The sequence below is a fragment of the Arthrobacter sp. KKT183 genome, assembly GCF_055657625.1.
Map to the genome: position 1 here is coordinate 1759971 of NZ_CM145770.1, position 922746 is coordinate 2682716.

The window sequence follows — 922746 nt, forward strand, 5'->3', positions numbered from 1 at the left end:
ATGGCGGAAGCGCATCCGCACCTCGTCACGTCCGGCTCGCCCATCGGGTCCGTGTACGCAGCGTTCTTCCCTCGTACCTTTTCACCGGAACTGCTCGCCGACGTTGCGGACGGCACACGGACCTGGACCAATTTCTGGCGGGATACCGACCCGGTCGGGTTTCCCATTCCGCACGCCGCCAACCGTGAACTGCCGGACCCGCGCGCCGATGGAATCGTACGCAGCCACAGTGACTACTGGACCGAGCCGGGGATTGTGGCGCACGTTGCGGTCCTGGCCGCGCACCATCCCTGAGCCGCTCCACGTTCCCCTTCCGTTCCGAACGCGGGTACGATGGAAGGAACGTAGGGGAGTATCCTTTCGCGCTACGAACGTCAACACGCAGGCCGACGACGGCCGGCCGGGCGTAGCGGTCGCACACTTGGTTGCGACGGAGAGACTTGCGAAATTCCGTTGTACCTTCGAAAGGGACCCTTGTGCTTGAACTGCCCCTTGCCTTTGAAATAGGCACCTTTGTCGTCCTGGGAATAATCCTCCTGCTGGACCTTCTTCTCGTCGTGAAGCGTCCGCACGAGCCCTCCATGAAGGAGGCCGGCCTCTGGGTTGCGTTCTATGTGGGGCTTGCACTGGTCTTTGCGGCCGTCATGTTTGCTGTCACAGGCCCTGAATACGGAGGTCAATTCGTCGCAGGCTGGGTAACCGAGTACAGCCTGAGCATCGATAACCTCTTCGTTTTCATCATCATCATGGCGAGGTTCTCCGTACCGAGGAAATACCAGCAGGAAGTGCTGATGGTGGGCATCATCATCGCGCTGATCCTGCGTGGAATTTTCATTCTGCTCGGCGCTGCGCTGATCAGCAACTTCTCCTGGATCTTCTACATCTTCGGTGCCTTCCTCCTATGGACCGCCTACCACCAGGCAAAGGATTCGGGCGAGGAGGAAGAGGACAAAGAGAACAAGCTCATCACCAAGCTGCGCGGTGTGCTTCCCATGTCCGAGCACTACGACGGCGGCAAGATCCGCACCGTGGTGGACGGCAAGAAGGTCTTTACCCCCATGCTGATCGTGTTCATCACAATCGGCCTGACCGACCTGCTGTTCGCGGTGGATTCCATCCCTGCCATCTTCGGACTGACCGAAAGCGCGTTCATCGTGTTCACGGCGAACCTCTTCGCGCTGATGGGGCTGCGCCAGCTCTACTTCCTGCTGGGCGGTCTGATGACCCGCCTGGTCTTCCTCAAGCACGCGCTCTCGATCATCCTTGCCTTCATTGGCGTGAAATTGATCCTGCACGCGATGCATGAAAATGAACTGCCGTTCATCAACGGCGGCCAGCAAATTGAATGGGCTCCCGTGATTCCGACGTTCGTTTCACTGGCATTCATTGTCGCGACAATCGTCATCGCCGTCATTGCGAGCCTGCTAAGCCCGGCCGGCAAGCGTGCAAAGCTCGACGCGGAACTCGCTGCCGACGCCGAGCGGGCGCGCACCGGCGGTCCGGAGTCCTGAACGCAGCTTAACAACAGCGCGGCTGAGTAGCAGCGCGAAAGGCGCCGGTCCTGCTGTGCAGGACCGGCGCCTTCGGCGTTGAAGGAGACTCTAGGCCGTGCGGGTCATCGCGAGCAGGCGCGAGAAGATGGCATCGCCGTCGTCGGAAATTCCGTCGTGGTGGAAGTCAGCGGTCTCCCACACCTGCAGGCCCCGGACCGAGACTGCTGTCTCAAGGGATAAGTCCCGGTCCACGTAGATGTCGTCGCTATAGACTGCTGCGGCAGCCGGAACGGTATTGGCGGCCAGCTGCTGCACGTCGTACAGCGGGCCCCAATCGTCCACAGCGGCGATCAGCTCAGCCGTTTCCTTCAGCGGAACCAATGAAGGGTCCTCATCGAAGTACCAGGGGTAGACCATCTCTCCGGTGAGCAGTGGGTCAGGGGCATCGGGTGCAAACTCGGGAAATTGCGCCAGCACGCGCAGGGCAGCCCAGTTGGAGGCCTCGCCCTGACAGTAGATGGATTCGTGGAGGAGCGCATAGAGCGGATTCGAGCGCCTGCTCACGACCGCCGGGAGCTGGTCGAGGAAGACGGGGGAGAGGCGATCCGCGCCGGAAGCATCAGCGAAGGCATCCTCCAGCAAATAGTGCAGCGCATCGACCCGCGTGTTACCACCCAGGAATGAGCCGACCATCTGGAAACGCTGCGGAGTCAGGCGCTCACCGGTGGGCAGGAACTCCTCCACCCGATCCAGGTGCCGCATAATGCGCGTGACGGCTGCCCTGTCCTCGGGGTAGCGGGTGAAGTATTCGGCATTGCGCGCCGCCACCCGCCTGAAAGTTGAGCGGTAGACGCCCTCCGGAGGCCCTGCAAGGGGCGCCAGCCCGCCGGTGATCAGGGCACGGTCCATTCCCTCGGGCGCCAGGGAAAGGTAGGAGAGTGTGCAGAATCCGCCGAAGCTTTGCCCGAACACTGTCCACGGCGCCGAGCCCAGCGCGGCACGCATCAGCTCAGCGTCGGCGACGATGGAATCAGCACGGAAATGCCGCAGGTACGCGGCCTGCTCAGCAGGGGTGCCACGTTGCGGCAGGGTCACCGAATCGGCCGGCGTGGAGAAGCCCGTGCCCCGCTGGTCCAGCATCAGGATCCGGAAGTCCCTGGCGGCTGCCTTCATCCATCCGGACAGCTGCGTGGTGCGGTTGCCGCGCACACCGGGCCCGCCCTGCAGGAACAGCAGCCAGGGAAGCCGGGCAGCGTCGGCGTCGGAGTGGTCCGTGGAACTGTATTCCCGGGCAAAGAGGGAGATGTGCTCTCCAGCTGGATCCTTGTGGTCGAGCGGAACCCGGAAACGGTGGGCGGTGCTTCGGACACCGCGCATTACGTGCGTCGGTCCGGTGTGGTGCGCCGCGGAGCTCACGCGCCGGTTCCAGCGAAGGCGGCCAGCGGTGCTCCTGTCAGCCTGAAGGTTGACCACTCGTCCTGCGCCTGGGCACCGAGGCTCCGGTAGAACTGGATGGACGGTTCATTCCAGTTGAGCACTGACCATTCCACCCGGGCATAGCCCCGTTCGGCAGCAATGCCCGCGAGCGTCTGGAGCAGTGCCTTCCCGTAACCCGAACCCCGGGCTTCCGGGCGAACATAAAGATCCTCGAGGTAGATGCCGTGGACACCTTCCCACGTGGAGTAATTCAGGAACCAGAGAGCGAATCCCTGAACACCGCTGTCGTCCTCAGCGATATGGGCGAAGATTCGCGGGTTGGGACCGAAGAGGGCTTCCTCGAGCCCTTCCACCGTGTTGCGCACGGCGTCCGGTTCCTTTTCATAGACCGCGAGGTCGTGGATCAGTTGCAGGATGGTGGGCACGTCGTCCCGGCGTGCTTCGCGGATGGGAGTCATGGTTTCCAAGCCTAGTAGGATCAGGGACCGCCAACCGACGTGATGGCGAGAACGGGGAAGCCGGCGTCGTCGGAGGCTGCCAGATCCACCACCGCGTTGATGCCCCAGTCCTGGTCGCCGGCCGGGTCCTTGAAAATCTGCCGTACTTCCCAGCGGTTTGGAAATTGCTTGATGATGAGCAGCGCCGGACCGCGTGCGTTCGGGCCGTCGTCGATGTCATCATGGGCGTCGAAGTATCCGTCCATGGCCTCGGCCCAGCGCGCCGCGTTCCAGCCCGATGACTCGTCCAGCCGGCCGAGTGCTTCCTCATCCTCGTCAGCGAACAGCTGAACGCGCTGGAACATCTCGTTGCGCACCATTACCCGGAATGCACGCTCATTCGACGTGACCGAATCCGGCTCCGGCGGCAGATCGACAGTTCCGGTATCGGACGAGGCAGCGCCGGCCGCCAACTGCTCCCATTCGTCAAGCAGGCTCGAGTCCACCTGACGGATCATTTCGCCGAGCCATTCGATGATGTCGGTCAGGTCTTCCCGGAGGGCGTCCCGCGGGACTGTCTGGCGCAGTGCCTTGAAGCAGTCGGCAAGGTATCGCAGGAGGATTCCCTCCGACCGCGCGAGGGAGTAGAACGCAACGTACTCGCCGAAGTTCATGGCCCGCTCGTACATATCCCGCACCACGGATTTGGGCGTGAGCTCGAAATCGCCGAGCCATGGAGCACCTGAACGGTAGGTGTCGAAGGCGTGCTGCAGGAGCTCAGCCAGCGGCTGTGGATACGAAATCTCCTCAAGCCGGGCCATCCGCTGGTCGTAGTCGAGGCCGTCCGCCTTCATGGCGGCGACAGCTTCGCCGCGTGCCTTCTTTTCCTGGGCGCTGAGTACCTGTCGCGGCTTTTCGAGGGTGGCTTCGATCACGGAGACGACGTCAAGCGCATAGGCAGGACTCTCCGGGTCGAGGAGCTCAAGACTTGCGAGCGCGAACGGGGACAGCGGCTGATTCAGTGCGAAGTTGGCCTGCAGATGGACCCGCAGCCGCACCGTCCTGCCTTCCTCATCCGGTTCGGCAAGCCGCTCAACGATGCCCGCGGTCACCAACTCCCGATAGATGCTGATTGCCCGCCGGAGGTGGGCGAACTGCCGCGCCTGCGGTTCGTGGTTGTTCCGCAGCAGGTTCTGGACGGCATGGAGGGGATCGCCGGGGCGTTCAAGCAGGTTGAGCAGCATCGAGTGGCTGACGGCAAAGCTGGAGGCCAGCGGCTCCGGAGTGCCCTCGACCAGGCGGTCGTAGGTGGGTTTGCCCCAGGACACGAACCCCTGCGGCGGCTTCTTGCGCACCACCTGACGCAGCTTTTTCTGGTCGTCACCGAACTTCGCGACCGCCTTCGCCATGGCTTTGGTGTTCTCCACGACGTGATCCGGCGCCTGAACCACCACCGTGCCGGACGTGTCATAGCCGGCACGCCCCGCACGGCCGGCGATCTGGTGGAATTCGCGTACGTTGAGTGGTCGGGTGCGGACGCCGTCGTATTTGCTGAGGGCGGTCAGCATGACGGTTCGGATCGGCACGTTGATGCCTACACCCAGGGTGTCGGTACCGCAGATCACCTTCAGCAGGCCGGCCTGGGCAAGCTGCTCCACCAGGCGCCGGTACTTCGGCAGCATGCCGGCGTGGTGCACGCCGATTCCGTGGCGTACCAGCCGGTTCAGCGTTTTGCCGAATCCGGAAGAGAACCGGAAGCTGGCAATGAGCGCCGCGATCCTGTCTTTCTCCTCGCGCGTGCACACGTTGATGCTCATCAGATTTTGCGCGCGCTCGATGGCTTCCGCCTGGCTGAAGTGCACTACGTACACGGGGGCCTGGTGGGTTGAGAGTAATTCCTCGAGCGCTTCCTGGAGGGGGTCTTCAGAGTAGTAGAAGTTGAGTGGGATCGGCCGGTCACCGGAGCTGACAAGAACCGTTGAACGGCCGGTACGTTCCGTCAGGTCTTTCTCAAAGCGCTCGACGTCGCCGAGAGTCGCGGACATCAGGAGGAATTGCGCCTGCGGCAGCTCAAGCAGCGAAACCTGCCAGGCCCAGCCGCGCTGAGGATCAGCGTAGAAGTGAAACTCGTCCATGACGACGGTGCCGACATCGGCCCTAGCGCCCTCACGCAGGGCAATGTTCGCGAGGATCTCCGCGGTGCAACAGATGATTGGAGCGTCCTGGTTCACTGCGGAATCACCGGTCACCATGCCGACATTCTCGGCCCCGAAGATGGCGCACAGCGCAAAGAACTTCTCCGAGACCAGCGCTTTGATAGGCGCTGTGTAGTAGCTCCTGCGCCCTTCAGCGACAGCGTGGAAATGCGCGGCGACGGCCACCAGCGACTTTCCGGATCCCGTGGGGGTCGCGAGGATTACGTTGTTGCCCGATATGAGCTCAAGAACGGCCTCGTCCTGTGCGGGATACAGGGTGAGCCCGGTGCTCGCGGACCACGAATGGAAGGCCGTGTACACGGCGTCAGCGTCGGGTGTGCCTGGGCGCTCGATCTGGGGGAGGTGCTCCTGGATGTTCATGTCCTCCCAGCCTATCCGTTGAGGGCCCGCGATATGCTTGGCCGATGCGCTGGGACCCCGCACAGTACGCCGCCTTTTCCGATCACCGGGCGCGCCCGTTCTTCGACCTGGTCGGCCGCATCGACCACCCGGCTCCAAGGAGGATCGTCGACCTGGGCTGCGGGCCAGGTGAACTCACCGTCGTTCTCGCACGCAGATGGCCGGAGGCAGAGGTGCTCGGCATCGATTCGTCTCCTGAGATGGTCGAGCGAGCCCGGAGTCTGGAAGACACCCCGGCCAACCTCGCGTTTGTGCCGGGAGATGTCCGGGACTGGACGCCGGAGGCGGGCACCGACGTCGTCGTTTCCAACGCCGTCCTGCAGTGGGTGCCCGATCATCAGACGTTGCTGGCGCGGTGGGCCGCCGCACTTGAGGAGCGAGCCTGCCTGGCGTTCCAGGTTCCGGGCAACTTCTCGGCGCCCTCCCACGTGCTGATGCGCAGGCTGGCGGAGTCCGAGCGCTGGTGTCAGCAACTGGGCTCTATCCTGAGGCACGACGACGTCGTCAGCCCACCGGAGGACTACCACCGGCTCCTGCGCGGGGCCGGTTTGGAGGCCGATATCTGGGAGACCACCTACCAGCATCTGCTCACCGGAGCGGATCCGGTGCTGGAATGGGTGCGCGGCACCGGGCTGCGGCCGATTCTTGCAGCCCTTCCGGCTGCTGACGCAGCAGAGTTTGAGCGCACCTACGCCGCAATGCTTTCCGCGGCGTACCCGCCGGAGCCGGACGGCGGCACGCTGCTTGCGTTCAGGCGGATCTTCGCTGTGGGCACCAGATCGAGCACTGGCATCTCACCAGCCGCGTGAACGCCACTGGGCGAGGGACGGCCGCTCCGCACCGAGGGTGGTCGGCTTCCCATGACCGGGATGCACGATCGTATCGTCGTCGAACGTGTTGAAGATGCGCTCAACCACGTCGGAGTAAAGGGACTCGAAACGCTGCGCGTCTCCGCCCGTGTTCCCAACGCCGCCCGGGAAGAGGGAATCGCCGGTGAACAGGTGCACGGGACCGCTCGGGTCCCGGTACGCCAGCGCGATGGACCCGGGAGTGTGTCCGCGTAGCGAGATTGCTTCCAGGGTGAAGCCGTCAAAGGTGCCCACATCACCATGGGCGAGTGGGACGTCGGTGGGGACTGCGATGTCATCAACATCGTCGGCGCCGGCAGCAGTTCGGGCTCCTGTGGCACGTACAACCTCTGCCAGCGCACGCACATGATCCCAGTGCGAGTGCGTGGTGATGACAAGGGCGAGCTTGGCGGGGACGCCGGTGTCCTGAGCGCCGTCGGCAAGCAGGCGTTCGATGGCCGGAGCGTCGTCGGCTGCGTCGATGAGAACCTGGGCGCCGGTGGTCTTCGCGGTAATGAGGTAGACGTTGTTGTCCATTTCGCTGACTGAGCAGGAACGGATGGTCACGTCGGTGAGGTCATACATGGTCCAACCCTAGTGCCGATGGTGATGCTGCACACCGCGTGGCAGAATGTGAGCACCCTTCCACTGTCGTCCAGGAGCGCGCACCGTGAATTCTGATATATCGGCGTGGCTGCGGATCGATCCGGCCAGCTCTGTGCCGCCGTACGAGCAGTTGCGAGTACAGATCCTGGACGCTGCAAATGACGGCTCGCTCCCGGTGGGTACACGACTTCCTCCTGTCCGTACCCTTGCCGGTCATCTGGGTGTAGCTGTCAACACCGTGGCCCGCGCGTACCGCGAACTGGAACAGGCACGCATTGTCGTCACCCGTTCGCGCGCCGGTACGGTGGTGGCGGCCGCGGGGGATGAAGCACGGCGCAAGGCCGCGGAGGGAGCCGCGGAATATGCCAGGCTCATCAAGGCGAATGGGCTTACGGAGGAAGAAGCAGTCTCCTACCTGCGTGCGGCTCTGCGCCGTCGGTGAACATTCAGCCCGACACGCCGCGAAAACCCGCGTTCGAATATGTCTTCGAACGGCGTTTCCCCTAAAGTGTAATGGTGTCTATAGCAACCTCCGTGGATTCCGGTCTCTCCAACCCTGACAAGCTGCCCCAGGATCTTTCGCGGCTCATTGTCAAGGGTGCAAGGGAACACAACCTGCGCAACGTCGATCTGGACCTGCCGCGGGACGCGATGATCGTCTTCACCGGACTCTCCGGCTCCGGCAAGTCTTCCCTGGCTTTCGACACCATCTTTGCCGAGGGACAGCGCCGCTACGTCGAGTCGCTCTCCGCCTACGCCCGGCAGTTCCTCGGGCAGGTGGACAAGCCTGACGTGGATTTCATCGAGGGCCTCTCACCCGCGGTATCGATCGACCAGAAGTCCACGAGCAAGAACCCGCGGTCCACCGTCGGTACCATTACAGAGATTTACGATTACATGCGGCTGCTATGGGCCCGCGTCGGCAGGCCGCACTGCCCGGTATGCGGCGAGGCCGTCATCAAGCAGACGCCGCAGCAGATTGTCGACCAGCTCATGGAGCTGGACGAGGGTACCCGTTTTCAGGTCCTCGCGCCCGTGGTGCGCGGCCGTAAAGGTGAGTTCGTCGATCTCTTCCAGGACCTGGCTGCAAGGGGTTATTCCCGTGCTCGCGTGGACGGAGATCTTGTTCAGCTGACTGATCCGCCCAAACTGGGCAAGCAGTTCAAACACACCATCGAGGTGGTTGTCGACCGCCTGGTCATCAAGGGTGGTGTCCGGCAACGGCTCACCGATTCAATTGAAACGGCGCTCAACCTCGCCGAGGGGCGCGTACTGGCTGACTTCGTTGACCTGGAGTCCGGGGACCCGCTCCGGCTGCGCGCCTTTTCGGAGAATCTGGCATGTCCCAACGAGCACCCACTTGCGATCGACGAGATCGAGCCACGGTCGTTCTCCTTCAACAATCCTTTCGGCGCGTGCCCCGCGTGCACCGGCATCGGCACCAAACTCGAGGTGGATGAAGAGCTCGTCGTTCCCAACCCGGACCTCGCCCTCGGCGAGGGAGCCATCGCCCCATGGGCACTGGGTACAGCAACGCTCGAGTACTGGACACGCCTGCTCGAGGGACTGTCCAAGGAACTCGACTTCTCCATGGACACCCCCTGGAAGAAGCTGCCGGCGCATGCCCGGGACGCCGCTCTGTATGGCAAGGACCACAAGGTAGTGGTGCAGTACCGCAACCGTTTCGGCCGCGAGCGGAAGTACAGCACGGGCTTCGAGGGCGCTGTCCAGTACATCCACCGCAAGCACCTCGAGACGGAGTCCGACTACGCGCGGGACCGCTACGAGGAATACATGCGGCAGATTCCCTGCCCGGAATGCGGTGGAGCACGCCTCAATCCGGCATCGCTGTCCGTACTGATCAACGGGCGGTCCATCGCCGAAGTAGCCGCTCTGCCTATGCGCGAGTGCAGTGACTTCCTGAATAACCTCGTCCTCACGGGGCGCGAGGCGCAGATTGCCTCCCAGGTCCTCAAGGAGATCCAGGCGCGGCTGCGGTTCCTGCTCGATGTCGGGCTCGAATACCTGAACCTTGAACGGGCAGCAGGAACCCTCTCGGGCGGCGAGGCGCAGCGGATCCGCCTTGCCACCCAGATCGGCTCCGGTCTGGTGGGCGTGCTGTACGTCCTTGATGAACCCTCCATCGGCCTCCACCAGCGGGACAACCGGCGTCTCATCGAAACCCTGACCCGGCTGCGTAACCTGGGCAACACGTTGATCGTGGTGGAACACGATGAAGACACCATCAACGAGGCAGACTGGATCGTCGACATCGGACCGGGCGCAGGGGAACACGGCGGGGAGGTTGTCCACTCCGGCTCTCTCGAGGATCTCCTCCTGAACGAGAGGTCCATCACCGGCGACTATCTTTCAGGGCGGCGGAAGATCGAGATGCCGGCCAAACGCCGCAAGATTGACCGCTCCCGCCAACTCAAAGTTGTGGGCGCCCGCGAACATAACCTGAAGGGCGTGGATGCGACCTTCCCCCTGGGAGTTCTGACCGCGGTGACCGGCGTCAGCGGGTCGGGCAAGTCCACGCTCGTGAACGAGATCCTGTACAAGGTGCTTGCCAACAAACTCAACGGCGCAAAGCAGGTGGCCGGACGCCACCGCAGAATCGATGGGCTGCAACACCTGGACAAGGTCATCCACGTTGATCAGGGCCCCATCGGCAGGACCCCGCGCTCGAATCCCGCTACCTACACCGGGGTCTTCGACAACATCCGAAAGCTGTTCGCCGAGACAACGGAGGCGAAGGTCCGCGGCTATCTGCCGGGCAGGTTCTCCTTCAACGTCAAGGGCGGCCGGTGTGAGGCGTGCTCGGGGGACGGCACGCTGAAGATCGAAATGAACTTCCTGCCCGATGTCTACGTGCCCTGCGAGGTGTGCCAGGGCGCGCGGTACAACAGGGAAACACTTGAGGTTCACTACAAGGGCAAGACGATCGCCGATGTGCTGGACATGCCGATCGAGGAAGCAGCGGAGTTCTTCGCAGCCTTCACCCCGATAGCGCGCCACCTCACCACCCTGGTGGATGTCGGTCTGGGATATGTCCGCCTCGGGCAGCCCGCCACAACCCTCTCCGGTGGTGAAGCCCAACGCGTGAAGCTGGCCAGCGAGCTGCAGAAGCGCTCGAATGGACGCAGCGTTTATGTCCTCGATGAACCCACGACAGGGCTGCACTTCGAGGACATCCGCAAGTTGCTGCAGGTCCTGCAGGGGCTTGTGGACAAGGGAAACACCGTCATCACCATTGAACACAACCTCGACGTGATCAAGAGTGCGGACTGGGTGATCGACCTCGGCCCGGACGGTGGGTCCGGCGGTGGTGAAATCATCGCCACGGGAACCCCGGAACAGGTCGCTGTCGCGGAGGTGAGCTACACCGGCAAGTTCCTGGCGGAGGTTCTGAACGCCTGACCATATGCCGAATGAGGAATGCAATTTCCGGGCAGAGGTGCCGTTATGGGAAACTTGCCCCGTGAAGAATACGCGCCTGCTCGTTCTGTTTGACCTGGACGGCACGCTGGTGGACCCGGAGGGCGCAATCACCGGTGGGATCGCCGGGGCGCTGGGTAAGCTCGGCCTGCCGGTGCCTGGCCCGGCGGATATGCGTCGGATGGTCGGGCCGGCGCTGGTGCGCTCGCTCGTTGACATAGCGAAGGTCCCCGAGAACCGCGTGGACGAGGTGATTTCTCTCTATCGCGCCGCCTATCGCGCCCACGGAATGGCGCAGAGCAGGCCGTATCCGGGCGTAGCGGATGCGGTCGCGGAACTCCTAAACCGCGGGCATCTGGTAGCCGTCGCCACGCAGAAACCCGAAACGCTTGCCCGCGAGCTCCTCGAAGTCCAGGAAATGGCAAACCTTTTCGCGTCCATCCACGGCTCACCGGACAACGAGCTGGCGGCCGCTGCGCTGGACGGCAAGCGAACCATCATTGCGGAGGCACTCGCCAGGCATCAGGGCAACTTCGACCGTGCGCTTATGGTCGGTGACCGCGTGCATGACATTGAAGGCGCAGCAGCTAACGGCTTGGACTGCATCGCCGTCGCGTGGGGATTCGGCAGCGAACGGGAGTTTGAGGCAGCCGGGCCCGCCGCGATCGTGTCCACGGCGGGCAGTCTGCTCGAACACATCCTTGCGTACGCGGAGCCGGCCCGGGCGGTGACCCGTGGGCGTCTATGACCTCACGCGCAGCAGCACCCGCGGCCTGATCGCCGGTTTGTGCCGGCCCACCGTCCAAGGACTTGAGAACGTACCGCCCGGGGGTGGGTTCATCGTCGCCCCCAACCACCTGTCATTTCTCGACAGCGTCCTGGTGCAGGCCCTCATGCCGCGTCCCGTGGCGTTCTTCGCCAAAGCGGAGTACTTCACAGGCACCGGCATGAAAGGCGCGCTGATGCGCTCGTTCTTTGAGGGAGTCGGATCGATTCCCGTCCAGCGGGGCCAACAGGCAGCAAGCGTCCAGGCGCTCAAGACCCTGCTCGGCATGCTGGAGGCGGGAGACGGCGTCGGCATTTACCCGGAAGGGACACGATCCCGCGATGGACTGCTGTACCGGGGGAGGACCGGCGTGGGGTGGCTCGCGCTCACCACCGGTGCGCCGGTGGTGCCGGTGGGGCTGCTCGGTACGGATCGGCTCCAGCCGGCGGGCAGCCGCTGGATCCGTCCACAACACTTCACCATGAAGATCGGCAAGCCGCTGTATTTCGAGCGGACAGGCCCGGACCACTCCCTGCCTGCACGCAGGCAGGCCACCGATACGATCATGGACGCCATAGCGGTGCTGACCGGCCAGGCCAGGGCCGCCGGTTACAACGTAGGTCCGGCCGAATGACGCCCGGCTGCCCGAACACGCTCCGGCACCGACGGCTCGGTAGCCGACAGCTCAGTAGCGGCACGCCGGTAGGATATTCGGGTGGCAGATCCAGCAACGTACCGCCCGAAAGCCGGCGAGATCCCGCAGGATCCAGGGGTGTATCGGTTTCGCGACCAGCATCGGCGGGTAGTCTACGTCGGCAAGGCGAAGAACCTTCGCTCCAGGCTTAACTCCTATTTCTCGAATCCCCAGGGGTTGATGCCGCGCACCCGGGCCATGGTGCACACTGCGTCAAGTGTTGAGTGGACGGTCGTCGGCAGTGAGCTTGAGGCGCTCCAGCTGGAGTACACCTGGATCAAGGAATTCAACCCGCGCTTCAACGTGATGTTCCGGGATGACAAGTCCTACCCCTACCTGGCGGTCACGTTGGGGGAAAAGTACCCTCGAGTGCAGGTCATGCGCGGTGACCGGCGCAAGGACACCCGCTACTTCGGTCCCTTCTACCCGGCGAAAGCGATCCGCGAGACGGTCGACACCCTGCTCCGCGTCTTTCCTGTGCGCACGTGCAGCAGCGGCGTCTTCAAGCGAGCAGAACGCTCGGGCCGGCCGTGTCTGCTGGGTTACATCGACAAGTGTTCCGCCCCCTGTGTGGGACGCATCTCACCGGAAGACCACCGCGAGCTCGCGGTACAGTTCTGCGACTTCATGTCCGGACAGGCTGGACGCTTCATCCGTGAGCTCGAACAGAAGATGTCCGCGGCGGTTGCCGAACTCGATTATGAGTCGGCCGCACGTGTCCGCGATGACATCGCCGCGTTGAAGAGGGTCTTCGAACGCAACACCGTCGTACTCAGTGAAGACACGGACGCCGACGTGTTCGCCCTCGCCGAGGATGAACTCGAAGCCGCAGCCCAGGTTTTCCACGTACGCGGCGGAAGGATCCGCGGTCAGCGCGGATGGATGGTGGAAAAGGTGGAGGACATGACCACCGCAGACCTCGTTGAGCACCTCCTGCAGCAGGTGTACGGCGAGGGTAACAGCAGCAACAACCGGATTCCCCGCGAAGTACTCGTTCCGGAAATGCCGAGTAACGAGGAACAGATACGTGAATGGCTGTACCAGCTCCGTGGAGCCCGCGTGGATATCCGGGTGCCGCAGCGGGGGGACAAGGCCACTCTGCTCGGTACGGTCAGGCAGAACGCCGCCGACTCCCTCAGGCTTCACAAGAGCCGCCGTGCCGGCGACATCACCACGCGGTCTGCTGCCCTGCAGGAGTTGCAGGAAGCGCTGGATCTGCCCATGCCGCTGATGCGGATCGAATGCTTCGATATCTCGCATGTCCAGGGCACCAATGTGGTGGCGTCGATGGTCGTGGTTGAGGACGGACTGCCCCGCAAGTCCGACTACCGCAGGTTCTCCATCACCGGGGACGCCGCACGCGATGACACCTCGTCCATGTATGACGTCATCTCGCGCAGATTCCGCAACTATCTTGCCGAGAGTAACCCGCTGGATTCCCTGCCCGGAGACGGAAATGAAGACGGATACAAGGACGACGACGGCGGCAGCCCGGTGCCCGCGGATCCGAAAGCGCCAACACGCCAGAAGTTCGCCTACCCGCCCAACCTCGTGGTGGTGGACGGCGGCCAGCCACAGGTGCGAGCGGCCGCACGTGCGCTGGCAGACCTTGGAATCGACGACGTCTTCGTCATCGGCCTCGCGAAGCGGCTTGAAGAGGTCTGGCTGCCTGAGGGGGACTTTCCTGTCATCCTGCCGCGCGCTTCGGAGGGATTGTTCCTCCTCCAGCGCATCCGCGATGAGGCCCACCGGTTTGCGCTGGCGTACCACCGCCAGAAGCGTGGAAAATCAATGACGGTGTCGGTATTGGACGAGGTGCCCGGGCTCGGGCCTGCGAAACGGCGCGCCCTGTTGAAGCACTTCGGCTCGGTCCGCAAACTCAGGTCGGCAAGTGTGGAGGAACTGCAGGCGGTGCAGGGCGTCGGGCCTGCGTTGGCCGCTGTGATCCGGCATCAGCTCGCGCCCGGAAGCGGCGAAGGGGTGGACAGGACGCCCGTCGCTGCCGTGAACATGGCGACCGGCGAAATACTCGATTCTTAGTTAGGGTAGATGTGGACGCCGGCCCTGAGGCTGGCGCACCTTTGCGTGTGATGGTGGGACGGAAAACGAACATATGAACCAGACTGACGGTCTAACGCCGGTCAAACCTGCCGAATCCGAACTGCTCGTGGTTACGGGCATGTCCGGTGCCGGCCGCAGTACGGCGGCAAACGCGCTGGAAGACCACGGCTGGTACGTCGTGGAGAACCTTCCGCCGCAGATGCTGAGCACCCTCACCGAGATCGTGTCCCGTACACCGGAGTCCATACCGAAGCTCGCGGTCGTCATCGACGTCCGGAGCAAGGAACTGTTCCAGAACGTGCAGGGGTCCCTGGCAGCGCTCCGGACGGCGGGGATCACCTACCGGGTCCTGTTTCTCGATGCAGCAGACAACACCCTGGTGCGGCGTTTCGAGCAGGGACGGCGGCCGCATCCCCTCCAGGGGGACGGCCGTATCCTGGACGGCATCTCGGCGGAACGGGAGGTGCTGCAGGAACTCAAGCACGCATCGGATCTCGTGGTGGACACCACCCAGCTGAACGTGCACGCACTCGCAACCACCATCACTGAACTGTTCTCGGACTCAGGTCCGATCGTCCTGCGGTTGAACGTCATGAGCTTTGGCTTCAAGTACGGTTTGCCTGTCGACGCCAACTTCGTCGCGGATGTCCGCTTCATCCCGAACCCGCACTGGGTGCCCGTACTCCGGCCGCAGACCGGCATGGATGAACCTGTCCGGGATTATGTCCTCGAGGCGAACGGCGCGGCCGAGTTCATAGACCGGTACGTGAACGCCCTCGAGCCCGTCCTCGAGGGCTATCGCCGCGAGAATAAGCACTATGCCACGATTGCTGTCGGCTGCACAGGCGGCAAGCACCGCTCTGTTGCGGTGACCGAGGAGATTGCGCAGCGGCTTGCGCAATTGCCCCGCGTACAGGTGACCGCACACCACCGAGACCTCGGGCGGGAATAGTGGCGGTCCTCACCGGATCGCTGCCGCTGATTCCCGCCACGTCGGCCGTGCGCTCCGGCATAGGATTCCAGGAGAGCGCTCCGTCCGTCGTCGCCCTGGGCGGCGGCCACGGATTGTCGGCGTCGCTGTCGGCGCTGCGGCTCCTCACATCTGAGCTCACTGCTGTAGTGACCGTAGCGGATGACGGCGGCTCCTCCGGACGGCTGCGCCGCGAACTTGGTGTCCTCCCGCCCGGGGACCTCCGGATGGCCTTGGCAGCGCTCTGTGATGACACCGACTGGGGGAGGACCTGGCGGGATGTGATGCAGCACCGATTTGCATCCCGGGATGGAGTAGAGGGTTCGCTCGACAACCACGCACTCGGCAATCTCCTCATCGTCACGCTGTGGGAGCTGCTCGGCGACCCCGTCGCGGGCCTTCAGTGGGCAGGAGCGCTCCTCGGCGCGCGTGGACGTGTGCTGCCGATGGCCAGCGTGCCGCTGACTATCGAGGGCGATGTGTTGACAGAGGTTGACGGCGGCCTGCGGCTCCGGAGAGTGTCCGGGCAGGCACAACTCGCCATGGCGGGAAGTTCCGGGAACGTCAGCAAGGTGCGCCTGCTTCCCGAGGACGCTCCGGCTTGCGTTGATGCACTCAACGCGATCGAGTTGGCCGATTGGGTCATCCTCGGACCGGGATCCTGGTACACCTCCGTGCTTCCACACCTCCTTCTGCCCGAGCTGCGGGATGCACTCTGCACCACTACTGCTCGGCGTTGCCTGACGATGAATCTAACCAACGACACCAAGGAAACTCTCGGAATGAGCGCTGTCGATCACCTCGCGGTGATCAGGCGTTACGCGCCCGACTTCCGCATCGACGCCGTCATCGCGGACCCTTCGGTGGTTGCCGACCGCGGCGAGTTCGAAGCCGCTGTAGCAGAGATGGGCGGCCGGGCGTTCTTGGGTAAAGTAGGGTCTTCAAGCGGCGGACCGGTCCATGACGCGTTGCGCCTGGCAACGGCCTACCACGACATGTTCGGCGAATTCTAGGAGGGTGTCTGTGGCGCTGACCGCGGATGTGAAAGAGGAACTCTCGCACCTCGACGTCAAGAAATCGTCGGTACGCAAGGCTGAGGTTTCCGCACTCCTGCGTTTTGCCGGCGGCCTGCACATCATTTCCGGGCGGATCGTAATCGAGGCGGAAGTGGACCTCGCATCGACTGCGCGCAGGCTGCGCACGGCCATCGCTGACGTTTACGGGCATACCAGCGAGATCATCGTCGTCTCGGGGAACGGTCTGAGGCGGGGAAACCGCTATGTTGTTCGCGTCGTTCGGGACGGTGAATCACTTGCCCGGCAAACCGGACTGCTCGACAGCCGGGGGAGGCCGGTGCGGGGACTGCCGTCCGCCGTCGTCAACGGTTCGGCTGCTGATGCCGAGGCAGTGTGGCGCGGTGCGTTCCTTGCCCATGGTTCGCTGACCGAGCCGGGCCGGTCGTCGGCCCTGGAGGTCACCTGTCCCGGACCGGAGTCAGCACTCGCACTCGTCGGTGCCGCGCGCCGGCTCGGAATAGCAGCAAAAGCGCGGGAGGTCCGCGGGGTGGACCGCGTGGTCATCCGGGATGGCGACACGATCGCCGTCCTCCTTACCCGCATGGGCGCCCATGATGCCCTGATGGTGTGGGAGGAACGGAGGATGCGAAAGGAGGTCCGGGCCACAGCCAACCGTCTGGCCAACTTCGACGACGCCAATCTGCGGCGGTCTGCGCAGGCAGCAGTGGCGGCCGGAGCGCGGGTCGAGCGCGCGCTGGAGATCCTGGGCGAGGAAGTGCCCGATCACCTGAAGTACGCAGGCGAGCTTCGTGTCGGCCACAAACAGGCGAGCCTTGACGAGTTGGGCCGGATCGCGGATCCCCCGATGACCAAGGACGCCATCGCCGGGCGTATCCGCCGTTTGCTCGCAATGGCTGACAAGCGCGCCATCGATCTCGGAATCCCCGGAACCGAGGCCAATGTGACCGCCGACATGTTGGATGACTGAATACGTGCATAGGATGGAAGTTCAAGGGCCTCCCGCGCGCCGGCAAAGGTGCGGGGCCTAGCCTGGAGAACCGCAACAACCGGGCTTCTGCCCGGACTACAGGACCTGGAGGATTTCGTGAGCGAATACGTACTGCCCGAACTCAACTACGATTACGCGGCGCTTGAACCGCATATCTCGGCGCGGATCATGGAGCTTCACCACAGCAAGCACCATGCAGCGTACGTGAAGGGTGCCAATGATGCCCTTGCACAGCTCGCCGAGGCTCGTCAGAAGGGGGACTTCGCTAATGTTCCCAAACTGTCCAAGGATCTTGCTTTCCACACCGGCGGACACATCAACCACTCCGTTTTCTGGAACAATCTCTCGCCGGACGGCGGCGACAAGCCCGAGGGCGAGCTCGCAGCCGCAATCGATGATGCGTTTGGTTCGTTCGACGCGTTCCGCGGACACTTCAACGCAGCCGCACTGAGCCTTCAGGGTTCAGGTTGGGCGTTGCTTGCCTGGGAACCCATCGGCGGAAACCTCGTCATCGAACAGCTCTACGATCAGCAGGGCAACGTTCCCGTCGGGACCACGCCGCTGCTCATGCTGGACATGTGGGAGCACGCGTTCTACCTCGATTACGTGAACGTCAAGGCGGACTACGTCAAGGCATTCTGGAATATCGTCAACTGGGCAGATGTTGCCCGCCGCTTCGAAGGTGCCCGCGCCAACGCATCGGGTCTGATTACCCTGTCCTGATTGATTCCCGCCGCGCGTAACCTTTCCCGCCAACCCGGCGGGAAAGGGCGCCGGTGCGTAACATGGAGTGCAGTGGCCGGTCCTCGAGCGGCTAGTACACGGGAACGAACGATTTCACAACGCGCACAGTGCGGTGCAAGACATTTCAGTCGCCGGGCAGGCTCTACCTCCTGGGCAACAGCCGCCGGCAGCAACCCCTAGCAAGGAGATAGATACAGTGACTACCCGTATTGGAATCAATGGCTTCGGGCGCATTGGGCGCAACTACTTCCGCGCGGCCCTCGAACAGGGCGCCGATCTCGAAATCGTTGCCGTCAATGACCTCACCAGTCCTGAGACGCTCGCTCACCTGCTGAAGTACGACTCCGTCACCGGCCGCCTCGGAGTCAGCGTCGAAGTTTCGGACGGCGCCCTCGTGGTGGACGGCAAGACCATCAAGGTGCTGGCCGAGAGGGATCCTGCTAACCTTCCGTGGGCGGATCTCGGTGTGGACATCGTCATCGAGTCCACCGGGTTCTTCACCAAGGCCTCCGACGCCCGCAAGCACATCGACGCCGGCGCCAAAAAGGTTCTCATCTCCGCTCCCGCCTCGGACGAGGACCTCACAGTTGTACTGGGGGTCAACGACGCCCAGTACGATCCCGAGAACCACCACATCATCTCCAACGCCTCCTGCACCACCAACTGCCTGGGCCCCCTGGCGAAGGTGCTCAATGACGCCTTCGGCATCGAGCACGGTCTGATGACAACCGTCCACGCCTACACGGCGGACCAGAACCTTCAGGACGGACCGCATAAGGATCTCCGCCGCGCCCGTGCAGCAGCCATCAACATGGTGCCTACTTCCACTGGTGCCGCCAAAGCGATCGGCCTCGTGCTGCCCGAACTGAAGGGCAAGCTTGACGGCTACGCGATCCGCGTACCGGTTCCCACCGGATCGGCGACCGACCTCACTGTCACTGTCGGCCGCGAAGTGTCTGCAGAGGAAGTGAACGCGGCCTACAAGGCGGCGGCAGCCGACGGCTCGCTCAAGGGCTACCTCTCCTACACGGAGGCGCCCATCGTCTCCTCGGACATCGTGACGGATCCGGCATCGTGCATTTTTGACTCCGGCCTGACCAAGGTCATCGGCAACCAGGTCAAGGTGGTCGGCTGGTATGACAACGAGTGGGGCTACTCGAACCGCCTCGTTGATCTCACCGAAATCGTCGCGGCGAAGCTCTCCTAGGGACACTGTGAGCTATTCATCGCTGGATGATCTGCTAAAAGTTGGCGTGCGCGGGCGGCGCGTACTGGTCCGATCGGACCTGAACGTGCCGCTCGATGGCAGCCTTCCCAACCTGCGTGTGACCGACGACGGCCGGATCAGGGCCTCGCTGCCGGTTCTGCGCAGGCTGACCGAGGCCGGCGCGGCGGTGATCGTCATGGCGCACCTTGGCCGTCCCAAAGGCGCACCCGAAGAGAAGTATTCGCTGAAGCCTGCGGTGGACCGGTTGGCTGAGCTGGCGGACTTCGACGTGGCCTTCGCCGATGATGTCACCGGTGAGAGCGCGCGCTCGCGTGCCTCCAGCCTGTCCGAGGGAGCCGTACTGGTTCTGGAGAACGTCCGTTTCGATTCACGTGAGACAAGCAAGGACGATTCCGAGCGGGCAGCGTTCGCAGACGAACTCGTGCAGTTGACGGGTACCAACGGCGCCTACGTGGACGACGCCTTCGGCGCGGTACACCGGAAGCACGCGAGCGTGTATGACATCGCATCGCGTCTGCCTGCCTACCAGGGCGACCTCGTGAAGGCCGAAGTGGATGTTCTGCAGCGCCTGACCGTGGAACCGGAGCGGCCCTTCGTCGTCGTGCTCGGTGGTTCGAAAGTTTCAGACAAACTTGCCGTCATCGAAAACCTCATCGGCACAGCGGACCGGTTGTTGATCGGCGGCGGCATGGTCTTCACTTTCCTCGCTGCGCAGGGACACTCTGTCGGTGCGAGCCTGCTTGAGAAGGACCAGCTCGACACCGTACGTGGCTACCTCGCCCGCGCCGAGGAGGCCGGCACCGAATTCGTGTTACCTACCGACATCGTGGTTGCGGAGAAGTTTGCGGCCGACGCCGGCCATGAGACACGGCCCGCCGAAGCCATGGAATCAGGGCAATACGGCGCGGCGGGACTGGGACTGGATATCGGTTCCGAGTCGGGCGTTGCCTTCGCCCGCCACATTGGCCAGGCGCGCACAGTTTTCTGGAACGGGCCAATGGGCGTGTTCGAGTTCGATGCCTTCGCGGCCGGTACCAAAGCTGTGGCCCAGGCACTCGCTGATGCAACGTCGGCGGGTGCGCTCACGGTGGTTGGCGGCGGTGATTCGGCCGCGGCCGTCCGCGGCCTCGGCTTTGACGAGTCGAGCTTCAGCCACATTTCGACCGGTGGCGGCGCGAGCCTGGAATACCTTGAAGGCAAGGAACTGCCGGGCCTGACCGCTCTGCAGCGCTGACACCACTTCCGCAGACCTCTCTCTAGAACTGGAGAACCATGACTTCCTCGACGAACGGAACTTTCGACCGGCGTCCACTGATCGCCGGCAACTGGAAGATGAACCTGGACCACGTCCAGGGCATTACCCTGCTGCAGAAACTGGCATGGACGCTCGATGACGCAAAGCACGACTACTCGCGCGTGGAGGTGGCGGTGTTCCCTCCGTTCACCGACCTCCGCGGAGTCCAGACGCTTGTCAAGGGTGATGACCTCGAAATCGTCTACGGAGGCCAGGACCTTTCACCCTTCGATTCCGGCGCCTACACCGGCGACATTTCCGGTCAGTTCCTGGAGAAGCTTGGATGCGCCTACGTGCTTGTCGGCCATTCGGAGCGGCGAACCATTCATGGTGAGTCGGATGAACTCCTGAACCGAAAGGTACAGGCCGCATACCGCCACAATGTGGTTCCGGTCCTCTGCGTCGGCGAGGGGCTTGAGATTCGCCAGGCGGGGAACCACGTTGAACATACTCTCGGGCAGCTTCGCGAGGACGTCGCCGGGCTGAGCACGGAGCAGGCAGGCAATCTGGTGGTCGCCTACGAACCTGTGTGGGCCATCGGAACGGGTGAGGTTGCTGGACCAGGTGACGCACAGGAGATGTGCGCAGCCATCCGCGCGGAACTTGCCGTGATCTTCGACGAGTCAGTTGCTGCGCGGGTCCGGCTTCTCTACGGGGGTTCCGTGAAAGCATCGAATGCCGCTGCGATCCTCAAGGAGCGCGACGTCGACGGTGTGCTGGTTGGCGGAGCGAGCCTGGACGTCGATGAGTTTGCTAACATTGTCAGGTTCGAGCACCATCTGGTGACCGACTAAGGTCACGCTGAAAGGTCACCGTGGAAATTCTCCGTATCATCCTGTTGGTACTGCTGGGTATCACCAGCTTGCTGCTGACACTGCTCATCCTTCTCCACAAAGGCAGGGGCGGCGGTATGTCCGACATGTTCGGCGGCGGCATGACAACCAGCATGGGGTCTTCCGGAGTTGCTGAGCGCAACCTTAACCGCTTCACGGTTGCCCTCGGGCTCGCGTGGGGCGTGGTCATCGTTGCCCTCGGGCTGATCCAACGCTTTGCCGGGGACTCCTAGAACACCCTCCTGCTATCCCGCGTCCACCACATCAGGGCGTACACTGAACCTCGAACGCAGGTCGTGTGCGGTACTGATGGGAGAAATCCATGGTGAACGCGGGACACGCTTTTAAAGGCTCACGCATCGGTTCCGGCTACAGTCTGCCGGCATCGGGTAGGCATCTGGATGCAGAACGCGCGCAGGGTCTGGTAGACCGCACTGTCGTGAGTTACTGGTGCCTGGAAGGCCACGAGACGAGGCCCACCTTCGCAAAGTTGAGCGAAGCCGAGATTCCTGAGGTGTGGGAGTGCGGCCGTTGCGGCCGGCCCGCCGGGCGGTCACCGGGAATGGATCTCAACATCGACGGCGATGAGCCGTTCAAGAGTCACCTCCAGTATGTGAAGGAACGCCGCACAGAAGCGGAAGCAAAAAAGGTGTTGGAGAACGCGCTGGCGCAGTTACGCCAGCGCCATTCCGTCTAGCCGGCGTCAGACTCGCCGGCGTCGATCAGACGCCCAGGAAGCTGGCTTGCAGCTTCCTGATCGATCAGCCACAGGGTTTTCCGCCGTCCGCGCGCGCCCGCAGCAGGAACCTGGACAGCGCCGGCACCGGCAAGTGCGAGCCCTACTGCACCAGCCTTGTCCTGACCGGCAACTCCCAGCCAGACTTCCTCAGCCGAGTTGATGGCTTCTAGCGTGAGGCTCACCCGTTCGGGTGGGGGCTTCGGTGCATCCCGAACGCCCACCACGGTTTGGCCCTTGGTACGTATTCCCGCCATCTCGGGGAACAGCGAGGCAATATGCGCGTCGGGTCCGACGCCGAGCAGCAGTATGTCGAATTTCGGCAGACGCGGGTCCGCGAGGTGCGTGCCTGCTGTTGCTTCCTTGTCCGCAGCTTGCTGTAGGCGGGAGGCGTAATCGGCAGCTGCCTCGTCCTCGGTGCTGAAGGAGTCGGATGCACCGAATTCATGCACACGCTCGGCGGAGACGCCGATCTGGTCCAGAAGAGCCGTCCTGGCCTGAACAACATTGCGGTCCTGGTGGCCGGCCGGAAGGAAGCGCTCATCCCCCCACCAGAAATCCACAGTGGACCAGTCCACTGCCGACAGGGCAGGAGACTCGGCCACAGCGCGGAGCGCGCCAATTCCGAGTGTCCCGCCGGTGAGGACCACAGTGGCGGTTCCACGCTCGTTTTGAATATCCACGAGCCGTGTAACGAGACGCGCCGCTACTGACGCCGCCAACAATCCCGCGTCAGGGTGGATGCTGACTTTAGGTTCAGTGTTCACTGGTCCGTACGCTCCTCAAATTGGTCCGTGCGAGCCCATCGGTGATGACTTCGCCGAACACGTCATCAGGGTCAAGCCGCCGCAACTCTTCCGCGAGACAGTCTTGCAGGCTGCGACGGGGGAGGGAAATTCGCTGTACGGGTTGGTCCGGCTGGTGCAACTCCGCGACGGATCGCCGCGGACGATTGAGCTCGACATCGCCTGCGGCGCGGGACAGCACTACCCGATGCAGGCCGGTTCCAGGCTCACCGGCCTCGATAGAGACCGGTGTGTCGAGTGCCAGGGTCAGCCACGCTGCAAGCAGTACCGTACTGGGGGAGTCGGAAGCCCCTTCCACGGTAACTGCGGTGATGGGCGATCCATCGAGTTGCTCAAGAACGGCGGCGAGCTGGATCCGCCAATTCGTCAGCCTCGTCCAGGCCAAGTCGGTATCTCCAGCCTGATACGTCCGGCGGATGTTGAACAACGCCGCCGTCGGATCGGGCTCGTTTGCTGAATCGGTAATGCGACGGTGCGCGATGCTGCCGATTGAGGTTTGAGCGGCTGCTTCGGGAACACCATGCGGCCACCAGGCGACGATCGGGGCGTCAGGGAGCAGAAGCGCCGAAACGAGAGACTCGCTTTCTCCTGCCAGCTCTCCGTAACCGCGCAGGACGATCACCTCGGACGCGCCGGCGTCGCCGCCGACCCGGATCTGCGCGTCGAGCCGAGTCTGTGCGGAGTCGGTTCCCTCGGCCAGAACGATGATGCGGCAAGGATGTTCCCTGCTGGCTTCATTTGCAGCGAGGATCGCTTCTTCCTCGTGGCCGGAACGGGTGATGACCACCAGCGTCAGCACCCTGCCAAGGGCGACAACGCCGCCCTTGTCCCGCATGGTCATGATTTCCTTTGAAACCTTGGAGGTTGTTGTATCAGGTAGATCGACGATCATGGCCGCCTCCAGGTCCTTCCATCACGGGCCAGCAATTCATCAGCGGAGTCCGGACCCCAGCTGCCGGGAACGTATTTCTCGGGTGCTGAGGGGAGGGTTGACCAGTACTCTTCGAACGGATCGAGTATCTTCCACGACAGTTCCACCTCCTGGTGGCGCGGGAACAGCGGCGGTTCTCCGAGCAGCACGTCGAGGATCAGGCGTTCGTAAGCTTCCGGGCTGGATTCGGTGAAGGAGTGGCCGTAACCGAAGTCCATGGTTACGTCGCGCACCTCCATCTGCGTTCCGGGAACCTTCGAACCGAAACGGATAGTGGCGCCCTCGTCCGGCTGGACGCGAATGACTACGGCATTTTGTCCGAAATCTCCCTCCCCGTGATCGCGGAACAGAAGATTCGGTGCACGCTTGAAGACGACGGCAATCTCCGTGACCCTGCGGCCCAAGCGTTTACCGGCGCGGAGGTAGAACGGTACACCGCTCCAGCGCCGGGTATTGATGTCCAACCGGATTGCCGCGTAGGTTTCCGTCGTGGAATCGGCTGGAATACCGTCCTCGTCCAGGAAGGCGTTCACCAGTTCGCCTCCCTGCCAGCCGCCGTCGTACTGTCCCCTGGCAGAGTGGGTGGACAGATCGTCAGGCAATTTGACGGCGGCAAGAACTTTTTCCTTCTCAGCGCGTAAATCCTCCGCGTTGAATGAGATCGGTTCCTCCATAGCTGTCAGGGCCAACAGCTGGAGCAGATGGTTCTGGATGACGTCGCGCGCAGCTCCGACACCGTCGTAGTAGCCGGCCCTGCCGCCGATGCCGATGTCCTCCGCCATGGTGATCTGGACGTGGTCAACGTAGTTGGCGTTCCAGAGCGGCTCGAAGAGCTGGTTGGCGAAACGGAGAGCGAGGATGTTCTGGACGGTTTCCTTGCCAAGGTAGTGGTCAATCCGGAAAACCGCATCGGGAGGAAAGACCTGCTCAACGATCGCGTTCAGCTCACGGGCGGATTCCAGGTTGTGGCCGAACGGCTTCTCGATAACCACCCGGCGCCATTTGCCTTCCTCCGGCTGAGCGAGGCCATGCTCGGACAGCTTCTGGCACACCAGCTCGAACGCCTTGGGCGGAATGGAGAGGTAAAACGCGTGATTACCCCGGGTTCCGCGCGTTGAGTCGAGGTCCTCGACGGTCTTCTTGAGCTCTATGAAGGCGTCGTCGTCGTCGAAGTTTCCCTGAACAAACCGGATGCCGGCTGAAAGCTGTTCCCACACCGACTCGTCAAAGGGGGTTCGGGCGTACTGCTTCACCGACGTCAGAACCTCCTGGGCGAAGTCCTCATCACTCCAGTCCCGGCGTCCGAACCCCACCAGCGCGAAACTCGGAGGCAGCAGTCCGCGGTTCGCGAGGTCATAGACAGCCGGCATCAGTTTTTTGCGCGCAAGGTCACCTGTCACGCCAAACAGGACCAGCGACGACGGTCCAGCGATCCGGTTGAGGCGTCGGTCCCGTGGGTCCCGCAGTGGATTTCTGAACTTGGTGCTGTTATCAGGCATCTACCCGTTTCCGTTTTCAGCTGATCGGACGGCCAGGTGATCAATGACGTCCTGAAGCTGCCGGATGCCCGCAGGGCGGTCTGACAGGTGGAGGCGCAGGACCGGACGGTGCGCATCTTCGAGAACCTTTGCGTCTCCTGCGGCCTGGGCAGCGATCAACTCACCGAAGCTGAAGGGCCGTTCGGGAATTACCAGGTCCTCTGTAGTAGCTCCGGTTATCTGGAGGTACGCGCCCACCGGTGTTCCGCCCTTGTGGAACTGCCCGGTGGAGTGCAGGAAGCGGGGCCCCCAACCGAACGTCACCGGACGGCCGGTTGCCCGCGCCAGGGCCGGTCGGATCCTGGCCAGCGGAGCCTCAGCGATGCGGTCGAGATACGCCTGTACCGCAAGGTAGCCGTTCGGCTCCAGCGATCCGATCAATGCCTCGAGCGCTTCACCGAGCGTAGCTGCCGAGCCGAGCAGGCTTCGGCTGCCGCGAACCTCGACAGCTCCGTCCACGAAGTTCGGGGCTGCGGCCCCGGGCCGCTCGTCCAGCAGTCCGCGGGCGGCCTGCTTGGCCGCCTCCACATCCGGCTGATCGAATGGGTTGATACCCAGAAGCCTGCCGGCGACGGCGGTTGCGAATTCCCATGCCAGGAGCTGGCTGCCGAGGCTGCCTCCGACGGCGATGGCGTTCCCGGCCGGCTCGGTGTTGGAGTCGGGAGAGACCAGATGGACTGCCAGTACGTCCGGTGCACCCGAGGACAATTCAGGAGCGCCCTGTTCTGCAACAACGGGAAGGACTCCTGTTCCCAGCTTGCCGGTTGATTCGGCAATGAGCTGTTCGACCCAGTCGCCGAGGCCGATGATTCCGGACCCTTCGTCAACGAACACGATCTTGTCGCGTAGCGGTAGGGTACCGCCGAGAACTGCGCCGAGGCGCAAACCGACGTTGCCGGCGTCGTCATCGAACAGGAATTCACCGATGGATTCCGCGTCATCAAGCAAGGTGGCCACATCCGCCCCCGCGAGGCCTGAGGGCACGAGGCCGAACGCGGTGAGGGCGGAATATCGGCCTCCCACCGTCGGATCAGCGTTGAAAACGGCGCGGTAGCCGGCAGCCCGGGCGGATTCATCCAGTGGTGAGCCGGGATCAGTGACGATGATGATCCGGCTCTTGGCGTCTACTCCGGCATCAGTGAAGGCCTGCTCAAAGACCCGGCGCTGGGAGTCGGTTTCTACCGTTGAACCCGACTTCGAGGACACCACAATGGCGGTGGTCCCGATGCGCTCGGCCAGTGCCCCGCGAACCTGTGCAGGATCGGTTGAGTCGAGAACAGTCAGCTCAACCCCGGCGGACCGGGTAATGACCTCAGGCGCAAGCGACGAGCCACCCATGCCGCAGAGCACAATGTGGTTCACGCCCTCGTTTGCGAGATCGCTGCGCAGCTGCTTGATCTCCGGCAGGAGGGCGCGAGAGGCATCGATCAGGTCAACCCAGCCCAAACGGACCGATGCCTCAGACTCAGACTCAGGTCCCCACAGGGTGGAGTCCTTGGCCATGATCCGCGAAGCGACCTTCTCCTGCACGAGTTCGGGCATGGCCCGCTCGATCGCTTCAGCGGCGGCCTCGGATGCGTTGACAAAGAGGGTAGCCATGAGTGATCAGCCCTTCGCAGATTCGAGCGCGGTGGTGACTGTTTCGAGGAGTTCGCCCCAGCTGGCCACGAACTTGTCCAGACCCTCTTCCTCAAGCAGGTGGACGATTTCCTTGTAGGAGATTCCGATGTTCTCGAGCCGGTCCAGGATGTCGTTGGACTCCGCATAGGTGCCGGTGACGGTGTCGCCCGCGATCTCACCGTGGTCTGCAGTGGCTTCGAGGGTCTTCTCCGGCATGGTGTTCACAACGCCGGCGGCCACGAGACCCGTGACGTACAGCGTGTCCGGGTACGCGGGATCCTTGACGCCGGTCGAGGCCCAGAGCGGGCGCTGCGGGTGGGCACCGGCTGTTGCGAGGACCTTCCAGCGCTCGGAACTGAAGGCTTCTTCATAGACCTGGTAGGCGAGACGGGCGTTGGCAAGCCCGGCCTGGCCGCGCAGCGCCGCTGCTTCATCGGTTCCCATGGCGTCGAGGCGCTTGTCGATCTCTGCATCCACGCGCGAAACGAAGAAGGAAGCCACCGAATGGATGGTGGAGAGATCATGCCCGTTGTCCTTCGCCTGCTCAAGGCCCAGCATGAAGGCGTTGATGACTTCGCGGTAGCGCTCAAGCGAGAAGATCAGGGTCACATTGACGCTGATTCCGGCTGCGAGGGTTGCCGTGATCGCTTCGAGGCCTTCAACGGTGGCGGGGATCTTGATGTGGACGTTGCTGCGGCCCACCGCATCGAACAGGTGCCGGGCCTCGGCGATGGTGCCCGCCGTATCGCGGGCAAGCCGGGGATCAACTTCGATGGACACGCGTCCGTCGACTCCGCCCGTCTTCTCAGCGACCGGGGCAAAGATGTCGCACGCCTGGGCTACATCGGTAGTGGTGATTTCGAAGACGGCAGTGTCGACGTCCGCGCCGGATGCAGCAAGCTGCTTGACCTGCGCTGAGTAGGACTCGCCGTTCTTAAGCGCTGCGGCGAAGATGCTCGGGTTGGTAGTGACCCCGACGACGTCGCGGTCTGCGATAAGCGCCTTCAGGGTTCCAGTGGTGATCCGCTCACGGGAGAGGTCATCCAGCCAGATGGACACGCCGGCTTCGGAAAGTGCGGCGGTAGGGGTGGGAGTCATTGCGTTTTCTCCTTGATCCAGGGTGGATTGTGCTGTCTGTGACGCAGTGCTAGAGGTGATCGCCGGTTGTCGAAGCAGGGGCGCCGGCTGCTGCCGCCGTCCCGTCCGGAGCACTGCGTGTCCCGGCGGCAGCGATCGAATCGCGGGCAGCCTCGACCACGGCTTCGGAGGTAATTCCGAACTCGCGGAACAGGGTCTTGTAATCGGCTGAGGCACCGAAGTGCTCAAGCGAGACGGAGCGGCCGGCATCGCCGACGAGCTCCCGCCAACCCTGGGCAATTCCGGCCTCTACTGATACGCGGGCCCGGATGCCCGAGGGCAGAACTGACTCGCGGTATGACTCATCCTGCTTGTTGAACCATTCGAGGCAGGGCAGGGAGACGACGCGCGCGGCGATGCCGTCCTTCTGCAGCTCCGAGCGGGCCTCGACGGCAAGTTGGACTTCGGACCCGGTAGCGATCAGGATGACGTCCGGGTCACCGTTGGGCGCTTCGGCAAGGACATAAGCACCTCTGGCGACGCCTTCAGCCGAGGCAAAGGTGTCTCCATCCGCTTCACCGGCGCCGCGCTCCCAGGTGGGGATGTTCTGTCGGGTGAGAACGATACCGGCAGGGTTCGAGGTGTTCTCGAGGATGGTGCGCCACGCAACCGCGACCTCATTCGCGTCGCCCGGGCGGACAACGTCCAGACCCGGAATCGCGCGGAGCGACGCAAGCTGCTCGACGGGCTGGTGGGTTGGCCCATCTTCACCGAGCCCGATGGAGTCGTGGGTCCACACATAAATCGCAGGCACTCCCATGAGCGCGCCGAGTCGGATGGCCGGCCGCTGATAGTCGCTGAAGATCAGGAAGGTGCCCGAGAATGCCCGCGTGCTGCTGTGCATGACAATGCCGTTTACTATGGCGGCGGCAGCATGTTCGCGGATACCGAAGTGCAGAACCCTGCCGTAGGGGTTTCCGGACCAGGCATCAGTCTGCTTGCTGACAGGCACGAAGGATGGAGATCCCTCGATTGTGGTGTTGTTGGATTCCGCCAGGTCTGCTGAACCGCCCCAGAGTTCCGGCAGCACTGGACCGATTGCACTGAGTACCTTGCCGGAAGCGGCACGGGTGGACATATCCTTGCCGGCCTCGAACTCAGGAAGGCTCGACTCCCAGCCGTCGGGAAGTTCGCGGGCGGAGATGCGGTCGAGCAGCGCGGCGCTGTCTGGATTGGCGGACTTCCAGGCACTGAACGTGTCTTCCCAGCTCCTGCGGGCTTCCTGGCCGCGGTCCACAACCTTCCGGGCGTGAGCCAGGACTTCGTCGTCGACCTGGAAATGCTGTTCCGGATCGAGTCCCAGGGTGGACTTCAGCGCCGCAACCTCGTCCTTGCCGAGCGCTGAACCGTGGATCTTGCCCGTGTTCTGCTTGTTGGGAGCAGGCCAGCCGATGATGGTGCGGAGGGAAATGATGGAGGGGCGGGAGGTCTCTGCCTTCGCGGCCTTCAGGGCACTGTAGAGCTCGGCGATGTCCTCCACGTATTCACCGGTTTTGGTCCAGTCCACCCGCTGGGTGTGCCAGCCGTAGGCAGCGTAGCGGCCGAGGACATCCTCGGTGAAGGCGATATCTGTGTCGTCCTCGATGGAGATGTGGTTCTCGTCGTAGATCATCACGAGGTTACCCAGTTCCTGGTGACCGGCGAGGGAAGACGCCTCGGAGGTAACGCCTTCCTGCAGGTCGCCGTCGGAAGCGATGACCCAGATGGTGTGGTCGAACGGGCTCTCACCCTGCGGCGCTTCCGGGTCAAGGAGGCCGCGCATGCGGCGCTGGGCGTAAGCGAAACCGACGGAGGAGGCGAGGCCCTGGCCGAGCGGGCCAGTGGTGATCTCGACGCCCGCGGTGTGGCGGTACTCGGGGTGGCCCGGGGTCTTGGAGCCCCAGGTCCGCAGCGCCTTCAGGTCCTCGAGTTCGAGGCCGTAGCCGGAGAGGAAAAGCTGAATGTAGAGGGTCAGCGAGGTGTGCCCGGGGGAGAGTACGAAGCGGTCACGGCCGGTCCACTCCGGGTCGGTAGGATCATGGCGCATGAATTTCTGGAAGAGGAGGTAGGCCGCCGGGGCGAGGCTCATCGCCGTTCCCGGGTGCCCGTTCCCCACCTTCTCTACCGCATCCGCCGCGAGTACACGGATTGCGTCTACCGCACGCTCATCCAGTTCGTTCCAGTCCAGGTCCTGCTTTTCCAGCTGTGGCACGTTCACCGGGCCCCTCTCTTTACGTCACGGCCAGCGCCGCGGCGCCGAGTGGGACTGCGCCACGGAAGCGAAAGTCCCCGCGGCCAGCCGGCCGTTCACCGTTGAAAACTTGAATACTGCTGCGTTTCGACCACACCGGAAATCCCCGCACGCTGGGTGCTGCTGACACATCTGCCGAATAAAAAAACTCCTCGGGCCATTCCTTGTGTGTCCCGGCGTGCGGGAGTGATCCAGGCGATACAGGCCAGCTTAGCGCTTTCGATTCCGAATGCGCGTGGCCCGGACTTTTGTGAAGGGACACACAAAGACACGAACGACGGCGCTGGGATCCCGCCCGCTCCGGCCTCCCTCTTTTCTACGAGCTGTAAAAAACTCGTATGGACCGGGTATGATGGCGGTGGACTATATCCTCAATTCAGAAGCAGAGCATCCTCCCGTGAATTTCGATCAGGTGGCAGTTGCGCCCAGCGTGAATCAGGCAGGCAGCGGCGTATCCCGCAAGCTTCGCGCGTATCTGGCACTGACCAAACCGCGGGTCATTGAACTGCTGCTGGTCACCACCCTTCCCACCATGATCTTCGCCCAGGGCGGATTTCCGTCGCTCGGCCTGGTCATAGCCACCATGGTCGGCGGTGCCTTTGCTGCCGGAAGCGCGGGTGCTTTCAACTGCTATCTCGACCGTGATATCGACAAGGTGATGAACCGAACGGTCAACAGACCATTGGTGACCGGAGAAGTGACACCGCGGGAAGCGCTGATTTTCGCGTGGGCCCTGGGCATCGCATCGGTCGCCATCCTGTGGGTAGGCACCAACCCTCTCGCTGCCTGGCTCGGAGTGGGCGCAATCTTCTTCTATGTCGTCATCTACACGCTCATCCTGAAACGTCGGACAGCGCAAAACATCGTGTGGGGCGGGGCAGCAGGCTGCATGCCGGTGCTGATTGCATGGGCTGCAGTGACAGGAACGGTGGAATGGCCGGCGGTTGTGCTCTTCCTGGTGATATTTCTATGGACGCCGCCGCACTATTGGCCGCTGTCCATGAAGTACAGCGATGACTACAATGCAGCGAACGTGCCCATGCTTGGTGCCATTGCGGGCGCTGGAGTTGTCTCCGTTCAGGTCGTTCTCTATGCCTGGGCCACGGTGATTTGCTCGCTCCTTCTTGTTCCCGTGGGCGGGGCAGGTTGGGTTTACGCCGTCGCGGCAGTTCTCAGCGGCGGCTGGTTCATTCTGGAGTCCCATAAACTGCACGCCTCGGCCCAAGCGGGGACAGCCACGGGCAAGACGGCGATGAAGGTCTTCCACGGATCAATCAGCTACCTCACCGTGCTGTTTCTGGCTCTCGCTATTGATCCCTTCGTCGGGACTGCAATCTTCGCGAGCTAGGCAGCAGCGCTCTCCACCTAGGATGGTGGAATGGTCTTCACCGGAGTCGTTGCCTACCCCCTGACGCCTTTCACTGCGGACAGCGCGGTGAACTCAGCCGAACTTTCGCTCCTTGTGGATCGTCTGGCCCGGTCGGGGGTCGATTCCGTCACGGTGCTCGGGTCCTCCGGCAGCTTTGCCTATCTTGACGGTGATGAACGGAAGCGGGTCATTTCCTGCGCGGTGGACGCCGCCGCAGGCCGCGTTCCGCTGGCGGTGGGTATCAGCGCAGTCGCTACCCGGGAGGTAGTTGCAGGAGCACGGGCCGCGGAACGGCTGGGGGCGGACGGGGTGGTTCTCTCACCTGTGTCCTACCTGCCGCTGACCGACGGCGAGCTCATTGCGCTGGTGGAGGAAGTAGCCTCTGCAACTACTCTGCCCATCTGCCTGTACAACAATCCGTCCACCACCCAGTTCTCCATCGACGTGGAATTGGTGGGTCGGCTTGAGCACGTGCCCTCCCTGGTCGCTTTCAAGGACACGGCTGCTACTCCCGCAGAATTCGCCGATCGCGCGGCACGGTTGCGGGGAGCGCTCAACCGGCGGATCAGTCATGGCGCCAGCGGCGACCCACTTATAGCGACCGGCGAGGTGACCGCGGACGCCTGGCACACGGGCCTCGCAGCGCTCTTGCCTGCCAGCTACCTGGCGTTCCGCGCCGCGGTGCTGAAAGGTGATCCGGCGAGGGTGTCCGCGGAACGGTCCCGACTGGTGCCGGTGGTCCAGGCCGTCCACCGCCTGCGGAAGCTCAGCGGTCTGCATGCCCTGGGCAGGGCGTGCGGGGTGGACGCCGGAGATCCGCGACGGCCGCTCCTTCCGATCGCCGGAAGCGAGCAGCGCGACCTGGCGCGGCTGGCTGAGGCGTTCGACGACGTCGAGGACGGCGTGCAGGGCTGACGCTAGTCGGCGCCGGTAGCAGCTTCTACCCGCCGGCGGGAATATCCGATGTAGATGGCGTGCGCCATCGCCGCCGTGAGCACGGAAGCTCCCAGCATGTGCAGCGCAACCAGGGCCACCGGCAGGTGGAGGAAATGCTGCAGGTAGCCAACAGCGCCCTGCGCAAAGACGACGACGGTCAGAAGAACCAGGGCGAAGCGCAGGCGCTGCGCAACCCGGAGCCGGTACGCAGCGAAGACCAGCACGAGTACCGTCAATACGAGCAGGTAGACCGGGGCGGCATGGATGCGGGTCATCAGATCCGGGTTGAGGTTGTTCCGCGCCGCACCCGCGTCTCCTGCGTGGGGCCCCGATCCGGTGACCACCACACCGAGCAGCACCGCGGCGGTCACCAGTACCCCCGCGGCGGCGAGGAGCTGTCGAAGCAGCGGTGTGGCACGCGGAGTGTTGTCAGCTTCCGCCTCAGCGGGGGAAAGCCGTGTGCGGTTCACCAGCACCGTGGCCACCGTAATCAGGACCATCGAGATGATGAAGTGCCAGCCAACCACCCACGGGTTGAGCTGAGTCAGGACCGTGATCCCACCCACCACAGCCTGCGCGGGGATCCCCGCGAAAAGAACAACGGCGGGCACAAAAAGGTCCCGCCGGGTCTTTCGCATGTTCCACAGGACCACGAGCATGGCGATCGCGATCGCGGTGAGGACGAAGGTGAGCAGGCGATTCCCGAATTCGATGATGCCGTGTACGCCCATTTCCGGGGTGGTGACCATGGAGTCAGCAGTGCACAGCGGCCATTCAGGACACCCCAGGCCGGATGCGGTGAGCCGCACTGCACCACCTGTGACGACGATCAGGATCTGGGAGACAAGCGAGGCAAGCGCCAGCGCGCGAACCGACGGTGTGACTGTCCGGGGTAGGCGCTCGACCAGACGGGCAGGGGAGATTTGAGTCATGTTCCTAACTCCATTTGAACCAGCGGACGGCGGCCAGGCCCACGACGGCGGCCCAGCCGCACAGCAGTGCGAAGGACAAGGCATCGAATGTGCCGGAGGTAAGGGCAGTGCGCAGCCCGTCGCCCAGTGCGGCTGAGGGCAGCAGCGCAACGACGGGCTGGATGACCTCGGGCATGCTGCTGCGGGGGATGACAGTACCGCCGACGGCTGCCAGCAGAACCCACGCCAGATTGGTCACAGCAAGGGTTGCCTCGGGCCGGAGGGTTCCGGCTATCAGGAGCCCCAGAGCAGTGAAGGCCGCGATTCCCGGCACCAGCATGGCAAGTGCCGGAAGAATCCCGCTGAGCGGGGGCTGCCAACCAAGCAGAAACGCCATCGTGCCGATGACTGTGATCTGGATAGCGAGAACCGCACCCACCGCGAGGACCTTCCCCAAAATCAGCCCACTGCGGCCGAGCGGGGTGGTCGAAAGGAAGCGAAGCACACCGTAACGGCGGTCGAACCCGGTTGCGATCCCTTGTCCGGTGAATGCCGTGGAAAGTACGCACAGCGCAATCACACCCGGGGTCCCTGCCTCGAGCCGCGGCACGCCGAGAACATCGAAGAAGGGGGTGAAGGCAATGGCGCTCAGTGCAAGCAGGGGGAGCACGATGGCCAGAACGAGCTGTTCCCCATTGCGAAGCATGGCGATCGTCTCATACCTGCCATGCTGCAGGACCCGCACGGGCAGCGGGGAAGCGCTCATCGGATACTCCGTCCGGAGACATCGAGGAAGACGTCCTCCAACGAGCGGGAGGTCAGGGAGATCGAGGCCGGCAGGATGCCGTTCTCTGCCCACCAGGCAGCGATGACTGCCAGGTCCTCTGGTGTTAGTGCGCCGTTCACGCAGTATTTGCCGGGCGAGGGCTCAGAGACATCGAGATGGACCAGGCGGTCGGCGGGCAGTGTGAGGCCGATCTGCGCTTCAAACCGAAGCTCACGGGCGGCATCCGCGGTATGGGCGGTCAGTTCGGCCACTGTTCCCTGTCTGACCGTCCTGCCCTGGTCAATGATGTAGACGTAATCCGCGAGCCGTTGGGCGTCGTCGAGCAGGTGAGTGGTCAGAATGATCGCAAGGCCTTCGTCCCGAAGCTCCGTAATCAACTCGAAGACGATATTGCGTGACTGCGGATCAAGTCCTGCACTTGGCTCATCGAGGAAGAGCACTTCAGGATTACCCACGAGGGCACACGCAAGGGCAAGGCGCTGCTTCTGGCCTCCCGAGAGCCGCCTCACCGAGGTCCGTGCGAATGAGTCGATTCCAAGCCGGGCTGCCAGCTGCTCGACATTGAGGGGTGAGGCATACATGCCGGCTACGTGGTGCAGCAGGGGCAGTGGCCGGACTGCCGGAGGCAGCCCGCCCTCCTGCAGCATGATGCCGACGCGGCTGCGAAGTGGGGCGCCCGCGCGCCACGGATCTTCGCCAAGGAGGCGCACGCTGCCGCCGCTGGGCTTCTGCAGGCCCTGCGCGCACTCGAGCGTGGTGGTCTTGCCCGCTCCGTTGGCGCCCAGCAATGCGGTGACGCTGCCCATGTCAGCGCGGAGACTGACGCCGTCGAGCACGCGGATCATCTTGCCGTCGAGGGATGAGACCGGGCCGAAGTCCTTGACGAGCCCGCTGACTTCGACGGCGGGAGGGGAGGAAGGCACCGCATAATTCTACGCCACGTAGTAGCTGTCTCACGATGGCTCTGTCGGCACACCGGATGGGTAGCCTCGCCTTACTGGAAGCGGGTGGGCTTCTGGAATAGATTAGGACATGGTTATGTTGTCTTAATTGGCTCGTTCCGCTCAATTTGAGCTCCAAGCCTACTTCCCAATGCATCCTAAGGAGGCCCCGATGTCACATTCCGTTGTCCCGGGCCGTACCAAGGGAGATAGCGTTTTCGGTGGAGTTGACGATGCCGATTCCCGCCGCGCCGTCGATGAGCGGACCAGGGATAAAGTGCTTTCCGCAGTTCTTGAGCACGGTCCGGTGAGCGCGGCTGAACTCGGTGACCGGCTGGGTTTCACGCCGGCGGCCGTCCGTCGCCACCTCGACGCGTTGTCGCGTGACGGCCTGATCGAGGTCAAAGTCATCGGCAGTCCTTCCCCGGGTGCAGGCCGTCCCGCGCGCCGCTATGTCCTCAGCCAGCGGGGCCAGACACGGCTGGGCAACGATTATCTGCACATCGCGCAGGCAGCGCTAGGTCAGCTACGGGAGATCGCGGGGCCTGACGCCGTCCGCCAATTTGCAGCGGGCAGGTTCGCCGACATGGAGGAGCGGTACCGGCCGGTCATTGAGTCCGCGGGAGACCGCCTCGAAGACAAGGCTGCAGCGCTTGCAGAAGCACTGAGCCTTGACGGATTCGTCGGCTCCACACGGGAAATCGGCAGAAACGCACCCCATGCGGCGATGCTGAGCGTGCAGCTCTGCCAGGGACATTGTCCCATTCAGGAACTCGCGGCTGACTTCCCCGATTTCTGTGAACAGGAAACCGATGTTTTTGCCCGGCTGCTCGGCGTGGACGTTCGCAGGCTGTCCACTCTCGCAGCCGGCGGCCACGTCTGCACAACACACATACCGATCGGCCGCATCGCGCGCTCCGGTGAAACTGCCCGCCAATCACCCGAAAGCGACGCCCCGGCGCCGCACCCATACGTAACAAACGTCTCCAACCATCAGCAAGGAAGGCCGTGATGACGGATCAGACAGATCAGAAGGCATTGGTTCCCGAGGCCGTGCCCGCAGGAGTTCTCAGCGACATCCTCGAGAGGAACCCGGAGCTCGAAGGCATCGGTACCTACGAGTATGGCTGGTCCGACAAGAACGATGTCGGCGCCAACGCCCGTCGCGGCCTGAGCGAAGAGGTTGTCCGCGACATCTCCGCCAAGAAGAACGAGCCCGAGTGGATGCTCGATCTCCGGCTGAAGGGTCTGAAGTACTTCGACCGCAAGCCGATGCCCAACTGGGGCGCGGACCTGTCGGGCATCGACTTCGACAACATCAAGTACTTTGTGCGGTCCACCGAAAAGCAGGCCGGTAGTTGGGAAGACCTTCCCGACGACATCAAGAACACCTACGAAAAGCTCGGCATCCCTGAGGCTGAGCGTAATCGCCTGGTTTCCGGCGTCGCCGCGCAGTACGAATCCGAAGTTGTCTACCACCAGATCAACGAGGAACTCGAGCGCCAGGGCGTCATCTTCATGGACACCGACACCGCGCTGCGGGAGCACCCTGAGTTCTTCGAGGAGTATTTCGGTTCGATCATTCCGGTCGGTGACAACAAGTTTGCTTCACTGAACACCGCTGTCTGGTCCGGAGGCTCTTTTGTCTACGTACCGCCCGGTGTCCACGTTGAGATTCCGCTGCAAGCCTACTTCCGCATCAACACGGAGAACATGGGTCAGTTCGAGCGGACACTGATTATCGCTGACGAAGGCTCCTACGTGCATTACATCGAAGGCTGCACGGCACCCATCTACACGTCAGACTCGCTGCACTCCGCCGTCGTCGAAATTGTGGTCAAGAAGAATGCACGCGTTCGCTACACCACAATCCAGAACTGGTCCAACAACGTCTACAACCTGGTAACCAAGCGGGCCATCGCGCATGAAGGCGCCACCATGGAGTGGATCGACGGAAACATCGGCTCCAAGGTCACCATGAAGTATCCGGCTGTCTACCTGGTCGGGGAGCATGCCAAGGGCGAGACGCTGTCGATCGCATTCGCCGGCGAGGGCCAGCACCAGGACACCGGATCCAAGATGGTCCACATTGCGCCGAATACGAAGTCTTCGATCATCTCGAAGTCGGTCGCCCGCAGCGGCGGGCGTGCCGCATACCGCGGTCTGGTGCAGGTCCGGGAGGGCGCAACTAACTCGGCCAACACCGTACGCTGTGATGCCCTGCTGGTTGACACCATCTCCCGCTCAGACACCTACCCGTACGTGGACATCCGTGAAGACGATGTCACCATGGGCCACGAAGCCACGGTCTCGCGAGTGAGCGAAGAGCAGTTGTTCTACCTTATGTCCCGAGGGATGCCCGAGGACGAGGCCATGGCGATGATCGTGCGCGGATTCATTGAACCCATTGCACGTGAACTCCCCATGGAGTACGCGCTCGAACTGAACCGCTTGATCGAACTCCAGATGGAAGGAGCCGTAGGTTAATGGCTGAAACCACCCAGTTGACCCCCGAACTGACTGACGAGAAGGCCCGTATCGGATCACCGTCGAGCCCGGAGAAAATTGCCATTGACGGCTTCACCGAGGAAGGCGAAAACCTTTCCCCGACGAACACCGGCGCCGAGCAGCACGGGTTGAAGAAGCACAGCCACGGGGATGACCCTGTTGTGCCGGAAGCATCTCGAGGCGAGCGGCTCAAATCTTACAAGCTTGCCGACTTCCCACCACTGACCGGCCGCGAAGAGGACTGGCGGTTCACGCCGATCAAGCGCCTCCGCGGTCTGCATACCGATGCCCTGACAGGCAGTGGGCCCGAGGTTACCGTGTCCGGTGCATCGAACATCCTGGTGGAAACCGTCGAGCGCACGGATTCCCGCTTCGGTTCCGCAGCGATTCCTGAGGACAGGGTTGCCGCGGCCGCGTGGGAGGCGGTTACGCAGGCAACCGTCGTGACCATCCCCGATGAGACGGAAGCCGACTGCGACGTCACCATCTCGATCAACGGCACCGATGAGGCTCCCGCTGCACAGCACCTCATCATTTCTGCAGGGAAGTTCTCCAAGGCTGTCGTGGTGCTCGACCACCATGGCAAGACCACTCTGGCGCAGAACATCGAGATTGTGGTCGGAGACGGCGCGCAGCTCACGGTGGTAAGTGTCCAGGAATGGGACGACGACGCCGTACACGCCTCCTCGCAGCAGGCGAAGATCGGCCGGGACGCCAGTTTCAAGCACGTGGTCGTCACTCTGGGTGGCGACCTCGTGCGGCTCACGCCGTCGTCATTCTTCACCGCTCCCGGCTCCGAGGTGGAAATGTACGGCCTCTACTTCGCCGATGCAGGGCAGCACCTTGAGCAGCGGCTCCTCGTTGACCACGCCGTACCGAACTGCAAGTCCCGCGTCACCTACAAGGGTGCCCTGCAGGGACAGGACGCGCACACTGTCTGGGTAGGCGACGTGCTGATTCGCAAGGAAGCCGAGGGAACGGATACGTACGAGACCAACCGGAACCTGTTGCTCACCGACGGCACCCGCTCGGATTCCGTACCGAACCTCGAGATCGAAACCGGCCTGATCGAAGGCGCCGGACACGCGAGCGCAACAGGCAGGTTCGACGATGAGCACTTGTTCTACCTGATGGCCCGCGGGATCGATGAGAAGACGGCCCGCCGTCTGGTAGTGCGCGGATTCCTCAACGAGGTCATCCAGCAGATCAAGGTTCCGGTACTGGAAGAGCGCCTCACGGAAGCCGTGGAGCGCGAGCTGGCTGCAGGGAACTACTGATGACCCGGACACCTGAGAACGGCACCGGGCCGCAGGGCGAGCTCGTCTGCAATGTGAATGATATTGAGGTCAAGCAGGCGCTGCGGATCCTCATTGACGATTACCCCGTAGCAATCGTCAAAGATTCCGACGGCGGCATCCACGCAATCGGCGACACTTGCTCCCATGCCGATATTTCCCTTTCCGAGGGTGATGTCGAGGGCTGCAGGATCGAGTGCTGGGGACACGGTTCCCAGTTCGATCTGCGCAGCGGCATGCCGCTCCAGCTTCCCGCCTACGAGCCTGTGCCGGTTTTTGCACTTGAGATCCACGGTGACGAGGTTTACGTCGACATCACTACGGTGACCAACTCGGCGCCTGTCCCCGATCGCGGCTAGAACTGTCACGAGCCAAAACACTTTCGAACATTTGAGCAACCCTGCACTGCAGGATGCAAAGGAGAACCCAAAGATGTCCACCCTTGAGATCAAGGATCTGCACGTCAGCATCGAGACGGAACAGGGCGCCAAGCCCATCCTCAAAGGCGTCAGCCTGACTATCAACACCGGCGAGAGCCACGCCATCATGGGCCCGAACGGCTCCGGAAAGTCGACTCTCGCATCCACCATCGCCGGTCATCCCCGTTACACCGTGGACAGCGGCTCGATCACCCTCGACGGTGAGGACGTCCTGGAGATGAGCGTCGATGAGCGGGCCCGCGCCGGACTCTTCCTCGCTATGCAGTACCCGGTCGAGGTTCCGGGTGTCACCATGACAAACTTCCTGCGCACGGCCAAGACCGCACTCGACGGCCAGGCCCCGAGCCTCCGGCACTGGACCAAGGACGTGAAGGAGGCAATGTCGCAGCTGCGCATTGATGCCGACTTCGCTCAGCGCAACGTGAACGAGGGCTTCTCCGGCGGCGAGAAGAAGCGCGTGGAGATCCTTCAGCTCGAACTGTTCAAGCCGAAGTTCGCCATCCTGGACGAGACCGACTCAGGTCTCGACGTCGACGCGCTCAAGGTGGTGTCAGAGGGCGTCAACCGTGAGCACAGCAAGGGCAACATGGGCACCCTGCTCATCACCCACTACACACGCATCCTGCGGTACATCAAGCCTGACTTTGTGCACGTCTTCGTCGACGGCCGAATCGCTGAAGAGGGCGGCCCTGAGCTCGCCGATCGCCTGGAGGAAGAGGGCTATGACCGCTTCCTCGTGGCCGGTACAGCTACTGCCGGCGCCTGATCCGGCTACCGACACAAAGAGAGGCTCCTGACATGAGCGATGTGAACGCAGCACAGACATCCCTTGAGGATGTCGAAGAGTCGCTGAAGGACGTCATTGATCCTGAGCTCGGCGTGAATATTGTCGATCTTGGTCTGTTGTACGGCTTGAAGTACGCCGACGACGGCGCTCTGCTGATCGACATGACCCTCACCACCGCAGCGTGCCCCCTGACCGACGTGATCGAGGAACAGGTGGGGCAGGCGCTCGATGGGGTAGTCGACGACTGGAGGCTCAACTGGGTGTGGATGCCGCCGTGGGGGCCCGAAAAGATCACCGACGACGGCCGCGATCAAATGCGGGCACTGGGCTTCAATATCTAGCCCATCCGGAACACCGGTCCGCACACAAGGGGAGGCAGCGCTGCGAGCGCTGCCTCCCCTTGTGTGCGTCAGTGTCAGCCTTTACTGTTCGTGTGAGCGTGCCGAAAGACCGAAACAAGCCGCTCCGAAAACAGCACGAAGCTGATCTGCCGGATACCGCCGTCGTAATCAGCAACCGTCGCGAACGCAATTCTGGCCACCGCTTCGGGGTCCCAACCAAAGATTCCGGCGCTGATCGCGGGAAAGGCAACCGAGCGTGCGCCCAGCTCGTCGGCGACCTTGAGACTCTGTCGGAAGCAGGATTCAAGCAGCGCGGGGTCACTCTGGCCCGCATGGCGGTTGGGACCGACGGTATGGATTATCCAGCGGGCAGGCAGCCTGAATCCCGGCGTCGCGACAGCCTGACCCACCGGCAGCCCGCCGGGCAATGAATTCGCGCGGATTTCACGGCACGCTTCGAGCAGTTCCGGCCCCGCCGCCGCATGGATGGCACCGTCCACCCCACCTCCGCCCAGCAGCGATGAGTTCGCTGCATTGACGACGGCGTCGACGTGCTGGGTGGTGATGTCACCGTGGAGGATCTGGACTTCCGGTGCCATGACGGTCACATCCGTTCTGCCCGGTGACAGGACCGCGCGGTTCGACAGCGATGAGCGTGTGCACCAATGTACTAACGTTTGCGGTATTGCCAGAAGAGGGAGACGCCCCAACCATGCCCTTCATCGACCGTCTGCTGTACTGGGCACGCCGCGAACCCGGGCGGAACGCCGTCGTCGCCGGGTCCCTGCGGCTGACCTACGGCGAGCTGGCTGCACGGGCGTCCTCACTGCAGTTGCCTGAGGGAGGAATGATCGCCCTACAGATCGGCGATCCGGTGCGTTTCGCCGTTGCTTTCACCGCCGTGGTTGGACAGGGTAAATGCGCCGCCGTCCTTGATCCCAGCTGGCCGAGTGATCTTCGGGTCAGGATCCTGGAGGCCCTCCATCCGGACGCCGTGATCACTTCAGCGGATCCGACGGAGGCCGCGCACCCGTCTTCGCTGGCCGACGCAGCTGCCGACGCGCGCTTTTACTGCGGATTCACCTCTGGCACCTCCGGAGTCCCGAAAGGGTTTGTACGAACTGTCGGTTCGTGGTCCCGCTCACTGGAGCGGAGCGTGAACTGGTTCGGTGTCACTCCGGGGTTGCGTGTCTGTGCACCGGGTCCGCTGGCTGCCAGCCTGAATCTGTACGCCCTCGCCGAGTGTCTCTACGCCGGTTCGACCTTCCACTCACTGGCACCCGGGGATAGGGCAGCGACAGGTCCGCTGACGGCGCAGGTCCTGAGGTCCGAGCGCATCGAGCATCTCGTCGGGGTCCCGTCCACACTGCGGCTGGCTCTGGACCGAATCGAGGGAGAACTACCGGAACTGCGCACCGTGGTGTCCGGCGGCGCCCGGCTTTCTGCGGCGGACACCCAGATCATCCTGCGCAGTGCGCCGGCCGCCCGCGTCTTCGAGTACTACGGCGCGTCGGAGCTGAGCCTGGTCACCGCCCGGCGGGTGGACGGCTTTGACGGGAACGATGTCGGCCGTCCCTTCCCAGGGGTGCGGATCAGGATCGACGCGGACAGCGGTTCCGGCCGGCACGGCAACGTGGGTACCATTTCCGTCCAGACCGACACAGCGATCGAAGGTTATCTCTTCGGAGACGACGGACGCGCCTTCCGGCGCGACGGGAGCTGGGTCACGGTGCAGGACCAGGGCTGGATTGACGACGACGGCGCGCTGCACCTGACCGGTCGGCACGGCGACATGCTCGTGGTCGCGGGAAGCAATGTCTATCCGAGCGAGGTCGAAGCCGCGCTCGCGACGGCAGGTCATCCGGCCGCCGTCGTGCTCGGGGTTCCGGACGCACGCCGTGGCTGCGCGCTGGCCGCTGTCATCCAGGCGCGCCCGGATGCCGTCATCGACACCCGGGCCCTTCGCACCCGGCTGAAGGAGCTGCTGCCCGTCGATAAGGTGCCGAAACTGATCCTCCGAACCGGGCGGCTACCGTTGACCACCGCGGGGAAACCGGATCGCGCCGCGCTGAAGGCGTCAGTAATAGGAAGGGACGGTGCCCTTGAGCGGCTTGCCTGAGGACCGTCGGGACGAGAGGCGGGCCGTCATTGCCCTCTGCCGCCGCACACCGTTCGGCCGCCTCCGCGGGGTGTTCTCGTCGACCGAGGCGCATGATCTGCTCGCAGCCGTCCTGCACGCCGCGTACCGGGACGCCGGCCTTCCGGAGAGTGGCCTGGCGGACGTCATCATCGGCAATGCCGCCGGTGGAGGAGGCAACGTCGCGCGGTTGGCAGCGCTGACCGCGGGCCTGCCGGTGGAGGTACCCGGCCTCACGATCGACCGTCAGTGCGCTTCCGGTCTCGACGCGATCTCGTTGGCCTGCCGGCTCGTGGAGTCGGAGGCAGGCGCTTGGTTCATTGCCGGGGGTGTGGAAAGCTGCAGCACCGCTCCCTTGCGCGCGCACCGGTTGACCTCGCTGCCCGGAGCGCCCGACTTCTTCTCCCGCGCGCGGTTTGCACCGGAGACTCACGGCGATCCGAGTGCCGGCCAGGCAGCTGAGAACGTTGCCGCCGCCTTCGGCGTCCAACGTGACGAGCAGGACCAGTACGCCCTCCGCAGCTACACCCGCACAGCCGCAGCGCTCGATGGAATGTCGGCGGAGATAGTTCCGATTGCCGGCTGCGACACGGACGAGACACCACGTCGTGGGATGACATCGAAGGTCCTGTCCCGGTTCCCACCGGCATTCACGGCGGCCGGGAGCGTTACCGCCGGCAATTCCTGTGCCGATGCAGACGGAGCGGTAGTCGCCGTCGTGACGAGCCGTGCACGTGCCAGGGCGGCGGGCTTCAACACAGTGCTTGAATTCCACGGTTCTGCATCTGCCGGAGGGGCGCCTGCCCTCTTTGGAACCGCCGGCGCGCACGCGGTGCTGAAGCTCCTCGAAGGGATCCAGTTGAACAGGAACGCTGTATCCACCTGGGAGTACAACGAGGCCTTCGCGGCGCAGGTGCTCGCCTCGGCGCAGCTGTTAGGAGTTGCCCCTGAACGTCTCAACCTCCACGGCGGGGCTCTTGCCTATGGCCACCCATATGGTGCTTCGGGCGCGATGCTTGTTGCCAACCTTCTGCGCCAGGCCGCCATGCCGGGCGGCCCCCGGGACGACGGCGGCTGGTCGGTGGCTGCGGTGAGCGCAGCCGGCGGCGTAGGGACAGCCGCCGCTTTCCGTACGGTGAGCCTCCAGTAGCAGCGGGAGGATCCGCTGCCCAGCAGCCCTACGAACCGGACCGGAATGCTCCACCGGGAGTGCCGCCGTCGTGATCTGCTTCCGCGAGACCGCGCGCTGCGAGCGCATCTCCGGTCTGCTGTGCATAGGCCACCGCACCGATGAAGACGGGAAGGATCAGCGCGCGTGGATTGCGTTCCAGGCCGCGGGCACGGGCCGCGTCGCGGGAATCCTCCGCAGAGCCGACCAGATAGGGGATGCTGCGCAGCATCAGTGCGACGGTCAGCCCAAAGCGTTCCGGATCGGCGCCAAGCGGCTGCAGCGGACGAGCCAGTGAAACCAGTCCGTCGAGAATGCGTTGGCTCTCGGTTGTCAGCGTGATCAGCAGGGCAGCCAGAACGCAGGTCACGATGTTCCCGACTACGAGGAACGCTGGAAGGAGTCCCGCGCTGAACCACTGGAACGCTCCAAGGACGACGATGAGCAGCCACATCTTCCGAAGGGGCTGGAGCAGCTCGCGGAACCCAAGCCGAGCACCCACGAGGTAGGCCAGGACAACCAGGCCCAGACCGGCCAGTGTGGCTTCCAGCGAACTTAGTGCCAGGACCACCACCGACAGCACAGCCACCGGCAGGAACTTGGCCCACAGGGGAGCGGCATGCAGGATCGATCTGCGCTCCACATACGCGCCAAGCAGGCTGGCGTGACCCCTCACAGCGGCCCTTCAGCGGACGCATCATGCAGGCTGAGCTCGCGGTAGGCGGCGACGGCGTCGGCGGGGACGCCGTCGAATATCACCCGGCCGGAATCAACCACCAGGGTGCGTTCAGCCTGCAGCGCGAAGTCCAGCGAATGGGTGGTGAAAATGACCTGCTGGTCAAGACCGCGGAACAGGCGCCGCACGCGTTCTGAGTTGCGGAGGTCAAGGAGGGTGGTCGGTTCGTCCGCAACGAGGACCTTGGGATCACACGCAAGGACGGTTGCGAGGGCGAGGAGCTGGCGTTCACCGCCCGAGAGGTCGTAGACGCTCTGATCCGCAAGATGCGCGAGTCCGAATCGGCCGAGAACTTCAACAGCTGCCGTGCGCCGCTCCCCGCGGTCTCGGTAGCGCCGGCGCAGGGACAGCTCCACGTCTTCACGACCGGTGGGCATCACCAGTTGGGACAGCGGGTCAGTGAACATGAAAGCCACGCTTTGCCGGACCGCCGCGCCTTTGCGCGCGGTGTCCAGCCCGTCGACCGTCACCTGACCGGACGTCGGCAGGACCAGTGAATTGATCAGTTTCAGCAGGGTGGACTTGCCGGATCCGTTTGCGCCGATGATGCTGATGCGGCTTTCTACCAGTGAGAGATTCAGCGGTGCCAGGATGGTTCGTGGTGCCGGATGATCTGCCTGTACGGCTGCTTCGCTGAACTGGATCATTGCCTACCTCAGCGCCGGCGGGCTGAACGGGACTGGAGACGGGGGAACGCCTTGAGAACACTGAGCCCGATTGCAGCGGCCGCCAGGTTCTTCAGGACATCTCCGGGGAGGAAGACGACGTCGGCTGCGATGGCAGCGGCGAGGTCAAGTTTTGCATTGATCATCATGCCGATGATTCCCAACGGATGTGTGATGAGCAGGCTCGTCACAGTGCAGGCAACGAACAGTGCAAGGAACCGGTAGCGGGAAAACCGGCGGAAGACGATGCGTGCGAGGAAGCCGACCACGAAGGCTGCAATGGGGAAGGCGATGATGTAACCGGCTGATGGGCCGAAGAGGACACCGATACCACCTCGGAACTGGCTGAAGATCGGCAGTCCCGCGAGCGCAACGGCCACGTACAGGCTGAGGGCTGCGCCCGCCCGCCACGGCCCGAGCACAATTCCGGTCACCATGATTGCCAGGGTCTGCAAAGTGATCGGCACCCCCACCTGCCCCACCGGTATAGCGGGTAGGATGGCACTGGCGGCCACGACGGCTGCGAAGACCGCGATCAGCGAGAGATCGGTCGCATTCCAGGAAGAACGAGCCCGTGCCGGAGTATCGGCGGGTGTGGAATGCGGAGCCGGATTCGTCTGTTGCATCGTGACGCTTTCTGTGAGATCTACACAACGGTGAGCTGTTACTTACCGAGATTAGTGCGGAAAGAAGCAAACGCTTTTGTAGGTTTCCTACAACATTGAGGTCCGGCCTACAGCGCCGGAACAGGAAAGGCCCAGCCACCGTGATTACCGTGTCGAATCTTGAATTGCGCGCGGGCGCAAGGCTGCTCATGGATCAGGTGTCCTTCCGGGTGGACCGGGGAGACAAGATCGGGCTCGTCGGGCGAAACGGCGCCGGCAAGACAACGCTGACCCGGGTATTGGCGGGGGAGGGTCTGCCGGCCGCCGGCACCATCACCCGCACCGGGGAGATCGGCTACCTGCCGCAGGACCCGCGCACTCCCAACATGGAGCAGTTGGCCCGTGACCGGATCCTCTCTGCCCGCAACCTGGACGTTGTTGTCCGGAAGCTGCGTGAGACGCAGGACCAGATGGCCAGTGAAGATACCACCGTCCGGGACAAGGCTATGGCTCGCTATGACCGCCTGGAGACGGAGTTCCTCGCTCACGGCGGCTACGCGGCAGAAGCCGAGGCGGCTGCTATCTCCTCGAATCTCGCGCTTCCGGAACGAATCCTCAACCAGCCGCTGAAAACACTGTCGGGCGGTCAGCGCCGACGGGTGGAGCTCGCGCGCATCCTTTACTCCGGCGCTGAAACCATGCTCCTCGATGAGCCGACCAACCACCTGGACGCTGACTCCATTACCTGGCTGCGGGAATTCCTGAAGAATCACCAGGGCGGGCTGATTGTCATCAGCCACGATGTGGAGCTGCTTGAAGCGACCGTCAACAAGGTGTTCCAGCTTGATGCGAACCGGGCCACCATCGACCTGTACAACATGGGGTGGAAGCGCTACGTCCAGCAGCGTGAGACCGATGAGCGGGCGCGCAAGCGGGAACGGGCCAACACCGAAAAGAAGGCCCAGGTGCTGATTGACCAGGCCAACAAGATGCGCGCCAAGGCAACCAAGGCGGTCGCTGCCCAGAATATGGCAAAGCGGGCTGAGCGGATGCTCTCCGGGCTCGATGACGTACGCGCACAGGACCGCGTCGCAGCTCTGCGCTTCCCCGAACCGGCGTCGTGCGGCCGCACGCCGATGACGGCAGAGGGTCTGAGCAAGTCCTATGGCTCGCTGGAAATTTTCACCGACGTCGATCTGGCCATCGACCGCGGCTCCAAGGTGGTGATTCTCGGGCTGAACGGTGCGGGCAAAACCACCCTGTTGCGCATGCTTGCGGGGGTTGACAAGCCGGATACCGGCGAGATCATCCCCGGTCACGGACTGAAGGTGGGCTACTACGCCCAGGAGCACGAGACGCTTGACACTGAGCGCACCGTCCTCGAGAACATGCGGTCTTCGGCACCGGACATGCGGGACGCAGAGGTCCGCGGCATTCTCGGTTCCTTCCTGTTTTCCGGAGACGACGTCGACAAGCCGGCAGGAGTCCTCTCGGGCGGCGAGAAGACCCGCCTCGCCCTTGCAACGATCGTGGCATCATCCGCCAATGTGCTGCTGCTCGATGAGCCCACCAACAACCTGGACCCGGCAAGCCGCGCGGAAATCCTGGGAGCCCTGCGGAACTACTCCGGCGCGGTGGTGCTCGTCAGTCACGACGAGGGCGCTGTGGACGCGTTGAACCCGGAACGGGTAGTGCTGCTGCCTGACGGCGTGGAAGACCTCTGGAACGACGACTACCTTGACCTGGTGACGCTCGCCTAGAGTCCCTGGGCGTCCAGAATCGCATCCTCTTCCTGCTCGGAGGAGGGGCGGCGGCGTGCCCGTGCTGGCGCTGACTGCGCATGCTCGTCCTCATGGTCGATGCGGTACTGCTGCCGGGCGGCATAACCCAGACCGACGAACAACAGCACTCCGAAGGCGAACCACTGCATGGAATAGGACAGGTGCGGCCCGAGATCGATAGCCGGCTTGGCCGGCGCGATCGGGGCTGTGGCCGGGGCCGGTGTTTCGCTGGCTACCAAACCGTATGCAGCGGTGGAAATCGGATACTCCAGCTGCGATTGATAGGTAGCCAGGTCAATGGAGGCCAGTTGTCCCTGCGGCGCCGACCGGTCCAGGTCCGGCTCTGCCGGACGAATGCGTGCAACGACGGTGACTTCTCCCTCCGGCGCCGGAGGAACTGTATCGGGGCGGCCCGCGCGGTCGTTGCCAATGGGCAACCACCCACGGTTGATGACGACGGCGGTGCCGTCCTGGAGCTTCAACGGAACCAGAACTTCGTAGCCCGGCCGGCCGCCCAGCGGCCGGTTGCGTACGATGCGCTGGTTGGCGGAGTCATAGTGTCCGACGAGCGTGACAGGCGCCCATTCCGTTGCCCCATCGAAAGACTCAAACAGCGACGGCGAGTAGGGGATCGGCGCGAGATCATAGTTTGCCTCGACCGTGTTCACGGTAGCCGCCGCCTGGTCCCGGCGGTCCAACTGCCACAGCCCCAGTGCGCTGCAGGCTGCGGCCAGCACCAGAACGAGCGCCAACCAGCCGAACCAGCGGGGTGTCGCCAGGTATTTCAGTATCTTCACGACGCCGCCGAACTGCCTTCCAGCGGCAGCGTCTGCTTCCAGAGTCCTCTGGTGGTGAGGTACTCCTCCAGCCACTCGCGGTGCTCGCTGCAGGCCAGCCACGTCTTTCTGCGCTCAGGAGTGTGAATGCGGGGGTTGTTCCAGAGGAGTTGCCAGGACGCACTCTGTCCGCAGGCTTTCCGGGAGCAGATGGGGTTGCCGTGCGCTGTAGATGCAGCCCTGGTTGAAGACTGCGCTGTTGAGGGAACTGCGCCCGGCAACTGGTCGAAGATGCTCACGATGTTCTTTCCTGCTTCCCGGCTTCCTGATCGAGCTCCGGCTCGTCTTCGATGATCTCGCCCTGCAGCGTGACGGGCTCCTCTTTCACTGCCACCGGTGCCGGTGCTTCCAGTTCCGCGGCAGGAGCACGGTCGAGCAGCGAATCGCTGTGGGCGAGGTTGCTGGTGTCGCTTCCACCATTCGCTATGATCACCGCGAAATAGGGAAGGAACACGGCTCCCGCGATCATGACCCACTGCAGCCAGCCCTCCACCACGAAAACGAGGATCAGGCAGACCATGCGAATCCCCATGGACACGGAATACTTGATCATCCGCTGGCGCATGTCATCGCTGTGCGCCTCGCGGGCATCACTGATGTTATGGATTTCCGGGCGGCGCTTTGACTGAAGGCTCAGCTTGATCATCACACTCCAAGGGGACTATTCCATTGTCTCACTCCCGAGCCCCCACTTAAAGTTCCCGGCAACACCGGTCAGTGCAGATAGGATCGAACGGATGCTCAGCACCGCTCCCTCCGAAAGGACCCTCCGTGCAGGAACAAGACACCGCTGGAACGCCCGAGAAGAAAACCGGACGCAGCGTCCTGGTAACGGGAGGCAACCGGGGGATCGGGCTGGCAATTGCTCAGTCCTTCCTCGCCAACGGTGACCGGGTGGCCATCACGTACCGAAGCGGCAATGTTCCGGCCGGGATGCTCGGGGTGAAAGCGGACGTCACGGACAACGCGCAGGTCGATGCCGCCTTCAGCGAAGTTGAGAACACCCACGGCGCTGTTGAGGTGCTGATCGCGAACGCGGGTATCACCAGGGACACCCTGCTTCTTCGGATGAGTGAAACGGATTTCACGGACGTCGTAGACACAAACCTCACCGGCTCCTTCCGGGTGATCAAGCGGGCCAGCAGGGGGATGCTTCGCCTGCGAAAGGGCCGGATTGTCCTCATCTCGTCAGTGTCCGGGCTGTATGGAGCGCCGGGACAGATCAATTATTCGGCGTCCAAGGCCGGTCTCGTGGGAATCGCACGCTCGCTGACGCGGGAACTCGGATCGAGGGGAATCACCTGCAACGTGGTTGCTCCCGGCTTCATCAACACGGACATGACCGCCGCGCTTCCGGCCGAAACCCAGCAGACCTACCTCTCCTCCATCCCGGCCGGCCGGTTCGCGGATGCAGACGAGGTTGCCAACGTGGTCCGGTGGGTTGCCAGCGACGAGGCGGCCTACATTTCAGGGGCCGTCATCCCCGTTGACGGCGGACTCGGAATGGGTCACTGACCACCACAGCAGTTCTTCGCACTACACAGCCAAAGGCACAACCGAATCAAGGAGGGCCCCGGACATGGGCGCACTGGACAGCACAACGGCAATCGTCACGGGATCGTCCCGCGGAATCGGCGCTGAGGTGGCAAAGCTCCTGGCCGCGCAGGGCGCCGCCGTCGTCGTCAATTACCGGCAGAAGGCGCCCCGGGCAAACAAGGTGGTCGCGGGCATCGAGGCCGCCGGCGGCCGTGCCGTGGCAGTGGGCTCGGACCTGACTGCCCAGGACGGCGCACAGGCACTCGTGGACGCTGCTGTGCAGAATTTCGGTGGACTCAACCTGCTGGTCCTCAATGCCTCCGGCGGTATGGAGTCCGGCCTCGGGGAGGACTACGCGCTCAAGCTCAACCGGGACGCACAGGTCGGCATGCTCACAGCAGCTCTTGACGCCATGCCCGCCGGCTCCCGCGTCGTCTTTGTCACGAGCCACCAGGCCCACTTCATCAACACGGTGGAAACTATGGACGCCTACGAGCCGGTAGCGCGCAGCAAGCGCGCTGGTGAGGATGCGCTTCGGGAGATGGTTCCGGCGCTGACCGAACGCGGCATCAGCTTCGTCGTCGTCTCCGGAGACATGATCGAGGGCACGGTCACCGCTGCCCTGCTCGACCGCGCGGCGCCGGGCGCCATCGAGGCCCGCCGGCAGGAGGCCGGACGCCTCTACACGGTGGAGGAGTTCGCGGCCGAGATTGTTGCCATGGCAACCGCTGATGTTCCCACCGGCCACACAGAGTACGTAGGCGGAGCTGAGCACTTCACGCGCTAGCCCTTAGCCGGCTGCCGCGAAGAGCATGGACCTACAACCGCACGAAGTGGCGGACCACGTCAAGATAGGGAAAATTCACCGCAACATCAGCGGCTGACCGCACCGCCGGCTTGGCGTTGAACGCGACGCCAAGCCCGGCAGCGGCCAGCATGTCCAGGTCATTGGCGCCGTCGCCCACTGCCACCGTACGTTCGAGCGGTATCCCGGCGGCCTCGGACCATGCCCGCAGGCACCGTGCCTTCTCCGCCCGGTCCACCACCGGACCGATCACTGAACCCGTGAGCGTGCCGGCGTCCACGCCCAGTTCATTGGCTTTGGCATGGGTGAGGTTCAGGCGCGCGGCCAACGGCTCGAGGATCTGGCTGAATCCGCCCGAAACCACCGCAACAACATGACCAGCATCCAGGAATGCCGCGACCAGATGTTCTGCACCTTCGCTCAGCTCGATCCGGGTGCCGACATCATCGATGACACCCTCAGTCAGCCCGGCGAGCACGGCTACCCTCGCATGCAGACTCTGTGCAAAATCCAGTTCGCCGCGCATTGCGGATTCCGTGACGGCAGCAACCTCCGCTTCCCGGCCGGCGTGTGCTGCAAGGAGCTCGATGACCTCCTGCTTGATGAGGGTCGAGTCCACATCCATGATGAGCAGTTTGGTTCCCTCGCCGAGGAGCGCCGTAGGCACCACCGCGATGCCCGTTTCATCTGACAATAGCGGCGCAACCGTCGTGCGAAGCGTATCGATGCCGTCATCGGAACTGACGGTCAGGCAGGCAACCTGGTAGCGGCCGTCGTCGTTCCGGCTTTCACCGACGACGACGGCGCCACTTTCCTGCAGGGCGCGGCGCACCCGCAAGCAGTGAGCATCCTCCAACCGGGCGCCGAAGCTGACCACCCTGAACATCTCCGCCACGTGCGCCAACGGCCTTTCCTCGATCCGAATCTCCTTTGTCATTATGATCCCCTGCCCGGCGGCGGTGAAACCGGTGACGGGCCATACGGATTTCCGGTCATGCCGCCGCTGTTCATTTAACGTTCAAGGCTGCTCTTGGCCTAGTGTCTACTGTCATGAGTGATGTTCTGGAACTCTCCGGGGTGAGTCTTGTCCGCGGAGGAAAAGCGCTCCTGGACGACGTCAACTGGCAGGTCCGTGAGGGCGAACGCTGGGTGGTTATGGGCCCCAACGGCGCGGGCAAAACCACGCTCCTGCAGATCGCAGGCGCGCGGATCCACCCAACGCGCGGCGTGGCGGGAATCCTCGACGAGGTGCTGGGAGCGGTCGACGTCTTCGAGCTGCGGCCCCGTATCGGCCTCGCCTCGGCGGCGTTAGCGTCCCAGATCCCGGAACATGAAACCGTGCTCAATGTGGTCGTTACTGCCTCCTATGGAGTGACCGGCCGCTGGCGCGAACAGTATGAGCGGCTGGATGAGCGTCGGGCCTTCCGGCTGCTCGACGCCTGGGGTGTGTCCACCCTGATGAACAGACCCTTCTCTTCGCTGAGCGAGGGCGAACGCAAACGTGTCCAGATAGCGCGTGCCCTGATGGCTGACCCGGAGCTGCTCCTGCTCGATGAGCCTGCCGCCGGCCTGGATCTGGCCGGGCGCGAGGACCTCGTCGCGCGCCTCAGCGAACTTGCTGCGGATGAGGATTCGCCGGCGATCGTCCTGGTGACGCATCACCTCGAAGAAGTACCTCCGGGCTTCACTCACGCGATGCTCCTGCGTGAGGGTTCAGTGGTGGCGGCTGGACCCGTCGGTGATGTGCTGGTGGCCGAACACCTGAGCCTGGCGTTCGACATGCCTCTCGAAGTTACCCAACGGGATGGCCGTTACAGCGCCGTCGCGCGGTCCTAGCAGCGGAAGATACTTCGTGGACCTGTGGCGCGATGCGCTGATCCTACTCGGCGGTTTGTGGGCCGGAACCATCAACACGATCGTCGGTTCCGGCACCCTGGTGACGTTCCCCATTCTGGTTGCCCTGGGGTATGCCCCGGTGACCGCCACCATCAGCAATGCCATGGGACTCGTGGCCGGCAACGTAACCGGCGCGTGGGGGTACCGAGAAGAGCTGAAGGGCAACGGCCGAACCCTGGCCCGGCTGTTGCCAGCTTCGCTGCTCGGAGGCATTGCCGGTGCGGCCCTCCTTCTCAACCTCCCCGAAACCGTCTTCGGGCTGGTGGCGCCGTTCCTGATCGTGGTCGCGCTCGGGTTTGTGATCTTCCAACCGAAACTGCAGCGTTGGGTGCGGCGGCGCGCTGAGACCAAAGCGCCCACAAGATCCCATCCGTTGGCACTGACGGTGCTCGTCTTCCTGGCCGGCGTCTACGGCGGATATTTTGTCGCCGCGCAGGGCATTCTGCTGGTGGGGATCCTGGGCATTTTTCTTTCCGGCACCATGCAGTCAGCCAACGCGATGAAGAACGTCCTTGTGCTTGGGGTGAACCTGATCGCAGCTGTCTCCTACATGCTCTTTGCCTTCGATCGCATCGAATGGTGGGTTGTCCTGCTCATCGCCGTTGGTTCCCTTGTGGGCGGGGTTATCGGGTCCAAGGTCGGCCGGCGCCTTTCCCCCCTCATTCTGCGGAGCGTCATTGTGGTTCTCGGCCTGGTTGCGCTCTACGTCATGATCGTGCGGCTGGTGAGCTAGCGTGGCCCTGGAGCGCCTCGCCGACGCGGCAGACCCCCGGGTTACTGATTACACCGGACTGACCGATACGCAGCTGCGTCGGCGCCGCGAGCCGGCTGAGGGCCTGTATATCGCCGAAAGCACGAAGGTGCTCCGGCGGGCCATCGACGCCGGGCATACGCCGCGATCGTTCTTCCTGACGGACAAATGGCTCCCGGACCTCGAAGACATCCTTGCCCGTTTCCCGGACACACCTGCCTATGTCGGGTCCGAGTCGGTACTGGAGGACATCACCGGCTTCCACCTTCACCGCGGCGCCCTGGCGGCCATGAATCGCCCTGCTCCGCTGGCACTGGAGGATGTGCTGCATAGCGCGCACCGCGTGGCGATCCTCGAAGACATGGTGGATCACACCAACCTGGGCGCGGTTTTCCGTTCCGCAGCGGCGCTCGGCGTGGATGCGGTCCTGATCACGCCACGCTGCGCTGATCCGCTGTATCGAAGGGCTATCAGGGTCAGCATGGGAACGGTCTTCCAGGTGCCGTGGGTGAGGCTGGACTCGTGGCCGGGCAGCATCGCAATGCTACGCGCGTCCGGGTTTCTGGTGGCGGCACTGGCCCTGGCACCGGATTCGCTCGAGCTGCAGGAGCTGTCGCAGCGCGATCCGGACCGACTGGCCCTCATTTTGGGCACTGAGGGTGAGGGGCTCTCGCAATCCACACTCGAACAAGCAGATATCTCCGTCAGGATTCCGATGAGTTCCGCCGTGGATTCCCTCAACGTCGCAGCGGCAGGCGCCGTCGCTTTCTGGGAGTGCAGGTCGAGTGCGGTCCAGCGCTCCGAGAGCTCTTTCGCGGATCCCCCGCGCGTGCGGTAGAGTTGGTTGCTGGCCTACGGGCCGTCAACTTTCAAACCACCGGTGCCTGGCAAAATCCAGGCAACTACAGAAGGTACTCCCATGAAGTCTGATATCCACCCCAAGTACGCATCGGTCGTCTTCCGCGACCTCGCTTCTGAGAAGTCTTTCCTCACCCGCTCAACCGTTACTTCCAACAAGACGGTTGAATGGGCAGACGGAAACACCTACCCGCTGGTAGAGGTGGAAATCTCTTCGGAGTCCCACCCGTTCTACACCGGCAAGCAGCGCATCATGGACTCCGCCGGCCGCGTCGAGCGCTTCAACCAGCGCTTCAAGGGTTTCGGCAAGAAGTAGTTCGCCTGAACAGTGTTACTGGGCCCGAACCGGAATTTCCGGTTCGGGCCCAGCGCTTTAAGCCGTATACCAAGGGGTAGCCGGAAGGTGCAGCAGGAGGATCATGGATCACGGGGCCACACGGGAATTTCACGGTGAATACAAGGTTGCCGGCGGCAAGCTGGTAGTGGTGGACACCGACGTCGCAGGCGGGAAGCTGAGTCAGGTGTCGGTGAACGGTGATTTCTTCCTGGAGCCGGACGAGGCGCTGGATGACATCAATGCCGCCCTGGAAGGGCTTGAGACCGATACTCCCCACGGCGAATTGGCATCGGCGATCCGACGGGAGCTGCGACCGGATGCGCAACTCTTCGGCTTCTCGCCGGAAGCAGTCGCCACCGCCGTCCGCAGGGCGCTCGGAAAGGCTTCCGGCTTCGCTGACCACCAGTGGGAGATCATCGGTCCCACGCCGCTTCCCACCGCCATGCACGTCGCGATGGACGAGGTGCTGACCCGTGAGGTGGGTGCCGGCCTGCGTAACCCAACCCTGCGCTTCTGGGAGTGGGAAAGCCCCTCGGTGGTCATCGGCAGCTTCCAGTCCATGCGCAACGAGGTAGACGCTGACGCGGTTCGTCGCCACGGGGTGAGCGTGGTCCGCCGCATGAGCGGCGGCGGAGCCATGTTCATGGAGCACGGCAACGCCATCACCTATTCGCTCTACATCCCGCAGTCACTGGTGGATGGAATGAGCTTCGCTGACTCCTACCCGTTCCTCGATGACTGGGTGATGGAAGGATTGAAAAAGCTGGGGATCTCCGCCTGGTACCAGCCGCTCAACGACATTGCAACGGATATCGGCAAGATCGGCGGCGCGGCGCAGAAACGGCTGAGCAACGGCGGCATGCTCCACCACGTGACGATGTCCTACGACATCGATGCCGACAAAATGCTCGAGATCCTCCGGATCGGACGCGAGAAGCTCTCCGACAAGGGAATCAAGAGCGCCAAGAAGCGGGTGGACCCCCTTCGTCGGCAGACCGGACTGACACGGGAGGAAATCATCCAGGTCCTGAGCGAAACCTTCAGGGAGCGCTACCAGGCCGTAGACGGGATCCTGACAGAGACCGAACTGGCAACGGCGCAGATGCTGGTCGAGGAGAAGTTCGGTACTGACGAATGGCTTTACCGCGTGCCGTGATTCGTCAGCCCGCGGCCTGTTGAGCCCGCAACGCGCGCAGCAGGTGGTCGCGTTCCTCCACCACGATCCTCCGGAGGGATTGAGGTGACCCCGCGTGTTCATCCAGCCAGGAATCTGTCAGCACCAGCACCGGATGGTCTTCAGGAACAGATCCCTCGGCGAGGTCCTGATCGCCGGGATACAGTCCACGCACAATCCTTGCCGACATTTCAATCGGCAGCTCCCGCCATACCCTCTCAATCTCCTGGAAATAGGCATCGACATACGGTTCACGCAGTTCCGACGGTCCTTGCTGGAAACCGACCATTGTGGCGCTGAGCAATTCGTTGGACAACCGATCACCGAAGACGGCCTCCTTCCACGCTCTGGCCTTGACGGCAGCGTCCGGGAACGACGTGCACGCCGTCGTGAAGCCGGTTCGGCCCGATGCAGTGCGGTCACGCTGGAGGGCGGCTTCGAGTTCATCAACCGTGGCAAGGTTCTGCGCCGCCAACGCCTGCCACAGCTGCCAGGTGAGTTCGTCGTCGATCACCAAACCGTCAACAGTCTCCGTGCCTTCCAGCAGGCCGCGCACCAGGGGCGCATGGGTTGCTGTCTTCCGGGCGGTTGCGGCCAGCGCCCGTGCCCAGACCAGCTGATGATCAGAACCGGGTGTGGCGGCTTCCAGCCCGCGGAGCAGGAAGCGCGTGAAGCGCTCGCGCAGAGCCATCCGTGCCGGGACCGGAGCATAGTGTTCGACGGCGTGCCGGGCGTTCTGAAGCAGCTGCTGGAGAATCCCTACGCCCTCCTCGGCCGGCGCTGTCCTCCCGACCGCCTCCACGTAGTCGTCTGCGCTGAGAATGCCGTCACGAGTCGAGGACCACAATGCAGCCAGGCATACAGCCCTCGCCAGGGGTTCCTCCAGCCGGTCCGCGGAGGACAGAAGCGTTGCGAGGGAGCGATCATCGAAGACGAGCTTTGCATAGGTCAGGTCATCGTCGTTGATGAGCAGCAGATCGGGCTGTGCGCTGCCGATGAGTTCGGGAATCTCCGTGCGGTCCCCGTCCAGCAGGACATCGTGGGAGGCGGTGCGGAGCAGCCTGCCGTTCGGATCAAGCGAGTAGAGCCCTAAACGGACGCTGTGCGGGCGGGGAGCAGGTGTTGAACTCACGGGGTCGAGCGCCTGCTGGAGGATCGCCAGGGAGGTATAGACGCCGTCGTCGTCGGTTTCCACCTGAGCGGCAAGCTGCGGAACTCCAGAGGTCTGCAGCCACCGCTGTGCCCAGTCCGACATGTCCCTGCCCGAGGCTTCACTGAGAGCTCCCAGCAGGTCATCGAGAGTAGTGTTCGAGAAGGCGTGCTTGCGGAAGTAGGATCGTGCCGCGGACGCAAAAGCTTCGAAACCGGCGTAGGCCACGAGCTGCTTCAGGACCGAGGCACCCTTGGCATAGGTGATGCCGTCGAAATTGAGCTTCGCGGCTTCCAGGTCCACGATGTCCGCGACGATCGGGTGGGTGGAAGGCAGCTGATCCTGCAGATAGGCCCAGGCCTTGCGCCGGGTGGCGAAGGTGACCCACGAGGTCGGCGAATCCAACGCCTCCGCTACCGCGAGCGCTCCCGAGAAGTCAGCGAAAGATTCCTTCAGCCACAGATCATCCCACCAGGTCATCGTCACGAGATCGCCGAACCACATATGCGCCATCTCGTGCATGATCGTATTGTCCCGCGCCTCGTACTGCGTGTGTGTGGCCCTCGACTGGAACACATAGGACTCGGTGAAGGTCACCAGACCGGGGTTTTCCATGGCACCGAGGTTGTATTCGGGCACAAAGGCCTGATCGTATTTCCCGAACGGATAAGGGTACCGGAACAGGTCGTGGAAGTAGGTGAGTCCCCGGCGCGTGGTGTCGAAGATCCGCGCCGCATCGAGGTGCGCGCTGAGCGACCGGCGGCAGAACAGGGACAAGGGGATGGTCAGCACCTCTCCGCCGTCCAGAATGCCGGTCCATTCGTCAGTCACGGATTCGTATGGACCAGCCAGGACCGTCGTGATGTAGGTCGAGATGCGCATGGTGGGCGCGAAGTGCCAGGTCGCGGAACCGTCGTCGTGCTGGTCGCGGCTGGTCTCAGCGCCGTTCGATGCGACGGTCCACCGCTCCGGGGCGCGAACGTGGAAGCTGAAGGATGCCTTGAGGTCGGGCTGTTCGAAGCAGGCGAAGACACGGCGGGCGTCGGCTGGCTCATACTGGGTGTACAGGTACGTCTCACCGTCGGCGGGATCCTCGAAGCGGTGCATACCCTCGCCGCTGCGGCTGTACAGCGCCGTACCGTCCACGATCACGGTGTTCTGCTCAGCAAGCTGGGGGAGCATGATGCGCGCGCCGTCAACAACCTGCTCTGGATCCAGAACCGCACCGTTGAGCGTGACGGATTGCACCCTGGCGGGAATGAAGTCGAGGAAAGTGTCGGCACCGGGCGAGGAACAGTCGAACGTCACAACTGTCCGCGATGAGAACCCGGTACTCCCGGCATCCTCCGCGGCGCTTACATCCAGCGTGATGTCATAGCTGGAGACGGTGATGATTGCTGACCGGTCCGCCGCCTCATCGCGGCGCAGATTCTCGTTGTGCACCGGCCTATTCAACCATGATCGGTGCGGCCAGCCGCGATGACTGTCGAGGGCACCACGGCGCGCAGCCGGTCCGTGGCGCCGGTAGGTAAACAGGTCCGATACATGGCAATGTGGAGCCATGTCCGAGCTCTTTGAAGACTACGCAACCGTCGCACGGCGCACCGCCGCTTACGACGAGATGTTCGACGACGCCAATCAACCGCGCTCTGAATACAGACCCGTGGCTGCCGCCCTTGAAGAGCTCAACCTGGCCGATGTGACCGCCCGGGCGGACTCGATGGCGCGGACGTTCCTCGATCGCGGAGTCACCTTCGATTTTGCGGGGGAGGAGCGACCCTTCCCGCTTGATATCGTGCCTCGCGTCATAGCCGGGTCCGACTGGGACTCACTTGAACGCGGCGTGACGCAGCGGGTACACGCACTCGAAGCCTTCCTCAACGACATCTACGACAAGATGAGCGTCGTGACCGACGGCGTCATTCCCCGCCGCCTGATCACTTCCTCGGCGCACTTCCACCGGGAGGTGGCCGGCTTCGATCCGGCCGGAGGGGTGCGCGTGCATATTTCCGGAATCGACGTGGTGCGGGACGCCGAAGGCACTTTCCGCGTCCTCGAGGACAATGTGAGGGTCCCCAGCGGCGTCAGCTACGTGCTGGAGAACCGCCGGGCCATGGCAAAGGGGCTGCCCGAGGCCTTCGGCCAGCAGCACATCCGTCCGGTCGAGGAATACCCGCGCCGTCTGCTTGCAGCGCTGCGAAAAACAGCGCCGCCCGGAGCGGAGGACCCCACCGTCGTCGTGCTCACGCCCGGCGTGTTCAACTCGGCGTACTTCGAACACACCCTGCTCGCCGGGCTTATGGGCGTGGAGCTCGTCGAGGGACGGGACCTCATCTGCCGGAGCAACCGGGTTTACATGCGGACGACGGCCGGGGAACAGCGCGTCGATGTGATCTACAAGCGCATCGACGATGAATTTCTCGACCCGTTGCAGTTCCGGGCAGATTCGGTGCTCGGTTGTCCCGGGATCGTCAACGCGGCGCGGGCAGGCACTGTGACCATCGCTAACGCGGTAGGAAACGGTGTGGCCGATGACAAGCTCGTTTACACCTACGTGCCGGACCTGATCCGCTACTACCTCAATGAGGAGCCGATCATCGCCAACGTTGACACCTTCCGGCTGGAGGAACCAGTTGCCCGGGAGGAAGTGTTGGACCGGCTCGACGAGCTGGTGGTGAAGCCCGTGGACGGATCGGGCGGCAAGGGTCTGGTGATTGGTCCTGATGCGACGGCGGACGAGCTTGCCGCACTCCGGAACCGGATTCTGGCCGATCCCCGGGGCTGGATTGCGCAGCCTGTCCTGCAGCTCTCCACCGTGCCCACAATGTCCGGCGGTCAGTTCGGTCCCCGCCATGTTGATCTTCGTCCGTTTGCGGTGAATGACGGTGAGAACGTGTGGGTCCTGCCCGGAGGGTTGACCCGGGTAGCCATGAAGGAGGGCTCACTGATCGTGAACTCCAGCCAGGGAGGCGGATCGAAGGATACCTGGGTGGTCGACGGCCAGTCAGACAGCGCGCCCGTCCGTCCCGAAGCCGCTCCGGTGAACGAGCGGGTCAGTGTGTGGCCCGTTGAGACGGGGTGGCGGGACCGGCAACCCGAACAACAGCAACAGCAGTTGCATGGGCTCCATCAGAACAGCGGTGAAGGAGAGGTGCACAACAATGCTTAGCCGGATTGCCGAGTCGCTGTTCTGGATCGGCAGGTACGTTGAGCGGGCTGACGGCACCGCCCGTATCCTCGATGTTCACCTTGAACGGCTGAACCAGATGCCTCGTCCCGTTCAGCGGGACGTCTCGCGGCAGCTGCTCGGAGTTATGGGCAGCAAACCTGAGTCTGATGACTTCGGCCTGCCTGATCTCATCGAGGCACTCGCCTTCGATCGCAGCAGCGCTACTTCCATCGCCGGAGCCCTCGGCGCTGCACGGGAGAACGCGCGTCGGGCCCGGGAAACGGTGTCCGGAAGCGTATGGGAGGGGCTCAACACCACCTGGTACGGACTAACGCAGCATCGGAAAGACGTAGTCGGGACCTACCGCTTCTGCCACTGGGTCATCGAACGCACCGCCATGGTGCGCGGTCTCTCGGACACCACCATGAGCCACGATGAGAGCTGGCAGTTCCTGGTGCTCGGGCGCAGTCTTGAACGGGCAGACATGACTGCCCGGATGCTCTCCACGCGTGACGTTCACGCATCCGGCCTGTCGTGGGTGAACATGCTCCGCTGCGCCGGCGCGTACGAGTCGTTCCTGAGAACCCGGCGCGCATCCTTCGGCGAACAGCACGCGGCTCAGTTCCTCCTGCTGGACCGGCTGTTTCCGCGTTCGATCGTCTACGCCCTGAGTGATGCCGAGAAGTGCCTCGCGAACCTGAACCCGGCCTACCAGCGCGTCGGCTTCATCAATGACGCCAGCAGGATCGTGGGCCAGGCCCGCACCTTCCTTGAGTTCCATCAGACGGACGACCTCATGCTGGAGCTGCCCGAGCATATGGAAAGAGTCCAGAAGGCGTGTGCGCGTGCCTCTGATGCCGTCTCACGCACGTATTTCTCGCAGGCAGCGGAACTGTCCTGGGTAGGGGAGGTCTCATGAGCCGCTTGCTGATTGAACACCGGACCGGCTACGACTATCTGCGCCGTGTGTCGCTGTCCTACAACGAAGCGCGCATGACCCCGCTGACAGATTCTCAGCAGGTGGTGCTCGAATCAACGGTCACCCTCAATCCGTCCGGTGCATCAATGGCCACCTACCGTGACTACTGGGGTACCCGTGTGACGTCGTTCGATGTCCACGTGCCCCACGACCGGCTGGAAGTATCGGCGCGGACCCTCGTGGAAGTCAGCCGCACTGAACGCATTCCAGCTCCGGAGGAAGTGGTGAGCTGGCAGCACCTGCGCTCCGACGAAGTTGTGAACGATTACGCTGACTGGCTTCCGGACACGCCTCTGACGGAACCCGATGCTGAAATCCGCTCGCTGGTCCGGGATGTCGTCGGCGGCGAGGACCCCCATGCCGCCGCGCACTCCGTTTTTGACTGGCTCAAGGGCGAGATGAAGTACGTGCAGGGCGTTACAGGTGTGCAGTCCAACGCCCGTGATGCCTGGTCCGAGCGCCAGGGGGTTTGTCAGGACCTTGCTCACGTCGCGATCGGCGCACTGCGCAGCCTCGGTATTCCCGCCCGGTACATTTCGGGATACCTGCACCCGCGCAGGACGGCGGCAGTCGGTGAGGCGGTGGCGGGACAGTCCCATGCCTGGGTCGAGTGGTGGGACGGCGAGTGGCGCGGCTGGGACCCGACCAACAGCGGCCCCGTCAGCGACTTCCATGTGTCTGTGGCGCGGGGCCGTGACTACCGCGATGTCTCGCCTCTGAAGGGCATCCTCTCGGGCGGCGGTGGGTCCTCACTCAACGTGACGGTGGAAATCACCCGCGTAGCCTGACGGTGGGCTGCGGACCAAACGGACCGCGGCCCACCGCCGCGCTGCGCAATCTCCCGTTACCCCTCGACTACCTGCCCCTTGCTGAGAATTGTCAGTCCGGACTCCGTCACCGTGAATCCGCGGCTGATATCCAGTTCGCGGTCCACGCCGATCTTGGCACCGGGGGGAATGTGGACGTTCTTGTCGATAATCGCCTTCCGGACAACCGCTCCTGAACCAATCGCCACGTGATCGAGCAGGACGGAGCCCGTCACATCGGCTCCCTCGTCGACGAAAACGTCCGTGGCCAGGACCGATCCCTGCACCGCACCACCGGAAATGACGACGCCGTTCGAAACGATCGAATCGTGCGCGACACCTGAAACGCCGCTCGCGCTCCGGACAAACTTGGCGGGCGGGGAAATGCTCTGCCGGGTGTAGATCGGCCACTCGAGGTTGTACAGATTGAACAACGGGAGCGGGGTGATGAGATCCATGGTGGCGTCATAGTAGGAATCCAGCGTGCCGACATCGCGCCAGTACTGGCTGTCCCGATCGGTCGATCCGGGAATCTCGTTGGTGGTGAAGTCATACACAGCGGCATCTCCACGCTCCACGAAGTGGGGGATGATGTCCCCGCCCATGTCGTGTTTGGTGTTGAGGCGTGCGGCGTCAACCTCGAGGGCTTCGATCAGGGCGTCCGTATTGAAGACGTAGTTGCCCATGGACGCCAGGAAGCTGTTGGGGTCATCGGGAAGTCCGGGCGTTGTCTCGGGCTTCTCGACGAAAGCCGAGATGCGGCCGGGATCATTGGAATCGACTTCGATGACGCCGAACTGGTTAGCGAGATGAAGCGGCTGCCGCACAGCTGCGACGCTCACCGACGCCCCGCTGCGCTGATGCGCTTGCACCATCTGCTCGAAGTCCATCCGGTAGACGTGGTCCGCTCCGATGACGACGACGATGTCCGGCCGCGCGTCATGGATCAGGTTGAGGGACTGGTAAATGGCGTTGGCACTGCCCAGGAACCAGCTCTTGCCGCGCCGCTGCTGCGCGGGCACGGAGGCGATGTACTGCTGCAACTGGGTGGACATGCGCCAGGTCTCGGAAATGTGCCGGTCCAGGCTGTGCGACTTGTACTGGGTGAGCACCACAATCTGGAGATAGCCGGAGTTGACCACATTGGACAGCGCGAAATCGATGAGCCGGTAACTGCCGGCAAAAGGAACCGCAGGTTTGGCCCGGTCCGCCGTGAGCGGCATGAGCCGCTTTCCTTCGCCGCCTGCCAGTACCACCGCAAGCACTTTCTTGACTGCCACGGGTAACCCCTTCCGCTCGTCCTTGAGTATGACCACGTTCGACTCACACTAGAGGACTCGCCCGCCCTGCACTACGTTGTAGTTGTGCGAATAGACATTGTGACAAAGGAGTTCCCGCCCGAGATCTACGGCGGCGCAGGCGTTCACGTAGCGGAATTGGCTCGCGTGCTCGCCGGGCGCGTCGATTTAGCCGTGCACTGTTTCGGCGCAGAACGTCCAGCGGACTATCACGGCGCCCGCGTGAGCACCTACGGCGTCCCTGACGGGCTGACGGATGCAAATGCGGCGGTGCAGACCCTGGGCACGGATCTGTCCATCCTGCAGGGCATCAGCGGTTCGGACCTGGTGCACTCCCACACCTGGTATGCCAATATGGCGGGCCACCTCGCCTCGCTCCTGCACGGCATCCCGCACGTGCTCAGTGCACACAGCCTGGAACCGTTGCGTCCGTGGAAGGCCGAGCAGCTCGGCGGCGGCTATGCGCTTTCGTCCTGGGTGGAGAAAACAGCATATGAGTCTGCTGCGGCGGTGATCGCGGTTTCCGACGGCATGCGTCAGGACATTCTGCGCTGCTACCCGGAGGTTGATCCTGCCCGAGTGCAGGTTGTGCACAACGGGATTGACACCAAAGCGTGGATTGCAGACCGCAATGACGACGCCGTCCGTGCGCTGGGAATCGACCCAGACCGTCCCAGCGTGGTTTTCGTGGGCAGGAACACCCGTCAGAAGGGTGTTCCGTACCTGCTGCGCGCTGCTGCGAAGCTGGCAGCAGACGTGCAGTTGGTGCTGTGCCTGGGAGCGGCAGATACGCCGGAACTTGCCGCCGAGACCGCCCGCCTGATCGACGATCTGCGTGCGCAGCGCGGTTCAGTGATCCTGATTGAGCGGATGCTCCCGCGGAATGAGCTGGTCCAGGTACTCAGCCACGCAACCGTCTTCGCCTGCCCCTCAATCTATGAGCCGCTCGGCATTGTGAATCTTGAGGCGATGGCTTGCGGTGCTGCGGTGGTAGCGAGCGCAACAGGCGGCATCCCCGAAGTGGTGGACGACGGCGTAACGGGCGTACTCGTGCCCCTCGAGCAGGTTCAGGACGGAACAGGAACCCCACTTGATCCAGAGGGGTTCGTGAATGACTTTGCGCAGGCACTCAACGCGCTGGTTGCCGATCCGGAACGCGCCCGCGCCATGGGAGGGCGCGGACGCATCCGGGCGGAGGAGCACTTTTCCTGGGACTCTATTGCAGAGTCCACGCTGAGTGTTTACCGATCGGTTCTCTAGCGGGTTTGAGCTTTGCGCGCGATCAGGATCTTCTCGTCCAGCGGCGCATCATGGCTGGCTCGCTGGATCCGTGCGTAGGCGCGGGATTCCTCCTGCCGCTCACGCTCGGCCCCCGTTGCGATGGCCGCCCGCAGATGTTCAGGGCCGTACCCGAACGCGTTGACCAGATCGACGGCGTGCGGCCGCAGCTTCAGGAGCAGCCGGTTGATGTACGGGCCGAGGGTGCGGGCGCGCTGGGCTGACAGCCGGCCGTTCATCAGGTACCAGCCGAGGTTGTCCTCGATGAGGCACAGCCCAAACAGGTCACGGAGCCAGGTGAGTACCTGCCGCGTTCCTGCATCCTCGGTCTTGGCGAGCGCCGCTGTGAACGCCTCCCACTGCAGAAGTTCGGCGTGCGCGCGTGCAGCCTGTATCAGTTCCTGCTGATGCTGGTTGAAGATTTTGGCGGCCTTCGCCGGCGGAAGCTTGCGCGCGCCCCGGAGCTCTCCGGCGAGTTCGCCGACCATGGTGTCAACGCGGCCGCACAGCAGCTCGTGCTGTGTTCCCTCGTCCCTCAGGGCAATGGCGGATTTTCGCTCCGAACCGGTGTCAACGACCGTCTGCAACACTCGCCGCAGGCCCGTTCGGTGAAGGGTCCGGTCTGCTGCCTGAGTTGCGACGAAGCGCGCGAGGACCCCAAAGTCAACTCCCTGGAATTCCTTGGCATAGTCAGCGAGGAGCCGCTTGGCCACGAGTTGCAGGAGCACGTTGTTGTCGCCCTCGAAGGTGGTGTAGACATCGAGATCTGCCCGCAGCGAGGTGTACCGGTTCTCGGTGAGGAAGCCTGCCCCTCCGCTGGCTTCCCGGCATTCCTGCAGCGTGTCCAAAGCGTGCCAGGTGGAGAGCGGCTTCAGCGCTGCAGCGAGGGTTTCAAGGTCCTGGCGGTCTTCGTCGGTGTCATGTTCACCGGAGAACACACCGTCGAACTTCGCCAGCAGCTCCTCGTGTGCAAAGGATGCGGCATAGGTGGTTGCCAGGCGGGGGAAGAGCCGACGCTGGTGCAGCTGATAGTCGAGGAGTACTTCCTCGGACAACTCGGAGGTAGTGCTGAACTGGCGCCGTTCCACCGAATACTGGATCGCAGTCTTCATGGCCAGCTTGCTGGCGGCTACGGCAGCGCCGTCGAGTGAAACGCGACCCTGAACGAGGGTTCCAAGCATGGTGAAGAAGCGGCGGCCTGGAGATTCGATCGGCGAGGTGTAGGTTCCGTCCGCTGCGACATTCCCATAGCGGTTCAGGAGGTTCTCCCGGGGAACCCGCACCTGCGTGAAGTGGAGCCGTCCGTTGTCTATGCCATTCAGACCGCCCTTCAGCCCGTCGTCCTCGCCGCCGATCCCGTCCAGAAAGTTTCCTTTCTCATCCCGCAGGGGAACGTACAGGGCGTGCACGCCGTGATTTACTCCGCGGGTGATCAGTTGCGCGAAGACAACTGCTGCTTTTCCATCGCTGGCCGCGTTGCCGATGTAGTCCTTCCACGCTGCACGGAACGGCGTATGGAGGATGAACTCTTCGCTCTCCGGGTGGAAGGTGGCAGTGGTAGCGATGCTGGAGACATCTGATCCGTGCCCGGTCTCCGTCATGGCGAAGCACCCGGGAATTTCCATGTTCATGATGCCTGGGAGCCACCGATGGTGGTGATCCTCGGTTCCGAGGTGCAGCACTGCGGCCCCGAACAGGCCCCACTGGACACCTGCCTTGATCTGGAGAGAGGGGTCGGCAACCACCAGTTCTTCAAAGCCGGCGACATTCCCTCCGTGGTCATCCGACCCGCCCAACTCCGTGGGGAACGCCCGGTGCACCGCTTTGTTCTGAACCAGAAGGTGAAGCTGGTCCAGACAGCGTGCGCGGTGCTCCGCACAGGATGCGCCCTCAGCCTTATGCAGCGACGGATCAGCTGCGAGCGCGCGTGCAGCGCGGCGGGAGTCGGCCCACCGGCCGAGCAACTGCTCGCCCAACGCTGCAACGTCAACGACGGCGGCGTCGTCGTCGTGGATTGGAAGGGTCGCGGGGACCGAGAATTCGGGACGCGTTGCGGTCTGGGTCATGATTCGTCCTTCGAACGTGGATTGCGGCGGGAGGTATGGGCAAGGGGTGCGCTCGGCACGGCGGCAGCGATGCCATCAAAGAGCCAGGCAGTAATGGAGTCTGCGAGGTCAGGCTCAGTGGGCCGGGCCGGGCCGGGAGGCGTCGACAACCATTGTTCGCCCGCGGCACGGACCATTCCGATGGCGGCGCGAGGCCAAAGAGCCAGCGGTTGTGGAATAGCTGCCGCCGGCGGTTCTTGGGCGAGGTATTCCTCCATGGGGCTGGCGAGCATGACCGAGATGGCGTCGAAGAAGGAGCTGAGCGTGGGCGACGCGTCCAACGTCGACGCCGAATCCGGTGTTGGCTGGGTCACGAAAACATAGACGCTCGGCGAGGATGAAGCCATCTGCAGGTACGCAGAAACCATTGCCCGCAGACCGTCCCTCGGCGTGCTGGCCTTCCGCGCGGCTTCGATGAGGTGTTCCTGCATGCGACCCACCACAACCTCGCCCATTGCACGCTGCAGACCTGCTTTGTCTCCGAAATAACGGTAGAAGACGGATTTTGAGGTATCTGCCGCCGAAGCGATGTCCTCCATGGAAGCGCCCGGACCGATCCTGTGGACTGCCTTGCGCGCAGTCCTGATCAGCTCCGCGCGGCGGGCTTCGCGATGTTTTGACCACCTGCTGGAACGTCCGTCCGCGGTGGGGCGTCTCATGGGCGCCATGATCTGATTCACGATACCCAGCGTATCAGGTACGCTGGGTATCGATAACTGAGGTGTTGCCCGCGAGAGATCAGAGGTTTGATCCTGCAGCCGCTTCCACCCTTCAAGTCCAAGGAGCAGCAGTGAGTACTCTTCCCGACCAGCAGAACGCCACACCCCAGAGCAGCAGTGGTCAACGCGGCGCGCGGAGCGCCGTCGTGATTGGAGGCAATCGCATCCCATTTGCCCGCTCGGGTGGACCATACGCGCAGGCGTCCAACCAGGAGATGCTGACGGCCGCTCTGGACGGCTTGGTGGCGCGTTTTGGGCTACAGGGGGAGCGAGTCGGAGAGGTTGCTGCAGGCGCCGTCCTCAAGCACTCCCGGGACTTCAACCTGACCCGCGAGGCGGTGCTGGGATCAGCCCTCGCCGCAGACACGCCGGCTTATGACGTGCAGCAAGCGTGCGCCACCGGCCTCGAGACGGTGATTGGGCTCTCCAACAAGATCAAGCTCGGACAAATCGAATCAGGCATTGCCGGTGGAGTAGATTCGGCTTCAGACGCGCCCGTAGCGGTGAGCGAGGGCCTGCGACGGGTATTGCTTGAACTTGCGCGCGCACGGTCTACCCCGCAAAAACTTGCTGCACTGCGTAAACTTCGTCCCGTCGATCTCAAGCCGAATGCCCCGACAACGGCGGAGCCCCGCACCGGCCTGTCCATGGGGGAGCACCAGGCAATCACTACCTCGCGCTGGAACATCAGCAGGCAGGCCCAGGACGAGTTGGCGCTGGCAAGCCACGCCAACATGGCCGCTGCCTATGACCGCGGGTTCTTCGACGACCTCGTCACGCCCTTCCGCGGGGTCTCGAGGGACGGAAACCTGCGCGCTGACACCTCCCTTGAAAAGCTGGGATCGCTCAAGCCGGTATTCGGCCGGAACCTGACCGGGGAGGCCACCATGACCGCCGGTAATTCCACCCCGCTGACAGATGGTGCGGCGGCGGTACTCCTGGGCTCCGAGGATTATGCGCGCAAACACAATCTGCCCATGCTGGCGAACGTTGTGGACGCTGAAGCGGCCGCCGTTGACTTTGTGCACGGCAAGGAGGGGCTCCTGATGGCGCCGGTCTACGCAATGCCGCGCCTGCTGCAACGCAACGACATGACGTTCGACGACTTCGACTTCTTCGAAATTCACGAAGCCTTCGCCAGCACCGTGCTGAGCAGCCTCGCCGCCTGGGAGGACGAGGATTTCTGCCGCACCCAGCTCGGTCTTTCCGGTGCGCTCGGAACAGTGGACCGCACCAAACTCAACGTCAACGGTTCTTCGCTGGCCGCGGGTCATCCGTTCGCAGCGACCGGAGCACGCATTGTCGCTTCGCTGGCTAAGTCCCTCGCCGAGAAGGGCTCGGGACGCGGTCTGATCTCGGTCTGTGCTGCCGGGGGCCAAGGCGTCGTGGCTATTCTGGAGGCGCGGTGACCATGACGGACACCTATCTCAACCTGGTCAACGCCCAGCCTCTCAGCAGGATCGCGAAGGCCGCCGGTCTGCCGCGGCCGGTCCCGCTCCGCCGTTACGCTCCAGATGCGCCGCTCGTGCCGGGGCCGGTTTTGGTGCTGGGCCGCTCCCGCAGCACGCAGGACATGGCTGCAACACTGCTCGAGTGGAACCTGGACGTCCGTCGGCACCTCCGGCCAAAGGAGAAGTTTGGCGCGGCCGTCGTTGTGCTTGATGATTTAGCACACCCCGGCGAGCTGTCGGAGGTCTTCCTCGAACTCGGCCACGGACTGCGGAACCTGCTTCCAGGCGGGCGCATCATCACAATCTCCCGGCCCGTCACCTCCGAAATCTCCCCCCAGACCGCTGCCGCCCGGCAGGCCGTCGACGGGACGCTGCGCAGTCTGGCGAAGGAACTGCGGGGAGGAGCGACCGCTAACGGGATCCTCCTTGGTGAGGGTGTGAATACAGACGCACCCAGCGTCCGAGGGACACTCGAGTTCCTGCTCTCCGGCAAAAGCGCCTATGTGGACGGGCAGTTCATCGCAGTAGGGTCGGATCACGGCGCGCCGCCCAAGTCTGCAGAACTGCCGCTCGCCGGCCGCACGGCTGTAGTGACCGGGGCCGCACGCGGGATTGGTGCGGAGATTGTCCGTGTCCTCCGACGCGACGGTGCGCACATCATCGCCGTGGACGTACCGGCGGCGGGGGAGCAGCTGGCGCAGGTAGCCAACCACGTCGGCGGCACGGCTCTGCAGGTTGATGTCACCGCTCCTGACGCCGCCGCGCGAATCCTTCGGCACGCTGCCACCCGGTACGGCGGACTCGACATCATGGTTCATAACGCAGGCATCACCAGAGACCGGCTGCTCGCCAACATGGACCAGGCTCGATGGAGCTCCGTGCTCGCTGTCAATGTTGAGTCCCAGCTCCGCATCAATGAAAAGTTGCTCAGTTCGGACCACTTCAACAGCAACGGCAGCATTGTGTGTCTGGCCTCCACCAGCGGGATCGCCGGCAATCGGGGCCAGACAAACTATGCAGCGTCCAAGGCAGGCGTGATCGGCATGGTTCGCGCCACTGCCGATGCCCTGGTGGGCTCCGGGCGCACCATCAACGCCGTTGCACCGGGATTCATCGAGACGGACATGACGGCGAGAATTCCCTTCGCCACCCGCGAGGTGGCACGGCGCCTGAGCAGCCTGCAGCAGGGTGGGCTCCCCCTGGACGTAGCCGAAGCGGTCTCATTCCTCGCCTCGACCAATGCCGCCGGCATCAACGGTCAGGTCCTGCGTGTCTGCGGACAGAACCTGGTAGGTGCCTGATGGATCGCCGCTTGGACGCTCCTCCGAAGCTGCCGACGCTCTACGCTGCGGCGCTGGCGCGTCAGGCAAGGAACGCGCTGCGCAGGCCCTCGCCGGCGGACCCGTTGCCGACAGCGCGACACAGGGTTGACAACGTCACGGCCACGCAGGAGAAGCTTGACGCTTTCCAGCGCCTGATGGGCCGCCCGCAAGCAGAGTTCCTCCCGTCAGGGTATCTCCACACCCTCGCGTTCCCGGTGGCGGTCAGCGTTCTTGCCAGGCCGGACTTTCCGCTCCCGCTGCTCGGTATGATCCACCTCAGTAACGAGATCCACCACCTGCGTCCGATTTCGCTCAGCGAGCGCCTGAGTGTCACCGCCTGGGTCGAAAATCTGTTGCCGCATCACAGCGGCGCCCAGGTGGACGTCTTGGTTGACATCAAGACTGACTCCGAATCCGTCTGGAGAGGCAGGTCCACCTATCTGGCGAAGGGCGTCAAGGCGAACGGGCCGGCGGGTACGGCCGTGCCGTCCGCGGGCGAGCGCCGGACCGAACAACTACCGGAATTTCACACCCGCCAGTGGGCACTGGCGAGCGACATCGGGCGGCGTTACGCGAGCGTCTCGGGTGACTACAACCCTATCCATCTGAGTGGGATCTCGGCGCGGGCAAGTGGTATGAAGCGGCCTATTGCCCATGGCATGTACCTGGCCTCGCGCATGGCGGCAGAGATGGGCCCCGGGGACGCAACACCCTTCCGCTGGACAGTTGAGTTCAGGGCTCCGGTCACCCTGCCCTCAAGGGTATTCCTGTCGGCGGGCATGGACAGGTCAGTAACGGCCCAGTGGCAAGGGGCCGAAGTGACCGCCTGGGATCCGCGTCGTCGTCGTAAGCATTTTTCCGGTCGAATGGAAAGGCTGGGAGACAGCGCAGGCGAGGAATAATTGCATGACCCTCCTTCAATGTCCAGAGGGACGGCCTGATTCGCCATCAGTTTCAACCCAGATGGTCTCCTGGTCTGTGATCGGCCTTTCGAACAGTGCAGACTCCAGAAGTCAGCTACCGCTGACGGTTCACCACTGATCGAAACGAGGAATTTCGTGAATTCACGAGGTTTGAAGGCAGCCGTTCTCGCAGCATCGACGCTGATGGCTACGGCACTGATGACCGGCGGGGCGGCCCAGGCCGCTCCGCAGACGCCGCTGAAGGCGCCGGCGGCCACCATCTCCCATGCACAGACCGACTCCCAGGATGCGCTTGAGGCGTACTGGACCCCGGAGCGGATGAAGAACGCAAAGCCAGGCAACACCATCAACTCACAGGGCTGGGGGGAGCAGGGCCGCTCCATCATGCCGAAGGCAGGCGCGGATGCCCTTGCTGCACCACAGCCCAAGGCAGCACCGGTCAAGCGTGCAGGTAGCCCTGCACCGGTGTCGCATATCGGGAAGGTCTTCTTCACGCTCGGCGGCCAGAACTACGTCTGCTCGGCCAATTCGGTTCAGAGCTTCAATCAAAGCACCGTTGCCACCGCCGGGCACTGCACCTATGACATCAACGCCGGCTGGGCAAGCAAGTTCGTGTTCGTGCCCGCCTACAGCAACGGGTCTGCTCCATACGGCATGTGGTCGGCAACGTCGCTGCATTCCACCAGCGAATGGATCTCCCGCAACGACATCAGCTACGACGGCGCCTTCGCCGTTGTAGCGCCGTTGAACGGGCGCACGCTGGCCGCCACCGTGGGTGCGTCGAGGATCGGCTTCAACCTCGCCCGCGGTCTCACCTACACCGCCTACGGTTATCCCGCAGCTGCTCCCTTCAACGGGGAATCCCTGAAGAACTGCTATGGCACCGCCTCACGCGACCGGATCGGCGGCACACAGTCCCAGGGCATCCCGTGTGACATGACCGGCGGGTCTTCCGGCGGGCCCTGGTTCATCGGATCGGGCTCGTCCGGCACACAGAACTCCGTGAACAGCTTCGGCTACAACACCCAGAAGAACGTCATGTACGGACCGTACTTCGGAAGCTCCATCCAGAGCGCGTACACCAACGCGTCCAACCGCTAGCGCACAACGCTTACCGGTCCGGAAAGGCCGGCTCCACCTCACGCGGTGGGGCCGGCTTTCGCGTCACCGGTGAGCCGGTGTTGCGCACCTACACTGATTGCATGACGAACGACTCCCTGCTTGCCCGTGCCCGCACTCTTGATGCGGAGGACCCCCTGGCCTCCTGCCGCGCGCTCTTTGAAGGCCACGACGACGATGCTATTGCGGCCTATCTGGACGGAAATTCGCTCGGGCGCCCGCTGAGGGCAACCACGGAGCACCTACCTGAGTTTGTGCGGAAACAGTGGGGCGGCAGGCTCATCCGTGGCTGGGACGAGGAGTGGCTGCAGCTTCCCCAGAGAATAGGGGACCGCATCGGGCGGGTTGTGCTAGGTGCGGCGGACGGCCAGTGTGTCGTCGCCGATTCCACGAGCGTCCTGCTGTACAAGGTCATTCGAGCAGCACTCGCCGCTCGCCCGGGCCGGACGGGCATAGTGATCGAACGGGACAACTTCCCCACTGACCGGTTCATCGTCGAAGGAATCGCGGCCGACCGCGGACTGGCGGTTCACTGGGTGGAGGCAGCATACGACGCTGGTCCCACCCCCGAGGAAGTGGCAGGCGCACTCGGCACAGACACCGCCGTCGTCGTCCTCAGCCATGTTGCCTACCGGTCGGCCCACATCGCCGACATGGAAGCGATCACCCGGCTTGTGCACGAGGCTGGAGCGCTGATTGTGTGGGACCTAAGCCATTCTGTGGGGTCGGTGCCTGTGCGGTTGGACGCCTGTGGGGCGGACTTCGCGGTCGGTTGCAGCTACAAATACCTCAACGGCGGGCCTGGTGCACCTGCCTGGGCTTACGTGGCCCGGCGGCACCTCGCTGATCTCGTCCAGCCCATTCAGGGCTGGCTGGGAAGTGCGGATCCGTTCGGGATGGGTTCGAGCTACCAGCCCGCAGATGGAATCCGCCGCATGATCTCGGGGACGCCACCCATTCTCGGGATGCTTGCGCTGCAGGACATGCTCGACCTCATCGAGGGTGTGGGCATCGAAGCCGTTCGAGCCAAATCGGTGAAGCTGACCTCCTTCGCCATCGAAGCAGTCGACGAACTGATGGGTCCAGCCGGAGTGAACGTTGCATCGCCCCGTGATGCTGCGCAGCGCGGCAGCCACATAACCATTGACCATGAGTCTTTCAGAACGGTGCTGCCCGGGCTGTGGAAGGACGGCGTCATTCCCGATTTCCGCAACCCCGATGGACTCCGTCTGGGCCTGTCCCCGCTGTCCACCTCATTCGAAGAGACGTTGATGGGTATCCGCGCGATCGCGGACCGGCTTCCCGCGAAGGTACTCGATTAAACTCTTGGGCCATGCTCGTGTTAGAGTTTTTCTCGCTGCTTTCGAGGGTTTTGAGCCTCGAAATCACCACCTGCGCGGGTGGCGGAATGGCAGACGCGCTAGCTTGAGGTGCTAGTCCTCTTATTGAGGGTGGGGGTTCAAGTCCCCCTCCGCGCACAATAAAAACCCCGGATTTCCGGGGTTTTTTTGTGCCCTCGACCACGTCGATGCTGTCGCCAAACCCATCGCATGGGTTCGGCTGGGCTGCGCACTTCGCCGGCCAGGCGCGGCCGCGGGCCTCCGGGAGGAATCAGGAGCGCCCGCTGTCTAAGGGCAAGGGTCACCGGACGAATACCCCTGCACTCCGTGTCGCGCACCTTGATACGTGCCAGCGTTGTGCTGAAACTTCTCGCCATCGGGCAACTCACTGTAGGTACGCGGTCTGCTCAGGTCCTTGTGGCGGGCCAACAGTCCCAGGAGGGTCACCACAGCCCCGGCTGCGATCAGGAGCGATCCCGCGACGACGGCCGCTATGCCCAGGGCGTCGCTCTTACCTTCGATGACATCGGCGAATGGAAGTAGCGAGGCGGTCAGACCTACCACGATCGATAGTCCGCCGGTGCTGAGCAGTTTGGTGTGAGACATCATTTTTCCCCCGGTTGGATACTCCATTGAAGCATCGGTATGGGATGCATCACAGGTGCAGTGCGCTCAAACTTCGCCAGTCGGGCGGTGTCTCAGGAACACTGGGAGGCAGGATAGACACCCTCGATGGGCGCACCGGAATCACTGATAGGGCATCTGCTGCGAGTACCTTGTGCTTACAGTGGGCGGGTGGTCCACCCGGATACGTGATGAGAGGTTATCGATGAGCCAGGAGTGGTACCGGAACTTTGACAAGCGGATGTCGCTCTCCATCTCAAACTCGTGGCGAAAGCATAATGAGGCCGCTGGAAAACGTCAGATCCTCGCGGGGTCCGTCTTCGCCCTGATTGGCATCTGCCTGCTCGTCGCAGGTGTGAGCCGGTATGTTGACGTGGCCTAAAGGGACGGAAGCAGTGGTCTCGCGGTGGCGTTCTTCCTCTTGATCACAGCTCTTGGATCTGGTTAAACGGCAGCACCCGCTCCTGTCGAAGGCAGGGAGCGGGTGCGTAACACGTGGACGGGTCCTACTCGGTGGCAGGAAGTTCCGCGTCCGGCGTCTCCTCGAGGTAGGTGGCCTTCCAGGCACCATCGGAGTACACCACGGTGGCGGAGTACATTGAACCGGCAGGATCGAAGGGGCGAGTCTCCTCCACGTCGCCGGCCTCATTGAACTCGGTGTAGGCATCCGGATTAACTGGAATCATCGCGTCAACCTCGACACCTTCCGCCACCTCCTCGGCGGCGGTCGTGATGAGGATTTGCTTCACCTTGGGCTGCCCGCCCAGAATCCAGCCGCCGTCGTCGTAAATGCCCTTGATTGTTTCTGCATTGGCAACCGCTGCCTCAGCACCGTCCAGCGAGGCGAGCAGTGCCTCCACATCGCCAGTCTGCTGGGCATAGGACTTGAGCTGGAAAACGTGGTGCAGAAAAGCCTTGGCGCCGTCAGCGGTGGGTTCGCCCATGAGGTCATTGACAGCAGGCTCGGCGATGTTCTGTGCAGGTGCGGTTGAGCTCGCCGGCGTGGGCGCCGCGTTGGATCCGGTGGCGGCAGAGTCGGTGGACTCCCCGCAACCGGTGAGCACAGCGAGGGCGACGGCGGCGGTGGCCGCAATCTTGATGGTCTTCATGATCTCCCCAGAAAGGTAAGTGATGCGCCCGAAGTGGCGTCGACGCCCATCAGGATAGCCGTAGCCTGAGGCAACGGAAGCCGAAGCCGGCTTGAACGTGCTGGAAATCACACGGCATGGGCAGACTCCGGACGCGGCATCGGTAGGCTGGTCCCAACACCCGCTATTCGATGGAGGTCTGCAATGGGCGTCGCCCCCGAAGAAGAAGTTGTCCGGATCTGCCGGGAACTCATCCAGATCGACACTTCGAACTTCGGAGATAACCAGGGACCAGGAGAGCGCAAGGCTGCAGAATATACGGCAGGTCTCATCGAAGAGGTAGGGCTCGAGGCGCAACTGTTCGAGTCAGCCCCCGGACGGGCTTCCGTTCTGACCCGGATGTCAGGAACCGACTCCAGCCTTCCAGCCCTGGTGGTGCACGGCCACCTCGACGTCGTACCTGCTCAGAAAGAGGACTGGAGTGTCGATCCGTTCAGTGCAGAGGAGCGCGACGGATTGATCTGGGGTAGGGGAGCGGTGGACATGAAAGATATGGACGCCATGATTCTTTCCGTCCTGCGCTCCATGCAGCGCGATGGCACACGGCCCAAACGAGACCTCATCTTCGCGTTCTTCGCAGACGAGGAAGCCGGCGGAAACTACGGCGCCTCCTGGCTGGTGGACAACAAACCTGAACTGTTCGACGGCGCAACTGAGGCGATCTCGGAGGTTGGCGGGTTCTCGGCAACCATCGGCGGCCAACGCACATATCTTCTGCAGACGGCAGAGAAGGGTATCTCCTGGCTTCGGTTGGTGGCGCACGGCCGCGCAGGCCACGGTTCACAGATCAATACCGATAACGCTGTAACGCAGCTCGCACGGGCAGTAGCGCGCATCGGTGAACATCAGTGGCCGATCGAGCTTACGCCGACCACGCGACAATTCCTCGACGGCGTCACGGAGCTGACGGGGGTTGAGTTCGACGCAGATAACCCGGAAATCCTGTTGAAGGAGCTGGGAACCGTTGCGCGCTTCGTCGGCGCAACCTTGCAGAACACGTCCAACCCCACAGTGTTGAAGGGCGGCTACAAGCACAACGTCATCCCCGGCAGCGCCGAAGCGCTCGTTGATGTCCGCACTCTGCCCGGACAGGAAGAGGAGGTTTTCGAGACGATCAAGTCGCTGGCGGGCGATTCCGTGGATGTCAGCTACGAGCATAAGGATGTCTCGCTCGAAGTACCGTTCGCGGGGAACCTGGTGGACCGCATGGTGGATTCGCTACTCGCCGAGGACCCCGGAGCCAAGGTGCTGCCCTACACTCTTTCCGGCGGAACCGACAACAAGTCGCTGAGCCGGCTCGGCATCACGGGTTATGGGTTTGCTCCTTTACGGCTGCCCGATGACCTCGACTTCACCGGCATGTTCCACGGCGTGGATGAGCGGGTGCCCACCGATTCACTCCGCTTCGGTGCGCGCGTGCTCAACCGTCTACTCACAGGCAGCTGATGAGTTCCGTCGCAGAGGAAATGCTTCCAGCGGATCTCCTCGAGCGGTTCCGTGCACGTGCGGCGGACTACGATGCACGGAATGTTTTTTGCACGGAAGATTTTGAGGAGCTCGCTTCCCGTGGCTACCTGCGCCTCTTCTGTCCGGAGCACGACGGCGGAGCAGCCGTGGGCATGGCCCAGGCAGTGGCCTGCCAACGCAGGCTGGCATCGGCCGCCCCTGCCACGGCCCTCGCTGTGAACATGCACCTGGTCTGGACGGCTGTGGCCAGGCTGCTCGCACAGGAGGGAGACAGTTCGCTGGGCTTCATCCTCAGCGAGGCATCCGCGGGAGAAATATTCGCCTTCGGGCTCTCGGAGCCTGGCAATGATTCGGTGTTGTTTGATTCGAGCACCGTCGTAGAGCGTCGCCCGGATGGCGGCTACGCATTCACGGGCACCAAAATCTTCACCAGCCTTTCGCCCGTGTGGACCCGGCTTGGTGTGTTCGGAAAGTGCATGGATGAAGACGGTGAACGGTTGGTTCACGGATTCGTCACCCGAGGCTCGGCCGGCACAGAGATCCTGCAGGACTGGAACATGCTTGGCATGCGGGCGACGCAATCCCACACAACCCTGCTGAACGGCGTCGTGATTCCACCGGCAAGGATCTTCCGGAAGCTACCGGTCGGGCCGAATCGGGATCCACTTGTCTTTGCAATCTTTGCGGCGTTCGAGACGCTGATCAGCGCCGTCTATGCCGGCATTGCCGACCGCGCCCTTGAGTTGGCTGTGCAGGCCGCGCTCCAGCGGGCTCCGGGGATGGATGGAATTCCTGTTGCATCGCGTCCTGGCGTGCGTTCAGCCGTGGCAGACGCCGCCATGAGCTGGGAGCGCGTTGATGCCCACATTAGGCTGCTGGCCTCGGACCTTGATTCCGGGGCAGCTCATGGGGATCATTGGTTCGCTAAACTGGTGGCGCTGAAGATTCACTCCACGAGCGCCGCCCGCGAACTGGTGGACGCGGCAGTGTTTCTATCCGGCGGAAAGGGTTACTCCAATGACAGCGAGATCAGTCGCATCTCGCGGGACGTAGCAGCGGGTTTCTTTCATCCGTCCAACCTGGAGTCGGCGCGCCGCACGGTTGCATCGGCGTGGCTTGGTCCTGAGCAGCAGTAAGAACCACTGCTCAGGCGGTGCGCTCTACCCGGAGCACTTTGCGCCGTAGCCAGAAGCGTCGGTGACCGTTTATGTAAATGCAGCTCCGCTCCAGTTCCCACTTGCCGTACTCTGCATGCTCAGTCAGTAGCTGGCGCGCCATGGAGAGTGGTTCGCCGGCGTTGACGGTGAGCACGAGGTACTCATACTGGCGGCCGTAATCCCGTTTCCGAATGGCGGTTGAGTTCAGAAATTGTTCGCGCATTTCCCTCCAATTTGCTTCACTTTACCGATAACGTCTAGACCATGAGCATCGATCCGCGTGTCGCATTGCAATCGCTGGTTTCCGCACTGGAAGAACACCTCGCCGCGGCAGCATCACGCAGGGGAGAGGATGATCCCGCGGTCGAAGCCGCCTATCTTTCCATCGCCGATTCTTTTGAGGCGTACGAGGAATCGCTGTATGACGCCTACGGCGAAGTGACTCCCCTCGTCATCTACGAAGACGACGAGGAAGATGACGAAGAGGGCAGCAGCGGAAATGGAGTGCGGGAACCGGCCAGCGGCTCCTGACCTGGCCGTCAGCTTTCGGCCGCGACGCCGCATCGAGACCGTTTCGGGATGTGAGCGCTCAGCGTGGCGCGGAGACCTCGTCCAACACCTCGGAGATCTGCGCAGGAAGAGGCGCCAGCGAGCATGCCAGCAGTTCCTTCAACTGCGCGCCAGTGCGTGCTCCGAGCACGGCCGAGGCGACGGTGGGGCGTTGGAGAAGCCAGCGAAGCGCTACTTCGGCGGGTGAAAGTTCCAAACCTCTCGCGGCGGTGGCGACCGCTTCAGTAATGCGCGCTGCCCGCCCTGACAGGTACGGTTCGAGGTAGCCGGCCCACTCATCGGACGCGGCACGTGAGTCAGACGGCAGCTGCGATCGATACTTGCCTGTCAGTGCACCGCGTCCAAGCGGTGCCCATGCGAGCGTTCCCACTCCGAGAGCGTCCGAAGCCGGTAGCACCTCGTCCTCCGGGCGACGGCTGAGCAGTGAATACTCCGTCTCGTGGACCGAAAGGGGAAACCCCGCCGTTGAACATAACCGGGTCAATTCCCAACCTGTGTAATTGGTCACCCCTACATAGCGTGCCTTGCCCGACCTGTAGGCGTATTCGAGCGCAGCCAGCGTCTCCTCTACGGGTATGTTCGCACCGGTAGCGGGTGCCATCCATATATCAACGCTGTCGGTACCCAGGCGCGAAAGCGAAGCATCCAGGGAATCCAGCAAGCCTTTTCGGGACGCGTCGAGGCGTCCCTCGGACCAGTGCCGCGGAATGCCGCCGGACACGGCAAGGACCACCTCTGAGCGCGCAACAAGATCGCCCAGCAGCGATCCAAGTACCGCCTCTGACTGTCCGTCAGAGAAACGTGCGGCCGTGCTGATCAGCGTTCCGCCGGCCTCGACGAACAGGCGCAACTGCTCCCGCGCCGCTTCTTCGTCAACGTCGCTGCCCCAGGTCATTGTCCCGAGGCCGAGCACTGATACCAGTTGTCCGCTACCGCCCGCGTTTCGCCACTGCATACGCCTAAGCCTACTGGCCGAGGGACCCGCGCCGAGTGCGGGCGAGCGGCGAAGGCGAGGACTCATTGAAGGGTAGGCCCGGCACGGTGACGTAGGGTCTTATCTGTGAATTGGATCGAAGCGGCCGTCCTGGGCCTCGTTCAGGGCCTTACCGAATTTTTGCCAATCTCATCAAGTGCACACCTGCGAATCGCCGGAGAGCTTCTGCCCAGGGCACAGGACCCGGGGGCAGCTTTCACGGCGATTACCCAGCTCGGGACAGAAACCGCGGTGATCGTGTACTTCTGGCGGGACATCGTCCGAATCATCAGGGCGTGGTTCGGCTCCCTCACCGGCAAAACCGCGCAGAACGACCCGGACGCTCGAATGGGGTGGCTGGTCATCCTCGGCAGCCTGCCGATCGTCATCCTCGGGCTGCTCTTCCAGGAGCAGATCGAAAGTACGTTCCGCAGTATGTGGCTGGTGGCTACCATGCTGGTCGTTTTCGGCGTGATCCTCGCGGTTGCAGACGCCGTTGGCCGCCAACGGCTGACTCTTGACCGACTGACCTACAAACACGGAATCCTGTACGGGCTTGCGCAGGCGCTCGCTCTTATTCCCGGTGTCTCCCGCTCGGGTGGAACGATCACTGCCGGACTGCTGATGGGCTACACGCGCGAAGCGGCCGCGAGATACTCCTTCCTGCTCGCCATCCCCGCAGTTTTTGGCAGCGGTCTCTACCAGCTCTACAAGAGTGCCGGGACGCCCGGTCCCTATGGCGGCCTGGAGACCCTCCTCGCAACCGTCATCGCCTTCGGGGTGGGCTACGTCATCATCGGGTGGTTCCTGAAGTTCGTCTCCACCCGCAGTTATGGCGTCTTCGTCTGGTACCGGATCGTCCTCGGCCTGGTAATCTTCCTGCTTCTCGGCTTCGGCGTCATTACCGCGTGACGCGTCTGTCGCGCCGATCGCCAACATCCAACCCCGTAAGGTAGAACAGTGATTTCCTGGAATTCCCGGACCGTTCCGGGCCTGCCCGGCAGCCCTCCTCCCATTCGCCTGTGGGACAGCGCCCTGAAGCGCTTCATAGAGCTTCCCGCTGGGCAGCGACAGGGATTGTATGTCTGCGGAATTACACCCTACGACGCCACGCATATGGGCCACGCGGCCACCTACGTGGCATTCGACCTGCTGAACCGGCTCTGGCGGGATGCCGGGTCCGCGGTGGACTACGTCCAGAACGTGACAGACGTAGATGATCCGCTGCTCGAGCGCGCCAGCGCCACCAACGTCGATTGGATGGATCTCGCCCGCTCGCAAACGGACCTTTTCCGAGCGGACATGGAAGCGCTCAACGTCCTCGCTCCCGCCCACTACGTGGGAGCAGTCGAATCCGTCGCTGCCATTGTCCCGGTCATCGAGGATTTGCTGAAGCGCGACCTCGCGTACCGCGTTCCGGGCTCCGAAACCGACCCCGACGGCGATGTGTACTTCTCCGTCGACCAGGCAACGGAACTATCGGACGCCGCCGGAGAAACGCAGTGGAAGCTGGGCTTCATCTCGCATCTGGGCGAAGACGAGATGATTCCCACCTTCGCCGATCGCGGTGGCGATCCTGCCCGACCGGGAAAGCGCAATGCGCTCGACCCCCTGCTCTGGCGGGTCGCCCGGCCGTCGGAGCCGGCGTGGGACGGTGCGTCCCTCGGCGACGGAAGGCCAGGCTGGCACATCGAGTGCTCGGTGATTGCGCTCCAGCATCTCCCGGCGCCTTTCGCGGTGCAGGGCGGGGGAGCGGACCTGATGTTTCCCCACCACGAAATGAGCTCTGGCCACGCGCAGGCCATTTCCGGGCGTCCGCTTGCTCGCCACTACGCGCATGCGGGCATGGTAGGGCTTGACGGCGAGAAAATGAGCAAGTCCAAAGGCAATCTGGTGCTGGTCTCTGCATTGCGCGAAGCCGGGACCGATCCAGCTGCCATTCGCCTCGCCATCCTCGCGAACCACTACCGTTCCGACTGGTCGTGGACATCGATCGGTCTGGATACCGCGCGCTACAGGCTGGATACGTGGCGGGCCGCACTCGCCGGAGCAACGGTGGAATCGGTAGAGGATCTTGTCGGAGCGATGCGGGCGGCGTTGACGGATGACCTTGATGCTCCGGCGGCCCTGCTGGCAGTGGATCGCTGGTGCGCTGAAACAGCGCACCTCGCAGGAACAGACTCAGGCGCGCAGCTGGCTGCTGACGCTTTCGACGCGCTGCTGGGGATCCGGCTGAAGGACTAGTCCTTACGGCGTTTCTTGAGGTAACGCTCAAACTCACGTGCAATTGATTCGCCGCTTGCCTCCGGAAGGTCAGCGGTGTCCTTTGCCTCCTCGAGCTGGCGCACGTATGCCGCAACCTCCGGGTCCTCAGTGGACAGCTCATCCACTCCCCGCTCCCATGCCTCGGCTTCCTCTGCGAGTGCCTGCGTGTCCAGGCCGACGCGGAGTAGTTCTTCAAGCCGGTTCAACAGGGCGAGCTGGGCTTTCGGGGACGGTGACTGTCCGACATAGTGGGGGACGGCCGCCCACATGGACAGGGTGGGTATGTCAGCGAGCTGGCCCACCTCCGCAAGCACTCCCACAATGCCGATCGGTCCCTCGTAGGTGGAGGCCTCGACGTTGAGCGACTCGCGAATGAGGTCGTCGTCGGAAGACACCGTGACCGGAATCGGACGGGTGTGCGGCACATCCGCGAGGAGCGCACCGACCAGGACAAGGCAGTCGACGTCGAGTTCCTTGGCCATACCCACCAGCTCGGCTGTGTATCCGCGCCACTTGTAGGACGGTTCGACACCGTGGACCAGGATGACGTCCAGGTTACTTTCAGGCACTGAGGCCTTGCTGATGCGGGTGGTGGGCCATTTGATGCGCCGCAGTCCGGAGCTATTGCGCCTGATGACGGGCCGGGTGAATTGGAAATCGTAGAACTCGTCGGCATCGATGGTCGAGATCTTTTCCCCGCCCCACTGCGTACCGAGAAACTTCAGAGCATCGCTGGCAGCTTCGCCGGCATCATTCCATCCCTCGAACGCGGCGAGCATGACCGTGACTCTTCCTCCGGTTTCCGTCTCCGGGAACAGGCCGGGAATGCCGTCAGGAACATCCTGAGTCTGGTTGTCTTCGAACGTACTCACCGTTTCACCCTAATCCTCCGCCGCTGTCGTGTCAGGCGCGCCAACGCAGCTTCGCGCAGAGCGGACCCGCCGGCCGGCCCTGCGTGGCCCCGTAGACTTGAGGAATGGTCACCCCTTTCAGCAATACGGCTGTGCCCTCAGATAACGGACAGCGTGCCGAGCACCGTGCTCCCGCGGAGCGCATTCTTCAGGCTGTGCTGTGGGACATGGACGGCACGATCGTGGATACCGAACCGTACTGGATTGAAGCTGAGCGTGCGCTGGTCGCCGCCCACGGCGGATCCTGGTCCGATGAGCAGGCAACGGGCCTGGTAGGCCAGGCACTCACCTTTTCGGCCGGCGTGTTGCAGGCCGCTGGTGTCAGGTTGAGCGTGCGCGAGATCATTGACACGCTCACGACACAGGTGACAGCAAGGGTCAGCGAGTCGGTTCCGTGGCGTCCGGGTGCCCGCGAACTCCTGACCGCCCTGCGGCAGGCCGGGATTCCCTGTGCACTGGTCACGATGTCCGAGCAGCAATTGGCGCTCGAGGTGTCACGCCACCTGCCGGAGGGTGCGTTCGAATTGTTGGTAACCGGTGACCAGGTAGCCCGGGGAAAGCCTGATCCCGAGGCATACCAGAGGGCCTTTGACTTCCTCTCGGAAGGTCGCATGCTACACAAGGAGCGCGTGGTGGCCATCGAGGATTCCCTTCCCGGGGTCACATCAGCCAGGGCCGCGGGAGTAGTCACCCTTGGCGTACCGCACTTCGTTGCCTTGCCCGCTGAATCCGCTGACCACCAGTGGACCAGCCTCGCCGGACGCACCGTGGAAGATGTTGAAGACCTCGTCCACTTCCACGTTGGACGCGCTACAGGCGAAAGGGCAACTGCGTGAATAGGTCACGACGCCCTGAGCCCGTACGCCAGGAAGGTATTCCGCTAGGGCGGATCTTCGGTATTCCGGTTGTACTGGCATGGTCATGGTTCATCATCACGGCTTTCGTGGTCATCGTCTTCGGCCCGCAGGTGGCAGACCTGTACCCTGCCATTGGCTTGGGCGCGTACGGCGTTGCCCTCACCTATGCCGTCCTGCTCGCAGCGTCCGTCCTCATACATGAACTTGCACACGCGCTCTCAGCCCGAAGGTTCGGGTGGCCGACCACGCGTATCGTCCTGAATCTCTGGGGCGGACATACCCAGTTTGAAAACTTCGCCGCCAGCCCCGGCAGGTCATTGGTCGTCGCCATGGCGGGACCCGCAGCCAACCTGGTCCTTGCTGTCGCCGGGTGGGGAGCGCTGGTCATCATCGAACCAACCGGCGTGTTAAATCTCCTGGCCAATATACTGATCTGGGCCAACTTCCTTGTCGCGGCCTTCAACGTACTGCCCGGCCTGCCCCTCGACGGCGGACGGATCGTCGAATCTGCTGTTTGGCGTGCTACCGGCAGCCAGGAAAAAGGAACGGTGGCCGCCGGCTGGACAGGGAGGGCTATCGCCGTCCTCCTCGTTGCTGCCGTTGTGCTGGTGCCACTTCTTGGCGGTTCCCAACCCAGCACCGTCACGGTGATTGTCGCCGTCGTTATGGGCGGTTTCCTATGGCTCGGGGCCAGCTCAGCGATAGCCAACGCTCAGATGCGGCTGAGACTACCCGAAGTCAGCGCAGGGAGATTGAAGCGTCCCGCGATGAGCGTCCCGGCGGGAACCTCCGTCCAGCAGGTCCGGCGGCTGCTCGCCGACCGGCCAGGGCACGAGGTCGTCCTGACCAGCCCGGATGGGCTGCCGGAAGCGGTGGTGGACCAAGGCGCGTTGACGGCCGTCCCCGATACGCAGGCCGAGGGTACGTCGGCGAATGCTGTCGCCCGCGCGCTCGCGCCGGGCGCCTACGTGCCTGAATTTGCCGAAGGGCAGGAACTGGTGCAGTATCTGGCCAGGCTCGCCGGAAGTGAGTACGCGGTGACAGACCGGCAAGGGTCGGTCACCGGTGTTCTGCATCAGTCCGTTGTCATCGCGGCTATCACAGGCCGTGCTCAACCAGGCAGTAACTGACACTACGCATACCCACGAACACGGGCGCCGTCAGGTTGCCTCAGCAGAACCACCGGAGGACTCCATGAACACCAGCCAGCATGAGACGGATGAGGCTCCGTCCAACCAGCGCTCTGCGCCGCAACCCCACGGCGCGGCAGCCCGCCGCGGGCCGCTGCGTCCCGGTGAGCGCGTACAGTTGACCGACGAGAAGGGGCGAATGAACACCGTTACCCTGACTCCGGGCGGTGCATTCCACACTCACAAGGGGTTTCTCAGCCACGACCAGCTGATCGGCATTCCTGAAGGAACGATCGTCACCAACACCACCGGCGGCCAGTATCAGGCACTCCGCCCGCTGCTGTCCGACTTCGTCCTGTCGATGCCTCGCGGCGCTGCGGTTGTCTACCCCAAGGATGCCGGTCAGATCATCACCATGGCAGACATCTTTCCGGGAGCCCGGGTAGTGGAAGCCGGTGTGGGTTCGGGTGCACTGTCCATCTCGCTGCTCCGTGCGGTCGGTGACAACGGATACCTGCACTCGTTCGAACGCCGCGAGGAATTCGCGGACATCGCCAAAGGCAATGTCGAAACGATCTTCGGCGGCGAACATCCCGCCTGGCAGATCACGCTCGGGGATTTCCAGGAGCAGGTTCTGGAAACGGAGCAGCCGGGAAGCGTTGACCGCGTCGTTCTGGACATGCTTGCGCCATGGGAGTGCCTTGACGCCGTCGCCACCGTGCTGGCACCGGGCGGAGTGTGGATCAGCTATGTGGCCACCGTTACCCAGCTTTCCCGGACAGCGGAGTCGATCCGCGCCGATGGCCGGTTCACTGAACCGGACGCGTGGGAGTCGATGGTGCGTGGGTGGCACCTTGAAGGACTGGCTGTGCGCCCCGACCACCGCATGGTGGCGCATACCGGATTCCTGCTCATTACCCGCCGTCTCGCGCACGGAGTGACCGGAATCAGCACGAAGCGCCGACCGTCGAAGACCGGATTCAGTGAAGATGACCTCAACGCCTGGACGCCGCAGGCGGTGGGCGAGCGCTCAGTGTCGGACAAACGGCTGCGGCGGGTCGCGCGTGATGCAAGTTCGACCATCCAGCGCGGCGCATTGTCGGCCGAGGAGGCGCAGTTCCGGCGTGAATCCGAGGCGTCGCGGCAGACCGACTGACCCGAGCGCTTCCGAGATGACGAAGTTGTCACTTTCGGCATAATCCGATGTGCACTGCGCTATGGTCAAAAGAGAACGCAACAGACAACGGTGAAGGTGGCGATCGCGTTGGATACATCGAGTAATGAGTCCGGAACGCCTCGGTCCGCGCCCAATGCCAACCCGGCTCCGACCGACGGACAGCTGGCAGTTGCGCAGCGCCAGATCAATGTTCTACGGGACAAGCTTCGGCACATTGATCGACAACTGGCGTCCGCTACGCAGAACAACTCCAAGCTTGTTTCGGCGCTGGAAGCCGCCCGGACCGAAATTGTTCGGCTCAAGGCGGCACTCGAAAAGGAGGGGGCCGCGCCCTTCAGCTTCGCGACTGTGATCGAAGTGAACGCCCGTATTTCGTCCGGCGAGGCTAACGGTGCTCAGGCCGCACAACAGGTCAGCGCTGACATCTTCCAGTCGGGCCGGAAGCTGCGGGTCGCTGTCAGTCCGCTTGTGAACATGGACCAGCTGATGCCCGGGCAGGAAGTTCTGCTGAACGAGTCCTTGACAATCGTCGCGGCGCTTTCATTCGAGCGCGCCGGCGAACTGGTGACCACCAAGGAACTGCTCGGCAAGGACAGGGTTCTGGTCATCGGGCGCGCCGACGAAGAGCGCGTAGTCCGGTTGAGCGGCCCATTGCAGCAGCAGAAGATCCGTGTCGGGGATGCATTGTCCGTGGACAACCGGACTGGTTATGCGCTGGAGAAGATTGCACGTTCTGAGGTGGAGAACCTCGTTCTCGAAGAAGTGCCTGACATTGCTTACGAGGATATTGGAGGTCTGGGACCGCAGATTGAGCAGATTCGCGACGCCGTCGAGCTGCCTTTCCTCCACCCGGACCTCTACCGCGAGCACGGGTTGAAGGCTCCCAAGGGGATTCTGCTCTATGGTCCGCCAGGGTGCGGCAAAACGCTCATCGCCAAAGCCGTAGCCAATTCGTTGGCGGCGAGGGCAATCGAGCGTACCGGATCAGAGGAAACCCGCAGTTACTTCCTTAACATCAAGGGTCCCGAGCTGCTGGACAAGTATGTCGGTGAAACGGAACGGCACATTCGGCTAATTTTTGCCCGTGCACGTGAGAAAGCATCGGACGGCTCGCCCGTTGTCGTCTTTTTCGACGAAATGGATTCGCTGTTCCGCACGCGCGGTACCGGAGTGTCATCCGATGTAGAGACAACCATCGTGCCGCAGCTGCTCAGCGAGATCGACGGTGTCGAGAAGCTCGAGAACGTCATCGTGATCGGTGCTTCGAACCGTGAGGACATGATCGATCCAGCCATCCTCCGCCCGGGACGCCTCGATGTGAAGATCAAGATCAACCGACCGGATGCCGAGGGTGCGGCGGAGATTTTTGCGAAGTACGTGACCGGCAACCTACCCCTTCACAGGGATGATCTCGCCGAATACGGCGGCAGCACCGCTGCCGCCATCCAGGCTATGGTCCGCCGCACTGTGGAGAAGATGTATTCGACGGAGAAATCGAACGAGTACCTGGAGGTGACCTACGCCAACGGTGACACGGAGATGCTCTACTTCAAGGACTTCAACTCCGGCGCAGTCATCCAGAACGTCGTGGACCGCGCGAAGAAGAGCGCAATTAAGGACTTCCTGCTGAACGGTCAGAAGGGGTTGCGAATCGAGCACCTGCTGCAAGCCGTGGTGGACGAGTTCCGCGAACACGAGGACATGCCGAACACCACAAATCCCGATGACTGGGCGCGCATCTCGGGCAAGAAGGGTGAGCGCATCACCTACATCCGGACCATCGTGCAGGGCAAGGCAGGGCAGGAACCGGGCAAGACCATCGAAACCACCGCCAACACCGGGCAGTATCTGTGACGGAACCTTCATCCACTGCTGCATCAACAGTCGATGTGCCGCCTCTGACCGTCCACCGTGTCATGGGCACTGAAACCGAATACGGAATCATCGCTCCCGGTATCTCCGATGCGAATGCGACCGTGCTTTCCACACAGGTTGTGAACGCGTACGCTGCAACACTGCGCGAAGGTTTGGGGAATCTCGCCGGTACCCGTTGGGACTACACGGACGAAGCCCCGCTGTCCGACGCCCGCGGCTGGCAGATGGGACGGTCCGTCGCTGACTCTTCCCAGCTCACCGATGAACCCCCAGTGCTCACGGCGGAGGAGGTCGCCCTCGTTGACCAGGGCGGCACCGATCCTTCGGAAGATGCTGCGGTGCTGATGAACCTCGTCCTGAGTAACGGCGCGCGGCTTTACGTGGACCACGCCCACCCGGAGTACTCAAGTCCGGAGGTAACGAACCCGCTGGATGTTGTGCGCTGGGATCGTGCCGGAGACGTTGTTGTGCAGCGCGCCATGGCCCGTATCGCGGCTACCCACGGCTTCGCGCCCGTCATCCTCTACAAGAACAACACCGACAGCAAGAGTGTTTCGTACGGGTCCCACGAAAACTATCTTGTACCCCGAAGCGTTCCCTTCGGCAGGATCGCCGCCGCATTGATCCCGTTCTTCGTGACCCGCCAGGTCATGTGCGGAGCGGGACGGGTGGGTCTAGGTTCCCTCAATCAGCAGCCCGGTTTCCAGCTGAGCCAGCGGGCAGACTTCTTCGAGAATGAAGTTGGTCTGGAAACCACCGTCCGCAGGCCGATCATCAATACACGGGACGAGCCGCACGCGGTCGCCGAGAAGTATCGCCGACTGCACGTCATCATCGGTGATGCGAATCTGAGCGAGGTATCCAACTATCTGAAGCTCGGAACTACCTCGCTTATTCTGTCGCTGATCGAACATGAGCTGGTTCCCATCCCGGAAATTGCCGAACCGGTCCGGGAACTGCAGGCGGTCAGTCACGACCCCTCCCTGCGTCACCTCATCAGACTCACCGATGGTCGAAGGGTGACAGCCCTCGACATTCAGCAGATGTATCTCGAAGCTGCACTGTCCGCAGTGACCGCCCAGGGCGGGGGAGATGCACAAACAGCGGATGTGCTTGCCCGGTGGGAGTCCCTGATTGAAACGCTGCGTCGAGATCCCATGGAAGCTGCCGGTCAGGTGGACTGGGTCGCCAAGCTGAAAGTATTACAGGCATACCGTGACCGGGATGGCCTCGGTTGGAAAGATCCACGGCTGGCGCTTATCGACCTACAGTACGCGGATCTCAGGCCGGACAAGGGTATCTATTACCGTCTCGCTGCCAGGAACGCAATGGAACGCCTGGTGAGCTACGACGACGTCGTTGCGGCAGTCACGGATCCGCCCACGGACACGCGGGCCTACTTTCGCGGACGCTGTATCTCCGCCTTCCCGAAGGAAGTGGTTGGTGCGAGCTGGGATTCCATTATCTTCGAACTGCCGTCGCAGCGAAGACTTCAGCGTATCCAGACGCGCGAACCACTTCGCGGGACAGCCGCGTTGACGGAGGAATTGTTCGCCGGTTCGCGGACGGCGGAGGAATTTGTGTCCCGGCTGCAGGGCGGTCCGGAACCCAGCATGGCACCATAGAAGTAGCCGACAACAGGCCGAAGAGAAGGGCTCTCATCATGGCAACACAGGACCAGCGGAACACCGGATCACGCCCCGAGGAGCAGGACGAGGCCACCGTCGACACTGCGCAGGCGCCTGCCGCCGCTCAGTCGCAGGACAGCAGCCAGACCGAAGGTGTAGATGACCTTCTGGATGAGATCGACGGCGTACTTGAATCCAACGCGGAAGAGTTCGTCCGGGGATTCGTGCAGAAGGGTGGACAGTAGCGCATGCTGCCGGAAGACGCGGCCGCAACCATAGGCCGGGCCGCCTCCACTTCTTTCTCCGACTACATCGCCGCACAGAATCCAGCCGCGCTTCCCTCCGCCCGCGATGCAGCGAACCATTCGGCCGGTGGCGCTGACCTCGCGCCGCACGCCACAACCATCGTGTCGCTCACCTATGCGGGCGGCGTGCTGATGGCCGGTGACCGGCGCGCAACGATGGGCAACATCATTGCCGGCCGCCACATTGAGAAGGTTTTTCCGGCGGACATGTTCTCGGTCCTCGGGATCGCCGGAAGCGCTGGAATCGCGCTCGATATCACGAGATTGTTCCAGGTCGAACTGGAGCACTATGAGAAAATCGAGGGCACACGGATGAGCCTCGACGGTAAAGCGAACCGCCTTGCCGCCATGATCAGGGCAAACCTGCCGCTGGCGCTCCAGGGCCTGGCCGTTGTGCCGCTCTTCGCTGGTTTCGATACCACCCGCAGGGTCGGACGACTTTTCTCCTTCGACGTCACCGGCGGCCGTTACGAGGAGCAGGAGCACCATTCCGTCGGCTCCGGTTCCGTTTTCGCCCGCGGTGCACTCAAGAAGCTGTGGAAGCCCAACCTCGGGGAAGACGACGCCGTGAAGGTGACGGTGGAAGCCCTGTATGACGCGGCAGATGACGATTCCGCAACGGGCGGCCCGGACGTCGTGCGCCAGCTCTGGCCCGTGGTCTACACGGTCAACGGTGCGGGAGCGCGGCGAATCCCCGAACGAACGCTGGCGGAAGCCGCCGAGGACATCATCGCGTCGCGCTCGGTCTCAGGGCGGGAGGCTTAGCAATGACTCAGCAGTTCTACGTTTCCCCCGAACAACTCATGAAGGACCGAGCCGATTTCGCGCGTAAGGGCATTGCACGCGGCCGGTCCGTCGTTGTTCTCAGCTGCAGGGAAGGCATCGCACTGGTCGCCGAAAATCCCTCACCCTCGCTGCACAAGCTTGGCGAAATCTACGACCGCATAGCGTTTGCTGCCGTGGGCAAGTACAACGAGTTCGAGAGTCTTCGCCAGGCCGGCGTGCGGTATGCGGACGTGCGCGGCTATTCGTATGACCGCGAGGACGTGACCGCTCGCGGCCTTGCGAGCGTCTACGCGCAAAGCCTCGGCGCGGTCTTCACCGCTGAAAGCAAGCCGTTCGAGGTGGAGCTTGCGGTGGCGGAGGTCGGCGCGTCCAGTGCGCAGGACCACATCTATCGGTTGACCTTCGACGGTTCCATTGCCGATGAAACCGGCTTCATTGTGATGGGAGGTCAGGCTGACGCCGTCGTCGAAGCCCTCAAGGACCGCTGGAACGCTGACCAGAATTTCGGTGAAGGCATTCGTGCAGCAGTTGACTCCCTTCGCTATGACGGCGGGCCAAACTCCCAGCCCAGGGAGCATCCCGGTTCGAAAACCCTCGAGGTGGCGGTTCTGGACCGCAATCCACTGACAACGCGCGGCAGCGTCCGTGCCTTCCGCCGTATTAGCTCCCACGAGCTCGATGTCATGCTGACCCCGGACGGGGCGTCACTGTAATGGACCGCCGGATCTACGGAATTGAGACAGAGTTCGGCATTGCCTACTCCGGTCCCAACTCCCGGCCGCTCTCGCCGGAGGAAGTGGCTCGCTACCTCTTCCGCAAGGTAGTGAGCTGGGGCCGGTCCTCGAACGTTTTCCTGACCAATGGGTCACGTCTTTACCTGGACGTGGGCTCGCACCCTGAATATGCAACCGCCGAGTGCGACGACGTCGCACAGCTCATCGCGCATGATCGCGCCGGCGAACTCATCCTCGAAGACCTGATTGCCGAGGCTCAGCGCAAGCTCAGCCAGGAGGGTTACGACGGCCGGGTCTACCTTTTCAAGAACAACACCGATTCCGCCGGCAACTCCTACGGATCCCATGAGAACTACCTCATACCGCGCAAGCTGGAATTTTCCCGTCTGTCCGACATCCTGATCCCGTTCCTCGTTACCCGCCAACTCCTCGTCGGAGCAGGCAAAGTTCTGAAGACGCAGTCAGGGTCGCTGTACGCTTTTTCACAGCGCGCCGATCACATCTGGGAAGGTGTGTCTTCAGCGACTACCCGCTCGAGGCCGATCATCAATACCCGGGACGAGCCGCATGCCGACGCCGAATATTACCGGCGCCTCCATGTCATCGCGGGTGATTCGAACATGTCGGAAACAACCACGCTGCTGAAAATCGCGTCCGTCGATCTGATCCTGCGCATGATTGAAGCCGGTGTCATCATGCGGGACTTCCGCCTGGAGAATCCCATTCGGAGCATCCGGGAGATCTCACACGACCTCACTGGCAAGCAGCCGTTGAAGCTGGCCAATGGGCGTCGTGTATCAGCACTGGACATCCAGCGGGAGTATCTGAATCGTGCACGCGCCTTCGTCGCTGCTGAGGGAGCGCATACTCCGCACCTTCCACGGGTTCTGGAACTGTGGGAGCGGACCTTGAACGCCGTTGAAACCGGCGACCACACGCTGGTCGATCGCGAGATCGACTGGGCGATCAAGAAGAAGCTCGTGGATCGCTACATGGAACGAAACAACCTCGACCTTGATTCAGCACGGATCGCCCAGCTCGACCTCACCTATCACGACATCTCGCGGTCGCGGGGCCTATTTTTCATGTTGCAGGCCCGCGGGGAGACTGAGCGCGTAGTGGACGACGTCGACATCAAGGCCGCGGTCGATATTCCGCCCCAAACCACCCGGGCTCGGCTGCGGGGCGAGTTCGTGCGCCGCGCGAAGGAAGCCAACCGCGATTTCACCGTCGACTGGGTGCACCTGAAGCTCAATGACCGGGCACAGCAGACCATCCTCTGCAAGGACCCGTTCGCCGCAGAAGACGAGCGCGTGAATGCTCTTCTGGAGCATCTCTAGGCCCTGTCCCGCTCACCGGAACGGGAGAAACTTTTCCACCCAACCCGTTAGGGTAGGTAAGTCCGGTGCCGAGAGGACGGCCGGCAGGATCGCGGAACCGCGTTCTCCATCCCACGTGAAAGAAATACTGTGCGCAAAGTATTAGCATTCCTGCTGCCCACGATGCTGTTCCTGACGGCATGCGGCGGAGCAAGCACACCCGCGGAGTTCGACCAGGACGGCAAGTCCGCCGGGGCAGTTGAGACCCTTGAATCGGTAGAGGTCACCGACGCCGGACCGGACACCGCTCCGGAAGTTGAGTTTGACGCTCCGCTTGACATCACGGAACAAGGTGCTCGCGTCATGACCGAGGGGGACGGCGCGGCCCTCGAGGCGGGCCAGAACGTGAGCGTCCATGTTCTGTCTCTCAACCCTGAGGACGGGAGCCCGCTTCAGAACTCGTATGAGGCCGGGGCGCCCCAGACCCTACCGCTGGATGAAGAGCTTCAGGAAGTCTATCCGCCGCTATATGAAGTCCTCCTTGGATCCAAGGTGGGCTCCCACGTAGCCTTTGCAATACCTGCGGAAGAAGAAGTGCCCCAGTCCCAGGATGTGCTCTTGATGCTGCAGGTAATCAGTGCCGAGAACCCTCCTCAGAAGCTCTCCTCTGAGGAAGTTGCCGAGCTTGAGGAAGCCGGACAGCTGCCTACTGTGACGCTTAACGACGAGGGTGTTCCCTCGATCGAATTCCCGGACAACGAAGCCCCAGCAGACCTCGTCGTCAAGGTCATCGAAGAGGGAACCGGCGAAGAGGTTACGGAAGCGGACACTATCGCAGCCAATTACACCGGATGGTCCTGGCAGGGCGAGCAGTTCGATTCCAGCTTCGATCGCGGTGAACCCTCCGAGTTCCCGCTCAGCGGTGTCATCCCCGGGTGGACCCAGGGACTGTCCGGCCTGAAGGTCGGCGCCAAGGTCCTGCTCGTGATTCCGTCCGACATGGCGTACGGTGATCAGCCGGCGCAGGGACCGGCCGGACCGCTCGCTTTCTATGTCGAAATAGTCGAAAAAGTATCCGCAGAGTAAGAGGAGTTTCTATGTCTTTCGGACAGCGTGAATATGACCGCACCAAGCCAGAGGTCGATTTCCCCGGCGAGGACCTTCCGGCGGACCTCATCATCAAGGACCTGATCGAAGGAACAGGCCGTGAAGCGGAAGTGGGGGATACCGTCTCCGCGCACTACGTCGGCGTCGCATTCTCCACCGGGGAGGAGTTCGACTCCTCCTGGAACCGCGGTACGCCGTTGGACTTCCGTATCGGAGTGGGTCAGGTCATCCAGGGTTGGGACCAGGGTATTGCGGGCATGAAGGTCGGCGGACGGCGCCGGCTGGAGATCCCGCCGCATCTCGCGTACGGCGATAGCGGCGCAGGCTCAGCCATTGCACCCGGAGAGTCACTGATCTTCATCGTGGACCTGATGGGCGTCCGGTAACGGACCGAAACGCGGGCGGGCAGCAACACCGAATGGTGTGGCTGCCCGCCCTTCGTCGTTGAACCTCTTCGGGAAGGTATTCTTGCCACCGTGTCAGCGAAACGAACGGAGCGCCTGCTCACCTTGGTGATGATGCTCCTATCCACCCGTCAGGGATGGACCAAGGAGGACCTGTTCCGTGAGATCGAACAGTATGAACAGGCGCCCACGCCCGCTGCCCGGGAGAAGCTCTTCGACCGGGACAAAGCCACGCTGAGGGAACAGGGCATCCCGCTTGAGGCATTCACTGAAAATCCTCTGTTCGACAATGACAATGCGTCCATCCGCTATCGGATCAACGCTGAAGATTACCGCCTCCCAGGGATGAGTTTCACTGCCGCTGAGTCCGCGGCCCTCACCATCGCGGCGGGTATGTGGGAGGAAGCCTCGCTGGGTGCGGCGGCATCACGCGCGCTACGAAAGTTGCAGGGCAGGGGAGTAGGCACGGAGACGGTCTCTCCGTCTCCGATCAATGCCCGTATCCAAACGAACGAACCGTTCTGGGACGCGCTTTGGCAAGCCACCACAGGACGCCGAGTGATTCTGTTCGGGTACAGGGCGGCAAGTACCGGGGAGGAGCGGGAGCGCAGGGTGCAGCCGTGGGGAATGGGGAGCCGGTTCGGACACTGGTATCTGGTTGGCTTTGATCTCGACCGGGAGGCAGAGCGCTGGTTCCGCCTTACCCGCATGACCACGCCCCCCGCAACACTGGGCGGTACTTACAGCGTTCCGGCCGGCTTTTCCATGTCCGCTTCGCTCGCAACACTCAAGGCCGAGAATCCTGGCCGACGGGCGACCGTCGCAATCCGGACGGGAACCTGCCATCTCCTCCGGGCGCGGCCCGGCGCACGCTCAACCCTGCACGGTGATGGGTGGGACATCCTGACATTTCCTTACTCAGATGAAGCAACAGCGGCAGGTGTGATCGCGTCCTTCGGAGCGAACGCTGAAGCGCTCTCCCCGGAACCGCTGGTTGCGGAAGTACGACGCCTGCTGACCGGTGCGGCGCGTGCGCTGCGGGACACGCCGCCGTCGTTCTCTCTGGAAGGAAACTTCACGGCACAACCTGCCTCCCGGCCAACCGCTTCCACCGAGGACCGGGTGTTACGGCTGCTCGACCTGGTGCCCTATCTGCTCAACAACCCAGGAGTGGAGGTGGCCGAAGCGGCCCGCGCCTTCAGCATCACCCCGGCTCAGCTGATCAGGGATGTGGAGTTGCTCTTCGTGAGCGGTCCGCGCTTCTACCCGGACGGCCTGATAGACATCCAGCTCGAGGACGGCCGAATTTATATCAGCGACCCCCAGTCGCTGGGCGATCCCATCCGCTTCGGCCTTGATGAAGTCTGCGCACTCCTGGTGGGACTGGATACCCTGATCAACCTCCCTGGCCTGCCCGATCACTCAGCGGTCCGCTCGGCACGGGAAAAGCTCCGCGCGGGTGCAGGGGAGGCAGGGCGCATGAATGACTCGATCGCCACGAGGATCACGGAAGACGAGGTTGCTCCTGTCCTTGCCGCGGTGCGTGCCGGAATCGAGCAGCGGAGACAGTTGCACCTGCGCTACGTCGTACCTGCCCGTGACGAGGTGACCGAGAGGTTCGTGGAGCCTCTCAGCGCGTTCCTCCACGAGGATGCCTGGTACCTGGATGCCTGGTGTCACAGCGCCGGCGGCCGTCGCAACTTTCGGCTTGACCGCATCCAGCGGGTGGAACTGACCGAACTGCCGAGCACACAGAAGGCGGAGACTCCATCCGTGATCTTCGACCGGTCAGTCGCAGATCATAAGGTTGTGCTTATCCTGGGCCCAAGCGCGCAGTGGATCGCGCAATCCTATGCGGCTGAGCGAACAGCGAAGACTGACGATGGCAGGCTTGTCGCGGAAATCAGTGTCGGCACCACCGCCTGGCTACCCGGTCTGGTGGCGAGCCTTGGAGGTGAGTGCAGCGTGGCATCCCCGCAAAAGGAGCGGGAACATGCCCTCAGCTTCATTGACGCAGCGCTGGCCGTTCGAGCACCGCGCACCGCCACCTAGACTTGACCCTATGGAATGGTGGACGTGGATTCTTCTGTGGCTCGCGCTAGCCGCGCTGTCGCTTCTCTTTCTGGGTTTCCTCGCTTGGCGCCTCTTCCGTGGCTTCACCGCGCTCATGGAGGAAGCAGGGCGAGCCTCGGAGCTCTTGGCACCTGATTTCGGCACTGCCGAGCGGACTGCTGAGGAGCGGCGGGTGCCCCTCGCCGTTTTTGCAGCTCCTGCTGTGGTCCGCACCCAGAATGCTGTTGCCTCCAGGACCCGCAAGTGGCAGCGGTTGGAGCGAAGAGTACGGCGGCGCTCACTTCACGGGCAGCCTCAGCTCCTGCGTGACTTACCGCACCTATGACCTAGACTTGAATTCAGACTCACCGAGAGGACATTCGTCATGCAGATCCAGGGTTGGCACATCCTTATCATCATCGTTATCGCGATCCTGCTGTTTGGCGCGCCCAAACTCCCCGGTCTGGCGCGCAGCGTCGGCCAGTCACTCCGTATCTTCAAGTCGGAAGTCCGGCAGATGAAGGAAGAAAACGGTTCCACCGACCCTGATGATTCCGCGCCGGTAGAAGGACGGGTAATGGATCAGCCCCGCCGCGATGAAGCGCCGCGGAGCACCGATCCCCAGCACGGCTCCACCCGCTCCTCGGGACCGGGCAGCTCGTCTTCAACCAGCTGAGCAGGATGCCGAGGGTAAAAGGGCGCAAATCGAACCCCGAGGGGAGGATGGCGCTCAAAGAACATCTGATCGAGGCGCGCAACCGGCTTTTCAAGTCCGCCATCGCGCTCGTCGTGGGGACCGTCGTCGGATTCTTCATTTACAACCCGGTGCTCGAAGCCCTCGCTGAGCCGGTACGGAACATCAATGAGATTGACGGAAGAAATGCGGCGCTGAATTTCGACGGCGTCGGGTCCCCTTTTGACCTGATGATTCAGATCTCGGTCTTCCTCGGTCTCGTGATCGCCAGCCCCGTCTGGCTCTACCAGCTGTGGGCATTCATCACGCCGGGTCTGCGCGTCAAGGAACGGCGCGTCGCGCTCGGTTTCATCGCCGTTGCCGTTCCACTGTTCATCGGAGGCCTTTCCCTGGCCTGGCTGATCCTGCCGGGTGCGGTGCGGGTACTGACAGACTTCACACCGGAAGGTTTCGCGAACCTCATTTCGGTTCCTGTGTACATAACCTTCCTCCTGCGGCTGATGCTCGCTTTCGGTATTGCCTTCCTCCTGCCCGTGGTGCTCTTCGGACTCAACCTCGTGGGTGTCATCAAAGGCAAGCAAGTGTTGAAATCCTGGCGCGTCACCGTGTTCCTTATCTGCCTGTTCGCGGCGATGGCGGCACCAGGCGGAGATGCCATGAGCATGTTCTACCTGGCGGTACCGTTGCTGCTGCTGTTTTTCGTGGCAGTCGCGCTCTGCCTGGTTAATGACAAACGCCGTGATAAACGAAACGCTGCGAGGGACGCTGACATTGAGGCCAATGCGGATAGCGCCTCAAGGATCGACGGGCTCTGAGCCCGGCTCAATTGCAGGAGCCGCGACCCTGCAGAGCTTAGGCTTGAACCATGACCTCCCCAGCCGAGCGGTACCAGGCAGCGCAGGCACGCAACCGGTACGAGAAAACCCGGCTTCACCAGTTTGAACAGACCCTCGGTTTTGAGCTCGACGAGTTCCAACGCGAATCGTGCACGTCACTTGAAGCGGGCAGGGGAGTCCTCGTAGCCGCGCCCACAGGCGCAGGAAAGACAGTAGTCGGGGAATTCGCCATCTACATGGCGCTCAAGGACCACCTCAAGGCGTTCTACACCACCCCCATCAAAGCGCTCAGCAATCAGAAGTACGCGGAGCTTGCCGCGGTCCATGGAGCAGACCGCGTAGGCCTGCTCACCGGTGACACGAGTATCAACTCTGAAGCCCCCGTCGTCGTGATGACTACCGAAGTTCTTCGCAACATGCTGTATGCGGACTCGGATACCCTTGCCGGCCTCGGATATGTCGTCATGGATGAGGTGCACTACCTGGCTGACCGGTTCCGTGGCGCTGTGTGGGAAGAGGTGATCATCCACCTGCCAACCGAGGTCAAGGTTGTTTCCCTGAGTGCAACGGTGTCCAACGCGGAGGAATTCGGGGCCTGGTTGGATACCGTGCGGGGAGACACCGATGTGGTGGTGTCCGAGCACCGGCCCGTACCGCTCTGGCAGCACGTGATGGTCGGTCATGATCTGCTCGACCTCTTCGCAGGGGAGGTCGCCTTCGACGAGGCAGCGGCCGAGGGATCCTCAACCGGCGCGGAGGAAAAATTCGCCGTGAATCCGGAGCTGCTAAATCTGGCCACCACCGAAACCCGATTGAATCAAAGGGCCCGCTGGGGGGCGGGAGGCTCCAAGCGAGGGCGGGGCAACACGAACCGTTACCAGCAGCCACAGGCTGCTGTGCGACGGGCAAGCCGCCCCCAGGTGATTTCTGCCCTCGACAGGGAAGGTCTTCTGCCGGCGATCACCTTCATTTTCTCGCGCAATGGCTGCGAGGGAGCAGTTACACAGTGCCTCGATGCCGGGCTATGGCTCACCACGGAATACGAGCGCGGCGTCATCAGTGAGCGGGTCGAGGAAGCAACCCTCGACATCCCGGAGGAGGATCTGGAGATACTTGGGTTCTGGTCCTGGCGTGAAGGGCTGATCCGCGGGTTTGCCGCGCATCACGCGGGGATGCTGCCTACCTTCAAGGAAGTAGTGGAGAAGCTTTTCGAAGAGGGACTGGTCAAAGCCGTTTTCGCTACCGAGACCCTGGCTCTCGGAGTGAATATGCCGGCCAGGTCGGTGGTGCTCGAGAAACTCGACAAGTTCAACGGGGAAGCCCACGTGAACATCACGGCGGGAGAGTACACGCAGCTTACCGGCCGGGCTGGCCGTCGGGGAATCGACGTGGAGGGTCACGCCGTCGTGCTCTGGCAGTCGGGGACAGATCCCGGGGCGGTCGCCGGTCTCGCCTCGCGCCGGACCTACCCGCTGAACTCCAGCTTCCGGCCAACCTACAATATGAGCATCAACCTTGTCTCGCAGTTCGGACAGTACCGGACGCGGGAGATTCTTGAGACCTCGTTCGCCCAGTTTCAGGCTGACCGCTCGGTGGTGGGCCTGGCTCGTCAGGTCCGCACACGCGAGGAATCCCTCAAGGGCTACGCGGAGGCGATGACGTGCCACCTCGGTGACTTCTCCGAGTACTCCTCGATCCGCCGGGAACTGTCCGATCTCGAGGCTGCCGCATCCAGGGCGGGCAGCCGGAACCGGCGAAGCGCCGCTGCCGCCTCTCTTGAAGGACTGCGCCCAGGCGACGTCGTCGATATTCCTGCCGGTCGGATCGCGGGCTATGCGGTCGTGCTGTCTGCTGACGCAACGCGGGATCCCCGCCCTACCGTTCTCACCATGGAAAAACACGTTCGCCGGCTGTCGGTACAGGACCTCGACGGGCCGGTGGCGGTTCTTTCGCGGATCAGGGTTCCGAAACAGTTCGACGCGCGAAAGCCGAAGGACCGCCGGGACCTCGCTGCCTCTCTCAGGAACTCCCTGAACGACCGGCGCCCGCCCGCCACCAGAGCGCCGGTTGAGTTCCCAGCGACCGGTACCGAGCGTCAGGAAAAGGCGATTGCTGAGCTCCGCCGCCGGCTCAGGGCGCATCCCTGCCATGGCTGCAGCGACCGCGAGAACCACGCCCGGTGGGCCGAACGATGGTGGAAGCTGCGCCGGGAGACAGACCGCCTGGTCCAACAGATCCAGGGCCGCACAAACACCATCGCGAAAACGTTCGACCGGGTTTCCGAAGTACTGCTTGAGTATGGCTACCTTCAGGAAGACGCCGATCAGGGCCTGTCCACCACACCTGCAGGTCAGAAGCTGCGCCGCATCTATGGCGAAAAGGATTTGCTGATCGCGCTGTCCCTGGAGCACGGCGGATTCGACGACCTCGATGCGGCGGAGCTCGCTGCGTTTGCGTCGGCGCTCGTCTACCAGGCTAAACGGGAGGAACGCGGACTTCGTCCACGGATGCCGTCAATCTCCCTTGAGACGTCGATCGACGTCGTTATCCGCCAGTGGTCACGCCTGACGGATATGGAGGAGCAGTACCGTCTGTCGGTCACGAGTGAACCTGACTTCGGCCTGGTGTGGCCGATCTACAAGTGGGCGCGAGGAAAGGGGCTCCAAAGCGCCCTGCAGGGTACCGATCTCGCGGCCGGGGACTTCGTCCGGTGGACCAAGCAGATCATCGACCTCATCGACCAATTGGCCAAAGTACCGGATCTGCCCCCCGGTTTCCGCCGCCTATGCATCAATTCGATCGACCTGATCCGCCGCGGCGTCGTCGCCTACTCCGCCGTTACCGAATAGCCTGCCGGCTCATCTCACTGAAAGTTGCACGCCCGTGTCTGTAAATGATCGAAAGCCCATTCTTTACCGCAACGGTTCCGTCTATAGCGCAGCCGATCCGTTCGCAACTGCGATGCTGGTTACCGGCGATACGGTGGCCTGGGTCGGGTCTGAACATGCGGCGGCGTCACTGGCGGACAGCAGCATGGTGATGATTGACTTGCAGGGAGCGCTCATAGCCCCCGGCTTCGTCGATTCACACTTCCACACCACCGAGACCGGTCTGGCGTTGACCTCCCTCGACCTCACGGAGGTCAACAGCCTGGGTGAGCTGCTGGAGCTCGTTGCCGGCGCTGCCGCAAGTATCCCGGGAACCATCATGGGAAACGGCTGGGATGAATCGAGGTGGTCCGAGCGACGTCCGCCTACAGCGGCAGAACTCGACAACGCCTCCGGGGGCAGAGACGTTTACCTTGTCCGGGCTGACGTTCATTCCGCCGTCGTATCCGCGTCCCTGGCACAGCGGCTTGCCCTCCACACACATTCGGGATGGGACAACGGGTTTGTTGTGCGGGAGGCGCACCTCGCCGCACGGACCGCCGTCCGCAGCCCCGGCGCAGCTGAGCGGACAACCCTACAGCGAACCGCGCTGGATAATGCGGCCGCCAACGGGATCGTTACGGTCGTCGAGATGGCTGCGCCCCACATAGCCCCGCGGGAGGACGTCCTTTCGCTGCTATCCCTTGACGGAGCGCATCCTGAGGTTCTTGCCTATTGGGGGCAGGCAGTGACTTCCGAAGAGGAGCTCCGCTCAGTGCTCGCTGGTTTCGATGGTCGGGTACTGGGCCTGGGCGGGGACCTCAACGTGGACGGCTCGATCGGTTCCCATACGGCGCGCATGCGCGTCCCCTACGCTGACGCGCCGCACTCCAGCGGAACCGCCTTCATGCACGCCGACGACGTCGCTTCCCACCTCGGTGCGGCCACCGCTGCCGGCAGGCAGGCCGGTTTCCATGTCATCGGCGACGAGGGACTCGATACGGTGATCGCCGGGCTTGAGAAGGCCGCTGCGGTCCACGGAATCGAGAAGGTGCGAGCCGCACGGCATCGACTTGAGCACGTCGAGATGGCCGATGACGAGTCCATCCGCAGCCTCGTCCATTTCGGCGCTATTGTCAGCGCCCAATCCGGTTTTGACGCTCTGTGGGGAGCTCCGGGAGGCCTGTACGAACAGCGTCTCGGCCGTGACCGCTATGTGCCGATGAATCGGGTCGGGAGTCTGTTGAGTCAGGGCGTGCCTGTGTGCCTCGGTTCAGATTCACCGGTCACCAGAATGTCACCGTGGCAATCTGTCCGGGCATGCATGACCCACGCCAGCCCAGAGGAGAGAATTTCGGCGCGTGCGGCTTTCATCGCTCACACGCGCGCAGGATGGCGCGCGGTGGGTGCCGAAAACCCCCTGCTGGGCCAACTGGTCCCCGGGGCTCCGGCTTCCTACGCGGTATGGGAGGTGGACGAACTCATGGTCCAGACACCGGACAGCAGAGTACAGTCCTGGAGCACTGACCCGAGGGCAGGGACGCCCTTGCTTCCCGCGCTGGATACCGGCAGTGAGCCTCGTTGCCTTGAGACCGTGCATCACGGTCGTCAGCTCTTCACTCGCGGCGGGCTGGACGCACGGTGAAGACCGACAAATGCCAAACCGGCGATCTCACCGGGCGTGACGCTGACCTGCAGAAACATATAAATTAGCAGGTCAGAGCGCTGTTGACACTCTCACTACAGGCCGTAAGCTTTTAGATCTACGGGTTGAGATCCGGCATTCCGGACAGACCTGACCGAGCCACCGCACACCGTGGACGCCGAAGGGGACGAAAGACGCGAACGTCGCGGATTTTCTTCGTGGTGGAAGGCTTGGTAATCACAACGGGTAGGTTTGCACGTCAGTAGAAAACAGCGCCGATCAATTGATCACTGCTGGCCCGAAGGCGTGTGAACCTACCCGTAACCACCATTTCCCCGTAGCCACATGTCGAGGATGCGCTCCGCGCATCGGCCTATACTGGGAAGCCGGTCCGGATTCTTCGGCTGTTGCGCCCTGCGCACAGGCCCATCGAAAGGTTCATGAGTGCGCGTTGTCACCATTATTCCTACCTACAACGAGCGCCAGTCCCTTCCGCTGACTCTTGACCGGCTACGAGCCGCAGTTCCGGATTCGGACGTCCTGGTAGTGGATGACAACAGCCCGGACGGCACAGGAGCAGTCGCGGACAGGATCGCCGCCAAGGACCCCGCAGTGCATGTCCTGCACCGGCACGGCAAAGATGGGTTGGGGGCTGCCTACATCGCCGGCTTCCGCTGGGCGCTCGAGCGCGGCTATGACGTCCTCGTCGAGATGGACGCTGACGGTTCCCACCAACCGGAACAACTACCTGCGTTGATTGATGCTGTTGCGCGCGCCCACCTGGTCATCGGGTCCCGTTGGGTTCCTGGCGGATCGGTTGTCAACTGGCCGCTCCACCGCAAGCTGCTATCCAGGGCAGGCAGCCTCTACTCACGTACCATGCTGGGGCTGACGGTCCGCGACATCACAGCCGGTTACCGGGCTTTCCGCAGAGAGACCCTCGAAAGCATCGATCTGGCTACGGTGGATTCTGTCGGCTATGGGTTCCAGGTGGACATGACGTTCAGGGTAGCCAAATGTGGGCTCCGCATTGTTGAGGTGCCCATCACGTTCGTGGAACGAGAGTACGGAGACTCCAAGATGAGCGGCAATATCGTCTTTGAGGCCATTGCCAACGTCACCCGCTGGGGCATTGCAGCGCGGTGGTCGGTTCTGGCCGGGCACCTATCCGACAGACCGTAGCCACCGGGAGGCAGTCCCGCGCCCAACATCCAGCGCAGCAGAAGCAGGCCTTTTGGAATACAAGAGAAGCCCGGGAACTTGGTGAAGTTCCCGGGCTTCTCAGGTACCGACGAATCAGGCGGAGCGGCGCTCCCCGCGGCGCTCCCGAAGGATGTTCAGGCGATCCTCGAGAATCTGCTCCAGCTCCTCCATGGAACGGCGCTCCAGAAGCATGTCCCAGTGGGTACGAACGGGCTTGTCTCCGGAGGTGTCGGGACGCTCACCATCCACCAGCAGCGCTTCCTTGCCGGTCTTGGAAACCCATACCGGAGGAATTTCCGCTTCAGCGGCGAAGGTCACGAAGACACGTTCGCCGTCCTCGCAACGGTACTCAACACGCTGGCGGGGTGCCGGCTCAACGCCGGACTCAGTCTCCATGCTCTGGGCGCCAAGGCGCATACCCCGCAGGCTACGGTCGCTCATCTTTTCTCCCTAAACTACGTATGGCATCCTGGACTCCCAGATGCTTCTGCCGCACTCCCTTCGGGAACACAGCACAACGACTTCGACGCCGTGTTACCACAGGTATAACGTCACTCAACCGCCGTCTGTTCCCGGCGGCACTCTCCTTCGGCAAACACTCCACTATACCGACGCTTCTGGAATAGCCCAATTCGATCGGCCAGCCAGCGAACGGCATGATCTCAGCGGAGGAACCTCAGGAGCGGGAGTTGTCCTCTGCAGGAAGGGAAGACCCGGAGTCCTCCATTTCACCGCGCTCCTGCGCGCCCAGTACATTTCCAATTCCCTTGAGTGCTTCCCCTACTTCGCTCGGGATGATCCACAACTTGTTTGAATTGCCCTGAGCGAGCTTCGGAAGTGTCTGCAGGTATTGGTAAGCGAGCAGTTTCTGGGTCGGGTTGCCCTTGTGGATGGCGTCGAAGACTTTCTGAATGGCTTGCGACTCACCGTCAGCCCTCAGAATGGCAGCCTTTGCATCACCTTCTGCAGCCAGGATTGCGGCCTGCCGTTGGCCCTCTGCTGTGAGGATCTGTGACTGCTTGGTGCCTTCGGCAGTAAGGATGGCAGCACGGCGATCGCGTTCTGCACGCATCTGCTTCTCCATCGAGTCCTGGATGGAGTGCGGGGGATCGATCGCCTTCAGTTCCACGCGAGAGACCCGGATACCCCACCGTCCGGTGGCTTCATCAAGAACTCCCCGGAGTTGACCGTTGATCTGGTCCCGTGAGGTCAGCGCTTCCTCAAGATTCAGCCCGCCGACGACATTCCTGAGCGTGGTGGTGGTCAGTTGTTCGACAGCCTGAATGTAATTGGCGATCTCATAGGTTGCAGCCCGCGCGTCCGTCACCTGGAAGTAGACCACTGTGTCGATGGATACGACGAGGTTGTCTTCGGTGATGACGGGTTGTGGAGGGAACGAGACGACTTGTTCGCGCAGGTCGAGGAGCGGAAGCAGTCGATCGACAAACGGAATCAGGATTGTCAGCCCGGGCAGAAGTGTCCGCTGGTATTTTCCGAGCCGTTCGACGACACCGGCGCGAGCCTGCGGAATGATCCGCACGGATTTCACCAGGATGATCAGGACAAAAACGATCAGAACAATCAGAACAATGGTGAGTCCGATTGCGCCTGAATCTGTGAACATGGTTCCCCTTGTTGTGTGAATGGTGCAGGTCCCGTCTCACGACGGGATGATCGGTCCGCTTTCCGCCTGTTGTGTGCCGACGACGACGGCAGTTGCCCCATCGATCCGGGAGACGGTGGCGCGACTCCCGGCGGGCAACGAAGAGCCGTCGGAGGTCCGCGCGGTCCAGGTGTCACCGCCGATCTTGACTGTGCCGGTCACCCCGGTCACCGGTTCCAAGGCGAGGGCTTGCTCACCGATCAGTCGGTCGATATTACTGAGCTGCTCGGCTGAGCCGCTCTTGAGGTGCCGGAGGGCCACCGGCCGAACGAGCAGCACCATCAGGAGGGAGACGACGCAAAAGAGCACGACCTGGATGAAGAAGCTTGCTCCTGCCAGCGCTCCCACCAGTCCGGCAAGGGCTCCCGTTGCCAGCATGAGGAAGAACAGGTCGAGAGTCAGCGTCTCAACCGCGGCCAGGCCGAGCACAAGCACGAGCCATAGTATCCAGGTGTTCTGAACCAGCCAGTCAAGCATCAGTCTTCCCCTCCCTGACGGCACTGCGGCTCTGCAATACGCCCTGAGTGCCTACCAACCATCATGCCAAACCCGCGGAGCGAAATATATAGCCCCGGCGGAATATCCCTGCGCGACATATCCTGACCGGCTAGCTTGTGTGCGCGCGCTTTTGGAAGACCTGAACGGTGAAGGCCGCGGTGACGTCCGAAGTGGGAGGAAGGGAGTCGACGTCGATGCGCAGGGTGTGGTGGCCTGCCGGGCCCATGGCCGCAACATTGCGCACATCGATGGGGGAGAGGCGCATCCCGAACTCCACCCTCCTGACTTCAATCACATCGAAGAATTCCGCCATCGAGGTGGCCACCTCTGTGGCCTTTCCAGGACGGATGCCGAGGAGCCCCGCAAGCTCTGCAATTTCCCGGAGATGGTGTGGCAGCGGAGTGACCACCAGCGCGACCGCCCGGTCGCTGCAAACCCGAGCGAACTCAGGTACATTCCGTGGAGCGAAGATGTTGAGGAGGAGGTCTACGCGCTGATCAGCGACCGGCAGGGGTCTCCAGACGTCACACACCAGGCAGAGTGCATCCGGTAGCTCTTTTGCTGACCGCCTCAACGCATACTTCGAGATGTCCAGCGCGACCGACGCGGAGACGGACACCCTTTCCTGAAGCGCCTTGAGGTAGTAACCGGTCCCCGCTCCGACATCGAGGACCAGGGGCAGGTTCCCGGCGAAACTCTCGGCGGCCGAGGAGACCGCGTTCGCCAGCGGCTGGAAATGCCCGCCCCCGAGGAAGTCGACACGGGCCTGCACCATCGCTGCGGTATCTGATTCGAACTCGGTTCCCCGTCCGGTCAGCAGATTGAAGTAGCCCTGCCGTGCCGCGTCGAAGCGGTGGCCCCGCGGACAACGCAGGAAGCGTGCCGCGCCGTCGTCCATCTTCTTCCCGTGCTGACCGGCGGAATTCACCGTCAACGGATCCCGACAGACCGGACAGAGGAGCAGAGATTCCGGGTAAGTCGGCACCCCACCATCGTAGGTGGACCCCTGCCCATTTTGAGTGTCGGCGCTTCGGAGGCATAGTCTCGGAATGTGAAACCAAACACACTCAATCTTCTTCATTCAGTGAGCGCACCCTCGCTCCACCCGGACACCCAACGCTGCGTAGTCTCCGTAACCCGGCCGGACTACGACGCCGACGCCTATGTCGGTCAGCTATGGGAGGTGCCGCTGGAGAATGGTTCTCCCCGCCGCCTCACCCGCGGCTTTCGGGACAGCTCACCCAAATACTCGCCCGACGGCGCCGCGCTCGCTTTCCTGCGGACATCCGCTGGCGGCAAGCCCCAGGTTTTCCTTACGGACAGCAGGGGAGGGGAGCCGCAGCAGTTGACCGACCGACCTCTCGGCGTGTCCGGGTTTGAATGGTCGCCCGACTCCCGACGGCTGGTGCTGTCCGCTCGCGTGCCCGAAGACGGCCGGTACGGCACGGTGGAGGGAGTGTCCGGCGGGCAGGAGAATCCACGGCTCATCGACGGCTTCAAATACCAGATGAACGGTGCCGGCTACATCGCGGATAAGCGGTCACAGCTTTTTCTCCTGGATGTTCCGCCGTTGGGTGAGGAGCCGTTTGTGAAGCCCGTCGGGCGGGCGGCACGCTCTGGTAAGGAGGACGCGCCGTCAGCTTACACCGAGCCGAAGCAGCTCACCGATGCGGATGCCGACCACTCGGCGCCGACTTTCTCCGCTGACGGCTCGCGCATCCTGTTCAGCGCAGCCCTGGAGCCGGACTCCGCAACCAACCTGCGTTCGGACATCTATTCCATTGCGCTGGATGGTTCCGACATGCAGCGGCTGAGCAACTTCACCGACGAACTCGTCAGCTGCGGTAACCCGGTTCACAGCGAGGATGGCCAGTGGCTCTTCTACCTCGGCAGCTCGCTGTCAACGAGCGGCGTCGACTTCGTGGCGCGTAATACCGCCCTGTACATTGCGCCGGTCGAGGATCCGGCTCAGGTGCGCGTATTGACGGATCCGGAAGTGCTCGACCTCGGGGAAGTCGGCGAAGTTGTCCAGGCTGGAGCGGACAGCGTCCTTGTCTTCAACCGCAGCCGCGGCGCCGGAGATCTGCGCCGTGTGAATTCGCAGGGTGCAATCCAAACGGTGGCGGACGGTGAATACATCGTGACGGGCGCCGCAAGCCGTGGCATCATCGTCGTCACCTACACGGACCCTGGCACCATGGGAGACGTTGCGAGGATCGACGGCAAGACGCTGACACGGCTGACCGACTTCTCGGCTGCCTTGCGCAGCGAGACAACAGTCGTCGAACCGCAGGAGGAGACGTTCACTGCGCCGGACGGCTATCCCGTGCACGGCTGGGTGCTGGTGCCGGAGGGCGAGGGCCCGCATCCCGTTCTCCTCAACATCCACGGCGGGCCCTATGCCCAGTACGGCTGGGGCTACTTCGACGAGGCGCAGGTGTTTCTCGAGGCAGGGTACGCGGTTCTCATGTGCAACCCCCGCGGCGCAGCCGGTTACGGTCAGGAACACGGCCGCGTGATCAAGGAAGCGATGGGCACGGTGGACATGCAGGACGTCCTCGCGTTCCTTGAGGGCGCTGTGGCGAAGTATGACGGGCTGGACGGAGACCGGCTGGGTGTGATGGGCGGCTCCTATGGCGGTTACCTGACAGCCTGGCTGATTGCGAACGACCACCGTTTCCAGGGCGCCATCGTTGAACGGGGCTTCCTCGACCCTGAGTCCTTCATCGGCTCGTCGGACATCGGCTGGTTCTTCTCCGAGGCTTACACCGGCGCGGACCCCGAGAAGGTCCGGGCGCAGAGTCCGTATGCGCACGTCGACAAGGTTCGGACCCCCACCTTCGTTATCCACTCGGAGGAGGATCTGCGCTGTCCGCTCGAGCAGGCGCAGCGTTACTATACCGCTCTGAAGCGCCACGGAGTGGAGACCGAAATGCTGATTTTCCCGGGGGAGACGCACGAACTGTCGCGCTCCGGCACACCGTGGCACCGGCGACAGCGGTTCGAGCACATCCTGCGGTGGTGGGCTGACAAGTTGCCGAGCAAGAAGAATCAGCCGGCTTGACCCTGCGCGCATCTGCGGTGAAGGTGCCTAGAAGTTGAGTGAGCGTTGGGCCAGTTCGATTCCGGGCTGCGCCCAGCGCTCACTGTAAGCTGCGCTGCTGACAAGCGATCGCGTGTTGGCCTTGTCGATATAAATGGCACCGTTCAGGTGATCGGTTTCGTGCTGGACGATGCGGGCGGGCCAGCCCGTGAACTGCCGGGATACATTCTTGCCTTCGGGCGTCAGGTATTCGAGCTGTACCGATCGACTCCGTGCAACCACGGCCTGCCAACCGCTGAAGGACAGGCAGCCTTCAAAAAACGACGACGTCTCCCGGCCGATGGGCGTGTACATCGGGTTGATCACTGCAAAGTAGGGCAGCAGCGGCCGTTCACGGAGTTCGGCAACCTCGACGGGCTGGGGAATGACATCTTCGATGACCGCGAGGCGCAACGGTATTCCCAATTGCGGTGCTGCCAGTCCGACGCCCGGTGCGTCCTGCATGGCCTTGCGCATAACGGCGAGAAGTCCGGCCAGCTCTGAATCATCGAGCTGACCGTCGAACGGGGCGGCGGGGTTCCGCAGCACCGGATCACCCAGTTGGACGATCGGCGGCTGGTCCTGCGCGATAACACGGTGCACCAGCGCCCGGATACTTTCGGGAGAGTGGAAGTTCATCAGTCCATCCTAGGTTCGCCGCCTGGCATGGATGATCCCCTCGGCACACTGTAGAAGGCCAACAGGATGGCGACGGCGTTGATTGCTGCAAGCACAAGAAAAGCGCGTGAGTAGCTTCCCAATAGAGCGGCGAGGCCGGCGCCTGCCCACGGACCGAGTGCCGTGGCGAGGGTGATGGGTGAGGCGACGAGAGCCGTCAACCGGCCGTAATGGGCCGGGCCCCAGCGATCCGGAACAGCAGTCGCGTGCAGGAGGGTGAAGATTCCGCGTGCAACACCGGCTGCGAGAGCGATCAACAGTGCGGCGGTGAGGGTCTCAGTTAGGCCCAGCAGCGCCGTCGTCAGCGTTGTTCCCAGTAGCACCAGTGCTGTCCGGAGACGAAGCGGAAGCCGTTCGAAGAGGCTGTAGCCCAGGCGGCCGAGAACCTGGCCGACGCCGCCTATTCCCAGCGCCGTGGCCGCCAGCGAGGTGCTGATCCCGCGCTCGGTCAGTAGCGGAACCAGATTGACGACGGCGGCGAAGGACGCGAGGGCGGCCAGACTGACAGCCGCTACGAGGGCCAGAAACGGCACGCTCCTGGCGATTTCGTCGGGCTGCCCGTGCGCAATCTCGGGTAGCCCGGGGTGGGACCGGTGCGGCTCCCACGGCCGGCGAAGCCCGAAAAAATGCGCCGGAACGGTGACGATGAAAAGCACGAGCGCGAGGATCAGGTAGGTGGAGCGCCAACCGACGCCGGCTGAAATGACGGCAGTCAACGGCGCAAAGACCGTGCTGGCCAGTCCGCCCACGATTGTCAGAATGGTCAGCGCGCGGGTGCGCCCAACGCTCCACCAACGCGTTACAGCGGCGAACGCCGGTGGGTACAGGACCATGCCCATGGCTGCGCCGGTCAGCACCCAGCCAGCGAAGAACATCGGGAGGTTGGCGGCCAGGGCGACCAGGCACAGCGCGGGCGCGGCGATGAAAGACCCTGCAGTCATCACGGCCCGAGGTCCACTGCGGTCCAGAATTCGACCGACAACCAGTCCCGTGAGCGCCGAACACACCAGTCCGGTCGAGAACGCACCGTTGACAACAGGGAGCGTCCAGCCGGTGGTCGAACTGATCTGTCCGGCAAGAACAGGGAAGGCGTAGAAGAGAATGCCCCAACTGGTGATTTCGGTCAGACATAAAACGATCAGCACATTCCGCCGTGAGACGCCTGGCCTGCCCCTTCCAGACCCCGCCCGCGAAGTGCCGATAATCGACATTATGTCAACTAAAGGATCGGATTCCCTGCCCCTACTGCTGCGGCTGGCCGGCGACGTTGATCAGCCAGGCAACACCGAACTTGTCGGTGCACATGCCGAAGTGGTCACCCCAAGGAGCAACTTCGAGGGGAACAGTCACAGTCCCTTCTCCAGCCAGGCGGTCCCAATAACCGCGCAGCTCATTTTCGTCCTCGCCGCTGAGGGAAATCGAAAACGTATTGCCGGGTGTGTAGTCCATGCTGTTGGGCGTGTCAGCTGCCATCAGCACCATTCCGTTGTCCGCGGTCAGCATTCCGTGCATGATCTTGTCCAGCTCGCTTTCGTCCTCGCTGGCTTGGAAATCACCAAACGTGCTGAGGGTAAGTTCACCGCCGAAGACTGATTGGTAGTACGTCATCGCTTCCCGGGCGGTATCGCGGAAGCCCAGGTAAGGATTCAGGCGGGTGCTCATATCGGTCTCCTCGTGTCGCATCACCGGGGCGACCGGTGCCTCTCGTCGAGGCGCGCTTGCGGTGCGCTCCGTCACCATAGTGCACCACGAAAGGTTCCGCTCCCAGTCCTTTTGCACCTGGTTCTTCGACCGTGCGAAAGCGCGGCGCGAGCGAACCGGTCAGGCGGTTGCGAAGCGACGCGCTGAGCGCTCCTTCGCCTTCGCGGCTTCCTCGTCCCGGTCTTTCGGCGGCGCGGACGTGACCAGTTCCGCCAGGAGTCGCTCGGTGATGAATCCGATTTCCGCCACAGCCCGATCGAAAGCCTCCTGGTTCGCCTTCGATGGTTTGGTGGTACCGCTGATTTTCCGGACGTACTGCAGCGCAGCCGCATGAACCTCGTCGCTGGTTGCTGACGGTTCAAAATTATGGAGTGTTCTGATGTTCCTGCACATGGTTCAAGGGTAGATCGAGTCTCTTCGCTATGGAACAGGCGGGCATGCAACTGCCCTGACACCCCGGCGTTGCGTGCAGGCGGTGTCTCGCTTCCGGAGCCAGTAGGCTGACATCATGACGAGCGTAAGTTCCGGCCGCGGGGCTGCCAACAGTCGGGGGTACGCATCCTGGCTGACCACCGACGTCGTGTTGATTTCCCTCTTCGCGCTTCTCGGACACCTCTCCCACTATGGTGCGCTTTCCGCCTCCGGCATTACTCGTACAGCACTCCCCTTCCTCATTGCCTATTTCGTCACGACGGCGATTTTGCGTCCATGGCACCGGCCCCTTGCGCTGTTGTGCACTGCAGTCCCGCTATGGCTGGGAACGGCAGCCGGCGGTCTGGCGCTACGGGTGCTTCTCGGTGATGGTGCGGCTTTGTCGTTCCAGATTGTCGCGCTCGGCGTATTGGGACTGTTCCTGATTGCCCCTCGCGCCGGTGTACGGCTGATGCAGCGCCGTCGTCCTCAACCACAACCCACAACGGACACCAGTCGAAACCAAGGAGCACCCAGATGATCAGTGCGTTCGTACTCATCCAGACCGACGCCAGCCGTATCCCCGAGTGCGCGCAGGAAATTTCTGAACTCGAGGGCATCAGCGAGGTGTACTCAGTCACCGGCGAATGGGACCTCATTGCCATTGCGCGGGTGAACCGCCACGAAGATCTCGCGGACGTAATTGCCGACCGGTTGTCAAAAGTGGAGGGCGTCGAATCGACCACCACCCAGATTGCGTTTCGGTCCTACTCGAAGCATGATCTCGACGCCGCCTTCTCCCTCGGTTTCGAGGGCTAAGCACTCGCTTATGAGCTGGTGACCGCTATCCAGCGGTCCAACGCTGCCTGGGCCGCGCCAGAATCGATCGACTGCTCTGCGCGGCGCATATTTGCTCGAATCCGCTCAACAAGCGGAGCCGAGTGCTCAGTGTCCAGCGCAGTCAGTCCCGCTGCCGCATTGAGGACGACGGCGTCGCGCACCGGCCCCTTCTCCCCCGCCAGTACGGCGCGAACCACCTTCGCGTTGCTTTGGGCGTCTGAACCCCGCAGAGCCTCGACAGCCGCTTCCGGCAGATCGAAATCACCCGGATGGACGGTGTGCTCGGCGACGGCCCCGCCGCGCACCTCCCAGACGGTGGATGATCCGCTCGTCGTCAGCTTGTCGCGGCCGTCGCTGCCCCGGAAAACCAGCGCCCGGACTCCCCGGGCTGCGAGAACACCCGCCATGAGCGGCGCCATCCGTTCACTGGCGCAACCCAGTGCCTGCGCTTCGACTCCGGCCGGATTGCTGAGCGGACCCAGGAAATTGAAGGCGGTAGGGACACCGAGTTCCCTGCGCGGTACTGCAACGTGGCGCATCGACGGGTGAAAGACCTGCGCAAAACAGAAGGTGATATTGGCTTGCTCCGCCGAGCGCGCTACGTCACTGATAGACAAGTCAAGCCGCACCCCCAGCGCCTCGATGACATCAGCTGCACCCGAGGAAGAGGAGGCACCGCGATTCCCGTGCTTGACTACCCTGGCACCGGCACCAACGGCCACCAGCGAGGACATGGTCGAGATATTGAGCGTGTTCAGGCCGTCTCCGCCGGTTCCCACGATGTCCAGGGCAGGACCTGGCACGTCTATAGTGTGAGCACGCGAGAGCATCGCCTCGACGAGGCCCACCAGTTCCTCAACAGATTCCCCCTTTGCTCGCAGGCCAATCAGGAATCCGGCGACCTGTGCATGCGAGGCGAGTCCTTCCATAATGGAATCCATTGCCCAACGGGTCTGCGGCGCAGTGAGATCCTCTCCCTCGATGAGCTTCGAGATCAGCTGCGGCCAGCTGGTTGCGGGGGCTTCTGGAGCAGGAATCGCAGTCACTCCCCTAGGTTATCTACGAATTGTAGAAACTCATCACGGTGTTACTCCCGCGCCGTTACAGGCAACTCTCGCATCCGCACATATGAGCTGGGCACGCCGAGGCCGTTTCGCATTGGTGAAGTGGGATCTTTTAGAGACATAATGTCAGAGTGACGACAGCGACCCATGCCCCCAGCTCCACTGCGCATCCAACACTCAACCGGCCAAACATGGTGTCGGTAGGCACCGTTGTATGGCTTTCCAGTGAACTTATGTTCTTTGCCGGACTCTTCGCCATGTACTTCACATTGCGCTCCACGTCCGGCGAACTCTGGGCTGCCGAGACGGAGAAGCTGAATGTACCTTTTGCGCTGATCAACACCATCATTCTGGTTTCGAGCTCGTTCACCTGCCAGATGGGTGTGTTCGCCGCCGAGCGGCTCCAGCCCCGCAGGGCGGGTGGAGTGTTCAACATCGCCAAGTGGGGCATGGTCGAGTGGTACCTGCTGACCTTCCTCATGGGCGCAGTGTTCGTGGCAGTGCAGGCATATGAGTACGCAGAATTGGTCGCCGAAGGGATCACCCTTTCCGCCAATGCCTATGGATCGTCGTTCTACATCACCACCGGTTTCCACGGCCTGCACGTCATCGGCGGTCTGATCGCCTTTCTCTTCATTATTGGACGCGCCTACGCGGCCAAACGGTTCGGACACTTTGAAGCGACGTCGGCGATTGTCACTTCGTACTACTGGCACTTCGTCGACGTGGTGTGGATCGGACTGTTCATCATCATCTACTTCTTGAAGTAGATTGCTCTTGAACCCTTTTCTACCCGGTGTAGAATTAGCGTGGCGGTCGCGAGGGTGGCTGACACCAATCGTGTACCGTACCGAAGCAATACAGAAGGCAGGAAACAGGACGTGAAGGCACTTTCGCAGAGGCGGCGTCACCCCCTGGCAGCAATAGCGCTGCTGCTCATGGGATTGTTGCTAACAGGTGGCATCTATGCCGTCGCTAGCAACGCGAACGAGGCCAAGGCACAAACCACTTTCTCAGCCAGTGATATTGAAGAAGGCGAAAAACTTTTCGTCGCAAATTGCGCAACGTGCCACGGCATGGGAGCGGCCGGCACTGAAGACGGGCCCTCGCTGGTCGGCGTGGGAGCCGCAGCAGTTGACTTCCAGGTTGGCACCGGGCGTATGCCGCTTCAAATGCAGGGCCCGCAGGCGCTTCAGAAGCCGGTTCAGTTCACCGATGAGCAGATCCGGCAGATGTCCGCCTACGTCGCCTCGCTGGGCGCAGGTCCTGCAATTCCCGGCGAGGAAGAGCTCGACCTGGAAGGTGCCGACCCCGCTGCCGGCGGTGAACTTTTCCGAGTGAACTGCGCAATGTGCCATAACGCTGCCGCTGCTGGTGGAGCGTTGACTCGGGGCAAGTTCGCTCCGGCGCTCGAAGGCGTGACGGACAAGCACATCTACGAAGCGATGATCACCGGGCCGCAGAACATGCCGGTTTTCAGCGACGCGAACATCACCCCTGAGGGCAAGCAGGACATCATCGCGTTCCTCAACATCATCGAAGAGCAGGGTTCCCCCGGCGGCGCGGACCTTGGTTCCCTAGGACCGGTGTCAGAAGGACTGTTCATCTGGGTTGCTGGGCTCGGAGTGATAATCGCGTTCACAGTCTGGCTGACCTCCCGCTCCTCGTAGCGAGCGGCCACAGCACTAAACCAAGGACACAGGATTGACGAGTGAAGTTTCTAAAGAAGGATGAGAGGGATCATGGCCGACCATAGTGACGGCAGCCCGGAGAACGCGGTTACCGTAGCTAAGCCGGGTCAGGGCGGCGTGCAGAAGTTCCAGGATCCTGGACTCCCACCGCACCGGCCGCGTTTGGCTGACGTAGACCCCCGGGCTGAGAAACGCGCAGAGCGTCAGGTCGGAGTGCTGTTCCTCGTCTCCATCTTTGGAACATTGCTTTTCTTCTTCGGATATTTCTTTATCCCCCTCGACCAGACAATCGCGAACCTCCGCCTACAGAACCTGCTCCTCGGATTGGGAACGGCGTTCGCCATGCTTGGCATCGGTGTCGGAATCGTGCACTGGGCCAAGACGCTGATGCCGGATCATGAGATCGCTGAGGACCGGCACGAGATTCGCCCCGAAGCAGACCGCGCTGACGCTGAGAAAATCGTTGGCGATATCCTGGAAGAATCCGGAATCAAGCGCAGGCCGCTGATCCGCAATACGCTCCTCGGCGCGGGGATCCTCGCAATCTTCCCGGCCATCGCAATCTTCCGTGACCTCGGTCCGCTGCCCGGTGACGTGCTTCGCCAGACCATGTGGGATGAAGGCGTACGGCTGACCCGTGATCCGAGCGGCACCCCGATCAGGGCTTCGGACGTCACTATCGGCTCAGCGTTCCACGTCATTCCCGAGGGCCTCAATGAGGCGGAACACAAACTCGAGGAAAAGGCTAAGGCTGTTGTTCTACTTATGCGCCTGAGTCCTGAATCACTGAACCCGTCTCCGGGGCGCGAGGATTGGGGCTATGAAGGCATTGTTGCCTATTCCAAGATTTGTACGCATGTGGGCTGCCCTGTAGCCCTTTACGAACAGCAGACCCATCACCTGCTTTGTCCGTGCCATCAGTCAACCTTCGACGTCACCCAAGAAGCGAAGGTTATTTTCGGCCCGGCCGCCCGGCCGCTCCCCCAACTTCCCATCTCCGTGGATGATGAAGGTTACCTGGTAGCGACGAGCGACTTCCAAGAACCCGTAGGACCAAGTTACTGGGAGCGTGGAGTGTGAGCAGCTCAGCAGCTGGACACCAGTACCAGCCAAAGACAAACGTCGGCAAGATTGCCAACTTCGTCGACACCCGCGTCGGTGGATCCGCGATAGTCAAAGAGTTTGGGCGGAAAATCTTCCCAGACCACTGGACGTTCATGTTTGGCGAAGTAGCGCTTTACTCCTTCGTCATCCTTCTTCTGTCGGGTACGTTCCTGACCTTCTTCTTCGACCCTTCGATGGCCGAAACACATTACGAAGGAAGCTACGTACCGCTGCGCGGTATCGAAATGTCGGTGGCCTACGCTTCCTCGCTCGATATCTCCTTCGATATCCGTGGCGGGCTGTTCATGCGGCAGGTACACCACTGGTCTGCACTGCTCTTCGTTGCTGCCGTGTCAGTGCATATGCTGCGGGTTTTCTTCACCGGTGCATTCCGGCGGCCGCGTGAGCTGAACTGGGTTATCGGCGGTGTTCTGCTCATTCTTGCGATGGCCGCAGGGTTCACAGGGTACTCACTTCCGGACGACCTCCTCTCCGGTAACGGTCTTCGAATCATCGACGGCGTGATCAAGTCAATTCCCGTGGTGGGAACCTACATCAGTTTCTTCCTGTTCGGCGGTGAATTCCCCGGTACCGTGATCATCCCGCGATTGTATGTGCTCCACATCCTCCTGATTCCGGCTCTGATTCTCCTGCTGATCGCGATGCACCTCTTCCTGGTGGTCGTTCACAAGCACACTCAATTCCCCGGCCCGGGCCGCACCAATGACAATGTAGTTGGCTATCCGGTCGGTCCCGTTTACGCGGCGAAGGCCGGCGGCTTCTTCTTCATCGTCTTCGGTATCATCGCCGCAATATCAGCGGCATTCACGATCAACCCCATCTGGAACTATGGACCTTATGATCCCTCCCCTGTCTCGGCCGGTACCCAGCCCGACTGGTACATCGGATGGGTGGACGGCGCCCTGCGTCTTATGCCCGGCATTCTGGCGGGCTTCCCGTTCGAGTGGGAAATCCCCTTCCCCTGGGGCACTAACACGCTCTCTCTGAACGTGCTGTTCCCTGCGCTCGTGCCTGCAGGGATTGTCTTTACACTGCTGTTTGCCTGGCCGTGGATTGAAGCCTGGGTCACCAAGGACCGCAGGGAGAAGCACTTGCTCGATCGGCCGCGTAATGCTCCTACCCGCACCGGCATCGGCGTGGCAGGCGTGGTGTTCTACTGCGTCATGTGGGCAGCAGCCAGTTCCGACCTCATCGCTACGCACTTCATGGTCTCGCTGAATGATGTGACTTACTGGCTCCGTGTCCTGGTGATCATCGGGCCCGTGATCGGTTTCATCGTGGCCCGTCGTATTGCGCTGGCCCTCCAGCGCAAGGATCGCGAGATTGTGCTCCACGGACGTGAGACGGGTCGTATCGTGAGGCTCCCTCACGGCGAGTTCATCGAGGTCCACGAGCCGGTTGACGAGTACAAGCGTTACAAGCTGGTCAGTTTCGATTCGCCCGTCACTCTGTCCGCTGAAGCGGACGTCAACGGTCATGTGTCAAAGGGTGAGAAGGGCCGCGCATGGGCTTCGAAGTTCTTCTTCGAGGATCGTGTCGCACCAGTCACACCAGCGGAGCTTGAAGAGGCTCACTCGCACGGCCACCATGGCGAAGTTGCAAGCGAGCATGACAAGGCTGCCATCTCCAGCAAGTAGTCCGGGCTGAGAGCTATAGAAAGAGGAGTGGGGCGCCCAGTGCGCCCCACTCCTCTTTCTATAGCTGTCTCCCAATCGGGCTGGGCTCGGTTCGGCAGATGACGTTCAGCTGAAGCGCTTGGCAGTGTAGGTGCGAGGTGTGCGGACACCGGGGCGCTGAAGCGGAACCCACAGCTTGTACCTGTCAGCCCGGTAGTACGAGACCGAATAGTCCACCATGGCCCGGGCCACGTAGGCATGGCGCTGAATCTTCAGGAGAGGGGCGCCCATCTCGACGTTCAGAAGACGGGCAATAGAGGGCGACGCCGCAGTCGCCTCCACTGTGTCTTCCCCCCATTCCATCACGAGCCCGTATCTCTCGCTGAGAACGTTATACAGCGACGTCGGCGGAGCATCATCAAGTATTCCGGGGACGCGGTGTGCCGGGATGAAGTTTTCGTCCACACTCATGGGTTCGCGGTCTGCCAACAACTGACGCCGGAACCTGACGACCGGGACGCCCTGCTCAATCTGCAGTTCGCGGGCAATGAGCGGTGTGGCTGCCATCTGCTCGAAGCTGAGTACCCGAGCATCCGGGACCATGCCTCTGCGGTGCATCTCTTCGCTGTAGGAGGTGAGCTTCATCTGCAGATCGAGCTTTGTGTGGGCTACGAAGGTTCCAAGGCCTACGATTCGTTCCAGAACCTCCTCGGCAACCAGTGCGTCGATGGCGTGTCGTACAGTCATCCGCGCAACACCGAAGTGTTCGGTCAGCTTCCGCTCAGACGGAATGGCTGTACCAGGCTCCGCGTGACACAGGATGTACTCGCGGAGCAGTTCGCGAAGCTGTACATGCTTGGCCGCCTTGCCGTCGAGTGTAGTACGCAGTGCGTCGAGTTGATCCGGCATGACGGCTCCTGTTATGCACGGGTGCGAACCCAGCTAGATAGACCGGTATGGTCACCATATTCTATAGCTTGGTATCAGGAGCGGCGACGGAGTAATCCAGAGCAACTACTCTCAAGAGGAGGTACACGAAGGGTCCCGCACAAAATATGTACGGGACCCTCCATTTCGGACACGTTTTGGACGACTAGTGCGCGTGGTCTCCCCTGCTGTATTCAAAGACCCATCCGACAAGTGCGATAGCGGCCAGGCCCGCCGACACGTAGAGAATCCACCATCCAGCAGCGAGGCCCAGGAAACCGCCGGCTGCAGCAAGGCCGAGGACAAGCGGCCACCAGCTCCAAGGGCTGAAATGCCCCTGCTCGCCCGAGCCTTCATGAATCTCCGCGTCGCGGCGATCCTCCGGGCGCAGTCCCACGCGGCGCCCCGTGAACCCGAGGTAGAAGCCGATCATGGCGGCGAGACCGCCCACAAGCAGGATGCCTAGAATGCCAACCCACTCAGACCAATTGGTCAGGAAACCGTAGACCACTGCCACAGGTACAAAAAAGGGAACCAGTAGAAGGAACAGTCGTGTTTCTACCTTCACTTAAGCGTCCTTCCGATCAGCGGATCCGAGCAGCTGGCCTGCCGGTGAACCTGGTGTGTGCCACTGCGCAAGCTCCGGGTGGTGTAGATCCAACGCAGGGCGTTCCGAGCGGATACGTGGCAGGGAGGTGAAGTTGTGCCTTGGCGGCGGGCAGGAGGTAGCCCACTCCAGTGATGCTCCAAAGCCCCACGGATCGTCGACCTCGACCTTTGTACCGCTCCGCCAGGTGATGTAAACGTTCCAGAAGAACGGAATCAACGACGCGCCCAGAACGAAGGAAGCAATAGTGGAGAACTGGTTCATTGCGGTGAACATGTCTTCAGGAAGATAGTCAGCGTAGCGCCGTGGCATACCGATGACCCCCAACCAGTGCTGGATCAGGAACGTTCCATGGAAGCCAAGGAACAGGAGCCAGAAGTGGATCTTGCCCAGCCGCTCGTTCAGCATCTTTCCCGTCCACTTCGGCCACCAGAAGTAGAAGCCGGCGAACATCGCGAAGACTACGGTACCGAAGACCACGTAGTGGAAGTGAGCCACTACGAAGTAGGTGTCGGACACGGCGAAGTCCAACGGCGGGGATGCAAGGATGATTCCGGTCAGACCACCGAACAGGAAGGTGACGAGGAAACCGAGGCTCCAGAGCATCGGGGTCTCGAATGTTATCGATCCCCGCCACATAGTGCCGATCCAGTTGAAGAACTTCACTCCCGTGGGCACCGCGATCAGCATCGTCATGAAGGCGAAGAACGGCAACAGAACGGCGCCGGTCACGTACATGTGGTGCGCCCACACCGTCACGGAAAGTGCTGCAATGGCGATCGTTGCGAAAACGATGCCCTTGTAGCCGAAGATCGGCTTACGGCTGAAGACCGGGAAGATCTCCGAGACAATACCGAAGAACGGCAGCGCGATGATGTACACCTCTGGATGTCCGAAGAACCAGAAGAGGTGTTGCCATAGGATCGCTCCTCCGTTGTCCGGATCGAAAATGTGTGCTCCGAACCGCCGGTCGGCACCGAGCGCAAACAGGGCGGCAGCGAGCGGCGGGAACGCCATCAACACGAGGATCGACGTGACGAGTGCATTCCAGGTGAAAATTGGCATGCGCCACATGGTCATGCCGGGAGCGCGCATGCAGATGATTGTGGTGATGAAGTTGACGGCGCCAAGGATGGTGCCGAATCCGGAAAGAGCAAGCCCGAACACCCATAAGTCACCACCAACACCAGGCGAGAACGTTGTATTGGACAACGGGGCGTACGCGAACCAGCCGAACGAGGCAGCGCCCTGCGGCGTGATGAATCCGGACACTGCGATGGTGCTGCCGAAAAGGAAGAACCAGAAAGCAAGGGCATTCAGCCGTGGGAAGGCGACGTCGGGTGCGCCGATCTGCAACGGCATGATGACGTTTGTGAACCCGGCAAACAGCGGGGTTGCGAACATGAGCAGCATAACCGTGCCGTGCATGGTGAAGAGCTGGTTGTACTGCTCTTTGGTCTGCAGAATCTGCATTCCCGGTTCGAAGAGCTCGGCGCGGATGACAAGCGCCATTACCCCACCCAGGCAGAAGAACACGAATGAGGCGATCAGGTACATATACCCGATGGTCTTGTGATCAGTGGAGGTGATCCAGTTGACGACTATGCGTCCCTTGGACCGCGGTACAACCCGTGGAGCAACCGTCGTGCCGGCGTCCTCGGCAGTGTATTCGTAAGTAGACATCTAATTAATCCTGCCCAATTTGCTCGTCAGCTCCGCTGGGGCTCTCGCCGGTCACAGTCTGCAGATTGCGGTCATACTCTTCGCCCAGCTGGCCGTCCTCAAGGGTTTCCAGATAGGCCTGGTACTCCTCCTCGGAGACAACCGCTACGTTGAACAACATCTCCGAATGGTACTCGCCGCACAGCTCGGCGCACTTCCCTTCGAAGACGCCCTCACGCGTGGGAGTCAGGGTGATGTAGTTTTCCCGTTCGGGAATCATGTCCCGCTTTTGAAGGAAGGCCGGAACCCAGAACGAATGGATTACGTCGCGGGAGTTGAGCCGGAATTCCACCGTCTGGTTGACCGGCAGATAAAGCGTCGGAAGAGTTTCCGGGACGCCCGGCTCACCATCGAGTTGAGCCTGGACACCTGAGGAATACTTGTCCTCGAGCACGTAGTTGAAGTCCCACGACCACTGCTTGCCGCGCACATCGATGATGACATCGGGGTCCTCGACACGGGCGTCGATGATCTGTTGATCACGGTCGGTGAAGTAGAAGAGCACCAGCACCATGAAGATCGGAATTGTCAGGTAAAACACTTCCAGCGGAAGGTTGTAGCTGATCTGGCGCGGGTACCCGGTCTCGTTGCGACGACGACGGTACGCGACGATGCACCAGATGATCAGGCCCCAGGTGATGACGCCTACTATCAGGGCAGCGATCCAGGAGTTGACCCACAGGTCAATGATCCGACCGGTGAGGTTGGTGGTATCACGCTCGGTGGGTAACCAACCCTTTTGGACTTCTGATGAACAACCAGACAAGAACAGCGCAGCCACGACCACGAGGCTTGAGACCTTGAAAATCTTTGCGCGTCGGCTGCCGGTTCGGTCCTGCGAACTCACAGACGGCCCTTCCTTTTCTCACGTGCGGTGCCACCGACGGTGACAGCATTTCCGTGCACGGTGCTGCCTGAGCTGCTACTCAAACGCGATGCACTTTCAGTTTTACTACTCACTGTAGAGCTTACCCGCAACGGCAGCCATCGTGTGACAACAAAGCCCCCGTCCGTACCTCTTTCGGATACGTGATGGGGGCTTTGGTACCCCACTTTCGGGATGGTCCTCTAGTGAAAGGAGTCACCGCAGGCGCAGGACCCGCCGGCGTTCGGGTTGTCGATGGTGAAGCCTTGCTTGGAGATGGTGTCCTCAAAGTCAATGGAGGCCCCGGCGAGGTAGGGAACGCTCATGCGGTCAACGATGACCTCCACGCCGTCGAAGTCACGAACCGCATCGCCATCGAGGACGCGTTCATCGAAGTAAAGCTGATAGATCAGCCCCGAACACCCGCCGGGCTGGACCGCCACGCGCAAACGCAGATCAGTCCGGCCCTCCTGCTCAAGGAGGCTGCGTACCTTGCCGGCAGCAACATCTGACAGGTTAACCTCATGTACCGGCAGTTCGGTATCTGCGGCCGTCTCAATGGTTGGTTCGCTTGTTGATGTGCTCATGGTGTGCGTTCTCCTTTACTATGTGCCCGCCGCACCGGTTCCCCCGCCTGCGATCATAACGCCGGGCGGCGTGTGGCTTTCAGCGCCTCGCAGCGCTGTCCGTCCCATGGTACGTCCGGTGAGCACAGCCTGCCCAGCTGTGTAACGATCCATGTTGGTCAAACATTCCGGGCCGGCCCGGCAGTGCGCGGCGGGGCACTGGTGTCAGCCGCCGGCGTTGAGCCGCGCGAGCATCAGAGCCTCTGCGAGCACCGCACGGTTGAACTCACCCAGGTGGAGCGATTCGTTGGCGCTGTGTGCCCGTGAATCCGGGTCCTCGACGCCGGTCACCAGAATTTGCGCCTCCGGATAGACCTCAGTCAGATCCGCGATGAAGGGTATGGACCCTCCGATCCCCGCTTCAACGGCCTGCGTTCCCCAGGCGGTCTGCAAGGCCCACAGTGCGATCTGGGCTGCCGGCCTCGTTGTGTCGGTGGAGAAGGGGTTGCCTGACTCCCCCGGCGTGAACGTCACCGTGGCGCCGAACGGAGCGTGGGAGCGCACGTGGCGCTCGACGGCGGCCATAGCCTTCTGGGGCTCCTGTCCGGGCGCTAGCCGAAGGCTGAACTTCGCCCGCGCTGTGGGCAGGAGCGTGTTCGATGAGACAGCTACTCCTGGCGCATCGATGCCGATGATGGACAGTGCGGGCTTCGTCCACAACCGTGACGCAAGGGAGCCTGTGCCAGCCAGCTGCACGCCGTCGAGAACCGAGGCATCAGCGCGATAGTCAGCTTCCGCATAGTTCACATCCGCGTCGTCATTCGAAACAAGGCCCTGGATGGCGACGCTGCCATCGTCGTCGTGAAGGGTGGCAATCAATCGGGCAAGCAGGGTCGGCGCATCCAATACAGGACCGCCGAACATACCGGAATGGACAGCGTGTTCCAGGACTCTGACCTCGATTACACCATCAACCAGTCCGCGCAGGCTGGTTGTGAGGGCAGGGATGCCGACCTTCCAGTTACTCGAGTCCGCAACCACGATGACGTCGGAGCGCAGGAGTTCACGGTGTTCTTCTAGGAAGCTGCGGAAGGTCGGGGATCCAGCCTCCTCTTCACCCTCGATGAATAAGGTGATGCCCAGGCCAAGGTCCTCCCCCAGGACCTCGGAGACAGCTCGGACCGCCGCGATATGGGCCATAATGCCGGCCTTGTCGTCCGCTGCTCCCCTCCCGTATAACCGGCCGTCTCGTTCCTCGGCGACGAACGGCTCGCTTTCCCACAGGTCCCGCTCACCGGGGGGCTGGACATCATGGTGTGCATAGAGCAGGATGGTCGGTTTTCCCGCAGCAGCCGGACGCCGCGCGACGACAGCAGGACCACCGGGTGTGCCGTTGTTGTCCATTCGGAGGATACGCACATCCGTGATGCCCGTGGATCGGACCAGCGAAGCAACTGCTTCAGCACTGCGATCGAGTTCCGCGGGATCAAAGGTTGCCCAGGCCACACCCGGAATGGCGACGAGCGACTTGAGCTCCTCGATTGTCCGCGGGAATGCGGAGTCGACGGCGGAACGCAGGGCAGCAACGGTGGTGTCCGGCAGTAGATCACTTGAAGGCATATTCATGCCTTCGAGCCTACACACGCATGCGGAGAATCCGGCGCTCAGGACGGGTATCCTAGAGGGGTGTTTGGACGAAAAAGAGACGCTGCCGTTGTTGAGAATCCCGCAGAGCAAGTCGCGGAGGAACAGCGATTGAGAACGGCCGGTAAGGGCGCGCCCACTCCCAGGCGCAGCGTTCAGGAAGCGGCCCGGAAGCGGCCCCTGGTTCCGAATGACCGGAAGGCAGCGCGGGAGGCCAGCCGCCTGGCGCGGCGCGAGGACCAACTGCGGATGCGGCGTGCACTCGAGAACGGCGATGAGCGGCACCTGCCGTTCCGTGACAAGGGCCCGGCCCGTCGCTACGTCCGTGACTATGTGGACGCACGCTGGAATGTCGCCGAGTTCCTGATGTTTGCGGCGCTGGTCTTTGTCTTCCTGAGTTTCATCCCCAATCTGACTCTCCAGGGCTACGTCATGCTGACCTTCTGGGTGATCATCATGGCGGTGATCGTTGACTGCCTTCTCCTGCGCCGCAAGCTCAAGGCGCAACTGACAGCGAAGTTCGGCGAACCCGGGCGTGGGGATCTTTGGTACGGTATCTCACGTGCCATGCAGATCCGTCGGCTCCGTCTTCCCAAGCCGCAGGTAAGCCGCGGGCAGTTTCCCGCCTAACAGCGGGACATCGCGCGCCGCTTCAGCGCTGCAGGCGGGGGTGGTTCCTCAGCGCGCGGTTGATCGACGAAGCCCAGAAAGGGCCTTCGTAAAGGAACGCGGTGTAGCCCTGCACCAGGTTAGCTCCAGCGTTGAGACGGTCAACGACGTCGTCTGCTGTTTCCACTCCGCCCACCGAGATCAGGGCCAGTTCGGGCCCGGCCGCCTGCCGCAAGCGCGTGAGTACCTCAAGCGAACGTGCCTTGAGCGGAGCACCACTCAACCCACCTACCCCACAAGCCATCACGGTTTCCGGATCGGTCGTAAGGCCTTCCCGGGTGACGGTGGTGTTGGTTGCGATGATGCCGTCCAGTTTCAGCTCCAGTGCCAGCGCCGCTACCTCCTCGATGTCCTCATTGCTCAGATCCGGGGCGATCTTCACCAACAGCGGTACGTGACGGTCGGCGCTTTCATCCGCAGCCTTTCGGACCGCTTTCAGAAGGGGGCGGAGAGAGCGGACGCTTTGCAGCAGACGGAGTCCCGGGGTGTTGGGCGAGCTGACGTTGACCACCAGGTAGTCCGCAAGCGGAGCTAACGCCGTCGCGGATATTCGGTAGTCGGCGACCGCATCGCGCAGATCCACAGTCTTGGTCTTGCCGATGTTCACGCCGATCACGGGCCGTACCGACGGGTAGCGTCGTTCAAGCGTGCGGCGTGCGGCCGCGATGCGCGGAGCAACTGCAGCGGCGCCGTCGTTATTGAAACCCATCCGGTTGATCACCGCCCGGTCCTCGACCAGCCGGAAGAGCCGTGGTTTTGGATTTCCCGGCTGCGCCTGCCCAGTGATTGTTCCGATCTCTACATGGCCGAACCCCAGGTCAGCCAGCGCGGCGGCGCCGTGTCCCTCCTTGTCGAAACCGGCCGCAAGCCCGAACGGTGACGGGAAGGTCACGCCGAACGCCGTAGTCTGCAGTTCGGCAGGCGGCGCGGTAATGCGGCGCAGGACGCCGCCCACCGGGGTCCTGCCCGTCCACCGGATCAGGCGGAAGCCGATCCGGTGCGCGCGCTCAGGGTCCATACCGCTGAAGACGACGCGGAAGAAGGCAGGATAAATACGCATGGGTCAAAGTTGCCATGCCCGCAGCCGCTTCACCAAGTTGATGTTGGCATCGATATCCTCGACCAATGGGCATCAACTGGCAGCCGGACCACCTGGGCGACGGATTTGCGCTGACCGAGCTTCACGTTGGCTCAGACGAGGAGGGCCCGTGCCTGGCCACGCTCGTCTCCTACACCCCACCCGCCGTCGTTGCGCCGACCGGCCTGCGTGACGCAGCGCGCGTGGTGCTGAAGCGCCTGCGCCCACGCGGACGCGATGAACAGGAGTCCGCAGCGCAGGCGGTGCTCTACGTCCATGGCTGGAGCGATTACTTCTTCCAGCACGAACTGGCTCACTTCTTCAGTGACCGCGGTATTGCCTTCTACGCCCTGGACCTGCGGAAGTACGGACGAAGCCTGCGGCCGTGGCAGACGCCCGGTTACGTCACGGACCTGTCGGAGTACGACGACGACATCGCTGCTGCCCTGGATACCCTCTCCGAAGACATCACGGCCAAAACGGGCGCGCCGCCGTCCGGCGTCACCCTGATGGCGCATTCGACCGGCGCCCTCGTCGCTTCGTTGTGGGCGAACCGCTTTCCAGGGCGGGTATCGAGCCTCATCCTCAACAGTCCGTGGCTGGACATCCAGGGAAGTGCAATACTGCGCACCACCACGCAGGGGCTCCTCGAGCCGATCACGCGGTTCAGGCCCAAGGCACGCTTGAAACTGCCGGAATTCGGCTTCTATTGGCGAAGTATAAGCAACCTTGCCGAGGGCGAGTGGGAACTTAACGGGCAGTGGCGGCCGCAATTCGGTTTTCCCATCCGGGCCGGCTGGCTCACCGCTGTCCTGAACGGACACGCGCAGGTGCGCCGCGGACTTTCCATCGACCTTCCAGTGCTGGTTCTGTCCTCTGCGCGATCCACCATCAGTCCCGTGTGGAGTGAAGCAATGCTCTCCTCGGACAGCGTCCTCGATGTGACCGTCATGACGCAACGTGCCCTGCAGCTGGGGCCTCACGTCACCGTCTGCAGGTATGACGGCGCGCTGCATGACACCCTCCTGTCGCGAAAGGCGGTGCGTCGAAAGGTGTATGCCGATCTCGATCGGTGGGTAAGGTGCTACAGCAGCGCCTCACCCATACCGGAGGTCTAGGACTTGGCTTTGTCGACAGCTCCGCCGTAGCGCCGATCCCGCGCAGCGTACTCATCCACGGCCCTCCAGAGCGTACGGCGGTCAACATCCGGCCACAGGACATCCATGAAGACCATTTCTGCGTAAGCGGACTGCCACAGCATGAAATTTGAGGTCCGCTGCTCGCCGGAGGTGCGCAGGAACAGATCGACATCGGGCAGGTCCGGCTCGTCCAGGTAACGCTGGATGGTGCTCTCTGAGACGGATGACGCCTTCAACCGGCCAGCCGCCACGTCTTCCGCTATGCCCCTGGCCGCATCGGCAATCTCAGCCCGGCCCCCGTAGTTGACACACATGGTGAGGGTACACACCGAGTTGGAGCGCGTGCGCTCCTCTGCGATCTCAAGCTCATTGATGACCGAGCGCCAGAGCCGCGGGCGCCGTCCAGCCCACCGTATGCGCACTCCCCACTCATTGAGCTGATCCCGCTGCCGGCGCAGGACGTCCCGGCTGAAACCCATCAGGAACCGTACTTCGTCCGGGGAGCGCTTCCAGTTCTCGGTAGAAAAGGCATAGACGCTGACATACTTGACCCCGATGTCGATGGCGCCTGCGATCACATCGAGGAGCGCGGCCTCACCCGCCCGGTGGCCCTCCGTACGCGGCAGCCCCCGCTCATTGGCCCACCGTCCGTTGCCATCCATCACGATTGCCACGTGGGCCGGCACAAGGTCCACGGGGATGGCAGGCGGACGCTCGCCGCTCGGATGAGGCCACGGCTGAGACGGTTCGCCGGCGGATTTTGTCACACGCGCTCCACATGTTTGAGGGACTTCACTGCTCGTTCCAAATGCCACTGTACGTAGGCAGCGACAAGTCCTGCACTTTCACGCCGGGCAAAAGCCTCGGCGGTATCCGCAACCTCCCAGTTCCCGGACAGCAGCGCACCCAACAACGCCATGGCATCGGGTGACGGTGACGCTGAACCGGGCGGCCGGCAGGAGGCGCACACCGCGCCGCCCAAAGCGGCCGAGAACGCAGTATGGGGACCAGCCGCGCCGCACCGGGCGCAGTCGGTGAAGCTCGGCGCCCAGCCGGCCGTGGCCAATGCCCGTAGCAGATAGGAGTCAAGAATCAGTTCGGACGGATGGAGACCCCTGCTGAGAGCGGACAGGGCACCGATGACCAGGCCGTACTGTGCTCCTGCAGACTCACCGTCCGCGTCCGTGAGCTTCTCGGCCGTTTCAGCGATAGCTGCCGCCGCGGTGTAGCGGGAATAGTCGGACGCAATTCCATGCCCGTAGGCGCCGCGTGTCTGGGCCTGCGTCACAACATCGAGGGTGCGTCCGGAAACCAGTTGAAGGTCCACGGTCATGAACGGCTCCAGCCGCGCTCCGAATTTGCTGCTCGTCCGCCGGATACCCTTCGCAACAGCGCGCACCTGACCGTGTTCCCTGGTCAGAAGCACGATGATGCGGTCGGCTTCACCGAGTTTGTACGTGCGAAGGACGACGCCTTCCGCCCTGTAGGTTCGCGACGCGAATGATCTGGACACGTTCTATTTTCCCATTCGGAGGGCCGGACGCGACCAACGCCGCGCCAAGCCCTCCCGTATGCCCTGCGCTGACGTCAGCTGTTATCCCGGATGGCGCGGTTCACCGCAGAAATGACCGCTTTCAGGGACGCCATGGTCGAGTTTGCATCAATTCCAACACCCCAGAGGACGCGCTCCCCGACTGCGCACTCCACATAGGCAGCCGCCCGCGCATTACCTCCGGAAGACAATGCATGCTCGGTGTAGTCAAGGACGCGCACGTCCACGCCGTCCTGACCGAGGATAGACACGAGGGCATCAATAGGACCGTTCCCCTGCGCGGATCGGCGCTGCTGCACGCCGCCAACCAGAAGGGTTGCCGTCAGGTTGAATCGGCCGTCTTCGGACGTATCGGTGTTCGTGGAGGTCAGGACATAGGTGCCCCACGTTCCGTTACGGGACGGCAGGTATTCGTCCTGGAAGGTTTCCCACAGTTCGGCTCCGCTCACTTCCCCGCCCACTGTGTCTGTCCGTCGCTGCACGACTCCCGAGAATTCGATCTGCGCCCGGCGCGGCAAGTCCAGGCTGTGCTCATGCTTGAGAAGGTAAGCCACGCCGCCCTTGCCTGACTGGGAGTTTACGCGGATCACCGCCTCGTATGAGCGTCCAATGTCCTTCGGATCTATGGGCAGGTACGGGACGGCCCACGGGATTTCTTCGACCGTCTTGCCAGCGGCGGCGGCGTCTGCCTCCATCCGCTCGAAACCCTTCTTGATCGCATCCTGATGCGATCCTGAGAAGGCGGTGAATACCAGATCTCCACCGTAGGGTGAACGCTCCGGGACATTGAGTTGGTTGCAGTATTCTGCGGTTCGGCGGATGTGATCCATGTCGGAGAAGTTGATCTGCGGATCGATGCCCTGTCCATACAGGTTCATGCCCAAAGTCACGAGATCAACGTTTCCGGTGCGCTCACCGTTGCCGAACAGGCATCCCTCGATGCGGTCAGCCCCGGCGAGGTAGCCGAGCTCTGCCGCAGCGACACCGGTGCCGCGATCATTGTGGGGGTGAAGCGAGAGAATAACGGCGTCCCGGTTCGCCAAATTACGGCACATCCATTCAATGGAGTCGGCGTACACGTTGGGCGTCGCCATTTCCACGGTTGCCGGCAGGTTCAGAATCATCTGGCGATCGGCGGACGCCTCGAACACGGCGGCAACCTCGTTGGAGATGCGCGCCGCGAACTCCAGCTCAGTACCGGTGAAGGACTCCGGCGAATACTCATAGGTGATGTGGGTATCACCCACATTCTCCTCGAACTTGCGGCACAGCCGTGCGCCAGTGAGCGCGATATCAACTATGCCGTCCATGTCCTGGTTGAACACGACCCGGCGTTGGAGCACCGACGTCGAGTTGTACAGATGGACGATCGCGCGGTCAGCGCCCTCGATCGATTCATAGGTGCGCTCGATCAGGTGTTCGCGTGCCTGGGTCAGTACCTGGATGGTCACGTCATCCGGGATGCGATCGCCCTCAATGAGCTGGCGGACGAAGTCGAAGTCGGTCTGGGAGGCGGACGGGAAACCTACTTCGATCTCCTTGTAGCCCATCTGTACCAGCAGGTCGAACATCTTGTGCTTGCGCTCGGGGCTCATGGGGTCGATCAGCGCCTGATTGCCGTCCCGAAGGTCGACGGCGCACCAGCGCGGAGCCTTGGTGATGACCTTGTCCGGCCAGGTGCGGTCCGGAAGTTCCACAGTGATCTGATCCTGGAACGGAACATACTTGTGGAACGGCATTCCGGAGGGTTTCTGTGCGTTGCGCATGGCGGTGAGGGGCCTTTCCTTTGGTGAACCTATAAGGCTCTTGCTTCACAGGATGGCGGCCGGCAACACAGACTCCGCAGCGGGGATTCGGCCTGCGACCCGGTAGTCAAAGACTGACTATCCCGTCGGTGTGGCCCCGCCACGGCAGCTAAGAAGGAGCAGCTCTGCGCGCACAATTCAACACTAGCACGGCCCCTAGGATGAGAAGACGCACCAACGAAGGAGCTTTCATGACCGCATCCGGCATCAATGTCGCGAACATCGATTCCGATGTCCGCCCCCAGGACGACCTCTTCCGCCATGTCAATGGCGGTTGGCTACGAAACACTCCCATTCCCGAGGACCGAGCCCGCGAGGGCTCATTCTCGCAGCTGGCGGATGCAGCTGAACTGGCCGTGCGCAGAATCGTCGAGGATGCGGCAGCAGAGACGGACGACGACGGCGACCGCTTTCGTCTCGGCGCGTTGTTTGCGGACTTCATGGACACAGAACATCTCAGCAGGCAGGCCGGCGCTCCCGTCCAACCGCTGCTGGAAGAGATAGACGGCGCTGCGGCGGTCATGGACATCGTCCGCCTCGACGCCGAACTCACGAGGGCCGGCGCAGCCGGTCTTGTCCTCCCCTACGTCAGCAACGACGCAGGAAATCCCGAACGCTACCTGCTGCACCTCTACCAGTCCGGACTAGGGCTGCCTGACGAGTCCTACTACCGGGAGGCGAAGTTCGAAGAGGCACGACTCGGATATGTCGAACTGCTGCACCAGCTGTTCGAGCTTGCCGGGCGCCCTGAGAGCCGTGCTGCGGCGGCGAGCGTCTTCGATCTCGAAGCACGCCTAGCTTCTTCCCACATGGACACGGTGACCAAACGTAATCCACAGGCCACCTACAATCTGCGCACAACTGCCACGTTGATCAAGGATGCACCGCAGCTGGAAACCTGGCTCACGGAGTTGACTGCCGGCGTCGGGATTCCCGGTGAACTGATCGTGAACCAGCCGGGGTACATCACGGCTCTGGTACGAGCACTGGATGAAGTCCCGTTGGAGGTGTGGAAAAACTGGCTGGCTGCCAGGGTGCTGTTGCACGCAGCTCCGTTTCTCAGCGACGACTTCGTCGACGCTCACTTCGCGTTCTACGGGACCACCCTCAGCGGTACGCCACGGCTGAAGGAACGTTGGAAACGGGGTGTCGCGATTGTCGAGGGAACCATGGGTGAGGCCGTTGGGCGTATGTACGTGGCGCGGCATTTCCCTGAGTCCCACAAGGCCACCATGCGGGAACTGGTCGAAAACATCCTTGCTGCCTACGAACAGCGCATCAACCGTCTCGAATGGATGAGCGCCGAGACACGTGCACGTGCCCTGGAGAAGCTGAGTCTCTTCACCACGAAGATCGGGTACCCCGATCGCTGGATCGATTATTCAACACTGAAGATTGTCCCCGGTGACCTGTACGGCAATGTGCGCAGAGCGACCGAGTTCGAAACCGACCGGCAACTTGCCAAGCTCGGCGGCCCCATTGATCGTGGCGAGTGGCACCTCACGCCGCAGACCGTGAACGCCTACTACATGCCGACAATGAACGAGATTGTCTTCCCGGCCGCGATCCTGCAGCCGCCATTTTTCGACGCCGATGCCGATCCAGCCGCAAATTACGGGGCGATCGGGGCCGTCATCGGACACGAGATCGGGCATGGCTTCGATGACCAGGGATCACAGTTCGACGGTACGGGCGCGCTGCACAATTGGTGGACTGAAGCTGACCGGATGGCATTCGAGGCGCTCACTGGACGGCTTGTCAGTCAATACTCTGAGTTGGCTCCCACCGAGGCTCCGGACCATCCGGTCAACGGGAAATTCACCCTCGGTGAGAACATCGGCGACCTTGGCGGACTGGGAATCAGCCTGGCTGCTTACGTCATCAGTCTGGACGGAGCGGAAGCGCCTGTTCTTGACGGGCTGACCGGAGTGCAGCGTTTCTTCTACTCCTGGGCTGAATGCTGGCGCCAGAACATTCGCCCTGAAGAGGCCGCACGGCGCATCGCCATCGATCCTCACTCACCGAACGAGTTCCGGTGCAATCAGGTAGTGCGCAACCTCGACGAATTCCATAGTGCTTTTTCGGTGGATCAAGAAGACAAGCTGTGGCTTGCGCCCGAGGAACGGGTCAGGATCTGGTAGGAGCTGCTCAGGACTGGCAGGTTACCTGGGCGGCCGTCTGGCCGCTCAGGTCGCCGGCAACGCCCTGGGCCTCGATAGTCTCCCCCTCGGTGAAGTCGCTGCCAACGGATAGTTCCAGTCCCACAGTTGTTGCACTCGGGATTACCTGAACATCAGCCAGACCGAACAGTTCTGCGATGACGGGCGCTATTCCCTCGTAGCCGGGGCCCACAAACAGTTGGGTAGCCGGACGATCGTCCGCGTCAGCGACAGTGGCCTGTACGTAGCCCTCTGCGAGCAGCACTTCCTGCAGTTCCTGCCCGCGATCGGATTCGCCGGAAGCGTTGAGCACAGTAAGCGGGACCAACGCCGGATCGAAACCGAGCTCTTCGACGGTCGGGGTGGGTTCAGGTTCCGGGGTCGGCTCAGGCGTGCCCGACGGGTCCGTCTCCGGACTCGCGCTTGCTGACGGCGAGGGCTCCTGTACCGGCTTGGTGATGTCCCGGTCGGCGCGAAGAGCCGCGAACAGGTCATCAGCCTTGTCCTCATCCAGGACGAGGCGATTCGGGTCAAGTTCATAGGGCACAACGGGGACCGTCACGAACGCCACGTTTCCCAGGTCAACCTCCTGCAGGCGCCCTGCCAGTTTGAGCAGCTCCGGAATCTCGGCGAGACCGTCGTCGACCGTCAGGTTCTGAGTGACTGCCTCCGCAATGGAGTAGAGGCGCGGGATGTTGCTCAGCGTGCCTTCCTCCTTGATTTTCCGTGCCAGTGACGCCAGGAAAGCCTGCTGCGCGCGGATTCGGCCCTCATCTCCTCCGGTGCCGAAGCTATGCCGTGTGCGCAGGAATGCCAGGGCCTGCTCACCCTCCACCTCGCTGGTACCGGCCGGCAGTTTCAATCCGGAAAATTCGTCGTCGACGGCCTGATTGACGCAGACTTCAACACCGCCCACTGCTTTCGAAAGCTCAGTCACCGCGTTGAAATCAGCCATCATGAAGTGGTCGATCTGCAGACCCGTGATTTCGTTGATGGCTGCGACGGTGCAGCCGGGACCGCCGTTAGCGAGGGAGCTGTTGAGCTGTCCCAGCGCCATCGGCTGACTGGTTGCACCGGTTTCCGGGTTCTCGCAAGCCGGCAGCGGAACCAACAGATCCCGGGGGAAGCTCACCATGGTGACGTTGCTCCGGTCCGCGGACATCGTCATGAGCATCATGACATCCGCCTGACCCTCGACATCCTCTGGCTCGCTGTCCGCACCCTGCCCGGCGCGGGTGTCACTGCCGATGATTAGAATCTGCACGGGATCCCTGCTGAGGTCGACGGGCAGCTGGGATTCACCGTCGGTGGAAAGGTTGAGGGGTTCGGTGGCTACATTCCCCTGGAGGCGAACCACTGAAAGCGCCACGAATGCGATGGCACCCACGAGTACCGCAACGAGCGAGATCGCGACTATCTGCAGGACGCGCGGACGTCCCTTGCCGAGATGCCGGCCACCGGTCCCCAGACGGATGCCATCCGGGGAGCCGTTCCGCTCACCGCCGGATTCACTCATGACGCTCGGCCCTTTCGATGTGATTCAAGACTTGGTGCCCCTGTGCTCCGGGCATCTGTAGCTCAACGAGCAAGCGCCGCTTGAAGTGCCCCGAGGCGATCAGCACCGGCTAGAAACCGAGCTTCACGAGCTGTTTGGGATCGCGCTGCCAGTCCTTGGCAATCTTCACATGGAGGTCGAGATAGACCTTGGTGCCGAGTAGAGCTTCAATACTCTTCCTTGCGGCAGTCCCTACCTCGCGCAGTCGTGCGCCGCCCTTTCCGATGACGATGGCCTTCTGCGAAGAACGCTCGACGTAAAGATTCACCCGGACATCGAGCAGCGGATTGTTTTCGGGGCGCCCCTCGCGCGGGACGATCTCCTCAACGACGACCGCGAGCGAGTGGGGAAGCTCATCACGAACACCCTCAAGCGCCGCTTCCCGCACTAGCTCAGCGACCATCACGGCCTCCGGCTCGTCGGTGAGAGCACCATCGGGGTACAGCGGCGGCGACTGGGGCATGTGCGACGCGAAGACATCGGCAACCGTGCTTACCTGGTACCCGTCAACTGCGGACACAGGCACGACGTCGGCCCACCCCGCTTCGCCCAACACCTCGCGTCCCAGCTCAGACACCGCTAACAACTGGCGCACAAGCGCCTCCTTGCTCACGAGATCTGCTTTAGTGACGACAGCGATGACGGGTTTCCGCAACAGCTGCGCCAGTTGCGCCGCAATGTAGCGGTCACCCGGTCCCACCTGTTCGTTGGCGGGCAGGCAGAACCCAATGGCGTCGACCTCCGCCAGAGTATCCGCAACCAAGTCATTGAGACGCTGGCCGAGAAGAGTTCGTGGTCGATGCAGACCCGGGGTGTCGACCAGGATGAGTTGCGCGTCCTCCCGGTGCACAATCCCGCGGATGGTGTGCCGAGTGGTCTGGGGTTTGGCCGAAGTGATGGCAATCTTCTGCCCCACCAGTGCATTCGTCAGGGTTGACTTCCCTGCGTTGGGCCGGCCGACCAGCGAGATGAACCCCGCGCGATACTGCTGCGTGCTCATTTGTTTTCCACCGTTTCCCTCGAAAATCCGTTGTCCTGATCTGTTCGTGCGTCCTCATCCGTGGGCCGTTCGACCCTCCATGCAAGGATGTGGGATACGCGGTTGCGGCGCCCCTCGACCCGTTCCGCACGTAGAGCGATGTCACCGACCTGGACCTCGCTCCCGACGATGGGCACCCGTCCGAGGGTCTTCGCCAAAAGTCCACCGACGGTGTCAACCTCATCATCCTCAAGCTCCAGGTCGAACAGCTCACCCAGATCGTCGATGCTCATGCGTGCACTGACGCGAAATCCGCCCTCGGACAACTGTTCCATTTCGGGTACCTCGGAGTCGTACTCGTCGACGATCTCGCCGACGATCTCCTCGATCAGGTCCTCCAGCGTCACGAGTCCCGCCGTACCGCCGTACTCGTCGATGACGATGGCCACATGTGTTGATTCGCGCTGCAGTTCCTGAAGGAAATCTCCCACGGGCTTGGACTCAGGAACATAGCGGACATCCCGGCAGACACCATCCACCGGGTCCCTATCGCTGGGATTGTTTCCGTTCAGGACAGCAACGACGTCCTTCAGGTACAGAATGCCCCGGACGTCATCCGCATTGTCGCCGATTACGGGCACTCGGGAGTATCCGGACCTGAGGAAGAGGGACATCGCCTGCCGGAGTGTGGATCCGGCCTCGACCGACACCATGTCCGTGCGCGGCACCATGACAGACCGCACCTTGGTATCTCCCAGCTCAAACACCGAATGAATCAACTCGGCCTCGCTGTCCTCGATCATCTCCGCTTCATTGGCACGTGAGAGCAGTTCCCGAAACTCCTCTTCCGTGAAAAACGCCGCCTCAGCCCGGGCAGACCCCGGCGACAGTGCGCTGCCGATGCCGACCAACCAGCGAGGAACGGGACCCAGAATAGACCGCAGGACACCAACCAGGCGGGCGGTCAACGGCACCAGGGTTGCTGCGTTGGTCCGGCCGAGCTGCCGTGGCGACACACCTACCAGTACAAACCCGAGGCCGGCCATCGTCACCGTGGCCAGTAGTCCCGCGACCCAGATGTTGTCCAGCACATCAGCAAAAAGAAGCGCAACGGCGACTGCGGCGGCCATCTCAAACCAGACGCGCCAAAACCGTAGCGCATGCATGTGTGCTACGGGCGATTCGAGGACGCGGCGGACAGGTTCTCCCTTGGGCCCGTCAAGATGAGCCTCAGCGTCCTGGCGGGGAAGATAGCTGAAAGCCGCTTCGGCAGCCGTAACCAACGCGGCAATCAACACAAACACGATTGCCATCAGGGCCAGGAGGAACACGATCATCTGATGGACTGCTTCGACGCTGGGAAAAGTCTCACTGGGTGGTTTCCCGTGGCGCTTTGCCTCCCAGGAAATCGGTCAGGAGCTCGCGTTGGAGGCCGAACATCTCCTTTTCCTCTTCCGGATCAGCGTGATCGAACCCCAACAAGTGAAGCATGCCGTGGGTTGTGAGCAGGAGCAGCTCCTCGTTCATGCTGTGTCCGGCGTTGTCCGCCTGGGTCCGGGCCACCTCTGGACAGAGGACGACATCTCCCAGAATGCCCGAATCCGTGGGACGCGTGGCCGTACCAGGCCTCAACTCGTCCATGGGGAAGGACAGAACATCGGTTGGCCCCGGCTCGTCCATCCATTCGATGTGAAGCTTTTCCATGGCGTCAATGTCAACGAGGATGATCGACAGCTCCGACTCCGGATGCACAAAGAGACGCTCAAGCACGTGGCGACCGAGCCTGACCAGCGCCTCATCATCCACCTCGAAGCCTGACTCGTTATTCACCTCAATGCTCATTACGGGTCGCCTTCCCTGGACCGCGGCGTCCGTTCAGAGCCACTCTCTGTGACTCATCCCACCGGCTGTAGGCGGACACGATGTCTCCCACCAGCCGGTGGCGCACGACGTCGGTGGCATCCAGTGTGGAGAACGCAACATCCTCGACACCCTGCAGGATGTCACTGACTATCCTGAGCCCTGAACTGGTCCCGCCGGGCAGATCGACCTGGGTCACATCTCCGGTTACCACCATCCGCGAACCAAAGCCGAGACGGGTCAGAAACATCTTCATCTGTTCGGGAGTGGTGTTCTGCGCTTCATCGAGGATGATGAAGGCATCATTGAGCGTTCGGCCGCGCATATAGGCAAGCGGCGCAACCTCAATAGTTCCGGCGGCCATCAGGCGTGGTATTGAATCAGGTTCCATCATGTCGTGCAGCGCGTCGTACAACGGGCGCAGGTAAGGGTCGATCTTGTCGTTGAGAGTGCCCGGAAGGAAACCGAGGCGCTCCCCCGCTTCCACCGCCGGACGCGTCAGGATAATGCGGTTGACTTCCTTGTGCTGGAGCGCCTGGACCGCCTTGGCCATTGCCAGGTATGTTTTGCCCGTACCCGCCGGACCGATGCCGAAAACGATAGTGTGCGTATCTATTGCCTCGACGTAGTTCTTCTGGTTGACCGTCTTTGGACGGATGGTGCGTCCGCGCGAGGAAAGGATGTTCATCGACAGGACTTCAGCCGGCTTGGCCGCGCCCTGCGTCTTGAGCATAAAAAGCAGCTGCTCCAGTACTTGCGCGGTCACCGGTGTTTGGTTGGCGGCAAGCGTGCGGACCTCGCTGATCAGCCGCTCAGTGCGCCCAACGTCGGTTGCCGGCCCCGTGATGGAAAGATCACTTCCCCGCACGTGCAGACTGATACCAGGGAAAGCTCCTTCGATCATGGCCAGTGCCTCATCATTGGCTCCGAGGGCCTGCACCATCTGTTCAGCTGATTCGAATTGGACGACCCGGCTGTCCAGGCCCGCTGCCCCCATACCCACTGCAGAATCGGTCATAGTATCGGCCTGTAGGCCTTCCATCTCTCCTTGTGCCGCCGAATTTTCCGGTTCATCCGGTTGTGTGCTTGTTCAGACCCATGACGAGGCCTTCTACTAGCGTACCGCCGCCGTCCTGTTGCCGCTCACCTGGATGCGGCGCCAAGGGAGCCGGGGTTTGGCCGGGCACGGAAAAATCTCAGGAACGCAACGGACCGATATCAATAGCGTTTCAGTCAGGCCGCGATTCGGAAAAAGCACAGGGCAGGGGCTCCTACCTATGCAAAGCTGAAGTAGAACTCCGTGCAGTTCCGGTTCCTGTTGGCGTCACCACTGATTGGCGACGCCCAGACCTACGCTGCACGACAATCGATCGGCCCGACGAATGAGAGGAACGGACACGCATGGGCGTTCTTCCTCTCCTCAACCGACGGACCTCCGGGCGCCGGTGGAAGGGATCCATACTCGTCGCCGCGGCGTTGGGCCTGCAGGCCTGCACGATCGGCGGGCAGAATGAGCCGACCTCCGAGATCGCAGCAGAGGCAGAAGTGTTGCTGGAGTCGACTGCCAGCTTGCCCGAAATCGATCTCCAAAGTCCCGCGGCCCCGGACGCCGCCCCGCTCCTTCCTGTCTACTGGCTCGGAGATGCCAACGGGCTCCTCTATCGCGAGTTCCTTCCTGCTGAGTCAACTGGAGATCCGATTGCTGCTGCCGTGTGGGCGATGACCAGCGCGGAGCCGCTCGATGACGATTACTACAGCCCGTGGCAGGAAGCATCGGCTGTCAACACTTCGATTTCACTCGACAATGTGGTCACGATCGACATCTCCTCGGACGCCTTTACCACCGGCATCGATGCAGCAGTCGCCGGGCGTGCGGTGCAGCAGCTTGTCTACACGGCAACGGCTGCAGCCGCCAATTCCGGTCTGATTGCAAGCGGAAGTCCCAGCAGTGTCCGCCTGCTGGTGGACGGCAAAGCGGGCTACAGCGCTTTTGGACACATCGAGCTGAGTTCCTTGCTCCAACGGGACGTCGGCGCTATTGCGCCCGTGTGGATCATCAACCCGCAGGACAGCTCAGTCCGCTCCGATCGAACGGTTATAGTCCAGGGCAGCACCACGACGACGGATGCTGCCCTTGAGTGGCGGGTGCGGCGCGTAGATGGCGGTGGGGTCCCCGCCGAAGATGTTGTCAGCGGAACGGTTCCCGTGGACGCTGGAACCGGCGCTGTCGGACTATACGAGTTCAGCGTTGCGCTGGAGGCGGGAACTTTTCTCCTCGAGGTGTACGAAGCCGCCGGCCCATCCGCCGAAGCAGGCCCGGCCGCCGGCGTGGTGACCGATGACAAACTGATCAGCGTCCGCTGACGCGCAGCTACCAGCGTCCGGCCAGGTGATTCAGTACCGCGATGGCCGCGGGTCCCGCTGTTGAAGCTCGCAGTACGTTGGTACCAAGTTGCGCCGGAACCGCCCCTGCGTTGGCCAATACACCGAGCTCTTCGGGGCTGATACCGCCCTCCGGACCCACAATCACGGCCAGCGTTTCCGACGTTGCTAACGTACTCCGACCCCAGTATTCCGCGAGCGACTCGCTCGCCTCCTCGTGTAGCACAACCGGGTGCTGCACGCCGCCCAGCCAGTGTCCCAGGCCCTTGGTGTCCAGCGCATCGAGTACCTCCGGCACACGTGCGCGCCGACTCTGCTTCGATGCGGCACGAACGAGGGAGTCCCACTTGGTACGGCCTTTGATTGCCTTCTCGGCACGCCACCGTACGATACTTCGATCCGCCTGCCAGGGAAGCACCGCGTCAACACCGAGTTCCGTCGCCGCCTCAACTGCCAGTTCCGCCCTGTCCCCCTTCGCCAACGCCTGCACCAGGACCAGCCGCATCGCGGGAGGCGAATCGAATGAGAGTCTGTCCACGGTCACCACCACTGCACCGTGAGTTGCTTCGACAACGGTGCAGCTCAAGCGGTGTCCTTCTCCATCAAGGACATCGATCTCTTCACCCGGCCTAACCCGCTTCACGGCTGCGGCATGATGCGCCTCCGGACCGCGCAGCGTCAGACTGCCGCCGACGGCAGCGGTTTGCACATCGGCCGGATCGCCGAAGAAGGCTTGGTTGGTCATTGTCCGATAACCCGGCTATAAATTCCCGAGGCGTTCACGAAGGCGGGCAAAAACTCCTGATCCGCTGCTCGCCAGCTGGCCCTCGGTAAATTCTTCGCCGCGCATTTCCGCAAGGCGCCGAAGCAGTTCTTCCTGTCCGCTGTCGAGGTTCCGCGGCGTTTCCACGCTCAAATGCACCAGCAGGTCCCCTCTGCCGTATCCGCGCAGGTGGGTCACCCCAAGGCCGCGAAGGGTAATCACTTCGCCCGACTGCGTGCCGGGCTTGATCGTGAGTTCCTGATCACCGTCGAAGCTCTTCATTATCACGTTGGTGCCGAGGGCCGCAGCTGTCATCGGCACGCTCAGGGTCGCGTGAAGGTCGTCGCCCTCACGAAGGAAGGTCGAGTCGCTGTTGACCCGAATCTCTACGTAGAGATCGCCCTGGGGACCGCCGGCCGTGCCGACCTCGCCCTGGCCGGCGAGCTGGATACGGGTACCTGTAGCGACACCCGCGGGCACCTTGATGGTGAGGCTTCGGCGGGAACGGATGCGGCCATCCCCATTGCATTCGTTACAGGGATGCGGGATGACGGTTCCGTACCCCTGGCAGGTGCCGCAGGTCGCCGTCGTCATTACCTGACCGAGGATGGACCGAACCGCACGCTGCACCTGACCGGATCCGCCGCAGATATCACAGGTTCGCGGGGAAGTACCCGGCTGGGTACAGGATCCATCGCAGGTAGGACACACCGCCGCTGAATCTACCTCGATCTTCTTGTTGGTACCAAAGACCGCATCCTTCAGATCGATCCGGACGGCTATCAACGCGTCCTGACCGCGTTGGGTTCGGGATGGGGGGCCGCTGGGACCGCCTCCGCCGAAGAATGTCTCGAAAATGTCCTGGAACGCAAAGCCCGAGCCGGAATAACCGGCACCGAATCCATTGTCGGTGCCGTTTTCATTACCGGTGGTGTCGTAGACGCGCCGCTTCTGGGGATCCGAGAGTACCTCGTACGCGCGCGTGACGAGCTTGAACTCCTCAGCTGCTTCCGTGCCGACGTTGACGTCCGGGTGGAGCTTGCGGGCAAGCTTCCGGTATGCCTTCTTGATTTCTTCGCCGCTGGCGTCGCGTGCAACGCCAAGGACCTCGTAGTGATTACTCACTCCTGCACATCACTTCCTGTTATCTCACCGCGTGAACGGCTGGGCTTCATGGGCTCCGTCATCCGGTCAAGATTCATCGAGGATGCGGGAAAGGTAGCGGGCCACCGCTCTCACGGCGGCCATGGTGGTCGGGTAATCCATTCTCGTGGGGCCAAGCACTCCCACCTTTGCCAGTGAATCCGGTCCATAGCCGGTAGCAATCACGGAGGCTTCGGCCAAACCGCCATACGGGTTCTCCCGGCCGATGCGGACCGAGATGCCCAGAGCATCCTGCCCCATCTCGGAAAGCAACCGAAGCATGACAACCTGTTCCTCAAGCGCTTCCAGGACCGGACCAATGGTTAAAGGAAAGTCGAGGGTTGAGCGGGCGAGGTTGGCCGTGCCCGCCAGCACGATCCGGTCTTCCCTGTTAGCGGCTGACAACTGTTCCAGGCTGTGTCCAATTGCCTGGCCGAGAGATTGCAGCGAGGGGGGAAGATCCGCAATGCACGCACCGAGTTCCTGGGGAACCGACGGCAGACGAACACCGGAAACCCTTTCCAGAAAATGCTGGCGCAGGTCGGCCAGGTCATTTTCCTGTGCCTCGGCGGGCACGGATACTACGCGCTGCTGCACAGCGCCGTTCGTGGAGATCAGCACCACGAGCGCGCGACCGGGAGCGAGCAGCACGAGTTCGATGTGGCGGACGGACGCCGTGCCCAGGTGCGGGTACTGCACGACCGCAACCTGATTGGTGAGTTGGGCGAGCAGACGGACGGTGCGGTCGAGGACGTCGTCGAGATCGTCTGCGCCCTCGAGGAGTGCGCGGATAGCCCGCTTTTCCGGGGCCGACAGCGGCTTGACCTCGGCGATCCGGTCGACGAACAACCGATAACCCTTGTCGGTCGGGATGCGGCCGGAACTGGTATGCGGGGCTGTGATCAGGCCCTCTTCTTCCAGAAGTGCCATGTCATTGCGGATTGTTGCCGAAGATACGCCCAGCCTGTGGCGCTCGACCAGCGCCTTGGATCCCACCGGCTCGCGGGAATGGACGTAATCCTCAACGATGGCCCGCAGGACTTCAAGCCGCCTGGGTTCGCTCATGTTCACCTCCGATGTACTTTCCTGCCCTGTTTCTGAGTTAGCACTCAACACACCTAAGTGCCAAGTCTAATACGATCGAGGCGATTGTTAGCATTGGCTCTGCCTGTTCCGAAGGCAGGGATTTGTGGAAGCGAGCGAAGTCACATGTCGTATCACGAGTGGGGAGCACAGGATCTTACCGGACCCCGGGCCGCCCCGGCCGCCAAGGTCGAAGCCCGTCCCGGCGTCGTCCTTGAAGACGTGCAGAGCGGATTCGTCGGGGAGATCCTGCGCACGGAGAAGGCAGGTGGGATGCACGTGATGGTCCTTGAGGACCGCCGCGGCAAGCGACGCACTTTTCCGCTCGGCTTCGGCTTCCACCATGAAGGTTCGCCGGTGGAACTGATTCCTGCCCGCGCGCAGTCAGCAGCACAGCTGAGAACGGCGTCGGGCTCTGTCCGGGTTGCCGGAGCGCGGGCGCGCACGGCTCGGGCCAGCAGGATCTGGGTCGAGGGCAAACACGATGCCGAGCTGGTGGAGAAGGTGTGGGGAGACGACCTGCGGGTTGAGGGCATCGTGGTGGAGCCGTTGCATGGCGTAGACGATCTGGCAGCAGCCGTGCGGGACTTTGCTCCCTCCGCCGGACGCCGCCTGGGTATCCTCGTCGATCATCTACTGCCCGGCACCAAGGAAGCCCGGATCGCGGCCGGGGCGATGACGGTGGCGGGCGCCGCCGGGAACGTACTGATTGTCGGGCACCCCTACGTCGATGTGTGGCAGGCTGTGAAGCCGCGTGCTCTTGGTCTTGATGCCTGGCCGGTAATACCCCGCGGCGAGGACTGGAAGACGGGGATATTGAGCCGGTTAGGCTGGCCGCACTCCACGCAGGCGGATGCCGCGAACGGCTGGAAGCGCATCCTCAACGGCGTCAGCACCTACGCTGATCTCGAACCGACGCTGCTCGGGCGCGTCGAGGAAGTCATCGATTTCCTCACTGCACCGGGAGCCGGCGCATAGCCATTGAAGGCTTCGTCGCGGCACACGCGACTGCGCCCGGCCGGTACACCAAGTACCCTTGAGGAAGTAAGTTCCGCTTGTGTGAGCGGTGAAGTCCGAACAGCCCGAAGGAAGTACCGTTGCCTAACAGCGCAGACCGGCACGGTGACGCCCAGTCACGACCGGCGCCCCGGGACTCTGATCCCGCGTTCCAGGGTGCCAGTTCCAGTGCGCCACCGCTGAGTCCGTCGGAAGACCGTCAATGGGCAACGCTGTCCCACTTCCTCGGCATCCTGGGGTTTGTGCCGTCGCTGATCATTTTTCTGATCTTCCGCGACCGGGGCGCCTTCACCGAGCAGGAATCGAAGGAAGCGTTCAACTTCACTTTCCCGCCAAGCATCATTGCCGGGATCTGCCTGCTGCTGTCCCTGATACCCGGGATCGGCGGGATCTTCGCCGTCCTCAATGCGCTCATCTGGGTGATGCTGGCAGCGTTCTCCGTTGCGGCCGGTATCCACGTCAACCGGGGCAAGCCGTACCGCTACCCCTTCAACCTGAGGATTTTCCACTAGCCGCTCAGTTCGGCAACAACCGCCGGACGACGGCGTCAGCGAGCAGCCGTCCCCGTCCGCTGAGGCGCACAACACCTTTGAAAGCATCCGCCGGCTCTATCAACCCGTCCGCGATCAACCCGGCCACCGCGTGACGTCCCTCCGGCTGGAGGTCAGCCACCGGATACCCCTCGGCCAACCGTGAGCGTAGGAGAACGTCCTCGACGTAGCGAGCCGTTTCGTCCAGTACTTCTCTGCCGGCCGCGGGCGATGCGCCGGTGTCCAGGCGCTGCGCATAGGCGGCGGGATGCTTGACATTCCACCACCGTGTGCCGCCCATGTGGGAATGGGCGCCCGGACCGGCTCCCCACCAGTCGTGGCCTTTCCAGTACGCAATGTTGTGGCGGCACTGATCCTCGCCAGTGCGGGCCCAGTTACTTACCTCATACCAGGACATTCCGGCCCCACGAAGCATGTTCTCAGCAATTTCGTACTTGTCCGCGTGGTCGTCGTCGTCGACCATCGGCACCTCACCGCGGCGGATCCGCCGGGCCAGGGCGGTGCCGTCCTCGATGATCAGCGCGTACGCAGACAGATGATCCGGTTCCAGGGTGAGCGCCGCTTCGAGGGAGCTCTCCCAGTCCGACAACTCCTCACCGGGTGTTCCGTAGATCAGGTCGAGACTGACCTTCAAACCCGCAGCGCGTGCCCATTCAACCGCCAGGGGGACCCGCTCCGGAGCGTGCGTGCGGTCGAGCACGGCGAGGACATGCGGTACTGCGGACTGCATGCCGAAGGACACCCTCGTGAAGCCTGCCCGGGCCAGTTCCGCCAGTGATTCAGGGGTCACCGAATCCGGATTGGCTTCCGTTGTCACCTCGGCCCCGGGTGCGAGGCCCCATACGTTTTTCGCCGTCTGCAGAACCCGTGCAAGATCCTGCGACGGAAGCAGCGTGGGCGTGCCGCCACCGAAAAACACCGTGCTCAGCGCGCGCTGCGCAATGCCGGATTGCGCAAGCGCTCCCGCGGCGAATTCGAGCTCCCGCTCGACCGTGAGTGCATAACTGGCCTGCGACGCTCCCCCACCCAACTCAGCAGCCGTGTAGGTATTGAAGTCGCAGTACCCGCAACGGACCGCACAGAAGGGGATGTGGACGTAGAGTCCGAAAGCACGGTCCCGTGAACCGGCAACAGCTGATGGAGGCAGCCGCCCGTCGGCCGGTGCAGGCTCACCGAGGGGCAAAGTACTAGGCAATGCTGCGTTCCCTGATAGGCGCCGTCGTCACTTCTTGGCTTTGTCCTTCGATTCATCCGACGACAGGGCGGCAATGAACGCTTCCTGGGGCACTTCGACGCGTCCGACCATCTTCATCCGCTTCTTGCCTTCCTTCTGCTTCTCCAGCAGCTTTCGCTTCCGGGTGATATCACCGCCGTAGCACTTGGCGAGGACATCCTTGCGGATGGCCCGGATACTCTCCCGCGCAATGATCCGTGACCCGATGGCCGCCTGGATCGGCACCTCGAACTGCTGCCGCGGAATCAACTCGCGCAGTTTACCCGTCATCATCACACCGTACGCATAGGCTTTGTCGCGGTGGGTGATCGCGGAAAAGGCATCCACCTGTTCCCCCTGGAGCATGATGTCCACCTTGACCAGATCCGCCACCTGATCGCCGTCGGCCTTCCAATCGAGGGACCCATACCCGCGGGTCCTCGATTTGAGGATGTCGAAGAAGTCGAAGACGATCTCCGCCAGTGGAAGCCGGTACCGGATCTCCACGCGGTCCTCGGAAAGATAGTCCATTCCGCCCATCACGCCGCGCCGGCTCTGGCACAGTTCCATGATGGCGCCGACGAATTCATTGGGTGCAAGGATGGTCGCGGAAACCATTGGTTCGCGAACTGCAGCGATCTTGCCCACGGGGTACTCGCTGGGATTGGTGACATGGACGACGTTCTTGTCCTCGAGCGTCACCTCATACTCGACGTTGGGTGCTGTGGAGATCAGGCTCAGGTTGTATTCACGCTCGAGGCGTTCCCGGGTGATTTCCAGATGCAGCAGGCCGAGGAAGCCCACGCGGAAACCGAACCCCAGGGCCGCGGAGGTCTCCGGCTCATAGATCAGCGCGGCATCATTGAGCATCAGCTTTTCCAGGGCATCACGAAGCACCGGATAGTCTGCGCCGTCGAGTGGGTACAGCCCCGAGAAGACCATCGGTTTGGCATCCGCATACCCGCTCAGCGACGCCGCAGCCGGCTTCGCGAGATTGGTGACCGTGTCACCGACTTTGGACTGCCGGACATCCTTGACCCCGGTGATGAGGTAACCGACTTCACCCACGCCAAGACCTTTGGACGGCGTAGGCTCCGGCGAGCTGACACCAATCTCAAGCAGTTCATGACTGGCGCGGGTGGACATCATCTGGATGCGCTCACGCGGGCTCAGGTGGCCATCGACCACACGGACATAGGTGACCACGCCGCGGTAGGTGTCATAGACGGAATCGAAGATCATTGCACGGGCCGGCGCATTCGCATCCCCGACCGGCGACGGAAGGTCCCTCACGATCTTGTCCAGCAGTGCCTCCACACCGACGCCCGTCTTTCCCGAGACCAGCAGCACGTCCTCGGGGTCGCCGCCGATCAGGTTCGCCAACTCCGCTGCGTACTTCTCGGGCTGCGCGGCCGGGAGGTCGATCTTGTTGAGCACCGGAATGATCGTGAGGTCGTTCTCCATGGCAAGGTACAGGTTGGCGAGCGTCTGCGCTTCGATCCCCTGCGCGGCGTCCACGAGCAGAATCGCGCCCTCGCATGCCGCAAGGGACCGCGAAACCTCGTAGGTGAAATCGACGTGGCCGGGAGTGTCGATCATGTTCAGCGCGTAGCTGACGCCGTCGAGTTCCCAGGGCAGGCGGACCGCTTGCGACTTGATGGTGATCCCGCGTTCACGCTCGATGTCCATGCGGTCCAGGTACTGGGCCTTCATATCCCGCTGCTCCACCACACCGGTGAGCTGGAGCATCCGGTCCGCAAGGGTGGACTTGCCATGGTCGATATGGGCGATGATGCAGAAATTTCTGATGATCGCGGGATCCGTGGCAGCGGGCACCGGAGCTGTGCGGGCCATGGGTGACACTGACGTACCTCTTACTTTGTGGGACAGTTTGGAAAATCCGCGGAAGAACGACGACGACGCCGGGGCTGCAGCCCGCGCGGAAAGTACAGTCTCCATTGTCCCATGGGGACGTCTCGAGCCCGCAATCTGGCCGGTACGCTGGCCGGATGACCTCACTAGGACAGTCACTGTTCCGTCTTGCCAAGGCGGCACTGAAGTCGATCGCTTCCCGCCCCGCCACGCAGCGCAACACTCCAGAGGCCTATGCGCCGGAGCCGGGAAGCACTGCCGACCCCGGCGAAATTGTATGGACCTGGGTGCCGTACGAGGACGATCCGAGCCAGGGCAAGGACCGACCCGTGCTGATTATCGGCAGGGATGGCAGCTCGCTGCTCGCACTCATGCTCACCTCCCGGGACCGCAATAATGCCCGGAGCCGGCACGACGATTATGTGGACATAGGTAGCGGGTCCTGGGACCGCCGAGGCCGGCCCAGCGAGGTCTATGTGAAACGCCTCCTGACGATCGACCCCGGAGCCGTGCGTCGGATCGGCGCGACGTTGGACCGTCTGCTTTTCAACCGCGTCATGTCCCGGTATGAGGAACGTTCCTGAAACGAGCGGCCCTTGCTGGACGAGCGCGCCTTGATGTAGCTGCGCGGATCCTCCGGACGCGCCCGGAGCGCGAAGCCGCGCCCGTTCTGGTAGCCTGTATAGCTGTGTGTCCGCGCAGGTCGACGGGCACTTCGGCTCGGCCGCCCGGTATCCCCACGCCGCTCAGTCAATGGCCGCACCGAAATCCCTCAGACCAGTCCGCAATACAAAGAGAGTCTTAAATACGTGGCAAATATCAAGTCCCAAAAGAAGCGCATTCTCACGAACGAGAAGGCCCGCCAGCGCAACAACTCGGTCAAGTCCGAGCTGAAGACCGCCATCCGCGCCGTAACCACCGCTGTGGAGTCTACCGACAAGGACAAGGCAGTGGCTGCGCTTGCAGTGGCCAACCGCAAGCTCGACAAGGCCGTAAGCAAGGGTGTTCTGCACAAGAACAATGCGGCCAACCGCAAGTCGGGCATCGCCAAGAGGGTCAACAACCTCGGCTGATTGCCCTTCAGTTACACAGCTTCACCAGCGCAGTGGCCGGCCTTCGGGCCGGCCACTGCTGTTTAACCCAGAAGGATGCTCAGTCCAAATCCCAAGCTAGCGGGACCCGCCCAATGCGATGGCTGTCACAGCCCGCTCAACCGCGTACACGGGGTCCCTCGCCTCACCCTTGACCTGGGCGTCAGCTTCGGCAAGGACCTGGATGCAGTGATTCAGGCCATCCGGGGTCCACCGCTGGGCTTCGCGGCGGGCCTGGTCAACCTGCCAGGGCGCCATGCCGAGTTCCTTGGCAAGCTGAGCGGAGTTGCCCCTGACCCCATAGACTTTCGCCACTCCGCGCAGCTTCATTGCGAGCGCAGCGACGAGCGGCACGGGATCCGCGCCGGTTGAGAGGGCATGACGAAGCATGGTCAGTGCCTGTCCGCCGCGGCCTGCGAGCGCGGCGTCTGCCACCTTGAAGCCTGTGGCTTCTACGCGCCCCCCGTAGTACTTCTCCACCAGCTCAGCGGAGACCGCGCCTTCGGAATCCGAAGCGAGCTGGTGGCACGCTGCCGCAAGCTCGGACAGGCTCGATCCCACGGCGGCCACCAGGGCACGCACCGCGTCCGGTTCGATGCGCCGTCGTGCGGTGCGGAATTCGGCTGTAACGAAGTCAGCCTTGTCCGAATCCTTCTTCAGGGGCTGGCACTCAACCAGAACGGCCTTCTGCGCTTTCAGCGCATCGAGGAGTTTCTTGCCCCGCGTGCCGCCTGCGTGGTGCATCACGAGCACCACGTCCGGGGCCGGCTGCGGGATGTATTGCAGGGCATCCTGGAGAAACGCATCGTTCATCTGTGCCAACCCGCGCGCTTCGATGATCTGCGTACCGCCGAACAATGAAGGGCTTCCCAGCATGATCAGGGATCCGGGTTCATAGTGGGCGGCATCAAGCCGGACTGTCTCGGCATCCGGTTCCGTTTCCCGCATTCGGTGGCGGACGGCCTCGAAACTACGGCCGGCGAGGTACTCCTCCGGACCGAGCAGCAGGATGACCGGCGCTGGCGTGACCTCGCGCCAGCTCACAGTCACCGATGCTGCGGGGTTTGGGGACACGGATGCGGCTCCTGATCAATGGAGGGATGGGCTGGCTCAACTTTGCCACGGGGACGCGGTGCATCCAACTCATCGCGACGAGTCCAGGTGTATGCCATTGCCCCGGAGCGTGAGCAGGATGGTGCCGCGCAGGTCGGTACGGGCGACGTGTACGCCCGCCGTCTCGAGGGCGTCGAGTGTTTCCGGATGCGGGTGTCCGTAATCGTTTTCCCGTCCGGCTGATATGAGCGCAAGCTTCGGCGAGACCGCGTTGATGATTTCAGCCCCGCCATTGCGGGCGCCATGGTGCGCAACCTTGAGGATGTCCACTCCGGAGGCAGCAAGGTGCGCATGTCCTGCAAGGAAACGTGCAGCGGCGTCCTCCTCAAGGTCTCCCGTGAGAAGGATGGTGAGCCCGGGTCCCCCCGCGGCGCCCTCCACCGTTACGAGGACTACTGCGGAAGCGTTGTTCTCTGAATCTGCGGGAGGTCCGGGTCCCGGCCACAGTACCGACCAGGAAACGTTGGCTAACCTGCCTGCAAGTCCGGCAGAAGCCGACTCCGCTTCTATGCCGGCTTTTGAGGTGATCTCATTCACGACGTCGGGCAGGGAGTCTTCGGATGTGGAGTAGAGCACGCGGCCCACAGTTCGGTCCTGGAATACCCCGGCTATTCCGCCGAAATGATCCTCGTGCAGATGGGTCAGCACCAGCACGTCGACTGTGTTGACGCCGAGACGATCAAGACAGGCGTCCATCGGACCCGGATCAGGGCCGGCATCAAACACGAGTGCGCTGTCCGGGCCGGTCCTGACAGCCAGCCCGTCCCCCTGACCGACGTCGCATGCCGCAACGGTCCAGTCCGCGGAATCCCGCCCGACCGCGCCAGTCCAGACCCAGACGGCGACAACGCCGAGCACGCAGCCGACGGAGACCCAGATTGACATGCGCATCAGCGCACGCTTCCGTCCCGACTCTCCTGCCGGCACCTGCTCCGGCGCGAGCATCACGGAAGGCGCCGTTCGGATGACTCGGACCAACGCGGGCCCCCAGACCACAGCCACCAGGACGACGCCGCTGATGAGGGCCGTCAGGACCGCACCTCCCCATCCCCCGGGCCAGGGAATGGCGGCGAGCGGGGCCGCGGCGAAGAACCGTGCGATTTCTGCGACGCCGACCGCTGCCCACCCTGCTGTAGCGGCGAACGGCGCCGCCGCCCAGGGAGCGAGAGCCACCAGAACAACGGCCACCATCCCGGTGATGGTGATGAAGGGAACGAGCGGAGCAGCCGCAATATTGGCGGGCAAGGAATAGGTCGGCAGGTTCGGCTGGATGAGGGCAAGGATGGGTGAGCAGAACAGCTGGGCGGCAAGCGGAACTGCGACCAACTGTGCCGCCCACACCGGAAGTACCGAGGACAGGCGGGCGGCCAGGACAGGGCCGGCGAGCACCAGGCCTGAGGTGGCGGCGACGGACAGGATGAACGCGTACTCGACACCAAGCCAAGGATCTGCGGCCAGAAGTGCGGCTATGGACAGAAACAGAAGGGTCAGGGACAGCCGCCCGCGGCCGGTCAGGACGGCCAGCACTCCGATGGCGCCCATGACGGCGGCCCTGAGAACGCTCGGCTCAGGCCGCACCAGCAGCACAAATCCGACGAGGGCAACCACTCCCGCCGTGGCGGCAGCCCACCGCGGCAGTCGACACCCGCGACAGAGAAGGAACACAAACGCCAGCACATAACTGCAGTTCGCGCCCGAAACAGCTGTCAGGTGGGTCAGGCCCGTTGCCTTCATGGTCTCCACCAGATCCTGCCCGACGGCGGACCGCGCGCCGATGACCATCCCGGGCATCAAGCCGTCGTCGGGAACGGAGGTAGCGGATGACAGCGTGAGGAAACGGTTTCGCAGCCGCTCGACCAGCACTCCTCCTGGTGGCTCGTCCGCCATCAGCGCCGGTGCCGTTGTTGCAATCAGCAGTGCTCCTGCACGTGCGCCCGGCTCGGTCGCGAGCGGCCGCCCAGCCGAACGCACGACGTCACCGTGCGCTACTGCGCTCCATTCCGTACTACCGATCACCATAACCGGCGTGCTGGCCGTGAACCTCGACCCGTTGAACGTTCCTTCCAGAAGCTCCGCTTCGAGGATCCAGCGGGCAGTACCGTCCGGCGCAGCTGTCGACGCCTCGCGGGGGTCCGATACTGCACGTAGCTTCACGGTCAAATGCGCCTCGTCTGATATTGCGGCGGAGAGCGAAGGGGAGGAGCGCTGATACTGGTGTGAGGCAGCGGCAAGGCACACCATCGCTGCCGCGCCCAGGAAGACGAGCAGCACCTGCGCTACGGGTAAATGTCTCCCGCTTCTCACGACGACGACGGCGCAACCGATGGTTACAAGGGCCAGCAGCCCGCCCAATACCAGTGCATCCTGCGCCTCCAAACGGGTAGCGAACGCTGCTGCTCCCCAGGCCGCGAGCGCTCCCGGAAGCAGCCTGAGGTCCCGTGCCGGACTTGCTTGGGTTGCAGCCGGTTCCTTCCGCCTGCGTGCTTCACGGCGCGCGCGCGGACCGGCTGACCGGTCCCCGCGCCGGTCCCCCGGCACACCGGTTGGTGACCGCGCCCCAGCGGCGGCCCGCACCAGATGCTCCCACCGCCCTGCCCTTGCCGATGTCATTCAGACGGTCACCAGCGGCACAAGTGATTCGAGCATCGCGGGGCCGATGCCCGGCACAGCGTCGAGGTCTTCGGGACGTGCAAAGGGACCGTGCTGGGTCCGCCACTCGACAATGCGCTCGGCCAGGACCGGCCCCACCCTGGGAAGTTCCTCGAGTTCCGGAACATCGGCGGTGTTCAGGTTCACCAGCACGTCCTGCGCCCCCTGCTTCGGTGCGGACGCGCCGGCGGGTGGCTGCAGGGGCTCCCCGGTACGGGGAATCAGGATCTGCTGTCCGTCCTGCACCACGGCTGCCAGATTGACCGCTGACAGCTCCGCTTCAGGCAGCGCGCCACCCGCCTTGTCCAGGACCTCGAAAACGCGGGACCCGGCAGCGAGCTCCACTACTCCGGGTGCCTGCACAGCTCCTGCAACATGGACCAGAACGGTATCTGCGTGGGCGGAGCCTGAACCCTGTACGGATGAACCGGCTTCCTGCGTTTCCTCGACGGGCACGGCCTCCGAGGCATCCGCAGAAGCCTCCGAGCCGGCCGTCGGGTCAGCTGTGCCGGAAGCCTGCGGCCTGATCGGCACCACCTCGGCGGGCTCGCTGTCGGTATTGACGAACTGCCAGCCGCCGACAACCAGGGTGCAGCCCGCCGCCACCAGGGCGGCCCGGCGCGTAGCCACCCATCGCCGGTGCGGGCGCCGGCGATCCTCGCTGGGCGTGGCAGGTTCTTCAGCGCCCGGCTGGCGGAATCGGCCAGTACCGTCCGGTGCTGCATGGTCCCGGCCTCCGTCAGTTCCTGCCCGAACTTCTACCGGGTTCTGCCCGGCTCCTGGAACGGGCTCGGTTTCTGCGACCGTCTGCGCGCGATTCAGGTTGAGGACACGGTCCAGCCGGTCCGGGCTGGACACGCGCTCCCCCGTTGCCCAGCGGTGCCTTGCCATGGCATCAGCGTAGGAACATACGCTTTGCCAAGCGGCCCCGCCGGTCGCTATGTGTACAACCCACCCGCAGCGGAGCCTGTGTGGAGTGCAGGATCAGACGCGTTGCGTCATGAGCGGGTCGGACAGCGCCACCGCAAGGACACCGAGACCGGTGTGCGCAGCCAGGACGGCCGGTAGCGGAGTCAACACGGCATCGGCACCGTCCGGCGCCCGCTCAGCGGCAACCTCGGCCTGCAACCTGTTGCCGAAGTAATGGTATGCGGCGACGCTGCCCGATGGGCGCCGGTGAAGGTCCTCCCTCACCAGTTCCTCAAGGCGCTGTCGGGCTCGTGCCGCGGTGCGCACCTTTTCGAGTGGTTCGATCGCTCCGTCCCGCACAACCAGAAGGGGCTTTACCGCGAGCAATGCGCCGAAAAAGCCAGCGGCAGCCCCGATCCGTCCACCGCGCCGCAGCTGTTCAAGGCTGGGAACGTAAAACAAGACGCTTGTTCCGGCGCACAGGACCGCGGCACGGTCCGCGGCCTCTGAGGCGGTCGCTCCGGCGCGCAGCGCAAGAGCCGCCGCCGCAACCCCGCACCCCTGAGCCATGCCGACGGTACCGCTATCAACCACATGCACCGGGATGGACACAGTGCGCGCAGCCCAGCGAGCGGCGTCGACCGTTCCGGACAATCTGCCCGACAGGTGGATCGAGACAATCTCCTTGGCGCCTTCGCGCTCCAGCCTCCGGTAAACGCTCTGGAAGTGGCCCGGCGACGGACGCGACGTGCGCACCTCCGCCCCTTCCGCGAGAGCCACTGCGAGCGGCTCGAGCAGGTTGTCAGCCCCTTCACCATAATGGCGGCCCGAGATGATGACCGGCATGGGCACGACAGCGACGTTTTCCGCAGGACCGCCTCCCATGACCCATGCCGGCGGGAAGGCGGCGGCGGAATCGGTGACGACCGCCGTCGTCGGTTCCGCCGCCGGTTCTCTACCGACGGCGGCGCGGCCTGCACGGCGGTCAAACCATGCCACGGCGAAATCTCCTCGCCGGCCGGTCAGGCCGGAACGATGTTGACCAGTTTCGGCGCCCGGACAATTACCGTCCGGATGTTCCTGCCGTCCAGCGTTCGCTGGACCTGCGCGGAATCGAGGGCGAGCTCACGAAGCGCATCCTCGGTGATGTCCGCCGACACTTCGAGGCGGTCCCGTACCTTGCCCTGAACCTGGACGATAGCCGTCACAGTGTCCTGAACCAGCAGTGAGTGATCCACAGCGGGCCAACCGGCAGCCGCCACTGACGCGGGGTGGCCCAGGCGTTCCCAGAGATCCTCCGCGGTGTACGGAGCGAAGAGACTGAGGATGATCGCCGTGACCTCAGCTGCTTCACGGACAGCAGGGTCTGCACCGCCCGCTCCTGAATCGATCGCCTTGCGGGTAGCGTTAACCAGTTCCATGACCTTGGCGACGACCACATTGAACTTGTTGTTCTTCAGCAGGTCACCAGCCTCGGCAAGGGTGCGGTGGGTGACCGAGCGCAGCGCGCGATCCCCGGATGCGGCATCGGAGTCGCGCTCGGACGTCACATCGGCGCCGAGGCGCCACGCGCGGGCGAGGAACTTTGCAGAGCCCGACGGCGAAACATCCGCCCAATCCACGTCGTCTTCCGGTGGGGAGGCAAAGACCATTGTGAGGCGGATGGCGTCCACGCCATAGCGGTCGAGCTGCTCACCAAGATTCACACCGTTGCCCAGCGACTTGCTCATTGCCTTGCCGCCGTTGAGCACCTGGCCCTGGTTGAGCAGGGCAGAGAAAGGCTCCGTGAAGTTGACCAGCCCGAGGTCGAACAGGACCTTGGTGAAGAACCGGCTGTAGAGCAGGTGGAGGATGGCGTGCTCCACCCCGCCGACATACTGGCCGACCGGCAGCCACTCATTGACCTTTGCGGAGTCGAACGGCACGTCGGTGGCGTGCGGATCGGCGAAGCGCAGGAAGTACCAGGACGAGTCGACGAAGGTGTCCATGGTGTCCGTATCCCGGGTAGCCGGTCCCGAACACTGTGGGCACTGGACGTTGACCCAGTCCGTCGCTGCTGCGAGCGGCGACGTGCCTTTCGGTGCCAGGTCTTCTCCGCGCAGGTCGCTGGGCAGGCGTACCGGAAGCTGCTCATCCGGGACGGGAACCTCGCCGCATGCACCGCAGTGGATGATCGGGATGGGCGTTCCCCAGAAGCGCTGACGTGAGAGCAGCCAGTCCCGCAGCCGATAATTGACCGTGCGCTCGCCGGTACCCTGGGCGGCGACCAGTTCGATGGCCCGCTGGATCGCGGCATCCTTGGGAAGCCCGTTCAGTTCGCCGGAGTTGACCAGCGTCCCCTCCCCCGTGGTCGCCTTGCCGGAGACCGCCGGATCCTCCTCCCCGGTGTCCACCACCATGCGCACGGGCAGATCGAAGGCCCGCGCGAAGTCGAGGTCACGCTGATCGTGTGCAGGAACGGCCATGATTGCACCGGTGCCGTAGTCCGCGAGCACATAGTCGGCGGCCCACACCGGCAGCTTCTCCCCATTCAACGGGTTTACTGCGTAGCGTCCGGTGAAGACGCCGGTCTTCTCGCGTTCGGTGGACTGGCGCTCGATGTCGCTGAGCGTGTTGACGCTCGCCCTGTAATCGGACAGTGCGGCAGCATGCTCGGGGGTCACCAGGTCCGCGGCGAGATCCGCGTCTGCGGCTACAACGAAGAACGTGGCACCGTGGAGCGTGTCCGGCCTCGTGGTGAAGACGGCGACATCGGTAGCCGGCAGGGTGCCATCGGCCTCGATCGTGAAGGTGACGTGCGCGCCCTCCGACCGGCCGATCCAGTTCCGCTGCATCGCAAGCACACGTTCCGGCCAGTGTCCCGCCAGCGGTTCCATGTCTTCAAGCAGCCGGTCTGCGTAGTCAGTGATGCGGAAGTACCACTGGTTCAGGCTCTTCTTTGTAACGGGACTCCCGCAGCGCTCGCACGCACCATTGACAACCTGTTCATTCGCGAGCACGGTCTGGTCCTTCGGGCACCAGTTGACCGGATGATCCTTGCGGTAGGCAAGCCCTTTTTCGAAGAAGCGCAGGAACAGCCACTGGGTCCAGCGGTAATACTCGGGATCCGAGGTCTGGAGGCGCCGGGACCAGTCGGCGCTGATCGCGTAGCGCTTGAAGGACGCCGCCTGGGTGTCGATGTTCGCGTAGGTCCACTCGCTCGGGTGCGCGTTGTGTTTGATGGCGGCATTCTCCGCGGGGAGCCCAAAGGAATCCCAGCCGATCGGGTGCAGGACGTCGTAACCGAGTTGCCGCCAGTAGCGGGCAACGACGTCACCCATCGCGAAGGCCTCCGCGTGCCCCATGTGAAGGTCCCCGGAGGGGTAGGGGAACATGTCCAGCACATAGCGGCGTTCCCTACTGCCGTCATCGACCGGTGTGAAGGTGTCAAGCTGTTCCCACACAGGAAGCCACTTCGCCTCGATGTCAGCGAAACTGTACGTACCGGCGTCCGGCTCTTCCACCGTGGGATTCATGCTCACTGTTTCTTGCCCTGTCTGTTGACCACTGGTGACCGTCTTCTCCATCCACCATCGCTTCACCGCTCCGAATGGGTGCCCAGGGTTCATGGCAGGCCCCGGACACACAAAAGCCCCTCAACACAGGAGGGGCGGCCGCGCTCGAATGCGCGGCTAGATAAGGAGCAGATGCGCGAACATGCTTCCACCTTAGCGCAGTTTGGCCCCGGCAGTGTTCTTCAGGAGTTACCATATTTCCATTGGGCGCAACTTTCTGTTATCGCACCCAGCATGCCGAGGCGGAATGCGCCCGCGGCTGATCGGCCAGCCACCGCAGGAGGTGGACTGTTCTGCAGGCATTCTGGCCCGTCGTCGTTAGGTAGACGAGAACAATGACACAAACCATTCCCACCGCAGATCCATCGCCTCAGACCCTCGGCGATGATGCGGTTGCCCTGGTGCGGCGTTGGCTGCACCAGGGCACATCCGGTGGTGACGCCCAGCGCACCACCGGAACGGCTCCGGCAGGCAGCACACGCGGATCGAAGTCCGCGCAACTCCTCGCTGAAGTCCTCAAGGACCAGAACGGCCTCGACTTCACGATCGGTTTCGTGGACCGGGTGATCCGGCCGGAAGACCCTGCCGTTGCAGCACGGAACCTTGCCCAATTGGCCCGGAAGACGCCGTCGTTCCTGCCCTGGTACATGAAGGGCGCCGTCAGGCTGGGAGGGGTCATGGCCCCGGTCCTGCCGCGCGTCGTCGTTCCGGTGGCACAGCGTGTGCTGCGGGAGATGGTCGGCCACCTCATCGTTGATGCCCGTCCCTCGCACCTCGGCAAGTCAATTGCCGCCCTGCGCGGAGAGGGCGTGCGCCTGAACATCAACCTCCTGGGCGAAGCCGTCCTCGGCGACAAGGAAGCTGACGCTCGGCTCAGCGGCACCCGTGACCTCCTGGCGCGCGACGACGTCGACTACGTCTCCATCAAGGTCTCGTCTGTGGTCAGCACCCTCAACCTCTGGGACTTCGAAGGCACGGTCGAGCGGGTCACTGAGCGGCTGCTGCCGCTATACCGGCTGGCAGCCTCATCCCCGGCTCCGAAGTTCATCAATCTGGACATGGAGGAATACCACGACCTTGATCTCACCGTCGCGGTCTTCAAACGCATTCTCGAAACTCCAGATCTGCGGAACCTTGAGTCCGGGATTGTCCTGCAGGCGTATTTGCCGGACGCGCTCGGTGCACTGCAGGACCTGACCTCGTGGGCGCAGGAGCGGCGTGCCGCCGGTGGGTCCGCCATCAAGGTCCGCCTGGTCAAGGGCGCCAACCTCGCCATGGAGCTCGTGGATGCCGCCGTCCACGGCTGGGAGCCGGCCACGCTGCCGAGCAAGCAAGCCACAGACACCAACTACAAGCGCTGCCTGGACTGGGCACTGCGCCCCGAAAATGCGGACGCTGTTCGCCTCGGGGTTGCCGGGCACAACCTGTTCGATATTGCGCTCGCCCGCACGCTTTCCGTTGCCCGCGGGGTCGAGGACCGGATCGAGTTCGAGATGCTGCTCGGCATGGCTGAAGACCAGGCCGCAGAGGTGCGCAAGGACGTTGGCTCGTTGCTTCTCTACACCCCGGTGGTGAAGCCGGCGCAGTTCGATGTGGCGATCAGCTACCTCATTCGCCGTCTTGAGGAGAACGCGAGCCAGGAAAACTTCATGAGCGCCGTTTTCGAGCTCACGAAGAACGAGGAGCTGTTCGAGCGTGAGAAGCAACGCTTCCTCGCATCGCTCACCGAACTCGAACCTACGGTGCCTCAACCGAACCGTGCACAGGAGCCGGACCGCTTCACCGCAACCGGGCCCGGCGAGTTCCGGAACCAGTCCGATTCGGACCCGTCCCTGCCCGGCATCCGGGAGTGGGCCAACGAGGTTCTCAGCCGTGTCCCCGGTTCCACCCTGGGCGTCGCGCTCGTGGAGGCGTCCCAGCTGGAAACCAACGACGACGTCGACACCGTCATCCGATCGGCGCGCATGGCACAGCGCGAGTGGGCGTCGAAGTCGGGAGCAGAGCGGGCGGAAGTGCTGCGGAGGGCAGCGGCCCAACTCGCTCTCAGCCGGGGGGACCTCGTGGAAGTTTCGGCGAGCGAGACAGGTAAGACCATCGCCGAGTCAGACCCGGAAATTTCAGAGGCAATCGACTTTGCCAATTACTACGCGCTGCTCGCTGAAGAACTCGACACCGTTGAGGGGGCCCGGTTTGTCCCTGCAGCGTTGACCGTGGCTACCCCGCCGTGGAATTTCCCCGTGGCCATTGCCGCCGGTTCCGCGCTCGCTCCGCTGGCTGCCGGGAGCGCCGTCATTCTCAAGCCTGCGCCCCAGGCCAAGCGGTGCGCGGCTGTCATGGTCGAGGCGCTGTGGGAGGCCGGTATTCCCCGCGACGTACTGGTGTTCGCTGACGTCGCAGAAGGGCCGGTCGGGCAACATCTGCTCTCCCACCCCGAGGTGGACCGGGTCATTCTCACCGGTGCCTACGACACCGCGAAGTTGTTCCGGTCCTGGCGGAACGATCTTCCGCTGCTTGCAGAGACCAGCGGCAAGAACTCCCTCATTGTGACGCCAAGCTCCGACCTCGACCTCGCTGCTGCGGATGTCGTCCGGTCTGCCTTCGGCCATGCCGGCCAGAAGTGCTCCGCCGCGTCGCTGGCCATTCTGGTGGGATCGGCGGGTACCTCCGCGCGTTTCCGCAATCAGCTGGTTGATGCTGTGGCTTCCCTGAAGGTCGGCTACCCCGAGGACCCTGAGACCGAGATGGGTCCGATCATCGAGCCGGCCGCGGGCAAGCTCAAGGATGCTTTCACTACGCTCGGGGAAGGCGAATCGTGGTTGGTCAAGCCGAAACAGCTTGATGACACCGGCCGGCTCTGGAGCCCAGGCGTACGCACCGGGGTCAAGCCCGGCAGCTACTTCCATATGACGGAATTCTTCGGTCCGGTGCTCGGCATCATGCACGCTGAGTCGCTTGAACAGGCGATCCAGTGGCAGAACGCCAGCGCCTATGGTCTGACCGGTGGAATACACACCCTGAATCCCGAAGAAGTCTCACAGTGGCTTGAATCAGTGGAGGCGGGCAACCTCTACGTCAACCGCGGCATTACCGGCGCGATCGTTCGCCGCCAGCCGTTCGGGGGGTGGAAGCGCTCGTCCGTTGGACCGGGCGCCAAGGCGGGTGGACCGAATTACCTCATCCACCTCGGCAGCTGGGAGCGCGAAGAGCTCCATCCGGGTAACGTTCACGCGCCGCTCAGCGGGCCGGTCCGCCAGCTGCTGCACGCGGCGGAAGTCCCCGACGGCGACCGCGGCTTCCTTGCCCGTTCCGCAGCCGACGATCAGCGTCACTGGGTGCGCACCTTCGGAACGCATGAAGATGTGTCGGCCCTTGGCGTTGAACGGAACGAATTCCGGTACCTGCCGACTCCGGTGACCGTCCGGCTCAACGAAGCCGGCACTATCGGCGACTTCATCCGGGTGGTAGCGGCAGGTCTGCGCAGCGGCTCGACCATGTCGGTATCGACCCCGGAGCCGCTTGCACCGGCCCTCACGGCGGTCCTGTCAGCACACAATGTCACCCACCGGGTAGAGGACGACGCCGCGTGGCTGGCTGCCGCCCCGTCAGCGGGCCTGGGCCGGGTGCGTCTCGTGGGCGGCGGCTACTCGGAACTGTGTGCAGCCACTGACGGCGATCCGGACATCGCTATCTACAGCGGTCCCGTCACAGAGGCCGGCCGAATTGAGATGTTGCCGTTCCTGCGTGAGCAGGCGGTGACAATCACGGCGCACCGTTTCGGAAATCCGGACAACGTCTCGGGAGAAGTCCTCCGCTAAACACCCGAACCAAACTCCTCTCGCTCAAACGCAACGGGTGCCTGACCAACTCAGGCGCCCGTTGCGTTTGCGGTAAGGACCGGTAGGTTCCGGCGGCACCTACCAGCGTCCGACACAAAAAGCGGAGCGGACAGAAACGTCCGCTCCGCCTTTTTTTGGTGCTAGGAAGAACTACTGAACGTCCTCATCCACCCAGTCGAAGGTCTTGGTGACAGCCTTCTTCCAGTTGCGCAACTGACGGTCGCGCTCGGCGTCGTCCATCGTCGGGAGCCAGCGCTTGTCTTCGGACCAGTTCGAGGCCAGCTCGTCCGTGTCCTTCCAGAAGTCAACGGCGAGGCCCGCGGCGTAGGCGGCACCGAGTGCCGTGGTTTCCGTGACTTTCGGCCGGATCACGGGAATACCAAGGATGTCGGCCTGGAACTGCATCAGCGCGTCATTGGCGACCATGCCGCCGTCGACACGCAGATCTTCCATGTTGACGCCGGAATCAGCGTTGGCGGCGTCAAGCACCTCGCGTGTCTGGAAGGCGGTTGCTTCCAGGGCAGCGCGGGCAATGTGACCCTTGTTCACAAAGCGGGTGAGGCCCACGATCGCACCGCGGGCATCGGAGCGCCAGTACGGTGCGAAGAGGCCGGAGAACGCGGGAACGATGTAGACGCCTCCGTTGTCCTCGACCGACTTCGCAAGCTGCTCCACCTCGGGAGCGGTCTTGATGATCCCGAGGTTGTCCCGGAGCCACTGGATGAGTGAGCCGGTGACGGCGATCGAACCTTCGAGTGCGTACACAGGCTTGGCGTCGCCGAGCTTGTAGCAGACTGTCGTCAGCAGGCCGTTCTTCGAGTGGACGATCTCCTCACCGGTGTTGACGATCATGAAGTTGCCGGTGCCGTAGGTGTTCTTGGCACCGCCCTTCTCAAACGCCGCCTGACCGAAGGTCGCAGCCTGCTGGTCGCCGAGAATACCCGCCACGGGAACCTCGCGGAGGAGCTGCGAGCTGTGAACGTTGCCGTAGACCTCGGAGGAAGACCGGATTTCCGGCATCATGGAGGCCGGAACGCCGAAGGTTTCCAGGATGGAGGAATCCCAGCTCAGCGTTTCGAGATCCATGAAGAGGGTGCGGGAGGCATTCGTGACGTCGGTGATGTGCACTCCGCCATCAGCACCGCCCGTAAGGTTCCAGGTCACCCAGGAATCGGTGTTTCCGAACAGGAGGTCCCCGGCTTCAGCCTTCTCGCGGGCGCCTTCGACGTTGTCGAGGATCCACTTGATCTTCGTTCCGGAGAAGTAGGTTGCCAGCGGCAGGCCGACCTGCTGCTTGAACCTCTCCACACCGCCATCAGCAGCAAGCTCGTCGACGATCGGTTGGGTGCGCGTGTCCTGCCAGACAATCGCGTTGTAGACCGGCTGGCCGGTGTTCTTGTCCCACACAACGGCGGTCTCGCGCTGGTTGGTGATACCGACGGCGGCGATGTCATGGCGGGTCAGGTTGGCTTTTGAGAGGGCGTTGCCGATGACCTCACGGGTGTTGTCCCAGATTTCAATCGGGTTGTGCTCCACCCAGCCGGCCTTGGGGAAGATCTGCTCGTGCTCCTTCTGGCCGGAGGAGACGATGTTCCCCTGGTGGTCGAAGACGATTGCACGGCTTGAGGTGGTTCCCTGGTCAATAGCGATGACGTACTGCGGCATTACTTCTCCTCATTGAGTGTACTTCTCGGTTCATTCGGACGGCGATGGCCCAGGATCATCTGTGCCACCGGCTGGTGTGGCTCAGGCTGCGGGAGTCGGGAAGGTGACCAGCATGGCGATCAAGCCGCCAAGCACACCGCCGATGATCGGCCCGACAACCGGAACCCAGGCGTAGCTCCAGTCGCCGCTTCCCTTGCCCTTAATCGGCAGGAACGCGTGTGCAATGCGAGGACCGAGGTCGCGGTTGGGGTTGATGGCGTAGCCGGTGGGTCCACCGAGCGATGCGCCGATACCGACGACAAGCAGAGCCACCGCGAGCGGGCCGAGGCCCGACGGCGTACCGGCGAAAGCGATAATGACGAAGACAAGAACGAAAGTGCCGATGATCTCAGTGACCAGGTTCCAGCCGTAGTTACGAATGGCTGGGCCTGTGGAGAACACTCCGAGCTTGTTTGCGGGATCCGGTTCGGCATCGAAGTGCTGCTTGTAGGCCAGCCAGCAGCCCACCGCACCGAGTATTGATCCGAGCATCTGCGCTGCAAAGTAGGCAAGCGCGGTGACCAGGTTCTTATCGACGCCGGGAGCGAACTCCGCGATGTCGCCATTAGCCCACAGGCCGACAGTGACGGCGAAATTCAGGTGCGCTCCCGAGAGCGCAGCGACGTAAACACCGGCGAAGACCGCAAGGCCCCAACCGAAGTTGACCATCAGGAACCCGCCGTTATTTCCCTTGGTCCCGGCCAGCGCAACGTTGGCCACGACCCCTGTACCTAGCAACAGCAGCATGAACGTGCCGAATGTTTCGGCGACGAATACTTCCAGAGACATCTTTGACTCCTCCATTTATTCAACTGTGGGCCGTATTGACCCCGGTACCGTGATGGTCGCGGCACCGCGTTACTCCCCCGGCAAGTGCTGCCGTTGGTTCTCAGCCACCCGAGGGCTGCTGAAGGTTGCTCATAACCTATGCAACCAAACTATGCACACTCACCTTGTGTTGTTCCTGCAACAATCGGCGGGTGTCTTCGATCTCGCCCTTTCGCTCGGCTGCAGTCCAGTCGAGGTAGGTCCCGAGAATGTCGGCGATCTCGTCAATCAGCTCTGCGCTGACGAGTCCGTTGAAGGCCAGCGCGGTCCTTCTGATGATGACATCGGAGATGTGCTGTACCTGTTCTTGAAGCACCATGTACTCGAGCTCACGAGTGGAGACTTCCCGGGTAGTCTGCAGCGGGCGGTCCTCGCCGTCGACGATAAAGGCAGCGACCTCGGCGGCTCTCGTGCCGTAGCGCTCGAGCAGGAGCCGGACGCGCTCCGCGGGCAGCCCTGCTCCATTGGCTTCGGTCCAGGCGGCAATGTCACGTGGTTGCTGCGGGAATCCCATCCCGCCGCCGATCGGCATTGCTGCAGTGGAAACGGTCCTGCTGCGCTGCAGCAGGCCGAGGACCTCGTCCGCGAGATGCTCCGAGAGCGCACGGAAGGTGGTCCATTTGCCGCCCACCAGGCTAAGCATGGGGCGGTTGGCGGTCGTTCCCCGTTCAATGCGGTAGTCCCGGGAAACGAAGCCGGGTTGGGTGTCGTCGTGGCGCGGCAGCGGGCGCACACCTGAGAAGGTGTAGACGATGCTGTCCCGGGTGGCGCGAACAGTCGGGAAGACATGGTGGATCAGATCGAAGAAGTAGTCGATCTCGGCGTCGGTGCAGACAGCCGCGGCATCCATGTCCGTTTCAATGTCGGTGGTGCCGACCAGCACACGGTCCCCCATCGGGTAGATCAGAACGATCCGGCCGTCCGAATGTTCAAAGAAGATCTCCCGGCCGGCGCAGGCCGCCAGCAGTTCCGGATGATCGAGCACAATGTGGGAGCCTTTGGTTCCACCCATGAAACTGCTCGGTTGACCCAGAGCGCTGTTGGTTCCGTCCACCCAGGCCCCGGAGGCGTTCACGACGACGTCGGCCTGAACCGGAAAGACCTCGCCGCTGAGCTCATCGCGGAGCACGATGCCTTCGTCACTGCTGCCGACCGCGCTGACGTAGTTGACGGCCCGTGACCGGGGGTTGGCGCGCAGTCCGTCCTGGAGCACGTCGAGCGTGAGCCGCTCGGGGTTGTGGACGGAGGCATCGAAATAGGTAGCCGTGTACTTCACATCCGGCCTCAATTTGGGTAGTTGAGCAAGGGAGGCTTTCCGCCCGATGAACTTATGGCGGGGCACGGTACCGCCTGCCCGCGAGAACGCATCGTACAGTGTCAGCCCGGCCTTGATCAGAACGGCGCCGCGCTCGCGGGGTGCGCCCTGCCTGTGGGTAAGGAACCGGAGCGGGGCGGCCAGGATACCGGAAAAGGTGCTGAAGACCGGGATGGTTGTCTGGAGCGGCTTGACGTAGTGGGGTGCGAGTTTCAAGAGGGCATTCCGCTCCACAACCGATTCACGCACCAGCCGGAACTCACCATTCTCGAGGTACCGAATGCCTCCATGGATCATGTGGGACGAGGCACCCGAGGCGCCCTGGCAGTAATCGCCGCGTTCAATGAGCGTGACGTCAATGCCCTGAAGCGAGAGATCGCGGAACGTACCTACCCCGTTGATGCCGCCGCCGATGATGAGTACGGAGGTCCTTCCCGCCTGCTTCAACTGCTGGACGCTATCCCGTAAAGGACGGTTCTGTTCGACCGACGGCGTCGTCGGCCCGGTGCTGTTCCTCACGGGATGCTGGCTCCTTGACTAGTGGTGCAATACGGTTCTGACCCCTATTCTTTGGAGGATTGGGAATATTCGTCAACAACAGTGCACAAACGTGCACTCACCTACGGAGAATTCAGTGAACACTGCTCCCCCGAACGCCGCTGACCGCGCAAATGCCCGAAATTCCGACGTCACCCAGCCGCGTAACCGCGACGCTCTCCGCGCCGCCCAGATGTACTACCTGCAGGACCTCACCATGAACGCGATAGCCCGTGAGCTGCGTACGTCCCGCTCCACCGTGTCCAGGCTTCTCTCCATGGCGCGGGAAACGGGGCTAGTCCAGATTCAGATCAATAATCCCCTTGACCGGGCACCTGCTCTTGAACGTGAGATCCGCAACCGTTTCGACGTGGAAGCGCATGTGGTTCCCGTGACGGACCTGGTGAGCGACTCTGATGTGCTCGACCGCGTTGCCATCCAGGCAGCGCGGACGCTGGGACCTTTGGTTGACTCCAATGCGATCATCGGTGTGGCCTGGGGATCGACTATCAGTGCCGTCAGCCACCACCTGACACGTAAGGTCACGCATGACAGCACAATCGTTCAGTTGAACGGCGCAGGTAACACGCAGACCACCGGAATCACCTACGCGAGTGAGATTCTCCGCCGCTTCGGCGCTGCCTATGGAGCACGGGTCGAACAGTTTCCGGTTCCTGCCTTCTTCGACCATGCCCAGACCAAGACGGCCATGTGGGCCGAGCGCAGCGTCAGGCGCATCCTCGACCTACAGGAGCGCATGACCATGGCAATCTTCGGGGTAGGGTCAATCGGCGCGGGCATTCCCAGCCATGTCTATGCGGGCGGCTACCTCGATGAGGAAGACCTCGGGATCCTTCGCGAGAACCGGGTAGTCGGTGATGTTGCCACCGTCTTCTTCCGCGCTGACGGCTCCTACAGCGACATTGTCCTCAACAAGCGCAGCACGGGACCTGACCTCAGGATGCTCGGCCAGGTCAGTCGCCGCATCTGTGTGGTGTCCGGTGAGACGAAGATCAACGGCCTACGCGGCGCGCTCGCTGCCGGGCTGGCAACCGACCTCATTGTGGATGAACGTTCAGCCCGTGCGCTGGTGCGCCAGGGCTGATTCGACCGGCTCGCCGGTCATGACGCGCTCCCGGCCCCACCTCGGTAGAGTCGGAGGCATGCATACTTCCGGCAAGGTATCGGTCTCCAACGGCGTCGTCATGGACCGGCTGGGTTACGGTCTCTACAAGGTACCGGCGGACGATGCCCACGGGCTGTGCACCCTCGCGCTCGAAGCCGGCTACCGGCTGCTGGACACCGCTGCCATGTACGGGAATGAGGAGGGAGTGGGCCGTGCCGTGCGAGATGCCGTCGACGCCGGCCATGTTGAGCGCGGCGACGTCTTTGTGACGTCGAAGGTCTGGAATGAGGATCACGGCTACCAAGCGACACTTGCCGCGTTCGAGGACTCCCTCAAGCGTTCCGGCCTCGACTACCTCGACCTCTACCTGATCCATTGGCCGTGCCCGGCCAAAGACCAGTATGTCGACACCTGGCGGGCACTCGAGGAGCTCTACTCACGGGGCAGGGTTCGTGCCATCGGGGTATCCAACTTTCAGCGACACCACCTCGAAAAGCTTCTTTCCCGAACGGAGGTGGTGCCTGCTGTGAATCAAATCGAACTTCATCCCTACCTGCAGCAGCAGGACCTGAGGAGTTTCAATGCCGAGCACGGCATCCTCACACAGGCGTGGAGTCCTCTCGGACGCGGGAGCCTGCTCACGAACCCCACCATCACCCACCTTGCCGCCAAGCATTCCAGGTCACCGGCGCAGGTCATTCTCCGTTGGCATCTGCAAACCGGCGGCGCGGCCGTAGCAAAGGCCAGTTCGCAGGAACGGATTGCTGAAAATTTCCGGCTCTCCAACTTCACGCTCGACACGGTGGATATGACCGCCATCGCCCAGCTCGACTCGGATACCCGGGTCGGTTCCCATCCGGACCTGGTCAACTGAGATGGTGGTATTGAATCGCGCTGCCACGGTGCGGTCACTTCACCTGAACGGCGGCTTGCGGCGTTTCTGGGACTTTCCGCCGGAAGGAGCGGCGCCGGACGCGCCTGCGATCTTCATGGTGCACGGATTCCGCGGCGACCACCACGGACTGCTGCGGATCATCGAAGCGCTTCCGGCCTACCGCGTTCTTGCGCCGGACCTCCCGGGCTTCGGTCAGTCCGAGCCCCTGGACGGGACGCACGACGTCGCGGCGTACGCTGCGTTTGTCCGGAGCAGTATGGACCGGCTTGCCCTCGGTCCCCAGACGGTGCTGGTGGGTCACTCCTTCGGGTCCATCATCGCGGCCAGGGCCGCGGCAGACGCTCCCGGCGCCTTCAGCGCGTTGGTCCTCATCAACCCGATCAGCGCTCCAGCCCTCGAAGGGTCCAGTCGGATTGCCACCCGCCTGGCGGAGCTGTACTACCGCCTTGGCGCAGCTCTTCCCGAGCAGGCGGGACAGGCAGTGCTGCGCAACCGCATCATCGTGCGTGCCATGAGCGAGCTGATGGCTAAAACCCGGGACCGCCCGCTGCGGCGGTGGATTCACGCGCAGCACCGCGCCTATTTCAGTGCGTTTGCCTCCCGGGAGGTTGTCCTGCAGGCATTCACAGCGTCCATCAGCGCGACTGTCCGGGACAGCGCCCGCCGATTGCAACTTCCGGTGCTCCTGATCGCCGCTGAGAGGGATGACCTCGGGACGGTGCAGACGCAGCAGGAGCTTGCGGCGCTGATGCCGGACTCCACACTCGTGGTGCTTCCGGAGGTGGGTCACCTCGTCCATTACGAAGCGCCTGATGCCGCGGCCGGCCACATCGCCGATTTCGTAGAGTCGAGGACCCGATGAAAATCCTGATCGATGCCAGGTTCACCCGCACCGACCACCACGACGGCATCAGCCGCTATGGAGCCAGCCTCATTGAAGCGCTCGCACATCGGCCGGACGCCGAGGTAACCATGTTGGTTCATGACCGTCGGCAATTGGCCCTGCTACCGGACGTTCCGCACGTGATGATCAACAGCCCGCTCTCCCCCGCCGAACTGTTCGTCTCCTGGCGCATCAACCGCCTGGAGCCGGACGCCGTGTTCTGCCCGATGCAGACCATGGGCTCGTTCGGGCGCCGTTACCCGCTGGTGCTCACGCTTCACGATCTCGTCTACTACCAGAACCGCACGCCGCCGGGCTTTCTGCCCCTACCGGTCCGGGTTCTGTGGCGGCTGTACCATCTGGCCTACTGGCCGCAGCGGATGCTTCTGAACCGGGCCGACGTCGTTGCCACCATCTCGGCGACCACCCGTGCCCTGATGGAGACGCACCGGCTGACGCGGCGCCCGATCCGGATAATTGGCAATGCCCCCCAATCAGGTGCCGTACCGCGGTCACCGGAACCGGCTCCGGACAAGTCGCTGCTCTACATGGGATCCTTCATGCCCTACAAGAACGTGGAGACCCTGCTGGCCGGGATGGCAGGCCTGCCCGACTACACGCTTCATCTGCTGAGCAGGATTACGCCTGATCGGCGGGCGGAGCTCGAAAGGCTTGTACCCGCCGGAGCAACAGTGGTCTTTCACAATGGCGTCAGCGACCGGGACTACGATCAGTTGCTGCGCTCTGCCACTGCCCTCGTGACGCTCTCCCGGGCTGAGGGTTACGGACTTCCCGTCATCGAAGCCATGGCGGTGGGTACCCCCGTTGTCGCTGCTGATACGCCCATATTCCGCGAGGTAGGAGGAACAGCGGCGTTGTACGTGCAGCCGGATTCACCCGAAGAGTTCACCAGTGCCATCCGGGCGCTTGATGATCCGCTGCGTTGGAAGAGCGCGTCCGATGCCGGTCGGGAACAGGCCCTTAACTATTCCTGGGACACCTCGGCTGAGTCACTCCTCGCCGCACTTGAAGAAGCAGCAGGGCTCCACGACGAACCCGCAGGCGGTGGGCGACGACGTTCACGGGCTCGGCAGCGGTGACTGGCTGGAGCACTGAGGCGCTAGAGTGCCCCGACAGGATCGATCCGAACGTGGACAGGTTCGGAGGTCCGCCTGGCCGAGAGCGAAACCCGGCGCGCCCGTAACGCGCCGACGACCTCTGCGGCATCGCGGTACCGGAAGAACACCAGAGTACGGTGCGAGCCCGCCGCTGACTGTTGGCCCGGTTTCTCCGGGCCTGCCGGACCCGCTGCGGCGCGCACTGCCGTTGGACCGACAACCCTGCACGATGGCGGCAGGTCCACTCCTTCAAGGAAGGCCGCCAGTGACTCCAGGGAACCGGTCAGCGCTGCGTATCGCACGGCCGGCGGCAGCCCCAGTTCAGTGCGCAGTTCGAGCTCACGCGCCGCAGCACCGGCAGGATCCCAACGGACCAGGTGGCCGGCAGCGACGTCGTCATCCGCGGTGACAACCACCACACCGCCTGCCGAGGCAGGACGGGCGAGCACCGCAGCGTTGAACCAGCGCTGGAGGGTACTCTCCAGCGCACGCAGGGACTCCCTGCCCAGAAGCGCGTTCCCGTCCAACAGGACCACGGCGGCGTAGCCCGAAGCCGCCACAGGTTCGGCACCCGGGGTTGCCACCACCACTCGGGGCGAATCATCCACCGCATCGAGAATATGATCGCCGGACGAGGAAACGACGACGGCGCCGGGGAACGCCCGGCCCAGTTCCTCGGCGGTTCGCGCAGCGCCGCTGACGGTGGAGCGGAGCCGGCCGCCCGAACATGTTGGGCAACGCCAGGCGTGATCAGGCCGTCCACACCAGCGGCACGCGACAACCGAGCCCCGGCCGGACTGCGCCAGCGGACCGGCGCAGTGCTGACAGCGGGCGGGTTCCCGGCAGTCCTGGCAGGCCAGGGCAGGTGAGAATCCCGTGCGCGCAACCTGGATCAGGACAGGCCCGCGCTGCAGCCCATCCCTGGCGGCGCGCCAGGCCACCGGAGGAATCCGGACCTGGTGCGTCAGCGGTTCGCGGTCGGTGTGAAAAGTATCGGCCGAGTGAAGGACCCGCGGAGCGAGCCGACGCACGGCCGGACGATCAGCGGTAAGGGACTGTGCCCAGCCGCTGTCGATCAGCCGCTGGGCCTCGACGCTTCGGGAGGCTGAAGCAATCAGCAGTCCGCAACCTTGCAGTTCACTGCGCAGCAGCAGCACCTCGCGGGCGTGCTGGTAAGGGGCGCGTGGTTCACTGTGTGACTCATCATTGTCGTCCCAGAGGCACACGAGCCCCAGGTTCCGCACAGGTGCATAGGCGGCGGACCGCGTACCCACCGCCACTCTGACCTGTCCATGCAGGAGTTTGAGGAAGTTGCGGTACCGGGGGGTGGGGCCGTCTTCGGCGGTAAGCCGGACGAACTCATCCGCACCGATGCGCGCACGAAGTGCCTCTTCAACACGGCCGAGGTCCCGCTGGTCAGGAACAACGACGACGGCGCCACGCCCCGCCGCCCACACTGCATGTACCGCTTCAGCCATTTCCGCCGGCCACCCGGCCGGCCCGTAGCCTCCGAGTGTCGTCAGTACCGCGCGCGGACTCTCACCTTCGGTCAATCGTGCCAGGAACGACGTGCCGTTGACGTACCGGTCGTACACAGAGGGCTGACCGGCCTGTGCGGGCACATCGGGGGGAACCGTCCCGTCAACTGTGAACTCCTTCTCCACGCGGGCCACCCGCGGAGGCACTGCTGATCGAAGGACATCGCTGACGGAGCCGGCGTAACGGGCCGCCACGGCGGCTGCAAGTGCCAGGATTTCAGGGGTCGCCACCGGATGCGCAGACACCACCCTGGCCAGCGGCAGCAAACGTGCCGGGCTGTCGGAGACGGCAAGCCGTTCGATGATGAACGCCGCATGCTCCCGCCCGGCGAAGCGGACTTTGACCCGGGCGCCAGGGACGGCGGCGTCGTCGTCCAACGCCGGAACCAGGTAATCAAACGGACGGTCAAGATGCGGCAGTGGTGAATCAATCAGAACCCGGGCGACTGGCAACTCGGCTGCGACCGGGGACGTACCGCGCGGAGCCGCCGGTGCGCTGAAGCCCTGCAGCAGCGAAAGCTGCCGTCCATCGTCGGAACTCATCGGTTCGAAGGTAATACCTGCCTACGCGTTGAAGTAGCTCTTGAGCTCGTCGGTGCGGTCCGTGAGTTCCCAGTTGAACCCCTCGCCCTCGCGGCCGAAATGCCCGTGCGCGGCGGTCTTCTGGTAGATGGGCCTGAGCAGGTCAAGAGAATTGATGATCGCCAGGGGGCGGAGGTCAAAAATTTCGTTGATAGCCGAGCCGATTGCAGCGGGATCGACCTGCTCGGTACCGAAGGTCTCCACGTAAATGCCGACCGGCTGCGCCATGCCGATTGCGTACGCGATCTGGATCTCCGCGCGGCGGGCAAGCCCGGCAGCCACCACATTCTTGGCGACCCAGCGCGTGGCGTAAGCGGCCGATCGGTCAACCTTTGACGGATCCTTGCCGCTGAACGCACCGCCGCCGTGACGGGCCATTCCACCGTAGGTGTCCACAATGATCTTCCGTCCGGTCAGTCCTGCGTCTCCGACCGGCCCGCCGATGACGAATTCACCGCCCGGGTTGAGGATATGGCGGACGTTTGAAACGTCGAGCTGGGACGTTGCCAGGACTGGGTTGATCACGTGCTCCACGAGGTCAGCCCGCAGGGTTCCAAGGTCGACTCCCTGGGCGTGCTGAGAAGAAATGACCACCGAGTCGACGCTGACCGGCCTGTCGCCGTCGTAACCGATTGTGACCTGTGTCTTGCCGTCCGGGCGCAGGTAGGACAGCGTGCCGTTCTTCCGGACATCGGTGAGCTGCTCGGACAAGCGGTGGGCCAGCCAGATGGGCGTCGGCATCAGGACGGGCGTCTCGTCGCTGGCGTACCCGAACATGATCCCCTGGTCCCCTGCACCCTGGGCATCATAGGGGTCGGTGCTGGTACCCTCCCGTGTTTCGAGCGACCTGAACACGCCTGAGGCGATCTCGGGAGACTGCTGACCAATGGAAACGGACACACCGCAGCGCGCTCCGTCGAAGCCATTCGCTGATGAGTCGTAGCCGATTCCCAGGATGGTCTTGCGCACGATCTCCGGGATTTCGACGTACGCTTCGGTGGTCACCTCGCCGGCCACGTGGACCAGGCCCGTGGTCACAAGGGTTTCCACCGCTACACGGGACCGTGGGTCCGCCGCCAGCAGCGCATCCAGAATGCCGTCGCTGATCTGGTCACAGATCTTGTCGGGATGGCCCTCAGTCACCGATTCCGAGGTGAACAATCGCAAGGGATGGCTAGGCGTATGGGGTGAATTCACGTGATCACTCTACTTGGTCGGATGAGGTCCCCAGCATGGCAGCAACCCGCGCAAGGATGACGGCTGCAACGCTGGTCTTGCTCCCGCTCACGGTCTCCGGCTCCGCGCCGCCCGCGTCCAAAATAGTCACCTCAGTGGAATCCTGACCAAAGACCAGTGAGCGACCCACCCTGTTCAGTATCAGCAGGTCGCAGCCCTTGCGCTGCAGTTTCTGCTGTCCGTGCGCAAGAGGTGTGGCGTCGTCGTCGCCCGTTTCGGCAGCGAATCCGACAATCACCGCAGGAGATTCCAGCTCTGCGCGCTGCTGCACCACTTCCACGAGGATGTCCGGGTTACGAATCAGCGTGATCACAGGGTTCTCACCGTCGTCGCGCTTTTTGACCTTCGTATCCGAGACGGTGTCCGGTCGGAAATCAGCAACGGCCGCAGCCATGATCAGTGCATCCGACCGCTGCGCCAGCTTGAGCGTGACTTCCCGCAGCTCTTCGGCGGTTTCCACGACCGTGAGCTGCGCACCGGGCGGAGGCTGCACTTCCAGATGGGCCGCAATGAACTGCACGGTAGCGCCCGCCTGAAGAGCGGCCGCGGCAAGCGCCACCCCTTGCTTCCCGGAGGACCGGTTACCAAGGAAACGCACCGGATCGAGCGGTTCGCGGGTGCCGCCTGCGGTGATGGTGACCGTGCGGCCGGCCAGCGGACGTGCTGCCCCGGCCGGCGTGCCCGAAGCTGCCCCCAGCGCGGCAGCGAAAATGTCGTCAGGCTCCGGGAGCCGCCCCGGTCCGCTGTCCGCGCCCGTCAGGCGGCCTACCGCCGGCTCCAGAACGACGGCGCCACGGGCCCTCAGCGTCGCAACGTTCGCGGCGGTTGCCGGATGCTGCCACATTTCGGTGTGCATGGCCGGCGCGTACACAACCGGTGCCCGGGTCACCAACAAGGTTCCCGTGAGGAGGTCATCCGCCATTCCGGCGGCTGCGCGGGCGAGCAGGTCGGCGGTTGCAGGAGCGACGACCACGAGATCCGCCTCCTGGCCTAACCGCACATGGCGGACCTGGTCGACGGCGTCGAACACATCGTTGCTGACCCGGTTCCCCGACAGCGCCTCCCAGGTGGCCGTGCCCACAAAGCGCTGCGCTGCATCGGTGGGAATGACCGTCACCTCATGGCCGGCTTCAGTGAACAAACGCAGAAGGGACGCCACCTTGTAGGCGGCGATCCCTCCTCCAACTCCCAGGACGATACGCACGTCGAGTCTTCTCGCTGACCGGCGGAGCGCTTACTCCGACGCTTCCGCCGGTGCAGCTACGAGCATTCCCTCATTGATCTCGCGCAGGGCGATCGACAGGGGCTTCTCATTCAGCTTGGTCTCGACAAGCGGCCCGACGTACTCGAACAGGCCCTCGTGCAGCTGCGAGTAGTAGGCGTTGATTTGGCGGGCACGCTTGGCACCGTAAATCACCAGGGCGTACTTCGAATCCGACGCCTCGAGCAGGGAGTCGATCGGCGGGTTGATGATGCCTTCGGGCTGAGTAGACACAAAATCTCCAATAGTCGCTGGGCCGTAAAAGCCACTGCGCGTTGCGTTTTACTGCGAGTGCGCGGTGAGGCCCATCAATGAAACAAGCTCATCTGCTGCGCGCTGAACATCGTCATTGATCACGGTGTGATCAAATTCCGGTTCGGCAGCAAGTTCCAGTTTAGCGGTTACCAGGCGCTGCTGTTGTTCCTCGGCGGTTTCGGTACCCCTGCCGATGAGCCGCCGGACCATTTCCTCCCAGCTTGGGGGCGCGAGGAACACGAAATTCGCTTCCGGCATACTCTCCTTCACCTGTCGCGCGCCCTGCAGGTCAATCTCGAGGAGAACCGATTTTCCGGCCTCCATCGCTGAATTGACCGTGCGTCTCAGGGTGCCATAGCGGTTCCGCCCGTGCACAACGGCCCACTCCAGCATCTGGCCCGTTTCCACCAGGGAGTCGAACTCTTCCGGCGACACGAAGTGATAATGAACTCCCTCCACCTCACCCGGACGGGGAGCGCGGGTTGTCGCCGAGACGGAGAGTTCCACCTCCGGGTAATTGTCACGGATGTAGGTCGAGACAGTCCCTTTGCCCACAGCCGTTGGGCCCGCAAGCACGGTCAGCCGCGGCTGATTCACGAATACTTCTTTCTCTAGTGGCGGTTGTTCGCCGGGTGGTTCGTCAAATGTTCAACGAGGGCCTTGCGCTGGTGGATTCCCAGCCCGCGAACCCTGCGGGTAGCTGCGATTCCCACTGCGTCCATGATGCCCGCGGCCCGCTTCTCCCCCACACCGGGCAAGGCCTTGAGTAAATCAAGAACCCGAAGCCTGCCGATCGCTTCTTCATGCGTAGAGCCGTTGATGACCTCATCGACCGTCACTTCTCCCGACTTCAGCCGGGACTTCAGCTCCGCCCGGACGGCCCGGGCCGCAGTTGCTTTTTCCCGCGCCAGTGTTCGTTCGCTATCGGTGAGAGGTTTCAGGCTCACTCGGGCTCCCTAGGCAGTTGAAACCGTCGGCCAAGCACCGGCAGTGACGGGTCTGGAGTTTGGGCTTGCACTGAACCTATCTGCTCGGCTGACTGAAAATCAATCCGTTCCGGGCTCGGCGACCCCGGACAGGTCCACCGCGCTTTGCGCCGTGGCGACCGCCTGGCGAAGTCGTGCCGCGTCGGGACCGGAGCTAAGGATCTCCCTGCTCGAGTTGGGCAGGATCACTCCGGAGGCGCCCGCGAAGGTTTCCAGAAGCTCCTGGCGCCCGGCACCCTGCGCCCCCACGCCGGGAGCGAGAATCGGCCCGTTCAGCGTGCCCAGGTCGAGCCCAAGCCGACGCACCGCTGCCCCTGCGGTCGCGCCGATCACCAGACCCACCGAACCCGGGGTGCCGCCTTCGTTCTCTGCAGCCGCTGCCTGGACTATGCGGCGCGCAACCGAGTCCTCGCCGCCCACATGCTGCACGGACGCGCCCTCCGGGTTGGAGGTGAGGGCCAGGACAAAGACTCCGCGACCCGTCTCACTGGCCGCGGTCAAGGCCGGGCGAAGCGACTCGAACCCCAGGTACGGGCTCAGGGTGAGGGCGTCCGCTGCCAGTGCGGACCCGTCTCGGAGCCAGGCATCGGCATAGCCGGCCATGGTTGATCCGATGTCCCCGCGCTTGGCGTCTGCGATTGTCAGCACCCCGGCCGCGGTGCTGTGCTTCAGCAGCCGCTCGAGGACGGCCATTCCGCGGGAACCGTGCCTCTCGAACAGGGCAACCTGCGGCTTCACGACCGCCACACTTCCCGCGACCGCCTCCAACACCGTCTCCGAAAAAGTGTCCAGCCCGGCGGGGGTATCGGGAAGGCCCCACGCCGCCAGCAGTGAGGGGTGCGGATCGATTCCGACGCACAGGCTTCCGAAACGCCCGACGGCGGCCGCCAGCCGCGATCCGAACGTCACCTTATGCTCCGGCCGGGTCCGGAACGGTCTCGCCCCGGATAGCCCGTGCGTGGTCCTGCAGGCTTGTGACCGACCACTCGTAGGTGCGCAGCGCCTCGATTGCCTGCACCGCCGCGTTGAACTCAGCGACGGTGGTGATGCACGGAATGCCGATCGAGGTTGCGGCAGCGCGCAGCTGGTACCCGTCGCTGCGAGCCTCCCCGCCTGAGGGCGTGTTGAAGACCATATCGATTTCACCGGCGACCACCAGGTCCGCAATGGTTCCCTCGCCCTCTGCACTGCTGCCTTCGGCGACTTTCCGGACAGGAGTGGCCTGAATGCCATTGCGGCGCAGCACATCGGCAGTGCCGCCGGTGGAGACGATCTCGAAGCCGAGATCCGAGAGTCGCTTGACACCCATGATGATCGAACGCTTGTCCCGGTTGGCCACGGAGACGAACACTTTGCCCTGGGTGGGCAGGGCGTTGTTGGCAGCGGCCTGGCTCTTGGCGAAGGCGGTATCGAAATGCTTGTCAATACCCATGACTTCACCGGTCGAACGCATCTCAGGACCCAGCAGCGAGTCAACCACTGTGCCCTCCGGCGTGCGGAAGCGGCTGAACGGAAGCACCGCCTCCTTCACGGACACCGGCGCGGATAGCGGCAGCTGTGAGCCGTCACCGTTTTCAGGCAGGATTTTATAGGCAGTCCTCAGCTGGTGGATGGTGACACCGGTGCCGATGAGCGCGGCGGCCTTCGCCATCTGGACACCCGTGGCCTTCGAGACGAACGGGACGGTACGCGAGGCGCGCGGGTTGGCTTCGAGCACGTACAGCACATCTGTTGCAAGCGCGAACTGGATGTTGATGAGACCGCGGACGCCGACGCCCTCGGCAATGGCGCGGGTTGCTTTCCGGACCCGATCCAGCACATCGGTACCCAGAGTGATCGGGGGCAGCACGCACGCGGAGTCTCCGGAGTGGATGCCGGCTTCCTCGATGTGCTCCATAATGCCGCCGAGGTACAGGTCCTTGCCGTCGTACAGCGCATCGACGTCGATCTCCACGGCATCCTCGAGGAACCGGTCAATCAGGACCGGATGGTCCGCAGTGATTTCTGTCGCGTTGGAGATATAGCGGGACAGGTTCGCCTCGTCATACACGATCTCCATGCCGCGTCCACCCAGCACGTACGACGGCCGGACCAGGACCGGATAGCCGATCTCGTCGGCAATGGCCCGGGCATCCTCAAAGGAGACTGCCGTACCGTTCTTCGGGGCTATCAGTCCGGCCTCGGCCAGGACCCGCGCAAACTCACCCCGGTGCTCAGCCAGGTCGATGGCCTCAGGCGACGTGCCGAGGATCGGGATGCCGGCATCGGCCAGCGCCTGGGCAAGCTTCAACGGCGTTTGGCCGCCTAGCTGCACAAAGACACCCATGACCCCGCCGGTCCGTTCCTCTGCGGCAATCACTTCGAGGACATCCTCCAGCGTGAGCGGCTCGAAGTAGAGTCGGGTGGAGACGTCGTAGTCCGTGGAAACGGTCTCCGGATTGCAGTTGACCATCACCGTCTCATAGCCGGCCTTGCGCAGCGCCATGGTCGCGTGGACGCACGAGTAGTCGAATTCGATGCCCTGTCCGATGCGGTTCGGGCCGGAGCCCAGGATGATGATGGACGGCTTGGCGTGCAGGCCCACCTCGTCCTCTTCGTCGTAGGACGAATAGTGGTACGGCGTGTACGCCGCGAATTCGGCTGCGCAGGTATCTACAGTCTTGAAGACCGGCCGGATGTCGAGGGCATGACGTACGCCCCGCACCACTGCCTCCGGCGTATGCGTGAGGAGGCCAATCTGCTCGTCGGAGAAGCCGTGCCGCTTCGCCAGTCGCAGCGTGTCAGGCTTGATCCCTTCCAGGCGGACGGTCGCAGCCACCTCGTTGAGGAGGACGAGCTGGTCCAAAAACCACGGATCGATACCGGTGGCCTCATAGAGGTCTTCAATGCTCGCTCCTCCGAGGAGTGCCCGCTGCACCTGGGAGAGACGCTCCGTCGTCGGGCGCTTTGCCGCCTCGATCAGTTCGGGGACGTCGAATTCGCTGACCGGATCAAAGGTCAGCTGTGAGCCCTTTTGTTCCAGGGAGCGCAGCGCCTTCTGCAGCGCTTCGGTGAAATTTCGGCCCATCGCCATCGACTCGCCGACAGACTTCATGGTGGTGGTCAGCGTGTCATCTGCGGCGGGGAACTTCTCGAACGCGAACCGGGGAACCTTGACCACAACGTAGTCCAGTGTCGGCTCGAAGGACGCCGGTGTCTTGCGCGTGATGTCATTCGGGATTTCGTCGAGCGTGTACCCGAGGGAGAGCTTCGTGGCGATCTTCGCGATGGCGAATCCGGTGGCCTTCGAGGCCAGGGCCGAGGACCGCGAGACGCGTGGATTCATCTCGATAACCACGACGCGACCGGTACCTGGCTCAACCGCGAACTGGATGTTGCAACCGCCCGTGTCCACGCCCACTTCACGGATGACCGCGATCGAGATGTCCCGCAGGCGCTGGTACTCACGGTCGGTGAGTGTCAGGGCCGGCGCCACGGTAATGGAGTCGCCGGTATGGACCCCGACCGGGTCGAAATTCTCGATGGAACAGACGACGACGACGTTGTCCTTCTTGTCGCGCATCATTTCCAGCTCGTATTCCTTCCACCCGAGGATGCTCTCCTCAAGCAGTACCTCGCTGGTAGGGCTGTACTGCAGGCCCTGACCCACAATGCGCCGCAGGTCCTGCTCGGTGTAGGCAAGGCCGGAACCGAGACCACCCATGGTGAAGGAAGGGCGGACCACCATCGGGTATCCGAGATCCTCCGCAGCAACGAAAGCTTCCTCCAGGGAGTGAATAATGGCGGACCGGGCCGATTCCGCGCCGCAACGCTCCACGACGCCCTTGAACTTCTCGCGGTCCTCGCCGAGCTCGATCGCAGCGATGTTCGCGCCGATGAGTTCCACACCGTATTTCTCGAGTACGCCGTTCTTGTCCAGGGCGATCGCCGTGTTGAGCGCGGTCTGGCCGCCCAGCGTGGGAAGGATCGCGTCCGGACGTTCCTTCGCGATGATCTTCTCGACCACTTCCGGCGTAATCGGCTCAACGTAGGTTGCGTCGGCGAACTCCGGATCGGTCATGATCGTTGCCGGGTTGGAGTTGACCAGGATGACCCTCAGGCCTTCCTCCTTCAACACGCGGAGCGCCTGGGTGCCTGAATAGTCGAACTCGGCCGCCTGGCCGATGACGATGGGCCCCGATCCGATGACCAGGACGGAGGTGAGATCGGTTCTGCGGGGCATCTAGATTTCTTCCTGCGCGGGGGTGGGAGCTTTGGAGACTTCGGAGGCATCAAGCTTGCCGGAGCCGTCGCCGGAGCGGGCAGCTTCGGCCATGAAGTCGATGAACCTGTCAAACAGGTACGCGGAATCATGCGGGCCGGCAGCCGCTTCCGGGTGGTACTGCACCGAGAACGCCGGCAGATCCAGGCACGCGAGGCCCTCGACGACGTCGTCATTGAGGCACACATGGCTCACCTCGACGCGGCCGAAGCGTTCCTCAGGGGCGGTAACCGGTCCCTCGAGTGGTGCGTCCACCGCGAACCCGTGGTTCTGGCTGGTGATCTCTACCTTGCCCGTACGCCTGTCGAGTACGGGCTGATTGATCCCCCGGTGCCCGTAACGCAGCTTGTACGTTCCGAAACCGAGTGCCCGGCCAAGGATCTGGTTGCCGAAACAGATACCGAAGAACGGCATCCGCGCGTCGAGAACGTGGCGCAGTAGCGAAACCTGGGCGTCCGCGGTTGACGGATCCCCCGGCCCGTTTGACATGAAGACCCCATCGGCACCGACGGCCACGACGTCGTCGTAGGTTGAATCTGCAGGCAGCACCACTGTGCGCACACCGCGCTGGGCAAAGTGCTTCGGTGTCATGGCTTTGATCCCGAGGTCCAGGGCCGCAACCGTGAACCGTGGCTCGCCGTCCCAACCGTGGTCGGAGGGCTCCACAACGTAGCGTGCGGTGGCGCTCACTTCCTCCGCGAGCCGGAACCCCTCCATGCTGCGCTGGCCTTTCACCTCGGCGAGGAGCTCAGCATCACTGCGTGCGGCGTCCGGTCCGGAGAAGATGCCGGCCTTCATAGCGCCGCGCTCGCGCAGGTGGCGGGTGATGGCACGGGTATCCACACCCTGAATACCGACGACGCCCTGTTCGGTCAGCTCGTCATCGAGGCTTTTCTCGGACCGCCAGTTGGAGGGGCGCCTCGCCGGGTCACGCACAACGTAGCCGGCCACCCAGATCCGCCGGGACTCGGCGTCGTCCCGGTTCACCCCGGTGTTGCCGATGTGCGGTGCCGTCTGCACTACGAGCTGCCGCGCGTAGGAGGGATCCGTGATGGTCTCCTGATACCCGGTCATGCCGGTAGCGAAGACTGCCTCGCCCAGAGCCGTTCCGGGCGCTCCGTAACTGAGTCCACGAAAGGAACGTCCGTCCTCCAGAATCAGAACCGCCTCTGCACCGGCGCCTGCTACTCCCGCGTGTGTTGTCACTGTATTTCCTTGCTCGTGGGGTTGGTGAGGGGGTCAGCGTCCTCAATCAGTGCGCTGATTGCGGCCAGAAGCTGAGTCTTGTCCGCGGAATACCGGGTTCGGAAGCCGGTATCAAAGGTCTGGGAATCCAGGGTCCATGACACAACCACCAAACCGTCCTTTTCAACGAATTTTCCGGCCATGCCGCGCTCGAGCCGAACGTCTGAAAGATTTTCCTTGGCGATGTACACCTCGCTATCACCGGTGCGGTCAAACAGGAGACCGTGCGCATACACGGCTGCGGTCGCTGTTGCCTTATTGCCCAAACCATGGGCTGTGACGCGGTCAAGCCAGTCACCGCCGGTGGTGGTGACCACGTATTGCCCTTCCGCAGCATAGAGCGGTGTCCCGGGATTGCCGGGAAGACCGGCAGGAGCCTGCAGCCCCTGCTGGCGCAGCTGGCGATTGCGCCAGCCAAGGGCCATCAGTCCCACCACCAGCACGATCGCAATCAGTGAGATGACGACCGCGGTTGTTGCTACGTCCACGCTTCATTCCCCTTGTGCATCGGGATGCGGTGTGTTGAGCCGCCCTTCGAGCACGGTCGGATGCCCCGCGAAGAAGGTTGCGACGACGGCGCCTGGCAACTCAAGGCCGGCGAAGGGACTGTTACGGCCCTTGGTAGCCATCTTATGGGGATCGACCGTCCACCGGGCTGCTGGATCCACCAGTGTGAGATTTGCCATCTCGCCAACCTCCAGCGGTCTTCCCTGCGTCTCCACCCTGCCGATGCGCGCAGGGAGAATGGACGTCGCATCGGCAAAACGCGACCAATCCATGAGTCCGGTCTCGATCATGCTGTGCTGCACGACGGACAGAGCAGTTTCCAGGCCCGTCATGCCCATTGCGGCCTGCGCCCATTCGCACTCCTTGTGTTCGGAGGGGTGCGGCGCGTGATCAGTGCCGACGACGTCGATGGTTCCGTCAGCCAGCGCCTCGCGGAGAGCCGTGACGTCGTCGTTCGTGCGCAGCGGCGGGTTCACCTTGTAGACGGGATCCCAGGAACGGACAAGTTCGTCGGTCAGCAACAGGTGGTGCGGCGTGACTTCTGCGGTCACCTTCACGCCGCGCTGTTTCGCCCATCGGATGATGTCAACCGACCCCGCAGTTGAAACATGGCAGACGTGGAGCCGTGAACCAACGTGCTGCGCCAGCAGGACGTCACGCGCAATAATGCTTTCCTCGGCAACCGCCGGCCAACCCGCCAGCCCGAGGACTGCAGAGACGGCGCCCTCATTCATCTGTGCGCCCTCAGTGAGCCTCGGCTCCTGCGCGTGCTGGGCGACTACGCCGTCGAACGCCTTCACGTATTCCAGTGCGCGCCGCATCAGCACCGGATCTGACACACAGATGCCGTCGTCGGAAAATACCCTGACCCTGGCACGCGACTCCGCCATCGCGCCGAGCTCCGCGAGCCTCTCCCCGGCAAGCCCGACTGTGACAGCACCAACCGGACGTACGTCTACCCAGCCGGCGCGCCTCCCAAGTGCATGAACCTGCTCAACCACGCCAGCGGTGTCTGCCACGGGCATGCTGTTGGCCATCGCGTGCACGGCTGTATAGCCCCCCAGCGCAGCTGCCCGGGTACCGGACTCCACTGTCTCCGCATCTTCGCGTCCCGGTTCCCGAAGGTGTGTGTGGATATCCACCATTCCGGGTAGCAGGATCAACCCGTCGGCATCAAGAACGACGGCGCCGGCAGCTGAAAGGGATCGCCCTCGGTCAGCTATGCGTCCATCTGAAACCAGTACGTCCACACCGGCCTCCCCCGTGGCGATGGTGGCGCCCTTGATCAGGTAGCTGGTACTCATACTGTTATTGCCTCCTGGGCGGGTGTGGGCTGCGCGGAATCATCGCCCGACAGCAGCAGGTAGAGAACGGCCATCCGGACGGATACGCCGTTGCGCACCTGGGCAAGCACGGTTGAACGGGGAGAATCAGCCGCAGCTGAGGAAATCTCGAGGCCCCGGTTCATGGGGCCCGGATGCATGATGATGGTGTCCTTGCCGGCGGAGGCCTCCAGCGCTGCCAGCCGCTCATCGTCGAAGCCCCAGGTGCGGGCGTATTCACGGGTCGAGGGGAAGAAGGCAGCGTTCATCCGCTCGCCTTGAACCCGGAGCATCATGACCGCGTGCGGACCGGTCGCCAGTACCTCGTCAAGGTCGAAGCTGACCCTGCAGGGCCAGGTATCGATACCGACGGGCAGCAGGGTCGGAGGCGCCACGAGGGTCACCTCCGCACCGAGGGTGGTGAGCAGCCAGAGGTTGGAGCGGGCTACCCGCGAGTGCAGAACGTCACCCACAATCGCGATCCGCAGCCCCCGCAGGTCTTCACCGAGGGATGGGCGTCCGGCGATCTTCGACCAGTGCCTGCGGAGTGTGAAGGCATCGAGCAGCGCCTGGGTGGGATGCTCGTGGGTTCCATCGCCCGCATTGATCACGGCGGCGTCGATCCAGTCCGAGGCAGCAAGCCGGGCGGGAGCCCCGGATGCCCAGTGCCTGATGACCACGGCATCGGCACTCATCGCCTCAAGGGTCTGCGCCGTGTCCTTGAGTGACTCGCCCTTGGAAACCGAGGAGCCCTTCGCAGCGAAGTTGATCACATCAGCGGACAGCCGCTTCGCTGCGGCTTCGAAAGAGATACGGGTCCGTGTCGAGTCCTCGAAGAAGAGATTTACGACGGTCCGTCCACGTAGCGCCGGCAGCTTCTTCACTTCCCGCTCACCGACAACCGCCATTTCTTCGGCGGTGTCGAGGATCCGGATAGCTTCCGTTCCCGTCAGGTTCTCGGTCGACAGGAGGTGCTTCATGCCGGTCCTTCAATGACTACTTCGTCGACGGAATCGATTTCGCTGATCCGCACACGAACTTTTTCTGCGGAGGAGGTGGGAAGGTTCTTTCCAACGTGATCCGCTCGAATGGGGAGCTCGCGGTGCCCGCGGTCCACCAGAACGGCCAGACGGACAATTCGGGGTCTTCCGACGTCGACGATTGCGTCAAGCGCTGCCCGGATCGTGCGGCCGGAGTAGAGCACGTCATCCACCAGCACGACAACCTTGTCGTCGATGCCGGAAGGCGGAAGCTTTGTGGGACCGGGCGGGCGGGTGGGGTGCTTGCGGAGGTCGTCACGAAACATCGTGACATCGAGGCGTCCGACCATGCGCTCGGGGTTCACGGCGGGATCGGTGCGCGCGATCTTGCGGGCGAGCCTTTGCGCGATGGGAAAACCGCGGCGGGGAATGCCCAGCAGTACGAGGTCTTCTGCGCCCTTGTTGGCTTCGAGGATTTCGTGCGCGATCCGCGTCAGGGCACGATCGATATCAGCGTCACCGAGGACCGTGCGGAACACGGAGCCTCCGGTGTGAGGGCTGGGTACACTCATGGAACGCGTCCTCCTTCTCCGCCTCACGGGACGGCCTTTAAAGGGTTGGGCTGCGCGTTCAAAACTATCACAGCCGCCCCACCGCCTATCCTGTGGGGATGAGTATGAACGCCGGGCGCCCCTACTCGGAGCCACGTCGGACGGTACAACCGGCGGCACAGCCGCCGCTGGGAATGTGGCAGCAGGTAAGTCCGGGGCCACCGATTCCGTCGCCTGCCCACCCGCCCCCCGGAATGGAATCACTTGGCAGGGAGCACTCCCGTCCGGTGCGCGCCGCCGTCGTCAATGGTTTGCTGCTCGTTTTTGCGGCCCTCATTCTTGGTGGAGTGGCGGTGCTCGTGACGGTGCAGTTGGGGGCGGCCGCACTGGTTCTGTGCGCTGCTCTTGCACTGGTGCCGCTGGCAATCTGCCTGGCCGGCATCCGCTGGGTGGACCGGTGGGACCCGGAACCGCGGGGCGCCCTGACTTTCGCTTTCCTCTGGGGAGCAGGAATGTCGGTGGCTGTCACGCTCCTGCTAGGGCCCGTCGTCACGGCGCTTTTGAGCGTAGGGCTGGAGGGAACGAGTCCCGACATCATCGGTCCTGTCTTCCAGGCTCCGCTGGTGGAAGAAGCAGCCAAGGGTCTCGGCGTACTGATTCTTGCTCTGTCTCGACGCACCCATTTTGACGGGCCGGTGGACGGGATGGTCTATGCCGGAACTGTCGCCGCGGGCTTCGCGTTCACCGAAAATATCCTCTACTTCGGATCGGCGATCACTGACCCTGCAGGGCTCGGCGGACTCATCACGGTGTTTGTGATGCGGGGACTGTTCTCACCGTTCGCCCATGTGATGTTCACCGGTGCGCTGGGAGTTGTCCTCGGGATGGCCGTCGCGAAAGGCCGTGGGAAGGGCCGGCTGCTGGGTGCGTTTGCTATCGGCCTGCTTCCCGCCATCGCCGGTCACATGCTGTGGAACGGCGGCCTGGTGGTCCTGTTCACCGACTTCTTCTCGTTCTATTTCCTGGTTCAGGTGCCGCTATTCCTCGTGGTGATCGCAGTCGTGCTTGGTTTGCGCCGCGCTGAACGGGCAGTGACATATCAGCGCCTGGCGGAGTACTCCGGTGCCGGTTGGCTCACCAATCAGGAGTTGGAGATGGTGGCGGCGCCGCGCGGTCGGTCATCGGCGATGGCGTGGGCGCGGGCCGTCGGCGCGGGTCCTGGTATGAAGCAATTCATCAACACCGGCGTCCGTCTGGCCTTTGTGCGCCAGCGTCTCCGGGCGGGCCACGCGGCCACGCATGATCCGCAGCTGGAGGTCCACCTCCTACACGAACTGGACGCGGCCCGCCGCCGGATCCTCAACGCGGCGTCAGCGCGCAGGATCTGAGTTCCCGGCGCAGACTTCCGGTCCGGGCAGCTGGAAACTACGCCAGCAGCGTGGGTTTGAGCTGCTGGAGCCTGCCCAGCAAGCCGTTGATGAACGTGGGCGACTCATCGGTCGACAACATGGTTGCCAGCTGCACAGCCTCGCTCACAGCGACGGTGTCCGGAACATCCTCGTTGTACAGCAGTTCCCAGGTGCCGACCCTGAGAATCATACGGTCCACCGCGGGCATTCGATCAAGCGTCCACCCCTGCGAATACGTGCCGAGGAACTCATCGATCTGCGTGCCGTGGGCCATCACGCCTTCGATGATCTCCACCGAGTACTCATTGATGACGGTGTCCGTTTTCTCGCGGCGTGCCTGCAGCGCTTCCAGGGGAGAAACGGACCTCTGCTCGGCCTCGAACAGGATATCCATGGCCCTGCGCCGCGCCTTGCTCCGGGCGCTCACTCGTTGACGCGTCCCAGGTACTCACCGGAGCGGGTGTCGACCTTCACTTTGGTCCCGGTTTCCAGGAAAAGGGGCACCTGGATCTCGTACCCGGTTTCAACGGTGGCCGGCTTGGTGCCGCCGGTAGAGCGATCTCCCTGCAGCCCTCGCTCTGTGTAAGTGATTTCAAGGACCACTGACGGCGGCAGTTCGAGGTAGAGCGGCGAACCCTCGTGCATGGCGATGGTCGCCATCTGGCTTTCGAGCATGAAATTTTCCGCACTGCCCACGGTAGCGCCGGGAACGGTGATCTGGTCATAGTCCGTCGTGTCCATGAACACGAAGTCGTCGCCGTCCTTGTACAGGTACTGGTAGTCGCGGCGGTCCACGGTGGCAGTTTCGATCTTGAGCCCGGCGTTGAAGGTTTTGTCGACGACCTTGCCGGACAGGATGTTGCGGAGCTTCGTACGGACAAATGCGCCGCCCTTGCCCGGCTTCACGTGCTGGAACTCAAGCACATTCCAGAGGTTTCCCTCAAGCTTGAGAACAGTGCCGTTCTTGATGTCATTCGTGGTAGCCACGGATTCTCTTTCGTCGATTCACTGATGTTTGGCTTACGTCGCAGCAGGCGCAGTACCGGACTGTTCAGGAACTGCCCGCCAAAAGACCGAAGACCAGTCTACCCTGCCCGCGGTAACCGGATCAGGAAGCGATTTCCTGGTACGCGGCGAAGAGGAGTGATGTGTCCGGGACCTCAAGAATTCCAGGCCGGGCAACGTCATCGAGCACCACGAACCGCAGCAGATCACCCCGCGCCTTCTTGTCCCGCCGCATGCCGTCCAGGAGCGTTGCCCAGCGGTCACGCCGGTACGTCACGGGAAGGCCAAGCGTTTCCAGGATCGAGCGGTGCCTGTCTGCTGTGGCATCATCCAGGCGGCCAACCATCCGAGACAGTTCCGCTGCGAAGACGAGGCCTACCGAGACGGCGGCTCCGTGCCGCCAGGAATAGCGTTCCGCCAGTTCGATTGCGTGCGCCAGCGTGTGCCCGTAGTTCAGGAATTCGCGCCGGCCGGACTCCTTGAGGTCCTCGGAAACCACAGCAGCCTTCACAGCGATTGAACGCTCTACGAGTTCGCGTACGGCGCCGCTGGTGGGGTCCTTGACCGCTTCGGGGTCCGACTCCAGCAGCTCGAGGATTCGGGGGTCCGCAATGAATCCGCACTTCACAACCTCGGCCATGCCGGTGATCAATTCATTGGCCGGAAGTGTCTGAAGAGCGTCCAGATCGGCGAAAACTCCCGCCGGCGGATGAAAGGACCCGACCAGGTTTTTGCCCTCGGCGGTGTTGATCCCGGTCTTACCGCCAACGGCGGCGTCCACCATGCCGAGCAGGGTGGTGGGCAGGTGCACGACCTTGACCCCGCGCAGCCAGGTCGCGGCAACGAAGCCGGCGACGTCGGTGACCGCACCTCCACCGACAGCCACGATGGCATCGGACCGCGTGAAATCGTTCTGGCCGAGTACCTGCCAGCAGAATGCGGCCACCTGGATGTGCTTGCCTTCTTCGGCGTCCGGAATCTCTGCTGTGACCGCAGTGAATCCATCTCCGGCCAACTGCTCCCGAACGGTATCTCCTGTGGATCGCAGGGCGCGGGGGTGAACCACCAGGACACGCCGGACCCGCTCGCCGAGCAGCGGTGAGAGCCGGTCCAGCAGGCCATGCCCGACGACGACGTCGTAGTTCTCCGCCGCGGAACTTCCCGTGATGCGGATGGCAGTAGGTTCAGCGGTCATGGCCGTTGGTCCTTATCTTCAGTAAGAATGTGGTTTCGCAGGCGGATTTCGAGACGGTCGGCAACTGCTTCTTCGGACGCATTCCGAGTATCTATCACCGTGTCTGCCAGAGCTTCGTAGAGAGGACGGCGCTCCTGCTCAAGCCGCGCCCAGGTCTCGCCCGGGTCCTGGGCCAGCAACGGCCTGCCGGTGTCGCCGCTGAGCCGCGGCAGGACGGTCAAAAGGTCCGCGTCGAGGAAGACCACGAAAGCTGATCCAAGAAGCCGCCGCGTCCCTTCGTTGAGGACCGCTCCTCCCCCGAGGGAAATGACTGTGCCTGGTTCCGCTGCCGTGAGGACCTCAGACACGATGCCGGCCTCGAGTCGCCGGAAGCCCGGTTCGCCGACTTCAGCAAAAATGGCGGGAATCGGGCCATGGCGGTCGACGATCGCTGCGTCCGTATCGACGAATCGCCAGCCATGCCTGGAAGCGATCCGACGCCCGACGGTCGATTTTCCCGTGGCCATGAGCCCGATGAGCACCAGCGGTTTATGGGCCGCCGGATGCATCAGGGCGCAACCGAATTCAGGGACGCCGGGATACTCTCCAGGTATGAATTGACGTTGCGCTTCGTTTCCGCCACAGAATCACCCCCGAACTTCTCCGTCACGGCTTCTGCGAGGACCAGGGCAACCATGGCTTCGGCGACTACACCCGCCGCGGGCACAGCACACACATCGGAACGCTGGTGGTGAGCCCTGGCGGCGTCACCGGTACTTACATCGATTGTCTGGAGGGCTCGCGGAACCGTTGCGATGGGTTTCATGGCTGCTCGCACGCGCAGGACATCACCGATGCTCATACCGCCCTCGATCCCGCCTGCCCTGTTGGTTGTGCGCCCGATCCGCCCGGACTGTTCCCGCACGATCTCATCATGCGCCGCCGAGCCCCGCCGCCGGGCAGTCTCGAAGCCGTCGCCCACCTCAACGCCCTTGATGGCCTGAATACCCATCAGCGCACCCGCGAGGCGGGCGTCGAGCCGGCGGTCCCAGTGGACATAGCTTCCCAGTCCGGGGGGCAGCCCGTAGGCGAGCACCTCGACCACCCCACCGAGTGTCTCCCCGTCCTTGTGGGCGGCATCCACTTCGGCCACCATTGCGGTTGAGGTTTCGCGGTCAAAGCAGCGCAGGGGATCTTCATCCAGTGCCAGGACGTCCCGGGGGCCCGGCAGTTCGGATCCTTCCGGAACGGCGACGGACGCCACACCGACGGTGTGGCTGACGAGCTCGATGCCGAGGGACGACAGGAATTGGGCTGCAACGGCGCCCAACGCTACGCGAGCGGCCGTCTCCCTTGCACTGGCGCGTTCAAGCACCGGCCGCGCCTCATCGAAACCATACTTCTGCATGCCGGTGAAATCCGCGTGGCCGGGCCGGGGCCGGGTTAGAGGTGCGTTACGCGCGGATTCCTGCAGTACTCCTGCATCCACCGGATCCGCCGACATGACCTGTTCCCACTTGGGCCATTCGGTGTTTCCCACCTCGATGGCCACCGGGCCACCCTGGGTCAGTCCGTGGCGGACTCCCCCGACAATCCGCACTTCGTCCTGTTCGAATTTCATGCGGGCGCCGCGGCCATAGCCGAGCCGGCGACGGGCCAGAGCGGACTGGATAGCCTCACTGGTGATCTCAACGCCCGCGGGCATTCCCTCGATGATTCCGACCAGAGCAGGGCCGTGGGATTCCCCGGCCGTCAACCAACGCAACATACGTCCATCCTGCCACGGCCCAAGGGCGCCGCTAGCGCCGGGGGGCCCCCACCGCGTCACACATCACATTTATGACAGCGGACTCCTCTCGAAAGGCATCCCCGGCGAAGAGTTTCACCTGCTCCACAGCCTGGTAGAGGAGCATCTCAAGGCCTGGAACAATGACGCCGCCAAGCGAGGACCACGCCCGGGCCAGGGCGCTGGGCCAAGGGTCGTAGGCCACGTCGAGAAGTACGCGAGGGTCGGAGTCACTCCGCAGTCCAGCATCGTCTCGCGCTGCTGCCGCACCCAGTGCGCCGGCAAGCTCATCCGCCCCGTGCGGCGGCAGCGTAGAGATCACCAGCGACGAGCTTCCGCAGAGCTCTGCGGCTTCGCTGAACCCGCTGAGCTTCACGGCGATACCGAGCCGCCGACCGAGTTCAGCCAGGGATTCTGCCTTCTGCGGTGATCTGGCGCAGATCTGCGCCCGCTCGACTCCCATGCGTGCCAGCGCAGCGACAGCCGCTGAGGCCGTCCCGCCGCCACCGAGCACCAGGGCCTCCTTCGGGGACCCGGCGCCGGCGTGGCGTACCGCACGGACGATCCCGTCGATGTCGGTGTTGTAGCCCATCAGACGCCGCTGTTGGCCCGCCCCAACAGCGCGCACGGTATTGATTACCCCGAGTTCAGCGACCCCTGGCCCAAGCTCATCCATAAGCGGCAGGGAAGCAGCCTTGTGAGGCATGGTGACAGACAGCCCGCGCCAGGCAGGATTCGCCCTGACCTCAGCCACCCTGTCCTTGAGCGAATCCGGCGAAGTGTCGATTGCCGTGTAACTGCAGTCAAGACCCAGGAAGGCGTAGGCAGCGCTGTGAAGGAGCGGTGATTTCGAATGCGCGATGGGTTGGCCGATAACGCCGGCCCGGTACTGGGCCGGCGTCTGATCGGGAACCACCTATTCGCACCTTCCGACATTGTCAGCGCACCACGCCTGGTACTCCGCGACATACCGTGCATGTTCGGCAAGCGTTTCCGAGAACTTGGTTTCTCCGGAGTCCAGGTTGACGGTTACCCAGTAGTAGTAGGGCACATCGGCTGGGTTGACCGCAGCCTCGATCGCTTCCGCGCTGGGTGACCCGATAGGACCGACAGGCAGTCCCTCGTTGGCGTACGTGTTGTAGGGGTTTGAGGTGTCGGCCTTTTCCTCAGGCGTCAGGTTGTAGCTCTTGCGTCCAAGCCCATAGGTCACGGTCGCATCAGACTGGATCAGACCGTTTGTCTCCGTATTGTCCGGACCCAGTCGGTTCATGATGGCGCCGGCTACCTGCGCGTAATCGGCCTGGCCGGCCTCGGCCTGGACGATGCTCGCGATAGTCAGGATGCGGTACTGCTCGGCTGGGTCGGTGACTCCTGCATCCTCAAGGGCCGCCTTGGTGTTGTCGACCATCTGTTGGATCACTTCAGTGGCGGTTACATCAAGATCGAAGCGGTACTCGCCGGGATAGAGATACCCTTCCAGGCTGGGTGACTGTTCGGGAATGCCGAACTGTGTTGGATCCTCGGCTAACGCCTCAAATTCCTCACGCGGTATCCCGGTTGACTCGGCCAGGATGTCGAAGACCTCGTTCTGCCTCAAATCCCTGGCCACGGCAGCATAGTACACCTTGGAATCAGCGTCTGCAAGCAGCGCTTTCGCTGCTTCCTCGGAACTCATCTGGTATTTCAACTCGTAGTCGCCGGGCTGGATCACGCGACCGTCGGCAACAGAGGAAAAAGCGTTGAGGAATTCGTCTGCGCTGGCAACGATGTCCTGCTGCTCCAGACTGTTACCGACGAGCAGCGGTCCGGCGCCGGCGTCGACTGTAAAGGTCACCGACCCCGTTCCCGGGCCCGCGTAATCAGCAACTTCCCCTACACCGAGGAGGCTCCTGAGGAACATGGCGACGGCGACCACTACTCCGACGAATCCAAGGACGACCACCAGCATGACGATGGTCCTGCGCCTCCGGCGGCGCTGGCGCGCTTTGGAGGGCCGGCGGTTGCGGCGGGACGGGAGGTCTGCTTCGAAAAACTGCTCGACTGGCTCGGGGTGCACCGGGTAATGCTCCTCGAAATGATCGTCGGGGTGCTGTTCAGCTCCGTGGTCTGCTGCCGGGAAAGGAGGATGACGATGGCTCACTGCTCCTCTTTCCTCCCACTGTAGGTTTGCGAAATGTCTGACTCCTCAGATGAGGCCGACGGCGGATCAAGACTTCGCCGCCGGTCCTGAACGACCGGCTCCCCCACATCCCGCTCAAGGTTACGTTGCATGTCGATGGCATGTTGAAGGATCTCCACGGCTGCCACCTGATCTACTACCTTACGGTGTTGACGACTGTTCAAGCCAGCCTGCCGAAGCGACCTATGGGCCGAAACGGAGGAGAGCCGCTCGTCGATCAATCGCACCGGCACGTCCATGTGGGCTTCGGAGATCATGCCGGCAAGGGTCGCCGCGTAACTGCGTGCCATGGCCGTTGAGGCGGACTCGGTCCCGCTCAGGTTGCGTGGCAGCCCAACGAATACTTCAACGGCTGCCAGCTCCACAATGTTCCTGAGAAGCAGGCGCAAGTCCCTGTTCTTCCGCGAATCCCGATTGAGAGTGCAGACGGGCGTGGCGATCAGACCGTCTCTGTCACTGGCCGCAACTCCAACGCGAACCATGCCGACGTCCACGCCGATCTTGACCCCTCGAGGGTACTCTCCGAATGCCACGATGGAAGGAGGTCCTGCTACCTGGCCGCCACGGCGGCGCGGATGGACTCCAGCGCCGACTGAACCTTAGCCGGATCGGATCCGCCGCCCTGCGCCATGTCGTCCTTGCCGCCGCCCCCGCCGCCGAGGATACCTGCAGCGGTACGCACCAGCGCACCGGCCTTCACCCCTGCTGCGCGTGCTTCCTCGTTGGTGACGACGAGGACCACCGGACGGTCCTTGCTGACTCCGGCCACAGCAACCGCAGCGGCTCCTGAGCCGAGGCGTCCCCGCAAATCGAGCGCGAGATTGCGGAGATCGTCCGCACTGCCGACGGTGCCGGCATCGTGGATGATTAAGCGCACGCCGGCAAGGTCCTGGGCGGTAGCGACGAGCGAGGCGGCGGCGTTCGACAGCTGTTCCTTCCTCAGGCGCTCCAGTTCCTTCTCGGCTGCTTTGAGCCGGTTCAGGGTTGCGCCGAGGCGCTCCGGAAGCTGCGGGGAGGGCACCTTCAACATTTCCGAGAGCTCGGTAACCAGAGCGCGCTCAGCGGCAGCGTGCCGGAAAGCGTCCATGCCGACGAGGGCCTCGACACGGCGGTTGCCGGATCCCACCGACTGGTCCCCGAGCAGTGTCAACGTACCGATCAGCGACGTTGAGTCGACGTGGGTGCCGCCGCACAATTCGCGCGACCACTCGCCATCGATTTCGACGACGCGCACCCTGTCTCCGTATGCCTCCCCGAACAGCGCCGTTGCGCCTAGTGCCTTGGCTTCATCGAGGCCCATCACCTTCGTTTCGACGGTGTGGTTGCTGCGGATAGCGAGGTTCGAGACTTCTTCGATCTCAGAGCGGGCTGCCGTGCTGATGCCCTCTCCCCAGGAGAAGTCGAACCGCAAGTAGCCGGCCTTGTTGAACGAACCGCGCTGCAGCGCGTCGGGGCCGAGGACCTGGTGGAGCGCAGCGTGGACAATATGTGTTCCCGAGTGTGCCTGTTCACCCGCATGGCGACGTTGACGGTCCACGGCTGCGGTAACAGGCGCACCCTGCGTGATTTCGCCCTCGCGGACAAGCGCACGGTGAACGTTCAATCCCTTGATTGGCCTCTGGACGTCCGTGACCTCCACGGTGAAGCCGTTCCCCGTGATCAGGCCGACATCCGCGGCCTGTCCACCGGCCTCGGCGTAGAACGGGGTCCGGTCGAGGATCAGTTCGATTTCCTCGCCCTGACGCGCGGCGGGAATTGACGCTCCGTTGCTGATGATGCCCCGCACCACAGCCTCACTGGTCAATTCGTCGTACCCGGTGAATACCGTCTCACCAGTTGTGAGCAGCTCGTTGAAAACCGTCATGTCAGCGTGCCCGGCCTTCTTGCCGCGCGCGTCAGCCTGCGCCCGCTCGCGCTGCTCGAGCATCAGTGCGCGGAACCCTTCGGCGTCGACTTTCACGCCGGCTTCCTCAGCCATTTCAAGGGTGAGATCGATGGGGAACCCGTAGGTGTCATGCAGGCTGAATGCGTCCTCGCCGGACAGGTTCCGGCCCGCGCTCTTTGACTCGCGGACGGCTTCCTCGAGGCGGGCCGTGCCGGAAGCGATGGTGCGCAGGAACGCCTTCTCTTCCGCATAGGCGATCCGGCTGATGCGTTCGAAGTCCCGCTCGACCTCCGGGTAGACACCCTTCATGGCGTCCCGGGAAACGGGCAGGAGCTCCGGCAGACACGCCTTCTCAACACCCAGCAGGCGCATCGCCCTCACCGCCCGGCGTATCAGCCGTCGAAGGACGTAGCCCCTGCCTTCATTGGACGGCGTCACACCGTCGGTGATCAGCATCAGGGCTGAACGGATGTGGTCGGCCACGACACGCATCCGCACGTCGTCCTGGTGGTGCGGGTCGTCGTCGGATTCTGCACTGGTGTACTCGCGGCCGGACAGTTCCGCAGCCTTGTCCAATACAGGGCGAACCTGATCGGTCTCGTACATGTTTTCTACGCCCTGCAGCACCATTGCCAGGCGCTCCAGGCCCAGGCCGGTGTCGATATTCTTCTTGGGCAGTTCACCCGCGATGTCGAAATCATCCTTGCTGCGCACGGCCGAGAGCCGGTACTGCATGAACACGAGGTTCCAGATTTCGATGTAACGGTCTTCGTCCGCCTCCGGTCCGCCGTCCCTGCCGTACTCCGGCCCGCGGTCGTAGAAGATTTCAGAGCACGGCCCGCCGGGGCCAGGCTGGCCGGTGTTCCAGTAGTTGTCTTTCTTCCCCATCTTCTGGATTCGTCCGGCTGGGAATCCCACTTCGTCCCGCCAGATGGCGAGGGCCTCGTCGTCGTCCTGGTACACCGTGACCCACAACCGGTCGGCAGCCAGTCCAAAGCCGCCGTCTTCCACACTGCTTGTCAGCAGCTCCCACGCCATGCGTATGGCGTTCTGCTTGAAGTAGTCGCCGAAGGAGAAGTTTCCGCACATCTGAAAGAACGTGCCGTGCCTGGCGGTCTTGCCCACTTCCTCAATGTCCGCGGTACGGATACACTTCTGGATGCTCGTCGCTCGGTTGTAGGGCGGCACCTCGCGTGCAGTCAGGTAGGGAATGAAGGGAACCATACCGGCAACAGTGAACAGCAGTGACGGGTCGCTGGACACCAGGGAGGCCGACGGCACGCGGGTGTGTCCCTGGCGTTCAAAGTAGTCGAGCCAGCGGCGGGCGATCTCTTGGGACTTCATGGGAATCCTTCGGTGTTGCGCGCGGACGGGGCGCAGCGGCGGTTTCGGGTGATTCAGGGATCAGGAACGGTGCTCGGTATCAACGCCTAGCGCAGCACGCAGATCGGTCTCGCGCTCCAGCATTCCCTGCCGGAATACGTCGGCGAAGTCGGCGACGCTGTCGGTCAGCTGCGCGACAGCACGGTTCAGTCCCTCGGGACCGACAGCCGACTTCATCGCAGATACCTTGCGTACCGCTATGACCCCGATAGCGGCACCTGCCGCGAGCCAGAAAACCCTCTTGATCATCAAGAATTCCTCGTCTGTTGTAAGTGCGTCTTGTACGTGAGGTATCGATCAACGACTACGACGGCGGGAGGCCGGCTTCCGCCTTGAGGCGAATGCGTTGCGCACCCCGTAGGAGAACGCCGCCACCTTGATGAGCGGGGATCCCACTGTGGCTGCGACCAGCGACGACAGCGCGGAGATGTTGGCCGAGGCGTCCGACACATTTGAGGTGATCCCGTCAACGTTCTTCAACTGTTGATGGGTTGTCGACACCGTGCTGGTGACCTCATCGATGAGCGGAGTGGTGCCCTCGCTCACGGACCGGATGGCCTGGCGAAGCTCATCGAAAACCTTGCCAAGCTTCCACACCGGGATGGCAAGCAGCGCGACCAGGATCGCAAAGACTCCGGCGGCAATCAGCCCGGCGATATCTCCACCTGACATTCGTGAACAACTCCTTAGTCCTCGCGCAGAGCGGGCAGGCGCCCGCGATTCCCTATGTACCTTACCTACTCAAGAGCCCGCGGCGTGCGCCGCGGGCTCTTGAGTAACTGATGTTCAGTTGTACTGCCGACACGCCGAATTCGGCGTTGGATCAGCGGGCGTAGTATTCCACCACGAGCTGCTCCTCACAGGTCACAGGGACCTCCGAGCGCTTGGGGCGGCGGACCAGGCGTGCCTGGAGCTTCTCAATCTGAACGTCAAGATACGCGGGAACTGCCGGAAGCACATCGCGGTGAGCGCCTGCTGCGGCAACCTGCAGCGGAACCATGGTCTCGCTGCGGCTGTGCACGTGGATGAGCTGCCCTTCCTTGACGCGGAACGACGGACGGTCCACGCGTGCACCGTCGACCATGATGTGACGGTGAACCACGAGCTGGCGTGCCTGGGCGCTGGTGCGTGCGAAACCCGCACGCAGCACAAGTGCGTCAAGGCGCATTTCGAGCAGTTCGATGAGGTTCTCACCGGTCAGGCCGGCTGTACGGCGGGCCTCTTCGAAGACGCGGGCCATCTGCGCTTCGCGGATACCGTACTGCGCGCGCAGACGCTGCTTTTCGCGCAGGCGTACTGCGTAGTCGCTGTCCTGCTTGCGGCGGGAGCGGCCGTGCTGTCCCGGTGCGTACGGACGACGCTCCAGGTACTTCTCGGCCTTCGGGGTCAGAGCAATGCCGAGGGCCCGCGAGATGCGGACCTTGCGGCGGGCACGTGTGTTGTTAGCCACGTTTACCTTTCACTGTTTTGCGGCGAAGCAGCTCACGACGGCGAACGCCGTGAGCTCTTTGGTGTCGCTGGCCTCCACGTTCGGAGAGCCGGAAGGGGCCGCTTTTCCGGTACTACAGTCCGCGGGTTCTCACTGGTGCTGCTGCCCAACGGATCTGAGTCAATTCAGACCTGAGGGTAGCGCATGCATGAGCCGCGACTTGCCAGTCAACGCACTATCCTAGCAGTGCTCAGCGGTTCCGAATAATGGCGCGAAGTTTCTCCAGCCGCGCGGAAACTGTCCGTTCGGTACCCCGGTCAGTCGGAACGTAGTAGTCGGTGCCCACGAGGTCATCCGGTGCATACTGCTGGCTCGCGATTCCATGGGGTTCATCGTGTGAATAAACGTACCCTTTCCCGTGGCCCAGTTGCCGTGCGCCGGGATAGTGGGCGTCCCGAAGGTGCGCGGGTATGCCCTGCCCCTTTCCCGCCCGAACATCGGCGATAGCCCGATTGATTCCGTTGTAGGCGGCGTTTGACTTCGGTGCGGTGGCAATATGCACGACAGCTTCCGCGAGGATGATGCGGCCCTCCGGCATTCCAATCAGCTGAACGGCCTGTGCCGCAGCAACCGCTGTCTGGAGCGCAGTGGGATCTGCCATCCCGACGTCCTCCGCCGCGGAGATCATCAGTCTGCGTGCCACGAAGCGGGGGTCTTCGCCGGATTCCAGCATGCGGGCCAGGTAGTGCAGCGCGGCATCCACATCTGAACCGCGCAGGGACTTGATGAAGGCGCTGACCACGTCATAGTGCTGGTCCCCTGCGCGGTCATAGCGCAAGGCAGCGACGTCAACAGCTTTTTCGGCATGCTGGAGCGTGATGCGGACAGGTCCAGGGTGGGCTCCTTCGCTCGCCGATGCCTCTTCCGCTTCCCCGTCTTCATCCTCGTCCGGTCCCTGTTCCGATACCGCGGAGCATGCGACGCCGGCAGCTGCCTCAAGTGCCGTCAGTCCCCGACGGGCATCGCCGGCGGCTAACCTCACCAGGTGCGCCAGCGCATCCTCCTCGAGCGCGACTTCTCCTGCCAGGCCGCGCGGGTCCTCCACGGCGCGTTGCAGCAGTGCACTGATGTCCTCTTCAGTGAGCGGCTTCAGCGTCTGCAGAAGGGAACGGGACAGCAGCGGGGAGACAACCGAGAACGACGGGTTCTCCGTAGTGGCCGCAATGAGTACTACCCAGCCGTTCTCGACGCCGGGCAACAGCGCATCCTGCTGCGCCTTATTGAAACGGTGGATCTCATCCAGAAAAAGAACTGTTGTGATGCGGTGCAGGTCCCGGTTGGACAGGGCTTCATCCATCACCCGGCGGACGTCCTTGACGCCTGCGGTTATTGCAGACAGTTCGACGAATTTGCGGCCCTGACCGCGCGCAATGACATGCGCCAGCGTGGTCTTTCCTGTACCGGGCGGCCCCCAAAGGATGACGGACGTTGGAGCTCCCGTGCGTGCGGCCGGCTCCCCTGCCGCCAAGGTCCGAAGCGGAGACCCCACACCGAGGAGGTGCTGCTGCCCAACCACTTCATCGACCGTGCGCGGGCGCATCCGCACCGGCAGCGGGCTGCGTGGCCGGTTGCGTTCCGTCCCCGAGGCGGTAGCCGGCTCGCCATAGCCGTCGGAGTCGAGGCTGAATAGGTCGTTCACAGTGCCAAGGCTACTGTGAACCTCTGACACCCAATGCCCACAGGTCCGAAAGGAAGCGACGTGCAGGACAAACGGTCGGTGCTGGTCACGCCCGAGCGCCTGGCCGGCTGGGTGCAGCGCTTCGGCGAGCGAAACGGAACTTTCTCTGCAGAACACGCCGATCGCAAGGCCGGCGTTGTGGTCCTGCGGGCCGCAAATGGGTGCAGGGCCGAGATCGCCGCTCCCCTTGCTGTTCTCAGCCGGAGTGAGGTCTTCAGTGAACCGATGCCGTCCGAGCCGCAGCCGGCGATTGAAGCACTGATCCGGGTTTCGTCGGTTCCAGTCACCGTAGGTGTGCTCCTGATCCGGCGCGGCGGCTACGGCGTCGGGATTGCAAGGGAGGGAGCCCTCATCGCTTCGAAGAACGGCACCCGCTATGTCCAGTCACGTACCGCCGCCGGCGGCTGGTCCCAGCAGCGGTTCGCCCGGCGAAGGGCCAACCAGGCTGATGCACTGGTCGATACCGCAGCAGAGCGGGCGGCTGTCCTCTTCGACGCGGACCATCCTGCCTGCCTACAGCCGGGCGGCGACGCAAAGCTTTTCTCCGAGTGCCTTGGGCACGCGAGACTGGCTGCCTACCGCAGTCTCCCCCGCCTGCCTCTCCTGCCCGTACCCGACCCACGCCAGGACGTGCTCCGCCAGGCGGCTGCCGACACGCGGGCGCTGCGTATCACCCTGACCGGCATACCGCCGGCCTAAGCCCTAATGCCTACCGGGTGTGCTGGTCAGACGCTGCCCGCCGGAGCCCCGCGATGGCCTCCGCGGGATCTTCTGCACCATAGACCGAAGACCCCGCCACGAAAACCGTAGCTCCGGCTTCGGCTGCGCGGACTATGGTGTCCTTCGTGATACCCCCGTCGACCTGAATGACAAGCGGCAAATCTGAGCCGCGGATGGCCTCGGCCGCCCGCCGGATCTTGGGAAGCGTCACATCAAGGAAAGACTGTCCCCCGAAGCCGGGCTCCACTGTCATGATGAGCAGCATGTCCAGCTCGCCGAGCATGTCCAGATAGGGCTCGACGGCGGTAGCGGGGCGCAGAGCCATACCCGCGCGTGTGCCTGCTGAACGCAATTCCCGTGCCAGCCTGATCGGTGCCCGAGCCGCTTCGGCATGGAATGTGACTGAAGCGGCACCCACGGCGGCATACTCAGGGGCCCAGCGGTCGGCGTCGTCAATCATGAGGTGCACGTCCAGCGGGACGGGACTCACTGCCTGAATCCGTTTCACAACTGGAAGCCCGAGCGTGAGGTTGGGAACGAACCTGTTGTCCATGACGTCCACGTGCACGGCGTCCGCAGTGGAAATGCGTCCGAGTTCGGACTGCAGGTTGACGAAGTCCGCCGACAGGATGCTTGGGTGAATGCAGCAGGTTCTCAATGTTCGACCTTTCTTTGGGGGTGAACCGTCGGGACTCGAACGCTAGGTTGCCCGTCGGATCAGGGCGAGGAACATGGCATCGGTACCGTGTACGTGCGGCCACAGTTGCGCCGTTGACTCATGGCCCGCGTGGAGTGAACCGCTCTTGCTCACGCCATCCAGCACCTGGCCCGCGTCCAGAAGCACGTAACCGTCCCTGCCGCGGAGGCTGTCCTGAACGACGGCCGTAGTTTCTGCGGGATGCGGCGAGCAGGTGACATAGGCCACCACACCGCCCGGACGAACCGTTTCGAGGGCCTCCGCGAGCAGAGCCCGCTGCAGGGGTCCCAGTTCCGCGAGATCGGAGGGCTGGCGGCGCCAACGGGCCTCAGGCCTGCGGCGGAGCGCACCCAGACCGGTGCACGGCGCGTCGACAAGGATGCGGTCGAATCCCCCAGGGTAGGATTCCCCGATGCTGCGCCCGTCACCCACACGTACGCTCCATACGGCCGGATCCACTGCGGCAAGGGCTTGCCGGACGAGCGCTGCACGGTGTTCGGCTGGTTCGTTTGCTACGAGCCTGTAACCGCGCTGGGCGGCGATCGCGGCCAGCAGGGCCGACTTACCACCCGGACCGGCACACAGGTCAAGCCACTCTTCGCCGTCTTCCGGAGGATGATCAACCTCGACGGCGGCCAGGGCACGCGCGACCAGCTGGGATCCGGCGTCCTGCACTCTGATTCGCCCGGATCGAACTGACTCAAGCCGGCCGACGTCGCCGGCGGCGAACAACGCTGAATCCGCCACCAGCTCGCCTGCGCGGGCACCGGCTTCCAGCGCTTCGTCAAGTTCTCCGATACCCGGCAATGCAACCAGGTTGACGACGGGCGCGGCATTGTCTGCAGCCAACAGGTCGTCGATCTCGACGACGGAACGCCCGTGATTCACGAGGCTTTGCCGCATGGTGCGGACGATCCATTCCGGGTGGCTATGGCGCAGCGAACTGACGCGGACAGGGTCCTCAACCCCCTCTGTGAGCATGTCTAGCCACTCAGCAAAGGACTTGCGGGAAACCTTCCGAAGTACGGCATTGATCAGGGAAGATGGTCCGGCTCCAATGACGGCTCTGGCAAGCCCCACCGTCTGGTCAAGTGCTGCGTGCGGGGGGACGCGCATTGCCATCAACTGGTGGACGCCTAGCCTTAGCGCATCAAGGACAGCCGGATCAAGCTGCGCAAGCGGACGATCGACACACAGCGAGAGGATGGCGTCATACGTGCCCTGACCGCGAAGAGCCCCGTAAGCCAATTCGGTGGCGAAGCCTGCGTCCTGACGGCCAAGGCGATGCTTGCGGATGCTGGTCGGCAGCACGAGGTTCGCATAGGCGTCGTCGGCCGCGACAGCCCGCAGGACTTCGAAAGCCACGAGGCGGGCCGGATCCGCCCGCCGGGTGCGTTCTCCCGGTGCGGTCGCGGAGAACTTACGCTCACCTGACCTGTTGCGTTCGCGTCCCCGCTCATTGCGACGGCTTGATTCTCCGGACCGGTATTCAGGTGTCATTCGAAAATCAGATCCTCTCGGCGAGTTCCGCGGAACCATTCGGCAGCGGCGAGCATAGAACGGCCTGCAGGTTGAACCTCCGTCAGTTGGACCGCATGCGAGCCTGTCCCCACGAGCACGGCCCCGTCCCTTTCACGAACGCGGCCCGAAGGAATCTCTCCGACGTCGGGATGAAGAAGAACTACTCCGAGCTTGACGCGCTGTCCGTCCAGCAAGGTCCATGCACCGGGTTCCGGTGTCACACCGCTGATCCGGCGCTTGATTGCGAGGGCCGGATCAGACCAACGGATTCTTCCGTCGGCGCTCGAGAGCTTGGGAGCGAGGGACACTTCGCCGCTTTGGGGAACAGGGACTGCGCGTCCCTGCTCGAGCGCGGCAAGCGTCTGGGAAAGAAGTACCGCGCCGCTCTGAGACAGGCGTTCCAGGAGGACGCCACTAGTGTCCTCGGAACGGACCGGCTCCGTCACTGTCCCGAACACCGGCCCGGTGTCCAGGCCCTCCTCGAGAAGGAACGTGGATGCCCCCGAGATGTCATCCCCGTTGATCAGCGCGTGCTGCACGGGTGCCGCACCCCGCCAGGACGGCAGCAGGGAGAAGTGGAGGTTGATCCAACCAAACCGGGGTTGTTGCAGCGCTGCGGGTGGAACAAGGCCGCCGTATGCGACGATCACCGCAGCATCCAGGTCCAGCGCCTTCAAGCGCTCAACAACCGGCTCGTCGATACGGTTTGCCTTGATGATCTCCAGACCTGCCTCGGCTGCAGCCTGGGCAACGGGACTCGGCGTGAGGACTTTCTTCCGCCCCACAAGGGCATCCGCCCGTGTGAGCACGGCGGCGACCTCATGGCCGGCCCAACGAAGCTCATTCAGGGACGGCACTGCCACCTGAGGCGTTCCGGCGAAAAGTATTCTCATGCGCCGGCGCCCTGGCTGCCCGGCAGGGACGCTTTCATGCCGAACGCTGATCCGACGTTTCCGGACCGCTTGGATACGGTGTCGAGAGTGACGTCGCTGTAGCGTCCGTTACGGATAGCGCGCATGGCGCTGCGGCGGTCCTCGCCCGCCAGACGATCTATGTAAAGACGCCCATCAAGATGATCGGTTTCATGCTGGAAGCAGCGCGCAAGCATCCCCGTGGCGTTGAGTTGCACCGGTTCTCCGGTCACGCTGAATCCCTTGAGCAGGACCTCCTCGGCGCGCGGAAGTGGGAACCCGATGCCCGGCACAGAGAGGCAGCCCTCCTGATCGTCGGTCTGCAGCCCGCCGGAAGTTGTCAGCCGCGGATTGATGACATGACCTTCTTCTCCGTCAACGGCATAAGTGAAAACCCGCAAGCCGACACCGACCTGGGGCGCCGCCAACCCTGCACCCCGCACGCTATGCATGGTCTCAACCATGTTCTGCACCAGCCGCGCCAGGTCCGGACCGTACTCGGTCACTTCCGCCGCAGGCGTCCGTAGTACGGGATCACCGATCATTCTGATACTCAGAACCGTCATCCGGTTGAACATCCTCATCTGTGCTTGGGAAATTGTCTGCGACGCCATGGACGGGAATGGAAAGCCGCCGACCACGCCCTTCTGTCCAGAATGCCTGGTCAATTCTAGGCCAGGGCGATCCTCAACCCTCCATCGAATGCTCTGGAACCCCGCCCTGAGGCGCGTAGTCGCGGTTCCCTTCCTCTGGGGGACGTCCGGCGCTGCCACTGCCGGTTGAGCTCTCCAACCTGTTGGTCGCAGCCACCCCAACAGCGGCCCGCGGCGGCGGAGGAACGGTCAGGAGCGGGCGTCCCGCGCCGGCCGCATTGCTGCCGGCTTCCCACGCCCGCCGCAGGGCGCAGAACTTGAACCAGTGCTCTTTGAGGACATCCGGATTTGCCCGATGCGCCCGGACTTCGGTCTGGCCGATCGCCACACCCAGCAGAACAGGATCTTCCCCGTATTTCCAGGGTTCCCAGGTGCCTGCATGCGGGTCCACCAACGACTCCTGTGCCTTCATACCAGCAACGAGCTGCATGACTACCTTCTCGTCCAACGGCTTCACCATGCCATCGCGATCCGTGGCGCGGGTCTTGAAATCGACGACGCATAAGCGTCCGGCGATCGTGGCCACCAGGTCAAGGGTCCCGGCATAGCCCAGTTCCGAGTTCCAGACGGTAATTTCGGGTGCGATCGGCTTTACCTGGTAAAGATCCCACCACTCATCGAAACGGGCAGCGAAGGCATCCTCCCCATGCTGGGCAAGATCCGTGCGGGCCTCGTCGAGGCGGTGGGACCGTCCGAGGTCGCGGAGAGCAACCTGCTCACAGTAGTAATGGACACGTGTTCCGCGCCGCGCGGCATCATCACGGTAGCGCTCGGCTGCCTTCGAAGCGTCTTTGATGACTGCCCGCATTTCGCTTGGGTTGCCGAGCGAGGACGCCAGGCGCGGATCCTGTGCAAGGGCACTGGCGGCCATGTATCCGAACCAGCCATCCAGCGAGGAACTCTGAGCCTGCGAGATGACGGTTGTGATCGAAGGAACCAGGGGATCACTCGTGACGGATCGGGAATACATACGCCCGCGTTCGGTGGCGTGTGCGAGGAGCGGCTCGGTCATGCAACAAGTGTGTCATCCCGGTCCGACACTTCTTCGCGGGTACTCCTGCTCTGGAGCGTGAAGTGCGTACTTGATCTGTGCTTATATCGTAGAACTACCCCTTGCAGGGCGCGGCGCTCCGAAGTCCGCTCAATTGGACGAAGCCCGGTTCCTCCGATATTGTTTTTATTCGTTGGAAAGACGCAGGGCACCGTGGGGAAACTCATTTCAGTCCCGGCAAATTTTCTCTGCGGACGTAGCTCAGCTGGCTAGAGCACCACCTTGCCAAGGTGGATGTCGCGGGTTCGAATCCCGTCGTCCGCTCGCAAGTCACTGTATTCGCTGGCTCCGGCTGGTGATCCCGCTTCGGCGGGTCACGGTGGGGTGGCCGAGTGGCTAGGCAGCGGCCTGCAAAGCCGTATACGCGGGTTCGAATCCCGTCCCCACCTCCATACGGTGAATTGCAAGACCTGGGCGATTGGCGCAGCGGTAGCGCGCTTCCCTGACACGGAAGAGGTCACTGGTTCGATCCCAGTATCGCCCACACAAAGCGCCTCCACGGGGGCGCTTTTTCGCGGACGTAGCTCAGCTGGCTAGAGCACCACCTTGCCAAGGTGGATGTCGCGGGTTCGAATCCCGTCGTCCGCTCTCATGCAGCGACAGGACAGGCTTCCTCCTTTTGGAGGGAGCCTGTCCTTGTCCTCGGGTCTGTTCGGCTCAATGAAGAACTTTCAAACCAATAACGCAGCCGACTATCCCAAGGACAAGCAGGACCTTCAGCAGCGAGGCCGCCTCGCCGTCGAAGATCATTGCATAAGTGACCGTCAGGGCAGCGCCGATGCCCACCCATACCGCGTAGGACGTTCCGGTCGGCAACGTTCGCATGGCCCATGCAAGACCAGCCATACTCAACACCAGTCCCACGGCGAAAATCACCGTCGGCCATAGCTTGCTGAATCCCTCAGACTTCCCAAGCGCGGTGGCCCATACGGCCTCAAGCACTCCTGACACAACCAGTACAAACCACGCCATGGTCTGCTCGCTCCTCCAGCGCCGTCTTGTCACTGGCCGGGTACGGCGCACCTCGTCCGGGTGCCTGCTTGGCCGCTTCAGATTCGCACACTGCTGCACCCCCAGCAAGACGGATCACGCTCAGGGCGAAAGCTCAAACCCTTGGCTGGCTCCTCTCTGCTCCTTATGATGATGAAAGTGGGTGGAACAACAGGTTCCACGGGAAAGAAGGGAGGTGTCTGTGTCTGTAGTTGACGGGCTCAAAGGCAGGGCCGGAGAGTTGAAGGACAAAGCAACCGGACTTGAGATTGACGGTCAGGACATCGACCGGCCGGCTGAATCACCCAACGCTTCGGCCTGATAATCAGCCTTTAGCACGACAAGAAGGCGCCGACCCTGCCGAGAGACAGCGTCGGCGCCTTTGTCATCCCGGAAGTCGCGCCGGAAACCTTCGCGGTCGCTTCAGCCGCCTGCTTCCGCTCCCTGGCGGGCCAGGGCGGTCAGGCGGGAAACAGCGCGATAGTACTTCTTCATGTAGCCACCAGACATCATTTCTGGTGTGAAAAGGTCACTCAGCGGCATACCGCTGGCGAGGATCGGTACATCCCGGTCATACAGGCGGTCAGCCAGCACGACAAAGCGCAGTGCCACCGCCTGCTCGGTGATGGTGTACACCTCGTGCCAGGCAACGGCGTCTATCCCATCGATGAGCTGCCGGTACCGGCTGGGATGAACACCCGCCAGGTGCTTGATGAGATCGCCGAAGTTGTCTTCGGCAACCGTGACCTCGTCCGGCAGATGCCTAGCCCGGCGTCGCACCTGCTGTTCGGTCAATGGTGCGGGGGCTTCCGGAAGTCCACGGTGGCGGTAATCCTCGCCATCGATCCGGACCACGTCGAACTGATCCGAAAGAACCTGGATCTCGCGCTGGAAGTCAACGGCCGCGAACCGGCCATCCCCCAGGGAACCCGGCAGCGTGTTCGATGTTGCTGCAAGTTTCACCCCAGCATCCGCCAGCTCCCGCATCAGCCGTGACATCAACACTGTGTCACCAGGGTCATCCAGCTCGAACTCGTCGATGCAGACGAGTTGGTATGTGCTCAGCGCGTCCACTGTACGCCTGAAGGACAAAGCACCGACCAGATTTGTGTACTCCACGAAGGTTCCGAAAGCCTTCTTTCCTTCGCTGGCATGCCAGAGGGAAGCAAGGAGGTGCGTTTTGCCCACCCCGAAGCCGCCATCGAGATAGATGCCTGCGCGGCTCTCCTCGCGCTTTGCCCCGAAGATTTTGCGAAGGCCGCTTGGCTTGGGGGTGTTCACGGCTGCTGCGAAGTGGCGCAGGGCCTTGACCGCGGCGGTCTGCGACGGCTGCCCCGGATCGGGTTGATAGGAATCGAAAGATACGGCTCCGAAGCGCTGTGACGGGAAAAAGCCGTCCAGCAGTTCATCCACAGATACCTGCGGCGATCGTTGGGTCAGGTGCTCAATGGTGGCCACAGATGAGTGCGTCTTTCGTCGGTGATCTACAAGCAGGCCTTTGCGAGCCGTGCTAGGCAAGGATACGTCAGCAGCCGGGCCAGCCCCAGCGGCCCATTCGGACCTCTGACAGCGGGCCGCGTCAACTCCCGTTCAAGGTAGCCGGACCCCTCGTCCAACTTTATATGGCGCCCCGTGACCTGCCCGGAAATAATTGGTAGGACGCGTGGTTAGGGTAGATAGGAAAGAGCTATCACCAACGCAGGAAGGCTCCAACGGATGAGTGTCGCAACAGATTCGAATGAGAAGTTTGCCCAGTACGCCCACCCCGAGCGCCTGGTTTCAACCCAGTGGCTTGCCGACAATCTCGGCACGCCGGGTCTCGTGATTGTCGAATCGGACGAGGACGTGCTTCTTTACGAGACAGGCCACATCGAGGGGGCCGTGAAAGTCGACTGGCATACGGACCTCAATGATGAGGTCACCCGCGATTATGTCGACGGCGAAGCCTTTGCTCGTCTCATGTCCGCCAAGGGCATCTCCCGGGACAGCACCATCGTGATTTACGGTGACAAATCGAACTGGTGGGCCGCTTACGCGCTGTGGGTCTTCAGTTTGTTCGGGCACGAGGACGTACGCCTGCTCGACGGCGGACGCGACAAGTGGATTGCAGAGGGCCGTTCCCTCACCACGGACGTACCCCGGCCCGAAACAACTCAATATCCCGTGGTCGAGCGCGATGACGCTCCCATCCGGGCCTACCTGACTGATGTTCTGGGCCACTTCGGTAACCCGCTGATCGATGTCAGGTCCGCTGACGAGTACACCGGCGCGCGCACCCATATGCCGGCATACCCGGAAGAGGGCGCGCTGCGCGGCGGGCACATCCCGTCAGCTGTGTCTGTGCCCTGGGCACGTGCCGCTGCTGATGACGGAACCTTCCGCACACGGGGTGAACTGGATGCGATCTACCGCGGCGAGGCAGGATTGAATGAAGGGGACGACGTCGTTGCCTACTGCCGAATCGGTGAGCGTTCCAGCCACACCTGGTTCGTTCTTCAGCACCTTCTCGGTTTCGAGAATGTGCGCAACTACGACGGCTCATGGACCGAGTGGGGCAACGTAGTACGCGTGCCGATCGTTAAGGGGTCGGAGCCCGGCGTGGCCCCTGTTCCCGCCCGGCAGCGATAGAACAAACCCAGACTGACTGAAGAAGCCCCGGGGTCACGGTCCCGGGGCAATCGTGAGGATGACAGTGACAACAAGCGCATTACCCCAGCAGCTCGCCGAGATCGTGGAAGATTTCCAGGCTCTGTCCGAACCTGACCGGCTCCAGTTGCTCCTTGAGTTTTCCAGGGGACTGCCTCCGCTGCCGGAGCGGCTCACCGACCACCCTGAGCTTCTTGAGCAGGTTGTGGAGTGCCAGAGCCCGCTCTTCTTGACGCTCGATATTGCCGATGACACCGAAAAATCCGTATCCCTGTTTTTCTCGGCGCCTCAGGAAGCTCCTACTACCCGTGGTTTCGCCGGCGTGCTCCGGGAAGGCCTGGACGGGCTGCCTGCAGCGGAGATCCTTGCTGTTCCGGATGACGTTCCCGAGAGGCTCGGCCTCACACGTGCCATTACTCCCCTGCGCATGCGCGGCATGGCGGCGATGCTGGGGCGGATCAAGCGCAAGATTCGGGAATCAGGGGCGGCTTAGGGCCCGCTTCGGTTCCACGCGGCCGAACACCTCGCGCAGGAGCCAATCCGCTGTCACCGAGTGCCACCGCGCAGGGTCAACGTTCCATTCCTTGGTATGGCGTGCGCGGTAAAACCGCTCGAACGTGACAAACCCGGGGTTGCGCTCGGCAAGCTCAGCGGAGGGTCCTACCGGGACAAACTCGTCATCCTCACTATGCAGAATCAGGACGGGGATGGTCACCTGGTCCGCCCTGGACACCCAGTCCATGCTTTTGAGATCCACCGGTGTAGACAGCCCGGTCACAATCCGTCCGAAGCTGTTCGAGATGAGCCACTGGCCCAGCCTGCCGGCCGGAGCGGGAATACGGTTCAGCTCTGCCTGGTGGGTCAGGACATTCATCCAGTCAATCACCGGGCCGTCAAGCACCAACGCCCGGATCCTCGAGCGGTACCCGGACACATCCGCCGCCTGCAGGCAGATTGCGCCTCCCATGGACCAGCCGAACAACACGACATCTTGTGCACCCTGGTCAAAGGCGTACTCCATCGCGGACTCGATGTCCTGCCACTCGGTCATGCCCAGCCCGTATTTTCCGTCAGCAGCAAAAGGCGCTTCGCCGTCATTGCGGTAGGAAACCAGCAAGCTCGTCATACCGAGTTCGCGTGCTGTGTGCACTGCGCGCAGACCTTCGGAGCGTTGCACTCCCCTACCGTGCACCATAATCGCCCACGTAGCGGCAGGATTTTCAGCACGCACCAGCCAGGCGGGCGCGGTGCCGCCGGCAACAGGTACGTCCACGTGTTCGTCTGCGAAGCCGAGGGCCGAAGGTGTGGGGTAGACGGCACCGCTCCACCAGCCCCGTATTGCCGTTCTGATGTCACCCGAGTAGACCGCCTCCACCTCACGCTGAACTGTGCCCTCCCGGGGGACGAACGAACGGATCGCTCCTATCCGGGCATGCCCGCGGCCCTCGTCGAAGTACAGACTGTAGGTGCCGTCCACGGTGGTGTCCTCGTTCGCCGGGAGAATCACTTCCAGGCCTCCGCCCGTCTGTACCACGGCGAAGATCTCCAGGTTCTCGTCTCGTTTCCGCGGTGTAACCACCTCTTTAGCGAAGTGCGCTGCCAAAGCGGAGGCGGCACCAGCGATGACGGAACTGACGGCGACGCCTGAACCAAGTCCGAGGACTGCCCAACGAAGCCATGTCTGACGGTCCGCTTCGGCCGGAGGGAAGCTGAGAGGCATGGCTACATTCTCGCCTACGCGAGCGGCGCAGCAGCGGACTGCCCCCCTGCGTGGAGTGTCGAGCCGCTCCTAGGTGGCGGGTGGGTCGGCGACTACTGTTGGCACATGGAGGAAACAATCGTTGTGCTCGCTGAGGTGCCGTTGACAGCCGCTGACGCCACCCATTTGTCGTCGCTGGTCGATGGAGGTGACTCTACGTACACAGTGGTTATTCCGGAAGACCGGCACACAAACGTGCTCGGGGAGTTCCTCCATCATCTGAGCCTCCTGGAATTCAGCGAGGCAGTGCAGGGACTGTCCCACCGGCCCACCGAGGAGGAGGTCCGTATCTCGGCCGATCAGGCTCTTCAAGGCTCACTTGAGGCCCTGATAGGGGCGGGATTGAGGGCCGATGGTTTCACCGCCCAGGGTAACGCGGTGGAGGCGATGGTCAATGCCGTGAGGGAACGCGGCGCACACCAGGCAGTGGTCATCACGCGGCCGCATGCGGTCGCTGACACCCTTCACCGGGACTGGGCCAACCGCGCTCAGGAGAAACTCGGAGTCCCCGTTCTCCACCTCTATGCGGGCTCGGGATTTATCGGTGACTCCTAGGCGTTGAAGGAAACATGAGTACATCAGAATCACTGCCGCATGTTGACAACTCCCCCATCCAGAAGAGTGATGAGGAATGGCGCCGGGAATTGACCCCGGAGGAGTATTACGTACTTCGACAGGCGGGAACCGAACGTCCCTTCACCGGTGAGTATCACGACACCCATGCGCAGGGGGTCTACCAGTGCAGGGCATGCGGTCATGAATTGTTCACCAGCAACGAGAAGTTCGACTCACACTGCGGTTGGCCGTCTTTCTGGGCGCCGCTGGCCGAAGACAGGGTCCGCTACATCAAGGACCGGGCCTTCGGCATGGAACGGATCGAAGTTCGCTGCGGACACTGCGACTCACACCTCGGGCACGTGTTCGAGGGCGAGGGTTACGGCACTCCCACTGATCAGCGCTACTGCATCAATTCGGTGTCCATGAGGCTCGTTCCGAAGGACTGACGCCCTTCACAGCGACCCACCCAGGCGACAGGGCTACAGCAGTGCTGTGCCTCCCTGAGACCCGAGGCAGTCCGAGCATTAGAGTTCCTTAAGTCGCATCCATTTGAGGATCAGGTGTGCTGTTCCGTTGTTACGCTCGTGGAAACCAACAGCCCACCACCATGAGGAGTAATCGTGACCCAGACCCTCGACTCCCACGTACGGACCCAAACTACTCAGAGCCCGCACCATCATGATGCTTGGTTGGCGCTCAAAAGCGCGGCTGCCTCCCTGCAGAACCTGCAGGCCAAGGATGGATCCATCGCCGATGCGTCGGAGGTGACCGGAGCCGGAACGCACGTAGATACAATCGTGCGGTCCATCAGGGAACTCGCTCCCCTCTTCCCCCATGACGCCGCCTACCACGAAGCTTTGATGGAAGATTTCGGCCGGTGGAAAGCCGCAGGCCTGGGCGCTCCCGATTTTCTCGATTCACTGGTTGAATTCCAGCCTCAGCTGGATCGGGTGGACGGGCGGCAGCACCTTGTGGTCTTCCCGATGTACACGCAGAACGGCAGCTCCAACCGCTTTGTCGAGGCAGTGCTGATCGAAGTAGTGTGGCCCGATTTCATTGCCGAGCTTGAGGCGGGAGAATACTCGAACAAGCTGTTCGTACCGATCCGGTTCCTGGACTTCACGCCGGGCTACGACACAAACTCCGCCGTACTGTTCCCGGAGACCGTCGCTGTGCGGCAGACGCCCCAGTTCACCTGGGGCGCCATCTTCGCGGACCGCGAAGCGGCACGCTTCCGTCGCGTCGTGACCGCAGCCGCAGAGATCACGCGCCTGGACTTGCCGGATGAAGCCCGGCAACTCGTCGAGGACCAGCAGCTGGCGGAGGAAACCTTTGTCATGTGGGACCTGATTCACGACCGCACCCACATGCGCGGTGATCTCCCCTTCGATCCCTTCATGATCAAGCAGCGCATGCCGTACTTCCTGTATTCACTTGAGGAACTGCGATGCGATCTCACCGCTTTCCGCGAATCGGTGAGGATTGCAGCCGACGACGACGCCTCCGAGGAGGCCCGCCACCACGCACGCCTCGTGCAGTATGCAGTTATTTTCGACCGCATCTTCCGCTTCGCCATCACCGGCAGCCGGGTGCGGAACTATGACGGCTTGGGCGGACAGTTGCTGTTCGCCTGGCTACACCAGAACCACGTTCTCCACTGGACCGACACCACGCTGACCATCGACTGGGAGGAAGTTCCCGGCGTCGTTATTGCACTCGGCGAGAAGATTCAGCAGCTTTACTGGAGCTCGATCGACCGGCCGAAGATCGCACACTGGCTTGCAGCCTACGAGCTGGTTTCCGAAACAGTGACCCCGCATCCGGCATCAGTGTGGGCCAAGGGAGCCGACGCACTGCCTCTGGAGGGTCCTCCACGCGGCCTGACCGATGCGGTTCTCGATGACGAATTCCCCCTCTCAATGTTCTTCGAGGCATTGGACAAGAAGATGAAGGACGTCATCGCGTCCACCGCGGGGATCACCGGGGCTACCGCGTGACGGAGTCTCCCGGCCTGTCAGGTCTGAACGTTCTCATTGCGGGAGCAACCAGCCAGGCGGGTATAGCGGCTGCCGAAGCCTTCACCTCGGCCGGCGCGCGCGTCATTGCGGTCGGATCAGACTCCACGCGCCTTGAACGAGCGCTTGGCCATCTGTCAGGTGCGGAATTGAGAACCTGTGACCTCGCGGATTTCGCCGCCGTTTTGTCGCTCTCGAACGACCTGCGCGCTGCTGGAACCACCGTGGATGGGTTGATTCATCTGGTAGGCGGCTGGCGCGGCGGCTCAGGCATCGCCGGGCAATCCGACGAGGACTACGATTTCCTTCATCGTTCAATCCTCACCACCCTTCGCAATACCTCGAGGGCGTTCGCCGGCGACCTGGAACGGTCACAGCGGGGCAGGCTTGCGATCGTGTCAGCGACGGCGGTCGATTCACCTACTGCCTCCAGCGCTTCATATGCAGCGATCAAAGCGGCGGCTGAGACGTGGGTGCGCGCTGTGGGGCGGGAGTTCGCAGCGGCGCACCCGAACGGGCAAGCCCGTGCCGCTGCCTCGATCGTGGTGGTCAAGGCTCTTCTCGACGAAAAAATGCGTGCTGAGAGTCCCGAACGCCGCTTCCCGGGGTACACCCATGTTCGTGATCTAGCCGCGACTCTGGCCGGCCTGTTCGAGCTCGATGCGGCGGCAATCAACGGGCAAAGGGTCAACCCCGCGTCCTGACAACTTCCCCTGCTTCCCGATACGAGATAATGGACCAGTGACTGACACCATCTCCGCTCCCGCCCGTCTCCACGATCCCCAGGTACGCGGCTTCGCGTCGGACAACTACTCCGGCGTGCATCCCGAGATACTCGCCGCGCTGGCAGCCGCCAATGAAGGCCACCAAGTTGCCTACGGGGAGGACGTGTACACCCGAAGGCTCCAGGAACTCATGCGGGAGCACTTCGGAGCTGACACCATCGCCTACCCGGTGTTCAACGGAACCGGCGCCAACGTACTGAGCCTCCAATCGCTGCTACCCCGCTGGGGCGCAGTTATCTGTGCCAAGACCGCGCATATCAACGTCGATGAAAATGGGGCGCCCGAGCGAATCGGCGGGATGAAGCTACTGGCCGTTCCTACACCGGACGGCAAGCTCACGCCGGAGCTGATCGATCAGGAAGCCTGGGGATGGGGAGATGAGCACCGGGCACAGCCGCTCGCCGTATCGATCACTCAAACCACCGAGCTGGGGACGCTCTACACTCCCGCGGAGATCCGCGCCATCGCCGATCACGTTCACGCCAGGGGCATGCACCTGCATATGGACGGAGCACGGATTGCCAATGCGGCAGCCGCTCTCGGCGTGCCGCTGCGCGCCTTCACCCGCGACGCGGGCGTCGACGTTCTCTCGTTCGGCGGGACCAAGAACGGGCTCATGTTCGGCGAGTGCGTTGTTGTCCTGAATCCCGCTGCTGCCACCGGTCTGGAGTACCTCCGGAAGATGAACATGCAACTCGCCTCGAAGATGCGGTTTGTGTCCGCTCAGCTCGTGGCGCTGCTTGAAGACGGCCTGTGGTTGCGTTCGGCGAGTCACGCAAACGCCATGGCTGCACGGCTCACCGCGGCGGTTTCCGGAATCGACGGCGTCCAGCTTACCCAGCCGACGGCGGCCAACGCCGTGTTCGCTACCCTCGCTCCTGGCGTGGCAGACCGAATCCGCGAACACTTCCGCTTCTACGACTGGGACCAGTCGACCGGCGAGGTGCGCTGGATGTGCACCTTCGACACCACCGCCGAAGATGTAGATGCCTTTGCGGAGGCCATCCGACGCGAAACCCGCTCTTCCTGAGCACTCAGGCCGTTGGACAGATGCCCCTGCACCCGGCGTGGCTGCCCGGCCGCGGGTGCGATTGGGGCATAACCTGCGAGAGTGAGTGCAATTGGTGACCTCTCGCAGGTTCCCCCTGAATTCCTGAACGCCCTGGCCGGGCTGAGGCAGGCGAGATGCCGTAATGAACTTCGCCTCGACGAGATTCCGGCTCCTTCCCGCCTTGCGCCCTATGCGGTGGCTCTCGGAGCTGAAGTCCTTCAGAGCGCCCAGCCGGGCCCCCTGCCGGTGCATGGACCTGCACGGGCTGCTTTCGCGGACAATCACGCCGAAGAACTTGCCACCGGCCGCTTCATACTCCTTTATGACCCGGACGGCTCCGAGGTCTGGGATGGCACCTTTCGTATCGTTACCTATATCCGCGCCCAACTCGAACCCGATATGGGCAACGACGCCCTCCTCGGATCCGTGGCGTGGACGTGGTTGGTGGAGGCCCTGCAGACACACGACGCCGGGTATCGGTCCGCGGGCGGCACCGCCACGCGCATTCTCTCCGAAAGCTACGGATCACTCGCCGACCGAGTAGACACGATCGACATCGAGCTGCGAGCTTCCTGGACGCCGGATTCGGACAGTGTCCAGAAACATCTGGAGGCATGGGCGGACATGGTGTGCACTTTTGCCGGTCTTCCGCCGCTTCCTGAGGGAGTTGCAGCGCTCCCGAACCGGCGCCGAAGTTAACCTTCAGTCTCTTCCCGTGCATGCCGACAGCTGCACCGGCGTCGAAATTCCACTTCCCCGGCATCCCCGGACGTGCCCGGCTAGACTGGAATCATCATGACCGTGCAATCCGAGCCTGACAGCCGCGCCCACAACGACGACGCATCCGGACAGGGCTCCATAGCAGTCCTGCCGCTTCTTGACGAACCCCAGGACGGCGTTCCCTACGTCATCGACACACCGGCAGGTTTGGAGCGCGCCGCCCGTGAGCTCGCCGCCGGCAACGGACCAGCGGCGGTGGATGCCGAGCGGGCATCGGGCTTCCGGTACGGACAGCGGGCTTTCCTCGTGCAGATCCGCAGGGAAGGCGCAGGAACCTGGCTCATCGATCCGGAACCATTTCCTGATCTGCGCATCATCAACGAGGCACTCTCCGGCGTTGAATGGATCCTGCATGCGGCAACCCAGGACCTTCCCTGCCTGTCTGAGTTGGGCATGTGGCCGGACAAACTTTTCGACACCGAACTTGCAGCGCGGCTCGCCGGACTCCCGCGCGTTGGTCTGGCCGCTGTGATCGAACACCTGCTCGGATTCACGCTGGCCAAGGAACACTCTGCAGCGGACTGGTCCCAGCGTCCCCTGCCTGAACCGTGGCTCCGGTATGCAGCGCTCGACGTCGAAGTATTGATTGAGCTGCGCGCCCGCCTTATTGAGTTACTCAGCGAGGACGGCAAACTGCGCTTCGCCGAGGAAGAGTTCGAGTTCATTCGCTCCAGCCCCCCGGCACCCCCGAAAACAGACCCGTGGCGGCGGACGTCCGGGGTTCACCAGATTCGCGACCGACGGCAGCTGGCTGCCGTCCGCGAGCTGTGGGAGGAAAGGGAACTGCTGGCCCAAAAACGCGACGTCGCGCCTGGCCGGCTGATTCCCGATGCCGCAATCGTGGCGGCCGCGAAAGCAATGCCGCAAACGGTCCCCCAGCTGCTGGCCGTCAACGGGTTCCATGGTCGGGCCGCACAACGCGAGGCGCCACGGTGGCTTCGGTGTCTTTCGATGGCACGGACCACCCGCGATCTCCCCGAACTGCAGCTCCCCACGAACGCTCCTCCGCCCCCTCGTGTCTGGTCTGAAAGAGACCCGACGGCAGCAGCACGCCTGCAAACCGCCAAACCGCGGATTGCTGCGGTCGCGGAGAAGTTGACTATGCCGGTGGAGAACCTCCTGACTCCCGACTTCCTGCGGAGGGTGGCGTGGCGTCCGCCCGAGCCGCTCGATCTCGAGTCGATCGCCGCCTCCCTTGCTGACCTCGGCGCACGCCGCTGGCAGATCGAGCACGTTGCCGCAGTGCTCACCGTAGCGTTTCTTGATCCCGACCCACTTCAGCCGAAGCAGCCGAAAGCGCCGAAGCAATAACAGATCGGCATGTTGCGGCACAATGTTACCCGCGAGTAACATAGGCGTCGGATTCCCGAACTCAATGAGGAGCGATTGTGCCCACACCAGCCACAGCAGCACGGCAACAGATCAGGGACGTCGTCTTCGTCGACGGCGTCCGGACACCCTTTGGCAAGGCCGGAGACAAAGGGATTCACGCCGGCACGCGGGCCGATGACCTGATCGTCAAGTGCATCCGCGAGCTGATGCGCCGCAACCCTTCCCTTCCTCCAGAGCGGATCGACGACGTCGCTATCGCCGCGACCACGCAGGCGGGTGATCAGGGACTCACCATCGGGAGAACCGCTGCCCTGCTGGCGGGCCTGCCGCGAACAGTCCCGGGGTTCGCCATCGACCGCATGTGCGCCGGTGCCATGACCGCGGTGACAACCACTGCGTCAGGCATCGCCTTCGGCGCCTACGATGTTGTAATCGCCGGAGGCGTGGAACACATGGGCAACCACCCCATGGGCTCAGGCACCGATCCCAATCCGCGTTTTCTATCGGAGCGTCTCGTGGATCCCGCAGCGTTGAATATGGGCAATACGGCAGAGAACCTTCACGACCGCTTTCCCGCCATCACCAAGGATCGCGCGGATTCCTACGCCGTGGCCAGCCAGACGAAGCTCGCTGCAGCGTACGGGCGAAACCAGATCCAGCCGGATCTCGTTCCCGTCGCCGGAAGGAAGCCGGACTCAGGCTGGACGCTCAGCCAGCAGGACGAGCCACCGCGGCCCGGCACCACTCTCGAGGACCTCGCCGCGCTTCGCACCCCGTTCCGCCCGCACGGGCGGGTCACGGCCGGCAACGCAGCCGGACTCAATGACGGAGCCACAGTCGCGTTGCTTGCTTCGGCTGAGGCCGCACACCAACTGGGTCTTCCTGCAAAGATGCGCCTTGTCGCCTACTCGTTCGCCGGGGTGGAGCCGGAGGTCATGGGCATCGGCCCCGTACCCGCTACCGAAAAGGCCCTGAGCCAGGCCGGCCTCACCATCGACGACATCGGTCTCTTCGAGATCAACGAGGCATTTGCCGTCCAGGTTCTGTCCTTCCTCGACCACTTCGGCATCGCCGATGATGATCCGCGTGTGAACCGCTATGGCGGAGCCATCGCGGTAGGCCATCCCCTCGCCTCGTCCGGGGTGCGCCTCATGACTCAACTGGCCCGGCAGTTCGAGGAAGACCCGCAGGTCCGGTACGGAATCACCACCATGTGTGTTGGGCTGGGCATGGGCGGAACCGTCATCTGGGAAAACCCGCATCACGCCGACTACTCAGGACACATCACGGAGGAAGCAGCATGAGTTTCGACCGCTTTGAGGAACTGTCCGCGCTGGTGCCGGGCGAGGTCGTCACGCACTCACTCGTGGAAGATGTGCCGATTCCCGGCGGCGCAGGAACCATGGCACTGATCACCCTCGACAATGGGCTGGACCACAGCAGGCCCACCACCCTGGGACCGGCCACGCTCATCGAGTTCGGGCGCACCCTCGAAACCCTGAAAGGCCGTGCGGCGCTAGGCGAGATCACCGCCGTAGCGTTGACAGGGAAGCCCTATTTCCTGGCGGCGGGTGCAGACCTCTCCACAGTCAAGTCATTGAAAGCGTCCGAACATGGCCGCCTGATGGCAGAGCTCGGCCATGCCGCCTACAATCTGCTCGGGTCGCTCGGTGTTCCCAGCTTCGCCTTCATCAATGGAGTGGCCCTCGGCGGCGGACTCGAGATCGCACTCGCTGCCGACTATCGGACGGTCTCGACCGGTGCAAACGGCATCGGGCTACCCGAAGCGTTCATCGGGCTGGTTCCCGGTTGGGGAGGGGTATACCGCCTGCCTCGGCTAACCGGCCCGCGCGCGGCGGTGAAGGTCATGATCGAGAACCCGCTCAGCAACAACCGCACCCTCAATGGGCAGGCCGCCTACGAGATCGGCATCGCTGACGCGCTCTTCGAACCCGCAGATTTCCTCGAGCAGTCCATCCGCTGGGGGGCGGATGTCCTGAAGAACGCGTCAGGCATCCACGACCGCCGCGCCGCCTTGTCTGCATATGATGACGGCGACTGGGAAGCGGCCGCCGCGGCCGGCCGGGCTTTCGTCGAGGCGAAAACCTCGAACGCCGCGCCCGCGCCCGGAAAGGTCCTGGACCTCTTCGAGTCTGCTCGAACCCGGACCCAGGCGGAATCTGCTGCGGCCGAATGTGCAGCCTTGACCGAACTGATGCTCACCCCGCAATTTCATGACACGGTCTACGCATTCCTCGATCTAGTGCAGAAGCGGGCCAAGCGCCCGGCGGGAGCACCGGACCGCTCGCTTGCCCGGCCGGTGACAAAAGTGGGCGTGGTGGGTGCAGGACTCATGGCCAGCCAGCTCGCGCTCCTGTTCGCCCGTCAGCTGAGCGTCCCCGTTGTCCTCACAGACATTGATCAGGCGCGGGTAGACAAGGGAGTCGGCTGGGTCCACTCGGAAGTCGACAAGATGCTGGCGAAGAGGCGTCTCTCCCCGGATAAGGCAAACCGCATAAAGGCACTCGTATCCGGCTCGGTGTCGAAGGAAACCTTCGCCGACGCCGATTTCGTGATTGAAGCTGTTTTCGAAGAACTGGACATCAAGAAGTCAGTGTTCGCAGAGGTGGAGCAAGTGGTCTCGGCTGAATGCGTTCTGGCAACCAACACCTCTTCGCTCTCTGTAGCCGCCATGGCTGAGGATCTCCTGCATCCCGAGCGCGTCGTCGGTTTTCATTTCTTCAATCCGGTGGCCGCCATGCCGCTGCTGGAAATTGTGAAGGCTCCGCGCACCGCGGACGAGGTCCTGGCAACAGCTTTCGCGGTCGGCAAGGAACTCAAGAAAACCGCAGTGCTGGTCAAGGACGCCCCCGCCTTCGTTGTGAACCGGATACTGGGGCGCATGTTCGGCGAAATCACTGCGGCTTTTGATGAGGGAACCGACGCTGCCACCGCGGACAGGGCGCTGCGGCCCATGGGGCTGCCGATGACACCCTTCAAGCTGCTCGCACTGGTGGGTTTGCCTGTGGGTCAGCACGTGCAGGAGTCACTGAACACGGCCTTCGGCGACCGCTTCTACCTGTCCAGGAATCAACAGATCCTGATCGACGCGGGAAGGAAGGGACTATGGGAGCAGGACGACGCCGGCACGGAGGTAGCGTCCGAATCCACGCTCGCGCTGCTCAGTTTCGGCTCATCACCGTCCTCCAGCGAGGAGGTCCTGCGACGAACGCAGGACGCCCTGGCCGATGAGATCGGCCGCATGCTCGCGGAGGAAGTGGTCGCTGCACCGGAGGACATTGACCTGTGCATGATCCTTGGTGCCGGTTGGCCGATGCATCTTGGCGGCATCACGCCCTATCTGGACAGGGTCGGCGCATCGACACGGGTCAACGGGAAATCCTTCCACTGATTCACCTGTACAACCGCTTCGGCGGGCAGTTCTTCTCTTCGGAGGCCAACTGCCCGCTCGACGCGGTTGGGGCGCTTCGGCGCCGTTAGGAACTTGCCGGAAAGATGTGCTCGAGTTCTTCGAGGTCAGCCCCGGAAGGAATCCACCGGGCCGCTTCTGCGTTCTGCCGAACCTGCTCCGGCTTCGTTGCCCCGGCGATGACGCTGGCTACGGCGGGACGGCTGGCCAGCCAGGAGAACGCAACTTCCAACTCTGAAAGGGAGCGTGCGCGCGCGTAGGCGCTGAAGTTTGCGAGCTGCTCCCAGTCAGCCTGATCGAGCAGATTAGTGCGCGAGTGCGTCAACCGGCTCCCCGCCGGCGCGTGACCCGCCGCGTATTTGCCGGTCAACAGCCCGTTGGCCAGCGGAAAGTATGGGAGAAGTCCAAGCCCATAGGACTGTGCGGCGGGAACCACCTCCCGCTCGAGCGCCCGCTCGAGTAGATTGTAGTGATTCTGCGCGGATATGAAGCGGGCAGTACCCAACTGGCGAGCCACATACTCCGCCTCCGCGACCTGCCAGCCGGCGAAGTTGGAATGCCCGATGTAACGCACTTTGCCGCTCTGCACGAGCTGGTCCAGCGCTGCGAGCGTCTCGTCGATCGGGGTCGCGGCATCCGGTGCATGGTATTGGTAGAGATCAATCCACTCGGTGTTGAGCCTCTTGAGCGAGGATTCGACGGCCTTCAGAATGTAGCGCCGTGAACCGCGCGCTCCCCAGTCCGGACCGTTGACCCCTTTGAGGTCCAGTCCGAACTTGGTGGCAACCACCACATCATCGCGGTTTCTCCCCAGCGCGCGGCCAAGAAGTTCCTCACTGACACCGGGAGAGCGTCCGTAGGAATCCGCGACATCGAAGAGGGTGATTCCGGCTTCCAGAGCGGCACTGACGACGGCAGCGGCACCGCGCTGCGATTCTGAGGCGGTTCCGGGCCGGCCCAGATTGTTGCACCCCAGGCCAATCACCGACACGCTCAGTCCTGATGTGCCAAGTCTGCGATATTCAGTCATTGCCCAAGGCTATCAACTCGGTGAGCCGGCCTTCAGCCACACCGGGTTCAGCCGAACCAGATAGAAATTTCCTTCTCAGCAGATTCGACCGAATCAGAGCCGTGCACGAGATTCTGCTGCACCTTCAGCCCCCAGTCCCGACCATAGTCCCCGCGGATGGTGCCGGGCGCGGCCGTTGTCGGTTCTGTTGTTCCTGCGAGCGATCGGAAGCCCTCGATGACGCGTTCTCCCTCGAAGACGGCTGCGACCACCGGGCCGCTCAGCATGAACTCAACGAGTGGTTCATAGAACGGCTTGCCCACATGTTCGGCATAGTGCGCTTCCAGGATCTCCCGGGTAGCGTGCACAAACTTCATATCGACCAGCTTGTAGCCTTTTGCCTCGACGCGGGCAAGGATGGTTCCACTGAGTCCGCGGGCAACGCCGTCGGGCTTGACCAATATCAGGGTTCGTTCAGCACTCATGTTCTTCCTCCGATTGAGATCAGTTGGCCGGATACCCGGCGAGTTCCATCGTTGACTCTACTAAAGGGGTTGCTGGCCGTTGTCGCCTTCGGACTTGTTCGCCTGATCCCATTCAGCCTGTTCGCGGTCCCGCTGGGCGTTCTCCCGGTCGAGCCGAGCGCCGGTGCGGATCCCGTACAGCCAGGTCAACGCGAACAGGATACCCACAAGGAACATCATCGGTTCAGCTATGCCCGTGGCTATGATGAGCACCTGCAGAATCCACCCGATCAGAATTCCGTACGGCTTCGTGAGAAGCGCGCAGGAGACAATGAGCACCGAGCTCAGGGTAAGCCCGACGCCGAGGATCACGCCCACCGGGATGGTGTCCGAGCGCAGGCCGAACACCACCAGCGTGGCGAACAGCACAACGAAGGCTTCGAGCAGGAGCACCGTTGACGCGAACATGACCTTGACCGAGCGCCGCTTCTTCGGCATACCCGGCCGCCATTCGCGCTGCGCTTTCGTCTGGCGAGCCATCTGCGTTCCCCTTACTTCCCCAGCAGCGTGCGGGCTTCGCCCACCACAGTGATTGATCCTGTGACGAGGACACCTGCGCCGCCGAGCTCTGTGCCCTCCTCGGCAGTCAGGACGGCCCACTCGAGGGCATCGTCCAGCCGCTCGGCAACATGGACGCGATTGTCCGCGAAGCCGGCAATCACCGCCAGCCGCCGCAGTTCCTCCGCCGGGATGGCCCGCGGCGAGGTGGACTGGGTGAGACAGACGTCCTCGAGCACTCCGCCGAGTTCCTCGTGCAGCTCGCTCAGGATCGCTCCTGCATCCTTGTCCTTGAGGACGCCGATAACGAGTACGAGTTTGGTGAATTCGAACGCTTCGTTGATTGCTTTCGCTGCAGCACGGGCGCCGGCCGCGTTGTGGGCGGCATCCACAAGAATGCTGGGGGCGGTCCTTACCAGTTCCAGCCGGCCGGGTGAGGTGACGGCGTTCAATCCATCGCGGACGACGTCGTCATCCAGTTGCCGTGACCCGCCGCCGAGAAACGCTTCTACCGCCGCAACGGCGACCGCCGCGTTCTGCGCCTGGTGTTCCCCGTGAAGTGGCAGAAGCAGGTCCTCATAACGGCCGGCGATGCCCGCCACCGTGAGTTGTTGCCCGCCGACGGCAATGCGCCGGTCCTCCACTCCGAATTCCACTCCTTCGAAACGGAACTCGACGCCGGTATCACGTGCCTTCTCCAGAAGCACCTGCGCTGCATCCGCCGGCTGAGCAGCACTGACCAGAAATCCGCCCGGCTTGATGATTCCAGCCTTCTCCAGCGCGATGTCCCCCGGAGTGTCACCGAGCAACTCGGTGTGATCGAGGGAGATGGGTGTGACGACGGCGACCGCGCCGTCACCCACGTTGGTGGCGTCCGTGATGCCGCCAAGTCCCACCTCAATGACAGCTACATCCACCGGCTCGTCGGCGAAGACGGCAAACGCGAGGATCGTGACGCATTCGAAGTAGGTCAGCCGCGGGTCGCCAGCGGCATCCAGCTCAGCGTCTACCATCTCCAGATATGGCCGGATCTCGTCCCAGACCCGCACGAACGTCTCGTCCGAAACAGGTTCCCCGTCGATGCTGATCCGCTCCGTTACCCGGGCCAGATGCGGACTGGTGTAGCGGCCCGTGCGAAGATCGTGCGCCCGCAGCAGGCCCTCGATCATCCGCGCCGTAGAGGTCTTTCCGTTGGTCCCGGTGATGTGGATGATCGGAACTGCCCGATTAGGTTCGCCGAGGATTTCCATCGCACGGAACAAGGGAGCCATCCGGGGCTCCATCTTGTTTTCCGGCGCACGGCTCAACAATTCGGCATACACGCTTTCGACCGAGAACTGATAGATTCCCCGTTCGCTTCCGGTTGGAAAGCCCTCAGCGTTCATTCCAGCGTTCATGCCTGCCTCTCCACCTTCACTGATACTCCATCCGTCCCGGAGGTGGCCGCAGTGACGAGTTCCAGTTCGTTTGTCAACGTTTCCTGCTTGACCAGCTCGGCGTGTGCCTCGAGTGCGGACAGGGTCTGGGCGTCCGCCTCCACGGTGGTCACCACCCGGTCACTGATATGGAGATCAGCGTCCCGGCGCGCCTGCTGGATGGACCGGATGATGTCCCGGGCCGTACCTTCCGCTGCGAGTTCGGGCGTGACTTCCGTGTTGAGCACAAGGAAGCCCCCGCCGGGCAGCACCGTCACGGCGGTGGTTGCGCCGGCGTCGTCGTTCCTGTCGACCACCGTCTCGAGGGTGTATTCGCTCGGCTCCAGAGCCAGGCCGCCCGCAGTGACGGCACCGTTGTCGTCCACCAACCAGTCCCCCGCCTTCGCTGCTTTGATGGCACTCTGGACGTTCTTGCCCAGACGCGGTCCGGCGGCGCGGGCGTTGATAGCCAACCGCTGCGAGATCCCGAACTCCTCCGGCGAGACATCCGCGGAATCGATCAGCCGGACGGACTTGATGTTCAGCTCATCAGCGATGATTGCCCGGTACTGGCCCTCCAGCTCCCCGGCTTGCGGTGCCACGACGGTCAGCTCGGCCAACGGCAGGCGCACGCGAAGGTTCGCTGCCTTCCGTAGGCTCGATCCCGTGGAGCAGATCTGGCGGGTGCGTTCCATCCGCTCCACCAGTTCCGGCGCTGCAGCGAACAACGACGGCGACGCCCAGTCCGTCAGGTGCACCGAGCGCCCGCCGGTCAGGCCGCGCCAGATCTCTTCGGTGACCAGCGGCAGCAGCGGAGCCGCAACGCGGGTGACCGCCTCCAGGCAGGTGTAGAGCACGTCGAAAGCCGCTGTGTCCTCGTCGAAGAACCGCTGCCTGCCGCGGCGGACGTACCAGTTGGTCAGCGTGTCCAGGTAGCGTCGCAGCGACTCGCAGGCGTCGCTGATGTTGAACGCGTCAAGGGAGGCCGTCATGTCCTCCACCAGGTTCCCCGTGTAGGCGAGGATATAGCGGTCCAGCGGGTCCGCAAGGGCCTCGGCGGCCTCGGCCGTCACCGTTCTGGCCTCATAGCCTGCTCTACCGGCGGCGGCATTCGTGTACAGGCGGAAGAAGTGCCACACGTTCCACAGCGGCAGGATGACCTGCCGGACTCCATCCCGGATGCCCTGCTCGGTCACCACGAGGTTGCCGCCGCGCAGGATGGGTGAGGCCATCAGGAACCAGCGCATGGCATCCGAGCCGTCCCGGTCCAGAACCTCGGACACGTCCGGGTAGTTCTGCAGGCTCTTGGACATCTTCTGACCGTCCGAGCCGAGGACGATGCCGTGGCTGATGACGTTCTTGAACGTCGGCCGGTCAAACAGCGCGGTGGCCAGGACGTGCAGCGTGTAGAACCAACCGCGTGTCTGGCCGATGTACTCGACAATGAAGTCGGCAGGGTTGTGGGACTCGAACCAGTCCTGGTTCTGCATCGGGTAATGAACCTGTGCATACGGCATGGAACCGGAATCGAACCATACGTCAAGAACGTCCGCCACGCGGCGCATAGTCGACTGGCCCTCCTCACGGGACCGTGGATCATCCGGGTTGGGGCGGGTCAGCTCATCGATGAAGGGGCGGTGCAGGTCTACGTCGCCCGCTGCGTTGCGCGGCAGGCGCCCGAAGTCGCGCTCGATCTCCGCCAGGGAACCGTAGACATCAGTACGTGGGTAGTTCGGATCATCCGACACCCAGACCGGGATAGGGCTGCCCCAGTAGCGGTTGCGGCTGATCGACCAGTCCCGGGCGTTCTCGAGCCATTTGCCGAACTGGCCGTCCTTGACGTTGTCCGGGATCCAGTTGATCTGCTGGTTCAGCTCGACCATGCGGTCCTTGATCTTCGTGACCTCGACGAACCAGGACGAAACGGCGCGGTAGATGAGCGGGTTGCGGCAGCGCCAGCAGTGCGGGTAGCTGTGCACGTAGCTTGCCTGCCGCACCAGCCTGCCGCTATCACGCAGCACGCGGGTGATGGCCTTGTTCGCGTCGAAGACCTGCAATCCGACGATGTCGGCCAGGGGGCCTTGTTCGAAGGTGCGCAGGAAGCGCGCGCCCTCGTCGACCGAGAGGATCACCTGGATTCCAGCGTCCTCGCAGATCTTCTGGTCCTCTTCGCCGTACGCCGGCGACTGGTGCACAATACCGGTGCCGTCCGTCGTCGTGACGTAGTCGGCAACGAGGAACCGGAACGCTTTGCGGTAGCCGCCGCGTTCAGGATCGACGAAGTAGTCCCAGAGCGGCTCATACTGCAGTCCGCCCAGCTCCGTGCCGCGGTGCGTTCCGACGACGGCGGCACGCGCCTCTTCAGCGGAGGAATATCCCAGGTCCTTTGCATACCCGGACAGCAGTTCCTCGGCGATGAGGAAGCGGCGTCCCTCCAGGTCCCCGGCTTCCGTCGACCCGCCGGGGATGACGACGTAGTGGATCTCCGGCCCGACCGCGAGGGCCGCATTGGTGGGCAGCGTCCAGGGTGTGGTGGTCCAGGCAAGGGCCTCGACGCCGGCAAGCTCCTTCGACAGGGCGGACTCCCCGGCCGTGATCGGGAACGTTACAGTGACTGTCTGGTCCTGGCGGTCCTGATAGACGTCGTCATCCATGCGCAACTCATGGTTGGACAGCGGAGTCTCGTCCTTCCAGCAGTACGGCAGCACACGGTATCCGTTGTAGGTCAGACCCTTTGTGTGCAGGGTCTTGAAGGCCCAGAGCACCGACTCCATGTACTCGACGTTCAGGGTCTTGTAGTCGTTCTCGAAGTCCACCCAGCGCGCCTGGCGGGTGACATAGTCACGCCACTCCCCCGCGTACTTCATCACCGAAGCGCGGCAGGCGTCATTGAACTTGTCGATGCCCATGGCTTCGATCTGCTGCTTGTCGCTCATGCCGAGCTGCTTCATGGCCTCCAGCTCAGCGGGAAGCCCGTGTGTGTCCCAACCGAACCGCCGCTCAACACGGCGGCCGCGCTGGGTCTGGTAGCGACCCACGAGGTCCTTGGCATAGCCGGTCAGAAGGTGTCCGTAATGCGGCAGGCCATTGGCGAAGGGCGGTCCATCATAGAAGACGAACTCATTGGTCCCGTTCTCACCGGCGTCGCGCTGGTCAATGGACGCCTGAAACGTGCCGTCCCCGTCCCAATAGGACAGGACGCGTTCCTCGAGTTCGGGGAATCTGGGCGAGGCAGAGCCGGAGACAGCCGGGTCCGCGGCGGAGGCCTTGGGATAAATCTGTGACATGAGGTGTGTCCTGAAGCTGGCGACGTTCGGCGGGCAGTAACAACCATTCTGCAAGGACGAATCCCCCTGCCGGCAGTGAAAGCCCGGTGAGTAATCCGCGGTACCACCTCGCTTGCCTGCCCTACTCCGCCCGGATACGGGCCGAACAGCGCAAGCCGCTTCATGTCTGCTGTTACGGGCTTACCCGTCCGGTTCTACTGACCCGCGGGACGCGAAACTTCATCTGCGGGCGTTCTTCCGGAAGCTCACCGGTGATGGCCGGGTCACAGCTGTTGCACCAATTCTAACCGGCTGCGCTCAATCGGGCGAACCATCCGCCACCTGCACGGCCTCCCGCCGCTCAGCGCCGGCGGACCACCTTGTGCACGGCTGCCTGGGCCAACGGCCGCACTACAATCTCGTCAAGGTTCACGTGATGCGGCACAGACACGGCATAGGCGATAACGTCCGCGACATCCGCAGCCGTCAACGGCTTTTCAACACCGGCGTACACCTTCTCTGCGGCCTCCTCGTCGCCGAGCCGGTTCAGGGCAAACTCCTCGGTCTGCACCATGCCGGGAAGAACCTCGACGACGCGCACATTGTTCTCAACCTCTTCAAGGCGGAGCGCCCTGGTCATGGCCCGTTGGGCTGCTTTCGCGGCGTTGTAGCCGGCGCCGCCCTCATAGGCAACCAATGCCGCTGTTGACGTCAGGTTCACGACGGTGCCCTCCCCATGCGTCCGCAGCATCGGCAGGAACGCACGAATCAGCTTCATGCTGCCGATAACGTTCGCGCCGTACATCCACTCCCAGTCCTCGGTGCGCGCATCCGCCACCCAGTCCGCGCCCCGTGCCCCGCCGGCAATATTGATCAGGGTGTCGATGCCGCCTGCTTCGGTGACGTCGCGGACCAGGCGGGCAACGCCGTCGTCGTCGGTGATATCCAGCGCTACCGGCACTGCTCCGGTTTCCCCGCCGAGCTGTTCCAGGCGATCCTGACGGCGGGCAACCGCCCAGACACGCCAACCATCAGCCGTCAACCGGCGCACGGTGGCCTCACCGATGCCGGAGCTTGCTCCTGTGACAACTGCGGCCCTGTTCTTTCTGGAAGTCATTGACCCAAACTAGCCCATGGAGGCCCAGAAACCGGTGTATCCGGCCAGCATGAAACAATCGATGCATGGCAAACATCAACGAGGGTACAGACACGCCCACACCGGCGCCCATCAACGTTCCCGACAAGCCCGCGCTCGAGGGCCTGGAAGCCGCGCTGAACACGCGCTGGCGCACCGAGGGAACCTACACCTTCAATCCTGAGACGTCGCGTGAGAACGTCTACTCCATCGACACCCCGCCTCCCACGGCATCCGGATCCCTGCATGTGGGCCACGTGTTCTCCTACACGCAGACCGACGTCATGGCGCGCTATCAGCGCATGACGGGCAAGAACGTCTTCTACCCGATGGGCTGGGATGACAACGGCCTGCCCACCGAGCGGCGCGTGCAGAACTACTACGGGGTCCGCTGCGATCCCTCCGTGCCATACAGCCCCGACTACCGTCCGCCGGCTCAGGCCGCGAAGAACCAGCGGGATTTCGACGTAGTCTCCCGCCGCAACTTCATCGAGCTTTGCGAGGAACTCGCCGTGGAGGATGAGAAGGTTTTCGAGAACCTCTTCCTGTCCCTCGGCCTGTCCGTGGACTGGAACCTGACCTACCGCACCATCGATTCAACCTCCCGCGCCGTCTCCCAGCGTGCCTTCCTGGCCAACCTCAAGCAGGGCGACGCGTACCTCGCTGAGGCACCCACCCTCTGGGATGTGACCTTCCGGACCGCCGTTGCGCAGGCCGAGCTCGAGGACCGCGAAGTTCCGGGGGCGTATTACCGCTATCCCTTCGAGGCCGCGGACGGCACCCGGATCCACATCGAAACCACGCGACCCGAACTCCTCGCCGCGTGCGTCGCCCTGGTGGCACACCCGGATGATGAGCGTTTCCAGCCTTACTTCGGTACCACGGTCACCTCACCCCTCTTCGGCGTGGAGGTCGAGGTCAAGGCGCATCCCCTGGCCAAGCCGGACAAGGGCGCCGGCATTGCGATGGTCTGCACGTTCGGAGACCTCACCGACGTCACCTGGTGGCGCGAGCTCGAACTGCCCACCCGCGCGATCGTTGGCCGCGACGGCCGGATTCTTGCGGACACCCCGGACTGGATTACGACGACGGCCGGCCGGGACAACTACTCCCGCATCGCCGGTAAGACCGTCTTCTCCGCGAAGGAAGCCGTAGCGGAGATGCTCAACGAAGCAGATTTGCTCGACGGCGAGCCCAAGAAGATCACCCACCCCGTGAATTTCTTCGAAAAGGGCGACAAACCGCTCGAAGTAGTCACCAGCCGACAGTGGTACATCCGCAACGGCGGCAGGGATGCCGACCGTCGTGAACGCCTCATCGCACGCGGCCGCGAGATCGACTTCCATCCATCGTTCATGCGCAGTAGGTATGAGAACTGGATCGAGGGCCTCAACGGTGACTGGCTGATCTCCCGCCAGCGGTTCTTCGGGGTGCCGTTCCCGGTCTGGTACGCCCTCGATGAGCACGGAACACCTGACTACGAGAACCCGGTCATCCCGTCCGATGACATGCTGCCCGTTGACCCGGCTGCAGAGCCGGCGCCGGGGTTCGACGAAGCGCAGCGGGATCAGCCGGGCGGCTTCATGGGAGACCCCGACGTTCTGGACACCTGGGCGACGTCGTCGCTCTCGCCACAGATTATCGGCGGCTGGTCACGGGACGAGGACCTGTTCGCCAAGGTCTACCCTTTCGATTTACGCCCGCAGGGACACGACATCATCCGCACCTGGATGTTCTCTTCGGTGGTTCGCGCTGACTCGCTGCTCGACTCCGCGCCGTGGAAGCACGCCGCCATTTCGGGCTGGATTCTTGATCCTGACCGCAAGAAGATGTCCAAGTCCAAGGGCAATGTCGTTGTTCCCACGGATGCACTTGATCAGTTTGGCTCGGACGCAGTCCGCTATTGGGCGGCGTCAGCCAAGCTAGGTGCGGACACCGCCTACGAAATCGCGCAGATGAAGATTGGCCGAAGGTTGGCCATCAAGCTGCTCAACGCGTCCAAGTTCGTGCTCAACCTTGGCGCCACAGAAGCAGACATCATCTCCCAGGACGCAGCGGCGGTTACCAATCCGCTCGACCGTTCGCTCCTGGCCTCCCTCGATGAGGTGGTTGAACAGGCCACGGCTGCCTTTGAGAAGTACGACTACGCGCGCGCTCTGCAGCTCACCGAGACGTTCTTCTGGTCATTCACGGACGACTACGTCGAGCTCATCAAGGACCGCGCGTACGGTAGCGCGGGAGATTCCGAGAAAGCATCTGTGCTCGCGGCCCTGGCAACAACCCTTGACCGGCTGCTTCGCCTCTTTGCCCCGGTTCTTCCGTTCGCTACGGAGGAAGTGTGGAGCTGGTGGCGCCGCGGGTCCGTGCACCGGTCGGCCTGGCCTGCCGCAGGCATGCTGGCCTCCGCGGCTCTTGACGCCGATACCGGAATGCTCGCAACCGTGGGCGCTGCGCTGGGTGGTCTTCGAAAGGCCAAGTCGGAAGCAAAGGTCAAGCAGCGCACACAGGTGCTGTCGGCGGTCATCAGCGGCTCAGAAGCGCAGGTCCGGCAGCTTGAGGAAGCGCTTTCCGATCTGAGCGCCGCCGGCAATGCGAGCGGCCTTGAACTCCGCGTTTCCGACGGTGACCTTTCCGTGAGCGACGTCCGACTGGCGCCGCCGGAGGAACCCTCGGCCCCGGCCTGACCCTGCCTGGTCCACCATGCAGAAGCCCCTCCAGCCAGGCAATGGCGGAGGGGCTTTGGCGTTCGTTATTCCGGTCTACTCAGCCACGATCTGTCTCAGTCGAAGGAGGGGCTGGACGTGCGGGATCGCTTCAGCTCGAAGAACTCGGGGAATTCCGCCATCATGACCGCGCCGTCGAAGATGCGCCCGGCTTCCTCTCCGCGGGGAATGCGTGTAAGAACCGGACCGAAGAAAGCCGTTCCGTCGAATGCAACGACTGGGGTTCCAACCTCGTCGCCGACCCTATCGATGCCCTCCTGGTGCGATGCCCGCAACTGGGTGTCAAAGTCATCGCTGGTGGCGTACTCGGACAGAGAAGCGGGAAGACCGGTCTCTTCAAGTGCCTCACGGATCACTGCTTCGTAATCGGAGGCGCCGCCATTATGGATGCGGGTGCCCATGGCGTCATAGAGCTTCTTGATGTTCTCCCGCCCGTGTAGCTCGGAGGCGGCGATGATCACCCGCACCGGAGCCCAGGCACGATTCATTAGCTCCTCGTAATCCTCAGGAAGGTCCCGGCCTTCGTTGAGGACAGACAGGCTCATCACATGCCAGTCAACTGAGACCTCGCGAACCTTTTCGACCTCTCCCATCCAGCGGGAGGTAATCCAGGCGAACGGGCACACCGGATCAAACCAGAAGTCGGCCTTTTTTGCGGTCTGGTTGGCAGCAATCATGAACAAAACTCCTAGGCGGACTTGTTACGGCGCTTGGCCACTACGTCATGGGAGATCAGTGTGGGCTCGGCCGATTTGTCGACAACTGCTCCGCTGATGACCACGGTTGCGATGTCTTCCCGGCTTGGGAGGTCAAACATCACAGGAAGGAGGACCTCTTCCATGATGGCGCGCAGTCCCCTGGCGCCGGTTCCGCGCTCGAGAGCCTGGTCGGCGATTGCTTCCAGTGCCTGTGGTTCGAAGACCAGCTCCACACCGTCCAGGGCGAACATCTTTTGATACTGCTTGATCAGCGCATTCTTGGGCTCCGTCAGAATCTGCATCAGGGCCGGCCGGTCAAGGTGCGTGACGGTGGTGATCACTGGCAGGCGTCCAATGAACTCCGGAATCAGACCAAACTTGAGGAGGTCCTCCGGCATGACATCGCCGTAGCTGACTTCCTCGTTCGTGAGCGAACTGAGCGGTGCGCCGAAGCCGATGCCCTTCCGCCCTGCCCGCGAACCAATAATCTCCTCCAGCCCTGCGAAAGCACCTGCAACGATGAAGAGCACGTTGGTGGTGTCGATCTGGATGAACTCCTGGTGTGGGTGTTTGCGTCCGCCCTGCGGCGGCACGGATGCCACCGTTCCCTCCAGGATTTTCAGCAGCGCCTGCTGGACACCCTCACCCGAGACATCCCGGGTGATTGACGGATTCTCACTCTTACGCGAAATCTTGTCGATTTCATCGATGTAGATAATGCCTTGCTCAGCCTTCTTGACGTCATAGTCAGCTGCCTGGATGAGCTTTAGCAGGATGTTCTCTACGTCTTCACCTACGTAGCCGGCCTCGGTCAGTGCAGTGGCGTCAGCAACTGCAAACGGCACGTTCAGCCGCCTTGCGAGGGTCTGCGCGAGGTACGTCTTGCCGCAGCCCGTGGGTCCGATCAGCAGGATGTTCGACTTTGCGATCTCGACATCTTCAGCCGGAGACGCATCCGACAGGTTAGCCGAGGCGCGGGGCGTGTGGCCCGACTGGATCCGCTTGTAGTGGTTGTAGACAGCCACAGCCAGCGATCGCTTGGCCGGCTCCTGTCCGATGACGTATTCCTGCAGGAAGTCGAAGATTTCACGGGGCTTCGGCAACTCGAATGTACCGAGATCAGCAACTTCGGAAAGCTCTTCCTCGATGATTTCATTGCACAGTTCTATGCATTCGTCGCAGATATATACGCCCGGGCCCGCAATGAGCTTCCGGACCTGCTTCTGGCTTTTGCCACAGAAAGAGCACTTGAGTAGATCGGTGCTCTCACCAATGCGAGCCATGTGTCAGTCCCCTAACGTGGTCCTGGAGTGTTCCGTCTAGATCTTTGGCCGCTGCCAACTGCTGCAATGGGACGGTCTCCATGCGTCGACTAGGTTCCACTCTAGGCCACTTGGTGCCCCGAATCAGCAATATAGCGCCCGTGGTCTTTCCCCATTTGGAGGGACCACGGGCGCCACTGTCACCAGCTACGGCTTGTTGATCTTCGGCGGTGTGATTTTGCGTGAGGTGAGTACCTCATCCACGAGACCGTAGGCCTTTGCATCTTCGGCGGTCAGAATCTTGTCCCGCTCGATGTCAATGTTGACCTGCTCGGAGGTCTTTCCGCTGTGCAGCGCGAGGGTGTCCTCAAGCCAGGCCCGCATACGCATGACCTCGTTGGCCTGGATCTCGAGGTCCGAAGCCTGGCCGCCCTGGCCGCCGCCGAGTGCCGGCTGGTGGATCAGCACACGGGCGTTGGGAAGCGCAAGGCGCTTGCCGGGGGCACCAGCGGCCAACAGCACGGCTGCCGCGCTGGCAGCCTGACCGAGGCAGACGGTCTGGATCTCGGGACGAATGAACTGCATGGTGTCGTAGATGGCGGTCATCGCCGTGAACGATCCACCGGGAGAGTTGATGTACAGCGTGATGTCGCGCTCGGGGTCAGTGGACTCAAGAACGAGCAGCTGCGCCATCACATCATCCGCGGAAGCGTCATCCACCTGAACGCCAAGGAAGATGATCCTGTCCTCGAACAACTTCGTGTAGGGGTCCTGGCGCTTGAAACCGTAGGGCGTGCGCTCTTCGAACTGCGGAAGGACATAACGGCTTGTCGGCAGCTGGGGAGCCCGGCCGCCGGCTGCGGCCTGGAAATCGTGGTTCATGGTGCCTCCTGTGTGGCAGGTCTATCTGTGTGGCAGGTCTATGGGAGTGGGCGTGATGCGGGTCAGTCGCGCTGGGTTCCGCCGCCGCCGGAGACGGATCCGGCATGCGCCGAAATATGGTCAAAGAACCCGTATTCCAGGGCATCCTGCGCCGTGAACCACTTGTCCCGGTCATTGTCCTTGAGGATGGTCTCCACCGACTGTCCGGTCTGCTCGGCGGTGAGTTCGGCCATAACGCGCTTCATGTGCAGGATCAGCTCTGCCTGAATCTTGATGTCAGAAGCGGTGCCTCCGATCCCGCCGGACGGCTGGTGCATCAGGATGCGGGCGTGCGGGGTGGCGTAACGCTTGCCCTTGGTGCCGGAGGACAGCAGGAACTGACCCATCGAAGCTGCAAGGCCCGTAGCCACTGTGACGACGTCGTTCGGGATGAACTGCATGGTGTCATAGATGGCCATGCCCGCAGTCACTGATCCGCCGGGTGAGTTGATGTAGAGGAAAATGTCCTTCTCAGGATCTTCCGCCGACAGCAGGAGCAACTGCGAGCAGATGGCGTTAGCGTTTTCGTCCCGCACTTCAGATCCGAGCCAGATGATCCGCTCCTTCAGAAGCCGGTTGTAGATGTAGTCGTCACGGCTGGCAGGATCAACGGTTGCCATGGTCGGTGTGGTGGATTCGGATGCCATTGCTGATTGACCTCTCACTCAGGTTTTTCTCTCACTGGACACTAACCTGTTTGCGTACTGTTTTGCTCCCGTGCCGTGAGCTGTTCGCTGACGGCGTTAGGAAGCGGGAGGCTTAACGGCAGATGCCGCCAGCAGGGCGCTGACGGCATCTGTTTCCGCTAGGTCGAGCTAAGCCTTCGTGGACTCCGCATCCGCTTCATCAGTGTCTGAAGCGGGAGCATCGGACTCGACAGCCGACGCCTCGACTGCCTCCTCGGAGGCCTCCTCAGCCGCTGTCTCGCTCTCCGCCTGCTCAACATCTCCGGCCGGGCGAACGAAGTCCGAAAGGTCGACAGTTTCGCCGTTGGTATCGGTAACCACTGCAAGCTCCAGAACCTTGGCCAGGGCCTTGCGACGGCGGACTTCACCGACGATCATCGGTACCTGTCCGCTCTGGTCAAGCATCTGCGCGAACTGGTTTGGTTCCATGCCGTACTGGCTTGCCGACGTAACGATGTAGTCGATCAGCTCGTTCTGGCTGACACCGATTTCTTCCTTCTCGGCGACCGCATCCAGGACAATCTCATTGCGGAATGCCTGCTCGGTGTTCCCGCGAACCTCTGCGCGGTGTTCCTCGGTGTCGTGGTCCGCGCCGGCCGAGTGGCTGCTCTCCGAATTGAAGTGCTGCTCAAGCTGCTCTTCGATGACGGATTCAGGCACCGGAACCTCGACGAGTTCCAGCAGTTTCTCAAGCACCTTGTCGCGCGCTTCCACGCCCTGCTCAACGAGCTTGTCTTCTGAAGAGCGCTTCGCCAGATCAGCACGCAGCTCATCAATGGTGTCGAACTCGCTGGCGAGCTGAGCGAAATCATCGTTGGCGTCAGGGAGCTCGCGCTCTTTCACGGCCTTCACCGAAACCGTAACCTCGGCAGCCTTACCGGTGTGCTCGCCGCCGGCGAGCGTGGTCTCGAAGGTCGACGACTCGTCAGCACTCAGGCCGGTCACGGCTTCATCCATGCCTTCCAGCATGGTGCCGGATCCCACCTGGTAAGAGATGTCGACAGCGGAGTCCACTTCTTCGCCGTCGATCTTGGCAGTCAGATCAAGGGTCAGGAAGTCACCGTCGGTAGCGGGGCGGTCCACATCCTTGAGGGTGCCGAAGCGTCCGCGCAGCTCGTCAAGTGACTTCACGACGTCTTCATCAGAAGCTTTCGCAGCCTCAACGGTGACTTCGAGCCCGGAGTACTCCGGAAGTTCAATCTCGGGGCGGATATCGAGCTCAACCGTGAAGAGGAGCTGGCCGTCCTGCGCCGTGGGGTCGGGAACCTCGGTGATTTCCACCTCGGGCCGGCTCAGCGGGCGGATCTTCATATCCTGGACGGCACTTTGGTAGAAGCCATTGAGGCCGTCGTTGATGGCCGTCTCGATGACGTAACCGCGCCCTACCCGCTGGTCAATCAGCTTGTTGGGGACTTTGCCTTTGCGGAAACCCGGAACCTGCACCTGGGTGGCGATGGTCTTGTAGGCAGCTTCGATGTTCGGCTTGAGTTCCTCGAAAGGGACCTCCACGTTGAGCTTCACTCGCGTGGGAGTGAGGTTTTCGACAGCGCTCTTCACAGCCTAGTTCTCCTGAATGATAGGGATCGGTTCTGCACCGGGTATACGTATCCCGCGAAGGATCATGTCTGCACTGTTTGGTGCAGGTTTCTGCACCGTTGAACACAGAGTCGGGGTGACAGGAGTTGAACCTGCGACTTCCTGCTCCCAAAGCAGGCGCTCTACCAAGCTGAGCTACACCCCGTTGAAGTGCAGAGGCAAGTCTACGAAAGAAACCGCAAGGTTGCACATTTTGAGAATTCGACGCCCTTATGGTGTAGTTATATGCGTTCCAGACCAACCCGGAAATCGCACAGCTTGCACTGCGATCCAGTCCTTAGGTTGTCACGGGGATGTAGCTTAATGGTAAAGCCTCAGTCTTCCAAACTGATTACGCGGGTTCGATTCCCGTCATCCCCTCCACCTCCCCCATACCCAGCTCTCCGGCCCCTTCCGCATCTGGATCAGGCAGCCTGACAGTATGGACACCAGTACAGCTTGCGAGCACCCATCTCTGCCATCGCCACCGACGTGCCGCAGATTCGGCATTCCTGCCCGGTCCTTTTGTAGACGTAGTGGGCCTCCTCAGCGGGCACAGCGGAGCCGTTCCCTGCGCCGGAAGACCGATGGTTCGGCGTCGTCGTAATAATGCGTCCTGCACGCACGCCCTCGTTCATCAGTAGAACCAGGTCTTCCCACAGTGCCAACGCGCCAGCATCCCCGAGCGCCGGGCCCGGGAGCCATGGATGCACACGACGCCGGAAGAGCACCTCGGCGCGGTAGACGTTGCCGACTCCGGCGATCACGGCTTGATTCATGAGCGACAGGCCCACGGCGGTGCGGGTCCGCTGTACCCGTGCAATGAATTCCGCCGGAGGAGTGTCCGGGTCCAACGGATCCGGCCCAAGCCTGGCAATGATTGCATCCCGCTCCGCGCCGGTAATGACTTCGCAGGCTGTCGGCCCTCGCAAGTCCGCCCAACCGTGTGCGGAAACGAGCCTCACGCGGACTGCTCCCACGGGCGGTGGTGGGCCGGCATAAACGGCGGGGGCGTCGTCGTCGGCGGTTTCCCTCTCCCCCACGCGCCGGGGTGCGCCGATGCTGGACGCTCCCCGGAACCGACTGTCACCACCGAAGCTCCACGCACCGTACAGACCGAGGTGAACACGCATTACCAGGTCATTGTCGAACTCGAGGAACAACTGCTTGCCGTGTGCGCGGGCGCGGGTCAGGACAGCTCCGTCGATACGTTCCGCGCCTTCGGCGAAACGGCCCTGCGGACTGCTCGCCCTCAGCGCCTCACCGGCGAAGACCGAGGTGAACTGGCGTGCGAGCCGGTGGATGGAATGTCCCTCCGGCACTACGGAAGAATCTCGCCGGTGGTCTCGTAGGCAGCGATCTTGCTGATGCGCCGTACGTGCCGCTCAGCACCGCTGAACGGCTCCTCCAGAAAGGCTTCGACAATGGCGGTGGCCTCTTCGAGAGAGTGCTGGCGCCCGCCCAGCGCCACCACGTTCGCGTCATTGTGTTCGCGCGCAAGCCTGGCAGTGTCCAGGTTCCAGGCCAATGCTGCGCGTACCCCACGGACCTTGTTCGCAGCAATCTGCTCCCCGTTGCCTGAACCGCCGAGCACGATGCCGAGCGCCTCGACGCCCGAAAGCTGATCGTCAACCACTGCCAGCGCCGCTCTTATGCAGAAGGAAGGGTAATCGTCTTCTGCATCGTAGACGGAGGGACCGTGGTCGATCAGCTCGTGCCCCTTCGCGCTCAGATGAGTAACGAGGTGCGCACTGAGCTCCATGCCGGCGTGGTCGGTTGCAATATGAACGCGCATGTAGGGGTCCGTTCCAGGAAGGTTGCAGGTTTCCCTCCCAGATTAGTGCCTGCCGAGCGGCGGTGCCGCAGCAAGCCCGGCTATCGCTCCTGAACCCTGGAGTCCTAGTTTTCTCCAAGTAGCGAAGTACATCCTTTTCATACATCCAAGGGAAGGAAGAGCGATGTCTGTATCTCGGCGACAGGTCCTCACAATGGGGGGACTTGGGGTAATTGGAGCCGGGGCGCTGGCCGTTCCGTTCAGCTCCGTCAGCGCCAAGTCAGCGAGCAGCCTGGCAGATGGGGATATGCCCGTACCGTATCGCGTTGCGCTTACCCAGGCTCCGGTGCTGGAACCCTACGCGGTGGGGCGTGCTCCTGACGGCGCGAAAGTGCATTACTACAGCGTCACGCAGAAGGCCGGTACCGCCAGAATCCTTCCGCGCCTGTCCACTCAGATTCTTGGTTACAACGGGATCTTCCCTGGCCCCACGATTGATCTGGTTCAGGGGACGCGGGCTGTGCTCAAGGTTCGGAACCAGCTTCCGCCGACACATCCGGTATTCGGTTATCGGATATCGACTTCGACGCATTTGCATGGTTCTGCGTCGTTGCCGCAGTTTGACGGTTATGCCAGTGATGTGACTCCTCCTGGGTTCGCGAAGAACTACGAGTACCCCAACTTCCAGGCTGCACGCAGCCTCTGGTACCACGACCACAACGTGCACACCACCGCGAAGAACGCGTATTCCGGATTGTCAGCACAGTTCCGGCTGCATGATCCGGCCGAGCGGGCCCTGCTGCCTCAGGGCGAGTTCGATGTTTCTCTCACGCTCTCGGACGTCATGTTCGCCGCGGACGGCAACCTCGCCTATGACGACAATTCCTTCTCCGGGTTGTGGGGAGATGTGATCCTTGTGAACGGAAAGCCCTGGCCGGTGATGAAGGTCCAGCGGCGCGTGTACCGCTTCCGTATCCTCAACGCGTCTATCTCGCGCTCCCTCCGGCCGACGCTCAGCACCGGTGAGCCGGTGCATGTGGTGGCCACCGACGGGGGACTCATGCCTAGGACGCAGTCAGTCGACTCATGGCGCCACGCCGGCGCCGAGCGGTACGAAGTGCTGATTGATTTCTCTGGGTACCAGCCCGGGCAGCGGATTGAACTGCGGAACCTTTCGAACAAGAACAACGTCGACTACGACTTCACCGACCGGATCATGGCCTTCGATGTCACGGACCAGCCCGTGGACACCTCCGATCACACGTGGAAGACCATCCCGCAGACATTGGCTTCCAGTGAAGTGATGGACCTGCGTCCGGCCCGCGACACCCGGGTGCGCAAGTTCCGTGTGAAGAGAGATGACAGCGTCTGGGTCATCGGGGAAGATTCGTGGGCAGACATCATTGCCAGCGGGTATCGCCGGGTATGCGCTGATCCAGGCCTAGGAGACACCGAGATCTGGGAGTTCGAGAACAGTTCCGGCGGGTGGTTCCATCCGATCCACATCCACCTCATCGACTTTCAGATCCTCAGCCGCAACGGTCGTGCACCTTTCTCCTATGAAATGGGCCCGAAGGACGTTGTGTATGTGGGCGAAGGGGAAACCGTTCGCCTGCTCATGAAGTTCGGGCCGCACCGCGGTAAGTACATGATCCACTGCCACAATCTGCCGCACGAGGACCACGACATGATGACCCAGTTCAGCGTGGGCCTGAAGCCGGGCGATGTGGACCTCAACGATCCGATGAAGGCCGCACCCGCTTTCTGGGACGGCGAGTAAGCCCTCCGCCTCGGCATCTCAGTCCAGGCGGCATTCCCGGCAAAGGGAAGGCCGCCTGGACTTTTCTGTGGGTGGATACGGACTGCGGTAGGTGTGCGTGCACAATGGAACGCTCCCGGAGGGACCCGGCTTCATCAGGCACAGCGCACGACGGCGATTGGGCGCCTTCCGCTATCGCCCGGCCAATGCTGCGGCTGCGTGTTCCTTGGAGGCCACGGCGAACGTCTCCGGTATTCGTTCCCTGAGTCTGCGTGCAGAGCAGGCCGACGACGGCGGTGCAGGTGTCCGCTGCCGGTGGGCAGCTCGACAGCCGCGGGGAGGCCATAGCTTGCGGCTGCTCCGCAACAAGGATCGGGCAGAGCGATCAGACAAGGGAAAGGCCTCCCGCGCCGTACAGGGCGCGGGAGGCCTTTCTTGTCCAGGGGCGGGACTGCCCCGTCGGCGGTTAGAGGATGCTGGTCATACCATTCCAGCCGGAGCCGACCTGGACCTTCTTGAGCCACCCGCCGGAACCATTGCCGGGGTACAGCCACAGCCTGCCGTCCCGATCACGGGCAAGGACGTCAACGTTCGTGTCGCCGTCGAAGTCGCCCGGACCGACGATGCTGGTCATGGTGTGCCAACCAGTGCCGACCTGAGCTTTCTTGAGCCATCCGCCGTTCCCGTTGCCGGGGTACAGCCACAGCCTGCCGTCCCGATCACGAGCGAGGACGTCAACGTTGGTGTCGCCGTCGAAGTCACCCGGACCGACAATGCTGGTCATGGTGTGCCAACCGTTGCCGACCTGAACCTTTGCCAACCACCTGCCTGCACCGTTTCCGGGGTACAGCCACAGCCGACCGTCCCGATCACGGGCAAGGACGTCAACGTTCGTGTCGCCGTCGAAGTCACCCGGGGCCAGGATGCTGGTCATGCCATTCCAACCGGAACCGACCAGGACCTTCGTCTTCCAACCGCTGTCACCATTGCCTGGATACAGCCACAGCAGACCCTTAGCATCCCGTGCCAGGACGTCGGGGTTGGTGTCGCCGTCGAAGTCACCCGGAGCCAGGATGCTGGTCATACCGTTCCAGCCAGTACCGACCTGAACCCGCGTGTCCCAGCCACCGGCAGCATTGCGGGCGTACAGCCACAGCTTGCCGTCAGTGCTCCTTGCGAGCACGTCCACGTTCCCGTCACCGGAGAAGTCGTGGCCGTCGATGCCGGCTGCAGGCGGAGCCGGAGGATCAACGACCGGCGGAGTGGGAGCGTTGATGGTGAACACCCATTGCCCGAGTGGACTGATGTTGCCGGCAGCGTCAACTGCAATTGCACGGAGCGTTGTGGTCTGAGCTATTGCGATCGGCGCGGTGTACAGCGTGCTGGCCACCGTAGGTTCAGTCCCATCCGTGGTGAAACGGATAGCTGCGCCTTCGCTCGCCGCGAGTGTCGCCGTCGTCACTGCGGTGAACGTACCGCCCGGCGTTGTGGTTGTCAGCTCCGGAGCCACCGTATCGATCGTGTACGTCTCCGAAACGATTGGCGATGCGACTCCCTGATTCACTGCGATGAACTGCAGAACCGTGTCCGCATTGATGGTGATGGGTCCGGTGTATAGGTTGCCATCGGGCTCGGGAGGCGTGCCGTCAGTGGTGAAGAAGATCGGCAAGTCACCCGGGGTGGATGTAAGCGTCACGGTTTGCGGCGCATTGAACACTGCTCCTGCAACGCTGGCCGCTACCGTCGGAGCTTCCGGAGGCGTGGCACCGACAGTCTTGCCCTGGACAACGAAGTCCGTGGTCCTTGTTCCGATCTGCTCCCGAACCGGCACGTTATCGGTCGTCAAGACCTTATGAATCTCGAAGAAGTTGGTGTCGTAGGGGCTGCCAGTGACGGCGTGAGGTGTACTGCCATCTCCGAGATAGCCCGCGGGTGCCCCTTCAGTCCACCGCAGGAACGGTCCAATCTTCGCTTCGAGCAACGGCGAGAAGTCCCCGTTGCCGTTCATGCTTCCGAGATCCTCCGTGTAGCGCAGGCTTCCGGTGTCATCAGCGACCACCAGGAACTTCCCGTATGGATGAGTGATTTCGTAGGTAGCGCCGAATTCGAAAACTTCATCGCCCCGAATACGGATGCGCCCGAAGGCGACTTCGTCTCCCACCGCGGCACCCTCGCCGGTGAATGCTGCTTCCAGGGCGAGCGTCAGGCGCACCTCTTCACCGTCGACCGGCAGGAACGCCTCAGCGGCCCACCAGAAGGACTCACCGGGGAAGTTCCGCGGGAACTGCAGTGGGTCGAGCGGCGCCGGCAGTTCTTCGATGATGGGACACAGCGGATCGTTGAGGCACAATTCCAGCTTCACTGGGTCCTGTGCGGCCACGCCGTCACTAGCTGCCCACCCATTGTCCTCAAGGAATGAGGGATAGCCGTGCTGACCGTCTCCGGAAACTGCAACGGGACCTACGGTTTTCAGGTTATGTATGACGTACCGGAAGTCCCGGATTTCGCCGGCCCTATCTGTTGCATCAACCGACATCGCCCGGATCAGCGTGGTGCTGCCCACTGTGATGGGAGTGTCAGTGAACTCCACCGTGGCGGCGGTCGGGTTCCCGCTGTCATCGACGGTGGGATCGGATCCGTCCAACGTGTAATAAATCCGCGCCGGTCCCGCACCCTCCGCGGTAGTTCCGGTGAGTGTCACCTGTTGTGGACCCGGATGGGACAGCCGTGTCGCATCCGGTGACGCAGCGATCCACGGACTGGAGGCGTCGAGGTTATAGGTCTCGACCTGAACGCCGGTCCGCTGGGTCGGCTCGGTCAGGCTGACGGCCATGTACTTCAGTGTGTTCGCACCCGGGATGGCCAGAGTGACCGGTGCAACGTCAGTATCCGTGGCTGAAGGCGTCCAGGTTAGTCCGTTGCTGACGCTTCCGTCCGCGGCCACTACGGGTTCAGTGCCGTCGGTCGTATAGACGACCTTCGCCTCGTCGGGGAAGGAGGTCTGGATATTTACGGTCGTGGCGTTCTTGTAGATTCCACCGGGCTTATCCACGTTCACCCGCAAGGTGGCGATTTTGCCCTGGACCGCGAAGAGGTTTGTTTCGACCCCAGAGTCGGGGAAGCCTGGCCCTTCAAGGCGGAAGAAGTTCGTATTGGAGGGACTTCCGGTTACGGTGTGCTCAACGTTCGGATCGCCGATCGATGCCGATCCTTCTGGAAGATCAGAGTCCCACGTGAGGAACGGGCCGATCTTCCCGTCGAGCGGCTCGGTCCAATCACATGGCTGCTGAAGGCACCCAAGATCCTCCGTGAAGCGCACCCGTCCCCGGTCGTCTGCAGTGACGCGGAAGACGCCATACGGCGTCGTCGCCGTATAGGTTTCCAACGGTTGGGCTCCATCAAAGCGGATACGCATCCGGGCGAACGCGTTCTGCTGGCCCTGCGCAACGTCGCCGGCGCCTCCGAACGCCGCTTCCGTGGCCATGATGAGACGAGCCTCTTCGTTGTTTGGCAATGGCAGAGACGCTTCTGCTGAGTACCAGAACGACTCCTCCGGGAAGTTGCTCGGCATCGCCAGCGGCAGCGTCGGATTGTAGGCTTCTCCGACCACTGGGCAAACCGTGGCTACGTCAATGCACAGCTCCAGCCGAACACCGTTGTTGTCGCCGTACCAGTATGGGTAGCCAGTTTCGGGGTTCACTGGACCGACGCTTCCCTGCGTGCCCGTTGCTATAGCTGCCGGAAGTATTGCGGCCGACAGCTGAGGTACTGCCCCAGCTGGTGGTGGACCGAAAGTGGACAGGAGCACAACGGCTGAAGCAGCAATACCTGTCCCCCTCCACATCCTGTTTGCGCGCGGGGTTGCCCCTGCCGCGGTATGCGTTCCGTTCGATTTCATCATCGTCTCCCTGATGGTTTCCGAGTCCCCCGACGAACGAGACCGCTCCCGGGTGAGGCAGAGGTAAAACTTGCCCTGGGGCAACTGTGCCGAGTGGAGCCTGCGATTACCTTGGGCTGGTCGACGTTGCGACGGCCGGCGCCCTGCCCGTCCCCGAGGAAAGATCATGGGAAAGTCACCCGTGCTGCAAGCGGCGCGGGTGACCTTCCCATGTTGGAGGCGTAGTGGTTAGAGGATGCTGGTCATACCATTCCAGCCGGAGCCGACCTGGACCTTCTTGAGCCACCCGCCGGAACCATTGCCGGGGTACAGCCACAGCCTGCCGTCCCGATCACGGGCAAGGACGTCAACGTTCGTGTCGCCGTCGAAGTCGCCCGGACCGACGATGCTGGTCATGGTGTGCCAACCAGTGCCGACCTGAGCTTTCTTGAGCCATCCGCCGTTCCCGTTGCCGGGGTACAGCCACAGCCTGCCGTCCCGATCACGGGCAAGGACGTCAACGTTGGTGTCGCCGTCGAAGTCGCCCGGACCGACAATGCTGGTCATGGTGTGCCAACCGTTGCCGACCTGAACCTTTGCCAACCACCTGCCTGCACCGTTTCCGGGGTACAGCCACAGCCGACCGTCCCGATCACGGGCAAGGACGTCAACGTTGGTATCGCCGTCGAAGTCACCCGGGGCCAGGATGCTGGTCATACCGCTCCAACCACTGCCGACCTGAACCTTCGATTTCCAACCGCTGTCACCATTGCCTGGATACAGCCACAGCTTGCCCAGGCCGTCCCGAGCGAGGACGTCCGGATTTCCGTCACCGTCGAAATCACCCGGAGCCAGGATGCTGGTCATACCGTTCCAGCCAGTACCGACCTGAACCCGTGCATCCCAGCCACCGGCAGCATTGCGGGCGTACAACCACAGCTTGCCGTCGGCACTTCTCGCCAACACATCCACGTTCCCGTCACCGGAGAAATCATGGCCATCCAATCCGTCCGGCACCGGCACCGGCGTCGGGGTTGGTGTCGGATCCGGTGTCGGTGTCGGATCCGGTGTGGGCGTCGGTGTCGGTGTCGGATCCGGTGTGGGCGCCGCCGCGGTGTAGGTGTAGGTCACCTCATTGGAGACGCCGGCCGGCGTCGTAATGAAGATCGCAACCGGTCCCGCTGTATTCGCTTCGACAGTGAAGGACAGCTCCGTGTCGGACACGACGGTGACGTCATCATCAAGGAATGATGCAGGTCCCATAGTCACCATGGTTGCGTCGGATAGGAAGCCCGCGCCTCGTAACGTGACCACGGTGGTACCTTCCAGCGGACCTGTGTCCGGAGTGATGGACGTGATGACTGGAGGCGCAGCCGCTGCAATGTAGGTCAGATCCACGGTGCCGCTCGTGCCAACCGGAGTGGTGACGCTCAGCGGTGCAATCCCTGCCGGATGGGCCGGCGCATTCACAATGAGCGTTCCTGTGTTCATTACCTCTACGTCGTCCGGAGAAATTACAGTGTCCCCGACGGTGACGCTTGTCTGTCCCCTGACGAATCCCGATCCGAACACCCAGACCTCCTCGCCTCCGGTCGATGCCGTATCGTCCGGATCGACTTCCTCAACCTCCGGGGCCTCGGGAGCAGGTTCGGCATAGGTGAATTCGAGCCCGTTGGTTGTTCCGGAGGGAGTCGTTGCAGTCACCACTGCCGGGCCAGCGGTGCCTGCCGGAGTAGTAAAAGTGAGTTCCCTGTCGGACACGACGACGACTCCGCGTGCTTCGGTCCCACCAATGGCAACTGTTGTGTCCGCTGTGAAACCGGACCCTCGGAGCGTCACCGCGTCTCCCCCGGTACTGACGCCATTTGCCGGCAGCAGTTCTTCCGCCGTCGGCGCTTCCGGTGCCTCCAGATGCTCGCAGTTCACGTCTCCAATTGAGATGCGGCCAAGCCAGATTGTAGCGATCTTGCCCACCTCGGGAGCTGACCCGGTGAGCGAGAGGTTGACAGTCAAGCCCGAAGCTGTGGCTGAAGAGGCGTTCTGGGTGGCTGTGGCCGGTAGAACTCTGGCGACAAGTTCAGCGGCTGTCATCCCCGGCACGGTCGCCGCTGCTGCGATCCTCTGCCCTTCCACTGGCACCTCGTCCATGTCAACCGGTGTTCCCAGAATGGTCACATCCTGGGAATCCGTCTCGGCTGCGGGGGAAGTTCCGGGTAGGCAGTCCGCGGAGGAGGCCACTTGTTTTGCCTCTACCGCTGCCAAGCCGAACATTGAAACCGACAGATCCTCGACGAGAACCGAGCTGGTTGTTCCTTCCGCGCCTGACGTCGTCGTGAGCGCAGCGGTACCTGCCACGCTGGCTCCTGTCAGCGCACCGAGATGCGCTGAGAGGTCCGGTATGGCAACTTCGCCCGTCGCCTCAATTGCTGCACCTGCGTCTACGTCCAGCAGGATTGAGCGGCCCAACTCCAGCGACAGTTGCAGTTTCACGGCCGACGCATCCGCATCGCCGGGGGCGCCGAGCGTTGGCGTTGCAACCATCGCTGTGCCACCAATCGCGAGCGCCGACGCTATCGCGGTGACCCTCGCAGTGCTCCATCTCGAGGACATATTCACACTCCTATGCAATCCGGACAGCCGCATCGCCAAACCGCCACCGGTGGCGGGACGTTGCACGACTGCGTGCTGATGCAACGGTAAGGAAGGGACCTTGTGAACAGGTTGAGCTCGGCCTTCAACCGGACAGCGCTATCGCCCGCGCAAGGGCAACGGCGAAATGGTGAAGGTGCACCGTTCTGCGTAAGGTGGATCACACCGCGTTACCGCGCGGTACCACTCCCCCACTCTCGGAGGCATCACCTTGCCAGGTATGAACCTGACGCGGGACGAAGCACGCCAGCGCGCGGCCATAGTCAGCGTCCACAGCTACGCCATCAATCTTGACCTGACCCGTGGTGACTCGATCTTCGGGTCAACCACCGTAGTGTCCTTCGACGCCGAGCAGGGTACATCGACGTTCATTGACGCCGTCACCGCATCGGTCCACCGGGTGACGCTCAACGGTGTAGACCTTGATGTGGCGGATGTCTCTGACGGCGTGCGCATCCGTCTGGATAACCTTGCTGTGTCCAACGAGCTCGTGATCGATGCCGACATGCTCTACATGAACACCGGTGAGGGCCTGCATCGCTTCGTCGATCCAGTCGACAATGAGGTGTACCTCTATACGCAATTCGAGGTTCCGGATTCCCGTCGTGTTTTTGCCGTCTTCGAGCAGCCGGATCTGAAGGCGACATTCCGATTCACCGTGACTGCGCCGTCGCACTGGGATGTCATTTCCAACTCCCCCACGCCCCAGCCCGCTGAAGCCGGCTCGGCTGCTGAAGGCGGGGCACGCTCCACCTGGGCCTTCGAGCCAACACCGGTGCTCTCTTCCTACGTCACGGCCCTCATCGCCGGGCCGTACCAGTCCGTGCGCAGTGAACTCACGAGCTCGGACGGACGGACCATCCCCCTCGGCGTCTTTGCACGCAAGTCGCTCATGCAACACCTCGACGCCGAGAACGTCTTCGAGCTGACCCGCCAGGGCTTCGAGTTCTTCGAAAAGCAGTTCGGCGCCCCTTATCCGTTCGAGAAGTACGATCAGCTGTTCGTTCCCGAGTTCAACGCGGGAGCGATGGAAAACGCCGGCGCGGTGACCTTCCTTGAAAGCTATGTGTTCCGTTCCCGGGTGACCGAAGCCACCATTGAACGCCGCGCTATCACTATCCTCCATGAACTCGCCCACATGTGGTTCGGTGATCTGGTGACCATGCGCTGGTGGAATGACCTGTGGCTCAACGAGTCCTTTGCAGAGTTCATGTCCACCCTGGCGTCCGCGGAGGCAACGAAGTTCACACAGTCGTGGACCACGTTCGCATCCCTCGAGAAGGCCTGGGCGTACCGTCAGGACCAGCTGCCCTCCACCCATCCCATCGTGGCTCCGATCAATGACCTGGAGGACGTGCAGGTCAACTTCGACGGCATCACCTATGCCAAGGGCGCTTCCGTGCTCAAACAGCTGGTGGCGTGGGTCGGTCAGGACAAGTTCATGCAGGGAGTGCGGGAATACTTCGGCAAGCACGCCTGGTCCAATACCGAGCTCTCCGACCTGCTCGTCGAGCTTGAGAAAGCAAGCGGCCGTGACCTGAAGGAGTGGTCAGCCCAGTGGCTGGAAACGGCCGGTGTCAACACCCTCCGTCCGGAGATCACTTCCAACGACGACGGCGCTATCACCTCCTTCGCGGTCCAACAGTCCGCGGTGGCGGACTTTCCGACGATCCGTTCGCACCGCTTGGCGATCGGTTTCTATGATTTGAAAGGCAACGGGCAGCTTGAGCGCTCGCACCGGGTTGAACTCGATATTGCGGGAGAACGCACGGCTGTCGATGAACTCATCGGGTTGCAGCAGCCGGATCTTGTGCTGCTCAACGACGACGATCTCGCCTACGCGAAAATCCGGCTTGACGACCGGTCGCTGCGAACCGCTACCCGTCATCTGAAGGACTTCAGCGAGTCCCTGCCCCGCACGCTGGTGTGGGCGTCGGCCTGGGATGCAGCCCGCGACGGAGAGACACCTGCACGCAATTACGTCGAGCTGATCCTGCAGAACATCGCCTCAGAGTCTGACTCCTCAGTGGTTCTGGTGCTCCTGCGGCAACTCGCAACCACTCTCGCCCTCTACGTGAGTCCGGCTGACCGGCAGCCAATGGAGATAGCTGCCGCGGACAGCCTGTGGCAGTTGGCGGAGGGTGCTGACGCCGGGTCGGACTCGCAGCTACAGTTCGTGAAGGCGTTCGCCGTTCACGCTCAAACCGGACCACAGCTCGACATCATCGAACGGATCCTTGACGGTTCCGCTGCACCAGAGGGACTCACTGTGGATGCTGACCTGCGGTGGGAGCTATTGACCAGCCTCGTGGTGGGTGGCCGGAAGACCCAGAGGGATATTGACGCCGAACTCGAGCAGGACGCCACGGCCACCGGCGCCCTTGCCGCCGCGCAGGCGAAGGCAGCCATCCCGACCGCTGAGGCAAAGGAGGAAGCCTGGACGGCCATCGTGGAGCGCTCAGACATGCCTAACGCTGCACAGCGTTCGGCGATCGCCGGCTTCACACGGGTCCATGACACGAATCTTCTGGAACCTTTCGCCGGGAAGTACTTCGCTTCGGCGAAGGATGTGTGGGCAAACCGCACGCATGAGATCGCCCAGCAGATTATTGTCGGCCTCTATCCATCGCGACTGACTACGCAGGGCACACTCGCGGCCACTGACGAGTTCCTGGCAACTCTGGATCCGGACCTTGCCTCGCTTCGCCGGCTCGTTCTGGAAAACCGGGACGGCGTGGCACGCGCTCTCAGGGCGCAGGCAGCAGATAAGTAGCGAAGAAGCCGCTGGTTGCACCCGTTGGCCGGTCCGCGCACTGCGGTTATCGGCCAACGGGTGTACTTTGTGGCTATGAACCTCTCTGAGCATCACTATCAGGTACGCGTGGTGTGGACGGGGAACCGCGGTGCCGGCACATCCTCATACCGGTCCTACACCCGCGATCACGAGGTGGCATCAGCCGGCGTCCCCATCATTCCCGGGTCGGCAGACCCGACGTTCCACGGCAATCCCGAACGTTGGAACCCGGAGCAGCTCCTCCTTGCCGCTCTTTCGCAGTGCCATATGCTGTCCTATCTTCATATGGCGGTCAAGAACGGCATTGTCGTGACTGCCTATGAAGATGCGGCCGAGGGAACCATGCGGCTCAACGCTGATGGCAGTGGTGAGTTCACCGGCGTCATACTGAAGCCTCGGGTCACCATCACGGACAGCACGGTCAAACATACGGCCCAGTCAATCCACACCGACGCGGCTGCGGCCTGCTTCATCGGACGATCAGTCAATTTCCCCGTCTTGCATGAACCGGTTGTCATGGTTGGCGGCACAGCGAACCCGGTCACCGAGCTTTCCCGCCAGAAGACCACCGCCTGACCAGCTAATCTAAGCGGCGCAGCGCGATTGCCGCCGGGAACCAGTGTGCGCTCGCGCCTGCCGACGACGGGTAATCTTGAGCTGCCCGACGAGCCCTGAATGTTCCCGGCCGCGTACAGCCCGATGAAAGGTATTCCCATGCAGTTTCTTGACCAGCTCGGTTACGGCGGAAACATCATCGCCGCCGCGCTGATCCTGCTGGCCGCTCTCATACTCTGGCTCATACTTCGCGCGTTGATCAACCGCATGGTGAAGCGTGTGCAGAACGGCTATGAGATGTTCAAGAAACCGCATTTCCAGTGGGCGCAGCCGGTGTTGCGCACACTTGACCACAAGCGGCGAATGCAACGAGCCGAGACCATCGGTGCGCTACTGCGCAGCACGACGGCGGTCACGATCGCGATCATCGCGCTCATGACCGCAATCGAGCAGCTCGGAGTCAACATCGGTCCTATCCTCGCAAGCGTCGGGATCGTCGGTATTGCCATCGGTTTCGGAGCCCGGGAAGTAATCCGGGACGCGTTCCTGGGATTTTTCATCACCATCGAAGATCAGTACGGCATCGGCGACGTCATCGAGGTGGGAGATACCGTCGGGGTTGTGCAGTCCGTCGGACTGCGAATCACACGCATGGTGGATGAGAACGGTGCAATCTGGTACATCCGCAACGGTGACATCATGAAGGTAGGCAACAGGACACAGGGCAACTACGTTCCGCCCGCAGCAGATGACGAAAAGGTGGAAAAAGCCAATGAGCAGTGAAACACCCGGTCCGATTCCCATCCCGTCGAGATTCGGTGAACCGATTGCCCAGTTGACCCCGGTGGGGCCGCGTTTTGACCAGCCGTCTTATACCGACAACTTTTACGAGGCCGTCGGTGGGCATGAAACGTTCGTCCGCCTGGTCGATGTGTTTTACGCCGGCGTGGCATCGGATGAGTTGCTGCGTCCCATGTACCCGGAAGAGGATCTGGGTCCAGCCAAGGAACGCCTCCTGTTGTTTCTTGAGCAGTACTGGGGCGGACCGAAAACCTACGGTGAGACTCGTGGCCACCCCCGTCTGCGGATGCGCCACCAGCCCTTCCACGTCACACCGGCTGCCCGCGACCGCTGGCTGACGCATATGCGCGACGCCGTCGATTCCCTTGAACTTTCACCGCTGCACGAGGCGACGCTATGGGACTATCTGGATCGGGCGGCACATTCCATGGTCAATTCAGCCTGAGGTCTGCAGAGCCCTGCTGCGGTTTAGAGAACAGCGGCCTGGCGTACGAGGACGTGCCCGGTTCCCGTACTCAGGCGCGTCCAACGGTTGTTGGTGAAGATGCTTGCCCGCTCGCCCGGTTTCAGGAAACCGAGGACAAACGCACCAAAAGCTGCCCCTGCGGGCAGATCCGCCGGTGCCTCTGCAACCGGGCGTCCCCAAATGATGCCGCGTGCGTTGTTCACAACGATGGCGCCGGGAGACTGCGGCACTGATTGAGCCACTTCCCGGATACCCTCCGAGGCAGCGGCGAGCAGCAGGTCAGTTGACATCGAGCCTTTCGATTCCCAGCCGGCCCGCGGCGGCAGAACTCCAGCCCAGATTTCAGTGACCGTTGTCGGCGGCACCGGCAGAACGACGTCGTTCTCCGTCATGCGGGCCAGCCGGTCGGACACGGACGCTAAAGCCACCGTTGTGTCCAGCTGTCCCGGTTCCGCGAGCGGAATGGTGCGCAGGCCGAGGACCGTCGGCGTCGCCTCGCCGAGAATGCGGGGGGCGAGGATGCATACGTACGCCGCCAGCACCTTCCCGCTGGCTTGGAGACGGACTGCTCCGTCCTCGGCTGCGCGTGCGCGTCCCACGTAAGTGCGCAGGTCCAGCATCACCTGTGGATCGGCAAGTGAGAGTTCTCGGGACATGGTGGAGGGTTGAGACATGGTGCAATTCTCTCATCCGCGCAGTTGAGGCTGAACGCCGCGCAGTCTAATGTCGGTGATGGTTCCACTGAAGGCATGCTGCCGGATGAGCCGGGAGCCGTCCAGGCACAGCGCCGTGTAGTACAAGGAGCCAACCATCACCATGTCCGTCCAGCCCTCACAGGACCCTACAGCCGCGCTTGTCACCCTTCTCGACCTGGACAGCGCCGCAGGAGCCCAGACGGACGAGGAGATCTTCGTGGCTACTCCGGTGAAGCAACCGGGCAAGCGTGTGTTCGGAGGCCAGGTGCTCGCCCAGGCTCTGATGGCTTCTATCCGCACCGTGGAATCGGCGCGCTTTGTGCACTCAATGCACGGCTACTTCCTGAGGGCCGGCGATGCCGCCCTGCCCATCACCTTCGGGGTACAGCGGCTGCGCGACGGACGGTCATTCTCGGCGCGTCGGGTTCACGCATACCAGAACGGCGTGCCCATCCTGTCAATGATCGCTTCCTTCCAACAACCTGATGAGGGAATCACGCACCAGGAGTCGATGCCGGCCGACGTCCCGGAGCCGGAGTCGCTCCCCTCGACGGCGGATCTCCTGGGACGCTTCGATCATCCGGTGGCGAAAGCGTGGGCCTATGATCGCCCGTTCGACATCCGCCATATCGACTCCCCGCTCTATGTCGAGAACACAGGATCGGATGAACCTGTGAACGCCGTCTGGATGAAAACATTCGGAGCGATGCCCGCAGATCCCGCGATGCATCAGGCGGCTCTTGCGTACGCGAGCGACTACACGCTGCTCGAATCGATCCTGCGCCCGCACGGCCTTACCTGGATTCACCCGGGGATGAGCGTGGCGAGTCTAGACCATGCCATGTGGTGGCATCGCCCGGTTCGGGTCGATGAATGGCTGCTGTACATCCAGACATCACCCAGCGCTTCCGGTGCCCGCGGGCTGGCGTTAGGAAAAATCTATAACCGCTCCGGCCATCTCGTTGCCACAGTCGCGCAAGAGGGCATGATCCGCGTGCCTGACGACGCAGGCAGCAAGCTGAAGGGTGCCGTGCAGAAAAAGCTGATGGACCAGAAGATGCGTCGCTGGAAGAATTGAGATCCGTGCTTAACTGACTGAGGGAGCGCGCGGTCCGCACGCTCCCTCAGTCAATGTCAGCTCGCTTTTCTAGTCGCGGGTGAGACGCCGGTGTGTCACACGGTGAGGTTTGGCGGCATCAGGGCCAAGCCGCTCAACCTTGTTTTCCTCATACGCCTCGAAGTTACCCTCGAACCAGTACCAGTTCGCCGGGTCTTCCTCAGTGCCCTCGTAAGACAGGATGTGGGTAGCTACCCGGTCCAGAAACCACCGGTCGTGCGAGACCACAACGGCGCAGCCTGGGAATTCGAGCAGCGCGTTTTCCAGGCTGGAAAGAGTCTCGACATCGAGGTCGTTGGTGGGCTCGTCGAGGAGGAGCAGATTTCCACCCTGCTTCAGCGTCAGCGCGAGGTTCAGCCGGTTACGCTCGCCGCCGGACAACACTCCCGCCTTCTTCTGCTGGTCGGGTCCCTTGAAACCAAACGCGGACACGTAAGCACGGGACGGCATTTCGACCTGGCCGACCTGAATGTAGTCAAGGCCGTCCGACACTACTTCCCACAGCGACTTATTGGGATCGATCCCGCCACGGGACTGGTCCACATAGGAAATCTTGACGGACTCGCCGATCCTCAGTTCTCCGCCGTCGAGCGGTTCCAGACCGACGATGGTCTTGAACAGGGTGGTCTTTCCGACGCCGTTCGGGCCGATTACTCCGACGATACCGTTCCGGGGCAGAGAGAAGGACAGTCCATCGATGAGGATGCGATCGTCATAACCCTTCCGGAGATCATGTGCTTCAATCACCTGGCTGCCGAGGCGCGGGCCGGGTGGAATCTGGATTTCTTCGAAGTCCAGCTTTCTGGTCCGCTCTGCTTCCGATGCCATCTCCTCATAGCGGGCAAGACGCGCCTTGGATTTGGTCTGGCGACCCTTCGCGTTTGACCGCACCCATTCAAGCTCCTCAGTAAGCCTCTTGGAAAGCTTCTGGTCCTTCTTGCCCTGAATCTCGAGCCGCGCACGCTTCTTCTCCAGATACGTGGAGTAGTTGCCTTCATAGGGGTAGAGATGTCCGCGGTCAACCTCCGCAATCCACTCAGCGACATGGTCAAGGAAGTAGCGGTCGTGAGTGACGGCGAGAACTGCGCCGGGGTAGGCAGACAGATGCTGCTCGAGCCACAGCACGCTTTCAGCGTCAAGGTGGTTGGTCGGTTCGTCCAGCAACAGCAGGTCCGGCTTCTGGAGCAGCAGCTTGCACAGCGCAACGCGGCGCCGCTCTCCACCGGAGAGTATCGACACGTCAGCCTCGGGCGGTGGGCAGCGCAGGGCATCCATCGCCTGCTCGAGCTGGGAATCGATGTCCCAGGCGTCTGCGGCGTCAATGGCTTCCTGGAGCTTGCCCATTTCATCGAGCAGCCGACCGTAATCGGCGTCAGGGTTGGCCATTTCTTCGGAGATCTCGTTGAAGCGCTGGATCTTGCCATAGATTTCTCCGACGCCCTCCTGCACGTTGCCGAGAACCGTCTTTTCCTCGTTCAGGGGCGGTTCCTGGAGGAGGATGCCAACTGTGTATCCAGGGCTAAGCCGTGCCTCGCCATTCGAGGGAGTATCCAAACCAGCCATGATTTTCAGGATGGTGGACTTTCCCGCGCCGTTGGGCCCCACGACACCGATTTTGGCGCCCGGGTAGAACGACATACTTACGTCGTCGAGAATTACTTTGTCCCCAACGGCCTTACGGGCCTTGGTCATTGTGTAGATAAATTCCGCCATAGTCCAAGGCTACGGCGTGAGGACGCCTAGAACATATTCGACGGCGTCCCGTTGGTGCGCCCGGCTGTGGGCTTTTACCGCTGGTCCCCGACGAAGCACCTGCCGCTGGCGAGGACGGGAAGTTGAGTGACTGTTGAAGAGCCATCACGGATGTGCCCGAAGACGCAGGTGTCTCCAAGCGGCACGGCGGCGGTCATCGCGTCTACTTCGAGACCGGTTGGAGTGGTATCAATGGACACCTCGACGGAACGCTGGTCCGCTCCCGCCGCCTCGAAGGCAGCCAGCAGCGCTTCTGCATCCGGGTCATCTGTCTCAGCTGCCAACGAACTCAAGGAGTCCTTGAGACTGGAGGTAAGTGCGCCGATATCGGAGGGATTGGGGGCGGTCGATACTGCAGTACCGGGGCTTTGCGCTGCCGGTGCCATTCGGATAGCCCGGGGTTCACTTCCGGCAGCGCCCGTCCCGCAGCCGCTGGCGCCGATTCCGATGCCCACACACAGGATGCACGACAGCGCAGCCGATCGTACTGTCCTGATGTCCATCCTTGCCCCTCACCGGTCTCCGTATGCAGCAATTGTGTCATGGCGCTGCCGGGAATTCGTCTAGAAGGGCGCCGACGCCAATTCCCGGTCCCCGCCGACCTCCGTCTCCGCCGGGTCATCCGATGGCTCGGGCGACTCCTCAACGGCTGTACCGGGCGCCCCGTAACCGGGTGTGGAAATCTCGCCGGTGGCGTAGTTCACGCCATCGAAACCCTCATCTGCACCTTCCTGCACCGCAGAGTCATTCCGATCTGCACTTGATCTCCGGAAACTGGCTGTGCCGAACACGAGGTCATGCCCGGCTGAATCCGCATCAATTTCAACGGTGGTGCCGCTTTTACCCTCGTCAGTGATCCAGGTGCGAACCCTTAGTTTGCCCGTGACAATGATGCGGTCGCCTTTCTGCAGGCTTACGCCGGCGTTGGTGGCCAACTGCCGGAACATTGACACTGAATACCAGTTGGTGTCGCCATCCACCCACGCGTTGGTCTTCTTGTCGAAGTAGCGATCAGAGCTACCCAGCCTGAATTTGGCGATCGGCAGCCCACTACCTGCTACAGCGCACTTGATCTCGGTACCCACAAAACCGCGGATTGTCACATAGTTGCTCATCATGCGTCCCTTCAAGAAAACGAGAACCGACACCGGTGCGTCGGCTGATTCCAGTCTGTGACGAGATCGCTTGCCCAGTGGCCTGTGGATGCGGCTATGTGCGAAAGTGCAGTGCAATTTGTCCGCTGTGGAGGAGATAACGCAGACTAGGAACCGCTAAACTCATGTGGGCAGTTCGCCCGCCAGGCCCCCGTAGCTCAATGGATAGAGCAACGGCCTTCTAATCCGTAGGTTGCGCGTTCGAGTCGCGCCGGGGGCACCGAATCATTCGGGAAAGGTCACTCGCAGTTCGAGATAGTGCTGGCCCGCAACGTCCTGCGAGTACTCTGCCCGGCCAGCGATACCCTCCAGTTCATCAGTCCCTGACCCGGGAATGATGTGTCCGGAACTCGCCGCTGCGTTTCCTTCAGCCAGCCCCCAATGCTGGACGATCACGCTACCGCGCCGCCCAAGAACGCTACCCGTGAAGACTTCTGATGCCACATAACCGGCTCCCCTGTTATTGCCGGCCATGAGCAGTTCAGCAACCGAAGAACCTTCGATGTCTCCGGCGAACTCTTTCGTCGCGCGAACACGCGTCAGTTCACTGTCAGCGCCTTCCACCGAATATGACTCAGGTTCCCACTGCGAGATATCAAATGCGGCCCGGACAACCTGTTCCTGCAGTTCGCTCATCCTTCCAGTATTGCGTCATCAGGCACGCTTCGCATGTTCGCTGGACCGGTGCTTATCGGCTAAGAGGGAGCTGATCCGTTGATCGCGACCCTCGAAAGAGGGTCTTCGTTCGCGGATCCAACAGCACGAGATAGGTCGCAAACGCCACCCCGACCACTGCGGCAATCTGGCGGGCAGTTCCAAGGTCAAGTTCGATATAGGGGAATATGTCCAGTTGGTCGGAGATCGCATAAATCATGAAAAAGGACACCAGAAAGTACAGCACCTTCACCTGCCAGTCATCCCTGATCCCGGTCACGGCAAACAAAGGAATCAGCCATACGACATACCAGGCCTGGATCATTGGCGCTAGGAGTACGACGGCGGTGAGCGCCAGCGCCAGCCGGCGGACGAGGTGCGCATGGTCCCCCTTGAAAATGAGCCAGGTGATCAGTACCAGCGACACCAAAGTGCCGATCGTGTGGACAACATCCGCCCATGACCAGCCGTCGAAACCGAGGGCGTCTCCGGTCACTGCCACGACCATGCCCAGGAACCCGACCGGTGCATACCAGATCCACACGCTGCCGGGTGTGCTGAGCGCGCCGACCCACCCGAAGCCGAAACCGTTCATGATTCCCAGAATCCAAAGGATTCCGAGGGACATCCCCGCCGTGATGGCCCAGTAGAGGATCTTGCGCGGCCAACTTGCATCCCGGCCTGCCCACATCAGGCCGATGAACGGGAGGAAAATCAGCGTGATCGGCTTGATACCGATGGACAGTGTGACCAGGAGAACCGACGTGACATAACGTCCCTTCGCTGCGAAATAGAGTCCGGCCACTGCAAGGCCCACCATAAGGGAGTCGTTATGGATGCTCGCTACGAAATTGGTCAGGAAGAGCGGGTTGGCAACGGTTAGCCACAGCGCTCGATGTGGATTCACTCCATGCAGTTCTGCGAGTCGCGGCACGTAATAGATGCACAAGGCAACGCCCACGAGCGCCAGCAGGCGAAAGAGCAGGATGGACAGGTCAGGCTGCCCTCCGGTCGCACGGACTATCAGCTCTTCCATCCAGAGAAAAATAGGACCGTACGGAGTTGGGCTCTGTGCCCACAGATCATCCGCTCCGATCTGCAGATAGTTGGAGATCTGGGAATAGCCGTCTTCGTACGGGTTAAGCCCGGCGACCATGACCTGGCCCTGAGCGATATAAGCGAAAACATCCCTGCTGAACAGGGGCAGCGCGAAGCACATAGGGGCAGCCCAGGCGAGGATTGCGGTCAGGATTGTCCGATGCGTCTCCGGTCCCCACCCCTGCAGACGTTGACCGAGCCTCAGCCATGACCTGACCAGGAGCATCCCTCCCAACGCAAGCAGAATGACGGAAAGGACAGCGCCGGCAGGTTCGAACCGCAGCCAGATGATCACCTGCACCTGCCGGAGTTCCCTGGAAGCGAGCGAGAGCCAGCCTACGCCGAACGATCCGACAAGCATGAGCATTGAGCCAATGAAGCCCTGAATGATCGCAATCCTGGGGCGCCCGATGTGCGCGGTCGCAACGGAAGCAGGCGCAGGGGCGGTCATTGCGGGAGGGTCCGATCGTCAGTCTGACAGGGCGGCGAGGAGGAATCGAGGTCGCTCGATTTTAGCATTCACCTGCCCGGACGCCGCCGAACGGTTGTACACATAGACCGGGGTCAACCGATAACCCGGTACATTTGTCGGGTGCCGATAACTAGTGAGCCCATCGTCTGGATCGACTGCGAGATGACGGGCCTGGACTCCGTCGCGGATGCCCTGATTGAGGTGGCAGTCATCGTCACCGACTCTGAACTGAATATTCTCGGTGAGGGGGTCGACGTCGTCATTGCACCGCCTCCCGGCGCACTGGAGTCCATGGGCGACTTCGTGCGCAACATGCATACCGCTTCAGGCCTGCTGGAAGAGCTGCCGTCCGGAGTCACCATGCAGGAAGCCCAGGACCGCGTACTCAAGTACATCACCGCGCATGTGCCGGAACCGCGTCGCGCACAACTGGGTGGCAACTCCGTGGGAACCGACAGGGTGTTCCTTGCCCGCGACATGCCTCTGGTGGTTGAACACCTCCATTACCGGGTGGTGGACGTGTCCACCATCAAGGAGTTGGCTCGTCGTTGGTATCCACGCGCCTACTTCCAAGCTCCGGAGAAGATCGGCAACCACAGGGCACTGGGCGACATCAGGGATTCGATCCGGGAACTGCAGTACTACCGGAGCACCATCTTTGTTCCTGGTCCCGGACCCGATTCGGAGACCAGCCGCACGGCAGCGCGGAATCTCACCGCCGGAAGCTAGGCGTCACCGGTCCAGGGCGCTGGGGTTCCGAGTGCCTGGAAAAAGTGGTCCGAAAAGTGTGTAGAATTGTTTGCGCTGCCTCGTTCAGCCCCAGCAAGCCCGCCCCCCGTGCGGTGCACGCTCGGGTTGCTTACCGAGTCGCATGGTGGGTATAGCTCAGTTGGCAGAGCGCCTGGTTGTGGTCCAGGAGGTCGCGGGTTCAAACCCCGTTACTCACCCCATTTCGCCCGCCGGCAGTAGCCGCAGGCTTCCGTGGCCGTCCTGTAATTTCGGGGCGGCCATTGGCATTTCCTCGCTTCGTTTAGAGCTGCGCGAAACGGGGATCAGCAGAAGGGAAAACTGTATGAAACGGGCGTTGTTCGAGGAGGACCACGAACTGTTCCGGGACGTGGCGCAGGAGTTCAACGCACGGGAGATTGCCCCGCACTACGCGCAGTGGGACCGGGAACGCATTATGCCGCGCAGCATGTGGAGCGCCGCCGGTCAACAGGGGCTGCTTGGCCTGGCCGTGCCCGAGGAATTTGGTGGAGCCGGCATGCCCGATTACCGCTTCCGGGTAGTCCTCGACGAAGAGTTTGCCCGGGCCAACCACCTTGGCGCAGCGCTGGCTCTTCACCTGCACGACGACATGGTCCTTCCCCACCTGCTCGCCTACGGCTCGGACGAGCTCAAGCAGCAGTGGCTGCCCGGCATGGTCACCGGCGAAAAGATCACGTCCGTGGCATGGACTGAGCCTGGCGCCGGCAGTGACTTGCGGGGCGTCCGGACCAAGGCCGTGCGCGACGGCGACGGCTGGCTGATCAACGGACAGAAGACTTTCATTGGAAACGGGATCAGCGGTGATGCCTCGCTGGTCCTCGCCCGCACGGATGGCTCCACCGGACGCGGCGGCAGCGAGTCCTTCTCCCTGTTCATGGTCGAGAAGGGTCCCGGATATGAGACCGGGAAGCAGTTGGACAAGATGGGGCTGAAGGCCTCCGATACGTCCGAGCTCTTCTTCGACAGCGTGCGAGTACCGGAGGCGAACCTCGTCGGCGAGGCCGGGCACGGGCTGCGGTACGTGGCCGAACAGTTGCCGCAGGGGCGTCTGGCGATTGCCGTTGCATCCTCGGCCGTGGCGCGGACCATGTATGAGACAACCGTGCACTACGCGAAGGAACGCAATGCCTTCGGCGAGCGGATCATCGACTTTCAGAACACCCGGTTTGAACTTGCGGACATCCAGACCGAGGTCGAGGTTCTGGAAACCTATGTTGATCGGGCCGTCGTGGCGTTCAATGAAGGAGCGCTGGACGCCGTCAGCGCCGCCCGGGTCAAACTATGGGCCAGCGAACGGGTGAAGTCGGTTACGGATCGTTGCCTGCAACTCCACGGTGGCTACGGCTATATCCTCGAATACCCGATCGCGCAGGCCTTCCTCGCTGTCCGTCTCCTGAGCATTTTCGGCGGCACGAGTGAGATCATGCGCGAAACCGTCGGCCGCCATATCGCCCGCTAGCCACCGGAGCAAGGAAGAGTCCCTATGCCTGTCCGTCCCATCACCATCGCCGGCGAACCCGTGCTGCACAGGCGCGCTGTCGACGTCGAACAATTCGACGATGAGCTGCGCTCCCTCATTGCAGACATGTACGAGACGATGGACGAGGCGAACGGTGTTGGCCTCGCGGCACCGCAGATCGGGGTGGGTCTGCGCATCTTTGTTTACGGAATGGCGAATGACGACGACGTTCCCCCTCGTGGAGTCCTGGTCAATCCCACACTGGTCACCACGAAGGTTTCCGGCGCCGAACCGGACGAGGAAGAGTCGGAGGGGTGCCTCTCATTCCCGGGAGAGTCCTTCCCGCTCAAGCGCGCAGAGTGGGCGAAGGTCAACGGGTATGACGGCGAGGGCAACGCGATCGAGTTCGAGGCAACCGGGTGGTTTGCGCGCTGCATGCAGCACGAGTTCGATCATCTGAACGGCACTCTGTATGTTGACCGGCTGAATGCGCAGTACTCGCGGAAAGCAAGGAAAGCCGCCAAGGTCAACGGGTGGGGTCAGCCGGGATTGACCTGGATGCCGGGTGTCGATCCGGACCCATTCGGCCACTAGTCAGCCGGCAGCGGCTCGCGGGCGAGGTCTTCGAGACGGTCCACCGAACGAAGCGATCCGAACAGCGCCACCATTGGAGCTGTAGCAGCCAGCAGTACACCCACCAGCACGGCTGAGGTAATGCCGAACACTTCGGCGAGGACTCCGCCGAGGATGCTGGCGATGCCGAGCATCCCCCAACTGACCATCCTCGTTGCAGCTCCCAGCCTTCCCATCATTGCCGGCGGACAGACACGTTGGCGGAAGCTTGTGCCGACAACGATATTCAGCGCGATCGATACACCCATAACGAACATCCCGACCAGTCCGATCACCATTCCTGGACCCGGAGTCATGATGAGGAGCGACGCGTACCCAAGCACGCCCGGAACCATCGACCACCGCCACACCGGTCCGGAACCCAGTCGCTCGGTAAGCCGTTTGGCGCTTAGCCCGCCTACAGCCCCTCCCACCGACGTTGCAGCCATCAACAGACCGAGCCAGATTTCCGACTCCTGCAGCACCCGGACAACCAACAGCACCATCAGCGAGGCGACCATGCTGCCGCCCAGGTTCCACAGTGCAGCGTTGAAGAGGATTGCCCGGAGCGGCGCCGTGCTGAAGGTGTACCGCAGCCCGTCCATCATCTCCACGAAGATGCGCCGCTCCCGAACAGCGACCGGCTTTTCTTCGATGCGCAACGACGAGATTGCAGCGAGAGAGGCGAGCGACGCCCCCACCTGCACAAGAAGTGTGTTGGAGGCTCCCATCACCACGGTGAGCCACCCCGCGATACCCCTGCCCGCCGCGTCTGCGGAGGCGCCGGACGCGGTGATGATGCCGTTCCCCTCGACCAGCTCATCCCCCGAGAGCGCCTGCTGCACCAACGCCTGATCGGCGAGGCTGAAGAAAACCGATGACAAACCGGCTATGAATGCGACGACGAACAGGTGGGTGACCGTAAGCATTCCAAACCAGTACGCAACCGGAAGTGTCGCGAGCGACGCTATCCGTGCCACGAGGGACCAGACAATGACAGGCTTGCGCTTCCAGCGGTCAACCCATACTCCGATAGGCAGGCCGAAAAGCAGCCAGGGCAGGAACGCCATGCCGGCAAGGGCCGCCACCGCAAAGTCGCTGGCCGCGAGCTCAACCGCCGCAATGATCGGCAGGGCGACAGCTGCAACGGCAGTGCCGAAAACGCCTACCGTAGCCGATAACCACAGAGCCCTGAAGTTAGGATTGCGACTCACCAGGGAAGCTCTGGGTGCAGTCGTCTCGGCCATTCCCTTAGCGTAATGGAACGTCTCTGGTGATAAGCCCGGTTGTGGATGACTGGTCGGGAACGGGCCCGCACTCTTGACGAAACACCGCTTCGCACGGATTATGCAGAGCCGGTGGAGCAAAACCTGCGGAAAGTGGATGGGCTGGCCGATACGCCGGGTTCTGTCCTGCGGATCCGTGAGGAGCTGCAGTGGCGGCCATCCATCTACGAACGCCGTTGCCGGCGCCCTCCAGCGGCCTACCCGGACACTCGGGCGGGCAGCCCTCAACCGTGTCCTGTCTGGCCTTGCTCCGGGTGGGGTTTACCTAGCCGCTCCGGTCACCCAGTGCGCTGGTGGTCTCTTACACCACCGTTTCACCCTTACCCCCTCTGGGCGAACCAGCGGGGCGGTCTATTCTCTGTGGCACTTGCCTGCGGGTTACCCCGAGTGGGCGTTACCCACCACCCTGCCCTGCGGAGCCCGGACGTTCCTCGGGAGAAGCACGAAAAGCGCTTCACACGCGGCCGCCTGGCCAACCCATCCATTCCGATTCTACGCGCCGGGAGACGCCGTATGTGCCGCGGACCTGGTGTGCAGCATTTCGCTGATCCCTCGACGGTAGAGTGTTGAGGTGCTTATTCTGCTCCCGCCCTCTGAAGGAAAAACGGCTGCAGTCAAAGGGCGCCCCCTCGATCTGGCTTCGCTTGCATTTCCGGGGTTGACTGATGCCCGGTCGGAAGTGCTGGCCGCACTTGCGAAGACCAGCGCCCACCATGACGCACATGCTGTTCTCGGAGTGGGGAATTCCCTCGCGGCGGAAGTGCGCCGCAATACCGAATTGCGCCACGTTCCCGCCGCGCCGGCCCACTCCATCTACTCCGGAGTGCTCTATGATGCCCTGGGATACCGCAGCATGACCCCCACGCAAAAGCGAAAGGCGGATTCCGCCGTCGTCGTCGTTTCTGCACTGTGGGGTGCCGTCGGGTTCACCGATGCAGTGCCGGCCTACCGGCTCTCGATGTCAGTTGACCTGCCTGGCACGGGCAGGCTGGCATCCTTCTGGCGGCAACGGCTCCGGTCCGTCCTCGATGAGCGGGCCGGCGATTCACTCATCGTCGACTGCCGCTCAAGCACCTACGCCACCGTGTGGTCCGGAGTGCCGGAGCGAACGGTCGCAGTGAACGTGTTCCAGCAACGCAAGGGAGTGAGGACGGTCGTCTCCCACTTCGCCAAACAGACCCGCGGCGAACTGGCTCGTCACCTACTCACCCGCAGGGGAAAACCGCCGGCGACACCAGAGCAATTACTCCGGGCCGCATCGGAGCGATGGACGTGCGACCTCGTGCCTGCAACCAGTAGGAAAGCGGCTCAACTGAACGTTGTCCTGGCACACTCCGCCTGACTCGTCCTGGTCCCGGGGCTATGCGCGTTCTGGTCCGCAACGAGTTCAACCTCAAACCCCTCTGCGTTCTCCAGGTAGGCTGCGTAATGCTCCCGCCCACCCGCGTAGGGGTGCCGATCACGGAACAGGAGGGTCCATCCATGGCTTCCAGCCCGGCGCGCGAGCAGGTCCACCTGCGCTCGCGTACCGGCGTTGAAGGCGAGGTGATTGACGCCTTGCCGGCGCCGCTCGTGTGGCCCCGACAGGACATCAGGGCCGGCCTCGAGCACGAGGTAGGTACCGTTGCCTGCCCAGCTTGCGCCGTTCTCCCAGCTGTCCTTGGGAAGGAACCCTAACCGTTCGAATAGCCACCCCATACTGCTGCGCGCGGCATTAAGATCCTGAATCCAGATCTCGACATGATGCAGGGTCCCTGACGCTATCCGTGGACCACCGACGTCGGCATTCTCGCCCGGCCTAGAATCTTCCTGCGGGCTCGGGGAGCTCTTGGGCTTCCACTCAACCCCTGCCATTCCTGCATCCATAGCCTCGTTCGAGAGCCTGTCTGCGTCCTTGTTCTTCTCGCGGGGAATCCACTCGTACTGGACGCGGCGGGAATCCACGATGCGGCGGGCCCGCCCGGCCAGCTTCTGCATGTCCGCATGCTTGATCTTCCAGCGTCCGCTCATCTGCTCGACGACAAGCTTCGAATCCATCTTGACAAGGATTCGACAGCCGGAGTCAATTTCATCCGCCAATGTGAGGCCCGCGAGGAGCCCCGAGTATTCCGCCACGTTATTGGATGCAATACCGATGTAGCCGGCTTTCTCCACGAGGATCGCGCCCGTCTTTGGATCACGTACCAGCGCACCGTAGCCCGCATGGCCCGGATTTCCCCGGGAGCCGCCGTCAGCTTCAACGATCAGGAGGTCACGGGCAGGGCCGTCAGGGCTCTCGTCGGTGGCGGAGGGAAATGCGTCGTCGAACAGTGTTCCGGCGGAGTCCTGCACTTTCTCAGCTTCCCCACTCGGACGAACGCACAAGGATGCAGCCAGAGTCGGGGCAGAAGACGACGTCGTCTGCCGCGGCGCGTGAGATGTCGGCGAGATCACCGGGGCTGAGCTCCATGCCTGATCCCTCGGACCGGCCGTGGAAGAGACGAGCCGCGCCGACTCCGCGCTTGGCCAGTGTCCTCTCGTAGATTGCGAGAAGGGCCGGCTCAAAAGAAGCCGCCAGTTGATCGCGTGCGGCCTGGACCTCGGCGCGCTCGGCATCGATCCGGCCCAGTTCCTCGTCCCGAGCCCGCTCAAGTTCCCCGAGCTGACTCCGGACTGTCTCCGACCTTTTGCGGGCATCATCCCGTGCTGCCCTCGCGGTTTCGACCCGCTCCATCACCTCGAGCTCGATATCCTCAAGGTCCGAGCGGCGCCGGGTGAGCGAGGTGACCTCACTTTGAAGCGCCGTGAGGTCCTTCGACGTGCCGGAGCCGCTGTTCAAGCGCTGCTCATCACGCTCCAGCCTTGTGACGACTGCCTGCACGTCATCCTCCGCGCGGGTGAGATCCCGCTCGGCATCCCCGAGGTTTGTGGCTGCAGACACCAGTGCGGACTCGGCGTCCGCTACCTGCGCTGCCAGCGCGACCAACTCAGGATTAGCGCTGACGGTGGCCGCTTGCCGCTGCAACTGATTGAGTTTGGAATCACTGGCCTGCAGGTCAAGAAGCCGTAGTTGTTCCGCCTGAGGTGCTTTTGCCACCGATAGTCCTCCGCCGTCGCCGAATTTCGTTGTCCGTCTACCTTATGGCACGCGCTTGAGCACACCGCGCGTCGGCAATTTTGTGCGGCCTGCTAGCCTTCACCGGGCGTGAGCACAAAATCCCAGGGGTCCGAATTAACGGCACTGACCCGGACGTCAACGGTGAATCCCTGATCGGACAGGACGTTGGACAGCGCGTTCGCCGCGGGCGTCAGCCAGAGCCACTCACTGCCGAAGTGGGACACATCAATAAGGTACGGGCGCCCGTTCACTGCGGCTTCCCGCGCTTCCAGTGCCGGGTGGTGCCGGAGGTCCGCGGTCACGTAGACATCAGCCTGGCTTGCACGCACCTGATCGAACAGGTTGTCCCCCGCCCCGCCGCAGACAGCTACCCGCCGGACAAGACCGTGACGATCACCGGCCACCCGCATTCCGCCGGCAACAGCGGGCAGCAGACCGAAGACCAGCTCCGCAAATTCTCCAAGCGAAGTCACCTCTGCCAGATCGCCGACGCGGCCGATACCTTCTTCAGGCAGCCCATCGGCTGAACCTGCGAGCGGTTCCACATTGGTCAGTCCGAATGCGTCAGCGAGGACGTCCGAAACGCCGCCAACCGCGCTGTCCCCATTTGTGTGCACAGTAACCAGCGCGCAGCCTGCCTCGATGAGCCCGTGGACGGCCGCGCCCTTGGCATGGGTGGCCGCCACCGAATTCACCGGCTTCAACATGAGCGGATGATGCGCAACGATGAGATCCGCTCCAAGTTTCCTGGCATCGCCGACGACAGCCTCCGAGGGATCCACAGCGAAGACAATCGTCGAAACCTCCCGATCCGGACGACCGACAACAAGGCCGACGGCGTCCCATCCCTCCGCCAGCGACTCGGGCCACAATTCTTCGATTGCGAGCAGGACGTCGCCGACAGTGGGTCTCGAGTCACTCGCCTCGTCCACTGCTGGGGAGTGTTCTTCGTCAGCTTCCATAGCCCTAGTTCTACCAGCTTCCAAAAGCCCGGTCAGGCTTCGGCGCCAACTCGCTGTGCCCTGGTGCGGTGCGACGGGAATCATCGCGCTGATCGAAGCATTGTTAACACCATGATGACTTTCGTGCTGGGCGGGGGCTGCTTTTGGTGCCTCGATGCCGTCTACCAAAAAACCCAGGGTGTAACAGAGGTCGTGTCCGGCTATACCGGTGGCCACGACCCCGAACCCAACTACGATTCCGTGTGCTCCGGCATCACCGGTCACGCGGAGGTCGTTGCCGTCACTTTCGATGAGACGGTGGTGCCCGTCGAAGTGATCTTCGGCATCTTCTTTGCTTCACATGATCCGACAACGCTCAACCGCCAGGGTTACGACGTCGGCACGCAGTACCGCTCATCAATGTTCTACCAGGACGCTGAGCAAAAGGAGCTGTTCGAGCGCGCCATCGAGCGGCATCAGGAGGACTGGGCAAACCCGATCGTGACCGAGGTGGTCCGCCTTCCGCGGTTCTACGTAGCCGAGGAGTATCACCAGAACTTCTACGCCAAGCACCCGGAGCAGGGCTACTGCCAGGTGATTATCAATCCGAAGCTTGCCAAAGCCCGGAAATATTACGCTGAATGGCTCATGGCATAGTTCTGCTTCCGGCCGCTGACTAGGCTGAGCACAGTTTTGCTTCAACTCCTTCACCTAACCCAGACAGGAATCTCATGGCACCGATTTACGACGACGTCACCCAGTTGGTAGGACGCACTCCGCTGGTGCGCCTGAACCGCCTGACCGAAGGGCTGGATGCGGAAGTAGCGGTCAAGCTTGAGTTCTATAACCCCGCCAACAGCGTCAAGGACCGCATCGGCGTCGCAATCATCGATGCCGCCGAGAAAGCGGGGGCTTTGAAGCCGGGCGGCACGATCGTCGAGGGCACTTCGGGTAACACAGGTATCGCACTGGCCATGGTGGGCGCTGCCCGCGGCTACAAGGTTGTCCTCACCATGCCGGAGACCATGTCCACCGAGCGCCGGGTGATGCTGCGGGCCTATGGTGCGGAGATCGTTCTCACCCCCGGCTCCGAGGGCATGCGTGGAGCTGTAGATCGCGCGAAGGAAATCGTAGCCGCCAGCGACAATGCCATCTGGGCCCGTCAGTTCGCTAACGAAGCAAACCCGGCAGTTCATCGCGAAACCACTGCCGAGGAAGTGTGGAATGACACCGACGGCAAGGTGGACATCTTCGTCGCCGGAGTCGGGACCGGCGGGACCGTCACCGGCGTCGGGCAGGTACTCAAGGACCGGAAGCCGGGCGTACAGATTGTGGCCGTGGAGCCGGCGGATTCCGCAATCCTCAATGGTGGCGCGCCCGGTCCCCACAAGATCCAGGGGCTTGGGGCCAATTTCGTTCCCGAGATTCTCGATACCTCCATCTACGACGAGGTCATGGATGCCAGCGTCGAAGATTCCGTCCGTGTAGCACGTGCACTGGGTACCCAGGAAGGCATCCTCGGCGGTATCTCCTCCGGAGCCATCGTCTGGGCAGCACTGGAGTTGGCCAAACGTCCTGAAAACGCAGGTAAGCTCATTGTCGCCGTCGTCTGCGATTTCGGAGAGCGCTACATTTCCACCGTACTGTTCGACGACATCCGGGGTTAGTCATTTCTTCAACAGAGGGTGGTTTGTGAGCTTCCTAGCGAGAATGCGAGAAGACCTCGAGGCCGCCCGCGCCCATGATCCGGCAGCCCGAGGGGACGTCGAGAACGGAATCGTGTACTCAGGGCTGCACGCCATCTGGGTACACCGCCTGACGCATCGTATGTGGCGGGTTCCACCGCTACGGTTTCCGGCCCGGATCCTCGCCCAGACGGCCCGGTTCCTGACGGGTATCGAGATACACCCGCAGGCTACTATCGGCCGGCGCTTCTTCATAGACCACGGTATGGGTGTGGTGATCGGCGGCACCGCTGAAATCGGCGACGACGTCATGATGTATCAGGGAGTGACCCTCGGCGGGCGGTCCCTGGAGAAGGTCAAGCGGCACCCAACCATCGGCGACCGCGTCACGATCGGGGCCGGCGCCAAGGTTCTTGGTCCGATCACCATCGGTGCGGGCAGCGCGGTGGGTGCCAACGCCGTCGTTGTGAAGGATACGCCGCCCGACTCCATCATCACCGGCATTCCCGCGACTTTCCGTCACCGGGACTCCGCACGCGAAACGCTGCCTGCGGTGGATCCAGCCGAGTACATTGACCCGGCCCTGTATATCTAGCCAAAGCTGGCGAGAACGACAAATAGCGCCCCGGCGGATCGGATTGTTCCGCTGGGGCGCTATTTCGTGCTTCAGGTTTCCTAGTGTGTGTCGACGGCTTCGACTTCCGAGCGGTCTTCGCCCCAGAGCGTGTGGAATGTGCCCTCAGCGTCCACGCGGTTATAGGTGTGGGCTCCGAAGAGATCGCGGAGGCCCTGGGTGAGTGCGGCAGGCAGTCGTTTGCGGCGGAGGCCATCGTAGTAGGCCAGGGACGAGGAGAACACCGGAACCGGGATGCCCAACTGGACCGCAGTTGCAACGACGCGGCGCCATGCGGGAACCGCACCTGCAATGGATTCAGCGAACGCCGGAGCCAGGAGCAGGTTAGCCGGCCTCTCATCTCCCGCGTAAGCCTTCATGATGTCGTCGAGCAGCTCGGCGCGAATGATGCAACCGGCCCTCCAGAGTGAAGCGATCTCGTCGAGCTTCAGGTCCCAGCCGTACTCCGTTGCAGCCGCTGTCAGCATGTCAATGCCCTGGGCGTAGCTGACCAGCTTCGACGCGTACAGCGCGAGACGAACGTCTTCAACGAAACCCTCGGGCAATTCAACTGTGCCCTCGTGACCCTCAAGAATGCCCTGTGCAAGCTCACGCTGACCCCGCTGTGAGGAGAGGCCGCGTGCGAACACGGATTCCGCGATGCCTGAGGTGGGGCTACCGAGTTCAAGTGCCGAAACGACAGTCCAGCGGCCGGTACCCTTCTGGCCCGCTGAATCGACGACGACGTCGACGAACGGCTTGCCGGTGCGCTCGTCGGTGTGGGCGAGGACTTCAGCCGTGATCTCGATCAGGAAGGACGAGAGTGTTCCGGTGTTCCATTCGCTGAAGATCTTTGCCTGGTCTGCCGGCTCAATCCCAGCAGCAGTGCGAAGGACATCATAGGCCTCGCCAATAACCTGCATGTCGGCATACTCAATGCCGTTGTGCACCATCTTGACGAAGTGCCCGGCGCCGTCGGTGCCGATCCACCGGCAGCACGCCTCGCCGTTGTACTTGGCAGAGATCTTCTCCAGCATGGGACCAAGCGAGTCATAGGACTCACGTGAGCCACCGGGCATGATGGAGGGTCCGAGCAGCGCTCCCTCCTCGCCACCAGAAACACCGACCCCAACGAAGTGAAGATTCTTCTCCGCAAGCGCCGCTTCCCGCCGGCGCGTGTCTTCATAGTGTGAGTTGCCGGCATCAATGATGATGTCCCCCGCTTCCAGCAGCGGTTCGAGCTGCTCGATGACGGAGTCCACCGGAGCGCCCGCCTTTACCATGATGAGCACCCGGCGCGGCTTCTCCAGCGAGTCAACCAGTTCCTGGAGGGACTCCGTCCGGATGAAATCACCCTCGCTTCCGTGCTTCTCAAGCAAAGCATCGGTCTTCTCAACCGAGCGGTTGTGAAGGGCTACGGTGTACCCGTTGCGTGCGAGGTTCCGTGCCAGGTTTGCTCCCATGACGGCAAGGCCGGTCACGCCGATTTGTGCACTCATCAAGTCTCCATCTGCAGGTTGCCCCCGTGGTCAGGGACACATCACTTAGCGACGCCCCTGTGCGCCTTGGCTCTCCCACCCTATTACCGGCGTCATGTTCGAAGCCAGACGGCGCTTCCGCGCTGAGGTAATCCGTCGAAACATTCGTGCATGGAAGCGTCGAGCAAAAAGCACCGGATACGAACAAGAACAGACACGCGAAAAACCCCGCTGCCCAGGCCGCAGGGCCGGGAACAACGGGGTTTTTCTTGGTGGGTCCTACCGGGATCGAACCGATGACATCCACGGTGTAAACGTGGCGCTCTACCAGCTGAGCTAAAGACCCTTGACACGGCGGGGCTGGACTGACCTGTTCTCCACCACGAGGAATTACTGTACCGGATCGACGCTCTGCAATGCCAATCAGCGTCTCGCTGGTCCCACCTCCTCGGTCGTAGCCCCGGGTAAGGCGTCCGCGAGGTACGCCAACGATTCCGAGACGCCGAGTTCAAGCTTCAACGACGCGAAGTCGTCTCCTCGGGTTGCACCCCGGTTGATGATGACAACCGGTTTTGCCTGCTTGGCCGCATGGCGCACAAATCGCAGGCCGCTCATGACTGTCAGTGACGAGCCCGCAACCAGGAGGGCGCCGGCGTCATCCACCATCGCATACGCCCGATCCACGCGATCCTTGGGTACGTTTTCACCGAAGTAGACGAAGTCCGGCTTGAGCATGCCGCCGCACACCGGGCAAGGCGCAACCATGAAGTCGGAGGTGTCGTCAACATCGGCATCTGCATCAGGTGCAACGTCACCGGCGTTGCCGGTGCGCTCGAGGTACCCGGGATTGAGCCGCTCAAGCAGCCCCGCGATGTCCTGGCGGCTGAACAAGGTACGACAGCTCAGACACACCACGCGATCATACGTTCCGTGCAGATCCACAACCTTCGTGCTGCCGGCCGACGAATGCAGCCGGTCCACATTCTGTGTGATCAAGCCGGTCAGCAGCCCCCGCTGCTCCATCCGCACCAGGGCACGGTGGCCGTCGTTCGGGTGCGCCCGACGCAGGTGGTGCCAGCCGATATGGTTACGTGCCCAATAGCGCCGCCTTAGTGCGTCGTCGCCCACGAACTGTTGGTACGTCATGGGATTCCGGGGGACGGAATTCGGTCCACGGTAATCCGGGATACCGGAATCCGTGCTCAAACCTGCGCCAGTCAGAACAGTGAGGCGCAGATGCGCAAGAAGATCAGCCACCCCACGCAGGCTCGTCAGCTGCGAAGCCGTCAGAGAGCTTGCCGCGGCAGGCTCACCCCGGACGAATCCTGTTGTTCCGAATCCTGGGAGCGACGATGCGTGCGGCAGCGGCGAAGATGTCATCGCGGAGATTCTGCGGTGTGTTGGGAAAGACTGAGGAGAGCGGAACGGTAGGTCTCGAAGGCCCGGCCCTCTCCCAGAGGAGCGTCCACGCGCGAATTGATGAGTCCGGCAGGATCGATGAAGAAAGTACTTCGACGCGCATATCCCTCTGACAAATTCAGCACACGATACTGTTCAGCCACCTCACCGTGCGGCCAGAAGTCAGAGAGGAGGTCGAACCCGTATCCCCTCTGCTCTGCGTAAGTGCGCAGGGCATACCGGTGATCGATCGAGACGGCCAGCACTCTCGCGCTGCGGCTCCGGAACTCCCCCAGATTCGCCTGTAGTTCATCCAGTTCATCGGTGCAGACGCGGGAGAACGCGAACGGGTAGAACACCAGCACGACGGCGGTACCGCGCAGCGCGCTCAGACTGACCGGCTCCCCGTGTTGGTTGGGGAGTTCAAACCCCGGAGCAAGGTGGCCGGGCGCCGGCTGAATTGTCACCTACTGTTTGCGACGGGCCACTAGCCGGGTTGCCGCCCAGTCCCGGGAGACTCCGGCTGAAGACGTGGCATGAAGTCCGGCAGTAGGCGCTGCCTCCTGGATTTCAGACGGCGGGACATACCCGTCCCGGCCCGACTTCGGTGTCAGCAGCCAGACCACGCCGCCATCATCGAGCGAAGTCAGTGAATCCACCAGCGCATCCACCAGATCGCCGTCATCAGTACGCCACCATAGGACTACGCCGTCGACAACATCCTGATCGTCCTCCGTCAGCAGTTCCGATCCGATCTCATCTTCCAGATCCGCACGGAAGTCGAAATCAACATCCTCGTCGTACCCAAGTTCCTGAACAAGGTCGCCGTCCTTGAAACCCAGTTTGCCCGCCACGCTTCCTGCTGTGGCGGCTTCGGCCTCGCTCACTTTTTTCCTTCCGAAAGGCTGCGATTGTCACTGCGATTGTCTCGGTGGTGCCTCTGGCCCCGGATCCACAGTACGTTGATATGCATTATTACCAGCCAACACCCTTAAGCGCCACGCTTCAACCCGCGCTTTCCGCGCCGCCAGCACAACGACGACGGCCCGTCCGCCCGCGCCCGGACCTTCGCCAGCCGGAAACAGCCGGTGAGCAGAGGAAAGAGAGGGGTGTTCGGTGAGGGCGTAACCTGGCCCCACCGGTACCCGTTCAGCTACGCATCAAACAGCCCGCGGGGCTAGAGTGTCACAGTGAATCCATAGGTGCGGCGAACGCCGACCGGATTCTGACCGCTTCGACGAGCAACGGCCCGAAGCACGAAGTCGTAGACGTCGCAGACATAATCTGCGGATTGGGAGGGTTTGGCATGGTTGCTGATCAGGGGATTGTGGGTTCGGGTGTTGGTGGGGATTCGGATCCTGAGGAGACGGCTGAGTGGATTGAGTCCTTTGATCAGTTGATTGATCAGCGTGGTTCTGATCGTGCCCGTGATGTTTTGGGGCGTTTGCTGGCGCGTGCTGGTGGCCGGTCGGTGGGTCTTCCCAGTGTTGTGACTACTGATTATGTGAACTCGATTCCGGTCGATGAGGAGCCTGAGTTCCCTGGGGATGAGGAGATCGAGCGGAAGTACCGGGCGTGGATGCGGTGGAATGCTGCGGTGATGGTGCATCGGGCGCAGCGTCCGGAGATCGGTGTGGGTGGCCATATTTCCACGTATGCGGGTGCGGCGACCCTGTATGAGGTGGGGTTCAATCATTTCTTCAAGGGTAAGGACCACCCCAGTGGTGGAGATCAGGTGTTCTTCCAGGGCCACGCGTCGCCGGGGATGTATGCGCGGGCGTTCCTGGAGGGCCGGCTGACCGAGGAGGATCTGGACGGGTTCCGGCAGGAGAAGTCCAGGGCCGGTCATGCGTTGTCCTCGTATCCGCACCCCAGGTTGATGCCGGAGTTCTGGGAGTTCCCGACGGTGTCGATGGGGATCGGGCCGATGAACGCGATCTATCAGGCGCAGTCCAACCGGTATCTGCAGAACCGCGGGTTGAAAGACACCAGTGATCAGCAGGTGTGGGCGTTCCTGGGGGACGGGGAGATGGATGAGCCCGAATCGCGTGGGTTGTTGCAGTTGGCGGCCAATGAGAATCTGGACAACCTGAACTTCGTGATCAACTGCAACCTGCAGCGCCTGGACGGGCCGGTGCGTGGTAACGGGAAGATCATGCAGGAACTCGAGGCGTTTTTCCGCGGTGCCGGGTGGAACGTGATCAAGGTGGTGTGGGGCCGGGAGTGGGATGACCTGCTCGCCAAAGACACCACCGGGGATCTGGTGAAGATCATGAACGAGACCGCTGACGGGGATTACCAGACCTACAAGGCAGAATCCGGTGGGTTTGTGCGCGATCACTTCTTCGGGAAGACCCCGGCCACGAAGGATCTCGTGGCGGATATGGATGATGCGCAGGTGTGGGGACTCAAGCGCGGCGGGCATGATTACCGGAAGGTGTACGCGGCGTACAAGGCCGCCACCGAGTTCAAGGGCAAACCGACCGTGATTCTGGCCAAAACGGTCAAGGGATACGGGTTGGGTTCACACTTCGAGGGCCGTAACGCGACCCACCAGATGAAGAAACTCACCCTTCAGGACCTCAAGGACTTCCGCGACCACCTGCGCATCCCCATCCCCGACGAAGCACTCGAAGCCGACCTCTACAACGCGCCCTACTACCACCCCGGACCCGACTCCCCCGAAATCAAATACCTCCACGAACGCCGCAAGGCCCTCGGAGGGTACCTACCGGAACGCCGTACCAAGCATTCAGAGGTCGCCCTCCCGGGAGACAAGACCTATGAAGTGGCCAAGCGCGGCTCGGGGAAGCAGCAGGCCGCCACCACGATGGCCTTCGTCCGCCTCCTCAAGGACCTCATGCGGGACAAGGAGTTCGGCAAGCGGGTGGTGCCAATCATTCCGGACGAGGCCCGGACGTTCGGCATCGATGCCTTTTTCCCGACAGCGAAGATCTACAACCCCAAGGGCCAGAACTACCTCTCGGTAGACCGCGACCTGGTCCTCGCGTACAAGGAATCGATTCAAGGCCAAATCCTCCACGCCGGCATCAATGAAGCCGGATCAGTTGCTGCGTTCACCGCGGCTGGCACGGCGTACGCCACGCAGGGCGAGCCGCTGATTCCGATCTACGTGTTCTACTCGATGTTCGGATTCCAGCGCACGGGAGATTCCTTCTGGGCAGCCGGTGACCAGATGACCCGCGGGTTCATCATCGGCGCCACCGCAGGCCGTACCACCCTCACCGGCGAAGGCCTCCAACACGCCGACGGACACTCACCCATCCTTGCCTCCACCAACCCCGCCGTCATCACCTACGACCCGGCCTACGGATACGAGATCGGACACATTGTCCACGATGGCCTCGAGCGGATGTACGGTAACGGCAACGCAGTCTCCGGGGCCGATCCCAACGTCATGTACTACCTCACTGTCTACAACGAGCCCATCATCCAGCCGGTAGAGCCGGAGAACCTCGATGTGGACGGGCTGCTCCGCGGCATCTATAAGCTCAAGGACGGGCATTCCGCGGAGAATACTCCGAGGTCACAGATCCTGGCCTCCGGCGTGGCCGTCCCGTGGGCGCTCGAGGCGCAGCGCATTCTTGCCGAGGAGTGGAATGTCTCCGCCGATGTGTGGTCGGTGACCTCGTGGACGGAGCTGCGGCGTGACGCACTCGCCGCCGAGGAGGAGGCGTTCCTCAACCCCGATGCAGAGGCCCGCGTTCCCTTCGTCACCAAGCGGCTCGGCGACGCACCCGGACCGATCGTGGCCGTCACCGACTACATGAAGGCTGTTCCGGATCAAATCCGCCAGTTCCTGCCGCAGGACTTCGCCACACTCGGAGCGGACGGGTTCGGCTTTTCAGACACACGCGCCGCAGCCAGGCGGTACTTCAAGATCGACTCCCACTCCGTCGTCGTACGCACTCTTGAGCTCCTCGCGAAGCGGGGAGAGGTAGACGCAGACGCTCCGCGCCAGGCAATCGAGAAGTACGCGCTCCTCGACGTCAACGCGGGAACAACGGGCAACGCGGGCGGAGACTCCTAACCCTTTCTGTTCGAGCAGGGTCCGCCGGCATCCATGTGAGCCCGGCGGATCCTGCTCGTATTTTTAAGCCGTTCCTTTGTAGCCTTCGTACAAAATGGAGCCTTGGGTGGCAGAGCCGTATGCTCGTTCAATGGCATCGCCCACTCCGCCGCGCGGAACATCCCTGCCCATTCCGGATCCGGCGACGGTAGACCGGCTGCGGACACAGATCGGCGCGCTTTCGACGGCCACCCTGAAACAATTGGATTCTTCCCTTCCCTGGTACCGCAATCTGCGTCCCGACGAGCGGTCCGCGCTTGGCCTGGTCGCCCAGAAGGGCATCGCATCCTTCGTCAACTGGTATCAGAAGCCGGTCTCCCCTGCCTGGGTCCTCAGTGATGTATTCGGGACTGCCCCCACCGAACTCACGCGTTCCATCAGTCTCCAGAAAGCTCTCCAGCTCATTCGCGTCGTCGTGCAGGTAGTGGAGGATCAGGTTCCTGACCTTGCCGCGGACGCCGACCAGTGGCCGCTTCGGGAGGCCGTGCTCAGGTACTCCCGAGAGGTCGCTTTTGCGGCAGCCGATGTCTATGCCCGGGCGGCCGAAACGCGCGGTTCATGGGATACGCGGCTTGAAGCGTTGGTGGTGGACGCCATTCTGCGGGGAGAAAGCTCCGACGCACTGCGCTCCCGGATCGCTGCGGTGGGCTGGAAGTCCCAGGCACCGATCACGGTCATGGTTGGCAGCTCTCCCGCTGAACCGAACGCCATGTTCCTTAATGAGCTACGCCGCACAACAGGCCGGCTGGCGGAAGACACCCTGGTAGGTATCCAGGGGGATCGCCTCATCCTTGTCCTCGGAGGCGTCCAGGACCGCGATAACTCCTATTCCAGGCTGAGCGAGCTTTTCGGACCGGGCCCAGTAGTCTATGGGCCTGAATCAGCTTCCCTCGTTGCCGCCAGCGGTTCCGCCCAGGCCGCCTTCGCGGGGCTCACGGCCGCGCGCGCGTGGCCGTCGGCCCCACGTCCGGTAGCTGCCGACGATCTATGGCCGGAACGCGTCATTTCCGGCGACGAAACGGCCCGCAAGGCGCTGCTGCGAAACATCTACCGCCCTCTTGCCAGTGCGCAGAACGGTCTTGAGGAGACGCTCTCGGCGTACATCGCCCTCGGACATTCCCTGGAAGCTACCTCCCGCGAACTGTTCGTCCATGCCAATACGGTGCGTTACCGCCTGCGGCGCGTGTGCGACATCACGGGGTGGGATCCGCTGCTTCCACGCGAGGCTTTTGTTCTCCAGACGGCCCTCGTCATCGGCCGTCTCTCTCCGCCGCCAAGAGGTGCAGCGGAGCGTCCGTCGACACGAATGGATCGGTCGGCATCGTTGTAGACTTCCTACAAAGTGGCTCGGGGAGCTTCGTGCACCCGAACACCCTGCTTCTGACCGCCCATTTGGAAAGCTTGATACGTGCTTGCAATTCTCTGCCCTGGACAAGGCTCCCAGTCCCCCGGATTCCTCAATCCCTGGCTTGATCTCCCGGGTGTACGCGAGCATCTGGCGGCTCTCAGCGAATCCGCCGGTGTCGACCTGGTGCGGCACGGCACTGTTTCTGACGAAGAAGCCATCCGGGATACGGCAGTGGCACAACCGCTCATCGTTGCTGCTGGCCTGGTCGCTGTCCGTGTGCTTCTCGGTACTACACCGTTGACCTCCGCCACAGTCGTGGCCGGGCACTCGGTGGGTGAATTGACCGCCTCCGCCGTCGCGGGCGCACTGACCGAGCAGGACGCAGTCGCGCTGGTACGCACCCGTGCGCAATCAATGGCGGCGGCAGCCGCCGCCACGCCGACCGGTATGAGCGCTGTTCTGGGCGGGGAGCCCGCCGATGTCGCTGACACTTTGCAACGGCACGGACTTACCGCTGCGAACGCCAATGGCGGCGGCCAGATTGTTGCGGCCGGCACACTCGATCAGCTGGCTTCACTTGCTGCCGACCCGCCACAGAGAGCGCGCGTTATCCCACTCAAGGTGGCGGGTGCCTTCCATACCCACCACATGGCTCCCGCGGTAGAAGCCCTTGAAGCTCTTCGGCCCTCACTTTCACCCACGGCTCCCCTCGCCACGCTACTTTCCAACTACGACGGCGAACCAGTCGCCTCCGGGGAGCTGAACCTTGATAGCCTGATCGCGCAGATCTCCCGTCCCGTTCGATGGGACCTGTGCATGCAGCGGCTTCAGGACATGGGCGTCTCGGGAGTGCTTGAGCTTCCGCCCGCGGGTACGCTGACAGGGCTGGCGAAACGCGGGATGCGCGGCACAGCCAGCCTCGCAGTCAAAACGCCTGAGGACATCGACAACGCGCGGGACTTTATGGAAGAGCATTCGCGCACCGCTCCCCCGGCGGACGCCCCCATCGTCAAAGGAAACGCGTGACTACACCTACCCTCAAACAGTCCACACTGCGCGAGCACACCCGCATTCACGGCCTGGGCATCTACCGTCCCGAGGTAATTGTCACAAACGAGGACATCTGCCAGTGGATCGATTCGTCCGACGAATGGATCCGTCAACGAACGGGGATCGTCACGCGTCACCGGGCTGACAAGGACACCAGTGTCATCGATATGGGAGAAGCAGCAGCGCGGGCCGCTCTCACGGATGCAGGTATCGAAGCCTCGCAGCTGGGCGCTGTGCTGGTCTCGACCGTCACACATCCGTACGCAACCCCGTCCGCAGCCGCGCAACTGGCTGACCGCCTGGGGGCTACCCCTGCGCCGGCGTATGACATCTCGGCGGCCTGCGCCGGTTACTGCTACGGCATTGCCCAGGCCGATGCTCTGGTGCACGCGGGAACTGCCGATTACGTACTCGTGGTTGGCGTGGAGAAGCTCTCCGATTTCATTGACAACACGGAACGCACTATTTCCTTCCTGCTTGGTGATGGAGCCGGAGCAGTTGTCATTGGTCCCTCGGACTCGCCCGGCATCGGCCCTTCTGTATGGGGCTCGGACGGCAGCAAGCACGAATCGATTCGTATGACGCATTCGCTGCTCGATGTGCGTGAACTCTCTTCTGCGGCGCTTTCGGGCGGCCCGGAAGCGCTGGCCTCAGCCGCGGAATCCGCAATCTGGCCCACCATGCGCCAGGACGGCCCGACCGTTTTCCGGTGGGCGGTCTGGGAAATGGCGAAAGTGGCGCAGCAGGCGCTCGACGCCGCCGGAATCCGAGCAGAGGACCTCGTTGCCTTCGTCCCGCACCAGGCGAACATCCGGATCATTGACGAGATGGTGAAACAGTTGGGACTGCCCGAGCATGTGGCTGTCGCTCGGGATATTGTCGATGCCGGCAACACCTCCGCTGCTTCGATTCCCCTTGCAATGCATCGCCTGTTGTCCGAGAACCCAGACCTTAGCGGAGGTCTTGCCCTGCAGATTGGGTTCGGGGCCGGGCTCGTCTTTGGAGCCCAGGTGGTTGTGCTCCCGTAGTTTTCCACTTCAGCCCGCACCGTGCGGTCTGATCGAATCGATCCGGATACACCGGACTCAAAGAAAAGGAGCCATCATGGCTAGCAACGAAGAGATCCTCGCAGGACTGGCAGAAATCGTCAACGAAGAGACCGGTTTGGCGCCCGAGTCCGTGGAGACGGACAAGTCCTTCACCGACGACCTGGACATTGACTCAATTTCCATGATGACCATCGTTGTCAACGCCGAGGAGAAGTTCGGCGTGCGCATTCCGGACGAGGAAGTCAAGAACCTCAAGACCGTCGGCGATGCAGTGAATTTCATCGCCAACGCACAGTCCTAGTGGCGTGCGGCGGTGGCTTCCTGAAGTCGCCATCGCCGCCTCATCAGGCACATTTTCCACACGGAAACAACGACGCATCAGAGAGTGAACCATGGCACGCAAAGTAGTCATCACCGGCTTGGGCGCCACCACCCCCATCGGCGGCGATGTTCCCACCATGTGGGCAAACGCGCTGAAGGGCGTCTCCGGCGCGCGCACCATCGAGGCCGACTGGGTCGCCGAGTACGAGCTACCGGTCACTTTCGCCGCCCAGGTTTCGACTCCGGCAAGCGAAGTCCTTTCCCGCGTGGAGGCCAAGCGAATGGACCCCTCCACCCAGTTCGCGGTCATTGCTGCGCGTGAAGCATGGCGCGACTCCGGGATCGAAGAGGTTGACCACGATCGCTTCGCCGTGGCTTTCGCTACCGGAATCGGAGGCGTGTGGACCCTCCTGGATGCTTGGGATACCCTCCGGGCCAAGGGACCGCGGCGAGTCCTGCCGATGACGGTTCCCATGCTCATGCCCAACGGCCCGGCAGCAGCAGTGAGTCTTGATTTGGGGGCCCGCGCGGGGGCACATACTCCCGTGTCCGCGTGCGCATCCGGAACCGAAGCCCTTCATCAGGGACTTGAACTGATCCGGTCCGGAAAAGCCGACGTGGTCATGTGCGGTGGCGCGGAAGCCGCTATCCACCCGATGCCGATTGCGGCGTTTGCTTCCATGCAGGCTCTGTCTCGCCGCAATGATGATCCCGAGCACGCCTCCCGCCCCTATGATGTGGACCGCGACGGCTTTGTCATGGGCGAGGGCGCAGGAGCATTGCTACTCGAGGCGGAGGAGCATGCTCTTGCGCGCGGCGCAAAAATCTATGGGGAACTGGCGGGAACATCCGTCACCGCGGATGCGTATCACATCACTGCGCCGGATCCCGGGGGGCTCGGTGCTACCCGGGCTCTGAAGGCAGCGATGTTCGACGCGCGTGTTCAGCCGTCCGATATTGTGCATGTCAATGCACACGCCACATCCACGCCTGTCGGGGACCAGCCGGAGTATGTCGCCCTCAAGACCGCGCTGGGCAACCAGGTGGAGTCAGTGGCTGTTTCGGCTACCAAGTCGCAGACAGGGCACCTGCTTGGAGCATCCGGTGCTGTTGAGGCGGTTATGACCGTGCTCGCCGTCTATGAGCGACGGGCACCGGTTACCATCAACCTCGAGAACCAGGACCCGCAGATTCCGCTGGACGTGGTCACCTCCGCACGCGATCTGCCCTCGGGTGATGTCGTGGCGCTCAGCAACTCCTTTGGTTTCGGCGGCCACAATGCGGTCATCGTGGTGAAGAACGTCTAACCTGCGGGAAGTGACGCAGAGCAGGAATGCGGCCCGGGTACCAACTGGTACCCGGGCCGCATTGCCTCGAAGCGCAAGCGAATCAGTTAGCCGACTTGATGCAGCCAGCGGACTGGAGCTCCCTCTCCGGCATGCCGGAACGGTTCCAGTTCCTCATCCCATGATTCACCCAGTGCAAGCGAAAGTTCGTGGTAGACGGCCGCCGGATCACCGGCACCAGCCTCGTATGCATACCTGATGCGATCTTCGGTGACCATGACATTGCCGTGGACATCGGTGGTCGCGTGGAAGATGCCCAACTCCGGGGTATGCGACCAGCGGCCGCCGTCAGCGCCGGCGCTCTGCTCTTCGGTTACCTCGTAACGGAGGTGCGCCCACCCCCGCAGGGCAGAAGCCAGCTTAGCCCCGGACCCTTGCGCCGCAACCCAGGAGAGTTCCGCGCGGAACATTCCGGGCGCAGCAGGCTGCGGAGACCACTGCAAATCCACGCGCTGGTCAATGACCGATCCGACGGCCCACTCGATATGAGGGCACAACGCAGAAGGGGCTGAGTGTAGATACAAAACACCGCGCGCCATCACAACAGACATTCCATCCTCCATAGCTGTAGGTACGTCTTCCCCAACGACCTTCAGTTACAGGTGGTAGCGCCTGAGTTGCAGCGTGGCGATGATTTTCAGTGACGTTTCACTGGGGCTCTCAGTCCACGAGTATTGAACTAGCATCATTCTGCCCTATGAAAGCGAACGGCGCCACTGTACTTACCTCCGCAGTATCCATAGCGCGCCATGGGAAAAATTGCCTGCGGTCATGCCCGAGGGTGAGCCTGCTCGTAACTTCGGCGAAGCCGGTCTACTGAGACATGGGTATACAACTGAGTGGTTGCCAGGCTTTGGTGCCCGAGAAGTTCCTGCACTGCTCGTAAATCCGCGCCGCCGTCGAGCAGATGGGTAGCGGCCGTATGCCGCAGAGCGTGCGGGCCTCTGGCGCCGGTGCCATCGACCGACGCGAGCAATCTTTCCACGATGGACCGGGCCTGACGCTGGTCGAGGCGGCGCCCCCTTGGTCCGAGGAACAGAGCGGTCCCGCTGTCGGGACCGATCCAGAGCCTTCTTCCGCGTGTGAGCCAGTCGTTGAGTGCGTGAGCCGCCGGCACGCCATACGGCACGGTGCGCTCCTTGTTGCCCTTGCCGAGCACACGGACAGTGCGTCGATCGTGGTCGAGGTCGTCGATGTCCAGGCCAACCAATTCACCGACACGGATGCCGGACCCGTACAGCAACTCAAGCACAGCACGGGAGCGAAGCGCTGCGGGGTCGCCTTCCAGCGCCGCCTCTAGGGTGGATGCCAGCAAGGGCTGCAGCTGGGATTCCGACAGGACGTCAGGTAGACCGTTCTGACGGCGAGGCGCTTTCAGCCGGAGTGCGGGGTTGTCTTGCAAGTAACCTTCACGGGTAGCCCAGGCGAGAAAATTGCGGACCGTTGCTGCACGGCGGGCAATGGTTGCCCTGGAGAGCCCGTGCTGATCAAGTGAACCAAGCCATGCCCGCAGGCAACTCAAATCCACCTCCGTGAGATCCGCGATACCCCGCTCGGCCGCGAAAGATGCAAATTCCGCAAGGTCTCCCCGGTAAGCGCGCACAGTGTGGATTGAACGATTCCGCTCCCTGGAGAGGTAGCCGATGAATCCCTCCGCTTCACGGGTGAAAGGAGGTGGAAGGCTATCTCCAGAGAGTCCGCTCATGGCCTCCCTCTCCGTTCTGTCTGTGACGTGCTCCGTCTGCGACGCATGATCCAGCGGGTTCAGTCTGCGCCAGGATGCGTCGGCTCTCAAGGAGGCTCTCCGCCGCGGAGTGCAATTGCCCAGAACAAAGAAGCGGCGCTGCTGGTTGCTCCGTTACCTTCGCGGCAGGAATTCAGGCGGCCGCTCCGGCTGCAACCGTAGCTTCCAGTTCGAGCAGCGCACGTTTGACGGCGACGCCCGCCGCATAGCCTGTGATTGCTCCGCCGGCGCCCACTACACGATGCCCTGGTATGACCAGGGACAACGGATTGGCGCGTACCGCAGCACCAACTGCCCGCCCCATCAGTTCATTGCCCAGACCTTCTGCGATGTCTTTGTAGGTGCGGGTTTCTCCGTACGGAATATCAGCAACGGCTCCCCAGACGGCACGCTGGAACTCCGTCCCGGCGGGCAGACCATACGACAAAGGCTCGGCAACGGTTCCACTGAAGTACCCGCGAAGCCAGTCACTCGTCCTAAGGAACACCTCGGACGCAGCTTCTTCATTGATGGCGGGCGGCTCCTCCGGAGCAGGTTTCAAGGAAGAGCGGTGCTGGGAGTCCGCCTGGATGGGCAATCCAAGCAGAACCGGAGAGGGCTCCGGCGAATGATACTCGTGGTAGGCCCCAACGAGCGAGTCGTTCCCGGCCACGAGGACCAGTCCCCCGATCGGACTGTCGATGATCGTGAAGATGTTCATGGTTGTTTCCTCTCTTGATGATTCATTACTGCAGGGTTGCGATGCTTTGCGGCGGGAATCGCTGACGATTCACCGGGAGCGCTTCCGCCATCCGCCGTCGTCAGTTCGCTGGGCGAGCCCGTCGGTCTCCAGGCGGCCGAGCCCCGCAAGAACGCCGGGAACACTGAGACCGGCGACCGTCGCAAGCTTGTCCACTGTTGAGGACGAGCGAACCGGGAGAGCGTCCAGAAGCAGCAGGTCCTCGACCACCAGTCCGTCGTGCAGCGCCGGCTTGTCCTCACGTTTTTCCTCAAGCTCGGCGAGCAGGGGGCCAGTCAGCTCCGCCACCTCCGCGGCGTCTGTGACACAGATGGCGCTACCCTCCCGGAGGAGCCGATGACATCCAGCTGAATTGACGGAATGGACAGAACCGGGCACCGCTCCGACCGAGCGGCCCAGGCCGGCCGCGTGATGAGCTGTGCTGAGCGCTCCCGAACGCCATCGTGCCTCGACCACCACTGTGACCGAGCTGAGCGCAGCGATGATCCGATTCCGTTGGAGGAACCTGTAACGCGTGGGCGAGGACCCCGGTGGGACCTCCGACACGAGCAGTCCCTCACGAGCTACTTCACGCAGCAGATCCTCATTTCCGGCGGGGTAGTATCGGTCGATGCCGCAGGCAAGGACGCTCAGGGTCGGCAGCGGGTGATCCTCCCGTGCTGCCTTCAGCGCTCCACGGTGAGCTCGCGCGTCAATCCCATAGGCACCCCCGGAAACGACGGTGTACCCGCGCGCGACAAGACCGGCTGCCAGATCTCCGGTCACCTCCAATCCGTAACTGGTGCTGTCCCGTGACCCGACGACCGCCACTACGCGTTCCTGCGAAGGGATCGGCGCGGGGTTGTCTCCGCGTACCCACAGGCACATTGGTTCTTCAAGCTGAAGATCCGCGAGGGCTTTCGGCCACCAGTCCGACTCGGGGATGAGCAGGGTGCCTCCAAATCTGCGAACCGTTTCCAGATCCCTGAGGGGTGCGAGTGCGCCGACGCGAGTTTGCCAGCGGGCGATCGCCTGGATGAGGACATCCGTCCTCACCCGGTGTCCGCTTGCGTCCAGCACCTCGAGGAACGCGCGGTGTACCTGGGGACCACACGTTGTCGCGCCCGTGGCAATCTGCAGTGCTTCCACGGGTCCTGCCGCGGCCACGAGGGCCAGACCGACATTGTCCAATGGTTCGAGGAGCCGAGCCAGTGCGGCGCGGGCAATCTGCTCGTCGCTCCACACGGAGCCGGTCATGCCGGCTCCTCCTGGGTTCGAAAGAGCAGCGCCGTGGTGACGTCGTCTGCATTGGGCGAGGACCTTCCCGCCAAATCAGCGATTGTCCACGCAACGCGGAGCACACGGTCATAGCCACGCTTGGTGATGGCTGCCTTCTCTATCTTCTTGTCCACCGAGACAGTCGCCTTTCGGGTGAGCCGGAGGTCGTTGTGCAGCAGTGGCGCGGGAACTTCCGCGTTGGTCGAAAGCTCCCACTTGCTGAGCCGCTCGTGTTGAGCGGCTCGAGCAGCCGCAACGCGTGTGGCCACCGCAGCGGATGAATCCGCTGTGGCTGTGCCGGAGAAATCCTGCAGGGCGACCCGGTGTACAGCCAATTGCAGGTCGACGCGGTCGAGGAGCGGAGCGGACATGCGGTCGAAGTAGCGCCGGCGTTGCTGAGCTGAGCAGTTGCAGCCGATTCCCTTACCTGTAGCTTGTCCGCAGGGGCAGGGATTTGCGGCGAGAATCAGCTGAAAGCGTGCCGGATAGGTGGCAGTTCCTGCCGCGCGGTGGAGGACCAGTTCGCCGCTCTCCAGCGGTTCGCGAAGCGCATCCAGAATGCGGCGCTGGTATTCCGGTGCTTCGTCAAGAAACAGAACCCCGCGATGGGCGCGGGAGGCCGCACCCGGACGGGGTATGCCGCTGCCTCCACCGATGATCGATGCCGCGCTGGCGGTGTGATGCGGACTTTCGAACGGCGGCCGCCGTTGCAGCTCCCGACAGAATTCACTGCTGCCCAGGGAATGTATGGCGGTAACCTCCATAGCCTGCTTGTCGGTGAGGTCCGGGAGGATGCCGGGCATGCGCTCGGCCAGCATGGTCTTCCCGGCTCCTGGCGGGCCCACCATCATCAGGTTGTGTGCTCCGGCGGCAGCCACTTCCACCGCGAAACGAGCCTCGGACTGGCCGGCTACGTCAGACATGTCCTTCGGTATGACTACGGCGCCGGGCTGGTCTGCCCGCGCTGAAGCCTCGGACAGCTGCGGGGCAGGAAGTTCGACACACGCCGGATCCGCGCCGAACGCCAACGCGACCTCAGCGAGTGAGTCATAACTTCTCACCTCGGCACTCGGGACGAGGGCCGCTTCTGCGGCGTTCCCACTGGAGACGACGACGCTCGTAAAGCCGGCCTCCACGGCAGCCATGACTGCCGGGAGCACTCCACGAATGGGCCGAAGCCGGCCGTCCAGGCCGAGTTCGGAAAGAAACACGGTTCGCCCACAATTGCGCACATCCCCCGCCGCTGCCAAAGCGGACATGACGATTGCGAGATCGAAACCTGAGCCTCGCTTCGGCAACGACGCCGGAACCAGGTTGACTGTGATCTTCCGGCGGGTGAGGGGCAGGCCGGCATTGCGCGCCGCTGCACGAATTCGCTCTCTGGCTTCAGACAGTGAAGCATCCGGGAGCCCGAGCAGAACGAAAGCTGGAAGTGTCTGACCAATATCAGACTCAACTTCAACGATGTAGCCGTTCAATCCCACCAGGGAAACAGCATAGGAGCGGCCGAGCGGCATCAGCTCACCGCCCGCAGGTGCTCGATGACCGGTTCTTCCACGCCGCCATCCACGATCGCTACGGCGTCCACCCGGAAGCCGGAGAACCGGAGGTCGTGTGCCCGCGCCCAGCGCGATGCCAGAAGATACAGCCGTTCCAGTTTGCCCGGGGTGATTGCCTCTAACGGATGACCGTATGCCTCAGAGGACCTGGTCTTGACCTCAACAACCACCAGAGTGGCGCCGTCCACCGCTACAAGGTCAATTTCGCCGAGCGTACAGCGCCAGTTGCGATCAATAATCCGCAGCCCTGCGTCCTCAAGATAGCGCGCCGCGAGGGCTTCTCCCCGTTTGCCGAGCTCGTCCTTGTGTCTCATGAAAACACCTCCGGTACCAGCGTGGATCAACTGACTACCGGCGGCGCTCGGCTATATTCCTATGTGGGCAACTGCACTAAACCTGCCCGGTTGTGGAGCAGGAGTCAGGCCCCCAGTGATCCGTCCTTCGGAAGTGGGATGTCATCGGTCTTGGCCAGCTCCTCGACGTTTACGTCCTTGAACGTGATGACACGCACGGTCTTGACGAACCGGGCCGAGCGGTAAACGTCCCACACCCATGCGTCATTCAGCGTGAGATCGAAGTAGATTTCCCCCTCCGCCGAACGGGCCTGAAGGTCAACGTGGTTAGCAAGGTAGAACCGGCGCTCCGTTTCGACCACGTAGTTGAAGAGGCTGACGACATCGCGGTACTCACGGTAGAGCTGCAATTCCATGTCGGTTTCGTAGTTTTCGAGATCTTCGGCACTCATGACCCCATCATCTCCCAATATCGCCGGCAGCCACGCCGGGACCCGCAATAGCGGTGCCAAGACGCCACGTCCGACGATGTTCGACGCATGGACCCAGCCCGTCAATCGCGGCGCGGTGAGCAGACGTTGCATATCCCTTGTTGACGTCCCAGCCGTACCCCGGATAATCCTGCGCGAAGTCGATCATCAGCCGATCCCGTTCCACCTTGGCAAGGACACTCGCAGCAGCGACGCTCAAGCACTGCAGGTCGGCTTTGATCCGGGTGTGCACAGGGGCATCGCAACTGACTTCGGAAGAAGTTTCTGCGTCACCAAAAAGTGATCCCTGTGAAACAGGCGCCAGCCAGTTGTGGTTTCCGTCCAGGATGACGGCGTCCGGGCGTACTTCGCGTATCACCTGCGACCAGGCGCGGTTGCCTGCGGCGCGGAGCGCCGCCATAAGACCCGTAGCGTCGATCTCCGCAGCTGTAGCATGCCCAACCCCGTATGAGGCCGCCCAGCGTTGGATCTTTGGCACCAGCGCTTCGCGGTCAGGCGCACTCAGAAGCTTGCTGTCCCGCACCCCCCGCAGGCCTTTCACAGTCGTCAGGTCGACCACCACCAGGCCAACAGTCACCGGCCCGGCCAGTGCGCCTCGCCCCACTTCGTCGCAGCCGGCGAGGAAGCGGTGGCCCTCGGCCAGGAAGGAGCGTTCGTAGCGCAGCGTTGGAGCCTTTCCGGTCACGGCGCCGACTGTTCCCGCCCGGTGCTGCTCTGGGGTGCCTCAGGAACGTCAGCGAACACGTCGGGGTAGTTTCCCAGGAAGCCCATTCGGTCCAGCGGCCATGCAATCACGGAAGCCTTACCTTCGATGTCATCCACATCGATGAAACCACCACCGGGCTTGTCCGTGTTGGCTCGTGAATCCGCCGAAGCGTTCCGATGATCACCCATGACCCAGATCTTTCCTTCAGGCACTGTGACGTCGAACGGCACGTCCGACGGGCTGGCACCCGGGAACAGGTACGGCTCGTCTAGGGCTTCCCCGTTGACCGTGATCCTTCCTTCGGCATCGCAGCAGATTACACGGTCACCCTCCAGACCGATGACACGCTTGACGAGATGCTGTTGGGACTCATCGGGCACGAGGCCGACGAAGATGAGCGCATCCTTGAACCAGTTGCTGTCCGTCGTTCCAGCCGCAGGTTCGGGCAGCCAGCCCTGGGTATCGCGAAAGACGACGATGTCGCCGCGCTTGAGCTCGAAAGGCTCAGGCACAAGCTGGTTCACAAAGATGCGATCGTCGATTTCAAGGGTGTTTTCCATCGACCCTGACGGAATGAAGAACGCGCGAAAGAGGAACGTCTTGATGAGGAACGAAAGCAGCAAAGCAACTGCGACGATGATGAGTACTTCCTTCGCCCAGCTGCCGAGGCTGCGGGCGGCTGACCCACCGGAAGCAACCTCTTTGTCCGGGGAGGTGGAACGGGAAGTCTCTGCGGGGTCTCCCGCGCCGTCGTTCGGCGCCCCCGAGTGGGCTTTAGCCATTATTTGCTGTTCCTCTGCTGTGCGTTCGGAGAAAGTCGGGCCGACGATGAAGAATCCGCAGGGCGCGGTATTGCGGTGAAACGGTCGAAAGGCCACAGCACGTGGGTTGCACGGCCAATAACCCGTTCCTGGGAGACAAGCCCGCCGCCTGGTGCGCCCAACAGCCCGCGCGAGTCAAAGGACTCCGAACGGTGATCACCCATGAGCCATAATTTACCCTCTGGAACTGCGACCTCGAACTGCGTATCACTCGGCTCGTCCATAGGGAAAACGTAAGGCTCCGCAATGGCGTTCCCGTTGACGGACAGTCGCCCTGCAGAATCGCAGCACACCACGGTATCTCCACTCGTGCCGATCACACGCTTCACGTAGTTTGTCCCGGAGACGCCGACACCGAAGAAGTGCGCTGCATCCGATATTGCCTGCTGGAGTCCGCCCTCGCCTAGCGGTGCGAACGATCCCCTGCCGTCAAAGACGACGACGTCGCCTCGCTTGATATCGCCGAAGACGTAGTCGGTTTTTGAAACCAGGACACGATCATTTTCTTCGAGCAGCGGCTCCATTGAACCGGAGGGTATGTAGAAGATATCGGCGAGCAGTGCCCTGACGGCGACTACGGCAACACAGACGAAAGCCACGGCACAAAAGGCGAAGCGCCGGCCCGTGATACCGGGCCAGCGCTTCGGCGGCTGCCTGGAGGGTTTCCGTCCGTCGGAAAATTCAGGCATAGACAGGAAGAAAGTTACTTGGCGGTCTTTGGATCGCGCTTTTCCTTGATCTTGGCAGCCTTGCCGCGAAGATTGCGCATGTAGTACAGCTTCGCGCGGCGCACGTCACCCTTGCTGACTACCTCGATCTTGTCGATAACCGGGGAGTGCACCGGGAAGGTACGCTCCACGCCGACCCCGAAGCTGACTTTGCGGACCGTGAAGGTTTCACGAACGCCGTCGCCCTGGCGGCCGAGAACGAAGCCCTGGAAGACCTGAACACGCGTGTTCTTGCCTTCAATGATGTTGACGTGAACTTTGAGCGTGTCACCCGCACGGAAGTCGGGAACGTCATTACGCAGCGATGCTGCGTCCACATTGTCGAGAATATGCATGAAATTGCTCCTGGTGAACGCCACAGGTCCCTCACGTTGGTCACAACGACCAAGACCTGCATGCAGGCAGTTGCCGTTGAAGATTAGATACCGTCATGCCCTTTGGCGCATTCCGGAGTGCCATACTGTTGGCTACGCTCCCCCTGTGGCAGGTGCGTACCAGTTGACACAAGCTTCAATTATGCCACAACGACGGGGACAGCCGGAATCCGGCAACTAGTGCGGCGAGGACGTGGCGGCACGTGCCACTTTCCCCTCCACGACGGCGAAACCGTGCATCGTGAGTACGGCGCGGTCTGCCGCGTCCAGGCCTGCCGGGTCGAGCTTCTCGAGGAGGTCCGGCCGTCGCAGCGCCGTCCTGCGCAGCTGCTCGTCACGCCGGTGACGCGCAATGCGCGCATGGTTTCCGCTGAGGAGAACTTCAGGAATATTCAGGTTCCGCCAGGAGGAGGGCTTCGTGTACACCGGGTACTCCAGCAAGCCATCCGAGTGCGATTCTTCGACGAGGGATTCCGGGTTGCCAACAACTCCGGGCAAGAGCCGGGCCACTGCCTCCACTATCGCGAGCACAGCAACCTCGCCGCCGTTCAACACGTAGTCGCCCAGGCTGAGCGGAAGCACGTCGAACGAACCTTCGGCCCAGTCGAGCACCCTCTCGTCGATTCCTTCATAGCGTCCGCAGGCGAACACCAGGTGGTCTTCCTGAGCCAGTGTCGATGCCATCGCTTGAGTGAAGACCGTTCCAGCCGGTGATGGGACGATGAGGACCGGTCGTTTATTTTCCCGCACTGTCTCAAGAGCCTGTGCCCACGGTTCCGGTTTCATCACCATACCGGCCCCACCGCCATACGGTGTGTCATCGACGGTCCGGTGGCGGTCGGTGGTGAAGTCTCGAAGATTATGGACCTCGAGCGTCAGCAGACCGTCATTCCGGGCCTTCCCGATCAGTGAAAGATTGAGTGCTTCCAGGTACTCCGGAAAAATGCTGACGACGTCGATACGCACTAGTTGCGGTCTGCCTTTCCTTCAGCGTTGCCGCCCTCCGCAGAATCGGACTCTGCCTGGTTCGATCCAGGGAGGTTCAGCTCAAGCAGGCCTTCTGGAGGGGTCAGGACAACAAAGCCACCCTCGACATCGACCTCGGGAACAATCTCCTCAACGAACGGCACCAGAATCTCTTCACCATCGGAGCCTTCGATGATGAGCAGGTCCTGAACCATCAGGGTGCGCAGAGCGCTGACCCGGCCGACGACGGCGTCTCCTACACGCACCTCGAGTCCCACCAGCTCGTGCTCATACCAGGCATCGCCGTCGTCGTCTGAAGTGCCACCGGATTCGATGAAGAGCTTCGCACCTCTCAGCAGCTCGGCAGCGTTGCGGTCCGGAACCTCCTCGAATCCGAGGATCAGGATGTCCTTGTTCCAACGGGCGCTGGAACAGGTGAGCGGTCCCTGAGCTTCCGGCTCCACCCGGAAGACGGCGCCGGGCTCGAACCGCTCCTCAGGGGCGTCCGTGAAGAGCTGAACGGTTACTTCACCCCGAATACCGTGGGGCTTTCCAATGCGGGCGACCTGCAGATCCATGGATTCTCCGGTAGGTAGAGAGCGTGTCGAAACAGTAAAAAGTCCGGCCCCAACGCCTTGAGAGTTGGGGCCGGACTTCAGGCATAGGTGCTGCTGATCAGCGGCGGCGATCGGTATCCACGACATCTACCCGCACCGGCTCGCCATCCGCAAGAGCGGAAATGACGGTGCGCAATGCGCGTGCCGTGCGTCCCTGCCGACCGATGACACGGCCGAGGTCTTCCTGATGCACACGAACCTCCAGAGTCTCACCGCGACGGTTCGACTTGGAGGAAACCTGCACATCATCAGGGCTGTCCACGATTCCGCGGACGAGGTGCTCCAGCGCTTCAGCAAGCAACTTACTCAGCCTCGGTAGCTTCAGCCTCAGGCTCGTCGGCCTTCTTGCTCTTCGGCGTGATTGCCTCGGGAACAATGACGGAACCCTTTTCAGGAGCCGTGAAGGTCTCCTTGGGAGCCTTGGTCTTCAAGGTGCCTTCCTGGCCCTCGATACCCTTGAACTTCTGCCAGTCACCGGTGATCTTCAGGATCGCGGCGACCTGCTCGGAAGGCTGTGCGCCCACGCCGAGCCAGTACTGTGCACGATCCGACTTGACCTCGATGAACGAGGGCTCCTCGGTGGGGTGGTACTTGCCGATTTCCTCAATGGCACGGCCATCACGCTTGGCGCGGGAGTCCATGACGACAATGCGGTAGTACGGTGCGCGCATCTTGCCGAAGCGCTTCAGACGAATCTTTACGGCCACTTGTGTGGTCACTCCTTGTTGATCAAAAGGGCGAACTCCGGTTTCTGCACCCGTGGGGCGGGCCATACGTTTGGGAGCTCTGAAGGACACAACGCACGCAGAGAGAGGGGCTGCGCAGATTGGGTACGAATCCATTGTGCCAGAAGTTGATGCTTCCCGGCGACCTGGCACACGTTCAGCTCGCTGAAACCCTGAGCTTGTTTCGCCACGGGTCGTCGAACCGCAGTTCCTGGCCGGTGTGATGGTGCTCGATACCTGCACTTTTCAAGCGCTCAGCCAGTGCCCCGACTTCATCCGCAGTAGGTACGCGGATAAGGACTTCCCCGAGCCCCAGTGTGTCCTTGCGCGGGCCTGCGCCACGACTGTTCCAGACGTTCATCGCCATGTGATGGTGGTAACCTCCGGCGGAGACGAACAGCGCCTGCCCATGCCAGCCGGCAGTGCGCTCGAACCCGAGGGTACTCACATAGAACTGCTCTGCCGTCTGCACATCCCCCACCTGCAGATGTACGTGCCCGACGTCGGCGGCCGCCTGCTGCTGTTTGGTCACCGACTCCTCTGTCAGGTTACTTTCCAGGTATTGCCTCGCAGGAAGTGGAGCATTGTCCATGACGACGGTCCGCTTTCCTTGGCTGATGGTCCAGTCCCAGGTTTCCCGCGGCTTGTCGAAATACAGTTCGATCCCGTTGCCTTCGGGATCAGAGAAGTAGAACGCCTCACTGACCAGATGGTCTGCGCTTCCCACGTACCGGCCTTCTGCGGACTGCGCGACATGAGCCGCGGATGCCACGGTTGCGGCAAGATCGGCGCGGTCCCTGAAAAGCAGTGCGGTATGGAACAGCCCCGCTTCAGTAGGATCGGGCAACTTCAAGCCGGCGGCTGGAGCAAGGTGAATCAGCCGTTCGCCGGCTCGTCCCAGGTACAGCCCGCCGTCGGATTCTGCGGTGTCGACCAGGCCAAGTGCGCTCCGGTAGTAGTTCGCCATCCGGTCAAGATCTCCGACCTTCAGCATCACAGTGCCCATTGCAGTATCCGCGGGAAGCAGGTCGTCGGTCATCATGATTCCTCCAAGTGTGTGGTTCACGCGATCCAACTACTTGAAGCTTAAAGTTATTCCCAGCAACACTGTACGGTCAAGCATCAACTCCCAGTTCAGGGCCTTTTTCCGCATGGTCTCGGATGAACCGGCGAAGGATGGTGTTCCCTTCCTCAGTGTCCTGCGGACGATGCCCTCCGCCAACAACGCGATGCACCGCCCCAGTCCCGGCGAGGTACTCAGCGACCTCTTCGTAGAGCGGCTCCCAACCACCGGTCAGGACGAGGGTGGGCACGCCGGGAACTATAGCGAGCGGAGCCGTCCACGGAGGCGCCTGCATCCTGAGACGCCGGGCGCGGTCACGATCTTCGGCGGTGTTCAGGGGCCGGGGTTCAGAACCGAAAACCGCCCGGGCAAACTCCCTGTTGAAGTCCTCATCAGTCAGCTCGGCAGCGCGCATGAAAAGCGGCTCCACCCGCTCCCGGTGTGCTGCTGTTGCCGGCAGTTCTTTGGTAAGGGACAGGCAGGCCGGCTCAGCCAGAACCAGGGACCGGACAAGATCCGGCCTCTCGACGGCCAACATCATTGCCGACACGGCTCCTTGCGACGCCGCTACGAGATGACCGCCTCGCCCCAGTGCCTCCTCGACGATCTGCTGGTCCGCCTCGAAATCTGTCGGGAGCGGAGCAGCAACAGGATCAAACCCATGACGGCGTACAAACAGGCAGTCGAACTCACGTGCCATTCCGTGCTGTCTGGGCCAGGCAGCTGCACCAAAAGTCCCGGCACCATGTACGAAGACAACGCGATCACTTTTCATGACCTCAACCTAGCTGCCGCCTCCGACAAACCCGTCCGGTTGGCGTTCCACCGTCCCGATCGAACTATTTCCCGAGGAACTTCTCGAAACCTTTGGGCAAGTTCAGTGACGAGGGATCGAAGTTTTCCTGCTGGCCGAAAGCGGCACCGGTGGGCACGGATGTGCGCTGACCGTTCCGACGCGCTTCTGCGGCAGCAGCCTCCTGGGCAGCCTTGGCCGGGTTGCCCGAGCGGGGCTTCTTCTTTCCCTTGGCGTTTGCTTTGCCCTTCCGTGCACCGCCATTGAAGCCGCCGGGACCTGGCATACCGGGCATGCCGGGAATGCCGCCACCGGCAGCCATCTTGCGCATCATCTTCTGTGCCTGCCCGAAACGGTCGAGCAGCCCGTTGACCTCAGAGACGTGGACGCCGGAGCCGCGGGCGATGCGGGCGCGCCTCGAGCCGTTGATGATTTTCGGCGCGACCCGCTCATGAGGGGTCATTGAACGCACGATCGCTTCTACGCGGTCAATCTCGCGCTCGTCGAAGTTCTCCAGCTGCTCACGCATGTTCGCGGCGCCCGGCATCATCATGAGCATCTTCTTCATGGAGCCCATATTGCGGATCTGCTGCATTTGCGCAAGGAAGTCATCGAGGGTGAAATCCTCCTGGTCGGCGAATTTCTTCGCCATCCGGGCGGCCTCGTCCTTGTCCCATGCCTTCTCGGCCTGCTCGATCAGGGTGAGGATGTCTCCCATGTCGAGGATGCGGGATGCCATACGGTCCGGATGGAAGACCTCGAAGTCGGTGAGGGCCTCGCCTGTGGAAGCAAACATAACCGGCTTGCCGGTCACCGACGCCACAGAAAGGGCGGCGCCGCCGCGGGCGTCGCCGTCCAGCTTGGTCAGAACCACACCGGTGAAGTTGACGCCCTCGTTGAAGGCCTGTGCGGTATTCACCGCATCCTGGCCGATCATCGCGTCAATAACGAAGAGCACTTCATCCGGGTTGACGGCATCACGGATGTCCGACGCCTGCTGCATGAGCTCGGCATCGATGCCGAGACGGCCGGCGGTGTCGACAATGACGATGTCGTGGAGCTTGGTTCGTGCCTCGGCGACGCCCTGTCGGGCAACATCCACAGGATTGCCGGTCGACGCCTCGAATTCGGAACTCACACCGGGATGTGGAGCGAACACGGGAACGCCTGCGCGCTGCCCGTTGACCTGCAGCTGCTTGACCGCGTTGGGACGCTGGAGATCACAGGCAACCAGCAGAGGACTATGGCCCTGGCCCTTGAGCCACTTGGCCAACTTGCCCGCCAAGGTGGTTTTGCCGGCACCCTGAAGACCGGCAAGCATGATGACCGTGGGCGGGTTCTTGGCGAGTCGAAGGCGTCGGGTCTCGCCGCCGAGGATGCCCACCAGCTCCTCGTTCACAATCTTGACGATCTGCTGTCCGGGGTTGAGGGCCTGTGAGACCTCAAGACCAAGGGCGCGTTCCTTGACCTGCGCTGTGAAGGCGCGAACCACCGGCACAGCAACGTCCGCGTCAAGCAGGGCGCGACGGATTTCGCGAACCGTTGCGTCGACGTCTGCCTCCGACAGCCGGCCCTTTCCGCGCAGGTTCTTGAAGGTCGCTGTCAACCGGTCTGAAAGTGAATTGAACACGGTGCGTGAACTGCTTTCCTCGAACTCAAGTGGATTCAACTATCTAGGGTAGCAACTGGGTTCGCTCCAACAGGCAGCAGACAGCTACCCCCTTGCAGTGGCAGGGTGTTAAGGGTGACTACTCATGCGATTGACGAACAGGCTTCCGGACACCAATTCCAGGGGCAGGCCATCAAGACGTTGCTGATCCTCGGCGCCTCTGGCGACCTCACCGGCCGCCTGCTGTTGCCCGGGCTGGCGCGGCTAGTGAGACACGGGAAAGCCGAAGGGATAACCCTGGTCGGAGCCGGCTCGGACGCCTGGAGCACTGAGGATTGGCAGGAGCGCCTCGCCACGTCCTTCGCCGCTGCATCGCCGGATACCGGTACCCGCAACGATGACGGCGCCCTTGAACAGATCTGCGCGGGCAGTACTTATCATCAGGTTGATGTCACAGCGGAGGGTTCACTGGCAGAGCTGATTGCCGGCCTCCAGCCGCCGGTCGCGATCTATTTCGCACTGCCGCCGGCCGTCAGCGAGAAGGCCTGCGCCACACTCGAACCTGAGGACCTCCCGGACGGATCACGCCTGGTGATGGAGAAACCGTTCGGCACCGACAGGGAATCGGCAACCCGATTGAACACGATTCTGGGCCGGTTGGTGCCTGAAGACCACATCCACCGGGTGGACCATTTCCTCGGTAAGGCGACGGTGCTGAACATCCTTGGACTGCGGTTCGCGAACCGCCTGCTGGAACCGGTGTGGAACAGCCTCCACATCGATTCGGTAGACATTGTCTTCGACGAGAAGCTGACGCTCGAAAACCGTGCGCGCTATTACGACGGCGCTGGTGCGTTGAAGGATATGATCCAAAGCCACCTGCTGCAGGTGATGGCTCTCATCGCAATGAATGCGCCCTCGACGCTGCACGAGCGGGACCTGAGGGACCATATCGGAACCGTGCTGAGGGCCAGCTCGGTGCACCCGGATTTCCGTTCCAGTACCCGACGCGCCCGCTACACCGCGGGAAGTATCGACGGGCGCGAGGTTCCAAATTATGTGGATGAGAGCGGCGTCGATCCCTCCCGTGGCACCGAGACGCTCGCCGAAATTGTAGTGTCAATCAACAACGAGCGGTGGGCGGGAGTTCCATTCCGCTTGCGGTCAGGGAAGTCCCTCGGCCGGACCCGCAAGGAAGCAGTGATCACCTTCAAGCCGGTTAACCACCTTCCGGACGGCTTCACAGGAGTGGACTCCCCTACGCGGCTGCGCATCGGCTTCGGTCCGGACACCCTTAAGTTGGACCTTGATGTGAACGGTCCCGGCGACGTGTTCTGCCTGGACCGGGCAACCCTGCAGGCGGAACTGAATGCCTCGGAACTCCTGCCCTACGGTGAAGTTCTTGACGGCGTGCTGTCCGGTGACCCCACGCTGTCCGTACGCGGCGACACGGCTGAGGATTGCTGGCGCATCGTGGAACCGGTGCTGGAGGCCTGGAAAGCAAACGATGTACCGATGGACGAATATCCAGCGGGATCGGCCGGTCCGTCGAACTGGAGCACAGCCGAAGTGGGAGGCGAAAAATAGTGCAGCTATGGCGGGATAGGCCGATCCCATCCCGCCACAGCTGCACAAAACTTCCTTGGAAAGCTAGAGCGCCGCTTCCCCGCGTTCGCCCGTACGGACGCGGACGGCATCTTCCACCGGGAGGACCCACACCTTCCCGTCGCCAGCCCGGCCCGTGTTTGCTGTTGAGACCAGCACGTCCACGATGTCGGTGACCGAGGCGTCCGACACGAGCACCTCTACGCGGGCTTTCTGGAGGAGGTCGACGGTGTACTCCGCTCCCCTGTAAATCTCCGTGTGCCCGCGCTGGCGGCCGTAACCGCTCGCCTGGCTGACGGTAAGGCCCTGAACGCCGTAGTCCTCCAGGGCTCCCCTCACGCTGTCCAGTTTGTCCGGACGAACAATGGCAGTAACCAGTTTCATGACGTCACCTTCTGCTGGCCGGGATCGGCAACGGAGACTTTGGCAGTTGCGTGGAATGGGTGGAACTGTCCTCCAACGCCGAGCCCTCCGAATTCGTAGGCAGTTTCTGCGTGTTCGGAAAGGTCGACGCCGGAGACTTCGTTGTCGGCAGTAACCCGGAATCCGATGGTCTTGTGGATCGCCAGCCCGATCACGGCCGTCATCACCGCAGACAGCGTTACGGCTACCAGGACAGAGACGATCTGCGCGACAAGCTGACCGCTGCCGCCGCCATAAAACAACCCGCCGCCTTCGCCGTCGACAGGCAGGGCAATGAAGCCGATCGCGATGGTTCCCAGGGTGCCCGCCACCAGGTGCACTGCGACCACATCGAGTGAGTCATCAAAGCCGAGCTTGTACTTCAAACCGACTGCCAGCGCACACACGGCACCCGATACCAGACCCAGCCCGACCGCTCCGATGGGACTGACACTTGCACAGGCCGGCGTGATGGCAACGAGGCCGGCGACGATGCCCGAGGCTGCTCCGAGGGATGTGGGCCGGCCGTCGCGGAAACGCTCGAGGACGAGCCAGCCGACCATTGCTGCTGCGGGCGCGGCCATGGTGTTGACCCAGATCAGCCCTGCTTCTTCGGCAGTACTTGCGGCACCGCCGTTGAAACCGAACCAGCCGAACCACAGCAGGGCGGCGCCAAGCATGACCAGCGGGACGTTGTGCGGCCGGTGTGCCGGGTCCTTGCCGAATCCCTGCCGCTTGCCGAGGATGATGGCCAGTACCAGTGCCGCGACGCCGGCGCTGATGTGGACGACGGTGCCGCCCGCGAAGTCAATGGCCTCACCGACGGTGCTTCCGATAGCACCCTCGGCACTGAGCAGTCCGCCGCCCCAGACCATGAAGGCCAGCGGGCAGTAGACCGCTGTGACCCAGATGGGCACGAAGAGCGACCAGGCGCCGAACTTGGCGCGGTCCGCGATTGCGCCGCTGATCAGGGCCACCGTGATGATCGCAAACGTAACGCCGTAGCCTGCGCCGATCATGTCCTCTGTTCCGATGAGGCCCTCAAGCCCGAAGGAGGAGAACGGATTCCCGAAGAGCTGGGCAACGCCGTCGCCCCCCGTCATCGAGTAGCCCCACAGCACCCAGACGATACCCACCAGTCCGACGGCGATGAAGCTCATCATCATCATGTTCAGTGCTGCTTTGGCACGGGTCATGCCGCCGTAGAAAAATGCCAGTCCGGGGGTCATCAGCAATACCAGGGCGGCGGAAACCATGACCCAGACGTGACCTGCTGTCAGATCCATCGTTACGTCCTCTCGCGAGTGGCGGGCACTTCCCGCTGCAGAGAAGTCTTGCAACGACGTGTTTCAGCACGTTGGGAACTGTGTTGCCGGGAGGTTACGCCGGACGCACTGACGTAAAGAGTGCGTGTCCCCGGTGTTTCCGCCGTGTTTCGCGGGTGGAGCGGAACCTTGAACCGCCGTCCTTGGGTCAGTTCAGGAGCGCGTCGACAAATTCCTCGGCTTCGAACGGCGCGAGGTCATCAGCGCCCTCACCCAGACCGATCAGCTTGACCGGTACCCCCAGCGAGCGCTGGATTGCGACGACGATGCCGCCCTTGGCGGTACCGTCCAGTTTGGTCAGGACGATTCCCGTGATGTTGACAACCTCTGAGAACACCTTGGCCTGGTTCAGACCGTTCTGACCGGTAGTGGCGTCAAGAACGAGCAGCACCTCGTCGACGGTGCCCTGCTTCTCAATGACGCGCTTGACTTTGCCGAGTTCGTCCATCAAGCCAACCTTGTTCTGCAGGCGGCCGGCGGTATCGATCATGACGACGTCGACCTCACCTTCGATTCCAGCCTTGACCGCCTCAAAGGCCACGGAGGCAGGATCTGCGCCGTCGACATCTGATTTCACCGTGGGCACCCCGACCCGCTGTCCCCAGGTGGCCAGCTGCTCCGCAGCGGCTGCGCGGAAGGTGTCTGCTGCACCGAGCAGCACGTCCTTGTCCTCTGCCACGAGCACACGGGCGAGCTTGCCGACCGTGGTGGTCTTTCCCACGCCGTTCACTCCGACAACCATCACAATGGCGGGGCGGTCAGCGTGGCGGTCGGTGGCAAGCGACCGGTCCATCGTGGGGTCAACGAGCTTGATCAGCTCCTCCCGGAGCATCCCCTTGACCTCCTCCGGACTGCGGCTGCCCGCAATTTTCACGCGTTCGCGAAGAGCATCGACAAGTTCGGTGGTCGGTTCAGTTCCGAGGTCCGCCAGGAGCAGCGTTTCCTCGATCTCGTCCCAGACGTCCTCATCGATGCGGTCGCGGGACAACAGCGCCAGAAGTCCCTTACCGAGCGCATTGTTGGACTTCGCCAGTCTGGCGCGCAGTCTGGCCAGGCGGCCCTGCACAGGATCTGGAGTCTCGACCGGTACGGTCTCGACGCCGGTGGGGGTGTCCTCAAGATCCCTGAGGTCATCAGGCACGACGACGTCCGGCCCGGTATCGAGGCCGGAGGGCCTCTCCAGAGTGTCGGTTCCGACGCCGCGTGCGGCGGTACCGCCGTCGTCATCCGGGTCCCGCGTGGTGGAGTAGGTACCCGGCGGGGTGCGGCGGGAACGCACCAACAGGGCTGCAAGCGAACCCAGAACAGCCAGGGCGACGACTATGTAAATAACTATCGGGAGGATCTCGTTCACGCTTCCAAGCTTCTCACACGGCCGCCCGGCAGTTGGGGCGCGCAGAAACTGGGAGAATCATGAATCGTGGTTGCTTTCAGAAACTTTCCCCGGCGCACGAAACCCGGCTCCGCCGCTGAAGAACGCCCGCGCCTGCCGCGCGAGATCAAGGTACTCATCGCCGCGGCCTTCGTCATCGCGATCGGCTTCGGGCTCGTTGCGCCGGTGCTCCCGCAGTTCGCCCAGAGCTTCGGCGTGGAGGCGACAGCGGCTGCCGTGATCGTCAGCGCCTTCGCGTTCACCCGGCTTGTCTTTGCGCCCGCCGGCGGCAAGTTGGTCGAACGCCTCGGTGAGCGTCCGGTGTATGTGGCCGGCCTGCTGATTGTCGCGCTGTCGACGGCGGCATGCGCGTTCGCAGCTGACTACGGGCAGTTGCTGGTCTTCCGCGGCCTTGGCGGCATCGGCTCGACCATGTTCACAATCTCGGCGATGGGTCTCATTGTCCGTATTGCGCCGGCTGGGATGCGGGGACGGGTGACGGGCGCCTATGCCTCGGCGTTTCTCCTCGGAAGCATTGCCGGCCCGTTCCTGGGCGGATTGCTGGCCGGGTTCGGCCTGAGGGTTCCGTTTCTTGTGTATGCGGGCGCGCTGCTGATTGCGGCCGCCGTCGTCTTCTTCCAGCTCAAGGACTCCACGCTGGGCACCCGCACGGCAGCTGCCGCCCAGCCGGCCCTCACCGTGCGAAAAGCCGTCCGGGATTCGGCGTACCGGGCCGCGCTCGTGTCCGGCTTCGCAAACGGTTGGGCGTCCTTCGGCGTGCGCATGGCGCTCGTGCCGCTGTTCGCAGCGGCAGTGCTCGGAGCAGGCCCGGAGGTGGCCGGAATCGCCCTCGCCTTCTTCGCCGGCGGGACTGCACTCGCTCTGACAGTCTCCGGCAGGCTGGCCGATTCACTCGGCCGGAAACCGCTCGTACTCACCGGATTGGCCGTCAACGGCGCCGCGATGGCATGCCTTGGCCTCACCACGGATGTGACGACATTCCTCGCCGTCTCAGTGGTCGCGGGCATCGGCGCAGGCATCCTCAACCCGGCACAGCAGGCGGCTGTCGCCGACGTCATCGGCAACGACAGGAGCGGCGGCAAGGTGCTGGCCGCCTTCCAGATGAGCACCGATACCGGAGCCATCTTCGGGCCGATCCTGGCCGGGCTGCTCGTCGATGCCTTCTCCTACGGCTGGGCCTTCGGGCTCACCGGCGTGACGGCCCTGGCCGCTTTCCTGATGTGGACGGCGGCACGCGAGACGCTGGTCGATACGGACCTGTCCGTCAGGCGTCCACCAGCCGCTGGCTGATCACCGTAGACACGCCATCGCCGCGCATCGTCACGCCGTAGAGCGCGTCCGCCACCTCCATGGTGCGTTTCTGGTGGGTGATGACGATGAGCTGGCTTGACTCCCGCAGTTCCTCGAAGATGGTGATGAGCCGGCCAAGGTTGGTGTCATCGAGTGCCGCCTCCACCTCGTCCATCACATAGAACGGGGAGGGGCGGGCCTTGAAGATCGCCACCAGGAGTGCGACGGCGGTGAGTGACCTTTCGCCGCCGGACAGCAGTGAGAGCCTCTTGATCTTCTTGCCCGCCGGCCTCGCCTCGACCTCGATGCCAGTGGTCAGCATGTCCTCCGGATCGGTCAGGACCAACCGGCCCTCGCCGCCTGGGAACAAACGACCGAACACGCGCTCGAACTGCTCCGCAGTGTCCCGGTAGGCGGCGGTGAACACCTGTTCCACGCGCTCGTCGACCTCGCGGATGATGTCCAGCAAGTCCTTACGGGTGGCTTTGAGGTCCTCCAGCTGGGTGCTGAGGAACTGGTGACGCTCCTCGAGCGCCGCAAACTCCTCCAGCGCCAGCGGATTCACCTTGCCGAGCGCCGAAAGATCCCGCTCGGCCCGCTTGAGGCGCTTCTCCTGCTCTCCGCGGACATACGGCACGCCCTCACGGATGGCATTGCCGTCGTCGTCCACGGCCACGTGCAGCTCCGCCCACTTGTCCGCCGGCTGCGCGGCGGCCGGAACGGGTTGGTCCGGTCCGAATTCGGCGACCAGGTGATCCGCAGTGAGCCCCAGCTCATCGATAGCCCGGTTCTGAAGTGCCTCGATCCTCAGCCGCTGCTGGGCGCGGGCCAATTCATCCCGGTGCACGGAATCGGTCAACTCCGCCAGCTCTTCCATCAGCGACTCGTTGCGAGCGCGGACTCCGGCGAGCTCGGCCTCCCACGCGGACCGTACCTCGTCAGCAGCGTTCCGGGCGCGGCCGGCACGGTTGACTGAGACGTCGAGGAAGGCCAGGGCCTGGTGCACGGCCTTTCCTACGGCGGCTGCCTTGCCGCTCTGGAGCCTGCGGATCCTGGCCCGCTCCGCTGCCTGTTCCCGTGCTGCCCGCTCCGTCTGCGCCGCACGCTCCAGAGACGCTGCCCGGCTTGCGGTTGCCCTCAGCTGCTCCTCAGCGCTCCGCAGCGCAAGACGTGCCTCCATTTCCGCCTGACGCGCGTGTGTCGCGGCCAGAGCGAGCATGTCCCGGCTCTGGGTGTCAGGCTCAGCGTCCGCCGGAGCGTCCTGTGCGTGCGCGAGCCGTTGAGCGATTTCCTCAAGGCGGCCCTGCTCCGCGGCAAGGTTTTCCTCGGCCGCTTCCGCCAGGCGTGTCAGCCGCTCGGTTTCCCCTGAGGCGGAGCGCAGGACTGATCCCAGCTGGCCCAGCTTCTCTGCGACGGCAGCGAGCCGTGCATCCGACTCATGCAGCCTCTCCAGCGCCGCGTCTGCCCGTTCCTGAGCCTCCTGCCGCTGTGCGGTGGCTGCAGAAATCCCGAAGCGGGCGCGCTCGTTCCGTTCGGTAGCGATACGAAGGGCTTCAGTTGCCTCATCGACAGCTGCCTGCATTTCCAGGGTGCCGGGCGCCGCGGCAGTGCCTCCCCGCACTGAGACCGCCGTATAGACGTCACCCTCACGTGTCACTGCGGTCAGCGAAGGATGCCGCTGCACCAGATCCGCGGCGTCCGCAAGCGACTCAACGACGACGACGGCAGACAGCAGGGCGCGCACGGCCGCTTCCACGCCGCCGCGGCTGGTGACGAGCGAAGCGGCGGCGCGGGCGCCGTCGGGCAGCGCTTCAACGCCTGTCTCCTGACCGGCCGGGACCGCGACGAGAAGCTCGACCCGGCCGGCGTCGTCGTCCTTCATACGTTGAAGGGCAGCACCGGCGGCACCGAGCGATTCAACTGCGACTCCCTCGGACAACGAGCCCAGCGCGGCCGCTATGGCGGCCTCGTAGCCCGGCTCCACCGTCAGCAGCCCGGCAACCGGCCCGAGCACCCCGTCCATCCCGGCCGCCAACAGGGTCCTTGACCCGTCTTTGCGCTCCAGGCCGAGACGCAGGGCTTCGACTCGTGCCTGGAGCGCGCCGCGTTCCCGCTCGGCCGACCGCTCCTGCGCCTTGAGGTCTTCCAGCCTCTCCAGCACAGCGTCAAGGGCGGCGCCGGCTTCCTCATAATCGGCGTCCAGGCCCTCTTCGCCTTCCTCCGCACCGGCAACCTGCGATTCGAGCGCAGTGAACTCGCTCTGCGCACGACGACGACGTTCGGCCACCTCGACGACGGACTCGCGGAGCCTGCCCAGTTCTGCCTCCGCCGCTTCGACCCGGGACCGCGCTGCGCCCACCTGACCGGACAGCTTAGCGAGCCCTTCGCGCCGGTCCGAAGCTGCGCGCAGCAGGGACGCGAGGCGCTGCTCCTCGGCGGCGGCCGCGTCTTCCGCCTCGGCGCGCTGCTCGAGCGCGTCCTCAAGCATGTCGGAAAGCTCGGCAACGCGTTCGTGCAGCTCAGTCTCTTCGGCACGGACAACCGCGGCCTGCCGGTCCAACTCAGCGGGGTCACGCCCACCCTCCCCTGCGATGTCCACAGACCCCAGCAGACGACGGCGCTCCTCGGCGAGGGCGCCGAGGGACCTGAAGCGTTCGCGGGCGGATGAGAGTCGGTACCAGGTGTCACGTGCTGCATTCAGCCGCGGGGTAGCCTCCGCGGCAAGGCCTTCAAGTTCCGCCTGCCGGGACCGCCCGGCCTCAAGGAGCGACTCGACCTCGGCACGCCGTTGCTTCAGTGCAGTCTCGTCAGCAATCTCCTGCTCGAAAGACGAGGTGAGCTGCACCAGGTCGTCGGCGAGCAGCCGCGCACGCGCATCGCGGGCCTCGAACTGCACCTGTTGGGCACGGCGGGCGACATCCGCCTGCTTGCCGAGCGGGGTCAGCTGCCGTCGCAGCTCGCCGGTGAGGTCGGTGAGCCGGGTGAGGTTGGCCTGCATGGCCTCGAGCTTGCGGACCGTCTTTTCCTTGCGCCGGCGGTGCTTCAGTATTCCGGCGGCTTCCTCGATGAACCCCCGCCGGTCTTCAGGGGTTGCGTGCAGCACACGATCCAGCTGGCCCTGCCCGACGATGACGTGCATCTCCCTCCCGAGCCCGGAATCGGAGAGCAGCTCCTGGATGTCGAGGAGCCGGCAATTATTTCCGTTGATTGCGTACTCGGAGCCGCCCGCCCGGAAAAGGGTGCGGGATATTGTCACCTCTGAATACTCGATCGGCAGCGCTCCGTCGGCATTGTCAATGGTCAACGACACCTGGGCGCGGCCCAGCGGCGGCCTGCCGGAGGTGCCCGCGAAGATGACGTCTTCCATTTTTCCGCCGCGCAGCGTCTTCGCGCCCTGCTCGCCCATCACCCAGGCGAGGGCGTCCACAACGTTCGATTTGCCGGATCCGTTGGGACCGACGACGGCGGTGACTCCAGGTTCAAAGTCGAAGGTCGTCGCAGAGGCAAAAGACTTGAAGCCTCGAACGGTCAGACTTTTCAGGTGCACGGGTCTCGGGTCTCCAAAAAGGGATTGTTACCCATAATCTACTGCGTTCACAGCCGGTTTCACGGCATTTACCCACGCAGCTCCACCCGGGTATCTCCGGTGTCAACGTGCCGTTATCTGCCGGAGGAACTAGGCTTTCCTCAGGAACGTTAGTAACCGAAGTATGCTTATCATTTTCAGATTGGCATCCACTGCCGGCAAAGCGCTATCGGTTCCGGTGCAGCGAACAGCGGACCAGCGGACCACCCGCACAGGGAATAGACGGACACGAGGCAGGAAATTTGACCGGTAATTTCAACTTCCGACATCACAACACCGCGCTCCTCGGCGTGGAAAGTGTTGAGGCACCGGTCATCGTCACGTCTGCGGAATTCGATCGCATCCTCTCTCCGGCCCTGAAACGGCTCCGGCTGTCCAAAGGGCTTTTGCAGCGCGTGGCGGGAATCACCGAGCGGCGCTGGTGGGCACCCGGAACGGGATTCGAAGACGGCGCCATCGAAGCGGGCGCCAAGGCCCTCGCATCAACAGGTATCGCGGCTTCCCAGATCGGGCTGCTGATCAACACCTCGGTCTCCCGCACCAATCTCGAACCATCCGTTGCGGTGAAGATCCACAACGGTCTGGGGCTGCCGTCCTCCGCCATGAATTTTGATGTCGCCAACGCGTGTCTGGGTTTCGTCAATGGGATGACCCTGGCGGCAAACATGATCGAAGCCGGCCAGATCCAGTACGCCATGGTGGTCAATGGTGAAGACGCCCAGGCCACCCAGGAAGCCACCCTTCGGCGGCTGAATGAGCCAACGGCCACGCGTGAGAGTTTCATGCAGGAGTTTGCAACGCTGACCTTAGGTTCCGGCGCAGCCGCCGCCATTCTGGGCCCGGCGGATCTCCACCCGGGCTCCCACCGCGTCCTCGGCGGAGTGGCGCGTGCCGGTACTGAGCATCACGAATTGTGCGTCGGAGGTATCGACGGCATGTATACGGACGCACAGGGGCTGCTCGACGGCGGCCTGGAGCTGGTGGTTGACGCCTGGACCGAAGCCCAACAGGACTGGAACTGGTCGGACATGGACCGCTATGTCACCCACCAGGTGAGTACCACCCATACCAAGGCAATCATCGAAGCCGTCGATCTCGATCCAGCCCGGGTCCCCCAGACCTTCCCTCTCTGGGGCAACGTCGGGCCGGCGTCACTGCCCATGACGCTCGCCGCGGAAGCCCAGCGGCTTACTACCGGCGACCGCGTGCTGTGCATGGGTGTGGGCTCCGGCCTCAACACCGCGATGCTGGAGATTGAGTGGTAGAACTTCCCGGCGTCGACCCGTCGTGGTCGGCCTACCTCGACGTGCCGTCCACAGCCGACGTTGATCCGGCTGGAACCATCAACCGGTGGCACTACCTGGACAACCTGGCCTCCGTAACCGGTGATCTCCGCGGCACGCTGCTCTGTGTCCACGGCAATCCCACCTGGTCCTACCTCTGGCGCAGCTTGCTGGCCGCGGGTGCCGAGCACGGTTGGCGGGTCATCGCCGTTGACCAGCTCGAGATGGGCTATTCCGAACGGACCGGACGCGCCCGGCGTCTCGCCGACCGCGTACGCGACCTCGAGGATTTCGTCTCCGCGGTCGGGCTCAGCGGACCTCTAGTGACAGTCGGACATGACTGGGGCGGCGTCGTCAGCCTTGGCTTCGCCGACCGCAATCGCGCGAACCTCACCGCCGTCGTCCTGACCAATACGGCAATCCACCAGAACCCGGGCTCCCCCATTCCCGCGCCGCTGCGCCTCGCTCTCAGCGGCGCCGTGCACCGGGTGGGAACGTCGACAACAACCGCTTTCCTCGATACAACGCTTGCGCTGGCCCGCCCGCGTCTCACCCGGGATGTACGGGCGGCTTACCGCCTGCCTTACCGGACAGCCGCCCGACGCCGAGGCATCGAACAGTTCGTCGCTGACATTCCCGTTGGTCCCGGGCACCCAAGCCACGCGGAGTTGAGCCGGATTGCCGACTCCATCCGTACACTCGACGTGCCCGTGTTTCTGCTGTGGGGCCCGGCAGATCCGATCTTTTCGGACACCTATCTGGATGACCTGGCGGAACGCCTTCCGCAGGCTGACATACACCGCTTCGAGGGCGCAAGCCATTTGGTCGCTGAAGACCGGGACATCGCCTCGCCAATCTTTGATTGGCTTGACCACCGCACCGAGAACGACGACGACGGCCGTCCCGCCCGTCCCTCCGCAGCGTTCACCCCGCTCTGGCAGCAGATCCACGAGCGGAGCAGCGGTCCGACCGCTGACATGCTGGCGGTGGCAGATATGGGAAGCTACGGTGCGGTGGCCGACTCGCTGTCGTGGAAGGAACTGGAGGACAGGGTCAGCCGCCTCGCCGCCGGCCTCAGCCGGATCGGAGTCACGGCGGGAAGCAGGGTCAGCCTGATGGTTCCCCCGGGCATTGAGCTGACCACGTTGATTTATGCCTGCCTGAGATTGGGCGCTGTGATCGTGGTCGCGGACGCCGGGCTGGGGGTCAAGGGGCTCAGCCGCGCCGTTCGCGGCACTGTGCCGGACTTCCTCATCGGCATTGAACGCGCGCTCGTCGCCGGCAGGCTGTTCGGGTGGCCGGGCACCCGCGTCAGCGTCGGAGCAGCGCCACGGGCGCGACTCCTCGGTGTGCGTCACCGCCTCGAAGACCTCCTCGCTGGGCACCCGAGCTATGCGGGCGATGATCCCGCCCCCGATTCCGACGCGGCGATCCTGTTCACCTCCGGATCGACAGGACCGGCGAAAGGTGTTGTATACACACACCGCCAGCTGTCGGCGATGCGGGACACTCTCTCTGCAACTCTCAACCTTGCGCCGGGCAGCGCTCTCGTTGCTGGTTTTGCGCCCTTCGCCCTGCTTGGCCCCGCACTGGGAGCGGCTTCGGTTACACCCGATATGGACGTCACCGCTCCGCGAACGCTGACTGCACGGGCGCTGGCCGATGCCGCCGCGGCCATCGACGCCACCATGGTTTTCGCTTCCCCCGCTGCCCTGCGCAACGTCCTGGCCACAGCCTCGGGCATTGTCCCCGGCCGCAAGGATGCCTTGCAACGCGTCAGGGTGCTGCTTTCTGCGGGAGCCCCTATCCCCGTGAACCTCCTGGAGCAATTGCAGCCATTGGTACCCGGTGCCGCACTGCACACGCCCTACGGCATGACGGAAGCGCTGCCCGTCACTGACATACAGCTCGAGGACATTCGCGAGGCCCTGGACAGTTCGGTAGCAGGAGCCGGGAACGGCGTCTGTGTTGGACGAGCGGTACCGGGTGCGGAGGTCAGCATCAGCGCGCTTGACCCCACGGGCACTGCCACCGGTGTGCCCTCGGATTTGCCAGGCGTTACGGGCGAGATCCTCGTGCGTGCTCCGCACGTCAAAGACCGCTATTACCGGTTATGGATCACGGAACAGGCATCATCACGCACCGCGGGCTGGCACCGCACCGGCGACGTCGGGCATCTCGACGCGGACGGACGGCTCTGGGTGGAGGGCCGGCTTGCACACGTCATCACGTCCGCAGACGGCGTTCTGACACCCGTGGGCCCCGAGCAGTCGATCGAACAGTTGAAGGAGGTTCGCCAGGCGGCCGTGGTCGGTGTCGGTCCAACGGGCACACAGGCCGTTGTCGCCGTCGTCGTTCCTGTGGAAGCTGCCGATCAGGCGGGCCTGGCTCCTCGCCCTTTGTCGGATATGGTCCGGGACGTTGTCCGGCCGGGCGGAGTCCGTCTCGCTGCAGTCCTCACGCTGTCCGCCCTTCCGACCGATATCCGGCATAACGCAAAAATCGACCGTACAGCAGTAGCTGCGTGGGCCGGCGACGCGCTCCAGGGGCGTGGGAGGAAGAGGCCGTGAAGGTCCTCGTCACCGGTGCCAGCGGGATGCTGGGCGGCGCGGTGGCGTCCCTGCTCCTGCGCAACGGCCGCGATGTCAGGACCTTCCAGCGGCGTCCCTCCGGTGTGCCGGGCGCGGAGGACCTAGCAGGTGACCTCGCTGACGGTTCCGCCCTTGCGAACGCTGTCGCGGGGGTCGACGCCGTCATTCACCTCGCGGCAAAGGTGTCTGTCACCGGCAATCCGGATGCTTTCTACCGCACCAATGTGCTCGGCACAGCTGGGCTCCTGGCTGCGGCCCGGTCCGCGGGCGTTCAGCACTTCGTGCACGTTTCCTCGCCGTCAGTGGCCCACACCGGAGCGTCGCTGGTTGGCGCGGTTGCCGGGCCGGCTCAGCCGGAGCTCGCCCGCGGATCCTATGCGCGCACCAAGGCGCAGGCGGAGATCCTTGCTCTCGAGGCGAACGACGGCCAGATGCCGGTCGCGGTTCTGCGCCCCCATATTGTCTGGGGACCCGGTGACACCCAGCTGGTAGAGCGGGTACTCAGCCGGGCCCGCGCGGGCAGGCTGCCACTGCTTGCCGGTGGAACCGCGCTCGTTGACACAACCTACGTGGACAATGCGGCGTCGGCCATCGCTGCCGCCCTTGACCGGATGGAGTACATCTCCGGATCCCCGCTGGTCATCACGAACGGTGAACCGCGCCCGATCGGTGAGCTCCTCACCCGCATTTGCTCCGCCGGCGGCGTCCGGGAACCCCGGAGATCGATCCCAGGCTGGGCAGGCAGAGCGGCCGGCAGCGTCGTCGAAAGTATCTGGCGCGCTTCCAAGGCCGACAGCGAGCCTCCCATGACCCGCTTCCTCGCGGAGCAGTTGTCAACGGCCCATTGGTTCGACCAGCGGCACACCAGGTCCCTGCTTGGCTGGACTCCGGAGGTGAGCCTGGACGAGGGTTTTGCACGCCTCGCCGCGCACTATGGCGATTCAGCGTCGCGCATCAGGCACTGATGTTCAGATAACTGACGGTTTGCGATCGGACCCTCAGCCTGGTCAGCCTGTTCCCTGTCGCGTTGGTTCATTAAATGCCGCTGGGAAGGACCTTTACAGGTCCTCCCCAGCGACGAGAGACTAAGGCGAAGATTAGACGCGCACGAAGTAGGCGCCCGGCAGATCGCTCAGCGGGTGCTGCATGGTGAGGTTTGCACCATTCATTCCGCTGCTGATGACCTGGCCGTTGCCAGCGTAGACGGCTACGTGTCCGCCCGTGATGACAATGTCGCCCGGTGCAGGTGTGCTAACCGGGGTACCGTAGCCAGCGAACTGTGCCGGTCCGAGATCGCCCGTACCAAGGGCCTTTTCGAGGAGCACGGTGCAATCCTGGATAGCACCGGCTGCGAGCTGGGCCCGAGCCGACGCGAGGATGCCTGCGCCGCTGGCGCTGCCCGAGTTGTCTGCAACCTGGATGTTGCTGGAGGCAAGGCTGATGATGGTGCTGGTCTCGACCGGTGCCGGAGCAACAGCAGCTGCCTGTACCTGCACTGCAGGCGCGGCTGCCGGAGCTGCTACCTGAATCTGCTGTACCGGAGCTGCGGCAGGAGCCGGAGCGGCAGCAGCGCTACCGGAGAGGCTGATGACCTGACCCGGGTAAATGATCGAATCCCAGCCGAGGCCGTTAGCAGCGAACACGGCGTCCAGGCTGACGCCATAGTTCGCTGCGATCGAGCCGAGAGTGTCCCCGGACTGCACAGTGTGGGTAGGAGCATTGACGGCCGGAGCCGGCGCCACGGGAGCCGGAGCAACCGGAGCTGCCGGGGCCACAGGAGCGGCTGCAGCCTGGACGTTGGCCTCAACTGACGGTGCTGGGGTGTAAGTGGTGGTGCCCGCGCTTGCTGGCAGGGCCGCTCCGAACATGATTCCGGAAGCTGCTACAACAACGGCTGCTGGGCGGCCAACGGTGCCGGCGTGTGAGCTCACTGCCTTGGAAACGACCTGCATGGTGCTGGGCGGGGTTGCACGGTGGCGTGCGATATGACGGTTTTTGGACACGGAAATAGCCTCTCCCAATGCCGGCGGAGTTAGCTGTCGGATTCGGATGGGAGCCAGCCGGACTACCGGTCTTGGACCGGTGAGTCTTCACCCCTAGGACTTCTGAAGAAGCCCGCTATCTGGTTCCCCCGCTCCTGCCGCAGTGTGTAGCGAACGGACCTTCCGACGGCGGCAGGATTAGGCAATCCACCAGAAGGAAGCCGGGCTTTTGAGCCCGGCGTGTCCATAACGTTACATTCTTTCGGACTGGATGTCACATTTCAATCACGAGAAACGCCGGTTCAGCCGCGCCGGATTAGATTTTGTACTCGTCCTGCGCGCTTTTGGGGCCGTCCTGATCGCCATTGCGGTGCATGGCTGACTGCGCCTTTTTCAGGGCCTGCTCTGCCTGCGCCTGAACCTCCGGAGCCTTCGTTTTTACCGTCTCCGATGCCTGGGAAACCTTGTCCTGGACCTTCGGGTTGTTCCAGAGCTCGTTGGCCTTCACTTTGATCTGCTCATAGCTTGCACGACCGGCCCGGGCGCCCAGAACGTAGCCTGCTGCCATACCTGCTGCAAAAACCAACTTGTTCTTCATCGCGATACTCCTGACGTGTCGGGTACTGAGATACTGAGATATCGAATCTAGTCAGCTTACTTACTTTTGTCACGTCGGAGCCGCTCACCAGCGTCCGTTACGCGGCCGTGGCTGGCACCTGGGGCACGTGTATGAGGACCGGTTCATGAAGGTGTCGCGCCGGATCAGGGAATCCAAACCATTCTCGAAGCATCGCCGACAGGGCTCCCGCTCCCGCCCGTAGGCGTTCAGCGCGCGCTCAAAGTATCCGGACGCGCCGTTCACGTTTACGTAAAGCGAATCGAAGCTGGTGCCGCCTGCCTCGAGCGCCCGGATCATGACGTCCCTACACGACTCGACCAGTCGCGAGGCTTCTGCACGCCGAAGGGTGTCAGTGGGGCGGGCGTAGTGCAGCTTCGCTGCCCACAATGATTCGTCGGCATAGATGTTTCCGATTCCCGAGACGAGCGTCTGGTCGAGCAAGGCGCGCTTGAGCCCCGTGCGGCGGGAATGCAGCTTGCGGTAGAAATCCTCGAAGGAGAATGCAGGGTCCAGCGGGTCACGTGCGATGTGCGTCGCTTCAACCGGCACCAGGGGAACGAGGTCCTCCCCCAGTCCGCCGGGAAGACCATCAGCTGTTGCCACCATGCTCGTGACAAAAAGCCCGCCGAAGATCCGCTGGTCCACGAAACGAAGCTCCTCCGGCACCGGCTGAGGCCCAGCAGCCGGAGACAGCCGAAGGCGAACCTTCAGGTGCTTCTCGTCCGGCTGGGTGCGGTCCTCGACCAGCAACTGGCCGCTCATTCCAAGATGAGCCATGAGCGCAACTGGCGGCCTGCCGTCCGGGAGTTCCTTTGAGGACGCCAGGTCCGGTGACGGCGCAGGCCGGGAGCCGCCGTCGTCATCGGTGAGGGTAAGGGGCAGCCAGAGGAACTTGCCCCGACGCACGGCATCGCTGACGCGGGCTCCGATGAGGTTTCCAATGAAATCCTCGATGCCGAGGGCATGGCGGCGGATTGAACGGGGGTCCAGGACGTCGACCGCCTCGATGCGGCGCCCGCGAACCCAGCGCGCGAGACCCCTGCGCACTACCTCCACCTCGGGAAGCTCAGGCATAACGAGGTGCAAAGATCACGTGGAGTGGCGGAGCTGTGCGTCCGCGTGTGCGAGAGGCAGTTGGTTTACCTCAGGCTGAAGGAGCTTCCACGAGGCAGAGGCAGCCTCTTGCTCGGCCTCCTTCTTGGAGCGCCCGGAACCTGAGCCGTAGGTCGCTCCGCCGATCACCAGGACGGCCTCGAACCGGCGGTCATGGTCAGGCCCGAAACCCGTCACCTTGTAGTCGATAACCCCCATGCGCTGTGCCGCGGCGATTTCCTGGATGCTGGTCTTCCAGTCCGTTCCGGCGCCAAGGGCTGCGGCGTCCCGGAGCACCGGACCGATGATGCGCATGACGAGGCACCGTGCGGTCTCCATGCCGTTGCTGAGATAGGTGGCGCCGATGATGGCTTCCATGGTGTCAGCAAGAATTGAGGATTTGTCCCAGCCATTGGTGAGCTTCTCTCCCTGTCCCAGGAGGATGTGCTGCCCGAGATCGAGGCCGCGGGCAATCTTCGCGAGGGCGCGGGTACTCACCACCGCCGAACGCCTCTTGGCGAGTTCACCCTCTGAAAGATCAGGATTGTCCCTGTAGAGAGCGTCCGTGACCGAAAGCCCGAGGACGGAGTCGCCGAGGAATTCGAGGCGTTCGTTGGTAGGGATTCCGCCCTGTTCATACGCATAGGACCGATGTGTCAGGGCAAGACGAAGCGTCTCGGCGTCAATAGTGACACCGAGACGCTTCAAAAGATCTTCTGAACTCTCCACGCGGCGACGCTTTCGCGATCGAAGCCTCAAGCACCGTAAACCGGTGCTCTTGGCATTTAGACGTCGGCTACCTTGCGGCCCTTGTACTCAAGGAACAACTCAGTGCCGGCGGAATCGGTGACAACCTTGGCCTGGTGGGCAAGGCTGTAAGTGACGCGACCGTTCTCCACCGTCTTCACCAGCTTGGGAGCAACAGCCTTCCACTGGGACCGGCGTGCACGCGTATTCGAGCGGGACATTTTCCGCTTGGGAACAGCCACGACTAACTCTCTTCTCTCTTGTCTGACTCTGTCTTAACTTCTGGTTCCGCTGCCTCAGGGTCGGCGGCCGCACCGGCCAACCCTGTCAGAGCAGCCCAGCGGGGGTCAAGGACCTCGTGCCGGTGTCCGGGGTCATCCTCCAGGCGAGCACCACATTCAGCGCACAAACCCTGGCAGTCCTCCCGGCATACCGGTTGGAACGGCAGCGATGTCACTACTGCGTCCCGCAGCACCGGTTCGAGATTGACTGTGTCATTCTCGACCTGACGCTGCAGGTCCTCCTCTTCATCCTCCGCCATCTCAGGGGCGTCGTAGTAGAAGAGTTCCTGCACATCGACACTGGTGCCGTAGCTGAGCGGGTCCAGGCACCTACCGCATTCGCCGGATACTTCGACGTCAACGGTTCCCGATACCAGGATCCCCTCGTGTACAGCCTCGAACCTCAGGTCCAACTCCATGCTGGAGCCTTCCTGAACGCCGATGAGCGCCACACCAAAATCTTTCGGCGCGGGCACATGTTCTTCGACTGTCCGCATGCTCCCCGGGCTGCGCCCAAGATCCCTGACATTGAAGACCAGGGGCGAACTGAGATCGCTTTTGATGAAAACTCCTGTAGAACATGTGACCGACGAACCATCTTAGCCCGAAACCAAGCCCCGCCCCAAACCCATTCCGCCATGGTCTCGACCGGGATGGAAAAATCTGTTCGGATACGGGTCATTTGGTTGCACATACCACGATAGGTTGGATGTTATGACTCAAGTACGCATCCGAGACGCCGCGCAGTTTCTGGGCGTCAGTACCGATACCGTGCGCCGCTGGATCGACGATGGAATCCTGGGCGCTAAGCGCTCATCGGGTGTCCTCTCTGTCGACGGACTGGAGCTCGCACGCCTGGCACGCGATCGCGCTGTCCTTCCCGCAGACCCGCACGGTGTTGCAACGTCCGCCCGCAACCGCTTTGTGGGGCTGGTGACAGAGGTAACCAGCGACAGAGTGATGTCGCAGGTCGAGCTCCAGTGCGGACCGCTCCGGGTTGTTTCCCTGATGAGCAGCGAAGCGGTACGCGAGCTTGGGATAGAGCCGGGCACCGTTGCTGTTGCTGTCATCAAAGCAACTAACGTCATCGTTGAGACATCAGCGGATAATTTCACCTCTCAACCCCGATCAGCCGGCGGCCCCCGGTGACGCGCCGCTTGCGCAGGCTGGTGAGCGCCGTCGTCGTCGTGTGTGCCCTTGCCTCCTGCAGCAACACGGATCCGGCGGCGGATGGCGTCCTCAACGTCTACGCAGCCGCTTCACTCCAGGCCCCCTTTGAGGAAATCGCCACTGAATTCGAAGCCGTCCATCCAGGGCTGAGCGTGCAACTGAACCTTGCGGGATCATCGGACCTGGCGACGCAGATCATCGCCGGGGCGCCCGCCGAGGTCTTCGCCCCGGCGAATACTGCCACGATGGAGCAGGTAGCTGCCGAGGGCCTGCTGGCCTCGCCGTCGAAGACGTTTGCCACCAACGTGCTGACCATCGCAGTGGCAGCGGGAAACCCGCTCGGCATCGAATCTCTTGAGTCACTCACAGAGCCTGGTATTGCCACGGTGCTGTGCGCTCCGCAGGTGCCCTGCGGAGCCGCGGCTGCGGCAGCGCAGGAAGTAAGCGGCGTCTGGCTTGAGCCCGTGAGCGAGGAGGGCTCGGTTACCGACGTCCTTGGCAAGGTCTCCTCCGGGCAGGCCGATGCCGGGCTGGTCTATGTCACCGATGTTGACGCCTCGGGGGGCGCCGTGGACGGCGTACCGATCGATGCCGCCGCGCAGGCAGTAAATACCTATCCGATCGCAGCGGTTGGAAGCAGCGGGGATTCGGCCTCGGACTTCATTGACCTCGTCCTTGGAGGGAGCGGCCAGGAGATACTGTCCTCCCACGGCTTCGGGAAGCCCGACCAGTGACCGGAGTCTATTCCGGAATGCCGCGCTGGCTTCTTGCGGTCGCAGCGGCGGGTGCCCTGTTCCTCATTGTGCCGCTCGCCGCACTCGTTCTTCGCGTGGACTGGTCCCGGTTCGCAGAGTTGGTAGCCTCCGACTCCTCACGCGCCGCGCTGCTCCTGAGCCTCCAGACCTCAGGAACAAGTACGTTGCTCTGCGTCCTTTTCGGTGTACCCATGGCGTTCGCCCTCGCGCGCACCCGGTTCAGGGGCCAGCGCGTCCTCCGGGCGCTCGTGCTCCTGCCGTTGGTGCTGCCGCCTGTGGTCGGCGGTATCGCTCTGCTCTACACGTTTGGCAGGCAGGGCTTGCTTGGCGAGTCGCTGCGGGTGTTAGGGGTGGACATCGCGTTCTCGACCGCCGCCGTCGTGCTGGCGCAGACTTTTGTCGCGCTGCCGTTCCTCGTGCTGAGCCTCGAGGGCGCCCTGCGCACTGCAGGTACCCGGCACGAGGCCGTCGCTGCGACGCTGGGGGCGGGACCCACCACGGTGCTGCGGCGGGTAAGCCTCCCCCTCGTGGGGCCCGGGATCGTTTCCGGTGCCGTGCTGTCCTTCGCGCGCGCCCTCGGCGAGTTCGGGGCGACGCTGACGTTCGCCGGAAGCCTGCAGGGCGTCACCCGGACGCTGCCGCTCGAAATCTATCTGCAGCGGGAGACTGACCCGGACGCCGCGGTGGCGTTGTCCCTCGTGCTCGTCGCGGTTGCGGTGCTGGTGGTCGCCGTGGCGCACCGGATTCATGAGGGCAATGCACCATGAGCTTGGATTTCACCGCGCACGTTCCAGCCCGGGATTTCGACGTCCGGTTCTCCCTCGCCACCGGAGAGACGGTAGCGCTGATGGGGCCTAATGGCGCTGGGAAATCCACGCTGCTCAGCGTACTGGCCGGCCTGCTTCGCCCGGACTATGGCTCGGCCACCCTGGATGGGAAAACCCTGTACGACGACGGCGAGTGGCTTGCGCCGCATACCCGCGGTATCGCCCTGTTGGCGCAGGATGCGCTGCTTTTCCCGCACCTTTCGGTTCTGGAGAACGTTGCCTTTGGCCCCCGGTGCGCCGGCGTGCCGCGGAGCGCAGCCCGCAAAGAAGCCCACCGCTGGCTTCGAGAAGTGGATGCAGCCGATCTTGCACACCGCCGGCCGGTGAGCCTTTCCGGCGGACAGGCGCAACGGGTAGCCGTTGCACGGGCGTTGGCCGCTGAGCCTGCGCTTCTGCTGTTGGACGAGCCATTGGCTGCACTGGACATTTCGGTGGCACCAATGGTGCGCAGGATGCTCCGACGGGTACTCGAGGGGCGAAGCGCGATCATCGTCACCCATGACATCGTCGATGCTCTGCTGCTGGCCGACCGCGTTGTGATTGTCGACGGCGGGCGGATCGTTGAGGACGGACCCACCCGGCTGGTCCTCGAACGGCCGCGCAGCAGCTTCGCTGCAGGACTCGCCGGGGTGAACCTCATGACCGGCACGACAACGCGCGATGGTCTCCTTACGCCGGGAGGCGTACAGCTGGCGGCGCTGCGGGATCGGGATCTTCCGGCGGGCGAGGAGGCTGCTGCCGTCTTCAGCCCGCGCGCCGTGGCGGTCCACCGGCTCCGACCGACAGGTAGTCCGCGGAACGTGCTGGCCGTGACCATCACCGACCTCGAGCAGCACGGCGGACGCACCACTGTGCGGGCCGATCATCTGAGCGCGGAGATCACCACGGCGTCTGCAGCGGAACTCGACCTGCTGCCGGGGGCAGAGGTGTACTTCAGCGTGAAGTCCGCCGAAGTTGAGATCTATCTGCGCTGAGCCCTCAGCGGCTGTCGGCTTTCCGATCGACAGCATCTTCGGGCGAACCAGCAACCTGCGGCGCACCGGCGTCGTGGTTTGAAGACGCCGGCCCGGTGTGCTCGGTAGAAACCTCCGACAGGAGGTCCCTGTCATCAAGTTCCTCGTTCAGCTCCTCCTGCCGGTGTTCCGTCTCCGGGTCCGGGGTGCCTTCCTCGACGTACTCGACCTCAAGCTGACGATGCACCTTGCTGTTGAGGACCTCTACCTGGTTATCCTCAAGCTGATTCAGGTTGTCAGGAAACGTGTCCTGAGGCTTGATTCGGCTCTTGCCCACTGTGTCCTCTTTTGTCCGCCCGGCACTGGTATTCCTGATTCTACTGAAGCGTAGGCAATTCAGTGGGCATCTTCGTTCAGCCGCTTGAGCACAGCCTTGGGAACAAAGGGCGAAATGTCACCGCCCAGGCCCGCGACCTCCTTCAAAAGCGTCGACGAGAGGTGCGAGTAGCTTGCCTCCGCCGGTATGAACACGGTCTCAACTCCGGCCAACTGGCGGTTCATTGCAGCCATCGGCAGCTCGTACTCGAAGTCCGCGCTTGACCGCACGCCCTTGACGATCAGGTTTGCACCCTGCTTCCGGCAGAAATCCGCCAGGAGTCCGTCGCCCATGGGCAGCACAGAAACGCCGCGGAGGAATGTGAGAGTTTCGCGGGCAATCTCCAGCCGGTCCTCGAGCTCGAACCGGTACTTCTTGGCGTAGTTGGTGGAGACTGCGACGATCACTTCGTCGAAAAGGCTGGCGGCACGGGCAATAACCTCGAGATGCCCATTGTGGATGGGGTCAAAGGATCCAGGGCAGACGGCTCGACGCATACAACGAATCTACCGCGTGAGAGGAGGGTTTTCAGTCGTGTCCCAACCGGAATCGCGGGTTCGGGATACTGGATGACATGGAATCGAACCAATCCGCCGCGGCAAGACCACTCTCCGGTTGGCAGCGAACCGCCCGGGGTGCAAACCTTCTCTCCCCCGACGGCAGCCTCGGAACCGTTATTTTTGAAGAGATAACGGCGCTCGCCGGGCAGCACAATGCGATCAACCTGGGCCAGGGCTACCCGGACGAGGACGGGCCTGAACTCCTCCTGAATGCCGCCCGCGAGAACATCGCCTCCGGTATGAACCAGTACGCCCCCGGGCGTGGGCTCCCCGTGCTCCGGGAGGCGATTGCAGCTCACCAGCAGCGCTTCTACGGACTGCCCCTTGACGCCGAACGGGAAGTTGTTGTGTCCACCGGCGCCACTGAGGCGATAGCCGCGTCAATCCTCGCCTTCGCCGGACCGGGGGACGAGGTGCTGACGTTCGAGCCGTTCTATGACTCCTACGGTGCCATCATCGGCCTCAGCGGAGCCCGGCACACCACTGCGCCGCTGGTCGCGCCGGCGTACCAACCGGATCTGGAAGCCCTTGAAGCCGCCATGAGCGAGCGTACCCGGGTGATCGTGGTGAATAACCCGCATAATCCCATGGGCACCGTGTTCACCCGGGAAACGCTTGTCCGCGTCGTTGAACTGGCCGAGCGCTTCGGCGCCATCATTGTCACCGACGAGGTGTACGAGCATCTGACGTTCGCAGCGACACATATCCCGGTAGCCACTCTGCCCGGCGCATGGGAGCGCACAGTCACGATCTCCTCAGCAGGAAAGACGTTTTCGGTGACCGGCTGGAAAATTGGTTGGTTGACCGGGCCTGCTGACCTGGTGGATTCAGTCCGCAGCGTGAAATCCTTCCTCAGCTACAGTTCCGGCACTCCGTTTCAGGGCGCTGTGGCGCTCGGGTTGGGCCTGGAGGACTCCTTCTACCGCTCGATCGCCGACTCCCTCCGGTACAGGCGGGACCTCCTGGGGGAAGGCCTCAGTGCCGCCGGCTTTGACGTCTTCACCCCGCAGGCGACTTACTTCACCGTCGTCGATGCAGCTCCGCTCGGCGTCACCGATGCCGTCGCCCTGGCCAGGCGCATGCCGGAACTGGTTGGTGTGGCGGCAATCCCCGTTCCGGTGTTCTGTCATGAGGCAGGAGCACGGCGCACCCGCTCACTCCTGCGCTTCGCGTTCTGCAAGAAGGAGGAAGTGCTCGCCGACGCGGTACACCGCCTGTCCTCGCTCCGGGAGCGGCTGTGAGCGTGCCGTCCCGCTACCTCCGCGCGGCAGGTGCGCATGCTGAAATTGACATGGATGCCTATAACGACGGCGCCTTCATCCTGAGCATCGGCGGTGCGCAGCAGTCGCACGTCGACCTCGCCGATCCACACAACGTTTTCTATGAGTACCTCCGCCGGATCGCGAACGTCCTTGACGTGTTCAAGCCAGCCGGGGAGCCGATACGCGTCCTGCACCTCGGAGCAGGTGCACTGACCCTGGCCCGTTACGTACAGGCCACCCGTCCCGGATCCCGCCAGGTTGCCGTCGAGCGCGAGCGGGAACTGCTTGCTTTCGTGGTGGAGCACCTGCCGCTACCACCGGGTACCGACTGCGAGCTACTGGTAGAAGACGCGAGCGACACACTCGCCGCCTGCACTGAAGGTGCGTTTGACGCCGTCGTTCTCGATGTGTTCTCCGGTGCCGACGGGGCCACCGAATTGGCCACGCCGGAGGTTTACCGCCTGCTCACCAGGGCGGCCGCACCCGGCGGCGTTGTGCTTGTGAACGTAGGCGATGATCCTCCGCTGACCTTCGCCCGCGAACAGGCGCGCCTGCTGCTGGAGACCGGGTACGACGTCGCGGCGCTGGGCGAGACCGCCATGTTCACCGGGCAGCACGCGGGAAACATCGTGCTGGCGGCGTCAACATGGTGGAACCCGGCGTGGACGGCGCCCCTTGCGGCTGCGGGACCGCATCCGGCCGCACTCCTGACCGGCGCCGACTACACGGATTTCGCCGGTAGAAAGCGCTGATTTACGCGCAGTTTTCATGCGCTAAAGAACCCGTGTCACGGGCCATAACCCGCAGTACCGTTGAACTACTGCACGGACAATTTTCCGATCACCGTTGATGGAGGAATCATGACAACGGAAGTCACTGAAGTATCCGATTGCACCGTTCACACCTGCGCCTTCAACCACGACGGCTGCACCGCGTATGCCATCACAGTCAGCGGCAGTCCCGAGCACGCTTCCTGCGCAACCTTCATCGATACGTCGGAGACCGGCGGCCTGCCGATGGTCCTTGCGCATGTGGGTGCCTGCCAACGCAACGAGTGCGTTCACAACAGCCATCTCATGTGCAACAAGCACGACGTGAAGATCGGGTCCGGTTCTGATCTGGCTGACTGCCTTTCCTACCAGCCACGGTAGCGCCGCTCCGGCATGAATAGTGCCCGTCCCCTGCATCTGTGGCTGCAGGGGACGGGCACTCCTACGTGCACCCACTAACTTCCGCTCCACAGACCACTTCATATGAGAGCTCTCTCATGAATAGCTCACCGACGTCTCATAGCCGGCTGGCTAAATGGGAAACCTGCGGTTCCAGTTGGCTGCGGGGAAAGTTGGATGCAAGCCATGACGGTGAAGGACAGCAGGTCCACGACGGCCGGAGCGCAGAAACGCGGGACGCTTCGCGTGGTCCTGTACTCGCACGATTCCCAGGGGTTGGGACATACCCGCCGCAACCTCGCGCTGGCGCATGCTCTCACCGGCAGCTTCAGGCGGGCAGGCCGGACGGTGAGCGGAGTGCTGGTCACGGGAGTCGCCGCAGCCACCCGCTTCGAAATCCCCGAGGAGTGGGACTGGGTGGTGGTGCCGGGTATCGCGAAGGGCACGGGAGGCTATGAAGCCCGCCACCTGAGTGTCCAGCAGAAGGACATCATCAAACTTCGGTCATCCCTGATCACCGCTGTGCTGCACGACTTCCGTCCTCACCTTGTGGTGGTGGACCGGCATCCGTTTGGAGTGGAGCATGAACTGGCAGAAGGGCTGGAGCAGCTGCGGCGCGAGCGTCCGTCGTGCCGGGTAGTGCTCGGCTTGCGCGAAGTTCTCGACCGGCCCTCGGCTGCACGACGTGAATGGACCGCACTGGATCTGGACCAGGTGGACCGGACGTTCGATGAGTTTTGGGTGTACGGGGATCCGTTGGTCCACGATCCGGTGCGCTCCGGCGAAATTCCAGGCAGCCTCGCCCACCTCGTGCGGCACACCGGATACCTTTCCCTCGGCCGTCCGGTCCGGCGTCGTACCGGCGCCACCGGTGTTCCCTTCGTCGTCACGATGGCCGGCGGCGGATCCGACGGTCTTGACGTAACCCTGACCGCCGCCCGCGCCAGGCTCCCGGAGGGGCTCGAGCACCTCATTGTCACCGGTCCCCAGATGCCGAAAGGCGACCGTGCACAGGTTGAGGCGGCGGCCGGCCCCCGCACGCATGTCGTCGGATCCGTGCGGGACGCCCTTGCAGAGATACAGTCGGCGGCGGCTGTCGTCGCCATGGGCGGGTACAACACCGTGTGCGAAATCATGAGCACCACCACCCCCGCGCTGATTGTGCCGCGGGTCCACCCGCGCCGGGAGCAGCTGATTCGCGCACGCGGCCTGGCCCGGCACCGGTTGCTCGATTTCTGCCACCCCGACGAGTTCACCCCGGACACGCTTTCCACCTGGTGGGCGCAAGTGGGCGGGCAGGAGGTTGCCCGCGATGGAGTCAACCTCGATGGACTCGCAACAACCTACGAGTACGCATCCGAGCTCCTGGCCCAGCCGGACGGCAGCTCCGAACGACGCACGGATTGGACCCGTCATGCAGCTGTCTAACGAGGGGCGCGTCGGTTACGTCCTGAAAATCTACCCACGCTTTTCGGAAACTTTCATTGTCACGGAAATCCTCGCCCGTGAAGCAGCGGGCGAGGACCTTGAAATTTTCTCGCTTCGCCCGCCCGTTGACCCCCGCTTCCACCCCGAACTGGCCCGGGTCCAGGCGCCCGTTACCTACGTGGCCCGCCCGCAGAAATTGTCCGAGGGCTGGCCCATCATCGCCGCCGCCCACAACGTGATCCCCAACTTCGCCCAGCGCTTCGCCGCTCTCCTGCCCGATCTCGCTGAATGCGAGGCATCTGAGGTGCACCAGGGCGTCGAACTGGCAACCCGGGTAACTGAGCGGGGAATTACCCATCTCCACGCCCATTTCGGATCGATCGCAGCACGCACCGCCCGCATTGCCTCCGCGCTCACGGGCGTTCCGTTCTCCTTCACTGCCCATGCCAAGGACATCTACCACGAGCAGGTTGACCAGGCTGAACTCATCCGCCTCATACAGGCGGCGCACCACACGGTCACCGTGAGCAACTTCAACTACCGGTACCTCTCAACCCTTGCGCCGGCCGCATCGGGCCGGCTCCACCGCGTCTACAACGGGCTGGAGCTCAGCCGCTTCCCTTTCAGGGAACCCGCTCCCGTCCACACGCCCTTCCGGATCGCCGCAGTTGGACGGCTCGTGGAAAAGAAAGGCTTCTCACTCCTGATTGACGCTGTTGCGGCGCTCGTGCGCTCCGGCGTCCAGGTAGACGTGCGCATAGCAGGAGGTGGGGAGTTGGCTGATAGCCTGGCCGACCGCGTCAGGCTCCTCGGCTTGAGCGACCATATACATCTCCTCGGCCCCCGCACGCAGAGCGAAGTCATCGAACTCCTGAGGTGGGCCGATGTATTCGCCGCTCCCTGCATCATCGGTGCAGACGGCAACGCCGACGGACTGCCGACGGTGCTGCTTGAGGCAATGGCGATGGGTGTGGTCTGCATCGGGTCGGACGTCACCGGGATTCCGGAGGTCCTTGGCGGAATGGACGGCGCCGCCACCGGTCTGCTTGTCCGCGCCGGTAACGTCGAGGACCTGATTCTGGCGCTGCGGACGGCGGCGTCCGACTCGTTCGACCGGACGGCAACTGCTCTGGCTGCCCGGTCATTGATTGAACGCTGCTTTGATTCCCGCTCACAGTCCACACAACTGCAGCGTTTGTGCGGGACGGCAGCGGCGGAGGCGGAGACTCCTGTCCGCGCAGAGCACCCGTCGTCCGTATCGTCGTCGTCCTTCACTTCCCCCGAACTCGAGGCGGTGGTCCGATGAAGCGCATCGCTTATGTGTGCATCGACCCGGGTGTGCCGGTGTTCGGCACCAAGGGTGCGTCCGTCCACGTTCAGGAAATTGTCCGGGCCTGGCGGAACCGCGGCGCGGAGGTGACGGTGTACTGCACGCGGCCCGGCAGCGACGTCCCGGCTGATCTGGCGGACCTCGCCGTCGTCGTCGTACCGGTGACCGGGAAAGGGGCGGCTCGTGAGAACTCACAGGCTGCCGCTGCCGCTGAACTCGCCCAGCGGATTCTGGACGACGGCGCGGATGCCGTCTACGAGCGCTACTCGCTGTTCAGCGACACGCTTGCGCGCGTTACCGGTCAACTGCGGGTTCCTGGCTTCCTCGAGGTCAACGCGCCGCTGATCGAGGAACAGCGGACCCACCGGAGTCTGATTGATGAAACCGCGGCGTACGCGGCTTTGCGGGAACAGGTCGGCGCCGCGACCCGAACTGTTTGTGTCTCCGATCCGGTGGCCGACTGGGTCCGGAATCGCGTTGACCCGGAGCACCATGAGCGGATCCGCACAGTTGCCAACGGCGTCAACGTCCACCGCATCCGCCCCTCGTCTGAAGCGCCCGGCATGCCGGTCGTTGCATTCGTCGGAACCCTGAAGCCCTGGCACGGGGTGGAAACGCTGATAGAAGCGCAGGCTGCGGGATCGCGCGAGTGGACGCTCCGCATAGTCGGGGACGGCCCACAGGGGGCGGAGTTGCGCGGCCTGGCCGAGAGTGTGGGGGCCGACGTTGAGTTCACCGGCGCAATCGCACCGGAGCACGTTCCGGAGGCCCTCGCCGGATGTTCGATCGCGGCTGCCCCGTACCCACGCGCGAGCCACGGCGACCAGTACTTCTCCCCGCTGAAAATCTACGAATACTGTGCCGCCGGGTTGCCCGTTGTCGCCTCCCGGGTGGGGCAGGTGCCCTACATCATTGACGACGGCGTCACCGGACTTCTGGTCGAACCGTCCGATCCGTCCGCGCTGGCTGAAGCCATTGATGGGCTGGCCTCGGCACCGCTTGCCCGGGCGGCGATGTCCTCCGCCGCGCGGGCAGCGGCGACTGATCGTCACAGCTGGGACACCGTCCTGAACCGCATCACCGAGGAGGTGCCGGCATGACTAAGGCGGTCGTCATACCCGAGAAATCAGCCCTTCGTCGTACGCTGCAGATCCTCAGGCCGCATCTGTCTGGTCAGGGACTGCTCATGGCCGGCGGTGTCCTGGTGCTGCTGTGTGAGGTCGCGTTCCGGGTCCTCGAACCGTGGCCGGTGAAATTTGTGGTGGACGCGGTCACCCGGAGCCTGGGCGCTGATTTTGCAGGCACCGGACCGGAGGCGACTCCCCTGCTGCTCCTGGCCTGCGGCGCCGCCCTCGTCTTTTTCACCGGTATGCGCGCGGTCTGCAACTTCTTCGCTACACTCGCTTTCGCTCTGGTCGGATCGCGGGTTGCTACCAAACTGCGAGCTAAGGTGTTCGATCACGTCCAGTCCCTCTCCGCGCGGTTCCACTCGGTCAATCGCACCGGCGACACGGTCCAGCGATTGGTCGGCGACGTCGGCAGGCTCCAGGAGGTCGCCGTCACGGCCGGTATGCCGCTATTGGCCAACTGCATCACCCTGGTTGCGATGGCCGGAGTAATGTTCTGGCTCGATCCGCTGCTGGCACTGGTGGTCATCGCCGCATGCGCGGGATTTCTGCTCCTTTCACGAATCAGCACGGACAAGATCACTGTGGCTGCACGGCTTACCCGCAAGGGTGAAGGTTCCCTCGCGAACACCGCCCAGGAGAGCCTGGGCGCCATCCGGGTTGTACAGACGTACGGCCTGGAACGGGCGCTGTCCGACCGGTTCGGCAGCAGCAACCAGAAAACTCTCAAGGACGGCGTGAGGTCCCGCCGCCTCGCAGCCGCCCTGGAGCGAAGGACGGATGTGATTGTGGGCGTCGCGACCGCCGTCGTCCTTGCCGGGGGCGGGTGGCGGGTGGTTCAGGGAGCCATGACGCCGGGTGACCTGGTGCTCTTCCTGATGTATTTGAAGACTGCCATGAAGCCGTTACGGGACCTCGCGAAGTACACCGGCCGGATCGCGCGCGCCACGGCGTCCGGCGAGCGCGTGGCCGAACTGCTCGACGAGGCGGTGGACATCACCGACTCCCCTACGGCCCTTCCGCTGGGCAAGGTGTGGGGCGAGCTCGAGTTCCGCCACGTCTCGGCATCCTATGAGGGGCGGGTGGTCCTGTCCGATCTCACCCTATGCCTGCAGGAGGGCCGCACCACGGCCATCGTGGGACCGTCCGGATCCGGCAAGTCCACACTGCTGTCCCTCCTGGTGCGCACTATGGATCCGGAGCGCGGTTCAGTGCGCCTCGACGGCGTGAACCTCACCGACATCACACTCGCTTCCCTCCGATCGAACGTCAGCCTCGTCCTGCAGGAGGCGGTCCTGTTTACCGGCAGTATCCGCGAGAACATCCGTTTCGGGCGCCTGTCAGCGACGGACGGCGAGGTTGAGCGGGCAGCGCACCTGGCGCAGGCCCATGGTTTCATCACCAGCTTTCCCAAGGGTTACGACACGACTGTCGGCGAGCGCGGCGGGACTCTCTCCGGGGGGCAGCGGCAACGTATCGCGATTGCCCGCGCCATTCTGCGCGATGCACCGGTGGTGCTCCTCGATGAAGTGACGACAGGGCTGGACCATGACGCGCGGACCGAGGTTCTCGGCGCCCTGACGACGCTCAGCGTGGGACGAACCACCGTAGCGGTGACCCATGAGGCTTCCGTGGCGTTGCAGAGCGACCGCGTGCTCTGGCTTCAGGACGGGCGGGTGCTGCTGGACGGATCACCGGAGGAGCTGCTGCGTTACCCGCTGTTTGCACGCTGGGTCGAGGAGCAACCCGCTTCCGCACAGAACCGTACGACCGCAACGGTGCCGGCTGGGAGCGTGCCATGAGCAGCCTGCGCACTCCGCTTGACTCCCACCTCCGATCACTCGAGTTGCTCTTCGATCCGGACGCGCTGAGCTCCCTGTTCAAACGTCCGGTACGTGCCGCTCACCTGCGTTGGAAGCGCGGCAGGTCGGCGGTCGCGCGTCTCCACGATGACGACGGCGGCGTCCGCTGGCTGGCGATGTACAGCACCGATTCGTCGGTGAAGCTGGAGAAAACCTTCCGGCGCGCGCTCACCCAGGATGTGGCGTGGGAGCGCTTCGCACTTGATGACGGAATATTGGCAAGCGGGCCGATCGCGCTGGATCCGCGCTTGTACCCGGTGCTTCGTGGGTTCAGGCGGGCTGGCCTGGAGGTGCCGTCGCCGGGCCTCGGAGTGCTCAAGTACAACCCGTTCCGGCGCCTGGTGTTCAGCGTGGATGCCGCTGGCACCCCGCGTCTCATAGGAAGGGCGAGTGCGGGCGGACACTCTATTACCCACGGAATGCTCTCTGAACTGGCGGATGGCGGGGTGCCCGTCGTCCTTCCTCTCGACTCGGCACTGTTGCCGCCGGGCCTACCTACCTCCAAGCATCTTGAGTACCTGCCGTGGTACGGCTCCGGAGACCTCAGCACCGTCCCGCTTCAGGTTGCGGAACTGCCTGCCCGGTCCGCGGGTAAAGCGCTGGCCCTACTGCACGATCAAGCACCGATCCACAAGACGCACGCGTGGCGGGCACCTGCAGGACGGCTTCGTTCACTCATCCGTGAGAATGCCGAGCTGATACCGGAAAACGGGGGTCGCCTGGAGCGAGTGTCCGCGGAGCTGGAGGCTCTGCTGCGCCAGCCGGGCAGGGCTGCGGTAATCCACGGAGATTTCTCGGCCGACCAGGTGCTCGTGGACGGCAGGCAGGTACGGTTGATCGACTTCGAGTGGAGCACTTACGGTGCCGCAGCGTCCGACCTGGGTAGCTTCGCCGCCGCCGAGGCGCTGGAATCCCCCATGGCCGACGGCCGCAACGTCCTCGGGCTGCCGCGAACGGCTGCCCTGCTCAATGGGTACGGCACCGGGCGTGCCACCGTACATGACTCCGAGACAGTGGCGTGGACCGCCTTTCACCTGCTGAACCGGCTTCGCGAACCATTCCGCGCCTGTGCACCGGATTGGCGGCAGCAGGTCGACCGCCGTCTCACGATGATTGAAGAGGTTTTGTGGTGATGCACATACCGGTTGAGTTGCCGAACGACGGCGGTCCGCCGGTTCGTATCCACCGCGTCTGGCCCCGCAGTGACGGGAGTCTGGTCATCGAAGGCCGGGAACCGCGAACTGGTCGGATCCGTGCCGGCCGCATCGATGCCGAGGGCTGCGCGTCCCTGGTGCCGTTTCGCGACGATCGCGCACTGCCCGGGTTGGATGCCGATCCTTCAGGAGAACTGCTGGTGCACCGTTTGAAGCGACGCGCCGTCGTGCGCGCCGACGGGCGGTACACGAAGTTTCTTGCGGGTGGGAAGGCCGCCGCTGTCAGAGACGCACATCTGGCGGCTGCTGCCGGGCTGGCTGGATCCGGAGTTGTTGCGCCCGATGTGGTAGCTGCCAGTGAGCACAGCATCACGTTATCTGCCGTACCCGGAGTGAGCCTGCACGATCTGGGTAGAGGTCTGGACGCCGGCACTTGGTCGGCTTCCGGTGTCGGCTCCGACCATGGCTCCAGGCCGCTGGACGCGTGGAGCCGTGCCTGGGCACTCTGGGCAGAACGATGGCCCGCTTTCGTCGGCACGTCTATCAGCAACGAACCTTCCATGGCCGCACGGATTCATTCAGCGCAGGATGAAGTTCGCACCCTCGAACGGTGGGTTGGACTGGCAGTCGAGTTCGATGCTCTCGGTGTATCGGAGGACCGACTTCGCCGCGTATCGGCGTCGGTCGGCACGTCCCTGCTCAATAGTTCCTCGCCCGCCGGACTTGCGCACCGTGACCTGCACGACAAACAGGTTCTAGTAGACCCGGGGACCCGGTCGGTGGGAATCATTGACTGCGACACACTTGCCCTCGCTGAGCCCGCGCTCGACCTGGCTAACCTGGCGATTCACCTGAATTTCCGGGAGGCCCAGGGACTGTTGCCTGCTGGCACCGCGACCGTTGGCGGTCACTATATCCACGAAGTGGCCGAGGTCCTGGCGGTACCTTTCCCGCGATTTGAGGCCTATGCTGCAGCGACAGCTCTTCGGCTGGCCTGCGTTTATGCGTTCAGGCCGCCCTACCGGGACATGGCATCTACGTGGTTCAGTGAGCTTGAGGAGCGTCTTGGCAAACGCAGTTTCCTCTCAGGAATGCCTGCCTGACCCCTCTTCCGAGGTAACGACCGACGTATTGATTAACGCCGGGTAACGGACCTGTCCCGATTAGCTAACGACACGACGACACGACACGGAATGCTCAGCTAGCTGTTCAATACTGGACTCATGGGAACGCAGCAACTCGAGGAGACAGTCAAGACAAAGGCAAGCGGGATTCTGCGTTGGGATTGTGCACCTGCAGTGATAGTGCTGATCGCAGTGGCAGCTTTCTGGATCGGCGGGTCGTTGGAGTGGTTCGAGATGCTCAGCGTCCCGGAGAACGCCGTGGGCAGCGTTGTGTGGCTCTACCTCATGCTTGCCGCGGTCGCAGGATCGATCGTCCTGGGAGGCGGCGCCGTTGTCGATCTGGCGCGGCGGATCAATCGCGGCTCGGAACGGAACCAGTAGCAGCACCGCTCCTCCACACAGCCACCGTAAAGCTGCCCTTTCCCCGCATAGCGGGAGAACCACCTTGTCAGAGCACTACTCGATCAGTTCGCGGCCTTGCCCTGGGAATCGCCGCTCGCGGACTATCAGCTGTCAATGATGCCGCTACCTCGCTGGTACACCGATCTGGCAGATGTGCGGATCGAGTTGCCGAGGTTTACGCGGCCATTCGCAGATCGCCGAACACGCTCTTCCGGGAAACACGGCACCGCGCTATGCACGGGACGCTGGAAGGTGTCCTAACGCACTGCAGCGGTGGGCGCGGGTACGGCGGCGGCTTTTGGACGTCCGAGCGCCCGATAGGTCCAGCCCGCGTCGCGCCAGGCCACCGGGTCCAGGCAGTTTCGTCCGTCCACGATCGCTGGACGAGCCACCAGTGCACGGAGATCCATTGGATTCAGCGCGCAGTACTGCTCCCATTCAGTCAGCACCAGCACAGCATCGGCATTCTGGACTGACTCTTCAACCGAGGTGGCGTAGGCGAGGTCAGGGAAGCGTCGCGACGCGTTCGGCACGGCTTGAGGATCGGTAGCTGTGACCGCCGCTCCCTGAAGCTGCAACTGGGCGGCGACGCTGAGCGCCGGCGAATCACGGACGTCATCGGAGTTGGGCTTGAAAGCCAGACCGAGAACGGCTATCCGTTGCCCGAGCAGTGACCCGCCGCAGACCTCCCGCGCCAGATCCACCATGCGGGAGCGCCGCCGCATATTGATAGAGTCGACTTCGCGCAGGAAGGTCAGGGCCTGATCGGCGCCGAGCTCACCCGCTCGCGCCATAAAAGCGCGGATGTCCTTCGGGAGGCACCCACCACCGAACCCGAGACCTGCGTTGAGGAACTTCCGGCCGATCCGCGCGTCGTGGCCAATGGCGTCCGCGAGCATGGAGACATCAGCTCCGGTGGCCTCGCAGACTTCCGCCATTGCGTTGATGAAAGAGATCTTCGTGGCCAGGAAGGCGTTTGCGGATACCTTTACCAGCTCAGCTGTCTCATAGTCCATCACCAATCGCGGGGTCCCTCCAGCGAGCGCCTGAGCGTACACCTCATCCAGGATCAGCTGAGCACCACTGGCTGCATCATCCAGCCCGTACACCAGGCGGTCCGGTTCCAGCGTGTCCTTGACGGCGAAGCCCTCGCGCAGAAATTCCGGGTTCCAGGCCAGCGTCACTGAAGGGCATGCCTCGGAGATACGTACGGAAAGGTCGCGGGCAGTACCAACGGGAACGGTGGATTTCCCCACCACAACGTCGCCTGCATTCACATGGGGCAACAGTGCGTCGACGCCCGCATAGACATGGCTGAGGTCTGCTCCGTTCTCTGTTCGCTTCTGTGGTGTGCCGACCGCGATGAAATGCACAGCGGAGCCGGCCGCATCGGCGATGTCGGTTGAGAAACGCAACCGGCCAGTTTCAAGCGCCTCAGCGAGTAATTCCGGAAGCCCTGGCTCAAAAAAGGGAGCGTCCCCGGCACTCAGGGCCGCAACTTTCGCACCATCGACGTCGATGCCCACCACCTCGTGCCCCAGCTTCGCCATGCACGCCGCATGCACCGCTCCGAGATACCCGCATCCGATGACCGATAACCGCATGATGAACGCCCCTAGCTTTCGTATTTCTGGGTCCCGTTTCCGTGTCCTGCAAACACCGTACGGATGCTGCATGGGGCGCAGATGAACCAGAGATGAGAGTTAGATGAGATCAGGTAGTCAGATCAGCGCCCCGGCTACCGGGCGGACTGAACGGCGGAAGCGTTAGACCGGTTCCAGGTACCAGAGCCGGGTCTCGCCATACTTCTTGTCGGCGAAGCGCTCAATCCCGTCGGGCCAATCCGGCTCCCCTGAGCGCGAGGAACGTTCGAGCACGACGACGGCCCCTTCGGCCAGGTGCGGAACAAGAGTGGACAGGATGGTCACCAGTGGCGCGTCCTCGAGCGGATAGGGCGGGTCCATGAGCACCACATCCCATAGTGCGTCTTCCGGGACCCGATTAAGATAGGTCTCAACCTTCGATCGGTGCACGCGAACGCAAGTCCAACCAAGGACCTGGTTCATCGCGTCGGCGTTTGCACGGCAGGCGGCAGCAGCCCGGTCCGCGGATTCGACAAGGTCCACGGCTGCAGCTCCCCGGCTCGCCGCTTCCACCCCCAGCGACCCCGATCCAGCGAAGAGATCCAGCACATGCGCGCCGGCCAGAACGTTGTAGGCATCCAAGCGGGAGAACAAGGCTTCCTTGACCCGGTCAGTGGTGGGTCGCGTCGCCTGGCCCGGGACGCTGGTCAGCGTAGTGCCACCTGCGGCCCCTGCGATGATTCGACTCATGAAAAAACACTCTAAACCACTAGCAGAAACAGTTACCGCGTGGTCCAATAAGTGCAGCCGAGAAGAATGTCTCACGGCTCAGGCTGCGCTGAAGACACACATCGGAGTCGCATCGGTCGATATTGCTTTGGCAAATCAACTGCGCGCCGCCATAGCTACATTCGAATCGCTCGGCGCACAGCTCGAGCCTCTGTACGTAGAGGCCGACCTTGCAGTGGCCGATGAGCTTGCTGCCCTTGACGCCGCGGACGCCGCCGTCTTCGAGGCGTCGGAGATATTCAACGCTGCCGCGGCGCTCCTGGCCGCTACGCAGTCGGCCGAAGCTACCGCGCTCGCGGATCGGGACGCCGCACAAGCGGTGGTGGATGGATTGCCGGACGGCGATCCTGCGCTGGAAGCTGCTGAAGCAGAGCTGGAGCAGGCACAGGCGCGGTTAGACATTGCGGCTGCGGCCACCGTGCAGGCCACAACAGATGAAGCTGCAGCCCAAGCAGCGTTGGACGCCGCCTTCATGGAGTACGACGAGGCTGACCAGGCTTACGTGTTGGCTTTTGACGCTGCTTACGGCACTCCTGAGATCCTTGCTCTTGAGGCGCAGGTCGAGACCGCAGCGGCATCTTTCGATGACGCCATCGTCCGCCTCAGTCTGACCGAGGGCTCAGATCCTCAGCAACTGATCGCCCTCGCCGACGCCGTCGTTGCCGCATGCTCGGCTCCCGCCGTTGCACAGGCTCCGGTCGCGCAGACGCCTATTGCCCATGCGCCGGTCGCCCGGCCAGCCGCTCCGCAGCAGCGCGGCCTGAACATTCAGACCGCAGCGGACGACGCCGGAGCCACAGATCCCGCGAACCTCACCCTCCTGGCCGGGCTGGCAGGATTCGGTGCGGTAACAGCGGCCGGTGCCGTCGTCGTCGTTCGTCGTCGAAGCGCAGGCCGGGCCTAACCCACTCGATGACAGCTACACAGCGTGACGCTGCTGCCCCCGCTCCCCGGCCGCGAATGCGGCTATGGGTTGCGGGGGCAGCAGTGTTGGGCGCGCTCGTTTCCACCACAGCGCTCAGCGGGGCATTTGCACCACAGGCAGCGCCGGAGGAGCCGGCGCGCCCCGCAACCATGGCTGCCAGTGCCACGCACACCCCCACCCCGGAAGCCAGCCCCAGTCCCAGTCCCACTGCTCAGGCAGCCGCTCCGAAACCTCGTGCCGCCGCTCCGGAGCGGCTGATCGTGGAATCCGCCGGCATCGATGTAGCAGTTTTGCCTCTCACTCCCACCTCGGCAGACGAGGCGTCACAATCCCTCGTCCCACCGTTCACCCTGGACGGCTACTGGCTCACCTCATTCGGCATGCCCGGGCGCGGATCGAACGACACCACGTACATCACCGGACACAGCTGGGAGGATCGTGAGGCTCCGTTCAACCGCATAAGCACCGATGTGGAGGTGGGGCACGAAATAGTGCTGCACACCGGCTCCGGTGTGCAGCACTATTTAGTCGATTCGATTGTCACTCGTGACAAGGACACCCTCAAGGACAGCAATATCTGGGATATCACGCCGAACAGGCTTGTTCTCATCAGCTGTTACACCGAAGATCCCTGGGGCAAGAACGTTGTAGTGACCGCAAGCCCTAAGGACTCACCCTAGAGCGAGCCGAACCGGCGCCGCCCTGCATCCTGGTGGAGCAGGTAAGGCTCCGGGTCACTTGATGCTCCAGGCGAACTTGCCAGCCAGCACGCAAAGCCGGCGGGATTTCGCGATTCCATTTCCTCAAGGTACAGCCGCCGCTTCCGAGCGAGCTCCTCCAGTTCTGCCGCTGTCTTGGCGCTGATGACAGCCAGGAAACTGATTCGCCATGCCCGGCACAGCTGTGCGGAGTTGAGGTGCCTCACCCGCTCGTTGATGTCAGCGCCCTCCACATGGGGTTGGACGCCCGGAAGCGTAGCTTCCGAGCGTCCAACACCTACCCACCGGAACACGCGGCGAAGCCAGCTTTCGTTCATTGCCGGACGCCGCCCCGGTCAGAGTCCGCGGCGGGAATCGTCGCCGTCTGTCTCGATTTCTTCCTTGCGCACTTCCTCACTCACGGTCTGCTCGTCCGTGACAACTTCCTTGTCAAGGCGCACCCGCTCAACCGGCACAGCTTCCTTCTCCACAACGGGTCGTTCCTCGTGAAGGGTCACCTCGTGCTCCTCCTCGCTGATGGCGGGACCGTCATGAGCGGCGCCGCGGTTGGCGTCGGTGATCGGCTCACGCTCAACCCGCACTTCCTCACGCTGGACCGGCACGGTCTTGGTGACGTTCTCCGTCACTACGTATTTGCGGAGGCGGGCACGCCCGGTCTCCTGCTTCTCCGTGCCGACATGGAGCCGTTCCTCGGAACGGGTCATGGCATCATCCGTGGTGGGCCCGGAAGTGTCATGTCCAACTGTTCGATCACCGCGGTCCGCGTCGTAGCGGTCCCTCTCGCCGGCGCTTGCGATGCCCGGATTGGAATCGCCGAAATCGTCCGACCCAGTGGTGGTGCCCGAGTACGTACCGTGTTCGGCGGCGTCGTAACCTCCACCTGGCCGGCTCAGGGAGTAGTGGCGGTAGAGTTCCTCTTCCTCCGCCTCGCTCAAATTCTGGTCCGGGTCAACCTTAGGTGCGTCCTTGACCTGGTCCTTGGTGTAGGCAATACGCACATCATCGCCGTCCATGGAAGCGCCCTGCAGCGGCGCGAACGATTCAGACGTACCGAAGAGGCCCGTCTTCACCGTGACCCAGCTGGGCTCTCCTGTGTGGTCATCCACGTACACCTGGCCCGCGGATCCAACCTTGTTGCCATCCTGGTCCACAACGTTCCCGTTGCCATCAAGAATGCGGTCGATATGTTCCTGCGTGATCATTTTATCTCCTCGAGATTGATTGCAGAGGGCTTGTCCGAAGTATCCGGTTGCACAAGGGTAGACACATCAGTCGCTTAATTGGAAGCATGCTTATTACTTTTATTGAAAGTCGGCTTACGAAATCGGGCTGAAACCCCGGCCTGACAGGCATCCGGGCAGAGATGCAGCGTGTGAACCGGTCCCGGGGTTGCCACAAAATAGCAGCCGATTAGACTGGCAACAGGTTCAGCAGCGAGCCACAGTAAGACCTACTTGTGGGAGTGCCACCTCATGGACGCTCAGTCGCGCTCATTCATTGAGCCACCTCTACTATCCATCCGCGAACCCGGGGATAACGCTCCCGCCTGGACCGAAACCGACGACGATTTCCCCGTTGATCTCTCTTCAGTTCCGGAACACCGGCTTGCCGAGTTGTGCGACGCCCTCTTTCTTGAGTTGGATTCCGAGATGCCGGATCTCCGAGCCCTGGAGCGCTACCAGGCCGCCTGTGACGAACTCGCCTTCCGTCAAAGCATCTCGGGCATCGCCTGAACGCGCCATTGCCTGAACCTGCGGGCTGCTTTGTCAGCCTACTGATTGTCGCTATAGTTGTTTGTACGGTTCAGCAGCGAGCCTCACCAGCCTCTCGACTGTGGGAGTTCACATGGACCTGCGTTATCCCAACCGCTCAACAAGCCTGCGGACGGCAGTCCGCGACAATATGAAGCTGAGCCGGTTCGAGCTGTACGTTGACGGAGACAACGTCGGCTACCTTCAATACGAGAACCGGCAGGGCCAGATCTGGCTGCTGCACACGACCATCGAGCAGCGTTTCAAGCGCGCACGCCTGGATACCTACTTCGTAGGGAACGTGCTCGAAAACCTGCACCGGCGGCGGTTGGCGGTCATGCCGTTCTGTCCTACCGTCCGTGGATACCTGGGAGGTCACCCCGAGTGGGCCTCGCTGATACCGGCCTCCGAGCGCTCCCGCTTCCGCCTCACTCCTGCTTCCAGATCGCGAAAGACGGCATCCCGCGCTTCCTGATCCAGTGGTTCCGCTTATCCCCGTTCGAGGAAGGCTTCTTTCTCGGCGTTCAGATAGAGATCCAGCGCTTCTTCGAGCTCAGGGTGCTCCGCAAGTGTTGGGTCAGCATCGATCAGTTCCTGTGCGTCCTTACGGGCTTTTTCGATCACCTTGGCATGCTGAATTACTTTGAGGAAGCGCAGTGCCGATCTTCCTCCCGACTGTGATGCGCCCAGGATGTCTCCTTCGCGGCGGAGCTCCAGGTCCTTTTGGGACAGTTCGAAGCCGTCGGACGTTGAAGCGACAGCGTCCAGCCGCTCCCGGCTGGGGTGTGCCGGTTCGAGTTGCGTGACAAGCAGGCAGGTACCCGGGTGCCCACCGCGACCGATCCTTCCCCGCAGCTGATGGAGTTGTGAGATACCGAAGCGGTCCGCATCCATGATCACCATGAGAGTGGCATTGGGAACGTCAACTCCTACCTCAATCACGGTAGTGGAGATCAGGAGACTGATGACGCCGTCATTGAATCCGACCATGGTGGCGGATTTCTCTGCCGGATCAAGGCGCCCGTGCAGCAGGCCCATCCTCACTCCGGCAAGGGCCGGCACTTCCTGCAGAGACTCGAACAGTTCCACAACGGACGTCAGTTCCTGCTTGTTTGGAGGCGCACCTTCGTAGAGTTCCATTGCGTCGGCACTGTCAGGTTCCGCTTGCGAGTTCCCGATCTTTGGGCACACAACGTAAACCTGCCGGCCGGCGTCAATCTCCTCCCGCGTCCGGGCCCAGGCGCGATTTACCCAGTTGGGATTCTCGAAAAGCCCTACGACGTGGGTCGCAATGGGGGCACGGCCGGCGGGAAGTTCCGTCAGGGTGGATACATCCAGGTCACCGAAAACAGTCATCGCAACGGTCCTGGGAATGGGGGTAGCCGTCATGACAAGCATGTGCGGCGCAGCGGCGGCCTTCGCCCGGAGTGCGTCCCTCTGCTCCACACCGAAACGGTGCTGCTCATCGACAACAATCAACCCGAGATCAAAGAACTGAACGTTTTCCGACAACAGGGCGTGTGTGCCGATGACAATGCCGGCGTCACCCGATGCGGCTGCAAGCAGCGCCTCCCGCCTTTGCGCCGTTGACATGGACCCTGTCAGGAGCACAACCCGTGTCCCGTCCACCGCTCCGCCGAGCATTCCTCCCTCAGCCAGCGGGCCGAGGGTACGAGTAATGGATTGATGGTGCTGCGCCGCAAGCACTTCAGTAGGTGCCAGAAGGGCCGCCTGTCCCCCTGCGTCAATGACCTGCAGCATCGCCCGCAAGGCAACAAGCGTTTTTCCCGACCCAACCTCGCCCTGAAGCAGCCGATTCATTGGATGGGCACCGGCAAGGTCCTTTGCAAGCTCCTCCCCCACCTGCTGTTGGCCCGAGGTCAACGTGAACGGCAGCGAAGCATCAAATTGATCGCGCAACCCATCTTGGATCAGCGGGCGTGACGTTGCCTCCTCCGCGAGGACTTCAGCCCGTCGCCGTGCCAACGCAGTCTGCAGGACCAACGCTTCCTGGTAACGGAAACGGTGTTGGGCACGGTAGGCATCCTCCACCTCGGCAGGCCGGTGGATCAACTCATAGGCCTGGGTGATGTTCATCAGCCGGTCACGGCGGGCGATGTGCGCGGGAACCGGGTCATTCAGCTGTGAATGAACGAGGGTGTCAAGAACCTTCTCGATGGACTTCTTGATCTGATCACTGCTGATGTGCTCAGACGCCGGATATACGGGGATAGGCGCGAGGTGCTTGTCCATGCCGGCGTCGTCTTCGTCGAGCAGCGAAAATCGCGGATTGGTGAGGGTCAACTGTCCCCGGTAACTGCCCGTTTTTCCGGAGAAGACGGCACGAGTACCCACGGTGAGCTGTCGTTCAGCAACATGAGCGTTGAAGAAGGTGACATGCATGGTTCCGAGACTTCCGGCGTCGTCGTCGGTGATGACAACATCCAACAGTTTGCCCTTGCGCGTCCGCATCCACCGCGAGTTTGCCGATTGGACCCGGGCGACCAGGGTGACGTCTTCATCGAGCGGGACGCCGGACAACCCCGTCAGCTCCCCAGGCGGAAGGTAAGTACGGGGAAAGTGGTTCAGAAGCGCTCCGACGGAGTGAATCTCAAGGCTCTCCCCAAAAACCTTAACCACTTTGGTGCCAAGCAACTTGGGGTCCAATGGTGCGGAAAGCTCGGGCGGGCGCCTGTTCTTCATATACCTTCCTGAAAGCCTTTTTCCTGAGCAGCAGGAACCAGCGAGACGTAGTGTCGAGCTTAGCGCCGTGCTCTGACGATCCCGTTACCCGTCGAAGTGGGTTGCAGGCAAGGCCCCGGAAACCCGTTGGGCAATCTCCGCGGCGATCACGCGCAGCTTCACGTTGCGTGCGTTCGAGGCCCGTTGCAGGATCGCGAAAGCTTCATCCTGCGAGCAGCGGTTTTGCGCCATGACGATCCCAACTGCGACGTCGATATGGGTTCGGGACTCCATGGCTCGGCTGCGGTTGTCCGCTTCCTCGCTGTAGTGTGCCATCCGCAACGCCAGCTGCAGACCTTTTGACGCCTGACGCGCGTATGACTCGGCGAAAGCGACTTCCTCGCTCCTGAAAGAACTGGGACGGTAGGAATACAGGTTCATCGCCGCATGTGCTCCCGCGCCGATGGTGAAAGGGGCAGAAAGAATGGAGCGCAGCCCGTATCCGGAGACCGCCTCTGAATATTCGGGCCACCTGCTCTCGCTAGCAAAGTCCTCCACGACGATGGTGCGCTGCTCCTTGGCTGCTGTGAGGCACGGACCCTCCTTGAAGGCGTACTGCAGTTCATCCATGGACTTCGCAGTCTCCGAGTTGTAGGCCACAGTCGCCGCCCGACGGCGGCGCAACAGTGTGATGCCGCACAGCACGGTCTCCTCGTGCCCGCTGACGCTGCGCGCTGAAAGGACGGCAAGTTCGTTGAGGAACTCCTGCATATCCGTGGTGGACAGCACAAGATCCTGCAACTCCTCAAGAAGCGAACGTTCACCCGTCCCCGCTGTCTGCGCCGTCAGCCGACCGGGTGCATCGAACTCCTCATCAGGCTCGAAGGAGACGAGTTCGCCCACGGTTCCACCTTTCAATGGTTCAAACCTCAACTTTCATCGCATAGGATACTTCACTAAGCGCCCTTCGCATCTCCACGGGTCTCGTACCCCGCAGCGTCTGGCGTCGCCGGTGCCGTCCCACCGGGTCAAGTTACAGAGCGCAGCACTTCGCCGGTGCAGTCGTTCTTTCGGGGTTAGAAGGTCAAGGCATGGACACGTCGTATTGGTCAACAAGCCGCCTGCTGAGCACAGCGGCCCGGCTCAATGAAAACCGTGACAACGAGCGGTTGCGCAGCATCGGCGTTACACATTCCGGTGTGACAATCCTGAAAGTGCTGGCCTCTGCGGGATCGATGAGCCAAGTGAAGTTGGCGCAGATCGTGCGGGTTCAGGCGCAGACAGTCGGTAAAGCTCTGGAACGGCTGGAGATGCGCGCGCTGGTCACGCGGCAGAAGAGTGAGTCAGACCGCCGGGTGACTTTCGTCGCCCTCACTCCCGCGGGCCGCACAATCCTCGATGAGGTGCAGCAGGGTGAAGGTGTACCTCTTGGCGGTGCAGGCTACGCGGAAGAAGATTTGCGCGCTGCACTGATCAGCGTGATCAATGCCACCCGTGACAACCTGCTCGCTCCGGGACCGATGCCCGAGCCGCAACTGGTCGCTTCAGCGTAGGTTAACCTCAGACCCGCGTGCTCAAGGGCCGCTGATCACCCGGTCCCGCCCAGCGAGCACGCCCGTCAGGGCCAACATTGCCATGATGGCTGCAGTCACGAGCAGCGGAAGCGTCCAGTCGCCACTGAGATCACGCAGGCCACCGAACATGACCGGTCCAACCGCGCCGAGGCCATAACCGACGGACTGCGCCATGCCGGATAAGGCTGCGGCCTGCGGATAGTTGACCGTCCGCAGGCTGAAGAGTGACAGAGCGATGACAATGAGGCTTCCGCATCCAATCGCTCCCAGGAGCACCCACAGCAATGTGAGGTCCGGCGCAACCGCCAGCCCGACAAACGTCACGAAAGTGAGTGCACCGCTGGTGAAGGACATCAGTCGCTGGTCTGCACCCCGATGAAGGATTCCGCCGGCAGCAAGGCTGGCGAATACGCTGACAAGAAGGAACACGGACAGGTGCAGCCCCGCCGTTGTCGCCGAAACGCCGCGGCTTTGCTCGATGGTCGGCAACCAGGCCATCAGAACGTAGAAGGCGATTGACTGCAGTCCCATGAACAGCGTCACCTGCCAACCCAACGCCGAAGACCACGGCGACCGGTAAGTCGCCTCGGGTTTTGAAACGCGCACGGTGTCAGAGGCGTGTCTGCGCAGCCAGGGCAGGAGGACTGCCATCGCAATCAACGCCAGTCCCACCCAAATTCCGAGCGCCAGCCGCCATCCGGCGGGCGACGTCTGTGCCACCGGCACGACAACGGCGGCCCCGATCGCGGCGAACGCGGCTTGTGTTGCCGTGTAACTGCCGGTGATCTGGCTGACCCTGGTTGGAAAGTCCCGCTTCACGAGGGAAGGGACAAGGACGTTGAGAAACGCGATGGCGAGGCCGATCAAGGCGGTGCCAACCCAAATCAGGCCCGACACCGGTATGGAACGGAGCACTATGCCTGACGCGAGGATCAGCAGGGACAGCCAAAGCGCCCGATCAAGTCCGAGCCGGGAAGCGAACGCCGGAGCTACGGGTGAAAAGACCGCGAATGCGATAAGCGGCAAACCAGTGAGGAGTCCTGCTGCGGCACTCGAGAGTTGAAGGTCGCTGCTGATATTCCCGAGAACCGGCCCAACGCTGACAAAAGATACCCGAAGGTTGACGGCGATGAGCAGAACGCCGATGAAGGCGAACCCGAAACGGGAGGATCGTTCTGTCGCTTTTCGGGTGGCAGTGGGCATCGTGCGGTTTCCGTCCTTCGGTGGCAGGCGGAGCGCCTGCGACGCGCTTCCGGTTCCAGCCTAGCGCCGAACAAGCGGTACCTGCGGCGGATGACCGCGGACCGACGTCAGGACCCGTAACGTTCCTGTTGCTCGAAGTACCCCGGTTCCTGGGGGCTGACAGCACCGGCACCGGCGAGCTGGGTCACGGCGATGTGACTGGGCTGCCCCGCTTCTTCGATGTATCTGAGTGCCAGGGCAGCTTCGGGAACGTGGACGTGCACGCGCCAGCGATAGCCCTCCTCGACCTCCGTTACTGCGCTCATAATGACGGAATCTCCCACCTCATCGAGGTGAAGCCGAAGGGTTGCAGCCTCCAGCGGGCTGAGGTTGATGGTACACATGACCTCGACGCCCTCGGCCGGCATCCCGTTGTGGATGTGCGGCGCCTGGACGTCATAGCCATGAAGGCCGTCAAGCAGTTCGTCCTGCAATTCTTCACCGAGTGAGGCCGCGCGGAGCGCATCCATGATGAGCAGGAACCCCACACCACCGGCATCAACCACTTTCGCTTCAGTGAGTGCGCCAAGCTGGCTCTCGGTCTGCACGACAGCCTCAAGCGCCGCCTCCACTGCTCCTTGCAGAGTCATGGCGAGGGCGTGGTTACTGTCATCTCCCTCGTTGGCCTGATCCACGGTGGCAGCTCCGACCGATGCGGCCTCAAGCACCGAAAGCATGGTGCCGGGAACAGGGTCACTGAGCGCCGACCAGCTGCGGATCTGCGCGCGGTTCAGTGCGGTGGCTAACAACGGCCCTGAGAGACGGGACGCGCCGTGCAGCGGCTCTGCTATTGCGGACAGGAAGACGGCAAAAAGCGTCCCGGAGTTGCCACGCGCATCTTCCATGGCGGCCTGTCCGGCAACCTTCAGCAAGTCACCGAGGTCATGGGTGTCATGATCCGCTGCAGCCTGCGCTGCTGCCCGAACAGTCAGGTAAAGGTTGGTGCCGGTGTCCCCGTCAGCTACAGGAAAAATGTTGATGGCATTGAGGCGGTCGCTGTGGTTGCCAAGGGAGACTTCAGCCTTACTCAACCATCGCTTCATCGCAGTCGCGTTTGCGGTGATTTTAGTCTGCAAAGTGATCCCATCCCACGTTGGCTGGAGACTGTGACCCGACGGTCACTTCGGCATGTCCGGCCTCTACCGAGCCTACCGCAGTGAATCCTGCCAGCGGCATAACGTTTGGGTTAACGGTGGCCAGCAGCCCATGGTCCTCGCCCCCGCCCAGAACCCATTCCAGCGGGTCCATTCCCAGCAGACTCGCGGCTCCGCGAAGCGGTTCGCCGAGATACCGCAGGGCTTCGGGATCTAGGTCAATGCGTACGGTGCTGGCCGCGGCGATCCTTCCTGCATCACGCACCAGGCCATCGGAAACATCCATCATTGCGGTTGCACCGGCCGCTGCGGCCGCTGGTCCCGACTCCAGCGGCGGACGCGGCCGGCACTGCGCACGAATGAACCCACGTAGTTTCTCTTCCAGCGAACCGTATTCATGTACGGACTCCAGCAGCGCCAATCCTGCCGCGGCGCGCCCGACCGTTCCGGCCAGTACGACGACGTCTCCCGGCTGCGCTCCTGACCGCAGCACCGGAGGGCGCCCATCCAGTGAACCCGTAACCGCCGCAGTGACCGAAATTTCGGTTCCACGCCCCAGGTCACCCCCGACTACTGCACAGGTGGAAGCCCTCAGCTCATGAATCGCCGCCGTGAGGCCGTCCGCTAGGTCCTCAACCCACTCGACCGTTGTGTTCCCGGGCAGTGTGAGACTGACGACGAGGGAGGTGGCACGACCACCCATCGCGTTGATGTCACTCAGGTTCTGCGCGGCGGCCTTCCACCCGACGTCGAACCCGGTGGTGCTGTACCTATTGGGCCAGTGCAGCCGAAAATCCATGTCCTGGACCTGGGTATCGATGGAGATGAGCACCCGTGCGTCCGCAGCGGCAACGATGGCGGCGTCATCCCCCGGGCCGAGCAGCACACTTGAGGGGCTGCCAACAGGGCTGTGAAGACGCGGCAGAATGCGTTCGAGCAGGGCCGATTCGCTCAGGTGGCTGACGGTAAGTGGCATACTTCCACCGTACTTTGCACCCCGCACATTCGGGTGTCGCCTGTGGACAAGGGCAGTCAGCACCCACAGGAAGGGACTCGCGGGGCTAGCCTGCCCTCCGTCGTCGTACCCGTCGGAAGATGAGCCAACCGAGAAAAGCGGCGAGAGCCGCATAAAGAAGAAGGTCAAAGTACTGGGAGTACTGGTCAACAAGGTGGTACTGGGTTCCGAGGAAATAGCCCAGGCCGATGAGCAGCACGTTCCACAGCAGACTTCCTGCGACGGTGAAGAGAGTGAACGTGGCCAGCGGCATGTGTTCGGCACCCGCCGGCAGGGAAATCAGGCTCCTGACACCCGGTATCAACCGGCCGAAGAAGACCGCCGAGCGACCATGGCGGTGAAACCAGCGCGCCGCCTGCTCGAAGTCGTCGCGGTCCACCAGCGGCAGCCTGGAGAGCCCGCGCACCACCCGTTCCTCGCCCAGCTTCGCACCGAGTAGGTACAGGAGCAGAGCGCCGATGAAGCTACCAAGGGTGGCAAGCGCGAGTACAAGCACCGCGTTCATCTCGCCTTGCTGGGACAGGAAGCCGGCCAGCGGCAGGACGACTTCACTCGGGATCGGAGGAAATACCGTTTCCAGGAGCACGAGTACGCCGACACCAATTTCGCCGAGCGCACTCATGACATCCGTGATGACTCCGGTCAGCCCTGACTGATCCTGGGCTCCGCCCGTACTAGCCTGCGCTGGTGTTGTCCACATACTCCCCCAGTGTTCCCTGATCGAGTGCCTCAGCGATGCGGGCTATTGCTTCTTCATCCTTCACGACAATGGACTGGCCGTCCGGCGAAGTTCCGACTCCTAGATTCGGCAGCGTGAAGAAGACGACGTCCTCGGACCGGACCTGCCACATACCGAGCGCGAGGGAACCGGCAGTCAGCGCGCCGAAGTCCGCATCGACACTCAGGTAGGGGGATATTTCATTCACGACCCGGCTGAGCTTCACGGGGTTGGTGAAGGTCTCGGCACTCAACAGTTCGGACATAATGCCCTTAATGAAGAGCTGCTGGTTCTGTACCCGCTGAAAGTCACCGTCGCTGAACGCCTTGCGTTCACGCACGAACTTCAACGCCGACTCGCCGTCGAGCGTGACCGGGCCCTGTTCGAAGAACTCCCCCTCTGTTCCCTCGGACTCGAAAGCAATGGGATTGTCGACCGTCACTCCTCCCAGAGCGTCCGTGAGGCCTTTGAAACCCTCGAAGTCGACAATCATCACGTGATCAACGGGCGCATCAAACATGTTCTCGACGGTCTGGACAACCAGCGGCACTCCTCCGAGCGAGATCGCAGCGTTGATCTTGTTCTCGCCGTGCCCGGGGATATCGGTCCAGGTATCGCGCAGGATTGACATGACATAAACGTTCTCCCGGTCCGCAGGGATGTGCACAAGCATCATGGTGTCGGATCGGGAATCGGTAAATCCGTCTTCGGATGCCTCCGGCCTCGCGTCACTGCCCATCAGCAGGATGTTCATGGCGCCTTCTGCGGCCGCTGTACGCTCGGGCCGCGTTGACGAGTCCGGAAACGCTGGTTCGATGGTGTTCGTTTTGGTCTCGAATGCTATGGCGAGGCTGATCAGGTAGCCGGCAAGAAGTGCCGCAAGTGCGAGAACGACGCCGAGCAGCACCAGCACGGCAGTGCGCAGCGGCCGCTTTTTCTTCGTGGCGCGTTGCGGAACGGGATCAGTGTAGTCATGCGTGGTCAATACGGACACTCCCTGCCATAGTTGCTGGCCCTATGCTACCGAGCGGGCAGGAGAGCTCCCTGAGCAACTCCCTCCCCTTGTCCTTGAGTTTTCCCAATCGCTGTGGGACTGTTCACCCATGGTTAGCGAATCAGTGCAGGTCAATGAACAGGCCCGTGCGCCGCTCGGCGCTTCCTACTGGAAGCTATGGACATCATCCGGTCTCTCAAACCTCGCCGACGGTGTGTTCAAGATTGCGCTGCCACTGCTTGCCATCCAGTTCACGCAGTCGCCCACCCTGATCGCCGGGGTGTCGTTCGTCGCTACCCTGCCATGGCTTCTCTTTGCGCTGACAGCCGGCGCCCTTGCGGACCGCCTGGACCGCCGTCGGCTGATGCTCGTCGCCAATCTCACCCGGGCAGCCTTACCGGCCATGCTCATTGCGGTGATCCTGCTCGATCTCGGCTCGATCTGGGCCCTTTATGTCATCGCACTGCTGGTGGGGGTCGCTGAAACGTTGTATGACACGTCCGCGCAGTCCATCATGCCGCAGCTGGTGCACCGCGATCAGCTTTCACGGGCCAACGGGCGGCTGTACGCCGTTGAACTGACGACCAACCAGTTCATTGGTCCGCCGTTGGGCGGGCTGCTCGTGGCAGCCGGAGTAATCGGCGGGTTCGCAGTTCCAGCCGTCCTGTGGCTCGCAGCCGTGGGTTCACTGTTCCTGGTGCGAGGAAACTTCCGGATCGAACGGGAACAAAAAACGACGCTGCGGCACGACATCGCCGAGGGCTTACGCTTCCTCTGGCACCAGAAGATCCTGCGCACGCTCGCCGTCATGACCGGCACCTTCAACTTTGCCTCGAGTGCGGCCTTTGCCCTGTTCGTGCTCTTTGCCGTCGGACCGTCGTCAGCGATGCAACTTTCAGAGGTCGGCTTTGGAGTGCTCCTCACAACCTCGGCGATCGGCGCACTTCTCGGCTCTTTCATCTCGGAATGGGCGGAGCGGAAACTGGGCCGGTCAAAGTCGCTGGCGCTGACGATCTTCGGCGGATCGTTTTTTGTGGGCGCGCCTGCGCTCACGGACAACCCCTACATCCTTGGCTTCGTGTTCTTCGTGGGCGGGGTGCTGGTCATGCTATGGAATGTCATCACCGTCTCCCTCCGGCAGCGCATCACGCCCAATCGCCTGCTGGGGCGCGTCAACAGCGCCTACCGTCTCCTCGCTTGGGGCACCATGCCGCTGGGCGCAGCGGCAGGCGGTCTTCTTGCGACGTGGCTTGGACTTCAGGCAATGTTCGGAATCATGGGAGTGCTGACGCTGGCCCTGCTGGTTCTGATGCCGATTGTCACCGACAAGGCAATAGACGCAGCCGACGTCGAATCCTGACTGTTTCTGCGGAACCAAGCAAGGAGGAAAGCGATGCCGAGTGTCGTGGTTGTGGGTCAGGTGGCGAGGGATCTCGTGCTGAGGATCGAAGGGATGCCGGCAGAAGGACGCTCGGTTCCCGTGCAGGAGCGTTCCGAGCTGCTCGGCGGGAAGGGAGCTAATCAGGCGGTCGCGTGCCGTCAGCTGAAGGCAGAAGTGGAACTTGTCGGCGTCGTCGGGGATGACGAGCCCGGCCGCACCGTTACGGGTCAAGCCGCAGCGGACGGTATCGGCGTTGGCGGTGTCATTCGGCGGAAGGGTGCCCCAACCGCCCTGCTCGTGGACATCGTCGAGTCCGGTGGAGTTCGACGCCTCTTTGAAGATGTCGATGAACGGGTGCTGCTGACGGCGGAAGACCTCCGCGCGAGCAAAGAGGTGCTGGGTGCGGCGGACGCCGTGCTCGTTCAACTGCAGCAGCCCGCTCAGGCCGTCTCGATGGCGCTCGACGTCGCTGCATCCGGCGGCGCAATGGTAGTGACGGACGGCGCCCCGCCGGATAGGGAGACGCGTGAGCTGGTACTGCGCTGCGCCGCCGTCGTGCGCGCCGATGCGGAGGAAACCGAAGCACTGCTTGGATGGAAACCCCGCGATCTGGCTCACACCATCAAAGCTGCGCAGTCCCTCGTCGAGGCCGGTCCGCGCATCGCCGCCCTCGCTTGCCCCACCGGCGGAAACGTGGTGGCGTGGGCGGAAGGGCTCGTGGTGCTGCCACTGCTAGATGAAGATCCAGTGGACCCCACCGGCGCCGGTGACGCGTTTGTCGCCGCCCTGGCTATCAGCCTCCTGCAGGACGATGACCCGGCGTCCGCCGCATGGCTGGCAGCAGCAGCCTCCGCGGAGGTAGTTGGTAAGTCCGGCGGCAGACCCCAACTCAACCTCGGTGAACTGCGTGCCGCAGCGCGCCGGGCGCGGGACGTACACGGGTAGGCCTGCCGTGCGGGCCAATCATCAGTACGGTTAGCATTACTGTGTGGCCGACCTTCCGATCGAGACAGACTTCTGGCGGATTACAGAGTCCGCATTCGCTTGGGATGAGCCTGAAGTCGCAGAATCCGTCTTTGCACTGTCCAATGGATACATCGGGACGCGCGGCACCTTGGACGAAGGAGAACCGGGCGTTTTCCCCGGAACATTCATGTCAGGCGTGTTCGAGTTCCATCCGCTCTCCTACCCGGAGGACGGATACGGGCATCCAGACCGGGGCCAGGCAATAGTGGGCGTTGCAGACGGCACTCTGATCACGGTGGAGGTCGACGGCGAGCCGCTCGACATCCGGCACGCACCCCTCGAACGGCATGCGCGCACTCTCGACCTGCGCGCGGGAACGCTGGATCGCGAGACGGAGTGGACTACAGCCGGTGGCCGCCGCATGCGGTTGCGCTCCACCCGGCTGGTTTCATTGACGCAACGCTCAGCCACAGCAATCCGTTATGAAGTGGAAGCGGTGGACTCAGCGGTCCAAGTAGTTGTTCGTTCGGACCTGGCTGTCAACCGGACCGCCCGGCAGGTGGATAACCCCGATCCCCGGGTCGGCGAAGCGCTCACGCAGCCCTTCGCTCCTTGCTTCCACCGGGTCTACGAAGTCGGCGGGCTGCTCGTACATAGGACACGCGGCAGCAGGATCGGTGTAGCCGCGATGGCTCAACACGACGTTCAGCTTCCTGCGGGCGCCCACGTTTCCACCTCCGGCAGCCAGGACGAGGTGCTCACAACCGTGGTTGCTGACCTCGAGCCGGGCGAAAAGGTGGCGTTCGTCAAATACCTGACCCATACACGGTCAGCCGATGACTCCCCTACCGACCTCGCCGCCCAAGCGCTCGCGGCGATGAGTGATGCGCGGAGCCGCGGTTGGGAAGGCCTCGCCGCTGACCAACGCGCTTTCCTCAATGGGTTCTGGGACGACTCGGACGTGGAAGTGGACCCCGAGACGGACCTTCAGCTGGCTCTCCGCTTCGATCTGTTTCATATTCTCCAGGCATCGGTTTGCCTCAGTAACGCCCCGATCGGAGCCAAAGCGCTCACCGGACCGGGATACAGCGGGCACACGTTCTGGGACATCGAAGGGTTCGTCGCACCCACGCTGACGCTGCTCAATCCTGACGGCGCTGCGCGGCTCCTTCGCTGGAGGGCATCAACCCTGGATGCCGCCCGCGAGCGCGCCGACGTCCTGGGCGTGAAGGGAGCTTCATTCGCCTGGCGCACGATCGATGGGAACGAGGTCTCGGCATACTGGCCAGCGAGCACTGCGGCCATGCACCTCAATGCCGGCATCTCCCGTGCCTATACCCTGCATGCCAACGCAACGGGACGGCCGCTCACCGAAATTGCCGGCGTGGATGTCCTTATTGAAACAGCCCGCATGTGGGCGTCGACTGTTCATCAGGACGACGACGGGCGCTTCCACCTGCGCGGTGTGACCGGGCCTGATGAGTACACAGGGGTGGTGGACGACAACGTCTTCACGAATCTCATGGCACAGCGCAATCTCACCGCGGCGGCGGACGCTTGTCTTGCCTATACCGAACCCGCCGCACGGCTCGGCGTGAACCAGTCCGAGGTGGATCAGTGGCGCGCAGTGGCCGGTGCCATGTACGTGCCGTACGACGACCTCCGCCAGGTCCACCCGGCCAATGACGGCTTCACGACCTACCGGGAATGGGACTTTGAGGGCCGCCGCGACGCTTATCCGGTGCAGGAGCACTCGCACTACGCCAAGATCTACCGACGGCAGGTTGTGAAGCAGGCGGACCTGGTACTTGCTTTGTGGTGGTGTTCGGAGTCCTTCACCGAGGACCAGAGCGCCCGCAATCTTGAGTACTACGAGAAGCGCACCGTCCGTGATTCATCGCTGTCCGCCGCCGTTCAGTCGGTTGTCTGTGCACGGACAGGGCATCTCGACCTCGCCCTCGCCTACCTGCGTGAATCTGCGCTGGCGGACTTGCGGGATGTGCGGGGCGACAGCCACCGCGGCGTGCACCTCGCGGCGATGGCCGGAGCGTGGCTCGCGCTGGTCAGTGGTTTCGGTGGTCTGACAATGGATGATGTGCAACTGCGCCTTGCTCCCCGCCTACCTGCACGGTTGAACCGAATTGCTTTCCGGCTGAGGTGGCAGGGCAGCCGGATCGCTGTCGAGATCCTCCGCTCGGGGACCACAGTGCGGATGCTTGATGAGGATGAGACGGATCAGCAGGTGTGGATCGACGGTCGCCTCTTGCGTCTTACAGCAGCGCAACCGGTAACAGTACCGCTGGTCGAGCCAAGACCAATAACGACGACGCCGCGCCAACCGCCGGGGAGGGAACCACGAACCTGAACACCTCGCTGCCCCTCGCCCTAGGGCGATACTCGGAATGGATGCGCCGATGAGGAAAGTAACGCTTGGGCTGGTTGCCGACCCCGGCGGGACAGCGCTGGAGCGCCCTGTCGGTCTCGTCCACTGCGCGAAACTGTCGTGGCTGGCGGCATCCCTGGGCACCATCGCAGGAGCTCTCGGCTCGAACTTCGACAGCGCCAAGGCGATTCGCGAGGCCACCTACAGCAGACGCCAACACGAACGCAGGAAGCTTGCCGATTCCTACGAGGACTGACAGTCCAGTGCCCTCGGGTCCTTGCCGCCTGAAACACCCATAAACTGGGTCAATGCCTCTGAAACCGCGTTCCTTCATGCCGGTCGCCGCTTTACTCCTCGCGGCGTCGCTGAGCGCATGCTCCCCCATTGTCGATGTCGATGCTGCTCCGGATGCGGTCAACCCGGCCTGCGCGAGCGTGATGATCGCGCTGCCCGAGCAGGTCGCAGGCAACGAACTGCGTGAAACCAACAGCCAGGCAACAGCAGCATGGGGTGACCCGTCGCAGGTTGTCCTGCGCTGCGGTGTCCAGATTCCGGGACCCACCACCGATGCCTGCGCGTCGGTGAACGATGTGGATTGGATCATCCAGGAATCCACGGAAAATGACATCTGGACAGCCACCACGTATGGCCGCGACCCGGCCGTGGAAGTTCTCTTCGATCCGAACCAGGTCGCTTCCAGTACGGTTCTGGTTGACCTCGGCGGCGCAGTTTCTCAGGTCGAGCAGACCGAGCAGTGCCTGAGCCTGAATGACACGGTGGACCTGCCCTCGGAAGGTTAGCGGCCGTCGTCGGCTCACCACCATGGCAGCAGCACCTGCAATGGCCGATCACGCGACCGGCGCCTACGGCTCAATCGGTACCACCCTGTCCCTCGAGGGCAGCACCGGACCTGCTGCCGGCACGGATGTAACCGTTGCCCCTTCGGGCAGCAGCTACACCTACGAGCGGACGTTTGAGCTGAACCGGGAAACCCAGGACGCCCTTGCTGCCGGAACGGTCGTACGCAGTTCGCCGGCGCATGGTTGCCGACCGCTGAGCACCCATGAACAACAGTGCTCGGGAGCGCCGCCTCCGCCCTGCCGCGGGGGCGGCGCTCCTCTTCCTGCCTTTGACCTCCTGCGGCACGGGCGGGGAACCGTCCGGGAACGCGCACACCGCCTCATCGTCGCCCTCCCCGGTGGCGCCGACACCGCCGTCCACACCTTCTGAGGTGCCGTCGTCGTCCGCTGCCGATGCGCCGCCAGAGATGGAGCTGGCGATGGACGCCTCGAAACCGGTGTTCTACAACCTCGAAGCCTTGAAACCGGGAGACCGGGAGACCGGATCACGGTGGATCGTGAAGACGGCTCAACCGCTATCTTCGAGGTCTATCAGAGCGAGGTTTGTTCCAAGAACGAGTTCCCTACGAAAGCCGTCTACTTCCCGGTGGACCAGGCGGAACTGCGGCTCATCACCTGTGATGGCTTCGCGGCGTCGTCGGGCGAGTTTGAGGACAACCTGGTGGTTTACGCGAAACTGGTGGACACGGCCTGACCTGTGTCCTGAAAATGCCACGTCGGAGAGGCCACGCCCTAGACTTGGGTTCGATGAAGACCACCGATTCCACTCCACTGTCCGGTACCCAGTACACCCTCCAGCACGGCGCGTACACGGCGTCGATCGCCAGCGTCGGAGCAACCCTGCGGTACCTACGCCGGAACGACCGCGACCTCGTGGTTCCGTATGATGCCGAGGAGATCCGTCCCTCCTTCCGCGGCGCGGTGCTGGCGCCCTGGCCCAACCGGGTGGTGGACGGCAAGTACTCATTCAACGGCGCGGCACATCAGCTCGCCCTCACCGAGCCTCAGCGCTCCCACGCCATTCACGGCCTCCTCGGGTGGGTGGACTGGACGCTCGCAGACCAGGCGCCGGCCTCGGTCCGCCTGAGCGCATCCGTTATCCCGCAGAAGGGATACCCGTTCCGGCTTGAGGTCGAAGTGCTCTACTCCCTCGACGACAACGGCCTCACCACTACGATCACCGCCGCGAATCCAGGCCCGTCAGCAGCACCCTATGGGGCGTCGGCGCATCCTTACCTGGTAGCCGGCGAAGGACTGGTGGACGACTGGACGCTGGAGGTGCCGGCGTCATCGGTCCTCCAGGTGACCGAAGACCGGCTGATCCCGATGGAACTGACCGACGTCGCGTCGTCGCACTTTGATTTCCGCGAGCCTCGCCTCATCGGGGACACATTCGTGGACCACGCCTACACGGGCATTAACTACGACGACGACGCCACCGCCACCGTCTCGGTGCGCGCTTCAGACGGCAAGGGAACGGCCATCACCTTCGACCGTGGCTGCCCCTGGGTACAGATTCACACCGCGGACAAGCCGGATCCAGCGGTCTCGCGGCTCGGCCTGGCCGCTGAGCCTATGACCTGCCCGCCGGACGCGTTCAACTCGGGGACGGACCTGATCGTGCTCGAACCCGGCGCATCCCACTCGGTCGGCTGGCGCATTCACGCACTGTAGGCATCTGCCGGCTAAGGCGCAGAAGTGCAGCGCCCGGTTGAGCTTCGCACGAGGAACTCGGGGCGGAACGAGACAGAGGCCGGAGCATCGTCGTTCACCACTGACTCAATTCCGGCGGCCACAATCGCGGCTTCGTCCCAGCCAAAGGTGGTGAGGGCGGGGCTGATGAGGGGAGCCAACTCGCTGTCGTCGAAGCCCAGAATCGAGACGTCTCGGGGGATGTCCAGATTAAGGGACCTGGCGGCCCGGTACGCGCCGAAGGCGAGCGAATCACTCAGGCACAGCAACGCCGTCGGACGCGCTTTACGGGCAAGGAGGGCCGTTGCCGCTTCCGCTGCACCGGCAACTGAGGACGCCGACGACGCAACGGCAACGCTCATTCCCCTCTCCTGGCCCAGTTGCTGCACCAGCAGCTGCGCCGGGCGGCCGGGCGTCGACGGCAACGACGGCGCAAGAAGCCCGATGGACTGATGCCCCAGTTCGGCGAGGTGTCCGAGTGCGGTGCTGATCCCGTACTCATTGTCGAACAGTACGGTGTGTGCAACCGGCCGGTGCAGGAGCGCGTCCCCGATCGATACCAGTTGAATTCGCTCGGGAACCTCAGCCCAGTAGAGCGCGGATGGATCGACCGGTAGCACTATTGCTGCATCCACCCGGCGAAGCGTGAGGGCGCGCAGCGCGTTCCGCTCGCGTTCAGGGGATGTATCGACGTCGGAGATTGCCGAAAACATGCCTTGCTCGTGCAGCGCCTCAGACAGCATCACCGCAAGGCCCTGACGCCAGAGGTCTCCCAGCGATCCGATGATTGCCACGTTTCCGCTGCGGCCTCCCGCGAGGGCGCGGGCTACCGGATCCGCAGTCCAACCCATGTCCCGGGCGATGCCCTGTACCCGGGCAATGGTTTTCTCAGAGCCACGAATCCCCCGCAGCGCGTAGGACGTGGCTGCTTTGGAAAGACCCGCCGCGAGGGCGATATCACGGAGGGTAGGCCGCCTTGGCTCGTTCATGAACTGGTCCCGGCTGCGCCTAGCGCAGGCCCGTCTTGCGTTCGAGCGCCAGCTCGATGAGTTCGTCGATCAGTTCAGTGTAGGTCAGCCCCGACTTTGCCCACATTTGCGGGTACATGCTGATCGGGGTGAAGCCGGGCATCGTGTTGATCTCGTTGATGATGAGCTCGCCGGCAGGAGTGTAGAAGAAGTCAACCCGGGCAAGCCCCTCGGTGCCAAGTGCGTCGAATGCATGGGCAGCCAGCGCCCGAACACGATCCGTGACATCCGGCGGGAGGTCAGCCGGGCAGCTCAGCTCCGCTGCGGCACCGTCAACGTATTTTGCCTCGAAGTCATACCACTCGTGCTCCCCGGGCTGGACTGCAACCTCCCCAGGCAGGCTGGTGCGCGGCTCATCCAGGCCCCGACCCTGCAGGACCGCGACCTCGATCTCCCGGCCAGTGATCCCGGCCTCGACGATCACCTTCGGGTCGAACTGGCGCGCGGTTTCCACGGCTGCCTCAAGTTCCGCCGGAGAGGCCGCGCGCGAGATGCCCATCGACGAACCCGCGCGGGCCGGCTTGACGAAGACCGGGAATTCGAGCTTCCCGGCACGTTCAAGGCATCCTGAACGGTTGCGTGACCATTCCCGGTCGGTGAGCACCTCGTACGGACCGACGCTAAGTCCCGCGGAGGCAAATACGACCTTCATATAATGCTTGTCCATCCCCACGGCGGACGCCAGAACGCCTGCGCCGACGTAACGGATGTCGGCCATCTCGAGCATTCCCTGGAGGGTGCCGTCCTCGCCGAAGGGGCCGTGCAGCAGCGGCAGCACGACATCCACTGCGCCAAGGCTGCGTGGCATCCGTTCCGTTGCGGTTGCCACGAGTTCCTGTGCTGCACCGCCGTCGGAAGCTGTTGCCAGCACCACGGACTCCGGCGACACCGGAACCTCCGGAAGCACTGTCGAGCGCAGCGACCACTGGGACGGATCCAGGGACACCAATGACCACTGACCGTTCTTCGCAATACCCACCGGAACGACCTCATACTTGCTGCGGTCAATCGCTTCCAGCACGCCTGCGGCAGTCACGCAGCTCACTGCATGTTCACTCGAGCGCCCGCCGAAGAGCACAAGGACGCGGGGCTTCGCAGATAGGGTCACAATCAGCCTTCGGATTTCAGTTCGCGGGCCAGCAGTCGCGGGCCGAGATCATGTACGGACAGGTTGCCCTGAAGTACCGCAACAACACTATCCGTAATGGGCATATAGACCTTGAGTTGGTGCGCGAGATCAAGCACCGCCTGTGCGGATTTGATGCCCTCGGCCGTCTGGTTCATGTGCGCTGTTACTTCATCAAGGCTGAGCCCCTGGCCCAGCAGCCTGCCAGCCGTGTGGTTACGTGAGAGCGCGGATGAACACGTGGCGATGAGGTCTCCCATACCGGCAAGCCCGGACATTGTCTCCGGTTCCCCACCCAGCGCAACGGCGAGCCGCGTTGTCTCGGTGAGACCACGCGTGATGACCGAGGCCTTGGTGTTATCCCCCATCTGCTTGCCCTCGCAAATGCCGACCGCCAGTGCGATGACGTTCTTCACGATGCCGCCGATTTCCACCCCGACCACATCGGTGTTGGTATACGGCCGGAAATATGTTGCCGTGCAGGCTGCGGCAATCCACGTGGCCACTTCGGCATCCGGGCAGGCCACCACAGAGGCGGTCGGCTCACAGCGGGCGATCTCCATGGCCAGATTGGGACCGGAGACAACGGCGATGCGGTCCTCGGGAAGGCCGAGTTCTTCGGCAAGAACCTGGCTCATGCGCGCGTCGGTGCCGACTTCCAGGCCCTTCATCAGCGAAACGACCACTGCATCCGGTGAGATCAACGGCTTCCAGGCTGAAAGCTGCGAGCGAAGGGACTGAGCCGGCACCGCAATGACCACGAGCTCCACGCCGTCAAGGACGGCAGCAGTATCAGTGGAGCAGCTGATGTTGTCAGGTAATACCGTCTCGGCAAGGTAGCGGCTGTTTGTGTGGTGGGTGTTGATTTCATCGGCGATCTCCCCGCGACGCGCCCACAGGCGCACCTGTGTGTCAGCACTCTCACCGGCGTCAGCCAGCACCTTCGCGAACGTGGTCCCCCAGCTACCGGAGCCCAGAACGGCAACGACGGCGGGAGGCCGACGGGTCACTGAGCCTCACCCGCAGGCGACCGGAAGTTTCGACCCGTCTGCTTCTGGTTCTTTGACGCAGGGTCCCACCGCTGGGCCGGCGGTGTTTCGCCGCGCAGCTCGGCAACGAGCTCGGTCAGCGCATCCATGATGCGGGTAGTTGCCGCATCCAGCGTGGTACGGGTAATGGGGCCGCCGTGGAACTCAGAGAGGTCCACAGGCTTCCCCACGAGGACGCGGGACTTCTTGCGCGGAAACAGGTAGAGGCGCTTCGCGTAGCGCGGAAAAACCTCCTGCGCGCCCCAGTGTGCAATGGGAACAACCGGCGCACCCGTCTGAAGGGCCAGGCGCGCAGCACCGGTGCGGCCCTTCATGGGCCACATGTCAGGATCCCTCGTCAGCGTCCCTTCGGGGTAGATGATGATTCCTCCGCCGCCGTCGATCGCCTCTCTGGCGACATCGAGCGAGTGGTTGGCTCCCGCCGTCGTCCGTTCCACCGGCACCTGCAGTGTGGCACGCAACGCGGCGCCGAATACCGGAACCTTGAACAGCGATGCTTTCGCGAGGAAGTGCGGCAGCACCTTGTTGTTGTAGAGGAAATGCCCGATCACAATTGGGTCGATCTCCGTGACGTGGTTGGGGCACACGATGAAGCCGGTGTCGCGTGGGAGGTTCTCGGCGCCTTTCCATTCCTTGGCCATCATTGCATTCATGAGGGGCCGGAGAATGGTGGCTAGAATCGCGAAGGTTGCGCGGGACGAAGCGGGTTCGGTCATGCTGTGTGCGGCCGCGTTCAGCGGCCGATTCCCGCGTCTGCCGTTTCGGCGACGTCAAAATCAGCGCCGAGTCCTTCAAGCTTGTCCTGGAACCGCTCGTAACCGCGGTTGATGAGCTCGATACCGGTGACGCGGGAAGTTCCGTTCGCCGCCAATGCGGCGATGAGGTGGCTGAATCCGCCGCGAAGATCCGGCACGTCGATGTCGGTTCCGTGCAGTTGCACAGGCCCGGAGATGACGGCTGAATGCAGGAAGTTCCGCTGGCCGAATCGGCAGGGGACGCTGCCGAGGCATTCGCGGTGCACCTGAATGTTGGCGCCCATGCGCACGAGGGCGTCAGTGAAGCCGAAGCGGTTCTCATACACGGTCTCGTGCACGATCGAGACGCCCTCCGCCTGCGTAAGCGCAACCACCAGCGGTTGCTGCCAGTCAGTCATGAAACCGGGGTGGACGTCCGTCTCCAGAACCAGAGGCGAGAGCTTGCCGCCCGGGTGATAGAAACGGATGCCGTCGTCATTCACATCGAAGGCACCGCCGATTTTGCGGTATGTGTTCAGGAAGGCGGTGAGGTCCAGCTGGCGTGCACCTTCAACATAGATGTCGCCGCGCGTTACCAGAGCAGCAGAAGCCCACGACGCCGTCTCATTGCGATCGGAGATGGCCTTGTGGTTGAAGCCGCCCAACTCGGCCACTCCCTCGATCCGGATTGTCCGGTCCGTCTGCACGGTGATGATGGCGCCCATCTTCTGCAGCACGGCGATGAGATCCATGATCTCCGGCTCAACGGCTGCGCCCTTGAGCTCGGTGATGCCCTCTGCGCGGGTGGCGGTCAGCAGCACCTGCTCGGTGGCACCGACACTCGGGTACGGCAGCTCGAGCTTTGCTCCGTGGAGACCCTTGGGCGCGGAGATCGAGATCCCGCCGGGACGCTTGTCGACCACGGCACCGAAATTCCGCAACACCTGAAGGTGGTAGTCAATGGGCCGGTCGCCAATTTTGCATCCACCGAGGTCCGGGATGAATGCCTCACCGATGCTGTGCATGAGCGGACCACAAAAGAGAATGGGAATGCGGGAATCGCCGGCGTGCGCGTCGATGTCCTTCGACGCTGCCATTTTGGCGTTGGCGGGATCCATAGTGAGGTCTCCGGTGACCGGATCCTTGCTCACCTCGACGCCATGCAGCTTCAAAAGGCTGGTGACGACCTCGACGTCCTTGATCTCAGGGACGTTCCTGAGAACCGACGGAGAGTTCCCCAGAAGCGCAGCGACCATCGCTTTCGGTACCAGATTCTTGGCACCGCGGACGGTGACCTTGCCTGCGAGAGGGACACCACCACGGATTGTCAGAACGCTACCCATGAACACCTATTTCCTTCAACGTGTAAGCCCCAACAGCAGATAAGACTCCTGCTAAGCATAGGAGCTACTGTTACCAGACTGAAATACCGACGGCTTGTCAGCGGGACCGTGTTGGTCCCTTCACGGAGTGCAAACAGCCCGGCTCAGTCCGAAATTCCGGTGCGGGACGTGATTTTCCTTGCACCGGTGAACCAGGTCAGGTTCGGGCAGGCAGGGTTGTGGGCTTGAAGCTCGGGCGCACGGCTTCATAAGCGGTGATGGCCTCTTCATGGCGCAGCGTCAGTCCAATGTCATCGAGCCCTTCCAGGAGACGCCAGCGTGTGTAGTCATCGATCTGGAACCCGGCGATGATCGCCCCGCAGGTAACCAGACGTGACTCGAGGTCGACTGTAATCTCGGTGCCCGGATGGTTCTCGAGCTCTTTCCAGATCAGCTCGATGTCGTCCTGGGCCACCTGAGCGGCTACGAGCCCCTGCTTGCCGGAGTTACCGCGGAAGATATCGGCGAACCGCGACGCGAGCACAGCCCTGAAACCGAAATCCTTCAACGCCCAGACGGCGTGCTCCCGGGAGGACCCGGTACCGAAGTCAGGTCCTGCAACCAGCACCGAACCGTGGTTGAACGGCTCCCGGTTGAGGATGAAGTTCTCGTCCTTCCGCCATGCGGCGAACAGCGCGTCTTCGAACCCGGTTCGGGTGATCCGTTTCAGGTAGACGGCCGGGATGATTTGGTCAGTGTCCACGTTGCTCTGCCGCAGGGGAACGCCGATCCCGGTGTGTGTAGTGATCTTTTCCATGGTCTTCTCCTCTTGCCCCGGTCTCAGGCAGCGTGGATGGTGGAGCTGTTTCCGGCCTGCACCGCCGCGGCGGGCGGTACGGGGTCCAGATCGGAAGGCGAACTCAGCGTTCCGCGCACGGCAGTGGCTGCCGCGACGACGGGAGAAACCAGGTGCGTCCGCCCGCCCTTGCCCTGACGGCCTTCGAAGTTGCGGTTCGATGTCGACGCGCACCTCTCCCCCGGCGCCAGCTGGTCCGGGTTCATGCCCAGACACATCGAGCACCCGGCGAAGCGCCATTCCGCACCGAATTCCTTGAAAACCTTATCCAGTCCCTCTGCCTCAGCCTCAAGGCGCACGCGGGCGGAACCGGGCACCACCATCATGCGGATGTCCGGATCTTTCTGCCGTCCACGAATGATGTCCGCTGCCAGCCGCAGGTCCTCAACGCGGCTGTTGGTGCACGAACCCAGGAAGACGGTGTCCACCCGGATGTCCTTCATTGGCGTACCGGCTTCAAGGGCCATGTACTCCAGCGCCCGGCTGCAGGCCGCCTTCTCATTTTCGTCGGCGAAGTCATCCGGAGACGGGACTGCCTGGCTGAGCGAGACGCCCTGACCGGGGTTGGTTCCCCACGTGACGAATGGTTCGAGCTCATCCGCGTCCAGGAAGACCTCCGCGTCGAACACCGCGTCATCGTCGGTTCGAAGCGTGCGCCAGTTCTCGACGGCGGCGTCCCAGTCCTCACCCTGCGGTGCGTGGGGACGACCCTTGAGGTACTTGAAGGTGGTGTCATCCGGTGCAACCATGCCGGCCCGGGCTCCGGCCTCGATCGACATGTTGCAGATGGTCATGCGGGCGTCCATGGACAGGGCACGGATAGCGGAGCCCCGGTACTCCAGGACATAACCCTGCCCGCCGCCGGTTCCGATCTTGGCGATGACAGCCAGGATGATGTCCTTGGACGTAACGCCCGGCTTGAGCGTCCCCTCGACGTTGATCGCCATGGTCTTGAACGGGTTCAGGGAAAGGGACTGGGTGGCCATGACGTGCTCGACCTCGGAGGTTCCAATGCCCATGGCCAGCGCTCCGAAGGCGCCGTGCGTGGAGGTATGCGAGTCTCCACACACCACGGTGAGTCCGGGCTGGGTGAGGCCGAGCTGCGGACCGATGATGTGAACGATGCCCTGCTGCGCGTCCCCCAGCGAGTGCAGCCGGACACCGAACTCCTTGCAGTTGGCGCGCAGGGTCTCTATTTGCGTGCGGCTCGTCACGTCCGCGATCGGCTTGTCAATGTCGATCGTCGGAGTGTTGTGGTCCTCGGTGGCAATTGTCAGATCCGGCCGGCGCAGCTTCCGGCCGGCCAAGCGGAGGCCCTCGAACGCCTGCGGGGAGGTGACCTCATGGACGAGGTGCAGGTCAATGTACAGCAGGTCCGGCTCGGCCTGTCCATTGACAACCTCACCCTTGCGCACAATATGCGATTCCCAGACTTTTTCTGCGAGCGTCTTGCCCATGGCCGGTTCCTCCGCGTGCCTTGATCAGATCTTTCAATAACTGAAGCAGGAGCGTGTCCATGCGCGCCACTCCGAACACTTGCGTCTCAGATAATGAGACGGCAATATCAGTCTATGGACAATTCTAGTGGTGTCGGCGTCATTGATAAAGCGGCTCTTGTTCTGGACGCGTTGGAAGCCGGCCCAACTACGCTCGCCCAACTGGTTACGTCCACCGGCCTGGCACGTCCGACAGTTCACCGGCTCGCCCTCGCGCTGGTTCACCACCGACTGGTCAGCAGGGATATCCAGGGCAGGTTTGTGCTGGGTAGCCGCCTTGTGGAGCTAGCCTCCGCCGCAGGAGAGGATCGGCTGATTGCCTCCGCCGGTCCCGTCCTCCTCCAGTTGCGCGATGCAACCGGCGAGAGCGCCCAGCTCTTCCGGCGCCAGGGAGACGCACGGGTCTGCGTCGCCTCTGCCGAACGCCCGATCGGCCTGCGCGACACCATTCCGGTAGGTACCCAATTATCGATGAGAGCCGGATCAGCCGCCCAGTGCCTCCTCGCCTGGGAAGATCACGACCGCCTTCTCCAGGGCCTCCAGAACGCACGGTTCACGCCCACCGTGCTGGCAGGAGTACGACGGCGGGGCTGGGCTCAGAGCCTCGGTGAACGTGAGGCCGGGGTCGCCTCGGTTTCGGCCCCGGTGCGCGGCCCTTCCGGGCGCGTCATCGCCGCCGTGTCGATCTCCGGCCCCATTGAACGCCTCACTCGCCAGCCCGGCAGGATCCATGCCGAGGTTGTTGTGACCGCCGCACTCCAGCTGACCAACGCAATCGGCAAGTCCGCGGAATAACGGAACTTTTGCGGATCTATGGCGGCTTCGGATGCTGACCACGTCGCCGCAGCTGCCCGAAATTTGCTGGAACCTGGAGCGCTAGGCTGACCTTATGACCAGATATGCGGTCTTTCTGCGCGGCGTCAACGTAGGCGGCGTCACCATCAAGTCAGCAGACCTTCGGGCAACCTTTGAGGGGCTCCCTGTCTCCGGTGTGAGAACCTTGCTGGCGTCCGGCAACATCGTCTGCAGCAGCGACCTCACAGCGGATGAGCTGAAATTCCAAAGCGAACAATCGCTGCGGCAGCGCTTCGGGTATGAAGCCTGGGTGGTTGTGCTGGACGCCGCCACCGTGGGAAGCATTGTTGAGGACTGTCCCTTTCCAGCGGACGATCCAGACACGCACACCTACCTCACGCTCTTCTCCGACCCCGCCGTGCTGACCGGGATGGTCGAGTTCGCTTTCTCGATCAATGAACCGGTCCAGCCCCTCGGGACCATCGCCGCTGCCTGGCAGACGCCGAAGGGCGGAACCCTGGACAGTCCGCTCAACGCCTTCACCAACCGGGCTGCCTTCAAAAGGGCAACGACCACGCGAAACCTGCGCACGCTACAGAAGGTGCTCGCCGCCCTGCAGGGCTGACTTACCGGCGTGAACCCGCTGCAGCCACAGCGCGGACGAAGCCGTTGTAGCGTTCGATCTCCGCCGCCGCCGGCCCAACCGCCACCGTCTCTGTGGTCTCGCTGATCGAGGCGACCAGCCGCCGTCGTACGCGCTTTCCCCGCCTCCGGGCTCCGAGGCGAGCCAGCCCGGCACACAGAAAGCCGATCGCTATGCCTGCTGCCACTCCCCCTACGGCCAGCAGCGTCGGAACGGGAATCCCCTCTACGGTCGGTGATTCCGGAACAGGAAACTGCAGGAACGCCAGCGCTGCCAGCAGCGCCAGCCAACCGATTCCCACCACCATCGCGGCCAGGAAGAGCCATTGCAGCACCCCGGCCACCGGCCACCACCAGGCCCGTGAACCGGAGGCGAAATCAGTGCGGGCAACAGCCTCATCCAGATGCTCCAGAAGCTCCGGTTCAGGGCTCTTCGCTGCGTCGCGAATGGCTGTCCGCCACGGTTCCACCGCACCGGCTGAGAGCTCGTCGCCGAACGTTCTCAACGCCCGGTCAACGGACGCCCGCTGCGCCGGGCCGGGTTCCGGGAGGGACGTCCGGCCGACGAAGTCCTGCACGTCCCCACGCCGGAGGTTGAGGCGCCGCAGCGGATCCGAGCGGAGTCTGCCGAGCCAGCGCGTTACCGGCCACCCCGTGACAGCGTGGGCGTCCCGGCGGTAGGAACGGACGACGGCGTCGATCACCGCATCAGCACCTGTGGCCCCCGCGAGGCGGTCCGAGAGCGCAGCACGCGCCGCTTTCGACGGAGGCGGAAGTTCTGGGCCGCTGAACTTCTGCAGCGATTCAACGGCGACGTCGACGTCCGCTGACAACCGACCGGTCGCGGCCTCCTTCCGGCGCACGATGGTTCTGATCTCTTCGGCGAGGCCACCCAAGCCTGTTCCGGTGAGTGCGGAGACCGTGTGGACTACGGCGGAGCCATGGCCTTCAGCGGCCAGAATCTGTTTCAGCGATCCGGTTACCTGCGTGAGGTCGGATTCCGAGAGCCTGTCAGACTGATTCAACGCAACCAGTATGACGGACTCGTGGGTTGCCAGCGGTTCCAGAAACTCCCGGTGCAGGGCGGCGTCCGCGTATTTCTGCGGATCGGTGATCCACAGCAGGACATCCACCTGCCCTGCAAGACGCTCCACAATCACGCGGTGCCCTAGCTCCGTCGAATCGAAGTCCGGCAGGTCGAGCAGGATCAACCCGCCGTCAACGCCGCCGTCGCTGCTGCCACGTCTGCGGTCGCCGGAAACGGCGAGCAGTTGCGCGCCGTCCGGCATGACGTGGCGGTTGGGCACCTGCAGCCAGTCGAGCAGATCCTCGCTTCCATCCTCGTTCCAGATCACTGCAAGAGGTTCGGCGGTTGTTGGGCGGCGTGCGGCAACCCGCGCCAGATCAGTTCCGGTGAGCGCGTTCAGCAGCGACGACTTGCCGCTGCCTGTCGGTCCGAAAATACCCACCACAGTGTGTGCTGAGGACAGAGACCTGCGCGAGCTCGCCCGGTCCAACACCTCGTAGACGGCGCCGAGCTGATCCTCATCAACCCGCCCCTCAGCCAGCTCCCGGGCTGCGTTGAGCGACTCGAGGCGAACCTGCAGTCGCGAGGATGATCCCTCTCCGCGGTGCCGGCTCACTGCCCACCCTCCGGCAGGGCGCCGTCGTTCCGCAGATCCTCAGCCACTGAGCGCCGCTGCGTCAGATTCACAGCCAGTGCGCGGAGGTCCTGCGAAGTTGGTTCCCCAGCCAGTACGTGCAGCGTGTCGGTGAAGCGCTTCCGCTCTTCTGCGAGCAGCTTCTCGCATCGTTGCTGCAGCTGCATGCGCGCCGTCCGTGTAAGCCGCCGTACCGCTTCTTCGCCGAAGATGGCCTCCAGCAGCTTCTGCCCGACGACGGCGGAGCCGCCTGCAATGAGGACCTCACCTCCCGTGAGGCCGGCAGTGGATGCGAATACAACGATCATGAGCGCCACTGCAACACCGTTGACCCCGAAGGAGAGCATCCTGGCGGCGAAACGCTTGTCTGCACCCTCGGAACGCACCAGGTCCAACAGATCTTTCTGCCACGCACGGATTTCGCGGGCGACGGTGTCGGTGAAATCAGGTGACATGACGGGGGTTCCAGGATCCAGCAGCGCGCGCCCTGCAGGTTCGGCTCGCCATTGCCGCTGGGTGCGGTCGGCAGCCTTCGCCGCTTCCTCGACGATCACGGTCTGCAGTCCGCTTTCAATTGCATCCTCGACGGTTACCGCACGCGGGGGTTTGCCGGTAAGGAATCCGCCGATCCGGTCCCGGATGCGCCCAACCGTGGATTCCAGACCGCGCATGAACTCTCCGGTACCGACGAAGTCCTGCCACCGGGCAAGCACCTCACCGCGAAGCAGGGTGCCGTCCTTGGTCGACTCAAGGACGGCGTCGAGCGCTGCGGCGTATGACTCACGCGCCGCTTCCCCGAGCCGTGCGGCGGTTTCCGCCTGATCGTCGAGGGCATCGGCAACGTTCTGCACGCGGTGCCCGAGTGCCCTCAGCGCACCCTCCAGAGTGCGCCGGGCAATTTCCCGCCGGCCCTCCGCGTCAGCCGAAATAGCACGCAGCCAGCGCTGCAGCGGCTCCACGCTCTCCGGCGGGAGCATGCCGAGCGGGTCAAGCTGTTCTTCGGGAACCACGAAGATAGGAGCATGCCCCAGCTGCTCGGCGGCTAGCAGAGTGTGCAGATCAGCGCGCACCTCCTCCTCCACGCCGTGCGGAACCCGGTCAAGAACAATGGCGAGCAGAATGTCACGCTGCGCCGCTTCCCTCAGCAGCTTCCAGGGGACGGCGTCGGCATAGCGGTTCGCTGTAGTGACGAACAGCCACAGATCAGCTGCCGCCAACAGCTGTGAGGCGAGGCGGCGGTTTTCGTCTGCGATGGAATCGATATCCGGTGCATCCAGCAGGGCAAGCCCGAGGGGGATCATCGTGTCCGGTTGCAGCAGCAGTTGGGCCGCGCTGCCGGCGTCGTGCGTTGAAGGGATGTGGGACGCCGGCACGGTTTCCGCTTCCTCAGTGACGACGACGGCGCGCTGTCTGGTGAGCGAGGGCAGCACGCGGTCATCGGCGAACCAGTGCCCTTCCGCCGGGTGGTGCAGCAGGATCGGTTGGCGGGTAGTGGGCCTGATCGGTCCGGAGCGGGTCACCGGATGTCCCACCAGAGCGTTCACCAGTGTTGATTTGCCCGCTCCGGTGGAGCCGCCTACGACCGCCAGGAGCGGTGCGTCCAGGCTCTTGATGCGGGGCAGGATGTAGTCGTCGAGCTGCTCGGCCGCGGTGCGCGTTTGAAGTTTGGCGGCAGTAGCCCCGGGAGTGTCCAGGGGGAAGGTGAGACGGCTGAGCGTTTCGCGGACACTGCCCAGCAGATCGGCAAGCCCCGCAACATCAGCGTCCGGCAGCGAGGCATTCATGGTCCCATCATGCCAGTTCTGCACGTGTTGTCCGGGATTTGAGGAGTCGGCCGCTTAAATGAGAATCCGCCTCAACCGGAATGGTTGAGGCGGACCCTTGTGTGACCCCAGCGGGATTCGAACCCGCGTTACCGCCGTGAGAGGGCAGCGTACTAGGCCGCTATACGATGGGGCCAGTACTGAGTTGTTTGCCGGTCTCCCGCCAAACGAGCTAGATGATTCTTTCACATCCGATGCTGTGAAACCAAATTGAAGCAGACCGTTCCGCCGAGGCTTCTGTTCGCTCAATTTGTGCTTTTACAGCGCTGGGGTACCAGGACTCGAACCTAGAATGTTGGTACCAGAAACCAGTGTGTTGCCAATTACACCATACCCCAATGGCACTTTCGGGTGATGTTTACCCTGCTTCGCAGCAGGCCAACCTCCTCCGCGCCGAGAAACAACTTTACCGGATCTCCTGCACGATGCGCAAAACGTCGGTCAGGCTGGTGATCCGGTGGCCGCTGAAGCCCTCGTCTTGCCGACCGCGACGGTCCAGCCAGATGCCGATGAGCCCCGCCGCATCCGCTCCCTGTGCATCGACAACAGGGTTGTCCCCAACATAAAGGGTGTTTGCAGGATCGGTTCCGAGCAGCCGCGCACCCTCGAGATAGATCGCTGCATTGGGCTTTGCGACCCCGACGGCGTCGATTCCGACGAGCGCGGCGACCCGATGCAAGCCAGCTTTGTCCAGCTTTGCACGCTGGTAATCGTGCACGTTGTTACTGACCGCACCGTACGGGATTCCCAGCCGGTCCAGCTCATCGAGGACGGGAACGACGTCCTCATACGGTTCGAAGTGGAGCGGCAGTGTTGCCTCGTATGCTTTGTTCCACCGTGCCGCTGAAGCGCCTTCAAGCGGTTCACTGAGGAACTCGGCCTGGGCATGCCGAGCGCGGTGGATCCGTTGCTCCGTGAAGCTCAGTTCTCCGGCCAGGAACTGGTCGTAGTAGCCGTGCGGATCCCGGGTGTACAACGACTTGTATTCCGCCCACTCGGCCTCGGTGAGATGCGCCAGGGTTTCAGCCCCGATGTGGTGCAGGGTGCGCCCCATCGCAGTCTCAAGGTCCACCAGGGTGTCATCGATATCGAAGAGGACCCCCTGAATGGAATGCGCGGTTAGCTCACTGACCACGCAGAGTCCTTATTCGGGCGAGCGACGACTCCTTGCCGAGAATCACCATGGATTCGAACAACGGCGGTGAGATTTTGCGTCCCGACACCGCAGTCCGCACCGGCCCGAAGGCGAGCCTGGGTTTGAGCCCAAGCTCGTCGACGAGGGCAGCGCGCAGAGCCGCCTGGATGGAGTCAGCGGTCCAGTCCCCGAGGGGTTCGAGCGCTCCGAGCGCGGCATCGAGAACCTCTTCGTAGTTGGCGGGCAGGCCTTTGCTGGCATCGGCAGCGACCTCCACCTCGCCGTCCGGATGGAACAGGAAGCCGAGCATCTCAGGTGCCTCCCCCAAAAGGGTGATCCTTTCCTGGATGAGCGGCGCTGCCTCAGTGAGAATGGACAGCTCGCCGGGGCTGAGAGTCTGACCGACCAGACCTGCCGACTGCAGGTATGGAACCAGCCGCATCCGGAAGTCCTCAGGGTCCAGCAGGCGCACGTGTGAACCGTTGATGGCTTCGGCCTTTTTGACATCAAAGCGTGCCGGGTTGGCGAGGACATCATGGATGTCGAACTTCTCAACGAGTTGGTCCACGGTGAAGATATCCTCGTCAGCGCTAAGGGACCAGCCGAGCAATGAGAGGTAGTTAAGGAGTCCTTCCCGGATGAACCCGCGCTCCCGGTGCAAGAAAAGGTTCGACTCGGGGTCACGCTTGGACAGCTTCTTGTTGCCCTGGCCCATGACATAGGGCAGGTGACCGAAGAGCGGCATATACCGGGCCACGCCGATATCGATGAGGGCCCGGTACAGCGCAACCTGGCGGGGCGTCGAGGAAAGGAGGTCCTCACCGCGCAGCACATGGGTAATGCCCATCAGCGCGTCATCGACCGGGTTTACCAGCGTATAGAGAGGTGCGCCGTTTGCCCGCACTACTGCAAAGTCCGGCACGCTCCCGGCTGCGAACGTGATGTCTCCGCGCACAAGGTCGGTGAAGGTGATGTCCTCGTCCGGCATGCGTAAACGCAGAACGGCAGGACGACCTTCCGCTTCGTAGGACGCCTTCTGATCCGCTGAAAGACTGCGGTCAAAATTGTCGTACCCGAGCTTCACATCCCGGCCGGCGGACCTGTGCCGCTCCTCGACCTCGTCCGGTGTGGAATAAGACTTGTACAGATGCCCGGCAGCGACGAGCCGCGAAATGACATCCTGGTAGATCCCGCTCCGCTGCGACTGACGGTAGGGAGCGTGCGGTCCTCCGACCTCCACGCCCTCATCCCAGTCGATCCCCAGCCACTTCAGCGCATCGAGGAGCTGCTCGTAGCTCTCTTCGCTGTCACGCGCGGCGTCCGTGTCCTCGATGCGGAAGATCATCTTTCCACCGGTATGTCTCGCATATGCCCAGTTGAACAGGGCGGTCCGGATCAAACCGACATGCGGGACTCCGGTAGGCGATGGGCAGAAGCGAACCCGTACGGGAGTTTCGGGCGTGACAGTGGGGAGATCAGCAGTAGTCATGATGGGCTCAGTCTACTGTCCTGGCTGTTGGCCACGGGCAGTCCTGTCAGCGGCGCACCGGGTTGGACAGCCTGCCGATCCCCTCGATCTCCACGTCATACCTCTGCCCCTCGTTGATCAGGCCCACACCGGCAGGGGTTCCGGTAAGAATGATGTCGCCGGGCAGGAGAGTGAAGGCCTGGGAGACGTAGGAAACCAGCTCTTTCACACCCCAGATCATCTGGCTGGTGGTGCCGTCCTGCATCAGTTCTCCGTCGAGCCATCCGCGGACGGCAAGGTTCTCGGTATCAAGCTCCGTTTCGATCCAGGGCCCGATCGGGCAGGAAGTGTCAAACCCCTTCGCCCGGGCCCACTGGTTGTCAGTCTTCTGGATATCGCGGGCCGTGAGGTCATTGGCGCAGGTATACCCGAACACGACGTCATCCACCCGCTCTATGGGCACGTCCTTGCAGATCCGGCCGATGATGACGGCCAGTTCGGACTCGTAGGAAATCTCGTCAGAGAAAGACGGAAGCACGACAGGATCTCCGGGACCCACAACCGATGTATTGGGCTTGAGGAACATCAGCGGCGCCGGCGGCACCTCGTTCCCCAGCTCGGCGGCATGGTCAGCATAGTTGCGGCCGATACCGATGACCTTACTGCGCGGAATCACCGGCGCCAGCAGCCGGACATCCTCCAGTTTGTGGCGCACGCCCGTCGGCTGTACCCCTTCGTAGAATGGGTCGCCGCTGATGACGGCTACCTCTTCTTCGCCAACGAGGCCCTCAACAAGGCCGAACGCTGGATCATCATTGAGCACAAATCGGGCTATACGCATAAACACAGGCTAGTACAGACCTGGTCAGTAAACGTTAGAAACCGTTCAGGGAACATTGGTCCTCTGAACGGTCCCAGTGTCAAACTTCAGCGGTGATCAGTGAGGCCAGTCATCAATGAGCGTGCCATACGTGACAACACCCGTCCTCTGTGTGGGTGCGCTGTCCTTGGCTACAGCCGCAGACCCCCCTCCCACTGCCAGGGCCGCTGTAAGCAGGAGAACTGCGGAGAGTCGTTTCATAACGGATTCCTTAAAGGTAGGAGTGCAGCGTCACCGACACCAGATGACTTCAGTATACGAAGCAACTGTGATGTGCAACACCCCTTGTGACTGGATCTCTTTAGCTTTGCCCGACTCTGTCTCAACCGGCCCTTTCCACATAAACTCAGAGACAGTCACGTCGAGTGCGCCGGGAATACCCTGCCAGTCCGACGCAGCCTTTGAACAAGGGGGAAGTGTGGCAGCACAGCAGTCAGGCGAACTCGTGATGTACGAGCTGCGTGCCCGTGAAGCGTGGAGCCAGCGCGATTATCGGGCGGCGCGGCTCCTTGCAGCGGCCGCGGTCGAATTGACGGCGCACGCCCAGGATCATCATTCCTGGTGGAACATGACCTTCCTTCAGGCCGAGTGCCTGCGCGAGGAAAGCTCGCTGGAAGAGTCGCTCCAGTTCGCGGAGACGCTCGGAATCAGCCCTCTTACCATGGAATCGGAAGCACTGAAGGCCCGCGTCCATACTCTCGCGGCTGTCTGCCAGCAGGGCCTGGGACATCTCGACGAGGCCGTGGATAGCGCTACAACCGCGGTGAAAAGTGCATCAACGATTGCCGACTCCCCAGAGCTTCAAATAGAGGCCCATCATGCTCTGATAGCTGCGCTTGCCGAAAGTGACCGGTTGGATGAAGCCTGGAGCACGTGCCTGGACCTCTCAACCCACATCACGCCCGCTATCCACACCCAGACCGCGGGGAAGGCCTATTGGGTCATTGGAAATGTGGCATTCATGCGCCATCAGGTAGGCGACGGCATCCGGTTCCACGGGCTCGCAGCGGAACAGCTCACGCCAAACAATGATCTTGACCTATGGGCTCGATTCAACCGGGCATCCGCTTCCCGGCGCCTGGCAGCCGGCGTCGTCGATGCGGAGACGCTTGAGTGCATCGAGCGGGCGGAGATCGCCAGCTCAATCGTCGGCGGCACGGAGCGGGACCAACTCCAGCTTTCTCTCACCAGGGCTCACTGGCTCTTCCTCACGGGCCAACTCAACGCCGCAGTCGAACGCCTGCGGCCAATCTGCGCCGATGGTTCGGCGCTCTCCCGGCAGACAGAGGGAGAGGCAAACCTGCTGCTAGCCCAGGCGCTGTCGGCCCGCGGGGAGGAGCTCGAGGCTTTCGCTCACTTCGAAACCAGTGAACAGTGCTTCGACGACGCCGGTGCACCGGACAGGGCCGCGCACGTCCGCGACATTGTGGCCGACATTCGAAGCTGAAGTTACTCCTGCAGGCATGCAAAAGGCCGTGAAGATCAGCTAATTAGCTTGCTCTCCACGGCCTTTGGAACAATGACGACTAAACAGCCTGGTATGTGCTGTCCGGCCAGTTGCCGATCTTGGCGGTCGTCGTGCTGTCCGGCCAGTTACCGATCTTCGTTGTAGTCGTTGTGCCATCGGGCCAGTTGCCGATTTTTGCAGCCTGAGCAGCCGTGCCGCCCCCAACCAGAAGCAACGCAGTCAGCAACAGAGTTGCGGAGACCTTTTTCATACTTGTTCCTTGTCACTTGATGGACGCAGAAGAACGATATGCCTTCTGCGTTGCACAGCATCCCCAGTATATGGATTCAAATACAGCGGTCCAGAGCTTTTTGCCTCATCTTTTCCGCAGTTTTACCCTTCAAATTCGAACTCTCGTGAATTCGTCGGGATACACCCGAGGAATTGGCTCTTTGTTCTGACAGAATGATGGCCGGGGATCCATCTGAGGACAGCGTTGGAACGAGGCCATGAATCAAACCCAGCAGCCCGGTGAGCACGTCTTCCTGGAATTGCGCGCGCGCGATGCGTGGAGCCAGCGAGAGTACGACAGTGCTTTGAGTATCGCTCGTGAGGCGGCCGGGTTAGCAGCGAGCCAAGGCGACGAAAACGCTTGGTGGAACATGAGTTTCCTGGAAGCTGAATGTTTCAAAAAGTTGGGCAAGATAAGTGAGGCAGAAGCTCAGGCACGGTCGCTACGAGAGCATCCGCTAACCGGTCGGTACCCGGACCTATCTTCGAGAGTCGCCACCTTTCTAGCTGTCGCCCTGCAGGGCCAGGGTGACCTTGCGGCAGCTGCCGGCGAAGCAAGGCGAGCTGTCGCCCTGGCGGCCTCTGCCGCTGACTCGCCGGACCTGCGCATCACTGCCCAGCATGCACTCATTGCAGCCCTCGCGGAGAGCGACCAGCTTGATGATGCATGGGAAGAGTGCCTCCGCCTGGCTGAACTCATCACACCTGACGTCAACTCACAAACTGCCGGCAAGGCCTACTGGGTCATCGGGAATGTGGCCTATCTTCGGCGGGATGCAGCTACAGGAACTGATTACCACCGGCGCGCGGCCAGTAATCTTTCACCCTCGAACGACCTTGACCTGTGGGCCCGGTTCAATCGCGCTTCCGCCGCGCTTCGCCTGGCCGGCGGCGTTGTGGAGCCTGAGACGCTTGAGTGTATCGAAAGGGCTGAGCTGGCTGCCTCCATTGTGGGCGGAAGCGAGCGGGACAAGCTTGAGCTGTCCCTCACCCGTGCACACTGGCTGTTCCTTACTGCACAGTACGATGCTGCCGTAGAACGATTGAGGCCTATCTGCGACGCGTCTTCCCTTATTGCCAGCCAGACGGCCGCGGAAGCGTACCTGCTGTTAGGGCAGGCGCTCGCGCGGTCCGGCGATGCGCTGGAAGGGCTGTTCCAGCTCGAAAAGAGCCAGGAACTGTTCAGGCAATCAGGTGCCCCCGACCGCGAGGCGCAGGTCGGGAAGCTGATCGACGAGGTCCACCGACGGGCCGAAGCCTAGGCCTGGGCCCCCGGACGTTCTCCCCGCCAACGGCCAGTCAAAGCTTCTCCCCGCCAACGTCCAATCAAGGCTCCAGTTCCTCGAGTACGTCCTGAACCTCATCATTGGAGAACTTACGCCACGGGGACGCATCGGAGGTCTGTAGTGCTGCCTCCGGGCTGTCGCTCCGATTCCACCACTTCGCTTCGAAGACATGGCCGTCGAACAGGATCCGATCGCCCTTCTCATACGTCTTCTCGGCATCCCAGCCGGGGTAAGTTCCTGCCGGAGCAGTCACAACAGGGACCGGCTTTTCTCCGGGCAGTACCGGACCGATCAGCGTCCACGGGGTCTCGGCAGCCTGCAGCACCGGGTTATCCGGCAGGTCACCCGAGGTCCAGTACTTCGCTGAATACACTTTGCCGCGCCACACGACGCGGTCATCCAACACGTAGGTCGCTTCCTCTGACCAGATCGGGTACGGGCTGGTCTCCGGATCATCAACGACCAGCTCGGGTGTGGGTTCGTCTGTGGTGGGTGCCGAATTCAGGGTCGCCGCGCGCCCCTCGAATCCTGCGCCCAGAACGTCCGCGAACAGCGTGCCGTCCTGCTCAATGCCGCTGCAGCTGTCCGACACGATCTTCGCGTTGCCATAGTTGTCGCTGCAGGTGGCATCACGGTTGAGCGACCACATTGACATCCGCCCAACGCCTGTTTCCAGGGCGAAGGCGTTGAAAGCGGCAGCTGCTTCCAGGTCGAACACCTCTGCCGGGACATCATTTTGACCGATCATGGGCGTCAGCCCGATCTTCTTCCACAGCGTCTGCGGACCGAGGCTGGTGCCCGCCCTGTCATAAAGGATTCCGAGTTGGGCGTGAGTTGCCCGAGCAGCCGCGACTGAAGCGTCCAGCTGGGAAACCCCAGGTTCCCTGCTTCCGCCGTAATCCATGGTCATGATATTCACGCCCGCGAGATCCACGCCGCCCTCAAGCATGGTTGTCACCGCGTCGGTGCCCTGAAGGGTCAAACCCGACGGGGCCACAGGCAGCGTCAGCCAGACGTTGAGTGGCTTGCCATCCGCACGCCGTTCCTCCTGCAACGCGGCCACCGCTTCTGCCCTACGTGCCGCAGCTTCGGAATCGGCCAGGTCCTCACCCTCGATGTCGAGGTCGATTGTTGTCAGGTTGTACCGTTCAACGACGGCACGGTAAGCGCTTGTGAGTTGGCGGACGTCCGTACAGGTCCGGGCCAGCTCATTGTTGATCAGCCCGCCGAACGACACAGCGACCTCGCCGCCATCCTGGATCAGCCGCGCAATTCGACGGTCGAGATCCAGCTCCGACTGCGCCTCGTCCAGCGAGTACGCAGCACCCCACGATGGGCGGCAGTCCTCGGCAGGATCAGCAACAATGAACGACAACACGACGCTCTTGCCCTGCTCCGAGGCGGGCTGCTCGAAAGGATAGAAAGGCGTTGCGGTGGCATCCACATACCCGGCGAACCACGATCCGCCGTTGGCGGCAGCGCGCACATCCTCGAGCCGGTTCCAACCCACAACAGTGGACGCTACCAGCGTGCCGACGATGGCAGCCAGGACGGTGAGGCGCACAGGCGAAAGCCGGCGGCCGGGAAAACGTTTGGACATGGGTCCCCCAGATACAAGACCGTTCGGACGGGAACGGTGAGCGTATCGTAACGGTGGAAGAGCACTGAATCAAAATGGTGTACTGTTTCGTCCGTCACATCCCGCACACCGATTCCGCTGAGCCGTCACCTCAGCCGGACCGGGATAGACACTGCTGAACGTCGGGCCCGTCACCTGCCGCAGCGACACTCACAGGACTCTCCGTAAGGAATGTCCATCAGATTATTTGGGGGGCGGATGAACCAGCAAGTCTCTGTGCCGGAATCGGCTGTCGGTGCGTCTTCGACGTCCGGCACGGTATCGCGGCGGCGTCAGTGGGGATCGGAGAAGCGGTCCGAACCGCTTTCGATTGTCCATCCGGCACCCTCGCGCCGGAAGGTCGCGCTGGGCCGGTTGGCGATCGTGGTCACAATCCTCGGATGGGTTGCGTATGTCGTCTCGACGATCCTGAGGGAGCTCGCAGAGAACCCGTCGGCCAGCTTCCGATTCCAGCTCGAAGCGGTTTTCTACCTCGTGGTGGTCACCTTCCTGACATTCTCCGCACTGATGTACCTGCTGGCCCGGCAGGGAGCGCTGTACCGTTTCCGCGACCACCGCCGCGTCCCGCGCGGTGAACTCGATCGGCACTTCGCCCGCTACGACGAGAGCATCACTGTCCTGGTGCCGTCCTACGCTGAAGAGCCCGAGGTGGTCCGCGCAACGCTCTGGTCCGCGGCGCTTCAGGAGTTCCCCAACCTGCGGGTCACGCTGCTGCTCGATGACCCGCCGTTTCCAACAGACCCGGGCGTTCTGGCCCGGCTTGAGGCCACGCGTGCACTCGCTGCCGAGATCGAAGGCCGGCTCCTCGAGCCCTCCATGCGCTTCACCAGCGCACTGTCCGCATACCAGGAGCGCCTGGCGTCGGACACGCCGGCCAGCGATGAACTGCCGCGCCTGATCGCCGAATACGAGGCAGCCGCGGTGTGGCTGGAAACGATGGCTGAGAATGAGACCGTCGGGGATCACGTCGATGAATTCTTCGTTGACCTGGTGCTGATGGGCCTGGCGCGTGAATTGCGCCTGACCGTTCTCGCTCTGACCGCTGCCGACGCCCAGCACGCTGCGCCGGACCCGGACCGAATGGTGGAGCTCTACGTGCGCCTGGCACGCATCTTCACCGCTTCCATGAACACGTTCGAGCGCAAGCTCTACGCCTCCCTCTCACACGAGGCGAACAAGGCAATGAACCTCAACGCCTACATTTCCCTCATGGGCGGGCGTTGGCACAAAGAGAAGGCGGCCAACGGCGTTGTGCTTCGTCCTGCCACAGAACACCACGTCGATGACCTGGAGATCCCAGACTCGACTTACCTGCTCACGCTCGACGCCGATTCCCTCCTGCTGCGCGATTACTGCCTCCGCCTGGTTCACCTGCTGGAGTCACCCGGTAATGAACGGGTGGCTGTCACGCAGACTCCCTACTCCTCGTTCCGCGGTGCGCCTACTCGTATTGAGCGCGTTGCCGGCGCCACGACCGACATCCAGCACATCCTTCACCAGGGCATGACCTACTACGGCGCCACCTTCTGGGTCGGCGCCAACGCAGTCATCCGCAAGCGCGCGATCGAAGACATTGTCGAGGTGGAGAGCGTTGGCGGATTCGATATCAAAACCTACATCCAGGACCGCACAGTCATCGAAGACACGGAGTCGAGTGTTGACCTCGGAACTCACGGCTGGACCCTGGTGAATTACCCCGAGCGGCTCAGCTACAGCGCCACACCGCCGGACTTCGGTTCACTCGTGGTGCAGCGGCGCCGGTGGGCCAACGGCGGGCTGCTGATCCTTCCCAAGCTGTGGAATCAGATGCGGGAGCGCAAACACCGCCGGGAACGTATCCTCGCGCGGGAGATCCTGCTGCGGGTGAACTACATGGCCTCCATCGCCTGGGCCAGTTTCGGTCTGCTGTTCCTGCTCGGCTACCCCTACGACAGCCGCTTACTCAGTCCGCTGGTGTTTATCACTGCGCTTCCCTATTTCCTGGCAATGGGCAGTGACCTCCGGGACTGCGGGCACCGCTTCAGCGATATTTTCAGGATCTACGGATTCAATATCGTGCTCCTGCCCGTGAATCTGGCCGGCGTCCTGAAATCCGTTCAACAGGCGTTCACCGGCGAGAAGATCCCTTTCGTCCGCACACCCAAGGTCAAAGACAGGACAGCTGCGCCGGCGCTCTATGTCGTTGTGCCTTTCCTGATTGTCGCGTACTCCCTCTTCACAGTCTGGCGGGATGTCGTCAGTGAAAATTGGGGCAACGCGGCCTTTGCGCTGCTCAACGCGTTTCTGGCCTTCTACGCCATCCGTGCCTACATCGGCCTGAAAAACTCTGCCGTGGACATGGTGCTGGGCGTGCTGAACTGGCTCCATGTCGCGCCTCGGGAGCCACGGCAGCAGCCGTCACCCGTCATCGACAAGGCACCCGAAGAGGCCGATTGGGAAGCGATCCTCTACCACGGCGACCGACGCCTGAACCGCGACATGCGTCAGGGCAATGACCGCCGCCGTCGTATTTCTGTACGGTAGTTTCAAGAACCGGATGCAGCGCCGTACCCCGGCGCTCCAGCAAGGAAAGTGACGCTCGGCATGAATGCACTCTGGCTGATACCTACCGAGGTATCGGACACCACGGCTCCGGTATCCGTCATCCGCCTGGTTCTGCCGCAGGCCGAGCACATCTCCGAAGAGATAGCTGAGGCTTTTGCGCAGCGTGCCCGTGCAGAAGCCGGCGGCGGCCTGAAACCGATCCTTCTTGACATCACCGGTGTGGCGTCGATCAGCCGCGAGGCGCGCGCCGTTCTGAGCCGCTCCCGCTCAGCATCAGCTATTGCAGTGGTGGGAACGAGCGCGGTGGACCGGGTACTCGCGAATTTCCTCCTGGGAGGCGAGCCTCCCCCGTGCCCCACCCGCTACTTCGGGGACGAGGATACGGCCGTTGCCTGGCTGTTGGAGCGTGCGGATGACCGCTGACGGCGGGGACCCCCGCCTGGCGATGCTGGTCGACGGCATTGTGCGGCTCTCCCGTGGAGACCTCAGCAGCAGGATGACGCCCTCCCCCGTGCGTGATGATGTCGACGCCGTCATCACCGGCGTGAATCTTCTGGCTGAAGAACTCGAACTGGTCTACCGACAGTTCGAAATGCGCGTGGAAAACCGCACGGCAATGCTGCACCAGGCACATCTGGACATGAAGCGGATGGCAATGACAGACGCGCTGACCGGGTTGTCCAACCGAGTGGATCTCGTCGAGAAAATTGAGCAGTCCCTCTCAGGCCAAGCCGACGGCGATCCTCCTCCCGCGCTGCTGCTCCTGGACCTTGATTCGTTCAAGAATGTCAACGACCGCTTCGGGCACGACGCCGGCGACGACGTTCTGCGCGAAGTGGCGGAGCGCCTCCGTGGAGTTGTACGGGCAACTGACACTGTGGCCCGCCTGGGCGGGGACGAGTTCGCGATCCTCGTGACGCAATCAACCATGGAGATTGCGCTCGGAGTTGCCAACCGTACGCTGGAAGTCCTCGCGAAGAGCATCGACGTGGACGAGTTCAGTGTGCATCCACGCGCCAGCATAGGCCTGCGCCTCGCTACCCCGGAGCACACCGCCGAGTCCCTCCTGTATGAAGCCGATACAGCTATGTACGCGGCGAAAAACGAGGGGCGCAGCATCATCAAGACCTTCGAGCCGGTCATGCTTTACGACCGGCAGCTCCGGACGCTGATGGCATCCGAACTGCGCGATGCCATTGGGACGGACCAGCTGTGCGTGCACTACCAGCCGATTGTGAATCTGCGCGATGGTTCGGTCAATGGAGTGGAAGTCCTGGTGCGCTGGAACCACCCGACCCGCGGGATGATTCCTCCCGATTCGTTCATTCCCCTTGCCGAGGAGATCGGCGCCATTTCCGAAGTTGACCGATGGGTCATGGCGACAGCCCTTCAACAGTATGCAATCTGGCGCGCGGCGCTCCTGGTACCCGAGAATTTTCAGGTGCGCGTCAATATCTCGGCAATCGAACTGCGCCAGCTGGATATGGTCGACTTCGTCCGCGGACTTCTCAAACGGATGTCTGTGCCGCCGCCCTCGCTTGTCATTGAGATCACCGAGTCCGCGCTGGTGAGCGGCGGCGAGGTGGAAACCTATTCGCTGCTAAGCCTCAAACAGCTTGGCGTGTGCATTGAAATTGATGATTTCGGCACGGGCTACTCCTCGATCAGCTACCTGCGCAATCTGCCGGTCGACATGGTGAAGGTGGACCGATCCATCCTTCGGGAACCCGCGACAGGCTCCTGGCAGCCCGACTTCGTGGCAGCGGTCTTCCAGCTCATCCGGGCTGCCGGCCTCGGGGCAGTATTCGAGGGCATCGAAACCCAGGAACAGGCCGATTTCCTGAGATCCCTCGGAGAAATCAGCGGACAGGGCTTCTACTTCAGCAGGCCGCTTCCCGAGCCCGCGGTCACGGAGCTGCTGCGCTCAGGAAACGCACTCCCGCTCGGCCCGGCCGTGCAGAGCTGAAGAAACACCGAAGCCCGGCCTTCCTCAGGAAAAGCCGGGCTTGATGCTGTTCCGAGCCGCTACACGAGGCGGGTCATCCAGCCGTGCGGGTCCTCGACCTTGCCGGTCTGGATGCCCAGAAGCTGTTCACGGATGCTCATGGTGACCTCACCTGCCGAAGGATTCGGCGCGCTGATGACCTCGTCGCCGTCCTTCAGCTCGCCGATCGGTGTGATGACTGCTGCGGTGCCGCACGCGAATACCTCCGCGATATCACCGTTGCCCACGCCGTCGCGCCACTCATCCAGCGTGATAGTGCGCTCCTGCACCTCCAGGCCGCGGTCCTTTGCCAGCTGAATGATCGAGGAACGGGTAATGCCTTCAAGGATGGTGCCGCTCAACGCGGGTGTGACCAGAGTGCCGTCCTTGAAGACGAAGAAGACGTTCATGCCACCGAGTTCCTCGACGGCATTGTTGTTGAACTGGTCGAGGAAGAGCACCTGCTTGCAGCCGTGCGCCTCCGCCTCCAGCTGTGCTGCGAGAGAGGCCGCGTAGTTGCCGCCGCACTTGGCCGCGCCCGTGCCGCCGCGTCCTGCCCGTGCGTATTCGCGAGAGACCCAGATTGACACTGGAGCCAGTTCCCCGCCGAAGTAGTTCGCCGCGGGCGAGGCGATCACCCGGTAGGAGACCTCACGGGCCGGACGAACACCCAGGAACGCTTCGGTGGCAATCATGAACGGACGCAGGTAGAGGCTCTCGCCCTCGCGGGTCGGCACCCATTCCTGATCAGCGGCAACCAACTGGCGGAGGGACTCCAGGAACACGTCTTCGGGCAACTGCGGGAGTGCAAGCCGGGCAGCGGAACGGTTGAGCCGCGCCGCGTTGGCCTCCGGCCGGAAGGTCCAAATGGAACCGTCAGCGTGACGGTACGCCTTCATGCCTTCGAAGATCTCCTGCCCGTAGTGCAGCACGGCCGCTGCCGGGTCCATGGCGATAGGCCCATACGCCTCCAGTCGCGCATTCCTCCACCCGCCGACGCCTGCCGTGTCGACAGCGAAATCCACCACCGCGGTGTGGTCGGTGAAATGGTTACCGAACCCGGGGTTTGCAAGTATCGCTTCCCGGTCCGCCTCCGACCTCGGGCTGGCCGACGGGTACTGGGCGAATTCCAGCTGCGTAGCTGTCATGGTTCCTCCACGGTTACCTGCCCTCCGCAAGCGCTACGAAAGACACGATCATGCCTGGCGGTGATCCCGAACGGGATACGCACAGACGATCACTTGAGTTAATGGTTCCTAACCAGCTTAGGACACTGCAGCCGCAATCGCATCGCCGATTTCAGCGGTAGTGCGCGGAGCGCCGGACCGGGTGGCGACGTCGTTCTCCACCGCCCCCTCGATCCGCTCTGCCTGCTCACTGAAACCGAGGTGGCGCAGCAGCAGCGCTGCCGAAAGGATCGCTGCAGTGGGGTCTGCTTTCTGCTGCCCCGCGATGTCCGGCGCCGAACCGTGCACCGGCTCGAACATCGAGGGCGCCGTGCGGTCCATATTGATGTTGCCGGACGCGGCGAGGCCGATACCGCCGGTGACGGCTGCCGCCAGGTCCGTGATGATGTCCCCGAAGAGGTTGTCGGTCACAATGACGTCAAAACGCGAGGGGTCCGTCACCAGGAAGATCATGGCTGCATCGACGTGCAGGTAATCGTGGGTAACCTGCGGAAATTCGCCTGCCACGGCCTCCACGGTGCGCTTCCACAGGTGGCCCGCGTGCACCAGCACATTGTGCTTGTGCACCAGGGTGAGGTGCTTGCGGGGCCTCTCGCTCGCCCTGCGGAAGGCGTCACGGACCACGCGTTCAACGCCGTGTGCGGTATTCACGGAGACCTCAGTGGCTATCTCATGGGGAGTGCCCGTGCGCAGGGCTCCGCCGTTGCCTACGTACGGTCCTTCGGTTCCCTCCCGCACAACCACGAAGTCGATCTCGCCGGGATCGGCAAGGGGGCTTGGCACCCCGGGGTAGAGGCGTGAGGGACGGAGGTTGACGTAGTGGTCGAGGCTGAAACGGAGCTTGAGCAGCATTTCGCGCTCGATGAGGCCCGAAGGGATGCGGGTATCTCCCGGGGCGGCACCGACGGCCCCGAAAAGGATGGCGTCGTGGGAGCGCAGGCGGTCCAGTACCTCCTCCGAGAGGGTCTCCCCCGTAGTCAGCCAGTGCTCGGCACCGAGCTTGTAATCCGTCAGGGTCAGTTCCGCATCCGCAGCAGCCGTTGCTGCGCGCAGCACTTTGACCGCTTCGGTAATGACCTCCGGTCCGATGCCGTCACCGGGAATTACTGCCACATTGATGCTGGATGAAGTCATGGGATCAGCCTAGGCAACCATCCCGCATCACGGACAATTCAGTTCCGGATAGTGAGACATACTGCATGGAAGGAAAACCTGAGCCAACGTTGCGCTTCGGCAGGCGCCATCTCTGCGGAAAACCGTCAGGTTCATCCGGATAATCGATCCTGGCGCTGTCACCGCGCAGCGAGTCTGCAGCCTTCCAGGAGTCTCATGAAAGTTCATTACCCCCGCATCCGCCCGCTCACAGCGGCCGCCGTCGTCGTCGTTCTGGCCGTGAGTGCTGTACCGGGCGCTTCCGCAGCCGACAATTCGACGATGACCACAGATCCCGGTCCAGCCGGCGATTTCACGTGGGAAGGCTATAACTGGCTCAAGCGTTCGTGGACCGGAGGTCCGCACTACAACGGCAGTTTCGATCCAGCCAATGTCAGTGGGCCGGACGCGAACGGGAAAGTCAGCCTTGCTCTCACCAATCCGTCGGGAAATGCACCCGTGGCGGCAGAGTTCCAGTCCACCCGCCGCGGCTTCGGCTACGGCACATACAGCGCAGTGGTCGAACGGAACCTGCAGACGCTACAGAAGGAAGTGGTGTGGGGATGCATGTTCACCTATGACCCCGATTCCGCACCGGGCCACAACGAAATCGACGTCTGCGAAGCGTCCGCGTGGGGCGGCGGCGCGGCCTGGGGCGAGTCGCGTCCGGTTCGGCAGGGCCATGGTTACTGGTTCGACGCCACCAAGCCGGCCGGAACCGGCAGCACCGTTGTGAATTTCGATGTCACGCCGGACCCCGTGCTCACTCACCGGCTGGTCTGGGAACCCGGCAGGCTGACTTATGAGACCTTCGCCGGCGAGGGCTACTCCGGCACCCTGCTCAAACGCACTGTCCTGGAGGGTGCCACCGTTCCCGTTCCCGCACGGGAGGCGGTCCACTTCAACCTGTGGGTCACCGGAGGCGGGGGCGGGTATCCGAACCAGGTCCGGCCCGAGCAGGTCACGGTCCGCGACTTCTCCTTCACACCCCGGGCTGCCGAACCGACGCTGCCGGCCATTCCCCTTGCGCCGGCGCCGACCATCACGGGCACCGCAAAAGTAGGCCAGAGGCTGACCGCGAACCCGGGCTCCTGGAGCACCGGCACCGCACTGACCTACCAGTGGTACCGCGCCGGCACCCCGATCCGGGGCGCAACCGCCAAGACCTACACGGTCCTCAAGGCGGACCGGCACAGCGCGCTCACGGTGGCGGTCACCGGCTCGAAAGCAGGCTACGCATCCGCTACCCGCGTCTCTGCTCCTACGGCGCGCGTACGGTAACTCCACCCCTGGGGCGATGTTCACTGCAGTAAGCCGCCCTAGAGTGGGACGTTATGGATGCGCACCACCGGTTAGCCCGCTGGCTACGGGAGAACCAGGAGAAAGTCGACCGCCTTGTGGCGGCAGCGGCCTTCGTCCTCCTGGCGCTGCCGTACGTGCTCCTGGGTTCACCCGTCGAGTTCATGGTATCGGCGGCGCTGGTCATCCCCCTGGCCTGGCGGCGCAGTAGGACCGTCGCGGCTGCTTCGACGGTCGCGGCAGTGTCCATCGGCCAACTCCTGATCAACCAGCCGCCTGTTGCGGCCCAGCTCAGCGTCCTCGTCATGGTGTACGCGCTCGCTGCCTATGCCCCACGATGGGCAAGCCTGGGCGGTGTGGGTGTTGCAGCCTTCGGGATGGTGGCCGGCGTTGCGCAGTTTGGACTGAACCAGTACCAGACCGGCATTGCTGCTCTTCCCCTGTACGCGCTGTACATCTTCTTCGCCGTGGCCGTGGTGCTGTTGTGCTGGGCCTTCGGTGACCTTGCCCGGAACCGCAGGCTCGCGCTGCAGGCGCTGCAGGACCGCGCCCGCCGGCTGGAAATTGAGCGCCAACAGGAACGCGACCTCGCGGCCGCAGATGAACGCAGTCACATCGCCCGTGAGATGCATGACATCGTTGCCCATTCGCTCTCGGTCATGATCGCCCAGGCCGACGGCGCGCGCTACGCCGGTGCCGCGGACCCCGCCGTCGCTACCTCTACTTTGGGCACCATTGCGGAGACCGGCAGGGCATCGCTGCGGGAGATGCGCAGGCTGCTCGGTGTCTTGAGAAACGACGACGACGCCCCCACCCGCCCCCTGCCGTCCCTTGCCGATGTTCCTGATCTGATCGGAACGGTGCGGCAGGCGGGCCTTGACGTCGCGCTGACCTGGCAGGGTACTCCTCGCCGGCAGTTGGCAACGGGCGCAGAACTCACTGTCTACCGGGTGATTCAGGAAGCACTGACCAACGTCCTCAAGCACGCCGGCCCGCGCGCATCAGCGTCCGTTTCGCTGTCCTGGACCGGAAGGGGCCTGGAAGTGGCAGTCGACGACGACGGGCGCGGCGCAGCATCCGACGGCGGGTTCCTTGACGGGAACAACGCTCACCCCGGCCAGGGCATCCGTGGCATGGCCGAGCGGCTGAAACTCTACGATGGGACTGTGGAAACCGGTCCGCGTGACGGCGGCGGTTTCGAAGTCCATGCACTGATTCCCTATACGGAGGCCTGAATGAGCACCCCGTCCTCCACCGCAACCATCCGCGTTGGGCTGGTCGATGACCAGCAACTGGTCCGCAGCGGTTTTTCGATGCTGATCAACTCACAACCGGATCTCGACGTCGTGTGCCAGGCAGGCACCGGCACCGAGGCGGTCTCCGTGCTCGCGTCCACGGCAGCCGACGTCGTGCTGATGGATGTCCGTATGCCCGGCATGGACGGAATTGAGGCAACCAGGCGCATTCTCGCGCAGGCACAGGGATCCGGGCCGCGCATCATCGTCCTGACCACGTTCGACCTGGACGAATACGCACTCGCAGCCATCCAGGCCGGGGCCAGCGGCTTCCTGCTGAAGGACGCGCCGCCCGAAGAGCTGCTCGAGGCGGTGCGGACGGTTCACCGGGGGGATGCCGTCATCGCTCCGTCAACCACGCGCAGGCTGCTGGAACACGTGGCACCGCTGCTGAGGGCGCCGTCCGGAGCCAACGAACGGGCGAAGTCCCTGGTGGGGAGCCTCACGGTCCGCGAGCGCGAAGTGTTCACGCTGATAGCGCAGGGTAGGTCGAACACCGAGATCGCCTCGGATCTGTTCCTCTCGGAGGCGACAGTGAAAACACACGTGGGACACATTCTCGCCAAGTTGGGCGCGAGGGACCGCGTGCAGGCAGTGGTGCTGGCCTATGAGGCCGGCGTCGTACAGCCCTGACCCACTCATCCCGAACCGTCGCCGGTCTCATCCTCCAGTAGGAGAACGGCGCGGCGAAGAACCTCCCGCCGTCCGATCCGCGGTAACCCACGCATTTCATAGCGTGGAGGCATGACACCGAATCTTTCGACGGCCGCCGCGCCGTCCTCCGTTTCCGCCGCAGCGGTTGCTGCCGAATCCATCAACAAGTCCTACGGCCGGGACAACACCACAGTGCACGCTCTGCGCGATGTCTCCGTCAGTTTTCCGAGCGGACGATTCACCGCCATCATGGGCCCCTCAGGCTCCGGGAAGTCCACGCTCATGCACTGCCTCGCCGGCCTCGACACTGCCGATTCCGGCCGGATCCTGCTGGGCGGCACGGACATCACCGGACTGAACGACGCCGAGCTGACGCGGCTGCGACGCGATCGCGTGGGATTCGTGTTCCAGTCCTTCAACCTGATCCCCACCCTTACTGCGGAACAGAACATCACTCTTCCCGTCGCGTTGGCCGGCAGGCAGGTGGATCGCGAATGGCTGCAGCAGATCTGCACCATCCTCGGTCTGACCGACCGGCTCAGCCACCGTCCACATGAACTGTCCGGTGGGCAGCAGCAGCGGGTGGCGGTGGCACGCGCGCTGCTCACCCGCCCGGATGTCATTTTCGGCGATGAGCCGACCGGCAACCTCGATTCCCGTTCGGGAGCGGAGGTGCTGGCCCTCCTGCGGCGCAGTAGCCAGGAGATGGGACAAACCATCATCATGGTGACCCACGACCCGGTTGCGGCTTCCTACGCCGACCGCGTCATCCTGATGCAGGACGGCGCCCTGGTGGGGGAACTGGAACGAAGCACCCCCGACACCATCCTCTCCGCCCTCTCACAGCTGGGAGCCTGACCGTGCTGACTGTTGCCCTGTCCCAGGTTTCGCGGCATGCCCGCCGCTACATCGCCGTCGGGCTTGCTGTCATGCTCGGCGTCGGCTTCCTTGCCGCCACCCTGATGGTCGGCGCCACCACTACTGCAACTCTTCAGAACAGCATCGGTGCGGAGTACTCCAAAGCCGACCTCGTAGTGACCTCGGCTGACGGCTCCTTGCCGCCGGCAACGGCCGACGCTGTTCGTTCAGTAACCGGAGTCGATGTGGTGCATGCGGAACAGCAGGGGTATTTTGTGCTCCGGGCCGGCACCGCAACAAACATGGCGAATCTTTCCGCGCTGGCACCGCCCGTACTGGAAGGCCTCGTCCTGCAGGAAGGCAACCTGCCCGAATCCGACGGCCAGGTGGTGATTGACGCTGCGTCGGCTCAACAACTCGGTGTGGAAATCGGCGACACAGTGCAGGGCGCGGCTCTTCGCGAGGGCACCCTCGAGGAAAACCTCGCAGCATGGGGTACCGGGCTGACGGTAACCGGGTTCAGCGAACCGTCCGCCCACCCTTTCCTCTCCGGGGCCATCGCGCTCCATGCCGTCCCGTCCCAGGTCGATGAACTGGTTCCGGAGGGTGCAACGACACAATTGCAGCTCACTCTCACGGATTCAGCCGAGGCGGCACAGGTGGGAACCGCCGTCGGCCAGGTGTTGGCGGACGCCGGTGCTGACGCCAGCGTGCTCACCGCAGTCGAACAGACGACCGAGGACGTCGCTGCCCTGTCCGGCGGACAGGACCAACTGACCATCGTGCTGCTGGCGTTCGCCGTTGTCGCGGTGATCGTCACGGCTCTCGTGATCGCCAACACGTTCTCGGTGCTCGTCGCCCAGCGCACGCGGGAACTCGCGCTGCTGCGCTGTATCGGGGCGGGCCGCGGGCAGATCCGCCGCTCGGTCCTCCTGGAAGCCGCGGTGGTCGGCACGGTGTCCTCCGCGCTCGGGGTACTGCTCGCCGCAGGTGTGATGTGGGTGCTCGTGTCCCTTGCACGCACTGTTCCAGGCAGTGAATTCGCCACCCTCGCCGTGCCGGCATCGGCTGTCGTGGGCGGCATGGTGGTTGGAATCCTCATGACCATCGCAGCCGCCCTCGTGCCGGCACGGGCAGCCACCGCCGTCGCTCCACTTGCCGCGCTCCGGCCGGCCGAACACGCCGGTGTCACCACCCGACGCGGCCGGATCCGCCTGGGAATCGGTGTGCTGGCGGTCGTGGCAGGCAGCGCTCTGCTCGCGGTCGGAGCCGCTCAGGCCAACCTGTTGCTGGCGTTGCCCGGAGGTGCACTGTCCTTTCTCGGATTCCTGCTCTGCGCCGGCCTGTTTGTCCCGGCACTCGTCACGGGCGTCGGCCGGCTTGCCTCGCCGCTGGGCGTACCCGGGAAGCTCGCTGCGGTGAACGCAGTACGCAATCCGGCGCGAACGACGGCGACCGCAACGGCCCTGCTTGTCGGCGTCACCCTCGTCAGCATGATGATGGCCGGAGCACAGACATCGCGGACAGCGTTCGATGACGCCCTGGCGCAGAACTACCCGGTGGATCTGGCCGTGCAGCTTGAAGGCGGAGAAGACCCGGATGCTGTGAGTACCCTGCAGGCGCTGGAGGGCGTCGACGCAGTGGTGCAACCCATGCCGGTGGGCCGCACCACAGACGAAGCAGGCGGGCAGACGGTCTACAGTCTCTCGGCAGCCGACGCGGAAGCGGTCCTGCGCTCGGAGACCGCCTACCCGCAGGACGGCGAAGTGGTGATGCCGGACGGCACCGCAGTGACCGAACTCGAAGTGGCCGGGTCCTCAACTACCCGCCTTCTTCCCGTGAAGGAAGCCGAAAGCCGAACGATCGTTCCCCTCATTACGCCGGCCACTGCAGAACAGCTCGGGCAGCTGGAGGCAACGGACACGGGTGGAGTTCTCTGGCTGAAGCTGGACGACTCCCTGGGAACGGGTGAGATCATGCAGCTTCGGACGAGCGTTGTGGACGCCCTGGGCGTGTCCGAGTATCTCGTCTCGGGAGCAGCGCTGGAACGCGCAACCTTCAACCAGATCATCGATGTGCTGCTGCTTGTCGTCACAGCTCTCCTGGCGGTCGCCGTATTGATTGCGCTCATTGGTGTAGCCAACACGCTCTCCCTCTCGGTGCTTGAGCGCACACGCGAATCGGCACTCCTTCGGGCGCTGGGGCTGACCCGGGGCCAGCTGCGCGGCATGCTGGCAGTGGAAGCCGTACTGATCGCCGGAGTGGCAGCGCTGATCGGGATCGTACTCGGAATGCTCTACGGCTGGCTCGGCGCGCAATCGGCGCTGGGCATGGTGGCTGTTGTGACGCCGTCGTTCCCGTGGCTGCAGCTGGCAGGCGTGCTGGTTGTCGCTACCGCTGCGGGACTGGCGGCATCAGTACTGCCTGCCCGCCGCGCGGCGCGGCTCTCCGCCGTCCAGGGATTGGCCGTGGAGGACTGACCTGCAAGGATTGCTTCACGGTCCGCGCACTCGGGCCGTGAAGCAATCAGGAGGACCGGTGAAGAACCCCACTCGGGAAGAACGGCAATGGCTGTTTCGCTATTTGGAGGACCATCTCCTCGGAGCGACCGGCGGGGTGCGTCTCTTTCAGGCAGCTGCCCAGACTTGGGAGGGCACACAGCACGGGCGCGCGCTGTCCCGCCTCCACGACGAGATTGACCACGAACGCAGTGAGCTCCTCACCTCCCTGCGCTCTCAAGGCCACCGTCCGAACCCCGCAAAGATGGTCTTCGCGCATCTCAGCGCTGCCGCCGCCCGCCTGAATCCCCTCAATGTGAGCAAGGCGGAGAACGGTCCGGGGGCACAGCTGGAGCTGGAGGCACTCCAGAGCCTCGTCCGCGGGAAGGAAGCGCTGTGGGAGACCCTCCTGGCGCTGCTGGACGACGGCTGGTCCTTCACCGGATACGACCGCGAGCGCCTCACCCAGCTTGCAGAGCGGGCGCGCGGACAACAGCGGGAAATTGCAGCCATCATGGTGAGCACGGCCGCCGAGCGTTTCCGCGCGTGACCCGCGTTGATTTGTCAGGACACGCCCCGTTAGCCGTCGCTATAGGGGTGTGTCCTGACAAATGAACTAGTCTTCCGCGGGCTCCTCGTACTTCGGGAAAATCGGAGCAGGCGCCGGTAGGGCGATGCCGGGCACCAATGGAGTTGCGATCGCGCTGAAGCGGCGGGCGTCGTCGTCGTTCCCGGTGCCCTGGCCCAGAACCGTGAGCAGCTTCGCGGCGCCGTCCGGCATCACCGGCTGCACCAGGATTGATACGATCCGAAGGATCTCCAGGGTCACGTAGAGGACCGTGTTCATGCGGTCGAGGTCAGTCTTCCGCAGCACCCAGGGCTGCTGCTCGGCGAAGTACGCGTTCGTGTCTCCCAGGACCGCCCAGATCGCCTCGAGCGCGCGGGACAGCTCCTGCTTGTCATATGCGGCCCGGCAGGTATCCAGCAGCGTGTTCGCCGCAGCCAGGATGCGCTGGTCCGCCTCAGACAACGACGACGGCGCAGGCACCAGCGAGTCACAGTTCTTCGCCACCATGGACAGGGACCGCTGCGCAAGGTTCCCCAGGTTGTTCGCGAGGTCCGAGTTCATCCGGGTCACGATGGCCTCATGGCTGTAGGAGCCATCCGCTCCGAAGGGCACCTCGCGCAGCAGGAAAAAGCGGATCTGGTCCCGGCCGTACTGCTCCATCCAGTCCTTCGGCGCAATCACGTTGCCCAGGGACTTGGACATCTTCACGCCCTTGTTGTGCAGGAAACCGTGGATCATGACCCGCTTGGGCAGCTCAATGCCTGCGGACATCAGGAAGGCGGGCCAGTAGATCGCGTGGAAGCGGGAGATATCCTTGCCGATCACGTGCACGTCTGCGGGCCAGTACCTGCGGAACTGCTCCGACTCGGTGTCCGGGTAGCCCACCCCGGTCAGATAGTTGGTGAGCGCATCCACCCAGACGTACATGACGTGCTGGGGATTGCCGGGCACAGGTACACCCCAGTCGAAGGTGGTGCGGCTGATCGAGAGGTCGTCCAGACCCCGCTTCACGAAACTGATGACCTCGTTGAAGCGGGATTGCGGTGCGCCGAATTCGGGCTGCTCCGCGTACAGCACCAGTAGACGGTCCTGGTACGCGGATAGGCGGAAGAAGTAGCTCTCCTCCTCCGTCCACGTCACCTCGGTGTCCGTGTCCTTCGAGTAGCGGATGCCGTCCTCGCGGAGCTCGGTCTCTTCCTCGGTGTAGTACGCCTCGTCACGCACCGAGTACCAGCCCGCGTACTTGTCGAGGTAGATGTCTCCGGCCGCTTCCATCCGGCGCCAGATGTCCTGCGAGGCCGCGTAATGGTCCTCATCGGTGGTCCGGATGAACCGGTCGTAGCTGATGGCGAGGTCAGCGTGGGCAGCCTGGTAGACCGCGGCGTTCCGGTCCACCAGCTCCTTCGGCGAGATCCCCTCTTTCTCCGCGGTCTGAGCAATTTTCATCCCGTGCTCATCAGTACCTGTCAGGAACATGACGTCATAGCCGTCCAGCCGCTTGAAACGCGCGATGGCGTCGGTGGCGACATACTCATACGCATGCCCGATGTGCGGCACGCCGTTGGGATAGGTGATGGCTGTAGTGATGTAGAACGGGGGTTTCTGCGCAGAACTCACCCTAGAAAGTTACCCTGCCGCCGTGGGGTTGTCGCATCATTGCGTTGCCTGGCTCCTGCGATCATGGTTTTCCCATGGTGGGGAGCGAACACTACTTGCATGGCACAGCAACTCGACGACCGCCGCGTCGCCCACCGCGCTTCCCGCCCCCGGCATCGGATGCTCATCCCGGCCGCGCTTCTGATCGGCGTGCTTGGCGGCGCAACCTGGGTACTCACCAACAATGTTGAGGAGGAACCTGCCGCGATGCTGGGTGCATCGGACACTGTGGACGGCGGAATTGCCCGGATCAACGGAATACTCCCGCTCGAATCCGACGGCTGGGTGCCTCCGTCCAACGGGGCTGCCCTTGAGACCGCAGTGCCCGACGGCGCGCATCGCGTCCGCGTGCTGCTCGAACTTACTGCGCTGGAACCGGAAGGCATCGCCTTCAGCGCCGCCGACTACTTCGTCGACGGGCTTGGCACCGGGGAACCGCACGTCATCTGGGCATCCCCGTCACAGCACATCGCGGAACAGGGAGAGACGATTGATGCCACGCTGGTCTTCGAAATTCCGAACAAGGCGCTCGCACTGGTACTCAGTGACGACGGCGAGGCGCGGCTTTCGCTCGGAACTGACCACCACACGGCCGGTCAGTGAGTGGTCCTGAGTAGCCTTAGCGGCTACTCAGGTAACTACCCTGCCGCTACGCCGGGAAATTCGAGTAGTGCCCCCGAATCCTTCGGAATCGGGGTCATTTTTTCGGGTAGGGCCTACTCGTGATCCCCGTTTCTCCAATCCCTAGGTTTGATCTCGTCATCACAAGCACGAAAGACGAGGTCTCGCTCATGTTGCAGTCAGACGCATTTTCACCGGCACATTCGGGTTCCCCCGCGGACGCACCAGGCGTGCCGGCTTTCCTGACCGTCCAGCTGATCGGCTCGCTCCGTATACGGCGCGGAGACACAGTGTTGAACGCCCGGACCCTCGGCGGGCCGAAGCCGCGCCAGATCCTGGAGATCCTCCTCCTGAGCCTCGGCACACCGGTCTCCAAGGACCGCCTGATCGAGGTCCTTTGGGAAGGACACGCACCTGCTGAAGCCCTTCCGACCCTTGAAAGCTACGTCAGCGTCCTGCGCCGGAACATCCAGCCCGGCAGCGGCAAGCAGGGTCCGCTGCGCACCACGACCGGCGGTTACGTGATGGACGCAACCATGGTGGACCTGGACGTCTTCCGCTTCGATCAGCTCCTGCGGCAGGCCCAGCAGAGCGCGCCGGAAGCAGCGCTCAAACTCCTTCACGAGGCACTTACACTCGCCACCGCTCCCCTGCTGGGCGACGAGCTCCTCCCAGCCTGGGCAGAAGACGAGCGGGAGCTGCACAGCTCCCGGGTCCTTGAGGCAACGGTGCTGGCAGCGGAAACCGCCTCAGCGGTCGGTGCAGTCTCCGAGTCGATCGACTGGGCCCAGAAGGCCCTCACCATGGACCCGCTCAATGAACGTGCATGGTTGGCCCGGGTTGCCGGCCTCGAGCGCACAGGACGCTACGCCGAGGGCCTGCAGAGCTACGAGAAGTGCCGGCGTGCAATGGTTCGGGAGCTGGGATGCGCACCCGGACCCGGGCTGAAGGCAGCGCATGCCCGCCTGCTGCAGGCCACTGCAGAGAGCGAAGGCGAACTGTCCGACGTCCTGTCCGCTCTGCTTGTGCTTCACGGCCAGCTCAGCAGGACCACCGCACCGGTGGCTGCAGCTCCGCAGAACGTCCGGCAGTCTCTGCGGGACGCCACAGTCGTCATCAACTCCTTCCTTGTGCGGGCGATGTCCGCAGCGTAGGAGAGTCCCGGTTAGAGGTATCCAAAGAGGGTTTCCCCCCAGTCGGGTGGGAAACCCTCTTTGTGTGTCGGAAAAGCAAGCCGGCGTGTGCTGTTGCATGACACGTGAACCCCGCTGACGCATCGGCACGTCGCCGGCCGTGCTCAGGGGCACTTTGCTACTGCCTGCCCTGGCAGGAGCCCACGCACGAAAGGAAGGACCATGGCGGGGATTCCCGCCATGGTCCTTTCGTCTGGGAGTGGCCCTACCGCATCAGGTGATCAGGTAGTTGCCCCACCCGTTGCCGATCTGCGTGCGGCTTCCAACCCGTCCGGTTCCTGTGCCCGGGTAGAGCCACAGCCTGCCTACGGAGTCGCGAGCCACGACATCGGAACGTGAGTCCCCGGTGAGGTCACCGATTCCCACCAGTGAGTACCCGTTCCAGCCGCTGCCGAACAGTGAACGGCTCTGGAAGCCGCCTCTGCCGTTGCCGGGGTACAGGAACAGGCGTCCTGTGCTGTCGGCTGCGATGATGTCCGAGCGGGCGTCGCTGTTGAAGTCACCGACACTCGCAATCTGGAAGCCATTCCAGCCACTGCCTGCCTGGCTGCGTGACTGGAAGCCGCCTGATCCGTTGCCAGGGTACAGCCACAGCCTGCCGTTGGAATCCCGAGCCACGAGGTCAGACCGGTCATCTCCGTCGAAGTCACCAGGAGCGGTCAGTGTGTAGCCGCCCCAGCCATTGCCGATTTGAAGTCCCCTCACAAGCCCCGCAGCGCCGGTTCCGCGGTAGAGCCACAGCCGCCCGGTGGAGTCCGAGGCGAGGATATCCGCGTTTCCATCGCCGCTGAAGTCGCGGGTGGCAATGATGCTGCGCATCCCCTGCCATCCTGTTCCCATCAGCGACCGGGTCTGCAGCCGGCCTGCTCCGTCTCCCGGGTACAGCCACAGCCGCCCGTTGGGGTCACGGGCAACCAGGTCGGCAATGCCGTCGCCGTCGAAGTCTTCGCGCAGCTCCGGCCGGGTGGGGGTAGCTGCGGCTGACAGGATTGAGAACTCCCCGGCACCCAGTGCGTTGACTGCCCGTACTTGGAACCGGTAGGCCGTTTCATTGGCAAGCCCGGTGATCTCGAGGCTCGTGGCGGTTGCACCCGCTGTCCTCGGCGCTCCCACGGGCTGTCCGTCAGCGCCGAGGACCTGGACTGCGTATCCGGTGATCGCGGATCCGCCGTCGGTATCCGGCGCACTCCAGCGGACAGTCACCGATCCATCCGCCGCGGTCACTTCACCGAGAACCGGAGTTCCGGGGACTGATCGTGGAGTGACGGCTGCCGAGGCTGCAGAAGCTGCACCCTCGCCATGAGCGTTCACTCCAAGGACCTTGAAGCTGTACGCCGTGCCGTTTGCGAGGCCGGTGACTTCCGTCGTCGTCGCTGTGCCGGTGAGCGAAATCGTCTGCACGAGGGTTTCGCCAGCGAGCACCTGCACTTTATAACCGGTGATCGCGGTGCCGGCGTTGGCAGCCGGGGTGCTCCAGGAGAGCGTGGCGATGCCGTTGCCGGCGACGCCTGTCACGTTGGTCGGCGCGTTGGGCACAATGTCCGGGACAACCGCTGCGGAGAGCGGCGAGAAGGCACTCGTTCCCAGCTCGTTGGATGCCCGGACCTGGAAGCGATAGGCCTGACCGTTTGTCAGCCCGGTCATCACCGTGCTGGTTTCATTGCCGGGAACCTGGCGGAGAGCGCCCACCGGTGCACCGTTTGCGTCCACTGCACGTACCTCGTAAGTGGTGACCGGGGAAACCGGTGCACCCCATTCGACTGTGGCAGAGCGGTCGCCTGCAACTCCTGCGGCGATCTCCGGGACACCGGGAGCCTGGGAATCCGCGAACAGGAGCTTCTCGATGTTCCGCAGGGTATCCACGCCGTCGCCGTCACCCAGCGGGGGAAGTGCATCGGGATCATCGCCGAGATGCGTCACCGTGGTGACGCTTCCCGGAGCCCCCGGGACAGCACCCGTCGGTACGGTGGTCACTGTGTAGTTCTGCTCCAGGTCCGAGAAGACCGCAGCGTCCGCATCACCGGCTTTCCCTGCGTTGACGATCTCACGCACAATGACGATGTCTCCCGGATCAACAACACCGGCGAAAACAGCGGCCTGCAGGGTCCGTGAACTGTCAGCCAGGTAAGGCTTTTCAATACTGTCAGTGCTGCCGATTTCCGTAGTCGGGTCGGCGGGATCAGTGCGTACGCTCATCCGGACGCGCAGTTCCTTGTCGCCGTCGAGGATGTCGTTGCCGGACCTGCCCTCGAGCACATCCGAGCCGGCACCACCGAGAATGATGTTGCCCTCTCCCCAGATGCCGCCGTTATCCGTGACACCTGCGGGAAGCAGTTCGCTCAGGCCGGTGATTCTTGCGACTCCCTCGGCGTCCAGCCAGTTCTTGCCGGATGTTCCTTCGCCCTCGACCAGCCGGGGAACAACGTCGTCGCCGCGAAGAACATCATTCTTCGCCGCTCCGGAGAGCCCTTCCACCTCTGCATAACGGTCGCGCAGCACGTCCACGGGAAGCGGCACGCCCAACAGGTTACGAGTCAGGTCCGTGTCCGCCGCCAGGCCGTCGACCTGGTGCGAGGTCCAGTCGAAGCCCGCAGCACCTGCATTGCGCTCGATGCCCGGGTCGGCCAGCATGATGTCGTCGCCGCCTTCGGCATCATAATCATCGTCACCGTTCTGGCCCATCAGGACGTCATTGCCGGGTGTGTTCGGATCGTCGAAGAACGGGGCACCGCTATCTCCCATGAGGAGGTCGGCACCGTCCCCGCCCTGGAGCCAGTCGTCTCCTGCGTCGCCGCGGGAGAGGTCGTTGCCTCCGCCTGCAATCAGAAAGTCGTTGCCCTCGCCGCCGAACGAATCGTTGGTATTCGCTCCGCCGTTGATGAAGTCGCTACCGCTGCCGCCGAGAACGAGATCCAGTCCTGGGCCGGCGTCCAGTGCATCATTGCCCGGACCGCCCTTCAGTACGTCATCACCCGCGGAGTCGGTCACGATGTCATTACCCTCGCCTCCGAGGGCGGTGTCAGCGCCGTCGCTGCCTTCGATGACATCGTTGCCGCCGTTTCCGAGAAAGGTGTCATTGTCGACGCCGCCCCAGATGCGGTCAGCTTCTGCGGTTCCGTTGAAGACGCTCTGGCCGTTGATGCCGGCCGGGTCCTCCGAGTTGGTGGTGCGGTAGCGAATGGTGCCGTCCGGCATCCGGATCAGCAGGGCTTCCTCGTTGCACTCGGAACGCGGATCGTCCAGCACCGTGGTGCCGTTGAACTGCAGCCGGCCAAGTTCGAACTTGCAGTCGGAGGTGCCGAACACGTCTGCCTTCAGCGCAGTGGCGCTGGTGTTGCGCATGATCATTTCGGCGAAGGAGTTGCCTTCCAACTGACCCAACAGGTTCATGCCCGGCGTGCGGACCAGGTAGTAGAAGCGGTCGCCGTTCTGCAGGTCCAGCATCTGCTGCTCGAACACGTAGTTGAACGTTGAACCGAGCAGGCCGCCGAAGAGGTTGGTGCGCTCGGCGAGTCCACCGACCCAGAGATCGATCTGGTTCAGGCCGGTTTCCTTGTCAGCCCAGGTACCTACGCCGCCCATGAAGTCCGCGGCGTCTGCGGGGACGGTGCCCTCTGCAGCATCGATCGGCGGGTTCACGATCAGCTGTGCTGCATCCCGCTTGCCCTTCAGCGTGGTTGCGACGGTGATGCTCGGGTGTTGACCATACGCCGCCACAAAGTTGACCAGCGACTCCGGGTGCTTGAGATTCAGGCCGAAATCGATCCAGTTCACGTACGGCTTGAGCTGGCTGTCGTTGGTCTTGTTGTAGATTTCCTTGCGCAGGTTGTTCAGCGACGGAATGCCCGTTTCACGGGCACGGGCGATATTGATGGCGGCCAGGTCCAGCGGAAGTCCAAGCAGGTTGTTCCGCAGGGTGTCGGTAACAAACTCGTCGAGCTCGTTGCCGACCTGGTCTGACATACCCATAGCAATGGATCCGGCTGCGTCTTTAGCTGAGAGCGGCTCGGTGCCGCCGCCGTCGTAGTACATCGGCGGGTTCAGGAAAGCGTCCAGCAGCGGCACATCGTTTGTGGATCCGTCGGCATTCGTCCGGGACACGGTATCGGTGAGCATCGAGTGACCGAAGCGGTACACGGCGTGTGCAAACTCGGCGCTGATCGCCGGGTCCACGTCGTCGTGATAGGTGGCGAACGGTTCAAGGAGCGGCTGTACCTTGCGGGCAAATTCTTCGAAGGCGAGGTGCTGGTACTCCATTTCGGTCACAAATCGGGCAGCCTGGAAAAGGCGCTCGCCATTCCAGCCGCCCGCTCCGGCAGCGCTCTTCCACTCCGCCAGAGCTGTTACGCCGCGGCTTGTTGTATCGGCGGTGAGGGTTGCCTTGATGTCCTCGAGGAGTCGGTTGTGTTCCGAGTGGAAGACCTGGTGGATCATGGTCAGCGCGACATTCTCATTGACCCGGCCGTCACCGGCGACAAAATGCGCATTCAGCATCTCGTTGTCATAGGTGCTGGTGCTCGGGGCTCCGGGAGGGTTGATGGTGTCGTCAGCATCGGGCAGGAAGTTCGCCTTCGGGACAGCATTGTGCGCGATGTCATCGAGAAAGGATTCGTTCACCCGGAGCGCGTTGGCCGGCACTGCAACCGGAGCTTCGGTGTTGCCCTCGACCATGCCGTCTGCGGTCACGTACTGCGGAAGTCCGCGCTCGGGACCCGGGATGAACTTCCCGTAGGGGTCAACGGCGATCATCGGAACACTGTGCACGTCCATATCGGATAGCTGAAGACCCAACTGACCGGCCGCCTGGGCCTTCAGCATTGCCCAGGTGCCCATGCCGCCGTCGTCGGAGGCCAGCAGCGCTCCGGTGGAGACCGGCCTGCCGCCGGCGTTGTTTGTGTACTCCCTCAGGAAAACCTGGTGGGACGGGTCCGAGCTGTAGGTCTGTGATTGGTCTACCAGTGGGCCGGTGCGGTTGGTCGCCTCGCGGACATCATCCTCCGTGCCCAACTTCCCATCCAGGCCGGGCTGATTGGTGGCGCGGGTGAGGACCATGAATCGCTGGCGAGCGGGAAGATCGTCCGCACTCGGCGTAACGCCGTCGGGCCCCGCAATCAGCGGGTCATCCGGCTGCAGCGGGATGAAAACCGCGCTGCCCGACTTATTGACCATGTCGAGGCCGTGGTCGAAGAATTGTCCGAAGATTGTGAACAACGAGTTGTACGGGGGCGAGAGGCCGACGTCTGTGGTGATGTTCGGGATGAAGAGTGTTTCACCGGCAGGCACGCAGCCCGCCGGCAGCCCTCCGGCGTCGCAGGGCACCACGCTGTCGGCGCCGCTTTGCGTGCGTACCGGGTACTGCGCTGCGGAAACCGCCGCAGGATTCGTAGAGGTCTGGTCCACAATCAGATTGCTGATGACGCGGGGGTCGGCATCGACCACGTTGCCTACGCCGTCGTAGGTCGTGGGACCGGGCTGGCGGATGATGGCCCCGTCGTCGGCATCGAGGTAATCGGGAGTGGTGAGACGGGGGAAGAGACGGTTCGACTCCGCAAAGTCTTCGCGACCTGCCTGGAGGTTGTTGCAGGAGCCATCCACCGTGCGCAGTCCGTAGGAAACCAACGGGCCGGGCACCTGATCAGGTCCGGTACCGAGCAGTGCGCCGCAGGGACCGGTCTCGCTGGTGGTGTTGCGGACATGTGCCTCAGCGATCTTGATCTGGCGCAGAATGAACGCCAAATCGGACGTCGTGACGGTAAAGCCCTGGCCGACGGGCGCCGCCTGCGCGGGCGCCGCGACCAGTGGCAGGCCGATACCCGTGAGCATAGCCAGTGATGTGAGTGCCGAAAGCGTGCGTCGAAACGGAAAACCTGTGGGCCGCATCTGAGCAGCCGGGTGCTCCTCCGAGGCGTGTTGTGCCTTTCCCATAATTCCTCCCAAGACCTACCGACGGTCTTCCACCGGTGCCGCAAGAGTCCCGTACGAGCGTTATGAATACCTTGGAAGGTGCAGGGTTTCCCCAACCATCCGAGCGGAGGATAACGACTAACGGATGACCGGTTGGAGGACGATCGCATGGGTGGTCAGGAGGCGAGCACCGCACGAACTTCGTCTGCGCGCTGGCCGCGGTACCGCTCGCTGGCGGGACTTATGGCCGTTGTACTCCTGCTCGTCGGCTTGCGGCTTTGGGTGATCGAGCCGCTCTGGGTCTCTTCGCCGAGCATGGAACCCACCGTTCCCGAGGGGAGCATCGTAGTGCTCTACCGGCACGGGGAACCGGCGCCGGGCGCTTTGGTCTCGTTCCGGAATCCCTCCGAAGCGGGTACCGTGCTCAAACGCGTGGTGGCCGTCAGCGGGCAGAGCGTTGCCATTGAAGATGCGTTGCTCTACATTGACGGCGTCCCGGTATCCGAACCTTTTGTCGACCACGCGCTCATAGACGGCACCTACTTCGGGCCCGTCACGGTTCCTCCCGGGCATGTCTTCGTGATGGGCGACAACCGGGCTCAGTCCATTGATTCCAGAGACTTCGGTCCGCTCCCAGTCGACAGCATCGAAGCCACAGTGGTGTGGCCGCTCCCGAACTAATCCTGCAGATCCACCTCACGAGCCACTGATGCGCCGATTGCGTCCTTCAGGCTCTCCAGCGCATCCTGCGGCACGGAGCTGTCCACGGTGAGCAGCGACAGCGCCTGGCCGCCCTCCTTGCTGCGGGCGACCTGCATGCCGGCAATGTTGATCCCGCGCTCCCCCAGCACCCGGCCCAGGGTTCCGATCACACCGGGCCGGTCCTGGTACAGGATCACGAGCAGGTGCTCGCTGATCGGGATCTCGAGATCATAACCGTTGACCCCGACCAGCTTCTGAATCTGCTTCGGCCCTGTGAGCGTACCGGCGACCGAGATCTGGGACCCGTCAGACAGCGCACCGCGGATGGTCAGCACATTGCGGTACTCCTCCGAGGACTCAGTTGTGACCAGGCGCGTGTTGATGCCGCGCTGCTCGGCGAGAACCGGTGCATTGACGTAGGAAACCTGCTCGGAGACGACGTCGGTGAAAACACCCTTGAGGGCGGCCAGTTCCAACGCCTTGACGTCCAACGAGGCGATCTCGCCAGCTACCTCGACCTCGATCTGAGTGAGTGAATCATGGGTGAGTGCGGTGAAGATACGGCCCAGCTTCTCGATCAGTGGGATACCGGGACGTACTTCCGGCGCAATGACGCCGCCTGCGACGTTGACGGCGTCAGGCACGAGTTCTCCTGCGAGTGCCAGGCGGACCGATTTTGCAACGGAGATACCAGCCTTCTCCTGAGCCTCTGCCGTGGAGGCGCCGAGGTGCGGGGTGACCACAACGTTGTCCAGCTCGAAGAACGGGAGATCGGTGCTCGGTTCCTTGACGAACACATCAACTCCGGCGCCGGCAATCTGCCCTTCCTTGAGCGCGTTGTACAGCGCTTCCTCGTCCACCAGGCCGCCGCGGGCCACGTTCACCACGTACGCGCTGCTCTTCATCTTCTGAAAGGCTGAGGCTCCCAGCATGCCGACGGTCTCGGGCGTCTTGGGCATGTGGATGGTCACGAAGTCCGACTCCGCAAGCAGCTCATCGAGTGTCACAAGCTGGACCCCGAGCTGGGCTGCCCGCGCCGAGGTGACATAGGGATCATAGGCGAGGATGTCAGTGCCGAAACCCTGGAGCCGGGCTGCAACGAGTGCACCGATGCGGCCAAGGCCGATGATGCCGACCTTCTTCTCGTAGAGCTCGATCCCCGAGTACTTGGACCGCTTCCACTCGCCGCCCTTCAGAGCGCCGCTGGCCTGCGGAATGTGCCTGGCGAGACTGAGGATATGGCCGACGGTGAGTTCGGCCGCGGAGATGATGTTGGAGGTGGGGGCGTTGACTACCATCACACCCGCTTGCGTGGCCGCCTTGATATCAACGTTGTCCAGGCCGACGCCGGCACGGGCGATGACCTTCAGCTTGCGGGCGGCGGCGATTGCCTCGGCGTCCACCTGGGTTGCTGAACGCACCAGGATCGCGTCCACCTCTGCGATAGCGGAGAGCAGCTTGGACCGGTCAGCCCCGTCGGTCTGGCGGATCTCGAAATCCGGTCCGAGCGCATCCACGGTTGCCGGCGAGAGTTCTTCAGCAAGGAGAACTACTGGTTTTTCCACGGGAGATCCTTCGCAGTGCGGTGGGCAGAAGTGTTCCAGATGTGTGTTCAGGAATTTTGTTCAAGTGTAGTTTGCCGCTCCGGCGAGCCCACTTTGTTACCCGCTATGGAGAGCAGATGAGAGAAGTGCCACACAATGGGCGACGGCCGGACCGGCGGGATACTCCGCCGGTCCGGCCGTCGCCTCCAGGGTGTCAACAACGATGATCAGCGGGCGACTGAACCTTCGGTGTAGTCGTCGTTGGTCTTGATCCACGAGAACAGCTTGCGCAGTTCGCGGCCCGTTGCCTCGATCGGGTGATCCTCGCCCTGCTTGCGCAGCTTCTCGAATTCGGGCGCACCCGCGTCCTGGTCATCGATGAAGCGCTTGGCGAAGGCACCGTTCTGGATATCCGCGAGAACTTCCTTCATGTTTTCCTTCACCGACGGGTCAATGACGCGCGGGCCGGAGACGTAGTCACCGTATTCTGCTGTGTCGGAGACGCTCCAGCGCTGCTTGGCGATGCCGCCCTCCACCATCAGGTCAACAATCAGCTTGAGTTCGTGCAGTACCTCGAAGTACGCGACCTCCGGCTTGTAGCCGGCCTCGGTGAGTGTTTCGAAACCGTACTGGATGAGCTGGGACGCGCCGCCGCACAGGACAGCCTGTTCCCCGAAAAGATCGGTTTCGGTCTCTTCGGTGAAGGTTGTCTCGATGACGCCCGCGCGGGTGCCGCCGATTGCCTTCGCGTAGGACAGTGCCAGTTCGCGGGCCTTGCCGGACGGGTTCTGCTCAACGGCGATCAGGTCGGGAACGCCGCGTCCCGCTTCGAATTCGCGGCGAACAATGTGGCCCGGGCCCTTCGGCGCAACGAGGGCAACATCCACGTCGGCCGGAGGCTGGATGTAGCCGTAGCGGATGTTGAACCCGTGACCGAAGAACAGGGCGTCACCTGCCTGCAGGTTGGGAGCAATGTCCTCAGCGTAGACGTGGCGCTGGACCTGATCCGGCGTCAGGACCATGATGAGGTCGGATTCGGCAACGGCGTCGGAGACATTGAGGACGCGCAGGCCCTCGCTTTCCGCCTTGGCGCGGGACTTTGAGCCCTCCTTCAGGCCCACGCGGACGTCAACGCCCGAGTCGCGGAGGCTCAGCGCATGGGCGTGGCCCTGGCTGCCGTACCCGATAACAGCCACGGTGCGGCCCTGGATGATCGAAAGGTCTGCATCGTCGTCGTAGAACAACTCGGTCACTTGTGTTTCTCCTGTGATGTGATTGTGCCGCCCACCTGACGTGGACCGGCGTGGTTGAGGTATTGAGAGTGAAGTTCGCGCTGCTGGCTAGGCGCTCCTGAGCGCCCTGTCACTCATCGATTTGGCGCCGCGGCTGATCGCCAGGGTTCCGGACTGCACTATTTCGCGGATGCCGAACGGCTCCAGCACTGACAGGAGCGCGGAAAGCTTTTCGGCAGTGCCGGTGGCTTCGATGATCAGCGAGTCGGTGGACACGTCAACCACTGAAGCGCGGAACAAGTCTGCTGCCTGGGTTACCTGCAGCCGTGTTGCGGCATCCGCGCGGACCTTGACCAGGATGTGGTCCCGCTGCACGGAGGATTCGGGGACAAGCTCGACAATCTTGATCACATTGATGAGCTTGTTCAGCTGTTTTGTGACCTGCTCAAGCAGGTCCCCTTCTGCCTCTACCACGACAGTTATCCGGGACATCCCGGTTACTTCGGTCGGACCGACGGCCAGTGAGTTGATGTTGAAGGCGCGTCGAGCAAACAGGCTTGCGACACGGGTCAAAACGCCCGGGACGTCCTCGACCAGAACGGAAAGGGTATGACGGGCCATTGTTAGTCCTCCTGCTCCCAGTCCGGGGTCATGTTGCGGGCAATCTGGATGAGGTCGTTACTGACGCCAGTGGGGACCATAGGCCACACCATCGAGTCACGGCTGACCACGAAATCGATCACAACGGGCCGGTCGTTGATGTCCAGTGCCTGCTGGATGGTGGCATCAATGTCCTCATCCCGCTCACAACGCAGTCCGGCGCAGCCGTAGGCGTCGGCAAGTTTCACGAAGTCCGGAACCCTCACGGTGTTGTGCCCGGTGTTGAGGTCCGTGTTCGAGTAGCGGCCCTCGTAGAACAGGGTCTGCCACTGGCGCACCATGCCCAAGGAGGAATTGTTGATCACGGCGACCTTGATCGGAATGTTGTTGATCACACAGGTGGCCAGCTCCTGGTTGGTCATCTGGAAACAGCCGTCGCCGTCGATCGCCCACACCACGCGGTCAGGGTTGCCGACCTTGGCGCCCATGGCGGCCGGAACCGCATAACCCATGGTGCCCAGGCCGCCGGAGTTCAACCAGGCATGCGGCCGCTCGTAGTTGATGAATTGGGCTGCCCACATCTGGTGCTGGCCAACGCCTGCCGCATACACGCCCTCCGGTCCGGTGAGCTCACCGATGCGCTGGATGACGTGCTGCGGGGCGGAGAGCCCGTCTTCGGGCTGGGTGAACCCGATGGGGTAGCTCTCGCGGAGCCGGTTCAGCACCATCCACCAGGCGCTGTAGTCCGGCGCGCCGGAGGCGGCGAACTGCTCGCGCAGTGCCGCGGTGAACTCCGGAATGATCTCTTTCACCGAGCCGACAATCGGTACGTCGGCCGTCCGGTTCTTCGAAATTTCGGCAGGATCGATGTCCGCATGGATCACTTTCGCCCCGGGCGCGAAGCTCGAAAGCACACCGGTTACGCGGTCGTCGAACCGCGCGCCGAGCGTAATCAGCAGATCCGACTGCTGAAGGGCAGTCACCGCGGACACCGAGCCATGCATGCCGGGCATGCCGACGTGCTGCGGATGGGAGTCGGGAAAAACCCCGCGGGCCATCAGCGTGGTGACAACCGGTGCGCCCAGCAGCTCCGCCAGCTCGAGCAATTCTGCTGCCGCATGGGCCTTGACCACACCGCCGCCCACGTAAAACACGGGACGTTCCGAGGCCATGATGAGCCGGGCGGCCTCGCGGACCTGCTTGGCGTGACCCCGTACCACCGTGCGGTAGCCGGGCAAGTCAACTTTCGGTGGCCAGGAGAAGGACATCGCGCCGACCTGGGCGTCCTTTGCGATGTCCACGAGCACCGGTCCCGGCCGCCCCGTCGAAGCGATGTGGAATGCTTCAGCGAGAACCCGGGGAATGTCCTGTGATTTGGTCACCAGGTAGGAGTGCTTGGTGATCGGCATGGTGATGCCGACGATGTCCGCTTCCTGGAACGCATCCGATCCGATCACGGCGCTGGATACCTGGCCGGTGATGGCCACCATCGGCACCGAATCCATATGCGCATCCGCTATTGCGGTGACCAGGTTGGTGGCCCCAGGCCCGGACGTGGCAATGCAGACCCCCGGACGCCCGGTCACCATGGCGTAGCCCTGGGCCGCATGCCCGGCGCCCTGCTCATGGCGGACGAGGATGTGCCGAAGTTTGGTAGAGGCCATCAGCGGGTCGTAGGTCGGAAGAATTGCGCCTCCGGGAAGGCCGAAGATGTCATCAACGCCGAGTTCCTCAAGGGCGCGGACAATCGCCTGGGATCCGGTCATCTGGGTTGGCGGCACCACGCGGTTGAGCCCGAGCACCGGACTGGCGGGCGCGGAAGGAGCCGCGTTGTCCCTGCCCGGCTGCTGGACCGGTGCCGCCGGAGCGGGTTGTCTGGTTGCCATCAGCGCCGGGCTGATGGGCGATCCCTTGGACATCTTTGAACTTCCTTTGTATCCAGCACAGCTTGATCGCTGCGCAAATGTACTGCGCGAATCTGTTCGGTGGGAACAAAAAAACCCCTCAGCCTGGTGGGCTCTGCGAGGGGTTTGCGCGTGACGTAGACGTACCAGCCGGGCTTTTAGGCCACGCGCTTGGTAACTAGGACTACGGATACGAGCTGCATACCTGTAGTTTTCACTCCCTCGCCAGCAGTGTCAACAACACCCGGAACCGTCTCACTATATGGACAACCATTCCAGTTACTGGACACTAACTGAAGACGACGACGCCGGCGCGCAGCCTCCGTCGTCGTCTTCAGTTCCGGTTTCCAACCGGCGCAGATTAGCCGGTGTAGGCGCCCTCGGAGGCTGAATGCACCAGCTTCGCGTACTTCGCCAGCACTCCCCTGGTGTACCGGGCGGGAAGCGGCTCCCAACCGACCCTCCGGCGCTCCAGTTCCTCGGGATCGACCAGCAGGTCGAAGGTCTTGTTCGGAATATCGGCGCGGATACGGTCCCCGTCCTTGACGAACGCAATGGGGCCGCCGTCCACTGCCTCGGGAGCCACGTGGCCGATGCACAGCCCGGTGGTGCCGCCCGAGAACCTACCGTCCGTCAGTAGGAGTACATCCTTGCCCAGTCCCGCGCCCTTGATGGCTCCGGTGATGGCCAGCATTTCGCGCATGCCCGGTCCGCCTTTGGGGCCCTCATACCGGATGACGACGACGTCCCCCGCCTTCACCTCCCCCGCAGCGAGAGCCTGCAAGGCCCCCTGTTCGCGTTCGAAGACGCGCGCAGTACCTTCGAACACCTCTGCGTCGAAGCCTGCGCTCTTCACCACCGCACCTTCCGGAGCCATCGAGCCGTGCAGGATGGTAATGCCACCGGTTTTGTGGATGGGGTTATCCAGGGCACGCAGGATCTTGCCGTCAACGTCCGGCGGATTGATCGCCTCGAGATTTTCAGCGAGGGTCTTGCCCGTCACCGTCAGCACGTCTCCGTGGAGGAGTCCGGCGTCCAGAAGGGCACGCATGATCACCGGCACGCCGCCGATCTTGTCCACGTCGGTCATGACGTAGCGGCCGAACGGCTTGAGGTCACCCAGGTGCGGAACGCGGTCGCCGATGCGGTTGAAGTCATCGAGCGTCAGATCCACCTCTGCCTCGCGTGCGATGGCGAGCAGGTGCAGGACTGCGTTGGTGGACCCACCGAAGGCCATCGTGACAGCAATGGCGTTTTCGAACGCCTTTTTGGTCATGATGTCCCGAGCTGTGATGCCTCGTCTCAGCAGGTTCACGACGGCTTCGCCGGACTTTCGGGCAAATTCATCCCGACGGCGGTCAGCAGACGGCGGCGCTGCCGAACCGGGCAGTGACATACCGAGCGCTTCACCGATGCAGGCCATTGTGTTGGCGGTATACATGCCTCCGCAGGCGCCCTCACCAGGGCAGATTGCGCGCTCGATGCGGTCGACGTCACCCCTCGACATTTTTCCTGCCGCGCATGCCCCGACGGCTTCGAAAGCGTCAATCAGGGTGACTTCCTTCTCCGTGCCGTCTTCCAGCTTCACCCAGCCCGGCATGATTGAGCCGGCATACAGGAAAACGCTCGAGAGATTCAGCCGCGCAGCAGCCATGAGCATGCCGGGCAATGACTTGTCACAGCCTGCCAGAAGCACCGACCCGTCAATGCGCTCCGCTTCCATCACTGTCTCAACGGAGTCGGCGATGACCTCGCGGGATACGAGCGAGAAGTGCATTCCTTCGTGGCCCATGGAGATGCCGTCCGAGACGGAGATTGTTCCGAACTGCATAGGGAACCCGCCGGCCGCGTGAACGCCCTCCTTGGCGCCCTGGGCCAAGCGGTTCAGGGAGAGATTGCAGGGCGTGATTTCATTCCAGGAGCTCGCGACGCCGACCTGCGGCTTGGCGAAGTCGTCATCACCCATTCCCACTGCACGCAGCATGCCTCGGGCAGGTGCCCGCTCCATGCCATCAGTGACCGCACGGCTTCTTGGCTTGATATCCGGTGTTGCCTTGGCTTCGCTATCCACGCTCATGGGTAAAAGTCTAGGCCCGAAAGCAGGTGCGCCCTGCGCGTGTGACCGACCTATTAAGCCCATCTTAGGGGTGTGCTGCGTCACAGGCGGCCGGTGTTCAGCGCGCCCGCCGGCCGAATGGACACTGCTTATTTCGGGTAGGGTGGTCGGCGCGGACCACGTGCGGCCGGCCATCGGCGGCCGCATACCGACCAGCCGTTCCGCGGGCACTTCCCTACCCAGGCCGAAAATGATTCCCCAGTTGCCGCACGCTTCACAGGACGAGCCCGGAAGCGATGCCCTGAAGAACATCCTCCGCGGAATCTTCGACTCCCAAATCCTTAACTACGGCGATTACAACCTCATCTTCGCGGTGAACGCTCGCCGCGAAGGCAGGGACGCCGACGGGACGCGAATCAGCGCACCGAGGTACTACGTCGTCGGATACCGTTGGCAACCCACGGAGATCATGGTGGCTCCCGTCAACGGGCAGACCCTGACCGGCGGCGGCGTTCCAGTCGAATTGAACATGACCAACCTCGCCCACGCCTTTCAGTTGGCGGATGGCGATTACGAGGTGGCAACAAACACCGGCAGGACGTTCCGCTTCGGGGTTCAGCCGGACGTCATTTTCCAGCCTGCACGCCACCAGGAACTCCACCTCGAACAGGCGGACGACTACGCGGACTTCGAACTGTTCATGCAGACGTTCATCACGCTTGCATAGCCCTCAGACGTCGCGGCGCCCCGCTTCCCACGGTCCCGGCACCACCAGATTGACCGGCTCCCGGCCGACGGCGAACGCCTCCAACTGGCGCCGCAGCAGCCGCACGATGCGTGGGAGGAACGCACCGGTATTCCCGCCGTTGTGGGGCGTGATGATCGCGTTTTCCGCACCCCAGAGCGGATGATCCGCGGGAAGGGGCTCAGGATCGAAGACATCGATTGCGGCATGCAGGCGGCCGCTGACCACCTCAGCCGTGAGTGCCTCCGAATCCACCACGGGGCCCCGTGCAACGTTGATGACGAGGGCGCCGTCGGGCAACGCCGCAAGCACGTCCCTTCCCACCAGTCCCCGGGTGGAGTCCGACAGCGGCGTAATGATAATCAGGACATCGTGGTTGGCAGCCAGTCCGAGAAGTTCATCGCTGCCGTGCACCTGCCCGCGCTGGTCCGTACGCGCTGTCCTGCCGACCCTCGTGAGCTCGACTTCGAAGGCATCGAGTCGATTGGCTATTTCTTCTCCGATGCCGCCAACGCCCAGGAGTAGCACTCTGCGGTCTGCAAGGCCCGGGAATCGTTCGGGCTTCCACACCCGCTCCCGCTGGTTCAACACTGCGACGTTGATGCCGCGAAGGGAGGTAATGGCGAGTCCGATTGCCATTTCGGCTGTAGCCGCAGCGTGGACGCCGGCGGCACTGCAGACGGCAACCCCGGCACCTGCCATTTCCGGCACGCCCTCATACCCGGTCGATTGGGTCTGCACCAGTTTGAGCGCGGGAGCTGACTGCAGCTGTGAGCTGAAATCGCCCCTGGCCATATAGGGCAGTACTGCGACGTCGACCTCCCGCAGGTCAGCCCCAAGGGGTTCGCCTTTGAAGTCCCACACTGCGAGGGTGATTCCGGCGGGTGCAGGACTGAGTGCTTCCAGAAGGTATTGGTCAGGCACTGTCACGGTACGGATTGTAGGAGCGGTCATGCGATCAGCGTAGCCGGACGACCGTGGGGCCCATGGACAGCCGTTTTCCGTCGTCGTAACGTGTCTGTCATGCGCACCGCGCAGCAGGAAAAACGGAACGATGGAATCACCCCGGCACTCCGGGGTCTCGCCGCAGCGTTCTGTCTGCTCGCCGGAGTCACCTCATGCAATGCCGGACCTGAGCCCGCCCCCATTGTCCGGCAGGCTCCGACCTCCCTGGGTGCCACCGCCGGTGAACCGGCGCCGTCGGTGTCCGAGCAGCCAATTCCGGCAGTCACCGCGGAGGTGGCAACAGGCTTGGATGTTCCGTGGGCAATGGCGTTGCTGCCGGACGGCAGCCTCATCGTCACTGAGCGGGAAAGCGCGGAGGTGAAACGGATTACCGACGGCGTGGTTGATGTCATCGGCGTAGTACAGGACGCCATCGACGCCGACGGCGAGGGCGGATTATTGGGCGTTGCCGTGCCGCCGGACTTCACGGCTGACCCCCGCCTTTACTTCTACTACACGAGCACCGACGATAATCGTGTTATCAGCATGGCGTATGGCAACGGTGCCCTTGAAGGCACGGAAGAAGTGCTGACGGGCATACCGAAGGCGAACATCCACAACGGAGGCCGTATCAAATTCGGCCCCGACGGGTACCTGTACATCGGCACGGGCGATGCGTCCAACGCAGAAAGCGCACAGGACAGGGCGAGCCTCGGCGGGAAAATCCTTCGGGTTACTGCTGACGGCGAACCCGCCCCGGATAGTCCGTTCGGCTCTGCCGTCTATTCGCTGGGGCACCGGAATGTGCAGGGTCTGGCCTGGGACTCCGGGGACCGGCTCTGGGCAAGCGAGTTCGGCCCCGAGCGCGATGATGAGCTCAACCTCATCGAGCCCGGCGGAAACTACGGCTGGCCTGCAGTCACCGGGGCTTCGGGTCAGCGCGGTTTTATTGACGCCCAGGTGGTGTGGCCGTCCACCGCTACAGCTTCCCCCAGCGGCATGGCCATCGTGGAAGACGTCGCCTACATCGGCGGTCTACGGGGTGAACGGCTCTGGCGTGTACCGGTGTCCGGAGGTTCCGCCGGCAATCCGGCCAGCTTCCTCGACGGCGCTCACGGGCGGCTGAGGGACACTCTTGCGGGAGTTGACGGCAGCCTGCTCATTGCGACTAATGAAACCAGTGGATCCAGGATCCTGCGGGTGGAGATGCAATAGCTCACACGCAGCGCTCCGATTTCAACTTTCCGTCGCAGTGCTGGTAGAGTTTAGTGCTGTTGCGGAACGCGGTGAGACCGGATTCCGCAGGCACCTCTAGCTCAATTGGCAGAGCAATTGACTCTTAATCAATGGGTTCCGGGTTCAAGTCCCGGGGGGTGCACAGAAAAAGAAATCCTCCCGTTGGGCATCTGCCCGGCGGGAGGATTTCTGCTTTAACTCCAAGAACCGAGCGACCCGCTAATCGTCAATGAGCGCGGGCTCCGGAAGGCCAGCCCGCCGTGAGGCTGCAGGCGCACCATCAGCTTCCCAGTTCCAGCGCGGGGCACCGAGGTCCTCAATGACGGACTGGAGGTGTGACCTCAGTTCACTGGAGACAAGCCCCTCGCCGGCGATGAGCGTACGCTCAACATCTTTCGCTTCTCCGAGCACCCGGCTGCCCGCGGGCGTAATAGAGACTGCATGGCTGCGGCGATCGATGTCGCTGCGCGTCCTCAAGATGTGTCCGCGCAGTTCGAGGCGGGACAGGGTCTTGCCCATGGTTTGCGCCTGGACACGCACCAGCTGGGCAAGATTGGCCTGGGTCATGGCTCCCTGGGTTTCCAGCACGCCGAGCGCAATCACGCCGGCATGAGTGACACCAATGGAAACCAACCGTTCATTCCACGCATGCTCCACCAACCGAGCGGCCGTCGTCAGTAGTCGACCGGTAGGCCATTGCTCGAGATGCGGCATCAGCAAAAACTCCCTTTCACCCCGCGTAGCTCGTGTAGCTTCGCTTGGGGACCTTGAAATCCACCCACATATGATAGCTACTGCTCGGGCCGCAAACCCGGAGAGTTGCACCGCTGATGCACAATCGAGACCGAAAAGAGAGACCAATATGTCAAAACGACTCCAGACCGGGGACCGCGCACCCGATTTCAGGCTTTCGTCCGCGGACGGTTCGGACGTTTCCCTCAGCGACTTCGCCGGCGAGAATGTCGTCGTCTACTTCTATCCCGCAGCAGCGACACCGGGCTGCACAACCGAAGCCTGCGATTTCCGGGACAACCTCGCCTCGCTTGGCGCTGCAGGATACAGGGTCCTGGGAATTTCCCCCGATTCGGAAACGAAGCTCCGCTCCTTCAGTGAGAAGGAGTCACTGACTTTCCCGCTGCTTTCCGACCCGGATCATGCAGTGGCAGAGGCCTATGGCGCGTGGGGCGAAAAGAAGAACTATGGGAAGACCTATGAAGGTCTCATCCGATCCACAGTGGTGATCGACGGATCCGGGCAGGTCAGCCTCGCCCAGTACAACGTCAGGGCCACCGGTCATGTAGCCAAGCTCCGCCGCGATTTAGGGATCAGCTAACGCGAAACCGGCAGGTCCGTAAGCGGCATCCGTTGCCCGTGATGGAACCAGTACAATGGACCGTGCGCCGGATCGTTCCGGCCGGTCGGCAGGCCCACGCGCGAGTGGCGAAATTGGCAGACGCGCTGGATTTAGGTTCCAGTGTCTTCGGACGTGGGGGTTCGAGTCCCCCCTTGCGCACTACCAGCTGGAGACGTAATCGGCGTCGATTATCCGGGCCCCCAGGCTTCACGCCTGGGGGCCCGGCTCGTTAAGCCCCAATGCGAAATCACGGCCCCGAGCCGCTGTCAACAATTTTTTCAGCACTCACCCATCCACCTTCATCGCTCAGCCGAATGACCTGTGAGACATCGACACGATGTGTTCGTCCGGAAATTAGACCATCGCGTTTTGCCGTGGGGGTCGGAATGAATGAAGGAGAAATGAAATGGAACTTCTCAAGCGCAGGAATCTCTCCGTATTCGGTGTCGCAGCTGTAGCCATGTTCGGCCTGGCAGCCTGTGGCGGTGGCGATGAAGCAGCCACCAGTGATTCGGAGACCACCGAATCAACCACGACTGAATCCTCAGCACCCGAGATGACCGAGGAAATGACCGAAGAGGCCATGGACCCCGCCGCCAACCTGGTGGGCCCGGGCTGCGAAGGTTACGCGGAGCAGGTGCCCGACGGCGACGGCTCGGTAGCCGGCATGGCTCAGGATCCGGTAGCGACGGCTGCTTCGAACAACCCGCTGCTTACTCAACTGACCGCCGCTGTGTCAGGTGGCATCAACCCTGATGTCGATCTGGTTGACACCCTCAACGGATCTGAAGCGCTGACCGTCTTCGCGCCGGTTGACGACGCCTTCGAAGCGCTCGATGCAGCAACCGTCGAGGCGCTGCAGACCGACGCAGACCTCCTCTCCGGAATCCTTACCTACCACGTCGTTGAGGGCCAGCTGGCTCCCGATGAGGTTGCCGGAACACACACCACGCTCAACGGTGCCGAGCTGACGGTCGAAGGCGAGGGTGACTCCATCACCGTCGGTGAAGAGGGCGCAGCGGTCATCTGCGGTGGCGTTCAGACCGCCAATGCAACGGTCTACCTGATCGACTCCATCCTGATGCCCCCGAGCGAGTAGTCAGTCCCGGGTAACAGGCACGGCAGTCCAGGCGAGCAATCGTCTGACAAAGACTCCTTGATTCGACTCCTCTAATCTGGATCAGGGACACGGTGGGTATCTGCACTCCGATGCAGATACCCACCGTTTTTGTGTGTCGGGCGTGTCGTACGATGCACCGCGATCAGCTTCCCTTCAGTCTCGTGACCTAAACTGGAGATTCCGCCCGCAGTCGTGCCCTACTGCACGCGCGCCCCGAGGAGACCATGCCAGCCAGCCCAACGCACCGCCGTCGTAAGCTGTCGGGACCGTTCCTGCGTGCGCTGGCGGGAGCAGCAGTGCTCGGCCTGACCGCGTGCACTGCAGCCACGCCGGTACCAACAACGACGACGGCGCCCGCCACCAGTGCGGAGCCGGCGGCTCCGGTTGGCGATACCACCACCGCAACGTTCACGTTCGGCACTGCCGCGACGCCTACCGGCCTTGATCCGGCACTTGTTGCGGACACTGAGTCCTACCGAATCACCCGGCAGATGTTGGAAGGTCTCGTCGGAATCGACCCGCTGACCTCAGAACCGGCGCCGCTCCTGGCCACGTCATGGGAGGAACGGGACGAGGGCCGCGCCTACGCCTTCGATCTGCGCCAGGACGTTGTCTTCCACGATGGCGAACCGTTCAACGCCGCAGCGGTCTGCGCAAACTTCGAGCGCTGGTACACGATGCCTCCCGAAACCCGGGTACTGGACGCCACCATCGCGTTCAAGTCCGTGTTCAAAGCCTTCTCTGATGAACCTGAGGAATCCGTCTACGATTCGTGTCAGCCGCTCGGAGAGCACACCGTGCTCATCCGGCTGACCGGTCGCCTCACGTCCTTCATTCCCGCCCTTGCTTTGCCTGCCTTCGGAATGGCCTCGCCAAAAGCGCTCGACGAGCTCAACGCGAACCAGCTGACTGTTGAACGAAATGGCAGGCAACTGTCGGAGTTCGCGCTCAGTCCGGTCGGAACGGGTCCGTTCACGTTCACCCGTTGGTCCGCGGATGAGGTGACCTTGAGCGCTTTTGAAGGTTACTGGGGCACGGCGGGTGAAATTCAGACCGTCACTTTTCGTACCATTCCGAACACAGCTGCCCGATTGCGTGCGCTGCTGAGCGAGGAAATCGACGGATACGACCTCGTGACCGTGGACAACGCCGCCGAGCTCGCCCGGGAGGGCCAGCAGATCCTGCAACGCGATCCATATTCGGTCCTGTACCTCGGGATGAACCAGGACTTTCCCGGCGTCGACGATGTGCTGTTCCGGCAGGCAGTAGCCCACGCGATCGACAAAGATGCACTCATCGAGGGCCGCTTCCTGGCCGGCACCAGCCCGGCCAACCAGTTCATTCCGCCGAAGCTCGGGGTGACCAATGAAGAGATCACCGATTACGAGTACGATCCTGAGCTGGCGAGGGAACTGCTGGACGAGGCCGGGTACAGCGGTGAGCCGCTCCCCTTCCACTATCCCCGCAACGTCTCCCGTCCCTATCTCTCCTCACCGGAGAAGGTGTACGCCGAGCTGAGCCGTCAGCTCACGGCCGCCGGATTCAATCTTCAGCCCGTCCCGACCGAATGGGCCGACGGCTATATCGAGACCGTCCAGAATGACGATAACCGTGCGTTCCACCTGCTCGGGTGGAGTGGGAGCTACCAGGATCCCGACAATTTCGTGGGCGCCCTGTTCGGCAGCTACAGCGAAGAATTCGCTTTCCGTGACAACCAGCTCTTCAGCAAGATTGCCAGGGCAGTCACGCTGCCCAACGGTGAGGAGCGCGTTGCCGCGTACCAGGAGATAAGTGAGAGCATCGCCGTTGACATTCCTGCCGTTCCGCTCGCCTTTCCCATCTCGGCCGCAGTGGTGTCTCCCCGTGTGCTCAGCTACCCCGTAAGCCCGGTCATGCACGAGGTTTTCAACAGCATTGACCTCGCTGATGTTGAACAACCGGTCCCCTGAACCGAGAACTGATTCGGCACCTTGCCAGCCGGGTGAATTCGGCGGAGCACTGGGACGAGGATCACTGCGCCGTGCGGCATTCGGATTTAGGGAACGCCTCTGCCAGAGGCTACGCTTCTAGGGCTAGCGCCCTTGCTATTGGAGACCCATCGTGACTGCTGACAGCCAGGCGGGAAAGCCCGCGAATCACACTGACGTCGTTCTTATCGGCGGCGGAATCATGAGCGCCACCCTGGGTGCGTTCCTCAAGCAACTGCAGCCGGACTGGAGCATCACTCTGTTCGAGCGGCTTGACCGCGCTGGGCTCGAGAGCTCCGACCCCTGGAACAACGCGGGGACCGGCCACGCCGCCCTATGCGAGCTCAACTACTCGCCGGCAGGCAAGGACGGCTCCGTAGACCCGTCCAAAGCCATCGCCATCAACGAGCAGTTCCAGATCTCCAGGCAGTTCTGGGCGCATATGGTCTCGAACGGCCACCTCGGCGATCCGGGCGGCTTCATCAACGCCGTTCCGCATATGAGCTTCGTCTGGGGTGAACCAAATGTGGAGTATCTCCGTCGGCGTTATGAGGCACTCCGCACGCAACCACTCTTCAAAACCATTGAGTTCGCCACTGAGCACGCGGAGATTGCAGAGTGGACTCCGCTCATCATGGAGGGCCGCAGTCCTGGTCAGCCCGTCGCAGCATCACGGGTAACCGGCGGTACGGACGTCGATTTCGGATCACTTACCCGCGGTCTCACAAGCTACCTCGGCGAAAATGACGTTGACCTGCGCTACGGCCATGACGTCATCAATCTTTCGAAGACCTCGCAGAACCGCTGGGATGTCACCGTTCGCAACCGGGCAACCGGGCAAGCGCACACCGTGAACACGCGGTTCGTCTTCATCGGGGCCGGTGGCGGTGCGCTGCATCTGCTGCAGAAGAGCGGCATCCCCGAAGGCCGCGGTTTTGCCGGGTTCCCGGTCTCCGGACAGTTCCTGCGCTGCACCAACCCGAAGACCGTGACACGGCACAACGCCAAGGTGTACGGGCAGGCGTCGGTCGGTGCCCCGCCCATGTCCGTGCCGCACCTCGACACCCGCTACGTCAATGGCGAACGTTCGCTCTTGTTCGGCCCCTACGCCGGTTTTTCAACCAAGTTCCTCAAGCGCGGATCACTGCTGGACCTGCCAACGTCGATCCGCCCGTCCAACCTCCTGCCCATGCTGGCGGTAGGCAAGGACAATATCCCGTTGACCAAATACCTGATCAGCGAGGTGCTCAAGAAGCGTGAGGCGAAAAATGAGTACCTCAACGAGTTCCTGCCCGCAGCTGATGGCAACCGGTGGGAACTGATCAGCGCCGGGCAACGTGTACAGGTCATCAAGAAGGCACCCGGGAAGGGCGGCGTTCTGCAGTTCGGCACGGAAGTCATCACTTCCGCAGACGGCACTGTCGGTGCCCTGCTGGGAGCATCTCCGGGGGCGTCGACTGCGGCGCCGATCATGCTTGAGCTCATGCGTCGTTGCTTCCCCGGCCAGCTTGCTGACTGGGAGCCCAAATTGAAGGAAATGATCCCCGGCTACGGCACGAAGCTCAACGAGAATGAGTCGCTTGCCGATGACATCCAGTCAATGACTGACAGGGTCCTGGGACTCAACTAGACCGCGGTGCCGCCAGGACTGGATGCCCGCAGAAGGCAGAACCGATGTTCCGTTTGGCGCAGCTATCCCTGGCGAACCGCGCACTGATTGCCCTCATCACCGTGTGTGCGGCGGTGTTCGGTGTGATCGCCATGGGTTCCCTGAAGCAGGAGCTCATCCCCTCGCTGGAGTTCCCGCAGATCACTGTGGTTTCCTCATTGCCGGGGGCCGGGCCGGAGTACCTGGACAAGCAGGTCAGCGAACCGTTGGAAAGTGCCCTCAGCGGTGTCGAAGGCCTTGAATCGTCTTCGACGACGTCGCGGAACGGCGTTTCCACCGTCAGCTTGATGTTCGCCTACGGTACGGATCTGGACCGCGCCCGAGGGCAGGTGGACCGCGCCATCTCGACCGTACGTTCTGCCCTGCCGGACGACGTTGAGCCGCAGTCGTTGGCCGGAAGCATCAACGACCTCCCCGTTGTCTTCATGGCCGTGTCCTCAGACCGCTCCCTGAGCGAACTGGGCGAGGAACTGACGAGGCTCACGGTGCCGCGGCTTCAAAAGGTAGAGGGTGTTCGCAGCGCCGAGATCACCGGCGGTGCCGAACAGCACATCTCCATCCTTCCCCGCCAGGAAGATCTCGCTGCACAGGGACTATCCACCGGCGACATCATCGACGCCCTCGAAAACAACGGCGAGCTGTTTCCCATCGGCACCCTCGAGGAGGGCGAACGTTCCCTTACGATCCAGGCGGGCAGTCCCGTGCAGTCGCTGGACGACATCCGCGCCCTGCCGATCCTGCCACCGGAAGCCAGTACAGGCGCCACCGACCCGGCAACAATTGGGGAGGTTGCGGAGGTTTCAATAGCCGACGACGACGCCACGTCCATCACGCGTACCAACGGCACCGAAACACTCGCGCTCACGGTAACGAAGGTTCCGTCCGCAGATACCGTGACTCTCTCCAATGCGGTGACTGCCCTGATCCCCGAGCTTGAGGCTGAACTGGGCGACGGCGCGAATATCACGGTGATCTTCGACCAAGCGCCCTTCATCGAGCGTTCCATCGCCGACCTCACAACCGAGGGGCTGCTGGGGCTGGGCTTCGCCGTCGTCGTTATTCTGGTCTTCCTTCTCTCCGCGCGGTCCACGCTGGTGACCGCAGTGTCCATCCCGCTGTCGCTGCTGATCACGTTCATCGGGTTGTGGGCTACCGGCTACTCGCTCAATATCCTGACGCTCGGTGCGCTGACTATTGCGATCGGCCGGGTCGTTGATGACTCGATCGTGGTCATTGAGAACATCAAGCGTCACCTCAGTTACGGCGAGGACAAACGCTCGGCCATCCTCACCGCCATCCGCGAGGTTGCCGGCGCCATTACAGCTTCCACGCTGACCACGGTGGCGGTTTTTGCCCCGATCGCCTTTGTCGGGGATCTGGCGGGTGAGCTGTTCCGGCCGTTTGCGTTGACCGTCACGATTGCGCTGCTGGCGTCCCTGGCTGTGTCGCTGACAATCGTCCCGGTGCTGGCCTACTGGTTTCTGCCGCGGACGCGGATCGCAGCCGATCAGGCAGATCCGGCGTCGGCTGCGACTGCTACGGCGGAGCAGCGGCACCGCGCTGAGGAAAAGGAGCAGCGGTCCTGGCTCCAGCGGGGGTACCTTCCCATCCTCCGGATAACCCAACACCATCCGGTGTGGACTGTGGTGGCCGGAGCGCTAGTGCTTGCCGGAACAGTGGCGCTGGTTCCCTTCATGCAGACCAATCTCCTGGGCAACACCGGTCAGAACAGTTTCAGCGTCATCCAGCGCCAGCAGCCGGGGTCAAGTCTTGAGAACACCGTTGCCGAAGCGGGGCGCGTGGAGGAAGCGCTGGCCGGTTTCGAGGAGATCCGTGACGTGCAGGTCACGGTCGGGAACGCAGCGGGGGCAGTCGGAGCCCGTTTTTCCGCCGGCGCTTCCACCGCGCAGTTCACCGTGACTACCGAGGAGGACGCAGACCAGCAGCAGCTGCAGAACGAGGTTCGCTCCGCGCTCAACGAGCTTGAGGGAGCGGGCGAGATCTCGCTGTCCAACCAACAGGGTGGATTAGGGACGTCGAGCACGGTGGACATCAATATCACTGCTCCCGAACCGGACGTCCTCGCTAAGGCAAGCGAGGCCGTCGTCGCCGCCATGCAGGGGGTGCCGGGAGCTCGCGATGTGACGTCGAACCTCGCCGCCGCCCAGCCGCAAATCCAGGTGAGCGTGGACCGGAACGCGGCGGTGGAGGCAGGGCTGACCGAGGGCCAGATCGGCGCGCTGTTGGGCGGCAGCATCAGCGCCGTTCCGGGAGGCACCGTCCGGCTCGATGCCACGGATTACCCCATCCTGATCGGTGAGGGAACGGAAATCACCAGCGTGGACCAACTCCGCAATCTCTCGTTGCCGACGCCGGCCGGGCCAATCCCGCTGACGGATGTCGCCACGGTGGAAGAGGTCCAGGTTCCGCTGACGATCACCAGTTCAAACGGCGAGCGGACAGCGCAGGTTTCCATCACGCCGTCCCAGGACAATCTGGGCGCACTGACGGCGTCCGTCACTGAGCGGCTGGACGCCGTCACGCTGCCAGCCGGGGCCACTGCCACACTGGGCGGCGCGTCCGAACAGCAAGCTGATTCCTTCGGCCAGCTCTTCCTCGCGCTCTGGGCGGCGGTGGCGATCGTGTACGTGATCATGGTGGCAACGTTCAAGAGCCTCATCCAGCCGCTTATCCTCCTCGTCTCGGTTCCTTTCGCGGCCACCGGTGCGATTGCCCTGCTTGTTCTCACGGGAATCCCGCTCGGGCTGCCCTCACTGATCGGCATGCTCATGCTGGTCGGCATCGTTGTAACGAACGCGATCGTGCTCATTGACCTGATCAACCAGTACCGCCGGCCGCAGAATGGTTCGCCGGGGCTGAGCGTTGCCGATGCAGTCACCCGCGGGTCCAGGCAACGTCTTCGTCCCATCCTGATGACGGCCCTTGCAACGGTCTTCGCCCTGACCCCGATGGCCCTCGGTCTGACCGGAGAAGGCGGGTTCATCTCCCAACCGCTTGCCGTCGTCGTCGTTGGGGGTCTTGTCTCTTCGACGCTGTTGACCCTGGTACTGGTTCCGGTGCTCTACCGCCTCATCGAAGGCCGGCGGGAGCGGCGTGCTGCGGTGGGTCGTGAACGGGAACAAATCCCGGAGCCTGCTGGTTACGGGGTACAGTAGATGCAAATGCATGTACTTCTAGGAGGAGGAATCCCATGCAGATCGGTATCTTCAGCGTCGGGGACGTAACGGTTGATCCCACCACCGGCAAAGCACCGAGCGAACACGAGCGCATCAAGGCCATGGTGACCATCGCCAAGCACGCCGAAGACGTCGGCATGGATGTCTTCGCGACCGGTGAGCACCACAACCGGCCCTTTGTTCCCAGCTCCCCCACCACCATGCTTGGCTATGTGGCAGCGCAGACGTCGCGGATCATCCTCTCCACCTCGACCACGCTGATCACCACCAATGACCCGGTCAAGATCGCCGAAGATTACGCGATGCTGCAGCATCTCGCCGATGGTCGGGTGGACCTGATCCTGGGACGCGGCAACACGGCGCCCGTCTACCCCTGGTTTGGCAAAAATCCGCAGGACAGCGTGGACCTCACCGTTGAGAACTACCATCTGCTGCGCCGGCTCTGGGACGAGGACGTGGTGACCTGGGAGGGCAAGCACCGCACCCCCCTGCATAACTTCACCTCCACACCCCGGCCGCTCGACGGTGTTGCACCCTTCGTCTGGCACGGCACCATCCGCACGCCGCAGGTCGCGGAGATCGCCGCCTATTATGGCGACGGCTACTTCGCCAACAACATCTTCTGGCCGAAGGAGCACTACCAACAGCTGATCTCGCTTTACCGCGAGAGGTACGCCCATTACGGCCATGGCACACCCGAGCAGGCAATTGTCGGGCTCGGCGGACAGTTCTTCATTCGGCCGAAGTCCCAGGACGCCGTGAACGACTTCCGCCCCTACTTCGACAATGCACCGGTTTACGGGCACGGGCCGTCGCTGGAGGACTTCACCTCGCAGACACCCCTGACCGTCGGCAGTCCGCAGGAGCTGATTGACAAGACGCTCTCCTTCCGGGAGTTCTTCGGGGACTACCAGCGCCAGCTGTTCCTCGTGGACCACGCGGGACTTCCGCTGAAAACCGTCCTGGAGCAGTTGGACCTGTTCGGCTCCGATGTGCTGCCCACGCTGCGCAAGGAATTTGCTGAGCGCACGCCGGCCTCGATACCCGCTCCCCCGACCTTCGAGAACCGGCTGGCTGCGGTGTCTGCCCATGCCTGAGTCTCCGGCAACACCGCTGCGCCTCACTGCCGACGCCTGGGAGTCCCTCTTCCGGGCGCAGGTGGCGGTGATGCGCAGACTCCGGCGGGATCCTTCCTTTCAGACGCTCGCCATCGGGGAGTATGACGTCCTTTTTAACCTCAGCCGCTGTCCCACCGGTTGGACACGGCTCAACGAGCTGAACAGCCATCTGTTGATCAGCCAGCCAAGCCTGAGCCGGATGGCTGAGCGCCTTGAGCACAAGGGCCTCGTGCAGCGCAGGCAGGCGCCGGATGATCAGCGCGGTGTGCTGTTGTCACTCACCGACGAAGGCCGTCGCCTGCAGCGCGAGATCGGTTCGGCACACGTGCGCGCCATCCACGCGCTGCTCGGTCCCCTTCTGAACGAAGAGGAAATGGAACAGCTGTTGACCCTGACCACCAAGTTCCGGGCGGGCCTGGAGCACGACGACGGCGCTCACCGGCCGGACTGAGCGCCACCTGTCGTCGGTTTCGTCGGTTTCCGCTCGCTTCGCTCCGCTCTCGGCTGGCTGAATAGCCGGACGGCCGGCCGCTCTACGCTAGCCGAGCTGGACCGGCGAGGTGCCGTCGTCGTCGTGCAAGGTGTCTGCCACAGCGGTGACCTGCAGCGTGTCCAGGGTGAGGCTCCCGCCGACCGTGGAGAGAAACGCGGTATCCGAGGCGTCCCGCCCGGTTGCGATGCGCAGCAGGTTGGTCCGAGGAGCGAGCCCTGTTGCGTCGACGACATGCCACGCTTCGTCCACCCAGGCCTCAACCACCGCATGGAAGTCCATCGGATTCAGGCCGGGAGCATAAACGGACACCAGGCGCGCGGGTACGTCCTTGGCCCGCAGCAGCGCGATCACCAGATGGGCGTAGTCGCGGCAAACTCCTCTGCGGTCAAGCAGTGTCTGCGTGGCACCGTCGGTTGGCCGGGATGATCCCGAGACATAACTGATGTTGCCGCTTACCCAGGCGCGCACAGCGGCCAGCAGCTCGCTGCCGTGCAGGTTTCCGAACAGACTGTACGACGTCGGCAGCAACCGATCGGATTCACAATATCGGCTTGGGCGGACGTACCGGATGAGGTCGGCGTCGTCCTCCTCCGGCGCGGCAGCTGAACCCCGTACCTCGGCCCGGTAGGTCAGTTCGAGCACCGACGGCTGCTCGAGGGTGAGCGTGTGGAGGATCCCGCCATGGCTGTCCCGGATGGGGGTTGGCGCTACCGGTTCCCCATTGGCTGTGACCTCAAGGACTTCGTTCACCGCTGAATACCCGGAGTTTCGCGCCACCGCTACGGAAAAGGCCATTGAGGTGTTGGCCCGGGTATTTGCGGTGAGACGAGCCGTGACTGATCGATTCATTCCGGTAGCTCCTGGCGGATGTCGATGAGCGGTGAACGGTGCCGGTCTGAAACACTGGCTGTAACACGGTACGACGAGAAAGGCGCCCCTGGTGAATCGCTCTACCACTGACAGCTCCGCAAACCACCGCCTGGACGGCCTGACCGCCGTTGTGACCGGCGCCAACAGCGGGTTGGGGCTACAGACCGTCATCGATCTGGCCCAGCGCGGGGCGTCGGTGGTTCTGGCGTGCCGCAGCGAGGAACGCGGAGCGGCCGCGCTGGAGAGGGCACGCATTGCCTCAGGCAGCGGGTCACTGACGCTGCGGCAGCTCGATCTCGGAAACCTGGAGTCGGTACGTTCGTTCGCTCGAGACTGGACCGGCCCCCTGGACCTCCTGGTCAACAATGCCGGAGTCATGGCCACACCATTGAAGCGCACAGTTGATGGTTTCGAGCAGCAGTTCGGCATCAACCATCTGGGGCACTTCGCACTGACCGGCCTGCTGTTGGACTTCCTGCGGCAGTCTCCGTCCGCGAGGGTTGTGACGGTCTCTTCCCTGGCCCACAAGCGCGGACACATCGACTTTTCCGATCTGAATTCCGATGCCCGGTACCGTGCCTGGAAGGCCTATAACCAGAGCAAGCTCGCGAACCTCATGTTCACCATGGAACTCGACCGGCGGGTACGGGCGGCCGGTTGGCCGCTGATCGCAGTTGCCGCCCACCCGGGTCTGTCAACGACCAACCTGACGGCCGGGATGCGCGGAGCAGCCGTGCTCGATCTCATGGGCGGATTCTTCCGGATCATGGGCCAGTCGGATGTGGACGGCGCACAGCCTATCCTTCTTGCAGCAACCGGCCCGCACGTTCATGGTGGTGATTACTACGGCCCGGATGGACCGGGCGAAACCCGCGGGAACGCCGTGCTGGTCGCTCCGGCTCCGTCAGTCCTCGACGAGGGTGTTGCTGCGAAGCTCTGGGCGGCGAGTGAAGAGCTGACCGGTGTGACGTATGCGGGGCTTCCTGCCGCCTGATCCCTGCCCTTGAACCGAACGCGATAGTAAGCATGCTGCCCGCTGACGTGAGCAAGGCCGTCTCCGAGTAGGTCGCGCTCGCAGAGCTTCACGCTAACGGAGCTTCCAAGCAGGAAAGCGGCGCCAGGTCAGCTCGCAACCTGGAGGGACATGATCATCCGGCGGATCCGCTCGAAGTCCTCCTGATCGAATCGCTTCTGGGCCTCGGCGATGGTCGCAAATGATTCCGTCCGCGAGCCGACCTGCGTCGGATCCAGTGCCTGGAGCTGGATGCCGTCGCCGAAGGCGTACAGGCCGATGTGCTCCGGTCCCTGCACTGTGTTGTTCAGGACACACGCCGCTCCATCGGCTCCGCCCACCATGTCCGTGATCCCATACGAGCTGAAGAACCGGTAGCCCTGGATGAGCCGCACAACAAAGCGCGGCTCGATCGAGCCCTCTGCCTCTGCTGTGGATGGAACATCAACCGGCTCGCTGGTCAGAACGATGTACGGGTTCGCTGCCTCCTCGCCGCATTCCTCGGAGGGCGGGATGATTCGGGTATGCAGCTCTGCCATGCTGGCGCCCTCCGCGTTCGACACGTCGAAGTGCAGGCCTCCCTCGTCATACCCCTCACCCGGATCTTCGATCGGCTCCACCGTCCAGTCCTCGGGCACCTCGAAACTGACAAGTCTCTGTTCGTCGGTGAATGCGGTCCATCCATTCCCCGGCGCCGTCCGTTCCGGGAGCATGGGAAGCGCAACGGGAGTAGGGCTGGCGCTTGCCGAAGCCGGAGCATCATTCGTTGCACTTGCAGCAGGACTGGCAGGCGGCCGGTCGCCGACAACGAAGTCGTCACAGCCGGTGATGGTGGCTGCGACGGCGAGAATCAGCACAGCCCCCAGCGCACGGGACCCGACGGTGCGTTTCATAACAGCTCCTTTCGAATGACCTGATGTCCACTCTATGCAGTGAAGCACACCACTTCGGAGACATCCGCGGCGGGAGCGGCGCAGAATCACCTACATGAAGCGGTTCATCCATACATCCCTGGGATCAGTCGCAGTGCGCATACGCCCGGCCCATTCGAGTGCCCGGATCACACCGAACACCCCGCCATGGGTTCTGCTGCATGGCGCATCGGGCTCATGGCGTACGTTCCGTGAGCTCGTTCGGAGTCCAGTGCTGCCGGACACCTGCGACCACGTCATGATTGACCTGCCGGGCTGGGGAGAATCCCCCGGCATGCTGCCCTTCACGGTTGAGCAGCAGGGCAGGGCCGTCGCCGAGGTCCTGAGGGGTCTCAACTACCGGTCCTGGTACCTCTTCGGGCATTCGATGGGCGCGGTATTGGCGCTGGACATTGCGGCGTCGCATCCGGAAGAAACGCACGCCGTCGTCGCTCTTTCACCAACCGCACTGACAGCCGGCGCCGCCCTGAAGCACCCGCTCCGCCATCCCTCCATGGCACCGCTTCTTGGCATGTTCGGACTCATGTTTATTCTGCGGATACTCGGGAGAGCAGCCCCCTGGCTACTGCGTCGGGCAGAGCGCGCGGGATTACTGAGGCTCGTCCTTGGCCCGTTCTTCGCCGCCCCTTCTGACCTGCAGCGCCCCGTGTTCGCTGACCTTGCGCTCGATGCGCGGCCGGCGTCCTTCATTGCTGCAGCACACGCTCTGAAAAAGTACGACGCCGGCACCTGGCACTCCATCACCGCCCCCGTAGTTCTCGCTCGCGGCAGCAAGGACATCTTCACCCCGCCCGGCGAGCTGCGTTCCCTGGCTGCCCTCATGCCGCATTCACAAAGCGTGGTGCTGAACCGCACCGGACACTTCGCGCAGATAGAAAATCCAGCCGAAACGGCAGGGTTGATGACGGCCTTACGTGCGGCTTCCAAGACTCTGGATGCTCCTGACTGAAGCGACAACCGCGCGCCCGGCGAGCGCAATCTCTGCATCACTCGTTGCGGCCGTCCACGACAACCGCAGTGCTGTCTGGGCGATGTCCGGTCCCAGGCCCAGCGCCAGCAAAACCGCCGAGGGCTCGCTGGCGCCGGCCGCGCAGGCCGAACCGCTTGAGGTCACGACTCCGGCGCGCTCCAGTTCCAGCAGGATCGCCTCGCCGCTGGCGCCCGGAAAGCAGAACGAGGCAATATTCGGCAACCGCTGCTCCCGGTGACCCGTCAGGAGTGCGCCCTCGACCCCCTTAAGTACGGCGCTGATCAGATGGTCACGGCGCAGGATCGAGGCCGCTGTATTTGCGGTACGCTCCTGCTGGGCAAGCTTCAAGGCAGTCGCCATGGCCACCGCACCCGCTACATTCTCAGTACCTGACCGCTTCCCCCGCTCCTGCCCGCCTCCATGAACGAGCGGTTCCAATGGAAGGCGCGAGCGGATGAACAGAACACCACAGCCCTTCGGCGCGCCGAGCTTGTGACCCGAGATGCTGAGAGCGTCCACGCCGAGCTCTGCACTATCCAGCGGCAGCCATCCCGCCGCCTGCACTGCATCGGTGTGGAAGGGAACGCCCTGTTCCCGGCAGATCGAGGCCAACGCTGGAATTGACTGCACCGTCCCCACCTCGTTATTCGCGTACATGATGGTGCACAACGTGGTCTCTTCCGTGAGGACAGCGCGGAGAGTCGCTTCCTCCACCAGTCCCTCCGCGGTTACAGGAAGAAGGGATATCCGGAAGCCGTGAAACCGCTGCAGATAGTCCAGCGTTTCCAGGACGGCCGGATGTTCGATTGCGGATGCAACAATATGCTTCCCCTTCGGACGGGCCAGGGATATGCCCTTGATTGCCAGGTTGTCAGCCTCTGTGCCGCCCGAGGTGAAGACGACGTCGTTCGGTTTGCAGTTGAGTTCCCTGGCCACCAGACGGCGTGCGTAGTCGAGAGCGCGCGCGGCCGATTCACCGACCGTATGGGAACTCGACGGATTACCATAGTCGGTGGTGAGCAGCGGCCACATCGCTTCGAGTGCCTCCCGGCGAACCGGAGTGGTGGCCGCAGCATCGAGATGGATCACCGCACGCTCCCGGGAATTTCGCGGGTGGAGCCGGAGCCGTCCTCCCGCGCAAGCGCATCGATATGGATGTCCAACCCGAGGTCCAGTGCCTTGACGCTGTGGGTGAGCGCACCGGACGAGATAATATCGACGCCGGTGCGCGCAATAGCGCCGATCGACTCGAGCCGGACGTTGCCGCTTGCTTCCACCAGCGCGCGCCCCGCGACCTGCTTCACTCCACTGGCCAGATCCTCGAGGCTGAAGTTGTCGAGCATGATCGTGTCGACGCCTGCTGCCAGCACCGGCTCGATCTGATCGAGCCGGTCAACCTCGACCTCGAAATGGACGGTATGCGGCAACCTGGCCCGCACTCCCCGGAGTGCCTCCGTAAGGCCGATCGCACCGCCCTGGGTCAGTACCGCAAGATGGTTGTCCTTGGCCATCACTGCATCGGACAGGCTGAAGCGATGATTGGCCCCTCCGCCGCAGCGCACCGCATGGCGTTCCAGGACGCGCAGTCCGGGAGTTGTCTTGCGGGTATCGACCACGCGCGCACCGGTCCCGGTTACTTCCGCAACAAATCTGCCGGTGAGCGTAGCGATACCGCTCAGTCGCTGCGCCAGGTTCAGGGCGACCCGTTCAGCGGTGAGGATCGACCGGGCGGGACCGGACACCGCAGCAAGCGCAGCGCCGGCGTCGAAAGCGTCGCCGTCCCGCACACTGAACGTGACGCGGATCCGCGGGTCGGTGAGTCGCATGGAAGCCTCGATGACCTGCTTTCCGCAGAAGATGCCTGGTTCGCGCGCTACAACGACCCCCTCGGCGTGTGCCTCCTCCGGAATGAGTACCTGCGAGGTTATGTCTCCCCACGGCGCGTCCTCGGCGAGCGCGGCTGCGACAATGCGGTCGACGTCGGCCGGGGATGGTCTGGCCGGTGTGAAATTCACGGAGCTCTCCTCAGGATGATGGGGCTGCCCTCGGGGGCGGAGGTGTCGGGAAAATCTGCTCGGTAATGCGCTCCACGCGATTCTGCGCGTGCCAGCGCAGACGCTGCGACGAGCCGGGAACAGAGGAGCAGATTCGCGGTCTCCCGCTCCGCGACAGAAGTGCCGTTCGAATGCCAATCGGCGAGTTGCTTCGAGGCAATACGGAGCCCCGCATCCTCGCGCAGGATGGAGACGTGGTCGGACATCACCCGCTGCACGTCAGCGCGGGCCGCGCGTACCGAACCGGGCGCCAGGCTCAGCGCCTCCGCCTCGACCGCCGGCCACTGCATGCGTTCTGCGGCGATCGCTTCCGCAGCCCGCGCGCCGAACACCAGTCCCTCCAGCAGCGAGTTGGACGCGAGCCGGTTGGCCCCGTGCACTCCGGTTCGGGCAACCTCCCCCACGGCGTACAGCCCAGGTACGGACGTCCGTCCTGCAGTGTCCGTCACCACTCCGCCCATCCAGTAGTGGGCAGCAGGGACAACCGGGAGCAAGTCGCGTGTCCAGTCGAAGCCTGCACGCGCAGTCACTGCGCTCAACGTCGGAAACCGCTGAGCGAGGAAGTCCGCACCGAGGTTCGTCGCGTCAAGAAAAACTTCCTCCCCTCCGGTCCGCGCAAGATGCAGTGCGATGCTGCGGGAGACAACATCACGCGGAGCAAGCTCACCGGCAGGATGATAATCAGCCATGAACCGACGCCCTGAGGCGTCCCTCAGCACTGCGCCCTCCCCACGCACCGCCTCGGAAATGAGCGGATGCCCGGCGACGTTCAGCGATGTCGGGTGGAACTGGAAAAACTCGAGGTCAGCCACCGCCGCGCCGGCGCGCCAGGCCGCCGCGACGCCGTCGCCTGTGGCCACGGACGGATTGGTGCTGTGCTGGAAGAGCCCTCCCGCACCGCCTGTCGCAAGCACAACCGCGTCAGCGGAAACTACACGATGGACACCGTTCTGCACGACGACGGCGCCGGTTACCCTCCCGTTGTCCCTGACGAGGTCCGCGGCAAAAGCGTGCTCCCACACGCCGATGCCGGGATCCGCCTGAGCGGCACGGACGAGCGGAGCCGCGATTCCCGCCCCGGTGGCATCCCCGCCAATATGTAGAATCCTTGAGGCTGCGTGCGCGGCTTCCCGACCGACTGCGAAATCACCATCCGCGGAGCGATCGAAGAGTGTTCCAAGATCCACCAGCCTCTGAATCTGGGCGGCCGCCTCCGAACAGAGAATGCGCGCGGCCCGTCGGTCGCAGTGCCCCGCTCCTGCCGCAAGGGTGTCGGCTACATGCGACTCGATGCTGTCATTCTGCAGGCCTAAGCGGCACTCGCCGGCCTGGCCCGGCTCAGGAATCACTGCAGCAATCCCGCCCTGTGCGTACCAGGTGTTGCTCTCGACAAGCGCGCCCTTGGCTAGAACGGTGACCTGCGCATCAGTTCGCCGGCGCACCTCCAGCGCCGTGTACAGCCCCGCGATTCCGCTGCCGATGACGAGGACGGCGGTCACGGTTTGGCCGCCAGCATTCGCTCAAGCGCTACCCGTGCATCCGACGCCACGTCGGAGTCGACTCCGATTTGATTGCGGACCACTCCTGCGACCAGTCCCTCAAGCACCCATGCCAGATAGCCCGGATGGATCCGGTACATGGTCGAGCACGGGCAGATGACGGGATCCAGGCAGAAGATGGTGTGCTCGGGATGCTCCGCGGCGAGTCTGTTCACCATGTTGATCTCTGTCCCCACCGCGAACACGGAACCCGGCTCTGCCGCAGCGATTGCCTTCCGGATGTAGTCCGTTGACCCGGCTTCGTCAGCGGCGTCCACAACGGGCATGGGGCACTCCGGGTGCACGATGACCCTCACCCCGGGGTAATCAGCCCGTGCCTTCTCGATCTGGTTCACGGTGAAACGCTTATGCACGGAGCAAAAGCCGTGCCAGAGGATGACCTGCGAATCCAGGAGCTCCTGCTCGGTGTTGCCGCCCAGCACCTTGCGGGGGTTCCACATGGGCATCCGCTCGAGCGGCACCCCCATGGCTTTGGCTGTATTCCGGCCCAGGTGCTGATCCGGGAAGAAGAGAACGCGCTGGCCCCGCTCGAACGCCCAGTCGAGCACTGTGGCAGCGTTCGACGACGTACAAACGATGCCGCCGTGGCGGCCACAGAAGGCCTTCGACGCAGCTGAGGAATTCATGTAGGTGACCGGGATGACCGGTTGGCGGCCGGCGTCGTCGGGCTCTGTTCCGAAAAGCTCCTCGAGCTGTTCCCAGCAGTCCGCCACCGAATCGGCGTCAGCCATGTCCGCCATCGAGCATCCCGCGGCAAGGTTCGGCAGAATGACAGTCTGGTCAGGACTGGACAGAATGTCAGCGGTCTCCGCCATGAAATGCACTCCGCAAAACACGATGGCTTCGGCGTCGGGCCGGGTTAGCGCCGCGTTGGCGAGCTGAAAGGAATCTCCCACGAAGTCAGCGTGCTTGACGACCTCGTCCCGCTGATAGAAGTGGCCGAGGATGACAAGGCGCTCGCCCATCGCTTCCTTTGCTGCGAGGATCCGCGCTTCGAGCTCCACCTCACCGGCCCGCTGGTATTCCTCTGGAAGCACCTCCTGCCGCGGCGTTGAAACCGGCGCCGTGTCAGTCATCGAAGCGCCGGGCCCGTAGTCCGGACCCTGATTGGAGACGCCAGGCATGTCGAACTCCCATGGTCCCCTCGCGAGGTCCGGGCTGCAGGTACCACCGCGTGCGCTTGACCGCTCGGCGTCCTGGCGGGACATGAGTTGGATGGCGGTATTAATGCTCGTCATGGTGGTTCTCCCTGATGGAAACGGGCTCCGGTGAGCCGGTGGGTGTTTGGTGGTCTGGGCGTGCCTTCAAGGCGAGGCCGGCAGGGGTTGCCTGACACTGCCGTCCGGGACGGGCCCGGCATAGCGGTAGAGCCGCGGTGGCCGGTGCCGTGTGCCCGTGAGGTGCTCGTCAGTAGGTTCGATGTGCGGAGTTGAACGGAGCTGCCGACGGAAGTTGGCGGGGTCCAGTTCCTTGTCGAGCACCGCCTCGTATACCTCCCGGACCTGCGCAAGCGTGAACCGTTCGCCCAGAAGGTGGTAGGCAATCGAGCCGTACTCCATCTTGTTGCGCAGCCGCCAGAGCGCGTACTTCACGATTTCGTTGTGATCGAAGGCGAGCGACTCCAACCGGTCCGCGCGGAACCACCGAACGTTCTCGGATTCGCGCGTCAACGCTGCCTCGTCCGGTTGAACCAGCGCCCAGTACACGATCGACACCAGACGCTGCCCCGCAGACCGGTCCAGGCCTCCGAAGGCGTACAGCTGCTCCAGATAACGAGGTGCAAGCCCGGTGGTCTCGAGGAGGTTGCGCGATGCCGCATCCTGGAGCGACTCTGAGTGCGCCAATGGTCCACCCGGCAGCGCCCACTGGCCAAGGTACGGCTGGCGAATTCGCCTGACCAACGGCAACCACAGCGTTGGCCTGCCCGAGGACTCACTCGGGCGCAGGGCGAAGATCACTGTGGAAATAGCCAACGACGGCGGCTGCACGCGTCGTTCGGAGACGTTCGCTGAAGTTGCGCTCATGCTGGCTCTCCCTTCACCCTCCGTACTTATAGTCATTATGACTATAAGTAATTCTAGCGCGGCACCTCGATCGGCGCCGAATTGATGCGCTCCATGACGGACATGCCGGAAGATTCCGGGAATGACAGCGAAGCACTATCAGCCAATTTGCATCCGGGCAGAAGCGGTGACTAAAGTCACACGGGTTGGCCACTGCTGGCCGGGCGGCGGAGATCTGTTCAATGAAGCACAGTTCTCTGCCGCTTTTTCTTTTCGTACGAGTCCCGGCAAGGGACGCTAGAGTTCAGGAAAGACCGCAGCAAGAGCACCGGGGAGGAACTCATGGGACGTCACAGCGATCATCTGGTTGAGGGAACAAACCCGGGATTGAATGTCCTTGTCCACGAGCCCGCGAGCCCGTCAGCACTGCGCCCCATCCTGCTCCTTCACGGGTTCGCCTCCTCGGCCCGGCTCAATTGGGAAGATTCCGGCTGGATTCGTGCCCTTACCGACGCCGGCCGCAAAGTCGTCACCCTCGACCTCCCCGGTCATGGATCAAGTACGGCTCCCGAAGAAATGGACTCCTACTCCCCCAGCCGCATCCGGGCGGACCTGCTCCAGATACTGCTCGATGCACACGTCCACCCCCTCGCCGACGGTCAGCCGGGCAGCGGCGTCGACATCATCGGATACTCGCTCGGTTCACGTCTGGCGTGGGAATTCGGCGCCACGCAACCGGAACTGGTGCACCGTATGGTGCTTGGCGGACCTGGAAGCGGCGATCCGCTGGCGGCGTTCGACCTGGCAGCCGCGCAACGATTCCTGACCGACGGGTCACCCATCGCCGACGAGTCGACCAGCAGTCTGCTTCGGATGGCACGGCTTATTCCGACAAACGACGTCTTTGCACTGCTCACCATGGTAGAGGCAATCAAGCGAGAGCCTTTCGTGCCCCGTGACGCCATACCTCACATGCCGCTCCTCCTGGTGGCCGGAGACAAGGACGAACGAGCGCAGACCATTCCGGAACTGGCGGAGCTGAGCGGTCATGCGGAAATACTCTGGCTCCCAGGAAGAACCCATACCAACGCAGTAACGTCCCGGACCTTCAAGAGCGCGGCCATCAATTTCCTCGCCGCGTAACGATTATTGAACGTTTGAGACTGCGGCGCGGGGCGGTCTTCCGCATCTCTCCGCGCAGGGTAGAATGTTAGAGGTGATCAGCATGCTTATCACCTGCTCTTCACCCCCATAACTTTTCTTTCTTCCCCGGAGGTCTCACGTGGATGAACTCCTGGCCGAGCGGTACCAACCCATTGAGTTGATTGGTACCGGCGGCGCAGCATCGGTGTTTCGGGCACTGGACCGAAACCTCGGCCGGGACGTGGCAATCAAGGTATTCAACCCCACCACCTCCGATGATGACGATTACCGGCGTCAGCATACAGAGACCCTGTTGCTCTCGACGCTGAACCATCCCGGACTGGTGACGCTGCATGATGCCGGCCTGCAGGATGACGGCAGCGGCAAGACCACCAGTTTCCTTGTCATGGAACTGGTCGACGGACTGGATCTGCGCAAGCTGTTGAAATCCGGTCCGCTTCCTTCCGAGCACGTGGCTCAACTGGGTGCGGATCTCGCGGATGCGCTGGCCTACATCCACTCGCAGGGAGTCATCCACCGCGACGTGAAACCTGCGAATATCCTGATGTACCACTCCGGGGAGCAGGACACCCGCCTCTACCCCAAACTCACCGACTTCGGCATTGCCCGAATGGTGGAAGCAACGCACTCCACCGCACATGGCGCCACCATCGGCACGGCCAACTACCTCAGTCCGGAGCAGGCAGAGGGTGCGCACGTGGAAACGAGCAGCGACATCTATTCGCTCGGCCTGGTGCTTCTGGAATGCCTTACCGGGGAAAAGGCGTTTCCCGGCCCCGTCGTCGAGGCCGCCGTTGCCCGCCTCCTGCGGGACCCGGATGTTCCTGAGTCCCTCGGCGCCGACTGGGTCAATCTCCTCACGCGCATGACCGCCAGAAATCCGCAGTCGCGCCCTGACGCGCATGAGGTCGCGCTTGCGCTGCGCGTGGGAAGCGACTCCGATAAGGACGGCGGCATGATCCTCAATCTGCCAACACCCAGTGACACTCAGGCAGATACGCCCGACGTGATCACGGGCGGAGTGACGACCGGAAACGTTCACATTCCCGAACCGCCGTCACACGCCCCGTCACTGGGTTAGCAGCTTCCAGCGTCAGAAACCGCTCAGTGCCTCACTTGGAGTCCCCGTCCTCATCCGGGTCTTCCTCCGGTTCGAAGCTGCTCGGCTCCTCAGTTGTAGTCGCGCCCACACCGTCCTCGGTGTCGGGTATGGTTCCTTCCGGCTCCGTGCTGGTGGAATCCCCGCTCTGGCGGTCGTCTTCCCGGTCGTGTGAATCATGCGTCATGGTGACCTCCGTAGTTGGAACCGGATTGTTACATCTTCGATCCTAGGGTCATTGATGTCGCCTGCGAAAGGTGCAGCCGCCACCAGGACCGGCGATGTCCAATCACTTGAGAAATTTGGAGGTCCGCCGATCTGCCAGTTGCTTCCCTCCTGTCTGGCAGGTTGGGCAGTACTGGAGCGCGGAATCGGCGAATGAAATTTCACGAACAGAGTCCCCGCACACCGGGCAGGGCTGACCGGTCCGGCCATGAACCTTCATCTCCCGCCGCTTGGAATCCTTCAACTCCTTCGCCGGCTTGCCGTCGGCCGCAGCAATAGCCGATTGCAGGACCGAGTGCATCGCGTCGTGAAGCACCCCCACTTGCTCATCAGTCAGCTTGGATGCGAGGGCAAACGGAGACAGGCGGGCGGCATGCAGGATTTCGTCGCTGTAGGCGTTGCCGATTCCCGCAATGAAAGACTGGTCCCGCAACGCACTCTTCACCTGGCTGCGGTGCCCATGGAGCATTGCCATGAACTGCTCCCGGCCGATGTCCAGCGCTTCGGGTCCCAACCGGCTTACCCCCGGAACCTCCGCCACCTTCCGGACGAGGTAGACCGCTGCTGACTTCTTTGTGCCCGCCTCGGTCAGATCGAATCCGTAGCCTGCTGGTTCCGAACATCTCAATCTCAACGCAATCGGCCCCTTGCCCGGCCGCAGGGCGGTATCCGGAAGCGCGTTAGACCAACGCAGCCAGCCGGCTCGCGCGAGATGCATCACGAGATACACGCCTTCAAGGCTCAGGATGAGGAACTTTCCCCTCCTGTCTACGCCGGTGAAGGTCATCGAGGACACGGCGTCAAGTGGAACCTCGGCAGTCTTCAGCACGGCGAAAGAGCCAAGCTCAACGTTCCCTACCCGGGCTGGTTCACCGTCCTCCGGCACTAATTTGCCGGCCAGGAAGTGGGCCAGTCCCTGTACCTCAGGCATCTCAGGCATGGCACTACGGTACCGCGGGAGGCCTTCGCTGCGAGTGCTGCGCCACGAAACCTCCAGGGCAACAGAGCAGCAGGTCTTCCACTACCGTATAGGAGGGAGCAGGTGAACGGTGCCGGCTCCGGGCCGGAAGGAATCAGGAACACAAACGATGGTCGGCGCAACCGGTACATCCCCCCGCTCAGCGGGCAGGCCGCTGAACAGGATTCTTTCCCAGGAAGCAATCACCCGGGCGGCTCTCACGCTCATCGAAACCCGCGGGTATGAGGGCTTGACCATGTCTTCCCTTGCCCGCGCTCTCAAAGTGGCGCCGTCGTCGTTATATAACCACGTGGAATCCAAAGGCGACGTACTCATCCTTCTGCAGGACCACGTCATGACTCAGGTGGACGTGTCAGGTTTCGAGTCCGAACCGTGGGAGCAGGCTGTCCGCCGGTTCGCCTGGTCCTATCGCGATGTCTTCACCCGGCATACTCCGCTTATCCCGGTGATCGCCGTACTGCCCGTGAGCGGCGCGCCGCAGACCCTTGCCGTCTATGAGGCAGTGACCCGTGGATTTGAGAAGGTCGGCTGGCCGGAACCTTTGATCGTGCCGGCAATCATTGCTCTTGAGTCTTTTATCTTCGGGTCCGCGTTCGACGCGACGGCCCCGGAAACGATCTTCGAATCGGGACCTCTGGCAGGGGCTTATCCCCGATTCACTGCTGCCGTGTCCGCGCGCAAGGACCAGGCGAACCAACGGCAGGCGGACGCTGCGTTCGGTCTCGGGCTTGACTCACTCATCACTGGGCTCAAGTCAGCGGCGGCAGTGCATCAGCAGTGACGCCAAATACACCGGCACAAGTTCGCGCAGCTGAACGTATGCGGTTTGTTGAATCAGAGGCCGGACATGCAAAAGGCCGGCTCGGTGGGCTGGGGGAACCCGTGGCGAGCCGGCCTTTCGTGTACCGGACCCGTCAGTCCGGCGGCGGGCCCCTCGTACAAGGCCCGTCTTGATCCTCAGTGTATGAAGGGCCGGCAGCGGACGCCATGGGGAGAACTACCCATGGAGTCCACTGCCGGGCGCCGACGTTCCGGCTACTTCGCCTGAGTGTGACCGGAACCGACGTGCAGCGGTACCCCGCGTGTCTCCTTCACCATGGTCACAGCCGCGAACGAGATGGCGCAGAGCACCATGATGTAGACGCCGATCGAAATGGACGAGCCGGTGCCCCTCAGCAATGCTTCCGCAATCAGCGGGGCGAAGGCACCACCGAGAATGGCGCCCAGTGCGTAACCGATTCCGATACCGGAGTACCGCACGTTCGCAGGGAACATTTCGGCATACATCGCGGACATCGGTCCGTAGGACAGCCCCAAACCGATCGTAAGGACGAACAGAGCGACTCCATAGGCGAGGATGTTGCGCGTGTCGATCATCAGGAACAGGGGGATCATCCAGACGAACACGAGCCCATAGCCGATCTGGAAAGTACGCACCCGGCCAATCCGGTCGGAAAGAATGCCTCCGTACATCGTGAAGATCAGCCAGCCGAAGGAGGCAAGCAGGGTGGCGAACAGCACGGGCCCGCCGGGCATCCCCAGCGTGCGCTGGGCGTACGCCGAGAAGAAGGCGATGAGGAGATAGCCTGCCGCGTTGTTAGCAATGAAGATGGCTGCGGTCAGTACAACCTGCTTGGTGTTGTGGCGGAAGAGCTCCTTGAGCGGAACAGATGATTCCTGCTTCCGCTCGGTCATCTCCTTGAAAACGGGGCTTTCCGCAACTGCCTTGCGGATGAAGTAGCCGACAACGATGAGGACCACGGAGAGCAGGAACGGAACCCGCCAGCCCCAGGCGAGGAAATCTTCCTGGGACATGGAAGAGCGCAGCAGGAACAGCACCAACGTTGCGATGATCATGCCAACGGGAACACCGATCTGGGGGTATGCACCCCAAAAGCCGCGCTTGTGAACCGGAGCGTGCTCTACCGCCATCAGGGCCGCACCGCCCCATTCTCCGCCTGCCGAGAAGCCCTGCAGGATGCGCAGCAGCATCAACAGAATCGGCGCCGCCACGCCGATCTGCGCGTAGGTCGGCAGGAGGCCGATCAAGGCGGTGGCCGAACCCATCATCACCAGGGTGAAGACGAGCATGGCCTTGCGCCCGATGCGATCCCCCAGGTGACCTGCAACTACCGCTCCGAGCGGCCGGAAGAAGAAGCTGATGCCGATAGTGGCCCATGAGACCAGCTGCGCCAGGCCCGGACTGTCCTCGTTCAGCGGCGCGAAGTACAGCTGCGCGAAGACGAGCCCCGCGGCTTGCGCGAATATGAAGAAGTCATACCATTCGATGGTGGTACCGACCATGGTCCCCGCGACGACCTTGCGGTCCTCCCGAGACATGCGCTGCCGTGGGGCAGCCGTTGAAGACGTCATTGTTACTCCAGGTGGGACGGACTTTAATTACCGACAGAACGTTCGGTAACTATGGTTCAGATCATACTCTTCAGGGGCACTACACCGCAGCATTACCGGAAGTCGACGCCTCCTATTGCGCGCCGCTGCCGTTAACCGACCAAACAGGCAGTTGCAGTTCGATAGTTGAACATATCGTTCCGATATAGAATAATATCCGAGTGTGAGCTCCGACACAACACCATCGCCCCAGCATTCGCAGACCCTGTCCCGCGGCCTGCGATCCCTCGAGATTCTCGCGGATGCTCCGCGGGCGCTATCAATTGCCGAGTTGTCAGTGGAGTTGGGCGTCCACCGCTCCATCGCATACCGGATTGTGCGCACGCTGGAAGATCATTCGCTCATCGTCAGGGACGATGCCGGCAAAATCACGTCCGGCCCTGGTCTGGCCGCCCTAGCGCGAGGAGTTTCCCGTGACCTGCAGACTGCAGCGCTTCCTGAATTGACGGTTCTGGCGAACGAACTCGGTATGACCGCATTTGTCGCCGTCTGGGACCGCCACGACTGCGTCACGCTGGTGACGGTCGAGCCGCGCCACTCCAGCGCCGCCGTCGCCCAGCGGCCGGGAACACGGCACGCCTTCAGCGCGGGCGCGCCGGGCATTGCAATCCAGTCGGCGGTGAGCGAGGAGGATTGGGAGCGGCTCGCGCCGGGCCAGCTCTACCGGGAAGAAGCTGCTGCAGCGCGCTTGCAGGGCTTCGCCACCAGCCACGATGAGGTTATCGCCGGCCTGTCGTCCGTTGCAGCTCCCATCCGGCTCGCCGGCGGACTGCCTGCGGCGGTGGCCGTCGTCTACATCCGCTCAGCCCACCCGGAGGCTGAACTCGGTCTGCGGATTGCGGGCAGCGCCCGCACCATCGAGGAACAGCTCAGCTGACTTCCGCCGCGTCAGTCCTGCTGGGCAGCACCACGGTCGACACCACGCCCAACAGCAGGAGTACGACGGCGGCCGCCATCGGAACCGCGAAAGCTTCACGGACGCTCGCCTCCGCCAGCGCTCCTGCTATGGACGCTCCAAGCGCCGTGCCGGCGACAATGCCGCTAGCCAACAGGGTCATCACCGTGCCGACCAGGTGCTTCGGGGCCACGAGTGAGCCGACGCTGAAAATTGTGACCATCGTTGGACCGACCGGGATCCCGAGGATCAGTAGTGCTGCGAGCATGAACGGAATGTCCAGAGCAAGGAGGGGCAGGAAAGCGGCCGCGCTCATCATCGCCGCTGAAGCCACCCACCGCAGTGGGTGGCGGAATCGCTGTGGCCAGTACGCTACCGACAAGGCGGTGAGGGCGGAGCTGACGCCCATGACGGCATACAGCAGGCCCGCCGCCGTCTCCGCTCCGAAACCTCCGGCGAAGGCGATCAAGGCGGTCTGGGTCGAACCGAAGAAGGTGCCCATCATCACCATCCCGAGAACCGGCAACGCCACAAGAAAACCGGTATGCGCTCTTCGCTGGGTCTTCACCTCCGAGCTTCGCGTCCGGGGGCGGCGCCGCAGCGGAATTACCGCCCGTTCCGTTGGGTGCACAGCGAAGGCGGAAACAAAAGCCAGGGTCAGTGCTGCTGCGAGTGCTAGCGGCAGCCAGGGCGCAATCAGGCTCGCCAGCAGTCCCACCAGCGCAGGACCCAGCACGAAGGTCAACTCATCGGCCGTGCTCTCGTAGGAGAGCGCCGTGTCGAGATCCGTTGGTCGTTTGTCCTGGGTCAGTGCCATCCAGCGAACCCTTGCCAATGGTCCGATTTGAGGGCAGGTGGCGCCCACGAGGAAGGCAGCAATGAGCGTGGGAAGCAGCCCTGTTTCGATGCCCGACACGCCGCTGACAATGATCAGACAGACGATCGCCAGGGTATTGAGTGCGGCTGACAGCAGCAGGACCGGGCGTTGGCCGTAGCGGTCCGCCAGGAAACCGAGGACCGGCGCGCCCAGTGCAGAACCGACGCCGACAGCGCCGGCTGCAAAACCACCGAAAGCGTAGGAATCCGTGCCGGCTGTCACCAGGGTGAGCGCTCCAACGGTGAGCATCGCCAGAGGCAGGCGGGCAATCAAGCCGAGTGGAAGGAAACCTGCGCCTGCAATCTCAGGTAGCCGGCCGAAACGTCCGCGGTGCGAGGTATCTACTTCAGGGGTTGGTGTAGCCATGTGCACTCCGGGTGCTATGAAACGCGCATCGTCCCTCCTCCCGATGCGCCCAACCCGGTAACACCAGCAATTTTACACTCGCTGCAGCTGATTGACGAAGCGCACGGTAGACCCTGTCCGGCTCTTGGAAACGTGCAGCTGGGCGGGGATCCGCTGCATCAGGTCGGCAACATGGCTGACGAGTCCGACTACACGTCCGCCGTCACGCAGGCTCTCCAGGGCGTCCATCACCTGCTCGAGGGAATGCTCGTCGAGACTTCCAAACCCCTCGTCAACGAAAAGCGTCTCGATATCCAGGCCGCCTGACTCCTGCTGCACGACGTCGGCAAGCCCCAATGCGAGCGCCAATGATGCCATGAAGGACTCGCCGCCCGACAGCGTTGCCGTATCCCGGTGCAGTCCGGTCCAGCTGTCAATGACATTCAAACCAAGGCCCGATTTTCGATTTCCCGACTTGGAATCACTGTGGACCAGGGAGTACCGGCCGTCTGACATTTTCTGCAGCCGCTCGGTTGCGGCACCTGCAACCTGTTCCAGGCGGGCCGCCAGCACATAGGTCGCCAAGCTCATCCGATACAGGTTCTCGCCGTTGCCCCTGGCTGTGTCAGCAATCGACCTGGCGAGCTGGTGAGCGTGCCGCAGCGGCACGAGCCGTTCCTCAAGCGCTGCTGCCCTGTCCGCATAGGAGCCCATCTGAACCACTGACTGCTCCAGCAGCCCCACCTCCAGGACAGCCTGGTCAAGAAGCTTCGATGCGTCCGCTTCCTCGGTCGCGGCCGACGCAATGTCATCTTCGTTCGGCACGGGGCTGCCGTCCTTCTCCAGAATGGCGGCGGCCAGGTTCTCCGGCCGCTGCAGGTCCCGTTCGATCCGATGAGCAGAATTTTCGGCATCGCGGATGGCCCGCTCCGCGGTTTCGGCCTCCGTGCTGGTCAGCAGCGCGTCGCGGACGGCTTCCGCTGAAGCGAAGTCCGTTATAGACAGGCGTGTCCGCAATGCAGCTTCGGCCTTGTCAAGGTTCTCCTCTGCCTGCTCACAGCGATTCAAGGCAGCGCACACCGCCCCAAGACTCCGCTCCGTTGCTTCGAGCGCCGTGATTTTCTTCTCAACGGAATCGTAAGAACCACGCACGTCGGACAGCTTTGCGGCCAACGCCGCCTGCTGCTCCGCGAGTGCGGCTAGCCGTGATGATTCTTCTGCCTGAGTCCGCGCAAGGTCCGCCTGTTGCTCCTGCAACCTTGCAAGCGTTGTATCCGCCGCGGTCTTCCGTGTGCTGAGGTCGGTGGCCAGACGGACCGCCTGTTCCGCTTCCGCATGCTCCTGCTCAAGGGACACAAGCGTAGCGCGAAGCTGCCCGGCATCGGCGTCGCCGCTTCTGGCGCGTAGCCCGGCGGCCTTCAACGCGGCCTCGTCGCGGGCCGCGGCGGTCTTCCGCAGCCGGTTCTCGGCTGCATCCTGCTCTTCCCTGGCAAGTGCTTCGTGTTCGCGGGTGACGAGGGACTGCGGATCCGCAGCTGCAGGCGCCGGATGATCCTCACTCCCGCAGACGGGACAGGGCTCCCCTGCATCCAACCGCTCGGCAAGCTCCGCAGCTGCCTGTTCCAGACGCGCCTGGAGTTTCCGCAGCCAGTCATCTTTCGCTGTAAGAAAGAGTGCCTGATGCTCCTGCTGCAGCTCGTTCAGCTCACGCACAGCACGTTCCGCACTGTCCGCCTGCCCCAGCAACTCCAACCGGCTGGCCGCTTCGATGCACTCCGTTGCCAGTCGTCCTTCACGGGCTGCCATCACCTGCGCGTCTTCCAAACGCGATGTCAGTTCGACGTATTCCCGCCGCAACTGTGCATCTGCTTCACTGCAGCGCGCTGCCTCGGCCTTCTGACGCTCCAGAGCAGTCTCGGTCAGACGAATCCTTGCTGACAGCTGGCTGAGGTCCTTCTCCAGCGGCAGGGCTGCGCGCGTCGCGGCCAAAGATTCACGAACCACCTCGTGAGCCCGTTCGAACGTGGCCAGCGACCGCAGGGAGTCGGGATGGAGAACCTCGGGGACTTCCTGCCGGACTGCAGGATCGGCTTGCAACGGACGTGCTGCTGATTGCAGGCCCTCCCGCAGATTATGCACCTCTGCAGCCGCCTCGTCCCTCGATTGCAGCGCTCCCTGGAGGATTTGAGCGCGTTGGTGATCTGCCAGCTTTGCCCTCAGAGTTCCAGCCCCGACCAAGGCACCCTGGTTAGCCTGCGCTTCTGAAACCAGCTCGCGGAACGTCAGGCGATCCCTGCGCTCCGCCTCAAACCGGGAGCGCCTCTCTGCGGCGGCATCGCGCAGGATCCTGAGCTCGCGGGTCCTTTTCCGACCCTCAGCCACGGCCGCCGTCAGCAGGTCTTGAAGAAGCACGGGATCAGGCGTCCAGTCAACGGAGGCACTGCCCTCGTGGCCGGAACCATCCGGTTCTCCTTCCGGGTATGACGCCGGGGTGCTGGACTGCCGGGGCGTCAGGCCGTGACGTTCAACTTCCTCTGCAGCCCGACTGAGGAGGGCCTCCAGCTCGGTCTCGGCCTCCTGGAGCCGCGCGGATGTCCGTGCGGAGTGCTCTGCCAGCATGTGTTCCATAGTCGAGAACCGGTCGGTTGCGAACAGCCGCTGCAGGAGCTCGCCGCGAGCGGCTGCATCCGACCGGAGGAAGGCCGCAAACTCTCCCTGCGGCAACATGACGACGCGCGTGAACTGTTCACGGTTCATTCCCAGAAGATTCTGGAGCTCCGCTCCCGCTTCATCATTGCGAGTGGACCGGGTTACCCACTCGCCGGCAACCCTTTCGCGCAGCAAGGTCTTGGCCTGCTCTGTGGTTGTTCCGCTTCCGCGTTTGGACGGCCGGTTCCAGGAAGGGTTTCGGGTCACTTCCAGACGCCGGGATCCCGCCGAGAACTCACACACCACTTCCGGCGCAAGCGCATCGGGGGCGTGGTCGCTGCGCAGCCGCTTCGCGTTCTGACGTGCTCCCGGAACGGAACCATACAGCGCGAAACAGATGGCATCGAGCACGCTGGACTTACCCGCCCCAGTGGGCCCGTTCAGCAGGAACAGGCCCTGTTCGGTAAGGGCGTCAAAATCGATGTGCTGGCGCACGGCAAAGGGCCCGAAGGCCTGTATCTCAAGTCTGTGGATTCTCATGCGCCGCTTTCAGCTGCCCGCAGGGCGTCGATCGTCTCAGCGAACAGGGCTGCCTCCTCGGTGCTGGCACTGCGTTGACGCACGTGCTCAAGGAACCCGCAGCAGATGGCAGCATCATCAGCGGCCTGGGCGATCCGTTCACTGTAGGTACGCTCTTCCCCCGCGCTTCGGGAGGGTTCGAACGCGAGCACCAGGGTTCCGGGAAACCGTGCCCGCAACCGTTCCATGGCCTGGTGCGGCCGCTCGGCATCGGTGAGCGTCACCTGGCACCACGCGTTTTCTGCCGCTGCGTGCTCCGGCGCAGTGATGAGCTCAGCGATAGGACCGCGCAGGATTGCAAGCTCGCGTTGCGGGGCCCACTTCACCGGCTGGATTTCACCTACCCCACCTTCATCGATGTCTACCAGCCAGGCTCCCTTCGACTGCCGCGCCTCGGAGAAGGAATATGCCAGCGGAGATCCGGAATAACGTACCCGCTCCTGCAACTGCTGCTGCCCATGGAGGTGGCCCAGCGCAACGTAGTCAAACCCTTCGAAGAGGTTCAAGGGCACAACGCCGAGACCGCCCATGCTGAGCTCCCGCTCGCTGTCCGAGCCGACGCCGCCACTGGCGAAGGTATGCGCCATGACGACCGAGTGCACGATTGATTGCGTGCGGCGCCGCCGCATGTCCGACCTGATCTGATCCAGCGCAGCAGCAGTCACTGCCGTATGCGTGGAACTCTCACAATTAAGCGGATCCGCAACCATCCGGGGTTCAAGATATGGCACACCGTAGACGGCAACCTCAATGCCCTCGTCAATTCTGAAAACGGCAGGGCGCCCGATGTCTTCCAACCGGGTACGGAGGTGGACCCCTCCGCGCTCAATGAGCTTCCCGCCGAATCCCAACCGAACTGCCGAGTCATGGTTGCCGCTACTGACCACCACCTGCGCGCCGGCTACCGTAATCCGTTCCAATGCCTCGTCGAAGAGCTCGACGACGTCAACGCCAGGCAAAGCGCGATCATAGACATCACCGGCAATAAGCACCACGTCCACGTTCTCCTCGCGGACCGTCTTCTCCAACTGATCGACGAAAAGCCGCTGAGCCTCGAGCATCCCAACACCGTGGAAGGAGCGGCCCAAGTGCCAGTCTGACGTGTGCAATAACCTCATGATTCCAAGCTACCGGCCGTCTCCGACAGTTTCGGACGGCAACGCCGAAGCACCGGTTGGAACGCCGCCTGGACGGTCGGTACGCGCTACGGGGTGCCGTCGTCGTCATGGGTGTCACGGCGGGCTGCCAGCGTAGCGGCGGCTGCCGCGGAACCGGCTGCAGTGTCGCCGGTTTCCGGAGCGCCGTTGTCCCCCGCCGGGGCGGACACGCTCTGCCGGCTGTGGATCGCGAGGTCGAAGCTCCGGTAGAGCAGGCCCGCGATTAGCGCACCGAGCAGGGGTGCAAGCCAAAAGAGCCACAGCTGCTGGACTGCCCACGCCTCGGCGAACAGTGCCGTTGCCGTGGACCGGGCAGGATTGATCGCGCCGTTGTCCATGGGAGCGAGCGCGGTGAGCAAGACGGCGTATCCCAGGCCGATGGCGAAGGGAGCCGCTGCACGTGAAAGTGACCGGCCGGTCGATCCAAGCACTACTGCGGTCAGCAGAGCAGCCGCAGTGACCTCGATCAACAGCACACTCGCGATCGGGAACTGGGTGGAGGAGTGCTCCGCATATCCGTTCGCCGCTGCCGAGAACAGCCCGGCAGTCTGGATGTCCTGCGGGTGCGCGCTGAAAATCACCCAGAACAGGCCGGACGCCGCAAGCCCGCCAAGAACCTGCGCCATGATGAAGGGCAGCACCGACCTCCACGCCAGGCGCCCGGCCATCGCCAGTCCGAGGGTGACAGCGGGGTTGAAGTAACCGCCCGATAGCCGGCCGAACGCGGCGATGGCCGCGGCCAGGCCCAGCCCGAATGCCACACCGGGAGCAATGCCGCCCTGCGGATTGAGCATGGTCACGCCCAAGCCGCCCAGGATCACCAGAAACGATCCAAGCGCCTCCAGCAGGGAAGCCGTGATGAGGCCCGGGCCGTTGTCGTCGTACCGAGTGCCCGTGGCGGGCTTTTCCTGGCTGATCGGGTGCATGGTGGTTGATTCCTTCGATGGTGGTGCGTGCTGGGCACGAGGCAAACCCGTCAAGCGTTCCACTCGTATCTGGGCGTTTCCTGAAGGCATCGTGGCAGGGATCGGCTGGGCGGACTGCCTAGACTAGCGGGGTGACATCTTCTGAATGCTTCCCCCCTGCATTGCGCAGCAGAATCACCGGCTCGATCCTGGCCTGTGCACTCGGTGAGGCTGCCGCAGGATCACCCGATGCGTCTGTCTTCGGCGATGCCACCGCACTGACGCTCTACACGGTCGACGGCATGACTGAAGCGCTCGAGTGGGCCAACGACGGCGTCGCAGCCGATGAAACCGCCTGTCTCTGGCTTGCATACCTCCGGTGGCTCGGGACTCAGGGAGAGGCACCGCCGTCGTCCGCTCCCGCTCCTCCTGCCCGCTGGATCGACAGGCAGGACGTCCTGCATACCCGACGGCACTCGGACGCTGCCAGCATCCGTGCGCTCAGAAGCGGCGAGATGGGCAGCCGTCAGCGGCCGCTTGAAACGGACGACGACGGCCCCGGTGCGCTCCAGCGGTCCGCACCCTTCGGCCTCATCGCCAATGTTCCGCCCGCGATGGTCGAGAAGCTCACACTCGATGCCGCAGCGATCACACACGGCAATCCCGCTGCCCGGATTCCCGCAGCAGTCTTCGCCGGCCTGATTCATGCGATCGCCCACCGGGAACTCTCGCTGTCGGACGCTGTAGCCGACGCTGCAGCGCACGCGGCGGCATTGGGGTCGACCGACCTCTCGGTCCAGCTCACGAGTCCGGATGCCGGCGCGCTCCCGACTGCTTCACCGATTGCCGGAAACATCCTGTGCGAGGCAATCAGGCTGGTGCTTGCCACCGCAACCGACGACGACGCTGCCCATGTGAGCGCTTTCCTCGCCGCTGCTGCGGAGCAGGATGCGCCTGCAGCGCGGGTTACCGGAGCTGTTGCCGGTGCAATCATCGGCGCACTGCATGGACGCGATGTACTCCCTGCCGCCGCAATTGATCAGCTCACGGGAGCACGGGCGGTCGAGGAATTAGCCGGCCGCTTCGCCTCCGAAATGGGCGCATAGGAAAGGCTCTACTGGCTCGTGACGGGCCAGCGTCCCTCGGTCATCTGCAGGAACTCTGCTTCCGAGAGCACTTCAATGTTCTGGCCCCGGCCGTGAAGCTCCATCACGCGTCGTGCCTTGCCCGTTACCCGACCACTGCGCAGATCTGCGGCAACGAAACCGTTCCCCACCACCAGCACTGTGGTCTTGCGGGTCACGGCGCTTGCCGGTTGCGCTCCGAGCACAGCGGCCCGCTGCTTTGCCTGCGGCCGCGGAATCCCGAGGTCGCCGGTGAAGACAACAGTCTGCCCGTACAACGGGTGTGTGGGATCCGCAGCCGGGTTCGGGTCCGGGTTCAGTCCTTCGTCCGGCCAACCTGCCCAGCCGGTGGCGGGCCCCCGTTCCAGCGCCGTACGGGTCGCCTTCGAAAGCTCGGAAATTCCTGGCTCGTAGGCTTCAAGACGGGACAGCTTCAGCCGGTGCCCGGATACAAGCTCCTCGAGCGTCGCCGCTTCGGCGCGACGCGCGATGTCCACCAGAATTCCTGCGCAGGCGCGGGCATCCTCAACAGCGTCATGGTGGTTCACCAACGGCACTCCGGCAGCTTCCGCCACGTAAGGCAGCGAGTAGGAGACAAGGAAGTAGCTGCGGCGCGAGAGCAGAACCGTGCAAGCGTAGTCGTAAGCAGGACCGGCCAGGTTGGACACTTCAAGCGCCGAACGGATAACGCCCATGTCGAAGGCAGCGTTGTGGGCCACTACGACATCGCTTCCAATGAAGGCACCGATCTCCGGGAACAGCTCACCGAAAGTCGGCTGGTGCGCCACCATGTCGGCGGTGATCCCGTGGATGGCGACGTTGCGGGAGTCGAAGTGGTCGTGGCCTGCCGGCGGGCGCATCAGCCACTGCGCTTCCTCGACGATTCGGCCATTGCGGACCTTCGTGAGCCCTACGGCGCAGGGCGATCCGCGAAACCCGTTGGCAGTCTCGAAGTCGATGGCCGTGAACTCAATTCCCACCCGCTCACGGTATCCGGTGGAGAAGCGTAGGCAGTGGAACCGACTCCGCGTGGCGGGGCCGGTTCCACTTCACGGCGGAACCGACTAAGGCTCTGCCCGACGCAGGGTGAGGAACGAACCGCCGGCAAGGGCAAGGGCCAGAACGGCGAGCCAGCCGGCAACTGTTAGCTGCGTCTGCGAACCAAGGAAGGCTCCGACCTCGGGCCAGGCGCTGCGTGAGCCGATCAGGTACAGGGTTCCCACCAGCGCAAGAGCCACACTGATTCCGGCGATCAACAATCCCGTTGCCTGCCAGCGCTTGTAAATTGTGGCTGACCAGAACCCGATCAGGAAGAGAGCCATCATCACGGCGAAGTAGAAGGCTATTGGTTGATACCAGGGGCCGTCCGCAATCCAGTCGAGGGCGAAGAAGCTTCCGCCCACTCCCCAGCCACCGGTCCCCTGCTCCACCAGTCCCAGCAACCAGTAGGTCACGGCGGTGATAAGCGCTATCAGCGAGAAGAGGGACAGGGTGCCGAGAAAGAAGGTGCGCCGGGTGATGCTCAGTCCCTGGGAGAACGGGAAGGTGAGCGTCAGGGACTGGATGCCCAGGGCGAAGAAGTACCACATGACAGCCTGGGATCCGCCTGAGATGCGCACCCCGCCGTCGTTCGGAATGAACGACCAGATGATCAGGGTCAGCAGAAAGGATGCGGCGAGGATGATCAGGGGTATCCCGATGAAGATCCAGCGGTTGGCCAGTTGCATCCGCATGACTTTGACGACGCGGTTCATCGTGCTACCTCCGAGAGGGGCCGGTCCGCGGCCCCGGAACTTGCCGGTGATGCGGACATGGTTCTGCGGACAATGAGTTGCTGCAGGGAAACGGGCGCGAGCTCAAGGCCGAGTTCAGCAGCTTCCCGGGTTTCGGACTCGTTCAGCGTGCCGAGTGCCGTTACCGACGCCAGTGAAGCGAAATTGTCTGCGTGGACCACCTCGCGGCCGCCGAGGAAGGTGCGAACCTTCTCGGCCGAGCCCACTACCGTGAATGCTGATCCGCGGATGGTTTCGGCGTCATCATCCATGATGATCCTCCCCTGATCGATCACGATCACGTGCTCCAGCAGGTTCGCTACTTCGTCGATCAGGTGAGACGACAGGACCACTGTGCGCGGGTGCCGCGAGTAGTCCTCGACCAGGCGGTCGTAGAAGAGCTGGCGTGCAACCGCGTCGAGTCCCAGGTAGGGCTCATCAAAGAACGTGAGCTCCGCGCGGGAGGCCAGCCCGATGATTACTCCTACTGCTGAGAGCTGGCCTCGGGACAGCTTCTTGATGTTGCGGCGCAGCGGAAGCTGGAAATCCGTAAGCAAGCGATCCGCAAGTTCCTGGCTCCAGTTTGCGAAGAAGAGCGCGGCGGATTTGAAGGCGTGCTCCGCGGTGAAGGAGTCCGGGTACTTCTGGGATTCGCGGATGAAGCAGATGCGGTTGAGGACGCGCTCGTTCTCGTAGGGATGCTCGCCGAAAACCCGTACTTCCCCGGATGATGCGAAACCCTGGGCGGTAAGGATCGACATGAGGGTGGTCTTACCGGCACCATTACGGCCGAGGAGCCCGTAGATGCGGCCAGGCTCCAACGCGAGGTTGATCCCGCGCAGGGCCTCCGATTTCCGGTACTTCTTCGTGAGGTCGGTGACCTCGATGATGGTTTTCACTGCGCTCCCCCCTGCAGGGCGTGTTCGCCCTGCCTGATCATGTCTGCAAGTTCGTCCGGTTCAATGCCGAGCTTGCGGGCTTCCCTGGAAAGCGGCTGGACGTACTGGTCAAAGAACTGCTCCCGCCGACGCTGGATCAGCACCGTCCGGGCTCCGGTTGAAACGAACATGCCGATTCCTCGTTGCTTGTAGAGAATCCCGTCATCGACCAGGCGGTTGACGCCCTTTGCCGCCGTGGCCGGATTGATGCGGTAGAAAGCCGCAAACTCATTGGTTGACGGAACCTGGGATTCCTCGGCCAGGGTTCCGTCGATGATGTCGCTCTCGATGCGCTCGGCGATCTGTTGGAAGATCGGCCGACCATCCTCGATTAGCATGGCGATCCCGCACGGGGCCCACCGGCCCTGTCGACGGGGTTCGCTGGTTCATTACTCATGTAGCTAACCATATAACCAACGAGGCAATGTCAAGAAAGGAACAGGTGTGAGTTTCAGGCGGTGGTCAAGAGCGGCAGAACAGGTTCCTCACCGTTGACGCCGAGGCTCCACTCAGGCCGCTTAAACCAATCCGCCTGAAGCCGAAGGTGCACTTGCCTGGTCACCTCACCGGGCCGGGCGACAACCTCCGACACACCGTTCGCTTCATAGCCGAGGCTGCGCGAAACCCCGAGCGATGAGTTGTTCCACTCAGCTGCCTCCGAGAGCGCCGCGACGGCACCGAGGTGATCGAACGCGAACAGGAGTATTGCGGCGCGCATCTCCTTGCCGAGGCCCCTGCCCTGAACAGGCTGCGTGAGCCAGGACCCGCTGTGAACGGTGCGCAGAAGCGGGAAATCACGGGCGGAGACATCCTGCATTCCCACCACCCGGCCCTCAAAGCTCACGGCGAAATTGATTGTCCAGGAACCCGGCTCAACAGAGCAGCGCTGGCGCCACTGGTGCCTGACGGTCTCGCGGATCAACACGTCCCGCGGCGCGTCCGTCCACGGCACACCGAACGGCATCTTCGCCGGGTCATGGATTCCATCCAGCACGGCATCGATCAGCTCCGGCAACTGCTCGTCCCGAACCGGCGTGAGCGACAGCCGCGGCGTCCGGAGTTCCAGACCGAAGAGCGGCCACACGTCACTCAGCCGGGTCATGAGGCTTCGCGCTTGCGACGCACCTTCCGTACCTTGCTGACAATGAAGAAGGCAACCACCAGCACGACGGCGGCAATCACCAGTTTCTGAAAGATGCCCGCATACTGCTCCACCAAATGCCAGTTTTCACCCAGGTAGTAGCCGGATAACACGAAGATGGTGTTCCAAATCAGGCTTCCCGCGAGGGTCAGGCCAAGGAACTTCCACACCGGCATGCGTTCGATACCGGCAGGAATGGAGACCAGGCTGCGGAAAATCGGCACCATCCGACCGAAAAAAACGGCCTTGTAGCCGTGGCGGTCGAACCACGCCTCAACGCTGTCAACATCCTCAAGATCGACCAGGGGGACCTTGGACACCAGAGTCCTCATCCGGTCCCGGCCGAGCAGTACTCCCAGCAGGTAGAGCAGGTAGGCACCCACCACCGAGCCGGCGGTGGTCCAGAAGAGTGCTTCGAACAGGGTGAAATCTCCCCTGCTGGCCGTGAAACCTGCAAGCGGGAGGATGACCTCGCTGGGAAGCGGGGGGAAAAGATTCTCGAGGGCGATCGCCAGGCCCGCACCGGGTGCACCGATCGTCTCCATCATGGTTACCGCCCAGTCAGCGACACCTCCGAGTGTGGATTCATTCCCGGTCTGCAGGGGCAGGTAACTCATGATTGTTCTCATAACCCGGTTAAGTCTGCCCTATCAGGCCGCCCACACTGAAAGCGGCAACCGGGCCGCTGCCTTTGAACGGCCAGTCATCCCAGGAGTTCGACGATCGACGGCAACAGCGCCTCGAACGCCTGCCCCCGATGGCTGATAGCATTCTTCTCCTCCGGTGCCAGCTCGGCGCAACTGCGGTTCATTCCCAGGGGCTGAAGCGCGGGGTCGTATCCGAAGCCGCCCTCGCCCCGCGGCTCACTCAGAAGCGTTCCTTCCAGTTCACCACGCCTCACGACGTCGGTGCCGCCGGGTAGTGCGAGAGCCGCCGCGCAGACGAACCGCGCCTGCCGCCGGCCCTCCGGAATGTCGGCTAGCTGGCTGAGCAGGAGGTTCAGGTTTGCGGAGTCATCGCCGTGGCGGCCGGCCCACCGTGCCGAAAAGATGCCGGGAGCACCGCCGAGTACGTCGACTGCCAGACCGGAGTCGTCAGCGATCGCAAGGATGCCTGTTGCCTCTGCAACCGCACGTGCTTTGAGCAGAGCGTTCTCCTCGAAGGTTGTGCCGCTTTCCACCACATCGGGTGCGCCGGCGGTGACAGCGTCAATCACCTGGGTATCGACGTCGAGCCCCGGTACCTTTCCGCGCAGCAGCGAGCGCAGTTCACGCAGCTTGCCCGCGTTTCGCGTTGCGAGGACCAGTCGCGGCGCAGCGACAGGATGTTCAGACACCGGCGGACTCCCCCAGTGTCTCGCGCTGCATCTGGGCAAGCTGGGACGTGCCCAGCAGTGCGAGATCAAGCAGCGCATCCAGTTCCGCCCGGTCAAAGGGTGCACCCTCGGCTGTGCCCTGAACCTCGACGAAGCTTCCGCTTCCCGTGACCACGACGTTCATGTCTGTCTCTGCGCGCACATCTTCGACATAGGGCAGGTCAAGCATCGGCACACCGTCGATGATGCCGACGCTCACGGCCGCCACGGTGTCCGTCAGCGGGCGGGAGGACTGCGGGATCATCTTGTGTTCCTTGGCGTAGCGGATTGCCTCCGCGAGCGCCACGTAGGCGCCGGTGATAGCGGCCGTGCGGGTGCCGCCGTCGGCCTGCAGTACGTCGCAGTCAAGAACAATGGTGTTCTCCCCAAGGGCCCGCGTATCAATGATCGAGCGGAGGGAGCGTCCGATCAGGCGGGAGATCTCGTGGGTCCTCCCGCCAATGCGGCCCTTGACGGACTCCCGGTCGGAGCGGGTGTTGGTCGCCCGGGGAAGCATTGCATATTCGGCCGTAACCCAGCCCTTGCCCTCCCCCTTGAGCCACCGCGGAACTCCGGTGGTCAACGACGCAGTACACAGCACCCGTGTGTTCCCGAATTCAATCAGCGCGGACCCTTCGGCCTGGTTGGACCAGCCCCGCGTGATGCTGATGGGCCTCAGCTGGTCAGGTGTCCGTCCATCCGCACGGACACCGTTGCTTTCGGAAGTCGATACAGGCGCAGAGTCAGGCTCGGAAGAAGAGGGGGAAGTCATGGTTCCAGTCTGCCAGAGCCGGTTCGGTGCGGGCTATTCACGCCCGCACGCAAACGGTCAGACCAGGTACGAGACCCCGGCAACCGCAACGGCGACATCCCCCGGATAACTGCTGCGTGCCTCTTCCATGGTGAGCACGGCATCGTTCCACACCGGTAGGTGTGTCAGCAGCAGCCGCCGCGATGAGGCAGCGGATGCGACCTCCCCGGCGCGTTTCCCAGTGAGGTGGACGCCACGGATGGCATCGTCCCTGCCCTCGTGGAAGGCTGCTTCGCACAGGAAAATCCCTGAGTCGGCGGCGGCCTCGACCAAACCGTCACATGCGTCTGTATCCCCCGAGTAGGTGAGGACCCGCTTGCCGCCCGGAGCTTCCGGATCCGTAACCTCGATGCGAAGGGCGTAGGCCTCGTCCACCGGGTGAAGGACGGGGTAGGGAGTAATGGTGAAAGGACCGACCTGCACTGGCGTGCGAGACGACCAGGCGTGGAAGTCGAAGTCATCGTGCATCCCCGGATCCAGGTCCAGCCCGTAGGCGGTGGCCATCCGGTCTGCGGTTCCGGCGGGACCCCACACGGGAATCCGCGGCTGGTTCCAGCCTCCCGGGTCCCAGTGCACTGCCACATGCAGACCGCACAGGTCCATGCAATGGTCCGGATGGAGATGGGTCAGCAGGACAGCGTCAATATCCCGCAGGTCCATATAGCGCTGGAGTGCGCCGATGGATCCGTTGCCGAGGTCGAGCAGGATCCGCCAGGTCTTGCCCTCCTCCTGCACCGTCACGAGGTAACAGGAGGCAGGCGAGTGAGGTCCGGGGAACGATCCGCTGCACCCGACGATGGTGAGCTTCATGGACGGCGGTTCCCGGCAGCGCCAGCGTCCGCCCGGGCCGTGGAAATCATTTCCGGCGTGATCCGAGCCATGCTTCCTGTCGGATACTGCGCGGACACATGGTCGACATGTTCCACGCTCAAGACTTCCGGTCCAAGGAAGCGCCGCGCCAGTTCCTCGAAGCGGGCTGCGTTGCCCGTAGCCACGAAGTGGTGCCGCGGCTGCCCGGATCCGGTGCGCAGGAGATTGTGGGACACAAGCGCGCGGTAGACGTCCTTGGCGGTTTCCTCCGCGCTGGAGACGAGGGTCACCGAGTCACCCATGACGTAGGAAATCACGCCTGTCAGAAGCGGATAGTGGGTGCAGCCAAGAACCAGGGTGTCGACGTCGGCATCCTGCAGCGGACGAAGGTAGCGGGCGGCCGTCTCGAGGACGTCCGAGCCGGCCGTGACGCCCGCTTCCACATAGTCGACGAACGCCGGGCACGCGGCGGAAAAGATATCGAGGTGGGGAGCCGCGGCGAAGGTGTCCTCATAGGCGCGGGATCCAACGGTTGCGCTGGTTCCGATGACGCCGATCCGTCCGGTCCTCGTCGAGGCGACTGCGCGGCGGACTGCCGGCTGGATCACTTCGATGACGGGAATTCCGTACCGGGCGGTGTAGCGCTCACGCGCATCACGCAAAACGGCAGCGGACGCGGAGTTGCAGGCGATGACGAGCAGTTTGACGCCCGAATCCACCAGTTCGTCCATGACACCGAGTGCGTAGGCCCTTACCTGCGCAATGGGAAGCGGACCGTACGGTGCGTGCGCGGTGTCTCCGACATAAAGCACCGATTCGTGGGGCAGCTGATCGATGACGGCCCGGGCCACCGTGAGGCCTCCGACGCCTGAGTCGAAGATGCCGATGGGGGCTTCGGTGGACCTCAGAGCGGCCAGTTCGGCAGCCTCGGAGTCGGCGGGGTCAGAACTCATGATCCTTTGAGGATAGGATGCACCGCCGGAGTTGGCTAAGCAGGAAGGCGTGTCCTTAATCACAGCGCAGCTCCGGTTTCCAGGCGGAAGCCTTCACCAGGACGGTCAATCGGAGGGCCCTGCCGATGACAGAAGAGCCTGCATCAGCCCCTCCTGCACCCACGTGACGAAGTTGTAGACCAGGGCAAGGTAGGACTCAAGATCCTCGGCATCCTCAAGGTCGGCGATCCCGTGCAGCCGGGCTGCATCCTCGTCTGTCTTGATCTCCAGGCGGTCCGCCAGCACCAGCCGGACATCATTGAGGGCACGGGCCAGCACCTGCGACTGGTCGGGATTCAGAACCATCTGCGGGTTCTCGAGCAGCAGCGCCGCCCCGCGCAGCGCACTGACCTTCTCCTCCCGTAGCGAGCGTTCGGTGAGGCGACGGAATTCCAGCGCGCCGTCGTCGTCGTTCCTTACTGCGTCCGGCAGCAGACGGATCACCGCGCTGTCCTCGGGCTTCACCGCCTCGAGGTCGAGGCCGATCAGCGCCGCCAGCGGATCCTCGTCCTCCCGTTTCTCGGTCTCGAGCAACTGCACGACGTCCGCGAACAGGCGCCGGAGCAGCCGCAGCTCCCCCGGTTCGAATTCACCGGCGATACCGCGCCGCGTTTTGCGAAATGCCCTGGCCACTGCTGCTCCCTACGCGTCCGCTGTCTGGAAAGTAGCCCACAGGCCGTACGAATGCATTGCCACCGTGTCACGCTCCGCCTGTTCGCGCGAACCGGTGGAGACAACCGATCTGCCCTGTTCGTGGACTTCCAGCATGAGGGTCCGCGCTTTCGCCTCGCTGTAACCAAAGTAGGTCTGGAATACGTAGGTCACGTAGCTCATCAGGTTCACCGGGTCATTCCACACGATGACCACCCACGGAACGGCGGTGTCGGCTGCCAGATCTTCTTCCGTCTCCTCAAGCTGGTGGGTTTCGGGAATTACGCCAACACTCATGGTCTCCATTGTAGATTGGCGCATGGTTCTGCCTGCGCTGCGCTCTTCGAGCCACCCGGAGCGCGAACGGGGCTAGAGTTTTCCTGTGAGCCCACATCGAACCTGGCAGCACCCCAATTCCGCGCTCTACACGGACCACTACGAGCTGACAATGCTGCAGGCCTCCCTCCACTCGGGGGCCGCGCATCGCAGATCGGTCTTTGAAGTCTTCACCCGGAGGCTGCCCGAGGGCCGCCGCTACGGTGTCGTGGCAGGAACCGGGCGCCTGTTGGAGGGCCTGGCGCACTTTCGCTTCGGGCAGGAGCAACTGGACGCTCTCCGCGCTGCCGGAGTCGTCGATGACACTACATTGGCCTGGCTGGCCGATTTCCGCTTCACCGGGAACATTTGGGGGTACGCCGAGGGCGAGGCATACTTCCCCTCCTCCCCCATCCTCATCGTGGAGGGCACGTTCGCTGAGGCCTGCATCCTCGAGACCTATCTGCTCTCGGTACTCAACCATGACAGCGCCATCGCCTCCGCCGCATCCCGTATGACCGGAGCAGCCGGGTCCCGCCCGTGCATTGAGATGGGTTCGCGGCGCACGCAGGAGGAGTCGGCGGTGGCAGCCGCCCGCGCAGCCATCATCGGTGGTTTCGCCACCACCTCCAATCTCGAGGCGGGACGCCGTTACGGCCTGCGCACCGTCGGTACCGCAGCGCACTCCTTCACGCTGCTACACGATTCGGAGCCCGAGGCCTTCGCGGCACAGGTGGCTGCCCTCGGAAAGGGCACGTCACTCCTCGTCGACACGTACGACGTCGAACAGGGCGTCCGTAACGCCGTCGCCGCCGGTGGGCCGGACCTGGGCGCAGTGCGCCTGGATTCCGGTGATCTCGTGGAGCAGGCCCGCTGGGTGCGGCAGCTGCTCGATGACCTGGGGAACCACCAGACGCGCATTGTGGTGACATCGGACCTTGATGAGTACGCGATCGGGCTGCTCGCCTCCGCTCCCGTAGACAGCTACGGTGTGGGCACGTCCCTCGTCACCGGCTCGGGCGCACCGACCGCCGGCATGGTGTACAAGCTGGTCAGCCGGACCGACGACGACGGCGCTTTCGTCTCCGTGGCGAAGGCGGCCAAGAACAAAACGTCAGTAGGCGGCCGCAAGTATGCGCTGCGACGCCTCAATGAGTCCGGCAGGGCGGTCGCCGAAGTCCTTGGCATCGGCAGCCACCCTTACGACGACGGCAATGACCGCACGCTGCTGCACCAGTTCGTGGCAGACGGCGAGGTGCTCCCCGGGTGGACAGGACCGGAGGGCGTGCAGCGCGCCGTCGAACGCCACCGCCAGTCCATGACGGAGCTGCCCGGCTCCGTGATGCGACTGCAGCGCGGTGAGCCTGCCATTCCGACCGAATACGAGGAGTCCACATGACACGCGCACTGATCATCGTCGACGTACAGAACGATTTCTGTGAGGGCGGCTCGCTTGCCGTAGAGGGCGGTGCGGGCGTGGCCCAGGCACTCAGCGACTACATCGACGCGCAAAGTTTCCACTACGACTACATCGTTGCCACCCAGGACTGGCATATCGATCCTGGTTCGCACTTCTCCGATCAGCCTGACTTCGTGGACTCATGGCCTGTGCACTGCGTTGCAGACCAGCCCGGCGCACAGTTCCATCCCGATCTGGACACCGAGAGCCTTGACGCCGTCTTCCGCAAGGGTCAGTACGAGGCGGCGTACTCGGGGTTCGAAGGCGTCCTTGCGCCTGAAGACCAGGTACCTACCGGCGAGCGGAAGATGGATGCAGCCGTCCCGGCCGCCGCGGATGACGCCGTCTCACTGGACGACTGGCTGCGCGAGAACGAGGTGGACGAAGTGGCGGTCGCCGGTCTGGCCGCGGACTACTGTGTACGGGCCACAGCGCTCGATGCTGTCGTGGCGGGGTACACCACGCGACTCCTCGTGGATTACACACGGCCTGTCCACGCCGAGCGCCTCAGTGAGGTTCTTGCGGAGCTTGAGGACGCCGGGGTCGAGCTTCTCGACTGATACAACCGGTCAGTGCGATTAAGTCAGTGCACGTCGGTCAGTGCACGTCGGTCAGTGTACGTCTCACGTGCGGCCGATGAACCAGTCCTGCAGCTTCTTGAGCCGCCGCTGCAGCTGTTCCTCGTTTGCCTGCGCCACGGCCGGGCCTCCGCACGCCTTGCGGAGTTCCGAGTGCACCACCCCGTGGGGCATTCCGGAACGAGCGGACCACGCCGAGACATTCTTGGCGAGCTGACCGCGCAGCTCTGTGAGCTGGCGGTGGTCCATCACCTCGGGGACCGCGGGCTCGTGCGCGGCAACGGGGCGCCGTCGTCGTGATTGCTGCTCCTGTTGGCGCTGCCGCAGCAGGACGCCCACCTGATCCGCATCGAGCAGGCCCGGGATGCCGAGGAAGTCCAGTTCCTCCTCGCTGCCCATCTCGCCGCCGGTGCCGAACTCTCCGCCGTCGAACAGCACCCGGTCAAACGAAGCCTGGGATTCGAGGGCTTCGAACTTCTGCTTGGTCAGCTCACCGGAGGCTTTCTCCTCACGGTTGGCAGCCTCCATCAGCGCTTCCTCCGGCGCGAAGCCGTCCTCGTTGTTGTCCGGACGGTCCAGTGCGTGATCCCGCTCTACTTCGAGCTGATTTGCCAGCGCCATGAGGTTGGGCACTGACGGCAGGAAAACCGACGCGGTCTCCCCGCGCCGTCGGGCACGGACATACCGGCCGACTGCCTGGGCGAAAAACAGGGGCGTCGCCGTGGAGGTGGCATACACACCCACGGCCAAGCGCGGAACGTCCACGCCTTCGGACACCATGCGGACAGCGACCATCCAGCGCGTCTCACCGGCAGAGAAGTCTTCGATCTTTCCGGACGCCTTGGCATCATCGGACAGAATAACCGTGGGGGATTCGCCCGTGATCTTCTTCAACTGCCCGGCGTAGGCGCGTGCATCATCGTGATCGGTGGCGATCACCAGGCCGCCCGCGTCAGGAACAGCGCGGCGGACCTCTGTGAGGCGTCGGTCGGCCGCCGCCAGCACTGCAGGGATCCACTCGCCGTTGGGATTGAGGGCCGTCCGCCAGGCCTGGGCCGTGATGTCCTTGGTGACGGCCGCCTCACCCAGGGAAGCGGCCATTTCTTCTCCCGCGCTGGTCCGCCAGCGCATCTGTCCGGAGTAGGCCATAAAGATCACCGGACGGACTACGTGGTCCCGCAGCGCGTCACCGTACCCATACGTGTAGTCCGACCGTGAACGGCGGATGCCGTCGGCGTCTTCGGCGTACTCAACAAACGGGATGGCCGCTGTGTCTGAACGGAACGGGGTTCCCGTGAGGGCGAGCCGACGCGTTGCCGGCTCAAATGCCTCGCGGATACCGTCACCCCATGACAGTGCGTCGCCGCCGTGATGAATCTCATCGAGGATGACCAGCGTCTTCGCCGCTTCGGTCTTGGCCCGGTGCAACATGGGCTTGCTTGCGACCTGGGCGTAGGTCACGGCGACGCCGATGAAGCCCTCGCCGTGCCGGCCGTCAGCGTTGCGGAAGTTCGGGTCGATCGACAGGCCAACCTTGGCGGCGGCGTCAGACCATTGGCGCTTGAGGTGGTCGGTGGGAGCAACAACGACGATTCGGTTTACGACGCGCCGTTCCACCAACTCGGTAGCCACCCGGAGCGCGAACGTGGTTTTACCGGCTCCGGGAGTAGCCACAGCAAGGAAATCCTGTGGTGAGTTGGCGAAGTACTTTGCGAGCGCCTCTTCCTGCCACTGCCGCAACTTGGGTGCAGTGCCCCAGGCAGCGCGTTCCGGGTACGCGGGCGGAAGTGCCGGACCGGCGCCGAACAGTGCGTTATTGCTCACTCTTGGGACGGCACCTTTCCTGTGTGGGTTGTTGCTGGGAGGTGCTCCGATTCACCTCGCGCAGCCCTCAACCCGGCCACTATACCGACTACCGCGAACACGCACAGAGCCAGCCAGATTGCAACAAACACCGGTATCTGGCCCGGCGCTTCCGGGTCCCTCAGGAGCGCGAAAAGGCCGCCTGCGCCGGCTGTTCCGACTACTCCGCCAAGCTGGTCGGAGAGCTGCAGAGCCGCCGAGTTGCGGCCCTGCTCCTGCGGTGCAGAGAGCTTCAGGACAAGCACCGATGTGCTGGACAACGTAAGCCCCATGGCAAAGCCGGCAGCGCTCCACACCAAAACGAGCACCCAGAAGGGCACCTCGGCAGCTACGGCCAGCGCAAGGCCGCCGATACACACGGACAGCAGCGAGGCACCGATCACGAGCAGCCATTGACGGCGGAAACTCACCTTGGCCTGCACGAAGGAGCCCGCGCTCCAGCCGATCGCCGCAGCGCTCAACGCCAGACCCGCGGTGGAGGCGCTGAGGCCTCGAGCGGAGACCAACATCAGTGGAACAAACGCCTCCGCGCCGAAGAAGGCGACGGTCATCAGCCCGCGGGTTGCGATGACGCTCGGAAGACCCGGTGCCAGCCGGACCGTGCCGGCCGGCAGCAAGCGGGGGAAGGAAACGGCCGCGGCCGCCAGCCCCGCGACGCCCAACATCACCAGGAGCCAGGCAGCAACAGGATCGGCGAATCCGTCAGAGGCGATTTTGGTCAGTGCGAACTGCGCCGCAAAAACGCCGCCCGCCAGCAGTAATCCAGTTCCCGCATTCCTGCGTGCAGCCCTGTCCAGCGGCTCCGGCGAACCTGCCACTTTGAGCCGTTCTGTCCGCGGCCAGACCAGGAGGAATGCTGCAACGATGACAGGCGCCACACCAAGGAAGACCCAACGCCAGCTCGCCTGCTCTGCGAGGACACCGGCAACGTACGGTCCGATCAGCGAAGGGACGACCCACGCCGCCGCAAGCCAGCCGAAGACCACCGGCTGCATCCGCTGCGGATAAGCCTTGGCAATGATCACGTAGACGGCAACGATCATGAAGCCGCCGCCAAGGCCCGACACTGCGCGTCCGGCAGTCATGATCCAGAATGCCGGCGCGCTCCCGGACACCGCCAGACCGGCGATCATGAGGCCCATGCCGACGGCAAGTGCAGGGCGGGGTCCACGCCGGTCGCACCAGATCCCGCCCAGGACGCTGCCGAGCAGCGAGGCGGTCAGATACATGGAGAACGCGAGTCCGTAACTGGATGCGCCGTTCAGTTCCGCTGCGACGGAGGGCATCGCCGTCACCACCGCCATGGCCTCGAAAGCGGCACAAGTGATGATGGCGATGACCCCGATTGTCAGGGGCCGCAGTGATGCCGACATCGCCCCGCTGCGCAGAGCCTGAGGGTGTGACATGGATTCCTCACGAGCATGCGAACGTCCGCCGGGATATGCCCGGCGGACGGATGGGAAAGGTGGCTAGGACTTGTCCCCTGGCCGCATCGAGTTATAAATTTCCTTGCATTCGGGGCACACCGGGAACTTCTCAGGATCCCTGCCCGGGGTCCAGACCTTGCCGCACAGTGCAATCACGGGTTCGCCGGAGAGAGCGGATTCCATGATTTTCTCTTTGCGTACGTAGTGGGCGAACCGTTCACGATCGCCGGGCTCAACTTCTTCACGCAGTTCTTCGCGTTCGATTGTGGCTGTGGACGTGCCGGAGTCCCCCGGCGCTCCGTGCGGGCTGTCGTCAAACGGGTCTGCAGGCATACTCATTCTTCCATTCTACTGCGCGGCACCCGGCACCCGCCCGGCCTACTTGTTGACGCTGACAGCCTGTAACAATTCCGGTCCGCGTTTGTCATACCAGGCTCCCCCAAGGCGGACACCTCCGATTAGCACTGCCGTCCCGAGCACCACTCCGGCGAGTAGTGTCAACCATCGGAGCACTGCGGCCCCAGTGACAAGATAGGCGATTGCGAGTGCGATTTCCGGCAGCAAAAGCACCATCAGGACCACCCAGCCGATCGCCTGGATGGCCAGCATCGAGAATCCCGTGCCGGGCGGTGTCTTGAACGGGCTTTCTCCCGGAAGCGGAACATTGTAGGTATAACGTGCCGAGAGAACGCTGGAGAAGCCGGCTCCCGTCAGCAGCGCTCCCAGGCTCAGCCCGAGCATCATGGGAAGATCCGCGAGCGATTCGCTCAACCAGAGCGGAACGATGGTGAAAACCAGCACCACGGGCAGTGCGAAAACCATCAGGGCGAGCACCCGGCCCGCGCGGTCGGCCGTGCCGCTGATTCCCGCCGAAAGGTGTAGCCAGAACGCCGTGTTGTCATATGAGATGTCAGCCGAAATGGACCAGGCGAGCAGGAACGCTGTGATGGGGCCCAGATAGTTGAGCAGGGACAGGTCACCGGAATCTCGGCTGATGAACCAGAGCAGAATCGGCAGCAGCGGCACAACGATGACGGATGCCGCATACCGTGGGTCGCGGATCCAGTAGGTGAAGGCCCGCGCTGCCACCGCGCCGGTCGGCGTTCCGGGAAAGCGTGCGAACAGGCCGAGGTTACCCGCCCCTTTACGGGTGACCGCGTTATAGGGCGGCGTAACCAGTGCATGGCTGAGGCTCTTGTGCCAGAGGTAGGCCAACCCGGCGATGGTTCCGATACCGATGCAGAAACGCGCCACCGCAGTCAGCGCATCCCCGGCAGCGAGGTCGGCTGGAACGGCAACGAACACGCCGAGCGGCGTCCACGCGAGGATGTCCGCAAGCTCCCCCGCGAACTCCGGCGAGTTCTGGAAGCCGGCAGTGATCCCGGCGAAGATCGGACCGAGAAGGATCAGCGGAATGATCGCAACCGTCGAACTGAGGTCCTTGAAGCGCCGCGAGGAGGAAAGCGCCGTGCCCGCCGTCGTGATCAGGCGGGAACCAACGATACACAGCAGGACAGCGCAAAGCGCGCAGACTATCGCTGCAACAGCTGCTGCCGGATACCGTATCCAGGTCAGCGCCAGGGTGAGGAACGCAACGAGGGTCACGATCCCGGGGATGCCTATCACCCCGCCCAGGGCGAGGCCGGCCATGAGCTGGCGCATGGGTACTGCAAACGTGACAAACCGGGCCGGGTCAAGCGTCATGTCCACCCCGGAGGCAACGAGAGGAATCACCAGCCAGCCGAGAACGGCGGCGGATCCGCCCAGCACAGCGACGGTCCGCATCAGGTCGAGGTCGAGCGTACCGAGGACGATCAGCCCCGCCACGATCAGTCCGAGCAGACCAAGACCGTAGAGACCACCGAGAACGACGCCGACCAACTGCCAGGTGCTGCGACGAAGGGAATTGCGCAGGAGTAGAAGCTTGAGTTTCAGGAGGTGCGCAACCACGACAACCCCTCCGCGGTGTTCCTGCCTCCGACAAGCTCCACGAACCGGTCCTCCAGGCTCGCGCCGCCGCGCACAGCATCGACCGTCCCCGCCGCCAGCACGGTACCGGAGGCGATAACCGCCACATGGTCACACATCCGCTGAACCAGGTCCATGACGTGACTCGACACGATGACGGTGCCGCCGGAAGCCACGTAAGTAGCAAGGATGTCCCGGATATTGGCCGCTGAGACCGGATCGACGGACTCGAACGGCTCATCGAGCACGAGGAGTCTTGGTGCATGGACAAGTGCCGACGCGAGCGCAATCTTCTTCGTCATGCCTGCCGAGTAGTCCACGACAAGCGTTCCTGCGTCCTGTGCGAGGTCGAGCGCCCGCAGGAGGTCTGCCACTCTTCCAGCGACCTCGTCCCGGTCCATCCCTCGAAGCAGGCCCGCGTAGGTGACCAGCTGTTCACCGGTCAGGCGGTCGAAGAGCCGGACGCCGTCCGGCAGGATGCCCATCAGCCGTTTGGCGTCCAACGGGCTTTCCCACACATCGACGCCATGCACCCATGCCTGCCCGTAGTCAGGGCGCAGCAGTCCCGTAGCCATCGACAACGTTGTGGTCTTACCGGCGCCGTTCGGTCCGACGAGCCCGTAGAAGGAGCCTGCCGGAACATCAAGGTCAATGCCGTTGACTGCAACCTTCTCGCCGAAGCGCTTCGCAAGTCCGCGCAGCACCAGGGCGGGCCTGCCCGCCGACGTCGAGCCACCGGCGGGCGGCTGGAGCGGTTCCTGGGCAGGCGGTGGCTCAGAAGGAGAATGGGAAGTCATACGTCAACGCTAACAACGGCGTCGGCGCTTGTTCGTCATCCGAAAGGACTAAAAACGGACGCACGGCGAGGATGGAGCAGGCGATTAGAACAGCGCCCTCGCCAGTGCGCTCCGCGCCTTGTTCACCCTAGGGTCAGTAGGACCGACGATGTCGAACAACTCAAGGAGGCGAACCCGCGCGGACTCCCGGTCCCCACCGGCACTGCGTGCGATGAAAGTGGTCAGTCGAGCAAACGCATCTTCGACATGTCCGCCCGAGAGGTCAAGATCCGCAACAGCGAGCTGCGCTTCGAGGGAATCGGGAGCCTCCGCGGCTGACGCGCGAACAGCGGTGGCGTCAGCGTCCTGAAGCCGCTGCATGAGCTGCACCTGGGCGAGCCCTGATTTTGCATCGGTGTCGGCCGGCTGCTCGGCAAGCGCCTTGCGATAGGCCGCGGCAGCTGTTGCGTAGTCGCCTGCTTCGATGGCGTCGAACGCTTCCTGATGCAGCGGCGGCAACGGCTCCTCGGCCGGCTCCCCGGTGGAAGTCGGCTCCTCGCCCGGAGAGTCATTGAGCGAACCACTCACGCCATTGGCCTGTGCGACCTTGAGCAGCTCGTCCACGTAGGTTCTGATCTGCGGTTCCGCGAGCGGGCCTTCGAACAGGGGTACGGGCTGCCCCTTGAGGACGCCAACGACCGTGGGGACGCCCTGCACCTGAAAGGCCTGCGCAATCCCCGGCTGCGAATCGAAGTCCGCGCGCGCGAGCAGGATCCTGCCTGCCTGTTCCACTGCAATAGCCTCAAGGGCGTAGAGGACCTGCGCCGAATGTTCGCTCCAGGACGCGCTGATCGCAACGATCACCGGCACCTGCGCAGACAACTGCACCAGCTGCGGGAAAACCTGCTCCGTTACGTCGACGATGTACGGGCTACCGCCTGCCGCTGGATCTGCGGAACCGGGGCCTTCAGCGGCGGGACCGCCCTGGCTTCCGGCCGCTCCGCCAGCCGACTGCGCTCGGGCCTTCAGTGCGGAAAGATCGACGGCGCCGCGCAAATTCATGGACGATGGCGCGGGGCCGCCCGGGATATTCGGAATGCTCATGCTTTCACCTTATTACTGGGGCTGGACCCATGGGCAACTCACGCCCATGGCAATGGCGGTCGTCAACGCAGTTCAGCGGAAAGGAGCTGCTGGGCAGCACCGATCACAGTAATCTTCTTCTCGCTGCCTGCAGCCGGGACGTACATCATCACCGCTTCGCCATACCGGACGTCGATGCCTTCCTCGGTGGACTCCTCGCCGGTGAGCGTCTCATAGACCGTTCCCTCCAGTGCGATCGAGTCGCCGGGGCCTTCCGGAACGCTGCTGTAAGTGTGCTCGAGGTATCCGAATACCATCGCTCCACCGTCACCGGTGGAGATAGCACTGGTGTGCTCGGCAACCGGCTCGTGGGTGAAAGTGATCTCGGCCGAATCATTCCCGGCGTCGGCTACAACGTCGGATTGGAAAGAGGTGATCGCGTCCGCGAAGGAGTTGGGTTCGAACGTCCCCGCGTTGCCGCCGTCCGGACTGGTCAGATAATCGGCGATTGCAGCAACCGCGTCCTGAGGAGAGGCAACGAGGTCCTCTCCGCCGTCGACCGGTATCTCCTGGAGCCCCTCCGGCGATCCCGCCGTAGGGAAGGTCGTGCCCGGCAGCATCTGGATAGAGGAGGTGAGCCTGTAATTGGACCGGGGATCCTCCTGGACAAGCACGAGGGCCTGCGGCACCGGGTTCGACTCCCCCTGCGTCAGCGCGACGACGGTGCGCGGCCAGTCATTTCCTGTGGGGATCATGCTCGCGAGTACCGGATCCGCAGCTACCGGCGTGGGTTCCGGCACATCGTCCGCCTGCGAACGGACGGAGTAGTTTGCGGTTCGCAGAGTTGCGGCGGCACCTGCGACACGCTGCTCAAGCAGCGTAGCGTCCGCGGCAGCGTCAGCCTCTGTCACGGAGGTGGCTACTGTTGCGAGGATCCGGTCCAGCTGGCTCTCGAGGAGAACCGGGTATTGCGTACCCTCTGCTTCCTCGGCCGGCGTTGCTTCCTCGCCCGGCGCTTCCTCGCCCGGCGTTGACTCGCCCGGCGTTGCAGATTCGGATTCCGACGCAGTACCCACGGCCGTACCGGTCAAGCCAAGCGCGGCGGCCAGACCCAGTGCTGCCAACGGACGGACCTGGTGAGCAGAAAAGGCGGTTCCACGGCCTTGGCGGTGCGCCTGCTGGCGTGCGTAGGCGCGGGAGCCGACGGTGGCCGGTTCCCGCCGGGTCTTGCGCGGCTTGATGAAGGCAAGTGCGATCCCGAGAACCAACAGCAGAGCGCCGAGGATGAGTAACGGAACCGCCCAGGGAGTCGCCGTGTCGTTGGGGCTGGTGATTGAGACAGCAGTGGGCGCAGGATTTTCGCCGTCAGCAGCGATCAGGATGGACCACTCACCCTCCCCCGGGTCCAGCCAACGATGGGTCAAAGTACCGTCAGCGGTCTCCTCGCTAGTCCACAGATCAGACCCCGAAGGGTTCGGAACCGACTCTACGCCCTCCGTAAACTCGGTGAGCAGTTGATCCTCTCCTACGCCCGTGACCGTCAGGTGTGCTGCATCCGCCACCCAGGCATCGACGTCGGACGCCCTGCCGACCGCAAGGGTGAACGTGCCCTCCGACTGGACCGTGATGTCCATCTCGCCGTCGTCTGCCTCCTTGGCGCCGGCATCGATCACTGTGACCGGACCGCTGCGAACGTCTGCGGGGACGCCGACCGTTACCGTCTCCGACGGTGCCCACCACGTGAGCTGACCGATACCCAGTACGACGAGCAACGCACCGATCACCATGATCGGAGCAGCAAGAGGAAAGCGCACGCGAGAAACCTAACGTTGGATTGAGTCAAGCCCGAGCATTACCCCGAGAATCGGACCAGATCCCATCGTAACGAAAATGCACCCAGCGGACCCGTCGGCCGCCGACGCCTGCGAGGACCCCCTTGACAACGCGCGGCGCCGCCCAGGAGTTTCCGGCGGAGGGCCCGCCGCTCCTGTTACTGTTTCGCTAGTCATGCATCCGGCGCTGCCCGCGCCACCACGCAAATGAAAGCGGACACACGTGAGTGAACCCGAGGACGTGCCGATCAGCGAGCCGCTGCCTCGCCCGGCGTCATCAGTGAACTCCGCGCCGGAGGCTCCCCGCGTGGAAGAACCTGCACCGCGCGTCGAGGTGCGCCGGCGGGGACTGGGTTTCGCCATGGCACGCCTGCGGCATATGGTGCCGATGGCGCAGCCCCGGCCCAGGTTCGAGTTCCCGCCCGAACGCGGCGAGGATGTCCCGGTGGACGAGTCCGTAGCCATCAGCGACGACCGCCTCAAGTTCGGTGGCCCACCACCGCGATCGATGCGCCAGCATCCAATCCACTTCGGCTTCATGGCCAGTGTGGGCGCGGGGCTTGCGCTGCTGGCCTACTTCATGATCACCAACGTCGGTCAGCTTCTTGTCTGGATCGGCGCAGCGCTCTTCATCGCGCTCGGGCTGGACCCCATCGTTCGTTGGCTCGAAAACCGGAACGTACCCCGCCCCGCCGGCATCACGCTGGCCCTGGTGATGCTTGTCGGCATCATCGTCGGTTTCTTCGCCGTCCTGATCCCGACGATCGTTTCGCAGACCACCCAGCTGGTGGAGCGTGCGCCCGGTTACGCGCGGGAGTTCCTTGCGTCGGACTTCTTCCAGACGATTGACCAGCAGTTCGAGGTACGGGAACGCGTAACCGAGGAGATCAACAGGTTCTTCGCCAACTCCGAGGCAGTCGGCGGCATCTTCGGCGGCGTTCTGGGCGTGGGCACGGTCATCATCAACAGCCTGTTCGGCGTTCTCGTGATTCTGGTGCTCACGCTGTATTTCCTCGCTTCGCTGCCGGCGATGAAGAAATGGGCCTACCGGCTCGCTCCCCGCTCGCGCCGGCCCCGCGTCGAGCGGCTCGCCGAGGAGATCACACGCAGTGTGGGTAACTACGTCATCGGCCAGGCCTGCGTGGCCCTCCTGAACGCGACCTTCGCCTTCATCTTCATGACCATTGCTGATGTTCCATTCTCGGTCCTGCTCGCATTCGTGGTGGCAATGCTGGCCTTCATACCGTTGGTCGGCGCGGTGATTGCCGCCGCCGTCGTCAGTCTGGTGGCACTCACCGTCGGGTGGCAGACCGCTGCGCTGTTCGCAGTGCTGTATGTGGCCTATCTTCAGGTGGAGGCCTACTTCATCTCTCCGCGCATCATGCAGAAGGCGGTGGCGGTACCCGGCGCGATCGCCGTCATCGCGGTGATCGCGGGCGGGAGCCTGCTCGGAGTGCTCGGCGCGCTCATCGCCATTCCGCTCGCGGCCGGTGTGATGCTGCTTCTGAAGGAAGTTTTCATCGCCCGCCAGGACAATCAGTAGCAGCAGGTCCAGCTGCCGAAGGCGCTAGTCAGCCCGTGCCGTGGGTCCGTTCCATTCTGTTGCCAGGGCACCAGGCTTACCGAGTACGACGGCGGCGACCTCCTCCAGTACGCGGCTCACGTACTTCTCCCCCACCCACAGGTGCTTGGCGCCGTCCACCCCGGTTACCCGGGCCTGCGGCACCCGGGCGAAGCGGCTAACCGCCTCCGGCGGCTGAAGGTAGTCGTCGTGCTCGGGAACGAGGACATGCAGGGGCAGCTCCGCTTCCGCCCAGGAGTCGAGATCTGCGTCCGTGGCCCTGTGCAGCGGCGGAGACAGCAGGACGGCGCCCTCGATGTACTCGGCGACCGGCTCCCTCGCCCCATATTTCAGGCACAGCTCTGTGCCGAAGCTCCAGCCGACCAGCCAGACGTTGGTCAGGCCCTCGTTGACGACCCACTGCACCGCAGCCTGCAGGTCATGCTGCTCCAGGCCGCCGCCGTCGAACTCCCCGTCACTGCACCCCCGAGGTGAGCAGGTGCCCCGGGTGTTGAATCTGAGCACCGCGATGTCCGCCAGCGCCGGTAACCGAAATGAGGCCTTCCGGTAGACGTGGGAGTCCATGAAACCGCCTGCTGTCGGCAAGGGATGCAAAGTCACGAGCGTTGCAGCCGGGACCCTACCCACAGGTGCGGCAAACTCGCCCACCAGCGTCTTGCCATCCGCCGTCGTCAGTTCGATATTTCGGCGGTCAGCAGGCAAGACCGTACCCGCCCTGATTTCGGCCGGTTCGGAACTTTCGGAAAACTGGTACGCGGGCTCTGAGCTGGTCACCTGATCCAGTCTACTTACCCCGACCGGCGGGTACGCCAGCACGCCAGATGCCAGTGCCGCCGGTCGGCCAGCGCAGTCTCGGCTCCGAACAGCGAGTCTTCCTGCCACGCCACCAGATGGGCGACGCCGGGTGGAATGTCCCGGTGGCAGCCGGGGCACAGATAGTGCTTGGAAGCGTTCTGTTCGGTGATTCGCCGCACCGACCAGACGCCGTCACGACCGGATTCCCTCGTGGGAATGCCCGCCCTGGCCCGCTCCAGATCGAGCTCCGGCGCCTCGGACCACTTGCGGCGCGGCTGGGCGCGCGACTTCCTCGGCTGGTTCGAACGGGGCATGGATCAAGTCTGCACCGGGCGCCCTGAGAACGGGAAACTGCCCTGGGGCGGGTAGTGTGCACAGGGTGCGTTTAGTCATTGCCCGCTGCTCCGTCGATTACATCGGACGCCTCCGCGCCCATCTTCCCCTCGCGACCAGACTGCTCATGGTCAAGGCGGACGGCTCGGTTCTGGTCCATTCCGACGGCGGCTCCTACAAGCCGCTGAACTGGATGAGCCCGCCTGCCACCCTGAGGATCCTCGAGCCGGCAGCCGAGGATGCCGAGCTGGGGGTCACCGAAACCTGGAACGTCCAGCATGCCAAGAGCGATGACCGCCTGGTCATCAGCATCCATGAGCTACTGCATGAAAGTTCGCATGATCTCGGCGTGGACCCCGGCCTGATCAAGGACGGCGTCGAAGCAGACCTGCAGCGGCTGCTCGCGGAGCAGATCAGCCTTCTCGGCGACGGCTACTCGCTCATCCGCCGCGAATACATGACCGCAATTGGTCCGGTGGATATTCTTGCCCGGGACGGCGAGGGCCGCACGGTCGCCATTGAGCTGAAGCGCCGTGGCGATATTGACGGTGTCGAACAACTCACCCGGTACCTCGAACTACTGAACCGCAATCCGCTGATGGCTCCGGTCAAAGGCATTTTCGCGGCACAGCAGATCAAGCCCCAGGCGCGGGTGCTGGCTCAAGACCGGGGAATCGATTGCCTGACACTTGACTATGATGCAATGCGCGGTGTTGACGATGCGGATTCGCGCCTGTTCTAACCGCTGTCCGGATCTGGGGGACCGCGGTGACGGTTTGAACCGCTTACCGCAATCCTGAGCATCCGGATATTCGAATTCCCGCTTAACAATCGGTTTAATCGTCGGAATGTCCGTTGACCAGCCCATACGGCTATGTGATGCTTATTTCAGTCTTTGTGTACGTGGTTTTCATGCTCGCAAGACAGGTTGCGAGCGTGAAGCTTGTCGTAGGTGCAGGGTCGTTCTTGTCCTCGATGGAATTCACGCGAAGTAACTCGCGGTCGGCATACAGTGTGTCGATTCAGAAATATGTTCCATTATGAGGAGAAATATAAATGGCACAGGGAACCGTCAAGTGGTTCAACGCTGAAAAGGGCTTCGGCTTCATCACGCCGGACGACTCCGAGGGCGATGTCTTTGTTCACTACTCCGAGATCCAGACCGGAGGATTCCGGAGCCTCGATGAAAATCAGCGAGTACAGTTCGAGATCGGCCAGGGCGCCAAGGGTCCCCAGGCTACAGGCGTCACCGCGCTGTAACTCGAGTTGAAGCACATAGTTTGGGCCCCCACTTGTGCGGGGGCCCAAACTATTTAACTGGTTCCTGCTGCCCTGCCGTGCACGAACATCAGCGCCACGTACCGATGCCTATCACCGGGCCTGCTTCCAACCAGGAGGACAAACCGGCATAGACGTCGAACTTCATCGCGAGAAGCACCTCGGTCCCCTCGTAACTCAGCGTCACCACTATTGCCCCCGGCTGGATACGGGCCTTTTCCACCTCAGTGGGCTGACGCCAGCCTTTCAGTTCGAGCGAGCTGCGTAGGTACCGCTGACGGGGTCGTGGGCTGAGCGAGACCAGCCGTAACCACTCAAGGTGCTTGTCTGTATAACGACAAACCCCCATCCGCCAGCCCTTGCTCGGGAGGCGGATGGAGGCGTCGAAGGTTCCCAGCGCGGTGCGCAACTGAAAGCGGCGCAGACAAAAAGCACCGACCATGAAGACCAGCAGGGCAAAGAGCGCAGCAAGCGAGATGAACGTGATACCGATGCCGTCCATCAGGCCTTACGCTACTTAGCGTCTGCGGTCACTGAACCGCCGATCCTGGCATTGTCGGCAACAATAACCACACGGTTGCTGTCCACGGAGAAGAAGCCGCCATCAACGCCGACGATGAGCCGTTCGCCGGAGACCGGCTGGATGGCGAGCTCTCCTTCTGCGAGGATCGCGAGCACCGGAGAGTGTCCGGGAAGGATCCCGATCTCGCCGTCAGCAGTGCGGCCCTTGACCATGGTCGCCGCGCCGGACCACACGAAGTGGTCCGCCGCGACGATTTCGACTTCGAGTTCAGCCATGGAGCTTACTTTCCGCTCTGCTCTTGAATCCGTGCCCACTGACGCTCGACGTCGTCAAGACCGCCGATGTTGAAGAACGCCTGCTCGGCAATGTGGTCGAGATCGCCGTTGGCGATGGCGTTGAAGCCCTCGATCGTGTCCTTGATGCTCACGGTCGAGCCCTCGACACCGGTGAACTGCTTTGCCGTGTAGGTGTTCTGCGACAGGAACTGCTGGATGCGGCGTGCGCGCGAAACAACAATCTTGTCTTCTTCGGACAGCTCATCGACACCGAGGATGGCGATGATGTCCTGGAGTTCCTTGTTCTTCTGCAGGATCTGCTTGACGCGCACAGCGGTGTTGTAGTGATCGTGACCGATGTACTGCGGATCGAGGATCCGCGACGTGGAGGTCAGCGGATCGATGGCCGGGTACAGACCGCGTGAAGCGATCTCACGCGACAGTTCCGTGGTTGCATCGAGGTGCGCGAACGTGGTGGCCGGGGCCGGGTCCGTGTAGTCATCCGCCGGCACGTAAATGGCCTGCATCGAAGTGATGGAGTGGCCCTTGGTGGACGTGATGCGCTCCTGGAGGAGGCCCATCTCATCTGCCAGGTTGGGCTGGTAGCCCACGGCCGACGGCATGCGGCCCAGCAGGGTCGACACCTCGGAACCTGCCTGGGTGAAACGGAAGATGTTGTCGATGAAGAGCAGCACGTCCTGCTTCTGGACATCGCGGAAGTATTCCGCCATGGTGAGTGCGGACAGCGCAACCCGCAGGCGCGTGCCTGGCGGCTCATCCATCTGACCGAAGACAAGGGCGGTGTCCTTCAAGACGCCGGCCTCTTCCATTTCGACCCAGAGGTCGTTTCCTTCACGGGTACGCTCACCGACGCCGGCGAAGACCGAGGTACCACCGAAGTTGCGTGCCACTCGGGTGATCATTTCCTGGATCAGCACCGTCTTGCCCACTCCGGCACCGCCGAAGAGACCGATCTTTCCACCCTTGATGTAGGGGGTAAGAAGGTCAATGCTCTTGATTCCGGTTTCAAGCATCTCGGTGGAGCCCTCAAGCGAGGCGAAGGAGGGAGCCTTGCGGTGGATTGGCCAGCGCTCGGTGATCTCCAGCTGCGATTCCTCGACGTCGAGCGGCTTGCCCAGAACGTTGAAGATGTGGCCCTTCACGACGTCTCCGACGGGAACCGAAATGGCAGAGCCGGTGTCCTGAACGGTGGTACCGCGCACCAGGCCGTCGGTCGCCTGCAGGGAGATCGCACGCACGAGATTGTCGCCCAGATGCTGCGAGGTCTCGAAGGTGATCATGCGCGTCTCACCGTTGAGGGTCACCTCGGTGGTCAGCGCATTGTAGATGGCGGGAATGGCGTCAGCCGGAAACTCAACGTCGACAACCGGGCCGATGACACGGGCTATGCGGCCGGTCGCGCCGGGGGCAACTGAGTCCGTACTGTTCTCAACAGTCTGGGCAGTCATCTCTCTCACTTCATTCAGTAGATGGCGTGGTGCTAATGGTAGTGCGGTTGGGAACCCCGTGGGGTCCGCGGAGGCCGGGGGGGTCAGGACGCGCTTAGTGCGTCCGCACCTGCCACGATCTCCGAAAGCTCCTGCGTGATTTCCGCCTGGCGGGCGGTGTTGCGAAGGCGCGTGTACTTTTTGATCAGTTCGGTCGCGTTGTCGCCCGCCGACTTCATGGCACGCTGGCGTGCTGCGAGCTCGCTCGCAGCCGCCTGAAGCAGCGCTGCGAAGATCCGGGACTCGATGTACCGCGGAAGCAGCGCATCAAGAACTCTTTCGGGTTCCGGCTCGTACTCGTACAGGGGAAGGATGTCCGACTCGCTCGCTGCTTCCTCTTCGACAACCTCAAGCGGCAGAAGACGAATGACCGTCGGTTCCTGGGTGACCATCGAACGGAAACGCGTGTAGACGACGTGGATCTCGTCAACACCACCGTCCTCGAAGTCGGTTCCGAACTGCTCCAGAAGCACGGCGCCAACCTCACGCGCGGTCTCGAACTCGGGCGCATCCGTGCCGCCCGTCCAGACCTGCTCGTAGGGACGACCGCGGAAATCAAAGTACGCCTGGGCTTTCCGGCCGATCAGATAGGTCTTGACTTCCTTACCCTCCTCGCGGAGAAGCTCAAGGAGAGCTTCCGCCTGCTTCAGCACAGTGGCCGAGTAGGAGCCCGCCAGGCCTCTGTCCGAGGTCATGATGAGCACTGCCGCCCGCCGGATCTGCTCCGGCTCGGTGGTCAGTGGGTGATCAATCTCGGACTGCGACGCAACAGCGGAAACCGCACGGGTGATGGCATTGGCATAGGGCAGTGACGACGACACGCGGGCGCGTGCCTTGCCAATGCGAGAGGTGGCGATCAGTTCCATCGCCTTGAAGATCTTCCGCATCGACGTCGTCGACACGATCTTCTGGCGGTAGACCCGGATCTGGGCTCCCATACTTGTCCTTTCCTTCGTAGTCCCCACGAAAGGAACCACGGTTCAGGCATCGGGCGTTCGCGCGCGGTGCGCGAACGCCCGCGCCGTTAGCGCTTCTGCTTGACGATCTTTTCCTGGTCCACGGCGCCCTCATCGAGGGGGCTGTGTTCCTCGTGGCCTGCGACAAGACCATCATGACCTTCGCCGAAGAACCCCTGTTTGAAGTCCGTGATGTGGGACTTGAGCTCATCCACAGTGGAGTCTTCGAGCTTATTGGTCTGCGCCAGCGTGGTCAGCACTGAGGACTTGTGGCGCAGGTGCTCCAGGAACTGGGACTCGAACTTGCGGATGTCCTCAACCGGTACATCGTCAAGGTACCCATTGGTGCCGGCCCAGATCGAAACGACCTGCTCCTCCATGGGGAACGGCGCGTACTGGCCCTGCTTCAGCAACTCCATGAGGCGTGCCCCGCGGGTCAGCTGCTGACGGGAGGCAGCGTCCAGGTCCGAAGCGAACATGGCGAACGCCTGCATGTCACGGTACTGGGCGAGATCGAGTTTCAACGTACCCGAAACCTTCTTCATTGCCTTCACCTGCGCGGCACCGCCCACGCGGGACACGGACACACCGACATCAACGGCGGGCCGCTGGTTGGCGTTGAACAGGTCTGACTGAAGGAAGATCTGACCATCAGTAATGGAGATGACGTTTGTCGGAATGTAGGCCGACACGTCGTTCGCTTTGGTTTCGACCAGCGGAAGACCTGTCATCGAGCCCGCTCCCAACTCGTCCGAGAGCTTTGCACAACGCTCCAACAGGCGGGAGTGCAGGTAAAAAACATCGCCCGGGTAGGCTTCGCGTCCCGGCGGACGGCGCAGCAGCAGGGACACCGCGCGGTAGGCCTCTGCCTGCTTGGAGAGATCATCAAAGATGATCAGAACGTGCTTGCCGCCGTACATCCAGTGCTGGCCGATGGCCGAACCTGCGTAGGGAGCAAGGTATTTGAAGCCGGCGGGGTCCGAGGCAGGGGACGCCACGATGGTGGTGTACTCCAGGGCGCCCTTGTCCTCCAACGTCTGGCGAACGGCCGCGATGGTCGAAGCCTTCTGGCCGATGGCGACGTAGATGCAGCGGACCTGCTTCTGCACGTCTCCGGATGCCCAGTTGGCCTTCTGGTTGATGATGGTGTCCACCGCGATGGCCGTCTTGCCGGTCTGGCGGTCACCGATGATGAGCTGGCGCTGTCCGCGGCCGATCGGGATCATGGCGTCGATGGCCTTGAGGCCGGTCTGCATCGGCTCGTGCACCGACTTGCGCTCCGTTACGCCCGGTGCCTGGAGCTCGAGTGCACGACGCGCCTCTGCCTTAATCTCACCGAGGTCGTCGATCGGCTGCCCGAGGGGGTCAACCACGCGGCCAAGGAAGGCATCGCCAACGGGAACGGAGAGAATCTCTCCGGTCCGGTGTACTTCCTGACCTTCTTCGATACCGGTGTAGTCACCGAGGACAACGACACCGATTTCACGGGTGTCGAGGTTCTGGGCGAGGCCCAGCGTGCCGTCTTCGAAGCGCAGCAGCTCGTTTGCCATGACAGAGGGAAGTCCCTCTACCCTGGCGATGCCGTCACTTGCGGATGTTACGCGGCCAACTTCGACCCGCTCCGCGTTTCCGGGTTCGTAGGACGCCGCGAACTCGTTCAACGCATTACGGACGTCGTCGGCGTTGATGGTCAATTCGGCCATCTGCAGTCCCTGCTCTCCTGTGTTGTGACCACCGCCGGTAAGCGGTGACCGTGTTGTTTTCGTCTGTAGTCGAAGCCCGCGAGCTTCAGCGTTGCCCTGTCCGCAGCTAAACGGCCATCTTTCGACGGAGTTCGGACAGCCGGGTTACTGCCGTGGCGTCAACCACTTCGTCTCCCACCTTCACGCGAACGCCGCCCACGAGGGACGGGTCCACGTTGACATTGACCTTGAGGTCTCGCCCGTAGAGCGCGTTCAGCCCTGCCTGGAGCCGGGCCAGCTGCTCATCCGACAGCGGACGGGTAACGCTGACGGTAGCAATCCAGCGCTCCTGGCGCAGGGCAACAAGCTCAATGAAGCGTTCAGCCAACGCCGACGGCCGCAGGCCACGCGGCGACAGAACCGCCTGACGGATCAAAAGCCTGGCTTCATCTCCGGCCGAGGGAACGAGCTTCAGCGCAAGGGCCACTTTCGCTGATCCTTCTGCCTGGGGTTCAGACAATGCGCGCTGCAGATCGTGGTTCGAGCCAACGACGCTCAGGAATGAGAAGAGATCGTTCTCAAGTCCCTCGAGCCCTCGGATTCCCTGTCCCCTGTTTTCGGCCACCGCAATAGCGACGGTTGCGGCGAGCGCTTCCAGTGCGTCACCGATGTCGCGGGGCTTGGCCCAGCGGCGGGCAACGAGGTCGCGAACGATGTCCGACGCCTCCGGCGAAATCCGTCCAGCGAACAACCGCGTGGACAAAGCAACCTTCTGCTCGCCGTCGCGATTCGGGTCAGTGACGGCGCGGCGGAGCCCGGCGTTCGAATCGAGTGTGTCCAGCACACCGAACAATTCCTCGGCCAGCGTCAGCGATGCTGTGCCGAGACGAGGCTCAAGTTCCTGCCGCGCCGCCGTGAGGGACTGGCTTGATACGCCTGCCATTATTTGGCTGCACCTGCGCTCTGGGTAGCGGACTGCGCCTCCAGGTCAGCGAGGAAGCGGTCGACAACGCGTGCAGAGCGCGCGTCATCGGCCAGGGACTCGCCGACGATCCGGCTGGCCAGGTCAGTGGCAAGGGTTCCGACGTCAGCCCGCAGTGAGACAGCAGCTGCCTGACGGTCGGCCTCGATTTGTGCCTCAGCCTGCGCGGAGATGCGGTTCGCCTCGGCGACTGCCTTCTCCTTGAGCTCAGCCAGGATCTGGGCGCCCTCAGCACGTGCTTCCTCGCGGATGCGATTCGCCTCGGTGCGAGCGTCGACCAGCTGCTGCTTGTACTCCTCGCGTGCCGCGTTGGCCTCAGCCTGTGCGGCCTCCGCCTTTGCGATGCCACCCTCAATGGCTTCAGTCCGCTCTGCAAACGTCTTCTCAAACGCCGGCATGACGAACTTGATAACGATGTACATCAGTACAGCGAACCCTGCGACCGTAACCAATAGTTCCCATAGGTTCGGTGCGAGGGGACTTTCAGCTGCAAGTATGACTGCGCTATCCATGTTGTTTCACCCGTCTTTCTACCACTAGTCCGTTTGGTCAGCCAGCGACTCTTCTAGAGAACGAAGGCGAAGACCAGACCGAGGATTGCGAGGGCTTCGGTCAGTGCCAGGCCAAGGAATGCGATTGGCTGCAGTACACGCTGCGCCTCCGGCTGACGAGCAACACCGTTGATGTACGCGGCGAACACGAGGCCCACACCGATACCACCGCCGATTGCGGAGAGACCGTAACCTACGAGGTTCAGATTGCCTTCCATTTTTTTCCTTTCAAGATGCCGCGCTATGCCGGCAGGTTGGTTGGGATCATCCCCAGCGGGGAAGACTTTTGTTAGGTATTAGTGGGCGTCCGCATGAAGGGCGCCCTCGATGTAGATCGCGGCCAGCAGGGTGAAAACGTAGGCCTGGAGAACCATGATCAAAGCTTCGAGCATGTACATAGCAACCGCGCCGCCAAGAACCAAAACTCCGGTTCCCTGCAGGAGGATGTTGCCGGACAGGGTCATGAATTCGATCGCGCTGCCGGCCAACATCACGATGAGGTGACCTGCCAGCATGGTTGCGAACAAACGGAGGGAGTGGGTGACCGGACGAACCAGGAAGTTCGAAATGATCTCGATCGGAACTACCAGCGGCATGATGTACCACGGCACTCCGGAGGGAACCACGGCGAGCTTGAAGTAGCGCAGGCCATGCTTCTTCACGCCGACGGCAATCCAGAGGATGTAGAAGATGGCCGCGATCGCGTACGCGCTGCCAGGGTGGGAGAAAGTGGGGATTTGAAGCAGCGGGACCGCACCGAAGATGTTGTTCACGAGGATAAAGAAGAACGCGGTGAAGAGCCACGGCACATACTTCATGTACTCGCGTCCGCCGATGATGTCCTTGCCGATGGAGTTACGCACGAAGCCGTACGCGGCTTCTCCGAGGAACTGCATCTTGCCCGGAACAAGTTGACCACGGCGGGAGGCTATATAGAAAAATGCGCCGATGAGGATGACCGACAGGATGACCAGCAGCATCTGCTTGCCGAAGCCTGGCGCGAACCAAACGCCATATTCACTATTCCAGGGAAGAATGTTCGGCGGGTGCGCTTCTTCAATCGTGGGTGGGACAAAGCCCTCTTCAGTGGTGGTTTGAGCGGGGAGCGCAAGCGCGATCAACGCGTTTCCTCTCTGCAGTGTCCATCGTTGGGCGGAGTTGGATCGGGCACAGCGTTACTGCTCCGACGCATGAAGTTATGGGACATTACTCAGGGGAACCTTCCTCCGGACCGCTCCTGCGTTCCGGCGTTGATCCAGGACCGGAGGAGTTGGAACGGGTGAGGTTGTGCTTGTGGGAGAGATAAAAGCCGCCCACTGCACCCAAGAGGCCTCCTGCGAGCACGATCCAACGCGTCCCCAGGAGACTGTCCAGCCCCCAGCCTATCAAACTCCAGACTATGATCCCGCCAATGATGTAGCTGAAAACAGCTATTCCATCGTTGTACCCGGCTTCGCCGTAGCGACCGCGCGCGTCAGCCTCTGGGCGCTCATCGCCCGAGCCCGAGCCGGTGCTGGAGGCTCCTTTACGCACGTCCATCAACCGCCTGCGTTCCGGACGACCCGGTCGAGTCACAGTCGTTGTAGAGCTGGTGGCGCGCCTTGGCAAAAACGGTGACCTCGACAATCTGCCAAAGAACTACTGCTCCCACGGCCGCACCGAAAAACCAGGTGCGTTCCAGCCAGGAGGGGACACCGACAAAAAACAGGACAGCGGCAAAGCCGACCACCTTGATGGCGTAAGTGACCATGAAGATTCCGAGGGCGCCGCTGGGATTCGACCGACCGACGAAATGGCCGATGAGCAGGCTCAGCCCGAAGAAGAGTGCCACCACGGCGTAGCCGAAGAGCACGCTCGCGGCCCCGCTCCCCCCGTTCATCGCGAATGCGATGGCGGTGGTGATGACCAGCGCCGCCCCCGTGACAGCGAGGCAACGCAGCAGGATCCGCAGCCACAGGGACTCAGTGGGACCAGACGCGGAGGCACGGGACACACTGGCGCGCGGTGCGTCGGGTGTGCTCATGGGGTTCCGTCCATCGAGGGGTAGGTTGGGCAGGCGTCTCAGCCCGGCCGGTCCCTGAAATTCTACAGCAGATAGAAATCGATCCCGCTCTTAGTTGCTTTTCTCAACCGTCGGCCGGAATCAGCCGTCGTCGGGCAAGGAGTTTCGGCGAGTAGATGTACAGCGCGACGACGGCGGCCGCGAACACTGAGCAGACGATCGCCAGTGGTGCCGGTGCCGTAGCGAGGACAAATCCGGCCGCACCGACCAGTGCAGAGCACGCGGTGACCACAAGCGCTGACTGCACGTGGGTGAGTCCGACGTCGGTCAAACGCTGGTAGACATGCTCGCGGTGCGAGGCGTACCAGCGATCCCCCGCTCTCACTCGCCGCAGGAAGGTGATGAAGGTGTCGGCCAGATAGATCAGCACAGGAGACAGCAGGTACTCGAGGTAAACGCCCGCCAGCAAGCCAGCGACCGCCATGCCGGCGATGGACGCGCCCAGCAGATAACTGCCGACGTCGCCGAGGAAAACAAAACCCCGCCCAAGATTCCAGGGCAGGAATCCAGCGAAAGCTGCAGCAACCACAAGTCCAGCGACTGTAAGCCAGAACTGGCCCACGAGCATGCCGGCTACCGAGTAGAACACGCCCACCAGGACGCCATGGAGGCCGGAGATACCGTTGATGCCGTCCATGAAATTGGCGGCATTCACGTAGGCGGCCACTGCAAGCGCGCCAATCGGCACCCACCAGTAGGATTGCCCGATCGTCCATGCAAGAGCAGTGGTTCCGACTGCTCCGATCGTCAACTGGATCAGCGCACGCAGCCGGATCGACAGACCCCGGTAGTCTTCGATCCAGCCGAGTACGGCCGCCGCTGAAAGGATTGCCAGGACGATGAGCACCACTGAGCGGTCTACCGGGACCAGGCCGGTCAGCAGGGACAGAAGAAGCCCGACGACGATCCCCACTGCGACGGTGATGCCCACTCCCCGGATAACCACCGAGGTGTGAGAGGACCGTTCATTGGGGATGTCGAGCACGCCCAGCTTCTGCAGGATCGGCTTCAGTCCAAACGGCAGGACCAGGCTGAGCAGCAGGGAGGAACCGACAACAACCCAGAGCAGCATGGTCAGGCCCCTTTTTCAGCCGGAGGTTGCATGCCCTCGGAATAGGCCTCGATGCCGCCCTTGACCTTCCAGTCACGCAGGTCGAGCATGCCCGGATCAAGTGCCGCTACCCGGGTGTGCGAAATCTTGGGGTGGAGGGGGCGGGCGTCGTCCTCGTCGATCCCCACAAGGTCTTCGTGTAGTTTCTCGCCTTTGCGCAGGCCGGTGAAGACTATTTCGATGTCCTTCCCGGACATTGCGATCATCCGCTGGGCCACATCCAGAATCTTCACCGGCTCCCCCATGTCGAGGATCAGGACTTCCCCCCCGCTGCCGATTGCTCCCGCCTGAATGACGAGCTGGCAGGCTTCAGGGATGGTCATGAAGAAGCGGGTCACCTCGGGGTCGGTGACAGTGATCGGTCCGCCCACCCTGATCTGCTCAGTGAATAGCGGCAGCATCGATCCGCGGCTACCAATAACGTTGCCGAAGCGGACGGACACGTACCTTGCGCCCGCCGCGCCGGCCGTCCAGGCCGTCAATTTCTCAGCGACGCGCTTCGAGTGACCAAGAACGCTGGTGGGATTGGCGGCCTTGTCCGTGGAAATGTTTACGAAGTTGCTGACACCGGCCGCTTCGGCTGCCCGCAGAACGTTGAGCGTGCCAAGGACGTTCGTTTTCCACGCCTCTTCCGGATACTGCTCAAGCAGGGACACGTGCTTAAGCGCCGCCGCATGGAAAACCACCTCAGGTTTGCGGTCTACGAAGATTGCGCGCAGCGTGTCTGCTTCCCGGATGTCGGCAAGGACTGTGTCCCTGCCCGTCAGCAGTCCCCTGCCTGTCAGGGAGATCTGGGTGGTCTGAAGTCCCGTTTCGTCACGATCAAGCATGATGAGTTCCGCTGGCCCGAACTCTGCGATCTGGCGGCACAGCTCGGAGCCGATGGAACCGCCTGCACCGGTCACCAGAACCCGCCTGCCGGCGATGTAGCCCGCCACCTCGTCAGCGCGGATATCCACCGGACGCCGGCCGATCAAATCCTCCACCGCCACTTCACGGAAATCGGTGAGGCCCTTCTCTCCGCCTCCAGCGAGCATCTCGCGCAGCGGCGGCAGCACGAGTACGCGTATGTTAAGCCCAGTGACGAGGTCCGAAACGCGCCTCACCTGCGCCGCTTCAACATCGGAAAACGCAATGACGAGGGCGGTTGCACGCGTGCGCCGCGCCATCTCGGGCAGATCTTCGAGGCGGCCCAGTACCGGAACCGTGGCGAGCCGCAGGTGCTTCTTGGCGGGATCATCATCGATCAGGCCGACCGGAAAGTAGGGGGACTCCCGATCCTGCATCATCCGGGTTACCAGCGACTTGCCGAGGAAGCCTGCCCCATAGATCAGGGTCCGCTGCGCGTCGTCGCCGGGTTTGGCCTTGCTCTCCACATACATACGCTTCAGATAGCGGGTTGACGCCATGAAGATACAGGCAAAAGGGAAAGCGATAATAGCCACGCTTCGCGGGATCTGGATGACGCTGATGAAAGCGATGCTCACCAGCAGCAGGATCACAGAAACAATCACCGTCACGATCACCAGCAGACGCGCTTCGTGGAAGCTACCGAACGCATAGCGCCCCCGGTAGAGGGCGAAGCTCATCCCGACAACCAGCTGGGAGATCACTGCAACGGCGCAGAAGACGACTGCACCCGGCACATTGATCTGGGTGACCAGCAGCTCCAGGCGAAGGATCACGGCCAGGAAGACAGCAACAATCCACGCGAAGGAATCGAAGGCGTACTGGGACCACAACCACAGGGCCGGCTTGTCGGTCCTGCCGGCGGAGTCGTCCTGATTCACGCGAGCCGCGGAATTCTGGTTATCCGTCTGTGTCATGATTCCTTTGGATGGGCGGTTGGCGTAGCGTCACGCCCCCTTCGATCCGGCGCGAAAAGGCCGTCCGGGCCGTGTAATAGACTTTCCCTACCCGAGAATACTAGCCCGACTGATGCGTGCTCCCTGTGACCGATCACCGCGAGCTGAGCGTTGCGGAGGCTGGCCGAAAGGACCGTTTTGCAGGAAACCGTGGCTGTAGCGGCAGTGACTTTCGACAGACCGGATGACGTACAGACACTTCTCGAAGCGCTCGCACGGCAAGATCACCCGATCGCATCTGTGGCACTGGTTGACTCGGGCACACAGGACGTCTCTGCCCTGGCTGAACAATCCAGCGCTCCCGTGAACTACATCCGGTCCGCCACCAATCTGGGCGGCGCCGGCGGTTTCTCCCTCGCAATTCTTTCCGCGATGGCGAGCGGCGCCGAGTGGATCTGGATCATGGACGACGACGCCCACCCTGAGGACACCGCTGTCCTCAGCAAACTGCTTGAGTCCGCCCATCTGCGCAACCTTGACGTCGTCGTGCCCCTGATCGTCGCACCGACCGATTCCACCCGGCTCTCCTTCCCCTTTCGCATCCAGGGGCGCACCACCCACGATCGGGATCAGGTGGAGAACCTTGGCTTCATTCCGGACATTGCCCAGTTCTTCAACGGAGCGCTGATCCGCGCCGACGTCTTTTTCCGGGTCGGGCTGCCGGATCTACGCCTGTTCATCCGCGGCGATGAAACTGACTTCATGCTGAGGCTCCGCCGCGCCGGCATCCCCTTCGGTACGGTCACCACCGTTGCGCTCAGCCACCCGCCGGGATGGGCTGAAGTGCAGCACGTCATCGGCGACCGGCTCCATGTGCTGGTTCCGGAAACACCCTTCAAGCGCTTCTACTTCTTCCGGAACCGCGGACATCTCACGCGTCGGTACATCCGTGTGCGTTCCTTTGTAGCGGACGTGGTGGGGTACCCGGTCTACTACGTCCGCAGGGGTGATATCCGCGGGCTTGCCTCCTGGGCCCGTGCCTACGCTGCAGGAATGCGTGGGCGAAGCTTCGGCCCTCCCTCCGACTTCGGGTTCTGATTGATGACCGCGCAGCCGTCCGTCACCGTGGTGGTGACTACCTTTAACCGCGCCGGCTACTTGAGCCGACTGCTGGATTCTCTGGGACAGCTCGATCCGGCGCCTGCCGCCGTCGTCGTCGTTGACAACGCCAGTACCGACTCCACCGGTGAGGTACTGGAAGCGGCGGCCGCCTCGTTTCCGGTCCCGCTGACGGTTCACCGGCTGGGAGTCAATGCCGGTGGCTCCGGCGGCTTCTCCGCCGGTGTTGAGCGCGCGCTGGCCGACGGCGCGACCTGGCTGTGGCTGATGGACGACGACGTCGAAGTCCTGCCCGGCGCGCTGGCCGCCTTTTCCCCGTGGCTCGAACACTACAGATGCTTGCACGGCCGGCGCCTGGACCACACCGGTGAACCTTTCTTCTGGCAACACCGTTTCAACCCGTTCCTTGGCGTGCACTTCCCGATTCCCGGCAACGTCTTCGCTTCTTCTCCGGTTTTCCGCACCAATGTGGCGTGCTTCGAGGGTGTTCTCCTGCATGCGGGCGTCGTCCGCGAGGTGGGACTGCCTGACCCGCGGTTCTTCATCAACGGCGATGACACCACTTACGGCTGGCTCATCTCCCAGCGGGAGCCAGTTGTCTACATTGACGAGTTCGTGCTGCGGAAGGCCCGCCCGCAGAAGCAGATCGACCTCGGCCTGCGGCATCTGAACGATTCGAGCAACCTGGGACGCTACTGCGGAATGCGGAACCGCGGGCATCTCGCAAGGTATTTGATGGAGTACGGGCAATTCAACCGCGTCGGATTCGCACTGGGAACAGCCCTCACCGCAGCGAAGGAACTGGTACGGCTGATCGCGGTCGAGCATACTCTTTCGGGCGTCGGTTCCCTGTGGCACGGGTGGCGCGAGTCGCGCTTTGTCCTGCGGGATCCCGACTGGCTGCCGATGCCGGCGCTGACTCCCCGGGCAACGGGCGCTGCCTCATGATCTGGTCCGTCGTCGGCGGCAGCGGCTTCGTCGGGAGCGCAGTCCTCAAGGCGCTCACGGAGGCAGGTGAGGAAGCAAGGCCGGTCAGGGCACCGCGCGTCAGTGCATCAGCAGACACACCGGCACGGGTACTCGCGGAGGCTGACCGGCAGGCCGCCGTCGTCGACCGCCTGGCGGCTGAACTCGCCGGTTGCACCGTGGTGGTCAATGCGGCAGGCGCCGCCGCACCGCGCAGTCCCGGCTCACCGGAGCTGACCGGCGCCAACGCCCTGCTCCCCGTGCTGCTCGCCCGCGCGTGCGCCGCGGCGGGGGTTCATCGGCTGGTGCACCTCAGCAGCGCGGCCGTGCAGGGGCACCGTCCGGTCCTCGACGAATCGCCGGACACTGCACCCTTTTCCCCTTACTCTCGGAGCAAGGCGCTCGGGGAACAGGCGCTTGGACTCGGCCCCTTCGGCACGCTTGAAATTGTCTCGGTGCGCGCCACCTCCGTCCAGGGCCTTGAACGGCCGACGACGACGGCACTGGCCCGGCTCGCTGCCTCACCGCTGGCATCGGTCGCCTCACCCGGCACCGCACCCAGCCCGGTCTCCTCGGTCGATGCCCTCGCTGAACTGATCCGGACGGTCGGCCTGCATGAGGGTGAGGTGCCGCGCATTGTCCTGCAGCCCTGGGAAGGGATGACCGTGCGGTCAGTGCTCGAGGCCACCGGCGGCATTCCCCTGGTTCTTCCGGCATTTCTCTGTCGGCTCATCCTGCGCACGGGATACGGGGTATCCGCACTTCTGAAGGAACGCCTGCACGGGTCGATCCGGCGGGTTGAACTGATGTGGTTCGGCCAGGATCAGGTTGCCGGCTGGGTTGCCCGGCAGGGCGTCGCCCTTCCTGCCCGCGTCAGTTCGATCCTTGAGGAGGCCGGGGCTCGTCGACGCGGTCCTCGCTAGTGGGCTGGCTTTCAGCGGGCGTCGCGTCCTGCGGGCCCGCAGGTTCTTCTTCCGTGCCGCGTTCCTCTTCCGCGCTCCCGTCCTCTGCACCGGCGTCGTCACCGGCGGTTCCACGTACGACCCCGGGAACCACAGCGCGCAGCTCTTCGAACGAAATCACGCCCTCGCGAACCACGACGGGCAGATCTCCGGTGGTATCCACGATGGTGGACGCACCGGCGTCGGCTGAGCGTGCACCGTCTTCAAGGTAGACCTCCACCGCGTCTCCCAGCTGGGCATAGGCATCAGCCGCGGTAGCAGCCGCCGGCTGCCCCGTGCGGTTCGCCGAGGAGACGGCGAGCGGACCCGTCAGGATCAGGAGGTCCAACGCAACGCGGTCGTTCGGCATGCGAAGGGCCACAGTGCCGAACGTGTCCCCGAGGTCCCAGGTGAGCGAAGGCTGGGCATGACAGATGAGGGTGAGGCCGCCCGGCCAGAACTCCTCGGCGAGCCTGCGGGCTTCAAGGCTGATGTCGGTTGCCAGCCCGTCCATGGTCTGGAGGCGTGGAATGAGAACCGGCGGCGGCATGCTGCGGCCGCGGCCCTTGGATGCGAGCAGCGTGGCAACGGCTTGCGGTGTGAAGGCATCCGCGGCAATGCCGTACACGGTGTCGGTGGGAATCACCACGCACTGCTTTGCGGCAAGCGCACGTTGGGCACGCGCAATTCCCTCACTGCGTTCGGTGGAGTCGGAGCAATCGAAGGTGGCACTCACGCCAGCCATCCTTTCATTTACAGCACGTCGGTTCGAATTGCCGATGTTGCACGGTCCCGCTCAGCAAGGTCCTGGTGCGTGCAGACAGTCTTCCACGACGGGTCTGCGCCCAGTATCCGCATCAGTGCTTCTGCCTGCACCTCGGCGTGTTCCATCACGAAATAACCGCCGGGCTTCAGGAGGCGCACGGCCGCAGCTGCAGCGGCCAGGGGTAGGCGCAGCCCGTCGGCACTCCCCCCGAACAGTGCAATCTCCGGGTCGTGCTCAGCAACTTCGGGGTCGCGAGGAACCGCATCGGTTGGGATGTAGGGAGGATTAGATACGACGACGTCGAACGTTCCGTTCAGTTCGCTGAGCGCCGTGGCATAGTCGCCGTTGACCAGGGTGACACCGTGCGGCTTCAAATTGCGCGCCGCCCATGCCAACGCCAGCTCGCTCAGTTCAACCGCATAAACGTCCGCGTCGGGCACCTCCTGCGCAATCGAGCCTGCTATGGCGCCGGACCCGGTTCCAAGGTCCGCCACGCGCGCCCCGGAGATACCCCGCGCCGCATCAATGGCAAGCTGGGCAACCGCCTCCGTCTCCGGGCGTGGAATGAAGACGCCAGGTCCCACTGCAACCTCCAGACCGCGGAAGTACGCAATGCCCGTGATGTGTTGAAGCGGCACCCGCTGGGCCCGCTCGGCAACGAGTTCGCCGTACCCCTCCGGCACCGCAGCCCCGATCAAGGCGAGGGCACGCACCCGACCCACACTCTCAGCCATGAGGTGCGCGGCGAGGAGTTCCGCGTCGACCCTCGGACTCGGCACACCTGCCTCAGCCAGCGTCGACGCAGCTTCGCGCAGGGCATCCGCCAGCGACTCCATGCTGTGCCGACTCTCCTACGCGTCGTCGCCGATGGCGTCGAGCCGGGTCTGTTCGTCCAGTTCGATGGCGGACTGTACTACCGGTTCGAGCTCACCATTCATGACGGCGTCGAGGTTGTACGCCTTGTAGCCCGTGCGGTGATCAGCGATGCGGTTTTCGGGGAAGTTGTAGGTGCGGATCCGCTCTGACCGGTCCATAGTGCGCACCTGGGACTTGCGGATGTCAGAGTTCGCGGCGTCGATCTCTTCCTGCTTGGCAGCCAGGATGCGAGAGCGCAGCACGCGCATGGCTGCCTCCCGGTTCTGCAGCTGGGATTTCTCGTTCTGCATGGCAACGACGATGCCGGTGGGAAGGTGGGTGATGCGCACGGCGGAGTCCGTGGTGTTCACCGACTGGCCGCCGGGCCCGGACGACCGGTAGACGTCAATCTTGAGGTCGTTCTGACTGATTTCCACCTCTTCGGGCTCATCAACCTCGGGTAGTACCAGTACTCCGGCTGCCGAGGTGTGAATCCGCCCTTGCGACTCCGTGACCGGAACGCGCTGCACCCGGTGAACTCCGCCCTCGAACTTCAACCGCGCGTACACGCCTTCGGCAGGGTCATTCGATGATCCCTTGATGGCCATCTGGACATCCTTGTACCCGCCGAGATCGGATTCATTGGCGGAAATGAGCTCGGTCTTCCAGCCGCGGGATTCGGCGTACCGGGTGTACATCCGGAGGAGATCGCCGGCAAACAGCGCGGCTTCGTCTCCTCCTTCGCCACCCTTGACCTCGATGATGACGTTGCGGGAGTCGTTGGGATCACGCGGGATCAGCAGCCGTCGCAGACGTTCCTGCGCGGCAGCCAACTGTTGCTCAAGCTCGGGGATCTCGGCAGCGAATTCAGGGTCCTCGGCCATCTCACGGGCGGCTTCAAGATCATCTTCCAGGGCCTGCCACCGTGTGTGCGCTTCCACGATGCCGCTGAGTTCGGCATAGCGCCGGCCAAGCTTGCGAGCCAGGGACTGGTCTGTGTGGACGGCCGGATCAGACAGCCGGACCTGCAGCTCGGCGTGCTCATCGAGCAGGCCCTGAATGGACTCAAACATGGCGGACACAACCTTCAGTATCGGATTCGAGCGGTGGTGGGTGGTTTAACGCGCGAAGCCGTTCGAGACATGCCGGCCGGCATGTCTCGAACGGCTACTCAACTAATCGTTGTCGCTTTTTGATCCAAGCGTGGTCTTCTGGACCTGCATGAGGAACTCGACGTTCGACTGCGTCTCCCGGATCTTGTTGGTGAGCAGCTCGAGTGCCTGCTGCTGCTCCAGTCCGGAAAGGACCCTGCGAAGCTTCCACATGATCTTGACCTCGTCCGGCGAGAGCAGGTTCTCCTCGCGCCGGGTACCCGATGCGTTGACATCGACCGCGGGGAAGATGCGCTTGTCCGCGAGGTTGCGGGACAGTCGCAGTTCCATGTTGCCGGTGCCCTTGAACTCTTCGAAGATCACTTCATCCATCTTCGAACCGGTCTCCACCAGCGCCGTGGCGAGAATGGTCAGCGAGCCGCCGTTCTCGATATTGCGGGCTGCACCGAAGAAGCGCTTCGGCGGGTACAGGGCCGCCGAGTCGACGCCGCCGGAGAGAATACGGCCCGAGGCAGGTGCTGCCAGGTTGTAGGCGCGTCCCAGGCGGGTCATCGAGTCAAGGAGTACGACGACGTCCATTCCCATCTCGACGAGGCGCTTGGCGCGCTCGATCGAGAGTTCGGCAACGGTCGTGTGGTCGTCAGCCGGGCGATCGAAGGTAGAGGCGATGACCTCACCCTTGACCGTGCGCTGCATGTCGGTGACTTCCTCGGGACGTTCGTCCACGAGCACCATCATGAGGTGCACTTCCGGGTTGTTCACCGTGATGGCGTTGGCAATAGCCTGCAGGATCAGGGTCTTGCCGGCCTTCGGAGGCGACACGATGAGTCCACGCTGGCCCTTGCCGATCGGCGCCACCAGGTCAATGACGCGCGGACCGATCTTCTTGGGCTCGGTCTCCAGGCGCAGGCGCTCGGAGGGGTAGAGCGGAACGAGCTTCGCGAAGTCCACGCGGTCCTTCAGCTCTTCAGGGTTCTTGCCGTTGATGGAGGTCAACCGGACGAGCGCGTTGAACTTCTGGCGGGTGCTGCTCTGGCTCTCGCCCTCGCGCGGCGCACGGATGGCACCGACTACGGCATCGCCCTTGCGCAGCCCGTACTTCTTGACCTGGGCAAGAGAGACGTAAACGTCGTTGGCTCCTGGCAGGTAACCGGAGGTGCGCACGAATGCGTAGTTCTCGAGGACGTCCAGGATGCCTGCAACGGGCAGCAGGACATCGTCATCGGTGACCTCGACGTCGTCGACGTCCGGGTTCTGGTTGCTGCGCCCCCGACGGCGCTCGTTGCGGTCGCGGAACCGGTTGTTGCGGTCATCCTCGCGGTTGTTGCGGTTACGGTTGCGCCGGTTGCGGCTGTTGCCTTCGTCGCGGTCGCCGCGGTTGTCCCGGTCACGGTCGTTCCGGTTGTCCCGGTCGCCACGGTTGTCACGGTCGCCACGGTCTCCGCGATCATTCCGGTTGTCCCGGTCGTTCTGGTTATCGCGGTTGTCTTCGGTTGAACGGCGATCGTCATTGGAGCGTCGCTCGTTGCGGTCGCGGTTGCGGTCGCGGCGGTCATTGCGCCGCTCGCCCTGGCTATCCGAACCCTCGGAGTTCTCAGCATTCTGCTGCGCGCCCTGCTCGGCACCGTCGGTCTCAGATGCTTGCGCACTGCCCTGTGCCTCAGACTCGGTGCGTCGCCCACGGCGCCCGTCCCGGCTGCGGCGGCCTCGATCCGGAGTTTCCGAATCAGCTCCGGAATTCTCCTGGACGGCCCCGCCCTCGGACTCGGCCGCGGAGCCCACAGCCTGATTGCCCTGCGCACTGTCAGAGGCAGCCTGCTCCGTCTTTACGACGCCGTCGCTTCCCGCCCGCCTATTACGGTTACGGGTGCGGGTTGGCCGCTCGGCAGGCTCAGCTGCCTGCTCCTGCGATGCAGCACCGGCACCGTTCTGTGCAGCAGCGTTGCCTGACGAAGACGATGCATTCTCGTGTGCCGGAGCCTGTGCAGACGTCGCCTTGGGGCGGTCTGCCACTGCCGAGCCGCGCTGGTGGTCGGAGATTGCGGCCACGAGGTCACCCTTGCGCATCCGCGAACCTACGGTGATACCAAGCTGACCGGCAAGCGCCTGCAGCTGGGCGAGCTTCAGTCCGGCAAGCCCGGAACTTTTGGAAGCTGGTGCGCCGTTCGTTTCGGCGGCTTGGGTATCCACGCCTGTCGGCAGGTCAGTGGTTTGAGTCACGAAGGATTCCTTCCCCCTCGTCGGGCGATCCATCTCTGATGTGGATCGCGGTTTTGGTTTGCCCGCCGCCAAGTCAGAAGAGTTGGAAGCTAAGGTTTCGGTGCTGGCCGGATGCTTTCCGGCGTGGCCGAGCGTGCTGGAGACCTCGAGCCCCAGTGCGTAGCAGTCACGATGTGACTGCTGCCGCATCAGGTTCTGGGAGGTACACCTGAGATTGAGCCACTGCTGACACACAGGCAGTTTCACGACGGTCACAGAAGATGACGGCCAGATCAACAGAAGCACATCTGAATACGGAACTGTCTTCGTAAGATCGGTGCGTGATGAACGTCAACGATTCAAGCAGGCAATTACCGTTGGTGCACCTTCACTTTAGCACCTTCTGTGTCCACGTTCAGCCGTAGAACACGCCAGTCAATACCCTCATCCGCACCGACGACGATGCGCTGGACCGCCTCGATGACCGCGGCTGCCTGGTCCTGACCCACGGCAAGCGTCATTACTGTAGGCCCGGCGCCGGAGATCACCGAGGCGAAGCCCTCGGATCGCAACGCCCGCATCAGTGTGGCACTGTGCAGCATGGCCTGGGCGCGGTAATCCTGATGCAGCAGGTCCCTGGTCCCATCGAAGAGAAACTCGGGCGAGTTTGTCATCGCGTGCACCAGCAGGGCGGCGCGGCCGGCGTTGGATGACGCGCTGTTATGCGGTACGGAAGCGGGCAACAGGGCACGCGCTGCCTCTGTCGACAGTTCGCTGGCGGGAATGGCGACAACAGGCACTACATCAGGATGCACCGGGAGGATGGTGCTCTGGTAGGCACGACCCGTTTCCCACGAGATCGCCAGTGAACCCAGCAGCGCCGGTGCCACATTGTCCGGGTGTCCCTCGAGCGTGGAGCACAGTTGCAGGACAGCGCGCGCATCCATCCGGGCGGACTCGGGAAGAATCGCGTTGGCCGCCAAAACGGAGGAGACGATTGCCGCCGCGGAAGACCCGAGGCCCCTGCCATGGGGAATCACGTTCCGTGTCTCGATTTCCAGGCCGGGGCTGGCGAACCCTGCACGCTCCAGCGTGCCGAGGATAGTTGCTGCAACCAGGTGCGTCTCGTCCCGCGGCAAGGACTCCTCGCCCTCTCCGGTGACCGTCACCGTCGTCGTGCCGGTTTCGGTGGTCCGGACACGGATGGAATCGTAGAGCGTCACGGCCAGCCCCAGGCTGTCGAAACCGGGGCCGAGGTTGGCGCTGGTTGCCGGGACTTCCACCGAAACCTCCTGCCCGGACGCAACCATGGCCTCAGTCATGGCCGGCGCTCCGCTAAGCATCTGCCCGCTGGCCCACGTGCGAGTCCGCCAGGCCCAGCGCCCCTGCAACGCTGACGACGTCGAACTCCACCTTGGTGGGCTCAACGTCAGAACCGTCCGCCGCCTTGAGCGCCCACTGCGGGTCCTTGAGGCCATGCCCCGTGACTGTAATGACGATGGTCTTGCCCTCCGGGACGTCTCCGGCTGTGTGCTTCTTGATCAGGCCCGCAACGCCGGCAGCCGACGCCGGTTCCACGAAGACGCCCTCACGGGACGAAAGCCAGCGGTGCGCCTCGAGGATCTCCTCATCGGTCACCGCCTCGATGAGCCCGCCCGATTCATCCCGCGCGGTGATGGCCTGGTCCCAGGACGCCGGATTGCCGATGCGGATGGCGGTGGCGATGGTGTCCGGCTCAGTCACGGGGTAGCCCTTCACCAGCGGCGATGCCCCTTCGGCCTGGAAGCCCCACATGATGGGGGTGCGAGTCGATACCGCGGGCAATTCCCCTGCTGTGGGAGAGGTATAGGGCTGCGAGTACTCCTTATAGCCCTTCCAGTAGGCGGTGATGTTTCCCGCATTGCCCACAGGCAGCAGGTGATAGTCGGGGGCGTCGCCAAGGGAATCAACAACCTCGAAGGCGGCTGTCTTCTGGCCCTCGATGCGTGCAGGGTTCACGGAATTCACGAGGAACACCGGGTAGGACTCCGCCAGTTTCCGGGCCACATCGAGGCAGTTGTCGAAGTTGCCGTGCACCTGCAACAGCTCTGCGCCGTGGGCTATGGCCTGGCTGAGTTTGCCCATGGCGATCTTGCCGTCCGGCACCAATACCGCGCAGGTCAGACCGGCCTGCGTTGCGTAAGCCGCAGCGGACGCCGAAGTGTTGCCAGTGGAGGCGCACACGACGGCCTTCGCCCCGGCTTCAACAGCCGCGGTGATGGCCATGGTCATGCCCCGGTCCTTGAAGGAACCGGTCGGGTTCATCCCCTCGACCTTCAGGTACACGCTGCAACCGGTGAGCTCCGACAACGCCGGTGCGTGCACCAGCGGCGTTCCACCTTCACCCAGCGTGATCACGCGCGTGGACTCCGTCACCGGCAAACGGTCAGCGTACTCGCGGATAACCCCGCGCCATTGGTGAGCCATCAGAGTCCCTCTACTCGGAGGACGGAGGTCACTGCATTGATGACGTCCAGGTCCTGGATATGTTTCACAGTTGTTGCCAGCGCGGATTCGGTGGCCCGGTGTGTGACGATGCGCAGTTCCGCGCTCGCCGCCCCGCCGTCGCTTGCCGGGTGGATAGTCTGCCGCATGGTCTCGATCGAGACGCCGTGCTCGGCGAAGAGTTGCGCGATCCGAGCGAGCACGCCGGGCTGGTCCGCCACGTCCAGGCCGATGTAATAGCTCGTGTTCACCATGTCGATGCTGAGCGCAGGGACGTGGCCCGTCGTTGTTTCGGTTCGGCCCGGACCGCCAAGCACCATGCGGCGGGCGGCGCTGACCACATCTCCGAGGACGGCGGAGGCGGTCGGTGTTCCGCCGGCTCCCTGGCCATAGAACATGAGCTCGCCGGCGTTCTCCGCTTCGACGAAGACCGCGTTGAACGCTCCGCGCACCGCGGCGAGTGGATGCTCACGCGGCAGGAGGGTGGGGTGCACGCGGACGCTGACGCCGTCGTCGCCCGCTTCATCCTTCAGCAGCTCCGCAATGGCGAGCAGTTTGATGACGTAGCCGGCGTCCTTGGCCGCGGAGATGTCCTCCGCCGAGACGGAGGTGATGCCCTGGCAGTGCACGTTTTCCAGCGCGAAGCGCGTGTGGAAGGACAGGGAGGCGAGGATCGCCGCTTTGGCAGCGGCGTCATATCCCTCGATGTCCGCCGTGGGATCGGCCTCGGCGTAACCGAGGCGCTGCGCGTCGGCCAGTGCATCGGCGAACTGGGCGCCGGTGGAGTCCATCTGGTCCAGGATGTAGTTCGTGGTCCCGTTGACAATACCGAGGACGCGCGTGATGCGGTCTCCCGAGAGGCTGTCGCGGATCGGGCGGAGAATGGGAATGGCTCCGGCGACGGCGGCCTCGTAGGACAGCTGGACGTGCGCCGCGTCCGCGCGCTCGTAGAGGGTGGGCCCGTCCTGGGCGAGCAGTGCCTTGTTGCCGGTGACCACGGTGGCTCCGTGGTCGATCGCCCGCAGGATCAGGGTGCGGGCGGGTTCAATTCCGCCCATGAGCTCAATGACGATGTCCGCTCCCTCCACCAGGGATTCCGCATCCGTGGTGAACAGCTCCCTGGGGAGCTCGGCCTCACGGGGTGCGTCGATGGATCGCACCGCAATGCCGGTGAGCTCCAGGCGCGCACCGATGCGGGCGGCCAGGTTGTCGGCGTCCTCGAGGAGGATCCGCGCAACCTGTGAACCGACGTTTCCGCAGCCCAGCAGGGCCACACGCAGTGTGCCGTCGGAAACGGTGGTGTGGGGGGCATTCATCAAATCGATCAGGCTCCTGCTTCCAGAGTTGCTCGGTCGTTTCCCGTCTTGCGCAGCACATCGCGCGAGAGGAGGTCTTCTTCGGTTTCGCCGCGCACGATGATGCGTGCCTCGCCGTCCTTCACCGCGACCACAGGGGGTCGGGTGAGGTAGTTGTAGTTGCTGGCCAGCGACCAGCAGTAGGCGCCTGTTCCCGGCACCGCAAGCAGGTCTCCATGCGTGGTGTCGCCGGGCAGGTAGACGCTGCGCACAACGATGTCACCGCTTTCGCAGTGCTTCCCGACTACGCGCGAAAGCACCGGCTCCGCTGCGGAGGTGCGTGATGCAACCACAGCCGAGTAGTCGGCGTCGTACAGCACCGGGCGAGCGTTGTCACTCATTCCGCCGTCAACTGAGACGTAGCGGCGGGGGTGGGAGGCGCCGTCGACGTCCGCCTGCACCGTCTTGGTGGTGCCGGCGGTATACAGGGTGAAGGTGCTTGGTCCGGCGATGGCGCGGCCGGGCTCGATCGAGATCCGCGGCGCCCGCAAACCGTGCGCAGCGCACGCCTCACCGACGACGGCGGCCATTGCCTTGGCGATGGCCGCGGGCGAGCGCGGGGTGTCTTCCTCGGTGTAGGCGATGCCGTAGCCCCCGCCCAGATCGAGTTCCTTCAGTTCGACGCCGTGACGGTCCCGGACCTCGGCGAGGAAGCCCAGGAGGCGGCGCGCCGCCAGCTCGAACCCGGCGGACTCGAAAATCTGTGACCCGATGTGGCTGTGTACTCCGAGCAGGCGGATGCAGGGGTGGTCCAGTGCCGCAGCTACGGCTTGCGCCGCTGGTGATTCCGTGCCCGACGACGACGGCGCCAGCGACAGCCCGAACTTCTGGTCTTCGTGCGCGGTGGCAATGAATTCATGCGTGTGCGCGTGCACGCCTGGAGTGAGCCGGAGCATGACATTCGCGGTGGCGCCGCGGGCCTGGGCGAGCGCGCCGACCCGCTGCAGCTCATCGAGGCTGTCAACCACGATGCGGCCGACCTCGAGATCGAGCGCACGGTTCAGCTCGGCGTCGGACTTGTTATTGCCGTGCAGCGCGAGTTGGCGTCCCTGCAGGCCCGCGCGGAGCGCGACCGCCATCTCACCGCCGGACGCGGTGTCCAGGCGCAGGCCCTCCTCCGATACCCAGTGGGCCACCTCCGAACAGAGGAACGATTTGCCCGCGTAGTAGACGTCCACTCCACCGCACAGGTCGCGGAACGCAGCGTTGAACGCCTCCCGGAAATTCCTTGCCCGTGTGCGGAAATCTGTTTCCGAGACCACGTACACAGGGGTGCCGAACTTCTCAGCGAGTTCGGTCACAGAAACACCGTCCACGGACACGGCGCCGCTTCGCGTCCTGGTGACAGTGGATGCCCACAACGCCGGGTTGAGCTCGTTTGCGTCAGCCGGGTAGGTAAGCCAGCCGGGAGCCAGAGGTGAGGCGGGCACGCTACATCCGTTCCGGCGCGGAGACGCCCAGCAGATCGAGGCCGTTGGCGAGCACCTGCGTCACGGCGTCATTCAGCCAGAGCCGGGTGCGGTTGGTGTCAGTGACCGGCTCATCACCCAAGGGCGTCACGCGGCAGGCGTCATACCAGCGGTGATACGCACCGGCAATGACCTCGAGATGCCGTGCAACCCGGTGCGGCTCACGGAACTTCGCAGCCTGCGCCACAACGGCCGGGTAGGAACCGAGGTGGGCAAGCAGCTCACTGTCCGCCGGCTGGTCGAGGGCACCGGCGTCGAACGCCGAGCGGTCAACTCCGGCGGCGGCCGCGTTGCGTGCCACGGCGCAGGTGCGGGCGTGGGCGTACTGCACGTAGAACACCGGATTTTCGTTGGTGTTCTTCTTCAGCAGCTCCGGATCAAGGGACATCGCCGAATCAGCGGGAGACCTGCCGAGCGAGTACCGCAGCGCGTCCGCTCCCAGCCAGTCGAGGAGATCGCGGAGTTCGATGATGTTTCCGGCGCGCTTGGACAACCGGGCACCATTCACCGAAACCATCTGTCCGATGAGCACCTCGATATTGGCGTCCATGTTGTCTCCGGCGCAGGCGGCGATGGCCTTCAGGCGGCCGATGTAGCCGTGGTGATCGGCACCGAGGAGGTAGATCTTCTCGGTGAAACCGCGGTCCTTCTTTGAAAGGTAGTACGCGGCATCCGAAGCGAAGTAGGTCGGCTCGCCGTTGGCGCGGATGAGGACGCGGTCCTTGTCATCGCCAAAATCGGTGGTGCGCAGCCAGACCGCACCGCCGTCGTCGAACACGTGGCCCTGCTCGCGCAGCCGGTCCACCGCCTGTTCAACAGCTCCGCCGGAGTGCAGACCTGTTTCGGAGAAGTAGACATCGAAGTGGACACGGAAAGCCGCCAGGGTCTCCTTGATGTCATCCATCTGCGCGCGGTAGGCAATGTCCCGGATTACAGGCAACGCTTCGTCGTCGGGCAGGTCCGCGACCTCGGGGCGCTCAGCGAGCACGGTGCGTCCGAGATCGGCAATGTACTCACCCGGGTAGCCGCCCTCCGGCGTCGGCCGGCCCTTGACGGAAGCCAGCACGGACGCGGCAAAGTTGTTCATCTGGGTACCGGCATCGTTGATGTAGTACTCCTTGGTGACATCCGCACCGCTCGCGATCAGCACGCGCGCAAGGGAGTCACCGAGGGCAGCCCAGCGGGTGTGCGCCAGATGCAGCGGGCCGGTGGGGTTCGCAGAGACGAATTCCATATTGATTGTGTGGCCTGCGAGCGCGGCGTTGGTCCCGTACACCGGGCCCGCCTCAACGATGTTCCGAGCCAATTCCCCGGCGGCGGCTGCGTCCACTCGGATGTTGAGGAATCCCGGACCCGCGATTTCCACGGAGGCAACACCGTCGAGCGCGTCCAGGCGGCCCTTGAGCAGTTCCGCGAACGCACGCGGATTCATTCCGGCCTTCTTCGACAGCTGAAGCGCGATATTGGTGGCCCAGTCCCCATGCTCGCGGCTCTTGGGCCGCTCAACCCGCACCTCTGAGGGCAGCTCCACATCGATCTCGCCGGCAGCGACGGCGTCTTTCAGGCATGAGGAGATTGCGGAGGAGAGTTCTTCGGGAGTCACTCATCCAGCATAACGGCGCGGGTCTAATCCCCCGGATTCTGTGACGGACGCCTTACTCGGGGTTCATCCATACCGTGGCCCATCCGGAGTACCGCACTGAACCGAATCAAGTTCGCTAGCGTTGTACTTCGAGCGCAGACCGGCCCCAGCTGCGTCTGAAACCAAGGAGATTCTGTGACCCCCGCCGTAAACAAGCCATACCAGCGCTGGGCCCTGACGGGGCTCGCCGCCGTTTCCCTCCTGGGGTCGGCTGCCTGTGCTGCCAGCCCGACGCCGGCACCGGGCGCAGGTGGGGATGCCGCCAACGCGGCAGAACCGGACACCGCGGGGTCCGCAACCGGCGACTACGCCGACGGCACGTACTCGGCCACCGGCTCCTACCAGACCCCGGGTGGTGAGGAGGAGATCGGAGTAACGATCACGCTTGCATCGGGCAGTGTCAGCGACGTACAGACAGAGCCGATGCCGAGCAATCCCACCACGGAGCTCTACCAGGGCAAATTCAGCAGCGGCATCGCGGAACAAGTCGTCGGAATGCCGCTCAGTGAACTGAACGTTGACAAAGTGTCCGGATCATCCCTGACCAGCGGCGGATTCAGCGACGCCATCGAGCAGATCAAGGGCGAAGCCGCGCAGTGAGCCCCGCGGGCCAGTGGCAGCGGTTCAGCTTCGACGCCATCGGCACCGCCTGGCACATCGACACCCCTGCGGAGTTGTCGGCGAACGCGCTCGCCGTCGTCGTCCTTGCCGTTGAACAGTACGACGCCGTCTACTCCCGTTTTCGACCCGACTCACTCGTTGCGGCGCTCGCCGGGGGCGGCAGCATCACCCTTCCGCCGTCCGGTGAGGCGCTGGGCGATCTCTACCGGATGCTCTACCGGCTCACGACTGGCGCCATGTCTCCCCTGGTGGGAGGGTCCCTTGAACAACTGGGGTACGACGCCGGCTACTCCTTTGTGCCGCACGGCGGACCTGTGCCGGCGGCTGTCTGGGACGAGCAGTTCGAGTGGAGCGGGAGCACAATCCGGTCCGAGCGCCCGGTGACCCTGGATGTCGGCGCGGCCGGTAAAGGACAACTCGTTGACCTCGTGTCCACAGCACTGCACTACGCCGGCTACCCGGAGCACACCATTGACGCCGGCGGGGACATGCTGCACCGGGGGCCCACGCCGCTGCGGGTCGCCCTGGAGCACCCGTACACCGCTGATTCGGCGATCGGCGTGGTGGACCTCCAGGACCGCGCGCTGTGCGCATCCGCGTCCAACCGCCGCCGCTGGGCGGACGGCCTGCACCATGTCCTTGATGCCACAACCGGGCAATGCGTGGATACAGTGGTGGCTACCTGGGTACTGGCTGACGACGCGATGGTTGCGGACGCTCTCGCCACTGCCCTTTTCCTTGTTCCACCCGAGGTACTGCTGGCCGAGTTCGACTTCGACTACGTCCGGATCAGCTCCGAGGGACGCGCGCAGTATTCCCTATCCCTGGCAGGAGCGTTGTTCTAGATGGCCGGACGGCTGAAGTGGCTTAGCAGGTTCGACACGTTCCTCGGCCGCGCCACCATGTATCGGCTCGTACTGATCCTGCTGCTGATCCTGGCGGCGTACGCGTTTATCCTCTCTGCCCTCGGGCTTCTTGCCTTCACACCGGCGGAACTCGGCGTGACCTTTGCCACCGCTGTTATCACCTCGTGGGGCGGCACGCGCGTCATGGCGATGATGCTTCGTGCGCGCCCGCACACGGAATCCTCAGTCATCACCGGCCTGCTGCTCTTTTTCGTGATGTTCCCCTCTGACGACGCCAGCGGTGTGGCCGGAATTGCGCTGGCGGGACTCCTGGCGTCCGCGTCGAAATACCTCATCGTCGTCCGCGGGCGGCACATCTTCAATCCGGCCGCGTTCGGAGCAGTGGCGGTAACGCTGCTGGGCCTTGGCGCCGCAGCCTGGTGGGCAGCCAATCCCGCCATGCTGCCGCTCGTGCTCCTCGCCACGCTCCTGATCCTCTACCGGACGCGGAAACTTCCGATGGGAGCCGTCTTCATCGTCCTCGCCGTCGGCATCCTGGTGGTGCGCCTCGCCGCCGGCGGCACTGATCCTGCCGCTGCCCTGCAGTTGGTCTTTGTGTCGTACCCCGTGATTTTCCTGCTCGGTTTCATGCTGACCGAACCGCTGACCCTCCCGCCCCGGCGCTGGCAGCAGTTGCTCGTTGCGGGCGTCGTCGCAGTAGTACTGGCGCTGCAGATCAGTATCCCGCCGGTGTTCCTCGGGCCGGAGTACGCCCTGCTGATCGGAAACGCCGTCGCTTTCGGCATGGGCCAGCGGCGGCGCATCCGCCTGCGTTTCGAGGGATCGCGGCAGTTGACCCCGACCAGCGCGGAGGTCTCCTTCATTCCGGACAAACCCGTCCGGTTCGAACCCGGCCAGTACATGGAACTCACCCTTCCGCATGCGCGGGCGGACCGGCGCGGCTTCCGCCGCATCTTCAGTATCAGTTCAGCGTCCGACGACGGAACGGTCCGTTTTGGCCTGCGCCTCTCGGACCCGCCCAGTTCCTTCAAGGCAGCACTGCTGAATCTCAGGCCCGGCGCTCACGTCGATGCAACGAGTGTTGCGGGTGACTTCCTCCTTCCTGCCGATCCGTCAGTGCCGCTGATGCTGTTCGCAGGAGGTATCGGCGTCACGCCGTTCCTCAGCCAACTGCGCTCGCCTGCAGGAGCAGAACGCGACATCATCCTCATCTATGTTGTGAGCGCGCCGGACGAGCTCGGCTATGTCGACGAGCTGGCCAACTTCCGGGTGGTGCTGTTTTGTCCCGGAGAGCCGGGACCACTGCCCGCTGCCTGGACGCACGGCGGCGGAAGCTTCCCCAGCGCCGATGAACTGCGCTCCCTTGTTCCGGACCTTGACCGGCGGCGCGTCTATCTGTCGGGTTCCCCGAGTACTCTCGCGCGGGCCAAACCCGTCATCCGCGACGCCGGCGGCAGGTCCATCCGAACCGACGCTTTCCTCGGTTACTAGCGCTTTTCCGGCACTGCCGGCAGGGGTTTCGTTCCGCCAACTTTTCCCTGCTAAGCTTCATAAGTCCCTTTCGTCCAGCGGTTAACACCGGTTGGCCGTGCCCTCGTAGCTCAGGGGATAGAGCGTCTGCCTCCGGAGCAGAAGGTCGTAGGTTCGAATCCTATCGAGGGCACTTTTCGTAGCTGCCGGGCTCCCGGCCAGAGCGCACCACCTAGACTGATCCCACGGACGAGTTACGCGGGAGGCCTTGATGCAGGTGCGCAGATTCGCCGCAGTGCGCGCCGAACCCCTCCTGCTTTTCGGCATCCTGACCTTGCTCCTTGTTATGGTCGCGGCCGGTTTCGTTGGCCCGCTGAGCGCTGTGGCTCCTGATCTGGAGCTGAACAATGGCGCCCTTCTTCCCACCGCTGAGCCCACCCCCTCCAGCACGGAGTCTGCACAGGACGAGTCGCGGGAGCTTCCTGATGCAACGGGTTCCTCGCTGCCTGTTGTGATCTTCACGATCGTTCTGCTCGTCTGCACCTTCTACCTCGTTTCCTTCCTGGTATCCCTTCGCCGCGAGAGGTTGCCGTACGCGGACCAGGTTGACTACGTGCATGATTCCAGCGCTGCCGGGAGTCGGGAGGCTGACCGGGGCGTCGTCGTCGACGGTCTCGCGCGCGCCGAAGCAGAACTGTCTGGGCCAGCCGATTCGAGGAACGCGGCCGTTGCCTGCTGGCTCGCGCTTGAGCGCGCAACTTCGGCTGCCGGCCTGCCGCGAATACGCCAGGAAACGACGTCGGAATATGCCGGACGGGTACTCACGGCTTTCAGCGCACCGGCGGCCCACGTCGCTGTTCTGCGTCGCCTCTATGACCGGGCCCGGTTCGGCGTCAACGCCGGCGCCCGGATGACTGAAGAAGACCTTGACAGCGCACGGACGAGCCTCGCTGCCATCAGTGCGGCCGTCAGTAATCACGATCCGGCAGCTCGCCGGCCCGGCCGGCCAACGCTCCGTCCTTCGGTACGGAGGGATTACCCGTGACCGCGGGACAGTGGAGGGTAGCCGCCCTGCTTGTGGTGCTCGCCCTCGCGTCCTCGATCTTCCTCACCCTCGATCCTGCGCACGCCGCGGTCCTGGTGACAGCGGCATTCACGGCCGGTGCGGTGAACGGCATCCTTGACAACCTTGACGCCGATCGCCTGCCTGCCTTGAGCACGCGGCCGCGGTCGAAAGGTTTGGCCGAGGTGCAGGCACTCGAATTTTCGCTGTCCGGCTCCCGATCCGGGCTGGGCGCGCGCGCGGTCAACCAGTTGGCCGACGTGGCAGCTCGAGTGCTTGAATCGCGGCGGATGGACCCTTCCACCATTGGAGGACCGCTTGGTACCCTCCTCGCTGCCCGGCGGGGAACGGACCCGTCAGCCGTGATTGACACAGGGGTGTTCGACGCTGCAATGGACCAGCTGGAGCAGCTGGTCCTGGCGGGTCCGGGCCAGCTGCCCGATTCCCGCCAGGTCCCCCAACCACCGAAGGATTATCTATGACGCGAGGCCTCCCGCCTGAAGAAGCCGCAGCTCGATGCGGGAACGTCCTGAGCGAGATCGGAACCGTGGTGGTCGGAATGGACACCACGCTCAAACTCGCACTTGGAGCGGTTCTCGCAGGCGGCCACGTCTTGTTCGAGGACCTGCCCGGACTCGGCAAGACGCTCGCCGCAAAAACCATGGCGCAGGCTTTGGGACTGGAATTCCGACGACTGCAGTGCACGCCGGACCTGCTGCCCTCCGACGTCACGGGTTCCTCCATCTTCGACCCGGCCGAACGCCGGTTCGACTTCGTGCCCGGTCCCGTCTTCACCAATCTGCTGCTGGCGGACGAGATCAACCGCACCTCACCCAAGACGCAATCAGCACTCCTGGAAGCCATGGCCGAAGCCCAGGTGTCGGTCGAGGGCCGCACCCTTGTCCTCGATCAGCCATTCCACGTATTCGCCACTGCTAATCCGATTGAGTTCGAGGGCACTTATCCCTTACCCGAGGCGCAGCTGGACCGGTTCCTCATCCGTGTCGACGTCGGCTATCCGCAGCCGTCGGCCGAGCAGGACATCATTCGCCGCCGCCTCGCCCGGGGCACGGAGGCCACCACAGTACGCACCGTGCTGGATCCCGGCGAACTCCTGGAGCTTCAACGGGCGGTCAACCGCGTTGACGTCGATCCCGACGTCATTGACTATGCGGTACGGGTCACCGCCGCGACCCGCACGCACGATGCCGTCGATGTCGGGGCCTCCCCTCGCGGTTCACAGGCGCTGGTCCTGCTGGGGCGTGCGCTGGCGCTGATGGATGGCCGGGCGTTTGTCCTTCCCGAGGACATCAAGCTGGGAACCAAACCCGTACTTGCACACCGGTTGACCCTGACGCCCGGTTCATGGGCACGCGGCATACGGGCAGTGGACATCGTTGCAGAAGTTGTGGACCGGGTGGCCACTCCAACCACCGCGTCGGCCCATGAGCGGTAAGGGCGGCTTTCGCCCCGGAGGTCAGTGGAGTCTCGCCTCGATCACCATGATGGTGTGCGTCGTCGTCGGGCTGTTCATGGGCCGGCCAGACGTCGTCGTGCTTGGTCTTCCCCTCGCTTTTGCCGCCGCCTCAGGGTGGAGCGCACTCCGGCCGCCGCCGGCCGGGCAGGCACGATCCTCCGCTGGTATGGAGGCAACGACGTTCGGGATCGAGCCGGACCCTGGAGAGTCCGACGAGGGACGCCGCACCTTCCGCGTGGCCTCCGGCGGTCCAAGCGGCATCGCGCTGATTCAGGCCGCTGCCGCGGGAGGTCCAGCTGTCTCCGCCCTTGTGCTTCTCGGCGGGCCATTCGCTGTTTCGGTTCCCGTTCCGCGGTCAGGCCGAGCGAGGGTGCTCACGGTCGGGGCGGCCGCGCTGACCCTTGACGGCGTCATGCGTCAGGAGGCCCGGGAGCTTGAGCCCGTGCGGCTGACTGTTCTGCCGCGGGTTCGCGAAGCCAGGCTGCTTCCGCTGCCTCACCGTCTGCAGGGCCGCACCGGCGAGCATACCTCTCGAAGCATCGGAGACGGCGGGGAGCTTCGGAGCATTGATGAGTTCCGTCCCGGGGACCAGCTGCGACGCATCGACTGGCGGGCAACGGCGCGCCAGTCAGGGAATGAAGACCGCCTCTTCGTCCGCCGCTCCTACGCCCGCTCCGAAGCGGGCGTCCACCTCGTTCTGGATACGGCACACGACTATCCCGCCCGGCTCCGCGCCTGGTTCCCGCTGCGCACTGAACCTGTGAACGCGCTCAGCTCGCTCCACCTCGCGCGGGAAGCAGCAACACTGCTCGCCGCGTCCTATCTTGCTGCGGGTGACCGGGTAGGGCTGAACGATCTCTCCGCCAGGCATTGGCCCGTGCGGGCCACGGGCGGGCACCGGCAGCTTGAACTGATCCGCACCCAGCTCGCCCTGATGACGGCGTCCGGACGGCCCGAGCAGTCCTCACGCGATCCCGGCGCGCCGGCAGGTTCCCTCATCTACGTGATGAGCACGTTTACTGACGAGGAACCGGCGAGACTCATGGGGTTGTGGCAGGCGGCAGGTCACCGGGTCATCGGTGTGGACATTCTTCCAGCGCTGGAAGGCAGCGCCGTTTCCCCTTCCGGCCGCCGGGCCTCGCGCCTCGTGCTGCTAAGACGCCGCGAAGTGATGAATGCTCTGGCGGTGTCCGGGATGGCGGTTCTTGGCTACCGCGGCGGAGGATCGATCGCCGCGGGCGGCGCGTTGGACTCGATTCCCGGACAACTTCCCCTCGAAACGGGGTTGGCGTCGCTGCGTCGCCCGACCGGGAGCTACCGGTCCGCGGTAGGCGGACCGGTATGAGTGGCAGGTTGAGTACACGCCCGCCGGAGGCCGACCGATCGCTGAATATCGGCCCCTCATTTTCGGCGGGTTGGCTGCGGATCTTCGCCTTCGCACTGTCTGCCGTGCTCGGTCTGTCGCTATGGCAGAACACTGCCCTGGTACTTCTGCCGCTGGCTTTCTTCGCGGCTTCGGTGCTGGTTCCATTCGTCCTGCTACCTCTTGGATCACTCCTGTTGATCGTCGGCAGCTATGCGGCGATCGTTCCGAGTGGATCCTGGGCGGTCTTCCCTTATGCCGCCGGACTCCATCTGCTTTTCGTGTGTTACGCCCTGCTGCTCGGCATCCCGCGACGGACAGACCTGAGCACAGCGGCGGCGCTGAAGTTCCTTGTTCGCGCCGGGAAGATTCAGATGCTTGTGCAGCCGGCGGCGGCCGTCGCCCTGCTCGTGCAGGACGCCGGAACTCAACCGGTGCTCGTCACTATCGCCTGCATTGTCCTGGCAGCGTGGACGTTCTGGCTGGTCAGGACGTTGCGGCGAATCTAGCATCCCTGCCAAGTCCATGCGCCCAAAGGTCCCGCAGCAGCGCGATCTCGGCAAGATGATGGATCATCTCACGGTTGATGTGCTGTATGAGCGCAGCCATGGGAGCCTCTGCAAACGGACCTTCGGCAGGTCCCACCGGCCGCTCCAGGGCATCGGGTGACAGTGCGGACACAGCACTGTGCCAGTGCGCGTACATGCCGTCCAATTGTTCGAGAGCCGCGACAGCTGTACCCGGGTACTCATACGTTTCGTAGCTGACCGGCACACCGCCGAAGTGCGACTCCAGCCGCCCTCCCAGCACGCCGACCAGGATGTGGCCAAGCCGCCAGGCAATGGTGGTGACTGGAGCCGGCGCCGGTTCAGGAACGGCAAAGTCGATCGTATAGTCTCCGCTGCCGACCTGCAGCGGTGCTGTGCCCGTGCCGCGCGGCCTCACGCTCCAGCTACCGGGTACGGGCTCCCAGAAGTACTCGTCATCACCCAGCCCTTCCAATCGTGGCCGCGCGTGATTCTTCCAGTGCCATTGAAGCTGGTCGGTCAGCTCCCTGCGAATGTCCATTGGTATTTCCTTCCGTGAGTGGGGACCATTCCAGTGTAGAAAGCATTGCGGACAGCAACTGTCCGCATGGATCGGTACCGTGGTGTCATGTTGGAAACCTCGGCGCGGCTGCTGCAGCTTCTTTCCCTGCTTCAACTCCGGCGCGAGTGGACTGGGCCTGCCCTCGCGGAGCGGATGTCCGTCACCGAGCGCACCGTCCGCAGGGACATCGGCAAGCTGCGCACTCTCGGTTACCCTATTCACGCTTCCCCGGGCATCGCCGGCGGATACCAGTTGGGCGCGGGTGCCCAACTGCCTCCGCTGCTCCTCGATGATGACGAAGCCCTCGCCGTTGCCATCGGCTTGAGTGCCGTCACAGCGAGTCCTGTCTCGGGCCTCGGTGAAGCGTCGGTGAGAGCCCTCACCAAGTTGGAACAGGTCCTTCCCGGCAGGCTACGGCCGAAGTTCGCCGGACTGCGCACCGCCGTCACCCGGATGGCTGCGGTCAGCACACCGGTCAATCCGGAAGTGCTCACTGCTTTCTCAGCCGCCATTACGGAGCGTCGGGTGGTGGTCTTCCGGTATGAACGCCATGACGGTGAATCTTCCCGCCGGGTCGTTGAGCCGGTTCGTCTGGTGGACACCGGCCGCCGGTGGTATCTCGTGGCGTGGGACACCGGCCGGCAGGACTGGCGGACGTTCCGCGTGGACCGGTGCCGGAGCGTGCCCTCGCCGCGGGATAGATTTTCCGGACGTCCCCTTCCTGCCAGCGATCTTGCCGGCTACGTGCAAAAATCCATCACACGGTCGCCGTACAGCCATGACGTGGTGGTTCGGATTCACGCCTCTGTTGCAGATGTCAGCCAGTTGGTCCCGCCCAATATCGCTGAACTCGAGGACGACGCCGGACGCACCATTATGCGGTTCGGCGCAGATTCGCTCGAATGGCCTCTGATGCATGTCGCGGCTCTGGGCTTCGATTTTGACATCCTCGAACCTCTCGCACTCCAGGAACACGCCATCACCGTTGCCGCGCGGCTGATCCACGCGGCCGGACCCACCGCCCACGCCACGGCGCCCGGTGACGGTCATGGACCAGTTTCACGTTCGTCATAGGCTGGATCCGGCACACAAGGACAGGAGACCACCATGGTTGAAGCAGAGCACGCGGAGACGACGGTCGATGAGGTAATGGCCGAGCTTGCCGCGCTCGAGGACCCGAAGATGCGCGCGGTGAACCTCAGGCACGGCGATGACCACGGAGTGAACCTCAGCAAGCTGCGTGCGCTTGCCAAGCGCCTGAAGACGCAGGAGGTGCTGGCCTCTCAGCTCTGGGAGACAGACGACACCGCAGCGAGGCTCCTCGCGATTCTGATCTGCCGCCCCAAAACACTCCGACCGGATGAGCTGGATACGATGCTGCGCACGGCACGCGCACCCAAAGTCGAGGACTGGCTCATCAGCTACGTGGTGAAGAAGAATCCGCACGCGGAGGATCTGCGCCTCACCTGGTTTGCTGATCCGGATCCGGTGGTCGCCGGCGCAGGCTGGGCGCTGACCGCGGACCGGGTGGCGAAGAACCCCGATGGGCTTGACCTGCCGGGTCTTCTGGATGTCATCGAGACGGAGATGAAGAACGCACCGGACCGCCTGCAGTGGGCCATGAATACCTGCCTGGCCCAGATCGGGATTGCACACCCCGAACACCGCACCAGGGCGCTGGAGATCGGCGAGCGGCTGGAGGTGCTGAAGGACTACCCGACCTCCCCCGGCTGCACCTCGCCGTTCGCACCCGCATGGATCAACGAAATGGTGCGTCGACAGGAGGCCGGATAGGGCAGCCGGATGGCTCCGAGTAAACTTTGAAGCAATCATGTCGCTGACAATCACTTACCCTGCCCAGCTCCCGGTCTCGGAACGGCGGGCAGACATCATGGCTGCCATCGCGGCGAACCAGGTCACCATCATCGCCGGCGAAACGGGCTCGGGAAAAACCACGCAGATTCCCAAGATGTGCCTGGAACTCGGCCTTGGCCGGTCCGGAATGATCGGCCACACCCAGCCGCGCCGCCTTGCGGCCCGTACCGTTGCCGAACGCATCGCCGAGGAACTGGGCGTCAGGCTCGGGGAGGAAGTCGGCTACCAGGTCCGGTTCACCGGAGAGGTGGGTCGGAGCACGCGCATCAAGCTGATGACGGACGGTATCCTGCTCGCCGAGATCCAGCATGACAAGCTACTGAAGAAGTACAGCACCATCATCATCGACGAGGCCCATGAGCGCAGCCTCAATATCGACTTCATCCTGGGTTACCTCAAGCGCATTCTGCCCAAGCGTCCCGACCTGAAGCTCATCATCACTTCGGCCACCATCGATCCGCAGCGCTTCGCAAACCACTTCGCGGCGGATGAGGCTGCGCCGGATAAACAGCCAGCGCCTATCATCGAGGTGTCCGGGCGGACCTACCCGGTAGAGATTCGTTACCGCCCGCTCAGCCAACCCGCCGGTGACACAGGGTCTGACGCTGAGCTCGGCGCACAGGACGAGCTTGAGGAAGACCGCGACCCACTGGACGCTGTGTGCGACGCCGTTGACGAGCTTGCCCGCGAAGCGCCCGGCGACATCCTGGTCTTCTTTTCCGGCGAGCGCGAGATCCGGGATGCAGCCGATGCACTCCGCGCACGTGTGCAGGTGAACCCGCGGCTACGTGGCACGGAGATCCTGCCCCTCTTTGCCCGCCTGTCCCTGCAGGAGCAGCACCAGGTCTTCAAGCCGGGCGGGACGGGACGGCGCATTGTCCTCGCTACCAATGTCGCCGAAACGTCACTGACCGTTCCCGGGATCAAGTACGTCATTGATACCGGAACCGCCCGCATTTCCCGGTATTCGCACCGTACCAAGGTGCAGCGGCTGCCTATTGAGCGGGTGTCGCAGGCCTCTGCGAACCAGCGGTCCGGCCGCTGTGGCCGCGTATCCGACGGCATAGCGATCCGCCTCTACTCCGAGGAGGACTTCGAATCCAGACGCCCCTTCACGGATCCGGAAATTCTCCGTACCAATCTCGCTGCGGTCATCCTTCAAATGACGGCCATGGGAGTGACCCGCGGACCGAAGGACGTCGCAGCCTTCCCCTTTGTGGAACCACCGGACTCAAAAGCAATCAACGACGGCGTCACGCTCCTTCGCGAGCTCGGCGCGCTTAGCGCGGACGGCAGCATTTCGCCGGTGGGTCGGCAACTGGCCCAACTGCCCGTTGATCCGCGGCTCGGGCGCATGATCGTTGAGGCCGGGCGCCGCGGCTGCACCAAAGAGGTCATGGTCCTGGCTGCGGCACTCACCATCCAGGACCCGAGGGAGCGTCCGCAGCCGGACCAGGCTGCGAAGCTCCAGAGTGCAACCGAAAAACACCGCCGGTTTGCGGATGAGAAGTCAGACTTCACGGGATACCTCAACCTGTGGCGGTACCTGCAGGAGCAGCAGAAGGAACTGTCCTCCACCCAGTTCAGAAAACTGTGCCGCAACGAATTCATCAATTACCTGCGCGTACGCGAGTGGCAGGATCTCTTCGCTCAGCTGCGGCAGCTCGCGAAGCCGCTGGGGATCACACTGGCTCCCAGCGCAGTGGATCCGGTGGGCCGCCATGATGCGATCCACATCAGCATGCTGTCCGGCCTGCTCAGCCACATTGGCCTCTATGATCAGCGCAAGCGCGAATACTCAGGCGCGCGCGGCACCCGCTTTGCCATTTTCCCGGGCAGCGCGCTGTTCAAGAAGAGCCCTGATTGGGTGATGGCCGCGGAGCTGGTGGAAACTTCCCGGCTATGGGCCCGTGTGGTGGCAGCGTTTGATCCTCTCTGGGCCGAGGAGGTGGCGCCGGATCTGGTGAAGCGCAGCTATAGCGAGCCCCATTGGTCCCGCAAAATGGGCTCAGTCATGGCCTATGAGAAGGTCACCCTCTACGGCGTACCGATTGTGCCCCAGCGGCGCATCAACTATGGCCGCATCGACAGGGAGCTGGCCCGTGAGCTCTTCATTCGCCATGCCCTGGTGGAGGGCGACTGGCGCACCCATCACAAGTTCTTCCACCGCAACAAGGCGCGCATCGCCGAGATCGAAGAGATGGAAAACCGGATGCGCCGCCGCGATCTCATGGTGGACGACGAAACACTGTTTGCCTTCTACGATGCCCGCGTGGGGCAGGATGTGGTGTCCGAGCGCCACTTCGACAAGTGGTGGAAGCAGACACGCCAGGACCATCCGGATCTGCTGGACTTCAAGCCCGAGGAACTGCTCAGCCGCGATGCCGACCTTGACGAGACGGCATTTCCGAAGACATGGCACCAGCAGGGCTTTGACCTGCCGCTCCGTTACGAGTTCTCCCCCAACATCCCGGGTGCCTCGGACGGCGTCACGGTGCAGGTGCCCATCCTGTTCCTGAACCAACTGGAGCCTGCCCCTTTCCAGTGGCAGATTCCCGGGTTGCGCGTCGAACTTGTTGCCGCGCTCATCAAATCGCTGCCCAAGCAGGTGCGCAAGAATTTCATTCCCGCACCCGACGTCGCACGGAGCGCCGTCGATGCCCTGCACGCCGATTTCGATCCGGGCAGAGACGCACTTGAGCCATCGCTGGAACTGGCCCTGCGCAGGTTGAAGGGACACATCATTCCCCCGGGGTCCTGGAACCGTAATGCCCTGCCGCCGCACCTCTTGATGAGCTTCGAGGTGGTGGACGGGAACGGCCGCATTCTGGACGAAGACAAGGATCTGCAGGCGCTCCAGGAGCGGCTTGCCGCGCAGACCCGGCGGGCAATCGCCGAATCACTCGGGGCCACCCCTGGATCTGTTCAGCGGATTTCGAAGGCAGCAAGCCGAAAGCAGGAGGCAGCGCCGTCGTCGTCACCGTCAGCGTCGCCAGCGGCCACACCAGGCATCAAGGAGGTCAGCGGCGCAACCGCGTGGACTTTCGGAACTATCCCGCGGGACGTTTCCAGGCTTGTCGGCGGTCACCGGGTGACCGGGTATCCCGCGCTCGTAGCTGAGGATAACGCCGTCGGACTCAGGGTTTTCCCCGACGCCGCCGGGCAGGCAGCTGCCATGCGGGCGGGTGTTATCCGCCTGCTTGCGCTGCGGGTTCCTAGCCCAGCGCGCTACGTCCTTGAGCACCTGAGCAACGCCGAGAAGCTCACGTTCAGCCAGAATCCACACGGCAGTGTCGCGGCGCTGATTGAGGACTGCGCCATCGCGGCCATCGACAAGCTCACGCCCGAGGAGCTGCCGTGGACCGTCAGCGAGTTCGATGCGCTGTACGAGAACGTCCGCGCCGAACTCATCGATACCGTGTTCATCGTTACGGCAACGGTTGAGAAGATCCTCGCAAGTGCACGCAGGATCGAAAAGCGACTGAAAGGCACCACGAGTCTGGCGCTCATCACCGCACTCAACGATGTGAAGAGCCAGCTTGAACAGCTCGTCTTCCCCGGCTTTGTCGCAACGACCGGATACGCGCAATTGACCCATCTGCCGCGGTATCTTGCCGGCATCGAAAGGCGGCTCGAGAAACTGGAGACCAATGTCCAGCGCGACGGCGTGAATACCGCAGCAGTGCAGCGCCTGGAAGACGAGTACGACGACGCCGTGGCCGCAGTGGCTCCAAACGGACGGCCCGTGCCGCCGGCGTTACGACGGGTTCGCTGGATGCTCGAGGAACTCCGGATCAGCCTGTTCGCCCAGGAGTTGGGAACCGCCTACTCGGTCTCCGAAAAGCGTATCCGGACAGCTTTGGGCGAAGCACTCGCCGCCTGAGAACCGGGAAATTTTGCGCAGCTCCGGCGGGTTCGGCACCCCTCGAACCCGCTGAAGGTGCCCAAAAGTTCGGTTGGTTGAGGGTTCAGTCAGGGACGTTGTCGCCGAACCCTGCGCTTCGCAGGCCCGCGCGGAGCCGTTCCGCATTTTCGTCGAGCTTCGCCGGATCGGGATTATGGTCCACGTTGTGTACGTCAAAGTCAGCCGGGCTCTGCGTCGGCCAGATGTGCACATGCACGTGCGGAATTTCGTAGCCCTCCATGAGCACTCCGATGCGCCGGGAGTGAAAGGCTGACTCCTGAACTTTGGCAATTTTCTGCGCCACATCCATGACCTTGCCGAGCAGGTCCGGGTCCAGGTCCACCCAGTGCGCAACCTCGTGGCGTGGCACCACCATGAGGTGCCCGTCAGTGATGGGCTCTATGGTCAGGAACGCCACCACGTCCTCGTCCTTCCAGACGAACCTGCCCGGGATTTCCCCGGCGATGATCCTGGTGAACAGCGTGCTCATAAGTCCTCCTTCAGGGATCCGGCATCAAGCACGAAGCGGTACTTCACGTCGCCTGCAACCATGCGGTCATACGCGGAGTTGAGCTGGTCAGCAGAAACGAGTTCTATATCCGATGCCACCTGGTGCTCGGCACAAAAATCAAGCATCTCCTGGGTTTCTGCGATACCGCCGATGAGTGAGCCCGCGTACTTGCGTCTCTTCCGGACCAGCAGTCCCGGGTCAACGGCGGGCATCGGGTCCGCCGGCAGCCCGAGCTGGAATAGTGCACCGTCCAGGCGAAGCGCGCGGATCAGGGGGTTCAGCTCATGAGGCGCCGCCACCGTATCGATGACGACGTCAAGCGTGTTGGATACGGCTGCCATGGCGTCCGCATCCCTGGACAACACCACGTGATCCGCTCCCAGTTCGCGTGCGGCGTCCATCTTGCCGGACGAGGTGGTGAAGACCGTCACCTCCGCCCCCATCGCCTTGGCGATCTTCACCGCCAGATGTCCGAGGCCACCGAGCCCGACGACGCCGACAGCGTCACCTTTCTCCACGCCGAAGTGGTTCAGCGGCGAGAAGGTGGTGATCCCGGCGCACAGCAGCGGCGCAGCGGCGGCTGGGTCCATGGACTCCGGTATCCGGAGAACGTAGCCCTCATTCACGACAATCGAGGTCGAGTAACCGCCCTGGGTGACTTCACCGTCACGCCTTCGGTCCGGAGTCCCGTAGGTAGCGGTCATTCCGTTGACGCAGTACTGCTCCAACCCTTCCGCACAGCTTCCGCATTCGCGGCATGAGTCCACCATGCAGCCGACTCCCACCCTGGCGCCGACCGCAAAGGACGTCACGGATGCCCCGACCCGGGTGACCCGGCCTACAATCTCGTGGCCGGGCACCAGGGGGTAGCGGGCAGTGCCCCATTCGCTGCGGGCTGCATGGACATCCGAGTGGCATAGTCCGCAGTATTCGATGGCGATTTCGACGTCGTCGTCCTCAGGTTCCCTGCGTTCGACGGTTGTGCGTCCCAGTCCGCTGGAGGCCGAGGTGGCAGCGTAGGCGTGTGCGATGCTCATAACGGCTACTCTCTCACGGGCGAACGCGTGCAACCGAGCTCGTCCGGTGCAGGATCAGGGACCGGTGGCCACCGGCAGATCCGCACGCTGGGACCACTGAGACCATGAGCCGGGGTAAAGCGCCGCTTGATAGCCGGCAACCTCAAGCGCGGCGATCTCGTGCGCAGCAGTGATACCGGAGCCGCAATAGACGCCAACCTCTGCTGTCTCGGTAATGCCGAGCGCAGCGAAACGCCGGCGCAGTTCCGACGGCGGCAGGAATGTGTTTTCCGCCGTGAGGTTCTCGGACGTGGGAGCGCTGGAGGCACCGGGAATGTGCCCGGCCTTCGCATCGACCGGCTCGGTCTCGCCGCGAAAGCGTTCAGACGCCCGGGCATCAAGCAGCACGCCTTTCCCAGCCAGAGCGAGAACGCCGTCGGCCGTCGTCAGGACCGGCATGTGTCCGGAACTCAGGGTGACTTCGCCCAGGCAGTGCTGCTCCTCGCCCCGCTCCGTCTCATACCCGGCCGCCTGCCACGCATTCAGTCCGCCATCGAGTAGATAGACGCTGGTGAGGCCCGCATCGCGAAGCAGCCACCAGAGGCGCGCTGCCGAAAGGTTCCCCTTGTCGTCATAGGCAACAACCACATCGCCGTCGTTGATGCCCCACTGACGGGCCGCCTCCTCGAGCGCGGCCGGTTCGGGCAGCGGGTGCCGTCCCTCCGCTGCTGATGGACGGGAGCACAGCTGCGTTTCAAGGTCAACGTAGACGGCGCCGGGAATGTGAGCTGATCGGTACTGCTCGTGACCGTGGGGGTTGCCCAGCGTCCAGCGAACATCCAGCAGGACGGTCTGCTGACCGGAGGTCATCCGGTTCCGCAGCGCCTGCACGTCCATCAGAGTCTCCATGAAGATCTCCTTATGAATGTGTGACCGGTGGCACGCCGGTCACAGGTGTGAGCCAAGTTCACCACAGCTCCGCGGTCCCCTCCAAGCCGGCGGCGCACACCTGGTGACCAAGCGGGCAGGGCTCTGGTCCTGAAGGGCGTCACGGGGTACAAAAGGGTAATGACAGCTTCACTGGTGCTCGGTCCCATGCTCCGGTATGTCGATGAAACCTCGGCGACGCTATGGATGGAAACCAGTGCAGCCTGCACGGTCGAGTTGCGCGCGGATGGAAAGACGTGGACCGCTGCCACGTTCGGCGTCCATGGTCATCACTACGCGCTGGTCGAGGCGGAGCATCTTCCGCCGGGCACCACCGTGGAGTACACCGTAGACATAGCCGGCGAGCGCGCATGGCCGGAACCTGCCTCTGAATTCCCTGCACCGTCCATCCGTACGCTTCATCCTCAGGGGCGGCTGCGCCTCGCCTTCGGCTCATGCCGGACCAGCGTCCCGCATGACGCGCTCGGCAACGCCGGCCACGGCGTCGACGCGCTGCGCGCCTTCGCCCTGCATCAGGCCCTCCACAACGACGACGGTGCCCGCCCCGATCTGATCGCCTTCCTCGGCGATCAGGTCTATGCGGATTCAACGAGTAAGGAGATGCAGGACTTCATCCGTTCACGGCGCTCCCTTGATGATCCGCCGGGTGAGGAGCTGAAGGACTACGAAGAGTATGCCCACCTGTACAAACTCGCCTGGTCCGACGACGCCAACCGCTGGCTGCTCTCCACCGTTCCCAGCGCGATGATGTTCGACGACCATGACATCCGCGACGACTGGAATGCCTCCCTCACGTGGCGGGAGAAAATGCACGGCACCTCCTGGTGGCAGGGCCGCATCGTTGCCGGACTAGCCTCCTACTGGGTATATCAGCACCTCGGGAACCTTTCTCCGGTTGGACGCGCCGACGACATTCTCTGGCAGAGAATCCGCGCCCATCAGGGCCCTGACGAACTCGATCTCACCGCGGACCTCGAAGCTTTTGCCGAACGGGCAGACGCCGAGCCGTCCAGCTACCGCTGGAGCTATTGCCGGGACATCGGGGACGTGCGGATCATCACTGTCGATTCACGTGCGGCACGCGTGCTCGATCCTGGGCAGCGCTCCCTTCTGGATGATGCCGAACTCGCCTGGCTGGACGAACACTTCCAGGGCGGAGTGCGGCACTTGATCGTTGCAACCTCGCTTCCGTTCCTCCTCCCGCGCGGGCTGCACCATATCGAGTCATGGGACGAAGCCCTGGCAGAGGGTGCCTGGGGGAAGCGGGGGTCGCGCATCGGCGAGGCGCTGCGGCAGGCACTGGACCTTGAGCACTGGGGCGCGTTCCAGCGCAGCTTCAAGGTGGTCGCGGACCTCGCGACCGAGGTGGCTGACGGCAAGCGCGGGTTGGCACCCGAGACCGTGACCTTCCTTTCCGGTGACGTGCACTTTTCCTACATAGCAGAGGTTGAACGGTCCTCGGGCAGCCGGATCATCCAGGCCGTGTGTTCCCCGATCCGCAACCCGCTCCCCCGCGCTCTGCGCTTTGCCACAGTGGTGATGTCCTACGGCGTCGCAGGCCCGGTGGGAGCACTGGCTGCCCGTTCCGTGAAGGTGCCGAAGCCGCCCTTCTCCTGGAAGAGCATCAGGGGTCCCTGGTTCGACAACAACCTGGCGGTTCTTGAAGATACCGACGACGGGTTGAGCCTGCGCTGGGCAACCGGCGCCACTGACGGCGATCCGCGCGCTCCGCAGCTGAAGGAAGTTGCAACCTACACCGTTTCACCGCGCAGCCCGGAATCCCGGAAGTCGCCGGATGGATGATGCCCGAGGCTCAGAGCTCGACGCTCCGGCCTGGATCCAGGTGCTCGAAGTCCGTCCCGTAGTGCTTCCCCAGCCGGGAGACGTGCCCCTCGACCATCGCCAGTCCGGTCCCGTTCAGCAGTGCGTCATGAATCTGGTGCGCCCTCTCTGCGCGGACTGAGGTGACGAAATCAATTACCTCAGCCGTCTTCGACCACGGGGCGTGAACCGGCACGAGGAGCGTCTGCACCTGCACGCCGTGAGGAACGATGAACGAATCGCCCGGGTGGTAGAGGGCACCGTTGATCAGGTAGCCGATGTTCCTCACCACCGGGATGTGCGGATGGATGAGGGCGTGTTGTCCGCCGAAGGTCTGCACCGTGAAGCCCGCGATGGTGTAGCTGCGCTCCGGTTCGACTGAGTGCACGCGCGCGGCCGCGCCGTCATCGTCCAGCGCCTCCCTCAACTGGGCAGCGACGCCCTGGGGTGCATACACCTCCAGTAGTGAGTCGGCGCGGATGGCAGCGCTGATTCGTTCCCGGTCGAAGTGGTCGGCATGTTCGTGGGTAATCAGGACCGCCGCCGCGCCGGACACTGCCTCCTCGACTTCGGAGAAGTTCCCGGGATCCAGGACAAGAGCTGTCCCGTCCTTCTCGACCCGGACGCACGCGTGGGTGTACTTGGTGAGCAACATGCGCCCACACTACCGCCGTCGCGACGCTCCGTCTCCGGTTCCGCGCAACCGATAGGGACAACGGCCGGTGCTACCCTTGACCCGGGTTCAATCCGGAGCATCGGTCCGGAAATCCACTGCAGATTCCGAGAGTGAGGTGACCTAAGCGGACATGCCAGCTGAAGCAGGCCAGCCAACACGCAAGGGCTCGGAACAGCGCGTCACACGGCAGCGCCGGGCAGTCAGCGCAACCCTCGATGAGCTGGACGACTTCGTCAGCACTCAGGAGCTCTACCGCAAAATGCACGAGCGCGGCGAGTCGGTCTCGCTGGCAACCGCCTACCGGATCCTTCAGTCAATGGCCGACGACGGCCTGGTGGATGTGCTGCGGAACGGCGAGGGAGAGGCTGTCTACCGCCGGTGCGCCGTCGAACATCACCACCATCACCTGCTCTGCCGCAGGTGTGGACGGGCAGTGGAAATCGAAGCGCCGGCGGTCGAGCAGTGGGCTGCCCGCATGGCGCAGGAGCACGGGTACACCGAAGTTGCGCACACGGTTGAGATTTACGGGCTGTGTCCGGAGTGCAGCGCCGCAAAGGCTTAGGCGGGCTGGACGGCCCGGGATTCCGACGCCGTCGCCTTCTGTGCGCGACGCCAGCTGATAGCTCTGCACACCAGGTAGATCACGAAGGAAATGGTGGTCACGTAGGGACTGATGGGGATCCGTCCACCCAGCGCCAGCAGGATCCCACCGACCACCGATGTGCACGCGAATGCGACGCTCAACAGCACCACCAGCCGCGGTGACGAGGTGACCTTGAGCGCTGCCGCAGCGGGAGTGATCAGCAGCGCGAGCACCAGCAGGGCGCCCACAACCTGAATGGACAGCGCCACGGAGACTCCAAGCAGGAACATGAAGATCAGCGAGAGACCGCGCACCGGCACACCCCGCGCCTCTGCAAGATCCGGGTCCACGCTGGCGAAGGTCAGCGGACGCCAGATGGCGCCAAGGGCAACCATGACGACGACGGCGCACCCCGCCAGGAGCGTCAGTTGAACCTGGTCAACTGAGACGATCTGCCCCGTGAGCAGACCGAACTTGTTGGCCGCCCTGCCCTCGTAAAGGGCCAGGAACAGGATGCCCAATCCGAGCCCGAACGGCATGATGACGCCGATGATCGAGTTACGGTCGCGCGCCCGGATGCCCATCAGTCCAAGCAGGAGCGCGGCGATCACTGAGCCGATCAGCGAGCCGAACACCACATTGGCCCCGATCAGCAGTGCGAAGGCGGCTCCGGCGAAGGAGAGTTCGGCAATGCCGTGAACTGCGAAGGCAAGGTCCCGCATCATTACGAAAGTGCCGATCAGGCCGCCCAGCAGGCCCAGCACTGCGCCGGCCCAGATCGAATTTTGCACCAGCGGCAGGAGTTCGCTGTAGTTGTCGAACGTGAAAACGGCCTGGAGCATCTCCTCGAACGTCATTGCTGCGCTACTTCCGCGTGGTGGTGGGTGGTTGCGTCCGGCAGGCCCACGACAACAATGCGGCCGTTGTTGTGGATGACGTCCACCCTGCTGTCGTAGAGATCGGACAGCACTTCGCTGGTCATCACGTCCTGTGGCCTGCCCACACGGAACTGTCCGCCTGCCAGATAGAGGACGCGGTCAACATAATCGATGATCGGATTGATCTCATGCGTCACGAAGACAACGGCGGTGTTGTGCTTGCGGCATTGATCATTGATGAGCCGGCTCACCGCCTGTTGGTGGTGGAGGTCCAGCGAAAGCAACGGTTCATCGCACAGCAGTACCTGCGGGTCGGTAGCCAGCGCCTGCGCGGCACGCAGGCGCTGCTGCTCGCCGCCGGACAGTCGCCCGACCGGCGCATCCGCATACGACGACGCGCCCACCTTTTCCAGGAGGGCATCCACGGTTCGCCGGTAGGATGCGCCGCCTCGGCGAAAACCCCAGCGGTGCCCGTCCACTCCCAACCCCACCAGGTCCCTCGCACGCAGGGGGGTCTCCGGCGCGAATGACTTCTGCTGCGGTATGTAACCGAATGCCCGGCTTCCACGGTGCAGTGCGTGGCCGTTCACGGTGGCTGTCCCCGAGTCCAACTCCTGCAAGCCCAGGAGAACCCGCAGCAAGCTGGTTTTCCCCGACCCGTTGGGACCAAGCACAGCGAGGAACTCACCCGGCCGGATGTCCAGCTCCAGGTCATGCCATAGGCTCCGGCGACCAAAAGAGAGCGAGGCTGAGCGCAGGCTCACCACGGGGTGAGCGGCAGCATCGCCGTCGTCGTCGGTGACCATGAAGTTTCCTAAAGCCGTGGGAGGGAGGGTCTTGGCCAATTGTGTCAGGACTTCAGGGCTTCAGCGATGTTCTCGACGTTGGCGCTCATCCAGGAGAGGTAATCCTCGCCCTCCGGAAGCGTCTCAGTGAACTGAACGACCGGCACGGACGCGGCCTCGGCGGTGCTTCGTACCGCCTGTGTCTGCGGGCCTTCGGTTTGCTCGTTGTAGGCCAGGAAGGCAACGGACCGGCTCTGAACGAGTTCCTGCATCTCGTTCAGCGCCGCAACGGGCACATCGGCCCCCTCCTCGATGGCCTCCGTGTAATCGGCGGGGGTGGCATCCTTCAGCCCGGCGGCCTCCAGCAGGTAGGCGGGAACGGGTTCGGTTGCGGCCACGGTGCTACCGTCCGCCTCCGAGGCCAGGGCCTCGGCCTGGCCCTGCAGCCCTGCGATTTCCTCTGCGAACGTGTCCGCGTTGCTCTCATAGGTGTCTGCATTAGCCGGGTCCAACTCAGCGAGCTTTTCCCCGATAGCATCAGCAAGGTCTGCCATGGCATCGAGGTTGTACCAGACGTGTTCGTTGAAGGATCCGTGGTCATGCTCGTCCTCCGAGTGCGCCTCCTCCTCCGCGTGGGCTTCATCCTCGGGAGCTACGCCCGAAATCCCGACGGCGCTGAGCACGTAGTCATGATCCATTTCCACCGAGTCGGCGAGCTGGTGAAGGAAGGGATCATAACCTCCGCCGTTTTCCACCAGCAGGTCGGCTTTGGACACAGCGAGTTTGTCCTGCACTGTCGCCTCATAGGAGTGCGGATCCTGGCTAAGGCTGTTGACGATCGCCGTTACCTCGACGTTCTGCCCACCCACGGTTTCAACGATGCTGCCGTAGACATTCGTGGAGGTCACAACCTGCAGGGCTCCCGACTCTGCCGTCTCTCCGGCGCTGCCGGCGTCCTGTCCGCAGCTGGCCAGAGCCAGCGGAAAAAGGGCTACAGCGGTGAGCGCCGCCGTCGTTCGCGCGGAAATGCTGCGCATGAAGGTCCTCGATCTGTTCCAGGGGATAGCAAAGCGGTTCAAGTGGATGGACCAACTCTAACCTAAACGCGAATCATTCGCATTTCGCATCCGGTACAGCCCGCTCGCAGGAGGAGGGAGCCGAAGCGCTCGCCTAGCGTGCTTCTGTGGTGCCGAGGTTGACGCCTTCCTGAAGCGATTCGCCGGTTCTCCTCAACCCCTGGTTCTGCGTAGCATCCCGGATTTCGCCAATCAACTGCTCGATGACGTCCTCCAGAAAGAGAACACCGCGCGCCTGGCCGTCCTGCGTCATCACACGAGCAAGGTGGGATCCAGTGCGCTGCATGGTGGCCAGCGCGTCCTCGATCTCATCGTCCATGCTCAGGTTCGCAAGCGCGCGAACCTTGTTTTCCGTGATGGGCCTGGCGTACGCCTGTTCCGGCATGGACATGACGTCTTTCAAGTGCATATAGCCGGTGAGGTTGCCGAGTTCATCCACCAGCACAAAACGGGAGAACCCGGTGCGGCCGACCGCCCGCTCAAACTCCTCGGGAGTGGAATCGGTTCCGAGGGTAACCAGCTCATCCAACGGGACCATGACTGTCCCTGCTGTCTGCCCTGAAAACTCCAGTGCGCTGCTGATCAGCCCGGCGTCGTCATCCACAAGCCCGTGGCGCGTCGATTCCTGCACAATGGACTGCACCTCTTCCAACGTGAAGGACGAGGTCACCTCATCCTTCGGCTCGATGCGCAGGGCGCGCAGGATGTGGTTGGCGGTCCAGTTCAGGCTGGAAATCACCGGGTGCACAACCTTCGCTACCATAACCAGCGGCGGCGCGAGGAGCAGGGCAGCCTTGTCAGCTACCGATACCGAAATGTTCTTCGGCACCATTTCGCCGAACGTCACATGCAGGAACGTCACGAGCGCCAGCGCGATACCGAATGCAATGCCGTCCGCAAGGCCTCCCGGCAGACCGATCGCCTCAAGCGGTACCACCATCAGATGGTGGATGGCAGGCTCGGCCACCTGAAGAATGAGCAGCGAACATACGGTGATGCCCAGCTGCGCGCAGGCAAGCATGAGCGAGACGTGTTCCATCGCCCAGAGCGTAGTGCGCGCCCGCTTGGACCCCTCCTCCGCGAGCGGTTCGATCTGGCTCCGGCGTGCGCTCATGATCGCGAATTCCGCACCGACGAAGAACGCATTGCCGATCAACAGAAGGACCAGCCAAAGAATTCCTGCCCAGTCGCTCATCGGATGCCCCCTACTGACGAGGCGCCGTCGCCGGACTGCCCGGATTCCGCGGGCTCGACCGGGAGGAAGCTGATGCGGTCAATGCGGCGCCCATCCATGCGTTCCACCTCAAGAATTCCACCGGGCACCTCCACGCGGTCACCGACCTCGGCGATCCGGCCCAGGACAGACATCATGAAACCGCCGACCGTCTCATAACCTGCTTCATCGGGCACCGACAGGTGCGGGACCTGGTCGCTGACCTCGTCCGGGCGCATGATTCCGGGGAAGAACCAGTTCCCGGCGGCGCTTTGCAGTACACCGGGCTTGAGCTTGTCGTGTTCATCTGCCACCTCGCCGACGATCTCCTCGACCAGGTCTTCAAGCGTGACCACACCAGCCGTGCCGCCATACTCGTCCAGCACCACAGCGAGCTGCAGGTTGGCCTCCCGGAGCTCGCTGAGCAGGGAATCAAGATGCACCGTCTCGGGAACCCGGAGCACGTCGGTCATGATGGTGCCGGCCGGAAGTTCGGCGCGTCTGGACCGCGGCACGGCGACCGCCTTCTTCACGTGCACCACCCCGCGGATGTCGTCGGGCGATTCCCCGATCAGCGGGAACCGGGAGTATCCCGTTCTTCGTGCCAGATCAACGACGTCGGCCACAGTTTCATCGGATTCGATGGTCGCCATCCGGATCCGCGGCGTCATGACGTCCGCTGCTGTGCGCTCGGAGAAGCTGAAGGTGCGAGCGAGGAAGTTCGCTGTGCCCTGATCCAGGGTTCCCATTTCTGCCGACCGGCGCACGAGCGAGGACAGCTCTGACGGTGACCGCGCTCCCGAAATCTCCTCTTTCGCTTCCAGGCCGAACAGGTGCAGGACCCGGTTGGAGAAACCATTGAGGACAACGATGGCGGGTTTGAAGATTGCCGTGAAGAGGAGTTGCGGGCGTGCGAGTGCCCTGCCGACTTTGAAGGGCAGGGATATTGCCATGTTCTTGGGCACCAGCTCACCGATGAGCATCGAGAGCAGCGTCGCCAGGACCATCGCGAGGATAAGTGAGATCGAAGACCGCGCGGTGTCCGGGACACCGAGGGCAGCCAATGGCGACTCGAGAAGACGCCCCACTGACGGTTCCATGACGTAACCGGTCAGCAGGGTGGTCAGCGTGATGCCCAGCTGACAGCTGGAAAGCTGGGTGGAAAGCGACTTGAGGCAGCGAAGAAGCGGCTCCGCGCGCTTGTCGCCCTCGTCGACTGCCCGCTGGACGTAGGTCTGATCCAGTGCGACGAGCGCAAACTCGACGGCAACGAAGAAGCCGGTACCGAGGATCAGCAGCAGGCCGATGGCCAGGTAAAACCACTCCATTAGCTGATCACCGCCAGGGTGAGCTTGGATGCGCCGATTCCAACCGGCGCGCCGGGTTTCGGAGGTTCCGCCGGTTCGGAGGAGTCGTCCAGCTGGGTGACGTCCGTCGACGGGGAAGTCCCGCACGTGGGCTCTCCTAGAGGGACGGTAACCGCGCCGGCCGCACTAACTGCAGCTGGTCCGCTTACCGCGGACCGCGAAGGGGGTAGGTGATGGGCATGGAGACGGGGATTGCCGGCACTGGATGGCTGCGCTGCGCGTCGGATCAATGCTGACTGTCGCTGCGTGCGCGCCATGGTCCGGCCCCTAGAAGGACTGTCCATAAGGTTTCCAGTTTACAGCAACAGCACCGCAGCTGACACGGAAACGGGCAGTGCCGCCGTCGTAGTTTTACCAGCTCTGCTGCAGCGGGCGGCCTTCCTCATAGCCCGCCGCCGACTGCACGCCGACAATGGCGCGTTCGCGGAATTCAGCGAGGGAGCGCGCGCCCGCGTAGGTCATTGAACTGCGGACACCGGCAGTGATCATGTCCAGCAGGTCCTCCACACCGGGGCGGGCAGGGTCGAGGTACATCGTCGAGGTCGAGATGCCCTCCTCGAACAAGCCCTTGCGTGCCCGCGCAAAGACGTCATCGCGCTGGGTCCGGTTCTGCACTGCGCGGGCGGAGGCCATGCCGAAGCTCTCCTTGTACTGTCGGCCCTGGCTGTCCGTCTGCAGGTCCCCGGGGCTTTCGTAGGTACCGGCAAACCAGGATCCGATCATTACCTGGCTGGCCCCGGCAGCCAGCGCCAGGGCGACATCCCGCGGGTATCGGACTCCACCGTCCGCCCAGACATGCGCACCCAGCTCTGCGGCCGCCTGCGCACATTCGCGGACGGCAGAAAACTGCGGACGACCAACCGCGGTCATCATCCGGGTGGTACACATGGCGCCCGGACCGACACCTACCTTAATGATTGACGCGCCTGCTTCGACGAGGTCGCGAACGCCGTCGGCGCTGACCACGTTGCCGGCGACCACCGGCACGGATGGATCGAGCGACGCGACAGCCTTGAGCGCATCCAGCATCTTGCGCTGGTGACCATGGGCGGTGTCCACCACCAGCACGTCCACGCCGGCAGCAAGCAGCTCGGCTGCCTTGGCGGCGACATCTCCATTAATTCCGACCGCCGCTGCGACGCGCAGGCGCCCCTCGTTGTCCGTGGCCGGCTGGTAGATCGTGGAGCGCAGTGCCCCTTTGCGCGTGATGACACCCGCCAGCTGTCCGTCCCGCGTGACTGCCGCGAGGGAAGCGCCGGCAGCATCGAGTTCTTCGAAGGCCTGCTGCAGCGCGGTGTCACGATCCTGGGAGAAACGCGAGGCGTCGAGCGTGAGCGCACTCCGCATCACCGACTCCAGCGAGGCGAACCGGTCCACTCCCTCGCAGTCAGCTGCGCGGACCATTCCCACACAACGGTTGGCGTCGTCGACGACCATCACGGAGCCATGGGCGCGCTTATTGATCAGGTGCAGCGCATCAATCACAGTGTTCCCGGGCTGCAGCTTCAGCGGGGTTTCGAAGACGAGGTCGCGCTGCTTGACCCATCCGGTGACTTCGCTGATGACCTTCGTGGGGATGTCCTGCGGCAGTACGGCCAGTCCGCCGCGCCTGGCCACGGTTTCCACCATGCGGCGACCGGTAACGGCCGTCATGTTCGCAACGACCAGAGGGATGGTGGTTCCCGTTCCGTCGTCGCTCGCGAGATCGACGTCGAACCGTGAGATCACTTCGGATGAGGACGGAACGAGGAAAACGTCCGAATAGGTAAGGTCAGTTGAGGGCGTGTTGATGAAACGCACGGGAGCTCCTGCAGTCGGTTACACAAGCGAGTGTATGCCGAATCCGGCACCTGTCCGGGCACATGGCGAGCCATTGGAAAAGCTACGCGGGGGTAAGCCCCGGAGATTGGCTTGTTGCCTGAAACTGTCATTAGACTGAAGGGCAGGTCAACAGGGTCAGGCGAGCGCCGATTGGAACCTTCTGCGGATCTTTTTGGGCCAAAGGGCAACTCATGGAAGAGGGCGTATAACAAGTGCCACAACAACCCAACCACCGTCTACCGGAAGAATTCGGCGGGAACGAATGGCTTGTGGATGAGCTCTATGAGCAATTCCAGCAGGACCGAAACTCGGTAGACAAGAAGTGGTGGAGCCTTTTCGAATCGTTCGAGTCGGACAACACCGGCTCAGACAACGGACGGCATTCAGCCAAGCGTTCGTCCGGTTCGGACCCAAATCCGCCTACGCGGGAGCTACCCGTTGTCCAGGCGGAACAGGATGCTCCGAAGGCGTCGGGTGAATCCCCCGCTGCAAGCCAGGAGTCCGGAATGCCCCCGGTGCCCAAGGAAGAATCAAAGAACAAGAACTCAGGTGAGCCGGCAGCCTCGGCGAAGCCGTCGGGTGAGGCCAAGCCGGCCGCTAAGGCTGAACCGAAGACCGAAACCAAGCCGGAAAAGGCTCCCATTCCCGCCCAGCTCCCGAAGTCCGAGCTGAACCCCGAGATGGATGAAGACTCAGTCACGGTGCTTCGCGGGCCCGCCAAGGCGATCGCCACCAACATGGATGCCAGCCTTACGGTGCCCACCGCCACCAGCGTGCGTGCCATTCCGGCGAAGCTGCTCATCGACAACCGCGTCGTGATTAACAACCATCTGGAGCGTGCGCGGGGCGGCAAGGTCTCCTTCACCCACATCATCGGATACGCGATCATCCGCGCGCTTGCCCAGTTCCCGTCGCAGAACGTGTATTACGACATCGTGGACGGCAAGCCCGCCGCCGTGCAACCGGCTCATGTGAACTTCGGTCTGGCTATCGACATGCCTCGCCCGGACGGCAGCCGGCTGCTGGTGGTGCCCAACATCAAAAAGGCGGAGACGCTCAACTTCTCCGAGTTCTGGCACTCTTACGAAGATCTCGTCAAGCGGGCGCGCGGGGGCAAGCTCGGTGCGGACGACTACGCCGGCACTACCGTTTCCCTTACCAACCCGGGAGGGATCGGGACCGTGCACTCGGTCCCGAGGCTCTCCAAGGGGCAGGCCTGCATCATCGGAGCCGGCGCACTGGAGTACCCGGCGGCCTTCCAGGGCGCCAGCGAAAAGACACTTGCCCAGCACGCCATCAGCAAGACAATCACCCTGACCTCCACCTATGACCACCGGGTCATCCAGGGTGCGGGCAGCGGTGAGTTCCTGCGGATCGTGCACCAACTTCTCCTGGGCGAGCAGAACTTCTACGATGAGATCTTTGAAGCGCTGCGTATTCCGTACGAGCCCGTACGCTGGAGCGCAGATATTCAGGTTGATCCCATGGATGAGATCAACAAAGTTGCCCGAATCCAGCAGCTCATCCATGCCTACCGCGTACGCGGACACCTCATGGCGGACACCAATCCGCTGGAGTACGTGCAGCGCAAGCACGCGGATCTCGATGTACGTACCCATGGACTTACGCTGTGGGACCTCGACCGCGAATGGCCGACCGGCGGCTTCGGCGGCAAGCCTGCCCTCAAGTTCCGCACCATCCTCGGTGTGCTCCGGGACGCTTACTGCAGGACCACCGGTATTGAATACATGCACATTCAGGACCCTGAGGAACGCCAGTGGTTCCAGGACGAGCTTGAGCATTCATACTCCAAGCCCAGCCGCGAGGAGCAGCTGCGCGTCCTCCACCGCCTGAATGCCGCTGAGGCGTTTGAAACCTTCCTGCAGACAAAGTTCGTCGGCCAGAAGCGGTTCTCACTCGAAGGTGGTGAGTCGCTTATTCCGCTATTGGACGCAATCCTTTCCGACGCCGCAGACGACGGCCTTGATGAGGTCGCGATCGGCATGGCCCACCGCGGACGCCTGAACGTCCTCACCAACATCGCCGGCAAGACCTACGCCCAGGTTTTCCGGGAGTTTGAGGGTACACAGGATCCGCGCTCGGTCCAGGGTTCCGGTGACGTGAAGTACCACCTCGGAACGGAGGGCACCTACACCTCGGACAGCGGCAACGAGACCAAGGTCTACCTTGCGGCCAACCCGTCACACCTCGAGGCTGTTGACTCGGTGCTTGAGGGCATTGTCCGCGCCAAACAGGACCGCCTGGACCAGGGAGATACCTTCCCTGTCCTGCCCATCCTGGTTCACGGCGACGCCGCCTTCGCAGGCCAGGGAGTGGTGGCGGAAACGCTGAACCTCTCCCAACTGCGCGGGTACCGCACCGGTGGAACTATTCACATCATTGTCAATAACCAGGTCGGCTTCACCACCTCGCCCACAGCATCCCGCTCGTCTGTCTACTCCACGGACGTGGCAAAGATGGTGCAGGCACCGATCTTCCACGTAAACGGTGATGATCCGGAGGCCGTGGTCCGCGTAGCACAGCTCGCCTACCAGTTCCGTCAGCGGTTCAACAAGGACGTCGTTATCGACATGGTGTGCTACCGCCGGCGCGGTCACAACGAGGGCGACGACCCCTCGATGACCCAGCCGATGATGTACAACCTGATCGAGGCGAAGCGTTCGGTGCGCAAGCTGTACACCGAGGCCCTCATCGGTCGGGGCGACATCAGCCAGGAAGAAGCCGAGCAGGCTTTGCGCGACTACCAGGAACGGCTGGAGCGGGTCTTCGCTGAGACCCATGCAGCCCAGACCTCCCCCATCCCGGTAGTCACCAAGGATGCAGCGGCCGTCTCCGACATCGAGCGCCCTATCGCGCAACGCGGAGACAACAGTGTCGGAGCCCCGGCAAGCACGGCAATCACGGCGGAGACGCTCGCGCACATCGGCAAGGCGCACCTTGCCTTCCCGGAGGGCTTCACGGTCCACCCCAAGCTCAAGGCCCTGCTTGAAAAACGCGAGCAGATGTCCCGCGAAGGCGGAATCGACTGGGGCTTCGGCGAGATCGCAGCGTTCGGGTCGCTGCTCATGGAGGGCGTCCCCGTGCGCCTTGCCGGGCAGGACTCCCGCCGTGGGACGTTCGTGCAGCGGCACGCAGTGTTCCACGACCGCGCCAATGGCAACGAGTGGCTACCGCTTGGTGAACTCAGTGAGGGGCAGGCCAAGTTCTGGATCTATGACTCCCTACTGTCAGAGTATGCGGCCATGGGCTTCGAATACGGCTACTCGGTGGAACGCCCTGACGCGCTGGTGCTGTGGGAAGCGCAGTTCGGCGACTTCGTCAACGGCGCGCAGACCATCATCGACGAGTTCATCTCCTCTGCCGAGCAAAAATGGGGCCAGCGTTCGTCGCTGGTGCTGATGCTCCCGCACGGTTATGAGGGACAGGGACCGGACCATTCGTCGGCGCGCATCGAGCGTTTCCTGCAGATGTGCGCTGAGGACAACATGGTGGTAGCCAACCCCACGACGGCGGCATCGCACTTCCACCTGCTGCGGCGACAGGCCTACACCCGCCCCCGCAAGCCGCTCGTGATTTTCACGCCGAAACAGCTGCTGCGGCTCAAGGCTGCAGCGAGCGCCGTCGAGGACTTCACGCAGGGCAGCTTCAAGCCGGTCATCGAGGACACCGCGGGGCTCAACCCGTCGGACGTCACGCGGGTCCTGCTGGTATCCGGTCGGCTCTACTATGACCTGGCAGCAGCGCGGCAGAAGGCGGACGACACTTCCACCGCCATTCTGCGGGTTGAGCAGCTGGCGCCCCTCCCGGTCGATGCGATCAAATCCGCGATCGCCGCCTACCCCAATGCTGACCTGGTGTGGGCGCAGGACGAACCGGCCAACCAGGGACCATGGCCCTTCATCGGCCTGAATCTTCCCCAGCACCTGGACCGCGGGCTGAACCTGGCCTCCCGTCCTGCTTCAGCCTCGACGGCTACCGGATCCGCGAAGCACCACGCGGTGGAGCAGGAGATCCTCATCAAGAAGGCTTTCGACCGCAATCCCTGAGCCTTCAGCCCGAACGTACAATGGGCAGGGCCTGTCGGGACCCTGCCCATTGGCGTTCCCCGCACCAGGTCGCAGCCGCGGCTTGACGGCCCGACGAGTAACAACCCGACAAGCAACCAGAGGGAAAACGTGGAACAACGCAGAATAAGGCTTGCCGCTGTGGGAGACGAGCTGCTGGCAGGACTCGGTGATCCACGCGCGCTCGGTTGGCTGGGCCGGGTGCTGGCGCGAACAACACCGGATAACGCAACGCTGGAAACGTTCAGCCTTGCTGCGCCCGGCGAGGGCACGGAAGCGCTGGCGGCACGTTGGTTGGAAGAAGCTTCCCGCAGGTTCTCGGACAGTACCGAGAACCGGCTGCTGATTGCGCTCTCGGATCGGGACCTTGACCTCGACCTTTCAACGGCACGCAGCCGGCTCAACCTTGCCAACATCCTCGACGGCGCAGCACACATGAGCGTCAAGGTGCTCGTTGTTGGACCGCCGCCCGGGCTGGACGCCGAGCGCAACCGCAGGCTCGCTGACCTCTCAGCGGCGTTCGCTGACGTGACCACCCGACGAAAGCATGTCTATGTGGACACTTTCACTCCCCTGCACGCGCACGAACAGTGGCGCTCGGACCTCGCTGCCAACGGTGGCGGACCAGGGCAGTCAGGCTACGGCCTGATGGCCTGGCTTGTCCTGCACCGCGGCTGGTTCCAGTGGCTGGAGATTCCCGCGCCCGCCTGATTCATCAGGCCCTCTCAGGGTCATGATTCCGCAGGAAGCGCGCCTACGCTCCGTGGTCGAAGACCACCTTGCCGAAAACCTCTCCGGCCGCCATGCGCTCGAAGCCTGCCCGCGCGTCCTCCAGCGGATGCACAGAGTCGATGACCGGACGCACGCCGGTTACCGCAAGGAACTGTGCGAGGCGTTCCAGCTCGTTCCGGGTCCCCATCGTGGAACCCAGGACACGCAGCTGCAGGAAAAACACACGGTTAAGGTCCGCTGACGGAGCGGGGCCGCTCGTAGCACCGCAGGTGACCACAGCGCCGCCCGGCTTCAGCGCTTTCAGGGAGTGCGCCCAGGTGGCTTCCCCAACGGAATCGAACACCACGTCCACCCGCTCCGGGAGGCGGACACCGGCGTCGAACACTTCGTGTGCGCCGAGCTTCCTCGCCCGGTCCTGTTTCCCGGCGCTGCGGCTGGTAACCCATACCCGGTAGCCCGCCGCGCGCGCCAGCGCGATGAGCGCGGTGGAAACCCCTCCCCCGGCGCCCTGTACGAGGATGGTCGAGCCCGGTGCTGCCGGCGACGTGGTGAACAGCATTCGGTACGCCGTCAGCCAGGAAGTCGGCAGGCATGCGGCCTCCTCGAAACTGAGATCCGCAGGTTTGGGTACGAGGTTCCGCTCCGGCACCCACACGAAGTCCGCTATGGTGCCCGGATAACTTTCCGACAGTAGTGAACGGCGGGGGTCAAGGGTCTCGTCGCCCTGCCAACCGGAAGCGGAAATGACACTGTGCACGATCACCTCGTTGCCGTCGTCGTCCACTCCCGCGCCGTCGCAGCCCAGAATCATGGGCAATTTGTCCTCGCCGAGGCCAATGCCGCGCAGTGACCAGAGATCGTGGTGGTTCAGGGCTGAGGCACGCACGCGGACCCTCCGGAAACCTGCCGGTGGCTCGGGTTCGGGGAGCTCACCCATCCGCAGGCCGTCGAGCGGGGATTGGGCGGACACTGACTCGGCATACACTGCGCGCATTCGGCGCTCCTTCGCTAGGGACCGGCTGAGAGACGTTCCGCTCCATCCTAGGCAGGTGCTGCGGCGCATATGGGTTGCAACGAGCCGGCCTGCACGTTTAGGTTCGTGCCGCCTGCGTGTGGGAGAATGGAGGGCAGTCCGGACCCATGTGGTCGATCGGCAAAGCCACAACAGGCAACATAAGGAGGCAGCCATGAGCAAGCGTGCACGTAAGCGCCGTGATCGCAAGCGCGGCGGCGCTAACCACGGTAAGCGCCCCAACACCTGACATCACGGTCATAGCAAACAGAAAAGCCCCCGCACGCGTGCGAGGGCTTTTCTGTTTGCTATGGCCACACCGGCCATCCGGCCTAATGATCCACTGTTTTGATCTGGCTGATGCGGTCGAGGATGCTGGCCTTCAGCTTCGCCGGTGCAACCTCCGTACAGGAGCGCTTCACCACTGACCGGATCAGGCATTCCAGATCGTGTTCCTGCGCGCATTCCGGGCAATCCTCGAGATGATCTTTGATCTCGACGAGGTCTGCATGCGAAAGGGCGCCGTCGAGGTATTCGTAGAGCCGCTCGATCCGCGTGTCATCGCAGTTGCCGAGGCTATGGCAGTCGCTCATTTTCCGCCCTCCTGTGTAGTTCCACCATCAGCGGTGGACGCGCGTACCGAACTACCCATGCCGCGCTCATGCGCATACTCGGACAGCGACTCGCGCAGGAGCTTGCGTCCTCGGTGCAGCCGTGACATGACGGTGCCGATCGGGGTGTTCATGATTTCTGAAATTTCCTTGTACGCGAAGCCTTCGACGTCCGAGAAGTAGACTGCCAGCCGGAACTCCTCCGGAATTGCCTGCAGGGCCTGCTTCACATCGGAGTCCGGAAGATGATCCAGCGCCTCCACCTCGGCCGAACGCAGACCGAGGGAGGTGTGCTCCGCTGCCTTCGCCAACTGCCAGTCCTCAATGGTGTCCGAGTGGGACTGCAGGGGTTCCCGCTGCCGCTTGCGGTACAGGTTGATATAGGTGTTGGTGAGGATGCGGTACAGCCACGCCTTCAGGTTGGTTCCCGGCTTGTACTGGTGGAACGCGGAGAATGCCTTGGTGTAGGCCTCCTGAACCAGGTCTTCCGCGTCTGCCGGATTACGGGCCATTCTCATGGCAGCCGAATACAGTTGGTCCACGTACTGCATGGCGTCCCGCTCGAACCTCGCCGTGCGATCAGCAACGGATTCGGTGGACAGGTCCAGTTCCTCGTCTTCGGCTGGGGTGGGCCCCGCCGCGGCTGTGGTATTCATTGCTGCAAAGTCTACGCGTCCGCGGGTTTGCCGGCGCTGCGCCGGACCGGCCGGCGCATCAATGTGGATGCGCGGGATGTGGCCCCGCACCGATGTTGCTGTGCCCATCTGCTCCTCGTATCCGTTTACTGCGTGTTCATGTATCTCCAACCATGGGCAGCAGGTGAATATTCCGGTGCACACGCGGCGGCCGGATCGCCTCGGTCCGCCAAAAGTGCAAAACTAGACACATTCATCCACGGTTGTAACTGACTTTGTTCGCCAAGTAGATCCGGTGCCGCCCACGGTGCTGGAAGCCAGGAGGCATTGTGACCCTTGTTCGCGTATTCGCCCGCCCATTGCTTGCCAGCAGCTTCGTCCTCACGGGCATTGACCGCCTCCGGAATACCGAGGCCACAGCTACTGCCCTTCGTCCCACCCTTGACCGCATCAACAAGGCGGTGCCCGCAACGGCCTCGGCAACGAGCAACGAACAGCGTGTCGCGAAGGTGCTCGGCGCTGCCCATCTCGGTGCGGCGGTTCTGTTGGGGATCGGGCGCTTTTCCCGCGTCTCTGCTCTGGTGCTGGTCGCCACGTCCACGCTGAACGCCGTTGTTGATTTCAACAGCGCGGATTCGTCCACGTCCAAGGCCCGCAAGGACCGCCGCAACCAGCTCCTCAAGAACCTGTCGCTGATCGGTGCTGTGCTGCTCGCCGCCGTGGACACCAACGGCCGGCCGAGCTGGGCCTGGCGTGCAGAGCATTTCGCCGAGGATGCGCGCCGTAATGCCCTGGCCCTCAGCCATGACACCCGCAAGAGCATCAAGAAGGCGGAGAAAGCTGTACGCAAGACCGCTTCGGAAGTCACGGGCAGCTAAGGAGCATGAGCGCGCTGTCCGCCGCACCGTCCGCCACATCCTTTTGGCCGGCACCGTACGCAGCCGGTCCCGTTGATGCAACAGTGGAGGTCCCGGCGTCGAAGTCACTGACCAACCGGTACCTTATTCTCGCTGCGCTTGCGGACGGCCCGAGCAGGCTGCGCGCACCGTTACACTCGCGGGATTCCCTGTTGATGGTGGAAGCCCTTCGGTCGCTGGGTGCCACGGTGGAGGAGCTCGACGGCGACGGCACGTATGGCCCTGACTTGCTCGTTACGCCCATTCCGCCCGACGCGTCCGGGGATGTGAGCGTGGACTGCGGGCTGGCCGGCACGGTCATGCGCTTTGTTCCTCCGCTAGCGGCGCTTCGTGCGGGGCGCACCTCGTTTGACGGTGACCCTCACGCCCGCAAACGCCCGATGGGCGCGGTCATCAGTGCTCTCCGCGAACTTGGAGTACAGCTCGAGAACGACGACGGCTCCCTGCCCTTCACGGTCGCAGGAACCGGAGCGGTAGAGGGCGGCACGCTGGTGATAGACGCGAGCGCCTCGTCCCAGTTTGTCTCTGCGCTGCTGCTCGTTGGCGCCCGCTTCACGGAGGGCCTCAACCTGCAGCATGTGGGCAAGCCGGTGCCGAGCCTTGACCACATCGCCATGACGGTTGCAGTGCTGCGGGAGGCCGGCGTCGTCGTCGACGATTCCATTCCGAACTCGTGGCGGGTGGAGCCGGGAACCATCAGCGCGTTCGATGTGCGCGTCGAGCCTGACCTCTCCAATGCCGGTCCGTTCCTCGCCGCTGCCCTCGCTACCGGCGGCACCGTGCGTGTGCCGCACTGGCCTTCGGACACCACTCAGGTCGGAGCGAAGTGGCTGACCATACTCCCCCTGCTGGGCGCCGAGGTTGAGCTGACCGATGACTCCACTCTGGTGGTCCGCGGCACCGGGACGATCACCGGCGCCGAGTTGGCCGACACCAGCGAGCTGGCGCCGACCGTCGCTGCGCTGTGCTCGCTCGCGCGGACACCGTCGGCATTGTCGGGCATTGGACACCTGCGCGGGCACGAGACTGACCGGCTCGCCGCCCTCGTCGCGGAGATTACCCGCCTCGGCGGTGATGTCGAGGAGACCGTTGACGGCCTGGTCATACGCCCGGCTCCGCTGCACGGCGGTCCTTTCCACACCTATGAGGATCATCGGATGGCCACGGCCGGCGCCATCCTGGGGCTCGCAGTGGACGGCGTGGAGATTGAGAACATTGCGACCACCGGCAAGACCATGCCCCAGTTCCCCGAGCTGTGGAAGGCACTCGCTGCCACCGCTGGTCCGAGCGGCTCTCGGTGACATCCGCCGGGTCGCGCCGCGGGACCGCTTCCTGGGATGAATCCGATGTTCGGATCCGGCCGAACAAGAAGGGTTCCCGGCCACGCACGAAGGACCGCCCGGCTCATGAAGATGCGGTGACCGGACGAATCATCACGGTGGACCGCGGACGCTATACCGCGGTTGTGGATGAGGACACCAACGCAGAGCGGGTTGTCATTGCCGCCCGGGCACGGGAACTCAGGCGGTCCCCCGTCGTCGCCGGAGATCTGGTGGCGCTGGTGGGAGATGTGAGCGGTGAACCGGACACTCTCGCCCGCCTGGTCCGGATTCAGGAAAGACGCACGCTGCTTCGCCGCAGCGCGGATGACACCGATCCCGTGGAACGCGCTGTGGTTGCCAACGCCGACCAGCTGGTGATCGTGGTTGCGGCCGCGAATCCGGAGCCGCGCACGGGGTTCATCGACCGCGCGCTGGTGGCCGCCTACGACGCCGGTATTCAGCCCCTCCTCTGTGTCACCAAAGCAGACCTGAAGGATCCGTCGGATCTGCTGGCGAATTACGAACATCTTGACCTGCTCATCATCACCAGCCAGACTGCGTCCACACCGGACGCAGTGGAAACCACATCCGCTACCGGCGCCTCAGCGCTCCTCGCGCCCGGCGCCGTCGAGCAGTTGAAGGAGCTTTTGGACGGCAAAGTGAGCGTACTGCTCGGTCACTCCGGCGTGGGCAAGTCGACGCTGGTGAACGCGCTCACCGGAGCCAATCGGGCGACGGGCGGAGTGAACGCGGTCACCGGGCGGGGGCGCCATACCTCCTCATCGGCTTATGCCCTCAAAGCTGCAGACTCAGCACCCGGTACGTGGATTATCGACACTCCGGGCATTCGTTCCTTCGGCCTTGCCCATGTCGAGGCCGACCGCATCCTCGCCGCCTTCCCGGATCTTGCACCCGGCACCGAGGACTGCGAGCGGGGCTGCCGCCACGATGCCGCCGCCGTCAACTGCGGACTGGACGGCTGGGTCGCGTCGGGCGCTGCCGGCGAATCCGGTCCGGTGCGCCTGTCTTCGCTGCGCCGGCTTCTCGGGGCGGGCATCGAACCTTCCCAGGGTGCCAAGGAGCTGGGGATGCAGTGAGTGATGTGACTACGGCGCCGATTGCCTGCTAGACTGAACGGAGTTGTTGTGTTGCGCACGAATGTTAAGCCTTGATTTCTCTCCGGAGTTCGAAAGCTTTTTTTGCAGGCGAAATGAACACCGCGACAGGAACCCCGAAGTACGGGGGGATCCTCACACTCAAGGAATAAAAAAATGGCAACAGGTACAGTCAAGTGGTTCAACGCTGAAAAGGGCTTTGGATTCATCGCTCCTGACGACGGCGGCGCTGACGTTTTCGCTCACTTCTCCGCAATCAACTCCGGCGGCTTCCGCTCGCTTGAGGAGAACCAGAAGGTCAGCTTCGAGACCACCCAGGGCCCCAAGGGCCCCCAGGCTGAGAACATCTCCGTTCTCTAAGTCTCCGTTCTCTAAGTTTCAGCGCTTCAAGATCTAGCGCTTCAAGAAAGGGGACATCGGCTTCGGCCGGTGTCCCCTTTCTTGCGTTTAACAGCACACCGTTCAATGACACCCGTTCCTGTGCGTGCGTGAACCGATCGTAGCCCAGCGCTGAGCGCGTCCGCATCGGGACCTCCCGCATCTGTGCACCCTGACCATATAGGTTGAAAGTATGAACCTCCAGAGCTACAACGATGACCTCCGCCTTGCCCATGTAATGGCCGACTCCGTAGACGACCAGACCATGTCCCGGTTCAAGGCGCTGGATCTGGCGGTCGAAACCAAGCCGGACTTCACCCCGGTCACGGATGCGGACAAATCGGCGGAAGAGGCTATCCGCGGGCAACTCTCGCGTGCGCGTCCGCGCGATGCCGTACTCGGTGAGGAGTACGGCAGCAGCGGCGCCGGCTCGCGGCGCTGGATCATCGATCCTATTGACGGAACCAAGAACTTCGTCCGGGGCGTACCGGTATGGGCTACCCTCATTGCATTGGTGGACGAGGGCCGGCCTGTCGTCGGTGTTGTGAGCGCCCCCGCGCTCGGAAAGCGTTGGTGGGCTGCAACGGGCACCGGTGCGTTCATGGGTAAGTCTCTCGCGGCAGCCAGCCGGCTCCGGGTTTCGAGCGTATCCCGGCTGGAAGACGCCTCGCTCTCCTACTCGAACCTGTCCGGCTGGAAAGAGCGCGGCAACTTTGACGAATTCGTGTCGCTCACCGAATCCGTGTGGCGTACACGCGCCTACGGTGACTTCTGGTCCTACTGCCTTGTCGCCGAAGGCGCTGTGGACATCGCCTGCGAACCTGAGCTGAACCTGTATGACATGGCCGCGCTGGTACCCATCGTCACGGAAGCCGGCGGTCGCTTCACGTCACTCGAAGGCTCCGACGGACCCTTCGGAGGCAACGCGCTGGCAACCAACAGCACACTTCACAATGATGTCCTGAAGCGACTGAACCCCTCGCTGGACGATCTGCTTCAGGAAGGTACCGGCGTCTGACGTGGTCGCTTAACACCAACACGTAACACAAGGACCGGATATTCCCGGCCTGCTTTAGTCTGGATTCCTAGGTCACGAGTGCCAGCGTTAAACCCCGGTTTGCTGGCCGGCAACCCTCCTTCCGCGGCGGGGTGCCCCGGGTGACGACCTGGCCGGGCCAGAACGTGGTTCGGCAAGCGCGGGGCCTGGTGAAGCAGGTCCCCTGAACCTACGTGGGGTACCTCCTGTGAGCAACGCACTTCTTGAGAACGAACTCTCCGCTGCACCGCTGGCGTCCGTGATGGGCGCTGAGCTGCAGGCGCCGCTGGTGGACGGCACTGCCGTCCGTTACGTCAACCTGGACTATGCCGCTTCAACGCCGGCGCTGCAGCAGGTCAATGACTATGTGCAGAGCGTGCTTCCCTACTATGCGAGTGTGCACCGGGGCGCCGGGTACGCATCGCAAATCTCCACCTCGCTCTACGAGAATGCACGAAGGACTGTGCGGAACTTCGTCGGCGGCCGGGAAGATGATGCGGTCATCTTCACCCGCAACACCACCGATTCGCTGAACCTCCTGGCTGGATGCCTGCCGGAGGACGGTGAGGTCCTCTACCTCGACGTGGAACACCATGCCAATCTGCTGCCCTGGCTGCAGCTTCCCCATCGCGGGCTGGTCGCCGCGGGAACCATCGAGGAAACGCTCGCCGCTGTGGAAGAGGAATTGGCATCCGGAGGAATCAGCCTGCTTGCTGTAACCGGTGCGTCGAATGTCACCGGAGAAGTTCTGCCCATCGGCCGGTTCGCAGCGGCGGCTCATGCGCACGGCGCGCGGATCGTCGTCGACGCGGCTCAGCTCGCTCCCCACCGGCGGCTGGATCTGCTCCGCGACGGTATCGACTACGCGGCCTTCTCGGGCCACAAACTGTATGCGCCTTTCGGCGCGGGCGTCCTGGTCGGTAGAGGCGACTGGCTCGATTCCGGAAGGCCCCACCTCGCCGGAGGCGGCGCAGTGAAGACTGTGAAAGTGGACTCGGTGTCCTGGGCAACCGGTTCCGCGCGCCATGAGGGCGGGTCACCGAATGTGCTCGGTGCAGCCGCGCTGGCGAAGGCAACAGAGGCCATCGCTGGGTTGGATGAACCGGCCTGGCTTGCGCATGAATCAGAGCTGCGGGATGCCCTCGTGGAAGGGCTCTCCAACCTTCCCGGCATAGCAGTTCACCGCATCTTCGCTGACAGCACCGATGCGATCGGCGTAGTGAACTTCTCTGTCCACGGTTACGACGCCGGGCTGGTCGCCGCATATCTGTCTGCAGAACACGGGGTTGGACTGCGGGACGGGAAGTTTTGCGCTCATCCGCTGCTGAAGCGGCTGGGCCTGCCGTCAGGTTCGCTACGGGCGAGTTTCGGGCTCGGATCACGGCAGGACGACGTCGACAGGCTGTTGACCGGTTTGCGCTCGCTTCTTCGGGATGGACTGGGGACTGACTATGCGGTCGACGCCGGGCGCTGGGTGCCCGCGGTCGAGACCCGCCCTTTCCCTGACTGGGCTCCGCCCACGCCGGGAACTGCCGGCGCCGCGCCCTGCACAACCGACTGAGCGCTGCGACCGCACTTCCTCGGCACGACGCCGCCTTCAACCGGGTGCTTTAATTGACGGGTTCCGTACCCGTCATGCGAGGAGTTCCCAACATGGGTGTTGGAGGTCCGCGCCTCGCCGAACACCGCCGTCGTGAATTGGCGCGGGGCTACCTGCAGGAAAGTGACCGCTACGAGCGCGTGCGTCCGGGCTACCCCCAAGACAGCGTGGACTGGCTCATACCCGCCGGAGCGTTGCGCGCAGCAGACGTTGGCGCCGGCACCGGCAAGTTCACCCGGGAGCTCATCCGCCGCTGCCCGGAGGTGACAGCTGTTGACCCATCCCTGGACATGCTTGCAGTCCTCGGACAACAACTCCCGCGCGTAGCCAGAGTGCAGGGAACTGCCGAGGCATCGGGACTCGCAACGGCGAGCGCTGATGTACTCACAATTGCCCAGGCCTGGCACTGGTGTGATCCTGCTGCGGCAAGCCAGGAGGCCGCACGTGTGTTGGCACCGGGGGGAAGATTCGCGCTCGTCTGGAATCAGCTGGACGTCAGCGTTGCCTGGGTACACCGGCTCTCCCGCATCATGCATGCCGGAGACGTTTTCCGGCCGAGCTACCGCCCTATGCTTGGTCCGCGCTTTTCGGAGCCGGAGTCTAGGGTCATTCCATGGACGCAGGTTCTTCCGGTCTCGGACATCGTGGAACTTGCGCGCTCCCGCACCTACTACCAGAACGCATCAGCCGGTGTGCGCACCAAGGTGGAAAACAATCTGTCGTGGTACCTGCACGATCACTTGGGGCACCAGCCGGACGCAGTCCTCGAGCTGCCGTACCTTACCTACTGCTGGCGGGCCGGCCGGCTTTAGCCCTCAGCGTCCGTCCCGTTCGTTTCCGGCCCGGAATCTGCACCCTCAGCCGGGTCCTGTGAGTGAGTGCCTGTGTCGGCGGGATTCTGAGCGCGATCCCCCTCTGCCGGCTGTTCAGAGTGCTCGCGCGGCACTTCCTCGTGTTGTGGTTCTTCGCTCATAACCCGACCTCCTGATAGTGGTCCTGCCGTGCCCTGCCGGCAACATACCGTTAGGCCCACCATGCCCTGTCGATTGCTCTCCTGTCGAGTGCCGTGGCTCCGGCTGCACAGGAGCAGTGGCGGCAGCAGCGTGATCGGGCTATATTTTCGGTATGCCGAAACTTCGGATTCAGGTACTCCTCATCCTGACAACGTTGGTGCTTGCAGGCTGTGGCACCCCACTTGTGGAGCGGACCAGTTCACACAAGGACCCGCGGCCTGTTGTACTGACCACCTTTTCCGTTCTCGCGGACCTCACACGCTCGGTGGCAGGTGAGCATATCCGGGTTGAATCGATCACCAAGATCGGAACCGAAATCCACGGCTACGACCCCACTCCCTCAGACCTCGTCAAGGCGCAGGACGCGGATCTCGTCCTTGACAACGGCCTGGGCCTGGAGCGCTGGTTCGAACGTTTCGTCCTGTCCATCGATGCGCCGCATGTGGTGCTTTCCGAAGGCGTGGAACCCGTTGACATCCGTTCCGGCGATTACCAGGGACTGCCCAACCCCCATGCCTGGATGTCCCCGAAGGCGGCGCAAACGTACGTAGACAACATTGTTACGGCACTGTCAGAGCTTGATCCCGCACATTCCGGAGACTACCAAGCCAACGGCGCCGGCTTGAAGCGGGAACTCCAGGGCATGCTGACCGCTCTGCAGAATGCGTTCAGCACTGGTGAGGCAACGCCGGCTCTGGTCACGTGTGAGGGGGCGTTCTCCTACCTCGCGCGGGACGCCGGAATCAAAGAAGCCTTCATCTGGCCTGTCAATTCCGACACCGAGGGAACCCCCCGGCAGATCAGCGACGTCATCTCCTTTGTTCAGGAGCACAACGTGCCCACAGTCTTCTGCGAGTCCACCGTCAATCCGTCCGCGCAGCAGCAGGTTGCACGAAGCACCGGCGCTGGATTGGCCGGTCCGCTCTATGTGGACTCGCTGTCGGAGGAGAACGGGCCGGTCCCCACGTTCCTCGACCTGCTCCAACACGACATCGACCTCATCATTGCAGGACTGACCCGATGACCCTGACAGCCAGCGCACACCCGGCCATCGCCGTCGAAGGTTTGGGCGTCAACTACGGAGACGTGACTGCGCTCCACAACGTGAGCTTCACCATCAACCGCGCCCAGATCTGCGGACTGATCGGGGTGAACGGCTCAGGAAAATCGACCCTCTTCAAGTGCCTCATGGGGTTGGTGACGGCGCAGCAGGGAACGCTCTCGCTCTTCGGCCGAACGTCCACGGCAGCCCGCAAAGGCAAGCTCGTGGCCTATGTTCCGCAGGCTGAGGACGTGGATTGGGACTTCCCTGTCTCCGTCGCCGACGTCGTCATGATGGGGCGGTACGCTCACATGGGTTTGCTGCGGCATCCCTCACGGACTGATCGCGCCGCGGTGGCCGAGGCACTGGAGCGGGTCGGGTTGACAGAGCTTCGCCACCGCCAGATCGGGGAACTCTCGGGCGGGCAGAAGAAGCGCGCCTTTGTTGCCCGCGGAATCGCCCAGGACGCCCGGCTCCTCCTCCTCGATGAACCATTCGCAGGCGTGGACAAGGGCAGCGAGGCCACCCTTGTGGAGCTCCTCCGCGAACTGAAGAATGAAGGCCGGACGGTGCTGGTGTCCACCCACGACCTCGCCGGCCTGCCCCGACTGTGCGACCGCGCAATCCTCCTGCACCAACGGATCCTTGCCGAAGGAACCCCCGAGGATGTGCTCACCCATGCCAACCTCGCGCGCGCGTTCGGGCCTGCAGGCACTCTTGACCCTGCGGTGGCGCCTACCCGGGCGGGAGCCTAGATGGATCCCATCGCGTTCCTCCTCGAACCGCTGCAATACGGGTTCCTGACCCGCGCCCTGCTGGTGACGCTGGCGGCTGCCGTAGTCGCCTCGGTTCTATCCTGCTGGCTCATCCTGATGGGCTGGTCCCTGATGGGTGATGCCGTTTCCCATGCAGTGCTGCCCGGGGTCGCGCTCGCCTACATCGTCGGTATTCCGTTCTCGATCGGCGCCTTCATTTTCGGTGCCGGTGCCGTTGCGCTGATCGGCGCTGTGAAGTCGACCACCAGGCTGAAGTCCGACACCGTGATCGGTGTGGTGTTCACCGCTCTTTTCGCCGTGGGACTGGCCATCGTTTCGCGAACGCCCTCCCAAGTGGACCTTATGCACATCCTCTTCGGCAACGTTCTCGGTGTCACGGACGGTGAGCTGTGGCAGGTTCTGATCCTTGGTGCGTTGACCCTGGTGATCGTGCTGGTCAAGCGGCGGGATCTCACGCTGCTCGCCTTCGACCGCACGCATGCACACGTCATCGGGCTCAACACCAAGGCGCTGGCTGCGCTCCTGTTGGGATTGCTCGCCCTCAGCGTGGTGGTGGGGCTGCAGGCTGTCGGTATCATCCTCGTCGTGGCCATGCTGATCACGCCTGGCGCCACTGCTTTCTTGCTGACACGCAGTTTTGACCGGATGCTGACACTCGCTGTTCTGATCACTACGACCGCCGCGGTCTCCGGCATCTACGCGAGCTACTACTTCGACATCTCAACCGGAGCCGCAGTTGTACTTGCGCAGGCACTCGCGTTTTCAGTTGCCTACATCGCGGCGCCCCGGACTGGCCTCATCGCACAACTGAGACAGCGACGCCGGCGGGCCGGTTCACCGGCAAGGCAGGCTGTCTGACATGGCGTCGAAAGTGAGCACACCCGGCAGCGAATCCTCAAGTGTCCAAGACTATGTGAAGACCATCTACGCGCTCTCTGAGTGGCATGATGAGCCCGTGACATCATCACGGCTCGCCGCCCGGCTGTCGGTTGCCAACTCGTCGGTCTCCGAAATGATCCGGAAGCTGGCCGAGCTCGGGCTGGTGAACCACACACCGTACCGGCCCGTCGAACTTACTGCTGACGGTCGCCGCCTGGCCCTGGCCATGGTTCGGCGGCACCGGCTGATCGAGACGTTCCTGGTACGCGATCTCGATTACCGCTGGGATGAAGTCCATGATGAGGCTGAACTGCTGGAGCATACTGTCTCCGACACCTTCATCGACCGGCTCGACGCCCGGCTGGGCTTCCCTTCCGTTGACCCGCACGGTGATCCGATTCCGACGGCTGCGGGGGCGATCACGCTTCCCGACGCATTACCCTTGGACAGCTTCGACGATGGCCACTCCGGACGGGTTACCCGGATCAGCGATGAGGACCCACAGCTCTTGAGGTTCCTGGCGGCCGAAGACATCGGTATTGGTTCTCCGGTGGAAGTGCTGGGCAGGACTCCCTTCGGAGGTCCGCTTCAGGCGCGCGTCGGCACCGGGACCGGTGCCCGGGACTTCAGCTTCGGTAAGGAACTCACCGGGGCCATCTGGGTCGAGTCAGTGGGCCGACACGCCGGCTGTAGCTTGGTGCCATGACCGCTCAACCGGATGCCCTTCCTGCACCTCTCGGCTGGAAGGTATGGACCGCCGTCGCCATGGGAGGCTTCGCAGGAACCGAGGCACGATATCTGCTCGGCCTGCTCTTTCCCGAGCCGCCCGGCGCGTTCCCTTGGACCACGCTCGCGATCAATGCGGGTGGAAGTTTCCTGCTTGGCTGGCTGACCGCGCGCTGGGCAGGAACCTGCGGGCCGCGGGAGTTGCGGGCCGGGTTGGGGCCGGGCCTCCTTGGGTCATTCACAACCTTCTCCGCGGTTTCGCTTGCCGCGGTGATCGAGCCGGCGCTGATGGTGCCGTACGTCGGGTTGTCGCTCGCGCTCGGTGTATCGGCCGCTGCCGCCGGAATCATCGTGGGGCAGAGGCGGGCGCCATGATGACTGCGGCTCTGGTGGGCCTTGGAGGAATGGTCGGCACGCTGCTCCGCTTCGCCGTCGACACAGCGTATGAAGCGCTCCGTGCACGACGGCGGCACCCGTCTTCGCTGGTGCCACCCTTTCCCGTGGGAACGCTGGTGGTCAACATTCTTGGATCGGGTGGAATCGGCATCCTTTGGGGACTGCTGCTGAACTCTTCACTCAGTAGCCCCGTCTACACCGCGCTCAGTGCGGGGCTGGCCGGTGGGTTCACCACGTTCAGCACCTTCACTGTCGCGGCTGTTCTCCTGTGGCGGGGCAGGAGGCGGGTGGCCGCCGTCGTGCATGTGCTTGCAAACACCGGCTGCGGGCTGGCCGCGGCCGCGCTGGGACTTCTGATCATCGGCACAATATGACGCGGGAAAACACAAGTACAAAGCTGGCTGACTAGACTGAAGTGGATCCTTGAACGCATCGAAAGGCGCTCCATGACCACGCTGGGAATCGAAGAAGAGTACCTCCTGCTCCATCCCGAATCGGGGTTGCCCGTCTTCAATGCAGCGGATGTCCAGGCACTTCTCGAATCCGGCGGCGCAGTCAGCGGCGAGGATATCCAACGCGAATTGCTGAGCTGCCAAATCGAAACCGCAACGCCGGTGTGCCATACGCTCACCGAAGCGGAGGAGTCGCTGCTGAATTTCCGGCGGCAACTGGCGGCAGCGGCGCGGAAGTCAGGAGTTCGGGCCAGCGGATCGGCAACGGCTCCCCGCATCCAGGAGGGGTACCCCGAGCTCACTGATAAACAGCGCTACCACGAACTGAAATCGAGCGCCCGCGGGATCGTAGCGGACCAGTTCGTTAACGGGCTTCATGTGCACGTGTCCATCCCGGACAAGGAAATCGGTGTACAGGCGCTCAACCGGATCCGACCCTGGCTTCCCATCATCACTGCGTTGAGCACAAACTCTCCGTTCTGGCTTGACCGGGACAGCGGCTTCTCCAGCTGGCGGACGGTGCACTACCGTCGTTGGCCGGTACAGGGCATTCCGCCGATTTTCGCGGATGCTGCGGAGTACGAGCGCCGGATCGAACGCCTCGTGGATACCGGCGTCATCATCGACCGCGGGGTTCTCACCTGGGTTGCCCGGCTCTCCGACAGCTACCCCACCCTGGAGGTTCGCACAGCAGACGCACAGCTGGAGGCGCAGGACTCCGTGCTCATCGCCGGCCTGGTGCGCGGCCTCGTCAGCACAGCGGTCAGCGATGCCCTGAACGGCACGCCGTATCCGGATCCCGACGCCGAGTTGCTGGATGCGGCACAGTGGCAGGCCGCGCGCCAGGGGCTGAGCGACGTCGTCGTCAATCCACTGACCGGAAAGCTGACGCCCGTCCGTGAACAGATGGACCGCCTGCTCGAGTACGTCGGCACGGCACTGGAGGACGCGGGCGATTCCCACTGGATTGAAACCGGCCTCAAGACGGTGTGGGAGCGCGGTACCGGCGCTGTCCGCCAGCGCCGCGCAATGGAACAAAGCGGTGTCACCGGGCTGATTGACCTTTACACCGAGACGCTGATCGCCGAACGCTGAACGTTCAGTCGCCGATCACGCCCCTAATGGCGAAGCATTAGGGGCGTGTCCTGCCGAATCAACGCCGATCACGCAGTGCGGAGGATCCGCACTTCCCAGGGTCGAAGCTCAGGCGTGGGTTCGTCGCCGTAATTGCCGAGGATCAGTGTTCCGCCGCTGACCTGATCCGCTAGCTCTGCGTCGTCGGGGAGGCTCAGCGTGTCACCCGAGACGTTGCCGACAATGAGGAGCGACCCGCCGCCCAGCGTACGGGTGAAGGCGTAGAGGGTGGGATGGTCTTCAGCGAGCATCACAAACTCGCCGAGACGGACTACCTCGTCCTTGTGCCGGAGTTCGATGAGCTGCTGGTAGAACCGGAAGACCGATTGGTCGGCTGCGCGGTCCGTGTCCGCATTGACCGTCGGATAATTCGGGTTGACCGCAATCCAGGGCGTACCGCTTGTGAAGCCTGCCTGCTCCCCCGCCGTCCACTGCACGGGCGTGCGGGCATTGTCCCGGCTCATGATGCGCAGGTTTCGCAGCACTTCCGCCGGTTTGTGGCCCAACGGACCTGTGGCCTCATAGAAGTGGTTGATCGACTCGATGTCACGGAAATCCTCGACGCTCTCGAACGGAGCGTTGGTCATACCGATTTCCTCGCCCTGGTAGACATACGGCGTCCCGCGGTGCAGGTGAAGCAGCGCCGCCCACAGGGTGGCGGATTCGTAGCGAAAAGCCTCGTCATTGCCGAACCGGGAAACCAGGCGCGGTTGGTCGTGATTGTTCAGGTACAGGCTGTTCCAGCCTGTACCGGCCAGTCCCTTCTGCCAGCGGTTCCATGAGGTCTTGAGATCACGAAGGTCCAGTCCCTTGTAGTCCCACTTGCCGCCTGGCCCATGATCGAGGCCGACGTGCTCGAACTGGAAAACCATGTCAACCTCGCGGCGGGCAGGATCAGTGAAGAGCTTCGCCTCGTCGATGGTGACACCTGGCATCTCGCCGACCGTGATGAGCTCGGCTTTCCGCCCCTCGAAAACCTCGCGGTGCATTTCCTGCAGATAGTCGTGGATGCGGGGTCCGGACACGAAATACTGGGAGCCGTCGCCCCACAGTTTCCCGGGCTGCACCGGGCCGTCCGGCAGCGCAGGGTCCTTGGAGATGAAGTTGATGACGTCCATCCGGAAACCGTCCACTCCCCGGTCGACCCACCAGTTCATCATCTCGTAGACAGCCTGGCGTACCTCCGGGTTATCCCAGTTCAGGTCCGGCTGCTCGGGTGCGAAGAGGTGCAAGTAGTACTGGTTCGTGGCGGGATCCAGTGTCCAGGCCGGACCGCTGAACGCCGAGCCCCAGTTGCTCGGCTCGGCGCCCTTCTCCCCCGTGTCAAAGCCCTCCCGTGCGTCCCGCCACCAGTACCAGTCCCGCTTGGGATTGCCGGTCGACGACGCCGATTCAACGAACCACGGGTGCTCGTTCGATGTGTGGTTCACTACGAGATCCATCACCAGCTTCATCCCGCGCCGGTGCACGCCCTCAAGGAGCTCATCGAATTGCTCGAGCGTGCCGAAGGTCGGGTCGATTCGGCGGTAATCGCTGATGTCATAGCCGTTGTCGTGCTGGGGCGAGGAGTAGATCGGGGAGAGCCACACGACGTCCACGCCGAGTTCCGCGAGATGGTCGAGTTTGCTGATGATCCCGCCAAGGTCCCCGATTCCGTCTCCGTTGGAGTCGGCGAAGCTGCGGGGGTACACCTGATAGACGACGGCGCCGGTCCACCAGGCGGGTTCGGTTTCAGGACTGTTGGTGGTGCTCATTTGGTTGATCCTCTCATCACACCGGAGATAACCCATCGCTGTGCGAAAAGGTACACCAGAAGCAGTGGCGCCATGGCCATCAGGTAGGAGGCGAACGCCACGGAATAGTTGGTGTTGAACTGGCCCTGGAAGACGTACTGGGCCAGGGGCAGGGTTTGAGCCGACGGGTCGGAGAGGATGACCAGCGGCAGCATGAAGTCGTTCCAGGCCCACAGGCAGGTGAGAATTCCGACCGTGGCGTTCATCGGACCAAGAAGCGGAAAGATGACCTTCCAGAAGACCGTCCAGGTGCTGGCGCCGTCGGTGATCGCCGCTTCCTCGAGCTCCATCGGGATGGACCGAATGTACGCGACGTAGACGAAGATATTGAAGGAGAGGCCGTACACCGTATAAAGCAGGATCAGGCCGAGCTGATTGTCCAGCCCGAGCAGCGCAGTCTCCTTCACGACGGGAAGCATGATAATCGGGAAGGGTACAAAGAGCGCTGCGATGAAGTAGAAGTACAGCCCCTTGAAGAGCTTCCGGTGCATGTTGCGGGCAATCGAATAGGCCACCATGGAGTTGGTGAGTAGGGTCAGCAGCACTGCCCCCACCGTGATCAGCGCGCTGTTCATCAGCGCCTGCGGGAAGTCGGTGAGGGTCCAGGCTTCGGCGAAGTTGCTCCAGGCCGGAGTGCCGGGCAACCCGAATCCGGAACCGCCCAGCTCATCGGGAGTCTTCAGGGCCGTCACCACCGTGAAATAGAGCGGAATGAAGATCGTCAGCGAGAGCACGGAAACCAGCGCGGTCAGCCACCAGTTGATCTGACGCCGATCGGGACGGTGGACGCGTGAATCTCGGTCGTTATTCCCGAGGGCACTTCGCTCGGCGGAGTAGGCAGTTGCAGTCATTAGAACGAGGCCTCCCTACGCTGCAGGATGCGCAGCTGGATGAACGAGATAGCAATGATGACAAACAGGTAGATCACTGCGTTGGCGGTCTGGTATCCGTATTCGCCGCCCTGGAATCCACCCCGGTAGATGAGCACGGAAATCGACTCCGTGGAGGTGCCCGGTCCGCCTCCTGTCAGGGAGATGATCTGGTCGAAGACCTGAAGGAAGTTCTTCAGCGACAGGACCATGTTGATGGTGAAGAACGCACCGATCAGCGGGAAGGTGATGGTGCTGAACTGCTTCCAGGCCGAGGCGCCGTCAAGCGACGCCGCTTCGTAGAGCTCACCGGGAATGGTCTGGAGGCCGGCCAGGTAGATGATGATGTTGAAGGCCGCCGCCTGCCAGACCGAGAGGATGACGACACCGATCCACGCCGTATCCCCGCTGGCCAGGATGCTGCTCGTGAGCGCATTGATTCCGAGCGCTTCGGCGATGGCCGGCACGGAGTTGGAGAAAAGGTAGTTGAAGACATACCCGACGATCAGGATCGAGAGGATGTTCGGAATGAAGAAGATTCCGCGGAATCCCGTCTTGAACTTGATCCGGCTGTTCAACGCCATGGCCACCGACAGAGCGATGATGTTCACTGCGATGGTGGAGACGATGGCGAACAGGAAGGTGAATCCGTAGGCGTTCAGGATCCGTTCGTCACGGAACAAATTGATGTAGTTGCTGAGTCCGATGAAGGACCACTCGCCGTAGCCTGCGTAGTTGGTGAAGCTGTAGTAGATGCCGGTCAGCACCGGTACGGTGTGAAAAATCAGGAACAGCGCGAAGGCCGGCAGCACCATGATGTAGAAAGCGCGTGGCAGCTTCTTCGCGGGCCGGGACAGGGTGGGAACGCTCATGAGCGTGCCTCCTCACGGGTGATGGTGCGCTCGGCAATCTTGTCCCATTCGTTGTCCATCCTCGCGAGGAAGCTCTCGGTGTTTCCGCTGAGGATGAATTCCTGGAGGTAGGCGGGCAGTGGAAGGCTGGGCGGGATCTGGTGGTCGATGAATCCGATGATTCGGCCGCTCTCGAAGTACGGGGCCAATCCTTCGAGGGCGGGATCCGTGTTGGAGGGGCTTTCACTCAGCGGCGAGAACGTGCTTTGCGCTTCCGAATACCGTTCGACGATGTCAGGTGACATCATGAACTCGACGAAGCGGCGCGCTTCTTCCGGATGCTCAGTGTCCCGTCCAATTGAAAGTCCGACGTCGACACCTGAGACCACGACCGTGTCCTGCGGATCGTTGGTGGCCGGGTACGGAAACGTACCGACGTTGACGTCGGGGTTCGCGGCTCGGATGGGCGGTATGGCGTAGCTGCCCTGCAGGTACATGGCGGATTCCCCGTTGGCGAACGCTGCGTTGCCTGCGTTGTAGTCCCGGCTGGGCGAGTTTTCCTGACTGTAGGAGAACAGTTTTGAAACCTTCTCCATGGCTTCTTCGTACTCAGCAGAGAATGAAGTCTCGTCCTGCCGCAGCGCATCGTAGAAACCCTCCGGTTGGAGGGCCCCGCCAAGGTTGACGAAGGCGGGGCTTACGGTCCACCCGTCCTTCAGCGTTGTGTAGAACGGGGTAACACCGTTTGCCTCGAACATGTCGGCGAGCGCCACCAGTTCATCCCAAGTTCCCGGCACCTCGGCACCGTACTCCTCGAAGATGTCCTTGTTGTAGATGATCCCGCTTGCATTGTTCGCGAAGGGCAGCGCGTTGATCTCCGAGCCGTCGCAGCTTCCGAGCTCCTGCACGATGTCCTGCACCGCGGGAAGGACCGTCTGAGCAGAGGGCATGTCCGTCAGGTCGGCGAAGACGCAGGCCTCGGCGAGCAGCCCATAATTCCCGTTTGCGTTCAGCGTCAGCACGTCCGGGGTCTTGTTCTTGACCAGCAGCGTGCGGATTGCCGTGTCGGCGTCCGGGACATGGTTCTGGACTACGTCGATATCGGGGTTGGCAGCTTCGAAATCGGCGATGATTTCCTCGAAGTTGCCCACCGCCTCGGGTTTGAACTGAAAGAAATCGAGGGTGACGACGTCGTCGTTCCCGCTGGCGGGAGTGCAGCCGGACAGCGTCAGCGCCGCCAGGGCCGCAGCCGCCGCCAGTTTCCTTCGTGTAGCGGAATGCTTCACGAATCTCTCCTTAGGATGTGTGGTGTCGGACTTCGATGAGAACGGACTGTTCGGGGAAAAGTACCGGCGCCTGGACGCCGAGCGCGCCGAGAAGCCGGCCGCTCATGGCAAGGGGTGCGCCATTTCGGGCGGCTTCGACCCAGGCAAGGCCGGATTGGCCCTGGTCCTCGTAGTCGAAAGCAGCCGGTGTGATGCTGTAGGTCGTCATGGGATCAAGGCCGGGAAAGGTGATTCGGCCGGGTGGGTAGGATGCGCTTGAGCCCGTGAGCGAGTAGCCGTACAGGGCGCTTTGCTTGTCGCTCGCAACAACGCCGCGCAGGTCCATTGACGGGTCCGGGAGATCCGCGTGCACGGTCGTCCCCGTGTGGAGGACGTCCCGCCAGCGTTTGTGGAGGTCGATCCAGGAACCGAGCCGGCCAAGTTCTTCGGCCGTGAGGTTGGAGATGTCCCATTCCACGCCGAAGTGACCGAAGATCGCTGTAGCTGCACGAAATGAGAGGGTGTGCGTGCGCCCGGTCGAATGGGATCGGGGACCGCCCACATGCATGCCCATCAGCTCAGGCGGAACCAGGAGCCCGGTGTGTTTCTGATTGACCAGCCGTTCGATGGGGTCGATGCAGTCGCTTGTCCAGATCCGGTCGGTGTGGCGAAGAACTCCCATGTCCACGCGCGCGCCGCCCGAGGCACAGGACTCGATCTCCAGCCCGGGGTGGCGCTCCTTCAGCTCTGCCATGAGCCGGTAGACCGCCTCGACGTTGGAATGCACGACGGCGGCACCGCTCGTCGCGTCTGCGGCTTCCAGCAGGTCGCGGTTATGGTCCCACTTGATATAGGCGATGTCATTGGTTCTGAGCACATCATCGATGCAGGTCAGGATGTAGTCGTACGCCTCCGTGATCGCCAGGTTGAGCACCTGCTGCTGGCGGGCGGCGACCGGCAGTCGGCCCGGCGTCTGGATGATCCACTCCGGGTGATTGCGGGCAAGCTTCGAGTCCGGGTTCACCATCTCCGGTTCGAACCAGAGCCCGAACTCCATCCCCAGGGAGCGCACGTGATCGATCAGCGGGGTAAGGCCATCGGGCCACACTGTTTCATCGATAAACCAGTCGCCCAGTCCCGCGGTGTCATCGCGGCGTCCGCTGAACCAGCCGTCGTCGAGCACATAGCGTTCGATGCCCGCCTGGGCAGCCCTGTCTGCAAGTGCCTTCAGAGTGGGAAGGTTGTGATCGAAGTAAACGGCTTCCCAGGTATTGAGCGTGACCGGCCGCGGCCGGTCGGGGTGTTCCGGCCGGCCGCGGAACTCGGTGTGGAAGCGGGATGCAAGTTCATTGAGCCCATCGCCCCAGGAACCGAATGCATCCGGGGCCGCATAGGTGGCACCGGGAGCCAACGACATCTCCTGGGGCAGCAGGAGCTCACCGCACGCGAGGAATCGATCACCGGACGGCGTCTGCTCCACAATGTACTGGTGGTTCCCGCTCCAGGCCGTATGCACGGCATGCACGCGCCCGCGTTCGAAACCAAATGCTCTCTCCCCCGCTGCAACGAGCAGGGTTGCGTCTGCGCCGGGGCGGCCGCGCCTGCTCTCGCGGTGATAAGAGCCGGTGGTGAGGTTGTGGCGCTGGGGCGATCGTTCGCGCAGATGGCGCCCGGTGTGGTCGAGGACTTCCTGCGCACTGTCGGGAAGGGGAAAAAAGGCGAGGAGGGAACGCACCTCATACTCCTCCGTTCCAGTGTTTGTCACGGCAAGCCGCTGGCGGAGAAGCCCTGCGTCCGTAAGGGTGAGCTGTATTTTCAGGGCGAGGCCGGCGTCGTCGTCGTTCGCCGTGATGGTGAGTTCGTTTTCGCCGGCGGTCAGGTCCGTCACCTGGAAGGCAGGGGTCAGGAATCCGCTGCCGCGTTGCCCGGTGAACCCAGCGGTGCCCTGCCAGCCGTAAGACTCCTGAGGAATCAGCGTGAGGCGGGCAGGGGAGTCAATACTTCCGGATACCCGCTGCGGAACGGAGGCCGAGGCAAGCGCCGCCAGTTCGGCAGCCGGGCACTCACCGAGCGCCGGCCCCCAGTACAGGATGGACGGCAGGCCGGCGGTGGAGGTGTCGACGATGACGCTGGTGCCGCCGCGGGCGAGATGGATAGGGCGTGGTGAATGCATGCAATAATTTTTACCGTAGAACTAAGTAAGTGTCAATCATCACATTGTGCGCCGAATCCGCGTGTGACAGATCCAGAAACAACGATTATATTTTCGTTATGGAAACTACTCTCCGGTGAAAGGTACGCTCATGAACGTGGTCGCGTCCCTCTCTCCTGACAGCCCCTCCCGTCTGCTTGCCAGGGAGGTCCTGATCGGCGGTCCGCTGTCCCGCGGCGAATTGTCACGGCGTCTTGGCCTCTCTGTGGCGAGCCTGACCCGCCTGAGTAAGCCGTTGATCGAAGCCGGGATCCTGCAGGAGGGCCGCGAAGTAATTGAAGGCGGAGTCGGCCGTCCCACCAGGCCACTTGAGGTGCCCGGCGGCACGCACCGGTTCATCGGCATCAAACTCACCGGTACCGCCGCTTCCGGCGTGGCAACGGACCTGCGGTGCCAGACAGTTGCCGCTGCCGAGGAACCGCTTGTCAGCCACGCTGTCTCCGACGTCGTTGAAGCGATTATCTCCGTGGTCGGCAGGCTGAACGACGGCCAGGTGGCGGACGGCATCGGGATCAGCATCGGCGGCAAGGTCAGCGACGACGGCACGGTCCTGCGGGCACCCTTTCTGCAGTGGCGCGATGTACCGCTCGGTTCCCTGGTTCAGGAGCGAACCGGCATCCCGGTCACCGTGGAGAACGACGTCGTTGCCCTCACCGTGGGTGAGCAATGGTTCGGGGCGGGCAGGGGTATCAGCAACTTTGCGGTACTTACGGTGGGGGCGGGCGTGGGCTACGGCCTGGTGATCAATGACAGGGTCATTGCCCCCGTTGATGCCGGGCTCGGCCTCGTCGGGCATTACCCTGTGGACTCCGCCGGCCCACTGTGCAGGGAGGGTCACCGTGGATGCGCTGGGGCTGTGCTCACCATGGCGGCCATCAGTGGCCAGGTGCGGATGGCCACCGAGGAGGAATGCACCTACGAAGAGGTCCTGCAACGGGCGCGAAGCGGAGAAAGGCTCGCCGCGCTGGTGGTGAAGAACGCGGGCACTGCCCTTGGTGTCCTCATTGCTGCGGTAGCCAACCTCACCATGGTGAATCTCGTGGTCCTGTCCGGCGAGGGCGCGGCTCTCGCCGATATTGCAGCCGAGGAGATCAGGGCGTCAGTCCACGAACACCGGGACCCCGAGGCAGCGCCGGTGCACCTGACACGTGAACCGACCGACTTCGGCCAGTGGGCTCGAGGCGCCGCAGCGGTGGCAATCCAGAGCTCGATCCTGGGCCCGAGACGCTGACCTAGCGCCCCTCGTTTCGTCTGGTGAGGCCTACGATGAGGCAGATCAGTCCGGTTGCCAACGGCAGCAGCGTGTATAGCGTGTGCGTTCCACCGACGTAGCTCATGATGAAGATGTAAATAAATGTCGCGATGACTAGCACCAGACCCACCGCGATCAGCGCACGGCCGCGGTGCGGAGGCGGAAGCGGGGGCAGCCACGACGGGCGGCCGTTCACCGAACTCATGTGTTCAGTGTACGTTCGCGGGTCCTTGAGGTGGTTCGTGTGCCGAATCAGCGGAATAGGTTGTAGTCGCTCCAGCCGGATCCGACAATCGATCGGGCCGCCCAGCGGCCGGCGGCGAAGGGATAGTAGGCGAGCCGGCCGTCGGTGAGCCGGGTCATCAAGGCCTGCCCGCCGGACTGGTCGAACCCGGGGAGGGAGCCCATGGAGTTGACACTCCGCCACCCCGTGCCGATTGTCCTGCGGGATTCCGACAGGAACTGACCTGTCCCGTTGGAACGGTACTGAATGAGCTTTCCGTCAGCCTTCTTCGCGAGGATGTCCATGCGGGAGTCGCCGTCGAAATCAGTCATGGTCAGGTAAAGACCATTCCAACCGGTACCGATGCGCGTCCGCGGGCCGAGCACGCCGCCTGACGGGTTCGGGTAGTGCCACAGTGCGCCCTGCGGATCGTAGGCAACGATGCCCGGATACCGATCTCCGGAGCGCCACTTGCCGACCGTCACAAAGTAGCTGCCCCAGCCGTTGCCGATTGTCTGCGCCGGCTGGAAGCCTCCGCTGGTTATTCCGGCATAGTGCGTCAGCCGCCCATCCTTCCACTGCGCAACCAGGTCAAGCACCCCGTCCTGATTCCAATCAGTGACGAAGCCATTCTTCAGCGCGGACCACCCGCTGCCGATCCTTGCCCGCTGGGCGAATCCGCCCTTTCCGTTCGATGGATAGTTCCAGAGTGTGCCCGCAGCATCAGCAGCGACGACATCGGCAGTACCACGGATAGACGGCGGGAAACCTGCCGCCCACCAGACGGCCGCGTTGGCGTCGACGGTACCGGTGCCGCAGCCGTTGGCGCAGGCGCGGGTCAGCGGCCGGGTGGAATCAGCGAGGATTCGTTCGATGTCTTCCGGGCTCAACGCCGGGTTGACCGAAAGCATGAGCGCTGCGACGCCGGCAACATGCGGTGCAGCCATGGACGTTCCCTGCATGTACCCGTAGGCCTCGGCCACCGGTGCTGTCCTTCCGCTGTTCATGGTGGAGAGGATATTTTCAGCTCCGGTGCTGCCGTCTCCGCCTGGCGCACTGACGTCCACCTCCGGGCCGAAGTTGCTGTAGCTGGCGTGGTTGCCGGCTCTGCTGGTAGCACCAACGGTGATTACGTTGTTGCAGTTTGCCGGCATCACGTTGGCTGCGGGTTGGGATTCATTGCCCGCAGCGGCGATGATGACGGACCCCTGTTGCACCGCGAAGTCAATAGCCTGCTGCAGATACGGGCTGCATACTTCCTCTGCTCCCAGGCTCATGTTGACGACCCTGGCGGGGTGAGGGTTCGCCGGAAGCGTGTGGAAGATTCCGTTCTCGGTCCAGGCGACCGTGCCGCCCGCCGCCCACCTGATGGCGTCAGCGGTGTCGCTGAGGAGCCCACCGCAGGCTCCCATTACACGCAGAGGAAGGAGTCTGGCCCTATAGGCGACCCCGGCCATTCCCTTACCGTTGTCACCCATTGCGGCCGCGATACCTGCCACATGCGTTCCGTGCCAGGATGATTCGGTGGGTTCCGCGCCAGGTTCCGGGTCCAGACAGGCATCGCCGGGATCGCTAGGGTCGGCATCACGCCCTGTATTGCCGTCAACGGCGATTGCCGGATCCGCAACGAAGTCATAGCCGGGCAGCACGTTAGCGTCCAAATCAGTGTGAGGGGTGATTCCGGTGTCCAGGATTGCGATTGTCTGACCGGCCCCCGTTGACCGGTCCCACGCAGCCGGGACACGAAGGCCCGCCGGCTCGCCGAAAAGGTTCCACTGGTCCCTGAAGCCGGGATCGTTGACCCCGGCGAGCGGGCGCATGAGCACATCCTCCTGGACATGCACAATGCCTGGCAGTTCGTTAAGTGCCGCGACAACGCCGTCCGCAGCCACGGTTGATACTTCACCATCGGCTTTGACCACCACGGCGCCGTCCGCCGTCTCGCGGACCTCCCTGACGGACAGGCCGAGATCCTTCGCCAGGCGACCAAACGCGTTCGCCTTGGCGCCATGCACCGCAGCGGGGCCGTCCTCGAAGGTGATGATGAAGCGCCCGGTGGATGCCGTCGCCTCCGATCCTGCCGTGGCGGGGGCCGCCACGACCTCATCGGGGAGGACCTTCGCCGGGATAGGCGAAGCTCCGGCCGGCGGCGCGACCAGCAGGGAGCAGGCGATGGCCGTCGTCATCGCGGCGGGAAGAAGAGCGCGAGAGCCGGAGCGCAGGAAAGGCATATGAATCCAGGCGGTTGTGAAGCGGGACGGCATGAGGTCAAACGTACAAGAACACGCCGCCTGCCGTGACGAACCTGTGGATATCTTTCCGATCAGCAGGACTGAATGCTGCGAAAGGCAGAGAAAAAGCCCCGGCGAACCGGGGCCTAGTCAGTGGAGATGGCGGGAATTGAACCCGCGTCCGATGCAGTGTAGTCAGGGCTTCTCCGGGCGCAGTTTGCGTCGGTTTTTCTCAGCTCCAGCCATCATGCAAACAAGTGGCTGCCAAGCTCAGTTGCATAAGAGTCCCCTTGGTTCCTGCAACGAAAACCAAGAGCAGTGGCCCTCTAAATGACGCCAGGATCCGGGTCGAGAGCATACCCGGGCTGACGGACTAGCTCGGCTGCTTAGGCAGCGAGAGCGAAGTCAGTGCGCTTTTGTTCGGCACTTATTGTTTTACAGAGAGCGTTTACGAGATAACTCTGTATCCTCGGCCCGCTTCACCTGTCGCGACTAACATCGTCGAAACCTGTCATCCCCATGTTCAATTTTCAAGCAGCGATTTCACTCGCTGTCTCCCCGAATTGCTCCGGTATACCTAGTCTAACGCAACCACTTCCCGAATCATTCCGGAAGTCCCGAAAACCGGCAGCGGATGCTAGAACCTGATTCCAAGGATGACGATCTGCGCCTGCCACAGCATCAGGACAACGAAGGAAACGGCCACGAACGCCAACCCCAGAGCCGCCAGCGCCGTCGTCGCTGCCTGCTTGCGACGGAAGCTCCACCAAAATACGGCCATGTTGAGCAGGATCAGGATCGGAGAGATCCACACGAGGATCTGTGCAAAATACACGTAAATCAGGAAGAAGAACGGAATCAGCGACAGGAACCCAGCGGGAACTACGGCGAACAGCAACAGCAGGTTCACGATGGCCCCGACCGTCACCCACCAGGGGCGCTTGTACTTGAGCTCGGACTCTTCCTCGGCCTCGTCGGGTTCCTGGGCATCCCAGAAGACATCGCTCATGCCCCAAGGTTCCGTTCCCGCATGGCGCGCTGCGCTTCGCGGCTGTCCTGCTGCTCACGCAGCGTCTGGCGCTTGTCATACTCCCGCTTACCGCGAGCAATACCGATCTCCACCTTCGCGCGTCCGTTGAGGAAGTACAGCTGCAAAGGGACGATGGTGTATCCGCTCTCGCGGATCTTGTGGGAGATCTTTGTGAGCTCTTCGCGGTGCAGAAGGAGCTTACGACGCCGGCGTGCAGCATGGTTGGTCCAGCTGCCCTGCGTGTATTCGGGGATGTGGATTCCCTCGAGCCAGAGCTCGTCATTGTAGAAGATGGCGAACCCGTCAACCAGGGACGCCCGGCCGGCCCTGAGTGACTTCACCTCGGTACCTTGGAGGGCAATTCCTGCTTCATAGGTGTCCAGCACCTGGTAGTCGTGCCGGGCCTTCCGATTGGTGGCCACTACCTGACGGCCACTTTCCTTGGGCACGGTTCAACTCCTTCAATAGTGCGGTGCGCTTCAAGACTGAAGGCGAACAACGCGTCCTAGTCTACGGCGTTGGGCCGGACCTGCGCTGTGCGCGTCCACAGCGCAGGTCCGTTCGCCGTATCCAAGTGCTAGAGCAGGCCCATCGGGTCAACCAGACTGCCGTTGAGCACGGTCTCGAAGTGCAAATGGCAGCCGTTCGAGTTGCCGGTGGTACCCGTGTAACCGATCAGCTGTCCGGCGCTCACACGCTGTCCCGGGCCCACGAGGTAGCTCGCCAAGTGGTAGAAGTTGGTAGCCAGCGCGTTGCCTCCGACCACGCCGTGGTTGAGCACAATCCGGTTGCCGGCACCCGGAAGGGCGTTGGAATCCGCGTACCAGACTTCGCCGGCCGCCGGGGCATACAGCGGGGTTCCGCAGTTCACCCCGTAGTCAATTCCGGTGTGGGTGTAGCCGCCGGAGCCATTGAAATCGATGGTGCCCAACGGAGTTGGACGCCATCCGTAGCCGGAGGTGATCGGGCCGCTCACGGGAGAGCGCAGCCCGAAAGCCGACGGGCTGGACGCCGGCGGCGGAACGATTACGGGCGCAACCGGCTTCGGGACTACCGGGGCAGGTACGACGACGGGCGGCGGTTTCGGACGATTGGCGGCTGCCGCTGCTTCCGCTGCACGCCTGTTTGCCTCCGCTGCCTCTGCTGCCGCGCGGCGGTTGGCCTCCGCTGCCGCCGCTGCGCGTCGCTCATTCTCGATTCGTGCCCGCTCCTCGGCCTCGGCCTTGAGCCTGGCCTCTTCCCGCTTGCGGGCTTCTTCGATCAGCCTGCGTTGGCGTTCCGCTATGTCGACCACGACCTGCTGGTGCGCCTCTTCGACTTCGGCGAGCTTTGCCTCGATCACCGGCTTCTGCTTCTGCAGCTTCTCGGACAGCGTTGACGTGTCGGAGATGAGTTTGTCGACCTTTGCCTTCTCGGCAGCGGCTTCATCCCTGGCAACCTGTTCCGCCGCGAGTGCAGCCTCGGCCTTCGCCTTCAGGTCAACGATCTCCTCTTCAACCGCGACCAGCCGCGCCTGCGAGTTCACGTTGGTGGCGTTTTGCTGCGCCATGCGCTCGAGGGCGGAATTCTGGTTACGGAGTGCCTGCTCCACGAGCTCCATGGATGCGAAGCCATCAGAACCGTTGCTCCCAAGCATCAGCGAGAGGCCAGTCGGCACTCCCCCGCTCTTGTACGCCTGCGTCGCGATCTGGCCAATCACCTTCCGGGTTTCAGCCATCTCGGCTTCGTCCTGCTTCAGCTGTTCGGTGAGCTTGTTCTTGGTTTCCTGCGCCAGCTGCACCCGCTGCGCGAGGGCGTTGACCTCGCTCGTTGCAGCTTCAACGCGACCCTGCGCATCCGCAAGCGACTGCTGCGCACCCGGGAGCTGACCCTGGTACACCTTCAGCTGGGCGATGGTTTCAGTGATGTCCTCGTCGAGGTACTCGATCGACTGCTGAACTTCAGCGATCTGCTCCTCGAGGGCGGACTTGCGGTCCTCGAGCTGATCAGCGTGGACGGGACCGCTCAACGTCAACGTCAGACCGGCCACGGCGGCCAGCGACAGAGCAGTCAGCGTCTTGAACGCCGGTGGGCGGGGAATCCAACGAAGCGAACATAAGTTCACGCTGCGCATACAGTCTCATTTCTCACAAGAACCTACCCTAAACCTTCAAGTAGCGTCTGAGGGTTAGGAGCGATGAAGCGCCTGCCAGCAATGCACCCAGGAGGAACAGTGCAGGAACCACGAGCAGAAGCTCCTGGGTGGAGATGAAGCCCATCTGCGGATACTCCCGGGACAGCCATTCCCCGCCGTAGCGCAGAACAGCCCAGAGCGTCCCCGAAGCGATGGCAGCTCCCAGAATGGCGGCGATGACTCCCTCAAGAACGAAGGGGAGCTGGATGATCGCCTTACTTGCGCCGACCAGACGCATGATGCCCGTCTCCCGTCTTCGGCTGAACGCCGAGAGACGAATTGTGGTTGCAACCAGCAGGATGGCACCAACGCTCATCACTACGGCAATACCCAAGGCGACGAGCGAGGCGATATTGATGTAGCCGAAGATCTCCTCGAGATACTCGCGCTGGTCGCTAACGATATCCACCCCTGGTTCAGAGGAGAAAGCCTCGCTGATGACCTCGTACTTTTCCGGGTCGACGAGACCAACGCGGAAGGACTCCGGAAGCTGATCGGCCGTCACGGCCTCCACGATCGGCGAGTTTGCGAGCTGTTCACGGAAGTGGACCAGTGCCTGATCCTGCGACTCGTACTCCACTGTGTCCACATAACTGCTCAGTTCGGGCGAGTTCAGCTTCGCTTCAATGGCACTGCGTTGCTCATCAGTAACGGGGCCCGATGCGCAGCTCTCCGAGGTGGAGTTCTCAACGCAGAGAAACACGGCCACCTGCACGCGGTCATACCAGTACCCCTTCATCTGGTTGATCTGCAGCTGCAGCAGCCCCGCCGCGCCCACGAAGGTGAGCGAGATGAAAGTAACGAGCACCACCGAAACCACCATCACGAGGTTTCGTCGCATCCCTGAAGCGATCTCCCCAAGTACGAATGCGAACCTCATCCGGCAGCCGCCGTCGTCGTCGTTTCTCCGATGTAGATGCCCTGCGCATCGTCGCGGACCACGGAGCCGTCCCGAAGCTCAACCACGCGCTTGCGCATCGTGTTCACGATGTCGTCGTCGTGGGTTGCCATCACTACCGTGGTGCCGTTCTGGTTGATCTTGTCGAGCACCTTCATGATGCCCATAGAGGTGGTCGGGTCCAGGTTCCCCGTGGGCTCGTCGGCAAGCAGGATCCCGGGCTTGTTCACGATCGCACGGGCAATGGCCACACGCTGCTGCTCGCCGCCGGAAAGTTCATGCGGCATGCGGTTGTTCTTGCCTTCGAGGCCCACCGTCTTCAGCACTTCCGGGACGGTTTCGCGGATCACGGCCCGGCTCTTCCCGATGACCTGCATTGCAAAAGCCACGTTGGCGAAGACGGATTTGTTGGGCAGCAGCCGGAAATCCTGAAAGACGACGCCGATACCGCGTCTCAGCCGCGGAACGCGCCAGCTCGGGATATTGGCGACGTTCTGCCCGGCCACATACACAGCGCCGCGTGTTGCCCTGTCTTCTTTGAGCACCAGGCGGATGAACGTCGACTTACCGGAGCCGGATGCGCCAACCAGAAAAACGAACTCGTCACGGTCGACATCAAGGCTGACACTGTCCAGTGCCGGCTTCGATTTCTGGTCGTAGACCTTGGTAACTTGCTCGAATCTGATCATGACTACTCTGCGCCCACATAACACTGCCGGTACATGGGCATGGGTGGGGAAAGGGAGACCGGCCTTCTCGACTATAGGCAGCAGTTCCGCGCTGCGGCAGGCACCATCACGGTGTGTCGCGGATCCATAACGGGCGGCATCGTGCCGAACAGCGCCGCCGGCTCACTCTCCGCTGTTGCGGTTGTTGGCGCGCCAGCGAATTCCCGCGTCGATGAAGTCATCGATCTCGCCGTCGAACACTGCGGACGTATTGCCCACCTCATGCTCGGTGCGCAGGTCCTTCACCATCTGGTATGGATTCAGCACGTAAGAACGCATCTGGTCTCCCCAGGACGCCTTGACGTCACCGGCATGCGCCTTCTTCTCTGCATCTTCCTGCTCCTTCTTGAGCAGGAGAAGCCGGGACTGAAGAACCCTCAGTGCCGCCGCGCGGTTCTGGATCTGCGACTTCTCGTTCTGCATGGAGACGACGGTGCCCGTGGGAATGTGCGTCAGCCGAACTGCCGAGTCTGTGGTGTTGACCGATTGGCCGCCGGGGCCGGATGACCGGAAGACGTCAACGCGGATTTCGTTGTCAGGAATGTCAATGGAGTCAGTCTGCTCGATCAGCGGAATCACCTCGACCGCCGCAAAGGAGGTCTGGCGCCGGCCCTGATTGTCGAAGGGGCTGATACGCACCAGGCGGTGGGTACCTGCTTCGACGGACAGGGTGCCGAACGCGTACGGGGCCTTGACCTCGAAGGTAGCTGACTTGAGGCCCGCTTCTTCGGCGTAGGACGTGTCGAGCACCTGAGTCGGGTAACCGCGGCGTTCCGCCCAGCGGAGATACAGGCGCAGGAGCATTTCCGCAAAATCTGCGGCATCCACTCCTCCGGCGCCCGAGCGGATGGTGACGACGGCTTCGCGTTCGTCCCACTCCCCCGCGAGAAGTGTGACGACTTCGAGGTCATCCAGCGCCTTGCTCAGGGACGTTAGCTCCTTCACGGCCTCGACGCGAGACTCTTCGTCGTCCTCATCCTGCGCCAGTTCGACGAGGACTTCGAGGTCATCAATGCGCGCGGTCAGCTTGGCCAAGCGGTCGAGTTCGGTCTGCTTGTGGGACAGCCTGGAGGTTATTTGCTGTGCGGCGGCAGGATCATCCCACAGGTTGGGTTCGCCGGCCTGCTCGCTGAGTTCGGCGATTTCCGTCCGGATCGCCTCGACGTCCGTCACTGCCACGATGGAGTCGTATTTTGCACGAAGGGCGCGGATCTCCGCGGAAAAATCAATAGCTGCCATGGTGTTTCAAGACTACGTCATGGTCCTGCGGTCGGAGTTAACGGGTCAGGTCCGCTCGCGCATCAGCCGTCGCGGCAATAGGGATGCCGGCTGGAACCAGAAAGTTCACGATCGGCGGATGAACGACGGCGGTCAGAACCACCCGAGCGGTTTGCGAATCCGGTGCTCCTGTCGCAGGGTCCAGGTTCAGGTTATTGAACCGCGCCGGCGCGCCCGACCGCTCGAGGTAGGCGGCCGCTGCCCGCGAGACCGAGTCGCTCTCAAGTTCCGGTACTGGTTCCCCGCCGCCTGAATCTATGGAGGCGACCGAGAAGGTATCGGCTGCGCTCAATGCCGCTCCGTCCGCTACCGATAGCAGCTTCTTGTGCTCGATGTAGACGGCGGAAACCGCGGTGACAACCGCAACCACCAGGAGCGAAAGCAAAATGTACCCGATAATCAGAACAGTGATTTGCCCCTGTTCGTCATCATCCTTATCCACGTTTCGGTCCGGCGGCATCATCCGAAACGCTCCACGAGCTGGGTTGCGCTTGAATCGACCGTGGCTGCTGACGTGTTGAGGCCGGGCATCGTGGGGATCAGCGGCAGCGGAACCCTCAGATCGACGGCGACGGTGACGCTCGACCCGGGCTCCAGGCAGGTGCCTGCGCAGGTAATCGTCACCGCTGCGTCTTCGGGTGCGAATCCGAAATCGTTGATGGTGAACTCCACAGCCTGTTCAGCGCGGGCATAAGCCTCCTCTGGGCTATCCGAGTCAACGAAAACCTTGGCTGCCTGGTCGGCAGCGCCAACGACGGCGAATGACGCCCCCTGCACTGAGCCCACAGTCAGCACGAGGTAGACAACGGGCACCAGCAAGAGCAGACCAAGGAAGGTGAATTCGAGAACTGCGCTGCCGTCGTCGTCGTTGTCTTGCCAAGCTGCGCGGACGCGCTCAGGAAGGAAGCGCAGCATGTCCGTTGACCTCCATGGTTCCGGACGGACCAATCAGCCCGATCACGGGAATCGGAGCGCGAACCGTGACCTGAAGGACGGCAGAGCCGCCCCGATTGACCCGGCTCACCGACACGTCCTGTGCGTAGGCGCTGTTGATCGCATCGGCGATGAGTGAACTTGTGCGCGCTGCTGCATCCGCTGGTGAGCGATCGGCGAGAGTGCCGTAGCGAGCACCGGAAGAGGCCGCGTCGATCAGCGTGTTTCGCACATGAAGTACGAGCGTGAGTTGAACGATCGCAATGAAGATGATCGTCAGCAGGCCGCCGATGAGAGCGAAGTCGACCGTTGCGGCGCCCCGTTCATTCGGGTGCCGGTGCCGGTTGTCCATGCCCGAGGAGAGGAGAGTCACCGCGTTATGGACTGACGCGGTTGATCGCCTCGTTGAACAGTCCCTCCAGCGCCGGCGATGCAATAGCCAGAAGTGCGGCCACCAGGACGGCTGACATCAGCGTGATCATCACCCACCCAGGCACGTCACCGCGCTCGGGGTGGTCCGCAGTGTGCGTGAGGTGCCCACGGATTCGGAGGAGGGTCGTCGTGAACAGAAAGCGTGCGATGAGGCGGTTACGCATGCTGGTTCCTTTCTTTGAGGTGATTAGAGTCCAAGGTTGATCAGGGCAATACCTGGGTAGACGGCAAACAGAACGGTGAGCGGCAAGACGCCAAATACGAGGGGCACCATCATGGCGATCTCCTTTCGTCCGGCAGATTCCATGAGTTCCCGCTTTGAGAGGTCCCTCACGTCCTGCGCCTGGGCGCGGAGTACATCGGCGAGCGGTGTTCCCCTCTCAACAGCTACGCTGATGCCGTCAACGAACCGTACGAGCGGCGCCAGTTGGGTGCGGTTGGAGAAGTTCTGAAGGGACTGCATCAAGGGCGTTCCGGCTCGGGTTTCGGCAAGAACGCGTGCGAATTCTTTGGTCAGCTCACCGTGGCCTGTCCTGCAGATACGTTCCAGTGCGCCGGTAGCGCTCTCGCCCGCGCTGACGGCGAGGGCCATCAACTCGGCGAGGCTTGGGAATTCTGCGAGGATGCGGCTTTCCCGCTTCCTAATCTGTGCACCGAGCAGGTAATCGCGCAGGAGATAGCCGCCGGCAGCACTGCCGAACACGATGAGGATCGCGAGCATTACGTTGAAACTGCCGGAGGCCGCCAAAGTGAGAAGGATTGTTGTCGACGCGGCAAGCCCGATGCTCCCCCAGATGATTTGCTCGGCACGAAAGTCGAGGACGGATTGTGAGCGGCCCGCCTGCTCCAGCCTTCTCGCGAGAACGGACGACGCCGGGCTGAACCTGTTGAGCCAGGTGACGGCGTCGCGCGCCACTGGCCGGATGATTCGTTCCAGCGGTCCAAAGGGGGTAACCGTTTGGGCATGCAAAAGTCTTGAGCTCACGTCTACAGACTTCAGTTGGGGAGCGATGCGCTCAACGAACCGCGGCTGACGCATGATCGGCAGCCGGACGAATATCAGCCAGAGCCCGGATCCCAGGCATGCGCCCACGAGTGCCGCCAGTGCAAACTCCATCAGCTCAGCACCCGCTCGTCATCAGGCAAGGCGCCGATCCGCAGCATAATCCAGTAGCAGAACGCCGAAACCAGTAGTCCCCCGATGAGCACTACCGCGCCACCGGCTGTGTTGTACGCCGCGACGGCTTCAGGCCGGGTCGAGAGCAGGGCCAACACGATCCATGGTGCTGCCACAGCAAGCCTGGCGGCATTTACGGTCCAGGATTGGCGTGCCTCAAGCTCGCTTCGGGTTCTTGCGCTGTCACGCAGGAATTCCGCGAGGGTGCCCAGCAGCCTGCCCAGATCGGTGCCGCCGACCTCGCGGGTGAGGCGCAATGCCTCCACGATGCGGTCGGCCACAGGATCGGCCAGCCGGTCCTTCAGGCGATCGAGGGACTGATCGAATTGTCCGCCGGATCGATAATCGCCCGCAAACTCTCGGAAAGCCGGCCGTAATTCCTCCGGCCCCTTTACGCCTAGCTGCATCAGTGCTTCGGGCAGGGACAAGCCGGCGCGGATGGCGGATCGAAGGTGGTCTACTACATCAGGCCACAGCTCCCGCAGCGAGGCTGTGCGCTTGCGCGCGCGCCAGCGGACCAGCATGACCGGCAACAGCCCGCCGAAGATCGCGAAGCAGGCCGCTATGGCCGGCGTGCCCGTAAAGACGAAGACAAAGAGGAACACAAAGAGGGCCGCAATCCCGCTGGCTGCCAGCAAACCGCCCGCTGATACGCGCTCTACGCCGGCCCGCAGGAGCAGTTCCTCCACCTTGCCGGCACCACGCCGGGCCTTCGCAGGCCGCGGTGGGACCGCCCAGGTCGACCACCAGATCAGCAACAGTCCGGCTCCGAGTGCCACACCGACTGCAACGGTCATGATGGGCTCAGGAGCGAGGCGACGGTGTAGCCGGCGGCCGCGAACTTCTCCTCGGCAGGCATGCTCGAAGCGGTGGCATGCAGCTCACCATCCGCTCGTTTGAACAAGGTCGAGGTCTCAATCACACCGTTCTCGACGCGGCGCCCCAGTGCAACGATCTCCGCCACCCGCCGTTGCCCGGATCGCTCGCGAACGCAATGCACCACTAAATCGATGCAGGAGGCAACCGTCGGCACCACGAAAGCGCTGGAGATGTTTGCGCCCGCCAACAGAGGCAGCGTACAAATTTTGGTCACTGCATCATGGGCACTGTTGGCATGCACGCTGCACATTCCAGGCAAGCCCGAATTCAGAGCGATGAGCATATCGAGACTTTCAGCTTCCCGAACTTCACCGACGATGAGCCGATCGGGACGCATGCGGAGTGCCTCCTTAACGAGGCGTCGCAACGGTATTTCGCCATGACCCTCAAGGTTGGGCTGCCGGCACTGCAACCCCACGACGTCACGCAAGGGAAACTGAAGCTCGAAGATTTCCTCGACAGTCACGACCCGTTCGCGAGAGCCGATGCTGGCTCCAAGGCAATTTAGCAGTGTGGTCTTGCCTGCCTGCGTCGCACCGGAAACGAGTATGTTCAGGCCGCTTGCCACGGCGGCGTTGAGGAACTTGGCGGCCTGCGGCGTCAGTGACCCCAGTTCGACCAGATGCTCAAGGCGCGTCGCACGAGAGATGAACTTTCGGATGTTGACTGCCCAGTGGCGTCGGGTGACATCCGGTATCACGACGTGCAGCCTCGACCCGTCGGGCAGGGAGGCGTCGACGAACGGCGAAGAGAGGTCCAGCCTTCGACCGGACGATTTCAGCATCTTCTCAACGAGGTCGCGGACCTGCTGTTCGGTGAGAGTCAGTGATGTAAGCTCCGACTCGCCTGCCCGCGCGACGTAAATTTCCGAGGGCGAGTTAATCCAAACTTCTTCAATGGCTGGATCGTCGAGCAGCGGCTGTAGCGCGCCGTAGCCGGCCACAGCGTCGAAAACATGGCGCCGGGCTTGCTCCAGTTGGCCCAGCGGCGGCAGCGGACCGACGAGCGATCGTTCGTCGTAGTCATTAACCGCAGCCTCGACAAGCCGCCGCACTTCCGGCCCCTGCAAGGACGGATCAAGACCACGACGACGGATGAGTTCTCTTACCTCATCCTCAACAATGCGCACTGCATCCATAGTTTTCCCCAAGGATTCGGCATGCAGGAGGGAGGCGCACGCCGGAGACTGTCAGACTGGTAATGCACGATCGAAGGTTTGTTTCCCTGCCTCAAAGCGTAGGCCACGGCGAAACAACTTACTTAGCCCGATGAAGCGACCTGTGGACAACCATGCTTCAAGTCGTCACATCTGTCCCTCTTCATAAGTAACACGCAGGTACCCTTTCCTGGGAAACGCCCGGCCCCTGCCGGGGCTTGCACTATCTGGAGATTTCCCTTGATAGCTTCCCGCGCCTCGACAACGTTCGCACTCTCCTCGCTGGTCACTCTTGGCCTCCTCGCCGGAATGACGCCAGCGGTCGGAACTGAAACGCCGACGACGACGGCCACGGCTCCGGCGGAAGTAGCCACCGCTTCCCCGCCGGCGGCTCCGGCGGCTCCTGCGAGCGAACCCGCGGATCCCGTAGAGGAACCGGCACCATCGCCAGCGGCCTCGCCTTCGCAGTCATCAGTGGCACCAGAGGCGCCCACTGCTCTTGATTACCGAAACAACTCCGACCTGCTCGCGGACCTCATAGGAGAACATGGGGCAAGCATGGGACAGGGCATCGAGCGTCTGGAAGTGACGGGAGATGCGCAAAAGCCGGCACCCCGTGAGGATGCTTCCCCGCTCAGCAACGGTGCTGACTCAACCGATTCAGTCGAAGGCGCAGCAATGGCGCCCCTTGCAACCAACTACTGGCAACCGTCGTCGGGCGTCCTTGGTGTCGACGTCAGCAGCCATCAGGGCTACGTGGATTGGAATGGCGCATGGAACTACGGCTCGCGTTGGGCCTACGTGAAGGCGACGGAAGCGCTTGTCTACAAGAACCCTGAGTTCGGTCACCAGTACAACGGTTCCGGCGACCGAGGAATGCTCCGCGGTGCCTACCACTTCGCTATTCCGAACGTCTCGAGCGGTGCTGCCCAGGCGAACTACTTCGTCGCAAACGGCGGCGGCTGGAGCGCGGACGGGAAAACCCTGCCGCCGCTCCTGGACGTGGAATACAACCCCTACGACGAGCTTGGCAACGACTGCTACAACATGAGCGCATCGCAGATGGTCACTTGGATCCGGGACTTCTCGAATCGGATGGTGACCCTCACCGGCCGCAAGCCGATGATTTATACAACTACCGACTGGTGGAACCGGTGCACAGGCAGCAGCACGGCCTTCTCGGATCATGCGCTGCACGTGGCCTCCTACAATAACTACGGCGCAGGGACTTTGCCCGCCAGCTGGGATTTCTATAGCGTCTGGCAGTACACCGACTCTGGTCCGGTTGTCGGCGACTGGAATCAGTGGAACGGGTCCCTCACCAGCCTCCAGGCTTTCGCACGGGGCGGCAGTGCTCCCACGGCCGTCTCACCCAAGCCGTCGGTGCGGTCGCTCGCGGATATGGTGGCGGTCGACTCGTCCGGCACGCTATGGAACTACCCGGCCAACGGTAAGGGTGGTTTTGGCGCAAGATCCCAGATCGGCTCCGGGTGGGCCAGCGCCAAGTCCATCAACCCGGCGGACTGGAACGCGGACGGCACCATCGACCTTCTTGCCCAGTGGAACAACGGAACATTGAGTTACTACCCAGGCAAGCCGTCCGGCGGCTTTGACTCGCCCGTCCAGATCGGTTCTTCGGGCTGGCAGGACATCAGCATCGCCGTCGGGCCCTGGGTCAAAGGCCAAGGCATCACGGTAGTCGGCGCCCGTTCTGACGGCACGCTTCACTACTGGCCACATACCTCCACCCACCGGCTCGGCAACGCCGTGAGAATCGGGTCCGGCTTTACTGACATGCCCATTGTCATGGCCGATCAGAACCTCGACGGACGCATGGACCTGCTCTCCCGCGACTCCAACGACAACCTGCTGCGCTACACCGGTTCCGGAACCGGAAGCATCGTCTCCGGTTCACGAACTGTGATCGGCAACGGGTGGGGCGTGATCGATGCCATCAATGTTGTCGACGGCTTCACCGGCACCAGCAGCCGCGGGATGATCGGGCGCACTACCACGGGTACCCTCTCGTATTACCCGTTCACAGCCAACGGGTTCGCCAGCGCATCCACGGTTGGTTCCGGATGGAGCTCCTACACCATTGCTGGCACTGACTTCACGTCGGCTGCCCCTGCGTCTGCTCCGGAGCTGACCCCGGAACCCGAGCCGGAACCCTCGCCCGCACCGGCCCCCGCCCAGCCGTCGGTGCGTGCGCTCGCGGATATGGTGGCTATTGATTCAAGCGGCAAGCTCTGGAACTACCCAGCCAACGGGAAAGGCGGGTTCGATGCGCGGTTCCAGATCGGTTCCGGGTGGAGTGCAGCCGCGTCCATCAATCCCGTGGACTGGAACGCCGACGGCACCATCGACCTTCTCGCGCAGTGGGACAACGGAGTCCTGAACTACTATGCGGGCAAACCTACGGGTGGCTTCAACTCCCCTGTTCAGATAGGCACCGGCTGGCAAGGCATCAGCATCGCCGTCGGTCCCTGGATCAAAGGACAAGGCGCGACTGTGGTTGGGGCGCGCTCGGACGGCGCTCTCTACTACTGGCCTCATACCTCAACGCACCGACTGGGCAACGCCATCAAAATCGGCTCCGGCTTCACCGGCATGCCCATCGTCATGGCCGACCAAAACCTCGACGGCCGTATGGACCTGCTCTCACGCGACTCTAACAACAACCTGCTGCGCTATACCGGCAGCGGAACCGGAAGCATCGTCTCGGGCTCTCGCACCACCGTCGGAACCGGCTGGCACACTATTGACGCTATCAACCCCGTCGACAGCTTCAACAGCACCACCAGCCGCGGACTGATCGGACGCACCACCAACGGCACCCTCACCTACTACCCCTTCACCACCAACGGCTTCGGACAAGCAACCAGCGTTGGGTCAGGCTGGAACACTTTCACCATCGCAGGGACAGACTTCTCCAAGTAGGTCCCCGAAAGGGACATGTCGATTTCTCGGACCGATGTGAGGTGCAATGCAAGGCGATCAGCGCCTAACTCCGAGTTTCAGCGGTGCAGCGCTCTATCGAGATTCCCAAGGGCGCGCAGCTTCATCGAGCGCAACACGACGCGCCAACTTCGTGATTGAGGATTCCATATACCTGAACCGTTGGTGAGTTGTAGACATGTACACCAGAAAACTGACGATGAAGGCGTAGAGCACTAGGTCCGTGCCTCGGCCTATACCCAACACATGCGCAGCAGATGTAAGTAACGTTGGGAAGAAAATAGATAACACGGCTATCAGCGCGAAAAGTAAAACCATGATTCGCCGAACAGCCATATGTTTTGCGTTGGAGCCACCGCGAATAAGCACTAACGAAACAGTGGTCACAGCCAGTACGAGCAGGATTTGAACTACGAAAAGCAATTTATCATCACCTAAACAGAAGGTCAGCGATTATATTGACCGAATTGAGGAGCGATTGGCCCTTGGACTTCGAGTACTCGGTGTAAATAATCTGCACAGGGTGCTCGGTCCAACGTGGTTTCAGCACGGACAACAACTGGACCAGTTCCGAAGCATGGGCCATGCGGTTCTGTGTGAGGTGGATATTGGACGTCACGCTTCGCGAGAAGGCCCGGAGACCATTATGTGCGTCGGTCAGCGGCATTCCGGTCGTCAGTCGAGTTTGGAAAGCAGCCGTGCGAAGGACCATCCTTTTCAACCACCCGATGTTGGTCCGGCTGTCCAGGAAGCGGGAACCAAGAACTACGTCGGCTTCTCCTGAGTTCAACCGGGAAACCATCGCCATTGCATCTTCAACGCGATGCTGTCCATCCGCATCGAAGGTCACGACGTTGACCATGTCGGGATCGGAGAGCGCGTACTCGAACCCTGTCTGTAACGCCGCTCCCTGACCGAGATTCACGGGATGCTGAACAACGATGGCGCCAGCCGCGCGGGCCGCTTCGGCGGAGGTGTCCGTACTGCCGTCGTCCACGCACACGACGTGAGGGAAGTGCGGAAGCAGTCCCCGGACAACTTCGCCAATTACCGGGGCTTCGTTGTAGAGGGGAATAACTATCCAAGTGCGACTCACTAGGCAAGTATCCCATAGCGAACACATACCCTCGGGACGCAGGGAATGCCGCATCAGGCGGGTTAGGTGCTGTTTTGGCCTTCATAACCCTGCGCATCCGCACCCGATCGCGCCCAGCCCCTGCGCTAAGGTCTTTCTATGAATGGCAAGCCTCTCTATCTTGTCGGCCCGTCGGGACACCCGAATTTTGGCGACGAGTTCATCACAGCCTGCTGGCTCCGGTTCCTCGCCGCTGAAAGGCCCGACGACGATGTCTGGCTTGATTGCCCGCACCCCGGTCCGGCGCAGGTCCTCTTTGCCGGTCTGCACCCGCGACTGCACATAACGAACACCTTGTGGCGGTGCGCGAGCGAGAACCAAGAGCTTGCTGCACCTGAACTCGCGGAACGCATGAAGTCCTTAGTAACCCACCTTGGCTCCCCCACCTTCGACCTTGGCCTGCTGATGCTGCGCGAGGCTGCCTCTCTCCACCTCATCGGCGGCGGCTATATCAACGGGATGTGGGCTCACCATTCGGCACTCATTCATGCAATGCGCGCCGTGCACGATCTGACCGGCGCCCCGTTGTTTGGCACTGGCCTCGGACTAATGCCCGGACTCTACGACGAACCTACCAACCGCACTCTCTTCAACGACTTCGCCCACGTGAGCGCTCGCGACGCGGTGAGCTCGGAAGTTTACGGCCTCCCGCAAGCTCCGGACGATGCGTTTCTGGGGGTCAAGCACGAACTCGGGAGGAACAACCAGGACGGCGTTTTCGTATGTATCCAGAGCGATACAGCAGACCCAACCATGGTGGACAGCGCGATCGCCACCACACGGACCATCCTCGAGCCCATAGCCGCCGGACGTTCCATCCATTACGTCGAAGCGGTTCCCGGAGCGGATCGCGTGGCCTTTGATCGCCTCTCGGACATCATTCCCGCTGAGAACTTCCTATCCTTCGCAGAGGTGTGGCAGCAGGGGCTTCCGTTGTCCGGACGGCAGACCTGGATTACGACACGATTCCATTTTCATCTTCTCGCTGCTGCCGCAGGAGCAGACGGCGTCGCCCTGCCGGTAAAGCCGGGCTATTACGACGTCAAGCATCAGTCTCTGATTGATCTCGGGAGCCGGTGGAGCCTGGGTGGAGGTAGCGCGGTCAGCCCGGGTGGGGGCGGATCACTTGCCCTGCGGCTCGACGAGCTCAGCGCACAAAAGGAATCCGAAGCGCTGGACCTGTACGGCCAGCAGAGGTCCTCACCAGCGCCGGGCGGCCCTCTAACCCGTTTCGGACGGTCAGCGGGCAAGTCCTTGGGTAGTCGGCTTCGTCGATGAGCCTTGCCTTCTGATGCTCCAGGAAGTCGCTCACTTGGCAGCGCTTGCACCTGTCGGTCTCATTGCCACAGCAATTTTTATCGTGCCAGGCTTACTCACGCTGCTGCCGATAGGCACACCGCTGCCCGCTGCCCTCGTTCTCGCCCCGGCTGTCGGCCTCGTCCCCTTGAGTGCCACGGGCGTTGTGCTGGCGGCGTTGGATATTCCGTGGGACCGCACGACGGTGACACTCGCCATGGTGATCAACTTCGGCATTTTCTGGCTGATTGCACGGCGGTTCCGGTTTGAACGGATAGTGGTACCGAAGTACGGCTGGCAGTTCGTATCTGCTCTGGCTGCAGCCATAGGCGCGTCATCGTTGCTGACAATGGTCGCACTCCATAGGGGCATGGGAAGCCTGGACACCGCATCACAGGGGTGGGATCCCATCTTCCACATGAACGCCATACAGTGGATACGCGAATCTGGAGAAGCTGGCCCCTGGAGCGTGTCCCCCATCTTCGCGGGCGGCAGTTACTACCCCATCGGGTGGCACCTGGTGGCATCCTTAATCCCGGGTGACGTCGTTTCAGCGTCCAATATCTCGACGTTCGTGATCGGCGGGCTTCTCTGGCCGGTCGGCCTGGTCTACCTGGCATCTGTGATCTTCCCGGCACGCCGCGGTATCTGGCTTCTTGCCCCTATCCTTGGCGCCTCGTACATCAGCTTTCCCTTCGCGCAACTTGTGCGCAGCGGACAATGGCCGAACGGGTTCGGCACCGCTCTGGTGCCGGCCGCTCTCGCCATCGTCATCGTCTCATTGCGTCTATTTCGGACATCCAGAGCAGAACGCCCTCCAGCACCGGTATTCTGGCAGCGCAGGGTGGTCCCGAGTTTATTGGTAGCCACCCTCACTCTCGCAGGCACCGCTGCTGCCCACCCGGGCGCGTTGATTGCCGTCGGGGTCGCCGCTACGCCGTTTGCAGTCGCGTATTGCGTTCCATGGCTCGGCGAAGCCATTAGACATCATCGCAAGGGTAACTACATCTCGGTGATCGCGGTCTTCGCGCTTCTCATTGCAGGGGCGGCTGCCCTGGGGCAGTCCCGCATCCTGGAGTCCGTGATGCAGTACAACCGAGCGGTGCGAGCAGAGCTTCCGGAGGCGGTGCCCTTCGCGGTCTTCGATCTGGCAACCTTCCCCGTGCTGCAAGCGCCCGACCTCGACGAGTTCAATCTTTACGTCGGAGTGCTGGCAGGTACAGGCGCCGTTGCCTGCATGGTTCTTCGCGGTCACCGCGCCCTAGCCACTGCCTGGTTATCCTTCGTGCTTCTCCACATTCTTGCTGCGGGACCCGAGAATCCCTTTCGATGGCTAACGGGCTTCTGGTATAAGGACACCCAACGCATCGCTCCGATGATTGCAATGACCGGCGCCCTTTTGGCAGCTTGGACCGTGGCGCAGCTCGCACGTATGGCGGCAAGGGTTGTTCAGCGCGCGGTAGAACGACGGACCCCCCGTTTCCATCATGCCGGTTCCGGTTACGTCGCTGCGGCTATCGCGCTCCTGCTGGTGGCAGCCATCTACGTGGTGTCCGACAACTTCCGTGCTGCAGATCGAATTGCTGTAACTGCCAAGAACTATAGCGTTGACATCGGTGGGATGGGCGTCCTCTCCGAAGGTGAGCAGGATTTCATCGAAGAAGTGTCGGGCTTGTTACCCGATGATGCGGTCGTCGTAGGTGATCCGTTCAATGGAGAGACATACTTCTACACCCTTGCCCAACGCCGGGTGGTTTACACGCAGCTTGGCTCACCAACCTCCGGCAATGAAGCGAAGGAGTACCTGCGCAGATCCTTCAATCGGATTCATTCCGACCCGGCGGTGTGCCGGGCGCTCAGCGCGCTCGGGGCAACCCACTTCTACGAGGATCGGCCGGGAATATCCCATGCGAGCGACGGACTGGCTGACTGGCCGGGCTTCTACGGCACTGACACTGCCCAGGGCTTCGAGGTCATACGCAGGCAGGGACCACACGCTGTGTACGAGATCACCGCGTGCTGAGACGTCTATCCAACTTGTCGGCCAATAGGCGCTGATGCAGCGTGATAGTGTCGGTGAGTTCGCCAGCCTTGGTTTCTTCCTTGATGCTCGCGCCGACCACACTTCCCGGATTCCGCAGGAGTACCCAATGTCCTGGTGGGCTGCACTGCCGGCGATCGCTGCGGCGATCGCCTTACTTTTGATACCCGGCCTTTTGTTTTCAGCAGCGCTCCGCGCAAGAGGACCCCTAGCAGTGGGTCTGGTGCCGATGTTCTCGGTGGGACTTGTGGGAGTTGCAGGCGTCTTGGCAGCCTTTGCGGGCCTGGAGTGGTCCGTTCTGACCTTTCTACTTCTCAGCGTCGCACTGTGCGCCGTGGCCTTCGGTGTAACGAAGCTCGTTGATGCAAGAATCGACCGGACCTACTCCCCCAAACTGGATCGGGTTTCCCTGACAGCCGGTCTCACCGGGCTGGCTGTCGGCGGCGCGGCTTCCGTGTACAACATTTCCCGAGCCCTCGGCGCTCCGGATAATATTGCGCAACGCTACGACAACGTCTTTCACCTGAACGCGGTCAAGTTTGTCCTTGAGGAAGGCCAGGCATCAAGCCTCACCCTGGGACGCCTCCTTAGCCCTGATGCCGGAATAGCAATCTACCCGGCGGCATGGCACGGCTTCGCGTCGATGGTCGCGCAGCTGAGCGGTCAGTCCATCCCCGTCGCAGTCAACGCCCTCAACATCGCCATCTGCTCGCTGGTATGGCCCGTTGGCGCTGTCCTGCTGACCCGGGTTGTCATCGGTCCGCGACCTTTCGCGATCCTTTTCGCCGGCATCTTTTCTGCGGCGTTTCCGGCTTTCCCATTGGGTCTGCTCGACTTCGGTCCCCTTTATCCGAACCTGCTCTCCTACTCTATTCTTCCGGCTGTCCTTGCTGTCGTCATATCAGTGCTCCGGTCACCCCGCGGCTCCGGACTCAGCCCATTCGGTTCCTTCATTGCCCTTGCCGCCGGACTTTCCGGATTATTTACAGCACAACCGAACGGCTTCTCGGCGTTGCTGGCACTCAGCGTGCCGCTCTTGGCATGGCGTTGGTGGATCTGGGCGCGGGCGAGGTACCAAACCGGTCCTGCCGTTTCGCTAGTGGTCCCGGGGCTCGTCGGGGCTGTATCGACAACTGCCTTCCTTGTGGTCTGGCAGGCATTGCTCATCACCGGCTATAACAGTTGGCAGCCCTTCAACGACAGCCGTTGGGACGCGATCGGTGAAGCGCTCACCAGCGCACCGCACGGACGGGATGCCGCTGTGGTTCTCGGCATCGCCACCGCGGCCGGGATAGTCGGCATCCTGAAGCGGAGAGCCCCGCTTTGGTTACTTGGCGTGTTTTCGGTCGCAGTTCTGCTCTATGTGATCGCGGCAAACGAGCCGCGTGGCTTTGTCCGCATGGCGTTCACCGGGTCCTGGTACCAGGATCCCCAGCGGCTTGCCTCCCTCCTGCCAATTCCGACCGTCGTTGTTGCGGCATTCGGAGCGGGATACCTCATCACCGGGGCCCGCCGCCTCGTTCAGCGCGCGGTCAATGGCGACGGATCCCGCCGAAGGGCCGCAGCGATACTGGCGGGAACGCTCACCCTGGCTTTCGTGGTGGTGGGTGCGCTGTACAGCCAGCGCGGCCCGATTGACCAGATGGTCGTTGCCACGCAGGTGAATCACACGTACGGCGGCAATCCCACCATTCTCTCGCCCTCCGAGCGCGAGTTGCTCGAGCGGCTTGACGAAACGGTTCCGGACGATGCAGTGGTCGGCGTCAATCCGTGGAACGGAAGCGCCCTGGCCTATGCATTCAGCGGCACCGAGGTCACGCAATACCACATGGGAACCCTCTCGGCGGATCTGTCACTGATAGCGCGTGAATTGGACTCGGCCGGCCCCACATCGGAGGCGTGTGCCGTAGCTGAGGATCTGGGAGTCGAGTATGTTCTCGACTTCGGCGACTATTACCTGCTGGATCGTCCGCTGGCCCACCTCTATCCGGCGTTCGACGAGGTCGAGGGCGCTTTAAACTACGAATTGGTGGATGAGGAAGGCGATGCCAAGCTCTATGAAGTAACCAACTGCGGCTAGTCCCGTGCTTTACAGACTCCGGATGTGTGCGATGGCCTCGGCCACCGGTGCATCATGGACTATTCGCCCTTTTTCCAGCACGACGCCGCGCCTGCAGATTTGCCCGATCAGATCGAGATCGTGGCTCACCACTACCAGTGTCTTCCCGGCTTCCGCGAGTTCCTTGATTTTACTGAGGCACTTGCGCTGAAACGGCTCGTCCCCTACCGCGAGAATTTCGTCGATCAGGAAAACATTAGGGTCAGTGTGCACGGCAACCGAGAATGCTAACCGCAGATACATGCCGGAAGAGTAGAACCGGACCTCCGTATCGATGAACTCACCGATTTCAGCGAACTCCACGATTGAATCGAACTGCCGGTGAATATCTTTCTCCGACATCCCAAGGATGGCACCGTTGAGGAAGACATTGTCCCTACCGCTCAGATCGGGATGGAACCCGGCGCCCACTTCAATGAGACCCGCTACCCGTCCCCGGGTCCGTACCGTTCCGGTATCCGGCAGCATGACGCCCGAAATGTGCTTGAGAAGGGTGGATTTCCCCGAACCGTTGAAGCCTAGGAGCGCTACCGTTTCACCCTCTTCCACTGTCAGGGACACGCTATCGAGGGCCGGGAAAGTCTTTGATAGGTCGCCCTTCCTCCCCTTCAGGAGCCACAGCACTGTCTCCTTGAGAGATCTTGTATGCCGAAGGGCGAACCGCTTCTGAATGCCTGATATTTCAATTGCCAACGCCATATCTATAGCTCCTGCGCGAAGCGGCCTTCGAGGCGCCGGAAAACGTGCTGCCCGAGGATGACCGTCGATAATGCAACAGCGAGTGCAATCGGAAGCCACACCGGCAGGAACCCTGGAGGGAGTTCGAACCGCTGATCGGTAGTCGGCAGCCAGAAGGCGTAGTGGAAGGTCTCGACGCTGACTGTGAGCGGATTAAGCATGTAGATGGACAACGCTGTGTCGCCCAGTTGCCGCCGCACCATTTCCCACGAATAGAGGACGGGTGACGCCCAAGTCGCAATCATCAGCAACATGTCAACAAGATTCTCGGCGTCGCGGTAGTAGACGTTGATTGCACCGAATATCAGGCCCAATCCAGTGGCAAAGAACGCGGCAATGAGGAAACCCAGGACTGCCACCACCAACTGCAGGGGCTCCGGAGACCATCCCGTGAACAGACAGGCCACAACGAGGATAACCATCTGAGGGAGGAAGTGAACCCCCGATACCCATATGGCTGATACCGGGAAAAGCTCCCGGGGAAGGTAGATCTTTTTGATCAGTCCGCTGTTTCCGACGATCGATCGCGATGCATTGCCTAGTGCCTCTGAGAAGAAGTTGATCAGGACTATGCCGGAGAAAAGGTAGATCGCATAATTGGGAAGTCCATCAGGGTTTCTGTCGCTCTGCTCGAGCCCCAGGAAGATCCCGAGCGCTATGTAGAAGACGATGAACTGAACGCCAGGTTTCACATAGGACCAGAGCAGTCCAAGCACCGATCCGCGATACCGGACTTTAATCTCCTTGTCGACCAGGAGCTTGAGAAGGAAACGATGGCGTGCGACATCCCGCAGGCCGGCACCCCGACCGGGTGTCCTCAACTCTGCCTGCGCAGACCCCCCGTGCTCACCTGAAACTGCAGTCATTCCGCCTTGTTTCCGTGTGCACCGGATGTGTAGAAAGTCTCCGCCCATGCCGTGGGCGAAGTGAATTGCGGCAGTGCCGACTTATAGGCTTCGGCGAGTTCGTCCCATCGCGTCAGCAGACGCCGGTGAAGCGAGGCGCTGCGAAGCGCCAGCTCGCGTGCCTTGCCGGTGTCGCGTTTGTGCCACGAAACCCCGGACCCGTCGGATGAGGTCACAAGCACGGAATCCAGTTGTGAGAGTCTCCACCAGCGCGCATCCATCGCCGCAATGTGCTCTTCGGGGTGTTCCCGGGCTTCACCCGGAACGGGCTTGACCTGATGTAGAACACCACTCGCCGCCTTGACCAGTGCCGCCGGCATGCTGTGGGCTTGCGTTGGTCCTTTGCCCTTTCGTGGCGGCTTGCTGCGTTTCACCGAGGGGAAAGACGCGGGCTCGGACGCTACCCGTGCATCGTCGAATTGTGCCCTCGTCGCGCGAACTTCTCCCAGTTTCGACCCAAGGGACCGGTGGAGGTGATCCGGGCCTTTCAGGATGTCTTCGAGTGCCTGCAAACGCAGCTCCACCGACGAGTACTGCATGGATAGAAGGTGACGGACATCAACAGCGAGACTTTCCTGCGGCATCCGGCCGCCCCGCTTGTAGGGCGAGTAAAGGAGTGTCGCGAGCCACCGATTGCGCTGGTGATAATACGCCTGCCAGTCGATCGTGTCGTCTTTTTCGGTCCACGGCATGTGCCAGACGGCGGCGCCGGGAAGAGTGACAGTCCGGTAGCCGTTCGCCTGTGCACGGACCCCGTACTCAACGTCGTCCCACTTGATGAAAACAGGAAGTGCCAGACCGATGTCATTAATGATCTCGGTGGGAATGAGGCACATCCACCACCCGTTGTAATCGACGTCAATCCGGCGGTGCATCCAGGGAGTGTCGCGAAGGTTCCTCGCTGCAAAGTCGTGAGCCTCCTCCGTGTTCGGGGAGGCTCCATAGCGGAAGCGGTACCGGTCCACCGCTTCACCGAAGTGGTGCATAACGGAGCGCTCAAACAGGTTGAACATGTGACCGCCAACAATGGTGGGCTCCCGAGTGAAGTCAGCGAACTGCGCCGCCCTCAAGATCCCCTCTGTTTCCATCTCGACGTCGTCATCCAGCAGCATCACGTAGCTGCTCTCAGAGTCGTTGATAGTTTCCAGCATTCCCCTGGCGAAGCCGCCTGAGCCCCCAAGGTTCGGCTGGTTCACGACGGCCAAGCGTCCTCCCAAGCTGCTTTCAGCCTCGGCGAAGCCCTCCTCCGCCGCTACCTTCTGGGTTCCCTGGTCCGTGACGATTACGCGGTGAAGGATGTCCATCAGTTCGGGAGATGAAGAGATGGTCTTCAGGTTTCTGACGCAGTAGTCCGGCCGGTTGAATGTGGTGACGGCGATCGTGAGCTTGCCGATGGCGACCTGTTGAGGCGCGTGGACACTCCAGTGTGCGTCCTGAAGCGTGACCTGCTCACCGTGCGCAGAAAGGTCAAACCAGTACCAGCCGCCATCGCCGAAGTTGGTGAGAGGAAGGTCGACGGTTAGTGAGTGGCCTTCCGCCGCGCTGACTTTCTGGCTGCTCACCCTGTTGATAATCCCGCGAGCGGTGGATCGATAGATGGCGATAGTCGCATCGGCATCAAGGCTGACGCTCAACCGAACAGTACGGATATCGGTGTGGGCTCGCCAGTAGCTCGCCGGGAAAGCATTGAAGTAGGTTCCCAGCGACACCCGTTCGCGCGCCGGAAGGGCAAGCTGACGGCGGTCGAGGACATAGTCGGGGTGGGTGGCGGCAGCTGGCACGGTGAGCCCGGCTGACTGCTCCTTCCACGAACCACTGTCGGACTCCGACTGTATCCGCCTCGCGCCGTTGAAGTCGGCGTACAACGGCATTATGTCCGCGTCGCCGCCCTCTGGAAATACCACCCGGTGGACTATCCGCCAGGCCTGTCCCTGATTCGGGCTACTCACTTGATCATTGACGACCGCAGACGTACTCATGCGTCGATTCCCCCACTCTCGAGCGTTGCGCCACCGTTGAAGTGGGGCTTGATCTTGTTATCGAACATCGACAGCGCGGACCCGATGGCCATGTGCATGTCGAGGTACTTGTAGGTTCCCAGGCGTCCGCCAAACAGGACCATGTCCTCGCCCTTGGCAAGGTCCCGATATGCCAGGAGTTTCCTGCGGTCGGATTCGGTATTGATGGGGTAGTACGGCTCGTCACCCTTCTCAGCGAACCGCGAATACTCGCGCATGATTACCGTCGCGTCCTTTGTGTAATCGCGCTCGGGATGGAAGTGCCGGAATTCGTGGATGCGCGTGTAGGGGACGTCCTCGTCAGGATAGTTCATCACCGGGCAGCCCTGGAAGTCCTCGATCGCGAGGACTTCCTCCTCCAAATCGATGGTCCGCCAGGACAGATCCCCCTCGGCATAGTCGAAGTACCGGTCGACAGCCCCGGTGTAGATCACCGGCACCTGTCCACGCGTTGATTTCCGTGAGTAGGCGTGGCTTTCGTCGAAGAAGTCGGTATTCAGTTCGACAGTGATGTTCGGATGCTCAGCCATACGTTCTATCCAGGCGGTGTAGCCGTTAACTGGCAGTCCCTCGTAGGTGTCATTGAAGTATCTGTTGTCGTAGGTGTAACGAACGGGCAGGCGGGAAATGATTTCAGCAGGAAGGTCTGTGGGATCTGTCTGCCACTGCTTGCCCGTGTAGTACTTGATAAAGGCTTCATACAGTGGCCGCCCGATGAGCTGGATGCCCTTGTCGTTGAGGTTCTGCGGGTCGGTCCCCGCGAGCTCCCCGGCTTGCTCCTGAATCATTTCGCGCGCTTCTCCCGGACCCATGGATGCGCGAAAGAATTGATTAATGGTGCCCAGATTGATGGGCATGGGGTAGACCTCGCCCTTGTGGCTTGTATACACCTTGTGCTGGTACCCGGTGAAAGCAGTGAAGCGGTTGACATACTCCCACACCCGTTCATTCGAGGTGTGGAAGAGGTGAGCGCCATAACGGTGGACCTCAATCCCCGTCTGCTGCTCATTCTCGCTATATGCATTGCCACCGATGTGGTGGCGCCGATCCAGGACAGCGACCTTAAGCCCGAGCTCCCGGGCGGCCCGCTCTGCGACGGTCAGGCCAAAAAAGCCGGAACCTACAACGACGAGGTCAACGTTCACTTAATCATTCCTCCAAAGTGTGCGTCACGCATCCTAGAAAACGGCGTCGCCGCGAGCGTGCCAGCGGACCCGGTCCATCTCAATCTTGTCCGCCCGTCATATTCATCCACTAGGCTACCGGACGTGCGCTGGCCCCTCTGAACGCGTCTCACCGGACTTCTTCCGCAGTGCGTGCACTAAGGCAACGGCGCCTCTAACGAGGTCGCCGTGACAACGCGACTTCAACTGCCAAACAGCTCGCGTTGCTCGGGAATCAGCGGCCATTACAATGTCCGCACTCAGCGCCCGTTCCATCAGCAGGTTGTCACGCCTGACCGAGCGCGCGAGGCGCCGTGAGTGAAAATTTTCTCGAAGTAGCCGGCCCACTATTCCGATGGGCCCAACGCGACCAGCTACGTGCTGCGCAATTCGCTCGGCGGGACCAGCCTGCACTCCGTGAACCATATGTGCCTCGGCCACGACCTCAGCCCTGTCAGCGACGAAAACTTCGAATGACACCCGCACCCCATCTATCGGCATTATCCGCGCACGAAGATCCTGGAGAACTTCCTTACCGCCTTCAGTCATCAGCACGAGCACACTTATCTCTCGTTCTTCATGTGCGGATGGAGGCATGGCTGTAGGTGTTTCGTGGGTTCGCCGCTCGAGCGCCACTTGATCGTCTACCTCGACCGACGCTGAAGGCGGAACATCGGAGGATCGCCCTAGCCGACCGATCGCTTCGTGAGCCAATTCACCAATGACCGGCGCCAACATGGCCGAGCGGAGAAAGGACTGTCCGTATTCCCATGCCGCCTCCCAACGTAAAGGATCGGGGTTCAAAAGCGTGTCGGCGCACGCCCGAAAAGCCGAACTCACTGCGGACGCTGTTAACTCCTCGGCGGGAAACCACAACGGATAATCGCGCAACATCTCCGTCGTAGCGTTTCCTAGCTCATGTACAGAAACGATCGGGAGCCCGGTTGCCAGATATTCGGCAGTCTTGCCTCCCGTAATGTATTTTCCTGAAGGCAGAAGCAAAATCAATGCATTTAGCTGCTGATAAAATCGGGAAACCTGCCGCTTAGGGACTGGACCGCCATACTCCATGCCATGCGGCCGAACCGCTTCAAATTTCCTCAGCAACTGGGGAGAAACGCTCCCGGAGGAACTCAGCTTCCCCCTGATGAGTGCTGCGGCTGCCGGCGCCGTTTGTGTCGGTGTTATCCCGAATGCATCAATCCACCCATTGAGGAGTTCATCCAACGGATTGTTCTCGTGCTGGAGCGTTCCTAGGTACCCGAAGACCGGTCGCGTCACTGCTTTCACTGCCGGCTTGGCGTGACCCGGTTGTGGATCGAAACCGTTCGGCACGACGCGCATTTTCGACTCTGCGGATGGGTATCTCCGCGCATACTCCTCGCGAATCTGATCATTGACGAACCAAACCTGCGTGGCACCCTCAAGATATTTCGATTCCAGCCTGCCGGTCTTGGACTCCGGCGGGAAGTTCTGTCGACCGGTGAACGTGTGGAACGCCCACGCGTCGCGATAATCCATCACGTACGGAATGTCTGGCAGAGATTGCGCGACTTCAAATGATACGTAAGGACTTGCTGACCCGATCACCAAATCAACTTCGTGCTCTTGGTGGATGCGGCGAGCGGCGTTGACTGCCGGCTTCAGCCATAGCCCATGGAAAGCCTCGGGGAAAAATCGTCTGCTGCGTAGGGACAGAAGAGCCTGCCAGATGTAGGGAGCTTCGATCCGTAATCTCGAGTACGTGCGAATGTCTCCCTTTGCGCGATCTTCCGCACCCCCATCCGCTATCCGCACAACCCTGACTGCCGGATCAACGGCGTTCAGAAGCTCGTCATCGACACCTGAGATCTGTGACCATATTTCGCCATCGATTGTCAGGACCGTGACGTCCCACCCAGCAGCCGCGAAAGCATTCGGAACGGCGAGGCACCGGTACACCGATGAAGCGGTGCTGGGAGGAAAAGCAAATGCGACATATAAAAGATGCGGCTTGTCCACCCCAGCCGGACTCACGCTTCGCTCCCGAGGGCCGCTTCCTCGGATACCCGCGCGTACACCGCGCTCAAGCGGTCGATCATTCCCGCTGGGTCATGGTGGCGTCGGACGTAAGCGGGACCGCCCAATTGTTTGGACGTGGAAAGTGGGTCACTCAAGGCTTCGAGGACTGCCGTCCCCGCATCCTGACGATTGACAACGATTGCTCCCATTTCCGCCTCCTCGGGATACCCCTCTACAGGGTCGGAGAAAACTAATGGAACCCCGATTGCCATAGCTTGCAATTCACTGACGGACAGGATGCCGGCCGTCTGACCTACAGCAACATGCGCCCGTGCGAGCTCTGCCACGTAGCTTCGCACGTCCATCTTGGGGATTAGGGTTACACCGAGAGCAGCAGCTTCTGGCGCGCGGTTTCCCCAGTCAAGTCCAACAATATCTGCCTTACCCCCAACTGCCGCAACAACTTGGGCAGCGGCTTCGAGCAGCCCGTCACCTCCCTTCTGAGCATCCCAGCGTGAAGGGAAGAAAACTCTTGGGCGATCGGCTGGAGCCCATGCAGGTAACATGTCCAAATCCATGGCCTGGGGCATATACTCGGCGTCCGGTCGAGCGCGTTCAGCCTTTTCTCGAAGTTCCGGAGTGGTATAGAACACGTGACGCGCTAGGTCAACATCCACCTTCAGGCGATCGTGATGTTCTTCCTGCCAGTAATTCTCCTTGATGTCTGTCCCGTGCAGCGTCAACACGTACGGCCGCGCGAAACGCCCTCGCGCCCATCGGGCTCGGCCGCCCATGTGAACATGCCAGAGCTTCGTGCGCGGATAGCTGAGAGCCATCTCACCAAGGAAGCGGTAGTACGCCCTCTTGGTCCCGCCGCGCATCCACGGTCCCTGAATCTGACGCCAGGGTTGATTCTGCCGCTTTCCCTCGCGGACAAGCGCTGAACCGACATCCGCGCAGTCGAACAGGTGCGTCACATGGGTAGTAGTTGACATGAGAGCCATCTTCTCACGCAGCTGGGCGTGACCGCCGACCATCATCTAGGCGGGATGCATGGAGGGTAAACACGTAGGATGTAGTGCGAAACAGTGCACGGAAACGTCCTGCCTGACCCTTGGCTTCGGAGAACCGATGAAAGATCTTTTTCGCGTCCTGCGCGAGCTCATGCCCCTTCTCCCTGAGAACGCGCGGCGATTCATTATCGTGTTCGGCATTCTTCTCTCTCTGCTATCACTTGTCGAGGCCGCAGCCCTGGGTGTATTCGCAATAGTGATGACGCAGATTCTCGGCGCGGGGAACGTGAATCTCCCTGTGCTGGGCACTGTCTCCCAAGAGTCCAGTTTGTTGATCCTGGTTGCTTCAGCGGCACTCATGATCGTGAAGTCCTTCGTCAGCATTTGGCTGCAGTGGATCTCGACGCGAAAATTTGCCCAGTTCGAACTTGAGATCGGTACGCACCTGTTCAACAGCTACATCCGCTCGCCCTGGACCGAGCGCATGAAACGTTCAACAGCGGAATTGGTTCGCCTGATCGACGTAGGCATTGCGAACACGATCTCAGGTGTCTTAATACCCACCGTTACGATCCCGTCACAGATTCTGTCCTTTCTGTCAGTCCTTGCGATTCTTGTCGTCACTCAGCCGTTGACCGCGGGTGTCACCCTGATCTATCTGGGTCTGATCGCGACCATTCTCTACTTGTGGCTGACCAAGAAGTCTTACGAAGCGGGCCGCGTGAACCGTGATGCGGCAATGCGCATGTCCACCCTGGTGTCCGAGATGATCTCGGCGCTCAAAGAAATCACTCTCCGCAATAAGGCGGAGCAGGTCGCCGACGTTGTCTTCGCGAGCCGCTCCCGAGCGGCTCACTCCCGATCCAATATCCGATTCCTGGCGGCCGTGCCCAAATTCGTGGTCGATATGGCTTTGATCGGCGGTTTTCTTCTGGTTGGAACAATTTCCTTCGTCATCGGAGGGATGGAAAATGCGCTTGCAGCCGTCGCCATCTTCGGCATAGCCGGCTTCAAGATGGTTCCGTCCCTTACAGCGGTGCAAACACAACTGACGCTGACTCAGTCGACCCTGCCGTACACCAGCGTTGTAATGGAAGACATCAAGAGCACACAGGCGCACCGCCACCAGACGGAGGCCATCGGACACACGGCCATCAGCGCACAGCCGCAGAATCTGGTACTTCAGCAAGTCGAGTTCACCTACCCAGGCGCATCCTCTCCCGCCGTGCGCGGAGTAAATCTCGACTTGCCGATCGGCTCGTCCCTCGGGATCGTCGGTCAATCTGGTGCGGGTAAATCGACTCTCATAGATATTCTGCTGGGGCTCCTCACTCCGTCCGCCGGGAACATGCAGCTGGACGGCATCCCGTTGGAGGACGTGTTGGCAGACTGGCGTTCGCGAGTGGGTTACGTTCCCCAAGACGTAGCTATCTTTGATGGCTCAATCGCCCAAAATGTCGCTTTGACCTGGAGCAGTGACTTCGACGAAGAAAAGGTGAGGGAAGCTCTCCGGCGCGCCCAGCTTCTGACTACCGTCGATTCCAGAGTCGGCGGAATCCACGCTAGGGTCGGCGAGAGAGGTCTCGCCTTGTCGGGGGGGCAACGCCAACGGCTCGGCATTGCCCGCGCGCTGTACGTTGACCCGCTGGTCCTGGTGCTCGATGAAGCTACCAGCGCGCTGGATACCTCCACCGAAGCCGCCGTCGCTGCCGCTATTCGGGAACTGCATGGAGAAACCACCGTCATATCGGTGGCACACAGACTGTCCACCATCCGCCACAGCGATCAGGTCTGTTTCATGAAGGATGGTTCGATAGTCAGTCGTGGGACTTTCGATGAGGTGGTTGCAGACAACACGGACTTCGCCGAGCAGGCCGTCCTCGCTGGCCTTTCTTCGAACGCACAGCACACCCGCGCGGACTAAAGAGCGAGAACCGAGGGCTTTCCTGTCTTCATGATCGGTTCAAGCGGACACTTGCGCTACATTCTCGTAGAGAGTGGCCAGCTTGGAAGTATAAGCACCGGCGTCGTACCGTGGCAGCGCCCAGCCGGAACTGCCTAGGCGCGCTGCCACTTCGCGAGGTTGTGCCAGTGCGTCTAACACCTGCTCAACAACATCCTTCACGGAACCCTCCATAACCGGGGGGACCGTACCGTCATCGGGTCTGGGAAGCCGACTGCCCAGAGCTGCCATCGGAAGACCCATACACAGCGCCTCGAACTCACTCGTTGCGAAATTGTTGGTCGCCTGACCGATCGCAATGTGCGCTCGTGCCATCAAACGATGAAACTCGATCTGGGTCATTTGCGGAAGAAGAGTAACTCCCGCCCGCCGAGCTTCTTCGGCACCTGGCCCCCAATCGAGACCGACGATGCGCGCCCGACCACAGGCCGCCCGAGTCAGGGATGCGGCCAACTGCAGCTGGCGACCGACCCCTTTATCTGCATCCCATCTGGACACGAACAGGATGCTCGGATCCTCTTCGTCCGGAGACCAGATCGGCAGCCGTGATGCATCCAAAAGTGCCGGGAGAAATTCAGCATCGGCACGCGCAGCCAGAGCGTTTTCCGCGGTGTCATTGTTCGCATAAAAGACGTGTGCGGCGCCGTCAATCGCGGACTGAATCTCCTCGTGGAACTGTGGATCCTTCCATTGCCGTCGAATGTCGGAACCATGAAGAGTTAACACGTAGGGCCGCTTAGGCACCCCAGGGTCGCGGAGCAGCCTGGCGGAGGTTCCGTAGTGCACGTGCACTACTTGGGCTCGGGAAACTGCCCCTATGCGACGCAGCCAGTACGGAAAATAAGCTGCCTTCTGCCGTAAGGGTCCTCCAGTAACAGGGCGAAGCGGGCGCACTTGCGAAGGCGACAAGTACTCCCATCTCAGCCCGTGCTGGGCCGCAGCCGACACCATCGACCGCGCGACGAAAGCACAATCATTGAACTGGAGAACCCTGGTCATCAGGCGATCGACCGGTCCTCCACGAGCAGGTCAACTGCTCGAGACCATCCAACAATCTGTTCCTCGGCCGACAGCAATGGAGCCGCACTGTGGGCTGCGCGCTTATACTCCATGACCTTTTCAAGGGTGAGAGCGTCGATGGCTGAAGCGAGGGAAGCTGGAGTGAAGTCCGTCGTCACCTCTCCTAAACCGTGTGTTCGGACTAGTCGCTCCATCTCGGGCGAGGGACCAATCAGCATACCGAGACGTGCTTGAACGAAGTCGAAGAACTTGTTAGGGAGCGCCCAAGCGTAGTTGAAGTTCAACGGGGGTAGGACATAAACACCGACGTCATAGTCGTTCAAGGTTTTCAGCAACTGTGTGTAGGGCACGGGATCATGGAGGGTGACGTTGGGCATAGTTTCGATGCGTCGACGCAACGACTCGAAATATTCGCCATAGTTATGCGTCAGATAAAGGTCAAGTGTCACATCGCTACGAACCATACTCATCGATTCGAGCATGGTTTCCATCCGACCGGGCTCGGCACCGCCGGAATGTACGAGACGTATAGGCTGGGTCACACTTGTCGGACCCGCATCGAAGAATGGTGCGGCATTTGTTACGACCGCTGCGTCCAGTCCGAACTCACGCCGGTACTCTCCGGCGATATGATCGGCGACGGTGGTAACAGATTGGACCTTGGTAGCATATCGGCGCACCATCCATGTCATAAACGGGCCCATGAATAGCCGCCAGCGGAGAACGTCCTCCTTCATTCGCGGACAATACTCGTGCAGGTCTAAATGGACTCCTTGTACAGGAGCAAGCCAAAGCGCCAGTCCAGCGGTATCGATGTCGTTCGCAAGGACTACATCATACGAGCTTCGCGGAAGGTGAGAACGAACGTGTGCGACCGCCGGGTTCGACCAGTAGGCGCGCGAAAAGGTACGCAGAACGACCGATCTCTTGGGGTACTGCCAGAAAATTAGATCATCCGGAATTCGGTGGTGTTCGTTCACGCCCTCCGGGGCTTCACCATAGCCGCAGGTAGAAACTTGATAGCGCTCGCGAAAGAGCGCAATCTGCTTGAGGATTCGCGCGTCCGATCTTAGCGGCGAGAAGGAAAGAATGAGCAAGCGCGGTTTCGGCATCATTCCATTATGCCAGTTGCGATGCGGCATGCGTCTGAGTTTGAGGTCGATAAGATTTCGAGTACGCCCCGATAGAGTAGATGCCAACCTCAGTTTCGTAGGAGTGCCCAGCTCATGAAGTCCGCCAGTCGCGCTACGCTGCCCGCGCCAGTGTCTATTGAAGCAGTCGTACCGCTCCACGACACCAACCGCCCCGTCCGACGGACCCTTCGCTCCCTGTTGAGCCAGCAGGCAACGCTTGCCGCGTCAGGTGCTTCTCTTCACGTCTCCATTATTTGCCACAATATCGAAGTTGAATCGGTTGCGTCCGTCCTCGATGACGATATGTTGAACGACTCCGTATCGCTGGTGGAATTCTGTGACGGAATCTATTCACCTGCAGGTCCGAAGAATTTCGCGCTGCATCGATCGCAGGCGGATTACATCACGTTTGTGGATTCTGACGACTATCTTGAGCCGGCCGCACTGCAGGCTTGGCTCGCCACAGCACGCGCTACCGGCGCGGCTGGAGTTCTCGCACCTGTTCGCACTCCAGAAGGAGTGATTCTGACGTTGCCCCGAATTCGGGCGTCCAAGCCGCCCATCTTGCACCCGCTGAAGGATGAGTTGGCAACCCGCAGTCTTCCTCATGGATTGCTGCTTCGATCCAAGCTCGAGGAGATTGGCTTCCGGTATACAGAAGGTGTTCGGGTAGGTGAGGATCTCGAGCCTAGTCTGCGCCTATTCTTCAGTTCAGAACCGGTCGCTTATCCCTATGGCAGCCCCGCATACTGCCAGACCAATGACGCAGGCGAGGGCCGGGTCACAGCTGCAGTAGCGCCGCTTGAAGAAGAACTTGCGTGGTTCGCTCCTTTAGCGAAGCAGGGTTGGCTCGCAAAGGCTCCCAAAGCTCACCGCAGAGCTATCGGCACCAAGCTCATGCGCGTGCACGGTATCGGTGCACTGCAGCGTCGCGCCGAGATTGCTGCCAAGGCAATGGCCAGCAGCGTGCCCGGACTTCCTCCGGGCAGTCCCATCTGGAATGCTCGTGAATCAGCTGCCTGGCGCGAGTTCTACGTAGGCCTAGAGGAACTGACCGGGGATGGCTTCGGTTCGTTAAGCGTCCGGGACGCACGCTTCGCTCGGGCAGCTCTCACGATAGAGAATGCGGCCGATCTGGCACTCGCCGCAAAGCTGTACAGCTCTTCCAATCGACGGGAAGTGATGATGACCCGAAACCCTGCCGTGGCTCTCGGCAGACACTCCGTAATTCGTCACTACGTCAACGAAAGGCGTCGTCGAAATTCGGGAGTCTTTACTACACCAACGCCACAATAGTCCCTGTCGGGTAAACATTTGCGAGAACAGGGCAGTTCTGCATTACCGCAACAGCGCAGCAGCCGGCATAATACGCAGCGGAGACTCCGGGCTCAGGGCCGCCATCAGCGAACCCGGCACCAGTGTATCCAGCCGTCCGAACTTACGCCGGCTCTCCGCATGCCGACGCAGTTCTTCTGAGGCAACCGTCGGATCTTCGATGGCGTGCAGAAGCCGCTGGTCAGCGAGGCTGAGCGGCTTCAGCGCATCTGGCGCATGCGTAAGCAGTTCCTTGAGCACAGCCGAGGCCTCAGCTCTGTCATCTGCGGACCATCCTCCGGAGTCGAACCGGTTCTGTACCAAGCTGAACAAGTGCACACGCACCAATTTCACGATGATCGCGCGTTTCTCGACACCTCTTCGCCGGCGAAACCAGTCACCCCTGACCAGCGCAATTAGAAAGCCAAGCTCCTCCGCCACTGGGCGACGAGCGAAGGTCACCCGGTCGTCTGCATCTGACCCAACCACATAATGGCCGGCACCACGGGCATAATCTATCCGCCCAGCCCCAAACCAGAGCTTGGACGAGAATTCCTGATCATCACCGGTGGGAAAACCCGGCGTGAACCGGAGGGAGAGGCGCTTCAGTTCACTCGTTCGAATCAGGCCCAGGGGCGCCGTTCGGTAGGACAGGCGGTCCTTGACTGGATGCAGTTTGCGGGAGCGTCCCACCCGAAGAACGGGGGTTCTGATTTTCCGGCCGTCAGCGTGGCGCTCCGGTGCTATGACAGCGTCGGACGAATGTTTCTCGGCAACTGCAAGCCACCCGGCGATCGCTCCGGCCTCTACGGTATCGTCGCTCCCCATGACGCCGGCATAAGCCGCGGTCGCTTGAGCAAGCCCGTAATTTAGTGGCCCTGCCGGACTGGCGATGTTGTCGTTGAGCTCAGACAATCTCACAAGACCGCGATAATCAGTCGGTATCTGATTGGAAATCAGATTTCTTGGAATGTTGTGGCACACAATCGTAATTCTTAGCCCGCCGGGACCCACCTTCAGGCCACCGTCGATAAGTGAACGAACAGCCCTCCCAATAGGACGCTTCTCGTTATGGACAGCGACTACCATGTCGACGAGAGGATCCTGCCCCTCCGAGCCCGGTGTCACGCGTGATCCTCACGGCGACCATCGACCCCAGCTCGGGTGAGGGCTGTGGCGTAGGCGTCAGTGAACAACTCACCGACAACCCGCGAGTTGAATCGCTCCCGGATTGGTCTGGCTACCCCGCTCGGTGTGCCCTCCTCCAAAAGAGACGCTGCGGAAATTATTGCCCTGCCCAGATTTTCAGAGGTGGGGTCTTGCACCAACACGCTGTTTGTTTCATTGCAGTAGTCGTCGTATCCGCCGGCAGCAGCCGCAGCCACTACAGGACGCCCCGCCGACAGTGCCTCCGCAGCTGCGGTGAAAAAATTTTCCTGTTTCGAAGGAAGAAAGAACACGTCTGCCGCTTCGATACACGGGAAAACATCGACCGGCAACACTGGGCCTCGCAAATGTACTCTTTCAGCTAGTCCTGCGTTCACGATGGATTTCCGCACGTGGCTCTCCAGAGGACCGCCGCCGAACCAATCCAGACTGACATCGTGGCCGTGCTCGGTGAGCCACCGAACGGTGTCGACCGCAAGCAGTGGACGCTTCCGAGCAACGAGCCCTCCGATAGCGACGAGTTTGAGGGTTTCTCCACGTGGCCAAGGACGGATGTCGCGATCATTCTCCACGACGCACGGCACCACCACCGACGAACCAGGGCGGGCAAATTCCTGCAGCCGTTCGGCCAGTTGCGTCGTCACGCCGGTAACGACGTGCGGAAACCGCAGGAGGCAACGGATCCAGGCCATCAGTTGCCAAACTCTTCCGACGCTCGCCGGATTACTTACTCCGTTCCAGTGCTCGGTATGAACCCACGGTAGCCGTGCAGTCAGCCACACCGGCACTGACATGAGAATAGAGGAGAAGGCCATTGTGTGAAGAACGTCAGCCTCTTTGATCTCTCGACGAATGCACTCGAAGACATTGATGAAGGTCCAAGGACGCCTCAGGTCCAGTGATACGCGCAAGACGTTCACGCCGTCGAGCATCTCATTTTCCAGTGGAGCCCCGGAGCGGAGTCGGACGTGGACCACCCGAATCGTATGCGCGTTCCGAATTGCCTTGACATGCTCGTGATTGAACGGGGCTTCCGTTGGCGCCTGCGTAGAGGGGTACCAAGTACAAATTGCAATTACTTTCACAGCATTCCTCCTCCTTCAGGCTGCCCGTTACCGACAGTAGATCGTCGTCATCCGGACCTGTGCGTGACAGAAGACTTCAAGATCTTCCAACGTGATCGGGAGGTCATCTAAATCCTATCGGACGTCCCGCCAGACTCGGTGTTTGCAGTCTGCAGCCGACGTCATTGCCACATGCTCAAACTCGCCGACACAACAGGAACAATATTACGTACAGTAGTGACCCGGTCCTATCGAAGAGTCGCGCGCGCAAGTTGCCTGCGTCGATTAGCCTTATTGAATGCGAATTCTCAGCGTTGTAGGCGCGCGCCCTCAGTTTGTAAAGCTGGCTCCCATCGCGACCGCACTGCAGGGCAAGGCTGAACACCTCATTGCCCACACCGGACAGCACTATGACGAGTTGATGTCCGATGTCTTCTTCCAGGATCTGGGCATCCCCGCCCCGGACTTCAACCTGGCTGTCGGGTCCGGGCCGCACGGGCGGCAGACCGGCGCGATGCTGGCAGGGCTGGAAGAGGTGCTTGAGCAGGCACGGCCGGACTGGGTCCTCGTGTACGGCGACACAAACTCAACCCTCGCTGCGGCGGTAGCCGCTGTGAAGATGCATATCCCGGTGGCCCACCTCGAGGCCGGTCTGCGGTCATTCAACCGTCGGATGCCGGAAGAACACAACCGCGTGCTGACCGACCACGCCGCGGACCTCCTGCTCGCCCCGACCGAAGTGGCAATGGCCCATCTCGCCACGGAAGGGCTGGCGGACCGCAGCGTCCTGGTCGGCGACGTCATGACCGACGTGCTCTACCTCACCCGGGATGCAGTCAACGCAAAACAGGAACCGCTTCCCGCTGGACTGGTTACGGGCGGATATTATGTGAGCACCATCCACCGTCCGGATAACACGGACGACGCCCGCCGCCTCGCCGCAATCGTCAGCCAGCTCTCGGAGCTGGATAAGCCGGTGCTTCTCCTGGCCCACCCGCGCCTGCGCACCCTGGCCGGCGAGCACGGTATCTCCCTGGACCAGGGTTCCCTTCGGTCAATTGCCCCGCTTGCCTATCCGCAGCTCATCAACGCCGTCCAGAACTCGGCCGGTGTCGTGACTGACTCGGGCGGGCTCCAGAAGGAGGCCTTCCTCCTGAGGGTGCCCTGCACAACCGTGCGGCCGGAGACCGAATGGGTTGAAACAGTCGAACTGGGATGGAACACGCTGGTTTCCGCTGACCTGAGCCAACTGGGAGCTGCGGTCAGTCGCCCCGCGCCGGCCGCCACGGATGCCACCCCCTACGGCTCCGGAGAAGCAGCCCACCAGGTAGTTGCTGCCCTGCTTAACGGGTCAGCCTCTTCCTGATCCGCAGTCCGACGGACTGCCCGTGCCCCTATTTGGCCCGGGCTGCTAGGACCGCCTGGGCGGCGCGTTCCCCCGCCGTCCGGAGGGAAGCGTTCTCCTGGACCCAGCTAAGGCGCGCCTGTTTCCCGTCGTCGTGTCCTTCAAGTAGCCGACGCATGCCGTTCGCGACAGCGAGCGGGTCGTAGGAAACACTCTCGCCCAGACCATTCCCTTCCACCATGTCGGCGCAGTCGCCGACGCCGGAATAGATGACGGGTATGCCGCATGCAGCTGCCGCGTAGATCTTCGTGGGCTTGGCGAAGTCGTAGCCTTTCCCGGGGACAATGCTCACCAGCGCGCCCGCTGCCCCACGGATCCAGGCGGCCGTCTCGGCCGGGGATTTCACACCGCCGAAAGTGACACGGCCGGGGGCTGTACGCTCGGCCAACTCTCGCAGGGCAGCCTCAGACGCGCCCTGACCCAGGAAATACAGTCGGACATCAGGTTGGTCTTCAAGCAGAGTGAGCGCCCTGATGAAGATTTCAGCGCCCTGCCATTCCGACATTGTTCCCGTGTAGACGAAATACGGATGTCCAGGCTGCTCTTTCGGCCCTTCCATGGCGAAGGTTTCGGTGTCGATGCCGTTTCCCACAATGCTCACGCGCTCGGCGGGAACGCGGAACTGCGCCAGCTGCTCAGCCACCCCGTCGGAGATCGCCAGAACTTGTTCGGCATTCCTCAGGACCACGCCCTCGATCAGCCGCATCACGGAAACCACCGGTGAGGAGGCACCCATCGCGATCACTGCGTCGGTCCAGACATCAGCCGCGTAGTAGACGTACGGACGCCTCCTCAGCCAGGAAGAAACGGCGACCATCAACCCGGTAGTGGGTGGCGGTTCGGAGACCACCACATCTGCACGGCTGAAAACGAGCCTGAAAAACAGCGGAACGTCGAAGCTCAAATACTGGATGTACCCCCGAACATTTCCCCCGCGGTCCCGCAGCACCGGCCAGCGGGAGACCCCTTGGTCCGTGGAGTGGCCCGTCGGTGGGAGCGTGGTGAGCACCCTCGTCGATGCGCCGTCACGCTCAAGTGCGGCAACGAGGGCCTTCAGTCGAAAAGCCGCAGCACCGACTTCCGGCGGGTAAAGCCTGGTGGCTAGGATGACCCGCGCATTCACGCGGTGACGTCCACCATTTGCCCGGTGCGCGATGACTCAATCATCGCTTCAGCGACCCGCAGAGTGTTGAGGCCCTCCCGCATGGTAACGACATCGTTGCGCTTTCCTAGGACGGCGTCGCGAAACGCCTCATGCTCTGCCTTCAACGGCTCGCGCTTCGTGAGGGCTAGGCGGGTGATGTTGCCTTCACTCACCCCACGGAAGTTCGATACGGCTTCCCACTCGGTGTCGATTGTTCCGTTTTCGTAGAAGGTCAGGTCGGCCGTCAAAGTATCAGCAACGAAAGCGCCCTTCTCCCCTGTCACCACCGTTAGCCGCTCTTTCATCGGCGAAAGCCAGTTCACCAGATGAGATGTGATGACGCCGTTCGCGAGCTGGCAGGACGCGCTCACCATGTCCTCATGCGGGCGCCCCGAGCGCGTACTCGTGCGCGCGGAGACCGACTTGTAGGGCGACTGCGCCAACCAGGCGGTCAAATCGATGTCATGTGTCCCGAGATCCTTCACTACGCCCACGTCTGCGATCCGGGAGGGGAAAGGACCCTGACGCCGGGTAGCCACCTGGTACACATCTCCAAGATCGCCATTCTCGATGCGGGATCGCAGGGACTGAAGTGCCGGGTTGAACCGCTCGATGTGCCCGACCGCGCCCACTAGGCCAGCTTCCTCGAAAGCCTCGGCCAGCTTCACGCCGCCCTCAATGGTGGAAGCGATCGGCTTCTCCACCATGGTGTGCACACCTGCTGCCGCGAGCGCCAGGCCGACCTCCTCGTGCAGGCCGGTGGGCACCGCGCACACCGCCATGTCGATCCCCTGAGCGATCAGCTCATCAACGGAACCACACAACGGCAAGTCCCCAGCGACCCCGTGCGGATCACCATACGCATCGGCAACCGCCATCAGTTGAACGCCGTCGAGTTCGCGCGCGACGCGAGCGTGATGACGGCCCATCATTCCCAACCCGATGATGCCTACGCGAAGATCCGCCATTATGCGCCTGCTCCGGCGAGCTTGTTCACGGCCGTCACAATCCGGTCCAAATCCTCTTCATCGAGTGAAGGGTGCACTGGAAGCGAGAGCACCTCGCGTGCCGCGATCTCCGTGTTGGGCAGGTCCTCGGTCCGGTCGAAGGACGGTAGCCGGTGATTCGGAATCGGGTAGTAGACACCGCTGCCGATGTTGTACTCATCCTTCAGTGCAGCGGCGAATCCGTCCCGGTCTCCCGAGATACGAATGGTGTACTGGTGGTACACGTGCTCAGCGCCTTCGGCCACCGCGGGTGTTCCGACCCCTTCGAGGTTCTCGTTCAGGAACTGCGCGTTCGACCGACGCTGTGCGGTCCACCCGAGAACCTTGGTCAGCTGAACACGCCCGATCGCAGCGTGGAGATTGGTCATGCGCGCATTGAATCCGACCAGTTCGTTCTCGTATTGGCGCTCCATGCCCTGGTTCCGCAGCAGGCGGAGGTTCCGCTCGACCGTGGCGTCACCGGTGGACACCATGCCGCCCTCGCCTGAGGTCATGTTCTTCGTGGGATACAACGAAAACATCGCGAAATCGCCGAAGGTGCCGACCTTTCGGCCGTCCAGCGCAGCCCCATGAGCCTGCGCAGCATCTTCGAACAATTTGATGCCACGGGCGTCAGCAAGTTCCCGGAAGGCGACGACATTCGCCGGGTGCCCATACAGGTGCACCGGCATAATCCCCTTCGTCTTATCGGAGATCAGTGACTCCACATGCGCGATATCCAGGCAGTAGTGGTCGAGCTCAATGTCCGCAAACACAGGCGTCGCGCCGGTCAGCGCCACCGAATTCGCGGTTGCAGCAAACGTAAAGGAGGGAACGATGACCTCATCACCCGGTCCGACACCTGCGGCGAGCAGACCGAGATGCAGCCCGGACGTACCCGAGTTCACGGCAACAGAGGCCCTACCGTCGAGGAGAACGTCCGAGAACTCCTTCTCGAACTCGGCAACTTCGGCGCCCTGCGCCAACATGCCCGAGACGAGCACGGCATCAACAGCAGCACGCTCCTCATCTCCTACGATCGGCTTCGCTGCCGGAATGAATCCTGTGCTCATTTCTGATCCTCTACTGGTGCCAGTGTGCCGTGTGCTTCGCTGTACTTCTCGCCGGTCTCGGGGCAGACCCACAACCCGTCCTGTTCCTTGAGCGGGTGACCGGCCTTACCTACCCAGCCGAGACGGCGCGCGGGTACTCCTGCCATCAGCCCGTAAGCGGGAACGTCTTTAGTGACGACGGCGCCGGCAGCCACTGTCGCCCACGCCCCGATAGTCACCGGAGCAACACACACCGCACGCGCCCCAATCGAGGCACCATCCTCGATCGTGACGCCGACCGGCGTCCAGTCGTGCGCGCTCTTCAGCGTCCCATCCGGTGAGATGGAGCGTGGGTAAGTGTCATTCGTGAGAACCACCGCGGGACCGATGAAGACGCCTCTCCCGAGCGACGCCGGCTCATACACCAGCGCATAGTTCTGGACTTTGCTGTTCTCCCCCATCGAGACGCCGGTACCGATGTACGCCCCGCGTCCGACAATGCAGTTGGCCCCCAGTTTTGCGTTTTCCCGGACCTGCGCGAGGTGCCACACTTTGGTGCCCTCACCCAGTTCCGCCTGATCCGAAACGTCGGCACTGTCAGCGATGTATGTCATACGACTACCTTTCGTTGCGTCTCAGGCCTTGCCGATGACCCGGTAAGTTACCCCGGTCCACTTATCCGCGCTGCTCACGCGGCGGCCGTCGATGAAGGTCTTTACACCGGGCAGATCCGACGGCGTCAGGTTCGCGTACTCCGCGTGGTTCGCCTGCACGACCGCGGCGTCCACCGGCTCGCCGACATGGTACGCATCAAAATCAAGGGAGGAGAGCTCCTCATCGGTATACATCGGATCGTGAACCAGCACCTTCGCGCCGCGCTCCTTCAGCGCCTCCACCGTCGCGAAAACGCCTGAGAAGGCGGTCTCCTTCACTTCACCGCGGTAGGCAGCGCCCAGCACGACGACGGTCGCACCGCCCAGATCCCCATGGGCGCCTTCCAGCAGCCCGACGGTGTACTCCGGCATGCCTGCATTGGCTTCGCGGGCGGCCCGTACAACCGTCGCCGACGGATCATTCCACAGATACAGACGCGGATAGACAGGAATGCAGTGGCCACCGACAGCGATGCCCGGCTGATGGATGTGGCTGTAGGGCTGTGAGTTGGATGCCTCGATGACCTGATAGATGTCTATTCCGGCGGTCGCGGCGAAGCGGGCGAACTGATTCGCCAGGCCGATATTCACGTCGCGATACGTCGTTTCAGCGAGTTTGGCCAGCTCAGACGCTTCGGCTGATCCGAGGTCCCAGACGCCGTTGCCGCGAACAAGGTCGGGACGGTCATCGAAATCGAGGACTGCCTCGTAGAACTCAACGGCTTTTTTGGCGCCGTCGTCGGAGAGCCCACCGACCAGCTTGGGATATTTGCGGAGATCTTCGAAGACACGTCCGGTCAGTACACGCTCCGGTGAGAACACCAGATGGAAGTCCTTGCCTTCGACAAGACCGGAGCCCTCCTCCAGCATCGGCTTCCATCGGGTGCGGGTGGTGCCCACCGGGAGGGTTGTCTCATAGGAGACGAGTGTGCCCGGTGTGAGGTGCTTGGCCAGCTCGGCCGTGGCCCCATCCATCCAGCCGAAGTCAGGGTTGGCATCGGCATCAACAAACAAGGGCACCACCAGAACGACGGCATCAGCGCCAGGAACGGCATGCCCGTAGTCCGTTGTGGCCCTGAGCTTGCCCGCTGGCACCAGCTCGGACAGCTTCTCCTGCAGGTGCGCTTCACCCGGGAACGGCTCAACCGCGTTATTGATCGACTCTACAACCTGCGCATTGACGTCCACGCCCACGACCTCGTGGCCCTTCGACGCGAACTGGACTGCCAGCGGCAGACCGATCTTCCCAAGGGCAATGACAGCAATTTTCACGGCGAAGTAGACCTTTTCTGTATAGCTTGTGCGCGACCCAGCGATTCAGGAACCAAGACTATCGGATCAGTCGCGGATATCTTCCCAGCCGCTCGCCTGGCGGAACATGTCACTGAACACGGGATACATGGATTCCACGTAAGTCTCGGTGAGATGGTTGTCGTCGATATAAACGTGCATGTTGCCAACAATCGGATCACACGAGAACTCCGAACAAATCAGGTCCGTGGCATCGAGCAGGACGGTTTCAGGCGCTATGTTCAGTATCGCGTCGAACGGCGCCCGAGTGGTCAACGTCTCGCTTCGGGCTTGGCCGCATTCAGCGATGCCCCCGCTCTCCTCCAGACACGACATCATATTGAAGGAGTATCGAGGGTTATCGCGGATGCCGATCACCTCAATGCCCTGTCCCTGTAACTGACGTGACGCAGCAGGAAACCCCGGGACTACGGTGTCCTCTGCCGTATCGGGGTGAGCATCCGTGACAACGGTGAAAATTGCGTCCGGCGCCAGATTCTCAATGTAGCTGAGCGCGGCCCGGTTGAAGTCCTGGCATCCAGCTTCCTGTGATGGAAGTGGGACACCGAAGTCGCATCCGCCGTACAGCAGTGCAACGAGCGTCCAGTTGTTCTCAGCCGCGAGCGGGCGCATCACACCGAGCCACTGTTCAGCATGTGAATCACCGACCACCACCACAGTTCGATCACTGACAGATGGATCGATCCCGTTGTCGCTGCAGTGCCCGTTCAGCACCTCCTCAGCCGGCGCAAGTGCCGCGTCGCTGCATCGAGCCGCCAGCGAGGCCCATTCGCCATTGATAGTGGCGGCTGAGGGGACAATCGGCGCTTCATAGCTGGAGCGCGGTTCAACTATTCCTGCCAGCACCCTGGCACCCGGGTTGTCCGAGACCGTCTGAGCATTCGCGCGGTCGGTTTGAACCTTCAGCCCGAACTGCCAGCCTGAAAGAGGGACAGCAACAGTCAGACAGCAGACTGTGACGGCGATCGCCGCGACTCGACGGGTCACGGGCAGCCGGTGCCGTACGGGGTTCTCAATGAAGCGAGTCGTCAGATATGCGAGCACGAGTGACAGGGCGATGATTGCCGCTCCCGACAGCGGACCTGCCTCTGATCGATCCCGGAAGGTTAGATAGATGACCAGGATGGGCCAGTGCCACAGGTAGAGCGCATAGGAGATATCTCCAAGTCGAACGAGCGGTTTCCAGCTCAGCATGGCGTCAACACCAAAGCGACTACCTGAGTTTCCGGCGACCATGATCGTGCCGGCGGCGAGGAGCGGCCATAGGGCTACGAACCCCGGAAATTCCCTTTCGACATCAAGAAGGAAACCGCCGCTCAATACTGCTGCCAGAGCGACCCAACCGGCGATTATCCGCGCCACACGGGGAATGGAAACATACGGCAGAATCAGCGCAAGCAGTGTCCCCAGAGCGAACTCCCAGAGCCTCGCTCGAGTGTCGAAATACGCATACGACTGGTTCGTGTAGGTCTGGGCCACCGAATAGGCCAGTGACGCACAAAAAATCGCCCCGAAGATGATGCCCGCAACGGGCCGGAAACGCAGGTGCGCCACTCTCGCCAACACGGCACTCACCGCAAAGAGCAACGGCCAAAGGAGAAACACCTGTCCCTGGACAGACAGGGACCAGAAATGTTGCAGCGGGCTGGCCAGGCCCTCATCGGCCGCGTAATAATCTACGGACCTCTCGGCTAGCAGCCAGTTCTGCACATAGAAAAGCGATGCCCAGGTCTGATCAAAGATTTCCTGCCATCGGGACTCGGGAACGAAGAGATACGTAGCCGCCAGAGTTGCGAGGAGCACAAATACAACGGCTGGCAGCAGCCGCTTGAAGAGCTGCAACCAGTATTGAGCCAAACCAAATGCGCTACCCTGCTCGGCCTTGCGAATGAAAGTCAGAGTAAGCAGGAACGACGAAATCAGCAGGAAGACGTCCACACCGCCGGACACCCGATCGAACCAGATGTGGTAAACGACGACCATGAGAACGGCGAGCGCGCGCAACCCTTGAATTTCAGGTCTGTAGGACGACTTCGCAGGACTGACGGGTGCGGTAGAGCTCATACCGGCTACCGCCACACTTGTCACCAAAGTTTCTCCAGTTATCGCTCGCCGTTCGCCTCTCTCGCAGAAGGCCCGACGAAATACTTTACTTCGTCTCGTCCATCTCGCCGGCACACGGGCGCTGGTGCACCGAGAACCTTATCCACAGATCTGAATTGACCCACCAAACAAGGCTATTGGAGCCCCTAGGCTCACATTATGGATCTGCACGTCACGCTCGCCGCAGGTCCCGGCGTGCAGCTGCCAGGAGGCGAACCCACAGAAGAATTGGTCATCACGAAGGCACACCTCGCGAGCGGCAGCCAGCTCCACGAACAGCTCTCCGAACGGACCGGTGCCAAAAACCTCCTCATCGAAGGGAGGCCACTCGCCGAGCTGCAGCCGGGCGTACCACCCTTCACCTCCGGAGCGGTGATCGTCGCTGCTACGGGCGCTCACCCGAGCATGCCGCCGTCCTCTCCCGGAAGTCTGCTCTTTCTGGTGCGGTCCGGGCCCGACGCCGGCAAGGCCATACCGCTCTCGCGCGGCATCTACACGATCGGTCGAAGCGCTGCAGACATCACCATCCACGACCCCGGCCTCTCCCGCCTCCACGCAGTGCTCACGGTCACCAATGACGCCCTGACCCTCCGAGACCGCCAGTCGTCGAACGGCGTCTGGGTAGACGGCACCAGAGCCGAACGAATCCCGATCACCACTGACTCCGACATCCGCCTCGGAGCCAGTCGCTGCGCCGTCGTGCTCGCACATACCGCGGATGCCCCGCTACTTGCCGAGGACCTCACCGAGCCCTGCGGAGTCAGCGCTCCCCCGCCGCCGGAGAGCAGCCGGCTCCTGATCATCACTGCCTTCCTACCCCTCGTGCTCGGGATCGTGCTCGCCGTAACCACCGGTATGTGGTTCTTCCTGGCGTTCAGCGCGCTCTCCGCCGCCACCGGAATGGTTCCGCTCATCACCGGACGAAAGAAACGCCGCGCGTTCGCCAATGCAGTCACCGCCGCAGTGTCCAAAGACAGTGCACGACGACGACGCGCAGCACTGGACGCGGGCGCCCTCACCCTCGCCGCCCTCCGTCCGCAAACGACCCCTTCCGGCGCTCCATCAACGTTGAGCACCGGCCGACGCTATCTGAGACTGGGCATGGCCGACCAGCCTGCCAATGTTCAACCCAAACCCGAGCCGGCGGATTGGCATCCGCCCGTGATTCCCGACGCACCGGTGTTGGTCCCATTCGTTGAACCGGGCGGCGGCGAACCGCTCACTGTAGACGTCCGTGGTCCGCAACACATCCTTCCCAATGTCGCCGGCCTCCTGATCCTGCAGCTTTCCGCCCTGTCCGAAGCTGGAGAGATTTTGTGTTTTGCTGCCCACGCAGGCTTCCCGTCTGCAGCCCGGTTCTTGCCACGGGTCACCCTCGTCACAGATCGCGCACGATACGAACATCTCGCTGCCACCGGCAGGTACTCGACCGTCCTGCTCTTCGACACCGGTCCGGTTACGGAGGTGAAGGGCGTTCGTTTCTACCGCTTCTCCACCTCCAGCTGCGAAGAGGCGGCCCCCTGGGTTATCGACTACTTCCCTCCCGATCCACTACTCACAACCCCGGAAGGCACGGTCCGCTTTCAACCCGATTTCGTGCAACCAGATACGTTCGAGGTGCTGGCCCGGGCAATCGGAACTCGCGCCTCCCCACAAGCGGCGGGAAGTACCGAGGCACCAGTCCCGGAGGCCGTCGCACTCCCGGATCTGATCCCGTGCGGCAGCGAGACCATTGCAGCACGTTGGCGCGTCCCCGCGGATAACAGCCGGATGGTCACGGCTATCGGATCGTCGGCTGCGGGGCCTCTGACCTTTGATGTGGTGACCGACGGTCCGCATATGCTCATCGCGGGCACAACAGGTGCCGGCAAATCCCAGTTCCTGCGAACGCTTGTCCTCGGCCTCGCGCTGAACCACTCCCCCGAAAACCTGAACTTCCTCTTCATCGATTTCAAGGGAGGCTCCGGTCTCGGCGCGCTTGCAGCCCTGCCGCATGTCACCGGCATGCTCACCGACCTGTCTGCGGCGGCCGTCTCGCGCGCGCTCGTCTCACTCAAAGCCGAGGTCAAACGGCGGGAGGCGCTCTTCGCAGACGCCGGCGCCGCCGATTACGTTGAATACCGCGATCGCACCCCTACGCCGCTTCCCCGCCTGATCATCGTGATCGACGAATTCCGGATGCTTAGTGACGAAGTTCCCGGTTCCGTCCATGAACTGATGCGGATTGCAACCCTTGGAAGATCGCTGGGAATGCATCTCGTCCTTGCAACTCAGCGTCCGCAGGGCGCGATCACGTCCGACATCCGCGCGAATATCACTGCAAGTGTTGCCCTAAGAGTGCAATCGACGATGGAGTCCCAGGACGTGCTTGAGTCAGCAGTCGCCTCCTTCATCCCGGTGAACCTGCCCGGTCGCGGATTCCTGCGCATCGCCTCCGGACAGCCCATTGAATTCCAGACTGCGACGACGACGGCGCCCGGCACTGACTCCCTGGCACCGTGCATCATGACCTTGGCTTCTTTCCTGGCCAGTAGTTCCGACGCAGACAATTCCTTCAATAGAGAGAGAAACCAGGCAAACGAAAGACTGCACGGCACGGCGGATAGCCTTCCTGCTCTGGTCTCCTCCGCTATCAACGCAGCGCGGAACCTACCGCTACCGCCGCTGCGTGCACCCGTGCGTGCACCGCTCCCCGCTACGATCACGCATTCCATTGCGGTCCCGCCCAACATGCTCCAACTCGGTCTGCTGGACATTCCGGAGAAGCAGGAACAACGTCCGCTCGTGTGGCATCCCGCACACCACTCGCATCTTGCACTTGTGGGTTCGTCCGGCAGCGGGCTGGCCAGAGTCCTTTCACATGTGTCGGCCGAGCATCTCCGCACACAGCCAGACGGGCACCTGTACCTGCTCGACGGCGACTCAAGCCTGCGCGCGGTCAGCGACGCTCCACAGATCGGTGCTTGGGTAACGTCCACTGAAGTCAAACGGGCCACGCGCGTTCTGGAGCGGATCGCCGAACTCCTCGCCGACCGTCTCAACGGGGCTCCAGGACTTGCTGAGACCGCTCCGCACATCACCGTCTTCATTACGGGCTGGGGCCGATGGGCCACCGCTTTTCGATCCAGCCGGTTTGCTAAGGCCGAAGATGCACTGCAGGACATCGTGCGGGATGGCGAGGCCGCTGGAATCACACTCGTCATTTCGGGAGAGCGGGAACTCATTGCCAGCCGGTTCTTCTCCATGCTGACCAACCGCCTCTACCTTCCGCTCGGCGCCAGTTCCGAGACGCTACTGAGCTGGCCGAAGCTTCCTTCCCTTGACCCGATCCCGGGCCGCGCATTCGTCCAGGGCCGTATCAGTGCCGAGACTGACGCCGTGGCGCAGCTTCTTATGGATTCCGGACCCGTGTGTGACACGCAACCCGCACAGCAACCCTTCCCGGTTGCGGCACTTCCACGCACCGTGACCAGTGCTGAACTTGAACCAGGGTCGAGAGGCCCGCGGTCCATCCGGCTGCCGGTAGGTAAAGGCGGCGACAACCTAGTCACTGTGCAGCTGGAAATTCCACCACGGACCGCCGCGCTCGTCGTGGGGTCCAGCGGAACGGGTAAATCGCAAACGCTGGACGTCATCGAGCATCTGGCCCCTCCGTCAATCAACTGCCTGCGGCCCGGCACGGGGGAAGACGACGCGGCCTTCTGGAAGCGGGTCACCATCACCGGGGCCGGCGAGGACAATCTCTTACTCGTCGACGACGCCGACCTGCTGCCGCGCGATGTCCATCAACAACTGGCCGGGCTCCTGCTGAGCGGAGCGCGGGCGGTTTTTGCTTCCTCGCCCTCGCCCACTGTTTCGACCAGCCCCGCTCTGGCTGGCCTTCGGAGCAATCCGCTGGGAATTGTTCTCGGCCCCCGGTCCCCCAGTGACGGTGATGCCTTCGGACTGCGCGTGGACGTTGACGGCATGGCGCCGGCTGGACGGGGGATCCTGGTGAATTCGAACGGGTTGATGGAGCTCCAGATCGCGAAATGCGTTACGGGCAGGAAGCCACAGGGACCTGCCTGACAGCGCCCGTCACAACGTCGGTGTGCCATCACTGGTAGCGGTGGTGAAGGCCACCACCGAGCGGGTGAAGAGCTGATGCACGACTACCACCGCGGGAACCAGAAGCAAAAGACCTACCCAAAGAATTCCACCGGTCAGCGTGGGTACTGCCACAACGATCACGAAGAACTGAAACACGAGGGCCGCTGATCGTGTCCACCGGTAACCGCGGAAGAGGAAATGGGCCACGGTGAGGAGCCACCCTGCAAAGAGAAGCAACAGCACCAGCATGAATATTGCACCGCCCAGCGAGGTGGGCGTACTGGTCATGAGGCCGAAAGCGAACCACCCGGCGACGGCGAGAAGAGCGGCCGCTTCGCAGAGCAGGATTGCCGCGATGATAGTCACGCCCACCGGCCGGGCTATTCCATCGTGCTGAGGCAGAGGTACGGGTCTTGACACAGTCGCACCCTACCGGACATAGTCGATCACAGCTACGACTGCTTTGCCTGATGTCAACTGTGTGACGCATCCCTCATGGTTTGAGGCAATTACCTTCCGGCTACCCCTTGTTTGCGTCTTCGTAACGTGACAGCCTTAATGAAGGAAAATGCGGGGGCCGTAGTGGCCCCCTTTACTATGACACCCCTCGTGAATGTTTTCACAAACCTAGCGAGTCGTAAGGAGAAAGTGATCAGCATGGACTGGCGTAGCCGCGCTGCCTGCCTAGACAAAGACCCGGAACTGTTCTTCCCGGTCGGCAACACAGGGCCCGCCCTGCTTCAGATCGAAGAAGCGAAGAGCGTTTGCCGCCGTTGCCAGGTCATCGATACCTGTCTCCAATGGGCAATAGAATCCGGTCAGGACGCCGGAGTATGGGGCGGTCTCAGCGAAGATGAGCGCCGGGCGCTCAAACGCCGGGCTGCCCGCGCACGTCGCGCCTCCTGAGAAACCGGCGCTGATAATTTCGCGCTCAACAGACGAAGGAAAGGGAGGGCATCCGGCGGATGCCCTCCCTTTCCTTCAGTCTGCGGTGCCTCTGTTCGTGAGCCGACCGTCAGTTCCTCTGCGGAGTGGGCGCGGAAGCTCCCGTTTTCCGACGCGCTCCCGGGACGCCCATTTCAATGGTCACGACCGTGCCTCCTCCCTCACGGGAGGTCCATTCAATCGTTCCGCCGAGTTCGCTCATCACCAGCGTCCGAACGATCTGCAGCCCCAGCCCCTCGCTGTACCCTTCGGAGGGCAGCCCGGCGCCGTCGTCCATAATCGACACAGTGAGCATCTCGCCGTCGTCGCCCACGCTTCGGTTGGCTTTCAGCCACACCGTACCCGGTTGGTCCGCCAGCCCATGTTCGACGGCGTTCGTCACCAGCTCGTTGATGACCAGCGCGAGCGGGGTAGCGAAGTCGCTGGGTAACTCGCCGAACTTGCCTTCCCGCTCAGTACGCACCGCCTGGTTGGGCGACGCTACTTCAGCGGACAGACGGAACTGGCGCGCGATGAGCTCGTCAAAGTCCACGCTCTGGGAGAGACCCTGCGATAGCGTCTCGTGCACCAGCGCAATGGTGGCGACTCGGCGCATCGCCTGTTCGAGGCCCTGCTTTGCCTCATCGCTCACCATCCGACGCGACTGCATTCTCAGGAGCGCCGCTACCGTTTGCAGATTATTCTTCACTCGATGGTGAATCTCTCGGATGGTGGCGTCCTTCGACACCAGCTCCATTTCGCGGCGTCTGAGTTCTGACACATCGCGGCAGAGCACAAGGGCGCCGAAACGCTCCTTTTCGTCACGCAGCGGAATTGCACGCAGGGACAAGCTTACGCCCTTTGATTCGATTTCAGTCCGCCAGGGCATCTTTCCAGTCAGCACCAGGGGAAGCGTCTCGTCGACCACCCGCCGGTCCGTCAACAGGGATGTGACAATTTCGGCAAGCGGGCGGCCTTCGAGTGTTTCAACGTCACCCAGCCGGCGGAATGCCGAGACACCGTTCGGGCTGGCGTACTGCACCACGCCGTCGACATCGAGCCGGATCAGTCCATCGCCCACGCGTGGAGCACCACGCCTCGACCCCGTGGGCGTAGCAAAATCGGGCCATAGGCCAAGGGTTGCCATGCGCAGCAGATCATACGCGCACTGGCGGTAGGTCAGCTCCAATCGGGATGGCATGCGTGAACTCGACAGGTCCATGTGGGAGGTTACGACGGCGAGTGTTCTCCCGTTGCGCACCATCGGAACTGCTTCGACACGCATCGCCATTTCCGTGGTCCAGTTCGTTTCCCCGGAACGCTCGATCTTCTGGCTCTCCCAGGCTTTGTCAACCAATGGCTGAAGATCAGCACGAATCCGTTCACCGACGAAGTCGCTATGGAACACTGTGTGCGACGTTGACGGACGCACATGCGCCAAGGCAACGTAGCCGCCGTCGTGCAGGGGAAACCACAGTGCAAGGTCAGCGAACGCGAGGTCGGCAACCATCTGCCAGTCCCCCACCAACAGGTGCAGCCACTCAGCATCACCCGGCGCGAAACCCGAGTGTTCCCGGATCGGGTCGGTGAAGATTGCCACCTATGTCTCCCTTACTGCCGCACTATTGAACGCAGCAAGCGTAGTGCAACTGAGAGGGATGCCATGTCATCGCGTTCAAGCTGATTCACCTCGGCGAACATCTTCTTTGCCCGGTCGAGGTGCTCAGCATTGAGGTTCTCCCACTCCTGGAGCCTGCTGGACGCGTCTGACGATCCGAGATGCGATGAGCTGTTCATGACTGACACGGTCATCTCAGAGACAGTCGAGTAGAGATCATCGCGGAGCGCAGCGCGAGCGAGCGCCTGCCAGCGGTCCTCCCTGGGCAATGAAGTGATGCGCTCAAGCAGGTTATCCACATTGAAGCGGTCGTAAATGGCGTAGTAGACCTCGGCGATGCGCTCGACCGGCTCATCGACGCGACGCGAGATGAGCGCAACGTCCAGCAGGCCGAATGACTCGAATTGCTCCGCCCAGTGCTGCGCAATCGAATCGGGCAGTCCCCACTCCTCAGCGCGCTGGAACCAGCTGCGCACCCGTTCCAGGTCCCCGCCGCGCACGTAGTTGACGAGCTTGGTGCGCAGCGGATCGAGCAGCGGCTTGAAGGCAGCGATATCTTCTTCCACTGTTGTGCCACGGCCAACGTGGTTGACGAACCACCGCACAGCCCGGTCAAGCAACCTGCGCACATCGAGGTGGACCGTGGTCCAGTGCTCAGTCGGAAAGCTTGGAGGAAGCTCCGAAAGAGCTTCGACGATGTGGTCCAGTTCGTAGATCTCCCGCAGTGCAACGAAGGCACGTGCGACGACGGACTCGTTCACCGATGTTTCTTCCATCACGCGGAAAACAAAGGTGATTCCGCCCATATTGACCATGTCGTTCGCGATGACGGTCGAAATGATCTCGCGGCGCAGCGGATGGGTATCGAGCTCCTCGTCGAACCGTTCGACCACCTGCCTGGGGAAATAACGCCGCAAAGTTCCCTTGAACCAGGGATCATCAGCGAGGTCGCTTCGGGTCAGTGCCTTGGTCAGCTCGATCTTGGCGTAGGCGGCGAGGACCGACAACTCCGGCGCGGTAAGGCCTTGTCCGCTTTCTACCCGTGACCGGAGCTCGACAGTGGTGGGAAGAGCTTCCAGTTCCCGGTTGAGATCTGCATGGGACTCCAGCCAGTCCATCAAGCGCTCGAAGCTCGGGCTCCATTCCAGTACCCGCTGGCGGTCGTTGAGAAGCAGCACGTTCTGGTCGATGTTGTCCTGAAGAACGAGTTCGGCCACTTCCTCAGTCATCGAGTGCAGGAATTCTGTGCGCTCATCCTCCCCCAGACGCCCCACGCGGACCATACGGTCAACGAATATCTTGATGTTGACCTCGTGGTCAGAACAATCCACGCCTGCTGAGTTGTCGATTGCGTCGGTATTCAGGATTACTCCCTTCAGCGCCGCCTCGATGCGTCCGCGCTGGGTCATTCCGAGGTTTCCGCCCTCGCCGACCACGCGTGCACGCAGCTGGTTCCCGTCGACCCTGATGGCATCATTTGCCTTGTCGCCCACATCTGCGTGTGACTCGGTGGAGGCTTTTACGTAGGTGCCGATACCGCCGTTGTACAGAAGGTCAACCGGAGCGCTGAGGATGGCACGGAGAAGTTCCGGCGGACTCATGCTCGTCACCGAGGGATCAAGACCGAGTGCCTCGCGGACCTGCGCCGAAACCGGTATGGATTTCACGTGACGCGCGTATACACCGCCGCCCTCACTGATCAGCTCCGGGTTGTAATCGGCCCAACTGGACCGCGGAAGTTCAAAGAGCCGCTTGCGCTCGTCGAACGATCTCGATGCGTCGGGGTTGGGGTCCAGAAAAATATGGCGATGATCGAAAGCCGCTACGAGGCGGATGTGCGTCGAGAGCAACATTCCGTTACCGAAGACGTCTCCGCTCATGTCACCGACACCGGCCACTGTGAACTCTTCGGATTGTGTGTCCACCCCGAACTCGCTGAAGTGTCGCTTTACCGATTCCCACGCCCCGCGGGCTGTTATGCCCATTGCCTTGTGGTCATACCCAACGGAACCACCCGATGCGAAGGCATCGCCCAGCCAGAAGCCGTATTCAGCGGAAAGCTCGTTGGCGATGTCTGAGAAGGAAGCTGTCCCCTTATCCGCGGCCACCACAAGATAGCTGTCGTCGCCATCATGCCGGACCACCCTTTCGGGTGGAACAACCTGCTCGCCGTCCTCTGTAGTCACGAGGTTATCTGTGATGTCGAGGAGGGCGCGGATGAACGTGCGGTAGCTTGCCTGGCCCTCTGCCATCCACGCTGCGCGATCCTGTGCGGGATCAGGCAACTGCTTGGCGTAGAAACCACCCTTCGCACCAGTCGGAACGATCACAGCATTCTTCACCGTTTGGGCCTTTACAAGGCCGAGAATCTCTGTGCGGAAGTCTTCGCGCCTATCGGACCAACGCAGTCCACCCCGCGCAATGTCCCCGAAACGTAGGTGAACGCCTTCGACCTGAGGTGAGTACACCCAGATTTCAAACTTCGGGCGCGGATGCGGAGCTCCCTCGATGGCAGCAGTGTTCAGCTTGTAGCTGATGTGGTGCTGGTCCTGGAAGTAGTTTGTGCGCAGTGTCGCTTCGATGACGTTGGCGAAGGTGCGAAGCACCCGGTCAGCGTCAAGAGTGGGAACCTGCTCCAGGTCAGAGTCCAACTCGCGACGCACGCGAGCCGTCGTTTCTTCGCGCTGTCCGGAACTGAGGTCGGGATCGAAGCGTCCCTCGAAGAGCGCAATCAGCTTGCGCGTTACCCCGGGGTTGGCCAGCAGAGTGTCGCTGATGAACCCGTATGAGTTCATGTTGCCCATTTGCCGCATGTACTTCGCATAACTGCGAAGAATGGCTACCTGCCGCCAGCGCAGGTTTTCCTTCAGGACGAGTCGATCGAATGAATCGGATTCACTGGCATTAGCCATGGCGGCGGCGAATGCCTCCTCCAACAGTTCACCCGTACCTGTTGGGTCAATTCCCCGCGGGTAACGCAAGCCGAGGTCGTAGAGGAAGAAGTCCCGGCCGTCGGAACGTTCAATCTCGAAGGGACGCTCGTCGAGCACCTCCAGACCGAGATTGTGCAGGAACGGCAAGATCTGACTGAGGCTTTTCGGCTCGGTGAGATATAACTTGAGCCGCGCGTCCTCTTCCAGATGCTCGCCTGCACCTGATGGAACGTAGACATGCATGATCGGACCGGCTGTATCCATCCGGTCATAGGCGGCGAACCGTTCGATGTCCTCGAGCGCGTCCTCCACTTCGTAATCAACACGATAGGCAGCCGGGAACGCCTCAGCCCACAGGCGTGAGAATCGATCTGCATCCCGGCGGTTGAACCGGGTCCGTGCCACTTCATCGATGCCCTCGGACCAGGAACGGGCAGCCATCACGAGGCGCTGCTCAAGCTCGGCAACCTCAACGTGGGCTACTTCGGCACCCTTGGGAAGCCGGATGCGGAAGAACAGACGCGCGAGGGCGGATTCACTCATCCGCGCCTCGTAATCGATGGACTCGGCCTTGAATGTACGCCGCAGCTCATCCTCGATGCGCAGCCGAACGCTGGTTGTGTAGCGATCCCGCGGGAGGTATACCAGTGCGGACATGAACCGTCCATAGGTATCCGGGCGGAGGAACAGCCTTGTACGGCGCCTCTCCTGCAGCCTCAGGATGCCCATGGCCGTCGTGACGAGGTCATCAACATCAACCTGGAACAGCTCATCCCGCGGGTACGTCTCGAGAATGGACAGCAGGTCCTTACCGGAATGCGAGTCCGAAGGGAACCCGCAACGGTGTAACACCTCATTCACTTTGTCCCGGACGATAGGAACGCTGCGAACGGATCCGGTGTAGGCGCTCGTGGCGAACAATCCGATAAACCGCCGCTCACCGGATACGTTGCCCTGGCTGTCGAACCGCTTGATGCCGATGTAGTCGAGGTAAGCCGCGCGGTGTACCGTCGAGCGTGAATTGGCCTTGGTAATGACGAGCGGCTGCTTCTCACGGGCTTTGGCGCGGCCAGCCTGCGTCAGATGCTGGACGGGCCGGCCATCGATCGGGTGACGCAGCAGGCCCAGCCCGCTGTCTTCACGGACGCGGAGAACGTCCTCACCATTTTCTGTCTCGAGGTCGTATTCCTTGTAGCCGAGGAACGTGAAATTCCCCCCGTCCAGCCACGCCAACAGCTCCTGCGCCTGCTCAAGACCTGGTATCCCGGCATCTGCCGGCACCTGCTGCAGCGTTGATGACACTTCGCGCAGCTTGCTGCGCATCGCCGCCCAGTCCTCAACTGCAGCGCGGACGTCCGTGAGGACGCGCTGCAGGCCTTCAATAATCTCTGCACGCCGCTTCTCGTCGCTGATTCGGCCGATCTCGACCGCGATCCAGGATTCGACGTGCGCACTGACGTCACTCTCGGCCACCAGATCGGCGAGGTTTGGAAGTGCCGCGGTATCTCCACTCGATGAACCTGCTGAGGACGGAACCCGTCGCAGCCGCATGAGCTCGTGGGATGACCGGTGACGCACCGTGACGAAAGTTGGGTGCACTACCAGCCGGATGGCCGCTTGCTGGCGCACCAGCTCCGCTGTCACGGAGTCGACGAGGAAAGGCATATCGTCAGTGACGATCATGACTATGCTCGCGTCGTCCTGGTCAAAGACCCCGACAAGCGCCTCACCCGTGGACCGGATTGCGGCCACCGAGCGGTGCTCAAGCGCCCGTTTGGTCAGCGCGTCCGGCGAATAGGTGCCGGCATCGTCATCCGCGAGGTGCTGGTAATAGTGCTGGATGAACTCGGTGAATGATGTGTCAGAGCTGGACTGTTCCGTGGTGCTGGATCCAGACGACATGAACCGCCTCCGTAACGAAATGAAAGGCCGCCCCTTCGCGACCCCCTTACTGTGGAAGCCTAACGCCGTTGCTGGAAAACTTCATTTCGTTGGAGGTTGGCCTAGTAGAGCCGCGCCGCCGTTGTTCAATCGGTGCATCAACCAGTGAGGCGATCGCCTGGCGAAGTGGTGAGGCTGCAGCCGCTTCCCGCAGCGTCGAACCCTTGAGAAGGGCGTCATCAGCAGCCTCGAAGTCGGCGGGCAGGAAAGTTGAAATAGGAACGGACGGACCAAAGCGTTCCCATGCCTCGCGAAGCTGTCGCTCGGGCGAACGGCCCACCGACGCTGCCCGTACTTTGTTGAACACGACCCGTGGCGTCAGTGTGGGCACCACTTCATCCAGCTCGGTCAACGCCCGCACAAGGCGGGGAACCCCAACCGAATCAGCGGATCCGATTGCATACACCTCGTCCGCCAGCTCAAGGCACCGCAGCGTCGCCCCGTTCCGGCGCGGGGCTAGGGTGTCGAAGCTCAATTCTTCATCCGCTTCGAGACCGAATGCACAGTCAATCACTATGAAATTGAACATCGAACGCGCAAGTGCCAGAACAAGGCCAAGCGCGGACGGTCTCACCTCCGCCCACCTATCAGCGCGGGTGACGCCGGTCAGGACAAAGAGTGCGTGCCCGTCGAGTGCCACTTTGGTGCAGATTCGCTCCAGCGCCGCTGCGTTGAGGACGCCCTGATCTGCAAGGCGACAGGCTTGGGCGATGCCCGCTGACTCATCCAGCAGTCCGAGGAACGCGGCAACGCTCGCGCCGTAGCTGTCGGCGTCGACGAGCAGGACGCGGGAACCTGTCGCAGCCAGTTCGGCTGCAACATTGACCGCTACCGTGGTGCGGCCCGGGGCACCGGTGGGGCCCCACGCAGCGAACACGATGCCGTTCCCATCTGGCTCGACTTCTTCGGACCGGGACGGCGCTTGGGGCGCCAGTGCACGTGAAGTATCCGCGAACGAACCGATCAGGCTTCCCGTGCGCTGTGATTCGAGATCCGCAACGGCGGCGGCAACCTCATCTGCCAGGACTACGGAGGGCGCAGAGGAGGCAAGATGCCGTACCCCGAGCGCACGCAGCCGTTCCCTTGCGTCGTCGTCGTCGGTCAAGGCAACGACGGCCACATCAGCGGTACGCAGGCGTTCCACCAGCGAGGCCGTGAGCTCTTCTGCATCGAAGGCGATGATTGCAGCCCGCGCGATCCCCGTCTGGCAAGCCGCAATCATGTCCGCGAATTCAGCGCAGCGCCGAACCACAGTGACTGGACCGCGAAGCTGTTCCAGACCGGGCACGCAGTCGCTGGCGGAACTTCCGAGCGTTACCACTGGGATACTCACTGGGCACCTGCATTAACGACGACGGCGATCCTCGCCTCATTGGACAGCGCATCAAGGAGCGCAGGAAGAGTCTCATCAGCGACCAGCACGAAAACGCGGGCAGAAGAGGTGGCTCCCAGCGCGGAGTCCTCCTCCGCGTAGTCATAGATCTCGGCACCTTCAAGCAGCAGCTCCGGAGCGCCGAAGCCGTTGCCCTCGCCGCGTGGTGACACCCAGACGTCGACGCGGTCACCGGTGGCGGTTCCGGCGGGCAGCGGATCCTCGATGGTCAAACCTACCGGTTTACGGTCGAGGGCATCCGGCGCTCCTAGGCCGGAGGCAGGAAGCAGTTCTCCCGCAGAGATAAGCCTCAAAGCAACTGCGTTCTCCGGAAGGCCTTCACTGACCATTCTGTACGAATCCTCGACCTCCCCCAACCGCACCGGCACGATGCGGAAATCCTCTTCAGTGAGCTCCGAACCAACCGGCAAATCCCCTCGCGCGGCATAGATCGCGACAGTTTTGTTTGCACTTTCGACGAGCGCGATCACACCAACGACTGACACACACACGAGCAGTATCCCGACGAGGAGACGAGGGTCCTTCCACGACGGCTTCCGCAGACGGACCGGCGCTCCTGTGCTCGCTGGACTATCGATCTTGAGACTCACGTGTTGTTCCCCTGTTCCCCGCTCTTAACAATCATCTACGCAACTCGTCGACGGAGTCGCGCCCGAAGTAATTCTGTTGCAGTGTCCGAACAAATGGAAACCAAAAGGACAAATTGGCAGCAAACTGTGGATATCGAGATCCGAAGTGCTCAGGGGTGGCAAGATGGGACAGAAGGGTTTCCTGCGTGGAACGAAGGGAAGGCGGCTTTCGTGGCACAGAAACGGTTCATGACCCTGGCCGATGTAGGCGAGGTGCTCAATATCTCGTCGTCGCAGACTTACGCGTTGGTGCGCTCTGGTGAGCTTCCAGCCATCCAGGTTGGCGGCCGTGGGCAATGGCGGGTGGAGACTCAGGTACTCGAGGACTACATCGCACGCGCCTACCAGAGAACAGCAGCAAGTGTGAAGGACGGCATACATGTGGAGCAGGAACTTTAGGGAACCTGCTCCGCCGATGTTTGAGCGCGGTGCCTGCTGGGCACCGCGCTCAGACGGTCAATTCGAGGAGACCGCAGCGATTCCCGCAAAGGGAACAGCGTAGACGGCAGAAACGCTCGCCGATCGCCGCAGTTCACCGGGCAAAACCGCCGCAATCTCGAGAAAATCCTTACCCACCCGGTCGATGATTCCTTCGATCCGTGGGCTCCCCTCGACCCGGTGCACGATGACGCGTGCACGGTCCCTGGCGAGAGTTCGTAGGGCGGATCCAAGCCCCAGTCCTTCCCTTACGCGCGAAGTTCCAACGGCAACGTTGCGACCCAGGCCCCCGATAAGACTGATGGCGGTGAGGGGAACTATCACTTCCGCTGGGGCTTTGCTCAGGACGAGCCACTCCGAGCCGACGTGGGTCAACTCACCGTCAAATTTCCCCCCGCCTGACGTTTCCACCCTGAGAACGAAACCAAGCTGACCGCGGACGCGGTCAGCGATGGTCACTCCACCCTGTTCACGACGAACACGGTCCGCGACTTCAGCGTCGCCGGCGATCCGCTCCGCAGCTTCCAGCTGCGCCTCAATGTCGTCAAAAAGTGCTGTCCAGCGCATCGGACCAGCCTACGGTCGATGAAATCATCGGGTCAACCAGTAGACATTCAACACGATCCACGATAGACAAGTCCTATCGAACACATCAAACTGCATCAAACTGCACCAAACGGAGTTGGAATGAAATCGACGTGGATGGAAACAGGATCAGTCCTTGCCATTCTGTTGCTCGGCAGCGCTTTGGCTTTCGGTGGGAAGACGCTGGCGGAGGCTCAGGCGCTCTCCACTACCGGGAGCGGTTTGTCGACAGTGGTGGGCGCGGGAGTCGCCATCCTTGGCGCATTGGTCCTGGCATGGTGGAGTCTCAGCTTCTGCTTCGCCATTCTGGCGGAGTTGCTTCGCCGGCAGGGCCGTCCACAAGCCGCGCAGCGGATCGGATCTCTTGCTCCGATCTTCATGCGGCGGGCGGCTTGCCTGGCTCTGGGTGTTAATCTGATCACGGTCCCGTGCGCACATGCTGGAACTGCCGTAGCTCCATTGTCATCCGCCGCTGTGCAGGCTTCCGCTGGGCAGGTTAACGGTGGGCAGGCTAACGGTGGGGAGGAGATCTCCAACCTGAACCCTCAATGGGTACCGGTTGAAGCACCACAAGTACTCAAACCTTCCTGGCAACCAAGCGCGCAACCCACCGCTGGAGGCCTGCTGGTCAAAGACCCGCGCGACAGTGGGTCTGCCCCAGGTGCGGGACCGGAAGAAATGGTGGTGCAGCCAGGCGACTCGCTGTGGAGCCTGACTGCCCGGCATCTGGGTCCGGCAGCCTCGGACGCGAAAGTAGCCGAGATCTGGCCGCATTGGTATGCGGCGAACAGGGACGTTATCGGAGACAACCCGGAGCTGCTTCTGCCCGGACAGATACTCCATCCGCCAATGGGTGCTTCACCGGCATCGAAATGAAACGAGGAAACCACGTGAGCGCCATCTCCCATCTGCCCACCACCGCCGACGTTGCGCCCCTTGCGAAGGTAAGCGGCGCGCCGCGCCCTCTCCTGCTCCATGACCCAACGGCCCTTGGCCGGACAGATGAAGCAACGGTACTTTCGCTTCCGCGGCCGCCTGCCCCGATGCCGAGCCCGGAACCGGTGATCCCGGACGAGCTCGAGACCCTGGCCAGGAAGGTCGCCCGGGGCGCCCTCGAGGTTCTCGGCGGAACGAGACCGCTGCAGCAGATGGCAAGGATGCTCGACGCGCGCAGCTATGAGCGTCTTCAGCTGCGTTCCAATCTGGTTCGCAGCATCGAACAAACACGAGGATCCGCATCTGGCGGAAGAACCGGTAGCAGCGCCTCACGCCTTCATCGCAACGTCCTCATTCGAAGCGTGCGCATTTGTCCGATCACTGCCTCAATTTTCGAAGTTTCAGTTGTCGCAGCAGAGCAACAACGCGCCAGGGCAATCGCCCTGCGGATCGAGCGCTGGCGTGGCCAGTGGCGCGTCACCGAACTTCAAATCGGATGACGTCCTCCGATTTGGCACCACCGCCAAACGGCTACTTGCGGCGGCGCTTGGCAGCAGCGCGCTGTTCCGCCCGACCGCCCTTAGCGGAGTCATCATCAGCCTCGCTGCGCCGTCTTTCGACCCGGGTCTCCACGCCACCCTGAGCGTTGGGTGATGTGAACGCCAGGCTGGCAGGGCGCTCAGGTTCCTCAAGACCTGCAGCCTTGATTGTCGGGGTGTCCACCAGCCCGCGGCCATCTGCCACGCCAGGCAGTCCCGACCGCTGTGCCGGCGCTACTTCAACCTCAAGGTTGAAGATGTAGCCGATGCTCTCCTCGCGAATGGCTTCCATCATCGCCTGGAACAGTACGAATCCCTCACGTTGGTACTCCACGAGCGGATCGCGCTGTGCCATGGCACGCAGACCGATGCCTTCCTTCAGATAATCCATCTCGTAGAGATGCTCCTGCCACTTCCTGCCAATGACAGACAGGACAACGCGGCGCTCCAACTCCCGCATGGACTTCTCGCCGAGCGACTCTTCACGCTGCTTGTAGGCGACCTTCGCATCGGAGAGAATCTCGGCGTGCAGGAAATCGCGGGTGATTTTCGACTTACTGCCGGCTTCCTCAACTACCTCGTCGATAGTGAGACTGATCGGATAGAGCGTTTTGAGGTTGGTCCAGAGGAGCTCGTAGTCCCAGTCGTCGCCGTGGCCCTGTGCGGTCGCCTCATCCACCATCGCCGTGACTACGTCTTCGAGGAAGTGCTCCACCTTCTCGTGCAGGTCATCGCCCTCCAGGATGCGCCGGCGGTCGCTGTAGATTGCCTCACGCTGCCGGTTCAGGACGTCGTCGTATTTCAGGACGTTCTTTCGCTGCTCCGCGTTGCGTCCCTCCACCTGGCCCTGGGCGTTCTCAATCGCCTTGGAGACCAACTTCGATTCCAGCGCAACGTCATCAGGCATCGATGAACTGTTCATGATCCGCTCCGCAGCGCCGGAGTTGAACAAGCGCATCAGATCATCGGTGAGGGAGAGATAGAAACGAGACGCTCCGGGATCGCCCTGACGACCGGAGCGGCCCCTCAGCTGGTTGTCGATACGCCGGGATTCGTGCCGTTCCGTTCCGAGCACATAGAGCCCCCCGAGATCCCGGACTTCCTCCTGCTCTGCCTCCACCGCGTCTTTTGCCGCGGCGAGAGCGTTAGGCCATTCAGCCTCGTATTCCTCTGGGTTCTCCGCCGGATGCAGGCCCTTTTTCTCGAGAGCGGCCACCGCGTTGAACTCGGCATTACCACCGAGCATGATGTCCGTACCGCGACCGGCCATATTGGTTGCCACCGTCACCGCAGCCTTGCGGCCCGCCTGCGCGACGATCGAGGCCTCACGGGCATGGTTCTTCGCGTTCAGTACCTCGTGCCGGATGCCCGCCTTGGCGAGTTGCTTGGAGAGGTACTCGCTCTTCTCAACCGACGTTGTACCCACCAACACCGGCTGTCCCTTTTCGTGCCGCTCCACGATGTCCTTGACGACGGCATCAAACTTCGCAATCTCATTCTTGTAAATCAGGTCCGAGCGGTCCTCGCGAATCATGGACCGGTTGGTGGGAATGGGCACAACGCCCAGCTTGTAAGTTCCCATGAACTCAGCGGCTTCCGTCTCCGCAGTACCGGTCATGCCCGACAGCTTGTTGTACAGGCGGAAGTAGTTCTGCAGTGTGACCGTGGCGAGGGTCTGGTTCTCCGCCTTGATCTCAACGCCTTCTTTGGCCTCGATCGCCTGGTGCATTCCCTCGTTGTAGCGCCGACCGGCAAGCATTCGCCCCGTATGCTCATCGACAATCATGACCTCGCCGTTCAAAACGACGTAGTCCTTGTCCCGCTTGAAAAGTTCCTTCGCCTTGATCGCATTGTTCAGGAAGCCGATCAGCGGCGTATTGGCTGATTCGTAGAGGTTGTGAATGCCGAGGTAGTCCTCAACCTTCTCAATGCCGCTCTCAAGAACACCGACGGTGCGCTTCTTCTCGTCAACTTCATAATCCGTATCCCGAGTGAGGCGGGTAACCACCTTGGAGAACTCGGTATACCACCGGTTCACATCACCCGAGGCCTGCCCGGAAATAATCAGCGGCGTCCGCGCCTCATCGATCAGGATCGAGTCAACCTCATCGACGATCGCGAAGTTGTGTCCACGCTGGACCAGTTCGCCGGCGCTCCAGGCCATGTTGTCGCGGAGGTAGTCGAATCCGAACTCATTGTTTGTGCCATAGGTGATGTCCGATGCGTACTGTGCGCGCCGGGTGGCAGGATCCTGCTTGGACAGGATGCAGCCGCAGCTCAATCCAAGGAAACGGAAAACCCGGCCCATCAGGTCGGACTGGTACTCGGCCAGGTAGTCGTTTGTGGTGACGATGTGGACGCCCTTGCCGGTGAGAGCGTTCAGGTAAGCCGGCGCGGTGGCGACGAGGGTCTTCCCTTCACCGGTCTTCATTTCGGCGATGTTGCCCAGATGGAGCGCAGCGCCTCCCATCAGCTGAACGTCGAAATGACGAAGCCCCAGTGTGCGCCCGGCCGCTTCCCGCACGGCAGCGAATGCCTCGGGCAGGAGCGCCTCCAGGGTTTCCCCGTCCTCGTAGCGCTTCTTCAGCTTGTCGGTCTCCCCGCGCAATTCCTCGTCGCTGAGGGCGCGGAACTCATCTTCGAGTACGTTGATCGCGTCGGCGTAGTTGCGGAGTTGCTTCAGTGTCTTCTTATCGCCGGTACGAAGGACTCGTTCAAGAAGTGATGGCACTGGTTTTTGCTCCCAATCTAGGTACGCCGTTTCCTGGCGAATTCAGTCTACGTGAGAGACGTACCGTCCCTCGATTTAGTTCCCCGCGTATTCCTCGGCCATCTGCGCAGCCAGCTGGCCGACAGGTTTCCTCGCGGTTCCACGATCAGCTCGTCCAGTCCCAGCCATCCGGCCATGAGAACGAGTTCCGCCGCCAGTTCGACGGCGGTGTCCGCGGGCATCGACGGCTCACCATGCGCCGCTCTCACCAGCAGCTGCCCCTGCGCCCGGTCCGCCTTGAGGTCCACCCGAGCAGCCATGCAATCACGAAGAAGGAACGGCAACACGTAGTAGCCATACGTCCGCTTCTCAGCCGGCGTGTAGATCTCGATGCGGTAGTGGAAGCCGAACAGCGATTCAAGCCTCCGCCGTTCAAAGACCAATGAGTCGAAAGGACTCAGCAATGCCCTTCCGGTGGCAGCCCGTGGAAGAACAGATCCGGCATAGCGGTAGGCGGGCTGCTTCCACGTCGCAACCGATACAGGAATCAGTGTTCCGCGCTGCACCAGCACATGGACGGCGGTTGTCGCGGCTTTCATGGGAATACGAAAATAATCTGCCAGACATCGGGTGGTACCGATTCCCAGTGCCCGGGCTGCGCGCTCCGTCAGGTGAAGGTAGGCATCTGCTGGGGGTATGTCGAGGTTGGCAAGAGCCGGATCAGGCATCACCTTTTCTGTCAGTGCGTAGCGCCGCTCGAACTGCGCAGTCCGTCCTGCGGACGAGATGAGCCCCTGCTGAAAGAGGTCCTCAAGCACCCTTTTTGCGGAGCTCCAGTTCCAGCCCCACTGGCCCGTTCTCTTCTGCTCGGAATGGCCGATGCGGTCCTGTACCTCGGCCGCGGTGAGTGGGCGGCTTGCGCTTAGCAGCTCGAGGATGCGGTTACTGAGGACCTGCCGCACTTCAGTGGGCAGCGAGGATGCACTCGCCCATTTTCGGCTCTGGGTGCTGACGAGGTAGGGAAAGAGTTCAGGGAGGACGAGGCTCGCCTCGTGGGCCCAGTACTCCACCAGACGCCGGGGCGCACGGGACGAAAGCCGATCCAGCAGCGTGCGGTCGTAGGGTCCGAGCCGTGCGAACAGCGGCAGGTAGTGGCTGCGGGAGAGCACGTTCACGGAGTCGATCTGCAGAAGTTGCAGCTGGGCAAGGATACGGCCCACCTCCCGCGTTCCCGGGGTATTGGTGGGCCGTTCCCGTGCCAGTCCCTGCGCCTCCAGTGCGATCCGACGTGCCTGGAGGAGAGTCAGGGAGGAGGTCATTGTTCGACCATAGATTCCCGCTCAGACGCTAAGCGGTTGCCGACTCACGTGAACGGTAAGCGACAAGTTCCTCATGCGGGTCTTCCGGCCCGTCCGCGCATTTCGAATCGAGAGTGATCACTCCGTAGGTCCACCCCTGACGACGATAGACGACCGAAGGCGCCCCTGTCTGTGAGTCAACGAAAAGATAGAAAGCGTGCCCGACAAGTTCCATATTGTCGACGGCATCATCAAGGCTCATCGGAACTCCCGAGAAGACCTTGCGGCGAATCAGTACCGGCGAATCGCCAGCGGGGATGTCGCTTTCAACCTCGTACCCGGTCTGATCAGCTGCTTGAGCTGGATCGCTGCCCGTGTGGTTGGAAGAAGCCGCGTAGATCGGTTGTTCCGTGCTGGCGGGTTCAAGGGTGGCAGTCGCTTCCCGGACTGCGACGGGTGTGTGCCTTCCATGGTGCACCTTGCGCCGGTCCCTGGCCCTGCGCAGTCTCTCCAGCAGCTTGCTGTACGCCAGATCGAAGGCTGCGAACTTGTCCGCTGCCGACGCCTCGGCCCTGATCACAGGACCCTTTTGCATCACGGTGAGCTCCACGGTGAGTGCGCTGTCTGCCTGGCGCGCGTTCGGCTCCTTCGTTACCTTCGCGTCCAGCCTCTGGACCTTGTCCCCCAGTTGTTCGATTTTGTCGATCTTCTCTTCCGCATATTCCCGGAACCGGTCAGAAACAGCGAGGTTTCGTCCGTTGATCATGAATTCCATAGTGCCCTCCAAAATCGCTCAGGTGACACAACAGCGGCCGAGGATCCGCTCCTTCCAGCCGCTGTCGATGGGTAACTGTCTTCGTTGTGATACCCATACTTCACGGTAGTTCACCCGTTGTTTGAATTCACCCCTACCCACCGGTTTTTTTCGGCGGGTTCGCTGGGAGGTACCTTCGAGACCGCTGGGAGGACCGCCGTCGTCGTTGCATCCTTCCCGCTCGGGGCCGGCGTGGCCGCGATAACGACGGCGCCTGCCACCACCGCGCCGGAGGCGCGCAGCACGCGCACGGTTTCGGCGATGGTGGCTCCTGTTGTCAGAACATCGTCCACAACGATGCAGGGCCGGGCGATTCCGACGTTCCGCGTTGCGGGCGCAGCTTCCATACTGCCGAGGAGGTTTTGTCGCCGGCCCCGTTTGCCGAGGGCCTTCTGTGACAGGCCGCCTGAGATCCGCGTCCACAGTAGTGCCGGTCGAATACTGATGCGTACCGCGGGAGCGATGGTGGTTCCTGCCGGCAACTCGCGGCGCCTGGAGAGTGCATCAAGCAGCAGGGTCAGCGGATCATAACCGCGACGCCGGATCGACGCTGCGCGCGCTGGAACCGGGACCAGCAGCACTTCCGGCGAATCAGGGCAAAGCGTCCATCTGGCCTCGTGCAGCGCTCCGGCGAGGGCGGCCTGCAGCCACCGGGCAATGTCGGTGTGACCGTGATTCTTGAAAGCGAGCAGGACTGCGGACACCGCTTTGGCGTACGGCCCGGCCGCAATGACCGGAAGCGGCGAGAAGCTGTCAGCTCCGCCCGCTGCAACCGCCGTCTGCGCGCCTTCGGATTCGGGCAGGCCCTCCGCGCCCTGGTCAGCCCGAAAAGGCCGCACGGTTGCGCGTCGCAGAAACGCCGCGCAATCGGGACAGAGAGAGCTGTCAGGGCGCTCGCAGACCACGCACTCTGTCGGAAAGATCAGGGACCAGAACTCCCGCAACGCACCCACAACCCTGTTCCAACCGGGATGCAGTCTCATTCGGTCAAGGCTGCGCGCAATATCTTCTCGCCACATTGCTACACCGTGCCATGGACCAGGCGGTCAGGTTGCTTTATTAGACGGGCCTGTGGATAACGCAACGAAAAGGGCGATCAGCCTGCGAACGACGGGTCCCGCGCTACGACGCCCTGGTCTGTCCAGGCATTACCGACGACGCCGAAGATACTGGTGCCGCTTTCAGCGAACACGTTGGTGCTTCCTGTGCCCGCGCTCAGGTGTTCAAGCCCTTCGAGCGGAGAGTATTCATCGATGTTGGCTGCAAAAGGAATCAAGGTGGCGGTCACCGCCCCCTCGTTGGCGGTATCAGCGACGACGACGGAAGTTTCCGTTACCCATTTCGCTGTGTCTATGGCTCCGGTGGGGTTGAGGGAGATGGGATCGCTCAACGCCTGGGGCACTCCGTCCTCACTCCTGCTCACACCGGACAACAGCAATTGACTCTTACCCGATTGCTGCGCCACGATGAGCGCCCTCGCGCCGTCGCGCGAGATGCGGATCTCGCTGATCGTGCGGTTACCCAGCCAAGCGGTGAGAACCTCGATGGCGTTGCCGGCGCTTCCGCCCGGCGGAACGGCGCGGACATAGGACCGCCCTCCCGCGCTTCCGGCCGTCCAGATCCAGTTGGCAGGATCATAGCTGGGGTGGGTGAGGTTTGACCCGGTAACGACCGTCCGGACATTCTGCTCGAGGCCGGTCGCCATGAGTTCCGTCCGGTCACCGTTGAGAAAGGCGAAATTCCTCGTGTCATAGGACATGGCGGGATCAACCGGGTCGAACTCCGAGACGGAGGGGACGCCGTCCTCCGTCGTGAGCTGACCGCCCTGGAAGAAGGCAAGCTCGTTATCGCTGATCACTATCTGTTGGCTCGGCACAGCCGGGTCCTGCTTGGGAAGAACCAGGTCTGGATCAATATCGATGTCGATGGGTTGCCCTGCCCTAAGTTCCACCGAATTGACTGTATTAAGGCCGGTGAGGGTGACCCTCAACTGCTGTTCCATCTGTTGACGCCGCAGATTGTCGGCAGCCGTCAGGATGTCCTGGGTGAAGTCGATGGTTGCGGTGCCGGATTCAATCGGTACCGATTCCACAGCCAGTGCTGCGTTTTCGGGGAATGCGCTGGTCACTGCGCCTTGCAGATACGGCGCCGGTCCGTCGATGAGCGACTGCACGATGTTGGTCGCAATACCCTGGCGGTTCACGAACCACCGGACATCGGGAACCCAATACTGATAACTACTGCTGTAGAAGTACAGCTCATGCGGTTGCAGGAACGCCTCGGCGTCCGCGGCGGAAATCATGATCCCGCTCGGTATCTCCGCGACGCGCCACTGACCCTGAACCTGTTCCAACCGGACGGTGATCGATTCCGTGGTTCCCGCTGCCACATTGCGACGGATACCCGATCCATCGATATAGGCGGCTACCTCGAGCTGAAGCTGCAGTTCACCTTCGGTCGGCGTAGAACTGATCTTGAAGTCCGACCGGTAAATGGTAATTTCCTCTTCGGGCTCCCATGTCTCTGCCAGGGCGGGAGTGAGAAAAGACCGCGCCACACTGTAGTTGTCGGAGACGCCGATGCCGGCAAAAAGAAAACCGTCGAGTATCTCAGCCGCGCTTGCACCCTCTCGGGGCGGTGGCGGATCGTTGACAAAGCGAGGACCCAACTCATCCTCGGCCGTAGCCTCGATTGTGCCGATCGGCCCTGCTTTGGGGATGGACGAACACGCACTGAGCAGCGAGATGAGCAGGATCAGTATGCTGACTCGCTGCAAGCGGGGCCACGCGTTCATAGCTCGCTCCCGCCCGCGCCATGAAGGGTAGGAACGGCGTCCGGTGTCGTCGGAGATGCCGCCGGACCTGGTGGGAGCGCAGCCTGCCGCGGGGGTAGCGGCAATGGCGAAACCTTCAGCACCGAGTCCCGCCGCTTGGGCAGGGTAAGACGGAAGCAGGAGCCCTCCCCCGGAGATCCCCAGGCCTGAAGCCAGGCGCCGTGCAGCCGCGCATCCTCAGTTGCGATCGACAGCCCCAGACCGCTTCCCCCTGTAGTGCGGGCCCGTGCGGGGTCCGCACGCCAGAAGCGGTCGAACACCCGCGCAGCGTCGAGCGGAGTCATGCCGATTCCGTGGTCCCTTACTGCCACTGCCACGGCATCCGGGTTCGATGCTATGTAGATATTGATGGGCTTCCCTTCGCCATGCTCGAGGGCGTTGACAACGAGGTTGCGCAAGATGCGGTCGATGCGTCGAGGGTCCGCGTCTACGACGCACTTCGTTTCATTCGAGATCACAGTGATCTCAGACTTATGGCTCTCGGCGAGCGGGCGTGCTCCATCAATGACGTGGTGGACGAGCTGGAAGATATCAGTGGCCTCAGCGTCCAGCACAGCCACCCCCGCGTCGAAGCGTGAAACTTCAAGGAGGTCTGCGAGCAGCGATTGGAAGCGTTCCACCTGGTTGTACAGGATTTCGGCCGAGCGCCGGTTGACCGGATCAAAGTCCTCCCGCGCCTCGTGGAGGACCTCGGCGGCCATGCGAACGGTGGTCAAGGGAGTCCGTAGCTCATGCGATACGTCCGATACAAACCGCTGCTGCATCTGGGAGAGCTGGGCCAGCTGGGTGATCTGGTCCTGCAGGCTGGCTGCCATGTGATTGAAGGAGGCTCCAAGCCGGGCTACCTCATCCTCGCCCTGGGTCTCCATGCGCTCCTCCAGCTGACCCGCTGCCAGCTTCTCGGACACCAGCGCAGCGTGGCTGACCGGCCCGACCACGCTTCTGGTGACGAGCCAGACGATCGCGCCGATGGTTACCAGCAAGAGGGTTCCACCGATCCACGTGACCCCGTGGATGTAATCAAGGGTGGCCTGCATGGAGGAGAGGTCGTAAATCAGATACAGCGAGTATTCCGTCTGATCCGGAGGAAGAGTGACCTTGGTTCCGAAAGCGATACCCGGCACGTCGAACTCGGTGCCCGAGGCGGACGTCGCGAGGGTGATCGGCGACCAGTATTGGGCGTCACCGTTCTGGACGGCTTCCGCGAGCTCTTCAGGGATAGCGGAGGACTCCACAAGATTCGAACTTGCGAACGGCGAAACGAAGATAGGGCCTTCCTGATTGGGAACGCTCTTGAGCGAATACTGCCGGGGAGCGTCAGCGCCACCGCCCTCGAGGCTGGGGAGCGTGTCGCGGACGAGCTGCGCGGTCGACTCACGGTCAGTGACCGAGGTCTGTGCGAAAATCTGCTTGACCTCGCTCAGGCCGGCGCTTGCCTCAGCCTTGAACTGCTCCAACCTCTCCTGGTAGAGGCCGTTCGCAATCTGGCTGGAGAGGAACGCTCCAACGGCCACCAGCGCGACGGCGGTGAGCACCAGGGTGGAGGTCACGGTCCTGAACAGCAGTGACTGCCGCCAGCGCCTTGCGGTTTGCGCCATGATGGACTGAATCCATCCCCATCCCCGCGCGGCACCACTTGACGCCGAGCTGAGGGATTGGGCTACACGCCATTCCAAATTACGCTTGTCCCGCCTTATATCCGACGCCGCGAACGGTCAGTACGATTTCCGGGGCCTCAGGATCCCTTTCGATCTTGGATCGAAGCCGCTGTACATGGACATTAACGAGCCGGGTGTCCGCTGCGTGCCGGTATCCCCACACTTGCTCCAGCAGGAGCTCCCGCGTGAAGACCTGCCAGGGTTTGCGCGCCAGTGCAACGAGTAGATCGAATTCAAGCGGCGTCAGGGAGATCGGCTCCCCCGCCCTGGTGACCGAGTGTCCCGCGACATCGATACTGACCTCGCCGATGCGCAGTGTTTCGGGTGCTTTCTGATCTCCGGGCCGCAGGCGGGCGCGGACCCGTGCAACCAGCTCGGCCGGTTTGAAGGGCTTCGGTACGTAATCGTCCGCGCCGGACTCCAGTCCGCGAACGACGTCGGACGTGTCCGATTTGGCGGTGAGCATGACAATGGGAAGGTCTGATTCGTTGCGGATCTGCCTACAAACTTCGATCCCGTCGATCCCCGGAAGCATGAGGTCCAGAAGGACGAGATCGGGTTTGGTACTCCTGAAGACATCAACCGCCTGCGCACCATCGGCGCAAAACACCGGATCGAAGCCATCGTTCCGCAGAACAATGCCGATCATCTCAGCCAGTGCTTCGTCGTCGTCTATGACCAAAATGCGTGCCTTCATAATCCCATATTGTCCCATTGCCCCCACCAATGTCGCATTGGCGCGCATCCCGCACCCGCGGCTTGCCCGCCTTTGTCATCCTAGAGGACGATTTGCGGGCAAATTCGCGAAAAGTACGAGGGAAAGCCGGTCCGATGCAGAACAATGGAACCCGGCCGCCTGCACCGCATCGGTTCGACGCCGGAAACGTCAGTTCCGGTAACTATAGTTCTCGGTGTAGGGGCAATCAGAGGCTGCGCATAAGAGGTCGCGTGTAAACGGCTCCTGTACGGGCGCAGTGACCAACAGACCGGTGTAAGGGGATAGGGATGAGCGGAAACGTTCCGGAAGACCAACCTGAGGACCGCCCATGGCAGTCCCCTTCCGGACCAGCACCGTGGGGTCAGAACCAGCAACCGACGTGGGGGCAGAACCAGGCTTGGCCCTCGGAGCAGGCAGCGCCACACGGGAACCCCGGATGGCCCGTTCCCCCGCCCGGCCAGTTCCACGGGTATCAGGTTCCGCCGAAACCCGGAATCATTCCGCTTCGTCCGCTCGGTTTGGGCGAGATCCTGGACGGCGCCTTCCAGGCTTGCCGCCGCAACCCGCTCTCCACCTTCGGAACGGCCATCCTGTTTCAGGTAATCGTCGCTGTCCTTACTGTTCTGCTCACGATCGGACTCACCGGGTCCCTCGCTACCTTCGACCCCATCTCCGCCTCGTCGGCGGAGGTCACCGGGCTTGTAGCGTCAGCTCTCTCCGTCGGTTCCGTCCTCATTCTGCTGACTTCGGTGGGCGTTCTCATTCTCCAGGGCGTGCTGATCATTCCGATCGCCCGCGCCGTCCTCGATGAGCGCACTGGATTCGCCGAGCTGTGGAAGCTCGCCGGGCGCAGAATCCTCCCTCTCATAGGGCTCGGGGCAATGCTCTTCCTTCTCTGGACCGTCTCCGTTGGCGTACTCGTGGTGATTCTTGTCGGCCTGTCACTGGCCCTTGAGGACGCGGCAATAGCAATTGTCGTGGTCGGTGTACTGGCCGCCGTTGCCGTTGCCGTCTGGCTCAATATCAAGTGGATCATGGCCCCCGCGGCGCTTATGCTCGAGGGCGTCGGGCCCATCGCGGCGCTTCGCCGGTCATGGACCCTCACCACCGGGAACTGGTGGCGGACCTTCGGCATCCTGGTACTGACATCGATCATCGTCTCGATCATCACGCAGGTCGTTGCGGCGCCCGTCTCATTCCTGGCTTTCGGCTTTGGATCATTCACGTCGGCGCCCGCCTCAACCGAAGCAGCGTTGCTCGAATCACTGCCCGTGCTCCTAATCGTTCAGGCCGTGACAGCGGTTTTCACGGCCATTGGCTTCGCATTCCAGGCAGGCGTCACCGCTCTGCTTTATGTCGACCTTCGGATCCGGCGTGAGGGATTCGACATCGTCCTCCTGCGGGAGAACGAGGCGCGTGCGCAGGGTACGTACTCCCCCATCCCCGGTCAGTCACCCCGGGAAGGGTTCGGACACCCCGGGCCGCAGGGCCCGCACGACCGGCCAGAGGTCTAGGCTGCATGGCGGCGGAACAAGCGGGAGCGCTGATCCCTTTCGTCGTGCCCGAACAGCTGGACGCCGAAGAGGCCCGACAACTGCTGCGGGAGGAACTGGCGAAGGGCATCTACCAGGAGGCCGAACCATCGATCCTCGAACGCGCCTGGACGGCTTTCCTCACCTGGCTCGGCGAAGTCCTGAGCCAGATCAGGAGCGTCGATGCCGGACTGGGGACCATCCTGCTGGCAGTGGGCGCCGTCGTCGTCATCATCGCGGCCGTACTGCTGGTGAAACCGCGCCTCAACGCACGGAAGCGCGTTGACGCAACAGTCTTCCAGGAACAATCCCGGCTTGCTGCCCAGGCGCATCGGGGCTATGCAGATTCTGCCGCCCGGGCAGGGAACTGGGATGAGGCTCTCACCGAGCGTTTCCGGGCCATCACCCGGGCCGCGGAGGAACGCGTGATCCTCGATGAGCAGGCAGGGCGCACGGCCGTTGAGGTTGCCCGACTGCTGCAGGGCCTTTTCGCCACGCAGGCAGAGGACCTCGATTGGCTCGCTCTGCGCTTCAACGAAGTTCACTACGGTGCCCGGCCCGCAGCCCGGGCGGACTACGAGAGGGCAGTGGACCTCGATCAGGAACTGCAGCGGACCCAGCCCCGCCGCGAGGCCAACGCCAAGCAGTGGACGGCACCGGTATGAGCGCCACAACGGCGACGAGACATCCACCGGGCGGGGCCAACAAAGAGAGCACCAGTGCCGAAATAGTGGGCGACGGGCAGAGCGTGGGTTCAACCTTTTTCGGAACGCTCAAACAGGCTCGCGGTTGGTTGATTCTGGGCGCCCTCCTCCTGGTCACTGTTCTCATTGGAGCCATCGCTGCCGGGTCCGGGGAGCAGAATCCGCTGTCTCCCGAAAACGCCGCACCGGGTGGGGCCCGGGCCGCCGCGGAAGTACTGGAGCGCGGCGGCGTCGAGGTCATCCGTGCGGAGTCGCTTGAAGACGCCATTGACGCACTGCGGGGATCCGATGACACTCTGCTGTTACACGATCCCCAATCCTGGCTCACGTCGGAGCAATTGGAGTCACTCGGCGGCACTCTCGCTGACCGGACCGTGCTGATCGAGCCAGGCCTCACCATTCTGACCGAGCTGGCCGACGGCGTACGGTCCGCTGGAGTTATTCCGGCTGACATCACAGACCCGCTGCCGGCGAACTGCGCCAACGCGGCTGCGAGGGCAGCCGGCTCAGTGAGCCCCGGAGGCTTTTCCTACCGCGGCGCGGTCACCTGTTTCCCGCTTCCCGGAGAGGAAGGCGGCAACACCGCCGGAACTTTTGTGACCACTGCTGACGGAGAAATCGGCGTCCTGGGTAACGGCGAGATCATCAGCAACGGCCGCATTGACGAACACGGCAACGCCGCACTCACGCTGAGGGTACTCGGCAGCACGGAGACGCTCGTCTGGTACCAACCCACGCAGGATGACCTGGCGGTCACCGCCGGACCGGCTGATCCGCTGGCCCTGCTGCCCGACTTCGTCAACCCGCTGATGCTCTGGCTGCTGATCACCGCCCTGCTGGCTATTTTCTGGAGGGGTCGCCGTCTGGGCCCCCTGGTCACCGAGCCGCTTCCCGTCGTCGTCCGGTCGGCTGAAACCGCCGCAGGCAGGGCACGCCTCTATCAGGATGCAGGAGCGGTGCAACACGCCGCCGAAACGTTGCGCGCCGCAACGTTGACACGACTCGCGGCGGCACTGCGCATACCGCCCGCTTACCCGCGGGCAACCGTTGTGGCGGCCGCCGCCTCTAAAACTGGCAGGGATCCCGCGGAACTTGACTCCCTGCTGAACTCTCAACTGCCGCACTCCGACGCACAACTGGTGCAGTGGAGCCAGGAACTGGACAAACTCGAACAGGAGATTCGTCGTTCATGAATCAGCAATACCCGCACCAACCGGCACTGCCCGTCGATCACCAGGAGCATGATTCAGCGTCCCGCCGCACTGCCACTGGCGGGCAGGGTACGGCCACGGCGGATCCTTCGCGCCACGCGCTTGTCGCTGTGCGTGAGGAGGTTGCGAAGGCGGTGGTCGGTCAGGATGCTGCAGTAACCGGGATGCTGATCGCACTGCTCGCGAAGGGGCATGTCCTCCTTGAAGGGGTACCCGGAGTCGCCAAGACGCTGTTGGTACGCAGCGTCTCCGCCGCGCTCAGGCTTGACACGAAGAGGGTCCAGTTCACGCCCGATCTCATGCCCGGCGACGTGACGGGCTCGCTCATCTTCGAATCCAGAACGGCCGAGTTCACTTTCCGCGAGGGTCCTGTCTTCACCAACATCCTCCTTGCCGATGAAATCAACCGCACGCCACCCAAAACTCAGGCTTCCCTGCTGGAGGCCATGGAGGAGCGGCAGGTGTCTGTGGATGGCGTAACCCGCCCCCTGCCGGAACCGTTCATCGTCGCCGCCACGCAGAACCCTGTTGAGTATGAGGGAACCTATCCGCTGCCCGAAGCGCAGCTCGATCGCTTCCTTCTCAAGCTGACCCTCCCACTGCCCGATCGGGACGATGAAATTGAGGTGATCCGGCGGCACAGTGCAGGGTTTGACCCACGGGATCTGGCAGCCGCCGGCGTGAGGGCAGTTGCAGGAGAAGCGGACCTCGCCGCCGCCAGGCACGCTGTACAGCGGGTTGGTGTTGCTCCTGAGGTGCTGAGCTACATCGTCGACGTGGTGCGCGCAACGCGCTCCGCGCCGTCGTTCCAGCTCGGTGTCTCTCCACGCGGCGCCACTGCGCTGTTGAACACTTCCCGAGCCTGGGCCTGGCTTTCCGGCCGAGACTTCGTCACACCGGATGACGTCAAGGCGTTGACGCTCCCCGCCCTTCGGCACAGGGTCGCGCTGCGCCCCGAAGCACAGATGGACGGGGTCAGCGTGGACAGCGTTCTGGGCAATATCCTCAGCACCGTGCCCGTGCCGAGGTAGATGTGGGGTCAGCATGAGCATCACTGCTCGCCTCGTTGTCCTGGCGCTCCTCGGAGTTATCCCCGTGCTTCTCTATCCAGGCGCCGTATCGATCGCGCTGTGGGTTGCGCTCCTAGTCCTCGGCTGCGCTGTGGACCTCGCTTGCGCTGCTTCCCCGCGGGCTATCGGCGTTCAGCGAAGGTTGCCGGGAACCGTCCGCCTGGGCGAGGAGACAGTCAGTACCCTCACTGTGCGTAACCATGCCAAGCGGACTTTCCGGGGATGGATACGGGAGGGCTGGCAACCGTCCGCTGGAGCCCGGAATCCGGTCCACCGTCTGAGTGTTCCTGCTGGCGAAGGTCGCAATCTTTCCGTCCAGCTGGCTCCGCGTCGCCGGGGTGACCTGTCGGCACACCACGTGACCATTCGCAGTGCAGGTCCGCTTGGACTCGCCGCCCGGCAGGTCACCATCCAGGCGCCGGGCACCCTGCGGGTGCTGCCCCCCTTCCATTCCAAGCGCCTCCTGCCGTCGAAGCTGAGGCGCCTGCGTGAACTTGATGGCCGCGCCGCAGTTCAAATACGTGGGGCAGGGACCGAGTTCGATTCTCTCCGGGACTATGTCCGCGGAGATGACGTCCGATCAATCGATTGGCGAGCGTCCGCACGACGGCGCGAAACCGTAGTGCGGACCTGGAGACCGGAACGGGACCGAAGAGTAGTTCTTGTGCTGGACACTTCACGCACCTCAGCGGCCCGGATCGAGGATGAGCCCCGCCTGGACACCGGGATCGAGGCATCCCTCCTCCTCGCAGTGCTGGCACAGCGCGGCGGCGACCGCGTCGATTTCATCGCCTTTGACCGGCGCCCGCGTGCCCGCGTGCAGTCCGGAGCGAAAGGGAATCTGCTCGAGTCCCTGGTCACGGCGATGGCTCCGCTCGAGTCTGAGCTGATCGAAGCCGATTTTTCGCAGATTCCTGCGCAGGTTCGTTCGATTTCGGCGCACCGCAGCCTGGTGGTGCTCCTCACAGCGCTCGATTCCGGCGCCGTCGAGGAAGGCCTCCTTCCGATGTTGCCCGCACTGACCTCCCAGCATGTGGTGGTGATTGCCTCAGTCCGGGACCCGCATCTCGACGAGTTGCGTTCCCAGCGCGGCACTGCAGCGGAAACATACCGCGCCGCAGCCGCTGAACGCGCGCTGCTGGACCGCGCTGCCATCAAGGAACGGCTCCGCCAGCTCGGGGCGGAAGTTGTGGACGAATCCCCGCACGAACTCCCGTCAAAACTCGCGGACCTCTATATCCGGCTGAAGGCGGCCGGACGCCTGTGACCATCGATCCGGCGGGAGGAGTCTTCGACTGCTCCGACGCCGCTCGCCGCCAGGTAAGGAACGCCCGCGCGGGCCTGCCCGCACGTGCTCGATCCACGGCCCGTATTACGCCGGACTGGCCCATACAAAGGAGATGGCTATGACGTCCTCGATCTATCAGCAAGCCCTCGGCGCCCGGTTCAGCCGACTGCAACCCGAGCTTCAGGAGTACTTCAGCCTCCATGAAGACTCGAGAGTGTACGGAACCGGACACGGTACGTTCGACGTGGCAGGAAGCCCTGCCCCCCTCGTCCGACCGTTTTTCGCACTGGCAGCAAAAGAGAACTCGTTTTTCCCGGAGTACGAGAACAACGTGGACTTCACTGTGCGGAACTGGGCCCACCGGGATCCGTTCGGTAGGCCTTCACTGACCGCCCGCCGAGATCTTTCCTTCAGTAACGTGTCTCGGGTATTTGAGGACACCACCTCGTGGGCCGATGGCCGGCTGGTCGATTACCTCGGAGCCCATCGGCGTATGGCCACCGCCCTCACCTGCGAGGTCACGGGCAGCGGCCGCATGCGGATGGTTTCCTCAGCCACCCGCCTGTTCGCCGGGCTCAGGCTTCCGCTGCCCGACGCCGTCGGCGCCCAGGCGTACATGGAGCAGTGGTGGGATAACGACGAGCACCGGTTCCGCATCAAGACCAACGTGCTGCACCGGCAACTCGGGCCGGTTCTCGTGTACGCGGGATGGTTCACCTATGAGCTCACCGAATACGACGGCGGCCTGCCGCCTGACGTGGCGCCGGCTCGCTGGGAACGGCGGACGTAAACGCGCTGCGCACGGCGGAAGCACAGCGAAAAAAGCGTCTCAGGCGTCGGCGATCGCCTGGTTCAGCGCGTCAGCACTCTGATTCAGGTGCGCCAGTACCTTGCGGGCATGAGCCGGTCCCTCTTCTGCCAATGCACCCGCGGGCGTCAGGCGGGTCGAGGCCAGTGATCCCAGGGCCAGCCCGAGTCCGCGCCAGGGACGCAGAAGGGCATCTGCAGTGTCCTGCACCCGCGCAGGTTTGCCGCGGGGAACCCGGACTCCCGCCCACAGCGTTCGGCCGGCTTCGATCAGTTCCGCCAGCGCCTCCCATTCGCTGTGTGACAGTCCGTCGAGGGGAACGGCGATACCTACACCGGGCACGCGCTCAAGCAGTGAAACCTGCCCTCCCGTCCTGAAGGAGAGCACGACGGCGGCAGCACCGGCTTTGCGTGCTCCTTCCGCCAGGAGGTTCCAGGCTTCGACTGCTTCGTGCTCCGGAACGGCGCGCAGCGTACGGTAGCCGCTGGCGGTCGGTATGGTGCCGACGAGGACTCCGTCGATCTGCGGTTCATCCAGTTGCAGTGTGAGCTGGGCGCCCGGGCTCGCAATGGCAGCGCGCCGCAGAAGCGATGCGACTCCGTCAATGAGCGCATCCCGGATGTCGCGCCGGGCTCCGTGGTCGAGCAGGGCACGTTCGCCATGATGGAGGTGAAGGTTTGCAGCAAGTGACAAAGGCCCGTGACAGTGAACTTTGAGCGAGCTCGCGGGACGCTCCTCAGCCCCCACCAGATCGGCAAGAACGTCAAGATCCGTGGACAGCGCGGATACCGCCCGCCGCAGGTCCTTTCCCGGGCGGTCGACCAGCCTCCAGCCATGCGGCTGGAGGTCCACGGGGAGGTCGGCGAGCAGCGCTGCGGTCCGGCCGATCTCGTCACTACCGACCCCGCGGTCCGGTAGGGAGGGAAGGAACGGCAGATTGGGGCTGCCGAGCTCGCCCCGGATTATCCGTTGTGCTTCGACCGGGTCCTGGCCGGGCCAGGATCCGAGCGCCGTGAATGTCACGGCGCTGGTTTCAGGCGCCCCTGCTTCACGTGCCCCTGCTTCAGGCGCCCCTGCGGGATTATTCATCGCGGAGCGAGTGGTTCTGGGAAATATCCTGGTGGTGGCGGATAACCTCGGAGATGATGAAGTTCAGGAACTTCTCCGCAAACGCCGGATCGAGATGGGCTTCCTCCGCCAGTGCGCGCAGCCGGGAGATCTGGGCTGCCTCGCGAGCTGGATCCGCCGGCGGGAGCTTGTGCTCGGCCTTCAGGTGACCCACACGCTGCGTTGCCTTGAACCGTTCAGCCAGCAAATACACAAGTGTGGCGTCGATGTTGTCGATGCTGCCCCGAACTGAGAGCAGTTCCTCCATAACGGCGGGATTCACCTCGCCGGCGAGTGAGCTCGCGGAAGGGTCGAAGCGCCGGGTCTTCTCAGTCATGGTTCCAGTTAAGCAGACCGCGCAGACGCACAGCGCATTATGTCTGCGCAGTGCCCGTTCTCAGCGCGCCGCAGCAAGGTCAGGGCGCTCGAGCGAACGGGCCGAATCCAGCGTCGCCTGCCCCAACACGCGGGTTCCCTGATAGATGACGACCGTCTGCCCGGGCGCGACACCGCGCATCGGTTCAGTGAGCCGAACCACGAGACTCTGGCGGCCGTCGTCGTCGTACTCCACCTGCGCACGCGCGTCGACGGGATCACCGTGTGCACGTACCTGGGCCATGCAGTCGAATTCCTCACCGCTTTCGACGGCGGGGATCGGCAGCCCTGCCCACGACACCTTGATACCGCGCAGCTGGTCGACGGCGAGCATGCGCTCGGGCCCGACCACCACTGTGTTTTCCTTCGGACGGATCTCCAAAACAAACCGGGGCTTGCCATCGGGAGCCGGCCGTCCGAGCTTGAGACCCTTCCGCTGGCCGACAGTAAATGCGTTGGCGCCGGGGTGGGTTCCGATGGTTTCGCCCTCCACGTCCACGATGTTGCCTTCGCTGAGCTCAATCCGCTCCTCCAGCCAGCCGCGGGTGTCGCCGTCGGGAATGAAGCAGATGTCGTGACTGTCCGGCTTGTTGGCGACGGACAGACCGCGACGCTCAGCCTCTGCCCGGACTTCAGCCTTTGACGGCGTTTCAGCGAGCGGGAACATGGAATGCTTCAGCTGTTCGTGCGTGAGCACGCCCAGCACATACGACTGGTCCTTGGCCCAGTCGGCGGCCCGGTGCAGTTCGCGGCTGCCGTCGGCGTTCTCGGTGACCTTCGCGTAGTGGCCGGTGCACACCGCATCGAAGCCGAGGGCCAGCGCCTTCTCAAGCAGAGCCGCGAACTTGATCCGCTCGTTGCACCGCATGCAGGGATTCGGTGTACGCCCGGCGGCGTACTCGGCGATGAAGTCGTCCACGACGTCTTCCTTGAACCGCTCGGAAAAGTCCCACACGTAGTACGGGATGCCCAGGATGTCGCAGGCACGCCAGGCATCGCGGCTGTCCTCGATGGTGCAGCATCCGCGGCTGCCGGTGCGCAGGGTCCCGGGCATGCGTGAGAGAGCAAGGTGGACGCCCACCACATCGTGTCCCGCCTCCACCGCGCGGGCGGCCGCAACGGCCGAATCGACGCCGCCGCTCATCGCTGCGAGTACCTTCATTGTTGTGCGCTCTCCCTAACTGAAGCCTGTTCCTGCGGTCTGAATTGATGATGCGTGCCCTGACATGCCTGCCTTGCGTGCGCGTTGGTACGCTTCCGGCAGCGCGGCCACCAAGGCGTCAACGTCTTCCGGCGTCGATGTATGCCCGAGGCTGAAACGCTGTGCACCGCGGGCCTCGGTTTCGCTCAATCCCATGGCCAGCAGCACGTGTGAGGGCCGCGGGACTCCGGCGGTGCACGCCGATCCGGTGGAGGATTCCACTCCGGCCACGTCCAGCAGGAAGAGCAGCGAGTCACCCTCGCACCCTGGAAAGGTGAAATGGGCGTTGCCCGGCAACCGTTCACGTGCCGGCCCCCGGAGGATGGCCTCAGGCACAACCCGTTCGACGCCGGCAATCAGCCGGTCACGCAGTTCCGCCAGCCGTACGGATTCCCCGGGAAGGTGCGTGACGGCGTCGTCGGCTGCTGCTGCGAACGCCGCGATCCCGGCGGTATCCAGGGTGCCGGAGCGGATGTCCCGCTCCTGTCCGCCGCCGTGCTGGACGGGAGTGAGCTTCACCGACCGGCCGACGAACAACGCTCCCACACCTACCGGACCGCCGATTTTGTGCCCGCTGACGGCCATGGTGGCCAGCCCAGATTCGGCGAAGGAAACCGGCACCGAGCCGAACGCCTGAACCGCGTCCGAGTGGACCGGAATGCCGTGAGCTGCCGCGGCTGCTGTAATTTTGGCGATTGGCTGCAGCGCACCCACCTCGTTGTTCGCCCACATGACAGTGACCAGCGCAATGTCCTCCGCGCCGCCGTCGAGCTCCTGCTGGAGCGCGTCCAACCGGACGATTCCTTCCGCTGTCACCGGAAGCCAGGTGACCCGGGCGCCCTCGTGCCGTTCGAGCCATTCGACGGTGTCCTGGACAGCAGGGTGCTCGACGGCGCTGCAAAGGATCCGGGTCCGCTGCGGTTCTGCGTCACGACGGGCCCAGAAAAGTCCCTTGACAGCAAGGTTGTCGGCCTCTGTACCGCCGGAAGTGAAAATGACCTCGGACGGGTGCGCTCCGGCTGCCCGGGCCAGCGTCTCGCGGGCATCCTCGACAACCCTGCGGGCACGCCGACCGGAGCCGTGCAGCGATGAAGGGTTGCCGCTACGGCTGAGTTCGGTAGTGAGTGCGGCGAGCGCGGGCGCCGAGAGGGGCGTGGTCGCCGCGTGATCGAGGTACACGGGCACCCATCAATTCTACCGTCGGGCGCCATCAAAGCCGAACGGGCGCCGTTGAGTTGGCAGGACACGCCCCGAATAACCGCGCATAGAGGGTTTGTCCTGCCGAAACAACGGCTAGGCACTGGACTGTCAGGAACGACTGATAGAAATGAGCTGTGGAACAGACCCCCGTACATCCCGGCTCACCGCAGTTCGTTCCCCACCTGCTGCATGCCAGGCACACGTTCGGGCAGCGCGTCCTGGACTTCGACCGCCAGATCGCGCTCATGGCGATCATCAACCGCACTCCTGATTCCTTTTACGACGGCGGACGCACCTTCGCGCTCCAGGCGGCAGTCGATGCTTCCCTGCAGGCAGTGTCCGACGGCGCCGACTGGGTGGATATCGGCGGCGCACCCTTTGCCCCCGGTCCGGCTATCCCGGCTGCTGAGGAAGCCGACAGGATTGTTCCGGTGATCCGGGCAGTTCGAGACGCGTCCGACGTCGTCATCTCTGCCGATACCTTCCTCCCGGAAGTGGCGGAGCAGGCCATCAAGGCGGGGGCGAACGTCGTCAACGACACCACCGGCCTGCGTAACCGGGACCTCGCCGCGGTGGTTGCCGAGACCGGCGCGCACGTGATCATCACCCACAGCCTCGCCGAGCCGCGCACCGTACTTGGGCGGCCTGCCTACACGGATGTGGTGACGGAGGTGGCGGATTTCCTGGTTCGGCAGGTAGAGCTCGCTGTCATGCTTGGCATCAGCGAAGACCGCATTCTGGTGGACCCCGGCCACGACCTGAACAAGAACACCCTGCATTCACTCGATATCACGCGCCGGTTCGCCGAAATCGCTGGGCTCGGATACCCCACCCTCGCTGCAGTGTCGAACAAGGATTTCATCGGGGAGACGCTGAACCTGCCCAAGCCGGAACGAGTCGAAGGATCCATTGCCGCGGCCGTCATGTGCGCCGTTGGCGGAGCCCGAATCCTTCGGATGCACAACGTAACTGCGGCCCGTTCCGCCATCAATGTGGTGGAAGCAGCGATGGGCTGGCGTCAACCGGCCTATCTCCGGCACAACATGGGAGATGTCAACCAGCCTTGATCAATCAACTTCTGCCGCACAGCGCAGCCGACCGATCCGACGACGACCTGCTCGAGCTGTACGGTTACCCTGCTGAGCGCCCCTGGGTGCGGTTCAACTTCATCACCAGCCTCGACGGTTCAGCGACGCATCAGGGCGTTTCCGCACCACTGGGCAATGACGGCGACCGACGCCTGTTCGGTCTCCTCCGGCGGGTCAGCGATGTGATCCTGGTGGGGGCGGGGACCGTGCGCGCCGAGGGTTACGCAGGGCCTTTGGTCAGCGAGGAAGACAGCCGGTGGCGTACTGAGCAGGGACTGCCTGCCCATCCTGCTCTGGCGATCATTTCAGGAACGCTGGGGATCGAGCCGGACAGCGATCTGTTCAGGCTCTCTCCGGTCCGCCCCATCCTGGTCACGACCGCGGCCGCGGAGAAGGAGCGCGTGCGTTCCCTGTCGGAGGTTGCGGACGTCGTAAGTGCGGGTGCTGAGAGCGTTAGTGCGCGCACGTGCGTTTCACTGCTGAACGACCGAGGGTTGGGCCGCATTCTCTGCGAAGGCGGGCCCAGTATCTTCGGCGGTTTCCTTGCTGAGGATGCGGTTGACGAACTGTGCCTCTCACTCAGCCCGCTGCTGACCGGTGGCCAGGGCACGCATATCGCCGCCGGCGTTGGCAGCCCCGAGCTCCGTCAGTTGGCATTGGCGTCATTGCTGGAGTCCGACTCTGCCCTGTACGGGCGCTGGATGCGCGCCGACAATCGCTAACGCGGTGGAATCACCGAGATGCCGCTGCGTACTTCTTCGACGGCTGCAGCCAGTTGCTTGTCGGACGGACACGAAACGGTAAAGGCCAACCCAGTCCCCGTTGCCCCGAAGAGGCGCAGCGATACGATACTCGCGGGATCGTCGCCGGCTGCGCCCTGCTCATAGGTCAGGAACTCGATCGATGCCGTCGATTCCGCGGGCGACGCTCCCCATAACCAGTTCGTGGTCACGAGGTACTCCGGCAGGATGCTCGGGTCCAGGAACCGGAACAGCGCTTCGGTGGAGGCTTGGTCATCACCAGCGACCACCAGAGGGCCCTGTGGCGGTGTGGATCGCAATGACGCGGTGCACCCCGCGTCGCTGATGTACACAGACTCGCCGCTGACCAATGATTTCTCCTGCGCCCACCCCGGAACTCTCGACAACCCGTCCGAGAAGGCGACCGTGTCAGCTTCTTCAATGTAGCCGCCACGGTCAAACGTCATGTCATTACCGACGATGTCGGCGCGCGTCAGCGGCGGCAACTCCGAGGAACTCCCGGAGACGGCGTCCGAGGGCGCAGGCGCCGTCGTCGTCGGGCTGGTCGACGCGCTTTCGGCCGGCCTGACGGGCACCTCGATCCGGCATCCGGCGAGCAGCGGCGCAAGGAAGAAAAGAACGGCATATCTCAGAAGCGGCCGATCCCTCCATGCCATCGAAGCTCCCCCTTCCCGCACGACCGCGATCCTCCTGGATTTCAGAAAACCCTTGACAACACCGGCACCTACTCTAGCGAGGACATCTCACGCCGGCTCCCGGAAGGCCAATGGACTGAGCGCAAGCACAAGCTTCAACGGATGACTGCGCCGTGTGCCTCTGCGAGGGCGAGCGCCTGGGAGACGTCGACGACGGCGCCGCGGACATTGAAGTTCTCCGCATCGATCCCCTCAAGGGTGCTCCCGCGGAGGTCAGTGCCTTTCAGACGGGCGCCGCCCCAGGAGATGCTGGTGAGGCGGCAATCTCGGAACTCAGCGTCCCGGAGGTCCGTTCGGGTGAAGTCGGCCTCCGTGAAGTTCACGTCGGAGAAGACGCTGCGCTGCAGGTCGGCCCCCGCTAACGAGACGAACGACCAGTTGCCTCCAACCACCCGAATCGGTTTGAGGGAAGACCCAGTGAAGACGCTGCCCGTGAACTTGCAGCTTTCGAAGGTGGCATCGAAAAAGTTGCAGTGTTCGAACCGGCAATTGTCGAACGCGCTGTTGACATGGGTCGACACGTTGAACCTCACATTGCGGAAAACGCAACCGCTGAAGACGGAACCCTCGCTGCGCATTTCGGTGAAATCGCAGTCCGTGAAGCGCTGACCGCTGTGATCTTCGCGCTCGCTTCCGGTTGCGTACCAGTCCAACCCGCTGTGTACCTCGTTATTGCCCGCCATGCACCTGATGCTATCCGGCCATTTGCCGGAGGGAACGACACCGTTTACAGTCAAGCGCGGAACCTGCGAACACCGTTCCTGATCCTTCTTCGCCACGAAAGGCCACTATGGCAGCCCCCGACCGCACGTACTACGCCGTGCTCGGGGTGAGCAGAAGTGCCACTGCGAAACAGATCAAGGACGGCTACCGCAAAGCGGCCCGGACGGCTCATCCTGACCAGGGGGGAAACGCTGAGCTGTTCCACGAAGTGGCCGTGGCCTACGAGCTGCTTTCCGATCCGGAGCGACGCCGCCGCTACGACCGCACCCTCGGCGTCGAGGATCCGTTGCCCGGAGCGCGGCCGGCGGCCAGGCCGAAGCGGCAGCGAGCACAGGCACCCTCCGAAGCACATGCACAAGCCGCGCGCTACGAGCCCGCTTACGACGCCGGAACGCACCGTCCGCCGTTACCGCTCGCCTTGGCGCAACAACAGGTTCACGGTACGGCCCGCCAGCCCGGTGCCCTTGGCCGGCTTCGGCCGGGCACCACCGCCCGCTATGACGGTGAGCGGGCGACGGCCCGCCTCCTGGAGGCCGGCCTCCTTCCCGGTTTTCCCGGCGTCCGGCTTGTCAACGGGCTTTCGTTCGGAGGGGGTGCCGACGTCGGCCATGCGCTGCTGGCGGGCTACCGCATCGCCATAGTTGATTCCCTGTTGGCGCCGCCGGGGAATTACTCGTGGGACGGACACCGCCTGCGGCATCGCGGCCGCCATGCCGGTGATGTGCGGCTCACCGACACGGTGCGCAAGGTTCAGGATCTGTTCCCGGAGTGCAATGTCCGGGGATGGCTGGCTCTGCACGGCAAGCAGGACAACCCGTTCGAACCAATTGTGGACTACCCGCCCTCGCTGGATCGTTCGGCTCTCGTCTCCGTCCACGTTGCCAACGCCGGAACACTGCTTCGGGAGGTTCGGCGCTTCCTGTCCGAGGGCCCCCAACCCAATACAGTCCAGGTGCCGGTGCTCGCACGCTTGCTCGCCGCTGCCGGGCGCTAGGATTGCACAGTGTTCCGCATCCTCTTCCACACTCCAGAAATTCCCGGCAATACCGGGAATGCCATTCGTCTGGCCGCGGTCACCGGCGCTGAACTTCACCTCATCGAACCCCTGGGCTTCGACCTGGAAGACGCCAAGTTGCGGCGGGCGGGTCTGGACTACCACGACCTCGCCGTTTTGACCGTGCACCCTGACCTGGACGCCGCGCTCTCTGCTCTGGAGCCTGATCGGCTGTTTGCCTACACCTCCGAGGGCACCATCACGTACTCGGACATCCAATACCGTCCAGGCGACGTACTCCTGTTCGGTCCGGAGTCCGTGGGCCTGCCTCCCGAAGTGAAGAACCATGAAGCGGTCACCGCGAGGGTACGGCTCCCCATGCTCCCCTCCCGACGTTCGCTCAATCTGGCCAGCTCGGCATCCATCGTGGTGTACGAGGCCTGGCGCCAGCAGGACTTCAAGGGCGCCCAACTTTCACAATCCATGATGGAGGGCCGTTCGTGACCACGGTAGCTAACCTGTTCGACGACGGCGCCGAGCACTTCGAGCGCTTCGCTCCGGCCCTTTGGAACACCATGGGCAACGCAGTGGTTGCCGCCGCAGATCTGCACATCGGCCAGAGCGTGTTGGATGCCTGCTGCGGAAGCGGAGCGAGCACTATCCCCGCGGCCCAGGTTGTGGGCCCTGACGCGCGAGTTGACGCGGTGGATCTGTCCGCAGGGCTTCTGGCGCTGGCGGCTGCGAAGGCTTCTGCTTTAGGGCTGGACGCCGTCAACTTCACGAAGGCTGATGTCTCCGTGTGGGCCGCTGAACAGACCTATGATGCAGTGCTCTGCTGCTACGGGCTCTTCTTCCTCCCGGATATGGCCGCCGGCGCCCGGCATCTTGCGTCCCAACTGCGCAGTGGCGGCAAGCTTGCCATCAGCACCTGGCAGGACGGCGCCCACGAACCGTTTGTGTCGTTGCTGCGGGAGGCCTGCTTCGAAGAACAGCCTGACCTGCGCGATGCCCCGGTTCCTCCGCCACTTCGGCAAATGGCCGAAATATCCTCAGCCGAGAAGCTGCACTCTTTCCTGGAGACAGTCGGTTTCGGGTCAATCGAAGTGCACACTGCTCCTCTGCAGATCCCGCTGGATGCTGACCTTGCCTGGACCCTGGTGCTGGGGACGGGCTACCGGTTCCTGCTGCCTCCTGATACAGCGGGCAGGGAGCGAGTGCGCAGCCGCTTCATGGAAAAACTGGGCGACGAGCCGACCCTCAATGCCGACTCCCTGATCGCGGTGGCAATCCGTGAATAACACCTGATCCGCCGGACCCATCCACCGCCTCAGCCGCTTCGAACTAGAGGTGTTACCAGTTGTAGCGGATCGGGCACGGAAACCTGCAGAAACGGCGGTCGGGCATGGGCGGAGGAACAGTTGGGCGAAATGTCCTGACCCGCGCACGGGGTCATCATGTTCGGGATAGCCATTCCGGCGCTTTATGCTTGAAACCTATGGATACGCCACGTGTGAGCCGGATTAACCCAGCTCGATCAGACCCTGATCAGGCCGACGCGTCCTCTGGCGCCGCGCCTGACCTGGCTGGTCTGCTGGCTCGGATCGCCCAGCAGGACCAGAGCGCCTTCGCGGAGTTCTACGCCCAGACGTCCCGTCGGGTGTATGGACTGGCCCGGCGCGTTCTGATTGACCCGGAGCTGAGCGAAGACACAACGCAGGAGGTTTACCTGCAGGTGTGGAACATGGCGGACCGGTTCAACGCGGACGCGGGCAGCCCCATGGCCTGGCTTATGACCCTGGCCCATCGCCGCGCGGTAGACAGGGTGCGGTCCGAACAGAGTTCCACTGACCGCGAAGCCCGGTACGGCGCAGCCATGCAGGTCAAGGACCATGACGACGTCGTTGACACCGTCACGCAGCGGCTGGAAGCAGAAGCGGTGGTCCGGTGCCTGGAGACCCTGACCGGCACGCAGCAGGAGTCGGTGCGCCTCGCCTATTACGGCGGGCTGACGTATCGGGAAGTGGCAGAAAAGCTCGGCGTGGCGGTACCCACCATCAAGTCGAGAATCAGAGACGGATTAATCCGGTTGAAAACATGTTTGGGGGTGAACTGAGATGCAGGACAAGGATATGAAGAAGCAGTTTGCAGATGATCTTCGGCAGGACCTGGCCGGCGGCCTGGCCGCCGAGTGGGCTGAGATGTATGCCCTGGATGCTGTGAGCGAAGAGGAGCGCGCCACACTCGAGGACTACATCTCAGCTGCCTCTCCTGAAACCCGTGAGGCGTTCAATGCGCGGGTTCGGTCCACACGCGAGACATTGGCGCAGGCCTATGCAACACAGGAGGACGAACCGCCCGCTGACCTTTTTGCGCGCATCGTCGCGAACTTGCCGGCCGAGGAAGTGTCTTCACCGGCTTCCCCCGTGACCGGCGCTGGGGATGAGCTGGCAGCACGCCGCAGCGCCCGCCGAACCCAGTCACCTGCTGGTCGCTGGTTGCTTGCAGCAGCGGCTGCGGTTGTCGTGGCGGTGGGCGGTGTGACCGTGGCGCAGAATTTGCAGCCTTCCTCTATCCAGGAGCAGGTCCTGCAGGCCGGGGATGTCCAACGTGAACAAATCGCGATCGGTGACACAGGCACTGCTGAACTTGCGTTCTCGGAGTCGAGGGATGCCGCCGTCGTGACCCTCGATGATGTACCGGCCCCACCGGAGGGCAAGGTGTACCAGATGTGGCGTCTTCCTGCCGACGGCGCATCGCCGGAATCGCTGGGAACCATGACCGGCGAGGACGTTGCGCACACCGAGCTCGAAATTGAAGGCATCCGAACGTACAGCGGCCTCGCAATCACCGTCGAACCGGAGGGCGGCTCTGAAACGCCTACCCTCCCGATCGTCGCGCAGATCCCCTTCGACGCCTGAGAGGGAACCCTGGGATGGGCTCCGCGCTTCAGCCGGACTGCCCATCCCGCGCCTGTCAGAACCCGGCGATCGTAGCTTCGGTGTTGACCGGAACCACCTGAAAGACCTCGGCGCTTCGGTCCGCGGCAAGACCGCCGCGCTGTGCATTAGCGGTCAGGAACGCGCGAACAGTGTTGTCCATCCGCTCAAGGTCGGGGTGCTGGCTGGCGTGGAAACGTAACGCCCGCATCTTGTCTTCCACATGGTCAGTCACATCGACGAAGTGGTTTTCGAGCTGCGTGGGACCACCGAAGAACCAGAGCCAGGGCACGCGATACGCGTCCAGTCCGCGCGCAGCGAGATCGGGGAAAGCATAGGGATTCTCCACAGCGGGATAAATCGCGCGGGTGACGGCCTCGCCGCATGCCAGGTGGTCCGGGTGGCTCTTCTGGATGCGCTCCCAGTTCCGCTCAGGGTGCATGGACAGCACGATGTGCGGCCTGACACTCCGGATGAGCTCCACGACGCCGGCCACCAGTTCCAGGCTCGGTTCCAGGTAGCCGTCCCGGTACCCGAGGAAATGCACCGTTTCGACGCCGACCAGCCGGGCGGCTGCCCGCTGCTCCTTTCGCCGCCGGTCAACTATGTCCGGACGATGCTCATCGGAGAAGCCGCCTGCGTCGCCATCGGTCATGATGCAGTATTCAACGACGACGCCGGCCGCGGTCCACTGAGCCACGGTGCCCGCTGCGCCAAAATCAATGTCATCGGGATGCGCTACGAAACAGAGAACCCGGCTTACCCCGTCTTCCGGCCGTTCAGGAACGTCTGGCATGTTCAGCTCCTGCGGTTGTTGATCTCTGCCGTCGCCTGCGGCAAGACAGTTGACAGGTCACCCACGATGCCGAAATCCGCGATGTCGAAAACCGGGGCGTCCGGGTCCTTGTTCACTGCCACGATGACCTTCGCCGTCTGCATGCCGGCCTTCTGCTGGATGGCGCCGGAGATGCCCGCGGAGATGTAAAGCTGCGGGGAGACCGTCTTGCCCGTCTGGCCGATCTGGGCTGAATGATCAATCCAGCCGGCATCCGTAGCGGCCCTCGACGCACCCACAGCACCGCCGAGCGCGTCGGCAAGTTCCTCGACCGGTCCAAAGTTACCGTCCACTCCCCTGCCCCCTGCCACCACGATGCGTGCTTCGTCCAGCGACGGTCGGCCACTCACGGCCCGTTCGGAACGTTCCGTAATCCGTGCTGCGTGGCTGGGCACTGCGACGTGCACCCGGCGAACCTCGGGGCTGGAACCGCCCTGCACTGTTGCGATCTCCACGCTGTTGGCCTTGACCGTGATGATCGGGCACCCGGTGGTGACGGAAGCGTTCACCGTGTAGGAGCCTGCGAACACCGACTTCGTGACACTGAAGTCCTCGCCCACTGCGATGGCATCCGTGATGACACCTGAAGACAAGCGGATTCCGACCCGCGCAGCGATCTCCTTGGCTTCGAACGTGTTGCCAAGGAGCACTGCATCAGCTTTCGCCTCCACCGCTGCGGCTGCCAGAAAAGCCGCCTTGCCCGCCACGAGCACGTCACCGAGCCCGTCCTCTGCAGGCTGATACAGCACGCCGGCCCCGTGAGCGCCGAGTTCTGCCGAAACACCGTCCGTCAGCACTCCACAGAGTGCAACCACCGGCTCGCCCAGCATTCCAGCAAGGGTCAACAGCTCACGATCGGTCTTGTGCAGGTGCTCACCGGGCGTGTCAATGTAAACGAGGACATTTGCCATTCCAAAGGCTCCTTGAGAAGTGGTTGGCTGGGATCGCTGCGCTCAGAGCAGCTTTTGCTCAGCGAGGAAATCAACCAGTCGCCGACCGGCATCGCCCTCGTCGGTGATGATGACGCCCTGCGAGCGTGGAGGACGCTGCTGCGCCTGCTCGACCCGCGTCCACGCTCCGCTGAATCCAACCTCGGAAGCATCGAGTCCGATGTCAGCAAGGGTGAGGGTGGTGATCGGTTTTTTCTTGGCTGCCATGATGCCCTTGAAGTTCGGGTACCGCGGCTCATTGATCTGGTCCGTCACCGACACCACGGCGGGCAGCGTACTCCTGACCGTCTCAGCCACATTGTCGCTTTCCCGGCGGGCGATCAATTGGCGGCCGCCGTCGTCGTGCGTGAGCTCAAGGCTGGACGCGAAGGTGACCTGGGGCAACTGCAGCAGCTCTGCGAGCTGCGCTGGAACCAGGGAGGTCTCACCGTCCGTGGAGGCCATGCCCGTCAGTACCAGATCCGCAGTGCCCAGATGGCGTACGACGGCGGCGAGCGCGCGTGAGGTGCCGGAAGCATCCGAGCCGGCGAGGGCATCATCACACAGGTGGATGCCCTCGTCTGCGCCGATTTGCAGTGCCTTTTTCACGGCGTTCACGGCGGCTGGGGGGCCCATGGTGACCGCCATGACGCGGTGACCGTTTCCGCCCTGTGCTTCAACAAGCTGCAGTGCCGCTTCGAGGGCGTACTCGTCGAGTTCAGACAGAATACTCTCGGAGCGATCGGTGGTGCGGTGCTCGCCGTCGAGATGACGGTCGAACTGGGTGTCCGGTACGTGCTTGACCAACACCGCGATATTCAGCGCGGGAATTGCCTCGTCCATTGCTGCCTTTCCTTCGGCCCATTGCTGCCCGCAGACAAGCTAACCACAAAGGTGTCCTGATCACAGCAGGAATATGACGCAGCGGCAGTCCCCTCGAGAGGGAGCTGCCGCTGCGTGAATCCACCGGGTCATGCCGGCGACTGACCAACCGTTACATCGAGCGTCAGGGTCTCTTCGCCACGGACGAGTTCGATCTGCGTGGACTGCCCTTCAGCGAGCATCCGGACGGCTGCGGTCAGGGCCTGTGGGTCCTCGATCGGCAATTCACCCACCCGGGTAATGACGTCCCCTTCCTGGAAGCCCGCGGTCTCGGCTGGGCTGCCGGGCTCTACGGACTGCACCTGCGCACCGACCGAGAAGGAGCTGGCTCCCGCCGCGCTGTCGGATGCCGCTGCGCCGACGCTCACACCGAGGAACCCGTGCGTTGCTTCACCGTTGGCAATGATCTCTTCCGCTACGCGCTGGGCATAGTTGATCGGGATGGAGAAGCCGACACCGATGTTGCCGGCGCTCTCCCCGGAGCCTGCCGACGCGATCGCGACGTTGACTCCGATGATCCGACCCTGCGAATCCACCAATGCACCCCCTGAATTACCCTGGTTGATTGCGGCGTCTGTCTGGATCACGTTGAGGTAGATGGAGCCCTGGGATCCCGGCTGCGGCGCCTGGGAACCATCAGGCGGGAGGAAGTTGAATCCGTCTCCCGGGGCCTGTTCCGGAGCATCTGACTGTTCTTCAGGAACGGCCGACGACTGTACGCTGATCGTCCGGTTGAGTGTCGAGACAATGCCGTCCGTGACGGTGCCGCTCAGCCCGAGCGGAGCGCCGATTGCTATTGCAACATCACCGACGTTCAGTTCCGACGAATCAGCGAGGGTGGCCGGCTGAAGGTCCGGCGCATCGATCTTGATCACAGCCAGGTCCGAGAGCGGATCAGTGCCCACTATCTGAGCCTGGAATACCCGTCCGTCGTTCGTGCGAACTTCAACGGCAGGGTCCGCAACCTGGCCTCCCAGGGTGACGACGTGCGTGTTGGTGAGGATGTGGCCCTCAGCGTCAAGAATGATCCCTGAACCTGAACCGCCTGACCCGCCGCCGTTCACGGAGATGGTGACGACGCTCGGTGAAGCTTTGGCTGCGGCGCCGGTAATCTCGTTGACGCTTTCGGTGTCATTAACCACAACAGACTGGGCCTGGGACGTGCCGTTGTTGGGTCCCTGGTTGCCCGTCTCCAGCAGGGCGTCTGCTCCGACGGCCACTCCTCCGCCGAGAAGACCGGCCACGAGCATCCCGGTCAGGAACGTACCGGATCCAACGCGCTTTACGGGCCCACGCTGCTTCTTCCCTTGGCCCGCTGGCCGCGCATACGGACCATACCCGAAGGAAGCACCCTGCTGGTGCCCGCCGGCTGCGTGAGTTTCGGGCCCGTTCCCGACCGAATGATATGGGTCCGCCGTCGGTGCGGTGATCGGCTGGTGCTTCTGTTGCGCCGCGGGGAGGTTGGGGTTGTGGCTGGGCGGATTAGTTGGCCGTGGAGGAAGCGGTCCGTTGTAGGAACCGGTTGTGTTCTCGGTCATCGGTTGTCCTTTCACTGATGCTTCTAGAACTATGGCAAAGCAATCTGTACCCGCGACTGACGTTGCCTGTACGGCGGCTGTGAGCCCACCGGACGACCTCGTTCTTCATTCTCCCGCAAATGGGAAAAAGCCGGTTACGGTGCAGGTCCTGGAGCGGTTTCGCTCGCGGCATAGCCCACCCGGTGGACTGCCCCCAGAGCGCACCATAGAATCGCAGTCAGGCGAACCCGGGGGATCTGTGCCTTGCCAACGGCTGTTCGCCAGTTCCCGGAGCGCCCGGCGGACACTGCTGAAGGGTTGTGAATGAAGTCGAGCATTGCACGCATCTGCTCCGCCGTGGGTGTAGGAACAGCCGCCCTGCTGAGCCCTTTGGTTGCCGCTCCCGCCTATGCCGTAGATCCTGTTGATTTCAATTCCCAAACGGTGGTTGACCAGGCGGACGTCCTCTCTGATTCCGAACAGCAAGAGGTTGAACAGTCGATCGAACAGCTGCAGGCTGAGCACGGCTACACCCTGCATGTCGCCTACGTTGACTCCTTCACCAACCCGTCGGACGCCAAACAATGGGCGATAGCCACTGCCGAGACCAGTAGCTTGCAGGCTGACGATGCAATCTTTGTGATCGGCGTCGACGATCGGACAGGCGGCCTCCTTGCGGACAGTTCGAGCGTTGTGGATGACCAGTCGAACGGGATCTACCAGAGTTTCGCCGTACCGGAATTGGAGAACGACGACTGGACGGGCGCTGCTGTCGCTGCAGTCACCGGGGTTGATCAGGTTCTCGACGGCGGCACCGTCAGCCCTGCCGGAACGTCCGGTGACGGAGGAGGAGGTTCGTTCCTCTTCATCGGAGGCCTGCTCGTCCTGGCTGGTGTGGGTGGATACTTCTATCTCCGGTCGAAGCGCCGTAAGCCGGACGCACAGGAGCAAAACCGGCACCCTTCAGAAATCGAGTTCGGACCCGGCCGCGGGGCCGACGGTCAGGTTCTGGATCCGTTGGCTTCACTGAGCGTGGAGGACCTGCGGCTTCGCGCGGGAAGCCTGCTGATAGCAGCGGACGACGCCATCAAATCAAGCGAGCAGGAAGTCGGGTTCGCGCAGGCCCAGTACGGCGATGAAGCAGTCAAGCCGTTCGCGGCGGATATCACCGCAGCGAAGGCCCATATGAGCGAGTCATTCAAGCTTCAGCAGCAGCTTGATGACCACATTCCGGACACAGAGGAAGACCAACGGAAGTGGCTTGGTGACATCATCCGCCGGTGTGAGTCGGTTAATGCCAGCCTGCAGGAGCACAAGGCAGATTTCGACGCCCTGCGGAAGTTGGAACGCAATGCTCCGCAGGCCCTGTCGGATGCACAGGCTTCCGCGAACGATGTCGGAACGCGGCTGAACGCGGCTGAACGTACGTTGCGAGAGCTCCAGGGACGGTACGCTATCTCGGCGACCGCGCAAATCGAGGACAACGTGGTCCAGGCGCGCGAAAGGCTGCAGTTCGTTGACAATGCCGCTTCCACAGCACAAAGGCATCTGTCCGAGGGCAACACCGGTGCCGCCGTCGTCGCCGTCCGAGCCGCCGAAGAAGGTGTCCACCAGACCAAGGTCCTGCTGGAAGCCATCGATCGCCGTGCCACGGAACTGGACACTGCCGAACGCGAAATGGAACGGGCCGTCTCGGATGCGGCCCAGGATGTTGCGCAGGCCCAGGCCATGGTTGCTGCCGGCTCCAACCCTGAACTCGCCGGCCCGGTAGCAGGCACAACGGCAGCGTTGGAATCGGTGAAACGGGAGATCGCGTCGGGCAAGATAGACCCCGTGGCGCTCCTCCAGCGAGTCGAGACTGCGCATACGCAGCTCGACGCCGCCATCGGCGGAGTCCGTGATCACGCAGAACAGACCCGCAGGGCACGCGAAAGCCTGCAGCACACCATCATGGCCGCCCAATCACGGATCTCAGGTACGGCGGACTACATTCGTGCCCGGCGCGGCGGCGTGGGCAGTGAAGCCCGGACTAGGTTGGCGGAGGCGGAGCGCAACCTTGACTATGCGATGCGCATCCAGTCGGATGACCCGGTGACGGCGCTCTCCCATGCCCAGCAGGCTGTCGCTTTGGCCGAACAGGCCGGTCAGATCGCGCAGAGCGATGTGGACGGCTTCGGTGGACGTATGGGCGGCTTTGGAGGCGGCGGTATGTTCGGCGGCCGCGGGGACGGCATGGGCGGCGCACTCCTCGGCGGCATCCTCATTGGTTCCATCCTCAACGGAGGCGGGCACGGCGGAGGATTCTTCGGCGGCGGCGGCGGGTTCAGCGGAGGCGGTGACGCCGGCATGTTCGGCGGCGGCGGATTCGGTGGTTTCGATGCCGGTGGCGGCGGATTCGGTGACTTCGGGGGCGGCTTCGGAGATTTTTAGGTGAGCGACCTCAACAGGCAGTGAACTACTCAGGAAGATCGAAAGGTAACCCATGGTAAAGCAATCAATTTTCGGACGTATCGCAACACTGGCGAAGGCCAACATCAACGCAATGCTGGATCAGGCTGAAGACCCGCAGAAGATGTTGGACCAGATGGTCCGCGACTACTCGAACAGCATCGCCGAAGCCGAAAGCGCGGTGGCCCAGACCATCGGTAATCTGCGCATGCTCCAGGAGGACTACAACGAGGACCGAGAGAACGCCCGCAACTGGGGCAACAAGGCGCTCGCGGCCTCCAAGAAGGCCGACGAGTACCGTTCGTCCGGCGATGTGCCTGACGCGGAGAAGTTCGACAATTTGGCCAAGGTTGCTATTCAGCGTCAGATCACCGCTGAAAATGAGGCCAAGGGCGCAGAGCCCACGATCGCGTCTCAGACGGAAATTGTGGAAAAGCTCAAGACCGGGCTGAACCAGATGAAGGGCAAGCTCAACGAACTGACCAGCAAACGCGATGAGCTCATTGCGCGTTCACGCACGGCCGCAGCACAGGCGCAGGTGCATGATGCCATGAAGAGCATCGACTTCATGGACCCGACAAGCGAGGTAGGGCGTTTCGAGGAGAAGATCCGTCGTGAAGAGGCTCGCGTTCTCGGTCAGGCAGAACTTGCCAATTCGAGCCTTGACGCCCAGTTCGAGAGCCTTGAGGACCTCGGCGAGCAAAGTGAGATCGAGGCACGCCTCGCCGCCCTGAAATCAGGCGGCTCCGGAGCCGAGGCGCCCTCTGCCATCGAGCAGGGTGCGGACAGCCCGAAATACTGATTCACCACTCGGCATACGGCGGCGGTTCGAGCCTCGAACCGCCGCTGCTCCCGTTAAAAGTTCGCCAAGCCGCCGGTAGATTGGCTTTATGGCTCTGACCCTGGTGTGGCTCCGCGACGACCTGCGCATCGCAGACAATCCTGCCCTGCACGCTGCTGCAGAGCGTGGCGACGTCGTCGTCTGTTATGTGCTCGATGAAGTGAGTGAGGGAATTCGGCCCCTGGGCGGCGCCAGCCGCTGGTGGCTCCACAACTCGCTGTCCTCGCTCCGCAGTGCATTCGAGGATCAGGGGATTCCACTGGTGCTCCGATCAGGTCCCGCAGCGGACGTGATCCCCCGCCTGATCGAAGAGTCCGGGGCGGATGCTGTCTTCTGGAACCGCCGGTATGTGCTCGCTGAGAGAAACGTTGACGCTGCACTCAAGGGTTCCCTCAGCGACGAGGGGTACCAGGTGCACAGCTTTCAGGCGAACCTGTTGTTTGAACCCTGGGAAGTCACGACGGGCAGCGGCTCCCCGTACAAGGTCTTCACCCCCTTCTGGCGGGCGTGCCGTAACCGTCCCGCGCCACGGGAACCCCTTGATGGACCGACAGTGCTGCGCGGTCCGAACGTCGACTCGGAGGACCTCGACGAGTGGCGCCTCCTCCCCGACACGTTCGACTGGGCAGGTGGCCTCAGACAGACGTGGACGCCCGGAGAGCTGACAGCGCAAGCGCTCCTCGATCGCTTCGTGACCGGCACAGTTGACGGATACGCCGATGCCCGCCAGCTGCCTGACGTTGAGGGAACCAGCCGCCTCTCCCCGCACCTGAGGTTCGGCGAGATCAGCCCATTCCAGGTCTGGCACTCTGCCCGGGCCGCATCCACCTCCGCGACCGCCAGTGACCTCGCGATCTTCACCCAGGAACTCGGCTGGCGTGAGTTCTGCTGGCAGTTGCTCTACCACCAGCCACGTCTGGCCACAGAGAACTACCGACCGCAATTCGACGCCTTCCCGTGGCAGCAACCGGACTCCGACGAACTTGATGCCTGGCAGTATGGGCGAACCGGTTTCCCTTTGATCGATGCAGGCATGCGTCAGCTTTGGCATACCGGATGGATGCATAATCGGGTTCGTATGGCGGTCGGTTCGTTCCTTGTGAAGAACATGATGGTGGACTGGCGTGTGGGCGAACAGTGGTTCTGGGACACCCTGGTGGATGCGGATCCAGCCAACAACGCGGCGAACTGGCAATGGGTGGCAGGCTCCGGCGCAGACGCCGCACCCTACTTCCGGATTTTCAACCCCGTCACGCAGAGCAAGAAGTTTGACCCGGACGGCGGTTACCTTCGTCGATGGATTCCGGAGCTGCGCTCCGCGCATAAAGTTCATGAACCCTGGACGGATCTACCGGCCGGCTATCCTCCGCCGCTGCTGGACCTGAAAGTCTCGCGCGAACGGGCGCTCAATGCGTATCAGGACCTTCGCCAGGACTGACTTCCTTCATCGACCGACGTTTGAGCACCTGCGGTACGGCCACCCACAGCGCCAGAATCGTCATGGACAGACCGATGGCGCTCACCGTTCCCGCCGTCCGGCTCAACACGATGTCGAAGACCAGACCGGTTGTTCCAACGAGGACGAGGGCCACGAGGACCATTGTGGTCCTCAGGATGCGATGGGCATGGCGTACCAAAGCCTCCTTGATGCGCAGCCGGAAGAAGGTCCGGTGCAGGATCACAGTACCGAGCAGCAGGGCCGTGATCAGGGCGGACAACACGACGAGCACGAGATAGACCGCGATCTGAAATGAGTCCAGCTCCGTGAAACGCGACTGAAACGGCAGTGTGAGCAGGAAGCCGGTGAGAATCTGGATACCGGTCTGGAGTACACGAAGTTCCTGGAGTATCTCAAGCCAGTTCCGGTCAACACGCTGGAGCGCCGTCTCCCCGCGTTCCTTATCCTCACCCACAGCGCCCTGCTCGATCATGGACATAGTGTAGGTGAGCCGGGCACGCAAAAGGGCGCAATGATGCGGGAATGACGAAGGTCCCGGAAGCCAAGCTTCCGGGACCTTCGTTTTCTAGTTGCGGGGGCAAGATTTGAACTTGCGACCTCTGGGTTATGAGCCCAGCGAGCTACCGAACTGCTCCACCCCGCGGCGTGATTACTACTCTACCCGCCGCGGGGGCGGATCCCAAATCGGGATCCAGATGCATTATTCGGTGGCTCCTCCGGACGCTTCAGACAAACGCGTTTCGGCATCCAGTGCCCGCTGCAGTGCCTGGTCGAGCCGCTCTTGTGCCTCACCGTAGGCAGCGAAGTCGCCCTCGGCGAGCGCGGTCTGGCCCTCCTGGATTGCCGCGTTCGCTTCCTCCAGCGCCGCCCGGAGATCCGCTGCCGGATCACCCGTGCCCGGCTCTGCGGGTGTGGTGGGCTCCTCCGTCGGCTCCTCCGGGGATTCGTTCCCGGAATCCGAGCCCACCAGCGGCGCAGGCAGATCAGGGGTCTCCCCCACATTCTCGCTGTCTCCGGTCACAGCGCCGGAGTCTCCCTGGAACACCTGGTCCAGTGCTTCATCCAGGGTGGGCGCAAAGCCGACCTGATCACCGAAGCTCACCAGCACACGCCGCAGGACGGGGAAGGACGAGTCCCCCGAGGACTGGACGTACACCGGCTGCACGTAAGCGATTCCGCCACCGATGGGCAGCGTCAGGAGATTACCGCTGATTACTTCGGAGGCGCCCTGGCGCAGCAGGTTCAGCTCCTGCGAGACCTCAGTGTCCGAGTTGAAGAGGTTTGCCGCCTGGCCCGGCCCGACGGCGGAGTCCTGACCGGACGAATCGAGCAATCGCAGGGTTCCATAGGTTTCTGCCTTGACACCGGGTTCACCGGTACCGGCGTCACCGTCCGCTGCAAGGAAGCCGTAAAGGATGTTGCGCGGTTCCTGGCCCTCCGGAACAAATGGAATGAACGGAGTGGTCAGTGAGAAGCTGGCCGACTCCTGATCGGGCATCTGGAGCGAGAGGTAGAACGGAGGCTGCTTGACGTCCTGCTCGCCTTCTTCCAGCGTCGGATCAACCGGTACAGCCCACGCCTGGTTGTTGCTGTAGAAAGGCTGGGTCTCTGTCACGTGGTAGCGCGCGAGCAGCTCCCGTTGGACCTTGAAGAGGTCCTCCGGGTACCGTACGTGCGCCATCAGGTCAGCCGACATCTCGCTGTACGGTTGCAGCGACGTCGGGTACACCTTCTGCCAGGCCTTCAGAATGGGGTCCTGATCATCCCAGGCGTAAAGATCAACCGAGCCATCGTAGGCGTCAACCGTGGCTTTCACCGCGTTACGGATGTAGTTCACCTGCTCAGCAGGCAAGGCGGTGGCGACACCTTCGGCGGTCAGGGAATCCACTGTGGCGGACTGAAGTTCCTGCTGAGTGGAGTACGGGTAGTCGGACGTTGTGGTGTAACCCTCGATGATCCATTTGACGCGCCCATCAACGATGGCCGGGTAGGTGTTGCTATCCAGCGTGAGGTAAGGGGCAACCTTCTCCACGCGCTCAACGGGATCACGGTCATACAGGATCTGGGATTCGCTCGTTACCTGGTCCGACAGGAGTAGATCCGTGGACTGGAACTTGAGTGCATACACCAGCCGGTTGAAGAAGTTTCCCACCTGCGGGCCGCCGTCGCCCAGGAACGTGCTGCGGGCCTCCTGGTCGGATTCCTCCGTCTGGGGCCGGTCGATCTCAAGTGGCGTGGCTCCCTCTGGAGCACCGACGATCGAATACTCCGGTGATTCCTCACCGAAGTAGATGCGCGGCTCAAACGTGCTCTCATCCCCCAGCAGGCCCGTGGTCGGGATACCTGACTGAATGAACTCGGGGCGCCCGTCCGGTTCCACGGTTGAACCGGCTGCTGCAACCACGCCGTAGCCGTGCGTGTAGTAGACGTGCTCGTTGATCCAGCCATCCGGAACACCCGCGGTGTTCAGTTCGCGGACTGCAATAACGGTGTCCTCGATCTCGCCGTCGATCTCGTAGCGGTCGACGTTCAGGATCTCCGGGAACTGGTAGTACTGGCGGAACTGCTGGAGCTGGCTGAAAGCGTCGCTCACAAGGTTGGGGTCCAAAAGGCGGATGTTGGCTGTTGTCTCGCCGTCCTCGTTCAACGCTCCCTCCTGGGGAACTTCCTCAACCCCATAGTCATTGACCTGCACCTGGTCCAGGCCGTAGGCAGCTCGAGTCATCTCAATGTTGCGCTCAATGAACGGCTCTTCCCGGCTGAACTCCGACGGAACAACCTGGAACCGCTGGATGACCCACGGGTATACGCCGCCGGCGAGGATAGCAGTGATGACCAGCATGGCCGTACCGATCACGGGCAGGCGCCACCGGCCAATCACTGCGGAAATGATAAACAGGACCGCAACAATGATGGCGGCGGCGGCAAGAATCGCCTTGGTTGGGATGACTGCGTTCACGTCGGTGTAGAGAGCGCCAGCCCATTTACCGTCGCTGCTGATGACGGTGGAGTAGCGGTCAAGCCAGTAGTTGACGCCCTGCAGGATCAGGAAGAGTGCAGCCAGTACCGCGATGTGCGTCCGGGCTGCCTTGCTCGTGAAGAGACCTTTCTCCTCAAGGCGGATGCCACCGTACAGGTAATGCGTCAGTACTCCGGCGATCCCGCTGATGACGATGACGCTCACCAGGAACCCGAGCAGGAAGCTCAGGAACGGCAAAGTGAAGACGTAGAACCCGATGTCCAGCCCGAATTCCGGGTCCGTCTCTCCGAAGGGCTCCGAATTGAAGAACAGGAGCATCCGTTCCCACTGTGAAGACGCTGCGGTTCCCGCAAACGCGCCGAGCACAACGGGAATGCCGATCATGAGCAGTCTGCGGATCGGTTCGAGCTGGGCCTGGTAGCGGTTCAGGTTGTCCTGGACGCTGCTGTCGGGAGCGTAAATGGGCCGTGAACGGTAGGCGATACGCAAGCTGAAGTAAACGCTTGCGCCCATGATGAGGAAGGCAGCCACGAACAGGCCGATCCGCGAGAGGTTCTCGGTGACAAATACTTCGAGGAAGCCCAGCTGGTTGTACCAGAGGACATCGGCATAAACCTGTGAGAAATACACGAAGCCGACGACGAGCAGACCGAGAACGATCAGGGTCGGTACCAGCGGCCCACGCCGCCGGGGTGGGGAGGAATATGGTTGGCTTGGTCTGCTGCCGAACGGGCGGTCAGGTCCGGATGTCACTATTACCTCATCCTTGGGGGTACGGGAGTGCTGGATGCGCAGCGGCGCACGGTCCACTGTTGTTCATTCTGCCCTGTGCACGTCTGGCCCACACAATTCAGTTCCGCCTGAACCGCGGCGCCCCGGAATCGTTTCTCAATCGTGTCCAATCCGACTATGCCTGTCAGGCGGGATCCTCACATGAGGGGAGCTGCGCGCCGTCGTCGTTATCTTCTCCCAGCGTCCGGACGGCGGTGACGGCGTCGTCCAGGGTTTCCACGCGGATGACGCGAAGACCGTCGGGAATATGGCCAACAACTTCAGTGCAGTTTGCGGCGGGCGCAAGAAATACCTCGGCACCCGACTCACTGGCACCAACCAGCTTTTGGCGGATGCCTCCAATGGGCCCGACGGCACCGGATGAGTCGATCGTTCCGGTTCCGGCGAAGTGCCTCCCGCCCGTGAGCTGCCCCTCGGTCAGGGTGTCGACGATCCCGAGGGCGAACATCATGCCGGCAGACGGGCCGCCGACATTGTTCAGGGCAATGTCCACCTCGAAGGGGAACTCGAACTCGGACATCAGAAAAACGCCGAGCTGATAGTCGCCGGACTCCCCCAGCAGCGGCTTCACGGACTCCACCACCGTTTCACCGTTTCGGGCCACAGTGATGTCAACGCTTTTTCCACCCGCTGCATTCAAGGCTTCCTTCAACGGCTCCAGCGACTCGATAGGCTCGCCGTCGATGAGGGTGAGCTGGTCGCCTTCCTGAAGGATGCCTTCAGCGGCCGAGTCCGGGGCGAAGCCTACGACTGAGAGCGTCTCCCCGTACGGAATTTCCAGGTGAGCGAGCGCAGCGGCCACTGCGGATTCCTGCGAGGATGTCATAGCCTCCGCGTTCTGCTCCTCAATGTCCGATTCCGAGACATCCGGCGGGTAGACCAGTTCGCGCGGTGTGACTGCCTGTGCGGGATCCGCCCAGGCACGGAAAGCATCGAAAACGCTGATTGTCTGCCCCGGTCCTCCGGCGACGAAGACGGTGGTCAAATCCAGCGCACCGTCCGTCGGGAAGGTTTCCCTGCCTTCGACGGTGATCAACGGTTCACCGTTAACCTCCCCGATGGTGTTGAAAGTGGGACCGGGTGACTCGACCACGTAGGGAGACGGCAACAGAACAGCCGTTGCCCCGAGGCCCAGCGCGAGCAGCCCTGATACCGCCATGACGGTGAAGCGGGGATCCCTTTTCACGGCATCATGCTTTGGCCTGTTGGTGTCCTGGGAAAGCGGCTGGGTCAACGGATGTCACCTTTGGATTGGGGGCGCCGCAGGTCACCCCGGCGGACGGGATGTCAGGGCTTCACATGCCAAGCCTACAAGCCCGCTCTGCGCGCTTTGCATCGGAACAAACGTTGCTTTGCCTAGAGCGAACTCGCGCAGGACGTGCGGGACAAGTCTGGGACGTGCCGGTAACGTTTGAGATCCTGACTGACCAGTGCTGCAGCTCGCTACGGCAACTGTAAGTGCCGGGGTTTGCTCCCATTCAGCACCATACGAGCACAATCCGACCAAGTTTCGATCAAGGACCGGTGGTATCGATGAGCTCCAATCCGTCGAACAACGACGACGACACTCCCAAGGATCCGCTTTCCGAGATGCTCGAACGCTTGATGGGCGGCAACATGCAGGGCATGAACCCCCAGGAGATCGCGAAGGCGGCCGGTCTTCCCAATGATCCGCAGGCCATGGCGATGATGATGCAGCAGGTCCAGGCCATGTTTTCCGCACAGTCTGAAGGCCCAGTGAATTGGACGATGGCCAGGGATCAGGCGCGCCGTGCAGCTGCGACGGGCGGCGACCCGTCGGTGGGCAGCAAGGACCAGCGTGAAGTTGACGAGGTACTGCGGCTGGCAGAAATGTGGCTGGATCCAGTCACCGACTTCCCGTCCACCGCTCTCCTTGGGAAAGCGTGGTCCCGCGCGGAATGGGTCGAGGCAACAATGGAGACCTGGAAGCGGCTGACTGAACCGGTGGCGACCAGCATCGCCCTCGCCCTTTCCAACGCGATCACCGAGCAGATGCCGGAAGAGATGAAGACCATGATGGGCGGAGCCACGTCCATGCTGCAGAACATGGGTGGCGCGATGTTCGGAATGCAGTTGGGCCAGGCTGTCGGCGCACTGTCCCGTGACGTGGTGAGTTCCACGGACATCGGCATACCTTTGGCGGAGAACAGCATGGCGCTCCTGCCTGCCAACGTCGCCGCATTCGGGCAAGGCCTGGACATCTCCGAATATGATGTTCGACTGTTTCTTGCCGTCCGGGAAGCTGCCCATGTGCGGCTCTTCACGCAGGTGCCCTGGCTGACCGGACACCTGCTCGGCGCAATCGAGAGCTACGCGCGCGGAATCCATATCGACATGTCGAAGATCGAGGAAGTTGCCCGCGACATAGACCCGTCGAATCCGGAGTCACTGCAGAGCGCCCTTTCCGAGGGTGTTTTCATGCCCGAGCGCACACCCTCGCAGGACGCCGCACTCGCCCGGCTGGAAACCACGCTCGCGCTTGTTGAAGGCTGGGTGGATGAGCTCACCGCGGCCGCTACCGCCAATCTCGACTCATCGGTCGCGTTGCGCGAAGTGGTTCGGCGCCGCCGGGCAACGGGAGGACCGGCAGAAAACGCCTTTGCGTCACTTGTCGGCCTCGAGTTGCGTCCCCGACGTCTCCGCGATGCGGCAGCCCTCTGGAACCAATTGCGTCAGGAGCGCGGGATTGACGGGCGGGATGCAATTTGGCAGCACCCTGATCTCCTGCCTACGCCGGAGGATCTCGATGATCCGGCGGGCTTCAGCAAGAGGCGCCAACTGGCCGAATCCGCCGACGCCGACGTGGATGCAGCGCTGGAGAAGCTGCTCGCGGGCGGGTTCGAGTCCCCTGCTGACGAGGATCCGGCGACGACAGACGAAACTGACTCGGAAGAGGGCGACGGCGGTCCAACAAACAAGGACGACGACCCGCGTTGAGTGGGTAGGTTTTGCCGGTCAGCCCCTCAAGCGGTCCTGTCGGTACTAGGTAGTGGGAGCTAGCGTCCGCTGAGTCCGTGGTCCGCCGCGTAAGCCGCGCCAAGCAGGAACGCCTTGGCTGTTTCAGTGTGAGGGTAATTGTCCAGGAGCGCCCAGAAGGTCCCGTTGTGTGAAGGCTCGATCAGGTGCGCCATCTCATGCAGGATCACATAGTCGATGACCCAATCCGGCATTCCCTGAAGCTTGTGCGACAGCCTGATGGCCCGGGCAGCCGGAGTGGCAGATCCCCAGCGCGAATTCTGGTTGGTAACCCACCGGATGCTGTTGGGCCTCGCGCGTCCTCCCAGGAACCGAGCCGACAATTCTGCAGCGCGCTCGACCAGCCCGGTATCCGAGTGCGTGGGCTGGACGGACTTTGCGTGAAGTTTGGCAACCATTCGTTCGACCCACTGCTTTTCCTGTCCGGCGGTGAAAGTAGCTGGAATCGAAACGACCGCAACTCCGTCCCGCAGATCCACACTGACGGTTCTGCGGCGACGGGCCGAGCGGCGCACTTCCACCGGATAGGGTGCAGTATCCGAGCTGATGGGGAGCTTCTCCTCCTCGGCTGCCCATCGATCCTGAGGGCCGCTAGGCTCTTTCCGCGAGGACACTCAGCACCGACTCTCCGTAGCGGTCCAATTTGGCCGGCCCCACCCCCGCGAGTTGCGCAAGCTTCTCCAATGAATCAGGGCGGGCTTCTGCAATGGCTACCAGCGTGGCGTCCGTGAAGACAACGAATGCGGGGACGTCAGTTTCACGCGCGGCGTTCAGACGCCACTGGCGCAGTGCTTCAAACGTCTCCTCGCTGTAGTTCGCCGGGCAGTCGCTGCAGCGCCCGATCTTTCGTTCTGCCCCAGAACCCAGCACCTTCCCGCACGTGTGGCAGTGCGCTGGCGCCGATACCTTCCGCTCCCGGCGGGGTATGGGCTGCCGGAATGGACGCGTGCCTCCGGAATCCGGGCGAAGACCATCCAGGAACCTGGATGGTTTGCGTGACGCGCGGCCGCCCGGGGTGCGGGATGTGGACCAGGACAGGCCAAGGTGCTTGCGTGCACGAGTGATGCCGACATAGAGGAGGCGACGTTCCTCGTCGACTGCGTCAGGAGTGTCGGCGAAGGAAATCGGCATCAATCCCTCGCTCAATCCCACCAGGAACACCGCGTCCCACTCAAGGCCTTTCGCCGAGTGAAGCGATGCAAGCGTTACGCCCTGAACCGTGGGGGCGTGTTGTGCTGCTGCCCGTTCTTCAAGCTCGGCGACGAAATCCTGCAGCGTGAAACCCTGCGCTGCGCGGGCCTGGTGAAGCTCGTCGGCAAGCGATACTAGCGCAGCGAGCGATTCCCACTTCTCCCGCACAGCGCCGGAGCTCTGCGGTGCAACTTGGGTGTAACCCAGGGACGCGAGGACATCGCGGACCAGCTGAGGGACGTCGTCATCTGTTGCCACCCGTGCTGCAGCACGCAGCTGCAGCAGGCTGTCGCGCACTTCACGTCGGGCGAAGAACCGCTCGGCACCCCGCAACTGGTAACCGATTCCCGCGGCGGCGAGCGCCTGCTCATAGGCGCTGGACTGGCCATTGGTCCGGTAGAGGATCGCGATTTCGCTCGCGGGCACGCCGTCACTGAGCAGGCGGGAAATCCGGCGGGCGACCTCCGCTGCCTCAGCCTCGTCATCGCTGCACTCCGTGAAGGTAGGAGCCGGGCCGGGCGGGCGCTGTGCAATGAGTTGAAGTGGCGTGGCCCACGTGCCCGTCCCGCCGCGGCGCCCGGCTTCCGCAGTGCGCGCCGCGAGCAGTGCGTTGGCGAGATTGACGACCTGTGGTGTCGATCGGTAGTCCCGGACGAGCTTGATGACTTCTGCCTGCCGGTACCTGCCGGTGAAATTCAGGAGGTGCGAGCTGGTGGCACCAGTAAACGAGTAGATGGTCTGGCTGGCGTCACCCACTACGCAAAGCTCTTCCCGTTCGCCCAGCCACAGATCCAGGAGCCGCTGCTGAAGCGGCGAAACGTCCTGGTATTCGTCCACCACAAAGTGCCGGTACTGCCCGCGCACTGTTGCTGCCACTTTCGGGTCTTCCTGCAGGATGCCGACGGTGATGAGCAGCACGTCCTCGAAATCGATGACGTTGCGGTCCACTTTGAGGTCTTCATAGGCACTGAACAGCCGGGCCACAGTTGTGGCATCCATGCCTGCCGGTTCCGCCCGGCCGTTCGCGGACTCGACATAGGTATCCGGTGTCAGCATGGATACCTTGGCCCACTCAATTTCAGCAGCAAGGTCGCGGATTGTGGCGCGGTCGGTGCTGAGCCTCAGCCGCCGCGAGGCTTCGGCGATGAGCTGGGCCTTGTGGTCGACAAGGGCGGGCAGGGTTCCACCGACCGCCTGGGGCCAGAAGTATTGCAGCTGCCTGAGTGCTGCCGCGTGAAAAGTGCGTGCCTGAACTCCCTGTGCTCCGAGGTCGCGGAGCCGGGTGCGCATCTCGGCGGCAGCCCTCGCAGTGAAAGTCACCGCAAGGACCTGTTGAGGCTTGTACACGCCTGTGTGTACGCCGTAGGCGATGCGGTGCGTGATTGCGCGTGTTTTGCCTGTTCCGGCTCCTGCGAGAACACAGAGCGGGCCACTCAGTTGGGAGGCCACCGCCCGCTGTTCATTGTCCAGACCGGCGAGGATCTTCTCTTCGACCGAGCCGTCCACTATGGTCTCCCGGCGGATGGCTCTTCCTCCAAAGGACCGCCGTACCAGTGTTCAATCAATGCTCGTGCAATGGAGGCACCGGATGCAACGGACAACCGCTCCTCCTTCAGACCGGCGAACAGTTCTTCCCTGCTGAACCAGCGCACGTCCCTGATTTCGACGCCGTCAGGCACCGGACGTGCATGTGCTGCCTTCGCCGTGAATCCGAGCATCAAGGACGCAGGGAACGGCCAGGGCTGGGAGCCGAGGTACGTGGGCGAGTGAACAACTATTCCTGATTCTTCCTCGACCTCCCGCACGACGGCTGCCTCCAGCGATTCCCCTGGCTCGACGAAACCTGCGAGCGTAGAGAACCGGTTCTGGGGCCACGCAGCGGAGGAGCCCAGCAGCAGGCGGTCTTCCTCGTCCGTCACGGTGACGATGATGGCCGGATCAGTTCGGGGATAGTGCAGGCTTTCATCGGCAGGGCAACGCCTCACCCAACCTCCGTCGATCGGTTCGGTGGGCTGTCCGCAGCGGGGGCAGTGAGTATGGGTGGCGTGCCAGTTGGAGATGGCCACCGCCTCCACGAACAACCCGGATTCCTGTGCCGGCAAATCCGATGCGGCGTCACGCAATCCGATCCAGTCCTCGTCAGCCGCGAGCGCGGGTTGAACGTCTTCATGCTCCACCAGCACGATGTGTGTTCCTGCCGGCATGTCCGCCGTTGTTTCCACCGTACTTCCCAGATAAACAGGGTTCTCCGGACGCTCCACTTCCGCAACAGGGCTCAGCACGAGCCTGCCGTTGCGAAAGGGAGAACGCCTGCGGGCAAGATGCAGGATGCGGGTTTCCGGTTGGTCCCACAATTGATCGAAGAGGTCAGGGGTGATGCGGAAGGTTGAGCCGCGGTCTGCCGTGCCGCGTGCCAGGGGCAGAGATCCGAGTGGTGGGAGGCTTGCGATTACGGCTGCCTGCATGCCGACGGCTTGGGTCATATTTCTACGGTACGGTCCCGCGCCCACAAAAAGACATTCGAAAGGGCTTTTCTGGAGGAATAGTGGGGGTGAGCGGCGACTCGCCGTTGCTGGACATTCGAGCCGGTGACCTCGCGCGCTTACGGTGGATGATGTGAAACGCTCACCGATGGAACTTGCGGCCCTTGCCAGCGCGGCCGTGCCGGGCCTTGCCCCGACCGGCGTCTCCAGCGCCCCCGATGATCCCGCCGACTTCGAGTCAGCCCTACTGATCGATGACTCCGGCAAGCAGTGGCGCGTTCGCGCACCACGGCACGCCGAGGCCAGCATGCGCCTGGAGACGGAACTGCAGGTACTGCGTGCGTTCACTCCCGCTGTTCGTGCTGAGCTCCCGTTCCTCATTCCTCACGTTGCAGGCACCGTGAGGCTCGGTGACCTTCGCACCTTCGTGTACTCCCACATTGAAGGATCACCGCGGTCTCTCGATGAGCTCGCAAAGGGCGGTCGTGAACTGGCCAGGGAAATCGGCCGCGCAATCGCTGCGGTCCACGAACTGCCCAGGACCCTCGTCAACGAAGCCGACCTGCCTGCGTATGAAGCGAACGAAGTACGGCAGCGCCGGCTCAACGAGCTGGATCAGGCCGCTACCACCGGCAGAATCCCCTCGGATCTGCTGCGTCGCTGGGAGCACGCGCTGGAGGATGTCTCACTCTGGCGATTCAATCCCACCGTGGTCCATGGCGACATCCACGAAGACAACCTGCTCCTTGCGGCGGGCCGCGTCTGTGCGGTGGCAGGATGGACGGACCTTTCCATCGGCGACCCCGCGGATGATTTCGCCTGGCTCGCCGCAACGCAGGACACCGAGTTCGCCGACGAGGTGCACGAGGCCTATGTCAGCGCCCGCCCCGATGCCGCGGACGAGCATCTCTTGCGGCGCGCCGCGCTGGCAGCGGAGTTTGCGCTGGCACAGTGGATGGTTCGCGGCCTGGCCCTCGGCGACGACGGCATGGTCAGCGAAGCCGAAGAGATGATGCGCTCACTCTCCGCCGATCTCGCCGCCGAGGAAGCCGCACTGGCCGCCAACGCTGGGGATGAAGACTTCGTGAGCAGGGATGACGACGCTGAGGTCGCAGCGGCTCCACAGGACCCGGAAAATCTCGAAACTTCCGCTCTCCCCATAATTCCGCGCCCCTAACCGCCGGACCCGGCGCTCGTCGCCTTCCGCACAATTGCTTCCAATGTTTCACTGCTCGCGAGATCGTGTGGCCGAACCAGCTGATCTTCCGCTGCGTAGTAAAACGCTGCCCGAACACCAGCGAGCGGCACGTTTTTCAGACGAGACCATGCCAGCCGGTAGATCGCCAGCTGGATTGCTTTCGCTTCACGGTCCGCCGGCGCCGGAGGCCGCCCGGTCTTCCAGTCGAGGAGGTCCCAGGTGCCGTCGTCGTCCTGAAAGACCGCATCAATCCGGCCGCGGACAACAACGGACCCAACGCGTGTTTCCACTGGCACTTCAATGCCGTACGGCACCCGCTGCGCCCACATCGACTGCCGGAACGTTTCGGCAAGCTGCTCAAGCTGCAGGCCGTCGTCCACGAAGGAGTCGGCCGCGCCTGGAAACTCGCCTAGATCGAGCATCCCTGTTGTTCCGTAAAATTCTTCGATCCACGCGTGGAATGCCGTTCCGCGCCGGGCGGCGGTTCCCGGACGCCGTGGCACAGGCCGTCGCAACCGCCGTGCAACGCCGTCGCTATCCTCTGTGAGCTCGACCATCAGGGAGGCGGAGATATGGGTGGGAAGTTCAACCGGTACGGAGGCAAGTCTGCCCTGCTGCCGCGCCAGCGACTTCCGGACCTCATCACTCCAGCGTCCCGGTAAGTCAATATCTTCGGTGCCCGGTTCAGGGCCAGAACCATGGCGCAGGTCATCCGCCGCTGCCCGAACAGCCGCCGCAGCCAGCTCCATTCCGCCGCGGCGCCGGCGTAGGGGATCGATTGGCCAGATCGCCCTGTCGCTGTGTGCACGAGCGGGATTGTCAGCGCCCACAGCGACGTCTTCGATCCAGGCCAGTTCCCGGTATCCCGGTTCACCGGCCGCCGCGAGTTCCCGCAGCCGTTCCAGATAGCGGGACGGCGCCGTCGGTTTGGAGCGCCCTCCTCCCCATGCCGACGACGAACAGACGAGGACATGGCGTGCCCGTGTAAGTGCCACGTAGGCGAGCCGCCGTTCCTCACGTTCAGTATGGGTCAGGGCGTCCTCAGCGAACAGTTTTTCGCTGTCAAGCCAGGACTTCTGGTCAGGTTGGTCCCAATCCCACTGCGGCAGCTCTGCGGCATCGCCGCGAAGCGGCCACGGTACCGAAGCATCTCCCGAGCTCCAGCGCGATCCGGTTCCGCTCGGAAAAGAACCCTCATTCATCCCCGGCACCAACACCACGTCCCACTCGAGACCTTTGGCAGCGTGCACTGTCAGTAGTTGAACGGCTTCCCTGCTTGTCTCCAGCGCTGTGACAGGTAATCCATCCTCCTCAGAGTCAGCGGCCTCCAGCCAGGCAAGGAAGGCTTGAACGTCAATGCGGTCCGACGTCGAGACGAACCCGCTGACGGCGTCTGCGAACGCGTCGAGATTGCGCCTGGCCTCGTGCACGCTCACTCCAGGCTTGGCAGCAAGCTCAATATCCAGCAGGAGTGTCTGCTCGATTTCACCGATGAGGCTATGCAGGTCATCTCCCACTGACTGGCGCAGCCCGCGCAGTTCGTCCCGCAGACGTACGAGGCGCTCCCTTCCTGTTTCAGAAAGAGTGCGCCCGCTGCCTGATACCCAGCCCACTGGTGGAAGGTGATCAACGGCGTCAACAAGGCTGGCCGGCTCTGCGTCTTCCGTTGGCGTTGGCAGCTGCTCAGGCTCAGACACGGCTGAATCCCGGGTATTGCCCTGGTGGGCAGCGCCTTCCTGCGCATCAGGCTTTCCGGTGCCCACCCGGAGCTGACTTATCCGGAGCTCCCGATCGTAGGCCAGTTGCCGTGCCCAATCACCGAGCGCCATCAGGTCTGCGCTGCCGAGGCGCCAGCGTGCTCCGGCGAGGAGCCGCAGCATCGCATCTGACCGTTCCGGATCCCCGAGGACCCGAAGCACTGAGAGGATCTCGATGATCTCCGCCGTGCGAAGGAGTCCTCCCAATCCAATGACCTGGACCGGTATCCCCAGCGACTGCAGTTCCTGCCGTAACGGCTCGAACTGCCGGCGCCCGCGGCAAAGAACGGCGATGGTCGGGCGCAGCGGCCGACCGTCGTCGTCCAGATCGAAGTACCGACGCCGCTGCTCCTGAATGATGCGGCTCATCGCAGCCGCCTCATTGGCCTGCGGATTGTCCGGTGCGGATGGGTCCTGCGGCGCAGCGGCGCTTTCGCTGCGGTAGCGCGCAAGATACACCTCTCCCAGCGGTGCCTTTGGCCTCGCTAACAGAGCGGGAACCATCAGCTGGTGCTGCGGGCCGAGCCATGGAGGCGGTACGTTGAGCGGTTCAGCCACTGCATTGGCCGCCGCAAGGATGCTCGTGGAGTTCCGCCACGCCACAGAAAGATTAACCATGGGTGCTGGCTCCAGCCGGGCACCGGTGTGCACCGGGAATCGTGACCTGAATGTCCCCAGCTGACCGGCTGATGCCCCACGGAACCCGTAGATGGACTGGTGCGGATCTCCCACCGCCGTCACCGACCGGCCGTCACCGAACAGCCTGGCGAAGAGGACCATCTGTGCATGCGAGGTGTCCTGAAACTCGTCGAGTAGGATAACTGCGTATTTCTGCCGCTCAGCATCGACCGCCTGCGGCACTTCGCTGACGATACGTGCGGCCAGCGACACAAGGTCACCGTAATCAAGCTGCCCGCCCTGACTTTTCGCTGCTGCGTACTGTTCCACCAGCTCAGTGACAGTGACACGGGTCCGCAGTTTATTCAGCAGATCGCGTGCGCCCTGCGTGGACGGTTTCGGCTTTCCGAGCAGGTAGGGGCGGGCCGCTACTGAGTCGATCTGCTCGAGCAGTGAAATCCTCACTGCCGCAGGGTCTACAAGGTGCTCGGCACATTCCGAAGCCATGGTGAGAACAGCTCCGGTCAGCGTTGTCCTCGCCGCCGACAGGTGTTCCCATGGGCCCCGGTAGGATTCAACGATTCTGCCTGCCAGCTGCCAGGACTGCGCCGTGCCAAGCATGACGGCATCGCGCTCCACGCCGAGGCGTAGACCGTAGTCCTGCACGATTCCATTGGCGTAGGAGTGATAGGTGGAGATGGTGGGTTCCAGGCGGTCCTCCCCTGACTCAAGAGTGCTCTCTCCCTGGGCACGGTACAACGCCTGAAGTTGTTGCCGGATGCGGGCAGCGAGCTCACCGGCCGCCTTACGGGTGAAGGTGACGCCCAGGATTTGATCAGGCCGAACCAGACCGTTTGCAACGAGCCACACCACGCGGTCGGCCATGGTTTTGGTCTTTCCGGACCCTGCCCCGGCGATCACCAGCAGAGGCTGAAGCGGAGCTTCGATGATGCGGGTCTGCTCTCCGGTCGGGTACAGGATGTCCGCGCTGGTCCCGCCGGCAAGGAGCTGAGCCAATGCTTCCGCGGAGTACATTGACGCAGTATCCGCCGACGCAGTATCAGTCGCCCGGAGGTGTGCCGCTTCCAGGCTCATTCGGTTACCTGCCTTCCCTCAACGCACAGCGGGCAAATCTCCGGCAGCCGGCACCCGGCGCCGCCGTACGCTGACCGGCTGGGGTCGTGGACGGTTTCAAATTCAGCCGCAGACATCAGTCCAGCAGCCTGCTGAATCATCTCCTGCGGCCAGGAGTCCTCTGGCCCGAGGGCGGGCTGATCCTGAACCTTGGGGGACTTGGCACTTGTGCCAAGGTGCACGAGCGCGGCTCCCCCTAGCGTCTGTATTTCCGCGGGTTCTGCAACCATTCCGGGATTGTCGGCGAGCCCGCCCGCACCGGCAGCGACCTGATACGCGGCAAGCTGCGGGTGGGCCGGCATATCGGAATCCTTTGGGGCTTTCCTCCCGGTCTTGAGATCCACAATGAATAGTCCGCCATCATGGGTAGTTTCGAGGCGGTCGATCTGCCCGCGGAGGCGCGCCTGCCGCTCTCCGCCTTCAACAATCACCGGCAGGTCAACGCTGAAGCTCACCTCAGTGCCGGCCAATGTGCGGCCGGACTTTCTCATCTCCACGAGGTAAGCGCCGAGCTTCCTCACCATTTCCTCGGCACGCCGGAGGTCCGCCTTGGTTTCCCAGGTGTCCTTCATACCGAGGGCGGGCCAGCGGCGGGCCAGTTCCGCGACGTATTGGTTTCCCGTGGCGTCCGGCATGTCCTGTGCGATGGAGTGGACGAGCGTCCCCAGTGACCTGGCGAAGTCAGTGGGCCGTTCTCCTCCAGCCGCCGAGACAAACCAGTTCAGAGGTGAGGCCAGTACCGCCTCCACCTTCGAGGGTGAGACCGGTATGACGGCATCAGGGGGAATGACCGGATCCAACGTAGAGAGCGCCGCCAGGCCCCACCACTGTGCGGGATCTGCACCCGGAACCCGCGGCTCGTGGAGCATCATCCTTCCGAGGTGCCGGACGGCTTCGGCAGCGGTGTCGGCATTTCGTTCAGGTTGCTGGGCGTACTTCCGCAGCTCTGCAACGAGCGCACGCAGGGTCAGCGGACGCTTCACCTCCGTTCGGGGGCGCTCGTAAGTACCGGGCGGAAGCGGGTCGAGGATTTCCAGGAAGGAAGAAGGCTGCTGATCTTCCGACGAAACCGCCACGCAGACCAACTCTTCGGACGCACGGCTGATCGCGGTCGAAAAACTTCGCAGTTCGTCGGCCCGAGTCAACTGCATCAGGGAAAGCGGATCACGGTGATACCGGAAGTCCCGGCCATGCTCCAGAAGCGCAACCAAATCACCTGAGCCCAGCAACTCTCCCCTGACCCTGAGATTGGGCCATACCCCCTCCTGTACGCCAGCCACGATCACTACCGGCCATTGGCGGCCGGCCGCAGCGGCCGGTGTCATGACCGCGACGGCGGCTCCTTTCTGGGCGCGTGCTGCGAGCGTGTCCATTGGAAGCTCCTGGCTCAGCAGGTACTCCAGGAAACCGGTTGTGGGTGCCCCCGGCATCTGGTCCACGTAACGCTCGGCCGTCTGAAACAGTGCAACAACGGCATCGAGATCCCGGTCCGCGCGTGCCGCTGACGCTCCCTGTTGGACTGCAGCCTCTTCCCATCGGGAGGAGAGCCTGGATGCGGACCACACCGCCCACAGCACTGTTTCAGGCGTACTCGCCTCATCCTGCAACGCGTCACGACCAGCGCTCAGCATCCCATGCAGCCGCCGGACCGGGCGGAGTTGCGCCCTGGGGTCATCAAACGAAGCCTCAGCCAGAAGATCGACAATCAGCTGGTCAGAGTTCCTTGCTCCCCCTTCCAGCCGTTCCTCCTGCCTCAGCAGTTGACGCAGGCGGCGAATCTCAAGCGGCCCGGCCCCGCCGATCCGGGATGTCATGAGTGAAACGGCCAATTCCGCATCAAGCTCTCTCACTCCCGTCACGGCGGCGAGGATGTCAAGCAATGGCCGGACTGCCGGTTCATCGCGGATAGCACGCTCGGCCGGCGGGACGCTGACGGGGATGTCCTGGCCCGCGAGGTACCGCTGAAGCTCAGTAACCTGCGTGCCCGTCCTGGTGATAACGGCGATCTGGTCAAAGCTCCGCCCGTCATCAACATGTGCCTCCAGAATCCGTTGCGCAACGTAGCGCTGCTCATGGAAACCAGAGTCAACCACGTGAACGGAGAGAGTTCCGGCTGTTGGAGTGTCAGCATCGGCCTGTGCCTTGACTGCAGCGGCTTCACCTGGCTCTGTCAGCCTTCGGTAGCCCACAGGCGTTCCGCTCACAGGCGTCCTCGCCGCAATCGATGCCCAGCCCGATGCAAGCATCCCGGACAGGCGGTGGGAGGTGGTCAGCTGCACGGTGCGGACCCCACCAAGCACCTCGTGCAACCGCGCGGCAAGCTCTGGACGGGCACCACGGAAGCCCTGTACTGCGGTGTCGGGGCAGGAGGTAATCAAAGCATCTTTTCCCTCGGCAAGAACGCCGCACAGCGCGTGCATGGCCGTGTTGGACTCCTGATAATCATCGATCAGGATCAGGGAATATTTACTGCGTTCCTCAACGCAGAATCCGGGATTGGTTTCAAGGATGCCGCGCGCGGCGGTCAGGATTCCGGCGGGATCAAAAGCCTCCGGCATCCGGAGGTCCAGAATGTCCCGGTACTCACTGTAGAGGGCTGCTGCGGCGACCCATTCGGGTCGATCAAACCTGCGCCCGAAGTCAGCAAGCTCTTCAGCATGCACACTGTACTCGCTCACACGGTCAAAGAGCTCCCTAATCTCCTGCCTGAAACCTCTTGTTCCAAGAGCGAGCCGTAATCCCGGAGGCCATCGCGCCTCCAGCTGACCCGATAGGCGATGGCCCTCCAGGAGTTCCTTGATGATCAGGTCCTGTTCAGCGCCGGAAAGCAGCCGGGGAGAACGGGTCAGCTCGGGCAGCAGCCCTGCCACGCGGGCTCGACGGATGAGGTCGAAGGCGTAGGACGACCAGGTACGTGCCGGCGGCGCGCTTACGCTGCGGTCCAGACGGGAAGTGACCTCATCCCGAAGGCGTGCTGCGGCCATCCTGGTGGGCGCCATGATGAGGATCCGGTGAGGTTCCACCTTTGAGTCCAGAACCCGGCTGACCGCGGTCTCCACCAACAGCTGCGTCTTGCCGGTTCCCGGACCGCCAAGGACAAGCACCGGGCCCTCTCCCGGGCCCAGGGCCAGCACCTCCTGTTGTTCAGCGCTGAGGACCGGGGTGGGCAGTGCCTGCCCGGCATTGGCCGGCAACCGCAGGCCAGCGGCGGGTAGGCGAACTGCGTCGACGCGCGGAGAGCTACTCATGCTTACAGCCCATCATCCGGCTCCGACAATTCGGGTGGACTCTCGTCCCAGGTTGGAACCGCAGCGTGAAAGTCGGCACGGATGCGCTGAAGCGCGGCCTGCTCTGCCGGCCCGGGATTCCAGCGGGACTTCTGCACATCGACCCGGCACCCGGCGGAACCGCCCGCCTCCCGACTCCGTTCGGCCACGGGCCGCAACGCCGTTGATTCGTCCAGATAGTGGCCGACTGCGGTAGCTTCCAACCCCAGCGGCGGCTTACCGTCAGCGCGGAGAACGCGCCACCACGGAACATCGGCGCCTCCGCGCGACATGACCGCTCCAACCTGACGCGGGCCGCCCTTTTCAAGGATCACGGCGATATCGCCATACGTCAGCACCTTCCCTGAGGGAATCAGGCTGACGACGTCGAGGACCGCCTCGTCATAGTCCAGACCTTTCTCGTGCACCAACCCAGACTATCGACAAGCGAACAGCAGCCTGGACGGCTCCCGGGTGCCGACGAACAGCAGAAACGGAAATGTCAGAGCCCCCGGATAGCGTCGGAGCCATGAACAGCTGGCACATGTGTCCCCGGGCGGCCTTCGATCTTGAAACAACCGGCCGCGATCCCCTCACCGCACGTATCGTGACGGCCTCGATCATCCTCGTCGATGGCCGCGGCGAGGTTCAGGAGCATCATGAGTGGCTGGCCGATCCCGGGGTGGACATTCCACCCGAGGCCACTGCCGTCCATGGCATTGCCAGCCAGACGGCGCAAGCGTACGGGTCCCCTGCCTCCCGCGTAGTGAGCCAGATTGCAGCCGTCCTCCTCGGGTTCTTCCGGGACCGAATTCCGGTGCTTGCTTTCAACGCGCGCTATGACTTCACGGTCCTCGCACGTGAGGGTGTGCGCCATGGTGTTGGAACACCCAACCCGTTTCCGGTGCTGGACCCGTACGTGATGGACAAGCACGCAGACCGCTTCCGGCCGGGAAAAAGAACTCTCACCGCCATGTGCGCGCATTACGGCGTCCCGTTGGAGAACGCGCATACTTCGTCCGCCGATGTCCTGGCGACTCTCGGCGTGGCCGCGGTCCTGGCGGAGCGGTTCCCGCACCTGCGCAAACCTGCCTCGGAGCTGCATGAGTTCCAGATGACCTGGGCGCTCCGGCAGGCCGAAAGTTTCCAGGAATACCTCCGCCGCAGCAATCCGGAGGCAGTGGTGGAGGGCCAGTGGCCGGCGATCGCCTCGTGAGTGCAAACGGAATACCGGCGCCCAGGCTGACTCAGCCACCACCTAGAAGCCGCACAATCTTCGACGAAACGGGCATAAATTACGACGACAATGCCTTATCAGTGATCCTCAGCACTAAATTTCAGCCGGATCTTTCACACGTGCCAGAATTGCAGAGCATCGATGCGCGCCTGCCACGGCCGGTTCCCCGGCGGCCCCGGCTGCCGCTTCCTCCCGAACGGCGCGCTGACAATACTTCTTCCCTGCTCGCCGGAGCAGGGGATCCGCAGCCGATCCTGCGGAGCCCCACACAGCATGAGGACCAATGATTACAGTCACCAACCTGCGCAAAACCTACCGCCAGGGCGAGCGAACCATCACGGCTCTGGACGATGTCACCCTTTCAGTGCCCAAAGGTTCAATCCACGGCATTGTGGGACACTCGGGCGCAGGCAAATCAACTCTCGTCCGGTGCCTGACCCTTCTTGACCGCCCTTCGTCCGGCTCAGTCGTCATTGACGGCCGGGACCTTACACGGGTCAGGGATTCCGAAGTCCGGACAGCCAGGCGTCGTATCGGCATGGTCTTCCAGCATGCCAACCTCATGGACTCGAGGACGGCCTCCCAGAATGTTGCACATCCCCTGGAGCTGGTGAAGACCCCAAAGGGGGAGATCGCCCGGAAGGTCGGCGAATTGCTCTCCCTGGTCGGCCTCGCAGAATTCGCAGACGCCTACCCCTCCCAGCTCTCCGGCGGCCAAAAGCAGCGCGTAGGAATCGCCCGGGCGCTGGCTTCGGATCCGGACGTGCTGCTGTGCGACGAGCCCACCTCGGCGCTCGACCCCGCCACCACTGAGGACATCCTCACGCTCATTCGCAACCTCACCCACACGCTGAACCTGACGGTCCTGGTCATCACGCATGAGATGCACGTGGTGAAGCGGATCTGCGATTCGGTGTCCCTGCTTGAGCGCGGCCGCATCATCGAGCACGGTCCCCTTCAGGACGTTGTCGGTAACCGCACCGGCTCCCTGGGCAAATCCCTGATGCCGCTGCCCTCCACCGCCGTGAATCAGTCTCTACCCGAGCTGGACCTGTTGCTGGTCGGAAGGAGCGCTTCAGCGCCGGTCCTCTCCGAACTGACCCGGCGCTTTGATGCCAGTGTGAACGTCATCGCAGGAACGGTGGAGACACTCGCAGGCTCCCGTTTCGGCAGGCTACGCGTTGAAGTTGATTCCCCGAGGCCTATCAGCGAAATCACCGCCTATCTCGAAGACGCCGGCGTGCACGTGGAGGTTGCGGCATGAATTTCCTCGACAATCTTTTCGAGAACCCTGGAATTACAGAAGCGCTGCCGGAGGAGTTCCTCGCGACTCTCCAAATGATCGGTATCTCGGGATTTTTCACGCTGCTGATCGGACTTCCGCTCGGTGTTTTTCTGCATACCAGCAGCCCGGGAGGCCTGCGTCCCATGCCGGTGACAAACCGCGTTGTGAGCGATGTGGTTGTGAACATCACGCGGTCAATTCCCTTCGCGATCCTCATGGTGTCCCTGATTCCGCTGGCCCGCCTCCTGACCGGATCCTCGATCGGTCCCGTTGCTGCGTCAGTATCGCTGAGTATCGGAGCCATCCCGTTCTTTGCCCGTCTTGTGGAGACGAGCCTGCGTGACGTCACGCCAGGCAAGATTGACGCCGCCCTTGTCATGGGTTCCACCCGTCTCCAGGTGATCACCAAGGTCATGATCGCCGAGGCCCTTCCGTCCTTGATTGCTGCTTTCACGACAACCCTCGTCGCTCTCGTGGGGTACTCAGCCATGGCAGGAATCATCGGTGGCGGAGGTCTGGGCAGACTGGCCTATAACTATGGCCTGCAGCGGTTCGACACCACAGTGATGGTGGTCATTATCGTGATCATTGTCGCGATTGTGCAGATCATTCAGTTCATCGGGGACCGGCTTGCCCAGCGGGTGGACCACCGAACAGCGGCCACGGCCGGTGCCCGCCGCAGCAGACAGGCCCGTCGCACAGAAGCCGCGAACGTCGTCGGAGTCTGACACTGACCCACAACTTGCCGCGCTTTTCAGGCGCGGCCGACGACGGCCGGTAGCCGCCAGCCGTCTTGAACCCGGCGCCCGGATAACCCCGGCCGCCGGTACTACGAAAGGAACGCACTGAACATGCGTAAGCAGTTTTCGCTGGCAGCCGCCGGACTGGCCGCTCTTCTTGCCCTCTCAGCGTGCGGAGCGGGCGACAGCGCTCCGGCCGCCGCCGTCGAAACCCTCGATCCCGCCAGCCCGGCTACGGTTACCGTAGGCGCGAGCCCGGTACCCCACGCCCAGATTCTGGAGTTCGTACGTGACAACCTGGCCGAAGGCAGCGGCATTGAGCTCGAGATCCAGGAGTTCGACGACTACACCACTCCCAACATCGCGCTGAGCGAAGGCGACCTGGATGCCAACTACTTCCAGCACCTGCCCTACTTCGAGAGCCAGGTCGAGAGCCAGGGCTATGAGTTCGCCCATGGTGAGGGCGTGCACATCGAGCCCTACGCTGCCTTCTCCGAAAAGCACAACGACGTCTCGGCTATCCCCGACGGGGGTCGCGTAGCCATCACCAATGACCCCTCCAACCAGGCGCGCGCCCTCACGCTCCTGCAGGAAGCCGGCCTGCTGGAGAACATCGAAGCAGAGGCCTCCGTCCTGTCGCTGACCGAGGAGCAGAATCCCAAGGGTCTCGAGTTCATCGAGAATCAGCCGGAGTTGCTGCTCAATGATCTGCAGGATCCGACCGTAGATCTTGCCATCATCAACGGAAACTACATTCTGGACGCCGGTCTCAGCACGGAGAACGCCCTCATTGTGGAGTCCGTCGAAAGCAACCCGTATGCGAACTTCCTCGCCTGGAACACCTCCTCCGAGGGTGATGCACGCATCGCCAAGCTCGAGGAGCTGCTGCACTCCCCCGAGGTCAAGCAGTACATCGAAGAAACCTGGCCGAGCGGTGACGTAGCTCCCGCCTTCTAGGACTTCCCCCGCTTCCACAGATACAGAACAGGAATGGCCGGCGCCCCACTGGGGGCGACCGGCCATTCCTGCGCCCTGGATGAAGACCGCGTGAAAGCTAGACGCCCGGGGGCGTCGCTCCTGCGGCAGCTGCGGCGCGCGCGGCGGCCGGCAGCGCCGACACAATGAGTTCCATCGCGGCGTCGTCGTGGGCCGAGGAAAGGAACCACGCTTCGAACACCGACGGCGGGAGGTAGACGCCGGATTCAAGCATGGAGTGGAAGAACGGCGCATACCGGAACGTTTCCTGCGCCTGGGCGTCGGCGTAGTTCACCACGCCGCGCTCGGACGTCCCAAAGGCGATGCTGAACAGGTTCCCGGCACGCTGGACTGAATGGTCGACGCCGGCCCGGGACAGTTCCTCCGATACCGCGGCGGAGAGCTCCAGGGAGCGGGCGTCGATGTGCCGGTAGACCTCGTCGGTTGCGTGGGTCAACTGGGCAACTCCTGCCGCCATGGCCAGCGGGTTCCCGGAGAGTGTGCCCGCCTGATAGACCGGTCCCAGCGGCGCCAGGTATTCCATGACGTCTGCCCGGCCACCGAGCGCAGCGGCAGGAAGCCCGCCACCGATCACCTTGCCGAATGTCAGCAGGTCCGGGGACCACCCCTCGCCCTCGCCGACAAGGCCCCAGTAGCCGCCTGGACCCACTCGGAAGCCCGTGAGGACCTCGTCCATGATGAAGAGCGCACCGTACTCTGCGGTGATCCTGGACAGCGCCGCATTGAAGCCGGGGGCGGGTTCGACTACGCCCATGTTGGCCGGGGCAGCTTCGGTGATGACCGCCGCGATGGAAGCTCCGTGCTCGGCAAAAGCGGCTTCCACCGCCTCAACATCGTTGTACGGCAGCACAAGCGTCTCGGCTGCAGTCGCGTCCGTCACGCCGGCGGATCCCGGGAGTGCCAGTGTCGCAACCCCCGACCCGGCGGCCGCGAGCAGCCCGTCCAGGTGACCGTGATAACAGCCGGCAAACTTCACAATGAGGTTGCGGCCCGTGAACCCGCGCGCCAGGCGGACCGCGGTCATGGTCGCTTCAGTGCCGGTGGAAACCATACGGATGCGTTCGACGGCGGACACCCGGTCCCGCACCAGCTGCGCCAATTCGGCTTCAGCCGGCGTGGACGCGCCGAAGGACAGCCCGCGATCAGCCGCCTGATGGACTGCGTCCAACACCGCGGCATGGGCATGCCCGAGCAGCGCCGGCCCCCAGGAGCACACCAGGTCAACGTACCGGCGGTCGTCGGCGTCGGTCACGTATGGACCCTGTGCCGACACGAGGAAGCGGGGAGTGCCGCCCACGGAGCCGAAGGCCCGCACCGGCGAATTCACCCCGCCGGGCATGAGCGTCTGTGCCCGCGCGAAGAGATCCTCGGAGTGTGTCATTTACTTGCTCTCCTTCAGCCAGGTGGCGAGCTCGGTGGCCCAGTACGTGAGGATGATCTGCGCTCCCGCACGCTTGATACCGAGCACTGACTCCTCAATGGAACGACGACGGTCAATCCAGCCGTTCGCGGCAGCAGCCTCGATCATGGCGTATTCGCCCGAGATCTGGTAAGCGGCAACCGGAACCGGCGACATAGCAGCCACGTCCGCGACGATATCGAGGTAGCTCATTGCCGGCTTGACCATCACCATGTCAGCGCCTTCCTCGAGATCCAGTTGCACCTCGTGAAGCGCTTCCCGGCGGTTGGCCGCATCCATCTGGTACGTCCGGCGGTCACCGGTCAGCTGCGAGTCCACAGCCTCCCGGAAAGGACCGTAGAACGCGGAAGCGTACTTGGCCGCATAAGCCAGCACGGAGATCTCCGGATGACCGGCATCATCAAGGGCGCGGCGGATGACACCCACCTGGCCGTCCATCATCCCGGACGGGCCGAGCACGTGCGCGCCCGCGTTGGCCTGGGCAACCGCCATCTGCGCATAGAGTTCCAGCGTTGCGTCATTGTCCACGGCACCGTCGTCCGCCAGCACACCGCAGTGGCCGTGGTCGGTGAACTCATCCAGGCACACATCGCTCATGATGACGAGGGCATCCCCCACTTCAGAGCGGACATCAGCGATGGCGCGGTTGAGGACGCCGTCGGGATCGATTCCCGCGCTCCCTGTCGCGTCACGGTGCGCAGGAATGCCGAAGAGCATGATGCCTCCGATGCCAAGCCCGGCGGCTTCCGCTGCAGCACGCTTCAGGGTGGCCGAGCTGTGTTGAACCACTCCCGGCATCGAACTGATAGGGACGGGCTCGGTCAGTCCTTCACGGATGAATGCCGGCAGAACCAGCTCTGCCGGACTGAGCCGGTTCTCCGCCGTCAGCCGGCGGATTGCCGGGGTGGAGCGCAGCCGGCGGGGCCGGTGTTGAGGGAAGCTCATGCGTTAGTTCCTCTTCCGATGATTGACGACGGCGGTGCTCACCGCATCTGCAATTCCTGCCGGGCTGGGGGCGGATGCTGTTGCGTCGATCCGCATTCCCAGCGCTGACGCGTCCCGCTCCGTGCGGCGCCCGATGGCGACCGTTGCCACGGTGCCGGGCAGCGATTCCATCATGGCATGCAGCCGGGCCGCGATGCTGGGTGACGTGAGAACGACGACGTCGATTCTTCCCTGCCGAAGGTCGCCCAACAATTCCTTTTGCGTGACCGTTCCTGCCGGCTCGCCGGGGTTGGCGTTGACGGTATCGCCGTCGACCGAGTCGCCGGTGTCAGCACCGTCGTTGACGGCACTGACCCGCCGTTCGGCAGCAGCGGGATAACCGACAGTGACGTAGGCGGTGACCGCGTCGATCATCCAGCCGCGGCCGGCCAGGCCTGCCCGCAGCGTGTCGGCGGCAAGATCCGATTGGGGCAGCAGGGCACGAGCCGGCTGCGCAGGCAGTTCTGCCAGAAGCCCTTCAGCAGATTGGTCCTCCTCTGGGGTCAGCTGAACGTTCACTCCGAGTTCCGCGAGCGCAGCACCGGTAGCGGCTCCAACGGCGGCTACCTTTACGGAACCGATGAGCGATGACAGGGAAACCCGCCGAACGCGTGCCCGCTGCGCTAGAACGCGCACGGTTGTAACGCTCGTGAGCACCAGCCAATCGTAGGAATCTGCAGCATCCAGGAACCGGTCCAGCTCAGCGGTATCTGCGGGAAGTTCCCAGTCGATCAGCGGAACCAACAGCGTCTTTGCGCCACGCCGGGTCAGTTCCGCTGCCATTGCGGCACCCCGATCCGCACTCCGGAGCAGCGCGACGGTCAGTCCTGACAGATCACCGTTAGTGCGACCGACGGTCATAGATCCGCGCTGAGCCCGGCAATTTCCGCCGCACCGTTCGCGAGCAGTTCTTCGGCCAGCACGACGCCGGCGCTGGTTGCTCCACCCACTGAAAGGTCCGCGGTGATTTCTGTGCGGCGCAGCAAGCGGCCGCCGTCTGCGCTGCACACCACAGCTTCCAGGGTCAGCACGTCGTCAGTCACTGTGGCATGGGCGCCGATAGGAGCCGTGCAGCCGGCTTCGAGCCTGCGCAGAACCGCCCGTTCAGCCGTAACGGCGAGTCGGGTGGGTAAGTGATCATACTGCCGGAGAGCCTGGGCGAAAACGGAGGCACCGGCGTCGTCGGAGCGGCATTCGACAGCCAGTGCGCCCTGCCCCGGCGCGGGCAGCATCAATTCGGTCGCCAGATACTCCGTGATGAGCCCCTGGCGGCCGAGGCGCGTCAGGCCCGCAGCGGCCAGCACCACGGCGTCGAGGTCCCCCGGTCCGCCATCCACCAGGCCGGCGACCCGGGCCAGACGGGTATCCACATTGCCGCGGATATCGATGATGGAGAGGTCAGGACGGGCAGCCCTGAGCTGTGCAGCGCGTCGCGGAGAACCGGTCCCTACACTGGAGCCTTCGGGCAGCCCGGCCAGTGTCAGTCCGTCGCGGGCGCACAGTGCATCCCGGATATCGGCGCGTTCGGGGACAGCCGCAACGGTAAGGCCTTCGGCTTCCCCTGTCGGTAGATCCTTGAGGGAATGGACCGCGACGTCGCAGTTGTCATCCAGCAGTGCCTCGCGAAGGGCTGCCACAAAGACACCGGTGCCGCCGATCTGGGACAGGGACGCACGGTTGACGTCGCCGGTGGTGCTCACGCGCACGAGCTCGTAGCCGAATTCGCCCAGAGCTGCGAGCGATTCCGCCACCGTCGTGGTCTGCGTCAGCGCGAGCGCACTGGCACGGGTTCCTACCCGCACGGCCGGGGTCATGCCTGTTTTGCTCCCGGGACCCCGACGGTGGAATCGGCACCGGCGACAGTGGGCTTCTCTCCCCTGCGGTTTGCGCAGCAGTTGGGCCTGCAGACGTCATACCAGGGACCAAGGTCCGTGGTGGAAGGCCGCTCGATGATGGTGTTGTCCGCGGTGCGCTCGCTGACCAGGTTAATGAGGCCGCTGACGAATTTCGCATGCGTGCCGGGCGTCGGAACGCGCTCGGCTACCAAACCCAGTTCCGCGCAGGTTTCCATCGCCTCGGTATCAAGGTCCCAGACAACCTCCATGTGGTCACTCACGAATCCCAGCGGCACGATGACAACACCCTTGACACCGGTGGCCGCGAGGTCACCCAGGGCGTCGTTGATGTCCGGCTCCAGCCATGGCACGTGCGGTGCCCCCGATCGCGACTGGTACACGAGCGACCATTCGGAATCTGCCGCCGCCGGCACGCGGTCTAGTACAGCCTGCGCAGTGGCAAGGTGCTGGGCAACGTAGGCGCCCTCATCGAGGACCGGCCCGCCGGCTTCGTTCCGGGGGCCGGCGGCTTCGGCGTCAGCGGTGGGAATGGAGTGGGTGGCGAACATGATATGCACCGGAGCCCCGGACTCGCCGTCTGCGGCGAGGCGTTCCTGAACGGACTTCAACCCGCGGGTGACTCCCTCGACGAACGGCTCCACAAACCCGGGGTGATCGAAGTACTGGCGGACCTTGTCCACTTCAAGCCGGCCGGCCAGCCCAGTTTGAACCAGCGCCATACCGAGGTCCTCCCGGTACTGCCGGCAGCTGGAGTAGCAGGAGTATGCACTGGTGGTGACGGCCAGGATGCGGCGGTGACCGGCGTCGTACGCTTCCTTCAGGGTGTCCGCAATGAAGGGGGCCCAGTTCCGGTTGCCCCACAGCACCGGCAGGTCAATGCCGCGGCGGGCAAGCTCTGCCTCCATCGCGGCCTTCAGTTCGCGGTTCTGCTGGTTGATCGGACTAATGCCGCCGTTGGCCCGGTAGTGGTGCGAGACCTCTTCCAGACGCTCGTCGGGGATGCCGCGGCCGCGGGTGACGTTGCGGAGGAAGGGAATGACATCATCCTGGCCTTCGGGGCCGCCAAAGGACGCAAGCACGATCGCGTCGTAATTCTTCGGTGCCATCCGTCCGTTTTCATCGACGCCGTCAAGTGGATTGAACGTGGACGTGCTCATCGGAGTACCTCTGCTACTTCCCGGGCGTTGATCCGCCGGCCCGTGTAGAACGGAACTTCTTCGCGGACATGCCGCCGGGCTTCGGTTTCCCGCAAGTGGCGCATGAGATCCACCAGATCCACGAGCTCGGGAGCTTCCAGGGCCAGAATCCATTCCCAGTCGCCAAGGGCAAACGAGGACACCGTGTTAGAGAGCACCTGGGGGAACTTGCGCCCCTTCATGCCGTGGTCGTAGAGCATTTCGCGGCGTTCCTCGCTGGGAAGGATGTACCAGTCATAGGACCGCACAAAGGGATAGACACAGACCCATTCCGCCGGCGCCACTCCGCGGGCAAACGCGGGCGAATGGCTCTTGGAGAACTCGGCATCACGGTGTACGCCCATGGCGGACCACGCGATGTCTGCACCGGCGAGGGTTGCCGTCCGACGGAGGGTACGGACGGCGCTCTGGAGATCCTCCGCCTGGGAACCGTGGAGCCAGATCATGATGTCTGCGTCTGCACGCATGGCGGAGACGTCATAGAAGCCGCGGACGCTGACGCCTGCTGCCTCGAGTTCGGAAGTGGCAGTTTCGAGCGCTGCGCCGTTGTCCGGAGCCCCGGCCGACCGCTTGAAGACTGTCCAGAGCGTGTAGAACTGATCCGTTCCAGTGTCCTCACCGCTCTGCGACGTGTGGCTGGCGGAGGTACTCTGCACGTGGTTATAGCCCGCATTTTCGCTCATGGATCCAGTCTGCTCCTGTCAACAGGCAAATAAAAATTAGAGAGTTCTACAGTCAGTAGAAGGTTACCAATCTCACAACGCCGGGTGTCAACGATCCGCGAGCAGGCGCCTGGCCAGTGCAGCCCCGCGGTCACGGGCATTGTCGATCACCGCTACCAGCCCCGTGCCCGCAAGCCATGCACCGGTGAGTTCAAGCCCGGGCTCAGCGGCTGCCGCAGCGCGAATGCGGGCAACCCGGTCCCGGTGCCCCAGCGTGGCGTGCGGCAGTGCGTTGGTCCAACGCACCACATCCCAGTCGACGACGTCCGCTTGCGTGATCTCGACCCCAAGAAGCGCCGATGCATCCTGCAAGGCGGCCAGATAGAGGTCAGCGTCGGGTTGTTGTGCCGCTTCGTCGTCAACTGCGCCGCGACCGAAGGACAGGCGCAGCACATGGCTTCCCGGGCCTGCCCGCTCGGCCAACCACAGCCACTTGGCGGTGGCGTGAGTCAACGCCTTCGCCCGCATACCGGGCGCATCCCTGGCTACCAGCACGCCCGTCCCGCGCGGCGCCGCATCGAGCTCCGGCACATCAACCACCAGGCTGACCAGAGCCACCGCCGGTACCACAGCCGGACGGTCGTCGGCCAGTCCCGGTACCGTCGGCGTCAGCAGGTCGACGGCGGTGGGACCGTCAGTTGCAACCACCACGGCATCGGTCTGCATAGCGCCGGTCCGGGTGGTCACGGTCCAACCGTTGGCAGTGCGCTGCACGCGCTGCACGCGCTCCGATGCCCGAAGGACTGCGCCGTCACGCTCCAGGCGCTGGGACAGCGCAGACGCCAACTGGTGCATCCCACCCTCAAGACCCGCGACGGCGGTGCCCGCCGGCGCAGCTTTCCGCATGGCGCCCACTGCCGCGCCGAGCGATCCGTGCTTACGCATCATCGCCCGTAATCCGGGGGCGGCCGCGTCGACATCGAGGTCATCAGGATCAGCCGAGAGCACACCACCGACGACGGGAGCCACCAACCGCTTCAGCACCTCCGGCCCCATCCGGGCGCGTACCACCGCACCGAGGCTGAGCTGATCCTGGTTCAGCAGGTTGCCCAGGGGCAACGCACGGTCCAGGCCCGCCCTGAGGCTCGCTGCACGCCCGATCAGCCCGGGCAGCGCAGGATCGCGCACATCCGCGGGTATCCCAAGGATTCCGGATTGTGGCAGCGGGACCGCGGTGGACCCGCTCTCCGCTGACCGCAGGTACAGCCACGCACCGGCCCCATTCGGGGTGCGGATCAAGTTGCCCAGTCCGAGCTCACGCGCCAGAGCCTGCACAGTGTCGGAGCGGGTCGAGAACGACTCCGCACCGGCGTCGAGCGTTAGTCCGGCCAGTTCATGGCTGGCTACGGACCCTCCGAACACCGCAGAGGATTCAAGCACGGTCACGTGCAGACCCGCCACCACCAGTTCCCGCGCAGCGCACAATCCGGCGATCCCGCCTCCGATGATGACGACAGCGGGGCCAGCCTCGACCTGCTTCCCTCGGCTCATCGGCTCGGCGGCACCGAATGAATGAGTGAAACTACCCTGGTCAACACCTCGGGGTCAGCATCGGGCGGAACGCCGTGCCCGAGGTTGACCACGTGACCGGGAGCAGACGATCCCGCTTCCAGCACTGCCCGTACGTGCGCTTCGAGTACCTCCCACGGTGCCGAGAGGAGAGCTGGATCGATGTTGCCCTGCAGCGCGACCGTTCCGCCGAGTCTCCTGTTGGCTTCGTCGAGCGGAAGGCGGTAGTCCACTCCCACCACATCGACGCCGACATCCCGCATGGCCACCAGGAGCTCCGAGGTGCCCGTTCCGAAATGCACGAGCGGTGCTCCGAGGTCACGGATATGATCGAGCGCACGGGATGACGCCGGCGCAACGTGCTCTACGTAGTCGTCTAGCCCCAGCGATCCGGCCCACGAATCGAACAGCTGACCGGCACTGGCGCCGGCTTCCAGCTGCGCCCGCAGGAACAGGCCGGAGGCGTCTGCCGCCCACTCGGTGAGTGCCCGCCAGGCATCGGGATCCGCGTGCATCATGGTGCGGGGACCCAGGTGATCGCGGGACGGCCTGCCCTCGACCATATAGGCAGCGAGCGTGAATGGAGCGCCTGCAAAGCCGATCAGCGGCGTGCTTCCCAGTTCAGCGACGGTACGGGCCACCGCCTCCCGGATCGGATTCAGTGCCCGGTCCGTCAGTTCAGGTAACGCTGCGATGTCCGCCGCGCTGCGGATGGGGCTTCCCAGAACGGGGCCAACACCGGGCACAATGTCCACGTCCACGCCCGCGAGCTTGAGCGGGATCACGATGTCGGAGAAGAAGATGGCGGCGTCGACGTCATGGCGCCGCACAGGCTGCAGGGTGATCTCGGCGGCCATGGCGGGATCAAGGCAGGCGTCAAGCATGGCTGTGCCCTCCCGCAGCGCGCGGTACTCCGGCAACGAGCGTCCCGCCTGCCGCATGAACCAGACGGGTCTGCGGGACGGTGTCCGGCCGAGGTAGGACTGGATAAGCGGAGACTCCGACGTCGTTCCGTCCGTCAGGGGGTGCGTTGCGCTGAGGGTCATGGGTCGATTCTGCCGAAGTTCGACCCGCTTGGATAACCGCGTTCCTCGCTGGTGGTCGAAATCACCTTCCTGCAGGGACGAACCGAAGCGGCCATCCGCCTTCACTTCCGCTCAAGGGCGCGGATTCCGACGCTGTAAGGACCTTGGTGAGTTAGGCAACCCTATTAGGGTCCCGATGCCCGTCTTGGCTATGCTGGAATGGCTGTGAATTACTTTTCCTTGGTCGCGACCCACTCGGATATCGACCTGGAGACGGTCGCCCGGCTGAGCGTCGGGGCCGCCCAGGTTGCTTCATCCGCGCTTCAAGACAGCCCGGCGCTTGCCGGCGCGGTATCGCTTGCCACCTGTAACCGCTTTGAAATCTACGGCGAGGCCACCTCTGACGCGGATATCGAGGCAGCCCGCTCATCGCTTATTGCAGCAATCAGTGACACCTCCGGGTTGCCGAAGAGCAAGGTCTCCGGATCATTCACCACCCTCACCGGGCAGGATGTACCGCGCCACCTCTTCAGCGTGAGCGCAGGGCTGGATTCCGCCGTCGTCGGCGAACGGGAAATAGCTGGCCAGGTGCGTCGTGCGCTCGTCGAGTCCCAAAGCACGGGAACCGCCAGCGGCGGTCTTGTGCGGCTCTTCCAGGCAGCCTCCCGTACTGCCCGTGATGTCGGGGCGCAAACCGCCCTCGGAGCGCGCGGACGCTCCATTGTCTCGGTTGCCCTCGACCTCGCTGCGGACCTCTCAAGTACCCGCGACCTCTCGGAGAAGTCAGTGGTTGTCTTTGGTACCGGCGCCTACGCGGGAGCTACCATGGCACTCCTCCGCGAACGCGGCTGCACAGATGTTTCCGTCTACTCCCCCTCGGGGCGGGCTGAGGGTTTTGTCGCCACGCGCGGCGGAACCGCCCTCTCAGACGAAGCACTGCCCGGTGCGCTCACTCGCGCGGATGTCGTCATAGGCTGCAGCGGCAGTGAACGCCGGGTCAGCGCTGCCGACATGCAGCAACTGAGGGAAGGCGTTGACCGCACCCTCGTGATCGTAGACCTCGCACTGAACCACGACTTCGATCCCGAGGTGGCTTCTGTGCAGAACGTGGAACTCATCACGCTGGAGTCGGTGCGCCTGGCCGCACCTGAAGAACAGGCGGAATCACTTCGCCAGGCCGGTGAGTTGGTGTCCGGTGCGGCCGAGGCCTTCCAGGAACAGGCCGCTTCGCGGTCCGTTGATGCTGCAATCGTGGCCCTTCGCAAGCACACTCAACAGGTGCTCGACGCCGAGATGGCCCGTGTCCGTGCGCAGCACGGCTGCACCGCTGCAGCAGAAGAGGTGGAGTTTGCGTTGCGCCGGATGGTCCGCCAACTCCTTCACGTTCCCACGGTTCGTGCGCGGCAGCTCGCCGCGGAGGGACGGCAGGAAGACTACACCTCTGCACTGGAGGCCCTGTACGGGATCGAACCTGAGGACGCCGCTGCACCGCCGCCGGAACAGAGCTGTCCTGTTCACGAGTTGGAAGCCCGCACCGGAACTGTCTGAAGTTTCGGGCGGCGCCCGAGTTTTCCGGCACCTGCTTAGTACTGCTGGATACTGCTCAGTACACAGGTTTCTCCGGTTCGACGTCATGGACCCACTGCAGGATTCCGCCCTCCACGTTATAGACCCTGCCCGCACCCTGTTCGCGAAGATGCCGGACGACATTGGCGGAACGGCTGCCGGCTTTGCAGTGGACATACATTTCCCGGGCAGTGTCGAGTTCTGTCTCGCCTGAAAGGATCCGGTTCTGGGGCATTAGAGTGGCTCCTTCGATGCGGACAATGTCATATTCGCCCGGTTCGCGCACGTCTATCAGGTCGAAGTCACGCCTACCCGCAGCACGTTCCTTCAGCAGTTCCTCCAGTTGTGCGGCGGTAATCGAGGGCAATTCTTCCGGTTCCTGCTCAGTGTTCAGCGTAAGGCCGCAGAACGCTTCATAGTCCGAGAGTTCAGTGATCGGCGCAGCGGAAGGATCTCTGCGTACCCGCAGTTCGCGCCACGTCATGTCGAGTGCATTGAAAATCAGTACCCGTCCCAAAAGCGTTGAACCGATCCCGGTGATCAGCTTGATCGCCTCGTTGACCATCACTGAGCCGATTTGCGCGCACAACACACCGAGCACGCCTCCTTCAGCGCAGGATGGAACTGCACCCGGCGGAGGCGCTTCCGGGTAGAGATCACGATAACTGGGGCCTCCCACCGACGGCTCGGCCCAGAAGACGCTCACCTGACCGTCGAAACGGAGGATGGAGCCCCAGACATAAGGTTTACCGAGGATCTCTGCGGCGTCGCTGACGAGGTAGCGGGTAGCGAAATTATCCGTACCGTCAAGGATCAGGTCATACCCGGAAAAAATGTCGAGGACGTTGCTGTTGTCCAGACGTACCTCGTGCCGGATCACCGCTACGTGCGGATTGAGGTCCACGATGCTTTGCTCGGCCGAGCTCGCTTTAGTCTGGCCGACATTGCCCACCCCGTGAATTACCTGCCGCTGCAGGTTGGAGACGTCGACGACGTCGTCATCCACAATTCCGAGCGTTCCGACTCCGGCCGCGGCAAGATAGAGGATCGCAGGTGAGCCCAGGCCGCCGGCACCAATCACCAGGACCCGCGCGTTCTTGAGGCGCTTTTGGGCTTCAAGTCCGAACTCCGGAAGGATGAGGTGACGTGAATACCGCTCTATCTCTTCCTTGCTGAGCTCGGCAAGGGGTTCCACCAACGGGCCGGGGGAAAGAGTCAAAGGACGCATGCTTCAATGTATGCCCACGGGCTGCCTGTTGCGTAACACTGTTGCGGCGTCCGCTGCACGACCCACTCGGATGCCGTCAGGGCCCGTTGCCGCCCGTTGCGCAGTAGACTGGAGAACCCCGCTGCACGGCTGGGGATTCAAGTCCGTATGAGACACACAACCGAAAGCCCAGACACGTGAGTTCAGAGGCACCGGCAAACGGAAAAGCCACCCGGCTGCCGCGGGACGAGCGGCGGCGGCAATTGCTGAGCGCCGCCCATGAGGTGTTCGTCGCGAATGGATACCACGGCGCGGCAATGGATGAGATCGCCGAAGTTGCGCATGTCAGCAAACCGGTGCTGTACCAACACTTTCCCGGGAAAAGGGACTTGTACCTTGCACTGCTGGAAAGCCATCTAGCATCGCTGACCGAACTGCTGGTCGAGGCGTTGCGGTCCACCACGGACAACAAGATGCGCGTGCACGCCACTATGCGCGCATACTTCCAGTTCATCGCGCAGGACAGCCAGGCTCACCGGATCGTCTTCGAATCGGACCTCAATAACGACCCTGATGTCAGCCGCCGCCTTGAAGCGTTCAATGCACGCTTCGCTGACGAGATCGCCGGCGTCATCTCAGGAGACACGAGGCTTTCCCATCTGGAGGCAACCCTGCTTGGGCGGGCTATGGCCGGCATGGCGCAGGTCAGCGCCCGATACTGGCTGGAGACGGACGGTAGCCTCGACATCGATGCAGCCAGTGAGCTCGTCTACCGTTTAGCTTGGCGCGGAATTAGTCGGTTCCCCAAAGAAATGTAAGTTACATTTCCCTTAGTTCAGAGGCGCCGGGTGTGCACCTCCGAGAGTCATTTGCTCGTCAACGAAAGGCTTTAGCTGTGGAGATCAAGATCGGCGTTCAGAACGTCAACCGCGAGATTGTGCTCGATTCGAACCAGACGGCAGACGAAGTTGCCGATGTGGTCAGCAAAGCAATGAACGGTGGCGCAGAACTTCGCCTGACCGATTCCAAGGGGCGCCAGGTAATCGTTCCCGCCGGTGTTCTTGGCTACGTCGAGATTGGCGAGAGCGAGTCGCGCCGCATCGGGTTCGGCGCTCTCTAGCCGGAGTGATCCTCCATGGTTTCGGTGATTGTGGTCACCGGCGTCACCATCTCCATCGGTTTCTTCGCCTGGTTTGCTGACCGGCGCCATCATCGATATGGAATGCTGCTGCTTCCCGGGATCTCCCTCAGCTCGGCGCTGATCCTGTGGGTCATTCTGCAGTTCGCGGGGTTGGGATACCATCCTGATCTGTTCTGGATGGTCTGGCTCCTACCGCTGGTTGCAGCTACCATCGTGACCGCGTGTGCCGCCTGGTGGTTCGGCCGTCACCGCGAGCAGGCAGACGCAGAGGCCATGACTGCAATTCTCAAGCGGCGCTGATCAGCTGACTTCCGCTAGGCGATTCAGCCAAGAGGCACAGCTAATCGGTGCAGCTAATCGGTGCAGCTAGAGATCAGCGCGGCCATCGTGTGGTGACGAAGCGAGCGCATGCTCACGTTTGGGTATCCTTCCCGCCCGTGACGCCAGACGACCAGCCAGAACAGCGTGCCGAAACGCGGCCGCCATTGCCACGGGGTCCTGGGCGCGGGTTACCGCTGTGGCCAGGAGAACCGCGTCACAGCCCAGCTCCATCGCGAAGGCCGCATCCGACGCCGTGCCGATTCCGGCGTCGAGCACAATGGGGACTCCTGCGCGGGACACGATGAGCTCAATGTTGTGCGGATTCAGGATGCCCAGTCCTGTGCCGATCGGTGCACCCAGCGGCATGACCACGGCTGCACCCAGCTGCTCAAGTCGCAGGGCGAGGACGGGATCGTCGTTCGTGTAGGCAAAGACGGTGAACCCGCGGGACACCAGCGTTTCGGCTGCTTCCACCAATTCCAGGGCGTCCGGCAGCAGGGTGTGCTCGTCGGCGATGACTTCGAGCTTGACCCAGTTGGTTTCCAGTGCCTCCCGGCCAAGCTCAGCAGTCAGAACGGCTTCACGCGCAGTGAAGCATCCGGCGGTGTTCGGCAGGATACGCATCCCTTGCGAGTGCAGGAGCTGGAACAGCGATGCTCCTGTTTCCGGTGTGTAGCGGCGCATTGCGACGGTGGTCAGTTCCGTCCCTGATGCAGCGAGCGCCTCACCGAGTCCCTCCATGCTGGGCGCTCCCCCGGTTCCCATGATCAGCCGGGAGTTCAACGGGATTCCGTCGATTACGAGGGTGTCGGCGCTCAGCGTTGTGCTCGGGTCCATGTCATCCTCCCTGTACGGCAGTAACGAGTTCGATGTCGTCGCCCTCAGTCAGTTCCCAGCAGGACCACTCGCTACGCGGAATGACCGCCGAGTTGACCGCCACGGCCACACCAAGGCGTGACCCGTCAGCCGGTTGCCCGGTAGGTGTCAGATTTCTGCTGGTGAGCTCGGCCACGAGATGCAACAGGTCCAGGGCGAGGGTAGCTGATTGCACCCCGTTCACGGTGACGGTTTTGGCCAATGCGTTCATGCTTGTCCTTCCTCAAAACGATCCGGCCTGTACCGCTCAAGGCCCGGCGGGCACGGTTTGCCCTCCAGCAGGTCCACGCATAGCGCGGCCGCCACCGGCGTCAGCAGTACTCCGTGGCGGAAGAAGCCGGTTGCAATGATCAGTCCGTCAGCTCCGGGGACAATACCGAGCAGCGGCGCGTTGTCCGGCGTACCGGGACGTGCGCGGCACAGCGCTTCCTCTAGTTCAAGCTCAGCAACGGCCGGAACGAGCTGGCGGGCGTCGCGCAGCAGTTGATAGACGCCCCCTGCTGACACGCCGCTGTTGCCGTCCTCGCGCATTGTTGCGCCGAGTACAACGGTTCCGTCCGCGCGGGGAACCAGATAGACGGCCGTACCACGCACCAGACCGCGAACGGTGTGGCTGAGCAGCGGCTGCAGTGCAGCGGGTACCCGTAGACGGAGGATGTCACCGTAGATTGGCCGCAGCGGAAGCCGGCACGGCAGCCCTGCAAGTTGTGCGGCCGCAAGACCGTTCGCAACGACAGTGTGGCGGGCCGGAAGGACGCTGCCGTCTTCAAGGATCGCGCCTGTCACACGACGGCCGTCATAATCAAGGCCGGAGGCTCGTGCCTGGACCAGGCGTCCGCGTTCGCCGAGGGCAGCCAGCAGCGCTGCGGCCAGCTTCCGCGGATCGACCTGGTGGTCGTCCGGCGCGGAGAACGCCGCGGTGGCAGCTGGTCCGATCATTGGCTCCGACCGGCGTGCCTCGCGGAGGGACACCTGTTCAACGGACAGGGAATGGTGGGTCTGTACGTCTCGGAGGTCAGCGAGTGCGGTGCGGTCGGCGCCGTCGATCGCCAGGACCAGGGTGCCGGTTTTGCGGTAGCCGGGATCAATTCCCGTCCAGGCGAGGGAGGAAAGGAAGTCCGGGTAGCGACATGCGGAGTCCACCGTGAGCTCGAGAAGGTGCTCTTCGCGGTAATGCAGTTCGCTGGCCGGGGCGATCATGCCTGCAGCGGCCTGAGTGGCGCCGGTTGCGGGATCCGGGTCCACCAGTGCGACCGAATGCCCCCTGCGGATCGCTTCCCAGGCGATCCCAAGCCCAATGATGCCCCCGCCGATCACAGCGACGTCCACGTGTTTCTCCACCAGGAGTCCTTCCCTACGCCGGCATGATCCGGATCAGGTTCGTTGTTCTCACAACGCGGTCGGCGTCGGACGCCCTCTCAGCCGTGTGGCAGACCGGTGATTCCCGGACGCGGCACGGCTCCCGCAGTACCCCCTTATTGTAGGGGTATGAAACTGAGCGCTGCCCACCTTTACCTGTGCACGGATTCGAGACCACAGCAAAAAGACTTCGACGCTTTCGTTGACGCTGCCTTCGAGGGCGGCGTAGACATCATCCAATTAAGGGACAAGTCCCTGGAAGCCGCACAGGAGCTCGAGCTGCTTTCGGTGCTGCGTGCGTCCGCCGTTGCACACGGGAAGCTTTGGTCCGTCAATGACCGCGCAGACATCGCCGCGGTCAGCGGCGCCCCGGTACTGCATGTTGGGCAGCGGGACCTTCCTCCTGCGCTCGCGCAGCAATTCCTGCACGACGGCGGCACCATAGGGCTCTCGACGCACTCACCTGCGGAGGTGGCCGGTGCTGCAGCGAACGACGACGTCGGATACTTCTGTACTGGCCCGGTCTGGGCCACGCCGACCAAGCCCGGGCGGACCGCCGTGGGCCTCGAACTGGTGCGCGAAGCTGCGCGGCTGGAGGCGGACCGGGCCCGTGAGGGTTTGGCGTTGAAGCCCTGGTTTGCCATTGGCGGAATCGATCTGCTGAACGTAGAAGAGGTGGTGGCGGCTGGCGCGGCGCGAGTGGTCGTGGTCCGGGCCATTACCGAGGCGGATGATCCGCAGGAAGCGGCGGCGAAGCTCCGGGCACAACTTCCCGCCTAGCTGTAGTCTCCGCAACCGGTGTGTCCCCCACAACCAGCGCCCGCGCCAGCCCGCACCGCCGGCGCCGGGGCGGTGCCGTTGGTCAGGGTGGCTCTGCGTTGGAGCTCGTGCCGGTGTCAGAGCGCGCGAGGTGGTTGTGGATGGCTTGTTCTACTTGCCAGTAGCGGTTGCGTTTGGGTGTTCGTTGCGGGTCGAGGTATGTCGGTGGTCTGAACCAGGGGATTCCGTGGACTGATTCGACTGTCCAGTTTCCTTCGTGGATCTGGTGGTGGTGTCGGGTGCAGAGCAGCACGCCGTCGCTGATGTTGGTGGTTCCGCCTGCAGCCCAGGGGATGATGTGGTGGGCTTCGCACCAGGTTGCGGGCGTGGTGCAGTCGGGGAACGCGCAGCCCTTGTCCCTTGCCACGAGCGCCCGTCGCAGATGCGGTGGGAAGAGACGTTGGGTGCGGCCGATGTCCAAGACCTGACCCTTCCCGCCGAGGACGAGCGGGAGGATGTCGGCATCGCAGGCGAGCTTGCGGATGCTGCGGGCACTTATCTGTTGGGCGAAGACCGAATGCCCGTCGTGTCCGCTGTCTGCCAGGTCTTTGAGGAGGTCGCGGTAGTTGATGGTGACCATTACCTGGGGTCGGTGTCCTCCGGTCGCTGGAAGACCATCACCTGTTAGCGCGATCCGGCATGCTGAAACCAGCCCGTCGAGGAGGTTCTGTTCACGGGTCGACTGGTCCGGACTGGTTAGAGCTTCATTGCCGCGGTCCGTCGTGCCGTCTCCGTCGGTCGTGCGGTCTCCGTTGCCAGTGGTGCCGTGGGTTCTGGGGTTGGTGGCGGTGTTCATGACGGTGATGAGGTGTTCGAACTGCTCATCGGTGGCGCCGATTTCCATGAAGTGCAGTCCGTGGCGCCTACCGCGCAGGAACACACCCTGGCGTGCGCGGAGGGTTTTTTCGGTGGGCTCTTGGCCGTCCTGGTCGATGATGTCTTCCCAGCGTTGGGCGAGGGCCCGCAGGACGTCTTCGTCGGACTCGACGGCCTGGCGGACCAGGTGCTCTTCCATGGCATCCAGCTCACGGCCGGTCGCGACAGTGGAGACCCGGTGCACGGAGTTGCGGATGATGGTCGCAGCACGGCTGCTGAGCGCACCGACCTTGGTCGCTTCAGCCAGCACACCCAAGGCAGGTGCGGCGGTGGCGCCTGGCCCGGGAACCTCGGGCAGGACGTCATGTCCGAGGCGTAACCGGCGGTTCGCTTCGGAGCGGCTGATACCGATTTTCGCCCGCAAATAGTCGCCAGTGTTCTTATACGGGTCCCGGGCGTCAACGGTAGCGAGTTGGTGGTCCTCAGCGGCACGGGCAACCACAGTCTGCAAGTGATCGACCAGGTTGGAGAGCTGCTCAACCTCCACCAGGGTCACCGCGGCCTCCTGCGGGCTAAGCGTCAGGTATGTCGATTCCAGCTGCTGCGCAAAGACCTGTAGGTGCGAACGCATTCCACCCAGGACGGAAGCATCCTCCGGGCGAGGTTCGAGCAGTGCGACGGCCATACCCAAAATTTTATCGAACACGTGTACTAACCGCGACCGAAAACCACCAATGTGCAGGACAAGTGGAACAAACTTATCCACACGCCAGTGAAGGAATCGCCAACCGCTGAACACCCCACGTCGCGGGTAGCTCCACTCAGGCCGTTAGCCCCAACGAACTCATACGGCGCGAATGATTACGGGTGAGTTGCGCAAAGAGTTGGGCAGTCTGCCGTTCATGATCCGCAGAAGAGCCCTTGAACAGGAGCCCGCCCAGGAACTGGCGTTCGATGCCCACGCGTTGCGCCTGGGTCAGCGCCTCCCCCACCAAACGGCGTCCCCACAGCGCAAGCCGCGAAGCGAGCCGGGGATCGTCGGAAAGAGCTGATTTCAACCGTGGCTGCAGCAGACCCCCCTGCTCGGCAGTTGACTGGATACGGGCAATAATCTCCCGCGTGTCGTCGTCGAGGTGTTCAGCGAGCGCGGTGTAGAAGTCACCGGAGATTGCGTCAATGACGTAGGCCTTCATCAGCGACTCGTACCAGTCAGCCGGGCGGGTCCGCTCGTGGAAGGAGTCGATCGATGCCTGGAAGGGCCGCATTGCCTCTTCAACGTCAACACCGAGGCCCGCAAGGTGCGCGCTGACCATCTCGAAGTGCTCGAATTCCGTCACGGCAAGCCGTCCCAGCGCAGCCCGGTCCCGCAGGGTCGGGGAGAAACGAGCATCCGAGGACAAGCGCTCAAACGCCGAAAGCTCGCCATAAGCCATGACGCCGAACAGGTCGACAACAAACTGATTGAGCGGCCCCAACCCGGTGCCGGCCCTCTCCGCCGGGGATGCTGGCGAAGGGCTCGACGGGGAAGGCGGATGCAAGGCAGTCATGGGAACAAGGGTACCCGCGCGCCGATTCCTTCCGCTGCTCCAGCTGACTGTGTACTACGGTGGGCACTGTGCCGTATTCTCATCTGGATCTGAGCAACCGGGACTCCCAGGTACAGCTCACCGCAGCGCTGGAAAGCCTCCGGCAGGAACTGGAACTGCGCGCCGACTTCCCGCCCGAGGTGTTGGCGGAGGCGAAGGCTGCTGTGGACTCATTCGTACCGCCGGAACGTGACCTCACCGGTCTCGGCTTCATCACAGTCGACCCTCCCGGATCAACCGATCTGGATCAAGCCTTTCACCTGGAGCGCGCCGGATCCGGCTACCGCGTCTGGTACGCCATTGCGGATGTTCCCGCCTTCGTGGCACCGGGCGGTGCGATAGACACGGAAGCCCGCCTTCGCGGCCAGACCATGTACGCACCGGACGGCCGCATCTCCCTCCACCCGGAGAAAATCGCTGAGGACGCAGCCAGCCTGTTGCCGGGCAGGAACCGGTCCGCCTTCGTCTGGGAGTTCGAACTGGACGAGGCCGCACAGGTGGAGTCCGTCGTCGTCGGGCGTGCTGTGGTCAGGAGCCGTGCGCAACTCACCTACGACCAGGTGCAGGAAGACCTCGACTCAGGCGGCGCCGCGGAGAACCTGACCCTCCTGAAGGAGATTGGAACCAAGCGCATCGCACTCGAGAAGGAGCGCGGCGGCGCAAGCCTGAACCTTCCGGAGCAGGAAATCGCGCACGACGGCGAACGCTACTTCATCGTCACGCGCCCGCCCCTTGCGTCTGAAGACTGGAACGCACAGCTTTCGCTGATGACGGGCATGGCGGCCGCCGAAATCATGCTCGAGGGAGGCGTGGGGATACTCCGCACCATGCCGGCCCCTGACGAGACGTCCCTTGCCCGGTTCCGGCACCAGGCCCGCGCGCTCGGGCGCTCCTGGCCCGCGAACGTCCCCTACGGCGAATTCCTGCGCAGCCTCGACACCTCAGATCCGCGCCAGCTTTCACTCATGCATGCTGCTGCGTCACTGTTTCGCGGCGCCGGCTATACATCGTTCGACGGCGCTATTCCCGAGTCAGTTGAGCAGGCGGCGATCGCCGCACCCTATGCCCACACCACCGCACCTCTCAGGCGCCTGGTGGACAGATTTGTCCTGGTGACCTGCGAAGCGCTGTGTGCCGGCAGGGATGTTCCCGACTGGGTTCGGAATGCCCTTCCGGAACTGAATGCTCTGATGTCGTCCTCGAATCAGCTGGCTTCACGACTGGAGAGCGGCGCGATCGCTGCCGTGGAGGCAGCATTGCTGAGCAACCGCGTGGGCGAGGAGTTCGACGCCGTCGTCATCACGGGCTCGAAGCCGTTACCGGACGCGTCGGTCACCGCCAACGGTAACGGCGCGCCGCACGGAGTCATTCAGGTCGCTGACCCTGCGGTCGAGGCACGGTGCGACGGCGTCATGACGGCCGGCGATGAGGTGCGTGTCAGGTTGGTCACCGCTGATATCGCCCGGCGGGAACTGCGCTTTGAACTGGTGCGGAGCGTTCGGCAGGAGGAGTCGCCGTCGGAAAGTGAAAGTGCGGCAGGGTAGACTTGAACGCGTAGTAATGGATGCCCGGTCGTTCTTAAGAACTTAGTTTCAGTTTCCGAACGCGGTGGGCCGCAGTTCAACGAACAGGCGGCCTCCCTGCAATCGACCCGCAATACCTACGCGATCTTAGTCTTCCCAGCTCGGAAGCGGAACGTTCCGCTTCCGAGACGCAGTTGTTAGCCCGCGATCGGCTTCCACTGGACGCCCTGCCTCGTCCTGCTCCGAGCGGGCCCCTGTTTTCGGGCCCGGCGTTGAGCCTGCGCGGCGGCAGTGCCTAATCGAAACGGTAGTAAGAGTGACCACAGACAACCACCACCTCCATGCAGACAACAGCGACGACGAAATCTTCGTAGAAGAAACCCTCGTCACCACTGATGAGCCGCATCAGGAAACTCCTGAGACCTTCGCTGACTTCAATGTCCGCCCCGATATCGTCGAAGCCCTTGCGGACGCGGGGATCGTGCATCCCTTCCCCATTCAGGCCATGACGCTCTCCATTGCCCTCGGCGGCCACGACATCATCGGCCAGGCCAAGACTGGAACAGGCAAGACACTCGGTTTCGGCGTGCCCGCGCTGCAGCGCGTGGTGGGCCCGTCGGATGACGGCTATGACAAACTTCCGGCGCCAGGTGCTCCGCAGGCGCTTGTCGTCGTACCCACGCGTGAGCTTGCCGTCCAGGTTGCCGCTGACCTGACGAAGGCTGCGGCAAAGCGCAATGCCCGCATCGTCACCATTTACGGTGGCCGAGCGTATGAGCCCCAGATCGAGGCCCTCAAGCGCGGAACCGAAGTTGTGGTGGGCACACCGGGACGCCTGATCGACCTGTACCGCCAGAAGATCCTGTCGCTCAAGAACGTCCGCATCGTGGTGCTGGATGAAGCCGACGAAATGCTGGACCTCGGGTTCCTCCCGGACGTCGAGACCCTGATGTCAGCAACGCCCTCGGTGCGCCAGACGCTCCTGTTCTCGGCCACTATGCCCGGCCCGGTCGTTGCCATGGCGCGCCGCTACATGTCCCACCCGACGCACATCCGCGCCGCTGACCCCGAGGACGACGGCGCCACCAAGAAGGACATCCGCCAGGTTATCTACCGTGCGCACAACCTGGACAAGGACGAGGTTGTAGCCCGCATCCTCCAGGCCCGCGGACGCGGACGCACCATCATCTTCACCAAGACCAAGCGCACGGCCGCCAAGCTTTCGGAGGAGCTGATCGACCGAGGCTTCGCGGCCGGAGCCATCCACGGCGACCTCGGCCAGGGAGCGCGCGAGCAGGCCTTGCGGGCCTTCCGCGGTGACAAAATCGATGTCCTGGTGGCCACCGAGGTTGCGGCCCGCGGTATCGACGTTGAGGACATCACCCACGTCATCAACTTCCAGTGCCCGGAGGATGAGAAGGCCTACCTGCACCGCGTGGGACGTACGGGGCGAGCCGGCAAGAAGGGCACCGCCGTCACCTTCGTCGACTGGGATGATGTTCCCCGCTGGGGCCTGATCAACAAGGCCCTCGGCCTCGACCAGGCGGAACCGGTTGAAACCTACTCCTCATCACCGCACCTGTACACGGACCTTGACATCCCCGAGGGCACCAAGGGCCGGCTGCCCCGCGCGCAGCGGAAGCTGGCCGGCATCAACGCCGAGAAGCTCGAGGATCTCGGCGAGACCGGCAAAAAGAACCGCACAAACGACCGCGCGCGCTCCGGCGGCAACAGCGGGCGGCGGGGTTCCGATGAAAAGGCAGGCGGTCGTCGTCGTACCGGTGGATCCGGCTCAGCCGGTGAGGACCGCTCTGCGGACAGCGGTCCAAGGCAAGCGGACCGGACCGAAGGGTCCGAGCGGCCCAAACGCAACCGGTCCCGTACGCGTCGGCGCAACGGCGAAGTGATCCCCAAGCCCGCTGCAGACAGCTGATCAATAGCGTGGAAGCAACACCGGTCCATCCGGCCTGGCGGCCGGATGGACCCAACCTTGTGGTGCAGGCAGACAACCTGGAATACCTTTCCCGGCTGCCGGACAACTCCTTCGCCATGATCTACGTGGATCCGCCGTTCAATACCGGCCGCGCTCAGCGCCGGCAGCAGACCTCGATGGTCCGCAGCGCGCCCGGAGCCGGGGACCGCGTCGGATTCAAGGGGCACAGCTACTCCACCGTCAAGGGCATGCTCGCGAGCTACGACGATGCGTTCGAGGACTACTGGGAGTTCCTTGCGCCCCGCCTGGCGGAGGCGTGGCGGCTGCTGGCAACGGACGGAACACTCTACGTGCATCTGGACTACCGCGAAGTGCACTATGCCAAGGTGATGCTGGACGCCCTGTTCGGTCGCGAATGCTTCCTCAACGAGATCATCTGGGCCTACGACTACGGTGCCCGCGCGAAGAGCCGCTGGCCCGCCAAACACGACAACATCCTGGTGTACGTGAAGGATCCGTCCGGGTACTACTTCAACAGTGCCGAGGTGGATCGTGAGCCGTACATGGCGCCGGGTCTCGTCACACCGGAGAAGGTCGCCCTCGGCAAGCTGCCCACTGACGTCTGGTGGCACACCATCGTTTCCCCGACGGGCAAGGAAAAGACCGGCTATCCCACCCAGAAGCCTGAGGGCCTGGTTCGCCGTGCGGTGGCTGCCAGCAGCCGGCCGGGAGACTGGGTCCTGGACTTCTTCGCGGGCTCCGGAACGCTTGGCGCAGTCGCAGGCAAACTTGAGCGGCGCTTCGTCTGCGTGGACAGCAATGAACAGGCAATCGACGTGATGACCCGGCGCCTCGGCCCATGGTTGGCACCCCCTACCGGATGACGCTGCTTCCGGTCGCCATCTCCTCCAGGCGTGCGAACATCTCCGGACTCGTAACGTTCTCCCCCAGCCGGTTCGGCTTGCCCGTTCCGTGGTAGTCACTGGATCCCGTCACCAGCAGATTGTGCCGGGCAGCGATGCGTTGAAGCTCCTCCCGCCCCTCCGGAGGATTGTCCCTGTGATGAATTTCCAGGCCGAGCAGACCAGCATCGATCATCTCGCCGGTGGTTGCACTATCCACAATCCGCCCACGTGCGGACGCCACGGGGTGGGCGAACACCGGAACCCCGCCGGCTTCGCGGACCAGTGCGACGGCGTCTGCCGGGTGGGGTGCATAGTGGCTCACCCAGTAGGGCGAGCGTGCACTGAGCATGTTCGCGAATGCTTCGCTCCGCGTGCCGACAACGTTCAGCGTCACCAGAGTGTCCGCAATGTGTGGCCGCCCGATAGTCGCGCCGTCAGCAACGTGTTCAAGCACGTGCGCCCAGGAAATGGGATAGTCGGCGGCGAGTTTCTCGACCATGCGCTCGGCCCGGGTAAGCCGAGCGTCCCGGGAGCGTCCGATCTCAGCGAGCAGGCCCGGGTGCTCCGGGTCATGCAGGTAGGACAGCACGTGCACACTGATACCCGTATCGGTGCGGCAGGACACCTCCATCCCGGGCACCAGTACCAGCGACAGATTCCGTGCCTCCTGCGTGGCCGCTGCCCATCCGGCGGTCGCATCATGATCGGTCAGCGCGATGACATCCAGACCGGCAGCCGCGGCAGCGCGCATGAGGTCCGCAGGACTTTCAGTGCCGTCTGAGACGTTGGAATGGGCGTGCAGGTCAATTCTCACCAAACAACTGTACGCCCGCTCCGCTCGTGTCGGCGGTGCCGGATGTTTGGCTCATTTCTCCGCCGGTGGGACCATGGTGTGGTGAGTACAGCAGAGAACACCCCATCGGCAGTAACCATGACCCCGACCGGCACCGGCAGTGACGCCACACCTGTCACACCGGAGGAACAGCCGCTGTCCAGTCGCAACGAGAACCGGTCCCAACGCCCGGATTCTGATGCTTTCAAGGCCTTCATGAGCTCCAGTTGGGCCGCAAAAGGTACTGATCTCCCCGCGGAGGCTGAGGTTGCGCGGTACGCCGCCCAGCGTCGCCTGAAAATCTCCCGCCAGTTCCCGGGTGAGCGCCTTGTCATTCCCGCCGGGCCGTTGAAGGTCCGTTCCAACGACACCGATTACCGCTTCCGGCCGCACTCCGGATTTGCCCACCTGACCGGGCTCGGCCTGGATCACGAGCCGGACGCAGTGCTGGTGATGGAACCTGCCGAAGAGGGCAAGGGCGACGACGGCGGCAATCACCATGCCACGCTTTACTTCCGTGAACTGGCCGGCCGGGACAGCGCGGAATTTTATGCAAACGCACGCTACGGCGAATTCTGGATCGGTTCCCGGCTCTCCCGCGCGGAAGTGCGCGCGCTGCTGGTCCTGGAAACAGCCGACCTTGCCGATCTTGAAGCGGCAATCACGAAGGACGCGGGTGCTGTCGAAATCGGTGGCATCCGGATCCGGTTGCTGCGTGAAGTAGACCTGAACGCGGACGCCCTGGTGGACACCTCCCGAATCAACACCTCCGTGGACCTGGAGGCCTCCGACGAGCTCGACGCAAAGCTCGCGGAGGCCCTGTCCGAGCTCCGCCTGATCAAGGACGATTGGGAGATCGCGCAGATGCGCAAGGCTGTGGAGGCAACGGTGAACGGCTTCCACGAGGTGGTCAAGGAACTGCCGCGCGCCATCACGCATCCCCGCGGCGAGCGCGTTGTCGAAGGAGCCTTCTTCGCGCGCGCCCGGGAGGAAGGCAATGACCTCGGTTACGACACCATCGCAGCCTCGGGAAACAACGCCACGATCCTCCACTGGATCCGCAATAACGGGCAGGTGGGCGCTGAGGACCTGCTGCTCCTGGACGCCGGCGTCGAAGCAGACAGCCTGTACACCGCGGACATAACCCGGACACTGCCGGTCAATGGGAAATACTCGGAGATTCAGCGCAGGGTCTACCAGGCCGTACTGGACGCCGCGGACGCCGGTTTCGCCGCCGCAAAGGTTGGCGTGAAGTTCCGGGAAGTGCATGCCGCCGCTGTGGCCGTCCTGGCTGAACGGCTGGATGAGTGGGGTTTCCTTCCGGTTCCGCTGGAGGAGGCGCTCTCGCCAGAAGGCCAGCATCACCGCCGCTGGATGCCGCACGGCACCAGCCACCACCTCGGTATGGACGTGCACGACTGCGCCCAGGCCAAACGTGAGCTTTACCTGGACGGGACCCTGACGGAGGGGATGGTCTTCACCATCGAACCCGGCTTGTACTTCAAGGACGAGGACCTTGCAGTTCCCGAGGAGTACCGAGGCATCGGCGTCCGGATCGAGGACGACATCCTGATGACGGCGGACGGTCCGGTCAACCTCAGCTCGGCGCTCCCCCGTGAGCCCGACGATGTCGAAGCCTGGATGGAAGGCATCTACAGCCCGACCGGCGAGTAGTGGTTAGATCCGCACCCACTCGATGAATGCGGATTCAACGAACATGGCGTAAAACGAAGAACGCACGAAAAGAAGAAGGCGGACAGCCGTAGCTGTCCGCCTTCCTTGTTCGTAAGCGCCGGGTTTTCACGCGACGCATTCCAGCTATTCCTTGCGGGATTCCTGTGGCTGCGCGTCCTGCACGGCAAGCTCGGCCTGCTCAGGCTGCTCCTTGACGGGCTGGGACTCCACGCGCACTCCGTACTGCGGCCTGCCGTCCGGCAGATCGGGGAACTGGCCGCGGGTGGAGCGTTTGTTGGCGGCCTGCTGTTCCTCGCCGCCTTCAGCGGATTCGGACGTTTCAGCGGACGTGGCGCCGTTCGCGGACTCCGGTGCCTGCACATGCGGCGGCTGGGCCGGCGGCTGGCTCCAGCCCTCCGGACGCTGGACCGGCGGCTGGCCCTGCTGCGGGTGCTGATTGTGTTGAGGCGGCGTCCCCCACGGCTGAGAGGACACGCCCGCACCTCCCTGTGGACGCGAGTTCATGGGAAGCTGCTGGAGCATCCGCCGCGCTTCGCCTGCAACGGCGGGATCCACGAGAACGTCATAACTGGTGGCCACAACCTGGCTGGTGGAGGTGAAGTCACGCTTACCCCGCTGGAACGCATAGGCGATCACGCCGAACAGCACCCAGAAAACGGCGCCGAGCGCCATGGAGGACAGGATCGGCAGGTACGTCGAGTCCCCGCCGAAAAGCGTCAGGATAAAACCGACGAACAGGCCAAACCACGCGCCGGTCGCTGCGCTGGCGAGTGCAACCCGCGGGTAGCTGAGCCGTCCGGTCACGCGTTCCACGGTCTTGAGGTCATTGCCGATGATCGAAACCTGCTGCACCGGGAACTTGCTGTCTGCTAGGTAGTCCACCGCCTTCTGCGCATCCAGGTAGGAGTCGTACCGGCCAATGGTCTCGCCCTTCGGCAGCGTACGGCCCTCATCGCGTGAGGCAGTTCGTCCAAAAACGTTTGACATACTTTCATTGTTGCCTAGATACCTCCCACCGTGTCGCCGTATCGCTCGCGGTGAACTTCTCCCGGCGCTGCGCTGTGCGGGCTGTCACGCGATACGGCTCTGGTGCCGCAACGGCAGTAGCCTTGAGGATGTGAGCAGCAACCCAACGCGCGTATTCGTGGCACGCCTACTGGGCCTGGACGTTTTCGACCCGCTCGGAGACCGTCTCGGGCGCCTTCGTGACGCCGTCGTGCTGGACCGCGGACCAGCGGTTGTGCCGCAGGTGGTGGGCCTGGTGGTCGAGGTTCCCGGGAAAAAGCGCGTCTTCGTGCCAATGACACGCGTCACGTCCATCGACGCAGGGCAGATCATCTGCACCGGACTGGTCAATCTCCGCCGCTTTGACCAGCGCGGCGCGGAGCGGCTCGTGGTCGCCGAGGTGTTCGACCGCAGGATCACACTCCGCGACGGCAGCGGTGAAGCCACAATTGAAGACGTCGCCATGGAGAAGGACCGCTCCGGCGACTGGCACGTGTCCCAGATTTTCGTTCGCCGCGGCGGCCCGCAGTCACGGCTTCGGGGCCTGCGCCGCGGTGAGCGGCTCATCATCGACTGGCTCGACGCCTACCATGGCGCTGCAGATGAGCCGCAGGCGGCAACAACATTCCTGGCCCAGCATGATGACCTGAAGGCCGCAGACTTCGCTGACGCGCTCCATGAAATGAGCGACAAGCGCCGCATTGAAGTGGCGGGCGAGCTCCAGGACCAGCGCCTCGCTGACATTCTCCAGGAACTGCCCGACGACGACCAGGTACAGATTCTGTCGTCGCTCGACCGGGAACGGGCGGCCGACGTACTGGGAGAAATGGATCCTGACGACGCCGCCGACCTCCTGAATGAACTGCCGGAGGATCAGAAAGAGGAGCTGCTTCAGCTTATGGAGCCGGATGACGCGAAGGACGTCCGCCGCCTCCTGCAGTACGAAGAGGACACTGCGGGATCCCTCATGACGCCCGTCCCGGTCATCCTGCCTCCGGAAGCCACCGTTGCCGAGGCTCTGGCGCACGTGCGCCGGGAGGAGCTGACACCGGCGCTGGCGTCCTCCATCTTCGTCTGCCGCCCGCCGCTGGAAACTCCGACCGGCCGTTACCTCGGCGTGGTTCACATCCAGCAGCTGTTGCGTTATCCGCCGCCGGAGCCCCTGGGCAATATCGTCGATACCGATCTGGAGCCCGTCAGCGACCAGGCGAATATCAGCGAGGTTTCCCGGATTCTCGCAACCTATAACCTGAACTCATTGCCGATTGTCAACGGCGATGGCCGATTGGTGGGGGCGGTGACCGTTGACGACGTTCTGGATCACCTGCTCCCCGAAGACTGGCGTGCCCAGGATGTCACGCCTGACCTGACGCGGGGAGGCACAAATGGCTGAGAGAACCAGAACTGCGACCACGAGCGGCCTGGACACACCGCGCGAAAGCCGCGCCCGGTTGCTGCCCAGGCTGCGCCCCAACCCTGACGCATTCGGAAGTGCAACCGAGAACTTCGCGCGATTCATGGGCACGCCGCAGTTCCTCTTTTACATGACGGTGTTCGTCGCCGTGTGGCTGGCCTGGAACAGCTGGGCTCCCGAGGACTGGAGATTCGACAGCGCAGCGATCGGCTTCACGCTGCTCACGCTGATGTTGTCCCTCCAGGCCTCCTACGCCGCTCCGCTCCTGTTGCTGGCCCAGAACCGCCAGGATGACCGCGACCGCGTCTCGCTGCAGCAGGACCGGCAGCGCGCGGAGCGCAACCTCTCGGACACTGAATATCTCACGCGGGAAATTGCGGAACTGCGCATCGCCCTGCGCGAGGTAGCCACACGGGACTTCGTCAGATCCGAGCTGCGCTCGGTCATGGAAGAACTGCTCGAGTCAGCAGACGGGCAGGATGCACCGCCCCAGCGCAGGTCCAAACGCAGGGTCTCCGACGCCACCGTTTCCCTCCCTCAGGTGCCGCCGGTGCGCAAGGACCGGCAGTGACGCAGGAATCTGCGGTCCTCGCTGCGCTGGGGAAGGTTCTTGATCCGGAGCTTCGGCGTCCTATCACCGAGCTGGGCATGGTGGAGGGCATTACAACGCACGACGACGGCGCCATCACCATACGCGTCCTGCTCACCATCGCGGGATGTCCGCTTCGCGACACAATTACCCGGGATGTCGAAGCCGCGGTTGGTGGACTGCCCGGCGTCACCGGAGTATCGGTGGAGTTGGCCGTGATGACCCAGGACCAGCGCGACGCGCTGAAAGAGCGGCTGCGCGGCCCCGGAGCGAAACGTGGGATCCCTTTCAATGAGCCGGGCTCGCTCACGCGGGTTCTTGCCGTTGCAAGCGGCAAGGGCGGAGTTGGCAAGTCGAGCGTTACGGTGAACCTTGCGACGGCGATGGCTGCGCGGGGCCTTCGGGTCGGAATCGTGGATGCGGACGTCTACGGATTCTCGGTACCGGGACTGATGGGGATCAGCCAGTCTCCCACGAGGGTGGACGAGATGATCCTGCCTCCGGTGGCGTATGGGGTCAAGGCAATCTCGATCGGCATGTTCGTCGCCGGAAACCAGGCTGTTGCATGGCGTGGACCCATGCTGCACCGTGCTCTGGAGCAGTTCCTGCAGGATGTGTATTTCGGTGATCTTGATGTTCTGTTCCTGGACCTGCCGCCCGGGACAGGCGACATCGCTATCTCCGTGGCGCAACTACTTCCTGACGCCGAACTTCTGATCGTCACGACTCCCCAGTCCGCGGCTGCGGACGTCGCAGAACGGGCGGGCTCCATGGCCGTGCAGACTGGGCAGAAGGTTGCGGGGGTCGTCGAGAACATGTCATGGCTCGAGCTTCCCTCCGGTGAGCGTATGGAGGTGTTCGGCAGCGGCGGCGGCGCCGAGCTTGCGCGCCGACTCACCACGACGGTCGGGTATGACGTCGCTCTTCTCGGCAGTATCCCGCTTGAACCTGCGTTGAGGGAGGGCGGGGACAAGGGGCAGCCCGTGGTTCTGGCACGGGGTACCGGAGCGTCAGAGGAGTTGAACCGGATTGCTTCTGCCCTCGCCGTGCGGCCCCGCGGGTTGAGCGAGAAACTGCTGAAGGTTACTCCTAAGGGAACCTGAGCCGTTCGACGACGCAAAAATTCCCTGGGGAGCGCTTCAAGTGGCCTCGTGATCATAAGGGGCGGCCTGACCGGCGCTCAGGCGTGGGGAGCTGACCGGAGTCTGCGCCGGTGCGGTGCCCTCCGGCGAGTTGACTGAAGCTGCACCGTTCGCCGTTGCTCCGGATGAAGCTGCGATTGAGCGGGACTGGGGTTTCGAGCCGTTTTCACTGACGGGTTTGATGGCGTCTTCGATGTCATCAAGAAGGGCCTCCTTGATGATGCGCCGCGGATCATACTGGCGTGGGTCGAGCTTGCGCCAGTCGACGTCGTCGAATTCGGTGCCTACTTCTTCACGAAGTTGTTCGCGGGCTCCGGTGGCCATCCGGCGCAGCCCCTTGACCAATTGCGCAAGTTGGGAAGCGTATTCGGGCAGCCGTTCGGGACCAAGGACGATGACAGCGATGAGCGCCAAAAGAAGGAACTCGTATCCGTTGATTCCAAACACCTTCGAAGCCTACCTGCAGGACAACCCTGAATCTATTTACGTCACGGCGCCGGCTGCGCCAGCTTCCCAAGCCCGCGGAGGATGCGGCTCAGGGGGTCGCTCGGTGCATCCGGGCGTGAATAGGCCAGCTGGGAGTGTTCATTGAACATCAACTGGCTGACCGCACGCGGCATGTCGGCGACGGGCAGGGTGGAGACCACTGTGTACGTGGCGGAACCGGAATCGATCACAAGCTGCCACGCGCGACCCGGATGCAGCCAAACCGTCTGTTCTGCCCCGCCGATCTCCTCGAATCCATCCTCTTCGACGGTGTTGCCGGTTGCCGCATTGACCGGAGCGGCCTCCATGCCCTCGGTCCCGCCGCGCTGTTCGTAAATGGTCAGGGAATGGCTTCCGTCGGAGAGTTCCAACTGCAGGGTGGGCCTGCCTTCGATCTCAAGCGCTTCAGCGCGGACGAGATCGAAACCGAGCGTCTGCAACTCGGGACAGAACCAGCCGTCGTCACGCAGCTGGTCAATCTGCGTGGAGGTCAAAGTGGCCGGCGCGGCTGTTGCCACGGTCTGGAAGCTTTCCGTCACCGACGCTGAACCGCCTGCAGCCGTCAGGTCACCGGCGTTCACCTCCGATCCAAGCGCGTACGCGGCCGTGAGCGTTGCTACTGCGGCGACGGCGAGTGCGCTGCCCACGGCGATGACGGCACGGTTGCGGTGCATGAACGGCTCGTCGACGGGGACGCTCTCATCGAGAGTGAGGTGAGTCGCCGAAATTCCAGCAGCTCGAGGCTGAGACACATCACCCGATTGCTCCGTGGATCTGCGCAGAATACGCTCGAACAGCTCCTCGGACGGTCCCGGGGTGGATGTGCTCCTCAGCCGCCGGCGGATAGCCTGTTCCTGCTCCACGACTTCGTGGCACTGGTTGCAGCGAAGCAGGTGCTTCTCGACGGCGCACTGACGAGCCAGACTGAGCTCGCCCGCCACATAGTCGATCAGGAAACGGGTTGGGTGGCGCATGGATCTAGCGGGCACCTGCTATGCGCGGCAGGCTGAGGCGGGGTGGGGCGGATTCGGACTGCCGGGGATCCCGGTGGGCAAGTTTCTCCCGAAGGATGGTGCGGCCACGGTGGATCCGAGAGCGCACAGTACCGAGCTTGACGCCGAGCGCGCGCGCAACTTCGTCATACGGAAGTCCCTCCAGGTCACACAGGACAACAGCAGCACGGAAGTCCGGCGGCAGCTCCTCAAGGGCCGCCTGTACGTCGAGGTCGAGGTTGTTGAATTCGAAGCTGCGTTCCGGGCTGGGGTGGGTGCTGGGCAGGCGATTCTCGGCATCATCGGCAAGCCCATCGAAGCGGATGCGATTCTTGCGCCGTGCCTGATCCAGGAAGAGGTTGGTGGTGATGCGGTGAAGCCAGCCGTCCAGCGTTCCGGGCTTGAAGTTAGCAAGCGAACGGAAGACACGCACGAAAACCTCCTGCGTGAGGTCCTCGGCATCATACTTGTTGCCAGTCAGCCGGTATGCAAGCCTGTAGACCTTTGGTGAGTGGTCCCTGACCACTTCCTCCCATGTTGGAGGGACCCAGTCGGATACCTCCTGATCGTGCTCTCCGGTGGTGGCGTTCCCTGCTGGTGCCACTATGCGCGAAGTAGACATCGACCTTCTCCTCTCGCCCTCGATTGAATGTGCGCGATGCCCGCCTATAGAGCCGGAACCGCGTGCATATGGTATTCGGGGCTTTGCCTCTTTTGGATGCCTCGGATCGCATCTCTTGCATATTCATGGTGCCGGATGTAGCTGAGAGCCCGCTGAATAAATGGCGCGAGTCTCCGGGGCGCGGGGCTGTCCGGAAACGGCGTTACCGGTGCCCATGCCGGATCGGCAGTAGGCTGGAAGCGGCGGCGTCCGGTAGCCCGGACGGCTACGATCACCCTTTGGCTCCTGGACAGAACGGAACATCATGAGCGCGCAGAAGCAGGCGAATTGGTCCTACACGGAAGGCCTGCCCGTTGAAGATGATGTTTTGCTCCGGGCGAGGGACCGATCCCACGAGCTCGGAGTTTCCCCCGTCAGTACGGGAATTGCGGCGGCTCTGACGGTACTCGCTGCTGCGTCAAAAGCGATGACCGTGGTGGAAGTCGGCGCCGGGGCGGGTGTTTCCGGCGTATGCCTGCTGCGCGGCATGGGCCAGAACTCAGTGCTGACAACTATCGATTCGGATGTAGACCATCTTCGGGCTGCACGCGAGGCCTATGCCGAGGCAGGAATTCCGGCGAACCGCACCCGGACTATTTCCGGGCGGGCAGCCGACGTACTTCCCCGCTTGACCGATGCTGCCTACGACCTTGTTTTCATCGATGCGGACAAGGCCAACCTTCCGCTCTACGCTGACCAGGCAGTCCGTCTGTTGAAGCGCGGAGGACTGATTCTGATCAACGACGCCCTTGACGGTGGCAAGGTTGCCGACCCCGCGGTACGGGACGCCTCCACGAACACCTTGCGGCAGGTAGGCAAGACGCTGCGCACTAACGATCAGTTGGTCAGCACGCTGGTGCCGGCCGGGAATGGTCTCCTGATGGCCGTCAAGATGCCGGCCTGAACTTCCGCCTGAAAACCCTGGTTCTCTAACCCGTTACCGTGAGCAGGCAATCCTTGAGCTTGCCTGCTTCTTCAGCGTTGAGCTCGACGACGAGGCGTCCACCGCCGTCGATCGGAACCCGCATGATGAGGCTGCGTCCCTCTTTGGTGACCTCCATGGGTCCATCACCGGTACGGGGTTTCATCGCAGCCATCTAAGTAGTTTCCTTCCACGGTGCGCGACCGGACGAAGGCCGCGGTCAACATTGCACGGCGGAGACTCCCCCGTACGCTCGTCCTTTCCCTATTATCCCGCAGAAGTGCGTGCCGAGCTAATCGCAGGTGCGGCGCCCATCACACCGCTACGCTGAATTGTTCCGCACCCAGCAGGACGCAAGGTGATCGTTGACGTATCCGGTTGCCTGCTGCATGGCATAGGCGGTGGTGGGACCGACGAAGCGGAACCCGCGGGATCGGAGTTCTTTCGCAAGCGCGACAGACTCCGGCACTACGGCGGGAACATCGGTGAGTGCTTGCGGCGCTGGTTTCGGCGCCGGCCGGTGCGCGTCCAGGATTCCTCCAAGCGTTGTGCCCGCGGGCAACGCGAGGAGCGCGTGGGCGTTCGCAATGGTTGCGAGGATTTTGGCCCGGTTGCGCACAATGCCTGCATCGCCGAGGAGGCGTGTGACGTCGTCGTCATCGAAAGCGGCAACTCTCCGCGGTTCGAATCCGGCGAAAGCCACACGAAAATTCTCCCGCTTGCGGAGGATAGTGATCCAGCTCAGCCCGGACTGGAACGCTTCGAGACTGATCCTTTCGAAGAGCGCAGCCTCGCCCGTGACCGGGCGTCCCCATTCGTTGTCATGGTAGGCCTCGTAGTCCGCGCTCGACACTGCCCAACCGCACCGCAGGCGGCCATCGCTGCCGCTGACCGCGCTCACCGGCGCTCCCGGTTCTGCTCCTGTAGTGCTTCAATGAGAGCATCGCGTTCGGCGAGGGCGGCTGCCAGACTGTCCAGGACCTCGTCCACCTGATCCATGCGATACCCACGCAGCCCAAGCGAAAAGCGGACACTGCCGATGTCCGTAGCGCTCGGGTGTTCCGGGAGCAGGACCGGCGGCAGGGAAGGCGTCGGTTCAACCAGGCCGGGAAGGGCTCCGGGCTCTCCTCCTGAAGACCCGCTCCCGCGGGGCCACCCACGCCCGACGGCGAAGAACGCAGTGGCGCCCACTGCCGCAACCGCAACCACAACGAGGAAAACCGTCATGGCTTAGGGCCCGGTGTGCCGTGCTGTATCAGCGAGTACGGCACGTACGGCGTCGGCCGGGTCATCGACCAGGTGAACCAGTGACAGGTCCTTCTCCGAAATCATTCCGTTGGCGAGCAGCGTGTTCCGCACCCAGTTCCACAGCGGACCCCAGAACTCGGAACCGATCAGTACGATCGGGAAGGACGTGACCTTCTGCGTCTGGACCAGCGTCATCGCTTCAAAGAGCTCATCCAGGGTTCCGAAGCCTCCGGGCAACACAATGAAGCCCTGTGCGTACTTGACGAACATTGTCTTGCGGGCGAAAAAATAGCGGAAGTTGATGCCGAGATCCACCCACTCGTTCATGCCCTGTTCGAAGGGCAGTTCGATGCCGAGCCCCACGGAAACACCGCCGGCCTCGCAGGCACCCTTGTTCGCAGCCTCCATTGCACCCGGGCCGCCGCCGGTGATGACGGCGTACCCGGCTTCCACCAGGAGCCGTCCCACTTCTTCACCCATTGCGTAGTACGGGGAATCCCTCGGAGTCCGCGCGGAGCCAAAAACGCTGATCGCCCGACCCAATTCGGACAGGGTTCCAAAACCTTCCACGAATTCGCTTTGGATCCGCAGGACCCGCCAGGGATCAGTCTTGGTGAAGGGGGTTTCCTCATCGGAGTCCAACAGGTACTGATCGGACTGCGCCGTGCTCGCCTGGTCCCGACGGAGTTCTACCTGTCCGCGACGCCGCGCCGGTGCCGCGGGAGGGCCGGTGTGCTGATCGTTTGTGCCGCTGTGGGGACTCATATACCCAAGGCTAACCGCCGCAGGGACCCTTCCGCGTTGGTTGCTCTTGAATCACGATTTCCACTTTCGGCCAGCCGCTGTATCGCCGGTCGGGAATTCTTCGCTACATTTCTTTCTATGACTCGTGACACACAGTCGAGCACGCCAACGTCCGCGTCCAACTCGTCAGCACAGCCTCTCGTCTCTTTGAAGAACGTCAACAAGCACTTCGGTGAGCTGCATGTACTCAAGGACATCAACCTCGAAGTTGCCCGCGGCGAGGTGGTGGTGGTGATCGGCCCCTCCGGATCAGGCAAGTCCACGCTCTGCCGCGCCATCAACCGTCTGGAAACCATCGACAACGGCGAGATCCGGATCGACGGGAAGGAAATGCCGGCAGAAGGCAAGGCCCTGGCAAAGCTCCGTGCTGATGTCGGCATGGTCTTCCAATCCTTCAACCTGTTCGCGCACAAGTCCATCCTCGAGAACGTCTCTCTCGGCCCTGTGAAGGTCAAGGGGATGAAGGCCGCCGCAGCGAAAGAGCTTTCGATGTCGCTGCTGAAGCGCGTTGGCGTGGACAACCAGGCACAGAAGCTCCCCGCGCAGCTATCCGGGGGCCAGCAGCAGCGCGTCGCCATTGCACGGGCCCTCGCCATGCAGCCAAAGGTGATGCTGTTTGATGAACCGACGTCCGCGCTGGACCCGGAGATGATCAATGAGGTCCTGGATGCCATGGTTGCACTGGCCAAGGAAGGGATGACCATGATTGTGGTCACCCACGAGATGGGCTTTGCCCGCAAAGCTGCCGACCGCGTGATCTTCATGGCTGACGGCCAGATCGTTGAACAGGCCACCCCGGAAGAGTTCTTCACCAATCCGCAAAGTGATCGCGCCAAGGACTTCCTCGGCAAAATCCTTGCCCACTGACCACCTACGAATTCCCATCAGGAAATAACGCGAGGAGAAATCATGCGAAAAACACGATACGGCGCATTGGCGATGGCCGCGGCTGCCGCACTCACCCTGTCCGCCTGCGGCGGCGGAGGCGAGCCTGAAGGCGGCGGAGAAGGCACCGGCGAAGCAGCTGCTGATTCCGTACGCATTGGCATCAAGTTCGATCAGCCCGGCCTCGGCTTCGACGAGGGCGGCGAGTACACCGGCTTCGACGTCGATGTGGCCAAGTACGTAGCAGGCGAGCTCGGCTACAGCGAAGACCAGATTGAATGGGTGGAAGCCCCTTCGGCCAACCGCGAGAACATGCTGGCCAACGAGCAGGTTGACATGATTTTCGCAACGTACTCGATTACGGACACCCGCAAGGAAACCGTCGACTTCGCCGGTCCATACTTCATTGCCGGTCAGGACCTGCTGGTTCCTGCGGACAGCGACATCTCCGGTCCTGAGGATCTTGAGGGCAAGAACCTCTGCTCAGTCACCGGATCAACGTCGGCGACCAAGATCAAGGAAGAGTACCCCGGCGTCAACCTTGTCGAGCAGCCAGGCTACGCCGAGTGCGTTTCCGTCATGGCGAGCGGTGCTATTGACGCCGTCACCACCGATGACATCATCCTTGCCGGTCTCGCTGCCAATGCGGAAAGCGGCGACTTCAAGGTTGTCGGCAACACCTTCTCGGAGGAGCGCTACGGAGTCGGCCTCACCAAGGGGAGCGAGCTCTGCTCGGACATCAACGCGGCGATCGAGAAGATGATCGAAGAAGGCGCCTGGGAAGAAGCACTGGCGAACAACCTTGAAGGCGTTGACTACGAGCCGAACTCGGAACTGAACCCGCCGACGCCCGATGACTGCGTCTGATTGACACTCATCGCGGTGGGGCGGCTCCGGCTGTCCCACCGCTCATCTATGTATGGGAGGCCGAATAAATGGAGGACTATCTGTCCCTCCTGGTCGAATACGATGTCCTCGGGGCATTCTGGGTCAATATTCAGCTGACCCTGTGGGCTGGGGTTTGGGCGCTGTTGCTGGGCACGCTTCTCGCGCTCATGCGAATCTCACCCATCGCGAGCCTGCAATGGCTCGGCGCGGCGTACGTCAACATCTTCAGGAACACGCCCCTGACGATCATCCTCGCCTTCGGGTTCCTCGGCCTGTTCGGCCAACTCGGCTTCACGCTTGCTGAAGACCTCAATGTCAGCCTCTTCCGGATCGCTATCCTCGGGCTTGCCATTTACCACGCAGCCTTCGTTTGTGAAGCTATTCGCAGCGGAGTGAACACGGTCCCCCTCGGCCAGGCTGAAGCGGCCCGTGCAATAGGTCTCAGTTTCATGCCGGCTGCCCGCCTGATCATTCTCCCGCAGGCGTTCCGAGGGGCGATTGCGCCGCTCGGTAACGTACTGATTGCGCTCATCAAGAATTCGACGGTCGCGGCAGCGGGATCAGTTGCCATCGAGACCTCAACGGTGATGAAGGAGATGATCGAGTTCCGCTCCGACGTTATTTATCCAATTTTCTTCACATTCGCGCTCGGATTCGTCATTCTCGTCATCCCAATCGGCCTGCTCACAACCTGGGCTTCGAAGAAACTGGCGGTGGCACGATGAGCGTACAGCAGGTTCTGTTTGATGCGCCGGGCCCGAAGTCCCGTCGCAATATACTGATCGGCAACATCATCGGTGCCGTTCTGATTGTCGGACTCATCGGCTATCTGATCATGGCACTGGCCGCTCAGGGGCAGTTTGCGCCCGAAAAATGGACTCCATTCCTGGAGTGGGACACCTGGCGGTTCTTCCTGCTCGAGGGGCTGCTCTACACCCTCCGTGCGGCCGCTATCTCGGTTGTCACCTCTATCGTCTTCGGTTTGATCTTCGGTTTGGGTCGACTTTCCCATGTTGCGGTCATCCGGTGGATCAGCGGAATCGTCGTCGAATTTTTCCGGGCAGTACCCGTGCTCCTCATGATGATCTTCTTCTGGTTGCTCCTCGGCACCCTTGACCTCCTCCGTCCGCAGGACTCGCCGTTCGCTGCGGTAGTCCTCGGACTCACGCTGTATAACGGTTCGGTCATCGCCGAACTCGTGCGGTCCGGCGTGTTCAACCTCCCGAAAGGACAGCGAGAGGCAGGACTGGCGATCGGTATGACGAGAAGTCAGTCGCTGCGCTCGATCGAGGTTCCACAGGCACTGGTCGCCATGCTGCCTGCACTAGTCAGCCAGTTTGTCGTCATCCTCAAAGACTCAGCGCTGGGGTACATCATCACGTACTCCGAGCTACTCGCCTACTCCCGTCGGTTGGGATCGGGCGAGGGAAACATCTTCCAGGCCCTCATCGTCGCTGCGGTGATCTTTATCATCATCAACTTCATGTTGACCACTTTCGCCACCAAGCTCTCCGGCCGATTGAGCTTCAGGACCGGCGGAAAGACCCGTAAGGAAAAGAACGAGAAAGTACTTTTGACCGACCCGACTAACGCCGGTTAGACCAAACGCAGATTCCTCCGTCGAACAACTGGCTCGCCTCGACCTCAGGTCTAGGCGAGCCAGTCGCTTAATGCCTTGAGGCAGGTACGGACAGCATCTGCATGGACGTGTTCGTCGTCCGAGTGTGCAAGGAGCGCGTCGCCGGGACCGAAGTTCACGGCGGGTATGCCGAGTGCGCTGAAACGCGCCACGTCGGTCCAGCCGTACTTCGGCTTCGGCTCCCCACCGACTGCAGCGACGAAGGCAGCGGCAGCTGGATGGTTCAGCCCGGGGCGCGCGCCGGCTGCCGCATCCGTCCGCTCCACCTCAAAACCAGCAAGCAGGTCACGCACATACTTTTCGGCGTCCTCGGGGGTCTTATCCGGAGCAAACCGGTAATTCACCTCGGCAACGGCACGATCGGGAATGACATTCCCCGCGGTGCCACCGCTGATCAGGACAGCATTGAGGCTCTCCCGGAAATCCAGTCCGTCCACCGATACCGTGGCCGGCTCGTGGTCCCGAAGCCGAACAAGCACCTCCGCCATTGCGTGAATGGCGTTCTTCCCCATCCAGGCCCGTGCAGAGTGGGCGGCGCGCCCCGTCGTCGTGATATTGAAGCGGGCCGTTCCATTGCAGCCGCCTTCGACAGTGCCGTTGGTGGGTTCGAGCAGCACCGCGAAATCCGCCTCGAGCCAGTCCGGGTACCTGTCAGCCAACCGGCCCAGTCCACTGAGGGATGCCTCGACTTCCTCATGGTCATAAAAGACGTAGGTGATGTCCCGGGACGGCTCTGTCAGCGCGGCAGCAAGCGCCAACTGGACGGCGACTCCGCCCTTCATGTCGGTGGCACCGCGTCCATAGAGAACCTCGCCCTCCCAGGTGCTCGGGACGGTACCGCGGGAGCCTGGCACATGCGGCAGCGGCACAGTATCGAGATGACCGGCCAGGATGACCCGTTCGGCACGGCCGAGGTTGGTGCGGCCGATCAGCGAATCACCGTCCCGGACCACTTCCAGGTGGGAACACGCGCGAAGGATCCCCTCCACCTCTTCAGCCAATGCCCGTTCGTTACCCGAGACACTGTTGATGTCGATGATATCCGCGGTGAGCTGAGCCACATCGGCGAAGGGATCAAGGCGCGCGCTGTCGGAAGCTGTCATGATCCCCAGCGTACTGGCCTCCCGCCCCGCGCCGAGCGAAGCGAGGGGTGGGAAGCCGGGCGTGCGTACTGGGCGATGTGGCGGGAGCCGGTAACAGCTACTCGGTAGAATGGAAGCCATGACTGAAACGGCTTCTGCTTCCCTGACCCCCTCCGAGACCTCCACGCGGACCGCTTTCGGCGTCGGCCTGGCCACGCTGGCTGAAGACGGAACGACACTCGATGTCTGGTATCCGCAGCCGGTTCTTGGCGACGCTTCAGGCGAGGCCGATGCGCTGCGCAGCGAACTAGCGGCTATTGCAGCGCCGGACGCGCTGCGCGGAGTGACCCAGGAAGTAGTCACCACCGTGTCTTCGCTCGACGACGCGCCCGCCGACGCAGCGGATGCCTACCTCCGGCTCCACCTGCTCTCGCACCGGCTCGTCCAGCCGAACAGCATAAACCTCGACGGCCTCTTCGGACTGCTCGCGAACGTCGTGTGGACAAACTTCGGCCCGTGCGCCGTCAACAACTTCGAAACCACCCGCCTGCGCCTGCGTTCCCGCGGCACGGTGGTGGTGTACGGCGTGGACAAGTTCCCACGCATGGTCGATTACGTGATGCCCTCGGGCGTTCGGATCGCCGACGCCGATCGGGTTCGCCTGGGCGCACACCTCGCCGAGGGGACCACCGTCATGCACGAAGGTTTCGTCAACTTCAATGCCGGAACTCTGGGCCACTCAATGGTCGAGGGACGCATTTCCGCCGGCGTCGTCGTGGGCAACGGCTCCGATATCGGCGGCGGGTCCTCGATCATGGGTACCCTCTCAGGCGGCGGCAAGGAACGCATCAGCATCGGCGAGCGCTGCCTCCTCAGCGCACAGGCCGGCATCGGTATCTCCCTCGGTGACGACTGCGTGGTGGAGGCCGGCCTCTACATCACGGCAGGAACCAAGGTGACCCTCCCGGATGGCTCGATCGCCAAGGCTGCCGACCTCTCGGGGCAGTCCGGAGTGCTCTTCATCCGCAACTCGACCACCGGCGTCGTCGAAGCCCGGCAGCGCTCGGGGCAGGGCATCGCACTGAACGCTGCGCTCCACGCCAACTAGGGATTTGAGTGCTCCAGACCAAGAAGCAGGCCCGACGACGGCGCCGCCTTCGCGCAGCCGGTGTCCTCACACTGTTGACGGCGGTGGTCGGCGGTGGAGCCTACCTGGCCATCAGCCAACTGAACTCCTCTGAGGTGCTGGTCCGTGAGCGGTGCAGCGCCGTCGTCGGTACAGATACCTATGAGCTGGCGCCGGAGCAGGCCGCAAACGCATCCACCATCGCGGGAGTAGCCGTGACCCGTGGCCTGCCGCCGCGCGCGGTATCGATTGCGCTGGCCACCGCCGTCCAGGAATCGGGCCTGCGGAATTTGGACTACGGCGACCAGGCGGGGCCGGACTCCCGGGGACTGTTTCAGCAGCGTCCGTCCCAGGGCTGGGGCACCGAGGAGCAGGTGCAGGATCCCATTTACGCTGCCGGCGCCTTCTACGATGAGCTGGTCACCGTTCCGGGATATCAGAGTCTGCCCATCACGGAGGCCGCACAGCTCGTTCAGCGCAGCGCTTACCCGGACGCTTATGCCGATCACGAGCCTGAGGCGCGCGCGTTCGCCTCAGCGCTGACGGGCCAATCCCCCGCCTCGCTGAACTGCGTACTGCGTAAGCCCGTTGCATCAGGCAGCGCGGCAGCGGTGACCGAACGCTTCGCAGCCGTCTTTCCAGCCCTACCCACAGCTGCAACCGAAGAGGGTCTCGTGACCAGCGCCTCCGGATCAGAGGGGTGGGCCGCAGCACAGTTTGCGGTGGCCAATGCCAAGGAACTGGGAATCACCTCCGTCTCCCATGCGGGACTGCAGTGGAACCGGGCCGACGGCGGCTGGACCACCGCAGAAACTGAGACCGGGCAGGTGCTGATCACCCTTGCCGAGGTCGCCGCCTAGCAGGCGCTACGCGATGATCTCCACCACCGGCTGGACATAGCTCCGGAAGGTCGCTTCGTCGTCGTAGAGGTCCTCGCTCAGAATGAGCATGTCTGGTTCGACATACCAGGCCCGGTCTTCACTCAGCGGCAGCTCCACCACGGAGAGCGAGAAGTTCCTCGCGGGCCGCCCAAGTTCGAGTTCGCGTTCCCGGACGAGATCACCGAACCGCCGCTGACCTACGTCGTGCATGCGCTGTTGTTCGCGCTCGCACCAGGATGCGTCACGCTCCTGCGTCCATTCCAATGCGGTCCCATAGTGAGCGAGGGTGAGGCGCTGAAGGGCGGGCATGGAGTCAAACTCCGGGAAGTCCGGCGGCGTAGGAAGTACCGTACCGTTTCCGTATCCGGCAACCAGTTGATACCACCAGGCCTCCCACTCCACCCGCAGCGCAGGAACGCCGCCGGCGGCGTGGACCACCTGGCGCGGATTCAGGCAGCGGACAGGGGGCTTCACCGGCGATACTGCAGGCTTGCCGATCACACCGAGGCCGGCGCAGTCCCGCAGATACAGCGCGAAGCACATGGCCAGAGACGTACCAGCTCCCACTTTCCAGGAGGGCGCTCCATTGACGTGCATGCGGTGTCCCCGCCTCTCCGCCGGCATAACCCGAACCGGCTCGCGCGTGATCCTCCAAGGGTAGACCGATAGCCCCGACGTCTCCAGAGCAAGAGCCTGGTGACTCACTTGGGTCCGAAATACCGCTGGTCGGTAGGCTTGAACCCATGAAGATACTCGTCACCGGCGGAAGCGGTTACATTGGCTCGCACACCACACTTGCACTCCTGGAGGCGGGCCACGACGTCGTCGTAGTGGACAACCTCTACAACTCAAGCGAAACCGCCCTGAGGCGGGTGGAGGAGCTGGCCGGCCGCGAGGTGGCTTTCCGCAAGGTGGATCTGCTCGACGAGCACGCGCTCGACGCCGTGTTCGAAGCCGAGGCCGTCGAGGCCGTCATCCATTTCGCCGGGCTGAAGGCCGTCGGTGAATCAGTGGAGAAGCCGCTGTTCTACTACCACAACAACGTGGGTGGAACCCTGAACCTGCTGCGCACCATGGACCGCCACAACGTGCACACCCTGGTCTTCAGCTCCTCAGCCACCGTCTATGGCGCTTCCGAAGAGGTACCCCTCATCGAGAAAATGCCGCTGGACGCAACCAACCCCTATGGGCGCACCAAGGAGCAGATCGAGGACATCCTGAGCGACGTCGGTGCCTCCGACGGCCGCTGGAACATCGCGCTGCTGCGTTACTTCAATCCGGTGGGTGCGCACGAATCGGGACGTATCGGCGAAGATCCAACGGGCATCCCGAACAACCTGCTGCCGTTCGTAGCTCAGGTGGCGGTCGGCAGACGGGAGAAGGTGTTGGTCTTCGGCAATGACTACCCCACCCCGGACGGCACCGGAATCCGCGACTACATCCACGTGGTGGACCTCGCGGACGGCCACGTAGCTGCCCTGAACTTTCTCACCTCCCACTCCGGGGTGCACCGCTGGAACCTGGGGACAGGTAATGGCTCATCGGTGCTTGAGGTGCTCGCAGCCTTCTCCAGGGCGGCCGGCCACGAGATCCCCTACGAGTTCGCTCCCCGGCGGCCGGGAGACGCAGCCGTCAGCTATGCGGACCCCTCGTCAGCATTGGCAGACCTTGGGTGGTCCGCGCATAAGTCACTGGACCAGATGTGCGAGGACCACTGGCGCTGGCAGAAGAACAACCCGCAGGGATACGCCTCCTAGCCAAGGCCACGGCAACGTGAAGTACGACGACGGCCGGTCACCTTCCTTGCGGAGGTAACCGGCCGTCGTCGTGCTGTTACTGCGTTTGGAACTTCTAGCGTGCGGGGTAGTGCCGCTCCCCGGCGCCCGTGTACAGCTGGCGCGGACGGCCGATCTTGGTCTGCGGATCCTGCATCATTTCGCGCCACTGCGCGATCCACCCCGGCAGGCGTCCGATCGCGAAGAGGACCGTGAACATTTTCTCCGGGAAGCCCATCGCCTTGTAGATGAGGCCGGTGTAGAAGTCCACGTTCGGGTAGAGCTTGCGTTCGATGAAGTAGTCATCAGCAAGGGCCTTCTCTTCGAGGCGCATTGCGATGTCCAGAAGCTCGTCGTTGCCGCCGAGCTTTGAAAGGATGTCGTGGGCGGTGGCCTTGACGATTTTGGCCCGCGGATCATAGTTCTTGTAGACGCGGTGCCCGAAGCCCATGAGCTTCACGCCGTCTTCCTTGTTCTTGACCTTCTCCATGAAGTCCTCGGGCTGCATGCCCTTGGCCTTGATCTCCCGGAGCATGTTCAGTACGGCTTCATTGGCGCCGCCATGCAGCGGGCCGAATAGCGCGTTGATGCCGGCGGAAATGGAAGCGAACATGTTGGCGTTCGAGCTTCCCACCAGGCGGACGGTGGAGGTGGAGCAGTTTTGCTCGTGGTCCGCATGAAGGATCAGCAGGAGGTCCAGCGCCTTAACCATGGTGGGATCGAGATCATAGGGCTCGGCAGGGAGGCCGAAGCACAAACGCATGAAGTTCTCCACTAGGTTCATGGAGTTGTCCGGGTACAGCATCGGCTGGCCGATGGACTTCTTGTGCGCGTACGCGGCAATGACCGGCAGCTTCGCCATCAGGCGGAACGTGGACAGCTCCACCTGCTCATCGTCGAACGGGTCCAGGGAGTCCTGGTAGAACGTGGACAGCGCCGAGACAGCTGAGGACAGCACCGGCATGGGGTGGGCGTCCCGTGGGAATCCGCCGAAGAAGCCCTTGAGCTCCTCGTGGAGGAGCGTGTGCCTGCGGATGCGGTTATCGAAGGCGGCGAGCTCAGTCGGTGTTGGCAGGTTCCCATAGATGAGCAGGTAGGAAACCTCAAGGAAACTCGAATGCTGGGCGAGCTGGTCGATGGGGTAGCCGCGGTAGCGCAGGATGCCCTGATCGCCGTCGATGTACGTGATTGCTGAGGTGGTGGCCGCGGTGTTCATGAAACCGGGATCGAAGGTAACGGCACCGGTCTGCTTGAGCAGCTTCGAGACATCGTACCCGTGGTTGCCCTCTGCCGCTTGGATCAGCGGGAGGCTCAGGCTTCCTCCGTCATACTGGAGTGAGGCGCCGTTGTGCTCAGTCATTGACTCTCCTTGTGGAGCTTATGGAAAAGCATGCGAAATTGCTGGATCAGCTCAGTCAGCTAAAACGCTACCGGCACAAACGCCTTCAGCACTAATCGGTTGAGGCGTTGTTGTGCAATAGCAACACGGTCTCACGCGGTGAGCCGGGCAGCCGCGGCAGCGACCCGCTCATCCGAACCCGTGAGCGCCACCCGGACGAACCCGTTCCCGGCGTCACCGTAGAACGTGCCGGGACCAACAATGATGCCCAGCTCCGCGAATCTCCTCACCGTCAGCCAGGTGTCTTCCCCCGCCGTCGCCCAGAGGTACAGGCCGGCGTTGGATGCGGAGATGGTCAGCCCGAAGGCCTCGAGAGCCGGTATGAGTTGCTCCCGCCGAGCCCGGTACAGGTCTTTCTGCGCGGCGACATGAGCGTCATCCGAAAGCGCTGCGCGCATGGCTTCCTGCACCGGATACGGCACGATCATTCCGGCATGCTTTCGCGAGTTGATGAGGTTAGCCAGCACCCCGCTGTCACCGGCCACGAACGCGGCCCGGTAACCGGCGAGGTTCGACTGCTTGCTCAGCGAGTAGACGGACAGCAGTTGTTCGGTGGACCCTCCGCTGACCCGTGCATCGAGGATGCTGGGCACCGGGTTCCCACCCTGGGCAGGATCCCAGGCGCCCCAGCCCAGTTCGGCGTAACACTCATCGGAGGCAACCATCGCGCCCAGTCCACGGGCGGCGTCGACCATGGCACGCAGGGCTTCAACGTCCTGGACCGCGCCGGTGGGATTCGATGGAGAATTGAGCCAGACCAGCCGCACCCGCGCCCGCGTGCCCGGATCCAGTTCAGCCAGCGAGTCCGCGGCCACCGGTGTTGCACCGGCGAAATGGGCTCCCATGTCATAGGTGGGATAGGCAACCGTGGGGCGCACAACGACATCGCCCGCTCCCAGCCCCAGCAACGTGGGCAGCCACGCAACAAGCTCCTTGGAACCCACCGTTGGCAGAATATCTGCCGGGTCAAGACCAACAACAGAACGACGACGGCGGTACCACTCGCTGATTGATTCCCTCAGCTCGATCGTGCCGTGAGTGGTGGGGTAACCGGGCGCATTCGATGCGTCGCGGAGCGCACGCTGGACAACCTCCGGCGTGGGATCCACGGGAGTTCCGATTGAGAGGTTGACCCCGCCGTCCGGATGCTTCCGGGCTTCCTCGATGTAGGGTGCCATGGCATCCCAGGGGTAGTCCGGAAGGTCGAGCCCGAAGGCCCGGTTGGGTGTCACGCTAACGTCACGCTTCCTGGTTCTGCGGCGGCAGGGCCGCAATGATCGGGTGATCCTTCCCGGTGTTGCCAAGCTTGGCGGCGCCGCCCGGCGACCCGAGATCATCAAAGAACTCGACGTTGGCCTTGTAGTACTCGGCCCACTCATCGGGCGTGTCGTCTTCGTAGTAGATCGCCTCGACCGGGCACACCGGCTCGCACGCCCCACAGTCCACGCACTCATCCGGGTGGATGTACAGCGAGCGTTCACCTTCATAGATGCAATCAACCGGGCATTCCTCAATGCAGGCCTTATCTTTCACATCCACGCACGGCTGTGCGATTACGTAGGTCACTTCCCACGCCTTCCCTAGGATTCTGGTGCCGCTAACGGCTCTTCGTCGCTCTTCCAGCTTAACGCAACAGGAGTTGGGACCGGCATCGACCGGCGCCCACCGTAATATGACAGGCTATGCCCATGTCCAGCTCCGCCGCACACCTGCTGACTTCCCTGCCGTTGGGGACCCGCGTTGTTGTCCGGTATCGGATCGAAGGCGGCCTCACGGATGCACTCGGCAACCTGGCTGCACGGGACGATCTGTCCTGCACCATTTCAGGAAGGCGCGGGGACGTCGTCGTTCCGCTGACTGCCGTGACGGCCGCCAAACCGGTGCCTCCCCCACCTCCGCGGCGCGGTCCGAGAACGCCCGCAGTAGGGTCAACCTCGCGATTGACTAAATTCAATCAGTAAGTGCCTGCTGACGTATGCTGGAAATCATGGAAACAGATGAGGACGTCCAGGCACGCGGCAGGGCGCTGAGCTCCCCCGTCCGGCTCAGGATCCTCCGGCTTTGCCTGCATAAGGCACGCACCAATAAGGAAATCGCCGAGGTGCTGGATCTCAATCCCGCCACGGCGCTGCACCATGTGCGGACTCTGCTCGCCACCGAGTTTTTGAAGGCCGAGGAGCCGCGGACGGGCAATCGCGGCGCGAAGGAAATCCCCTATCGCGCCACCGGATTGTCGTGGGGAAGCCGCATGCCCAACGCGGCCCCTGTACTCGTCGAAACGTTCCTTCAGGAAATAGACGGGCTGAACCCCTCGGAGATCGACGTGTGGCGTCTTGGAGTGCGGCTCAATGACGCCAACCGCGCCGAGATGATGGAGAAGATCCGCCACGTGTTCGAGGAATACGCCCGGCGGGAATCGGACGAGGACGGCACCGCGACCTCCATCATGCTGGCCCACCACATAGACCGCACCGCGGACTGAGACAGTACTACAGAGCTTCGTTACAGAGCTTCGGCTTCAGGACGGGCTGACGGCCGCAACGCCCACCAGGACAGGGCAACGGCTGCAACCGTTCCGACGGCCAGTCCCACCACCCAGACATAGCCGGCAATGGCCACAGGCGGAAGCGCGCCCTCCACCCCAACGCCGGCAGCGATAAGGGCACCGGCGGAAAAAGAAGCCGCGAGCCCCACCAGGATGTACGCGACTACTCCGGTCAGGGCTGCGAAAAAGATGCTGCGGGCAGCCACGGCAACGAACACGGCAATACTGGTCGCAAGCACTACAGAGGCAAGCGCACCGGCCGGAATCCCGACACCGTTCACGTACCAGATATGGGCATGAAGCGCGGTGCCAAGCACAGCCGCAAGTGAGCCGCCGAGGACGGAGGCGAGGACTCCGCGCGGGCGGTCGCCGCTACGGGCAGAAGGAACGACGACGGCGGCCGGATTGGCGCCGTCGTCGTCCTTCTGTTTGTTCACCTGCATGCCGGGAGCCGGCAACTGCCTACCCTGCTAGGCGCGGGCGCGGGAACGGGCAGCGCGCATGCGCTCGTTGGGATCGAGAACCACCTTGCGGATGCGGATGGACTCCGGAGTCACCTCGACGCACTCGTCTTCCCGCGCGAATTCGAGTGATTCCTCGAGCGTGAGATTGCGGGGAGGCGTCAGGTTCTCGAAGGTGTCGGAGGAAGCGGCACGCATGTTGGTGAGCTTCTTTTCCTTGGTGATGTTCACTTCCATGTCATCGGCGCGTGAGTTCTCGCCGACGATCATGCCCTGGTACACCTCGGAGGTCGGCTGCACAAAGAAGGAACCGCGTTCCTGCAGGTTGATCATGGCGAACGGGGTGACCACCCCGGCGCGGTCCGCGATCATCGATCCGTTGGTGCGGTACTCGATGTCCCCTGCCCACGGCTCGTAGCCCTCGGAGTAGGAGGACGCGATTCCAGCGCCGCGGGTGTCCGTCAGGAACTTGGTACGGAAACCGATGAGCCCCCGGGCCGGAACGATGAATTCCATCCGAACCCAACCGGTGCCGTGGTTGGACATGTTGGTCATGCGGCCCTTGCGTGCCGCCATCAGCTGGGTAACACCGCCAAGGTACTCTTCGGGAACGTCGATGGTCATGTGCTCCATGGGCTCATGGATTTTCCCGTCAACAGTCCGGGTAACAACCTGCGGCTTGCCGACGGTCAGCTCAAAACCTTCGCGGCGCATCTGCTCCACAAGAATGGCCAGCGCCAGCTCTCCACGTCCCTGGACCTCCCAGGCGTCCGGGCGGGCGGTGGGTAGAACGTTCAGCGATACGTTGCCGATCAGCTCCTTATCAAGCCTGTCCTTCACCTGTCGCGCAGTAACCTTCGCGCCCTTGACCTTCCCGGCCAGCGGCGAGGTGTTGATACCGATGGTGACGGAGATAGCCGGATCATCCACGGTGATCAATGGAAGGGGCTGCGGGTTGTTGACGTCGGTCAGGGTTTCACCGATGGTGATGTCCTCGATACCGGCGACAGCAACAATCTCTCCCGGTCCAGCGGATTCGGTGGGGACGCGGTCCAGGGCCTTGGTGGCGAGCAACTCAGTGATCTTAACGGTCTTCAGTTCACCGTTCTGGCGGGCCCAGGCGACCTGCTGACCCTTGCGGAGCGTGCCGTTGAAGATACGGAGCAGAGCGAGGCGGCCAAGGAACGGCGATGCGTCCAGGTTGGTGACGTGGGCCTGCAGGACGCCCTCCGGGTTGTACCGTGGCGCCGGGATGTGGTCGATGATGGTCTTGAAGAGCGGCTCAAGATTGTCATTCTCAGGGACGGTGCCGTCTGCCGGCTGCTCCAGGGAAGCCGCTCCAGCTCGCGCCGCAGCGTAGACCACGGGAACGTTGAGCACGAGGTCCAGGTCGAGATCGGGGACCTCGTCGGCCAGGTCCGAAGCAAGGCCGAGCAGCAGATCCATGGACTCGCTGACGACCTCGTCGATACGGGAGTCAGGACGGTCGGTCTTGTTGACCAGCAGGACAACCGGCAGCTTCGCGGCCAGCGCCTTGCGCAGCACAAAGCGGGTCTGCGGCAGCGGGCCCTCGGAGGCATCAACAAGCAGGACCACGCCGTCTACCATGGACAGTCCGCGCTCAACCTCGCCGCCGAAGTCAGCGTGGCCGGGCGTGTCAATGACGTTGATGGTGATTGTTTCGCCCTCAGCCGATGGGCCGTCGTAGAACACGGTGGTGTTCTTGGCGAGGATGGTGATGCCCTTTTCGCGCTCCAAGTCCCCCGAGTCCATGACCCGGTCCTCAAGATGGTTGTGGGCGGCGAAGGAATTGGTCTGCCTCAGCATCGCGTCAACGAGCGTCGTCTTGCCATGGTCTACGTGCGCCACGATGGCAACGTTGCGAAGGTCACTGCGGATTGCAGTGTTGCTCGTGGATACAGACATGCGGAATGACTCGTTTCGTCGGGGATTTCGTCGGGATTGCGGAGGTGCCGGGGGAAAATGGAAGCGGGCAGCACAGCGCGCACTACTACCAGTCTAAGCGCTAGGCAAAAGATGGCCTAACGGGCACATTAAACGACGACGACGGCACCCACCGCAGCGGGCGCCGTCGTCGTTCGTGGAAGCTGGCTACTCGGCTGCGGCCAGGAGCTGCGCGCGCAGCTCACGTCGCTCGCGCTGCTTCTCCGGATCCGGCAGCGGCACAGCCGCAAGGAGCCGCTGCGTGTAGGGATCCTGGGGGTTGCGCAGAATCTGGTCGCGGGTACCCTGCTCGACGATCCTGCCGCGCCGCATCACGCAGATGTGGTCGGCGAGAACGTCCACCACCGCGAGGTCATGGGTGACGAACAGGCAGGCAAAACCCATTTCCTTCTGAAGGTTCTGGAACAGCTCTAGCACCTTGGCCTGGACGGACACGTCCAGCGCGGACGTGGGCTCGTCAGCAACCATGAGCTTGGGCTTCAGCGACAGCGCGCGCGCAATGCCGACGCGCTGCTTCTGCCCACCCGAGAGCTCGTGCGGGTAGCGGTTCCGGTAGGCACGCGGAAGCTCCACCTGGTCGAGCAGTGTCTCGATGCGCTTCTGCAAGGCGGAGCCCTTGGCTTCTCCGGCGAGGAACATCGGTTCGCCGATGCTTTCACCGATGGGCAGCCGGGGGTTCAGCGACGAGGACGGGTCCTGGAACACCATGCCGACGCTGCGCCGAACTGCGCCGAGTTCCCGGGAGGTGGGCTTGAGACCGGAGATGTCAGTACCCACGACCTTGAGCGCTCCTTCGGCAACGGGAAGGAGCCCGACCGCTGCGCGCCCGATGGTGGTCTTGCCCGATCCGGACTCCCCCACCAATCCCATGACTTCGCCTGGACGGATGCTCAAGGTTGCGTTCTCAACCGCACGGAAGGCCGGAACCCGGCCCTGCTTGGGGTACTCGATGGCCACATTCACCAGGTCGAGTACTGCTTCTCCCCTGCTCTCCCGCTCTGCCTGAACTTCCTTCTCCAGACCCTGGAGGACAACCCGCTCCCGGCGCTGAAGCTCTTCAGCGTCTACGCCGGCCAGCTCCGATTTGGTTGCTGCTGCAAGGGCCGCGGTGATGTCGACGTCGTCACCGCCGCCCTCTGCTCCCTGGCCCAGGTGTGGTACAGCTGCGAGCAGATCCTGGGTGTAGGGATGTTCGGGCCGGCTGAAAATCTTCTCTGCCGTGCCTGATTCCACAATGACGCCCTGACGCATGACGGCGATGCGGTCTGCGAGGTCCGCGACAACTCCCATGTCGTGGGTGATGAGCACGATGGCGCTGTCGAGCTTGTTGCGCAGGTTGCGCATCAGGTCGAGGATTTCGGCCTGGACTGTCACGTCGAGTGCGGTGGTGGGCTCATCTGCGATGAGGAGCTTGGGATCACACGAGAGTGACTGGGCGATCATGGCGCGCTGCCGCTGTCCCCCGGAGAGCTGGTGGGGGTAGGAACGGAAGGCTTTCTCGGGATCAGGAAGCTCCACCATGTCCAGCAGTTTGAGGGTGCGCTCCCTCGCCTCATCGGGCGAGATTGCGTTGTGCAGACGCAGAGTCTCGACGATCTGGAACCCGACCGTGTACACGGGGTTCAGCGCCGTCATCGGCTCCTGGAAGATGACCGCGACGTCATTGCCGCGCACCTCCCTCATCTTCCCCGGGGAAAGATTGAGGATTGACCTGCCGTTCAATATCACCTCTCCGGTGACACGGCTGTTGCTGGGCAGGAGCCCGAGAAGCGCCATCGAGCTTGCGCTTTTGCCTGACCCGGACTCCCCGACGATCGCAAGCACTTCACCTGCGTTCACGTAGTAGCTCAGGTCAATGGCCGCCGGGACCCATTCCTTCTCCACCCCGAAGTCGACGCTGAGGTTTCGAACTTCGAGCACCGGTCCGCGAGCGGATTCCGTTGGATCATTGCTCCCGTTGCCGTCAATGATGTCGTGGGTCATAGTGCTGTCCTTCCACTGTGTGACCGTGCGTACGGCGCTTTTGGGCGGGCTGTTTTCCCGCTGATTACTGCGCTGACACTAAATGTTGGAAATATGGGGGGATGAACTCGCCTACCGGTCCGATCCAGACCACTGTCTTCCGCCCCCGCAGCAGCCGCTGGATACTCGCGATTGCGGGCGCCGTCGTCGCGGTGGGTCTGATCGCCTCCGTTGTGACGTCCGGACTGCAGGCGCTCGCTACTGCCGCGCCGCTGCTCGCGGTAGCGGCCGTGGCATGGTGGTTGTTCTGGTTTCCGGCGGTGGTTGTCGGGCCTACCGGCGTTCAACTGCGCAACCCGGTCCAGACCGTTGATGTTCCGTGGGCCGGCCTCATCCACGTCGACACCAAGTACGCACTGAAGCTCGTCACGCCGAGCGGCAGCTACAGCGCCTGGGCTGCGCCTGCTCCCGGAGTTCGCGGAACCCACGCGGGCAAGCCGGAGCACATGCAGAACCTTCCGGGCACCAGCTACGGAGCGGGTGGAAGCGTTCGCCCCGGGGACCTCAGCAACACCGATTCCGGCCTTGCTGCCCTGCTGGTCCGATCCGAGTGGGAACGGCGTGTGGACAGCGGTCTGATCGACGTTGACGCTACCGAGGCAGCGCGGGTGGAGCGCCGCATCAACTGGCAACCGCTTGGCGTGATCGCCGGCCTGCTGCTGCTGAGCGTCATTACCTTCGCCCTGCAGTGACAGCAGACCGGCGCGACCGGCGCTGAGCCGGGCACCAAAGAGTATACGGTTCATCAGGCCGGCTTCTTAGGTTCTGCAGCCTTCTTGGCGTTGAACTTCTTCTGCCGGGGGTCGAAGGCATCTCGCAGCCCGTCACCGATGAAGTTGATCGACAGGCAGATGATCACAATGAACAGACCCGGCCACCAGAAGAGCCACGGGCGGGTGCTGAAAGCCGCCTGGTTGGCACTGATGAGGCTACCCAACGAGATATCAGGAGCCTGGACGCCGAGTCCGAGGAAGGACAGCGCCGTCTCCAGCAGGATCGCGGACGCCATGACCAGGGTGGTGTTGACGATGATCACGCCCACGGCGTTCGGCACGATGTGCTTGAAGATGATCCGCGAGTTGGAAGCGCCTGCGATGCGGGCTGCATCGACGAACTCCCGTTCGCGGAGGCTGAGGAATTCACCGCGGACCAAACGCGCGAGGCCGGTCCAGATGATGAATCCGACGAAGACTCCCAGTAGGATGACGCCGGCGCTGCCGCCGAAGATCGCCCCGAAGAAGGTGCCCGGCCCAGAAATGGAGTTGCCGAACGTGCCCAGCACCGCTGCGATGATCACCAGCGGGATGATGATGATGACGTCAGTGAGACGCATCAGCAGCGTTTCCACCCAGCCGCGGAAGTATCCGGACACACCACCAATAACGACGCCGATGATGCCGCCCACGAGTCCAATCAGGAACATCACAATCAGGGACAGCTGCGCACCGCGCATGGTCATGGCGAAGAGATCGCGCCCCACGCGGTCCTGCCCAAAGGGATGGTCACCAAAATTGAACGGCAGTGTCCAGGTGGGTGCACCCGTGGGATTGGCAAGTGGCGGTGTTTCCACGTAGTCCCACTTCCACCAGCCGGGAATTCCGGCATAGCCCACTGAGGTAAACGCCATGATGACGACGCCCGCAAAAATGACCATGCTGACCACAGCGGCAGTGTGGCCGAAGAAACGCTTGCGGACCAGTTGGCCCTGACTGAGGCCTCTCGCCTCAGGCTGCTTCGATCGCTTTGATTCTTGTGCTGCAGTGCTCATGCTTTCACCCTCACTCGCGGGTCAAGAACGGAGTAGACGAGGTCGGCCACCAGGTTGAAGACCAGGGCAACAATGCCCGTGATCAGGAAGACTCCCATGACCGGATTGAGGTCCTGCCTTCCGAGTGCCTGAACGAACAGTTGGCCCATGCCGCTGAAGGCGAACACCTGCTCGGTGATGATGGCGCCGCCGATGAGCGCACCAATGTCGAAGGCAACGAGCGTGGCCAGCGGAATGAGCGCATTGCGGAATGCGTGACGCATCACGACCGTGCGTTCCCCCAGGCCCTTCGCCCTTGCGGTACGAATGTAGTCCTGATTCATGATTTCCAGCATCGACGCCCGTGAATAGCGGCTGTAACCCGCAAGGGAGATCAACATCAGGGCAATCGTGGGAAGCAGCAGGTGCGTATACGTGTCCAGTCCCCGCACCCAGAAGTCTCCTTCGAGGTTGGGGGTGGAAGCACCGATTGTCGCGATTGGACGGCCGTTGACCCGGTTGTTGTTGAAGTAGGAGGGCCACGCCTGCATGAAGCGGTCCAGCAGGATCAGGAACCCCATCAGGAACGCGGTGAGCCCCGCTGCTGTCATGTTCTGACGCTTGTCGTAACCGCCCATGAAGTATCCGACGACGAGGCCGACCAGGACGGTGGCAACACCGAGCAGAACCACCATCAGGAGCGTTGCACGGTCCAACAGGGGCTGCACCGCGAAGTACGCGACAATTCCGATCGCGACGACGATCAGGGAGCTGTAGAGGGCCTTGCGATTCTTCAGGCCGGCAGTCAGCAGGGTCACGCCGTAGGCGATGCCGACCGAGAGGAGAGCCACGACAATCGGTCCAAAGCCGGGCGTGAGGAACCAACCGGTGAGGTCGAGGAACCAGATAATGCCGAAGGCGAAGACAAATCCGATCGCTGCCCACAGAAGGCGGCGCTTCAGGGATCCTGACGTACTCAGGTAAAAGAGGAATGCGCCAACCAGCCCGCACACCATTGTGGCAAAGAAGCTGATGTCCGGTTCACTCAGGAAGTTGTTGAATCCGATTGCCCCGAACTCCTTCAGGAGAACAGCAACCCAGAACACCGGCAGCGAGAAGAAGAGGAACGCCATGAACGTGACACCGTAATCGAGTCCGCTGTACTGCCGGAGCGCGGTCACGATGCCCAGCGTGATGCCAATGACAATGGCAAGGATGGTGGCGGCTGTGACGAGCATGATGGTCTGCCCCATTGCACGACCGAGGAGCTGTGTCACCTCAATACCGGTCACACTGTTGCCGAGATCGCAGGTGAGTGCGAACGGGACGACGCAGCGAACTGCGCCGGATACCCAGGAGAAATACCGCAGGATGGGCGGCACATCGAGATCCAGTAGATCGATTCGCTGCTGGATGAGCTGCTCACGATTGGGGGCGTTGCTTTGGCGCAGATCCGCGAGTGGATCTCCTGAATATGCAGTCAGGATGTACACGAGGAACGAAGCGCCAAAAAGAATGAGTACGGCGGCGATCAGCCGCCTGACAATGTACGTCAACATAGTCTTTTTTGGCCTCAGGGGTTTAGGAAGCGGGTTGTGCCCGACATGTCGGACTGAGTGTAATCCACGTTACGTTTAGTCAAAATTTGGCACTTGCCAATCACTGCAGAAGTGCCTGAGCACCCGAAAGCGCTGGGGCCAGTAGTGCGACCCCAGCGCTTTCGATTAGCTAGTGAACGTGGGCGGTGCGGAGCTGTTTAGGCTACCGACCACTCCCAGAAGTTCCACCAAACTCCAACCAGACCCGGGTTGAAGGTCAGACCCTGTACGGCCTCATCCGCGGCGTTGATGCCGATGGACTGGAACAGGGGCAGACCATAGCCGGTCTCGAAGAGACGGGTATCAACGACGATCTGGAGTTCCTGCTGCTCTGCCGGATCGATGGTGACAATCAGCTCATCCATGGCGGCCTGTGCTTCTTCATCGCAGAAGCCGTTGAAGTTCGAGGCGGAGTCACAGCCGTACAGCTGGGGCACACCGTTCACTCCAACGCCAGGGCTGACCCAGCCGAAGATGGTTGCGTCATAGGTTCCGCCGCCGAGGGCTGATCCCCATTCGTTGCCGGGAAGCCCGCCGTCAACCACGGTGAAGCCAGCCTGCTCGGCGCTCTCCGCGATCAGTGTGTAGGCGTCAACACGGTTCGGGTTGTCAGCGTTGTACATGATGCGAACCTCAGGGGTTGCACCTGCCAGCAGTTCCTTGGCCATGTCGATGTCGGGCTCAGCGAACTCCTGCGATCCGTTGACCGGTACAGCGGCGTCGTAGCCTTCCGTTCCGATGTCGAAGATCTGGGAGTTGCGGGGCTCAGCTTCGGGATCCAGCGGGCCGATGACCGACTCGACGATGGAATCACGAGGGATGGTGTACATGAACGCACGGCGAACATTCTCATCCTCGAACACGCCGGAGTAGTTCAGGTCGATGTGGTCGAAGGAAAGCTCTTCGCCCTCAAGGATCTGGATTCCGTCGATTGCCTCGAGGGAGGCAAGGGTGTCAGCGGAGGCCTGCGGCTGAACAATGTCAACCTCGCCGTTCTGAAGAGCCTGGACCTGGGCGTTGGCATCACCGATGTAGCGGATGGTGATTTCATCCAGTGCGGGCTCGGGGCCCCAGGCGTAGTCCTCGTTGCGGACCAGCGTCATGGACTGGTCAGGAGTCATGTCCTGAACGATGTATGGACCGTTCGACAGGTAGAGTGCCGGATCAGACGGCAGCGTGGTGGTGTCGAATGCTGTGTTCCAGTACTCAGCTACCGCCTGCAGCTCGGGACGATCCTCAGGGCTCTCAGGATCTCCTGCGGGAGCGGTCTGAATCAGTTCGACCAGGGCGTCCTCATCAGCCAGTTTGCCACCGGTGGCAACAACGTGCGCCGGGGTGTCGAGGATGCCGAACGCAATTTCGTAATCAGCGTACGGCTCGGTGTATTCGAGCGTCATGGTTCGACCGTCTTCGCTGATTTCAGGAAGACCAGTCAGTCCGAGTCCGTCGGTGGCACCGGCGTAGGCGAAGTAGGTGGTTCCGGTTTCAGCCTCCGGGTTTTCATCATCGAAATAACCCGACTGTACGGCCCAGGACAGCAGAAGGTCGCCGGCATCGACGGGCTCGCCATCTGACCAGGCAACACCTTCATTGATCGTGTACTCAACGGTGAGCGGATCCTCAGACGTCACCTCATAGGTGCCGAATTCTTCGTTGCGGATGACCTCGAGCGCGTCATTCACGTAGTAGAAGTCCTGATGCGTCAGGTAGCTGACCTTGCCGTTGATGTCGACGTTGCCAGTGGCGCTGTCAGAGTTGAACGAAGTGAAAGGGTTGACCTCGGCAACGGTTACGGCGCCGCCTGATGCTTCGCCCTCGCCGCCTGTGCCGGGATCTTCGCCGCCGCCGCTTTCGGCGCAGGCGCTCAGTGCAAGTGCAGCTATCGCAGCTACACCTACGGCTTTGGAAGTACGTCCGAAACGCATTCCGCCTCCTTGTTTCATGTTGTGGAAGATGTCCTTCATGGTTTTACAAAGGACTGACACGCACTTTGATTCAAAGTGGCGTGCCTCACATGCAGAAAGCCTAAGGGGTATTTATTACTGCTTGGTATCAAAAGCAAAGCGTGTTGATGGTTGTTACCGAGATGCAACCAAATTTTCCCATCAGGGCACGGCATGGCAACGGTACGGCTCCAGTTGCAGCCCGGCACAGTCATCGACCGATACCATGCGCAGCCTGGGCTGAACTCTTCCGAATACGGCAGACTTGCAGGTGTGGATAGCCTGCACGTACTCCCGGGTCCCGGCGCGCCTCAGGGCTTCACAGTGCCGGCTGGAGAACTGCTCGAGCAGTTCTCCCATGCGTCTGGACCAGGAGGCCAAGGCGTCAACACTACGGACTCGCGTGTCCAACTCAGTCTCGACCTCGGGACTACGACAGCTCTAACTGAGGTACAACGCGAACTCGCCCTCGCGCGACTGGCCGCCCGGTTGTCGGGCACCGTGCTCACGATCAGCGCTGCTGAGCACCGTTCCCAGCGACGCAATCGGACGGCGGCAAGGAAACGGCTGGCCGAGCTCCTCCGCGAGGCCGTCGCTCCCACGACCATCCGTCGTCCAACCCGACGTACACAAGGGTCACAACGTCGCCGACTGGAAGACAAGCGTGGGCGGTCCGAGATCAAGCAGAATCGGAGGCGCCCACGTCCCGGCTGAATCACTTCCGGGCAAGGGAGGTCAGGGAACAGGCACCGCTACATCGACGATGCCGACGAACCGGCTGCCAATTCCGTCGTACTCGCTGCGAACCAGACCCGGAATTACCGGTGGGATTTCATCGAGGGAATGGTGGGCGCAACAAACGTAAGTGAACGGCGGCCACCACTTCTTGGGCCGCGCGGCTTCCGAGAAACCACAGACCGCGCAGGTCAACTGGACCCAGACAGGTCGATTACTCGTCCGGTTTTCCTTGGACTGAACGAGCCAGACCGGTGGATTGTGCAAAAGCTCGGACAACTCAGCGTCTGAGAGCCGGGCAGGGATTCCGTGACGGTGTGCCATCTCCAACGGAATATCAAGGATCTGAGCTGCCTCACGTCGCGTAACCACCAGTTAAGGATATGGGACGCGGGATGTCTCCCGATGCTCGGAAAGGGCCACCGACACAATGGGCGGACCAGTGCCGGTTTCCGGCCCCGGTCCTCCCGACATCAAACGTTGAATCGGAACTCCACCACATCGCCGTCGACCATGATGTATTCCTTGCCTTCGATACGGACCTTGCCGCGAGACTTGGCTTCGGCCATGGAACCGGCCGAGACCAGGTCATTGAAGGAAACCACCTCGGCCTTGATGAATCCGCGCTGGAAGTCTGAGTGGATGACTCCGGCCGCCTCCGGGGCAGTGGCGCCCTTGCGGATGGTCCAGGCACGCGCTTCCTTCGGACCGGCCGTGAGGTAGGTCTGCAGCCCGAGGGTATGGAAACCAACGCGGGCAAGCTGGTCCAGTCCGGACTCTTCCTGTCCGTTCATCTCCAGCATTTCACGCGCTTCCTCCGGATCCAGCTCGACCAGATCGGCTTCGAGCTTGGCGTCGAGGAAAATGCAGTCAGCGGGTTCGACCAGGGCGCGCAGCTCGTTCTGACGCTCAGTGCTGCCGAGAACGGCGTCATCGGCATTGAACACGTAGATGAACGGTTTGGCCGTGAGCAGGCTGAGCTCCCGCAGATGCTCCATCTCGAGCTTGTCGCTTGCGACCGAAGCGAAGATCGTATCCCCGCGTTCGAGGACACCCTGCGCCGCCTGCATTGCAGTCAGCTGCGCAGCCTCGCGCTTCTTGATCTTCACTTCCTTCTCAACGCGCGGGATTGCCTTCTCCAGCGTCTGAAGATCCGCGAGGATGAGTTCGGTGTTGATGGTCTCCATGTCGGACACCGGGTTCACGGCGCCGTCCACATGCACCACGTCCGGGTCGTCGAAGACACGCACTACCTGCGCAATGGCTTCAGCTTCGCGGATGTTTGCGAGGAACTGGTTACCGAGGCCTTCACCTTCCGAGGCTCCCTTGACGATGCCTGCGATGTCCACGAAGGACACCGTTGCGGGCAGCACGCGCTGAGAGCTGAACAGTTCGGCCAGCTTTCCCAGGCGCGGGTCAGGAAGACTGACAACTCCGACGTTCGGCTCGATCGTTGCGAACGGATAGTTCGCGGCCAGGACGTTGTTCCTGGTGAGAGCGTTGAAGAGGGTTGATTTGCCGACGTTGGGCAGTCCGACGATGCCAATAGTAAGAGCCACGGGAAAACAGTCTACCGGCGTGGACGCCGCGTCGGCACGGCCGCCCGGCGGAGCCGTCCTTTCCCGGAATTGTCGGAGGCACCTGCCATGGTGGAGAAATGGATGGAAACACTCTTCTTCTCGTAGTTCTCACGGCGGTGCTGGCGCTGGTCGTCGGTGCGGGTATCGCCGTCGTGCTTCTGCGCCCGGTCCTCGCGGGGCTGCGCAATGACATGGACGACGCCGGCACCCGCCTTGGCACGGCGGTGTCTGCCCGTGCCGCGGCAGAAGCGGAGAACCGGATCCTGCTCGCACAGAACCGGCAGCTTCTCGAACAGTCCGGTCAGGACCAGTCGGTTCTGCGTGCCATTGCACCGCTGGCGGACAAGCTCGGTCAAGTGCAGGCGCACGTGGGTCACCTGGAAAGGGAGCGTGCGCATCAGTTCGGTCAGCTCGCGCAGCAGCTGCAGGAGGCACAGCTATCGGATTCGAAGCTGTTGTCCACGACCCACTCGCTGGCTTCCGCGCTCCGCAGCACCACCGCGCGCGGGCATTGGGGTGAAGTGCAGCTGAGGCGGATTGTGGAAGCCGCAGGCATGCTCGCCCGTGTGGATTTCTCCGAGCAGGCCACCCTCACCATCGCGTCCCGGGAGGGATCCTCCAACCTTGTCCGTCCCGACATGGTCATCCAGTTGCCGGGGAACAAGCAGATCGTCGTCGATTCAAAGGTCCCGCTGGACGCTTATCTGGAAGCCCAAGGACAGCCGGGCGGAGAGGACCAAGAGCGCAATGGTGCGGAGGAATCGCGCCGCAGCGAACTCCTGACCCAGCACGTCAAGGCGGTTCGCTCACACGTGGATACGCTGGCGCGGAAAAAGTACTGGGAGGGGACCGACAATTCCCCCGATCTGGTGGTGTGCTTTATTCCGCTCGAGTCGGTGCTGTCGAGCGCACTCCAAACGGACCCGGCGTTGCTGGACTACGCCTTCGCGCGGAATGTGGTGCTGGCCTCCCCCGTGACGCTGCTCGCGATTCTGAAGGGGGTCGCGTTCAGCTGGCGTCAGGATGTCCTCACGGAAAATGCCAAGGAGTTGTATGACCTCTCACGGGAACTGTATGAACGGCTGGGCACCATGGGTTCACACATCACCCGTCTGGGCAGTTCGCTCAAGAGCTCGGTCGAGAAGTACAACTCGTTTGTCGGCACACTGGAATCCCGGGTGCTTCCCACCGCGCGCCGGATCAACGCATTTGAGACGGACGCGAGCGCCTCAGAGCTGACCACCAAGCCGGTGGAGACCACACCCCGGCTGTTGAGCGCGCAGGAACTCATCGATACAGAATCGGAGGACGAGCCCGCAGAGCGAACGGCGTAACTTACGGCTTGCTGGAGAGACGTCAGGAAGTGGGTCGCTGTCCCCGGCCGCCGAGCCCGCTCGAGGGATCTCCCATGGCCTTCAGCGCTGCGCGTATTTCCTTCGGCAGCGAGAAGATGATGTCCTCTTCTGCAGTAACCACTTCTTCGACGTCCGCGTAACCATAATCGGCGAGCAGCCGCAGGACGTCCTGCACCAGATTCTCGGGCACGGAAGCGCCAGAGGTGACTCCGACCGTGGACACTCCTTCAAACCAGGACTCATCCACTTCATTGGCGAAGTCAACGCGGTGTGAAGCCTTCGCTCCGTACTCAAGCGCTACCTCTACCAACCGCACGGAGTTGGAGGAGTTTGCGGAGCCCACCACAATGACGAGATCCGCATCCGGCGCAATCTTCTTGATTGCCGCCTGCCGGTTCGACGTGGCGTAACAGATGTCATCGCTCGGAGGATCCTGCAGCGTAGGAATCCGCTTCTTCAGCAACGCCACTGTCTCCATGGTCTCGTCGACGCTGAGCGTGGTCTGCGAGAGCCAGATCACCTTGCTGGGGTCGCGCACCGTTACGCTGTCCACGTCTTCAGGTCCGTTAACGATCTGGATATGTTCAGGGGCTTCGCCGGCGGTTCCCTCCACCTCTTCATGGCCATCGTGACCGATCAGAAGGATGTCGAAGTCATCCCGCGCGAAACGCACTGCCTCGCGGTGTACCTTGGTCACCAACGGACAGGTGGCGTCGATGGTCCGGAGGTTGCGCTCTTCTGCTGACCGGATCACCGCGGGCGAGACTCCGTGTGCAGAAAACACCACGAGCGCTCCTTCCGGAACCTCGTCGTTCTCCTCAACGAAGATGGCGCCCTTCTCCTCCAGCGTGGACACCACGTGAAGGTTATGGACGATCTGCTTCCGCACATACACCGGCGGCCCGTAGTGTGCCAGTGCCTTCTCTACTGCGATGACGGCGCGGTCAACGCCCGCGCAGTATCCGCGGGGCGCAGCCAGGAGTACCTTGCGTTGGCCGGCAACCGGTGCAGCGGCGTGGACTTCTTCCGGCGAGCGCCGGTTCCGGGGCACCATGGGCATGGGTACCGATACAGCTGTGGAGGACATACCTCCATGCTAACGGCCCGCACATCTCCGCCCGGCGGGGCATGGGTGCTGTCCGCTCAGAGCCGAGCGCTTCAGTGAGCAGAAAAGTAGGAGGTGCGGTGCTAGCGGCGGGACCCACTGAGCAGCCGACCCACGACGCCCGCGACCAGCAGCAGGATCCCCGCTGCCAACGCCGCGAGACACCATTCCTGGAAGCTGGATGCTGCGCGCTCGGCAAGCGCGGCCTTGAAGACGTCGGCCACTGCACTTTCATCCCCAACCTGGTTCGCCAGGCCGGGCACCAAACCGGAGGCGATCCACAGCACCCCACCAGTGAGCAGGATTCCGAGTCCGAGGAGAGCGAGCGTTGTGCTTCGACGACGAGCCAGTACAAGGGCGAGAACGGCTCCCACGCCGGCCGCGATCGCAAGTGCCGGCCACAGATCGGCGGCAGTTTCTGCCCTCTCCACGAGATCAAACGGGTCTGTGCCACCGATATTTACCAGAGTTCGCTCGGGTTCCGGTACATCGACTCCGAATTGACCGCCAAGTTCGGCAGTCACCAGGCCTACGAGCGGTGCAACGTCGAGGGTGAACGCCGCGGGACCACCGGAGTCACCATCTAATTGCTCCTGCCCTCCGAAAGTCAGGCCATGTGAGCGCCGCAGGGTGTCCTGCCAGGCCCGATCGAAGTCGGGCAACTGTGCAATGCCCTGCGCGACGTCCCGCACCACCGGCTCCACCGCGTTCGCCACTCCCGGAGGCAGCTCGACACTGGCTGTTGCTTCCTCCGCAAGCGCGCCTGCGAGCGTACCCGTGAATTCTGCATCGTCAGCAAGAGGCGCGGTCAGCTGGACGAAGCCGTCTTCGGCCACCACATTGGAAGCGAGCCAGGCACTGGGCAGGGCCACCACACCAAGCACCAGTGCAAACAGGACAAAGAAGGCCGATCCGGCTGTTCTCATCAGCTCCCGTTCCCTTGATTGACGATCCTACGATTATGCCTGCGCCCGCGGGGGCCGTTGTTGCGGCGGCACCGGCCGGCGGAAACTGTCCTCCTGCACATTGCGGTCCGGGTTCAACCGTTGTCAGGAGCACCTGATAAACATTAACCAGCGGCACGGCACCAGCTCGTCCGTTCCGTGTGACGCGAGGGTGGCAGGTGACGAGTGCCGGACAGGCTGATAGGGCGGGTCTTGTATTGGAAGGATGCGGTATTTGATGAACCACGACGGCGCGCCGGTAGGCACCGTGGTCACAGCTGACTCCTCCGTGTCCACGGATCCGACAACCCTTCCCGAGACGGCGGGGGAAACCTCGGCTGATCAGCCCTGGCCGCTCCATGTGCTCTCCGAGAAGCTGAAAGCCCATATCGAGCGCGCCCCCGCCGCCTGGGTTGAAGGGCAGGTTATTGAACTCAACAAGCGCGGTTCCATGTGCTTTGTCACCCTCCGTGATGTTGATGCTGAAATCTCGCTGTCGCTCACGGTCTGGGGCACAGTTCTGGATCGGCTCACCATGCCCCTGGAGCGTGGCTCCCGGGTGGTAGCCAGACTCAAAGCGGACTTCTGGGTGAAGACAGGGCGCCTGTCAATGCAGGCGTGGGACATTCGCCCGGTCGGTCTGGGTGACCTGCTTGCGCGAATAGAGCGGCTACGCCAGGCTCTTTCGGCCGAAGGACTTTTCGCGTCGCATCGGAAACGTGCGCTCCCGGCGCTCCCCCACCGGATCGGCCTCATCACGGGACGCGATTCCGATGCGGAGAAAGACGTGCTGAAGAATGCCCGCCTGCGCTGGCCTGCAGTCGAGTTTGAGATACGCGAGGTTGCTGTGCAGGGCGTCAACGCCGTCTCGCAGATTCGTTCGGCGTTGCTGGAACTCGACCACATGCCGGAGGTCGATGTCATCATCATTGCCCGCGGCGGCGGCTCGCTGGAGGATCTTCTGGCCTTCAGCAATGAGGATCTGGTCCGGGCGGTCTCAGCGGCCACCACGCCGATTGTCAGCGCGATCGGTCATGAGGCTGATCATCCGCTCCTGGATGACGTGGCGGACCTTCGGGCCTCAACGCCAACGGATGCGGCAAAGCGCGTTGTCCCCGACGTCAGCGAGGAGTTGCAGCGCATCCGGCAGGCACGGGCGCAGCTTTCACGCTGCGTGGACCAACTGATGTCCCGCGAGACTGAGCGGCTGGCACATCTGCGCTCCCGCCCTGTGCTGGCCCAACCGTCCGGAATGGTGAGCGTCCGCCATGATGACCTGGTACGGCTGCGTGACCGCAGCACCATGGCAATTGAAGGTGCAGTAGCACGAGAAGCAGACCGGGTTTCCCACCTTCGCGCCCACGTGAGGTCCCTCTCTCCGCAGAACACCCTGGACCGGGGCTATGCAGTGGTGCAGAACGAGGAGGGCGATGTAGTCCGGACCCCCGATCAGGCACCATTGGATTCCCTGCTCGCCATCAGGGTGGCGGGTGGACGAATCAGCGCCCGTTCCGAAACTTCGAAGAAGCCCATCATCGAATCTCCCACCAGCGAGGACCAGAAATGACCGAATCTCCGGCGAAGGTGACAGAAGCAGCAACCGATGTTTCCCAGCTGAGCTATGAAGAAGCCCGTGAGCAGCTGGTGAAGGTGGTCAGCCAGCTCGAGGCAGGCGGAGTGAGCCTGGAACAGTCCCTTGCGTTGTGGGAACGGGGCGAAGCCCTCGCAGACCATTGCGAACGATGGCTGGAGGGCGCACGCAAACGGCTCGCGGCGGCACGCGACCAGACCGATGCACCGGGCGCATCCGAAAGCTGATCAGGTAGCGGCGAGCTTCGCTTTCTCTGCGGCAACGTCAAAAGTCGCTTTCGGCCAACTGAGCTGCATTCCGGCAAGCACGTCAGTCAGCAACTGCTGGACCGCTATCCGGGCATACCACTTCCGGTCAGCCGGCACTACAAACCAGGGCGCATCCGGAGTGCTCGTCCGTTCGATGGCAACCTGGTACGCGTGCTGGTATTCATCCCAGAGCGCCCGCTCGTCCAGATCCCCCGGGTTGTACTTCCAATGTTTGTCCTTACGCTCTAGCCGCTCCGCCAGACGTTCCTTCTGCTCTTCCTTGCTCAGGTGCAGCATCACTTTTACGACGCGCGTTCCGGAATCCACCAGGCCCGCCTCAAAATCCCGGATCTCGTCATACCGCGCCTCAATCACCTCCGGCGTTGCCAGCTGGCGCACCCGATGAATCAGGACATCCTCATAGTGTGACCGGTCGAAAACGCCGATCATTCCCGGACCGGGAAGCTCCTTCCGGATCCGCCACAGGAAGTCATGCTTCTTCTCAGTGGGCGTCGGTGCCTTGAAGGCATGATGCTCCACACCCTGCGGGTCCACTGCCCCCACCACATGCCGGACAATGCCGCCCTTGCCCGCCGTGTCCATGGCTTGCAGAATCAGCAGGACGGAGATCGAACTGCCGAACCGGCTCTCCGCGAACAGCTTCTCCTGCAGTTCGGACAAGCCCTTCTTGCCCGCTTCGAGACGCGCCTTCCCCTCCTGCTTGTTGCCGTCGAAACCCGGTGTCGAGTGCGGGTCTATCCGTGCGAGATCCACATCCGGTCCCGCAAGCAGCGCCTGCGTGGGCGAAACGCTGAAATCGGGTACTACGTGCATGGAACCTCCTCGTTGAGGCGCCCGCCGGGGCGCACGGATCAGGGCTTGTACGTACTCAGGAACTCCGCCAGACGACCGATCGCGTCTTCGATGTCTTCGACGCTCGGCAGGGTGACCATACGGAAATGATCCGGGTTGATCCAGTTGAACGCGGTCCCATGCGAGATCAGGATCTTCTGCTGCTTCAGCAGGTCCAGCGCAAATTGCTCGTCGCTCTTTATGGGGTAGACCTCGGGATCAAGCCGCGGGAACAGATACAGCGCACCCTGTGCCAGTTCGCAGGAAACGCCGGGGATTGCATTAAGCAACTCATGCGCCTTGTCACGCTGCTGGCGGAGACGGCCGCCCGGAAGGATCAGGTCATTGATGCTCTGGTATCCGCCAAGGGCAGTCTGGATAGCATGCTGAGCAGGCACGTTAGCGCACAGGCGCATATTAGCGAGCAGGTTGATGCCCTCGATGTAATCGGCAGCGCGATGCTTGGGCCCCGAGATGGCCATCCAGCCGCTTCGGAACCCGGCGATGCGGTAGGCCTTGGACAGGCCGCTGAAGGTCAGGCACAGGACGTCGTCGCCGGTGACTGAGGCAGCGTTCACGTGCACGGCGTCGTCGTACAGGATCTTCTCGTAGATCTCGTCGGCAAAGATGATGAGGTCATGGCGCCGGGCGAGATCCACGATCTGCTTGATCACTGAGCGCGGGTAGACAGCGCCCGTGGGATTGTTCGGGTTGATCAGAACGATCCCCCGGGTCTGCGGGGTGATCTTGGACTCGATGTCCTCGACGTCCGGCCACCAGGAGTTGCTCTCATCGCAGAGGTAGTGAACCGCTGTTCCGCCCGCCAGGCTGACCGAAGCGGTCCACAGTGGATAGTCCGGCGTTGGCACCAGGACTTCCTCGCCGTTGTTCAACAGGGCCTGCAGCGAGAGCGTGATGAGTTCGCTGACGCCGTTGCCCAGATAGACGTCATCCACGTCGATATTCTGGATCCCGCGGCCCTGGTAGTACTGAACCACTGCCGTTCGGGCGGAGAAAATTCCTCGGGAATCGCTGTAGCCCTGCGCATTGGGCAGGTGGCGGATCATGTCGACGAGGATCGCGTCCGGCGCTTCGAACCCAAAGGGCGCGGGATTGCCGATGTTCAGCTTGAGGATGCGGTGGCCTTCCGCCTCCATGTACTTGGCGTGCTCAAGCAGTGGCCCCCTAATGTCGTAGAGGACGTTGTGCAGCTTGTTGGATTGCTTGAAATCGGCCATCAACCCAGAATGCCATAGCCCGGGCCTGCCCCACCGCATTGTGATGAATGCGACTGGGGCATGCCCGGGCGAACGGCGTTACTCGCCGGCCAGACCCTTTTCCTCGAGCCAGTCAGCGGCGGCATCTGCGGGATTGCGCTTTTCGTCGCCGCTCACCTCGCGGTTGAGGTTGATCAGGTCCTCCGTGGTGAGCATGCTGGAGACCTCGTTCAGCACCTCCCGTGCTTCTTCGCCAACCGTATCCAGGTTCACCAGCGGGAGCACCTGCTGGGCGATGAAGTTGTTGGCCGGGTCTTCCAGCACCACAAGATCATTGTCGGCGATCGACGGTGTCGTGGTGTAGATGTCGGCAACCTGGATGGTGTCATTCAGCAGCGCTTCCAGCGTCACTGCGCCGCCGCCGTCGTTGATGGGTTCAAAGGACTTCGGCACACAACCGTAGTTCTCTTCCAGGCCGGGCAGGCCGTAAGCACGTTCAGAGAAGGTGCTCGGCGCGCCGATCACCAACTGGTCACAGACTTCGGCCATGTCCTCGATCGACGTCAGACCGTATTCCTCAGCCGTTGCAGAGGTGACCACCATGGCGTCCTTGTTCTGGGCTTCAGAAGGCTCCAGGACCCCGAGGTTGACATCGGGCGACTCCGCTTCCAGCGCTTCGGGCAGCGCGCTGATGATGTCCTCTGCCGACTCCGCGGTTGCTTCCGAATCCAGGAAGAGGAGCAGGTTTCCGCTGTAGTCGGGGATGATGTCAACTGATCCGTCGACGAGCGCCTGGTAGTAGATCTCACGCGATCCGATGTTGAGCTGGGTGTCAGCCTCGATGCCCGCGGCATTGAGCGCACCTGCATAGATCTCGGCAATGATCTGGCTCTCGGGAAAGTCTGCCGAACCGACGGTCAGCGGACCGCTGCTGCCCTCCGCGCCTTCGCTCTCCGTTCCACCCTGCGGGTCTGAGTTGACCCCGCAGGCAGTCATGGCAAGCGCCGCGGTTAGCCCTGCGGTCAACCCGAGCAGACTGCGGCGGAAGCCGCGCGTGGATGTTGTGGTCATGGTGTTCCTCCTTGTGAACTGACGTGGGCTTCCTGCCCACCGGTCTTTGGTGATTCCGCCGGCGTGCGCGATGTGCGCAGGCCCGGCGAGACAGCAAATCGTTGAAGCAGTGCCATCACGCCGTCAACGGCAATGGCGACAACGGCGATCACCACGGCACCGCCGAAGAGGCGCCCGTTGTCCCGCAGCTGGGTGCCTTCGATCAGGAAGACTCCCAGCCCTCCCAGATTGATGAAAGCGACGACGGCGGCCGTCGCCACCACTTGAAGGACGGCTGCGCGGAAGCCACCGAGGATCACCTGGAGCCCGTTGGGAACCTCCACCCGGAACAAGACCTGCGCTTCGTTCATCCCCATGCTTCGGGCGGCGTCCACGACTGCAGGGTTCACCGATGAGATTCCTGCATAGACGCCCGCGAGGATGGGCGGGACGGCGAGGAGCACGAGTGCCCAGATCGGCGGCATCAGTCCAAGGCCTGCCAGCAGCACGAACAGGATGAGAACGCCCAGGGTGGGGAGGGCGCGCAGGATTCCGACGCCGGAAACAATGATGATGCGGCCCTTCCCCGTGTGCCCCACGATCAGGCCGACCGGCACGGCGATTGCAGCGGCAATAAGGATGGTGAGCGCTGTGTACCACAGGTGTTCGATCACCCGGACCGGGATTCCACCGGGTCCGCTCCAGTTCGACCCGAACGTCAGCCACTCGAACATCTGGACCAGCAGGTTACTGCTTGAGTAGTCCATCAGTAGACACCTCCCGCACGTGAGGCATCTGCAGAAAGGTTCGCTTCATTCGTCACGGTCATCGGGTCAGCGGTGACCTTCGTCAGCCGCGCCCAGGGAGTGAGCAGCCGTTCGAGCAACACCAGCATCAGGTCCATGACGAGGGCAAGGACGAGAGTCACGACTATCCCAATCACGATCACAGTCGGGAAGGATCTGAACAACCCGTCGGTGAACAGGGTGCCGAGGCTTGGAATACCGATCAGCGCGCCTACGCTGACCAGCGAAATGTTGGTCACGGAGATCACCCGCAGGCCTGCGAACAGCACTGGAATGGACAACGGCAGGTCCACGGTCAGGAAGCGGCGCAATGGGGTGAAGCCCATTGCGACCGCTGCCTGGCGGACGCCGTCGTCAATGGAATTGAGCGCATCCAACGTTGACCGGACCAGCAGCGCCACCGCATAGATGGTCAGCGCGACGATGACGTTGATCATATCCAGGACCTGCGTTCCGAGTATGAGCGGAAGCAGCACGAACATGGCAAGCGATGGCACCGTGTACAGCAGTGCGGACGTAGTGAGTATCACTCCCCCAAGCGGCTTGCTGAGCCGGGCCGCCTGTGCAACCGGAACCGCAATGATGACACCGAGGACCAGGGGCAGGATGGCCTGCACGAGGTGGTATCCCGTGAGCTCCGCAATATAGGAGAAGTTGTCGATGAACCACTGCATGTCAGACCGCCGTGTTGTGATCGGTACGGCCGCGGTCCAGTCGCGCCTCCTCGATGAGCTCAAGGACCTCGGCCGCTTGGACCACACCGAGGACCCGGCCATCATCGTCGACTGTCACGCCCAGGCCTGACGGCGCGGACAACGCCGCATCAAGAGCGCGGCGAAGCGAATCACCACGGCGGTACAGCGAACCGCCAGGCACCAGGTCCTGCGCCGATCGGACGGTGTCCTGCATCGCCCTCGGCACCCATCCCTGGGGGCGTCCATCGTCGTCGACCGCCAGGGTCCAGGAGGAATCGACGGAGACGCTCGGATCTGCAAGCCGGCTTACCCTCACCGTCTCAATGGGGTGGACCTGCACGCCACCGCCATCCTGGAAAGAAAGGCGGCGGAACCCGCGGTCCCTGCCCACAAATCCGGCCACGAAATCATCCACGGGCGCGCGCAGAATCTCTTCCGGCGCCGCGTACTGGGCCAGCCGGCCACCAGTGGCAAAAACTGCCACCTTGTCACCGAGAATGGTGGCTTCATCGATGTCATGAGTGACAAAAACGATGGTCTTGGCGAGGTCCCGCTGGAGCCGCAGCAGCTCTTCCTGAAGTTCGTGGCGCACCACCGGGTCAACTGCGCTGAAGGGCTCATCCATCAAGAGGACCGGCGGGTCCGCAGCAAGTGCGCGTGCAACGCCGACACGCTGCTGCTGGCCGCCCGACAGTTGGCCGGGGTACCTCTTTCCGAGGGCCGGCGCGAGGCCGACGACGTCGAGCAGCTCAGCTGCCCGCTTCCGTGCAGCTGTCCTGGCCACGCCATTCAACCGCGGCACAGTCATGATGTTGTCCAGCACGGTGCGATGCGGCAACAGCCCGGAAGACTGCATGACGTAGCCCATTGATCGTCGCAGCTCTGATGCGCGCTGCCCGCCGATGTCCTGGCCGTCAACGAGGATGGTCCCGGACGTTGGTTCCACCATCCGGTTGATCATGCGCAGGGACGTGGTTTTGCCGCAGCCCGATGGCCCCACGAGGACCGTGATTGTTCCCCGATCAATGTCCATACTGAGGTTCTCCACAGCGGCCGTGCCACCGCCATAGTTCTTGGACACGTTACGGAACTGGATCATTGCCCTGGGGCTGGAACTGCCCGCGCCGGGGCCCGAAGTCTCGCCGGTCATGAAGCCATACCTTTCATCGACGTCGGGCCCGGCCCGCGGCCGTTCCCTGACGATTCTGCTTACCCGGCAAGCGCGAAAACGCTTGGCAGGGGCATCACCTTGTTGAGTCTAGCTAGGCGTTCGTTGTGCACAAGCGCTTGTATGGCCCGGACGGAAACTTTGTCTCGAATCGTTAACACGGAACCGGTTCCCTGTTAACGGGCGCGGTTGTGAGCCGACAATTCGGGGTGCCTCATCCCTCGCGGAAGCGATTGCGGAAGTCCTTCGCGAGCGCCGCTTCCTTTGCCATGCGGTGGAAGGAACGGCCGTGCCGGCGCTGCTCTGCGACGCTCTGGCGGCGGTGAAGGCCGGCAAGCTCGCGCTGCATCTTCTGGTAGCTCAACCAGCGGCGCTCCTCCAGCTCACCCGTGCCAAGAGCGTTTTGGACGGCGCACCCGGGCTCGGAACCGTGCGCACAGTCCGTGAACCGGCAGTGTCCGAAGAGCTCCTCAATATCACCGAAGACCGCCTCCAGCCCGTCCTCCGCATCCCACAGGGCGAACCCCCGCACGCCCGGAGTGTCCATGAGCACCGAGCCGGCTCCCAGCGGAATGAGCTCCCGCACCGTGGTGGTATGCCGTCCCTTTCCGTCACCCGCACGCACCTCCCCGGTGTCCTGGGCGTGACAACCCACCAGCGCGTTGATCAGTGTCGACTTGCCGGCGCCCGAGGGACCGATCAGCGCCAGGGTGCTTCCCACGCCGATCCTCGAGTGAAGGGCATCAAGGCCGTCCCCGGCCTCGGCGGAGGTCGTGAAGACCTCCACGCCGCGGGCGCGCTCGACGGTCTGGCCCACAACCTCGTCGAACCGGCTGCTCAGATCGGCTTTGGTCAGGATGACAAGGGGCACAGCGCCTGAGTCCCACGCGGCCACGAGGGTCCGTTCAAGCCGGTTGGCCGAGAGCGGACGGTCGATCGGCACCACCACTCCCACCAAATCAACATTGGCCGCGAGGACCTGCGCTTCGGACAGCGGATCGTGCGCTTTCTTGCGCTGCAAAGTTGAGTAGCGCGGCAGGAGGCCGACGACGGCGGGCGGCGCTGCGTCGTCGTCAGAGATTCGTGCCAGCGCCACCCAGTCACCGGTGACCACTGTGCCATCGGTGTCCACGTGCAGCGGTCCGTTGGCGGTGATGAGCAGGACCCGCCCCCTGTCGGCACGGATTGCACGCGCCGGTTCGAGCGCAGGGTGACCTGGTGTTGGAACGGCGGATGGGAAGGTGAAGGAAAAGAGATCGCGGATGCGGTCGGTAAAGCCGTACTCGGAAAGCGTGTTCAAGGAAAGTCCTTCTTCAGGAGCCTTCCACCACGGAAAGAATCAGTGCGATTGCGGGCGGGAGGCGGAGGTTATGACGAGGGCGGTGCGTGCAGCTGTCAGGCAGGATGCAGCAATGGAAACCGTGTTCATAACGTCACCTCCGTCAGCCTCGAGGGCAATCGATCGCGTGTGTGGTCCGCCGGGTAGGAAGCGGAAGAGTTTTATAGTAGCGCCCGGCCCGGGCTTTGGTAAGAGAGCCGGATCGCTGTGTCAACGAGTTCGACGCGTGTCAGATTGGGCACCTCAGCAAGCGGCACCCAGGCCGCTTCATCAGTGGAGCCGTCCAGTTCGTGGACCAGCTCACCGGAAACCGCGTGCGCTCGGTAGACAATCCGCAGCGCGTGCATCGGCCTGCCGGAACCGTTCAGCCTATCCTCCGGCGCAATGTGCAGGCTGTCGACGCCCAGGAGCTCCTCGAGTTCGACGACGTAGCCGGTCTCCTCCAGCACCTCGCGGACGGCGGCGGTTGGCGCATCCTCTCCCAGTTCCAGCCCGCCTCCCGGTAGCGTCCACCCCTGCCTGCCGTGCTCGTTCCAGTGCGCGAGCAGAATCATTCCATCCCGCACGACGACGGCATACGCTCCTACCCGGGTGTCCCATTCCTGCGCCATGAACGCCAGTGTAAACCTGCCCGCCGGCTACAGCGCGCCCGTTCGCAGGAGGTAGTCCACGCCGTGCACCGGGTCCACGCTGAGGAAGCGCACATCTGTGAAGCCGTCTTTCGCGAGCCCGGCCTTGATCAATTCCTGCAGCTTTGGCTGATGCACGGCGAGCCCTCCGCCGATGATGACCGGACTGTGTGCTCCGAGAACCGAGGCCACGTCGGCAACCAGCCCACACAGATAACGTGCGCCGTCGTCGATGATCCTTTGGGCGCCGCTGTCGCCGGCCCCAGCGGCCTTGAACACCAGGTGCGCCTGACCTGCCCAGTAGCGCCTACCCGACGGCCGGTGGAACAGGGCTATGAGTTCTTCGGGTTTCTGCGCGCCGGTGGCCTCAAGAACCGACTCGCCCAGCACCCCCAGCGGTTCTGCGCGGTTGAAGCGGTGGAGCGTTGCGCGCACTGCTTCCCTGCCCACCCAGTAGCCGCTGCCCTCGTCTCCGAGCAGGTACCCCCAGCCGCCTGAGCGCGCCTGCCGACCCGCGCCGTCCAGCCCCCAGGCCACGGACCCCGTGCCCGCGATGACCGCAATTCCGGTGGAGGCTGCGCCGGCGGCAAGGATCAGGCGGGTGTCATGGACAACGTCGATCCGGGCGTTCGGCACCCGCCCGGCGATCAGCTGTCGGAGGGCGCCGGCGTCGTCGTCGGTATCCACGCCGCCCGATCCCGCCACGACGTGACCCACCTGCCCGCCCAAGGCTGTGAAGAGCTCTGCGAGGTTCCGCGCCGCTTCCTCCGCGGTGACGTTCTGGACATTAGCGCTCCCGCTCTTTGCTTCTGCGGCCACAACACCTGCGCTCCAGCGCACCCCGTGGGTCTTGGTACCGCCGATATCGAGACCGACGACGTCGGCAGCTGGGTTTTCGTGCTTGTGCTCTGGCATGAGCACAAGGTTACGCACCCGCCGGTAGGCTGGAGGAATTCCCGCAGACAGGACCACAGGCAGGAACTCAGGCAAGGCAGGAGCACCCGCATGACGAACAGTGGCAAACCGGACGGACTGGATCCGGTGGACCGTCGAATCGTGCAGGAATTGCTCGCTGACGCGCGGATCACCAATGCGCAGCTCGCCGAGAAGGTGGGCGTTGCACCATCCACTGCGCTGCTCCGGACCCGCCAGCTAACGGAGCGCGGAGTCGTCAGCGGCTATCACGCCGAGGTGAATCTGACCGCAATCGGCCGTGCTGTGCAGGCCCTGATCTCCGTGCAGCTCAATGGGCACAACCGCGAGGAAATCGACAGGTTCACCTCCCGCGTGCCCGCACTCCCCGAGGTGGTCGCCACGTACCATGTTTCAGGTGCGGTGGATTACCTCATTCACCTCGCGGTGGCAGACACGGACGCCCTGCGAGACTGGGTACTGGACTACCTCACCACCGATCCGGTGGTAGGACATACGGAGACCACCCTGATCTTCAACCGCATGGAGGGCAACGCGGGCCTGCTGCCCGGAGCGGGCTAGAGGCTAGAGCCACAGCCCTGAATGACGGAGAGCCGTTCCGTCGCGGAGACGGTCCTCGTGTGCACGGTGGTCAACCATCGTGTGTTCCTGCGCAGCGCGCCGTTCGCCTGTGCTGACGAGCCAGCGGCCAACAGCAATGAGCAGGGCTTCGAATCCGGAGGGTTGTGCTGGTGGGTAGAGACCGGCAAGCGTGGTCATGGCGTGTGCTCTTTTCGGGAAGCAGGCTCAGGGAACTGGCCCTGGACGATCGGAAAGGTGTTCAGGTGGATCTGCACGGCCTTGGCGTCCGGCGAAGCATTGCCGTCCGGCCGGTACTTTTCGAAGAGGTCGCGTGCAAGGCGCATCAGCTCATCCGACAGCTCAGCGAGTTGGGCAGCGGTGAGACGGGCGTTGATGGTGGAGATGACCGAGGCATCCAGCCACTCCTCCGGCAGTACGAACGGACCGCGTTCCATGTAGTCCTCGAGCAGCGCGGCCCGATTATGGCTGAACTCCCGATTGACGATTGCGGCAACCTCCCGGGTACCGGGATCATGCGCCATTTCACTGGAGTAGAGGTTGAGGGCACCGGGTGGGCGCTCCCACCAGCGCTCTCGCGCTGATCCCCGACCTTCCACTTCACGGACAAGCTCGTGCCGCGCCAATTGCCTCAGGTGGTAGCTGGTGGACCCGCTCGACTCCCCGAGCCGGGCTGCGAGCGCACTGGCAGTCTGCGGACCGAACTGCGACAACGCGTTCAAAAGCTGGATCCTCAGTGGATGCGTCAGCGCTTTCAAAGCGTTGATATCGACAGTGCGATCGTTCGGTTTGGCAGACTCCATGAGAGGAGAATACACCTGCAAAGATTCCTTTGCAATGCTTTCTTTGCAAATACTTCTTTGTAGATTCAGGCCTTTGATGCAGCGCTTCGGCGAAGGTAAATCGCCATACCGACGCAGGCAGCCGCAATCACAGCCGAAAAGAAAGTGACCGCAGTCATCAGCCCCAGTGCATCCACGGCGAGGCCCAAACCAAGCACCGGGACGGCGCTTCCGAGGTAGGTGATCACATAGACGGTGCTGATGATCTGTGCATGCTGGGAGCCTTCAACCTGCTGCGCGACCGCGTTGAAGAGGATTCGGAAGGCGATCCCCTGCCCCGCTCCAGCAAGAACAAACGCGGCAACAAAGAGGGAAACGCTGCCCACACTGCCCGCGAGCGGAACAAGCGCGACCCCGCCCGCCATAATGAGCAGCCCAACTGCTCCGGCCTGCGCGGGTTTCGCTGCGCCCTGCGGGAATAGCTGGCTCGCAGCCGAGACCGCCAGGACCAGCCCGGCAATCACGCCCACCAAAGGCCTGCTGACCTCTCCGGCCATGGCGGTGACATAGGTCGGTGCCAGGCTGAGCGAGAAGCCGAACACGGCGAAACTGAGAAAGCCGACGGCGGCAGCGGACCAGAACGCCCTGCGCGCGGTCCTGGACACCGCTGGGCGTCTTGGCTTCAATGCGGACAATGGGCGGGCAGGCAGCGCGGGCTTGATCGCGGGGCGGGCATCGAGGCGCACCAATGGAATCAGAAGCAGCGCGAGGAAGACGGCGTAGATCCCGAACGGAACCCTTGTCGGCTCGGGAAGCAGGGACAGGAGTCCGCCCACGATCGGCCCTGCAGCCACTCCCCCCGCGGACGCAACCAGCGTAAAGCGTGACGCCCATTCCGGACGGTGCGGCAACAGATCCCGCAGCGCTGCAGAACTGGCGCCGGTAGCGCACGCCACTGCCGCTCCCTGAAGGCAGCGGCCCAGGACCAGCATGGGCAGCGATGTGGCTGTGCCGAACACAACAACACCCACTACGCCGGTGAGGACGGCGAGCACCAGTGCAGCCCGGCGCCCGATATGGTCCGACCAGTGACCGACCAGGAGCAGGCCCGCGACAAGGGTCAGAACGTACGCGGAGAACGCTACCGTCGTATCGAAGGCGCTGAGGCCGAGGTTGGCGCGGATCAGCGGGTATAGCGGGGTCGCGAGATTGGCCCCCACCAGCAGCGTGGCCAGCACGACGACGGTGAGGCCGAGCCGTGTGCGCCTTGATGCGTCCCAGCGGGGAGACTGCGCGGTTGCAGGACGCATCCGCAATTCGCTGATGACGCTCATGTACACCTTCCGCCGATTCCTACCATTCCTCCTATTGATGGTGAGGTCTGGGGGTTAGCGTGGCAGCTGAATTCGGCATACTCTGATCATCGTGCTCAAAACTCGTGGGAGATTAGGCTCCCCGGTGGGCTGAACGAGGAGTTGTACGCATGCTGGACCGAACAGACATCCGTCTCCTCCGCGAGTTGGTCCACGAACCGCGCTCGCAGGTCAGCCAGCTCAGCGAGACTCTCGGCATGGCCCGCAACACCGCGCAGGCGAGGATGCAGCGGCTGTTCAGATCAGGCATCCTGCGCAGGAGCGGAAGGGAACTGGACCTTGCGCGGCTGGAGTACGACGTCGTCGCTTTCGTCACGATCGAAGTAACCCACCGGGAACTGGACGGTGTCATCTCGGCACTGCGCACGCTGGAACAGGTGCTCGAGGTTCATGAGATCTCAGGCCGTGGCGACGTATGGTGCCGGGTGGCGGCGAAAGACACCCATCACCTCCAGTCAGCGCTGCGGTCGGTCCTGCGCATCAAGGGCGTAATCCGAACCGAGACAGTGCTGGCCCTGCATGAACACATCCCGTACCGCGTGGAGCCTCTGCTTGACCGGCTGCTTGCCGAGAAGTCACAGGCCAAACCGTCTTCGGAATCCTGATCACCGCCCGGAAATAGCCGCTTCCGTTCTCATCTGCATCTCATGATGTGTGGGGATACTTGGTACATGAAACGGTCACAGGTGCATACCTGGCTCATTACCGCAGCCAGCGCGGGAGCTGTTGTTGCGGTTGGCGTGGCGATGATCGGCTCGTTGCGCGGGCCTGCACCGGAGAACCTGGGACCAGCCGTAGGCGTGACCGACACGCAGGTACCGGCGCCTCCGGGCACTCCCTCGCCTAGCCCCACGCAAACTCCCACCCCGGCAAGCACCGCGGCTCCGTCCGTTTCCCCCTCGGAAGTGCCCGCCCCTCCCGCGCCGGAGCCCTCGGCCGAAGCGACTGTCGAACCTACGGAAGCGGCCTCGCCGCCACCCGCTGTTGTTCCCGCCCCGCCGCCCGTGATCCAGGACGACGATGACGACAGAGGTCGGGGACGCGGCGGCGATGACGGCATTGAGGATGACGGCGAGGTAGATGATGACTAGGCCCAACGCCGGAGCATCCACCCGTCCCGCAACGGGCCCGGCCTTGCCGCCACTGGGTGAGGCACCACCCACGGAGCGGATGGCGCTGGGCCCTCCCCCGTCCGCTGAACCGACGATCCTCGTGAAGCTGCCGCACGTGGTGGAACCAGACGCTCCCGCTGCAGCTGGCGAACGCGAGGGCAAACCCGGACTCCGGACCCGTATCCTCCAGTCGCTGCGCGGATACTCATCGGTGCGCACCCGGGTGCTGGCGGCAATGCTGGTACTCAGCGCGCTGGGGCTGCTGCTCGCCGGCGCCACTGCCTACGCACTGCAGCGCAACGACCTCAACAGCGAGATGGATGAATCACTGGCCCGCAGCTTCCAGGAGCTGGAAACCCTGTTGGCAACCGGTATTGATCCCGACACACTGGAGCCGTTCGTGGAGGCGGACCAGCTGGTCTACCTCCTCATGCAGCGCACGCTGACCCAGCCCAATGAAGGAATGATGGCGGTACGCGGTGACCAGGTGATTTTCTTCGCGAACGAGGAGGTCGACGTCCGCCTTGAGGATGATCCGGAGCTGGTCAACTATGTAACCGATGTAGCGCCGCCGGATCAGGTGACCATTCAGTCGGTAAGTACCGCCTTCACCGACTACCGGGTTCTGGTGGCCCCGGTCATGCTCGCGAATGATACCCAACCGACCTTCTTCGTACTGGGATTTGATGCCGAGGCGGAGCACCAGCAGCTGAACCGGACCTTCGGCACCTATGCGCTGATCAGCTTCGCCACGCTGGCGCTCATCGGCGTCGTAGGATTCCTCCTCGTCGGCAAGCTGCTCGATCCTATCCGCAGGGTCCGCACAACTGCGCAGCGCATCACGGACACGGACCTCTCGCAGCGGATCGAGGTGACCGGCAATGATGATCTTTCCGACCTGACCCGCACGGTCAACGCCATGCTCGACCGCCTGGAGGGCTCGTTCACCTCACAGCGCCAACTGCTCGACGACGTCGGTCACGAATTGCGCACGCCGATCACCATTGTGCAGGGGCACCTGGAGCTGCAGGACTCGTCAGACCCGAGGGATGTCCAGGCGGTGCGCGACATCGCCCTGGATGAGCTCGACCGGATGCGACTGCTGGTGGATGACCTCGTAACCCTCGCCGGCATAGCAGGGCCGAACTTCGTGCGCCCCGAACCTGTAAATCTCGGCAGACTGACCGACGATGTGATGGACAAGGCACGGACACTGGGGGCCCGCCGCTGGATCATCGATTCGCGGGCGGAGGCAATTGCAGTGCTGGATCCACGCAGGATCACCCAGGCGTGGCTGCAGCTGGTGGCCAACTCGGTGAAATTCACCGAGGGAGGAACCACCATAGCGATCGGCTCCCGCAAGGACGACGACGGCGCGTGGCTCTGGGTGCGCGACGAAGGCACGGGCATCGCCCGTGAGGACCAGAAGAGGATCTTCGATCGCTTCGAACGTGGGCCGAGCAGCAAGCGCACCGAAGGCGCCGGTCTCGGCCTCACGATCGTCAGCGCTATTACGGAGGCACATGGGGGTGCCGTTGAGCTTCGGTCTGCACCCGGGCAGGGCTCGACGTTCACTATGGCGATCCCGTCCCTGCCGCTGGGCTCCACCCCGACCACCGCTGAGGAAGAACGTCCGTGAGCCAGATCCTGATCGTTGAGGACGAAGACCGTATCAGCTCCTTCGTGGCCAAGGGCCTGCGTTCCGCCGGCTACGTGCCGACCGTGGCAGATAACGGGCGGGATGGGTACCAGCTCGCGCAGACGGGAGACTTCGAGCTCATAGTGCTGGACCTCGGGCTGCCTGACCAAGACGGTTTCACCGTGCTGCGCCGGCTCCGGGAGTCCAAGAACAGCACTCCGGTCATCATTCTCTCGGCGCGCAGCTCGGTCGATGACACCGTGGCGGGGCTGGAGGGCGGTGCGGATGACTACATGTCCAAGCCCTTCCGATTTGAAGAGCTGCTGGCACGGGTGCGCCTGCGCCTTCGGCAGGAAGCCCCGACCGCCGACAACTCCGTGCTCTCCCACGGCGATCTCCAGCTTGATCTGAGGTCCCGCAGGGCGCTCGTCAACGGGAAGGAAGTGGATCTCTCAGCACGGGAGTTCGCTCTCGCAGAGGCGTTCCTTCGCAATCCCGGCCAGGTACTCAGCCGGGAACAGCTGCTCTCCCGCGTCTGGGGTTATGACTTCGATCCCGGCTCCAACGTGGTGGACGTCTACGTGCGCTACTTGCGGAACAAGCTGGGCGCCGAGCGCTTCGCGACCGTGCGCGGTATGGGCTACCGGCTCGTCGCCGACGTTTCCTGACACACCTCTACCGCCGCGAGATCAGCGTCCGGATCTCGGGCCACCGTCCACCTGGTTCCAGCATGGGCGGACCCGGGCGCGGTTGGGGGAGACGCACCCGGGTCCTTCGGAAGTGACCGGTTGGGACAACTGCTGTCCGAACCGGCCACGGGTCCCGTTGCTCAATCATGGCGATCCATTGTGAGAGCAGGAGGAAGCCCTGATGAGAAAACTCTCATCCAGCAGCCGGACCCGGACCGCGGCCCGGACCCAGGAAGTTCTCAGCCACCAGCAGCCGCTGCAGCGCGCCTTCCCGCCAGCCGCCGCCGGCCTGGTTCCGGCCTGAATTCCTTGCACCCGCTACAAGAGTCAGGCTCACCCCTGCCGCCCGTGCCCTAAGCGCTGTGGGGTCGACCCGCTCCTCGAATACCCTTTGGAACCGCGCCAGCGCTGCGGGAACTGCGGTGTAGCGTTCATCAACGCAGGGCAGCATGGCAAGGTGGGCCAGGAAACATGCCAAATCGTCGATCAGGTGGCCGGGACCCAACCCGTCGAGATCAAGAACAGCAGTGATGCTTCCGCCATCGACCAGAAGATTGCCCTCATAGAAATCACCATGGGTTGGAACCACCGGCCCGGCCGGTGCTGCGCGGATGCCATATTCCACCCTGGAAGCCAGCGTTTTGATCCGCTCCGATTGGTCAGGCAGCACGGCTGTGGCGGCGCCCGCGTAGCGGTGGACTCCCGCAGACCACGGCCGCCGCGCCGGCAGGTCACACACGGCACGGGGCAACCGCTCCAGCAGATCGACCACAACTTCCGGCTCAAAACCGGTTGCGCCATCCTCCAGCAGCCGCTGCGCGAGTGGTGTTCCGGACGCCTGCCTGGTGACCAGCACATCCCTGCGCGGGGACTCCGCAGGTTGTGGAACGGGAATGCCGGCATCGAGCAGTAGCCGGTGCCTCTCGTACAGCGCCGCAGCGCGGCCCCGCGGCAGCACCTTCAGGAAGCGGGTCTCCCCCGCGCCCTCGGCCCGAAGCACTGCCCGCCTCATGGGGCGATAGCCGAACGTTGTCAGCGTGGCCGCAGGCACACCGAACAGTTCGGGACCAACAGAGCGGGCATCGCACGCCCAGTCCAGATCAGGAAGCAGCGGATCATTGGGATGGCTCCAGGCCAGGAGCGGCAGGCCTTCCGGACCGTGCAGGCGCACGGAACGGGCAAACGTTCCGGGTACCGGACGGGTGGTGACGCACAGGAACCCGTTCAGTATTTCGCCCGATACCTCGCATCGGATGGCGTAAATACCCGTGACTCCCGCGCCCGGCCGGTGATGGATGCCGCTCAGGGACCATTGGATGAGCGAACCGGTCAGGGCTGCTGCCGCCGCCTCGAGCGCCGGCCCAATGGCCCGTCCTTCCAGCAGCGCGAGCTCTTCCGCCTCCGTCAACGAAACACTCGGGCTTTCAGCCGCGGACTAGGCGCGGCGACGCTGCAGGATGTCGTCCAGGTTCATCTTGGGTGTAGCTGATGTCTCGGCCTGCGGAGCAGCAGTCGTGGGCGCGGAAGCAGTCGTGGGCGCGACGGCACCGTTCTTGATCGGCGTCTTTGCCACGGGCTTTGGCGCCTCGGGCAGGTCCAGCGGAGCCGGATCCTCGCGCTCAGCTTTCGGAGCCTCAATGTACATGGGCTTCGGTACCTGCACGGGCTGCCAGGGCGTTCCTGAGCCGGCGGGATTCTCTCCCGACTCTGCGGCAACAGCGAGTGCCGCTGCGCGCAGCTCGGCTGCAGTGAACTGGACCGGGGCAGCGACCGTGGCGGAGGCGCCGTCGTCGTGAGGTGTGCTTTCTTCCGCCGTGTTGGGGCTTCCCTGCTCCTCGGCATTGAACAGCGTGGTGGGCCGCTGCACTGTGTGCCGTTCCGGGGCTGGGACGGCTGCCGGCTCCCGCGGTGCAGCCGAGACCTGCTGGGGACTGCGGCTGCGCCCGCGCAGTGCAAGCGTGCGCAGCACTGCGACGCTGGCGATCGCCACCAGGAGCGCAACCACAGGAAGGACTGAAGGGGCCAGGCCGACGACGGCGAGCACCGAGGTGACAAGCGCTGTTGTGAGCGCAACCGCGCCGACCAGCGCGATTGTGAGCCTGCCCCAGTGAATCCGGAGGCCCGGTGCGCCGCCTGACACCTTCGAGGACCCTGAACCTGCGCGCCCGGCAGACGGGGATGCGGATGCGGGCCGTGAATTATCAGCGGCGGACATTGTCATGACGCTCCTCTGGAAACCGGCGTCTCCGTGTGCGGTGCTTGGAAATGCGATGGGTGCGAGGCCGGTAACGGGCAGTGGCTGCCGGCGCCGCATCAGGAAGGGGGCCACCCAGATGAGCCAGAGCCCGACGATTGCCGCCAGTACGACTGAGCTGTTCAGAGAGAAGTCCACCTACAAAACGTTAGGAGCAGTTGCCCCTTCGGTCTCTCATTCGCGGCGGTGTGTCCGAGGGGGAAATCAAGAAGTTCGTCAGAGCCGCGGCGCTCTCTCCTGCCACCTGCGCAAAAGACCGCCTGGAACCTCGTCCGACGTCAACGCAAAGGAACGATGGTCGGCCCAGGAACCGGCGATATGCAGGTAGGACCGACGAATACCCTCATCCCTGAAACCCAGCTTCTGGACTACCCGGAGACTGGCAGCGTTTTCCGGCCGGATGTTGATTTCCATGCGGTGCAGACCGAGTTCCCAGAAGCAGTAGTCGGTTGCCAGCGCCACCGCAGTCGGCGCAATTCCCCGGCCCGCCCGCTCCCTGTCCACCCAATAACCGAGTGTCGCTGTGAGGGCGGAACCCCACACGATTCCTGACACGGTGAGCTGGCCTGCCATGGCAGGCCTGTCTCCACCTTCGGGCCGCTCTGCGATCACGAACGGCAGCGCACTGGCCGAGCGCACCTGCGAATTCAGCGCCCGCACCATCTCGTGGTAGGTCGGCAAGTATCCGCCCGGTGCCGGGTTGGACGCTTCCCATGGCGAAAGCCAGTCCAGGTTGCGCTGACGCAATTCCAGCCACTCGCGTTTGTCGCGGTGCCGGAGCGGACGTAGAACTAGGTTGCCGGCTTCAAGGGTGACCGGCCAGGTGAACCGACCCCACATGTCAGTTGTTAGCCGTCGAAGGAGCCAGTGAACTCCTGCAGCCACTTCCTCAGGTCAGGACCGAGGTCTTCCCGTTCGGAGGAGAGGGTGACTACTGCCTTGAGGTAGCTCAGCTTGTCCCCCGTGTCATACCGGCGGCCGCGGAAGACAACGCCATAAACGCCGGATCCCTCTCCCTCTGCGGCTGCAAGGGTCTGCAGAGCGTCGGTCAGCTGGATTTCGCCGCCACGGCCCGGTCCGGTTTCCTCCAGGACTCCGAAGACACGAGGATGCAGGACATAGCGTCCGATGACCGCAAGGTTGGATGGCGCCTCGTCAGCAGCGGGCTTCTCAACCAGCTTGTTGACGCGGACGTATTCCTCACCGTCGAGCCCGGAAATGTCAGCACAGCCGTAGGCGCTGATCTGATCGGGATCAACTTCGATCAGCGCGATCACGGACCCCCCGGTTCTGGCCTGGACATCGATCATGGTCTCAAGCAGTTCATCGCGCTCATCGATCAGGTCATCGCCGAGCAGCACGGCAAAGGGCTCGTCCCCAACATGAAGCTTGGCCCGCAGCACCGCATGCCCGAGACCCTTGGGATCCCCCTGACGGAGGTAGTGAATGTCTCCGAGCTCCGAGGCGCGACGCACGGAGGCGAGCTTCTCGAAATCACCCTTTGCCTCAAGGGTCTGCTCGATGAACGGCACCCGATCGAAGTGGTCCTCGAGTGACCTCTTGTTGCGCCCGGTGATCATGAGGATGTCATTGATACCGGCGCCTACCGCTTCCTCGACCACATACTGAATGGCCGGCCGGTCCACAACCGGCAGCATTTCCTTGGGCATCGCCTTGGTGGCCGGCAGGAACCTGGTACCCAGCCCAGCTGCAGGAATGACGGCCTTGTTCACTCTTGGTCGCTCAGTCATGCCACAACACTACAGAATTGGGCGCTCCTTCGATGCACGTGCAACGTCGGACGCCCGCTGTACAGTGCCAGCATGGACTCACCCGCTTCTTTGCCGAAGTCTTCGCCGAACCCGACGCCGGCCTCCCGGATGAAGGAGGAGCTTCGCCGCTCCCTGCGTGAGCGGCGCCGCCACGTGGCGGCACAGGAGCAACAAACAGCAGCAGCCGAGCTGGCCAGGCACGTGCTCACCTGGCTGAACTCCGGCACTGTGCGGGGCGCCGGGTGCATTGCGGCCTACCTGTCAGCTCCTCCGGAGCCCGGCACCGAGGTGCTGTTGCCTGCCCTGATTGAGGCGGGCTACGACGTCGTCGTTCCGGTGTGTGAACCGCGGTACCAGTTGAGCTGGGTGTCCTGGCAACCCGGAGTTGAGCTCGCCAAGAGCCCCCGCGCGCCGCTGTGGGAGCCGGTCGGTGAGCGCCGAAGTTTCACGGCTCTGCTACCGCTCCGCCTGGTGCTTGTGCCCGGGCTGGGCATGGATCAACTGGGAAACAGGATCGGCCAGGGGGGCGGGTACTACGACCGGTTCCTGGCTCAATTGGTCCTCGAACAGCCGGATGCCGCCAGGCTCGGCTATCTGTACAACGAGGAAGTACTACCTGCCGGGAGGGTCGAAGCAACTCCGCTCGATATGCCGCTGCACGGCGCTTTCACGCCCTCGGGTCTCTTCCAGGTATCCGGGCAGCATTCCTCACCCACCGGCTGAACAGTGTAGAATTGGCACTCGGGCGGGTCGAGTGCCAACGTTTCTGGGTCACCAGGGCAACCGGACCGTCACTGAACAACTTTCTCCAGGAGGATTGTCCATGCCTACATACGCTTACGCTTGCAGGGACTGCGGCCATGCCTTCGACGTCCAGCAGTCTTTCTCGGATGACTCCCTGACCGTCTGCCCCGAGTGCGAGGGCAGGCTGCGCAAGAAGTTCAACAGCGTGGGTGTTGTCTTCAAGGGTTCCGGGTTCTACCGAACGGACTCCCGTGCCACGTCCTCCTCAGTCGAGGCGGGCAGCAGCCCGGCGGCCAAGCCGGCTGGAGGCTCGTCGGGGTCAGAGGGCAAGGCACCTTCTTCTTCCCCAGCGTCGTCGTCAGCAACGTCGTCGTCTTCAAGGTCAAAGGGAACCGCGACAACCAGCTCGGCGGCTTCGGCCTAGCCCGGATCTTTTCGCGAGTGCTTTCCGCGTCGGGAGTCCGGGTTGTCCTGCACAGCCGGCACTCCCTGGGCGGTTTTTCCACATAGGGGCTCATTCCGGACCACTGGCACGGCTGCCTGCCTAGCGTTGGTCCATGAGAAAATCCGCCAGCGCTCCCAACCGGACCCGGAACCGGGTCCGCGCGTTCATCTTTCGAAAACGGCGCCTGCTGGCTGCCGGCATCCTCTGCGCTGCCGCCGGCGTCGCTGTTGAAGTGTCCCTGCCACCGGATCCGGCCACCGTGCAGGTAGTTGCTGCGTCAGCGGACCTTCCCGTGGGTACGGTACTTACTGCGGACCAGCTTTCCGTTGTTCATCTTCCCGAGGCGGCCGTCCCGGAACACTCATTCGGTTCACCGGACCTGGTCGCCGGACAGCAGCTGGCAACGCCTGTCTATGCCGGGGATATCCTCGCCCAGAACTTCCTGGTTGGAGCGGGCCTCCTCGTCGGAAGCCCTGAGGGCACGGTGGCTGTCCCCCTTCGACCGGCTGACGCATCAACCGTGCAGCTAGTGGCGGCCGGGCAACGGGTGGACGTGGTGCTGAGCACGGGCAACGGCTTTGAAGTGTCAGCGAAGAACACCGTCCTGGCGCGCGGGCTACCAGTGCTCTGGACGTCCGAAGAATCAGGAACGGGGCCGTTCTCGGCCCCGTCAGGGACCGAAGACGGGCTGGTGGTCGTCGCTGCAAACCCTGATGAAGCCGCGGCGTTGGCCGGAGCCTCCAGCACGGGTCAGGTTCACCTGGTGCTTACCGCGGCGAACAGCAGCGGGTAAGTGAATCCCAGTGCGGCGCACTGGTCCTGAGCCATGGTGGCTGCCGGCCCGAGCACCGCAGTGAGGATGCTAGCTCCAGTGCAGTGAGGATGCTAGCTCCAGTGCGGCGGCTTCTGCTCCTTCAGCCACTCGTCATGGTTGCCGTCGTCGTCATTCCAGGACCGCGGGTCATCCTCACCGGCACGCTGCGGAATGACATCTCCGTGCGGTGCGGTACTCGTTGTTGCCTCGGAGCTGGGCTGGGCTGCAGGGGATGCGGCGCCGGCAGTATGCCCGCTCCCGGAATCGCCGGGCGTGTCTCCGGCGGCGGGTCCGGCCTTGCCACCGGCTGCATCGCCATTGTCTTCGGGCTGGGTGCTGTCGGTTCCGGTTTCCATTGTCTCCCCGTTTCCTGCAGGCGGCTCCTGTGCTGACCGGCGCGAACGCTGACGGTCAGCCTGCTCCAAACCAAGATATCCGAAGATACGGTCGGCGCAGCCTTCCGGGTCAGTGAACACCTCGATCGTCCACAACGGCAGGTAGCGCCAGCCCATCCGTTCGAGCAACTGTGGCCGGAGCCGGCTCCTCTCCCTCACGGTCATCCCACGGTAGCGGTCCGATCCGTCCGACTCGATCGCCACGGGTGAAACAAAAGGCAGAGCTTGATCGGCCGTCGCAACATCCGGAGCGGGTGCTGCGACAATGTCCAGCACCTCGGCGTGATTGCTTCGGACCACGGCGCCGCGCTGCCGGAGTCGTTCCACCAGGTCCGCAACCAGCGGGTCTTCGTTGGCGGCTTCCGTCGGGACCTCGGAGCTCTGCACCGCTTCCTCGCCGAGTTCCCGACGCAGGAGCTCGTAGAAGTCAAGCGCGCCATGTCCCAGGCGTTCAGGATCCAGGTCCTCCGGCCGGAAGCACGTGAGGACGTGCAGCCGGTAGCGGGCGCGGGTCATCGCGGAGACAAACCTGCCACGCCCGCCGGGCGCTGAGAGAGGCCCGAAATTGTGCAGCGCGCGCCCGTGCGGCGTCCGGCCGAAGCCCAGCGAGAAAATAACAGCATCCCGGGTGAGGCCTGCTGCCCGATCAATGGGCACAACGCGGAAAGACTCATTGCCCGGCAGGAAGAAGTCAGCTGCCCACGGAGCGTCAGCCATGGTAAGCCGAACAGCCTCGCCGACCCTCTGGGCGTGCCGAGCGCTTGCAGTCACAACCGCCAGGGAATAACTCGGCCGCTTTCGGATGTGTTCGAAGACCAGATCCACTACGCGGTTCACTTCGGCGGCGACGCTCTCCACGCCGTCGTGATCCGAGCTCGGCATGCCGGTTCCGTCCGCAAGGTACTCGACGGTGAACGCGCGCTCCATTGCGGAAACTTCTGAGGCCGAGGGCAGCCGGGTCAGCTCATCTCCGTAGAAGCGTTCACTGAGGAAGGCGGCCAGATCCTTGTCCACGCCCCGGTAGATCTCCCGAAGCTTCAGCGAAGGGAGGACTGCTGCCAGCGCCTGGTAAGCGCTGGGGAGGTGCTCAGGTGTGTTCCGGCGCTCGTCCTCGACCGACACCGTGAAGCTGCGCGGGCCGCCTAGGCGATCGTCACCGAAGGCGATGACCTGCCGTGTCCGCGCCAAAGCGGGAACCACGGACTGGAGGGAGATCGATTCGGCGTCGAGCACAATGACGGCGTCGAACGTTTTGCCCTGGGGAAGGACCAGCGGCAGGACCAGCGGGCTGGCTGCCCAGACCGGCATGAGGGCGGTGACTAGTTCATCGGCCTGCGCGCTGAGGGCGTCCAGCCCGGGCTCACCCTCGCGCAGCAGGCCGCGGAGCTGATCGGCTTCGGCGGGCATGGTCTCGAGCGCGGCCCGCCACCGTTGAGCGAGTGCCCAGCGGATGCGGCTCGCGCCGGAAGCGACATGCGCATTGTCCGCGAGGCGGTACTCCGCCTCAAGCGTGCGGAGGCTGGCGCCGTCGGACATTGCAAGATAATCATCACCGCTGATCATCGCCTCAAGCGCGGACTGCCACCAGGCCAGCTCAAGCTCTGCCCCCACCTGGCGGGCACCCACTTCACGCGCAGAGAGGTCATCGAGCAGCTCACCCAGGCCGTTGTCCCGCATCTCATCGAGCAGCAGCGTGCGCTCGGGAAGCGTAGCCAGACTCTGCCGGTCGCGGGCCAATTCTGAAAGGCGGGTTGCCAGCTCATCCAGCGGCATCCCGGAAAGCTGCGGCTCGCCCGGCGTGCCGGCCAGCGTCGCCGTGAGCTCGGTAAGTTTGGAATCGATGGCGCGGTAGAAGCTGTTGATCTCCGCCAGCCCCGTCGGCACTGACGGGTGCCGCTCCGTGGTGGCGTACTTCGTCCACAGTGTGCGCTGTTCCTGTACCTCTACGAGGGACTGGTGGAGGTCTGCAATATGAACGCCCGGGCGAACGTATTCCTTGGCGACCCTGCGCAAACGGGACCGCGTCATCGAACTCATCTCGATGGTGCGTTCCCGCCGCCAGGACGAGGACGCCGTTGCCGAGATGAGGTCCGTGACCGGTCGATCGAAGATGTCCGGTGTGAACTTGTCCAGGCTGGCGCGCACGGCGACCAGCAGGTCCAGTTGCCCGCCCCACTCCTCGAAGGTGGTTCCCAGCTCGATGTGCGAGTGCGCCGCAACCGCCCCGACCTTCTCGCGCAAGAGCGGGATGTCCCGGGCCAGGTCCACCGCCAGGCTGTGGGCGTGCTCGGTTTCCTTGCGGTTGCGCAGCTTCGCTCCGTACCACGGGCTGTGGGTCGCTTCCTTGCTGAAGCCGCCCAACTCGGCGGCACGGCGGAGCCGCGTGGTCAGTTCCGTGCGGTTCGGAATGCTGTCCATGACGCTGCGCTTCAACCGTACCGTGGTGGCCGGTGCAGGGTTCAGTGACGTCAGTTCGGCGAGGGACTGCATGGCTTGGTAAGGCGAACACCCCCAGCGCGAGCGTACGTTGTGCAGGGAGCGGACATGGTCAAGCAGTTTGTGCCGGTGGGACACGAGGGTTTCATGCAGGGACGTGAGCTTCGGCTGCACGGCCTTCTCATTGCGCACAATGGCCCGAACCAGCTGATCCTTCAACTGTGTGGAGCTGCTGTTGGCATTGAGTTGCAGCACGAGCGAGCCAAGATTCAGCGCGTCGAGTTGCTGCACGAACTGGTTGAGGGTTCCTCGCCGCTCGGCGACCACGAGCACCCTCTTGCCCTGCTCTGCCAGTGCAGCAGCTGCGTTCAGGGCAGTCTGCGTCTGGCCTGTTCCCGGAGGTGCGGACACAACAACCGACCCGCCTGCCGTTACCGCGTCAAGGACCCGCTGCTGCCCGGAGTCCGCGTCAAGGATCAGGAATTCGGTGGACGGATGCCTGTCATCAAGCGGCATGTCCCGCGACGGCGCTTCCGCATCTGTTGGAGCGTCGATGCCTTCCCGGGCAGCGTCCATCAGCGCAGACAGCAGGGGATGCTCCGGGCTGACAGCTGAGTCCGCTCCGACATCGGCTAGATCAGCGAACGTTGACACGAGGATGTGATGCTCGATGGTCATTCCGCGCACGTTGTCGGTCAGTGCACGGAGGCGGTCCAGCACGGGATGCGGGTCGAAGCGGGCGGTGCTGTAGGCAAGCTGAGCAACGGCTTCTGCGTTGAAATCGATCCCGTGGTCCGTCTGCAGCGTACGCACCAGCGCAGGGTTGAGCCGCGCCTGCTCCGTCAGCTGAAGTTCGTAGTCATCCTGCGATCCGTGCACAGTCAGTGCAACGGAGGTCAGCAGGACCGGTGCCGTCAGCGAGTCCGTGCGGCCGCCGTCGTCCATGGTCCGCCACGAAGCGGTGCCCGCAGCAAGATAGCCGACGTCGATTCCGCGCTCGGTTGCGAGTTCGTAGACCTTGGCACGCAACAGGCGTGCAGCCTTCATGGCGGCGGCGTACTGATCGGGGTCGCGCAGCAGGGTGGACAGGCGTGTCCGGCGGCCTGCCAGAAGCTGCGCAAGGCCGGACGGATGCGCATGCGTGAGGTCTATGCTGTTGGAGCGCGACGGCGTGAAATGCAGCAGCGTATCTGTTCCCGCGTGCGGCCCCAGCCTGCGAAGCCACGGAATCAGGAAATCCTCGGCGGAGTCCCCGGCATCCTGCACTGGCACGGTTGTCCTCTTCCCTGCGGCCTCACGGCCTGATCTTGACCAGATAGGCATGTCTTACAAGCTAGCCGACGCTGCCCCACCGAGGCTGCAAGCAACGCGGGCCGGCGTCGGATTTCACGCTGTTATCAGCTAAGCGCCCTCCACCGCCGGCAACAGCTGCCGGCCGGAAGTCACTCCCACTCGATGGTTCCCGGCGGCTTGCTGGTGACATCGAGCACCACGCGGTTGACGCCGTCGACCTCGTTGGTGATGCGGTTGGAGATCCGGGCAAGTAGCTCATACGGCAGCCGGGACCAGTCAGCGGTCATCGCGTCCTCGCTGGAGACCGGACGCAGCACGATGGGGTGCCCATAGGTACGCCCGTCGCCCTGAACGCCGACGCTGCGTACATCTGCCAGCAGGACCACGGGCATCTGCCAGACCTCGTTGTCGAGGCCTGCCGCCGTGAGTTCGGCTCGGGCAATGGCGTCTGCCTTGCGGAGCAGCTCGAGGCGTTCAGCGTTGATGGAGCCGACGATGCGGATTCCGAGGCCGGGACCGGGGAACGGCTGGCGCCCTACGATCTCCGCCGGAAGTCCGAGCTTGGCACCGACAGCGCGGACCTCGTCCTTGAACAGGGTGCGCAGCGGCTCGACAAGCTCAAACTGCAGGTCTTCCGGGAGTCCGCCCACGTTGTGGTGGCTCTTGATGTTGGCTGTACCCTCGCCGCCGCCCGATTCCACGACGTCCGGATACAGCGTGCCCTGCACGAGGAAGCGGATCTTCTCGCCGTGGGCTTCGGCGTCGGCGATGATGGCCCGCTCTGCTTCCTCGAAGGCACGGATGAACTCGCGCCCGATGATCTTGCGCTTGGTCTCCGGGTCCTCGACGCCCTCGAGTGCTTCAAGGAACCGCTTCTGCTCATTCGCAACGTAGAGGTTCACGCCGGTAGCGGCCACGAAATCCCGTTCCACCTGTTCGGCTTCACCCTCGCGGAGCAGCCCGTGGTCAACGAAGACACAGGTGAGCTGATCGCCCACCGCACGCTGCACGAGAGCCGCAGCCACTGCCGAATCAACACCGCCGGAAAGCCCGCAGATCACGCGTGCGTCTCCCACCTGCTGGCGGATGCGCTCAACCTGTTCCTCGACAATATTGCCGGTGGTCCAGTTGGGGTTCAGACGGGCGCCCTTGAACAGGAAATTCTCCAGCACCTGCTGACCGTGTGCCGAATGCTTGACCTCGGGATGCCATTGCACGCCGTAGAGCTGCTTGCCCTCGTGGGCAATCGCAGCAACCGGAGCACCGGCTGTGCTGGCCAGGACGTCAAAGCCCTCGGGTGCAGCCTGAACGGAGTCGCCGTGGCTCATCCAGGCATTCTGATGGTCAGGGGTTCCCTCGAGGATGGACCGGGCGCCTTCGGAAACGGCGACGTCGGTGGATCCGTATTCACGCAGGCCCGTCTTCGCGACCGTGCCGCCAAGCGCTGATGCCATGGCCTGGAAGCCGTAGCAGATGCCAAGGACCGGGACACCGGCGTCGAACAGGTCAGGATCTATGCGAGGCGCGCCTTCGGCATACACGCTGGACGGTCCGCCGGACAGAATGATTGCTGCGGGGTTGCGTGCGAGCAGCTCCTGGGTGCTGATCGTGTGAGGAACGATCTCCGAGTAGACGTCCGCTTCCCGAACGCGGCGGGCAATCAGCTGGGCGTACTGGGCGCCGTAATCGACAACAAGTACCGGCTGGTGTTCTGGAGCAGGAGCGGGCGTAGTCACGCGTCAACACTAGTGGTAGTGCGGGTGAGGCTGCACATCATGGAATCAGTACCTTGCCTTGGCTTGGGGGTGGGCCGCGAGTTCTTCCTCCACCCGGCGGTGGACGCGTTTCTCGACGATGAAGGAGAGCAGCGGGATGACGCCGCCCAGTGCAATGATCACGAACTGGGAGAACGGCCAGCGCATGAACTGCCAGAGCCGGAAGTCGGCGATCAGGTACACCACGTAGAGCCAGCCGTGGACGATGAGCACGGCTGTTGAGAGGTTGAACCCGCCGGCGCCGTCCACCTGGGCTTCTTCAACCAGGCCGAGCGCCCCAGCGGATCCGCCGGCGATGATCTCCGCACCGAAGCCGTACTTTGCAACCATCTCCACCACGACGAGCAGCAGCATGATGCCGGTCGCGTACGCCAGCACCTTGTAGAAGCTGAGCGCGGATCGGATCTGGGCGTGGGTTCCACCGAAGCGGCGTTTGCCGGCCGGGCTCTTGGCGGGTGCGGAATCGGTCACGTTCTTACCTCGTCGGTAGTGGGTTGTAGCTGTTGCGGAGAGTGTTGATCCGACGCGATGTCCTGATCCTCTTCCTCTTCCAGCGTGCGGCGGTGATCGTCAGCCACGAGCCGCCACCAGAGGAAGAAGGCAAATCCGGCGAAGACGAACCATTCCACGGCATAAAAAATGTTGAGCCAGTTGAGCGGTGTCTCCTGCGGCTGCGGACCAATGGTCACTGCCTCAAGGGGCGCCTCGGGCTGGACGGTGCTGCCGTCCATGACGGTCTCAAAGGAAACAACGAAACCGGAATACATCAGGGGTACATCCCACACGTTGATGAGCTGCGCAACGGACAGGGTGGGAACCTGACCGGGAACGGGCACCTGAACCGCCGGGGCTTCGGTAGGCAGCAACCTCCCCTGTACGACGGCCACACCCTCACGTTCGGGCACCTCTGACGCGGCTTGTGCCTCAGGTACCCAACCGTGCACGACCGGTAGAACAGCGGACGGCAGCCCGGAGTCCGCTACCTCGAACGCGGAAACCACCCACAGTCCGTCGCGGTCCCCCTGCAGGCGTGTCTGCACCAGAACGCGGGTGTCCGGCAGGAAGCGGCCTTCCATCCGGACCATCTGGTCTGCCACGCCGGCGGTCATCGGGATGCCCGCCTGAAAGACCTTGGTGAGGGGCTGAACCTGCTCGGTGGTACTCGGAGGAGGCGGCGCGGAATCCTGCGAGCGCGAGAACTGCCATTGGCTCAAAAGGACGAAAAGCGCGGCAATAGCCAGAGCGAGGATCAGAGAAAGGATCCATCGCGGCTTGAGCGCGGTTTTCAACACCCCTTAACGGTACTTCGTGCCCCCTGAAGGGAACGAATTGCGGCCCTGCTCAGGAGACCGAGATCACTCTCGCGCGAGTGATTGGGAATCATCTATCACTTTGAGTGATTTGAGACTAGGATTGATTCTCGTGCGCTCGTACCCCTACCCCGATCCAGGCCAACCTGACCTTAGGTCGCCGTCCCGCTATCTGTTGTGGCTGGCATCCCAACAGAAGGGCACCCTTGCTGCCGCCGTCGTACTCGAAACGCTCCTCATGGTGGCGCAGGCCGTTGTTCCCTTCGCACTGGGCCGCGCCATCGACGAAGGGATCATCGGCCGTAGCTGGGACGCACTGCTGTGGTGGGTCCTCATCCTGGTTGCGCTTACCGTAGGGCAGGCGTTCGCCGGTATGCTGGCGCACCGCGCGGCGATCAGCAACTGGATGCAGGCGGCCTTCAAGTCGATCCGCCTCGTGGGCTACAAGATCACCCGCACGGGCGACGCCTTGCCGCAGAAGCTTTCGACCGGTGAGGTCGTGTCCACGGCAGCCTCTGACGCTACCCGCCTGGGTGAGATTTTCTACGTCGCCGCCCGGCTGGCGGGTGCACTGGTTTCCTGGTTGGTGGTGTGCGCGCTTATCGCTCTGAGCTCGGTCATGCTCGCAGTTGTTGTACTGATCGGTGTTCCGGCGTGCTGCGCGCTGCTTCTGTTTGTTGTCCGTCCGTTGCAGGCACGCCAGCGCGAACAGCGTGACGCTTCAGGGAAGATGACCGCCGTCGGCGCCGATACTGTCGCCGGCCTTCGTGTGCTGCGCGGGATCGGCGGGGAACACATTTTCGTCAGCCGGTACCGTGAGCGGTCGGCGGAAACGCGCGACGCCGGTATCAAGGTTGCGCGCTCGCTGGCCACGCTGGAGGCCTCCCAGGTCTTCATCGCCGGTGCCTTCAGCGTGGTCTTCACCTGGGTGGGTGCCACGCTGGTGTTGAACGGTGAGATTGAGCCCGGCCAACTGGTGGCGTTGTTTGGCTACTCCGTGTTCCTGATGACTCCGATCCGCAGCGCGGCGGATGGGGTGTCCCACTCGATCCGGGCCCTCGTGGGAGCGCGAAAGATCATCAACGTGCTGTCCGTTGACGCGAACATCACCGACAACGCAACTGCCGCGGCACCGGACGGTCCCGCTCCGCTCGTGGACACCTCTAGTGGTGTGGCTCTCAAGCCCGGCGGACTGACCGCTCTGGTCTCAGCTGACCCCGCGATGTCTGCCGACCTTGCCACCCGGTTGGGCAGGTTCGATGACGCGGTGTTGCGGGAAGCGGTAGTCCGGTGGGGTGGGGCCGCCCTGCACGAGGTCCCCCTCGATGACGTCCGGCGCCGCATTGTGGTGAGCGAGGCCAACCCGCAGTTGTTCACCGGCACCCTGCGCAGTCAGCTGGATCCGCACGGGCGGCACAGTGACGTGGAGATCCTTGCCGCACTGGAGGCCGCCAGTGCACTGGACATCCTCGACGGCCTGGAGGCCGGCCTGGACTCCGAGGTCACCGAACGGGGACGCGGATTCTCCGGCGGCCAGCGCCAGCGCCTGGTCCTTGCGCGGGCGCTGCTGACGGATGCCGAGACCCTCGTGCTCATCGAGCCGACCAGCGCGGTCGATGCACACACCGAATCCCGGATCGCCGAGCGGCTGGGACGGGCGCGGGGCACCGAAGGCGGTACCACCGTCGTCGTCACTGCCAGCCCGCTGATGCTCGGCGCCATGGACCATGTTGTCTTCCTCGAAGATGGCCGACTGAGTGCGCAAGGAAAGCACCAGGAACTGATGTCCGCCGTCCCTGCCTATCGAAATGTGGTGATCCGCAGTGAGTGATACCCAGGTGTCAGAGCCGGTGACCGATCCGGCCGTAGCTGCATCGGCGAAGCTGCCGGTCGCTGACGCACAAGCAGTGAAGGCGGAATCGCTGCGCCTGATCCGCCATCACCGCGGCGGGCTGATCAGGGTTGTACTGCTCTACGTCGGCTCAGCCGCTGCAGGCCTGGTAGGGCCGTTCATTCTCGGCCAGGTTGTCGACGCCGTGGTGGCGGGCACCACCAGTGGGTTCATCGCGGCCATGTCACTGCTGATGCTCGGATTCCTGGTGGTTCAGGCCGTCCTGCGCAAGCTCGCCGTCCGGGCCGGCATGATCTTCGGTGAAACGGTGTTCGCTGAGCTGCGCGAGGATTTCATGGCGCAGGTCACCTCGCTGCCGCTGTCCACGGTGGAAAAGGCCGGCACTGGCGACCTCGTTTCCCGTACCACCAACGATGTTGACTCCGTCTCCCACACCGTCCGCTTCGGCGTTCCGCAGGTGGTGGTCTCGGTGGTGACCATCATCATCACGCTGGCCGCAGCGATCCTCACCTCTCCCCTGCTTTCGATTGCCCTTTTGGTGGGTGTTCCCCTGCTGTATCCGGCCACCCGCTGGTACCTCAAGCGCAGCTCCGCCGGCTACAAGGCCGAGCGGGAGAGCTACGCGGTGGTGAACGGATCCATCACGGAGACCATCGAGGGTGCCCGCACCGTAGATGCGCTCGGTCTCGGAGGACTGCGCCGCAACCGGATCGACGAGGCTCTGACCGGCAGTTTCGCTGCCGAGCGCTACACGCTATGGCTGCGATCGGTGCTGTTTCCGGCTGCGGACACCGCGTTCTGGCTTCCGGTGGCCGGTGTGCTGCTGTGGGGCGGCTGGCTTGCCTCGGTGGACCTGGTCACTCCCGGCGCGGTCGCAACAGTGGCACTGTTCGCCGTCCGTCTGATCGACCCGGTGGACCTGCTCATCATGTGGACCGACGAAATCCAGGTGGGTGCGGCCTCGCTGGCCCGGATCATCGGGATCAAGAACGTCCCGGCGGACCGGACGGCAACCGACGTTCAGCCCTCGTCCGATGACATCACTGTCTCCGGTGCCCGCTACGCTTACCGGCCGGGCCATGACGTGCTGCACGGCGTGGACCTTCAGTTGCGGCGCGGCGAGCGCCTTGCGATGGTGGGGCCTTCGGGAGCCGGGAAGTCGACACTTGGACGGCTTATTGCAGGCATTCATCCGCCCACCGACGGTTCAGTGACGGTGGGCGGCGTGCCGCTGGTGGATCGGCCGCTCGACGCGCTGCGGCGGGAGGTAGCCCTGGTGACGCAGGAGCATCACGTCTTCGTGGGGTCCCTCGCCGACAACATCCGGCTTGGCAAGGCGGACGCGACATCCACCGAAATCGAAAAGGCACTGGACGACGTCGGTGCGCTGGGTTGGGCGCGCGCCCTGCCTGAGGGCCTGGATACGGAGGTTGGCTCAGGTGCGTACGAGGTAACCCCCGCCCAGGCGCAGGAGGTTGCCCTGGCCCGGCTTGTCCTGGCCGATCCGCACACGCTGGTGCTCGATGAGGCGACCTCGCTGATCGATCCGCAGGCAGCACGTGACCTGGAGCGCTCACTCAGTGCGGTTCTGGAGGGCCGCACGGTTGTGGCCATTGCGCACCGCCTGCATACCGCGCACGACGCCGACCGCGTGGCTGTGGTGGAGAACGGCAACATCACAGAACTCGGCTCCCACGACGAACTGCTTGCACTCGGCGGCTCATATGCGTCGCTCTGGCGGTCCTGGCGGACGGAATAAACCCGGAAATTTAGTGCAGCTCCGGTGGGTTCAGACGGCGTCGAACCCACCGGAGCTGCGCAAAATTTCCCAGGTGTTAATGGTCGAAGAACACCAACGATGAGTTGATGAGTTCGCTGATGACCTCCGCGTCGTGTGCCCGGCGCAGCGACTCGCGGAAGTTCTCCTTGAACAGGGAACGGGCCAGTGTTGCGAGGACCTCGAGGTGCTCGGAGAAGGACGCTGCGGGGGTCGCGATCAACAGCACCAGCGTTGCGGGACCGTCCTGGGCGCCGAAGTCGAGGCTGTGCCCGTACCGCGTGACTCCGACGGCGATCGAGGTTTGCTCGACGAACTCGCTCCTGGCGTGGGGCACTCCCACTCCCCCGGGCAGGCCGGTTGCCATCTGGTGCTCCCGGGAGTTGACCTGCGCGAGGAAGCCCTCGAGGTCCGTGACGCGCCCCGCCTGGTGCAGGCGCGCCGCCAACTGGCCAGCGGCGTCGGCCTTGTCTTCAGCGACCATGTCGAGGATTACCAACTGTGGTGTGGTCAATTCGGCGTCATGCAGGTCGAGGGGTGTCACAACCGGCCTCTCACGGGTAACTCGGGAACGTGTGCGAAGGACGGGTGCGCCGGGCGCCTCTGCCTGACCGGTGCACCGATCCGGACCCTAGCTTAGCGGCACGATGTCATCGACTCCCATGCGTGCGCTGTCAGCCGACACGTCATCGGGCTGCTGTTGGCTGAGTCTTTCAGCTTCCACCCGGGCGAGGTAGTGCTTAACCTCACGGTCCACCTGCGCATCACTCCAGTTCAGGTGCGGAGCCATCAGGCTTGCGACAACGGGAGCTGCTGAGACGCCGCGGTCCCAGGACTCGATCGAGATGCGCGTGCGGCGGGTCAGTACGTCATCGACGTGGCGGGCGTCCTCATGCGTGGTGGCGAAGACAACTTCTGCTCGCAGGTAGTCGTCGGCACCCGGGAGCGGCTCTGCCAGCGAGGCGTCCTCCCGGATGAGGCCGAGCACCAGCTCTGCGTCGGTGCCGTACCGCTGCAGCAGGTGCTCGACGCGCGCGACGTGGACCCCTGCTTCCTCCGCCATGCGGGCGCGCTTGTTCCAGGCTGCCCGGTAGCCCTCGGCACCGAGCAGGGGGACGGTCTCGGTGCAGCTGGCCGGTACCCGTTCATCGAGCGCACGCGAGGCTTCATCCACGGCATCCTTGGCCATCACCCGGTAGGTGGTCCACTTGCCGCCTGCAACAACGACCAGCCCCGGAACAGGGTGGGCAACCACATGTTCGCGGGAAAGCTTGGCCGTGGAGTCATTCTCCCCGGCCAGCAGCGGACGCAGGCCGGCGTAGACGCCCTCCACGTCCTCACGGGTCAGCGGCCGCTTCACGACCTTATTCACATGCTCGAGGATGTAGTCGATATCCGACGACGACGCTGCCGGATGCGCCTTGTCCAGATCCCAGTCGGTGTCCGTGGTGCCGATGATCCAGTGCCTGCCCCAGGGGATGACGAAGAGGACGGACTTCTCCGTGCGCAGAATGAGCCCGACGGTGGACTGGAAGCGATCCCGCGGAACCACCAGATGGATGCCCTTCGAGGCCCGGACCTTCAACTGACCGCGGTCCGTGACCATGGCCTGGGTTTCATCCGTCCAGACGCCGGTGGCGTTGACGACTTGCTTGGCGCGGATGGTGAATTCCTCGCCGGTCTCCTGGTCTTTCACCCGTGCCCCGACAACGCGTTCCCCTTCCCGGAGGAAGTCTTCGACGGAGACCCGGTTTGCTGCCTTGGCCCCGTAGGACGCCGCGGTGCGCATCATGTTGACGACGTAGCGTGCGTCATCCACCTGGGCGTCGTAGTAGCGGATTGACCCCACCATGGCGTCATCCTTGAGGCTCGGAGCTGCCCGGAGGGTGCCCCTGCGCGTGAGGTGCTTGTGCATGGGGACGCCGCGCGAGTTGCCGGAAGTCATTCCCATCGTGTCATACAGCAGGATGCCCGCCCCGACGTACGGCCGCTCGATGAACCGCTTGGTCAGCGGATACAGGAACGGCACCGGCCGGACGAGGTGCGGTGCGATTCGCTGGATCAGCAAGCCGCGTTCCTTCAGTGCCTCCTGAACCAGGGCGAAATCCAGCATCTCGAGGTAGCGCAGGCCACCGTGAATGAGCTTCGATGAACGCGAGGATGTGCCCGCTGCCCAGTCCCGCGCCTCAACGATTCCGACGTCGAGGCCCCTAGTCACCGCATCCAGGGCAGAACCGACGCCGACGACGCCGCCGCCCACGATCAGGATGTCCAGCTCCTTGCCGGGTTGGTTGGTGGACTTGAGAGCGGCAAGTGCATCTTCACGCTGCTGGGGGCTGAGGGCGCCTTTGGTCATGGCCGTGATCCACCTTCATCGTTGCGGACTGGTCCCTCAACCTTAGGCAATCAACCGTTGGAAAGGTAGGGCGAGAGGACTACCTCGACCCGCTGGAACTCCTTCAGGTCCGAATACCCGGTGGTTGCCATGGCGCGGCGAAGCGCACCGATCATGTTCGAGGTGCCGTTGGTGTGATGAGAGGGCCCCCAGAGCACTTCCTCAAGCGGCCCGACGGTACCGACGTTGACGCGGTCTCCGCGCGGAAGTTCGCTGTGGTGGGCTTCCTGCCCCCAGTGCCAGCCCTTGCCCGGTGCTTCCTCTGCGCGGGCCAGTGCTGAGCCGAGCATGACGGCGTCCGCACCGACAGCGATGGCCTTCACAATGTCACCGCTGGTGCCCATCCCGCCGTCGGCGATGACGTGGACGTACCGGCCGCCGGACTCATCCAGGTAATCGCGGCGGGCAGCAGCCACATCCGAGATGGCCGACGCCATCGGTGAGTGAATGCCCAGGGCGCGCCGCGTCGTCGTCGTTGCTCCACCGCCGAAGCCCACCAGCACGCCGGCCGCGCCGGTGCGCATGAGGTGCAGCGCGGGTGTGTAGCCGGCAGCGCCGCCGACGATGACAGGTACATCCAGCTCATAGATGAACTGCTTGAGGTTGAGCGGTTCCTCGTTCTTGGAGACGTGCTCGGCGGAGACCGTAGTGCCGCGGATAACGAAAATATCGACGCCCGCGGCCAAGACCGTCTTGTAGAACTCCTGGGTGCGCTGTGGTGTGAGTGACCCGGCAACGGTCACGCCGGCGTCGCGCATTTCGGCCAGCCGGCTGGTAATAAGTTCAGCCTGAATGGGTACCTCGTACAGCTCCTGCATGCGGCGGGTGGCTGCGGGGCTGAAGTTTTCGGTGGACAGTCCGGCAATTTCCTCAAGGACCGGCGTAGGGTCCTCGTAGCGCGTCCAGAGGCCTTCGAGATTGAGAACACCCAGCCCGCCCAATTTGCCTATCGCAATGGCGGTCGCGGGCGACATGGTCGAATCCATGGGCGCAGCGATGACCGGCATCTCGAACTGGTAGGCGTCGATCTGCCACTGAACCGAGACGTCCCGCGGGTCCCGGGTGCGGCGGGACGGGACCACCGCAAGGTCATCGAGGGAATATGCCCTGCGTCCGCGTTTGCCTCGGCCGATCTCAATCTCGTAAGTCACCGGTCTAGGTTATCCCAGCGGGGAGAGGTGCCCATCGCTCGCCCGGGTTCCGTTCCGTACAGTCAGAACCATGTCTGGGGAAACAATCGGGGCCAACCCCCAACAGTTGCGCGATCTCGCCCGCTCCATGGGGAGTTCAAGCGCCGCGATAACGACGGCGGACCAAACCATCACTGCGCTGCTGAACGGAATCCCCTGGAACGGTCCGGACGCGGCCCAGTTCCGTACCCGCTGGCACACCTCCGTACGCGTGCAGCTCAATCAGACGGCGGCCATGCTGGAGACGCAGTCGCACGCGCTGGTTGATCAGGCTGTGCAGCAGGAGCAGACAAGCAACGACGACGACGGCGGCGGCGGCGGCTTCGACGGTGTCCCTGCGAGCGCGGCGGACGGAAGTACCCCTGCCTCCGCAGGCGATGACCTCCTCGACCTCTTCGGCAACGGGCTCGGGGATCTTGGTGCCTGGCCGCCGTTCCAGATAGCGAACTGGGTCACTTCTGCCGGCGGACTTGGAGCCGAGCGCCTCCTGAATGCGATGGCGCGGGCGGACCTGCTCACTCCCGGCTTCGGCACGGCGCCGGAAGTGGGATACCTCCGCGGAACCCAGACCCTCAATGCGCTGAACCTGGCCGGCAAGTTCGCCGGCGGGCTCAGCATTCTGACCGGGCTGGGTCAGACCTACCAGGGTATCCAGTCAGGGGACGGGCACGTTGTTGCCGACGGTGCTATCACTACAATCCTTGCAGCGGGCAGCCTCACGCCCACGCCGGCTGCTCCGTTCTTCGCGGCGGCCTCGCTTGTCTGGGCCGGCGCACAGTTCCTGTCCGGAGACGTGCCGGTCACCGAAAGGATCACCGACTTTGCATCCGATGCAGGGGACGCCATCTCTGATGGGGCTGATGCCATCGCGGAAGGAGCGGAAGATGCGTGGAACTGGGCCTTCGGATAGTAGCGTCACTTCAGGAACCGCTAACCGCCCCCGATCTCGGAGAGAGCATTGACCACTACGGATTCGCTGCAACTGACCGAACACGAGATTTTGGCGCTCCTGGCCTTCAATGACGGTGAATCGACTGCGCTGACGCGCGAGATCTTTCGGCTCACCCCGCAGGCAGACAACGAGCAACTGACCAAGGCCGGCATGACAACGCTGCTGGTGCGTGGCCTGGCCGAACTAAGCGATAGTGATTTGGTCCTCAAGGGACCCACGGAATTTATCGCCGCCGTGATGGCGACTGCAGGCGATTGGCTCGAAATTGCGCTCGTGACTCCGGAGCGGAACCACGTCATGTTCGCTGTGGCATCCGCCGGCGGAGCATTCGTGGCGAACGCCAACGGCAACGGCACTCACGGGTTCACTCCCCTGAAGAACGACAGGCCCGTCCTGAAGTTCGGGTTGGACGCGGCAGCACACTACCTTGGTGATTCAGGGCTGGAATCGGATGGGAGCGGATCACCTGGGCGCCGACCGGTTGCCGCGCAGATCAAGCACCACGGCCTGGGTGTGCAGTCGAAGACAGCCAACCTCATGGTCGACGAGTCCGGCACGTGGCAGCTGGCCACGGGTGATGGCGATCAACTGGCGAAACGCGAAGTGGACGGCTCCGTGGCGCTGGAGCTGTTCGAGGAAGCCCTGGAGCTCGATCACGACACGACGGGTTCGGAATGAGTCAGGAAACCCGTTCACTCGACTACTGGATGTCGCCTCAACTCAGCGAGGCCGGACAGGGCACCGGCAGCATCCTCAGGCGTATGGCGCTCAACGACGCACAGAGCCGGGCTACTTTCCTCATGCTGTATTTCTGGTGCGCCTGGCTGGCTCTCGTGGCACTTGCGCTGGCGTTCACCGCACCCGGTGGGGCTCCCTACGCTGTTGCGGGGGCTGTGCTCACCGGTGGAGCCGCGGGTGCGCTTCAGGCGCGCCGGCGCGGCCGGCAGGTTCCAACATCTCGTCATCCGGCGTCATCACGGGCCCCACGCACGGTACGTGGCGCCTGGACCGGAATCACCCTCGTGGCGGTTGGATCGTGCGGACTCATACTGGCGCTTGCCCTGTCCGGGAATGCAAGCCTCAGCCCTGGATCCGTCAGTGGTGCTGTGCTGGGAGTCTTCTTCCTTGTCACGTTCTTCGCCGGGACCCTCCTCATCCCCGCATGGCACATCGAGAACGCTGCGCGCCTCTTCCGCGAGCGGATTGGTCAAGAGCCCGGATTACGGCAGGCGCTTGAGGAAATGTCCCGAACGCACAGCGAGCCGAACGGCAGGATGCAGTTCGGGCCGCTCTAGCCTTTCGGCTGGCTACTTCGATCCGTAGTTGGGCGCTTCCACGGTCATCTGGATGTCATGGGGATGCGACTCCTTGAGCCCGGCCGAGGTGATCCGGACAAACTTGCCCTTGGCCTTCAGCTCTTCAATGGTGCGTGCGCCGGTGTAGAACATGGTTTGGCGCAGGCCGCCGACCAGCTGGTAGGCGACGGATGCGAGCGGTCCCCGGTAAGCGACGCGACCCTCGATACCCTCGGGGATGAGCTTGTCGTCGCCCGTGACGTCCGCCTGGAAGTAACGATCCTTGGAGTACGAGGTGTTCTTGCCGCGGGTCTGCATGGCGCCGAGCGAACCCATGCCGCGGTAGGTCTTGTACTGCTTGCCGTTGACGAAGACCAGCTCGCCCGGTGCCTCGGCGGAGCCTGCCAGCAGGGAGCCGAGCATGACGGTGTCAGCACCGGCCACCAGCGCCTTGCCGATGTCACCGGAGTACTGCAGTCCGCCGTCAGCAATCAGGGGAACGCCGGCGGGAATTGCTGCCTTCGCGGACTCGTAGATGGCAGTGACCTGGGGAACGCCGACGCCGGCCACCACACGCGTGGTGCAGATGGAGCCCGGGCCTACGCCTACCTTGATGCCGTCTGCACCGGCATCGATCAGCGCCTGGGCGCCCTCGCGGGTTGCGGCCTGACCGCCGATGATGTCCACATGGGCGGCGGACTTCTCGGCCTTGAGCCGGGCAATCATCTCGAGCACACCGGCACTGTGGCCGTTGGCGGTATCAACGAACAATGCGTCCACACCGGCGTCAACCAGCGCCATCGCGCGTTCCCAGCCGTCACCGAAGAAACCGATGGCGGCACCCACACGGAGGCGGCCGTCGTCGTCCTTGGTGGAGAGCGGATACTGCTCCGCTTTGGTGAAGTCCTTGACGGTGATGAGGCCGCGGAGGATGCCGTCGCTGTCGACCAGCGGAAGCTTCTCGATCTTGTTCTTGCCGAGGAGTCCGATGGCATCCTCGCCGCTGATACCCACGTGGCCGGTAACCAGCGGCATTTGGGTCATGACTTCGCGGACGAGCCGGTTGGGGAAGTCGGATTCCGACACGAACCGGGTGTCGCGGTTGGTGACGATGCCGAGGAGCCTGCCGCCGCCGTCGACCACGGGTAGTCCCGAGACGCGGTAGTGGCCGCAGAGGTCGTCGAGTTCGCGCAGGGTGGCGTCAGGGCCGATGGTGACCGGGTTGGTGATCATGCCGGACTCACTGCGCTTGACGCGGTCCACCTGCTCGGCCTGGTCTGCGATGGAAAGGTTGCGGTGGATGACGCCTAGACCGCCCTGGCGTGCCATGGCGACGGCCATGCGGGCTTCAGTGACAGTGTCCATGGCGGAGGACAGCAGCGGCGTCTGAACGGTGATCCGCCGGGAAACCCGCGAGCTGGTATCTGCCTCGGACGGGATGACGTCCGTGTGCCCGGGAAGCAGCAGGACGTCGTCGTACGTCAGGCCGATGAAGCCGAAGGGGTCATGGTTCGACAATTCGCTCAACGCGGCGCCTCTTTCGGGGGATGTGGAGGAAGGAACCACCGGCTTCTGGTTCTGCCGGTTGTGCGGTCTTCTATCGTAAAACGAAAGGAGGGTGCACCCTATTCCGTTGGATCAGCGTCCGTTCCGGACCCAGTTCAGCACAGCAAGCACGCGCCGATGGTCATCCAGGTGCGGCGGAAGGTCCATCTTCGTGAAAATCGACGAAATGTTCTTCTCCACGCCGCCTGCGGAGAGCGGGAGCTGCCGTGCGATCGCCGCGTTGGTACGGCCCTCGGCCATGAGCTGAAGCACTTCCCGCTCCCGCGGCGTGAGTAAACTCACTGAATTGCCGTCTCTCCGGTTGAATGCCGCGGCCACCACTTCCGGATCCAGCACCATACCGCCGTCTTTCACCCGGACCAGCGCATCCATCATGTCTTCCAGCCGTGAAATCCGGTCCTTGAGCAGGTAGCCGACTCCACCGGCTCCGGCCACTGACGCTCCCGCCATCAGATCCGATGCGTAGGTCAGTTCCACATACTGCGACAGGACAAGAATGCCGATTCCCGGATGGCTTTGCCGAATTGCGGCTGCGGCACGCAAGCCTTCATCAGAGAACGACGGCGGCATCCGTACATCGGTGATGACGACGTCGGGCTGGTGGGTTGAGACGGCGGCGGTGAGGGCATCCCCGTCCTCCACCGCCGCCACCACCTCCGCACCGCCCTCGGTCAGGAGCCGGATGAGGCCCTCCCGCAGGAGGACGGAATCTTCTGCCAGAACTACTCGCACCTTTGGACTCTACCGCCTGGTTTCATCCGGTCCGGCGCCGGCTCCGGTCACACAGGCTGAATGACCGAGACCGGGATGCTGATCCGCACTGTGATACCTCCGGCATCTGGAGAGTCGATTTCCAGGACGCCGTCCACGCCTGCTAGCCGATCCTGCAGGCCAGCCAGCCCGGTACCCTTGCCGATGTGCGCGCCGCCCCTGCCGTTGTCGTGGACTTCCACGGTGAGGACGCCTTCTTCCGCGCGGGCGCTGAGGCGCATTCGGTGGCGTTGGAGTGTTTTGCGACATTGGTCAAGGCTTCGACGGCGGCGAAGTAGGCGGCGCTTTCGGCAGCAGGCGTGAAGCGGCCGGTTCCCATTCCGTCGGTGCTGAGCGTGACCGGGACAGGGCAACGCGCCGCAGCGGCGTCGAGCGCAGCCGGCAGCCCGCGTTCGATGAGGATCGGCGGGGCGATCCCGCGGGAGAGCGAGCGCAGTTCTGCCAGGGCCTCGCGGGACTGATCGATCGCGCCTTCAATCAGCTCACGGGTTTCAGAGTCGCCGGGCTGCAGCCGCCGTTTCGCGGATTCGAGGTCCATGGCCATCCGAACGATCCTCTGCTGGGGACCATCATGAATGTCCCGCTCGATCCGGCGCAGCGTTCCGGCCTCAGCTGCTACCACCGAGCTACGGGAGTTGGTGAGGTACTCGGTCCTCTCCTGCAGGTGCCGGCGTTCGTTGGTCAGCAGACCCACAGCGAGGGCGCGCTGGAGCAGGGCAAGTCCTTTCGCGACAGCCGGAAGGGTGAGCAGGAGAACCAGCCCGGTGGCGAACTGGAAGAGCCAATGAAGTGCAGGATCGACTCCCAGCAGGTCCCAAATATCACTGGGTGGCCCTGGAATGAACCGCATCCACATCCACTGCGTCATTGCTCCGAGCGCGCCGGCAATCCAGGTGAGAGTGATCGAGAAGGCGGCGACCCGGACCGGGAAACTGACGACGGCGTGGATCAAGTCCTTCCAGGACTGGAGATCGGTGATGGGCACGAGGACGGCCCGCAGCCTCGAGCTGTTGGAGCCGCTCTTGTAGTAGACGGGCGGCAAGGGCCCGCGGTTCCGCTCGCTGAGCTGGCGCTCTGCTGATGCGAAGAACCTCGCGGTGTACAGCCCACCTACGAGGATGAACACGCCGATGTAGATGATTGCGGTGCTGATTCCCGCGCTGAATAGGGCAATCGCCAGCACAAAAGCGGGCAGGCCGATGAAGAAACCGGCGAAGTTGTAGCTGATATCCGCTGTGAGCTGGTCAAACCAACCGCGGCGGCGTTGCGTACGCTCGTTCAAGGAAGTGCCTTTCGCTCTTACTGGAAGTGATACTCCAATCCTTCCCTTGGAGGTACCACCGCGTCTCTGGTGCGTACCCCCTATCTGCCACGACGCCTGGTGGGGTAATCCCCACCAGGCTGGGGGGAGCCCTCACGCACCAGCGCCCCGGTCCGTGTGGACCGGGGCGCTGGTAAGACATCAGCCTCAGGGGCGGCGCTCAGGACTTTTCCCTGTGTGGGTCACTGTCCTCGCCCGCCCTGTGTCGCTAGTGGCTGTGGCCGTGGCCCTGCTCTTCTTCCTCAACCGGCTTCTCAACCACGAGGGTTTCGGTGGTGAGAACCAGTGCCGCGATCGACGCTGCGTTGCGCAGTGCCGACCGGGTGACCTTGACCGGGTCGATGATGCCGGCGTCGACCAGGTTTTCGTAGTCACCGGTGACGGCGTTGAAGCCGTGGCCGACCTCAAGCTGGCTCACCTTGTCGATGACAACGTAACCCTCGTAGCCGGCGTTCTCGGCGATCCAGCGCAGGGGCTGAACCAGAGCGCGGCGCACGAGGCCGACGGCGGTAGCTGCGTCACCCTCGAGCTTGAGTACGCTCGGATCCTCATCGAGAACCTTTGAAGCGTGAATCAGGGCAGAACCGCCGCCGGCCACGATGCCCTCTTCGAGGGCGGCGCGGGTGGAGGACACTGCGTCCTCGATGCGGTGCTTCTTTTCCTTGAGCTCAACTTCGGTGGCTGCACCGACCTTGATGACGCCGACGCCGCCGGCGAGCTTCGCGAGGCGCTCCTGGAGCTTCTCGCGGTCCCAATCGGAGTCGGTGCGCTCAACTTCAGCGCGGATCTGAGCGATGCGGTCCGCGACGTCCTGCTCGCTGCCTGCGCCGTCAACGACGGTGGTGTTGTCCTTCGTCACGGTGATGCGGCGGGCCGAGCCCAGAACCTCAAGACCGACCTGGTCCAGTTTGAGGCCGAGATCCGGTGAGACAACCTGCGCACCGGTGAGGGTGGCGATGTCCTGGAGCATAGCCTTGCGGCGGTCGCCGAAACCGGGAGCCTTGACTGCTACGACGTTGAGGGTGCCGCGGATCTTGTTGACCACCAGGGTGGACAGCGCTTCACCTTCAATGTCTTCGGCGATGATGAACAGCGGCTTGCCTGCCTGCAGCGCCTTCTCGAGCAGCGGCAGGAATTCCTGCAGAGCAGAGATCTTGCCGGAGTTGATCAGGATGAGCGCGTCTTCGAGGACGGCTTCCTGACGCTCTGCGTCAGTGACGAAGTAGGGGCTCAGGAAGCCCTTGTCGAACTGCATGCCCTCGGTGAGGACAAGTTCGGTCTGGGTGGTCGAGGATTCCTCGATCGTGATGACGCCGTCCTTGCCGACCCGATCGAAAGCTTCGGCGAGCAGGTCGCCGACTTCCTGGCTCTGGGCGGAGATGGCTGCGACGTTTGCTGTCTGCTTGCCAACGACCTCGCGGGCGTTCTCGAGCAGACGGGCAGCAACGGCCTCGATGGAGACCTCGATGCCGCGCTTCAGAGCGCCGGGGGCAGCGCCTGCTGCAACGTTCCGCAGGCCTTCCTTGACCAGTGCCTGCGCGAGGACGGTAGCCGTCGTCGTGCCGTCACCGGCGACGTCGTTGGTCTTGGTGGCAACTTCCTTGGCGAGCTGCGCGCCGAGGTTCTCATAGGGGTCGTCCAGCTCCACCTCACGGGCGATGGTCACGCCGTCGTTCGTGATGGTGGGGGCGCCCCACTTCTTGTCGAGGACGACGTTGCGTCCACGAGGGCCGAGAGTCACCTTGACGGTGTCGGCCAGCTTGTCGACGCCTGCTTCGAGCTTGCGTCGGGCGGCGTCGTTGAATTCCAACTGCTTTGCCATGTTGTTTCGTTCCTTTCAGGCTTGTGCAGGAATGTGTACTGACAGGAAAGAACCCCGGCCGATGCTGACCGGGGTTCTTCTGCACAACTACTTGACGATGATCGCCAGAACGTCGCGAGCGGAAAGAACCAGGTATTCCTGGCCTCCGTGCTTGACTTCGGTTCCGCCGTACTTGGAGTAGATGACGACGTCGCCTTCAGCTACATCAACGGGAACGCGGTTGCCATTGTCATCAACGCGGCCGGGGCCTACTGCAACAACTTCGCCCTCCTGGGGCTTTTCCTTGGCAGTGTCCGGGATGACCAGACCGGATGCGGTGGTCTGCTCGCCTTCCAGCGGGCGGACGACAATACGATCTTCAAGAGGCTTGATAGAGACCGACACTCGGACCTCTCCTTCACTTGGTTTGAATGAATCTTCGGGTATCGAGCAGGCGCTGACCGTCGTCGCGGTGCCGGTTGGCGCATCCTCGAAGGATTAGCAGCCTCATAGTGAGAGTGCCAAGTCTGACTTTATGCAACGGTTAGCACTCGGTCAAGGCGAGTGCCAGAGGGGTGGTGTTGCAGGGCGGGCCGGGCCCCCTGCGCCGGTCCGAATTCCCCGCTTCCTGGAGCCGGCAGGGGCGTGTCGGCGGGAACACGCCGGTGATGCGCGGACTTTCACAGCAGGACGTGGGGGATCCGGCCCCGGGCACAACCCCTAGACTGAAGAACCGGACCCAGCCCCTCGCCGAAAGCTCCAGTTGAAAGCGACACCGTGACCCAGAACCTCCTTGAGCCCATCCTGACTCCCGAGGGCTGGGAGCTGCTCAACTCTCTCGGACCGTACTCCGAAGCGGACAGCCTCCGGCTCAACGAACAGCTCCGCGCGGCGGGCCACTCCCCCGACGTCGTCAATGCAGCCCTCACCCAGTCCCGGCTCCGTGCGAAGGCTCAGGTGAAGTTCGGTCCCTTCGCCGACCGGATGCTTTTCACCCCAGCCGGCCTCGAGCAGGCAACCCGCCTCAGCGTCGCCGCCCGCCACGCCCAACGCTACGTCACTGCCGGCGTCCAGAAGGTCGCAGACCTTGGCTGCGGGATTGGCGCCGACTCGATGGCCCTCGCCACGCTGGAACGCGACGTCACCGCCGTCGAACTCGACGAAACCACCGCCGCTGCCGCCACCATGAATCTGCTGCCGTGGTCCAACGCGACCGTTGTCAACACTGATGCCTCCTCCCTTGACCTGACAAAGTACGACGGCGTGTGGCTGGACCCCGCCCGACGGACCACTTCCAGCTCAGGCACCAGGCGCCTCTTCGACCCGGAAGCCTTCTCGCCTCCCCTGTCCTTCGTGGAGAGCCTCGCGGACACCGGCATGCCTGTGGGTGTGAAGCTCGGGCCCGGGATCCCGCATGACGCGGTTCCGCCCAACTGCGAAGCCCAGTGGGTAAGCGTGGACGGCGATGTTGCCGAGGTAGTGCTCTGGTTCAACGCCCTCCGCCGCGACAACGTCCGCCGCGGCGCCCTGCTAATCGGCGCCGACGGCGCCACTGAGCTGACCAGCCACACCAACTTCGGCGAGGACGACGACGCCCCTATCGGTCCGGTGGAAGGCTACCTCTACGAACCGGACGGCGCCGTCATCAGGGCCGGATTGGTAGCCGACGTTGCTCGTTCCATCGGCGGGCACCTGGTCGACCCGCACATCGCCTACATCTGCGCGCCGGAGCTGGTAGACACCCCGTTCGCCCGGCCCTACCGCGTCCTCGAAGTGATGCCCTACAACGTCAAGGCGTTGAAAGCGTGGGTCAAGGCCAACGACATCGGGATCCTCGACATCAAAAAGCGCGGAACCTCAGTCACGCCCGAAGAGCTGCGCAAGCAGCTCCTCGCCGGCTCGAAGAAGGCAACGAACAAGGCAACGCTGGTACTGACGCGGATCGGCGAAGAGCGCGTCGCCGTCGTCGTCGATCCTGTACTGGGCTAGATCCGGTACTGCTCTGGCAGCTACGCAGGCTGCCGCGAAAACTCTCCCGCCTGGCGGATCTGCTCAGCCGATGGACGCACGCCGGTGTAGAGGACAAACTGTTCGGCCGCTTGCAGCGCAATCACCTCGGCTCCGGTGAGCACGGGCTTGCCTGCGCGCCGGGCCGCCCTGATGAGGGGCGTCTCCGACGGCAACGCAACGACGTCGAACACCAGCGACGCCGCAGCAACCGCCTCATCGCTGAAGGACTGGACCTCCTCGTCCTGCCCCGCCATGCCGAGCGGTGTCACATTGATGAGCAGGTCCGCGGTGGAGTTTCCCGGCTCGGCCTGCCACTGGAACCCGTACAACCCTGCCAGGCGTCTGCCGGCCTCCTCGTTCCGTGCAACAACCGTCACCCGGGTGAAGCCCGCGTCCCGTACGGCCGCGGCAACAGCCTTGGCCATTCCGCCGGAGCCGCGCAGCAGAACCGACGACGACGGCGTCACCTCCGAGCGCTGTTTGATCAGTTCCGCGACCGCAAGGTAATCGGTGTTGTAGGCGGTGAGGACGCCGTCGTCGTTCACGATGGTGTTTACCGAATCGATGGCCAGCGCGGAGGGATCCATGCGGTCCACCAGCTCGATGACATCTTCCTTGAATGGCATCGATACGGCGCACCCGCGAATCCCCAGCGCGCGTACGCCGCCGATGGCTGCCGGAAGATCCGTGGTGGTGAACGCTTTGTAGATGTAGTTCAGGCCCAGCTGGTCATACAGCCAGTTGTGGAAGCGGGTTCCTAGATTGCTCGGCCGGGCGGCGAGGGAGATACACAGGACCATGTCTTTGTTCAGGATCGGCACCCGTCAATTATGCCGGTCGTTTCCTGAGGGTGGTCGCTTCACACGGCAGAACGGAACCTCTCCTGCACTACTATTGGGTCAGTTCTCACCCGCGATGGCGCGATACCGAGGCACACATTTCCAACAGTCCGGTACCGGTCAGGAGCAGCATTGAAGATTGATTTCGCGAAGTCCGAGCAGTCGACCCTCGGCGTTGAGTGGGAGCTCGCCCTGGTCGACCGTTACAACGGTGACCTGGTCTCTGTGGCCAAAGAGGTACTTCGCGGAGTCAACGAACAGCATCCCGAGCTGCAGGCCGATGACGAGCATCCCCACATCAAGCAGGAACTCCTCCTCAACACTGTGGAGATTGTGACGGGCATCTGCCATACCGTCGCTGAAGCCAAAGAAGACCTGAGCCGGTCGCTCGCCGCGGTGCGCCAGGTCACGGACCCGATGGGCGTTGAGCTGTTCTCCGCCGGGTCCCATCCGTTCAGTGCGCCGCGTTCCCAACCGGTCACGGACAAGGACCGGTACTTCAAGCTGATCGATCGCACCCAGTGGTGGGGCCAGCAGATGGTCATTTACGGCGTCCATGTGCACGTGGGTCTGGATTCACGGGACAAGGCGCTTCCGGTGGTCGATGGGCTGGTGAATTACTTCCCGCATTTCCAGGCGATTTCAGCGTCGTCGCCGTTCTGGGGAGGCGAAGATACCGGTTACGCGTCCCAGCGCGCGCTGATGTTTCAGCAGCTTCCCACCGCCGGCCTGCCGTTCCAGTTCCCCAGCTGGGCGGAGTATGAGTCCTATGTGCAGGACATGTTCACCACCGGTGTGATCGATACGGTGAGCGAAATCCGCTGGGACATTCGCCCGGTCGGAAACCTTGGAACCGTTGAAATGCGCGTGTGCGACGGGCTCTCGACGCTCGAGGACGTCGGCGCGGTGGCTGCGCTGACCCAGTGCCTCGTGGACGACTTCTCAACCACCCTCGACAACGGCGGCTCGATCCCCACCATGCCGCCCTGGCATGTGCAGGAGAACAAGTGGCGCGCCGCCCGTTACGGGCTGGAAGCGATCATCATTCTGGACGCCGCCGGCAACGAGCGCCTGGTCACCGAGCATCTGATGGACGAGCTGAACCGGCTCGAGCCCGTCGCGGCGAAGCTTGGTTGCAGCCAGGAGCTCGCCGACGTTGAGAAAATCCTGCAGCGCGGCGCGGGTTACCAGCGCCAGCGCCGCATCGCCGCCGAGAACAATGGCGACCTGAGCGCCGTCGTACTGGATATGGTGCGCCAGCTCCGCGCCTAAATCAGGCGTTGACGGCCGGCTGCCAGCCGGCGTCGCGGCCCATCCGAGCCAGAAGCCTTGTTGCCCGATCCACATCTGCCGGGACAGGAAGCGCCGGCCGGCAAATCCCTTCCATGTAGAGGTTCTCGCCGAATCCCTCGAGCGACTTCTCAATGAGGTCAAGCTCTGATTCGTTGAACTTGGTGTCTCTGCCGGCGCCGCGGGCAATATCCCAGCGATGCACCAGCAGGTCGAACCCGTAGAAGGTTGCGAGCGTAGCGCCGACCGTCGTCGGCCCGAAAAACCCGTCGAACGACGTTTCCGCGAGCTCGGCGGTGTCAAGGACGTGCTGAACCCGCGACGCATGAGTCTTCCACGCGCCCGCCGGGTCCTGCGCCGTGTCCGGCCTGGAGCCCGTGTCAATGTCATGCTGGCTCAGGAAATCGCGTTCAGTGTCGATCAGGTGGTCAAGGACATCGCGGACGGTCCAGCCGGTACACGGCGACGGGGCATTCCAGTCCTCCACAGTCTCGAGGATCTCGGTCAAGCGGGCATTCTCAGTCCTAATCAGCTCCGAGTAGGTAGTCATCGCACTACCGTAAACCGCAGGCCACCCGAGCGACAGCCCCCGGCGAATTCACAGGACACTCCCCTTTTGCGCGTCCTTTGGGGGCGTGTCCTGTGAATGAACGCGAAGGGTTAGAGGTGAACCGTACTCACCGGCATTGAGGAATCAGTACCGAAGCCGATCCCGCTGGGCTCGCCGCCGTCCATGATGATGCGCGCGGCAAGAGCCGCCACCATGGCGCCGTTGTCAGTGCATAACGACGACGGCGGAATAGTGAGCGTGATCCCCGCCGCCTCACAGCGTTGCCGGGTCAGCTGACGGAGCCGCGAGTTCGACGCCACTCCCCCGCCCAGCAGCAGCGACGTGATGCCGTTCTCGGTACAGGCCAGCACCGCCTTCGACGTGATGATGTCCACCACAGCTTCCTGAAAGGACGCCGCGACGTCCGCGACCGGCACCTCGACACCGCGCGCCTCGCAGTCTTCGACGAACCGTGCGACGGCGGTCTTCAGTCCGCTGAACGACCAGTCATACCGGTGCGGGCCGGGTTGCTCAGCGGTCCCCAGGTACTTGGGCTGGCTCAGCCCGCGCGGAAACCTCACTGCAGCAGGATTGCCCTGCGCGGCAATCCGGTCAATCACCGGACCCCCCGGATACCCGAGACCGAGGATGCGCGCCACCTTGTCGTACGCCTCACCGGCGGCGTCGTCGATCGTGGAACCCAACAGCTCGACGTCGGAAGCCAGGTTGCGCACGCGCAGGATCTCCGTGTGCCCACCGGATACCAGCAGTGCCCCAAGGTTCTCGGGCAGTTCGCCGGAGTCGAGCAGCCCTACCCCGACGTGTGCCACCAGGTGGTTCACCGCGTAAAGCGGTTTGCCCGTCGCCACTGAAAGCGCCTTCGCGGCCGCCACGCCGACCATCAGCGCTCCGGACAGCCCGGGGCCAGAGGTGACGGCGAGAGCGTCGACGTCGGCCAGCTGCACCCCGGCGTCATCGAGCGCCTGCTGAAGCGTGGGCACCATCGCGTCAAGGTGTGCCCGGGAAGCGATCTCGGGAATGACACCGCCGAAGCGCACGTGCTCGTCCATGGAGGATGACACGGCGTTGGTCAGCAGGGTGGTTCCGCGCACGATTCCGACGCCGGTCTCGTCACAGGAGGACTCGATCCCCAGCACCAGGGGTTCAGACCGGTTCATGATCACCTTTCGCTGCGCCGGAGGAGTCGAAGATCAGCCGCATGACGTGCGCATTTACACCATCGCGGTAATACCGTCGCCGAGTGTGGATGTGCTCGAAACCGAACAGCTCATACAGCCGGCGCGCCCGCGGGTTGTCCTCGCGGACTTCGAGCAGGGTTTCCGCTGCACCGCGCCGCCGCGCTTCCTTGAGCATGCTGGTCAGCATTGCCGTGCCGATTCCCCGGCCCTCATACTCCGGCAGCACACCGATGGTCTGGATGTCCGCCGTCCTACCGACCACCATGACGCCGCAGTAGCCAATGAGCTCCCCATCAACTTCGGCAATCAGGTACTCCCGCGTCTCGGTCTGGGCGAACTCGTCGAAGAACAGTTCCAGCGGCCAGGCATCAATCGGAAAAAGCTTCTGCTCCAGCATGCCGACCGCGGGGATGTCCTGCAGCCGCATGGGCCGAAGAGTAAACGTCACAGCAGCGCCTTCTTCCGCGGGCCCGGCACCTTGGCATCCGACTCCCGCAGGTACAGCGGAGTAGTCGGGCGCAGGGTCCCACCCCTGGCGAGGGTATGCTCCGCGACCAAAGCCAGCGCCGCGGCGTCGGGCGTGAGTTCGGTTGCAGCGGCTGAACCGGTCAGCCGCTCAGCATAGAGGCCGGCACCGCGGCCATACACCGGCAGGTTCGGAACATCTTCCGCGGGGCCCACATGCGGACCGTCCACGAGGACCGGCAACGGAGATTCCGCCCGGTAGCGCGCCCAGTACACTTCCTTTCGCCGGGCATCGGTGGCCACCGCGAACTCGCCCCCGGCGTGCCCGGCGTCGAGCGCCACCGCGTCCAGGCTCATCACTCCGTGCAGCGGCACGCTCCATACAAAGGACAGCATCCGTGCCGTCGCGATGCCGGCACGCAGCCCAGTGAACGGGCCGGGACCGACGCCCACCACGATCGCATCGAGTTCCGTTCCGCGCACTGCTGCGTCTGCCAACAATTGCTCGACGGCGGGAGCCAGCACTTCAGCGTGTGAGCGCGTGTCGGTTGAGGCGAACCGCTGGAGAACGACGCCGTTGCGCACCAGCCCAGCGCTGGCGGCGGCGGACGTGTCAAGGGACAAAATCAGCACGTTAGACCAGCGCTCCCAGCTGTTGGTCCACCCAGCGCGGACCGAAGGCTTCGATGCGCACCTGGCGCGGTTCGTCGTCGTCGTCATCGGTTGGTGCCGCCTGCCCCGCGGGCGAACCGGCAGCAGGAGAGGCGGCGGGACGCACCAGCGTGATGTGCAGCCAACTCTCAGCCAGGTGCTCCACCCGGCCGGATCCCCATTCCACCACTGTGACGGAACTGTCCAGCGTCGATTCAAGGTCGAGGTCGTCTATTTCTGAGTCTGACTCGAGCCGGTAGGCATCGACGTGGACCAGCGCGGGCCCGTCGGCGAGCGAGGGATGATTCCGGACCAGCACAAAGGTGGGAGAAATGATGCCTTCCCGCACGCCGAGCCCGCGGCCCAGTCCCTGCGTGAAGGTGGTTTTGCCCGCTCCGAGCTCGCCGGTGAGGATGAGAAGGTCACCGGCGGCGAGCCGGCTTCCAATGCTTGTGGCCGCGCCCTGCAACTCCTCGACGGATGCTACGGAAAATTCCTGCGACCAGACAAGACCGGTCACTGGTCAGCCTCCGCGTCAATAGCCTCTGAATCGACATACCGGCGGGTCACGCGGGGGCTGATGCGGGTGACAATCTCGTAGTTGATTGAGCCGCTTGCCCGGGCCCAGTCATCGGCTGTGGGCGTGCCGCCGCCCGCTCCGAAGAGAACCGCCTCCTGGCCCAGTGGACTGTCCTCCGAGTCCGCGATCCCGGTCTCCTCGAAATCGATGACGAACTGGTCCATGGCGATCCTGCCCACTACCGGGTAGAAGCGGCCGCCGACCGAGACAGGGGCACCGGTTGCTACTCGTGGCACGCCGTCGCCGTAGCCCACCGGCACGAGCCCCAACGTGGTTCGCTTGTCCGTGCGGTAGGCCAGTCCGTAGGAGACACCGTGGCCTTCCGGCACTTCCTTGCAATTGGCGATGGTGGTCCGGAAGCTCATGACCGGGCGGAGCCCGAGCTCCTCCGAGGACTGCCCGTCAAACGGCGAGAGCCCATAGATTCCAAGGCCCACCCGTACAAGGTCGAAATGCGCGTCCGGCCGGGAGAGCGTGCCGGGGGTATTGGCCAGGTGGCGTACCTCAAGGTCAACTCCTGCGTCCTCGGCGACTGCGACAGCCTCCCGGAAACGGTCAATCTGCTCGTCGGTTTCTTCGCGGTCGGGTTCATCCGCGACGGCGAGGTGGGAGAAGACTCCGACCACCCGCAGCAGCCCGTCCTCCTGGTGCTCCAGCGCCCGGCCCAGGAGTGCTTCCCACTGCTCCGGCGGGCAGCCGTTCCGGCCCAGGCCGGTATCGATCTTGAGGTGCACGCGCGCGGGACGCTCGATCCTGCGTGCTTCCGCGACGACGTGAGCCAGCTCCCAACCCGAAATGCCGAGGTCCACACCCAGCTCGATGGCAGCGGCGAAATCACTGGACTCAGTGTGCAGCCAGGCGAGGATCGGTGCTTCAATGCCGGCGCGGCGCAGTTCAACGGCTTCGGCGATGTGGGCAACGCCCAACCACCTTGCGCCCGCCTCCAGCGCCGCCATTGCCACCGGAACAGCGCCGTGTCCGTAGCCGTCCGCCTTCACTACGGCCATGACGCGTGCCGGGCTCGCTATCTCGGCGATGTGGCGAACGTTGTGCCGCAGCGCGGCGAGGTCAATGTCCACACGCCGTTCCGGTAGTGGTCCTGCTGAAAAACTCACAGGTCCATTCTGTCAGTTCCGGGCGGACCGCCGGGAATCCGGCTGCACCGCGCGCTGTGCACCCTTGCGTTCAGCTTTCAGGTCGCGACAGGATGGACCATGACCTTCTCACCGAAAACGGCAATAGTCACCGGGTCTGATTCCGGCATCGGACGCGCTACCGCGGTAGCACTCGCAGAAGCGGGATGCGACATCGGCGTCACCTGGCATTCGGACCAAGAGGGGGCTGAGGAGACAGCCCGCCAGGTGCGGGCTCAAGGCCGAAAAGCGGCCGTCGCGCAACTCGACACCACCGACATCCCAGCGTGCGGCGACGTCATCGACCGGCTGGCTGACGAGCTGGGCGGCGTGGACGTCTTCGTCAACAACGCCGGAACCGGTGACGGAACTCCGTTCCTGGACCTGGACCCGGATACGTGGCGCACCACCGTGGGGGCGAACCTGGACGGCGCTTTTGTCTGCATCCAGCGCGCCGCGAAGCACATGGTCAGTGCGGGAAAAGGTGGACGGATCATCGCTGTGACGAGCGTGCACCAGGAACAGCCCCGGGTGGGTGCAGCGGCCTACGACGCATCGAAGCACGGCTTGGGCGGCCTGATCCGCACCATTGCGCTTGAGCTCAGCGACCGCGGAATCACGGCAAACACGGTTCTCCCCGGCGAGATCGCTACTCCCATGACGCACGAGGAAAACGAGGACCCGCACGAGATCAGCCGTCCCGGCATACCACTGGGGCGCCCCGGCGATGCCCGGGAAATCGCCGCCGTCATCGCGTTCCTTGCCTCGCCCGCCAGCAGTTACGTCACCGGCGCATCGTGGGCTGTGGACGGCGGGATGCTACAGATGGGGCCACAGGCGGGATCGCATATCACCAGTGACGACTGGCGAACGGTCTGATTGGAAGCCCCCTTACGCGTCCGATTGCGTCGCAATGGTGGCGCTCGCGCGCCGCACCGCTGACGGAGGAACGTTCGACACGATGTCCTCCAGGAAGGCGTAGCGCCGCAGCCACTGCTTCCGCACGCCGTCGCGCTCGGCACTCACCCGCCGCCACCAGTCGGCGATGTCTCCCCAACCGGGTGCTGCGAGGGAACCGCCCACCTCCTGAACCGACAGCGAAGCGCACAGGTTTGCGAACGCCAGCCGGTCCGCAAGCGGCCACCCCGCCAGATCACCCATCACGAAAGCCGCGCCGAAACAGTCACCGGCGCCCGTGGGATCGTAGGCATTCACCGGCAGCGCGGGCACCCATTCCTCCTCCCCGGTCAGGGAGTCGACGGCGATGGCACCCTGCTGCCCGACCGTCACTACTGCCACCGGTACCCGATCGGCGAGCGCATACAGGGCCGCCCACGGGTCGCTGGTCCGGGTGTAGGCCATGGCCTCGGTCTCGTTGGGCAGGAAAGCGTGGAAAAACTGCAGCGAATCGAGCGCCTCCGAAGACCAGGTTCCGCTTGGGTCCCAACCGACGTCGCCGAAGAGCCGCATGCCTTGGGCGTGTGCTGCCGGCACCCAAGGTTCCACCTCCGGACCGACCTCAGCAATGGCCGCCCGGCAGCGCGGCAGGTCCGCGATAAGTGCGGAGGCCGAGATCGGGGAGGGATGTCCGTGCGTCACCATCGAGCGGTCCCTGTTGACCGAGAGCGAGACCGTGACCGGCGAATGCCATTGCTCAAAGGTGCGTGACCGGGACAGGTCAACGTGTTCCTGCCCCTCGAGGATGCTGCGGTTGAAGGCGCCGTAGCCGTCGTCCCCGAATGCGGCCGCCAGGGTGGTGCGCAGGCCCAATCTGCTTGCCGCGATGGCCTGGTTCGCCACCCCGCCCGGGCACGAGCCCATCCCCTCGGCCCAGGCTTCAGTTCCGGGTGTGGGCAGCGCTTCGAGGCCGGTGAAGATAATGTCGAAGAACACCGAGCCGGTCAGCAGGAGGTCGAATTCCGGATCGTTCCCGGTCCGAGCGGAGGCGAGCGGATCGAAGCGGTTCAGTGCGGCCATGTAGGGCACATTACTCTGCGCTCAGGCGACAGGAAGGATCACCACATGCATGCCATCAGACTGGCTATCATCGGCGGCGGCGGGTTTCGCGTGCCCCTCATCTACCGTGCGCTCTGCTCGGGAGCCTTTGCCGGATTGGTCCACGAAGTCCGCCTGTACGACGCCGATCCCTCCCGCGCAGCGGCCGTCGCCCGTGTTGCCCGCGACTTACCGCTCCCGCACGGCTCGCAGCCGCCCCGTCTCACCGTGAGTGACCGGTTGGAGGACGCGTTGGCGGGGGCCGACGTCGTCTTCGTTGCCATCCGTCCCGGCCGTGCCTCCGGGCGCGTGCTGGACGAGCGGGTGGCGATCGCCGAAGGGCTGTTGGGGCAGGAAACGGTGGGTGCCGGCGGTCTGTCCTACGCGCTGCGGTCGGTTCCGGAAATGCTCTCGGTAGCCGAAGCGATCGTCGCGGTGTGCCCGGATGCGTGGGTCATTAATTTCACCAATCCTGCCGGAATCATCACCGAGGCTCTGCAACCGCTCCTCGGCGAACGCGTCATCGGGATCTGCGACTCCGCGTCCGGGCTGGTGCGTAGGGCGTCTCTTGCGGCCGGCGTGCCGTTGCCCCCCGGTGTCCTGACCGGCGTCGACTACGTGGGTCTGAACCATTTGGGATGGTTGCGGGCGTTAGATTACGACGGCGATGACCTCCTGCCCGCCCTGCTGGCCGACCCTGCCCGGTTGGCTTCGTTCGAGGAAGGCCGGGTGTTCGGTCCGCAGTTCCTGCACATGCTCGGTGCGCTCCCAAACGAGTATCTCTTCTACTACTACTTCCACGCGGAGGCCCGGCGGTCCGTCGCAGCCGCTGTCGAAACCCGGGGCGAATCGCTGGTTCGGCAGCAGGAGGGTCTGTACCCGGAGCTGCGCGTGACCGATACGCCGTTCGCCGTCTGGGAAGCAGCCCGGCGTTTCCGGGAAGAGGGGTACCTTGCCGAAGCCCGTACGGAGGAGGAATCCCGCGATGAAGCGGACCTGGCGGGCGGTGGATACGAGCAGGTCGCCCTGACGGTAATGCGTGCACTGGTGCGGGACGAGGCTGCTGAGCTCATCCTCAACATCCGCAACGGGCACACAATCTCCCAACTGCCCGCAGGTGCCGTGGTGGAGATCCCGGCCCGCGTCACCGGCCGCGGCGTCGAGGCTCTGCCGGTGGGCACGCCGACGCCGCACCAGCTCGGCCTCATGGCACAGGTCAAAGGAGTCGAGCAGGACGTGATCGCCGCCGTCGTGCAGGGGGACCGCTCACTGGCGCGGCGGGCTTTCGCACTGCATCCGTTGATCGACTCCGCGCATACCGCGCAGCGGCTACTTAGAGGGTACGAGAAGGCATTCCCGGGGTTGCGGGATCTCTGGCGGTAATTCCGGGAGCCCACTAAATCCCTGGAGCCCTAGTGGGTGAGGTACCGACTGTGTGATGCCTGACGCTATCTTTGATCACCCACGGGTTGCCCGCGTGTATGACCCTCTTGATCCCGACCGCAGCGATCTGGAGACCTATGTGGACCTTGTGGACGAGTTCGGCTCGTCAGCGGTTCTCGACGTCGGTTGCGGTACAGGGACCTTGTGCTGCCGGCTGGTAACAGAGCGGAGTCTCCAGGTGTTCGGGGTCGACCCTGCCGGGGCCTCGGTGGATGTCGCCCGGACCAAACCGGGGGCAGACCGGGTGACATGGCTGGTGGGAACCGCGGTGGATGTTGCCGCAGATTCCTCCCAGGAAGGGCAGTACGACCTGGCGACAATGACTGCCAATGTCGCGCAGGTCTTTCTTGATGACGGGGAATGGCTTGCCAGGGAGAGGGACCGGTCGAGGACTGGGTTCAGGTAACCCAGGTTGATGGGGAGTTCGTTACGTTCGAATCCCCGACCATTTTCCACGCTGATGGTGAGCGCATCGACTCCATGTCCACTCTGCGATTCCGCTCCCAAGAGGCGCTTTGCCTGTCCCTGGCTAAAGCAGGTTTCACCAGTACCGAAGTGCGTGACCTGCCCTATGCACCGGGCCGTGGCTGGCTCATAGTCGCCCGCGTCTGAGAGCCAGCGCGAACGGGGGGGGGGGGGGGGCGCCGCTACCGGCAGGCTGACGCTGAGTAGTTGTTGTTACGCCTCGAGCGCTTTGGCCCACAGGTTGATGTCCGACTCCACGGCGAACTCGTCGATCGCGTGCAGCTCGCTCTCGCTGAAGTCGAGGTTATTGATGGCGCCCACGCTGTCCTCGAGCTGCTTCACGCTCGACGCTCCGATCAGCGACGACGTGATGGGCGAACCCTTGCCCTGCGGACGCAGAATCCAGGCGATGGCCATCTGGGCCAGCGTCTGCCCACGGGACTCCGCAATGCCGTTCAGTCCGCGGACCCGCCGCAGATTGTCCTCGGACAGGTGATCCTCGGACAACGACTTGTTCGACGCCGCACGGGACCCCTCAGGCACTCCGTTGAGGTACTTGCTGGTCAGCAGGCCCTGCGCCAATGGGGAGAACGCAATCGAACCGGCGCCAACCTGCTCAAGGACCTCGGGCAGGTTCGGCTCGCCGTTCTCCACCCAGCGGTTCAGCATGGAGTACGAGGGCTGGTGGATCAGCAGCGGCGTGCCGAGATCGCGCAGGATCGCCGCTGCCTCAGCGGTCCGCTCCGGGGAGTACGAGGAGATGCCGGCGTAGAGCGCCCGCCCGGACCGCACTGCGGTGTCCAGCGCACCCATGGTCTCTTCCAGCGGAGTCTCCGGATCGGGCCTGTGGCTGTAGAAGATGTCGACGTAGTCCAGTCCCATCCGGTTCAGGGACTGGTCGAGGCTCGCCAGCAGGTACTTCCGTGATCCGAAGTTGCCGTACGGGCCTGGCCACATGTCGTAGCCGGCCTTGCTTGAAATCACGAGCTCATCCCGGAAAGGCCGGAAGTCATCCTTGAGGTGCCTGCCGAAGTTGGTCTCCGCCGAGCCATAGGGAGGACCGTAATTGTTTGCAAGATCGAAGTGGTTGACGCCAAGATCGAACGCACGCCGCAGAATATCCCGCTGCACATCAAACGGCTTGTCATCGCCGAAGTTGTGCCAGAGCCCCAGCGAGACGGCCGGCAGGTGCAACCCGCTGCGGCCCACTCGTCGGTACGGCATGGTGTCATAGCGGTTGTCCGCGGGGTGAAAGGTCATGAATTCATCCTAGGTCGCTAGTGGGCCTGGCCTCGAACCACTGATCAGGCAGGAGCGCCCGTAACTGCGACACCGCGGTATGCACCGGCGCTGCCCCCGCCACAAATCCGTCCGGACGCACGAGGTAACACAACCCCTCCTGAAGCCCCTTGCCGGCCGCTGCGGGGAATGAGTGAACCGGCACTTTCAAACCATGCCCGACGGCGGCAGCCACCTCCGAATCCACCTCACCGTAGGTGTGGACCTGCCAGGCCGCTGAGCGCAGTGCCTCGAAATTCGACCCGGTCCACGGCAGTCTCCGGCCGATCACCCGGCCGCGGCGTCCAGGAGAGGAGCCGTCCATCCAGTAGTGGATGCGGATCTGGGACAGGTAACCGAAGAGCCTGGGCGCGATGGGCAAGTGCGGAAGAAGCCGGATGGCCACAGGGGCGACGAGCCGCGGAGCGATGCGCCGGATGGTGCGGGCAACCCGGTGGTCGGAGGTCACCAGGCCGAACACCCAGTCGGTGCTGTTGACTAGCCGAAGCGCCACCGGTCGCCGCTCAACCTCGTACCGGTCGAGCAGGGACTCCGAGGCACGTCCCTGAATCACGTCCGCCAGCTTGAACGCCAGATTGTGCGCATCCTGCAGCCCGGTGTTCATTCCCTGCGCGCCGACTGGTGAATGGACATGCCCGGCATCCCCTGTAAGGAAGAGCGGACCTTCCCGGAAGCGGGCTGCGACGCGATGGTGGATGCGGTATGTGGAGAACCAGAGCGACTCGCGGTAGGAGACGCCGAACACCTTTTCCAGGCGCTGACGCGCCAGCGACTCGGGAACATCCTCACTGCCGGCAGTCCGCAACACCCCGAGCAGCCGATGATGGCCGCCGGGACCCATCGGGAAACCGAGCAGGAATTCCTCGGCCCCGAAGCGCAGGTTCACACTGTCCTCGGCGACACCCAAGACAGCATTGACATCCGCCACGTAGAACGTGTGCTCGTTGGTCTGGCCCTCAAACGGAATTCCCGCAAGCTTCCGGATCGCCGATGAACCGCCATCCGCCCCGACGCAGAACCGCGCCCGGACGCGCAGGGACCCGGCGGGCCCGCTGCATTCCGCGGTCACACCGCCGGCGTCGGAGGTCAGGCTGACCAGCGGGAGCTGCCACTCGACAGATCCACCCAGTTCCGTCAGGCGGTCGAGCAGGATGCGTTCATTCCTGCTCTGTTCCAGGATGTGGAGCCCGGGATAGGGCGTCAGCCCGGCGCCGAACCTGCCGATCGGTACGGCGCCGAAGGAACGGTTCTCATAGCCCGGACGGATCTTTACCGCCGAGTACCCCTCGGCAAGCACACGGTCCACCACACCCAGCTGGTCATAAATTTCCATGCTGCGCGAATGGACACCAAGCGCCCGCGACTCCCGGGTGGGTCCGTTCTTGCCGTCCACGAGAACGGCATCGACACCGAGCCTGGCCAGCCAGGCGGCGAGCATCAGGCCGGTAGGTCCGGCTCCAACCACAAGCACCTCCGTGCTGAGCTCGCGCATGGTGGCCTTGCCTTTCCTAGACCTTCACAATTGCTGTTCCGTGCGCCGGAAGCGAGACGGTGCCGTCCCCCATCGATTCCCCGGGTTCGGTACTGAGCAGCACCTTCTTCGCGGCCACCGGAATCTCCCGCTCACTGTCCGCGAAGTTCACGACGACGGCGGTGCCTCCCCGGTGGAGCACCAGCCAGCGCTGGTCCTCGTCGAAGCTGACCTTCACTGACGTGAAGTCAGGGTTGTGCAGGTCCTTGTTCTTCCGGCGCAGCGCGATCAGTTCCCGGTAGATGTTCAGGAGGCGTGCCTGTTCCGGGCGCTCCTGCTCTGTCCAGTTGAGTTTCGCGGAGACGAACGTTTCCGGATCCTGGGGGTTCGGCACGGTGTCCGGGTCCCAGCCCATCTTCTCGAACTCCCGCAGGCGTCCCTCCGCCGTCGCCTTTCCAAGCTCAGGCTCCGGGTGCGAGGTGAAGAACGGCCACGGCGTGAGTGCGCCGTATTCCTCCCCCATGAACAGCATCGGGGTGAAGGGCCCGGCGATGTTCAGTACTGCCGCCTGAGCCAGCTGGGCGGTGTTCAGCGAGGCGCTGATCCGGTCGCCTGCCGCGCGGTTGCCGATCTGGTCGTGGTTCTGGGTACAGACCACGAGCTGGTGCAGGCTGTGCCTGGCCGGGTCAATGGGACGCCCATGCGAACGCTCACGGAAGGAAGACCAGGTTCCGTTGTGGTAGAAGCCTTCCGTGTAGACCTTCGCCAGCGCACCGATCGAGTCGAAGTCCTCGTAATAGCCCACTGTCTCGCCCGTGACGTTGACATGCGCCGCGTGGTGGAAGTCATCGCTCCACTGGCCGGCCAGACCGTAGCCGCCGACGCCGCGCGGTGCGATGAGCCGCGCATTGTTGAGGTCCGACTCCGCCACCAGGAACAGCGGCTTGCCGAGCTCCGCGGCGCACCGGTCGGTTTCCACCGCAAATTCCTCGAGGATGTGGATGGCGCGCTCGTCATGCAGCGCATGCACGGCATCGAGACGCAGCCCGTCGACGTGATAGTCGCGGAACCACATCAGCAGGTTCTCGACTACATACCGGCGGACCTCATCGGACAGTGGGCCGTCCAGGTTCAGGGACTCGCCCCACGTGTTGGACTTGCCCTCGGTCAGGTACGGAGCGAACAGGCCCAGGTAGTTGCCGCTGGGGCCGAGGTGGTTGTAGACAACGTCCTGGATGACGCCGAGCCCGCGCTGGTGCGCGGCGTCGACAAACCGTTGGTAAGCCTCAGGCCCGCCATAGGTTTCCTGCACCGCGTACCAAAGCACGCCGTCGTAACCCCAGTTATGCGTGCCGTTGAAGGCATTGACGGGCAGCAACTCGACGTACTGCACGCCGAGGCCCGCCAGGTAATCGAGTTTCCCGATGGCAGCGTCCAGCGTGCCTTCCGGCGTGAACGTCCCGATGTGCATCTCATAGATGACGTTCCCGTCCAGCCCAGGTGATGCCCAACTGCTGTCGCCCCAGGAGTAGGCACCGGCGTCGAACGTTCGGGAGAGCTTGTGTACTCCTTCCGGCTGTCGCCGGGACCGGGGATCGGGGACCGGCTGATCAGCGCCGTCGATCAGGTAACCGTAGTCCACCTCACCGCTGGCCGGAGCTTCCGGGGCCTCCCACCAGCTGCCCTCGCGGGAAACCATGGGGTAGTTAGTGCCGTTTGCCACCAGCGTTACGGACTGCGCCTTCGGCGCCCAAACATCAAACCTTGAGCGTGCTGCGATCGTTGGATTCACTGAGCTTCCTCCTTCACGAGAAGTGCCACTGGGTAGGTCTCAAACAGCCGTGCGGCGGGAACCGGCCCACCCTCGAAACCGGTGCCGGTAATTGCGCAGCTGTAGGTGCCTTCCGGGAGTACGACGGCGGTGTCCCGCCACCCGCCGGCCCGCTCCAGTCCCAGCGGAAGACGTGTAACGGCCGTGACTGCGCCCCCGCGATCGAAGGAGAAGGCGTGCTCGGCAGCAGATCCGGTGGACAGCACCGAACGATAACCGGAGAACAGTTCCGGCCGGTCCCGGCGCAACCGCAGGGCACGCGAGACAACGAGGAGCTTGGCCATACCGCCGTCGTCAATTTGCGGGAGCGCACCGAACGCGAGGTCCACGAGCCCCTGCTTGCGGGCCGCGAAGTCCACCGGACGCCGGTTGTCCGGGTCCACCAGGGAGGTCTCCCACAGTTCGGAGCCCTGGTAGACGTCCGGGACGCCCGGCATGGTGAGCTGCACGAGCTTGGCGCCCAGCGAGTTCGACCACCCCGGCGCAGCCGTCTTCTCCACCAGCGACGTGATGAGGCCGTTCACCGCAGGGCGGTCGAAGGCTGCGTCGACGGCGTCGTGCATTTTCTCCTCGAACGCGGCATTGGGCGCCGTCCAGTGGGTGCTGGCATCGGCTTCCCGCGAGGCCTTCTCGACGTAGGCGTGGGCCCGCTCACGGCTCAGCGGCCAGGCTCCGATCAGGGCCTGCCACATCAGGGATGCGAAGGCTGTGTCACCGATCGGTGCCAGCCGGTTGAGCTGGTCGAGGGCCTCCGTCCACTCCCCTGCCAGCTCGGAAAGCACCGTGATGCGGGCCCGTGTGTCCTCACCGCGTTTGGTGTCATGTGTGCTGAGCGAGTTCATGGTCAGAGGGGAGAACTCTTGGCGCTCTAGCAGCGCGCGGTGCACCTCGTGAGTGTCCAGCGAGAAGATTGACGGATCTGCGCCAACCTCATTGAGCGAGGTCAGCCGGTTGAACCGGTAGAACGCGGTGTCTTCCACACCCTTGGCCATCACCATGCCCGAGGTCTGCTGGAACCGGACCGCCAGCTCCGTCAGTTCAGCTTTCGCGTCCGAGAGGTAAGGGTTCAGCAGGGGATGCAGTGCGTCAATGACGGGCCCGAGGTCCGTCCGGCGAACCTTGGCGTTCAGCACTGCATCGGCGAGGTGGTCCGCACCATCGGGCAGGTAGCTCCGGTAGACCGGGAAGCACGTCAGCAGTTCGGCAATCGCGTCGGCACTCTGTTCCGGATCAAGCTGTGCGGAACCGGGCACAAGCCGGGCAAGCCTGAGCACCTCGGAGCGCAGGATGCCGTCAGTGATGCCGCGCTTGGTGCCGTGGATCATGTGAACGAAGCGCTCGGTGGGCACGGCTGCGTCCAGCGCGGGCTGACCCGCAGGGTCGACGAAGAGCCGGTCCACCACCGCCAGTCCGTCATAACCGGTGGTTCCCTCGCAGGCCCAGCGTTCCGGCAGCTCCTCACCCGGCTCCAGGATCTTCTCGACGAGCGTGTACGCGCCGCCCGAAAGGTCCCGAAGCTTCTCGAGGTAGCCCGCCGGATCAGCGAGACCGTCCGGATGGTCGATCCGGACTCCGTCCACCAGTGACTCCGCGAACCAGCGGCGAACTTCCGAATGCGCCTCATCGAACACCCACGGCACCTCCACCCGGACCCCGGCAAGGGTGTTCACGCCGAAGAACCGGCGATAGTTCAGCTCGCTGTCCGCACGACGCCAGTTCACCAGCTCATAGTGCTGCCGTGCGTGGACCTGAGCACCGGTGTCACCGGGCTGCGCTGTCCCCTCGGCGATGGGGAACCGGTTCTCGTAGTAGTGCAGCTCGCCGTCGACGACCTTGAGCTGGTCTTCCTCGGTGTCGCTGTCTCCGAGCACCGGCACCCGGATCCGGCCGCCGCCGGCGTCCCAGTCAACGTCGAACGCCTCGGCGTAGCGGGAGTCCTTTCCCTTGGCCAGGAGGTCCCACCACCACGCGTTCTGCGCAGGGGTGGCAACGCCCACGTGGTTGGGCACGATGTCCACGAGGACACCGAGCCCAGCCTCGTGGGCCGTCCGGCACAGTGCGTCGAATGCTTCCGTGCCTCCCCGTTCCGGATCCACCGAGGTGGGATCGGTGACGTCGTACCCGTGGTCGGATCCCTGTTCCGCCGTGAGGACGGGTGAAAGATACACCCAGTCCACCCCGAGGTCTACAAGATAGGGCACGGTCTCCGCTGCGGCGGTCAGATCGAAGCTGGATCGAATCTGCAGCCGATAGGTGGACTTGGGTGTCAGCACGAATGCCTCCTCGGAGGTGTGGTAGTGCGGTTGGACAAGCCTTTACGGGGCGGTTGTCTTCCCGGTGTTCTCGTTTGCGAGGATTGCCAGTGACGCGGCAACCGAGTGGTCCAGATCTTCGGCTTCCTCATGGGCACGCAGGACGACCATGGACTTGGCCTCCACGGTCACCGTCCCTCCCGCGGGGATGGGCTCGGAGTCCGCGTACACGCCGGCGGTGTCGATGACCTCGTCCCACATGGGCCCGTACTCAGCCGAGGGAATCGTGAAGGTCACCGGTTCATCATTGGCGTTGAAGTACAGCAGGAAGTTCAGGTCAGTGATCCGCTGGCCACGCTGATCGCGCCCGTGAATTCCCTGCCCGTTGAGGAAGACGCCGATGGAGCGCCCAAATCCGGAGTCCCAGTCCTCGGGCGCCATGAGATCACCTGCGGTATCCAGCCAGACGATGTCCGGCAGGGCCTCGCCCTCGCCGCGGCGCACAGGACGTCCGTCGAAGAACCGACGGCGCCGGAACGTAGGATGCTCGGAACGGAGCCGGTTCACGGCGGCGGTGAATTCGAGCAGCGGCTGGTCCAGGTTGTCCCAGTGCACCCAGGACAGCTCCGAATCCTGGCAGTAGGTGTTGTTGTTGCCCTCCTGAGTGCGGCCGAGTTCATCGCCGTGGGAGATCATCGGTACACCCTGCGAGAGCAGGAGCGTGGCAATGAAGTTCCGCTGCTGGCGCGCGCGCAGGGACTGCACTACCGGATCATCCGAAGGCCCTTCCTCACCGCAGTTCCAGGAGCGGTTGTGGGACTCGCCGTCGTTGTTGTCCTCGCCGTTGGCCTCATTGTGCTTCTCGTTGTAGGAAACCAGATCCCGCAGGGTGAAGCCGTCATGGGCGGTGACGAAGTTGATGGAGGCCACCGGTCGGCGTGCCGAGTGCTCATACAGGTCTGCAGAGCCGGTCAGCCGCGAGGCGAACTCGCCGATGCTCGAGGGCTCGCCGCGCCAGAAATCCCGCACCGTGTCCCGGTACTTGCCGTTCCACTCGGTCCACTGCGGCGGGAAGTTGCCCACCTGGTAGCCGCCGGGACCAACGTCCCACGGCTCCGCGATGAGCTTGACCTGGGAGACGATCGGATCCTGCTGGACGAGTTCGAAGAACGTTGCGAGCCGGTCCACCTCGTAGAATTCGCGGGCAAGCGCTGAGGCCAGGTCGAAGCGGAAGCCGTCAACGTGCATCTCGGTCACCCAGTACCGCAGCGAGTCCATCAGCAACTGCAGGGCATGGGGGTGTCCTACGTTCAGTGAGTTGCCGGTTCCCGTGGTGTCCATGTAGTACTGCTTGTCATCCTCAACCAGGCGGTAGTACGCCGAGTTGTCGATGCCCCGCATCGACAGGGTGGGCCCCATGTGGTTTCCCTCGGCCGTGTGGTTGTAGACGACGTCGAGGATCACCTCGATACCGGCAAGGTGCAGTTCACGCACCATCGCCTTGAATTCCTGGACCTGCTCGCCCTCATCCCCCGAGGAACCGTAGGCGTTATGCGGCGCGAAGAAGCCGATGGTGTTGTAGCCCCAGTAGTTGGACAGGCCCTTCTCCTGCAGCGTGCTGTCATTGACGAACTGGTGCACGGGCATCAGCTCGATGGCCGTCACCCCCAGCTTCTGCAGGTGGGCGATGATCGCCGGATGCGCGATTGCGGCGTAGGTGCCGCGCTGCTCTTCGGGGATCTCCGGATGCAGCTGGGTAAGCCCCTTGACGTGCGCCTCGTAGATCACGGACTGGTGGTACGGGGTCCGCGGCATCCGATCGCCGTCCCAGTTGAAGAACGGGTTGATGACCACGCCGAGCATCATGTGTGATGCCGAATCCTCGTCGTTATAGGAGGTCTCGTCACCGAAGTTGTAGCTGAACAACGCCTGGTCCCAGTCCATCTCGCCGTGGATGGCCTTGGCGTAGGGGTCGAGCAGCAACTTGTTGGGGTTGCAGCGGTGGCCCTCGGCTGGGTTGTAGGGGCCGTGGACGCGGTAACCATACTTCTGCCCCGGAGCAACCTGCGGCAGGTATCCGTGCCACACATACCCGTCCACTTCCTTCAGGGCCACGCGGGTTTCGGTGCCGTCATCATGGATGAGGCAGAGTTCCACTTTCTCGGCAATCTCACTGTAGAGCGCGAAATTGGTCCCCGTGCCGTCGTAGGTTGCCCCCAGCGGATAGGCATCTCCTGGCCACAGTTCCATATGTGCTCCTTGCTTGTTTGTGTCACCCGATGTGCTCGGGCCGTCTCCTGCATCTTTTCATAGCGCAGGGATCTGACATTTTGGTGAACGTAAGTTATTGGTCAGCGCGGGGCGGGTCCCGCAACAGCTCGTGGATAACCAGCCGGACATGGCGTGGCAGCTCACTCACCACAATCGGCCCGCGCTTCGCAGCGCGTTGACCGGCCAAACCATGCAGCATCGCAGCTGCTGCTGCAAGCGCTGCCCAGCGCGACGACGGCGGCAGCCCCAGCGATGCGCCGGCGTCGTCATGGTTCGTGTTGGTGGCAACCAGCGCGCCAAGGATCCCAGCGAGGGTATCGCCCGAGCCTGCTGTGGCGAGCCACGGCGTGGCGTTGGTCTGGCTGAAGACCGTGCCGTCCGGTGCTGCCACCACTGTGGTGTTGCCCTTCAGCAGGACGGTGGCGCCGGTCGCCTCGGCGGCACGGCGGGCAGAGTCGAGAGGCGCTGCCTCGATGGCTTCCCGTTCCACGCTTTTCCCGCGCCGTTCGAACAGCGCCACCAACTCGCCCGCGTGGGGCGTGAGGATGACGTGGCTGCCGACGGTCTCCGGCAGCAGCGGGAGCGCTCCGGCGTCAACCACAGCAGGCAATCCGGAGGTAATGGCATCGCGGGCCCGCTGCCGCTGCCCCGGATCCTCGGCGGCACCCGGGCCCACGAGCCACGCCTGGACATGAGACTCGGAAACCGAACCGTGGGAGCACACCACCTCAGGATGGACGGTGTTGATGAGGGTGGTCACCGCGTCCGGGCCGAGGAAGCGAACCATTCCAACGCCGGTAGCCAGCGCTGCGCCCGTGGCAAGCACGGCCGCTCCGGGGTACAGTGCGGATCCGGCCGCTATCCCGAGGACGCCGCGGCTGTACTTGTGGTCGGCCGGTTGCGGCTGGGAATAAAGGAGGTGGAATTCCGACGGCTCCAGCGAGTAGAGGCTGGGCTCCGCCAGCGTGTCGCCGAGGCCGATGTCGATGGTGGTGACGCGTCCCGCCAGCCGCGCCCCGGCACCAACCAGCAACCCGGACTTCAGGCCGCCGAAGGTCACCGTGAGATCGGCTGCCAATACTTCGCCGGAGGCAGCGCCGGTGTCTGCGTTGACTCCGCTCGGAACATCGCACGCCACAACCCGGCCGGAGGTTCCGCGAACATTGACCTTCGTGACCAGCTCGGCCGCCTCGCCGCGCAGTCCGCCGACTCCCCCAGTGCCGAGAATGCCGTCAAGAATGAGGTCGGCCGCGGTGACGCGCTCAGCGATGCGGTCGAGGTTCCCGGTGAGCCGTTCAACCCGCCCGCCCGCGGCGCGGAAGGCGGCCAGAGCATCGGTATGCACGCGATCCGAGGTGAGTACCGCCGTCGTGCCTGCTCCCCGCTGCTGCAGGCGGGCGCCGGCGTAGAGCGCGTCTCCCCCATTGTTGCCGCTGCCAACCAGTACGACGACGGCGCGTCCGTAGGTGCCGCCCGTTGCGTGCAGTTCCCCAACGCAGGCCTGTGCGAGGCCGTGCGCAGCACGCTGCATCAGCTCATTCCCGAGGCCGGCCTCGAGCAGCGGGGATTCCGCTGCCCGGACCTGATTCCCGGTATAAGCACTAAGCATGCTTAGAATCCTACCGGGTGGCCTCCGGATATTCCCCCTCGGCAACCACCATGGCGGTTGCTACCCCGCCGTCGTGGCTGAGTGAGAGGTGCCAGCGGTTCACTCCGCGTGCATCCGCAACGGCCTGGACCGTCCCGGAAACCTGGACCGTGGGGCTGCCGTTGGCGTCGAGGCCTATCCAGCAGTCCTGCCAGTTCATGCCCGCCGGTGCTCCGAGCGCCTTGGCCACCGCTTCCTTCGCGGCGAAGCGGGCGGCCAGCGAGCGGGTGTTGAGCCCGCGCTCCGCCGCAACGAACAGTCGCTCGCGCAACCCGGGTGTGCGCTCGACCTGGCGCTCGAACCGGGCTACGTCCACAACGTCTACGCCGATACCGATGATCATCGGCGCCTACTCGACCGTGACGGACTTGGCCAGGTTACGGGGCTGGTCAACGTCATAACCCTTGGCTGATGCCAGTTCAAGGGCGAAGATCTGCAGCGGAACCGTGGTGAGCAGGGGCGCCAGGAGCGTGGAGGTCTGCGGCACGTGGATGACGTGCTCGGAGAACGCTGCCACGGATTCGTCGCCCTCCTCGGCAATCACAATGGTGACCGCACCGCGGGCGCGAATCTCCTGGATGTTGGAGACCACCTTGGAGTGCAGGGAGTCGCGGCCGCGCGGGGACGGCAGCACGACGACGACAGGCTGGCCCTCCTCGATCAGCGCGATGGGGCCGTGTTTGAGCTCACCGGCAGCGAAACCCTCGGCGTGGATGTAAGCGAGTTCCTTGAGCTTGAGTGCGCCCTCCATGGCCACCGGGAAGCCGACGTGGCGGCCCAGGAACAGCACGGACTTGGCGTCTGCCATGTCGCGGCCCAGCTTCTTGACGGCATCCGCGTTGTCGAGGACCTGCTGGATCTTGGCGGGCATCTCATTGAGATCGCTCAGGACGGCGTTGATCTCGTCGCGGAACTTGTTGCCGCGCAGCTGGGCCAGGTAGAGGCCGAGCAGGTAGGCGGCGGTGATCTGCGCCAGGAAGGCCTTGGTGGATGCCACAGCGATTTCCGGCCCCGCGTGGGTGTACAGCACGGCGTCCGATTCACGCGGGATGGTGGACCCATTGGTATTGCAGATGGCAACCACCTTGGCGCCCTGTTCGCGGGCGTAGCGGACCGCCATGAGGGTGTCCATGGTCTCGCCGGACTGGGAGATGGCAACCACGAGGGTCTTCTCGTTGACAATCGGGTCCCGGTAGCGGAACTCGTGGGAGAGCTCCACCTCGGTGGGGATACGGCACCAGTGTTCAATGGCGTACTTGGCCACCGAGCCGGCGTAGGCGGAGGTTCCGCAGGCAAGGACAACAATTTTGTCCACCGAGCGCAGGATTGACTCGTCAATGCGGAGCTCGTCCAGCACCAGGTTTCCCTTGGCGTCGGTGCGGCCCAGCAGCGTCTGCCCAACGGCGTCGGGCTGGTCATTGATTTCCTTCTCCATGAAGGAGTCGTAGCCGCCCTTTTCCGCTGCGGCGGCGTCCCAATCGACGTGGAATTCCTTGCCCTCGGCGGGAGCGCCGAAGAAGTCGGTGATGGAAACCGCGTCCGGGGTGATCGTGACCACCTGGTCTTGGCCCAGCTCAACCGCGCGGCGGGTGAAGTCGATGAAGCCCGAGACGTCCGAGCCGAGGAAGTTCTCGCCCTCGCCCAGGCCCACAACCAGCGGCGAGTTGCGGCGAGAGGCCACAACGACGTCGGGGGCGTCCTGATGGATGGCCAGCAGCGTGAAGGCGCCTTCGAGGCGCTGGCTGGCTTCCTGCATTGCCCGGGTCAGCGTGTCCTCGGAACCGGAACCGGAACCTGAACCGGCGTCGGCGTCCGCCAGGCGGCGGTAGATGCTGCCCAGCAGTACGGCGGCAACCTCGGTGTCGGTGTCGGAGATGAAGGTGGCACCGGCGTCGAGAAGCTCGGCCTTGAGTTCTGCGAAGTTTTCGATGATGCCGTTGTGGATCATCGCCAGCCGGCCGTCGTCGGCCAGGTGGGGGTGTGCGTTCTGGTCTGTCGGGCCGCCGTGGGTGGCCCAGCGGGTGTGGCCGATTCCCGTCAGTGAATCAGGAAGCGGCGCTTCCTGAAGCTCGGCAATAAGGTTGGTCAGCTTGCCGGATTTCTTGCGCGACTGGATGCCGGATTCCGTCAGGACTGCAACGCCCGCGGAATCATAGCCGCGGTATTCGAGCCGGCGCAGGCCCTCCATGACAACGTCAAGGGCGCCGTGGCTGCCGTTTGAATCGACGTCCTCGAGTACCGCGCTGTTCAGTGATGCGCCGTTGTTCCGGCCTACGTATCCTACGATTCCACACATGGGCTTAAGCGTACCTGCCGTGCACTCCTTCCTTTGCGCCGCGAAGTTCAGGCGTGGTGCAGCTCACCGGAGAGGCCGCTATCCGTTTGTTAATGTGCTGGTCAGGGGGCAGAATTCACAGGGTGAGTGAGCAATCTCCCGGTACCGGGCCCACAGCGACGGTGGATGCCGGTGTCACCCCGTTCGTTGAACTCGAGCGTCAGACGTGGTCGCGGCTGTCCAATGAGATCGAGTCGCCGCTCAACGTCGAGGACATCCTCCGTCTGCGCGGTCTGGGAGACGCACTCAACCTTGACGAGGTGCGCGAGGTCTACCTTCCACTGTCCCGGCTGCTCTCGCTCTATGTAGCCGCCGCCGGTGAACTGCATGCCGCCACCAATACCTTCCTCGGTGAGACCACCACGCGGACGCCGTTCGTCATCGGCGTTGCCGGTTCGGTGGCGGTCGGCAAGTCCACCACTGCCCGCGTGCTGCGCGAGCTCCTTCGCCGCTGGCCCGGCACCCCCAACGTTGAGCTGATCACCACGGACGGCTTCCTCTACCCCAACGAGGAACTGGAACGGCGCGGCCTGATGCAGCGGAAGGGTTTCCCGGAGTCCTACGACCGCCGTCGGCTGCTGCGCTTCGTCAGTGAGGTCAAGAGCGGCGCCGAGGAGGTCCGCGCCCCCTGGTATTCGCACCTGACCTACAACATCGTGCCTGGTCGTGAAGTGGTGGTGCGCAGGCCGGACGTGCTGATTGTGGAGGGCCTGAATGTCCTTGCGCCGGCGCGCATGAGGGCGGATGGGCGCTCCGGCCTCGCGCTCAGCGATTTCTTCGATTTCTCTATCTATGTGGACGCGAAAACCTCCTATATTGAGGAGTGGTACGTCCAGCGTTTCCAGTCGCTGCGCAGCGGCGCCTTCGCCAACCCGGAGTCGTATTTCCACAGGTACGCCTCACTCACCGACGAGGAGGCCCGCGAGACCGCGCTTGGCATCTGGCACCGCATCAACGAGCCGAACCTGAAGGCCAATGTCCTTCCCACCCGCGGCCGCGCCACCCTGGTCCTCACCAAGGAAGCCGACCACTCGATCCGAAGAATGCTGCTACGAAAAACCTGACGAAACCCCGGCGGCACCGCACCCCATCCAGCTGGATGACGACGGCGGTGCTCCTCGTCGCGCTGTCAGCCTGCGGTACGCCGCCACCTGCAGCGGACAACCCCGCCTCCGCGCCTGCGTCATTGGTTCCGCCCGCTTCTTCAGTTCCGCCTTCTCCGGCCGTGTCCCAGACCCCCGGCACCATTCCCGCCCCGGGACAGCGTGCACCCGCTCCCGTTGAAACTTCTGCTCCGTCGGTGGTCCCCGAGACGCCACCAGCGCAACCCACCGCCGCGCCGAGTGTTGCGGCTTCTCCCTCTCCGCCGCCTCCAGTTGCTGCACCGCCTCCAGAGCCAACCGAGCTGGGCGACCCAACCTCGGTGAGCGTCGTCGTCAACAAGCAACGGCCGATCAACCCGATCGACTACTTTCCTTCCGGTCTGGTACTGCCCGCGGTCCCGCTGGCCGTGGCCGAGCCTAATGCCCTGCTGCGTGGTGACACCGCTGCCGCTGTGGAGGAGATGTTTGCAACTGCAGCGAGCGACGGCGTGAGCCTCACCCTGGTCAGCGGGTACCGGTCCTTCCAGGACCAGGTCTCGACCTATGAACACTGGGTGGCGCAGTACGGCGGTGACACGGCAGCAGCTGACCGCATCTCGGCGCGCGCCGGGTTCTCCGAACACCAGACGGGGCTCGCCTTCGATGTGGGACAGGACGACGGCGCGTGCACCCTCTCCTCCTGCTTCGCCGACACTGCCGCAGGTCAGTGGATGGCAGCCAACGCGCACCGGTTCGGGTTCATCCTGAGGTATCCGTTGGGGGCGGAGGGCATCACCGGGTTCTCCGGCGAGGCCTGGCATTACCGGTACGTTGGCGTTGAGCTGGCGCAGGCCATGCGGAAGGACGGCGTGGCAACCCTCGAGGAGTACTTCAACCTGCCACCGGCGCCCGGCTACTGATGTACCCCGAACTTTTGCGCAGCTCGCGCGACTTGCACGCCCGTCGGGCTCACCTGATCTGCGCAAATCTTCCCGTAGGCTGAACCCATGATCAACGGATTCAAAAACTTCATCATGAAGGGCAACGTCATTGACCTGGCTGTTGCCGTGGTTATCGGTGCCGCGTTCGGGGCGGTGGTGAAGTCGCTCGTCGAGAACGTCCTCATGCCCTTGATTTCAGCGCTGGTCGGCGCACCCAACTTCGACGATTTTGCGAAGGTGACCATCAACGGCAACGAGATCCTGTTCGGGATGTTCCTCACCGCCGTCGTGAATTTCCTCCTGATCGCCGCTGCTGTCTACTTCGTGATCGTCATGCCGATGAACAAGCTGATCGAGCGGCGCGACCGCAAACTGAACCTGGAGGAGAAGGTCGAAGAGGTTGACCCGCAGGTTGCGCTCCTGACCGAGATCCGCGACAGCCTCAAACAGCGTTCCGTCTAGCTACTGCCGTACCTTACTTGCCTGCCAAGCGCGCGTTCAGCCGATCAACCTCGTCGAGCACCTCGGTCGCCGCCCAGGCTCGGTCCCGCTTGCTTCGGGTAATGGGGGCGATTACTCCGGCTTCTGTCAACCGATCCAAGCTGGCATAGACGGCGTTCAGGGTGACACCTGCGATGTGGGCAGCAGTGTGCGCTTCGAGGACCGGGTGCTCCAGCAGGGCAGCGATGATTTTCTCATCAGCTGAACCGCGCCGAGGCTTTGCGGCTTCCTCCCAGATACCGGGTAGCTCTTCCAGCTCGGCAATCGATGCGCGGGCTGCGTCAGTCGCCCTTACCGCCGAGACCGCCAGGTACTTCACGAACGGGTCGACATTGCCGGTTCTGTAGGCATTGACCAGATCGAAGTACTGCTGAACGTCGGCGACCATGGCGGAAGCGATGGGGGTAACGGTCCCGGTGGTCAGCCGACGGCGGCGGCAGACAGCGCCGATGAGGGCACGCCCGATCCTGCCGTTGCCGTCGGTGAATGGGTGCACGGACTCGAAATGCGCGTGTGCAATGGCTGCCTGGGCTATGACCGGCAGGTCGACCCTGTTGCTGAATACAATCAGGTCGGCCATGAGGTCGTCGACGAGTTCCGGCGGAGGGGGAACATGAATGGCGTTGCGCGGAGAGTAGTCAGAACCGCCGATCCAGTTCTGGACATCGCGAAAGCGGCCGGCGTACGTGAAGTCGACCGGATCGTCCTTCCTGAGCAGGTGGTGCGCCTTCAATATCTGATCCACCGAGATCGTGCCCGTGGAGCCGGCTCCGTCGATCATGGCTTGGATGGCGTCTGTGGCAGCGACCATTGAACGGGCGTTCGCGCTGGCTTTAATCCCGATTGCTGCCCGCGCGTAGTCATCCCGTGGCGCTTCCACATGTTCAATCTTCGAGGAAGAGACAGACTCGCTCCTGAGGAGAAAACCGCTGATCGCCGCCATGCGTGCGCCGGAAGTAGCGTCCAGGGAAGCGACAGCAACGGCGGCCTCCTCCAGCGCGACCAGTGTGTCCTTTTCCGGGTAGTAATCCTGAGCGGCGATCAGTGGCGGCAGGGATACCACCACCTCCGCGAAGAGCCGATCCTCCCGCGGCGGTCTCCCGGAAGACCTCCACGGCCGCTTCTCGTAATTATGCGCTGGCCACATCCGGTTACCGGCTCGCCGCAGAACCCAGAACATGCTTCATGTTGTTCATGTTTCACCCACTAAACATGAATAGTCAATCCGCTATCCATGTTTAAACGGAGCAGGGAGGCCTAAACGGGTTCGAGCGCCAACTGATGTTGCACAATCCCGGCGAGGGTCTCGGCAGTGCGCTCGGCCGTAACCATGTCGGCGGCCTCAACCATCACGCGGACAACCGGCTCGGTGCCGGAGGGGCGCAGCAGTACGCGGCCGGTTTCCCCGAGGGATTCTTGGGCGTCGCGGACCGCACGCTGCACCTCGTCGTCGCTGTTCACACTCGACTTGTCCACGCCCTTGACGTTGATCAGCACCTGGGGAAGCTTGGTCATGACGGTCGACAGTTCCTTGAGGCTGCGGCCGGTCAACGCGACCTGCGCCGCCAACTGCAGGCCGGTCAGAACGCCGTCGCCAGTGGTTGCGTAGTCAGCGAAGATGACGTGTCCGGACTGTTCGCCGCCGAGGCTGAAGCCGCCGTCGCGCATGCCTTCAAGAACATAGCGGTCCCCCACCGCAGTCTCACGCAAGGTGATTCCGGCTTCCCGCAGAGCGAGCTTCAGGCCGAGGTTGCTCATCACGGTGGCCACCAGTGTGCCGTCTTTCAGGCGCCCGGCCGAGTTGAGGGCAACTGCCATGATCGCCATGATCTGGTCGCCGTCCACCACGGTGCCCTCGTGGTCCACGGCGAGGCAGCGGTCGGCGTCGCCGTCGTGCGCAATACCGAGGTCTGCGCCGTGTTCCAGCACCGCGGCCTGCAGCATTTCGAGGTGGGTGGAACCGCAGCCCTCGTTGATGTTGTTACCGTCGGGGTCAGCGCCGATAACCACGATGTCCGCGCCGGCGTCGGAAAACACCTGGGGTGAGCAGCCACTGGCCGCGCCGTTGGCGCAATCCAGCACCACTTTGAGGCCGTCGAGCCGGTGCGGTAGTGACTGAAGGAGGTGGACCACGTAGCGGTCCTCAGCATCGGCGAAGCGCTGGATGCGGCCGACGTCCGGCCCAACGGGGCGGTGCCGGGGTGCGAGGAGTTCGGATTCGATCGCATCTTCGAGGGCGTCGTCGAGCTTTTTGCCGCCGCGCGCCAGGAACTTGATGCCGTTGTCCGGCGCCGGGTTATGGGAGGCGGAGATCATGACCCCGAAGTCAGCGTTCAGGTCAGCAACGAGGAAAGCCGCAGCCGGTGTGGGAAGGACGCCCGCGTCAAAAACGTCGACGCCGGCACTCGCCAGGCCGGCTTCCACGGCAGCGGCAATGAAATCGCCACTGGTACGCGGATCCCGCGCGATGACGGCGGTGGGGCGCCTGCCATCGGATTGCCGATGCCCCAGCACCACGGCCGCTGCCTGGGCAAGCTGCAAAGCGAGTTCTGCGGTGAGGAGGCCGTTCGCCAGACCGCGGACGCCATCGGTCCCAAATAATCTAGTCATCGTGGTTCATCCTAAGGGAGAAAAGTCCCGCACCCGGGAAGCGTCGAAGAACGCTGTTAAAGCGTTACGCCCGCCCGGCAGCAGCCGAGCGGGCGTAACGGGTGAAGCTGGTGAGAATCAGCGCTTGGAATACTGAGGCGCCTTGCGTGCCTTCTTGAGACCGGCCTTCTTGCGCTCGATGACGCGGGCGTCACGAGTCAGGAAGCCTGCCTTCTTGAGGGCGGGGCGGTTGTTCTCGCGGTCAATCTCGTTGAGCGCGCGGGCAACACCGAGGCGCAGTGCACCGGCCTGGCCGGAAGGGCCACCGCCGTGGATGCGTGCAATGACGTCATACGCGCCGTCGAGCTCGAGGAGCTTGAACGGATCGTTGACTTCCTGCTGGTGCAGCTTGTTGGGGAAGTAGTCAGACAGCTCGCGGCCGTTGACAATCCACTTGCCGCTTCCCGGTGTGACGCGGACGCGTGCAACAGCTTCCTTGCGACGGCCTACAGCAGCGCCGCCGACGGTCAGCGCGGGGCGCTCTTTGACGGGCGCGTCCGAGACGGCCGACGATTCCGAGGTGTAGCTGGTGAGCTCCTCGGTTGGTTCATTCAGCTCTTCAGTGTTCTGAGCCACGGTTCTCCTTGAGTGATTCTTAGTCTGTGGTGGCCAGGACTACTGAGCGACCTGGGTGATTTCGAAAGTCTGGGGCTGCTGGGCCGCGTGCGGGTGCTCTGCACCGCGGTAAACCTTCAGCTTGCCGATCTGCTGGGCAGCGAGGGAGGTCTTGGGCAGCATGCCCTTGATGGCCTTCTCCACAGCGCGTACCGGGTTCTTCTCCAGCAGCTCTGCGTAGTTGACGGACTTCAGGCCACCCGGGAAACCGGAGTGGCGGTAGGCACGCTTCTGTTCGAGCTTGGCGCCGGTGAGGGCAACCTTCTCAGCGTTGATGATAATGACGAAGTCGCCCATATCCATATGGGGGGCAAAGGTCGGCTTGTGCTTTCCGCGCAGCAGTGTTGCGGTCTGGCTGGCAAGACGGCCTAGGACAACGTCGGTGGCGTCAATGACGTGCCACTGGCGGTTGATGTCGCCGGGCTTCGGGGTGTACGTACGCACGGTTTTTGCCTTCGTTTCTTGTTCTACGGTGACGCCGGCATACGTGGAGAATGACCTCCAGATGCCAACGCAGCTGATGCATGCGTTACCGGAACTTCAGGTGAGGACTGAAAGCTACACCGGTGATCCCTGGGTTCTCGGCCATATCCGCGGACCAGGTAGCTCTGCAACTGAGCCGCACGCGGGCATGGACATATCGAGATGGGATACGCACAACGACTCTCAAGGTTAGCGCGGACGTGACCCCCGGGTCAAAACACGTCAGCCATACCCATCAGCATAGGATGGCAGGAGGTTCATCTAGGGGGTAGGGCGAAGAGTGCGGCTGGTCCAACTTGCGTCGCGCCGTTCTGCCGCCCGCCGCAGCCTTCTGGCCATTATTGCGCTGACCCTCGCAATGCTGACGGCGGTCCTCGCCGGCATCAGCGGCTTCACCCAGTTGGCCGCAACGGAGGCACTGCGCTCCCTCGCCTCAGCTTCCGGGGCCTCAGCCTCCGGCGCGCAGGGCTTCTTCCGCATCCACACCACCATCGCTGACGACGCCGCTGCGCAGCAGGCAGCCGCCGAAGCCGCTTTCGCCGAACTGGGACTTCCCAACGGCCTCGCCATCTCCACCGCACCGTATTCACCGCCCCGCCCGCTGGTGCCCTCCGGCGGCAGCGCCACCAACCTCCCGGCTGACCTCACCTTCCTGCCGGTCGGCTGGACACCGACGACGACGCCGGCAGCCGGCTCGCTCGCACCACTCACCTCGGGTGCCGCTAGTGAACTCAACAGAACCGGCCCCATTCCCGCTGCCCTGGAGACTTCGACCGCGGAATCCCTCGGCCTCGCCGTGGGTGACACGTTCGCCGTGGAGGGTGCTGAGGGAACGGTCCGGCTCGAGCTGGTGGCAACCCTGAATCCCGTGGGCCCGGACGCCGCCTTCCTCGACCCCGTGCCCGTCCAGGGCGCGGAATCGGTGCCCACCGCCGTCGTCGTTCCTCCGCAGACCATTCCTGCGCTGAGTGGTGAGCCGAAAGTCCAGTGGGTGTTCACGGTGGATGCGGACTCGGTCTCAGCGGCGGAGCTGTCCCGGCTGGCTGAGGGGCTGCGCCAGCTGCCGCAGCGGCTGAGCGGCGATCCAGCAATCAACGACGGCGGCGTGATCCCGTCCGGTGAACTCGGCGGCCTGCTGGCTTCCGCGGCGGATGCAACGCAGTCGGTCCGGGCTGTCCTTCCCATTGCCCTGCTTCTGCTGGTGGCGCTGAGCGCGGTGACGGTGGTCCAATTCGCGCGGCTTCTGGCCGACACGCGTGCCGGAGAAGACTCGTTGATCAGTGCCCGCGGCTCAACGACAGGCCAGCGCGCCGCTGTCGCCGCTTTCGAAGTGGTGCCGTTGGCCGTCGCGGGTTGCCTGCTCGGGTGGGTTGCCGCCGTCGTGCTGGGTCCGTTGCTCTCTACCGGCAATGAGACGGAGTATGTCGAGGGGATGGCTGAGTTTGCCTCGGCCAGCTGGAGCGTGCCGGTGTTGTGCGCGGGCATCACGGCGCTGGTGTTCGTCGCGGTTGCGGTGCTTGACGCTCTGCGTGAGCACAGTCCGGGCGGAGATGCAGCGCGTACGGCACGGGTGGCCTCCTTCGGCGTGCTGGCGCTGCTCGTTGCTGCGACCGCGCTCTCGCTCTGGCAGTTCCGGCTGTACCGGTCGCCGCTGGTGGAGTCCGGCAGCGGCGCCCTCAGGGTCAACCCGCTCGCCGCTCCCGCTCCTGCCCTGCTGCTCCTGTCCGGGACTGCGCTGGCCCTGGTCATCACCGCGTGGCTGGCCCGCCGGGTAGAGCGCCGGACGTCCTCGCGGACCACCCTCGGGGTGCCGTTGGCGGCGCGGCAGGTGTCCCGGCGGATCGCGTCCTACGTGATTCCGATCGCGCTGGTCACCGTCACGGTGGGCACCGCCACGTTCACTGCCGCGTATGCGCAGACCACCAGCCGGTCCCAGGAAGCGGCATCCCAGCTGGGCAATGGTTCGGACGTGCGTGTCGCGGTGCCCGGTCCGCTGGTCATCCGGTCCGCTGATGACGTTCCGGCCCTGAACACCTTCGCCGAACGTGAGGCGGTGACCGCGGCCTCCCTCGCCTACCGGGGCGAAGCGCGGCTGGCATCGATCACCGCTCCCCTGCTCGCCGTTGATGCCGGGTCGCTGCCGGGGCTCCTGGACGACGGCGCCAACCTGGTGGACGTCGGGGAGCTTGCAGGCGCCCTCGCTTTCGAACCGCCCGTCCCCGAACCGACGCTGACCCTGACGCCGTCCGCCACCCAGGTCCGTCTGCAGTTCACCTCGCGCGGCACCTCGGAAACACCGGACGACGACGGCGCTGCCGCCCGCTCTGCCTCCGTCACCGTCTGGATCCGCTCGGAGGCCGGGCTCCTGGTGCCTGTGCCAGCCGGCACGCTCGTTCTGTCCGGTTCCGGGAACCAGGCGCATTCCCTGTCCTTCACGCTGCCCGAGGACTTGCGCCCGGCAGCAATCACGGCGGTGGACCTCGCCCTGGACCCGTCCGAAGCCCCGCGCGGCTACGAGCTCCAAATCACGAGCGTGTCCAGCGACGGCGGCATCGGTACCGGGCAGGGCCGGTTCACCGAGGATTCCGACCTGCGGCTCGCGTCCGCCGCGTTCGGGTCCGCGCAGTCCGGTGTGCTGCCGCTGGAGACGGGCGTCGGCGTGCGTTTCCCCCAGGAGAGCTCAACGTTCGGCACCGCGCAGGCCCGGCTCATGGTCGGAGCTCAGGATGCGCCGCCTCTTCCGGTGGCCTTCACCACTGAACTGCTCGCGGACCTCGACCTGACGGTGGGTGACCCAGTGTCGCTGCGTCCCGGCGGCGTCGAGATCGACGGCGTCGTTGCCGCGGTTGCACCCGTACTGCCCGGGACCACGGAGAGCAGCGCCGTCCTGGTGGATCTGCAGGCCTACAGTCACGCGTCGCTGGCCAGTTCACCCGTTCCTCCGAGGCCGGGAGAAGTCTGGCTCGCGTCAACGGACCGGACCGCCACCGCCGGCGCTGCCGCCAGCCTGGTCGGACCCGGCGCAACCGTCTCCACGGCGGACAACTCACTCATCGGACGCTTTCTGGCACCGGCAAGCACCTCGCTCTGGATCGGCGCGATTGGAGCGCTGCTCGTGGGCGGTGCGGCGTTGACGGCCAGCATCGTGACCCTCGTGCAATCCCGGCGCTCCGAGGTGGCCGTCCTGCGAGCGCTCGGCATGCAGGCCCGCGACCAGGTGCGCGGGCGCCGGGGGGAGGTGCTCAGTGTAGGGGGTGCCGCCGTCGTACTGGGCCTGCTGACCGGGCTGGGAGTGGCAGCGCTGACCGTGTCGCTGCTGGCGCAGGCGGTGGTGGTTAATGCGTCGGAGGCGCTGCGGGCGCCGCTGTCGATCGCCGTCGTGCCGTTGCTGGGCGTGCTCGCGGTGCAGGTGTTGATTCTCGTGCTTGCGGCGTGGTTTTACGGCGAGCGCGTGAAGCGGCAGGCGCTCACGCCGGCGTTGGCGGTGGATGCGCTGTGAGTCTGTACCGGCTGTTGCGCCGCGAGTTCCGGCACTCCCGCTGGCCCTCGGTGCTGGTGGCGTCGATTGTGCTGGTGGTCTCGGCGTTGCTGTGCGCATGGCCGCGTGCGGTGGACTCGATGTATACGGCGGACCTGCAGGAGTCGGTGTCCGAGCTTGCGGGATCCCAGCAGGCAGTCCGCGCATTCAGCACGTCCTTTCCGCCGCTTGAGGACTTCGACCGCGCCTTCGACGAGACGGACATTGACGGGGCCACCGAGGATGCACTCGCCACCATTCGGGAAGACCTGGCCGAGCCGCTTGGCTCAGTCCTCGGGAAGGGCCGCTGGTTGGCTACCGGCGTCAACTCGAGCATCGGGCCGCTGCCCGACGGTATCCGCGAACTGGTGCTGAACTACGCCGTTGACGTGCAGGCGCTCGAGCACATCGAACTGGTGGAGGGCGCGCTGCCGGGGCCGCCGCCGGATCAGTACGGCGAGGATCCGGTGGAGATTATCCTCTCGCGGGACTCCGCCGCGTCAGCGAAGTGGCCGGTCGGCGAGGAGCGGAACGTCGCCGTCTTCCTGCCCGGACAACCCGGGAATGAGGGCAACGAGGTGCGGTCACAGCCGATTGTGCTGAGCGGCATCTACGCGCCGAAGGACGCCGATTCCCCCTACTGGAGCCTGAACAACACGCTGCTCTCCGCGGCCGAGGACTTCAATCCGGACACCGGCACCGCTGTGGATGCAACGGCCTTCGTCTCCCCCAGGGCGTTCCCGTTCCTCTCGCGAGCGGCTGACCATGTGCAGACCTCCTACTGGTACCCGGTGTCCACCGACTCCCTGACCGCCAGCACAGCGCCGCAAACCGCCGCGCAGGTTCGTGAGTTCCTCGGAACCCCGCACACCGTTCCCTCCACCTCCCCGTTGCCGACCACTGTCGTTTTCGGGTCCGAAACGCCCGACGCGATAGCCGATGCCACCCAGCGTGCCGCGTCGACCAACCAGATTCTCGCGCTGCTGGCTTCCGGGCCGCTTGGCGTGTGCCTGGCAACTGCCGCCCTTGCCGTACGGCTTCTCCTCGAACGACGGCGGGGCGCGCTGGCTCTGGCGTCGGCGCGCGGGGCCAGCTACTGGCAACTGCGCGGCGCCCTGGCGCTGGACGGGTTGCTGCTCGGCATCCCGGCTGCCGTGCTCGGTGCGCTGGCGGCTTTCCTGCTGGTGCCCGTGCCGTTCTCGCCGGCGCACCTGCTGTGGCCGGTGCTGGCGGCCTTTGTGCCCGCAGTGCTGATGGCGGTCCAGCATCGTCCGGAAGCTTCGTTGCGGCAGGATCTTGGCGCCTCTGCACGGAACCGGTGGCGCGTGAGTGCGGAGGCCGCCGTCGTCGTGCTGGCTGGAATGGCCACGGTTCTGCTCACGCAGCGGGGGCTCGCGCAGGGGGCGTTGGAGTATGGCGAGGTAGATCCGCTGCTGTCTGCGACGCCCCTGCTCATTGCGCTGGCCGTGTGCGTGCTGGTGCTGCGCCTGTATCCGCTGCCGCTGGAGTGGTTTGCGCGGGTTCGAAGGCGGGGTCCGGGGCTGGTCGGGTTCCTGGGAGCCTCGCGTGCCGTGCGCTCCCCCGGTGCCGGGCTGGTGCCGGTGCTGGCGCTGATCGTGGGGCTCGCCGTCGTGCTCTTTTCCGGCGTGCTGTTGTCGACGTTCCGTGAGGGAGTCACCGATGCGGCACAGGCCGACGTCGGTGCTGACCTCCGCGTCCAGGGCCCGCCGTTCTCGGTGGAGCAGGTTGAGGAGATCCGGTCGGTCGAGGGCGTCGCGTCGGTGGCCGCGGTGACGGATCTGGGGACCCTGCGTGCTGAGACGGGCGGCCGGCAAACCAAGGACGTGAACCTGCTCGCGGCCGATCCCGGTGCAGTGCTTGATGTGCAGGACGACCTCGGGGGCGCATTCCCGCCGGCGTTGCTGAACGCGTTGGAGGGCGATGCTTCGGACGGAGCTCTACCTGTAATCGCGTCGCCTGCACTGGAGCTTGCGGAAGGTACGGCTATCGAGCTGCGTTACCGCGGGACGTCTGTGGATGCAGAGGTGGTGGGCCTTGGGCCGGAGGACGTGGTGTTCTCGGCGTCGTCGGTCTGGATGTTGGTGGGTGAGCAGGCAATCGGCTCTGTGCAGGAGCGGACGTTTGAACCGTCCGTGCTTTTGGCTGACCTGCACGATGGCGCTGCTTCTGAAGCTGTCATGGATGCCGTTGCGGACATCGCCGGCGTGCCCGTTTCGCAGCAGACTCCGGAGCAGCAGGTTGAGCGGACGCTGGAATCGGCGTCCGGGCGGGGGCTCCAGCTTGGGTTGTGGGCGGTGATCGGCACGATGGCCGCGCTGTGTTCGTTGACGATTGTCATGACGTCGGTGGTGAACGCGCCGGCCCGCAACCGGTTGATCGCGCTGCTGCGTACGCTGGGGTTTCCGCCGCGTCGTGATGGTGCGTTGATGTTGTGGGAGCTTGGACCGATTACCGGGGCTGCGGTGCTGGCGGGTACGGCGCTTGGGCTGCTGCTGCCGCTGGTCATTCTGGGTGCGATTGACCTGTCGGCGTTTACCGGCGGTGCTGCGGAGCCGCCGCTGGCACTGAATCCCCTGCTGTTGCTGGGCCTGTTGGTTGGGTTTGTGGTGGTGGTGCTTGTCTCGGTGGCGGGTGCTGTGGCTGCTGGTCGGCGGCAGCGGTTGGCTGCGGTTCTTCGAATGACGGATACCTGAGGTGATAACGGTGGGAAACGAAACGCAGCCGCACATCCTGTGTGAGGACGTGGTGCGAATCTTCAAGGGCGAGGGCATTGAGGTGCAGGCGCTTCAGGGGCTCAACCTGACGGTCATGCCGGGTGAGATGACTGCTCTGGTTGGAGCGTCGGGTTCCGGGAAGTCGACGCTGCTGACCATCCTGTCCGGCCTGGACCGTCCGTCCGCCGGGAAGGCGCAGGTGGCGGGCGTGGATTTGCTGGGACTCAGCCGCAAGGAGCGTTCGCGGTATCAGCGGGAGACGGTTGGGTTCATCTGGCAGCAGACGCCAAGAAACCTGCTGCCCTACCTCACCGCTGCCGAGAACGTGGCGCTGCCTATGGCCATCACTCGCCGGAAGGATGCCGATGCTCGGGTTGCTTCGCTGCTTGAGCTTGCCGGGGTGGCGCATTGCCGGGATCGACGGCCGCAGGAAATGTCCGGGGGCGAGCAGCAGCGAGTGGCTCTCGCCGTCGCGCTGTCGAATGAGCCGAAGGTGATCCTGGCGGATGAGCCGACCGGCGAGCTGGACGAGCACACCTCCGCGGAAGTGCTGGAGGCGATGCGACGGGTCAATGAGGAGCTGGGTACCACGACGCTGATTGTCACGCACGATCCCACGGTGTCTGAGCACGTGAAGCGGACGGTGCAGATCCGTGACGGCCGCTGCTCTACGGAGACTCTGCGCCGGACCGGATTGAATAACGACGGCGATGAGCACCTGATTGCCGAGGAGTTCGCCGTGATCGACAGGGTGGGGCGGTTGCAGTTGCCGCAGGAGTTTATGGAGAGCCTGGATATGAAGGATCGTGTGCGGTTGGGGCTGGAGCCGGATCATGTGCGGGTGACGCCGGCGTCCGCTGATGGTCCTTCTGCTTCATGTAATTCGGAGGAGACGCGATGAGCGCCGCTGTTGCAGCGTTGCGTGCGGATGCGGTGTCGAAGACGTACGGCTCCGGTGAGAGTGCTGTGCATGCGTGCACCGACGTGTCGTTGTCGGTTGCTCCGGGCGAATTGCTGGTGGTCAAGGGGCCGTCGGGTTCGGGAAAGACGACGCTGCTGAACTGCATCGGTGGGCTGGATGAACCCGACAGCGGGAGCGTCTTTGTTGGGGATGTGGAACTGACGGCGATGCGGGAGCAGGACCGGGTGACGCTGCGGCAGACGCGTCTCGGGTTCGTGTTTCAGTCGTTTGGGTTGATTCCCATCCTGACTGCTGCGGAGAACGTCGAGGTGCCAATGCGTCTGGTCGGTATGCCCGCTGCCGAGCGTCAGGCACGGGTGGATGAGCTGCTTGAGCTGGTGGGATTGGGGAAGCACCATCATCAGCGGCCGGCGGAGCTGTCGGGCGGCCAGCAGCAGCGTGTTGGGCTGGCTCGGGCACTGGCGAACCGGCCGAAGGTGTTGATTGCTGACGAACCCACCGGGCAGCTCGATAGCGTGACTGCCGGCACCATGATGGACCTCATCAGCGACCTCGTGCACAGTCATGAGGTGGCTGCGATTGTTTCCACCCATGACCCGCTTCTGATGCAGCGTGCGGACCGGGTACTGGAGCTGCACGATGGGCGCATTCTTGGTGCGGGTGCGGGCTCGACGGCGGCAGTTTCAGCGCCTAAAAGTGCCTCCGGAATGATCGACGTTCCGGCTGCCTACACGGGTCGGCGGCGACGAAAGTCCTGACGCTAGCGCAGGAAAAGCGCAAGAAAGAACGCAGGAAAAGCGACCACGGATAGGGTTCGCTCAGGATTGGTTCAAACTTGGAGTTTTCGGGGATTTCCACTGCTAATTTTTTGGGCAGAGCTGGTGAAACGCCAGCCACACCACCTCGTACTCAGGAGAACCCCAATGCTCACAGCATTCCTGGCAGACGCCAAGTCCACCATCAAGGCTCGCACCAACCGCGACGAGACCGGCGCCACCGCCGTCGAGTACGGCATCATGGTTGCCCTCATCGCCGTTGTCATCATCACTGCCGTCAGCCTGCTCGGTGGCAATTTGAACACCTCTTTCGAGAACGTTCAGTGCACCATCAGCGGTAAGACCTACACCGCCCCTGTCGGCTCGACTGCTTCCACCTGTCTCTAATTTATCTCCTCGAACTGGGCGAGGTGCTTCCTCGCCCAGTTCGATTCACAGCACAACCATTGAGAGAGGCATCAAGTGGAAGGAAACGACGAAAAGGGCGCCGTCGCTGTTGAAATGGCGCTCCTCCTTCCGGTCCTAATCCTCCTTCTCCTTGGCATTATGGAGTTCGGTAGGGCCTACAACGCTCAGGTTACGCTGACCAATGCCGCCCGCGAAGGCGTGCGCGTGATGGCCATCAACAACGTCCAGGGCGACGCCGTAACCGCGGCTAAGAACGCCGCTTCCACATTGAAAATTACGAGTACCAACCCGTCCTTCGCTTTCACATTCGCGACTACACCGGCCACGAGCCCGAGCCCCACGACTTGCGCAGCCGGCCGGCAGGTCACTATGACGATCTCGTATACCCTCAGCACGCTCACCGGAATTGCGGGACCTTTCACCATGACCGGTAAAGGAGTCATGCAATGCGGCGGGTAGCGATACCGCAAGGGCAAAACGAGCGCGGAGCTGTAGCCGTGATAGTTGCCATCCTCCTGGTTGTGTTACTCGGATTCGCTGCGCTAGCGGTGGATATGGGTCTCCTCTACTCCGAAAAGGCCCAGCTGCAGAACGGCGCTGACGCTGGCGCACTCAGCATCGCTCAAGCCTGCGCGAAGGCAGCTCCTCAATGCTCCAGCGCATCCCCGCTCGCCAAGGACCTGGCGGACAAAAACTCGTTGGACGGACTGAGCAATGTTCAGTCCATCAACCTCGACGTTCCGAACCGCAAAGTCACGGTTACTGCAGATCCGATTGAAGCGGGACGTACGGACAATGACGTTACCCTCTTCTTCGCCGGCGCTCTCGGTATCCCTTCATCATCCGTTGTCGCGAAATCCACGGTTATCTGGGGCAGCCCCAGCAAAGGTACCTCACCCTTCCCGTTGACGATGTCCAAGTGTCAGGTCACTACCCTGCTCATCGACGGAAGTCAGCAGCTCATCCAGAGCCATGGCACCAACGCGAACGATGATTGCCCAACCACCCCTTCCGGAGGTGACACACCCGGAGGATTCGGGTGGCTCCTGCAGGAACCTGGAAAATGCGGCGCCTACATCGATCTCACTATCAACGAGAGCGGCGCTGACACTGGCAATGATGGCCCGTCTAATTGCAACACGATTCTTAACCAGTGGGCCGCCGATATAACGGCCAGCAAGGACGTTGTTGTGCTGCTACCGGTCTTCAAATCAGTATCAGGCACTGGGTCCGGCACTTCTTACGATGTTGAAGCTTTTGCGGCTTTCAAAGTCGAAGGGTGGAAATTCGCCGGTAGCAGCGACCTACCGCTTACCTTCCGCAACAGGACGGAATGGGCAGGCACAAACGCCTGTTCCGGCTCCTGCCGAGGCATCATCGGACGATTCATCACCTATACGGCATTGTCCAGTGACTACGAACTTGGTCCGATTACCGGCTACGGGGCAACCGTAGTGAAACTTGTCAGCTGATTCACCCCTGAAAACTGGAGCTCGTTGTGAAGTCCCGCCTCATCGCCGGCATAGCCGCTGTTGTTCTCGCCCTCGTTGGAGCGGTGATGGTGTTCAGCTATGCCAACCGTGCAGAAGCCCGTGCCGTCCAGGATCTTGAACCGGTTGATGTGCTGGTTGTGCAGGCAACCGTTCCTGCAGGAACACCGGTTGCAGACCTCGCTGCCTCAGTAGCAACCACGCAGCTTCCCGGCGCATCTGTTGCAGATACTGCCCTCGCGAACCTAGATAGCTCTGCTGGGCTGGTAACAGCAGTAGACCTCGTACCGGGTGAACAGTTAGTCACCGAACGACTCGTAAATCCGGAAGATCTTGTAACCCCAGGGTCTGTGGAAGTGCCTGCCGGATTGCACGAGGTATCGATTCTGGTCGAACCGCAGCGTATCGCCGGCGGTCTGATTACTCCCGGTGACTATGTCGGCGTGTTCATGTCAATGGGCGGCGGAGAAGAGGAGGGGGAAGAAGGCGGAAGCGCGAGCGAGACGACCCAGCTGGTTGTACCGCGAGTTCTCGTCTCGGCGGTTCAGCGCGCACCGGAACCTGCACCAGCAGCACCTGCAGCCGAGGGAACTGAACTGACCGAGGAAGAAAAAGCAGCAGCAGAAGCTGAGAAACTTCCTAGCGGTTCCCTGATGGTGACGATCGCCCTCAACCCCGATCAAGCCACCCGCCTGGTATTCGCCAGCGAGTTCGAATCCATCTGGCTCAGCAAGGCAACTGCCGCCGAAGGCGACGCTCCCCCATTCATTGTCAATGACGAGGAGCTGTACCGATGAGCCGTTTCCTCCTCATTACTGCCGATCACGCGTTCGAGCAGAAGGTCCGTCTAGCGACCGCTGCCGGCCTTCCCGGCGAAGTACTCGCCGTCAAACCAGCGCTTCTGGCACAGCCGGGTGACCTGCTGGATCTGCTTTCGGTCCAGCAGCCGGAAGTGCTGATTCTCGGTCCGGGCATGGCTGTGGACAGCGCGCTGCGCCTCGCGACCATTGTCGACGTTCGGTTCCCGAACCTCAGCATGGTGCTCGTCGCGCAAGAAGACTCTGGCATTGCGCTCGCTGCGATGCGTGCCGGTATCCGCGATGTCATCGACCCCACCGCTGACATTCCGAGCGTCCGCCTGCTGCTGGAGCGCGCCTGCCAGGCGTTTGCCAGCCGCCAGCGTGCAGAGTTCGTTCAGTCTGCCGTCCCTCCCAAGCAAGAGCACGGGCTGGTCATCGGCGTCTTCTCGCCGAAGGGCGGCGTCGGCAAGACGACCATCGCGTCCAATATCGCCGTCGGTCTCGGCAAATTTGCTCCCATGGGCGTGGTCCTCGTGGACCTTGACCTGCAGTTCGGCGACGTGGCGTCGAACCTCTACCTGAACCCCGAGTACTCGGTACGCGACGCCGTCTCCAGCTCTGCAAGCTCCGACACCATGGTACTCAAGGCCTTCCTGACACCTCACCCCTCCGGAATCTACGCTCTGTGCGCTCCAAGTAATCCGGCCGACGCCGACAGCATAACTGCAGAACAGCTCGGCGCACTGATCAAGCAGCTCAGCGCCGAATTCCCATACGTTGTCCTTGACACCGGCCCGGGATTGACCGAACACAGTCTCGCTGCGCTCGAACAGAGCACAGACGCGGTGTGGGTCACCGGCATGGATGTGCCCAGCGTCCGCGGCCTTCGGTCAGGCCTAGACATTCTCAACAAGCTCAATCTCATCCCGGAAACCCGTCACGTGGTCCTCAACTTTGCAGACTCCAAGACTGGCCTTTCTGTGCAGGACATTGAGGCAACCCTCGGCGCACCGGTCGACGTCTCGATTCCGCGCTCCCGCGCGCTGTCCCTTGCCACGAACCGCGGCGTTCCCCTGCTTCAGGAAGAAGTGCGCGACCCCGCCACGAAGAACCTCCGCGGACTGGTCCAGCGCTTCACGCCGGAATGGCGGCAGGGCAACCAGCGTAAAGCCCACCGGCGGGTCGTGATCCGGTGAAACTCTCCGACCGTCTGAATCAGGCCAACGGGTCAACCCCTGCAACAGCTTCCGCACCCGCGGCTTCCGTTCGTGCGCCTGCCGCTACTGCGACCGCCGCGCACGCGGCGCCGACACACACCGCAGGTGAGGCGACCGAACCGGCGTTTCACGGCGCCGTCGTCGTCGGTTCGGCGACTTCCACCGGACCGGAAGCGCCGGTAGCCGCCCGCGTCGATGTCTTCGCCGGCATCAAGCAGCGCGCAGCCGAAGCCCTCTATGAACGCATGGGCTCCCGCTTCAGCGATTCCACGTTGAAGGAAGAGGACCTCCGCGCCGCCGCGCGCGAGGAGCTGAGCCAGGTCATTGATGCCGAGCAGGTCCCGTTGACCCCTGATGAGCGACGCCGTCTTATTCAGGATGTTGCCGATGATGTCCTCGGCTTCGGACCACTTCAGCGGCTCCTCGACGACGAGGACATCACCGAAATCATGGTCAACCGCTCCGATCAGATCTACATCGAGCGCCGTGGTCAGCTTGTCCTCGCCGACACTAGCTTCAAGTCAGAGGAACATCTGCGCCGCGTCATTGAACGCATCGTCTCCAAGGTCGGCCGGCGTATTGACGAATCCTCCCCGTATGTTGACGCGCGCCTCGAAGATGGCTCGCGTGTGAACGCCGTAATCCCTCCGCTAGCGGTGAACGGATCCTCACTCACCATCCGTAAGTTCAGCAAGGTCCCACTGACGGTCCAAAACCTGATCAGCTTCGGGACGCTCACCCCGGAAATGGCAGAACTGCTCGATGCCTGCGTCAAGGCAAAGCTCAACATCATCGTCTCCGGCGGTACGGGTACCGGTAAGACCACGCTGCTCAATGTACTGTCCTCCTTCCTTCCCCATGGTGACCGCATTGTCACCATCGAGGATGCCGTGGAACTGCAGATTCAGCAGCAACACGTTGTGCGCCTCGAGAGCCGCCCCCCGAACACCGAGGGCAAAGGCGCGGTCACCATTCGCGACCTGGTCCGGAACTCACTGCGTATGCGGCCCGACCGCATCGTCATCGGTGAGGTCCGTGGCGGTGAATCCCTCGACATGCTGCAGGCCATGAATACCGGTCACGACGGCTCCCTGTCGACGGTGCACTCCAACTCGCCCCGCGATGCGATCGCCAGATTGGAGACCCTTGTCCTGATGGCGGGCATGGACCTGCCGCTCCGAGCTATCCGCGAACAGATTGCATCCGCTGTGCACCTGGTCATCCAGATTTCGCGCCTGCGCGACGGCACCCGCCGTATCACCCACGTCACAGAGGTGCAGGGTATGGAGGGCGACGTTGTTACCCTTCAGGACGCCTTCGTCTTTGACTACTCGGCCGGCGTTGACTCCTCCGGGCGCTTCCTTGGTAAGCCAATCCCCACCGGCATCCGGCCCCGCTTCATGGAACGGTTCGAGGACATGGGCATCACCGTGTCCCCCGCTGTTTTCGGTGCCGCGCTGATCGGGCAGAGGTAAGCAGATGACGCTGCTGTTCCTGTACGGCGGGGGACTCTGTCTCGCAGCTCTCGGGCTCCTGTTCTACGCCACCCGTCCTGCACAATCAGCGGTTCCGCTGGACCGCCGCCGTCCACCGGTGGAAGAGTCGGACTCCCAGCTCAGCAAGTTCGCCGGATCCGCCGTACGTGCAATGGAACGTTTCCTCAAGAAGCGACCGCAAAGACTGTACCGGCCGGAGCTCTTGGAAACGGCCGGCGTGCGGCTTACACAGGCCGACATGTTCCTGCTCGTCATCACCGGCGGCATCGCCGGCTTGGCGCTCGGCCTGCTGGTGGGCGGCCCGCTGCTGGGCCTTCTCTTCCTCCTGCTAGCTCCGGTCGTCGCCCATCTGGCCCTGGTCTTTCGAATCGGGCGGCGCCGCTCAAAGTTCGATAACCAACTCGGCGACACCCTTCAACTCCTCACCGGCGGTCTGCGCGCTGGGCACAGTATCCTGCGGGCCATTGATGCCGCTGCTATTGAAGCTGACGCACCTACCTCGGACGAAATGCGGCGCGTAGTCACTGAAACCAGTCTGGGCAAGGACTTGCTGGCGTCGCTCATGGATACCTCTAAACGGATGAAAAGTGAGGATTTCGCCTGGATTGCCCAAGCCATCCAGATCAACCGTGAAGTCGGCGGCGACCTTGCTGACGTCCTCGATCAGGTTGGTGCCACCATCCGTGAGCGCAGCGAAATCAAGGGACAGATCCGGGCATTGGCGGCAGAAGGCAAGTTTTCGGCGTACATCCTTGTAGCGCTTCCGTTCGCCATTGGCGGCATGCTCACGGTGGTCAGCCCCGGCTATATCAACCCGCTGTTTGAGAATCCGCTCGGCTGGGTGATGATCGGCGCCTCCGTGGTGATGATGACCATCGGGTGCCTGTGGCTCCGCAAAATCATCGATCTGAAGTTCTAGGAGGCCGGCATGAATCCAGTGTTGATGACATCCCTGTTCCTCGTGGCTGCGCCCCTGGGCTATCTGGGGTGGGCGCTGCTCGCTCCGGGTAATAAGACGTACAAGACCATCCAGGCGAACCTCAGCCGCGGGCTCCATGCTGCGGACGATGTTCAGAAGACTTCCTCCGGCGCCCTGGCGCGCTTCGGCTACAAGCTCACGCCGTCGTCGTACGTTGAGAAGCTGGACAAGCTGCTCGCGTTGGCCGGAAGACCGGCATCCATGCCGCTCGGCAAGGTACTCGGGGCGAAGCCGGCACTCTGCCTGGTGGGAGCCGGACTCGGCTACCTCATGGCAAGCGCTGCCCAGAAGCCCATGATCACGATGCTGGCGCTCTTCGTGACTGTCCTCGCCTACTTCATCCCAGACCTTCTGCTCTACAGCAAGGGCCAGGAACGGCAAAAGGCGATGCAGCTGGAACTCGCGAACACGCTGGACCAGATGCTCATCTCGGTAGAGGCTGGCCTCGGCTTTGAAAGCGCCATGCAGCGGGCCGGCGAGACCGGCAAAGGCCCGCTCGCTGAGGAACTCGTCCGAACGCTGCAGGATATGCAGGTAGGGCGCAGCAGGCGCGAGTCCTATCTCGCCCTCGCCGACCGCACCAGCATCCCGGAGTTGCGCAGCTTCGTGAAAGCCATTGTGCAGGCTGACGCTTACGGCATCGCCCTGAGCGGCGTGCTCCGCACGCAGGCCAAGGTGATGCGCGTAAAACGGCGCCAACGTGCCGAGGAAAAAGCGATGAAGCTACCGGTCACGGTACTTTTTCCGCTGCTCTTCTTCATCTTCCCGGTGCTGTTCATCATCATTCTCGGACCCGCAGTCATCAACGCAATCGCGACGTTCAGCGGTTCGTAACCCCAAGCTTCAAATCCAGTTAGTACGCAAGCCGAAGAATTCCGCAATGTTTGCACAGCATCATGCAATTCCCGCTTTTCTCCCATTTTGTGAAAGTAGCGTTAGCCCATGGCCCTCTCCCGCCCCAGCGCAGATGACGACGACGCAGAGTCCCTGCGCGCCGTCGGCGCTGAGCCGCGGAGAGCCCCGGGCGGCAGCCACCGTGTAGACAGGACACCTCTCGTGGATCCCAACGTGCTCCATGACCTCGAGGACCAACTCGACAGCCCCGCCGCTGCCCGGGCGTTTGTGCGCGACTACGTGGCCGTCTGGGACGAACGCGACCTGCGAATCTCCTCCGCCATTGCGCGCCGGAACCAGGCCGCCTCACTCGACGCCGTGCTCAGCCTGAAGATCACGTCCACCATGGTTGGAGCCACCCAGCTTGTCACGCTGGCAAGCGCGCTGGAAAAACTGCTCCGTGAGGGCAAACTCGAAGAGGCTGAGGCTGCACTCCCGCATGTTCACCGATGCGGAGTACGCACCATGCGTGAGCTAAGACTGCTGCACCTCAACAAGCCGTAAGAATTAAGCCCTGAAAACTCAGTCCACGCGCCGGGGCACCAGCCGGTAGCCCACACCCCGCACGGTCATCAGCCAGCGGGGACTTCGCGAGTCCTCCCCCAGCTTTCGGCGCAGGTTCCCGATATGAACCTCAATGGCCCGCTCATCGGCCTCGCTGATATACGTATCGGTCCGGTAGTACTGCCCCCGCACCACGCGCACCAGGTCGCCCTTGGTCCGCACGGCGCCGGAGCTGCGCAGCAACTCGTGCAGCAGATCGAACTCGCTGCGGGTCAGCACCAGTTCCTCACCACGAACGGTGACGGTGCGCGTGTCCTTGTCCAGCTCGAGGCCGTTGTGCCGCAGCACTGAATCCGGACGTGGCGGAAGGTTTGGCTCCTCAGCGGCGGGCGCCGTCGTCGTCGTTGGCTGTTCCTCGGTGAGTCCGCCGCGCGGCCTGCGCAGCATTGCGGCGATGCGCGCCCGCAGTTCACGCGGGCGGAAGGGTTTGGTGACGAAGTCATCGGCGCCGGACTGCAGCGCGGTGAGAGTGTCGATCTCCTCGTTATGCGCGGTCAGCATGATCACGTAGCAGTCGCTGAGACCGCGGATGCGGCGAAGCACCTCGTAGCCGTCAATGTCCGGGAGCCCCACGTCGAGGGTGACCAGCGTCGGGTTATGCTCCTTGACCGCTGCCACACCGTCGCGGCCCTCGGCAGCGGTGTGGACAACGAATCCCGATTGCGTGAGCACAGTGCTCACAAGGTTGCGAACGTCGAGATCATCCTCGACGACTACCGCCACACCTGGATCTGGCACTATCTCCTCCTGGCCCCGACAGAACTGTGGTTGTTCAGTTCATCACAAAAGGACGAAACACCGCGACGAGCAGTGAACCGCCGCAACGTGCTACACAGCATACGCGTGCAAAGGTGTTTACGGTCACAATAAGGGAACTTTGTGAACCGGTTAGGAGTTATGGTCCTTCTGCTGTATCCGGTGGCCACATAATGGATGGTATGTCCTGGTCTCGGAGGCATGTCCCTACTGTTCTGTGTGCGCGCGCCAAGGCGGCACCGTGAGCGATCGCGTGATGTTCCTGAAAGTGAAGCGCGCCTACTCGAACCTGCAATTCCGCACTCGGGTGGGGCTCTGCGAGCTGCCCCTGGCGCTCCTGGTAGCCGTCATCGCCATCATCGCTGCCATCGTGGCGCCCTCCCTACTGGTAGATCCCCTGTTCCTTGGCGGGCTCCTCCTGCACGCGGGCCTGCTGGCGGCGGCCTTCCTGGCTCCATGGGAGAAGTTCCGCGAGGGTTCCTACGTAGCCATCCCGCTGCTGGACTTCGTGGCCATCTCGCTGACCCGCAATGGCGCAGCTGAGGTGCTTCCGGGCCTGAGCCTCCTGGCCATTTTCCCGGTGATCTGGCTGTCTGCGTCCGGGATGAAGCCGTCACTGAGCCTGCTGTCCAGCTTCGCAGGCCCGTTCCTCATCCTCGGCGTTGCTCCCCTGCTGGGGCTCGCGCCGCTGAGCCAGGTCGGCACGGCCGTGCTGCTGAGTGTGGCCATGGCTACGGTGTGGACCTCGCTGCGCTTCGCAAGCATGAACTCCGTCTACAGCCAGCGCAAACTCGAAGCGTCGAAGGCCGAGGTAGACCGCCTCCAGGGCGAAAACAACGAGCGCGAGCTGCTCCTCGAAGCCATCCTCGACACAATCGACGTCGGCCTCGTAGCCCTCGACGCCAACGGCAACCGCACCCACACCAACCGCCAGCAGCGCTCCTATGACCTCCTCGTCCAGGCAGGCAATACCAACGACGACGACGGCGCCAGCCACCTTTACGCTGCGGACAAATCCACTCCCGTGGCGACCGCCCGGTATCCCGTGCAGCGTGCCGCAGCCGGCGAGACGTTCGCCAACTACCTCGTGTGGCTCGGGCCGAAGGACAACCAGCGCGCCGTCTCTACGGCCGCGACAGCCATGAAAGACGGCGACGGCCGGTTCACCGGATCCGTGATCGTCTCCAACGACGTGACGGACATGGTGGAGGCCCTGAGCGCCAAAGAGGACTTCGTGTCCAACGTGTCGCACGAACTCTGGACGCCGCTCACCTCGATCATCGGGCATCTTGACCTGGTGCTCGACGACGATCACGATCTCCCGCAAAACGTCACCCACCAGCTCTGCGTTGCCCGCCGCAACGCGGAACGGCTGTACGCGCTGGTGTCCAACCTGCTTGCCTCCGCGTCCGGCGCCGCAAGCGTCCATCTGCGGCCAACCGATCTCACCGGCCTCGTTGAGCACAGCATCGAATCGGCGTGGCCGCAGACCGCAGGCACCGGAGTGACCCTCGAGGCGGATGTTCCCGACATCCTGTGGACCACGTCGGATCCGCTGCGGATCCGTCAGGTGCTGGACAACCTCATTTCCAACGCCATCAAATACTCGCCCGACGGCGGCACGGTCACCGTACGCGCACGGCAGCACAGCGACGCGGCTCTGCTCGAAGTGCAGGACACCGGCATCGGGATGTCGCCGAATGAGACCACACAGATTTTCGGCAAGTTCTTCCGCACTGCTGCGGCCCGGGAGTCGTCCATTCCGGGCGTGGGGCTTGGCCTATCCATCACCAAGGCGATCGTCGACAGCCACGGCGGGACCATCCGGTGCAGCAGTCAGCCAGGTGCCGGAACCACGTTTACGGTGACCCTGCCGCTCCACCGGTCGGAGCAGAACTAGCTTCTTCGGGGCCTATTCTTCGGAGCCTATTCTTCGGAGCCTTCCGCGCCGGGCTGGCTTGTCTTGGCGGCTGTGTTTGGGCCTCTGGCGGTTTTGTCAGTGGCAGGTGATGGAATGTTTTCATGGCGGGGAAGCATTCGAGTTGGGTGTCTGAGGAAACGGCGTTGTGGGCGTCGGATTCCGTCATGGGCCCGTTATCCGGGCAGCTGTCGCATCATCCGGTAACCAAACGGGATCTTGAGGCGTCGCTTGAGTGTGTGGAGGAACTCGCCACGTTGCGGGCCTGGGTCGATGCGCAGGAAGCGAAGCTGCTGACCCGCATAGCCGAACTCACTGTAGGGTCCCTCATGGAAGACGGATACGGCACCCTTGTTGCGCAGGAGTATGGGGAAAGCCTCGCGGCCGCTGAGATCGGGCCGGTACTGCGGATCCCGGACGCCTCAGCCGGGAAGCTGATTGAGCAGTCGAAGCTGCTGGTGAACTTCTTTCCCGCCACCGTCGAAGCGCTGCAACTCGGGAAGATCTCCCGCCGGCACGCGTTGACTGTGGCGCAGGAAAGCTGCGGTGTTCCCGAGCAGGAGATCCCGGACTTCGAGGAGCAACTACTGGAGATTGCACGGGGAACAACGGTGGCGAAGCTGGCCAACCGTGCCCGGCGGCTGCGTGAACGGATGCACCCCGAGGCCCTGACCGTACGGCGGGAAAAGAAAGTCCGTGAACGTTCCGTCGCCGTGGATCCTGCCGGCGACGGGATGGCGTGGTTGAGCGCCTACCTGCCCGCCGAGGAAGCGTATGGGATCGAGTACCGGATCGACGTCACTGCCCGTGCCTTGAACGGCCCGGACGAGCCGCGGACGCTTGGTCAGTTGCGGGCAGATATTTTCTCGGACCTGCTCACCCACACCTGTGCCACCGACCCGACGACCACCACAGCGAACCGCCAGCCCGCTTTGGGGTCCGGTTCCTCCTCCGGACCAAGTGCCGGGGCCTCCTCCGTACCTTTTCCTGGGTCCTCTGCCGGGTCCTCCTCTGCCGGGTCCTCTGGCGGTTCTTCCTCTGATGGGTATCGTGGTGTGGCTGCGCGGGTGTTCGTCACCGTGCCGGTGATGACCCTGCTCGGCGGGAATGAGCCCGCCGAACTCGACGGATATGGGCCCATCGATCCGGACACGGCCCGGAAGCTTGCCGGCCACGCGCCGTCGTTCACACGGCTGCTGACCCACCCGGAAAGCGGAGCGGTCCTCTCGGTTGGCAGGACCAGGTATAAACCACCCAAAGACCTGCAGGACTGGGTACGGGTGCGGGACAAGACCTGCCGACATCCTGGCTGCAACCGGACAGCGGTACGGTGCGAAATCGACCACACAACACCATGGTCCCAGGGCGGAGAAACCCGCGCAGACAACCTCGGGGCGTTTTGTAAACGCCATCACCTGTTCAAAACCATGGGTTTCTGGAAACACCGGCAACCAGTCGAAGGCACCATTATGTCCACCTCCCTCACCGGAAGGACCTACACAACCCACCCCGAACCGATCCACGCCCAAGCACAGTCACCGCCCTTCTAACGGAACGGCCACGTGCGCCGGCCGGAGCGTGACCGCCCTTCTAACGGAACGGCCGCGTGCGCGACCATGCGAGGCGCCGCCGACCCCTCGGTCTTGCGCTGCCAGCTGGTCAGGCATCGTCCCGAACGTGATCACGCTTCGCCCGCGTGAGCTCCGCACGCAAGGCCAGCTCGGCGGCGTCGTCCGGGTATCGCACTTCCTCAAGCACCAACGGATGCGCCGGCGCGAGAACAGACCGCGAGTCCTTTTGACGGGAACGCAGCCGCTCCCCCATCCACTCCGGCGATTCCTCACCACTTCCCACCCGCAGTGCGCCACCGATCAGCGCACGCACCATGTTGTGGCAGAAGGCATCGGCCTGGATGGTTGCGCGAAGAACACCATCCGGTTCCCGCTCAAACTCGAACCGCTGCAGCTCCCGAACAGTCGTGGCACCCACCCGGGGCTTACAGAATGCCCGGAAGTCCTGCAGCCCCAGCAATGGCCGGGCCCCCTCGTTCAGCAAGCCTTCGTCCAGTTCCTCCGAGTGCCACAGAACAGTGCTGCGGTGCAGAGGATCCTGATCGTCAAGACGATCAGCGATCCGGTAGCTGTAGCGACGCCATAACGCCGAGAACCGCGCATCGAAACCCGCCGGAGCAAGCCGCACAGCACGCACCACAACGGGTGACGCCGGATTGCTCGCATAGGCGGTACGCGCGGCTGCACCGGGCGGCAGGTAGCGGTTCACGGTGGCCTGCAGGCGACGCTTCAGAGCCAACGCGGGATCGATGTCCCGGCCCCGGCTCAGCGCAAACCACTCCCCCGGCTCGAGATCGATGTGGGTAACCTGGCCGCGTGCGTGCACGCCCGCATCAGTCCGGCCGGCAACGGTCAGGCGCACGCGTCTCCGAAAAAGCAACTCCAGACCCGATTCCACTGTGCCCTGAACTGTTGGCAGACCAGGCTGGACAGCCCAACCGGAGAACGGACCGCCGTCGTACGCTAAATCGATCCGAACACGCAAATGCCCGCCATCCACGGACGGGATGACGGGCATTTGTTCGTTCATGTGTTCAGCAGAGCAGAAGAACTACTTCTTCTCGTCTGCTTCCGGCACGGAGCCTTCTTCAACAACAACGGTCTCCTCGGCGTCGCCCTCAGAGGCGCTTACCGTGGTGTCCTCTGCCGCAACCTCGTCAGCCGAAGCTGCCGAGGGTGCCGATTCAGCGGACTCAGCCGACTCTGCGGAATCAGCCGATTCCGGTGAATCTGCGGACTCAGCCGAAGCTACGGGTGCAGCAGCTGCAGCGTCGCGGGCAGCGGCGTTGCCGGCAGCCTGCTCAGCCTCGCCGACTACTGCCTGCTTGGCGGAAACTGACTCCAGCACCAGCTCGATGACAGCCATGGGAGCGTTGTCGCCCTTGCGGTTGCCGATCTTGGTGATGCGGGTGTAGCCACCGTTGCGGTTGGCAACAGCCGGGGCGATGTCCGTGAACAGCTCGTGGACAATACCCTTGCTGCTGATGACAGCCAGGACACGACGACGTGAGGCCAGGTCACCCTTCTTGGCGAAGGTGATCAGGCGCTCGGCGTAGGGGCGAAGCCGCTTTGCCTTGGTCACCGTGGTGGTGATGCGCTTGTGCTCGAACAGCGAGGCGGCCAGGTTGGCGAGCATCAGGCGCTCGTGCGCCGGACCGCCACCGAGGCGTGGGCCCTTTGTGGGTGTGGGCATGATGTGTTATCTCCTCATAAATGTGCCCGAGGCCGCATCCTAAAGCGGCACCAGGTTTCTAACGTTTAGAGTGCTTCGTCGCCGTAGGCGTCGTCGTCCTCTTCAATCGCAGCGGCGCGGGCTGCAAGGTCAAACCCTGGAGGGGAATCCTTCAGGGACAGACCCAGGTCAACCAGCTTTGCCTTGACCTCATCAATGGACTTGGCACCGAAATTACGGATGTCCATCAGGTCAGCCTCGGAGCGTGCAACGAGTTCACCCACGGTGTGGATGCCCTCACGCTTGAGGCAGTTGTAGGAACGAACTGTCAGTTCGAGATCCTCGATCGGAAGGGCCATGTCAGCGGCGAGAGCGGCGTCGCTGGGCGACGGGCCAATCTCGATGCCTTCAGCGGCGGTGTTCAGCTCGCGGGCGAGGCCGAACAGTTCAACCAGGGTGGTACCTGCCGAAGCAACGGCATCGCGCGGAGCGATAGCGTCCTTGGTTTCGACGTCTACGATCAGGCGGTCGAAGTCGGTGCGCTGCTCAACACGGGTGGCTTCCACGCGGAAGGTCACCTTCAGGACCGGCGAGTAGATCGAGTCAACCGGAATGCGGCCGATCTCGGAGTCACCGGACTTGTTCTGCGAAGCAGAGACATAACCGCGGCCACGCTCGATGGTCAGTTCAAGCTCGAACTTGCCCTTCGAGTTCAGGGTTGCGATGTGCAGGTCCGGGTTGTGGAACTCCACACCGGCCGGCGGAGCGATGTCAGCTGCAGTGACGACGCCGGGGCCCTGCTTGCGCAGGTAGGCAACCACGGGCTCGTCATGCTCGGAGGACACCGCCAGGTTCTTGACGTTCAGGATGATCTCAGTGACATCTTCCTTCACACCGGGAACGGTGGTGAACTCGTGCAGCACGCCGTCGAGCCGGATGCTGGTGACAGCTGCTCCGGGAATCGAGGACAGGAGCGTACGGCGAAGCGAGTTGCCGAGGGTGTAGCCGAAACCGGGCTCCAGCGGTTCGATGACGAACCGCGAACGGTTGTCAGCGACTACTTCTTCAGTCAGGGTGGGGCGCTGTGCAATGAGCACTTACATTTCCTTTCAGGGAGCATCCGCTATATGACGCAACACAAATGGTGGAAAGGGAAAGCTAGAGAGCGGAACTCAGTAGCTAAACGACAGTCAGCCCCAAGCCGCCCACACTTCCGGTGAAGCGCGGGCGAGCCTGGAGCCAAGGGAGCTACTTAGACGCGGCGGCGCTTCGGCGGGCGGCAGCCGTTGTGGGCGCTGGGGGTAACGTCCTGGATGGAGCCAACCTCAAGGCCGGCAGCCTGCAGCGAGCGGATCGCGGTCTCGCGTCCGGATCCCGGACCCTTCACGAAAACGTCGACCTTACGGACGCCGTGCTCCTGGGCGCGCTTTGCAGCGGCCTCGGCAGCGGTCTGCGCAGCGTAGGGGGTGGACTTGCGTGAGCCCTTGAATCCGACCTCGCCAGCCGAAGCCCAGGAGATAACAGCTCCGCTGGGATCGGTGATCGAGACGATGGTGTTGTTGAACGTGCTCTTGATATGCGCCTGACCGAAGGCGATATTCTTTTTGTCCTTGCGACGCGGCTTACGCACCGCTCCACGAGTCTTGGGGGGCATTACTTCTCCTACGAAGGTTTTGGGTGGTGGCTATGGGCAACCGCTAGAACTAGCGGCCGGCCTTCTTCTTGCCTGCGACGGTGCGTTTGGGGCCCTTGCGGGTACGCGCGTTGGTCTTGGTGCGCTGTCCACGCACAGGAAGGCCGCGGCGGTGCCGGATGCCTTCGTAGCTGCCGATCTCCACCTTGCGGCGGATGTCTGCAGCTACCTCACGGCGGAGGTCACCCTCGACCTTGTAGTTGCCTTCAATGTAATCGCGGAGCTGTACGAGCTCAGCGTCAGAAAGATCCTTCACTCGGGTTTCCGGGTTGATCCCGGTCTCTGCGAGCGTCTGATCTGCACGGGTCTTGCCCACGCCGTAGATGTAGGTAAGCGCAATGACAACCCGCTTTTCGCGGGGAATGTCTACGCCAGCGAGACGTGCCATAGTGGCGGTTCTCCTTTTGATGACCGGAGGTCTGAAACAGTGCGGCCCGGATGATCTCCGGTCCCCGGCCTCCGTGCCGGGGGTGTGGGCTTACCTGGTAGGGCTTGCCCTGCACTGCTTTTTATTGTGGTGTTACTACGCGTGGGTGACCCTCAAAAGAGAGGATTCAGCCCTGGCGCTGCTTGTGGCGCGGGTTTTCGCAGATTACGAGTACGTTGCCCTTGCGGCGAACCACCTGGCACTTATCGCAAATCCGCTTCACGCTCGGCTGGACCTTCATGGTTATCCTTTGCGTTCGTTCTTATTTGTAGCGGTAGACAATACGACCCCTGGTGAGGTCGTAAGGGCTAAGCTCCACTACCACCCGGTCCTCGGGGAGGATTCGAATGTAGTGCTGACGCATCTTTCCCGAGATGTGGGCTAGAACAATGTGTCCGTTGGCCAGCTCAACGCGGAACATCGCGTTGGGCAGAGCCTCGTTCACAGTGCCTTCAATCTCAATGACACCGTCTTTCTTGGCCATATCCTCCGCTAACTTCTGTGCCGCCATTTGCTTCGGCGGTCGGTCTAGGGGTTTTGATTGCCTGACTCCCCCACCCGGGATCGCGAGATCCCGTTCCACCCGCAACGGAGCGATCCGTTCGGAGGAAGGGCGCAAAAGGGCGCAAAAGTAGCGACAACCAACAAATAACTCTACGCTACGGCGTGCCAGAAGTTAAATCCGGCCGCTCTGCCGTGCGTGGTTCCAGCGAACCTCAGTCGAGCGGAGCGACGGTAACGCCTAGTTCCGCCAGCTTCGCGGCGCCGCCGTCAGCTGCGCTGAGAACCCAGATGCCGCCGTCGTGAACTGCCACTGTGTGTTCCCACTGGCAGGCGCGCTTGCCGTCAACAGTGACCACAGTCCAGTCATCGTCCAGGACCGCCGTTTCTACACGTCCCTGAACCAGCATGGGCTCGATCGCGAGGCACAGCCCCGGCTTGATCTTGGGGCCGCGGTGGCTGCTGCGGTAGTTCAGCACGTCCGGGGACTGGTGCATTTCCGTACCGATGCCGTGGCCCACATAGTCCTGCAGGATACCGAGTGCCGGGCCTTCCGCTGCCGAGACGTAGTCGTCGATGGCTGCGCCGATGTCCCCAACGTGCTTGCCGGTGGCCAGCGCAGCAATCCCCCGCCACATGGCTTCCTCAGTGACCCTGGACAGGTGCACGTCCTCCGGACGGGGCGTACCGACGATCACCGTGCGGGCGGAGTCCGAGTGCCAGCCGCGGACGATAGCGCCGCCGTCGATCGAGATGATGTCACCGTCCTGCAGCACATACCCGCCGGGGATGCCGTGGACAACTTCATGGTTCACCGAGGTGCAGATGCTGTTGGGAAAGCCGTGATAGCCGAGGAAGTTGGAGGTGGCGCCGGCGTCCTTGAGAACGCCGGCAAACACCGCGTCCAGCTCGAGGGTGGACATGCCTACCCGTGCGGCAGCGACCGCCTGGTCCAGGGCGTCGGAGAGCACGAGGCCCGCCGCCCGCATAGTCCGGATCTGATCTGCCGACTTGTACTCGACCCGCTGCTGGCGAAACATCGGGGTTACTGCGTTACTTTCAGAGCCGACATGACGCGCTCGGTGACTTCATCGATTGCGCCGATGCCATCAACGCGGGTCACGATGCCGCGTGCCTCGTACTGGGACACAACAGCCTCGGTCTGCTCGTGGTAGAGGTCGAGGCGATGCCGGATGACAACGTCATTGTCATCGGTACGCCCGTCCAGGCGCGCCCGGCCCAGGAGCCGGCGGACCAGTTCCTCGTCATCCGCCGTGAGCTGCAGTACGACGTCGAGGGCCAGGTCATTCTGCTGGAGGATGTCATCCAGCTCGGTCACCTGGGCGGCGGTGCGGGGATAGCCGTCAAGCAGGAAGCCTTCCTGCACATCATCCTCAGTGAGACGGGCGCGGACCATGCTGTTGGTCACGCTGTCCGGAACGAAGTCTCCGGCGTCCATGTACTTTTTGGCTTCAACGCCGAGCGGTGTCTCGTTGCGGACGTTCTCGCGGAAGATATCTCCCGTGGAAATCGCCACCACTCCCAGCCGCTCGGAGATCCGCGCGGCCTGCGTGCCCTTACCGGACCCGGGCGGTCCAATGATGAGCATCCGTGTCATCGCAATAACCCTTCGTAGTGGCGCTGCTGCAGCTGCGCGTCAATTTGCTTCACCGTCTCGAGGCCAACGCCGACCATGATGAGGATCGAGACTCCACCGAACGGGAAGTTCTGGTTTGCATTGATGGCCACGAGCGCGATCAACGGGATGAGCGCAACAAGACCGAGATAGATGGCGCCCGGCAGGGTGATGCGGGACAGGACGTACTGGAGGTACTCAGCGGTAGGCCGCCCCGCCCGGATACCCGGGATAAAGCCGCCGTACTTCTTCATGTTCTCCGACACTTCCTCCGGATTGAACGTGATCGCTACGTAGAAATACGTGAAGAACACGATCATCGCGAAGTACAGCGCCATGTAGAAGGGATGATCACCCGAGGTCAGGTACGTGGTGATCCAGTTGACCCACTCCGGCGGCGGTGTCTGGCCGTCCGTGGGGGTGTTGAACTGGGCAATCAGCGACGGCAGATAGAGCATCGATGATGCGAAGATGACGGGGATGACGCCCGCCATATTGACCTTGATCGGAATGTAGGTGCTGCTGCCTCCCAGCGTGCGGCGGCCGATCATGCGCTTGGCATACTGCACCGGAATACGGCGCTGCGACTGCTCAACGAAGATCACGAGCATCACCGTAACAACGCCGATCAACAGCACGCTGAGGAAGACAGTCCATCCCTGCGTGCGCAGGATCTCACCCAGCGAGCTGGGGAAACCGGCAGCAATCGCCGTGAAGATCAACAGCGACATGCCGTTGCCGACACCGCGCTCAGTGATGAGTTCACCCATCCACATGATGAGGCCGGTACCGGCGGTCAGCGTGATGATGAGCAGAATAATGGTGATGAGGCTGTCGTCCGGGATGATCGGCACCGGACAGTTACCCAGCAATGCACCTGATCGTGCCAGCGACACCAGCGTCGTGGCGTTCAACAGCCCGAGGGCGATTGTCAGATAGCGCGTGTACTGGGTCAGCTGTGCCTGGCCCTGTGCGCCTTCCTGATGCAGTTCCTGGAAGCGTGGGATGACCACACGGAGCAGCTGAGTGATGATGCTGGCCGTGATGTAGGGCATGATCCCGAGAGCAAAGATGGACACCTGCAGCAGCGCACCGCCGCTGAAAAGGTTCACGAACTGGTAGAGGCCGCCCTCTGTGTTGCCGAGCTGCAAACACTGCTGCACGTTGCCGTAGTCAACACCGGGCGCCGGGATGAACGCACCCAAACGGAAAATGGTGATGATTCCCAGCGTGAACAACAGCTTGCGCCGCAAGTCTGGCGTCCGGAAAGCCCGGCCAATAGCGCTAAGCAAGCGTCCTCCTGAATAAGTCTTAGTGGCCCTTCACGGGCAATACACACCAACCGAGTCTAACGGGTGGAACCGGGCGCTAGAGAACCCGGGGAATCAATTGAGCCTGTTAACGAAACAAACTCCTGGCGGACCGGGGATCCCGGCCCACCAAGAGTCTAGTTGCTTCATGAGCTAGATCACAGCCGGCTCCCCTGCCGTCGTCGTCCTGATGTCCTAAGGACGAGCCGAACGACGACGGCGGGGATCGATGCTGGGAACTAGAGCGCCGAGACGGATCCGCCTGCGGCGGTGATCTTCTCTGCAGCGCTGGCGGACACGGCATGAACCTTGACGTCCACCTTGACCGAGAGGTCGCCCGTTCCCAGCACCTTGACGAGCTGGTTCTTGCGCACTGCGCCCTTGGCGATCAGGCTGTCCACGGACACCTCACCGCCTTGGGGGTACAGCTCGTTGAGCTTGTCCAGGTTCACTACCTGGTACTCAACGCGGAACGGGTTCTTGAACCCACGCAGCTTCGGCAGGCGCATGTGCAGCGGCAGCTGCCCACCCGCGAATCCTGCCTTGACCGAGTAGCGCGCCTTGGTGCCCTTGGTGCCACGGCCTGCAGTCTTACCCTTGGAACCTTCACCGCGACCAACGCGGGTCTTTGCGGTTTTGGCTCCGGGGGCGGGACGAAGGTGGTGTACCTTCAGCGCGTGGACGCGGGGCGTGCTCTCAGCAGTTTCCTGAGCAGCAGCAGCCTTGGCAGCAGGCTTGCGGGCCGGCTTCTTCTCGGTGGATTCCTCCACCGTCTTCTTCTCTGCCATTACTTGGCCTCCTCAACCTTCACGAGGTGCGGAACCGTGTTGACCATGCCTACGGTCACTGCGTCAGCGTTGCGGACAACGGTGTGTCCGATCCGCTTCAGACCGAGTGAACGAAGGGTGTCGCGCTGGTTCTGCTTACCGCCAATGACGGACTTGATCTGGGTGATTTCCAGCTTCGCTGAGCTGACAACCACGCGCTTTGGTGTAATAGCAGTCATTACGCACCTGCCTTCTGATCCTGCATAGCGCGCAGCATCGACGTGGAAGCGACCTGGTCGAGCGGCAGACCACGGCGCGCAGCCACTGCCTGCGGCTCTTCGAGCCTCTTCAGCGCGTCAACAGTTGCGTGAACAATGTTGATGGCGTTCGAGGAACCCAGGGACTTGGACAGGACGTCGTGGATACCGACGCATTCCAGAACGGCGCGCACCGGACCACCGGCGATTACACCGGTACCGGGAGATGCGGGACGCAGGAGTACGACGCCGGCCGCTGCCTCACCCTGAACCAGGTGGGGAACGGTGCCGCCGATGCGGGGAACCTTGAAGAAGGACTTCTTGGCTTCCTCTACGCCCTTGGCGATAGCCGAGGGAACTTCCTTGGCCTTGCCGTAGCCGACACCGACCATGCCGTTGCCGTCGCCGACAACAACGAGTGCGGTGAAGCTGAATCGCCGGCCGCCCTTGACGACCTTCGATACGCGGTTGATCGACACCACGCGCTCAACGAACTTGTCTTTGTCATCGCGACCACCGTCACGACCGCCACGACCGCCGTCGCGACCGCCACGACCGCCGTCGCGTCCGCCGCGCTCTCCACGGCGACCGCCACCGCCGCGGCGATCGTCAGTAGCTGACGCCGTCTCGGTGGAACCGGCCGCGGGAGCAACAGTCGCAGCCTCCTCAGCCTTTGCAGTATTCAATGAGGCTTCCTTTGCGTTGTTCTGCTCGGTCACAGTGCCAGCCCACCTTCACGTGCGCCGTCTGCGATTGCGGCAACCCGGCCGTGGTACTTGTTACCACCACGGTCGAATACGACTGCCTCAATGCCCGCAGCCTTTGCCCGCTCAGCAACGAGCTCGCCAACGCGCTTGGCCTTGGCGGTCTTGTCGCCGTCGAACGAACGCAGGTCCGCCTCGAGGGTCGAAGCCGATGCGACAGTCATGCCCTTGGTGTCGTCGACAACCTGCACGAAGATGTGACGGGCTGAACGGTTGACTACCAGACGGGGACGAACAGCCGTACCGGTGATGCGCTTGCGGACCCGAAGGTGGCGCCGCCCGCGCTGGGCGGACTTGCTCTTCGACGTGCGCTTCTTGTTGATGCTCAGTGTCATGGTTACTTACCAGCCTTTCCGACCTTGCGGCGAATAATTTCGCCCGCGTAGCGGATGCCCTTGCCCTTATAGGGATCCGGACGGCGCAGCTTGCGGATGTTCGCAGCAACTTCGCCGACCTGCTGCTTGTTGATGCCGGAGACGGACACCTTGGTGGGGCTGTCCACGGTGAGCGTGATGCCCTCCGGGGCCTTCACGGCCACGGGGTGGCTGTAGCCCAGTGCGAACTCCAGGTCTGAACCCTTGGCCTGCACACGGTAACCGGTGCCGACAATCTCAAGGTTCTTCTTGTAGCCCTCGGTCACTCCAACGATCATGTTGGAGATCAGGGTGCGGGTCAGGCCGTGCAGCGAACGCGCTTCGCGCTCGTCATTCGGGCGGGAGACGGTGATGGTGCTTTCCTCAAGCGATACCTGGATGGGGCTGGCTACAGAGTGGCTCAGCTCGCCCTTGGATCCCTTGACGGACACAACACTGCCGTCAACCTTGACCTCAACGCCTGCGGGCACGGTGATGGGGAGACGTCCAATACGTGACATGTTTCTCTTTCCCTTTCCCGCTACCAGACGTAGGCGAGGACTTCCCCACCTACACCCTTCTTGGCTGCCTGGCGGTCTGTGAGCAGACCGGAGGACGTGGACAGGATGGCAATGCCCAGTCCGCCCAGTACGTGCGGCAGATTGGTGGACTTTGCGTAGACGCGCAGGCCCGGCTTGGAGATGCGCCGGATGCCCGCGATGGAGCGCTGACGGTCGGGACCGAACTTGAGGTCGATCGTGAGCTTCTTGCCCACCTCAGCCTCTTCTTCCTTCCAGCCGCCGATGTAACCTTCGGCCTTCAGGATGTCGGCAACGCGTGCCTTCAGCTTGCTGTATGGCATGGACACGGTGTCGTGGTATGCCGAGTTGGCGTTGCGGAGACGCGTAAGCATGTCTGCAACTGGATCTGTCATTGTCATTGGGCTCTAGCCCTTCCTCGGAACGGTTTCCGCTACTCCGGTGAGAATCAGCATCAGCTGGTCAGACCCCGGAACGGACCTGCAACGTAGTTGAATTAGTCTTCGGATTTGAACGGGAAGCCGAGCGCCTTGAGCAGGGCGCGGCCTTCGGCGTCAGTCTTGGCAGTGGTCACAACGGTGATGTCCATGCCGCGGACACGGTCAATCTTGTCCTGGTCGATCTCGTGGAACATTGACTGCTCCGTGAGACCGAAGGTGTAGTTGCCGTTGCCGTCGAACTGGCGCCCGTTGAGGCCGCGGAAGTCGCGGATACGGGGCAGTGCCAGTGAGACCAGGCGGTCGACGAATTCCCACATGCGATCTCCACGCAGAGTTGCGTGTGCACCGATCGGCATTCCTTCGCGGAGCTTGAACTGCGCGATGGACTTCCGTGCCTTGGTGACCTGCGGCTTCTGGCCGGTGATCTGGGTGAGGTCGCGGACCGCACCGTCGATAAGCTTGGAGTCCTTCGCGGCATCTCCAACACCCATGTTCACAACGACCTTGACCAGCCGGGGAACCTGGTTGACGTTGCTGTAGCTGAATTCCTCCAGCAGCGTCGACTTGATTTCCGATGCGTAGCGGGCCTTGAGGCGGGGGGTGATCTTTGTTTCTACGGCTTCAGCAGTCATTACAGATCCTTCCCTGATGCCTTGGCGACGCGGATGCGGACCGTGCGCTCACGGCCGTCCCGCTCCACGGTTTCGGTGCGGTAGCCGACTCGGGTGGGCTTCTTGCTCTCCGGGTCTACCACTGCGACGTTACTGATGTGGATGGAAGCCTCAACGGTCTCGATGCCACCGGTCTGGGTGCCGCGCTGCGTCTGCCCAGCCTTGGTGTGCTTCGTGATGCGGTTGATGCCTTCGACCAGTACACGGTTGCTCTCAGGGAATACCTTGAGGACCTTGCCCTGCTTGCCGCGGTCTCCGCCGCGCTCCTGCTTGGCACCGGTGATGACCTGAACGAGGTCACCCTTCTTGATCTTCAGCTTCGATCGGGTCTGAGCCATGACTACAGCACCTCCGGGGCCAGTGAAATGATCTTCATGAAGCGCTTGTCGCGGAGTTCGCGACCGACCGGACCGAAGATACGGGTACCACGGGGATCGCCGTCAGCCTTGAGGATCACGGCAGCGTTCTCGTCGAACTTGATGTAGGAACCATCCGCACGGCGGCGTTCCTTCTTGGTGCGGACGATGACGGCCTTGACCACATCGCCCTTCTTGACGTTCCCACCAGGGATGGCGTCTTTGACGGTGGCGACGATTACGTCGCCAATTCCTGCGTAGCGACGTCCGGATCCACCGAGAACACGAATGGTAAGGATTTCCTTAGCACCGGTGTTGTCGGCGATCTTGAGTCGCGACTCTTGCTGAATCACTATCTACTCCTTGCGTCGCGCCGGTTCTCAGACCGAAATAATGCATACGGAATGAGCCTTGCGGAACGGTTGATCGGGGTGTCTCTGGACCCACCTGGATTTTGCCAGGGATGAGCCTAAACGCCCGTGCCCGAGGCATTTACCTCCCAGGCGCCGCAGCGCAGGGAAGTACTATGCCGGAGCACGATTGTTTACGAGGTTTCATGCTGACGCTCGAGGTGTACAGACCAAATCTGCACGGAAGGCGCCATACAAACTCAATATCCTAGCACGTATTGAAACGCAAACAGTCCCCCGTTCCGCGAGGAACGAGGGACTGCCGTTGTCGACGAGTCGACAGAGCTTGCCTTTGCGGCCTTACTTGGCCTTTTCCAGGATCTCCACCAGGCGCCACCGCTTGGTAGCGGACAGCGGGCGGGTCTCGCTGATCAGAACCATATCGCCGATGCCGGCGCTGTTCTGCTCATCGTGGACCTTGACCTTGGAGCTGCGGCGCAGGACCTTGCCGTAGAGGGCGTGCTTAACACGATCCTCAACCTGCACGACAACCGTCTTGTCCATCTTGTCCGACACGACGTAGCCGCGGCGGGTCTTACGGTGACCGCGGGCGTCAGCCTCTACAGTGCCGTTCTTCTCTTCACTCATTTGGCATCCTCCTCAGAAGCCTGTGTTTCCACGGACTTTTCGTCCTTTGTGGAGGCAGCCTTGGAACCCTTCGATTTCTTGCCGGCCTTTTCAGTCTTCGCTTCTTCTACCGGGGCTACGACGTCGGGCCGCAGTCCCAGCTCGCGCTCACGCAGCACGGTGTAGATGCGGGCGATATCCCGCTTCACCGAGCGCAGGCGGCCGTGGTTTTCAAGCTGACCGGTGGCTGACTGGAAGCGCAGGTTGAACAGCTCTTCCTTAGCCTTGGCGAGTTCCTCCACCAGACGGTCCTTATCGAACCCATCCAGCTGGTCGGTTGCCAGTTCCTTTGAACCGAGTGCCATGACTATTCACCACCCTCACGACGCACGATACGTGCCTTCAACGGCAGCTTATGGATCGCCAGGCGCAGGGCCTCGCGAGCTACCTCTTCATTGACACCGGAGAGTTCAAAGAGAACGCGCCCCGGCTTGACGTTGGCGACCCACCACTCAGGGGAACCCTTACCGGAACCCATACGGGTTTCAGCAGGCTTCTTGGTCAGCGGACGGTCAGGGTAGATGTTGATCCACACCTTTCCGCCACGCTTGATGTGACGGGTCATTGCGATACGCGCAGATTCGATCTGGCGGTTGGTGACGTATGCCGGGCTCAGAGCCTGGATACCCCACTCACCGAAGCTGACCTCCGTGCCGCCGGTAGCAGCGCCCGAACGACCGGGGTGGTGCTGCTTACGGAACTTCACTCGACGTGGGATAAGCATTTAAGCCTGTCCTCCTTCCGCTGCAGCAGCGGACTCAGCCGGTGCGGACTCGGCGGGAGCAGCGTTAGCTTCACCCTGACCTGCACCGCGATCGGTATTACGACGACGACGGTCGCCTCCGCGATCGCCGCCGCGGTCAGCGCCGGCAGGGCCACGGCCCGGACGGTCTCCGCCACCACGGCCACGCGACGGTGCTGCGGCAGCCTGGGCTGCGAGCTCCTTGGCGGTGACGTCGCCCTTGTAGATCCATACCTTCACGCCGATGCGGCCGAAGGTGGTCTTGGCTTCGAAGAAGCCGTAGTCGATGTTCGCGCGGAGGGTGTGCAGGGGCACACGGCCTTCGCGGTAGAACTCCGAGCGGCTCATTTCCGCGCCGCCGAGGCGGCCGGAGCACTGTACGCGGATGCCCTTGGCACCGGCACGCTGTGCCGACTGCATGGCCTTCTTCATTGCGCGGCGGAAGGCCACACGTGAAGAGAGCTGCTCAGCTACGCCCTGGGCAACCAGCTGCGCCTCGATCTCGGGGTTCTTGACCTCGAGGATGTTCAGCTGAACCTGCTTGCCGGTGAGCTTCTCGAGCTCGCCGCGGATGCGATCCGCTTCGGCGCCGCGGCGGCCGATGACGATACCCGGGCGAGCCGTGTGGATATCCACACGAACGCGGTCGCGGGTGCGCTCGATCTCAACCTTGGCGATGCCGGCGCGGTCCATGCCTGTGGACATGAGCTGACGGATCTTGATGTCCTCGCGGACGAAGTCCTTGTAGCGCTGGCCCGGCTTGTTGCTGTCAGCAAACCAGTGTGACCGGTGGTCAGTGGTGATGCCGAGTCGGAACCCGTGCGGGTTTACTTTCTGTCCCACTTAGCGAGCCTCCACTTTCTCAGGGGTAGCGACTACCACAGTGACGTGGCTGGTCCGCTTCTTGATCTGAAATGCACGACCCTGAGCTCGCGGCTGGAACCGCTTCATGGTCGGGCCTTCATCAACAAACGCTTCGCTGATGATGAGGTCGCCTTCGTCGAACGCCACGCCGTCGCGGTCCGCGAGGACCCGTGCGTTGGCGATCGCCGACTGTACTACCTTGAAAACCGGCTCCGAAGCTGCCTGGGGGGCAAACTTCAGGATTGCCAGAGCCTCATTCGCTTGCTTACCACGAACAAGGTTGACGACGCGCCGGGCCTTCATAGGCGTTACGCGCAGATGACGCGCAATAGCCTTGGCTTCCATTGCTTTCCTTCTCTCGTCTTAGCCGTAGAAACAGGCGCCTTAGCGGCGCTTGCCCTTGCGGTCGTCCTTCACATGGCCGCGGAATGTCCGCGTGGGAGCGAATTCGCCGAGCTTGTGCCCGACCATCGACTCGGTGACAAACACCGGAATGTGCTTGCGCCCGTCATGCACGGCAATGGTGTGGCCGAGCATGTCCGGGATGATCATGGAACGGCGGGACCACGTCTTGATGACGTTCTTGGTGCCCTTCTCGTTCTCGCGGTCCACCTTGACGAACAGGTGCTGATCGACGAAGGGGCCTTTCTTCAGGCTGCGTGGCATGTTTCCAGGCTCCTATCGCTTGTTCTTGCCGGAACGACGGCGACGCACAATGAGCGAGTCGCTTTCTTTGTTGGGACGGCGGGTACGGCCTTCGGCCTTACCGTTCGGGTTGACCGGGTGACGTCCACCGGAGGTCTTGCCTTCACCACCACCGTGCGGGTGATCGACAGGGTTCATCGCAACACCGCGGACGGTCGGGCGAACGCCCTTCCAGCGCATGCGGCCTGCCTTGCCCCAGTTGATGTTCGACTGCTCGGCATTGCCGACCTCGCCGATGGTGGCGCGGCAGCGCACATCAACGTTGCGGATTTCACCGGACGGCAGGCGAAGCTGCGCGAAGCGGCCTTCCTTGGCAACGAGCTGGACCGATGCCCCTGCGGAACGTGCCATCTTGGCACCGCCGCCGGGACGAAGCTCAACAGCGTGAATAACAGTACCCACGGGGATGTTGCGCATCGGCAGGTTGTTGCCGGGCTTGATGTCGGCGCCGGGGCCGGCCTCAACATTGTCACCCTGCTTCAGCTTGTTCGGCGCGATGATGTAGCGCTTCGTGCCGTCGATGTAGTGCAGGAGTGCAATGCGGGCGGTGCGGTTGGGATCGTATTCGATCTCAGCGACGCGCGCGTTGACACCGTCCTTGTCATGACGACGGAAGTCGATGAGACGGTACTGACGCTTGTGTCCACCACCCTTGTGACGGGTAGTGATCTTTCCGGAGTTGTTACGGCCGCCCTTTTTGGGGAGCGGACGCACCAGGGATTTCTCCGGCGTCGACCGTGTGATTTCTGCGAAGTCGGCAACGCTCGAGCCGCGACGGCCCGGGGTTGTCGGCTTGTATTTACGGATAGCCATTTTTCAGTTCCTCGTTAAAGTGGTCTCCGCTCAGCTGAGCGGACCGCCGAAGATGTCGATCGTGCCTTCTTTGAGGGTGACAATTGCGCGCTTGGTGTCCTTGCGCTGTCCCCATCCGAAGCGGGTGCGCTTACGCTTCCCTACACGGTTGATGGTGTTGATCGAGTCGACCTTGACGGAGAAAATCTTCTCCACGGCCAGCTTGATCTCGGTCTTGTTGGAGCGTGGGTCGACCAGGAAGGTGTACTTTCCTTCGTCGATCAGGCCGTAGCTCTTCTCCGACACGACGGGTGCAATGACGACGTCGCGAGGATCCTTGGTGATGGAGCCACTCACTTGGCGTCCTCCTCAGTTGTGATGTCGGCGTCAGCGGCCTGGGCCGTACCCACAAAGGTGTCGTAGGCAGCTTTCGTGAAGATCACGTCATCCGCTACGAGTACGTCGTAGGTGTTCAGCTGATCCACGTACAGCGTGTGGACCTCAACCAGGTTGCGCACAGACAGTGCGGCCTGATCGTTTGAACGCTCGATGACAACCAGCAGGTTGGGACGCTCCGAGATGCCTCGCAGCGTTGCCATTGCGGCCTTGGTCGAGGGCTTCTCGCCGCCGGCCAGTGACTCGATGACGTGGATACGCCCGTTGCGTGCCCGGTCAGACAGGGCACCGCGCAGGGCCGCAGCCTTCATCTTCTTGGGTGTGCGCTGGCTGTAGTCACGCGGCGTGGGTCCGTGAACCACGCCACCACCGGTCATGTGTGGTGCGCGGATCGAGCCCTGGCGTGCGCGGCCGGTGCCCTTCTGCTTGAACGGCTTGCGGCCGGCTCCGCTGACCTCGGCGCGTGTCTTGGTCTTGTGCGTGCCCTGGCGGGCGGCAGCAAGCTGGGCCACGACGACCTGGTGCAGCAGCGGAACGTTGGTCTGTGCGTCGAAGATCTCGGCGGGGAGATCGACGTTCAGAGTCTTGGTAGCCATGACTTATGCTCCCTTCACGGCGGTGCGTACGAGTACGACCTGTCCGCGGGCGCCGGGGACAGCGCCCTTGATCAGCAGCAGCGACTTCTCGACGTCCACAGCGTGAACGGTGAGGTTCAGCGTGGTCTGGCGAACGGCACCCATACGGCCTGCCATTTTCATACCCTTGAAGACGCGGCTGGGGGTGGAGGCGCCACCGATCGAGCCGGGCTTGCGGTGGTTCTTGTGCGCACCGTGCGAGGCTCCAACGCCGTGGAAGCCGTGACGCTTCATGACGCCCGCGAAGCCCTTGCCCTTGGTCTTGCCGATGACGTCGACCTGCTGGCCGGCTTCGAACAGCTCAACGGAGAGTTCCTGGCCGAGCGAGTAGGAATCGACATCGGATGTACGCAGCTCAACGACGTGGCGGCGAGGCGTGACGCCTGCCTTCTCGAAGTGACCTGCGAGCGGCTTGGTGACCTTGCGCGGATCGATCTGGCCGAAGCCGATCTGGACGGCGCTGTAGCCGTCAGCGGCGGCGGTGCGCAGCTGCGTGATGACGTTGGAGTCAGCCTGCAGGACCGTCACCGGTACGAGGAGGTTGTTTTCATCCCAGACCTGGGTCATGCCGAGCTTGGTAGCCAGCAGTCCCTTGACCTGGCGCGTAAGCGAAGTAGACATAGTTATCTTCTCTCCCTTACAGCTTGATCTCGATGTTCACGTCCGCGGGAAGGTCGAGGCGCATGAGCGAGTCGACGGCCTTGGGCGTGGGGTCAATGATGTCGATCAGACGCTTGTGCGTGCGCATTTCAAAGTGCTCGCGGCTGTCCTTGTACTTGTGCGGCGACCGGATAACGCAGTAAACGTTCTTTTCCGTGGGCAGCGGCACGGGGCCTACTACCGTTGCGCCTGCGCGCGTCACCGTCTCAACGATCTTCCGAGCTGAAACGTCAATGACCTCGTGGTCATACGACTTCAGCCGGATGCGGATCTTTTGTCCCGCCATGGCGTCTCGACTCTCTCTCTTCATGTAGAGCGCCACCGTGCGGTGACGTTCCTGGCTACGTACAATGCGCCTGTTGTTATGGCGCTCCTCCAGCAGACTGAATCCGGATACTTCCGGGTTCCTCACCCTGCCGAGGCTCCGACCCCCGCGCTCGGGCGTGTCGCGTATCTTCTGCAAAAGAAAGCGAAGAATGCCGCATGGAACCGAGCTTGTCGATTGGGGTGGGTTATATTTGGGCCAGCTTCCGCGGCGGATGCGACCCTGCGTCAGGCATTATCCTGACCGGGACTACAGCTCAAACCGCGCGCACAGGCGCTTGAACAACTCATTTAGTCTGCCAGATTATGCAGCACATTGCGAATCCGGCCCTGTGTCAGCTTGCCCACACGCCGTCCCGGTGCTATCGGGAACGCACGCCCTCGCGCTTCAGAGCGAGCTTGGCCAACCGCTCAAGGTCCGCTGGATCACCTTCACGCCAGGCGCGGACCGGGTCAACGGACACCTTCTGAAGCTGGGAGGGCTTCGCAAGGACCAGGGCCCGCAGCGCAAGGAGCTCCATCCCCCCGGCCTCGCGACTCAAACGCCGCGCCCGTGTTGACCGTACAACAAACTGCACCCGGGGAACCAGCCAGAGCGGAATGAGGACCAGAACCGGGAGCAGGAAGATAGCCCACCCCACGACGGCCGCGGCCTGCGCAACCGAGTTCTGCTGGTCCTGGCCGGCATTGACGAAAAACGCGCCGGCTTCCGCAGCACTTAGGAACGGCGCGCTTGCCTGGTCCCCGATGAGGGGCACTCCCCCGATGCGCTCCGCAGCATCACTCATCGAGGAGTGGAAACCGCTTCCGGCATCTTCCATGCCGCGCCCGAACACAGCGAGCCCCGAGACAGCTTCGAAAGTTGCGCGCGAGAAAAGCCAGGCGACGACGACGACAGCTATGGCACATAGATCAGTGAGGACCTGCCAACCGCGCTGCAGGGGGACGCTTGAGTAAATTTGCACCGCATAACTCTACGGCAGAAAGACGAAAGGCCCCGCTGCGTAACGCAGCGGGGCCTTTCCAGGTAGTTCAGGAACTACTTGTTGATCTTGGTAACGCGACCTGATCCAACGGTGCGGCCGCCTTCGCGGATCGCGAAGCCGAGGCCTTCTTCCATGGCGATGGGCTGGATGAGCGCAACTGTCATCTCAGTGTTGTCGCCAGGCATGACCATCTCGGTGCCCTCGGGGAGGGTGATGACACCGGTGACGTCAGTGGTACGGAAGTAGAACTGCGGACGGTAGTTGGAGTAGAACGGGTTGTGACGACCGCCCTCGTCCTTGGCCAGGATGTAGACGTTGGCTTCGAAATCGGTGTGCGGGGTGATCGAACCCGGCTTGACGATAACCTGGCCACGCTCTACGTCTTCGCGCTTGATACCGCGAAGCAGCAGACCACAGTTCTCGCCGGCCCAGGCCTCGTCGAGCTGCTTGTGGAACATCTCGATACCGGTAACCGTGGTCTTCTGGACCGGACGGATTCCGACGATCTCGATTTCCGAGTTGATCTTCAGGGTTCCGCGCTCGGCGCGGCCCGTGACAACGGTTCCACGACCGGTGATAGTGAAAACATCCTCAACCGGCATCAGGAACGGCTTGTCCTTGTCGCGGACGGGGTCCGGAACGCTGTTGTCCACAGCGTCCATCAGGTCCTCGACGGACTTGACCCACTCGGGGTCCCCTTCGAGAGCCTTCAGGCCGGAAACGCGCACCACAGGTGCATCGTCGCCGTCGAAGCCCTGCGCACTGAGCAGCTCGCGAACTTCCATCTCCACGAGGTCGAGCAGTTCCTCATCCTCGACCATGTCGGACTTGTTCAGCGCGACCAGCAGGTAGGGAACACCAACCTGGCGGGCAAGCAGAACGTGCTCGCGGGTCTGGGCCATCGGGCCGTCGGTCGCAGCAACCACAAGGATTGCTCCGTCCATCTGCGCGGCACCGGTGATCATGTTCTTGATGTAGTCAGCGTGGCCGGGAGCGTCTACGTGTGCATAGTGGCGCTTCTCGGTCTGGTACTCAACATGCGAGATGTTGATGGTGATGCCGCGCTGCTTCTCCTCGGGAGCCGAGTCGATGGACGCGAAGTCCCGTGCCTCGTTGAGGTTGGGGTACTTGTCATACAGCACCTTGGAAATGGCAGCCGTCAACGTGGTCTTTCCATGGTCAACGTGACCAATGGTGCCGATGTTAACGTGCGGCTTAGTCCGCTCGAACTTTGCCTTCGCCACGGGTTCCTCCTAGAACGTTTTTAGAAGACTTACTCCCCAGCCACGCTTTTCGCGGCTGAAACTCATGCAAGTCTACTGGGGGCTTTTATTTTGGTGAAATTACTGTCCGGACGAGCCGGGATTACTCTCCGCGAGTCTTCTGGATGATCTCGTCGGCTACTGCCTTCGGGACCTCCGAGTAGCTGTCGAACTGCATTGAGTAGACAGCGCGGCCCTGGGTCTTCGAACGCAGGTCGCCGATGTACCCGAACATGCCGGACAGCGGCACATGCGCCTTGATGACCTTGACACCGCTTGCGTCCTCCATGGACTGCATCTGGCCGCGGCGGGAGTTGAGGTCGCCGATCACATCACCCATGTATTCCTCAGGCGTGCGGACTTCCACCTCCATCAGCGGTTCGAGCAGCACGGGCTTTGCCATGCGGGCAGCTTCCTTGAACGCCATGCGACCGGCGATCTTGAAGGCCATTTCGGAGGAGTCAACATCATGGTATGCGCCGTCAAGCAGCGTTGCCTTGATACCGACCACCGGGTAGCCAGCCAGGATGCCGTCGTTGAGCGCGTCCTGGATGCCGGCATCGACACTCGGGATGTACTCGCGCGGAACGCGGCCACCGGTGACCTTGTTCTCGAAGGCATACATCTCGCCCTCGGACGTGTCCATCGGCTCGATCCTGATCTGGATCTTCGCGAACTGTCCCGATCCACCCGTCTGCTTCTTGTGGGTGTAATCATGCTTCTGCACAGTGCCGCGAATGGTTTCACGGTACGCGACCTGCGGCTTGCCGACATTGGCCTCGACCTTGAACTCACGGCGCATACGGTCCACCAGGATATCCAGGTGAAGCTCGCCCATGCCGGCGATGATGGTCTGGCCAGTGTCCTCGTTGAGGGACACCTGGAAGGTGGGATCCTCAGCCGAAAGCTTCTGGATAGCAGTGGAAAGCTTCTCCTGGTCGCCCTTGGTCTTCGGCTCGATCGCAACCGAGATGACCGGCTCCGGGAAGCTCATCGACTCGAGGACGATCTGGTTGGCCGAATCAGACAGGGTGTCACCGGTGGTGGTGTCCTTCAGTCCGATTGCCGCGTAGATGTGACCAGCGAAGGCTTCGTCAACCGGAATTTCCTTGTTGGCGTGCATCTGGAACAGCTTTCCGATGCGCTCCTTCTTACCCTTGGTCGAGTTCACAACCTGCGTGCCGGCCGTGACATGCCCGGAGTACACCCGGACGAACGTCAGCTGACCGAAGAACGGGTGGGTTGCAACCTTGAATGCCAGCGCCGAGAAGGGTTCCTCGGTGCTCGGCTGGCGCGTCAGCGCGGTCTCCTCGTCGCGGGGATCGTGCCCGACCATGGGAGGCACATCCAGCGGGGAAGGCAGGTAGTCGATGACGGCGTCGAGCATCGGCTGAACTCCGCGGTTCTTGAAGGCAGAGCCGCACAGTACCGGGTAGATCTCCGAGTTGATGGTCAACTTACGGATACCGGCCTTCAGCTCCTCGATGGTGGGCTCTTCGCCCTCGAGGTACTTGTTCATCAGCTCATCGGAAGACTCAGCAACGGCCTCGACCAGGGCTGCGCGGTATTCCTCAGCCTTGGCCTGGAGGTCAGCCGGGATCTCCTGGATCTCATACTTGGCGCCCATGGTCACGTCACCCTTGGAGTCACCGGGCCAGACAAGTGCACGCATGTACAGCAGGTCGACAACGCCGATGAAGTCATTCTCGGCGCCGATCGGCAGCTGCATGACGAGCGGCTTCGCGCCCAGGCGGCTGATGATGGTGTCCACGGTGAAGTAGAAGTCAGCGCCCAGCTTGTCCATCTTGTTGACGAAGCAGATGCGGGGCACTTCATACTTGTCCGCCTGGCGCCAGACGGTTTCGGACTGGGGCTCTACGCCCTCCTTGCCGTCGAACACAGCGACTGCGCCGTCGAGGACGCGCAGGGAGCGCTCAACCTCAACGGTGAAGTCGACGTGACCGGGGGTGTCAATGATGTTGATCTGGTTCTGTTCCCAGAAGCAGGTCACCGCGGCACTGGTGATGGTGATGCCGCGCTCTTTTTCCTGTTCCATCCAGTCGGTCGTTGAAGCGCCGTCGTGCGTTTCGCCGATCTTGTGGTTGACACCCGTGTAGAACAGGATGCGCTCGGTAGTAGTGGTCTTGCCGGCATCAATGTGGGCCATGATGCCGATATTGCGGACCTTGTTGAGGTCGGTAAGCACGTCCTGTGCCACGGTGTCTCCCTTATCTAAGGTGGAGTTCTGCTGGACCGCCGGTCCCCCGCACCGCCGAAGCGGTAGGAAGGACCGGCAGCGCGATTACCAGCGGTAGTGAGCGAAGGCCTTGTTGGACTCGGCCATCTTGTGCGTGTCTTCGCGGCGCTTCACAGCGGCACCCAGACCGTTTGAAGCGTCGAGGATCTCGTTCTGGAGACGCTCGGTCATGGTCTTCTCGCGGCGGGCCTTCGAGTAGCCAACCAGCCAGCGGAGGGCCAGGGCGGTGGAACGGCCCGGCTTGACCTCCACGGGAACCTGGTACGTGGCTCCACCGACACGGCGGGAGCGAACCTCAAGGCTTGGCTTGACGTTCTCCATGGCCTTCTTGAGAGCTGCCACGGGATCGCCGCCGGACTTGGCACGGGCACCTTCGAGTGCGCCGTAGACGATGCGCTCGGCGGTGGACTTCTTGCCGTCAACGAGCACCTTGTTGATCAACTGCGTGACCAGGGGGGATCCGTAAACGGGATCTACAACGAGCGGCCGCTTGGGGGCCGGGCCCTTACGAGGCATATTACTTCTTCTCCATCTTTGCGCCGTAGCGGCTGCGAGCCTGCTTGCGGTTCTTCACGCCCTGGGTATCCAGTGCGCCACGGACAATCTTGTAACGCACACCGGGGAGGTCCTTCACACGACCGCCGCGCACGAGCACGATGGAGTGCTCCTGGAGGTTGTGGCCGACACCCGGGATGTAGGCGGTTACTTCGATGCCGCCGTTGAGGCGAACACGTGCGACCTTCCGCAGAGCCGAGTTCGGCTTCTTCGGGGTGGTGGTGTAGACACGGGTGCAGACACCGCGCTTCATGGGGCTGCCCTGCAGTGCGGGCGCCTTGGTCTTGGAGACCTTAGGTGACCGGCCCTTACGGACCAGCTGGTTAATGGTAGGCACTTCTCAGTTCTCCGTATGTTGTCTCGAGATCAGATCTCTGCTGACTCCGCATCGCACCGCCGGCGCGCGGCCGGTTGGCGAATCAGAGCTTGTCAGTCGTTTGGCGTGCCTACGCGAGATAAGAGTAAAACGACCGTAGGCGTGCAAAAATGTGGCATTCGTTGTACAAGTTCCCTACAACACGGAGATACGTCGAAGACTCAAGCCGAAGACGCCGATCCACTGCCACACAAACAATTCCCGACAAGTCTAACAGATTGGGCGTCGTGACTGGAACGGCATGGTAAAGGGGCCCGGACTGCAGTGGAATCTGCTGTCCGGGCCCCTTCACTCACTCAGGAAGGAAACGTCTCCTAGCGGAAGTCGCTCGATCCCATGTCATAGTCATCCAGCGGGATGGCATGGAACTCAGGGCTGAGTCCGCCGTCGACACCTGCATAGTCAAAGTCGCTGAACGCGCTCGGACCGGTGAACAGGTTGGCCTTGGCTTCCTCGGTGGGCTCGACCGTGATCTTCGTGTAGCGGTCCAGGCCGGTGCCGGCCGGGATGAGCTTACCGATGATCACGTTCTCCTTCAGGCCGAGCAGCGGATCACTCTTGCCTTCCATGGCGGCCTGCGTGAGGACACGCGTGGTCTCCTGGAAGGAAGCGGCTGACAGCCAGGACTCCGTGGCGAGGGAGGCCTTGGTGATACCCATGAGCTCGGGCCTGCCTGAAGCAGGCTTCTTGCCCTCGGACACCACGCGGCGGTTCTCGTTCTCGAACCGGCGACGCTCGGCCAGCTCACCCGGGAGCAGGTCCGAGTCCCCGGACTCGATGACCGTGACGCGCCGCAGCATCTGCCGGACGATGACTTCCACGTGCTTGTCGTGGATGCCGACGCCTTGGCTGCGGTACACGCGCTGAACCTCGTCCACCAGGAATTCCTGTGCCTTGCGCGGGCCGAGGATGCGGAGGATCTGCTTGGGATCAACCGCACCGAAGACGAGCTGCTGGCCAACCTCGACGTGATCGCCGTCGGCTACCAGCAGGCGGGCACGCCGCAGTACCGGGTAGGCGATCTCTTCGGAGCCGTCGTCCGGAGTGACCACGAGGCGCAACTGCTTCTCTGCGTCCTCGATGGTGACCCGTCCGGCGACCTCGGAGATCGGCGCGACACCCTTGGGTGTACGCGCTTCGAAGAGCTCCTGGATACGGGGCAGACCCTGGGTGATGTCTTCCGCCGATGCAACACCACCGGTGTGGAAGGTACGCATGGTCAACTGCGTGCCCGGCTCACCGATGGACTGCGCAGCAATGATGCCGACTGCTTCACCGATGTCCACGGTCTTGCCGGTGGCCAGCGAACGGCCGTAGCACAGTGCGCAGGTACCGACACTGGACTCACACGTCAGGACCGAGCGGACCTTGATGTCCGTCACTCCAGCCGCAAACAGCTTGCCGATCAGCACGTCGCCGACGTCGGAGGCAGCAGGAGCCAACACCTCGCCCTTGGAATCAACGACGTCGGTGGCCAGCGTGCGCGCGTAAGCCGAGTTCTCGACTTCCTCATGCAGGACGAGCTCGCCGTCGTGATTCGGTACAGCGATGGTGACATTCAGACCGCGCTCGGTACCGCAATCGTCCTCGCGGACGATTACGTCCTGGGACACGTCCACGAGACGACGGGTCAGGTAACCCGAGTTCGCGGTACGCAGAGCGGTATCGGCGAGACCCTTACGGGCACCGTGCGTGGCGATGAAGTACTCCAGAACCGACAGGCCCTCACGGTAGGAGGACTTGATCGGACGCGGGATGATCTCACCCTTGGGGTTTGCCACCAGGCCACGGATACCGGCGATCTGACGAACCTGCAGCCAGTTACCACGGGCGCCGGAAGACACCATGCGGTTGATGGTGTTGTCCTTCGGCATTGCACCGCGCATGGACTCGGCTACCTCGTTGGTTGCCTTGTTCCAGATGTCGATCAGTTCCTGACGGCGTTCCTCATCAGCGATGAGGCCCTTGTCGAACTGCGACTGCACCTTGGCTGCCTGCGTCTCGTAGCCCTCCATGATTCCGGCCTTGTTGATCGGCGCGGAGATGTCGGAGATGGCCACGGTCACGCCTGAACGGGTTGCCCAGTAGAAACCGGCGTCCTTCAGGTTGTCCAGCGTTGCCGCGGTGACGACCTTCGGGTAGCGCTCGGCGAGATCGTTCACGATCGTGGAGAGCTCACCCTTGTCAGCGACCTTGTCCACCCAGGGGTAATCCTCAGGCAGGGTGTCGTTGAACAGGACCTGGCCGAGCGAGGTTTCGATCAGCGCCGGAGTGCCTTCTTCCCAGCCTTCGGGGGCTGTGGTGTCAGGACCCGGAATGAAGTGCGGAACACGGATCTTCACGACCGAGTTCAGGTGCAGCTCGCCGGAATCGAAGGCCATGATCGCCTCAGCCGGGCTGGAGAAGATACGTCCCTCCCCTGCCGAACCCTCACGCTTGGTGGTCAGGTGGTGCAGACCGATGATCATGTCCTGCGAAGGAAGGGTCACCGGACGGCCGTCCGAAGGCTTCAGGATGTTGTTCGAGGACAGCATCAGGATGCGTGCCTCAGCCTGGGCCTCCGGGCTCAGCGGCAGGTGCACTGCCATCTGGTCGCCGTCGAAGTCAGCGTTGAACGCGCCACAGACCAGCGGGTGAAGCTGAAGGGCCTTGCCTTCAACCAGCTGCGGCTCGAACGCCTGGATGCCGAGACGGTGCAGGGTAGGCGCACGGTTCAGCAGCACGGGGTGCTCGGTGATGATCTCTTCAAGGACATCCCAGACCTGCGGGCGGTAACGCTCAACCATGCGCTTCGCGCTCTTGATGTTCTGAGCGTGGTTGAGGTCAACCAGGCGCTTCATCACGAACGGCTTGAAGAGCTCCAGCGCCATCTGCTTGGGCAGACCACACTGGTGCAGCTTCAGCTGCGGACCGACGACGATGACCGAACGGCCCGAGTAGTCGACGCGCTTGCCAAGGAGGTTCTGGCGGAAGCGGCCCTGCTTGCCCTTGAGCATGTCAGAGAGCGACTTCAGCGGGCGGTTGCCCGGCCCGGTGACCGGACGGCCGCGGCGGCCATTGTCGAACAGCGAGTCCACAGCTTCCTGCAGCATGCGCTTTTCGTTGTTGACGATGATCTCCGGCGCGCCCAGGTCCAGCAGGCGCTTCAGGCGGTTGTTGCGGTTGATCACGCGGCGGTACAGGTCGTTCAGGTCGGAGGTCGCGAAGCGGCCACCGTCCAGCTGAACCATCGGGCGCAGTTCCGGCGGGATCACCGGTACGGCATCGAGCACCATGCCCAGCGGGCTGTTGGTGGTGGTCAGGAACGCGTTGACAACCTTCAGGCGCTTCAGGGCGCGGGTCTTGCGCTGGCCCTTGCCATTCTGGATGATGTCGCGGAGCAGCGCGGCCTCAGCCTGCATGTCGAAGTTCTCGAGGCGCTTCTTGATAGCCTCGGCTCCCATGGAGCCCTCGAAGTACAGACCGTAGCGGTCGCGGAGCTCACGGTAGAGGCCCTCGTCACCTTCGAGGTCTGCAACCTTGAGGGTCTTGAAGCGGTCCCAGACCTGCTCGAGGCGCTCGATCTCAGCATCCGCACGCTTGCGGAGGTTCGCCATCTGGCGGTCCGCCGAGTCACGTGCCTTCTTCTTGTCCGCAGCCTTGGCGCCTTCACCCTCAAGACGGGCAAGCTCGTCCTCGAGGTCGCGGGCGATGGCAGCGATGTCGGAGTCCCGCTGGTCGACGAGCTGCTTCTTCTCGAGGTCGTGTTCGGCCTGGAGGTTAGGCAGTTCGGCGTGACGGTTCTCCTCGTCCACCGAGGTGATCATGTAGGCGGCGAAATAGATGACCTTTTCCAGGTCTTTCGGTGCCAAATCAAGGAGGTAGCCAAGACGCGACGGAACGCCCTTGAAGTACCAGATGTGTGTCACGGGAGCGGCCAGCTCGATGTGGCCCATGCGCTCACGGCGCACCTTGGCACGGGTGACCTCAACGCCACACCGCTCACAGATGATTCCCTTGAAACGCACGCGCTTGTACTTGCCGCAGTAGCATTCCCAGTCACGCGATGGGCCGAAGATCTTCTCGCAGAAGAGTCCGTCCTTCTCAGGCTTGAGGGTGCGGTAGTTGATGGTTTCCGGCTTCTTGACTTCGCCGTACGACCAACCGCGGATCTCTTCCGCGGTGGCCAGGCCGATTCGCATGTGGCCGAATGAGGATTCGCTGGACATATGGTCCCTGTCTCTCTTTATTCTCTAAATTCACAAAGTCTTATGGGTGCGGGGCGAGGAGGGGTGCACCGAACCGGCGTTCAATCGAACGCCGGCTCGGCGCTGTGAAAGCTAAACCTCTTCGACGGAACTCGGCTCGGCCCGTGAGAGGTCGATGCCCAGCTCTTCCGCGGCCCGGAAGACTTCTTCATCCGAGTCACGCATCTCGATCGTGGTGCCGTCCGTGGAAAGTACTTCCACGTTCAGGCACAGCGACTGCATTTCCTTGATCAGAACCTTGAAGGATTCCGGAACACCCGGCTCGGGGATGTTCTCGCCCTTGACGATTGCCTCGTACACCTTGACGCGTCCGTGGATGTCATCAGACTTGATGGTCAGGAGTTCCTGCAGCGTGTAAGCCGCACCGTAAGCCTCGAGGGCCCACACTTCCATCTCACCGAAGCGCTGGCCGCCGAACTGCGCCTTACCACCCAGCGGCTGCTGCGTGATCATCGAGTACGGGCCGGTGGACCGGGCGTGAATCTTGTCATCCACCAGGTGGTGGAGCTTCAGGATGTACATGTAGCCAACGGAGATCGGATCCGGGAACGGCTCGCCGGAGCGGCCGTCGAACATGCGTGCCTTGCCGGACTCGCCGATGAGGCGGTGTCCGTCGCGGGTGACGTTCGTGGAACCAAGAAGACCGACGATCTCGTCCTCGGTAGCGCCGTCGAACACTGGTGTTGCGACGGTGGTGGTGTCAATCTCCCGGGGAAGGTTCGGAAGGTTCTTGAGCCACTCGGGCTCGCCCTCGATCTTCCAGCCCTGCTTGGCAGCCCATCCAAGGTGGATCTCGAGGACCTGGCCGACGTTCATACGGCCCGGAACACCCAGCGGGTTCAGGACGATATCGACAGGGGTTCCGTCCTCGAGGAACGGCATGTCCTCGATCGGCAGGATCTTGGAGATGACGCCCTTGTTGCCATGACGGCCGGCCAGCTTGTCGCCGTCCGTGATCTTGCGCTTCTGGGCAACGTAGACGCGCACCAGCTGGTTGACGCCCGGGGGCAGCTCGTCGTCATTGTCGCGGTCGAAGATGCGGACACCGATGACCGTGCCGGATTCCCCGTGGGGAACCTTCAGCGATGTGTCGCGAACCTCGCGGCTCTTCTCGCCGAAGATGGCACGCAGCAGGCGCTCTTCCGGGGTCAGTTCCGTTTCACCCTTGGGGGTAACACGGCCAACCAGGATGTCGCCGGCCTCGACCTCCGCACCGATGTGGATGATGCCGCGCTCATCGAGCGCGCCAAGCACCTCTTCGGAGACGTTCGGGATGTCGCGGGTGATTTCCTCGGCACCAAGCTTGGTGTCGCGGGCGTCAACCTCGTGCTCCTCGATGTGGATCGAGGTCAGGACATCGTCGGAGACGATGCGCTGGGACAGGATGATCGCGTCCTCGAAGTTGTGGCCTTCCCAGGACATGAACGCAACGAGCATGTTCTTGCCGAGCGCGAGCTCGCCCTGGTCCGTGGAGGGACCGTCCGCGATGATCGTGTTGTACTCGACGCGGTCGCCCTCGCCAACCAGCACACGCTGGTTGTAGGCGTTGCCCTGGTTGGAGCGCGCGAACTTCATGATCGGGTAGTTGGTCTCGGTGCCGTCATCATTCAGGACGGTCACCAGATCAGCCGATACCTCTGACACCACACCAGCTTTGTTGGCCGTTACGGCGTCACCGGCGTCAACGGCGGCGTTCCGCTCCATACCGGTGCCCACGAGGGGCCGCTCGGAACGGAGCAGGGGCACGGCCTGACGCTGCATGTTCGCACCCATGAGGGCGCGGTTGGCGTCGTCGTGCTCCAGGAACGGGATCATCGCGGTTGCGACGGACACCATCTGGCGCGGGGAGACATCCATGTACTCAACGTCGGCGGCTTCGACGAGAACGGGCTCGCCTGAACCACCACGGGTACGCACGAGGACCATGTCCTCTTCGAACTTGTTATTCGAATCGAGCGGCGCGTTTGCCTGGGCAATCAGCCGCTCAACCTCGTCGTCTGCCGTGAGGTAGTCGATCTGGTCGGTGACGACGCCGTTCTCAACCTTGCGGTACGGGGTCTCGATGAAACCGAAGGTGTTGATCCGGCCGTAGGATGCCAGCGAGCCGATCAGGCCGATGTTCGGGCCTTCAGGAGTTTCGATCGGGCACATGCGGCCGTAGTGGGACGGGTGAACGTCACGGACCTCCATGCCGGCGCGGTCACGGGAAAGACCACCCGGGCCCAGCGCGGACAGGCGGCGCTTGTGCGTCAGTCCGGCGAGCGGGTTGTTCTGGTCCATGAACTGCGATAGCTGGGAAGTTCCGAAGAATTCCTTGATCGCAGCGACAACCGGGCGGATGTTGATCAGGGTCTGCGGCGTGATCGCCTCGACGTCCTGGGTGGTCATCCGCTCGCGGACAACGCGCTCCATACGGGACAGGCCGGTGCGGACCTGGTTCTCGATGAGCTCACCGACGGCGCGGATGCGGCGGTTGCCGAAGTGGTCGATGTCATCGACCTCAACGCGTAGCTCCACGTCTTCGCCGTCACGCTTGCCCGTCAGGGTGGTTTCCCCGGCGTGCAGTGCAACCAGGAACTTGATCATCGCGACGATGTCATCGATGTTCAGGACCGAGGCGTCAGAATCACCGAGGTTCTTGTCGATGCCGAGTTTGCGGTTGATCTTGTACCGGCCAACCTTCGCCAGGTCATAGCGCTTGGAGTTGAAGTACAGGTTATCCAGCAGCGTCTTGGCAGCCTCGACCGTGGGCGGCTCTCCCGGGCGGAGCTTGCGGTAGATATCCAGCAAGGCGTCTTCCTGGGTCTCCGTAGCGTCCTTCTCGAGGGTGGCGCGGATGGAGTCATACTCGCCGAATGTCTCGAGGATCTGGCCTTCAGTCCAGCCAAGGGCCTTGAGGAGCACGGTGACCGACTGCTTGCGCTTGCGGTCAAGGCGTACGCCAACCTGATCGCGCTTGTCGATCTCGAGCTCGAACCAGGCACCACGAGACGGGATGATCTTCGCGCTGAAGATGTCCTTGTCACTGGTCTTGTCCGCAGCGCGCTCAAAGTATGCGCCGGGGGAACGAACGAGCTGGGAGACAACGACACGCTCGGTGCCGTTGATGACGAACGTACCCTTCTCCGTCATCAGCGGGAAGTCGCCCATGAACACGGTCTGCTGCTTGATCTCGCCCGTGTTGTTGTTCATGAACTCGGCCTTGACGTACAGCGGGGCCGCGTAGGTTGCGTCGCGGTCCTTGCACTCAGCCATGGTGTACTTCGGATCAGCGAATTCAGGCTCCGAGAAGCTCAGGGACATGGTGCCCTGGAAGTCCTCGATCGGAGAAATCTCTTCGAAGATGTCAGCGAGGCCGGAAGTGGTGGCCACACCCTGGAGGCCCTGCTTCAGCGCTTCTTCAACTCGCGCCTTCCAGCGCTCGTTGCCTACCAGCCAGTCAAAGCTGTCTGTCTGCAGGGCGAGAAGATTGGGAACGTCCAGCGGTTCGTGAATCTTTGCGAATGATAGCCGGGGTGCGGCGCCGTCGGCGTCGACCTGGCTGGTAGCGGTTGCATTAAGTGAGGTGCTCGGGGCGACCAAGAGGGATCCTTCCACAGACCAACAGGCGTGTTCTTACGATCACTCCCTGCACCGGTTAGGTGCCAACCTGACGCCCGCTTTCGCTCATCGGATACAGCCCAGAGGGAAGCCAATGAGGGCAACCCGACTTTTCCGTTAAATGACGAATGCGTGGCAAAGCCCACCGCTATATGAAGGCTGAGGTTATGAGGGAAGACGCAAATATCTACTGTACGTCAGGGTAACGACAATGTCCAACCGGATGTGGTATACGGGTTCGACGGCAATCGATCGCAGCAAGATGGTTTCAGTGAATGGTCATTAGCTGAAAAGCGACGGTGTGGCGGTAATCTTGAAGAAGGACGCGCCGGCAGCACCATGCGCCGTGCAATTCGATGACGAAAGCGAGCGGAACCTCCCATGAACAGTCCCGAGCAGAACCCCCAGGATGTTGTCATCGTAGGCGGTGCACGCACTCCGCAGGGCCGCCTCAATGGACAGCTGGCAGCCTTCACCGCAGTCGAGCTTGGCGCCTTCGCCGTTGCCGGTGCGCTGGAACGGTCCGGAGTGTCGGCCGCAGATGTGGACGCCGTCATCCTGGGGCACGTTGTGCAGGCCGGTTGTGGCCAGAACCCGGCACGGCAGACCTCCATCAAGGCCGGCATCGGCTGGGATGTTCCTACCGTGACGGTCAACAAGGTCTGCCTTTCCGGCCTCACCGCGGTGATTGACGCTGCACGGCTGATCCGCAGCGGAGAGGCGAGCGTCGTCGTCGCCGGCGGACAGGAATCCATGACGCATGGTCCGCACCTGCTTCCGGGTGCCCGCCAGGGTTGGACCTACGGCACAATGCCCGCAGTCGATTCCGTTGCGCACGACGGCCTCACCGACGCTTTCGACTCCGAATCGATGGGCGCGTCGACCGAACGCGGCAACACGGGCCTGGGTATCGACCGGACAGCACAGGACGAGGTCGCAGCATCCTCACACCAGCGTGCCGCGGCAGCAACAGAGTCCGGAGTGTTCAAGGACGAGATTGTTCCCGTGCACGTTCCGCAGCGCAAGGGCGATGACCTGGTTGTCTCCGCGGACGAGGGGTTGCGGCCCAACACCACCGTCGAAACCCTCGCCGGATTGAAGCCCGCCTTCGCGAAGGATGGCACCATCACTGCGGGGAACTCCTCCCCACTGTCCGACGGCGCGGCCGCCCTGGTACTGACCAGCCGGGAGAATGCGGAAGCCAACGGCTGGGAGATCCTTGCCGTTGTAGGGCGCCCCGGCCAGGTGGCGGGACCGGATAATTCCCTGCACTCCCAGCCGTCCAAGGCCATTGAGCAGGCTCTCGACCGCGCTGGGTGGAGTACCGCTGACCTCGATTTTGTCGAGATCAACGAAGCTTTCGGTTCGGTTGCCTGCCAATCCCTCAAGGACCTCGACCTGCCGCTGGACAAATGCAATATCCACGGCGGTGCGATCGCGCTCGGCCACCCTATTGGCGCATCAGGGGCACGGCTCGCCCTCCATGCGGCACTGGAACTGCAGCGCAGAGGCAGCGGAAAAGCCGCGGTATCCCTCTGCGGCGGCGGCGGCCAGGGCGAGGCGCTGCTGCTGTACCGCGACTGACACCCGGCGTGCCCTGCGGTGCCCGCAGACCATCAGGCCGCAGACACAAAACAGCCCCGGAACCAGATGGTTCCGGGGCTGTGTTAGAAGGTTCGAAGAACCTACTTGAGGGTGACGGTAGCGCCGGCGGCCTCGAGGGCCTCCTTGGCCTTCTCTGCCGTTTCCTTGTTGGCGCCTTCGAGAACAGCCTTCGGTGCACTGTCTACAACGTCCTTGGCCTCTTTCAGGCCGAGGGAGGTGAGGGCGCGAACTTCCTTGATAACCGCGATCTTCTTGTCGCCGGCAGCTTCGAGGATGACGTCGAAGGAATCCTTCTCTTCCTCAGCAGCTTCGCCTGCGCCGCCGCCGCCGGGGCCTGCAACTGCAACTGCAGCAGCGGTGACGTCGAAGGTCTCCTCGAACAGCTTGACGAAGTCCGAGAGTTCGATGATGGACAGTTCCTTGAAGGCTTCAATGAGCTCTTCGTTGGTGAGCTTTGCCATGGCTAAAGCATCCTTCCTGATGTGGTGCGCGCGGCACCGGAGTGTGGTGGGTGAGAATTACTTCTCTTCGGGGGCAGCTGCTTCTTCGGCAGCCTCGGCAGGAGCGGCATCCGCGGCTGCGGGTGCCTCCTCTGCCGCGGGAGCTTCGGCGGTTGCCGCAGGTGCAGCGTCCCCGTTCTCCTCCAGCTTGATGCGCAGGGCATCGACGGTGCGGGCAAGTGCGGACATGGGTGCCTTGAGGACACCTGCCACACGGGCCAGCTGGAACTCACGCGACTCAAGAGCAGCAAGAGCGACTACCGCCGTGGCGTCGAGGGCCTTGCCCTCGAAGTAACCGGTCTTGATGACGAGCTGTGGGTTGGTCTTCGCGAAATCCGTCAGGCTCTTTGCCGCAGCAACGGCGTCACCCTTGATGAAAGCGATTGCAGTGGGTCCGGCAAGCTGGCCTTCGAACGCGTCGATGCCGGCTTCCTTGGCTGCAATGCCAGTCAGGGTGTTCTTGACGACAGCGTATTTGGTCTCGGCGCCGAGTGAACGGCGCAGTTCCTTAAGCTGTGCAACGGAGAGCCCACGGTATTCGGTTAGGACAGCAGCGGTGGATTCCTTGAAATCAGTGGTGATCTCATCCACGGCCGAAACCTTTGTTGGCGTTGCCATAACCCTCCTTCCGGGGAATTGGTGCCGGTGATCGGCCCAATAAAAACGCCCCGCGCAGATGCACGGGGCTTGACCACTCAGAGCTTGTTACTCTCCGGAAGGTTTAGCTTCGTTCACCTGCGCTGGCCGCCCTTACGGGAACTTTCAGATGCACACAAGAAGCTGAACGAATTCAGGCAGGTGTTCATCGACCGACGGTCTTTGGTACTTCAACCTTACGGGACAGGGGCGGAGCGGCCAAATTGGCCGCCCTACCCCTTTATCCCGCGGACTCCAGCTTCTTCTGCCAGGCGGCGGTATATCCCTCAGGTGTGAATCCAAGCTCAATATTGACGTCAAGCATGTGCCGGTTCTCCTCGGCATTCCACGTGTAGACCTGCCGCGTTTCCGGCCAGACGTCGGGAACGGCAAGCAGGTTCGCCGCCTTGAGCCACATCCCCAGCCGGTGACCGCGGTGGGCGGAAAGCACCAGGGTGTCCTCCTGATACGCCGTTCCAGGCTTCTCCGCGCGCCTTTCGAGGATGGTATGACCGACCAGGTGTCCGCTCGGCCTATGTAGAACGGCCCGAACGAGACCGCTGCCGCCCTCACGTTCAAGGCGGCCCTCATTCTCACGCACGCGACCTCCATCCCACACCTCTTCTTCCCAGTCCAGTTCCCCCATCGGGACGTCGGTGCTCATGGTCTTCCGCAAGTGTGCGTACTCCTCGAGGATCTCATCAGGGCAGCGGTCCACCCAGTCCACTACGGCATAATCCGGACCTGCGATTTTGGCGGCATCAGCGGTAAGCGCTGTGAGCCGGCTGGAGTTCCAATTCACCGGAAGCACGCTGCACCGGTCCACCTGCGCGAGGGAGAATCCGCGTGCGGCGGCGAAACAGGCAGCGAGCGACGTCGACGGGAAGGCGCCTGCCCCTGTTGCCGGAGTGAGTACCCTGGCCGGATCGAAACCGGCCCGGTGGTCCGTCCACCCCATGATCGTGGAGCGACCGCGCCGCTGCGCATGGTCCTCGACAGCGGCGTAGAGGGCTGAGCCGAAGCCCAGCCTGCGACGCTCAGGATGGACGATGACGAACGCGTAGCAGGTGTGAAGATTGTCCGTGAGCGGTACGTCCACGACGGCCTTGCCCACCACCCGCTCCCCCTCAAAAGCAAGGAAGATGGCCCGCTCCTCGTAATGATTCGGTTTAGAGCTCTCGAACCGCGTCTGTGCCGTATGGCAGTGATCGTCATTGCCCCACACCTCACGTTCAATGAGGTTGCTGAGCTCCGAGGCGGCAATGAACGGTTGGGCCTCGGGTACATCCAGGGACTCCGGCAGCACGTACGGCCGAACACTCACGTCGGTAATGGTCATGGTGAGAATTCTCGCTTTGTGATTGGGGAATGTCAATCACTTTCTTGACTGCAATGGCTCCCCGCTGGGAACACGCACGAAAAAGGCGGGTGCAGCAATAGCCGCACCCGCCTCAACACATCGAATCCCTAGGCGTCTGCCAGGACCTTGGTGACGTTCGGGTCAACCGAGATGCTCGGTCCGAAGGTGGTGGTGACCGTTGCCTTCTGGATGTAGCGGCCCTTGGAAGCTGACGGCTTCAGGCGGAGCACTTCTTCCAACGCAATCGCGTAATTCTCGGCCAGCTTGCGCTCGTCGAAGGAGACCTTACCGATGATGAAGTGGAGATTGGAGTGCTTGTCGACGCGGAAGTCGATCTTTCCACCCTTGATGTCGGTGACAGCCTTGGTGACGTCGGGGGTGACGGTACCGGTCTTCGGGTTGGGCATGAGGTTACGGGGACCCAACACCTTACCGAGGCGGCCAACCTTGCCCATGAGGTCAGGGGTGGCAACTGCTGCGTCGAAATCGACCCAACCGCCGGCTACCTTCTCGATCATGTCGTCTGACCCGACGAAATCGGCTCCGGCAGCAATTGCCGCCTCAGCCTTGTCACCTGTTGCGAAGACCAGGACGCGCTTGGTCTTGCCGGTGCCGTGAGGCAGGTTGACGGTGCCGCGCACCATCTGGTCTGCCTTTCGGGGATCAACGCCGAGGCGGAAAGCCACCTCTACCGTTGCGTCGAATGATGAAGGATTGGTTTCCTTCGCCAGGGCTACTGCCTCTACCGGCGCGTACTGCTTGTTCGCGTCGATCTTGGCGGCAGCTGCCTCATATGCTTTGCTGCGCTTTGCCATCTGCTCTTTCTCCTTATGCAGTTGTGGTCTACGGACCGCGCTGGGCCCTGCCACAGACATCCTGTGCCCGTATGGCACGGTGTCATTCTTTGATCTATCAGTGGTTGTCGATGTTAGTCGACGGAGATGCCCATCGACCGGGCGGTACCGGCGATGATCTTGGCTGCTGCCTGGACATCATTGGCGTTGAGGTCTTCCATCTTCATGGTGGCGATTTCCTCAACCTGCGCCCGGCTCAGCTTGGCAACCTTGACGGTGTGCGGCGTAGCCGAACCCTTCTGCACGCCTGCTGCCTTCTTGATCAGCTCGGCGGCCGGCGGGGTCTTGGTGACGAAGGTGAACGAGCGATCCTCGTACACCGTGATTTCAACGGGAATAACGTTCCCGCGCTGGGATTCTGTTGCGGCGTTGTACGCCTTGCAGAACTCCATGATGTTGACACCGTGCTGGCCAAGTGCCGGACCGATCGGAGGAGCCGGGTTGGCGGCGCCTGCGTTGATCTGCAGCTTGATGAGGCCGGTGACCTTCTTCTTGGGGGCCATGAAAGGGTCCTTTTCTTACATTTCGTTCCTCGGGACAGGAGCGTCCCGGGGATGGTGACCGCCATGGCGTGGCGGCCGGCCGTCCTGACGGGTCAAAGCGGACCCGTCGAAGACGAAACTTACTGGATCTTGGTTACCTGGTTGAACGAGAGGGTAACCGGGGTCTCGCGCTCGAAGATGGAAACCAGCACAACGAGCTGCTGGGATTCCGGCTTGATCTCGGAGATGGTGGCCGGAAGAGTCTCGAAGGGACCCTCGTTGACGGTGACGGACTCGCCGACCTCGAAGTTGACCATGGCTGGTGTGACCTGTGCGCGCGCCGGCTTACCTGCCTCGCCGCCACTCTTCACGATGGTGTGCTCCAGCATCGAGAAAACCTCATTGAGGCTCAACGGCACGGGATCATGCGCGTTACCGACGAACCCTGTGACGCCGGGGGTGTGCCGAACCGCGCCCCACGACTCATCCGTGAGGTCCATGCGTACCAGCACGTAGCCCGGGATACGGACGCGGTTCACGATCTTGCGCGTGGTGTTTTTGATCTCCACGACTTCTTCCATGGGCACCTGGATCTCGAAAATGAAATCCTCCATGTCCAGGGTCTGGATACGGGTTTCCAGGTTCGCCTTTACGCGGTTCTCATAACCGGCGTAGGAGTGGATCACGTACCAGTCGCCGTCCTGGCGACGAAGCTTCGACTTGAACTCGGCAACCGGGTCCACTTCGGGTTCCGGAGCCTCCTCAGCAGAGTCCGCCTCAACCGAGGTTTCTTCGCTCGTAGCGGCGTCATCACTGGCAGAGGAGTCATCGCTGGGAGCGGAGTCATCGCTAGCAGCGGCGTCATCACTGTCCGCGGGCGCAGCGGTATCAGCAGGGGCGTCTTCCGCACCTGCTGCTGTTACCTGATCCTCGGTACCCAGATCTTCCTCGTCGGTTGTGATCTGTCGTTCGAGTTCTTGCTCGGACACCTAGCTGCCTGCTTTCTGGATTGCTGTGCTTGCTCGATACTGCCTCTTGAGGGCAGAAACTAGCTGCCGCCGAAGACCCACACCGCACCGGCGCCGAACAACAAGTCCAAACCGGTGACGATGAGCATCATGATGATCACGAACACCAGGACGGTGATAGTGAACCGGATCAGTTCCTTGCGGGTGGGGACAACCACCTTGCGCAGTTCGGCGATGACCTGACGTACAAACAGGATGATCCGACCGAAGAATCCACGCTTCGGACTCTCCTTGCCGGCGGGGTTTCCCTTGGAGCTGCTTTCAGCCGTATCGGTCACCTTCAACCTCACCAATCCTGTAGGTACCTGAGCTGGCCGCACTGACCCATCACTCATAGAGCGTTCAACGCCGCACTGCCGCATGCTGTCCATGACGGTGATGCGCAGGGCAGACAGGACTCGAACCTGCAACCTGCGGTTTTGGAGACCGCTGCGCTACCAATTGCGCCACTACCCTTTGGAGTGAAGATTCGCTGCTGCCCCTACCCTCAGCAATACCGCTGCGCAGGCACGGACCATCATGGCGACTTCAACACCGAGGAACTAGTCTACGCAATCACGGACCCAACGTCGAACCGGACGAACCACGCGCGCTCGAACGCCTCCTGCCCCGTCATCCAGTGCATCGCGACAGGCTGTGTTCAGCGGGTAAGCCCTAAGCTGAGACAAGGCTTACACCCGAGCCTGACCTCATCTCCAAGACCAACCCACCTCAACTGACGGGAAGACCATGACTGCCGCTGATGCCCTGTCCCAGCACTCCAACGGACGCGTGTCCCAGCGAATCGGCGCGATCGCAGAGTCAGCGACGCTGGCCGTCGACGCCAAGGCCAAAGCGCTGAAGGCGGCAGGACGGCCTGTAATAGGCTTCGGCGCCGGCGAGCCGGACTTCCCCACACCGGATTACATCGTGGATGCCGCAGTCGACGCCGCTCGTCAGCCCCGGTTCCACCGCTACTCCCCCGCAGGAGGGCTGCCGGAACTCAAGCGGGCTGTTGCCGAGAAGACCATGCGTGATTCCGGCTATGAGGTGGACCCGGCCCAGGTTCTGGTGACCAACGGCGGCAAACAGGCAGTCTACGAGTCGTTCGCCACGCTGCTGGATCCGGGCGACGAGGTGCTGGTCCCGACCCCGTACTGGACCACCTACCCGGAGGCTATCCGGCTGGCCGGAGGAGTCCCGGTCGAGGTTTTTGCCGGCCCGGAGCAGTCCTACCTGGTATCCATCGACCAACTCGACGCCGCACGGACGCCGCGCACCAAGATCCTGCTCTTCGTTTCCCCCTCCAACCCCACCGGCTCGGTGTACTCCCCGGAACAGGTTCGCGAAATCGGTGAGTGGGCGGCCGGTCACGGCCTGTGGGTAGTCACGGACGAGATCTACGAACACCTCACCTACGACGACGTCCCGTTCACCTCCATTGCGACAGCCGCACCCTCGCTGGGCGACCGCGTGGTGATCCTGAACGGCGTGGCCAAGACCTATGCAATGACGGGCTGGCGCGTAGGTTGGATGATCGGCCCGAAGGACGTGGTGAAGGCAGCAACCAACCTGCAGTCACACGCAACGTCGAACGTGGCCAATGTGTCACAGATGGCGGCTCTCGCAGCTGTGTCCGGACCACTGACCGCGGTGGAGGAGATGAAGAAGTCCTTCGACCGCCGTCGTCGTGCCATGGTTTCCGGGCTGAACGAGATTGACGGTATCCAGTGCCCCACACCGCACGGCGCGTTTTACGCGTATGCGGATGTCCGCGAACTCCTCGGCAGGGAGCTTGCCGGTGCACGGCCGGCGACGTCGGCGGAACTGGCTGCCCTGATCCTCGACACCGTCGAGGTAGCGGTGGTTCCCGGTGAAGCTTTTGGACCGAGCGGATATCTTCGACTTTCCTACGCGCTTGGCGACGAAGACCTCGCGACCGGCGTCGGCCGCCTCCAGGAGTTCCTCGGTTCAGCGCGCTGACTTGCGCGCTTGGCGCTGCGGCGGCCGCCGCGGGCCCTGGTGACCTGCGCTTCATCCGGCGGCCACCGCGATGCCCCGGAGTGGTTGGGCATCGCGGAGCGGGCAGGGCCCGCGGTGGCCGTCGCATAACGCACCCCGCGAAGACCAGGGACGCTAGAGCAGCCGGCGCTCCGCCGCCCAGCGGGTGAGCTCGTGCCGGGAGGAGAGCTGCAGCTTCCGCAGCACCGCTGACACGTGGGTCTCGACTGTCTTGATGGAAATGAACAACTCCTTCGCGACCTCCTTGTAGCTGTAACCGCGGGCGATCAGCCGCATCACTTCGAGTTCCCGGGCGGACAGCCGGTCGAGTTCACTCTCGGCGGCCGCTACCGCTGCGGTGCCGAACGCATCGAGCACAAAGCCGGCGAGCCGCGGCGAGAACACTGCATCGCCTGACGCCACGCGCAGCACCGCGTTGGAGATGTCAGCGCCCGTGATGGTCTTGGTGACATATCCGCGGGCGCCTGCCCGGATGACGGTGACTACGTCTTCGGCGGAATCGGACACGCTGAGCGCCAGGAACCGCGTGGTCTGGCGGACGTCACCGCATCCTGCGATCACCTCAGCGCCTCCCCCGCCTTTGCCTCCCGGCAGATGAACATCGAGGAGGACTACCTGCGGCTGCTGTTCCAGGATGACCGCGATGGCCTCCTCCACCGTGGCTGCCTCGCCGACAACCCGGACACGGCCGTCGAGATCCGCCTTCACACCGGACCGGAAAATGGCGTGGTCATCAACAACGACGACGGTGATCGGCTCAGTCATGCGGAGCTCCTGCTTCCTCTTCGGGCATGGTCAGTTGAACTTCCGTTCCCGCTTCCGAGCTTCGGATCCGCGCGGTACCTCCGTGGCGCTGCATGCGGTTGATGACCGACTCACGGATGCCCAACCGATCGGCCGGAACCGCTTCCGGATCAAAACCGGCACCGCGGTCGCGGACAAACACCTGCGAGACAGCAGTCCCGGCCTCAAGATAGACGGAGACAGCGCCGCCCGCATGCTTGGCTGCATTGAGGATGGCCTCGCGGGTTGCCTGCACCAAGGCATCCTGGCGCGGAGTCATGGGTGCCTCTCCCACGGAGACGACGTCGACGGGATGCCCGTATTCCTCTTCCACCTCCGCTGCAACCGCCTTGACGCGATCCGCGAGGTTCCCGGTCCGCTCCGCCGTATCTGCGTAGAGCCACCGACGCAGTTCCCGTTCCTGTGCCCGCGCGAGCCGGATGACATCCTGCTCGGAGGCTGCACGGTTCTGGATCAGTGCCAGCGTCTGCAGCACGGAGTCATGGAGGTGGGCCGCGATTTCCGCGCGCTGGGTTTCACGGACACGCGCCGACCGCTCAGCCTCAAGGTCCTTCCAGAACTTCAGGCCCCACGGCGCCAGTACCAGCCCTACACCGCCGAGCACCGCTGCCGTGGCCAGCAGCACCGGCCAGGTGAACTCCCAGGACAGCGACCCGGAAACAAGAATCAACAGGCCGACCATCACCAGTACCAGGCCCGCAGCCAGCCGTGCCACACCTTCAGCCCGGGTGGCCCCCGCGTTATCCATCAGCCGGGCGCGGCGGGCTTCGTCGAGCTGGGACCACGCGAGAACGGCGCCAAGGGCCACCGCGCCGACCGGTACCAGCCAGCCCCACTGGACGGTCACCCCGAGCTGCTGGGCCACGAATGCGGCCGCGACCACGAGGAGCCCGACGCCGATCATCACCTCCCTGCTGCCCGCAGCACCGAATGACCGCGGCGGTTTGGATCCCGGTCCTGCGAGGACGGGCGCGCCCAGCCGCAGGCCGGCGGGCGTCGCTACGCCCCGCCGTCGTTCTTCAGTGGTGGGAACCAGCAGCCACAGCCAGCCATAGAGAACGACGCCGGCACCGCCCACCAGGGAAAGCGCCACCATGGAGATGCGGGCGACCCGCAACGAGACTCCGAGGTGTGCTGCCAGGCCGCCGCAGACGCCCGCGATGAGGGCATCATCGGAGCGGAGCAGCGGGGGTCTCATGAGTCAATCCAAGCACGCTCAGGGCTCGCCGTTACCCGTTCTCAGGGGAATACCGCCGTAGCTCAGGGGTGGTTCAGGGTCAGCCCCGATGGTTGGAACGCCGGCGGAGGACAAGGATGAAGATATGAACTCGCATGATGGCCCTTCCTCCTCGCCCCGGGACGCTGACAGCGCTCCGGAATCCGCTGCAGGCAGCGGAAACCCCCACGCACATGACGGCGGCCGGCCGGGTGCAACACCCGGTGGTTCCCCGGGCGCCGCTTCCAGCACTCCACGCGCCGGCTCCGGTGCCGGCTTCTTCGGCTGGGTCCGGAGCCTGCGGGTGACCCGTGGGCAGGACCGCTGGATCGGCGGAGTCGCAACCGGCATTTCCGCCCGAACCGGGCTGGACGTGGTCCTGGTCCGCGGACTTTTTGTGGTGCTCGCAATCTTCGGCGGAATCGGGCTGCTCGCCTATGGGCTTGCGTGGGCACTCCTGCCGGAACCCGACGGTCGCATCCACGCGGAATCCGCTGCACGCGGCAGCTGGACGTCCGGCATGACCGGTGCCCTGATTGTTTCCCTCCTCGGGCTGTGGCGCCCCAACGCGCCGTTTTTCGGCAATACCGGCGGATTCGGCGGGTTCATCTGGAGCCTGTTCTGGATCGGGGTTGCGGTGTTCATTGTCTATTGGATCTCCAACGCCAACCGGAACAGGAACAGCAACGATGGAGCGGGGACCGGCAGCGCTACCGGTACTGCGCCCACTGACGTCTATTCGACGGCTCCTCCTCCCACCCGACCATTCATCGGCCCGACCCGCCCTCCGGTCAAGGCCGTCGCTAAACCGTCGGCACCGCGCCCCACGGGAGCCGACGTCGCCATCTTCCTCGGCGGCGCGCTCCTCCTCGCAGCACTCGTGCTTGTCCTTGACTATGTCGGCGTACTGGCGCTCGGCGGCAGCGTCATCGCTGTGGCACTGGCGACCGGCGTCGTCGTTCTGGGGCTTGGAATTGTCCTGCTGGGAATCCGCGGACGCACGTCCGGCGGACTCGGTTTCCTGGCCGCGGTCGGGATTGCGGCCACCGTTCTTTCGTCAGCGTCGCCCGTGACGGGCAACTGGGTCCTCGCCGATCAGGGCAGATGGTCCATCACGGCCGCAAGCCCGGCATCCGAGGGGTACACCGTCGTCGTCGGCCAGGGCCGCGTGGATCTGACCGGACTCGCGGACATCACTGAGGACGTCATCATCCCCGTCAACGCAGCGGCCGGGAACGTCGGGATCCTGGTTCCGGAAGGCGTTCCAGTTGATGTGCGGTCGCGGCTGGCGCTGAGCTCAACCGAGGTGGTGAGTGCCGGTGAAACCACCAGCGTCGGTGGAATCTGGCAGCCGCGGACACTGCACCTGAACGAGGACGCAGACGGCCCGCGCATCATTCTCGACATGCGCGGTGTGGTCAGCCACATCACCGTCGCCACCACCGAAACCGCACTCCTGGACACCGAAAGCAGGCAGGAACGATGAGCACCCTCTATCCCAGCAAGCAAAACCCCAACAAGCATGACGACGACGCACGGCCCCGCGCCGGGACCATCATCTGGGGCGTCCTCGCCATTGTGATTGGCATCCTCGTGCTGGCCGGTGAACTGACAGGCCTGGTGCTTGACCCGGTACTCGTGGCTATGGTGCTCCTCGTCGGCACCGGCGTAGCCCTGATCATCGGCGGCATCCTTTCAATGAACCGCCGCAACTGAGCGGTATCAGCCAATCCCCTACTGCCCGTGACATTCCCCTTCCACTACGAAAGCATGGACTAATGAACTCCTTCTTCAACGCCCTCCGCTCCTCCCCCATCAAACGCGCGCCGGGCGGCTGGTTCGGCGGCATCGCTTCCGGGATCGCCCTCAGGTTCGGCTGGTCCGTGGGACTGGTGCGGATCGGCATCCTGCTCAGCTTCCTGCTGCCCGTGATCGGCCTGCCGGTGTACGTAGTGCTCTGGCTGCTGCTGCCCAAGACCGACGGCACGATTGCGCTGGAAAAACTCGTTTCGAATCGCTGACTGTACGTTCCGGAACCGCCGCGGGGTCTTCACAAACCCCCGCGGCGGTTCAGTGTGTCTAGAATCATACGTGGCTCAAGGAGGCGCCTGACCAGATCACCCAAGTCCACCATTGATTGGAAAACGCCTTAGATGAAGATCGGAATCCTCACCAGCGGAGGCGATTGCCCCGGGCTCAACGCGGTAATCCGCGGAGCTGTCCTGAAGGGCATCAAGACCGACAACCTCGAGTTCGTGGGGTTCCGTGACGGCTGGCGGGGCGTAGTGGAAGGCGACATCATCGACCTTCCGCGGCATGCGGTCCGGGGCATCTCCAAGCAGGGCGGCACCATTCTGGGGACCTCGCGCACCAACCCGTTCGACGGCAAGGGTGGCCCTGACGCGATCAAGGCCACTCTTGACCGGCTCGGCATCGACGCGATGATCGCTATTGGCGGCGAAGGCACCCTGGCAGCGGCCAAGCGCCTCACGGACGCCGGGCTGAAGATTGTCGGCGTCCCGAAGACTGTCGATAACGACCTCGACGCCACCGACTACACCTTCGGCTTCGACACAGCCGTGCAGATTGCCACCGAAGCCATCGATCGGCTCCGGACCACGGGTGAATCACACTCACGCTGCATGGTCGCCGAAGTGATGGGCCGCCACGTTGGCTGGATTGCCCTACACGCCGGCATGGCATCCGGTGCACACGCCATCCTCATCCCCGAACAGCAAACCTCCATCGAACAGGTCTGCGAGTGGGTCACCGATGCCAGGGACCGCGGCCGCGCGCCGCTGGTGGTCGTCGCCGAAGGCTTTGTCCCCGCACACATGGAGCAGCCGCACTCCGAGCGCGGGCTGGACACCTTCGGCAGGCCGCGCCTGGGCGGTATCGCGGACCAGCTGGCTCCCGAGATCGAGGCCCGAACGGGCATTGAAACCCGCGCCACGGTACTCGGGCACATCCAGCGGGGCGGCGTCCCTTCCGCCTTTGACCGGGTGCTGGCCACGCGTCTCGGTATGGCTGCCGTCGACTCGGTCATCGACGGGCTGTGGGGCACCATGGTCTCGCTCAACGGCACCGAGATCGCACACGTGGGTTTCGATGCCGCGCTCGGCAACCTCAAATGCGTTCCGCAGCACCGCTACGACGAAGCGGCCATCCTCTTCGGCTGAGTACCGCCCGGACGTCTGCCCTTCCCAGCTAACGGGAGTTCCATGAACCTCGAACCAGGCACAATCTCGATCATCCAGTTGGCCTGGTCCAGGCTGCTGGGATTCGACGACGGCGCCATGGCCGGCACATGCCACCGCATCTACCGCGAAGACAACAACGCACCGCTGCTCATGTTCGTGTCCCTCTTCGGGAAGGAAGCGCTGGTCGGCCCCACCTGGGCGCTGGACGCAGCAAAGGATCTGACCGGCGTCGAACTTTCACGGCATTCAACGCTGCTGTCCATGAGCCGCCCGCACGGCGGACGGGGGCTCGGCGAAGCGTACCTGTACTTCTCTGACAACCTGCCGTCATTCCCGGACAGCGGGCCCCTGGTCAGCAGCGACCCCGCGCACGCGCGGGCGCTCGAGCGGCTCTGCCCGCCGGATGATGTGGCCGAGGTGGGGCTGAGCGCTATGGAGAACAGCTGCGTCCTCGTGGACGAGTCCAGCGAACCGCCGCTCCCGCTCGCCGGCGCCGGCTATGACATCTGGGAAGGCATCCTTGCCCACCTCGGCGTCCTCACCGCCCCTGATGAACGCCGGCGGGGTCATGCATCCTATGCAGTGTCGGTTGCCGTGGAGGAATCAATGGCTGCCGGACTCATTCCGCAGTGGCGTGCCCGCATGGACAATGTGGCCTCGCAGCGTACAGCGCTCCGGGCAGGCTTTGTCCACGCAGGGAGCCAGACCTCCGTTGTGCTGGAAAGCGGCGCTGTGCGAGGAGAGGCGGAACAGCGCGGCTAGCTGAACAGCTTCAGCATGTCCGTCCTGCCGAACATGGCTGCGGCGTCGCGGGCCGATGGCGTTCCGGCGTCTGGGCTGGCGCCTGCACTGAGCAACGCTTTCGCTACGTCCGCGTAGCCCTTGAAGACCGCACCGGCCAGCGGAGTCTGGCCGCGATCATTGGGGGCCTCTGCGTCGGCTCCACGTGCAAGGAGGTCCTCGACGACCGACGCGTGCCCGTTGTAGGCCGCGAGCATCACCAGGCTGTCTCCGGCAGCATTGGTCAGCGTGGCCGGCACTCCGGCGTCGAGATACTTCCGCAGGGTTGCGCCGTCACCCTCACGTGCTGCGTCAAGGAGTCGGTGAGCAAGCGCGATTGCTGCGTCAGCCGAAGAATCCGGGGCTTCCCGCTCGGTCATCCCCTACCGCCTTTCAGCAGTCCGGTGGGACGGCCGACAACCTGGCCGGCATCCGTGGCGACAATCAGTTCCTGTGCGGCGGCGTAGTGCTCCTCGCCGTCGACCACGTCTACGGCAGCCTCAGGGTCCACGCTGCGCTTGATGACGGCGAGACCGACAGCACCCATCTCATAATGCTGCCCGACTGAGGTGAGCGTACCCACCGTCCGGCCACCGACGACGACGGCGCTTCCACGCTCCGGGAGGGTGTGCTGGCTTCCGTCCAACTGCAGGAAGACGAGCCGACGCGGCGGGTGCCCCAGATTGTGCACGCGGGCGACGGTCTCCTGGCCCTTGTAGCAGCCCTTCGACAGGTGGACGGCCGTCCGCAGGAGGTCCAGCTCGTGCGGAATGGTGCGTTCGTCCGTCTCCACACCCAGCCGCGGACGCCAGGCAGCGATGCGCAGCGCCTCCGACGCCATGACACCGGCCAGGTTCAGCTCATCCACGGACTGCGCGAGTTCCGCGCGGGGAACCAGGTATTCATGCCAGGGCCGCTCCGCACCCGGGTGTGATTCCTCGCCGACGACACTGTAGGAGTACCCGCCGGTGCGGATGTGTGGCCAGGCGTCCGTCCAGGTGATGTTGTCCGCGAACCGCTCTACCGGCCGGACTGAACCGAGCGTGGCCCAGTCACCAGTGACGTCCGCAATCTCTACCCGAAGCATGAACTTCATGCGGTCAAGCCATGCAGCAAGCGGGGCGGCTTCCCAGCTTTCGGTGAGCAGCCAGGTGGTAGCGCCGTCGTCGACCACGCGGGGGCTGTATTCGATCCGGCCCTGCACGGTGAGCAGGAGCGTTTCAGTCGATTCACCCGGCGCCAGGTCGAGCAGGAGCTGCGAGGAAAGGGTGTTGAGCCAGCTCAGGCGGTCAGGGCCGGTGACGGTGACGACACCGCGGTGGGAAAGATCAACAATGGCCTCGCCGCGGGCCAGGGAACGCTGTTCCCGGAGCGGGTCACCGTAGTGCGCTGCCACCCCCTCATCGGGTGCGCCGGCAGCTACGGCGCCGGGCAGGGAAAGTAGCGGGCTTGAGTAAGTCATACCGTTGGCAACGTCATAGGCTGCAAAGCGTATTCCGGCAAGGGGTATTCCAACGGAGCACTCATACAATCCGCAGTGCCGCTCAGGACGACTTCCTGAGGATAGCTGAGGCATGCGGCTCCAGTGAGCTGCCGTCTGCCGCGATGTCCCAACGCCAGTACAGATCTCCGTTGACCAGGCCCAACAGCCGCGTGGCCGCCGAATAGTCCTTGGAGTGCTGGCCGCGCATCACGAGGTCCGTGGAGAGCTGGATCTGCGGGCCCTTGATGCTGCCGTAGTACAGCTCTGCGATACCGCCCGGGTGGACGATTGTGGCCGTGATGTCGAACCCGCCCGCATCATTACGGAACTGCTCGACCTCGTCAGCGCTCTTCAGGGCAGGCACGATGTCCGCCGGCGACAGGCCGGGCCCGACATCGGCATCGTTCAGTTTGCGGTCCAACGCCCAGAAGCCGGTCTCCACCGACAGCGGACGAAGGGTATTGCCCTCTTCATCCGTCAGCCAGCTCTCAGCGGTGTACTGCACGTAGGGCAGCCCGTGCTGGGTGAACACGGCACGCTGGAAGAAGTGCTCGGAATCAGCGGTGCCCTCGCCCAGCCTGCCGGAGCCCTCCCACGTTCCCAGAAGCCAGGACAGCGGAACGAGCTCGGGAGTCAGGTCCGTCGGTATCTCAAACGACATGGATCAGCGAACGCTACTTCTGGCCCTTGTACAGGCGCGTGACGACGAGTGCAGCGAAGCCGGCCATGCCGAGGCCCGCGATCACCAACAGGGAGATGAAGAAGATTTCCAGCGCAAGAATTGACATGCTTCCATCCTAACGCCGTGTTTCCGCCGGGTGCGCCACTCTGGACGGTTCCGGGAGACACGCGCGTCAGCTCAGCAGGAGCCGCTCGAGGAAATAGGCGAGCGAGCCGATGCCCAGGATCGGAGCGACTCCCACGGCGAGCACGGCCGCCGGATTGAGCGGCGTATCCCTGCTGATGACGAGCCGCCGGCCGGCCATGACGACGGCGCCGCACACCGCGCCGATGATTGCGGCGGCAAGGCCCTCGACATCCGTGAAGATCAGCGCGCACAGTGGTCCGGCGAGCGCCGCGAGGACAACACCGAGCGGCCCGACCATGCGGTCAGGCCAGGGCAGCAGCGCCGTGGCGATTGCGATCAGGACGCTGATTCCCGTCACGAGGGTGACACCGGAGCTTCCCGCGTTCACTCCGAGGTTCTCGGCAGCGACCCAGCCGGCGCCGAGTGCGATGAGCAGCACGCCGGAACTCGCGCCGAGCGTCGATTCGAGGCGGTGACTCTGGCCGGTACCCCGGAGGAGCTGAATGAGGAAGATTGCCCCGACACCGAGGGCCACAGCAACCGGGAGCCAGGTCAGCGCTGCCCCCGAGGGGGAGAAGTAGGCGGCGGCGGTGGCCGCAAGGGCGCTCAGCGCGATGGCCGCGGATTGGCTCTTGCGCGCCGGGACTCCCAGCAGATGCGGCCACCCGATCGCGGCCACGAGGATCAGAACAACGACGGCGACGGCGCTCACCGTCAGCGACACGTAAGAAGCGCCGACGACAGCTATCAGTGCTACCGCCGCAACCAGTGCCGCCATCATCATTCTCACCCCTGCAATACTGCACTACCCACGCGTGAGGCGTCGAAAGCGGCAAATCCGTCCGTGGCCTTCCCGGCGGGATCATTCCCGCGGTGTAGCGAGGGATCAGCCGTTTCGGACGCGATGTTACGGGGGTGCCCCGGGTCACACCGGTATACTGGACTGCAATCCGCTGTCGGCCTGCCGGAACGTCCTGCTGTTTTCGGCACGCGGTCACCGCTGCGCCCGCCCGATGATGCGCGTCCCAATCCCTGGAGGACACATGCCGCACATCCTGATGCTGACGAACAGCCCCGGCTCCTCCGTGGAGATCCTCCCGGCGCTCGAGCTCCTCAACCACAAGGTGCACATCCTTCCCGCCGAGCCCACCGCGCTGCTCGAAACTGAACCGTCCGACGTCGTCATCATCGATGCGCGGAAGGACCTGGTGGGCGCCCGCTCACTGACGCAACTGCTGCGCGCCACAGGGCTCAGTGCTCCGCTGATGCTGGTTCTCACCGAAGGCGGCATGGCGGCCGTAGCCGCCAACTGGCTGGCCGATGACGTCGTCCTCGACTCCGCCGGCCCGGCGGAGGTAGAGGCGCGGCTGCGCCTTGTCATTTCTCGGGCACATACCGCGGCCGAGGAGGTATCGAGCGAGATCCATGCCTCCGGCGTCGTCATTGATGAGGCCAGCTATACCGCGCGGGTGGGCGGCGAGCCGATGAACCTCACCTACAAGGAGTTCGAGCTCCTGAAGTACCTCGCGCAGCATCCCGGCCGGGTTTTCACCCGTGACCAGCTGCTGCATGAGGTGTGGGGCTACGACTACTACGGGGGCACCCGGACCGTCGACGTGCACGTGCGAAGGCTGCGGGCCAAGCTGGGCCCGGACCATGAGCAGTTGATCGGCACCGTGCGGAACGTCGGCTACCGGTTCACGCTCAGCCGCCAGAGCGGTGACTCGGCAGTCAGTCAGCAGGCATAACGTCAGCCGGCAGGCATAAACAAAGGCTCCCTCCCGCGCTGCGGAGAAGGAGCCTTTGTGTTTGTGGAGGACATACGGGTCGAACGTATCGAGGGCGCCCCACTGGCGCATCCCCCCCGGTTGCACTCTTTCGAACGCTTGAAAAGCCTACCCCACGCCGCCCGACGCCGCCAAAATCCTCCCGGAATGGTGGTGCCCGCGGCTACGCTAATCAGATGACTGCAGCTGACGCACCCACCTGGCCCATCCGCACCATCGGCGGTGTCCCACGCGCTGAGGTCCTGCAGGACATCCTCGGCCTCGCCCGTGCTGCGGAAGACGCGGACGGCAACCCTCCGCTGTCCGAACAGACGCTGGTCAACCTGCGTACCTCCTCAGGACATCCGGATTCCCTGCTGGTGTTTGCAACTTATGCCAGTGACGGAAACGGCATCGGCGAGGCGGGTGAGGAGCTGGCCGGCGTCGCCGTCGTCAGCCTTCCACGTGGCGAAAGCCAACCCGGCGTGCTTGAGCTCGTGGTCCGGCCCACCTACCGCAACCAGGGCGTTGGCAGCAGCCTGGTGCGCGTGCTGCAGGACCGCCGGTTGCCGGACCTGCGGGTGTGGTCGCACGGGGATCATGCGGCCGCCGTCGAACTCGCCGGCAAAGCCGGGTTCATCCCGGTCCGTGAACTGTGGCGGATGCGGCAGACGCGCGCCGCACTCGAAGCGACAGTGCCCGACGCCGTGGTGCCTGACGGAGTGCGCCTGCGCACCTTCGAACCGGGCAAGGATGAGCAGGCCTGGCTTGAAGCGAATGCTGCCGCCTTTGCACACCATCCTGAACAGGGCGCCATGACCCGTGAGGACCTGGAGTCGCGGATGGCGGAGGACTGGTTCGATCCACAGGGTTTGATCCTTGCGGTCCGGGAGTCGGACGGGGAGCTGCTCGGTTTCCACTGGACCAAGGTGCACCCCCGCAGCGGCAAACACCCTGCCATCGGCGAGGTGTACGTCGTGGGAGTGACTCCCGCTGCGCAGGGCATGGGACTCGGAAAGGCCTTGACGATTGCCGGAATTGAACACCTGCACTCGCTCGGGCTGCAGGCCATCATGCTGTACGTCGACGCGGACAATACGGCCGCCGTCGCGCTGTACCGTTCGCTGGGCTTCACCCGGTGGGACGTGGACGTCATGTACGCACCAGGTAATACAGCCGGCAACTTGTAAGGTTGAGCAGGGCCTTCACCTGTCCTGCCAGGGCAGGCAGCGCCCCACGCCGGAACCACCAAAGGAGACACTATGGAAGCCGAAACCGCCGCCCGGGTACCGGCACGGTACGGATCATCCGAAGTAGCTCCCGCCCGGGCCACCCAGGACCGCATCGACATCCCGGAGTTCGCCCCGAGCCTGCTGCCGTCAGGCGATATATCCGCCGACCGCTTCCTGGACCGCGAGCTGAGCTGGCTGCACTTCAACGCCCGAGTACTGGACCTCGCCGAAGACCCGGACCTGGCGCTGCTTGAACGCGTCAACTTCCTGTCCATCTTCGCCTCCAACCTGGACGAGTTCTTCATGGTCCGCGTGGCCGGCCTGAAGCGCCGGATCGCCACCGGGCTGGCCGTCCCGTCCGCCGCCGGCCTCAGCCCCATTGAGCAGCTCGAGACGATCATGGCCGACGGCCTCGCGCTTCAGCGCCGCCATGCCGCCATCTTCGCCGAGCACATCCGGCCCGCACTCACCGGAGAGAACATCCACCTCACCACGTGGGATGAGCTGGATGAAGTTGCACGGCAGGATCTGAACAAGCTGTTCGCCGAGAAGGTCTTCCCCATCCTGACGCCGCTCGCTGTCGATCCGGCGCACCCGTTCCCGTACATTTCCGGGCTCTCTCTGAACCTCGCCGTCGTCGTGCGTAATCCGGTGAGCGACAAGGAACTCTTCGCTCGCGTGAAGGTACCCGACCAGCTGCCGCGGCTGATCTCCGTTGACGGGCCGCGCGCGGGGAACGTGGCAGGCCGGACTGCCCGTTTCATTCCGCTGGAGGAGGTCATTGCGGTCCATCTGGACCAGCTGTTCCCCGGCATGGAGGTCCTCGAGCACCACACCTTCCGGGTTACCCGCAATGAAGACCTCGAGGTTGAGGAGGATGACGCCGAGAACCTGCTGCAGGCGCTCGAGAAGGAGCTGCTGCGGCGCCGGTTCGGCCCGCCCGTCCGGCTTGAGGTCACCACGGACATCAACCCCAGCATCCGCGCCCTGCTCTCCCGCGAGCTTGGTGTTGAGGATGCGGAGGTCTATGACCTGCCCGCTCCCCTGGACCTGAGGGGCCTCAGCGTCATCGCCCGTATTGACCGCGGCGACCTCCATTATCCGAAGCACGTGGCGCACACCAGCCGGGACCTCAATGAGAGTGAAACCTCGAAGGCCGCGAACGTGTTCGCAGCGATGCGGCGCCGGGACATCCTCCTGCACCACCCGTATGATTCCTTCTCCACTTCGGTGCAGGCTTTCCTCGAACAGGCCGCGGTGGACCCGAAGGTCCAGGCGATCAAGCAGACGCTGTACCGGACCTCCGGTGACTCCCCCATTGTCGATGCGCTGATTGATGCTGCTGAGGCGGGCAAGCAGGTGCTCGCGCTGGTGGAGATCAAGGCCCGCTTCGACGAGCAGGCGAACATCTCCTGGGCGCGGAAGCTGGAACAGGCAGGCGTGCATGTCGTGTACGGCATTGTGGGCCTGAAAACCCACTGCAAGCTCTCCCTCGTGGTACGCCAGGAAATCGACGGACTCCGCCGCTACTGCCACATCGGCACCGGCAACTATCACCCGCGCACTGCCCGCTACTACGAGGACCTCGGGCTGCTCACCGCCAACCACCAGGTGGGCGAGGACCTCTCACGGCTGTTCAACCAGCTCTCCGGCTACGCCCCGAAGTCGACCTTCAAACGGCTTCTCGTAGCGCCGCGCTCGGTCCGCTCCGGCCTGATCGAACGCATCGAGCAGGAAATCGCCAACAGTCAGGCCGGCCTCGAAGCCCGCGTCATCATCAAGGTGAACTCGATCGTTGACGAGTCACTGATCGATTCCCTGTACCGGGCCTCGCAGGCCGGAGTTCGGGTGGACGTAATAGTGCGCGGCATCTGCTCGATACGTCCCGGCGTTCCGGGCCTCAGCGAGAACATCACCGTCCGGTCTGTTCTCGGCAGGTTCCTGGAGCACTCACGTGTCTTCGCATTCGCGAACGCAGGAGATCCGGCGGTATTCATTGGTTCAGCTGACATGATGCACCGCAACCTCGACCGCCGGGTCGAGGCGCTGGTCCAGCTGTCCTCACCCGAACACATCACCTACCTGCTGTCACTGATGGACCGCTACCTCGACAGCGGCACGGCGAGCTGGCACCTGGACAGCGACGGAGAGTGGATCCGCCACCACAAGGACGACGACGGCAATCCCCTGAGCGACGTGCAGTCGTGGTTATTGGCCTCCCGTTCCCGCAGCCGTCTGCGGCCCGCCCGCCAGTGATGACGCAGCCGGACACAGCGGTAGAGAGCAGGCAGAGCAAGAAGGGCGCCGCCGTCGTCGCTGCCGGTGCACTGTGCTGGCGCAAGCGCTCGGGTGCGCTGGAAGTCCTTCTCATCCATCGTCCCCGCTATGACGATTGGTCCTGGCCGAAGGGCAAGATCGACGCGGGTGAGACCACACCCGAGTGCGCCGTACGCGAGGTCCGTGAGGAAATCGGCATTACGGTGCAGCTCGGCATCCCTTTGCCGACCATCGAGTACCCGGTGGCGTCCGGGCTGAAGGTGGTGCATTACTGGGCGGCGAAAGTTGACGCCGCCACCCCCCAACCGGATGGCAAGGAGGTGGACGACTTCCTGTGGTGTCCTCCCGAACGCGCCGCCGAGCTGCTCAGCAACCCATCGGACAGAGAGCCGCTGAACGCTCTGGTTGAAGCGTTTGCTGAGGACCGCCTGGCCACCTGGCCGCTGATCATCGTCCGCCATGCGAAGGCCAAGCCGCGGTCCTCGTGGACCCGCGCAGAGGGCGAGCGACCGCTGGCCGCGTCCGGGCGGCGGCAGGCACAGGCCGTCAGCCGACTGCTGGAGGCCTGGTCCCCCGAGCGCATCGTCAGCAGCCCGTGGGACCGCTGCGTGCAGACGATCATGCCGTATGTGAAGCGTTCCGACGCGAAACTGAAACTCGTGGACGCCATTACGGAACGCGACGCCGCCCGCAAGCCTGGACGGGCCAGCAACACCGTTGAGAAGCTGTTCGACCGGCGCGTTCCGGTGGCTGTGTGCAGCCACCGCCCGGTGCTGCCGCTGCTGTTCGACGTACTCCGTGGGCACATGCCGTCCCAGCTGGGCGAGCTGCTGCCGGCGTCGGATCCGTACCTGGCTCCCGGTGAGGCGATCATCTGCCAGGTCAATTGCAGGAAGGCTGGCAAGGTTGTCTCCGTCGAGCAGTTCCGTGCCTACGACGACTGATTCCGGCCGTGTGGGATCCGGTCTTAGACTAAATGCCGTGACTACTCCGGTTCCCACACCCTACGAAGACCTGCTCCGCGACGTCCTGGCTAACGGGACCCCGAAATCGGACCGGACCGCCACCGGAACGCGCAGCGTTTTCGGGCGGCAGCTGAGGTTCGACCTCGCGGAGTCCTTCCCGCTCATCACCACGAAGCGGGTGCACTTCAAGTCAGTGGCCCTGGAGTTGCTCTGGTTCCTTCGCGGCGACTCCAACGTGTCCTGGCTTCAGGAACGCGGGGTGCGGATCTGGAACGAATGGGCTGATGAGGACGGCGAACTTGGCCCCGTCTACGGCGTCCAGTGGCGTTCGTGGCCCACGCCCGATGGTGGCCACATCGACCAGATTGAACACCTCATCGATGGGTTGAAGACCAACCCTGACTCCCGGCGGCACATCGTCTCGGCCTGGAACGTTGCGGATATCGAGAGCATGGCACTGCCTCCCTGCCACGCCTTCTTCCAGTTCTACGTGGCGGACGGCAAGCTTTCCTGCCAGCTCTACCAGCGCTCCGCGGACACCTTCCTCGGCGTACCGTTCAACATTGCGTCCTACGCGCTGCTCACCCTCATGGTGGCGCAGCAGGTGGGCCTTGAGCCCGGCGAGTTCGTCTGGACCGGCGGCGATGTCCACATCTATGACAGCCATGTTGAGCAGGTTGCCGAACAGCTCTCCCGCGAGCCCTACCCCTACCCCGCACTGCGCCTGAACCGGAAGCCCGAGAGCATCTTCGACTATGAGCTTGAGGATTTCACGGTGGAGAACTACCAGCACCACCCGACCATCAAGGCGCCGATCGCCGTATGAGCGAGTCCCTGAGCGCCGCTGCGCTGGTCGGCAGCCCTGTTGTAGGGATGATCTGGGCACAGACAGTGGACGGCGTCATCGGCCGGGACGGCACCATGCCGTGGCACCTGCCCGAGGATCTGGCACACTTCCGGCGCACCACGCAGGGGCATCCCGTCATCATGGGACGGCGCACCTGGGAGTCCTTCCCGGAGAAGTACCGCCCATTACCCGGCCGCACCAACATTGTGGTGAGTAGACAGGATCCGGACCCGGCAGAATACCGGGGCGCCGTCGTCGTCGGCTCGCTAGAAGAGGCCGTCAGCGAGGCCCAGCGCAGTGAGGGTGCCGACGAGATCTGGATCATCGGCGGCGGTCAGGTGTATGCGGAAGCGGCCCAGCACGCGAACGCCGCTTATGTCACGGTGATCGACTCAGCGGAGGAGGGTGACACCTACGCTCCTGCACTCGCGAATTCCTGGAATCTCGCCGGAGTTGAGCCGTCCGAGGGCTGGACCACCGCGCAGAACGGAACCCGGTTCCGGATTAGCCTGTGGGCCCGGGCGGAGCAAGGTGGGCAGCCCTCCCCATCGCGGGATACCCGCCCCGCTGGGTAGTCTCAGTAGCGGGACGAAGATCAGGCAAGGTAAGAGGCACGGGGAAAAATGACTGGGACGCTGGGGGCAAACCCGGATCAGCTGCGCTCGCTGGCGCAACACTGCAGTGCAGGGGCACAGTCCCTGCTCGACATCTCCGCCAGCGTCTCCGCGGTGGTCAACAATCCCGGGTTCTGGAAGGGCACTGACGCGGATCAGACCCGCCAGCGGTGGAATACCGTGCTGCGGGTGCAGATCCTCTCCGCCTCCACGAGCCTCGACCGCGCCAAGTCCGAACTGCTGGAGCAGGCCGCGGACCAGGAGCGCACAAGTTCAGACGCTGATGGGGCTGGCGGGCCGGGCATGACACCGGCGGGCGGATCGGAACGTATGCCCATCCCCGGAGAAGACGGTAACGTGCCGGGTCCGGACTGGTTACTCGGTCCCGATTCGCCGTTTCGTGACGGCTGGGATATGTACCAGCTCATCAAGGCGTTCCCGAACATGCGCGCCGGGCTCTTCGACATCGGCGCGATGCTGACGCCGGCTCTGCGGAGCGGCTTCGGCGACCCTGCCGCCTGGACTGCGCTGCGCAACTCGAACATGCTCAGCGGCTTCTTCAACACCTCCGGCGACCTCTTCGACGGGAACTGGCATACGGCGCTGAACCTGACTGAAGGCTCCCGAGCCTTCGCTGCATTCGATGTGCTGGGCAAGGGGCTCGGCGTCGTCGGCACCGGGCTGGACCTGTACGACACGATCAACCACCTGAATAACGGGGACACGGGCGATGCACTTTACTCCGGTGCCAAAACGGTTCTCGGGGTCGCCTCCTTCCTTCCCCCACCAGTAGGCACAGTCGCCATGGTGGCCAGTGGAGCCCTTGCCATCTATGACAACGTTCCGGTGGTGCACGACGCCGTCAATGCTGTGGGCGGGGCAATCGCCGATACCGCTGAGGATGTGGGCGGCGCCCTTTCCGACGGCGCCGAAGCCGTCGGTGATTTCTTTGGTTTCTAGGACTTCAATCGCACGAGGAGCAGCACGATGACCGAGACCGTGTCGAAGCCTGAGCAGGCCGGCAGCCCGTATCCCGACGCCATCGGGTTCGGGTTCGCCGAGGTGGCAGCTCTGCTGAGCCTCGCTCCGGGCGCAGCCGCAACGGCGAGTGCCGCAGCTTTGCGGGTGAGCGATGAAGTCGGTGACACCCGCATGGTTGCGGCGGGCGGCTCCTCCCTTGTGGCACGCGGCCTGGCCTTTGCTGACAGCGACGGCGTGCTCTCGGTCGGCGGCCCTGTGGCTGCGGTGACCCGTGCGCTCACCACGGCGCAGCGCCGGATCGAGATCAGCCTCGTTGCGCCCAATTACTCGGACAGCGTGATCTCCATCGAATCGGCGGAGTACGAGATCCTGATGCAGCCGCGCAGCCATCTCACCTGGTTTGCGATGGCCAAGCGGCCGGACATCACCGGCGCCGAGGCGAATTTCTTCATCGTGCAGTCGCACTGTGCTGAGCATCCGGACGGCGGTGCGATCGTCAAGAACCGTGAAACTCCTGATGCCGGCGAACTCCTCATCAAGGCCGAATCAGGAGCGTGGACCGTTGGCCGCCGACAGCCCGGAGCAGATTCCGTGGCATCCGAAACGGGCCTGTCCGACGAGGACGTCCTGGCCCAATTACGCGCACTACGACAGGACTGAAGCATTGGTCTACAACGCCGAACGGGAACGCCGGGATGCCGTAACAAGGGCCGCACACGAGGATCAGGTAGCGCGGACCGGTGAGAATCGAGTGCTGACGCGCGGGATCAACGGTGAACTCGTCAGCTATACCCGCGATGAGTACGGTGTGGGGCGTCTCGGGTTGGGTCCGCGCATCAACACGCGCTGGGGGCATCTTGTCTATGTTCTCGCTATTGCGGTCATCATTTGCATCTTTGTCTACCTTCCCCTGCGGAACCTTTTGGTTGAGGGCGATTCAGGGATGCTCGGATTCCTTGTTATTCCGGCTCTCCTGGTGATACTCGAGATCTTCGCCGTCAGAAACCTCGTGCGGGAGTGGCGCGCACACAAGCTGCGCGAGGCGCGCGGGCTGCCGCGGCCCGCCTACTGAGCCGCGCGGCGTCGTCGCCCTACGGCTGTGACGTAACTGACCGGCACGAGAGTGGCATCCTCGCCTAAACTGGAGGCATGACAACCGCTGCGCACCTGTCCTCGTCCGCGCCCTCCGTCGGTTTGGTCGGCTGGCGTGGGATGGTCGGCTCCGTCCTGATGCAGCGCATGCAGGATGAGGGCGATTTCCGTCTCATCAACCCGGTCTTTTTCTCCACGTCCAATGCCGGTGGCGCGGCTCCGTCGTTCGCCGAGGGCGCCGGTCCGCTGCAGAATGCCTATGACGTCGAGGCCCTGGCAAAGCTGCCCATCATCGTTTCCGCCCAGGGCGGCGGGTACACCTCAGAGGTGTACCCCAAATTGCGCGACGCCGGGTGGGACGGCCTGTGGATCGACGCCGCCTCCACGCTGCGCATGGAGGAGAGCTCCATCATTGTGCTGGACCCGGTGAACCGGGACGTGATCGATGCCGGGCTCGCCCGCGGTGTCCGCGACTTCATCGGCGGCAACTGCACGGTCTCCTGCATGCTGATGGGCCTCGGCGGGCTGTTCAGAAACGGCCTGGTTGAGTGGGGAACCTCCATGACTTATCAGGCAGCCTCGGGCGGCGGAGCCCGGCATATGCGCGAGCTGCTGAACCAATTCGGGTCCATCCACGGCGCAGTCGCCCAGAATCTGGCAGACCCGGCGTCAGCAATTCTCGACATCGACCGCGCAGTGCTGACCCAGCAGAAGAATCCGGCCATGGACGCCTCCCAGTTCGGCGTACCGCTTGCTGGATCGGTAATTCCCTGGATCGACGCAGATCTCGGCAACGGTCAGTCGAAGGAAGAGTGGAAAGCCGGCGCGGAAACCAACAAGATTTTGGGCAAGGACATCGAGGGAGCCCGGATCCCCTTCGACGGACTGTGCGTACGGATCGGCGCCATGCGATCACACTCCCAGGCGCTCACGCTGAAGCTCACAGAAGACCTCTCCGTGACTGAGATTGAAACACTGATCGATCAGGACAACGAGTGGGCAACGGTGGTCCCGAACACCAAGGAAGCAACCCTGCAAGGCCTTACCCCGGTGGCGGCCAGCGGTACCCTGCAGATTCCCGTTGGGCGAATCCGCAAACTCGAAATGGGGCCGGAATACATCAGCGCGTTCACTGTGGGAGACCAGCTCCTGTGGGGTGCTGCCGAGCCGCTTCGCCGCGCGCTCCTGATCGCAACCGGCAATCTCTAGGGCTGCTTCCCTACCGGGGTCTAACCCGGCTGCTCCGGTCTGCCGGCGTAAATACTTTCACGACCCGCTGCTGTCTGCCGTGGGTTGCTGTGCCGACCCAGTTTCGGGACTAATGATGATCAGATCAAGATAGGCCTTGAGTGTTTGCGGGACATCAACGTCCTCCGGATTGAGAAGCCACTGGGTTTGAATGCCGTCCCACAGGGCAACAATCGTGGGTCCGGCGATGCCCGGGTCAATGCCGGGCCGCAGTCGTCCGATGCTGGCTAGATAACGCAGTTCGTTGCTGTACTCCCCTCTGAGGCGCTCAAAGCGCTTCACGAAGTACTCCCGGGCGGGGTGGTCCTCGGTGGTCGCTTCTCCACACAGCACCGAGTAGAGCTCGATCAGATGGGGAACGCCTTCGTTATTCTTCGCTTGCTGAACGACGACCTCGGTGAAATGCTCGCGCGTCCCCGGGGTGTCAGGACTGATTTCGTCACGGTACTCAAGGACAGCCACAAGAAGCTGCGCCTTGGTTGGAAAATGATGCAGCAGTGTCGTCTGTGCGATTCCAGCCCGGTCGGCAACCTCCTGGATGCTCCCGGCGCTGTAGCCCTTGGACCCGAACACGGCTACCGCAGCCTCCAGGATTTCACGCTGGCGCGCGGCAGTTTTCGCGTAAGGTCCGCGTGTGCCTCCCCGGGCAGTTGACTTGGTTTGCATGGATCCAAGTCTAGGTGGCTTAAATATAGAGTAACTACTCGTTTTTCATGTTATCCTCGTCATATCGACATCCTGAACTCTTGACTACGCCCTCGCGGTTGCGAGACGAACTCTGAGGCGAGAACGCGTACCACCTATCACTCGGCACCCCGGGTCGAAGCTGGTGCTCGGATTGAAGTTGCGCAACGTCGTCGCCGTTCCCATAGGCACGGTCGGCGCTATAGGCACCCATTCAACAGGCAATGAGGCCTCCTGATGGCTACCCTGAATCAGGCCCATACCCAGCCGCGCTCGGCGGGGCGATCGCCGAGAACGGCGCAGAAGGGACGCAGCACACGTAAGGCGGTAGCCGTCTTCGTTGCACCCTTCGCAGTGCTCTTTCTCCTCTTCTACGCGGCGCCCATCATCTTCGCGGTCATCCAGTCGCTCCTGACGGTTGAGCGTGAAGGAACGTTCGGGGCGCCGCAGCAGGTCTTCGGCGGATTCAGCCAGTACGCGCTCGTCTTCCAGGACCAGGCGTTCTGGGCCTCCGTAGGCCGGGTACTGCTCTTCGGTGTAGTGCAGGTGCCGATCATGCTGGGCATGGCGCTGCTGTTTGCACTACTGCTCGATTCGCCGCTCCTCAAGGGAAAGAAGTTCTTCCGCCTCGCGTTCTTCGCTCCCTACGCGGTGCCGGGCGTCATTGCGGCCATCATGTGGGGATTCCTCTACTCGCCCTCACTCTCACCGTTCAGCGCGGTCACCTCGGAAATCAACTTCCTCGACGGGTCCCTGGTCTTGTGGTCCATCGCGAACATCGTCACCTGGGTGTACGTGGGCTATAACATGCTCATCATCTACGCGTCGCTGCTCGCTATTCCCACGGAAATCTACGAGGCGGCACGGCTTGACGGCGCCTCCAACGCGCAGATCGCCTGGCGGATCAAGATCCCGCTGGTGACTCCCGCGATCATCCTCACCGGGGTGTTCTCCATCATCGGCACCCTCCAACTCCTCGCCGAACCCCAGACCCTGCGCAGCTTCAGCTCGGCGATCAGCAGCACCTACACACCGAACCTCGCGGTCTACACCACCGCTTCTGTGCCCAACTACAACCTGGCCGCTGCGTTTTCCGTCGTTCTGGCACTGGCCACGTTCATCCTCTCCTTTGTCTTCCTGAAGGCAACCCAACGGAAGGTATCCCAATGAGCGCGCCAACCGTTCCCCTGTCGACCGCGGAGAAGATCCATTCCCGCGGACCCCGGCAGAGTGTCATGTCTCGCGCCGCGGCGATGCTCATCATGGGCGTCTTCACCCTCTACTTCCTGACCCCGATCTGGTGGCTGCTCGTCACCTCCACGAAGTCCGGCAGCGAAATCACAGGGACGGCAGCGCTCTGGTTCACACCGAACTCCATCTCGACGTTCTTCACCAACCTCATCGGGCTCTTCCAGTATCAGGATGGGTTGTTCGTCAAATGGTTGGCCAACAGCGCCCTCTACGCGGGAGCTGGCGCGGTGCTCGGCACGATCATCGCCGCCATGTGTGGCTATGCCCTGTCCAAGTACGAGTTCAGGGGCCGGGAACTCATCTTCAATGTTGTCCTAAGCGGTGTGTTGGTGCCCGCCACCGCGCTGGCCCTGCCGCTGTTCCTGATCTTCAGCGAGGTCAATCTGACCAACACGTATTGGGCGGTCTTCCTCCCCAGCCTTGTGAGCCCCTTCGGTGTCTACCTCGCGCGGATTTATGCCGCGGCTTCGGTTCCCGGGGAACTCCTCGAGGCAGCCCGGCTGGACGGCTCCGGTGAGGTGCGTACCTTTTTCACTGTCTCCAGCCGCCTGATGGCGCCGGCGCTGGTAACGATCTTCCTGTTCCAGTTCGTCGCCATCTGGAACAACTTCTTCCTCCCGCTGATCATGCTCCGCGACCAGGCCCTCTTCCCGGTGACACTGGGCCTGTACGCGTGGAACAGCCAAATCAGCCAGATCCCTGAACTGCGCACGTTCGTGATTATCGGCGCGCTCGTCTCCATCGTCCCGCTCATCATCGCTTTCCTCGGCCTGCAGCGCTTCTGGAGCAGCGGACTCAGCGCCGGAAGCGTCAAGTAACCAGACTGCAAGACCCTAAGAAACCGCCGGAAGGCACACGCCTGCCGGCCTCATCCATACACAAAGGAAAAACAGAATGCGTATGCATCACGGAAAGACCACCGCCGCCGTCGTCATGGTCTCTGCCCTGGCCCTCGCGGGCTGCGCCAGTGGAGGCGACTCCGCCGGAGCGCCTGAAGCAGCGGCGTGTGAGCCCTCTACCGAGCCGGTGGAGCTCACCTACACCGCATGGGTTCCGGGCATGGACCAGGTAGTGGAGCTGTGGAACGAAGAAAACCCGGACATCCAGGTGACAGTCCAGACGGGCCCCAATGGAAACGCCGGCACGTACCGGAACTTCTTCAACCAGCTGCAGGCCGGCAACGCACCTGACCTGGGTCAGATCGAGTACGACGCACTCCCCAACTTCCGCGTTCAGGACGGCCTCGAGAACATCGCGGCCTGCGAAGGTATCGCCGAAGCGAGTGACCAGTTCATCGACTGGACCTGGAACCAGGTGACCTTCGGAGAAGAAGATGCCGTCTACGCGGTCCCGCAGGACAGCGGTCCCATGGCCCTCTTCTACCGCGCGGACCTCTTCGAGCAGGCCGGGATAGAGGTTCCGACCACCTGGGAAGAGTACGCGGCCGCGGCCGATCAGATCCGCGGGGAAGGCGGTTACATCCACAACTTCCAGCGCGCGGACGTGAACTGGTTCGCTGGCCTCGTCTGGCAGGCGGGCGGCCAGTGGTTCAGCAGCGAGGACGACGGCTGGGAGGTCAACCTGACCGGTGAAGAGTCCATGGAGGTGGCCGAGTACTGGCAGGGACTGCTCGAGGATGACCTCGTCTCCACAGTGCCCTCCTTCTCCGACGAGTGGAACGCCTCCATCAGCGAGGGCGAGCAGTGGACCTGGATCTCAGCGGTCTGGGGCACCAGGCACCTGCAAAGCGCTGCCCCCGACAGCGCCGGCAAGTGGGCAGTTGCCCCGATGCCGCAGTGGGATGCGGGCCAGAGTGCTGCCAGCAACTGGGGAGGCTCCACCACAGCAGTACTGAAGGGCTCCGACCACCCCTACGAGGCCTCACAGTTTGCACTGTGGCTGAATACCGATCCCGAAGCACTGGCTCTCGCGAACGAGCTCGGCGGGCTGTACCCGGCAGCTACCGCCGGCGCAGACCTCGAAGCGTTCAGCGGTGAGTCCGAGTTCTTCGGCGGACAGGCTGTTTATGACGTCTTCGCCGAGGCTACGCAGAACGTGGACCCTGAATTCACCTGGGGACCAACGATGACCCAAACCTATACAGACGTTTCCGACGGCTTCGGCGCCGCCATCGCAGGCGAGTCCACCCTCATGGAAGCCCTCCAACGCGGTGAACAGCAAACCATTGAGTCACTGAAGGCGCAGTCCATTCCTGTCATCGAGTAACGCGTCGCAGGAACCAGTTTGCCCACTCAATCGGCCTGACACGGTTGATTGAGTGGGCCTCTTCACGGCCGGGCATTTCTGTCAATCATTACGGCCGTCGCAACCATAATCGTCCTCCATCCTCGTAGCGTGGAGACCTCACTGAAGGAGCCGTCAAAGTGATCCCCCGCCGTTCTGAAGTTGCCGCCTACATCACCGATACCGCCCCCGGCGGAGGAAACCGCCTCCCTGCACGGTCCTGGCTGCGCAGCGACGCTCCGTCACTGACGCTCGACGGTGAGTGGCGCTTCCGCCTCCTCCCCGGCGTGCCCGGCACGCCCGGCGGTCGAGGCTTCCTCCCCCAGGGCGAGGCGCCCGAGAGTATGGCCACAGAAGAGTACGACGACGCCGCGTGGGACACGTTGCCCGTTCCATCGCACTGGGTGCTTGAAGGTGACGGTGCCTACAGCCGCCCGATCTACACGAATGTCCAGTTCCCCTTCCCATGCGACCCGCCGTTCGTCCCTGATGAGAACCCGACCGGGGACTACCGCCGCACCTTCGAGATTCCGGCGGAGTGGGTCCAGGCTGAACGCATCGTGTTGCGCTTCGAGGGCGTCGAATCCCGCTACAAGGTATGGGTCAACGGCGAAGAGATCGGCTGGGGGGCAGGCAGCCGTCTGGCCCAAGAATTCGATGTCACGCCAGCTTTTCGGGCCGGAACCAATACGATCGCCGTCCGCGTCCATCAGTGGTCCGCTTCAAGCTACGTCGAGGATCAGGACCAGTGGTGGCTCCCGGGCATTTTCCGCTCCGTAACACTTCAGGCACGCCCGGCTGGTGGAATTGAGGATTTCTGGCTCCGCACCGGTTACCACGACGGAATCGGGACGCTCGATCCAGAGGTGATCGCACCGGCGTCGTCATTCCCCATCCGCCTCAGCATCCCGGAGCTCGGGATCGACGTCGAGTGGGCCAAACCCGCGGATGTCGCGCCGCTTGAGGTGGGCAGCGTCCAGGCCTGGTCCGCCGAAATACCGCAACTCTACGACGCGACTGTCGCCAGCACCACGGAGACAATCGCGCTGAGGATCGGGTTCCGAACCGTAGAAATCATTGGCGACCAGTTCCTGGTTAACGGCCGTACAGTGACCTTCCACGGCGTGAACCGGCATGAGACCCACCCCGAACAGGGACGTGTATTCGACGAAGACTTCGCCCGCGAAGACCTTCTACTCATGAAGCGCTTCAATGTGAACGCCATCCGCACAAGCCACTATCCGCCCCACCCGCGGCTGCTCGAACTGGCGGACGAGCTGGGCTTCTGGGTCATCCTCGAATGCGACATTGAGACGCACGGGTTCGAGCGGCACGACTGGGTCGGTAACCCGAGCGACGACCCTGCTTGGAATGATGCTTACCTCGACCGCATTGAGCGGACGGTGGAGAGAGATAAAAACCACCCGTCCATCGTCATGTGGTCCCTTGGTAATGAATCCGGTACGGGCGCGAACCTCGCTGCGATGTCCGCGTGGGTACATGCCCGGGACACCGGAAGACCCGTCCACTACGAAAGCGACTACACGGGCGCCTACACAGACGTTTACTCGCGCATGTACTCCACAGTGCCTGAAACGGAGACAATCGGCCGTGACGGCGACACCAATCCGCTGCTCGGCTGCTCGGCCGCCGAGGCTGCCCGGCAGCGTACCAAGCCGTTCATCCTGTGCGAGTACGCCCACGCGATGGGCAACGGCCCCGGTAACCTCTCACTCTACGAGGCGCTTGTCGACCGGTACCCGCGACTGCACGGCGGGTTCGTATGGGAATGGCGCGACCATGGACTCCGTACCCGCACCTCCGATGGGACCGAGTACTTCGCCTATGGCGGCGACTTCGGAGAAGAAATCCACGACGGAAACTTCGTCCTCGACGGTCTCGTACTCTCCGACTCCACACCGACCCCCGGCCTCTACGAGTTCAAGGCCGTCGTCGCCCCCATACGGATCTCCTTCGAATCACCGGGCGGAAAGGACGCTGGAAGCAAGCCCCTCCTACGCGTGCGGAATCTCCGCCATACCGCGAGCACCGAAGACCTCACCTTCCGTTGGCGGCTGGAGGATAACGGTGAGACGGTCGCCTCCGGTGAGCTCTCGATTCTCGGCCAGCACGGCGGGCCCCTCGAAGCCGGCGAGGAAGCAGTGCTCGCGCTGCCCACCACGGGGCAAGGCTGCCGGGGAGAGGCGTGGCTGACCGTCGAAGCCGTTCTCGCCAAGAACACGCCGTGGGCGGAAGCAGGACATGAGATCTCCGCCGCACAGATGCAGCTCGCTGAACGATCCGCGCCCGCCGGTCCGCGACCGGTCCTGGGTTCGCTTGCACCGGCCGTCGGCACCAACCGACTTGAGCTTGGCCCGGCCGTGTTCGACGACGGCCGCCTCGTCGCGCTGGCAGGCCTGACAGTAGAAGGCCCACGCCTGGAGCTCTTCCGCGCCCCCACCGACAACGACCGCGGCCGGTTAGTCGGCAGCTACATCGACTCGGACCCCTGGGCACCCGACGCCCACGGCGTCCCAGGCAACGGCCGACCTGGCCCGTCATCGGCGGAACGCTGGCACTCGGCCGGGCTGAACCGTATGCACGGAAGGGTTGAATCAATAGAAACCAAAACGGGCGCCGTGCACGTCCGCACCCGCTACGGGGCCGCGGACCAGGCCCGTTGCGTCACCGTCGATGAGACGTGGCAACTCGACGGACAGTGCCTATGGCTGCGCATCGATCTCCTTCCCAGCAGCGGCTGGGAAGGCGTCTGGCCACGCGCAGGAGTTCGTTTCGGTCTACCTGACACCGTGGACGGCGCCTCCTGGTTCGGTCTCGGCCCGCACGAATCCTACCCGGACAGTGTCCACGCGGCTTTGGTGGGGCGGTACCAGGCTGGTATCGACGAGCTCCCCGTCAAATACGGGCGCCCACAGGAAACAGGCCACCGCAGCGGCCTGCGCTCCCTCGATCTCCGCACCGGGGCCCACCCATGGCTGCGGATCGACGCGTTCCCGGATCCGCAGGGACGCCTGCCCGGTTTCACGCTGTCCCGACACACAGCCCAAGAGCTCGCCACCGCAGCGCACCCGCACGAACTACCAGCCTCGGATCGCTCCTGGCTTTATCTCGACGCAGCACAGCACGGGCTTGGCACCCGCTCATGCGGGCCGGATGTATGGCCAACAGCGGCTCTCGCCCCGGAAGCCCGCAGCCTGACCCTGCTCATGTCCGCCACTGCATAGCGGCCAGCCTGCGTGCGCCCTCTCGAGGAGACCGGGGAAGTTCGAATCTGTGTACTAGAAAAATGTCAGAGGTACGGTGCAGACTGTTCTGCATGACGCAGATTCCGGTAGATCAGATCCTTACGCGGTACTTTTCGGCGAGCGCCGCGGGCAGGCATCCCGCCACGGTTGAGCGCTACAGGCGCGTATTCGACCACCTGCGACTGTTTCTGGACCGGGAGGGTCATTCCACGGTCAGTTCCGATACGGCCGCGCTACTCGCCCTGGAGCGGCAGTTCGAGCCTGAGGGCGCCTTCGAGCGGATACTCGGTGCGGAAGAGCTCGTCTTCGCACTCCCCCGGTTCCTCAGCGCCGCGTGGCTGCTACCGGATTTCCACGACCGGCTCGCTCAGATCAGCCTGGTCTCACGGCTGGTCCAGTGGCTGTGCAGCCGGGAGCTGGTGGACAGCCGGTGGCACCGCCACGCCGTCATGCAGACCCGGGCGGCAGCCGAGAAAGCGCGGCGGCGGGCAACGACGTGAAGGGCAGGCGCCCTGCGGTGCACGCTCCCCAGAACTAGTTCAGGGAACAGCCGATCAGCAGGGGTTCTGGCTGCAGGCGGATGCCGAAGCGTTCCTCCACACCGTCGGCAACCAGCCGGGCGATACTCAGCAGGTCCTCCGCTGAGGCTTCGCCGCGGTTGGTGACGGCGAGGGTGTGCTTGGTCGACAACGCGGCCCTGCCGCCCGCCGCGCGGTGGCCGGCATCATCTGCCAGGCCAAATCCCTTACCGAAACCTGCATGCTCGATGAGCCAGGCCGCACTGAGCTTCACGGAGCCGTTGGGCATCGGGTACCGGGGCGCCTCCGCCGGCAGGGACTCCGCCTCTGCCGCGTCGACAACCGGGTTGGTGAAGAATGATCCGGTGCTGTAGGTGTCGCGGTCTTCCGGGTCCAGCACCATGCCTTTCGTTGCACGCAGCTTGAGGACGGCACGTCGCACATCGGTGGCGTAGGTCCGTCCCCCGGCGTCGATACCGAGTTCCCGAGCCAGCTCGGCATACCGTACCGGTGCGCTCATGCGGCCGAGTCCCAGCTGGAACTGAACCGTGAGCACCACATAACGGGGAGATCCGGCGTCGGTCGTGCGCTTCAGGAGGGAATCCCGGTACCCGAACTTCAGGTCAAAGTTGGCCAGGGATTTGATGGACCTGGTCTCGCGGTCATACGTGCGCACCATGGCGATGGTGTGGGATACCTCTGATCCGTACGCGCCGACGTTCTGCACGGGTACCGCCCCGGTGGAACCGGGGATGCCAGAGAGCGCCTCCAGCCCGGAGTAAGCGTGCCGCACTGTGTACTCGACGAGCTCATCCCAGGGTTGGCCGGCCTGGGCGGTAACCATTACGCCTCCGCAGGTGGCGTCGTCGTCGTTCACTGTGAAGCCGGTCGAAGCAATTTTGACCACTGTTCCGGCGAAGCCGCTGTCCGCCACCAGCAGGTTCGAACCGCCGCCAATCAGCAGGAGCGGCTCCCCCGCCTCATCGGCGGAGCGGATCGCCTCGATGAGTTCCGCTTCAGTGCGTGCCACCACGAATTTGCGGGCGGGGCCGCCGACGGCCGACGTGGTGAACTGGGCGAGGGATGTCACCAGATCCGCACCACTGCCTGTGCCTTGACGAGCACCTTCTGTCCCCCGGCGGAGACGGTCAGGTCAATGCGCGCAGTCGAATTGTCCGGGTCCACAGCCCCGACAACTCCGACAACCTCGATGACCGCCCCGGCACTGCCAGGCTGCGCCGTGGTGTCCTCAACAACAACCGGCCGGGTGAAGCGGGTCTGGTAGTCGATCACGGCGGCGGGATCACCGATCCAGTCGGTTACTGCCTGGACCGCCGCGCCCATGGTGAACATGCCATGGGCGATGACTCCGGGTAGGTCCACACCCCGGGCAAAGGATTCATTCCAGTGGATGGGGTTGAAGTCACCGGATGCTCCTGCGTACTTCACCAGGTCCAGCCGGGTGACGTCGAGGGAGGAACGGCCGATTTCCTGGCCCACTTCAAGATCTGTCAGCGAAATTGTCATGCTTACTGCTCCTCCCCGCGCACCAGGATGGATGACGTGGTTGTTGCGGTTTTTTCACCTTCCACGGTGGAGATCTCAGCACGGGTGGTGATCATTGCTCCGCCGCCCATGGCCCGGACCTGATCGACGTGGAGTTCGGCAACCAGTTCATCCCCCGCGATGATCGGCCGGTGGTGGATGAACCGCTGGTCGGCGTGGACCACGCGGGTGAAATCAATGCCGGCCTCGGGATCGTTGATCAGCTGTGCGTCAGCCCGCTGGGCGATGATGATCGCGAAGGTGGGCGGCGCGACGACATCGCGGTGCCCCAGCGCGCGGGCGGCTTCCGGGTCGAAGTGCGACGGATGCGTCGCCTTCACTGCCTGGGCGAACTCGCGAATCTTCTCGCGGCCTACGGTGTAGACCTCACCAGCAGGGTAACTGCGCCCCTGGAGGTCGGGGTTGATCGTCATGAAACTCCTTATGATCCGGGCTTCCCGTCGCGGGCACGCCTGTTCAGGGTAACTGCTCGTCAGGCTACCGGCTGGTTGGGCCGGAACCATCCTTAGGCCGATGGCGGCGCTGCGCGTCCCGTCCACGCACCACCAGGCCGGCCAGATGTGCCGCCATTCCCGCAATGATGATCGGCAGGGCCGCGAAGACCAGGGGATCTGTCTCGAGCATTGCTCCGGCGATGGCCAGCAGGATTCCGACGCCGGTGAGGATCAGCGCAGCGATGACGAGCCGGCGGTACAGCGGCGATCCGGTGTCCCAGGGCGTGTTCAGCATCCTTTAACCCTACCGAAGCGATTCCCGCCGGTGACCGGTTAGCGCCGGCGTCCATCGGCGGAACAGTCCCGGCACCCGCATGACCAGCGCCCAGTAGAGCACTCCCGCTACCAGGGAGGCTGCAACGCCTACCAAGGGATGGAGGTTTTCAAGGTGCGGGAACACGAGCCAGTGTACGAGGTAGATGTACAGCGATGCGCTTGCGAGCACCACAGTGAGTTGCTGAAGGACCGTGGGGACCGGGAGTCTGGGAACCCACACGAGCAGCAGCATCCCTGTCAGGAGGGTCATTTCGCGGGCCAGGTCCCCATAGAAGAAGCCGGGGATGCACAGTAGCGCAACCGCAGTGATCAGCAAGCGATGCGCGGTACGCCGTGCCTTCGCCACCGCCCACCCAAGGGCGAAGAGCCAGAGCGCGGGGGCAGTGTTCGGCACCTCGAGGTCAACGATGTTGAACCGCGTCAGCAGACCCGCGGCGGCCAATCCCAGCGGGAACCCGAAGGGAAAACGCCGTTCCAGCCGTGCAACGGGAGGAAGGGCAAGCAGTGCAACCACACAGACAAGGAGGTAGGTCAGCACCTCGACGAACCAGAAATGCCATTCAGGTGTGACTTCCTGCGGGCCGACGAGCGCGTTCAGCAGGAAGATATTGGCGACGCTGTAGTGATCGGTAATGATGTAGCCCAGAAGAATCAGCGCCACGCTCGGCAGCACTATGCGGGCGATGCTGGTCAGCTGGCGTCGCAGCCGGTGCCAGCGTTCGCCCTGGAGCTGGAAACGCGCAAAGTTGTACCCGGCTGCGGCCATCAGCACGTGCGCCGTCCCTTCCCAGTGGAACAGGCCGATGTGCGTGCTGATGATGAAGATGATGGCGACCGCCCGCAGCACGATGCTCGCCTCGACGGCCGCGAAGAATCTGCGCCGACGCACCGGAGCTTTGGCCGCCGCGCGCTGTGCAACCTCAACAAGCTCTGCGACGGACCGCACGTGCCAGTCCGCGGGCAGGGTGCCCAGGGCCCGCTCCAGGCGTACGGACGTCGCTACATAGGACAGTGAATCGCCGCCCAATGATACGAAGGTGCTGTCATCATCGACTGCGGGTACCTCCAGCTGCTCGGCCAGAATCACGCGCACGTCATGCGGCCCCTCCTTGAGGGTGACCGACGGTGCACGTGCCTCCGGTGCGGGGTCGGCGAGGGCGAGAATCGACTGATAGTCCGGCTTTCCGCTGCTGAGCCGGGGAATCTGCTCCACCGCGTACATCGTCAGCGCCCCGCGCGGTATGCCTAGGTCAGGCGCCAGTACCTTACGGAGCAGCCCCGGTTCGTGATCGCCCTCCAACGCGACAACCAGGTGTTCATCGGTCCCGGCACAGGCGGCCCGCACGCCGAGGTCGGCGAGGATCTGCTCCACCCGTCCAAGGTCAATCCGCAGCCCCGCGACCTTGATGAAGCGGCTGCGCCGTCCAACCACCTCGTACAGTCCATCCGGGTGCCTCCGCGCCAGGTCTCCGGTGCGTAGCTCGTCAACGGTGCGGCCAGCAGCGAGGTCCGCGGACGTCTCCGCGTAACCCAGCATGACGTTGGGGCCGGTGTACACCAGTTCACCGTCCTTGAGCCCATCGACCGGATCGATCCGGAAACTGCCGCCGGGCACGGGCACCCCGATCCGGGATGGATTCTCCGCGGCAAGGGCTGGAGGCAGGTAGGCCATCCGCGCCGTCGCTTCGGTTTGGCCGTACATCACGAACAGCTCCCAACCCCGGTCATTCCCCAGTTCCGCGTACCGACGCACCAGATCCGGAGACAGGCGACCGCCGGCCTGGGTCACGTACCGCAGTGTCGGCAGGTCCATGTCTGCGAAACCGACGCGCTCGAGCAGCTCGAAAGTGTACGGAACGGCGGCGAAGGCGCTTGCGTCCGTTCGGCGGAACAAATCCCAGAAACAAGGGTCCACAACGGAGAGGTCAGTGAGCACCAGCGACGCTCCGGCGAGCAGGTGGCTGTTGAGTACCGATAGCCCGTAGCAATAGGACAACGGGAGGGTGGTGACAGCCCGATCCGCCGGCCCTATCCTCAGATACTCGGCGATGGCCGCGGCGTTCGCCTCAAGGTTCCGGTGTGAGAGCCTGACGAGCTTCGGCGAACCCGTTGATCCTGAGGTGCTCAGCAGGAGTGCGAGATCGGGATGCAGTTCGTGACTGGTGACAGCGCGGATTTCACGGATGCGCGGCGTTCCGTTCCCGCCGCCCGAGTCAATGACAACATCCGGGTCGAAAGTACTCCGTAGTGAGTCGACGGCGGAGGGCTTGTCTCCCGGTACCATGATCACAGGGTGCCCCGCGGACAGCGCAGCCAGATAGGCGACGACGGAGTCGAGGGTGTTGGTTGCCGCCAGCAGCACCAACCGCCGGTCCGGACCGAGGCGATCCGCAACAGCGTCCACCCGTTCCGCCAGTTGACGGTAGCTGAGGGTTTCACCATCCGTCACGATCGCAGCGCGGTCAGCGAAGCGGGTGAGGTCCGCTGCGAACCTGACGGACCGGGTAGCAGGTCTCAGGGGCAGAATAGGCGTTGTCAGAGACACAGGTTCACCTCGATGTGGGGATCGGGAACGGTTCCGGCGCTTGCAGTGCATGGCCGGCGATATCGATCGGCGGCTCGGTGACGGCGCGGTCATCAACCAGCAGGGTCGGTGAGGTCCCGGACGCAACCGTCACAGTGACGGCAGTGCCCGGCGCGTACCGCACATGGTGCGGTTGCCAGGACCGCAGCGTGCGGCCGGATGCCAGACGGACATAGTGCAGAACGAATGCCCCGCGGTACTCCAGCGACACAACCCGTGCGGATGCGCCCGGATCCGGAGCGAGCGCCACTTCATGCGGACGCAGAACGACGTCGACGTCGACGTCGCAGTTGGCCCACCCGGGCACGGTCGAGACAACACCGATCTCGCAGGTCAACAGCGCGTTGTGGACGTTGGCTGGAAGGAAATCGGCATCGCCCATGAAGGAGGCCACGAACCGGGTGGCGGGCTGCTCGAACACCTTATCCGGTGTGTCTGCCTGTTCAATCACGCCGTCGTGCATCACGACAACCCGGTCTCCCACGGACAGCGCTTCCGTCTGGTCGTGGGTCACCAGCAGACTGGTGGTTCCTGTCTCCTTCAGCACGGCTACGATATCTGCTCGTACCCGGCCCCGGAGCGTCTCATCCAGGCTGGAGAAGGGCTCATCCAGCAGTACGACGGCGGGGCGGGGCGCCAGTGCACGCGCTACCGCCACCCGCTGCTGCTCTCCGCCTGACAACTCATGCGGATAGCGGGCGGCAAGATGATCGAGGCGTACCAGCTCCAGTACCTCGGCAACGCGCTTCCGCCGTTCGGGGAGGGAGAGCCGGTTCAGTCCGAAGGCAACGTTTTTGGCGACGGTGAGGTTGGGAAACAGCGCATGGTCCTGGAACACCAGCCCCACACGGCGGCGTTCCGGTTCCTGAAAGTTCCGCCGGTCCGCCACAACATCACCGGCGATCGTGATCGTTCCGGAGTCCGGCCGTTCCAGGCCGGCTATCATGCGCAGCATCGTCGACTTGCCGCAGCCGGAGGGCCCAATGACGGTGAGCATCTCTCCGGGAGCCACTGTCAGATCGAGGGAGGTCGCGGCCGCGATGGCGCCGTACCGCCTGCTCACCCCGCTGAGGGTCAGCGCCCTGCTGACATTGACAACCTCACCGCGCATGGGTCACCGCCCCTGCCTGCAGACCCGCCGACCGCCGGAACAGGAAATACACCGGGATGACGGCCACGGCGATGATGCCCAATGCCGGCAGCGCAGCCTTCTCCCAGAAGTTCTCCCGGGCCAACTCGTAGACCCAGACAGAGACTGTGGTGAATCCGAAGGGTCGCAGCAGAAGCACTATCGGCAGTTCCTTCACGGCATCGATCGCCACCAGCGCCAGAGCGACAGCGACGCCCCGGCGGGCCAGCGGCAGATGCACGCGTGCCAGGAGCCTGCGTGGTGTGGCTCCGAGGCTCAGCGCGGAGGAAGTCAGTGCCGGGGAGATCTTGGCGAAGCTCGCGTCGACCGCCTGGTAGGCAGGCGCAAGGAAGCGCACCACGTAGGCAACAAGGATTCCCGCCACGGACCCGGTCACAAGCAGGCCGGTTCCGCCCGGGACGCCCGCGGATTCCAGCCATCCATCCACGCGGGCGAAGGCGATGAGCACACCGATGCCGATCACTGCCCCCGGCACGGCATAGCCGAAGGTGGTAACCTGCGCTGCAGTTGCCACGACCGGACCTCCGCCCAAACGCTGGGCGTGCCCGGTGACGAGCGCGAGTCCTGCGCACACGACTGCGACCAACAATGCGACGGTCACACTGTTTACGAGATACTCGGCGAAGCGAGGGTCCACCAGTGGTTCGGACGAGGCGAGCGCCTCACCGGCAGCCCAACCGATGAGCTGTACGACCGGGAGGATGAAGCCCAACCCGAGCACCCCCAGACAGGTCAGGGCGGCAGCCCATCTGGTCCAGCCGGTGAGCCTTCGGGGCTGCAGGCCCTCTCCCCGTCCAGGCTTTTGGTGGAACCGCGACCGTCCCCGCAGGAGCCGCTCACCGCCCAGCACGGCGACGGCGAACAAGAGCACCAGCACGGAAAGCTGGGTTGCCGCATTGAAGTCGAAGGTGCCTTTCCAGACCAGGTAGACTCCCACGGAAACGGTCTGGACGTTGAAGTACTGGACGGTTGCAAAATCCGTCAGGGTTTCCATCATCACCAGCGCCAGCGCCGCGGCAAGCGAGGGCCTCGCCAGCGGAAGCACCACCCGCCACAGCGTGCGGGCGCGGCCTGCACCGAGGGTGCGCGCGGCGTCGTACGTTGTTGCGCTTTGCTCCACAAGCGCCGACCTCGCCAGCAGATAGACGTACGGGTAAAGCGTCAGGGATAGAACGACGACGGCGCCCGCCAGCGTACGTACGTCAGGCAGCCAGGCGCCGGGACCGAGCACTGCACGCAGACCGGCCTGCACCGGTCCCCCGATGTCGAAGGTGGAGAGAAACACGAAGCCCAGAATGTAGGCGGGCATCGCGAGCGGAAGGACCAGCGCCCAGGAGAGCGTCTTCCGCAGTGGAAAATCATAGGCAGTCACCAGCCAGGCCAGGCCGCCGCCGATCAGCAGCGTCCCCACACCCACTCCCACCAGCAGGAGCACCGTGATCAGGACCATCGAACCGATGTCCTGCGGGATGCTGCCGGAGTTCAGGCTTCCGAGCCCGTCGACCACCACAGCGATGACCGGCATTGCCACCAGTGCTGCGGCAAGCAGCACAGCCGCGGACCACAGCGGACGGCCGTTCCCGGTCAGCCGATGCCGCCGTTGACCTGCAACGGCTGCGTCAACCAGGACAGCCGATTCGCTCACTTGTAGCCGGCCTCGGACAGGACATCGATCGCTTCGGCGTTCAGGTCGCCGTAGGCCGCAGCGTTCAGCGGCATGCGGCTGAACTCCCCGAATTCGGCAATCACCGGCTCGGGCTTGGCAGCCGGGTTCACCGGGAACTCATGGTTGGCGTCCACGAAGGCGTTCTGCCCCGTGGTAGCGAGCCACTCTATGAGCTGCTGGGCCTGCGCCGCGTTGTCCGAGTTCGCCACGACACCGGCCCCGGAGATGTTCACGTGGGTGCCGGCGCCCTCCTGGCTGGCCCAGTAGAGGTCCACTGCCAGGTCAGGGTTCTCCTCGAGGGTACGTGCGAGGTAATAGTGGTTGTTGATTCCCACATCGCACGCACCGGCATCGATCGCTTCGAGCAGGAGGATGTCATTACTGAGGATATCCACGTCATTGGCCACCCAGCCCCTGACGATCTCCAGTGCCTTGTCCCGGCCGTGGAGGTCGATCAGGCTCGCGACCAGTGACTGCGTGTAGGAGGACGTGGCGTCGCGCATGCACAGCCGTCCCTTCCACTTCGGATCGGCCAGTCCCGCGTAGCTGTCCGTGGCGTCGAACTCTGCCGGATCAACATTTTCCGGGTTATAGGTGAGGGTTCGCGCCCGCATGGCCAGACCGAACCACTGCCCCTCCGGGTCGCGGAGGTCCTCAGGAACGGCTTCATCCAGTGCGTCCGAACTGATCGGTGCCAGCACATCCTGGCGGGCGGCGTTCCAGAGATTTCCAGCGTCCACGGTCATGAAAACGTCTGCAGGGGTGTCACTGCCCTCGGCTTTGAGCCGTTCAAGCAGCTCGGCGTCATCACCGGTGATGAACTCCACGGAGATGCCGGTTTCATCGGTGAAATCAGCGAACGCACCCTCAAGGTCATAGTGGCGGGCCGAGTAGATCTGCAGGTCTGCAGGCGCGGCGCCGATACCGAGCACGCCACACCCGGAGAGGGCAAGCACGGGAACCGCAAACGCGGTGCAGGCAGCAAGGAGCTTCGGTCGAGGCATAGGGGTACTCCTGAAGGTAGCGGCGACAGCCGCAGCAAGCTTTACAAAGGCAAGCCTAACCTATCCAGATGTGACCCTCCGACTATGTTGCGAAGATCACTACCTGCGCTGCGTCCGGGCCAAGACGAGAAGTGCAGAGCCCGTCAGAAGAGTTCGTCCTGCACGGCGATGGGCGCGGATCGGAATTCCCCAAGCTCCACGCGACGGCCCCGCAGGAGCGCGAGGTTCAGGAGGAACCTGCCTTCCGGCACAGCGATCAGTGCGGTTTGCCCGAGCAACGCAAGGACGGCCCCACCGTGATCCCCTGTCTCAAAGCTGAGCGGGTAGACCGGTGCCCGCGCTGTCAGTACCTGTTCCCAGCTGCCCGGCGGATCCCACTGCTCCTCCACCGTTTCGAACCCATCAATGCCGACGTCGGCAGCCAGCAACCCACGCAGGCCATTTGCCGCTGCGGCATTCAGAACATCCAGATCCCTGGGCGCCCGTGGGCGGGCCAGGGCCGCAGTCTTCGCCGCCGACCGGACAGCCTGCGGCAGGCCTGCATGGCGGGTTGCAGCGTCTTCAAGGACGCGGACTATCCGACCGTCGTCGGCACGAGCGACATAACGGGCAACGACTGCGCCCTGCTCGGTCAGCCGGCTCCATTTGCTGCGGTGCGAGGCCGTTCCCACCTTGGTGGCGCCGTCAGCGAAGGTCGCGACATAGAGCCAGTGCTCCTGTGCGAGATAGGCGGCAAGCCCGGGAGGCGCCACACCGGAGCGGTGAACGTCGTGCATGAACCGGAAGTCATCACGCGCGAAACAGGGGCCGCACTGGTAGCCGCGCTCCGCCGTCGTCTGTTCCGGGCAGGGAAAGGAGCGGCGGTCCTTGGGTCCCGGCACCTTTGAATAGCCCAGGCAGAAGCGTGCACCCCTGTCCCCGAGGAGTCGGAATCCAAAAATTGCCGGAAGATTCTCAAGCGGCAACGACGCCGGAGCGCCCGGCGGCGTGGCAAGGACGAGGGCCGGACCGGACCGGTCCCAGGACACGCCGTGGCACAGGAAAGGTCCGGTAAGCATGTCGCCACGCTACCGGACCTCCCTGTTTGAAGTACGCCGCCGGAGAGGTCAGGCCGTCTGTCCCTCGTGCGGACCTTCCGCGATCTCCTCGAGCACCTTGTCATTGAAGGCGGGCAGATCATCGGGGTTACGGCTGGTGACGAACCCCTTGTCTACTACAACCTCATCATCGGTCCACTCAGCACCCGCGTTACGAAGGTCTGTTTCGAGCGTGTGGTAGGAGGTCATCGACCGACCGCTGACCACGCCGGCTTCGATGAGCAGCCACGGAGCGTGGCAGATCGCAGCTACGGGCTTGTGCTGTTCAAAGAAACTGCGTGTGAAGGCCTGTGCGTCCTTATCCACCCGCAGATGGTCCGCATTGACGACGCCGCCGGGCAGCACCAGTGCGTCGAAATCCTCGGCCTTTGCCTGGCTGAGAGGGAGGTCGACGGGGAATTCATCACCCTTGTCCGTGCCGTTGAAACCCTGCACCGAGCCCTCGCCGGGCGCCACGAGTGTGGGCACTCCACCAGCGCCCTTCACTGCTTCCCAGGGGCTGGTCAACTCAACCTGTTCCACGCCGTCCGTGAGCAGGAAGGCCACTTTCTTGCCGGAAATATTGTGCATAGTCATGCTTCCTCCATTCCGTTGGCTTACGGGTTAAGCCTAGGAACGATCGGAATGATAAGCAACCTGACTATTACAGGCCGTCAGCTACTGCGGCGGCAGCAGCAAGCCAGGCACCCTGTGTCGCCGGCTTCAGCGCACCCCAGCGGATGCGGCCCTTCAGCAGCGCCACATCATAAGGTATGGTGACGGCACTCCGCGCAAGCTGTGCGAAACCGTCCGCAATCTGCTGGGCCTGCGCCGCTGTACCGTTCTTGTCTGACTGGCTGACAATGACGACGGCGTTCTGCGACAGCTCCGCATACTTCCCACCGCGTGCACGAAGAGCCTCGAGCAGTAGCGCGCCCGCTTCCGCGTGCTCCTCAAGCGTGGTGGTGGCGATGACCAGCTGGTCCGTGTGGTGGATCATGCGCAGCCAACGCTCGGCGGTCTCATCATTTCCGGAGTCGACGATGTTCAGCCGGAAGTACTTTGAGGCAACTTCGTGGAGGGCGTCGAAATTATCGGCGGTGATTTTCTGCTCGGAAGCGAGCACATCCGGCTTGGACCGCAGGACGTCGTATTTGTCCTCCGTCTGGTGGTGGACGTAGCGGGCAAGCAGCGCAGACTGGGCGGAGGGAGCCAGCAGCTGACTTGTCTCGGGCAGCAAGTCCATCACCGAGGAGTTGTGTGGCCCCTGTTCGGTCCGCCAGCCCAGCGTGCCGCGGGTTTCGTTATTGTCCCAGGCGAGCACCGGTCCCCCGCCGTTCCGGGCGAAAACCGCAGCGAGCATCACGGTGGTCGGCGTCTTGTTTGCGCCACCCTTGCCGTTCACCACGGAGATGGTCCGTGGACCCGGCCAGTGCTGGCTCACGGCACGCGTATGCGCCCGAATGACCAATTCCCGCTTCGATGGCGCAACGCGGATCCCCAACCGGGACAGCAAACCGCGGAAACCGGTCTCTGCGGGAACAGTTCCGTTATCCGATGCCAGGAAGGAACGGCGCCTGCCCTCGGCTGAGTCCTGCCGACGCGACTGGCGTGGCGGGTCAGCGGGGGTGCTGGGCACCGACGGAACGGGAGGCAGGGTGGTGACGGCCGTCGTCGTACCTGGTCCGGTTTCTGGTTGCATGCGGCCCTCCGGCACGGTGGGTGGTGCCGTGGCGGGAGCCGACGGCACGGGAGCGGAGCCGGCGGGCGCCACGGAGCCGGCAGCGGGTGCTGGTGGTTGCTGGGGAAGGACCACGGGAACGGACATGGTGCGGACGCTATGGGCCGATTCGTCAAAGCGGATGTCGAGCACCGGACGCCGGACGGTGTCCTCGGTGTGGCCCTCCGGCTGTGCGCCCTGTTGCGGCGCCTGCGGAGCCGGTGACAAGCGGTCCGCGAAGCGGGGAACCTCAGAGATGGGCCCTGTTCCGGGGTCACGTCCGGTGCGGCGTCGGCTTGCCCGGGTTGGGAAGTCTTCCGGGTTCTCGCCCGGCCCCCAGGCCGAATCGTTGTCAGTCATGGTTCCTGTCCTGTCGATGTGCCTCGCGCCCCATACTATAAGGAGGCTGACCACAGCCCGTCCCTGGTGCAGGCACCGGGAAAACACAACAGGCCGACAGCTCACTGCGAGCCGCCGGCCTGACACTTGTAGCGGTGGCGGGACTCGATCCCGCGACCTCACGATTATGAGTCGTGCGCTCTAACCAGCTGAGCTACACCGCCATAAATGAGACTGCCCGCTTCAATCTTACGATCTTTGGCGGGCCTCCCATTTGAGAGCCCCCCACCGGAATCGATCCGGTGACCTCGTTCTTACCAAGAACGCGCTCTACCACTGAGCTAGGGGGGCAACAGCAGAAAACTTTACCAGCTAAATCGCGTGCTGAAAAATCGAGTTGTGGGGTGGCCCAGCACAGCGAAAAGCGCCGGTGTTGCGCACAAACGTGGGGAACTTCCCACGAATCTGCACAACACCGGCGCTTTTGCGGAGGACGGAGTTCAGCGTCCCATCAGGATGCTCGAATTACCACTTTTCGCGGCGGCCGTTACCGGCACCGGCGCCCTTCTGATGACGCGGCTTGCGGTCGCCGGAGGTTGCTCCGCGGTCGCTGCGGAAGTCGCCGTCGTGCGAGCGCTCGGTGCGGAAGCCGCCGTCGTGTCCGCGGTCACCGCGATAGCCCTCACCCTTGCGATGCGGCTTCTTGAAGTCACCGGCGGGGCGGTCGCTGTTGGGGCGCCGTCCCTTGTCCAGCTCGAGGTGGATCAGTTCGCCGCCGATGCGGGTCTTGGACAGCGCGCGCCACTGGTCCTTGGAGAGCTCGGCAGGGAGCTCAACCAGGGTGTGGTCCGCGCGGATGTCAATCCCGCCGATTTGCGACGACGACAATCCACCTTCGTTGGCGATGGCTCCAACGATGGAGCCGGGCATGACGCGCTGGCGGCGACCAACGGCGATGCGGTAGGTAGCGTTACCCTCGGTGAGGGTGCGCGTGGGTCCGCGGGAGCCGAAGGCGTCCTTGCGGCCGCCTGCCCGTTCCTTCTGGCCCGCCGGCGCCTGCGGGATGTCCTTGACCAGGATGGGGTTTCCGCCCTGGGACATGACGGCGAGCGCTGCGGCGATCTCCGCGGCGGGCACGTTGTGCTCATTTTCGTAGTTGGCGATCAGGTCACGGAAGATCGAGACGTCCTCAGTGGCGAGGGTCTCGGTGATGCGCTCCGCGAACTTGTTCAGGCGGAGCTCGTTGACCGCCTCGGTGGAGGGCAGGTGCATCTGCTCGACCGGCTGGCGCGTCGCCTTCTCAATGGAACGCAGCAGGTACTTCTCACGCGGCGTGATGAACAGGATGGCATCGCCGGAACGGCCCGCGCGGCCGGTGCGGCCGATGCGGTGAACGTAGGACTCGGTGTCATGCGGGATGTCGTAGTTGACCACGAGGGAGATGCGCTCAACGTCGAGGCCACGGGCTGCGACGTCCGTTGCCACGAGGATGTCGATCTTGCCGTCACGCAGGGCCTCGATGGTGCGCTCACGCTGCTGCTGGGGAATATCACCGTTGATGGCAGCGGCCTGGAAGCCCCGGGAACGCAACTTGTCCGCCAGGTCTTCTGTGGCCATCTTGGTGCGCACGAAGGCAATGATTCCGTCGAAGTCCTCGACCTCAAGGATGCGGGTCATTGCGTCGAGCTTGTGCGGGCCCATGACCTGCAGGAACCGCTGGCGGGTATTGGCGCCGGTGGTGGTCTTCGACTTGACCGTAATTTCCTGCGGATTGTTCAGGTACTTGGAGGCGATGCGGCGGATGGCGCTCGGCATGGTCGCCGAGAACAGCGCAACCTGCTTGTCCTCGGGCGTTCCTGCGAGGATCTGCTCCACGTCATCGGCGAAGCCCATGCGCAGCATCTCGTCAGCTTCATCGAGCACGAGGTACTGCAGGTTGGACAGGTCCAGTGATCCCTTGGACAGGTGGTCGATGACACGTCCCGGGGTGCCGACCACTACCTGAGCGCCGCGGCGCAGGCCTGCCAGCTGGGGGCCGTAGGCCGAACCGCCGTACACGGGCAGCACGGTGAAGTTGTCGATGTGCTTGGCGTAGGAGGCGAATGCCTCAGCGACCTGAAGCGCGAGCTCGCGGGTCGGTGCAAGGACAAGGACCTGCGTGAACTTCGCAGGACCGTTGAGGTCCGCGAGCTCAGCCATCCTGGACAGCGCGGGAATGGCAAATGCGGCGGTCTTGCCGGTTCCGGTCTGGGCGAGGCCTACGACGTCGCGCCCTTCCAGCAACACCGGAATGGTGGCTGCCTGGATGGGGGACGGCTTTTCGTAGCCGACGTCGGACAGCGCTGCAAGCACGCGACCGTCGAGGTTGAAGTCGGTGAACTTCACATCAGGCGTGCCGGTGTCTGCAGTTTCGGTTTCAGGGGTGGCAGTAACGTCAGGGGACAGGTTTTCAGGCATGGGGAAGTTGACCTTCACTAGGAGCCGGGCGGCGTGGTGAGCCGCATGAACAGGAAATCCAGCGCTGTTTCAATCCCGCGGCAGGACCATACATTCCAGCTTTGCACCGCTATCACAGCGGTGAAGTGCAATGTTTCTGACCGGCGCTCCCTGAATGAATCTGCCCGCTTCGATCAACGATGCGGGCCCCAACACAACCAATCCATGCCGCATGAGGGCAGGAATAAAGGGAAAACCGGTGTGGGGGATGTTTCAAGTGTACCCCACGGAGCTCCCGGCTCTTCCGTGGGAGACGCAATCTCGACGTGAGGCTGCCCACAGGACCTCTCCGGCATCGTTCAGAACAGGTCAGGCTGGCACCTGCTGTGCCTTCATCTGTGCCTGTGCCCGGGCGAGCACTTTGGCGACGTCCGGCGTGAGGATCGCGCCGTCGTCGTGCGCGGCCTGCAGCCTCGCTGCCTGCTCAGGCGAGAGGCCCGCGAACAGTTGGCCGACCGTCACCCCGTGTTCCGGTCGATGCTCGACGACGACGGCGTCCCCCGCCTCGATGTGCCCACCCTTCAGGACGCGGAGGTACGTGCCGATCCTGCCTTCCGCGGCGAAGCGCTTCACCCAGTTGGACTCCCCCAGATAGCGGGCGAAGTTCATGCATGGAGTCCGCGGCTCAGTCACCTCGAGGAGAACGTCTCCGATGCGCCACCGCTCGCCGATCACCGCATGGGTGGATTCATTTCCGGACACGCGGAGGTTTTCGCCGAACTTGCCCGGCACCATGTCGCGTCCCAGTTCCGCTGACCAGAAGTCGGCGTCTTCCTGTGAGTAGGCGTACACCGCCTTGGACGGGCCGCCGTGGTGCTTCCGGCTCGCCTGAATGTCCCCGGTCAGACCGAGCGGATGCACTTTGACGGGCCCGGCCGTAGCCCGCTTGTCGATTGCCGTGACGCCGGTGGAATCCTTCGTGGGCAGCAGGGCGTGGACGCGGCATACGGCAAGAAGGGCACCTGTTGTCATGTAGCGATGGTATCCGGCGGCGCGCACGTCACGCGCCGGCGCTTTTCAGGAGACCGAGAACCCGCCGTCGGCCTTGATGAGCTGACCGTTGATCCATCGGCCCGCCGGCGAGAGAAGGAAAGCGACGACGCCGGCCACATCGGCCGGCGTGCCGAGGCTTCCCGTTGGCTGCTGCTGGATGAGCGCTTCGCGTACCTCGTCGGTCATCCATCCGGTGTCCACCGGACCTGGATTCACAACGTTGGAACTGATCTTCCGCTCCCCCAACTCGCGTGCCGCAGCGATCACGATCCGGTCGAGTGCGCCCTTCGATGCTCCGTACGGCAGGTTGTGCACCGTATGGTCACTGGTCAGCGCGACGATTGCGCCGCCGTCGTCCGGGCACTGCAGCGCGAAGGCGCGGATGAGCTGCCACGCTGCACGGACGTTGACGGCGAAATGACGGTCGAAGCTTTCCACGGTGGTGTCGAGGATTGATGAGTCAACGCTCTCCGCATGTGAGAGCACCAGGCCCGTCAGCGGACCCAGTTCGGCGGCGTCGGAGATCAGTGCATCCGGCGTGCCCGGTTGCTCCAAATCTGCGGGCAGCAACGTGACGCGTGAGCCGATCGCCTCCAGCTCCGCGGCGAGATCCCGCAACTGGGTATAGGGATCCGTGGCCTGGTTCACCCGCTCGTCATAGGGGTGCCAGTAGGAGAGGACAAGGTCCCATCCCTCCGCGGCGAGGGCACGGGCGATTCCCGCCCCAATCCCCTCGGGACGGCCGGCGCCGGTGATCAGGGCTGATCGTTGCATCATCGGATCAGTGTAGGCAGACGGTAAGTTTGGTTGTGACCCCCACCACCGGCGAAAGGTCTCCACCCATGACTGTCACAGCAATCATCAACGCGCACGTCGTTCCCATTGAAGGCGAACCCTTCGACGGAACCGTGCTGATCGAAAACGGCAAGGTCTCCGCACTCGGAGCGGACGTCACCGCTCCGGAGGGTGCCGACGTCGTCGACGCCGACGGCAAGTGGCTCCTTCCCGGCTTCGTCGATGCGCACGTGCACCTCGGCACGCATGAAGAGGGCGAGGGCTGGGCCGGCGATGACACCAACGAGATGACGGATCCCGTCACCGCCGGCGTTCGCGCCCTGGACGCGGTGAACCCCTACGACCCAGGATTCGACGACGCCCTGGCCGGCGGAGTGACCTCGGTGAACGTGAATCCCGGATCCGGTAACCCTATCGGCGGCCTCGCCGTTGCGATCCACACGCACGGCCGGTACATCGAAGAGATGGTGCTGCGCTCCCCCAGCGGGCTGAAGTCCGCCCTCGGCGAGAATCCCAAGCGCGTGTACGGCGAAAAGAAGCAAACGCCATCCACGCGGCTGGGTACGGCCATGATCATCCGTAAGGCGTTCATGGATGCGCAGAACTACATGGGCAAGGCGGACGAGAACGCCCGTGACCCGAAGCTTGAGGCCCTGGCCATGGTGCTGCGCCGCGAGATTCCGTGGCGGCAGCACGCCCACCGCGCTGACGACATCGCCACTGCGCTGCGCATAGCGGACGAGTTTGGCTACGACCTCGTGCTTGACCACGGTACCGAAGCGCACCTGCTTGCCGATGTGCTGGCGGAGCGCGGGATCCCGGTGCTGATCGGACCGCTGTTCACCACCAAGTCCAAGGTGGAGCTGCGCGGCCGCTCGATCGCCAACCCGGGGAAGTTGGCGGCGGCCGGCGTCGAAATCTCCATCATCACGGATCACCCGGTCATCCCGATCAACTTCCTGGTTCACCAGGCGACCCTCTCCGTGAAGGAGGGGCTGGACCCGGTCACGGCGCTGCGCTCCATCACCATCAACCCCGCGAAGGTGCTGGGGCTGGCTGAGCGCATCGGTTCCCTGGAGCCGGGCAAGGACGCCGACGTCGTCCTGTGGAGCGGTGATCCGCTGGATGTCATGCAGCGTGCGCTCACCGTCTGGATCGGCGGCAAAGAGGTCTACCGTTACGACGAGGCGGCGCGCACCGGCGTCGTAGCTCCCCGCGGCTGACGTGGCACGACAGCCCCGCCCAGACCTTCCGCCACGGCCGCTGACCATTCGGGCAGCGATTGCCGTGGAGGTGCTGGTCAGCGTCCTGTTCCTGATCGCCGCCGCAAGCTTCCTGATCTCCGCGGCAGCCCAGGAGATAGACCGGGCGGGGCTGATCGGCCTAGGTGCGCTACTGGGCGGACTCGCCGTCGTTCAGCTGGTGCTGGTGCTGGGACTCCGCCGGGGCAAACGCGGCGCCCGTGAACTTCTGACCACGATCGGGCTCATTGTCGGAGTTCCAATCCTGGTCCGCCGCACGCCCGGCCTGTCCGTGGTGAGCGTGGTCATGCTGATCGGCGTCGTGCTGATGTGGCTGCCGACGTCGACAGCCTGGTTCCAGCGGATCAGCCCGAAGCCGCAGAACAAGTGGGTGCGGCTGGCCAGCCGGACGGTCAGCCCGTTTCGGAAGCGCTGATCTCCTAGAGGTTCGTGAACGCTTTCTCAAGGTCCGCGATGAGGTCCTCAACGTCCTCGATGCCCACGGACAGGCGCACCAGATTCTCCGGCACCGCCAGCTCAGTGCCCTTGACCGAGGCATGCGTCATCTCGGACGGATAGTTCATCAGGGACTCGATGCCGCCGAGGGATTCCGCGAGCGTGAAGAGTTCCGTCGATTCAGCGACCGTGCGCGCGGCCTGCTCTCCGCCTTTGAAAGACACGGAGATCATGCCGCCGAAGTCCCGCATCTGGCGCGCAGCAAGCTCATGGCCGGGGTGATCCGCCAGGCCCGGGTAGTAGACGCGCTCCACTTCTTCACGACCCTGGAGCCACTGGGCGATCGCGAGCGCATTGGTGCTGTGCCGATCCATCCGCACACCGAGGGTCTTCAGCCCGCGCGTGGTCAGCCACGCCTCCATGGGCGCGGATACGGCGCCCACTGCGAATTGGATGAAGCCCACCTTCTCGGCAAGGTCAGCATCATTGAGGATGACGGCGCCGCCGCTTGCGTCCGAGTGCCCACCGATGTACTTCGTGGTCGAGTGGACAACCACGTCGGCACCGAACGAGAGCGGCTGCTGCAGGTACGGGGTTGCGAACGTGTTGTCGACAACCAGCATCGCGCCGGCCTTCTTCGCGATGGCTGCAATGGCTGCAATATCGGTAATCTTCATCATCGGGTTGGACGGCGTCTCAACCCAGACCATGCGGGTCTTCCCGGAGTTCACCGCATTTTCGACGGCGTCGAGATCCGACATGTCTACAGCTGAATTGGTGATACCCCAGTCCGCGAGCACGCGGTTGATGAGCCGGTAGGTTCCGCCGTAGGCGTCGTTACCCAGAACGATGTGATCGCCGGGCCGGAGAGCTGCCCGGATCAGGGCGTCCTCGGCAGCAAGGCCTGAGGAGAAGCTGAAAGCATGCTCCGCACCCTCAAGCGCTGCGAGCTGGGCCTGGAGGGAATCACGGGTGGGGTTGGTGCCGCGCCCGTACTCATACCCGTTGCGCAGCTGGCCAATGCCGTCCTGCGCGAAGGTGGTTGTCTGGTACAGCGGCGGAATGACCGCGCCCGTGGTGGGGTCAGGGGTCTGCCCGGCGTGGACTGCGCGCGTGTTGAAGCCGTTGGTTGAGGTCACTGGGTTGCTCTCCTTCGAAAGGTTTAGCTGCTCAGATACGTCAGCAGGTCGTGGCGCGTAAGTATTCCCACGGGCGCTCCCACGAAGGTAACCATCAGGGCGTCGCTGCCCTGCAGCCGCTCACGTGCGCTGGTCACCGACTCAAGCGAGCCGATGAGCGGCATCTTCTCCCCCATGTGCTCGGAGATCTTGTCGGTGAGCTTGGCTGTGCCGTGGAAGATCTTCTCCGTGAGATGGCGCTCATCGACGGAGCCGAGGACCTCGCCCATCACCACCGGCGGTTCCTGCGAGAGGACCGGGATGTTGGACACGCCGAACTCATTCATGATCATGATGACGTCCCGGACGGTCTCATTCGGGTGCGTGTGCACGAGGTCCGGCAGCGCGCCGTTCTTCGAGCGGAGCACCTCGCCGACCGACGACTCATCACCGCTGTCCATGAAGCCGTAGGACTTCATCCAGTCATCATTGAAGATCTTGCCGAGATAGCCGCGGCCGCTGTCAGGCAGAAGAACGACGACGACGTCCTCCTCGGTAAGGTCCTTCGCCGCGCGGAGCGCGGCCACTACCGCCATACCGGACGAACCGCCCACCAGGAGGCCCTCCTCACGGGCGAGCCTACGAGTCATGGCGAAACTCTCGGCGTCGTTCACGGGAATGATCTCATCCGGAACCGACGGGTCATAGGCGTCCGGCCACATGTCCTCGCCGACGCCCTCCACGAAGTACGGGCGCCCGGTGCCGCCGGAATAGACCGAGCCTTCAGGGTCTGCGCCGATGACGCGGACGGTCCCCGACTCGCGGTCCTTCGAAATGTCCTTGAGGTAGCGGCCGGTGCCGCTGATGGTGCCGCCGGTGCCCACGCCGGTGACGAAGTGCGTGATCCGCCCCTCGGTGTCCCGCCAGATCTCAGGGCCGGTGCTCTCATAGTGGCTGAGCGGGCCGTTGGGATTGGAGAACTGGTCGGGCTTGAAGGCACCTGGGATTTCGCGCGTCAGGCGGTCCGAGACACCGTAGTAGGACTGCGGGCTGTCCGGCGCTACGGCCGTCGGCGTGACCACCACCTCGGCGCCGTACGCTGCCAGGACGTTGCGCTTGTCCACGCCCACCTTGTCCGGAACCACGAAGATGCACTTGTACCCGCGCTGCTGGGCAACCAGCGCAAGGCCGACGCCGGTGTTCCCCGATGTCGGCTCGATGATGGTGCCGCCTGGCCCCAGCTTGCCCTCTTTCTCTGCGGCGTCGATGATCTTGACGGCGATGCGGTCTTTCACCGACCCGCCGGGATTCATGTACTCCACCTTCACCAGAACCGTAGCGGCGATGCCATCGGTGACCTTGTTGAGCTTGATGAGGGGGGTGTTACCGATGAGATCCAGGACGGAGTTGGCGAACTTCATGGTTAACAAGTTACCGCTATGCACTCGGTGGAACTCACTCAATGGATCTGACGGCGCACCTGCGACCGGCGAACCGTCACCGGCACGTGCGAGCATTAACAGCATGACCATCACCGCTTCCGCCCCGGCCGCTCTGTCGGCAGAGTGGGAGCTCCATGAGCCGTACGCGCTACTGCCTTCCGTCGGACCGCTGCAGTGCGGTCCTTCCGATCCCACTGTCGTGATCCGAGAAGGCGCAGTGTGGATGGCTTTCCGGAACGACGACGGCGCGGCCACCCTTCGCTTGTCCCAGCGGGGCGGTCTGCGGTCATCTTCAGTGCACGCAACAGCGTGGGGACCGGGTGCCTCCCTTGCCCTTGCCTCTGTTCCGCAGTTGGCGGGATTGGTCGATGACTGGAGCGGGTTCGACTCCCCTGCCTTCGCGGCCGCGCTGCCCGAGTTGGCCCGGAAGGGCCGCTATCTTCAGCCCGGCCTCCGGTTGCCTGCAACCGGAAGGATGCTTGACGCCGTCGTGCGCGTCATTCTGGAGCAGAAGGTGACGGGGCTTGAGGCGAAGCGGGCATGGCGGTACCTGGTGACCCGCTTCGGTGATCCCGCACCGGCAGCGCCCGGCGCTCCGCGGGAGCTTCGGCTGCCTCCGACTGCTGCACAGTGGCGGCGGGTTCCGTCTTGGGAGTGGCACCGGGCAGGTGTTGATTCGAAACGGTCGGCCGCAGCGTTGCGGGCTGCCGGCGTCGCGTCCGGCCTGGAGCGGTTGGCGGGACTGGATGCTGCGGGTGTGCACGCCGGGCTGTGCTCGATTCCCGGGATCGGCGTGTGGACTGCCGCCGAGGTGCTTCAGCGCACGCACGGGTGTCCCGATTCGATTTCGGTGGGCGACTTCCACCTCGCGGCCTTCGTTGGGGCGGCGCTGACCGGCGAGCGCACTGACGACGCCGGAATGCTTGAGTTGCTCAAACCGTGGGCGGGCCAGCGTCAGCGGGTGGTGCGGATGTTGTACGCGAGCGGGTTCCGGAAGCAGGCGTACGGTCCGCGGCTGTCGCCCGAAGACCACCGGCGGCGGTAGGTTCTGCTGCCGGTGCGCGCAGTCCTGCACCTTCTCGCTGTCGGTGTTCCTGCCGTCCGCCTGTTTCCGGCGGTTGGCTGCGCCGTCGTCGTCATGTCCGGCCAGAAGCTGCAGGATTGTGCGTTTTTTTGGGGCTTAACGTGCGAAGGCTCCGGCCCCCACTGTTGACGGGGGTCGGAGCCTTCGACGAAGTCTTGTTATGCCTGGGGCTGAGCACCTTCAGGCTGCGCGCCGTCAGCGGAGGCCTTGGCCTGCTGCTCGGCGACCTGTGCGTGGACTTCCTTCATGTCCAGTGCCTTGACGGCGTCGACCAGCTCGGTGAACTGGTTGTTGTTCAGTGCACCCGGCTGCGAGAAGACGAGGACCTTCTCGCGGAACGCCATCAGCGTGGGGATGGAGGTGATGCCTGCTGCCGCGGCGAGCGACTGCTCGGCTTCAGTGTCCACCTTCGCGAAGGTGACGTCGCTGTGCTGCTGGGACACGGCGTCGTACACGGGAGCAAACTGCTTACACGGGCCACACCATTCAGCCCAGAAATCGACGAACACGATGTCGTTCGTTTCGATGGTCTCGGGGAAAGTTGCCTCAGTGATGTCAATAGTTGCCATGTCTTCACGCTAACGAGAATCGGCGGAGATGTCTCGTCCTGTTCGCTCTGCGCGAGGCCGCTTGGTACAACGCGAGGCTGGATGCGCGCAGACAAGACGGCGCGCTTCATTCCAATTCCGACACGTGGGTGGCGGTTATCCACATTTTCCTGCAAGTGCCACTGTGGGCGGAGCGCTTCGAATAGCGTCAGTTTCGCGGACGAAAACGCTACGGAAAGGACGCAAGATGACCCGCCATACGGCTTTGATTCTCACCCACCAACTGGATGCTGAAGAATCACTCGAACGCAGCATCGCTCTGCTCGACGACCTGTTCTCGAAACTCCCTTTCATTGCCGATCCAGGACGCACGGAACTACATGCCGTGGCGCCTGCAACCGTGTTGAAAGAGAAGCTCGTGCTTCCTCGGGGACAGCACGGCGAGGAACTGGCAGCAACCCCGGCCGGAGACGTGCACCACCTTTTCGATGGGCAAAGCTGGCACACGCCCGAGCAGTGTCCTCCTGCACCGATGGACAGCAATGGCGCTACAGGCTGGCAGTGGCTCTACTTCAACACACTGCACAACACAGATGCGAGCACCATCTGCTACCTCTGGGACATCCACGCGCTTGGTGCCCAAAGCGCTGCTTGATCCAGCGCGATCACAGCGAAAGGCCCGTACTACCCTGGATTTCCGGGCAGTACGGGCCTTCGTGGCGAGTGGCAGATGAGGGATTCGAACCCCCGTAGGCTGTGCCAGCTGATTTACAGTCAGCCCCCTTTGGCCGCTCGGGTAATCTGCCGAACGTCTCGTGAAGAGAAACTCTTCAGGAAGACTGCCCGCGGATCGCCGTCCGCAGGCAAAATAACTTTACAGAACATCCCGCGCATTATCGAATCGTGTTCCGGTATAGCCGAATTCAGCGACCGGACGCCACCCGACGCTCGATCTGCGCGTAGAAGCCCTTCGCCTGGTCAGCGGTCACCAGGCCCATCTCCACCGCGTTCTGAAGGTCCGCGCGTACGCCCTGCAACCGGACAGAAGACGAGGATTCTGACCCAACATCCGGCTCCTGCGGCAGCGTAACGATGGGCGATGCGGCAACCGACGGCGCCACTCCCACCCCTGTCAGCGAGGCGGCCATGATCAGCGACCCGGCAACAGCATGTCGGGCATGGACAAAGTAGCGACGCGATTGCGCGGTCAAGAGTTCCTCCTGAGAACGGCTGAGGGTTCCACCGTTTCACCCGCACATGAACGCCGCCTGTCCCGAAGCTGTGAATTAGGGTAGGAGCAGGAAAATACCAACCAGAAGGAGGCAACGGTGGCCAGTGAATCCACATTCGACGTTGTAAGCAAGGTAGACAAGCAGGAAGTTGCCAACGCGCTGAACCAGGCACAGAAGGAACTTGCCCAGCGCTACGATTTCAAGGGTGTTGGAGCTGAGGTGGATTTCAGCGGCGAGATGATCCTCATGAAGGCAAACTCGGAAGAGCGCGTGCTCGCCGTGCTCGACGTCCTGCAGTCCAAGATGATCAAGCGCGGCATCTCGCTGAAGTCCCTCGACACCGGCGAGCCCTACGCCTCGGGCAAGGAATTCCGCCTCGAGACAACCATCAAAGAGGGCATCGCACAGGACATCGCCAAGAAAATTAACAAGCTCATCCGCGATGAGGCACCCAAGGGCGTCAAATCCCAGATCCAGGGTGACGAGTTGCGCGTCAGCTCCAAGTCCCGCGATGACCTGCAGGCCACCATGGCTCTGCTCAAGAACTTTGACGAGGCTGACCTCCAGTTCGTGAACATGCGGTAGGCATCCCAGCCAACCAACGACGGCGACGCTCCCTTGAGAGGGGGCGTCGCCGTCGTCGTTCTGGGCTTGTAATCGGTACTACTGCAGGGTGCGGCCGGCCATACCCTCCAGGCGGGCAATGCGCTGTGCCATGGGCGGGTGGGAGGCAAACAGCTTCTTCACCCCTCCGCCGCGGAACGGATTCGCAATCATCAGGTGCGAGGTGTTGACCAGCTGCTGGCTCTGCGGCAGCGGCGCCTGCTGCGTTCCGCGCTCGAGTTTGCGCAGGGCGGAGGCGAGAGCCAGCGGGTCTTCCGTGAGGCGGGCGCCGTCTTCATCGGCGTCGTACTCGCGGGTTCGGCCGATGGCCATCTGGATGAGCCCCGCAGCAAGCGGTGCAAGGAACGCCAACAGCAGCGCCGCGATCGGGTTGCCACCCGAGTTCCGGTTGCCGCCCATGAGGCCAGTGAACGCGAACATCTGCGCAACCGAGGTGATGACGCCGGCAACAGCGGCGGCAACAGACCCGGTCAGGATGTCGCGGTTATAGACATGCATCAGCTCATGCCCAAGCACGCCCCGCAGCTCGCGCTCGCTGAGAATCTGCAGGATGCCCTGGGTGCAGCAGACCGCTGCGTTTTCCGGGTTCCGGCCGGTGGCAAATGCGTTGGGCGCCATGGTCGGCGAGACGTACAGGCGGGGCATCGGCTTGCCCGCCTTGGTGCTGAGCTCGCGCACGATGCGGTACATCGCCGGCGCCTGCTGCTCCGTCACCGGAACAGCTTTCATGCTGCGGATAGCGAGTTTGTCGCTGTTCCAGTAGCTGTACGCGATCGAGCCGACACCGATCAGCGCGAAGATCCACAGGAACGCCGAACTGCGCGTGGCCGAAGCGATCACCGCACCGAACAGCAGGAAGATCCCCATCAGGGATCCGAAAAGCAGGGCCGTCTTGGCCCCGTTGAAGTGGTTGTGCACCTGTTCTCCTTGTTGACTTACCTACCGGTACAACGGCGCTGCGCTGCACCCTGTTCCGCCGTCAGTTCCGCAGCCCTTCAGCGTGAAAGGACGGTGCACACGCAGGCGCGGTTGCCCTCGCCGTCGGTCAGCACGGTGAAAGACGGCGCCTGCGCCTCGTCGACGACGGCGCCTCCTGCGGCGACGGCTGCGGCGATGCGCGCGTCAGCGACGTCGTGCGGCACCCACACGTCGAGGTGGAACCGCTGCCGTGGGGTTTCATGCGCATCTGTGCCCTGAAACCAGAGCAGCGGAACACGGCCGGAAGGGTCCACGACGTCGTCACCACTCACATTGCGGGCATCGCCGGTGAGCAACGCGGCCCAGAACGGTCCCGCGTCGGCGAGCGCCGCGGTATCGAGCGCGAGTTCCACTTCGGCGAGCGCCCCTGGCTGCGGCGTCAGGCCCTGCTCCTGCGCGATGGAACTGATGGCTCGTGCGAGGTCCACATCGCGCTGTGTCAGTGCACCGACGTCGTGACTGATCAGTTTCAGGTCCACGTGCGGGTAGGTGAGGGTGACATCGGGGTGATGGTTGGCTGCCTCTGCGGCCTCGGTCACAGCGGTCACGAACCGGAGCCCCGCGGTGAAGCTGCCGGTGCGGAAACGGGCGTGGATGCCCTGCGCGAGCTGGCGCCAGTCGTTGAGCCCGGCGTCGAGAATCTGCGTGCTGGTGAGCTTGTCCATGACCCCAGTATGTCGCGGCACGGGGCAGCTGTGACCTATCGGAGCGCCTTATTGCGCGAGGGTCATCGAGATCTGATAGCGGTCGGACCGGTAGGTGGAGATCGAATACTCGATCGGCGTGCCGGGTTCTTCCGGTCCGGTGAATGAGCGCCGGTGAAAGAGGAGCACCGGGGCGCCCAGCGCGATGTCGAGCAGCTGCGCAATATCCGCTGACGCAGCACTTGCCTGGACGGTCTGTTCCACGCGCCGCACCGGATGCCCGGACGCCGAGAGCACGCGGTAGAGGGAACCGGTCAGGTCTTCGGCCAGCAGGTTGGGAAGCAGCGCTGGCGGGAGCCAGGACTCGTCAACGCTGACGGGTGCATTGTTGGCGAGCCGGAGTCGCCTCAACCGGTATGCCGGCGCATTCTCGGCAAGGCGAAGATGCGACGCCGCGGCGTCCGGCGGTTCACAGAGCTCAGCTGTGATCACGCGGGTGCTGGGTTGGAACCCGGCAGCGCGCATGTCGTCATTGAAGGACGCCAGGTGCAGCACCGACCGAACCATGCCATGGGACACGAAGGTGCCCTTGCCCTTTTCCCGTACCAGCTCGCCGTCCCGGACGAGATCGGAAATGGCTCGGCGCACGGTGATGCGCGAAACCCCGAACATCTCCTCGAGCTGGCGTTCACCGGGGAGCGCTTCGCCCGGCTTCAATCCTTGCGCGAGCTCCTGGAGCTGGCGCCGCAACCGGAGATGCTTGAGCTCGCCTGACCGGTTTACACCGGCGCTGTGCGTTTTCTCCATGCATCTGTAATATCAGAACAACTGGTTATAACCAGTCACTGCGCCAGGAACTCGATCTGTGTCACCGAATGAACCGACCAGTATGCATTTGCCCCTGAAGACCTAAGGACCCGCATGACGCCCTATGGCAGGCAGCTCACCCACCGCCGGGAAATTTTGTGCAGCTTCAGTGACTCCGCCGGCCTCGATGCCACCGGAGCTGCACAAAACTTCCAACCCCGACCGGATGCCCGGGCCAGATGAACAGCGGCCAGAACCGGGTACTCCGCGGCCGGCTGGTCACCGGCCAGCCGGCCGCGGACATTCTTGACGACGGCGCCATCTGGCTCGCCGGGGACCGCATCGAATGGTGCGGACCGGCGTCGGAGTTGCCAGCCGGGAGTCCGCAGGAGGTCGAGGAGGTCCCGGTGATCCTGCCGGGGCTGGTTGACCTGCACTGCCACGGCGGGGCTGGGCACACCTTCTCGGCCGACCCCGACGGCGCACGCGCTGTCGCGGCCCATCACGCTGCCAACGGAACGACGTCGCTGCTCGCCTCGCTGGTCTCCGCACCGGCTGAGGAGCTGATGGTACAGATTGAGGCGCTGCGGGACCTGGTCGACGACGGAACTCTCGCCGGCCTGCACCTCGAAGGCCCGTTCCTCGCCGCCGATATGTGCGGGGCACAGAACCCCGCGGCAATCATCGACGGCGATCCCGCCCTGCTTCGTCAGTGGCTCGAAACCGGGCGTGGAACCATACGGTCCCTCACACTGGCCCCGGAAACCCCCCACTTCGACGAGCTGGTGTCCCTCTGCCGGCAACACGGCGTCGTTCCGTCGGTCGGGCATACGGCGGCGACCGCCGCGCAGATGCGTGCGGCCCTTGAGCACAATCCGGGCGGGACGTGGTCGGCCACGCACCTGTTCAACCGCATGCCTCCTCTGGACCATCGCCGCCCAGGACCGATCGCAGTGCTGCTCGAAACAGCCCGCCGTGCGCCGGACTCCATGGTCCTGGAACTGATTGCCGACGGCGCGCACCTGCACCCGGACACCGTCCGGATGGTCTTCGGCCTCGTCGGCGCGGACGGTATCGCTCTTATCACGGATGCCATGGCCGCCGCCGGCATGAGCGACGGCGACTACACGCTCGGCACACTGGACGTCGAGGTGCGCAACGGAACCGCGCGGCTCGCTTCCCCGGACTGGACCGCCGGCGCCATCGCCGGAGGCACCAGCCGCCTGCTGGAGAACGTGCGGCGCTGCCGCGACTGGGGCATAAGCCTCGCCGATGCGGTTGCGGCCGCATCCTCCACTCCGGCACGGCTCATCGGGAACGACGACGTCGGAATGCTCAGCCCCGGACGGCGGGCAGATGTAGTGGTCGCCTCGGACGAGCTCGAAGTACTGCAGGTGTACCGCTCAGGTGCCCTGCAACAGCCAGCACCAAAGGAAAGGTCTTAACTGTGCAGGTCATCATCTGCGAGTCACCGGAACAGGTCGGTTCGCGCGCCGCGGACATCATCGAGGTACGCGTACGGCAAGGGCCGGCAGTGCTGGGCCTTGCGACGGGCAGTTCGCCGTCGGGAACCTACGGCGAGCTGATCCGTCGCCATCGGGAAGAACAGCTGAGTTTCAGCGACGCCACGGCGTTCACGCTCGATGAGTATGCGGGGCTCCCGCTGGATCACGACCAGTCCTACCACTCAACCATTCGCCGCGAGTTCGTGGATCACGTGGACCTCCCGCTATCCCGACTGCTGACTCCTCACGGGGACGCGGAAGACCTGCGGGCCGAAGCCGTCAGGTATGACGAGGCCATTCGCGAAGCCGGCGGCGTCGACATCCAGATCCTCGGCATCGGTGCGAACGGGCATATCGGCTTCAATGAGCCGACGTCGTCCCTCAATTCGCGGACCAGGGTCAAGACCCTCGCCGGAGCCACCCGGTCAGACAACGCACGGTTCTTCCCCGGCGGTGAGGTTCCCCAGCTCTGCCTGACCCAGGGGCTCGGAACCATCCGCGAGGCGCACCAAGCGGTGCTGGTAGCGCTGGGTGCCAACAAGGCCTGCGCCGTCCGGGCAATGGTTGAGGGACCGGTGAGTGCGTTCTGCCCTGCCTCGGTCCTGCAGCTGCACCCACGCGCCGTCGTCGTTCTGGATCCCGAGGCAGCCTCCCAGCTGCAGCTGATCGACTACTACCGCAGGGCGCAGGAACTGAACGACAAGCTGCTGGGCCGGTAGCACTGGTCGCCGGCAGCGTCAGTCCGGGCAGCGCCGGTCAGGGTTCGGGGTTCCGGGAATCGTACTGGCCGAAGCGCGGTTGGAGGCGTGCCAGCAGCACCACGAGCAGGATGCACACGATCCCGCCCCACAGCGCCGTCCAGCCCTCACCGATCCACTCGGCGAACCCGCCGCCCACCAGCTCCCCCAGCCTGGGGCCGCCAGCGACGACGACGATGAACACTCCCTGCAGGCGCCCCCTCATCGCATCGGGAGTTGCCGACTGCAGAATGGTGCTGCGGAAGACGCCGCTGACCGAGTCCGAAACACCCGCCAACAGGAGGCAGACGGCGGCAGGGATGATCCACGGCGTCATCCCGCCGTCGGGTGACCGCCCGGCCAGGATGACGACCAGCCCGAAGGCGCTGATCGACGCGCCCCAGCCGACGACGGACCACTGGACCGCCCGCCCCTGCCGGTGGATGTGCCCCAACGGACCCGAGAACAGTCCGGATAGGACTGCCCCGAATGCGCTTGCTCCCAGCAGGATGCCGACGGTCAGCTCACCGCCGCCGATGAACACGGCACCCACCGCCGGCAGGAGCACGCGCGGCTGGGCCATGACCATTGCCGCAAGGTCAATGAGGAACGTCATCCGGATGTTCGGCCGCGTGCCGAGGTAGCGGAATCCTTCGATGACGGTGGCAAGGCCGGCTCGGCGCACCGGCCCTTCCGGCGGCATGGCTGGCAGGCGGAACAGCGCCCACAGCGCGGCGGTGAAGGTAACGACGTCGATGGTGTAGGTCCAGCCATAGCCCACCTGGGCGATGAGCACGCCGGCCAGCATGGGACCGACGGTGAAGGCGAGCCCAAACGTGATCATGGACAGGGCGTTGGCTGCGGGAAGCAGCTCAGGGCGCACCAGCCGCGGGATGATGGCCGTCCGCGTGGGCTGGTTGATGCCTGCAAACCCGCTGTGGACGGCGATCAGGAGGTACAACAGCCAGATGTTGTCAGCACCCATCCAGGCCTGCAGCGCGATGCCGATGGTTGACGCCCACAGTCCCAGACCGGACAGCAGCGCCACCTTGCGGCGATCATGCGCGTCCGCCACCGCGCCGCCATACAGGCCGGCGAAGATTAGCGGCACCAGTGCGAACAACCCGATGAGACCGACGTTCAGGCTTGATCCCGTGATGTCGTAAACCTGCAGGCTGACTGCAACGAGGGTGAGGTTGGTGCCGATCGCGGACAGCGCCGTGCCGAAGTACAGTCTGCGGAACGCCGGACTTTCCTTTAGCGGAGTGATATCGGCAAGGAGTCTGGGCACCCGGCAAGTGTACCGGCGGAGCGGTTACCTCCGGCAACGACTCACGGTTCCTCCTACCGTTTCATCAGCCTGCTGACTTTCCTTCCTACGGTGGCTAGGGTTGCTCTCACAGTGCGGTGCGTCGCCGATCATCCAGCGGGAGGAAAATCGTCATGCTTACCAGCGAAGTTGCTGAAGGAATCCACTGGCTCGAGCACGCCCACGTGAACGTCTACTTCGTTGAGCAGGAGGATCGCGTCATGATTGTCGACGCCGGCCTTCCGGGCATCTGGCCGCACATCAGGGCCGCGCTGCGGGAACTCGGGTTCGAGAATTCGGTGGTGGCACTGGTTCTCACTCACGCGCACTTTGACCACGTGGGCGTAGCCGCCAAGCTGCGCACTACCTACCGCCTGCCCATTCTTGTCCATCCCGGGGACGCCTACATTGCCGCGCATCCCTACCGCTACAAGCACGAGCTGAACCGCCTGACCGTGCCCTTGCGCAATCCGGGAAGCCTGCCGATCCTCGGCAGAATGACACTGGCGGGGGCTTTGACGGTCCGCGGCGTCACGGACACGCTGCCGCTTGTGCCCGGAATTGCGGGCAACCTTCCCGGCACCCCGGAGATCGTCCACGTTCCCGGCCATACCGCCGGCCATGTGGCCCTCCACTTCGCGGACCGGCAAACGCTGATCGTCGGCGACGCACTGGTCACCCTGAATCCCTATACCGGCCTGAAAGGACCCCAGATCGTCTCCGGAGCGGCAACGGCGGACTCACCGCAGGCACTGGAATCGCTCGACCGGATCGCGGCGCTTCCCGCCGACAGGGTGCTGACCGGACACGGCGAGCCATGGCTCTCAACTCCGGCAGACGCCGTAGCCATCGCCAGGCTGAATGGGCCGTCCTGACGGATCAGTCCGAAGCGTGTTCGGCGATGGCGGTGTCAATCGCCGCCAGCAGCCGCTCGTTCCCGAGAATCCGGAAGTGCCCCATCACATCCAACTGCACGTTGGTGGCCCCGACCAGCTCGCTGCCGCCCGGAATGTGCGGGTCGAACGTCCCGTAGATCGAGGTGATGCGCGAATTCACCGCGAGGTTGGCGCGCAGCGCGTTCAGGGTCCGGTTCCGTGGCGAGAAGGCCCGCAGGCTCGGCAGCAGCGCAAACATGGCGTAAACCGAGCCTGAAAACGGCGAGTTCACCGCAATGAGCTGACGGACACGCGGCGCGGAATCCGGCAGGGTCATGACGTACTTCCCGATCAGGCCACCCTTGCTGTGGGCCACAAGGACCACGTCGGTCAGGTTTCGCTCACGCAGGTATTGCTCCACCAGCTCAGCCATCGCGGGAACGGTTCCACGGTTGTAGCCCAGAGCGGTGACCGCATGCACAGGATGCCCCGCTGCGTGCAGGTGGGATGCCACCGGGTTCATGAACTGCCAGGGCTCATAGATACCGGGCAGCAGAATCACGGGCGCCTTGTCCCCGGACAGCTGCCGACCAGCATCGCCGCGGAAGAGAAAGCCACGGGCCTGCCAGAAGCCAACATAGGCGTAATCGAGGATCCACGCCCCGCCGCGCCTAAGCAGCCGCATGCGGGTCTCCCGTGAGCAGCCCCCGAGCGGTCTCTGCCGGTCGGCTGTACATCAGGACGTGCGGAACGTCCGGAACCTCCACCACTGTGGCATTGGGATTGGCGTCGGCCAGCCGCAGCAGCCAGTCCGTCGGGGCGATCGGATCCCGTTCCCCGCGCATCAGCACCACCGGGCACGCTACGCGGGGAAGCGCCTCCTCGAGCTTGTGGCCGACCATCGCCGGGAGGGTCCGCAGATACGGCACGATCGAGCGCAGATAGTCCGTGAACACCATCAGGTTCACGGCCGGTGATTCACGCAGCGTGTCCTGCGCCAACCGCAGCGCCTGCTTGCCGATGGAGCGTTCGCGATCATTCACGGTAGGGCCAAGCAGCACGAGTTTGTGCACCAGCTCCGGCCCGTGCGCCGCAGTTTC

The 922746-nt window shown here is 63.2% G+C and carries 850 protein-coding genes, 20 tRNA genes, 2 other RNA genes and 3 riboswitches (2 of these 875 running past the window's edge); of the genes, 361 read left to right on the top strand and 511 right to left on the bottom strand.

The window, feature by feature from the left end; translation table 11 throughout:
- Window positions 1–294, top strand: partial view of a hypothetical protein gene (locus tag ACZ2GY_RS08410; protein WP_346028294.1) — the 3' end only. It extends 1473 nt beyond the left edge of the window; the window shows 294 of its 1767 coding nt (coding positions 1474–1767); the start codon falls outside the window, past its left edge; its stop codon occupies window positions 292–294.
- 182 nt (window positions 295–476) lie between these two features.
- Window positions 477–1511 (top strand): TerC family protein, encoded by a 1035-nt coding sequence (locus ACZ2GY_RS08415; protein ID WP_471673496.1) that lies wholly within the window; start codon window positions 477–479, stop codon window positions 1509–1511.
- Window positions 1512–1601: 90 nt separating this feature from the next.
- Here the strand turns inward: ACZ2GY_RS08415 and ACZ2GY_RS08420 are convergent, their stop codons facing one another.
- The 3 genes from ACZ2GY_RS08420 to ACZ2GY_RS08430 are packed head-to-tail and all read right to left on the bottom strand — an operon-like array spanning window position 1602 to window position 5943.
- Window positions 1602–2870: an alpha/beta fold hydrolase gene (locus ACZ2GY_RS08420; protein ID WP_471673574.1), complete on the bottom strand. Its 1269-nt coding sequence runs from the start codon at window positions 2868–2870 to the stop codon at window positions 1602–1604.
- A gap of 35 nt (window positions 2871–2905) precedes the next feature.
- Window positions 2906–3388: a GNAT family N-acetyltransferase gene (locus ACZ2GY_RS08425; RefSeq protein WP_277357196.1), complete on the bottom strand. Its 483-nt coding sequence runs from the start codon at window positions 3386–3388 to the stop codon at window positions 2906–2908.
- Between the two features lie 20 nt (window positions 3389–3408).
- Window positions 3409–5943: a DEAD/DEAH box helicase gene (locus ACZ2GY_RS08430; protein ID WP_471673497.1), complete on the bottom strand. Its 2535-nt coding sequence runs from the start codon at window positions 5941–5943 to the stop codon at window positions 3409–3411.
- A gap of 44 nt (window positions 5944–5987) precedes the next feature.
- Between ACZ2GY_RS08430 and ACZ2GY_RS08435 the strand changes: the two genes are divergently transcribed.
- Window positions 5988–6791 (top strand): trans-aconitate 2-methyltransferase, encoded by an 804-nt coding sequence (locus ACZ2GY_RS08435; protein WP_346028291.1) that lies wholly within the window; start codon window positions 5988–5990, stop codon window positions 6789–6791.
- On the opposite strand, the gene ACZ2GY_RS08440 is transcribed toward ACZ2GY_RS08435, so the two are convergent.
- Window positions 6777–7415: an MBL fold metallo-hydrolase gene (locus ACZ2GY_RS08440; protein ID WP_471673498.1), complete on the bottom strand. Its 639-nt coding sequence runs from the start codon at window positions 7413–7415 to the stop codon at window positions 6777–6779. The two genes, ACZ2GY_RS08435 and ACZ2GY_RS08440, sit on opposite strands and share 15 nt — an antisense overlap.
- A gap of 85 nt (window positions 7416–7500) precedes the next feature.
- Between ACZ2GY_RS08440 and ACZ2GY_RS08445 the strand changes: the two genes are divergently transcribed.
- From ACZ2GY_RS08445 to ACZ2GY_RS08510, 14 genes are all read left to right on the top strand, one after another.
- The gene (locus tag ACZ2GY_RS08445) at window positions 7501–7878 is read left to right on the top strand and encodes a GntR family transcriptional regulator (protein ID WP_471673499.1); all 378 of its coding nucleotides are present in this window, start codon (window positions 7501–7503) and stop codon (window positions 7876–7878) included.
- A 71-nt stretch (window positions 7879–7949) separates the two neighbouring features.
- Window positions 7950–10856: an excinuclease ABC subunit UvrA gene (gene uvrA, locus ACZ2GY_RS08450; protein WP_471673500.1), complete on the top strand. Its 2907-nt coding sequence runs from the start codon at window positions 7950–7952 to the stop codon at window positions 10854–10856.
- A gap of 61 nt (window positions 10857–10917) precedes the next feature.
- Complete coding sequence (locus ACZ2GY_RS08455; RefSeq protein WP_471673501.1) at window positions 10918–11622, top strand: HAD hydrolase-like protein; 705 nt, start codon at window positions 10918–10920, stop codon at window positions 11620–11622.
- Window positions 11609–12274, top strand: coding sequence for a lysophospholipid acyltransferase family protein (locus tag ACZ2GY_RS08460; protein ID WP_471673502.1), 666 nt, complete (start codon window positions 11609–11611; stop codon window positions 12272–12274). Before ACZ2GY_RS08455 ends, ACZ2GY_RS08460 begins: the two co-directional genes overlap by 14 nt.
- An 81-nt stretch (window positions 12275–12355) precedes the next feature.
- Complete coding sequence (gene uvrC, locus ACZ2GY_RS08465) at window positions 12356–14374, top strand: excinuclease ABC subunit UvrC (protein WP_277357188.1); 2019 nt, start codon at window positions 12356–12358, stop codon at window positions 14372–14374.
- Between the two features lie 73 nt (window positions 14375–14447).
- Complete coding sequence (rapZ, locus tag ACZ2GY_RS08470; RefSeq protein WP_277357187.1) at window positions 14448–15347, top strand: RNase adapter RapZ; 900 nt, start codon at window positions 14448–14450, stop codon at window positions 15345–15347.
- Window positions 15347–16378 (top strand): gluconeogenesis factor YvcK family protein, encoded by a 1032-nt coding sequence (locus ACZ2GY_RS08475; RefSeq protein ID WP_277357186.1) that lies wholly within the window; start codon window positions 15347–15349, stop codon window positions 16376–16378. Before rapZ ends, ACZ2GY_RS08475 begins: the two co-directional genes overlap by 1 nt.
- A 10-nt stretch (window positions 16379–16388) precedes the next feature.
- Window positions 16389–17369, top strand: a complete 981-nt coding sequence (gene whiA, locus ACZ2GY_RS08480) for a DNA-binding protein WhiA (RefSeq protein ID WP_056547553.1) — start codon at window positions 16389–16391, stop codon at window positions 17367–17369.
- A gap of 117 nt (window positions 17370–17486) precedes the next feature.
- On the top strand, window positions 17487–18113 hold the full coding sequence (locus ACZ2GY_RS08485; RefSeq protein WP_056547556.1) for a superoxide dismutase: 627 nt from the start codon (window positions 17487–17489) through the stop codon (window positions 18111–18113).
- Between the two features lie 217 nt (window positions 18114–18330).
- Entirely contained in the window at window positions 18331–19341 is a 1011-nt protein-coding gene (gene gap / locus ACZ2GY_RS08490; RefSeq protein WP_277357185.1) for a type I glyceraldehyde-3-phosphate dehydrogenase, read from the top strand.
- Between the two features lie 7 nt (window positions 19342–19348).
- Window positions 19349–20596, top strand: coding sequence for a phosphoglycerate kinase (locus ACZ2GY_RS08495; RefSeq protein ID WP_471673503.1), 1248 nt, complete (start codon window positions 19349–19351; stop codon window positions 20594–20596).
- A gap of 38 nt (window positions 20597–20634) precedes the next feature.
- Complete coding sequence (gene tpiA, locus ACZ2GY_RS08500) at window positions 20635–21450, top strand: triose-phosphate isomerase (protein ID WP_277357183.1); 816 nt, start codon at window positions 20635–20637, stop codon at window positions 21448–21450.
- Window positions 21451–21470: 20 nt separating this feature from the next.
- The gene (gene secG / locus ACZ2GY_RS08505; RefSeq protein ID WP_026543639.1) at window positions 21471–21722 is read left to right on the top strand and encodes a preprotein translocase subunit SecG; all 252 of its coding nucleotides are present in this window, start codon (window positions 21471–21473) and stop codon (window positions 21720–21722) included.
- An 89-nt stretch (window positions 21723–21811) separates the two neighbouring features.
- On the top strand, window positions 21812–22186 hold the full coding sequence (locus tag ACZ2GY_RS08510; protein ID WP_471673505.1) for an RNA polymerase-binding protein RbpA: 375 nt from the start codon (window positions 21812–21814) through the stop codon (window positions 22184–22186).
- On the opposite strand, the gene pgl is transcribed toward ACZ2GY_RS08510, so the two are convergent.
- From pgl to tkt, 6 genes are read right to left on the bottom strand one after another with little or no spacing between them, the layout of a single operon-like run.
- A complete protein-coding gene (gene pgl / locus ACZ2GY_RS08515; RefSeq protein ID WP_471673506.1) occupies window positions 22183–22992 on the bottom strand; it encodes a 6-phosphogluconolactonase in 810 nt (269 codons plus the stop codon). The genes ACZ2GY_RS08510 and pgl overlap by 4 nt on opposite strands.
- Window positions 22982–23923, bottom strand: coding sequence for a glucose-6-phosphate dehydrogenase assembly protein OpcA (locus tag ACZ2GY_RS08520; protein WP_346028288.1), 942 nt, complete (start codon window positions 23921–23923; stop codon window positions 22982–22984). Before ACZ2GY_RS08520 ends, pgl begins: the two co-directional genes overlap by 11 nt.
- Window positions 23920–25461 carry a glucose-6-phosphate dehydrogenase gene (gene zwf, locus ACZ2GY_RS08525; protein ID WP_277357179.1) on the bottom strand — a complete coding sequence of 514 codons (1542 nt, stop codon included), beginning with the start codon at window positions 25459–25461 and terminating at the stop codon, window positions 23920–23922. The genes ACZ2GY_RS08520 and zwf overlap by 4 nt, the downstream gene beginning before the upstream one ends.
- Window positions 25462–27099, bottom strand: coding sequence for a glucose-6-phosphate isomerase (locus ACZ2GY_RS08530; RefSeq protein WP_471673507.1), 1638 nt, complete (start codon window positions 27097–27099; stop codon window positions 25462–25464).
- A 6-nt stretch (window positions 27100–27105) separates the two neighbouring features.
- Window positions 27106–28218: a transaldolase gene (gene tal, locus ACZ2GY_RS08535; protein ID WP_277357177.1), complete on the bottom strand. Its 1113-nt coding sequence runs from the start codon at window positions 28216–28218 to the stop codon at window positions 27106–27108.
- Between the two features lie 49 nt (window positions 28219–28267).
- On the bottom strand, window positions 28268–30439 hold the full coding sequence (tkt, locus tag ACZ2GY_RS08540) for a transketolase (RefSeq protein ID WP_277357230.1): 2172 nt from the start codon (window positions 30437–30439) through the stop codon (window positions 28268–28270).
- Between the two features lie 397 nt (window positions 30440–30836).
- On the opposite strand from tkt, the gene ACZ2GY_RS08545 reads away from it, so the two are divergent.
- Both ACZ2GY_RS08545 and ACZ2GY_RS08550 read left to right on the top strand, forming a co-directional pair.
- Window positions 30837–31835 carry a heme o synthase gene (locus tag ACZ2GY_RS08545; protein ID WP_471673508.1) on the top strand — a complete coding sequence of 333 codons (999 nt, stop codon included), beginning with the start codon at window positions 30837–30839 and terminating at the stop codon, window positions 31833–31835.
- Window positions 31836–31865: 30 nt separating this feature from the next.
- The gene (locus ACZ2GY_RS08550; RefSeq protein WP_471673509.1) at window positions 31866–32771 is read left to right on the top strand and encodes a dihydrodipicolinate synthase family protein; all 906 of its coding nucleotides are present in this window, start codon (window positions 31866–31868) and stop codon (window positions 32769–32771) included.
- 2 nt (window positions 32772–32773) lie between these two features.
- Here the strand turns inward: ACZ2GY_RS08550 and ACZ2GY_RS08555 are convergent, their stop codons facing one another.
- From ACZ2GY_RS08555 to ACZ2GY_RS08565, 3 genes are read right to left on the bottom strand one after another with little or no spacing between them, the layout of a single operon-like run.
- Window positions 32774–33724 (bottom strand): COX15/CtaA family protein, encoded by a 951-nt coding sequence (locus ACZ2GY_RS08555; protein WP_277357174.1) that lies wholly within the window; start codon window positions 33722–33724, stop codon window positions 32774–32776.
- Window positions 33725–33728: 4 nt separating this feature from the next.
- Window positions 33729–34469, bottom strand: coding sequence for an ABC transporter permease (locus tag ACZ2GY_RS08560; protein WP_471673510.1), 741 nt, complete (start codon window positions 34467–34469; stop codon window positions 33729–33731).
- Complete coding sequence (locus ACZ2GY_RS08565; protein ID WP_471673511.1) at window positions 34466–35413, bottom strand: ABC transporter ATP-binding protein; 948 nt, start codon at window positions 35411–35413, stop codon at window positions 34466–34468. The genes ACZ2GY_RS08560 and ACZ2GY_RS08565 overlap by 4 nt, the downstream gene beginning before the upstream one ends.
- Before the next feature lie 190 nt (window positions 35414–35603).
- On the opposite strand from ACZ2GY_RS08565, the gene ACZ2GY_RS08570 reads away from it, so the two are divergent.
- From ACZ2GY_RS08570 to ACZ2GY_RS08595, 6 genes are all read left to right on the top strand, one after another.
- Window positions 35604–36443 carry a helix-turn-helix transcriptional regulator gene (locus ACZ2GY_RS08570; protein WP_471673512.1) on the top strand — a complete coding sequence of 280 codons (840 nt, stop codon included), beginning with the start codon at window positions 35604–35606 and terminating at the stop codon, window positions 36441–36443.
- Window positions 36443–37918: a Fe-S cluster assembly protein SufB gene (gene sufB, locus ACZ2GY_RS08575; protein WP_471673513.1), complete on the top strand. Its 1476-nt coding sequence runs from the start codon at window positions 36443–36445 to the stop codon at window positions 37916–37918. The genes ACZ2GY_RS08570 and sufB overlap by 1 nt, the downstream gene beginning before the upstream one ends.
- Entirely contained in the window at window positions 37918–39216 is a 1299-nt protein-coding gene (gene sufD / locus ACZ2GY_RS08580) for a Fe-S cluster assembly protein SufD (RefSeq protein WP_471673514.1), read from the top strand. The genes sufB and sufD overlap by 1 nt, the downstream gene beginning before the upstream one ends.
- Window positions 39216–39593, top strand: a complete 378-nt coding sequence (locus ACZ2GY_RS08585; protein WP_277357169.1) for a non-heme iron oxygenase ferredoxin subunit — start codon at window positions 39216–39218, stop codon at window positions 39591–39593. The genes sufD and ACZ2GY_RS08585 overlap by 1 nt, the downstream gene beginning before the upstream one ends.
- A gap of 73 nt (window positions 39594–39666) precedes the next feature.
- On the top strand, window positions 39667–40440 hold the full coding sequence (sufC, locus tag ACZ2GY_RS08590) for a Fe-S cluster assembly ATPase SufC (protein ID WP_056547845.1): 774 nt from the start codon (window positions 39667–39669) through the stop codon (window positions 40438–40440).
- Between the two features lie 32 nt (window positions 40441–40472).
- Entirely contained in the window at window positions 40473–40802 is a 330-nt protein-coding gene (locus tag ACZ2GY_RS08595; protein ID WP_056547596.1) for a metal-sulfur cluster assembly factor, read from the top strand.
- A gap of 74 nt (window positions 40803–40876) precedes the next feature.
- Here the strand turns inward: ACZ2GY_RS08595 and ACZ2GY_RS08600 are convergent, their stop codons facing one another.
- Entirely contained in the window at window positions 40877–41401 is a 525-nt protein-coding gene (locus ACZ2GY_RS08600) for an O-acetyl-ADP-ribose deacetylase (protein WP_471673515.1), read from the bottom strand.
- A 113-nt stretch (window positions 41402–41514) separates the two neighbouring features.
- On the opposite strand from ACZ2GY_RS08600, the gene ACZ2GY_RS08605 reads away from it, so the two are divergent.
- Together ACZ2GY_RS08605 and ACZ2GY_RS08610 are read left to right on the top strand one after the other, a co-directional pair.
- Window positions 41515–42921 (top strand): class I adenylate-forming enzyme family protein, encoded by a 1407-nt coding sequence (locus ACZ2GY_RS08605; protein ID WP_471673516.1) that lies wholly within the window; start codon window positions 41515–41517, stop codon window positions 42919–42921.
- Window positions 42899–44089 carry a thiolase family protein gene (locus tag ACZ2GY_RS08610; protein ID WP_471673517.1) on the top strand — a complete coding sequence of 397 codons (1191 nt, stop codon included), beginning with the start codon at window positions 42899–42901 and terminating at the stop codon, window positions 44087–44089. The genes ACZ2GY_RS08605 and ACZ2GY_RS08610 overlap by 23 nt, the downstream gene beginning before the upstream one ends.
- A 28-nt stretch (window positions 44090–44117) precedes the next feature.
- On the opposite strand, the gene ACZ2GY_RS08615 is transcribed toward ACZ2GY_RS08610, so the two are convergent.
- The 3 genes from ACZ2GY_RS08615 to ACZ2GY_RS08625 are packed head-to-tail and all read right to left on the bottom strand — an operon-like array spanning window position 44118 to window position 46134.
- A complete protein-coding gene (locus tag ACZ2GY_RS08615; protein WP_471673518.1) occupies window positions 44118–44783 on the bottom strand; it encodes an energy-coupling factor transporter transmembrane component T family protein in 666 nt (221 codons plus the stop codon).
- Window positions 44780–45490, bottom strand: a complete 711-nt coding sequence (locus ACZ2GY_RS08620; RefSeq protein WP_471673519.1) for an energy-coupling factor ABC transporter ATP-binding protein — start codon at window positions 45488–45490, stop codon at window positions 44780–44782. Before ACZ2GY_RS08620 ends, ACZ2GY_RS08615 begins: the two co-directional genes overlap by 4 nt.
- Before the next feature lie 8 nt (window positions 45491–45498).
- Window positions 45499–46134: a biotin transporter BioY gene (locus tag ACZ2GY_RS08625; RefSeq protein WP_277357163.1), complete on the bottom strand. Its 636-nt coding sequence runs from the start codon at window positions 46132–46134 to the stop codon at window positions 45499–45501.
- Window positions 46135–46274: 140 nt separating this feature from the next.
- Between ACZ2GY_RS08625 and ACZ2GY_RS08630 the strand changes: the two genes are divergently transcribed.
- Entirely contained in the window at window positions 46275–47873 is a 1599-nt protein-coding gene (locus ACZ2GY_RS08630; protein ID WP_277357162.1) for an ABC-F family ATP-binding cassette domain-containing protein, read from the top strand.
- Here ACZ2GY_RS08630 and ACZ2GY_RS08635 read toward each other — a convergent pair.
- Genes ACZ2GY_RS08635 through ACZ2GY_RS08645 form a run of 3 tightly spaced genes read right to left on the bottom strand, consistent with a single transcriptional unit; the run spans window position 47870 to window position 49376 of the window.
- The gene (locus tag ACZ2GY_RS08635; protein WP_277357229.1) at window positions 47870–48685 is read right to left on the bottom strand and encodes an SURF1 family cytochrome oxidase biogenesis protein; all 816 of its coding nucleotides are present in this window, start codon (window positions 48683–48685) and stop codon (window positions 47870–47872) included. The two genes, ACZ2GY_RS08630 and ACZ2GY_RS08635, sit on opposite strands and share 4 nt — an antisense overlap.
- 2 nt (window positions 48686–48687) lie before the next feature.
- Window positions 48688–48969 carry a hypothetical protein gene (locus ACZ2GY_RS08640; RefSeq protein WP_428831030.1) on the bottom strand — a complete coding sequence of 94 codons (282 nt, stop codon included), beginning with the start codon at window positions 48967–48969 and terminating at the stop codon, window positions 48688–48690.
- Window positions 48966–49376: a DUF3099 domain-containing protein gene (locus ACZ2GY_RS08645; RefSeq protein ID WP_471673520.1), complete on the bottom strand. Its 411-nt coding sequence runs from the start codon at window positions 49374–49376 to the stop codon at window positions 48966–48968. Before ACZ2GY_RS08645 ends, ACZ2GY_RS08640 begins: the two co-directional genes overlap by 4 nt.
- A gap of 125 nt (window positions 49377–49501) precedes the next feature.
- Between ACZ2GY_RS08645 and fabG the strand changes: the two genes are divergently transcribed.
- Both fabG and ACZ2GY_RS08655 read left to right on the top strand, forming a co-directional pair.
- On the top strand, window positions 49502–50245 hold the full coding sequence (gene fabG / locus ACZ2GY_RS08650; protein ID WP_056547620.1) for a 3-oxoacyl-ACP reductase FabG: 744 nt from the start codon (window positions 49502–49504) through the stop codon (window positions 50243–50245).
- A 64-nt stretch (window positions 50246–50309) separates the two neighbouring features.
- Window positions 50310–51053: an SDR family oxidoreductase gene (locus ACZ2GY_RS08655; RefSeq protein ID WP_277357160.1), complete on the top strand. Its 744-nt coding sequence runs from the start codon at window positions 50310–50312 to the stop codon at window positions 51051–51053.
- Window positions 51054–51084: 31 nt separating this feature from the next.
- Here ACZ2GY_RS08655 and serB read toward each other — a convergent pair whose 3' ends face one another.
- Entirely contained in the window at window positions 51085–51966 is an 882-nt protein-coding gene (gene serB / locus ACZ2GY_RS08660) for a phosphoserine phosphatase SerB (protein ID WP_404800680.1), read from the bottom strand.
- Between the two features lie 155 nt (window positions 51967–52121).
- Here serB and ACZ2GY_RS08665 point away from each other — a divergent pair, with 155 nt between their 5' ends.
- The 5 genes from ACZ2GY_RS08665 (at window position 52122) to ACZ2GY_RS08685 (ending at window position 56069) form a co-directional block, all read left to right on the top strand.
- On the top strand, window positions 52122–52907 hold the full coding sequence (locus ACZ2GY_RS08665) for an ABC transporter ATP-binding protein (RefSeq protein WP_346028281.1): 786 nt from the start codon (window positions 52122–52124) through the stop codon (window positions 52905–52907).
- Between the two features lie 16 nt (window positions 52908–52923).
- Complete coding sequence (locus tag ACZ2GY_RS08670; RefSeq protein ID WP_056547625.1) at window positions 52924–53700, top strand: sulfite exporter TauE/SafE family protein; 777 nt, start codon at window positions 52924–52926, stop codon at window positions 53698–53700.
- Between the two features lies 1 nt (window position 53701).
- Window positions 53702–54556 (top strand): TrmH family RNA methyltransferase, encoded by an 855-nt coding sequence (locus ACZ2GY_RS08675; protein ID WP_277357158.1) that lies wholly within the window; start codon window positions 53702–53704, stop codon window positions 54554–54556.
- Between the two features lie 81 nt (window positions 54557–54637).
- Window positions 54638–54892: a type B 50S ribosomal protein L31 gene (locus ACZ2GY_RS08680; protein WP_471673521.1), complete on the top strand. Its 255-nt coding sequence runs from the start codon at window positions 54638–54640 to the stop codon at window positions 54890–54892.
- 103 nt (window positions 54893–54995) lie between these two features.
- A complete protein-coding gene (locus ACZ2GY_RS08685; protein ID WP_277357157.1) occupies window positions 54996–56069 on the top strand; it encodes a lipoate--protein ligase family protein in 1074 nt (357 codons plus the stop codon).
- Window positions 56070–56073: 4 nt separating this feature from the next.
- Here the strand turns inward: ACZ2GY_RS08685 and pepN (ACZ2GY_RS08690) are convergent, their stop codons facing one another.
- Window positions 56074–58680 carry an aminopeptidase N gene (gene pepN / locus ACZ2GY_RS08690; protein ID WP_277357156.1) on the bottom strand — a complete coding sequence of 869 codons (2607 nt, stop codon included), beginning with the start codon at window positions 58678–58680 and terminating at the stop codon, window positions 56074–56076.
- Window positions 58681–58798: 118 nt separating this feature from the next.
- Between pepN (ACZ2GY_RS08690) and ACZ2GY_RS08695 the strand changes: the two genes are divergently transcribed.
- From ACZ2GY_RS08695 to ACZ2GY_RS08705, 3 genes are read left to right on the top strand one after another with little or no spacing between them, the layout of a single operon-like run.
- Complete coding sequence (locus ACZ2GY_RS08695) at window positions 58799–60406, top strand: circularly permuted type 2 ATP-grasp protein (protein WP_471673522.1); 1608 nt, start codon at window positions 58799–58801, stop codon at window positions 60404–60406.
- The gene (locus ACZ2GY_RS08700; RefSeq protein WP_277357154.1) at window positions 60399–61325 is read left to right on the top strand and encodes an alpha-E domain-containing protein; all 927 of its coding nucleotides are present in this window, start codon (window positions 60399–60401) and stop codon (window positions 61323–61325) included. The genes ACZ2GY_RS08695 and ACZ2GY_RS08700 overlap by 8 nt, the downstream gene beginning before the upstream one ends.
- The gene (locus tag ACZ2GY_RS08705) at window positions 61322–62173 is read left to right on the top strand and encodes a transglutaminase family protein (protein WP_346028277.1); all 852 of its coding nucleotides are present in this window, start codon (window positions 61322–61324) and stop codon (window positions 62171–62173) included. The genes ACZ2GY_RS08700 and ACZ2GY_RS08705 overlap by 4 nt, the downstream gene beginning before the upstream one ends.
- A 56-nt stretch (window positions 62174–62229) precedes the next feature.
- Here ACZ2GY_RS08705 and ACZ2GY_RS08710 read toward each other — a convergent pair whose 3' ends face one another.
- Complete coding sequence (locus tag ACZ2GY_RS08710; RefSeq protein ID WP_056547858.1) at window positions 62230–63414, bottom strand: glucose-1-phosphate adenylyltransferase; 1185 nt, start codon at window positions 63412–63414, stop codon at window positions 62230–62232.
- A gap of 141 nt (window positions 63415–63555) precedes the next feature.
- On the opposite strand from ACZ2GY_RS08710, the gene glgA reads away from it, so the two are divergent.
- Window positions 63556–64749 carry a glycogen synthase gene (gene glgA, locus ACZ2GY_RS08715; protein ID WP_277357152.1) on the top strand — a complete coding sequence of 398 codons (1194 nt, stop codon included), beginning with the start codon at window positions 63556–63558 and terminating at the stop codon, window positions 64747–64749.
- Here the strand turns inward: glgA and ACZ2GY_RS08720 are convergent.
- Both ACZ2GY_RS08720 and ACZ2GY_RS08725 read right to left on the bottom strand, forming a co-directional pair.
- Window positions 64746–66833, bottom strand: a complete 2088-nt coding sequence (locus tag ACZ2GY_RS08720) for an acyl-CoA dehydrogenase family protein (protein ID WP_277357151.1) — start codon at window positions 66831–66833, stop codon at window positions 64746–64748. The two genes, glgA and ACZ2GY_RS08720, sit on opposite strands and share 4 nt — an antisense overlap.
- Window positions 66830–67552: a TetR/AcrR family transcriptional regulator gene (locus ACZ2GY_RS08725; protein ID WP_404800676.1), complete on the bottom strand. Its 723-nt coding sequence runs from the start codon at window positions 67550–67552 to the stop codon at window positions 66830–66832. Before ACZ2GY_RS08725 ends, ACZ2GY_RS08720 begins: the two co-directional genes overlap by 4 nt.
- A gap of 185 nt (window positions 67553–67737) precedes the next feature.
- On the opposite strand from ACZ2GY_RS08725, the gene ACZ2GY_RS08730 reads away from it, so the two are divergent.
- The 6 genes from ACZ2GY_RS08730 to ACZ2GY_RS08755 all read left to right on the top strand — a co-directional run bounded on the left by ACZ2GY_RS08730 (window position 67738) and on the right by ACZ2GY_RS08755 (window position 73884).
- A complete protein-coding gene (locus ACZ2GY_RS08730; protein WP_471673575.1) occupies window positions 67738–69000 on the top strand; it encodes an acetyl-CoA C-acetyltransferase in 1263 nt (420 codons plus the stop codon).
- A 2-nt stretch (window positions 69001–69002) separates the two neighbouring features.
- Window positions 69003–70343 (top strand): 3-oxoacyl-ACP reductase, encoded by a 1341-nt coding sequence (locus ACZ2GY_RS08735; RefSeq protein ID WP_471673576.1) that lies wholly within the window; start codon window positions 69003–69005, stop codon window positions 70341–70343.
- Window positions 70343–71266, top strand: coding sequence for a MaoC family dehydratase (locus ACZ2GY_RS08740; protein WP_471671704.1), 924 nt, complete (start codon window positions 70343–70345; stop codon window positions 71264–71266). The genes ACZ2GY_RS08735 and ACZ2GY_RS08740 overlap by 1 nt, the downstream gene beginning before the upstream one ends.
- A 156-nt stretch (window positions 71267–71422) precedes the next feature.
- Window positions 71423–72388, top strand: coding sequence for a trypsin-like serine peptidase (locus ACZ2GY_RS08745; protein WP_277357147.1), 966 nt, complete (start codon window positions 71423–71425; stop codon window positions 72386–72388).
- A gap of 101 nt (window positions 72389–72489) precedes the next feature.
- Window positions 72490–73728 (top strand): kynureninase, encoded by a 1239-nt coding sequence (locus ACZ2GY_RS08750; protein ID WP_471671705.1) that lies wholly within the window; start codon window positions 72490–72492, stop codon window positions 73726–73728.
- Window positions 73729–73800: 72 nt separating this feature from the next.
- Window positions 73801–73884 (top strand) — tRNA-Leu (locus ACZ2GY_RS08755).
- 150 nt (window positions 73885–74034) lie between these two features.
- Here the strand turns inward: ACZ2GY_RS08755 and ACZ2GY_RS08760 are convergent.
- Together ACZ2GY_RS08760 and ACZ2GY_RS08765 are read right to left on the bottom strand one after the other, a co-directional pair.
- On the bottom strand, window positions 74035–74352 hold the full coding sequence (locus tag ACZ2GY_RS08760; RefSeq protein ID WP_277357145.1) for a hypothetical protein: 318 nt from the start codon (window positions 74350–74352) through the stop codon (window positions 74035–74037).
- 524 nt (window positions 74353–74876) lie between these two features.
- A complete protein-coding gene (locus tag ACZ2GY_RS08765; protein ID WP_471671706.1) occupies window positions 74877–75479 on the bottom strand; it encodes a DUF6318 family protein in 603 nt (200 codons plus the stop codon).
- A 183-nt stretch (window positions 75480–75662) separates the two neighbouring features.
- On the opposite strand from ACZ2GY_RS08765, the gene ACZ2GY_RS08770 reads away from it, so the two are divergent.
- Complete coding sequence (locus tag ACZ2GY_RS08770) at window positions 75663–76964, top strand: M20/M25/M40 family metallo-hydrolase (protein ID WP_346028269.1); 1302 nt, start codon at window positions 75663–75665, stop codon at window positions 76962–76964.
- Window positions 76964–78121: an acyl-CoA dehydrogenase family protein gene (locus ACZ2GY_RS08775; RefSeq protein ID WP_471671707.1), complete on the top strand. Its 1158-nt coding sequence runs from the start codon at window positions 76964–76966 to the stop codon at window positions 78119–78121. The genes ACZ2GY_RS08770 and ACZ2GY_RS08775 overlap by 1 nt, the downstream gene beginning before the upstream one ends.
- Window positions 78122–78131: 10 nt before the next feature.
- Here ACZ2GY_RS08775 and ACZ2GY_RS08780 read toward each other — a convergent pair whose 3' ends face one another.
- Window positions 78132–78365 (bottom strand): DUF5703 family protein, encoded by a 234-nt coding sequence (locus ACZ2GY_RS08780; protein ID WP_277357140.1) that lies wholly within the window; start codon window positions 78363–78365, stop codon window positions 78132–78134.
- Window positions 78366–78406: 41 nt separating this feature from the next.
- Between ACZ2GY_RS08780 and ACZ2GY_RS08785 the strand changes: the two genes are divergently transcribed.
- Window positions 78407–78673, top strand: a complete 267-nt coding sequence (locus ACZ2GY_RS08785; RefSeq protein ID WP_277357139.1) for a hypothetical protein — start codon at window positions 78407–78409, stop codon at window positions 78671–78673.
- Between the two features lie 58 nt (window positions 78674–78731).
- On the opposite strand, the gene ACZ2GY_RS08790 is transcribed toward ACZ2GY_RS08785, so the two are convergent.
- Complete coding sequence (locus tag ACZ2GY_RS08790; protein ID WP_346028268.1) at window positions 78732–79667, bottom strand: aldo/keto reductase; 936 nt, start codon at window positions 79665–79667, stop codon at window positions 78732–78734.
- A gap of 105 nt (window positions 79668–79772) precedes the next feature.
- On the opposite strand from ACZ2GY_RS08790, the gene ACZ2GY_RS08795 reads away from it, so the two are divergent.
- The gene (locus tag ACZ2GY_RS08795) at window positions 79773–80597 is read left to right on the top strand and encodes an undecaprenyl-diphosphate phosphatase (protein ID WP_277357137.1); all 825 of its coding nucleotides are present in this window, start codon (window positions 79773–79775) and stop codon (window positions 80595–80597) included.
- 48 nt (window positions 80598–80645) lie between these two features.
- Complete coding sequence (mshC, locus tag ACZ2GY_RS08800) at window positions 80646–81929, top strand: cysteine--1-D-myo-inosityl 2-amino-2-deoxy-alpha-D-glucopyranoside ligase (protein WP_277357136.1); 1284 nt, start codon at window positions 80646–80648, stop codon at window positions 81927–81929.
- Here mshC and ACZ2GY_RS08805 read toward each other — a convergent pair.
- Window positions 81926–82777, bottom strand: coding sequence for a proteasome assembly chaperone family protein (locus ACZ2GY_RS08805; RefSeq protein ID WP_277357225.1), 852 nt, complete (start codon window positions 82775–82777; stop codon window positions 81926–81928). The genes mshC and ACZ2GY_RS08805 overlap by 4 nt on opposite strands.
- 149 nt (window positions 82778–82926) lie before the next feature.
- Between ACZ2GY_RS08805 and ACZ2GY_RS08810 the strand changes: the two genes are divergently transcribed.
- From ACZ2GY_RS08810 to ACZ2GY_RS08895, 18 genes are all read left to right on the top strand, one after another.
- Complete coding sequence (locus ACZ2GY_RS08810) at window positions 82927–83697, top strand: HAD family hydrolase (protein WP_471671708.1); 771 nt, start codon at window positions 82927–82929, stop codon at window positions 83695–83697.
- Window positions 83694–84848: a site-2 protease family protein gene (locus ACZ2GY_RS08815; protein ID WP_346028267.1), complete on the top strand. Its 1155-nt coding sequence runs from the start codon at window positions 83694–83696 to the stop codon at window positions 84846–84848. The genes ACZ2GY_RS08810 and ACZ2GY_RS08815 overlap by 4 nt, the downstream gene beginning before the upstream one ends.
- Before the next feature lie 64 nt (window positions 84849–84912).
- On the top strand, window positions 84913–86004 hold the full coding sequence (locus ACZ2GY_RS08820) for a tRNA (adenine-N1)-methyltransferase (RefSeq protein WP_471671709.1): 1092 nt from the start codon (window positions 84913–84915) through the stop codon (window positions 86002–86004).
- Window positions 86005–86112: 108 nt separating this feature from the next.
- On the top strand, window positions 86113–87879 hold the full coding sequence (gene arc / locus ACZ2GY_RS08825) for a proteasome ATPase (RefSeq protein WP_056549621.1): 1767 nt from the start codon (window positions 86113–86115) through the stop codon (window positions 87877–87879).
- Between the two features lie 62 nt (window positions 87880–87941).
- Entirely contained in the window at window positions 87942–89525 is a 1584-nt protein-coding gene (gene dop, locus ACZ2GY_RS08830; protein ID WP_471673577.1) for a depupylase/deamidase Dop, read from the top strand.
- A 38-nt stretch (window positions 89526–89563) separates the two neighbouring features.
- Window positions 89564–89773 (top strand): ubiquitin-like protein Pup, encoded by a 210-nt coding sequence (locus ACZ2GY_RS08835; protein ID WP_277357132.1) that lies wholly within the window; start codon window positions 89564–89566, stop codon window positions 89771–89773.
- A 6-nt stretch (window positions 89774–89779) separates the two neighbouring features.
- Window positions 89780–90598 carry a proteasome subunit beta gene (gene prcB / locus ACZ2GY_RS08840; protein ID WP_471673578.1) on the top strand — a complete coding sequence of 273 codons (819 nt, stop codon included), beginning with the start codon at window positions 89780–89782 and terminating at the stop codon, window positions 90596–90598.
- Window positions 90599–90600: 2 nt separating this feature from the next.
- Window positions 90601–91332 (top strand): proteasome subunit alpha, encoded by a 732-nt coding sequence (gene prcA, locus ACZ2GY_RS08845; RefSeq protein WP_277357130.1) that lies wholly within the window; start codon window positions 90601–90603, stop codon window positions 91330–91332.
- Window positions 91332–92693, top strand: coding sequence for a Pup--protein ligase (gene pafA, locus ACZ2GY_RS08850; protein ID WP_277357129.1), 1362 nt, complete (start codon window positions 91332–91334; stop codon window positions 92691–92693). The genes prcA and pafA overlap by 1 nt, the downstream gene beginning before the upstream one ends.
- A 129-nt stretch (window positions 92694–92822) precedes the next feature.
- Entirely contained in the window at window positions 92823–93758 is a 936-nt protein-coding gene (locus tag ACZ2GY_RS08855) for an FKBP-type peptidyl-prolyl cis-trans isomerase (protein ID WP_277357128.1), read from the top strand.
- A gap of 11 nt (window positions 93759–93769) precedes the next feature.
- Window positions 93770–94165, top strand: coding sequence for an FKBP-type peptidyl-prolyl cis-trans isomerase (locus tag ACZ2GY_RS08860; RefSeq protein WP_277357127.1), 396 nt, complete (start codon window positions 93770–93772; stop codon window positions 94163–94165).
- 90 nt (window positions 94166–94255) lie between these two features.
- Complete coding sequence (locus tag ACZ2GY_RS08865) at window positions 94256–96235, top strand: helix-turn-helix transcriptional regulator (protein WP_471671710.1); 1980 nt, start codon at window positions 94256–94258, stop codon at window positions 96233–96235.
- Between the two features lie 10 nt (window positions 96236–96245).
- The gene (locus tag ACZ2GY_RS08870; RefSeq protein WP_277357125.1) at window positions 96246–96581 is read left to right on the top strand and encodes a hypothetical protein; all 336 of its coding nucleotides are present in this window, start codon (window positions 96246–96248) and stop codon (window positions 96579–96581) included.
- A gap of 39 nt (window positions 96582–96620) precedes the next feature.
- Complete coding sequence (gene tatA, locus ACZ2GY_RS08875) at window positions 96621–96911, top strand: Sec-independent protein translocase subunit TatA (RefSeq protein ID WP_277357124.1); 291 nt, start codon at window positions 96621–96623, stop codon at window positions 96909–96911.
- A gap of 5 nt (window positions 96912–96916) precedes the next feature.
- Window positions 96917–97744, top strand: coding sequence for a twin-arginine translocase subunit TatC (tatC, locus tag ACZ2GY_RS08880; RefSeq protein WP_056549555.1), 828 nt, complete (start codon window positions 96917–96919; stop codon window positions 97742–97744).
- 50 nt (window positions 97745–97794) lie between these two features.
- Window positions 97795–100614: a DEAD/DEAH box helicase gene (locus ACZ2GY_RS08885; RefSeq protein ID WP_471671711.1), complete on the top strand. Its 2820-nt coding sequence runs from the start codon at window positions 97795–97797 to the stop codon at window positions 100612–100614.
- A gap of 34 nt (window positions 100615–100648) precedes the next feature.
- On the top strand, window positions 100649–102277 hold the full coding sequence (locus tag ACZ2GY_RS08890; protein ID WP_471671712.1) for an amidohydrolase: 1629 nt from the start codon (window positions 100649–100651) through the stop codon (window positions 102275–102277).
- A gap of 444 nt (window positions 102278–102721) precedes the next feature.
- Entirely contained in the window at window positions 102722–103459 is a 738-nt protein-coding gene (locus ACZ2GY_RS08895; protein WP_471671713.1) for a polyprenol monophosphomannose synthase, read from the top strand.
- Window positions 103460–103573: 114 nt separating this feature from the next.
- On the opposite strand, the gene ACZ2GY_RS08900 is transcribed toward ACZ2GY_RS08895, so the two are convergent.
- The 4 genes from ACZ2GY_RS08900 to ACZ2GY_RS08915 all read right to left on the bottom strand — a co-directional run bounded on the left by ACZ2GY_RS08900 (window position 103574) and on the right by ACZ2GY_RS08915 (window position 106569).
- Window positions 103574–103921 (bottom strand): RNA polymerase-binding protein RbpA, encoded by a 348-nt coding sequence (locus ACZ2GY_RS08900; protein ID WP_056549551.1) that lies wholly within the window; start codon window positions 103919–103921, stop codon window positions 103574–103576.
- Between the two features lie 235 nt (window positions 103922–104156).
- Complete coding sequence (locus ACZ2GY_RS08905) at window positions 104157–105104, bottom strand: SPFH domain-containing protein (protein WP_056549550.1); 948 nt, start codon at window positions 105102–105104, stop codon at window positions 104157–104159.
- Window positions 105105–105140: 36 nt separating this feature from the next.
- Window positions 105141–105620: an NfeD family protein gene (locus tag ACZ2GY_RS08910; protein WP_277357120.1), complete on the bottom strand. Its 480-nt coding sequence runs from the start codon at window positions 105618–105620 to the stop codon at window positions 105141–105143.
- Window positions 105621–105750: 130 nt separating this feature from the next.
- Window positions 105751–106569 carry a methyltransferase domain-containing protein gene (locus ACZ2GY_RS08915; RefSeq protein ID WP_471671714.1) on the bottom strand — a complete coding sequence of 273 codons (819 nt, stop codon included), beginning with the start codon at window positions 106567–106569 and terminating at the stop codon, window positions 105751–105753.
- A gap of 156 nt (window positions 106570–106725) precedes the next feature.
- On the opposite strand from ACZ2GY_RS08915, the gene ACZ2GY_RS08920 reads away from it, so the two are divergent.
- Window positions 106726–108705 carry a S9 family peptidase gene (locus ACZ2GY_RS08920; protein WP_471671715.1) on the top strand — a complete coding sequence of 660 codons (1980 nt, stop codon included), beginning with the start codon at window positions 106726–106728 and terminating at the stop codon, window positions 108703–108705.
- 27 nt (window positions 108706–108732) lie between these two features.
- On the opposite strand, the gene ACZ2GY_RS08925 is transcribed toward ACZ2GY_RS08920, so the two are convergent.
- The 4 genes from ACZ2GY_RS08925 to ACZ2GY_RS08940 all read right to left on the bottom strand — a co-directional run bounded on the left by ACZ2GY_RS08925 (window position 108733) and on the right by ACZ2GY_RS08940 (window position 111495).
- On the bottom strand, window positions 108733–109362 hold the full coding sequence (locus ACZ2GY_RS08925; RefSeq protein WP_471671716.1) for a peptide deformylase: 630 nt from the start codon (window positions 109360–109362) through the stop codon (window positions 108733–108735).
- Window positions 109362–110546, bottom strand: a complete 1185-nt coding sequence (locus ACZ2GY_RS08930; protein WP_277357116.1) for an MFS transporter — start codon at window positions 110544–110546, stop codon at window positions 109362–109364. The genes ACZ2GY_RS08925 and ACZ2GY_RS08930 overlap by 1 nt, the downstream gene beginning before the upstream one ends.
- 97 nt (window positions 110547–110643) lie before the next feature.
- Window positions 110644–111063 carry a VOC family protein gene (locus ACZ2GY_RS08935; protein WP_277357115.1) on the bottom strand — a complete coding sequence of 140 codons (420 nt, stop codon included), beginning with the start codon at window positions 111061–111063 and terminating at the stop codon, window positions 110644–110646.
- 159 nt (window positions 111064–111222) lie between these two features.
- A complete protein-coding gene (locus ACZ2GY_RS08940; RefSeq protein ID WP_277357114.1) occupies window positions 111223–111495 on the bottom strand; it encodes a DUF2277 domain-containing protein in 273 nt (90 codons plus the stop codon).
- Between the two features lie 115 nt (window positions 111496–111610).
- Here ACZ2GY_RS08940 and ACZ2GY_RS08945 point away from each other — a divergent pair, with 115 nt between their 5' ends.
- Together ACZ2GY_RS08945 and ACZ2GY_RS08950 are read left to right on the top strand one after the other, a co-directional pair.
- A complete protein-coding gene (locus tag ACZ2GY_RS08945; RefSeq protein WP_346028262.1) occupies window positions 111611–112054 on the top strand; it encodes a DUF3054 domain-containing protein in 444 nt (147 codons plus the stop codon).
- Window positions 112051–112332, top strand: a complete 282-nt coding sequence (locus ACZ2GY_RS08950) for an Lrp/AsnC family transcriptional regulator (RefSeq protein ID WP_056549538.1) — start codon at window positions 112051–112053, stop codon at window positions 112330–112332. The genes ACZ2GY_RS08945 and ACZ2GY_RS08950 overlap by 4 nt, the downstream gene beginning before the upstream one ends.
- An 8-nt stretch (window positions 112333–112340) precedes the next feature.
- Here ACZ2GY_RS08950 and trpD read toward each other — a convergent pair whose 3' ends face one another.
- Window positions 112341–113399: an anthranilate phosphoribosyltransferase gene (gene trpD / locus ACZ2GY_RS08955; RefSeq protein WP_346028261.1), complete on the bottom strand. Its 1059-nt coding sequence runs from the start codon at window positions 113397–113399 to the stop codon at window positions 112341–112343.
- Between the two features lie 149 nt (window positions 113400–113548).
- Between trpD and ctaE the strand changes: the two genes are divergently transcribed.
- From ctaE to qcrB, 4 genes are all read left to right on the top strand, one after another.
- Entirely contained in the window at window positions 113549–114187 is a 639-nt protein-coding gene (gene ctaE / locus ACZ2GY_RS08960; protein ID WP_082566157.1) for an aa3-type cytochrome oxidase subunit III, read from the top strand.
- 111 nt (window positions 114188–114298) lie between these two features.
- Window positions 114299–115087, top strand: a complete 789-nt coding sequence (qcrC, locus tag ACZ2GY_RS08965) for a cytochrome bc1 complex diheme cytochrome c subunit (RefSeq protein WP_056549531.1) — start codon at window positions 114299–114301, stop codon at window positions 115085–115087.
- Between the two features lie 72 nt (window positions 115088–115159).
- A complete protein-coding gene (qcrA, locus tag ACZ2GY_RS08970) occupies window positions 115160–116188 on the top strand; it encodes a cytochrome bc1 complex Rieske iron-sulfur subunit (protein ID WP_056549529.1) in 1029 nt (342 codons plus the stop codon).
- Window positions 116185–117870 (top strand): cytochrome bc1 complex cytochrome b subunit, encoded by a 1686-nt coding sequence (gene qcrB, locus ACZ2GY_RS08975; RefSeq protein WP_346028260.1) that lies wholly within the window; start codon window positions 116185–116187, stop codon window positions 117868–117870. The genes qcrA and qcrB overlap by 4 nt, the downstream gene beginning before the upstream one ends.
- Before the next feature lie 105 nt (window positions 117871–117975).
- Here qcrB and ACZ2GY_RS08980 read toward each other — a convergent pair whose 3' ends face one another.
- The 6 genes from ACZ2GY_RS08980 to ACZ2GY_RS09005 form a co-directional block, all read right to left on the bottom strand.
- A complete protein-coding gene (locus tag ACZ2GY_RS08980) occupies window positions 117976–118758 on the bottom strand; it encodes a GntR family transcriptional regulator (protein WP_056549524.1) in 783 nt (260 codons plus the stop codon).
- A 184-nt stretch (window positions 118759–118942) separates the two neighbouring features.
- A complete protein-coding gene (locus ACZ2GY_RS08985) occupies window positions 118943–119344 on the bottom strand; it encodes a cytochrome c oxidase subunit 4 (protein ID WP_471671717.1) in 402 nt (133 codons plus the stop codon).
- Window positions 119345–121066 (bottom strand): aa3-type cytochrome oxidase subunit I, encoded by a 1722-nt coding sequence (gene ctaD, locus ACZ2GY_RS08990; protein WP_471671718.1) that lies wholly within the window; start codon window positions 121064–121066, stop codon window positions 119345–119347. It abuts the gene before it with no gap.
- A 4-nt stretch (window positions 121067–121070) separates the two neighbouring features.
- A complete protein-coding gene (gene ctaC / locus ACZ2GY_RS08995) occupies window positions 121071–121952 on the bottom strand; it encodes an aa3-type cytochrome oxidase subunit II (RefSeq protein ID WP_471671719.1) in 882 nt (293 codons plus the stop codon).
- Window positions 121953–122173: 221 nt separating this feature from the next.
- Entirely contained in the window at window positions 122174–122557 is a 384-nt protein-coding gene (locus ACZ2GY_RS09000) for a HesB/IscA family protein (protein WP_471671720.1), read from the bottom strand.
- A gap of 204 nt (window positions 122558–122761) precedes the next feature.
- Window positions 122762–124162: a M20/M25/M40 family metallo-hydrolase gene (locus ACZ2GY_RS09005; protein WP_471671721.1), complete on the bottom strand. Its 1401-nt coding sequence runs from the start codon at window positions 124160–124162 to the stop codon at window positions 122762–122764.
- A gap of 129 nt (window positions 124163–124291) precedes the next feature.
- Between ACZ2GY_RS09005 and ACZ2GY_RS09010 the strand changes: the two genes are divergently transcribed.
- Entirely contained in the window at window positions 124292–124810 is a 519-nt protein-coding gene (locus tag ACZ2GY_RS09010; RefSeq protein ID WP_327019701.1) for a DUF3043 domain-containing protein, read from the top strand.
- Between the two features lie 22 nt (window positions 124811–124832).
- Here the strand turns inward: ACZ2GY_RS09010 and ACZ2GY_RS09015 are convergent, their stop codons facing one another.
- Complete coding sequence (locus ACZ2GY_RS09015; protein WP_346028256.1) at window positions 124833–125909, bottom strand: quinone-dependent dihydroorotate dehydrogenase; 1077 nt, start codon at window positions 125907–125909, stop codon at window positions 124833–124835.
- A 65-nt stretch (window positions 125910–125974) separates the two neighbouring features.
- On the opposite strand from ACZ2GY_RS09015, the gene ACZ2GY_RS09020 reads away from it, so the two are divergent.
- Entirely contained in the window at window positions 125975–127045 is a 1071-nt protein-coding gene (locus ACZ2GY_RS09020) for an alpha/beta hydrolase (RefSeq protein ID WP_471671722.1), read from the top strand.
- Here the strand turns inward: ACZ2GY_RS09020 and ACZ2GY_RS09025 are convergent.
- The 3 genes from ACZ2GY_RS09025 to leuA form a co-directional block, all read right to left on the bottom strand.
- On the bottom strand, window positions 127042–127833 hold the full coding sequence (locus ACZ2GY_RS09025) for an isoprenyl transferase (protein WP_277357101.1): 792 nt from the start codon (window positions 127831–127833) through the stop codon (window positions 127042–127044). The genes ACZ2GY_RS09020 and ACZ2GY_RS09025 overlap by 4 nt on opposite strands.
- A complete protein-coding gene (gene recO, locus ACZ2GY_RS09030; protein ID WP_056549506.1) occupies window positions 127830–128579 on the bottom strand; it encodes a DNA repair protein RecO in 750 nt (249 codons plus the stop codon). The genes ACZ2GY_RS09025 and recO overlap by 4 nt, the downstream gene beginning before the upstream one ends.
- A 74-nt stretch (window positions 128580–128653) precedes the next feature.
- Entirely contained in the window at window positions 128654–130384 is a 1731-nt protein-coding gene (gene leuA, locus ACZ2GY_RS09035) for a 2-isopropylmalate synthase (RefSeq protein WP_277357100.1), read from the bottom strand.
- A gap of 230 nt (window positions 130385–130614) precedes the next feature.
- On the opposite strand from leuA, the gene ACZ2GY_RS09040 reads away from it, so the two are divergent.
- The gene (locus ACZ2GY_RS09040; protein ID WP_277357099.1) at window positions 130615–132564 is read left to right on the top strand and encodes a M13 family metallopeptidase; all 1950 of its coding nucleotides are present in this window, start codon (window positions 130615–130617) and stop codon (window positions 132562–132564) included.
- Window positions 132565–132571: 7 nt separating this feature from the next.
- Here the strand turns inward: ACZ2GY_RS09040 and ACZ2GY_RS09045 are convergent, their stop codons facing one another.
- From ACZ2GY_RS09045 to ACZ2GY_RS09065, 5 genes are all read right to left on the bottom strand, one after another.
- Window positions 132572–134098: an LCP family protein gene (locus ACZ2GY_RS09045; protein WP_277357098.1), complete on the bottom strand. Its 1527-nt coding sequence runs from the start codon at window positions 134096–134098 to the stop codon at window positions 132572–132574.
- A 109-nt stretch (window positions 134099–134207) separates the two neighbouring features.
- Complete coding sequence (era, locus tag ACZ2GY_RS09050) at window positions 134208–135137, bottom strand: GTPase Era (RefSeq protein WP_277357097.1); 930 nt, start codon at window positions 135135–135137, stop codon at window positions 134208–134210.
- A complete protein-coding gene (locus tag ACZ2GY_RS09055) occupies window positions 135134–136453 on the bottom strand; it encodes a hemolysin family protein (protein ID WP_277357096.1) in 1320 nt (439 codons plus the stop codon). The genes era and ACZ2GY_RS09055 overlap by 4 nt, the downstream gene beginning before the upstream one ends.
- Window positions 136454–136484: 31 nt before the next feature.
- Window positions 136485–136958 (bottom strand): rRNA maturation RNase YbeY, encoded by a 474-nt coding sequence (gene ybeY / locus ACZ2GY_RS09060; RefSeq protein ID WP_277357095.1) that lies wholly within the window; start codon window positions 136956–136958, stop codon window positions 136485–136487.
- On the bottom strand, window positions 136948–137994 hold the full coding sequence (locus ACZ2GY_RS09065; RefSeq protein ID WP_082566156.1) for a PhoH family protein: 1047 nt from the start codon (window positions 137992–137994) through the stop codon (window positions 136948–136950). Before ACZ2GY_RS09065 ends, ybeY begins: the two co-directional genes overlap by 11 nt.
- A 383-nt stretch (window positions 137995–138377) precedes the next feature.
- Here ACZ2GY_RS09065 and ACZ2GY_RS09070 point away from each other — a divergent pair, with 383 nt between their 5' ends.
- A complete protein-coding gene (locus tag ACZ2GY_RS09070; protein ID WP_277357094.1) occupies window positions 138378–139340 on the top strand; it encodes a GerMN domain-containing protein in 963 nt (320 codons plus the stop codon).
- Between the two features lie 7 nt (window positions 139341–139347).
- On the opposite strand, the gene ACZ2GY_RS09075 is transcribed toward ACZ2GY_RS09070, so the two are convergent.
- The 3 genes from ACZ2GY_RS09075 to hrcA all read right to left on the bottom strand — a co-directional run bounded on the left by ACZ2GY_RS09075 (window position 139348) and on the right by hrcA (window position 142329).
- Window positions 139348–140103, bottom strand: coding sequence for a 16S rRNA (uracil(1498)-N(3))-methyltransferase (locus ACZ2GY_RS09075; protein ID WP_471671723.1), 756 nt, complete (start codon window positions 140101–140103; stop codon window positions 139348–139350).
- A gap of 15 nt (window positions 140104–140118) precedes the next feature.
- Window positions 140119–141246 (bottom strand): molecular chaperone DnaJ, encoded by a 1128-nt coding sequence (gene dnaJ, locus ACZ2GY_RS09080; RefSeq protein ID WP_277357092.1) that lies wholly within the window; start codon window positions 141244–141246, stop codon window positions 140119–140121.
- Window positions 141247–141312: 66 nt separating this feature from the next.
- Window positions 141313–142329, bottom strand: a complete 1017-nt coding sequence (hrcA, locus tag ACZ2GY_RS09085) for a heat-inducible transcriptional repressor HrcA (RefSeq protein ID WP_056549616.1) — start codon at window positions 142327–142329, stop codon at window positions 141313–141315.
- Between the two features lie 144 nt (window positions 142330–142473).
- Between hrcA and ACZ2GY_RS09090 the strand changes: the two genes are divergently transcribed.
- Together ACZ2GY_RS09090 and ACZ2GY_RS09095 are read left to right on the top strand one after the other, a co-directional pair.
- Entirely contained in the window at window positions 142474–143325 is an 852-nt protein-coding gene (locus ACZ2GY_RS09090) for a DUF3097 family protein (protein WP_277357091.1), read from the top strand.
- 119 nt (window positions 143326–143444) lie between these two features.
- Entirely contained in the window at window positions 143445–143876 is a 432-nt protein-coding gene (locus tag ACZ2GY_RS09095) for a DUF4870 domain-containing protein (protein WP_056549484.1), read from the top strand.
- 4 nt (window positions 143877–143880) lie between these two features.
- On the opposite strand, the gene hemW is transcribed toward ACZ2GY_RS09095, so the two are convergent.
- Both hemW and lepA read right to left on the bottom strand, forming a co-directional pair.
- Complete coding sequence (hemW, locus tag ACZ2GY_RS09100) at window positions 143881–145110, bottom strand: radical SAM family heme chaperone HemW (protein WP_471671724.1); 1230 nt, start codon at window positions 145108–145110, stop codon at window positions 143881–143883.
- 27 nt (window positions 145111–145137) lie between these two features.
- Entirely contained in the window at window positions 145138–146991 is a 1854-nt protein-coding gene (lepA, locus tag ACZ2GY_RS09105) for a translation elongation factor 4 (protein ID WP_346028416.1), read from the bottom strand.
- Between the two features lie 146 nt (window positions 146992–147137).
- Between lepA and ACZ2GY_RS09110 the strand changes: the two genes are divergently transcribed.
- Together ACZ2GY_RS09110 and rpsT are read left to right on the top strand one after the other, a co-directional pair.
- On the top strand, window positions 147138–147584 hold the full coding sequence (locus ACZ2GY_RS09110) for a type II toxin-antitoxin system PemK/MazF family toxin (protein ID WP_277357089.1): 447 nt from the start codon (window positions 147138–147140) through the stop codon (window positions 147582–147584).
- 225 nt (window positions 147585–147809) lie between these two features.
- Complete coding sequence (rpsT, locus tag ACZ2GY_RS09115) at window positions 147810–148073, top strand: 30S ribosomal protein S20 (protein WP_056549477.1); 264 nt, start codon at window positions 147810–147812, stop codon at window positions 148071–148073.
- Between the two features lie 96 nt (window positions 148074–148169).
- Here the strand turns inward: rpsT and holA are convergent, their stop codons facing one another.
- The 5 genes from holA to leuS form a co-directional block, all read right to left on the bottom strand.
- Entirely contained in the window at window positions 148170–149165 is a 996-nt protein-coding gene (gene holA, locus ACZ2GY_RS09120; protein ID WP_277357088.1) for a DNA polymerase III subunit delta, read from the bottom strand.
- Between the two features lie 69 nt (window positions 149166–149234).
- Window positions 149235–151814, bottom strand: a complete 2580-nt coding sequence (locus ACZ2GY_RS09125; protein ID WP_471671725.1) for a ComEC/Rec2 family competence protein — start codon at window positions 151812–151814, stop codon at window positions 149235–149237.
- On the bottom strand, window positions 151815–152744 hold the full coding sequence (locus ACZ2GY_RS09130) for a ComEA family DNA-binding protein (protein WP_471671726.1): 930 nt from the start codon (window positions 152742–152744) through the stop codon (window positions 151815–151817).
- Between the two features lie 93 nt (window positions 152745–152837).
- The gene (locus ACZ2GY_RS09135; RefSeq protein ID WP_471671727.1) at window positions 152838–153761 is read right to left on the bottom strand and encodes a DegV family protein; all 924 of its coding nucleotides are present in this window, start codon (window positions 153759–153761) and stop codon (window positions 152838–152840) included.
- 23 nt (window positions 153762–153784) lie between these two features.
- Window positions 153785–156277 (bottom strand): leucine--tRNA ligase, encoded by a 2493-nt coding sequence (leuS, locus tag ACZ2GY_RS09140; protein ID WP_471671728.1) that lies wholly within the window; start codon window positions 156275–156277, stop codon window positions 153785–153787.
- 374 nt (window positions 156278–156651) lie between these two features.
- On the opposite strand from leuS, the gene ACZ2GY_RS09145 reads away from it, so the two are divergent.
- On the top strand, window positions 156652–160131 hold the full coding sequence (locus tag ACZ2GY_RS09145) for a bifunctional proline dehydrogenase/L-glutamate gamma-semialdehyde dehydrogenase (protein WP_471671729.1): 3480 nt from the start codon (window positions 156652–156654) through the stop codon (window positions 160129–160131).
- A gap of 171 nt (window positions 160132–160302) precedes the next feature.
- Here ACZ2GY_RS09145 and glpK read toward each other — a convergent pair whose 3' ends face one another.
- From glpK to ACZ2GY_RS09160, 3 genes are all read right to left on the bottom strand, one after another.
- Complete coding sequence (glpK, locus tag ACZ2GY_RS09150) at window positions 160303–161817, bottom strand: glycerol kinase GlpK (RefSeq protein ID WP_056549465.1); 1515 nt, start codon at window positions 161815–161817, stop codon at window positions 160303–160305.
- 81 nt (window positions 161818–161898) lie between these two features.
- On the bottom strand, window positions 161899–162645 hold the full coding sequence (locus ACZ2GY_RS09155) for an MIP/aquaporin family protein (protein WP_277359479.1): 747 nt from the start codon (window positions 162643–162645) through the stop codon (window positions 161899–161901).
- Between the two features lie 136 nt (window positions 162646–162781).
- Complete coding sequence (locus ACZ2GY_RS09160; protein ID WP_428831029.1) at window positions 162782–164518, bottom strand: glycerol-3-phosphate dehydrogenase/oxidase; 1737 nt, start codon at window positions 164516–164518, stop codon at window positions 162782–162784.
- Window positions 164519–164729: 211 nt separating this feature from the next.
- Between ACZ2GY_RS09160 and ACZ2GY_RS09165 the strand changes: the two genes are divergently transcribed.
- From ACZ2GY_RS09165 to ACZ2GY_RS09180, 4 genes are read left to right on the top strand one after another with little or no spacing between them, the layout of a single operon-like run.
- Entirely contained in the window at window positions 164730–165641 is a 912-nt protein-coding gene (locus ACZ2GY_RS09165; RefSeq protein ID WP_471673579.1) for a sugar-binding transcriptional regulator, read from the top strand.
- A gap of 58 nt (window positions 165642–165699) precedes the next feature.
- Window positions 165700–166536 (top strand): aldo/keto reductase, encoded by an 837-nt coding sequence (locus tag ACZ2GY_RS09170; RefSeq protein WP_471671730.1) that lies wholly within the window; start codon window positions 165700–165702, stop codon window positions 166534–166536.
- 1 nt (window position 166537) lies between these two features.
- On the top strand, window positions 166538–167419 hold the full coding sequence (locus tag ACZ2GY_RS09175; protein ID WP_471671731.1) for an alpha/beta fold hydrolase: 882 nt from the start codon (window positions 166538–166540) through the stop codon (window positions 167417–167419).
- Complete coding sequence (locus ACZ2GY_RS09180; protein WP_471671732.1) at window positions 167416–168540, top strand: glycosyltransferase family 4 protein; 1125 nt, start codon at window positions 167416–167418, stop codon at window positions 168538–168540. Before ACZ2GY_RS09175 ends, ACZ2GY_RS09180 begins: the two co-directional genes overlap by 4 nt.
- A 20-nt stretch (window positions 168541–168560) precedes the next feature.
- Here the strand turns inward: ACZ2GY_RS09180 and ACZ2GY_RS09185 are convergent, their stop codons facing one another.
- The 13 genes from ACZ2GY_RS09185 to pyrR form a co-directional block, all read right to left on the bottom strand.
- Window positions 168561–170639, bottom strand: coding sequence for a primosomal protein N' (locus ACZ2GY_RS09185; RefSeq protein ID WP_471671733.1), 2079 nt, complete (start codon window positions 170637–170639; stop codon window positions 168561–168563).
- Between the two features lie 21 nt (window positions 170640–170660).
- Window positions 170661–171875, bottom strand: coding sequence for a methionine adenosyltransferase (gene metK / locus ACZ2GY_RS09190; RefSeq protein WP_471671734.1), 1215 nt, complete (start codon window positions 171873–171875; stop codon window positions 170661–170663).
- A gap of 4 nt (window positions 171876–171879) precedes the next feature.
- Window positions 171880–173118, bottom strand: a complete 1239-nt coding sequence (gene coaBC, locus ACZ2GY_RS09195) for a bifunctional phosphopantothenoylcysteine decarboxylase/phosphopantothenate--cysteine ligase CoaBC (protein ID WP_346028245.1) — start codon at window positions 173116–173118, stop codon at window positions 171880–171882.
- A 30-nt stretch (window positions 173119–173148) separates the two neighbouring features.
- The gene (gene rpoZ, locus ACZ2GY_RS09200) at window positions 173149–173409 is read right to left on the bottom strand and encodes a DNA-directed RNA polymerase subunit omega (RefSeq protein WP_026544007.1); all 261 of its coding nucleotides are present in this window, start codon (window positions 173407–173409) and stop codon (window positions 173149–173151) included.
- 48 nt (window positions 173410–173457) lie between these two features.
- The gene (gene gmk, locus ACZ2GY_RS09205; protein WP_056549449.1) at window positions 173458–174027 is read right to left on the bottom strand and encodes a guanylate kinase; all 570 of its coding nucleotides are present in this window, start codon (window positions 174025–174027) and stop codon (window positions 173458–173460) included.
- A gap of 14 nt (window positions 174028–174041) precedes the next feature.
- Entirely contained in the window at window positions 174042–174377 is a 336-nt protein-coding gene (gene mihF / locus ACZ2GY_RS09210) for an integration host factor, actinobacterial type (RefSeq protein WP_277357319.1), read from the bottom strand.
- 99 nt (window positions 174378–174476) lie between these two features.
- Window positions 174477–175325 (bottom strand): orotidine-5'-phosphate decarboxylase, encoded by an 849-nt coding sequence (gene pyrF, locus ACZ2GY_RS09215; RefSeq protein ID WP_346028244.1) that lies wholly within the window; start codon window positions 175323–175325, stop codon window positions 174477–174479.
- A 1-nt stretch (window position 175326) separates the two neighbouring features.
- On the bottom strand, window positions 175327–178638 hold the full coding sequence (gene carB / locus ACZ2GY_RS09220) for a carbamoyl-phosphate synthase large subunit (RefSeq protein ID WP_471671735.1): 3312 nt from the start codon (window positions 178636–178638) through the stop codon (window positions 175327–175329).
- Complete coding sequence (carA, locus tag ACZ2GY_RS09225; protein WP_471671736.1) at window positions 178639–179883, bottom strand: glutamine-hydrolyzing carbamoyl-phosphate synthase small subunit; 1245 nt, start codon at window positions 179881–179883, stop codon at window positions 178639–178641.
- Complete coding sequence (locus tag ACZ2GY_RS09230; RefSeq protein ID WP_277357315.1) at window positions 179880–180410, bottom strand: PH-like domain-containing protein; 531 nt, start codon at window positions 180408–180410, stop codon at window positions 179880–179882. The genes carA and ACZ2GY_RS09230 overlap by 4 nt, the downstream gene beginning before the upstream one ends.
- A 3-nt stretch (window positions 180411–180413) precedes the next feature.
- The gene (locus ACZ2GY_RS09235) at window positions 180414–181733 is read right to left on the bottom strand and encodes a dihydroorotase (RefSeq protein ID WP_277357314.1); all 1320 of its coding nucleotides are present in this window, start codon (window positions 181731–181733) and stop codon (window positions 180414–180416) included.
- Window positions 181730–182731, bottom strand: a complete 1002-nt coding sequence (locus tag ACZ2GY_RS09240) for an aspartate carbamoyltransferase catalytic subunit (RefSeq protein WP_277357313.1) — start codon at window positions 182729–182731, stop codon at window positions 181730–181732. The genes ACZ2GY_RS09235 and ACZ2GY_RS09240 overlap by 4 nt, the downstream gene beginning before the upstream one ends.
- On the bottom strand, window positions 182728–183303 hold the full coding sequence (gene pyrR / locus ACZ2GY_RS09245) for a bifunctional pyr operon transcriptional regulator/uracil phosphoribosyltransferase PyrR (RefSeq protein WP_471671737.1): 576 nt from the start codon (window positions 183301–183303) through the stop codon (window positions 182728–182730). Before pyrR ends, ACZ2GY_RS09240 begins: the two co-directional genes overlap by 4 nt.
- 266 nt (window positions 183304–183569) lie before the next feature.
- Between pyrR and ACZ2GY_RS09250 the strand changes: the two genes are divergently transcribed.
- Entirely contained in the window at window positions 183570–184670 is a 1101-nt protein-coding gene (locus tag ACZ2GY_RS09250) for a PrsW family intramembrane metalloprotease (RefSeq protein ID WP_471671738.1), read from the top strand.
- A gap of 37 nt (window positions 184671–184707) precedes the next feature.
- Here the strand turns inward: ACZ2GY_RS09250 and nusB are convergent, their stop codons facing one another.
- The 13 genes from nusB to ACZ2GY_RS09315 all read right to left on the bottom strand — a co-directional run bounded on the left by nusB (window position 184708) and on the right by ACZ2GY_RS09315 (window position 197231).
- A complete protein-coding gene (gene nusB / locus ACZ2GY_RS09255) occupies window positions 184708–185118 on the bottom strand; it encodes a transcription antitermination factor NusB (protein WP_204536095.1) in 411 nt (136 codons plus the stop codon).
- Entirely contained in the window at window positions 185115–185678 is a 564-nt protein-coding gene (gene efp, locus ACZ2GY_RS09260) for an elongation factor P (protein WP_056549427.1), read from the bottom strand. Before efp ends, nusB begins: the two co-directional genes overlap by 4 nt.
- A gap of 121 nt (window positions 185679–185799) precedes the next feature.
- Window positions 185800–186891: a 3-dehydroquinate synthase gene (gene aroB, locus ACZ2GY_RS09265; RefSeq protein WP_346028238.1), complete on the bottom strand. Its 1092-nt coding sequence runs from the start codon at window positions 186889–186891 to the stop codon at window positions 185800–185802.
- Window positions 186888–187439 carry a shikimate kinase gene (locus ACZ2GY_RS09270; RefSeq protein ID WP_471671739.1) on the bottom strand — a complete coding sequence of 184 codons (552 nt, stop codon included), beginning with the start codon at window positions 187437–187439 and terminating at the stop codon, window positions 186888–186890. The genes aroB and ACZ2GY_RS09270 overlap by 4 nt, the downstream gene beginning before the upstream one ends.
- Complete coding sequence (gene aroC, locus ACZ2GY_RS09275) at window positions 187439–188638, bottom strand: chorismate synthase (RefSeq protein ID WP_277357308.1); 1200 nt, start codon at window positions 188636–188638, stop codon at window positions 187439–187441. Before aroC ends, ACZ2GY_RS09270 begins: the two co-directional genes overlap by 1 nt.
- 31 nt (window positions 188639–188669) lie before the next feature.
- Complete coding sequence (locus tag ACZ2GY_RS09280; RefSeq protein WP_471671740.1) at window positions 188670–189572, bottom strand: shikimate dehydrogenase family protein; 903 nt, start codon at window positions 189570–189572, stop codon at window positions 188670–188672.
- Window positions 189573–190796 carry an endolytic transglycosylase MltG gene (mltG, locus tag ACZ2GY_RS09285; protein WP_471671741.1) on the bottom strand — a complete coding sequence of 408 codons (1224 nt, stop codon included), beginning with the start codon at window positions 190794–190796 and terminating at the stop codon, window positions 189573–189575.
- Window positions 190793–191368, bottom strand: coding sequence for a Holliday junction resolvase RuvX (gene ruvX / locus ACZ2GY_RS09290; protein WP_346028236.1), 576 nt, complete (start codon window positions 191366–191368; stop codon window positions 190793–190795). The genes mltG and ruvX overlap by 4 nt, the downstream gene beginning before the upstream one ends.
- A 17-nt stretch (window positions 191369–191385) precedes the next feature.
- On the bottom strand, window positions 191386–194064 hold the full coding sequence (gene alaS, locus ACZ2GY_RS09295; protein ID WP_471671742.1) for an alanine--tRNA ligase: 2679 nt from the start codon (window positions 194062–194064) through the stop codon (window positions 191386–191388).
- 60 nt (window positions 194065–194124) lie between these two features.
- Window positions 194125–194352, bottom strand: a complete 228-nt coding sequence (locus ACZ2GY_RS09300; protein ID WP_056549412.1) for a hypothetical protein — start codon at window positions 194350–194352, stop codon at window positions 194125–194127.
- Window positions 194353–194400: 48 nt separating this feature from the next.
- Complete coding sequence (locus ACZ2GY_RS09305) at window positions 194401–194775, bottom strand: DUF948 domain-containing protein (RefSeq protein WP_056549411.1); 375 nt, start codon at window positions 194773–194775, stop codon at window positions 194401–194403.
- 151 nt (window positions 194776–194926) lie between these two features.
- Window positions 194927–195553: a 30S ribosomal protein S4 gene (gene rpsD / locus ACZ2GY_RS09310; protein WP_056549410.1), complete on the bottom strand. Its 627-nt coding sequence runs from the start codon at window positions 195551–195553 to the stop codon at window positions 194927–194929.
- A gap of 229 nt (window positions 195554–195782) precedes the next feature.
- On the bottom strand, window positions 195783–197231 hold the full coding sequence (locus ACZ2GY_RS09315; protein WP_471671743.1) for a replication-associated recombination protein A: 1449 nt from the start codon (window positions 197229–197231) through the stop codon (window positions 195783–195785).
- Between the two features lie 60 nt (window positions 197232–197291).
- On the opposite strand from ACZ2GY_RS09315, the gene ACZ2GY_RS09320 reads away from it, so the two are divergent.
- On the top strand, window positions 197292–197969 hold the full coding sequence (locus ACZ2GY_RS09320) for an acVLRF1 family peptidyl-tRNA hydrolase (protein WP_277357304.1): 678 nt from the start codon (window positions 197292–197294) through the stop codon (window positions 197967–197969).
- 10 nt (window positions 197970–197979) lie between these two features.
- On the opposite strand, the gene rpe is transcribed toward ACZ2GY_RS09320, so the two are convergent.
- The 5 genes from rpe to ACZ2GY_RS09345 form a co-directional block, all read right to left on the bottom strand.
- Window positions 197980–198648: a ribulose-phosphate 3-epimerase gene (gene rpe / locus ACZ2GY_RS09325; RefSeq protein ID WP_471671744.1), complete on the bottom strand. Its 669-nt coding sequence runs from the start codon at window positions 198646–198648 to the stop codon at window positions 197980–197982.
- A gap of 42 nt (window positions 198649–198690) precedes the next feature.
- Window positions 198691–200187 carry an RsmB/NOP family class I SAM-dependent RNA methyltransferase gene (locus tag ACZ2GY_RS09330; RefSeq protein WP_277357303.1) on the bottom strand — a complete coding sequence of 499 codons (1497 nt, stop codon included), beginning with the start codon at window positions 200185–200187 and terminating at the stop codon, window positions 198691–198693.
- Entirely contained in the window at window positions 200184–201101 is a 918-nt protein-coding gene (fmt, locus tag ACZ2GY_RS09335; RefSeq protein WP_471671745.1) for a methionyl-tRNA formyltransferase, read from the bottom strand. The genes ACZ2GY_RS09330 and fmt overlap by 4 nt, the downstream gene beginning before the upstream one ends.
- Window positions 201098–201685 carry a peptide deformylase gene (gene def, locus ACZ2GY_RS09340; protein ID WP_471671746.1) on the bottom strand — a complete coding sequence of 196 codons (588 nt, stop codon included), beginning with the start codon at window positions 201683–201685 and terminating at the stop codon, window positions 201098–201100. The genes fmt and def (ACZ2GY_RS09340) overlap by 4 nt, the downstream gene beginning before the upstream one ends.
- Window positions 201686–201806: 121 nt before the next feature.
- The gene (locus tag ACZ2GY_RS09345; protein WP_471671747.1) at window positions 201807–202784 is read right to left on the bottom strand and encodes a cytochrome; all 978 of its coding nucleotides are present in this window, start codon (window positions 202782–202784) and stop codon (window positions 201807–201809) included.
- A 229-nt stretch (window positions 202785–203013) separates the two neighbouring features.
- Between ACZ2GY_RS09345 and ACZ2GY_RS09350 the strand changes: the two genes are divergently transcribed.
- From ACZ2GY_RS09350 to ACZ2GY_RS09365, 4 genes are all read left to right on the top strand, one after another.
- Window positions 203014–203087 (top strand) — tRNA-Gly (locus ACZ2GY_RS09350).
- A 54-nt stretch (window positions 203088–203141) separates the two neighbouring features.
- Window positions 203142–203215, top strand: a tRNA-Cys gene (locus ACZ2GY_RS09355).
- 20 nt (window positions 203216–203235) lie between these two features.
- Window positions 203236–203307, top strand: a tRNA-Val gene (locus tag ACZ2GY_RS09360).
- A 30-nt stretch (window positions 203308–203337) separates the two neighbouring features.
- Window positions 203338–203411, top strand: a tRNA-Gly gene (locus tag ACZ2GY_RS09365).
- 69 nt (window positions 203412–203480) lie between these two features.
- Here ACZ2GY_RS09365 and ACZ2GY_RS09370 read toward each other — a convergent pair.
- A complete protein-coding gene (locus ACZ2GY_RS09370; protein WP_277357299.1) occupies window positions 203481–203795 on the bottom strand; it encodes a DMT family transporter in 315 nt (104 codons plus the stop codon).
- Window positions 203796–203810: 15 nt separating this feature from the next.
- Window positions 203811–203873, bottom strand: a riboswitch (guanidine-III (ykkC-III) riboswitch).
- A gap of 363 nt (window positions 203874–204236) precedes the next feature.
- Window positions 204237–205271, bottom strand: a complete 1035-nt coding sequence (gene zapE, locus ACZ2GY_RS09375) for a cell division protein ZapE (RefSeq protein WP_056549398.1) — start codon at window positions 205269–205271, stop codon at window positions 204237–204239.
- Between the two features lie 258 nt (window positions 205272–205529).
- Between zapE and ACZ2GY_RS09380 the strand changes: the two genes are divergently transcribed.
- Entirely contained in the window at window positions 205530–206441 is a 912-nt protein-coding gene (locus ACZ2GY_RS09380) for a sulfurtransferase (RefSeq protein WP_277357298.1), read from the top strand.
- A 64-nt stretch (window positions 206442–206505) separates the two neighbouring features.
- A complete protein-coding gene (locus ACZ2GY_RS09385; protein ID WP_471671748.1) occupies window positions 206506–206952 on the top strand; it encodes a SufE family protein in 447 nt (148 codons plus the stop codon).
- Here the strand turns inward: ACZ2GY_RS09385 and ACZ2GY_RS09390 are convergent.
- Window positions 206938–208179 carry an alpha/beta hydrolase family protein gene (locus tag ACZ2GY_RS09390; RefSeq protein ID WP_277357296.1) on the bottom strand — a complete coding sequence of 414 codons (1242 nt, stop codon included), beginning with the start codon at window positions 208177–208179 and terminating at the stop codon, window positions 206938–206940. The two genes, ACZ2GY_RS09385 and ACZ2GY_RS09390, sit on opposite strands and share 15 nt — an antisense overlap.
- 105 nt (window positions 208180–208284) lie before the next feature.
- On the opposite strand from ACZ2GY_RS09390, the gene ACZ2GY_RS09395 reads away from it, so the two are divergent.
- From ACZ2GY_RS09395 to ACZ2GY_RS09435, 9 genes are all read left to right on the top strand, one after another.
- Entirely contained in the window at window positions 208285–208773 is a 489-nt protein-coding gene (locus tag ACZ2GY_RS09395) for a hypothetical protein (RefSeq protein WP_277357295.1), read from the top strand.
- Window positions 208774–208787: 14 nt separating this feature from the next.
- Window positions 208788–209222, top strand: coding sequence for a peptide-methionine (R)-S-oxide reductase MsrB (gene msrB, locus ACZ2GY_RS09400; protein ID WP_471671749.1), 435 nt, complete (start codon window positions 208788–208790; stop codon window positions 209220–209222).
- Between the two features lie 174 nt (window positions 209223–209396).
- The gene (locus ACZ2GY_RS09405) at window positions 209397–210773 is read left to right on the top strand and encodes a DUF6421 family protein (protein ID WP_404800685.1); all 1377 of its coding nucleotides are present in this window, start codon (window positions 209397–209399) and stop codon (window positions 210771–210773) included.
- Complete coding sequence (locus ACZ2GY_RS09410; RefSeq protein ID WP_471671750.1) at window positions 210770–211495, top strand: SDR family NAD(P)-dependent oxidoreductase; 726 nt, start codon at window positions 210770–210772, stop codon at window positions 211493–211495. Before ACZ2GY_RS09405 ends, ACZ2GY_RS09410 begins: the two co-directional genes overlap by 4 nt.
- A gap of 37 nt (window positions 211496–211532) precedes the next feature.
- Window positions 211533–212606 carry a threonine aldolase family protein gene (locus tag ACZ2GY_RS09415; protein WP_277357292.1) on the top strand — a complete coding sequence of 358 codons (1074 nt, stop codon included), beginning with the start codon at window positions 211533–211535 and terminating at the stop codon, window positions 212604–212606.
- Window positions 212607–212696: 90 nt separating this feature from the next.
- Window positions 212697–213326, top strand: a complete 630-nt coding sequence (locus ACZ2GY_RS09420; protein WP_056549609.1) for a DUF3000 domain-containing protein — start codon at window positions 212697–212699, stop codon at window positions 213324–213326.
- A gap of 96 nt (window positions 213327–213422) precedes the next feature.
- Window positions 213423–214718: an HRDC domain-containing protein gene (locus tag ACZ2GY_RS09425; RefSeq protein WP_346028225.1), complete on the top strand. Its 1296-nt coding sequence runs from the start codon at window positions 213423–213425 to the stop codon at window positions 214716–214718.
- A 77-nt stretch (window positions 214719–214795) separates the two neighbouring features.
- Window positions 214796–216043, top strand: a complete 1248-nt coding sequence (locus ACZ2GY_RS09430) for a thiolase family protein (RefSeq protein WP_277357290.1) — start codon at window positions 214796–214798, stop codon at window positions 216041–216043.
- Window positions 216040–218151, top strand: a complete 2112-nt coding sequence (locus tag ACZ2GY_RS09435; RefSeq protein ID WP_471671751.1) for a 3-hydroxyacyl-CoA dehydrogenase NAD-binding domain-containing protein — start codon at window positions 216040–216042, stop codon at window positions 218149–218151. The genes ACZ2GY_RS09430 and ACZ2GY_RS09435 overlap by 4 nt, the downstream gene beginning before the upstream one ends.
- An 85-nt stretch (window positions 218152–218236) precedes the next feature.
- Here the strand turns inward: ACZ2GY_RS09435 and ACZ2GY_RS09440 are convergent, their stop codons facing one another.
- The 6 genes from ACZ2GY_RS09440 to ACZ2GY_RS09465 all read right to left on the bottom strand — a co-directional run bounded on the left by ACZ2GY_RS09440 (window position 218237) and on the right by ACZ2GY_RS09465 (window position 225998).
- Window positions 218237–219199 carry an aldo/keto reductase gene (locus ACZ2GY_RS09440; protein ID WP_471671752.1) on the bottom strand — a complete coding sequence of 321 codons (963 nt, stop codon included), beginning with the start codon at window positions 219197–219199 and terminating at the stop codon, window positions 218237–218239.
- 47 nt (window positions 219200–219246) lie between these two features.
- Entirely contained in the window at window positions 219247–219663 is a 417-nt protein-coding gene (gene ndk / locus ACZ2GY_RS09445) for a nucleoside-diphosphate kinase (protein WP_277357287.1), read from the bottom strand.
- A 60-nt stretch (window positions 219664–219723) separates the two neighbouring features.
- Window positions 219724–220182 carry a DUF4233 domain-containing protein gene (locus tag ACZ2GY_RS09450; protein WP_277357286.1) on the bottom strand — a complete coding sequence of 153 codons (459 nt, stop codon included), beginning with the start codon at window positions 220180–220182 and terminating at the stop codon, window positions 219724–219726.
- Window positions 220183–220193: 11 nt separating this feature from the next.
- The gene (locus ACZ2GY_RS09455) at window positions 220194–221597 is read right to left on the bottom strand and encodes a bifunctional folylpolyglutamate synthase/dihydrofolate synthase (protein ID WP_471671753.1); all 1404 of its coding nucleotides are present in this window, start codon (window positions 221595–221597) and stop codon (window positions 220194–220196) included.
- Window positions 221594–224902 carry an isoleucine--tRNA ligase gene (gene ileS, locus ACZ2GY_RS09460; RefSeq protein WP_471671754.1) on the bottom strand — a complete coding sequence of 1103 codons (3309 nt, stop codon included), beginning with the start codon at window positions 224900–224902 and terminating at the stop codon, window positions 221594–221596. The genes ACZ2GY_RS09455 and ileS overlap by 4 nt, the downstream gene beginning before the upstream one ends.
- A 340-nt stretch (window positions 224903–225242) precedes the next feature.
- Window positions 225243–225998, bottom strand: coding sequence for an SDR family oxidoreductase (locus tag ACZ2GY_RS09465; protein WP_056549367.1), 756 nt, complete (start codon window positions 225996–225998; stop codon window positions 225243–225245).
- Window positions 225999–226063: 65 nt separating this feature from the next.
- Here ACZ2GY_RS09465 and valS point away from each other — a divergent pair, with 65 nt between their 5' ends.
- Window positions 226064–228700, top strand: coding sequence for a valine--tRNA ligase (gene valS / locus ACZ2GY_RS09470; protein WP_277357283.1), 2637 nt, complete (start codon window positions 226064–226066; stop codon window positions 228698–228700).
- Window positions 228701–228795: 95 nt separating this feature from the next.
- Here valS and ACZ2GY_RS09475 read toward each other — a convergent pair whose 3' ends face one another.
- The 6 genes from ACZ2GY_RS09475 to ACZ2GY_RS09500 form a co-directional block, all read right to left on the bottom strand.
- Window positions 228796–229416, bottom strand: a complete 621-nt coding sequence (locus tag ACZ2GY_RS09475; protein ID WP_346028217.1) for a mycothiol-dependent nitroreductase Rv2466c family protein — start codon at window positions 229414–229416, stop codon at window positions 228796–228798.
- A gap of 11 nt (window positions 229417–229427) precedes the next feature.
- Entirely contained in the window at window positions 229428–230720 is a 1293-nt protein-coding gene (clpX, locus tag ACZ2GY_RS09480; RefSeq protein WP_277357281.1) for an ATP-dependent Clp protease ATP-binding subunit ClpX, read from the bottom strand.
- 186 nt (window positions 230721–230906) lie between these two features.
- Entirely contained in the window at window positions 230907–231581 is a 675-nt protein-coding gene (locus ACZ2GY_RS09485) for an ATP-dependent Clp protease proteolytic subunit (RefSeq protein WP_056549360.1), read from the bottom strand.
- A gap of 62 nt (window positions 231582–231643) precedes the next feature.
- On the bottom strand, window positions 231644–232240 hold the full coding sequence (locus ACZ2GY_RS09490; protein WP_056549607.1) for an ATP-dependent Clp protease proteolytic subunit: 597 nt from the start codon (window positions 232238–232240) through the stop codon (window positions 231644–231646).
- A 195-nt stretch (window positions 232241–232435) separates the two neighbouring features.
- Entirely contained in the window at window positions 232436–233863 is a 1428-nt protein-coding gene (gene tig, locus ACZ2GY_RS09495) for a trigger factor (RefSeq protein WP_277357280.1), read from the bottom strand.
- A gap of 110 nt (window positions 233864–233973) precedes the next feature.
- Window positions 233974–234047: transfer RNA gene (locus ACZ2GY_RS09500), tRNA-Pro, on the bottom strand.
- A 144-nt stretch (window positions 234048–234191) separates the two neighbouring features.
- Between ACZ2GY_RS09500 and ACZ2GY_RS09505 the strand changes: the two genes are divergently transcribed.
- Window positions 234192–234265, top strand: a tRNA-Gly gene (locus tag ACZ2GY_RS09505).
- Between the two features lie 41 nt (window positions 234266–234306).
- Here ACZ2GY_RS09505 and ACZ2GY_RS09510 read toward each other — a convergent pair.
- Window positions 234307–235203, bottom strand: coding sequence for an Fpg/Nei family DNA glycosylase (locus ACZ2GY_RS09510; RefSeq protein WP_471671755.1), 897 nt, complete (start codon window positions 235201–235203; stop codon window positions 234307–234309).
- Window positions 235203–235676: a ribose-5-phosphate isomerase gene (locus tag ACZ2GY_RS09515; protein WP_277357278.1), complete on the bottom strand. Its 474-nt coding sequence runs from the start codon at window positions 235674–235676 to the stop codon at window positions 235203–235205. Before ACZ2GY_RS09515 ends, ACZ2GY_RS09510 begins: the two co-directional genes overlap by 1 nt.
- Before the next feature lie 163 nt (window positions 235677–235839).
- Between ACZ2GY_RS09515 and ACZ2GY_RS09520 the strand changes: the two genes are divergently transcribed.
- Window positions 235840–237435, top strand: a complete 1596-nt coding sequence (locus ACZ2GY_RS09520; RefSeq protein WP_471671756.1) for a multicopper oxidase family protein — start codon at window positions 235840–235842, stop codon at window positions 237433–237435.
- A gap of 445 nt (window positions 237436–237880) precedes the next feature.
- On the opposite strand, the gene ACZ2GY_RS09525 is transcribed toward ACZ2GY_RS09520, so the two are convergent.
- Together ACZ2GY_RS09525 and ACZ2GY_RS09530 are read right to left on the bottom strand one after the other, a co-directional pair.
- Window positions 237881–241114 (bottom strand): chitobiase/beta-hexosaminidase C-terminal domain-containing protein, encoded by a 3234-nt coding sequence (locus tag ACZ2GY_RS09525; RefSeq protein WP_471671757.1) that lies wholly within the window; start codon window positions 241112–241114, stop codon window positions 237881–237883.
- 426 nt (window positions 241115–241540) lie between these two features.
- Window positions 241541–243901 (bottom strand): IPT/TIG domain-containing protein, encoded by a 2361-nt coding sequence (locus tag ACZ2GY_RS09530; RefSeq protein ID WP_471671758.1) that lies wholly within the window; start codon window positions 243899–243901, stop codon window positions 241541–241543.
- A gap of 259 nt (window positions 243902–244160) precedes the next feature.
- On the opposite strand from ACZ2GY_RS09530, the gene pepN (ACZ2GY_RS09535) reads away from it, so the two are divergent.
- From pepN (ACZ2GY_RS09535) to ACZ2GY_RS09550, 4 genes are all read left to right on the top strand, one after another.
- Window positions 244161–246713 (top strand): aminopeptidase N, encoded by a 2553-nt coding sequence (gene pepN / locus ACZ2GY_RS09535; protein ID WP_471671759.1) that lies wholly within the window; start codon window positions 244161–244163, stop codon window positions 246711–246713.
- 75 nt (window positions 246714–246788) lie between these two features.
- Window positions 246789–247310, top strand: coding sequence for an OsmC family protein (locus tag ACZ2GY_RS09540; protein ID WP_277357273.1), 522 nt, complete (start codon window positions 246789–246791; stop codon window positions 247308–247310).
- A 138-nt stretch (window positions 247311–247448) separates the two neighbouring features.
- Window positions 247449–248072: a mechanosensitive ion channel family protein gene (locus tag ACZ2GY_RS09545; RefSeq protein WP_277357272.1), complete on the top strand. Its 624-nt coding sequence runs from the start codon at window positions 247449–247451 to the stop codon at window positions 248070–248072.
- Window positions 248062–248535 carry a globin gene (locus ACZ2GY_RS09550; RefSeq protein WP_277357271.1) on the top strand — a complete coding sequence of 158 codons (474 nt, stop codon included), beginning with the start codon at window positions 248062–248064 and terminating at the stop codon, window positions 248533–248535. Before ACZ2GY_RS09545 ends, ACZ2GY_RS09550 begins: the two co-directional genes overlap by 11 nt.
- Window positions 248536–248558: 23 nt before the next feature.
- Here ACZ2GY_RS09550 and ACZ2GY_RS09555 read toward each other — a convergent pair whose 3' ends face one another.
- Window positions 248559–249230 (bottom strand): DUF8185 domain-containing protein, encoded by a 672-nt coding sequence (locus ACZ2GY_RS09555; RefSeq protein ID WP_346028211.1) that lies wholly within the window; start codon window positions 249228–249230, stop codon window positions 248559–248561.
- Window positions 249231–249372: 142 nt separating this feature from the next.
- Between ACZ2GY_RS09555 and ACZ2GY_RS09560 the strand changes: the two genes are divergently transcribed.
- On the top strand, window positions 249373–250329 hold the full coding sequence (locus ACZ2GY_RS09560) for an acyl-CoA thioesterase (RefSeq protein ID WP_471671760.1): 957 nt from the start codon (window positions 249373–249375) through the stop codon (window positions 250327–250329).
- Between the two features lie 69 nt (window positions 250330–250398).
- On the opposite strand, the gene ettA is transcribed toward ACZ2GY_RS09560, so the two are convergent.
- The 3 genes from ettA to ACZ2GY_RS09575 form a co-directional block, all read right to left on the bottom strand.
- Window positions 250399–252081, bottom strand: a complete 1683-nt coding sequence (gene ettA / locus ACZ2GY_RS09565; RefSeq protein WP_471671761.1) for an energy-dependent translational throttle protein EttA — start codon at window positions 252079–252081, stop codon at window positions 250399–250401.
- A gap of 74 nt (window positions 252082–252155) precedes the next feature.
- A complete protein-coding gene (locus ACZ2GY_RS09570; RefSeq protein ID WP_471671762.1) occupies window positions 252156–252623 on the bottom strand; it encodes a DUF6993 domain-containing protein in 468 nt (155 codons plus the stop codon).
- A gap of 60 nt (window positions 252624–252683) precedes the next feature.
- Window positions 252684–253238 (bottom strand): single-stranded DNA-binding protein, encoded by a 555-nt coding sequence (locus tag ACZ2GY_RS09575; protein WP_277357266.1) that lies wholly within the window; start codon window positions 253236–253238, stop codon window positions 252684–252686.
- Between the two features lie 183 nt (window positions 253239–253421).
- Between ACZ2GY_RS09575 and ACZ2GY_RS09580 the strand changes: the two genes are divergently transcribed.
- Window positions 253422–253494: transfer RNA gene (locus ACZ2GY_RS09580), tRNA-Arg, on the top strand.
- A 5-nt stretch (window positions 253495–253499) separates the two neighbouring features.
- Here the strand turns inward: ACZ2GY_RS09580 and ACZ2GY_RS09585 are convergent.
- Complete coding sequence (locus ACZ2GY_RS09585) at window positions 253500–253910, bottom strand: DUF3224 domain-containing protein (protein WP_277357265.1); 411 nt, start codon at window positions 253908–253910, stop codon at window positions 253500–253502.
- A gap of 52 nt (window positions 253911–253962) precedes the next feature.
- Window positions 253963–255477 (bottom strand): polyprenol phosphomannose-dependent alpha 1,6 mannosyltransferase MptB, encoded by a 1515-nt coding sequence (mptB, locus tag ACZ2GY_RS09590; RefSeq protein ID WP_346028208.1) that lies wholly within the window; start codon window positions 255475–255477, stop codon window positions 253963–253965.
- Window positions 255478–255618: 141 nt separating this feature from the next.
- Here mptB and orn point away from each other — a divergent pair, with 141 nt between their 5' ends.
- From orn to def (ACZ2GY_RS09610), 4 genes are all read left to right on the top strand, one after another.
- Window positions 255619–256227, top strand: a complete 609-nt coding sequence (orn, locus tag ACZ2GY_RS09595) for an oligoribonuclease (RefSeq protein WP_471671763.1) — start codon at window positions 255619–255621, stop codon at window positions 256225–256227.
- A gap of 145 nt (window positions 256228–256372) precedes the next feature.
- Window positions 256373–256448, top strand: a tRNA-His gene (locus ACZ2GY_RS09600).
- Between the two features lie 122 nt (window positions 256449–256570).
- Complete coding sequence (locus ACZ2GY_RS09605; protein ID WP_346028206.1) at window positions 256571–257725, top strand: acyl-CoA dehydrogenase family protein; 1155 nt, start codon at window positions 256571–256573, stop codon at window positions 257723–257725.
- Between the two features lie 24 nt (window positions 257726–257749).
- Window positions 257750–258319 (top strand): peptide deformylase, encoded by a 570-nt coding sequence (gene def, locus ACZ2GY_RS09610; RefSeq protein ID WP_346028205.1) that lies wholly within the window; start codon window positions 257750–257752, stop codon window positions 258317–258319.
- Here the strand turns inward: def (ACZ2GY_RS09610) and ACZ2GY_RS09615 are convergent.
- Entirely contained in the window at window positions 258316–259551 is a 1236-nt protein-coding gene (locus tag ACZ2GY_RS09615; protein ID WP_471671764.1) for an MFS transporter, read from the bottom strand. The genes def (ACZ2GY_RS09610) and ACZ2GY_RS09615 overlap by 4 nt on opposite strands.
- 166 nt (window positions 259552–259717) lie before the next feature.
- Window positions 259718–260103: RNase P RNA component class A (gene rnpB / locus ACZ2GY_RS09620), an RNA gene on the bottom strand.
- Window positions 260104–260194: 91 nt separating this feature from the next.
- Between rnpB and ACZ2GY_RS09625 the strand changes: the two genes are divergently transcribed.
- Window positions 260195–260965: a YaaA family protein gene (locus tag ACZ2GY_RS09625; RefSeq protein ID WP_471671765.1), complete on the top strand. Its 771-nt coding sequence runs from the start codon at window positions 260195–260197 to the stop codon at window positions 260963–260965.
- Here the strand turns inward: ACZ2GY_RS09625 and ACZ2GY_RS09630 are convergent.
- From ACZ2GY_RS09630 to ACZ2GY_RS09640, 3 genes are all read right to left on the bottom strand, one after another.
- Window positions 260932–261870 carry a reverse transcriptase-like protein gene (locus ACZ2GY_RS09630; protein ID WP_471673580.1) on the bottom strand — a complete coding sequence of 313 codons (939 nt, stop codon included), beginning with the start codon at window positions 261868–261870 and terminating at the stop codon, window positions 260932–260934. The genes ACZ2GY_RS09625 and ACZ2GY_RS09630 overlap by 34 nt on opposite strands.
- 88 nt (window positions 261871–261958) lie before the next feature.
- Entirely contained in the window at window positions 261959–262699 is a 741-nt protein-coding gene (locus tag ACZ2GY_RS09635; protein ID WP_471671766.1) for a zinc ribbon domain-containing protein, read from the bottom strand.
- Between the two features lie 92 nt (window positions 262700–262791).
- The gene (locus ACZ2GY_RS09640) at window positions 262792–263682 is read right to left on the bottom strand and encodes a Nif3-like dinuclear metal center hexameric protein (RefSeq protein ID WP_277357258.1); all 891 of its coding nucleotides are present in this window, start codon (window positions 263680–263682) and stop codon (window positions 262792–262794) included.
- Window positions 263683–263793: 111 nt separating this feature from the next.
- Between ACZ2GY_RS09640 and msrA the strand changes: the two genes are divergently transcribed.
- From msrA to epsC, 3 genes are all read left to right on the top strand, one after another.
- Entirely contained in the window at window positions 263794–264318 is a 525-nt protein-coding gene (gene msrA, locus ACZ2GY_RS09645) for a peptide-methionine (S)-S-oxide reductase MsrA (RefSeq protein ID WP_277357257.1), read from the top strand.
- 74 nt (window positions 264319–264392) lie between these two features.
- The gene (gene cysK, locus ACZ2GY_RS09650) at window positions 264393–265328 is read left to right on the top strand and encodes a cysteine synthase A (protein ID WP_056546844.1); all 936 of its coding nucleotides are present in this window, start codon (window positions 264393–264395) and stop codon (window positions 265326–265328) included.
- A 25-nt stretch (window positions 265329–265353) separates the two neighbouring features.
- The gene (gene epsC / locus ACZ2GY_RS09655) at window positions 265354–265941 is read left to right on the top strand and encodes a serine O-acetyltransferase EpsC (protein WP_056546842.1); all 588 of its coding nucleotides are present in this window, start codon (window positions 265354–265356) and stop codon (window positions 265939–265941) included.
- 80 nt (window positions 265942–266021) lie between these two features.
- Here the strand turns inward: epsC and gndA are convergent, their stop codons facing one another.
- The 5 genes from gndA to ACZ2GY_RS09680 all read right to left on the bottom strand — a co-directional run bounded on the left by gndA (window position 266022) and on the right by ACZ2GY_RS09680 (window position 269722).
- Window positions 266022–267458, bottom strand: a complete 1437-nt coding sequence (gene gndA, locus ACZ2GY_RS09660; protein ID WP_277357256.1) for an NADP-dependent phosphogluconate dehydrogenase — start codon at window positions 267456–267458, stop codon at window positions 266022–266024.
- A gap of 249 nt (window positions 267459–267707) precedes the next feature.
- Window positions 267708–267783 (bottom strand) — tRNA-Val (locus tag ACZ2GY_RS09665).
- Window positions 267784–267860: 77 nt separating this feature from the next.
- The gene (locus ACZ2GY_RS09670; protein WP_277357255.1) at window positions 267861–268817 is read right to left on the bottom strand and encodes an NAD-dependent protein deacetylase; all 957 of its coding nucleotides are present in this window, start codon (window positions 268815–268817) and stop codon (window positions 267861–267863) included.
- Window positions 268814–269302: a redoxin domain-containing protein gene (locus ACZ2GY_RS09675; RefSeq protein WP_471671767.1), complete on the bottom strand. Its 489-nt coding sequence runs from the start codon at window positions 269300–269302 to the stop codon at window positions 268814–268816. The genes ACZ2GY_RS09670 and ACZ2GY_RS09675 overlap by 4 nt, the downstream gene beginning before the upstream one ends.
- Window positions 269303–269722 (bottom strand): DUF3052 domain-containing protein, encoded by a 420-nt coding sequence (locus ACZ2GY_RS09680; RefSeq protein ID WP_056546830.1) that lies wholly within the window; start codon window positions 269720–269722, stop codon window positions 269303–269305.
- A 419-nt stretch (window positions 269723–270141) separates the two neighbouring features.
- Here ACZ2GY_RS09680 and aceE point away from each other — a divergent pair, with 419 nt between their 5' ends.
- From aceE to fabF, 6 genes are all read left to right on the top strand, one after another.
- Window positions 270142–272886, top strand: a complete 2745-nt coding sequence (gene aceE / locus ACZ2GY_RS09685; RefSeq protein WP_471671768.1) for a pyruvate dehydrogenase (acetyl-transferring), homodimeric type — start codon at window positions 270142–270144, stop codon at window positions 272884–272886.
- Between the two features lie 130 nt (window positions 272887–273016).
- On the top strand, window positions 273017–274255 hold the full coding sequence (locus ACZ2GY_RS09690; protein WP_471673581.1) for a PucR family transcriptional regulator: 1239 nt from the start codon (window positions 273017–273019) through the stop codon (window positions 274253–274255).
- 78 nt (window positions 274256–274333) lie between these two features.
- The gene (locus tag ACZ2GY_RS09695; RefSeq protein WP_471671769.1) at window positions 274334–275299 is read left to right on the top strand and encodes an ACP S-malonyltransferase; all 966 of its coding nucleotides are present in this window, start codon (window positions 274334–274336) and stop codon (window positions 275297–275299) included.
- Window positions 275296–276351 (top strand): beta-ketoacyl-ACP synthase III, encoded by a 1056-nt coding sequence (locus ACZ2GY_RS09700; protein ID WP_277357251.1) that lies wholly within the window; start codon window positions 275296–275298, stop codon window positions 276349–276351. Before ACZ2GY_RS09695 ends, ACZ2GY_RS09700 begins: the two co-directional genes overlap by 4 nt.
- 76 nt (window positions 276352–276427) lie before the next feature.
- Window positions 276428–276673, top strand: coding sequence for an acyl carrier protein (locus tag ACZ2GY_RS09705; RefSeq protein ID WP_056548330.1), 246 nt, complete (start codon window positions 276428–276430; stop codon window positions 276671–276673).
- A 91-nt stretch (window positions 276674–276764) separates the two neighbouring features.
- Entirely contained in the window at window positions 276765–278000 is a 1236-nt protein-coding gene (fabF, locus tag ACZ2GY_RS09710) for a beta-ketoacyl-ACP synthase II (RefSeq protein ID WP_056548327.1), read from the top strand.
- Between the two features lie 86 nt (window positions 278001–278086).
- On the opposite strand, the gene ACZ2GY_RS09715 is transcribed toward fabF, so the two are convergent.
- The 18 genes from ACZ2GY_RS09715 to ffh all read right to left on the bottom strand — a co-directional run bounded on the left by ACZ2GY_RS09715 (window position 278087) and on the right by ffh (window position 292545).
- On the bottom strand, window positions 278087–278590 hold the full coding sequence (locus tag ACZ2GY_RS09715) for a DUF3145 domain-containing protein (protein ID WP_056548325.1): 504 nt from the start codon (window positions 278588–278590) through the stop codon (window positions 278087–278089).
- Between the two features lie 218 nt (window positions 278591–278808).
- On the bottom strand, window positions 278809–279744 hold the full coding sequence (locus ACZ2GY_RS09720; RefSeq protein WP_277357250.1) for a tyrosine recombinase XerC: 936 nt from the start codon (window positions 279742–279744) through the stop codon (window positions 278809–278811).
- Between the two features lie 172 nt (window positions 279745–279916).
- Window positions 279917–280483 (bottom strand): methylated-DNA--[protein]-cysteine S-methyltransferase, encoded by a 567-nt coding sequence (locus ACZ2GY_RS09725; RefSeq protein WP_471671770.1) that lies wholly within the window; start codon window positions 280481–280483, stop codon window positions 279917–279919.
- 69 nt (window positions 280484–280552) lie between these two features.
- Complete coding sequence (gene dprA / locus ACZ2GY_RS09730) at window positions 280553–281758, bottom strand: DNA-processing protein DprA (protein ID WP_277357248.1); 1206 nt, start codon at window positions 281756–281758, stop codon at window positions 280553–280555.
- Complete coding sequence (locus tag ACZ2GY_RS09735; RefSeq protein WP_277357247.1) at window positions 281755–283296, bottom strand: YifB family Mg chelatase-like AAA ATPase; 1542 nt, start codon at window positions 283294–283296, stop codon at window positions 281755–281757. Before ACZ2GY_RS09735 ends, dprA begins: the two co-directional genes overlap by 4 nt.
- Window positions 283296–283652 carry a YraN family protein gene (locus ACZ2GY_RS09740; RefSeq protein ID WP_056548318.1) on the bottom strand — a complete coding sequence of 119 codons (357 nt, stop codon included), beginning with the start codon at window positions 283650–283652 and terminating at the stop codon, window positions 283296–283298. The genes ACZ2GY_RS09735 and ACZ2GY_RS09740 overlap by 1 nt, the downstream gene beginning before the upstream one ends.
- Before the next feature lie 104 nt (window positions 283653–283756).
- Window positions 283757–284083, bottom strand: coding sequence for a DUF2469 domain-containing protein (locus ACZ2GY_RS09745; RefSeq protein WP_056548317.1), 327 nt, complete (start codon window positions 284081–284083; stop codon window positions 283757–283759).
- Between the two features lie 7 nt (window positions 284084–284090).
- On the bottom strand, window positions 284091–284807 hold the full coding sequence (locus ACZ2GY_RS09750) for a ribonuclease HII (RefSeq protein ID WP_277357246.1): 717 nt from the start codon (window positions 284805–284807) through the stop codon (window positions 284091–284093).
- On the bottom strand, window positions 284804–285610 hold the full coding sequence (gene lepB / locus ACZ2GY_RS09755; RefSeq protein ID WP_277357245.1) for a signal peptidase I: 807 nt from the start codon (window positions 285608–285610) through the stop codon (window positions 284804–284806). The genes ACZ2GY_RS09750 and lepB (ACZ2GY_RS09755) overlap by 4 nt, the downstream gene beginning before the upstream one ends.
- Entirely contained in the window at window positions 285610–286338 is a 729-nt protein-coding gene (gene lepB, locus ACZ2GY_RS09760; RefSeq protein WP_471671771.1) for a signal peptidase I, read from the bottom strand. The genes lepB (ACZ2GY_RS09755) and lepB (ACZ2GY_RS09760) overlap by 1 nt, the downstream gene beginning before the upstream one ends.
- Before the next feature lie 14 nt (window positions 286339–286352).
- The gene (gene rplS, locus ACZ2GY_RS09765) at window positions 286353–286712 is read right to left on the bottom strand and encodes a 50S ribosomal protein L19 (RefSeq protein WP_056548310.1); all 360 of its coding nucleotides are present in this window, start codon (window positions 286710–286712) and stop codon (window positions 286353–286355) included.
- Window positions 286713–286928: 216 nt separating this feature from the next.
- Entirely contained in the window at window positions 286929–287717 is a 789-nt protein-coding gene (gene trmD / locus ACZ2GY_RS09770; RefSeq protein ID WP_277357243.1) for a tRNA (guanosine(37)-N1)-methyltransferase TrmD, read from the bottom strand.
- Window positions 287717–288295: a ribosome maturation factor RimM gene (gene rimM, locus ACZ2GY_RS09775; RefSeq protein ID WP_277357242.1), complete on the bottom strand. Its 579-nt coding sequence runs from the start codon at window positions 288293–288295 to the stop codon at window positions 287717–287719. Before rimM ends, trmD begins: the two co-directional genes overlap by 1 nt.
- Before the next feature lie 97 nt (window positions 288296–288392).
- A complete protein-coding gene (locus ACZ2GY_RS09780) occupies window positions 288393–288635 on the bottom strand; it encodes an RNA-binding protein (RefSeq protein ID WP_026543804.1) in 243 nt (80 codons plus the stop codon).
- Window position 288636: 1 nt separating this feature from the next.
- Entirely contained in the window at window positions 288637–289041 is a 405-nt protein-coding gene (rpsP, locus tag ACZ2GY_RS09785) for a 30S ribosomal protein S16 (RefSeq protein WP_056548307.1), read from the bottom strand.
- 175 nt (window positions 289042–289216) lie between these two features.
- Window positions 289217–290101, bottom strand: coding sequence for a VOC family protein (locus ACZ2GY_RS09790; protein ID WP_277357241.1), 885 nt, complete (start codon window positions 290099–290101; stop codon window positions 289217–289219).
- Between the two features lie 73 nt (window positions 290102–290174).
- A complete protein-coding gene (locus ACZ2GY_RS09795; protein ID WP_277357240.1) occupies window positions 290175–290897 on the bottom strand; it encodes an alpha/beta fold hydrolase in 723 nt (240 codons plus the stop codon).
- A gap of 64 nt (window positions 290898–290961) precedes the next feature.
- Complete coding sequence (gene ffh, locus ACZ2GY_RS09800) at window positions 290962–292545, bottom strand: signal recognition particle protein (protein ID WP_277357350.1); 1584 nt, start codon at window positions 292543–292545, stop codon at window positions 290962–290964.
- Between the two features lie 114 nt (window positions 292546–292659).
- Here ffh and ACZ2GY_RS09805 point away from each other — a divergent pair, with 114 nt between their 5' ends.
- On the top strand, window positions 292660–294111 hold the full coding sequence (locus ACZ2GY_RS09805) for a glucose-6-phosphate dehydrogenase (RefSeq protein ID WP_471671772.1): 1452 nt from the start codon (window positions 292660–292662) through the stop codon (window positions 294109–294111).
- A gap of 63 nt (window positions 294112–294174) precedes the next feature.
- Here ACZ2GY_RS09805 and ACZ2GY_RS09810 read toward each other — a convergent pair whose 3' ends face one another.
- From ACZ2GY_RS09810 to ftsY, 3 genes are all read right to left on the bottom strand, one after another.
- Window positions 294175–294513, bottom strand: coding sequence for a P-II family nitrogen regulator (locus ACZ2GY_RS09810; RefSeq protein WP_471671773.1), 339 nt, complete (start codon window positions 294511–294513; stop codon window positions 294175–294177).
- A complete protein-coding gene (locus ACZ2GY_RS09815) occupies window positions 294510–295817 on the bottom strand; it encodes an ammonium transporter (protein WP_056548300.1) in 1308 nt (435 codons plus the stop codon). Before ACZ2GY_RS09815 ends, ACZ2GY_RS09810 begins: the two co-directional genes overlap by 4 nt.
- A gap of 187 nt (window positions 295818–296004) precedes the next feature.
- A complete protein-coding gene (gene ftsY / locus ACZ2GY_RS09820) occupies window positions 296005–297210 on the bottom strand; it encodes a signal recognition particle-docking protein FtsY (RefSeq protein WP_277357237.1) in 1206 nt (401 codons plus the stop codon).
- A gap of 66 nt (window positions 297211–297276) precedes the next feature.
- On the opposite strand from ftsY, the gene ACZ2GY_RS09825 reads away from it, so the two are divergent.
- Window positions 297277–298539: an MFS transporter gene (locus tag ACZ2GY_RS09825; protein WP_404800683.1), complete on the top strand. Its 1263-nt coding sequence runs from the start codon at window positions 297277–297279 to the stop codon at window positions 298537–298539.
- On the opposite strand, the gene smc is transcribed toward ACZ2GY_RS09825, so the two are convergent.
- Window positions 298514–302086 carry a chromosome segregation protein SMC gene (gene smc, locus ACZ2GY_RS09830; RefSeq protein ID WP_471671774.1) on the bottom strand — a complete coding sequence of 1191 codons (3573 nt, stop codon included), beginning with the start codon at window positions 302084–302086 and terminating at the stop codon, window positions 298514–298516. The two genes, ACZ2GY_RS09825 and smc, sit on opposite strands and share 26 nt — an antisense overlap.
- 281 nt (window positions 302087–302367) lie before the next feature.
- Between smc and ACZ2GY_RS09835 the strand changes: the two genes are divergently transcribed.
- The 3 genes from ACZ2GY_RS09835 to ACZ2GY_RS09845 are packed head-to-tail and all read left to right on the top strand — an operon-like array spanning window position 302368 to window position 306964.
- Entirely contained in the window at window positions 302368–303390 is a 1023-nt protein-coding gene (locus tag ACZ2GY_RS09835) for a 3-oxoacyl-ACP synthase III (protein WP_277359099.1), read from the top strand.
- Window positions 303384–305978, top strand: a complete 2595-nt coding sequence (locus ACZ2GY_RS09840) for an alpha/beta fold hydrolase (RefSeq protein ID WP_471671775.1) — start codon at window positions 303384–303386, stop codon at window positions 305976–305978. The genes ACZ2GY_RS09835 and ACZ2GY_RS09840 overlap by 7 nt, the downstream gene beginning before the upstream one ends.
- Entirely contained in the window at window positions 305975–306964 is a 990-nt protein-coding gene (locus ACZ2GY_RS09845) for an NAD-dependent epimerase/dehydratase family protein (RefSeq protein WP_346028192.1), read from the top strand. Before ACZ2GY_RS09840 ends, ACZ2GY_RS09845 begins: the two co-directional genes overlap by 4 nt.
- 132 nt (window positions 306965–307096) lie before the next feature.
- Here ACZ2GY_RS09845 and ACZ2GY_RS09850 read toward each other — a convergent pair whose 3' ends face one another.
- From ACZ2GY_RS09850 to ACZ2GY_RS09875, 6 genes are all read right to left on the bottom strand, one after another.
- Complete coding sequence (locus ACZ2GY_RS09850; protein WP_471671776.1) at window positions 307097–308002, bottom strand: LysM peptidoglycan-binding domain-containing protein; 906 nt, start codon at window positions 308000–308002, stop codon at window positions 307097–307099.
- 4 nt (window positions 308003–308006) lie between these two features.
- Window positions 308007–308186, bottom strand: a riboswitch (cyclic di-AMP (ydaO/yuaA leader).
- A 111-nt stretch (window positions 308187–308297) separates the two neighbouring features.
- Window positions 308298–308579, bottom strand: coding sequence for a hypothetical protein (locus tag ACZ2GY_RS09855; protein WP_056548287.1), 282 nt, complete (start codon window positions 308577–308579; stop codon window positions 308298–308300).
- Window positions 308580–308663: 84 nt separating this feature from the next.
- Window positions 308664–309674, bottom strand: coding sequence for a bifunctional DNA-formamidopyrimidine glycosylase/DNA-(apurinic or apyrimidinic site) lyase (gene mutM / locus ACZ2GY_RS09860; protein ID WP_471671777.1), 1011 nt, complete (start codon window positions 309672–309674; stop codon window positions 308664–308666).
- Window positions 309675–309689: 15 nt separating this feature from the next.
- Window positions 309690–310421: a ribonuclease III gene (gene rnc, locus ACZ2GY_RS09865; protein WP_056548283.1), complete on the bottom strand. Its 732-nt coding sequence runs from the start codon at window positions 310419–310421 to the stop codon at window positions 309690–309692.
- A 56-nt stretch (window positions 310422–310477) separates the two neighbouring features.
- A complete protein-coding gene (gene rpmF / locus ACZ2GY_RS09870) occupies window positions 310478–310681 on the bottom strand; it encodes a 50S ribosomal protein L32 (RefSeq protein ID WP_056548281.1) in 204 nt (67 codons plus the stop codon).
- Between the two features lie 2 nt (window positions 310682–310683).
- Complete coding sequence (locus ACZ2GY_RS09875) at window positions 310684–311217, bottom strand: YceD family protein (protein ID WP_471671778.1); 534 nt, start codon at window positions 311215–311217, stop codon at window positions 310684–310686.
- 217 nt (window positions 311218–311434) lie between these two features.
- On the opposite strand from ACZ2GY_RS09875, the gene ACZ2GY_RS09880 reads away from it, so the two are divergent.
- From ACZ2GY_RS09880 to ACZ2GY_RS09895, 4 genes are read left to right on the top strand one after another with little or no spacing between them, the layout of a single operon-like run.
- Window positions 311435–311869, top strand: coding sequence for a TOBE domain-containing protein (locus ACZ2GY_RS09880; RefSeq protein ID WP_471671779.1), 435 nt, complete (start codon window positions 311435–311437; stop codon window positions 311867–311869).
- Entirely contained in the window at window positions 311866–312624 is a 759-nt protein-coding gene (modA, locus tag ACZ2GY_RS09885) for a molybdate ABC transporter substrate-binding protein (RefSeq protein ID WP_471671780.1), read from the top strand. The genes ACZ2GY_RS09880 and modA overlap by 4 nt, the downstream gene beginning before the upstream one ends.
- A gap of 17 nt (window positions 312625–312641) precedes the next feature.
- Window positions 312642–313412: an ABC transporter permease gene (locus tag ACZ2GY_RS09890; protein WP_471673582.1), complete on the top strand. Its 771-nt coding sequence runs from the start codon at window positions 312642–312644 to the stop codon at window positions 313410–313412.
- Window positions 313409–314446 carry a sulfate/molybdate ABC transporter ATP-binding protein gene (locus ACZ2GY_RS09895; protein WP_471671781.1) on the top strand — a complete coding sequence of 346 codons (1038 nt, stop codon included), beginning with the start codon at window positions 313409–313411 and terminating at the stop codon, window positions 314444–314446. Before ACZ2GY_RS09890 ends, ACZ2GY_RS09895 begins: the two co-directional genes overlap by 4 nt.
- 4 nt (window positions 314447–314450) lie before the next feature.
- Here ACZ2GY_RS09895 and ACZ2GY_RS09900 read toward each other — a convergent pair whose 3' ends face one another.
- Window positions 314451–314762: a hypothetical protein gene (locus ACZ2GY_RS09900; RefSeq protein WP_471671782.1), complete on the bottom strand. Its 312-nt coding sequence runs from the start codon at window positions 314760–314762 to the stop codon at window positions 314451–314453.
- A 59-nt stretch (window positions 314763–314821) separates the two neighbouring features.
- Window positions 314822–315298 carry a pantetheine-phosphate adenylyltransferase gene (coaD, locus tag ACZ2GY_RS09905; RefSeq protein WP_056548274.1) on the bottom strand — a complete coding sequence of 159 codons (477 nt, stop codon included), beginning with the start codon at window positions 315296–315298 and terminating at the stop codon, window positions 314822–314824.
- Between the two features lie 77 nt (window positions 315299–315375).
- Between coaD and ACZ2GY_RS09910 the strand changes: the two genes are divergently transcribed.
- The 10 genes from ACZ2GY_RS09910 (at window position 315376) to ACZ2GY_RS09955 (ending at window position 326198) form a co-directional block, all read left to right on the top strand.
- Window positions 315376–316602: an aminotransferase class I/II-fold pyridoxal phosphate-dependent enzyme gene (locus tag ACZ2GY_RS09910; protein ID WP_471671783.1), complete on the top strand. Its 1227-nt coding sequence runs from the start codon at window positions 315376–315378 to the stop codon at window positions 316600–316602.
- Window positions 316599–317375: a spermidine synthase gene (locus tag ACZ2GY_RS09915; RefSeq protein WP_346028186.1), complete on the top strand. Its 777-nt coding sequence runs from the start codon at window positions 316599–316601 to the stop codon at window positions 317373–317375. The genes ACZ2GY_RS09910 and ACZ2GY_RS09915 overlap by 4 nt, the downstream gene beginning before the upstream one ends.
- Before the next feature lie 108 nt (window positions 317376–317483).
- Window positions 317484–317774 carry a DUF1540 domain-containing protein gene (locus ACZ2GY_RS09920; RefSeq protein ID WP_056548383.1) on the top strand — a complete coding sequence of 97 codons (291 nt, stop codon included), beginning with the start codon at window positions 317484–317486 and terminating at the stop codon, window positions 317772–317774.
- 195 nt (window positions 317775–317969) lie between these two features.
- Window positions 317970–319220 (top strand): glycosyltransferase family protein, encoded by a 1251-nt coding sequence (locus ACZ2GY_RS09925; protein WP_471671784.1) that lies wholly within the window; start codon window positions 317970–317972, stop codon window positions 319218–319220.
- Window positions 319207–320526, top strand: coding sequence for a glycosyltransferase family 4 protein (locus tag ACZ2GY_RS09930; RefSeq protein ID WP_471671785.1), 1320 nt, complete (start codon window positions 319207–319209; stop codon window positions 320524–320526). The genes ACZ2GY_RS09925 and ACZ2GY_RS09930 overlap by 14 nt, the downstream gene beginning before the upstream one ends.
- Window positions 320523–321650, top strand: a complete 1128-nt coding sequence (locus tag ACZ2GY_RS09935) for a glycosyltransferase family 4 protein (RefSeq protein ID WP_471671786.1) — start codon at window positions 320523–320525, stop codon at window positions 321648–321650. The genes ACZ2GY_RS09930 and ACZ2GY_RS09935 overlap by 4 nt, the downstream gene beginning before the upstream one ends.
- A complete protein-coding gene (locus ACZ2GY_RS09940; protein ID WP_471671787.1) occupies window positions 321647–323479 on the top strand; it encodes an ABC transporter ATP-binding protein in 1833 nt (610 codons plus the stop codon). Before ACZ2GY_RS09935 ends, ACZ2GY_RS09940 begins: the two co-directional genes overlap by 4 nt.
- A complete protein-coding gene (locus ACZ2GY_RS09945) occupies window positions 323476–324672 on the top strand; it encodes a phosphotransferase (RefSeq protein ID WP_277359084.1) in 1197 nt (398 codons plus the stop codon). The genes ACZ2GY_RS09940 and ACZ2GY_RS09945 overlap by 4 nt, the downstream gene beginning before the upstream one ends.
- Window positions 324672–325796 (top strand): phosphotransferase, encoded by a 1125-nt coding sequence (locus ACZ2GY_RS09950; RefSeq protein WP_346028414.1) that lies wholly within the window; start codon window positions 324672–324674, stop codon window positions 325794–325796. Before ACZ2GY_RS09945 ends, ACZ2GY_RS09950 begins: the two co-directional genes overlap by 1 nt.
- A gap of 120 nt (window positions 325797–325916) precedes the next feature.
- Window positions 325917–326198 carry a hypothetical protein gene (locus ACZ2GY_RS09955; RefSeq protein ID WP_277359083.1) on the top strand — a complete coding sequence of 94 codons (282 nt, stop codon included), beginning with the start codon at window positions 325917–325919 and terminating at the stop codon, window positions 326196–326198.
- Between the two features lie 278 nt (window positions 326199–326476).
- Here the strand turns inward: ACZ2GY_RS09955 and ACZ2GY_RS09960 are convergent, their stop codons facing one another.
- Both ACZ2GY_RS09960 and rsmD read right to left on the bottom strand, forming a co-directional pair.
- Complete coding sequence (locus tag ACZ2GY_RS09960) at window positions 326477–327823, bottom strand: UDP-glucose dehydrogenase family protein (protein ID WP_471671788.1); 1347 nt, start codon at window positions 327821–327823, stop codon at window positions 326477–326479.
- A gap of 162 nt (window positions 327824–327985) precedes the next feature.
- Window positions 327986–328552 (bottom strand): 16S rRNA (guanine(966)-N(2))-methyltransferase RsmD, encoded by a 567-nt coding sequence (rsmD, locus tag ACZ2GY_RS09965; protein ID WP_471671789.1) that lies wholly within the window; start codon window positions 328550–328552, stop codon window positions 327986–327988.
- A gap of 127 nt (window positions 328553–328679) precedes the next feature.
- On the opposite strand from rsmD, the gene ACZ2GY_RS09970 reads away from it, so the two are divergent.
- Together ACZ2GY_RS09970 and ACZ2GY_RS09975 are read left to right on the top strand one after the other, a co-directional pair.
- A complete protein-coding gene (locus ACZ2GY_RS09970; protein ID WP_471671790.1) occupies window positions 328680–329495 on the top strand; it encodes a hypothetical protein in 816 nt (271 codons plus the stop codon).
- 8 nt (window positions 329496–329503) lie between these two features.
- A complete protein-coding gene (locus tag ACZ2GY_RS09975) occupies window positions 329504–330196 on the top strand; it encodes a class F sortase (protein WP_471671791.1) in 693 nt (230 codons plus the stop codon).
- On the opposite strand, the gene ACZ2GY_RS09980 is transcribed toward ACZ2GY_RS09975, so the two are convergent.
- Window positions 330193–330552, bottom strand: a complete 360-nt coding sequence (locus ACZ2GY_RS09980; RefSeq protein WP_471671792.1) for a hypothetical protein — start codon at window positions 330550–330552, stop codon at window positions 330193–330195. The genes ACZ2GY_RS09975 and ACZ2GY_RS09980 overlap by 4 nt on opposite strands.
- 18 nt (window positions 330553–330570) lie before the next feature.
- Window positions 330571–331437 carry a YsnF/AvaK domain-containing protein gene (locus tag ACZ2GY_RS09985; RefSeq protein ID WP_471671793.1) on the bottom strand — a complete coding sequence of 289 codons (867 nt, stop codon included), beginning with the start codon at window positions 331435–331437 and terminating at the stop codon, window positions 330571–330573.
- A gap of 270 nt (window positions 331438–331707) precedes the next feature.
- On the opposite strand from ACZ2GY_RS09985, the gene ACZ2GY_RS09990 reads away from it, so the two are divergent.
- A complete protein-coding gene (locus ACZ2GY_RS09990) occupies window positions 331708–331968 on the top strand; it encodes a hypothetical protein (protein ID WP_277358499.1) in 261 nt (86 codons plus the stop codon).
- Between the two features lie 112 nt (window positions 331969–332080).
- Window positions 332081–332461: a GNAT family N-acetyltransferase gene (locus tag ACZ2GY_RS09995; RefSeq protein ID WP_277358498.1), complete on the top strand. Its 381-nt coding sequence runs from the start codon at window positions 332081–332083 to the stop codon at window positions 332459–332461.
- A 14-nt stretch (window positions 332462–332475) separates the two neighbouring features.
- Here ACZ2GY_RS09995 and ACZ2GY_RS10000 read toward each other — a convergent pair whose 3' ends face one another.
- Together ACZ2GY_RS10000 and ACZ2GY_RS10005 are read right to left on the bottom strand one after the other, a co-directional pair.
- Complete coding sequence (locus ACZ2GY_RS10000) at window positions 332476–334689, bottom strand: ATP-dependent DNA helicase RecG (RefSeq protein ID WP_471671794.1); 2214 nt, start codon at window positions 334687–334689, stop codon at window positions 332476–332478.
- Window positions 334690–334773: 84 nt separating this feature from the next.
- On the bottom strand, window positions 334774–335571 hold the full coding sequence (locus ACZ2GY_RS10005; protein WP_277358496.1) for a GAF and ANTAR domain-containing protein: 798 nt from the start codon (window positions 335569–335571) through the stop codon (window positions 334774–334776).
- 188 nt (window positions 335572–335759) lie between these two features.
- Here ACZ2GY_RS10005 and ACZ2GY_RS10010 point away from each other — a divergent pair, with 188 nt between their 5' ends.
- Window positions 335760–336221, top strand: coding sequence for a MarR family winged helix-turn-helix transcriptional regulator (locus ACZ2GY_RS10010; protein ID WP_277358495.1), 462 nt, complete (start codon window positions 335760–335762; stop codon window positions 336219–336221).
- A gap of 21 nt (window positions 336222–336242) precedes the next feature.
- On the opposite strand, the gene ACZ2GY_RS10015 is transcribed toward ACZ2GY_RS10010, so the two are convergent.
- From ACZ2GY_RS10015 to ACZ2GY_RS10035, 5 genes are all read right to left on the bottom strand, one after another.
- On the bottom strand, window positions 336243–337445 hold the full coding sequence (locus ACZ2GY_RS10015) for an MFS transporter (protein ID WP_471671795.1): 1203 nt from the start codon (window positions 337443–337445) through the stop codon (window positions 336243–336245).
- A gap of 107 nt (window positions 337446–337552) precedes the next feature.
- A complete protein-coding gene (locus tag ACZ2GY_RS10020; protein WP_471673583.1) occupies window positions 337553–338527 on the bottom strand; it encodes a DAK2 domain-containing protein in 975 nt (324 codons plus the stop codon).
- A 22-nt stretch (window positions 338528–338549) separates the two neighbouring features.
- Window positions 338550–339554, bottom strand: a complete 1005-nt coding sequence (locus ACZ2GY_RS10025; protein ID WP_471671796.1) for a thiamine-phosphate kinase — start codon at window positions 339552–339554, stop codon at window positions 338550–338552.
- 85 nt (window positions 339555–339639) lie between these two features.
- Entirely contained in the window at window positions 339640–340293 is a 654-nt protein-coding gene (locus ACZ2GY_RS10030) for a DedA family protein (RefSeq protein WP_277358492.1), read from the bottom strand.
- Window positions 340268–341296, bottom strand: coding sequence for an LCP family protein (locus tag ACZ2GY_RS10035; protein WP_277358491.1), 1029 nt, complete (start codon window positions 341294–341296; stop codon window positions 340268–340270). The genes ACZ2GY_RS10030 and ACZ2GY_RS10035 overlap by 26 nt, the downstream gene beginning before the upstream one ends.
- A gap of 118 nt (window positions 341297–341414) precedes the next feature.
- On the opposite strand from ACZ2GY_RS10035, the gene ACZ2GY_RS10040 reads away from it, so the two are divergent.
- From ACZ2GY_RS10040 to ACZ2GY_RS10075, 8 genes are all read left to right on the top strand, one after another.
- Window positions 341415–342665, top strand: a complete 1251-nt coding sequence (locus ACZ2GY_RS10040; RefSeq protein WP_471671797.1) for an MFS transporter — start codon at window positions 341415–341417, stop codon at window positions 342663–342665.
- Between the two features lie 33 nt (window positions 342666–342698).
- Window positions 342699–343631 carry a PfkB family carbohydrate kinase gene (locus ACZ2GY_RS10045; protein WP_471671798.1) on the top strand — a complete coding sequence of 311 codons (933 nt, stop codon included), beginning with the start codon at window positions 342699–342701 and terminating at the stop codon, window positions 343629–343631.
- A 43-nt stretch (window positions 343632–343674) separates the two neighbouring features.
- Window positions 343675–346017 carry a glycoside hydrolase family 65 protein gene (locus ACZ2GY_RS10050; RefSeq protein ID WP_471671799.1) on the top strand — a complete coding sequence of 781 codons (2343 nt, stop codon included), beginning with the start codon at window positions 343675–343677 and terminating at the stop codon, window positions 346015–346017.
- A gap of 49 nt (window positions 346018–346066) precedes the next feature.
- Window positions 346067–346291 carry a hypothetical protein gene (locus ACZ2GY_RS10055; protein WP_471671800.1) on the top strand — a complete coding sequence of 75 codons (225 nt, stop codon included), beginning with the start codon at window positions 346067–346069 and terminating at the stop codon, window positions 346289–346291.
- A gap of 52 nt (window positions 346292–346343) precedes the next feature.
- The gene (locus ACZ2GY_RS10060; RefSeq protein WP_277358486.1) at window positions 346344–346835 is read left to right on the top strand and encodes a DUF3515 domain-containing protein; all 492 of its coding nucleotides are present in this window, start codon (window positions 346344–346346) and stop codon (window positions 346833–346835) included.
- A gap of 22 nt (window positions 346836–346857) precedes the next feature.
- Window positions 346858–347265 (top strand): hypothetical protein, encoded by a 408-nt coding sequence (locus ACZ2GY_RS10065; RefSeq protein WP_471671801.1) that lies wholly within the window; start codon window positions 346858–346860, stop codon window positions 347263–347265.
- Window positions 347266–347385: 120 nt separating this feature from the next.
- Complete coding sequence (locus tag ACZ2GY_RS10070; protein ID WP_471671802.1) at window positions 347386–347589, top strand: sortase domain-containing protein; 204 nt, start codon at window positions 347386–347388, stop codon at window positions 347587–347589.
- Window positions 347590–347642: 53 nt separating this feature from the next.
- The gene (locus ACZ2GY_RS10075; protein WP_471671803.1) at window positions 347643–348569 is read left to right on the top strand and encodes an aldose 1-epimerase family protein; all 927 of its coding nucleotides are present in this window, start codon (window positions 347643–347645) and stop codon (window positions 348567–348569) included.
- Window positions 348570–348580: 11 nt separating this feature from the next.
- Here ACZ2GY_RS10075 and ACZ2GY_RS10080 read toward each other — a convergent pair whose 3' ends face one another.
- The 7 genes from ACZ2GY_RS10080 to leuC form a co-directional block, all read right to left on the bottom strand.
- Window positions 348581–349576: a LacI family DNA-binding transcriptional regulator gene (locus ACZ2GY_RS10080; RefSeq protein ID WP_471671804.1), complete on the bottom strand. Its 996-nt coding sequence runs from the start codon at window positions 349574–349576 to the stop codon at window positions 348581–348583.
- A 19-nt stretch (window positions 349577–349595) separates the two neighbouring features.
- Window positions 349596–350729: a D-alanine--D-alanine ligase family protein gene (locus ACZ2GY_RS10085; protein ID WP_404800718.1), complete on the bottom strand. Its 1134-nt coding sequence runs from the start codon at window positions 350727–350729 to the stop codon at window positions 349596–349598.
- On the bottom strand, window positions 350726–351751 hold the full coding sequence (locus ACZ2GY_RS10090; RefSeq protein ID WP_277358481.1) for an NAD(P)H-dependent glycerol-3-phosphate dehydrogenase: 1026 nt from the start codon (window positions 351749–351751) through the stop codon (window positions 350726–350728). Before ACZ2GY_RS10090 ends, ACZ2GY_RS10085 begins: the two co-directional genes overlap by 4 nt.
- Window positions 351748–352506 (bottom strand): lysophospholipid acyltransferase family protein, encoded by a 759-nt coding sequence (locus ACZ2GY_RS10095; protein ID WP_277358480.1) that lies wholly within the window; start codon window positions 352504–352506, stop codon window positions 351748–351750. The genes ACZ2GY_RS10090 and ACZ2GY_RS10095 overlap by 4 nt, the downstream gene beginning before the upstream one ends.
- A 17-nt stretch (window positions 352507–352523) precedes the next feature.
- On the bottom strand, window positions 352524–353867 hold the full coding sequence (gene murA / locus ACZ2GY_RS10100; RefSeq protein ID WP_056548381.1) for a UDP-N-acetylglucosamine 1-carboxyvinyltransferase: 1344 nt from the start codon (window positions 353865–353867) through the stop codon (window positions 352524–352526).
- Between the two features lie 196 nt (window positions 353868–354063).
- On the bottom strand, window positions 354064–354663 hold the full coding sequence (gene leuD / locus ACZ2GY_RS10105; protein WP_277358479.1) for a 3-isopropylmalate dehydratase small subunit: 600 nt from the start codon (window positions 354661–354663) through the stop codon (window positions 354064–354066).
- A gap of 23 nt (window positions 354664–354686) precedes the next feature.
- Entirely contained in the window at window positions 354687–356159 is a 1473-nt protein-coding gene (gene leuC, locus ACZ2GY_RS10110) for a 3-isopropylmalate dehydratase large subunit (RefSeq protein WP_346028158.1), read from the bottom strand.
- 114 nt (window positions 356160–356273) lie between these two features.
- Here leuC and ACZ2GY_RS10115 point away from each other — a divergent pair, with 114 nt between their 5' ends.
- Together ACZ2GY_RS10115 and ACZ2GY_RS10120 are read left to right on the top strand one after the other, a co-directional pair.
- The gene (locus ACZ2GY_RS10115) at window positions 356274–356993 is read left to right on the top strand and encodes an IclR family transcriptional regulator (protein WP_056548220.1); all 720 of its coding nucleotides are present in this window, start codon (window positions 356274–356276) and stop codon (window positions 356991–356993) included.
- A gap of 94 nt (window positions 356994–357087) precedes the next feature.
- Window positions 357088–357618, top strand: a complete 531-nt coding sequence (locus ACZ2GY_RS10120; protein ID WP_471671805.1) for a DUF1697 domain-containing protein — start codon at window positions 357088–357090, stop codon at window positions 357616–357618.
- A 1-nt stretch (window position 357619) separates the two neighbouring features.
- Here ACZ2GY_RS10120 and ACZ2GY_RS10125 read toward each other — a convergent pair whose 3' ends face one another.
- The 7 genes from ACZ2GY_RS10125 to ACZ2GY_RS10155 form a co-directional block, all read right to left on the bottom strand.
- On the bottom strand, window positions 357620–359278 hold the full coding sequence (locus ACZ2GY_RS10125; protein ID WP_471671806.1) for a GTPase family protein: 1659 nt from the start codon (window positions 359276–359278) through the stop codon (window positions 357620–357622).
- Window positions 359275–361080: a dynamin family protein gene (locus ACZ2GY_RS10130; RefSeq protein WP_346028155.1), complete on the bottom strand. Its 1806-nt coding sequence runs from the start codon at window positions 361078–361080 to the stop codon at window positions 359275–359277. The genes ACZ2GY_RS10125 and ACZ2GY_RS10130 overlap by 4 nt, the downstream gene beginning before the upstream one ends.
- Window positions 361081–361182: 102 nt before the next feature.
- A tRNA-Glu gene (locus tag ACZ2GY_RS10135) sits at window positions 361183–361255 on the bottom strand.
- A 130-nt stretch (window positions 361256–361385) separates the two neighbouring features.
- Window positions 361386–361457, bottom strand: a tRNA-Gln gene (locus tag ACZ2GY_RS10140).
- 68 nt (window positions 361458–361525) lie between these two features.
- On the bottom strand, window positions 361526–362254 hold the full coding sequence (locus tag ACZ2GY_RS10145) for an HAD family hydrolase (protein ID WP_277358474.1): 729 nt from the start codon (window positions 362252–362254) through the stop codon (window positions 361526–361528).
- A complete protein-coding gene (gene gltX / locus ACZ2GY_RS10150; protein ID WP_471671807.1) occupies window positions 362244–363743 on the bottom strand; it encodes a glutamate--tRNA ligase in 1500 nt (499 codons plus the stop codon). Before gltX ends, ACZ2GY_RS10145 begins: the two co-directional genes overlap by 11 nt.
- Window positions 363744–363789: 46 nt before the next feature.
- A complete protein-coding gene (locus ACZ2GY_RS10155) occupies window positions 363790–364563 on the bottom strand; it encodes a fumarylacetoacetate hydrolase family protein (RefSeq protein ID WP_471671808.1) in 774 nt (257 codons plus the stop codon).
- 457 nt (window positions 364564–365020) lie between these two features.
- Here ACZ2GY_RS10155 and ACZ2GY_RS10160 point away from each other — a divergent pair, with 457 nt between their 5' ends.
- Entirely contained in the window at window positions 365021–366049 is a 1029-nt protein-coding gene (locus ACZ2GY_RS10160; RefSeq protein ID WP_471671809.1) for a hypothetical protein, read from the top strand.
- 79 nt (window positions 366050–366128) lie between these two features.
- On the opposite strand, the gene ACZ2GY_RS10165 is transcribed toward ACZ2GY_RS10160, so the two are convergent.
- Window positions 366129–366320: a hypothetical protein gene (locus ACZ2GY_RS10165; protein WP_204530983.1), complete on the bottom strand. Its 192-nt coding sequence runs from the start codon at window positions 366318–366320 to the stop codon at window positions 366129–366131.
- A 424-nt stretch (window positions 366321–366744) separates the two neighbouring features.
- On the opposite strand from ACZ2GY_RS10165, the gene ACZ2GY_RS10170 reads away from it, so the two are divergent.
- The gene (locus ACZ2GY_RS10170; protein ID WP_471671810.1) at window positions 366745–367602 is read left to right on the top strand and encodes a hypothetical protein; all 858 of its coding nucleotides are present in this window, start codon (window positions 366745–366747) and stop codon (window positions 367600–367602) included.
- A gap of 64 nt (window positions 367603–367666) precedes the next feature.
- Here the strand turns inward: ACZ2GY_RS10170 and ACZ2GY_RS10175 are convergent, their stop codons facing one another.
- Window positions 367667–369226: a chitinase gene (locus ACZ2GY_RS10175; protein ID WP_346028150.1), complete on the bottom strand. Its 1560-nt coding sequence runs from the start codon at window positions 369224–369226 to the stop codon at window positions 367667–367669.
- Between the two features lie 237 nt (window positions 369227–369463).
- On the opposite strand from ACZ2GY_RS10175, the gene ACZ2GY_RS10180 reads away from it, so the two are divergent.
- The 3 genes from ACZ2GY_RS10180 to ACZ2GY_RS10190 are packed head-to-tail and all read left to right on the top strand — an operon-like array spanning window position 369464 to window position 373775.
- On the top strand, window positions 369464–371788 hold the full coding sequence (locus ACZ2GY_RS10180) for a glycosyltransferase family 2 protein (RefSeq protein WP_471671811.1): 2325 nt from the start codon (window positions 369464–369466) through the stop codon (window positions 371786–371788).
- Between the two features lie 60 nt (window positions 371789–371848).
- Window positions 371849–372232 (top strand): DUF7793 family protein, encoded by a 384-nt coding sequence (locus ACZ2GY_RS10185; protein ID WP_471671812.1) that lies wholly within the window; start codon window positions 371849–371851, stop codon window positions 372230–372232.
- Complete coding sequence (locus tag ACZ2GY_RS10190) at window positions 372222–373775, top strand: putative bifunctional diguanylate cyclase/phosphodiesterase (protein ID WP_346028148.1); 1554 nt, start codon at window positions 372222–372224, stop codon at window positions 373773–373775. The genes ACZ2GY_RS10185 and ACZ2GY_RS10190 overlap by 11 nt, the downstream gene beginning before the upstream one ends.
- Before the next feature lie 59 nt (window positions 373776–373834).
- Here the strand turns inward: ACZ2GY_RS10190 and ACZ2GY_RS10195 are convergent, their stop codons facing one another.
- Both ACZ2GY_RS10195 and ACZ2GY_RS10200 read right to left on the bottom strand, forming a co-directional pair.
- Window positions 373835–374941: a branched-chain amino acid aminotransferase gene (locus tag ACZ2GY_RS10195; protein WP_277358464.1), complete on the bottom strand. Its 1107-nt coding sequence runs from the start codon at window positions 374939–374941 to the stop codon at window positions 373835–373837.
- A gap of 117 nt (window positions 374942–375058) precedes the next feature.
- Window positions 375059–376114 carry a 3-isopropylmalate dehydrogenase gene (locus tag ACZ2GY_RS10200; RefSeq protein WP_056548199.1) on the bottom strand — a complete coding sequence of 352 codons (1056 nt, stop codon included), beginning with the start codon at window positions 376112–376114 and terminating at the stop codon, window positions 375059–375061.
- A gap of 195 nt (window positions 376115–376309) precedes the next feature.
- On the opposite strand from ACZ2GY_RS10200, the gene ACZ2GY_RS10205 reads away from it, so the two are divergent.
- The 6 genes from ACZ2GY_RS10205 to ACZ2GY_RS10230 all read left to right on the top strand — a co-directional run bounded on the left by ACZ2GY_RS10205 (window position 376310) and on the right by ACZ2GY_RS10230 (window position 383286).
- Window positions 376310–377413, top strand: a complete 1104-nt coding sequence (locus ACZ2GY_RS10205; protein WP_471671813.1) for a hypothetical protein — start codon at window positions 376310–376312, stop codon at window positions 377411–377413.
- Between the two features lie 53 nt (window positions 377414–377466).
- On the top strand, window positions 377467–378666 hold the full coding sequence (locus tag ACZ2GY_RS10210) for a sensor histidine kinase (RefSeq protein WP_277358462.1): 1200 nt from the start codon (window positions 377467–377469) through the stop codon (window positions 378664–378666).
- Window positions 378667–379359, top strand: coding sequence for a response regulator (locus tag ACZ2GY_RS10215; RefSeq protein ID WP_277358461.1), 693 nt, complete (start codon window positions 378667–378669; stop codon window positions 379357–379359). It begins immediately after the preceding gene.
- Window positions 379360–379470: 111 nt separating this feature from the next.
- Window positions 379471–380238: an ABC transporter ATP-binding protein gene (locus ACZ2GY_RS10220; RefSeq protein WP_346028146.1), complete on the top strand. Its 768-nt coding sequence runs from the start codon at window positions 379471–379473 to the stop codon at window positions 380236–380238.
- A 2-nt stretch (window positions 380239–380240) separates the two neighbouring features.
- Window positions 380241–382718, top strand: a complete 2478-nt coding sequence (locus ACZ2GY_RS10225; protein WP_471671814.1) for an ABC transporter permease — start codon at window positions 380241–380243, stop codon at window positions 382716–382718.
- 58 nt (window positions 382719–382776) lie between these two features.
- Entirely contained in the window at window positions 382777–383286 is a 510-nt protein-coding gene (locus ACZ2GY_RS10230) for a hypothetical protein (RefSeq protein ID WP_471671815.1), read from the top strand.
- Window positions 383287–383352: 66 nt separating this feature from the next.
- On the opposite strand, the gene metG is transcribed toward ACZ2GY_RS10230, so the two are convergent.
- On the bottom strand, window positions 383353–384921 hold the full coding sequence (gene metG, locus ACZ2GY_RS10235; RefSeq protein WP_471671816.1) for a methionine--tRNA ligase: 1569 nt from the start codon (window positions 384919–384921) through the stop codon (window positions 383353–383355).
- Between the two features lie 99 nt (window positions 384922–385020).
- Between metG and ACZ2GY_RS10240 the strand changes: the two genes are divergently transcribed.
- Together ACZ2GY_RS10240 and ACZ2GY_RS10245 are read left to right on the top strand one after the other, a co-directional pair.
- The gene (locus tag ACZ2GY_RS10240; RefSeq protein ID WP_277358544.1) at window positions 385021–385563 is read left to right on the top strand and encodes a hypothetical protein; all 543 of its coding nucleotides are present in this window, start codon (window positions 385021–385023) and stop codon (window positions 385561–385563) included.
- 188 nt (window positions 385564–385751) lie between these two features.
- Entirely contained in the window at window positions 385752–386735 is a 984-nt protein-coding gene (locus ACZ2GY_RS10245; protein ID WP_277358545.1) for an AfsR/SARP family transcriptional regulator, read from the top strand.
- A 252-nt stretch (window positions 386736–386987) separates the two neighbouring features.
- Here the strand turns inward: ACZ2GY_RS10245 and ACZ2GY_RS10250 are convergent, their stop codons facing one another.
- Complete coding sequence (locus ACZ2GY_RS10250; protein ID WP_277358546.1) at window positions 386988–392699, bottom strand: peroxidase family protein; 5712 nt, start codon at window positions 392697–392699, stop codon at window positions 386988–386990.
- 147 nt (window positions 392700–392846) lie between these two features.
- On the opposite strand from ACZ2GY_RS10250, the gene lepB (ACZ2GY_RS10255) reads away from it, so the two are divergent.
- Window positions 392847–393359, top strand: coding sequence for a signal peptidase I (lepB, locus tag ACZ2GY_RS10255; protein WP_277358547.1), 513 nt, complete (start codon window positions 392847–392849; stop codon window positions 393357–393359).
- On the opposite strand, the gene serA is transcribed toward lepB (ACZ2GY_RS10255), so the two are convergent.
- The 5 genes from serA to ilvD all read right to left on the bottom strand — a co-directional run bounded on the left by serA (window position 393356) and on the right by ilvD (window position 400737).
- Window positions 393356–394945, bottom strand: coding sequence for a phosphoglycerate dehydrogenase (serA, locus tag ACZ2GY_RS10260; protein WP_277358548.1), 1590 nt, complete (start codon window positions 394943–394945; stop codon window positions 393356–393358). The genes lepB (ACZ2GY_RS10255) and serA overlap by 4 nt on opposite strands.
- A 206-nt stretch (window positions 394946–395151) precedes the next feature.
- Window positions 395152–396177 (bottom strand): ketol-acid reductoisomerase, encoded by a 1026-nt coding sequence (ilvC, locus tag ACZ2GY_RS10265; protein WP_471671817.1) that lies wholly within the window; start codon window positions 396175–396177, stop codon window positions 395152–395154.
- A gap of 87 nt (window positions 396178–396264) precedes the next feature.
- Window positions 396265–396777: an acetolactate synthase small subunit gene (gene ilvN / locus ACZ2GY_RS10270; protein WP_056548179.1), complete on the bottom strand. Its 513-nt coding sequence runs from the start codon at window positions 396775–396777 to the stop codon at window positions 396265–396267.
- Window positions 396778–396779: 2 nt separating this feature from the next.
- Window positions 396780–398675 (bottom strand): acetolactate synthase large subunit, encoded by a 1896-nt coding sequence (locus tag ACZ2GY_RS10275; protein ID WP_277358549.1) that lies wholly within the window; start codon window positions 398673–398675, stop codon window positions 396780–396782.
- A gap of 346 nt (window positions 398676–399021) precedes the next feature.
- A complete protein-coding gene (ilvD, locus tag ACZ2GY_RS10280; protein WP_346028142.1) occupies window positions 399022–400737 on the bottom strand; it encodes a dihydroxy-acid dehydratase in 1716 nt (571 codons plus the stop codon).
- 229 nt (window positions 400738–400966) lie between these two features.
- On the opposite strand from ilvD, the gene ACZ2GY_RS10285 reads away from it, so the two are divergent.
- Window positions 400967–401443, top strand: a complete 477-nt coding sequence (locus ACZ2GY_RS10285; RefSeq protein ID WP_277358551.1) for a hypothetical protein — start codon at window positions 400967–400969, stop codon at window positions 401441–401443.
- A 3-nt stretch (window positions 401444–401446) separates the two neighbouring features.
- On the opposite strand, the gene ACZ2GY_RS10290 is transcribed toward ACZ2GY_RS10285, so the two are convergent.
- The gene (locus tag ACZ2GY_RS10290; RefSeq protein ID WP_277358552.1) at window positions 401447–402415 is read right to left on the bottom strand and encodes a 2-hydroxyacid dehydrogenase; all 969 of its coding nucleotides are present in this window, start codon (window positions 402413–402415) and stop codon (window positions 401447–401449) included.
- 69 nt (window positions 402416–402484) lie between these two features.
- Here ACZ2GY_RS10290 and ACZ2GY_RS10295 point away from each other — a divergent pair, with 69 nt between their 5' ends.
- Both ACZ2GY_RS10295 and ACZ2GY_RS10300 read left to right on the top strand, forming a co-directional pair.
- Complete coding sequence (locus ACZ2GY_RS10295) at window positions 402485–403621, top strand: PQQ-dependent sugar dehydrogenase (protein ID WP_471671818.1); 1137 nt, start codon at window positions 402485–402487, stop codon at window positions 403619–403621.
- A 90-nt stretch (window positions 403622–403711) separates the two neighbouring features.
- Window positions 403712–403784 (top strand) — tRNA-Lys (locus ACZ2GY_RS10300).
- A 77-nt stretch (window positions 403785–403861) separates the two neighbouring features.
- Here the strand turns inward: ACZ2GY_RS10300 and ACZ2GY_RS10305 are convergent.
- Window positions 403862–404356 (bottom strand): MarR family winged helix-turn-helix transcriptional regulator, encoded by a 495-nt coding sequence (locus ACZ2GY_RS10305; protein WP_346028140.1) that lies wholly within the window; start codon window positions 404354–404356, stop codon window positions 403862–403864.
- A gap of 148 nt (window positions 404357–404504) precedes the next feature.
- Here ACZ2GY_RS10305 and bcp point away from each other — a divergent pair, with 148 nt between their 5' ends.
- From bcp to ACZ2GY_RS10345, 8 genes are all read left to right on the top strand, one after another.
- Window positions 404505–404975, top strand: coding sequence for a thioredoxin-dependent thiol peroxidase (gene bcp / locus ACZ2GY_RS10310; protein ID WP_277358555.1), 471 nt, complete (start codon window positions 404505–404507; stop codon window positions 404973–404975).
- A gap of 98 nt (window positions 404976–405073) precedes the next feature.
- Window positions 405074–405155, top strand: a tRNA-Leu gene (locus ACZ2GY_RS10315).
- A gap of 247 nt (window positions 405156–405402) precedes the next feature.
- On the top strand, window positions 405403–406095 hold the full coding sequence (locus ACZ2GY_RS10320) for a fasciclin domain-containing protein (RefSeq protein ID WP_056548173.1): 693 nt from the start codon (window positions 405403–405405) through the stop codon (window positions 406093–406095).
- A 245-nt stretch (window positions 406096–406340) separates the two neighbouring features.
- Entirely contained in the window at window positions 406341–408065 is a 1725-nt protein-coding gene (locus ACZ2GY_RS10325; RefSeq protein ID WP_346028139.1) for an ABC transporter substrate-binding protein, read from the top strand.
- A gap of 151 nt (window positions 408066–408216) precedes the next feature.
- Complete coding sequence (locus ACZ2GY_RS10330; protein WP_277358557.1) at window positions 408217–409713, top strand: malate:quinone oxidoreductase; 1497 nt, start codon at window positions 408217–408219, stop codon at window positions 409711–409713.
- 44 nt (window positions 409714–409757) lie between these two features.
- Window positions 409758–412928 (top strand): efflux RND transporter permease subunit, encoded by a 3171-nt coding sequence (locus ACZ2GY_RS10335; RefSeq protein ID WP_471671819.1) that lies wholly within the window; start codon window positions 409758–409760, stop codon window positions 412926–412928.
- Between the two features lie 35 nt (window positions 412929–412963).
- On the top strand, window positions 412964–414046 hold the full coding sequence (locus ACZ2GY_RS10340; RefSeq protein ID WP_056548171.1) for an LLM class flavin-dependent oxidoreductase: 1083 nt from the start codon (window positions 412964–412966) through the stop codon (window positions 414044–414046).
- Window positions 414039–414518, top strand: coding sequence for a MarR family winged helix-turn-helix transcriptional regulator (locus ACZ2GY_RS10345; RefSeq protein ID WP_471671820.1), 480 nt, complete (start codon window positions 414039–414041; stop codon window positions 414516–414518). Before ACZ2GY_RS10340 ends, ACZ2GY_RS10345 begins: the two co-directional genes overlap by 8 nt.
- Before the next feature lie 87 nt (window positions 414519–414605).
- Here the strand turns inward: ACZ2GY_RS10345 and ACZ2GY_RS10350 are convergent, their stop codons facing one another.
- On the bottom strand, window positions 414606–415409 hold the full coding sequence (locus ACZ2GY_RS10350; RefSeq protein ID WP_471671821.1) for a transglutaminase-like domain-containing protein: 804 nt from the start codon (window positions 415407–415409) through the stop codon (window positions 414606–414608).
- 91 nt (window positions 415410–415500) lie between these two features.
- Here ACZ2GY_RS10350 and ACZ2GY_RS10355 point away from each other — a divergent pair, with 91 nt between their 5' ends.
- Window positions 415501–416424 (top strand): oxidoreductase, encoded by a 924-nt coding sequence (locus tag ACZ2GY_RS10355; RefSeq protein WP_471671822.1) that lies wholly within the window; start codon window positions 415501–415503, stop codon window positions 416422–416424.
- Window positions 416425–416552: 128 nt separating this feature from the next.
- Here ACZ2GY_RS10355 and ACZ2GY_RS10360 read toward each other — a convergent pair whose 3' ends face one another.
- Window positions 416553–417335 (bottom strand): hypothetical protein, encoded by a 783-nt coding sequence (locus tag ACZ2GY_RS10360; protein WP_277358562.1) that lies wholly within the window; start codon window positions 417333–417335, stop codon window positions 416553–416555.
- Window positions 417336–417468: 133 nt separating this feature from the next.
- Between ACZ2GY_RS10360 and ACZ2GY_RS10365 the strand changes: the two genes are divergently transcribed.
- Entirely contained in the window at window positions 417469–418323 is an 855-nt protein-coding gene (locus tag ACZ2GY_RS10365; protein WP_471671823.1) for an alpha/beta fold hydrolase, read from the top strand.
- Here the strand turns inward: ACZ2GY_RS10365 and ACZ2GY_RS10370 are convergent.
- The 5 genes from ACZ2GY_RS10370 to ACZ2GY_RS10390 all read right to left on the bottom strand — a co-directional run bounded on the left by ACZ2GY_RS10370 (window position 418285) and on the right by ACZ2GY_RS10390 (window position 423981).
- Window positions 418285–419433, bottom strand: coding sequence for a cysteine desulfurase family protein (locus tag ACZ2GY_RS10370; RefSeq protein WP_471671824.1), 1149 nt, complete (start codon window positions 419431–419433; stop codon window positions 418285–418287). The two genes, ACZ2GY_RS10365 and ACZ2GY_RS10370, sit on opposite strands and share 39 nt — an antisense overlap.
- On the bottom strand, window positions 419430–420359 hold the full coding sequence (gene nadC / locus ACZ2GY_RS10375) for a carboxylating nicotinate-nucleotide diphosphorylase (protein WP_346028131.1): 930 nt from the start codon (window positions 420357–420359) through the stop codon (window positions 419430–419432). Before nadC ends, ACZ2GY_RS10370 begins: the two co-directional genes overlap by 4 nt.
- Window positions 420356–421897 (bottom strand): L-aspartate oxidase, encoded by a 1542-nt coding sequence (gene nadB / locus ACZ2GY_RS10380; protein WP_471671825.1) that lies wholly within the window; start codon window positions 421895–421897, stop codon window positions 420356–420358. Before nadB ends, nadC begins: the two co-directional genes overlap by 4 nt.
- Complete coding sequence (gene nadA / locus ACZ2GY_RS10385; protein WP_471671826.1) at window positions 421894–423195, bottom strand: quinolinate synthase NadA; 1302 nt, start codon at window positions 423193–423195, stop codon at window positions 421894–421896. Before nadA ends, nadB begins: the two co-directional genes overlap by 4 nt.
- A 66-nt stretch (window positions 423196–423261) precedes the next feature.
- The gene (locus ACZ2GY_RS10390; RefSeq protein ID WP_277358568.1) at window positions 423262–423981 is read right to left on the bottom strand and encodes an NUDIX hydrolase; all 720 of its coding nucleotides are present in this window, start codon (window positions 423979–423981) and stop codon (window positions 423262–423264) included.
- Between the two features lie 321 nt (window positions 423982–424302).
- On the opposite strand from ACZ2GY_RS10390, the gene ACZ2GY_RS10395 reads away from it, so the two are divergent.
- The gene (locus ACZ2GY_RS10395; RefSeq protein ID WP_346028129.1) at window positions 424303–425103 is read left to right on the top strand and encodes an alpha/beta fold hydrolase; all 801 of its coding nucleotides are present in this window, start codon (window positions 424303–424305) and stop codon (window positions 425101–425103) included.
- Window positions 425104–425242: 139 nt separating this feature from the next.
- Entirely contained in the window at window positions 425243–426205 is a 963-nt protein-coding gene (locus tag ACZ2GY_RS10400; RefSeq protein ID WP_277358570.1) for a serine/threonine-protein kinase, read from the top strand.
- A 31-nt stretch (window positions 426206–426236) separates the two neighbouring features.
- Here the strand turns inward: ACZ2GY_RS10400 and ACZ2GY_RS10405 are convergent, their stop codons facing one another.
- Both ACZ2GY_RS10405 and ACZ2GY_RS10410 read right to left on the bottom strand, forming a co-directional pair.
- Window positions 426237–426410 carry a hypothetical protein gene (locus ACZ2GY_RS10405; protein WP_277358571.1) on the bottom strand — a complete coding sequence of 58 codons (174 nt, stop codon included), beginning with the start codon at window positions 426408–426410 and terminating at the stop codon, window positions 426237–426239.
- A gap of 102 nt (window positions 426411–426512) precedes the next feature.
- Entirely contained in the window at window positions 426513–427388 is an 876-nt protein-coding gene (locus ACZ2GY_RS10410) for an Fpg/Nei family DNA glycosylase (RefSeq protein WP_277358572.1), read from the bottom strand.
- Between the two features lie 148 nt (window positions 427389–427536).
- On the opposite strand from ACZ2GY_RS10410, the gene ACZ2GY_RS10415 reads away from it, so the two are divergent.
- The gene (locus ACZ2GY_RS10415; protein ID WP_277358573.1) at window positions 427537–428208 is read left to right on the top strand and encodes a TetR/AcrR family transcriptional regulator; all 672 of its coding nucleotides are present in this window, start codon (window positions 427537–427539) and stop codon (window positions 428206–428208) included.
- Window positions 428209–428462: 254 nt separating this feature from the next.
- Here ACZ2GY_RS10415 and ACZ2GY_RS10420 read toward each other — a convergent pair whose 3' ends face one another.
- Window positions 428463–429800 (bottom strand): MFS transporter, encoded by a 1338-nt coding sequence (locus ACZ2GY_RS10420; RefSeq protein WP_277358574.1) that lies wholly within the window; start codon window positions 429798–429800, stop codon window positions 428463–428465.
- 202 nt (window positions 429801–430002) lie between these two features.
- Here ACZ2GY_RS10420 and ACZ2GY_RS10425 point away from each other — a divergent pair, with 202 nt between their 5' ends.
- Window positions 430003–430716 carry an IclR family transcriptional regulator gene (locus tag ACZ2GY_RS10425; protein WP_346028127.1) on the top strand — a complete coding sequence of 238 codons (714 nt, stop codon included), beginning with the start codon at window positions 430003–430005 and terminating at the stop codon, window positions 430714–430716.
- On the opposite strand, the gene ACZ2GY_RS10430 is transcribed toward ACZ2GY_RS10425, so the two are convergent.
- The 4 genes from ACZ2GY_RS10430 to ACZ2GY_RS10445 all read right to left on the bottom strand — a co-directional run bounded on the left by ACZ2GY_RS10430 (window position 430709) and on the right by ACZ2GY_RS10445 (window position 437267).
- A complete protein-coding gene (locus ACZ2GY_RS10430) occupies window positions 430709–431977 on the bottom strand; it encodes an MFS transporter (RefSeq protein ID WP_471671827.1) in 1269 nt (422 codons plus the stop codon). The two genes, ACZ2GY_RS10425 and ACZ2GY_RS10430, sit on opposite strands and share 8 nt — an antisense overlap.
- 72 nt (window positions 431978–432049) lie before the next feature.
- The gene (locus ACZ2GY_RS10435) at window positions 432050–435145 is read right to left on the bottom strand and encodes an AAA family ATPase (RefSeq protein WP_471671828.1); all 3096 of its coding nucleotides are present in this window, start codon (window positions 435143–435145) and stop codon (window positions 432050–432052) included.
- Window positions 435142–436302, bottom strand: coding sequence for an exonuclease SbcCD subunit D (locus ACZ2GY_RS10440; protein WP_471671829.1), 1161 nt, complete (start codon window positions 436300–436302; stop codon window positions 435142–435144). The genes ACZ2GY_RS10435 and ACZ2GY_RS10440 overlap by 4 nt, the downstream gene beginning before the upstream one ends.
- 86 nt (window positions 436303–436388) lie before the next feature.
- Entirely contained in the window at window positions 436389–437267 is an 879-nt protein-coding gene (locus tag ACZ2GY_RS10445) for an aquaporin (RefSeq protein WP_471671830.1), read from the bottom strand.
- A 161-nt stretch (window positions 437268–437428) separates the two neighbouring features.
- Between ACZ2GY_RS10445 and ACZ2GY_RS10450 the strand changes: the two genes are divergently transcribed.
- Window positions 437429–438352, top strand: coding sequence for an ADP-ribosylglycohydrolase family protein (locus ACZ2GY_RS10450; protein ID WP_471671831.1), 924 nt, complete (start codon window positions 437429–437431; stop codon window positions 438350–438352).
- 8 nt (window positions 438353–438360) lie between these two features.
- Here the strand turns inward: ACZ2GY_RS10450 and ACZ2GY_RS10455 are convergent, their stop codons facing one another.
- From ACZ2GY_RS10455 to clpS, 12 genes are all read right to left on the bottom strand, one after another.
- Entirely contained in the window at window positions 438361–439350 is a 990-nt protein-coding gene (locus tag ACZ2GY_RS10455) for a 3'-5' exonuclease (protein WP_277358582.1), read from the bottom strand.
- Window positions 439351–439434: 84 nt separating this feature from the next.
- On the bottom strand, window positions 439435–440124 hold the full coding sequence (locus ACZ2GY_RS10460) for a hypothetical protein (RefSeq protein ID WP_277358583.1): 690 nt from the start codon (window positions 440122–440124) through the stop codon (window positions 439435–439437).
- Window positions 440121–441041 carry an ABC transporter ATP-binding protein gene (locus tag ACZ2GY_RS10465; protein WP_471671832.1) on the bottom strand — a complete coding sequence of 307 codons (921 nt, stop codon included), beginning with the start codon at window positions 441039–441041 and terminating at the stop codon, window positions 440121–440123. Before ACZ2GY_RS10465 ends, ACZ2GY_RS10460 begins: the two co-directional genes overlap by 4 nt.
- Entirely contained in the window at window positions 441038–441418 is a 381-nt protein-coding gene (locus ACZ2GY_RS10470; RefSeq protein WP_277358585.1) for a GntR family transcriptional regulator, read from the bottom strand. The genes ACZ2GY_RS10465 and ACZ2GY_RS10470 overlap by 4 nt, the downstream gene beginning before the upstream one ends.
- Before the next feature lie 113 nt (window positions 441419–441531).
- The gene (locus tag ACZ2GY_RS10475; protein ID WP_277358586.1) at window positions 441532–442182 is read right to left on the bottom strand and encodes a GNAT family N-acetyltransferase; all 651 of its coding nucleotides are present in this window, start codon (window positions 442180–442182) and stop codon (window positions 441532–441534) included.
- Complete coding sequence (locus ACZ2GY_RS10480; RefSeq protein WP_277358587.1) at window positions 442179–442838, bottom strand: DedA family protein; 660 nt, start codon at window positions 442836–442838, stop codon at window positions 442179–442181. Before ACZ2GY_RS10480 ends, ACZ2GY_RS10475 begins: the two co-directional genes overlap by 4 nt.
- A gap of 86 nt (window positions 442839–442924) precedes the next feature.
- Complete coding sequence (gene rdgB, locus ACZ2GY_RS10485; protein WP_277358588.1) at window positions 442925–443557, bottom strand: RdgB/HAM1 family non-canonical purine NTP pyrophosphatase; 633 nt, start codon at window positions 443555–443557, stop codon at window positions 442925–442927.
- Window positions 443550–444347, bottom strand: a complete 798-nt coding sequence (gene rph / locus ACZ2GY_RS10490) for a ribonuclease PH (RefSeq protein WP_277358589.1) — start codon at window positions 444345–444347, stop codon at window positions 443550–443552. The genes rdgB and rph overlap by 8 nt, the downstream gene beginning before the upstream one ends.
- A 57-nt stretch (window positions 444348–444404) precedes the next feature.
- Window positions 444405–445196 (bottom strand): MBL fold metallo-hydrolase, encoded by a 792-nt coding sequence (locus tag ACZ2GY_RS10495; protein ID WP_471671833.1) that lies wholly within the window; start codon window positions 445194–445196, stop codon window positions 444405–444407.
- Window positions 445193–446149: a glutamate racemase gene (gene murI, locus ACZ2GY_RS10500; protein WP_346028121.1), complete on the bottom strand. Its 957-nt coding sequence runs from the start codon at window positions 446147–446149 to the stop codon at window positions 445193–445195. The genes ACZ2GY_RS10495 and murI overlap by 4 nt, the downstream gene beginning before the upstream one ends.
- A gap of 105 nt (window positions 446150–446254) precedes the next feature.
- The gene (locus ACZ2GY_RS10505; protein WP_056548123.1) at window positions 446255–446821 is read right to left on the bottom strand and encodes a DUF2017 domain-containing protein; all 567 of its coding nucleotides are present in this window, start codon (window positions 446819–446821) and stop codon (window positions 446255–446257) included.
- Window positions 446822–446830: 9 nt separating this feature from the next.
- Complete coding sequence (gene clpS / locus ACZ2GY_RS10510; RefSeq protein WP_471671834.1) at window positions 446831–447160, bottom strand: ATP-dependent Clp protease adapter ClpS; 330 nt, start codon at window positions 447158–447160, stop codon at window positions 446831–446833.
- 127 nt (window positions 447161–447287) lie between these two features.
- Here clpS and ACZ2GY_RS10515 point away from each other — a divergent pair, with 127 nt between their 5' ends.
- Window positions 447288–448553 (top strand): nicotinate phosphoribosyltransferase, encoded by a 1266-nt coding sequence (locus tag ACZ2GY_RS10515; protein WP_235563267.1) that lies wholly within the window; start codon window positions 447288–447290, stop codon window positions 448551–448553.
- A complete protein-coding gene (locus ACZ2GY_RS10520; protein WP_471671835.1) occupies window positions 448550–449173 on the top strand; it encodes a nicotinamidase in 624 nt (207 codons plus the stop codon). Before ACZ2GY_RS10515 ends, ACZ2GY_RS10520 begins: the two co-directional genes overlap by 4 nt.
- Before the next feature lie 63 nt (window positions 449174–449236).
- Here ACZ2GY_RS10520 and ACZ2GY_RS10525 read toward each other — a convergent pair whose 3' ends face one another.
- The 7 genes from ACZ2GY_RS10525 to ACZ2GY_RS10555 form a co-directional block, all read right to left on the bottom strand.
- Window positions 449237–451015 carry a DEAD/DEAH box helicase gene (locus ACZ2GY_RS10525; protein ID WP_471671836.1) on the bottom strand — a complete coding sequence of 593 codons (1779 nt, stop codon included), beginning with the start codon at window positions 451013–451015 and terminating at the stop codon, window positions 449237–449239.
- The gene (locus tag ACZ2GY_RS10530) at window positions 451012–452460 is read right to left on the bottom strand and encodes an MFS transporter (RefSeq protein WP_471671837.1); all 1449 of its coding nucleotides are present in this window, start codon (window positions 452458–452460) and stop codon (window positions 451012–451014) included. The genes ACZ2GY_RS10525 and ACZ2GY_RS10530 overlap by 4 nt, the downstream gene beginning before the upstream one ends.
- A gap of 63 nt (window positions 452461–452523) precedes the next feature.
- Window positions 452524–452820, bottom strand: a complete 297-nt coding sequence (locus ACZ2GY_RS10535; protein WP_277358596.1) for a DUF3039 domain-containing protein — start codon at window positions 452818–452820, stop codon at window positions 452524–452526.
- 39 nt (window positions 452821–452859) lie between these two features.
- Window positions 452860–454431 carry an ABC transporter permease family protein gene (locus tag ACZ2GY_RS10540; RefSeq protein WP_471671838.1) on the bottom strand — a complete coding sequence of 524 codons (1572 nt, stop codon included), beginning with the start codon at window positions 454429–454431 and terminating at the stop codon, window positions 452860–452862.
- Window positions 454413–455246, bottom strand: coding sequence for an ABC transporter ATP-binding protein (locus tag ACZ2GY_RS10545; RefSeq protein WP_277358598.1), 834 nt, complete (start codon window positions 455244–455246; stop codon window positions 454413–454415). The genes ACZ2GY_RS10540 and ACZ2GY_RS10545 overlap by 19 nt, the downstream gene beginning before the upstream one ends.
- A gap of 84 nt (window positions 455247–455330) precedes the next feature.
- Window positions 455331–456329 carry a co-chaperone YbbN gene (locus tag ACZ2GY_RS10550; RefSeq protein WP_471671839.1) on the bottom strand — a complete coding sequence of 333 codons (999 nt, stop codon included), beginning with the start codon at window positions 456327–456329 and terminating at the stop codon, window positions 455331–455333.
- 62 nt (window positions 456330–456391) lie between these two features.
- Window positions 456392–458122 (bottom strand): DUF8094 domain-containing protein, encoded by a 1731-nt coding sequence (locus tag ACZ2GY_RS10555; RefSeq protein ID WP_471671840.1) that lies wholly within the window; start codon window positions 458120–458122, stop codon window positions 456392–456394.
- Window positions 458123–458363: 241 nt separating this feature from the next.
- Between ACZ2GY_RS10555 and ACZ2GY_RS10560 the strand changes: the two genes are divergently transcribed.
- Window positions 458364–459683 (top strand): AI-2E family transporter, encoded by a 1320-nt coding sequence (locus tag ACZ2GY_RS10560; protein ID WP_471671841.1) that lies wholly within the window; start codon window positions 458364–458366, stop codon window positions 459681–459683.
- Window positions 459684–459707: 24 nt separating this feature from the next.
- Here the strand turns inward: ACZ2GY_RS10560 and ACZ2GY_RS10565 are convergent, their stop codons facing one another.
- Window positions 459708–460496 (bottom strand): alpha/beta hydrolase, encoded by a 789-nt coding sequence (locus ACZ2GY_RS10565; RefSeq protein WP_277358601.1) that lies wholly within the window; start codon window positions 460494–460496, stop codon window positions 459708–459710.
- A gap of 14 nt (window positions 460497–460510) precedes the next feature.
- Window positions 460511–460831 carry a hypothetical protein gene (locus ACZ2GY_RS10570; protein WP_277358602.1) on the bottom strand — a complete coding sequence of 107 codons (321 nt, stop codon included), beginning with the start codon at window positions 460829–460831 and terminating at the stop codon, window positions 460511–460513.
- A gap of 65 nt (window positions 460832–460896) precedes the next feature.
- Here ACZ2GY_RS10570 and nucS point away from each other — a divergent pair, with 65 nt between their 5' ends.
- Window positions 460897–461592: an endonuclease NucS gene (gene nucS, locus ACZ2GY_RS10575; RefSeq protein WP_056548106.1), complete on the top strand. Its 696-nt coding sequence runs from the start codon at window positions 460897–460899 to the stop codon at window positions 461590–461592.
- Window positions 461593–461906: 314 nt separating this feature from the next.
- Window positions 461907–462110 (top strand): cold-shock protein, encoded by a 204-nt coding sequence (locus ACZ2GY_RS10580; protein WP_056548105.1) that lies wholly within the window; start codon window positions 461907–461909, stop codon window positions 462108–462110.
- Between the two features lie 88 nt (window positions 462111–462198).
- Here the strand turns inward: ACZ2GY_RS10580 and ACZ2GY_RS10585 are convergent, their stop codons facing one another.
- From ACZ2GY_RS10585 to ACZ2GY_RS10645, 13 genes are all read right to left on the bottom strand, one after another.
- Window positions 462199–462630: a DUF2550 domain-containing protein gene (locus tag ACZ2GY_RS10585; protein ID WP_277358604.1), complete on the bottom strand. Its 432-nt coding sequence runs from the start codon at window positions 462628–462630 to the stop codon at window positions 462199–462201.
- Window positions 462631–462641: 11 nt separating this feature from the next.
- The gene (locus tag ACZ2GY_RS10590) at window positions 462642–462926 is read right to left on the bottom strand and encodes a F0F1 ATP synthase subunit epsilon (RefSeq protein WP_056548103.1); all 285 of its coding nucleotides are present in this window, start codon (window positions 462924–462926) and stop codon (window positions 462642–462644) included.
- Between the two features lie 5 nt (window positions 462927–462931).
- Window positions 462932–464395 carry a F0F1 ATP synthase subunit beta gene (gene atpD / locus ACZ2GY_RS10595; protein ID WP_277358605.1) on the bottom strand — a complete coding sequence of 488 codons (1464 nt, stop codon included), beginning with the start codon at window positions 464393–464395 and terminating at the stop codon, window positions 462932–462934.
- Window positions 464396–464478: 83 nt separating this feature from the next.
- Window positions 464479–465372: a F0F1 ATP synthase subunit gamma gene (locus ACZ2GY_RS10600; protein ID WP_056548101.1), complete on the bottom strand. Its 894-nt coding sequence runs from the start codon at window positions 465370–465372 to the stop codon at window positions 464479–464481.
- 86 nt (window positions 465373–465458) lie between these two features.
- The gene (gene atpA / locus ACZ2GY_RS10605) at window positions 465459–467093 is read right to left on the bottom strand and encodes a F0F1 ATP synthase subunit alpha (RefSeq protein WP_471671843.1); all 1635 of its coding nucleotides are present in this window, start codon (window positions 467091–467093) and stop codon (window positions 465459–465461) included.
- 106 nt (window positions 467094–467199) lie between these two features.
- A complete protein-coding gene (locus ACZ2GY_RS10610) occupies window positions 467200–468015 on the bottom strand; it encodes a F0F1 ATP synthase subunit delta (protein ID WP_471671844.1) in 816 nt (271 codons plus the stop codon).
- On the bottom strand, window positions 468015–468566 hold the full coding sequence (locus ACZ2GY_RS10615; protein ID WP_204531172.1) for a F0F1 ATP synthase subunit B: 552 nt from the start codon (window positions 468564–468566) through the stop codon (window positions 468015–468017). The genes ACZ2GY_RS10610 and ACZ2GY_RS10615 overlap by 1 nt, the downstream gene beginning before the upstream one ends.
- Before the next feature lie 53 nt (window positions 468567–468619).
- Complete coding sequence (atpE, locus tag ACZ2GY_RS10620; RefSeq protein WP_009356484.1) at window positions 468620–468823, bottom strand: ATP synthase F0 subunit C; 204 nt, start codon at window positions 468821–468823, stop codon at window positions 468620–468622.
- A 78-nt stretch (window positions 468824–468901) separates the two neighbouring features.
- A complete protein-coding gene (atpB, locus tag ACZ2GY_RS10625) occupies window positions 468902–469726 on the bottom strand; it encodes a F0F1 ATP synthase subunit A (protein ID WP_277358607.1) in 825 nt (274 codons plus the stop codon).
- An 85-nt stretch (window positions 469727–469811) separates the two neighbouring features.
- Window positions 469812–470144: a hypothetical protein gene (locus ACZ2GY_RS10630; RefSeq protein WP_404800719.1), complete on the bottom strand. Its 333-nt coding sequence runs from the start codon at window positions 470142–470144 to the stop codon at window positions 469812–469814.
- Window positions 470131–470628 carry a hypothetical protein gene (locus ACZ2GY_RS10635; protein WP_277358609.1) on the bottom strand — a complete coding sequence of 166 codons (498 nt, stop codon included), beginning with the start codon at window positions 470626–470628 and terminating at the stop codon, window positions 470131–470133. The genes ACZ2GY_RS10630 and ACZ2GY_RS10635 overlap by 14 nt, the downstream gene beginning before the upstream one ends.
- 103 nt (window positions 470629–470731) lie before the next feature.
- Window positions 470732–471739: an MraY family glycosyltransferase gene (locus ACZ2GY_RS10640; protein WP_277358610.1), complete on the bottom strand. Its 1008-nt coding sequence runs from the start codon at window positions 471737–471739 to the stop codon at window positions 470732–470734.
- A gap of 2 nt (window positions 471740–471741) precedes the next feature.
- On the bottom strand, window positions 471742–473604 hold the full coding sequence (locus ACZ2GY_RS10645; protein WP_277358611.1) for a polysaccharide biosynthesis protein: 1863 nt from the start codon (window positions 473602–473604) through the stop codon (window positions 471742–471744).
- A 177-nt stretch (window positions 473605–473781) separates the two neighbouring features.
- Here ACZ2GY_RS10645 and ACZ2GY_RS10650 point away from each other — a divergent pair, with 177 nt between their 5' ends.
- The 3 genes from ACZ2GY_RS10650 to ACZ2GY_RS10660 are packed head-to-tail and all read left to right on the top strand — an operon-like array spanning window position 473782 to window position 476591.
- Entirely contained in the window at window positions 473782–474681 is a 900-nt protein-coding gene (locus ACZ2GY_RS10650; RefSeq protein WP_346028117.1) for a glycosyltransferase, read from the top strand.
- A 3-nt stretch (window positions 474682–474684) separates the two neighbouring features.
- Window positions 474685–475650, top strand: coding sequence for a glycosyltransferase (locus tag ACZ2GY_RS10655; RefSeq protein WP_277358613.1), 966 nt, complete (start codon window positions 474685–474687; stop codon window positions 475648–475650).
- Complete coding sequence (locus tag ACZ2GY_RS10660; protein WP_471671845.1) at window positions 475647–476591, top strand: NAD-dependent epimerase/dehydratase family protein; 945 nt, start codon at window positions 475647–475649, stop codon at window positions 476589–476591. The genes ACZ2GY_RS10655 and ACZ2GY_RS10660 overlap by 4 nt, the downstream gene beginning before the upstream one ends.
- Here the strand turns inward: ACZ2GY_RS10660 and ACZ2GY_RS10665 are convergent.
- The 9 genes from ACZ2GY_RS10665 to argS all read right to left on the bottom strand — a co-directional run bounded on the left by ACZ2GY_RS10665 (window position 476542) and on the right by argS (window position 488452).
- A complete protein-coding gene (locus ACZ2GY_RS10665) occupies window positions 476542–477345 on the bottom strand; it encodes an L-threonylcarbamoyladenylate synthase (RefSeq protein WP_471671846.1) in 804 nt (267 codons plus the stop codon). The two genes, ACZ2GY_RS10660 and ACZ2GY_RS10665, sit on opposite strands and share 50 nt — an antisense overlap.
- A gap of 17 nt (window positions 477346–477362) precedes the next feature.
- Entirely contained in the window at window positions 477363–478211 is an 849-nt protein-coding gene (gene prmC, locus ACZ2GY_RS10670) for a peptide chain release factor N(5)-glutamine methyltransferase (RefSeq protein ID WP_346028114.1), read from the bottom strand.
- A gap of 15 nt (window positions 478212–478226) precedes the next feature.
- Window positions 478227–479303 carry a peptide chain release factor 1 gene (gene prfA, locus ACZ2GY_RS10675; RefSeq protein WP_056548352.1) on the bottom strand — a complete coding sequence of 359 codons (1077 nt, stop codon included), beginning with the start codon at window positions 479301–479303 and terminating at the stop codon, window positions 478227–478229.
- A gap of 102 nt (window positions 479304–479405) precedes the next feature.
- A complete protein-coding gene (gene rho / locus ACZ2GY_RS10680) occupies window positions 479406–481562 on the bottom strand; it encodes a transcription termination factor Rho (protein ID WP_471671847.1) in 2157 nt (718 codons plus the stop codon).
- A gap of 350 nt (window positions 481563–481912) precedes the next feature.
- Window positions 481913–482863 carry a homoserine kinase gene (gene thrB / locus ACZ2GY_RS10685; RefSeq protein ID WP_471671848.1) on the bottom strand — a complete coding sequence of 317 codons (951 nt, stop codon included), beginning with the start codon at window positions 482861–482863 and terminating at the stop codon, window positions 481913–481915.
- Window positions 482864–482876: 13 nt separating this feature from the next.
- On the bottom strand, window positions 482877–484007 hold the full coding sequence (gene thrC / locus ACZ2GY_RS10690) for a threonine synthase (RefSeq protein WP_277359703.1): 1131 nt from the start codon (window positions 484005–484007) through the stop codon (window positions 482877–482879).
- On the bottom strand, window positions 484007–485341 hold the full coding sequence (locus tag ACZ2GY_RS10695) for a homoserine dehydrogenase (RefSeq protein ID WP_471671849.1): 1335 nt from the start codon (window positions 485339–485341) through the stop codon (window positions 484007–484009). The genes thrC and ACZ2GY_RS10695 overlap by 1 nt, the downstream gene beginning before the upstream one ends.
- 8 nt (window positions 485342–485349) lie before the next feature.
- Window positions 485350–486810: a diaminopimelate decarboxylase gene (lysA, locus tag ACZ2GY_RS10700; protein WP_471671850.1), complete on the bottom strand. Its 1461-nt coding sequence runs from the start codon at window positions 486808–486810 to the stop codon at window positions 485350–485352.
- A 1-nt stretch (window position 486811) separates the two neighbouring features.
- On the bottom strand, window positions 486812–488452 hold the full coding sequence (gene argS, locus ACZ2GY_RS10705) for an arginine--tRNA ligase (protein WP_346028111.1): 1641 nt from the start codon (window positions 488450–488452) through the stop codon (window positions 486812–486814).
- A gap of 174 nt (window positions 488453–488626) precedes the next feature.
- On the opposite strand from argS, the gene ACZ2GY_RS10710 reads away from it, so the two are divergent.
- The 9 genes from ACZ2GY_RS10710 to ACZ2GY_RS10750 all read left to right on the top strand — a co-directional run bounded on the left by ACZ2GY_RS10710 (window position 488627) and on the right by ACZ2GY_RS10750 (window position 495860).
- Window positions 488627–489091, top strand: a complete 465-nt coding sequence (locus ACZ2GY_RS10710; RefSeq protein ID WP_346028110.1) for an FMN-binding protein — start codon at window positions 488627–488629, stop codon at window positions 489089–489091.
- Window positions 489088–489957, top strand: coding sequence for an FAD:protein FMN transferase (locus ACZ2GY_RS10715; RefSeq protein WP_471671851.1), 870 nt, complete (start codon window positions 489088–489090; stop codon window positions 489955–489957). The genes ACZ2GY_RS10710 and ACZ2GY_RS10715 overlap by 4 nt, the downstream gene beginning before the upstream one ends.
- A complete protein-coding gene (locus tag ACZ2GY_RS10720; RefSeq protein WP_471671852.1) occupies window positions 489958–491469 on the top strand; it encodes a ferredoxin--NADP reductase in 1512 nt (503 codons plus the stop codon).
- Between the two features lie 99 nt (window positions 491470–491568).
- Window positions 491569–491641 (top strand) — tRNA-Arg (locus ACZ2GY_RS10725).
- A 78-nt stretch (window positions 491642–491719) separates the two neighbouring features.
- The gene (locus tag ACZ2GY_RS10730) at window positions 491720–492493 is read left to right on the top strand and encodes a DUF4129 domain-containing protein (RefSeq protein WP_471671853.1); all 774 of its coding nucleotides are present in this window, start codon (window positions 491720–491722) and stop codon (window positions 492491–492493) included.
- A complete protein-coding gene (locus tag ACZ2GY_RS10735; RefSeq protein ID WP_346028107.1) occupies window positions 492490–492993 on the top strand; it encodes a hypothetical protein in 504 nt (167 codons plus the stop codon). Before ACZ2GY_RS10730 ends, ACZ2GY_RS10735 begins: the two co-directional genes overlap by 4 nt.
- Window positions 492990–493967, top strand: coding sequence for an AAA family ATPase (locus ACZ2GY_RS10740; protein WP_471671854.1), 978 nt, complete (start codon window positions 492990–492992; stop codon window positions 493965–493967). The genes ACZ2GY_RS10735 and ACZ2GY_RS10740 overlap by 4 nt, the downstream gene beginning before the upstream one ends.
- A complete protein-coding gene (locus ACZ2GY_RS10745; protein WP_471671855.1) occupies window positions 493957–495333 on the top strand; it encodes a DUF58 domain-containing protein in 1377 nt (458 codons plus the stop codon). The genes ACZ2GY_RS10740 and ACZ2GY_RS10745 overlap by 11 nt, the downstream gene beginning before the upstream one ends.
- A gap of 8 nt (window positions 495334–495341) precedes the next feature.
- On the top strand, window positions 495342–495860 hold the full coding sequence (locus ACZ2GY_RS10750; protein WP_277357868.1) for a hypothetical protein: 519 nt from the start codon (window positions 495342–495344) through the stop codon (window positions 495858–495860).
- Here the strand turns inward: ACZ2GY_RS10750 and ACZ2GY_RS10755 are convergent.
- Window positions 495838–496419: a DinB family protein gene (locus ACZ2GY_RS10755; RefSeq protein ID WP_277357869.1), complete on the bottom strand. Its 582-nt coding sequence runs from the start codon at window positions 496417–496419 to the stop codon at window positions 495838–495840. The genes ACZ2GY_RS10750 and ACZ2GY_RS10755 overlap by 23 nt on opposite strands.
- Window positions 496420–496506: 87 nt before the next feature.
- Here ACZ2GY_RS10755 and ACZ2GY_RS10760 point away from each other — a divergent pair, with 87 nt between their 5' ends.
- The 3 genes from ACZ2GY_RS10760 to hrpA are packed head-to-tail and all read left to right on the top strand — an operon-like array spanning window position 496507 to window position 502198.
- Window positions 496507–497514, top strand: a complete 1008-nt coding sequence (locus tag ACZ2GY_RS10760; RefSeq protein ID WP_471673584.1) for a helix-turn-helix transcriptional regulator — start codon at window positions 496507–496509, stop codon at window positions 497512–497514.
- 33 nt (window positions 497515–497547) lie between these two features.
- On the top strand, window positions 497548–498234 hold the full coding sequence (locus tag ACZ2GY_RS10765) for a DNA alkylation repair protein (RefSeq protein WP_471671856.1): 687 nt from the start codon (window positions 497548–497550) through the stop codon (window positions 498232–498234).
- Window positions 498235–498271: 37 nt separating this feature from the next.
- A complete protein-coding gene (hrpA, locus tag ACZ2GY_RS10770) occupies window positions 498272–502198 on the top strand; it encodes an ATP-dependent RNA helicase HrpA (RefSeq protein ID WP_471671857.1) in 3927 nt (1308 codons plus the stop codon).
- An 85-nt stretch (window positions 502199–502283) separates the two neighbouring features.
- On the opposite strand, the gene ACZ2GY_RS10775 is transcribed toward hrpA, so the two are convergent.
- The 3 genes from ACZ2GY_RS10775 to ACZ2GY_RS10785 are packed head-to-tail and all read right to left on the bottom strand — an operon-like array spanning window position 502284 to window position 504655.
- Entirely contained in the window at window positions 502284–502709 is a 426-nt protein-coding gene (locus ACZ2GY_RS10775; RefSeq protein WP_277357873.1) for an HIT family protein, read from the bottom strand.
- On the bottom strand, window positions 502706–503767 hold the full coding sequence (locus ACZ2GY_RS10780; RefSeq protein WP_346028101.1) for an NAD(P)-dependent alcohol dehydrogenase: 1062 nt from the start codon (window positions 503765–503767) through the stop codon (window positions 502706–502708). Before ACZ2GY_RS10780 ends, ACZ2GY_RS10775 begins: the two co-directional genes overlap by 4 nt.
- A gap of 54 nt (window positions 503768–503821) precedes the next feature.
- The gene (locus ACZ2GY_RS10785) at window positions 503822–504655 is read right to left on the bottom strand and encodes a sulfurtransferase (RefSeq protein ID WP_471671858.1); all 834 of its coding nucleotides are present in this window, start codon (window positions 504653–504655) and stop codon (window positions 503822–503824) included.
- 159 nt (window positions 504656–504814) lie between these two features.
- On the opposite strand from ACZ2GY_RS10785, the gene ACZ2GY_RS10790 reads away from it, so the two are divergent.
- Window positions 504815–506497 (top strand): alkaline phosphatase D family protein, encoded by a 1683-nt coding sequence (locus tag ACZ2GY_RS10790; RefSeq protein WP_471671859.1) that lies wholly within the window; start codon window positions 504815–504817, stop codon window positions 506495–506497.
- 10 nt (window positions 506498–506507) lie between these two features.
- Here the strand turns inward: ACZ2GY_RS10790 and ACZ2GY_RS10795 are convergent, their stop codons facing one another.
- On the bottom strand, window positions 506508–507170 hold the full coding sequence (locus tag ACZ2GY_RS10795) for an MBL fold metallo-hydrolase (RefSeq protein WP_277357877.1): 663 nt from the start codon (window positions 507168–507170) through the stop codon (window positions 506508–506510).
- Window positions 507171–507321: 151 nt separating this feature from the next.
- Between ACZ2GY_RS10795 and ACZ2GY_RS10800 the strand changes: the two genes are divergently transcribed.
- The gene (locus ACZ2GY_RS10800) at window positions 507322–507753 is read left to right on the top strand and encodes a Fur family transcriptional regulator (protein WP_056548042.1); all 432 of its coding nucleotides are present in this window, start codon (window positions 507322–507324) and stop codon (window positions 507751–507753) included.
- Here ACZ2GY_RS10800 and ACZ2GY_RS10805 read toward each other — a convergent pair.
- The 6 genes from ACZ2GY_RS10805 to guaB1 all read right to left on the bottom strand — a co-directional run bounded on the left by ACZ2GY_RS10805 (window position 507750) and on the right by guaB1 (window position 514893).
- On the bottom strand, window positions 507750–508631 hold the full coding sequence (locus ACZ2GY_RS10805; protein ID WP_471671860.1) for a metal ABC transporter permease: 882 nt from the start codon (window positions 508629–508631) through the stop codon (window positions 507750–507752). The two genes, ACZ2GY_RS10800 and ACZ2GY_RS10805, sit on opposite strands and share 4 nt — an antisense overlap.
- Window positions 508628–509458, bottom strand: coding sequence for a metal ABC transporter ATP-binding protein (locus ACZ2GY_RS10810; RefSeq protein WP_346028097.1), 831 nt, complete (start codon window positions 509456–509458; stop codon window positions 508628–508630). The genes ACZ2GY_RS10805 and ACZ2GY_RS10810 overlap by 4 nt, the downstream gene beginning before the upstream one ends.
- A gap of 44 nt (window positions 509459–509502) precedes the next feature.
- Entirely contained in the window at window positions 509503–510474 is a 972-nt protein-coding gene (locus tag ACZ2GY_RS10815; RefSeq protein ID WP_471671861.1) for a metal ABC transporter solute-binding protein, Zn/Mn family, read from the bottom strand.
- 133 nt (window positions 510475–510607) lie between these two features.
- Window positions 510608–511708, bottom strand: coding sequence for a hemolysin family protein (locus ACZ2GY_RS10820; RefSeq protein ID WP_277357881.1), 1101 nt, complete (start codon window positions 511706–511708; stop codon window positions 510608–510610).
- Window positions 511705–513054 (bottom strand): hemolysin family protein, encoded by a 1350-nt coding sequence (locus ACZ2GY_RS10825; RefSeq protein WP_277357882.1) that lies wholly within the window; start codon window positions 513052–513054, stop codon window positions 511705–511707. The genes ACZ2GY_RS10820 and ACZ2GY_RS10825 overlap by 4 nt, the downstream gene beginning before the upstream one ends.
- A 390-nt stretch (window positions 513055–513444) precedes the next feature.
- A complete protein-coding gene (guaB1, locus tag ACZ2GY_RS10830; RefSeq protein ID WP_056548034.1) occupies window positions 513445–514893 on the bottom strand; it encodes a GMP reductase in 1449 nt (482 codons plus the stop codon).
- Window positions 514894–515126: 233 nt separating this feature from the next.
- Between guaB1 and ACZ2GY_RS10835 the strand changes: the two genes are divergently transcribed.
- Entirely contained in the window at window positions 515127–518981 is a 3855-nt protein-coding gene (locus tag ACZ2GY_RS10835; protein ID WP_277357883.1) for a multifunctional oxoglutarate decarboxylase/oxoglutarate dehydrogenase thiamine pyrophosphate-binding subunit/dihydrolipoyllysine-residue succinyltransferase subunit, read from the top strand.
- A gap of 129 nt (window positions 518982–519110) precedes the next feature.
- Window positions 519111–519710, top strand: coding sequence for a GDSL-type esterase/lipase family protein (locus tag ACZ2GY_RS10840; RefSeq protein ID WP_277357884.1), 600 nt, complete (start codon window positions 519111–519113; stop codon window positions 519708–519710).
- 43 nt (window positions 519711–519753) lie between these two features.
- On the opposite strand, the gene ACZ2GY_RS10845 is transcribed toward ACZ2GY_RS10840, so the two are convergent.
- Complete coding sequence (locus ACZ2GY_RS10845) at window positions 519754–520725, bottom strand: zinc-binding dehydrogenase (protein WP_471671862.1); 972 nt, start codon at window positions 520723–520725, stop codon at window positions 519754–519756.
- Window positions 520726–520918: 193 nt separating this feature from the next.
- On the opposite strand from ACZ2GY_RS10845, the gene ACZ2GY_RS10850 reads away from it, so the two are divergent.
- Window positions 520919–520993 (top strand): 50S ribosomal protein bL37, encoded by a 75-nt coding sequence (locus tag ACZ2GY_RS10850; protein WP_369299106.1) that lies wholly within the window; start codon window positions 520919–520921, stop codon window positions 520991–520993.
- Window positions 520994–521075: 82 nt separating this feature from the next.
- Here the strand turns inward: ACZ2GY_RS10850 and rsrA are convergent, their stop codons facing one another.
- Together rsrA and ACZ2GY_RS10860 are read right to left on the bottom strand one after the other, a co-directional pair.
- Window positions 521076–521336: a mycothiol system anti-sigma-R factor gene (gene rsrA, locus ACZ2GY_RS10855; protein ID WP_056548021.1), complete on the bottom strand. Its 261-nt coding sequence runs from the start codon at window positions 521334–521336 to the stop codon at window positions 521076–521078.
- A complete protein-coding gene (locus tag ACZ2GY_RS10860) occupies window positions 521333–522010 on the bottom strand; it encodes a sigma-70 family RNA polymerase sigma factor (RefSeq protein ID WP_235563265.1) in 678 nt (225 codons plus the stop codon). Before ACZ2GY_RS10860 ends, rsrA begins: the two co-directional genes overlap by 4 nt.
- Window positions 522011–522318: 308 nt before the next feature.
- Here ACZ2GY_RS10860 and ACZ2GY_RS10865 point away from each other — a divergent pair, with 308 nt between their 5' ends.
- The 7 genes from ACZ2GY_RS10865 to ACZ2GY_RS10895 all read left to right on the top strand — a co-directional run bounded on the left by ACZ2GY_RS10865 (window position 522319) and on the right by ACZ2GY_RS10895 (window position 529169).
- Window positions 522319–522867, top strand: coding sequence for a DoxX family protein (locus ACZ2GY_RS10865; RefSeq protein ID WP_471671863.1), 549 nt, complete (start codon window positions 522319–522321; stop codon window positions 522865–522867).
- Between the two features lie 5 nt (window positions 522868–522872).
- Window positions 522873–524207 carry a 3-phosphoshikimate 1-carboxyvinyltransferase gene (aroA, locus tag ACZ2GY_RS10870; RefSeq protein WP_471671864.1) on the top strand — a complete coding sequence of 445 codons (1335 nt, stop codon included), beginning with the start codon at window positions 522873–522875 and terminating at the stop codon, window positions 524205–524207.
- Window positions 524204–525325 (top strand): ribosome small subunit-dependent GTPase A, encoded by a 1122-nt coding sequence (gene rsgA, locus ACZ2GY_RS10875; RefSeq protein WP_471671865.1) that lies wholly within the window; start codon window positions 524204–524206, stop codon window positions 525323–525325. Before aroA ends, rsgA (ACZ2GY_RS10875) begins: the two co-directional genes overlap by 4 nt.
- Before the next feature lie 174 nt (window positions 525326–525499).
- Window positions 525500–525703 (top strand): cold-shock protein, encoded by a 204-nt coding sequence (locus ACZ2GY_RS10880; RefSeq protein ID WP_026545912.1) that lies wholly within the window; start codon window positions 525500–525502, stop codon window positions 525701–525703.
- A gap of 211 nt (window positions 525704–525914) precedes the next feature.
- Window positions 525915–526739 (top strand): histidinol-phosphatase, encoded by an 825-nt coding sequence (gene hisN, locus ACZ2GY_RS10885; RefSeq protein ID WP_056548009.1) that lies wholly within the window; start codon window positions 525915–525917, stop codon window positions 526737–526739.
- Between the two features lie 70 nt (window positions 526740–526809).
- Window positions 526810–526924, top strand: a riboswitch (SAM riboswitch).
- Window positions 526925–527019: 95 nt separating this feature from the next.
- A complete protein-coding gene (locus ACZ2GY_RS10890; RefSeq protein ID WP_346028412.1) occupies window positions 527020–528318 on the top strand; it encodes an aminotransferase class V-fold PLP-dependent enzyme in 1299 nt (432 codons plus the stop codon).
- Window positions 528319–528410: 92 nt separating this feature from the next.
- Entirely contained in the window at window positions 528411–529169 is a 759-nt protein-coding gene (locus ACZ2GY_RS10895) for a class I SAM-dependent methyltransferase (protein WP_277357889.1), read from the top strand.
- On the opposite strand, the gene ACZ2GY_RS10900 is transcribed toward ACZ2GY_RS10895, so the two are convergent.
- On the bottom strand, window positions 529166–529330 hold the full coding sequence (locus tag ACZ2GY_RS10900) for a hypothetical protein (protein WP_200954787.1): 165 nt from the start codon (window positions 529328–529330) through the stop codon (window positions 529166–529168). The two genes, ACZ2GY_RS10895 and ACZ2GY_RS10900, sit on opposite strands and share 4 nt — an antisense overlap.
- A gap of 152 nt (window positions 529331–529482) precedes the next feature.
- On the opposite strand from ACZ2GY_RS10900, the gene ACZ2GY_RS10905 reads away from it, so the two are divergent.
- The 7 genes from ACZ2GY_RS10905 (at window position 529483) to ACZ2GY_RS10935 (ending at window position 534736) form a co-directional block, all read left to right on the top strand.
- Entirely contained in the window at window positions 529483–530394 is a 912-nt protein-coding gene (locus ACZ2GY_RS10905) for a metal ABC transporter substrate-binding protein (protein ID WP_471671866.1), read from the top strand.
- Window positions 530391–531167, top strand: a complete 777-nt coding sequence (locus tag ACZ2GY_RS10910) for a metal ABC transporter ATP-binding protein (protein ID WP_471671867.1) — start codon at window positions 530391–530393, stop codon at window positions 531165–531167. The genes ACZ2GY_RS10905 and ACZ2GY_RS10910 overlap by 4 nt, the downstream gene beginning before the upstream one ends.
- Window positions 531168–532046 (top strand): metal ABC transporter permease, encoded by an 879-nt coding sequence (locus ACZ2GY_RS10915; RefSeq protein ID WP_471671868.1) that lies wholly within the window; start codon window positions 531168–531170, stop codon window positions 532044–532046.
- A 1-nt stretch (window position 532047) separates the two neighbouring features.
- A complete protein-coding gene (locus tag ACZ2GY_RS10920) occupies window positions 532048–532773 on the top strand; it encodes a metal-dependent transcriptional regulator (protein ID WP_471671869.1) in 726 nt (241 codons plus the stop codon).
- Window positions 532770–533168 carry a fluoride efflux transporter FluC gene (locus ACZ2GY_RS10925; protein ID WP_277357894.1) on the top strand — a complete coding sequence of 133 codons (399 nt, stop codon included), beginning with the start codon at window positions 532770–532772 and terminating at the stop codon, window positions 533166–533168. The genes ACZ2GY_RS10920 and ACZ2GY_RS10925 overlap by 4 nt, the downstream gene beginning before the upstream one ends.
- The gene (locus tag ACZ2GY_RS10930; RefSeq protein ID WP_471671870.1) at window positions 533165–533563 is read left to right on the top strand and encodes a fluoride efflux transporter FluC; all 399 of its coding nucleotides are present in this window, start codon (window positions 533165–533167) and stop codon (window positions 533561–533563) included. The genes ACZ2GY_RS10925 and ACZ2GY_RS10930 overlap by 4 nt, the downstream gene beginning before the upstream one ends.
- A gap of 72 nt (window positions 533564–533635) precedes the next feature.
- On the top strand, window positions 533636–534736 hold the full coding sequence (locus tag ACZ2GY_RS10935) for a carboxylate-amine ligase (protein WP_277357896.1): 1101 nt from the start codon (window positions 533636–533638) through the stop codon (window positions 534734–534736).
- A 68-nt stretch (window positions 534737–534804) separates the two neighbouring features.
- Here the strand turns inward: ACZ2GY_RS10935 and ACZ2GY_RS10940 are convergent, their stop codons facing one another.
- From ACZ2GY_RS10940 to ACZ2GY_RS10960, 5 genes are read right to left on the bottom strand one after another with little or no spacing between them, the layout of a single operon-like run.
- Window positions 534805–536529, bottom strand: coding sequence for an alpha-glucosidase (locus ACZ2GY_RS10940; RefSeq protein WP_471671871.1), 1725 nt, complete (start codon window positions 536527–536529; stop codon window positions 534805–534807).
- Window positions 536526–537419 (bottom strand): carbohydrate ABC transporter permease, encoded by an 894-nt coding sequence (locus ACZ2GY_RS10945; RefSeq protein ID WP_346028085.1) that lies wholly within the window; start codon window positions 537417–537419, stop codon window positions 536526–536528. The genes ACZ2GY_RS10940 and ACZ2GY_RS10945 overlap by 4 nt, the downstream gene beginning before the upstream one ends.
- Window positions 537419–538309, bottom strand: coding sequence for a carbohydrate ABC transporter permease (locus ACZ2GY_RS10950; RefSeq protein ID WP_277357899.1), 891 nt, complete (start codon window positions 538307–538309; stop codon window positions 537419–537421). Before ACZ2GY_RS10950 ends, ACZ2GY_RS10945 begins: the two co-directional genes overlap by 1 nt.
- The gene (locus tag ACZ2GY_RS10955) at window positions 538306–539574 is read right to left on the bottom strand and encodes an ABC transporter substrate-binding protein (RefSeq protein ID WP_471671872.1); all 1269 of its coding nucleotides are present in this window, start codon (window positions 539572–539574) and stop codon (window positions 538306–538308) included. Before ACZ2GY_RS10955 ends, ACZ2GY_RS10950 begins: the two co-directional genes overlap by 4 nt.
- 10 nt (window positions 539575–539584) lie before the next feature.
- Complete coding sequence (locus ACZ2GY_RS10960) at window positions 539585–541726, bottom strand: alpha-galactosidase (RefSeq protein WP_471671873.1); 2142 nt, start codon at window positions 541724–541726, stop codon at window positions 539585–539587.
- Window positions 541727–541856: 130 nt separating this feature from the next.
- On the opposite strand from ACZ2GY_RS10960, the gene ACZ2GY_RS10965 reads away from it, so the two are divergent.
- The gene (locus ACZ2GY_RS10965; protein WP_471671874.1) at window positions 541857–542996 is read left to right on the top strand and encodes an ROK family protein; all 1140 of its coding nucleotides are present in this window, start codon (window positions 541857–541859) and stop codon (window positions 542994–542996) included.
- 1 nt (window position 542997) lies between these two features.
- Here ACZ2GY_RS10965 and ACZ2GY_RS10970 read toward each other — a convergent pair whose 3' ends face one another.
- The 16 genes from ACZ2GY_RS10970 to ACZ2GY_RS11045 form a co-directional block, all read right to left on the bottom strand.
- Entirely contained in the window at window positions 542998–543222 is a 225-nt protein-coding gene (locus ACZ2GY_RS10970; RefSeq protein ID WP_277357903.1) for a hypothetical protein, read from the bottom strand.
- Between the two features lie 47 nt (window positions 543223–543269).
- Entirely contained in the window at window positions 543270–545504 is a 2235-nt protein-coding gene (locus ACZ2GY_RS10975; RefSeq protein WP_471671875.1) for a S8 family serine peptidase, read from the bottom strand.
- 118 nt (window positions 545505–545622) lie between these two features.
- Window positions 545623–545990: a transfer-messenger RNA gene (gene ssrA / locus ACZ2GY_RS10980) on the bottom strand.
- Window positions 545991–546108: 118 nt separating this feature from the next.
- Window positions 546109–546480, bottom strand: coding sequence for a hypothetical protein (locus ACZ2GY_RS10985; RefSeq protein ID WP_277357905.1), 372 nt, complete (start codon window positions 546478–546480; stop codon window positions 546109–546111).
- Window positions 546477–546950, bottom strand: a complete 474-nt coding sequence (gene smpB / locus ACZ2GY_RS10990; protein WP_277357906.1) for an SsrA-binding protein SmpB — start codon at window positions 546948–546950, stop codon at window positions 546477–546479. The genes ACZ2GY_RS10985 and smpB overlap by 4 nt, the downstream gene beginning before the upstream one ends.
- A 128-nt stretch (window positions 546951–547078) precedes the next feature.
- Window positions 547079–548614: a peptidoglycan DD-metalloendopeptidase family protein gene (locus tag ACZ2GY_RS10995; protein WP_471671876.1), complete on the bottom strand. Its 1536-nt coding sequence runs from the start codon at window positions 548612–548614 to the stop codon at window positions 547079–547081.
- 28 nt (window positions 548615–548642) lie between these two features.
- Window positions 548643–549554, bottom strand: a complete 912-nt coding sequence (gene ftsX, locus ACZ2GY_RS11000; RefSeq protein WP_277357908.1) for a permease-like cell division protein FtsX — start codon at window positions 549552–549554, stop codon at window positions 548643–548645.
- Entirely contained in the window at window positions 549551–550261 is a 711-nt protein-coding gene (gene ftsE, locus ACZ2GY_RS11005; protein ID WP_277357909.1) for a cell division ATP-binding protein FtsE, read from the bottom strand. The genes ftsX and ftsE overlap by 4 nt, the downstream gene beginning before the upstream one ends.
- 162 nt (window positions 550262–550423) lie before the next feature.
- On the bottom strand, window positions 550424–551539 hold the full coding sequence (prfB, locus tag ACZ2GY_RS11010) for a peptide chain release factor 2 (RefSeq protein WP_277357910.1): 1116 nt from the start codon (window positions 551537–551539) through the stop codon (window positions 550424–550426).
- A 37-nt stretch (window positions 551540–551576) separates the two neighbouring features.
- A complete protein-coding gene (locus tag ACZ2GY_RS11015; protein ID WP_346028080.1) occupies window positions 551577–552020 on the bottom strand; it encodes a pilus assembly protein TadG-related protein in 444 nt (147 codons plus the stop codon).
- Between the two features lie 17 nt (window positions 552021–552037).
- Window positions 552038–552493, bottom strand: a complete 456-nt coding sequence (locus ACZ2GY_RS11020; RefSeq protein WP_277357912.1) for a hypothetical protein — start codon at window positions 552491–552493, stop codon at window positions 552038–552040.
- Window positions 552474–552863 carry a TadE/TadG family type IV pilus assembly protein gene (locus ACZ2GY_RS11025; RefSeq protein ID WP_346028411.1) on the bottom strand — a complete coding sequence of 130 codons (390 nt, stop codon included), beginning with the start codon at window positions 552861–552863 and terminating at the stop codon, window positions 552474–552476. The genes ACZ2GY_RS11020 and ACZ2GY_RS11025 overlap by 20 nt, the downstream gene beginning before the upstream one ends.
- Window positions 552864–552888: 25 nt before the next feature.
- The gene (locus tag ACZ2GY_RS11030) at window positions 552889–553107 is read right to left on the bottom strand and encodes a hypothetical protein (RefSeq protein ID WP_277357913.1); all 219 of its coding nucleotides are present in this window, start codon (window positions 553105–553107) and stop codon (window positions 552889–552891) included.
- Between the two features lie 23 nt (window positions 553108–553130).
- Entirely contained in the window at window positions 553131–554060 is a 930-nt protein-coding gene (locus ACZ2GY_RS11035; protein WP_277357914.1) for a type II secretion system F family protein, read from the bottom strand.
- Window positions 554060–554917 (bottom strand): type II secretion system F family protein, encoded by an 858-nt coding sequence (locus ACZ2GY_RS11040; protein ID WP_346028079.1) that lies wholly within the window; start codon window positions 554915–554917, stop codon window positions 554060–554062. Before ACZ2GY_RS11040 ends, ACZ2GY_RS11035 begins: the two co-directional genes overlap by 1 nt.
- Complete coding sequence (locus ACZ2GY_RS11045; RefSeq protein WP_346028078.1) at window positions 554914–556137, bottom strand: CpaF family protein; 1224 nt, start codon at window positions 556135–556137, stop codon at window positions 554914–554916. Before ACZ2GY_RS11045 ends, ACZ2GY_RS11040 begins: the two co-directional genes overlap by 4 nt.
- A gap of 258 nt (window positions 556138–556395) precedes the next feature.
- On the opposite strand from ACZ2GY_RS11045, the gene ACZ2GY_RS11050 reads away from it, so the two are divergent.
- Window positions 556396–559095, top strand: a complete 2700-nt coding sequence (locus ACZ2GY_RS11050) for a GH25 family lysozyme (RefSeq protein WP_471671877.1) — start codon at window positions 556396–556398, stop codon at window positions 559093–559095.
- A gap of 93 nt (window positions 559096–559188) precedes the next feature.
- On the opposite strand, the gene ACZ2GY_RS11055 is transcribed toward ACZ2GY_RS11050, so the two are convergent.
- Both ACZ2GY_RS11055 and ACZ2GY_RS11060 read right to left on the bottom strand, forming a co-directional pair.
- Window positions 559189–559500 (bottom strand): DUF2304 family protein, encoded by a 312-nt coding sequence (locus ACZ2GY_RS11055; protein WP_471673585.1) that lies wholly within the window; start codon window positions 559498–559500, stop codon window positions 559189–559191.
- A gap of 43 nt (window positions 559501–559543) precedes the next feature.
- Complete coding sequence (locus tag ACZ2GY_RS11060) at window positions 559544–560209, bottom strand: glycosyltransferase family 2 protein (protein ID WP_471671878.1); 666 nt, start codon at window positions 560207–560209, stop codon at window positions 559544–559546.
- 138 nt (window positions 560210–560347) lie between these two features.
- Here ACZ2GY_RS11060 and ACZ2GY_RS11065 point away from each other — a divergent pair, with 138 nt between their 5' ends.
- The 3 genes from ACZ2GY_RS11065 to ACZ2GY_RS11075 are packed head-to-tail and all read left to right on the top strand — an operon-like array spanning window position 560348 to window position 565665.
- Window positions 560348–561526 carry a polysaccharide pyruvyl transferase family protein gene (locus ACZ2GY_RS11065; RefSeq protein ID WP_471671879.1) on the top strand — a complete coding sequence of 393 codons (1179 nt, stop codon included), beginning with the start codon at window positions 560348–560350 and terminating at the stop codon, window positions 561524–561526.
- A gap of 34 nt (window positions 561527–561560) precedes the next feature.
- Window positions 561561–563567 carry a DUF6541 family protein gene (locus ACZ2GY_RS11070; protein WP_471671880.1) on the top strand — a complete coding sequence of 669 codons (2007 nt, stop codon included), beginning with the start codon at window positions 561561–561563 and terminating at the stop codon, window positions 563565–563567.
- Window positions 563568–563601: 34 nt separating this feature from the next.
- Window positions 563602–565665: a DUF6541 family protein gene (locus tag ACZ2GY_RS11075; RefSeq protein ID WP_471671881.1), complete on the top strand. Its 2064-nt coding sequence runs from the start codon at window positions 563602–563604 to the stop codon at window positions 565663–565665.
- 9 nt (window positions 565666–565674) lie between these two features.
- Here the strand turns inward: ACZ2GY_RS11075 and ACZ2GY_RS11080 are convergent, their stop codons facing one another.
- From ACZ2GY_RS11080 to ACZ2GY_RS11105, 6 genes are all read right to left on the bottom strand, one after another.
- Complete coding sequence (locus tag ACZ2GY_RS11080) at window positions 565675–566403, bottom strand: ABC transporter ATP-binding protein (RefSeq protein WP_471671882.1); 729 nt, start codon at window positions 566401–566403, stop codon at window positions 565675–565677.
- 2 nt (window positions 566404–566405) lie between these two features.
- Complete coding sequence (locus tag ACZ2GY_RS11085) at window positions 566406–567308, bottom strand: ABC transporter permease (RefSeq protein ID WP_471671883.1); 903 nt, start codon at window positions 567306–567308, stop codon at window positions 566406–566408.
- On the bottom strand, window positions 567305–569326 hold the full coding sequence (locus tag ACZ2GY_RS11090; protein WP_471671884.1) for a glycosyltransferase: 2022 nt from the start codon (window positions 569324–569326) through the stop codon (window positions 567305–567307). The genes ACZ2GY_RS11085 and ACZ2GY_RS11090 overlap by 4 nt, the downstream gene beginning before the upstream one ends.
- A complete protein-coding gene (gene glf, locus ACZ2GY_RS11095) occupies window positions 569323–570510 on the bottom strand; it encodes a UDP-galactopyranose mutase (RefSeq protein WP_471671885.1) in 1188 nt (395 codons plus the stop codon). The genes ACZ2GY_RS11090 and glf overlap by 4 nt, the downstream gene beginning before the upstream one ends.
- A 114-nt stretch (window positions 570511–570624) precedes the next feature.
- Entirely contained in the window at window positions 570625–572529 is a 1905-nt protein-coding gene (locus ACZ2GY_RS11100) for a glycosyltransferase (RefSeq protein ID WP_471671886.1), read from the bottom strand.
- A gap of 11 nt (window positions 572530–572540) precedes the next feature.
- Window positions 572541–573524, bottom strand: coding sequence for a glycosyltransferase (locus ACZ2GY_RS11105; RefSeq protein WP_471671887.1), 984 nt, complete (start codon window positions 573522–573524; stop codon window positions 572541–572543).
- 136 nt (window positions 573525–573660) lie between these two features.
- Between ACZ2GY_RS11105 and ACZ2GY_RS11110 the strand changes: the two genes are divergently transcribed.
- On the top strand, window positions 573661–575466 hold the full coding sequence (locus tag ACZ2GY_RS11110) for an ABC transporter ATP-binding protein (RefSeq protein WP_471671888.1): 1806 nt from the start codon (window positions 573661–573663) through the stop codon (window positions 575464–575466).
- A gap of 39 nt (window positions 575467–575505) precedes the next feature.
- Here the strand turns inward: ACZ2GY_RS11110 and ACZ2GY_RS11115 are convergent, their stop codons facing one another.
- Both ACZ2GY_RS11115 and ACZ2GY_RS11120 read right to left on the bottom strand, forming a co-directional pair.
- Entirely contained in the window at window positions 575506–576291 is a 786-nt protein-coding gene (locus ACZ2GY_RS11115; protein ID WP_471671889.1) for a glycosyltransferase family protein, read from the bottom strand.
- Between the two features lie 212 nt (window positions 576292–576503).
- A complete protein-coding gene (locus ACZ2GY_RS11120; protein ID WP_471671890.1) occupies window positions 576504–577667 on the bottom strand; it encodes a glycosyltransferase family protein in 1164 nt (387 codons plus the stop codon).
- 189 nt (window positions 577668–577856) lie between these two features.
- On the opposite strand from ACZ2GY_RS11120, the gene ACZ2GY_RS11125 reads away from it, so the two are divergent.
- A complete protein-coding gene (locus tag ACZ2GY_RS11125; RefSeq protein WP_471671891.1) occupies window positions 577857–578954 on the top strand; it encodes a glycosyltransferase family A protein in 1098 nt (365 codons plus the stop codon).
- A 42-nt stretch (window positions 578955–578996) separates the two neighbouring features.
- Here the strand turns inward: ACZ2GY_RS11125 and ACZ2GY_RS11130 are convergent, their stop codons facing one another.
- On the bottom strand, window positions 578997–579800 hold the full coding sequence (locus ACZ2GY_RS11130) for a hypothetical protein (RefSeq protein WP_471671892.1): 804 nt from the start codon (window positions 579798–579800) through the stop codon (window positions 578997–578999).
- A 296-nt stretch (window positions 579801–580096) separates the two neighbouring features.
- A complete protein-coding gene (locus tag ACZ2GY_RS11135; protein WP_471671893.1) occupies window positions 580097–580831 on the bottom strand; it encodes a glycosyltransferase in 735 nt (244 codons plus the stop codon).
- A gap of 670 nt (window positions 580832–581501) precedes the next feature.
- Here ACZ2GY_RS11135 and wecB point away from each other — a divergent pair.
- Window positions 581502–582569 (top strand): non-hydrolyzing UDP-N-acetylglucosamine 2-epimerase, encoded by a 1068-nt coding sequence (gene wecB, locus ACZ2GY_RS11140; protein WP_471671895.1) that lies wholly within the window; start codon window positions 581502–581504, stop codon window positions 582567–582569.
- Window positions 582570–582597: 28 nt separating this feature from the next.
- On the opposite strand, the gene ACZ2GY_RS11145 is transcribed toward wecB, so the two are convergent.
- From ACZ2GY_RS11145 to ACZ2GY_RS11170, 6 genes are all read right to left on the bottom strand, one after another.
- Complete coding sequence (locus tag ACZ2GY_RS11145; RefSeq protein ID WP_471671896.1) at window positions 582598–583731, bottom strand: glycosyltransferase family 4 protein; 1134 nt, start codon at window positions 583729–583731, stop codon at window positions 582598–582600.
- A complete protein-coding gene (locus tag ACZ2GY_RS11150; RefSeq protein ID WP_471671897.1) occupies window positions 583728–584720 on the bottom strand; it encodes a Gfo/Idh/MocA family oxidoreductase in 993 nt (330 codons plus the stop codon). Before ACZ2GY_RS11150 ends, ACZ2GY_RS11145 begins: the two co-directional genes overlap by 4 nt.
- Window positions 584720–585811: a DegT/DnrJ/EryC1/StrS family aminotransferase gene (locus tag ACZ2GY_RS11155; RefSeq protein WP_471671898.1), complete on the bottom strand. Its 1092-nt coding sequence runs from the start codon at window positions 585809–585811 to the stop codon at window positions 584720–584722. The genes ACZ2GY_RS11150 and ACZ2GY_RS11155 overlap by 1 nt, the downstream gene beginning before the upstream one ends.
- Window positions 585808–586404 (bottom strand): acyltransferase, encoded by a 597-nt coding sequence (locus ACZ2GY_RS11160; protein WP_277358361.1) that lies wholly within the window; start codon window positions 586402–586404, stop codon window positions 585808–585810. The genes ACZ2GY_RS11155 and ACZ2GY_RS11160 overlap by 4 nt, the downstream gene beginning before the upstream one ends.
- 21 nt (window positions 586405–586425) lie before the next feature.
- A complete protein-coding gene (locus ACZ2GY_RS11165; RefSeq protein WP_277358360.1) occupies window positions 586426–587715 on the bottom strand; it encodes a nucleotide sugar dehydrogenase in 1290 nt (429 codons plus the stop codon).
- Between the two features lie 66 nt (window positions 587716–587781).
- Window positions 587782–589818: an acyltransferase family protein gene (locus ACZ2GY_RS11170; RefSeq protein ID WP_471671899.1), complete on the bottom strand. Its 2037-nt coding sequence runs from the start codon at window positions 589816–589818 to the stop codon at window positions 587782–587784.
- Window positions 589819–590016: 198 nt separating this feature from the next.
- Here ACZ2GY_RS11170 and ACZ2GY_RS11175 point away from each other — a divergent pair, with 198 nt between their 5' ends.
- Complete coding sequence (locus ACZ2GY_RS11175) at window positions 590017–593925, top strand: FtsK/SpoIIIE domain-containing protein (RefSeq protein WP_471671900.1); 3909 nt, start codon at window positions 590017–590019, stop codon at window positions 593923–593925.
- Between the two features lie 9 nt (window positions 593926–593934).
- Here the strand turns inward: ACZ2GY_RS11175 and ACZ2GY_RS11180 are convergent, their stop codons facing one another.
- Window positions 593935–594312 carry a hypothetical protein gene (locus tag ACZ2GY_RS11180; protein ID WP_277358357.1) on the bottom strand — a complete coding sequence of 126 codons (378 nt, stop codon included), beginning with the start codon at window positions 594310–594312 and terminating at the stop codon, window positions 593935–593937.
- Between the two features lie 291 nt (window positions 594313–594603).
- Between ACZ2GY_RS11180 and ACZ2GY_RS11185 the strand changes: the two genes are divergently transcribed.
- A complete protein-coding gene (locus ACZ2GY_RS11185; RefSeq protein ID WP_056549944.1) occupies window positions 594604–594852 on the top strand; it encodes a WhiB family transcriptional regulator in 249 nt (82 codons plus the stop codon).
- Between the two features lie 109 nt (window positions 594853–594961).
- Here ACZ2GY_RS11185 and ACZ2GY_RS11190 read toward each other — a convergent pair whose 3' ends face one another.
- Genes ACZ2GY_RS11190 through ACZ2GY_RS11205 form a run of 4 tightly spaced genes read right to left on the bottom strand, consistent with a single transcriptional unit; the run spans window position 594962 to window position 603345 of the window.
- A complete protein-coding gene (locus ACZ2GY_RS11190) occupies window positions 594962–596470 on the bottom strand; it encodes a sensor histidine kinase (protein ID WP_471671901.1) in 1509 nt (502 codons plus the stop codon).
- Between the two features lie 11 nt (window positions 596471–596481).
- The gene (locus ACZ2GY_RS11195) at window positions 596482–601323 is read right to left on the bottom strand and encodes an NAD-glutamate dehydrogenase (protein WP_471671902.1); all 4842 of its coding nucleotides are present in this window, start codon (window positions 601321–601323) and stop codon (window positions 596482–596484) included.
- A gap of 46 nt (window positions 601324–601369) precedes the next feature.
- Window positions 601370–602695 (bottom strand): AAA family ATPase, encoded by a 1326-nt coding sequence (locus ACZ2GY_RS11200; RefSeq protein ID WP_471671903.1) that lies wholly within the window; start codon window positions 602693–602695, stop codon window positions 601370–601372.
- The gene (locus tag ACZ2GY_RS11205) at window positions 602692–603345 is read right to left on the bottom strand and encodes an SAF domain-containing protein (RefSeq protein ID WP_277358353.1); all 654 of its coding nucleotides are present in this window, start codon (window positions 603343–603345) and stop codon (window positions 602692–602694) included. Before ACZ2GY_RS11205 ends, ACZ2GY_RS11200 begins: the two co-directional genes overlap by 4 nt.
- A 210-nt stretch (window positions 603346–603555) precedes the next feature.
- Between ACZ2GY_RS11205 and ACZ2GY_RS11210 the strand changes: the two genes are divergently transcribed.
- Window positions 603556–603783, top strand: coding sequence for a helix-turn-helix domain-containing protein (locus ACZ2GY_RS11210; RefSeq protein WP_277358352.1), 228 nt, complete (start codon window positions 603556–603558; stop codon window positions 603781–603783).
- 57 nt (window positions 603784–603840) lie between these two features.
- Here ACZ2GY_RS11210 and ACZ2GY_RS11215 read toward each other — a convergent pair whose 3' ends face one another.
- Window positions 603841–604389: a hypothetical protein gene (locus tag ACZ2GY_RS11215; protein WP_471671904.1), complete on the bottom strand. Its 549-nt coding sequence runs from the start codon at window positions 604387–604389 to the stop codon at window positions 603841–603843.
- A 120-nt stretch (window positions 604390–604509) separates the two neighbouring features.
- Between ACZ2GY_RS11215 and ACZ2GY_RS11220 the strand changes: the two genes are divergently transcribed.
- Window positions 604510–605283 (top strand): LysM peptidoglycan-binding domain-containing protein, encoded by a 774-nt coding sequence (locus tag ACZ2GY_RS11220; protein WP_471671905.1) that lies wholly within the window; start codon window positions 604510–604512, stop codon window positions 605281–605283.
- A 14-nt stretch (window positions 605284–605297) separates the two neighbouring features.
- Window positions 605298–605843, top strand: a complete 546-nt coding sequence (locus ACZ2GY_RS11225) for an Rv3235 family protein (RefSeq protein WP_277358349.1) — start codon at window positions 605298–605300, stop codon at window positions 605841–605843.
- Between the two features lie 31 nt (window positions 605844–605874).
- On the opposite strand, the gene secA is transcribed toward ACZ2GY_RS11225, so the two are convergent.
- The 7 genes from secA to mtrA form a co-directional block, all read right to left on the bottom strand.
- On the bottom strand, window positions 605875–608613 hold the full coding sequence (secA, locus tag ACZ2GY_RS11230) for a preprotein translocase subunit SecA (RefSeq protein WP_277358348.1): 2739 nt from the start codon (window positions 608611–608613) through the stop codon (window positions 605875–605877).
- Between the two features lie 47 nt (window positions 608614–608660).
- Complete coding sequence (locus ACZ2GY_RS11235) at window positions 608661–609911, bottom strand: winged helix-turn-helix domain-containing protein (protein WP_471671906.1); 1251 nt, start codon at window positions 609909–609911, stop codon at window positions 608661–608663.
- A 28-nt stretch (window positions 609912–609939) separates the two neighbouring features.
- The gene (gene hpf / locus ACZ2GY_RS11240) at window positions 609940–610665 is read right to left on the bottom strand and encodes a ribosome hibernation-promoting factor, HPF/YfiA family (RefSeq protein WP_277358346.1); all 726 of its coding nucleotides are present in this window, start codon (window positions 610663–610665) and stop codon (window positions 609940–609942) included.
- A 110-nt stretch (window positions 610666–610775) separates the two neighbouring features.
- Window positions 610776–611687 (bottom strand): ComF family protein, encoded by a 912-nt coding sequence (locus ACZ2GY_RS11245; RefSeq protein ID WP_471671907.1) that lies wholly within the window; start codon window positions 611685–611687, stop codon window positions 610776–610778.
- 113 nt (window positions 611688–611800) lie between these two features.
- Entirely contained in the window at window positions 611801–613498 is a 1698-nt protein-coding gene (locus tag ACZ2GY_RS11250) for an LpqB family beta-propeller domain-containing protein (protein ID WP_471671908.1), read from the bottom strand.
- Window positions 613495–615135, bottom strand: a complete 1641-nt coding sequence (mtrB, locus tag ACZ2GY_RS11255; protein ID WP_471671909.1) for an MtrAB system histidine kinase MtrB — start codon at window positions 615133–615135, stop codon at window positions 613495–613497. Before mtrB ends, ACZ2GY_RS11250 begins: the two co-directional genes overlap by 4 nt.
- A 79-nt stretch (window positions 615136–615214) precedes the next feature.
- Window positions 615215–615892, bottom strand: a complete 678-nt coding sequence (gene mtrA / locus ACZ2GY_RS11260) for an MtrAB system response regulator MtrA (RefSeq protein ID WP_056549723.1) — start codon at window positions 615890–615892, stop codon at window positions 615215–615217.
- A 308-nt stretch (window positions 615893–616200) separates the two neighbouring features.
- Between mtrA and ACZ2GY_RS11265 the strand changes: the two genes are divergently transcribed.
- The 6 genes from ACZ2GY_RS11265 to ACZ2GY_RS11290 all read left to right on the top strand — a co-directional run bounded on the left by ACZ2GY_RS11265 (window position 616201) and on the right by ACZ2GY_RS11290 (window position 622508).
- Window positions 616201–617427, top strand: coding sequence for a DUF7847 domain-containing protein (locus tag ACZ2GY_RS11265; protein ID WP_471671910.1), 1227 nt, complete (start codon window positions 616201–616203; stop codon window positions 617425–617427).
- A gap of 5 nt (window positions 617428–617432) precedes the next feature.
- The gene (locus ACZ2GY_RS11270; protein ID WP_471671911.1) at window positions 617433–618110 is read left to right on the top strand and encodes a DUF4129 domain-containing protein; all 678 of its coding nucleotides are present in this window, start codon (window positions 617433–617435) and stop codon (window positions 618108–618110) included.
- Complete coding sequence (locus ACZ2GY_RS11275) at window positions 618107–619342, top strand: DUF4350 domain-containing protein (protein ID WP_471671912.1); 1236 nt, start codon at window positions 618107–618109, stop codon at window positions 619340–619342. Before ACZ2GY_RS11270 ends, ACZ2GY_RS11275 begins: the two co-directional genes overlap by 4 nt.
- Window positions 619339–620391: an AAA family ATPase gene (locus tag ACZ2GY_RS11280; protein WP_471671913.1), complete on the top strand. Its 1053-nt coding sequence runs from the start codon at window positions 619339–619341 to the stop codon at window positions 620389–620391. Before ACZ2GY_RS11275 ends, ACZ2GY_RS11280 begins: the two co-directional genes overlap by 4 nt.
- Before the next feature lie 13 nt (window positions 620392–620404).
- On the top strand, window positions 620405–621697 hold the full coding sequence (locus ACZ2GY_RS11285; RefSeq protein ID WP_471671914.1) for a DUF58 domain-containing protein: 1293 nt from the start codon (window positions 620405–620407) through the stop codon (window positions 621695–621697).
- A gap of 139 nt (window positions 621698–621836) precedes the next feature.
- A complete protein-coding gene (locus tag ACZ2GY_RS11290) occupies window positions 621837–622508 on the top strand; it encodes a DUF4166 domain-containing protein (RefSeq protein WP_471671915.1) in 672 nt (223 codons plus the stop codon).
- Window positions 622509–622547: 39 nt separating this feature from the next.
- Here ACZ2GY_RS11290 and ACZ2GY_RS11295 read toward each other — a convergent pair whose 3' ends face one another.
- Genes ACZ2GY_RS11295 through ACZ2GY_RS11310 form a run of 4 tightly spaced genes read right to left on the bottom strand, consistent with a single transcriptional unit; the run spans window position 622548 to window position 626394 of the window.
- Window positions 622548–623615: a uroporphyrinogen decarboxylase/cobalamine-independent methonine synthase family protein gene (locus ACZ2GY_RS11295; protein WP_471671916.1), complete on the bottom strand. Its 1068-nt coding sequence runs from the start codon at window positions 623613–623615 to the stop codon at window positions 622548–622550.
- A complete protein-coding gene (locus ACZ2GY_RS11300; protein WP_056549711.1) occupies window positions 623608–623970 on the bottom strand; it encodes a chorismate mutase in 363 nt (120 codons plus the stop codon). The genes ACZ2GY_RS11295 and ACZ2GY_RS11300 overlap by 8 nt, the downstream gene beginning before the upstream one ends.
- Window positions 623971–624030: 60 nt before the next feature.
- Window positions 624031–625170: a tRNA 2-thiouridine(34) synthase MnmA gene (mnmA, locus tag ACZ2GY_RS11305; RefSeq protein ID WP_277358334.1), complete on the bottom strand. Its 1140-nt coding sequence runs from the start codon at window positions 625168–625170 to the stop codon at window positions 624031–624033.
- 15 nt (window positions 625171–625185) lie between these two features.
- Window positions 625186–626394, bottom strand: coding sequence for a cysteine desulfurase family protein (locus ACZ2GY_RS11310; RefSeq protein WP_277358333.1), 1209 nt, complete (start codon window positions 626392–626394; stop codon window positions 625186–625188).
- A 149-nt stretch (window positions 626395–626543) separates the two neighbouring features.
- On the opposite strand from ACZ2GY_RS11310, the gene folP reads away from it, so the two are divergent.
- Together folP and ACZ2GY_RS11320 are read left to right on the top strand one after the other, a co-directional pair.
- A complete protein-coding gene (gene folP, locus ACZ2GY_RS11315; RefSeq protein ID WP_471671917.1) occupies window positions 626544–627476 on the top strand; it encodes a dihydropteroate synthase in 933 nt (310 codons plus the stop codon).
- Window positions 627473–628219, top strand: coding sequence for a pyrimidine reductase family protein (locus ACZ2GY_RS11320; RefSeq protein ID WP_471671918.1), 747 nt, complete (start codon window positions 627473–627475; stop codon window positions 628217–628219). Before folP ends, ACZ2GY_RS11320 begins: the two co-directional genes overlap by 4 nt.
- On the opposite strand, the gene ACZ2GY_RS11325 is transcribed toward ACZ2GY_RS11320, so the two are convergent.
- The gene (locus ACZ2GY_RS11325; RefSeq protein WP_471671919.1) at window positions 628216–628914 is read right to left on the bottom strand and encodes a hypothetical protein; all 699 of its coding nucleotides are present in this window, start codon (window positions 628912–628914) and stop codon (window positions 628216–628218) included. The genes ACZ2GY_RS11320 and ACZ2GY_RS11325 overlap by 4 nt on opposite strands.
- A 134-nt stretch (window positions 628915–629048) precedes the next feature.
- Complete coding sequence (locus ACZ2GY_RS11330) at window positions 629049–629636, bottom strand: pentapeptide repeat-containing protein (RefSeq protein WP_471671920.1); 588 nt, start codon at window positions 629634–629636, stop codon at window positions 629049–629051.
- Between the two features lie 107 nt (window positions 629637–629743).
- On the opposite strand from ACZ2GY_RS11330, the gene ACZ2GY_RS11335 reads away from it, so the two are divergent.
- The 5 genes from ACZ2GY_RS11335 to ACZ2GY_RS11355 all read left to right on the top strand — a co-directional run bounded on the left by ACZ2GY_RS11335 (window position 629744) and on the right by ACZ2GY_RS11355 (window position 633588).
- A complete protein-coding gene (locus ACZ2GY_RS11335; RefSeq protein WP_471671921.1) occupies window positions 629744–630670 on the top strand; it encodes a J domain-containing protein in 927 nt (308 codons plus the stop codon).
- 9 nt (window positions 630671–630679) lie between these two features.
- Complete coding sequence (locus tag ACZ2GY_RS11340) at window positions 630680–631174, top strand: tRNA (cytidine(34)-2'-O)-methyltransferase (protein WP_471671922.1); 495 nt, start codon at window positions 630680–630682, stop codon at window positions 631172–631174.
- Window positions 631171–631968, top strand: coding sequence for a class I SAM-dependent methyltransferase (locus tag ACZ2GY_RS11345; protein WP_471671923.1), 798 nt, complete (start codon window positions 631171–631173; stop codon window positions 631966–631968). The genes ACZ2GY_RS11340 and ACZ2GY_RS11345 overlap by 4 nt, the downstream gene beginning before the upstream one ends.
- 197 nt (window positions 631969–632165) lie before the next feature.
- Window positions 632166–632783: an ECF RNA polymerase sigma factor SigK gene (gene sigK, locus ACZ2GY_RS11350; RefSeq protein WP_056549693.1), complete on the top strand. Its 618-nt coding sequence runs from the start codon at window positions 632166–632168 to the stop codon at window positions 632781–632783.
- Window positions 632784–632799: 16 nt separating this feature from the next.
- The gene (locus ACZ2GY_RS11355) at window positions 632800–633588 is read left to right on the top strand and encodes an anti-sigma factor (RefSeq protein ID WP_471671924.1); all 789 of its coding nucleotides are present in this window, start codon (window positions 632800–632802) and stop codon (window positions 633586–633588) included.
- 55 nt (window positions 633589–633643) lie between these two features.
- Here ACZ2GY_RS11355 and ACZ2GY_RS11360 read toward each other — a convergent pair whose 3' ends face one another.
- From ACZ2GY_RS11360 to ACZ2GY_RS11375, 4 genes are all read right to left on the bottom strand, one after another.
- Window positions 633644–634402 (bottom strand): PIG-L deacetylase family protein, encoded by a 759-nt coding sequence (locus ACZ2GY_RS11360; RefSeq protein WP_471671925.1) that lies wholly within the window; start codon window positions 634400–634402, stop codon window positions 633644–633646.
- A gap of 2 nt (window positions 634403–634404) precedes the next feature.
- Window positions 634405–635352 carry an electron transfer flavoprotein subunit alpha/FixB family protein gene (locus ACZ2GY_RS11365; protein ID WP_277357598.1) on the bottom strand — a complete coding sequence of 316 codons (948 nt, stop codon included), beginning with the start codon at window positions 635350–635352 and terminating at the stop codon, window positions 634405–634407.
- Between the two features lie 42 nt (window positions 635353–635394).
- Entirely contained in the window at window positions 635395–636213 is an 819-nt protein-coding gene (locus ACZ2GY_RS11370; RefSeq protein WP_277357599.1) for an electron transfer flavoprotein subunit beta/FixA family protein, read from the bottom strand.
- Between the two features lie 128 nt (window positions 636214–636341).
- Entirely contained in the window at window positions 636342–637790 is a 1449-nt protein-coding gene (locus ACZ2GY_RS11375) for a S1C family serine protease (protein ID WP_471671926.1), read from the bottom strand.
- Window positions 637791–638093: 303 nt separating this feature from the next.
- Here ACZ2GY_RS11375 and ACZ2GY_RS11380 point away from each other — a divergent pair, with 303 nt between their 5' ends.
- The 3 genes from ACZ2GY_RS11380 (at window position 638094) to ACZ2GY_RS11390 (ending at window position 642496) form a co-directional block, all read left to right on the top strand.
- Window positions 638094–640199, top strand: coding sequence for a TPM domain-containing protein (locus tag ACZ2GY_RS11380; RefSeq protein WP_471671927.1), 2106 nt, complete (start codon window positions 638094–638096; stop codon window positions 640197–640199).
- A 52-nt stretch (window positions 640200–640251) separates the two neighbouring features.
- On the top strand, window positions 640252–641019 hold the full coding sequence (locus tag ACZ2GY_RS11385) for a PspA/IM30 family protein (protein WP_277357602.1): 768 nt from the start codon (window positions 640252–640254) through the stop codon (window positions 641017–641019).
- Window positions 641020–641107: 88 nt separating this feature from the next.
- Entirely contained in the window at window positions 641108–642496 is a 1389-nt protein-coding gene (locus ACZ2GY_RS11390; RefSeq protein WP_277357603.1) for a cryptochrome/photolyase family protein, read from the top strand.
- Here the strand turns inward: ACZ2GY_RS11390 and ACZ2GY_RS11395 are convergent.
- The 4 genes from ACZ2GY_RS11395 to ACZ2GY_RS11410 all read right to left on the bottom strand — a co-directional run bounded on the left by ACZ2GY_RS11395 (window position 642465) and on the right by ACZ2GY_RS11410 (window position 647523).
- Complete coding sequence (locus tag ACZ2GY_RS11395; protein WP_277357604.1) at window positions 642465–642989, bottom strand: DUF6328 family protein; 525 nt, start codon at window positions 642987–642989, stop codon at window positions 642465–642467. The genes ACZ2GY_RS11390 and ACZ2GY_RS11395 overlap by 32 nt on opposite strands.
- A 97-nt stretch (window positions 642990–643086) precedes the next feature.
- A tRNA-Met gene (locus tag ACZ2GY_RS11400) sits at window positions 643087–643160 on the bottom strand.
- A gap of 57 nt (window positions 643161–643217) precedes the next feature.
- The gene (locus ACZ2GY_RS11405) at window positions 643218–646250 is read right to left on the bottom strand and encodes a UPF0182 family membrane protein (protein WP_428831016.1); all 3033 of its coding nucleotides are present in this window, start codon (window positions 646248–646250) and stop codon (window positions 643218–643220) included.
- A 163-nt stretch (window positions 646251–646413) separates the two neighbouring features.
- Entirely contained in the window at window positions 646414–647523 is a 1110-nt protein-coding gene (locus ACZ2GY_RS11410; protein WP_346027095.1) for a YlbL family protein, read from the bottom strand.
- Between the two features lie 299 nt (window positions 647524–647822).
- Between ACZ2GY_RS11410 and ACZ2GY_RS11415 the strand changes: the two genes are divergently transcribed.
- Window positions 647823–649247 (top strand): zinc-dependent metalloprotease, encoded by a 1425-nt coding sequence (locus ACZ2GY_RS11415; protein ID WP_471671928.1) that lies wholly within the window; start codon window positions 647823–647825, stop codon window positions 649245–649247.
- Window positions 649248–649306: 59 nt separating this feature from the next.
- Here ACZ2GY_RS11415 and ACZ2GY_RS11420 read toward each other — a convergent pair whose 3' ends face one another.
- From ACZ2GY_RS11420 to nudC, 3 genes are read right to left on the bottom strand one after another with little or no spacing between them, the layout of a single operon-like run.
- Window positions 649307–649900 carry a M48 metallopeptidase family protein gene (locus tag ACZ2GY_RS11420; RefSeq protein ID WP_318533001.1) on the bottom strand — a complete coding sequence of 198 codons (594 nt, stop codon included), beginning with the start codon at window positions 649898–649900 and terminating at the stop codon, window positions 649307–649309.
- Window positions 649878–651983: an ATP-dependent DNA helicase UvrD2 gene (locus ACZ2GY_RS11425; RefSeq protein WP_471671929.1), complete on the bottom strand. Its 2106-nt coding sequence runs from the start codon at window positions 651981–651983 to the stop codon at window positions 649878–649880. Before ACZ2GY_RS11425 ends, ACZ2GY_RS11420 begins: the two co-directional genes overlap by 23 nt.
- The gene (nudC, locus tag ACZ2GY_RS11430) at window positions 651983–652960 is read right to left on the bottom strand and encodes an NAD(+) diphosphatase (RefSeq protein ID WP_471671930.1); all 978 of its coding nucleotides are present in this window, start codon (window positions 652958–652960) and stop codon (window positions 651983–651985) included. The genes ACZ2GY_RS11425 and nudC overlap by 1 nt, the downstream gene beginning before the upstream one ends.
- Window positions 652961–653093: 133 nt before the next feature.
- Between nudC and ACZ2GY_RS11435 the strand changes: the two genes are divergently transcribed.
- The gene (locus ACZ2GY_RS11435) at window positions 653094–654137 is read left to right on the top strand and encodes a macrolide 2'-phosphotransferase (RefSeq protein ID WP_082566187.1); all 1044 of its coding nucleotides are present in this window, start codon (window positions 653094–653096) and stop codon (window positions 654135–654137) included.
- Here the strand turns inward: ACZ2GY_RS11435 and ACZ2GY_RS11440 are convergent.
- The 3 genes from ACZ2GY_RS11440 to ACZ2GY_RS11450 are packed head-to-tail and all read right to left on the bottom strand — an operon-like array spanning window position 654134 to window position 661361.
- On the bottom strand, window positions 654134–657628 hold the full coding sequence (locus tag ACZ2GY_RS11440; RefSeq protein ID WP_277357609.1) for an ATP-dependent helicase: 3495 nt from the start codon (window positions 657626–657628) through the stop codon (window positions 654134–654136). The two genes, ACZ2GY_RS11435 and ACZ2GY_RS11440, sit on opposite strands and share 4 nt — an antisense overlap.
- Window positions 657625–660915: an ATP-dependent helicase gene (locus tag ACZ2GY_RS11445; RefSeq protein ID WP_471671931.1), complete on the bottom strand. Its 3291-nt coding sequence runs from the start codon at window positions 660913–660915 to the stop codon at window positions 657625–657627. The genes ACZ2GY_RS11440 and ACZ2GY_RS11445 overlap by 4 nt, the downstream gene beginning before the upstream one ends.
- Window positions 660916–660917: 2 nt before the next feature.
- The gene (locus tag ACZ2GY_RS11450) at window positions 660918–661361 is read right to left on the bottom strand and encodes an MGMT family protein (RefSeq protein ID WP_471671932.1); all 444 of its coding nucleotides are present in this window, start codon (window positions 661359–661361) and stop codon (window positions 660918–660920) included.
- 101 nt (window positions 661362–661462) lie between these two features.
- Between ACZ2GY_RS11450 and ACZ2GY_RS11455 the strand changes: the two genes are divergently transcribed.
- From ACZ2GY_RS11455 to ACZ2GY_RS11470, 4 genes are all read left to right on the top strand, one after another.
- Window positions 661463–662149 carry an exonuclease domain-containing protein gene (locus ACZ2GY_RS11455; protein ID WP_471673586.1) on the top strand — a complete coding sequence of 229 codons (687 nt, stop codon included), beginning with the start codon at window positions 661463–661465 and terminating at the stop codon, window positions 662147–662149.
- Window positions 662150–662453: 304 nt separating this feature from the next.
- Window positions 662454–663434 (top strand): methionine ABC transporter ATP-binding protein, encoded by a 981-nt coding sequence (locus tag ACZ2GY_RS11460; RefSeq protein WP_471671933.1) that lies wholly within the window; start codon window positions 662454–662456, stop codon window positions 663432–663434.
- Window positions 663431–664183, top strand: a complete 753-nt coding sequence (locus tag ACZ2GY_RS11465; protein ID WP_471671934.1) for a methionine ABC transporter permease — start codon at window positions 663431–663433, stop codon at window positions 664181–664183. Before ACZ2GY_RS11460 ends, ACZ2GY_RS11465 begins: the two co-directional genes overlap by 4 nt.
- A 123-nt stretch (window positions 664184–664306) precedes the next feature.
- Entirely contained in the window at window positions 664307–665152 is an 846-nt protein-coding gene (locus tag ACZ2GY_RS11470) for a MetQ/NlpA family ABC transporter substrate-binding protein (protein ID WP_277357615.1), read from the top strand.
- Window positions 665153–665249: 97 nt separating this feature from the next.
- Here ACZ2GY_RS11470 and hemL read toward each other — a convergent pair whose 3' ends face one another.
- From hemL to hemE, 8 genes are all read right to left on the bottom strand, one after another.
- The gene (hemL, locus tag ACZ2GY_RS11475) at window positions 665250–666572 is read right to left on the bottom strand and encodes a glutamate-1-semialdehyde 2,1-aminomutase (RefSeq protein WP_471671935.1); all 1323 of its coding nucleotides are present in this window, start codon (window positions 666570–666572) and stop codon (window positions 665250–665252) included.
- Window positions 666573–667556: a porphobilinogen synthase gene (gene hemB / locus ACZ2GY_RS11480; RefSeq protein ID WP_346027107.1), complete on the bottom strand. Its 984-nt coding sequence runs from the start codon at window positions 667554–667556 to the stop codon at window positions 666573–666575.
- Between the two features lie 3 nt (window positions 667557–667559).
- A complete protein-coding gene (locus tag ACZ2GY_RS11485; protein ID WP_471671936.1) occupies window positions 667560–668378 on the bottom strand; it encodes a uroporphyrinogen-III synthase in 819 nt (272 codons plus the stop codon).
- 74 nt (window positions 668379–668452) lie between these two features.
- Window positions 668453–669409, bottom strand: coding sequence for a hydroxymethylbilane synthase (hemC, locus tag ACZ2GY_RS11490; protein ID WP_346027109.1), 957 nt, complete (start codon window positions 669407–669409; stop codon window positions 668453–668455).
- Window positions 669406–670608, bottom strand: a complete 1203-nt coding sequence (locus ACZ2GY_RS11495) for a ferrochelatase (protein WP_471671937.1) — start codon at window positions 670606–670608, stop codon at window positions 669406–669408. The genes hemC and ACZ2GY_RS11495 overlap by 4 nt, the downstream gene beginning before the upstream one ends.
- The gene (gene hemQ, locus ACZ2GY_RS11500) at window positions 670605–671330 is read right to left on the bottom strand and encodes a hydrogen peroxide-dependent heme synthase (protein WP_346027111.1); all 726 of its coding nucleotides are present in this window, start codon (window positions 671328–671330) and stop codon (window positions 670605–670607) included. Before hemQ ends, ACZ2GY_RS11495 begins: the two co-directional genes overlap by 4 nt.
- Before the next feature lie 87 nt (window positions 671331–671417).
- On the bottom strand, window positions 671418–672860 hold the full coding sequence (gene hemG, locus ACZ2GY_RS11505; protein WP_471671938.1) for a protoporphyrinogen oxidase: 1443 nt from the start codon (window positions 672858–672860) through the stop codon (window positions 671418–671420).
- Window positions 672857–673924 carry a uroporphyrinogen decarboxylase gene (gene hemE / locus ACZ2GY_RS11510; RefSeq protein ID WP_277357623.1) on the bottom strand — a complete coding sequence of 356 codons (1068 nt, stop codon included), beginning with the start codon at window positions 673922–673924 and terminating at the stop codon, window positions 672857–672859. The genes hemG and hemE overlap by 4 nt, the downstream gene beginning before the upstream one ends.
- Before the next feature lie 198 nt (window positions 673925–674122).
- On the opposite strand from hemE, the gene ACZ2GY_RS11515 reads away from it, so the two are divergent.
- Window positions 674123–675451: a glutamyl-tRNA reductase gene (locus ACZ2GY_RS11515; RefSeq protein WP_277357624.1), complete on the top strand. Its 1329-nt coding sequence runs from the start codon at window positions 674123–674125 to the stop codon at window positions 675449–675451.
- 55 nt (window positions 675452–675506) lie between these two features.
- Here ACZ2GY_RS11515 and moeB read toward each other — a convergent pair whose 3' ends face one another.
- On the bottom strand, window positions 675507–676688 hold the full coding sequence (gene moeB / locus ACZ2GY_RS11520; RefSeq protein WP_471671939.1) for a molybdopterin-synthase adenylyltransferase MoeB: 1182 nt from the start codon (window positions 676686–676688) through the stop codon (window positions 675507–675509).
- 185 nt (window positions 676689–676873) lie between these two features.
- Here moeB and ACZ2GY_RS11525 point away from each other — a divergent pair, with 185 nt between their 5' ends.
- The 3 genes from ACZ2GY_RS11525 (at window position 676874) to ACZ2GY_RS11535 (ending at window position 678117) form a co-directional block, all read left to right on the top strand.
- On the top strand, window positions 676874–677494 hold the full coding sequence (locus ACZ2GY_RS11525) for a TetR/AcrR family transcriptional regulator (RefSeq protein WP_056549639.1): 621 nt from the start codon (window positions 676874–676876) through the stop codon (window positions 677492–677494).
- Window positions 677495–677571: 77 nt separating this feature from the next.
- Window positions 677572–677796: a DUF3107 domain-containing protein gene (locus ACZ2GY_RS11530; RefSeq protein ID WP_056549637.1), complete on the top strand. Its 225-nt coding sequence runs from the start codon at window positions 677572–677574 to the stop codon at window positions 677794–677796.
- A gap of 15 nt (window positions 677797–677811) precedes the next feature.
- Complete coding sequence (locus ACZ2GY_RS11535; protein ID WP_471671940.1) at window positions 677812–678117, top strand: hypothetical protein; 306 nt, start codon at window positions 677812–677814, stop codon at window positions 678115–678117.
- A 66-nt stretch (window positions 678118–678183) separates the two neighbouring features.
- On the opposite strand, the gene ACZ2GY_RS11540 is transcribed toward ACZ2GY_RS11535, so the two are convergent.
- From ACZ2GY_RS11540 to thiO, 3 genes are read right to left on the bottom strand one after another with little or no spacing between them, the layout of a single operon-like run.
- Window positions 678184–678975 carry a thiazole synthase gene (locus ACZ2GY_RS11540; RefSeq protein ID WP_346027116.1) on the bottom strand — a complete coding sequence of 264 codons (792 nt, stop codon included), beginning with the start codon at window positions 678973–678975 and terminating at the stop codon, window positions 678184–678186.
- Window position 678976: 1 nt separating this feature from the next.
- Window positions 678977–679225, bottom strand: coding sequence for a sulfur carrier protein ThiS (thiS, locus tag ACZ2GY_RS11545; protein WP_471671941.1), 249 nt, complete (start codon window positions 679223–679225; stop codon window positions 678977–678979).
- On the bottom strand, window positions 679222–680355 hold the full coding sequence (gene thiO / locus ACZ2GY_RS11550; RefSeq protein ID WP_277357629.1) for a glycine oxidase ThiO: 1134 nt from the start codon (window positions 680353–680355) through the stop codon (window positions 679222–679224). The genes thiS and thiO overlap by 4 nt, the downstream gene beginning before the upstream one ends.
- Window positions 680356–680502: 147 nt before the next feature.
- Here thiO and thiE point away from each other — a divergent pair, with 147 nt between their 5' ends.
- Window positions 680503–681153 carry a thiamine phosphate synthase gene (gene thiE, locus ACZ2GY_RS11555; RefSeq protein WP_277357630.1) on the top strand — a complete coding sequence of 217 codons (651 nt, stop codon included), beginning with the start codon at window positions 680503–680505 and terminating at the stop codon, window positions 681151–681153.
- 82 nt (window positions 681154–681235) lie between these two features.
- Here thiE and ACZ2GY_RS11560 read toward each other — a convergent pair whose 3' ends face one another.
- Entirely contained in the window at window positions 681236–682693 is a 1458-nt protein-coding gene (locus ACZ2GY_RS11560; RefSeq protein ID WP_471671942.1) for an HNH endonuclease signature motif containing protein, read from the bottom strand.
- Between the two features lie 136 nt (window positions 682694–682829).
- Window positions 682830–683555, bottom strand: a complete 726-nt coding sequence (locus ACZ2GY_RS11565) for a ferritin-like fold-containing protein (protein ID WP_277357632.1) — start codon at window positions 683553–683555, stop codon at window positions 682830–682832.
- 68 nt (window positions 683556–683623) lie between these two features.
- On the opposite strand from ACZ2GY_RS11565, the gene ACZ2GY_RS11570 reads away from it, so the two are divergent.
- The 3 genes from ACZ2GY_RS11570 to ACZ2GY_RS11580 all read left to right on the top strand — a co-directional run bounded on the left by ACZ2GY_RS11570 (window position 683624) and on the right by ACZ2GY_RS11580 (window position 687934).
- Window positions 683624–685138: an RNB domain-containing ribonuclease gene (locus ACZ2GY_RS11570; protein ID WP_277357633.1), complete on the top strand. Its 1515-nt coding sequence runs from the start codon at window positions 683624–683626 to the stop codon at window positions 685136–685138.
- Between the two features lie 295 nt (window positions 685139–685433).
- Window positions 685434–687050: a DEAD/DEAH box helicase gene (locus ACZ2GY_RS11575; RefSeq protein ID WP_471671943.1), complete on the top strand. Its 1617-nt coding sequence runs from the start codon at window positions 685434–685436 to the stop codon at window positions 687048–687050.
- Window positions 687050–687934, top strand: a complete 885-nt coding sequence (locus tag ACZ2GY_RS11580; RefSeq protein WP_277357690.1) for a DNA-methyltransferase — start codon at window positions 687050–687052, stop codon at window positions 687932–687934. The genes ACZ2GY_RS11575 and ACZ2GY_RS11580 overlap by 1 nt, the downstream gene beginning before the upstream one ends.
- Here the strand turns inward: ACZ2GY_RS11580 and ACZ2GY_RS11585 are convergent.
- Complete coding sequence (locus ACZ2GY_RS11585) at window positions 687924–688769, bottom strand: PHP domain-containing protein (protein WP_346027124.1); 846 nt, start codon at window positions 688767–688769, stop codon at window positions 687924–687926. The two genes, ACZ2GY_RS11580 and ACZ2GY_RS11585, sit on opposite strands and share 11 nt — an antisense overlap.
- Before the next feature lie 117 nt (window positions 688770–688886).
- Between ACZ2GY_RS11585 and ACZ2GY_RS11590 the strand changes: the two genes are divergently transcribed.
- Window positions 688887–690461: an aminopeptidase P family protein gene (locus ACZ2GY_RS11590; RefSeq protein ID WP_277357691.1), complete on the top strand. Its 1575-nt coding sequence runs from the start codon at window positions 688887–688889 to the stop codon at window positions 690459–690461.
- Window positions 690462–690605: 144 nt separating this feature from the next.
- Here the strand turns inward: ACZ2GY_RS11590 and ACZ2GY_RS11595 are convergent, their stop codons facing one another.
- The gene (locus tag ACZ2GY_RS11595) at window positions 690606–691469 is read right to left on the bottom strand and encodes a YflT domain-containing protein (RefSeq protein ID WP_471671944.1); all 864 of its coding nucleotides are present in this window, start codon (window positions 691467–691469) and stop codon (window positions 690606–690608) included.
- 130 nt (window positions 691470–691599) lie between these two features.
- Between ACZ2GY_RS11595 and ACZ2GY_RS11600 the strand changes: the two genes are divergently transcribed.
- The 3 genes from ACZ2GY_RS11600 to ACZ2GY_RS11610 are packed head-to-tail and all read left to right on the top strand — an operon-like array spanning window position 691600 to window position 694593.
- Entirely contained in the window at window positions 691600–692880 is a 1281-nt protein-coding gene (locus tag ACZ2GY_RS11600) for a magnesium transporter MgtE N-terminal domain-containing protein (protein WP_277357637.1), read from the top strand.
- Window positions 692873–693472, top strand: coding sequence for a DUF1003 domain-containing protein (locus ACZ2GY_RS11605; protein WP_277357638.1), 600 nt, complete (start codon window positions 692873–692875; stop codon window positions 693470–693472). Before ACZ2GY_RS11600 ends, ACZ2GY_RS11605 begins: the two co-directional genes overlap by 8 nt.
- Window positions 693469–694593, top strand: coding sequence for an Mrp/NBP35 family ATP-binding protein (locus tag ACZ2GY_RS11610; protein WP_277357639.1), 1125 nt, complete (start codon window positions 693469–693471; stop codon window positions 694591–694593). The genes ACZ2GY_RS11605 and ACZ2GY_RS11610 overlap by 4 nt, the downstream gene beginning before the upstream one ends.
- A gap of 36 nt (window positions 694594–694629) precedes the next feature.
- Here ACZ2GY_RS11610 and ACZ2GY_RS11615 read toward each other — a convergent pair whose 3' ends face one another.
- From ACZ2GY_RS11615 to sigE, 3 genes are read right to left on the bottom strand one after another with little or no spacing between them, the layout of a single operon-like run.
- The gene (locus tag ACZ2GY_RS11615; protein ID WP_277357640.1) at window positions 694630–695079 is read right to left on the bottom strand and encodes a twin-arginine translocase TatA/TatE family subunit; all 450 of its coding nucleotides are present in this window, start codon (window positions 695077–695079) and stop codon (window positions 694630–694632) included.
- A 41-nt stretch (window positions 695080–695120) separates the two neighbouring features.
- Entirely contained in the window at window positions 695121–696092 is a 972-nt protein-coding gene (locus tag ACZ2GY_RS11620) for an anti-sigma factor family protein (RefSeq protein WP_277357641.1), read from the bottom strand.
- Between the two features lie 4 nt (window positions 696093–696096).
- Window positions 696097–696732 (bottom strand): RNA polymerase sigma factor SigE, encoded by a 636-nt coding sequence (gene sigE, locus ACZ2GY_RS11625; protein ID WP_277357642.1) that lies wholly within the window; start codon window positions 696730–696732, stop codon window positions 696097–696099.
- 304 nt (window positions 696733–697036) lie between these two features.
- On the opposite strand from sigE, the gene ACZ2GY_RS11630 reads away from it, so the two are divergent.
- Window positions 697037–697675, top strand: a complete 639-nt coding sequence (locus tag ACZ2GY_RS11630) for an O-methyltransferase (RefSeq protein WP_277357643.1) — start codon at window positions 697037–697039, stop codon at window positions 697673–697675.
- Window positions 697676–697700: 25 nt separating this feature from the next.
- On the opposite strand, the gene ACZ2GY_RS11635 is transcribed toward ACZ2GY_RS11630, so the two are convergent.
- The 4 genes from ACZ2GY_RS11635 to ACZ2GY_RS11650 all read right to left on the bottom strand — a co-directional run bounded on the left by ACZ2GY_RS11635 (window position 697701) and on the right by ACZ2GY_RS11650 (window position 699706).
- Window positions 697701–697868 carry a DUF3117 domain-containing protein gene (locus ACZ2GY_RS11635; protein ID WP_081737717.1) on the bottom strand — a complete coding sequence of 56 codons (168 nt, stop codon included), beginning with the start codon at window positions 697866–697868 and terminating at the stop codon, window positions 697701–697703.
- 147 nt (window positions 697869–698015) lie between these two features.
- The gene (locus tag ACZ2GY_RS11640; protein ID WP_277357644.1) at window positions 698016–698594 is read right to left on the bottom strand and encodes a DNA-3-methyladenine glycosylase I; all 579 of its coding nucleotides are present in this window, start codon (window positions 698592–698594) and stop codon (window positions 698016–698018) included.
- A complete protein-coding gene (locus ACZ2GY_RS11645) occupies window positions 698591–698920 on the bottom strand; it encodes a DivIVA domain-containing protein (protein WP_277357645.1) in 330 nt (109 codons plus the stop codon). The genes ACZ2GY_RS11640 and ACZ2GY_RS11645 overlap by 4 nt, the downstream gene beginning before the upstream one ends.
- 3 nt (window positions 698921–698923) lie before the next feature.
- Complete coding sequence (locus ACZ2GY_RS11650; protein ID WP_277357646.1) at window positions 698924–699706, bottom strand: LOG family protein; 783 nt, start codon at window positions 699704–699706, stop codon at window positions 698924–698926.
- A gap of 117 nt (window positions 699707–699823) precedes the next feature.
- On the opposite strand from ACZ2GY_RS11650, the gene ACZ2GY_RS11655 reads away from it, so the two are divergent.
- The 4 genes from ACZ2GY_RS11655 (at window position 699824) to ACZ2GY_RS11670 (ending at window position 703118) form a co-directional block, all read left to right on the top strand.
- On the top strand, window positions 699824–700612 hold the full coding sequence (locus tag ACZ2GY_RS11655; protein ID WP_277357647.1) for an amino acid ABC transporter ATP-binding protein: 789 nt from the start codon (window positions 699824–699826) through the stop codon (window positions 700610–700612).
- Between the two features lie 42 nt (window positions 700613–700654).
- The gene (locus ACZ2GY_RS11660) at window positions 700655–701497 is read left to right on the top strand and encodes a glutamate ABC transporter substrate-binding protein (protein WP_277357648.1); all 843 of its coding nucleotides are present in this window, start codon (window positions 700655–700657) and stop codon (window positions 701495–701497) included.
- Between the two features lie 68 nt (window positions 701498–701565).
- Window positions 701566–702243: an amino acid ABC transporter permease gene (locus tag ACZ2GY_RS11665; RefSeq protein ID WP_277357649.1), complete on the top strand. Its 678-nt coding sequence runs from the start codon at window positions 701566–701568 to the stop codon at window positions 702241–702243.
- Complete coding sequence (locus ACZ2GY_RS11670; protein WP_346027126.1) at window positions 702240–703118, top strand: amino acid ABC transporter permease; 879 nt, start codon at window positions 702240–702242, stop codon at window positions 703116–703118. Before ACZ2GY_RS11665 ends, ACZ2GY_RS11670 begins: the two co-directional genes overlap by 4 nt.
- A gap of 50 nt (window positions 703119–703168) precedes the next feature.
- Here the strand turns inward: ACZ2GY_RS11670 and dapE are convergent, their stop codons facing one another.
- Window positions 703169–704260: a succinyl-diaminopimelate desuccinylase gene (gene dapE, locus ACZ2GY_RS11675; RefSeq protein WP_471671945.1), complete on the bottom strand. Its 1092-nt coding sequence runs from the start codon at window positions 704258–704260 to the stop codon at window positions 703169–703171.
- Between the two features lie 118 nt (window positions 704261–704378).
- On the opposite strand from dapE, the gene dapD reads away from it, so the two are divergent.
- Together dapD and ACZ2GY_RS11685 are read left to right on the top strand one after the other, a co-directional pair.
- Window positions 704379–705347: a 2,3,4,5-tetrahydropyridine-2,6-dicarboxylate N-succinyltransferase gene (gene dapD, locus ACZ2GY_RS11680; RefSeq protein WP_277357652.1), complete on the top strand. Its 969-nt coding sequence runs from the start codon at window positions 704379–704381 to the stop codon at window positions 705345–705347.
- An 8-nt stretch (window positions 705348–705355) separates the two neighbouring features.
- A complete protein-coding gene (locus ACZ2GY_RS11685) occupies window positions 705356–706225 on the top strand; it encodes a hypothetical protein (RefSeq protein ID WP_056544339.1) in 870 nt (289 codons plus the stop codon).
- Window positions 706226–706231: 6 nt separating this feature from the next.
- Here the strand turns inward: ACZ2GY_RS11685 and ACZ2GY_RS11690 are convergent, their stop codons facing one another.
- A complete protein-coding gene (locus ACZ2GY_RS11690; protein ID WP_471671946.1) occupies window positions 706232–706843 on the bottom strand; it encodes a hypothetical protein in 612 nt (203 codons plus the stop codon).
- A 146-nt stretch (window positions 706844–706989) separates the two neighbouring features.
- Here ACZ2GY_RS11690 and galE point away from each other — a divergent pair, with 146 nt between their 5' ends.
- Complete coding sequence (gene galE, locus ACZ2GY_RS11695; protein ID WP_471671947.1) at window positions 706990–708003, top strand: UDP-glucose 4-epimerase GalE; 1014 nt, start codon at window positions 706990–706992, stop codon at window positions 708001–708003.
- Between the two features lie 94 nt (window positions 708004–708097).
- Here galE and ACZ2GY_RS11700 read toward each other — a convergent pair whose 3' ends face one another.
- From ACZ2GY_RS11700 to fdxA, 3 genes are all read right to left on the bottom strand, one after another.
- Entirely contained in the window at window positions 708098–709381 is a 1284-nt protein-coding gene (locus tag ACZ2GY_RS11700) for a citrate synthase (protein WP_277357655.1), read from the bottom strand.
- 131 nt (window positions 709382–709512) lie between these two features.
- Window positions 709513–710598 carry a succinyldiaminopimelate transaminase gene (gene dapC / locus ACZ2GY_RS11705; protein WP_471673587.1) on the bottom strand — a complete coding sequence of 362 codons (1086 nt, stop codon included), beginning with the start codon at window positions 710596–710598 and terminating at the stop codon, window positions 709513–709515.
- 61 nt (window positions 710599–710659) lie between these two features.
- The gene (fdxA, locus tag ACZ2GY_RS11710) at window positions 710660–710986 is read right to left on the bottom strand and encodes a ferredoxin (RefSeq protein WP_056544327.1); all 327 of its coding nucleotides are present in this window, start codon (window positions 710984–710986) and stop codon (window positions 710660–710662) included.
- A 122-nt stretch (window positions 710987–711108) separates the two neighbouring features.
- Here fdxA and ACZ2GY_RS11715 point away from each other — a divergent pair, with 122 nt between their 5' ends.
- The gene (locus tag ACZ2GY_RS11715) at window positions 711109–711381 is read left to right on the top strand and encodes a putative acetyltransferase (protein WP_471671948.1); all 273 of its coding nucleotides are present in this window, start codon (window positions 711109–711111) and stop codon (window positions 711379–711381) included.
- A 26-nt stretch (window positions 711382–711407) separates the two neighbouring features.
- On the top strand, window positions 711408–711902 hold the full coding sequence (locus ACZ2GY_RS11720) for an ArsR/SmtB family transcription factor (protein ID WP_277357658.1): 495 nt from the start codon (window positions 711408–711410) through the stop codon (window positions 711900–711902).
- A gap of 20 nt (window positions 711903–711922) precedes the next feature.
- Here the strand turns inward: ACZ2GY_RS11720 and ACZ2GY_RS11725 are convergent, their stop codons facing one another.
- The 3 genes from ACZ2GY_RS11725 to ACZ2GY_RS11735 all read right to left on the bottom strand — a co-directional run bounded on the left by ACZ2GY_RS11725 (window position 711923) and on the right by ACZ2GY_RS11735 (window position 716374).
- Window positions 711923–712408 (bottom strand): hypothetical protein, encoded by a 486-nt coding sequence (locus ACZ2GY_RS11725; protein ID WP_471671949.1) that lies wholly within the window; start codon window positions 712406–712408, stop codon window positions 711923–711925.
- A 27-nt stretch (window positions 712409–712435) separates the two neighbouring features.
- The gene (typA, locus tag ACZ2GY_RS11730) at window positions 712436–714352 is read right to left on the bottom strand and encodes a translational GTPase TypA (protein WP_056544321.1); all 1917 of its coding nucleotides are present in this window, start codon (window positions 714350–714352) and stop codon (window positions 712436–712438) included.
- 186 nt (window positions 714353–714538) lie between these two features.
- Window positions 714539–716374, bottom strand: coding sequence for an ABC transporter ATP-binding protein (locus ACZ2GY_RS11735; RefSeq protein ID WP_471671950.1), 1836 nt, complete (start codon window positions 716372–716374; stop codon window positions 714539–714541).
- A 101-nt stretch (window positions 716375–716475) separates the two neighbouring features.
- On the opposite strand from ACZ2GY_RS11735, the gene ACZ2GY_RS11740 reads away from it, so the two are divergent.
- Entirely contained in the window at window positions 716476–717105 is a 630-nt protein-coding gene (locus ACZ2GY_RS11740) for a PH domain-containing protein (RefSeq protein ID WP_277357661.1), read from the top strand.
- Window positions 717106–717158: 53 nt separating this feature from the next.
- Here ACZ2GY_RS11740 and ACZ2GY_RS11745 read toward each other — a convergent pair whose 3' ends face one another.
- From ACZ2GY_RS11745 to ACZ2GY_RS11755, 3 genes are all read right to left on the bottom strand, one after another.
- Window positions 717159–718181, bottom strand: coding sequence for an ABC transporter permease (locus tag ACZ2GY_RS11745; protein WP_056544313.1), 1023 nt, complete (start codon window positions 718179–718181; stop codon window positions 717159–717161).
- A complete protein-coding gene (locus ACZ2GY_RS11750; RefSeq protein ID WP_277357662.1) occupies window positions 718178–719719 on the bottom strand; it encodes an ABC transporter permease in 1542 nt (513 codons plus the stop codon). Before ACZ2GY_RS11750 ends, ACZ2GY_RS11745 begins: the two co-directional genes overlap by 4 nt.
- 197 nt (window positions 719720–719916) lie before the next feature.
- Window positions 719917–721683 carry an ABC transporter family substrate-binding protein gene (locus ACZ2GY_RS11755; protein WP_471671951.1) on the bottom strand — a complete coding sequence of 589 codons (1767 nt, stop codon included), beginning with the start codon at window positions 721681–721683 and terminating at the stop codon, window positions 719917–719919.
- A 291-nt stretch (window positions 721684–721974) separates the two neighbouring features.
- Between ACZ2GY_RS11755 and arfB the strand changes: the two genes are divergently transcribed.
- A complete protein-coding gene (gene arfB, locus ACZ2GY_RS11760; RefSeq protein ID WP_277357664.1) occupies window positions 721975–722415 on the top strand; it encodes an alternative ribosome rescue aminoacyl-tRNA hydrolase ArfB in 441 nt (146 codons plus the stop codon).
- A gap of 21 nt (window positions 722416–722436) precedes the next feature.
- On the opposite strand, the gene ACZ2GY_RS11765 is transcribed toward arfB, so the two are convergent.
- Both ACZ2GY_RS11765 and ychF read right to left on the bottom strand, forming a co-directional pair.
- A complete protein-coding gene (locus tag ACZ2GY_RS11765; RefSeq protein WP_277357665.1) occupies window positions 722437–722808 on the bottom strand; it encodes a hypothetical protein in 372 nt (123 codons plus the stop codon).
- A 101-nt stretch (window positions 722809–722909) separates the two neighbouring features.
- Complete coding sequence (ychF, locus tag ACZ2GY_RS11770) at window positions 722910–723995, bottom strand: redox-regulated ATPase YchF (protein WP_277357666.1); 1086 nt, start codon at window positions 723993–723995, stop codon at window positions 722910–722912.
- 98 nt (window positions 723996–724093) lie between these two features.
- Between ychF and ACZ2GY_RS11775 the strand changes: the two genes are divergently transcribed.
- Window positions 724094–725350 (top strand): DNA recombination protein RmuC, encoded by a 1257-nt coding sequence (locus ACZ2GY_RS11775; protein WP_471671952.1) that lies wholly within the window; start codon window positions 724094–724096, stop codon window positions 725348–725350.
- Window positions 725351–725372: 22 nt separating this feature from the next.
- On the opposite strand, the gene ACZ2GY_RS11780 is transcribed toward ACZ2GY_RS11775, so the two are convergent.
- Window positions 725373–726458 (bottom strand): 4-hydroxy-3-methylbut-2-enyl diphosphate reductase, encoded by a 1086-nt coding sequence (locus tag ACZ2GY_RS11780; RefSeq protein WP_277357667.1) that lies wholly within the window; start codon window positions 726456–726458, stop codon window positions 725373–725375.
- Window positions 726459–726559: 101 nt separating this feature from the next.
- Window positions 726560–727402 (bottom strand): hypothetical protein, encoded by an 843-nt coding sequence (locus ACZ2GY_RS11785; RefSeq protein WP_471671953.1) that lies wholly within the window; start codon window positions 727400–727402, stop codon window positions 726560–726562.
- 256 nt (window positions 727403–727658) lie between these two features.
- Between ACZ2GY_RS11785 and xseA the strand changes: the two genes are divergently transcribed.
- Together xseA and ACZ2GY_RS11795 are read left to right on the top strand one after the other, a co-directional pair.
- Entirely contained in the window at window positions 727659–728987 is a 1329-nt protein-coding gene (xseA, locus tag ACZ2GY_RS11790) for an exodeoxyribonuclease VII large subunit (protein ID WP_277357669.1), read from the top strand.
- On the top strand, window positions 728984–729238 hold the full coding sequence (locus ACZ2GY_RS11795; protein ID WP_346027137.1) for an exodeoxyribonuclease VII small subunit: 255 nt from the start codon (window positions 728984–728986) through the stop codon (window positions 729236–729238). Before xseA ends, ACZ2GY_RS11795 begins: the two co-directional genes overlap by 4 nt.
- Here the strand turns inward: ACZ2GY_RS11795 and ACZ2GY_RS11800 are convergent, their stop codons facing one another.
- From ACZ2GY_RS11800 to ACZ2GY_RS11840, 9 genes are all read right to left on the bottom strand, one after another.
- The gene (locus ACZ2GY_RS11800; protein WP_277357670.1) at window positions 729239–730093 is read right to left on the bottom strand and encodes a polyphosphate kinase 2 family protein; all 855 of its coding nucleotides are present in this window, start codon (window positions 730091–730093) and stop codon (window positions 729239–729241) included.
- 38 nt (window positions 730094–730131) lie between these two features.
- A complete protein-coding gene (locus tag ACZ2GY_RS11805; protein ID WP_346027138.1) occupies window positions 730132–731349 on the bottom strand; it encodes a pyridoxal phosphate-dependent aminotransferase in 1218 nt (405 codons plus the stop codon).
- Between the two features lie 78 nt (window positions 731350–731427).
- Window positions 731428–732399 carry an ABC transporter substrate-binding protein gene (locus ACZ2GY_RS11810; RefSeq protein WP_277357672.1) on the bottom strand — a complete coding sequence of 324 codons (972 nt, stop codon included), beginning with the start codon at window positions 732397–732399 and terminating at the stop codon, window positions 731428–731430.
- A complete protein-coding gene (locus ACZ2GY_RS11815) occupies window positions 732396–733145 on the bottom strand; it encodes an ABC transporter permease (protein ID WP_277357673.1) in 750 nt (249 codons plus the stop codon). Before ACZ2GY_RS11815 ends, ACZ2GY_RS11810 begins: the two co-directional genes overlap by 4 nt.
- Window positions 733145–733858, bottom strand: coding sequence for an ABC transporter permease (locus ACZ2GY_RS11820; protein ID WP_277357674.1), 714 nt, complete (start codon window positions 733856–733858; stop codon window positions 733145–733147). Before ACZ2GY_RS11820 ends, ACZ2GY_RS11815 begins: the two co-directional genes overlap by 1 nt.
- A 1-nt stretch (window position 733859) precedes the next feature.
- A complete protein-coding gene (locus ACZ2GY_RS11825; protein WP_277357693.1) occupies window positions 733860–734978 on the bottom strand; it encodes an ABC transporter ATP-binding protein in 1119 nt (372 codons plus the stop codon).
- A gap of 283 nt (window positions 734979–735261) precedes the next feature.
- Window positions 735262–736347 carry a ribosome small subunit-dependent GTPase A gene (gene rsgA / locus ACZ2GY_RS11830; RefSeq protein ID WP_346027141.1) on the bottom strand — a complete coding sequence of 362 codons (1086 nt, stop codon included), beginning with the start codon at window positions 736345–736347 and terminating at the stop codon, window positions 735262–735264.
- A gap of 200 nt (window positions 736348–736547) precedes the next feature.
- Window positions 736548–736997 carry an NUDIX hydrolase gene (locus ACZ2GY_RS11835; RefSeq protein WP_056544268.1) on the bottom strand — a complete coding sequence of 150 codons (450 nt, stop codon included), beginning with the start codon at window positions 736995–736997 and terminating at the stop codon, window positions 736548–736550.
- Window positions 736998–737024: 27 nt separating this feature from the next.
- Entirely contained in the window at window positions 737025–737930 is a 906-nt protein-coding gene (locus tag ACZ2GY_RS11840) for an N-acetylglucosamine kinase (protein WP_471671954.1), read from the bottom strand.
- 90 nt (window positions 737931–738020) lie between these two features.
- Between ACZ2GY_RS11840 and ACZ2GY_RS11845 the strand changes: the two genes are divergently transcribed.
- Window positions 738021–738509, top strand: a complete 489-nt coding sequence (locus tag ACZ2GY_RS11845) for an Lrp/AsnC family transcriptional regulator (protein WP_471671955.1) — start codon at window positions 738021–738023, stop codon at window positions 738507–738509.
- Window positions 738510–738512: 3 nt separating this feature from the next.
- On the opposite strand, the gene ACZ2GY_RS11850 is transcribed toward ACZ2GY_RS11845, so the two are convergent.
- Genes ACZ2GY_RS11850 through ACZ2GY_RS11860 form a run of 3 tightly spaced genes read right to left on the bottom strand, consistent with a single transcriptional unit; the run spans window position 738513 to window position 740643 of the window.
- On the bottom strand, window positions 738513–738707 hold the full coding sequence (locus ACZ2GY_RS11850; RefSeq protein ID WP_277357679.1) for a hypothetical protein: 195 nt from the start codon (window positions 738705–738707) through the stop codon (window positions 738513–738515).
- On the bottom strand, window positions 738704–739345 hold the full coding sequence (locus ACZ2GY_RS11855) for a helix-turn-helix domain-containing protein (RefSeq protein WP_471671956.1): 642 nt from the start codon (window positions 739343–739345) through the stop codon (window positions 738704–738706). The genes ACZ2GY_RS11850 and ACZ2GY_RS11855 overlap by 4 nt, the downstream gene beginning before the upstream one ends.
- A 50-nt stretch (window positions 739346–739395) precedes the next feature.
- Window positions 739396–740643, bottom strand: a complete 1248-nt coding sequence (locus tag ACZ2GY_RS11860) for an MFS transporter (protein WP_471671957.1) — start codon at window positions 740641–740643, stop codon at window positions 739396–739398.
- Window positions 740644–740792: 149 nt separating this feature from the next.
- Between ACZ2GY_RS11860 and ACZ2GY_RS11865 the strand changes: the two genes are divergently transcribed.
- The 4 genes from ACZ2GY_RS11865 (at window position 740793) to ACZ2GY_RS11880 (ending at window position 744101) form a co-directional block, all read left to right on the top strand.
- Complete coding sequence (locus tag ACZ2GY_RS11865; RefSeq protein WP_277357681.1) at window positions 740793–741287, top strand: Lrp/AsnC family transcriptional regulator; 495 nt, start codon at window positions 740793–740795, stop codon at window positions 741285–741287.
- Window positions 741288–741353: 66 nt separating this feature from the next.
- Complete coding sequence (locus tag ACZ2GY_RS11870) at window positions 741354–741773, top strand: hypothetical protein (protein ID WP_277357682.1); 420 nt, start codon at window positions 741354–741356, stop codon at window positions 741771–741773.
- Window positions 741763–743433, top strand: coding sequence for a sensor histidine kinase (locus ACZ2GY_RS11875; RefSeq protein WP_471671958.1), 1671 nt, complete (start codon window positions 741763–741765; stop codon window positions 743431–743433). Before ACZ2GY_RS11870 ends, ACZ2GY_RS11875 begins: the two co-directional genes overlap by 11 nt.
- Window positions 743430–744101: a response regulator transcription factor gene (locus ACZ2GY_RS11880; protein ID WP_277357684.1), complete on the top strand. Its 672-nt coding sequence runs from the start codon at window positions 743430–743432 to the stop codon at window positions 744099–744101. Before ACZ2GY_RS11875 ends, ACZ2GY_RS11880 begins: the two co-directional genes overlap by 4 nt.
- A gap of 214 nt (window positions 744102–744315) precedes the next feature.
- Here ACZ2GY_RS11880 and ACZ2GY_RS11885 read toward each other — a convergent pair whose 3' ends face one another.
- From ACZ2GY_RS11885 to galU, 4 genes are all read right to left on the bottom strand, one after another.
- On the bottom strand, window positions 744316–745530 hold the full coding sequence (locus ACZ2GY_RS11885) for a phosphotransferase (RefSeq protein WP_277357685.1): 1215 nt from the start codon (window positions 745528–745530) through the stop codon (window positions 744316–744318).
- Window positions 745531–745557: 27 nt separating this feature from the next.
- The gene (locus ACZ2GY_RS11890) at window positions 745558–746514 is read right to left on the bottom strand and encodes a hypothetical protein (protein WP_471671959.1); all 957 of its coding nucleotides are present in this window, start codon (window positions 746512–746514) and stop codon (window positions 745558–745560) included.
- A 78-nt stretch (window positions 746515–746592) separates the two neighbouring features.
- The gene (locus ACZ2GY_RS11895) at window positions 746593–747216 is read right to left on the bottom strand and encodes a GNAT family N-acetyltransferase (protein ID WP_471671960.1); all 624 of its coding nucleotides are present in this window, start codon (window positions 747214–747216) and stop codon (window positions 746593–746595) included.
- Between the two features lie 8 nt (window positions 747217–747224).
- Complete coding sequence (gene galU, locus ACZ2GY_RS11900; RefSeq protein WP_056544238.1) at window positions 747225–748127, bottom strand: UTP--glucose-1-phosphate uridylyltransferase GalU; 903 nt, start codon at window positions 748125–748127, stop codon at window positions 747225–747227.
- A gap of 72 nt (window positions 748128–748199) precedes the next feature.
- On the opposite strand from galU, the gene ACZ2GY_RS11905 reads away from it, so the two are divergent.
- From ACZ2GY_RS11905 to cpaB (ACZ2GY_RS11915), 3 genes are all read left to right on the top strand, one after another.
- The gene (locus ACZ2GY_RS11905; RefSeq protein ID WP_471671961.1) at window positions 748200–748871 is read left to right on the top strand and encodes a 5-formyltetrahydrofolate cyclo-ligase; all 672 of its coding nucleotides are present in this window, start codon (window positions 748200–748202) and stop codon (window positions 748869–748871) included.
- Window positions 748872–748971: 100 nt separating this feature from the next.
- Window positions 748972–749316 carry an FmdB family zinc ribbon protein gene (locus tag ACZ2GY_RS11910; RefSeq protein WP_471671962.1) on the top strand — a complete coding sequence of 115 codons (345 nt, stop codon included), beginning with the start codon at window positions 748972–748974 and terminating at the stop codon, window positions 749314–749316.
- Window positions 749317–749449: 133 nt separating this feature from the next.
- Window positions 749450–750130, top strand: a complete 681-nt coding sequence (cpaB, locus tag ACZ2GY_RS11915; RefSeq protein ID WP_471671963.1) for a Flp pilus assembly protein CpaB — start codon at window positions 749450–749452, stop codon at window positions 750128–750130.
- A 92-nt stretch (window positions 750131–750222) separates the two neighbouring features.
- On the opposite strand, the gene ACZ2GY_RS11920 is transcribed toward cpaB (ACZ2GY_RS11915), so the two are convergent.
- The 4 genes from ACZ2GY_RS11920 to ACZ2GY_RS11935 form a co-directional block, all read right to left on the bottom strand.
- Window positions 750223–754305 carry a DUF4011 domain-containing protein gene (locus ACZ2GY_RS11920; protein WP_471671964.1) on the bottom strand — a complete coding sequence of 1361 codons (4083 nt, stop codon included), beginning with the start codon at window positions 754303–754305 and terminating at the stop codon, window positions 750223–750225.
- 119 nt (window positions 754306–754424) lie between these two features.
- Window positions 754425–756011 carry a glutamine-hydrolyzing GMP synthase gene (gene guaA, locus ACZ2GY_RS11925; RefSeq protein WP_277359259.1) on the bottom strand — a complete coding sequence of 529 codons (1587 nt, stop codon included), beginning with the start codon at window positions 756009–756011 and terminating at the stop codon, window positions 754425–754427.
- A gap of 45 nt (window positions 756012–756056) precedes the next feature.
- Entirely contained in the window at window positions 756057–756521 is a 465-nt protein-coding gene (locus tag ACZ2GY_RS11930) for a DUF3817 domain-containing protein (protein ID WP_277359258.1), read from the bottom strand.
- Window positions 756518–757342, bottom strand: a complete 825-nt coding sequence (locus ACZ2GY_RS11935) for an SURF1 family protein (protein WP_471671965.1) — start codon at window positions 757340–757342, stop codon at window positions 756518–756520. The genes ACZ2GY_RS11930 and ACZ2GY_RS11935 overlap by 4 nt, the downstream gene beginning before the upstream one ends.
- A 130-nt stretch (window positions 757343–757472) precedes the next feature.
- On the opposite strand from ACZ2GY_RS11935, the gene ACZ2GY_RS11940 reads away from it, so the two are divergent.
- Window positions 757473–759191, top strand: a complete 1719-nt coding sequence (locus ACZ2GY_RS11940; RefSeq protein ID WP_471671966.1) for an ABC transporter ATP-binding protein — start codon at window positions 757473–757475, stop codon at window positions 759189–759191.
- Entirely contained in the window at window positions 759184–760971 is a 1788-nt protein-coding gene (locus tag ACZ2GY_RS11945; RefSeq protein WP_471671967.1) for an ABC transporter ATP-binding protein, read from the top strand. Before ACZ2GY_RS11940 ends, ACZ2GY_RS11945 begins: the two co-directional genes overlap by 8 nt.
- 76 nt (window positions 760972–761047) lie before the next feature.
- On the opposite strand, the gene ACZ2GY_RS11950 is transcribed toward ACZ2GY_RS11945, so the two are convergent.
- From ACZ2GY_RS11950 to ACZ2GY_RS11960, 3 genes are all read right to left on the bottom strand, one after another.
- Complete coding sequence (locus tag ACZ2GY_RS11950) at window positions 761048–761473, bottom strand: PTS sugar transporter subunit IIA (protein ID WP_082565933.1); 426 nt, start codon at window positions 761471–761473, stop codon at window positions 761048–761050.
- Between the two features lie 147 nt (window positions 761474–761620).
- Complete coding sequence (locus ACZ2GY_RS11955; protein ID WP_346027151.1) at window positions 761621–763345, bottom strand: glycerol-3-phosphate dehydrogenase/oxidase; 1725 nt, start codon at window positions 763343–763345, stop codon at window positions 761621–761623.
- Between the two features lie 50 nt (window positions 763346–763395).
- A complete protein-coding gene (locus ACZ2GY_RS11960) occupies window positions 763396–764535 on the bottom strand; it encodes a GuaB3 family IMP dehydrogenase-related protein (protein WP_277359252.1) in 1140 nt (379 codons plus the stop codon).
- 70 nt (window positions 764536–764605) lie between these two features.
- On the opposite strand from ACZ2GY_RS11960, the gene ACZ2GY_RS11965 reads away from it, so the two are divergent.
- The 3 genes from ACZ2GY_RS11965 to ACZ2GY_RS11975 are packed head-to-tail and all read left to right on the top strand — an operon-like array spanning window position 764606 to window position 766821.
- Window positions 764606–765484, top strand: a complete 879-nt coding sequence (locus ACZ2GY_RS11965) for a hypothetical protein (RefSeq protein WP_471671968.1) — start codon at window positions 764606–764608, stop codon at window positions 765482–765484.
- Window positions 765485–765532: 48 nt separating this feature from the next.
- Window positions 765533–766204, top strand: coding sequence for a hypothetical protein (locus tag ACZ2GY_RS11970; RefSeq protein WP_346027154.1), 672 nt, complete (start codon window positions 765533–765535; stop codon window positions 766202–766204).
- Complete coding sequence (locus ACZ2GY_RS11975; protein ID WP_471671969.1) at window positions 766201–766821, top strand: hypothetical protein; 621 nt, start codon at window positions 766201–766203, stop codon at window positions 766819–766821. Before ACZ2GY_RS11970 ends, ACZ2GY_RS11975 begins: the two co-directional genes overlap by 4 nt.
- Before the next feature lie 12 nt (window positions 766822–766833).
- On the opposite strand, the gene guaB is transcribed toward ACZ2GY_RS11975, so the two are convergent.
- The 5 genes from guaB to groES all read right to left on the bottom strand — a co-directional run bounded on the left by guaB (window position 766834) and on the right by groES (window position 772685).
- Window positions 766834–768339: an IMP dehydrogenase gene (gene guaB / locus ACZ2GY_RS11980; RefSeq protein WP_471673588.1), complete on the bottom strand. Its 1506-nt coding sequence runs from the start codon at window positions 768337–768339 to the stop codon at window positions 766834–766836.
- Between the two features lie 120 nt (window positions 768340–768459).
- The gene (locus ACZ2GY_RS11985; RefSeq protein WP_471671970.1) at window positions 768460–769119 is read right to left on the bottom strand and encodes a response regulator transcription factor; all 660 of its coding nucleotides are present in this window, start codon (window positions 769117–769119) and stop codon (window positions 768460–768462) included.
- A 142-nt stretch (window positions 769120–769261) separates the two neighbouring features.
- Window positions 769262–770440: a sensor histidine kinase gene (locus ACZ2GY_RS11990; protein ID WP_471671971.1), complete on the bottom strand. Its 1179-nt coding sequence runs from the start codon at window positions 770438–770440 to the stop codon at window positions 769262–769264.
- Between the two features lie 247 nt (window positions 770441–770687).
- The gene (gene groL / locus ACZ2GY_RS11995) at window positions 770688–772301 is read right to left on the bottom strand and encodes a chaperonin GroEL (RefSeq protein WP_471671972.1); all 1614 of its coding nucleotides are present in this window, start codon (window positions 772299–772301) and stop codon (window positions 770688–770690) included.
- A gap of 87 nt (window positions 772302–772388) precedes the next feature.
- The gene (gene groES / locus ACZ2GY_RS12000) at window positions 772389–772685 is read right to left on the bottom strand and encodes a co-chaperone GroES (protein WP_204531574.1); all 297 of its coding nucleotides are present in this window, start codon (window positions 772683–772685) and stop codon (window positions 772389–772391) included.
- A gap of 372 nt (window positions 772686–773057) precedes the next feature.
- Between groES and ACZ2GY_RS12005 the strand changes: the two genes are divergently transcribed.
- Window positions 773058–774269 (top strand): THUMP-like domain-containing protein, encoded by a 1212-nt coding sequence (locus tag ACZ2GY_RS12005; protein ID WP_471671973.1) that lies wholly within the window; start codon window positions 773058–773060, stop codon window positions 774267–774269.
- A 20-nt stretch (window positions 774270–774289) separates the two neighbouring features.
- On the opposite strand, the gene ACZ2GY_RS12010 is transcribed toward ACZ2GY_RS12005, so the two are convergent.
- Window positions 774290–775111: a shikimate 5-dehydrogenase gene (locus ACZ2GY_RS12010; protein WP_471671974.1), complete on the bottom strand. Its 822-nt coding sequence runs from the start codon at window positions 775109–775111 to the stop codon at window positions 774290–774292.
- Between the two features lie 150 nt (window positions 775112–775261).
- Between ACZ2GY_RS12010 and ACZ2GY_RS12015 the strand changes: the two genes are divergently transcribed.
- A complete protein-coding gene (locus ACZ2GY_RS12015) occupies window positions 775262–776401 on the top strand; it encodes a glutamate--cysteine ligase (protein WP_471671975.1) in 1140 nt (379 codons plus the stop codon).
- 1 nt (window position 776402) lies between these two features.
- Here the strand turns inward: ACZ2GY_RS12015 and ACZ2GY_RS12020 are convergent, their stop codons facing one another.
- The 6 genes from ACZ2GY_RS12020 to alr form a co-directional block, all read right to left on the bottom strand.
- Window positions 776403–776969: a TIGR03086 family metal-binding protein gene (locus ACZ2GY_RS12020; RefSeq protein ID WP_471671976.1), complete on the bottom strand. Its 567-nt coding sequence runs from the start codon at window positions 776967–776969 to the stop codon at window positions 776403–776405.
- A gap of 110 nt (window positions 776970–777079) precedes the next feature.
- Complete coding sequence (gene tsaD, locus ACZ2GY_RS12025; protein WP_471671977.1) at window positions 777080–778147, bottom strand: tRNA (adenosine(37)-N6)-threonylcarbamoyltransferase complex transferase subunit TsaD; 1068 nt, start codon at window positions 778145–778147, stop codon at window positions 777080–777082.
- Complete coding sequence (rimI, locus tag ACZ2GY_RS12030) at window positions 778134–778595, bottom strand: ribosomal protein S18-alanine N-acetyltransferase (RefSeq protein ID WP_277359180.1); 462 nt, start codon at window positions 778593–778595, stop codon at window positions 778134–778136. The genes tsaD and rimI overlap by 14 nt, the downstream gene beginning before the upstream one ends.
- A gap of 17 nt (window positions 778596–778612) precedes the next feature.
- Window positions 778613–779266, bottom strand: coding sequence for a tRNA (adenosine(37)-N6)-threonylcarbamoyltransferase complex dimerization subunit type 1 TsaB (tsaB, locus tag ACZ2GY_RS12035; RefSeq protein ID WP_277359179.1), 654 nt, complete (start codon window positions 779264–779266; stop codon window positions 778613–778615).
- A gap of 1 nt (window position 779267) precedes the next feature.
- Window positions 779268–779804 carry a tRNA (adenosine(37)-N6)-threonylcarbamoyltransferase complex ATPase subunit type 1 TsaE gene (tsaE, locus tag ACZ2GY_RS12040; protein ID WP_346027164.1) on the bottom strand — a complete coding sequence of 179 codons (537 nt, stop codon included), beginning with the start codon at window positions 779802–779804 and terminating at the stop codon, window positions 779268–779270.
- Entirely contained in the window at window positions 779801–780979 is a 1179-nt protein-coding gene (gene alr / locus ACZ2GY_RS12045; RefSeq protein ID WP_471671978.1) for an alanine racemase, read from the bottom strand. The genes tsaE and alr overlap by 4 nt, the downstream gene beginning before the upstream one ends.
- A gap of 99 nt (window positions 780980–781078) precedes the next feature.
- Between alr and ACZ2GY_RS12050 the strand changes: the two genes are divergently transcribed.
- A complete protein-coding gene (locus tag ACZ2GY_RS12050; RefSeq protein ID WP_471671979.1) occupies window positions 781079–781876 on the top strand; it encodes an SDR family oxidoreductase in 798 nt (265 codons plus the stop codon).
- 12 nt (window positions 781877–781888) lie between these two features.
- Here ACZ2GY_RS12050 and ACZ2GY_RS12055 read toward each other — a convergent pair whose 3' ends face one another.
- Complete coding sequence (locus ACZ2GY_RS12055) at window positions 781889–782974, bottom strand: PfkB family carbohydrate kinase (protein WP_471671980.1); 1086 nt, start codon at window positions 782972–782974, stop codon at window positions 781889–781891.
- Between the two features lie 54 nt (window positions 782975–783028).
- On the opposite strand from ACZ2GY_RS12055, the gene ACZ2GY_RS12060 reads away from it, so the two are divergent.
- Together ACZ2GY_RS12060 and ACZ2GY_RS12065 are read left to right on the top strand one after the other, a co-directional pair.
- A complete protein-coding gene (locus ACZ2GY_RS12060; RefSeq protein WP_471673589.1) occupies window positions 783029–784375 on the top strand; it encodes a family 4 glycosyl hydrolase in 1347 nt (448 codons plus the stop codon).
- Between the two features lie 55 nt (window positions 784376–784430).
- Entirely contained in the window at window positions 784431–784841 is a 411-nt protein-coding gene (locus ACZ2GY_RS12065; protein WP_471671981.1) for a class I SAM-dependent methyltransferase, read from the top strand.
- Between the two features lie 272 nt (window positions 784842–785113).
- Here ACZ2GY_RS12065 and mgrA read toward each other — a convergent pair whose 3' ends face one another.
- From mgrA to glmS, 8 genes are all read right to left on the bottom strand, one after another.
- On the bottom strand, window positions 785114–786160 hold the full coding sequence (mgrA, locus tag ACZ2GY_RS12070) for an L-glyceraldehyde 3-phosphate reductase (RefSeq protein WP_471671982.1): 1047 nt from the start codon (window positions 786158–786160) through the stop codon (window positions 785114–785116).
- Between the two features lie 4 nt (window positions 786161–786164).
- Complete coding sequence (locus ACZ2GY_RS12075) at window positions 786165–787691, bottom strand: FAD-dependent monooxygenase (RefSeq protein WP_471671983.1); 1527 nt, start codon at window positions 787689–787691, stop codon at window positions 786165–786167.
- Window positions 787692–787707: 16 nt separating this feature from the next.
- Window positions 787708–789462: a malto-oligosyltrehalose trehalohydrolase gene (gene treZ, locus ACZ2GY_RS12080; RefSeq protein WP_471671984.1), complete on the bottom strand. Its 1755-nt coding sequence runs from the start codon at window positions 789460–789462 to the stop codon at window positions 787708–787710.
- Window positions 789459–791774: a malto-oligosyltrehalose synthase gene (treY, locus tag ACZ2GY_RS12085; RefSeq protein WP_471671985.1), complete on the bottom strand. Its 2316-nt coding sequence runs from the start codon at window positions 791772–791774 to the stop codon at window positions 789459–789461. The genes treZ and treY overlap by 4 nt, the downstream gene beginning before the upstream one ends.
- Before the next feature lie 42 nt (window positions 791775–791816).
- A complete protein-coding gene (gene glgX / locus ACZ2GY_RS12090; protein ID WP_277359170.1) occupies window positions 791817–794003 on the bottom strand; it encodes a glycogen debranching protein GlgX in 2187 nt (728 codons plus the stop codon).
- A 94-nt stretch (window positions 794004–794097) separates the two neighbouring features.
- A complete protein-coding gene (locus tag ACZ2GY_RS12095; RefSeq protein ID WP_471671986.1) occupies window positions 794098–795633 on the bottom strand; it encodes an NAD(P)H-hydrate epimerase in 1536 nt (511 codons plus the stop codon).
- A gap of 10 nt (window positions 795634–795643) precedes the next feature.
- Window positions 795644–796015, bottom strand: a complete 372-nt coding sequence (locus ACZ2GY_RS12100; protein WP_471671987.1) for a holo-ACP synthase — start codon at window positions 796013–796015, stop codon at window positions 795644–795646.
- Window positions 796016–796021: 6 nt separating this feature from the next.
- Entirely contained in the window at window positions 796022–797968 is a 1947-nt protein-coding gene (glmS, locus tag ACZ2GY_RS12105; protein ID WP_471671988.1) for a glutamine--fructose-6-phosphate transaminase (isomerizing), read from the bottom strand.
- Between the two features lie 92 nt (window positions 797969–798060).
- Between glmS and coaA the strand changes: the two genes are divergently transcribed.
- The 3 genes from coaA (at window position 798061) to mscL (ending at window position 800492) form a co-directional block, all read left to right on the top strand.
- Window positions 798061–799071 (top strand): type I pantothenate kinase, encoded by a 1011-nt coding sequence (coaA, locus tag ACZ2GY_RS12110; protein ID WP_471673590.1) that lies wholly within the window; start codon window positions 798061–798063, stop codon window positions 799069–799071.
- Window positions 799072–799106: 35 nt separating this feature from the next.
- Entirely contained in the window at window positions 799107–800009 is a 903-nt protein-coding gene (locus ACZ2GY_RS12115; RefSeq protein ID WP_471671989.1) for a M15 family metallopeptidase, read from the top strand.
- Between the two features lie 87 nt (window positions 800010–800096).
- Window positions 800097–800492: a large conductance mechanosensitive channel protein MscL gene (mscL, locus tag ACZ2GY_RS12120; protein WP_277359690.1), complete on the top strand. Its 396-nt coding sequence runs from the start codon at window positions 800097–800099 to the stop codon at window positions 800490–800492.
- A gap of 13 nt (window positions 800493–800505) precedes the next feature.
- Here mscL and ACZ2GY_RS12125 read toward each other — a convergent pair whose 3' ends face one another.
- From ACZ2GY_RS12125 to rplM, 4 genes are all read right to left on the bottom strand, one after another.
- Window positions 800506–801711, bottom strand: a complete 1206-nt coding sequence (locus ACZ2GY_RS12125) for a Fic family protein (RefSeq protein ID WP_471671990.1) — start codon at window positions 801709–801711, stop codon at window positions 800506–800508.
- 77 nt (window positions 801712–801788) lie between these two features.
- Window positions 801789–803141 (bottom strand): phosphoglucosamine mutase, encoded by a 1353-nt coding sequence (gene glmM / locus ACZ2GY_RS12130; RefSeq protein ID WP_277359692.1) that lies wholly within the window; start codon window positions 803139–803141, stop codon window positions 801789–801791.
- Between the two features lie 117 nt (window positions 803142–803258).
- Window positions 803259–803756 (bottom strand): 30S ribosomal protein S9, encoded by a 498-nt coding sequence (rpsI, locus tag ACZ2GY_RS12135; RefSeq protein ID WP_056544114.1) that lies wholly within the window; start codon window positions 803754–803756, stop codon window positions 803259–803261.
- Window positions 803757–803795: 39 nt separating this feature from the next.
- On the bottom strand, window positions 803796–804239 hold the full coding sequence (gene rplM, locus ACZ2GY_RS12140; RefSeq protein ID WP_056544112.1) for a 50S ribosomal protein L13: 444 nt from the start codon (window positions 804237–804239) through the stop codon (window positions 803796–803798).
- A gap of 319 nt (window positions 804240–804558) precedes the next feature.
- Here rplM and ACZ2GY_RS12145 point away from each other — a divergent pair, with 319 nt between their 5' ends.
- From ACZ2GY_RS12145 to ACZ2GY_RS12205, 13 genes are all read left to right on the top strand, one after another.
- Window positions 804559–807777, top strand: coding sequence for an ABC transporter permease (locus ACZ2GY_RS12145; RefSeq protein WP_471671991.1), 3219 nt, complete (start codon window positions 804559–804561; stop codon window positions 807775–807777).
- Window positions 807774–810509 carry an FtsX-like permease family protein gene (locus tag ACZ2GY_RS12150; RefSeq protein ID WP_471671992.1) on the top strand — a complete coding sequence of 912 codons (2736 nt, stop codon included), beginning with the start codon at window positions 807774–807776 and terminating at the stop codon, window positions 810507–810509. The genes ACZ2GY_RS12145 and ACZ2GY_RS12150 overlap by 4 nt, the downstream gene beginning before the upstream one ends.
- A gap of 10 nt (window positions 810510–810519) precedes the next feature.
- Window positions 810520–811431, top strand: coding sequence for an ABC transporter ATP-binding protein (locus ACZ2GY_RS12155; RefSeq protein WP_471671993.1), 912 nt, complete (start codon window positions 810520–810522; stop codon window positions 811429–811431).
- Window positions 811428–812210, top strand: coding sequence for an ABC transporter ATP-binding protein (locus ACZ2GY_RS12160; protein WP_471671994.1), 783 nt, complete (start codon window positions 811428–811430; stop codon window positions 812208–812210). Before ACZ2GY_RS12155 ends, ACZ2GY_RS12160 begins: the two co-directional genes overlap by 4 nt.
- Window positions 812211–812375: 165 nt before the next feature.
- Window positions 812376–812615, top strand: a complete 240-nt coding sequence (locus ACZ2GY_RS12165; protein WP_471671995.1) for a Flp family type IVb pilin — start codon at window positions 812376–812378, stop codon at window positions 812613–812615.
- A 75-nt stretch (window positions 812616–812690) separates the two neighbouring features.
- Window positions 812691–813095: a TadE/TadG family type IV pilus assembly protein gene (locus ACZ2GY_RS12170; RefSeq protein ID WP_471671996.1), complete on the top strand. Its 405-nt coding sequence runs from the start codon at window positions 812691–812693 to the stop codon at window positions 813093–813095.
- Between the two features lie 38 nt (window positions 813096–813133).
- Window positions 813134–814108 carry a Tad domain-containing protein gene (locus ACZ2GY_RS12175; RefSeq protein ID WP_471671997.1) on the top strand — a complete coding sequence of 325 codons (975 nt, stop codon included), beginning with the start codon at window positions 813134–813136 and terminating at the stop codon, window positions 814106–814108.
- Between the two features lie 26 nt (window positions 814109–814134).
- Complete coding sequence (cpaB, locus tag ACZ2GY_RS12180) at window positions 814135–814923, top strand: Flp pilus assembly protein CpaB (RefSeq protein WP_471671998.1); 789 nt, start codon at window positions 814135–814137, stop codon at window positions 814921–814923.
- Complete coding sequence (locus ACZ2GY_RS12185; protein WP_471671999.1) at window positions 814920–816122, top strand: AAA family ATPase; 1203 nt, start codon at window positions 814920–814922, stop codon at window positions 816120–816122. Before cpaB (ACZ2GY_RS12180) ends, ACZ2GY_RS12185 begins: the two co-directional genes overlap by 4 nt.
- Window positions 816119–817618: a CpaF family protein gene (locus tag ACZ2GY_RS12190; protein WP_471672000.1), complete on the top strand. Its 1500-nt coding sequence runs from the start codon at window positions 816119–816121 to the stop codon at window positions 817616–817618. The genes ACZ2GY_RS12185 and ACZ2GY_RS12190 overlap by 4 nt, the downstream gene beginning before the upstream one ends.
- 10 nt (window positions 817619–817628) lie before the next feature.
- Window positions 817629–818558, top strand: a complete 930-nt coding sequence (locus ACZ2GY_RS12195; protein WP_471673591.1) for a type II secretion system F family protein — start codon at window positions 817629–817631, stop codon at window positions 818556–818558.
- Between the two features lie 9 nt (window positions 818559–818567).
- A complete protein-coding gene (locus tag ACZ2GY_RS12200) occupies window positions 818568–819452 on the top strand; it encodes a type II secretion system F family protein (RefSeq protein WP_471672001.1) in 885 nt (294 codons plus the stop codon).
- A 108-nt stretch (window positions 819453–819560) separates the two neighbouring features.
- Window positions 819561–820016, top strand: a complete 456-nt coding sequence (locus ACZ2GY_RS12205) for an Hpt domain-containing protein (RefSeq protein WP_277359588.1) — start codon at window positions 819561–819563, stop codon at window positions 820014–820016.
- 18 nt (window positions 820017–820034) lie between these two features.
- Here the strand turns inward: ACZ2GY_RS12205 and ACZ2GY_RS12210 are convergent, their stop codons facing one another.
- A complete protein-coding gene (locus ACZ2GY_RS12210; protein WP_471672002.1) occupies window positions 820035–820814 on the bottom strand; it encodes a response regulator transcription factor in 780 nt (259 codons plus the stop codon).
- A 259-nt stretch (window positions 820815–821073) separates the two neighbouring features.
- On the opposite strand from ACZ2GY_RS12210, the gene ACZ2GY_RS12215 reads away from it, so the two are divergent.
- A complete protein-coding gene (locus ACZ2GY_RS12215) occupies window positions 821074–822732 on the top strand; it encodes a sensor histidine kinase (RefSeq protein ID WP_471672003.1) in 1659 nt (552 codons plus the stop codon).
- Window positions 822733–822878: 146 nt separating this feature from the next.
- Entirely contained in the window at window positions 822879–824300 is a 1422-nt protein-coding gene (locus ACZ2GY_RS12220; RefSeq protein WP_471672004.1) for an HNH endonuclease, read from the top strand.
- Between the two features lie 109 nt (window positions 824301–824409).
- Here the strand turns inward: ACZ2GY_RS12220 and ACZ2GY_RS12225 are convergent, their stop codons facing one another.
- From ACZ2GY_RS12225 to rpoB, 37 genes are all read right to left on the bottom strand, one after another.
- Window positions 824410–825351, bottom strand: a complete 942-nt coding sequence (locus ACZ2GY_RS12225) for a tRNA pseudouridine synthase A (protein WP_471672005.1) — start codon at window positions 825349–825351, stop codon at window positions 824410–824412.
- 21 nt (window positions 825352–825372) lie between these two features.
- Complete coding sequence (rplQ, locus tag ACZ2GY_RS12230; RefSeq protein ID WP_204531689.1) at window positions 825373–826014, bottom strand: 50S ribosomal protein L17; 642 nt, start codon at window positions 826012–826014, stop codon at window positions 825373–825375.
- A 65-nt stretch (window positions 826015–826079) separates the two neighbouring features.
- A complete protein-coding gene (locus tag ACZ2GY_RS12235; RefSeq protein WP_056544066.1) occupies window positions 826080–827090 on the bottom strand; it encodes a DNA-directed RNA polymerase subunit alpha in 1011 nt (336 codons plus the stop codon).
- Between the two features lie 155 nt (window positions 827091–827245).
- On the bottom strand, window positions 827246–827647 hold the full coding sequence (gene rpsK / locus ACZ2GY_RS12240) for a 30S ribosomal protein S11 (RefSeq protein WP_026545640.1): 402 nt from the start codon (window positions 827645–827647) through the stop codon (window positions 827246–827248).
- 49 nt (window positions 827648–827696) lie between these two features.
- Window positions 827697–828074 (bottom strand): 30S ribosomal protein S13, encoded by a 378-nt coding sequence (gene rpsM, locus ACZ2GY_RS12245; protein WP_056544063.1) that lies wholly within the window; start codon window positions 828072–828074, stop codon window positions 827697–827699.
- A gap of 166 nt (window positions 828075–828240) precedes the next feature.
- Window positions 828241–828354, bottom strand: coding sequence for a 50S ribosomal protein L36 (rpmJ, locus tag ACZ2GY_RS12250; RefSeq protein ID WP_024475611.1), 114 nt, complete (start codon window positions 828352–828354; stop codon window positions 828241–828243).
- A gap of 21 nt (window positions 828355–828375) precedes the next feature.
- Entirely contained in the window at window positions 828376–828597 is a 222-nt protein-coding gene (gene infA, locus ACZ2GY_RS12255) for a translation initiation factor IF-1 (protein WP_019481515.1), read from the bottom strand.
- Window positions 828598–828829: 232 nt separating this feature from the next.
- Complete coding sequence (gene map, locus ACZ2GY_RS12260) at window positions 828830–829654, bottom strand: type I methionyl aminopeptidase (protein WP_471672006.1); 825 nt, start codon at window positions 829652–829654, stop codon at window positions 828830–828832.
- A gap of 5 nt (window positions 829655–829659) precedes the next feature.
- Window positions 829660–830232, bottom strand: coding sequence for an adenylate kinase (locus ACZ2GY_RS12265; protein ID WP_056544060.1), 573 nt, complete (start codon window positions 830230–830232; stop codon window positions 829660–829662).
- A complete protein-coding gene (gene secY / locus ACZ2GY_RS12270; protein WP_471672007.1) occupies window positions 830229–831542 on the bottom strand; it encodes a preprotein translocase subunit SecY in 1314 nt (437 codons plus the stop codon). Before secY ends, ACZ2GY_RS12265 begins: the two co-directional genes overlap by 4 nt.
- 257 nt (window positions 831543–831799) lie before the next feature.
- Entirely contained in the window at window positions 831800–832348 is a 549-nt protein-coding gene (rplO, locus tag ACZ2GY_RS12275) for a 50S ribosomal protein L15 (protein ID WP_277359632.1), read from the bottom strand.
- Window positions 832348–832566 carry a 50S ribosomal protein L30 gene (gene rpmD / locus ACZ2GY_RS12280; RefSeq protein WP_056544055.1) on the bottom strand — a complete coding sequence of 73 codons (219 nt, stop codon included), beginning with the start codon at window positions 832564–832566 and terminating at the stop codon, window positions 832348–832350. Before rpmD ends, rplO begins: the two co-directional genes overlap by 1 nt.
- A complete protein-coding gene (gene rpsE, locus ACZ2GY_RS12285) occupies window positions 832566–833303 on the bottom strand; it encodes a 30S ribosomal protein S5 (RefSeq protein ID WP_404800762.1) in 738 nt (245 codons plus the stop codon). The genes rpmD and rpsE overlap by 1 nt, the downstream gene beginning before the upstream one ends.
- On the bottom strand, window positions 833300–833683 hold the full coding sequence (gene rplR / locus ACZ2GY_RS12290) for a 50S ribosomal protein L18 (protein ID WP_056544049.1): 384 nt from the start codon (window positions 833681–833683) through the stop codon (window positions 833300–833302). Before rplR ends, rpsE begins: the two co-directional genes overlap by 4 nt.
- Before the next feature lie 2 nt (window positions 833684–833685).
- Window positions 833686–834222: a 50S ribosomal protein L6 gene (rplF, locus tag ACZ2GY_RS12295; RefSeq protein WP_056544046.1), complete on the bottom strand. Its 537-nt coding sequence runs from the start codon at window positions 834220–834222 to the stop codon at window positions 833686–833688.
- Between the two features lie 20 nt (window positions 834223–834242).
- Entirely contained in the window at window positions 834243–834641 is a 399-nt protein-coding gene (gene rpsH, locus ACZ2GY_RS12300; RefSeq protein WP_056544043.1) for a 30S ribosomal protein S8, read from the bottom strand.
- 95 nt (window positions 834642–834736) lie between these two features.
- Window positions 834737–835312 carry a 50S ribosomal protein L5 gene (rplE, locus tag ACZ2GY_RS12305; RefSeq protein WP_056544039.1) on the bottom strand — a complete coding sequence of 192 codons (576 nt, stop codon included), beginning with the start codon at window positions 835310–835312 and terminating at the stop codon, window positions 834737–834739.
- Complete coding sequence (rplX, locus tag ACZ2GY_RS12310) at window positions 835312–835689, bottom strand: 50S ribosomal protein L24 (protein WP_056544036.1); 378 nt, start codon at window positions 835687–835689, stop codon at window positions 835312–835314. Before rplX ends, rplE begins: the two co-directional genes overlap by 1 nt.
- Before the next feature lie 2 nt (window positions 835690–835691).
- Window positions 835692–836060: a 50S ribosomal protein L14 gene (rplN, locus tag ACZ2GY_RS12315; RefSeq protein WP_056544033.1), complete on the bottom strand. Its 369-nt coding sequence runs from the start codon at window positions 836058–836060 to the stop codon at window positions 835692–835694.
- Between the two features lie 357 nt (window positions 836061–836417).
- Complete coding sequence (gene rpsQ / locus ACZ2GY_RS12320) at window positions 836418–836705, bottom strand: 30S ribosomal protein S17 (protein ID WP_056544030.1); 288 nt, start codon at window positions 836703–836705, stop codon at window positions 836418–836420.
- Window positions 836702–837049, bottom strand: coding sequence for a 50S ribosomal protein L29 (rpmC, locus tag ACZ2GY_RS12325; RefSeq protein ID WP_056544026.1), 348 nt, complete (start codon window positions 837047–837049; stop codon window positions 836702–836704). Before rpmC ends, rpsQ begins: the two co-directional genes overlap by 4 nt.
- A 2-nt stretch (window positions 837050–837051) precedes the next feature.
- Window positions 837052–837468, bottom strand: a complete 417-nt coding sequence (gene rplP / locus ACZ2GY_RS12330) for a 50S ribosomal protein L16 (RefSeq protein WP_056544024.1) — start codon at window positions 837466–837468, stop codon at window positions 837052–837054.
- Window positions 837469–838329 (bottom strand): 30S ribosomal protein S3, encoded by an 861-nt coding sequence (gene rpsC / locus ACZ2GY_RS12335; protein WP_056544021.1) that lies wholly within the window; start codon window positions 838327–838329, stop codon window positions 837469–837471.
- The gene (gene rplV / locus ACZ2GY_RS12340; protein ID WP_056544018.1) at window positions 838330–838695 is read right to left on the bottom strand and encodes a 50S ribosomal protein L22; all 366 of its coding nucleotides are present in this window, start codon (window positions 838693–838695) and stop codon (window positions 838330–838332) included. It abuts the gene before it with no gap.
- A gap of 39 nt (window positions 838696–838734) precedes the next feature.
- Window positions 838735–839016 carry a 30S ribosomal protein S19 gene (gene rpsS / locus ACZ2GY_RS12345; RefSeq protein ID WP_011692805.1) on the bottom strand — a complete coding sequence of 94 codons (282 nt, stop codon included), beginning with the start codon at window positions 839014–839016 and terminating at the stop codon, window positions 838735–838737.
- A 12-nt stretch (window positions 839017–839028) separates the two neighbouring features.
- Window positions 839029–839868, bottom strand: coding sequence for a 50S ribosomal protein L2 (gene rplB / locus ACZ2GY_RS12350; protein WP_056544015.1), 840 nt, complete (start codon window positions 839866–839868; stop codon window positions 839029–839031).
- A gap of 30 nt (window positions 839869–839898) precedes the next feature.
- Window positions 839899–840204, bottom strand: coding sequence for a 50S ribosomal protein L23 (gene rplW / locus ACZ2GY_RS12355; protein WP_056544012.1), 306 nt, complete (start codon window positions 840202–840204; stop codon window positions 839899–839901).
- On the bottom strand, window positions 840201–840839 hold the full coding sequence (rplD, locus tag ACZ2GY_RS12360; protein ID WP_277359144.1) for a 50S ribosomal protein L4: 639 nt from the start codon (window positions 840837–840839) through the stop codon (window positions 840201–840203). Before rplD ends, rplW begins: the two co-directional genes overlap by 4 nt.
- 3 nt (window positions 840840–840842) lie before the next feature.
- The gene (gene rplC / locus ACZ2GY_RS12365; RefSeq protein ID WP_056544007.1) at window positions 840843–841499 is read right to left on the bottom strand and encodes a 50S ribosomal protein L3; all 657 of its coding nucleotides are present in this window, start codon (window positions 841497–841499) and stop codon (window positions 840843–840845) included.
- 16 nt (window positions 841500–841515) lie between these two features.
- The gene (rpsJ, locus tag ACZ2GY_RS12370) at window positions 841516–841824 is read right to left on the bottom strand and encodes a 30S ribosomal protein S10 (protein WP_003803825.1); all 309 of its coding nucleotides are present in this window, start codon (window positions 841822–841824) and stop codon (window positions 841516–841518) included.
- A 400-nt stretch (window positions 841825–842224) separates the two neighbouring features.
- A complete protein-coding gene (locus ACZ2GY_RS12375; protein WP_471672008.1) occupies window positions 842225–842827 on the bottom strand; it encodes a hypothetical protein in 603 nt (200 codons plus the stop codon).
- Window positions 842828–842901: 74 nt separating this feature from the next.
- Entirely contained in the window at window positions 842902–844092 is a 1191-nt protein-coding gene (tuf, locus tag ACZ2GY_RS12380) for an elongation factor Tu (RefSeq protein WP_056544003.1), read from the bottom strand.
- Window positions 844093–844213: 121 nt separating this feature from the next.
- Window positions 844214–846328 carry an elongation factor G gene (gene fusA, locus ACZ2GY_RS12385; RefSeq protein ID WP_056543999.1) on the bottom strand — a complete coding sequence of 705 codons (2115 nt, stop codon included), beginning with the start codon at window positions 846326–846328 and terminating at the stop codon, window positions 844214–844216.
- A gap of 84 nt (window positions 846329–846412) precedes the next feature.
- The gene (gene rpsG / locus ACZ2GY_RS12390; RefSeq protein WP_056543994.1) at window positions 846413–846883 is read right to left on the bottom strand and encodes a 30S ribosomal protein S7; all 471 of its coding nucleotides are present in this window, start codon (window positions 846881–846883) and stop codon (window positions 846413–846415) included.
- A 1-nt stretch (window position 846884) separates the two neighbouring features.
- Window positions 846885–847259, bottom strand: a complete 375-nt coding sequence (gene rpsL, locus ACZ2GY_RS12395) for a 30S ribosomal protein S12 (protein ID WP_026531947.1) — start codon at window positions 847257–847259, stop codon at window positions 846885–846887.
- A gap of 353 nt (window positions 847260–847612) precedes the next feature.
- A complete protein-coding gene (locus tag ACZ2GY_RS12400; RefSeq protein WP_277359146.1) occupies window positions 847613–851506 on the bottom strand; it encodes a DNA-directed RNA polymerase subunit beta' in 3894 nt (1297 codons plus the stop codon).
- A 111-nt stretch (window positions 851507–851617) separates the two neighbouring features.
- On the bottom strand, window positions 851618–855127 hold the full coding sequence (rpoB, locus tag ACZ2GY_RS12405; RefSeq protein WP_056543988.1) for a DNA-directed RNA polymerase subunit beta: 3510 nt from the start codon (window positions 855125–855127) through the stop codon (window positions 851618–851620).
- Between the two features lie 399 nt (window positions 855128–855526).
- On the opposite strand from rpoB, the gene ACZ2GY_RS12410 reads away from it, so the two are divergent.
- The gene (locus ACZ2GY_RS12410) at window positions 855527–856729 is read left to right on the top strand and encodes an acetyl-CoA C-acetyltransferase (protein ID WP_056543985.1); all 1203 of its coding nucleotides are present in this window, start codon (window positions 855527–855529) and stop codon (window positions 856727–856729) included.
- A 101-nt stretch (window positions 856730–856830) separates the two neighbouring features.
- Here ACZ2GY_RS12410 and rplL read toward each other — a convergent pair whose 3' ends face one another.
- The 8 genes from rplL to ACZ2GY_RS12450 all read right to left on the bottom strand — a co-directional run bounded on the left by rplL (window position 856831) and on the right by ACZ2GY_RS12450 (window position 862066).
- Complete coding sequence (rplL, locus tag ACZ2GY_RS12415) at window positions 856831–857211, bottom strand: 50S ribosomal protein L7/L12 (protein ID WP_056543982.1); 381 nt, start codon at window positions 857209–857211, stop codon at window positions 856831–856833.
- Window positions 857212–857268: 57 nt separating this feature from the next.
- Window positions 857269–857868 (bottom strand): 50S ribosomal protein L10, encoded by a 600-nt coding sequence (rplJ, locus tag ACZ2GY_RS12420; protein WP_056543979.1) that lies wholly within the window; start codon window positions 857866–857868, stop codon window positions 857269–857271.
- A gap of 259 nt (window positions 857869–858127) precedes the next feature.
- Window positions 858128–859225, bottom strand: a complete 1098-nt coding sequence (locus tag ACZ2GY_RS12425; RefSeq protein ID WP_471672009.1) for a GNAT family N-acetyltransferase — start codon at window positions 859223–859225, stop codon at window positions 858128–858130.
- A gap of 128 nt (window positions 859226–859353) precedes the next feature.
- Complete coding sequence (gene rplA / locus ACZ2GY_RS12430) at window positions 859354–860061, bottom strand: 50S ribosomal protein L1 (RefSeq protein ID WP_056543973.1); 708 nt, start codon at window positions 860059–860061, stop codon at window positions 859354–859356.
- A gap of 113 nt (window positions 860062–860174) precedes the next feature.
- The gene (rplK, locus tag ACZ2GY_RS12435; protein WP_056543970.1) at window positions 860175–860603 is read right to left on the bottom strand and encodes a 50S ribosomal protein L11; all 429 of its coding nucleotides are present in this window, start codon (window positions 860601–860603) and stop codon (window positions 860175–860177) included.
- A 119-nt stretch (window positions 860604–860722) separates the two neighbouring features.
- Window positions 860723–861571 (bottom strand): transcription termination/antitermination protein NusG, encoded by an 849-nt coding sequence (gene nusG, locus ACZ2GY_RS12440; RefSeq protein ID WP_346027198.1) that lies wholly within the window; start codon window positions 861569–861571, stop codon window positions 860723–860725.
- A gap of 59 nt (window positions 861572–861630) precedes the next feature.
- Window positions 861631–861888 (bottom strand): preprotein translocase subunit SecE, encoded by a 258-nt coding sequence (gene secE, locus ACZ2GY_RS12445; protein ID WP_235563106.1) that lies wholly within the window; start codon window positions 861886–861888, stop codon window positions 861631–861633.
- 105 nt (window positions 861889–861993) lie between these two features.
- A tRNA-Trp gene (locus tag ACZ2GY_RS12450) sits at window positions 861994–862066 on the bottom strand.
- Window positions 862067–862339: 273 nt separating this feature from the next.
- Between ACZ2GY_RS12450 and ACZ2GY_RS12455 the strand changes: the two genes are divergently transcribed.
- Window positions 862340–863572: a pyridoxal phosphate-dependent aminotransferase gene (locus tag ACZ2GY_RS12455; protein ID WP_471672010.1), complete on the top strand. Its 1233-nt coding sequence runs from the start codon at window positions 862340–862342 to the stop codon at window positions 863570–863572.
- Between the two features lie 153 nt (window positions 863573–863725).
- Here ACZ2GY_RS12455 and ACZ2GY_RS12460 read toward each other — a convergent pair whose 3' ends face one another.
- Entirely contained in the window at window positions 863726–864376 is a 651-nt protein-coding gene (locus ACZ2GY_RS12460; RefSeq protein ID WP_056543963.1) for a LuxR C-terminal-related transcriptional regulator, read from the bottom strand.
- Entirely contained in the window at window positions 864369–865613 is a 1245-nt protein-coding gene (locus tag ACZ2GY_RS12465; protein WP_471672011.1) for a PspC domain-containing protein, read from the bottom strand. Before ACZ2GY_RS12465 ends, ACZ2GY_RS12460 begins: the two co-directional genes overlap by 8 nt.
- A 124-nt stretch (window positions 865614–865737) precedes the next feature.
- Here ACZ2GY_RS12465 and ACZ2GY_RS12470 point away from each other — a divergent pair, with 124 nt between their 5' ends.
- The 5 genes from ACZ2GY_RS12470 (at window position 865738) to ACZ2GY_RS12490 (ending at window position 869593) form a co-directional block, all read left to right on the top strand.
- Window positions 865738–867117 (top strand): PspC domain-containing protein, encoded by a 1380-nt coding sequence (locus ACZ2GY_RS12470; protein WP_471672012.1) that lies wholly within the window; start codon window positions 865738–865740, stop codon window positions 867115–867117.
- Window positions 867114–867347 (top strand): hypothetical protein, encoded by a 234-nt coding sequence (locus ACZ2GY_RS12475; RefSeq protein ID WP_346027203.1) that lies wholly within the window; start codon window positions 867114–867116, stop codon window positions 867345–867347. The genes ACZ2GY_RS12470 and ACZ2GY_RS12475 overlap by 4 nt, the downstream gene beginning before the upstream one ends.
- A gap of 62 nt (window positions 867348–867409) precedes the next feature.
- A complete protein-coding gene (locus ACZ2GY_RS12480; protein ID WP_277359844.1) occupies window positions 867410–867652 on the top strand; it encodes a PspC domain-containing protein in 243 nt (80 codons plus the stop codon).
- A 132-nt stretch (window positions 867653–867784) separates the two neighbouring features.
- On the top strand, window positions 867785–868810 hold the full coding sequence (locus ACZ2GY_RS12485; RefSeq protein ID WP_277359843.1) for a 6-phosphofructokinase: 1026 nt from the start codon (window positions 867785–867787) through the stop codon (window positions 868808–868810).
- Between the two features lie 42 nt (window positions 868811–868852).
- Window positions 868853–869593, top strand: coding sequence for a GNAT family N-acetyltransferase (locus tag ACZ2GY_RS12490; RefSeq protein WP_471672013.1), 741 nt, complete (start codon window positions 868853–868855; stop codon window positions 869591–869593).
- Here the strand turns inward: ACZ2GY_RS12490 and ACZ2GY_RS12495 are convergent.
- From ACZ2GY_RS12495 to ACZ2GY_RS12510, 4 genes are all read right to left on the bottom strand, one after another.
- Window positions 869590–869991, bottom strand: a complete 402-nt coding sequence (locus ACZ2GY_RS12495; RefSeq protein WP_471672014.1) for an ankyrin repeat domain-containing protein — start codon at window positions 869989–869991, stop codon at window positions 869590–869592. The genes ACZ2GY_RS12490 and ACZ2GY_RS12495 overlap by 4 nt on opposite strands.
- Window positions 869988–871073, bottom strand: coding sequence for a CAF17-like 4Fe-4S cluster assembly/insertion protein YgfZ (gene ygfZ / locus ACZ2GY_RS12500; protein ID WP_471672015.1), 1086 nt, complete (start codon window positions 871071–871073; stop codon window positions 869988–869990). Before ygfZ ends, ACZ2GY_RS12495 begins: the two co-directional genes overlap by 4 nt.
- A gap of 82 nt (window positions 871074–871155) precedes the next feature.
- Window positions 871156–871755, bottom strand: a complete 600-nt coding sequence (locus ACZ2GY_RS12505) for a heme-binding beta-barrel domain-containing protein (protein ID WP_346027207.1) — start codon at window positions 871753–871755, stop codon at window positions 871156–871158.
- A 193-nt stretch (window positions 871756–871948) separates the two neighbouring features.
- On the bottom strand, window positions 871949–872686 hold the full coding sequence (locus ACZ2GY_RS12510) for a hypothetical protein (RefSeq protein ID WP_471672016.1): 738 nt from the start codon (window positions 872684–872686) through the stop codon (window positions 871949–871951).
- A 259-nt stretch (window positions 872687–872945) separates the two neighbouring features.
- On the opposite strand from ACZ2GY_RS12510, the gene ACZ2GY_RS12515 reads away from it, so the two are divergent.
- The 10 genes from ACZ2GY_RS12515 (at window position 872946) to asd (ending at window position 882885) form a co-directional block, all read left to right on the top strand.
- Window positions 872946–873650, top strand: coding sequence for a winged helix-turn-helix transcriptional regulator (locus tag ACZ2GY_RS12515; RefSeq protein ID WP_056543925.1), 705 nt, complete (start codon window positions 872946–872948; stop codon window positions 873648–873650).
- Window positions 873651–873865: 215 nt separating this feature from the next.
- Window positions 873866–874858 carry a mycothiol synthase gene (gene mshD / locus ACZ2GY_RS12520; RefSeq protein ID WP_471672017.1) on the top strand — a complete coding sequence of 331 codons (993 nt, stop codon included), beginning with the start codon at window positions 873866–873868 and terminating at the stop codon, window positions 874856–874858.
- Window positions 874859–874930: 72 nt separating this feature from the next.
- Entirely contained in the window at window positions 874931–877156 is a 2226-nt protein-coding gene (locus ACZ2GY_RS12525; RefSeq protein WP_471672018.1) for an RNA degradosome polyphosphate kinase, read from the top strand.
- Window positions 877156–878121 (top strand): NUDIX hydrolase, encoded by a 966-nt coding sequence (locus ACZ2GY_RS12530; protein ID WP_471673592.1) that lies wholly within the window; start codon window positions 877156–877158, stop codon window positions 878119–878121. The genes ACZ2GY_RS12525 and ACZ2GY_RS12530 overlap by 1 nt, the downstream gene beginning before the upstream one ends.
- Window positions 878122–878158: 37 nt before the next feature.
- Window positions 878159–878968, top strand: coding sequence for a thymidylate synthase (locus ACZ2GY_RS12535; protein ID WP_471672019.1), 810 nt, complete (start codon window positions 878159–878161; stop codon window positions 878966–878968).
- The gene (locus ACZ2GY_RS12540; RefSeq protein ID WP_346027209.1) at window positions 878965–879564 is read left to right on the top strand and encodes a dihydrofolate reductase; all 600 of its coding nucleotides are present in this window, start codon (window positions 878965–878967) and stop codon (window positions 879562–879564) included. Before ACZ2GY_RS12535 ends, ACZ2GY_RS12540 begins: the two co-directional genes overlap by 4 nt.
- Window positions 879565–879612: 48 nt before the next feature.
- Window positions 879613–880563: a hypothetical protein gene (locus ACZ2GY_RS12545; protein ID WP_277358697.1), complete on the top strand. Its 951-nt coding sequence runs from the start codon at window positions 879613–879615 to the stop codon at window positions 880561–880563.
- Between the two features lie 27 nt (window positions 880564–880590).
- The gene (locus ACZ2GY_RS12550; protein ID WP_471672020.1) at window positions 880591–881244 is read left to right on the top strand and encodes a hypothetical protein; all 654 of its coding nucleotides are present in this window, start codon (window positions 880591–880593) and stop codon (window positions 881242–881244) included.
- A gap of 4 nt (window positions 881245–881248) precedes the next feature.
- The gene (locus ACZ2GY_RS12555; RefSeq protein ID WP_471672021.1) at window positions 881249–881656 is read left to right on the top strand and encodes a hypothetical protein; all 408 of its coding nucleotides are present in this window, start codon (window positions 881249–881251) and stop codon (window positions 881654–881656) included.
- 77 nt (window positions 881657–881733) lie between these two features.
- A complete protein-coding gene (asd, locus tag ACZ2GY_RS12560; protein ID WP_056543905.1) occupies window positions 881734–882885 on the top strand; it encodes an aspartate-semialdehyde dehydrogenase in 1152 nt (383 codons plus the stop codon).
- 57 nt (window positions 882886–882942) lie between these two features.
- Here the strand turns inward: asd and ACZ2GY_RS12565 are convergent, their stop codons facing one another.
- Entirely contained in the window at window positions 882943–883590 is a 648-nt protein-coding gene (locus tag ACZ2GY_RS12565; protein WP_471672022.1) for a TetR/AcrR family transcriptional regulator, read from the bottom strand.
- A 255-nt stretch (window positions 883591–883845) separates the two neighbouring features.
- Between ACZ2GY_RS12565 and ACZ2GY_RS12570 the strand changes: the two genes are divergently transcribed.
- The 5 genes from ACZ2GY_RS12570 to ACZ2GY_RS12590 all read left to right on the top strand — a co-directional run bounded on the left by ACZ2GY_RS12570 (window position 883846) and on the right by ACZ2GY_RS12590 (window position 890869).
- On the top strand, window positions 883846–884778 hold the full coding sequence (locus tag ACZ2GY_RS12570) for a carbohydrate ABC transporter permease (protein ID WP_471672023.1): 933 nt from the start codon (window positions 883846–883848) through the stop codon (window positions 884776–884778).
- 65 nt (window positions 884779–884843) lie between these two features.
- Window positions 884844–885677, top strand: coding sequence for a carbohydrate ABC transporter permease (locus ACZ2GY_RS12575; protein WP_404800724.1), 834 nt, complete (start codon window positions 884844–884846; stop codon window positions 885675–885677).
- A gap of 76 nt (window positions 885678–885753) precedes the next feature.
- A complete protein-coding gene (locus tag ACZ2GY_RS12580) occupies window positions 885754–887085 on the top strand; it encodes an ABC transporter substrate-binding protein (protein ID WP_471672024.1) in 1332 nt (443 codons plus the stop codon).
- A 158-nt stretch (window positions 887086–887243) separates the two neighbouring features.
- A complete protein-coding gene (locus tag ACZ2GY_RS12585; RefSeq protein WP_471672025.1) occupies window positions 887244–890348 on the top strand; it encodes a glycoside hydrolase family 2 TIM barrel-domain containing protein in 3105 nt (1034 codons plus the stop codon).
- 92 nt (window positions 890349–890440) lie between these two features.
- Window positions 890441–890869 (top strand): hypothetical protein, encoded by a 429-nt coding sequence (locus tag ACZ2GY_RS12590; RefSeq protein ID WP_471672026.1) that lies wholly within the window; start codon window positions 890441–890443, stop codon window positions 890867–890869.
- Between the two features lie 34 nt (window positions 890870–890903).
- Here the strand turns inward: ACZ2GY_RS12590 and ACZ2GY_RS12595 are convergent, their stop codons facing one another.
- The 16 genes from ACZ2GY_RS12595 to ACZ2GY_RS12670 all read right to left on the bottom strand — a co-directional run bounded on the left by ACZ2GY_RS12595 (window position 890904) and on the right by ACZ2GY_RS12670 (window position 907028).
- On the bottom strand, window positions 890904–891977 hold the full coding sequence (locus ACZ2GY_RS12595) for a UDP-N-acetylmuramate dehydrogenase (protein WP_471672027.1): 1074 nt from the start codon (window positions 891975–891977) through the stop codon (window positions 890904–890906).
- Window positions 891974–892414, bottom strand: coding sequence for a MaoC family dehydratase (locus ACZ2GY_RS12600; protein ID WP_277358708.1), 441 nt, complete (start codon window positions 892412–892414; stop codon window positions 891974–891976). The genes ACZ2GY_RS12595 and ACZ2GY_RS12600 overlap by 4 nt, the downstream gene beginning before the upstream one ends.
- A gap of 2 nt (window positions 892415–892416) precedes the next feature.
- A complete protein-coding gene (locus ACZ2GY_RS12605; RefSeq protein ID WP_056543893.1) occupies window positions 892417–892866 on the bottom strand; it encodes an FAS1-like dehydratase domain-containing protein in 450 nt (149 codons plus the stop codon).
- A gap of 64 nt (window positions 892867–892930) precedes the next feature.
- The gene (locus tag ACZ2GY_RS12610) at window positions 892931–893182 is read right to left on the bottom strand and encodes a hypothetical protein (protein WP_277358709.1); all 252 of its coding nucleotides are present in this window, start codon (window positions 893180–893182) and stop codon (window positions 892931–892933) included.
- Window positions 893183–893191: 9 nt separating this feature from the next.
- Entirely contained in the window at window positions 893192–895768 is a 2577-nt protein-coding gene (locus ACZ2GY_RS12615; protein ID WP_471672028.1) for an AMP-binding protein, read from the bottom strand.
- A gap of 4 nt (window positions 895769–895772) precedes the next feature.
- Window positions 895773–896918, bottom strand: coding sequence for an ABC transporter ATP-binding protein (locus ACZ2GY_RS12620; RefSeq protein WP_471672029.1), 1146 nt, complete (start codon window positions 896916–896918; stop codon window positions 895773–895775).
- Window positions 896908–898602, bottom strand: a complete 1695-nt coding sequence (locus ACZ2GY_RS12625) for an ABC transporter permease (RefSeq protein WP_471672030.1) — start codon at window positions 898600–898602, stop codon at window positions 896908–896910. The genes ACZ2GY_RS12620 and ACZ2GY_RS12625 overlap by 11 nt, the downstream gene beginning before the upstream one ends.
- Window positions 898599–899627, bottom strand: coding sequence for an extracellular solute-binding protein (locus ACZ2GY_RS12630; protein WP_471672031.1), 1029 nt, complete (start codon window positions 899625–899627; stop codon window positions 898599–898601). Before ACZ2GY_RS12630 ends, ACZ2GY_RS12625 begins: the two co-directional genes overlap by 4 nt.
- Window positions 899628–899770: 143 nt before the next feature.
- The gene (locus ACZ2GY_RS12635; protein ID WP_471672032.1) at window positions 899771–900685 is read right to left on the bottom strand and encodes a DUF2797 domain-containing protein; all 915 of its coding nucleotides are present in this window, start codon (window positions 900683–900685) and stop codon (window positions 899771–899773) included.
- A gap of 48 nt (window positions 900686–900733) precedes the next feature.
- Window positions 900734–901300: a type 1 glutamine amidotransferase domain-containing protein gene (locus ACZ2GY_RS12640; protein ID WP_056543877.1), complete on the bottom strand. Its 567-nt coding sequence runs from the start codon at window positions 901298–901300 to the stop codon at window positions 900734–900736.
- Between the two features lie 67 nt (window positions 901301–901367).
- Window positions 901368–902783 (bottom strand): MinD/ParA family ATP-binding protein, encoded by a 1416-nt coding sequence (locus tag ACZ2GY_RS12645; protein ID WP_471672033.1) that lies wholly within the window; start codon window positions 902781–902783, stop codon window positions 901368–901370.
- Between the two features lie 129 nt (window positions 902784–902912).
- Window positions 902913–902986 (bottom strand) — tRNA-Met (locus ACZ2GY_RS12650).
- A gap of 55 nt (window positions 902987–903041) precedes the next feature.
- Window positions 903042–903113: transfer RNA gene (locus ACZ2GY_RS12655), tRNA-Thr, on the bottom strand.
- Window positions 903114–903287: 174 nt separating this feature from the next.
- A complete protein-coding gene (locus ACZ2GY_RS12660; RefSeq protein ID WP_471672034.1) occupies window positions 903288–905219 on the bottom strand; it encodes a DEAD/DEAH box helicase in 1932 nt (643 codons plus the stop codon).
- A 348-nt stretch (window positions 905220–905567) separates the two neighbouring features.
- Complete coding sequence (locus ACZ2GY_RS12665) at window positions 905568–906230, bottom strand: MOSC domain-containing protein (RefSeq protein WP_471672035.1); 663 nt, start codon at window positions 906228–906230, stop codon at window positions 905568–905570.
- A gap of 45 nt (window positions 906231–906275) precedes the next feature.
- Window positions 906276–907028: an SDR family oxidoreductase gene (locus ACZ2GY_RS12670; protein ID WP_471672036.1), complete on the bottom strand. Its 753-nt coding sequence runs from the start codon at window positions 907026–907028 to the stop codon at window positions 906276–906278.
- 65 nt (window positions 907029–907093) lie between these two features.
- Between ACZ2GY_RS12670 and ACZ2GY_RS12675 the strand changes: the two genes are divergently transcribed.
- Together ACZ2GY_RS12675 and ACZ2GY_RS12680 are read left to right on the top strand one after the other, a co-directional pair.
- On the top strand, window positions 907094–908269 hold the full coding sequence (locus tag ACZ2GY_RS12675; RefSeq protein WP_471672037.1) for an amidohydrolase: 1176 nt from the start codon (window positions 907094–907096) through the stop codon (window positions 908267–908269).
- A 1-nt stretch (window position 908270) separates the two neighbouring features.
- On the top strand, window positions 908271–908723 hold the full coding sequence (locus tag ACZ2GY_RS12680) for a hypothetical protein (RefSeq protein WP_471672038.1): 453 nt from the start codon (window positions 908271–908273) through the stop codon (window positions 908721–908723).
- Window positions 908724–908727: 4 nt separating this feature from the next.
- Here ACZ2GY_RS12680 and ACZ2GY_RS12685 read toward each other — a convergent pair whose 3' ends face one another.
- Window positions 908728–909882, bottom strand: coding sequence for a cystathionine gamma-synthase (locus ACZ2GY_RS12685; protein ID WP_346027227.1), 1155 nt, complete (start codon window positions 909880–909882; stop codon window positions 908728–908730).
- Window positions 909883–909905: 23 nt separating this feature from the next.
- Window positions 909906–911282: a cystathionine beta-synthase gene (locus ACZ2GY_RS12690; protein ID WP_471672039.1), complete on the bottom strand. Its 1377-nt coding sequence runs from the start codon at window positions 911280–911282 to the stop codon at window positions 909906–909908.
- A 103-nt stretch (window positions 911283–911385) separates the two neighbouring features.
- Here ACZ2GY_RS12690 and ACZ2GY_RS12695 point away from each other — a divergent pair, with 103 nt between their 5' ends.
- Window positions 911386–912348, top strand: coding sequence for a DNA-3-methyladenine glycosylase family protein (locus ACZ2GY_RS12695; protein ID WP_471672040.1), 963 nt, complete (start codon window positions 911386–911388; stop codon window positions 912346–912348).
- A 197-nt stretch (window positions 912349–912545) separates the two neighbouring features.
- Here the strand turns inward: ACZ2GY_RS12695 and trxA are convergent, their stop codons facing one another.
- Window positions 912546–912956: a thioredoxin gene (gene trxA, locus ACZ2GY_RS12700; protein WP_277358723.1), complete on the bottom strand. Its 411-nt coding sequence runs from the start codon at window positions 912954–912956 to the stop codon at window positions 912546–912548.
- 226 nt (window positions 912957–913182) lie between these two features.
- Between trxA and ACZ2GY_RS12705 the strand changes: the two genes are divergently transcribed.
- Window positions 913183–913590: a hypothetical protein gene (locus ACZ2GY_RS12705; RefSeq protein ID WP_471672041.1), complete on the top strand. Its 408-nt coding sequence runs from the start codon at window positions 913183–913185 to the stop codon at window positions 913588–913590.
- 69 nt (window positions 913591–913659) lie between these two features.
- Here ACZ2GY_RS12705 and ACZ2GY_RS12710 read toward each other — a convergent pair.
- Together ACZ2GY_RS12710 and ACZ2GY_RS12715 are read right to left on the bottom strand one after the other, a co-directional pair.
- Window positions 913660–913741 (bottom strand) — tRNA-Tyr (locus ACZ2GY_RS12710).
- A 117-nt stretch (window positions 913742–913858) separates the two neighbouring features.
- A complete protein-coding gene (locus tag ACZ2GY_RS12715; protein ID WP_471672042.1) occupies window positions 913859–914146 on the bottom strand; it encodes a hypothetical protein in 288 nt (95 codons plus the stop codon).
- 117 nt (window positions 914147–914263) lie between these two features.
- Here ACZ2GY_RS12715 and ACZ2GY_RS12720 point away from each other — a divergent pair, with 117 nt between their 5' ends.
- Complete coding sequence (locus ACZ2GY_RS12720) at window positions 914264–914752, top strand: YajQ family cyclic di-GMP-binding protein (RefSeq protein WP_056543842.1); 489 nt, start codon at window positions 914264–914266, stop codon at window positions 914750–914752.
- Between the two features lie 78 nt (window positions 914753–914830).
- Here the strand turns inward: ACZ2GY_RS12720 and htpX are convergent, their stop codons facing one another.
- The 3 genes from htpX to ACZ2GY_RS12735 form a co-directional block, all read right to left on the bottom strand.
- Window positions 914831–915709, bottom strand: a complete 879-nt coding sequence (gene htpX, locus ACZ2GY_RS12725; protein ID WP_277358726.1) for a zinc metalloprotease HtpX — start codon at window positions 915707–915709, stop codon at window positions 914831–914833.
- Window positions 915710–915786: 77 nt separating this feature from the next.
- Window positions 915787–916434: a 4a-hydroxytetrahydrobiopterin dehydratase gene (locus ACZ2GY_RS12730; protein WP_471672043.1), complete on the bottom strand. Its 648-nt coding sequence runs from the start codon at window positions 916432–916434 to the stop codon at window positions 915787–915789.
- Window positions 916435–916482: 48 nt separating this feature from the next.
- On the bottom strand, window positions 916483–917220 hold the full coding sequence (locus tag ACZ2GY_RS12735; protein WP_277359266.1) for a GntR family transcriptional regulator: 738 nt from the start codon (window positions 917218–917220) through the stop codon (window positions 916483–916485).
- Window positions 917221–917459: 239 nt separating this feature from the next.
- Between ACZ2GY_RS12735 and nagA the strand changes: the two genes are divergently transcribed.
- Window positions 917460–918665, top strand: coding sequence for an N-acetylglucosamine-6-phosphate deacetylase (nagA, locus tag ACZ2GY_RS12740; RefSeq protein WP_471672044.1), 1206 nt, complete (start codon window positions 917460–917462; stop codon window positions 918663–918665).
- Window positions 918666–918667: 2 nt separating this feature from the next.
- On the top strand, window positions 918668–919444 hold the full coding sequence (nagB, locus tag ACZ2GY_RS12745; protein ID WP_471672045.1) for a glucosamine-6-phosphate deaminase: 777 nt from the start codon (window positions 918668–918670) through the stop codon (window positions 919442–919444).
- 37 nt (window positions 919445–919481) lie between these two features.
- Here nagB and ACZ2GY_RS12750 read toward each other — a convergent pair whose 3' ends face one another.
- Window positions 919482–920753 (bottom strand): MFS transporter, encoded by a 1272-nt coding sequence (locus ACZ2GY_RS12750; protein WP_277359269.1) that lies wholly within the window; start codon window positions 920751–920753, stop codon window positions 919482–919484.
- Window positions 920754–920905: 152 nt separating this feature from the next.
- Between ACZ2GY_RS12750 and ACZ2GY_RS12755 the strand changes: the two genes are divergently transcribed.
- Window positions 920906–921646: an MBL fold metallo-hydrolase gene (locus tag ACZ2GY_RS12755; protein ID WP_277359270.1), complete on the top strand. Its 741-nt coding sequence runs from the start codon at window positions 920906–920908 to the stop codon at window positions 921644–921646.
- A gap of 4 nt (window positions 921647–921650) precedes the next feature.
- Here the strand turns inward: ACZ2GY_RS12755 and ACZ2GY_RS12760 are convergent, their stop codons facing one another.
- Both ACZ2GY_RS12760 and ACZ2GY_RS12765 read right to left on the bottom strand, forming a co-directional pair.
- Window positions 921651–922331: an esterase/lipase family protein gene (locus ACZ2GY_RS12760; RefSeq protein WP_471672046.1), complete on the bottom strand. Its 681-nt coding sequence runs from the start codon at window positions 922329–922331 to the stop codon at window positions 921651–921653.
- Window positions 922318–922746, bottom strand: partial view of an alpha/beta fold hydrolase gene (locus tag ACZ2GY_RS12765; RefSeq protein WP_471672047.1) — the 3' portion only. Its footprint extends 324 nt past the window's final position; only the last 429 of its 753 coding nucleotides appear in the window; its start codon lies beyond the right edge, outside the window — the gene reads right to left on this strand; its stop codon occupies window positions 922318–922320. Before ACZ2GY_RS12765 ends, ACZ2GY_RS12760 begins: the two co-directional genes overlap by 14 nt.

Bases quoted from the DNA above. Each gene is read 5' to 3' on its own strand.
- ftsE (WP_277357909.1), bottom strand. From the start codon at position 550,261: ATGATCAGATTCGAGCAAGTTACCAAGGTCTACGACCAGAAATCGAAG.
- ACZ2GY_RS11810 (WP_277357672.1), bottom strand. From the start codon at position 732,399: ATGACCACAACATCCACGCGCGGCTTCCGCCGCAGTCTGCTCGGGTTG.
- ACZ2GY_RS11160 (WP_277358361.1), bottom strand. From the start codon at position 586,404: ATGACATACATCGCTGACAGTGCCGACGTTTCGGATCAGGCGGAACTG.
- ACZ2GY_RS08625 (WP_277357163.1), bottom strand. From the start codon at position 46,134: ATGCAACAGACGAATCCGGCTCCGCATTCCACACCCGCCGATACTCCG.
- carB (WP_471671735.1), bottom strand. From the start codon at position 178,638: ATGCCCCGCAGAACCGATCTCACCTCCGTCCTGGTCATCGGATCGGGG.
- rplP (WP_056544024.1), bottom strand. From the start codon at position 837,468: ATGCTTATCCCACGTCGAGTGAAGTTCCGTAAGCAGCACCACCCCGGT.
- ACZ2GY_RS10210 (WP_277358462.1), top strand. From the start codon at position 377,467: ATGGATGCGCACCACCGGTTAGCCCGCTGGCTACGGGAGAACCAGGAG.
- ACZ2GY_RS12460 (WP_056543963.1), bottom strand. From the start codon at position 864,376: ATGACTGAGCCGATCACCGTCGTCGTTGTTGATGACCACGCCATTTTC.
- ACZ2GY_RS10915 (WP_471671868.1), top strand. From the start codon at position 531,168: ATGGATCCCATCGCGTTCCTCCTCGAACCGCTGCAATACGGGTTCCTG.
- ACZ2GY_RS11105 (WP_471671887.1), bottom strand. From the start codon at position 573,524: ATGTCAACTACTACCCATGTGACGCACCTGTTCGACTGCGCGGATGTC.
- ACZ2GY_RS10420 (WP_277358574.1), bottom strand. From the start codon at position 429,800: ATGACGTCTTCAACGGCTGCCCCACGGCAGCGCATGTCTCGGGAGGAC.
- ACZ2GY_RS11805 (WP_346027138.1), bottom strand. From the start codon at position 731,349: ATGGCCGATTTCAAGCAATCCAACAAGCTGCACAACGTCCTCTACGAC.
- ACZ2GY_RS10600 (WP_056548101.1), bottom strand. From the start codon at position 465,372: ATGGGAGCCCAGATCCGGGTCTACCGCCAGAAGATCGTGTCGACGACG.
- ACZ2GY_RS09300 (WP_056549412.1), bottom strand. From the start codon at position 194,352: ATGATCAAGAGGGTTTTCTGGCTCGCGGCAGGTGCCGCTATCGGGGTC.
- ACZ2GY_RS10760 (WP_471673584.1), top strand. From the start codon at position 496,507: ATGTTGGAAACCTCGGCGCGGCTGCTGCAGCTTCTTTCCCTGCTTCAA.
- ACZ2GY_RS11975 (WP_471671969.1), top strand. From the start codon at position 766,201: ATGAGTCAGGAAACCCGTTCACTCGACTACTGGATGTCGCCTCAACTC.
- ACZ2GY_RS10800 (WP_056548042.1), top strand. From the start codon at position 507,322: ATGCCAGCTGAAGCAGGCCAGCCAACACGCAAGGGCTCGGAACAGCGC.
- ACZ2GY_RS10890 (WP_346028412.1), top strand. From the start codon at position 527,020: ATGGGCGCTGAGCTGCAGGCGCCGCTGGTGGACGGCACTGCCGTCCGT.
- ACZ2GY_RS10780 (WP_346028101.1), bottom strand. From the start codon at position 503,767: ATGAGCATCGCACACGCCTACGCTGCCACCTCGGCCTCCAGCGGACTG.
- ACZ2GY_RS12065 (WP_471671981.1), top strand. From the start codon at position 784,431: ATGCCTGACGCTATCTTTGATCACCCACGGGTTGCCCGCGTGTATGAC.
- atpA (WP_471671843.1), bottom strand. From the start codon at position 467,093: ATGGCCGAATTGACCATCAACGCCGACGACGTCCGTAATGCGTTGAAC.
- ACZ2GY_RS11560 (WP_471671942.1), bottom strand. From the start codon at position 682,693: ATGGCCGTCGCACTGCTCGAACCTCGCCCGGAGGATGCTTCCGTCCTG.
- ACZ2GY_RS10965 (WP_471671874.1), top strand. From the start codon at position 541,857: ATGAACGTGGTCGCGTCCCTCTCTCCTGACAGCCCCTCCCGTCTGCTT.
- ACZ2GY_RS11325 (WP_471671919.1), bottom strand. From the start codon at position 628,914: ATGGCATGGAGGGATCGGCCGCTTCTGAGATATGCCGTTCTTTTCTTC.
- ACZ2GY_RS11700 (WP_277357655.1), bottom strand. From the start codon at position 709,381: ATGACTGAGCACAACGGCGCCTCACTCCAGTATGACGGAGGAAGCCTG.
- galE (WP_471671947.1), top strand. From the start codon at position 706,990: ATGAAGATACTCGTCACCGGCGGAAGCGGTTACATTGGCTCGCACACC.
- ACZ2GY_RS10395 (WP_346028129.1), top strand. From the start codon at position 424,303: ATGGGACGTCACAGCGATCATCTGGTTGAGGGAACAAACCCGGGATTG.
- ACZ2GY_RS09735 (WP_277357247.1), bottom strand. From the start codon at position 283,296: ATGCCGCTCGGCCGCTCCTATGCTGTTTCCCTGGTGGGATTGAACGGC.
- lepB (WP_471671771.1), bottom strand. From the start codon at position 286,338: ATGCCTGAATTTTCCGACGGACGGAAACCCTCCAGGCAGCCGCCGAAG.
- ACZ2GY_RS09075 (WP_471671723.1), bottom strand. From the start codon at position 140,103: ATGACCAACCAAGCCTTCTTCGGCGATCCGGCCGATGTGCAAACCGCT.
- ACZ2GY_RS09145 (WP_471671729.1), top strand. From the start codon at position 156,652: ATGACACAAACCATTCCCACCGCAGATCCATCGCCTCAGACCCTCGGC.
- sigK (WP_056549693.1), top strand. From the start codon at position 632,166: ATGGATACGCCACGTGTGAGCCGGATTAACCCAGCTCGATCAGACCCT.
- rplO (WP_277359632.1), bottom strand. From the start codon at position 832,348: ATGGCAGAGAAGAAGACGGTGGAGGAATCCACCGAGAAGAAGCCGGCC.
- ACZ2GY_RS10120 (WP_471671805.1), top strand. From the start codon at position 357,088: ATGACCAGATATGCGGTCTTTCTGCGCGGCGTCAACGTAGGCGGCGTC.
- ACZ2GY_RS09715 (WP_056548325.1), bottom strand. From the start codon at position 278,590: ATGTCTGTTGTGATGGCGCGCGGTGTTTTGTATCTACACTCAGCCCCT.
- ACZ2GY_RS10945 (WP_346028085.1), bottom strand. From the start codon at position 537,419: ATGACTGCAACTGCCTACTCCGCCGAGCGAAGTGCCCTCGGGAATAAC.
- ACZ2GY_RS11540 (WP_346027116.1), bottom strand. From the start codon at position 678,975: ATGGACCCGAGCACAACGCTGAGCGCCGACACCCTCGTAATCGACGGA.
- ACZ2GY_RS08820 (WP_471671709.1), top strand. From the start codon at position 84,913: ATGAACACCAGCCAGCATGAGACGGATGAGGCTCCGTCCAACCAGCGC.
- ACZ2GY_RS10695 (WP_471671849.1), bottom strand. From the start codon at position 485,341: ATGAATGCCCCCCACACCACCGTTTCCGACGGCACACTGCGTGTGGCC.
- aroC (WP_277357308.1), bottom strand. From the start codon at position 188,638: ATGTTGCGTTGGTTGACGGCCGGGGAATCCCACGGCCCTGCTCTGGTC.
- bcp (WP_277358555.1), top strand. From the start codon at position 404,505: ATGTCAAAACGACTCCAGACCGGGGACCGCGCACCCGATTTCAGGCTT.
- ACZ2GY_RS12410 (WP_056543985.1), top strand. From the start codon at position 855,527: ATGAACAGTCCCGAGCAGAACCCCCAGGATGTTGTCATCGTAGGCGGT.
- ACZ2GY_RS08595 (WP_056547596.1), top strand. From the start codon at position 40,473: ATGAGCGATGTGAACGCAGCACAGACATCCCTTGAGGATGTCGAAGAG.
- ACZ2GY_RS11860 (WP_471671957.1), bottom strand. From the start codon at position 740,643: ATGAGCGTCATCAGCGAATTGCGGATGCGTCCTGCAACCGCGCAGTCT.
- ACZ2GY_RS10475 (WP_277358586.1), bottom strand. From the start codon at position 442,182: ATGACCCGGCTGAGTGACGTGTGGCCGCTCTTCGGTCTGGAACTCCGG.
- hpf (WP_277358346.1), bottom strand. From the start codon at position 610,665: ATGGAATTCATGATCAACGGACGAAACCTCGCTGTTTCTGACCGGTTC.
- ygfZ (WP_471672015.1), bottom strand. From the start codon at position 871,073: ATGACTTACTCAAGCCCGCTACTTTCCCTGCCCGGCGCCGTAGCTGCC.
- rplE (WP_056544039.1), bottom strand. From the start codon at position 835,312: ATGACTGCTGAAGCCGTAGAAACAAAGATCACCCCCCGCCTCAAGGCC.
- ACZ2GY_RS10185 (WP_471671812.1), top strand. From the start codon at position 371,849: ATGAATGCACTCTGGCTGATACCTACCGAGGTATCGGACACCACGGCT.
- ACZ2GY_RS10095 (WP_277358480.1), bottom strand. From the start codon at position 352,506: ATGACCGAACCCGCTTCGTCCCGCGCAACCTTCGCGATTCTAGCCACC.
- ACZ2GY_RS08870 (WP_277357125.1), top strand. From the start codon at position 96,246: ATGGAATGGTGGACGTGGATTCTTCTGTGGCTCGCGCTAGCCGCGCTG.
- ACZ2GY_RS09585 (WP_277357265.1), bottom strand. From the start codon at position 253,910: ATGAGCGAACTGCAGGAACAGGTTGTCCGGGCCGCATTTGATATCTCG.
- ACZ2GY_RS08835 (WP_277357132.1), top strand. From the start codon at position 89,564: ATGGCAACACAGGACCAGCGGAACACCGGATCACGCCCCGAGGAGCAG.
- tpiA (WP_277357183.1), top strand. From the start codon at position 20,635: ATGACTTCCTCGACGAACGGAACTTTCGACCGGCGTCCACTGATCGCC.
- coaD (WP_056548274.1), bottom strand. From the start codon at position 315,298: ATGCGTCGAGCCGTCTGCCCTGGATCCTTTGACCCCATCCACAATGGG.
- ACZ2GY_RS10020 (WP_471673583.1), bottom strand. From the start codon at position 338,527: ATGAAGCGATGGTTGAGTAAGGCTGAAGTCTCCCTTGGCAACCACAGC.
- ACZ2GY_RS08420 (WP_471673574.1), bottom strand. From the start codon at position 2,870: ATGCGCGGTGTCCGAAGCACCGCCCACCGTTTCCGGGTTCCGCTCGAC.
- ACZ2GY_RS09345 (WP_471671747.1), bottom strand. From the start codon at position 202,784: ATGACCGAGCCGCTCCTCGCACACGCCACCGAACGCGGGCGTATGTAT.
- ACZ2GY_RS10320 (WP_056548173.1), top strand. From the start codon at position 405,403: ATGGAACTTCTCAAGCGCAGGAATCTCTCCGTATTCGGTGTCGCAGCT.
- ACZ2GY_RS10430 (WP_471671827.1), bottom strand. From the start codon at position 431,977: ATGGCTACACCAACCCCTGAAGTAGATACCTCGCACCGCGGACGTTTC.
- ACZ2GY_RS10570 (WP_277358602.1), bottom strand. From the start codon at position 460,831: ATGCCCCGTTCGAACCAGCCGAGGAAGTCGCGCGCCCAGCCGCGCCGC.
- ACZ2GY_RS10925 (WP_277357894.1), top strand. From the start codon at position 532,770: ATGACCGCTCAACCGGATGCCCTTCCTGCACCTCTCGGCTGGAAGGTA.
- ACZ2GY_RS10810 (WP_346028097.1), bottom strand. From the start codon at position 509,458: ATGGTCACCGACGACGACGGCGATGCTGCCGCTCACCCCGTGGTGAGC.
- ACZ2GY_RS10740 (WP_471671854.1), top strand. From the start codon at position 492,990: ATGACGCGAGGCCTCCCGCCTGAAGAAGCCGCAGCTCGATGCGGGAAC.
- ACZ2GY_RS10000 (WP_471671794.1), bottom strand. From the start codon at position 334,689: ATGAAGAACAGGCGCCCGCCCGAGCTTTCCGCACCATTGGACCCCAAG.
- ACZ2GY_RS10940 (WP_471671871.1), bottom strand. From the start codon at position 536,529: ATGAGCACCACCAACAGTCCTGAAACCGAACCCGCCTGGTGGACCGGC.
- ACZ2GY_RS10785 (WP_471671858.1), bottom strand. From the start codon at position 504,655: ATGGAGACTCTGATGGACGTGCAGGCGCTGCGGAACCGGATGACCTCC.
- ACZ2GY_RS09485 (WP_056549360.1), bottom strand. From the start codon at position 231,581: ATGAACCACGATTTCCAGGCCGCAGCCGGCGGCCGGGCTCCCCAGCTG.
- ACZ2GY_RS11330 (WP_471671920.1), bottom strand. From the start codon at position 629,636: ATGGCGGGCAATAACGAGGTACACAGCGGGTTGGACTGGTACGCAACC.
- ACZ2GY_RS08905 (WP_056549550.1), bottom strand. From the start codon at position 105,104: ATGTTCACAGATTCAGGCGCAATCGGACTCACCATTGTTCTGATTGTT.
- hemC (WP_346027109.1), bottom strand. From the start codon at position 669,409: ATGACCCCGGCCGTGCGGGTAGGAACCCGTGCCAGTGCGCTCGCGCTG.
- ACZ2GY_RS10175 (WP_346028150.1), bottom strand. From the start codon at position 369,226: ATGTCCAAACGTTTTCCCGGCCGCCGGCTTTCGCCTGTGCGCCTCACC.
- ACZ2GY_RS09875 (WP_471671778.1), bottom strand. From the start codon at position 311,217: ATGCGGACAGTCGAAGAACATGTGCCCGCGCCGAAAGATTTTGGTGTG.
- ACZ2GY_RS09705 (WP_056548330.1), top strand. From the start codon at position 276,428: ATGGCTAGCAACGAAGAGATCCTCGCAGGACTGGCAGAAATCGTCAAC.
- ACZ2GY_RS11795 (WP_346027137.1), top strand. From the start codon at position 728,984: ATGACCGAATCTCCGGCGAAGGTGACAGAAGCAGCAACCGATGTTTCC.
- ACZ2GY_RS10190 (WP_346028148.1), top strand. From the start codon at position 372,222: ATGACCGCTGACGGCGGGGACCCCCGCCTGGCGATGCTGGTCGACGGC.
- ACZ2GY_RS12115 (WP_471671989.1), top strand. From the start codon at position 799,107: ATGACGACGGCGGTGCTCCTCGTCGCGCTGTCAGCCTGCGGTACGCCG.
- ACZ2GY_RS09935 (WP_471671786.1), top strand. From the start codon at position 320,523: ATGAAGCGCATCGCTTATGTGTGCATCGACCCGGGTGTGCCGGTGTTC.
- sufB (WP_471673513.1), top strand. From the start codon at position 36,443: ATGACGGATCAGACAGATCAGAAGGCATTGGTTCCCGAGGCCGTGCCC.
- glmS (WP_471671988.1), bottom strand. From the start codon at position 797,968: ATGTGTGGAATCGTAGGATACGTAGGCCGGAACAACGGCGCATCACTG.
- ACZ2GY_RS09235 (WP_277357314.1), bottom strand. From the start codon at position 181,733: ATGAGTACCAGCTACCTGATCAAGGGCGCCACCATCGCCACGGGGGAG.
- ACZ2GY_RS09305 (WP_056549411.1), bottom strand. From the start codon at position 194,775: ATGTCAGGTGGAGATATCGCCGGGCTGATTGCCGCCGGAGTCTTTGCG.
- ACZ2GY_RS11715 (WP_471671948.1), top strand. From the start codon at position 711,109: ATGTCCAGCTCCGCCGCACACCTGCTGACTTCCCTGCCGTTGGGGACC.
- ACZ2GY_RS08900 (WP_056549551.1), bottom strand. From the start codon at position 103,921: ATGAGCGACCGTAGCCTGCGGGGTATGCGCCTTGGCGCCCAGAGCATG.
- ACZ2GY_RS11745 (WP_056544313.1), bottom strand. From the start codon at position 718,181: ATGAGCACTGCAGCACAAGAATCAAAGCGATCGAAGCAGCCTGAGGCG.
- ACZ2GY_RS12495 (WP_471672014.1), bottom strand. From the start codon at position 869,991: ATGACCGAGCGGGAAGCCCCGGATTCTTCGGCTGACGCAGCAATCGCG.
- ACZ2GY_RS11655 (WP_277357647.1), top strand. From the start codon at position 699,824: ATGACTCGTGACACACAGTCGAGCACGCCAACGTCCGCGTCCAACTCG.
- ACZ2GY_RS08435 (WP_346028291.1), top strand. From the start codon at position 5,988: ATGCGCTGGGACCCCGCACAGTACGCCGCCTTTTCCGATCACCGGGCG.
- ACZ2GY_RS11620 (WP_277357641.1), bottom strand. From the start codon at position 696,092: ATGCGCCACCCAACCCGTTTCCTGATCGACTATGTGGCGGGCGAGCTC.
- leuS (WP_471671728.1), bottom strand. From the start codon at position 156,277: ATGAATCCCACGGTGGAAGAGCCGGACGCCGGTACGTACAGTTTCGCT.
- ACZ2GY_RS09920 (WP_056548383.1), top strand. From the start codon at position 317,484: ATGACAACGGAAGTCACTGAAGTATCCGATTGCACCGTTCACACCTGC.
- ACZ2GY_RS09395 (WP_277357295.1), top strand. From the start codon at position 208,285: ATGGAGGAAACAATCGTTGTGCTCGCTGAGGTGCCGTTGACAGCCGCT.
- ACZ2GY_RS11920 (WP_471671964.1), bottom strand. From the start codon at position 754,305: ATGCCTATCTGGTCAAGATCAGGCCGTGAGGCCGCAGGGAAGAGGACA.
- ACZ2GY_RS10765 (WP_471671856.1), top strand. From the start codon at position 497,548: ATGGTTGAAGCAGAGCACGCGGAGACGACGGTCGATGAGGTAATGGCC.
- ACZ2GY_RS09640 (WP_277357258.1), bottom strand. From the start codon at position 263,682: ATGGAAGCTGACGAAGAACACTCCCCAGCAGTGGACGAGGCGAGTGAC.
- ACZ2GY_RS10730 (WP_471671853.1), top strand. From the start codon at position 491,720: ATGCAGGTGCGCAGATTCGCCGCAGTGCGCGCCGAACCCCTCCTGCTT.
- dop (WP_471673577.1), top strand. From the start codon at position 87,942: ATGGGCACTGAAACCGAATACGGAATCATCGCTCCCGGTATCTCCGAT.
- ACZ2GY_RS09555 (WP_346028211.1), bottom strand. From the start codon at position 249,230: ATGTCTCAACCCTCCACCATGTCCCGAGAACTCTCACTTGCCGATCCA.
- ACZ2GY_RS08925 (WP_471671716.1), bottom strand. From the start codon at position 109,362: ATGAACTTCCACTCTCCCGAAAGTATCCGGGCGCTGGTGCACCGTGTT.
- ACZ2GY_RS12570 (WP_471672023.1), top strand. From the start codon at position 883,846: ATGGCTACCCTGAATCAGGCCCATACCCAGCCGCGCTCGGCGGGGCGA.
- rplX (WP_056544036.1), bottom strand. From the start codon at position 835,689: ATGGCTCAGACCCGATCGAAGCTGAAGATCAAGAAGGGTGACCTCGTT.
- ACZ2GY_RS09940 (WP_471671787.1), top strand. From the start codon at position 321,647: ATGACTAAGGCGGTCGTCATACCCGAGAAATCAGCCCTTCGTCGTACG.
- rpsM (WP_056544063.1), bottom strand. From the start codon at position 828,074: ATGGCACGTCTCGCTGGCGTAGACATTCCCCGCGAAAAGCGGGTTGTC.
- ACZ2GY_RS11365 (WP_277357598.1), bottom strand. From the start codon at position 635,352: ATGGCAAATGTCCTCGTTTACATTGACACGCCCGGTGAGCACCTGCAC.
- ACZ2GY_RS09000 (WP_471671720.1), bottom strand. From the start codon at position 122,557: ATGAGCACATCAACAAGCGAACCAACCATTGAGACGGCCGCAGATACC.
- ACZ2GY_RS10165 (WP_204530983.1), bottom strand. From the start codon at position 366,320: ATGAAAAAGGTCTCCGCAACTCTGTTGCTGACTGCGTTGCTTCTGGTT.
- ACZ2GY_RS12020 (WP_471671976.1), bottom strand. From the start codon at position 776,969: ATGACTACCTACTCGGAGCTGATTAGGACTGAGAATGCCCGCTTGACC.
- ACZ2GY_RS09690 (WP_471673581.1), top strand. From the start codon at position 273,017: ATGGCATCGCCCACTCCGCCGCGCGGAACATCCCTGCCCATTCCGGAT.
- ACZ2GY_RS11075 (WP_471671881.1), top strand. From the start codon at position 563,602: ATGCAGCGTGATAGTGTCGGTGAGTTCGCCAGCCTTGGTTTCTTCCTT.
- ACZ2GY_RS11335 (WP_471671921.1), top strand. From the start codon at position 629,744: ATGGCAGCCCCCGACCGCACGTACTACGCCGTGCTCGGGGTGAGCAGA.
- ACZ2GY_RS08740 (WP_471671704.1), top strand. From the start codon at position 70,343: ATGGATCGCCGCTTGGACGCTCCTCCGAAGCTGCCGACGCTCTACGCT.
- ACZ2GY_RS11735 (WP_471671950.1), bottom strand. From the start codon at position 716,374: ATGACCCACGACATCATTGACGGCAACGGGAGCAATGATCCAACGGAA.
- ileS (WP_471671754.1), bottom strand. From the start codon at position 224,902: ATGTCACAGATTTATCCCAAGGCCTCCGCCGCGGACCCGGCTGTCTCC.
- ACZ2GY_RS11965 (WP_471671968.1), top strand. From the start codon at position 764,606: ATGTCTGGGGAAACAATCGGGGCCAACCCCCAACAGTTGCGCGATCTC.
- ACZ2GY_RS10075 (WP_471671803.1), top strand. From the start codon at position 347,643: ATGAAGACCACCGATTCCACTCCACTGTCCGGTACCCAGTACACCCTC.
- ACZ2GY_RS12630 (WP_471672031.1), bottom strand. From the start codon at position 899,627: ATGCCTCGACCGAAGCTCCTTGCTGCCTGCACCGCGTTTGCGGTTCCC.
- ACZ2GY_RS11120 (WP_471671890.1), bottom strand. From the start codon at position 577,667: ATGCCGCATCGCAACTGGCATAATGGAATGATGCCGAAACCGCGCTTG.
- ACZ2GY_RS09855 (WP_056548287.1), bottom strand. From the start codon at position 308,579: ATGAAGAACAAGTTGGTTTTTGCAGCAGGTATGGCAGCAGGCTACGTT.
- ACZ2GY_RS08680 (WP_471673521.1), top strand. From the start codon at position 54,638: ATGAAGTCTGATATCCACCCCAAGTACGCATCGGTCGTCTTCCGCGAC.
- ACZ2GY_RS11185 (WP_056549944.1), top strand. From the start codon at position 594,604: ATGGACTGGCGTAGCCGCGCTGCCTGCCTAGACAAAGACCCGGAACTG.
- gltX (WP_471671807.1), bottom strand. From the start codon at position 363,743: ATGACTACTGCTGATCTCCCCACTGTCACGCCCGAAACTCCCGTACGG.
- ACZ2GY_RS11085 (WP_471671883.1), bottom strand. From the start codon at position 567,308: ATGACTGCAGTTTCAGGTGAGCACGGGGGGTCTGCGCAGGCAGAGTTG.
- ACZ2GY_RS08940 (WP_277357114.1), bottom strand. From the start codon at position 111,495: ATGTGCAGGAACATCAGAACACTCCATAATTTTGAACCGTCAGCAACC.
- ACZ2GY_RS11535 (WP_471671940.1), top strand. From the start codon at position 677,812: ATGGTTTCGGTGATTGTGGTCACCGGCGTCACCATCTCCATCGGTTTC.
- ACZ2GY_RS11235 (WP_471671906.1), bottom strand. From the start codon at position 609,911: ATGACCTCCTCCCTGACTCTCCTCCAGGCACGTCGGATCGCACTGGAG.
- ACZ2GY_RS09955 (WP_277359083.1), top strand. From the start codon at position 325,917: ATGGGAACGCAGCAACTCGAGGAGACAGTCAAGACAAAGGCAAGCGGG.
- uvrA (WP_471673500.1), top strand. From the start codon at position 7,950: ATGGTGTCTATAGCAACCTCCGTGGATTCCGGTCTCTCCAACCCTGAC.
- dapE (WP_471671945.1), bottom strand. From the start codon at position 704,260: ATGACAGCTTCCGACAGCGCGCGCCTTGATCCCTTCGCCGATGTGGCT.
- ACZ2GY_RS12465 (WP_471672011.1), bottom strand. From the start codon at position 865,613: ATGAGACCCCCGCTGCTCCGCTCCGATGATGCCCTCATCGCGGGCGTC.
- ACZ2GY_RS09455 (WP_471671753.1), bottom strand. From the start codon at position 221,597: ATGAACGCTGGAATGAACGCTGAGGGCTTTCCAACCGGAAGCGAACGG.
- ACZ2GY_RS09020 (WP_471671722.1), top strand. From the start codon at position 125,975: ATGGGCATCAACTGGCAGCCGGACCACCTGGGCGACGGATTTGCGCTG.
- valS (WP_277357283.1), top strand. From the start codon at position 226,064: ATGGCAAACATCAACGAGGGTACAGACACGCCCACACCGGCGCCCATC.
- rplS (WP_056548310.1), bottom strand. From the start codon at position 286,712: ATGCATATTCTCGACAATGTGGACGCAGCATCGCTGCGTAATGACGTT.
- ACZ2GY_RS11605 (WP_277357638.1), top strand. From the start codon at position 692,873: ATGGCTGAGAGAACCAGAACTGCGACCACGAGCGGCCTGGACACACCG.
- ACZ2GY_RS08605 (WP_471673516.1), top strand. From the start codon at position 41,515: ATGCCCTTCATCGACCGTCTGCTGTACTGGGCACGCCGCGAACCCGGG.
- ACZ2GY_RS12530 (WP_471673592.1), top strand. From the start codon at position 877,156: ATGACGCAGCCGGACACAGCGGTAGAGAGCAGGCAGAGCAAGAAGGGC.
- rpmD (WP_056544055.1), bottom strand. From the start codon at position 832,566: ATGACTGCTATTACACCAAAGCGCGTGGTTGTCAGCTCAGCGAAGCTG.
- ACZ2GY_RS09605 (WP_346028206.1), top strand. From the start codon at position 256,571: ATGAAACGGGCGTTGTTCGAGGAGGACCACGAACTGTTCCGGGACGTG.
- ACZ2GY_RS10910 (WP_471671867.1), top strand. From the start codon at position 530,391: ATGACCCTGACAGCCAGCGCACACCCGGCCATCGCCGTCGAAGGTTTG.
- ACZ2GY_RS12580 (WP_471672024.1), top strand. From the start codon at position 885,754: ATGCGTATGCATCACGGAAAGACCACCGCCGCCGTCGTCATGGTCTCT.
- ACZ2GY_RS11370 (WP_277357599.1), bottom strand. From the start codon at position 636,213: ATGGACGAGGCAATTCCCGCGCTGAATATCGCGGTGTTGGTCAAGCAC.
- ACZ2GY_RS10025 (WP_471671796.1), bottom strand. From the start codon at position 339,554: ATGCCACTTACCGTCAGCCACCTGAGCGAATCGGCCCTGCTCGAACGC.
- ACZ2GY_RS11080 (WP_471671882.1), bottom strand. From the start codon at position 566,403: ATGGCGTTGGCAATTGAAATATCAGGCATTCAGAAGCGGTTCGCCCTT.
- ACZ2GY_RS11155 (WP_471671898.1), bottom strand. From the start codon at position 585,811: ATGAGCACAGGATTCATTCCGGCAGCGAAGCCGATCGTAGGAGATGAG.
- ACZ2GY_RS08750 (WP_471671705.1), top strand. From the start codon at position 72,490: ATGACGAACGACTCCCTGCTTGCCCGTGCCCGCACTCTTGATGCGGAG.
- ACZ2GY_RS11910 (WP_471671962.1), top strand. From the start codon at position 748,972: ATGCCTACATACGCTTACGCTTGCAGGGACTGCGGCCATGCCTTCGAC.
- ACZ2GY_RS11645 (WP_277357645.1), bottom strand. From the start codon at position 698,920: ATGACGGTTTTCCTCGTTGTGGTTGCGGTTGCGGCAGTGGGCGCCACT.
- ACZ2GY_RS10790 (WP_471671859.1), top strand. From the start codon at position 504,815: ATGACAGCTTCACTGGTGCTCGGTCCCATGCTCCGGTATGTCGATGAA.
- galU (WP_056544238.1), bottom strand. From the start codon at position 748,127: ATGACTGAGCGACCAAGAGTGAACAAGGCCGTCATTCCTGCAGCTGGG.
- glmM (WP_277359692.1), bottom strand. From the start codon at position 803,141: ATGACTAGATTATTTGGGACCGATGGCGTCCGCGGTCTGGCGAACGGC.
- ACZ2GY_RS11955 (WP_346027151.1), bottom strand. From the start codon at position 763,345: ATGACCAAAGGCGCCCTCAGCCCCCAGCAGCGTGAAGATGCACTTGCC.
- ACZ2GY_RS11565 (WP_277357632.1), bottom strand. From the start codon at position 683,555: ATGACTGCCTTGCATCCGCCTTCCCCGTCGAGCCCTTCGCCAGCATCC.
- ACZ2GY_RS08530 (WP_471673507.1), bottom strand. From the start codon at position 27,099: ATGGCTACCCTCTTTGTCAACGCATCCGAGGCCGCCGCTGAAGCGATC.
- ACZ2GY_RS10815 (WP_471671861.1), bottom strand. From the start codon at position 510,474: ATGCGCAGCATTTCCGCGCGAACGACGGCGGCGCTCACCGCTGTAGCC.
- ACZ2GY_RS09530 (WP_471671758.1), bottom strand. From the start codon at position 243,901: ATGTCCTCGAGATGGAGCACTGCGAGGGTCACCGCGATAGCGTCGGCG.
- ACZ2GY_RS10155 (WP_471671808.1), bottom strand. From the start codon at position 364,563: ATGCGTATAGCCCGATTTGTGCTCAATGATGATCCAGCGTTCGGCCTT.
- ettA (WP_471671761.1), bottom strand. From the start codon at position 252,081: ATGGCGGAATTTATCTACACAATGACCAAGGCCCGTAAGGCCGTTGGG.
- ACZ2GY_RS11690 (WP_471671946.1), bottom strand. From the start codon at position 706,843: ATGCACGTCAATGGAGCGCCCTCCTGGAAAGTGGGAGCTGGTACGTCT.
- hrpA (WP_471671857.1), top strand. From the start codon at position 498,272: ATGTCGCTGACAATCACTTACCCTGCCCAGCTCCCGGTCTCGGAACGG.
- ACZ2GY_RS09175 (WP_471671731.1), top strand. From the start codon at position 166,538: ATGGTGGTATTGAATCGCGCTGCCACGGTGCGGTCACTTCACCTGAAC.
- ACZ2GY_RS09330 (WP_277357303.1), bottom strand. From the start codon at position 200,187: ATGACACCTGAATACCGGTCCGGAGAATCAAGCCGTCGCAATGAGCGG.
- ACZ2GY_RS12695 (WP_471672040.1), top strand. From the start codon at position 911,386: ATGACCATCACCGCTTCCGCCCCGGCCGCTCTGTCGGCAGAGTGGGAG.
- ACZ2GY_RS10590 (WP_056548103.1), bottom strand. From the start codon at position 462,926: ATGGCTGAACTCGAAGTCGAAATCGTCGCGGCGGACCACTTCGTGTGG.
- qcrA (WP_056549529.1), top strand. From the start codon at position 115,160: ATGGCCGACCATAGTGACGGCAGCCCGGAGAACGCGGTTACCGTAGCT.
- leuA (WP_277357100.1), bottom strand. From the start codon at position 130,384: ATGCGCAACGCACAGAAACCCTCCGGAATGCCGTTCCACAAGTATGTT.
- ACZ2GY_RS12690 (WP_471672039.1), bottom strand. From the start codon at position 911,282: ATGAAGTTCGCCAACTCCGTCCTGGATCTCATCGGTAACACCCCCCTC.
- ACZ2GY_RS08585 (WP_277357169.1), top strand. From the start codon at position 39,216: ATGACCCGGACACCTGAGAACGGCACCGGGCCGCAGGGCGAGCTCGTC.
- tsaD (WP_471671977.1), bottom strand. From the start codon at position 778,147: ATGAACCGGTCTGAACCCCTGGTGCTGGGGATCGAGTCCTCCTGTGAC.
- ACZ2GY_RS09980 (WP_471671792.1), bottom strand. From the start codon at position 330,552: ATGAACGAAAGCTGGCTTCGCCGCGTGTTCCGGTGGGTAGGTGTTGGA.
- ACZ2GY_RS10220 (WP_346028146.1), top strand. From the start codon at position 379,471: ATGACACCGAATCTTTCGACGGCCGCCGCGCCGTCCTCCGTTTCCGCC.
- ACZ2GY_RS09475 (WP_346028217.1), bottom strand. From the start codon at position 229,416: ATGATTGCTGCCAACCAGACCGCAAAAAAGGCCGACTTCTGGTTTGAT.
- ACZ2GY_RS09440 (WP_471671752.1), bottom strand. From the start codon at position 219,199: ATGACTGAATATCGCAGACTTGGCACATCAGGACTGAGCGTGTCGGTG.
- ACZ2GY_RS11595 (WP_471671944.1), bottom strand. From the start codon at position 691,469: ATGTCAAACGTTTTTGGACGAACTGCCTCACGCGATGAGGGCCGTACG.
- ACZ2GY_RS11660 (WP_277357648.1), top strand. From the start codon at position 700,655: ATGCGAAAAACACGATACGGCGCATTGGCGATGGCCGCGGCTGCCGCA.
- mtrB (WP_471671909.1), bottom strand. From the start codon at position 615,135: ATGGCGCAAACCGCAAGGCGCTGGCGGCAGTCACTGCTGTTCAGGACC.
- ybeY (WP_277357095.1), bottom strand. From the start codon at position 136,958: ATGAGCATTGAGGTGAATAACGAGTCAGGCTTCGAGGTGGATGATGAG.
- msrA (WP_277357257.1), top strand. From the start codon at position 263,794: ATGATGACTTTCGTGCTGGGCGGGGGCTGCTTTTGGTGCCTCGATGCC.
- ACZ2GY_RS11270 (WP_471671911.1), top strand. From the start codon at position 617,433: ATGGCGGCGGAACAAGCGGGAGCGCTGATCCCTTTCGTCGTGCCCGAA.
- ACZ2GY_RS08685 (WP_277357157.1), top strand. From the start codon at position 54,996: ATGGATCACGGGGCCACACGGGAATTTCACGGTGAATACAAGGTTGCC.
- mgrA (WP_471671982.1), bottom strand. From the start codon at position 786,160: ATGACCTTTCACCCCGCGGACAACCGCTATGACACCATGCCGTACCGA.
- ACZ2GY_RS08705 (WP_346028277.1), top strand. From the start codon at position 61,322: ATGAGCCGCTTGCTGATTGAACACCGGACCGGCTACGACTATCTGCGC.
- ilvN (WP_056548179.1), bottom strand. From the start codon at position 396,777: ATGGCCCGTCATACCCTTTCCGTTCTGGTCGAGGACGTCCCGGGCGTT.
- ACZ2GY_RS10195 (WP_277358464.1), bottom strand. From the start codon at position 374,941: ATGACAGCTACGCAGCTGGAATTCGCCCAGTACCCGTCGGCCAGCCCG.
- rpsG (WP_056543994.1), bottom strand. From the start codon at position 846,883: ATGCCTCGTAAGGGCCCGGCCCCCAAGCGGCCGCTCGTTGTAGATCCC.
- ACZ2GY_RS12425 (WP_471672009.1), bottom strand. From the start codon at position 859,225: ATGACCATTACCGACGTGAGTGTTCGGCCGTACGTGCTGCCGGAGTCC.
- rplK (WP_056543970.1), bottom strand. From the start codon at position 860,603: ATGGCCCCCAAGAAGAAGGTCACCGGCCTCATCAAGCTGCAGATCAAC.
- ACZ2GY_RS11395 (WP_277357604.1), bottom strand. From the start codon at position 642,989: ATGATCGAGCAGGGCGCTGTGGGTGAGGATAAGGAACGCGGGGAGACG.
- prcA (WP_277357130.1), top strand. From the start codon at position 90,601: ATGACTCAGCAGTTCTACGTTTCCCCCGAACAACTCATGAAGGACCGA.
- ACZ2GY_RS10445 (WP_471671830.1), bottom strand. From the start codon at position 437,267: ATGCACCCGATCAGCCAGGAAAAGCCCGCCACGGGCACTCGGTACGAC.
- ACZ2GY_RS12125 (WP_471671990.1), bottom strand. From the start codon at position 801,711: ATGTTCTGGGTTCTGCGGCGAGCCGGTAACCGGATGTGGCCAGCGCAT.
- ACZ2GY_RS10200 (WP_056548199.1), bottom strand. From the start codon at position 376,114: ATGACTTCATCCAGCATCAATGTGGCAGTAATTCCCGGTGACGGCATC.
- ACZ2GY_RS11785 (WP_471671953.1), bottom strand. From the start codon at position 727,402: ATGAGAACAGCCGGATCGGCCTTCTTTGTCCTGTTTGCACTGGTGCTT.
- ACZ2GY_RS10060 (WP_277358486.1), top strand. From the start codon at position 346,344: ATGCCTCTGAAACCGCGTTCCTTCATGCCGGTCGCCGCTTTACTCCTC.
- ACZ2GY_RS11800 (WP_277357670.1), bottom strand. From the start codon at position 730,093: ATGCACGTAGTACCCGATTTCAGCGTTTCGCCCACGCAGGCGCTGCTT.
- ACZ2GY_RS10010 (WP_277358495.1), top strand. From the start codon at position 335,760: ATGGACACGTCGTATTGGTCAACAAGCCGCCTGCTGAGCACAGCGGCC.
- ACZ2GY_RS11375 (WP_471671926.1), bottom strand. From the start codon at position 637,790: ATGACCGAGAACACAACCGGTTCCTACAACGGACCGCTTCCTCCACGG.
- pyrR (WP_471671737.1), bottom strand. From the start codon at position 183,303: ATGAGTGTACCCAGCCCTCACACCGGAGGCTCCGTGTTCCGCACGGTC.
- rplV (WP_056544018.1), bottom strand. From the start codon at position 838,695: ATGGAAGCCAAGGCTATTGCGCGTCATCTGCGCGTAACGCCTATGAAG.
- ACZ2GY_RS12660 (WP_471672034.1), bottom strand. From the start codon at position 905,219: ATGCCTGAAAACCTGTCCCCTGACGTTACTGCCACCCCTGAAACCGAA.
- ACZ2GY_RS09930 (WP_471671785.1), top strand. From the start codon at position 319,207: ATGCAGCTGTCTAACGAGGGGCGCGTCGGTTACGTCCTGAAAATCTAC.
- ACZ2GY_RS09575 (WP_277357266.1), bottom strand. From the start codon at position 253,238: ATGATGAGCAACTATGTGACAATCCGCGGTTTTGTGGGTACCGAGATC.
- ACZ2GY_RS09390 (WP_277357296.1), bottom strand. From the start codon at position 208,179: ATGCCTCTCAGCTTCCCTCCGGCCGAAGCGGACCGTCAGACATGGCTT.
- ACZ2GY_RS09890 (WP_471673582.1), top strand. From the start codon at position 312,642: ATGCCGCGCTGGCTTCTTGCGGTCGCAGCGGCGGGTGCCCTGTTCCTC.
- ACZ2GY_RS10960 (WP_471671873.1), bottom strand. From the start codon at position 541,726: ATGCATTCACCACGCCCTATCCATCTCGCCCGCGGCGGCACCAGCGTC.
- nagA (WP_471672044.1), top strand. From the start codon at position 917,460: ATGAACAGCGGCCAGAACCGGGTACTCCGCGGCCGGCTGGTCACCGGC.
- ACZ2GY_RS11820 (WP_277357674.1), bottom strand. From the start codon at position 733,858: ATGCAGTGGTTCATCGACAACTTCTCCTATATTGCGGAGCTCACGGGA.
- ACZ2GY_RS12265 (WP_056544060.1), bottom strand. From the start codon at position 830,232: ATGACACGGATGCTCATCATTGGACCGCCCGGGTCCGGTAAGGGCACG.
- ACZ2GY_RS10295 (WP_471671818.1), top strand. From the start codon at position 402,485: ATGCGCACCGCGCAGCAGGAAAAACGGAACGATGGAATCACCCCGGCA.
- ACZ2GY_RS11130 (WP_471671892.1), bottom strand. From the start codon at position 579,800: ATGGGGAGCGACGATACCGTAGAGGCCGGAGCGATCGCCGGGTGGCTT.
- rpsH (WP_056544043.1), bottom strand. From the start codon at position 834,641: ATGACAATGACAGATCCAGTTGCAGACATGCTTACGCGTCTCCGCAAC.
- ACZ2GY_RS09370 (WP_277357299.1), bottom strand. From the start codon at position 203,795: ATGGCGTGGTTTGTACTGGTTGTGTCAGGAGTGCTTGAGGCCGTATGG.
- ACZ2GY_RS08980 (WP_056549524.1), bottom strand. From the start codon at position 118,758: ATGCCGGATCAACTCGACGCACTGCGTACTACACTCGACGGCAAGGCG.
- ACZ2GY_RS10610 (WP_471671844.1), bottom strand. From the start codon at position 468,015: ATGGCAGGCGTATCAAGCCAGTCCCTCACGGCGGCGCGGCAGGAACTT.
- ACZ2GY_RS09950 (WP_346028414.1), top strand. From the start codon at position 324,672: ATGCACATACCGGTTGAGTTGCCGAACGACGGCGGTCCGCCGGTTCGT.
- ACZ2GY_RS10240 (WP_277358544.1), top strand. From the start codon at position 385,021: ATGGCACAGCAACTCGACGACCGCCGCGTCGCCCACCGCGCTTCCCGC.
- rplC (WP_056544007.1), bottom strand. From the start codon at position 841,499: ATGTCTACTTCGCTTACGCGCCAGGTCAAGGGACTGCTGGCTACCAAG.
- ACZ2GY_RS08545 (WP_471673508.1), top strand. From the start codon at position 30,837: ATGATGGCGGTGGACTATATCCTCAATTCAGAAGCAGAGCATCCTCCC.
- ACZ2GY_RS12455 (WP_471672010.1), top strand. From the start codon at position 862,340: ATGACTGCCGCTGATGCCCTGTCCCAGCACTCCAACGGACGCGTGTCC.
- ACZ2GY_RS12050 (WP_471671979.1), top strand. From the start codon at position 781,079: ATGACCTTCTCACCGAAAACGGCAATAGTCACCGGGTCTGATTCCGGC.
- ACZ2GY_RS11875 (WP_471671958.1), top strand. From the start codon at position 741,763: ATGATGACTAGGCCCAACGCCGGAGCATCCACCCGTCCCGCAACGGGC.
- ACZ2GY_RS10535 (WP_277358596.1), bottom strand. From the start codon at position 452,820: ATGAGTATGCCTGCAGACCCGTTTGACGACAGCCCGCACGGAGCGCCG.
- ACZ2GY_RS12055 (WP_471671980.1), bottom strand. From the start codon at position 782,974: ATGGCCGCACTGAACCGCTTCGATCCGCTCGCCTCCGCTCGGACCGGG.
- ACZ2GY_RS08700 (WP_277357154.1), top strand. From the start codon at position 60,399: ATGCTTAGCCGGATTGCCGAGTCGCTGTTCTGGATCGGCAGGTACGTT.
- prfA (WP_056548352.1), bottom strand. From the start codon at position 479,303: ATGTTTGAGTCCATTCAGGGCCTGCTCGATGAGCACGCCGAGCTGCAG.
- rplA (WP_056543973.1), bottom strand. From the start codon at position 860,061: ATGGCAAAGCGCAGCAAAGCATATGAGGCAGCTGCCGCCAAGATCGAC.
- ACZ2GY_RS11460 (WP_471671933.1), top strand. From the start codon at position 662,454: ATGATTACAGTCACCAACCTGCGCAAAACCTACCGCCAGGGCGAGCGA.
- ACZ2GY_RS08560 (WP_471673510.1), bottom strand. From the start codon at position 34,469: ATGAGCGCTTCCCCGCTGCCCGTGCGGGTCCTGCAGCATGGCAGGTAT.
- ACZ2GY_RS10640 (WP_277358610.1), bottom strand. From the start codon at position 471,739: ATGCTGCTCTGGGTTGTTGTCGGTTCCTCCCTGCTGCTCAGCCTGGTC.
- ACZ2GY_RS11840 (WP_471671954.1), bottom strand. From the start codon at position 737,930: ATGCCAGAGCACAAGCACGAAAACCCAGCTGCCGACGTCGTCGGTCTC.
- ACZ2GY_RS09090 (WP_277357091.1), top strand. From the start codon at position 142,474: ATGTCGTATCACGAGTGGGGAGCACAGGATCTTACCGGACCCCGGGCC.
- ACZ2GY_RS09795 (WP_277357240.1), bottom strand. From the start codon at position 290,897: ATGAAAAGTGATCGCGTTGTCTTCGTACATGGTGCCGGGACTTTTGGT.
- tatC (WP_056549555.1), top strand. From the start codon at position 96,917: ATGCCGAGGGTAAAAGGGCGCAAATCGAACCCCGAGGGGAGGATGGCG.
- ACZ2GY_RS09745 (WP_056548317.1), bottom strand. From the start codon at position 284,083: ATGAGTGCCGAAGATCTCGAAAACTACGAAACCGACATGGAATTGCAG.
- ACZ2GY_RS11950 (WP_082565933.1), bottom strand. From the start codon at position 761,473: ATGGTCGCTGAAGACAAGGCCGACGCCGCTGGCCAGTTGGCGGCGCGC.
- ACZ2GY_RS08860 (WP_277357127.1), top strand. From the start codon at position 93,770: ATGTCTTTCGGACAGCGTGAATATGACCGCACCAAGCCAGAGGTCGAT.
- glgX (WP_277359170.1), bottom strand. From the start codon at position 794,003: ATGGAACTGTGGCCAGGAGATGCCTATCCGCTGGGGGCAACCTACGAC.
- alaS (WP_471671742.1), bottom strand. From the start codon at position 194,064: ATGAAGTCCCAAGAGATCGCCCGCCGCTGGCTCGACTACTTTGAACGC.
- ACZ2GY_RS10275 (WP_277358549.1), bottom strand. From the start codon at position 398,675: ATGTCCAAGGGATCGCCCATCAGCCCGGCGCTGATGGCAACCAGACAA.
- ACZ2GY_RS12165 (WP_471671995.1), top strand. From the start codon at position 812,376: ATGCTCACAGCATTCCTGGCAGACGCCAAGTCCACCATCAAGGCTCGC.
- rimI (WP_277359180.1), bottom strand. From the start codon at position 778,595: ATGCGGCTGCAGGACATCCCCGCGGTCGGCATGCTGGAGCAGAAGCTT.
- ACZ2GY_RS10585 (WP_277358604.1), bottom strand. From the start codon at position 462,630: ATGGACGGCATCGGTATCACGTTCATCTCGCTTGCTGCGCTCTTTGCC.
- ACZ2GY_RS09125 (WP_471671725.1), bottom strand. From the start codon at position 151,814: ATGACATCGGCAAGGGCAGGGCGGTGGGAGCATCTGGTGCGGGCCGCC.
- ACZ2GY_RS11030 (WP_277357913.1), bottom strand. From the start codon at position 553,107: ATGCGTAACCGCCTCATCGCACGCTTTCTGTTCACGACGACCCTCCTC.
- hemG (WP_471671938.1), bottom strand. From the start codon at position 672,860: ATGAGCCGAGGGAAGCAGGTCGAGGCTGGCCCCGCTGTCGTCATCATC.
- ACZ2GY_RS10305 (WP_346028140.1), bottom strand. From the start codon at position 404,356: ATGCCGCATCTCGAGCAATGGCCTACCGGTCGACTACTGACGACGGCC.
- ctaD (WP_471671718.1), bottom strand. From the start codon at position 121,066: ATGTCTACTTACGAATACACTGCCGAGGACGCCGGCACGACGGTTGCT.
- hemB (WP_346027107.1), bottom strand. From the start codon at position 667,556: ATGAGCTTCCCTCAACACCGGCCCCGCCGGCTGCGCTCCACCCCGGCA.
- ACZ2GY_RS10805 (WP_471671860.1), bottom strand. From the start codon at position 508,631: ATGACGTTCGAGGAGATGCTCCAGGCCGTTTTCACGTTCGACAACTAC.
- tal (WP_277357177.1), bottom strand. From the start codon at position 28,218: ATGACTCCCACCCCTACCGCCGCACTTTCCGAAGCCGGCGTGTCCATC.
- ACZ2GY_RS08430 (WP_471673497.1), bottom strand. From the start codon at position 5,943: ATGAACATCCAGGAGCACCTCCCCCAGATCGAGCGCCCAGGCACACCC.
- zwf (WP_277357179.1), bottom strand. From the start codon at position 25,461: ATGCCTGATAACAGCACCAAGTTCAGAAATCCACTGCGGGACCCACGG.
- ACZ2GY_RS11280 (WP_471671913.1), top strand. From the start codon at position 619,339: ATGAATCAGCAATACCCGCACCAACCGGCACTGCCCGTCGATCACCAG.
- rplR (WP_056544049.1), bottom strand. From the start codon at position 833,683: ATGACACTGAGCATCAACAAGAAGCGCACGTCGAAGAGCAAGTCCGCC.
- ACZ2GY_RS11045 (WP_346028078.1), bottom strand. From the start codon at position 556,137: ATGGATGCAGTGCGCATTGTTGAGGATGAGGTAAGAGAACTCATCCGT.
- ACZ2GY_RS10920 (WP_471671869.1), top strand. From the start codon at position 532,048: ATGGCGTCGAAAGTGAGCACACCCGGCAGCGAATCCTCAAGTGTCCAA.
- murA (WP_056548381.1), bottom strand. From the start codon at position 353,867: ATGGGTAGCGTTCTGACAATCCGTGGTGGTGTCCCTCTCGCAGGCAAG.
- ACZ2GY_RS08790 (WP_346028268.1), bottom strand. From the start codon at position 79,667: ATGCAGTGGCGAAACGCGGGCGGTAGCGGACAACTGGTATCAGTGCTC.
- ACZ2GY_RS08555 (WP_277357174.1), bottom strand. From the start codon at position 33,724: ATGACTCAAATCTCCCCTGCCCGTCTGGTCGAGCGCCTACCCCGGACA.
- ACZ2GY_RS12665 (WP_471672035.1), bottom strand. From the start codon at position 906,230: ATGACAACAGGTGCCCTTCTTGCCGTATGCCGCGTCCACGCCCTGCTG.
- ACZ2GY_RS10655 (WP_277358613.1), top strand. From the start codon at position 474,685: ATGACCGCGCAGCCGTCCGTCACCGTGGTGGTGACTACCTTTAACCGC.
- ACZ2GY_RS10290 (WP_277358552.1), bottom strand. From the start codon at position 402,415: ATGACCGCTCCTACAATCCGTACCGTGACAGTGCCTGACCAATACCTT.
- ftsX (WP_277357908.1), bottom strand. From the start codon at position 549,554: ATGAGGTTCGCATTCGTACTTGGGGAGATCGCTTCAGGGATGCGACGA.
- mtrA (WP_056549723.1), bottom strand. From the start codon at position 615,892: ATGAAGGCACGCATTTTGGTCATAGACGACGACGAAGCACTGGCTGAG.
- ACZ2GY_RS10390 (WP_277358568.1), bottom strand. From the start codon at position 423,981: ATGAGCGCAACTTCAGCGAACGTCTCCGAACGACGCGTGCAGCCGCCG.
- ACZ2GY_RS10825 (WP_277357882.1), bottom strand. From the start codon at position 513,054: ATGGAGTGGTTTTACCTGGCCATCGGCCTGCTGCTGATCCTCGGTACC.
- mshD (WP_471672017.1), top strand. From the start codon at position 873,866: ATGACTGCAGCTGACGCACCCACCTGGCCCATCCGCACCATCGGCGGT.
- pafA (WP_277357129.1), top strand. From the start codon at position 91,332: ATGGACCGCCGGATCTACGGAATTGAGACAGAGTTCGGCATTGCCTAC.
- ACZ2GY_RS08665 (WP_346028281.1), top strand. From the start codon at position 52,122: ATGAGTGATGTTCTGGAACTCTCCGGGGTGAGTCTTGTCCGCGGAGGA.
- ACZ2GY_RS12510 (WP_471672016.1), bottom strand. From the start codon at position 872,686: ATGATGATGGCGGCACTGGTTGCGGCGGTAGCACTGATAGCTGTCGTC.
- hrcA (WP_056549616.1), bottom strand. From the start codon at position 142,329: ATGAGCGAACCCAGGCGGCTTGAAGTCCTGCGGGCCATCGTTGAGGAT.
- ACZ2GY_RS08710 (WP_056547858.1), bottom strand. From the start codon at position 63,414: ATGCCGCTCACGGCGGACCGGGCCAAACCTGCGGTTCCTTTTGCCGGC.
- ACZ2GY_RS11170 (WP_471671899.1), bottom strand. From the start codon at position 589,818: ATGAGCTCTACCGCACCCGTCAGTCCTGCGAAGTCGTCCTACAGACCT.
- ACZ2GY_RS10360 (WP_277358562.1), bottom strand. From the start codon at position 417,335: ATGAAACGCACCGTCGGGTCCCGTGCGCTGGGGGCTGTGCTGATTCTC.
- ACZ2GY_RS09490 (WP_056549607.1), bottom strand. From the start codon at position 232,240: ATGGCAACCGTTGATCCTGCCAGCCGTGACGACTACATCTACAACCGG.
- ACZ2GY_RS11630 (WP_277357643.1), top strand. From the start codon at position 697,037: ATGAGCGCGCAGAAGCAGGCGAATTGGTCCTACACGGAAGGCCTGCCC.
- ACZ2GY_RS10995 (WP_471671876.1), bottom strand. From the start codon at position 548,614: ATGCGCAGCGTGAACTTATGTTCGCTTCGTTGGATTCCCCGCCCACCG.
- ACZ2GY_RS10720 (WP_471671852.1), top strand. From the start codon at position 489,958: ATGGCCGGACGGCTGAAGTGGCTTAGCAGGTTCGACACGTTCCTCGGC.
- ACZ2GY_RS10755 (WP_277357869.1), bottom strand. From the start codon at position 496,419: ATGGACATTCGCAGGGAGCTGACCGACCAGCTTCAATGGCACTGGAAG.
- ACZ2GY_RS08760 (WP_277357145.1), bottom strand. From the start codon at position 74,352: ATGTCTCACACCAAACTGCTCAGCACCGGCGGACTATCGATCGTGGTA.
- ACZ2GY_RS10895 (WP_277357889.1), top strand. From the start codon at position 528,411: ATGGGTGTTGGAGGTCCGCGCCTCGCCGAACACCGCCGTCGTGAATTG.
- ACZ2GY_RS11755 (WP_471671951.1), bottom strand. From the start codon at position 721,683: ATGCGTTTCGGACGTACTTCCAAAGCCGTAGGTGTAGCTGCGATAGCT.
- ACZ2GY_RS08950 (WP_056549538.1), top strand. From the start codon at position 112,051: ATGATCAGTGCGTTCGTACTCATCCAGACCGACGCCAGCCGTATCCCC.
- ACZ2GY_RS10040 (WP_471671797.1), top strand. From the start codon at position 341,415: ATGGTTAGCGAATCAGTGCAGGTCAATGAACAGGCCCGTGCGCCGCTC.
- ACZ2GY_RS10345 (WP_471671820.1), top strand. From the start codon at position 414,039: ATGCCTGAGTCTCCGGCAACACCGCTGCGCCTCACTGCCGACGCCTGG.
- ACZ2GY_RS11815 (WP_277357673.1), bottom strand. From the start codon at position 733,145: ATGGACTACTCAAGCAGTAACCTGCTGGTCCAGATGTTCGAGTGGCTG.
- ACZ2GY_RS11590 (WP_277357691.1), top strand. From the start codon at position 688,887: ATGACCCCGACCGGCACCGGCAGTGACGCCACACCTGTCACACCGGAG.
- ACZ2GY_RS11275 (WP_471671912.1), top strand. From the start codon at position 618,107: ATGAGCGCCACAACGGCGACGAGACATCCACCGGGCGGGGCCAACAAA.
- glpK (WP_056549465.1), bottom strand. From the start codon at position 161,817: ATGCCGCAGTACGTCATCGCTATTGACCAGGGAACCACCTCAAGCCGT.
- ACZ2GY_RS10180 (WP_471671811.1), top strand. From the start codon at position 369,464: ATGAACCAGCAAGTCTCTGTGCCGGAATCGGCTGTCGGTGCGTCTTCG.
- ACZ2GY_RS12730 (WP_471672043.1), bottom strand. From the start codon at position 916,434: ATGGACAAGCTCACCAGCACGCAGATTCTCGACGCCGGGCTCAACGAC.
- clpX (WP_277357281.1), bottom strand. From the start codon at position 230,720: ATGGCTCGCATTGGTGAGAGCACCGATCTACTCAAGTGCTCTTTCTGT.
- ACZ2GY_RS12200 (WP_471672001.1), top strand. From the start codon at position 818,568: ATGAATCCAGTGTTGATGACATCCCTGTTCCTCGTGGCTGCGCCCCTG.
- ACZ2GY_RS08570 (WP_471673512.1), top strand. From the start codon at position 35,604: ATGTCACATTCCGTTGTCCCGGGCCGTACCAAGGGAGATAGCGTTTTC.
- ACZ2GY_RS10905 (WP_471671866.1), top strand. From the start codon at position 529,483: ATGCCGAAACTTCGGATTCAGGTACTCCTCATCCTGACAACGTTGGTG.
- ACZ2GY_RS09450 (WP_277357286.1), bottom strand. From the start codon at position 220,182: ATGGCTCGCCAGACGAAAGCGCAGCGCGAATGGCGGCCGGGTATGCCG.
- ACZ2GY_RS09270 (WP_471671739.1), bottom strand. From the start codon at position 187,439: ATGCATCCGGCGGCCCATAAACCGCTGGTGCTCATCGGGCTCATGGCC.
- ACZ2GY_RS09990 (WP_277358499.1), top strand. From the start codon at position 331,708: ATGGACGCTCAGTCGCGCTCATTCATTGAGCCACCTCTACTATCCATC.
- rpmC (WP_056544026.1), bottom strand. From the start codon at position 837,049: ATGGCACTCGGTTCAAAGGAACTGGCAACCGACCAGCTGGATGGGTTC.
- ACZ2GY_RS10045 (WP_471671798.1), top strand. From the start codon at position 342,699: ATGCCGAGTGTCGTGGTTGTGGGTCAGGTGGCGAGGGATCTCGTGCTG.
- ACZ2GY_RS11090 (WP_471671884.1), bottom strand. From the start codon at position 569,326: ATGAGTACGTCTGCGGTCGTCAATGATCAAGTGAGTAGCCCGAATCAG.
- ACZ2GY_RS12515 (WP_056543925.1), top strand. From the start codon at position 872,946: ATGCCGCACATCCTGATGCTGACGAACAGCCCCGGCTCCTCCGTGGAG.
- ACZ2GY_RS12480 (WP_277359844.1), top strand. From the start codon at position 867,410: ATGAACTCCTTCTTCAACGCCCTCCGCTCCTCCCCCATCAAACGCGCG.
- ACZ2GY_RS08810 (WP_471671708.1), top strand. From the start codon at position 82,927: ATGGTCACCCCTTTCAGCAATACGGCTGTGCCCTCAGATAACGGACAG.
- ACZ2GY_RS08765 (WP_471671706.1), bottom strand. From the start codon at position 75,479: ATGAAGACCATCAAGATTGCGGCCACCGCCGCCGTCGCCCTCGCTGTG.
- ACZ2GY_RS11110 (WP_471671888.1), top strand. From the start codon at position 573,661: ATGAAAGATCTTTTTCGCGTCCTGCGCGAGCTCATGCCCCTTCTCCCT.
- ACZ2GY_RS12205 (WP_277359588.1), top strand. From the start codon at position 819,561: ATGGCCCTCTCCCGCCCCAGCGCAGATGACGACGACGCAGAGTCCCTG.
- infA (WP_019481515.1), bottom strand. From the start codon at position 828,597: ATGGCCAAGAAAGACGGTGTCATTGAGATTGAAGGCACTGTGAACGAG.
- ndk (WP_277357287.1), bottom strand. From the start codon at position 219,663: ATGAGTGCTGAACGAACCCTGATATTGGTCAAGCCCGACGGCGTTGCC.
- ACZ2GY_RS09055 (WP_277357096.1), bottom strand. From the start codon at position 136,453: ATGATCGTGTTCCTCCTGGCCCTGATGGCAATCGTGTTTGTGTTGATT.
- ACZ2GY_RS11265 (WP_471671910.1), top strand. From the start codon at position 616,201: ATGAGCGGAAACGTTCCGGAAGACCAACCTGAGGACCGCCCATGGCAG.
- ACZ2GY_RS12225 (WP_471672005.1), bottom strand. From the start codon at position 825,351: ATGAACGAACAAATGCCCGTCATCCCGTCCGTGGATGGCGGGCATTTG.
- ACZ2GY_RS09065 (WP_082566156.1), bottom strand. From the start codon at position 137,994: ATGACCGATTCTGCAGTGGGTATGGGGGCAGCGGGCCTGGACAGCCGG.
- ACZ2GY_RS11495 (WP_471671937.1), bottom strand. From the start codon at position 670,608: ATGAGCACGTCCACGTTCAATCCACTTGACGGCGTCGATGAAAACGGA.
- ACZ2GY_RS10480 (WP_277358587.1), bottom strand. From the start codon at position 442,838: ATGAGTTACCTGCCCCTGCAGACCGGGAATGAATCCACACTCGGAGGT.
- ACZ2GY_RS08780 (WP_277357140.1), bottom strand. From the start codon at position 78,365: ATGCGCGAACAATTTCTGAACTCAACCGCCATTCGGAAACGGGATTAC.
- rpmJ (WP_024475611.1), bottom strand. From the start codon at position 828,354: ATGAAGGTCCAGCCGAGCGTGAAGCGGATTTGCGATAAGTGCCAGGTG.
- ACZ2GY_RS09515 (WP_277357278.1), bottom strand. From the start codon at position 235,676: ATGCGCGTTCATATTGCAACCGACCACGCCGGCATGGAGCTCAGTGCG.
- ACZ2GY_RS12670 (WP_471672036.1), bottom strand. From the start codon at position 907,028: ATGATGCAACGATCAGCCCTGATCACCGGCGCCGGCCGTCCCGAGGGG.
- ACZ2GY_RS12645 (WP_471672033.1), bottom strand. From the start codon at position 902,783: ATGACTGACAACGATTCGGCCTGGGGGCCGGGCGAGAACCCGGAAGAC.
- ACZ2GY_RS11195 (WP_471671902.1), bottom strand. From the start codon at position 601,323: ATGTCGTCTGGATCCAGCACCACGGAACAGTCCAGCTCTGACACATCA.
- ACZ2GY_RS11825 (WP_277357693.1), bottom strand. From the start codon at position 734,978: ATGATCCAGTTCCGTAACGTGTCCAAGAACTATGGCGGTGGCACGGCC.
- coaA (WP_471673590.1), top strand. From the start codon at position 798,061: ATGTGCTGGTCAGGGGGCAGAATTCACAGGGTGAGTGAGCAATCTCCC.
- ACZ2GY_RS10350 (WP_471671821.1), bottom strand. From the start codon at position 415,409: ATGAATCGATCAGTCACGGCTCGTCTCACCGCAAATACCCGGGCCAAC.
- ACZ2GY_RS08600 (WP_471673515.1), bottom strand. From the start codon at position 41,401: ATGGCACCGGAAGTCCAGATCCTCCACGGTGACATCACCACCCAGCAC.
- ACZ2GY_RS12705 (WP_471672041.1), top strand. From the start codon at position 913,183: ATGACCCGCCATACGGCTTTGATTCTCACCCACCAACTGGATGCTGAA.
- ACZ2GY_RS10970 (WP_277357903.1), bottom strand. From the start codon at position 543,222: ATGAGTTCGGTGAACGGCCGCCCGTCGTGGCTGCCCCCGCTTCCGCCT.
- ACZ2GY_RS12100 (WP_471671987.1), bottom strand. From the start codon at position 796,015: ATGATCATCGGTATCGGCGTAGACGTTGTGGACGTAGCCCGGTTCGAG.
- ACZ2GY_RS08775 (WP_471671707.1), top strand. From the start codon at position 76,964: ATGAGTTCCGTCGCAGAGGAAATGCTTCCAGCGGATCTCCTCGAGCGG.
- ACZ2GY_RS10660 (WP_471671845.1), top strand. From the start codon at position 475,647: ATGATCTGGTCCGTCGTCGGCGGCAGCGGCTTCGTCGGGAGCGCAGTC.
- ACZ2GY_RS11020 (WP_277357912.1), bottom strand. From the start codon at position 552,493: ATGCTGCGCTTCCTTCCTGAGCGCGTCCGCGCAGCTTGGCAAGACAAC.
- ACZ2GY_RS11355 (WP_471671924.1), top strand. From the start codon at position 632,800: ATGAAGAAGCAGTTTGCAGATGATCTTCGGCAGGACCTGGCCGGCGGC.
- ACZ2GY_RS09725 (WP_471671770.1), bottom strand. From the start codon at position 280,483: ATGAACATCTTCACGATCATCGACAGTCCGATCGGGGGACTGGTCCTC.
- ACZ2GY_RS08425 (WP_277357196.1), bottom strand. From the start codon at position 3,388: ATGACTCCCATCCGCGAAGCACGCCGGGACGACGTGCCCACCATCCTG.
- dapD (WP_277357652.1), top strand. From the start codon at position 704,379: ATGACTGAAACGGCTTCTGCTTCCCTGACCCCCTCCGAGACCTCCACG.
- ACZ2GY_RS09995 (WP_277358498.1), top strand. From the start codon at position 332,081: ATGGACCTGCGTTATCCCAACCGCTCAACAAGCCTGCGGACGGCAGTC.
- ACZ2GY_RS08695 (WP_471673522.1), top strand. From the start codon at position 58,799: ATGTCCGAGCTCTTTGAAGACTACGCAACCGTCGCACGGCGCACCGCC.
- ACZ2GY_RS10520 (WP_471671835.1), top strand. From the start codon at position 448,550: ATGACACGCGCACTGATCATCGTCGACGTACAGAACGATTTCTGTGAG.
- cpaB (WP_471671963.1), top strand. From the start codon at position 749,450: ATGAGAAAATCCGCCAGCGCTCCCAACCGGACCCGGAACCGGGTCCGC.
- ACZ2GY_RS09130 (WP_471671726.1), bottom strand. From the start codon at position 152,744: ATGGCAAGGCACCGCTGGGCAACGGGGGAGCGCGTGTCCAGCCCGGAC.
- ACZ2GY_RS09380 (WP_277357298.1), top strand. From the start codon at position 205,530: ATGAGTGTCGCAACAGATTCGAATGAGAAGTTTGCCCAGTACGCCCAC.
- ACZ2GY_RS09005 (WP_471671721.1), bottom strand. From the start codon at position 124,162: ATGAATATGCCTTCAAGTGATCTACTGCCGGACACCACCGTTGCTGCC.
- ACZ2GY_RS09910 (WP_471671783.1), top strand. From the start codon at position 315,376: ATGGAATCGAACCAATCCGCCGCGGCAAGACCACTCTCCGGTTGGCAG.
- ACZ2GY_RS10415 (WP_277358573.1), top strand. From the start codon at position 427,537: ATGGTCGGCGCAACCGGTACATCCCCCCGCTCAGCGGGCAGGCCGCTG.
- ACZ2GY_RS08945 (WP_346028262.1), top strand. From the start codon at position 111,611: ATGACGAGCGTAAGTTCCGGCCGCGGGGCTGCCAACAGTCGGGGGTAC.
- ACZ2GY_RS10245 (WP_277358545.1), top strand. From the start codon at position 385,752: ATGTTGCAGTCAGACGCATTTTCACCGGCACATTCGGGTTCCCCCGCG.
- ACZ2GY_RS08620 (WP_471673519.1), bottom strand. From the start codon at position 45,490: ATGATCCAGTTCAGCGAAGCAGCCGTACAGGCAGATCATCCGGCACCA.
- ACZ2GY_RS09185 (WP_471671733.1), bottom strand. From the start codon at position 170,639: ATGAGTTCCGACGATGGACGGCAGCTTTCGCTGCTGCAGGGCTTCAGC.
- tatA (WP_277357124.1), top strand. From the start codon at position 96,621: ATGCAGATCCAGGGTTGGCACATCCTTATCATCATCGTTATCGCGATC.
- ACZ2GY_RS11670 (WP_346027126.1), top strand. From the start codon at position 702,240: ATGAGCGTACAGCAGGTTCTGTTTGATGCGCCGGGCCCGAAGTCCCGT.
- msrB (WP_471671749.1), top strand. From the start codon at position 208,788: ATGAGTACATCAGAATCACTGCCGCATGTTGACAACTCCCCCATCCAG.
- ACZ2GY_RS08655 (WP_277357160.1), top strand. From the start codon at position 50,310: ATGGGCGCACTGGACAGCACAACGGCAATCGTCACGGGATCGTCCCGC.
- ACZ2GY_RS12540 (WP_346027209.1), top strand. From the start codon at position 878,965: ATGAGCGAGTCCCTGAGCGCCGCTGCGCTGGTCGGCAGCCCTGTTGTA.
- ACZ2GY_RS10645 (WP_277358611.1), bottom strand. From the start codon at position 473,604: ATGACACAGACGGATAACCAGAATTCCGCGGCTCGCGTGAATCAGGAC.
- ACZ2GY_RS10055 (WP_471671800.1), top strand. From the start codon at position 346,067: ATGAGGAAAGTAACGCTTGGGCTGGTTGCCGACCCCGGCGGGACAGCG.
- ACZ2GY_RS10335 (WP_471671819.1), top strand. From the start codon at position 409,758: ATGTTCCGTTTGGCGCAGCTATCCCTGGCGAACCGCGCACTGATTGCC.
- ACZ2GY_RS08550 (WP_471673509.1), top strand. From the start codon at position 31,866: ATGGTCTTCACCGGAGTCGTTGCCTACCCCCTGACGCCTTTCACTGCG.
- rplL (WP_056543982.1), bottom strand. From the start codon at position 857,211: ATGGCAAAGCTCACCAACGAAGAGCTCATTGAAGCCTTCAAGGAACTG.
- rplD (WP_277359144.1), bottom strand. From the start codon at position 840,839: ATGGCTACCAAGACTCTGAACGTCGATCTCCCCGCCGAGATCTTCGAC.
- ACZ2GY_RS11295 (WP_471671916.1), bottom strand. From the start codon at position 623,615: ATGAATAATCCCGCAGGGGCGCCTGAAGCAGGGGCACGTGAAGCAGGG.
- wecB (WP_471671895.1), top strand. From the start codon at position 581,502: ATGCGAATTCTCAGCGTTGTAGGCGCGCGCCCTCAGTTTGTAAAGCTG.
- rph (WP_277358589.1), bottom strand. From the start codon at position 444,347: ATGACTTCCCCCTCTTCTTCCGAGCCTGACTCTGCGCCTGTATCGACT.
- ACZ2GY_RS12160 (WP_471671994.1), top strand. From the start codon at position 811,428: ATGAGCGCCGCTGTTGCAGCGTTGCGTGCGGATGCGGTGTCGAAGACG.
- ACZ2GY_RS12565 (WP_471672022.1), bottom strand. From the start codon at position 883,590: ATGCAAACCAAGTCAACTGCCCGGGGAGGCACACGCGGACCTTACGCG.
- asd (WP_056543905.1), top strand. From the start codon at position 881,734: ATGACAACCGCTGCGCACCTGTCCTCGTCCGCGCCCTCCGTCGGTTTG.
- era (WP_277357097.1), bottom strand. From the start codon at position 135,137: ATGAGCACGCAGCAGTATCGCGCGGGGTTCATCTCGCTGGTCGGCCGG.
- ACZ2GY_RS10065 (WP_471671801.1), top strand. From the start codon at position 346,858: ATGGCAGCAGCACCTGCAATGGCCGATCACGCGACCGGCGCCTACGGC.
- ACZ2GY_RS09155 (WP_277359479.1), bottom strand. From the start codon at position 162,645: ATGTCTCTGGAAGTATTCGTCGCCGAAACATTCGGCACGTTCATGCTG.
- hisN (WP_056548009.1), top strand. From the start codon at position 525,915: ATGAACCTCCAGAGCTACAACGATGACCTCCGCCTTGCCCATGTAATG.
- ACZ2GY_RS08645 (WP_471673520.1), bottom strand. From the start codon at position 49,376: ATGATCAAGCTGAGCCTTCAGTCAAAGCGCCGCCCGGAAATCCATAAC.
- ACZ2GY_RS08910 (WP_277357120.1), bottom strand. From the start codon at position 105,620: ATGCTTGACTGGCTGGTTCAGAACACCTGGATACTATGGCTCGTGCTT.
- rpsK (WP_026545640.1), bottom strand. From the start codon at position 827,647: ATGCCCCCCAAGACTCGTGGAGCGGTGCGTAAGCCGCGTCGCAAGGAC.
- ACZ2GY_RS10860 (WP_235563265.1), bottom strand. From the start codon at position 522,010: ATGAATACCACAGCCGCGGCGGGGCCCACCCCAGCCGAAGACGAGGAA.
- ACZ2GY_RS10985 (WP_277357905.1), bottom strand. From the start codon at position 546,480: ATGAGCGATGTCTTCTGGGATGCCCAGGAACCCGACGAGGCCGAGGAA.
- cysK (WP_056546844.1), top strand. From the start codon at position 264,393: ATGGCACCGATTTACGACGACGTCACCCAGTTGGTAGGACGCACTCCG.
- ACZ2GY_RS08935 (WP_277357115.1), bottom strand. From the start codon at position 111,063: ATGAGCACCCGCCTGAATCCTTACCTGGGCTTCCGCGATACCGCCCGG.
- nadA (WP_471671826.1), bottom strand. From the start codon at position 423,195: ATGACGAGCATTAATACCGCCATCCAACTCATGTCCCGCCAGGACGCC.
- ACZ2GY_RS09570 (WP_471671762.1), bottom strand. From the start codon at position 252,623: ATGGACATCAGGACAGTACGATCGGCTGCGCTGTCGTGCATCCTGTGT.
- ACZ2GY_RS10030 (WP_277358492.1), bottom strand. From the start codon at position 340,293: ATGTGGACAACACCAGCGCAGGCTAGTACGGGCGGAGCCCAGGATCAG.
- ACZ2GY_RS12490 (WP_471672013.1), top strand. From the start codon at position 868,853: ATGAACCTCGAACCAGGCACAATCTCGATCATCCAGTTGGCCTGGTCC.
- ACZ2GY_RS09945 (WP_277359084.1), top strand. From the start codon at position 323,476: ATGAGCAGCCTGCGCACTCCGCTTGACTCCCACCTCCGATCACTCGAG.
- ACZ2GY_RS10615 (WP_204531172.1), bottom strand. From the start codon at position 468,566: ATGGATAGCGCAGTCATACTTGCAGCTGAAAGTCCCCTCGCACCGAAC.
- ACZ2GY_RS09070 (WP_277357094.1), top strand. From the start codon at position 138,378: ATGGGCGTTCTTCCTCTCCTCAACCGACGGACCTCCGGGCGCCGGTGG.
- ACZ2GY_RS11290 (WP_471671915.1), top strand. From the start codon at position 621,837: ATGACGTCCTCGATCTATCAGCAAGCCCTCGGCGCCCGGTTCAGCCGA.
- trxA (WP_277358723.1), bottom strand. From the start codon at position 912,956: ATGGCAACTATTGACATCACTGAGGCAACTTTCCCCGAGACCATCGAA.
- ACZ2GY_RS09435 (WP_471671751.1), top strand. From the start codon at position 216,040: ATGAGTTTCGACCGCTTTGAGGAACTGTCCGCGCTGGTGCCGGGCGAG.
- leuC (WP_346028158.1), bottom strand. From the start codon at position 356,159: ATGGGCAAGACGCTCGCAGAAAAAGTCTGGGAATCGCATATTGTGCGC.
- ACZ2GY_RS12735 (WP_277359266.1), bottom strand. From the start codon at position 917,220: ATGGAGAAAACGCACAGCGCCGGTGTAAACCGGTCAGGCGAGCTCAAG.
- ACZ2GY_RS10250 (WP_277358546.1), bottom strand. From the start codon at position 392,699: ATGGGAAAGGCACAACACGCCTCGGAGGAGCACCCGGCTGCTCAGATG.
- ACZ2GY_RS11150 (WP_471671897.1), bottom strand. From the start codon at position 584,720: ATGGCGGATCTTCGCGTAGGCATCATCGGGTTGGGAATGATGGGCCGT.
- ACZ2GY_RS11385 (WP_277357602.1), top strand. From the start codon at position 640,252: ATGGTAAAGCAATCAATTTTCGGACGTATCGCAACACTGGCGAAGGCC.
- ACZ2GY_RS12605 (WP_056543893.1), bottom strand. From the start codon at position 892,866: ATGACGATCAACCCCGACCTCCAGGGGCGCAGTTACCCTGCTGGTGAG.
- ACZ2GY_RS10775 (WP_277357873.1), bottom strand. From the start codon at position 502,709: ATGAGCACGCTGTTCACCAGGATCATCGCCGGGGAAATCCCGGGCAGG.
- ACZ2GY_RS10900 (WP_200954787.1), bottom strand. From the start codon at position 529,330: ATGAGCGAAGAACCACAACACGAGGAAGTGCCGCGCGAGCACTCTGAA.
- ACZ2GY_RS10580 (WP_056548105.1), top strand. From the start codon at position 461,907: ATGGCACAGGGAACCGTCAAGTGGTTCAACGCTGAAAAGGGCTTCGGC.
- ACZ2GY_RS12400 (WP_277359146.1), bottom strand. From the start codon at position 851,506: ATGTCCAGCGAATCCTCATTCGGCCACATGCGAATCGGCCTGGCCACC.
- ACZ2GY_RS11720 (WP_277357658.1), top strand. From the start codon at position 711,408: ATGGAAACAGATGAGGACGTCCAGGCACGCGGCAGGGCGCTGAGCTCC.
- ACZ2GY_RS12635 (WP_471672032.1), bottom strand. From the start codon at position 900,685: ATGCTTACCGGACCTTTCCTGTGCCACGGCGTGTCCTGGGACCGGTCC.
- ACZ2GY_RS10935 (WP_277357896.1), top strand. From the start codon at position 533,636: ATGACCACGCTGGGAATCGAAGAAGAGTACCTCCTGCTCCATCCCGAA.
- ACZ2GY_RS10630 (WP_404800719.1), bottom strand. From the start codon at position 470,144: ATGGACGTGCGTAAAGGAGCCTCCAGCACCGGCTCGGGCTCGGGCGAT.
- ACZ2GY_RS10115 (WP_056548220.1), top strand. From the start codon at position 356,274: ATGGACAATTCTAGTGGTGTCGGCGTCATTGATAAAGCGGCTCTTGTT.
- ACZ2GY_RS09425 (WP_346028225.1), top strand. From the start codon at position 213,423: ATGACCGTGCAATCCGAGCCTGACAGCCGCGCCCACAACGACGACGCA.
- map (WP_471672006.1), bottom strand. From the start codon at position 829,654: ATGTTTCGCCAGCAGCGGGTCGAGTACAAGTCGGCAGATCAGATCCGG.
- typA (WP_056544321.1), bottom strand. From the start codon at position 714,352: ATGTCTGTATCCACGAGCAACACTGCAATCCGCAGTGACCTTCGCAAC.
- ACZ2GY_RS08440 (WP_471673498.1), bottom strand. From the start codon at position 7,415: ATGTATGACCTCACCGACGTGACCATCCGTTCCTGCTCAGTCAGCGAA.
- ACZ2GY_RS09170 (WP_471671730.1), top strand. From the start codon at position 165,700: ATGCATACTTCCGGCAAGGTATCGGTCTCCAACGGCGTCGTCATGGAC.
- ACZ2GY_RS09465 (WP_056549367.1), bottom strand. From the start codon at position 225,998: ATGACTTCCAGAAAGAACAGGGCCGCAGTTGTCACAGGAGCAAGCTCC.
- rsrA (WP_056548021.1), bottom strand. From the start codon at position 521,336: ATGAGCGACTGCCATAGCCTCGGCAACTGCGATGACACGCGGATCGAG.
- ACZ2GY_RS10795 (WP_277357877.1), bottom strand. From the start codon at position 507,170: ATGTTGCTCACCAAGTACACCCACGCGTGCGTCCGGGTCGAGAAGGAC.
- ACZ2GY_RS09165 (WP_471673579.1), top strand. From the start codon at position 164,730: ATGTACTACCTGCAGGACCTCACCATGAACGCGATAGCCCGTGAGCTG.
- pepN (WP_471671759.1), top strand. From the start codon at position 244,161: ATGAACCTGACGCGGGACGAAGCACGCCAGCGCGCGGCCATAGTCAGC.
- prmC (WP_346028114.1), bottom strand. From the start codon at position 478,211: ATGGAGTCGCTGGCGGATGCCCTGCGCGAAGCTGCGTCGACGCTGGCT.
- ACZ2GY_RS12475 (WP_346027203.1), top strand. From the start codon at position 867,114: ATGAGCACCCTCTATCCCAGCAAGCAAAACCCCAACAAGCATGACGAC.
- sufC (WP_056547845.1), top strand. From the start codon at position 39,667: ATGTCCACCCTTGAGATCAAGGATCTGCACGTCAGCATCGAGACGGAA.
- ACZ2GY_RS10495 (WP_471671833.1), bottom strand. From the start codon at position 445,196: ATGAAGCTCACCATCGTCGGGTGCAGCGGATCGTTCCCCGGACCTCAC.
- ACZ2GY_RS11040 (WP_346028079.1), bottom strand. From the start codon at position 554,917: ATGACCGTTGCAGTCGGTGTGGCACTCGGAGCCGGACTGTTGCTGATC.
- ACZ2GY_RS11485 (WP_471671936.1), bottom strand. From the start codon at position 668,378: ATGGCAGCGGAACTGACCCGGCGTGGCGCAAAGACGCTGTTGGTTCCG.
- leuD (WP_277358479.1), bottom strand. From the start codon at position 354,663: ATGGAAAAGATCACTACACACACCGGGATCGGCGTTCCCCTGCGGCAG.
- ACZ2GY_RS10340 (WP_056548171.1), top strand. From the start codon at position 412,964: ATGCAGATCGGTATCTTCAGCGTCGGGGACGTAACGGTTGATCCCACC.
- ACZ2GY_RS10930 (WP_471671870.1), top strand. From the start codon at position 533,165: ATGATGACTGCGGCTCTGGTGGGCCTTGGAGGAATGGTCGGCACGCTG.
- ACZ2GY_RS11835 (WP_056544268.1), bottom strand. From the start codon at position 736,997: ATGGCGCAGGAATGGGACACCCGGGTAGGAGCGTATGCCGTCGTCGTG.
- ACZ2GY_RS12470 (WP_471672012.1), top strand. From the start codon at position 865,738: ATGAACTCGCATGATGGCCCTTCCTCCTCGCCCCGGGACGCTGACAGC.
- ACZ2GY_RS09740 (WP_056548318.1), bottom strand. From the start codon at position 283,652: ATGAGACACAAGGACGAGCTCGGCAAACGGGGAGAAGCCCTCGCGGCG.
- aroB (WP_346028238.1), bottom strand. From the start codon at position 186,891: ATGACCGCTGAACCTACTGCCATCCGCATCACGGGAAGTTCCGCGGCG.
- xseA (WP_277357669.1), top strand. From the start codon at position 727,659: ATGAACCACGACGGCGCGCCGGTAGGCACCGTGGTCACAGCTGACTCC.
- ACZ2GY_RS11870 (WP_277357682.1), top strand. From the start codon at position 741,354: ATGAAACGGTCACAGGTGCATACCTGGCTCATTACCGCAGCCAGCGCG.
- mutM (WP_471671777.1), bottom strand. From the start codon at position 309,674: ATGCCTGAGCTTCCCGAGGTGGAGGTAGTGCGCAGGGGTCTCGCGCGC.
- ACZ2GY_RS09895 (WP_471671781.1), top strand. From the start codon at position 313,409: ATGAGCTTGGATTTCACCGCGCACGTTCCAGCCCGGGATTTCGACGTC.
- ACZ2GY_RS09240 (WP_277357313.1), bottom strand. From the start codon at position 182,731: ATGAAGCACCTCCTGTCGACCGAGAACCTGACGGGAACGGAAGCTATC.
- hemQ (WP_346027111.1), bottom strand. From the start codon at position 671,330: ATGAGCGAAAATGCGGGCTATAACCACGTGCAGAGTACCTCCGCCAGC.
- ACZ2GY_RS09790 (WP_277357241.1), bottom strand. From the start codon at position 290,101: ATGATGACCGACGACCTGCTTCCCGCGGATACTGCAATGGGCACTGTG.
- ACZ2GY_RS12545 (WP_277358697.1), top strand. From the start codon at position 879,613: ATGACTGGGACGCTGGGGGCAAACCCGGATCAGCTGCGCTCGCTGGCG.
- groL (WP_471671972.1), bottom strand. From the start codon at position 772,301: ATGGCAAAGCAGTTGGAATTCAACGACGCCGCCCGACGCAAGCTCGAA.
- ACZ2GY_RS11380 (WP_471671927.1), top strand. From the start codon at position 638,094: ATGAAGTCGAGCATTGCACGCATCTGCTCCGCCGTGGGTGTAGGAACA.
- ACZ2GY_RS11250 (WP_471671908.1), bottom strand. From the start codon at position 613,498: ATGAACGCGTGGCCCCGCTTGCAGCGAGTCAGCATACTGATCCTGCTC.
- prfB (WP_277357910.1), bottom strand. From the start codon at position 551,539: ATGGCAGCTATTGATTTTTCCGCGGAGATCCGCGCCCTTCGTGCAAAA.
- ACZ2GY_RS10405 (WP_277358571.1), bottom strand. From the start codon at position 426,410: ATGACGCATGATTCACACGACCGGGAAGACGACCGCCAGAGCGGGGAT.
- ACZ2GY_RS10635 (WP_277358609.1), bottom strand. From the start codon at position 470,628: ATGAGCACACCCGACGCACCGCGCGCCAGTGTGTCCCGTGCCTCCGCG.
- ACZ2GY_RS10215 (WP_277358461.1), top strand. From the start codon at position 378,667: ATGAGCACCCCGTCCTCCACCGCAACCATCCGCGTTGGGCTGGTCGAT.
- sufD (WP_471673514.1), top strand. From the start codon at position 37,918: ATGGCTGAAACCACCCAGTTGACCCCCGAACTGACTGACGAGAAGGCC.
- rplB (WP_056544015.1), bottom strand. From the start codon at position 839,868: ATGGCTATCCGTAAATACAAGCCGACAACCCCGGGCCGTCGCGGCTCG.
- lepB (WP_277357245.1), bottom strand. From the start codon at position 285,610: ATGGCTAAAGCCCACTCGGGGGCGCCGAACGACGGCGCGGGAGACCCC.
- ACZ2GY_RS10845 (WP_471671862.1), bottom strand. From the start codon at position 520,725: ATGCGCGCAGTGTATGCCGAGTCAGTGTCCGCCCAATCCCCGCTCGAC.
- rpsJ (WP_003803825.1), bottom strand. From the start codon at position 841,824: ATGGCGGGACAAAAGATCCGCATCCGGCTGAAGTCGTATGACCACGAG.
- ACZ2GY_RS11390 (WP_277357603.1), top strand. From the start codon at position 641,108: ATGGCTCTGACCCTGGTGTGGCTCCGCGACGACCTGCGCATCGCAGAC.
- ACZ2GY_RS12550 (WP_471672020.1), top strand. From the start codon at position 880,591: ATGACCGAGACCGTGTCGAAGCCTGAGCAGGCCGGCAGCCCGTATCCC.
- ACZ2GY_RS09545 (WP_277357272.1), top strand. From the start codon at position 247,449: ATGCAGTTTCTTGACCAGCTCGGTTACGGCGGAAACATCATCGCCGCC.
- ACZ2GY_RS11285 (WP_471671914.1), top strand. From the start codon at position 620,405: ATGAGCATCACTGCTCGCCTCGTTGTCCTGGCGCTCCTCGGAGTTATC.
- ACZ2GY_RS11440 (WP_277357609.1), bottom strand. From the start codon at position 657,628: ATGAGCCTGGAAGCGGCACACCTCCGGGCGACTGATACTGCGTCGGCG.
- ACZ2GY_RS10880 (WP_026545912.1), top strand. From the start codon at position 525,500: ATGGCAACAGGTACAGTCAAGTGGTTCAACGCTGAAAAGGGCTTTGGA.
- nudC (WP_471671930.1), bottom strand. From the start codon at position 652,960: ATGACCCAAGCCGTCGGCATGCAGGCAGCCGTAATCGCAAGCCTCCCA.
- ACZ2GY_RS09810 (WP_471671773.1), bottom strand. From the start codon at position 294,513: ATGAAACTGGTTACTGCCATTGTTCGTCCGGACAAACTGGACAGCGTG.
- ACZ2GY_RS12095 (WP_471671986.1), bottom strand. From the start codon at position 795,633: ATGCTTAGTGCTTATACCGGGAATCAGGTCCGGGCAGCGGAATCCCCG.
- ACZ2GY_RS11175 (WP_471671900.1), top strand. From the start codon at position 590,017: ATGGATCTGCACGTCACGCTCGCCGCAGGTCCCGGCGTGCAGCTGCCA.
- ACZ2GY_RS09815 (WP_056548300.1), bottom strand. From the start codon at position 295,817: ATGGATCTGACAGCAGGTCACGTCTGGGTCATGGTTTCCGCCGCCCTG.
- ACZ2GY_RS08735 (WP_471673576.1), top strand. From the start codon at position 69,003: ATGACGGACACCTATCTCAACCTGGTCAACGCCCAGCCTCTCAGCAGG.
- ACZ2GY_RS09015 (WP_346028256.1), bottom strand. From the start codon at position 125,909: ATGCGTATTTATCCTGCCTTCTTCCGCGTCGTCTTCAGCGGTATGGAC.
- ACZ2GY_RS12185 (WP_471671999.1), top strand. From the start codon at position 814,920: ATGAGCCGTTTCCTCCTCATTACTGCCGATCACGCGTTCGAGCAGAAG.
- ACZ2GY_RS10745 (WP_471671855.1), top strand. From the start codon at position 493,957: ATGAGCGGTAAGGGCGGCTTTCGCCCCGGAGGTCAGTGGAGTCTCGCC.
- rimM (WP_277357242.1), bottom strand. From the start codon at position 288,295: ATGGATCTGCAGGTCGCCCGCATTGGAAAGCCCCACGGTATTCGGGGT.
- ACZ2GY_RS10440 (WP_471671829.1), bottom strand. From the start codon at position 436,302: ATGAGGTTATTGCACACGTCAGACTGGCACTTGGGCCGCTCCTTCCAC.
- rpsQ (WP_056544030.1), bottom strand. From the start codon at position 836,705: ATGAGTGAAGAGAAGAACGGCACTGTAGAGGCTGACGCCCGCGGTCAC.
- ACZ2GY_RS10460 (WP_277358583.1), bottom strand. From the start codon at position 440,124: ATGAACCGCGTCGTCAAAGTCATGCGGATGCAACTGGCCAACCGCTGG.
- fabF (WP_056548327.1), top strand. From the start codon at position 276,765: ATGGCACGCAAAGTAGTCATCACCGGCTTGGGCGCCACCACCCCCATC.
- ACZ2GY_RS11360 (WP_471671925.1), bottom strand. From the start codon at position 634,402: ATGCCAGACGTTCCTGAACGGCCGGAAGACGGGGTAAGCCGGGTTCTC.
- thiS (WP_471671941.1), bottom strand. From the start codon at position 679,225: ATGAACGCATTGGCCAAAACCGTCACCGTGAACGGGGTGCAATCAGCT.
- ACZ2GY_RS12525 (WP_471672018.1), top strand. From the start codon at position 874,931: ATGGAAGCCGAAACCGCCGCCCGGGTACCGGCACGGTACGGATCATCC.
- fmt (WP_471671745.1), bottom strand. From the start codon at position 201,101: ATGAGAATACTTTTCGCCGGAACGCCTCAGGTGGCAGTGCCGTCCCTG.
- ACZ2GY_RS09670 (WP_277357255.1), bottom strand. From the start codon at position 268,817: ATGACATCTTCGCCGCTGCCGCACGCATCGTCGCTCCCAGGATTCGGA.
- ACZ2GY_RS11465 (WP_471671934.1), top strand. From the start codon at position 663,431: ATGAATTTCCTCGACAATCTTTTCGAGAACCCTGGAATTACAGAAGCG.
- ACZ2GY_RS09180 (WP_471671732.1), top strand. From the start codon at position 167,416: ATGAAAATCCTGATCGATGCCAGGTTCACCCGCACCGACCACCACGAC.
- thrB (WP_471671848.1), bottom strand. From the start codon at position 482,863: ATGACTGAGGCCATGGTTGCGTCCGGGCAGGAGGTTTCGGTGGAAGTC.
- ACZ2GY_RS10435 (WP_471671828.1), bottom strand. From the start codon at position 435,145: ATGAGAATCCACAGACTTGAGATACAGGCCTTCGGGCCCTTTGCCGTG.
- ACZ2GY_RS11515 (WP_277357624.1), top strand. From the start codon at position 674,123: ATGGCTGTGAATTACTTTTCCTTGGTCGCGACCCACTCGGATATCGAC.
- ACZ2GY_RS10975 (WP_471671875.1), bottom strand. From the start codon at position 545,504: ATGCCGTCCCGCTTCACAACCGCCTGGATTCATATGCCTTTCCTGCGC.
- ACZ2GY_RS11665 (WP_277357649.1), top strand. From the start codon at position 701,566: ATGGAGGACTATCTGTCCCTCCTGGTCGAATACGATGTCCTCGGGGCA.
- ACZ2GY_RS08770 (WP_346028269.1), top strand. From the start codon at position 75,663: ATGGGCGTCGCCCCCGAAGAAGAAGTTGTCCGGATCTGCCGGGAACTC.
- ACZ2GY_RS11780 (WP_277357667.1), bottom strand. From the start codon at position 726,458: ATGTCCTCCACAGCTGTATCGGTACCCATGCCCATGGTGCCCCGGAAC.
- ACZ2GY_RS10545 (WP_277358598.1), bottom strand. From the start codon at position 455,246: ATGACTTCCCATTCTCCTTCTGAGCCACCGCCTGCCCAGGAACCGCTC.
- def (WP_471671746.1), bottom strand. From the start codon at position 201,685: ATGACGGTTCTGAGTATCAGAATGATCGGTGATCCCGTACTACGGACG.
- ACZ2GY_RS08785 (WP_277357139.1), top strand. From the start codon at position 78,407: ATGAGCATCGATCCGCGTGTCGCATTGCAATCGCTGGTTTCCGCACTG.
- dapC (WP_471673587.1), bottom strand. From the start codon at position 710,598: ATGGCACCCTACATCGAGGAAGCCCGGAAGCATCCGGACGGCGGGGTC.
- ACZ2GY_RS09045 (WP_277357098.1), bottom strand. From the start codon at position 134,098: ATGAGTGAATCCGGCGGTGAGCGGAACGGCTCCCCGGATGGCATCCGT.
- ACZ2GY_RS12575 (WP_404800724.1), top strand. From the start codon at position 884,844: ATGTCTCGCGCCGCGGCGATGCTCATCATGGGCGTCTTCACCCTCTAC.
- def (WP_346028205.1), top strand. From the start codon at position 257,750: ATGCCTGTCCGTCCCATCACCATCGCCGGCGAACCCGTGCTGCACAGG.
- ACZ2GY_RS11750 (WP_277357662.1), bottom strand. From the start codon at position 719,719: ATGTTGACGTACATTGTCAGGCGGCTGATCGCCGCCGTACTCATTCTT.
- ACZ2GY_RS11135 (WP_471671893.1), bottom strand. From the start codon at position 580,831: ATGGCCTGGATCCGTTGCCTCCTGCGGTTTCCGCACGTCGTTACCGGC.
- ACZ2GY_RS11845 (WP_471671955.1), top strand. From the start codon at position 738,021: ATGACGAACAGTGGCAAACCGGACGGACTGGATCCGGTGGACCGTCGA.
- murI (WP_346028121.1), bottom strand. From the start codon at position 446,149: ATGAGTTCTGACCCCGCCGACTCCGAGGCTGCCGAACTGGCCGCTCTG.
- sigE (WP_277357642.1), bottom strand. From the start codon at position 696,732: ATGTCTACTTCGCGCATAGTGGCACCAGCAGGGAACGCCACCACCGGA.
- ACZ2GY_RS12610 (WP_277358709.1), bottom strand. From the start codon at position 893,182: ATGCTGAACACGCCCTGGGACACCGGATCGCCGCTGTACCGCCGGCTC.
- ACZ2GY_RS10950 (WP_277357899.1), bottom strand. From the start codon at position 538,309: ATGAGCGTTCCCACCCTGTCCCGGCCCGCGAAGAAGCTGCCACGCGCT.
- ACZ2GY_RS11455 (WP_471673586.1), top strand. From the start codon at position 661,463: ATGAACAGCTGGCACATGTGTCCCCGGGCGGCCTTCGATCTTGAAACA.
- ACZ2GY_RS11905 (WP_471671961.1), top strand. From the start codon at position 748,200: ATGGACTCACCCGCTTCTTTGCCGAAGTCTTCGCCGAACCCGACGCCG.
- ACZ2GY_RS12760 (WP_471672046.1), bottom strand. From the start codon at position 922,331: ATGCGGCTGCTTAGGCGCGGCGGGGCGTGGATCCTCGATTACGCCTAT.
- rplQ (WP_204531689.1), bottom strand. From the start codon at position 826,014: ATGCCCACACCCACAAAGGGCCCACGCCTCGGTGGCGGTCCGGCGCAC.
- rsmD (WP_471671789.1), bottom strand. From the start codon at position 328,552: ATGAGTCGAATCATCGCAGGGGCCGCAGGTGGCACTACGCTGACCAGC.
- ACZ2GY_RS11220 (WP_471671905.1), top strand. From the start codon at position 604,510: ATGAAATCGACGTGGATGGAAACAGGATCAGTCCTTGCCATTCTGTTG.
- ACZ2GY_RS08510 (WP_471673505.1), top strand. From the start codon at position 21,812: ATGGTGAACGCGGGACACGCTTTTAAAGGCTCACGCATCGGTTCCGGC.
- ACZ2GY_RS09110 (WP_277357089.1), top strand. From the start codon at position 147,138: ATGACCTCACTAGGACAGTCACTGTTCCGTCTTGCCAAGGCGGCACTG.
- hemL (WP_471671935.1), bottom strand. From the start codon at position 666,572: ATGACACACTCCGAGGATCTCTTCGCGCGGGCACAGACGCTCATGCCC.
- ACZ2GY_RS11740 (WP_277357661.1), top strand. From the start codon at position 716,476: ATGAACTCGCCTACCGGTCCGATCCAGACCACTGTCTTCCGCCCCCGC.
- ACZ2GY_RS11415 (WP_471671928.1), top strand. From the start codon at position 647,823: ATGAGCTCCAATCCGTCGAACAACGACGACGACACTCCCAAGGATCCG.
- ACZ2GY_RS12640 (WP_056543877.1), bottom strand. From the start codon at position 901,300: ATGACTATGCACAATATTTCCGGCAAGAAAGTGGCCTTCCTGCTCACG.
- ACZ2GY_RS11470 (WP_277357615.1), top strand. From the start codon at position 664,307: ATGCGTAAGCAGTTTTCGCTGGCAGCCGCCGGACTGGCCGCTCTTCTT.
- atpD (WP_277358605.1), bottom strand. From the start codon at position 464,395: ATGACTGCCCAGACTGTTGAGAACAGTACGGACTCAGTTGCCCCCGGC.
- hemE (WP_277357623.1), bottom strand. From the start codon at position 673,924: ATGACCCTCAGCGCAACGCACCCCCTGACGGACGGAACGACGTCGGAG.
- ilvD (WP_346028142.1), bottom strand. From the start codon at position 400,737: ATGAGCGTGGATAGCGAAGCCAAGGCAACACCGGATATCAAGCCAAGA.
- mnmA (WP_277358334.1), bottom strand. From the start codon at position 625,170: ATGAAGGTACTCGCAGCGATGAGCGGCGGCGTCGATTCGGCCGTTGCG.
- ACZ2GY_RS11895 (WP_471671960.1), bottom strand. From the start codon at position 747,216: ATGTGGGGTCGGTTCACCTGGCCGGTCACCCTTGAAGCCGGCAACCTA.
- ACZ2GY_RS11865 (WP_277357681.1), top strand. From the start codon at position 740,793: ATGCTGGACCGAACAGACATCCGTCTCCTCCGCGAGTTGGTCCACGAA.
- ACZ2GY_RS11650 (WP_277357646.1), bottom strand. From the start codon at position 699,706: ATGAGTCCCCACAGCGGCACAAACGATCAGCACACCGGCCCTCCCGCG.
- ACZ2GY_RS10410 (WP_277358572.1), bottom strand. From the start codon at position 427,388: ATGCCTGAGATGCCTGAGGTACAGGGACTGGCCCACTTCCTGGCCGGC.
- ACZ2GY_RS11725 (WP_471671949.1), bottom strand. From the start codon at position 712,408: ATGCAGGTGAACAAACAGAAGGACGACGACGGCGCCAATCCGGCCGCC.
- ACZ2GY_RS10820 (WP_277357881.1), bottom strand. From the start codon at position 511,708: ATGAGCGACTGGGCAGGAATTCTTTGGCTGGTCCTTCTGTTGATCGGC.
- ACZ2GY_RS10530 (WP_471671837.1), bottom strand. From the start codon at position 452,460: ATGTCACACCCTCAGGCTCTGCGCAGCGGGGCGATGTCGGCATCACTG.
- ACZ2GY_RS10130 (WP_346028155.1), bottom strand. From the start codon at position 361,080: ATGAATGCCTCGCTGCCGGACGCTGATGTTGCGGGGCTTGCCGATCTG.
- aroA (WP_471671864.1), top strand. From the start codon at position 522,873: ATGAGCGCGCTGTCCGCCGCACCGTCCGCCACATCCTTTTGGCCGGCA.
- ACZ2GY_RS11850 (WP_277357679.1), bottom strand. From the start codon at position 738,707: ATGACCACGCTTGCCGGTCTCTACCCACCAGCACAACCCTCCGGATTC.
- ACZ2GY_RS11025 (WP_346028411.1), bottom strand. From the start codon at position 552,863: ATGGACAACCGGCACCGGCACCCGAATGAACGGGGCGCCGCAACGGTC.
- ACZ2GY_RS09720 (WP_277357250.1), bottom strand. From the start codon at position 279,744: ATGAGCGGACTCTCTGGAGATAGCCTTCCACCTCCTTTCACCCGTGAA.
- ACZ2GY_RS10550 (WP_471671839.1), bottom strand. From the start codon at position 456,329: ATGAGCATTCCGAATATCCCGGGCGGCCCCGCGCCATCGTCCATGAAT.
- ACZ2GY_RS12600 (WP_277358708.1), bottom strand. From the start codon at position 892,414: ATGACAATTTCGCTGACAGATCTTGAAGTGGGCCAGGAAATCGGCCGT.
- ACZ2GY_RS11635 (WP_081737717.1), bottom strand. From the start codon at position 697,868: ATGGCTGCGATGAAACCCCGTACCGGTGATGGACCCATGGAGGTCACC.
- ACZ2GY_RS10080 (WP_471671804.1), bottom strand. From the start codon at position 349,576: ATGAACGAGCCAAGGCGGCCTACCCTCCGTGATATCGCCCTCGCGGCG.
- ACZ2GY_RS11775 (WP_471671952.1), top strand. From the start codon at position 724,094: ATGGATGGAAACACTCTTCTTCTCGTAGTTCTCACGGCGGTGCTGGCG.
- ACZ2GY_RS09880 (WP_471671779.1), top strand. From the start codon at position 311,435: ATGACTCAAGTACGCATCCGAGACGCCGCGCAGTTTCTGGGCGTCAGT.
- gndA (WP_277357256.1), bottom strand. From the start codon at position 267,458: ATGAGTGCACAAATCGGCGTGACCGGCCTTGCCGTCATGGGAGCAAAC.
- lepB (WP_277358547.1), top strand. From the start codon at position 392,847: ATGGGTGGTCAGGAGGCGAGCACCGCACGAACTTCGTCTGCGCGCTGG.
- rapZ (WP_277357187.1), top strand. From the start codon at position 14,448: ATGAACCAGACTGACGGTCTAACGCCGGTCAAACCTGCCGAATCCGAA.
- ACZ2GY_RS11445 (WP_471671931.1), bottom strand. From the start codon at position 660,915: ATGAGTAGCTCTCCGCGCGTCGACGCAGTTCGCCTACCCGCCGCTGGC.
- ACZ2GY_RS09040 (WP_277357099.1), top strand. From the start codon at position 130,615: ATGACCGCATCCGGCATCAATGTCGCGAACATCGATTCCGATGTCCGC.
- ACZ2GY_RS11065 (WP_471671879.1), top strand. From the start codon at position 560,348: ATGAATGGCAAGCCTCTCTATCTTGTCGGCCCGTCGGGACACCCGAAT.
- ACZ2GY_RS11035 (WP_277357914.1), bottom strand. From the start codon at position 554,060: ATGGAGTTTGCACTGGCGGCACTCGTGGGCGCATGCCTGGGATCCGGG.
- ACZ2GY_RS09985 (WP_471671793.1), bottom strand. From the start codon at position 331,437: ATGATCACGCAGGAACATATCGACCGCATTCTTGATGGCAACGGGAAC.
- ACZ2GY_RS12075 (WP_471671983.1), bottom strand. From the start codon at position 787,691: ATGCGCGAGCTCAGCACGGAGGTGCTTGTGGTTGGAGCCGGACCTACC.
- ACZ2GY_RS12505 (WP_346027207.1), bottom strand. From the start codon at position 871,755: ATGTCGTTTGAGATACCGACGGACCTGACTCCCGAGCTCGTTCCGCTG.
- ACZ2GY_RS08520 (WP_346028288.1), bottom strand. From the start codon at position 23,923: ATGATCGTCGATCTACCTGATACAACAACCTCCAAGGTTTCAAAGGAA.
- dprA (WP_277357248.1), bottom strand. From the start codon at position 281,758: ATGACCGGCTCCGTGTGGAGCGACGAGCAGATTGCCCGCGCCGCACTG.
- ACZ2GY_RS12755 (WP_277359270.1), top strand. From the start codon at position 920,906: ATGCTTACCAGCGAAGTTGCTGAAGGAATCCACTGGCTCGAGCACGCC.
- rplJ (WP_056543979.1), bottom strand. From the start codon at position 857,868: ATGGCAACGCCAACAAAGGTTTCGGCCGTGGATGAGATCACCACTGAT.
- rplF (WP_056544046.1), bottom strand. From the start codon at position 834,222: ATGTCACGTATTGGACGTCTCCCCATCACCGTGCCCGCAGGCGTTGAG.
- ACZ2GY_RS10015 (WP_471671795.1), bottom strand. From the start codon at position 337,445: ATGCCCACTGCCACCCGAAAAGCGACAGAACGATCCTCCCGTTTCGGG.
- ACZ2GY_RS08720 (WP_277357151.1), bottom strand. From the start codon at position 66,833: ATGACCCAGACCGCAACGCGTCCCGAATTCTCGGTCCCCGCGACCCTT.
- aceE (WP_471671768.1), top strand. From the start codon at position 270,142: ATGGTTGCTGATCAGGGGATTGTGGGTTCGGGTGTTGGTGGGGATTCG.
- mscL (WP_277359690.1), top strand. From the start codon at position 800,097: ATGATCAACGGATTCAAAAACTTCATCATGAAGGGCAACGTCATTGAC.
- ACZ2GY_RS12485 (WP_277359843.1), top strand. From the start codon at position 867,785: ATGAAGATCGGAATCCTCACCAGCGGAGGCGATTGCCCCGGGCTCAAC.
- atpE (WP_009356484.1), bottom strand. From the start codon at position 468,823: ATGGAAGGCAATCTGAACCTCGTAGGTTACGGTCTCTCCGCAATCGGC.
- ACZ2GY_RS09925 (WP_471671784.1), top strand. From the start codon at position 317,970: ATGCAAGCCATGACGGTGAAGGACAGCAGGTCCACGACGGCCGGAGCG.
- ACZ2GY_RS08885 (WP_471671711.1), top strand. From the start codon at position 97,795: ATGACCTCCCCAGCCGAGCGGTACCAGGCAGCGCAGGCACGCAACCGG.
- ACZ2GY_RS12590 (WP_471672026.1), top strand. From the start codon at position 890,441: ATGACGCAGATTCCGGTAGATCAGATCCTTACGCGGTACTTTTCGGCG.
- ACZ2GY_RS11245 (WP_471671907.1), bottom strand. From the start codon at position 611,687: ATGAGACTGCATCCCGGTTGGAACAGGGTTGTGGGTGCGTTGCGGGAG.
- ACZ2GY_RS09560 (WP_471671760.1), top strand. From the start codon at position 249,373: ATGTCCGTCCAGCCCTCACAGGACCCTACAGCCGCGCTTGTCACCCTT.
- ACZ2GY_RS11300 (WP_056549711.1), bottom strand. From the start codon at position 623,970: ATGACTGAGAAGACCCGGCGCTTCGACCCTTCCGCGAGCTCACTCGCC.
- ACZ2GY_RS09540 (WP_277357273.1), top strand. From the start codon at position 246,789: ATGAACCTCTCTGAGCATCACTATCAGGTACGCGTGGTGTGGACGGGG.
- thiE (WP_277357630.1), top strand. From the start codon at position 680,503: ATGAAACTGAGCGCTGCCCACCTTTACCTGTGCACGGATTCGAGACCA.
- rpsS (WP_011692805.1), bottom strand. From the start codon at position 839,016: ATGCCACGCAGCCTGAAGAAAGGCCCCTTCGTCGATCAGCACCTGTTC.
- ACZ2GY_RS10285 (WP_277358551.1), top strand. From the start codon at position 400,967: ATGATTCCCCAGTTGCCGCACGCTTCACAGGACGAGCCCGGAAGCGAT.
- thrC (WP_277359703.1), bottom strand. From the start codon at position 484,007: ATGGCTCACCAATGGCGCGGGGTTATCCGCGAGTACGCTGACCGTTTG.
- ACZ2GY_RS12620 (WP_471672029.1), bottom strand. From the start codon at position 896,918: ATGCGCGGTGAGGTTGTCAATGTCAGCAGGGCGCTGACCCTCAGCGGG.
- clpS (WP_471671834.1), bottom strand. From the start codon at position 447,160: ATGCGCCAATCTACAATGGAGACCATGAGTGTTGGCGTAATTCCCGAA.
- ACZ2GY_RS11215 (WP_471671904.1), bottom strand. From the start codon at position 604,389: ATGCGCTGGACAGCACTTTTTGACGACATTGAGGCGCAGCTGGAAGCT.
- ACZ2GY_RS10325 (WP_346028139.1), top strand. From the start codon at position 406,341: ATGCCAGCCAGCCCAACGCACCGCCGTCGTAAGCTGTCGGGACCGTTC.
- ACZ2GY_RS12675 (WP_471672037.1), top strand. From the start codon at position 907,094: ATGACTGTCACAGCAATCATCAACGCGCACGTCGTTCCCATTGAAGGC.
- ACZ2GY_RS09550 (WP_277357271.1), top strand. From the start codon at position 248,062: ATGAGCAGTGAAACACCCGGTCCGATTCCCATCCCGTCGAGATTCGGT.
- mptB (WP_346028208.1), bottom strand. From the start codon at position 255,477: ATGACCGCCCCTGCGCCTGCTTCCGTTGCGACCGCGCACATCGGGCGC.
- ACZ2GY_RS09975 (WP_471671791.1), top strand. From the start codon at position 329,504: ATGACAGCTACACAGCGTGACGCTGCTGCCCCCGCTCCCCGGCCGCGA.
- ACZ2GY_RS09520 (WP_471671756.1), top strand. From the start codon at position 235,840: ATGTCTGTATCTCGGCGACAGGTCCTCACAATGGGGGGACTTGGGGTA.
- ACZ2GY_RS10205 (WP_471671813.1), top strand. From the start codon at position 376,310: ATGAAAGTTCATTACCCCCGCATCCGCCCGCTCACAGCGGCCGCCGTC.
- ACZ2GY_RS10515 (WP_235563267.1), top strand. From the start codon at position 447,288: ATGCTGCAGGCCTCCCTCCACTCGGGGGCCGCGCATCGCAGATCGGTC.
- ACZ2GY_RS09960 (WP_471671788.1), bottom strand. From the start codon at position 327,823: ATGCGGTTATCGGTCATCGGATGCGGGTATCTCGGAGCGGTGCATGCG.
- ACZ2GY_RS10470 (WP_277358585.1), bottom strand. From the start codon at position 441,418: ATGCTAATCGAGGATGGTCGGCCGATCTTCCAACAGATCGCCGAGCGC.